Source organism: Streptomyces sp. CA-251387 (genome assembly GCF_050936625.1).
Lineage (GTDB): Bacteria > Actinomycetota > Actinomycetes > Streptomycetales > Streptomycetaceae > Streptomyces.
Genome location: NZ_JBNJMJ010000001.1, coordinates 3,300,205 through 4,215,307, shown reverse-complemented (window position 1 = coordinate 4,215,307; position 915,103 = coordinate 3,300,205). Strand labels below are relative to the sequence as shown.

Genomic DNA, 915,103 nt, shown 5'->3' with positions numbered 1-915,103 from the left:
ATCGGGCCGCAGCAACCCGGTCACCATGGAGAGCGTGGTGGTCTTCCCCGCCCCATTGGGCCCGACAAGCCCGATGAACTTCCCTGCAGGCAACTCCAGATCGATCCCGGCGACAGCAACTTGCTGCCCGAACCGCTTCCAGAGCCCACGTACACACACGGCCGACGTCATGGAAGCCAACCTAAGGGGCGCGGGGAACTGCGCGACAAGCCACAGCGAACCCGCAGCCGCCGACGGCGAATGTGAGGCAGATCAGTAGGCGTTACCGATCCCGCCCACACGCATAAGCCAGCGGCGAGATCAACTCCTCCGCATCCGGCAACCACCGATTCGCCGGCGTGGGCCGACAAGCCCACTGCACAGCCCCCCGAGACCCGAACCGCGTAGGCGGCGCAGCCACATACGCCCCCTCGCCCAAGGTGACCAGGTCAAGCGACGTCACCGACCACCCCAGCTTGCGCACCAGCTCCGGCACCTTCACCGAGGCCCCCGGCAACACGAAGAAGTGCATCCGCCCGTCCGGCGTCAACGTCACCGGCCCCAGCGACAACTCCATCCGCTCCATGCGGGCCAGCGCAAGAAACCCCGCGGTCTCCGGGACGGAAATCGCGTCGAAGGTACGCCCCGTCGGCAACAGGATCGACGCGTTCGGCTGCTTCTGCCACATGCGGCGCGCGACCGTCGCGCTTCCCGTCGCCTGAGTCGCCCAGTCGGGGCGCGTGGCGTGCGCGCCGGGCGCAGGGCAGGTGATGTCGCCGCAGGAACAGTGCTGTACGCCGTCGACGGCTTCCAGCCAGGTCCCGGGGAACACGTCCCAGTGGCGCTCCTCGGCATAGCGAACGGCGGTCTCCAGCAGCGTTTCGCCGCGCTGCTTCGGAATCTGTGCGGCTTCGGTGGCCGGGATCGTCTCTTCCACGCTGAACACAACTCCCGCACCCACCCCGGGTTACGGCCGAAGCGCGCGCGGGGGAGGAGCATTGATTTCTCATCTGGGGCGCATGGGTGCATGTGTGGGGGCGCGTGGGGGGAACCATGGCCCGAGCTGGGTAGCCACCTGTGGGGTCGGCTTCCGCCTTTACCCCGGCAATCCTCGCAAGCCTCGCATTTTCGGTATGCCGACGGGGCATTGATCTTCACGGCCGGAATCTTGCGGTGCACAGCCAGTGCGCCGGTCCCGGTTCGGTGGTGGAAGACACGTCAACTCGGTGCGTGGGCAGGCACCGCAGCCACAGGGGGTACGCCATGGCCGCAAGGCCTCTCGTCGCGCGACAGCCGAACGAACGGCTGCAGGCGCTCATTCAGGAAGCGGGTTGCTCGAACGCCGGGCTGGCCCGCCGGGTCAACATGTGCGGCGCCGAGCACGGCCTCGATCTGCGCTACGACAAGACGTCAGTGGCCCGTTGGCTGCGCGGACAGCAGCCGCGGGGACGGGCGCCGGCGATCATCGCGGAGGCGCTCGGCCGCAAGCTGGGCCGTACGGTCACGATCGACGAGATCGGCATGGCCAACGGCAAGAACCTCGCGTCCGGCGTCGGTCTCCAGTTCTCGCCGACTGTACTGGGGGCCATCGAGCAGGTCTGCGAGCTGTGGCGGAGCGACGTCGGGCGCCGGGACTTCCTGTCCGGCTCGTCCGTCGCCGCGTCCGCGCTGGTCGAGCCCAGCCGTGACTGGCTCATCTCGTCACCCGACTCACAGGTGGCGCGCTCGGCGGGGCCGCGGGTGGGACAGTCCGACGTGGCGGCCGTGCGCGCGATGACACAGGCGCTCGTAGACCTTGATCACCAGTACGGCAGCGGGCATGTGCGGCCGGTCGTGGTGCACTACCTGAACAGTGTCGTCTCCGGGCTGCTGGCCGGGTCGTACCGGGAAGCGGTCGGGCGTGAACTCTTCGCGGCCGTCGCGCGGTTGACCGAGCTCGCCGGGTACATGGCCATCGACACCGGGCAGCCGGGGCTCGCCCAGCGGTACTACATCCAGGCGCTGCGGCTGGCGCAGGCGGCGGGAGACCGCGGATACGGCGGGTATGTGCTGGCCGCTTCCATGAGCCACCTCGCCGCGCAGCTCGGGAACCCGCGCGAGATCGCGCAGTTGGCACGGGCGGCGCAGGAGGGGGCGCGGGGGCGCGTGACCCCGCGCGCGGAGTCCATGTTCTATGCGGCCGAGGCGCGCGGGCACGCGTTGATGGGCGACGCGCGGGCCGCCCAGGTGGCGTCCGGGCGCGCGGTCACCGCGCTGGAGACGGCGGATGCGGAGTCCGGGGACGACCCGGCCTGGATCGCGCACTTCGACGAGGCCTATCTCGCCGACGAGCTGGCGCACTGCCACCGCGACCTCGGCCAGGCCGAGGCGGCGGCCCGGCGGGCCGAGGAGTCGCTGGCCGGGCTCCCGGAGACCAAGGCGCGGCGCCGGGCGATCGGCTATGTGCTGCTCGCCACAGCACAGGTGCAGCAGCGCGAGGTCGAACAGGCCTGCCACACCGGGCTGAAGGCCGTGGAACTCCTGGAGACCCTGCGTTCCAACCGGGGCGCCGACTATCTGGAGGACTTCCAGCAGCGATTGGAGCCGTACCGCGACGAGCCGGTGGTAAGGGAGTTCGGGGCGCGGCTGGACCTTCAGGCCGCGGCGTGAAACCACGGGGTACCGGGGTGTGAACGGCAGGGAAATGAAGGCGTCGATGGTCAGGGAAGGGCATATATAGCGGATGGGGGACCTGAAGTGTTACCGCGGTCACAGGGACGCAGGTCACGTCCTGGGCTGCGTAGCACGGGGATCGGCGGAGCCGGTAGCGTGAGCCGACGATTCACAAGGTCCCCCATTAGTAGGAGCCCCGGTGACGCAGAGTGGACAGGGCGAGGAGCCCTCGGCGCGGCCCGCGCGCGAAGGCATCGTGCTGCCCTCCGACGGTGGTGAGCCGCTGCTGCCGGGCATGACGGGCGGCGACCGGCCGATGTCGGTGCCGGCCACGCCGCCGGCCGCACCCCCGCCCTCGGCACCGCCCGAGGGCCAGGCCTGGGGCACCCCCTGGGGGCCCGACCAGCACCCGGCCCCGCCGTCCGCCGCGCCGGGTCAGCCCTGGGGGGCGCAGTCCGGCCAGGCCTGGGGCGGGCAGGAACAGCCGCCGTATCAGGAACAGCCGTATCAGCAGCAGGCGCCGGCCCCGTGGGGCGCGGCGCCGGACGCCGCCGGGGGCGTAGCGCCCCAGCAGTCCCCGCCGCTGCCGCCGCAGGGCGCCGCCTACGGCGGGGGCGCACAGGGTGCGCAGCCGAGCACGCCGTCGTACGGGCAGGGCGCCCCGGCCGGCTCACCGATGCCCGCGCCGCAGCCGTCGTACGGGCAGAGCGGTCCGGCTTCGGCACCGCTGCCGCCTGCGGGGGCGCAGGCGTACGGGGCCTCCCGTGGGAGCGCTCCGCTGCCGCCCGCGGGCGGGGAGACGTACGGCGCGCCCGGCCCCGGTGGCGCACTGCCGCCCGCCCAGCAGGGTGCCCCGAGTGCCCCGAGCGGGCCGGTGCCGCCCACCGCGCACGGCACGCCCCATGCGCCCCTGCCGCACGCCGGTGCCGGGGGTTTCGGAGCGCCGTTGCCGCCGGCCGATGAAGGCGCCACTCAGTACATACCGCCGGTCAGTGCCGCCCCTGCGGGTGCGGACGAGCAGGCCACCCGCTACATACCGCCCGTCGACCCGAGCGGGGCGACCGGGGCGTCCCCGGCGGACGAGGGAGCCACGCAGTACATCCCCCCGGTGGGGCCGGGGGCCTTGCCGCCCGAGGTGTCCAACGAGAGCACGCAGATCCTGGGGCGGGCCCGGCAGGGAGGCGGCGCCGGTCCCGGTGCCGGGCCGATGCCGTCCGCGTCCGGGCCCGACGCGGAGGCCACGCGGTACATGCCGCCCGTGGCCGGTCAGCCGGGCGCCGCGCCGCACGGCGGCCCGCAGCGGCAGCCGCTCTCCGACTTCGACAGCCTGTTCCGCAGCGAGCCGGGCGGCGAGCCCGCGGCCGGGGCCACCCAGCAGCTGCCGCGCTTCCAGCAGCCGCAGCCGCAGCGCGGGCAGGAGCCGGGCTACTTCCCGCCCGGCCCGAACGGCCCGCACAGCTCCTACGGCCCGGGTGACGACGACGGTGGCCGCGGCGGTCGTACGGGATCCCGGTTGCCGCTCATCGCCGCCGTCGGCGTCGGTATCGCCGTCCTCGGCATCGGCGCGGGCGCGCTGCTCGCCGGTGGGGGCGGGGACGACGAGAAGAGCGACAAGAACCAGCCCGTCTCCGCCACGGCCCCGGCGACCGAGCGTTCCTCCTCGCCGTCCGCCGACCCGGCCGAGCAGCAGGCGGTCGCCCTGGACAAGCTGCTGGCCGACAGCGGCGACAGCCGTACCGCGGTGATCAACGCGGTGGCCGCCGTGAAGTCCTGCGGCAACCTCGCTCAGGCCGCCCAGGACCTGCGGGGCGCGGCCAAGCAGCGCAACCAGCTGGTCAGCGACCTGTCCAAGCTCTCCGTCGACCAGCTCCCGAACCACACGGAGCTGACCACCGCGCTGACCAAGGCGTGGCAGGCGTCGGCATCCGCCGACAACCACTACGCGGCGTGGGCGGACCAGGTGGCCGGCAACAAGAAGAAGCTCTGCAAGGGCGGCCAGGCCCGCGCCACCGGCCAGACCCAGGCCGGCAACCGCGACAGCGGTACCGCCAGCCAGCAGAAGAAGACGGCCGCCCAGCTGTGGAACACGATCGCCAAGAAGTACGGCCTGACGGAGCGCCAGCCGACCCAGCTGTAGTGCGGGCCGGGACCTCGACCGCCCGGAAGGGCCGGGCGGTCAGTTCGGGTCGGCGTTCTGCAGGGTCTTCGTCACGTCGATGAAGCCCTTGCGGGCCGCCACCAGCCGGCCGTCCCGCACGACCTGGAGGGTCACCTTGCGGTTGGCCAGGCGGGGGAAGCCGACGGGGGCCAGCACGTCCCGGAACTTCCACTGGAGGGTCGGGGTGAGCCCGCCCGTGGAGACCTTCAGACCCCGGTCCAGAGCCTCCGCCACGGTGTCGGAGGTGACCTCGCCGTCGCCGAGCGACTCGACGACCTTCTTGAACACCGTGTACGCGATCCATGTGGTCTGCACGCCGGCGTCCGCGGGGTCGATGCGGTTGTCGCCGAAGGCCTGCTCGCTGATCACCTTCTTCATGGCGTCCCAGCGCGGATCGCTCGCCACGGGGTACCAGCCGGTGATGTACGACCCCTCGTACGGCCCCGACGCCCCGCCGTTGGCGTTGATCACGGTCTGGTCGACGCTGCCGAGGACGGTGGCGGTGCGCACATCGGCGTAGTCCTGGCGGGCGCGCCGGAAGGAGTCCATGAAGGTGGTGGTGCGGTCGCCGAGGGCGGGCACCACACAGCCCGTGCCCGTCGGGTCGTTGGTGGCGTAGCCCAGGGCCCGCAGCGACTGCTGCCCGTACTCGGTGGCGTCCTCCTCGGCCAGCTGGTCGGCCGCGGCCCGGTGCCCGCCCGCCTTGAGGCCGGAGTTGAGCAGGGGCGGCAGCTCGTCGCCCGCGATGCTGTCGGGGCGGACCAGCGCGACGGGGCCGCACCTGCGGGCCAGCTCCTTGCCGAGGCCGGCCAGGAGGGTGGGCTGACCGCCGTTGACGGGGTAGGAGAGGGGACTGGTGAACTCGGCGCTGGTGACGCCGTAGCCGCCTATGTACGGGATGCCGGCGCCCTCCAGCGAGGGCAGGAAGGTGTCGCCGTACTGGCTGTAGGAGCCGACGACCGCCACGACGTTCTCGTCGACCGCGCGCTCGGCGCACTTCGCCGCGACCACGCTGTCGTTGCGGTCGTTGCAGGTGAGGACCTTCAGCTCGCGGCCGTTGATGCCGCCGTGGGCGTTGATCCAGCGGGCGTACGCCCGGGCGAAGGCGGGCATGCCGGGCTTGTTGGTGGCCTTGGTGTTCTCCGGGGCCCAGGTCATGACGGTGATCGGGCCATCCCCGGAACCCCCCGTGGCACCGGGGATGACCCCGCATCCCGCGGCGAGCGACGCACACGCCACCAGGGCCGCCGCGGTACGCGCGGAGGCTCGGACGGGCCGGTTGGTGAACGTGGGGAGGAAGGTGCTGCGGATGCGTCGCCTGCCGGTCATGGCTATGCACGATTCCGCCACACCCCTAACCTGAGCGTGACCCTTGGTTATCCTTCGGTGACGAGAAGGTGAATTAAGGGGGTCGGTGGGGCGCCTGCGAGGGGGAACGTACGATCGATGATTGTGCAAGGTTCGGATAGCTCTTCCCGTCGCGGCCGTCGCTCATCCACCATGGGCGGCATGCCCGTAAACGACATGCCGTGGTGGCGCTGGCGCAGCAATGTGCGCTCGGCGCTGCACATGCTCTCCGATCCGGTGTTCCAGCGGGACGTCTGGCTGGCCGGCGTCGACGGGTACGGCGACGTCACCGACGCCGTGTACCGCCTGGTCGAGGACACCTGGCTGGACAACTGGTCCGCCGAGAAGTACGTCGGGACCATATTCCGCGACTCGCAGGAGGCGGCCCTCGTGGACACCGCCGTCCTGCGGGTGCTGCGGATCATGCACCAGGTCGGCCCGGACGCGCCGGTTTCCGCGTACATGGAGAACCAGGGGTGGCCGGAGGCGGTGCGGGCGGCGCGGGACGCGCATGTCCGGATGGCCATGGCCGACGGCGAGGACCCGGACGCCCCGCCCCGCACGCTCGAGGTGCTGCGGATCATGACGCGGTCCGCGTAACGGGACGCCTGTCCACCGGGGGCGTCGGGTATGGGACCCTGTGCTGCATGAACGAGCAGTCCACCCGAGCCGCGGTCCCCTCCGACCAGTACGTCCTCACGCTCTCCTGCCCGGACAAGCAGGGCATCGTGCACGCCGTGTCGAGCTACCTGTTCATGACCGGCTGCAACATCGAGGACAGCCAGCAGTTCGGTGACCGCGACACGGGACTGTTCTTCATGCGTGTCCACTTCTCGGCGGAGGCGCCGGTGACGGTGGAGAAGCTGCGGGCGAGCTTCGCGGCGATCGGGGACTCCTTCCAGATGGACTGGCAGATCCATCGGGCCGAGGAGAAGATGCGGGTCGTGCTGATGGTCAGCAAGTTCGGGCACTGCCTGAACGACCTGTTGTTCCGGGCCAGGATCGGTGCGCTTCCTGTGGAGATCGCCGCCGTGGTGTCCAACCACACCGACTTTGCCGAGCTCGTGGGGTCGTACGACATTCCCTTCCACCACATTCCGGTGACGAAGGACAACAAGCCCGAGGCGGAGGCACGGCTCCTCGAGCTCGTGCGCGAGGAGAACGTCGAGCTGGTCGTTCTCGCCCGGTACATGCAGGTGCTCTCCGACGATCTGTGCAAGCAGCTCAGTGGGCGGATCATCAACATCCACCACTCCTTCCTGCCGAGCTTCAAGGGTGCGAAGCCGTATCACCAGGCTCACGCCAGGGGTGTGAAGCTGATCGGCGCCACGGCTCATTACGTCACTGCCGACCTCGACGAGGGGCCGATCATCGAGCAGGAGGTCGAGCGCGTGGGGCATGACGTGACGCCGGATCAGCTGGTGGCGATCGGGCGGGATGTGGAGTGCCAGGCGCTGGCTCGGGCGGTGAAGTGGCATGCCGAGCGGAGGATTTTGCTGAACGGGCGGCGGACGGTTGTGTTCGCCTAGGGCGCGTATCGAGTCGTGATCATCGGGTGGTCCTGGTGCGGTCTTTGATCCAGATCATCGAGGCGTGCGGGTGGAGACTGGCGAGGTAGCTGTCGGGAGTCTTGTCGTATCGGGTGTCTCACCGTCCCAGTTCCGGCCTCCTGGTAGGGACATGGCCCGGCACCCGGCTCAGGTTCCGGGGAGGATACGGCGCGTTTCGTAGGCCCACATCGCGATCTCGACCCGGTTGCGGGCGCCGAGTTTGGCCATCAGGCTGGCCAGATGCGTCTTCACCGTGCTGAGGCTGATGTGCAGTGCATCGGCGATCTCGGTGTTGGTCAGCCCGCGAGCGACGGCGAGGAGCACCTGCTCCTCGCGGGCGGTGACGGGGGAGACCGGCTGGGCCGCGGGCCGGCCGGCGGGCAGGTCCGCGAATGCCTGGAGCAGACGGACGGTGACGCTGGGCGCGATGAGCGCCTCACCGTCGGACGCCGACCGTACGGCCTGGGCCAGAAGGTCCGGTCCCGTGTCCTTGAGGAGGAATCCGCGGGCGCCGGCACGCAATGAGCCGTAGACGTACTCGTCGAGGTCGAACGTGGTGATGACGACCACGGCCAGCGGGTCGGCGACGCCCGGGCCGGCGACCAACCGGGTGGCCTCGAGTCCGTCGATCACGGGCATGCGGATGTCGAACAGGCAGACGTCGGGGCGCAGTTCGCGGGCCAGACGTACCGCTTCCTGTCCGTCGGCGGCCTCGCCGACCACCTCGATGCCGGGCTGGGCGTTCAGCATGATCCGCAACCCGGTGCGGATGATCGTCTGGTCGTCAGCGACGAGGACGCGAATGGACACCGCTCTCGCTCCTCGCTCTCGGCAGTTCGGCTTCGACATGCCAGCCCCGGTCGGTACCCGGGCCGACTCGTAGTGTGCCGCCGAGCAGGGTCGCGCGCTCGCGCAGTCCGGTAAGTCCGTATCCGTCGCGACCCCGGCCGGTCCGCCGGCCGTTGTCGCGCACGCTCACCCGTACCGTGTGCCGTTCCGCGGCGACCCGAACGACGAGCTCGGTCGCGTCGACCGCATGGCGCAGCGCGTTGGTCACCGACTCCTGCACGATCCGGTAGACGGCCGCGTCCACGGCCGGGGGCAGCGCGTCCAGTTCGCCGTCGAGCCCCAGGTCGACCCTGAGGCGACCACCCGGGGTGCGCACCAGGCGCTCCAGATCCGCGACTCCGGCAGGGGGCGCCAGCTCGGCGCCGACCCCGCGGTCGCGCAGCGCGGCGACCATGGCGCGCATTTCCTCCAGCGTGCGCGCCCCTTCCTCCTCGACCCCCTCCAGCGCCTCGACGGCGGCGGACGGGTCGGTGCCCGCGAGCACCCGGCCCGCCTGGGCGATGATCACCATGGCCGACACGTGGTGGGCCACCGTGTCGTGCAGTTCCCGGGCGAGCTGCTCGCGCTCGCGGGAGCGCACCTGCTCCAACTGCCGCTCGCGAGCGGTCACCCGGAACCGCACGGCAGACCCGACCACGCCGGGCAGCAGCAGGAAGACGAAGCCCACGACATTTTCGACGACCGGGGTCTCGTCCGTGACGGAACACAGCGCGCCGGCCGCGAGGATCACCGCGCCGCCCAGCACGATCTCGCGTCCCGATCCCCACCGGGGCAGCGCGTACACCAGCACGAGCACGACCGCGCCGGTGTACAGGCCGACGGGCTCGCGCGGTGCGGCGACGAGCCAGGCCACCTGAAGCAGGATCACCGAGCCGAACGCCAGCGTCACCATCGCCAGCGGGCGGGTCCGGCGCCACAGGGGCAGCAGGCACAGCCATACGGCGAACACCACCGCCACCGGCCGCCACACGACGTTCTCGCGCAGGGTGGCCTCCAGCGCCACACCGGCAAGGCCCGCGGCGAGCAGCGCCCAGTCCCGCCGCACCCGGGCGGGCGCGTCGGGCGGCCGGGGTTCGGTCCACAGGGTTCGCAGGTCGTCTCGGAGCACGGTTCTCAGCCTAGGGACCGCGGCGTGCCGCGCATCGGCCGAAAGGACGGGTCGTCACTCCGCCCCGGGGCCGACGGATCCGCGGCCCGCGGGCCGATGCCGCGGAGCGGCGTGGCGACGAGCCTCGGCATCGGCGGCCGTACAAGGACGGCCGACGAGGTGGTTGGAGGACCCGATGCTCTCGAAAGCCCTGTTGCGCCTGGGCGCAAGCGCCGCCCGCCATCCCTGGCGGGTGATCGCGGCATGGCTGATCGCCGCCACGCTCGCCGTCCTCGCCGCCGTCGCCTTCGGCGGGCGGACCGCGGACTCGATGACCGCTCCGGGACTGGACTCCCGACGGGCCGCGGAACTGATCGAGCGGGCAGGCACCGGCCAGGAGGGGATGACCGCCCAAGTGGTCGTCACCCCCCTCGACGACGGTGCGACGTTCTTCGACGACGACGGCGCGCGCACCGCTCTCACGCGGCTGCGGGCCGAGGTGAAGCGGCTGCCGCACGTGCTCGGCACGAGCGACCCGGCGGGGGCGCTCGACGCGGGCGGGGACACCGCCGTGCGCGGCGGCCTCGTTTCGGCCGACGGGCGGATCGCGGTCGTCCGGGTGCAGTACCCCGACCAGAGCCGGCTGTCGGCCGAAGACCTCGACGCCCTCGTCGATCTCGGCGACCGGCTGCGCGCCGAGCTGCCGCTGCGCATCGAGATGGGCGGGAACCTCTTCTACGTCTTCTCCGACCCCGACGGCGGCGCGAGCGAGCTGATCGGCCTCCTCGCCGCGGCCGCGATCCTGTTCCTGGCGTTCGGTTCGCTCGTCGCCGCCGCGCTGCCGATCGGCATGGCGGTCTTCGGGCTGACCGTCGGGGTCGCCACGATGACGCTACTGGCGGGGGTGACAGAGGTCCCCACCTTCGCACCGGTCCTGGGCAGCATGGTCGGGCTCGGAGTGGGCATCGACTACGCGCTGTTCGTGCTCGCCAGGCACCGGGAGTACCTCGCGTGCGGGCTCGATCCGCAGGCGGCGGCCGGACGGGCGGTGGCCACGGCGGGGCGGCCGGTGGTCTTCGCCGGCGGCACCGTCGTGGTGTCGATCCTCGGCCTGGCGGTCGCGAACGTGCCGTTCATGACGGTGGGCGGGGTTGCCGTCTCGATCGTCGTCCTGACCATGGTGCTCGCGTCGGTGACGCTGCTGCCGGCCTTCCTCGGCGCGGCGGGCCCGCGGCTGGGCCGGGCCGGCCGGATCGGCCGGGCTCTGCGGACCAGGAAGCCGGTCCGACTCGCACGGCGGCGGGACCCGGCGGCGGGCGCCGCCCACGCCGCCGGGTGGCGTCGCTGGATCGGGCACGTCAGCCGGCACCCGGTGCCGTACGCGGTCGGCGCGGCGGGGCTGCTGCTGACCGCGACGCTGCCTGTGCTCGGCCTGCGCGTCGGCCTGCCCGACGACGGCTCACTGCCCCACAGCCGTACCGAGCGCCGGGCCTACGACCTCGTCGCCGAGGGGTTCGGCCCGGGCACCAACGGTCCCCTCGTCATCGCCGCGGACCCCTCCGGCGATCGGGGGGTGGTGGACCGTCTCGTCACCACGGTCGCGGCGGATCCGGGCATCGCATCCGTCGCGCCGACGCACATCGATCGGGCCACCGGCATCGCGACCCTCGTGGTGTTCCCGACCACCAGCCCTCAGGACAAGGCCACGGCCGACACCATCGCCCGGCTGCGCACCGACGTGCTGCCCACGGCGATCGGGCACGGCCCGGCCAGGGCCCACGTCGGCGGCGCCGCCGCGAGCCTGTCCGATGTGGGCCAACGCACCAGTGAGCGCCTGCCGGTGTTCGTCGCCGCCGTGCTGGCGATGTCGTTCCTGCTGCTGATGCTGGTCTTCCGCTCGATACTCGTACCGCTCAAGGCGGTACTGCTGAATCTGCTGAGCATCGGCGCGGCCTACGGCATCATGGTCGCGGTCTTCCAGTGGGGCTGGGGAGGCGCACTCATCGGGCTGGAAGCGACGGTTCCGATCGTGTCGTTCATCCCGATGTTCCTCTTCGCCATCCTGTTCGGCCTGTCGATGGACTACGAGGTGTTCCTCCTCTCCCGCGTACGCGAGGAGTACCTGCGCACCGGCGACAACGGCACGGCGATCGTTGAGGGCGTCTCGCGCACCGCCCGGATCATCACCTCGGCCGCCCTCATCATGGTGGCGGTCTTCCTGTCCTTCGCCGTCGCCGAGGACCCCTCCACCAAGATGTTCGGGCTCGGCCTGGCCACCGCGATCTTCATCGACGCCACGGTCGTACGCATGGTGCTGGTACCGGCGACCATGACACTCCTCGGCCGGGCCAACTGGTGGCTGCCGAAGTGGCTGGACCGGATGCTTCCCCGCGGCCCGGTCGGCACCGACGACACCGACGCGGAATCCACGGGTGAGGCCCCGCGTCCACGGCTGGTTGACCGTTGACTCAACTCCTGCCCGCCCTTGGTGTCCGGCACCTCAGCGGCCACCTAGGGGCACATCGAGTCGTGATCATCGGGTGGTCCTGGTGAGGTCCTTGATCCAGATCATCGAGGCGCGCAGGTGGAGACCGGCGAGGGAGCTGTCGGGAGTGTTGTCGTATCGGGGTACTGTTCGGCGGCGGCTGCGACCAGCCCCCACACGCCCGCAGCCGCCCGCGATGGAGAACTGCCCCTACATACGGCTCAAGCTCGCCGCCGCGAACAGCACATCCCTGATCGCCTCCCGGTCGCCCATCTGCCCCGCGGCGGCCTCCTGCGGCGACACATGGCCGGCGGCCAAGCGGCAGAACTCCCCACCGTCCAGGGCGATATGGGCCACCTCGTGCTCCGCGGAGCCGATCGCCGCCGGGGAGTCCAGCGGGATCAGCCACTCTCCACCACCCGAGCCCTCGATCTCCAGGCGCAGGCTGCGGCCGGGCTCGCCGGCCGGGACGAGGTGGCGGTAGGGGCCCGGCGGAGGCGCCGCCAGGCCGTCGCGGCGGCGGGCCGCCAGGACCGTGGGCAGCATGCGGGCGGCCAGGGCGACCATCTGGTGCAGGTCGGCGCCGGACGGCGGCTCGTACGGGTAGTCCACCGCCTCGGCGATGTCCTCCGCGTGCACCCAGCACTCGAAGGCGCGGTCCAGCATGGCGTCGTGCAGCGGCAGTTCGAAGTCGCCGTACGGCACGGACAGTTTGCCGGTGCCGCCGCCCGTGAAGGACACGGTGCGCACCAGGTCGTGGGTCTGCTCACGCCACGGCGCCCGGACGGCGCGTGTCGGCGGGTAGTGCGAGGCCCGCCAGTACGCCTCCGTGCGCGCGGACGGGGTCGGGCGGTCCGCGGTCACGTCGCCCATCGGGTCGTCCAGGCCTAGCGCGATAGCCACCAGCCCGTCGACCGTCAGCAGATGCGCGATGACCCCGGCGACGGTCGTCCGACGGCTCGTCGGCTCGTCCTTCTCGAACCACCGCAGCCGCACGGGCGCGTGCCACTCGGCGTCGCCGAAGTCCTGCAGCAGGGCGTCGAGGCGGGCCGCCTCGGCGTCGTACGGCGTCGCCCACTCGGGCACCGGGATGCGCGGCGGGCGCCGCTCCAGGCAGCCCTCCAGGACGCGGGTGCGCAGGGACGGGTCCAGGTCGAGGGTCTCTGAGGGGTGCAGCAGGCCGACGGCCTCGCGCAGCCGGCGTGCCTCGTCGGCGCAGAGGCCGCAGGTGCCGAGGTGTTCCTCGACGGCCGCCGCCTCCTCCGGCGAGCAGGCGGCCAGCGCCCACGCTCCGAGGAGCGACTTCAGGACCCGGTGTTCGAGGACGAGCGGGGCGCGGCGCGGTGCCGGGTCGGCGAGAACCTCCAGGTCGGGCAGGGGGCGTCCGGTGTCCTCGACGGAGGCGCGGGGGAGCGGTATGCGCGGTGGCTGGTCCGGGTCGGGGTCCGGCTTCGGGGCGGCGGGGTCGTCACCGTCGCCGTGGCCGCTGTTCATGCCGTCGGCTCCGCGGGCGGGGTCCCCGGGGCCGTTCTCCTCCCTGTCCTCCCTGTCCTTCCTGTCCTTCCTGTCCTTCCTGTCCTTCCTGTCCTTCCTGTCCTTCCTGTCCTTGTCTTTGTCGTGGTCCTCGTCGTGGTCCTTGTCCTGGGAGGAGTGGTCGTCCGGCTCCTGGCCCCCGTGTCCCTCCGGCCCCTTGTGCTCGTCGTGCTCGTCGTACACCTCGAACCGTCCCGCCTCGTTCACACCGCACCCCCGTATCCCGGCGGCGCCCCCGGGGCGGCTCCGGCGTCGTGGGCCGTGGAGAGCAGTTGCAGGCCCAGGCGGAGACGGCGGCGGGCCTCGTCCTCGGTGACGCCGAGGTCGGCGGCGGTCTGGCGGTAGTCGCGGCGCTGGAAATAGGCCAGCTCCAGGGCGGCGCGCAGCGGGACGGGCATGGACTGGACGATGTAGTCGGCGCGGGCGGCGACCGAGGCGTACCGCACCTTGCGCTCCAGCTCCTCGGTGGAGCCCTGTCCGGCCTGCACGAGGGCGGCGGTCTCGGTGGCGCGCAGCCGCTGCACGGCGAGGCGGTGGGTCAGCGCGGCGACCCAGGAGCGCAGCGGGCCCTGCCTGGGGTCGTAGGTGTCCGGGTGCTCCCAGACGTGGGCGAAGACATCGCGGGTGATGTGGTCGGCGGCACGCTCGTCGCCCAGCACGGTGTGGGCGAGGCCGTGCACGAGCGAGGCGAACCGGTCGTAGAGCTCGCCGAGGGCGGCCGCCTCCCCTCGCGCGAGCCGCTGCTGCATCTTGCGGTCCCAGCGGGGCGGTGCGTCCTTCGTCGCCATACGGCCCCCCTCACCGGTCCGTCCTGCCCAGCGTGCGTCCTCCGTCTCCCCGAATGTAGTCGGCACGTCTGACAGCGCACGCCCCTTCGTCGCAATGTGCGCCCCTTGAAGACTCATCGCTGGTGACGCACCTCGCACTCGTGATAGGGGGCTTCGGGCCCGACTCCGCGTCCGCCGTGCCCGACCTCGCGTCCGACCTCGCACCCGCTCGGTTACCCGGCCACCGTGCGATCAGACTCGATCGAACAGGATCGAATGCGATTGAAACAAGCCTTTCCTGATCGGTGACCGTTTTCTGGAAGGTGTTTCAGGGAACAGCCGCTGGGCAGCCGCGCTGCAAGGAAGCGTAGGAGTCGCTTCCGTTTCGGCGAGTCCGGCGAGCGAGGGGCGTGGTGGTGACGTTGAAAGTGACCGGCGGTGAGCGGGGCGACTGGGCCGTGCTCCAGGTATCGGGCGAGCTGGACCTGGTGACATCGCCGGCGTTGCGCCAGCACGTCCATGACGCGGTGGCCGAGGGACGGCACAGCCTCGTCCTGGACCTCTCCGAGGTCATGTTCTGCGACTCCAGCGGCGTCGGCGTCCTCATCGCCTCCCGCCGCCTGATCCGCTCCTGCCAGGGCAGCCTGCGGCTGATACTTCCGGCGCAGGGCGCGGCGGAGGGGTCGCACGTCAACCGGGTCCTGGGGGCGCTGGGCGTGCGCCGGCTGTTCGAGGTGTATCCGGACGTCGCGGCGGCGGTCGCGGAGGACGCCGGACCGCTGTCGGCCTGACCGTCCCCCCGTTTTTCTCTGCAAGTGCCACACCGTTGTCCCGAAATTCCCTCGGTCTTGGCACAACCGCCGCTTTCTCGCGCCCGCACGGCCCCCGCCGTCGTACGCTCCGTGCGAGATGCACCCCACGTGACGTAAGGCGGCCCGATAAGACATGGTCAGCAGCGAGTACGAGCGCAGGATCGCCGCCCGGTTCGCCACCTTCGACCAGGACGGCAACGGCTACATCGACCGCGAGGACTTCAATACGGCGGCCAAGGCGCTGCTCACGGAGTTCGGCATCGCCGCCCGGTCCGACAAGGGCCAGGCGCTGTACGTCGGCGCCGAGGCGTTCTGGCAGGGCATGGCCGGGATCGCGGACCGTGACGGCGACCAGCGGATCACCCGCGAGGAGTTCGTGAACGGCGCGGTCAAGCGGCTGCGCGACAACCCGGACCGGTTCGCCGAGATCGCCCGCCCCTTCCTGCACGCCGCCCTCGACCTGGCCGACGGAGACGGCGACGGAGCCGCCACCGTCGCCGACACCGCGCGCGTGCTCGTCTGCCTCGGTGTTCAGGAGGACGTCGCCCGGGCAGCCGCCGCGACCCTCGATCCGGACGGCGACGGCAAGGTGGCGGAGGGCGAGATCGTCACCGCGTTCGCCCGCTACTTCACCGTCCCCGAGTGACACCTACGCCGTTGCCGAGAAGCGCTCCCTGAGCTTGTACTTGAGGACCTTACGGAGGGTCTCGTTGCGCGGAAGGGCGTCGACCACCTCCAGCTGCTCCGGCAGCTTGTGCGTCGCCAGCCCTTCGCCGCGCAGATACGACGTCACGGCCTGAAGGGTCAGCTTCTCGGCGCCGTCCGGCTGTTCCACGACCGCGCAGACCCGTTCCCCGCGGTCCGCGTCCGGCAGCCCGATCACCGCCACGTCGCCGACCGCCGGATGCCGGTGCAGCAGGTCCTCGATCTCCTTCGCCGAGACGTTCTCGCCCTTGCGGATGATCACGTCCTTGAGGCGGCCGGTCAGCACCAGATGCCCGCTGTCCGTCAGATACCCGAGGTCACCGGTCCGCAGGAACCCCTCCTCGTCGAAGGCCGCCGCCGTCTGCGCCGGATCCAGATAGCCCTGGCACACCGCCTCCCCGCGCAGCCGTACCTCCCCCTCCACGATCCGGATCTCCATCTGCTCCGGCGGCCGCCCCTCCGTCGTCGCCAGGTTGTCCGCCGTGTCGTCCGGCGCCCCCATGGTGATCATCGGCACCTCGGTCATGCCGTACCCGTGCGTGAGCTGCACCCCCATCTCGCGGACCACGGTGTGATACAGCTCCGGCGGCTTGGGCGCCCCGCCGCCCGCCAGCAGCCGCAGCGAGGGGACGGCCTTCGCGCCGCCGGGCTGCCTGCGCTGCTCGTTCAGGAACATCGAGTAGAAGGCCGTCGACCCGCCGGCGATCGTCACGCCGTGCCGGCGATACGCCTCCAGCGCCTGAGGCAGCGCGAACTGCTCGAACATCACCGCGGGGAAGCCGTACAGCAGCAGCATCACCATGTAGTCCGGGCCGCCTATGTGGGCGTAAGGGAAGGCGATCGACCCGATGTCGTCGGCCCTCGGGTGCAGCGCGTGCGCCAGGCAGGACCCGCCCGCGATCAGCGAGCGGTCGGTGTGCAGGACGCCCTTGGGGTCGGACGTCGTCCCCGAGGTCCAGTAGATCCAGCGCACCGAGGTGCCCTCGGCGGGCGGCGGGGGCAGCACGGACGGATCGCCGTCGGGCAGGGTGTCGTACGCCTCGAAGATCCCCTTCGCGCCCAGGCGCCGCGCCATCTCCGCATGGTCGAAGCCCCGCCACTCGCCCGGCACCGCGAAGAACTCCGCCTTCGACTCCCGCAGCGCGAAGCCCACTTCGCGGTCCCGGTAGAACGGGATGACCGGCGACTGTACGGCGCCGAGGCGGGCGAGCGCGAAGGACAGCAGGGCCGTCTCGATGCGGGTGGGCAGCTGCCAGGCGACGACCGTGCCGGGACGTACGCCCACGTCGTACAGGCCGGCCGCCACGCGCTCGGCACGCGCGCGTAGCTCGCCGAAGGACAGGGAGCGGTCGTCCTGGAGGAGGACGGGACGGTCGGGGGTCAGCTCGGCACGGCGTGCGACCAGTTCCCAGAGTGTGCGCGAGGAACTCAGGGCGTGTGCGGTGTCGTTCACGACAACCCCCTCTTGCTGACGGTATGTCAGATCGTGCGGAGAGCGTAGGGCCCGGCGCCTTGTCGGTCCAGGGGTGCGGGGCTAGCCTGCAGGTGAATCTGACGGACCGTCAGGAGGGTGGTGGATGGACCTCACCTACACGCCGGAAGAGGAGGAGTTCCGGGCGCGCTTGCGGGAGTGGCTGGGCAAGGCCCTTCCGGCGCTCCCGCCGAAGCCGTCCCCCGACGACTGGCCGCGGCGCCGCGCCTACGACCTCGGCTGGCAGCGCAGGCTGTATGACGCGGGATACGGCGAGGTCCACTGGGGCTCCTCCCCGACCGTCCGCCTCATCTTCCTGGAGGAGACCGAGAAAGCCGGCGCGCCCTATGTCGGCGCGGGCTTCGTCGGGCTGCTGCACGCCGGGCCGACCATCGCCGCCGAGGGAACCCCCGAGCAGCGGGCGCGCTGGCTGCCGCCGATCCTGCGCGGGGAGGAGGTCTGGTGCCAGGGCTTCAGCGAACCGGACGCCGGATCCGACCTCGCGGCGCTGCGCACGCGCGCGTGGAGGGACGGCGACGTCTATGTGGTGAGCGGGTCCAAGATCTGGACCTCCCATGCGGAAGTGGCCGACTGGTGCGAGCTGTTGGTGCGCACCGGCCCCGAGGCGCCCAAGCATCGCGGCATCAGCTGGCTGGCCATGCCCATGGACGCGGCGGGCATCACCGTACGGCCGCTGAAGACTCTCGCAGGGTCGGCCGAGTTCGCCGAGGTGTTCCTGGACGAGGTGCGGGTGCCGGTCGCCAACCGGGTCGGGGACGAGAACGACGGCTGGCGCGTGACGATGGTGACCTTGTCCTTCGAGCGCGGCACGGCCTTCGTGGGCGAGGTCGTCGCCTGCCGGCGAGTACTGCGCGAACTCGCCGCCGAGGCCCGTAAGAACGGCCGCTGGGACGACCCGGCGCTACGGCGGAGGCTGGGCCGGCTGAACGCCGAGTTCCGGGCGCTGTGGCGGCTGACGCAGTGGAACGTGAGCGAGGCCGAGCTGACGGGTGGGGTGCCGGGGGTCGGGGGTTCGGTTTTCAAACTGAGGTACTCGCACGCCCGCCAGGAGCTCTACGACGCCGCGGCCGACGTCCTGGGGCCGGAGTCGCTGGACCTGGACCGGCCGTGGACACTCGACCGGCTGTCCTCGCTGTCGTACACCATCGCCGCCGGCACCTCGCAGATCCAGCGGAACATCGTGGCCGAGCGGCTCCTCGGGCTGCCGAAGGGGCGGTGACGGATGCGGTTCCAACTGACCGAGGACCAGCGGGCGTTGCGGCGCGGTGTGCGGGAGCTGCTGGCGCGGCGCTTCGGCGGGGAGGCGCTGCGGGCCGCCGTCGACCGGCCCGGCCGGCTGGACCGGGCGCTGTGGCGGGAGCTCGGGGCGGCCGGGTTCTTCGCGCTACGGCTCCCGGAGGCGCGGGGCGGGGTCGGACTCGGGCTGCCCGAGGCGGCGTTGGCCTTCGAGGAGGCGGGGCGGGCGCTGTTGCCCGGGCCCTTGGTGGCCACGCATCTCGCGGCGGGGACGGTGCCGGGAGCGGCCACCGGGGAGGCGGTCGTCGCCGCCGTCGGCAACGGGCTGGTGGAGTGGCTCACGGAGGCGGACGCCGTACAGGGAGACGCGGCGGGGGCCGTGCCGCTGCGGTCGGTCGACCCGCTGACACCCCTGCACCGGGTTCCCGTGGCCTGCGACGTGGACCCCGTCGCCGTACTCCTCACCGCGGCCGAACAACTGGGCAGCGCCACACGCGCGTGCGAGCTCGCCGTGCAACACGCCCGGGCCCGTGAGCAGTTCGGGCAGCCGATAGGCGCCTTCCAGGCGGTGAAGCATCTGTGCGCGGAGATGCTGGTACGGACGGAGACGGCCCGGGCGGCCGTCTACGCGGCGGCCGTCACCGCCGACCCGGCCGACATCGACACCGCCCGGCTGCTCGCCGACCAGGCGGCCGTGCACGGCGCCCGGGACTGCCTCCAGGTGCACGGCGGCATGGGATTCACCTGGGAGTTCGAGGTGCACCTGCATCTGAAGCGCGCATGGGTGCGAACTCATCGTGCGGGACCCATTACGGAAAGTGAAGATCGATTGGCCGCTGAGCTTCTCGCCGAATCGACCTGAAGGCCCCTGGTCTGCGATATCGCAGATCGCGCCCACGCGGATGTCGCGGATTGTGGCATACCGGAATTACGGAGCGTTGATATCGGGTTGTGTCCTAGGCGTGACTCGTCACGGCCTGGAGTCGGCGGTCCGCTCCGGTACCTTGTGTGAGATGCGAGTGGTTCCGAGCACGAGCCATGCCGGAGTTGCCCTTGAGGCGGCTCCGGATCCGGCGGTGCGCGCCGTTTCTCGCAGGGTGAGAGGGCTTTCTGCCCCCGCCTGTTCGACTCTCCACGACAAGCGTCGCACAGTATGCCGCACGGGTACTCCTTCGCGCTGGAATATGCCCGAAGCGCTTGTTGGGGTGACTGTACGTCAACCATGCTGTCAGCTAAGGGATTCACGTTCTGTGACCCTGGCTTTGGCCATTGTTCTGGCCATGAAAAAAATGGCTAGGATCGTGGCCCTCGTGAGGCGCGGGGCTATGTGTCCGCCGGTTCGGATGGTGTGAACGGTGCAGGTGCTTCAAGTGCAGCTGGAGATCCGGCCCGACCCCGCTGAGGTGGGGCGAGCCCGGCGGTGGGCCCGTTCGCGGCTCGCCGGGTCCGGGATAGGGGCCGACGAGCCGCTCGCCGAGACGCTGATCCTGCTCGTCTCCGAACTCGTCACCAATGCCGTGGTGCACACCGGTTGTCCGGCCGTACTGAGGCTGTCCCTGCCGGGTGCGGCCCAGGAGTCCACCACCGTACGGCTCGAGGTGGCCGACCGCAGCGACCGGGCGCCGGTGCCGCGGTGTGCCGACGATGACGCGACGGGCGGCCGGGGCCTCGCGCTCGTCGACGGTCTGGCGGACCGCTGGGGTTGGAGCTCCGAGGGTGCCGGCAAGCGGATCTGGTGCGAACTGGACCGCGCCGCCGCGTCGGAGAGGTCTGCTACCGCCTACGGCAGCGGGGTGTCGGCGTACGAGGGGCTGGCGTACGAAGCGGTGTGAAGCGTCGTGACGGGCGCACGGCCCGGCAACTCCGCCGGATTGGGTGCACGGTTGCAGAAAGCGCTGTCTCCTCTGCTCGGGCAGGCACTGATGCGCCCGGGCATGCTTCTGTGCGCGCCTGCTGCAAATAGGGCTTAAGTAACAAATCCCCGGGTGGGTGTTGACGCGACGTGTCCGGTTGATCACGCTTATGGTCAGCGATTCGCCGCGAGGGGACGACGAGGGTTTCGGTGACGGAAGCCCTTGTCGAGTGTGGGTCGTGATTCGGCGTCGGTTCTCTCAGGGCAGGGGGAGACGAGGGGCCGGGGCGGGTACGCCGGAGTCGGATGGCGGCGCGGTGCCGTGCTCGGGGCGGATGGGGGCACCTCCCGCTCGGGCGTAGCCGAGAGCGGGGAAGCCGCGCCGCCAGCCGACCTCGTCACAGCACGGCCACGGGTGCGACAGGAGTCCCCGTGCCGCCGACGAAGGGCTCGGGCATCGCCGACAGCAGGAATGCGTAGCGGCCCTCTTCTCCACAGGCTGTGGACAACTCTTCGAGATTCCAGTTCTGGCCCTGGAGCATGCCCATCTCCACCAGGTCGAGCGCGTGCACGGGCAGCCACAAATCCTCAGTCTCGGGAGGAAATATCTCAAACGTGAGGGTGTCGTTCGCCACGGCCGCCACGTCGCGCGCGTGGAACCACTCCGGCGTACGGATCGACAGGCCGGGCGAGGGGTAGCCGTAGGCGTGCTTGTCGCCGGCGAGACAGACCTGGATCTGCCCGGTCCGTACGAGCACGATGTCCCCGGCACGCACGCGCGTGCCCGCGAGTTCCTCCGCCGCCTCCAGGTCCTCCGGGGTGACCGCGTGCCCGCCGTCGAGTCGCGTGACGCCACGCGCACGTGCCACGTCGAGCAGCACGCCTCGCGAGACGATGTGCCGTGCCTTGTCGATGCCGCTGAACTCGGCGCCACCGTGCGGGGTGATGGTGTCGGCGGGGCGGCCGTTGTAGAGCCGGCCCGAGTGCGAGACGTGGGTGAGCGCGTCCCAGTGGGTGGCCGCCTGCAGGCCCATGGTCACGATGTCGTCGCTGCAGGCGACGGTTCCCGGGCCGAAGAGCTCCTGGTTGATCTGCACCATGGCGTGCAGCGGGTTGACGCGTCCGGGGATCATCCCGGTCTGGACGCCGTCCTGTTGCAGGGGGAGGGCGAGGGGGACGCGGCGGCCGGTGCGGACGCAGGCGGCCGCCTCGCGGACCACCTCGTCGGTGATCAGATTGAGGGTGCCGATCTCGTCGTCGTCCCCCCAGCGTCCCCAGTTGTTCACGCGCTTGGCGATCTCATGGAACGCGTCCGGCAGTGACATGAGTCCTCCCCGGGGCTTGCGAGCTCCTGTAAGGGGCTTGTCTTCGTGCATCTGACGGGTCGTAGAATCAAGTCGAATCTAACGGACCGTCAGAAACCGCGGGAAGGGGCCGGGGCGTGGGGAACTTCTTGGCAGGCAAGGTCGTCGCCGTGACGGGTGCCGGGCGGGGGATCGGGCGGGCGGTGGCGCTGGCCGCCGCGGCCGCGGGGGCGCGGGTGGTCGTCAACGACTACGGGGTGTCCGTGGACGGCGTCTCGCCCACGAGCGAGGTCGCCGAGAGCGTGGTCAAGGAGATCGAGGCGGCGGGCGGGGAAGCGGTCGCCGTCGCCGACGACGTGTCCACGATGGCGGGTGGGCAGCGGGTGGTGGACGCGGCGGTGTCGGCCTACGGGCGGATCGACGGGGTCGTGTGCGTCGCCGGGATTCTGCGGGAGCGGATGCTGTTCAACATGACCGAGGAGGAATGGGACCCGGTCCTCGCCACGCATCTGAAGGGGACGTTCACGGTGTTCCGGGCCGCCTCCGCGGTGATGCGGAAGCAGGGGGCGGGGACCTTGATCGGGTTCACCAGCGGGAATCATCAAGGGTCGATTTCGCAGGCCAATTACAGCGCGGCGAAGGGCGGGGTGATCTCGCTCGTCCGGAGCGCCGCGTTGGGGCTGCACAAGTACGGGGTGACCGCCAATGCGGTGGCGCCCGTTGCTCGTACGCGTATGTCGGCGAACGTTCCGATGGAATTGGCGGAGATCGGGGAACCGGAGGACGTTGCCGCGCTCGTGGTGTACCTGCTGTCCGACGCGGCGAAAGAGCAGGGCGTTACCGGGCAGGTGTACACGGTCGCCGGGGCGAAGATCGCGGTGTGGGCTCAGCCGCGGGAGCTGCGGGCGGCGTATGCCGAGGGTTCTTGGACGCCGGAGCGGATTGCGGCGGTTTTGCCGGGGTCGGTGGGGGTGGATCCGATGCCGATGCTGGAGCGGGTGGAGGCGATGCGGAGGGCTGCGGCCGAGGGTTCACGGCCCAACGCCTAAGAGCTCGGGGGAGTCGGTGGTACGGCGGCTGCGGGTTGTTTGTGGCTGGTCGCGCAGCTCCCCGCGCCCCTGAGGTTGGAGACCTGACCGTCGCTGAGGAGGTTGCCGTGGACTTTGGATTCACCGCTGAAGATGAGGCGTTTCGGGCCGAGGTCAGGGCGTGGCTCTCCGAGCACGCCGAGAGTGGTCAGGATCGCCGTGTGTGGGAACGCACCCTGGGGAAGGCCGGCTGGATCGGGCTCGGCTGGCCCGAAGGCGGGTACGGCAATCGCACGGTCGGCCTCACCCAGCAGGTCGTCTGGGCCGAGGAGTACGCCCGGTCCGGAGCGCCGCCGCGCTCCGGGCACATCGGGGAGAACCTGCTGGCCCCCACCCTCCTCGTCCACGGGACCGAGGAGCAGAAGACCCGATTCCTTCCGCCGATCGCCGTCGGGGAAGAGCTCTGGTGCCAGGGATACAGCGAACCCGGCGCGGGTTCCGATCTCGCAGGGGTCCGTACGAAAGCCGAGCGCGCCTCGGACGGGACGTACCGCGTCACCGGACAGAAGATTTGGACCTCTCTCGCGCATGAGGCCGACTGGTGCTTTGTGCTGGCCCGTACCGAGCCGGAGTCCCGTCGGCATCACGGACTGAGCTTTCTGCTGGTTCCCATGGATCAGCCGGGGCGTGTCGACGTACGGCCGATTCGTCAGATGACCGGCACGAGCGACTTCAACGAGGTCTTCTTCGACGGTGCGCACGCGCGCGTGGAGCACGTCGTCGGGGGTGAGGGCGCGGGATGGAAGGTGGCGATGAGTCTGCTCGGGTTCGAGCGCGGGGTCTCCACGCTTGCCCAGCAGATCGGCTTCGCGACGGAGCTGGGGAGGGTCGTGCAGGCTGCCGTACGGTCCGGTGCCGTGGGCGATCCCGTCGTGCGGGAGCGGCTCGTGCGGCAGTGGGCCGAGCTGCGGGTGATGCGGTGGAACGCCCTGCGGACGCTGGGGAGCTCGGGGAACGCGGGGGCACCCAGTGTGGCCAAGCTGCTGTGGGGTGGCTGGCATCAGCGGCTCGGGGAGCTGGCGATGCAAGTGCGCGGGGCGGAGGCGGGGGTCGGGCCGGTGGCGTGGTCGCCTGCGGCGCCGTACGAACTCGACGAGGCGCAGCAGCTGTTCCTGTTCTCCCGGGCCGACACCATCTACGGCGGGTCGGACCAGGTTCAGCGCACGATCATCGCCGAGCGGGTGCTCGGGCTGCCGAGGGAACCCAAGGGGGTTGTGTGATGCGCGGCGTGGTGTTCGACGGGAAGCGGGTCGAGGTCGCGTACGACCTGGAGGTACGGGACCCGGGTCCGGGTGAGGTGCTGGTCGCGATCTCGGCGGCGGGGTTGTGCCACAGCGACCTGTCCGTGGTGGACGGGACCATACCTTTTCCGGTTCCTGTGGTGTTGGGGCATGAGGGAGCGGGGGTGGTCGAGGCGGTCGGTGTCGGTGTCACCCACGTCGTCCCGGGTGACCATGTGGCCCTGTCCACGCTCGCCAACTGCGGTACCTGCGCCGAGTGCGACCGGGGGCGGCCGACCATGTGCCGGCAGGCCATCGGGCGGCCGGGGCAGCCGTTCGAGCGCGGGGGGCGGCCCGTCTTCCAGTTCGCGTCCAACTCCGCGTTCGCGGAGCGGACGGTGGTGAAGGCCGTACAGGTGGTGCGGATCCCGAAGGACATTCCCCTGCCGTCGGCCGCGCTCATCGGGTGCGGGGTGCTGACCGGGGTGGGCGCCGTGCTCAACCGGGCGAAGGTGGATCGCGGGGACAGCGTGCTCGTGATCGGGACCGGGGGGATCGGGCTCAACGTCCTGCAGGGTGCGCGGATCGCGGGTGCGCTGCGGATCGTCGCCGTCGACGCCAATCCGGCGAAGGAGGCGGTGGCGCGGCAGTTCGGGGCGACCGACTTCCTGACCTCGGTGGAGGGGGTGCGGGAGCTGCTGCCTACGGGGGCGGACCACGCCTTCGAGTGCGTGGGGCGCGTCGAGCTGATCCGGGCGGCCGTCGATCTGCTCGACCGGCACGGACAGGCGATTCTGCTGGGGGTTCCTCCGGCCGGCGCCGAGGCGTCCTTCGTCGTGTCCTCCATGTACCTGGACAAGTCGATCCTGGGGTGCCGGTACGGGTCGTCGAGGCCGCAGCGGGACATCGCGCTGTACGCCGCGCTGTATCGGGAGGGGCGGCTGCTGCTCGACGAGTTGGTGACCCAGACGTATCCGGTCGAGGAGTTCGAGCGGGCGGCGGCGGATGCGGAGGCGGGGAAGGTGGCTCGCGGGGTGCTGACCTTCTGAGGCTCAAAGGGCAGCCCTCGGCGACGTTTTCCACAGGCCCGGAAATCGGCTGCCGGGTTGTCGGTGGCGGCGCCTACCGTCATCGGGGTTCTGCTTCGTGGATCCCCCTGGCTTCAGCCGGGGGAGGAAACGAAGCTCCTGTGGAGCAGGGCAAGGGAAGCCGGTTCGCCGCCAGGGCGGACCGGCGTGCACCAGCAATCGGCCAACATCCTCGGCTTACAAGGGAACTAATAGAATGTGAGGCATGACGCAGCAGGTCAAGCGGGCGTTCAAGTACCGCTTTTACCCAACGGGCGAGCAGGCAGCCGAGCTGTCGCGCACGTTCGGCTGTGTCCGCCTCGTGTACAACAAGGCGCTGGAGGAGCGCACGCAGGCGTGGTACGGCGAGCAGCGTCGCATCTCCTACGTCCAGTCGTCCGCCACGCTGACCGAATGGAAGAAAACCGAGGAACTCGCCTTCCTCAACGCCGTGTCCTCCGTCCCGCTCCAGCAGGCCCTGCGGCACCTCCAGACAGCGTTCGGGAACTTCTTCGCCAAGCGCGCCAAGTACCCACGCTTCAAGAGCCGGAAGAAGTCCCGGCAGTCGGCCGAATACACCCGTTCCGGCTTCACGTGGCGCGACGGTCGTCTGACGCTGGCTAAGATGGCCGATCCGTTGGACATCCGCTGGTCGCGGGCACTTCCGAAGGGGGCGGTACCGACCACGGTGACCGTCTCCCGCGACGCCGCAGGGCGCTGGTTCGTGTCCCTGCTGTGCGAGGACACCGTCGCCCCGGCTGCGGCCACCACGAACGCGGTCGGCCTGGACGCAGGGATCACCTCCCTCGTGACCCTGTCCACCGGGGAGAAGGTCACCAACCCCAGGCACGAGCGCCGGGACCGTGCCCGGCTGGCGAAGGCTCAGCGGGAGCTGTCCCGCAAGGCCAAAGGCTCGGCGAACCGGGAGAAGGCCCGCCGCAAGGTCGCCCGCGTGCATGCGCGGATCGCCGACCGGCGCCGCGACTTCCTGCACAAGCTGTCGACTCGTCTCGTCCGTGAGAACCAAACGGTCGTGATCGAGGATCTCACCGTCCGCAACCTGCTCAAGAACGGCAGGCTCGCACGCGCCGTTTCCGATGCGTCGTGGACGGAACTGCGCTCCATGCTGGAGTACAAGTGCGCCTGGTACGGGCGCGAATTCGTCGTGATCGACCGGTGGTTCCCCAGCAGCAGGCTGTGCGGAACCTGCGGCACGGTCGCGGCGAAGATGCCGCTGAACGTCCGCGAGTGGACGTGCGCCTGCGGCACTGTGCATGACCACGACGTGAACGCGGCACGCAACATTCTGGCCGCCGGGCTGGCGGCAGCAGCCTGTGGAGACGGTGTAAGACCTCAACGGGAGTCCTCCCGGAGGGGGCGGTCGTCGGTGAAGCAGGAAGCCCAGCGGGCGACCGCTGGAATCCCCCGCCTTTAGGCGGAGGAAGAAGTCAACACCCGTAACCTGTCCCTGCGCGAGGCCGTGCCACCGGGAGCCCTGTCCGCCGGGTACTCGGTGATGTACGCGGCCGCGGGCGCCGGCTACGCGGCGACGGGGTCCCTCGCCGGCGGCCTGCTCCAGGTGGTGGCGCCCTCCACGGCGATGGTGGCCGGGGTGCTGCTGACCCTGCTGCTGACGGCGCTCGGCTGGTGAGGAGAGTCCCGCCGGGAGGGCTCACGTGCCGCCGTGGGCCTGGACGTCGTCGCGGCTCCCGGCGCGGAAGGTGCGCCGATAGCTGGTGGGTGTGACGCCGAGGGCCGCCTGTAGGTGCTGCCGCATCGACTGGGCCGTGCCGAAGCCGGCGTCCCGGGCGACCTGGTCGACGGACAGGTCGGTCGACTCCAGTAGGTGCCGGGCGTGTTCCACCCGCTGCTGGGTGAGCCACTGGCCGGGGCTGACGCCGACCTCCTCGCGGAAGCGGCGCGTGAAGGTCCGTACGGACATGGCCACTTGGTCCGCCATGTCGCGCAGCTGGATCGGCTCGTGGAGGCGGCCCAGGGCCCAGGCGCGGGCCGTGGTCGTGGACGCCTGCTGCAGGTCGGGGACCGGACGGTGGATGTATTGGGCCTGGCCGCCGTCCCGGTGCGGCGGTACGACCGTGCGGCGGGCCACGTCGTTGGCGATCGCCGTGCCGTGGTCGCGGCGGACCATGTGGAGGCACAGGTCGAGCCCGGCCGCCACGCCGGCCGAGGTCAGCACGTCGCCGTCGTCGATGAACAGGACGTCCGGGTCGACCTCGATCTTCGGGAAGAGCTCCTGGAAGCGCTCGGCGTCCGCCCAGTGCGTGGTGGCCGGGCGGCCGTCGAGCCAGCCGGCGGCGGCGAGGACGTAGACGCCGGTGCAGATGGAGGCGAGCCGGGTGCCGGGGCGGATGTGGGCCAGGGCGGCGGCCAGTTGGTCGGTCAGCACGCCCTCCTCGAAGACCGGGCCGAGCTCGTACGACGCCGGGACGATGACGGTGTCGGCGGTGGCCAGGGTTTCCGGGCCGTGGCCGACGTGGATGGAGAAGTCGGCGTCGGTCTCGACCGGGCCCGGCGGCCGGATCGAGCAGGTGACGACCTCGTACAGGTGCCGACCCCGCGCGTCCTTGGGGCGGCCGAAGATGCGGTGCGGGATGCCCAGTTCGAAGGGGAGGATGCCGTCGAGGGCGAGGACGACGACGCGATGCGCACGGAAGGATTCCTGCTGGGCGCCCGCCGCGCAGCCGAACGTATCCATGTCCCGGTCCGTATCCACGTCCCGGTCCGTATCCCTGTCCCCGTCCGTATCCGTGTCCCCGCCTGTATGCATGTCCCGATCCGTACGCATGGCCCGATCCTAGCGAATGCTGTCCTTCGGGCCACTCGTTTCGGGTGATCGCAGGCCCGAAGCTCTATGTCGTGACCCAGACAACCGAGGCAGCAGCCACCTCAGAGGACAACCGGCCGACCGAGAAGCACCGCCCGCGGCGGAGCCGCACACTGTCACTGCACCGGGCGTGGTTCGTCGCCGCCGTCGCCTTCGTGACGATCACCGGCGCCGCCGCCTTCCGCTCCCTGCCGGGTCTGCTCATCGACCCGCTGCACGAGGAGTTCGGCTGGTCGCGCGGCACGATCGGGGCCGCCGTCTCCATCAACCTGGCTCTGTACGGCCTCACCGCCCCCTTCGCCGCCGCCCTGATGGACCGCTTCGGCATCCGGCGCGTGGTAGCGGCCGCGCTGACCTTGATCTCGGTCGGCTCGGGCCTGACGGTGTGGATGACGGCGGCCTGGCAGCTGCTGCTGTGCTGGGGCCTGCTGGTGGGCCTCGGCACCGGTTCGATGGCGCTGGCCTTCGCCGCGACCGTCACCAACCGCTGGTTCACCGAGCGGAGCGGCCTGGTCACCGGCATCCTCACCGCCGCCTCGGCCTCCGGCCAGCTGATCTTCCTGCCCGTGATGTCGTTGATGATCACCAGGCTGGACGACTGGCGCCCGGCGGCCGTCACGGTCTCCCTCGCGGCCCTCGCGGTGGTCCCCCTGGTCTGGCTGCTGCTGCGCGACCACCCGGCCGACGTGGGCGTGAAGCCGTACGGCGCCCAGGAGTTCGTGCCCAAGCCGGCCCCGGTGCCGGGCGCCGCGCGCAGGGCGGTGAAGGTCCTCTTCTCCGCGGCCCGCACCGGCCCCTTCTGGCTGCTGGCCGGCACCTTCGCGATCTGCGGCGCCTCCACCAACGGCCTCGTCCAGACCCACTTCGTGCCCGCCGCCCACGACCACGGCATGCCCGTCACGGCCGCCGCCTCGCTGCTCGCTGTCATCGGTGTGTTCGACGTCGTCGGCACGGTGGCCTCCGGCTGGCTCACCGACCGCTTCGAGCCGCGCCGGCTGCTCGCGGTCTACTACGCCCTGCGCGGCATCTCGCTGCTGTTCCTGCCGATGCTGCTCGCCCCGAGCGTCCACCCGCCGATGATCTTCTTCATCGTCTTCTACGGCCTCGACTGGGTCGCCACCGTCCCGCCCACCGTCGCCCTGTGCCGGGAGCAGTACGGCGACGACAGCGCGATCGTCTTCGGCTGGGTCCTCGCCTCCCACCAGGTAGGCGCCGCCCTGGTGGCCGTCCTCGGCGGCGTCGCACGGGACGTCTTCGGTACGTACGACATGGTCTGGTACGCGTCCGGGGCACTGTGTGCGGCGGCGGCACTGATGTCGCTGGTGATCCGGCGGCGTACGGCTCCGGTGGCGATGGCGGCCTGAGCGCTCCGCCGGAAGCACGGAGAGGTGGCCGAACAGTGCCGGGAAGCCGGAATCCGGAAGCCGGTCGCCCCTCCTGACGTCTGTGCTGCCGCCCGGGCCTCGGTAGAGTCGGTCTAGAGGAACCGCCCCTTGTGGAACAGCAGCGGCGCCTCGTCCCCGTCGCCCGCCCCCAGGGCTTCCACCCGGCCCACCACGATCAGATGGTCGCCCCCTGGGTGCACCGCGTGGATCGTGCAGTCGATCCACGCGAGCGTGCCCGCGAGGCGTGGGGAGCCGGACACGGGCGCCGCGTCGTAGGCGACACCCGCGAACTTGTCCGCGCCGCTCACCGCGAAGGCGCGGCACAGCTCGCCCTGGCCGGCGCTCAGGACGTTCACGCAGAAGACGCCCGCGCGGGCGATGCGCGGCCAAGTCGTCGACGTACGGCCGACCATGAAGGCGACCAGGGGCGGGTCGAGGGAGAGGGAGGAGAAGGACTGGCAGGCGAAACCGGCGGGGGCCGCGGCTTGCGGGTCGTCGGTGGGGCTGGGGGCTTGAGGGGCACCGGCGGTGGCCGGTGCCGTGACAACGGCCACGCCCGTCGCGAAGTTCCCCAGGACGCGCCGGAACTCCGCCTGCCCGACCGGCGCCCGCTCGTCCTCGCCGACGCACCGCAACTCCGGGCGTGGCAGCACTTCGACGGGCTCCCGTTCGGGGGCTGCCCTGACCGACCTGAGGTAGCGGACGGCGGCGGCCGCCATCCCTGCGTGTCCCATCACGCCACCCATTGAAGCTGACGGGGCGTCAGATCGGAAGGGGTGTGCCGGGCGGTGCTCGGCCTCGCACACCTGCGCAGGCGTACCCGGGTCACGAGGCGACCGCGGGGATTCCCGGGTGGGTGGCTGCCTTCCGCGTTCGCCTCCGTCGGGCTGTTCCCGCTGGTCCTCGTGGGCGGGGTGCCGGCATCGGTCACCTGGACCTTCCGCGGGCAGGAGGCGGGCACTCGGCCTCACCGCCCCTTGTACTCGGCGCTCCTGCGCTCCACGAAGCTCGTCACTCCCTCCCGGGCGTCCTCCGTCGTCATGTTGATCTCCTGCGCGGCCGCCTCCGCCGCGAAGGCGGTGGTGCGGTCGGTGTCGAGGGAGGCGTTGACGAGCTGTTTGGTGAGGGCGAGGGTCCGGGTCGGGCCGGTGGCGAGGCGTTCGGCCCACTCGCGGGCCGTCTTGTCCAACTCGGCGTCGGCCACGACCCGGTTGACCAGACCGAGGCGTTCGGCGTCCGGCGCGGTGAGCGCGTCGCCGAAGAACATCAGCTCCTTCGCCCGCTGGGGGCCGATCAGGCGGGGGAGGAGATAGGCGCCGCCGCCGTCGGGGACGAGGCCCCGGCGGACGAACACCTCGATGAACTTCGCGGACTCAGCGGCCAGGACGAGGTCGCAGGCGAACGCCAGATGCGCGCCGAGGCCGGCCGCCGTGCCGTTTACCGCCGCGATCACCGGCTTCTCGCAGTCGAGGACGGCCGCGACGAGGCGCTGGGCGCCGAGGCGGATCGTGCGGGCGACATCGCCGGGGATGCGCTCACCGGCCGCCGACCCGCCCCGTAGATCCGCCCCGGCACAGAAACCGCGGCCCGTCCCGGTCAGGACGACGGCCCGCACACCGGGGTCCGCGGAGGCGTCGGCGAGCAGCTGGATGATCCGTTCTCGCTGGTCAGGGGTGATGGCGTTGAGCGCCTCGGGACGGTTGAGGGTGATGCGGCAGACCTGATTGTCAGTGGCCTGCTGTACCAATGAATCGACGGAATTTCCGGGCACACGGGGGGAACCGGGCATGTTCATCTCATCGTTCGTCACATCGTTCGTCTCATCGCCGGCAGCCATGTCAGCGGCACACCACCAACGCGTCCAGCGCCACCGCGCCCTGCCCCCTGGGCAGCACCATCAGCGGGTTGATGTCGAGCTCCGCGAGCTCGTCCTCCAGTTCCAGGGCCATGCGCTGCACCCGCAGGACGACTTCGACGAGCGCGTCGAGATCCGCCGGCGGACGCCCCCGGACCCCGTCGAGGAGGGCCCGCCCGCGCAGTTCGGCGAGCATGTCCCGCGCCTGCTCCTCACCGAAGGGCGGCACACGTACGGCGGTGTCGCCCAGCACCTCCACCAGCACTCCGCCGAGCCCGACGGTCACGGTCGGCCCGAACAACTCGTCGTGCGTGGCGCCGACGACCATCTCGACACCGCGCTCGACCATCTGGCAGACGAGGACGCCGTCCAGGGCGATGTCCTCGTAGCGGGCGATGTCGGTCAGCTCCCGGTAGGCGTCGCGGACCTGGCTGGCAGAGGTCAGCCCGATCTTGACCAGGCCCAGCTCGGTCTTGTGGGCGATCCGCGCGCCGGACGCCTTCATCACCACGGGGTAGCCGACCAGCCCCGCGGCCCGTACGGCCGCCGCCGCGCTGGTCACCAACTGCTCGCGCGGTACGCGGATGCCGTACGCCCGCAGCAACTGCTTCGCCGCATGCTCGCTCAGCTGCTGACCCGGGCGCATCAGTGGCTGCGCCTTGCGGAAGGAGGGGGACGGGGTGCGGGGCGCCCGGTCGAAGGGGGAGCGGTAACCGCTGACGAAGCGGTGGTGGTCGAGGTAGGCCCGGACGGCGGTGATGCAGTTCGCCACCGTGCGGAAGGTGGCCACCCGCGAGGAGCCGAGCAGGACCTCGCGGTACGCCGGCTCCGTGCCGACCGGCGAGCCCCACACCACGCACACCAGCTTGTCCGTCCGCTCGGCCGCGTCCACCAGGTCCTGCACGAGCCGGTCGCTGAGCGGCGGGAAGGGGCCGGTGACCGGACAGATCAGCACCCCGACCTCGGGGTCGTCGAGGATCGCGTCGATGATCTTCCGGCCGCGCCAGTCGCCGACGGGATGGCCGCCGTTGTCGACCGGGTTGGCCACGCTCAGGTACTCGGGTATCCACTGGTGCAGCTCGGCCTGCTTGGCCTCCGACAGCACCGGCAGCCTGAGCCCCGCCTCACTCGCCAGGTCGGCGAAGTGCGCGCCCGTGCCGCCCGAGATCGAATAGACGACGACGCCGTCGGCGCGCGGCGGTTTCGCGCGGGCCAGCAGAGTGGCGGTGTCCTGGAGTTCGTCCAGGCCGTCGACCCGGATCACCCCGTACTGCCGCATCGCCGCGTCCACCACCGCGTCCGCGCCGGTCAGCTTGCCGGTGTGTGAGGCGGCCGTGCGGGCGCCGGTCTCGGTGCGGCCCACCTTGACGGCGACGACCGGTACCCCGCGGCGGGCGGCGCGGTCGGCGGCGAGCAGGAAGGAGCGGCCGTCCTTCAACCCCTCGACGTAGCAGGCGATGGCGCCGACCTCGGGGCGCTCGGCGAAGTAGGAGATGAAGTCGGCGGTCTCCAGGTCGGCCTCGTTGCCGGTCGGCGCCCAGTGGCTCAGGCGGATGCCGAGCTCCTGGAGGGCGAAGACGGGGCGGCCCTGGTGGCCGGACTGGGTGATCAGGGCGATCGCGGGGCCGTCCAGGTCGTCCCGGAACCGTTCGAACGCGTTGAGGTTGGTGTTGGGGCCCAGCAGCCGCATCCCGGACCGCTCGACTGCGGCGGTGAGCCGGTCCTGTGCGGCCGCGCCCTCCTCGCCGGTCTCGGCGAAACCGGAGGCGAAGACGACCGCGAACTTCACCTTGGCCTCGGCCAGTTCCTCGATCACCGCAAGGGGGTCGGCGACCAGCAGTACGGCGAGATCGACCTGCTCGGGCAGGTCGGCGACGGAAGGAGAGCAGGGGATGCCGAAGACGGACGGGCGGCTCGGGTGCACCGGATGGAGCCGGGCGCCGACCCGCTCCGACCAGGCGATCAGCTGGCGGGTGACACCGGTGTTCGGCCGGCCCTCGGCGTCCGAGGCGCCGATCACCGCGACCGACTCCGGCCGGAAGAAGCGGTCCAGATCGGGCACGTGGGAGTACAGCGGACGGCCGCTGACGTCGAGATCGTCGACCTCGGCCGGCCGGCCGTGGACGGCGGGCCCGGGCTGCTCGCCACAGGCGATGACCCGGGCCCGGCGGGAGTCGGTGGTGAGGGTGCCGTGGGTTGATCCAAGCATCGGTCCGCCCGCTCCTGTGTGACAGCGATTAACTGACGCAGTGTCAGATTAAAGGAACTGACGCTGTGTCAGGAACGGCTGTGCACGCAAAGTTGGCGGCGACACGCTCGGTGAGGCCGTGCGGGCAGGCTCGGCGAGTCCGCGCGGGGACGCTGAGCCCGTGCGGGGCACGCTCGGCGAGTCCGCGCGGGGCACGCTGAGTCCGCGTGGGACGCGCTGAGTGCGGGGCGCGCTCACAGCACCCCCAGCACCTCCTTCGCCACCCGCTCGCCCGACCGCACCGCCCCGTCCATGAAGCCCATCCAGTAGGTGGAGGTCTCCGTCCCGGCCCAGTGGATGCCGCCGACGGGCCGGCGCAGGGCCGGGCCGTACTGGGTCAGGACTCCGGGCGCGGCGATGGAGACGGGGCCGCCGCGGGTGTAGGCCTCGTTGTTCCAGCGTTGCAGGACGAAGGAGGTGGGGGAGGCCGCTTTCTCGCCGAAGTAGGTCGCGTAGTCCTTGAGTACGGCCGCCCGGACCTCCGCCTCGCTCGCCGCGTCCAGCTTCCGGGCCTCGTCGGCCTCGATGAAGCCCATCAGGGCGCCATAGGAGGCGTCGGGCGGGGAGTTGTCGAAGGTGGAGCTGATCACGCCGGTGTCGCTGACGACCTGTCCGTTGAGGCCGTCGGCGCGCCAGAAGGGGGTGTCGTAGATCGCGATCGCCTTGCCGACCGAGGCCATCGGCAGGCGCTGGGTGAGCTGGTCGCGGGCGGCCGGCAGGACGGGGTCGTAGGTGATGCGGGCCGCGATCGGCGGGGGTACGGCGACGACGACCTTCTTGGCGGTGACGGTGATGCCGTCGGCGCTCACGACGTACTTGCCGCCGGTCTGGGTGATCGTGCGGACCGGGGCCTTCAGCACCACCCGGTCGCCGAGCGTGGCGGCGAGTTTGATCGGGACCAGCTGGGAGCCGCCGACGAAGCGCAGTTCCTGGGCGCCGTTCGCGGTCTCGGTGAGGCGTTCCAGGGTGCCGGGGTGGGAGGCGTTGCCGGCGGCGGCGATGTAGAAGAGGACGAACAGGAAGGAGAGTTCGCGGGGTTCGGCCGAGAAGATCGAGGTGCAGGCCACGTCGAAGAGGAACTTGGCCGACGGGATGACGGCGTTGGCGCGCAGCCAGGTCTCGAAGGTCTGCCGGTCCCATTCGTCGGCCTTGGCGGCGGTCCAGGGTGCGTCGACCGGGATCTGCTTGGCGAGGTCGTCGAGCGTGGCCTGCACGATCGCGGCGTTGGCGAGCCCGGCCGCGTCGATCGGCGGGACCGCGCCGAGGATGCCGTCGGTGGCGTAGGGGGTCTTCTTGCCGTCCTTGTAGAGGAGGTTGTTGCCGGTGTTGTAGGTGGCGAAGGTCTGCACGCCGAGCGAGTCGGCGAGGGCCTTGATGCGGTCCTGGGTGGGGCCGATGAACTCTCCGCCGCCCTCGGTGACGCCGCCGTTCGCCAGGTTCAGGCCCATCACCCGGCCGCCCACGCGGTCACGGGCCTCCAGGACGACGACCGACTTGCCGGCCGCCACCAGATCGCGGGCCGCGGTGAGTCCGGCCAGGCCGGCGCCGACGATCGCGACGTCCGTGTCCCGGGTGGTCGCCGCCGAGGCCGTACCGGCGCTGGTCGCGGTGAGGGTTGCGGCGCCGGCCGCGGCTGCCGCGCCGCCGAACAGGGAGCGGCGGGAGAGCCGAGGGGGATGAGAGATTCCGGGGGGCCGAGGGGCCCGGGGGAGCTGTCTTTCGCTTGCCACGTGCGTCCTCCGTCGGGGCGAGAGGGGGTGGAGCAGAAAAGTTGAACAGTGCTCACATTCTTGCTCCGCCCGGCAGCGCGGTACAGCTCTCCCGTCACAACTGACCCGCAAGTAACAGGAGAGATACGTAAGAGAGTTGAGGGTGTCTACGTCATCGGAGCGTTGGAGGGGCCTACGTCACCGGCAGCCGGGAGACCCGTCGGCCGCGGTCACCGGCGATGGACTTCGCGATCTTCTGCGCGTCGATCGCCATCTCGCGGAGGTTGCCGCTGATGGGGTTGGTGTAGCCGGTGAAGAACAGGCCGGGGGCGTTCGCCGGGGTGCGGGCGCCCTGGACGACCGGCTTGCCGCGGGCGTCGAGCACGCCGAGGTGACCGACGAGATCCTCCAGTGCGCGGACGTATCCGGTGGCCGCGATGACGGCGTCCGGCGAGACGCGGTTGCCGTCGGCGAGGACCACCTTGTCGTCCTCGAAGCCGTCGACGGCGGCCACGATCTCGACGCGCCCCTTGCGCACGGCGTCGACGAGGCCGACGTCGAGGACCGGGATGGATCCCTCCTTGACCCGGCTGTAGAGGCCGGTGTCGGGGCGCGGCAGCCCCTGGGCCGACAGGTCCGGCACGCTGAGCTTCGCCACGGGCTTGGCCAGCCGGTCGACGAGGCCGACCGGCAGCCGCCGCACCAGGATGCTCGTGAACTGCGCGGCCCACCCGGCGGTGGAGCGGCGCACGATGTGCGGGACCGTCCGCACCGACAGCCGCACCCGCGCGGCCCCGCCCTCCACGAGGTCGACGGCGATCTCGGCGCCGGTGTTGCCGACGCCGACGACCAGGACGTCGCGGCCGGCGTAGGGCGCGGGGTTGCGGTACTCGCCGGCGTGCAGGAACTCGCCGCCGTAGGTGTCCCGGCCCGGCCAGTCCGGGATGCGCGGGGTGTGGTTGTGGCCGGTGGCCACGACGACCGCGGCGCCGGTCAGTTCACGCCCGCCGGTGGCGTGCAGCAGCCAGCCGGAGCCGTCGGGCGAGGGCTCGACGCGGGAGACCTCGACGCCGGTGACGATCTCCAGGTCGTGGTGCTCGGCGTACTTCTCCAGGTAGCGCACCACGTCGTCCCGCGACACCCAGCGCCCGAAGCGGCGCGGCATCGGCAGCCCGGGCAGGCCCGACAGCCGTCGGGTGGTGTGCAGATGAAGCCGGTCGTAGTGACGCCGCCAGGAGGCGCCGACCTGGTCCGACTTCTCCAGCACGACGGCCCGCAGGCCCTGGGCACGCAGCGCGTACGCGACGGAGAGTCCGCCGGGGCCGCCGCCTATGACGTAGACGGGGCGGTCGGTGGCTGTGCGGTCCGTGGCTGGGCGGTCCGCGGCGGGGTGGTCCGGGGGTTGGGGGGTGTCGGCCATGGTCGGGAGCGTAATCACGCAGTCGCTTGATGGGTCTCGGTCAAGACCGGAATTGATTGCGGATCGATCACGGCTGTAGGAGGAGTGAGCGGGCTCTGTGGCGTAGGTCTCCTGGTTGTGGGGGTGGGGTGGAGGTGTGCCGGGCGTGTGCGCCGAGCCCCGAGCCCGGCTCATGTACTCGGGTGGAGCTGAGTACTTGCGCTCTGGGCGGAGAGGGGGCGGGAGGCGAACGCTTGGGGCATGAGTCAAGGACTACGGAATCGTGTTCCCCAGCTGTTGCCGATCCTCGTGCCGGCCGGACTGGCGCTGGCGGGGTGGGCCGCCTGGCTGGGCTGGGACCAGCAGCGGGATGTGCATCCCGACGGCTCGACGACCGGCCCGTACGAGGCGTGGCAGGTGATCGGGCTGGTGCTGACCCTCTTGATACCGGTGATCTGGGCGGCATCCCGGCGCTACGGCCCAGGCGCGGTGCTCGGCACCACGATCGGGCTGACCGTCGCGGCCTATTACGACTGGTCGGACGACGCCAGCGGCCTGTTCATGGTCGGCGTGGGGATGGTCATGGTGGGGAGCCTCGTGGTGACCGCCGGCGTCTCCGCCGTGGTCGGCTCCGTGAAACGGCCGGGCTGAACGACACCGCCTCCGGACATGGCACGACGTCGAACCCTGGCTGCTGACGTGCGCCGTGACGTGTGTCGTGACGTGCCGACCGAATCGCCGACAATCTGTCGGACTCATCAGGGATGCACAGGCGATTGTCAGGCCGCTCGTATCTGACGTACCGTCAGATCCATGGACGCGATCTGGCTCACAGGTGCGGAATGGCTGGCCGTGCTCCGTATAGGCCTCGGGCTGTGGTGGCTGGAGAGCTGGCGGCACAAGGACAAGAAGAGCTGGTTCGAGGGGGCCGGGATCGCCTGGGCGGCGGACGTGGCGGCCAAGCACCGCTGGAACGCCGTACGGTCCGGCTTCGAGGTCGTCGTCACGCCGCGGCCCCGGGCCATGGCGTACGTCGTCCTGTACGCGGAACTCGCCCTCGGACTCGGCCTCGTCCTGGGGTTCCTGACCCCGATCGCCCTTGTCGGCGGGCTGCTGCTCAACGTCCTCTACTTCGCGCTGATGATCCACGACTGGGCCGAGCAGGGGCAGAACTCGATGATGGCGCTGATCTCGCTGGTCGCGCTGTTCGGGATGTCCTGGCAGTCCTGGTCCGTGGACAGCGCGCTGGGGCTGTTCTGATGGGCGGCGCGCGACACGGCGACGGCCGGAGTCCCGACGGTCCGCGCTTCGACGTCCCGGAGACCGACGCCTTCACGCGCACCTACTGGGACGCGGCGGCCGAAGGGACGCTGCTCGTCCGGCAGTGCCGGACCTGCGGACGCGCCCACCACTACCCCCGCGAGTTCTGCCCCCACTGCTGGAGCGAGGACGTGACCTGGCAGCCCGTGAGCGGCCGCGCCACCCTCTACACCTGGTCCGTCGTCCACCGCAACGACCTGCCGCCCTTCGGGACGCGGACGCCGTACGTCGTCGCGGTCGTGGACCTCGCCGAGGGGCCGCGGATGATGACCGAGGTCGTGGAGTGCACGGACGCCGGGCGGCTGCGGGCCGGGATGGACCTGGAGGTCGCCTTCCGTGCCGGGGTGCCGGTGTTCCGCCCTGCGAGGTGACCGAGGCGCGTTTCAATGGCGGCATGACTCACGCCGACCCTCAAGCGGACATACGACCCCCCGCCCACCCCCACCCCGACCTGCACGGCCACGGTCTGCGCCTGCGCCCCTGGGACGCGGACTCCGAGGCCGACGTCGACGCCTGGTTCCGGGGGCGTACCGACCCGGAGTTCCGGCGCTGGAACACCCCGCTGAAGATCACGACGGACCTCGACAGCGCCCGGGACTCGCTGCGGGACGCGGTGCGGAACTCGGCGGAGGGCACAGCGGCGGCCTACTGCGTCACCGACGCGGCGAGCGGCGCGCTCCTCGGTCACATCGGCGTCAATGTCATCAACTCGGTCATGAGGTACGGGCGCGTCGGCTACTGGGTCCTCCCCGAGGCCCGCGGCCGCCGCGTAGCCACCCGAGCGCTCGCGCTCGCCGCCCGCTGGGCCCTCACCGAGCCGGGCGGCGGCCTGGGCCTGCACCGCCTCGAACTCGACCACGCCGTAGGCCACGACTCCTCCTGCCGCATCGCCGAGCGGTGCGGTTTCCGGTACGAGGGGACCCTGCGGGGCGCGATGTGGGAGGCGGGGCGGCACGACGCGTACCGGGACATGCATCTGCACGCCCGGCTGGCGACGGACCCGGAACCGGACGCCGATCTATAGGGCCACGTGGGGGCCATGTAGGGCGATGCAGGGCCGTGTAGGGCCGTGTAGGGCCATTGGCGGCCGCAGGGCCGTGAACCCGGCGCCCGCAACCCCCGCCCGGGAGCGGGGTCTTGTATCGGCTTCGTGTCCACGGCGGAAAACGGTGCACAACCTCCGCGCGGGCGCGGGATCATGAGGTATGCGCGCGGACGACTGGTACTGCACCCAGGACCTCACCGGCTTCCTCACCCACGCCGGAGGCTTCCTGCGCTCACGGCCCGACCTGCACACCGTCGCCCTGACGGTGACCGAGACGCTGCGCACGAGCGGGCTGCGCGCTTACGGCGACGAGGCGCCCGTCTTCGGTGTGCTGGAGCTGGGCGGGCAGGTGCGAGCCGCCTACTTCCGCACTCCGCCCCACCGGCTGAACGTCACCCCCCTCACCCCCGACGAGGCCGACGCGCTCGCCGCCCACCTGGTCGCCCTCGACCACTCGGTCCCCGGTGTCCTCGCGGCCCGAGAGACCGCCGAGGCCTTCGTCGCCGCCTGGCGTCGGCGCGCGGGCGGCCGGGGCGTCGTCAGCCAGCGTCAACGCCTGTACCGGCTCGGCAACCTGACCGTTCCGCAGCCCCTCCCGGCGGGCCGGGCCCGACCCGCCGGCAAGGCGGACCGAGAGCAACTGGTGCGCTGGTACCACGAGTTCGTCGAGGCCGTCGGTGATGACGCCGCCCGCAACGCCGCCGGCTGGGCCGACTCGCGGATCGCCTACGGAGGCGTCACCTTCTGGGAGAGCGAGGACGGCACCCCCGTCTCCATGGCCGGCGTGACCCCCGTGGTCGCCGGCCAGATCCGGATCGCCCCGGTCTACACCCCCGCCCACCTGCGCGGACGCGGCTACGCGGGCGCGGTCACGGCAGCGGTCAGCCGGGCCGCGCTCACCTCCGGCGTCCGCGAGGTGCTGCTCTTCACCGACCTGGCCAACCCGACGAGCAACAGCCTCTACCAGCGCATCGGATATCGGGCGGTGGCCGACTTCACGGCGTACGACTTCCGGGGGGCTCGGGGTTTCTAGCGGACTCAGGCTGTCAGGGCCAGAGCAGCTCCTTGGCCCACCCCTCCTCCGTACGGCGGTACACGAGCCGTACGTGCCGTCGCGCGGCGTCGCCCTGGAAGAACTCCACCTCGTCGGGGCGCAGGCGGTAGAGGGTCCAGGAAGGGACGGGGGCGTCCGGGTCGCGCTGGGCACGGTCCCAGGCAGCCTGTGACTCCCGCCGCAACTCCTCCAGCGAGGACAGGACTTCGCTCTGGCGGCCGGTCAGCGCGGCGGCCAGGGCGCCGGTCGAGCGGGCGTGCAGGTCGGCCTGGGACTCGGTGGACGGGGCCGCCGTCACGGGCCCCCTCACCCGCACCTGACGGCCCTGCGCCGGCCAGTAGAAGCCGAGGGCCGCGTACGGGCGGGCGGTGAGCTGGCGTCCCTTGCGGCTGCCCACATGCGTCGCGAAGGACCAGCCGGACGGATCGGCGCCGTGCAGCATCACCGTCCGTACGTCCGGCCGGCCCTCCTCGTCGGCCGTGGCGAGGGACATGGTGTGCGGTTCCACCTGCCCTGCCGCGACCGTCTCCGCGAACCAGGCCGTGAAGAGGGCGAGCGGGTCGGCGGGTGCGGTGGCCGGGTCGAAGTCCGGCAACTCGGTGACCTCCGAGTCCCACACCCGCAGCGACCTCAGCAACTCATGAAGATCCGGCATGCTCCGGAGCGTAGTCGGACACGGAACCCAGATCGGACGACACCCAGCGCTCGGGCCTCATACGGATGACCACACTCTCGCCGTGGTTCTTCTGGGAGAACTCCACATAGGAGTCGACCACCTCGGCAGGCAAGTAGCGAGCCGACATGTCCCGGAGCTGCTCGACGGTGCCGGGGGCCGTCTCGACGACCGGTCCCTCCACCGACACGTACCGGACGGTGGGTTCGAGCCGGTCGACCATCAGGGAGAACCGGCCCGCCGCCTGGATCAGCTGGTTCTTGCGGGAGTCCGGCCCGGTCAGGATCCATACGTCGCCGCCGGGCTCGTACTGGTACCAGATGGGCACGGTCAGCGGAGCCCGCCCCGCGCCCGCGTCGACCGCCAGCGCGGCGATATGGGGCTCGGACAGGAACTGTTCACGCTCTTCGCGGGTCAGGGCCATGCCTGTTTCCTCCCGATGTGCTCTCGACAGTGTCAATCCCTGCCCAGTACCAACGTCCCCGACGAGCAGAACCATCCCCCGGTCGCCGAAGCCACCCCCAACCGCGGCAACTTCCCGCCACGGCACCGCACTTGGCGCTCCCCGCCCTCGCCCCGCAGCTGTCGTACGGCCTCCACGATCAGGAACAGCCCCCGCATCCCGGGGTGTTGGGCGGACAGCCCGCCCCCGTCCGTGTTGACCGGCAGCTCCCCGCCCCGCACCAGCAGCCGCCCCTTCTCCACGAACGCCCCGCCCTCGCCCTTCCCGCAGAAGCCGAGGTCCTCCAGGGTCACCAGCGTCATGTAGGTGAAGGCGTCGTAGATCTCCGCGAAGTCGATCTCCTCCGGCCGCACCCCGGCCCGCTCGAAGGCGAGCCGCCCGCTCACCGCCGCCGGGCCCGTCGTGAAGTCGGGCCACTCGGACATCGCGGCGTGCGAGACGTGCTCCCCGGTGCCGAGCACCCACACGGGTGCCGTACGGCAGTCCCGTACGAACTCCTCGGCGGCCAGCAGCACCGCCGCCCCGCCGTCGGAGCGGATGCAGCAGTGCAGTTTCGTGAAGGGGTCGGCGATCATCGGGCCGGACAGGACGTCGTCCACGGTGATCGGGTCACGGAACATCGCCTCCGGGTTCAGCGCCGCGTTCGCCCTCGCCTGGACCGCCACCTGCGCCAACTGCTCGACGGTGATGCCGTGTTCGATCATGTGGCGGCGGGCGGCCATGGCGTACTTGGCGATGAGCGTGTGGCCGTAAGGGACCTCGAACTGCAACGGCCCCCGCGAGCCGAAGGACAGGTTCCCCGTCCGTCGCCCCGCCTTGACGTCCGCGCGGGCCGTCGAGCCGTACACGAGGAGTACGGCGTTCGCGTGCCCCCTGGCTATCGCGTCCGCCGCGTGGGCCGCCATGACCTCCCAGGTGGAGCCGCCGACGGAGGTGGAGTCGACCCAGGTGGGGCGCAGGCCCAGGTACTCGGCCACCTCGACGGGGGCGAGGGTGCCGAGCCCGGCGGACGCGAAGCCGTCCACCACCTCCCGGCCCAGCCCCGCGTCGGCCAGGGCGCGGCGGGCCGCCTGGGCGTGCAGGGCGTACGGGGTCGCGTCGTCCACCCGACCGCAGTCGGAGAGGGCCACGCCGACCACGGCGACTTTCCGGCTCCCGGGAGTCATGAGAGGCCTCCAACCCCTGTGCGTCCAACCTCTGACATCCAAGCTCTGTGCATCTCGTTGCGGCCCTCCTAATATGACGGTCCGTCAGATCTGGAGGGAAGAGCCGGAGGGAAGAGCACATGGACGCCAGCTTCACCCCCGAGCAGGACGAGATCCGCCGCACCCTCCGCGAGCTGCTCCGCAGCCGCTGCGGCCCCCGCGAACTGCGCGCCGCCCTCGAGACCCCCGCCGGACACGACCCCGCCCTGTGGACCGCCCTCGCCGAACAGCTCGGCCTGCCTGGGCTGGCCCTCCCCGAGGCATACGGCGGTGTCGGCTGCTCGGCGACCGAACTCGCCCTCGCGTGCGAGGAGGTGGGGCGGGCCCTGGCCCCCTCACCGCTCCTCGTCACCGCCGTCCTCGCCGCACCGCTGATCGCCGCCCTCGGCACCGAGACCCAGCGCGCCGCACTGCTGCCCCGCCTCGCCTCCGGCACGCTTACCGCCGCCCTCGCCGTCCCCGGCACCGCCCTCGCCACCGCCCTCGCCCTCACCGGCCCCGGTGGCGGTGACTGGGCCGGCGGCGGGCGCGCCGGGGGCGTGCAGGCGCGGCGGGCGGAGGGCGGCTGGCGGCTGTACGGGCAGGTCGACCAGGTGCTGGACGGCCACAGCGCGGGAGTCCTGGTGGTCGCCGCGCACGCCGGGGGGTTCGCCCGGTCGCGGACGCTGCTGTTCCTGGTGGCGGGGGATGCGGCGGGGGTCGTGCGGGTACGGCAGACGGCGCTGGATGCGACGCGGCCGCGGGGGCGCGTGCAACTGCGGGATGTGGACGCGGAGTTGCTGGGCGAGGAGGGCGCGGATGTGCTGGGTGCCCTCGCCGATGCGGGGAACACGGTCGCCGCCGTCCTCGCCTGCGAGGCTGTAGGGGCGGCCGACCGGGCATTGGAGGCGACCGTGGAGTACGTCAGGCAGCGGGAGCAGTTCGGCCGTCCGATCGGGTCTTTCCAGGCGGTGAAGCACCGGCTGGCGGACGTCTACGTGGCGGTGCAGGCGGCAAGATCGGCGGCGTATTACGCGGCCTGGGCGACAACGTCCCTAAGGGGCGCGGGGCTGTATCAATATGCGGCTCCGCCGCGGGGCGCGACCAGCCACAACGAACCCGCAGACGCACGACGGCAAGTCGCGGCACTCCCAGAGGCGCGCCTAGCCCTCGCCCAGTCGCTGGAAGCGCTCCGCACCGCCTCCGCCGAAGGCATCCAGCTCCACGGCGGCATCGGTTTCACCTGGGAGCACGAGGCTCACCTGTACTTCAAGCGGGCCGCCGGTGACGAGCTGCTGTTCGGGCCGGTGCACCGGCTGCGGGCGCACGCTGCCGACACCGCGCGGCTCTTCGACGCCCAGGAGGTGGCGGTGTGATCGGCGCACGCGTGGTGCAGAAGGTGTCCTCGACGCGGGGCTTCGCCAAAGTCGCGCCTCACGTCATCCCCGCGCTCGACCGTGCCGTGCACCGCCTCACGCGCGGAAAGGTACTGCTCAGCGCGCAGATGCTGCCCGGTGTGATCCTGACGTCGACCGGTGCCCGCAGCGGCCTGCCCCGTCGTACGCCGCTCGCCTGCATGCCCGAGGAGAACGGCCGCAGCTGGATCCTCATCGGCTCCAACTTCGGCCGCACCGGCCACCCCGCCTGGACCGCGAACCTGCTGGCCCACCCGGACGCCGAGGTCAGCTGGAAGGGCCGGGACATCCCCGTCACGGCCCGGCTGCTGGAGGGGGAGGAGCGGGCGGCCGTATGGAAGGCGGTGCTGGCGTTCTGGCCGCCGTATGCCACCTATCAGGCGCGGGTGGAGCGGGAGATCCGGCTCTTCAGGATCGTCCGCAGGTCGTAGCTCAGCCGGTCACAGCTCCGCCGGTCACAGCGTGGCCAGGCGCTGTACGAGCAGGAACGCGCCGATGCCCAGCATCGCCGCTCCCGACGTGCGCGCGACCGCACGCGCCGCCGCCGGGCGGGCGCCGAGGACCGCGCGGGCCGCGAGGCCCACCGTCAGATAGACGGCGGCGCAGCACGCCATGTGGAGCAGTCCGAGTACGGCGGTCTGGGCGGGGACCGGCAGATGGTCGCCCTTCGTCACCAGGAACTGCGGCAGCACGGAGAGGTAGAGCAGCAGGCCCTTGGGGTTGAGCCCGCTGATCGTGGCACCGCGCAGAAAGGCGCGGGCCGGGCTCGCGGCCACGGTCTCCTCGGCCGCCCCCGGCGTGCCCGGCCGGCGCAGCACTCCCCACCCCAGCCACACCAGGTACGCGGCTCCGGCGGCCGTCAGCGCGGTGAGCAGCCCGGGCTTGCCCGCCACCAGCACCGCCAGGCCGGCGACGGCCAGGACCGTGTGCAGCGCGTACCCCGTGACCAGGCCCGCCACCGCTGTCACCGGCGAGCGGTCGCGCAGCCCGGCGGAGATGGCGTACGCCCAGTCGGCGCCCGGTACGCAGACGAGCAGCAGGTCGATGGCGAGGAAGGAAATGAGCAGCCCGGAGTCCATGGTGGCGACATTAGGCGGAAATGGCCCGAAAGTGTTGTCGAAGTTTGCCCATGATCGGCCTTTGTGGGGGAAGATCTGTCCCATGGACGACGTGGACAGACAGATTCTTGCCGAGCTTCAGCAGGACGGACGGCTGACCGTGACCGAGCTGGCCGCGCGGGTGCGGCTCAGCGTCTCGCCGTGCCACCGGCGGCTGCGGGAACTGGAGCGGGCCGGTGCCATCAGCGGGTACCGGGCCGTCGTGGACCCGGCCGCCGTCGGGCTGACCTTCGAGGCGCTGGTCTTCGTCTCCATGCGGCAGGAGGACCGGGACACGGTCGCCGAGTTCGAGCGGGCGCTGGCCGACATCCCCCACGTACTGGAGGCCGAGCGGCTCTTCGGGGAGCCGGACTATCTGCTGCGGGTGGCGACGGCCGACCTCGCGGCCTTCCAGCGGCTGTACGACGAGCGGTTGGCCACGCTGCCGGGGGTGCAGCGGCTGACGTCGACGCTGGTGATGAAGCACGTGGTGAAGGACCGGCCGCTACCGGCGTAACACAAGGGGCGTAACACAAGGGGCGTAGCACAAGGCGTCGGCACGCGCAGCAGGCGGTGGTCCACTCGTGTGAACCACCGCCTGCGAGACAGGACTTGGAGGTCGGGAAAAAAGGGGGCACCGGCCGCCGGGCGCTACTTCGTCGGCTTCTTGCCCGTCACGCCCAGGTGCACCAACAGCGCCAGGTTCGGCTTGAGTTCAGCCTGCTTGACGCCCCATGTCTGGAAACCCTTCTGGTGCGAGGCCACCGCCGCGAGCATCGCGACGAGTGAACCCGCGACCGCGGCCGGGTTGACGTCCTTGTCGACCTTGCCCTTGGACTGCAGCTGGGCAACCGCGTCCGCAAGGGAGTTGTTGACGGAGTTCAGGATCTTCATACGGATCTTGTAGAAGCGCTTGTCGCCCTCGGAGGCGCCGAGGTCGACGACCCTGAGGATCGCGTCGTTCTTGCGCCAGAACTCCAGGAATCCGTCCACGAGTTCCTGCGCGGTCTGCCAGCCGGCCTTGCCGACCCAGCTGCGGCCCTCCACGAGCTGGGTCAACCCCGCGCCCTCGGTGGCCATTTGCTCGGCGATCTCCAGGACGGCGCCCTCGACGTCCGGGAAGTACTGGTAGAAGGTCGCGGGTGAAGTGCCCGCTTTCCGGGCGACATCGATGACTTTGACGTCCCGGTAGGGGGAGGAGCTGAGCATCTCGCTGAGGCAGTCGAGCAGCTTCTGCCGGGTCGCCTGCCCACGCCGGCCGGCCACGCGGCCGTCGACGGTACGCACTTGTCCTGTCATGCCGTCAGCTTACCGAGGCGTGATCGGGGCGCGATTCGGCCGACTGCAAATGGGGTGCACGGGGACCGCGAGGCTGGTGTGCCTGGTCTGCGGGTTGCGCAGGAGGCCGTTACTTTGGCGGCATGGCCGAAAACAGGGCATCCGCAGACGGAACGGGATACGGAGAGGGCGTCCCGTGCTGGGTGGACGCACAGCTTCCCGACGTGGAGGCGGGCAAGCGCTTCTACGGTGAGCTCTTCGGGTGGGATTTCGAGGAGGCTTTCGACACCACCGTGCTGGCTCGGCTGGACGGCGAGCCCGTCGCCTCGCTCTCCCGCAAGACGGACGGGCGGATGCCCACCGTGTGGACGGTGTTCTTCGCCACCCCGGACGCCCAGGCGCTGGTCCGGCGGATCCGGGAGGCCGGGGGACAAGTCGTCACCGCGCCCGTGGACGTCGGGGAAGGCCTCGGGACGGTCGCGCTGGTCACCGACCCCGAGGGCGCCGTCTTCGGGCTCTGGCAGGCCGGCGAGCACCGAGGCTTCGGGCGCCGGCACGAGGTCGGCACCTTCGGCTGGGCCGAGCTGTACGCCCGGGACACCGAGGTCGCCAACGCCTTCTACGGCGGCCTCTTCCACGACGCCCTGTTCGGGCCGGACGCGAAGCCGGACTTCGGGCGTGCGGCCGTCGCGGAGCGCTTTCCGGCGGTCATGCCGCCCCACTTCCTCGTCCACTTCCGGGTGGCGGAGTGCGAGGCCGTACTCGGCACGGTGAACCAGCTCGGCGGGCGGGTGCAGGTGCCGCCCTTCGAAACGTCGTACGGGACGGTCGCCGTCGTCACCGACAATCAGGGGGCGTCCTTCGCGGTCCTGGAACGCTGACCGCACTCTTACCTCCGGCGTCCCACTATGCGAGCCGGCGCTTTCCGCGGGCGCCGGAGTGTGGTTTTGTCCCAAGACACCCCGTTCCGCCCTCGGGTTCGCAACCACGCCCTCGGACAGGAAGAATCGGGGTGCGTGCCGCCAAGGCGGTGCGGTGGTGAGACGCTGCACGGGGTCGCGTACATATGTGAGTGACGGGGCCCGTACGGGGAGGTGGCAGGCAGAGTGGTGGATCAGCTGACGCAGCACGATCCGCGCAGGATCGGGCCGTTCGAGGTACTCGGACGGCTGGGCGCCGGCGGCATGGGGCTGGTCTATCTCGCGCGCTCGGCTTCGGGCCGACGCGTGGCGATCAAGACGGTCCGGACCGAGCTCGCCGAGGACCAGCTGTTCCGCGTCCGCTTCACACGTGAGGTGGAGGCGGCCCGCGCGGTCTCCGGTTTCTACACGGCGGCCGTCGTCGACGCCGACCCGCGCGCCGCCGTGCCGTGGCTGGCCACCGCGTACGTCCCCGCGCCCTCCCTCGAGGAGATAGTGAACGAGTGCGGGCCGCTCCCGGCCCAGGCGGTGCGCTGGCTGGCGGCGGGGGTGGCGGAGGCCCTCCAGTCCATCCACGGCGCGGGGCTCGTCCACCGCGACCTCAAGCCCTCCAACGTCCTCGTCGTCGAGGACGGCCCCCGGGTGATCGACTTCGGCATCGCCTCCGGCGTCTCGAACACGCGGCTGACCATGACCAATGTCGCCGTCGGCACTCCCGCCTACATGTCCCCGGAGCAGGCGAAGGACTCCCGCAGCGTCACCGGCGCCAGCGACGTCTTCTCGCTCGGCTCGATGCTGGTGTTCGCCGCCACCGGACACCCGCCCTTCCACGGCGCCAACCCGGTCGAGACGGTCTTCATGCTGCTGCGTGAGGGCCCGGACCTCGAAGGCCTCCCGGATGAGCTACGCCCGCTCATCGAGTCCTGTATGCAGATGGACCCGACGGCCCGCCCGAACCCCGCCGACCTCCAGGCCCAGCTGGCCCCGCACCTCTTCGGCTCCGGCTCCGACGACAGCGGTACGGCGTCGGCGTGGCTGCCCGAGCGTGCGGTGAGCCTGATCGAGGCGCGGCGCGGCGGCCGCCCGGCGGCGAAGCCCTCGTCGTCCTCCGGCCGCAGCGGCGGCCGCATCGCCCCGGCCCCGGCTCCCGCGCCCGTCCCGCCCCCGCCCCCGCAGGACCCCGTGGTCCCGGCCCCGCAGCCCGCGCCCGTCCCGGTCGGCGCCCCCGACACCGGCCCCGTCCGCCTGGCCGGCGCCGCGGTGCCCATCGGCCCCGGCCCCCGCGTCGCCGACGCCCGCGCCTCCGCCCTGCAGGCGCCCGCCCCGGAGGCCGGCCTGGTCGCCTCCTGGTCCAAGCCCCGCCCCGGCGTCAACGGCACGGATCCCGCCGTGGGCCCCGCCGTACCGGCCGCGCCGCCCGCGCCCCCGGAGACGGCGGCCGGCTGGCGCCCCTGGCGTTTCCGCATGTCGAACGACGTCTGGGGCACCCCCTCCGTCGCCGACGACCTCGTCTACGTCACCTCCTTCGAGGTGCACGCCCTGGACGTGGCCACGGGCCGGCGCCGCTTCAAGACGCGGGACGTGGCCTGGTCCATGGCGGTCGCGGACGGCCGTATCCACGCCTCCGACGGGCCGACCCTGTTCGCCCTGGAGAGCAGGGAGGGCGCCGACCTCTGGCGTCTGCAGACGGACGCCTGGGTGTACTCCCTCAAGGCCGAGCGGGGGACGGTCGTCACCGGCACCCGCGGCGGTGGCGTCCAGGCCTGGGAGGCCTCGAACGGGCAGAAGCTGTGGGAGATCACCGGGGCGCAGACCGACTTCGAGTCGCCCGAGGCGGGCCCGGTGCTCCACGAAGGCACGGTGTACGTCTGGCAGGACGCCCGGCTGCGCGCCCTGGACGCCCGCACCGGTGACGAGCGCTGGTCGTACCCCATCGGCGACGCGGCCTCCTGCGGCGGGGTGCCGGTGCGGGTGGCGCAGGCGCCGGACGGGTTCGTGTACGTCTCGGCCGGGACGCGCGTCCTCGCGCTGGACGTGGCGAGCGGTCACGTCCGCTGGCACTTCGAGGCCCCGGCGGTCTTCCTGTGCCCGCCGGCCTTCGTACCGGGTCCGTCGGTGACGGGCGGCGGTGTGTACCTCGCCGACTACCTCGGCACCGTCTACGCCCTGGACGCAACCGACGGCCGTGACCGCTGGCGCATCGCCACGGAGTCCCGTTCCTCGATCGAGCCGGTTCTGGTGGCTGCCGGTCATGTTCACGTGGGCAGCGGCAAGGGGCTGTACACCCTGGACGCGGTCACCGGGACGCCGAAGTGGCGTTTCCAGGCGGGCGGCGACATCGTGGGGGCGCCTGCGGTGGCGGAGGGCCGGATCCACTTCGGTTCGACGGATCACCTGTTGTACACCCTGAAGGCCGACGACGGCCGCCTGCGCTGGAAGCTCGCGACCGGCGGCGAGATCACCGGCTCCCCGGTGGTGAAGGACGGGGTCGTGTACGCGTGCAGCAAGGACCGGTGCGTGTACGCGCTGGACGCGGAGAAGGGCACGGGGACGGCGCGCAACGCCTAGGCGGGGGCTTGTGACGGCCGTCGTGCCGGCGCACGGAAGGGGTCCGGACGGCGGCCGTCCCGTGGGGAGCGGCCATCTTCACCGCTCTTACACGAGACGCTACGCCGGGTAAGCGATTGCCGCCATGCGACCGCTGCTAACGTGACGTGCTCACGTTCAGTACAACGGGGTTGCACCACATTTTTTTCGGGGGTCGAACACGTGAAGCTTCGCCATGTCCGCGCTGTGGCCGTGTCCGTCTGCGTGGTGGTCGCCCTGACCGGAGCCCGGCGCTCGCACGGTGGGGGCTGTGACGACAGCTCCAACTCCAGCAGCTCGTCGAGCAGTTCGGGCGGCTACTCGGGCGGCAGCACCCACTACGACGATGACGACGACTACTCGTCCTCGACCGGCGGCTCGGGCGGCACCGACGCGACGGCGACCGCCTCGCCCACCGAGGACGTGAAGATCACCAGCTGCCTGTACGACCCGAGCCGGGGCATCGTCGCCCGCGTCGAGGCCACCAACACCAGCAGCATCACGACGTACACCTACGAGTTCGGCGTGGCCTTCAAGGACCCCGACGGCGCACCCGTACGCACCAGCGCCTCCACCATCCCGTACGTCTCGCCCGGCGCCACGGAGACCCTGGACGTGGCCGCCGTGTACGTCCCGGAGACCGGCGCGAACACGAGCGGCGTCACCTGCACGCTGGACGACGTGACGCGGACCGCGCAGTAACTCACCGCACTCGGTGGTCGCGGCGCCGGGCCCGGAACAGTTCCGCCTGCCGTTCGCCCGGCAGGTTCCCGAGCGCGATCAGGTGCGGCGCCTGTGCGAACGCCTGGGCGAGGGCGGCCTCCTTGGCCGCCCACAGCGCCCGTACCGTCCCCTGGACGCCCTCCGCCGGATACCCGGCGATGACGGCGGCACAGTCGACCGCGGCCGCCAACGCCCCACCTGGTTCGGTGACTTCCGACACCAGCCCGATCTCATGGGCCCGCCGCGCCGACAGCCGCTCCGCGCTCCCCATGAGCGCCATCCGCGCGGCCTCCCCGTACGGCATGCGCAGCGCCATGAGCATCGACTCGTAGGCGCTGACCATGCCGTAGGTGGTGTGCGGGTCGAAGAAGGTGGCGGTCGGGTCGGCGACGACGAAGTCCGCCTCGCCGAGGAGGTAGAAGGCGCCGCCGCAGGCCATGCCCCGTACGGCGGCGACGACCGGTTTCCACAGGTCGTTGGCCTTGGGGCCGACGTGCAGGAGCGGATCGTCCGTCATGTACGGCGAGTTGGGCTGCGGGACGACGGCGTCCCGGTCCAGCCCCGTGCAGAACGCCCGCTCTCCTGCACCGGTGAGGACGACGGCCCGTACGGTGTCGTCGAAGCGCAACTCGCGCCAGGCGGCGACCAGTTGATCCCGGAGGTCGAGGTCGATGGCGTTGAGGCGGTCGGGCCGGTCGAGGGTGACGACGGCGACGCCGGTGTCCTTGTCGGCCGTGACGGAGAGGCCGGCGCGACTCATGGGCGCTCCAGGACCCACTGCGGGAGGCCGCTGCCGCTGAAGACGGCCTGGACCTTGGCGCCGATGCGGATCCGGTCGGGGGAGAGGGAGTCGAGGGGCGCGTCCGGGCCGGTGACGAGGTTGCCGACGAGGCGGATGCGGGGTGCGTCGGCGAGTTCGACGACGATGACGTTGTACGGCGCCTGCTCCGCGTAGTCGGGCAGGAGGGGCGGATGGGGGACGACGTAGGACCAGACGCGCCCGTGCCCGGAGACCTGGCGCCACTCGCTCGCGAAGGACTGGCAGTGCGGGCAGCACGGGCGGGGCGGGAACCGTGGCTCACCGCAGTCGGCGCAGGTCTGGACGCGGAGTTCGCCCTGGGCGGCGTACTGCCAGAAGGGGGCGCCGTCGGGGTCGGTGACGGGGGAGAGCATCCTTCGATCAACTCCTCAGGAGCAGCGCGGAGGTGGGGACGCCTTCGCCGGCGGTGACGAGACAGGTGGCGGCGCCCGGGACCTGGGCGGTGCTGGTGCCGCGGAGCTGTTTGACGCCCTCGTTGATGAGATTGAAGCCGTGGACGTAGGCCTCGCTGAGTCCGCCGCCCCCGGTGTTCAGGGGCAGCCGCCCGCCGATCTCCAGGGCGCCCTGCTCGGTGAACGCGCCGCCCTCGCCCCTCCCGCAGAAGCCGTATCCCTCCAGCGACAGCGGTATGAGAGCCGTGAACGCGTCGTAGATCTGGGCGACGTCCACATCCTGTGGAGTGAAGTCGGCGTGCTTCCACAGATGCCGGGCGGCGGTCCAGGCAGGTCCGGTGAGCGGGTCGTCGTTCCAGTAGTTGACCATGCCGTGGTGCTGGGCGGGCAGGCCCTGGGCGGCGGAGTGGACGTAGACGGGGGTGTGCCGGCAGTCGCGGGCACGCTCCCGGCTGACGAGCACGCACGCCAACGCCCCGTCCGTCTCCAGGCAGTTGTCGAAGAGGCAGAGGGGCTCGCTGATCCACCGGGAGGTCATGTACATCTCGCGGGTGAGGGGACGGTCGTACATGATCGCGGCGGGGTTCTGATTGGCCCTGTTCCGGCACGCGAGGGCGACGTTGAACAGATGATCCCGCGTCGCGCCGTACTCGTGCATGTAACGGCGCGCGAGCATGGCGATCTCGTCGACCGGCCGCAGCAGACCGTACGGCCGGGTCCACTGGGCGGGAGTGGGCAGTGGGGCGGTGGTGTTCCGCCAGGGCCGGGGACCGCTGCCCCGCTTCCGTGACCGCCAGGCGACACCGACCGTCGCCTGCCCGGCGGCGATGGCGGCGGCGAGATGCGCGACGGTGGCACACGACCCGCCACCCCCGTACCCCACCTTGCTGAAGAAGCTGAGGTCCCCGAACCCGACGGCTTTCGCCAGCTCCACCTCGTCCGTCTCCTCCATGGTGTAGCTGGCGAGGGCGTCGACCTCACCCGGGGCGATCCCGGCGTCGTCGAGGGCGGCGAGGACGGCACGGCAGGCGAGGGTCTTCTCGTCCTCGTCGAGCCGTTTGGCGAAGCGGGTCTGTCCGATGCCGACGATCGCGGTCGCGTCCTTGAGGCCGATGCCTGTGGTCATGCTGCGCGCACCTCCGCATGATTCCCTGCGATTCCCTGCGATTCCGCATGGTGAAGCGGCTGCTGACAGGTCGTCAGGCTACAGCTAATCTGACGGTCAGTCAGCTAATGGGAGTCGCTGGGTTCCGTCGGGAGGCTGTTGTGCGCGGTGACTTGGAGTGGGGCAGCATTCCGGAACTCGTCCGCGGCGCGGCCGAGCGGTACGCGGACGCCGAGGCGGTGGTGGAGGGCCGCACCAGGATCTCGTACGCCGAACTGGGCGCCCGCATCGAGCGCTCGGCCGCGGCCTGCATCGCGAACGGCATCGCGCCGGGCGACCGGGTCGCCATCTGGGCCCCGAACACGCTCGACTGGATCGTGGCGGCGCTGGGCGCGGTGTCGGCGGGGGCGGTGCTGGTGCCGCTGAACACCCGCTTCAAGGGCGGGGAGGCGGCGGACGTGCTGCGCCGCAGCGGGACGCGGCTGCTGTTCGTGACGGGCACGTTCCTGGGAACGTCGTACGTGGCGTCGCTGCGGCGGGCGGTTGCTGAGGGCCCGGGGCTGCCGGAGCTTCAGCAGGTGGTGGTGCTGTCGGACGACGCCCCCGCGGACTTCCGCACCTGGAAGGACTTCCTGGCGAGCGGGGACGGCGTGGGTGAGGCGGAGGTGCGGGCGAGGTCGGAAGCCGTGTCCGGTTCCTGCCCCTCGGACATCGTCTTCACGTCCGGGACGACGGGCCGCCCGAAGGGCGCGGTGATCACCCACGCGCAGACGCTGCGGGCGTATGAGGTGTGGAGCGATCTGGCCGGCCTGCGGCAGGGCGACCGCTACCTCATCGTGAACCCCTTCTTCCACACCTTCGGCTACAAGGCCGGGGTGATCGCCTGCCTGATGCGGGGCGCGACGATGATCCCCCAGCCGGTGTTCAACATCGACACGGCCCTGGCGAACATCGCGGCGGAACGCGTGTCGGTACTGCCGGGCCCACCGACCCTCCACCAGTCGCTGCTCGACCACCCGGCTCGGGACGCGTACGACCTCTCGGCACTGAGACTGGTGGTGACGGGCGCGGCGGTCGTGCCCTTGCGACTCGTGGAACGCCTGCGCGGGGAACTGGGCGTGGAGACGGTCCTGACGGCGTACGGCCTCTCCGAGGCCAGCGGCATCGTGACGATGTGCCGACGCGGCGACGACCCGTCGGTGATCGCATCGACGTCCGGGCGGGCGATACCGGGCACGGAGGTGCGGGTCGAGGCACCGGTCGGCGAACCCGGCGAGGTCCTGGTCCGCGGCTTCAACGTCATGCGGGGCTACTACGAGGACGAGGCGGCGACGGCCGAGGTGCTGACGGAGGGTGGGTGGCTGCGGACGGGGGACGTGGGGGTGTTGGACGAAGGGGGCTACTTGCGCATCACCGACCGCATCAAGGACATGTTCATCGTCGGCGGCTTCAACGCGTACCCGGCGGAGATCGAGCAGGTGCTGGGGTTGCATCCGGATGTGGCGGACGTGGCGGTGATCGGCGTACCCGATGCGCGGCTGGGGGAGGTCGGGAAGGCGTTCGTGGTGCGGCGGCCGGGGGCGACGCTGACCGGGGACGACCTGATCGCGTGGGCTCGGCGGGAGATGGCGAACTACAAGGTGCCGCGGGTGGTGGAGTTCGTACGGGAACTGCCCCGGAACGCCGGCGGCAAGGTGGTGAAGGGGGAGTTGCGGGAGGGTCGGTGATCGCCGCCGGAGGGGGATGGACCGGGGAGTTCCAGGACCGTCAGCCGGGACGAAGTGCAGCGGTCAGGGCGGCGCGGATTTCCTGAAGCATCCACGCAGGGCGGTGGAAGACGTCCTCGGCGGAGAAGCGGAGGAGGCTTCGGACTTCCGGGCACTGCAGGACTTGATTGAACCGGGCGATGTCCCGTCGGTGGGAGTCACGGGTGCCGTGGTAGGCGTAGCCCTCGATCTCGACCGCCAGCCCCTCGGCCCGGAAGAGGAAGTCCAGGACGACCCGGCGGCCGTTCGGGGTGACGAGTTCGGCCTGAGTCTCGGGATGGAGCCCGGCATCGTGCATGCGCAGGCGGGCGATGGTCTCGACCGGTGATCCGGCGCGTGGATCGCACAGCCGCAGCCAGCGGCGGGCTCTCGCCGCCCCCTGGTGCGGGGCTTCGAGTCCGGCAGCGATCGTGTCGCGGTCGGTGAGCGGCGCGCGCCGTACGCCTCCGACCCTGCGGTAGGTGAGCGCCGACTCGACGGCGACGACCGCCTCGTCCCTGGGCCCGCCCCGGAGAAGGTCGGCGACCGTGCGTACCGCCCCGGTGACTCGTAGGCCTTGTCGCTCCGCCGTATCCCCGGTGCTGAGGGGAAGGCGATGTACACGTACGCCTCTGCCTCCTCGGCGGAGGGTGAGGAAAGGGTCGATGAATTCAAGGGGCCCTTCGGCAGCGGGGGTGAGCGTCTCGATCCGCCAGAGGGCGGCCGCTGAACGGTGACTCACGACCAACCTCGGCCGCAGAAGCTGCGCTGCTCGGAGCCGTGTGCGGAGGTCTGGATTCCGTCCCGGCTGGATCCACGTGCCGTTCTGAATCTGGGTCCAGTTCTCGGACCGGAGGGCTCGGGTGAGGCTCCGCGCGGGCCACCCGGCGGCGAGGGCTCGCGAGGTGAGGAGGACGCCGTCCTCCGCCAGTTCTCGCAACGCCTTCCGCACCACCCCGTCAAGATCGCAGACTTCCAAGAAGCCCACGTGCCCTGTGGATAACCCCACCTCCCTGGGGAGACGTGTCATCGGGGAGAAGCGGTCATTGGCCGGTTTGGGCCACCTGGGGTGGGCAGATGCGCCGGATCCAGGAGCGGGGGTTGGCCCAAAGTGGCCGATTGGGGTTACTGGGAGTCCGGGCCGGGGCCGGCCCTGCTGGACGCAGCGGCGTTGCGGTGGGGGCCGCCCCCGAACACACCTCGGCCGCGACGGCTCCCCCTCCGCGCCGCCGCGGCCGATCCCCGTGGGGTGCTGGTCTGTCAGGCCTCTTCGCTCGTGATGTGCGTGTCGAGCGGCTTCACCGTGCCGTCGTCGGCCTTGGCGTCGGTGATGTGGGTGTCGAGCGGGTTGACCGTGCCTGCGTCGGCGTCGGTGATGTGGGTGTCGAGCGGCTTGACGGTGCCGTCGGTCTTCTTCTCTTCGGCCATGCTGTTCAACTCCTGTGACTGGGACACGAGGCCCGCCCGGCGACTCCCCCGAGGGCCGCCGGACGGGCTGGTCAGGGCCGTTCACCTTAACGGTGGGCCGCAATGATGATCCGTCTGCCCCCCGACGCGACGGATCGACGGCATTCAGAGTGCCGTGAGGCGATAAACGAACGATGAACGCGGGTCGCGGCCGACTACGCGGCGGCCACCGGAATGAGCAGACTCCGCACCTCTACGGCCTCCGGGGAGCCCAGGTCCTCGTAGATGGACAGGGCCTCACGCCAACAGGCCTGCGCACGGTCGAGCTGCCCGATGTCGTACAGGGCACGTCCGAGGACGGTGAGCACGTTCCCTCGCCGCCAGTCCCCGCCGATGCCGCGGAGGACGGCGAGTGACTGTTCCGCGAGAGCGGCGGCCTGGGCCGGCTTTCGCTCGTTGAGCAGTATTTCGGCGATCCGGAAGATCGCCATTCCCTCCCAGAGACGCTGGCGGCTGTCCCGGAACACCTCAAGAGCCTCGGTCAACTGCTCGACCGCACGCGTGAGTTCCCCGGCCTGGGCAAGCGCCAGCCCCAGAGCGTAGCGACCGTTGGCGCCGCGAAGGGTGTGGCCCAGGCGGTCGTAGACGCTGACGCCCTCCCGCGCGAGCTCGATCGCGCTGCTCGTGTGTCCCATGGCGAGGTGCGAACGGGAGAGGTTGCACAGCGCGTTGGCCTCACCGGCCAGGTTGCCGTCCGACCGGAAGTTGGTGAGAGCTTCCTGCAGATGGGCGGCCCCTTCGGCATGCCGGCCGCCATAGACCGCGATGACACCGCGATGATTCGGCACCCAGCTGTTGAGGGCCGGATCGTTGATCCTCTGTGCCAGGGCCGCGGCTTGGCTCACTTCCTCGTCGGCCTGGGCGAATCGCCCGGCCGCCAGGTGAGCGTCGGTCAAGGTCGTCCGAGCTCGCCCTTCGGCCTGGACGTCGCCCGCTGCCCGAGCGGCATCGCGAGCGGCCGTTGCCGCTGACTCGTAGTCTCGGGAGGCGGCGCCGGACTCGGCCAGGTCCTTCGCCGCCCAGAGAAGGTCGACGGCCCGTCGTAGCTCGCCGCTCCGCACGGACTGACTCGCGCAGGCCAGCAGGCAGTTTGCCTCGGAGTACAGCCAGTCCTGAGCCTCATGGCGACTGCCGAAGCGCAGACCCGGGAACTCCCCGTGCTCCAGATGATCCACCAGCCGGTCGCCGGGACGCTCGATCGCATAAACCGCCGCCGCCGTCGCCAGATAAAAGTCCAGCAACCGCGACATCGCCGCATCCCGCTCACTCGGCGGCCACTCGTCCCGTTCCGCACAGGCACGCGCGTAGAGCCGCACCAGATCGTGGTACCGGTACCGCCCGGGCGCCGCCGACTCCAGCAGTGACGTGTCGACGAGGGACTCCAGCAGGTCTTCCGTCTCGTCCACCGGCAGATCCAGGACCGCCGCTGCCGCCGCCAGCGAGATGTCCGGTCCGTCGGCCAGTCCCAGGAGCCGGAAGGCGCGGGCCTGGGTGGGCTCCAGGGCGCCGTAGCCGAGCTCGAAGGTTGCCTTCACCGCGAGGTCGCCGGCCTGGAGCTCGTCCAGTCGGCGGCGTTCGTCCGCGAGCTTGGCCGCCAGCACAGAGACCGTCCAGGTGCGGCGTGCCGCCAGCCGTGACGCCGCGATGCGGATCGCCAGCGGCAGGAAACCGCAGGCCGCGACCACGTCCAGCGCGGCCTCCCGTTCGGAGGCCACCCGTTCCTCGCCCACGATCTTCGTGAAGAGCTGCAGCGCCTCGTCCGGCGACATCACGTCCAGGTCGACCAGATGGGCACCCGCCAGGTCCACCATGCGGACCCGGGACGTCACCAGGGCCGCGCAGCCCTCCGTGCCCGGCAGCAGCGGCCGTACCTGGGCGGCGTCCTTCGCGTTGTCCAGCAGGACCAGGACCCGGCGGCCGTCCAGGACCGAGCGGTACAGCGCCGCCCGCTCCTCCAGCGAGTCCGGGATCGCCGAGTCCGCCGTGCCCAGGGCCCGCAGGAAGGAGCCCAGGACTGTTTCCGGTTCCGCCGCCCGCGGGCCCGCGCCCTGCAGGTCCACGTACAACTGGCCGTCGGGGAAAGCCGAACGCGCCTGGTGTGCCACGTGCACCGCCAGCGTCGTCTTGCCGACGCCCCCGATGCCCGCCAGCGCCGACACCGCCATCACCCGGCCCTCGGCCGAGGCGAGGACCTCGCTGAGCTCGGAGACGAAGGCGGAACGGCCCGTGAAGTCGGGGACGGTGGCCGGGAGCTGGGCCGGGCGCACCGGGGTCACGGCCGGTTCGGTCACCGGCGCCGAGGGCTCCGCGAGGCCGGGGTCCGCCTGCAGGATCCGCTGCTGGAGCTCCTTGAGGCCCGGGCGTGGGTCCACGCCCAGTTCGTCGGCGAGCAGGCGGCGCGTGTCCGCGTACACCGCCAGCGCCTCCGCCTGACGGCCGCTGCGGTAGAGCGCCAGCATGAGCAGTTCGCGCAGGCGTTCGCGCAGGGGGTGCGCCGCGGTGAGTGCCGTCAGCTCCGACACCGCCTCCGCGTGGCAGCCCTGCTCCAGGTCCATGTCGAGGCGGGATTCCAGGAGTTGCAGCCGCCACTCCTCCAGGCGGACCCGCTGAGCCTCGGCGTAGGGCCCGGGCACCCCGGCCAGCACCTCGCCGTCCCACAGGGCCAGCGCCCGCCCCAGCAGCTCCCGCGCCTGGCACAGGTCCCCGGCGCCCCGTGCCTTCTCCGCCTGAGTCGCCAGTTCCTGGGCCACGCCCAGGTCCAGCGCGCCCTCGGCCAGGCCCCGCACCGCGTAGCCGCCCGACTCGCTCACCAGGACCCCGGGGTCCAGCACCTTCCGCAGCCGGGAGGCGTACGTCCGTACCGCCGCCAGCGCCTGTGACGGCGGCTCCTCGCCCCACAGGGCGTCGATCAGCTCCGCCGCGGTCGCCGTACGGCCCTCGCGCAGCAGCAGGGCCGCGAGCAGGGCACGTTGCTGGGGGGAGCCGGTGGGGAGCTGCTCGTCGTCGCGCCAGGCGCGTACCGGGCCGAGCACGCTGAAGCGCAGCATCGCCGGCTCCTGGGAGCCGGAACGCCGCTGCTCGGGCACACGCGGTGCACCGTCCATCGGGTCCCCCTAGGCATCCTCAACAACTACGTCAGTTTGCCTTGTTCATGGCGGATGCGTCAGCCGGGCGAGACACCGATCACAGGCAGGGCACACCCGGGCGTGCGGGATTCCACAAGGTCCCCACAAGATCTCCGTACACGACCGACCAGAACCGATCAGCCCGCCCTCGCAGCGCACCGCCGTACTGCGCCGCACACATAGCTGACGGTCCGTCAGATCAGCGCTACCGTGAACGCCATGGACGACACCGAGACGACGTTTCCCCTGATCATCTCCGTCGACGACCACACGGTGGAACCGCCCACCGTGTGGCAGGACCGCCTGCCGAAGAAGTACCTCGACATCGGCCCCCGCACCGTCCGCGCCCCGCTGAAGGAAATGACCTTCCTGGGCGGCCGGTTCAAGCCCGTCATGGGCCGGCCGGGCGATGACGGGCCGATCGGTGACTGGTGGGTGTACGAGGATCTCCACCGGCCCCTCACCCGCCTCGACACCGCCGTCGGATACGACCGGGACGAGATCAAGCTCGAGGTCATCACCTACGAGCAGATGCGCCCGGGTTCGTACGACGTCCCCGCCCGCCTGGCCGACATGGACGTCAACCACGTCCAGTCCGCCCTCTGCTTCCCGACCTTCCCCCGCTTCTGCGGCCAGACCTTCACCGAGGCCGCGGACCACGAGCTCGGCCTGCTCTGCGTCCAGGCCTACAACGACTGGATGGTGGAGGAGTGGTGCGGCCCGGCGGCCCGGGGGCGGCTCATCCCGCTCACCCTCATCCCCCTCTGGGACGCCGAACTCGCGGCCGCCGAGGTCCGCCGCAACGCCGCCCGCGGCGTCCGTGCCGTCGCCTTCTCCGAGATACCCCCGCACCTCGGGCTCCCCTCCGTCCACACCGACGACTGGGACCCCTTCCTCGCCGCCTGCGACGAGACCGGCACGGTGGTCGCCATGCACATCGGTTCGTCGAGCCGTATGCCCTCCACCTCCGCCGACGCCCCGCCCGCCGTCGGCTCCACCATCACCTTCGCCAACTGCTGCTTCTCGATGGTCGACTGGCTGATGAGCGGCAAGTTCGAACGCTTCCCGAATCTCAAGGTCATGTACGCGGAAGGCCAGATCGGCTGGATCCCGTACATCCTGGAACGCGCCGACGTGGTGTGGGAGGAGAACCGCGGCTGGGGCGGGGTCGCCGACAAGGTGCATCGGCCGCCGTCCGAGCTGTTCGCCGACCACGTCTACGGCTGCTTCTTCGACGACGCCTTCGGGCTGCGCAACCTGGACGCCATCGGCCTGAACAACGTCCTGTACGAGACCGACTACCCCCACTCCGACTCCACCTGGCCGAAGTCCCGCGAGGTCGGCGAGGCGCAGATGGGCCACCTGGACGCGGACGTGGTCGAGCGCATCGTGCGGGGCAACGCCATCGAGCTGCTGGGGCTCACCCCGGACGGCCTCTGGGGCGGGCCGCGGTGAGGCCGTCGCGCGGGATCCAGTACGGGATCCAGCTTCCGGTCCAGTCCCAGAGCACGATCTACGCCGAGCCCTGGGAGGCCGCCGCCGGCCCCGAGGACCTAGTGGCGATCGCCCGCGCCGCCGACCGCGCCGGCTTCGCCTACCTGGCGAGCTGCGACCACGTCGCCATCCCGCGCCGTCTCGCGTCCGCGATGAGCACGGTCTGGTACGACCCCGTCGCCACCCTCGCCTTCCTCGCGGCGGCCACCGAGCGGATACGGCTGCTCAGTCACGTCGCCGTCGTGGGGCTGCGGCATCCGCTCCTCACCGCCAAGCAGTACGCCACGCTCGATCACCTCAGCGGCGGGCGGCTGGTCCTCGGGGTAGGGGCCGGGCATGTGCGGGAGGAGTTCGAGGTGCTCGGCGTCGACTTCGAGCGGCGCGGGGCCGTGCTGGACGAGACGGTCGACGCCCTGCGGGCCGCTCTCGGGGCCGAGGAGTTCCCCGAACACCACGGCAAGCTCTACGACTTCGAGGGGCTGGGACAGCGGCCCCGGCCCGCGCAGGAGCGCGTCCCCGTGTGGGTCGGCGGGTCGTCGCCGGCCGCCGTGCGCAGGGCGGCGCTCAAGGGGGACGGGTGGCTGCCGCAGGGGGATCCGCGGGACCGGCTGCCCGCGCAGATCGCCCGGATACGGGGGCTGAGAGAAGACGCCGGCATCGAGGGGGCGTTCACCGTCGGTGCCATCGCCGAGCCGCTGTACGTCGGGTCGCCCGGCTGGGACGTCGGGCGCAGGACGATCAGCGGGCCGCCGGACGCGATCGCCGAGTCCCTGCGCGCCTATCGGGCGATGGGGGTGGACCAGATCCAGGTGCGGTTCCGCAGTCGGAGCCGGGACGAACTCGTGGGGCAGATCGAGGAGTTCGGGGAGGAGGTCGCGCCGCTGCTGGCCGACGGCATGCGGTAACCGCATTCCTTGAAAGCTTGAACATGTCCACGCCGGGCGCCGTATGTACGGACGTACGGACGTACCGATGTACGGCTTCGGCGGAAGGACACAGTGACGTGCACACTTCCCGGAAACTCTCCGTCGCCCTCGCCTGCCCCGAGGGTGCCTGGCCGCACCCCGGATGGCCGACCCCGGACGATCCCTACGTCGGCCGGGTGGTGCGCCTGCGCCCGCCGTACACCGTGCCCGAGGGCGTGGACGTCGTCGTCCTGTGCTGTGCCGACCCGTCGGAGGCCCTGCGGGAGCTGAGCCCTCCCGGCGTCCCGGTGATCGTCGTCAGCCCGCGCCGGGACACCGTCACGGTGCTGGAGGTGTTCCGCGGCGGGGCGGGCTATCTGATCGAGGGCGACTACTGCACCTGCATGCTGTCCTCGGCCGTCGTCGGCGCCACCGTAGGCCACACGTACCTCTCCCCGGCGGCCTGCGCGGCCCTGCGCGAGGGGGCCCGGCGGGCGTCCTCGGGCGACCCGGCGATGGAACGCCTGCGCGGCCTGCTCTCACCGCGCGAGCGGCAGATCATGGAGCTGCTGTCGACCGGGCTCGGCGCGCAGGAGATAGGGCTGCGATTACGGCTGAGCGAGAAGACGGTCCGCAACAACCTCAGCAACATCTACGCCAAGCTCGACGCGCGCGGCAGCACGGACGCGGTCCTGAGGTGGCTGGGAGCCGCGCCCGTGCTTCGCATCTGAGAAGTTCCGGGGCGCTCTACGGCGCCGGAACCTCCGACAGCGGTATTTCGACGTCGGTGACGTTCTCGCCGGCCTGGCCGAATCCGGGTTCCGAGCGGAGAGCACGGGTGGAATTCTGCAACCCGGCGGCCTCCGGCGTTCCGCACTTCACGTTGCGCAGCCACAGGCGCCCGTCGGGCGTGCCGTTCTTCAGGACCTGCGGATAGAAGACGTGCATGCTCGTGGCGCCCTCGCTCGGGGCGAAGAACACCTTCTGGCCGTCCTGCGCCTCCTTGTACGTGGCCCGCAGGAAGCCGCTCACGTCCGTGCGTTTCGCGGACCACATGAAGAAGGCGATGCTGTCCGCCTGCACGGTGTCCGTCCTGCTGAACGCCAGGGTGGTCGTCTTGTCGTCGCGCGTGATGTTGATTTCCGAGGTGCTGAACTTCACGCCGATCTCGAAGACGGAATGGGCGAGCTTCGTACCGGATTCCGCGCTGAATCCGTCCTCCAGCTGGATGGTCCTGGTGACGGACGCGCTCACAGCGAAGGTCTTCGAGGCGGTGGCCGTCGATCCGCAGTTGTCGGTCACCGCGGAGACCCGCTGATTGGGCCCGAGGTTGTCCCTCTTGAACTGGACGTCGACGAACTCGCAGTTCTCCAGCTTGTCGGAGTCCGCCGAACAGTCGGCGGTCACTTCGGAGGGGGTGGCGGCCCCCGCCGGATTCATCAGCGGTACGGCCACCGCGACGGCCGCCACCGGGGCCAGGGCGAGGGTGATGCGCTTCTTCTTGCTCCGGTGGCTTCTGGCGCGGGTCATGACTTCTCCTGTGGGGGGTGTTGGCGGGTGTACGGGGTCAGCAGTCGGTCAGGACGGCCTTGGAGGTGCCGTCGACCACACCGGGAGCGCCTGCCGCGCCCGGCAGGACGACGGGGCCCTCGACGACGTCCGGGGCCACGAAGTTCTGCTCGGGGGTGGCGTTGGTGACGGTGGTCGCCTCACGGGCGTCGATCCGGACCCGCCATTCGCCGGTCATGCGCTGCATCTTCGGCGTGAACTCCATGTGGAGCACCTTGCCGACCGGCACTTCCCGCTGTTCCGTGTCACCGGCGGTCGCCGACCTGACGGTCATGTCGAGAGTGCCCTTGTGCTTGACCCAGGACCCGCTCAGGGCCCCGAAGAGCCCTCCGCCGCCGCCCTGCTGAGTGACGGTGTACTTGCCCTGCCCCTGGGCCGCCGTCGCCGACCAGGTGACCGACACCTTCGCCGGTTCGGTGGCGTCGGGTTCGCAGTTCGGAAAGTCGATGGAGGCCTTTTCTGTCGGCCCGTCGAAGGTCTCGAACTTCGTCTCCACGAAATCGCAGTTGTCGGACGCGAAACTCGGCCCGGCGATCGGATGGCCACCGAAGTCGGAGATCGACTGCTGTTTTCCGTTGAGCACCTTGGCCCGCTGGCACATCGTCATGATCTGCTCGGGCGTCTTCTCCTCGCCGGCCGCGTTCGCCGACGGAAGCAACGCCACGATCACGCCACCCGTCGCCAGCGCGGATCCGACCGCCACGATCCTGATCTTCTTGTTCTTCAGTCTCCGCTCGGACATGGCGAGGATTCTGGATTCCCTGGACGAACGCCGACAGGGTCAAACATCCCTACTTGTGAGTCACGTGAGATTCGCCTCAGCAACGCCGGCGACTTGCATCTGACGCATCGTCAGGTATGCCGCTACGATGCGGAGTCCACCGTGTCCACCATGTGCAGGGGGCCGCAATGGGCAAGCTCGACGGACGGGTCGTCATCGTCACCGGAGCAGCGCGGGGACAGGGAGAACAGGAGGCGCGGCTCTTCGTCGCGGAGGGTGCGAGAGTCGTCCTCGCGGACGTCCTCGACGACCAGGGGCAGAAGCTCGCCGAGGAGCTGGGCGCCCTGTACGTCCACCTCGACGTCGGCGAGGAGGCCGACTGGCACACGGCGGTCGCCGCGGCCAAGAGGGCGTACGGCCACATCGACGGCCTCGTCAACAACGCCGGCATCCTGCGCTTCAACGCCCTCCTCGACACGCCTCTCGACGAGTTCATGCAGGTCGTGCGGGTGAACCAGGTCGGCTGCTTCCTCGGCGTGAAGACGGTGGCGCCCGAGATGGCCGACGGCGGCACGATCGTCAACACCGCCTCGTACACCGGGGTGACCGGCATGGCGGCCGTTGGTGCCTACGCCGCCACCAAGCACGCCATCGTCGGCCTCACCCGCGTCGCCGCGCTGGAACTGGCTCCCCGGCACATCCGCGTCAACGCCATGTGCCCCGGCGCCATCGACACCGCGATGTCCAACCCGGCCCAGCTGGACCCGGCCGCCGACCTGGAGGAGACGTCCCGGGCGCTCGACACGCTGTACCGCAAGCTCGTGCCGCTCGGACGGGTCGGCAAGCCGGAGGAGGTGGCGCGCCTCGCGCTGTTCCTGACCTCGGAGGACTCGTCGTACATCACCGGGCAGCCGTTCGTGATCGACGGAGGCTGGCTGGCCGGCGTCTCGGTCATCTGACCGCGATCTGACTGGCCGTCAACTATTGACCATCCGTGCGCCCGGTGCCACAGTCGGCGGCAGATCGTCATCTGACAGAGCGTCAGAAACTACTGGGGACGGTGAACCTCCTTGGAATTCGGGCTCTTTGTACAGGGATACGTGGGCAAGCGCGCCGAGACCGACCCGCTCGCCGAGCACAAGGCGCTGATGGAGGAGACCGAGTACGTCATCCAGGCGGACAAGTCCGGCTTCAAGTACGCCTGGGCGTCGGAGCACCACTTCCTGGAGGAGTACTCGCACCTCTCCGCGAACGACGTCTTCCTGGGCTACCTGGCCCACGCGACGGAGCGGATCCACCTGGGGTCGGGGATCTTCAACCCGCTCGCCCAGGTCAACCACCCGGTGAAGGTCGCCGAGAAGGTGGCCATGCTCGACCATCTCACCGGCAACCGCTTCGAGTTCGGCAGCGGGCGGGGGGCGGGGTCGCACGAGATCCTCGGGTTTCTGCCGGGGATCACCGACATGAACTACACCAAGGAGATCTGGGAAGAGACCATCGCCGAGTTCCCGAAGATGTGGCTGCAGGACGAGTACGCCGGCTTCCAGGGCAAGCACTGGTCGCTGCCGCCGCGGAAGGTGCTGCCGAAGCCGTACGGGAAGTCCCACCCCGCGATGTGGTACGCGGCGGGGTCGCCGTCGTCGTACGCCATGGCGGCGAAGAAGGGGCTCGGGGTGCTCGGCTTCAGTGTGCAGAAGGTCGCCGACATGGAGTGGGTGCTGGAGCAGTACAAGACGGCGATCGTGGACGCGGAGCCGGTCGGGGACTTCGTCAACGACAACGTGATGGTGACGACGACGGCCATCTGCGCGCCGACTCATGACGAGGCGATACGGATCGCCCTCAACGGTGGGCTGCACTATCTGCCGTCGCTCGTCTTCCGGTACCACGACACCTTCCCGCGGCCGGAGGGGTTCCCTGTGTGGCCGGAGACGCTGCCCGAGTACACCGCCGAGTTCGTCGAGGTCCTCATCGAGGAGGAACTGGTGATCTGCGGGGATCCGGACGAGGTGCTGCGGCAGTGCAAGCGGTGGGAGCAGGCGGGGGCGGATCAGCTGAGTTTCGGGCTGCCGGTGGGGATTCCGAAGGAGGAGACGTTGCAGACGATTCGGCTGATCGGGGAGCACGTGATTCCGAAGATCGATACGGATCCTGTGCATCGGACGTCCCGGTTCCGGGGTGCCGCGTAAGCGCCGTTGCGGGGTGCGGGTGGTGTGTGGCTGGTCGCGCAGTTCCCCGCGCCCCTTAGCGGCATGTCCCACACGTGAGTCGAGGAGTTGACGTCATGCTCGATCACCTCATCAAAGGGGCGACCGTCGTTGACGGGACGGGCACGCCCGGCTACACCGCCGACGTGGGGATACGCGACGGTCGTATCGCCGTCATCGGCATCGTCACCGAGAAGGCAGGTACCACCGAGGACGCCACCGGCATGATTGTGACCCCCGGCTTCGTCGACCCCCACACCCACTACGACGCCCAGCTGTTCTGGGACCCGTACGCGACCCCGTCCCTCAACCACGGTGTCACGACCGTGGCCGCCGGCAACTGCGGGTTCACGCTCGCCCCGCTGAACCCCGCCCGGCCCGAGGACGCCGACTACACCCGCCGCATGATGTCCAAGGTCGAGGGCATGTCGCTGGTGTCGCTCGAAGAAGGGGCGCCCTGGAGCTGGAACTCCTTCGGGGAGTATCTGGACGCTCTTGAAGGGCGGATCGCCGTCAACGCCGGGTTCATGGTCGGGCATTGTGCGCTCAGGCGGTACGTCATGGGGCCCGACGCGATCGGCGGGCAGCCCAGCGACGAGCAGCTCGCCGCCATGTTGCGGCTCCTGCACGACGCCATGGACGCCGGGGCCTGGGGTTTCTCCACCACCCAGTCGTCCAGCCACTCCGACGGGGACGGCAAACCGGTCGCCTCCCGGCACGCGAAACCGGCGGAGCTCCTCGCGCTGTCGCGGGCGGTCGGCGAGCACGAGGGGACGCAGATCGAGGCGATCGTGGCGGGGTGTCTCGATCAGTTCAGTGATGCCGAGATCGATCTGTTCGTGGAGATGAGCGCCGCCGCCGGACGGCCGCTCAACTGGAACGTCCTCACCATCGACTCGGCCGTCCCCGAGCGGGTTCCCAGGCAGCTCCTCGCGAGTGAGCAGGCCAGGAAGGCGGGCGGCCGGGTGGTGGCCCTCACCATGCCGATCCTCACGCCGATGAACATGTCCCTCGGCACCTTCTGCGCACTGAACCTGATCCCCGGGTGGGGGCCGGTCCTGGGCCTGCCCGTCCCGGAGCGGATCGAGCGGCTGCGCGACCGGTCGGTCCAGGCCGAGTTGGTGCGCCACGCCCAGTCCAAGGAGGCCGGTGTCTTCCGGCGGCTGACGAACTTCGGGCGGTACGTCATCGGCGACACCTACAGCGAGGCCAACCGCGGGCTGACCGGGCGCGTCGTGGCGGACATCGCGGCGGAGCGCGGGCAGGAACCCTTCCAGTGCCTGGTGGAGATCTGCGCCGCCGACGAACTGCGTACGGTCCTGTGGCCCATGCCCACCGACAACGATCCCGCGTCCTGGGCGATGCGGGCCGAGGCCTGGCAGCACGAGGACGTGCTGCTCGGCGGGTCGGACGCCGGGGCGCATCTGGACCGGATGTGCGGGGCGCCGTACACGACCCGGTTCCTCGGGGACTGTCTGCGCGGGCGGAGGCTGGCGAGCCTGGAGCAGGCTGTGAAGATGCTGACGGACGATCCCGCGCAGCTGTTCGGGCTCAGAGACCGCGGCCGGATCCAGGAGGGCTTCCATGCGGATCTGGTGCTCTTCGACCCGGAGCGGATCGACGCCGGTACGGCCACCCTGGTGCACGACCTGCCGGGTGACAGCCCGCGGCTGGACTCCAAGGCGATCGGAGTGCGGGCGGTCTGGGTCAACGGGGTCGAGGCGATCCGGGACGACGTGGTGACCGGGGCCGTACCGGGGCGTGTGCTGCGTTCGGGGCGGGACACCAGGACGGTGGCCACGAGGTGAGTGCCAAGGGCGCCATGAACCGGCAGTTGTTGTTCGTCGGGGGCTCGTGGGTGGAGCCGGACGGCGGTTATTACGCCGTAATCGATCCGGCGACCGAGGAGACCGTCGGGTGGGCGCCGGAGGCCTCGCGGGATCAGGTGCACGCGGCCTGTGCCGCGGCCCGCGAGGCCTTCGGGCCGTGGTCGCGCACGGCGCCGGAGGAGCGGGCGGCCGTGCTGGCGCGCACGGCGGAGATCATCGGCGAGCGTTTCCGGCCGTACGCCGAACTGGCCCAGGCCGAGACCGGCGCGACCACGGGGACGGCCCGGGGCATGCAGGTCGGCGTCGGGGCGGCCCGTTTCCGGCGGTACGCGCGCGTGGAGCCCGCCGAGTGGGCGATCCCGCCGCAGATCAACGAGGCCGGGCCGATGGGTAAGGCGGGTGTGATGGGTGCGCTGGCCGTGCGTCAGCCCGTCGGCGTGGTCACCTGTATCACCTCGTACAACAACCCCTGGGCCAACCCGGCGGGCAAGATCGCGCCCGCGCTGGCGATGGGCAACACGGTCGTCGTGAAGCCCGCCCCGCAGGATCCGCTGTCCGTCTACCGGATCGCGGAGGCGCTGGAGGCGGCGGGGGCTCCGGCGGGTGTGGTGAACGTGGTCTCCGGGCGGGCGGTGGAGGTGGGCGAGGCAGCCGTGTCCTCTGGCGATGTGGACATGGTGAGCTTCACCGGCTCCACGGCGGTCGGGCAGCGCATCGCCGAGGTCTGCGGGCGGGACATGAAGCGCCAGCTGATGGAGCTCGGCGGGAAGGGCGCGGCGGTCGTCTTCGACGACGCGGACATCGGGTCGGCGGAGGCCGGGATCGGAACGACGTTCTCCTTCTACAGCGGGCAGATCTGCACGGCACCGACGCGGGTGCTGGCCCAGCGGGGTGTGTACGACCGGCTGGTGGAGCAACTGGCCGCTTACGCGAACCGGTTGAAGGTCGGGGATCCGCGCGAGGCGTCCACGGTCGTCGGGCCGGTGATCTCGGCGGAGCACCGGGACCGGGTGGAGTCGTACGTGGAGACGGGCCGGAAGGAAGGCGCGGTGGTGGTGGCGGGCGGTGAACGGCCGCCGTACGACCGGGGCTTCTATGTCGCGCCTACTCTGCTCGCGGACTGCACGAATGACATGCGGGTCGCCCGCGAGGAGATTTTCGGGCCGGTCGTCTGCGTAATCCCCTTCGAGGAGGAGGAAGAGGGAATCGCCCTCGCCAACGACACCGACTACGGTCTGATCGACTACGTCTGGTCCGGCGACGTGGCCCGCGCCTTCCGGGTCGCGCGACGGCTCCGGGCGGGCGGAGTCGGGATCAACACCGTCGGCCGCAACATGGAGGCGCCGTTCGGCGGCTTCAGGAAGAGCGGGGTGGGGCGGGACGTCGGGTCGTATGCGCTGCATGCGTACAGCGAGGTGCAGGCGATCGTGTGGCCCGGTTGACCGGCCCAGGCGACCGTCTGGTCCTGTTGACCGGCCGATGACTGGTGCCGGGAGGGCGAATTGGGCACAGTCGCCCCATGGAGCAGATGGTGCGGGTCAGGGACGGCGAGGTCTGGGCGGACGACTCGGGGGAGGCGGGGGACGGCCCGCCGCTGGTGCTGCTGCACCCGGGCGTCGGGGACTCCCGCATCTGGGAGCCGGTGCTGCCCGCCCTGCTGGAACGGCACCGGGTCATCCGGTACGACGCCCGCGGCTACGGACGGTCCCCGGCGCCGACGACGTCGTACACCCAGAGCGAGGACCTCAGGAGCGTCCTGGACCACTTCGGTCTGGCCCGGCCGGTGCTGGTCGGCACCAGCATGGGCGGCAAGACCGCGATCAGCTTCGCCCTGTGCGACCCCGGCAGGGTGGCCGCTCTCGGCCTGCTGGTCCCGGGCGTCAGCGGCTACCCGGACCTGGAGTCGCAGGAGTTGATGGCGCAGATCGGGAAGCTCGCCCAGGCTGGTGACATGGAGGGCCTGGTCGCCCTCGGCCTGCGTGTCTGGGGCGCGGCGGGCACCGCCCCGGACGCCCCCGCGGCCGAGCAGCTGCGGGCGGCGATCCCCGGCTGGTTCAGCAGCTACGGCCACGAGACCGAGGACGCCCCGGCTTTCGACCGGCTCGGTGAGCTGAGGCTGCCGTGTGCGCTGCTGCTCGGTGAGAAGGACATGCCCGAGGTGGTCCGCTGCAACGAGGCGATGGCCGCGGCGATCCCCCACTGCCGCCTCGTACGACACCCCGACTGCGACCACTTTCCGACGCTGCGGGCGCCGGAAGCGGTCGTGCGGTTGGTGACGGAACTGTGCGCGCGGGTGGCCTGACCGGCGTCAGCCGTCCAGATCCACGCGCACCGTCAGGAGGTTGGTCCCGAAGGCCCTGACCCCGACGCTGTTGAACCGGGGCAGGGAGCGCAGTCGGGCCACCGGGTCGTCGTCGGGCAGCAGGTGGGCCGTGCCGGTGTGCCACCGCCCGCGGATGCGCACCCGCACCCGCGGATCGGCCTTGATGTTGCGGACGTACTGGGACTTGTCCCCGAACTCCGAGACCAGCCAGAAGGAATCACCGACCCGGCGGCCACCCACGGGCGTCTGCCGGGGCAGTCCGGAGACGCGGCCCGTGGTCTCCAGGACGGTCTGGAGCGGGAGACGGCGGAGGATCGGATTGCCGACGCGGCGCTGGAAGGTCGTGGCGGCGCGGAACCGGAGATCGGCGAGGCGGGACATGGTGGGTGAGTCTCCTGTCTCGTGCGGGCTGTTTTGTGCTGGCTGTCTCGAACGGGCTGTCACGTCGGGCCGTCTCGTGCGGGCTGTCACGGCGCGACGGTCGAACTGTTGCTTCAATGGTCCCCGGCGCGGCATGACGAGAGCGGGTGGCTGCGGATGCGGGTCGTGACCTGGAACCTGTGGTGGCGCTTCGGACCCTGGGAGGCCCGGCAGAAGGCCATCCTCGCCGAGCTGCGTGAACTGCGCCCCGATGTCGTCGGCCTGCAGGAAGTATGGGCAGCGGACGGCGAGAACCAGGCCGAGTGGCTGGCCGGCGAACTCGGCATGCACTGGGCCTGGGCCCCCTCACCCGCCCCCGAGCGCTGGCGCCGCCGGATCGGGGACCCCACGGTCGACATCGGCAACGCCGTACTGAGCCGCTGGCCGGTGCTCGACCGACGCACCCTGCGCCTCCCCGCCCCCTCCGACGTCGACGACGGCCGCCTGGCCCTCTTCACCCGCCTGGCCACCCCTTCCTACGACATCCCCTTCTTCACCACCCACCTCACCTCCGCCCTGCACGCCTCGGCCGTACGCTGCCGCCAGGTCACCGCGCTCGCCGAGTTCATCGCCGAGAACCGGGTCGACACGCCCTTCCCCGCCGTCGTCACCGGCGACTTCAACGCCTGGCCCGACTCCGACGAGATCCGCCTCTTCGGCGGCTACCGGACCGCGCCGGCCGTGCCCGGCCAGGTCTTCTTCGACGCCTGGCAGTACGCCGACCCGTCCGCCCCCTCCGCCACCTGGGACCGCGAGAACCCGTACGTCGCGGCGGGTCTGGAGCCGACCGTGCGGATCGACTACATCCATGTGGGGCCGCCCGGGCCGGGCGGACTGGGCCATGTGCGTTCCGTACGGCGGGCGGGCGACGGTCCGGTCGACGGCATCTGGCCGTCGGACCATGCGGCGGTGGTCGCGGACCTGGGGGACGGGCCGGTGCCCACGGTCGCCTGACGGCCTCAGGGCACGGTCACTGCGTGAAGAACGGCGCCGGATGCCGAGGATCCGCCGAGCAGACGAACAGCCCCGCATGCCCGCCCCGGCCGACCGTCATGGCCACCGGCTCGCGTGCCGCCCGCTCCTCCTCGCTCCTCGGCTCCAGACCGCGTTCCTCCAGGGGCCGAAAGCGCTCCGGGGCTCGGCCGTCGCAGTCGTCCAGTTCGTACTCGTACGTGTCGAACTGCAGGAACAGCTCCAGCGGCGCCCGGCACTCACCGCACGCCATCGTCGCCGGCCTGTCGGTCACGCCCCAGCGCATGCTGCCGCCCAGCTTGTAGCCGGGGATGGTCGACACGTCGTCGACGAGGCCGCGCTCTTCGAGCCAGGCCTCGTGGCGATCGGCGAGACCGGCCGGGAGTTCATCCCTCCAGGGATACTCCATGAGCCGTTCCGGATGCAGCACGCACGCAGTCGGGATCATGTCCAGGTCCCGGTCCCAGTGCTCGTCGGGATCCGGCTGCGCGGCGAGCGGCTCGGTGATGTCGGCGGCCCGACGCCAGAAGAGCCGGCACGCCTGCCCCCAGCCCTCCGGGTGCGGCTGGTCGTGCCACTCCGGGCACCACAGGAGCTGCACCAGGTCGGTGCCCTCCGGAAACCGGATCTCCGGAAAGTCCACCGCCGTCAACTGCGCCACGGTGACCAGGGGGTAGGGCCCCTGCTGCCGGCCGTTCACATCCCGGTGCTCGGCGCAGGAGGGCCACGGCTCGTCGGCCGGCCACCACAACGGCCCACCGATGTGGCTGTCGCGCGGGCCGGGTGTACCCCGGCGGGGGTGCAGCCGCACGGTGGCGCGGGCGTGAGGCGCCAACTCCGGGAAGTCCAGGGCGGGGTCGTGGGAGGCCGGGGCGGTGGTGCGGGTCATGTGCGGGGGGATTTCGGGGTGTTGAGGAGGGCTTCGAAAGTGGCGGGGTTGGTGGTGAGGATGGATTGGGTGGGGTCGGCGCTTTCGGTGAGGTGGATGGAGGTTGGTGTTGCGGATATGTGGACACAGGCTTTGCCCTGGGCGCAGTAAGACGACTTCTGCCATGCGTAGGCGGTCATGCGGGTCTCCTCACAGTTCGGTGTTCCGTGATCCACAGGTTGTGGACTGAGTCGTACCTCCAGGACCGCCCTGGGCTGTCACCCGGTTCCGCCCGCCCCCACGGCAGAGCCGGGTGCCGACCTGGCGGACTTCCTTTACCTGATCGCTTCCTTCCCTCACACCCCGAGGAAGATCGGATTCGTGAACGCCGCCAACGCCCCCGGCAACGGCCCCACCGCCGCCTCGTGCCGCAACTCCGCTCGCACATAGGCCGCGTACGAAGGCGTCGTACGCCACTCCACGACCCCGGAGCCCGACACCGGCAGCGGTGCGCTCGTGAACAGGACGCCCTGGTCGGTGACGAAGCGGACCGTGCAGCGGGGGGCGCCCGAGGCCTCGAGGCGGACCGTGACCGGGGTGTCGCGGTCGGCCTCCAACCGCTCGCCGATGCCCGCCTGTTCACCCCGGCCGCCCGACACACTGAACGCCAGCGAGACGTTCTTCGACTCGGCCACATACGACCGCCCCGCCCTGATCCCCTCCTGGATCGCCTCCCGTGTCAGGTCGTCGGCCAGGACCACCGTCTGCGGTGAGCCGACCGGGTCGGGGTCGCGGTGGGCGTCGCTGTTGCCCATCGCCGGGATCCAGGAGCGGGAGTTCGAGCGCACGGACGCGACCAGCATGCTGTCCCAGTCGGCCAGCGCCACCTCGTCGTCGGGGGTGTAGGGGCCGTTCCAGACCTCGATCGCGTCGGCCTCGCCGAAGCCGAACTTCCAGTTGCAGCCGACGCACGTGGCGTGCGGGTGGGCGGGGACGACGAGGCCGCCGGCGCGGCGGATCTGGCGGGCGAACCTGCCGAAGCGGTTGTCGCGGGCCCGGTAGCGCCAGTCGATGAAGGTGCCGGGTTCGGTGCCGAGCGCCACGACGTGGCCGTTGCGCGTCGTGACCTCCTCGCCCAGCATCACGAGCAGGTCGTCGCCCGCCACGTCCGCCCAGTGCGCGTGTGCGGAGTGCGTGTTGTGCTCCGAGCTGTTGATGAAGTCCAGGCCCGCCGCCCGCGCCAGCGCCGCGATCTCCGCCGGGGTGCGGCGGCCGTCGGAGTACCAGGAGTGCAGGTGGCAGTCGCCCCGGTACCAGGCGCGGCCCCGGCCCTTCGCCCGCTCCGGCGGGTACGTCGGCTCGACGGCCTCACCGGGCTCGCCGTACGTCAGCGTGATCGTGAGCTCGTACGACAGGCCTTGCGGCGCCACCGTGTAGGGGCCGAGGGCGATGTGCCAGGTGCCCTCCCGGACCGGCCCCGGGAGGTACCCCGGCGTCGCGTCGTCCGCCCGGATGAAGAACTCGGTCCTGGCGCCCCCCGACCAGCCCCGGAAGCCCTTCCCGCCCAGCTCCGTGCCGCGCCAGTCGAAGATGCCGATGTCGAGGGCGTTGCCCGGGGTGCCGGCCGGGACCGAGGGCTTGTCGTAGGTGTAGGAGACCTTGATCTCCTGTACGCCGTCCGGGATTTCGAGCGGTACGTACACGAAGTCGGGGGACCCGGGCGGCAGGGTGCCCCGCACCGTGCGGGTCTCCGCCCGGCGGTTGTCGTCGGCGCCTCTCGCGAAGGTCACGCTTCCCAACGTAAGCGCGGCGGCGGCGCTCGTCACGAACAGCGCGCGTCTTCCCAGGCCGGTGTTGTGGTCCTCGCACATGCTGCTGCTCCCCAGGTCGTCGTGGGTGACAGGGCGTGGGTGGTGCAGTGGTGGTGCGTGCAACTGTCGTATTCAGCCGTGAACTGCCGGGATAGGGAAGGGAATCGGCAACCAATCGGCGGTCGATCGTCAGTTGTCGGAGCCATGGCGGCGGAAGGGCGCGATGGGGCCGATACCGGTGGGTAGGTGGGTATGGATATCGCGGTGCCCGCGCGGTACAGATGCAGTCATGCGCATCTCCGTGACGATCTTCCTCACCGACGAGACCATCACCCCGACCCGGCTCGCCCGTGAGCTGGAGCAGCGCGGGTTCGCCGGGCTCTATCTGCCCGAGCACACCCACATCCCCGTCGAGCGGACGACTCCGTACCCGGCGGGTGGCGATCTGCCGTCCGAGTACGGCCGTACCCTCGACCCCTTCGTCGCCCTCGGCCAGGCCGCCGCCGTCACCGAGCGGCTGGGTCTCGGTACGGGCATCACGCTGGTCGCCCAGCACGACCCGATCGACCTGGCGAAGCAGATCGCGACCGTCGACCATCTGTCCGGCGGGCGGTTCACGCTCGGGCTCGGCTTCGGCTGGAATGTGGAGGAGGCCGCCGACCATGGCGTCGAGTGGGCCACGCGGCGTGAGCTCGTCCGGGACCGGATGGGCCTGATGCGGGCCCTGTGGGCGGACGAACCGACCGCGTACGAGGGGGAGTTCGGGGCCGTGCGCGCCAGCTTCGCCTACCCCAAACCCGTGCAGAAGCCGCGCGCGCCGAAAGTCGTCGGCCCGCGCACGCTCATCGGTGGAGCCGCCGGTCCCAAGCTGTTCGCGCACATCTGCGAGTACGCCGACGGATGGCTGCCCATCGGCGGCCGCGGGCTGTCCGAAAGTCTTCCCCGGCTGCGGGACCTCTGGACCGACGCCGGGCGCGAGCCGGAGGCCCTGCAGGTCGTGCCGTACGCCGTGTATCCCAACCCGGGCAAGCTCGCGCACTACGCGGAGCTCGGTATCGAGGAGGTCGTGGTGCAGCTGCCTCCGGCGGGGGAGGCGGAGGTTTTGCGGGTGTTGGATGAGTATGCGCAGTTCGTGTGAGTGGTGGGCGCCTACTCGTCTGCCTTGCCGGGGCAGCGAGCGGCTGCGGGTTTCGTTGTGGTTGCTCGCGCAGTTCCCCGCGCCCCTGGCGGGGCGCGATTCCGGCGGCACCTGCCTGTGCTGATCAGCTCGCTCTTATGCTCGAAGGATGACGACTTCCGCGACCTCCGGAACCGGCCCCACCGACCGCCCGAGCGGCACCGGCCCGACCGAGAACTCCATGCGTCGCGCCCTCAAACGCGCCCGGGACGGCGTCGCCCTCGACGTCGCCGAGGCTGCCGTTCTGCTCCAGGCCCGCGGCGAGGCCCTCGACGACCTCGTCGCGTCCGCCGCCCGGGTACGGGACGCGGGCCTTCGGGCGGCGGGCCGGCCCGGCGTCATCACCTACTCGAAGAGCGTCTTCATCCCCCTCACCCGGCTGTGCCGGGACAAGTGCCACTACTGCACCTTCGTCACCGTCCCCGGAAAGCTGCGCCGCGCCGGGCACGGGATGTTCATGTCCCCGGACGAGGTCCTCGACATCGCCCGCAAGGGCGCGGCCCTCGGCTGCAAGGAAGCCCTCATCACCCTCGGCGACAAGCCCGAGGACCGCTGGCCGGAGGCGCGCGAGTGGCTCGACGCGCACGGCTACGACGACACCATCGCCTACGTCCGCGCCATCTCCATCCGGATCCTGGAGGAGACGGGACTGCTCCCGCACCTCAACCCCGGGGTGATGACCTGGACGGACTTCCAGCGGCTCAAGCCGGTCGCCCCGTCGATGGGCATGATGCTGGAGACGACGGCCACCCGTCTGTGGTCCGAGCCGGGCGGCCCGCACTACGGCTCCCCGGACAAGGAACCCGCCGTACGGCTGCGCGTCCTGGAGGACGCCGGCCGCTCCTCCGTCCCCTTCACCTCCGGGATCCTCATCGGGATCGGCGAGACGTACGAGGAGCGGGCCGAGTCCCTCTTCGCGCTCCGCAAGATCTCCCGGGCCTACCACGGCATCCAGGAACTGATCATCCAGAACTTCCGCGCCAAGCCGGACACCGCGATGCGCGGCATGCCGGACGCGGAACTGGACGAACTCGTCGCCACGGTGGCCGTCGCCCGGCACCTCCTCGGGCCCGCCGCCAACATCCAGGCACCACCGAACCTCGTGGACGCCGAGTACGAGCGCCTCATCCACGCCGGCATCGACGACTGGGGCGGGGTCTCCCCGCTGACCATCGACCACGTCAACCCCGAGCGCCCCTGGCCCCAGATCGAGGAGCTGGTCGAGCGCTCGGCGGCGGCCGGCTTCGCACTGCGCGAACGCCTCTGCGTCTACCCGGAGTTCGTCCAGCGCGGCGAGCCCTGGCTGGACCCACGGCTGCGCCCGCACGTACGGGCGCTCGCCGACCCGGAGACGGGCCTGGCGCGCTCCGAGGCCCTCCCGGAGGGGCTGCCGTGGCAGGAGCCGGAGGAGGCGTTCGTCGCGTCCGGCCGTACGGATCTGCACACCACCATCGACACCGAGGGCCGCACGTCCGACCGCCGCGACGACTTCGACGAGGTGTACGGCGACTGGGCCGCCCTGCGTGAGGCGGCCGCGCCCGGGATGGCGCCGGAGCGCATCGACACCGACGTCCGGGCGGCCCTGGCGACGGCGGCCGACGACCCCACGAAACTGACGGACGCCGAGGCGCTGGCCCTGTTGCACGCGGACGGCCCCGCGCTGGACGCCCTCACGCGCATCGCGGACGACGTGCGCCGCTCGGCGGTCGGCGACGACGTCACGTACATCGTCACCCGGAACATCAACTTCACCAACGTCTGCTACACGGGCTGCCGCTTCTGCGCCTTCGCCCAGCGCCGCACGGACGCCGACGCCTACACCCTCTCCCTGGACCAGGTCGCCGACCGCGCCCAGCAGGCCTGGGACGTGGGCGCGGTCGAGGTCTGCATGCAGGGCGGCATCCACCCGGACCTGCCCGGCACGGCGTACTTCGACATCGCGAAGGCCGTGAAGGAACGCGTCCCCGGCATGCACGTCCACGCCTTCTCCCCGATGGAGGTCGTGAACGGCGCCACGCGCACCGGCATGTCCATCCGCGAGTGGCTCACGGCGGCGAAGGAGGCCGGCCTGGACTCCATCCCCGGGACCGCGGCCGAGATCCTCGACGACGAGGTCCGCTGGATCCTGACCAAGGGCAAGCTGCCCACGGCGACCTGGATCGAGGTGATCACCACCGCACACGAGCTAGGCATCCGGTCGAGCTCGACGATGATGTACGGCCACGTCGACCAGCCCCGCCACTGGCTCGGCCACCTGCGCACCCTGGCCGGCATTCAGCAACGCACGGGCGGCTTCACCGAGTTCGTCACGCTCCCGTTCATCCACACCAACGCGCCGGTCTACCTGGCGGGCATCGCCCGCCCCGGCCCGACGACCCGCGACAACCGGGCGGTGACGGCGATGGCCCGCCTCCTGCTCCACCCCTGGATCCCCAACATCCAGACCAGCTGGGTCAAGCTGGGCACGGAGGGCGCGGCCGAGATGCTCCGCTCCGGCGCCAACGACCTCGGCGGCACGCTGATGGAGGAGACGATCTCGCGGATGGCGGGTTCGTCGTACGGCTCCTACAAGTCGGTCCGCGACCTGGTTGCCGTCGCCGAGGCGGCCGGCCGCCCGGCCAAGCCCCGGACGACGCTGTACGGCGAGGTGCCGGAGGAACGGCAGCGGGCGGCGGCCGCCTCGGACGGGCATCTGCCGGAGTTGCTGCCGGTGCTGGACTGACGGGCGGCCCGGCGCGGTTTCACCTGGCCGGAGACTGGTTCCCGGCGTCCGCCGGCTGGTGCGCCGTCAAGGCGCGGTCGGGGGTGGCGCCGGAGTCGCTCTGTGCGTGCCGGGGTCGGTCGGTGGGGCCCCGGAGTCGGCCCGCGTGGTGCCGGAGTCGGAGGCCGAGCCGGCCGGAGGCGGGGCGGTCGTGCCGCGGTCCAGCCAGAGCAGGAGGAGGCCGAGCGTGCAGGCGAGCGCCGGCCAGTAGACGTAGCGGTAGTTCGTGGCCGGCACGATGGGCAGGTAGCCGAGCACGTAGGCCAGCGAGCTGATGCCCAGCGCCCGGATCGGCAGGGAGAACGTCCCCCTGCCCGGGCGGACGGCGAGCACGAGCGCGACAGCGAGCCAGAACCACCCCCGGAACAGCGGCCGCAGATCGGCGACCACACCGTTGACGTACGAGTCGAGTGTGTCCTCCAGCCAGGGGTGGGTCACCTCGATCCCTAGGTCGTTGCGGCTGACCCCAGGGTGGTAGGGGTAGCCGGTCTCGAAGAGCAGGGCCGTGAAGAGCCGCAGCCGGTACTGGAGATAACCGGGAACGTGCCCGCTCATCTCGCGCAGCCACAGGGAGGTGAGCTGCCCCGAGTCCTTGGTCAGCCCGTCCGCCGGGCGTTCGTAGCAGGCAAAGTAGGCGTCCGACAGGGCACCTACGCGGTCGCACTTCTCCGCGGCGGCCACGAGGCGGTCCCGAAGCTCCGGCCGTACGTCCGCCGACCGCAGTTCCTCCACGGACAGGACGTGGACCAGGTCGTCGAGCATGATCTGCGCGCCCTGCTGCGTCTGTACGGGCCGCGCGAACCAGGAGATCGCGGCGGCGGGCACGACCAGAGCGGCCACGAGTGCCGCCGTGCACATGGCCCAGGTACGGCGTCCCGGGGTGCGCCACAGTGCGAGGACGAGCAGGGCGAACACCGGGATCGCGGCGAGGAAGGCGTTCTTGCGCACGAGCATGGCGTAGGCGAGGAAGAGCGCGCCCAGCCAGAACAGACCCCAGCGCACCGCGGCGGGAGAACGGCCGTCCCGCAGCCGTAGCCCGACGAACGCCGCCGCACAGGCGGCGAGCAGCGCGACCGCCGCGTGGACGTCCTTCCACACCACGCCGACGAACGTCAGGAGGGGGGGAGTCAGCCCGAGGCCGAGAACGGCGAGCGAACCGGCACGGCTCGCGGTCAACTCCCAGACACAGCAGGCCACCACCCACAGCGCGCCCCAGAAGAGGACGGACTGCACGACGGCCATGGACGCGGGCGTGCCGGTGACGGCGATGAGCGCACGCCATACCAGGCTCAGCACGGGCGGGTGCCAGTCGGTCAGCGGCGTCCTGCCCATGGCCTGCCGGAGCTGGTCGATGCTGTCGGGACTCAGGTATCCGGGGGCGAAGACGACGGTCGTGGCCAGGCAGCAGACCACGGCGATGGCGGCCAGCCCCCGGACCCAGCGCGGTCCGCGCCGCATAAATCCCGTTTGTCCCATGTGCCGGATGCTAACGGGTCAGGCTGTGACGAAGACGTGGCGCCGGTAGGCGTAAAAGCGGAACAGGGTCGCGAGCACCCAGCCGAGGAAGCGGGCGGTGTTGTCACTGAGCGCCGAGTCGAGCCCCAGCAGGTGCCGTGACGTGAAGACCGTGCCCGCGGTGATGGCGAGAGCGATGGCGTTCGCGACGAGGAACAGAGTGAGCTCGTGGGTCACCTTGTCGCGATGCCGGTGCCGGTAGGTCCAGTAGCGGTTCCCGGCCCAGCTGAAGAGCGTTGCCGCGGCCGTCGCGACCACGGACGCCTGGACGGCGTCGGCCCGCATCCAGCCACCGCCCGCACCGCCGGGCAGACCGAAGACCAGCAGGTTGTAGCCGCCGTTGTCGACGACGAAGGCCAGCGCCCCGACGACCCCGAACTTGGCGGCCTCGCGCCAGACGCCCCTGACGGCGTCACGCGCACGCAGCGTCACAGAGGCGAGGACCGGCACACGGCGAGCGTAACGACACGGCGCGCCCTCACCGCCCGGACGCGCCCATATCGCATCATTTCCTACATAACTTCCTATTGTATTCAGTCTGTGCTGAGCGTGTATCCGGCTGTATTCGGCACCGGTTCGGGTAAGGAGCGGCCGTGGAACCGACGATCGCGTGTGTCGTGCCGTGCCATAACGAGGAGGCGGCCGTCGGCAAGGTGGTGCGCGGCCTGAGGGCGGCACTCCCCGAGGCCGACATCTATGTGTACGACAACGCCTCGACCGACCGCACGGTGGAGGTCGCCCGAGAGGCGGGTGCGATCGTCCGGCAGGAGCCGCGCAAGGGGAAGGGCAATGTCATCCGGCGTGCCTTCGCCGATGTCGACGCCGACGCCCTGCTCATCATCGACGGCGACGACACCTATGACGCGTCCCGGGCGCGGGAGCTGGTCGACCTGCTCTTCGAGGGGCCGTACGACCAGGTGGTCGGCGCCCGCCGCGAGACGGTCAGCGCCGCGTACCGGGCCGGGCACGCGGCCGGCAACAAGTTGCTCACGGGTGCGGTGCGGTCCCTGTTCGGCAACGACGTGACCGACATGCTGAGCGGCTACCGGGTCTTCTCCCGGCGCTTCGTCAAGTCCTTCCCGGCGCTGGCCCGCGAGTTCGAGACCGAGACCGAGATGACCATCCACGCGCTCCACCTCCGGCTCCCCACGGCGGAGGTGACGGTGGACTACCGCGTCCGGCCCGCCGGCAGCGAGAGCAAACTGCGCACCTGCCGGGACGGCTGGCGCATCCTGCGGGTCATCCTCGATCTCGCGCGGCGCGAGCGGCCCTCCCTGGTCCACACCGTGGTCGCGGGTCTGCTGGCCCTCGTCTCGGTCGTCCTCGGTGTCCCCGTCATCGCCGAGTTCCTCCGCACCGGCACCGTGCCGCGCATCCCCACGGCGATCCTCGCCGCGGCGATCATGACGATCGCGGCGCTCGTCCTGCTCGTGGGGTACATCCTCGAGTCGCTCATGCACATGCGTCAGGAACAGTCCCGCCTGGCGCACCTCGCTTACGCGGCCCCGGCCCGTTCCCCGCGCTACACCGCCCACGGCGCCGGCACCGGGCCCGTGCCGGTCCGGAACGTCCCCGGTCGGTCCTGAGCCGCCGGGGCCGACAGGGCTCGCAGTACGATGATCCGACCCCCGTATCACTCGATGCCGGGGCCGGATACTGAGGAGATGCGTGCCCGTGCCTGCCCCCAAGGTCTGGGTGACCGGTCTGACGGTGGGAGCGACAGCCGCCGTCGCCGTCCTCGCCGTGCAGGCCGACAAGGGACCGCACCCGACGGCCACGGCGGCCCGCCCGGGCGCGTCGGCGTCGGCGGGCGCGAGCCCCGCCCCCTCGAAGTCCGCCGGACCCGCCGTCGTGCCGGACGGCTCGGGCACGGGGCGCCGGATCGTCTACTCGCTCGGCCAGAAGCGGGTCTGGCTGGTCGACGCGAGCGACGCGAGCCGCCGTACCTTCGCCGTCTGGCCGGGCACGGTGAGCCCCGACGTCGGCAGCTACGCGGTGTCGTCGCGCAACGAGGCCACCACCGGCTCGGACGGCGTGGAGATCGAGAACATCGTCTACTTCGCCGCCAAGTCCGGCATCTCCATAGCCTTCTCCAACGCCGTGGACGGCTCCTCGCCCCCGCCCGCCTCGGGCAAGCAGACCGGCGGGATCCGGATGCGCGAGGCCGACGGGGCGGCGCTGTGGAAGTTCGGGGAGACGGGCACCACTGTGGTCGTGGTCAAGTAGGCGTCCTCTGCATCTTTCGATGTACGGCAGGTTCGACTTCGCTCACGACGACTCGGGCCGTTGCCGCCTCGACGATGAGTGCATGACGCAAACGGACGCGCGAGCATTGCGGGGGCCGGAGATCTCGGCCACCGGACGGCGACTTCCCCTCCTCGACGTACTGCGCGGGGTGGCCATCCTGGGCACGCTCATGACGAACGTATGGATCTTCACCGGTCCGGGCGCGGAGTGGGGAGCGCTCGAGTCCAGTTCCGGCGAGCTGTCCTTCGGGTCGCCCGCGGACGCCGTCGAGGCCTCGTTCAGTGTGCTCGCGAACGGCAAGTTCCTGTCGCTCCTGACGATCCTGTTCGGCGTCGGGCTGGCCATCCAGTACGGCTCGGCGGCCCGGCGGGGGCAGCCGTGGCCGGAGCGCTACCGGTGGCGGGCGCTGTTCCTGTTCGGCGAGGGCACGGTGCACTTCGTCCTGGTCTTCGCCTGGGACGTACTGATGGGGTACGCGGTCACCGCACTGCTGGTCGCCTGGCTGCTGACCCGCTCGCAGCGGGCACAGCGGCGGGTGATGTGGTGGGCGGCGGCGCTGCATCTGACGGTGATCGGCCTGCTGACGGCAGCCGTCCTGGCCTCGCCCGGCACCGGCGACGGCGGCACCGTCTCCCGTGACGTCGTCGGCCTGTACACGCACGGCGGCTACCTGGACCAGATCGCCTTCCGCCTGGAGAACGCGATCGCACTGCGCATGGAGCCGGTGCTGACCTTCTTCCTGCTGGTCTTCCTCTTCCTGCTGGGCGTACGGCTGTTCCGGGCCGGGGCGTTCGGCGCCGACGAGACGGGGCGCCGGCTGCGCTCCCGCCTGCTGGTGTGGGGGCTGGGTCTCGGGCTGCCGCTCAACGTGGCGGCGGCACTGGGCGGCCCGGACCTGTTCCTGCTCGCCCGGTACGGCACCGCCCCGCTGCTGGCCCTCGGCTATATCGGGCTGATCGGCGCCCTGGTGGACCGGGTACGGCGGCCCGGCCCGCTGATGACCGGGCTCACCTCCGTCGGCCGCACCGCGCTGTCCGGCTACGTCCTCCAGAACGTGCTGTGCGTGCTCGTCTCGTACGGCATCGGGCTGGGCCTGGCGGAGCGGCTGGGCGGCACCGGCCCGTGGTGGGTGGTCGGACTGTGGGCCGTGGTCTGCGCGGTGCTGATGGTCGGGTCCACCCTGTGGCTGCGGCGTTTCTCGGCAGGGCCCCTGGAGACGGTCCAGAAATGGGCCCTGCGCCACTGACACCCGTCAGTTGTCGCTCTGCCGTGCCTGCCCGAACGGCAGATGGTTGACGATCAGCACGACCCCGCTGAAGAGGAACACCCGGGTTGCCGCCTCCAACCCGTTCCAGTCCCCCGACTGCCACATGGCGAACCACTCACCACCGATCGCGATGAACCCGGCACCGAACAGCAGCATCAGCATCAGCAGGCCGTAAGTGGAGAAGCGGCGGGCGCGCAGGTCGTCGCGGCGGAACCACAACCACGTGCCGTATATGAGCACGAGGGCGGCGACGGTCTCCCAGACGATGATCGCGACGTATGCCGCGTCCTGGAGTCCCTTGCTGGTGATGGCTCTCCACATCAGGTCGTCGTCCTTGAACGTCGTATCCATCGCCAGGACGTGCCGCACGAACTGCTGGTTCGTGCCGAAGTCGGTGATGTTCCCGAAGGCGACCAGGGCGATGTAGAGGGCGGCGGTCGCGGTGAGGAGGGTGGCGGTGAGGTGGAGGGCGCTGCGTGGGGGTGTTGTCGACATGGTGGTCATCTTCCCTGGCGGACGGGTCCCTCCCATAGGCATTGAGCCAGAATGACGGTGCAGGGGAGCCGAGGGGGAGGACCTACGCGTGGCGCAGTCGCGACCGTCGATGCAGGAGCTGATCGCCAGGCGCAGCCGTGCCGGATTCGTGGGCCGCGGTGCCGAACGGGCCGCGTTCCGCGCCAACTTCGACACCTCGCCGGAGGACGAACGGCATCGGTTCCTCTTCCACGTGCACGGCAACGCGGGTGTCGGCAAGACCTTCCTGATGCGGGAGATGCAGCAACTCGCCCGGGATCGCGGGGCGTTGACGGCGTACGTGGACGAGAGCGCGGGAAGCGTGCCGGAGGCGCTGGAGGCGATCAGCCGTCAGTTCGCCTCCCAGGGGCGGCGGTTCAAGGAACTGGACCGGCTGCTGACCGCGCACCGGGAGCGCCGGCACGAGGCGGAGCTCGCGGCGGTCGCCGCGCCGCCGACGGAGCCGCCGGGGCCGTCGGCAGGCAGCATGGTGGTGGCGCGGGCCGGTCTGGTGGGGCTGGGGATGGTGCCGGGGATCGGGGCGTTCGCGGGTGCGCTGGATCCCGCTCAACTCGCCACGGGGGCCGATCGGTTGAGATCCGGTCTCGGTGCGCGCTTCCGCAGCCACGAGGACCTGCAGCTCGTTCTCGCCCCGGAGACCGTGCTCACCCCGGTGCTGCTGAACGAGCTCGTCCAGGCCGCGTCCGCCGTGCCGTGGATCGTCCTGTTCTTCGACACGTACGAACGGACCGGCCCGTTCCTCGACGGCTGGCTGCACACCGTGATGACCTCGCAGCGGTACGGCCCGCTGCCCGCCACACTCGTCGTGGTGACGGCCGGCCAGCTCCCCTTCGACTCCGTCCGCTGGGGCGGCTTCGGCGACTTCATGACCGACCTGCCGCTCCAGCCGTTCACCGAGCCGGAGGCGCGGGACCTGCTCGCCGGCAAGGGCGTGGTGGCCGAACCGGTCGTCTCGGAGGTACTGCGCCTCACCGGCGGACTGCCGGTGCTCGTGTCGACGCTCGCGGAGAGCCGCCCCGCCGACCCGGCCGACGTGGGAGATCCCAGCGCCACGGCCGTGGAGCGGTTCCTGAAGTGGGAGGCGGATCCGGTACGGCGGTCGGTCGCGCTGGCGTGTGCGCTGCCGCGGCGGCTGGACGCGGACGTGTTCCGGGCGGTCGTGGAGCCTGCGGACGCCGAACCGGACGGCCTGTACACGTGGTTGCGGGACCTGCCCTTCGTCAGCGAGCGGGGCGGCCGGGTGCGGTACCACGACGTCGTACGGGCACAGATGCTGCGGTTGCAGCGGCAGCAGGCGCCCAGGACCTGGGCGGCCCGGCAGCAGGCGCTCGCCTCGGTGTTCCGGCAGTGGCGGACCGAGGCCGAAGCCGGCCGCGGCACCGAGGAGCTGTGGGCGGACGAGGAGTGGCGGGAGTTCCGGCTGGCGGAGCTGTACCACCTGCTGTGCGCGGGGGAGCGGTCGGCGCTGACGAGCGTGCTGGGGGACGTCGTCGACGCCTGCGAGCACGGCGAGTCCGTCGCCTCGCGGTGGGCGTGGGTGCTGGTGGAGGCGGGGAGGGACGCCGAGTCGGGAGCGCCGGCCGCGTGGGGGCGGCAGCTGACGGAGGCGCTCGGCGGCGGCGGGACGGCCGCGGCCTTCGACCTCGTGCTGCGGGGGGCGGGGTTCGACAGGCGCTCGGTGCCGGTCGCGCCGGTGGCGAGCGGTACAGCGCCTCCCGGCGCCGGGGTCCAGCAGGGCGGCGTGCCGTATGCCGGCCCGGTGGTCTCCGCGCCGGGGGTGGGGCCGGTCGAGAACGGCTGGAGCGTCCTGCTCGACCCCACGGTGGCCGCGCGTGCCTACCGCGGTCGCGCCATCGCGCACGACCTCGCCGGCGACCAGCACACGGCCGTAGCCGACCTGAACCGCGCCCTCGAACTGGCCCCCGACGACCCCCGCAGCCTCGCCCTGCGCGGCGAGTACCACCGCGTCCTGGACCACCACGACCAGGCGATCCGCGACCTGGACAGGGCGCTCGACCTGAACCCCCGTGATGCCTCCGCCGCTGCCTCCCGCGGAGCCGTCCGCCTCAGCCGCCACCAGCTCGACGAGGCGCTCGCCGACCTCGACCGGGCCGTGGAGCTCAAGCCGGACTACCCCTGGGCGCTGGTCCGCCGGGCCCGCGTGCACCGCGACCTCGGCGATGCCGTACGGCAACTGGCCGACCTCGACCGGGCTGTTTCTCTGGACCCCGACTGGGCCTGGGTCCGCTGCGAGCGCGGTGACGCCCTGCGCGTCGCCGGCCGCGACGAGGAGGCCCTCGCCGACTACGACCACGCGCTCGCCCTGGAGCCCGGGTACGGCTCCGCCCGCGCGAGCCGGGGCGCCTCCCTGGCCAACCTCGGTCGGCACGAGGAGGCCCTCGCCGACCTCGACCGGGTTCTGGAGCGCAGGCCGTCGTACGCCTGGGCGCTGCTCCAGCGGGCGGCCGTCCACCGCCGACTCGGCGACGACGTCCGGGCCGCCGCCGATGAGGAGCGCGCGGCCCGGCTGTCCGCCGTGAACTCGTGAACTCCTCGTGAAGGCTGCTCATTGCCGCCCACTTGGGTTCACTTCGGCCACACCTCGCATACCGATCCACACCCTGAACCGATCGTCCCCGGTCGATTACAGTGACGAACTGTCGTGCGGACGGACGGTGTCACGGGGAGGTCTCGATGGGTGCGACAGCCGGCGCCGTCTGGGGCCGTACCGAGCAGCAGGACTTCCGTAGCCGGGTGCGTGGGACGCTGCTCGGGGCGGCCGTCGGGGACGCCCTCGGCGCTCCGGTCGACGGGCTCGGGCTGGACGAGATCAAGGAGCAGTACGGTCCCGAGGGGCTGCTCGATCTCGGGTTCGGGTACGGGCGGCGCGGCGCCGTCAGCCATCTCACGCAGCTGACCCTGTTCTCCGTCGACGGGCTGATAAGAGCACAGGTCAGACGGGACACCGGCGCCTGGCATCCGCCCACCGACGTGCACCGGGCGTATCTGCGCTGGGCCGCCACACAGCGGGACTGGGGGCCCGACGAGCGCCGTAAGGACGACGGGTGGCTGGCGCGCGAGGAGTGGCTGTACGCCCGCCGGGACCCGACCCGCGCCCTCCTGCTCGGCCTCGGTGACGACACCATGGGCACGCTGGAGTCACCCAAGAACGCCGCCGAGCTCGGGCCCGAGGCCACCGCGCGTTCCGCGCCCTTCGGGCTGCTCGTCGGCTGGGAGCCGCAACTCGTCGTCCAGCTCGCCGTGGAATGCGCGACGCAGACCCACGGTCACCCCGTCGCCTATCTGTCGGCGGGCGCCTACGCGGTGATCGTGCACGGGCTCGCCTGCGGGGAGAGCCTCGACGGCGCCGTGCAGCGGGCGCGCGCCCTGCTCGCCCTGCGGCCCGGGCACGAGCCCGTGTCGGACGCATTGCAGCACGCGCTGGGCGCCGTCCGGCAGGGCATGCCCACCCCGGCGCGGGTGGAGGAGCTCGCGGCCGACGGTTCGGCGGACGGGCTGCTCGCGGCCGCCGTGTACTGCGCCCTGGTGGGGGAGGACGTACGGCACGGCCTCTGCCTCGCCGTGAACCACGACGGGCCCTCCGCCGCCGCGGGCGCCCTCACCGGCGGGCTGCTCGGCGCCCTGCACGGCGAGACGGCCCTCCCGCCCGCCTGGCTGGCCGAACTGGAAGGCCGCCCCACCATCCTCGAACTCGCCGACGACTTCGCCATGGAGATGACCCAGGGCCCGGCCCTGCACGGACCGGCCGGGTCGTCGCCGGGCTGGCTCGCCCGGTACCCGCGCGCCTGACTCGAATGTGTGCGGCGTCATAGGGACGCCTGCCGACGGCCGGACAGGGGAGGGCGTGGAACTTTCCCTGCGCGCCCGGATACGGGCCGGCGACCCCGAGGCCTTCGCCGCACTCTTCGCCGCGCACGCCCAGGCTCTCTACGGGCACGCCGCCCGTCTGACAGGTGACCGAGGCGTCGCCGAGGACGTGGTCTCCCTGACCTTCCTGGAGGCGTGGCGGTTACGCGAGCGGCTGAGACGCGACGAACCCGCCGACGCCCTGGACGGCGACGGCCTGCGCCCCTGGCTCTACGGCATCGCCACAAATGTCCTGCGCAACACCCGTCGCATCGCCCGCCGCCACAGTGCCGCCCTCGCCCGGCTCCCCGACCGCCGCACGGAGCGCGAGTCGGTGCCGGACTTCGCCGACGAGCTGGTCGGCCGTATGGCGGACGCCGAACGGCTCGCCGCCGCCCGCGCCGCACTCGGCCGGCTGCGCAGACCCGAGCGTGAGGTGCTCGCCCTGTGCGTCTGGTCGGGCCTGAGCTATGCGGCCGCCGCCGAGGCCCTCGGCGTCACCCCGGCTCCGTACGGACCCGGCGCCGGCGCCTCGCCGCCCTCGCCGTCCCCCTCGTCACCGCCGGCGCGATGCTCCCGTCGGCGACCCTGCTCCCCGACCTCAACGCCGCCCTCTACCGGGCCGCCGCGAAGATCCCCGGCGTCTCGGTGGTCCAGGACGCCGAGGACATCGCCGGGCGCAAGGGCGTCGGCCTCACCTTCGAGGACCGCGACGGCCAGGACACGTGGGTCTTCGACAAGCGGTCCCTGAAGTTCCTCGGCACCGACGAGCAGGCGCTGCTGGGCGTCGGGATCGTCGACCGGGTCGGTGAGGTGCCGAGGAACTGACAGGGAGTCATACCAGGGAAAGCAGGCGCGCGGGATCAGTCCTTGGACGTCGTGGGCACCACGGCGTCCGAGGGTCCCGCCGGTGCCGGGATCGCGGCCGCCGCGGCCCCGTCCCCGTCCGTGTTGATCTTCTCGATGATCGCGAGGCGCTCCGGGGTGTCCTCCGGCTTGATGAAGCCGACGAGGATGTACAGGACCATCGACACCGCCAGCGGGATCGAGACCTGGTACTGGAGCGGCACGCCGCCCTCGATCTGCCAGCTGATCGGGTAGTTGACCAGCCAGAAGGCGAGCAGACCCATCGACCAGCTGGTCAGCGCGGCGGTCGGGCCGGAGCGGCGGAACGGGCGCAGCAGGCCCAGCATCATCGGGATGGCCATCGGGCCCATGAGGCCGGCGACCCACTTGATGACTACGGTGATGATGTCGCCGAAGGTGGGGGAGTTGACCTGCGTCGCCGCCGCCATGGACAGGCCGAGGAAGACGACGGTCGTGATCCGGGCGACGCGCAGGCCCTGCCCTTCGGTCCAGGTCCGCGCCCTGCGCCACACCACCGGCGCGCAGTCCCGGGTGAAGACGGCCGCGATCGCGTTGGCGTCGGAGGAGCACATGGCCATGGTGTGCGAGAAGAAGCCGACGATGACGAGACCCAACAGGCCGTGCGGGAGCAGCTGTTCGGTCATCAGGCCGTACGAGTCGGAGCCGTCCCCCTTCTGCGACGTGACCAGCAGCGGCGACATCCACATGGGGAAGAACAGGACGACCGGCCAGACCAGCCACAGCAGCGCCGACAGGCGTGCCGAGCGCTCGGCCTCGTACGCGCTGGCCGTGGCCATGTAGCGCTGGGCCTGGTTGAGCATGCCGCCGTTGTACTCGAAGAGCTTGATGAAGAGGAAGGCGAGCAGGAAGACCGTGCCGTACGGCCCGACCAGCGGCTCACCGTGGCCCTGCAGCTCCGGCTCGTCCCAGGCGCTGAAGAAGCCGATGCCCTTGTCGTCCAGCTCCATGAGGACCGCGACGAACATCGCGACCCCGGCGAGGAGTTGGATGACGAACTGGCCCAACTCGGTGAGCGCGTCCGCCCACAGGCCGCCGATGGTGCAGTAGATCGCCGTGATGGTGCCGGTGATGAGGATGCCCTGGTTCAGCGAGATCCCGGTGAACACCGACAACAGCGTCGCGATCGCGGCCCACTTCGCGCCCACGTCCACGATCTTCAGCAGCATGCCGGACCAGGCCAGCGCCTGCTGGGTCTTCAGGTCGTAACGGTTCTTCAGGTACTCCAGCGGAGAGGCCACATGGAGCCGTGAGCGGAGCCGGTTGATGCGCGGCGCGAACAGCTTGGAGCCGATGGCGATGCCGAGCGCGATGGGGAAGGACCAGGTGACGAAGGACGTGACGCCGTAGGTGTAGGCGATGCCCGCGTACCCGGTGAACATCACCGCGCTGTATCCGGACATGTGATGCGAGATCCCGGACAGCCACCAGGGCATCTTGCCGCCCGCGGTGAAGAAGTCGCTGACGTTGTCCACCCGCTTGTGCGACCAGACGCCGATCGCCACCATCACGCCGAAGTAGCCGATGAGCACGGCCCAGTCGAGACTGTTCATGTGACCCCTTCCCCGGGTTCCGTCCTGTGAACGGCTTGCCCATGGTGGGTAGGGTGGCGCGGGCACGACAAGCGCACGTAAGGTCAACAGGCAGTAAAATAGTTCTGCGTGGTGACCTGCGTTCACTCACATGAACAGCTGAAAGGGGTTGAAAAGAGGCGCTCAGCGCATCAATTCCCCCGCGTTCACCAACAGCGACTGCCCCGTGATCGCCCGCGCCCGGTCCGACGCGAGGAACACCGCCGCGTTGGCCACGTCCCCGTCGGTGGCCAGCTCGGGCAGGGCCATCCGCTCGGTCAGCCGCTTGAGTACGTCCGCTTCCGGGGCGCCCTCCGTCTGTGCCGTGAACTGGACGTAGGCCTGCACGGGAGGCCCCCACATCCAGCCCGGCAGCACGGTGTTGACCCGGATCCGATGGGGGCCCAGTTCCCGGGCCAGTGAGTACATGGAGCTGGTGAGGGCGCCCTTGGAGGCGGCGTAGGCGGCCTGGCGTACCTGGGACGGGGCGGCCACGGCGGACTGGGTGCCGATGAACACGACCGAGCCTCCGCACTCCTTCAGCGCGGGCAGACAGGCGCGGGTCATCCGCAGCGAGCCCAGCAGGTTGACGTCGATGACGGACTGCCAGGTGGCGAAGTCGGCGTCCTCCAGGCCACCGAAGTAGGAGTCCCAGGCGGCGACATGGATCACGGCGTCGATCCCCCCGAACCGCTCCCGGGCCAGCGCGGCCAGCGCCTCGCACTGCCCCTCGTCGGTGATGTCGGTCGCCCGGTACGCCGTGTGCGCCCCGTCGGGATCGATCTCGGCGGCGCTCTTCGCCAGGTTCGCCTCCGTCCGCGCCCCCAGCACCGCGTTCCCGCCGTCCCGTACGACCGCCGCGGCGGCCTGGTGACCGAGCCCGGCGCCGACTCCCGAGACGACGACGGTCTTGCCGGTGAGCAGTGACATCGGGCCCTCCATGGTTTCGTCCCGGCTCTGGCACATTATCTGACGGAGCGTCAGAGTATGGGCGTCCGAGGCCGGAAGGAAGGGCAGGAAGGAAAGGAAGGGAACGGCATGAGCGAGGACACCCGCAGCGAGGCGTACGCCGAACTGGCCGCCGTCGGCCCGTACGGAGTCCACCCGGGCCACGCCCTGATCACCATGGTCGAACCGCACCCGGGTCACGAGTACGCCTACAACCGCTGGTACGAGGACGACCACTACTACGCCGGCGCGATGGCGATGCCCTGGATGTACGCGGGCCGGCGCTGGGTGGCGACCAGGGATCTGCAGCTCCTGCGCTACCCCGAGAAGTCGGCGATCGCCCAGCCGGTCACCGCCGGCTGCTACATCTCGACGTACTGGATCACCGCGGGCCGCTACGACGACCACATGCGCTGGACGGTCGCCATCAACAAACGCCTCAACCGCGACGCCCGCGTCTACCAGGACCGCACCCACGTCTTCACGGCGTTCCAGGACCACGAGGCGACGGTCTACCGGGACGGTGCGGCGGGCCCACGCGACTTCCACGCCCTGGACCACCCCTACGCGGGCCTGGTGGTCGAGGTGATCGACGCCGACTCGGCCGAGCAGCGCGCCGAACTGCTGGAGTGGCTGCGCGCCCGGCACCTTCCGAAGCGCCTGGCGGGTTCCCCGGCCGCGCTGGTGACGATCTTCCGGCCCACCCCCCTCCCCCTCGACCGCATGTCATACGTCAAGCAGGTCGAGGGCACGGACACCCGCCTGACGCTCCTGTGGTTCCTGGAGACGGACCCGAGGCGGTGCTGGGAGGGGCACTTCGCCGACCTGGGCAGGATGATCGACGAGTCGGGTCTGGGGCGGGTGGAGCTGGTGGCACCGTTCATTCCGACAGTGCCGGGGACGGACCGATACGTCGCCGAGTTGCGCTGAACGCGGGCACAGCCGAGCCCCCTCGGCAAGGACGGCGGGCTGGTCGAGAGGGCTCTACCTGTGGTGCTTGTGCAGTTGTCGATCGTGAGGCCGGTTGAGGGTGAGGATCAGACAGACCCGCCCCTTACGCCTTGACCGACGCCACGAAGGTGTTCCACGCGTCTGCGGGGAACGCCAGGATCGGGCCCTCGGGGACCTTGGAGTCCCGCACCGCCATGGCCGCCGCGACCGGTGACTTGACCTCGACGCACGCGCCGTTTCCTGTGGAGTACGAGGACTTGGTCCACGTGTCCGTGGAACCCTGACGAATTGCCATGTTTGCTCCGAATTGCCAGATGTTGAGTTGCTGTCATCGCCCGACGAGTCCGGACCGGGACCCGCAAGGCGATTCACGCCAACCTTTGTTGCTCGGTGGCGTGATCGACGCTACTCGCCAACATCGGCTGACGAAGCGACTATTCACTCGGCTGGGTGGCATATTCCATTGGAGTCTTCCATCCCGCCCGGGAGACGGTGTACCGTACGGCGCTTCCCTGGACGTACGGCGCTTTTCCGGTCGGGACGGGCTGCGCGCGGGCTGCTCAGCGCGCGTACTCCTTGGCGATGTCCGCGATGAACTGGCGGGACTGCTCCACGTTCAGCGCCTGCGCCCGCAGGTGCTCGTACATCACGCTGTACTTCTGGACGTCGTTCGCCTTCTCCAGGTACAGGTCGCTCGTCACGCCCTCGATGTAGACGACGCTGGAGTCGGCCGCGTCCGGGAACTCGAGGATCGCGTACTGCCCGTTGAGGCCCGGGTGCGCGCCCAGGTCGAAGGGGATCACCTGCACGGTGACGTGCGGCAGCTGCGACTGCTCCACCAGCTGCTCCAACTGGTCACGCATGAGGGAGCGGTTGCCGACGACCCGGCGCAGGGCGGCCTCGTCCAGGACGGTCCACAGCCGCAGCGGGTTCTCCTCGGTGGAGATTCGTTCCTGTCGGCGCATCCGCACCTGGACCCGCTTCTCGATCTCGGCGGGCGCCGTCTCCGGCAACGCCCCCGCGATCAGGGCCTCCGCGTACTGCTTGGTCTGCAACAGCCCAGGGACGACCTGCGGGTCGTACACCCTCAGACTCGCCGCGTCCGTCTCCAGCCCGATGTAGACGCTGTACGGGATGTCGCCGAACGAATGCCACCACCCCTGCTGCCGCGAGTCCTTGGCCATCTGCATCAGTGAGTCCACGATCCGGTGGTCCTCCACCTCGTAGACCCCGCACAGATCGCGGACGTCGCGCTGGCTGATGCTGCGCCGCCCGTTCTCCAGTCGGCTGATCTTGGACTGCGACACCAGCAGCCGTTCGGCCACCTCTTCGGCCGTCATGCCCTTGAGCTCACGGAGCCGGCGCAGCTCCTGGCCCAGCCGGCGTCGCCTGACGGTGGGATTGACATTGGACGCCACGGGACGTGCACCTCCGGCTGCCTGCCTTGTGTTTGCCACTTTGCGTATCTGCTGTTGAGCAGACTGCCACCAAGGTGCTTCCTACCGCTGGGAAACGGTGGATATGCGCTGGATACACGCCAGTTCGGGGAAACCCCCGGCACATGCGGCCGCGCGGGGCGGCGGAACCGTTTGTCCCCGTCCGTGGGTACGGACGTACGGTCCCGTCGCCCCGCGCGGACCAGCGGCTCCCGAACCGGGTCTTGGGGGACTGCGGCGCGGCGCTCGGTGTGCGTGTGGAGCGTATGGAGATGTGAAGCGTGCGAAGCGTGTAGTGCCTGGTCGAACCAGTCGAACCAGTCGAACCAGTCGAGCGAGTCGAACCCGTCGTGCAACGGCTCCGGTGGTGCGGTCGTGGGACTGCGGCTCAGTGGGCCACGACGCGCGCCATGGATCCGCGGCGCGGCTGCACCGGAACGCCACGGGCGGGTTCCGCTGCGGCCCTGCCTCCGGGGGCGGCCTGACGGCCGGCCGGGGCCGGGCTGCGGCGCGGCTGGGCCGCCACGCCGTTCTGGACGTCCATCACGGCGTGCGCGACGAGACCGCCCATGGGGTCATGCCTGATCAGATCCCGCAACCGGGACCGGGACGAACGCCCCTCGTTCCCCGGATACAGATGCTTGCCGAGGCCGACCGCGTGTGCCAGGGCGGCGAGCGCCGCGGTCCGCGGGTCCGGCGGTACGCCGGTGCGGATCGCTGAATCCAGCCGGGCCCTGATCTCCCGGCTGATGGCGTTGTCGGTCGCCTGGTAACGAGTCGTCGGCAGCACTCCGCACATCTGGCCCGCCACGGCATGCACCATGCCGCACCGCTCCAGATGCGAGAGGTAGGTCTGGCGCAGCCCCAGCCGGGGCCCGCCAATCCAGTTCACTGCCCGCACGGGAGCGCCACGCCTTCGCAGCAACTCCAACGCGCAGTCCAGTGTCGGATCTCCAGTCGGCCGTGGTACTACCACGGCGATACGATCCCCGTCTGGGGCTATCCGTCCGGCCAGCGCCAGCTCCACTAGCTGTGCTCCGGCCAGACCGAGGTCGAGCGACTGCGGCTGTGCGGTGGTTCCCGTGGCCGGGTCCAACGCCAGCAGCAGAAGCTCCTCCGGAAGTGTTCTGCGGCTCCTGCCCATCCATGCCTCCCCGCGTGGATGAATGACAGGGTGACCCCTCTCACATTGGTCTGTCGAGGGTGCGTGACCGGTTCGTGAGGGAACCGGTAGGTATGTCGTTCTCGTCTACCGCAGGAGCAGAGGGCCGCGCACAGGACACTGGTACATGGTTCGGACAGCGGCACGGGGGCGCACGGGCGCGGTGTCCGGGCGACGGCTCACGGTTCGGCAGACGCACGCGGAGCGTGCGGGGCACATGGAGGAGGCATCGGTGGCGGGCGAGTCCCCCGACAGGTCGAAGCAGCGCGAGTCGTCGGCAGAACCGACGTCGGGGAGCGCGAATCCGGTTCCCGAGTCCAGGCCCGAACCGGCCGTCCCCGCACAGACCGACGCGCCCCGATCCCGGACCGACGTGCCCGGGACACGTGACCCTCGCCTGGCCATGGCCCGCGAGAGCGCCTCGCCCCAGGGCCCGAGTACCTCGCTCCGGGGCCGGCCCACCGAGTCCCACGGCGGCGTGGACACGGCGACCCGCGTACTGTCGCGCCGCGAACTGGAGGCCGTCCGAGCGGAACTGGCCAGGGCCGAGGCGGAGGCGGGAGCCGGGGAGGCCGACGCCGTGGCCCGGGGTGCCGGGGGCGGGAAGGCCGGGGGCGCGGACGCGGTGGTCCAGAGTGCCGGGGACGGGAACGCGGTGGCCGAGGACGCGGGCGGGTCGGCTGTGGACTCCGGGGACGTGGGCGCGGAGGCCGAGGCTGACGGCGCCGATGTGGCGGAAGCCGAGAGTGTGCAGGGCGCCGTGGACGGGGCCGGCTCCGGGGCGTCGGGCAAGGGTGACGATGCCGATGCGTCGGGTGATGACCGGTTGAGGGCGGCTGTGGCGGCCTGGGTGGCTTCCTCGGACACGGCGGACGAGGGCGCCGAGGCGGCCGACGCGCGCGACCAGGCCGAGGGCTCCGGGGCGGACGCCGATGGTGCCGGCTCCGGCTTCGCGGAGGACGCTGCTGCGGTCTCCGCTTCCGACGACGGTGACGACGTGGGCGGCAAGGGCGCCGACACGGCACCGAAGGCCGACAGCTCGGCGAAGGCCGGGGGCGACACGGAGGCATCCGACAAGGCCACCGACGCCGAGCCTGCCGGGGCTTCCGGCGCCGATGAGGCTTCCGCGGCGGCCAAGGCTGCCCGTGAGGGCTCGAACGCGTCCCCCGAGGTTGCCGCCGTCGAGGACGCCCAGGACGCCCAGGACGTCGAGGACGCCGCGGTCGGCGCAGACGTCGCCGCTGACGACGCCCCTGCCGACGACACCGCCGCTGGCGACGGCACTGCTGCTGAGGACACCCCCGCCGCCACCGAACCCGCCACCGAACCCGACAACGCACAGGCCGACGCACCGGCCGGCGCACCCGAAGCCACCGACCCCGCCGACGCACCCGCACCCGCCGACGGCGAGTCCGCCCCGCAGGGGCCACCCGCACCCGGCGACGAGAGCCGCACGGGTGGTGCGGGTGGGAACACCAAGGCCGAAGGCGAAGCCGAGGCCGTCGATCAGCCGACCGCCGTCTTCAAGGCCGTACGCCCCAAGCCCCACGTCGACCAGCCCACCACCATGCTGAAGGCCCCCAAGCAGCCCGAGGCCCCCGCCGAGCGCACCAGCAAGTTCGTCGCACTCAAGCCGGACATCCGCCCGGACACCCCGAAGACCCCCGAAACCCCGGGCACCCAGAAGGCCCCCAGCGCCGCGCCGAAGGCCTCCGCCCCCGGCGCCACGCCGAAGGCCCCCGCCCCGCCCCCCGACGTCACCGCCGCCATCCCCCAGGTCGGCCCCGAGCGCACCACCCAGCAGCCCCTGCCCCCCAAGCCCCCGCTGGACCTGCTCGCCGAGCTGACGAACACCCCCCCGCCCCCGGACACCCCCGTCCGCACGCTCATCCGGCGGGTCAAGATCTGGACCCCCCTGGTCCTGCTCCTCGCGATCATCTTTGCGATCGCGCAGGCCGTACGCCCCCTGCCCACCCCCACCCTCGCCCTCACCGCGGAGGAGTCGTACGCCTTCGACGGCACCAAGGCGGCCCTCCCCTGGCCCGGCGAGGGCCAGGGCTGGATGGACGTCAACGGCATCGGCACGATGGGGAACTTCGGCAAGCAGACCCCGGTCGCCATCGGCTCCGTCGCCAAGGCCATGACCGCGTACGTCGTCCTCAAGGACCACCCGCTGAAGGCGGGCCAGGACGGCGAGAAGATCAAGATCGACGCCCTGGCGGAGAAGGAGGGCGGCTACGACAAGGACGGCGAGTCCACCCTCAACACCGTCAAGGAGGGTGACGTCATCACCCTGCACGACGCGATCGCGGCCATCATGATCCCGTCCGCGAACAACATCGCCCGCCTGTTGGCCCGTTGGGACGCCGGAACCGAGAAGGCGTTCATCGAGAAGATGAACGCCACCGCCAAGGAACTCGGCATGACCAACACGACGTACACCGACGCCTCGGGCCTGAAGGAGAGCACCGTCTCCACCGCCGAGGACCAGGTGAAGCTGGGCAACGAGCTCGTCAAGATCCCGGCCCTGATGGAGATCACGGCCATGGGGCAGTGGATCGATCCGTCCGGGAAGAAGCACTACAACTACAACTATCTCGTCCCCTACAACGGTGCCATCGGCATCAAGACGGGCACCACCACCGCGGCCGGCGGCAACCTTCTCTTCGCCGCCCGCAAGGAGGTCGGCGGCGAGACCGTGACGCTCGTCGGCGCCATCCTCGGCCAGCACAAGTCGCCGATCATCCAGACGGTGAACGACGTCAGCAAGACCGCGATGCTGGCCGCCCAGGACGAGCTGACCTCGGCGAAGATCCTCAAGAAGGGCGACGTCGTCGGATACGTCGACGACGGCCTCGGCGGCCACACCCCGGTCGTGCTCACCGAGGACGTCACCGCCGTCGGCTGGCCCGGCTTCGAGGTGAAACTGTCGTTCGACGCCGACGACGTCCCGCACACCGCGAAGGCCGGCACCAAGGTGGGCACGCTCACCGTCGGTGACGGCACCAGCGGCGCGGTCAAGGTGCCGGTGGCCCTCCAGACGGACCTCACGGAACCCGGCTTCACCCAGAAGCTGACCCGGGTCCTCTGACCCACCGGCAGCCGAACCACACCCAGCACGCATCCCGCCGGAGGAGCCGCCCGGCGGGGTGCGTGCTAGCGTCACGAAACGGGCAGGTCGTCGCTCACAAGGCACGGCCGGAGAACCTTCAGGGTCTGAGCCGACAACACGCGGGACACGGGACGCGGCCAGAACAGAAGACGGGACAGCACGGGGAGTGCCTCACAAGTGGCCACTGCGGAGCCGACACGCGCCGACGACGCCGATCCTGGACGGGGAGCCGGTCCGCGAATACGCGTGCCCGCGCCGCGCCAGGGAGACCGTCAGAGCAGTCCGGAGGACAGACCCCCGTCGCGTCTGACCGCCGCCGCCCTCGCCCTGCGTGAGCGTCTGCTGCGCCACCCGGTGCTGTCGATCACGGCCCTGGCCGGACTCCTCCACGTCGTCTGGTTCTTCACGTTCGCAAGCAGCGGCGGCGACCTCGCGGCCCAGGACGCATGGGCCGAGTTCGTCGGCCGGCACCCGGACTCGGCGTACAACCTGGCCTGGTACGGCGGGATGCACCCGGTGTCGTACAGCGTGGTGTCGCCGTATCTGATGTCGGTGCTCGGTGTCCGTACGACGATGATGATCGCGGGGACGATCTCGGCCGGTCTGCTGACGCTGATCCTCCTCCGCAGCCGCTCGGTGAAGAACCCGCTGTGGGCGGCGCTCGCCGGGGTCTTCGGGCTGACCTGCAACGCGATCTCCGGGCGCGTCACCTTCGGCCTGGGCATGATGTTCGCGCTGGGCGCGGTCGCCGTCGTGTTCTGCTGGCCGTACCGCTGGCGCTACAAACGGTGGGCGAAGGCCCTGTGCGCGGCCCCGCTGGCCGCGCTCGCCACCATGGCGTCACCGGTGGCCGGCCTGTTCGTCGGCTTCGTGGCGGTGGCGCTGTTCCTGCAGAAGCGGCGGCCGGGCGCGTGGGCGCTGGGCCTCGCGCCGGCCGCGGTCGTGGCCGTGTCGGCGTGGCTGTTCCCCTTCTCCGGCACCCAGCCGATGGTGATCGGCTCGGTGATCCTGCCGCTGCTGCTCGCGGTGGCGATCTTCGTGATCGTCCCCGAGGAGTGGAAGACGGTCCGGCTGGTGTCCGCGGTCTACGGCCTGGCGGTCGTCCTGGTGTGGGTGATCAGCTCGCAGATCGGCTCCAACATCACGCGCCTGGCGATGCTCTTCGGCGGGATGACCCTGGTGGCCGCGCTGCCCTTCACGGTGCCGCGCTCGCGCAAGTGGTACACGGGCGTGCTGGCCCTGCTCACCTTCGCCGGCTGGATCGGCTACAAGACGGTCGACGACATCATCCACGCCGCCCCCGAGGCGTCCTGGGCCCGCGACCTGGCGCCGCTGGTCAACGAGCTCCAGGAGGTCGGCGCCGAGAAGGGCCGCGTCGAGGTGGTCCCGGCCCGCTCCCACCGCGAGGCCGCCGCCCTCGCGCCGTACGTCAATCTGGCCCGTGGCTGGAACCGACAGGCCGACATGAAGCGCAACCAGCTCTTCTACGACGGCACCCTCAACTCGGCGAACTACTACGAGTGGCTCAAGCGCTGGGCCGTGCACTTCGTGGTCCTGCCCAAGGACGAGCCGGACCCCTCGGCGGCGGAGCGTGAGCGGGAGCTGGTGCAGCGCGGCATGCCGTACCTCAGGCAGGTGTGGGGCGACGCCAACTGGCAGCTGTTCGAGGTGACCCACCCGGCGCCGCTCGCCGAGCCGAACGCGGTCGTCGAGCGGGCCGAGCAGGGCGAGATGACGATGCGGGTGAGCAAGCCGGGCCGCGTCCTCATCCGCATCCCCTACTCGCCCTGGCTGAGCATCGTCGACGCCGAGGGCAAGAAGCTGGACCCCCCGCAGGAGACGGAGGCGTCCAAGAACCGTCCCGACGACGAGCCGAAGTCGTACGACAACGTCAACGGCTGCCTGATGGAGACGGAGGAGGACGCCTTCGGCGACCAGTGGACGATGCTGCTGGCCCCGAAGGCCGGCACCTACCGCCTGGCGGCGCCCTACGGGGTGCCGCGCGGGACGCCCTGCCCGGAGGAACTGCGCCAGGGGTGAGCCCCGGCGCAGCTCGGCCCGGTCCTGTCACCGGAAACCCTGGTCCCCGTCACCGGAAACGCCGATACCGTCACCGGAAACGCCGGACCCGTCACCGGAAACCCCGGTCACTTCACCGGAAACGCCACGTCACACACCGGATCCTCGGCCCCCGCCGCGTCCCAGTCCGCGAAGTAGATTTCCCGGCACGGGCCCGCCTGCCACAGCCCGTGCTGCGGGATCCACTCCTCGACCGCCTCGAAGGCGGCCAGGATCTGCGGATGGGCCACCTGGGCCTTGGTGATCCGGGTGTAGGCCAGCCGCTGGGCCGGCTCCACGCGCACCTTCGTCTCGCGCGTACGGCCCTGCTTCTCCACCCACGCCCGGGCCGCCGCCTCGTCGGCCACCGGCACGCAGGACTCGGCGGGCCCGTCGCTCTCCATCGACACGTCGGAGTGGTACACGACGAACGGCGGTGCCGTGATGCCGCCGCACTCCTTCGCCGCCTCCTCCAGGCGTCCCAGGGACGCGCCGATCCAGGCCGGCAGCTCACCCGCCAGCACATGTCGCATCTCGGTGATCAGCACCTGCTCGGGCACGTCCACCGTCTCGACCACGAACTTCCCGTACATCTCGGAGCTCCTCCCCGACAGTCGTCCACGGAGGTACTCGGCGAGCGTGCGCTGCCCCGCCACCCGCGCCTCGACGTCCGCCCAGTACGCGGCGAGCCGGTCGGCGGCCGCGGCCCCGTCCGGTGCCTCGACGACCTCGGCGACCCGGGCGAGCGGCATGTCCAGCTGGCGTAGGAGTGCCACGAGGCGGGCGCGTTCGATCTGGTCGGCGCGGTAGTAGCGGTAGCCGTTGAGCTCGTCGACGTGCGCGGGAGCCAGCAGCCCCAGGCGGTCGTACAGGCGCAGTGCCTTGGCCGACAGCCTGGCGCGCGCGGCGAACATACCGATGGTGAGCAGTTCGTCGTCCACGGCCTCATCCTCCGTCACCGGGCGGCTCTTCCGCCCGGTGCGAAGAACGGTCGGCCCTGCCCCTGGGGCAAGGTCAACGCCGGTCAGGCGAGCGCGCCCTCGACCGCCGACACGAGCTCCGCCGCCTCCGGCTCGGTCTGCGGCGAGAAGCGGGCGACGACCTTGCCGTCCCGGCCGATCAGGAACTTCTCGAAGTTCCAGCGGATGTCACCGCTGTGCCCCTCGGCGTCGGCGAAGCCGACGAGCCGCTCGTACAGCGGGTGCCGGCCCTCGCCGTTCACCTCGACCTTCTCGGTCATCGGGAAGGTCACGCCGTACGTCGCCGAGCAGAACTCGGCGATCTCCTCGGCGCTGCCGGGCTCCTGCCCGAGGAACTGGTTGCAGGGCACGCCGAGCACGGTGAAGCCACGCTCCGCGTACTGCTCCTGGAGCTTCTCCAGGCCCGTGTATTGCGGGGTGAGGCCGCACTTGGAGGCCACGTTCACGACGAGTACGGCCTTGCCGGCGTACTGGGAGAGGTTGGCGGGGCCGCCCTGGAGGGCGCCGATCTCGACGTCGAGGGGGGATGCGTTCGTGTCAGCAGTCATAAGCGGATGCTAGCTCCGGTAGGTGCCGGACCCGGATCCCGGTCCCGCCGCCTTCACGAGCACCTCCCCGGCCGCCGTACGCGAGTACAGCACCGACCGCCCCGCCCGCCGCCGCTCCACCAGCCCCGCGTCCAGCAGCACCCGCAGATGCCGGCCGACCGAGCCCAGCCCCTGCCCGGTCACGGCGACCAGCTGGGTGGTGCTGAGAGGGGAGTCGAGGAGGACGAGCACCGCGGCGCGCGCGGCCCCCAGCAGCGCGCCGAGACTCGCGGGAACCGCCCGCGCCCCGGGGTCGGCCAATGCTCCCGCGCACGCGTAGACGACGGCGTACCGGTCCGGCTCCTCCCAGGACACCCAGCCCCCCTTCGTCGTGACCGGCACGAAGACGAGTTCGGCGCCGGAGATCTCGCGGGGCGGGTACTCGTGCAGGTTCACCTGGAGCCGGTTGTCGCCGAGCCAGCGCGTGCGCCCCGGCCGCAGCGAGGCCAGTACGGCCGCCCAGCCGCCCCGGCTCACCTGCGTGGTCCGCGCGACCACGTCGGCCTCCAGGACGCGCCGGCGCCGGGCCCAGTCGGGGCGTACGGTCTCCGTCCAGACGTACGAGAGGAGCGCGGCGGCGCGTTCGGGCAGGTCGTCGCGGGCCAGTACGGCGGGGAGGGGCCCGGCGAGGGAGACGGCGAGGTGGGCGCGGGCCGCCTGGGGGTCGGCCGTGCGCACGCGTGCGAGGCCCTCCTCGAAGGTCTCCCCGTCCTTCGGGGTCGGGGTGAGGAAGTCGGCGATCCAGTCCTTTCCGACCCCGGCCCGCACCAGCCGCGCGGTGACCGGGTCGGCGGCCAGCCGGGCCCGGTAACCGGGCAGATGGGCGTCCAGCCAGGCGCGTTCGCCGGGGTGGGCGGCGGCGGCCGAGTGCAGCAGCTTCAGCGCGGCGAAGGTCTCGGCGAGCGGGGAGAGCACGAACCGGCTTCCGGCGAGGGTGTCGGCGTTGATCTGCCACCAGCCCATGAGTCCTCCAGCCCGCTCCCGCCCCTGGGCCGCCCCGTCCTCCCCGCGACCTTTCGCGCCCCGGCGAAACAATAACGACCCTATTACCGGCCGCCGCAGACTCCGCGCATGCGCAGCTACCGACAGCTTTTCCGCAGCCCGGAGTTCACCCCCCTCTTCCTCGCCTCCTCGGCCAACGTCCTGGCCCAGACGATCAGCGGTCTCGCTCTTGGCACCCTGGTGTTCCGGGCCACGGACTCGCCGCTGCTGTCGGCGGTGAGCATGTTCGGCCCGTCGCTGGCGCAGGTGCTCGGGGCGACCTTCCTGCTGTCCGGCGCCGACCGGCTGCCCCCGCGGTCCGCGCTGACCTGGATCTCCCTCGTCTTCGCCGCCAGCACGGCGGTCCTCGCGCTTCCCGCACTGCCCCTCTGGACGGTCTTCCTCGTCATCCTCGGACAGGGACTGGTCGCCTCGCTCGGCGGGGGAGTCCGCTGGGGCCTGGTGAACGAGATCCTCACCAAGGACGGCTTCCTGCTGGGGCGTTCGGTCTTCAACATGATGGCCGGGATCGCCCAGATCACCGGGTACGCGACGGGCGGCGTCCTGGTGGCGTTGCTGTCGCCGCGCCTGTCGCTGCTGCTGGCGGCGGCGCTGTACGGGGTGGCGGCGGCGATCCTCCGCCTCCGCCTCACCGCCCGTCCGCCCCGCGCCCAGGGCCGCCCGTCGATCGCGGCGACCTGGCACACCAACGCCCTGCTGTGGTCCTCGCGCCCTCGCCGCCTCGCCTTCCTCGCCCTGTGGATCCCCAACGGCCTGATCGTCGGCTGCGAGTCCCTCTACGTCTCCTACGCCCCGGACGCGGCGGGCACGCTGTTCGCCTGCGCGGCGCTGGGGATGCTCGTCGGCGATGTCACGGTGGGCCGTCTGGTGCCGCCCGCGCTGCGCCCACGGCTCGGCGTACCGCTGCTGCTCCTGCTGGCCACCCCGTATCTGTTCTTCGCGCTGCGCCCGGCGGTGCCGTCGGCGGCCGTCGCCGCGGCGGTGGCCTCGGTCGGCTTCGGCGCGAGCCTCGTCCAGCAGGAGCGGCTGATGGCCCTGACCCCCGACGAACTCGGCGGTCACGCCCTGGGGTTGCACGGCTCCGGGATGCTCACGATGCAGGGGGTGAGCGCGGCGCTGGCGGGTTCCGTGGCCCAACTCACCTCTCCGGCGACGGCGATGACGGTGATGGCGGCCGCGTCGATCGCGGTGACGCTGACGTTGGCGGCAGCGAGCCGTCGGCACGCGGAGGAAGGCGGGCTCGTGGCCACGGAGGGCTCGGGGGGACGGTGACACCCGGGTCCGCCGCTCCCCTGGCCCTCCCCGCGGGAATGGCCAAAACATCACGGCGCGTGAGGCGTATCCGCGCCAACTCGCCCTTCTACAACGGGAGTTCACCTAGGTTGGTTGCGGATTTGACCACCGGCGACGACTCGCCCCGATCCCCAGGAGGCCACCGTGCCCGACCCCGACACCCCTCTCGGCGCCACCGCCCGGACGCGGGCCCGGATCGACACCTCCAAGCCGCACTCGGCGCGCTTCTGGAACTACTTCGTCGGCGGCAAGGACCACTACGAGGTCGACCGGCGGATCGGGGACGAGATCAAGGAGATCTTCCCCGGCCTGGTCGACGTGGCCGTCACCAGCCGCCAGTTCCTGAGCCGCGCCGTACGCCATCTGGCCGGTGAGGCGGGCATACGGCAGTTCCTGGACATCGGCACCGGTCTGCCGACCGCCGACAACACCCACCAGGTCGCCCAGCGCGTGGCGCCGGACGCCCGGATCGTGTACGTCGACAACGACCCCATCGTCCTGGCCCACGCGAGCGCCCTGCTCACCAGCACCCCCGAGGGCATGGCGACCTTCCTGGACGCCGACCTGTACGACCCCGAGGGCGTCCTGGAGGCCGCCGCGGGCACGCTCGACCTCTCCCGCCCGGTCGCCCTGATGATCCTCAACACGCTCGGCCACGTCGCCGACCACGACCAGGCCCGCGGCCTGGTACGCCGTCTCCTGGCCGGCCTCCCCTCGGGCAGCCACCTGGTGATCAGCGACAGCACGGCCACCAGCGAGGGCATGATCGCCGCGTCCGAGGCGTACAACGCGAGCGGCGCCGTGCCGTACCACGTGCGCAGCATCGGCGAGATCGCCGCGTTCTTCGACGGCCTCGACCTGGTGGACCCGGGCCTCGTCCAGGTACCCGAGTGGCGCCCCGACACCCACGGCCCGACGGACCCGGCGACGGCCGCGGTCGACGCGTACTGCGGGGTGGGCCGCAAGCCCTGACGGGCCGGGGCGATCAGGGGCGGGGATCAGGAGCGGGGATCAGGAGCGGGGACCAGCGGCGGGTGCGGGTCGCCGTACCGCTTGTGCGCCGCTCGCTTCGCGTGCCCGTCACCGCCCCTGCTCCACGTACTCCTTGAACTGCTCGAGATCGCTGCGGACGAGCCGCTCGATCGCGTTCGCCTGGGCGAACCCCCTCGGCCCGCCGAAGGTCTCCCTGACCGTGCCGGGGTCGTACTCGAGCCGCGCCTGAACTCGGGTGTGATCGTCGTCGATCGGCAGCAGCGAGAAGGATCCCGCCAGCTCCGGATCGCCCGTGGTACGCCACTCCAGCACGCGTTCCCCCGCCCGGTCGGAAACCCGGGCCTCGAGCTCCCGGGCCCGCCCCCCGGCCTCGACGCCCAGCCGCGCCCGACCGCTCTCCTCCGCCCGGGCCTCGCGCACCCCTGCCAGGAAGCGCGGATAGTTCTCCACCTGGTGAAGGCTGTCCCAGGCCCGGTCGATCGGAACTCCGACATCCACGTGTTCTTCGAGGGTGCTCATGGCCCACCTCCACGTCCGGCTCATGACGCCATGACCTTCTGTTTCCAGTGTGCCCCGGGATGTCTTGTCGGAGGTGAGCTACCTGCCGAGGACGACGGTGTTGTTGCAGCCCTGGGTCGAGCCGAGGACGGTGGTCTGCGAGCCGGGCGAGCCCTCGCCGTTGGACCGGTTGCCCTCACGGCCGTTCTGGAACCCGTACTGGCCGTGTACGACGACGTTCTCTTCGGTCGTGCTGCATGAGGTGCTCTGGCTGATGACGAGCGTCTGGCTCTCTTTGCTGCGGTCCTTGTGCCCGTGCTTGTGCCCCTGCTTGTGTCCCTGCTTGTGTCCCTGCTTGTGTCCGTGCTTGTGTCCGTGTCCGTCGGCGTAGGCGGTGCTCGTGCCGGCGCCGAGGAAGCCGAGGGCAGTGAGGAGGACGGCCACGACAGCGGTCTTGCGAGGCTTGCGCATGTCTTCTCCGAGCGTTGAAGCGGACGCGTGAGCGATCCGCCACGTCATAAGGTGACGAGAGGTTAATGCGCAAATGTCTGATATCTGCTCGTCGGCACGCCGGATCGTCTGATCAACGAGCAAGGACGTCGGCCCCGCGGCCGGCCCAATTTCCCTGTGCGGCCAAGGCATCACGAAGCCGCATGCGGGCGGAGGCGCTCGGCGCAGGACCACCCGTGTGGCCGCCCCGTGAGTGTGAGGCGGCCCAGGCCTTCGCCACGGGCACACGTCTCCGCGTCGGAGGCTCAACCTTGAGGGGGCGGAACCGGGAAGAGCAGGCAGCTACTGGTGGCGTGGGCGAGTAGCCGGTCTTTCACGTCGAGCAGCTGCGCCTGGGCGAGGGCGGTTTGGCGGCCCTTGTTGACCACCGTGCCGACGGCGCGCACCGTGCCCGTCTCCACGGTGATCCGCCGGAGGAACTTCACCGTCAGGTCGAGTGAGGTGTACGCCATGCCCTGCGGGAGGGTGGTCTGGACGGCGCATCCCGCCGCCGAGTCGAGCAGGGTGGCGAAGATGCCGCCGTGCACGCTGCCGATCGGGTTGTAGTGCTCCTCTCCCGGTGTCAGGGAGAAGACCGCCCTGCCGGGCTCGACCTCGTCCAGGCGGAAGTCGATGGCGTAGTTGATGGGCGGCCCCGGCAGTCGCCCTGCCTGCAACTCGCGCAGGAAGTCGATGCCGGCCATGCGTCCGGCGGCTTCCGCCAGGATCGCGGGATCTTCCCAGTGATACGTACGTGTTCGTCCCACGATCGAGCGCCTTCCCATCTGACTTTTGCAAGTGAAGCTAGCTTCCGGCCCGCCTGACTGTCAATGGCGAAGTCAGGCGCCTACGATGGCTGGATGGAGTGGCTTGAGGCGAGCACGGAGAACTGCCCCGTCCAGCGCACGCTCGACGTGGTCGGAGAGAAATGGACGTTGCTGATCCTGCGGGACGCCGTCAACGGAGTCCGCCGCTTCGACGACTTCCACCGCCACATCGGCCTGTCGGAGGCCGTCCTCAGCGACCGCCTCCGGAAGCTGATCGCGGCCGGCATCCTGAAGACCGTCCCCTACCGGGAGCCGGGCAGCCGCTCCCGCAACGAGTACCGCCTGACCCGCAAGGGCTGGGACCTGTGGCCCGTCCTGATGGCGCTGAGCCAGTGGGGCGAGGCGTACGCCCTCGGCACCGACGGTCCCGTACTGGACGTTCGCCACACCGACTGCGACGCTCCGGTCCGCGTCGTCGTCGAGTGCGCGGAGGGGCATTCCACGCTCACTCCTGGGCAAGTCACCGCCAGGCTGGGACCCGGTGCCCGGCTTCGGTCGTAAGCCGTCGGCATGAGACCGCGGCCGGGGCTCGACGTCACCCTGGACCCACCCCTCCGATCGCGCGAGCCCTGCTCAAGGGCCTATCGGCGCATACTCCCGCTCATACAGCGTCCCACGCGTCATTCGGCCTGGTGTTCGCCTTTCCGGGCAGGCCGGGCCCCGCGGAGGCCAGTTCTTGCGCGGTGACCACCGCCGGCCGCTCTGAAGGCCGGCCGCCTCAGGGAGTGTGGCCGGCGCCGCGGAGGACAGGGCGCAGGGCCTCGATGACGCCGGGGTCGTCCACGGTGGAGGGGATGGGCTCGTCGTGGCCGTCGGCGATACCGCGCATCGTCTTGCGCAGGATCTTCCCCGAGCGGGTCTTGGGCAGGGCGGCCACGACCGCGACGTCCTTGAGGGAGGCGACCGCGCCGATGCGTTCGCGTACGAGCTGGACGAGCTCGGCCTCGACCTCGCTCGGTTCGCGGTCGATCCCCGCTTTCAGGACGACGAAGCCGCGCGGCACCTGCCCCTTCAGAGGGTCGGCCACGCCGATGACGGCGCACTCGGCGACGTCGGGATGGGCGGCCAGCGCCTCTTCCATGCTGCCGGTGGACAGGCGGTGGCCGGCGACGTTGATGACGTCGTCGGTGCGGCCCATGACGAAGACGTAGCCGTCGTCGTCGATGTGGCCGCTGTCGCCCGTGAGGTAGTAACCCTCGTAGGCGGAGAGGTAGGAGGCGACGTAGCGGTCGTCGTCGTTCCACAGAGTGGGGAGTGCGCCGGGCGGCAGGGGCAGCTTCACGACGATCGCACCGTCGACGCCCGCGGGCACCGGATCGCCCGCAGGGTCGAGGACTCGGACGTCCCAGCCGGGCAGCGGGCGGGTGGGGGACCCGGGCTTGACGGGAGCGGCCTCGATGCCCATGGGGTTGGCGACGATGGGCCAGCCGGTCTCGGTCTGCCACCAGTGGTCGATCACAGGGATGTCCAGGAGGGCACTCGCCCATTGGTACGTCTCGGGATCGAGACGCTCACCTGCGAGGAAGAGGTAGCGCAGGCGGGAAAGGTCGTATCCCGCGGTGAGGGCGCCCTTCGGGTCCTCCTTCCTGATGGCGCGGAAGGCGGTGGGCGCGGTGAACAAGGTCTTGACCCGGTGCTCGGCGGCAACACGCCAGAACTGGCCCGCGTCCGGGGTGCCCACCGGCTTGCCCTCGTACAGGACCGTCGTGGCGCCGACCAGCAGGGGAGCGTAGACGATGTACGAGTGCCCGACGACCCAGCCGACGTCCGAGCCGGTGAACATCGTCTCGCCCGGGCCGACGTCGTAGACGGCGCCCATCGACCAGTGGAGGGCGACCGCGTAGCCGCCGCAGTCACGCACGACTCCCTTGGGTTTTCCGGTCGTTCCGGACGTGTAGAGGATGTAGAGGGGGTCCGTGGCAGGGACGGGAACGCAGTCGGCCGGCGGTGCGGTGGAGACCAGGTCGCCCCAGTCGAGATCATCGGACCCCAACTCGACGGGCTCCTGCGGGCGTTGCAGGATCACCCTCTTCTGCGGCTTGTGGGTGGCGAGTTCGATGGCCTGGTCGAGCAAGGGCTTGTACGCGATGACCCGCTTGCCCTCGATGCCGCAGGAGGCGGAGACGACCACCTTGGGGGCCGCGTCATCGATACGGAGGGCGAGCTCGCGCGGAGCGAACCCGCCGAAGACGACCGAGTGGACCGCGCCGATCCGTGCGCAGGCCAGCATCGCGATCGCGGCCTCCGGGACCATCGGCATGTAGATGACCACACGGTCGCCGTGCCCCACGCCGAGCTGCGTGAGTGCTCCGGCGAAGGCCGCCACCTCGTCCCTCAGCTGTGCGTAGGTGTAGGTGCGCCGGGTGCCGGTCACGGGTGAGTCGTGGATCAGCGCGGGCTGTTCGCCGCGCCCGGCGTCGACGTGCCGGTCCAGGGCGTTGAAGCAGACGTTGAGTCGCCCGTCGGGAAACCAGCGGTAGAAGGGTGCGCCCGAGGAGTCCAGGGCGCGCTGCGGGGTGACATCCCAGTCGATGGCCTCCGCCGCCTTCAGCCAGAAGCGCTCCGGGTCTTCGGTGCTGGCGCGGAAGACATCCTCGTACGTTCCCATCGCGCACTCCTTCGTGGCATCGAGGGACAGACGTGTGGCGTCGTGCAGAACGGTGCCGGACACAAGTACCGCATGCCGGCCGACATGGTCGAGCAGGATCCCGGTGACCGGTCGCCCGGTCACCGGCATGGCGGTGGTGCGGCAAAGGAGTGCTGTCCTGGGCGCCGTCGTCGGCGAGCGTCTCGTCTTCGCCGTAGGGACGGGATCCTGACCACCGAGACCTACAAGGAGCCGCCCCGGCTCGCGGAGCCGGCCCAAGCACGTGATCACTGCGGAGCCCGTGCCGGACGACGCTGATCCGTCGGACCACATCCAGGAGAGCAACGCCCCGTCCGCTCACGCAAACGGCCCCGGACGAGGAGTCCGAGGCCGAACAGAGCGCCTCCCTGGGAGAGAAACCCAAGGTCAGGCGGGTAACGCGTGGTGCCCCCGGCAGGATTCGAACCTGCGACACCCGCTTTAGGAGAGCGGTGCTCTATCCCCTGAGCTACGAAGGCAAGGATCTCGGCGAGATCCGGCGACTAGCCTAGCGGATAAGGGATCGAGAGTGGGAAGGTTCTGGTTTCCGCAGGTCAGGAGGGATCTGCGGGGGGTGATCGGATGGGCGGCCGTGGGGGCGTACGTGGCCGGGGCGGGCGGCCAGGAGGCCGGTGATCGCTTCCGGTACCACCAGGGCGGTCAGGATGGTGAGGGGTACGCGCCAGCCGTGGGTGATGTCGTGCAGCAGGCCTATGGCCAGCGGGCCGAGGCCGGCCAGGAGGTAGCCGGTGGTCTGGGCCATCGCCGAGAGGGCGGCGGCGGTCCGGGGGCTGTTCGTGCGCAGGCCGAGGAGCGTCATGGCGAGGGGGAAGGCGGCGCCGGTTGCCGCGCCGAGCAGGCATACCCATACCCAGCCGTGCGTGGGGGCCAGCAGCAGGCCTGTGAGGGCGATCGGCTTCGCCACGACCACGGCCACCACGAGGGGCCGCTGGCTGCGCATGCGGGCGGCGGCGAGGGGGACGACGAAGCCCAGGGGGATGCCGATGGTCAGCATCACCGACATCATCAGGCCGGCCTGGGCGGGTGGGTAGCCGCTCGCCTGCATGATCTGTGGCAGCCACGCCACCAGTACGTAGAACATCAGCGACACCAGCCCGAGGAACGCCGACACCCACCAGGCGAGCGCGCAGCGCAGTAAGGATCCGCCGGGTGACTGAGCCCTCGGCCTCGCCCTCGCCCTCGCCCTCGCTCTCGCCCTCGCCCTCGGGGCGGCCAGCAGCCCCCACACCACCGCGGCCGGCACCGCCGGTACTGCCCACACCGCAAGGGCGAACTGCCATCCGGCTGCGGCAGTGAGCGGCACGGCGGCTCCGGCGGCGAGGGCGCCCGAGACGGCCATGAGGGTCATGGTGAGGCCGGTGAACAGGCCGGTTCGGTCGGCGAAGTGGTCCTTGACGACTGCGGGCACCAGGACGTTGCCGACGGCGATACCGGCGCCGCACAGCACCGTTCCGGCGTAGAGCGCCGTCGGCCACGGAACCGCGCGCACGGCGGCGCCGAGCGCCAGGACCGAGGCGGCGGCGCACACGGTGGCATGCGTCCCGAACCGGCGGGCCAGCCGGGGCGCGAGCCAGGCGAAGGCGCCCAGGCACAGCACCGGTGAAGTCGCCAGCACGCCGACCTGGGTGCCGGACAGGGCGAGTGCCTGTTGTACGTCCCCGATGAGCGGCGGCATTCCGGTCATCGCCGCGCGGAGATTGACGGCCAGCAGAATCAGGCCGGCGATGAGCCACAGCCTGGTGTTCACGTGTGTTCCCCCATGCATGTGCGGTCCCCCGTGGACGTGACGGCGGCCCCCTCCTCCGCACAGGAGAGGGCCGCCGGGCTTTCAAGTCGGGCTCCGGTCAGTCGCTCACGCCGTGTCAGTCGTTCACGCCGTGTCAGTCACTCACGCCATGTCAGACGCTCACGCTGTGGTTCACCGGACACTTCGCCCTGCCCGCCGCGCGAAACGCCACACCGGCAGCCACACCGTCGGCCGCGCCAGATACGGTCGTGCCGAGCTGCTTCAGGATCTCGTCGGAGAGCAGGTCCTCCTTGCCCTTCAGGGCGTCGGCGACCTTCGCGTCGGACACGAACACCAGCTCCGCGGCGATGTTGTCCTGAACGATCCGCGCCAGGTTGTCCAGCGCCACCCCGATCGGGTCCGACGGCACCTGCGCCGTGGGGATGTCGATCAGGTGGGTGTTCACCTTCTTCTGGTTCATCATCGGCTTGATGATGATCTCCGCCTGGTTCAGCACCGACGTCGTCCAGATCGACAGCACCACCGTGTACAGATCGGCCCAGGCGGCCTCGCCGATCTGCGCCCGCCACTTCCTGCACAGGCCCTGCACGCCGGAGATCTGTGCCGCGGAGGCGTGCTGCATGTTCACCCGGATCGACGGGTAGACGCGCCGCGCGAAGTCCTGGAACGAGGCGATGTCGAAGGCGCGGGCGCGGAGGGAGTCGGCGATGAAGGTCAGCGCCTCGTCGAGGATCTTCGCGCAGGAGTTGTGCAGCTCCTGCGGCAGCTTCGCCGCGGCGAGGTTGTTCTTCGCGGTGGTCAGCTTGTCGGCGAACGCCTGCAGCGGAGCCGTCCAGGCGTCGGTGCCGGGGCCCTTCATCGCCACCATGTAGAGGTCGTGGGCGTCGATCCGGTCGGCGTTGGCGACGTTCGGGACCTTGTCCGACAGGTACTCCGCGATCGTGGAGTAGATCCCGAGCGGCACATGGGCGAGGGACTTCGCCAGCTCGAACTCCTCGGCCACCGGGTGCTCGACGTACTGCTTGCCCTGGTGGATGAGGGTGAAGGTGCCGCCCTTCGCGTCGTTCTGCACGACGATGACGGGGCCGAGGTTCTTGACCAAGTCGGCTTTCAGCGCCGCGTAGTTGGTGCGCATGGCGGCGTTCACCGCGCGGAGGGAGTCCCGGGCCGCGGTCTGCGCGTTCACCGCCTCTGCCGCGGGGGCGGCGTCGAGGGCGGATGCTGCGGGTGGCTGGGCGGCCGTATAGCCGAGGAAGGTCGCGGCGCCGATGCCGCCCGCGCTGCCGATGAAGGTCCGGCGTGTTGCCATGGCTTGCTCTCCGTAACGAATGGGCCGTCAGGTGTTCCCGCCGTGGGGGAAGCGGTGGTGTGGGGGAACTGACCCGCCGGGAGCCGCGAAGGGCCGGGACGCGGGGAGCAATGCGAGGAGGGAGTCCCTCTCCGGCAGCGTGGGGCTGGAGGGAGGCCGGAGAGGGGGGACTGCGGGGCGCGCTAGCTCAGCGCGGTGGGGGAGGGGACGACCACGCCGTACAGGTCGGCGATCGTCGCCAGCGCGCTCTCGTGGATCTGCTCGGCGGACAGCCCGCCGCCGACCGAGGGCAGCGGCCGGGTGGCGCAGGCAGCCGCGACCACGGTGGGCTTGTTCCCGCGCAGGAACGCGCCCTCGGCGGTGAACGTCACGCACATGTGGGTCATGAACCCGGCGATGACCAGGTTCTCGTTCCCGGCCTGGTCGACGAGCCTGCCGAGGCCGGTGTTGACGAAGGCGTTGGGGGCCTTCTTCACCACGGTCTTCTCACCGTCGGCGGGCCTGACCCTGTCGTGGATCCGGCCGATCGGCCGGCGGATGTCGTACGGCGAACCCGCGCCGCCGTCATTGACGATGTGGATGACCTTCCCGCCCGCCTCGCGGGCCGCGCTCAGCAACTCGGCCGCGGAGTCCAGGGCCGCCTGCCAGCCGGTCAGTTCCATCACACCCCGGGTGTAGGTGTTCTGGTAATCGACCATGAGCAAGGTGGCGGAGGCGAGCGAAGCCGGTCTGTCGGCCAGGCCGCTGAGCTTGCGCAGCGTCGTCGTGCCCGACGTGTCCGCGTCCGCGGCCTGCGCGGGGGAGCCGCCCAGACGGGTGGCGCCGAACACCGCGGCACCGCCGACCAGGGCCGCGCCGCCGACGAGGGCCGTGCCGCCCCCCTTCAGGAACCCGCGACGGGACGCGCTGCTCCGCCCCGGTTCCGCCACGTCAGACCAGCTCCTTCCCGGACGCGACGACGACGCCGTACGCGTCGGCGATGGCCGCCAGCGCACTGCGGTGCAGCTCGTCGGCGGACACGTCCAGGATCGACCGGGTGGCGCACGCGTCCGCGGGGACGGTCGGCCTGTTGCCGCGCAGGGCCGCGGACGCCGTCGTGTACGCGATGCACATGTGGGTCATGAACCCGGCGACGATCACCGTCTCGTTGCCGGCCTCGTCCACGAGCTTGCCGAGGTCGGTGCCGTGGAAGGCGTCCGGCGCCTGCTTGACGACCACGGGCTCACCGTCGATCGGCGCCACGTCGGGGTGGATCGCGCCGATCTCGGTGCGGATGTCGTACGGCGAGCCTTCGCCGCCGTCGTGCTGGACGTGGATGACCACGGCTCCGGCCCGGCGGGCCCGGGACAGCAGGTCCGACGCCGCTTCCAGGGCGGGCTTCCAGCCGTCGAGTTCCATCACACCGCGGGTGTAGGTGTTCTGGTAGTCGACGAGGACGAGCGTCGAGGACGCGAGGGTCGCGGGGGTGCGGTCGGCACCGCCGAGTTCGCGCAGCGTCTTGCTTGCCACAGGTCTTCTCCAAGTTCCGGGGACTTGAGCAGGTTGTTCAACAGTCTGTTGAACATGTATGCGACGCTATGGCGCGAACCGGGGTGTCGGCAATGACGCGTTATTTGCAGAAACCGACACCCGCGTCCGTGAGCGAATCACGTGAGCGAAACAGGGGGATGCAGGGTGGGGACCGTGAACCGGTTGATCGTGATCGTGCTGTTCGAGGGCGTCGACCTCCTCGATGTCACGGGCCCACCGGAGGTGTTCTCCCTCGTTCCGCGCGAAACCGCGGAGCGAGTCGGCTACGAGGTCGTGCTGGCGTCCGAGACCCTGGAGCCGGTGACGACGGGGGCCGGCGTGCGGATCCTGCCCGACATCACGTTCCAGGAGGTCGGCCGACGGGTCATCGACACCCTCCTGGTGCCCGGCTCCGTCGAGGTGGACAGCGAGCGCCGCATCCACCCCGTCACCGAACCCGGCACGGTGGCCCGGGTGAAGGCGCTGGCCGGCCACGCCCGGCGCGTCGCCTCGGTGTGCGTCGGGGCGCACATCCTCGCCGCCGCCGGACTCCTCGACGGCAAGCGGGCCACCACGCACTGGTCGACCGCGCAGCGGCTGGCCGCCGATCATCCGGCGGTGCGCGTCGACCCGGATCCGATCTTCATCCGCGAGGAGAGTGAGGAGGGCGAGGTGTGGACCGGCGCCGGGATCAGCGCCTGCCTGGATCTGTCCCTCGCCCTGGTCGCGGAGGACTTCGGCGAGCAGGTCGCGCTGCGCGTCGCCCGCCAGCTCGTGATGTACCTGAAGCGGCCCGGCGGGCAGTCCCAGTTCAGCGTGCCGCTGGAGCGGGTGTCCACGACGCGGCGCATCGAGGACCTCCGGCATCACATCCTGAACCACCTCGACCAGCGCCTCACCGTCCCGGAACTGGCCGCGTACGCGCACGTCAGCGACCGGCAGCTCACCCGCATCTTCAAGACCGAACTCGGCACGACGCCGCACGCCTACATCGAGTCGCTCCGTGTCGAGACGGCCGGCAACCTGCTGGCGACCACCGACGACACGCTGGAACGCATCGCCTCCCGCTGCGGGTTCGGCACCGTCGACACCCTCATCCGGGCGTTCCGCCGCCGCCTCGCCACGACGCCGAGCGAGTACCGGGCCAAGTTCCGCGCGACCGCGGCCCAGCGGGCTTCCTTGACCTCAAGTTAGCTTGAGATTTTACGTTGCTCTCGCGGGCCGGCCCAGAGGCCCCGCGAACTCCCTTCACCAGCAACGGAATCGAGTCACCCTCATGCCCCAGCCCCAGCCCCAGCCCCCGCTCAGGATCGGCGTCCTCATCGGCAGCGTCCGCCCCGGCCGCCTCGCCGACAAGGTCGCGCAGTGGTTCGTCTCCGAGATCGGCCGGCGCGACGACATGGAGACGCATGTCATCGACCTGTCCGAACCCGCCCTCGTCGACGAGCTCAAGCTCACCCTTGAGCGGTCCGCCGCCTTGGACGACGCCCCGACCCTGGCCGAGCGCATCGGCGGGCTCGACGGGTTCGTCGTCGTCACGCCCGAGTACAACCACGGCTACCCGGCCGCCCTGAAGCTGGCCATCGACTACGTGTACCGGGAGTGGCGGGCCAAGCCGGTCGGCTTCGTCTCCTACGGCGGTATGGCCGGCGGCCAGCGGGCCGTCGAGCAGCTGCGCCAGGTCTTCGCCGAGCTGCACGCCGTCACCCTGCGCGACACCGTCAGCTTCCCCATGGCCTGGGAGCGGTTCGACGACGAGGGCCGCCCGCACGACCAGGACGGCACCGCCAAGGCCGCCACCGTGCTCCTCGACCAGCTCGCCTGGTGGGGCCTGACCCTGCGCGAGGGCCGCGCCGCGCGGCCGTACGACGGCTGAACCCGAAGGGCCTCGGCCTCAGGACAGCGCGACCCGGGCGAACCGCCCCGCCACCCGCAGGTCCCGCTCCACCCGCCCGGCCGTCTCCACCAGCTCGGGCAGCACGTCCCGTACGCACTCCTCCACCGACCGCCGCGCCGCATGCATCGCCACGTTCACCGCGGCGACCACCCGGCCGCCGCGTTCGCGCACCGGTACCGCCACCGAGCGCAGGCCCTCCTCCAACTCCTCGTCGACCAGGGCGTATCCGCGGGTCCTGACGTCCTCCAGTGCGGCCGTCAGCGTCGCGGGATCCGTGGTCGTACGCGGAGTCAGCGGGGTCAGGTCCCCCAAGTGCCGTTCCCCGGCGGGGAGATCCGCCAGCAGCACCCGGCCCAGCGAGGTCGCGTACGCCGGCAGCCGTGTGCCGACCGCGATGTCGACGCTCATCACGCGGCCGGTGGCCGCCCGGGCCGTGTACTGGATCTCCTCGCCGGACGGCGTCAGCACCGCCAGGGACGCCGACTCGTGGACCCGGTCGGCCAGTTCGGCCAGGTGGGGAGTGGCGATCTGTGCCAAGGACGTACGGGACAGGGGCGGAAAGCCCAGCGACAGGACACGGGGGGTCAGCGAGAAGGCACGCGCGCCCGACGGGCGTACCAGGCCCAGATGCTCGTACGTGATGAGTGCCCTGCGTGCCGTGGCCCGGGACAGTCCGGTCGCCTGGGCCACGTCCGTGAGGGTCAGCTCGGCGCGGCCCTCGCCGAAGGCGGTCAGTACGGTCAGCCCGCGCGCCAGCGACTCGACGAACTCCCTGCCCAGTTCCTGCTTGGAGGCGCCCGTCCAGGTCGCCAGGCCCGCCGGAGCCGCCTCGCGCCGCGGCTCCGGGGCCTCGCGCAGCTCGCGTTCCATCTCCGCCACCGCCGTCCGCAGGCGGGGGAGGAGCGTGTCGCGCAGGTCGGTGGCCGTGTGACGGCTCGTGTGGCTCACCACGTTCGCCACACAGGCGATACGGCCGCCCGCCCGGGGGTCCCGTACCGGGACGGACACGGCGACCAGCCCCGGCTCGATCAACTGGTCGTCCAGCGCCCAGCCGTCCTGGCGCGCCCGTGCCGCCCGGCGCTCGAAGTCCTCGTCGGACGACCCGTGCTCCCGGGGCGGTACGGCCGGAAAGCCGCGGTCCTCAGGGTGCGCCGCCCGGCGCTCGCGCCAGGCCCGCCACTCCGCGTCCGACCACTGCGTGGCGAACAGCGGGCCCGGCGCGGTGCGTTCGGCCGGCAGCAGGTCGCCGATGCGGAAGCTGAGGGACATCGCGCGGCGGCGGGTCGCCTGGTGGATGAAGCGGATGCCGTCGCGGTCGCCGACCGCCAGCGACACCGACTCGTCCAGCTCGTCGGCGAGCGCGTCCGCGTGGGGGGCGAGGAGGGCGGGCAGGCCCAGGGCGGCCAGGTAGGCGTTGCCGAGTTCCATCACGCGGGGCGCCAGCACCACGTTGCGGCCGTCGAGACGGACGTACTCCATGCGGGCGAGCGTGGACGCGATCCGGTCCACCGTGGAGCGGGCGAGCCCGGTGGCCTTCTCCAGCCCGCTCGCGCTCAGCGTCCCGCCGGCCTCCGTCAGCTGCCACAGCACCGCGACACCGCGGATCAGCGGTGTCACCGCCTCCGCCGGTACGGCAGGGGCGTCCTGGGTCGTCTTCGCGGGCATCGGCTCTCCGGTACGGCGTTCGCGGCAGGCCCCACCGTAATCCGCCGCACGCCCCGCGCCTTACTCCCGCGTCACGCGGACCAGGTAACTTCCCGCCAGATTCGCTTCCATCACCGCGACCCGCACCCCCCGCTTGGTGTCCCGGAATTCCTCCCCCGGCACGAACGCCGCGTCCGAGAGTTCGGCGTGGACGTTCGGGCTGCGGGTGCAGCCGCCGCTGTCCTGCCGGGAGTCGTGGACCTTCACCGGGCCCATCCCGGTGTCCACGTCCGCGTCGACCTTGTAGATCAGCACGCCGGGCCGGCACACGGTCTCGTCGTTGCCCTCGCGCGTGCGCACCTCGACGGCGTATCCGCTACGGCGGTCCAGAGGTATGAACACCAGCTTGGGGCCGCCCGCGCGGGCCAGCGGCGTCAGGGCGTACTCGGAGGTCCCGGGAGCGGCGGCGCACCGTACCTGCGCCGCGTCCAGCCAGCCCAGCTTCCACTTGTGCCAGCCGAGCAGGTCGTTGTTGGCCCCCCAGTCCTCGCTCATGATGTCCCAGTGCCCGACCGCGCTCCCGCCCTCGGCGGTGTACAGGTCGGGCAGCCCGAAGACATGGCCGTTCTCGTGGGGGAGGACCCGGTAGCCGGTGCGGTGGTAGGAGCCGGAGCCGTCGTCCTGGCGGGAGTAGACGAAGGAGGCGTTCGCGACCGAGACGCCGTCCGCCACCGGGGCCTCCGCGTTGCCCGCGAAGGACACCGACAGGACCGTGTCCAGGGCGGACGGGCCGGCGTTCGGCGTGACCAGCACGTTCAGGAAGTCGTACGACCGGAAGTCCACCTTGGCATCGGCCGCGGTCACGATGTCCTGGACCAGCTGCCGGTACCCCGGGTCGAAGGGCGCGCCGCGCTCTATCCCGTACGCGTGGAAGGACTTGGGCATGCGCAGCCAGTCGCGGATCGGGGTCTCGGGGCGGTAGTCGAGGCGGCCGTAGGAACTGGTGCGGAACCACTCCTGGGTCTTCGGGAAGAACTCCGCGAAACGGTCGAGCGCCTTGCCCTGACCTGGGGCGTCGGGGAAGTCGACCATCACGGTGAGGGCGTGGACGGTGCCGGTGGAGCGGGAGTAGCCGCGTGCCGTGGGCACGCCCTCCGACATCTGGACCGTCGGCCGGCCGCTGATCATGCAGGAGCCGAGGGGGGAGGAGCGGGCCACCGCGATCGGTCCCGCTCCCGTTGCCGTCGAGGGGCCCGCCGTGGGGCGCCCGGTGCCTGCCGAGGTGCCGACCGCCAGGGTCAGGGCGGTCACGGAGGCGAGGGCAACCGCACGGCGGGGGCGTATCCGACGGCTCGGCTGCATGCAGGGGCCCTTCCGTCCATGGCAGCCCGCCGACCGCGCGCTGCGCCCTCTCGATCACCCTGTGTCGGGGGATGCGCGGGCGCGCGTTGGAAGAGACCGAACGTGGGTTCTTGGGAACAGAGGCTTGTGATTCAGGTCACATGAAACTTTTCGGGAGTCGGGAAATAACCGGGGACCCCTTCCCCGTTTAGCCAGGTGTCCGAGCGAAACGGGGACACCTTCCCCGGATCGCCTCCCCCTGGAACTCAGGAGTACGCCGTGCAGACCGCGACCCCCGTAGCGCGCAAGGCGAGCCGGCCGCGCGCCGACGCCCTGCGCAACCGGGAGCGGATCGTCACCGCCGCCCGGGAGATGTTCGTCGAGCTCGGCCCTGACGTGCCGCTGGACGAGATCGCCCGCCGGGCCGGCGTCGGCAACGCCACGGTGTACCGCAACTTCCCCGACCGTGACGCACTGGTCCGTGAGGTCGTCTGCTCCGTCATGGGGCGCACGGCCGCGGCGGCCGAACGCGCGCTCACGGAGACCGGGGATGCCTTCGAGGCCCTGGAGCGCTTCGTGCACACCGCGGCCGACGAGCGGATCAGCGCGCTGTGCCCGATGGTCCAGAGCACCTTCGACAAGCACCACCCCGATCTGGAAGCCGCACGCGAGCGGGTCGAGCAGCTCGTCGCGGAGATCATGGACCGCGCCAAGGCGGCCGGCCAGCTCCGCTCCGACGTGGACGCCGGTGACGTCCTGCTCGCCGCGGCCCAGCTCAGCCGGCCCCCGGCCGGGACCGGGTGCGACATCGCCGACCGCTTCGTCCATCGCCATCTGCAGCTGTTCCTGGACGGACTGCGGGCCCCCGCCCGTTCCGTTCTGCCGGGGACGGCGCTGACCATGGAGGACCTGCGCCAGGCCTGACCGATGAGTACCGGCCGATGAGCACCGACCGATCAGTACCGACCGATTAGTTCAGAGCACAACAGCAGTCATCACCTCGACGATTCTCACCGGCCGTCACAGCCGACGAGCCGTCCCCTTTCCTTTCACTTTTTCCGTCACGAAGTCCCGAAGTGGGTACCCCCATGTCTGAAACAGCCGCAAAGGCTCCCGGCACACCGGCGACATCCGGTGACGCCAACCGCTGGAAAGCGCTCGTCTTCATCGCGCTCGCCCAGCTGATGGTCGTCCTCGACGCGACCATCGTGAACATCGCCCTGCCCTCCGCCCAGCAGGACCTGGGCATCTCGGACGGCAACCGCCAGTGGGTCGTCACGGCCTACGCCCTGGCCTTCGGCGGTCTGCTGCTGTTCGGCGGCCGGATAGCCGACCTGTGGGGCCGCAAGCGCGCCTTCGTGGTCGGTCTGATCGGCTTCGCCGGTGCCTCCGCGCTCGGCGGTGCGGCCACCAACGAGGCGATGATGTTCGGCGCCCGCGCCCTGCAGGGCGTCTTCGGCGCGCTGCTCGCGCCCGCCGCGCTCTCGCTGCTCGCCGTGATGTTCACCGACGCCAAGGAACGTGCCAAGGCGTTCGGTATCTACGGTGCGATCGCCGGTGGTGGCGGCGCCGTCGGCTTCATCCTCGGCGGTGTGCTGACCGAGTACATGGACTGGCGCTGGACGTTCTTCGTCAACATCCCGTTCGCGATCGTCGCCGCGCTCGGCGCGTACTTCGTCATCCGTGAGCCGGAGGGCGGCCGCAACCGCAACCCGCTCGACATCCCCGGCGTCCTGCTGTCCACCCTCGGCCTGGTCGCGCTGGTCTACGGCTTCACCCGCGCCGAGTCCGACGGCTGGGGCGACTCCGTGACCGTGGGCATGTTCGTCGCCTCCGCGGTCCTGCTGCTCGCCTTCGTCGTCACCGAGGCCAAGGTCAAGGCCCCGCTGCTGCCGCTGCGCGTCGTCACCGACCGCAACCGGGGCGGGGTCTACCTCTCCCTCGGTATCGCGATCATCGCGATGTTCGGCACCTTCCTGTTCCTGACCTACTACCTGCAGATCGTTAAGGGCTACACGCCGATCAAGACCGGCTTCGCCTTCATGCCGATGATCGTCGGCATGATGGTCGGCTCGACCCAGATCGGCACCCGCCTGATGACCCGCCTGCCGGCCCGCCTGCTGATGGGCCCCGGCTTCCTGGTCGCCGCGGTCGGCATGCTGCTGATGACGCAGCTGGAGATCGGCTCGTCGTACGCCTCGATCATCCTGCCGGCGATGCTGCTGCTCGGTCTCGGCATGGGTACGGCGTTCATGCCGGCCATGTCCCTGGCCACCCTGGGCGTCGAGCCCCGGGACGCCGGTGTCGCCTCCGCGATGGTCAACACCTCGCAGCAGGTGGGCGGCGCGATCGGCACGGCCCTGCTGAACACGATCGCCGCATCGGCCACCACCTCCTACATCGCCGACCACATCGGCTCCGCGACCTCCAGGTCGCAGCAGCAGCTGGTGGCGCTGCAGGGCCAGGTGCACGGCTACACCAACGCGATCTGGTTCGCGGTCGGCATGCTGGTGCTCGCCGCGGTGATCGTCGTGACCTTCGTCAACGCCGGCCGCCCGGGCGGTGCGACGGTGGCGTCCTCGGAGGAGGGCGTCGAGGACGAGGTGGCGGTGCCGGTCGTCGCGCACTGAGTCCGACGACGACCGTACGGCCGTACCCCTTGGGACCAGGCGTACGTACGGGGATGGGGACGCTCCGTACGTACGGCCTCGAAGGACCTGCCCCGGCTTCCTGAACGAGCGGTTCAGCGGAGCCAGGGCAGGTCCGCACCCGCCTCGCTCGGCTGCAGGCCCTCGGCGACGATCTGCATGATCTCGCCGAGGGCTCTTTGCTGTTCGGGGGTGAGCCGGTCGAACATGGCCTGGCGTACGGCCTCCACATGACCCGGGGCCGTCTGCTTCAGCACCTGAAGGCCCTGGTCGGTCAGCACCGCGAACTGGCCCCGCTTGTCGTCGGGGCAGTCCTCGCGCCGGACCCAGCCGTTCTTCTCCAGCCGGGCGACGGCGTGCGAGAGACGGGAGCGGGTGATCTTCGCGTACATCGCCAGCTCGGTCATCCGCAGCCGGCGGCGCGGGGACTCGGCGAGCTTGACGAGGAGGCCGTAGTAGACGTGCGGCATGCCCGCGTCCCGCTGGAGCTGGCGGTCCAGGTAGTCCTCGAGCAGCGTGGTCGCGTCGATGTAGGAGCGCCAGACGCGCTGCTCCTCGTCGGTGAGCCAGCGTGGTTCCTCCCCGGACGCGGGGTCGGACGCCGGGGGCGCGGAGGTCGATGCCGTATTCATGTACTCCACTGTACGAGAGCTCTCCTTGAAGTTTTAAGTACCCGGGCGTACGGTCGTGACAAGGGAGTTTTAGATTTGAAGCAAGTAGGGCTTCAGTCCCTCGGAGGGAGTCGCCACCATGTCCGCCGCCACGCAGGAGCGCATGCCTGCTCTTTACCTCAGCCACGGCGCCCCGCCCCTCGCGGACGACCCGATCTGGCCCGGTGAGCTCGCCGCCTGGTCGGCCGGCCTGCCGCGCCCCAAGGCGATCCTCATGGTCTCCGCCCACTGGGAGGAGGCCCCGCTCGCCATCGGTGCCACCGAGACCGTTCCTCTCGTCTACGACTTCTGGGGATTCCCCGAGCACTACTACCAGGTGAAGTACGGCGCGCCCGGCGCTCCCCAACTCGCCGAGTCCGTACGGAAGCTGCTGCGCGCCCCCGGCATACCCGTGCAGGACATCCCGGACCGCGGCCTCGACCACGGCGCCTACGTCCCGCTCGTCGAGATGTACCCCGAGGCCGACATCCCGGTCCTGCAGATCTCCATGCCGACCCTCGATCCCCTGAAGCTGATGGAGATCGGCCGCAAGCTGGCGCCGCTGCGCGACGAGGGCGTCCTGATCGTCGGCTCCGGCTTCTTCACCCACAACCTGGCCGCCCTGCGCCAGGGCGGCATCCCCACCTGGTCCGTGGAGTTCGACGACTGGGGCCGCCGGGCACTGGAGAACCGCGACTGGGACGCGCTGCTGGACTTCCTGCACAAGTCCCCGGCCGGCCACTACGCCCACCCGCGCACCGAGCACTTCGCCCCGCTGTTCGTGACGATGGGCGCCGCGGACGCGACGGGCGAGCTGGACGGGCAGAAGTCCGTGATCGACGGGTTCTGGATGGGGCTGGCGAAGCGATCGGTGCAGTTCGGCTGAGGCTCGCCTCCCGTCCGGTCTCAGAGCTCCTTCTCGTACCAGGCGACATCCCAGTACCGGCCGAACTTACGGCCCACCTCGCGGTACGTGCCGACGTACCGGAAGCCGAAGCGCTCGTGCAGCCGCACGGACGCCTCGTTCGGCTGGGCGATGCCCGCGTAGGCCCGGTGCACGTCCTCGTCCGCCAGGGCCTCGAACAGGGCCTTGTAGAGGAGGGTGCCGACGCCGCGCCGCCCGGCGTGAGGCGCGAGGTAGATCGTCACCTCGACGGAGGTCTCGTAGGCGGGCTTCGGCCTGAAGGCGCTGGATGTGGCGTAGCCGAGAATCCGCTGTGGGTCGTCTCCGGGGCCCGTCTCCGCGGCAACCATCAGCCGATGCGGGCCGTCTTCAGGGTGGGAGAGCAGCCAAGGGCGGCGCTCTTCCGGTGTGAAGACCGCGGTATCGAATGTGATGGGCGTCTCACGTACGTAGTGGTTGTAGATGTCGGTGAGGGCGGCGAGGTCACTCTCGACTCCCGGCCTGACCTGCACCTCTGTACGTTCCGACGGCATCGGGCCTCCTCGTGTGGCCGGACAGGGTACTGCAAGATCAGAAAAATTGAGGGTCGGCTTGGGAATTCTGTCCTGATTCCAGTCGTTGTTTCCATCGAATGCCGGGCACTCGAGAAGAGTCCCAAGCGTTCACGAACCACCCGCCAGCCCACATCGCAAGGGAGCACGCATGGCAACCCGTGCCGTCGCCCGTCGTCAGTCCGCCACCGGCGAGGCCGTCGACGCGGCAAGCAGTGTTCGCGCCCATGGCGGCGAGATCGCGGACCGCGACCTGGTCGGCATGTACCTCGACGAGATCGCGCGTACGCCGCTGCTCGACGCCGCCAAAGAGGTCGAGCTGTCGCAGATCATCGAGGCGGGTGTGTTCGCAAGGCAGGTCCTCGACGGATACGAGGAGTCCAAGGCGGACGCCACCCGTGAAGAACTCGAGGCCCTGGTGGCCGAGGGAGAGCGCGCCAAGGACATCTTCATCCGCTCCAACCTCCGCCTGGTCGTCGCGGTGGCCCGCCGCTACCCGCGCAGCGGCCTGCCCCTCCTCGACCTGATCCAGGAGGGCAACGCCGGCCTGGTGCGCGCGGTGGAGAAGTTCGACTACCGCAAGGGCTTCAAGTTCTCGACCTACGCGACGTGGTGGATCCGTCAGGCCATCACCCGCTCGATAGCCGACCAGTCCCGCACCATCCGCCTCCCCGTCCACCTGGTCGAGGAGCTGGGCCGCATCCGCCGCGTCCAGCGCGAGTTCAACCGCGAGCACGGCCGCGACCCGGAGCCCGCGGAGATCGCCGCCGAGCTCGGCTCGAACGCGGACCGTGTGACGGACGTCCTGGACTGGGCCCGTGACCCGGTCTCCCTCAACATGTCGGTGGACGACGAGGGCGAGACCCAGTTCGGCGACCTGCTGGAGGACACGTCCGCGGTCTCCCCGGAGCAGTCGGTCCTCACCCTCCTGCGCAGCGAGGAACTGGACGACCTGATCGGCCGCCTCGACCAGCGCACAGCGTCCATCATCAAGATGCGGTACGGCATCGAGGACGGGCGCGAGCGCACCCTGACCGAGGTCGGCAAGGAGCACGGACTGACCCGCGAGCGCATCCGGCAGATCGAGAAGCACGCCCTGCTGGAGCTGAAGAAGCTGGCGCGCAGCACCGGCTTCGACGCGGCGGCGTAACGCCTCCGGCGGCAGCGCCGGGGGCGGCGCGGCCCGTTGGGGCGTGGCCGGGTGCCGTCCGGGGGCGTGCGACCGGTGGCGGGCGCGTACGCCGGGTGGCGAAAGACCGCGCAAACATGGCGATGTAACGCCGCTTCAACCGACTGGCCTCCGGGAACAAGACCTCAGGGCAAGGGAGTTCGGACCCTGAGGTCCCCGCCCTCCGGCCTCGGCCCGAGCCCCGACGGACCCCACCGCGGACGCACCACCACAGACCCGACCCACACCACAGAGCTGACCCACCACCAACAGACCAAGTCCCGACGCACTCCCCCCGGCGCCGGGACTCTCCCCGAGCCGGGCTTCGGCGCCTATCCCCCCTGGGTGCCGGGGCCCGGCTCCTTTGGGTTGCGGGGGACTGCCCCGGGCAGGCTGTAGCCCCTGGAGCCCTCGCAGGCTGGGCGGGTGGGTCACCCCGTACCTGAACCACGGGGTGGCCCACCCGGATGGCAGATTGTGCCACATGGGCATACCCTGCCGAGCGTGAGCAGCCCCACCCCCGCACAGCCCTCCTCCGCTCCATCCCCCTCACTGACGGAGCGCCGCAAGGCGGCGACCCGCATGGAGATCGCCCGCGCCGCGGCCGGCCTCTTCGTGAAGCAGGGTCTGCGGACCACCCGAGCCGAGGACATCGCCCAGGCCGCCGGAGTGGCGCCGCGCACCTTCTACCGCTACTTCGCCACCAAGGAGGAGGCGGTGGCCCCGCTCTACGCGGCCGGCGCCGACCGCTGGGCGGAGTCAGTCCGAAACGCCCCCGCCGACCTGTCCGTACCCGAGGCTCTCGAACACGCGGTCCGCCACACCCTGACGCCGGGCGCGGGGGTGTCGACCGCCTCCTGGGAGTGGGTCCGCACCCTGGTCCGCCTGGCGACGGCGAGCCCCGCGCTGCGGAAGGTGTGGGCGGAGGTGTGCCATGCGGGGGAGGCGCGGCTGGCGGAGGTGTTGGCGGGGAGGAGCCGCCGCGCCGGGAGCGCGCCCGACAACGTTGCCGAGGCCGTCCCGGCGGAGCCTGCGGACCTCCGCTTCGCCGCCGCCGTGGCCGCCGCGGCCGTACGCGTGGCCGTCGAGACCTGGGCGTCGGGCGAGGCCCCCGCCGAGGGACCGGAGGGACCGGCAGCACTGGCGATGCGCAATCTGGGGGCGCTGAGGGACTTCCCGTGGCGCCGCACGCTTGAGGGGTGACCCGGCGTGGGGGCGGGGCGGGTGGGTGGCGCAGCCCGGCGCGGCGTGACTGCGCTGGCTGGACCGTGCCACTGGGTGCCGTCGGCTTGGGAGTTGCCCGGCGTGGGGGCTGGGCGGGGCTGGGTCGCGCGGCCCGGCGCTGGCGGGGTGCCGCTGCGCCCACCCGTGCCGCCCCAGCGGCACGACTGCCCGCAGCTTGGCAGGCGAGGGCGGCGTGACAGACGCGGCTGGGTTGGCGTGATGGTCAGCAGCTACGCAGGCTGCTGCGGCCGTTAGGCGGTGGCGCGTACCCCTACGGGCCTGTAGTCGCGTACGGCGGGAAGGGGACGTGTCGGGGGGTGTCCGCCCGCAGTGGCCGGCGTCAACACGCGGTACGTCCTGGCCTAAGTCCGGCCGCCGGTCCGAGGACGGACACCCCCCGGCGCGGCCCCGACCCACCCACCGACCCGTAGGCGCTACGCGCACCCCCACCCCACCCGCGCAGGCCGCAGGCATAGACGCGCACCCCCACCGACCCCCACAGGCCGCCGCAGGCACCCCACGCTCAGCCGCCGGAGGCAGAGGCACCCGCCCGACTCAACCGCCCCCCCAACTCCCGCACACACCGCACCAGTTCCCCCGGCGCCTCCACCACGAACTCGCAGTCCACCATCGCCAGCCGAACCGCCATCCACTCCACGGAATCCCCAGCCGCCCCCCGCAGCCGGCACCGTCGCCCGTCGCCCACCGGCTCCGGCACCCCCAGCCACCCCGGCAACCGAGCCGCGACGAACTCCGCGGGTGCATCGAACGTCACGGAGAACTCGTACGTCTCCTGTCGCCGCCACATCGACTGCCGCAGATACTCCGCCGCACTCCCCGACGGCAACTCCCGCGGAGCGAACCGCGCCCCCGTGGCGAACGGCTCGCTCACCCGGTCGACCCGGAACGTCCGCCAGTCCTCCCGATCGAGGTCGTACGCGACGAGGTACCAGCGCCGCCCCGTCGACACCAGCCGATACGGCTCGGTCAAGCGCCGCGACTCCGTCCCGTCCCCCGCCCGGTACGCGAACCGCAACCGCTCCCGCCCCGCCACGCTCGACGCCATCACGGTCAGCGTCTCGGGCGCGATGCTCGCCCCGTCCCCGCTGGTCAGCGGCATCGTCGCGGCCTGCAGCGTGGACACCCGGTGCCGCAGCCGCGACGGCAGCACCTGCTCCAGCTTCGCCAGCGCCCGCACCGACGCCTCCTCCACCCCCTCGACCGCGTGCCCGGCCCCGGCCCGCAGCCCGACCGCGATCGCCACGGCCTCCTCGTCGTCCAGGACGAGCGGCGGCATCGCCTTGCCCGCGACGAGCCGGTAGCCGCCGTCGGCCCCCTTGGTCGCCTGCACGGGATACCCCAGCTCCCGCAACCGGTCGATGTCCCGCCGCACCGTGCGCCGAGACACCCCGAGCCGCTCGGCGAGCTCACCGCCGGGCCATTCGCGGGGCGTCTGGAGGAGGGAGAGGAGCGTCAGGAGCCGTGCCGGAGTGTCCGTCGTCATGCATTCGAGGATGCCTCAGAAGTAGGACATGATCTGACCTAATGGGGCTCTAACTTCAACTCATGACCTCCACCGAGACCCTCATCGACCCTCCGGCTCCCCGGGCCGACCGACGCCGCTGGTTCGCTCTCGCCATCGTGATGACCGCGGCGTTCATGGACCTCGTCGACGTCACGATCGTCAACATCGCGATCCCGTCGATCCGGCAGAACGCGGGCGCGTCCTTCAGCCAGATCCAGTGGATCACCGCCGGCTACGCCCTCGCCTTCGCCGCGGGCCTGATCACCGGCGGCCGCCTCGGCGACATACACGGCCGCAAGCGGCTCTTCCTGATCGGCATCGGCGGCTTCACCCTCGCCTCGGCGCTGTGCGGCTTCGCCGCGAACCCGGAGATGCTGGTCGCCTCCCGCCTCCTGCAAGGCGCGATGGCGGCGCTGATGGTCCCGCAGGTCCTGTCGATCGTGCACGCCACGTTCCCGGCCCACGAACGCGGCAAGGTGTTCGGTCTGTTCGGTGCGGTCGTCGGCCTCGGCGCGGTCACCGGCCCGCTGCTGGGCGCGCTGCTGACGGAGTGGAACCTCTTCGGCCTCGAATGGCGCCCGATCTTCCTCATCAACCTCCCGGTCGGCATCGCGGGCCTCATCCTCGGCAGCCGCTTCATCACCGAGTCCAAGGCGCCGAAGGCACTGAAGCTGGACCTGGTCGGCGTCGTCCTCGTCACCCTCGGCCTGCTGATGCTGCTCTATCCGCTCACCCGCGGCCGTGAGCTGGGCTGGCCGCTGTGGGGGTATGTCTCGATGGCCGGCGCATTGGTCGTCTTCGCCGCGCTGGTGGCGTACGAGAGGCGCAAGACCGCCCGCGACGGCTCCCCGCTCGTCGAACTGTCCCTGTTCAAGGTGAAGAGCTTCGCGGCCGGCATCGCCGTGCAGACCGTGTTCGGCATCGCGCTCGGCATCTTCTTCCTGGTCTGGACGCTGTACATGCAGACCGGCCTGGGCTGGAGGCCGCTGAAGGCCGGGCTGACCGGGATCCCGTTCTCGATCGCCGTCTCGACGGCGGCCGGCTTGTCCGTCCAGAAGCTGGTCCCGCGCTTCGGCCGCAAGGTGCTCCAGACGGGCGCGCTGGTGCTGGCGGCGGGCGTCCTGCTCTACATGTGGGAGTCCGAGCACTACGGCCTGACGATCGCCCCTTGGCAGATGGCCCTGCCCCTGGTCGTCATGGGCGTCGGCATGGGGCTGATCGTCGCCCCGCTGACGGACGCGATCCTCTCCGAGGTGCCCCGCGAGCACGCGGGCTCGGCGTCGGGCCTCATCAACACCGTGCAGCAGATGGGGAACGCGCTCGGTCTCGGTCTGGTGTCGGTGGTCTTCTTCGGCACGATGAGCGACCGCCTCACCCCGGACCAGGTGGGCCCGGCCTTCGCGGACGCCTTCCAGAACGCGCTGGGCTGGGTGGCCGCGGTGATGGCCGTCATCTTCCTGCTGATGTTCGCTCTACCGGGACGGCCGGCGCAGCACGTGGAGGGCGCCCCAGCCCTGGAGGACGCCGGGGACGGGGCGGACAAGACGCCGGTTCTCACGGGCTGAGTGGCGGAGGCGTGCGCCCGCTGTCCGGTCGGACGGCGGGCGCACCGCGCTGCTACGTCGCGAAGGCCTTGGCCCTAACTGCCGTCGCTGCCCGCGATCGTGGACAGGGGCCGGTCGACCAGGCGCCGCAGCCGCTCACCCGACGGCTGGAGCGCCGCTCCATCAAGGGCCGCCAGCTCCCCCAACGACAGGCCTGACAGGGTGGGGAGCCAGGGCTGCGCCACCTCAGACGCCGGTTCATGGGGGGTGCGGTGTTCCCTCGATGACATGGCGTCAGCCTACAAGGGATGGGAGGCCACGGCCTCCCATGTAGGGTGCGGCGCGTGCCGATGCGCCTTCATCACCTCTCCGCCGATGTCCTGCGATCGCTGAGCTCCCTCACCGAGGACGAAGAAGCCGTCGCCTTCCTGCTGGACGCGGAGACGAGCCGTCGGCTCCTGTTGCTGCGGATGATCCTGGACAGTGCGGCACAGGCGGCACCGGGCGACACCGCCGACCTGCACCGCGACTGGCAGCTCCTGGAGGCTGCCGAGCGGGTGGACCGTGCGGCGTTCCGTGCGGTGCTGCTCGACCCGCAGGTGGGGGTCTGGGCGGCAACGCTGTTGCGCAGGCTGACCAGGCCGGACCCGGAGGCCGCCGAGGGTGAGGCACCGCTGCGTGTGGAGCTGGGATTCCTGGGTCAGCTGGCGGCGGCGGTGTTCATCGAGGCCGGAGCCGACTTCCGTGCGCACGTGCCCGTCCGGGACGGCCGGGTCTTCCTGCCGGGTCTGGGCCGGGCGACCGTCGGCGGTGATCCCTGGGGCACCGCCGAGGTGTGGGCGCGGGAGGGGGTGGTCCGCCTCGCGGCGGGCGGTACGACCGTGACGCTGCCGGACGAGACGGAGAGCGACGCCCCGGGCTGGGAGGGGTTGCGCAGGCTGCGCACCGAGCATGCCGGGGTGACCCTCACGCTCACGCTCGACGACCTGGGGCCGTATCCGACGGTGGCGGCGCTGCCGACGGCCGGACGACTCTCCACCGCGCGGTTAGGCTCCTGGCGCCGCTGGTTCGGGCGCATGTGGCCGATGCTGGTGGACGACCACCCGGCCCGTGCCCGGGCGCTGGCCGCCGGCTTGCGGTCCGTGGTCCCGCTGCCCCGCGGCGAGCGCCTGCGGGCGCGGGCGGCCTCGTCGAGTGACGCCTTCGGTTGCCTGCTGTTGTCCGAGCCGGACGAGGACGAGGTGCTCCCGGCACAGCTCGGCGTGGCCCTCGTCCACGAGTTCCGGCACACCCTGCTCAACGGCCTCATCTTTCTGGCGCCGTTGTTCGAGGAGCACGACGACCTGTTTCACGCGCCCTGGCGCGACGATCCCCGGCCACTCGGAGGGCTGGTACACGGGGCGTATGCCTTCTCGGGCGTCGCGCATTACTGGCGCACGCGCGGTACGGAGGGCCTCGCGGGCTTTGAGTTCGCACTGTGGGCGAGCGCCGTGCGCTCCGTGCTCGAGGCGCTGCGCGACCATCCCGCGCTCACCGCACTGGGGCGCGCGCTGCTCGATGCGCTCGCAGAGCAGACCGCGCACTGGCACGAGGAGCCGGTGGGGGCGCGCGAACTGCGTCTCGCCCACCTCGCGGCCGTACATCACCACGCCACCTGGCGCGCACACCACCTGCGCACGAGCCCGGCCTACGCGGAGGCGCTCGCGGACGCATGGGTGGCAGGGCGGCGCAAGGAGGCAGGTACGCGCCCCCAGCCCGAGCTGCGCGCCGACCCCCAGGCCGAACTGAGCGCCAGCCCCCAGCCCGAACTGCGCGCCGATCCCCAGGCCTGTCGACTCGACACCCTGGCGCTCCTGGCGCGCCTCAGCCTCATCGCCCCCGGCGAGTTCGACGCCCTGTGCGACGAGGCGGACCCGGCGAGCCGCGTGCCCGGAGCCGGTTCCGCGGATCTGGCTCTGGTGAGGGGTGATGCGGAGACCGCGGTGAAGCTGTACACCGAGGAGCTCACCGTTCCCGGAGCCCGGCCCGCGGCCTGGGCCGGGCTCGGTCTGGCGCTGGCCGAGTGCGGTGAGCGCGCCGCCGGAGCGGCCCTGACCGGCCACCCCGAACTCGCGGTCGCCGTCAGCCGGTCCCTGCCCGTGCCGCCGGACCCGGTGGCGCTGGCCCACTGGCTGGCCGGGTAGGGCCGCTCCGGCCGGTCCCTTCGGTACGGCGGGACCGTCACACGGTTGGGCCGCTCCCGGTCACAGCGGCATCGGGTCGATGTCGCAGTCCGCGCGGTGGTCCCAGTCGGCCGCCTGCGCGACCGCCGGGTGGCCGCTGCCCAGCTTGCGGGAGAGGCGTTCGCGGGTGTCGCCGCGCAGGGACTCCGCCTCCTGGGTGCGGCCCAGGGCCCGCAGGTCCATCGCCAGATTCGCCGCGCAGGCCAGGGTCGAGGGATGGTCCTCGTCGAAGACTTCACGGGAGCGGCGCAGTGTCTCGGTGTCCAGTTCCAGGGCGCCTGACACGTCGCCGAGCGCGTGCAGGTCGCTGGCGAGGTTGGTGCGGCACACCAGTGTCGACGGGTGATTCTCGCCGACGGCAGCGTTAAGTCCCTCCAGCGCCACGGAGTTGATGTACCGCGCGCCCGCCGCGTTTCCCAGCAGCCGATGGGTGACCGCGAGGTTCACGGCGGCCGACAGCGCGTGTGGGTGCTGCTTGCCGTACGTGGCCTCGTACCGCCGGCAGATGTCGGTGCCCAGCTGTAACGCCTCCTCCAGACTGCCCCTGTGCCGTAGATGAATGGTCAGTTCGAGGGTGGCGGCCATGGACTCGGGGTTGTGGTCGCCGTACCGGCGTACGAGTTCGGAGCGGATCTGCTCGGCCATGCAGGCGGCCTCCTGGTGCTCGCCGGCCTTGCGGAGCCCGACGGCGAGGTGACGGACGCAGGAGAGGGCGAACGGGTTGGTGTCGCCGAGCAGGGAATTGGCCTGCTGGGTGATCTCGCGGTGATAGGTCAACGCCGTGCCGTAGTCGCCGAGTTCGCGAATGTCGATGGTCAGGCCGAGCCAGGTGAGCAGGGTGCTGACATGGTCCTGGCCGAAGACCTGGGTGCGGTCGAGATAGGTCTGCTCGTCCAGCCGTCGGGCGCGGGCGAAGTCGCCTACCAGACGCAGGCTCACGCCGAGGTTGTGCGCGGCGCGCATCGTGTCCGGGTCGTCCGGGCCGATGAGCCGTACGTACTTCTCGTGTACGGACTCGGCCAGGCGGAGCGCCTCTTCGAACGCGCCACGCACCCGGTGGTCTATGGCGACGTTGCCGAGCGCTTCGATGGTGTCCTGGTGGTCGGGACCGACCGACCGGAGGTAGGCCTCCAGCACCTCGGTGTTGAGCTCGGCCGCCTCTTTGTAGCGGCCCATGTTGAACAGCAGGAACCCCATCCAGCGGGCGACCTCGAGGGTCTGCGTGTGTTCCTCGCCCAGCCGCCTGCGCCAGTTCTCGTACGCGTTACGGGCCAGCTCGAGGCCGGACTCGTAGTCGCCCCAGCGCAGCAGGCACCTGACCTCGTTCACCACCAGGCTGCGCGCCCGCCTCTCGTCGGACAGCACCGCCTCCGACACGACCACATGGGGATACAGGGCGACGTAACGGTCCCAGCGCAGCGCGTCGTTGGGGTCGTTGGGGTCGCTGGCCGCCAGCAGCAGATGGGTGCCGCGCCGCATGACGGCCCGGTCCTCCTCGGTCATCCGGAACTGCAGGGCGGCCTGCACCAGCCGGTGCATCTGCAGCGAGTTGGTGCGGTGGTTGAAACGGGCCAGTGAGTAGCGGCCGATGTCGCGGATGACCTGGCCGAGCCGGATCGGATCCTCCAGGGCGGCGTCCAGCTCGGGGGTGATGGAGCCGGGCGGCATGCGGGTGAACATGCTGCGCGCGATCGGTTCCGGCGCGCAGAACGAGCACACCTGTAACAGCTGGTACGCGGCCGGGCTCTTGGCCTCCAGCTGGTCCAGCGAGATGTTCCAGGCCGCGATCACCGGGTGCTGGTCGCCCAGGGGAGCGGTGCCGCGCAGCAGGTCGAGGCGCTTCTCCGCGAGCAGGCGCAGGTACTCGTCCACCGGCATGCCGGTCTCGGCGTGCCAGGCGGCCGCCTGCTCGATGGCCAGCGGCAGGTCGCCGAGCGCCTCCGCGAGCCGGTCGGCGTCCTCGTCGCTGATCCCGGGCCCGCGCACCTGCAGCAGCTGTTTGCTCTCCTCCCGCATGAAGACGTCGACCTCCAACGGCCGTGCGAGCGAGGCCCATTGGGGGTTGCGGGAGGTGACGAGGATGTTGCCGGGCCCGCCGACCGGGAAGAACGGCCGTACCGCCTCCGGGCTTTCGGCGTTGTCGAAGACCAGCAGCCATTTGGCGTAGGGCACTCCGATGCGCAGCGACTCCAGGACCGCGGCGACCGTCGAGGCGGCGTCGGAGCCGGGCTGCAGCCCCAGCCGTGGGGCCAGCTCGACCAGGGACAGGGAGATCTGCGCGGTGCGCTCGGCGGAGATCCACCAGATCACGTCGTACTCGGTCATGCGGCGGTAGAGGTACTCGATGGCCAGCAGGCTCTTGCCGACCCCGCCCATGCCGTGCAGCGCGTGCGGCAGCACGGCGGTCGCCCGTTCCCGCAGCAGTCGCTGGTGAAGTTCGTCGAGGAGGGCCTCGCGGCCGGTGAAGTTCGGATTCCTGGGTGGAATGTTCCCCCACACCGTGGGTGTGTTGCTGGCGCGTTCGCTGCCCACCGTGCTCGCCGGGGCCTGATGCGGCATCACCGGCCTCCTCTTCCCCTGAGTCGTCTGAGTCGTCCGAGTCGTCGATCGGTCGGCGCCGTCCGGGGCCCGGACGACGGTATGGCTGGGTGTTGCGGGTGCGGTGGTGCCCCGGTGCGCGGTGCGCCGTACGTGTTCCCGGTGGGCCGCCAGGGCTGCGTCCACCTCGTTCGCCGGCCTCAGGAACGGCCCGGACAGCGCGTGCAGCACGGCGCTCTCCGCCCTGAGCCACGGCTCGGACTCGTCGTCGACCGGCGGGATCGTGGGCACGGCGGCCCCGCGCAGCAATCGGGGCAGTCGCCACAAGTGTTCCCCGCCTGATCCCCGCCGATCCCCCACCAGTTCGACTACTCGCACCAGGTCGGAACGCCGCCCGGCGGCGAGCAGCTCCTCGCGCACCCCGGTGGCGAACTCGAAGGCGGCGGCCGGCCTGCCGCCCGGCGTGACCAGGCCGTGCACCAGCAGTTGCGCGAAATCGGCGAGCGAACCGTCCGGCAGCACGGTGTTCTGAACCTCGCCGATCAGTGGCGGGCCGAGCGGGATCGCGGCGAGCATCGTGGCCAGAGTGAACACGTTCCTGGACACCGCGGAGCGGAAGCGTGCCACCTGCGCCGCGGCATCCCCGGGCGGCTCCGTGTCACCGGCGGAGGCGGGCATGCGCGCGCGGGGGAACATCACCGTGAGCGGCAGCCACCCCGGCGCCGCCGCGCCCAGCAGACCGGCCCAGGCGTCCAGCCAGCGAGGGCTGAGTTCGAGCACCGGGATCGGCACATCGGGGCGCCTGCCGAGCGGCAGCCCGCCCACGTCCGGGCCCAGGCCGCGTGCGCGCCACCGCAGCCGGCGGTTGGCCACGGCCGGCGCGGGCGAGCGCAGCAGCACCTGCCAGTGGCGCAGCCCCGTCCTGGCCCACATCGGGTGCGGCAGCAGGTCGACCACCGCGACCGGCCCGGCCTGCCCCCAGCGACGCAGCAGCGGCTCCACGGCATGCGTGCGCCAGCGCGGGCCCGCACCGTCGGTGAGCAGCAGGGTCAGCCGGCGGTCTGCCCGGCGCCGCAGCGTCGCCGGTTCAGCGTCGCCGCCGTACGGCAGCCGCTGACGGGTGTCGTCGTACGGCAGCCGGTGCGCGGTGATCCGCCCGAACGCGCCGCAGCGGTGCAGCGCCACGGCGAACGCACGGACCGTCTCCTCCCAGACGCCCATCGTCGGCCCCGCGTCGGCCACCACCGCCACGTCCCAGGCACCGCGCGCCGCCCGGCCCGGTCCGAGCGCCGCACCGATCCGGCGCAGGGCGTCCGGGAGGCCCTCGGGCAGGGCCGGGGGAAAGGAACCGGCGGTGGGCGGAGCCGGTGTCCTCCCGGGCCGGGACCTGGGCCGTCCCCCGTCCGGTGGCGACTCCCGCCGGGGCGCCGTCACGGCTCCTCCGCCGCGGTCCACCGCCACAGCGTGTCGACCGCCTCCGGCCAGCCGCGCCCGTCCGCCGCAAGGGCCGACAGAACGCCGTCGACGGCCAGTTGGAGGGCGTCGAGGAACCGTTCCACGACGCGCCCCTCGGCGTCGGCGGCCCGCTCCAGGAAGGCGTCGACCACGTCCGGTGCAGGCGCCCGGGCCGAGTCGCCGTCGGGGAAGCGGGCGGCGGCGACGGCACGCAGGAACTCGGGGGTGGGCCGCGGCATCCGCAGAGAGACACAGCGGGATACGAGGTCGTGCGGCAGATCCCTGTCACCCCCGGTCGTGATGACCAGGACCGGGAAGGCATGGCAGCGCACCTCCCCGCCGGACAAGGGGACGGTGGCCGCCGGATCGTCGTCCGGGGCCAGCCGTGCCCCGCCCCCGGGCGCGGCGTGGGGCAGGGAGAAACCGCCGGTCGTCAGGACCGTGCACAGATCCTCGGGCAGAGCGATGTCGGCCCGGTCCAGCCGGTCGATCAGCAGCACCCGGGGTGTGCGGTGGGGCAGGAAGGCGGTGCCGAGCGGTCCGAGCCGGCCGGCACCCGCGTACAGGCCCTCGTGGAGCGTGCTCAGGCTGGTGATCTGCCAGCGCAGGACGCGGCCGAGGCCGAGTTCGCGGCTGATGCGGTACGCGAGGGCCGACTTGCCGGTGCCGGGTTCGCCGGTGACGAGCAGCGGGCGGCTCAGGAACAGTGCCGCGTTGACCCGGTCCACTTCCTCCGGCACCGGCGGCAGCGGGTGCGCCGGGTCGCCGAGCAGGACGGACGCGTACGGGTCGTCGGCCTGCGGCGCCGGCAGGTCCGGGCCGCCGCCGAAGCTGCGCCAGGCAGGCGGATCGGGCCAGTCGTCCGTGCCGGTGCCGGGGCAGCCGGTGCCTCGGTAGATCCCCCACGGCTCGCTGTTCGCAGGCATCAGCGGCGTCCCCTCGGGTCGGTGGCTCGCTCTGTGGTTGTTCCTCTCCCGGACGGGCGGTCGGCGCTCACCGCACGTCCGGCAACACGGGTTTGCGGTCCGGGTCGTCCCACAGGACCGCCAGATGCCGGCCCAGGTGCGTGCCGTTCTCGCCGTCGATGGCCGCCCGGCGGCGGTAGGCGGCGACCTTGGCCGGAAACCGCTGCAGACCCTCGTCGAGCAGCGTGCCCAGGACATCCCGGAATTCCTGGGTGGACCGGTTCGCGCGGTGCCAGATCACCACGGGCAGCCCGCTGCGCAGCGCCGCCTGCAGCTCCCGCTGCCCGTACTCACGGCCGGGCAGCGGCGGTTCGCTCAGCACCAGGGCCACGTAGTGCTCGTTGTCGCCCAACCGGGCTTCCAGGCCGCGCAGATGGTCGCCGTTGGTGCGGGCCACGTTCATGTACACCGACTCCGAGGCGTGCTCGCCGACGGCGAGCTGCTCCCAGCGGTGGCGCCAGAACCGGTGCCAGGCCGTGTTCTGCAGCCGGTCCAGGCTGCGGATGACGACGGGGTAGTCCACCGCGAGCGGCACGTGCGGCACCTCGCCGGGGTCCCGTGGCCACCAGTCCACCGGCAGGTTGAGCAGCTCGAAGGGGAGCACGAACTCCAGCCACAGGTGCGCCGACCTGTCCCCGCCGACCCGTTCGACCTGCCGGATGATCCGGCTCACCGTGGGCTGAAGCCCCTGCGCCGGCACCCGGACCGGCGTGTCGCCGTGCTCCCAGTCCAGGCCGCGCGCGTCCGACATGAAGGCGTACGTGAGGGTGTAGAACCCGTCCTCCAGTGGGTCTGGGGTGATGTGGATGGCCAGGTATTCCTGGTGGCGTCTGGCGGGGACCGCCGCCGGCCGCGACCTGGCCCGCTCCTGGTCCAGCCGCCCGGCCAGCTCGCACTTGAGCGCCCACTGGCGGTTGCGCGCCATGACCTCGGTCGCGGTGCGCGGATCCATCTGCGCGGTGCTCCGGTCGAGGTAGACCATCCATGGCGGCAGCCCGCCGGGCGCCGCGTTCTGCCCGGCCACGTGCAGGAAGTCGTGCCAGGGGGTCTCGGCGTGCGGCGGCGGCGCGGGCAGCCGGTCGTCCGTGGCGGCCCGGACCAGTGCGAGGCGCGCGGCGTACGACATCTGCAGGGGTCCGAGGGCGGCACCGAGGAACTGCCAGGAGTCGGTGACCTCGGGCAGACCCGTCACCGAGGCCACGGCCGCCCACTCGTCGGCCAGCCGTTGCACGACGGCGGCCTGGGGGCAGTCCTGCTCCAGGTCCGACAGCATCCGCGCCAGCCCGGTCAGCCCGCCCTCCTCGGCGGCGCAGAACCGGAACAGCTCCACGAACTGCAGCTGGGTCGTGGCCTGCTCGCGCAGCACGACCCGGCGGCCCATCGCCTCTCCGACCAGCTCGACCAGCAGCGCCCGTGCCTGACGGTCCTGCAGTGTGCGCACGTCGAGGAGCGCGCAGACGGTCTCCTGCCGGATCCGTTCCTGTATGCGCAGGGCCGACCTGGCTGCCGTCGCATCGTTCTCGATCGTCAACGCGGCCCCATTAGGCCGGGAAACGGCGAGGGTGCGGCGGAGGCCTCCGCGCGCCTGCCGGGTTGCCGGTCCCGGCGGCCGTGCAGCCGGCGCACGCAGGCCCGGGGCGGCACCACAGAGGCGCGTGCGCACTTGGTCACCGCTCGCCCCGGGCCGACCTGCCGGGTGCCCGGCGACACGGTGCCGACGCCGCCCCGTAAGCGCACCCGGTGCCCGGCCTCCGCCGGCCGCCGGGCGATCCAAGTGGTCCTCCCGTGGTCGGCGGACGTTCGTAGCCGGCCGGACGCCGCTGCCAGGACCGGGCTCATGGCCCACCTCTGCTCGCCGACGCTGATCGTCACCGCCGCCCCGCTCAGCCGGGAAACCGCGGCGGCGCGAGCGGCTTGGCCCGGCCGCTGCGGGCGCCGCCGATGCCGTCCAGCAGGCGCGTGCGGGCCTCCTCGGGGGACAGGGCCACCAGGTCGATGTACACCACGCCGCCCAGCAGGCCGCGCGGGGTGAACGGCGCGACCCGGACCGGTACGAGTCTGCGGGCCACGCCCGTCGGGTCCTCGCCCTGTGCCGCGAGCGACTCCTGGCGGCCGTACACCGAGCGCAGGTAAGCCGGGGACAGCACGGCGATGATCCGTTCGCACTCGGTCACCCCCTTCTCCATGACGAACTGCCAGTTGCTGCCGGGCACGAAGTCCCACTCCTGGACCAGCACGCGGTAACCGGCCTCCTCCAACTGCCAGGCGATCCAGGCTGCCCATGCGCGGTCGGCGGAGGTGTACGAGACGAAGAAGTCCTTACGGTCCCCGCTCCCCTCGGGGGGCGGGCGAACCGGATCGGAAGGTGAGGTGGAGCGGTGGTCTCCTGGTCTCTCCTGGACCGCGGGCCCGCCGGCCCCCCGCTCCTCGGGGCTTTCCCACTCGGCGGCGAGCCGCGCGACCGTCTCGGCCGCCCGGCTGGAGCCCTCCAGCAGGTGCACGGCGGAGGTCAGCGCGGGGAGCCCGCCCTCGCTGTGGACGCAGAAGCGGACGAGCTCGAGCAGCTGCAGATGCGCGGTGGACTGCTCCCGTAAGGAGACCCGGCGCCCGAGCAGGTCACCGATCAGCTCGATCAGCAGCGCCCGCGCCTGCCGGTCGGCCGCGGTGGGCGAGTCGAGCAGCGCGTCGACCATGCTGGTCTGCCAGCTGTGGTCCGGACGGGCGGGGCGCTTCGAGTCGTCTGTGTCCACAACACCCCCCGAGAAGCTGTGTCCCAAGGTTCAGGATACGGACGCGGTGACACGGCGTCAGGGGTTCGGCGAGGGGAGGAGCGAGTGGGTGGAGCCAACTCTCTCGATGCCTGTTTGTGTCCGTCTTGCGCCCGAACCTGTTTACTTTCCGGAAATCCGGGCGTAGCCTCCAGCGAAACCACAAGTTCGGGCACAGTTCGGAGGCGAACGGACATGTACGCACCGGAGCGGCAGCAGGAGATCCTCCGGCTCGCCCGTGACGGCGGCCGAGTGGACGTCCTGTCGCTGGCCGAGGAGTTCCAGGTGACGGCGGAGACGATCCGCCGGGACCTGAAGGCCCTCGACCGCGCCGGGCTCGTGCGCCGGGTCCACGGGGGCGCGATCCCGGTCGGGCGCCTGGACTTCGAGCCGGACCTCGCCGAGCGGGAGGGCACGGCGGCCGACGAGAAGGACCGGATCGCGAAGGCGGCCCTCGCCGAGCTGCCCACCGAGGGCACGATGATCCTCGACGCCGGTACGACGGTGGCCCGCCTCGCGGCCGCGCTGCCGCTGGAGGCGTCCCTCACCGTCGTCACGCACAGCCTGCCCATCGCCGCCCGTCTCGCGGACCACCCGGGCATCCAGCTGCACCTGGTCGGGGGGCGCGTACGGCACCGTACGCGCGCCGCCGTGGACGCCTGGGCGCTGCGTGCGTACGGCGAGATCCGCGCCGACGTCCTGTTCGTCGCGGCCAACGGCTTCTCCGCCGAGCACGGTCTGACCACCCCCGATCTCGCCGAGGCCGCGGTGAAGCGGGCGGCCGTGGCCGCGGCCCGCCGCGTGGTGCTGCTCGCCGACTCCTCCAAGCACGGCCAGGAGCACTTCGCCCGCTTCGGCGATCTGAGCGACGTGGACCTGCTGATCACCGACAGCGACCTGAGCCCCGAAGACGCCACCGCGATCGAGCGCGGCGGCACGGAAGTAGTACGCGCATGATCCTCACCGTCACCCCCAACCCGTCTCTGGACCGCACCTACGAGGTTCCGTCCCTCGACCGCGGCGAGGTCATCCGCGCCACCGGCGAGCGCATGGACCCGGGCGGCAAGGGCGTGAACGTCTCGCGCGCCGTCGCGGCCGCGGGGCAGCGCACGATCGCCGTCCTGCCCTTGGGGGGTGCGCCCGGCGCCGTCGTCGCCGATCTCCTCCACTCGCAGGGCATCGAGGTCACGGCGGTGCGGATCGCCGGCGCCACCCGCTCGAACATCGCGCTCGCGGAGTCGGACGGGGTACTGACGAAGATCAACGCGCCCGGTCCCGAGCTGTCCGCGGCCGAACAGGAGCTGCTCCTGGAGACGGTGCGCGAGCAGTCGCACGACGCCGACTGGATCGCCTGCTGCGGGAGTCTGCCCCGGGGTCTCGCGCCGTCCTGGTACGCCGATCTGGTCGCCCGGGCGCACGCAGGGGGCGCGCGGATCGCGCTGGACACCTCCGGCCGCGCCCTCCTCGAAGCCCTGCGGGCGCAGCCCGACGTGGTGAAGCCGAACGCCGAGGAACTCGCGGAGGCCGTCGGGCGCCCCCTGGCCACCGTGGGCGACGCGCTGAAGGCGGCCGAGGAGCTGCGCGAGATGGGCGCGCGGGCCGTGCTCGCGAGCCTGGGTGCCGACGGGCAGTTGCTGGTGGACGGCACGGGCGCCTGGTACGGCAGTGCGCGCGTCGACGTCGTACGCAGCAATGTCGGCGCCGGCGACTCCTCCCTCGCCGGCTTCCTGATCGCCGGTGGCAGCGGCCCGGAGGCCCTCGCCTCGGCGGTCGCCCATGGCGCGGCGGCCGTACAGCTGCCCGGCAGCGTGATGCCGTCCCCGGGCGACCTGGACCTGGCGGCGGTGACGGTCACGGCCGAGGTGCCGGTGGATCGCGCACTCAAGGAGCCGGTGTCATGACGAATGTCGCGGTTGTCACAGTTCTCGCCGATCCGGTCCGTCAGCGGCGAAGCTCGGCGTTACTCACGCCCGCCGACGGACGGCAGGGCCTCCTGAGCCGCTCTGCCGCCCGGGGGAGGCGGGATTTCCCCGACCCTGCCTCCCCCTCCACCACTGGCACCCCCCACCGCAGTCACACCACCCCCCACGGCACCCCCGTCCCCTTCTCCGCCCACCAGACTCCCCGGGCGATACGCGTGCGAAGGAGCCCGCGATGAGCGACATGATCACCGCGGACCTGGTCGATCTCGACCTGTCCGCCGACACCAAGGAAGCGGCGGCGCGCGCCCTCGCCGAGCGCATGGTGGCCCTGGGCCGGGTGACCGACCTGGAGGGCTTCCTCGCCGACGTGGCCGCCCGCGAGGCACAGATGCCGACCGGCCTCGACGGCGGCATCGGCATCCCGCACTGCCGCAGCGAGCACGTCACCGAGCCGACGCTCGCCTTCGGGCGCAGCGCCGCCGGCATCGACTTCGGCGCGGCGGACGGCCCCGCCGACCTGATCTTCCTGATCGCCGCCCCGGCCGGCGCGGACGACGCCCACCTGACGATCCTTTCGTCGCTGGCCCGCCAGTTGATGAACGCCGAGTTCACGGACGCGCTGCGGTCGGTGGGCGACGCGGCGTCGGCGGCGGCGGTGATCAGGGGCGAGGAGCCCCAGGCGGCCGGGACGGCCGCCCCCACAGACTCCGTGGCGTCGTCGGTGGCGGCCTCCGCCGACGCCGCCACGGGCACCACGGCCCCGGCGCCGGGCGCGCACGCCGAGGGCGCGAACGCCCCGGCGCCGGGCGCCCCGGCCGCGGCTTCCGCCGACGGCGGGCGTCCGTTCCGTATCGTCGCCGTCACCTCCTGCCCGACCGGCATCGCCCACACCTACATGGCGGCCGAGTCGCTGGAGAACGCGGGCCGTGAGGCGGGCGTCGAACTCGTCGTCGAGACGCAGGGCTCGGCCGGCTTCACCCGCCTCGACCCGGCCGTCATCGCGGCGGCGGACGGCGTGATCTTCGCCCACGACGTGTCCGTACGGGAGAAGGACCGCTTCGCCGGCAAGCCGACCGTCGACGTCGGCGTGAAGGCGGGCATCAACCGCCCCGCCGAACTCATCGCCGAGGTCCGCGAGAAGGCGGCCCGCGGTGAGGTCACGGCGGCGGCCGGGCCCGGCGGTGCCACGCCGGTCGAGCGCGCCGGCGAGCCCGGCGAGGGCTACGGCACCAAGCTGCGCAAGTGGCTGATGTCCGGCGTGAGTTACATGGTCCCGTTCGTCGCGGCGGGCGGTCTGCTGATCGCGCTCGGGTTCGCGATCGGCGGCTGGGAGATCGACAAGGCCAAGCCGGTCACCGAGCACTTCGACTGGCTCCAGGTCGACAGCTGGGCGGCGCTGCTGTTCCAGATCGGCATCGTCGCCTTCGGCTTCCTGATCCCCGTCCTCGCCGGCTACATCGCCTACGGCATGGCGGACCGGCCCGGACTCGTACCCGGTTTCGTCGGCGGAATGATCGCCGCCAACATCAACGCGGGCTTCCTCGGCGGTCTGGCCGCCGGTCTGATCGCCGGTGCGGTCGTCCTCGCCATCCAGCGGATCAAGATTCCACCGGTGCTGCGCGGCATCATGCCGGTGGTCGTGATCCCGCTGTTCTCCTCGATCGTCGTCGGCTTCCTGATGTTCGTCGTCATCGGCAAGCCCATCGCCGAGGCGCAGAAGGGCATGACCGACTGGCTCAGCGGCCTCTCCGGCACCAACGCGGTCCTGCTCGGCATCCTGCTCGGCCTGATGATGTGCTTCGACCTGGGCGGACCGGTCAACAAGGTCGCGTACGCCTTCGCCACCGGCGGTATCGCCGTGCAGTCCCCCAGCGACTCCGCGATGAAGATCATGGCCGCCGTCATGGCCGCGGGCATGGTCCCGCCGCTGGGCATGGCCCTCGCGACCTTCCTCCGCAAAAAGTTGTTCACCACGGCCGAGCGGGAGAACGGCAAGGCGGCCGTGGTCCTGGGTGCCTCCTTCATCACCGAGGGCGCGATCCCGTTCGCCGCCGCCGACCCGCTGCGCGTGATCCCCGCCTCCATGGCGGGCGGCGCGGTGACCGGCGCGCTGACCATGGCCTTCGGCTCGACCCTGCGCGCCCCGCACGGCGGCATCTGGGTCACCTTCCTCATCGGCAAGCCGTTCCTCTACCTGCTGGCCATCGCGGTCGGTACGGCGGTCACGGCGGGCCTGGTCATCCTCCTGAAGGGCATACGCAAGACGGCCCCGGAGGGCGGCTCGGCCGCCGAGTCCCCGGCGGGCACGGCCGTGGAGGCGAAGCAGCCGGTGGCGGCGTAAGGCGCGAGGAGAGCCACTTGTCCCTTTGAGGCGCTGTGAGTTGTTCACGGCACCTGCGAGATACGTCACGGTCCGGGCCCAAAGGCCCGGACCGTGGTGTCTACTGGGGCCCATGCCTGAGCACGTCTCGTTTCTCCAGTTGCTGGGCGCGGCCGTCCTGGCCCTGGCGGCCGTGCTGTGGGTGGTCGGTCTGACCCGCGTCCTGCGCAGCGTCCGCGCCGAGCAGTCGCCGAGGCGCTCGCGCCCGGTACTCTCCGCGCTCCCGCACCAGCGGCAGGCACCCCCCGAGCTGGAGGCCGTCGAACTCACCCCGGCCGAACGGGACGCGTTCGCGGGACTGGTACGCCAGCTCAACGACGGTCGCTGAACAGCGGGCGGTCGCTGAGCAGCCGGGCCGGGGTTACGACACGTGCGTCGAACGGGCGGACAGGGCTACGACACGTGCGTCGAACAGGGGGACAGGGCTACGACACCTGCGCCGCCCGCCGCTCCATCGCATCGCGCGCCGTGTCCTCGTCGACGTACACCTCGCACATGTGCCGTCCGTCCGGCGTCGCCGTGTGCTCGACCTCCCACAGGGAGACCTCCCTGCCGTCGCGCAGCAGGAAAGCGTGCTCGTAGAGCGAGAAGCACAGCCCGGCGCGCCCCACTCGGCACGGGCGCCCGAACGCCTGCGTGATCTGGTGCGCGAACGCCGTGGCCAGCAGCGCGGCCGTCTCCGCACCCGGCCGGTCGGCGTTCTCCGCCCGGCGCAGCAGCCGGCGCGCGTGGTCCGGCGAGTCGTCCGGCGCGTACGCATGACGGGGTGTGGGGATCGGCGACAGCTGCACCGTCACCGGCAGTTCGAAGTCCGGGGCGTCCGGCGGCAGCGGCAGCCGCGAGGTCGCGGCGCGCAGCTCCTCCTCGTCGACGTACACCTCGTGCTGCGACACCCCGCCCCGCGCGGTGTTGTGGACGAGCTCCCACAGGGTGAGCGCCGAGCCGTCGGCGAGCAGCCAGGTGTGCCGGTACGTCTCGCGGTGCAGGCCCGCGCTGTGGTGCGCGGAGTGCAGCGAGCTGTCGTGAGCCAGCGCGCAGTCGAGCCGCCGTATCGTCTCGTCGGGCAGCTCGAAGGAGTTCAGGGCGCGGCCGAGGAGTCGCGCGAGGTGCTCCTCCGGAGACTCCGGCGACTCGGGTGGTTCGTACGCTGCCGTCTCGTACGGAACGCTCAAGGTTTCTCCCGGCGTTGCTGCATGTCACCTTGTGGGTGCATACCGTAGCCCCTCGGTCGGACATCATGTCCGGGAACCGAGAAAACGTACGTCCGGTAAAACGCGCGGGCCGCGCGAGAAGTTCCCGCGCGGCCCGACGAACCGTCAAGAATCCCTGCTGGGACGGTGTTTCAGTGGATCACGCGGCGCTGCCCGCCACCCACTCGCTCCACGCCATGTTCCAGCCGTTGAGTCCGTTGTCCGGCGTCACGCTCTTGTCGGGGGAGTTCTTGACGATGACCACGTCGCCGAGGAGCGAGTTGTCGTAGAACCACTTGGAGGGCGTGTCCCCCTGCCCGCCCTTCACGTCCTGCAGGCCGACGCAGCCGTGGCTGGTGCCCTGGCGGCCGAAGGGCGGATTGCCCTTGTTGTACCAGTAGTTCCCGTGGATGAAGGTGCCCGACTGGGTCAGGCGCATCGCGTGCGGCACGTCCTTGATGTCGTACGCGTCGGCCAGGTTGACCGTGCGGCTGTCCATGTGGAGCTGCGGGTACTTCTCGGAGATCACCATCTGCCCGTTGTAGGTGGCGAACTCCGAGCTGCCCGCGGAGATCGGCACCGACTTGATCGTCTTGCCGTCCCGCACGACCGTCATCGTCTGCGTGTTCACGTCGACCGTCGAGACCTGCGAGCGCCCGACGGTGAAGGTGACGGTCTTCTTCTGCACCCCGTGGACGCCGTTCGCGCCCTCGACACCGTCCAGGTCGATCTTCATCGTGACCTTGGATCCGGCCTTCCAGTACTCCTCGGGCCGGAAGTCGAGCCGCTGCGTCCCGAACCAGTGCCCGACCACCTTCTGCCCGCTGCTGGAGGTGACCGTGATGTGCGACTGCACGGCCTTCTTGTCGCTGATCGCCTTGTCGAAGGTGAACGACACCGGCATGCCGACGCCGACGGTCGTGCCGCCGTCGGGCGTGTACGTCCCGATGAAGCTGTTGGCCGGCGAGACCGTGGTGAAGGTGGAGTCGGCGGCGCTGGTGCGCCCGTCCTTGTCCTTCGCGGTGGCCGATATCTCGTACTTCGTCCCCCGCTCCAGCTGCTCCTTCGGCTTCCAGCTGCCCCCGTCGGCGGACAGGGAACCCGGCACGGCCTTCCCGCTGTCCGCCGCCGTCATCTTCACCTCGGTCAGCTTGCCGTCGCTGACCTTCACGCCGGTCGAGTTGATCGACGCCCCCGTCGAGCCGTCCTTCGCCGAGATCACGATCTTCGCAGCGGAGGTCCTGGGCGAGTCCTTGCCGCCCTTCCCGTCCTCGTGGTCGGCGTTGGCGCTCCCGCCACAGGCGGTGAGGGTCAGGGCGCCGATCACCAGGGCGGCACAGGCCCCCAGTGCGGGCCGTGCTGCTATGTCCGGCGTTGTCACGAGCTGCTCCATCTTCATGTGATCTGCGGGATCCGTTCCGTTCCACGGTGGAAGAGGCCACCGCCACCGGACCGGGTTCCCGACGTGCGCGGTGAATGCCGTCACGTGACAGAACCGCGACAATCGCACGCGCGCACGAGCAGGCAGACAGGTGCCGCCCCGTCAGCCGGATCGTCAGCGCTTCCCGTACAACTCCCCGTACGACGGCCACGCTCCACCCGGCCCGTCCACCGACTCGGCCGCGCGCACGGCCCGCACGATCGCGCGCGTCACCGCGTCCGCGCCCGCCGCGAGAAGGCCGTTCAGCGCGAGGGGCTCCTCGGCGTCGAGCGGGCGGTCCCCGGTGGCCAGTGCGAAGACCGTGTCCCCGTCGTTGAGCAGGTGCACCGGCCGCACGGCGCGCGCGATCCCGTCGTGCGCCGTGCCGGCCAGCTTCTGCGCCTGCGCCTTGGACAGCTGCGCGTCGGTGGCGACCACCGCGAGCGTGGTGTTCAGCGGGGGCGGTGCGTTCTTGGCCGCGGCCTCGGCCAGGCGCCGGCGTGCGGCCTCGTGCACGTGGGCCTCCGGATACTTCACGCGCCCCTGGAACAACTCCCCGTACAGCACGCCAGTTTCCGGATCCACCGCAGCCCCCGCCGCGTTCGCCACCACCAGGGCGGCCACCGTGATCCCCGAGTCCAGGACGGTGCTCGCGGTGCCGATCCCGCCCTTGACCGGCCCGACCGTGGCTCCCGTGCCGGCGCCCACGCATCCCTCGCGCACGGGCGTGCCGGGTTCGCTCGCCGCGGCCGCCTCGACCGCCGCGCGCCCGATGGCCGCGTCCGGCCTCGCGCGGAAGTCGCCGCCGCGGCCGAGATCGAAGACGCAGGCGGCGGGCACCACCGGCACGACCTGTGCCGGATCCACCCCCACGCGCACCCCCCGACCCTGCTCCTCAAGCCAGGCCATCACCCCGGACGCCGCGTCGAGCCCGTACGCGCTGCCGCCGGTCAGCACGATCGCCTCGACCTTCTGCACGAGGTTGCGCGGATCGAGCGCGTCGGTCTCCTTGGTGCCGGGGCCACCGCCACGTACATCCACGGCGGCGACGGCCCCGCCCTCGGGCGCGAGGACGACCGTGGTGCCGGTGAGCCAACCGTCGCCGATACGCGTCGCGTGCCCCACCCGCAGCCCCGCGACGTCTGTCAGAGCGTCAACTGTCATGCGCCCAGTCTCGTGCAGCGACCGGCGCCGTCCCACGACCTCGTCGGCCGTTCGCTTCTGCCGCCGGGAGACGTTCCGTCGGCCCCTAGGAGACCGGCGCCTGCGCCGCCTGCCTGTTCTCCCGGCTCGTCATGCGTGCCGTCAGCGTCGTCCCGGTCGCCACCGCCCCCGCCGAGACGAGGCCGGCCGCCAGTACCGCCCACTCGCCCAGGAACGTGCAGCAGATCACCAGCAGGGCCGTCGTCGGCAGCACCAGCTGCTGGGCGATGCCCACCTTGAAGTAGCGGGAGTGCAGCGCCCAGACGGTGAGCAGATAGAGCGCCGTCGGCAGGGTCACCGCGGCCGACGCGGCCAGCGTCGAGATGTGCGCCTTGCCGACGGCCTGCTCGACCGCCACCTCCAGTCCCGCGCCGATCGCGGCCGCCGAGGCGAAGACCAAGTAGTGGCCGTAACCCCACAGGAACGCCTGCTGGTTGGAGCGCAGATGGCCGTGGATCGGCACCACGAAGTAGATCCACCACGCGGCGAAGATGATCAGCAGCCCGCCCGCGGCGATCGGCAACAGCTCGCCCAGCGCGTCGTTCTCGTCGATGCCCGTCTTCACGGCGACCGTGGCCGCGGCGATGGTCTCGCCGAGCACGATGATCGTGAACAGCCCGTACCGCTCGGCGATGTGGCGCGGATGCCAGGACGTGGGATGGTCCTTCTCCGCATACGGCGGCACGCACATCTCGAGGATCGCCATCACCAGGAAGACCCAGGGTCTGCCGTCCTCGGGCAGGACCACCAGCCCCGCCCAGCCGATCTGGCACAGCAGCACGCCGACGACGTACCGCAGGGCCATCGTTCTCTCCGGGCCCTCGCTCGATCTCGCCGCGCGCAGCCACTGCGTCACGAGGGCGACCCGCATGATCACGTAGCCCAGCCACACCGTCAGGAACTCATGCTCCTCGAACGCCCGGGACACCCCGGCCGCCAGAACCAGCACACCGGCGATCTGAACCAGGGTGACGACCCGGTAGAGGGCGTCGTCGTTGTCGTACGCCGAGGCGAACCAGGTGAAGTTCATCCAGGCCCACCAGATGGCGAAGAAGACCATCGCGTAGTCGAGGATCCCCTCACCGGCGTGCCCCTCGGCGACGGCGTGCACCAGCTGGACGCCCGCCTGGGCGATGGCCACGACGAAGCACAGGTCGAAGAAGAGTTCCAGCGGAGTGGCGGTCCGGTGCGCCTCACCACGGCCACGGGCCGTGAGCCTGCGCAGCGGGCGGGGGCTCTCTGACGCGCGGGGGGAGTCCGGCGCGGGAGTCGAACGGGACGTCATGGGGTCAAGCACAACAGATGAGGCGGGGAATTTCTTGCCCAGTGATTCACAAGTGCGCAAGGCCCTCACCCGCAACCTGGAAGGCCGTGGCCAGGAAGACCGCAGCCACGAAGGCCGTGCCCTGAGGGCCGTACCCTGGACGCATGAGTACCGCCCCCGCCCCCGAGCCGCGCAAGCCCAAGCCCGCGCTGATCTTCGACGACCCGCTGGACCAGCAGTCCTCGGACGACACGGACCGCGGATGGGGCGAGCGGCCGGGCACCGACGGCGACAGCGCGGCCGACCTGAAACGCTTCCTCGACGAGAAGCCGCCCCACCACATCTGAGCCGTTACTGCCGGTTGTGCCCCGAGCCGCGCTGGGCGACCAGGGCGTCGCGGATCTCCTTGAGCACCTCCAGTTCGGTCACCTCGATGACCTCGTGGGTGCCCTCCTTCTCCTTGCGGCGGGCCTCCGCGCGGGCCAGGTACTTCGACATGGGCAGGACCATGAGGAAGTAGACGACGGCCGCGGTGATGACGAAGCTGAGGGTCGCGCCGAGCACCGAGCCCCACAGGATCCGGATGCCCTGTTCGCCCTCGCATGTCGAGCTCAGGCACGAGCTGTAGTGATCGAGGTTCTTGGTGCCGATCGCTCCGACCAGGGGGTTGATGATCCCCTTCACCACCGCGTTGACGATGTTGGTGAACGCGGCGCCGATCACCACCGCCACGGCCAGATCGACGACATTCCCGCGCATCAGGAAGGTCTTGAAGCCCTGCCAGACGCTCGGATCCTTCTTCTCGCTCACTCCGGAGCCACCCCTCGGACGCACACGTTGTGGAACAGACCGCTCCGCAACCTACGTCAGCGCCACGCCACCCTGTCCAGTCGCGGCTCAGCACAGCGTCACCGCCAGCCGTGCCGTCGCGCTCGCCCCCGCGAGGCGTGCCGCCGTGGACCGTGGCACCGAGAGCACGACCAGCGCCCCGCTCTCGCTCGCGGCGTCCAGAGGCTCCGGCACCTTCGTCACCCGGGCCCCGCGCGCGACCACCCGGGCGTCACCGCCCGTCGCGGTCTCCTCAGCGGCGATCACGTCGACCCGGTCACCGGGCCGCAGCAGCCGCACGGTGGCCCCGTCGGCGATCCGCACCGGCGCGGACACCCGCTCGACCGCCCGGTGCTGGCGTACCGGCTCCGGCACCGGATGCCCGCGCGCCCCGTCGGCCTCCCGGCCCGCCTCCCGCGGACCCGCCGCCACGAGCGCCGCCGCGGTCACGGCGAGCCCGGCCGCCACGGCCCGCCTGCGGTGCCGTACGAGCCGGCGCAGCGGATACCGCCCGCCCCGCACCCGCACCGGGGCGAAATGCGGCACCTCGCACGTGGCCGGAGCGTCCGGGCCCGGCGGGAGCGGAACAACCGGAGAGGACGAGGAGGGGAAGGACGAGGAGGACGGAGCAACGGACATGAGGACCACCACCTGCGACGACGGAACGGCTTGCGACGCCACGATGAGGCATTTCGCCGCCACCCGCTGAAGCCCGTGGACTACCGACCGGTTGTGGAAAACTCCCCCACCCGAACGAGGAGTTCCGCCCCCGAAAATCCCCCTACGGCAGCGCGAACCCCGGATCCATCCCACCCAGCGCCCCGGTGCACAGACAGTCCCGCTCCTCGTTCGCCGGCAGCGCGGCCACCGCGTCGAACAGCACGCCCCGCAGCCGGTCCACGTTCGCCGCGAACACCCGCAGCACCTCGTCGTGCGAGACGCCCTCGCCGGTCTCGGCGCCCGCGTCGAGGTCGGTGACCAGCGTCAACGACGTGTAGCAGAGCTCGAGTTCACGGGCGAGCGCCGCCTCGGGGTGGCCGGTCATGCCCACCACCGACCAGCCCTGAGCCTGGTGCCACAACGATTCGGCACGGGTCGAGAATCGCGGCCCCTCTATGACCACCAGGGTGCCGCCGTCCACCGGCTCCCAGTCCCGCCCGCGCGCCGCCTTCAGCGCGGCCGCCCGCCCGGTGGGGCAGTAGGGGTCGGCCAGGGAGACGTGCACCACGTTCGGCACGGTGCCGTCGGGCAGCGGCAGCCCGTCGAAGTAGGTCCCCGCCCGGGACTTCGTACGGTCGACCAACTGGTCCGGCACGAGCAGCGTGCCCGGCCCGTACTCGGGCCGCAGACCGCCCACCGCGCACGGGCCGAGGACCTGGCGCACACCGAGCGAGCGCAGCGCCCAGAGGTTGGCCCGGTAGTTGATCCGGTGCGGCGGCAGATGATGACCGCGGCCGTGCCGGGGCAGGAAGGCGACCCGCCGTCCGGCGATCTCGCCGAGGAAGAGGGAGTCGCTGGGCGGCCCGTAGGGGGTGTCCACCTGTATCTCGGTCACGTCGTCGAGGAACGAGTAGAAACCGGAGCCGCCGATCACGCCGAGTTCGACGTTCGCCTTGTTCGCCATGTCCGCACCCTAACCGGACCTTCACACGACGAGGACCCTGTCGCCGTACGACGACAGGGTCCCGCAAGCAGGGGTTACGCGGCGGAGCTGCTGGAGGAGGTGCCGGCGCTCGACGACTTCGAGTCCGAGGACGACGAAGAAGAGGACGACGAGTCGGACGAGGAGGACGTCGACGACTTGGACGACGCCGGCGAGCTGCTCGACGAGGCGCCGCGGCTGTCGTTGCGGTAGAAGCCGGAGCCCTTGAAGACGATGCCGACCGCGGAGAACACCTTCTTGAGGCGGCCCTGGCAGCTGGGGCACTCGGTCAGGGCGTCATCGGTGAACTTCTGCACCGCCTCGAGGCCCTCGCCACACTCGGTGCACTGGTACTGATAGGTGGGCACTGTCTTCCTCCTGGCACTCTCACTCGATGAGTGCTAACGACGAACCATAGTGACGTATTCCAGCCGCTCAGTCCACTGCCACCGGGACTCGGTGACCGACGCCACGTGCGACGGTACGGCCGCGGGGCCGTGCCACCAGCCGTGAGCGCAGCGCCACCAGGGTCACCAGGGCGAGCAGGGTCCCGCCCATCGGCACCAGGAACCCGGCACCGCCCCAGAAGCGGTCCTCCAGCTGCCCGGCGACCGTGACGGCGGCGGCCTGGCCGAGCGCCACCGCACCGGTGAGCCAGGTGAAGGCCTCCGTGCGGGCACCGGTCGGGACCAGGCCCTCGACCAGCGTGTACCCGGTGATCAGCGCGGGCGCGATGCACATGCCGACGAGCAGGCCGAGGCCGGCCAGGACGAGCACCGAGTGCGCGGCCCACAGGCCGGACGCGGCCAGCGCGAGGGCGGCGTATCCGATGACGAGGCGGCGCTGCGGGGCGACCTTCCACGCGATGGCGCCACAGGCGATGCCGGAGAGCATGTTGCCCGCGGCGAACGTGCCGTACAGGACGCCGTTCAGGCCGGGCTCGCCGATCGACTCGGTGAAGGCGGCCAGCGAGACCTGCATGCCGCCGAAGACGGAACCGATGCCGAGGAAGGTCACGATCAGCACGCGCACCCCGGGGATCCGCAGCGCGGAAGTGTGCTCCACGCGCGCGTGCCCGCCGACGGCGACCGAAGGCTGTGTGCTCTTCTGCGCGGCGAACAGCAGACCGCCCAGCAGAGTGAGCGCGGCCTCCGTCACCAGGCCGGCGGCCGGGTCGACGGCGGTGCACAGGGCGGTGGCCAGCAGCGGGCCGACGACGAAGGTCAGCTCGTCGGTGACCGACTCGAAGGCCGCGGCCGTCGTCATCAGGGGCGAGCCCTGGAGCTTCACGCCCCAGCGCGCCCGCACCATCGGCCCGACCTGCGGCACCGAGGCACCGGTCGGCACGGCCGCCGCGAACAGCGCCCACAGGGGAGCGTCGGCCAGGGCGAGCGCCGTCAGGGTCAGGCCGGACAGGACGTGCACCAGGACGCCGGGGATCAGGACGGCGCGCTGTCCGTAGCGGTCGGCGAGGCGGCCGCTGTACGGGGCGAACAGCGCCATGGAGACGCCGGTGACGGCCGCGGCGGCACCTGCCGCGCCGTACGAACCGGTGGTGTGCTGCACGAGCAGCACGATGGAGATGGTCAGCATCGCGAACGGCTGGCGTGCCGCGAAGCCGGGGAGCAGGAACGTCCAGGCGCCGCGGGTTCGCAGCAGCTGTCCGTATCCCGGGCGGGAAGAGGACGCCGAGTCCTTCGGCGCCTTCGACGTGGTGACCGTGGCCGCCACGGCCGTGCCTTTCTGCCGCCTGGTAGCGCGGCCCCTTCGGGTGGGGGGCGGCGCCGAGAGCTGTCCTCTTGCGCGGAACTGCGGTAGATACCGGCGCCCACGGTGAGGAAGGGCGTCCCGGCCGCCATACGGTCGCGCCAGCTCTGCGTCAGGCAGAGTTGGTTTGATCTGGGTGACGCCTGCATAGTACAGGGAGCAGCGCCTGCTGATCCTGTGAAACCGAGCACCATCCGGCGCTTCACCTGCGATTAAAGCGCCCCCAAGGCCCGTGGGCCCGTCAGACGGACCCGTTCGTCCCCAGCCACCCGGCCAGCTTGCCCCCGGCGCCCACGGCGCGCAGCCGGCGCTCGGCGGCGTCACGAACCGGGTCCGTGGCGACCACGAGCAGTTCGTCCCCGAGCCGCAGGACCGTCGTCGGCAGCGGAACGAACGATTTTCCGTCGCGGACGACGAGAGTGACCGCGGCTCCGGCGGGCAGCCGCAGCTCGTTGATCTCGACGCCGTGCATCTTCGAGCCCTCGGGGATCGCGAAGGACAGCAGGTGCCCGCGCAGCCGCTCCAGGGGCGCCGACTCGATGCCGAGGTCGGCGGCCTCCGGGCCCCGGCCGAGGTCCAGCGTGCGGCCGAGCCAGGGCAGCGTCGGCCCCTGGACCAGGGTGTAGACGACGACCAGCACGAAGACGATGTTGAAGATGCGGCGACTGTCCTCGACACCGCCCACCATCGGGATCGTCGCCAGGATGATGGGCACGGCGCCGCGCAGCCCCGCCCAGGACATCAGCGCCTGCTCCCGCCAGGGGACGCGGAACGGCGTCAGGCACACGACGACGCTCAGCGGGCGCGCCACCATGGTCAGCGCCAGCCCGATGAGGAGCGCGGGCACGATGTCGTCGCCCAGCTCGTGCGGGGTGACCAGCAGGCCGAGGAGGACGAACATGCCGATCTGCGCGATCCAGCCGAGCCCGTCGGCGAACCCGCGGGTGGCGGGCCAGTGCGGCAGCTTGGCGTTGCCCATCATCATCGAGGCGAGATAGACGGCCAGGAAGCCGCTGCCGTGCGCCATCGCGCCGGCCGCGTACGCGGTGACGGCGATGGCCATGACGGCGATCGGATAGAGACCCGAGGCGGGCAGCGCCACATGCCGCAGACCCCAGGAGCCCAGCCAGCCCACCGCGATGCCGATGGCCGCACCGATGGCCAGCTCCAGTGCTATCTCGCCCGCCAGCACGTACCAGTGCTCGATCGGGCCGTGCTCGGAGAAGGCGACCACCAGGATGACCACAGGGGCGTCGTTGAAGCCGGACTCGGCCTCCAGAGTGCCCGTCACGCGCGCGGGCAGCGGGATCTTGCGCAGGACGGAGAACACCGCCGCGGCGTCGGTCGAGGAGACGACCGCCCCGATGATGAGCGCCTGCCGCCACTCCAGCCCGACCAGGTAGTGCGCGGCCGCCGCCGTGACCCCGACGCTCACCGTGACGCCGGCCAGCGCCAGCGCGGACGCGGCCGGCAGGGCGGGCTTGATCTCCTTCCACTTCGTGCCCAGACCACCTTCGGCCAGGATCACGACCAGCGCCGCATACCCGATGACCTGGGTCAGCTCGGCGTCGTCGAAGCGGATGCCGCCGATGCCGTCCTGGCCCATGAGCACGCCGATGCCCAGGTACACGAGCAGGCTGGGGAGCCCGCTGCGCGAGGAGATCCGGACCGCTGCGACGGCGACGAGCAGGACGAGCGAGCAGACGAGCAGGAGCTGGTTGAGGTCGTGGACAGTCAGCGGCTGTTCCCTTTCCCTGGCCCGCGCGCAAGCGCGCGTGGGTCACGTACATAGGACACGAAGTGGCGGTTCTCCGCACCCAACTACTTCGTTACCTTACCTAACTCTTGACGATTTCTTGACACTCCGAGAGGCATGATCGAACGTCCGTCCGCGCTGGTTCACCACTCCGCGTCAAGTGGGACCGGGCCCTGCGCCTATGGTTGCTCCAGCGCTCATTCAAAAGGACAGCCGGCCCTGCCGCTCGCGTTAGGACAGCAAGGACAGCGATGCCCCCCAATACCACCGCCTCCACGGGTCAGCAGCCCGGCAAGTCCGGCAGGAAGAAGGGGCGCAAAGCCCGTCTGATCGTCCTCGTCCTGGTGCTGGCCGTGATCGCAGGCGTCACCGGCGGTGCCTACTGGTCCATCAGTACCGTCCGCGCCTCCTTCCCGCAGACCAAGGGCTCGCTCACGCTCGACGGCCTGTCCGGGCCCGTCGACGTCAAGCGCGACGGCTACGGCATCCCGCAGATCTACGCCTCCTCCGACGAGGACCTGTTCATGGCGCAGGGCTACGTCCAGGCGCAGGACCGGTTCTACGAGATGGACGTGCGCCGCCACATGACCTCCGGGCGCCTGTCGGAGATGTTCGGCAAGAGCCAGGTCGACAACGACGAGTTCCTGCGCACCCTGGGCTGGGACCGCATCGCGCAGCAGGAGTACGACAAGACGCTGTCGGCCTCCACCAAGAAGTACCTCCAGGCCTACGCCAAGGGCGTCAACGCCTACCTGGACGGCAAGGAGGGCAAGGACATCTCCCTGGAGTACGCCGCCCTCGGCTTCACCAACGACTACAAGCCGGAGAAGTGGACCCCGGTCGACTCGGTCTCCTGGCTCAAGGCGATGGCCTGGGACCTGCGCGGCAACATGCAGGACGAGATCGACCGCGCCCTGATGACCAGCCGCCTCGGCCCCAAGGAGATCGCGGACCTGTACCCGCAGTACCCGTACAGCCGCAACAAGACGATCGTCCAGGCGGGTCAGTACGACGAGATCACCAAGACGTTCGAGCAGAGCGGCTCCACGTCCACCGCGGGCTCGTCCACCGCCGGCTCCACGGGCGGCACGGCGGGCACGGCCTCCTCCTCGGGCACCGCCGGCCTGCAGAGCCAGCTGGCGGGGCTGCAGAACGTCCTGGACGACCTGCCCACGGCCGTCGGCGTGAACGGCAACGGCATCGGCTCCAACTCCTGGGTGGTCTCCGGGAAGCACACCATCACCGGCAAGCCCCTGCTGGCCAACGACCCGCACCTGTCGGCGTCGCTGCCGTCCGTCTGGTACCAGATGGGCCTGCACTGCCGCACGGTCTCCAGCAAATGCCAGTACGACGTCACCGGCTACACCTTCGCGGGCATGCCCGGCGTGATCATCGGCCACAACCAGAACATCGCCTGGGGCATGACCAACTCCGGCGTCGACGTCACCGACCTCTACCTGGAGAAGCTCTCCGGCGACGGTTACCAGCTCGACGGCAAGACGGTGCCCTTCGAGACGCGCGAGGAGACCATCAAGGTCGCAGGCGGCGAGCCCAAGAAGATCGTCGTCCGCGAGACGAACAACGGCCCCCTGCTGTCCGACCGCAGCTCCGAGCTGGTGAAGGTCGGCAAGAAGGCCACCGTCGACACCGCCGCCCCCGACCGTGGCGACGGCTACGGCATCGCGCTGCGCTGGACCGCGCTGGACCCGGGCACCTCCATGGACGCCGTCTTCGCCATGGACAGGGCGGCGGACTGGAACGACTTCCGTGCCGCGGCGACCCTGTTCGACGTGCCCTCGCAGAACCTGATCTACGCCGACACCGAGGACCACATCGGCTACACGCTGCCGGGAAAGATCCCCACGCGCGCGAAGGGCTACGACGGCTCCGTCCCGGCGCCGGGCTGGGACTCCAGGTCCCGCTGGACCGGCTACATCGACGACGACGAGCTGCCGTACGAGTACAACCCGGCCCGCGGCTACATCGTCACCGCCAACCAGGCGGTGATCGACAAGGACAAGTACCCCTACACGCTCACCACGGACTGGGGCTACGGCACCCGCAGCCAGCGCATCACCGACCTGATCCAGTCGAAGATCGACGACGGCGGCAAGATCTCCACCGACGACATGCGCCAGATGCAGCTCGACAACAGCAGCGAGATCGCCAAGCTGCTCGTGCCCCAGCTGCTGAAGATCGACATCGACGACAAGGACGTCCGGCACGCGAAGGACGTCCGGGACGCACAGGAGCTCCTGGAGGGCTGGGACTACACCCAGGACGCCGACTCGGCGGCGGCGGCCTACTTCAACTCGGTCTGGCGCAACATCCTCAAGCTCGCCTTCGGCAACAAGCTGCCCAAGGAGCTGCGGGTCAAGGGCCAGTGCCTGTTGGTCGACCCGGTCAACACCACCGGCCCCGCGGACGAGACGCAGAAGGTGCGCGAGTGCGGTGAGCGCGACGCCGACCAGGCGCAGCCGGACGGAGGCGACCGCTGGTTCGAGGTCGTGCGCAGCCTCGTGGACGACGAGGACAGCGACTGGTGGAGCACGCCGAAGTCGGGCAACCGCCCCGGGGCCACCGACCGCGACCAGCTGTTCAAGCGGGCCATGATCGACGCCCGCTGGGAGCTGACCGCCAAGCTCGGCAAGGACATCGACACCTGGAGCTGGGGCCGACTGCACCGCCTGTTCCTGAAGAACCAGACCCTCGGCACCGAGGGCCCCGGTTTCCTCCAGTACGCCCTCAACCGCGGCCCCTGGAAGCTCAGCGGCGGCGAGGCCACGGTCAACGCCACCGGCTGGAACGCCGCGGGCGGCTACGGCGTCGTCTGGGTGCCGTCGATGCGGATGGTGGTCAACCTCGGCGACCTCGACAAGTCGAAGTGGATCAACCTCACCGGTGCCTCCGGGCACGCCTACAACGCCCACTACACCGACCAGACGGACAAGTGGGCCGACGGCGAACTGCTCGACTGGTCCTTCTCCGACGGCGCGGTCGACGAGAGCACGAGCGACACCCTGGTGCTCAGGCCGTGACCCGGTGACGGCGGACAGCTGGAAGGGCCCTCCACGCGCGCGTGGAGGGCCCCTTCGCCGCAGGGGCGTGGCTCACGCCTCCCCGCCCTTCCCGAAGCGGCGGACACCCGACGGCGTCACCACGGCGTGCACGGGCCGGTCGTGTGGCTCCTCGGGAACGCGCTCGACGACCTCGGAGTCGTACAGCAACACCACGAGCGCGGGCCGGACGCCCGCGCGTTCGAGCCGGGCCAGGACGCGGTCGTACGATCCCCCGCCGCGCCCCAGGCGCATCCCGCGCGCGTCGACCGCCAGGCCCGGCAGCAGCACGACGTCGGCGTCGGTCACGGCATCCGGGCCGAGGCGTTCGCCGCTCGGCTCGAAGAGGGCCATCCTGCCGCCGTGTTGGACCCGGGCGAGGGAGTCCTCCCCGGCGTAGGCGCCCCAGTCGAGGTCGTTGTCGGGCAGGAGCGCGGGAAGCAGGACGCGCACGCCCCGCGCGCGCAGTGCGTCCAGCAGCGCGAGCGTGCCGGGTTCGCTGCCCACGGAGACGTACGCCGCCACCGTGCGCGCCTGCGCCAACTCGGGCAGCTCCAGTGCCCGCTCGGCCAGCGCGGTCGCCGATGCCCGCACGTCATCCGCCGTCAACCTGCTTCTCACCGCGAGGAGCTCTCGCCGCAACATTCGCTTGTCAGTGTCGCCCGGACGTCCGATGTGACTCACCAGTCGCTTCCCGTACCCTTCCCAATGCGCTCATATGAGAGCCAAATAACCGGAGCCTCAGATTCCCTACAAAGGCACCGGATAAGGTGGCGGGCATGACTCAGTCGCACCCTCGGATCAGCAAGGCTGTCATCCCCGCAGCGGGCCTCGGTACCCGCTTCCTGCCGGCCACCAAAGCCACTCCCAAGGAGATGCTGCCGGTCGTCGACAAGCCGGCGATCCAGTACGTGGTCGAAGAGGCCGTCTCCGCCGGTCTCGACGACGTCCTCATGATCACGGGCCGCAACAAGCGCCCGCTGGAGGACCACTTCGACCGCAACTACGAGCTGGAATCGGCCCTCCAGAAGAAGGGCGACGCCGGCCGGCTCGCGAAGGTGCAGGAGTCCAGCGACCTCGCCACCATGCACTACGTGCGCCAGGGCGACCCCAAGGGCCTCGGCCACGCCGTGCTGTGCGCCGCCCCGCACGTCGGCCACGAGCCCTTCGCCGTCCTGCTCGGCGATGACCTGATCGACCCGCGCGACCCGCTGCTCAAGCGGATGGTCGAGGTGCAGGAGCAGCGCGGCGGCAGCGTCATCGCGCTGATGGAGGTCGCGCCCGAGCAGATCCACCTCTACGGCTGTGCGGCCGTGGACCCCACCGAGGACAGCGACGTCGTCAAGGTGCACGACCTCGTCGAGAAGCCGGCCGCGGCCGACGCACCGTCCAACTACGCCATCATCGGCCGCTACGTCCTCGACCCGGCCGTCTTCGACATACTGCGCAAGACCGAGCCGGGCCGCGGCGGTGAGATCCAGCTCACCGACGCCCTCCAGCAGCTCTCGCAGGACGAGAAGGTCGGCGGCCCGGTGCACGGCGTCGTCTTCAAGGGCCGCCGCTATGACACCGGTGACCGTGGCGACTATCTGCGTGCCATTGTCAGACTCGCATGCGAACGTGAAGACCTGGGCCCGGACTTCCGGGCCTGGCTTCGCAGTTACGTAGCCGAGGAGATGTAGCGATTTGAGCACCGCCGCGCCCCGCCCCGCCGACCAGGACCACCTCTGGTCGGTGGACGAACACCTGGAGGACATCCTCGCGACCGTCCGCCCCCTCGAACCCATCGAGCTGCAACTGCTCGACGCCCAGGGCTGTGTCCTGGTCGACGACGTCACGGTGCCGGTCTCCCTGCCGCCGTTCGACAACAGCTCCATGGACGGGTACGCGGTGCGGGTCGCGGATGTCGCGGGCGCGAGCGAGGAGTTCCCCGCCGTCCTGGAGGTCGTCGGGGACGTCGCGGCGGGCCAGGCCGGACTGCTCCAGGTGGGCCCCGGCCAGGCCGCCCGCATCATGACCGGTGCCCCGCTGCCGCCCGGCGCCGAGACCGTCGTTCCGGTGGAGTGGACCGACGGGGGCCTCGGCGAGGGCCCGGTGACCGGGATGCGCGCACGCAGCCTGGCCCCCGAGGGCGCCCACGGCGAGGTGCACGTGTACCGGTCGGCCGAGGCACGCGCGCATGTGCGGGCGAAGGGCAGCGACGTGAAGGCGGGCGACCGGGCGCTCGAAGCCGGTACGGTCCTCGGCCCGCCGCAGATCGCCCTGCTCGCCGCGATCGGCCGCGGCACGGTGCGCGTGCGCCCGCGCCCGCGCGTGGTCGTCCTGTCCACCGGCAGCGAGCTCGTCCAGCCCGACGAGGACCTGGGCAGCGGCCAGATCTACGACTCCAACAGCTTCGCCCTCACCGCCGCCGCCCGGGACGCCGGCGCCATCGCCTACCGCGTGGGCGCCGTCGCCGACGACGCCGAGACGCTCCGCAACACCATCGAGGACCAGCTCGTGCGCGCCGACCTCATGGTCACCACCGGCGGCGTGAGCGTCGGGGCGTACGACGTCGTCAAGGAGGCGCTGTCCCACGTCGGCGACGAGGACGAGGCCGGCAGCGGCGTCGAGTTCCGCAAGCTCGCCATGCAGCCCGGCAAGCCCCAGGGCTTCGGCTCCATCGGCCCCGACCACATCCCCCTGCTCGCGCTGCCGGGCAACCCGGTGTCGTCGTACGTCTCCTTCGAACTGTTCGTGCGCCCCGCGATCCGCACGCTCATGGGCCTTCAGGACGTCCACCGGCCCCGGACCACCGCGACGCTCACCGCGGACAAGGCGCTGACCTCGCCCAAGGGCCGCAGACAGTTCCTGCGCGGGACGTACGCCGACGGTGAGGTGCGGCCGATCGGCGGCGCCGGATCCCATCTGATCGCCGCCCTCGCGCACGCCGACGCGCTGATCGTGGTCCCCGAGGACGTGGAGAGCGTCGAGCCCGGTGCCGAGGTCGAGGTGGTCCTGCTCGGCTGAGCGGCCCTGGTTGGCGGTACCGTGTCGCGCACACAAGGCCCGTGCGCCGCACCGCGACGGGCCCGGACCGGGAGCGCCACACCAGCATGACTGAGCCTTCCCGGGGGGAGACCCCCGGATCCCCTGCGCAGGACCCACTCACCCAGGACCGACTGACGCATATCGACGAGGCGGGCGCCGCCCGCATGGTCGACGTGTCCGGCAAGGACGTGACCGCGCGCACCGCCCGCGCCAGCGGACGCGTCCTCGTCTCACCCCGCGTGATCGAGCTGCTGCGCGGCGAGGGGGTGCCCAAGGGTGACGCCCTCGCCACCGCGCGTATCGCCGGCATCATGGGCGCCAAGCGCACCCCCGATCTCATCCCGCTGTGCCACCCGCTCGCGGTGTCCGGTGTGAAACTGGACCTGTCGGTCGCGGACGACGCCGTGGAGATCCTGGCCACGGTGAAGACGACGGACCGCACGGGTGTCGAGATGGAAGCCCTCACCGCGGTCTCCGTCGCCGCGCTCACCGTGATCGACATGGTGAAGGCGGTCGACAAGGGAGCGGTCATCACGGACGTACGGGTCGAGGAGAAGACGGGCGGCAAGTCGGGCGACTGGAGCCGGGCATGACGTATCGCGCTCTAGTGGTCACCGCCTCCAACAGGGCCGCCGCCGGCGTCTACGAGGACAAGGGCGGTCCGCTGATCGCCGACGGCCTGAGGAGGTTCGGCTTCGACGTCGAGGGACCGCAGGTCGTGCCCGACGGAGACCCGGTCGGGGCCGCCCTGCGCGCCGGTGTCGACGCCGGGTACGACGTCATCGTGACCACGGGCGGCACCGGTATCTCGCCGACCGACCGCACGCCCGAGGCGACCCGTGCGGTGATCGACTACGAGGTGCCGGGCATTCCGGAGGCGATCAGGGCGTTCGGACGGGACAAGGTGCCGACGGCGGCGCTGTCCCGGGGGCTCGCCGGAGTCGCCGGGCGCACGTTGATCATCAACCTGCCCGGCTCCAGCGGCGGGGTGAAGGACGGCCTGGCCGTCCTGGAATCGCTCCTGACCCACGCCGTCGACCAGATCCGCGGCGGTGACCACCCCAGACCGAGCAGTGGGGGTGCGAGCTGAACAGCCCATCCTGGCCCGTCGTGCTGCGGGACGGCGACGTCGTCCTGAGGCCGATAAAGATGCGCGACCAACGGGCCTGGCGCGAGGTCAACCGGCGCAACCGCGACTGGCTGCGCCCCTGGGAGGCGACGATTCCGCCGCCCACGCCCAGCGGGCCGATCGCACACCGGCCGACCTACCGCCAGATGGTCCGGCATCTGCGGTCCGAGGCGAACGCGGGCCGGATGCTGCCGTTCGTCATCGAGTACCAGGGGCGGCTGGTCGGGCAGTTGACGGTCGCCGGGATCACCTGGGGCTCGATGTGTTCGGGGCACGTCGGTTACTGGGTGGACGAGGCGGTGGCAGGGCGCGGGGTGATGCCGACCGCCGTGGCGCTCGTCGTGGACCACTGTTTCCGGACCGTCGGTCTGCACCGCATCGAGGTCTGCATTCGCCCCGAGAACGCGCCCAGCCGCCGGGTCGTGGAGAAACTCGGATTCCGTGCGGAGGGGCTGCGTCCGCGTTATCTCCACATCGACGGAGCCTGGCGGGACCATCTCGTCTTCGCGCTCACGGCGGAAGAGGTGCCGGAAGGGTTGCTCGGCCGCTGGCACCGGGCACGCTCTCAGCAGACTCCGCGTACGAACCCGCAGAACACCCAGGGGAATCCCGCGTAGCGCGGAAGTCGCCCCGACAGTAGCCCCGGAAATTGAATAAGTGTTCGAAATTGATCGCCGGATGACCGGCTCGGGGCATTAAATTCGCGCCCTCGGTGGGCTGCTGATCGCATCGGTCACAAAAAAAGTTCGAAATATCAGCCAGATCGTGCGACACACCGGCTCAATTGGCAGATGGCCTCACGCAAACCCCTCTACCGTGTGAGGCGTGAGCAGCAGCGGCCTCATCTACGCAGTCATTGTCGGGGCCTGGGCCGCCTACCTGGTGCCGATGTGGCTCCGTAGGCAGGACGAGCTGAACGAGGCCCGTCCGACGGAACGCTTCAGCACAGCCATCCGGTTGCTGTCCGGACGGGCGGGGATGGAGCGCCGGTACGCCAAGGACCTGCGCGCGCGCTCCACCGACGAGGGGGAGCCCAGCGCCGTTGACCCGGGCGACGTCACCGAGTCGGTGGACGTCCGGGCCTTCGCCGTGCCTCCGACCCGTCCGCAGACCCAGGTGACGGTCCAGGCGCAGGCGCCGGGACGCCCGGAGTCGGTGCCGGAACAGGCGTCCAGACCGGCACCCGAACGCGGCACGGCATCCGCGCCCGAACCGGGCCTCGGCTCGGCACCCAAGGCGCGGGGGCGCGTGCCCGCCGCCCGGCGCTCGCCCTCGGAGGAGGCGGCCGCGGCACGCGCCCGGCGCTCCAAGGTGCTCGCCCGCCGCCGGCGCACCACCGTCGTCCTCTTCCTCGCCTTCACCCTCGGCGCGGTCGTCGCCGCGGTCGGCGGGCTCGCGTTCCTGTGGGCGCCCGGCGTTCCCGCCGTGCTGCTCAGCGGGTACATCGCCTACCTGCGCTCCCAGGAGCGCCGCCGCTTCGCCTACCAGATGGACCGGCGCCGCGCCGAGGCCGCCGCGCAGCGGCTGCGTGAGCACGCGCGCCAGTCGCGCCGGCGCGGCGGCGCCGACGGCGGTGACGGCATCGACGAGCCCGACGAGGGGCCCGAACCAGGCACCGACACCGGGCTGTCCGCCCTCGCCGCGGACCGGCGTGCCCTCGTCGAGCAGACGGACCACGCCGAGTGGGTCGACCAGCAGCGCGAGCGGCAGCGGCGGCCCGGGCACGGCGACAGCTGGGACCCGGTCCCGGTGCCGCTGCCGACGTATGTGACCGCACCGGTCGCTCCGCGGGCCACCTCCGACGTGGATCTCGGGGCGCCGGACGCCTGGAGCTCCGCCCGGTCGAGCTCCGTCGCGCGGGACCGCGACGCGGGCGCCGACGCCGGGGACGGTGCCGCACGGGGCGCGGAGCCGGCGGACACGGCGCGCGACGAGGAGAAGACCGAAGGGGACGGCCGCGGCGACGCCCGCCCCCACGGTCGAATCCGCTCCCGCGGGGGGAACCCCACGGCCGCTTCCGCCCGCCGGGCCCGCGAGCGGGGCCGTACGCCACTGTTCGACCAGTACGAGGACGGCGACCGGCCCCGAGCGGCGAACGAGTAGCCGACGGCCCCCTGGCGGCCCGGGCGCCCGACCAGGAACGGATTTCCAAGCAGGCCGATCGGGGTGCTAAAGTTTCACTCGTTGCAAGGGCCTGTGGCGCAGTCCGGTAGCGCACCTCGTTCGCATCGAGGGGGCCAGGGGTTCAAATCCCCTCAGGTCCACCGCAACGACTTTCCAAGGGAACTTGGGGAGTTGGCGAGATCCCGTCCGATCGGTTGATCGGGCGGGATCTTTCGTTGTGCCCAAGGGGCGGCGGCTTGAGGGGGAGTGTGGAGAAGGTCACCGCAGAGTTACCGTCCCGGCGCGCGGCGCCCCTGCGGACAGCGGCCTTCCGGCGGTACATGACCGCCAGTCTGATCTCCGCCACCGGATCGGCGATGGCGCCCCTCGCGCTCGCGTACTCCGTGATCGACCAGGGCGGCGGAACCCGGGCCCTCGGTGTGGTACTCGCCACGAACACCGTTCCGATCGTCGTCTTCCTCCTCGTCGGCGGAGTGCTCGCCGACCGTGTGTCCCGGAGCCGGCTGCTCTTCCTCGGCAACCTGCTGGCAGCCACCGCCCAAGGAGCGCTCGCGGCCACCGTCGCCACCGGCCACGCCACGACCGCCTCCATCGCGGTCTGCGGTTTCGTCTCGGGAACGGCGGTGGCCTTCACCGTGCCCGCCGCTCACGGAGCCGTGGCCCAGATCGTGCCCGCGGACCAGTTGCAGCAGGCCAACGCCCTGCTCAGGCTGCCCGACAACGCGGTCAAGGTGCTCGGACCGGCCCTCGGCGGAGTCGTCGTCGCGGTCAGCGGACCGGCCTGGGCGCTGGCCTGGGACGCGCTCACCTTCGCCGTCGCCGCCGTCCTGCTGCTCGGGCTGCGCCTGGACGCGCCGGTCGCCGTCGCCAGTGCGCTGAGCGATCTGCGCAAGGGATGGGCCGGCTTCTGGTCGCGGACCTGGCTGTGGACCTATACGGCGGCCGGAACCGTCCTCGTCGCCGCCTGGCTGGCCGGGTTCCAGTTGCTCGGGCCCGTCGTCGCGGCCGAGCGGTACGCGGGGGCGCGTGACTGGGGGCTGGTGCAGGGCGCGTTCGCGGCGGGGCTGCTGGCCGGGACCGTGGTGTGCCTGCGCTGGCGGCCGTACCGGCTGCTCGCGGTGGCCGTCGTGGCCTGCCTGCCGCTCGCCGGGCCGCTGCTCGCCCTGGGGTACGGACTGCCGCTGCCCTGGGTGCTGTTGGCCACGCTGCTCGCAGGCATCGCGCTGGACGTCTCGGTCGTCGCGTGGACGTCCGCCTTCCAACAGCATGTGCCGAAGGGCGAGTTGGGGCGCATGAGCGCGTTCAACGGCGTGGGGGAGCGGCTGGCGATCCCCCTCGGCTACCTGCTGACCGCGCTCGCGGCCGGCGTATGGGACAACCGGACGGTGCTGGTGGCCTGCGCCGCTCTGGTCGTGGCCGCAGCCGTCCTCAACCTCTGCGTACGGGACGTGTATCGCATCAACGCACTGCGGAACTGACCGCTCACAGCGCCTTGGCGTAACACAGGCTCAGCTCGTGGAAGCGGTAGTAGCCGAACTTCTCGCACGGCTCGTACCCGCTGGACGTGTACAGCGCCACCGCCTCCGGCTGCTTGGACCCGGTCTCCAGCACCATGCGCCTGCGGCCCGCCGCCCGCGCGTCCTCCTCCAGCGCGGCCAGAATGCGCCTGGCCAGGCCCCGCCCGCGCATCTGCTCGATCACGTACATGCGCTTGATCTCGGCGTCCCCGTCCCGGTTGCCCTCGCCGTTCTCGTCCTGTGTGCGCCAGCCGCCGGAGGCCACGGGGGTGCCGAGCCCGTCGTACGCGATCAGGTACAGGCCGTTCGGCGCCTCGAAGTCCGCCGGGTCCATGGGCGTGGCATCGCCGCCGTCGCCGTAGCGGACGCCGTACTCGGCCTGGACCTGGTCGTTGAGCTTGACGGCGTCGGGGTGGTCGAAGGAGACGCGACGTATATGCATGCTAGGTACCGTATATCAATTCAAGATCAAGGGGTTCCAGAATCGGACAACGTCCAGTGTGCCGGTATCGTGCCCGGGTGCTCACTGTGACCTCTGTGAATGTGAACGGGCTGCGCGCCGCCGCGAAGAAGGGCTTCGTGGAGTGGCTCGCCGGTACGCAAGCCGATGTGCTGTGCCTGCAGGAGGTGCGCGCGGAGCCGCAGCAACTGCCCGAGGCCGTCCGCACGCCCGACGGCTGGCACGTCGTGCACGCGCCCGCCGCCGCCAAGGGCCGGGCCGGCGTCTCCCTCTACACCCGCCGTGAGCCCGACCGCATCCAGGTCGGCTTCGGGTCGACCGAGTTCGACGGCAGCGGGCGTTACGTCGAGGCCGACCTGCCGGGTGTGACGGTCGCCTCGCTCTACCTCCCCTCCGGCGAGGTCGGCACCGAGCGGCAGGACGAGAAGGTCCGCTTCATGGGCGAGTTCCTGGCCTACCTGAAGGACCTGCGCGAACGCGCCGCCGCCGACGGCCGCGAGGTCCTCGTCTGCGGCGACTGGAACATCGCCCACCAGCAGGCCGACCTGAAGAACTGGCGTGGCAACACCAAGAACTCCGGGTTCCTGCCGGAGGAGCGGGAGTGGCTCACGCGGGTCTTCGACGCGGTCGACGGGGGGTACGTCGACGTCGTGCGGGCGCTGCATCCGGACACCGAGGGACCGTACTCGTGGTGGTCGTATCGCGGGCGCGCCTTTGACAACGACACCGGCTGGCGCATCGACTACCACGCTGCGACGCCGGGTCTCGCCGACAAGGCCCTCAAGGGGTATGTCGAGCGCGCGGCCACGCATGCCGAGCGCTGGTCGGACCACGCGCCCGTCACGGTGGTCTACGACCGCTAGTCCCGCTCGCTCTGTTTCCGCAGCCGGCGGTCCAGTGCCAGCGACAGCTCCGCCTCCACCACGCTCCGGGCGAGGGGACGAAGTCGCTGGAGGTCGTCCTCGCCGGCGTGGCGCAGGACCAGGTCGGCGAACATCTCTGCCAGGGCGTCCACGTGTTCGCGGACGCGTCTGCCCGCTGCCAGGACCTCCGCGAGCGGGATGCCTTCGCGGACCAGGGCCGAGGAGACGTCCAGGAGGCGGCGGCTGATGTGGACGATCTCGTCGCCGTCGGTGCCGAGGTAGCCGAGGTCCAGGGCGGCGGCGAGGTTCTCGGGGGTGACCTGGCCCTCGAAGCGGGCGGCGAGTTCCTCGGGGGTGAGGCGGACGGGTTCTTCCTCCGAGGGGGGCTCCACGCCCAGCAGGTCGGCGACGTCGCGGCCGTGGTCGAGGGCTTCGGCCAGTTCCGCGATGCCGGTGAGGGTGTGGCCGCGCTCCAGCAGGGCCGCGATGGTGCGCAGGCGGGCCAGGTGATGGTCGTCGTACCAGGCGATACGGCCCTCGCGGCGGGGCGGCGGGATCAGCTTGCGTTCGCGGTAGAAGCGCAGGGTGCGCACCGTGATGCCGGCCAGGCGGGCCAGCTCTTCCATGCGGTACTCACGCTTCTCGGTCACCCCGGAACCTTAATTCGTACCGACGGTAACTTTCCTCGCCCGCCCCCTACCGGTCGGTACGGACCTCCTCTACTCTCCCCATTGCGCCAGTGTTCACTGGCATGGTTCCAGGTTCCGGGTGAAGCATGGAGGCACAGGCATGGCCGAACGCGAACATGTGCGGGTCGCGGTGGTCGGGTCCGGGTTCGGCGGGCTGGGGGCCGCCGTGCGGCTGCGACGCGAGGGCGTCACCGACTTCGTCGTCCTGGAGCGGGCCGACAGCGTCGGCGGCACCTGGCGGGACAACAGCTATCCGGGGTGCGCGTGCGATGTGCCGTCCCATCTGTACTCGTTCTCCTTCGCGCCCAATCCCGACTGGCCGCGCACCTTCTCCGGGCAGGAGCACATCCGCGCGTATCTGGAGCATGTCGCGGACGTCTTCCGGCTGCGTCCCCACATCCGCTTCGACTCGGAGGTGAAGCGGATGACCTGGAACGGGGAGCGGCTGTGCTGGGACATCGAGACGGCGAGCGGGGAGCTCTCGGCCGACCTCGTCGTCTCCGCCACCGGGCCGCTGTCCGACCCCAAGATTCCGGACATCCCGGGGCTGGACTCCTTCCCCGGCAAGGTCTTCCACTCCGCCCGCTGGGACCACGACTACGACCTGCGCGGCAAGCGCGTCGCCATGGTCGGCACCGGCGCCTCCGCCATCCAGATCGTGCCGTCCATCCAGCCCGAGGTCGAGCGGCTCACGCTGTTCCAGCGCACGCCACCGTGGGTCATGCCCCGCATCGACCGGGCGATCAGCGGCGCCGAGCGCGCCCTGCACCGGGCCCTGCCCTTCACCACCCAGCTGCGCCGCGGACTGCTGTGGGGCATCCGGGAGTTGCAGGTCCAGGCGTTCACCAAGCATCCCAACGAGCTGGGACTCGTCGAGCAGTTGGCGAAGCGGAACATGGGCCGTTCCATCAAGGACCCCGCCCTGCGCGCCAAGCTGACTCCCGACTACCGCATCGGCTGCAAGCGGATCCTGCTGAGCAGTGAGTACTACCCCGCGCTCGCCCAGAGCAATGTGGACCTCGTGGCCGGCGGTCTCAGCGAGGTCCGCGGCTCCACGCTGGTCGCGGCCGACGGCACCGAGGCCGAGGTCGACGCGATCATCTTCGGCACCGGGTTCCGCGTCACCGACATGCCCATCGCCGAGCGGGTCGTGGGCGCGGAGGGGAGGACTCTCGCCGAGGTGTGGAAGGGCGGGATGGAGGCCCTGAGGGGCGCCTCCGCGGCCGGGTTCCCGAACTGGATGACCATCATCGGGCCCAACACGGGGCTCGGGAACTCGTCCATGATCCTGATGATCGAGTCCCAGCTGAACTACATGGCCGACTTCGTACGGCAGTTGAACGTCCTGGGCGGTCGCGTGGCCCTCGACGCGCGGCCGAGCGCCGTGGCCGCCTGGAACCGGCGGGTGCAGGAACGCATGAAGCGGACGGTGTGGAACACGGGCGGCTGCACGAGTTGGTACCTCGACGCGAACGGCCGTAACACCACCATCTGGCCCGGTACGACCTCCGAGTTCCGGCGTGCCACGCGGCGGGTGGATCTCGCCGAGTACGCCGTCGTCCGAGCGTCCGCCACGCAGGACGAGCAGGACGAGCAGATCAAGCAGGTCAAGCAGAACAAGAAAGACAACGAAGACAAGGAAAGCGCCGAGGTGACCGCGTGAGCCGTCTCATGCATGTGAAGTCCGGGCCGTACGCCCCGCCCGCCCCCACCCGCGAGCTCACCGCCGTCTCCGCCGACGGCGCCCGGCTGCACATAGAGGTGCACGGCCCCGAGGACGCGCCCGCCGTCGTCCTCGCGCACGGCTGGACCTGCTCGACCGCCTTCTGGGCGGCGCAGATACGGGACCTGGCCGCCGATCACCGGGTCATCGCCTACGACCAGCGCGGCCACGGACGCAGCCCCGCGAGCCCGGCCTGCAGCGCCGACGCGCTCGCCGACGACCTCGAAGCCGTACTGAAGGCGACCCTCGCGCCCGGTGAGAAGGCCGTGATCGCCGGGCACTCCATGGGCGGCATGACGGTGATGGCCGCCGCCGCGCGCCCGGGGTTCCAGGAGCATACGGCCGCCGTCCTGCTGTGCAGCACGGGCGCCTCGCGGCTGGTCGTCGAGTCCACGGTCGTACCCCTGCGTCCCGGGCGGCTGCGGACCTGGCTGACCAAGCACATCCTCGGGTCGCGCGCGCCGCTCGGGCCGGTCACGCCCGTCGCCCGGGCGATCCTCAAGTACGCGACCATGGGCCCCGCTTCGGCCCCGCACATGGTCGAGGCGTGCGCGCGGATCGTGCACGCGTGCCCGCGCAAGGTGCGGTACGCCTGGTCGCAGGTGCTCGACCTGCTCGATCTCGACCACGGCGTACGGCAGTTGGCGGCGCCGACCGCGGTCATCGTCGGCACGGCCGACCGGCTGACCCCGCCGGTGCACGCCCGCTCGCTGGCGGCCGCGCTGCCGAACTGCCTCGGGGTCACCGAACTGCCCGGCCTCGGGCACATGACGCCGGTCGAGGCTCCCGAGCTGGTGACCGGGTGGATACGGGAGCTCGTCACGACGTACGCGCAGGAGCGGGCGTATCCGCAGGCCGACACGTATCCGCAGGCCGACACGTACACGCAGGTCAAGGAGGGCGCATGAGCCGGGTGAGCCTCGAAGGACAGGTCGCCGTCGTCACCGGGGCGGCGCGGGGCGTCGGTGAGCTGCTCGCCCGCAAGCTCTCCGCGCGTGGTGCGAGCGTGGCGCTCGTCGGGCTGGAACCGGACGAGCTCAAGCAGGTCTCCGAGCGACTGCACGGCGACAGCGACCACTGGCACGCCGATGTGACGGACCACGAGGCGATGGCCCAGGTGGCGCGGGAGGTGAAGGAGCGCTTCGGGAAGGTCGACATCGTCGTGGCCAACGCGGGTGTCGCCACCGGGGGGCCGTTCGTGGACTCCGACCCGGAGGCGTGGCGGCGGGTCATCGAGGTCAACCTCATCGGGTCGGCCGTGACGGCACGCGCGTTCCTGCCGGCGCTGATGGAGAGCCGGGGGTACCTGCTGCAGATCGCCTCGCTGGCCGCCATCACTCCGGCGCCCATGATGACCGCGTACTGCGCGTCCAAGTCGGGGGTGGAGGCGTACGCGCACAGTCTGCGGGCGGAGGTCGGCTACAAGGGCGTCCGGGTGGGGGTCGGTTACCTGTCCTGGACCGACACCGACATGGTGCGCGGGGCCGATCAGGACGACGTCATGCGGGAGTTGAGGAAGCGGCTGCCCTGGCCGTCCAACAAGACGTATCCGCTGGGGCCGGCGGTCGACCGGATCGTGGCCGGGATCGAGCGGCGCTCCAGCCATGTGTACGGGCAGTGGTGGCTGCGCGGGATGCAGGGTGTGCGCGGGTATCTGCCGGGGATCATCGGGACCGTCGGGCAGCGGGAGATGCGGCGGTTCGCGGATCGGCTGGAGGGGATGCGGACGGGGCTGGTCGGGGCGGGTGGCGCCGCCGATGAGCAGGAGCGGAGCGGGCACGCTACGCCGCGTAACTGATCGACATGCGCAGGGTTATCGCCCGTGTGAATCTGGTCGAGGCCCCACCGAGGGGCCAATCCCCGACCCACTACGGGAGTGAACCCACATGGGCATGAAGGACCAGTTCCAGGAGAAGTCCGAGCGGCTGCAGGAGCAGGCGCGGCAGAAGGCGCAGCAGGCGCGCGAGCGTGGCCGTCAGCGGGACCGTGACGAGGACCCTGAGCGGTCGTCGCTCCGTGAGGACGAGGAGCGTTTCGACGAGGACTACGACCGGTAGCCTGCCGCTGCGCTTGGCTTGAGCCGTGCCGCTGCGCTCGGCTTGAGCCGATGAACGCGGGGTGCCCCCTGTTTGGTGGGGTGCCCCGCGTTTGCGCTGTTGTTGGGGGTTCGTTGTTCGGTGCGGGCCGGTGGGGGCTTGTCGCGCAGTTCCCCGTGCCCCTTGGCGGCGCTGTCCTGCTGCCCCTCAAGAACGCGGGGGAAGCCTTGGTCTTGAGCGGTCCGGTACGTGCGAGTAGTCCGGAGGCGTTGCCGGGGGGTTGTCGTCCAGCATCTTCAGGGCCAGTTCCACCGCGTCCGTCAGCTGGGCGTGGCGGCCCTCCGCCCAGTCCAGCGGCGTGCGCAGGACCTCCATGTCCGGGGTCACGCCCTTGTTCTCGATGCTCCAGCCGTACGCGTCGAACCACGCCGCGTTCATCGGGACCGTGATCACCGTGCCGTCGCCGAGGCGGTGGCGGCCGGTCATGCCGACGACTCCGCCCCAGGTGCGCTGGCCGACGACCGGGCCCAGTTTCAGGAGCTTGAAGGCCGCCGTGATCATGTCGCCGTCCGAGGACGTCGCCTCGTCGGCCAGGGCGACCACCGGGCCGCGGGGCGCGTTGGAGGCGTACGACACCGGCTGGGCGTTTCTCGTCAGGTCCCAGCCGAGGATCGTGCGGGTCAGTTTCTCCACGACCAGCTCGCTGATGTGGCCGCCCGCGTTGCCGCGTACGTCGACGATCAGTGCGGGGCGTGACATCTCCATGCGCAGGTCCCGGTTGAACTGGGCCCAGCCCGAGCCGCCCATGTCCGGGATGTGCAGGTAGCCGCAGCGGCCGCCGCTCAACTCCCGTACGACCGCCCGGCGTTTGGCCACCCAGTCCTGGTAGCGCAGGGGGCGTTCGTCGATCAGCGGGACCACCGCGACCCGGCGTGACCTGCCCGCCTCGCCCTCCGCCGGAGTGAACGTCAGCTCCACCGTCGTACCGCCGGAGCCGGCGAGGAGGGGATAGGGGCCCGCGACCGGGTCCACGGGGCGGCCGTCGACGTGGGTGAGCACCGCGCCTTCGCGGATGCCGGTGCCCGCCAGCGGGGAGCGGGCCTTGGAGTCGGAGGACTCGCCGGGGAGGATGCGCTTGACCATCCAGCCCTCGTCCCTGCGGACGAAGTTGGCGCCCAGCAGGCCCTGCCAGCGCTGGTAGTGCGGCGGGCCCTCGTTGCGGCGGGCGGCGGCGACGTAGGCGTGGGAGGTGCCGAGTTCGCCCAGCACCTCGCGCAGCAGGTCGGCGAACTCGTCGGGGGAGGCCACGCGGTCGACCAGGGGGCGGTACTGGGCCAGGACCGCGTCCCAGTCGATGCCGCACATGCCCGGCTCCCAGAAGTACGCCCTGATCAGCCGGCCCGCCTCGTCGTACGCCTGCCGCCACTCCGCCGTCGGATCCACCTGGTGCAGGATGCGGCGCGCGTCGATCCACACCGTGGTGTCGCTGTCGCCGGACTCGGTGGCGGGCACCGCCCGCAGGTCGCCCTCGTCGACCAGGACGATGCGGGTGCCGTCGCCGCTGACCGCGAACCAGTCGAGATGGTCGACGAGTTCGGACTTCTTGGCCTTGCTGATGTTGAAGTGTTCGAGGGTCGGCCGCCCGGTGGTGTCGTCCGGGTTGGCGAACGTCTCGCCCAGCGCGCCCGAGATCGGCCAGCGCAGCCAGACCAGTCCGCCGCCCGCGACCGGGTGCAGCGCGGAGTACTTGGAGGCGGCGACCGGGAAGGGGGTGACCCGGTTCTCCAGTCCCTCGATCTCGACGGTCGTCGCACCGCCCTCGCCGCCCTCCTCGTCCTCCACCGGGTCCAGGCCACCGGCGGCCGGGCGGCCCTCCGGGTTCAGGGCGAAGGGGGAGGGGGTCGCGGAGGACAGGGGGACCAGGTAGGGGCGGCAGCCCAGGGGGAAGGAGAGGTCGCCGGTGTGGACGTCGTAGACCGGGTCGAAGCCGCGCCAGGAGAGGAAGGCCAGGTAGCGGCCGTCCCGAGTGAACACCGGGTTCTCGTCCTCGAAGCGGCCGTTGGTGACGTCGACGATCAGACGGTCCTTTATGCGGGCCAGCTTGATCTGCCGGAGGGAGCGGCCGATCCCCGGATGCGACCAGGTCAGCCAGGTCCCGTCCGGTGAGAAGGCCAGGTCCCGCACCGGGCCGTTGATCGACCGGATCAGCTCCGTGACCTCGCCGTTGGAGTCCTCGGTTGCGTCGATGAGGAGCAGCCGTCCGTCGTGCGAGGCGATCGCGAGGCGCTCGCCCTCCGGGTCGGCGACCATCTCCAGGACACGGCCCAGTTCGCCCGAGGCCAGCCGGCGGGGTTCCCGGTCGCCGGTCGCCCTCGGCAGGTAGGCGATCTCGATCGCGTCCTCGCCCTCCGCGTCCGTCACATAGGCGACCTGGCCGACCGAGCCGAGCATCTCCGGGAGCCGGACCCGTACGCCGGGGGTGTCGGTGATCGTGCGGGCCGGGCCGTCCCGGTGGGTGAGCCAGTACAGGCTCCCGCGGACGACCACGGCGCTCGCGCGGCCCGTCTCGTCGACGGAGACGCCGTCGACGTGCTGGGCGGCCGGCACCTGGTAGGTACGACGGCCCGCGCGAGGCCCGCTCAGCCGCACTTCCAGCTTGCGCGGCTTGCTGTCCGCGGCGAGGTCGTCCACGATCCACAGGTCGCCCGCGCACTGGTACACCACCCGGGTGCCGTCACTGGAGGCGTGCCGGGCGTAGAAGGCGTCGTGGTCGGTGTGGCGGCGCAGGTCGGAGCCGTCGTAGGCGCACGAGTAGAGGTTGCCGACGCCCTCGTGGTCGGAGAGGAAGGCGATGCGCCCGCTGACGAACATGGGCGAGTGGAGGTGGCCGCCGATGTCCGCGAGCAGGCGCTCGCCGTGCAGCCAGAGGCGGCCGGTGGCGCCGCCCCGGTAGCGCTTCCAGGCGGCCGGTTCATGCGGTGGGGTGCCGGTCAGCAGGAGCGTCTTGCGCTCGCCGTCGAGGTCGGCGACCTGGATGTCGGAGCACGGTCCCCAGGGCAGCTTGCGGCCGGGGTCGCCGCCGAGGCTGACCTTGTAGGCCCAGGTGAAGTGGGAGAAGGGCTCGCCGTGGGAGGCGACGGCGAGGATGATGCCGTCCGGTGTCCAGCCGCACACCTGGGTGTCCGGTGACCCCCAGTTGGTGAGCTGTCTGCCCGGGCCGCCGTCCACCGGGACCAGGTGGATCTCGGGGGTCAGGCTGCGCCAGCTCGTGTACGCGATGTGGCGGCCGTCGGGGGAGAAGCGGGGGTGGCCGATCTTGGTGCGGTCCACGGTGAGCCGCCAGGCGCGGCCCGGCCGGTCCAGCGGGGCCAGCCACAGGTCGTCCTCGGCCACGAAGCACAGGAGTTCGCCGCTCAGATGCGGTAGGCGCAGGTAGCTCACCTCCCCATGCTTTGCCCGGGGGCGGACGGGGGCAAGTCGTGCAAAAACAGGTCGGCCATCGGGGTGCATGGCGACGCGCGACGGCGCGTGACCCAGAACACGAACGAAACCGTTTCGTTTCGATAGCTGGTGGGGTACATTCGTCGTGTACGAAACCGTGTCGTTCGGAGCGGGAAGGTGGAGAGGATCATGGCTGAGGTCGCGACGCCGCGTCGCAGTCGTATCACTCCCGAGCGCGAGGCCGAGTTGTACGGGGCCGTGCTCGACCTGCTCCGAGAGGTCGGCTACGACGCCCTCACCATGGACGCCGTGGCCGCGCGCACCCGGTCCAGCAAGGCGACGCTCTACCGCCAGTGGGGCGGCAAGGCCGAGCTGGTGGTGAAGGCCATCCGGCACACCAAGCCCGGCAAGGACATCGGCGCGGTCGACACCGGGTCGCTCCGCGGCGACTTCCATGCGCTGATGGCGCATGCGGACGACGCCGAGATGGAGCAGAACAGCGCGTTGATGCGCGGGCTGGCCATGGCGATGCACGCGAACCCGGACCTCCACCGGGAGTTCCGGAGCCAGATCGTCGAACCGGAGATCGCGGAATTCCGCCGTGTGCTGCAGCGCGCCGTCGACCGGGGCGAGGTCCGGCCGGACTGCCCGGCGCTGGACTTCGTGGTGCACATGATGCTCGGCGCGTTCGTCACCTGCACGATCCTCGACGAAAGGCCGCCGACGCGGGCTTTCCTCACCTCGTACATCGACGCCGTGGTCCTCCCCGCCCTCGGCGCGCCCGTCAACTGACGAGTCCCCTCAGCTGACGGTCCTCTCGAGCAAGCCCTCCACCTGACGTATCCGCTCACGTCGTCGGGCTGATCACCCCTGCCCTGGGGCCTGTGTCGGAATCCCGGCCGGGCGCCCCAACCCCACGACTGACCGGGAGACGCCCTCGTGGCCACATTCCTGTACAAACTCGGCAGGCTCGCCTTCAGGCGACGCCATTTCGTCGCCCTGATATGGGTCGCGCTGCTCACCCTCGCCGGTGTGGGCGCGGCCAGCGCGCCCTCCGCGGGGTCCACGTCCTTCTCGATCCCCGGCACCGAGGCGCAGAAGGCCTTCGACCTCCTGGAGCAGCGCTTCCCCGGCATGAGCGCCGACGGGGCCACCGCCCGGGTCGTCTTCAAGGCGCCGGAGGGCGAGAAGATGACGGACGCCGCCCACAAGGCGACCGTCGAGAAGGCCGTCGACGAGCTGTCCGACGGCTCCGAGGTGGCCTCCGTCGCCGACCCGTACACCGCGAAGGGCGTCAGCAAGGACGGCACGATCGCGTACGCGTCGGTGAAGTACGACGTCTCCGGCATGGAGCTGAAGGACGCCTCCCGCGAGGCCCTGGAGGATGCCGCGCAGGACGCGCGGGACGCCGGGCTGACCGTGGAGGTCGGCGGTGACGCCCTCCAGACGACGCCCGAGACCGGCAGCACCGAGATCATCGGCATCGCGGTCGCCGCGGTCGTCCTCGTCATCACCTTCGGCTCCCTGATCGCGGCCGGGCTCCCGCTGCTGACCGCCCTGATCGGCGTCGGCATCGGCATCTCGACGATCACCGCCCTGGCGAACGCGCTGGAGCTGGGCTCCACGACCTCGACGCTGGCCATGATGATCGGCCTCGCGGTCGGCATCGACTACGCCCTGTTCATCGTCTCCCGCTACCGCGCCGAGCTGGCCGAGGGCCGAGGGCGCGAGGAGGCGGCCGGCCGGGCCGTCGGCACCGCGGGCTCGGCGGTGGTCTTCGCGGGCCTGACGGTCGTGATCGCGCTGGTCGGCCTGTCGGTCGTCAACATCCCGATGCTGACGAAGATGGGGATCGCGGCGGCCGGCACGGTCGTGATCGCGGTGCTGATCGCCCTGACGATGATCCCGGCGCTGCTCGGGTACGCAGGCCGCAAGGTCCGGCCCGCCGGGAAGAAGAGCCGGTGGATGGGCGGCAACCGGGCCGAGAAGAAGGCGGCCTCCGGCAAGGCCAGGCCGAACCTGGGCACGCGCTGGGCGAGATTCGTCGTACGCCGCCCGATCGCGGTGCTGATGCTGGGCGTCGTGGGCCTGGGTGCGGCCGCCGTCCCCGCGGCCTCCCTGGAACTGGGCCTGGGCGACGACGGCTCGCAGCCGACGTCCACGACCCAGCGCCGTGCCTACGACCTGCTCTCCGACGGCTTCGGGCCGGGCTTCAACGGCCCGCTGATGGTCGTGGTCGACGCGAAGGGCAGCGACGACCCGAACGACGTGTTCACCCAGGTCGGCGATGACATCAAGGGCCTGAAGAACGTCGTGACCGTGACGCCGGCGACGCCCAACAAGGCGGGTGACACGGCGACGATCACGGTGATCCCGGACGCCAAGCCGTCGTCGGTGACGACGGAGGACCTCGTGCACGCCATCCGTGACAAGGGCACGGAGGTGAAGGCCGACACGGACGCGAACGTGCTGGTCACCGGCGCGACGGCGATGAACATCGACGTCTCGCAGAAGCTGAACGACGCGCTGCTGCCGTACCTCGCCCTGGTGGTCGGTCTCGCCTTCCTCCTCCTGATCGTGGTCTTCCGCTCGATCCTCGTCCCGCTGAAGGCGGCGCTCGGCTTCCTGCTGAGCGTGATGGCGGCCCTGGGCGCGGTGGTCGCCGTCTTCCAGTGGGGCTGGCTCGCGGGGCTCATGGGCGTGGAGGAGACCGGCCCGGTGATGTCCATGATGCCGATCTTCATGGTCGGCGTGGTCTTCGGCCTGGCGATGGACTACGAGGTGTTCCTCGTGACGCGGATGCGCGAGGCGTACGTCCACGGCGAGAAGCCGGGCCAGGCGGTGGTGACCGGCTTCAAGCACGGCGCGCGGGTCGTCACGGCCGCGGCGGTGATCATGATGGCGGTCTTCGCGGGCTTCATCGGCTCGTCCGAGTCCATGGTCAAGATGATCGGCTTCGGCCTGGCGATCGCCGTCTTCTTCGACGCCTTCGTCGTGCGGATGGCCATCGTCCCGGCGGTCCTGGCCCTGCTGGGCAAGAAGGCCTGGTGGCTCCCGAAGTGGCTCGACCGTGCCCTGCCGAACGTGGACGTGGAGGGCGAGGGCCTGCGCACGGCGGCCGAGTCCGGGAAGAACACGGACCCCGACGAGGACCGCGCGCTGGTACGCGTCTGACCGGTCACCATGGAAGAAGGCCTGCCGGTGAGGGTTCCGTGGGGACGGGGCGCCCTCACCGGCTTTCTTCGACACCCGAGAGCAGAAAGGGAGCGCGGACTGGATCTCGGTCGCGTGGGACGTACACCCACCGTTAGCGTGCCCTGCATGACGACAGCCGCCACTGACGCCAAGGACGAGGGCTCCGGAGCCCACCCCCGTTTCGCCGCCGCCCTCGAGGAGCTGGGGCTGGGTGAACTGCACTCGCGGATCCGCCGCTTCCCGGACGCGACCCGTACTGCCGCCGAGGCGGCCGCCGCGATCGGGTGTGAGCTGAGTCAGATCTGCAAGTCGCTCATCTTCGCCGCCGACGGGGTGCCGGTGCTGGTGCTCATGGACGGGGCGTCCCGGGTGGATGTGGAGCGGGTGCGGCAGGAGCTCGGGGCGGAGAAGGTCACGCGGGCCAAGGCGGACGTCGTACGGGAGACGACGGGGTACGCCATCGGGGGCGTACCGCCCTTCGGGCACCGTACGAAGACCCGCGTGCTCGCCGATCGGTCGCTGCTGGACCACGACGTGGTGTGGGCCGCCGCCGGCACGCCGTACACCGTCTTCCCCATGGAACCCAAGGCACTTGTCGCGCACGCCGGTGCCGCCCTCGTGGACGTGCGCGAGCTGACTTCGTGACCCCGCTGGTCACCGCCGCCGTCCTGCTGGCGGCCGTCACGCACGCCAGTTGGAACGCCATCGCCCACAAGATCACCGACAAGCTGGTCGCCTTCACGCTCATCGCGGGCGGCGGAGTGCTGATCGGCGCGGTGCTCGCGCCGTTCGCCGCGTTCCCGGCGGCGGGGGCGTGGCCGTATCTCGCCGCGTCGGCCCTCGTCCATGTCGTCTACTTCGCGCTGCTGATGAAGTCGTTCCGGCTGGGCGACTTCGGGCAGGCCTACCCCATCGCGCGCGGCACCGCGCCACTCGTCGTCGCCGTACTCGCCGCCTTCGTGGCGCACGAGGTGCCGGACGGGTGGGCGGCCGCCGGGATCGCCCTGTCCTGCGCGGGGCTCACCGGCGTCGCCCTGTGGGGGCTGCGCGGCCACCGGCCCAACTGGGCGGCGATCGGCGCCGCGTTGGCGACCGGGCTGAGCATCGCGGCGTACACCGTCCTCGACGGGCTGGGCGTACGGGCCTCGGGGTCGTCCCTCGGCTATGTCGCCTGGCTGATGCTGGTCGAGGGCCTCGCGATCCCGGCATACGCCGTCTGGCGCTGGCGCGGGAAGACGGTCGCCGTGCTGCGGCCGTTCGCCGGTCTGGGGCTGCTGGGTGCGGCGCTGTCCGTCGCCGCGTACGGGCTCGTCCTGTGGGCGCAGACGAAGGCCGAGTTGGCGCCGATCGCGGCCCTGCGGGAGTCCTCGATCATCGTGGGCGCCGCGATCGGGGCCGTCTTCTTCAAGGAGCGTTTCGGGGCGCCCCGCATCGCTGCCGCGGTGCTCCTGGTCGTGGGGATCGGGATGATGCTGCACGCGAACTAGGAAGCCCCGGCCGTCGGCCGGGGCTTCCTCACCGGTCAGGCGATCAGCGGTCGAAGGCGGCGTTGTTGCAGCCCATCGTCGAACCGAGGTGGTTGGCCTGGCCGCCCGAGTTGCCCTCGCCGTTGAGCCCGTTGCCCAGGACGCCGTTGAGCACCCCGACGATGCCGAGGACGTCGATGTTCAGGTCGTGGGACTTGCAGCTGGTGCTCTGCCCGACCTTGACGTCGTTGCCCCGGCCGTCGGCGTGGGCCGTGCCCGCGCCCACGAGCGCGACGCTGCTGAGGGCGGCGACCAGGACAGCGGCCTTGCGAAGCTTGTGCATGTCATCTCCGGTGGAGTGAGGTGGATGCAATGCGTGAAGGGATGATCCCTTGCGATTAAGGGGGATTATGTAAGAAATGCCCCAAATCATCCTGCGGCGCGCCGAGTTTTGCGATCTTTGCCGACCCGGAAGGCGAACTGGCCGCAGTACGTGAGCTTCCGCAGGTTCACCAAGGCCGTTCTGCGGCGCTCCTCTTTTCCCCACCGGTCGATCTCGGTGTTCAGCGGGGACTGCTCGTCCCAGTAACGGCTGTACTCGGCCGGCCGGCCGAGGTAGCTCCGCATGATCAGGGCGACTCCGTCGAGCGAGGGCCGGATCTCCTCCAGCGCGAGCCCGGCCTCCTCGACCAGTACGCGGAAGCCGTACGGGGTGTAGTTCCACAGGCTGAAGGAGTGGTACGGCTCCAACTGGGACGTCGACCCGATGAACAGGCCACCGGGCGCCAGCACTCGGGCCACCTCCGCCAGCAGTTCGCGCGGGCGGGCGACGTGTTCGAAGACCTGGTGCGAGTAGATCAGCGGGAGCGAGTCCGAGCCGAGGGGGAGGTGGACACCGTCGTAGTGCACCACCGGGTCACCGCCGGGCGGGCGCTGCGCGGCCTCCGGTGAGTCGCGGATGTCCACGCCGACCCACCGCACCCGCGGGTCGTGCTTGCGGAAGAGCTCGGCGGACGTGCCGCGGCCGCACCCCAGATCGACGACCAGCCCGGGTGCGCCCGGGGCGCCCATCACCTCGTCGAGGTAGTAGCGCGAGGTGACCTGACGGGCGTGGTCGTCGGGGATGCAGTCCCGCATGAGCTCCCAGAGGGTCGCCATGCCTCGATGCTACGGTCACTCACCGTCGCGCGCTCATCGCGATCTGTTGCGCCCGCTGTGCGATGCCGGACAGGTCGTGCGCCGTCACGCTGTTGCGGTCGGCGACCGAGCGGCCCAGCGCGTGGTGCGGCCACAGGCCCGCGGCCACCCGGCGGCTGCGCTCGTTCCACTGGCGGGCCGCCGGGGCGTCGGCCTTGTAGTGGTTGAGGGCGTAGCCGCCGGAGTGGATGCGCAGGAGGGTGAAGCCGCCGGGATACTCCTTGGCGGCGGCGACCTCCTGCTGGGTGACGTGCGGGGCCCGCGGCAGCACTGTGCGCTTGTTGCGGTGCGTGTGGCCCGCGTGATGGAGGAAGACGCCGGGGGCCTGCGCATAGGCGTCGAGCAGCGCGCGAGCCTGGCGGCGCTCCAGGCACTGGCCGCGGGTCACCGGGAACACCGAGTCCCGCACGGTCAGCGGATGATGGCCGAACACCAGCGTCGGCTGGTCCGGGGCCTCCCTCAGACGCGCCTGGAACCAGGCCAGTTGCTCGGGCCCGAGCCCGCCCGCGTCGGCGCCGTTGCCGGTCTTGACGTAGGTGTCGAGGCCGATGATCCGCAGCCCGCCGAGGTCGCGGGCGAAGTACCCGGGGCCGTCGCCGCCCGGGAAGGCGGTGTGGAAGGCATCGTGGAAGGCGTTGTCCCCGTCCGGGCCGGTCCCGGCGCGGTCGTGGTTGCCGCGTACGACGAAGTAGTCCCGCCCGTGCGTGCCGAAGCCGTCCAGGATCCGCCGGGCCTCACCGAGGTCGTGGGCCGCCCCGCCGGCCGAGATGTCGCCCCCGGCCAGCAGCACGTCCGCCCCGCGCCGCCGGGCCTCCTCGACCAGGGCCCGGCTCATGAGCTCCGGATACGGGGCACGCCCCGGCTGCTGGGACACGCCGCGCGGCAGGGGCAGGCCGCCGACCAGGCCCGCGGTGGTCTCGCCGAGGTGCAGGTCGTTGCAGAGCGCGATCGAGAGCAGGTGCCGGCCGGGCGGCGGCTGCGGGGTGGTGAAGGAGTACGGCCCTCCGCGTGTGCCGAGCCCGAACGTCGACGTGCCCACCGCGTTGCCGCGCACCAGGTGCAGCGGGGTGGGCGTGGCGGCCACGCCGCGGGAGCGGGCCTGGTAGTAGTACGTCTGCCCCGGCTCCAGGTCCGTGAGCTCGACCTGGTGGTGGGCGGTCGGCCGGCCCTCGGAGGCGGTGCGGTTGAGCCGGGAGGGGTGGGTGCCGTAGACGACCTCGCCCTCGGTGATCGCGGGGAGGGGGTGGCCCAGCCCGTCGTTGGTGCCGGGGATGCCGGTGTACCAGGTGACGACGGCGCGGTCCTCGGTGAGCGTGACCAGTTCCAGGTTGACGGCGGTCAGGTCGTCGGGGTGAGGGGAGCGCGCCCGCTGCACGGCGGCGGAGGCGGTGCGCAGCAGGGCGGGGGCGAGGCGGGCACCGGAGCGCAGCACCTCGCAGGGGCCGGGGAAGGCCGACAGGGCCGCGAGAGCGGGGAGGTGGGCGGAGAAGCAGCAGCGCATGTCCTCGATATGGCCCGGGGCGGTGAACGGGAGAGGTGGCGGTGGCGGCGGGGCCAGGTCCGGCGCGCGACATCTCCGCGGAACGCGACATCTCCATGGAAGCAGGGCGAAGGCGGTCACCGCAGCGAGTGTGCCGAGTCTCACTGATCCCGAGTTGCGGTCTTTGCGTCGACGCCATGTGTATTCCGCGCCGGCACCAGGGCGTCTTCCGCTCCGCCACCACGGCGTCTTCCCCTCCCGCGACACGATCGTTCCGGCGAGAGTGCACCGAGGGGGCAGGTCAGTGACGGCGCTGAGCGAGGGGGCGGACGCGGGAGCCGGCGGCAGGGCGCCGCTGGACGCGGACCGGATCAAGCAGCTGGAGTTCATCCAGGCGACGATCACGCGGCTCGGCACCAACTCGTTTCTCGTGAAGGGCTGGTCGCCGGCGGCGTCGTCCTCGGCGCGGCACGAGATGCACATGGGTGTGGAACACCGTCTGGGTGGCCGCCGCGCCCGCGGAGTTGATGACGTTCATTGGGCACGACCAGCGTGTGCCCCCGGGTGGCCGGCGCCAGCGGGAAGAAGGCGAGGGTGTGCGCATCCTCGTAGACCATGCGTGCCTTGCCGGTGCCGGAGGCGATCTCGCAGAAAGGGCAAGCCTGTTCATGGGCGTCCATGGACCCTCCGTGTCGCTCCGGGGTGTGCGGCGTGGGCGGCATCTTCATCAACTACCACAGCGGCGATCACGAAGACGTCGTGCGGGAACCGTACGACCGAGTCGAACATTATTTCGGTGAAGGCCAGGTTCTCCAGCGGTACCCGGACACGCTGCGGAGCGGGTGGCGGGGACCGCGAGGTGCCGCTCGTCGCGGTGCACCGGGGCTGGGCGGACGAGGCCGGGCGCTCCCGGGCTCCTGGCGTCCGGGGCGGACTTCGACGCGGTCGGGGACGGCAGGCCCCGCGTCCCGAGGAGTTCGCCGAGCCCGACTAGTCGGCGGACCCCTCCGAGGCGCACCCTGGAAGCAGAAGTTCCGGAGGTGATCGTCATGATGCGAACCACAGTGGGATGGCACGTCGAGCTGGAGTTCCAGGAGGACGAGACGCACACCAGGGCGGTGGCGCTCGTACGGCTCCCCGACGGCACCGAGGTGCGGGCCCACGGGCACGCCACACGGCACCACACCGACGCGAATCAGCCACGCGTCGGTGAGGAGATCGCCGGCGCCCGCGCACTGAACGAACTGGCGATGCAGATGCTCACCAAGGCGCACGGGGAGATCGACCAGGCGTCCGGGCGCACATCACACCCGATTCACATCTGACCGCCCGCCGGCCGCCCGCCGCGCCGGCCGGCACCGCGACTACGCCAGTACCGACCGCACCGCCCGTATCAACCCCTGCGCCCTCGGATCCGCCGTCACCGTCTTGCGGAAGCCGTTCGTCACATAGCCGAACGCGATGCCCGTCTCCGGGTCGGCGAAGCCGAGGGCGCCGCCGCGCCCCGGGTGGCCGAAGGAGCCCGGGCCCAGCAGCGGGGACGCGGCGCCGTGCAGCATGTAGCCGAGGCCGAAGCGGGTGTTGACCACCAGGACACGGTCCGGCCCCGCCGACTCCTGAGCCCGGGCGAGCTCGACCGTCGCCGGGTCGAAGAGCCGTACGCCGTCGACCTCGCCGATCAGCGCAGCGTAGAAGCGGGCCAGGGCGTCCGCCGTCGCGATGCCGTTCGTCGCGGGGAGGGCGGCGGCGCGGTAGGCGGGGTCGTTCTGGTCGGGGAACGGGGTGATCGCGGCGAACGCGCGGCGGGTGAGGGAGTCCGGGTCGTCGTAGGCCGCGGTGACCGAGCGCTTCGGGCGTGAGCGCAGTCCGCCGACGGGCTCGGGCCCCTCCACCCGGCCGACCCGGCCCACCCGGCCCGCCTCCGACTCCGGCAGCCCCAGCCACAGATCCAGGCCCAGCGGACCGGCGATCTCCGCAGCGAGCCACTCACCGGCCCACCGCCCCGTCACCCGGCGCACGAGTTCGTCCAGCAGCCAGCCATAGGTCAGCGCGTGATAGCCGTGGTCGGTGCCCGGTTCCCACACGGGCGCCTGCGCGGCCACCGCCTCGGGGCCGCGGTGCGGGTCCAGCGCCTCCTCTGGCGTGAGCGGGCGGTCCAGGACCGGCAGCCCGGCGCTGTGGTTCAGCACCTGCCGCACCAGCAGCCGCTCCTTGCCGTGCGCCTTGAACTCCGGCCAGTACTCGCCCACCGGCGCGTCCAGGTCCAGCTCCCCGCGCTGGTGCAGGAGGAGGGGTACGGCGGCGGCGACGCCCTTGGTCGCCGAGCGCACGACCTGCGCGGTGCCGCGCTGCCACGGCTCCGCGCCATCGACATCCTTCGTACCCGCCCACAGGTCGACGACCTTGCGCCCGTCCCGGTACACGGCGACGGCCGCGCCGCGCTCCCCGAGCGTGGCGAAGTTCCGTACGAACGCCTCCCTGACCGGCTCGAAGCCCTCGGCCACTGTGCCGTTCACGTCCACGCCCGCGCTCCCCTGCGACTGTCTCGTTGCGGCGACCGGCTCGCTCGCCTTCGACAGCCATCCCAACACGGGTGCGCGGCCTTGGATTCCGTTGTGTGGCCGACGTCTCGCTAGCCCAGCAGGATCGTGACGTCGATGTTGCCGCGGGTCGCGTTGGAGTACGGGCAGATCTCGTGCGCCGCGTCCACCAGCTTGGCCGCCAGGTCCGCGTCCAGCACCGGCAGGGAGACGCTGAGGGCGACCGCGAGGCCGTAGCCGCGGTGCCTGTTGGGGCCGATGCCGACCTTGGCGGCGACCGTGGAGCCGGTGAGGTCGTAGCCCTCGCGGTTGCCGACCAGGATCAGCGCGTTGTGGAAGCAGGAGCTGTAACCGGCGGCGAAGAGCTGCTCGGGGTTGGTGCCGTTGCCGTCGCCGCCCAGTTCCGGGGGCATCGCGACCTTGAGGTCTATCTGGCCGTCCTGACTGGTGACATAACCGTCCCGGCCGCCGTGCGCGGTGGCCTCGGCGACGTACATGATCTTCGTCGGACGGGTGTCTACGGCGGTGCCCTCTTCGGTCATGGCTGGCCTCCCCCAGAAGCTGTTTCACTGTGCGGCTCCCCCGCGTGGGCGCACAACTACATCGTGCACAAGGTACTGGCCGGTAGGGTGACTTCCGTTACCAGGGGGTGGCAACCGGGGGTAACGCGAGATCAGCGCGGGTGGTCCGCGGCCGCGTGCGCTCTTGTCGCGAGTTCCCACAGTTCCTCGCGCAACCGCGCGACCCCCGTCTCGTCCAGCCCCGTCGCGGTGAGCAGCGCGCCGGGCACGCACTTCGCCCGCTCCCGCAGCTCTTCCCCGCGCCCGGTGACGGCCACGAGCACGGACCGCTCGTCCCGCGCCGACCGCTCACGGCGCACCAGTCCCGCCGCCTCCAGCCGCTTCAGCAGCGGGGAGACGGTGCCGTAGTCGAGCCGCAGGGCGGCGGCCAGCTCCTTCACCGTCGTCTCGCCGCGCTCCCAGAGGACCAGCAGGACGAGGTACTGCGGATAGGTGAGGCCGAGGTCGTCGAGAAGCGGGCGGTACGCGGCCGTCACGGCGCGCTGGGCGGCGTACAGCGCGAAGCACAGCTGCTCGTCGAGCAGCGGTGAGGCGCCCTCGTCGGCGGGCTTCTCGTTGGTCACGCGCCCATTGTCACGGAGCGCGGATCGAAGCCGAAGGGCAGCTCCAGGCGGTGGGCGCGCATCAGCTCGTCGTCCGCGAGGAGTTCGCCCGTCTTTCCGTCCGCCGCGATCACGCCGTCGCTCAGGATCAGGGAGCGCGGGCACAGCTCCAGGGCGTAGGGGAGGTCGTGCGTGACCATCAGGACGGTGACGTCCAACGCGCGCAGGATGTCGGCCAGTTCGCGGCGGGAGGCGGGGTCGAGGTTGGAGGAGGGCTCGTCCAGGACGAGGATCTCCGGTTCCATCGCGAGCACCGTCGCCACCGCGACCCGGCGCCGCTGGCCGAAGGACAGGTGGTGCGGAGGCCGGTCCTTGAAGTCCCGCATGCCGACCTGCTCCAGGGCATGGTCGACGCGCTCCTCCAGCTCGGGCCCTTTGATCCCGGCCGCCGCCGGTCCGAACGCCACGTCCTCGCGCACGGTCGGCATGAAGAGCTGGTCGTCCGGGTCCTGGAAGACGATGCCGACCTTGCGCCGGATCTCGGCCATGTTCTTCTTGTCCACGGGCAGCCCGGCCACCCGCACGGTGCCCACCCCGCCGCTCAGGATGCCGTTGAGGTGGAGGACGAGGGTCGTCTTCCCGGCGCCGTTCGGCCCGAGCAGCGCGACCCGCTCGCCGCGCGCGACGCGGAAGTCCACGCCGAACAGGGCCTGGTGGCCGTCGGGGTAGGCGAAGGCGAGGCCGGAGACCTCCAGGGAAGCCGTGCTCACAAGGTCGCTCACAGGGTCCATCCCAACACGCAGACGAGGAGGGCGGCGAAGGGGAGCGCGAGGGCGTACGACCACTGCGCCCGGGACGCGGTCACCTCGTCGATCACCGGCATCGAACCGGCGTACCCGCGGCTGACCATGGCCAGATGCACGCGCTCACCGCGCTCGTAGGAGCGGATGAACAGCGCGCCCGCCGACTTCGCGAGGACGCCCCAGTGCCGCACGCCCTTCGCCTCGAAGCCGCGCGACTCACGGGCGATGCGCATCCGCCGCATCTCGTCCGTGATGACATCGCCGTACCGGATCATGAAGGACGCGATCTGCACGAGGAGGGGCGGGAGCTTCAACCGCTGCAGGCCGAGGAGGAGTTCGCGCAGCTCGGTGGTGGAGGCGAGGAGGACGGACGCGGCGACTCCCAAGGTCCCCTTGGCGAGGACGTTCCAGGCGCCCCACAGCCCGCCGGCGCTCAGCGACAGGCCCAGCACCTCGACCCGTTCGCCCTCCGCCACGAACGGCATCAGCACGGCGAACGCGACGAACGGCACTTCGATCAGCAGCCGCTTGAGCAGGAAGCCGGCGGGCACGCGCGCGACGTACGCGACGAGCGCGAGCAGGACGGCGTACAGGCCGAACGCCCACATCGCCTCCCGCGGCGTCGACACCACCACCAGCACGAACGCGAACGTCGCTGCCAGCTTGGTGTGCGGCGGCAGGACGTGCACGGGCGAGTGCCCGTGCCGGTAGAGCCGGTGCGCGTGCCCTGCGCCCATGTCAGACGCTCGAACCCGCGGACGTGGTCGCGCTCCCCGTGCCCGACGGGGAGACGTCGTCCGTACGGCGCCTGCGCACCGCCCGGAACACCGCGCTGCCCGCGACCACCGTGACACCGACGCCGATCACGCCCGCCAGGCCGCCGGAGAGGCGGGCGTCGGTGATGTCCTTGACGCCGTAGTCGGCGAGCGGGGAGTCGGCGGTCGCGTGGTCCTCGGTCTTCTTGTCGATGCCGTGGTCGGCGGCGACCTTCTCCAGACCGTCCGGGCTGGCGGAGGCGTAGAAGCTGACGAACCCGGCGAGGACCAGGGAGGTGACGAGGCCGACGGCCCACACCTTGCGCGGGGAGCGGGCGGCGACCGGGACCGGCTCGGCGGCGGGGGCGTCGACCAGTTCGCCGTGCACGCGCAGCTTGAGGCGCTGCTGCAGGTCCCGGGCGCCGTACACGAGGTCGGGGCGTACGGCGACGACGGCGCCGACGGTCAGCGCGGTGATCGCGGCTTCCCCGATGCCGATCAGGATATGCACGCCGACCATGGCGGCGGCGACCTTGCCGAGGGAGACGTCGGTGGTGCCGCCGACCGCGTACATGAGCGTGAAGGCGAGCGCGGCCGCCGGCACGGACAGCAGGGCGGCGACGAAGGAGGCGGCGGTGATCGAGCGGCGGCTCCTGGGCAGCACCTTCACCAGGCCGCGGAAGACGGCGTAGGCGACGACCGTCGTGACCACGGCCATGTTGGTGATGTTCACGCCGAGCGCGGTCAGCCCGCCGTCCGCGAAGAGGATGCCCTGCATGAGCAGGACGACCGAGATGCACAACACGCCCGTGTAGGGGCCGACGAGGATCGCCGCGAGCGCGCCGCCCAGCAGATGGCCGCTGGTGCCCGCCGCGACGGGGAAGTTCAGCATCTGCACCGCGAAGATGAACGCGGCCACCAGACCGGCCAGCGGCGCGGTCCGCTCGTCGAGCTCACGGCGCGCGCCGCGCAGGCTCACGGCGACGGCGGCAGCGGCGGCCACTCCGGTCGCGACCGAGGTAGGGGCGTCTATGAATCCGTCAGGTACGTGCACCGTTCGATGATAGTGGCTTAATGCGAATCACTTGCAAGAGCGAGGGGCTCGTGTATCGCGCAGGTGATATATCCCTGCCCCCGCAGGCATATTCAGGAAGATATGGGACATTGGAAGGGGAGCGGAGGCATAGCTTTCGCATAGGTCACGCAGCGTAAGGGGCCGTCCGATGTCTGTAGTCGAGCAGTACGCGCGAGCCCATATCGTCACGGACGCAGACATCCTGGCGGAGGAGCAGGACGCCGTCCCGGTGGTCCTGCGCTACGACCCCGATACCGACCCGCGCTCGGTGCGGGTGCGGTTGCCCGGGCGTGAGGCCCATGAGTGGACGTTCTCGCGGTCGCTGCTGGAACAGGGGCTGCGGGCGCCGGCCGAGAGCGGCGAGATACGGGTGTGGCCCTGCGGCCGGGTGCAGGCCGTCGTGGAGTTCCACTCGGCCGAGGGCGTCTCCGTGGTGCAGTTCGAGTCGAAGGCGCTGATGAGGTTCCTGCGGCGGACGTATCTGGCCGCCGCCACCCCCGTGGGCCGCTGAGGCTCAGCCGCCTGTCTTCAGCAGTGCCGCCACGATCGGGCCCGCCGTCTCTCCGCCGTGGCCGCCCGACTGGACCACGCCCGCCGCGGCCAGGTCGTTGCGATAGGCGGTGAACCAGCCGTTCGGCTTCTTCTGGCCGTCGACCTCCGCCGAGCCGGTCTTCGCGCCGACGTCGCCGGTGACCCCGGACATCGCCTCGGCCGCGGTGCCGTAGGCCGCCGTGTACGACATCAGCTCGCGCAGTTGGGCGAGGGTGGACGCCGACAGGGTGCGGGAGGCGGTGGCGAGGGTGCGGTTGTCGACCGTCGGAGCGACCAGGTAGGGCTGCTTGAAGGTGCCCGTCTTGACCGTCGCCGAGACCGACGCCATGTTCAGCGGGTTCATCCGCACCCCGCCCTGGCCGATGAGCGAGGCCGCCATCTGGGCCTGGGACTGGACCGGGACGGCGCCGTCGAAGGTCGGGACGCCGACGGACCAGTTGTTGAGGGAGAGGCCGAAGACCTGCTGCGCCTGCTTGGTCAGGCTGTCGTTGTCCAGCTTGCCGGCCTGGCTGATGAAGGCCGTGTTGCAGGAGCGGGCGAAGCTCGCCTTGAACGTGCCGCCCTTGATCTCGAACTTGTCGTCGTTCTGGAACTTCCAGCCGCCGTACGTGAAGTACTTCGGGCAGGGGTGCTGCTTGTCCGCCGACGCGAGGCCCTTCTCGATCAGCAGCGAGGAGGTGATGACCTTCATCGTGGAGCCGGGGGCGAGGGAGCCCTGGAACGCCGTGTTGAAGCCGTGCGAGGAGTTCGCGACCGCCAGGATCTCGCCGGTCGACGGGCGCAGCACGACCACCGACGCCTTCGACTTCGCGGCCACCTGCTTCTCCGCGGCGGCCTGCAGCGCCGGGCTCAGCGTCGTCTTCACCGTGCCCGGCGTGCCCTTGCTCAGCTCCACCAGCGTCTTGTCGGACAGCTCGGCCTTCTTGGACTCCGTGCCCCGGATCACCTGGAGCTCGACGCCCGCCTTGCCGCCGGCCTTGTCGCCGTACTTCTCGCGCAGCCCGTCCAGGACCGAGCCCAGCGACGGGTACTCCTTCTCGGTCAGCTCGCCGCCGTCCCGGTCGAGCGCCTTGACCGGCGGGGTGCCGGACGCGCCGGTGACGAGGGTGTCGCCGTCCTTCAGATCGGGGTGGACGACCGCGGAGTGCCAGTCGACCAGCGGCTTGCCGTCCTCGGCGCGCCGGACGACGGTCAGCGAACTGTCGTACGTGAGCGGCTTGCTGGTGCCCTGGTACGCCACCGTGCCCTTCACGGAGAAGGGGACCTTGTCGCCGGTGCGGGGGCCGGCGGTGAGGGTGACGTCCTTGATGTGGGCGTCCTTGGTGTAGCCGGTCAGCAGGGCCTGCGCGGCCGCGCTGTCGTCCGTGGCGGCGGCCGCCTGGGTCACCTTGCCCTGCTGCCAGGCGGTGAGGAACGTCTCGGCCGCGGTCGTGACCTCCTTGGCCGACAGCGGGCCGGTCTTGACCTTCTTCGCCTTCTGGTCGGCGGAGGAGGCCGCCGTGTCCGTACGGCTGTCGGCCACCGCTCCGCCGCTGTACAGGGCGTAGACACCGAACCCGGCGCCGCCGACGACGACGGCGATCATCCCGCCGAGCACGGCGGGTCTGGTCTTCCGTCGCTCGGCGACGCGCCTTCTGTTACCCACTGCTTTCCGTTTCCCTCGCGTATTCAGGGGCCCCCGCCGCCCCGCCGGCCTCACGCTTACCAACGACGACGACCACCCTAGAGTCCCGTCCTGTGCGGGTTAACTTCAGCCGGACGCTCGTAGCACGTCTGCGACAATCGGCCCCGCCGCGTCGCTGCCGTGGCCGCCCTGCTGGGACATCGCGGCGGCCGCCACATCATTGCGGAAACCGGTGAACCAGCTGTCGGAGGTGGCGTTCCCGTCGACCTCGGCGGACCCGGTCTTGGCACCGATGTCACCGCTGAGCCCGGACATGGCTCGCACGGCGGTGCCCTGGGGCGCGGTCGCGGTCAGCCGCATCATCTGCTTCAGCTGGGCGGCGGTGCCCGCCCGCAGGCCCTCGGCGGTGGCCAGTTGTCGGTCGTCGAGCTCGGGCGAGACCAGATACGGCTGCCGGAACTCGCCGGTGATCGCGGTGGCCGTCACCGAGGCCATGTTGAGCGGGTTCATCTGGACGCCGCCCTGGCCGATGGCGTTGGCCGCGCGGTCCGGGCCGGCGGAGGCGGGGACACTGCCGTCGAACGAGGTGATGCCGGTCTTCCAGTCGCCGCGGCCGAGCCCGAACCGTTCCTCGGCCTCCCTGGTCAGCGAGGCGTCGGTGAGCGGATCCTCGTCGACGAGCTTGATGAAGGCCGTGTTGCAGGAGCGCAGGAAGCCGTCGGCGAGCGTCGCGCTCGCGGTCTCGTTGGGCTCCAGGCCCTTGAGGTTCTTGAAGGTCTGGCTCTGCCACATGGCGCTGGGCGGGCAGGGGGCCGGGCCGTTCATCGAGGTCACGCCGTTGTCGATGAGCATCGCCGCGGTGATGATCTTCATCGTGGAGCCGGGTGCGACGCGCCCCTCGAAGGCCGCGTTGAAGGCGTCGCCGCGATGGTTCGCCACCGCCAGGACCTCGCCGGTGCTCGGCTTGAGGGCCACCACCGAGGACTCGGCGTACTTCTTCACGGCCGTCTCGGCGGCCGCCTGCACGCTCGCGCTGAGCGTCGTCTCCAGCTTGCCCGGTCTGCCCTTGGCGAGGGTCAGCAGCGTGGTGTCCGCGGACTCGTCGGCGTGCCGTATCGCCAGCTCGATACCGGGTGAGCCGCCGGCCTTGTCGCCGTACCGCTCCCGCAGCGTGTCCAGGATCGGGCCGAGGGAGGGGTACTTCTCCTTCGTCAGCACGGTGCCCTCGCGGTCCACGGCCTCGATGGGCGGGCTCGCGGCCTCGCCGGTGACGAGGGTGTCGCCCTTCTTCAGCTGCGGGTGGATCACGGTCGGTTCCCAGTCGACGAGGGCCCGCCCGGTGGTGAGCCCGCGCACCACGGTGAGCTCGCTCTTGTAGGAGAGCGCCTTGGACTTCCCGTCGTAGGACACCTTCGCGCTCACCGTGAAGGGGACGGTGGCGCCCTTCGCCTTGCCGGGCGTGATCTTCACGCCGGTGATGTACGCCTTCTCGCCGTAGGACGTCAGGACCGACTCGGCGGCCGCGTCGTTGTTCGTGAACGCCGCCGCCTGCGCCGCCTGTCCCTTCTCCCAGGCCGCGAAGAACTTCGTCGTGGTCTCCTCGACCTCGGCACTGCTCGGCGGCCCGCTCTTCGGTGATGCCGCCCCCGTCGCCCCGCCGCCGTTCAACGCGGATACGACGTTGTACGCGCCGTACCCGGCACCGCCCACCATCACGGCGAACACCCCGCCGATGACAGCGGCCTTGACCCCCTTGGACATGAGTCCCCTCCCCGTTTCGGTCCCCCGCACTGTAAGTGGCGTGAGGGAAACCTGTGGCGGGGTTTTCTGTTGTTGGCCATTTCAGCGGTGCCGCTCAGATGCGACTGAGCGCTGCAGCCGACCCGACCGGCCGGCCACAGCGCTCAGCGGGAGGCGATCCTCAGACGACGCTGAAGGGATTGACGCCGAGGAGGGCGGCGGTGGGCACGGCGGCCGCGAAGGGCAGGATGCCCGGCGGGTAGGTGCCCTGGGACGGATACACCAGGTACGAGATCGACTTCTGCGGCTGCGGGTCGAGGGTGTCGGCGCCCGCCACGGCGGAGGTCGACATGGCCGCGGCTCCCGCGAGGGCGATGACAGCAAGTGTCCGTTTAGTTACGTTCATGCCTGTATGAACGATCACCGACTCCCCCTGTTACGCACGTCAGACCCACGTGTCCAGCCACATCCGCGACCGCCACTGGTCCACCGGGATCGCCGTGCCCGTGTGGATCGGCCAGAAATAGATGAAGTTCCAGGCGATCAGCAGGACCAGTACGCCCGCCCCCGTGGCGCCGGCCACCCGGCGGGTGTCGCTCGAGCGCGGTGGGCCGATGATCGCGCCGAGGAGCATCGCCACGGCCAGGCAGAGGAAGGGGAGGAAGACGACGGCGTAGAAGAAGAAGATCGTGCGTTCCTGGTAGAGGAACCAGGGGAGGTAGCCGGCCGCGACGCCGCAGGCGATCGCCCCGGCCCGCCAGTCGCGGCGGAAGAGCCAGCGCCACAGGACGTACAGGAGGGCGAAGGCGGCCACCCACCACAGCAACGGTGTGCCGATCGCCAGGACCTCGCGGGCGCACTTCTCGCCCGCGTCGACGGGGCAGCCGTCCTTGCCGGGCAGCGGGGACTCGTAGAAGTACGACACGGGGCGGCCGTCGACGATCCAGCTCCACGGGTTGGACTGGTAGGTGTGCGGCGACGACAGGCCGACGTGGAACTCGTACACCTGGTGCTCGTAGTGCCACAGGCTCAGCCACCAGTCGGGGAACAGCCACGACCAGCTGCTCGTGCGCCCGTTCGCGGACGCCCAGTCGCGGTAGTAGCCGCCGGTGCCGTCCGTGGGGGAGAGGATCCAGCCGGTCCAGGATGCGATGTAGGTGACGATCGCCACCGGTACCGTCGCCAGGAAGGCGAGGCCCAGGTCGTGCTTGAAGACGGCCGTGTACGGGTGACGGGCGCCGGCGACCCGGCGGGCGGCGATGTCCCAGAACACCGTCAGCAGGCCGAACGCGACCAGGAAGTACAGGCCGTTCCACTTGGTGCCGATGGCCAGGCCCAGCATCAGGCCGGCCAGCCAGCGCCAGGGACGCCAGCCCAGGCGGAGGGTCTCGGCGGTGTGCGCGTCGGGGCGGACCCGGCCGTCGGGGTCGGCCGGGAGCGCGGCCGCGAGTTTCGCGCGCGCCCGGTCCCGGTCGACGACGAGGCAGCCGAACGCCGCCAGCACGAAGAACATCAGCACCCCGTCGAGCAGCGAGGTGCGCGCCATCACGAACGCCAGCCCGTCGACCGCCATCAGCGCGCCCGCGAGGCAGCCGAGGAACGTCGAGCGGAAGATACGGCGGCCGATGCGGCACAGCATCAGCACGGCGAGCGTGCCGAGCAGCGCCGTCATGAAGCGCCAGCCGAACGGGTTGAACCCGAACATCAGCTCGCCGAACCCGATGACGTACTTGCCGACCGGCGGATGCACGACGTACGCCGCGTCCGTCGGGATCGGGATCTGATCGCCGATCTTCAGGATGAGATCGTTGGCGTTCTTGTCCCAGCTGACCTCGTAGCCGCGGTGGACGATCGCCCAGGCGTCCTTGGCGTAGTACGTCTCGTCGAATATCACGTCCTTCGGGCTGCCGAGGTTCCAGAACCGCAGCACCCCCGCCAGCAGCGTGACCAGCAGCGGACCGCCCCAGCCCGACCAGCGCACGAGCCGCTCGGCGAGCGTCCGCGGGACGCCGAGGAACTGCCACATCCGCGGGCTGGGCCGAACGTACGGCGGCACCAGGCGCTCTCGCACGTCGCTTCTCGGCGTCGCCGTGTAGCCGAATCGGCGCAGCCGCTGCTGCCACGACGGCCGCTGCTCGTGCGGTGCCTGGTCCTGCCGGGTGTCCATGGAGGACGCGGTACTGGTCACCGCGCCATCGTAGGGAACACGTCTGTGGGAGTCCCGTGGATGCGCCCTGCGAGGATGGAAACGTGACAGGAACCCTTGTTTTGGCAGGCACCCCCATCGGCGACATCAAGGACGCCCCGCCCCGGCTCGCCGAGGAGCTGGCCGGCGCGGACGTGGTCGCCGCCGAGGACACCCGGCGGCTGCGGCGGCTCACCCAGGCGCTGGGCGTACAGCCGGCCGGGCGGGTCGTGTCGTACTTCGAGGGCAACGAGTCGGCGCGTACGCCCGAACTGGTCGAGGCCCTCCTGGAGGGCTCGCGTGTGCTGCTGGTGACCGACGCGGGGATGCCGTCGGTGTCCGACCCCGGGTACCGGCTGGTCGCGGCGGCGGTGGAGAAGGACATCCGCGTCACCGCCGTACCCGGGCCGTCCGCCGTGCTCACCGCGCTCGCGCTGTCCGGGCTGCCGGTGGACCGGTTCTGCTTCGAGGGGTTCCTGCCGCGCAAGGCGGGGGAGCGGCTGTCGCGGCTGCGGGAGGTGGCCGGGGAGCGGCGCACGCTCGTCTACTTCGAGGCGCCGCACCGGCTCGACGACACGCTCGCCGCGATGGCCGAGGTGTTCGGCGGCGAGCGGCGGGCCGCTGTGTGCCGGGAGCTGACCAAGACGTACGAGGAGGTCAAGCGGGGCGGGCTGGGGGAGCTCGCGGCCTGGGCCGCTCAGGGCGTGCGCGGGGAGATCACCGTCGTGGTCGAGGGGGCTCCGGAGAAGGGGGCCGAGGAGGTCGACGCCGGGGAACTCGTGCGGCGCGTTCGCGTGCGTGAAGAGGCGGGGGAGCGGCGCAAGGAGGCCATCGCGGCGGTGGCCGCCGAGGCCGGGGTGCCCAAGAGGGAGGTCTTCGACGCGGTCGTGGCGGCGAAGAACGCGGGGGCGTGAAACGCCGTGTGAGCAGGGCGTATCTCGAATGAGCGCGCGCCCCATGCGGGGGTAAAGGACCCGGGCCTTTCGGCAAGGAACGCCCAAGTCGCCCCCAATACTGGGCAGATGACGTGCGTTCGCTCCTGCCGAGGAGTCCACTGGACGAAGGGACGCAACCCGTTCCACCAGCGGACCACAGGAGCTGGCATGAGCGAGATCGCACAGCAGACCACGGGCCTTCGCAGCGCCGCGACCGCCGTCGTCCACGAGTCGTACTCCTTCGCCTGCATGCGATGCGGGCACGGCTGGGAGCAGTCGTACGAGATAGAGCATCACATCCACGGTGACGGCCACGAGTTCGTGATGTACGTCGCGAACGGCCAGGTCGTGCCGTCGCCGCTGAGCCGGCCCACGTGCGAGAACTGCGACAACCACGTCGTACGGATCATGCGGCCCGGGCAGGTGTCCTCCGTGCAGAACTCCCTGCACGGCCCTCGCCCGATCCCCCGGCAGGTGGAGCCGAAGCCGGAGTCGGCGGCGGGCGAGCCGGACCACCACTGGCACCTGTCCGATCTCCTGCACGTCTTCCACCGCAAGGCGAGCTGAGCGTCGGCCGAGCGGTCGGGCCGAGCGCCGACGGAGCGGGCGTGCCCCTTTCGTAGGATCGGGGCATGCCTTCCAACGCCTCCGACAAGCACGCGGCCCCGCCCCTCCCGGAACCGCTCCGGGTGCCGGTCGCCGACTCCCACACCCACCTCGACATGCAGTCCGGCACGGTGGAGGAGGGCCTGGCGAAGGCGGCGTCGGTGGGTGTGACGACGGTCGTGCAGGTGGGCTGTGACGTACGGGGCTCGCAGTGGGCCGCCGAGACGGCGGCGCGGTACGACGCCGTGCACGCGACCGTCGCCCTGCACCCGAACGAGGCTCCGCGCATCGTGCACGGGGACCCCGACGGCTGGTCGCGGCAGGGGGCGCGCGAGCCCGGGGGCGCGCGGGCGCTCGACGAGGCGCTCGCCGAGATCGACCGCCTGGCCGCGCTCCCTCAGGTGAAGGGCGTCGGCGAGACCGGCCTCGACTACTTCCGCACCGGGCCCGAGGGCAAGGAGGCGCAGGAGGCGTCCTTCCGCGCCCACATCGAGATCGCCAAGCGGCACGGCAAGGCCCTGGTCATCCACGACCGCGAGGCCCATGCGGATGTGCTGCGGGTGCTGAAGGAGGAGGGCGCCCCCGAGCGGACGGTGTTCCACTGCTACTCGGGCGACGCCGAGATGGCCCAGGTGTGCGCCCGGGCCGGCTACTACATGTCCTTCGCCGGCAACGTCACCTTCAAGAACGCCCAGAATCTGCGGGACGCGGTGGCGGTGGCCCCGCTGGAGCTGCTCCTCGTGGAGACCGACGCGCCCTTCCTCACGCCGGCGCCGTACCGCGGACGGCCCAACGCTCCGTATCTCATTCCGATCACGGTGCGCGCCATGGCGGCCGTTCGGGGGATCGACGAGGACGTGCTGGCGGCGGCCCTGGGCTCGAACACGGCACATGCCTTCGGCTACTGACCGATAACCGCCGGATAACGCTCGCGCGGCTACGCGCCGTGCCCGATGGCAACGGTGCGTAGTCGAGTCGCTTTGGAGAGTCACCACCCCTCCGCTAGGTTCTGGGGCTCCGATCCGGACTCCTCCGCTGGAGCGTGTCGTCGTGAGCAACGCGCAGTTCGAGACGTATGGCCCGAGCCCGGCCCACGAGCCCCCGGCGTACGGCGGCTTCGACCCGTACAGCGCTCAGACGCTGGCGTATGGGGTGCACGGGGTACATGGGGCGCTGGGGGTACACGGGGCGCAGGGGGCGTACGGGATGCGTACGAGTACGGACACGTACGTCCCCGCGTACCAGGCGCACGACGCCTACGCCGCCTACGAGCCCTACGGGTACGGGTCGTATGGGTCGTATGGGTCGTCCGGAACCCATGGAGGCTCTGAGGCAAGCAGGGACCGTGAGGACACGTACCGGCCCGCGTACGAGGAGGTGTCCGAGGCGGCGGCGCACACACCCGTCGTGCGCCCGAGGAGCGGCCGGCGGGCCGCGCACCGGCGCAGGGCGCGCGCCGCCGAGCGGGGGGACGGAACCATGCGCCGGCTGGTGCCGCAGGCGCTGGTCGTCGCGTTCCTCGCGGGCGGGACGACCGCCTTCGTCGCCAAGGACAAGGCGGTCGAGCTGAGCGTCGACGGCAAGTCGCGCACCCTGCACACCTTCGCGGACGACGTCACCGAACTGCTGGCCGAGGAGGGCGTGGAGGTGGGGGCGCACGACGTGGTCGCGCCCGGGCGCGATGCGGCCCTCTCCAGCGGTGACGAGGTCGCGGTGCGCTACGGGCGGCCCGTGCGGCTCACGATCGACGGTCAGCATCGGGAGGTGTGGACGACGGCGCACACCGTGGAGGCGGCCCTCCGACAGTTGGGGGTGCGCGCAGAGGGGGCGTATCTGTCGACCTCGCGCTCCCGGCGCATCGGGCGCGAGGGGCTTGCGCTGGATGTGCGCACCGAGCGCACGGTGACGATCATGGCGGACGGCCTGGCGCGCACCATCCGCACGAACGCGGCTACCGTGCGCGAGGTCGTGGAGCAGGCCGGCATCATCCTGCGCGGCCAGGACACCACGTCCGTCCCGCTCGAGACCTTTCCGCGCGACGGGCAGACGGTCACGGTCCTGCGGATCACCGGCCGGAAGGAGATCCGCGACGAGGCGATCGCGTTCGCCGTGGAACGCGTCGAGGATCCGTCGGTCTTCCGGGGCACGGAGATCGTCGAGCGGGCCGGGGTACCGGGCCTGCGACGCGTGACGTACTCCCTCCGCACGGTCAACGGCGTCAAGCAGAAGCCGCGGAAGATCAAGTCCGAGGTGGTGCGGGAGCCGCGGACGCAGATCGTGAAGGTGGGGACGAAGCCGTTGCCGACGTCCGTGCGCGGTGCGGATCACCTGAACTGGCGGGGGCTCGCGGCGTGCGAGTCCGGCGGGCGGCCGGACGCGGTGGATTCTTCGGGGACGTATGGGGGGCTGTACCAGTTCGACACGGAGACCTGGCAGAGCCTCGGGGGGAAGGGGCGGCCGCAGGACGCTCCGGCCGCGGAACAGACGATGCGGGCGAAGCGGCTGTTCGTGCGGCAGGGGGCCAGCCCTTGGCCGCATTGCGGGGCGCGGTTGCGGGGGTGACGCGGGAGTGATGCGGGGGGGGGCGACGCGGGGGTGAGGCCCAGCCGCGGGTGCCCGGCCCTCACGGCCGAGGCCGGCTGCACCGACGCCATCCCCCGGCCCCGTACCCTTGTCGGGTGAGCAGCCCCACCCCCGACGCCCTCCTGGGCCCCGCCGACGTCCGTGAACTGGCGGCAGCCCTCGGCGTGCGCCCCACCAAACAGCGCGGCCAGAACTTCGTGATCGACGCGAACACGGTCCGCCGTATCGTCCGCACCGCGGAGGTCCGCCCCGACGACGTGGTGGTCGAGGTGGGCCCGGGGCTCGGCTCCCTCACCCTCGCCCTGCTGGAGGTCGCCGACCGCGTCACCGCCGTCGAGATCGACGACGTACTGGCCGCCGCGCTCCCCACCACCATCGCCGCCCGCATGCCGGAGCGCGCCGACCGTTTCGCGCTGGTGCACTCCGACGCGATGCACGTCATGGAGCTGCCGGGCCCGCCGCCCACCGCCCTGGTCGCCAACCTCCCCTATAACGTGGCCGTCCCGGTCCTCCTCCACATGCTGGAGACCTTCCCGAGCATCGAACGCACCCTCGTCATGGTGCAGTCGGAGGTCGCCGACCGCCTGGCCGCGGGACCCGGCTCCAAGGTGTACGGCGTGCCGTCCGTGAAGGCCAACTGGTACGCCGAGGTCAAGCGGGCCGGTGCCATCGGGCGCAACGTCTTCTGGCCGGCGCCGAACGTCGACAGCGGGCTGGTGTCCCTGACCCGGCGCGCCGAGCCGCTCAAGACCACCGCCTCCAGGCGCGAGGTCTTCGCCGTCATCGACGCGGCCTTCGCCCAGCGCCGCAAGACGCTGCGGGCGGCGCTCGCCGGCTGGGCGGGCTCCGCGGCGTCCGCCGAGGCGGCGCTCGTCGCGGCCGGGGTCTCGCCGCAGGCGCGCGGAGAGGCCCTGACGGTAGAGGAGTTCGCGCGCATCGCGGAGCACAAGGCGGAGCACGAGCAGGACGGCAGGGACAGGGAACAGGACGGCAGGGACAGGGAACAGGACCGCGGGGACAGGCAAGAGGAAGAAGGCAAGGAGCCGGGTCAGCAGTGAGTGTCACCGTTCGCGTCCCCGCCAAGGTCAATGTCCAGCTCGCGGTCGGCGCCGCCCGCCCCGACGGGTTCCACGACCTGGCCAACGTCTTCCTGGCCGTAGGCCTGTACGACGAGGTCACCGTGACCCCGGCCGACGAACTCCGCATCACCTGCGAGGGCCCGGACGCCCACCAGGTTCCCCTGGACCGTACGAACCTGGCGGCTCGCGCGGCCCTCGTCCTGGCCGACCGCTACGGCCTCGACCCCGCGGTCCACCTCCACATCGCCAAGGACATCCCCGTCGCCGGCGGCATGGCGGGCGGCAGCGCGGACGGCGCGGGCGCGCTGCTCGCCTGCGACGCACTGTGGGGCACGCACGCCTCCCGCGAGGAACTCCTCGACATCTGCGCCGAGTTGGGCAGCGACGTGCCGTTCAGCCTGGTCGGCGGGGCGGCCCTCGGCACCGGGCGCGGCGAGAAGCTCCGGACGCTCGATGTGGGCGGCACCTTCCACTGGGTGTTCGCGATGGCCGACCGCGGACTGTCGACGCCCGCCGTCTTCCGTGAGTTCGACCGGCTCGGCGAGGGCACGGACATCCCTGAGCCCGTCGCCTCCGAGCCGCTCCTCGACGCCCTCGCCAAGGGCGACCCCGACGCCCTCGCCGCCGCCGTCTCCAACGACCTGCAGCCCGCCGCCCTCTCCCTCTTCCCCCAGCTCGCCGACACCCTCGCCGCGGGCCGCGCCGCCGGCGCCATGACCGGCCTGGTCTCGGGGTCCGGCCCGACCACGGCGTTCCTCGCGCGGGATGCCGAGTCGGCGGAGAAGGTGGCCGCGGGACTGCGTGCCTCCGGCACCTGCCGTGACGTACGGAGGACTTCGGGGCCGGCGCCCGGCGCGACGGTCATCGGCTAGCGCCTGTCCGCCTGACCGGCCTCGACCGGCCTCCCTCTGCTCTTGACCGCGGGACCTTCGGGGGGCAAGGTGGGGCGTATACGACGTAAGCGTACAAGAGTCACTGACGATGCATGCTTACGTCCCAGGCACCCAGGCTTCGAACCTCTCGTAAGGCGCACCGAGGAGAGGGCCGCGATGAGCGCACCGGACATCCCTGTTTCTCCGCCTTCGGGCGGGCGGAAGTGGTCGGGCGACGGCCCGGTGAAGCTCTCCATCCTGATGGCGGCGTACAACGAGGAAAGGACGATCACCGCAGCGATCGATTCGGTGCTCGCCCATGAGTATCCGTGCGAAATGGAACTGATCGTCGTCGACGACGGCAGCAGTGACCGCACCCCGCTCCTGCTGGCCCAGCAGGCGAATCCCGTGGTGATCACGCACAGGCACCCCCACAACCTCGGCAAAGGCGCTGCCCTGCTCACGGCCGGGGGACTGGCCACCGGAACGCACATCCTTCCGTTCGACGCCGACTTGGAATATTCGCCGGACGACATTCCGCGGCTTCTGCAGCCCGTCCTCCAAGGACGCTGCGACGTCGTCTACGGGGCGCGTCTGTTCGGACAGAACACGGTCTACCAGTCGTACCGGTACGCCCTTGGAAACGAGCTGATGACGCTCGCGGCGAATGTGCTCTTCGACGCCCACCTGGCCGATCTGCACACCTGTCTGAAGCTGATTCCGTTGTCCCTCTTCCGCTCTCTGCACCTGCATTCGCGCGGCTTCGGGCTGGACACGGAAATCACCGCGTGTCTGCTCCGACTCGGCATCCGCCCGTTCGAGGTCCCCGTGAGCTACTACAGCCGGTCGCACGCCGACGGCAAGAAGATCAGTTGGCACGACGCCGTCGGCTGCTTCTGCATTCTGGGCAAGGTCCGCTTCATGCGGAGGGAGCGGGTCGGACCCGGCGGCTCGGCCCCGCGGGCACTGCCGCCCCGCATCCCCGGTGCCCGGGCCAGGCACGGCCTCACCGGCCGGTGGGCGGCAAGCCGGCATGACGTCCGCAGACCGTCCCAGCGTTGATCGTCGGGTTGCGATGGCTGAGTGAGCTCGGAAGGAGAAGCAGCATGAGCCCCTTCCTCGACAGCCTCAAGAAGCCGTCGCAGCAAGAAAGGGCGCCCCTTAGCCACGCGCGTCCGGACCGTCGGCGTCGCCGTCGTTACGCGGTCGTGGTGCTGCTCATCCTGATCGTCGGCGTGGTGGGCGTCCTGGTGACCCCGGCCGCACGCCGTGAGCTGCGCGAATCGTTCACACGGGTGCCGAGCTCCTATACCGAGCTGTACTTCACGAGTGCGCCGGTCGTGGACAACGCCCAAGTCCTCATCCCGGTATCGGTCGTGGGCCACGGTGACGGCAAGCAGAGGTATCGGCTGCGTGTGTGGCTCGAATCGTCCGGTGGTCGAACGACGGCGTCGACCACGACCACGCTCCCCGAGGGTGCCAACGGCCGGACGTCGACGATTGTGCGGCTTCCGCTGCGTCAGGGCGCTCAGGACCTCCATGTCGCGCTGCTCGACCACCCCCAGACGCTGCACTTCCGTCTGGGAGCCCACGGCTCCGAGCACCCCCAGGGCTCACCATGACCGCCGTCGCAACCCTGGCAGGGCGGGCGGCAGGACGCCGCGCGGTACTCGGCGGCACGGCGCTCGCCGCACTCGTCGAGCTCCTGCCCGGGGCTCCCATCGGGCTGCTGACGCTCGCCGGTCTCTGGCTCCTCCTCGGCGCACCGACGGTGCTGTGGTACGGCATCGCCTCCCGGGTGGTGTCGACCCGGGACGGCCGCGTGCTGCTCGCCGTCGGCCTCAGCATCATCACCGCCATCGTCGTCGCCCTGGTTGTGAACACCGTCCTGCCTCCCGTCGGTATCGGGCAACCGCTCGCCCGCGCGCCCCTCGCGGTCGCCTCCGCTCTGGCCGTCATCATCATCGCTGTCGCGGCAGATCCTCCGGCCGAGCGTAGGGCCGACGGCCTCGACCGGTGGCGCACGGGGCGTACCCAGGGCCTGCCCCCAGGCCTGGTCGCTGTGGCGGCTCTCGGCGCCGTCACACTCGTCCTGTCGGTCGCGGGTCCGATCCGGCTCAACAACCAGGCGGGCTCAGCCGTCAGCGTTGCCGCGATGGTCAGCGTCGCGTTGCTTCTCGCCCTCCTCATGTGGCGGCGTCGGCGTTACCCGTCCACCATCGTGGTCACGGGCCTGTTCTTCGCGGCGGCGGGACTTCTCCTTCTCACCTCTCTGCGCGGCTGGTACATCACCGGCCACGACATCCAGCACGAGTACGAGATCTTCCAGCTGACGGCCGTCGGAAACCGCTGGAACATGGCCGCCTACCGTGATTCGTACAACGCGTGCATGAGCATCACCCTGCTGCCGACGTCGCTGGTACGGCTGACGGGGATCTCCGGCGTCTATGTCTTCAAGGTCGTTCTGCCGCTGCTCTTCGCCCTCACACCGGCTCTGGTCTACCGCTCGGTGCGCAACGTGGCGCCTCAGCTCGTCGCGCTGTTGTCGGCCGTCTTCTTCATGATGTTCCCGACGTTCTTCACCGACATGGTGTTCATGGCACGCCAGGAGATCGCCTTCGTCCTGCTCGGATGCGCCATGGTGGTGGTGACCGACACCGGCCGCCCGATCCGCGGCCGACGGGTCGCGTTCACCGTGCTGGCCCTGGGGATCGTCCTCTCCCACTACTCGACCACCTACGTCATCGTGATGACCTTGGCGCTGGCGTTCGCCACCGACCTCGTGTGGCGGCTGTGCTCGCGCATGAGGAGCAGGACACCGCGAGAGGCCGTCAAGCGGGCCTTCGTCACATGGTGGATCCTGGTCGCAACAGCGGCGGCCGCGGTTGTCTGGACCGGTCCTGTCTCTCACACGGGCGGGCACCTGCAGGCGACAGTCAGCACGACTGTGCGTGATCTTCGAAGCGGGCAGGCGTGGAACCGGTCGTCCGATGTGTCGTACAGCCTCATCGGCGGGGCGCAGGTCAGTGCGGCTCAGCGACTGAATGAGTACCGCGCCCACACCGTGCAGCTGAGGGAGGCCACCAGGGCGGGTGGTGACTATCTACCGTGGAGCGTTGTCGACGCCTACCCCGTTTCGGTCGCAAAGGAGCAGGTCCAGCCGCTCACACCGGTCGGCCGTGCCCTCGAGGACACCGGTGTCGATGTGGAGGCGGCGAACGCCGGCTTCCGCACGTTTACCGCGGGACTGCTGCAGCTGCTGCTGTTCCTCGGTGTCGCGTCGACCCTGATGGCCCGGCGGAAGGCATTCCGCCCGACACGTGATCAGGTCACGTTGACTGTCGGGGCAGGCGTCGTAATCGGAATGCTCACCCTCCTGCCGCAGGCTTCCATCGACTATGGCGTGCTGCGTGCGTTCCAGCAGGGTTTGTTCATCTTCGCCCCGTTCGTCGCAGCCGGATTGGTGTGGGTCTGCCGGTGGGCCGGGCGGCGGCGGACGGCGCCGTTGGCGTGCGCGCTGTCGGTGGTGTTGTTTCTCGACCTTGCCGGTGCCGTGCCGAAACTGATCGGCGGCTATTCGCCGGTGCTGAGCCTCGATAACGCCGGCCCTTACTACGACAACTACTACATCCATCCTGAAGAGCGCAGGGCGTTCGAATGGCTGCTGGCCAGCGCGCCAGGACAGCCTGTCAACATCCAGTCGCAGGTTCAGTCGGATCGCCCCCCCTTCGATCGGTTGCAAATGCAGCTCCGCGGCCGTGCGGTGAACAGCATCTACCCGTCGCTCATAAGGAAGGACTCGTACGTCTTCCTTGGCTCCACGACGGTCCGCAAAGGCGAGGCATCGGTCTTCTACGGCGGCGACGGGGTGACGTATCGCTATCCGGCCGGCTTCTTGAATGCAACCAAGAACAAGGTCTACAGCAGTGACGGAGCGGAGATCTTCCGATGACTGCACCGACCAGGCAGTCACTGCGCGTACTGCTTGTCAGCCACTATTACCCACCGCATGTCGGGGGAATCGAGAACGTCGTACGCAACGAAGCCATCCACCTCACGCGCCTGGGGACCGAGGTCACTGTGCTGACCAGCGGGTCGCGCACAGAGGCACGTGATATACGGAGACCACGCGACGATGTTGACGCCGCCGGTGTGCGCGTCGTGCGCATCCCGGCCTGGAACGGCGTCGAGACCCGTGCGAGCGTCCCGTTCCCGATACTCTCGCCGCGGCTGTTGCCGGCGGTCCTGCGCTGGGCACGCTGGGCCGACGTCGTACATGCGCATGACTGCCTCTACATGACATCGTGGGCCGCGGGACTCGCCGCAGTGCTCACGCATACGCCCCTAGTCCTCACGCAGCATGTTGCCCTCGTGGAGCACCCCTCTGCGCTCGTTCGATGGACACAACGTGTGGTCTACGCAGCGGCAGGACAACCCCTCCTGCGACGTGCCGTTCGAGTTCTTGTTGTCAACGCCTCTGTAGCGGCCTTCACTCTCGCGCACGGCGCGCGTCCTCAGAACGTTCACCACCTCGCGAACGGCGTGGACACGGCGGCGTTCCATCCAGCGCGATCCAGCCAAGAGCGTAGGTGCGCGCGAGAGCGCTTCTCTTTGCCGCAGAACCGTGTGCTGGTCCTCTTCGTCGGTCGGCTGGTCCCCAAGAAGGGTTGCGACCTCCTCCTCGCGGCCGCCGACCCTGCCTACGACCTCGTCTTCGTCGGTGAGGGCAAGGAGGGTCTCCTGGTGGGACAGAGGCCTGGTGTGCATCGCCTTGGCGCCTTGCCACCGGACGCGGTGGCCGAGGTGTATCGCGCCTGTGATGTCTTTGCGCTGCCGTCGACCACCGAGGGCTTCCCGCTGACCGTCCAGGAAGCCATGGCATCCGGGTTGCCGATCGTCACGACCGACGCCCCCGGTTATGCACCGTACAAGCTCGACCGCGCGCACGTCACGCTTCTGCCGCGCGATGTAGGCATGCTCCGCGAAGCGTTGGCGTCACTCGCCGGCGATGCGAAAAGGCGCGAGAGAATGGGCCGATACTCGCGTCGACACGCTGTAACCAGCTTCGCTTGGGGGGAGCATGTGCAAACTCTCCTCCGGTTCTACAGTGACGTCCTTCGCACAGCTGCGGGTGACCAGGGTGACGGGAGTCAACCGGTCGAGTGCCCGGGTGCCGGTCCTGTCCGGAGGCCCTGATGACCCCACGTACGGTTCTGTTTGCTGCGCCGTACTTCAGCGCGAATCTCGGCACTGTAGAGCGGTATGTGTGGCATCTTGCACGGTTGCTGCAGTCCAGGCACGGACACCGGGTGGTGGTCGCCACGCCCGCGGCTCGGGGAACCGAGGCGGGGAGATTCGATGGCCCGGAGGGCATTCCGGTGTACCGGATCGCGGCGCCGGTGAGGGCCTCGCATACGCCGCTGGGCCTGCATTGGCGGCGCAGTCTTCGCAGCATCGTCGAGGAAGAGCAGATAGAACTCGTCAATGGGCATGCGCCAGCGCCGCTGTTCGCCGATGCCGCGGCACGAGCTTGTGGCGATGTGCCTTTCGTGCTGACCTGTCACGCGGGGCGGATGCACAAGGGCCGGCTGTTCCCAGACGTGTTTTGCGCGGGGTATGAGCGCAGGGTGCTGGCCAGGACGGTGCGTCGCGCACACGAGGTTGTGTGCTCGTCCTACTCCCTCGCTGCTGAGCTGCCTCACCTCTTTTCGGGACGCTCGACGATGATCTCGCCCGGTGTCGACCTGAGGCGCTTCACCATGAGCCCGGTGCCGCAGGCGCCGCGGATCGTCTTCTCCGCGTCGCTGGAGCCTGCCCCAGCCGGGAGTGGACTGCCCACTCTGCTGCGGGCGGTCCGTGCACTGACCAGAACGGTTCCGGATGTGCAACTCGAGGTGGTGGGACCAGCATCATCGACGGCCGAGCAGGAGGCGCAGGTGCGGCGGCTGGGGCTCGACGGCCATGTGACCTTCACCAGGCGGCTGGAGTGGGACGAGCTGGCCGCGGTGTACCAGCGCGCGAGAGTAGTGGCCCTGCCCGCCTACGACGACTTTCCGAGCATGGTGGTGGAGGCGATGGCCTCTGGGCGTCCGGTCGTCAGCACTCCGGTCGCTGGAACGTCCTCACTCCTTGTACACGGCCGCAACGGGCTGCTCACAGCCCCGGGAGATGAGGCAGGGTTGGCAAAGGCACTCGGCTCGGTGCTTGGTGACGATGCCCTCGCCCAGCGTCTGGGCCAGGCGGGCCGCGAGCATGTGGTTCGCGAACTGACCTGGGAGCATCAGTCCGACCGTGCTGTCGAGGTTTTCGACCGTGCCGCCGACCGCAGTCGTGGCCCGGTGCGCACTGTTGCCGTCGTTGCGCCGTACTACCCGCCGCACGTCGGCGGCGCTGAGAATTACGCCGCTTTTGTCGCCCGTGCGGTTGCCGACGACCCGGCGATGCGGGCTGTCGTGATCACCTCTAACACGGCAGGGCTGAGCACGAGGGTCGGGGTCGACGACCATGACGTGCCGATCGTCCGGCTGGGGACGTGGACACAACGTTTGGTCAATGCGCCGCTGAGCCCGCTGTGGCCGCTGCAACTGCCTCGCTGGTTGCGTCGTTTCGCGGTAGACATCGTCAACGCCCACGGTCCGGTTCCGGGTCTCGGCGATCTGGCGGTCGTCGTGTCTGGACGGCGCCCGACTGTCATGACCTACCACTGCGGGACGATGGTCAAGGGCTGCAGGATCCGCGATCGGCTGCTCGGCTGGTATGAGCGGTACATCCTGCCTCGACTGTTCTCACGAGCCCGAGCGATCGTCGCCGTGTCACCGGTCTCGTTGGCCTTCGGCCGTCCAGGAGCCATCGAGATCACACCGGGTGTCGATGTGGAACGGTTCACGCCGGGTCCAGCGGCGTCGACGCGGCCACGCACCATCCTCTATGTGGGGCGGATGGACCGCGCGTCGTCGTGGAAGGGGATCGACGTCCTTCTCCGTGCGTTCGCGACCCTGGCCGATGTGCCCGATGCACGGCTGAAACTTGTGGGTGGCGGGAATGCCCTGCCCTCGTACGCCGCGCTGGCCGATCAACTCGGTATCGCCGGGCGGGTGGAATTCACTGGCAAGATCGTCGGGGACGCGTTGGTTGCGGCGGTGCAGAGTGCTGCCATGCTCGTGCTGCCGTCCCTGACGGAGGCGGAGTCCTTCGGCATGGTGCTGGCCGAGGCGATGGCTTGCGGCACGCCCGTGGTGGGGTCCGATGTAGGAGGGATCCCGCACGTCATCAAGCCGGGTGTTACGGGCCTGCTGGTTCCGCCGGGCGATGCCGACGCGCTGGCCGCGACCTGTCGGAGGCTGCTGTACGACGGTGCTCTTGCCGACCGCCTGGGCGCAGCCGGCCGACGATGTGCTGTCGAACACCACGCCTGGCCCATCCTGACTGATCGCTACCGTCAGCTGTTCCGGTCATTGCTCACCGAAAGCCGATCAGCTGAAACGGTCTGACACTTTGACGGCCCACCAAGGAACGGTCTTGGCAAGATGAAGATCTTCATGGGTAACCGCGCCGGGACCGCACCGGCCGCACGAGACACTGGCGCGGCGCGGGCGCATGTGCGTGAGCTGCTGCGGGAGTGCCGTCGTCATGGTCCTGCGGAGGTCTTCGACCGTCGGGCCGAGCGCTGCCGGATACGGACCGTCGCGGTTGTCGTGCCCTATTACGCACCACACGTCGGCGGCGCCGAGAGTTATGCCGCGCGTATCGCCCACGCGGTTGCCGACGATCCCATGCTGCGGGCAGTGGTCATCACGACAAACCTGACTGGCGGGCGTACCGAGGTTGGGGGCGAAGGTGACGTGCTGATCGTCCGGCTCGGTAGTTGGGCACGCGTGTCCAACACGCCGGTCAGTCCGCTGTGGCCGCTGCAAGTGCGCCGTTGGCTGCGCCGTCTTGATGTCGACATTGTCAATGCTCATGCCCCGGTGCCCGGCCTGGGTGACGTGGCAGTCGCCGTGTCGGGGCGTCGCCCGACCGTTGTCACCTACCACGCTGGATCGATGATCAAGGGACGCCCGTGCCACGACCGTCTTCTCGGCTGGTACGAGCGGTACTTCCTGCCCCGAATGTTCTCGCGGGCCAGTGCGCTTGTCGCCGTCTCGCCTACTTCGCTGGCGTCCGGCCGTCCGGGGACTATCGAGATCACGCCGGGTGTCGATGTGGAACGGTTCACGCCGGGTCCAGCGGCGTCGACGCGGCCACGCACCATCGTCTATGTGGGGCGGATGGACCGCACGTCGTCGTGGAAGGGTGTCGAAGTCCTACTCAGGGGGTTCACGGCGCTGGCTGATATGCCTGAAGTAGGGCTGAAACTCGTTGGCGGTGGGGATGCCCTCCCCGATCACCTGTCGCTGGCCCGGCAGCTCGGTATCGGCGACCGTGTGGAGTTCACCGGCGAGCTCGCCGGAGACGCGCTGGTCGCAGCGATGCAGAGGGCCGCCGTGCTCGTGCTGCCGTCCTTGACGGAGGCGGAGTGCCATCCGATGACGCTGATCGAAGCGATGGCTTGCGGCACGCCCGTGGTGGGGTCCGATGTGGGAGGGATCCCGTATGTCATGACGCCGGGTGTTACGGGGCTGCTGGTTCCGCCGGGCGATGCGGATGCGCTGGCTGCGACCTGTCGGCGGCTGCTGTACGACGGCGCTCTTGCCGACCGCCTGGGCGCGGCCGGGCGGCGGCGCGCGGTCGAACGCTACGCCTGGCCCGCCTTGACCGAGCGCTACGTCCAACTCTTCCGGTCGCTCCTTCCTGCGGCACCCGCCAGCCGCCAAGGACGAGCGTGACATTGGTGGGCGGCGGCGCAGGAGCAAAGGTCCTTTCCCTGGGCGGGCCCGACGCCGGAACGCGCGACAGGTGCACGCGATGACGACTCTTTTTTTGGCCCGTTTCTTTGGCCCGTCAAACCGGCCTCTTGACCATGCGGCAGAGTATTTCTAGTCTGCATGTATACATCGTAAATATACGGCGCAGCCAACCTCCGTAAGTGGCGCGCTGTTCATGCTCCACTCCCACGGCAGAAGTAGCCAGGGGCACGGAGCGGTTGGAACTCCTCCTGCCGATCATCTGTCAGGCCCACGGAAGGTGCCTCGATGATGGAGGGCGCACTAGGATGCCGCGCCAAGACACGCATCTCCCGCTGAAGGGCAGAGCCGCCAGGCGGTCGCGCGGAGCGCCAGCCGCTGCCGGAGCTCGGCAGGACAGCGCGACGGCGGCATGCCCGTCGGACGCCCCACAGAGTTTTCTGACCAATGTGAGCACGATGGCGGCGGGTCGCGTAGTGATGGCGGCGCTTCTCTGGATCGCCTCGGTGATCATAGTCCGTTCTCTGTCGATCGAAGATTTCGGCAAGTTCACGTTCATCTTCAGCGTGCTCGGGATGCTGAGCATCATCACCGACATGCAGATCGGGCGAGTGGCGGTGGTCCGGTTCTCCCAAGGGGTGAGCGACCCTGCGACTTTCGGAGGCACGTACGTCCTGCTGCGGCTGGCCCTGGGCTTGGTCGGCTACTTGGTGGCTTTGAGCTTCGTCGTCGCCGCCGGGTACCCATCAGACGTTGTCCGTGCAATGGCTGTTGCCGGGCTGGTAGTCGTGGTGGCGACGCCGTCACACGCCTATGACGCGGTTTTCGAGGCCCGGATGCGATTGCGCCGCATCGCCGTCGCCGGAACCCTCGGCGCAACCGGTCAATTGGCGCTGACGGCAGCGCTGGCTACGGCCGGGGGGACCCTCTTGTTGTTGACCGTCCCAGCTGTGGTCTACGAACTGCTCGTCATTGCCTGGAAGATACCGGCAGCACACCGCCCAGTGCCGTTCCGGTACCGGATCGACCTGCGCGAATGGTGGTCACTGATCCGGGAAGCCCTGCCGCTGTCGATCGGAACGGCCATGATGATGGTCTACTTTCGAGTCGACTCGGTGATGCTGACACAGCTGGACTCCTTCTCTGCTGCGGGTAGCTACGGCGTGGCGTATAAATTCGTCGACTTGATGCACTTCGCGCCGGGGTGGGTCGCTATGGCAGTCTTGCCGCTGCTGGTGCGAGCCTGGCCGCAGCACTTGCAGGCCTTCCGTGAAGCCACCGGAAGGGCCGCGTTCCTGCTGGCAGTAATCGGCGGTCTGATGGTGTGCGAGTTCACGGTCTTCGCGGAGCCGGTGATTCGCACGCTGTACGGAACGGACTACAGCCCCGCGGCCGACGCCGCCCGCATCCTCGTAGTCTCGGAGTGCTTTGCGTTCTTCACCCTCCTGGCGTTCAACTGCCTGGTGGCAGCGGGGCTGCACCGTCGCTACCCCCTGGTCACCCTGCTGGGCCTGATCGTCAACGTCGGCTTGAACTTCCTGGTCATACCCCGCTGGTCGTATCTCGGCGCGGCAGTCGTCACCTTGGTGACTGACGTCCTGGTCTGCGTCCTGATGCTCCTCCTGCTGCGTCGGGTGCCGGGAATGCGCCCCCTGCCCGTGCCTCCCTGGCGAAGCGCGCTGTTCGCCGCCGCGTGCGGGGCAGCCGCTGGCTGGTCCATCGCCCTGATCAGCGCCTGGCTGCTGGGGGCACTGGTAACCGCGGTCGTCTACGTGGCGGTCCTGGGCGCACTTCGGTTGGCCAGGCCCGACGACCCCGACGACCCCGACGACGCACGGGTACGCGATCGAGGAACGGAGACCGAACGATGAGAGTCCTTTTCATCAACGAGAACCTCGGCGGACACGCAACCATGCACGCTCATCTCCGGCGAGCGCTCAGTCAGGGGTATCCGGAGATCGAGGCACATTTCCTGGACGTACCGCCGCCCTCCTTGCTCCGGCTGGTGGCGGGTGCCCAGCTGCCGCTCCTGGGCCGTTTCGATCTGGATCTGCAACCGCTCAGATTCCAGCTCGCGACAAGTGCCTGGGTGTACAGCAGACTGCGTGGACTTGAGTCGGAATTCGACGCGGTTCACGCCTATACGCAGAACACCGTGTTGCTCAGCGCGGGGACACTCCGCCGGGTGCCCTCGGTGGTGGGGCTGGATTCGACGAACGCACGCACCGCCTACTGCCTGCCGTATCGCGAACCCACTCGGTGGACCGAGCGCATGGTGCGCCCCAGCATGCGCTTCGAGACGGCGGTCTTCCAGGCGGCGGGCGCCATCGTCGCGAAGACCGACTCGGCAGCGTCGTCCGTCCGCGAGCAATACGATGTCCGGGACATCCGCCTGCGGGTGATCAGGCCCGGCATCATCCCCCATGAAGCCGACCCGCCTGCTGCTCCGGGGACGCTGCGCCAAAACCTCCCACGGATCGTCTTCGTCGGGACGCAACTGGAACGCAAGGGGGGCAACCAACTCGTCAGGGTGCACCAGCGCCATCTCTCCGAACGCTGTGAGCTGGTCCTGATCACAAGAGAACAGGTTCCCCGCGGCCGGAATCTCACCGTCGTCAACGACATCAGCCCTGGTGACTCCAGGCTCTGGCGCATCCTGCGCTCGTCCGCGGTCTTCGCTTTCCCGAGCCGCATAGACGCGTTTTCCGTCGCCGTCCTGGAGGCTATGGAAGCCGGACTTCCCGTGGTGGCGTGCCCGGTCAACGGGGTCCCCGAGTTGGTGGCGGACGGACAGACCGGGTTGCTCGTGGCGCCCGGTGACGACCGCTGCCTGCTCGCGGCGTTCGAAGCACTGCTCGCTGCCCCGTCGAGGCGGGCAAGCATGGGAGCGGCCGGGCGAGCCCGTCTATTGGAGAGGTTCGACGCCCGTCGGGAGGCAGCCGAAGAGGTGGCCCTCCTACACGAAGTAGTGGCAGCTCACCGGGCTGACCGCGCCCTGGTGGGCCATGCCACCGGACATCCGCGCGAAGGTCGGGGCGCGGCGCCCCCGCACCGAGCGGAGATCTGAAAGCAGCCCGACCTGAACCCGAAGGGGCCGCTATGACTCCCCTCCGCATTCCCATCCTCAACTACCACTGCGTCTCGTACGACCCCGCGCCGTGGATCGCCGACTACACGGTGACGCCCGGCGACCTCGAACAGCATCTCGACCTGGTCCTCGCCGGCGGTCGGACCGTCGTGCCGGTCTCCCGCCTGGCCGACGCGGCCGCCGGTCGCCAGCCCCTGCCGCGGAACCCTCTCGTCATCACGTTCGACGACGGGTTCGCGGACTTCGCCGATGTCGCCGTCCCCGCCCTTGCCTATCGCCGCCTGCGGTGCACGTTCTACGCGGCCACCGGCTCCCTGGAGGGCCGGCCGCGGCGTGAGACGGTGTTCCCACCACATCCGATGGTCAGCTGGAGCCAACTGCCCGAGCTCGAGGAGCAAGGAGTGGAGATCGGGGCGCATTCCCACACCCACAGGGACCTCGATCTGGCCGACCCCCGGGTGGCCGCGGATGAGGTGGTCCGGAGCAAGGAACTTCTCGAGGACTTCCTGGGACACGAGATCCGCTCCTTCGCCTATCCGTACGGCCACTTCACCGCGCGTCTTCGCCGGGTGGTCGAGGAATGCGGATACGACTCGGCCTGCGCGGTGCGCAGCAGGCTGAGTCGGGTCGGGGACAACGTCTTCGCCCTCGCCCGGCTGCCGCTGCGTGCGGCGACCACCGTCGAAGAGGTCGGCGCCTGGGTAGCAGGTCGCGGTGCGCGGGTCGCCTCAGCTCGGCCGGACACCCTAGGCGTTCGCGCCAACCGGCTGTACCGGCGCGTGCTGCGGATGCCTGTGCTGCCCGAGAACGGCCTCGTCGCCCCTTGACTTCGCCGGGAATCGGGAGACTCTGTATGTATACATCGTAAACGGGAGCCGTCATGAAGCATGAGGTGCCCGCACTGCTGGTGAGGGTGGTCCCCGCTCCGCAGCAGCACGGAGGTCTTGGTGTCCTCAGAACCCTGGGCCGGGCAGGAGTACCGGTGTATGCCATGGTCGAGGACGGCTTCACCCCTATGGCCGTGTCCCGTCACCTGGCGGGCCGCTTCATCTTCCCGACGACCGTGCTGAAAGACCCCCGGCAAGTCCCCTCGATGTTGCTGCGGTTCGGGCGTGCCATCGGCCGCAGGGCCGTCGCCGTGGCGGCGGACGACGAGGCCGCCGTTCTGCTCGCCGAGCACGCCGAAACCCTCGCGGAGCAGTTCCTCCTGCCGGCGGTTCCTGCGACACTGCCCCGCAGGCTGACCAGCAAGGAGGGGCTTTTCCATATCTGCTCCGAAAACGACGTGCCCGCGCCGCGGTCCTGCGCGCCTGCCGATCGTGCGGAACTCGTCGCACTCGGACGCGAATGGGGCTATCCCCTCGTGTTGAAAAACCGGGAGGCGTTCACGCGGTTGAGTGCCCCGGTCGTGAGTAGCACCACCGTGGTGAACAGCGAGGACGAACTGCTCGCGCGATTGGAGTCGCGTCGTACGCCCGCGGTGCTGGCCCAGGAGTACATTCCCGATTCTGTGGCCGAGGATTGGATCACCCACCTCTACTGCGACAGTCAAGGTGTGGCCCGGGTGGTTTTCACGGGCTACAAGGTCCGTTCCTGGCCGCCGTACAGCGGAGCGACCACGCGAGCTTGGAGCCGCCCGAACTCGCAGCTCGCCCAGTTGGCCACGGGCCTGTGCCGACGGATCGGTTACCGGGGGATCGCAGATCTCGACTGGCGTTTCGACCGGCGCGACGGGCGCTACAAGCTCGTCGATTTCAACCCCCGCATCGGGGCACAGTTCCGGCTGTTCGAGACCTGGAACGGAACAGACGTGGTCCGCGCGATGTACCTGGACCTCACCGGCCAGCCGATACCGAGCTCGCCGCAGATCTATGGGCGGATGTTCGTCCTCGGTCAGCTCGATCTGCCCTCGGCCGCCGCCAGCGCGAGGCGTGAGCACAGAGTGCCGGAAGCGTTGCTGCCTCGACGGCGCACAGAGCGGGCATGGTTGTGCCGGGACGATCCGCTTCCCGCACTCGCCGAAGTGGTGCGCTTTGCCGGCGCCGGTACATTGCGCCTCGCCCAGGCCGCCGCCGACGTGTTGACCAAACGCCCTGCCGCTCACCCCTAATATGCGAGACGTGGTGAAAAACCATCGTCGTCACAAGCTGTTCGCTGCTGTGATGGCACTGATCACAATCGAGGTCATGACCACGGCGTGTACGACGGACGAATCGAAGCCCTTGCAGCTCGGTATCGCGTACGGCCACCGTCTCGTCTGGATGTCGGACGACGACCTCGGCGTCGCTCTCGACGAGGCCGTCGATGTGGGGGCTCGCTGGGTACGGGCCGACCTGTCGTGGGAGAACACCCAGCCCGACGCACCGGACCAATACAGGTGGAACCGGTTTGACCGGGTCGTCACCGAGGCCGCAGAGCGTGACCTCACCGTGCTGCCCGTTCTCGCCTACACACCCAAATGGGCGCGGCACCCGGGGTGTGCCAGCGACAAGTGTCACCCCGCCGACCCCGAGCAGTTTGCGACCTTCGCCGCGGCCGCTGCGGCGCGCTACGCACCGTCCGGCATTCACACGTGGGAAATCTGGAACGAGCCGAATCTGGGCAGTTTCTGGAAGCCCGAGCCCGATGCGGCCGCATATACGGCGCTGCTCCGGGCGACGAGCAAGGCATTGCGGCGGCAGGATCCGTCGGCGTATGTGATTCTCGGTGGGCTCGCCGCGGTGCATGCGAAACGCGGGAGGATCCCGCAAACCGATTTCCTCGCCGCCGTGTCGGCACACGGCGGTAACCGGCTCGTCGACGCCGTCGGCTACCACCCGTACACCTACCCCTACCTTGCGAGCGCCAAGACGTGGTGGGGAACGCCATGGGAGCGCATCGACAGTACGCCTGACAGCCTGGAGAGCGTGCTGTCCGCGTACGGCACACCTGGCCTGCCCGTGTGGATCACCGAGTTCGGAGCGCCGACCAATGGCCCTGGCGCCGCTTCCGACGGGCGCCCGGAGACGATCGACGCCACGACGACGCACGTGACCGAGCAGCGGCAGGCCGAGATCGCGGCGGATGTGGTGCGCACCGCGTCCGCGACTCCGCATGTGGATGCACTCTTCTGGCATACCGAACGCGACCTCGACACCGACACCTCGTCGAGAGAGAACTTCTTCGGACTGCGCCGTGCCGACGGCAGCGCGAAGCCCGCTCTCGACGCCCTGCGCAAGGCCATTGCCGCGCTCGACCGATGACGGCGCTCGACCGATGACGGCGCTGGACCGATGACGATGACGCCGTACTCACAAGTAGGCGTTCTTCGCGTGATCTCCACACGGATCTACTGCGATCGCAGTACACGTGGGACCGGTGGGGCGATTAGGGTCGCTTGACGTTTCAAGCGCACGCGCCCGGTCAGGGCGCCCCGGGCTGCCCTCGGCGTGCCCGGCGCTTCCGTCAAGTGCACTTCTGGAAGGGGACACTCCCGTGTCCGAATCCCCCACCCCCGCCCAGTCATCCCACCGCAGAAAGCGCTCCCTGTCCCGGCGCGGCATGATCGCCGCCGGTGGGGCGGTGGCCGCCGGAGCCGCGCTCACATGTCGCGTCCACCGACTCCGGTGGGACGGACGACTCCGCCTCAGGCGGGACGGACAACTCCGCCTCCGCCTCCGGCGATTCCGGTACGACGCCGGAGAACTTCCCCGCCACCCGCACCGAGGCCGCCACCGGCACCGGCGAGGCCACCACCGCCTTCGCCGCCTCCTACGTCGGGGTGCGCTGGTCCGGCGCCGAGGGCGGCGCCGCCATCCGGCTCGCGGACGGCGACTGGCAGACCCTCGCGGGCGGCTGCGCGACCGTCGAGGACGGCGGCACGGCCCTGGTCGCCGCGCGGAACGCCACCGCGTACGAGGTCAAGGCCGCGGGTGACATCAGCGGGCTGCGCTCGCTGGCGATCGACACCACCGACGGCCCGGACCGCACCGTCCAGGTGCCGAGCGAGCCGACACGCGTGCGTGGCGTGCGCTACCTCTCGCGGCCGGCCTGGGGCGCCGACGAGTCCAAGCGGTACAAGAACGGCCAGGTCAACTCGCCGGAGAAGTACTACGCGCTGCAGACCATCACGGTCCACCACACCGCCACGCCCAACGGCGACCCGGACCCGGCGGCGACCATCCGGGGCATCTACGAGTACCACGCGGTCACCCTCGACTGGGGCGACATCGGCTACCACTTCCTCATCGACGAGGCCGGCAACGTCTACGAGGGCCGCTACTCCGGCGACGACGGCATCCCCGCCTTCAACCCGGACGGCGACCTCGTCACCGCCTTCCACACCGCCGGCTTCAACTCGGGCAACCTCGGCATCGCCCTCCTCGGCACGCTGAACGACCAGGGCCCGACGGACGCGGCCAAGGCCTCCCTGATACGGCTGATCAAGGTGATCTCCCGCTTCAAAGGCCTCGACCCGCAGGGGAAGACCACCTTCGTCAACCCGGTCAACGGCGTCACGAAGGACGTCGACACCGTCAGCGGCCACCGCGACTGGCTGGAGACCGAGTGCCCCGGCCAGACGATGTACGACCTCCTCACCGAGGTCCGCGCGGCGGCCGCCCGCCGCTGACGCCGAGCACGGCGACGCGCCCCGGGGATCCGGTCCCCGGGGCGTCCCGTCCCCTGGGCGCGCGGTCGTTCCGGGGACTCCCGTCCGGCTCCGGGCGGGGCCTGGGCTCGGGTGCGGGTCTGTCGGTGGGCGGGACTACCCTGGAGGGTCGATCGTCCCCCTGGGCAGGAGAGAAATGGCCGTCAATCTGGTCAATGTCGAGAACGTCAGCAAGGTGTACGGCACCCGTGCCCTGCTCGACGGTGTCTCGCTCGGCGTCTCCGAGGGCGATCGCATCGGCGTCGTGGGCCGCAACGGCGACGGCAAGACGACCCTGATCCGGATGCTGGCCAAGCTGGAGGAGGCCGACACCGGCCGGGTCACCCACTCCGGCGGGCTGCGTCTCGGCGTACTGACGCAGCACGACTCGCTCGACCCCGAGGCCACCGTCCGGCACGAGGTCATCCGGGACCTGGCCGACCACGAGTGGGCCGGGAACGCCAAGATCAGGGACGTGCTCACCGGGCTGTTCGGCGGGCTCGACCTGCCCGGCTTTCCGCAGGGCCTCGACACCGTCATCGGCCCGCTCTCCGGTGGCGAGCGCCGCCGTATCGCGCTCGCCAAGCTGCTCATCGACGAGCAGGACCTGATCGTCCTCGACGAGCCCACCAACCACCTCGACGTCGAGGGCATCGCCTGGCTCGCCCAGCACCTGCGGGAGCGGCGCTCGGCGCTCGTGTGCGTCACGCACGACCGGTGGTTCCTCGACCAGGTCTGCACCCGCATGTGGGACGTGCAGCGCGGCTCGGTCTTCGAGTACGAGGGCGGCTACTCCGACTACGTCTTCGCGCGTGCCGAGCGCGAGCGCATCGCGGCCACGGAGGAGGTCAAGCGGCAGAACCTCGTCCGCAAGGAGCTCGCCTGGCTGCGACGCGGCGCGCCCGCGCGTACCTCCAAGCCGCGCTTCCGGGTCGAGGCGGCCAACGAGCTCATCAAGGACGTACCGCCGCCCCGGGACAGCAGCGAGCTGATGAAGTTCGCCTCGTCCAGGCTCGGCAAGACGGTCTTCGACCTGGAGGACGTCACCGTCCAGGCCGGCCCCAAGGTGCTGCTCAAGCATGTGACGTGGCAGCTCGGGCCGGGCGATCGCATCGGTCTCGTCGGCGTCAATGGCGCGGGCAAGACGTCCCTCCTGCGGGCGATGGCCGAGGCGGCGCGGACGGACGGCGAGGCGCAGCCGGCCGGTGGGCGCGTCGTCGTCGGAAAGACCGTCAAGCTCGCCTACCTGTCGCAGGAAGTCGCCGAGCTCGACCCCGACTGGCGGGTGCTGGAAGCCGTTCAGCGGGTGCGTGAGCGCGTGGACCTCGGCAAGGGGCGCGAGATGACCGCCGGGCAGCTGTGCGAGACGTTCGGCTTCGGCAAGGAGAAGCAGTGGACGCCGGTGGGCGACCTGTCCGGCGGTGAGCGGCGCCGGCTGCAGCTGCTGCGCCTGCTCATGGACGAGCCCAACGTCCTCTTCCTCGACGAGCCCACCAACGACCTCGACATCGAGACCCTCACCCAGCTCGAGGACGTCCTCGACGGCTGGCCGGGCTCGATGATCGTCATCTCCCACGACCGGTTCTTCGTCGAGCGGACCACGGACCGGGTGTTCGCCCTCCTCGGCGACGCCACCCTGCGGATGCTGCCGCGCGGCATCGACGAGTACCTGGAGCGCCGCCACCGCATGGAGGCGCAGGTCGCCGTGGCGGCCGCCACCCCGGCCGCCGAGAAGGCCGTACCGGAGAGGAGCGCGGCCGATCTGCGGGCCGCGAAGAAGGAGTTGCAGAAGATCGAGCGGCAGCTCGACAAGCTCTCCGAGCGGGAGACCAAGCTGCACGCGCAGATCGCGGAGAACGCCACCGACTTCGCGAAGGTCGCCGAACTCGACGCCGAACTGCGTGACTTGGCCGGTCAGCGGGACGAACTGGAGCTGCGCTGGCTGGAACTCGCCGAGGAGGCGTAGCGCTCCGCTGGGTGCCGCGATGTCGGGAGTGCCGCGTTGTGTCGTCGTTCAACTGCGGCTCCGTCGTGGCTGGTCGCGCCTGCGCGGCGGTAGCCGCAAATCGATGCAGCCCGCGCCCCTTGGGGCGCTGAACCGCCCCGCGTGAAGGGGCTGTGAAGGCTCATAACGGCGGCATCACGGGCCGGTCCTCCCTTGGGAACAGGGGCGGATGCGGCCCGGTGCGCTGTCGGTGGCGGGTGATAGAAAGGCCGCCTGAGAACAGTCTGAGAAACGCTGGTGTGGCGGAAACGCAACGGCACAGGACGTCGCACCACACCGGCCACAAGGGGGAACCGCTCATGAGCCAGCCGCCCAACCAGCCGCCGCAGGGCGGTTTCGGTGCACCGCAGGATCCGCGGCAGGGCGGCTTCGGAGCGCCGCAGCCCCCGCAGCCGGGTGCTTCGCAGACCCCGCCCCCGCCGCAGGGCCCGCCCCAGGCACCCCCGCCGCCCCAGGGCCCGCCCCAGACGCCGCCGCCCCCGCAGAGCCCGCCGCCCGGCGCCCCGCAGCCCGGCTACGGCTACCCGCAACAGCAGCCGGGTCAGCCGCAGCAGCCGGGTCAGGCCAACCCCTACGGCAAGCCGGATCCGTACGCGTCCGGCCCGTACGCCCAGCCGCAGCAGCAGCCGGGGCCGTACGGCTATCCGCAGCAGCCCGGCCCCTACGGCCAGCAGCCCGCCCAGGGTTACGGCTATCCGCCCCAGCCGCAGTACCCGGGCGCGCCCGGCTCCGGCTCGCGCAACCCGTTCAAGGGCAAGCCCGCCCTCGCGATCGGCGCGGCCGTAGCGGCGCTGGTCGTCATCGGCGGTGCCGTGTTCGCGGTGACCAGGGGCGACGGCGACGACGACCCCAAGAAGCCGGTCGCCCAGGGCAGTGACGACCCGAAAGGCTCCGAGTCACCGAGCGCGTCCGAGGACAGCGGCGGCGGTGCCGACCCGGAGAACCTCAACGGCGGCCGCCAGCCCGGCGAGGCGAAGGTGCTCTGGTACCAGCAGGCGCCCGACGCGCCCAAGTCCGGCGCCGACGCCCCCGGCCTGTGGATCACCGACAAGGCCGCGGTGAAGGCGGCGTACAAGCAGGTCTTCGCCTACAACATCACCGACGGCGAAGAGACTTGGGAGCCGATCAGCCTCCCGCAGAAGATCTGCGCGGTCACCCCGCAGGCGTCGGCCGACAACAAGATCGTCGTGGCGTACGAGAGCGGCACCAGCGACCGCGCCAAGTGCAACCAGCTCCAGCAGATCGACCTCACCACCGGCGCCAAGGGCTGGAAGGACACCGTCTCCAACGGCGAACTGTTCGACAACACCATCAAGATCGACCTGTCCATCACCGGCAAGACCCTGATGGTGGGCCGCGCACAGTCCGGCACGGCGTACGACGTGGGCAGCGGCGACAAGCTGTGGGAGAAGAAGCGGTACGGCGACAAGTGCTTCCCGGACGCGTTCGCGGGCGGCGAGAAGCTGATCGCCGTGGCGTCCTGCGACGCCACCGGCACCAACGAGCACGACGAGATCCAGGAGCTCGACCCGGCGACCGGCAAGGCCAAGTGGACCCAGAAGTACGACAAGGGCTGGCAGATCGAGCGGGTCTTCTCCATCGACCCGCTGGTCATCTACAGCACCAACGAGGACAAGAAGGCCTGGAACATCTCCACCCTCGGCTCCGGCGGCAAGTTCCGTTCGGAGGTCGGCGTCGACCTGAAGATCGGCGTCGAGTGCGGCTGGGCCATCCTCGAGCGCAACCTGCGGGGCTGCGCAGGTGTGGCCGCCGACGCGAACACGCTCTACCTGCCCACCGAGTCGACCACCAGCGCCAACGAGATCGTCGCGATCGACCTCTCCAACGGCAAGGAGAAGTGGCGTGTGAAGTCCCCGGTGGACGAGCCGATGCTGCCGATCAAGGTCGAGGACGGCAAGCTCATCGCCTACGCCAAGCCGTCGTACGACGCGGGCGGCCAGGTGCTGTCGATCCCGGTGACCGGCAGCAGCCACCAGCCGGACAAGCTGCTGCAGAACCCGGCGGGCACCGCGAGCATCGAGAACGGCTTCTTCTCCCGGGCGTACGACTGGGTCGACGGGCGCTTCTACCTCGCGAGCACCCGGCTGAGCGGCAATGACGAAGCGAAGGAGAAGCTGATGCTCGCCTTCGGCAAGTGAGGCGTGCGCCCGCCGTCCCCTTCTCCTTTCCCCCTTCGCCGCCCCCACCGCGTCCGCCGCCCCGTCCCCCGAGGTACCCACGCCATGAGCCAGCCGCCCCCGCCGCCCCACCAGCCCCCGCCCGGGGGAGGGTTCGGCCCGCCGCAGGACCAGCCGCCCCAGCAGCAGCCAGGTGGCGGCTTCGGCGCGCCCCAGCCGCAGCAGCAGCCGCACGCGCAGCCTCCCCAGCCGCCGGCACAGCCTCCGCAGGCGCCGCCGCCCGGCGGGGCGCCCGGCTACGGCTACCCGCAGACACCTCAGGGCGCGCCCACGCCACCGCAGCCCGCGTACGGCTACCCGCAGGCGCCCCAGGGCGCCCCGCAGACACCTCCGCCCGCCGCCCCGCCCGGGTACGGCCATCCCGGGCAGCAGCCCGGTGTGTACGGTCAGCCGCAGAACCCGTACGGGCAGCAGCCGCCGGGCTACGGCTATCCGCAGTCGACCATGCCGATGCACCCCCAGTCCGGCGGACCGGGCGGCGGCGGTCGGAAGTTCAACACGCAACTCGCCGTCATCGTGGCGGCCGTTGTCGCGATCGCGCTGGTCATCGGCGGTGTCGTGCTGTACAAGCAGTCCGGTGACGAGGGCGGCAAGGACGACACCGCCAGCTCCAGCGGAGGCACCGGCGGCGGGGACGACAACGGCGGGGGCGGCGGCAACACCACCCCGGGCAAGGAGAAGGTGCCCGCCGACCCCAACTCCCAGGTCCTCTTCCAGACCCCGGCGCCCGCCGTCCCCGACGACACCGTCATCACCGTGGCCGGCTCGTGGCTGACCGACAAGGCGTACGTCAAGAGCGGTGTCCACGAGATCGTCGGCTACGACCCCGAAAAGGGCACCGAGCTGTGGACGATCCCGCTGCCGGGCCCCGTGTGCCAGGCCAGCAAACGCACCAACGAGGACAACCTGACGGCCATCGCCTACGAGCCCGCGAAGCCGACCAAGGAGAAGCCCTCGCACGGCTGCACCCAGGTCGCGGCGATCGACCTCGACGCCGGCAAGAAGCTGTGGACGAAGACCGCCGAGGTCGAGGGCGAACCGATCCGGTTCGACAACATCACCGTCAGCGGCGGCACCGTCGCCGCCGGCGGCACCAGCGGCGGCGCCGCCTTCGACATCAAGTCCGGCAAGCAGCTGTGGGTCCCGAAGCCCAACAACAGCTGCTACGACCTCGGGTACGCCGGTGGCGAGAAGCTGGTCGCGGTCGGCAAGTGCGGCGGCTACGCCAATCCCCAGCTGCACATCCAGACGATCGACCAGAAGACGGGGAGGGTGATCTCCGAGTACAAGATGGCGGAGGGCGTCGAGTACGCCAGCGTGATCTCCACCGAGCCGCTCGTCGTGGCCGCCGAGGTCGGGCAGTCCCAGGACGCCGTCGGTATCACGGACGTCTTCTCGATCGACAACAAGACCGGCAAGCTGCGCATCCGCATCTCCGTGCCGGGCGACCAGTTCGCGGCCCGCTGCTCCGGCGTCACCACCATCGAGGCCTGCACGGGGGTCGTGGTGGGCAACGACCGGCTCTACGTGGAGACCGAGGAGCACCAGGGCGGCGGCGAGTACGGCCGGACCAACGAGATCGTCGCGTTCGACCTGGCCACCGGCAAGCAGACCGGGCAGCGTGCGGACGCGGGCGACCGGTACACGATCACGCCGCTGCGCATGGACGGCGGCAACATCATCGCGTACAAGCGTCCGCCGTACGACAAGGGCGGGCAGATCGTCAGCATCGACGGGGGCAGCTTCAAGGAGACGAAGCTGCTGGAGAACCCGGCCGCGAGGACGGTGCGCGATGTGGAGACCCGCATGCAACCGGAGTCCGCCGAGATCATCTATGCGCAGGGGCGGCTGTACATGGCGGAGAAGTTCGCGAGTGATCTGGGCAGTTCGTTCCAGAAGAAGTACCACGTGATCGCGTTCGGTCGTACGGAAAGCTGACGAAGCGGTCGAGATCGATCCCGGACCGGTCCCGGACCGGTCGTGGATGGGTCACGGCAATCGGTCGCGCAACGGCCCCGTTCCTGGTCAGGAGCGGGGCCGTGTGCTTACCGCTCATCGTCCTCGAATGCGGGGAAAGCCAGAAATTCCGCCGTTCCGGGGCACTTCTGCCCGGGAGGGGGAGCGCAATGTCGAACAAGCGTGTAGCTTCCGGGGGCATGAAAGGCGGGGGAGCCGGGAGGGGGCTTCTGTCCGCGCGGACCAGTGGGCATCCATAGTGGGGCGTCCGGACTGGCGCGGCCGGTCCTGGGTAGTGATGGGGATCCATTGGGGGGACTGGGGGGTTGCTCGATGGGAGTGCGGCTCATGGTGGTCGACGACCACCGATTGCTCGCCGAGGCGCTGGCCTCGGCACTGAAGCTGCGGGGGCACCGGGTGCTGGCCGCGGCGGCGCCTGCCGCGGGGGCGGCGGAGCTGGTGATCACGCGGGCGCCGGAGGTGTGCCTGCTGGGGACGGCCACGCCGGCGGAGCCGGGGATATTCGACCCGGTGCTGAAGATCAAGCGTGAACGTCCGCAGGTGGCGGTGCTGGTACTGGGTCCCGTGCCGAGTCCGCGCGGTATCGCTGCGGCGTTCGCGGCGGGGGCCTCCGGCTATGTGCGGCACGACGAGCGGATCGAGGGTGTCGAGCGGGCGATCATGAAGGCACGGGCCGGGGAGGCGGCGGTGGCGCCGCAACTGCTGCAGGGTGCGTTCAGCGAGCTGCTCAACCCGGCGGCCCAACCGGACGACGAGGGGCAGAGGTTGCTGCAGATGCTCACGCCCCGGGAGGTCGAGGTCCTGGTCCGCGTGGCCGACGGCGAGGACACCCGCCTGATCGCGGCGGGCATGGGCATCGCCCCCTCGACGGCACGTACCCATGTCCAACGGGTCCTGATGAAGCTGGGAGTCGGCTCGAGGCTGGAGGCGGCGGCGCTGGCGGCCCGGACGGGGTTGCTGGACCGGGCGGGGCCGGTGCTGCCGGCGTCGGGGGAGGGCGGGGGTGCCGGGGACTGAGTCGTGATCTCGGGTGGAGTCAGGGGGGAGTTCGCGTTCGACGGGGCCGTGACCTTTCGACGCCGGTCCAGGCAATCTCAGCCCGTCCGGCGTTTGAGGACGAGGCCCCTTCAGGGCCGAAGCAGGGGTCTGGGGGCGGCAGCCCCCAGGACCGGGGTCGAAGGGGCAGAGCCCCTGGAGATGGGACGGGTAGGGGCGGCGGGGGCGAGGAAGGGCTGGCTCGCCCCCACCGGCGTCATTCGCCGGGCTCGTCGCCCGGTGCGGCATCCGGTGGTGGCGGCGCCGTCGGCCTCAGCTTCAGCCACACCAGGAAGAACAGGCCGAGGAGCAGCATCCCCAGCCCGGTCCACAGGTTGATGTTCACGCCCTCCGCCTTGTCGATCGCGGCGTCGGAGTCCGTGAGCCCGGTGATCGTGACGATGACGCCGTAGATCACGAAGAGGCCCCCGATGATCCGCCGGATGTCGAAGAGGCGGGCGGCCGTCGCGGACTTCCCCTCCAGGTCGGTGACTTCCCGCTGGACGTCCTCCTCGGAGTACCCGTGGTGCTCGGGGTGTCCGGGGCGCTCGGGGTGGTCGGAGTGTTCGGTCATGGTCTCTCAACCTCCGGTCGTCAGAAGGAGAACGGGATGTAGCAGGCGGCCGCCAGCACCACCGCACCCCACCCCAGCAGCGCCGGCTTGCGGTACCACGCCTCGTCGCCCGGCGTCGGCGGCTCGGCCATGCCGGGGGAACGGGTGCCGTAGACCAGGCCTTGGAGCTCCTCCGTCGGCTTGGGCGCCGTGAAGAGGGAGACGGCCACCATGACGACCGCGCCGGCCACGAAGCCCGCGATCGCCGACACGAAGTTGGCGCCCTGGTCGGAGGGGATCGAGATGACGTCCTGCTTGTAGAAGACGAAGTAGTTCACCATCGCCGCCGTCGTGCCGGCCAGCAGGCCCCAGAAGCCCGACTTCATCGACGCCCGCTTCCAGAACATGCCGACGATGAAGACCACGAACATCGGCACGTTGAAGAAGGAGAACAGGGTCTGGAGATAGCTCATGATGTTCGAGAACGACGAGGCCAGGAACGCCGTGCCGATGGAGGCCAGCACGCCGATCGCCGTGATCAGGCGGCCGAAGCGGACGTAGTAGCCGTCCTCGCGATCCTTGACCACGTAGCGTGCCCAGATGTCGTTCGTGAACACCGTGTTGAAGGACGAGACGTTCGCCGCCATGCCCGCCATGAAGGCGGCCAGGAGGCCGGTCACGGCGATACCCAGCACGCCGTTCGGCAGCAGCCCCTCCATCAGGTACGGGATGGCGTCGTTGTACTGGTAGCCCGACTCGGCCGTGCCGAAGCCGGGGATCAGCGCCGCGGCCGCCAGCCCCGGGATCATCACCAGGAACACGATGAAGATCTTCGGGAAGGCGGCGATCAGCGGGGTGCGCTGGGCCGCCGAGAGGTTCTTCGCGGACAGCGCGCGCTGCACCTCGGCGAAGTTCGTCGTCCAGTAGCCGAAGGAGAGCACGAAGCCGAGGCCGAGGACGATCGTCAGCCAGTTCGCGCCCAGCGGGTTCGCCTCACCGATGCCGGTCCCGCCCCAGGCCGTGACGAAGTCGTCGCCGTGGGCCTTTGTCAGGGAGTCGGTCAGGCCGTCCCAGCCGCCCACCTTCTTCAGGGAGAGCACCGTGATGGGGATGAGGGCCGCCAGGATCACGAAGAACTGGAGCACTTCGTTGTAGATCGCCGAGGACAGGCCGCCCAGGGTGATGTAGGCGAGGACGAAGAAACCCGCGACCACGATCGCCACCCACTGGGGCCAGCCCAGCAGGGCCTCGACCACGATCGCCAGCGCGTAGAGGTTCACACCGGCGATGAGGATGGCCGCGAAGGCGAACAGGACCGAGCTGAGCAGGTGCGCCCACTTGTCGAAGCGCAGGAGCAGGAACTCCGGGACCGAGCGGACCTTGCTGCCGTAGTAGAAGGGCATCATCACCAGGCCCAGGAACACCATGGCCGGGATGGCGCCGATCCAGTACCAGTGGACGGTGTAGGCGCCGTACTGCGCACTGTTCGCGGCCATGCCGAGGATCTCGGTGGCGGCGAGGTTGGCGGAGATGAAGGCGAGGCCCGTGACCCAGGCGGGCAGGGAGCGGCCCGAGAGGAAGAAGTCGAGGCTGGTCTTCACCGAGCGGCGGGCGGCGAAGCCGATGCCCAGCACGACGACGAAGTAGATGCCGAGGATCAGGTAGTCGAGCCAGTTCGTGGGGAGTCGTAGCTCGGCGGCGAGGTGGGTGGGGGAGGCTGGGGAAACGGTGGGGGAAATTGTGGGGGTTTGCATATGTACTCGCTTCGTTTCGCGAACCGATACAGAGCGGAACCTACGCCCCTGCGTTCAGCAATTGAACACGTCGTCTGATGCTCTTTGTTTGATTGTGATGTTGACCCTGCTGGTGAGTTGTGTTTCGATGTGTTGGGTTCTGTTTGATGATTCAGATTGATTGAGTGGCTCGAACGAGGAGTCCGCGTGAAGAAGACCTCGACCCGACTGGCCGACGGTCGTGAGCTCATCTATTACGACCTGCGCGACGACACGGTGCGGGACGCGGTCGACCGCCGTCCCCTCGACCGGACCGTCACGACCTCCGAGGTCCGTCACGACGTGCTGCTCGGCGACGCCGTCGCCATCGCCTCGCACCGGCAGGGGCGGACGTATCACCCGCCGGCCGACGAGTGCCCGCTGTGCCCCTCCGAGGGCGACCGGCTGAGCGAGATCCCGGACTCGTCGTACGACGTCGTCGTCTTCGAGAACCGCTTCCCCTCGCTGGCCGGCGACTCCGGGCGCTGCGAGGTCGTCTGCTTCACCTCCGACCACACCGCGTCCTTCGCCGACCTGACCGAGGAACAGGCGCGGCTCGTCCTCGACGCCTGGACCGACCGGACCTCCGAGCTGTCATCGCTGCCCTCCGTCGAGCAGGTGTTCTGCTTCGAGAACCGCGGCGCCGAGATCGGCGTGACGCTGCAGCACCCGCACGGGCAGATCTACGCCTACCCCTTCACCACCCCGCGCACCGCCCTGATGCTGCGCTCCCTCGCCGCGCACAAGGACGCGACCGGCGGGGAGAACCTCTTCGACGCCGTCGTGGAGCGTGAACTCGCCGGCGAGCGAGTCGTCCTCGAGGGTGAACACTGGGTCGCCTTCGTGCCGTACGCCGCGCACTGGCCGTACGAGGTCCACCTGTACCCGAAGCGCCGTGTGCCCGATCTGCTCGCGCTGGACGAGGACGCGCGCACAGAGTTCCCCAAGGTGTATCTGGAACTCTTGAGGCGCTTCGACCGGATCTTCGGCACCGGTGAGCCTCCGACGCCGTACATCGCCTCCTGGCACCAGGCGCCGTTCGGGCAGCTGGAGGACTTCGAGGGCGTCGTGCGTGAGGACTTCGCGCTTCACCTCGAGCTTTTCACCATCCGCCGCACTTCCGGCAAGCTGAAGTTCCTCGCGGGTTCCGAATCCGGCATGAGCGTGTTCATCAACGACATCCGGCCGGAGGCCGCGGCCGAGCGACTGCGAGAGGTAGCGAGTTCATGAGTGGGAAGTACCTGGTCACCGGTGGCGCCGGCTATGTGGGCAGCGTGGTCGCCCAGCATCTGCTGGAGGCGGGTGACGAGGTCGTCGTCCTCGACAACCTCTCCACCGGCTTCCGTGAGGGCGTGCCGGCCGGGGCTTCCTTCATCGAGGGCGACATCCGCGACGCCGCCAAGTGGCTGGACTCCTCCTTCGACGCCGTCCTGCACTTCGCCGCGTCCTCGCAGGTCGGCGAGTCGGTCGTGAAGCCGGAGAAGTACTGGGACAACAACGTCGGCGGCACCATGGCCCTGCTCGGCGCCATGCGCGAGGCGGGCGTGCGCAAGCTCGTCTTCTCCTCCACGGCCGCCACGTACGGCGAGCCGAAGGAGGTGCCGATCGTCGAGTCGGCGCCGACGCAGCCCACGAACCCGTACGGCGCCTCCAAGCTCGCCGTCGACCACATGATCACCGGCGAGGCGGCCGCCCACGGCCTCGGAGCCGTGTCGCTGCGCTACTTCAACGTGGCCGGCGCCTACGGCACGTCTTCTACTGTCATGGTCGGCGAGCGCCACGACCCCGAGTCGCACCTCATCCCGCTCGTCCTCCAGGTCGCCCAGGGCAGGCGCGACGCGATCAACGTCTTCGGCGACGACTACCCGACGCCGGACGGCACCTGCGTGCGCGACTACATCCACGTCGCAGACCTGGCCGAGGCCCACCTGCTGGCTCTCAAGGCCGCCCGGCCGGGCGAGCACCTGATCTGCAACCTCGGCAACGGCAACGGCTTCTCCGTCCGTCAGGTCATCGAGACGGTCCGGCAGGTCACCGGGCACCCGATCCCCGAGGTCGTGGCCCCGCGCCGCGGCGGCGACCCGGCGGTCCTGGTCGCCTCGGCCGACACCGCCCGCGAGCGGCTCGGCTGGCACCCGTCCCGAGCGGACCTCGCGGAGATCGTCGCGGACGCGTGGGAGTTCGCGCAGCGGCGCGGCAAGTAAGTTCTACGGCAGTCGGGCCGGTCAACTCACCGGCCCCTTCGGCCGGTTCAGCAGGGAAGGTCAGGGTCAGGGGATGAGCGTCGACACGGCAGCCGCGGTCGCCGAGCGGTTCAGGGAGCTGTACGGGGCCGAGCCGGAAGGGGTGTGGGCCGCGCCGGGCCGGGTCAACCTGATCGGCGAGCACACCGACTACAACGACGGCTTCGTCATGCCGTTCGCGCTGCCGCACACCGCGGTCGCGGCGGTCTCACGGCGTGCCGACGGCGTGCTGCGGCTGCACTCGTCGGACGTCGAGGGCGGGGTCGTCGAACTGCGCGTCGACGACCTGGCACCCGAGTCGGACAAGGCCTGGACGGCGTACCCGTCGGGCGTCGTCTGGGCGCTGCGCCAGGCCGGCCATGCGGTGACCGGCGCCGACATCCACCTGGCCTCGACGGTCCCGGCGGGCGCGGGCCTGTCCTCGTCGGCGGCCCTGGAGGTCGTGGTCGCGCTCGCCCTGAACGACCTCTACGACCTGGGCCAGAGGGGCTGGCAGCTGGCCCGCCTGTGCCAGCGCGCGGAGAACGTGTACGTCGGCGCCCCGGTCGGGATCATGGACCAGACGGCGTCGGCGTGCTGCGAGGCCGGCCACGCCCTGTTCCTGGACACCCGGGACCTCTCCCAGAGGCAGATCCCCTTCGACCTGGCCGCCGAGGGCATGCGCCTGCTGGTCGTCGACACCCAGGTCAAGCACTCCCACAGCGAGGGCGAGTACGGCAAGCGGCGCGCGGGCTGCGAGAAGGGCGCGGCGCTGCTGGGCGTGGACGCGCTCAGGGACATCGCGTACGACGACCTGGACGCGGCGCTTCAGCGGCTCGGTGACGACGAGGAGGTGGTCCGCCTGGTGCGCCACGTCGTCACCGAGGACCAGCGCGTCGAGCGCGTCGTCTCCCTGCTGGAGTCGGGTGAGACGCGGGCGATCGGCCCCGTCCTGACGGAGGGCCACGCCTCCCTGCGGGACGACTTCCGCATCTCCTGCCCGGAGCTGGACCTGGTCGTGGACACCGCCCTGGCGAACGGCGCGCTGGGCGCCCGCATGACGGGCGGCGGCTTCGGCGGCTCGGCGATCGTGCTGGCCGAGGCGGCCGACGTCGAGACCGTCACCAAGGCCGTCGAAGAGGCCTTCGCAGCCGCCGGGTTCACCGCCCCGCGCGTCTTCGAGGCGGTCCCGGCGGCCGGAGCACGTCGGGCGAGCTGACGCCCGTCGGGCGAGCCACCCTTGGCTCACCCCAGCCGCTTCGTCAGCGTGTACTCCGTGATCCCCGGCGGATAGTCGGGGATCACGCACACCACGTCGTACCCCCGCTTCTTGTAGAACTCCGGCGCCTGGAAGTCCCATGTCTCCAGGCGTACGGCCGTGCAGCCCCGTTCGTCGCGGGCGGTGCGCTCCGCGCGTGCGAGCAATTGCGAACCGAGGCCGGCCCCGCGGTGGCGTTCGTCGACCCAGAGGTACGTGACATGGAGCCAGGTGGTCCACGTATGACCGACCAGCCCGCCGGCCAGGGCTCCGGAGCTGTCCAACGCCCAGACCTGGAGCGGAAGTTCGCGTTCACCTGGGGTTCCGCGCAGGGCGCGCAGGATCGGGGAGGCCGCGGTGTTGGTGTCCCGCAGCCGTCGGCGGAGCAGATCGTGCCGTGACTTGTCGACTTCTGTCTCCAGACGAAACATGCGGCTCACCATAAACGCGTCGGACAGCCAGTTCTGCAAATTACCTTCCGCTCCTGCCCCCCGCCCGTACTCTGATGAACAGCACCGGTGGGGGCCGGTGCTGATCAGGGGGCGAGACAAGTCGGGTTCGATGCCCGAAGTGGGGGTAGCAGTTCTTGCACGGCGGCGGCCGTGCGGCCATCCGTGCTTCGGGCGTCGTGCCCGCAACCGTGTTCGTCTCCCGGTGTCGTCCTCATGACGATGGGGTATCCCCTGCTCTTCGAGAGCTTGGGGAAGGGGGTTTCGTGGTTCGCATCCGAGTCCTGGTCGTCGACGACCATCGCATCTTCGCCGAGTCGCTCGCCGCCGCCCTGGCAGCCGAGCCCGACGTGGACGTCTCCGCCGCGGGCAGCGGTCCGGCGGCGCTGCGCAGTCTGGAACGCGCGGCCGCCGAGGGGCGCCGGTTCGATGTCCTGCTCGTCGACGCCGACCTGGGCGGCAACGTGCCGGGCGTCCGGCCCGCCGTGCCCGTCCAGGAGGTGGGCGAGGACGGGCTGGTCGACGGCATATCGCTGGTCGCCGGGGTCCGCTCGGCGCAGCCGGCCGTACGGATCGTCGTTCTCGCCGAGAAGGACGATCCGCGCCGGGCCGCGCTCGCCCTGCAGGCCGGGGCCTCCGGATGGGTGGCCAAGGACTGCTCACTGTCCCGGCTGCTCACCGTCATCCGCGGCGTACTGCGCGACGAGACCCATCTGCCGCCCGCCCTGCTCACGGGCGTCCTGCGGGAGCTGACGGCAGCGCGCAAGCACCGCACCGAGAGCGAGCGGCTGGTCGAGTCCCTGACCCCGCGCGAACGCGAGGTCCTGCGCTGCATGGTCGCCGGCCTGGGCAGAAAGGCGGTCGCCGAGCGCCTGTACCTCTCCCCGCACACGGTCCGCACCCACATGCAGAACGTCCTCGGCAAACTGGGCGTCCACTCGACACTGGCCGCGGTCGCGCTGGCGCGGCGGGCGGGGGTCGGACCGGTGGACCTGGGCCCGGTCGGCCGAATCCTGCCGGAGGAGAGCAGCAGCGCGTGATAGGCGCCGGTGAGCGGCAACGCCCTTAGGGGCGCGGGGCTGTGTCGATGTGCGGCTACCGCCGCGTGGGCGCGACCAGCCACAGCGGCGCCGCACCCGAACGACGACCCCTAACCCGGGATGTTGTCGAACGGCGCCGTCAGCTGACGCAGCAGGCCCGCCAGTTCACCCCGCTGGGCTCGGGACAGCTCCGCCAGGATCGCGCGCTCCTGGTCGAGCAGCCCGGCGAGTGCCTGGTCCGCGCGGTCGCGGCCCTCGTCCGTGAGGCGGACCAGCACGCCGCGCCGGTCACTCGGGTCGGGGAGGCGCTCCACCAGGCCCTTCTTGGCCAGGCGGTCGATGCGGTTCGTCATCGTGCCGGAGGTGACCAGGGTCTGCGTCAGCAGCTGTCCCGGCGAGAGCTGGTACGGCGTTCCGGCGCGCCTGAGCGCGGTCAGCACGTCGAACTCCCAGGGCTCCAGGCTGTGCTCGGAGAAGGCCAGCCGGCGTGCGCGGTCCAGATGCCGGGCCAGTCTGCTCACCCGGCTGAGCACCTCGAGCGGTTCCACGTCGAGGTCCGGGCGCTCCCGGCGCCACGCTGCGACCAGCCGATCGACCTCGTCCTCCATGACGATCAGTGTAGTGGTTGTGTCGACATGAAGTCTCTTGACGTCCATTCTCTTGACGTCAAGATATCTTGCGGGGCAGGCTGGACAGCGAGAGACAGGAGGCCTCGCCATGTCCGCTGCCGCCGCCCCCACCTGGGACCCCGCCCAGTACCTGCGCCACGCCGGCCACCGTGCCCGCCCCTTCACCGACCTCCTCGCCCGGGTCCCCCACCTCCCCGCGAAGCCGCCCGCAGGGCCCCGCATCGCCGACCTCGGCTGCGGCCCCGGCAATGTCACCGCCCTGCTCGCGCAGCGCTGGCCCACCGCGCACATCACCGGCTACGACAACTCCGGCGAGATGCTCGACAAGGCCCATGTCGAGTACGAAGGCCCGACCAGGGGCGGCGGCCGCCTCGACTTCGCCCACGCCGACGTACGGACGTGGGAGCCGGGTGAGCCGTACGACCTGATCGTCAGCAATGCCACGCTGCAGTGGGTGCCGGGCCACGTGGAGCGTTTCGGCGCCTGGGTGCGGGGCCTGCGCCCCGGCGGCACCTTCGCCTTCCAGGTCCCCGGCAACTTCGACGCCCCGAGCCACCGCCTAATGCGCGACCTCGCCCACCGCCACGGACTCGCCGGCACCCTGCGCCACTCCGACGCCGTCCTCTCCCCGCAGGACTACCTGGCCCGCCTGACCGACCTGGACTGCACGGCGGACGTGTGGGAGACGACGTACATCCACCTGCTGACCGGCGAGGACCCCGTCCTCGACTGGGTCAAGGGAACGGGCCTGCGCCCCGTCCTGACGGCCCTCGCCGACACCCCTGACCAGCGCGAAGCCTTCCTGCGCGACTACCGGGCCGCCCTGCGCGAGGCGTATCCGCCCGGCCCGCACGGCACCCCCTTCCCGTTCCGCCGGATCTTCGCCGTGGCCCGCAAGGAGGCGTGATGATCACCGCCGTCGACCACGTCCAGCTCGCCGCCCCGCCCGGCTCGGAGGAGCGGCTGCGGGCGTACTACGTGGACGTCCTCGGCATGACCGAGATCCCCAAGCCGCCCGTGCTCGCCGCCCGCGGCGGCTGCTGGTTCCAGGCGGGACCCGTGCAACTGCACCTCGGTGTCGAGGCGGCCCCCGCCGGAGGCGGAAAATGTCACTTCCGGCCCGCGAAGAAAGCGCACCCCGGGCTGCGCGTCACCGGGATCGAGGAGTACGGCGCCCGGCTGGCGGCCGAAGGAGCGCAGGTGGAGTGGGACGAGAACCTGCCGGGGCACAAGCGGTTCTACTCCTGCGACCCCGTGGGGAACCGGCTGGAGTTCCTTGAGCCGGTGACCGCTGTTTGAGCGGGACGCCGGAGGGTCACCCGCTGGTTGGACCACGACGTCAAGCCTTGCGAGGAGTGAGGGACGTGGCGAAGGAAGAGAAAGTCAGGGGCAAGAAGGAACAGCTCAAGGGCAAGGCCAAGGAAACCATGGGCCGCACGGTCGGCAACGAGGGGCTGACCGCCGAAGGCAAGACCGAGAAGAGGAAGGGCAACGCCCGCCAGACGAAGGAGAAGGGGAAGGACGTCTTCAAGGGCTGAGTCTGCGGGCACCCGAGGCGCTTCAGCTCTTGCGGTGCCCTATCAGCCGCGGCTTCGGCTCCAGGCCGTCCAGCCCGTGCCAGGCCAGGTTCACCAGATGGGCCGCCACCTCCGCCTTCTTCGGGCGGCGGACGTCCAGCCACCACTGGCCGGTCAGGGCGACCATCCCGACCAGGGCCTGCGCATACAGCGGGGCCAGCTTGGGGTCGAAGCCGCGGCTCTTGAATTCGCGGCCCAGAATGTCCTCCACCTGGGTCGCGATGTCCGAGATCAGCGAGGCGAAGGTACCCGTCGACTGGGGGATGGGCGAGTCACGGACCAGGATGCGGAAGCCGTCCGTGTACTCCTCGATGTAGTCCAGGAGGGCGAAGGCGGCCTGTTCGCACAGCTCACGCGGGTGGCCGGCCGTCAGGCTGCTGGTGACCATGTCCAGCAGCCGCCGCATCTCGCGGTCCACGACCACCGCGTACAGCCCCTCCTTGCCGCCGAAGTGCTCGTACACCACCGGCTTGGACACCCCGGCCTTCGCCGCGATCTCCTCGACCGATGTGCCCTCGAAGCCCTTCGCGGCGAAGAGGGTGCGACCGATCTCCAGCAGCTGCTGACGCCGCTCCGCACCGGTCATCCGGGTACGGCGCGTCCGCCGCTGCTTCTCATTGCCGGGGGTACTGCTGGAGTCGGTCGCCACGGCGTCAATCATGCCGCCTTCGCAGGCTCCTTCCGGCGCCGGGAGCCGCCTTCCTCGGTGTTCCGGCGCGAATCGATACGGGAGCGTGACGGCCAGCGCACGTCGTAGGCCCAGCCGAGCATCTCGAACCAGCGGATGAAGCGCGCCGAGGAGTCGATCTGCCCGCGCATCACACCGTGCCGCGCGGAGGTCGGGTCGGCGTGGTGCAGGTTGTGCCAGGACTCGCCGCACGACAGGACCGCCAGCCACCACACGTTGCCCGAACGGTCACGCGACTTGAACGGCCGCTTGCCCACCGCGTGACAGATCGAGTTGATCGACCACGTCACATGGTGCAGCAGGGCCACCCGTACGAGGGACCCCCAGAAGAACGCGGTGAACGCGCCCCACCAGGACATCGTCACCAGACCGCCGATCACCGGCGGCAGCGCCAGCGACACGACCGTCCACATCACGAACTGGCGCGAGATCGTCCGGATCGCCTTGTCCTTGATCAGGTCCGGCGCGTACTTGTCCTGCGGCGTCTGCTCCTCGTCGAACATCCAGCCGATGTGCGCCCACCACAGGCCCTTCATCAGGGCCGGGACGGTTTCACCGAAACGCCACGGCGAATGGGGGTCACCCTCCGCGTCCGAGAACTTGTGGTGCTTGCGGTGGTCCGCCACCCAGCGGACCAGCGGGCCCTCGACCGCCAGCGAGCCCATGATCGCCAGCGCGGTCCTGAGCGGCCGCTTGGCCTTGAAGGAGCCATGGGTGAAGTAGCGGTGGAAACCGATCGTGATGCCGTGGCAGCCGAGGAAGTACATGAAGACCAGCAGGCCGAGATCCAGCCAGCTCACCCCCCATCCCCAGGCCAGCGGCACCGCGGCCAGCAGCGCGAGGAACGGGACGATGATGAAGAGGAGAAGCGTGATCTGCTCGAGCGAGCGCTTCTGCTCACCGCCCAGCGTGGCGGAGGGCGTAGTGGTGTCGTCGTTCGCCTTCGGGGCGTCTTCGATCACATCGGAGCTCGTGGTCATGGGCGTCCCCTGTGGGGTCGAGGGTTGAGGCAGGTGCCGGGGTCTCGGGAACTGTTCCCAGGTTCCGTTACAACGGTCCCTACGGTTCCGTAACCTACGGCGTCGTAAGTATGGCAGTGCGCCGCCCGGCGGCAAGAGCCCGTGAGACTGCGCGTCCGCATGGACACCTATCCTTGGAGTCGGTCGGACAGCGCGGTCCGCTCTGATTTCTTCCCGGATGCCAGGAGCCGTATGCGGCGCCCGCCGCGCGGCCCCCAGCGCCGGGTTCCCCTCCCAGACGAGCTTCAACACTGCAAGGAGCCGCACCTGTGAGCAGTGCCGACGACCAGACGACGACCAGCAGCGAGCTGCGCGCCGACATCCGCCGACTGGGTGACCTCCTCGGGGAGACCCTCGTCCGGCAGGAAGGCCCCGAGCTCCTCGACCTCGTCGAGAAGGTCCGCCGCCTCACCCGAGAGGACGGCGAGGCCGCCGCCGAGCTGCTGCGCGGCACGGAGCTGGAGACCGCGGCCAAGCTGGTCCGCGCCTTCTCCACCTACTTCCACCTGGCCAACGTCACCGAGCAGGTCCACCGAGGCCGCGAGCTGCGCGCCAAGCGCGCCGCCGAGGGCGGCCTCCTCGCCCGGACGGCCGACCGCCTCAAGGACGCCGACCCCGAGCACCTGCGCCAGACGGTCCAGCACCTCAACGTCCGCCCCGTCTTCACGGCGCACCCCACCGAGGCCGCACGCCGGTCGGTCCTCAACAAGCTCCGGCGCATCGCAGCCCTCCTGGAGACCCCGGTCCTCGAAGGCGACCGCCGCCGCAACGACACCCGACTGGCCGAGAACATCGACCTCGTCTGGCAGACCGACGAACTCCGCGTCGTCCGCCCCGAGCCCACCGACGAGGCCCGCAACGCCATCTACTACCTCGACGAACTCCACGCCGGCGCCGTCGGCGACGTCCTGGAGGACCTCACCGCCGAATTGGAGCGCGTCGGCCACAAGCTCCCCGACGACACCCGCCCCCTCACCTTCGGCACCTGGATCGGCGGCGACCGCGACGGCAACCCCAACGTCACCCCCCAGGTGACCTGGGACGTCCTCATCCTCCAGCACGAGCACGGCATCAACGACGCCCTGGAGATGATCGACGAGCTGCGCGGCTTCCTGTCGAACTCCATCCGCTACACCGGCGCCACCGAGGAACTCCTGGAGTCCCTCAAGGCCGACCTCGAAGCCCTCCCCGAGATCAGCCCCCGCTACAAGCGCCTCAACGCCGAGGAGCCCTACCGGCTCAAGGCCACCTGCATCCGGCAGAAGCTGGAGAACACCAAGCAGCGCCTCGCCAAGGGAATCCCGCACGAAGCGGGGCGCGACTACCTCGGCACCAGTGAGCTCCTGCACGACCTCAAGCTGATCCAGACGTCACTGCGCGCACACCGCGGCGGCCTCTTCGCCGACGGCCGCATGGACCGCACCATCCGCACCCTGTCCGCGTTCGGCCTCCAGCTCGCCACCATGGACGTACGCGAACACGCGGACGCCCACCACCACGCCCTCGGCCAGCTCTTCGACCGCCTCGGCGAGGAGTCCTGGCGCTACGCCGACATGCCCCGCGACTACCGCACCAAGCTCCTCGCCAAGGAGCTCCGCTCGCGCAGGCCCCTCGCCCCCACCCCGGCGCCCGTGGACGCGGCCGGCGAGAAGACCCTCGGCGTGTTCCAGACCGTCAAGCGGGCCCTGGAGGTCTTCGGACCCGAGGTCATCGAGTCGTACATCATCTCCATGTGCCAGGGCGCCGACGACGTCTTCGCCGCCGCCGTCCTCGCCCGCGAGGCCGGACTCATCGACCTGCACGCCGGCTGGGCCAAGATCGGCATCGTCCCGCTCCTGGAGACCACCGACGAGCTCAAGGCCGCCGACACCATCCTGGAGGACATGCTCTCCGACCCGTCGTACCGCAGGCTCGTGGCCCTGCGGGGCGACGTCCAGGAGGTCATGCTCGGCTACTCCGACTCCTCCAAGTTCGGCGGCATCACCACCAGCCAGTGGGAGATCCACCGCGCCCAGCGCCGCCTGCGCGACGTGGCGCACCGGTACGGGGTGCGGCTGAGGCTGTTCCACGGCCGCGGCGGCACCGTCGGCCGCGGCGGCGGCCCCTCCCACGACGCCATCCTCGCCCAGCCCTGGGGCACCCTGGAGGGCGAGATCAAGGTCACCGAGCAGGGCGAGGTCATCTCCGACAAGTACCTCGTGCCGTCCCTGGCCAGGGAGAACCTGGAGCTGACGGTCGCCGCCACCCTCCAGGCATCCGCCCTGCACACCGCGCCCCGCCAGTCCGTCGAGGCGCTGGCCCGCTGGGACGCGGCGATGGACGTGGTGTCCGACGCCGCGCACACCGCGTACCGCAAGCTGGTCGAGGACCCCGATCTGCCGTCGTACTTCCTCGCGTCGACGCCGGTGGACCAGCTCGCCGAACTGCACCTCGGCTCCCGGCCCTCCCGCCGCCCCGGCTCGGGCGTCTCCCTCGACGGCCTGCGGGCCATCCCGTGGGTGTTCGGCTGGACCCAGTCCCGGCAGATCGTCCCCGGCTGGTTCGGCGTCGGCTCCGGCCTGAAGGCGCTGCGCGAGGCCGGCCTGGACACCGTGCTCGACGAGATGCACGAGCAGTGGCACTTCTTCCGCAACTTCATCTCCAACGTCGAGATGACCCTCGCCAAGACCGACCTGCGGATCGCCGCCCACTACGTCGACACCCTCGTCCCGGACCACCTCAAGCACGTCTTCGACACCATCCGCGCCGAACACGAACTCACCGTCACCGAGGTGCTGAAGGTGACCGGCGAGAAGGAACTCCTCGACGCGGCGCCCGTCCTGAAGCAGACCTTCACCATCCGCGACGCCTACCTGGACCCGATCTCCTACCTCCAGGTCGCCCTGCTCAAGCGCCAGCGCGACGCCGCCGCGGCCGGGGCCGAGCCCGACCCGCTGCTGGCCCGCGCCCTGCTCCTCACGGTGAACGGCGTGGCAGCCGGCCTGCGCAACACCGGCTGAGCACCCGCGCACACGACGGTGCCCCCGCGCTTCACACGAAGCACGGGGGCACCGTCCGTTCACAACCCTGCGTCAGGCAAGCCCCAGGTCAGGCCTTACGACGCCGGAACACCAGGTACCCGCCCGCACCCAGCAGCGCCGCCGCGGCCGCGGACAGCAGACCCACCGGGGCCCCGTTGCCGGTCTCCGCGAGATCGCCCTCGGCGCCGCCCTGCGCCGACGGGGACGACGACGCAGCGGCCTCGGCGGACGCCGACGGGCTCGCGGACGGCTCGGAGGTGGACTCGCCCGGCGAGTCCGACGCGGAGGCCGACGGCGATGCCGTGCTGCCGCCGCCCTCCTCCTCGTCCTCGCAGTCCGTCCAGAACACCTTGTGCTTGGCCGAGCCGTTCTCGCCCTCGAAGTTCCAGAACAGCTTGTAGTGCCCGTCGGGCAGGGTCATGTCGTCCGTACGGCCGTGGCCCTCGCCGTCCAGGGTGATGGCACCGGACTTCACCGTCTCGCCCTTGACGGCGGCGGTCGGCGCCCAGGCCTCGATGTGCCAGTCGACCTTCTGCACGCTGTCGAAACCGAACGCGTCCAGATAGAACTCGCACACGTGCGGCTCGTTCTTGCGCAGCTCTTCGCCGGTGGTGGCGTCATGGATCTTGACGGTCCCGTTGTCACCGGGAGCGGTGGCGTGGGCGGCGGCCGGTGCGGAGAAAACAGCGGCCGCGGCGACGGCGGACAGGGCGCCGACGCGGGTGAGGGTTCGCATGAGGCAGTAGTCCATCTTCGTGAAGGAACGGGAAGATGTGGAGGGGGCGGCTCAGCATCCAGCCCGGACTGACCCCAGGTCAATCACGAACAGAGAACACTCAATTCCTCCACAGCCTGGAAGAACGACGGAGCCATCAGATCGTCACAAAAGCCGCCGTGAGCAGGGCCAACCCCGACCCCGCCAGCACCCACGCCACCCGCGTCCGCCGCAGCCCACCCGCCACGACCACCGAAGCCAGCAACAGCGCCCCGCCCAACGGAACCCACGCATACAGAACGCCCGCCGGCCCGGAACGCACCACATCATCACTGCCCGGCTTCACCACGACCGTGTACGTCCGCCCCTTGCGCACGGCCACGTTCTTCTCGATGAGGACCGACTCCCGCGGCTGCGACCCCGCCGACATCGGCGTGTACGGCCCACTGCACGTGTCCGCACCACACCGCGTCACCTCGATCGTGCCGCTCTCCCGCCCCTTCGTGAGCATCACATGATGCGCGGTGCCCCACGACGCCCACACACCCGCGATCAGAATCAGCAGCGCGACCGTACCCATCGCCGCAAACCGCCCGAACCGCAGCACCGCGACAGCGCCCTGACTGGAAACAACGGCAGAAGGCATGGCCGCGATCCTTGGCCATGCTCCTGCGCTCGGTCAACTCGCCCCGTACGACTGACCGGACAAGTCAGGAGTTGTACGTGCTTTGCGCCCGCTCCAGCCCCTCGATCACCAGACACTCCACCGCATCCGCCGCCCGGTCCACGAAGTAGTCCAGCTCCTTGCGCTCGGCAGCGGAAAAATCCTTGAGCACGAAGTCCGCCACCGGCATACGCCCCGGAGGCCGCCCGATCCCGAACCGCACCCGGTGATAGTCCGAACCCATCGCCTTCGTCATCGACTTCAGCCCGTTGTGCCCGTTGTCACCACCACCGAGCTTCAACCGCAACGCGCCGTAATCGATGTCCAACTCGTCATGAACGGCAACGATGTTCCCCACCGGCACCTTGTAGAAATCCCGCAGAGCGTTGACCGGCCCCCCGGACAGATTCATGTACGACATCGGCTTCGCCACAATCACCCGCCGGTTCAACGGCCCCGGCGGCCCGATCCGCCCCTCCACCACCTGCGCCTGAGCCTTACCGGCCCGCTTGAACTTCCCCCCGATCCGCTCGGCCAGCAGATCCACCACCATGAACCCGACGTTGTGCCGGTTCTTGGCGTACTCAGGTCCGGGATTGCCGAGGCCGACGATCAGCCAGGGGGCACTCGGGTCGGTGGTCACGTCCATGTCTCCTTGATACGCGCCAGCCGCTGCCCCCCACGGGAACAGCGGCTGACAAACCGATGACAGAGCCGACGATCACGCCTCTGCCAGAGCCGAGGATCAGGCCTCCGCGGCCTCTTCACCCTCGGCGGCCTCGCCCTCCGGGGCCTCCTCGGCCTGCGCGGCCAGAACCTGGAGAACGACAGCGTCCTCCTCGACGGCCAGCGTGGTGCCCTTCGGCAGCGTGATGTCCTTGGCCAGGACGGAGTCACCGGCACCCAGACCCTCGATGGACACCGTGACGCCCTCGGGGATGTGCGTGGCCTCGGTCTCCACCGGCAGCGCGTTCAGCACGTGCTCCAGCAGGTTGCCACCGGCGGCCAGCTCGCCCTCGGTGAGCACCGGGATCTCGACCGTGACCTTCTCGCCGCGCTTCACCAGCTGCAGGTCGACGTGCTCCAGGAAGCCCTTCAGCGGGTCACGCTGCACGGCCTTCGGAATCGCCAGCTCGTTGGACTTGCCGTCGATGTCCAGGGAGATCAGGACGTTCGGCGTACGCAGCGCCAGCAGCAGGTCGTGACCCGGCAGGGTCAGGTGCAGCGGGTCGGAACCGTGCCCGTACAGGACACCCGGAACCTTGTTCTCGCGGCGGATACGACGCGCGGCACCCTTGCCGAACTCGGTGCGCGTCTCGGCGGTGAGCTTCACCTCGGACATATGAATCACTCCTCGTAGGGGTGAGAAACGGACAGGTCACCCGGCCACGAACGGCCTGCTACGAAGAGCGCGTCGATAACGGACCGCCGACACCCGAACAAACGGGCACGGCCTCCCTCGCCGAGCAACTGGAGCAGTCTACTCGGCGCGAGAGGCCGTAGAAAAATCGATCAACCAGGTCCGCTAACGGCTCACTGCTCGTCGAACAGGCTCGTCACCGACCCGTCCTCGAACACCTCACGCACCGCACTCGCGATCGTCGGCGCGATCGACAGCACGGTGATCTTGTCCAGCTCACGGTTCAGCTCACCCGGCGTCGGCAGCGTGTTCGTGAACACGAACTCACTCACCCGCGAGTTCTTCAGCCGGTCCGCCGCAGGCCCCGACAGCACACCGTGCGTCGCCGTCACGATGACGTCCTCCGCACCATGCGCGAACAGCGCGTCCGCCGCCGCACAGATCGTGCCACCCGTGTCGATCATGTCGTCGACCAGCACACACACCCGGCCCTTGACCTCACCCACGACCTCGTGGACGGTCACCTGGTTCGCCACGTCCTTGTCCCGCCGCTTGTGCACGATGGCGAGAGGGGCACCGAGACGGTCACACCACCGGTCGGCCACCCGCACACGTCCGGCATCCGGGGACACGACCGTCAGCTTCTCCCTGTCGACCTTCTGGCCCACATAGTCCGCGAGAAGCGGAAGAGCGAACAGATGATCGACCGGCCCGTCGAAGAAACCCTGAATCTGATCCGTGTGCAGATCCACCGTCAGGATCCGGTCCGCACCCGCCGTCTTCATCAGATCCGCGATCAGACGCGCCGAAATCGGTTCACGCCCACGGTGCTTCTTGTCCTGCCGCGCGTAACCGTAGAACGGCACGATGACCGTGATGGAGCGAGCCGACGCACGCTTCAACGCGTCGATCATGATCAACTGCTCCATGATCCACTGATTGATCGGAGCCGTGTGGCTCTGGATCACAAAGCAGTCCGCACCACGCGCCGACTCCTGATAACGGACATAGATCTCACCGTTGGCGAAGTCGAAGGCCTTCGTCGGGACAACCCCGACACCCAACTGCTGGGCGACCTCCTCGGCAAGCTCGGGGTGGGCGCGGCCGGAGAAGAACATCAACTTCTTCTCGCCGGTCGTCTTGATCCCGGTCACAGCACTGTCTCCTCAGAGGTGTCGCAGCTGGGTGTCGAGAGACCACGCCGCTGGGCGCGACGAGCCGTCTCAGCTGGTGGGGTGCGGGTGTGCACTTATCACGGTACGCCGTGTCGGACGCACCCGTTTCCGGTCAGTCTTCGCTTTCCCCCTGCCGGGAGGCCGCCTCAGCCGCCTTCGCAGCCGCACTGCCCGGACGCTTACGGGCCACCCAACCCTCGATATTCCGCTGCTGACCACGGGCCACAGCGAGCGAACCGGGCGGCACATCCTTCGTGATCACCGAGCCGGCCGCGGTGTACGCGCCGTCCCCGATAGTGACAGGAGCCACAAGCATGTTGTCCGCACCGGTACGGCAGTGCGAGCCGACCGTCGTGTGGTGTTTGTCCTGTCCGTCGTAATTCACGAAGACACTCGCGGCACCGATGTTCGTGTACTCACCGATCGTCGCGTCACCGACATACGACAGATGCGGGATCTTCGTCCCCTCACCGATCGAGGCGTTCTTCGTCTCGACATACGTACCGATCTTGCCCTTCGCACCCAGCCGCGTACCAGGCCGCAGATAGGCGAACGGCCCCACCGACGCACCCGCCCCGACGTGAGAGCCGTAGGCCACCGTGTTGTCGACACGGGCACCCGCGTCGACGCGCGTGTCCGTGAGCCGGCTGTTCGGCCCCACCTCCGCGCCCTCACCGACGTGCGTGGAACCCTGCAGCTGGGTGCCCGGATGCACGATCGCATCCTGCTCGAAGGTGACGGTGACGTCGATCCAGGTGCTCGCCGGGTCGACGACGGTGACGCCGTCGAGCATGGCGCGGGTCAGCAGCCGGTCGTTCAGGATGCGGCGCGCCTCGGCGAGCTGCACCCGGTTGTTGATCCCGGCGATCTCCCGATGATCGCCCGCAACGGAGGCACCGACACGGTGACCGGCCTCGCGAAGAATCCCGAGGACGTCGGTGAGGTACTCCTCACCCTGGCTGTTGTCGGTCCGGACCTTCCCGAGGGCATCCGCGAGCAACTGCCCGTCGAACGCGAACACACCGGAGTTGATCTCCCGGATCGCCCGCTGCGACTCCGTCGCGTCCTTGTGCTCGACGATCGCGGTCACGGCACCGGAGACACCGTCACGCACGATCCGGCCGTAGCCGGTCGCGTCCGGAACCTCGGCGGTCAGCACCGTGACGGCGTTGCCGTCGGCGGCGTGCGTGGCGGCGAGGCGGGTCAGGGTCTCGCCGGTCAGGAGGGGAGTGTCACCGCAGACGACGACCACGGTCCCGTCGACAGCGCCGCCGAGCTCTTCCAGGGCCATGCGTACGGCGTGCCCCGTGCCGTTCTGCTCCGCCTGGATCGCGGTCCGCACGCCGGGGTCGACCTCGGCGAGATGCGCGGTGACCTTCTCGCGCGCGTGCCCCACGACCACGACGAGGTTCTCGGGCCGCAACTCGCGCGCGGCGGCGAGTACATGGCCCACGAGGCTGCGTCCGCACAGCTCGTGCAGGACCTTGGGTGTGGCCGACTTCATACGGGTGCCCTCACCCGCTGCGAGAACGACGACGGCTGCCGGGCGAATGGCGCTCACGGGATGCCCTTCGGCTGTGGATGGGGTGGGGTGACATCCGCAGGATACCGGGGGGTTTCGTGGGGGACATGGGAGCGGGCCCTGACTTGGCTGTCAGGGCCCGAACCTAGGTCTTGTGTGCTGTGGCTCCCCCGCAAGGATTCGAACCTTGTCCTGCTGGTACCAAAAACCAGTGTGCTGCCAGTTACACCACGGGGGACAGCGCTTCAGACCTTACCGGAGACCTGCCTGGGACTGAGCCACGATTCCCTTCCACCAGCCCTCAATGCGGTTGTAGAGCTCGGCGCTCCTCGCCACTGCGATGACCAGGCAGCCGTGGTAGTCGTCGCCGGTGTTCTTGCGAACGGTCTTCGGGTTGTGCTTCTTGAGCGTCGGCTTCGCGAAGATCGACACGTCGACGTCGGCGATGTCTGCCCAGTAGCGGTGAGCCGCCTCGACGTCAGCGGATTCGTGGATGAGTACACGAAAGCGCAGGCGCTCCCGGTCCACGTCGAGCAGGTCGAGCCATGCGAGGTAGACCTTGATCACGCCTGGGTCGCTGTTGACGAAGATGGCGCGCTCGCGTCGGTCGTACGGCTTGCTCTTGGAACCTTCTGCCCAGTACAGCGCGACCCCGGTCAGGAACAGATCGCGGTCCGTCAGCTCGCCGATGTCCTTGCAGGCTGCGATCTTGGTCTTCTTGCGCTCTTCGTCCTCGGCGGCGCGGCGCTTTGCCAGGCCCTCGTGCATGAGGGCCAGTTGTTCCTCGGGTGTGTAGCGGGGCTTGGGCCTCGGCAGATCCCGCACCCACAGCGACACCGAACTCCGCGAGCACCCCAGCTCCGCCTCGATCTGGTCGTACGTCCACCCTTGGAGCCGTAGCTCCCGTGCCTTCGCCCGCAGATCGTCCTTCGCTCGCGGTCGCTTCGTCCACTCCGGCGGCGGCTCCCCCTTCACCAGCTGATTGAGGATGTCGTTGTTGAAGATCTTCAGCTCGTCGCGGATCTGTCGAAGGCTGTAGCCCCGCCGCCGCAGTGCCACCGCCTGCTCCCGCAGGCCCTCGAAGTCGGCGTATTTGCCTTGTGGATGCGCCATAGGCATACCGTCCGGCCGGAATGATCGGTTCCGGGGTCGAACGGTGAGCGATTCAGCAGTTCGAGGGATGTCGGGCGGTTTCGCTTACGTTCGGTTACGCGCTGTGGTGTAGGCCAGTCCACAAAACTCACCGGAAAACCGGGCTGGGGCGCCCGTAGGCTGGAGGCATGACCACGACGGGGGAAGCCCACACAGAGGCGCCGCCACCGGGGGCGGGGCCGTGGTGGTGGGCCAGGGTGCGCAGTGCGGTGCTGGACGTGGGTCTGGCTGTCGCGTCGGCGGTGGAGTGCGGGGGCGAGGGGGTTCGATTCGCGCGGGATGCCGGGATTCCGGAGCCGGCGGGGGTTGTGTTCGGAGTTCTGGCGGGGTCGGTGCTTGTGTTGCGGCGGCAGTGGCCCATCGCCGTCGTGCTCGTGTCGATTGCCGTGATGCCCGCGCAGATGGGGTTCCTGATGGGCATCGTCGGGCTGTACACCCTCGCCGCCTCCGAGCTGCCGCGGCGGATCATCGCCTCGCTGGCCGGCATGTCGTTCGTCGGGATGCTGATCGTGACGTTCGTGTGGGTGCGGCAGGGCGTGGCGAGTGGTGATCTGACGTTCGGGGACTGGGTTGTGCCCCTGGCCTCGCTCACCACCGCTCTCGGTGTGACCGCGCCTCCTCTGCTGCTGGGGCTGTATGTGGGGGCTCGGCGGCGGTTGATGGAGAGCCTGCGGGAGCGGGCGGACAGTCTGGAGCGGGAGCTTCAGTTGCTCGCGGAGCGGGCGGAGGAGCGGGCCGAGTGGGCGCGGGGCGAGGAGCGGACTCGGATCGCGCGGGAGATGCATGACGTTGTCGCGCATCGGGTGAGCTTGATGGTGGTGCATGCCGCCGCGTTGCAGGCCGTGGCCCGGAAGGACCCGGAGAAGGCCGTGAAGAATGCCGCGTTGGTGGGGGACATGGGGCGGCAGGCGTTGACCGAGTTGCGGGAGATGCTCGGGGTGCTGCGCAGTGGGGGTGGTGATGCGGAGCGGGTGCGGCGGGCTGTGGTGCCGCTTGTGGCGGTGGGGGCCGCTGCCGCTGCCGCGGCTGATCGGGAGTGGGCCGGCGGCGCGGATGAGGGAGTGGCTGCCGAGGGGCCCTGTCTGTCGGAGCTGGATGAGCTGATCGGGCAGTCGGCCGCTGCGGGGATGGTGGTGGATCTGTCCGTGGAGGGGGAGTCGCGGTCGTATGCGCCGGAGGTCGAGCAGACGGCGTACCGGGTGGTGCAGGAGGCGTTGACGAACGTCCACAAGCATGCGGCGGGGGCGAAGACGCATGTGCGGCTCGCGCATCGGGTGTCGGAGATCGCGATGCAGGTGGAGAACGAGCCGCCGCCGGAGGTGTCGTCGGCGTCGTCGGCGCGGTTGCCGTCGGGGGGCAACGGTTTGGTGGGGATGAAGGAGCGGGTCTCGGCGCTGGGTGGGGTGTTTGTGTCGGGGCCGACGGATGCGGGGGGTTATCGGGTGTCGGCGGTGATTCCGGCGGCGTAGGCGTCGCGGCTTCCCGTGTGCCCTTTCCGTTCCGTGCCGTACGCCTGTGTCAGCCCGCTGTGAGTCGTACCGGTTCTATGCCTGCGACGAGGCCGGCGAGGGCTTGGTCGATGTCGGGGCCGAGGTACCAGTCGCCGGTGTGGTCGAGGGTGTAGACGCGGCCTTCGGTGTCGATGGCGAGGAGGGCCTGGGTGTCGGTTTCGGCGCCGAGGGGGCAGACCTCGGTGCCGAGGGCGCGGCCGAGGTCGCCGAGGGTGCGGGCCATGTGGAGGCCGTGGAGGGGGTCGAAGTGGACGGTTGCGGGGGCGACCTGGCGGCCGGGGCCGGTGGGGGTGAGGTGGAGGCCGCCGAATTCGGCCCAGGCTTCGACTGCGGCGGGGAAGACGGCGTGGCGGTGGCCGGCGGGGGAGATGTGGTCGCGTAGGGCGTCTGCCCAGATTTCGGCCTGTTTGATGTCCCAGCGTCCGGGTTGCCAGCCGGCGGCGCGCAGGGCGGCGTCGACGGGGACGGGGAAGCGGGTGGTGGAGGTGCGGTCGGTGTGCATCTGCCCTTCGTTCGTCGAGTGTGCCGGGGGCGTGGTGGTGCGTGGCCGGGCCGGCGGGTGCGGTCGTGGCTGGTGGGTGGGCGGGGCGGTCGTACTACGGGGTTGGTGACCGGGGTCGGCCGTACTACGGGCTGGTGAGCGGGGTCCGTCGTGCTGGTGGGTGGGCGAGTCCGTCGTACTGGTGGGGGAGGGGTCAGTCGTCTGCTGCTGTCGGGTCGACGATGCGGACGCCGAAGTGGGCGCTGAGGGCGGTGCAGGCGCGGCAGGGTGCGGCGAAGCTGCCGTGGAGGGGGTCGCCGTCCTCGCGGATGCGGCGGGCGGTGAGTTTGGCCTGTTTGAGGGCTTTGCGGGCTTCGCCGTTGGTCATGGGTTTGCGGGTGGCGCGTTTGCTGCGGGCGGCGTCGGCGGCGGCGATGTGGCGTGAGATGAGGATGGTCTCGGCGCAGCGGCCGGTGAAGCGGTCGCGCTGGCCGCTGGTGAGGGTGTCGAGGAAGTCCTGGACGAGGGGGTGCAGGGGTGGGGGCTGGTCGCCGCGGGCGGCGGTGCCGGTGAGGGTGGCGCCGCGGACGGAGAGGGCGGCGGCGACGGTGGGGAGTATGCCGTCCCGGCGGTGGCGGAGCGTGGGCGCGTGGGGGGCGTCGGTGGCGCTCCAGCCGATGCGGGGGTCGCCGGACCCGGACCTGGCTGCGTGTGGTCCTGTCTGCGTCGCGTTCATGTTCATCATCCCCTCCCGAGCATCCCCCGGGCATGCTCTTGGACGTCACAGAGTGCCAAATGCCGTGGCGGGTGCGGAAGCTGGGGCGGCGTGACACGCCCGGGTTTGGGCGGGCTGTCACGGCGGGGTGACGGCTGGTCACGGAAGCGGAGGGGGTCGTGACCGGCGCCGGTGACCGGTGTCGTCGTACCGCATAGGCTGTCGGCACCGCTTTCCATGCGGTGACGTGTGGACGCAGATGAGACAGCCGATGCGGGGCGTTGTGACCGTCAGTGGTCATGGCGGGCCGTGTCAGAACGCCGCAGGGGGCAACCGCCATGACGACAGGTCGGCTCGGGCAGCAAGCCGCGCCGCCGAACGCGGCCTACGCCGGGCAGGTCGTGCATTTCCCGGATCCGGTTCGGGCGTCGCGTCACCCGAGAGGAGTACGGGTCGATGAGCGGGGTTACCCCGACTTCTCGCCGTATGCGCGGGCGGCGGCGGAGATCGCGGAGCCGCCGGAGGGTTTCGGTGTCGACGAGTTGCGGCTGACGGACTATGTGTCGGCGAACGCGGCGCTGGCGGCGTCGGGGCACGATCTGTGGGACACGGTGCCGGCGGTGGCGACGCCGCATGGCTGGACGTGGCATCACGTGGTGGGTTCGCGGCGGCTGGAGTTGGTTCCGGTCGAGGTGAAGGCGTTGCTGCGGCATCACGGTGGGATCGCGACGTCGGCGGTGGACCAGGACAAGCGGGGGACGCGGCCGTTGCAGGACACACGGCCGGCGCATTTCCGGTTGCCGAAGTCGGGTGTGGCGGTCACGGAGTCGCAGGTGCTGGGGGTCGAGGAGGATCTCGGGTATCGGCTGCCGGGTGCATATCGGTCGTTTCTGAAGGCGGCGGGCGGCTGTGCTCCCGTGGGGACGGCTCTGGACCCGGAGTTGGGTCTCCTGGTGGACCAGCCGCTGTTCACCGTGCGGGACGAGGCGGCGGTCAATGACCTGGTCTACGTCAACAAGTGCCTGCGGGACCATCTGACCAAGGATTACTTGGGTGTTGGGTTCGTGCAGGGCGGGTTGCTGGCGCTGAAGGTGAAGGGCGACCGGATCGGCTCGGTGTGGTTCTGCGCGTACGACGATGCGCGGGACGTGGATCCGGGGTGGTCGCCTGCCGAGCGGGTGGAGCGGTTGTTGGAGCCGTGCGGTGAGGACTTCGATGCGTTTCTGTCCCGGCTGGCGGGTTCTCCGCCGGAGTTGGAGACGGTGGCGAATCTGATGGTGGACGGTGGGTTCGCGCGTGCGGTGCCCGTGGCTGCGGCGGCTGTGGGGGAGTGAGCTTCGCGATGGTGACGTTCGCGCAGGCGCAGGAGCGCGCGGAAGAGTGGATCAACGGGGATGTGCCGTCGTACCAGCATCGTGAGGTGCGGGTGCGGGAGTTCGAGCTCGGGTTCGTGGTGTGGGCCGAGGACCGTGCGGACGGGCCGCGTTCGGACGGAGGCGGGCAGCGGCTGGTGATCGCCCGGGACAGCGGGGAGGCCACGTTGTGGCCTTCGCTGCCGGTGGGTGAGGTGATTCGCCGGTACGAGGAGGAGTACGGCCGTGCCGACGCGGCGGCCGAACCGGCGCCGGCTGCTCCGGCTCGGGTGGATCTGAATCAGACGTCGTTCCTGTTGACTCCGCCGGAGTGGTTGCAGGAGGCGGCGGACAAGCTGGGGATCTCCGATCGGCGGGACGGGGGTTCCGAGGGTTCGGGGGCCGGTTCTGACGGTGCCGGTTCTGATGGTGGGGCGGGTTCGGCTGCCTCCGGTGGTGCGTCCGGTGGTGTGTCTGGGGGCGGAGTGCTTCCTGAGACGCAGGGCGGGGGTCCGGCGGGGACGGTGACGGCCGGCTCGGGTGCTGCCGCGGCCGCGGCTGGTGTGCCTGACGGTGCGACTCCGTGGGCCGGGACGGACACGAGTGCCGATGCCCTTGAGGACCGTTCCGTGCCGCTGCCGGAGACGGTGTTCGCGCCGCCGTTGAGCGGTGACGACACCGCGCCCCCGGACGCCAAGACGGCGCTGATGTCGGGCGGCAGCCGGCTTCCGCGGACGGCGATCGAGCCGACGTTTGACGAGCCGAACGCGCAGGGTGCGCCCGGTGGGCCGGGTGCGCCGGGTGGGTCGTCGTACGGGTATCCGCAGGGGGCGGGTGTGGCGGTTCCGCCGCCTCCGGGTGCTCCGGGTGCTCCGGGTGCGGGTGCCACGCCGCCGCCTTCGCCTGGGTCGGGTGGGTCGTACGGGTATCCGCAGGGTGCGGGTGTGCCGGGTCCGCCGCCTCCCGGTGCTCCGGGTGTGGGGGCGGGTGGCACGCCGGCGTCTCCGGGTACGCCCCCGCCGGGTGCCCCCACGCCGGGTGCCGTGCCGTCGCCCGCGCCGTCCTACGGCTACCCGCAGGGCGGGCCCGCTGGTGCGCCGCAGGCTCCGGGTGCGCCTGGGGCGCCGAGGCGGCCGCTTGCGCCGAACGCCGAGGACATCGCCGATGCCGCTACGAGCAAGGCGGCGCCGCCGTCTCGCGCGCGGGGCGGGGCGACGCCGCCTCCTCCGCCGGGTGCCCCGGGGACGCCGGGTACGCCGGCGGGTGGGTACGTTCCGACGCAGCTCGTGTCGGCGCTGGGGCCGGATGGGCCCGAGGGTGCTGCCGGTCCGGGTGCGCCGCAGGGGCCGGGGGGCGCGAACGCGTCTGGCGTTCCTCAGCCGCCCGGTGTCCCGGGTGCGCCCGGGGCGCCGAATCCTCCTGGTGCTCCCAATCCTCCCGGTGCTCCTAATCCGCCCGGTGCACCCGGCGGTACGCCGCCCGGCGGTGTGCATCATGCCGCCACGGTGCTGGCCGACCCGGGTCAGATGGGCGGTCCTCCGCAGCCTCCGGGTGCCCCTGGTGTGCCCGGTGCTCCGGGTGCACCGAACCCGCCTGGCATCCCCAACCCGCCCGGTGCTCCGGGCGCCCCGGGCATGCCTGGCGCTCCGCAGCCTCCCGGCGCCCCCGGTGCCCCGAGTGCTCCGCAGTCCCCGGGTGTCCCACAGCCGCCCGGGGCCCCGGGCACGCCCGGCGCTCCAGGCGCCCACGGCTCCGCGGGCGGCGCCGGCGGTGCCGTTCACCACGCGGAAACGGTGCTGGCCGCGCCCCCGGTGGGCGGCCCCGGGGTTCCTCCGCCGCCGCAGGCGCCCGGCGTCCCCGGCATGCCTGCTGCTCCGGGCGCCCCTGGTGCTCCCGGCATGCCTGCTGCTCCGGGCACCCCTGGTGCTCCCGGCATGCCTGCTGCTCCGGGCGCCCCTGGTGCTCCCGGCATGCCTGCTGCTCCGGGCGCCCCTGGTGCTCCCGGCATGCCTGCTGCTCCGGGCACCCCTGGTGCTCCCGGCATGCCTGCTGCTCCGGGCGCCCCCGGTGCTCCCGGCACGCCCGCTGCTCATGGCGCACCCGGCGTTGCAGGCGCTCCTCCGGCTCCGGGCGCTCCAGCGGCACCGGGCGCCCCCGGCGCCCCCGGCGCTGCAGCCCCGCCCGCCCCTCCCGGCATGCCCGGCGCCCCCGGCATGCCCCCGGCCGCCCCACAGCCCCCCATGCCGCCAGGTGCCGTACCCCCACCGCCGGGCCAGCCCGGGCACCCTGGACCGGGCCAGCCCCCGGCTCCCGGCCACCAGAGCCCGGGCCAACCCTCGGCTCCCGGCCACCCGGGCCAGGCCCAGCCCCCGGCCCCCGGCCCTCAAGGCCCGTCCTACGGCTACCCCCACCACCCCACCGGCCAGCCCACCGTCGGCCCCGGCTACCAGGCCGTTCTGCGCTATCGCGCGCAGGACGGGTCCGAGCAGCAGCTGATCCGGCGTTCGGCGCCGGGGACGCCGCACCCGGAGTGGCAGATCTTCCATGAGCTGCGGGCCATGAACGTGCCGCCGGACCAGGTGCTGGAGCTGCACACGGAGTTGGAGTCGTGTGAGCTGCCGGGTGCGTACTGTGCGCGGATGATCCGGGAGCAGTGGCCGCAGGCGCGGATCACCAGCATCGCCCCCTACGGCACGGATCATGCGAGCCGGCAGCAGGGCATGCAGCAACTGCTGGCGCATCAGGGCGAGTTGCACCAGGTCGCCGACGGGCCCGCCCGGCCGGCACCGGTACGTGCCCCGCTGCCGCAGGTGCAGCCGGCGCCGCCGATTCCGCCGGAGGGTGTGGCGCAGGAGCTGGCGGGGGCGTTCGGGCCGGGGATCTTCCGGTTCGAGCAGGCCGCCGTGTCCCGGCAGGGCGTGCCGCCGGTCGTGGCGCACAGCCTGGTCGTCGGGGGTCTGCCGATGGACATGGGTCCGTTCTTCTGGGCGCAGGCCCAGCCGGGGCGGCCCGTTCCGACGCTGGCGGAGCTGGCGGCGGAGCGCGGGGTGCAGCCGGCCTCGGATGCGGGCTCGTACCTCGTCATGGGCAGTGACTTCGGCAAGGCGCTCTGTGTGCAGTACGGGACGGCGCACATCGTCGCCGTGCCGGTGGAGGCGGGGCCGGGCGGTGCGCCCGTACCGCCGCAGTTCGTGAACACGGGGCTGCCCGAGTTCCAACGCTGCCTGGCGCTGCTGGGCCGTATGTGGCGTCTTCGCTTCGGCCTGAACCAGGAGCAGGCGGGCCGCTGGACCGTCGACTTCCAGGCCCAGCTGGCCTCCCTCGACCCGGCGGCGCTGGGCTCGCCGGAGAGCTGGTGGTCGGTGCTGCTGGAGCAGATGTGGGACGGGTTGCTGTGACGCCGCCCGGCCCTTCGGGGGCATCACCCAGCCCCTCGTAGACGCCTCGGGGACGTCACCCAGCCCCTCGTAGACGTCACCCAGCCCCTCGGGGACGTCACCCAGCCCCTCGTAGACGTCGCCGAGCTCCCTCGGAGACGTCACCCGGCTGCCGCCGGCGGCGGCGTGCGGGTGTGAAAGGGCCGGCTCTCGGTTGTGCGACCGGAGCCGGCCCTTTCGTATGCGCCCGTACGTGCTTTTCGTGAGGGTCTTCGTGCCTCCGCCCGTGTCCCGTGCGCGGAGTGTCGCGTTATGAACGCTTCCGCCCGATACATCAAGATGTGCGCTAAATCATCATTTCGCATCCGTTCGGAGCGGAGAGGGGTTCAGGATGAGCAGCGCACCGGTCTCGCTCTACGACTTCGCGGTCGTACGGGGGCGCGGCTACCGTCCCGACCAGGTCGACGCCTACGTCGCCGCCCTCTTCCACGACCGTGACGCCGCCTGGGAGCGCGCTGCCCGTCTCACCGTGCTGGCCAGGGAGATGGAGGAGGAGGCGGAGGAGCTGCGGGAGACGGTGGCGCAGCTGGCCCCGCAGACGTACGAGTCGCTCGGGGAGGGCGCCCGGCGGATCTTCGAGCTGGTGGAGGAGGAGGCCGCGGCGGTCCGGGAGCGGGCGCGGCAGGAGGCGCAGCGGCTGGTGGAGGAGGCGCAGTCGTACGCGGACGAGGTGCGGGACGCGGCACAGGCGTACGCCGATGCCGTGGGCGCCGAGGCCGACGAGTGCGCCCGTCAGCGGCTGCTCGCGGCACGCAACGAGGCGGGCGAGATCCGTATCACCGCCAAGCGTGCCTTGAAGGACGGGCGCGGGGAGGTGCTCGGCCCGTTGCGCGAGGTACGGCGGCGCACCACCGGGTTGCTCGCCGAGCAGGACAAGGAGCAGGCCGAGCGGTGGGCCGCGGCCGAACGGGAGGCCGAGGAGCGGCTCGCCGCGCTGGAGGCGTCGGAGGCGGAGCGTGTGGCGCAGGCCGAGGCCTCGGTGGTGGAGGCGCAGCAGGTGCTCACGGAGGCGGAGGCCTCGGCGGAGCGGTTGCAGGAGGAGGCGCGGGCGCATGCGGAGGAGGTGGTCGCTCAGGCGCAGCGGCAGGCGGAGGAGATCGCCCGGGAGACGGAGCGGATCCTGCACGAGCACGGGAAGATGTGGGACGAGGTCCGCAAGCACATGGATCAGATGCGCCACAGCCTGGCGACGCTGACGCGGCAGGCGGCGCTGGAGTGAGCGACGCCGGTTGCGGGCCGCTGCGTCCGGACCAGTGACCCGGTGAACGGCTCCTCACCCCGGGGGCTCTCCCGGCCGCCGACACCGCCGCCACGGTGCTCCGCCGCTCCTGGCCATGCTGCTCCGCGACCCCGCTGCTCCCTCCCCCCGGCCCCGCCGCCCCGCGGCCACGCTGCTCCGCCGCTAAGCCGCCCCGCCGACCCCCTCCGCCCCGCTGCTCAACCGCCCCGCCGCTCAGCCCCCCTTACGCACCGCCCCCGCCAGAATCCACCCCTCCACAGCCTCGTACTGCCGCCGCTGTTCCTCGACCTTCCCCCGCCCCGACACGACCGTCCCCAGCCATCCGAAGAGGAACCCGGCCGGAATCGACACCAGCCCCGGTGTCGTGAACGGGAACCAGTTGAAGTCGGCGTCGGGGAAGGCCGAGATCGGCGAGCCGGAGACCAGGTTGGTCCCGGGCATCAGCACCAGCACGACCACCGAGCCGCCGATCAGTGTCCACAGCAGACCGGCCCGGGTGTACCGGCGCCAGAAGAGGCTGTAGACGAGGGCCGGGGCGATGGCGGAGGCGCCCAGGGTGAAGGACAGGCTCACCAGCGGTTGCAGGCTGCGGTGCTGGACCAGCGTCGCCAGAATGATCGCCGGCACACCCACCGCCAGCGCCGACAGCCGTGCCAGCGCCATCTCGCGGCGACCGGACAGTTCCCGTACCCGCGTGGCGAACACGTCATGGGCGAGGGAGTTCGCACAGGCGAGGATCATGCCCGCCACCGAGGCGAGCACGGTCAGGAAGATGGCCGTGGTGACCGCCGTGAAGAGGAAGGTCTCGGCGGCCGAGACCTCGGCGCCGAAAGCGGCCCTGGAGCCGATCAGATAGGCGGTGTTGCCCTGCGGGTCCGCCTCGGCGATCGCCTCCCGCCCGATCAGTGCGGTGGCGCCGAAGCCGACCACCGTGATCACCAGCACGAACACCGCCACGCTGGACACCGCCCACGACATCGAGCGGCGCACCTGACGCGCGCCGCTCGCCGTGTACATGCGCATGGTGATGTGCGGCAGCACCGCCCCGCCCAGCACGACCGCGAACTGACAGCTGATCATGTCGAGGCGGGGATACGGACCGCCCACGAACTCCAGCCCCGACTCCAGAAACGCCGAGCCGACCCCGCTGCGCTCGGCCGCCGCGTCGAACAGCGCGGTCGGATCCCAGTCGAACCGCCGCAGCACCAGTACGGCGACCACGGTGCCCGACCCGAGCAGCATGACGATCTTCAGGATCTGGATGAGTGCCGTGCCCTTCATCCCGCCGATCGCCGCGTAACTGATCATCAGCACGCCCAGCCCGATGATGCACCCGGTCTTCAGGGAGTCCCCGGAGAACCCCAGGATGAAGGCGAGCAACTGCCCGGTCCCCGCCAACTGCACCAGCATCAGCGGCACCAGCGCGGCCAGCGTCACCACGCACGCCGCGATCCGCACCCCTCGCCCCGGCATACGGCGCGCCAGCGCGTCGCCCATCGTGAACCGGCCCGCGTTGCGCAGGGGTTCGGCCAGCAGGAACATCAGCAGCATCAGCGACAGGGCGGTGCTCAGGGCCAGCACGATGCCGTCGTAGCCGCACAGTGCGATCACCCCGGTCGTGCCCAGGACGGTCGCCGCGCTGATGTAGTCGCCGGCGATCGCCAGGCCGTTGCGCATGGGGGACAGGGAGCTGTAGCCCGTGTAGAACTCGTCGAGGTCGTCCCCGTCCGGGCCCGTCATCACGCACAGCAGCAGCGTGACGGTGGCCACGGCACAGAACGCGACCAGCGACATCGCCTGCGCGTTCCCGCTGAGGTCCGTCATCGCCCCGTCCCCCGCTTCCCCGCCTCACGCTTGGCGTCCACCTCGGCCTCCTTGCGGATGCGGTCCGCGAGCGGGTCGACGTAACGGCGCGCGGTGTGCTCGTACAGCGCTATCGCCAGCCAGGTGACGGGCAGTTGCAGCAGCGCGAGCAGCAGGCCGGTGGGCAGTCCGTCGGTGACCGTGCTCGTCATGAAGCCGGGCGCGAAGGCGGACAGGATCAGAAAGAGGGTGAAGTACCCGAGCGCGGTGAGCGTCGCCACACGCCGCTGCCAGCGGTAGGCGGTGCGCAGGATTCGCAGGTCGCTGTGGTGTCCGAGGGGCGGGCGGTCCGGGGTGCGGTGGCGTGGGGGTGAGGGGGGTTCCGGCGGGACGGGGGGTTGCCAGGGGTAGGTGGCGTACGACGGTGATGTGTCACCCCGGCCGTACGGGTGCTGCGGTGACGTGTCACCCCGGCCGTATTGATACGACGGTGACGTGTCACCCCGGCCGTATTGATACGGCGGTGATGGGTCGTAGGACGGGGTCATCCCGGTGCTCCTTGCGCGGCTCGGGTCCGGTGCGGCGGACCGCAGGGAGGTGGGGGTGGTGGGCGGAACGGGGTCACGCACGTTACTTCGCGGTGTCGGGAGCGCGTGTGGTTTTCACCAAACTGAGCGGTCGGTATGCGCTTGCTATGCCGAACCGTGTCTGACCTGGGGTGTTACCCCCGTTAACTCAGACCTTTGAAGCCGCTGCGGGCTCGCGGGGTGAGCACCGCACGGCGGCGGACGGGCCGGATGCGATGCTGTGCGCCATACACGCGATACACGCCATTCAGTCGACCGGCGAAGTGGGTAGCGCCCTGTCAGTGCCCGACAGGCGAGCGGCGATAGCGGACCCCGGGCCGGCCGTCGAGGGTGATGTCCTCCACGGCGATGAAGGCGTTGCGCTCCAGGACGGCCCGGGACGCCGGGTTGTCCAGGGTGGTGACCGCGATCAGGGACGTCAGTCCGTACGCCGTACCGGCCACCCGGCACACCTCCGCCACCGCGGCCGAGGCGACGCCCTTGCCCGCCGCGAGCTCGCCGACGCGGTAGCCGAGCTCGGCGGAACCGTCCTCGACGTCGACCAGGTTGACACGCCCGACGAGGCGCCCGTCGGCGTCCAATACGACGTGGAAGTGGCAGATCCCGGCGTCCTGTTCGGCCAGCAACGCCGCGTGCCTGGCGGCGAACCCGGCAGGGTCGAAGTAGGCGTCTCCGCGGTCCGGGATCGAACGGGCGAAGTACTCCCGGTTCTCCCGCTCGAAGGCCAGCAGGGCGTCCGCGTGGTCGGCGCGTAGGCGCTCCAGGGTCGGCATGGCGGTCAGGGTATGTCCGTACGTCCGAGGTCGCACGGGAGTTTCCGGGGAGGCGACCGCAGGATGACGCCAGGTCAGCGGCGCGCGGCCTACCGTCCTCGGCATGAACAGACCACGCCTCTTAGCGGTCGCGGCGTCCGCGGCAGTACTCGCGCTCGGACCGGCCCTGACCCTCCCGGCCATCGGCGCGGAGTCCGCCTCCACCGCACCCGTGCCCGTCGCCTCCGACTCGTCCGCTCCTTCTGCCGCCTCCGCTCCTTCCGCGCCCTCCGCCGCCGTATCGGCCCAACTGCCCCGCCCCACCGGGCCGCACGCCGTAGGCCGCACCACGCTGCACCTCGTCGACACCGACCGCCCGGACCCCTGGGTGCCCTCCGCCGGCGCCCGTCAGCTGATGGTGTCCCTGTACTACCCGGCACGGTCCGCCGGCACGGGCGGACCGACCGCTCCCTACATGACCCTTGAAGAGGCCCGGCACCTGCTGGAGTTGAGGGCTCCGGACGTCACCGTCCCGCCGGAGGCGCTCAGCGGCGTCCGTACCTGGGCGCACACCGACGCGCGTCCGGCGCACGGCAGGTTCCCGCTCGTCGTGCTCTCGCCCGGGTTCACATTCCCGCGCGCCACGCTCACCGGTCTCGCCGAGGATCTGGCCAGTCGTGGGTACGTCGTCGCGCTGGTCGACCATCCGTACGAGAACGCCGGTACGACCCTGCCCGACGGGCAGACGCTGCCGTGCGCCATCTGCGACGAGTTCCCTGAGGTCGGCCCGGCCGTCGTCGAGAGCCGCGCCAAGGACGTCTCCTTCGTGGTGGACCGGCTGACCGGCCGTCATCCCGCCTGGCGGTTCGCACGCGTGATTGACGCCAAGCGCATCGGTATGGCCGGTCATTCCATCGGCGGCGCCTCCGCGGCCACGGCGATGGCGGCCGACCCGCGTGTGCGAGCCGGTGTGAACATGGACGGGACCTTCCAGACCCCGATCCCCGCCTCCGGCCTCGACGGTCGCCCCTTCCTGATGTTGGGGCAGCAGGAGAGGACCCTCGACAAGGACTGGAAGCAGGCCTGGGCCGATCTGGACGGCTGGAAGCGCTGGCTGACCGTCGCCGGGGCCGACCACGGCTCCTTCACCGACGTACCGCTCCTCGCGGACCTGGTCGGCATCCCCGACACCGCCCCACTGCCCTACCTGCGTTCGCAGGCCCTCACGCGCGCGTACGTCGCCGCATTCCTCGACCTGCACCTGAAGGGCGTCCCGCAGCCCCTGCTCGACGGACCGTCGCCGGCCAACCCCGAGGTCAGCGTTCGTCTTCCTTGAGGGCGTCTTCTCTGGCGGGGTCTTCCTTGACGACGTCTTCCTTGAGCACCGGGAACCGCCTCGGCGCCAGCAGCAACAGCACCAGAAAGGCCAGCGCCGCCGCGCACGACGCCCCCAGATACACGGCGTGCACCGCGTCGGCGATGGCGCGCCTGGTGGCCTCGGGGGCCGTGCCGCCGGAATCCAGGGCCCGCGTCACCGAGTCCAGGTCGCTCGCCCCGCCGAGCCGTGCGGCCAGTACGCCGTTCGCGACCGCGCCGAAGAGCGCCGCGCCCACCGTCTGGCCGGTCTGGCGGCAGAACAGGACCGACGCCGTCGTCGTCCCCCGCTCCGACCACCCCACCGTCGACTGCACACCCACGATCAGCGGCAGTTGGAACAGCCCCAGCGCAGCCCCCAGCAACAGCATCAGCAGCGTCGGCTGCCAGGCCGCCCCGGGATACGGCAGGAACGGAAACGCCAGCAGGATCAGCGACGCCGACCCGATGCCCAGCATCGCGGTGTTGCGGAACCCGATCCTTCGGTACACGTGCTGACTGAACGCCGCCGACACCGGCCAGCTCAACGTCCACACGGACAGCACGAATCCGGCCGCCACCGGGGCAAGACCGAGCACCGACTGGGCGTACGTCGGCAGGAACACCGTCGGCGCCACCATCAGCAGCCCCAGCGCGCCCAGCGCGAGATTCACCGCCGCGATCGTCCGGCGCCGCCACACCCAGCCCGGGATGATCGGGTCGGCCGCCCGGCGCTCCACGACCACCACGACCGCCGCGAGCGCAAGTCCCGTACCGAACAAGGCGATCGACGGCCCCGACAGCCACGGCCACGCCACCCCGCCCTGCACCAGCGCCGTCAGCAGCACACCCCCGCACGCGAACACCGCCAACGCCCCTGCCCAGTCGACACGCGCGCGCGTGGACGCCGATTCCCCGCCGGTGTCCCGCGCCGGCTCGTGCAGGTACCGCACGATCAGCCACAACGCCACCGCCCCGATCGGGAGGTTGATCAGGAAGATCCACCGCCAGTCCGCGTACGCCGCCAGGACCCCGCCCAACCCCGGGCCGGCCACCGCCGACACCGCCCACACCGTGGACAGCTTGGACTGGATCTTCGGGCGCTCCTTGAGCGGGTACAGGTCGGCGGCCAGCGTCTGGACGGTGCCCTGAAGGGCCCCACCGCCCAGCCCCTGCACGATCCGGAACGCGATCAGCGCCCCCATGTTCCAGGCCACCGCACACAGCAGCGACCCCAGCAGGAACAGCGCCGCGCCCGCGATCAGCACCGGCTTGCGGCCGAAGGTGTCGGAGAGCTTGCCGTACACCGGCAGGGTCACGGTCACGGCCAGCAGATATCCGGAGAACAGCCAGGAGAAGACCGAGAAGCCGCCGAGGTCGCCGACGATCTGCGGTACGGCCGTGGAGACGATGGTGGCGTCGAGAGCCGCCAGCGCCATCGCGAGCATCAGGGCCGCGACCACGGCGCCGCGCTTGCCGCTTCCGGTGCGCTGTGCGGTGTCGCGTATCGCGGGTGTCGTACGGCCCACCAGGTCCCCTTCTCTTTTGCTTTCCCCCTGCATCTATCCGCCGCCGAACAGCTTCCCACTTGACCCTCACGTCGCGGGAGGGTGGAGCCTGGATGCGCCCGAGGGGGGAGACGACCCCTACGCGCGCTCCACCGAAGGGTGGACTGCCCCTAGGGGTACCTCCGTACTAGGTCTCGGGGAGGGTTGGTACCGGCGGAGGACGAGACGCCAGGGGGGTCGTCCTTAACCTGGCTTTACGCCGCTGGGGGGCGGTTCACCGAACCGGCGGGGGTGGGGTTTTCCCCCGTACAAGACGGGGCTCGGCACCAGCGCGCCGGGTCCCTCTCCGGCACCAGACTCAACGACGTACCAGTTCTCGACGTACCCGGCCCACGGCCTCGTACGTCCATCCGCGACCGACATAGGAGATATACCGTGACATCGGCTGTGACCATTCCCAGGCACGGGGGCACTGGAGGGCGTACGGCCGTTGCCGCGCGGGCGCGGCAGGTCGTCAAGGCGTACGGGTCGGGGGAGACCCGTGTCGTCGCCCTCGACCATGTGGATGTGGACATCGCGCGTGGGCAGTTCACCGCGATCATGGGTCCTTCGGGGTCCGGCAAGTCCACCCTCATGCACTGCCTCGCCGGGCTCGACACCGTCACCAGCGGCCAGATCTACCTCGACGAGACCGAGATCACCGGGCTGAAGGACAAGAAGCTCACCCAGCTGCGCCGGGACCGGATCGGCTTCATCTTCCAGGCGTTCAACCTGCTGCCGACGCTCAACGCCATCGAGAACATCACGCTGCCCATGGACATCGCGGGCCGTAAGCCGGACCGGCAGTGGCTCGGGCGCGTGGTCGACACGGTGGGACTTTCCGACCGGCTCAAGCACCGGCCCACCCAGCTCTCCGGCGGTCAGCAGCAGCGCGTGGCCGTAGCCCGCGCCCTGGCCGCGCGGCCGGAGATCATCTTCGGTGACGAGCCCACCGGAAACCTCGACTCGCGCGCGGGTGCCGAGGTGCTCGGCTTTCTGCGCCGGTCCGTCGACGAGCTCGGGCAGACCATCGTGATGGTCACGCACGACCCCGTCGCCGCCTCGTACGCGGACCGCGTGCTGTACCTCGCCGACGGCCGCATCGTCGACGAGATGTACAAGCCGACCGCCGAGGCCGTCCTGGACCGCATGAAGGACTTCGACGCCCGGGGACGTACGTCATGACCGTCCTGAAGACCTCCCTGCGCAACTTCTTCGCGCACAAGGGGCGCATGGCCCTGTCGGCCGTGGCGGTGCTCCTGTCCGTCGCTTTCGTGTGCGGGACGCTCGTGTTCACCGACACGATGAACACCACCTTCGACAAGCTCTTCGCCGTCACGTCCTCGGATGTCACCGTCAGCCCCAAGGACGCCGAGGACGAGGACGACGGCTCCGGGACGGGCCGGCCGGTCTCGCTGCCCGCCGCGGCCGTCGAGCAGGTCGCGGCCGTCGACGGCGTCAAGAAGGCGGAGGGCGCGGTCGCCTCCACGAGCGTGACCGTCGTCAACTCCGAGAACAAGAACATGGGTTCCTCCACCGGCGCGCCCACGTTCGCCGGCAACTGGACGGCCAACGACCTGAAGTCCATGGAGATCACCTCCGGGCACGCCCCGCGCGGGCCCACCGAGGTCATGGTCGACGCGGACACCGCCGACAAGCACGACCTGAAGCTCGGCGACGAACTGCGCACCATCGCCGCCACCGGCGACATCCGCGCGCGGATCGTCGGCATCGCCTCCTGGAAGGTGACCAACCCGGGCGCCACCGCCGTCTACTTCGACACCGAGACCGCCCAGCGCACCCTCCTCGGCGCCACCGGCCGCTTCACGCAGATCTCCGTCACCGCGGCGGACGGCGTCAGCGACGCGCAGCTGAAGCGGAACGTCGCCGAGGCACTGAACGGCACGTCCGGCACGTACAAGATCCAGACGGCCGGGGAGAACGCCGACGAGAACCGCAAGGACGTCGGCGCGTTCATGGACGTCATCAAGTACGCCATGCTCGGCTTCGCCGGGATCGCGTTCCTGGTCGGCATCTTCCTGATCATCAACACCTTCTCGATGCTGGTCGCCCAGCGCACGAGGGAGATCGGCCTGATGCGGGCGATCGGCTCGTCCCGCAGGCAGGTGAACCGCTCCGTGCTGGTGGAGGCCCTGCTGCTGGGCTTCGTGGGCTCGATACTCGGCGTCGGCGCCGGTGTCGGCATCGCGGTCGGCCTGATGAAGCTGATGTCGATGGCCGGCATGAACCTCTCCACCGACGACCTGACGGTGAAGGTGACGACCCCGGTGGCCGGCCTCGTGCTGGGTGTCGTGGTCACGGTCCTCGCCGCCTACCTGCCGGCCCGCCGCGCGGGCAAGGTCTCCCCGATGGCCGCCCTGCGCGACGCCGGTACACCGGCCGACGGCAAGGCGGGCTGGGTGCGCGGCCTCATCGGCCTGGTCCTGACCGGCGCGGGCGCCTACGCCCTCTATGCGGCCGCCACCGCCGACAAGGCGAGCGACGGTGCGCTGATGCTGGGCGGCGGCGTGGTGCTGACCCTGATCGGCTTCGTGGTCGTCGGCCCGCTGCTCGCGGGCGGCGTGGTCCGGGTGATCAGCGCGGTGCTGCTGCGGGCCTTCGGACCCGTGGGCCGCATGGCCGAGCGCAACGCCCTGCGCAACCCGCGCCGTACCGGCGCCACGGGCGCCGCTCTGATGATCGGCCTCGCGCTGGTGGCCTGCCTGTCGGTGGTCGGCTCCTCGATGGTCGCCTCGGCGACGAGCGAGCTGGACAAGTCGGTGGGGGCGGACTACATCGTCCTGGCCCAGCAGCAGCGGATCGTGCCGCAGGCCGAGCAGGCGATGCGGCAGACGCCGGGCCTGGAGCACGTCACCCGCTCCAAGCAGGTCGGCGCCACGCTGACCTCGCCGGACGGCAAGACCGACGACACCGGGCTCACCGCCGCCGACCCGACGTACGCCGAGGACCTTCGCCGTACGACCACGGAGGGCACCCTGTCCGCCGCCTACGGCAAGGACGCCATGTCGGTCGGCTCCGACTACGCGACCAAGCACGGCGTGCACGTCGGCGACACCATCACCGTCGCCTTCAAGGGCGGCGAGACGGCGAAGCTGAAGGTCGCGGCCATCACGGACGACGACACCTCCTTCGACCAGGGCGCGCGCTACATCAGCATCGAGACCCTGCAGAAGTACGTCCCCGCCGACCGGATCCCGCAGAGCGACATGCTGCTCGGCAAGGCGAAGGACGGCCAGGAGGAGGCGGCGTACGCGGCCCTGAAGAAGTCGCTGCACGACTACCCGCAGTACCCGGTCCGCGACCAGACCGACTACAAGCAGGAGCTCAAGGACCAGATGGGCCAGCTCCTGAACATGGTCTACGGCCTGCTGGCCCTGGCGATCATCGTGGCCGTCCTGGGCGTGGTGAACACCCTGGCCCTGTCGGTGGTGGAACGCACCAGGGAGATCGGCCTGATGCGGGCCATCGGCCTGTCCCGCCGCCAGCTGCGCCGCATGATCCGCATGGAGTCCGTGGTGATCGCCCTGTTCGGCGCCCTGCTGGGCCTGGGGCTCGGCATGGGCTGGGGCGCGACGGCCCAGAAGCTCCTGGCGCTGGAGGGCCTGAACGTCCTCGACATTCCGTGGCCGACGATCATCGGGGTCTTCATCGGCTCGGCCTTCGTGGGCCTGTTCGCGGCACTGATCCCGGCGTTCAGGGCGGGCCGGATGAACGTACTGAACGCGATCGCGACCGAATAGCCGCAGCCGCCCAGGAGCCACCGCAGACGGGGGTTGCGGGGGAGGGCCCGGTCCGGAGGGATGACCTTCGGACCGGGCCCGCGTGCGTTCGCCGGCTACTGGTTGTGGCTACTGGTCGTTCTGTCCGGTCTGCCGCTTGAGGAGTACGACTCCGTAGGCGGTGCCGTCGACGGCGTACCGGGCGTCGGGGTGCAGGGCCCTGGCGTAGGCCTCGACGTCGCGGTAGCGCTTGCGGGAGTTGTCGAGGGCGATGAAGTCGGGGTTGATGCCGCGCGTATTGCTGACCCAGAACACCCGGCACCGCGAGGTGAGGCGGCTGATCGGCGCGATGTTCGCCTCGACGGAGGCCCCGTCCGGAACCTCGGCCAGCAGCCGCTCGATGGCGCTCACGCGCGCGGGCTTGCGGTAGATCTCGCTCTCGGTCAGGGCGGACAGCGGCAGCGAGGTGGTCAGCGCGACGGCGGCGGCGGCGACGGCGGCGGGCAGGTGATGGACGTACGACCGCAGCCACGCGCGCGTGCTGTTCCGGGCGCTGTCGAGGGCGTCGACGAGCGCGAGGGTCACGACGGGCATCAGGACGGCGCTGTAGTGCCAGTCGGTGCCCCAGTACTGCGAGTAGCCGGACACGAAACGCCACCCGAGCGTGGGCAGGGCGATGAGCAGGACCGGCGACCGCGGGGCGAGCAGCCCGCTGGTGGGGATGAGCAGCCAGCCGAGCGTACGGAGCTTGGTGTCGAGGCCGTCGAAGGGGCCGTCGCCGTCCGACTCGTTGACCTTGTTCCAGTACTCGTAGGTGCCGGCGGTGTTGAAGCTCGGTATGACCAGCAGGAGGGTGACGGCGACGGCTACCACACCGAACACGGCGACGCCGAGCGCGTACCGGGCCGCCCGCGGGGAGTCACGGCGCGCCCGCAGCGCGACGACCAGGGCGAGGACGGCGAGGGTCATCCCCAGGTCTTCCTTCACGAAAACCAGGGGAAGCGCCCAGAGCAGGGCGGCACGCCAGCGCCGGGCTAGCAGCGCCTCGAGGCTGAAGGCGATGAGCGGTACGGCGAAACAGATCTCGTGGAAGTCGAAGTCGACGGCCTGTTGCAGCCCCCAGGACAGCCCGTACGCGATGCCGAGCGCCGGCCCGCGTCCCCGTCCGAGCAGCCTGGTGGCGGCGCGGGTGACGGGGACGGCGGACAGGGCGAAGAGCGCGGCCTGGGCGACGAGCAGCGTGACCGGCGAGGGGAACACCCGGTACAGGGGTGCGAGGAGGGCGGTCACCGGGCTGAAGTGATCGCCCAGGATGTTGAACCCCGGCCCCTTGAGATCGGCGACCGGCGCCTGCAGATGCGCATAGGCCCGGATGACCTGCTCGAAAATCCCCAGATCCCAGGACCGCTGCCCGAGATGCCGATAACGCCCGACGGACACGACCGCGTACCCGACGAAGAGTGCTGCGGCGAGCAGCCATGGATCACGCCGTGCAGGCTCGGGCTGCTCCGTCCCCGAAGCGCGGGGCGTGGACTGCGCCGGTATGTGGGGCTCGGAGGAGGTTTCCGACGTCGCGGAGGGGACAGGGGTGGGCATGAGGGGACCTTACGCGGTGTACATGCGTGGCCTTCAATGACCGGGCACTCCGGCGCTGGCGCTTTCAGCCCGTCCGGCGTTCGAGGCAAGCCCCGCCGCAGCGCCGGGTCACAGAGAACGGACGTTATCCACAGCCCCCGGCACCCGCCCGCGCAGCGACGTACGCTGGAACCCCCGGCCCGTACCACGCGTCGGGCCCTTCGTGTTGCCCACCCTGGACGGAAAGCGCCCCCGAATGAGCCTGCACGGTCTGCTCGACGCCGTAGTCAAGGACACCGCCCTCGCGGAAGCGACCAAGGCGGCCGCAGACGGCAACCGCATGCACGTCGACCTGGTCGGCCCCCCGGCGGCCCGCCCGTTCACGATCGCCGCCCTCGCCCGCGAGACCGACCGCACGGTCCTGGCGGTGACGGCGACGGGCCGGGAGGCCGAGGACCTGGCGGCAGCCCTGCGCTCCCTCCTCCCCCCGGAGGGCGTCGCGGAGTACCCGTCCTGGGAGACCCTCCCGCACGAGCGCCTCAGCCCCCGCAGCGACACCGTCGGCCGCCGCCTCGCGGTGCTGCGCCGCCTCGCCCACCCCCGCCCCGACGACCCCGAGACGGGCCCGGTCTCGGTGATCGTGGCACCCGTCCGCTCGGTCCTCCAGCCCCAGGTCAAGGGCCTCGGCGACCTCGAACCGGTGGCCCTGCGGACCGGCCAGACCGCCGACCTCAACGCCGTCGTGGAAGCCCTCGCCGCCGCCGCGTACGCGCGCGTGGAGCTCGTGGAGAAGCGCGGCGAGTTCGCCGTACGAGGCGGCATCCTGGACGTCTTCCCGCCCACCGAGGAACACCCCCTGCGCATCGAGTTCTGGGGCGACGACGTCGAGGAGATCCGCTACTTCAAGGTCGCCGACCAGCGCTCCCTCGAAATCGCCGAGCACGGCCTGTGGGCGCCGCCCTGCCGCGAACTCCTCCTCACCGACGACGTACGCGCACGCGCGCGTGCCCTCGCCGAACAGCACCCGGAGCTCGGCGAACTCCTCGGCAAGATCGCCGAGGGCATCGCGGTCGAGGGCATGGAGTCCCTCGCCCCCGTCCTCGTCGACGACATGGAGCTGCTGCTCGACGTCCTGCCCAAGGGCGCCATGGCCGTCGTATGCGACCCGGAGCGGGTACGCACGCGTGCCGCCGATCTCGTGGCGACGAGTCAGGAGTTCCTGCAGGCGTCCTGGGCCGCCACGGCCGGCGGCGGCGAGGCGCCCATCGACGTCGGCGCGGCCTCCCTGTGGTCCATCGCGGACGTCCGCGACCGCGCCCGCGAGCTGGACATGATGTGGTGGTCGGTCTCCCCCTTCGCGGCCGACGAGACGCTCGACGCGGACACCCTCAAGCTCGGCATGCACGCCCCGGAGTCGTACCGCGGTGACACCGCCAAGGCTCTGGCCGACACCAAGGGCTGGCTCGCCGACGGCTGGCGCACGGTCTTCGTGACGGAGGCCCACGGCCCCGCGGCCCGCACGGTGGAGGTGCTCGGCGGCGAGGGCGTGGCGGCCCGCCTGGAGGCGGACCTGGGGGAGATCTCCCCGTCCGTCGTCCATGTCGCCTGCGGCTCGATCGAGTACGGCTTCGTCGACCCGGTGCTCAAGCTCGCCGTGCTGACCGAGACCGACCTGACCGGCCAGAAGGCGGCCGGCCGCGACGGCGCCCGGATGCCGGCCCGCCGCCGCAAGACCATCGACCCGCTCACCCTGGAGACGGGCGACTACATCGTCCACGAGCAGCACGGCGTCGGCCGCTACATCGAGATGGTGCAGCGCACCGTACAGGGCGCCACGCGCGAGTACCTCGTCGTGGAGTACGCCCCCGCCAAGCGCGGCCAGCCCGGCGACCGCCTGTACATCCCCACCGACCAGCTGGAGCAGATCACCAAGTACGTCGGCGGCGAGGCCCCCACCCTGCACCGTCTGGGCGGCGCCGACTGGACGAAGACCAAGGCGCGGGCCAAGAAGGCGGTCAAGGAGATCGCGGCCGACCTGATCAAGCTGTACAGCGCGCGCATGGCGGCCCCGGGCCACGCCTTCGGCGCGGACACCCCCTGGCAGCGCGAGCTGGAGGACGCCTTCCCGTACGCCGAGACCCCCGACCAGCTGACGACCATCGCCGAGGTCAAGGAGGACATGGAGAAGTCGGTCCCGATGGACCGCCTGATCTGCGGCGACGTCGGCTACGGCAAGACCGAGATCGCGGTACGGGCCGCCTTCAAGGCCGTTCAGGACGGCAAGCAGGTGGCCGTACTCGTCCCCACGACCCTGCTGGTGCAGCAGCACTTCGGGACGTTCTCCGAGCGCTACTCGCAGTTCCCGGTGAGCGTGAAGGCGCTGTCCCGCTTCCAGACCGACACCGAGGCGAAGGCCGTCCTGGAAGGCCTGCGCGAGGGCTCGGTGGACATCGTCATCGGCACGCACCGCCTGTTCTCGTCGGAGACCAAGTTCAAGGACCTGGGCCTGGTCATCGTCGACGAGGAGCAGCGCTTCGGCGTCGAGCACAAGGAGCAGCTGAAGAAGCTGCGCGCCAACGTCGACGTGCTCACGATGTCCGCGACCCCGATCCCGAGGACCCTGGAGATGGCGGTCACCGGCATCCGCGAGATGTCGACGATCACGACCCCGCCCGAGGAGCGCCATCCGGTCCTGACCTTCGTCGGGCCGTACGAGGAGAAGCAGATCGGCGCCGCGATCCGCCGCGAACTGCTGCGCGAGGGCCAGGTCTTCTACATCCACAACCGGGTCGAGTCGATCGACCGGGCGGCCGCGCGGCTGCGCGAGATCGTCCCCGAGGCGCGTATCGCGACGGCGCACGGCCAGATGTCGGAGCAGTCGCTGGAGCAGGTCGTCGTCGACTTCTGGGAGAAGAAGTTCGACGTCCTGGTCTCCACGACGATCGTCGAGTCCGGCATCGACATCTCCAACGCCAACACCCTGATCGTGGAGCGCGGCGACAACTTCGGCCTGTCCCAGCTGCACCAGCTGCGCGGCCGGGTCGGGCGAGGGCGCGAGCGCGGATACGCGTACTTCCTGTATCCCCCGGAGAAGCCACTGACGGAAACGGCCCACGAGCGTCTCGCCACCATCGCGCAGCACACCGAGATGGGCGCGGGCATGTACGTGGCGATGAAGGACCTGGAGATCCGCGGCGCGGGCAATCTGCTCGGCGGCGAGCAGTCCGGCCACATCGCGGGCGTCGGCTTCGACCTGTACGTCCGTATGGTCGGCGAGGCGGTCGCGGACTACCGGGCGTCCCTGGAGGGCGGCGTCGAGGAGGAGCCGCCGCTCGAGGTCAAGATCGAACTGCCCGTCGACGCGCACGTCCCGCACGACTACGCGCCCGGCGAGCGGCTGCGCCTCCAGGCCTACCGTTCCATCGCCTCCGCCAACACGGAGGAGGACATCAAGGCCGTACGCGAGGAACTCGTCGACCGCTACGGCAAGTTGCCCGAACCGGTCGAGAACCTCCTCCTCGTGGCGGGCCTGCGGATGCTGGCACGCGCGTGTGGCGTCGGCGAGATCGTCCTGCAGGGCAACAACATCCGCTTCGCGCCGGTGGAGTTGCGCGAGTCCCAGGAGCTCAGGGTCAAGCGGCTGTACCCGGGCACCGTCATCAAGCCGGCCGTCCACCAGGTGCTGGTGCCGCGCCCGAAGACCGCGAAGGTGGGCGGGAAGCCGCTGGTCGGGCGGGAGTTGCTGGGGTGGGTCGGGGAGTTCCTGGCGTCGATTCTGGGGTCGTAGCCGGGCCGTGTGCGGCACCCGGACGCGGTGCCGCACACGGAAACGGCTCAGGCTCAGGCGACCGGCCGTACGCGCCCGCTGATCGCGTCGCCCAGGGCCGCCGCCAGCCGGTCCCGCACGGCGACCTGCGCCGCGATGCGCTCGTCCATCACGGCCAGACGGTCGAGGGCGACCCGGAGGGCCTTGTCGGAGAGGGGACCCTCGGTCACGTCGCCGTCCAGGCACGGCAGGAAGACGCGGACGTCGTCGAGGGTCAGCCCCGCGTCCACGAGGTGCCGGATGTTGCGGACACGCACGACGGCGGCGGCGTCGTAGAGCCGGTAGCCGTTCGCCGCCCGCTCCGACGTGATGAGGCCCGCCTGCTCGTAGTGCCGCAGGGCGCGTGGCGTCGTGCCGGTCGCTTCGGCGAGCTCGCCGATCCGCATAGGGGGCTGTTCCGGAGGCTGCCGCGGCGGTCGTCGTCCCATGGGAGCGAGTCTCATCCGACTACGGCACCGCCGTCCACCGGAAGGATCACACCCGTGATGAACGACGCCTGCGGCGAGGCCAGTCGGGTGATCGCCCAAGCGACCTCCTCGGGGCGGCCGACCCGGCCCAGCGGCGTCTGCGCCAACTGCCACCGGCGGATCGCGGCCCGTTGCTCGGCTGTGTAGCCCGCGTGGTCGCCGATCGGCGTCTCGATCGCACCGGGAGCCACGGCGGCTACCCGGATCCCGTGCGGCGCAAGCTCGACCGCCCAGCTCCGGGTGAGCACTTCGAGGGCCGCCTTCCCGGCCGCGTACAGGGAGTTGCCGGGCCAGCCGCGCTGGCCGACGGACGTCGTCACGTTGACGATGACGCCGCGGCTGTCCTCCAGCGCCGGGAGAGCGGCCTGGGTGAGCAGCACGGGCGCGAGGAGGTTCGTGGCGAGCTGGGGCTCGATCGAGGCGCGGGTGTAGGTGCGCAGGGACTCGGCGTTGACGACGGCGGCGTTGTTGATCAGCACATCGACGCCGCCGTACCGCTCCAGCGCCGCACGGACGACGGTCTCGGGGCCGTCGTCGGCCGTGATGTCAGCGGTGAGCGGCGAGATACGGTCCACCGCGTCCGCGGCGGTCTCGGCGAGGGGCGCGGCACGCCGGCCGACGGCGAGGACGTTCGCCCCTTCGGCGGCGAAGGCGCGTGCGGTGGCGCGGCCGATACCGGTGCCGGCGCCGGTGACGATGACGGTGCGGGGTTCTACGGCATTCATGGATACGACGGTCGGACCTTGTCGCCGGCGTCAAGGTCAAGTCGTCGACGTCAGGTCGTCCACGTCAAGCCGTCCACGTCAGGTCGTCAGGCGCGAGGTCCCTCCTGTTCGGCCCGCACCTCGGTGTTCTGGCAGGCGTGCAACAGCCACCGTCCGTCGTCCTGCCTGGTCATGACGTACAGCGGAGCGCCCTGCGTGACGCCGTTCGGCGAGTGGTAGACCTGCCGGACCTTCACGGCCGCCACGTCGGGCCGCAGGAACTGCGTGTGCGCCACCTCGTAGGTGACCTCGCCGTCCCACGTGGCGGTGGGCAGTACGGCGCGGGTGAACTCGGCGATCGCGTCGAGGCCGATGAGGACCTTGCCGTGCGCGGTGGTCCAGAGGGCGTCGGGGTGGAAGAGGGCGAGGAAGCCTTCGGGATCCTTGGCGCGCTGGGTGCGTTCGACGGTGGCGACGACCTGTGCGATCGCCTTGAGGTCAGCCTGCTCGATGGACGTGTCCGTTGTTTCGGTGGTCATGCGGATCACTCTGGGACCTCAAGTGGACTTGAGGTCAAGGGTTTTTCCGGGATTCGCTCCGGAAGAGCGTCGTCGCCAGCGTCCGGAACACATCCTCGGGGTCCTTGTCACCGATCGGTCCGTCGAGGTTGTGGCTGAGGAGCAGCGTGGCGAAGCCGTGGGCCAGGGACCAGCCCGCGACGCCGGCCAGGCGGGTGTCGATACCGAGGCTCTCGGGCAGTACGGCGGAGACGGCGCCGCGGAGTGCTTCGGCGGCGAGGGTGCGGGCCGTGGTCAGTTCGAGATCGTCGGCGCGCAGCAGTTCGGGAGTGAACATCACCTGGAAGTGGGCGGGGCGCTCGCGCGCGAAGCGGACGTAGCGCACGCCCGCGTCCTTCAGGTCCCCGGCCGCGTTGAGCGTGTCCGCGAGCAGCCCGAACCCCTCGGCGGCGATCGCCGTCAGCAGTCCGGTGCGGTCCTTGAAGTGATGCGCCGGCGCCGCATGCGAGACACCGGCGCGGCGGGCGAGGTCGCGCAGGCTCAGCGCGGACGGGCCGTCGGCGGCGATGACGTCCAGCGCCGCGGTGAGGATGGCGCGGCGCAGGTTGCCGTGGTGGTAGGGGCGGCGGGTGGACGGCTTCTGTGCGGGCGGCTGTTCTGCGGGCGGTTGTTGGGGGGTCATGGTCAGTAGCGTACGCGGAATCTAGTCATTGACAAGTTTGGTTCGGGTCGGGCAGTCTTGTCAGTGTCAAGTTGTGGGCTCGGGGAGCTCGCGCCATAGAAGTGGGGGAGTCGCGTCATGGTGAAGCACGACGGTGGTTTGGACTCGGGTCGCGTACGTCAGCTCTGGCACCTGCTGGAGCCTTTGCATGCGGTGCTGTACTACGCGCCGGAGGTCTTCGAGGAGGCGGCCGCGCTCGGGTACCCCACCGAGGAGCGCTGGCCGAGCTACTTCCCCTACCGCGCCGCGCCGTTGGGCGCGGTCGACGCGGGACGGGTCACGTCCGCCTTCTACAGCTTCAGCCCCCGCATGGTCGCCGAACACATCGACCCTGCGTGGAAGACCGCCGACCCCGAGGCCCTGTTGCGGGCGAGGGTGCGGGGGGTCGACCGGGCGTACCACGCGATATTCGGCGACCGGACGGACAGCTCCGAGCTGGCGGAAGCCGCAGCCCTCGCCCGCCGTGCCGCCGAGGCGGCCGGCACCGCGGGCCGCCCGCTCGCCGCGGCCAACGCCGCCCTGGACTGGCCGCAGGCCCCCCACCTCCAGCTCTGGCACGCGGCGACCCTCCTGCGTGAACATCGTGGCGACGGCCACATAGCCGCACTGCTGGTGGCCGGCCTCGACCCCGTCGAGTCGCTCGTGTCCTTCGCCGCGATAGGCGCCGCATCCGTCGAGCGCTTCGAGAGCCGAGGCTGGAGCCCCGGGGAATGGGCAGCCGCCCGCGATCGCCTGACGGTCCGAGGTCTGGTCGACGCCGACGGTACGGCCACGGCTGAGGGCCGGGAGCTGCGCCGCACCGTCGAGGAACACACCGACCGACTCGCCGCCGCGCCTTGGCAGGCCCTGACCCTTCAGGAGGTCGACCGCCTCGTGGAACTGCTCGGCGAGTTCTGGGTGGCGGTGCTGTCCTCCGGCCTGCTGCCGTCGAAGACGACGTTGGGGATCGGGAAGGTCTGAGCGAGCCTCACCGACCTTCCCGGCGCCGGGGGCGGGACACCAACTGCCGACTCTTATGGAGGCGTTGATGGCAGGGAGCGGCTCATGGTCGGTAGTCGGGCTTGATGGTCGTTGGTTGGCCCGATGGTCGATGGTTGGCCCGATGGCCCGGTAGTCGTGGGCCGGCAGCACGAAGCCGCCCGCGGGAAGTGGGTCTCCGCGGACGGCCCCTGTTCTCAAGGTGGTTCAGCGAAAGCCCGGCCGTGACGCGGGCGCCGGCAGAGGGGGTGGCGGTGGAGGCGGTGGGGGCGTGCCCTCGCGGGCCTGCCCCCGCGTCGGCGCCGTGCTCGACGGGGCTCGTAGCCCTCCGTGGTCTCCGGCCTTACGGCTGCTCGGGCCTGTCGCGGTCCATACCGAGTTCGCGCTCCATCCGCCGCTGCGCCTCGTCGGTCTGGCTCTCGTACTTGTTGCCCGTCTTCTCGTTGACCTTGCGTTCCGCGGCGTCGGACATGTCCCTTCCCTTGTCCTGCGCCTGACGGTTCTTGAACCTGTCGAAGATGCCCATCCAGAGCTCCTTCCGGAGGAGATTCACCACCGACGATACGCCCGGGTTGTGAGGAATGCTCGGTTGAGCCCGTTATGGTCTGGACCTCTTGGATGCCGCCGTGCGCCGGGTCGCTACCGTGTTCGCGACGGCGTACCAGGGAAAGCCGCCTGTGCGGGGCGGAACCGGCAGCAAGGGGAGGCGCGCATCGTGATGCGTCTGAGGGGCGGGGCGGCGAGCGCCGCGGCAATGCTCGGCATGGTGCTGGTTCTGGCGGGATGCGAGAACGTCGACCTGCCCGTGGACGGCGAGCCCTCCGGCTCGGCCCCCGCCAGGGGTTCCGGACGCGCCGCGAGCCCGCTGGACAACCCCGACGGCACGAAACCGGGTCTCGCGCCCCTCACCTCGGACGCCGACCGGGCCGAGGCGCGGGCCCTCATCGAGAAGGTGGCGACGAAGGGCCGCGGCCCCAAGACGGGCTACGACCGGGACGAGTTCGGCTACGCCTGGATGGACTCCGCCCCGGGCGGCATCCCGTTCGCGCGCAACGGCTGCGACACCCGCAACGACCTCCTGAAACGCGACGGCGAGGACGTCCGCTTCCACGCCGGCTCGGACTGCGTCGTGACCTCCATGACCCTGCGCGACCCCTACACGGGCCGGACGATCGAGTGGGCCAAGTCCCGTGCCACGGCCGTGCAGATCGACCATGTCATGCCGCTGTCGTACGACTGGCAGATGGGCGCCTCCCGCTGGCCGAAGGGCAAACGCCAGGACATCGCCAACGACCCCCTCAACCTCATGCCGGTCGACGGCCCCACCAACGGCTCCAAGGGCGACTCCGGCCCCGCGTCCTGGCTGCCCCCGAACAAGCGGATCCGTTGCTCGTACGCGGTGCGCTTCGCGCAGGTGTCCCTGAAGTACGAACTGCCGGTGACGGCCGCCGACAAGGAGATGATGCTGCGTCAGTGCGGGGGATGACCCGCCGCGCGACGCGGTGCCCGGCGGTGCGCCGAAAACGGCTGTCCGGCACGGCCGCCCCGCGCTTACCGTGACGGGCATGGAGTTGAAGGTATGGAGCCTCGCCGAACGCCCCGAGATGCTCGAGCGGGTCGTCGAGATGGCGAACACATGGCCGCAGTTCGCGATCCAGGACCTCGTGGGTGACGCCCACTACGGCCGGATCCCCCGCGAACTCCCGGAGTACGCGCTGTTCGCCGAGGACGAGTACGGCGAGGTCGTCGCCCACGCCTACAGCGTCCCGTTCGCCCTCGCCGCCGAGGGCCGCGGCCGACTGCCCGCCCGCGGCTGGGCCGAGGTGCTGGTGTGGGCCTTCGCCGACCTGCGCCAGGGCACCCGGCCCGACACGGTCAGCGCCATCTCCGTCGTCATCGCCCCGCACGCCCAGGGCGGCGGCCTGTCGGCCCGGATGCTCTCCGCGATGCGCGACAACGCCCGGGCCCACGGCTTCAGCGAGGTCGTCGCCCCGGTCCGCCCCAACGCCAAGCACCTCGAACCGCACACCCCCATCGAGGAGTACGCCCACCGCGTACGCCCCGACGGCCTGCCCCACGACCCGTGGCTGCGCGTTCACGCCCGCGCCGGCGCCACCATCGACTCCGTCGCCCCGGCCTCCATGACCGTCGTCGGCTCGCTGCGGCAGTGGCGCACCTGGACCGGTCTGCCCTTCGACACGGCCGGCGACATCGAGGTCCCCGGCGCGCTGGTGCCGGTGCGATGCGAGCCGGAGCGGGACTACGCGGTGTATGTCGAGCCCAACGTGTGGATGCGGCACCCGCTGTGAGCCGCCGGGCCGCCCGGTCGTGCGCGGCCGGGCCGGAAGCCGAGCCTCCGTGCGACCTGCGGCGTCGTACGAAGTGATCAGCACGACAACGGTTCGGTACAACCGGTGACCGTATGTCGGTGTCGACCTATACGCTCGAAGCGACAATCGCACGACCGAGGTTGCCCGCACCGAAAGGGGCGGTCGGCTTCGTACGCCCACTTCAGGCATCAGGAGCAGCCATGCAAGGCCACGGCTACACGCAGCCGGTGAAGCAGCCGCCGCCCACCGGGGTGCTGGTCTTCCTGCGCGTGTTGTTCGTCGTGCTCTCGGTGTGCAGCTTCGGCCTGCTGATGTGGACGATGATGCTGCGCCTGGCCATCGTGACCCGCAAGGCGCTTGACTGGTGTCTGTTCGCCGCGTCGATCGTGGTGGAGTTCCTCGGCCTGTACCTGATGGGTTCCGAGCCCGGCGACGAGATCCACACCCCCGGCGGCTGGACGGGCCTCGCCCTCGTCCTGGGCGGCCTCGTGGCCTCGATCGCGTACTACCTCTCCGCGGAGATACGCCACTTCCACCAGCTCCGCTTCCCCGGCTACGCCCCGCAGCGGCCACCGGCCCCCGCCTACGGCTATCCGCAGCCCCAGTCGCCGTACACCGCCACGACCGTGCCGCAGTCACCGCCGATATCCCAGACCCCGACACCCCAGACCCCGATACCCCACGCACCGGCGCCTCAGCCGCCGGTGTCCCGCACCCCGGTACCGCCGCCCCCGCAGCGGCCCGCGCCCGCGCGCATCGACCAGGTGCGCGCCGAGCTCGACGAGCTCAGTGACTACCTGCGCCAGCACGACGGCCGGCAGGACGGCAACCACGAGGGCGGAAGGTGACCGTGGCGGCAGGACGTGTCGTCGCCGGCCGCTATGAACTGTCCACGCTCATCGGACAGGGCGGCATGGGACAGGTCTGGACGGCGTACGACCAACGGCTCGACCGGCGCGTGGCGGTGAAGCTGCTGCGCCCCGACAAGGTGGCCGGGCAGGAGGCGGACGAGCTGCGCCGCCGGTTCGTGCGCGAGTGCCGGGTGACCGCACAGGTCGACCATCCTGGGCTCGTCACCGTGCACGACGCGGGCAGCGAGGGCGAGGAGCTGTTCCTCGTCATGCAGTACGTCGACGGCGTCGACCTCTCCGCCCATCTCGCCGAGCACGACCCGTATCCCTGGCAGTGGTCGGTCGCGGTCGCCGCGCAACTGTGCGCCGTACTGAGCGCCGTGCACGCCGTACCGATCGTCCACCGCGACCTCAAGCCGCGCAACGTGATGGTGAAGCAGGACGGCACGGTCACCGTCCTCGACCTCGGCGTCGCCTCCGTCATGGACGCCGACACCACCCGCCTCACCCACACCGGCACGCCCATCGGCTCGCCCGCCTACATGGCCCCCGAGCAGGCGATGGGCGGCGCGGTCGGCCCGTACACCGACCTGTACGCACTCGGCGTGCTCCTGCACGAACTCCTCAGCGGCGACGTGCCGTTCTCCGGCTCGACGGCGCTCGGTGTGCTGCACCGGCACCTGTACGAGCCGCCGGTGCCCGTGCGCCATATCCGCCCCGAGGTCCCCGAGGCGCTCGAAGCCCTCGTCCTGCGCCTGCTCGCGAAGGACCCGCAGCACCGCCCCGCCTCCGCGCAGGAGGTGTACGAGGACCTGGCACAGCTCCTGCCCGCGCGCGGGACACCCACCGGAGCGCCCCTCGACCCCACCCGCCCTTTCCTGCGCCCGCACGCCCCCTGGCCGGACCGCGCCCGCACCCCCGCGCCCCAGCCCGCGCCCGCCACCCCCGTCACACCCGCCGACGAGAAGCCGGACGTCGCGCGCGCCGTCGACGAGGTCAAGCGCCTCCTCGGCGAGGGCCGCATCACCCAGGCCGTCGACATCCTCGGCGCGATCCTGCCCACCGCCGCCGAGCAGCACGGCGAGCACTCCCCGGTCGTACGCACGCTGCGCAAGCAGTACGCGGCCACCCTCATGGACGACGGCCAGTACCGGCGCGCGCTGCCCGAACTGCGCCGTCTCGCCGACGAACGCGCCGCCGAGGCCGGCCAGGCCGACCCGCAGTCCCTGCGCTTCCGCTACGACGCCGCCCAGTGCCTGGAACAGCTCGGCGAACCGGCGGCCGCGGTCGCCGAGTACCGCGCGCTGCTGCCGTACTACGAGAACCAGTACGTCTCCGGCGACCCCGAGCTCGCCCACGACGTCCGCCGCCGCATCGGCCACCTCCTGCTCGCCCTCGGCGACCGCCCCGCCGCCCACGACACCCTGGCCCGCCTGCTGCTCGACGTGGAACGCCTGCGCGGCCCCGGCCACCCCCTCGCGGGAGAGGTACGGCGGACGCTGCAGTGGCTGGGGCAGGTGCGCGGCTAGATTTTGCCGTTCCCTGAGCGACTCTTGTGATCTTCCGGGGCCTGCGCGCCAAGATCTACCGCGCCGGTTTCTACGGCTTCACCAGCTCCGGCGCCAAGGCCATCGCCACGGCGACCGACAGGACGGACCTGCCCGGCAACCTCTGGTACGCCCTGTGGGACAAGCAGAAGGAGACCCGGAACGGTTACACGATCACGGCGCCCAGGGCGCCGAGTGGGCCGGGCGGGGGTGCTTCGCTGTGCTTCGGTGCCCGAAGTCCTGATGAATCGTTGGTCGAATGGGTTGGCCAGAGCTTGCCCACTGCCTACCATCGATCACCGCAAGACTTTGTGCACCGTCGCACAAGCTCTCCTCGGGAGGTCTCCTTGCACCGCCGCCGTCGCACCGCGCTCCTCCTCTCCGCCGCGATCGCCGCGGCCCCTCTCCTCACTGCCTGCGGAAACGATGCGCATCCGGGCGCGGCGGCCGTCGTCGGCGGCCAGCGGATCACCGTCGCACAGCTGGAGAACAGGGTGAGCGAGGTACGCGCGGCGCAGCGCGCGGCCGTGTCCGACGACGCCCAGTACGCGCAGGTCATCGCCAAGTCCGGCACCCTCCCGCGCGACGTCCTGCACACCATGGTCCTCGACCAGGTGCTGCACCGCGCCGCCCAGGACGCGGGCGTGACCGTCACCCGCAAGGAGCTCCAGCGGATGCGCAGCGGCCTGGAGAACCAGGTCGGCGGCGCCAAGGCGCTGGAGGCGGCCTGGCTCCAGCAGTACGGCATCCCCCCGCAGCGCCTCGACGAGAACCTCCGCCTCCAGCTGGAGGCCCAGAAACTCGCCACCGCGCTCGGCACCGACACCGGAAAGCCCGCCTTCTGGAACGCCCTGTCCGAGGCGTCCAAGAAACTCGACATCGACCTCAACCCGCGCTACGGCACCTGGGACGTCCAGAAGAGCAGCCGGGCCGACGCGAAGACACCGTGGGTGCGCGAGGTGACGGCGGCGGGGATCCAGCAGCCGATGTGACGGTACGGCTGTGGACAACTCAGCCTGTGGATAACTCGGGGTGCCGTCGGCGACGTGGGTTACGTTCGGATCGTGAACGCAACCAGCCCAGAAGCCGCCCCCGGCCGCATCGTCCTGCTCACCACCAGCCACCGCGTCGCGCCCGGCCTGCTCTCCTGGCCCGCGTGGCAGGCGCTGCACGGCGCCGACCGCGTGCTGTGCGCGGACGGCGCGCATCCGCAGCTGCCGTATCTGCGGGAGGCCGGGATAGCCGTCGACGAGGCCGCCCCGAGCGCCGAGGAACTGATCGACGCGTGCGCCGGCGGCCGTACGGTCGTGGTCGTCGCGACCGGCGAGGGCGAGCCCGCTCTGACGGACGGCCTGGCCCGCCTCGCGGGTTCCGGACGCGTCAGCATGCCGGACCTGGAGCTGCTCCCGGCCTCCTACGACCTGCCCGGCGCCCGACTCCTCGACCTCGTCCAGGTCATGGACCGCATCCGCGCCGAGTGCCCGTGGTCCTCCCAGCAGACCCACAAGGGCCTGGCGAAGTACGGCATCGAGGAGGCGTACGAACTCGTCGAGGCGATCGAGGACGGCGACCGCGACGAACTGCGCGAGGAACTGGGGGATGTCCTGTTGCAGGTCGTCTTCCACGCCCGGATCGCCGAGGAGGACCCGGAGGCGCCCTTCTCGATCGACGACGTGGCCGGAGGGATCGTCGCGAAGCTCATCCACCGCCACCCGCACGTCTTCGGTGACGAGACGGCGACGACCCCCGAGGAGGTCAAGGAGCACTGGCTGCGCACGAAGGCCGTCGAGAAGCAGCGGGAGTCGGTGACCGAGGGCATACCCCTGGGCCAGCCCGGCCTCGCCCTCGCGGCGAAGCTGGCGTCCCGGGTCCGCACGGCGGGACTGGAGGTGCCGCTGCCGGTGGGGGAGGGCATCGGGTACGAGCTGCTCGCGATGGCGGTGCGGGCGGAGGCGGCCGGGGTGGATCCGGAGGCGGCGTTGCGGGTTGCCGCGCGGGCCTACCGGGATGCCGTGCGGGCTGCTGAGGGGGTGTCCTCTTAGTACCGTTGGGGCAACGGGTGGGTGCGAGGTGTGGGGGCCGGCTTGGCAACGGAGTTGGAGGAGCTCAGGGACGAGCTGATCCGCGCCATGGGCGACTCGCCGACCACATCGCGGCGGGTCGTGAAGGTGCTGCAGCGGTCGGGAGTCCCCGGGGCGGTGGACCTCTGGATCATGACACCGGCAGGGGCGTCCACGGACGACTGGATCAGGTTGCTGACGTTCCTGCGCAGAAACCATCCCCGGGAGTTCTCCGACCTCCAGGCCATCGCGGCCGAGCACGCCCCGGCACCCCCACCGACCGGCATGGCCTCCGGCGTCACGGCGAGCGGTCCTCGTTCCATCGCGGCGGGCGGTGACATCGGCGTCGCGGTGACCGGCGACCACGCCCATGTGGTGACCGGTGGCATCACCCACCACATCGCCGGTGACCACATCGACTTCCGCGACTCCACGTTCCACGACCGCGTCGTCGGGGTGCAGCACAACCACTACGGCACCGTGCCCGCGCCGGGGCAGTGGCGGCCGGTCGGTGAGGTGGGGCCGCTGGAGTTCGGCGTGCGGCCGACCCGACCGGTGCCCGGGCTGCCCGACGTGCCGCCGTATGTGCCGCGCGACTGCGAGGAGGGCCTGCGGGCCAAGCTGGCCAACAAGGGCCTCGTGCTGATCCTGGGTGAACCGTGCGTGGGCAAGTCGTACACCGCATGGCACGGCGTGCGCTTATTGGAGGGCCACCGCCTGTACGCCCCGGACCCCGGCGAGGACCTGCGTCCCCTGGCCGCCGCCTTGCACGGCAAGCCCGGTGCATACGTCGTCTGGCTGGACGAACTGACCGGCCATCTCGGCGCGGGTGGCCTGGATCTGCGCCTGCTGGGGCGGCTGAGCGATCTCGGTGCCGTCGTGCTCGCCACGATGAGCTTCGCCGAGTACTACCGCCGCCGCACCGGGACCACCCCCGGCGACCGGGTCGTCGCCGCGGCGCGCACCGTGGAGCTGGCGCGCGAGTGGACCGAGGCGGAACTGGCACGGCTGGCGGCGCTCGACGATCCGCGGGCGTACCCCGCGTACATGTGGAGCGGGCGGGAGGGCGTGGCTTCGTACTTCGCCGTCGGGCACCACCTGTACGACGAGTGGCGTCGCGTGGGCACCCAACTGGAACATCCCCGCGGGCAGTTGCTGGTCCGGGCGGCGGTCGATCTCGCCCGCTGCGGGGTCACCGGAGCGGTGCCGGCCGAGCTGCTCAGGAGGGTCCAGGAGCAGTACCGGGCGGAGGACCGGGAGTCGTTCGAGGACGCCCTCGCCTGGGCGACAGCACCGATGTTCGGGGTTTCGGGACTGCTCGTTGCGGGCGAGGAGGACGGCACCTGGCGGGCGTACGGGGCGCTGGTGGCGGAGGCGCTGCGGTCGGAGGGCCTGGAGCCGGTGCCGGAGGGGGTGTGGTGGACGCTGCTCGACGCCGCCCGGGAGCCGGGCGCTGCGCTGGACTTCACCGCCGTCCTCGACGCGGCCCGCAATGCGCTGTACCCCCGTGTCGAGGCGGGGGACACGGCGGTCGCGCTCGGGTTCGCCCGGCGCACCGAGGGCGACGAGCGTGAGGTGTGGCTGCGGCGGGCGGCGGACGCGGGGGATCCGTGGGCGGCCGTGGAGCTGGCGGAGATTCGTCGCGACCGGGGAGAGGAGAGCAGCGCCCTCTCGTACCTGGAGCGGGCGGCCGAGGCGGGCAGCGCGAGGGCCGCGGCGAGACTCGGGAGCCTGTTGCGGGACCGGGCCGAGCACTGGCTGCGCAGGGCGGCCGAGGCCGGTGAGGCAGTGGCGGCGCATGAGCTGGGCGACATGCTGGTGGGGGACGGCCGCGACGACGAGGCGGTCACGTGGTACCGCCTGGCTGCGACAGCAGGCCGTCGCGAGGTCGCGGCCAGCATGGGCACGGTCCTCAGCGGCTGGCGCGATCCCGAGGCGGAGATCTGGCTTCGCTACGGGGCTCAATGGGGTGACGCGCGTGCTGCGGCCGAACTGGCCTTCCTCCTCTCGCGGCAGCCCGGGCACGACGAGGCCGAGGTGGAGGGCTTGAACCGGCAGGCGGCCGAGGCCGGCGACCGCAATGCGGCACACCACCTCGGAAGGTCACTGGAGCACCAGGGGAGGTTCGACGAGGCGATGGCCTGGTACCAACAGGCTCACGCAAAAGCCAACCCGGATGCCACGCGGTCCATCGGAGAGTTGCTGCTGAGACAGGGCAAGCCTGAGGAAGCCGAGGAATGGCTCCGCAAAGCGGCCGCCGCGAACCCCACCGGCCTCCCCGAAACCCTCCCCCCACCACCGGGCCGCGCCCCCACGACCGCTCCGGATACCGTCAAGGAGTGACCGACCAGCCCACCCCCTCCAGCCCCACCCCCGAACCCCCCGACCTCTTCACCTGGGAGTTCGCCACCAACCCCTACCCCGCCTACGCCTGGCTCCGCGACCACGCCCCCGTGCACCGCACCCGCCTCCCCAGCGGCGTAGAAGCCTGGCTGGTCACCCGCTACGCCGACGCCAAGCAGGCCCTCGCCGACAGCCGGCTCTCCAAGAACCCGGCCCACCACGACGAACCCGCGCACGCCAAGGGCAAGACCGGTATCCCGGGTGAGCGCAAGGCCGAGTTGATGACGCACCTCCTCAACATCGACCCGCCCGATCACACCCGCCTGCGCCGGCTCGTCTCCAAGGCCTTCACGCCCCGCAGGGTCGCCGAGTTCGCTCCCCGCGTGCAGGAGCTCACGGACCACCTCATCGACGGGTTCGCGCAGAAGGGCAGCGCCGACCTCATCCACGAGTTCGCCTTCCCGCTCCCCATCTACGCCATCTGCGACCTGCTCGGCGTCCCCCGCGAGGACCAGGACGACTTCCGGGACTGGGCGGGCATGATGATCCGGCACCAGGGCGGCCCGAGGGGCGGTGTCGCACGGTCCGTCAAGAAGATGCGCGGCTATCTCGCCGACCTCATCCACCGCAAGCGCGAGGCACTCCCCGACGCCCCCACCCCCGGCGAGGACCTGATCTCCGGCCTCATCCGCGCCTCCGACCACGGCGAGCACCTCACCGAGAACGAGGCCGCCGCCATGGCCTTCATCCTCCTGTTCGCCGGATTCGAGACGACCGTCAATCTCATCGGCAACGGCACCTACGCCCTGCTCACCCACCCCGAGCAGCGCGCCCGCCTCCAGAAGTCCCTCGCCGCCGCAGAGACCGGCCTGCTCGAAACGGGCGTAGAGGAACTCCTCCGCTACGACGGCCCCGTCGAACTCGCCACCTGGCGCTTCGCCACCGAACCCCTCACCATCGGCGGGCAGCACATCGCACCCGGCGACCCCGTCCTGGTCGTCCTGGCCGCCGCCGACCGGGACCCGGAGCGGTTCGCCGACCCCGACGTCCTCGACCTCGGCCGCCGCGACAACCAGCACCTCGGCTACGGCCACGGCATCCACTACTGCCTCGGCGCCCCGCTCGCCCGGCTGGAGGGCCAGACCGCCCTCGCCACGCTCCTCACCCGCCTCCCGGATCTGGAACTCGCCGTGGACCCGGCCGAGTTGCGGTGGCGAGGCGGCCTCATCATGCGCGGACTGCGCACGCTGCCCGTCGAGTTCACACCGGCTTCATGAGCGCAGTGCCGTCGTCGCAGTTCACAGCCGTCCGGTCACTGACTGGAGCGAAACGCTCCACCTACCCCGCACAGCCCTTTCGCACACCTGAAGATGAGAGACCCTCAAGTCTGTGATCTTCACGTGATCTACGCGGCATTAACTTGTGACAAGTGATCGACTGCCTATACGTTCACGGATCAGCGCGGCCCCTGCAACACCCGGCATCACCGGTCGCGCCGGTCCCTGCTGTCTCGCGAAAGGCCCCCGCATGCTCTCCGGGAACGGTCGTCACCGTCGCCCCCGTCAGGCCCCGGCCCTCATTGTCGCGGCCGGAGTGACCGGCTCCGCCATCGCCATCCCGCTGCTCGGAGCCACGGGCGCGAGCGCTGCCGAGGGCACCGTGTGGGACAAGGTGGCCGAGTGCGAGAGCGGCGGCTCCTGGAGTGCCGACACCGGCAACGGGCAGTACGGCGGACTGCAGCTGACCCAGGAGGACTGGGACGAGTACGGCGGCCTCGACTACGCCTCCAGCCCCGACCTCGCGAGCCGCTCCCAGCAGATCGCCGTAGCCCAGAAGATCCTCGCGGACCAGGGCACCAGCCCTTGGGGTACCTGTGCGGTGGTCAACGGGCTCACCAAGGACTCCGGTTCGGTCGACCTCGACACCGGCGTCGCGGAGGACTCGCCGTCCGAGGTGTCCGGATCTTCCGGATTGCTGGATTCGTCCAACTCATCCAGTTCATCCGGCTCGGTCAATTCCTCCGATTCGTCCGGTTCGTCGACACCTTCGGGTTCACCCGACGGCTCATCGGACTCCTCGAACTCGCCGAGCGGTTCTCCCGACGGTTCGTCCGAATCGTCCCAGGATTCGTCCTCTTCTCCCTCCTCTTCCTCTTCGACGGACAGCTCGGCGAAGTCCGATACGTCGCCCTCCGTGAAGGCCTCACAGTCGCCCGACGATTCCTCCGCGGAGACGCCTGAGAGCGACAATCAGGACAACTCCGGCCAGGATGTGGGCTCCTGGGGGCTCGCCGACACGGGGGCGATCTACGCGGCAACGGCCGACGCCGCGACCGGCTACGGGCGTCATCGCGGGCCCAGTGCCGACGAGAGCGAGGTCGCCGACAGTGCCGCCAAGCCCTCCGGCCGCCACGCCTCGTACACCGTCCGCGCCGGCGACACTCTCGCGTCCATCGCCGACTCCCTTGAGCTCGACGGCGGATGGTCCGCGCTGTACGACGCGAACAAGAAGGCCATCGGTACTGACGCCAACCACATCTTCCCCGGTCAGACCCTGGAAGTCCCCGCCGAATAGGGGGCGAACAGGGCGAAAAACAGCGGGAGTTCGCGTCATGGTTCGCGCTGAATGTCCGTTTTAAATGCAGTGAGAGATAGATCTCAGAAGCCCTGATCGTCTTTGGAAATCCGGGATTCGGGTGTCTACGGTCGTGATCGCTCGGCAATCCGAGCCCCGGCTGCCGCAACGCCGAATCCTGCCAGCGGCCGCACGGGAACAGTCGTCGCGTCAAGCGCCGTAGGCAGGAGCGGGGGACCCAAGGTAGGCGCCGGGTCCGGCAGTTGAGGCCTTTCGGGGTCGCACGGCCGGAATCGGCTAGGGGTGAAGCCGCGCAACGGGAGCCGAAAGGCGAGCGTGCGCGGCCGGGCAACTCAACCGGCCCGAACCCGACAGCTCACCTCGCAGGCGTCGGTGAGGGGATCTCTCCATGCTGTTTTCCAGCAAGGGCAAGCACCGTCGTCCGTCCAAGGCCGCTCGCGCCATCGCCGTCGTCGGCGTCACCGGTGCCGCCGCCGTCGCCGCCCCGCTGATGGCGGCCGGCAGCGCCTCCGCCGCCACCGCGTCCGAGTGGGACGCCGTCGCCCAGTGCGAGTCCGGCGGCAACTGGTCGATCAACACCGGCAACGGCTACTACGGCGGTCTGCAGTTCTCCGCCTCCACCTGGGCCGCGTACGGCGGCACGGCGTACGCCTCCACCGCCGACAAGGCCACCAAGGCCCAGCAGATCGAGATAGCCGAGAAGGTCCTCGCGGGCCAGGGCAAGGGCGCCTGGCCGCACTGCGGCACCGGCCTGTCCAGCGCCGCCTACAACGGTTCCTCGGCGAGCGGTTCCTCGCAGAGCACCGAGACGACCACGCGCTCCACCGAGCAGCAGTCGGCCTCGCGCTCCGCCGACCGCCCGGCCGCCAAGAAGAGCACCAAGACCGTCACCACCCCGACCGGCAAGAAGGTCAAGAAGGGTGACGGCGAGTACAAGGTCGTCAAGGGCGACACCCTCAGCTCGATCGCCGAGGAGCACGACGTCAAGGGCGGCTGGGAGAAGCTCTTCCAGCTGAACAAGGACATCGTCGAGGACGCGAACCTGATCTACCCGGGTCAGCAGCTGCACCTGAAGTAATACCCCGGCGACAGCTGAACCACAGTGCCCTCCCATCCGTGGTCCTCATAATGAAGGCCTCGTGAGGGCCACCCCCGTCCCCACGGGCTCCCCGCTCCGGTGCGTGTTCCCCCGTACGCACCGGGGCGGGGTTTTTTGTGCGGGGTGGTTTTGTGTACGGGGGTTTTTGTTCCGTTCGGAAACAATTTACTCTCGGTTCTGTCCACGGGCCGGTCGACCGCTGGCCGATCCGCCTGGGCCGGTTAGGCTCGTCTCGCAGTACCCACCACGGTCTGCGTACCCGCGTCACATCCCAAGAAGGAGATGCTCGTGCCGTCCATCGACGTCGTCGTAGCCCGGGAAATCCTGGACTCCCGAGGCAACCCCACGGTCGAGGTCGAGGTCGGCCTCGACGACGGCAGCACGGGTCGTGCCGCCGTTCCGTCCGGCGCCTCGACGGGCGCCTTCGAGGCCATCGAGCTCCGCGACGGTGACCCCAACCGCTACCTGGGCAAGGGTGTCGAGAAGGCCGTCCTCGCCGTCATCGAGCAGATCGGCCCGGAGCTGGTCGGCTACGACGCCACCGAGCAGCGCCTGATCGACCAGGCCATGTTCGACCTGGACGCCACCGACAACAAGGGCTCCCTCGGCGCCAACGCCATCCTCGGCGTCTCGCTCGCCGTCGCCCACGCCGCCTCCGAGGCCAGCGACCTCCCCCTCTTCCGCTACCTGGGCGGCCCGAACGCGCACCTGCTGCCGGTGCCGATGATGAACATCCTGAACGGCGGCTCGCACGCCGACTCCAACGTGGACATCCAGGAGTTCATGATCGCCCCGATCGGCGCGGAGTCCTTCTCCGAGGCCCTGCGCTGGGGCGCCGAGGTCTACCACACCCTGAAGAAGGTCCTGAAGAACAAGGGCCTGGCCACCGGCCTCGGCGACGAGGGCGGCTTCGCCCCGAACCTCGGCTCCAACCGCGACGCCCTCGACCTCATCCTCGAGGCGATCAAGGAGGCCGGCTACACCCCCGGCGAGCAGATCGCGCTCGCGCTCGACGTCGCCGCGTCCGAGTTCTACAAGGACGGCGTCTACACCTTCGAGGGCAAGGAGCGCTCGGCGGCCGAGATGACCGAGTACTACGCGGAGCTCGTCGACGCGTACCCGCTCGTCTCCATCGAGGACCCGCTGTTCGAGGACGACTGGGAGGGCTGGAAGACCATCACCGCCAAGCTCGGTGACAAGGTCCAGCTCGTCGGCGACGACCTGTTCGTCACCAACCCCGAGCGCCTGGCCCGCGGCATCGAGGAGGGCGCGGCCAACGCCCTGCTGGTGAAGGTGAACCAGATCGGCTCCCTCACCGAGACCCTGGACGCCGTCGAGCTGGCCCAGCGCAACGGCTTCAAGTGCATGATGTCCCACCGCTCCGGCGAGACCGAGGACGTCACCATCGCCGACCTCGCCGTGGCCACCAACTGCGGCCAGATCAAGACCGGCGCCCCGGCCCGCTCCGAGCGCGTCGCCAAGTACAACCAGCTGCTGCGCATCGAGGAGATCCTCGACGACGCGGCGGTGTACGCCGGCCGCAGCGCGTTCCCGCGCTTCAAGGGCTGAGCCGTAGAGCCGTACAGGGTTAAGGCATAGCCAGGCATACGTACGTCCCCGTACTCGGTCCCGTACCGTGTGCGGGGACGTACGCGTGTGAGACGGGAGGCGGGGAACATGGCCGTGAAGGACCGGGACCGGTTCTCCACCGCGACCAGGATCCGGTTGCTCGGCGAGCAGACGGCGGCCCGTGTCTACCGCTCCCAGACCAAGCGGCAGGCCCGGCGCTCCAGGCTCACCGGACGCGCCGCGCTGCTCGCGCTGGTCGTCTGCTCCATGGTCGTGGCGCTCGCCTACCCGATAAGGCAGTACGTCTCCCAGCGCGCCGAGATCGCCGATCTGCAGCGGCAGAAGGAGGAGGCCGCCCGGCGGGTCGAGCAGCTGCGCGACCTCAAGGCACGCTGGCAGGACGACGCGTACGCCGAGCAGCAGATCCGGGAGCGGCTGCACTATGTGATGCCCGGGGAGACCGGTTACATCGTGATCGACCCGGACGCGGCCAAGCAGGCGCGGACCGACGTGGACGCGGCCGACCGGCCCTGGTACTCGAACATCTGGGACGGGGTCGACAAGGCCGACGCCTCCGATCAGTGAGACCAGCCGGCCGGCTGGAACAGAACAGAACAGGCAGAAAGACAGGCATGGAAACGCCCCCGCCGCCCACCCCGCGCACCGAGCCCACCGACGCGGACGTCGAGGCCTTCAAGCAGCAGCTCGGGCGTCCGCCGCGCGGGCTGCGCGCGATCGCGCACCGGTGCCCGTGCGGGCAGCCGGACGTCGTCGAGACGGCGCCTCGGCTGCCCGATGGCACGCCCTTTCCGACGCTGTACTACCTGACGTGTCCGAAGGCGTCTTCCGCGATCGGCACCCTTGAGGCGAACGGCGTGATGAAGGAGATGACGGAGCGGCTGGAGAGTGATCCGGAGCTGGCTGCCGCGTACCGGGCTGCGCATGAGGACTACATTCGGCGCCGGGACGAGATCGAGGAGCTGACCGGGTTTCCGAGCGCGGGCGGGATGCCGGATCGGGTGAAGTGTCTGCATGTGCTGGTCGCGCACTCGCTGGCCGCGGGGCCGGGGGTGAATCCGCTGGGGGACGAGGCGATTGCCATGCTGCCGGAGTGGTGGCGCAAGGGGCCGTGTGTGGTTCCGGCCGAGTGATCTCGCCCCCGCCGCCCCTACCCGTCCCATCCTTGAAGGGGCGCTGCCCCTTCGACCCCGCTGGGGGCTGCCGCCCCCAGACCCCTGCTTCGGCCCTGAAAGGGCCTCGTCCTCAAACGCCGGACGGGCTGAAGGCAGCTGACCGGCGTCGAGAAGCTCACCTGATCACAGAAGGGCCCCGCCATGACCCGCGTCGCCGCCATCGACTGCGGTACCAACTCCATCCGGCTCCTCGTCGCCGACGTGCACCCGGAGAGCGGTGAACTGGTCGATCTGGACCGTCGTATGACCATCGTGCGGCTCGGACAGGGCGTCGACCGGACCGGCCGGCTCGCTCCCGAGGCGCTGGAGCGTACGTTTGCCGCCTGTCGTGAGTACGCGGCGGTCATCAAGGAGCACGGCGCCGAGCGGCTGCGCTTCGTCGCCACGTCTGCCTCCCGGGATGCCGAGAACCGGGACGAGTTCGTGCGGGGTGTCATGGACATCCTGGGGGTCGAGCCCGAGGTCATCACCGGGGATCAGGAGGCCGAGTTCTCCTTCACGGGCGCGACGAAGGAGCTGGCGGAACACGACCACCTCCCCAAGCCCTACCTGGTCGTGGACATCGGCGGCGGGTCGACCGAGTTCGTCGTCGGTGAGGAGCACGTCCGCGCGGCGCGCTCCGTGGACGTCGGCTGTGTGCGGATGACCGAGCGTCATCTGGTGCAGGGCGGGGCCGTCTCCGACCCGCCTTCCGAGGAGCAGATCGCGGCGATGCGGGCCGACATCGAGGCGGCCCTCGACCTCGCCGAGGAGACGGTGCCGCTGCGGGAGGCGCGCACGCTGGTGGGGCTCGCCGGGTCCGTGACCACGGTGTCGGCGATCGCCCAGGAGCTGCCCGAGTACGACTCGACCCGCATCCACCACTCGCGGATCAGCCACGACCGGGTCCGGGAGATCACCGAGTGGCTGCTGCACTCCACCCACGCGGAGCGGGCGGCCGTACCGTCCATGCATCCGGGGCGAGTTGACGTCATCGCGGCGGGCGCGCTGGTGCTGCTCGCGATCATGGAGCGGATCGGCGCCGAGGAGGTCGTGGTGAGCGAGCACGACATCCTCGACGGCATCGCCTTCAAGGTGGCGGAGAACGCGGACCAGGGCAAGCGCGGCGACTGACGCGCGGTGGCACGGAATGACCCCGGTACCTCGCACGAGGTACCGGGGCCGTTGTCTCAACCCGGGTGGGTTGTCCGTCAATTGCAGATGAGGACGAGTAGGCCTACGCACCCGTCGTCGCCGCCGTGGTGACCGTGGTGGCCGTGGTGGTGGCCGTGGCCGTGGCCGTGGCCGCCGTGGGCCGCCACGGCCTTGGTGACGACGGGGGAAGCGGGTGCGGCAGCGGCCGTCGCGGCCCCTGCTGCGAGAGCGATGCCGAGGGCAGCGCTGACCGACACTATTCGAGCGGTGGCCCGCTTGCGGGCCTTCTGTGGAGTGATCATGGCTGCACGCTATGCACACATCTGTCCGTGCGCGCGCGGAATGTGGCTGACGGGTGACGCGGAATCTGGCTGACGGGTGAACGGTGATCCAGGTCGCCGACGGAGGGTGGCTCGCGTCTCGTTTATTACTGGGTGGTAGCCGTCGGTTGAGCAGGTCGGCTAGCGTATGAGCGCTCCCGAGAGGGGTCTGTGAGCCCGTTTCCGGGCCCTGTGCGCCCCCTTCGCGGCACCCGCCGAAGAAAGTTCGTGAAGTTCTTCACAAGGATTTCGGCCCTGTAGAACCGCTGATGCGGGCCGGTTGCCCCTTCCGAGGGGTGAACAGGCCCTTGAACATGTTCAGATGGGCGGTGTAAGAGGGCTTCGGGGAGCCGTTGGCGGAAGGTGTTTCCGCCCGCTCACAGGGGGTCCGCCGAGCCAGAGAGGCAGCTCACGCGGCATTGACAACGGGTTGTGCCGGAGTCGGGTTCCCGATCGTGACCATGACCTGCGTCACGCGGGCCGGGGAGTGTAGCACAAGGCCTGCAAGAGCTTGTGAAGGGGCGCACGAGCGACCCCCCTGAGGCGGGTGGATACTCGATGGCATGAGCACCACGGAGCGTCCCAGGATCCTCGTAGTAGGCGGTGGGTACGTAGGCCTGTACGCAGCTCGGCGCATCCTCAAGAAGATGCGCTACGGCGAGGCGACCGTCACGGTCGTCGACCCCCGGTCGTACATGACCTACCAGCCCTTCCTCCCCGAAACCGCCGCCGGCAGCATCTCCCCGCGCCACGTCGTCGTCCCGCTGCGACGCGTGCTGCCCAAGGCGGAGGTCCTCACCGGCCGGGTCACCACCATCGACCAGGACCGCAAGGTCGCCACGATCGCGCCGCTGGTCGGCGAGGCGTACGAGCTGCCCTTCGACTACCTGGTCATCGCGATGGGCGCGGTCTCCCGCACCTTCCCGATCCCCGGCCTCGCCGAGCAGGGCATCGGTATGAAGGGCATCGAGGAGGCCATCGGCCTGCGCAACCACGTCCTCGAGCAGCTGGACAAGGCCGACTCCACGACCGACGAGGAGATCCGCCGCAAGGCGCTCACCTTCGTCTTCATCGGCGGTGGCTTCGCGGGCGCGGAGACCATCGGTGAGGTCGAGGACATGGCCCGCGACGCGGCGAAGTACTACAGCAACGTGTCCCGTGAGGACATGCGGTTCATCCTCGTCGACGCCGCCGACAAGATCCTGCCCGAGGTCGGCCCGAAGCTCGGCCAGTACGGCAAGGAGCATCTGGAGGCCCGCGGGGTCGAGGTCTACCTCTCCACCTCCATGGACTCCTGCGTCGACGGCCACGTCGTGCTGAAGAACGGCCTCGAGGTCGACTCCAACACCATCGTGTGGACCGCCGGCGTCAAGCCCAACCCGGCGCTCGCCCGCTTCGGTCTGCCCCTCGGCCCCCGCGGTCACGTCGACTGCGAGCCGACGCTCCAGGTCAAGGGCACCGACTACATCTGGGCCGCCGGCGACAACGCCCAGGTCCCGGACCTCGTCGGCCGCAAGGCGGGCAACGAGAACGCCTGGTGCCCGCCGAACGCCCAGCACGCGCTGCGCCAGGCCAGGGTCCTCGGCGACAACGTGATCTCCGGCATGCGGGGCTTCCCGCAGAAGGACTACGAGCACGCCAACAAGGGTGCGGTGGCCGGTCTCGGCCTGCACAAGGGCGTGGCGATGATCGTCATGGGCAAGATGAAGATCAAGCTCAAGGGCCGTCTCGCCTGGTACATGCACCGTGGCTACCACGGTCTCGCGATGCCGACGTGGAACCGCAAGATCCGCGTCTTCGCCGACTGGACCCTCGGCATGTTCCTCAAGCGCGAGGTCGTGGCGCTGGGCGCGCTGGAGTCCCCGCGCGAGGAGTTCTACGAGGCGGCCAAGCCGATGCCGGCGCCCGCGGCAGCCAAGACCGAGGAGAAGGCCAAGGCCTCCTGACCGGATCCGGTCGCTGAACGAACCGAAGGACCTCCTGCCGTCCGTGGTGCGGGAGGTCCTTCGGCGTTCCTGGGGGTGGCGCCCCCAGACCCCCTTCGACCCCGAGTGGGCCTCGTCCTCAAGCGCCGGACGGGCTGAGAGGGTGGTCACCGCCGTCTTTTGACCTTGCTGTAACGCGCGTGGGGGACTGCGTCCGAGCCCTTCTGGTGTTTACGTGGTGTTGGACATTCCGGGATCTCCTCTCCACGGAGGTGTGCGCCATGGCCGACGCCGCGGTGCGACTGAAGGGTCTTCTCGAACAGGTGCTGGGAGCCCCGCTCCCGGTGCGCATCCGCGCCTGGGACGGTTCGCAGGCGGGGCCGCCGGGCGCGCCGACTCTCGTCGTACGGAACCGGCGTGCGGTGCGCCGGCTGCTGTGGAAGCCGGGTGAGCTGGGGCTCGCCCGCGCCTGGGTCGCGGGGGACCTCGACATCGAGGGCGATCTGTACGCCGCCCTCGATGCGCTCGCGGGACTGGTGTGGGAGCGGGGGGAGGACGCCCGCGGGCTGGTGGAGTCCCTGCGTGACCCCGAGGTGCGCGCCGGGGTCCGCGGGCTCGTCAAGCTCGGCGGACTTCCGCTGCCGCCCGCACCGCCCCCGGAGGAGGTCCGCCGGCAGCGCGCCCATCTGCACACCAAGCGCTCCGACAAACGCGCCATCAGCCACCACTACGACGTCGGCAACGACTTCTACGAGATCGTCCTCGGGCCGTCCATGGTGTACTCCTGCGCCTACTGGCCGGCCCCGCCCCCGCACGGCACCCTCGAAGACGCCCAGCGCGACAAACTCGACCTCATCTGCCGCAAGCTGGCCCTCCGGCCCGGCGTGCGGCTGCTGGACGTCGGCTGCGGCTGGGGCTCCATGGCGATCCACGCCGCCCGTGAGTACGGCGTGAACGTCGTCGGCATCACCCTCTCCCAGGAGCAGGCGGCCTACGCCCGTAAGCGCGTCGCCGACGAGGGGCTCACCGACAAGGTGGAGATCCGCGTACAGGACTACCGGGATGTCACCGACGGGCCGTACGACGCCATCTCCTCCATCGGCATGGCCGAACACGTCGGCGCCGAGCGTTACTTGGAGTACTGCGATGTGCTGTACCGGCTCCTGAAGCCCGGGGGGCGGCTGCTGAACCACCAGATCGGGCGGCGGCCGCAGCGGGACGAATCCTCGTACGAGGTCGACGCGTTCATCGACTCCTACGTCTTCCCCGACGGTGAGCTCCAGCCCATCGGCACCACCGTCACCCAACTCGAACGCGCCGGGTTCGAGGTGCGCGACGTGGAGTCGATCCGCGAGCACTACGCCCTGACCCTGCGCCGCTGGGTCGCCAACCTGGAGGCCGACTGGGCCCGGGCCGTCAGGCTCACCAGCCCCGGCCGCGCCCGCGTCTGGCGGCTGTACATGGCCGCCTCCGCGCTCGCCTTCGAGCGCAACCGCATCGGCGTCAACCAGGTGCTGGCCGTCAGAACGCCCGATTCCGGTGCCTCCGGGATGCCGCTGCGCTCCCGTACCTGGGGCTGAGCACGCGCAAGGGCCCCGCTCCCTCACGGGAACGGGGCCCTGGGTCTCGTACGGCTATTCCGCCTTGATCGCGTTCAGCATGTTCAGCCTCGCGGCGTTGCGGGCCGGCCACATCGCTGCCAGGACGCCCACCAGTCCGGCCAGCACCAGGAAGATCCCGATCCGGTCCCAGGGCAGGACCAGCGCGTAGCCCGGGATCTGGTCCGCGAAGGTCTCGCCGATCGCCCAGCCGAGGAACGAGCCGAGACCGATGCCGACCACCGCGCCGAACACCGAGATGACCACGGCCTCCAGCCGGACCATCCGCTTCACCCGGCGCCGGTCGAGACCGATCGCACGCAGCATGCCGATCTCCTGCTGCCGTTCGAAGACCGACATCGCGAGGGTGTTGACGACGCCCAGCACCGCGATGATCAGGGCCATCGCCAGCAGGCCGTACATGATGTTCAGCAGGGTGTTGATGGCGCCGCCGAACTCGTTGCGGATGTCCTGCTTGTCCATGATCGTGATCGCGGGGTTGTCGCCCAGCGCGTCGATGAGGACCTTCTCGTTCGCCGAGGTCTGGCCGCCGTCCACCTTCACGAAGATCTGCTGGATGGACGGCTTCACCTCGTGCGGGTTCACGACCTTCGTGTCGACGAGGACGGGAGAGAGGAACTCGCTGTCCTTGAAGACGGCGCCGACCGTCAGCGTGTCCTTCTTCTCGTCGTTGAAGGTGACGGGGACGGTGTCGCCGGGCTTCCAGCCCTTGCTCTTGGCCGTCTTCTCGGCGACCGCGATCCGGCCCTCGGCGAGCGAACCGATGTCGCCGCTGACGACGTCGACGTTCAGAACCTGCTCGATGTCGCCCGGCGTGACCGCCGAACCGGACACGTAGTCGTCGTCGCCCGCCTGGAAGTAGACGCTCTGCTGCGGCGAGACCGCGGAGACGCCCTTGGCCTTCTCCAGCGCCGTCAGCGCGGACTGGTCCAGGTCGCCGCCGTTCGCCATCGAGACCATGTAGTCGGCCTTGATGTTGTCGGTGGTCATCTTGTCGATGGCCGTGCCGACCGTGATGCCGAGCACCGACAGACCGGTCACCAGCGTCAGTCCGATCGCCAGCGCCGAGGCGGTGGCTCCGGTACGGCGCGGATTGCGGACCGCGTTCTGGCCGGCCAGCTTGCCGGACACCCCGAAGGGGCCGACGAGCAGCGGACGGACGAGCGCGATCACGGGCCGGGACAGCAGCGGGATCAGGATGATCACACCGATCAGCGCGAAGAACGCGCCCGCCCCGATGTACATCCGGCCGTCGTCGCCGCCGGTCGAGGCACCCGCCACGATCGCGGCCGCACCGAGGCCGGTGATGGCCGTACCGATGGAGTTGCGCAGCACCAGCGACTTGGTGGTGGCCACCGCGTGGACGCTGCTCATGGCGGCCACCGGCGGGATCTTCGCGGCCCGGCGGCCGGGCAGCCACGCGGCGAGCATCGTGATCAGCACGCCGACGCCGATCGCGGCGATCACCGGCGTCGCGGACACGATCAGAGGGCCGCCCGGAATCTTCATGTCGAACGCGGCCATTCCGGACCGCAGACCGACCGCGAGGCCGATGCCGAGCACGAAGCCGATCACCGAGGCGACCAGGCCCACCACCGCGGCCTCGGCGAGCACCGAGCGGGTGATCTGCTTGCGCGACGCACCGACGGCGCGCATCAGGGCGATCTCCTTGGTGCGCTGGGCGACCAGCATCGTGAAGGTATTGGAGATCAGGAAGATCCCGACGAACAGCGCGATGCCCGCGAAGCCGAGCAGGACCTGCTTGAGCGAGCCCATGCCCTCTTCGATCTGCTGGGCCTGCTCGTCCGCGAGCGCCTGACCGGTCCGGGCCTCGGCCGTGTCCGGCAGCAGCGGCTTGACCGCGGCCAGGATCTTCGCGTCGTCCGCGCCGGGGGCGGCGGTGACGGTGACGCTCTCGAAGTAGCCCGGCTTGAGGTACTGCTTCTGGGCGACCGCGGTGTCGAAGAGGACGAGGCTGCCGCCGGCGTTCACGGCGCCGTCCTCGGTGGTGAACACACCGCTGAGGGTGAACTCCTTCACCGGCCCGTTCGTCGCGACCCGGACCCGGTCGCCGACCTGGTACTCGCCCTTGGCCGCGGACTCCTCGTCCAGGGCGATCTGATCGTCCTTCACCGGGCCGGAGCCGTCGGTGAACGTGTAGGCGGGGTCCTTGCCGTCCTTGCCGGGGGCGAAGTTGGAGCCCTTGTTGGACCAGCCGACGCCGATCAGCTTCCCGTCGGGGTCGGCGACCCCGGCGAAGCCCTCGACGCGGCCGTAGGCGGCGTCGACACCGTCCGCCGCGGAGATCTGGTCGAGCGTCTTCCGGGAGAGGCCGGGCTCTTCCTTGGCGTTGTCGGGGTCGGCGTACGAGGTGATGGCGACGGCGACGTCGTCGTAGCTCTTCGCCGACTGGTTGCGGAAGGCGTTGGAGAGGGTGTCGGCGAAGACCAGGGTGCCGGAGACGAACGCGACGCCGAGCATGACGGCGAGCACGGTCATCAGCAGCCGGGCCTTGTGCGCGAGTACGTTGCGCAGGGCGGTGCGGAACATCAGCTGGTGCGGCCCTTCGCGTCGAACTGCTTCATGAAGTCGAGGACGTTGTCCGCGGTGGGCTTGTACATCTCGTCGACGATCCGGCCGTCCGCGAGGAACACCACGCGGTCCGCGTACGCCGCGGCCACCGGGTCGTGGGTCACCATCACCACGGTCTGCCCCAACTCCCGTACGGAGTTGCGCAGGAAGCCCAGCACCTCGGCGCCGGAGCGGGAGTCGAGGTTTCCGGTGGGCTCGTCGCCGAAGATGATCTCGGGCTTGGAGGCCAGGGCGCGGGCCACGGCGACGCGCTGCTGCTGGCCGCCGGAGAGCTGCGCGGGGCGGTGGCTGAGGCGATCGGCCAGACCCACCATCCGGATGACCGAATCCACCCACTGCTTGTCGGCCTTGCGGCCCGCGATGTCCATCGGGAGGGTGATGTTCTCCAGGGCCGTCAGCGTCGGCAGCAGGTTGAAAGCCTGGAAGATGAAGCCGATCTTGTCCCTGCGCAACTTGGTGAGCTGCTTGTCCTTCAGGGAGCCCAGCTCGGTGTCGCCGATGCGTACCGACCCGGAGGAGAAGGTGTCCAGCCCGGCCACGCAGTGCATCAGCGTGGACTTGCCGGAGCCGGAGGGGCCCATGATCGCGGTGAACTCGGCCTGCCGGAACTCGACGGAGACCCGGTCGAGGGCGACCACCTGGGTCTCGCCCTGTCCGTAGATCTTCGACAGATCCGTGGCACGCGCGGCCACGGCGGTGGTCCGGCCGGCGATGGATGCGGTGGTCACGAGAGGAACGCTCCTGAAGGACGACGGTGTGTTCGAAGGACGTCATCCATCGTCCTGGCCGAGGACCGCCTTGTAGTCAGTCGCTGTTCCGGTTCCGAAGGCAGACTGCGGATGGACCGGACCGGCCCGTGTCATACCTGAGGATGACGGCTGACCCTGACAGGTGCTCACGTCGGGAACAGGTGGAGCGTCCTTGTTCGGACGGTGAAATTCCGTCATTCCGTATGCGCCGCCGACCGCCGCACGCAAGGCTATTGGCAAGTGCGGATGGCCCGTTCCGCGGGCTGATGCACCCTCAGACGTCAATAAAATAAGACAACATCGGTCCGCCCGTCCGCTGTTCGGGGGAAGCATCCCGATAGGCTCGGAACCTCGATGCGGAGCCCATGGCCTGCCCAGATGGTGGAATGCAGACACGGCGAGCTTAAACCTCGCTGCCCCTTCGCGGGCGTGCCGGTTCAAGTCCGGCTCTGGGCACTTCCGACGTTCGTCCTTCCTTCAAGAGTTCACGCACAACCGTTGACAGCGGGGGTGCGCGGCCGGAGACTCACGTCAGGAAATGGTGAATAAAAGTTCACCTGGCGAACGAAGGGACGCGATCGATGCGCACCACCGTCGGCATCATCGGCGCAGGCCCCGCCGGCCTCCTCCTCGCCCGGCTGCTCCACAACGCCGGCATCGACTCGGTCGTCCTGGAGAGCCGCGACCGCGCCTACGTCGAGCACCGCCAGCGCGCCGGAATCCTGGAGCAGGGCACGGTGGACGTGCTGCGCGCGGCCGGCGCCGGGGAGCGCATGGACCGCGAGGGCCTGCGCCACGACGGCATAGAGCTCCGCTTCGACAGGAAGCGTCACCGCGTCGACTTCCCCGCCCTCACCGGCGGCCGGTCGGTGATGGTCTACGCCCAGACCGAGGTCTGCAAGGACCTCATCGCCCTCCAGCTCAAGGAGGGCGGCCCGCTGCTGTTCGAGGCGGAGGCACTCGCGGTGGAGGGCGCGGACACCGACAGCCCGCGGATCCGCTTCCGCCACGAGGGCGGCGAGGACCTCCTGGAGTGCGACTACGTCGTCGGCTGCGACGGGTTCTGGGGCGTGTCCCGGGGAGCGATACCGGCCGAACTGACCCAGGTCTTCGAGCGGACGTACCCCTTCGGCTGGCTCGGCATCCTCGCCGACGTCGCCCCCTCGCACGACGAGCTGGTCTACGCCCGCCACGCCCGCGGCTTCGCCCTGCTGTCCATGCGCTCCCCGTCCGTCTCCCGCCTCTACCTCCAGGTGCCCGAGGGCACGGACGCCGAGGAGTGGAGCGACGACGAGATCTGGGACGAGCTGGAACGCCGCTTCGAGACCGCCGACGACTGGCGCCTGGAGCGCGGCCCCATCACCCAGAAGTCGGTCACACCCATGCGGTCGTACGTCCACGAGCCCATGCGGTACGGCCGCCTCTTCCTGGCCGGCGACGCGGCGCACATCGTGCCGCCGACGGGCGCGAAGGGACTGAATCTGGCCGTCGGGGACGTCGTCACCTTCGCGCGGGCGCTGACGTACGAGAAGGAGACGGGTTCAGCGGAGCTCCTCGACGCCTACTCCGAGACGTGTCTGCGCCGCGTCTGGCAGGCCGAGCGGTTCTCCTACGACATGACGACACTGCTGCACCGCGCCCCCGACGCCACGCCCTTCGAGGACCGGATCCAGTTGGCGCGACTGGAACGGTTGGCGGGGTCGAGGGCGGCCGAGACCGACCTCGCCGAGGGCTACACCGGGTTCCCGTTCGGGTGAGCGTAGGCGTGGCGTAAGGGTGTGATCTCCGACCGGTTCCGGCCACGTTCCAGGTTGGTCATGAATGAGGCCCGCCGTGGCTGGGAATCACCCGGCCGCGTAGCGTGTTGCGCAACACGACGAGGGAAAGATCCTCCCCAGGTACTAGGGTCAATCCTTTGCCAACCTATTACTCTTGAGCCAAGGCCGCGCACGGCGGCCATGGAGGAGTGAAATGAGGAGCAGCAACCCGGTCTTCTCGCGACGGGGGTTCAGCCGCGACAACGGCTACGCGGGCTTCAACACCGCGCCGCAGGCCGGGGGCGCCGCTGTCGGCACGCAGGGCAACCCGTACGCGCAGCCGCAGGCCGGCAACCCGTACGCCCAGAACCCGTACGCCCAGCAGGACCTGCAGTACGGCGCACCGCCGCAGGCCCCGGCCACCACCGGCCGGATGACGATGGACGACGTCATCCTGCGCACCGCCACCACACTCGGCACGCTGATCGTCACGGCCGCGCTCGCGTGGTTCCTGCTGCCGGTCGACGCCGAGAACATCAACCGGTCCTACGGCATCGCCATCGGCGCCGGTCTGGTCGGCATGGTGCTGGCGCTCGTGCAGTCCTTCAAGCGCAAGGCCTCGCCGGCGCTGATCCTGTCCTACGCCGCGCTCGAGGGTGTCTTCCTCGGCGTCGTCTCCAGCGTCGTCGACGAGCACATCGCCAGCGGCGCGGCCATGCAGGCGGTGCTCGGCACGATGGCGGTCTTCGCCGCCGTCCTGGTGGCGTACAAGGCGGGCTGGATCCGCGTCAACCGCCGCTTCGTCGGCTTCGTGATGGCGGCCGCGCTCGGCTTCATCCTGCTGATGGCGGTCAACCTGCTGTTCGCGGTCTTCGGCGGCGGTGACGGCCTCGGCTTCCGCAGCGGCCCGCTCGGCATCGTCTTCGGCATCGTCGGCATCCTGCTCGGCGCCTGCTTCCTCGCCCTGGACTTCAAGCAGGTCGAGGACGGCCTCGCCTACGGCGCGCCGCGCGAGGAGGCCTGGCTCGCGGCCTTCGGTCTCACGCTGACGCTGGTCTGGATCTACATGGAGTTCCTGAGGCTCATCTCGATCCTCAACAGCAGCGACTGATCTCCGACGGTCGTAGCACAGTCGTAAGCAAAGGGCCCCGGGTTCGTCCCCGGGGCCCTTCGTCGTCTGTGCGCGCCTAGAGGAATTTGCGCGCGGCCCTCCTCAGGTCGTACTCGTGGACGATCGCCTTCGCGTGGCCGTACGCGAGGTCGTACTCATGCCGAAGCCAGCTGACCTTCTCCTCGAAGCGGACGAGAGCCGGGCCTTCTTCTACGGTGCGGAGCCAGTCGGAGACTTCACGACCGGTGCAGTGGGGGATGCGGGCGAGCATATTGCGGTGGGTCTCCTCGGAGAGGACGTGGGACATCGGCGCCTCCGGACGCAAAGGGGATGTAAGCCGGTCCTTCAGGTCACCGTGCCTGAGCGTTCGCCCGTTGGCAACAGTCGCGTACGCTCACGGCGTGGTTGATACGACGCGTCTGACCCAAGCCGTAGATCACTTCGCCGACCGGTTGCGGGCGGCGCCGCAGAGCCGGTTGCAACGAGGTGCGGCTTCGGAGGCGCTGGGACTGGCCAGAGAGTTGGCACGTCGGGCGCAGCTCCTGGAGGCGCCCGGGGTGGAGCCCCGGGAGATGCCGGACGCGGGGATGTTCGCCGCTGCGGACCAGATCACCGTCGCTGTGCATGACTTGGCCCTCGTACTCACCGACGAGGGCGAGGTGGAGGACGCGTTGAGGCTGGTGGCGGAAGCGCAGAAGCGGGCCGGGGTGTGATCCCTGAGCCGGGATGTGACTCCTAGAGGGACGCTATGACCCGGTCGGCCAGGATGTAGACGCTCTCCTCGCCGCACGCGAACGTCAGGGTGTACGCACCCGACACTCCCGAACCACCCAGCAGTACCGGCGTCTCGCCCGCGCGCAGGGCCGCCGCCAGACGCTCCGCCGTCTCCCGGTGGCCCGGAGTCATGCACAGGGTCGTGCCGTCGGCGAAGACGTAGACGTCGAGGGTGCCAAGGGGGCCGGGGCGGACGTCGGTCAGTTCGGTGGCGGAGGCGGCCAGTTCCTCAAGGGTGGCCACCGTGCGCTCGTGATCGTTCACGGCCGGTGAGGAGACCGGCACGAAGTCCGGATGGGAGGGGTGACGGCGGCGGGCCGCGGCGAGCTCGGGGGACTCCCCGGCGAACTCGTCCGTGTCCGCGGTCGGCTCGGTCACCGGCTCCAAGTGCTCCAGGCCCGCGAAATCGGCCTGGCGGGGCAGGAACAACTCGCTGTCGGACAGACCCAGCAGGGTGGGCGCGTCGGAGGCGTCACGGGCCTCCTGGGCCGCCCAGAAGGCGCGCGCCTCGGCCAGCTCCCGCTCGCGTTCCTCGGCGAGCGCCTCGGCCACCGCTGCGCGTATCTCATCGGCGTCGGCGGAGTGGCGGGCCGGCGGGACGAGACCGCGGGCCGCGGCCGCGTTGCTCTGTGCCAGCTCGGTGTGCAGGGCCGCGACCTGTCGACGCAGCACCATGAGGGTGCGCAGGACGGCGACGCCCACGGCGCCGGTGGCTGCCGTGGTGAGCAGCAAGGCGATCGGCATGGCGCTCACTGACGTACTCCCGGTTCAAAGTCGACCCCCGACTTCCTACATCAGCTTGAAGGGCGGACTATCCAGCTGTCAGTGCGTAACGTCACGAAACGGACAGGTCTTTGGGCCTGGGGTTTGGTGGTGCAACGGCTCTGAGCTGCGCAAATCCCTCCGCGGAGGGAGATAGGTCACATCCTGGGGGAGATTGGATCACAAATCGGCCCAGAACCTTGGAGTTTCCCGGGTTCTGGGCCGAAGGCTCACGCAGGGTCGTGAGTTGACTACTCGAGGGAACCGCTCGGGGCTTCAGCTCAGGAGCTTCAGCTCAGGCGCTCGATGACCATCGCCATGCCCTGGCCGCCGCCGACGCACATCGTCTCCAGACCGAACTGCTTGTCGTGGAACTGGAGGGAGTTGATGAGCGTGCCGGTGATGCGGGCGCCGGTCATGCCGAAGGGGTGGCCGACGGCGATGGCGCCGCCGTTGACGTTCAGCTTGTCGATGTCGATGCCCAGGTCGCGGTAGGAGGGGATCACCTGCGCGGCGAACGCCTCGTTGATCTCGACCAGGTCGATGTCGTCGATGGTCAGGCCGGCGCGGCGCAGGGCCTGCTGGGACGCCTCGACCGGGCCGAGGCCCATGATCTCGGGGGAGAGGCCGGAGACACCGGTCGACACGATGCGGGCGAGCGGGGTGAGGCCGAGCTCGCGGGCCTTGGTGTCGGACATGATGACGACCGCGGCGGCGCCGTCGTTGAGGGGGCAGCAGTTGCCGGCGGTGACGAGGCCGTCGGGGCGGAAGACCGGCTTCAGGCCCTGGACGCCCTCCAGGGTGACGCCGGCGCGCGGGCCGTCGTCCTTGCTGACCACCGTGCCGTCGGGGAGGGTCACCGGGGTGATCTCCCGCTCCCAGAAGCCGTTCTTGATGGCTTCCTCGGCGAGGTTCTGGGAGCGGACGCCGAACTCGTCCATGTCCTGGCGGGTGATGCCCTTCCAGCGGGCGAGGTTCTCGGCGGTCTGGCCCATCGCGATGTAGGCGTCCGGGAGCAGGCCGTCCTCGCGCGGGTCGTGCCAGGTGGTGCCCTCCTGCTCGGCCACGGCGGCCGTGCGGGCCTCGGCCTCGGCGAAGAGGGGGTTGTGCGTGTCGGGGAGGCTGTCGGAGTTGCCCTTGGTGAAGCGGGAGACCATCTCCACGCCGGCCGAGATGAAGACGTCGCCCTCGCCGGCCTTGATGGCGTGCAGGGCCATGCGGCTGGTCTGCAGGGACGAGGAGCAGTAGCGGGTGATCGTGCAGCCGGGGAGGTGGTCCATCCCCATCTGTACGGCGACGATACGGCCGAGGTTGTTGCCCTGCTCGCCGCCGGGGAGGCCGCAGCCGAGCATCAGGTCGTCGATGTCGCGCGGGTCCAGCTCGGGGACCTTGGCGAGGGCCGCCTGGATGATCGTGGCGGTGAGGTCGTCGGGGCGCAGGTCTTTGAGGGAGCCCTTGAAGGCGCGGCCGATGGGGGAGCGGGCGGTCGAGACGATCACGGCTTCGGGCATCACGGCTCCATTGGCGTACGGGGATTTTCAGCAGGGCTGTGGGGGAAGTTACCCGCACGTACGGGCCAGGTCACGGTTGTTGGTGTGTGACCCTGGCCGCAATTTTCTAAGCGCTTGCTTTTCTCGCCCCCGCCGCCCCTACCCGTCCCGTCCTGCAGGGCACTGGCTTCGGTCACCTCATGGTGACGGCGTCACCGGTGCCCGGTCCGGCTCGGGGACCCTGCGGCGGCGGCGCCTCTTCAGCAGTGCCCACGGTCCCTTCGGGCCCGTCGGCATGGCGGCCGTGACCTCCGTGCCCGCCTCCGACGCCGCCTCGGCCGCCGCACGGGCCACCGGCAGGAAGCCCTCGCGGCGGGTGACGTCGGGGCGCTCCTCGTCCGCCGGCCACAGGCCGAGGGCCGCGCAGACCGTCGGGAGCACCGCCATCGCCGCCGTGGCGTACCCCTCCGCCGAGGGGTGGTAGTTGTCGGGGCCGAAGAGCTCACGCGGGTTCGCCGCGAACTCCGGGCCCAGCAGGTCGCCCAGCGACACCGTGCGGCCGCCCTGTTCGACGACGCCGATCGTCTGGGCGGCCGCCAACTGGCGTGAGGCCCGTCGGGCCAGCCAGCGCAGGGGCTGCTGGACGGGCTCGATCGTGCCGAGGTCGGGGCAGGTGCCGACCACCACTTCCGCGCCGGCCGTGCGCAGGCGCCGTACCGCAGCGGACAGATGACGGACCGAGCGCGTCGGCGGCATGCGGTTCGTGACGTCGTTCGCGCCGATCATGATCACGCAGACGTCGGGCACGAGGGCCGGATCGGCGAGCACCAGGGCCACCTGGCGGTCCAGGTCGTCCGAGCGGGCGCCCGGCAGGGCCACGTTGCGGAGCACCACCGGACGCTCCGCCACCGCCGCCAGCCCCGACGCCAGCAACGCGCCCGGCGTCTGCCCCGCTCGGCGCACGCCCTGCCCCGCTGCCGTGGAGTCACCCAGCAGCGTCAGGCGCAACGGCGCTTCACCGGGGGTGTCGTAGGTGTGGCCGTACCGGCCGTCCGCGTTCGGGACGTGGTTGTCCGTGCCGTTGCCCACGTGGCGCTTGGCGAGCTGGACCTCGGCCAGGAGCAGACCGACGGCCGCCGCACCGGCCAGACCGATGCCGCCTCCGCCGTACGCGGCGCCCGCCGCGATCCGCCGGGCCACTCGCGCCCTCGACATGCTCGTCATGCGTCGCCGCCACCTCCTCATAGCCGTACATCAACTGCTTGCCCGGCACGGACCGTGTCTCAATCCCAACGGCGAGTGAACGACCTCCACGGGCCCCGTGCAGGCCATAGGCTGGCGGAACACTACGACCACACCTTTTGCAGCATCCGGAGACAACGGTGCATTTCCACGACTCGATGATCAGCCTCGTCGGCAACACCCCGCTGGTGAGGCTCAACAACGTGACCAAGGGCATCCGGGCGACCGTCCTGGCCAAGGTCGAGTACTTCAACCCGGGCGGCTCCGTGAAGGACCGCATCGCCCTGCGCATGATCGAGGCCGCGGAGGAGAGCGGTGCGCTCAAGCCCGGGGGCACCATCGTCGAGCCGACCAGCGGCAACACCGGTGTCGGTCTCGCCATCGTGGCCCAGCAGAAGGGGTACAAGTGCATCTTCGTGTGCCCCGACAAGGTCAGCACCGACAAGATCAATGTGCTGCGGGCCTATGGGGCCGAGGTGGTCGTGTGCCCCACCGCCGTTGATCCCGAGCACCCGGACTCCTACTACAACGTCTCCGACCGGCTGGTGCGCGAGACGCCCGGAGCCTGGAAGCCGGACCAGTACTCCAACCCCAACAACCCGCTTTCCCACTACCACTCGACCGGCCCCGAGCTGTGGGAGCAGACCGAGGGGAAGATCACCCACTTCGTGGCGGGCGTGGGCACGGGCGGCACCATCTCCGGCACCGGCCGCTATCTGAAGGACGTCAGCGACGGCAAGGTGCAGGTCGTCGGCGCCGACCCCGAGGGCTCCGTGTACTCCGGCGGATCCGGCCGGCCGTATCTCGTCGAGGGCGTCGGTGAGGACTTCTGGCCGACCGCCTACGACCGGACCGTCGCCGACGAGATCGTCGCCGTTTCCGACAAGGACTCCTTCCAGATGACCCGGCGCCTGGCCCGTGAGGAGGGCCTGCTCGTGGGCGGCTCCTGCGGTATGGCGGTCGTGGCCGCGCTGCGGGTCGCCGAGCGGCTCGGCGAGGATGACGTCGTGGTCGTACTCCTCCCCGACAGCGGCCGTGGCTACCTCAGCAAGATCTTCAACGACGAGTGGATGGCCGACTACGGCTTCCTGGAGGACGAGGGCCCGAGCGCGCGCGTCGGCGACGTCCTCAACGACAAGGAGGGCGGCTCCATCCCCTCCCTCGTCCACATGCACCCGGACGAGACGGTCGGTCAGGCCATCGAGGTGCTGCGCGAGTACGGCGTCTCGCAGATGCCGATCGTCAAGCCGGGCGCCGGCCACCCGGACGTCATGGCGGCGGAGGTCGTCGGATCCGTCGTCGAACGGGAGCTGCTCGACGCCCTGTTCACCAAGCGGGCCTCGCTCGACGACCCGCTGGAGAAGCACATGTCGGCCCCGCTGCCGCAGGTCGGCTCCGGTGAACCGGTCGGCGACCTGATGTCCGTACTGGGCGCCGCCGACGCCGCGATCGTCCTCGTCGAGGGCAAGCCGACCGGTGTGGTCAGCCGGCAGGACCTGCTGGCCTTCCTCGCCAAGGGCGGGAAGTAGCGGGAAACCTCCGGTGAACTGCCCGTGTACGCGGCGAACTTGCGGTGACCGGGGCCGCTCGCGCCGTCGCGGAACTGGTACGAGCGCGTCACGTCCGCGCAGCACCCGCTTAACACGGATCCGGCACATTAGTGGGTGTCGGCAGGGCGGGAGCGGCTCCCCGCCCCAGCCGGCGCCGAACGGCGCCAAGGACCTCCGGAGCGGCTCCCGGACCTCCATGGACGCCATGGACGCGCAAGCCCGGCCCTGACCCGGCCCGCGTCCCTCGCGGGGACCGCCGTCGTCCCGCCCCCCGGCAACGGGGGTGCGGCGGTCCCCGCGCATAGCTTTTTCCGCAGGGCTACGCGTCGGTCGTAGTCCAACTGGCCGCCAACTCTGGTGCGGCGCCGCCGACGTCACCGATGACGCGTCCCCGCCGAGGTGGCGTACGCGGCGAGCCGGCCCCGGCAGGTGAAGCTGCGGCAGATCATGGCGCTGCCCACGCGGCAGGCCTGAGCGCCGCAGTCGCCGGGGACGCTCAGTCCCCCCAGCGGTCCTCGTCCTTGGCCGACTTGCGGCGCCAGCCCCGGAAGAGGCCGGGGTGGGTGCGGGCGGCCTGGACGACGTTGACGCCGACGATGCCGACCCAGGTGACCAGCAGACCGGAGAGGCCGGCGACGCCGCCGCCGATGCCGGACAGCGGGATCGCCACGACGAGCGTGACGATGCCGAAGCCGAAGCGCTCACCGAAGGAGTCCGTCGGCTTCGGCGACCGTGCGCCCCGGGCCACCACCATCTGCTGCTCGGCCAGCTGCCGCCGCAGCCGGCGCTCGACCGCCCCGTCGATGCGCTGGTCGACCTTCTCCAGGAACGAGTCGACCAGCGCGGACTCGTACTCCTCGCCCAGCTCCCTGCGGGCCTGCAGGGTGGCGTTGAGTTCCTTCTTGAGTTCGGTGTCCCGCGCGTCCATTCCGGTCATGGAACTCACGGTAGGGAGCGGGGGCGACGGCCGCACTGGGGTTAGCCCCCCTGTTGGCGCGGGGGTACGCGGCAGTGCCCTGTCACTTCACCAGCCCGTGCTCCTCGGCGTACGCGTTCGCCACGTCCTCCGGGTCCTTCTTGTCCTTGTCCACCTGCCGGTTCAGCTCGGTCAGCTGGGCGGTGGTCAGGGTGTTGCCCAGTTCGGCGAGGGCCTTGCGGACGGTGGAGTCGGCCTTGCGGTCGGCGATGAGGGGCACGACGTGCTGGCCGGGGATGAGGTTCTTGGGGTCCGACAGCACCACCCAGTCGTTGGCCTGGATGTCCGTGTCCGTGGTGAAGAGGTTGGCCACGTCCACGTCGCCCTTCTTCAGGGCGCCCTTCACCAGCGGGCCGGAGGAGTCCAGCGACTTGAACTCCTTGAACTCCACCCCGTAGACCTCCTTGAGGCCGACCGCGCCCACCTCACGCTTCTTCACCTCGGGCGCCGCGCCGATCACCAGCTTGCCGTTCTGCTTCTTCAGGTCGGCGAGGGAGGCGAGGCCGTACTTCTCGGCCGTCTCGCGGGTGACGACGAAGGCGTCCGAGTCCTCTGCCATGCCGTACGGCAGCACCTGGAGGCCGTTCGGCAGCGCGATGGTGAGGGCGTTCTGCATCTCGCCCTCCTCCGTCGCCGTCGCCTTGGGGGCGACGTAGTGCAGCAGGGCGCCCTGGTACTCGGGGAGCAGGTCGATGTCGCCGCCCTTGAGGGCGGGGATGAGGATCTCTCGGGTGCCGAGGTTGGGGCGGACGGTCACCTTCACGCCGGCCGACTCCAGGACGGCCGCGTACAGGTACCCCAGCACCTGGTTCTCGGTGAAGTTGGCGGTGCCGATGGTGATGCCGCCCTTGCTGGAGCCGCCGCCACCGCTGGTCGTGCCTTGGTTCTCCAGGGAGGTGATGCCGCTCGCGCAGGCGGAGAGGGCGGGGACGGAGGCGGCTGCGAAGAGGCCGCCGAGGAGCGTGCGTCGGTTCATCGGGAGGTTCATCGAAGGGTCCCTAGGCAGTGCGGTGGCGGAAGAGGAAGCGCTGGAGGCCGGACAGGGCCAGGTCCAGGACTACGGCGATCACGGCGACCAGCACCGCGCCGCCGAGCACCTGCACGAGGTCGCGCTGGGCGAGGCCATCGAAGACGTAGCGGCCCAGGCCGCCGAAGGAGACGTACGCGGCGATGGTGGCGGTGGCCACGACCTGGATGAGTGCCAGGCGCAGGCCCGTCATGATCAGGGGCAGGGCCAGCGGGAGCTCCACCTGGAAGAGGACCTGGTGGCCGCGCATGCCCTGGCCGCGCGCCGCGTCCTTCACGTCCGGGTCGACGGCCGTCATCCCGGCGTAGGTGTTGGTGACGATCGCCGGGACGGCGAGGGCGACCAGCGCGACGTAGACCGGGAGCATGGACAGTCCGCCGGCCAGGAAGACGAGCACCACCAGGCCGACGGTCGGCAGGGCGCGGCCGAAGGACGCGAGGTTGATCGCGAGGAAGGCGCCCTTGCCGGTGTGGCCGATCAGCAGGCCGAGGGGGAGGCCGATCGCGGCCGCGATGAGCGTGGCGAGGAGCGAGTACTGGAGGTGTTCGGCCAGGCGGTGGCCGATGCCGTCAGGGCCGGACCACTGCTCGCCGCTGACCAGCCACTCGCCGAGGTTCGTGAAGAGTTCGTACATGTCAGGCTCGCCGCCTCCGCCAGGGGGTGAGTACGTACTGCAGGGCGACCAGCAGGAAGTCCGCGACCACCGCCAGGAGCAGCGTGAGGACCACTCCGACGATCACCGGGGTCGGGAAGTTGCGCTGGAAGCCGTCGGTGAAGAGCTGGCCGAGGCCGCCGTCGCCGATGTAGGTCGCGACCGAGACCAGGGAGATGGACATGACGGTCGCGATCCGGACGCCGGCCATGATCACGGGGAGCGCGAGCGGGAACTCGACGGTGAGCAGCGTGCGCAGGGGGCGCGTGCCCATCGCCTTCGCGGCCTCCTTCACCTTCATGGGGACCGAGTCGAGGCCCTCGACCGTGTTCCGCAGCAGGACGACCAGGGTGTAGACCGTCAGGCCGATGACGGTGGTGGTGCGGGTCAGGCCGGAGACCGGCAGCAGGAGCACGAAGATCGCGATCGATGGGATCGTGAACAGCACGTTCGAGAGGCCGAGCAGGAAACCGCGCAGAGGGCGGATCCGGTGGGCGATCACCGCGAGGGGGAGCGAGATCAGGACGCCGAGGAGGACGGCGGTGAGCGCGGCCTGGAGGTGGGAGAACGTCAGGGCGGTGAGGTCGTCGGTGTGGTCGGCTATCCACGACCAGTCGATGGTCATGCGGCCACCCGGGCCTCGGTGTGGGCCTGGCCAGCGTGGGTGTGGATGTCGTCGCGGGACGAGACGCCGGTGAGAGTGCCTTCCGCGTCGACGCGGGCGACCAGGCCGGTGGGGGAGGCGACGGACTCGTTGAGCGCCGACAGCAGGGAGTCGGTGTCCTTGAGCGGTCGTACGGGGATTTCGGCGTCCTTCGAGGCCCAGCGGAGCGGCCGGTCCGCCTCGTCGAGTACGAGCGTCCAGGCACCGCCCTCGGGCGCCGGGCCCTGCGGGACGTCCGCGAGGGTCTTCAGCGACAGCAGCTTCAGGCCGCGCTCGGCGCCGAGGAAGTCGGCCACGAAGTCGTCGGCGGGGCGGGCGAGCAGCTCGGTGGGGGAGGCGCACTGGACGAGGTGGCCGCCGGTGCGGAAGATCGCGATCTGGTCGCCGAGGCGTACGGCCTCGTCGATGTCGTGTGTGACGAAGACGATGGTCTTGCTCAACTCCTTCTGGAGCCGCAGCAGTTCGTCCTGGAGCTGGGTGCGTACGACGGGGTCGACCGCGCCGAACGGCTCGTCCATCAGCAGCACCGGCGGGTCGGCGGCGAGCGCGCGGGCGACGCCGACGCGCTGCTGCTGGCCGCCGGAGAGCTGGTGCGGGTAGCGCTTGCCGGCATCGGCCGCGAGACCGACGGTCTCCAGGAGTTCCGCCGCGCGGGCGCGGGCCTTGCGGCGGCTCCAGCCGAGCAGCAGCGGCACGGTGGCGATGTTGTCGAGCACCGTGCGGTGCGGGAACAGGCCCGCCTGCTGGATGACGTACCCGATGGAGCGGCGCAGCTCGGCGGCGTCCTGGCGGGTGACGTCCTTACCGCCGACGCGGATGGTGCCGGAGGTCGGTTCCACCATCCGGTTGATCATCCGCAGGGTGGTCGTCTTGCCGCAACCGGAGGATCCGACCAGGACGGTCACGCCGCCCTCCGGCATCTCCAGGGAGAGATCGTGGACTGCTGTCGTGCCGTTGGGGAAGCGCTTGTGGACCGCGTCGAACTGGATCATGAGATGTCCCTTGCCCGGCTGTATAACGTCATGCAGAGTTCTTGGTAGCTGAATAGGTTGTCAACGGGTTGGTGTAAATCCGAAGTAACGGATGACCGAAGCGCAAGATCGGATGTCCGAGTTGAGGGGAGTTTGGGCTTGATGTCGTCTCGGATCGTGGACATGCCCGGTGTTGCGCCCTCCGGGCACACCGGCCTCGTCGTCCTCGACGGGATCGGGCTCGGCGTCGAGGACGTCGTACGCCTCGCCGCCGGGACCGCACGGCCGGTCCCCGCGACCGACGCGATGAAGCGCGCCGAGGAGTCCTGGGACGCCGCCCGCCTCATCGCCGCGACCGGACGCGTCTACGGCCGCTCCACCGGCGTGGGCGCCAATCGGAACGAGGATGTGCCCACCGAGGCCGCCGCCGAGCACGGCCTGCGTCTGCTGCGCAGCCACGCCGGCGCCATCGGCGAGGAGCTGCCCGCCCGGCAGGTTCGGGCCATGCTCGCCGTCCGGGCCAACCAGCTGCTCGCGGGAGGCGCCGGCCTCAGGCCCACCGTCGTCACCGCGCTCTGCGAGGCGCTGGAGAGCGGGGCGTACCCGGTGGTGAACGAGTTCGGCTCGGTCGGCACCGGCGACCTCGCGGCGCTGGCGCAGGCCGGCCTCGCGCTGGCCGGCGAGCACCCCTGGCGCGGCTCCGGGGCCCCCGAGCCGCAGCCGCTCGACAACAACGACGCCCTCGCCTTCATCAGCAGCAACGCCCTCACCCTCGGCCAGGCGGCCCTCGCCCTGCACGAACTGCGCGGGCTCGTCGCCGCCACCCAGGTCGTCGCCGCCCTGTCGCTGCTCGCCGTCGACGGCTCCCACGAGGCGTACGCCGCCCCCGTGCACACCGCCCGCCCGCACCGGGGGAGCGCCGAAGTCGCCCGCCGGATGCGGGAGTTGATCGGCGCCGAGGACCGGCCCACCCCGCCGCTGGGCCGGATCCAGGACCCGTACGGCTTCCGCTGCCTGCCCCAGATCCACGGCCCCGCGCACGACGCGGCCGACGCCCTGGAGGAGGTACTCGCGGTGGAGATCAACGCGGCCGCCGAGAACCCCTTCATCTCCCCCGAGGACATGGCCGCCTACCACCACGGCGGCTTCTACCAGGCCCAACTCGCGCTCGCCCTCGACCACTTCCGGCTGGCGCTGACCCAGGTGGCCCGGCTGTCGACGTCCCGCCTGTCGACCCTCAACGAGCCCGCCTACACCCGCCTGAAGCCCTTCCTCGCCGACCACGAACCGGCCTCGTCCGGCGTGATGATCCTCGAGTACGCCGCCGGTGCCGCCCTCGGTGACCTGCGCGCCTTCTCGGCGCCCGCGTCGCTCGGCCACGCTGTACTCTCCCGGGGCGTGGAGGAGCAGGCCAGCTTCGCCTCGCTCGCCGCCCGGCAGACACTGCGCGCGTGCGGCGCGTACCGTCTCGTCGTCGGCTGTGAACTCGTCGCCGCCGTACGGGCGTTGCGCCTGCGCGACCTCAGGCCCGACCCGGCGCTCCCGGTGGGCCGGGCGCTGGCGTTGGCCGAATCGGTGCTCGACGACGACCTGGCCGACCGGCCGCTCACCGATGATGTGACGGCGGCGGCAGCACTGCTGGACCGGTTCACGGACATCTGGAGGGGGAACGCGGCATGAGCGCGGACAGGAACACCGCGGACAGGAGCACCAGCGGGACGGACAGCCCTGCCGCGCGACTGCAGGCGCTCTTCGAGGGGCACCGGCTCACCCCGACCCAGCGGCGCATCGCGCACAGCATGGTGCGGCGGGCCGCCGACGTGCCGTTCCTGTCCAGCGTGGAGCTGGCCGAACTCGCCGGGGTCAGCCAGCCGTCCGTGACCCGCTTCGCCGTCGCCCTCGGCTTCGACGGCTACCCGGCGCTGCGCAGGCATCTGCGCGAGGTCGCGCCCGTCGAACCGGCCGCGGACGCCGCCTCGTACAACGAGTACCAGCAGGCCGTCGAGGCCGAGATCGAGAACCTGCGGCACCTGGCGGAGGCGCTCGCCGACCCCCGCCCGGTGCAGAAGGCCGGACGCCTGCTCGCGGCCTCCCGCCCGCTCCCCGTGCTCGGCCTGCGCGCCGCGGCCTCCCAGGCGTACGGCTTCGCGTACTTCGCGGCCAAGGTCCACCCGGACGTACGGCTGCTGCACGAGGGCGGCACGATGATCCACGACCGGATCGACGCCGCCGTACGGGCCGGCGCGACGGCCCTGCTCTGCTTCGCGCTGCCCCGGCATCCCCGCGAGGTCGTGGACACCCTGGCGTACGCCAAGGAGGCCGGGCTGACGGTGGTGACGGTGGCGGACTCCGCCTTCGCGCCGGTCGCCAAGGTCTCCGACCTGCTGCTGCCCGCCGCTGTCGGCACGGGCCTCGCCTTCGACACCGCCTGCGCGCCGATGCTGCTGGGCCGGGTCCTGCTGGAGGCGATGTGCGACGACCTGCCGGACGCCCAGGCGCGCCTGGAGGAGTTCGATACGCGGGCGGCGGCGCGGGGGCTTTTCGTGGAGTGATTCCGCGCAGTGGCGGTGCCGAGTGATTTCTTAAGACTCGTCTCACGTTTCTTCACTAACCTGCCCGCCCGACAGGACTGTGCCAAGGACGACGAGGAGGCGGAACGTGGCACGCGGAGATCGCAGAGCTCAAGGTCTGGCTCGGGTGGCCGTCGTTGTACGGGCCGGGGCGGCGCCGCTGGGGTGGCTCGGGGTGTTCGCGGCGGGCATCGGGGTGCTGGTGCCGGGGCTGACCGGGCGCCGGATCGGGGTGCTGGCCGGGGCCGCGTTGTTCATCGTCGCGACGGCCGTGGTGGCGTACGTGCGCCGCAAGCGCTACGACGCCCTCATCCGCTCGGCCGCCCGCGCCGGCAAGCACGATGTGCTCCAGGACCGCGCGGTGGCCGTCCGCACCTGGCGCCGGGGGCACCGCTGGTGGCTGCTGCTGGCGTTCCTCGCCGCGCTGGGCAGCGCGTTCGCCGTGCCGGCGGCGGGCGGGATGCTGCTGGCGGGGTGCGGGACGGGGCTCCGGCTGAAGGCGGCCTGGCTCGGTCGGCGCGAGCGGGCCGAGAACGCCCTGCTGTGGGTGCGGGTGGACTGGCTCGACGCACGGGGTGGCCGGCCGGCGGGCAAGGCGGTGAAGGCCTTCCGCAGTACGGGCATCGCCGCGGGCGACGCGGCCCCGGGCGGGGCCCGCCGCCGCACCGCGGCGCTGGTGTAGGTCAGACCTCGCTGGTGTAGGTCAGACCTCGAGGTCCTCCTCGATCTTCTTCAACTGATGCCGCGCCATCGCCAGGTTGGCCCGCTTGGCGTCGAGGACGAGGTACAGGAAGAGGCCGTTGCCTCCGCGCCCGGTGATCAGCCGGATCAGGTGGTACTGGTCGGTCAGCGTGATCAGGATGTCCTCGATGCCGGCCTTGAGGCCGAGGTGCTCCATCGTGCGCATCTTGGCGCGGACGACGTCGGTGTTGCCGGCGGCGGCGACATTGAGGTCGAAGCTCTTGCTGCCGCCCAGGGTGCCCAGCGCCATTCCGCTGGTGTAGTCGACCAGGGCGACTCCCGTCGCGCCCTCGATCGAGGCGAGGCATTCCTTCAGCGTGGTCTCGGTGTTGGCCATGACGTTGTGTTCCTCTCAACTGTCGGTAGTGGTCCGCGCATTGGTTGTGTTGCGGGCATCGGTGTTAGTCGTGCGTGCGGTGCGCGTGGTCTTCGCTCGGGTGGCCAGGGGTTTGGCGGGGTCCTTGGCGGGGTGCTTGGGGGGCTCCTGCGCGGATCCCTTGGTGGATCCCTTGGCGGGGCTCCTCCTGACGGGTGTGGCCTCCGCGTCGACGAGCTCCCCGATGCGGGCGCCGGCGCGGCGGCCTTCCAGGTGCAGCCGGCCGACGTTGACGCCGTCCTGGGCGAGCAGCGTCAGGACGGCGGTGCGGCCCGCGGCGTACGTCGCCACATAGCCGTCGGCCCCGCGCACGAGCAGTTCGCGGAAGTCGCCCCGGCCGGTGGCGTCCGTCACCCGCACCGCGACGCCGAGAGCGGCGGCGGTGAGCGCGGCGAGGCCGTCCGGTTCGACGCCGGGGGTGTCGTGGGCGAAGACGAGGCCGTCCACGCCGGCCGCGAGCGCGCCGGTCAGCTGGGGCACGCGGGCTCTGAGCCGGCGGAACTCGTCGAGTATCGGGGCCTCGGCCGCCATCAGGTGTCTCCTCTCGGCGCGGGACCGCTGCGGCGGGCGCCACCGCCCGGCCGGCTCGCGGTTCTCGATCGGCCTGTGGTCCTCGATCGGTTTGCGGTCCTCGATCGGTTTGCGGTCAAAGGGCCTCCAGCGCATCCCTGACCCTCTTCAGCAGCGCGATGTAGGGGTCGGCGGCGTCGGCGGCGTCGGGCGGATGGTCGTCGGCGGGCGGCAGCTGCGACGCCACGAGCCCCGCCGCGGCCAGCCGCCGAAGGTGCACCAGCGTGTGGAACGCCGGTCTGCCGAGCTCCCACGCGATGTCCGCGGCCCGCCGCACGCCGTCCACCCGGGCGAGTACGGCGGCCTGCCGGGACGGGACCGCGGGTGCCGCGACCGGATCGGCCCGGATCAGGGGCGCGGCATCCGTCGCCGGGTCGGGCCAGATACGGCGCAGCAGGGCGCGGCGGCGCAGCGTCTCGCGCTCCAGGGCGGCGACCGGCACGGGATGCACCGAGGCGAGCCAGTGCGGGGCGCCGTAGCGGAAGCGGCCGGGCGTGCTGCTGGGGGCGAGGGCGAAGTACGCCGCGTCGTACAAGGCGCTCACCTGCGCCAGCTCCAGCGCGCCCGGGGTGAGGCCCCGGAGCAGGAGCCGGCCCTCGTCGGCGCTGTCCTCGGCGTCCCGCCAGGTCTCGGCGTCGAGTGCGCCGTGGGCCGTGAGGAGTACGCCGAGGCCGGGGGCGAGCGGGCTCTCGGCGTGCACCACCCGGCCCTCGACGAGGTGGAGCGTGCCGTGCTCGCGGACGAGGACGCCGGTGGCCCGCTCGTCCGCGAGCCTGGACAGCATCGGCGAGACGCCGCCCCGGGCCCGCTCGCCGGCCGCCGCCCGGTTCCGGACCGGCAGCCGGGGCGGTGGCGTGGTTCCGACGACGGTCATGCCAGCACCAGCCGTTCGGCCATCTCGCCGAGCCGGATACGGGCCAGCGCGAGGTTGCCGTCCGTGCGGGCCAGCCACAGGTACAGCACCACGCTGCTGTCGAAGGTCGTCGGCACGAACCGCAGCACGTGGTAGCTGTCCCGGTTGCTCAGGATCACGTCCTCGACGGGCGGATCCGCCGCGCCGGCGTCGTCGTCGGGCCCGAACGCGTGCTGCTCGGCGGCCAGCCGCGCCAGCTCCGCCGCCTCGGCGGCCGCCGCCTCGTGGTCACCGCCCGGAGGGTCGCCCACGGTGCCCAGGGCCAGCCCGCTCGTCCAGTCGACCAGCGCGGCGCCCCGCGCACCGGGCAACCGCATCGTCTCCAGCAAGCACTCGTCGATTCCGGGCACCGTCGCTCCCCTCCCGCCTGGGGTTCGCCTGAGTGACGTAGAAACTACGCAACGTGTGTGCGGCGAGTGAGCGTTCGGGCATTTTCCCGTGGAACATGCCGCGGAGTGACTAGGGTGGGTCAACTGGGCGCATTTTCAGGGGGCTTGATCGCGCTTGGGGCCCCGATCCTCGTCGGCCTGCGTCAACGGCGCTGTGGCGCGGGCAGGGTGGTGAGCGAGGTGGTGTGCGCCCCTCCCGATTCGGCCACGATCTCGTCGAGCGACTGCGCCTCGCGCACGGTCGCGAAGGCGATGCCCCCGCTGGCGTCCGGAGCGAAGCCATGGATGCCGGGCCGGGCAAGGGAGTTGTAGGCGTAGTGATGGGCGAAGTAGTACGCCCCCGTGTCCAGCGCCGCCGCGAAGTCCCCCTGCTCCAGCAGCGGCAGCGCACACCCCTCGGCCAGCAGGTCGCCCGAGAAGCAGGCCGGCCCCGCCACGTCCTGCACCACGGCCGGACCCTCCTTCGGGCGTCCCTTGCCGTCGTACGCGGCGATCCTCAGCGGCCAGCTCCCCGGCGCGTACACCGTGCGTGTGGCGACCTGCACGCCCGCGTGCGTGACCGCCACCGGGCGCCCGCCCGCACTCTTGGCGTACTCGACCCGCGCCACCACCGTGCCGTGCTTGGCCAGCAGTGACCGTCCGAACTCCGTGACCAGCCCGTACCGCCCGTCGAACAGCCCCGGCACCGCCTCGCTCAGCAGCCGCGCGTACTGCGCGTACGTCGGCGTGGTCGCATCCGACGCGAAGTTCACCGGCAGCCCGCCGCCTATGTCCAGCGTGTCGATCTGCCGCCGCCCGATCCGCCCGTTGATCTCCTCGGCGAGGGCATACGCCTCCGCGACCCCCTGGGCCATCAGCGACAGCGGAATGCCCTGCGAACCGGTGTGCGCGTGCAGCCGGGTCAGCCAGGGCCGGTCCTGATACGCCCGTACGACCCACTCGCGCGCCCCCTCGTCGCGCAGCGCCACCCCGAACTTCGACGTCGCCGTGGCCGTGGACGTCGCCTCGATCGAACCCCCGCCGACCTGCGGGTTCACCCGTATGCCGAGCGGGGAGCGGCTGGCGGCGGACCTCATCATGCCGTCGATGCGGTCCAGCTCCTGCGGGTTGTCGACGTTGACGGCGATGCCCAGCGCCAGCGCCTCCCGGAGCTCGGCCGGCGTCTTGGCGGGCGAGTCCAGCACCGTCATCTCCGGGTGCAGCCCGGCCGCCCGCGCCAGCGCCAGCTCACCGGGGCTGGCCACCTCCGCGCCGATGCCCTCCTCGCGCAGCAGCCGCAGCACCGGCACCAGCGGGGTCGCCTTCACGGCGAAGGCGTGCAGCACGGGCGTGCCCGGAGCCACCACCGCGTCGAAGGCCGCCCGCAGCGCCGCCGCCGACTCCCGGATGCCGGTGACGTCCAGCAGGCCGACGATCGGGGTGCCGGGCCCGAGCAGCCCCTGCTCCACGGCGGCCCGCACCGCCTCGTCCCGCCGGGCGGCCCGGTCGGCGTCCCACGCCGGAATCCCGGCCCCGCTGCCCACTCGGTTGCTCATCGGTTGGCTCACCACATCCCCCGTCGTGTCGTCGCACGAGCCCATGCATCCAGCCAAACACCCGGAACGCGCCGACGCTGGCGCACGGATGTATTGACTAGTTCTATTCAGACGGTCAGGATGTGAATATCCACCTCAACAGTCCGCAGTCACAGTCCGCTGGGAGGCAGACCATGTCAGGACCCCGCCCCGTCCGAGCGCCGCGCGGTACGGAACTGAGTGCCCTGGGATGGCAGCAGGAAGCCGCCCTGCGGATGCTGCAGAACAACCTGGACCCCGAGGTCGCCGAGCACCCCGACAAGCTCGTCGTCTACGGCGGCACCGGCAAGGCGGCCCGCGACTGGCGCTCCTTCGACGCCATGGTGCGCACGCTGAAGGGGCTGAAGCAGGACGAGACCATGCTCGTCCAGTCCGGCCGCCCCGTCGGCGTCATGCAGACCCACGAGTGGGCCCCGCGCGTCCTCATCGCCAACTCCAACCTCGTCGGCGACTGGGCCAACTGGGAGGAGTTCCGCCGTCTGGAACAGCTGGGGCTGACCATGTACGGCCAGATGACGGCCGGCTCCTGGATCTACATCGGCACCCAGGGCATCCTCCAGGGCACCTACGAGACCTTCGCCGCCGTCGCCGCGAAGAAGTTCAACGGCACCCTCGCCGGGACGATCACCCTCACCGCCGGACTCGGCGGCATGGGTGGCGCCCAGCCGCTCGCCGTGACCATGAACGACGGCGTCGCGATCTGCATCGACTGCGACCCGCGCGCCATCGAGCGGCGTATCGAGCACCGGTATCTGGACGTCAAGGCCGACAGCCTGGACCACGCGCTCCAGCTGGCGACCGAGGCCCGCGACGCCCGGCGCCCGCTGTCCATCGGCGTCCTCGGCAACGCCGCCGACCTCGTCCCGCAGCTCCTCGCCATGGGCGCCCCCATCGACATCGTCACCGACCAGACCTCGGCGCACGACCCGCTGTCGTATCTGCCGCTCGGCGTGGACTTCGACGAGATGGCGTCCTACGCGGCGAAGGACCCGGCGGGCTTCACGACCCGGGCGCGGGAGTCGATGGCCCGGCACGTCGAGGCCATGGTCGGCTTCATGGACGCCGGTGCCGAGGTCTTCGACTACGGCAACTCGATCCGTGGCGAGGCCCGACTCGCCGGGTACGAGCGGGCGTTCGCCTTCCCGGGCTTCGTGCCGGCCTACATCCGCCCGCTGTTCTGCGAGGGCAAGGGCCCCTTCCGGTGGGCGGCCCTCTCGGGGGACCCGGCCGACATCGCCAAGACCGACAAGGCGATCCTCGACCTCTTCCCGGAGAACGAGTCCCTCGCCCGCTGGATCAAGATGGCCGGCGAGCGGGTCCACTTCCAGGGGCTGCCCGCGCGGATCTGCTGGCTCGGTTACGGGGAGCGGGACAAGGCGGGCGAGCGGTTCAACGACATGGTGGCGAGCGGGGAGCTCGCCGCGCCGCTCGCCATCGGGCGCGACCACCTCGACTGCGGTTCCGTCGCCTCGCCGTACCGCGAGACCGAGGCCATGCTCGACGGGTCCGACGCGATCGCCGACTGGCCGCTGCTGAACGCCATGGTGAATGTGGCGTCCGGTGCGTCCTGGGTCTCCATTCACCACGGTGGTGGCGTGGGTATGGGGCGGTCCATTCACGCTGGTCAGGTGACGGTGGCCGACGGTACGAAGCTGGGTGGGGAGAAGATCCGGCGGGTGCTGACGAACGACCCGGGTATGGGTGTCATCCGGCACGTGGACGCGGGGTACGACATCGCGGAGTCGGTTGCCGATGAGCGGGGCGTCCGCGTTCCGATGCGTGAAGGTGACGACGCGTGACCCAGAACGAAGGCGGGCGCAGCGGCAACTCTCCGGTGGGGGCTGAGGTCTCGTCGCCGGGTGCGGGTTCGGCTGTGCCCACCCGTTCCGCCCTGCGGAACGACTGCCCACAGCCTGGCGGCTCGTTGCACCAGATGTGGCGCGAGCTGCTCCCCATCGGCCGGCACCCCGACTCCCACGGCTACCGCCGCTTCGCCTGGACCGGCGCGGATCTCGAATGCCGGGACTGGTTCAAGGCGCAGGCCGAAGCGCGCGGGCTCGGCTACGAGGTCGACCGGAACGGGAATCAGTGGGCCTGGCTCGGGGATCCTGCCGCCGGGGACGCCGTCGTCACCGGGTCGCATCTCGACTCCGTTCCGGACGGGGGCGCCTTCGACGGGCCCCTCGGCGTCGTGTCCTCCTTCGCCGCCCTCGATGAACTGCGCGGCAGGAAGGTGCAGTTCACCAAGCCCCTCGCCATCGTCAACTTCGGCGATGAAGAGGGCGCGCGGTTCGGGCTCGCCTGTGTCGGGTCCCGGCTCACCGCCGGGCAGCTCACCGTCGACAGCGCCCACAAGCTGACCGACGGGGACGGGGTCAGCCTGCCCCGGGCCATGGAGGCCGCAGGGTACGACCCCGACGCCATCGGCGCCGATCCGGAACGGCTCGCGCGCATCGGTGCCTTCGTCGAACTGCATGTCGAACAGGGCCGGGCGCTGGACCTGTCCGGCGACCGGGTCGGCATCGCCAGCGCCATCTGGCCGCACGGCCGGTGGCGGTTCGACTTCCGGGGCGAGGCCAACCACGCCGGCACCACCCGGCTCGTGGACCGGCGCGACCCCATGCTGTCGTACGCCGAGACCGTGCTCGCCGCCCGCAGGGAGGCCGAACTCGCCGGCGCCGTCGCCACCTTCGGCAAGATCGCCGTCGAGCCCAACGGCGTCAACGCCGTCCCCTCCCTGGTGCGCGGCTGGCTCGACTCCCGGGCCGAGGACCAGGACCGCCTCGACCGGGTGGTCGGCGGCATCGAGAAGGCCGCCCGGGAGTACGCGGCGGCCCACGGCATCGACCTCGACGTGGTCCGGGAGTCCTTCACGCCCGTCGTCGAGTTCGACCACGCCCTGCGCGACGAACTGGGCCGCATCCTCGGCAAGGACACCGGCATCACCGTCCCCGTCCTGGGTACCGGCGCCGGACACGACGCCGGAATCCTCTCCGGGCACATCCCGACGGCCATGCTGTTCGTACGCAACCCCACGGGCGTCTCGCACTCCCCGGCCGAGTTCGCCGCCGAGGACGACTGCGTGGCCGGAGTCATCGCCCTCGCCGACGTACTGGAAGGACTGGCCTGCACGTGACGCCCACCCAGCAGACCCGTACGTACTGGCTGGAACACGCCTGGCTCGACACCCACGTCGAGCCGGGCGTCGCCCTCGAGGTGCGGGACGGCCGCATCGCCGCCGTCCGGACCGACGTCCCCACCCCGCCTCCCGGCGCGGAGATCCTCCGCGGACTGACGCTCCCGGGCCTGGCGAACGCGCACTCGCACGCCTTCCACCGCGCCCTGCGCGGCACCGTCCAGGTCGGCTCCGGCACCTTCTGGACCTGGCGCGAGGTCATGTACTCGTTCGCCGACAGACTGACCCCGGACACCTACCACGCCCTCGCCCGCGCCGTGTACGCCGAGATGGCGCTGGCGGGGATCACCGCGGTCGGCGAGTTCCACTACGTCCACCACGCCCCGGGCGGCACCCCCTACAGCGACCCGAACGCGATGGGCGAGGCCCTCATTGCGGCCGCCGCCGAAGCCGGCATCCGGATCACCCTCCTCGACACCGCCTACCTGTCCTCCGGCTTCGGACAGCCGCCCAACACCCACCAGCTCCGCTTCTCCGACGGACACGCCGAGGCCTGGGCCGAACGCTGTTCAGTTCTCAAGGAACGGGATCACGCACGGATCGGGGCGGCCATCCACTCCGTACGGGCCGTGCCCGCCGACCAACTGGAGACCGTGGCGCGATGGGCCCAGGAGCGGCGGGCCCCGCTCCATGTGCACCTGTCCGAGCAGACCGCCGAGAACGAGGCGTGCCTGGAGGTGCACGGCTGCACCCCGACGCAGCTCCTCGCCCTGCACGGCGTCCTCGGCCCGCGCACCACCGGCGTCCACAACACCCACCTCACCGCCGAGGACGTCTCGCTCATCGGCGGCAGCGGCACCGGCACCTGTATGTGCCCGACGACCGAGCGGGATCTCGCGGACGGCATCGGACCGGCCGCCGCCCTGCAGAACGAGGGCTCCCCGCTCTCCCTCGGCTCCGACAGCCACGCCGTCATCGACCTGCTCGAAGAGGCGCGCGCGATGGAGCTGAACGAGCGCCTGCGCACCCGTACACGAGGTCACTGGACGGCGGCGGCTCTCCTGCGGGCGGCCTCCGCCGACGGCCACGCGGCCCTCGGCTGGGACGACACGGGCACCCTGGAGCCGGGCGCACGCGCCGACTTCGCGACGATCGCGCTCGACTCGGTCAGGACGGCAGGGCCGCTTCCGCGGCTCGGGGCCGAGACGGCCGTATTCGCTGCGTCGGCAGCAGACGTGTCGCATACGGTCGTGGGAGGCCGGCCTGTCGTACGGGACGGGATCCACACCCTCGTACCGGATGTGCCGAGGGCCCTCGCGGACGCCGTCGAAGCCCTGCGCGGATGACGGCGGGCCGCCCACCCCCGCGGTCCGCCTCCGCCCCCGAACCCGACCCCACCGCCGACCAGGCCAGCAAGGACGCCATGAGCAACGCGACGACCGTCAGCCCCGCCAACTCCGCGAGCACCGCCAGCACGCTCATCACCAACATCGCCGCCCTGGTCACCAACGACCCCTCCCTCGGTGACGGTTCCCCCCTCGGACTGATCCAGGACGCGGCCGTCGTCATCGAGGGCGACCGCATCGCGTGGACCGGTGATCAAAGCAAAGCACCCGCCACTGACAATCGGGTCGACGCAGGCGGCCGGGCGGTCGTCCCCGGCTTCGTCGACTCCCACTCCCACCTCGTCTTCGCGGGCGACCGGACGCAGGAGTTCAACGCCCGCATGTCGGGGCGGCCGTACAGCGCGGGCGGCATCCGTACGACGGTGGCGGCCACGCGAGCGGCGAGCGACGAGGACCTGGAGCGCAACCTCACCCGCTATCTCGCCGAGGCCCTCCGCCAGGGCACCACGACCTTCGAGACCAAGTCCGGCTACGGCCTGACCGTCGAGGACGAGGCGCGGGCGCTGCGCATCGCGTCGGCGCACACGGACGAGGTCACCTACCTCGGCGCCCACATCGTCTCGCCGGACTACGCCGACGACCCCGCCGCCTACGTCGCCCTCGTCACCGGCGAGATGCTCGACGCCTGTGTCCCGTACGCCCGTTGGATCGACGTCTTCTGCGAGAAGGGCGCCTTCGACGGCGACCAGGCCCGCGCGATCCTCACGGCGGGCAAGGCCAAGGGCCTGCACCCGCGCGTCCACGCCAACCAGCTCTCCTACGGCCCCGGCGTGCAGCTGGCCGTCGAACTGGACGCCGCAAGCGCCGACCACTGCACCCACCTCACGGACGCGGACATCGACGCCCTGGCGAACAGCCGTACGGTCGCCACTCTCCTCCCCGGCGCGGAATTCTCCACGCGCGCCCAGTGGCCGAACGCCCGCCGCCTCCTCGACGCGGGCGTCACGGTCGCCCTCTCCACCGACTGCAACCCGGGCTCGTCCTTCACCTCCTCCGTCCCCTTCTGCATCGCGCTCGCGGTACGGGACATGGGAATGACCCCGGACGAGGCAGTGTGGTCGGCCACGGCAGGCGGGGCAGCGGCCCTCCGCCGCGACGACGTCGGCCGCCTCGCCCCGGGCGCCCGCGCGGACTTGCTGCTGCTGGACGCGCCGAGCCATGTGCATCTGGCGTATCGGCCGGGGGTGCCGCTGGTCAGCGAGGTCTGGCGGCGGGGAGTGCGGGTCGTCTGATCAGGACGCCCCCGCCCGCCACCGCTGATCCCCCCGCCCCGCCTCCCGCACCAGGGACAGCGACCTGTCCCCGCTCGGCGTCACCGCATGGTCCGGGGCGATCCCCGGGCGGATCACCCCGCTGGAGTCCACCGCGAACCTCAGGTTCTGCCCGTTGCGCCCGTACACCGAGTCGCACGTCCAGATCCCGACTCCCCGGTCGGTCGAACCCCGGCTGTCCAGGCAGTAGTCGGGGTAGGCGTACGACTGCAGCACGCCGCGTTCCGAGTCGACCCGCCAGCGTTGGTCGCGCGCGGACGTGCAGGTGGCCGTGGTGACGTCCGTGCCGTTGTACGGGGCGCCGTCGATGTCCAGGCACAGCCCCGTGGCGACGTTCACGACCTGGGCGTAGGTGCCGTTCGGCGGGTGTGCGGGGGAGGGGGTCGGCTTCGGGCGGGCAGTCTTCGTGGGTGTCGAACTTCTCGTCGGAGACGGCGACTTGGAGGTACGCGACGGAGACGGCGAAGGCGAGGGCGAAGAGGCCGACGGTGTGACCGACACCGTCGCGGTCACCGTCACCGCCACCGGCGGCACACTCACCGCGGTGCCCACCGAGCCCACCGGCTCCTGCGACGACGAACCATCCTGCGCCACCAGGAAGAGCACCAGCGGCAGCAACGCCACCCCGAGCGCCGCCGACACCAGCACGACCCGACGGCGATCCCAAGGCCGGCCTCCCGTCGGCCAGTTCCTCTCCGCAGCAAGGCCGACGGCCTCCCGCTCCCCTGTGCCACCCGCCGCATACGCCGTCCCGCCCCACGGCAGCAGCCCCTCCGCCAGCGCCGTGCGCGGCGAGTCCCGCAGCGCCGACAGCTCCTCGTACGCCGTCGTGCAGTGCGGACAGTGCGCCATGTGCGCGCGCAGGTCGGTGCTGTCGCGGGGGCTGTCCGGGCGGACCGACTCCTCGATGAGGCGGCCGAAGTCGGGACAGTCGGGGTCGTCGGAGGCGGCGAGACGGGTGCGCAGACACGCGCGGGCCAGCTGCTGGAGTGCCGGGTCGATGCCGTATGTCACGTCCTCGCGGGTGAGGCCGAGGAGAGCGGCGGTCCGGTCCACCGGCTCCCGCTCCACGACTCCGTACCAGATCAGGCCCTGTGTGCGGGACGACAGGGTCTGGAACGCCACGAGCATGGGCGGGACCGGGCCGGACGGGCCGGTCGTGTTCAGGACGAGGAGCAGGCCCGCGTCGAGGCCCGCGGCCCGCTCGTCCATGGCCCACGTGCCGGCCGACCGGGTGGTCAGCAGCAGGAGCCGGTGCCGCCAGGGGAGGCCCGGGTCGACGCCGCGTGCCGTCTGACGGGCCGCGAGCGTGAACGCCTGGGCCGCCAGCTGCCGTGCCATGGAGTCGTTCGGCGTGCACAGGCGGGCGTAGGCGAGGACGGGTGCGTGATGGCGGGCGCGGAGTTCCTGGAGCGCCTGATACGCGGTGGCCGTGTCGGCGCGCAGCAGCTCGGTGAGCCGCGCGTCGGACGCGCCCGCGTGCATCCCACGGTCACGGTCCCTGCCCTCGTCGGACCGAGCCATCCGCCTGCCTCCTTGCAGCCTTGCCACCCGCGCGGGGTCCTGAGCTACCGGCGGGTATGACCGCTCATAGTGAAGGAAGGGGAGCTCTGGGGAAAGGGTTTCTGTGGGTAACCCATGAGGCGCACGTGAACGGCCGTGAACGCGCTCTGCCCGCTATAACGCGCTGTGCCCGGTATCCGGCCGACGGATTCGGCGGGATACCGGGCACAGCGCGGGTCAGCGGGTCAGCGGTAGGCAGGCGCCTCTCCGCCGCCGGCCGTCACTCCTCGACCGTCAGCCCCTTCCGGAGCCGGATCAAGGTGCGCGACAGCAGCCGCGACACATGCATCTGCGAGATGCCGAGTTCGTCGCCGATCTCCGACTGGGTCATGCCCGCGACGAACCTCAGGGAGAGGATCTTCCGGTCTCTGGGCGGGAGTTCGGCGATGAGCGGCTTCAACGACTCGACGTACTCGATGCCTTCGATGCCGTGGTCCTCGTAGCCGATCCGGTCGGCCAGCGCGCCCTCGGCGTCGTCCTCCTCGGGCTGGGCGTCCAGCGACGAGGCGGTGTACGCGTTCGACGCGGCCATGCCCTCGACGACCTCGTCGTTGGTCAGGCCGAGGCGCTCCGCCAGTTCCGCCACCGTCGGGGCGCGGTCGAGCTTCTGGGCCAGCTCGTCACCGGCCTTGGCGAGGTCGAGCCGCAGCTCCTGGAGTCTCCTCGGCACCCGCACCGACCACGACGTGTCGCGGAAGAAACGCTTGATCTCGCCGACGATGGTCGGCATCGCGAAGGTGGGGAACTCCACGCCACGGCTGAGCTCGAAGCGGTCGATCGCCTTGATCAGGCCGATGGTGCCGACCTGGATGATGTCCTCCATCGGCTCGCTGCGCGAGCGGAACCGGGAGGCGGCGAACTTGACCAGGGCGAGGTTGAGTTCGACGAGGGTGTTGCGGACGTACGAGTACTCGTGGGTCCCTTCCTCCAGCGACTCCAGCCGCTCGAAGAGGGTCTTGGACAGGGCCCGTGCGTCCACGGGCCCCACTTCGTCGTACGGGGGGATGTCCGGAAGCCCGGCGAGTACGTCGTCCTGGCCGAACTCCTGACCGAAGTCGGGTTCGGAACGTACCTCGCTGTTCTGCTCGATGGGATCCAGATGTTCCGGTCGGGGTGCCGACGTCGCGCTCTGGGTATGCGATGCGTCGAGCCGGGGTGACATGATGTCCTCCATCGTTCTCGGCATATGGCTGCCGAAGCCTGTGCGTGCACTGCGGTGTGCGGCGCCTCCAAAGCCGGCCGAGTCGGTTACGTGTCTCTACTAGCCCTACCCGCTTTCGTGAGCCCACCGCAAGTGCGCTGTGTTCCGAAATGTCCGTTTCCGGGTGGATGTTCGGGTGTTGGAGGGCGTAGGGAAGGCGTAGTGTTCGAGCGTGAGTCAGCAGCCACGACGTCGGGAGTGAGAGACGGCATGGACCGCGGGACGGTCGGCAGCGCACAGTCTGGCCGACTTCTGGTCGAGGTGCGGGAAGAGGGCTCCAGTGCCGTCGTGACCCCGGCGGGTGAGTTGGACCACCACACGGCCGATTTGTTGCGTGAGCCACTCGAGGACTGCCTGGACAAGGGCTTCAGTCGGCTGGTCGTCGACTGCTCGCGACTCGAGTTCTGCGATTCCACGGGGCTGAACGTGCTGCTCGGGGCGCGCCTGAAAGCGGAGGCCGCCGGTGGCGGGGTGCATCTCGCGGGCATGCTGCCCGCCGTTGCGCGTGTGTTCGAGATCACGGGGGCCGCGGCGGTCTTCACGGTCCACGACTCACTCGACGCCGCCCTGGCCGACGAGGCCGACGGGGCGGGTTGATCCCCCGCGTCCGACGCCGCGCCAGACGTCACATCATTTGTGCCGAATACGGGGGTGTTCCCTCGGCCCGGTCGGGCAGGAGACACCCTGAACCTGTCGGCTGTGATGTCGGCCACCGGGGTGGGGAACTGTGACCGACCTATCAGGCAAGGGCGTGTACTGGCGTGACTCTGCGTACAGACTTGTGAATTGTGTGAACGTTGAACTGGTGAATCGGTGAATCGGTGAGGTGAAGCGCTGATGAGCACCACCCGGCCATTCTCGCCGGGCGACCGCGGCCCTGAGCCCAGCGGCGCTTCCGGGGCGTCCGAGGGGTCCGAGTCGTCCGGCGGGCCGTCGGCGGGACGTCAGGTCCGTCGGCTGGACTTCGACGGCCAGAGCGGCGTCGTGCCGCTCGCCCGCGACTTCGCCCGCCAGGCGCTGTACGCGTGGGGCTGGCTGCCGGCCGCCACCGCCGACCAGCGGGCCGCCGCCGAGGACGTGCTTCTCGTCGTCTCCGAGCTGGTCACCAACGCCTGCCTGCACGCCGGCGGACCGGACGAGATGTGGATCGCCTGCGACAACAAGGTGATCCGCATCGAGGTCTCCGACAAGGGCACGGGCCAGCCCGCACCCCGCACCCCCCACCGCGCGGGCCGCCCCGGCGGCCACGGCATGTTCATCGTGCAGCGGCTGTGTCTGGACTGGGGGGTCGTGCGGACGCCGGGCGCGGCCGGCAAGACGGTGTGGGCGGAGCTCGGGGCGCCGGCGTAGGGCGCGCCTGCGGCCGTACGGAGTAATCGTCTCCGTTCCCATCGTCTCCATTCCGCTGAGGGCTGCTCGGGTGCCGGCCATCTCCTGTTACCCACGGTCACCCTGAGGGGCTCGCTCTCCACTGGAACCCCTTCCCGCACACCCCGGATCGTCACAACTCCGGGTTGCATCGTGTCTTCCCTCCTCAACGCCCCGGGCGTACCTTGACGGCCGATCTGATGTGCCGTCAGGAATGAGGGGACCGTGTCGAAGCAGAAGCGAACCGCCGCGCTTGCGACCGCCGCGGCCCTGGCCGGCTCGGCGGTGTTGATGGCCGCCCCTGCGGCTCGGGCCGAGGTCGTCGACGTCAACTACGCCTGCAAGACGCCCATCGGCGACAAGAGCGCCGTCTCGCCCATCGACATCAAGGGCGTCAAGAGCGGCAGCGGTTACAAGATCACCATGTCGTGGCAGAAGGGCGTCTCGTCCAGCCCGGTCGAGCTGGGCAAGGGCGCGATGAACCCGAGCGCCACCATCAAGCTGGGCGGCGCCGACAGCGGCACCCTGAACGTCACCGGTCCCGCCAACCAGGAGGCGATTCCCGCCAACACCCCCATCAAGATCAATGACCTGACGGGTACGTACACCCCGAAGAAGACCGGCAAGGTCACCTTCACGGCAGGCGTGCTCACCATCAAGGCGCTCGGCACGACGACCACGTGCACGCCCACCAACAGCCCCGGCCCCTCGCTGACCCTCGACGTCACGGCCGCGAGCGGGGGCGGCGGCGGAACCCAGAGCGGCTCCGGCTCCGGCGCCGAGCTCCCGCAGACCGGCCCGGAGGACTCGGCCATCGCCCTCGGCACCCTCGGCGGCACGGTGCTTCTCGCGGGGGCGGCGGGGGCGCTGTGGCTGACGCGGCGGAATCAGACCTGAGCGTTTCGCTTCGCTGGGAATGCCGCGATGGGTCGTCTTTTGACTGCCGCGCCGTTGTGGCTGGTCGCGCAGTTCCCCGCGCCCCTTACGGGGCGCTGCCGAACCGTCCCGCCTTGATGGAGCCGCCCATGTCGCCAGCCGTCCGTGTCCTGTGTCTGTCGCTGCTCGTCCTGCTCGGTGCCGCCCCTACGGCGACTGCTGCCGAGCAATGGTCGCTCGCGCCCGCCGGAGGTGGACGGCCGGCGTTCTACGGCGAGGGCGAGCCCGGCACGGTCCTGCAGGACGCGGTGTCCGTGACCAACCGGAGCGGCGAGGCGGTCACCGTCCGGCTGCGCGGGCCCGGCGTGACCTTCGCGGACGGCGCCGTGCGTGTCCCTGCCCGCACGCGTGCCGACGTCCCCTTCACGGTGACCGTGCCGGCCGCCGACCGCACTCTCGGGATCGTCGCCCGCGACGGGGACGGCCGTGAGCGGCGTGTGAAGGTCCGGCTCCGTGTCACCGTCCCGGAGGTGTTCGCTCTGACCGTCGAGCACGTGGCGGTGCGCGGCGACCGTATCGCGTACGAGCTGGTCAACCGCGGTACGACGACTCTGGAGCCGCGGCTGGCCGTCCGAGCGGACGGCGTCCTCGGCAGCGTCCTCGACCGCGGGCCGCGCTCCCTCCCCGTCGATCTCCCCCCGGGCAGCCGTACGAAGCTCACCGAGCCCTGGCCCGACCGGCCCGCCCTGGACGCGGTCAACGTACGGCTGACGGTGACGGCGGCGGGCGGGGTGCGGGACACGGCGGAGGTGTCGGCGCGGTTCGTGCCGTCGGGCGCGGTGGCGGGGGGCGCGGGGGCGGTCGCGGCGATGGGTGCCTTCTTCGTCGTACGACGTCGTGGGGGCCGTAGGCCGGGAAGCGGCGGCGAGCCGGTCCCCGAACCGCCGGCCAGGAAGGTCGAGTCGACGGGAGCTGTGCGGTGAACGGCAAGGTGCGCGGCGCGCTGCTGGCGCTGCTGTGTCTGATCCCGCTGGTGGCGATCGTGCAGCCCGCCTCGGCCGCGGACCCGCCCACCGTGAGGCTCTCCAAGTCCCAGGCGGGGACAGGTGGGTCGATCACCGTCACCGGTGAGAGGTGGCGGCCCCGCGCCCTGCTGATGATCCTGATCTGCGGCCAGTCCGTGCCGTCGACAGGTGTGACCGGCGGCACCAACTCCTGCGCCAACGCGGACGGCAGGGCCGTGACGACGGACGCCGAGGGGCGCTTCAGCCGGAAGCTGCCGGTGGCCGAGCCGCCCGTGCCCTGCCCGTGCGTGGTGCACGTGGCGACGGTGACCGGGGCGAAGGCCGAGGCCGACGCGATCTTCCAGGTGGCCGGGCACGCGGTCGAGCCGCTGCCCGCGGAACCGGCGGGCGGACGCCTGTCGGTCCTCACCGACACCCGGCTGGACGGCTCCGGTGGCCTGCTGACCTGGTTCGGCGCCCCGCCCGCCCGCACGCTCGTCTTCACCGTCGGCAATGTGGGCACCTCCGCCGTCAGGAACCCGGTCTTCCAAGTCGGCACCTCCCACGGCGTGTTCGCCCCCGAGTGGCAGGAACAGCAGTGGCGCGGCACGATCCAGCCGGGGAAGAAGGCACGGATCGAGCTGCCGGTGGAGCTCGCCGCCGGGGCGCACGGCGACTACACCGTCTCCCTGAAGTACGGCGGCAAGGTGATGGCCGAACAGCCCTGGGGCGTGGGCCGGCCCTGGGGTGTGACGCTGTTCTGGGTCCTGGTCTGCCTGGTCGTACCGGCGGCGTTGTTCCGCATCGGGATGGCGGTGGTGGACCGGGTACGGCCGCGGCAGACGTCCCGCCGTCGCGGCTTCCGCCTGCCCGAAGCGGCCCTGCGCATACCGGGGCTCAAGCCCCGGGAAGAGGCGAGGCACGCCCTTCCCTCTTCCTCCTCATCGACCCTGCCGTGGTTCACCCCGGACAACGCCCCGGGCACGGCCGGTCGGCTCTCCGCACCGCACGACGACAGCCCGACGAGTCCTACGACTCCCACCAGGAAGGGATCCACGTGAGCAAGCGAAGGAGAGTCACACCGGTCGGGCCACGGAGCCCCCGCAGTCCTCGGAACTCTCGCAGTCCTCGGAACTCTCGGAGCCCTCGGAGAGCGAGCGCGGCGGGCGTCGCCCTGATGCTCGGCGGCGCGGGTGTGCTGCTCGGCGTGGCAGCCGCGCCCGCGCAGGCGGCCGAGGTGTCGTACGCGACCGAGTGCATCCCGCCCGCGATCTCCGGGCTGCCGCCGGTCCAGGGCACGACCAAGGTGGAGATCACCGCGCCCGCGGAGGCGAAGGTCGGCGACGAGGTGCAGATCGTCTGGAAGTTCGTCCAGGCGGCGTCGAAGAACCCCGACATCCTCGACCTGGAGAAGGACACGGTCCAGCCGACGGGAACGCTGAAGGCGGCGGGCGCGCAGACGGCCGACATCGCGATGCAGGGCCCGCGGCAGAACCCGCCGATCCCCAAGAACAGCGACATGAAGCTGTCCGACATGAAGGGCACGCTGAAGCTGACGGCACCGGGTGAGGTGTCCCTGACGCCGGACGCGTACAACATCAACGTCAACAAGCCGATCTCGACGGACACCAAGTGCACGCCCAAGGAGACGGTGAAGCCGGCGGCCACGATCAAGGTGACGGACGCGGGCGGGGGCTCGGGCGGTACGACGGGAGGATTGCCGACGGTCGTGCCGACGCTGCCGACGAGTGTGCCGACCGGTCTGCCGACGGGGTCGTCGAGCCCGACTCCGACTCCGACTCCGACGCCGAGTGAGAGCGAGACGGGCGGGGACGCCGGCGGTTCCAGCACGGGTGGCGGGGGCGGCGGCCAGGGCGACTTCACGGGCAAGGAGGTCCAGGTCCCGTACGAGTGCAAGACGCCGATCGGCGACAAGGAAGCGACCTCGCCGGTCCAGATCAACGCCAAGAAGAACGGCGGGAGCTTCGACCTGACGGTCCAGTTCAAGAAGTCGGTGATGGACAGCCCCGCCGACATCCCCAAGGACTCGGTCAAGCCGTCCATGGAGGTCGTCCTGGGCGGCGCGGACAAAGGCACGGTCCATGTCGAGGGCCCCACCAACTCCGAGGCCATCAAGGCGGGCGACCCGATAGAGATCCCGGACCTGACGGGCACGTACAAGCCGGGGGCGAGCGGAGAGTCGACGCTCTCACCAGGCGTCCTGACGGTGAAGGCCCTGGGCACGACGACGACGTGCACACCGACGAAGACGGAGGTGTCCCTGACCCTGGACACGACCGAGCAGGCGAGCGGCGCGTCCGGCGGCGGCTCGACCGGCGGTTCCGCGGGCGGCTCCTCGACGGACGGCGGCCTGGCGGCGACGGGAGCGGAGGACCATGGTGCGCTGAAGGCACTGGGTCTGGTGGCGGGGACGGCGCTGTTGCTGGGCGGAGCGGTCTTCACCTTCATGCCAGGACGCAGACTGCGCTAGCCGACCTCCCAGGGGCGCGGGGAACCGCGCACAGCACCGAAAGCGACGGGGCCGCTGAAACCCACTTGGATCCCAGCGGCCCCGTCGGCTCGAGCACCGCGCTAGCGGACGTCGCCCATCAGCGCCCGGATCTTGCGCCCGGCCATCATGAACGCCAGCCCCGCGGCAACGGCGATGACGGCCCACATCGAGTAGTACACGGCGTCACCCAGCGGAGCGTTCAGTTTGGTGGTCCAGCCGTTGAGCGCGTTGCCCGTCGCCGTGGCCAGGAACCACAGACCCATGATCTGGCCCACGAACTGCTTCGGCGCCAGCTTCGTCGACAGGGACAGGCCCACCGGCGACAGGCACATCTCGCCCAGGGTCTGCACGAGGTAGACGCTCAGCAGCCAGAAGACGGTGACCTTGCCCGTGTCGCTGTTCGCGGCGGCGGCGCCGGCCAGGCCCATGATGCCGAACGAGCCACCGATGAGGAGCATCGCCAGGGCGAACTTCATGGGCGTGCTGGGCTCACGGTCGCGCCGGGCCAGCTTCACCCACACAGCGGCGAAGATCGGGGCGAGCACGATGACCATGGCGGGGTTCACCGACTGGTACCAGGACGCCGGGAACTCCCAGCCGCCGATCATGCGGTCGGTCTTGCCGTCCGCGAAGATCGTCAGCAGCGAACCGGACTGGTCGTAGATCATCCAGAACAGCACGGCGGTGGCGAAGAACCAGGCGAAGGCCTGGATCTTCGGCTTGTCCTCGGAGGCCAGGGCCGGGTTCCGGTACATCGTCACGAAGTAGACGATCGGGACCACGATGCCGAGGACCGCGAGCACGTTGACGATGTGCTCGATGTCGTACGTACCCAGCGCGATGTCCAGCACCAGCGCGGCGACGGCGATGCCGCCCCACAGCGCGACCTTGCGCAGCGCGGCCCGCTTCTCCTCCGGGGAGGCCGGCGTGCCGGGCTGCTTGCCGATGTCGCCGAGGTGGCGGCCGCCGCGGACGTACTGGAGGACGGCGAGGGTCATACCGACACCGGCGACACCGAAGCCGAGGTGCCAGTCGACGTTCTCGCCGAGGTAGCCGACGACCAGCGGGGCGGCCATGCCACCGATGTTGATCGCCATGTAGAAGAGCGTGAAGCCGGCGTCGCGGCGGGCGCTGGGCTGGCCCTCGTAGAGGCCGCCGACCATCGCGGAGATGTTCGGCTTCAGCAGACCGGTGCCGATCGCGATCAGGCCGAGACCGCAGAAGAAGGCGATGTCCGCGGGGATCGCCAGCGTGAAGTGGCCGGCGGCGATGACGATGCCGCCGACGAGCACGGCCTTACGGGCGCCCCAGAGGCGGTCGGCGACCCAGCCACCGGGCATGGCGGCCATGTACACGACCGCGTTGTACACACCGTAGATCGACGCGGCCAGGGCTTCCCGGCCCGCCAACGGGCCGTCGAGGACACCCGCGATCAGATAGAGGACGAGGATGCCGCGCATTCCGTACCAGGAAAAGCGCTCCCACATCTCCGTCATGAAAAGCGTGGCCATACCGCGGGGGTGGCCGAAGAAGGTCTTCTCGGAGCCGGGGGTGCCCGGGGAGACCGAGTCCTTCGTCAGGCTGGACGCCATGGTCGATCCTTGCTGGTCGGGACGCGCACCGACGTCGAACGGTCACGCGCCCGGTGGGGGGCGGCCGGCACCGGCGGGTACGGCCGCCCGTCCCACGCCCGGGGGAGTCCCGCTCCGGGTCTCGGAGCGGAAGACGGCGACCGCCGGGATCCACGCCCCCGTCTTCAGGGGCCCGGCCACAGGTCATTCCTTTTCACGCGCACATAAAAGAGACCCTCAGCGTCAAGTGCCGCCGAAGGTCCCTGCAGTGCTACAGGCGTAGATTCACCATACGTCAGGACACTGCCGGAAATGGAAGGACTTGAGACACGGATCACAGGTGTCGAGGGAACCGCAGGCACCCTTTCCAAGGTCCTTTCCAGGATTGCACCTCCTAGGCATAGGTCTGTACCACGCCCCCGGAAGGTAAGAGACGCCCTGAAGAACGGTAAGAATCAAGGCGTCCGATCACACCCCAGCTCTTGTCATGGGCGGACTACCATCAGCTCATGACCCGTGTACTGCTCGCCGAGGACGACGCGTCCATTTCGGAGCCGCTGGCCCGCGCACTGCGTCGGGAAGGGTACGAGGTCGAGGTGCGGGAGGACGGACCCACCGCACTCGACGCAGGAATGCAGGGCGGCGTCGACCTGGTCGTGCTGGACCTCGGCCTGCCCGGCATGGACGGCCTGGAGGTGGCCCGTCGCCTGCGTGCCGACGGTCACACCGTGCCGATCCTCATCCTGACCGCGCGCGCCGACGAGGTGGACACCGTCGTCGGCCTGGACGCGGGCGCCGACGACTACGTCACCAAGCCGTTCCGGCTGGCCGAGCTGCTCGCGCGGGTGCGGGCCCTGCTCCGGCGCGGGGCGGCGGAGCCGCAGCAGCCGCCCGCGACGCACGGGGTGCGGATCGACGTCGAGTCGCACCGGGCGTGGATGGGGGACGAGGAACTCCAGCTCACGGCCAAGGAGTTCGATCTGCTGCGGGTGCTGGTGCGGGACGCCGGGCGCGTGGTCACCCGGGATCAGCTGATGCGGGAGGTCTGGGACACGACGTGGTGGTCGTCGACCAAGACGCTCGACATGCACATCTCGTGGCTGCGGAAGAAGCTCGGCGACGACGCGGCCAACCCTCGGTACATCGCCACGGTGCGGGGAGTGGGTTTCCGGTTCGAGAAGAGCTGAGGCGGTCGCGCCGTCGGGGCCAGTGTGAGCTGGGCGACTGACGGCCGTCGGGGGCTGGTCGCGCAGTTCCCCGCGCCCCTGTAGGGGCGCTGCCGTACTGGTCGTTGTGAAGTCACCGCCCTAAGGATCGTCCCTTGCGTCGCCGTCTCATCCAGTCCACCCTCGCGGTCGTTCTCGTCGTGATCGCTGTGTTCGGCGTGTCACTGGTGATCGTCGAGACGCGGACGATCACCAGCACCGCGCAGGAACGGGTGGACACCGAGGCGGTGCGGCTGGTCAGCATTGTGGACAGCCGGCTGCTCGGGGACGAGACCGTCGACGCGAAGGCGCTGCGGGAGCAGATCCAGGGGGATCGTTACGCCGAGATCCGGATTCCGGGCAAGCCGGTGATCGAGGTCGGCACCAGGCCGACCGGTGAGGTCATCAGCGCCAAGGAGACCGGCGAGGAGGGTGAGACGGTCACCGTGCAGGAGCCGCGTTCGTCGGTGACGCGGGAGGTCGGCCGTACGTTGCTGATCATCGGGGCGGTGGCGCTGCTGGCGGTGATCGCGGCGGTCCTGCTGGCGGTGCGCCAGGCGAACCGCCTCGCCTCCCCGCTCACCGACCTCGCGGAGACGGCGGAACGCCTCGGCTCGGGCGACCCTCGCCCGCGCCACAAGCGGTACGGCGTCCCGGAGCTGGACCGCGTGGCGGACGTACTGGACTCCTCGGCCGAGCGCATCGCCCGCATGCTGACGGCGGAACGCCGGCTGGCGGCGGACGCCTCCCACCAACTCCGCACCCCGCTCACGGCCCTCTCTATGCGCCTGGAGGAGATCACCCTCACCGAGGATCTCGACACGGTGAAGGAGGAGGCGACGATCGCCCTGACGCAGGTGGAGCGCCTCACGGACGTGGTGGAACGCCTCCTGACCAACTCCCGGGACCCCCGCAACGGCTCCGCCGTCACCTTCGACCTGGACGAGGTCATCCAGCAGCAGCTGGCGGAGTGGCGTCCGGCGTACCGCAGCGCCGGGAGGGCGATCGTCAGCTCGGGCAAGCGCCACCTGCAGGCGGTCGGCACGCCGGGCGCCGTCGCCCAGGTCCTGGCGGCCCTGATCGAGAACTCCCTCATGCACGGCGGCGGCACGGTGGCGCTGCGCACCCGCGTCACCGGCAACCAGGCGGTCATCGAGGTCACGGACGAGGGCCCCGGCATCCCGGCGGACCTGGGCGCCCGCATCTTCGAGCGCGCCATCAGCGGCCGCAACTCCACGGGCATCGGCCTCGCGGTCGCCCGCGACCTCGCGGAAGCGGACGGCGGCCGCCTGGAAATGCTCCAGACCAAGCCCCCGGTCATCGCCCTGTTCCTCTCCCGCACACCCCCGACGAAGAAACCGACGCAGACTTCGGGGCCGACGGTCAGGTGACGGCGGGGACGAACAGCGGGGCGAGCTGCGGCGAACGCGCTGCTTCTCGACGCCGGCCCGCATCACTCAGCCCGTCCGGCGTTTGAGGACGAGGCCCCTTCAGGGCCGAAGCGGGGGTCTCGGGGCGGCAGCCCCCAGGAGGCGGGGTCGAAGGGGCAGCGCCCCTGGAGGATGGGACGGGTAGGGGTGGCGGGGGCGAGAAAACCCCAGGCCCCCCCGCGCCGGGCAGCTCAGCCCACCCGCTGCCCGACCCGCGGCTTCTCCGTCTCCGGCTGCCGCCTCGTCAGGAACGATTCCGCATCGGCCACCGCCCCCTCCTCCGAGGGAAGCGCCCGGAACACCCACGTCCGATACGACCAGAACCGGAACAACGTCGCGATACCGATCCCGAGGAACTTGAAGACGTTGCTCTGCAGCGGACTGTCCCAGCCGAACCCGTACGTCGCCGCGTACAGCACACCGTTCTCGATCACCAGCCCGACCACGCTGAACAGCAGGAACAGTCCCAGTTCCTTCGTACGGCGACCCTTGTCGCGATCCCGGTACGTGAAGTACCGGAAGCCGAGGTAGTTGAAGGCGATCGCGACGACGGTCGCGATGACGCTCGCCCGCACCACCTGGAGGTCGGTCACATGCCGCACCAGGTTGAACACGAGGAGATTGACCAGGAGCCCCGCTCCCCCCACCGCACCGAACTTGGCGACCTCACGCACCAGCCGGTCGAAGCGCTGCCGAACGGCACTGCGGGGTACCGGAGGCGCCGCATGAAGCCCCGAGGAACCACGTCCCATGGTCGTGAAGGCTCCTGTCGGTCGATGTGTCGGTCATGTGCCGATCGGTTTCGTCAACCCAGCCATGCTAACCACCCCCCTCGGCGATTGCCTGTGCGCGAGGTCATAGGTCGGGAACAGGTCGGGAAGAGCCCCGGAAAAGTCCGGTAAGAGGGTCGCCCCCGCGCGGCCGATACCCTAGGGGCGTGACGTTCCCGGTAGTCGGCATGGTCGGCGGGGGCCAGCTCGCTCGTATGACACACGAGGCAGGCATCCCGCTGGGCATCAGGTTCAAGCTCCTCAGTGACACCCCTCAGGATTCCGCGGCGCAGGTCGTCAGCGATGTCGTCATCGGCGACTATCGCGACCTGGACACGCTGCGCGACTTCGCGCGCGGGTGCGATGTGATCACCTTCGATCACGAACACGTACCCACCGAGCACCTCAGGGCCCTGGAGGCGGACGGCATCCCCGTACGCCCGGGCCCCGACGCGCTCGTGCACGCCCAGGACAAGGGCGTGATGCGCGCGAAACTCGACGCGATCGGCGTGCCCTGCCCACGGCACCGCATCGTGAGCGACCCGGCCGACGTGGCCGCGTTCGCGCGCGAAGGCCTTCCCGACGGCGCGGAGGGCGGTGGGGGCACCTCCCGTTCGAGCGAAGCCGAGAGTGGGGGATTCCCCGTCGTCCTGAAGACCGTCCGCGGCGGCTACGACGGCAAGGGCGTCTGGGTCGTCGACTCGGTGGAGGAGGCCGCGGACCCGTTCCGCGCCGGTGTCCCCGTCCTCGCCGAGGAGAAGGTCGACTACGTCCGCGAGCTCGCCGCCAACGTCGTGCGCTCCCCGCACGGCCAGGCCGTCGCCTACCCCGTGGTCGAGTCCCAGCAGGTCAACGGCGTCTGCGACACCGTCATCGCCCCGGCCCCCGACCTCGACGAGACCCTCGCGCTCAAGGCCGAGGAGATGGCCCTGACCATCGCCAAGGAACTCGGCGTCGTCGGCCACCTCGCCGTCGAGCTGTTCCAGACCCGCGACGGCCGCATCCTCGTCAACGAACTCGCGATGCGCCCCCACAACTCGGGCCACTGGACCCAGGACGGCGCGATCACGTCCCAGTTCGCCAACCACGTCCGGGCCGTCCTCGACCTCCCCCTCGGCGACCCGCGCCCGCGCGCCAAGTGGACGGTCATGGTCAACGTCCTCGGCGGCGACTTCCCGGACATGTACTCCGCGTACCTGCACTGCATGGCCCGCGACCCCCAGCTGAAGATCCACATGTACGGCAAGGACGTGAAGCCCGGCCGCAAGGTCGGTCACGTCAACACCTACGGCGACGACCTGGACGACGTGCTGGAGCGCGCCCGTCACGCAGCCGGCTACCTGAGAGGCACCATCACCGAATGAGCACCGCTGCCGGCCCCGTCGTGGGCATCGTCATGGGTTCGGACTCCGACTGGCCCGTCATGGAGGCCGCCGCCCAGGCCCTCGACGAGTTCGAGATCGAGTACGAGGTCGACGTCGTCTCCGCGCACCGTATGCCGCGCGAGATGATCACGTACGGTGAGCAGGCCGCCGAGCGCGGGCTCAAGGTGATCATCGCCGGGGCCGGAGGAGCCGCCCACCTGCCGGGCATGCTCGCCTCCGTCACGCCCCTCCCGGTCATCGGCGTCCCCGTCCCGCTGAAGTACCTCGACGGCATGGACTCCCTGCTGTCGATCGTGCAGATGCCGGCCGGCGTGCCCGTCGCCACCGTCTCGGTCGCCGGTGCCCGCAACGCCGGTCTGCTCGCCGCCCGCATCCTCGCCGCCCACGACGAGGAGCTGCTCCAGCGGATGCGCGAGTTCCAGCAGGACCTGAACGACCAGGCCACCGAGAAGGGCAAGCGCCTGCGGGCCAAGGTCGACGGCGCGGGCGGGTTCGGCTTCGGCGCGGGGAAGTGACGCCGATGACCTCCGCTTCGCTGGGGGCAGCCCGGGAACTCCTGCGCGAGTTCCCGGTCGTCGACGGCCACAACGACCTCCCGTGGGCCCTGCGCGCCCAGGTCCGCTACGACCTCGACGCCCGCGACATCGCCACCGACCAGGCCGCCCATCTGCACACCGACATCCCCCGCCTGCGCGAGGGCGGTGTGGGCGCGCAGTTCTGGTCGGTGTTCGTACGGTCCGACTACGCCGGTGACACGGCGGTCAGCGCCACGCTCGAACAGATCGACTGCGTACGGCAGTTGCTGGCGCGCTACCCGAAGGACCTGCGCCCGGCGCTGACGGCGGCGGACATGGAGACAGCTCGCGCGGAGGGCCGTATCGCCTCCCTCATGGGCGCCGAAGGCGGCCACTCGATCGCGGGCTCCCTGGCCACGCTCCGTGCGCTGTACGCGCTCGGCGTCCGCTACATGACCCTCACCCACAACGACAACATCGCGTGGGCCGACTCGGCGACGGACGAACCGAACGTCGGCGGCCTGTCGGCCTTCGGCCGCGAGGTCGTCCGGGAGATGAACCGCGAGGGCATGCTGGTCGACCTCTCGCACGTGGCGGCCACGACGATGCGCGACGCGCTGGACACCTCCACCGCCCCGGTGATCTTCTCCCACTCCTCCGCCCGCGCGGTGTGCGACCACCCGCGCAACATCCCCGACGACGTCCTGGAACGCCTTCCCGGCAACGGCGGCGTCGCGATGGTGACGTTCGTGCCGAAGTTCGTGCTCCAGGCGGCGGTGGACTGGACGGCCGCGGCCGACGAGAACATGCGCGCCCACGGCTTCCACCACCTCGACACGACCGCCGAGGCGATGAAGGTGCACCGCGCCTTCGAGGAGAGCAACCCGCGCCCGGTCGCCACCGTGTCCACGGTCGCCGACCACCTGGACCACATGCGCGAGATCGTCGGCGTCGACCACCTGGGCATCGGCGGCGACTACGACGGCACCGCCTTCACCCCGGACGGCCTGAACGACGTCTCCGGCTACCCGAACCTGATCGCCGAGCTGCTGGACCGCGGCTGGTCGAAGCCCGACCTGGCCAAGCTGACCTGGCAGAACGCCGTACGCGTGCTGGGCGCGGCGGAGGACGTGGCCCGCGACCTTCAGGCGACGCGGGGGCCGTCCAACGCGACCATCGAGGAACTGGACGGACTGGACGGCTGATCGCCGAGGGCGGGGTAGTCGGTGTAGCCGGTCGCCCCGCCCGTGTACATCAGGTACCGCTCCCGCACCGGGTTGAGTGGCGCCCCGAGCCGCAGCCGCGTGACCAGGTCCGGGTTGGCGAGGAACGGCCGGCCGAGGGCGACCAGGTCGGCTCCGGCGGCCAGCATGTCCGTGGCGGCCCGGGTGACGGCCTCGGTGGTGAGGCCGGGCAGGACCGGGTTGCCGATGAGGACGCCGGGCCAGTCGGCGCGGATCCGTCGGTACACCGCCGTGTCCGGGTCGGCGTGCACGAGGTGCAGATAGGCCAGGTCCAGGTCCTTCAGCCGGGCCACCAGCGCCGGGTAGAGGACGTCGGTGTCGTCCTCCTCGATGCCGTTGACGGTGTTCCCCGGGGAGATCCGCACGCCCACCCGGTCGGCGCCGATCGCGTCGGCCACCGCCTCGGTGACCGCCGCCGTGAACCGCACCCTCCGCTCCACCGGCCCGCCGTATCCGTCCGTCCTGCGGTTGGTGTTCCCGGCGAGGAACTGGTGCAGCAGATGACCGTTGGCCGAGTGCACCTCGACGCCCTCGAAGCCCGCCTCGACGGCCCGCCGGGCCGCTGCGGCGAAGTCGGCGGCGGTGGCCCGGATGTCGTCCGCGGTCATCTCCCGGGGGACGACGGCGGGCCGGTGCCCGCGCGGAGTGAAGATCGTCTCCGGCAGGGGTACGGGGGAAGGTGCGACCGGCGTCAGACCGGTGGTCGCCGGGTGGCTGACCCGCCCGCCGTGCTGGAGCTGCAGGAACATCCGTCCGCCGCCCGCCCGCACGGCCTCGGTCACCCGCCGCCAACCGGCCATGTGCCGGTCGGTGTGCATCGCGGTGATGTTCGGGTACGTCTGCCCGACCGCGTTCGGCGTCGAGGCCTCGCCGATGATCAGGCCGGCGGTGGCGCGCTGGGCGTAGTGGGTGACCATCAGGGTGGTCGGGGTGCCGTCGGCTTCCGCGCGGTTGCGGGTGAGTGGCGCCATCACGAGGTGGTGGGGAAGTTCGAGCCGGCCCAGCCGGGCCGGTGTCAGGAAGTCCGGTGTCTGCCTCATGCCCGTACGCTAGAACCTGACATCAGTGTCAGATTCAAGCCCGGACCGAGCAGGGGGCGACGGCATGCGGATCGGAGAACTGGCCCGGCGCACCGGAGTGAGCGAGCGCTCGCTGCGCTACTACGAGACCCAGGGGCTGCTGCGCGCCGACCGCACCCCCGGCGGGCACCGCGACTACCCGGAAGCGGCCGTCGACCGGGTCATCCGGATCCAGGAGCTGTTCGCCGCCGGGCTGCACAGCAGCAGGATCGCCCAGCTGCTGCCCTGCATGCGGGACACCGACGGCGGCCCCTCCGCCATCGCCACGCCCCGGCTGGTCGAGGACCTCACCGCCGAGCGCGACCGCATCGACCGCATGATCGCCGACCTCGTCCGCTCCCGGGACACCCTGGACGAGGTGATCGAGGCGGCCCGGGAGCGCTGATCGGCACCCCCGCCTCCCGTACCCCCGAACGCCCCGCCCACCAGGAAGCAGCTCCGCGTCCGTGCGACGGTGAACCGTACTGCTGATCAGGATCCCGAGCACGTACGGAGACCGCCATGGCAGACCTCAAGGACGAACTGGACACCAGCCCCGAGGTCGGCGAACTCGACGGCCTGCCCGACCCGCTCCCCGCAAAGGCGTCCGAACCGGTCACCGGCCCGGCCGAAGGCCCCGACACCGACCTCCTCGACCGCGCCCATGCCCTGCTCGACGACCACCCCGTCGCCGACGGCTACAGCGGACTCCCGTCGGCGCTGCGCCACCTCCCCGGGGTCGACCTGGAGCTCGGCGAGGGCGCCGTCGACACGGATGTGCCGCGAATGCGCGAAGGCCACGTCGCCGCGCTGTTCTGGGCGCTCCACCTGCCCGAGGAACCGGCCGGGGACCGGGCCGTCGCGGCCACGCTGGACCAGCTGGACCTGGTGAAGACCGTCGTACGGGGCCACCCCGAGAGCCTGCGCCTCGCCGACGCCCCAGGGCCGATCACCGACGCCCGCCACACCGGCCGTATCGCCGTCCTGCTCGGCCCCGCGGCAGCCGCCGCCCTCGGCGACTCGCTCGCCATCCTGCGCTGCCTGCACGAGCTCGGGCTGCGCGCCCTCACCCTGTCCGGCACCTCCTGGGCGAGCGAGGCGGGGCTGACCCGGTTCGGCGAGGAGGTCCTGCGCGAGATGAACCGCCTCGGTGTGCTGGCCGACCTCTCCGGCGCCTCCGCCGACACCGTCCGCCGCGCGTGCGCGGTCTCCAAAGCCCCGGTCGTGTGCGCCCGCTCCGCCGCCCGCGCCCTGCGCGCCCACCCGGCCAACATCCCCGACGACCTGCTCGCCGTGCTGGGCGCCGCGCACGGCTTGTGCCTGGTGCCGCTGACCGCCGAGCAGACCGGCCCGTCCGTCCGGGACGTCGCCGACCACCTCGACCACGTCCGCGAGGTGGCGGGCCCCGAGTGCGTCGGCCTCTCCGGCGCGTACGACGCCGGCACCGCCCACCCCCAGGACCTCGCCGACGCCTCCCGCTACCCCCACCTCATCGCCGAGCTGCTGCGCCGGGGCTGGCCCGAAGCCGATATCGCGCTGCTGACCTGGGGCAATGTCCAGCGGGTGCTGCGCGAGGCCGACTTCACGGCGCGGGAGGCACAGCGGCGCCGGGAGCCGTCGACGGCCAAGATCGCGGACCTCGACGGGTAGCCGTTGCCGGTGCCGGATCAGGAGTGCACGATGCGGCAGAGGCAGAACGGATGCCCCGCCGGATCGGCGTACACCCGGAAATCGTCCTTGTCCTCCGCGTGCAGCAGCCGCGCGCCCAGCCCCAGCACCTTCTGCTGAGCCGCGTCGACCTCCTCCCAGGTGGACCCGGCGTCGAAGTCGAGGTGGAACTGCTGCGAGTTGCGGTCCGCCCGCGGCCACTCCGGCGGGGTGTAACCGGGCGCCGGCTGAAAGGCCAGCCGTGGCCCGCCCGGGAGCTGGAGGACGACCCACTCGGGGTCGTCCTCCTCCGGCGTACCGCCGCCTACGCCGGCGTAGAAGCGGGCGAGGGCGCGCGGGTCGGGGCAGTCGATGACGACGGAACGCAGACGGGTCACGGCGGCCATGGGATCCTCCCGGCGGTCAAGGCGTGATCAGCGGGCGCACGGAATCAGCAGGCGCACAGGCAGAACGGGTGCCCCGCCGGATCCGCGTAAACCCGGAAGCCGCGCGAGCGGTCCTCGGCGTCCAGTGGCTTCGCGCCCAGGGCCAGTACCTCTGCCTCGGCCGCGTCCAGGTCCTCGACGGTCAGGTCCAGATGGAACTGCTGCGAGTGATCGGCGGCGGGCCACTTCGGCGGTACGAACCCGGGGGCGGCCTGGAACGCGAGCGACTGCCCGCCGGGCACCTTCAGGTCCACCCAGTCTCCCTCCCCCTCGACGTCGCCGCCGAGCACGCGCGCGTAGAAGCCGGCGAGGGAGCGGGGGTCGGGACAGTCCAGGACGACGACGCCCAGTTCGGCAATGGCCATGACTTCCTCCTTGAAGCTCGGTTACCCCTACCGTCCGGCAAGGGGTAACACCGTTACTGCATACTCCCCCATAGGAGGTAACGTCGCAAGGGGAGCAGCGGGAGGTAGCGTGCAGCCATGAGTGAGAGGTCGCCCGCGCCCGGGGGTCTGGAGCTGGTCGAGTCCCTGGTCAACACGCTGGACATCGAGTCGGGTGCCGACTCGCTGGACACGGCGGAGGGCCGGGCACGCTTCGGGCTGGCCGAGGAGGACGTGCCGGGGGCGCGGGAGCTGCGGGAGTCCCTGCGGGTGGCGCTCCTCGCGCACGCGGGCCATCCGCCGCACCGGGCGGTGACGCCGCTGGGGCAGTTGCTGGCGGCGAGCCCGCTGGTCGTCGTGGTCGACGCCGCCGACGGCTCGGCCACCCTGGCTCCCGCCGAGGCGGCCCCACTGCCCTCCCGGATCGCGGCGGCGATCGCCCAGGCCCTCGTGGAGGGCACCTGGACCCGGCTGAAGGCGTGCGAGGCGGTCGACTGCCACTGGGCGTATTACGACCGCAGCCCGGCGGGCCGCGGTCGGTGGTGTTCCATGCAGGTGTGCGGGGCGCGGGCGAAGATGCGGCGGTATCGGGCCAAGGACGCCGGCTAGTTCTCCTCCGCTTCCTCGCGTGTGCGGGACGCCCGCGACCCCACGAGCAGCAGGCACAGCACCGCGACTCCCGCGACGATCCCGGTCAGGACCAGCAGGGGGTCCAGTGGGCGGGTCGTCGAGGCGGTGACCTGGGTCTGCGGCGCCGCGGTCGGTGTGGGCGTCGGTGACGGCGATACCTGCTGCGCGGCCGCCGGAGCCGATGGGGACGGGGTGGACTGGGTGGGCGTCGGCCTCGGTGAGTGCGTCGCCGTTGGCCGGTTCGGCGCGGTGGTGTGATGGCTCGACGATCCTGACCCCGCGTGCTGGTGAGTGGGCGTCGGTTCGGGCGCCGACGTCCTCGGTGCCGCCTCGACCACGATCCGGGCCGTCATGTTCGGGTGGACGGTGCAGTAGTAGGCGTACGTCCCCGGTGTCATGAACGTGAAGCTCCAGCTCCCGCCCTTGTTCAGCATGGGCGAGTGGAAGGCGGCCGGAGCGGACGTGGTCTTCACGTCGTGGGGGGCGGTGTCGTCGTTGGTCCAGGTCACCGTGGCACCGGCGGGGATCGTCAGGGTCGCGGGGCGGTACGCGTACCCGCTCATGGTCACCCGGTACGTCGCCGCCGAAGCCCGTCCGCCCGGCACCACGAACAGCAGCCCCAGCAGTACGGCTACGGCGACGACGGCGCCCGGGACCGCTCGCCGGGCCGCCCTCACGCGAACTCCCCGGCGACCAGCAGCCGCAGCCGGGTGGTGGGACGCAGCCGGCCGAACCGGAAGCCGGTGGCGCGCCGCAGCAGCCGGTACGGGAGCCGGGCCACCCCGACGCCGAGCAGCCGGTCGTCGGCCCGCTCGACGACCCGCAGCCGCAGCAGCACGGGGAAGTCGGTGCCGTCGATGCCGAGGTCACCGGTCAGCTGAACCGTGCCGGCGCTCTCGTGGGCGTGGTGGAGGGTGAGGACGCCCTTGAGGTGGGGGTCGTCGAACTCGAAGCGGAGGGTGAGGTGTTTCTCGGTTTGTTCCTCGGTGTGTTCCTCGGCGGCCGACACCGTGAGCGACGCGGCTGCGAGGGTGAGACGGCGACGGCGTACGGGCAACGGGCCGCACAGGCCGGTGAGTTCGACGAGCGAGCGGCCGGGGGCCACGGTGTAGCGGCCGGGCAGCGGCAGCCAGGGGGCGGCCGTACCGGGCGCCCCGGGCGGGGGCGGGTCGACGGGCAGGGTGACGGTTGTCATCCCGGTCTCCTTGGAAAGCGGTTCCGGAAGGGCTGCGGTGACGGGGACAATGGGGGAGCGCCGGTCCGGCCGACTGAGCCTCGGCCGGACCGGCGTCCGTCTTTCCGCACGGGCATGTCAGCAGCTGTTGGTGAGGAAGTCCTCGGTGGGGGCGAGCAGGTGCTCCGCCCAGACCGTGTGCATCTGCACGTAGCTGTCGGCGTTCAGCAGATCGGCGACCTGCTGCCCGGGCGACTCCTCCAGGTGCGCCTTGTTGATGTGGTCGAGGAGCACGCTGAGCGTGTCGTCGAGGACCGTGCCGCCGCCCTCGGTGGCGGGCGTCAGGATGCTCTCGATCCACACCGTGTGCGTCTTGATATACGCGTCCAGCGCGAGCGCGTCCTGCACCTGCTGGCCCGGGGACCGCTCCAGGTGTGCCGCGTTGAGGTGCTGGAGGATCGGCAGCAGCACATCCCGGGCGCTGGTGCACTGGTCGTCGTCACCGGAGCCGCCGCCGGACGTACCGCCCGACGCGCCACCGGACGTGCCTCCCGACGAACCGCCGGAAGTGCCACCGGACGTACCGCCCGAGCCGCCCCCGGAGCCGGACCCACCGGAGGAGCCGCCGCCGGATCCGCCCGAGGTGCCCCCGGACGAACCGCCGGAACCTCCGGACGACCCGCCGCCGTCGGCGGCCACGACCTTCACGGACGCGACCATGTCGGGGTGCACCGCGCAGTAGTACTCGTACGTCCCGGCCGTGGTGAAGGTGTACGACCACGAGTCGCCCTGCTCCAGCGTGCCCGAGTCGAACTTCTTCGGGCCCTTGGTCGTGGTGACCGTGTGCGGCACGCTGTCGTGGTTGGTCCAGCGGACCGTGTCGCCGACCTCGACGACGAGTTGCTTCCCGTCGCCGAACTTGTTGTTCATGATGTCGACCTGGTGGTCCGGCGCCGCATCGGCGGCCGGCTGGGCCTGCGCCGCGGCGGCCGCGGGCGCCTGAGCCGCGCCCGCGTCCGCCGTGGAGGCCCCGGACGCCGAGGTGCCCGAGGCGGCCTGGAGCAGCCCCAGGCTGAGCACCGCGGTCAGGGCCGCGCCGAGTCCGGCGACCAGCAGACCCCGGTTGCCCGAGGGCGCCCGGCGGCGCGGTGCCGCGTCGCTCTCATTACGTCGTTTCAACACAACTCCTTTGATTTTACTGGGAGTTCACTGGCCAGGATGGGTCGTGACCAGCAGACTCGTCACGGCGAGCACGACGAGGACGAGCCCCGTCTCGGCCGCGACCGAGTAACCGAAGGGCCGCACGGCGGCGGCGTCACCGCGCAGCAGCACGGCGAGATCGAGGCGGGTGCGCACCCACTGACGGCTGGCGAGGGCGGCGAGCAGGACGACGCCGAGCACGGCCGTCTTCAGGAGCAGCAACCGCCCGTACGAGGTGTGCAGCAGGGCGTCGTACGACCCCACGACCTGCCACGCCAGCACCAGCCCGGCCGCGACGATGCCCGCCACGCCGGTCGCCGCCAGCCGTGCGTAGCCCGGCACCACCGCGGCCAACTCCCCGGCCCGGCGCCGCGGCAGTACGGCCACCGCGAGCATGACCAGCCCGCCGACCCACAGCGACACACCGAGCAGATGCACGAGGTCGGCGACCGCGCCCCAAGTGGGCTCGCTGCCCTCGGAGTTGTGGCCCGCCATGCCGGTCGCCCGCAGCAGCCCGAGGCAGACGGCGAGCGCGCCGACCCGCCAGCCGGGGGAGCGGGAGGTGCGGGGCCCGCCCTGCAGCAGTGCGCTCAGCACCACCGCCGCGAGCACCCACAGCAGGACGCGGGCGGCGAGCACGACGCCGGGCTCGGCGGTCAGGACGTCCGCGTACGTCTCGGCGCGCACGGTGTCACGCAGGCTGCCGAGGGTGGCGTACGCGCCCTGGAGGCCGATGCCCGCCACCGACGTCAGCAGCCCGCACGTCCAGGCCAGGCCCAGCAGTGCCCGGGCCCGCGGCTCGTGCGCGCCGCGCGGCCACAGCAGCGTGACGAAGGCGAGGCCGCCGACGAACAGCGCCAGCGAGAGATAGCCGGCCCAGCGGGCGGCGACGAGGCCCTTCCGCACCAGGGGGGACGGTGCGGGCGCGGCCTCGTCGCCGCGGTCCCGGTCGGCGGGCGCGCCGACGCCGAAGTCGAGGCGGCCGGACGAGGCATGCCCGTCCTCCTCGTCGACGACCGACCAGACGACGGCGAAAGCGCCGTCCGCCGGGTGCCCGAGGGCGGCCCGTACGACTTCGCCCTTGTGCCCGGGCACGAGGGACACCGGCAGCCGGTCGCCGTCCAGCGTCATCACGCGTACGTCGGCGACCTCGACCGGCTCGTCGAAGGTGAGGGTGAGGTGCTCGGGAGCCCGCTTCAGCTCGGCGCCGTTGGCGGGGCTGGAGGTGACCAGCTCGGTGTGGGCGGAGGCGTACGGGGTGCCGAGGAGGACGTAGAGGAGCGGCGTGAGGACGAGGAGGGCGAGGGCGCGGCGCGGCGTCATGGCGTCGCCTCCGGGGAGGGGGCCGGCGTGGGGGTGGGCGTGCCGCCGAGCAGGGAGGAGAGGGGAGCGAGGCCGACACAGGGGGAGGGCTGAGGGGTCGGGGAGGCCTCGGGCGTGGGGTTGAGGAGGCCGAAGACGGGCTCGGTGAGGCCGGTGAGGAGCGGTCGTACGAGACGGACCTCGCCGTCCTCGCAGCTGCCGTCACCGTCGCCGTCGGTGGGTGGCGGGGTGGTGGCCGGGTCGGACGGGGAGGGCGTGGGCGTGGAACCCGGCGGGGTGGGGGAGGTGCCGTGACCGGTGTGACCGGAGTCGCCGGTGTGGCCAGTGTGGTCCTCGCCCGTGCCGCCGGGGTAGAAGACGCCGGTTCCGCCGGTGACGGGCGGCATCCAGGTGCCCGTCGAGCCGCCCGGGGTTCCTCCTGAGGCGTCCCCCGGCGCTGTCGGCGGGGCCGGGGCGGCCGGGGCGGACGGTGTCGTGGCCGCGGGCGGGGCGGCGCTCGGGGTGGAGGAGGCGGAGGGGGCGCCGATTCCCGACGCATACCCCAGCACGACCACCACGGCGCCGACGAGCGCCCCCGCGACCAGTTCGTCACGGTGGTCCTGCGGCCACAGAGCCCGGCGGAACAGGGGCATGATCACTCCTGGCATGGTCCGTTCAAACGGGCGAACGCGGACCAGTGGAGTGGCGCGCGAATTCCACGCGGCTACATGCCAGTTAAACGGCTGTTGCGGTGCCTCTCTTTCGGGGGGACCCCCACTGTGAGACCGGTTGAGATCGCCGTTATTCCGCGCAATGCGACTGTGGAGAATTCGCGGACGGCCTTTTCTGTTCCCTCACGCTACTCGAATAGAATTCGGCGGCAGGTGGGGATTTCAAGGAGAACGGCATATGTCGTCGCCCGGGCTCGGCGGGGGCTGGGCGCGGGCGACACAGGCAGCAGTCGGCCCCTCCGCCGAAGGGAGGGGCCGTGCGGGCACCGCAATTCTCCTGCCGAAGAGCCCGACCGTAATTCAGGCCGTCGGCCGCCCCATCGCCCGATAAGCCCAGCCGGCCTTCCGCCACAGCTCCGGGTCCAGGGCATTGCGTCCGTCGAGAATGACCCGCGCCGCCGCGGCCTCACCGAGCGCCGCCGGATCGAGCTCGCGGAATTCCCGCCATTCCGTCAGATGCAGGACGACATCGGCGCCCCGCACCGCGTCGATCGCGCTGTCGGCATAGCCGAGGGTCGGGAAGAGGCGGCGGGCGTTCACCATGCCCTTGGGGTCGTACACCGTGACCTGGCCGCCCTGGAGGTGGATCTGCCCGGCGACGTTCAGCGCGGGCGAGTCCCGTACGTCGTCCGAGTCGGGCTTGAAGGTGGCGCCGAGCACCGCGACCCGCTTGCCGAGGAAGGGCCCGCCGCCCAGCGCCTGCCGGGCGAGCTCCACCATCTGGCCGCGCTGACGCATGTTGATGGAGTCGATCTCGCGCAGGAACGTCAGCGCCTGGTCGGCGCCCAGCTCACCGGCCCGGGCCATGAAGGCGCGGATGTCCTTGGGCAGACAGCCGCCGCCGAAGCCGATGCCGGCCCGCAGGAACTTCCGGCCGATCCGGTCGTCGTACCCGATGGCCTCCGCGAGCTTGGCGACATCGCCGCCGGCGGCCTCGCAGACCTCCGCCATCGCGTTGATGAAGGAGATCTTGGTGGCGAGGAAGGAGTTGGCGGAGGTCTTCACCAGCTCGGCGGTGGGGAAGTCGGTGACGACGAAGGGGGATCCGGCGGCGATCGGCGTGGCGTACACCTCGCGCAACAGCTTCTCGGCCCGCTCGCTGCGGACGCCGACCACGATCCGGTCCGGCTGGAGCGTGTCCTCGACGGCGAAGCCCTCGCGCAGGAACTCCGGGTTCCAGGCCAGCTCGGCGTCCTCACCGGCCGGCGCGTGCTCGGCGAGGTACGCGGCGAGGCGGTCCGCGGAGCCGACGGGGACGGTGGACTTGCCGACGACGAGGGCGGCGTTCTTCAGATGCGGGGCCAGCGCGGCGAAGGCGGCGTCGACGTACGACATGTCGCAGGCGTACTCGCCATGGCGCTGCGGAGTGTTGACGCACACGAAGTGGACATCACCGAACTCCCCGACCTCGGCCCAGTCCATGGTGAACCGCAGCCGCCCGGTCGACCCCTCGATGCCGGCGACGTGCTTGCGCAGCAGCTCCTCAAGACCCGGCTCGAACATCGGGACCTGGCCCCGCTGAAGCATCTCGATCTTCTCGGGCACGACATCCAGCCCCAGCACCTCGAACCCGAGCTCGGCCATGGCCGCGGCGTGGGTGGCGCCGAGATAGCCGGTACCGATCACGGTGATCTTCAGGGCCATGGAGACTCCAGCAAACGAGGACGGGGCAGTGCGGGCCTGAGCATAGTCGGCGGGTCCGACGGGCAACTTCCCCGCTGTCGCCAAGCTCACGTATCACTCCCGTGAGCCGACCCCTAAAATTTGAGTTACTTAACGGTAATTAGCGCCAGCATCGCACTTGCAACCCAGCGTCCTTGGAGCGTGAGAGACCTTGGCCGGATCGGCTGACTTCGACCTGTACCGCCCGTCCGAGGAGCACGACATGCTCCGTGACGCCATCCGCTCCCTGGCCGAGGCGAAGATCGCGCCGTACGCCGCCGCGGTGGACGAGGAGGCCCGCTTCCCGCAGGAGGCGCTGGAGGCGCTGGTCGCGAACGACCTGCACGCGGTGCACGTGCCCGAGGAGTACGGCGGCGCGGGCGCGGACGCGCTGGCGACGGTGATAGTGATCGAGGAGGTCGCGCGGGTCTGCGCGAGCTCCTCCCTCATCCCGGCCGTGAACAAGCTGGGCTCCCTGCCCGTGATCCTCTCCGGCTCCGAGGACCTGAAGAAGAAGTACATGACGCCGCTCGCCAAGGGCGACGGCATGTTCTCGTACTGCCTCTCCGAGCCCGACGCCGGTTCGGATGCGGCCGGAATGAAGACGAAGGCGGTCCGCGACGGCGACCACTGGGTCCTGAACGGCGTGAAGCGCTGGATCACCAACGCCGGCGTCTCCGAGTACTACACGGTGATGGCGGTCACGGACCCGAGCAAGCGCTCCAAGGGCATCAGCGCCTTCGTCGTCGAGAAGTCGGACGAGGGCGTCTCCTTCGGCGCCCCCGAGAAGAAGCTCGGCATCAAGGGCTCGCCGACGCGCGAGGTCTACCTGGACAACGTTCGCATCCCGGCCGACCGCATGATCGGCGAGGAGGGCACCGGCTTCGCGACGGCGATGAAGACGCTGGACCACACCCGCATCACCATCGCCGCGCAGGCCCTCGGCATTGCCCAGGGCGCCCTCGACTACGCCAAGGGCTACGTCCAGGAGCGCAAGCAGTTCGGCAAGCCGATCGCCGACTTCCAGGGCATCCAGTTCATGCTCGCCGACATGGCGATGAAGATCTCGGCCGCCCGCGCCCTGACCTACCAGGCCGCCGCCGCCTCCGAGCGCGGCGACGCCGACCTCACCTACCTGGGCGCCGCCGCCAAGTGCTTCGCCTCGGACGTGGCGATGGAGGTCACCACGGACGCCGTCCAGCTCCTCGGCGGGTACGGCTACACCCGTGACTACCCGGTCGAGCGCATGATGCGCGACGCCAAGATCACGCAGATCTACGAGGGCACGAACCAGGTCCAGCGGATCGTCATGGCCCGCAACCTGCCGTAAAGGCTGCTGAGCTGTGCACTGAGGGGCGCCCCCACCGGGGCGCCCCTCATTAGTTTCCCAACCTCGAGCCGGGCCTCAGCCCCGCGTCTCAGCCCCGGTCCTCAGTCCTCGAACCCCTCCGCCAGCCGCTTCTCCCGCAGCTCCTTGATCGCCCGCCGCCGCGCCAGCCGGTGCGTCCGCCTGATCTGCGCCTCCTGGTACCGCCGCTTGTCGCGCTCGGTCTCCGGTATCACCGGCGGCACCCGGCGCGGCTTGCCGTCGGCGTCCACCGCCGCGAACACCAGGTAGGCCGAGCCGACCTGGGTGGGTGGCGCCGACTCGTTCCAGCGCTCGGCCAGGACGCGTACACCGACCTCCATCGAGGTGCGCCCGGTCCAGTTGACCTGGGCTTTCACATGGACGAGGTCGCCGACGCGGACCGGCTCCAGGAAGGCCATCTCGTCCATGGACGCGGTGACGGCGGGGCCGCCGCTGTGCCGGCCGGCCACCGCGCCCGCGGCATCGTCGACGAGCTTCATGATCACACCGCCGTGCACCGTCCCCAGAAGGTTCGTGTCGTTGTGGGTCATGATGTGGCTGAGGGTGGTGCGGGACGCCGATGTCGGCTTGCCCGGGATCTCCGGAGTGCCCGACTCCGCGGTGGTGACCTGGTCTGTCATGGCCTCCACCTTATGCCGCGTCGACATTCGCGGACTTTGTGTTGGGTTCGCAACAGCCGTGCCCCTATTTTCCGCCGAACCTTGTAAGACACCTGGCCGTGCCCTGCATAGTGGGGCGCATGAATGACTGGCCCCAGGGATGGTCCGACGACAACCGCGGCAACCGTTACGGACGCGGCAGCGCGAGCGCACAGCCTGAAGGCGCGCGCGTGATGCGCCAGGTCCGCCGCGGTCCGGCGGCACCGCCCGGCCAGGGCTACGGCGGGGTGCCGCAGCAGCCGTCGTACGTGAACGGCCGGGGCCACGGTGGCTACGGCGACGACGCCGCCTACGACGACGGATACGACAGCGGCTACAACACGGGCCAGGTCTACGGCGGGGGCGGCGGCTCCGGCGGTACGGGGATGCGCGAGCCGCGGCCCGCGCCGAACTGGCGGCGCCGTATCAAGGTGACTGCGATAACCCTGGTGACGGTGCTGGCCGTGACGACCGTCGCCACCTACTTCTGGGCCGACGGCAAGCTCAACCGCGAGGTCGACCTGTCCAAGGTCATCGACCGGCCGGAGGCGGGCGAGGGCACGAACTACCTGATCGTCGGCTCCGACAGCCGTGCGGGCATGTCGGCCGAGGAGAAGAAGAAGCTGCACACCGGGTCCGCCGAGGGCAAGCGCACGGACTCGATGATGATCCTGCACACCGGCAGCAACGGCGACACGCTGATCTCCCTGCCCCGCGACTCGAACGTCACCATCCCGTCGTACAAGGGCTCCGACTCCGGGAAGCTCTACCAGGGCACCGGCCGTCAGGTGAAGCTGAACGCGGCGTACGCCGAGGACGGTCCCGAGCTGCTGGTCCGCACCGTCGAGGCCAACACCGGTCTGCACATCGACCACTACGTCGAGATCGGCTTCGCGGGCTTCGCGAACATCGTCGACTCGGTCGGCGGTGTCGAGATCGACATCCCGCAGGACATCAAGGACTCCAAGTCCGGCGCGGACTTCAAGAAGGGCAAGCAGACCCTGAACGGCGAGGAGGCGCTCGCCTTCGTCCGCACCCGGTACGCGCTGGCCGGCTCCGACCTGGACCGCACGAAGAACCAGCAGAAGTTCCTGTCGGCCCTGGCCAACCAGGTCGCGACGCCGGGCACCGTCCTGAACCCCTTCAAGCTGTACCCGACCATGGGCGCCGGCCTGGACTCCCTGATCGTCGACAAGGACATGAGCCTGTGGGACCTGGCGTCCATGTTCTGGGCGATGAAGGGCGTCAGCGGCGGCGAGGGCAAGTCCATGAACATGCCGATCTCGGGCAACTCCGCGAACGGCAACCTCCAGTGGGACACCGCGAAGGTGAAGACCCTGGTGGAGCAGCTGAAGAACGACGAGACGGTGACCGTCTCCGGCAAGTGAGCACCACCTCCATGTCGAGGGCACCCCGAGGGGTGCCCTCGCGTGCTGTCCGGGCGGTCCTCACATGGTGGCGCCCGACATCGTGCGGCAGCTCTCGGCGCAGCGGCGACACGCCTCGGCACAGCGCTTCATCTGGAGATCGTCCGGCATGGACATACACGCCTCGGCGCACATCTCACAGGCCTTGGCGCACATCGCGCACATCTCGGCCGACATGGGCGAGCGGCGCATCATCATGTCCGCGCACATGCGGGTCGTCTCGGCGCAGTCCATGAGCGCCCGCATGATCTGCATCTGCGGCTGACCGCCCATCTGCATGCAGGAGCTCATCGTCTCCTCGCAGACGGCGTGGCAGGACATGCAAGCGTCGATGCAGTCCTGCATCTCCTTGCTCATCGCGGGCAGGGTTCCGGGCTGGGTCATGGCTCCTCCTGGGACCAGAGGGGCCCGGGGCGGGCCCCGTGCCCTTCCGTCCTACGCCCACCCGCCGCGGCGCGCCATCGGGCGGACGCCAACAATTCCCACCAGATGCCGCATGGAGCAACGTGCCCGGCATTCCGCCGGAGACTGTCGTACGGGGCCATTGGAGTTACGGACTGTATGTCACTGTCGCGCGGTGCGTGACTCTCCGTCACGAGCACCCCGTCTCGTCACCCCGCACCACGATGGACTCGCCCTGCGTCGGATCCTCCGACCGCACCTTCCGGACCTGCCGGAAGTCCGCCCCCACGATCACCTTCAGCGTCGGCCCCAGCCCCTTCACCGGCCGCAGCTCACTCCCCGGCAGCGCGGCCGCCAGCGACTTCGCCGAGCGGTCCCAGCGCGGGTCGTGGGCGACGACCGTCCGCTTCAGCGAGCGGTCCTCCGCGTCCACCGGCCGCCCGGTCGTACGGAACCCGGTGGCCGCCAGTGCCGTGTCGACGCGCTTGCCCAGGCCTTCCGTGTGCGTGCCGTTCTCCACCTGCACATGGATCTCCTGCGGGGCCACCTCCACCCGGACCACCTTGGTCCTCTTGCGGTGCGCGGCCAGCGGCTGGTCCTCGCGCAGGGCCCGGAAGAGGCGCTCGGCCTTCGCGGAGTCCCACTTCACGGTGGAACCGACGCCCTTCACGTTGTATCCGATCTGCCGGATGGGCACGGTCGTGAACTCCGACGACGACGGCGAGAAGTTCCGCATCGCCCGCCCGAGGTCCAGCAGCTCGCCCGTCCCGAAGCCCTTGTCGGCCCGCACCGAGCCCAGCACCGCCCGCGTCACGTCCCGGAACCGCATCGGGTTCAGCAGGATCCCGGACGACGTCGCCCGCTCGATCAGCGCCGCCATGAACCGCTGCTGGCGCTGCATCCGGCCCAGGTCGGAGCCGCTGTCCACATGCCTGGCGCGCACGTACTGCAGCGCCTCGCCGCCCATCAGCCGGTGCGTGCCGGCCGGCAGGTCGAGTCCGGTGTACGAGTCCTTCAGCGGCTCGGCGGTGCACACCTGCACGCCACCCACCACGTCCACCGTCTTCATGAAGCTGGTGAAGTCGACCTCCAGATAGTGGTCGATCTTGATGTGGGTCATGTGCTCGACCGTGCGCACGGTGAGGTTCGGACCGCCCTCCGCGTACGCCGCGTTGATCTTGATCGGGTGCGCCTTGTGTCCCTCACCGGCCGGCACCTCGGCGTACGAGTCACGCGGCAGGCTCACCACGCTCGCCCGCTCCCGGTCCTCCGAGATGTGCACGATCATGATCGTGTCGGTGCAGTGACAGGGGGCCCCGCCGAGCCGGTACTTGCGCCGCTCCTCCTCGCTGATGCGGTCGCGGCCGTCCGTGCCGACGAGCAGCACGTTCATCCCGTGCCCCGCCTGCGGACGGTTCTTCATGTCCTTGAACGGGTCCACGCGTGCGATCTTCGCGTCCAGGCTGGTGACCACCGCGTGCCCGATCCCCGCGGAGGCGAGGACCACGACGGACAGCGTGGTCACCGCCCGCATGGCCCAGCGCGGCCGCTTCCGCCGTACCGGCGCGACCGGCCGTGCCCCGCCGCGGCGGGACGGCTGCGGACGACGCTGCGCGGGAGGAGGGGACTGGCGGGGCGGCGTGGGCATGGGGGAGATACCTCCGCTGGGGCTTGCCCTGGGGGCCGTACGTGGGTCCGTGAGCACCGTAGGCCCATACGATCTCCTGCCCGGGGCAGCGACCCGGGCGGCGCGCAAGGGTGTCCCCCGTTCGCGGTAACGTGAGGTCCCTATGAACGCCAATCCCGACGTGCAGCTCCCCGCCGTGTCCGTCATCATGCCCGTCCTCGACGAGGAGCGGCATCTGCGCGGAGCCGTCCAAGCGATCCTCGCGCAGGAGTACGCCGGCGAGATGGAGGTCGTGATCGCCCTCGGTCCGTCCACGGACCGCACGGACGAGATCGCCGCCGAGCTCGTACGGGAAGACCCTCGCGTGCACACCGTCCCGAACCCCACCGGCCGCACCCCGGCCGCCCTCAACGCCGCGATCAAGGCCTCCCGGCACTCGATCGTCGTCCGCGTCGACGGCCACGGCATGCTCTCGCCGAACTACATCGCCACCGCCGTACGGCTCCTGGAGGAGACCGGCGCGCAGAACGTCGGCGGCATCATGCACGCCGAGGGCGAGAACGACTGGGAGCGCGCCGTCGCCGCCGCGATGACCTCGAAGATCGGCGTCGGCAACGCCGCCTTCCACACCGGCGGTCAGGCGGGGGAGGCCGAGACGGTCTACCTCGGTGTCTTCCGGCGCGAGGCGCTGGAGCAGCAGGGCGGCTACAACGAGGAGTTCATCCGCGCCCAGGACTGGGAGCTCAACTTCCGGATCAGGGAAGCGGGCGGGCTGATCTGGTTCTCGCCCGAGCTGAAGGTGTCGTACCGCCCGAGGCCGAGCGTGAAGGCGCTCGCCAAGCAGTACAAGGACTACGGCCGCTGGCGCCACGTCGTCGCCCGCTACCACGCCGGCTCCATCAACCTGCGCTACCTCGCCCCGCCGACGGCGGTGTGCGCCATAGCGGCGGGCCTCGTGCTCGGCGCCCTGGTCACCCCGTGGGCCCTGGTCGTCCCCGGCGGCTACCTCGCGGCGATCGTCGCCGGTTCGGTCCCGGCGGGCAAGGGCCTGCCCCTGAAGGCACGCCTGCAGATCCCCGTCGCCCTCGCCACCATGCACATGTCCTGGGGCTACGGCTTCCTGACCAGCCCGCGGTCGCTGGCCAAGAAGGTCATCGCGTCCAGGCGCCCAGCGGTACTCAGCCCGAACTGAGCCCGCCGGGCTCCGGCCCGCCGCTACGACCAGGTGAAGTCCGGGTCCACCTTCATGCACGCCTTCGTGTCGGAGGCGTTCAGCGCATCTGCCGTCTTCGGTGTCTTGTCGTCCTGCTTCGGCGCCTTGTACGCCGTACCCTCCCGCCAGTCGGCGCCGACGACGAGGGTGACGCCGGAGACGTCCGTGGACTTCTTCACGGCGCTGGTCGGGATGCCGAGGGCCTTGGCGACCCGCTGGGCGTCGCCCTCCAGGTCGGCGCTCGGGTAGCGGATGAGCGTCGTCTCCTCGGCCGGTGCGACCGAGCGGTCCGCCAGGGCCTGGGTGAAGCCCTTGTCGACGAGCAGCCCGGCGACGGTGTTGGCGCGGCCGGTGACCGCGGCGAGGGTGTCGGTGCGGGTGCCGTTCTGCACCTGGACGGCGATCTCGCCGTCCGCCGCGGCCGGGTCGGTGGAGGCCTTCTCCTCGGTGGACTTCTTCTTGTCCTTGCCGTCGAGGGCGATGTCGTCCCGCACCAGCCGGAACAGCTTGGTGGCGTCCTCGGTGGGCACCACGCGCCCGGTCTGGATCGTGTCGTACGCGTTCGGCATCGTCGTCATGGTGATGCGCGAGGTCGGCACCTTCTTGAGCTCGCCCGCCAAGTCGTAGAGCTTCGCCACCGTGCCGATGCCCGGATCGACGGTGAGCGCGTTGGTGGCCGCCTCGGCGAGGGCACGCAGCTTGCCCGGGTTGCTCAGCTTGGCGTTCTTGCGCAGCTCGCGAACCATCGAGTTCATGTACATGTGCTGCGCCTTGGCGCGGGCGAGGTCGCTGCCGTCCTCGAAGCCGTACCGGGTGCGCAGCCACTGCAGGGCCTGCTCACCCTTGATGTACGTCTCGCCCTTCTCCAGCTTCAGCCCGGAGCCGTGGCCCTTGCTGTCCTTGGAGTGGATGTTCTTGTCGACGCAGACCGGGACACCGCCGATCGCGTCGGCCATCGACACCACACCCGAGAAGTCGATCATCATGAAGTGGTCGATGTGGATGTCGGTGAGCTTCTCCCACGTCGCCACCGTGCACCCCGGGCCGCCGCGGCCGAGCGACCGGTTCGTCATCGCGCGCTGCAGGGCCCCGTACTCGTCCCCGCTGTCGGGGTCCGTGCACTTGGGTATGTCCACCAGCGTGTCGCGCGGCATGCTGACGACCGACATGTTGGTGCGGTCCGCGGAGACGTGCAGCAGCATCTGGACGTCGGCGAGCGGCGCGGCGCCGAACGTCTCCTTCGCGCCGCCGAGTTTCTGGTTCTCCTTGCTGTCCCGCGCGTCCGAGCCGATCAGCAGGATGTTCAGCGGCGTCTGACCGGCCGCGTTCGCCTCGGTCCTGGCGGCGCGGTCCTTCGCGTCGCCGATGTTGAGGTCGTCCTTCTTCAGGTTGCCGTTGAGGTGCTGGTAGTAGAGATACCCGGCACCCGCGGTGCCCAGTATCACCACCGCCAGAACCGTCGCCGACCAGCGCAGCACCCGCCGTCTGCGGCGCCTGCTGTCGGTTCCCCGGCCGCCCCTGCGTCCCCCGCCGCCGTGCCGGCCGCCCTGGTCGGCCGGCGTGTCCTGGTCGGCCTGCCGGGTGAGCGACATGGTGTCGTCCACCGCGGGGGCCTCCCCTCGCACACTGCTCTGCGCCAACTCTCTGCCCTTCCCCACCCTTGGCCCTACGCGCCGTCGCTCCGCGCCGGACCTCCCTGTCCGATGCGGAGCGAACCATGTCAGGCCACCCTGTCCGACACCGGTTCGCTACCTGTCAGACCACTGTGGATCCGAACCGGGTTGGCCACGTGTCGGCAAAATCCACGCCCGGCACGGCCACGCGGTGTGTCAGGCGTCCGACGCCTGACACAACCGTGTCCTGTGTCAGACCAACGAGAGTCCAGGACAGTTGCGTTCCCGGCCGGAGATTCGGTGCCGGAACTTCCGTGCCGAAACAGGCCCGCCCCACCTCAAGTCGGCGGTGGCACGGGCCCGTTGGTACGGCTACTTCGCGCACTCGACCTTGTCCGCCGTGGACTTCTCCACGTCGGGTGCCTTCGTCGGAGGGGTGAGTGGCACGCCCGCACCCTTGAAGTCCTTGCCCAGCGTCAGCGTCATCGTGGGCAGACCCTGGGAGTTGGTCACGCTCTTGCCGGGCTTCATCGCGGCCCCGGAGAGCCCCAGGATGGCGGCGAGCCGGCGTGCCTGGTCCGCCTGGTCCGGTGCGTATTCGAGCGTGGTCTTCGCCAGCGTCGCCGGGGCGTTGCCCGCGTTCTCGGACTTGGTGACGCCCTCCTCGGTCTGCAGCCAGGTGAGGGTCTCCTGGGCACTGCCGGCGGGCGCCCCGCCGTTCATGACCTGCACCCGTACCTCGGAGGGGTCGGCCTTGGTGCCCTTGAGCCGGGCGGCCACGGCGGCGGCCTCCTTCTGCTTCTGCTGCTTGACCGCGGTGAAGGAGACGTCGTTCTGGATCGCCTGGAAGACCTCGGGAGCCTTCGTCTTGTTGAGTACGACGGTCGTCTTCACCTTCTCGGCCGGGTTGTCGATCACCGGAACCGTCGTGAAGGTCAGGTTCTTGGTGTTGAGCTTGCCCAGCTCCAGGCCGAGGTCCTTCAGCTTGTCGATGCTGTTCAGCTGGGAGTCGACGGTCAGCGCCTTCGTGCCCGCCTCGGCCAGCTTGATCATCTTCGACGGGCTGGAGAGCGTGTCGTTGGACTTCAGCTTGCGCATCAGCGCGCTGAGGAACTGCTGCTGCAGCCCGATCCGGCTCAGGTCGCCGCCGAAGCCGACGGAGTGCCGGGTGCGGACGAAGGCCAGCGCCTGCTCGCCCGCGATGACGTGCTTGCCCTCGCTGAGCTTGAGGTGGGAGTCGGGGTCGTCGATGTCCTTGGCCAGGCATACCTCGACGCCGCCGACCGCCGTCGTCAGGGTCTTCACCGCGTTGAAGTCGGCCACCATGAAATTGTCCGGCTTGATCCCGGTCAGCTCGGTGACCGTACGCGCGGTGCAGCTGGGCGTACGGCCCTCCTGGCCGAGGCTCGTGTTGAAACGCTCGCCGGTCTCGCCCGGGATGACCTTCTGGGAACCGTCTTCCTGCGTCGTCGGGCAGTCCGGGATGTCGACGATCAGGTCGCGCGGGATGCTGAGCGCGGTCGCGTTCGAGCGGTCCTTCGACACGTGCAGCAGGATCGTGGTGTCGGCGTGGCCGGGGCTGTCCTTGTCGCCGTAGCTGCCGTTGCCCGCGCCCGTGCGCTTGTCCGTGCCGATGAGCAGGATGTTGATGGCCTTGTCCTTGCTGAAGCCACCGGTGCTCGCGCCGTCGTCGGAGACGGACTGGATGTTGTCGTTGAGGTGCTCGATATAGAGATACGCACCGGCCGCGGCGGCGACGACCACGAACGCCATGATTCCGCCGGTCCAGAGCACGGCCTTCTTCGCCTTGCTCTTCTTCACCGGCCGGCGACCGCGCCGCCCCGGCAGCGGCTCCTCGGGCACGCCCCGGCGCCTGCGCTGCGGCGGGACCTCACGGCCGGGTGCCGGGCGCGTCTCGGGCGCCGCGGTCCGGTTGCGCACCGCTCCGCCCGCGCCGCCGGCCTTCGCACCGGTGGCCCGGGAGGCGGCGCCGGTCCGGGAGGCGGCTCTGCGAGGTCCGGGCACCGACGATTGCGGAGCGGAAGGAGTCAGTCGCAGTTCGTATTCGCCGGTGTTCGGATTGAGTACCCACTGGTCTGCGGGGTCGATGTCGTCCGCCCGCCCACGGCCTTGCGCGTCCACGGTTGTCTGAATCCTCCGTCGGGGCCACGCGGCGCCTTCCCCCTCCAAGGCGCTCGGGTCTCTTTCGGTCAAACAGTGCGCAAGCCTAACTACGGCCGGGTGCACCGGATCGCTCACACTATCCGGCCAGATCAGCGTCAAGCGACGACGGTGACAAATTCCACGTCCCTACAACTGGGCAATCCGACCCATTTCTTTGAATTGGGCTTCGCCGACTTGGTGAGCGTTTTACCTACAGGGGTTCTCGGCGGCGGTGTTGCCCCGGAAGGTGGGGGGCGGGGGAGTGGGTTCTGCGGGTGTGGCGGGCCGCTGGGCGGTGGACTTTCCGTTGTCGCGAGGGGAACTCCTGTGCGAGGAAACGCGCGGAGGGGCCTGGTGCAATTCGGGCGAATCGGCGACTACCACCGGGGTGTCGGTGCGCAGCCGCTCGAAGAGCCGCTCGGCCTCGGGCTCCTTGAGTTGGTCGCGATTGGCGTTGTGGATGTACGACTCCCGGGGAACGGTGAGGAATTGCACGCGTTCGGTGGGGATGTCGCGCACGCCGCGCACGAGTTCGTACAAACCGCGCAAGTTGGCCAGGGCGGGGTCGGTGGTGAGGGAGGACGTGGCGGCGTCCAGGACGGGATAGAGCCTGACCGGGTTCAGCAGTACGTCGTTGCTCTGGACCTTGTTGACCAGTGCGGCGAGGAATCGCTGCTGGCGGTGCATGCGGTCGGTGTCGCTGCCGTCGCCGAGGGACTTGCGGGCGCGGACGTAGCCGAGGGCCTGTTCGCCGTTGAGAGTCACCTTGCCGGCCGGGAGCCTCAGTTTGGCGGCCTTGTCGTTGATGGGCTCCGTGAGGCAGATCTCCACGCCTTGGAGGGCGTCGATCATCTCCTTGAAGCCGTGGAAGTCGACGACCATGTGGTGGTCGATGCGGATGTCGGTGAGCCGCTCGACGGTACGGATGGTGCAGGCCGAACCGCCGACCTGGAAGGCGTAGTTGAACATCGCGAACATCGGGTCGCTGCGGGTGCCGTCGGGGCGTCGGCAGCCGGGGACGTCGACCATGAGATCGCGGGGTATCGAGACGGCGGTGGCGCTGCGGCGTCCCGCGGACAGGTGCAGCAGGATCGTGGTGTCGGACCGCTCGGTGCCCGAGTCGCGCCCGTAGCGCCGGTTGCCGCTGCCTGCCCTGGAGTCCGAGCCGATCAGCAGGATGTTCTGCGCGCCGCGCACGAGTGAGGTGGGGCGCTCCTTCTCGTACCGTTCCAGTTCTGCGGCGGCGGCTTCGTCGGCGGTGATGTTGGAGTCGAGCTTGGCGTAGACGGCCCAGCCGGCTCCGGCGGCGGCCACGAGCACCAGCCCCACCCCCAGCGCCCCGCGCCGCACCCACCGCCACCTACGCCGCCGCCCGACACCGGAACCTCCGGGGCGTGGGCGTGCGATGCGGGTCACGTCTGGCTCCACTCCTCAGTGCAGCGTGCTGCGGGTGGTGTGGGCTGTTGTTACGACCATGGCTTGGGTGGGGGGTGAGGGGTGGGTGGTGGTGGGCCGAACGGGTGACGGGTGCCTCCGGCGGTGGGGCCGGGGAGGTCTGGGGTGGCCTGTGCGGGTGGTGGGGGTGCGCGTTGATGCGGCGTGCGTCCGGCGGTTGGGCGGGATGCCTGCGGCGGCCTGTGCCGCTGAGTGGGGGGCGCGTAGCGCCTGCGGTCGGTGGGTGGGTCGGGGCCGTGCCGGGGGGGGGTGTCCGTCCTCGGACCGGCGGCTGGACTTAGGCCAGGAGGCACTGCGTGTTGACGCCGGCCACTGCGGGCGGACACCCCCCGACACGTCCCCTTCCCGCCGTACGCGACCGCGGGCCCGCGGGGGTACGCGCCACCGCCTTACGGCCCGCAGCAGCCTGGGTAGCTGCTGGCCCCTCATGCCCACTTAGCTGCGGCAGTCGTGCCGCTGGGGCGGCACGGGTGGGCGCAGCGGCAGCCCGCCGGCGCCGGGCTGCGCGACCGACCCCGGCCCAGCCCCCGCGCCGGGCCAGCCACAAGTCGGCGGTCAGTTGTGGCACGGTCCAGCCGGCGCAGTCGTTACCGTGCCGTGGTCGTCACCCGCTCGCTCTCGATCCGCTTCGCCAGCGCCTCCTCGTCCAGTGACTCGAGGTGCCGGCACAGGACCACCGACCCACCCGTCGCCAGCGCCGCGTACAGCCCGGCGTTGAGGCCCTCCCAGGTGTCGTACGGCAGGGCCGACAGGATCCGTGAGCCAGGTCCCGTGAGGCCGAGCCCCGTCGCCTCGGCCTGGGCGCGTTCGACGACCTCGGCGCCGCTGAACTCCCGGCCGGCCACGATCAGCGCCGGATCGTCGGGATCGACCGGCGCGTACGGGACGAAACGGTCACCCTGGCTCGGCACTTCCACGGCGTAGTCGGCGAAACCGGCCGGCGGCTGCGGGAAGCGGCCCCCCAGCGGCCGTAGCGACAGGGCGACCCGCTCACCGCGGCACGCCCGCGCGGCTTCCAGCGTCTCCGGCCCGCTCACGACCACGTCGGCCACCGCCGGATCCCCGCCCACGTCCGCGATTGCGCCCACCGACGAACACGCCAGCAGCCACACCGCCGTCTGCCAGTGCGCGGGCAGCAGCAACGCGACCCGGTCACCCGGCCCGGCCCCCAGGTCGCCCTGGAGCAGGTTCGCGGTCTTGGCCACCCAGTTGGCGAAGGTGGCCACGGACAATTCGACGCGTTCCCCGGTGGCGTCGTCGTAGAAGGTCACCAGGGGGCGTCCGGGATCCGCGGCGAGCGCGGAACGCAGCAGGTCGGCAGGGGTGCGATCGGAGGCGTTCACCCGCGCAAGGGTACGCGGACCGGCGTACACGCACCGCCGGTTGGCGGCACCCTGGCGTCACCGTTTCGGGTGAATCACTGGCCGACACTCCGTCAATTCCGCAATGGACAGGTTTGTAAGGCTATGTCCACTATCAGGAGCATGCGTGGATTCCTTGCTTCCTCGATCGGTGTCACGTGCGCGGTAGCTCTCGCTCTCCCGCTCACCCCACCCGCCGTCGCGGCGACCGCGAGACCGGCGCTCGGCGCGGAAGCGGCCACGCGCGGGGAGACGGTGGCCACCGCGCCCGGCCCGACGGTGCGTCATGAGAGCGCCGAGCCGTCCGTCCCCGGCAGCACCCAGTCGCTGCCCCTCGTCCCCCGCGGCCGCGACCGCGGCGGTGCCCCCGCCGAACAGGGGCTGTCCCGCCGGGACGTACCGCGCTTCTCCCTCGTCGGCGTCGTCTGGGACGACCCGGACACCGAACTGCACGGCCGCGTCCAGGTCCGCACCCGCGCGGTCGGCACCGGCACCTGGTCCGGCTGGCAGGACCTCGAGACGCACAACGCCGAGCACGCGGCCGACCCCGACACCCCCGAAGGCCGCTCCAGCCGGGTGCGTGGCTCCACGGCACCGTTGTGGGTCGGCGAGTCGGACGGTGTCGAGGTCCGGGTCACGGCGGAGGCCGCCGAGGGCCGGTCCGGGGAGCGCGTACCGGTACCGGGCGCCGGCGACCCGGCCCCGACAGCCGGCACCGACGCCGCCTCCCCGCTGCCCGCCGGCCTCCACCTCGAACTCGTCGACCCCGGCGATCCGGCCCCCGCACCCGGGGAGCCCGGCGCCCCCCGCCCCGGTTCCCTCAAGGCCGAGACCGCCGAGACCGCCGAGGCCCTCGCCGCCTCCGCCGCCGACGCCGCCACCTCGGCCGCCAACGTCGAACTCGCGCCCCTCGGCGCCACCGAGATCCCCGCGCTCGGCCGGGCCGAGACCCAGCGGGAGATGGTGGCCCTGCGCGGTGGTGAGTTGACGCAGGAGCAGCGGGCGAGGCCGTACATCGGGCCGCGGCCGCGCATCGTCACGCGGCGCGGCTGGGGTGCGAACGAGCGGTGGCGGGAGCGGAGTTTCGCCTACACGAGGAAGGTGAAGGCGGCGTTCGTGCACCACACGGCGACCGGTGCCAGGTACTGGTGCTCGCAGGTCCCCTCGCTCATTCGCGGTATCTACCGCTACCACGTCCTGAGCATGGGCTGGCGCGACCTCGGCTACAACTTCCTCGTCGACAAGTGCGGAAACATCTACGAGGGACGCGCCGGGGGAGTGGCGAAGCCGGTCCTCGGCGCCCACACTCTCGGTTTCAACTCCAACACCATGGGGATCGCCGTCCTCGGCAGCTATGGCTACAGCAGGCCGTCCGCTGCCGCGGTGCGGGCCATCGCCCGGCTCACGGCTTGGAAACTGGGGCTCTACGGCGTCAATCCGCGCGGAAAGACATACCTGAAGTCCGGCGGTGGCAATCTCTACCGAAAGGGAAAGAACGTACGACTGAATGCGATCTCCGGCCATCGGGACGGCTTCTCCACGGAGTGCCCGGGATGGCAGCTCTACCGCAAGCTCGGCGCGGCGCGCGCCACGGCGGCCCGCTACCAGGGGCGTTGAGAAGCGGGCGGAGGGACTTCGGGGGGCGTGCGGGGGCGTGCGGGGGCGTGCGGGGGCGGTGGGGGTGGTCGCGGGGATGACATGGGGGCACCGGGTTGGCCATGGGGGTGGCATGGGGGTGGCATGGGCTCGTATTCACCGCTGTCGGGGGACAAGTGGCGGAGGGAATGCCGCACTGCCGTCGAGGGCGCCGCACAACGGTCTGCATACACTGGCCGGCCGAAAGACAGTTCGGCCGGTCCCGGCAGGAAGCAGAGACGACAGGTGACAGAAGCGATCCTCCTGGTCGGCGGCAAGGGCACTCGGTTGCGTCCGCTCACCGTGCACACGCCGAAGCCCATGGTGCCGGCGGCAGGGGTCCCGTTCCTCACGCACCAGTTGGCGAGAGCGAGAGCGGCGGGGGTGGAACACATCGTCCTGGCGACGTCGTACCTGGCCGAGGTCTTCGAGCCGCACTTCGGCGACGGCTCGGCGCTGGGTCTCCATCTGGAGTACGTGACGGAGGAGGAGCCCCTCGGCACGGGCGGCGCGATCCGCAACGTGGCCTCCCGGCTGCACTCCGCGCCCGACGACCCGGTCCTGATCTTCAACGGTGACATCCTCACCGGGCTGGACATCAAGGCCCTGGTCCGCACGCATGAGACGACGGGCGCGGACATCTCCCTCCATCTGACGCAGGTGACGGACCCGAGGGCGTACGGCCTGGTCCCCACGGACGAGACGGGCCGGGTGACGGCGTTCCTGGAGAAGCCGCAGACCCCCGAGGAGATCGTCACCGACCAGATCAACGCGGGAGCGTACGTCTTCCGCCGCTCGGTCATCGACACGATCCCGGCGGGCCGCCCGGTCTCGGTGGAACGCGAGACCTTCCCCGACCTCCTCGCGGCAGGAGCCCACCTCCAGGGCATGGTCGACTCGACCTACTGGCTGGACCTGGGCACCCCCGCGGCGTTCGTCCGCGGTTCGGCGGACCTGGTCTTGGGCCGGGCCCCGTCCCCCGCGGTCCCCGGCCGCTGCGGCGACCGCTTGATCCTTCCCACGGCCACGGTGGCCCCCGACGCCAAGCTGACCGGCGGCACGGTCGTGGGCGAGGGCGCGTTCGTCGCCGAGGGCGCGCGCGTCTTCGGCAGCACGATCCTCCCGGGCGCCGTCATCGAACCCGGCGCCATCATCACCGACTCCCTCATCGGCACCCGCGCCCGCGTCGGCGAACGCTCCGTCCTCACCGGCACGGTCATCGGCGACGGCGCGGTGATCGGCGCCGACAACGAGCTGAGGGAGGGCGCGCGAGTGTGGTGCGACGCCCGGATTCCGGCGGGGGCGGTGCGGTTCTCGCCGGATCTGTAGAGCAGCGGTGAGCGCCACTTCTCGGCGCCGGCCCGCATCAATTCACCCCGTCCGGCGTTGGAGGACGGGGCGCCACGGTCCCGATCCGTCACCCGCCCGCAGGGAGACCGCCACCTCTCGACACCGGTCACCGCATTCAGCCCGTCCGGCATTCGAGGACGAGGCCGCAACCATCCGGACCTCCGCCTCTGGACGCCGGCCAGCTGCCTTCAGCAGGTCCGGCGTTCGAGGACGAGGCCGCAACCATCCCTAACCCCCACCCACCCGCAGGGGTCCTCCGCCTCGCGACGTCGGCCAGCTGCCTTCAGCAGGTCCGGCGTTCGAGGACGAGGCCGCAACCATCCCTAACCCCCACCCACCCGCAGGGGTCCTCCGCCTCGCGACGTCGGCCAGCTGCCTTCAGCAGGTCCGGCGTTCGAGGACGAGGCCGCAACCATCCCTAACCCCCACCCACCCGCAGGGGGCTCGCCTCCTTGACGCCGGTCCCGGCATTTCAGCCCGTCCAGCGTTTGAGGACGAGGCCCTTTAGGGGCCGACGGGGGTCCAGGGGGCGGAGCCCCCTGGCGGGGTCGAAGGGGCGGAGCCCCTTCAGGATGGGACGGGTAGGGGCGGCGGTGGCGAAAAAAGAGCTACGACAACCGCAGCGCACGCCGCCCTCGTCACAACCGCCCGATATCCCCCCGAGGCATCCGCGGCGCCCGCCGCCCCGGCACCCGCCCACTCAGCAGAATCAACCGAGCCGCCCGATGCCGCTGCCCCGCATACGGCTCCAGCAACTCCAGCATCACGGAGTCATCCGCATCCCGATCCCCGGCCAGCGCAAACCCCACAATCCCGGGCAGATGCAGATCCCCCACGGTCACCGCATCCGGCGCCCCATGACTGCGCTGCACCACCTCCGCCGACGTCCACGGCCCGATCCCCGGCACGACCTCCAACCGAGCCTGCGCCTGAGCCGGAGGCATCCGCACCGCCTCCTCCAGCCGCGCAGCAACCCGTACGGCCCGAAGAATCGTGGACGCCCGCTTGTTGTCGACCCCGGCCCGGTGCCACTCCCAGGACGGAACCATCCGCCAGGTCTCCGCATCCGGCATCACACACATCCGCCCGGGCGCGGGCCCCGGCGCCGGCTCCCCGTACTTCCGCACCAGCAACCGCCACGCCCGATACGCCTCATCGGTCGTGACCTTCTGCTCCAGAACCGACGGAATCAACGACTCCAGCACCAGCCCGGTCCGCGTCAGCCTGAGCCCCGGCCGCCGATGCCGAGTGAGCGCCACCAGCCGATGCCGCGGCACGAAGGCGGACGGATCGTCGGCGGCCCCGAGCAGTTCCGGCAACTGCTCCAGCAGCCACTCGGCCCCCGGCCCCCAGGCCTCACCCCGCACTTCGGCGCCCCGCGCGCTGACCCGCAACGTCCCCGGCCCGGTCGGCGTACGAGTGGCCCGCCACACGGACCCGTCCGGCATCGCCCGGAACGTCGGATCCCCCGGCCCACGCCGCAGCGGCCCCAGTACGAGCCCGAGATCGAGCGGCCCCTCCGGCACCCAGGTACGCACCCGCGCGGGGGCCGGAGCCTGCCGCGGTATCCCCGCGGGCACGGCCACATGCCCGCCGCGCACGGTCGTACGCGTGGGGCGCGGAGCGAATCTTCCTGCCACGGATGAGGTCCTAGGGGTACGGGAGGGTGCTACGAGCGTATGCGCCGACCGGCGTCTGTCAGCGCACCTCGATGAAACGCCCCGCATCCCGCTCCGGCCGCGGCCGCGGTTCCTCCGCCGGATGACCGACCGCCACCGCCCCCATCGGATCCCAGTCCTCCGGCAGCCCGAGCACCTCCCGCACCACATCCCGGCAGAACATGGTCGACGAGACCCAAGCCGAGCCCAGCCGCTCCCCGGCCAGCGCGACCAGGAAGTTCTGCACCCCGGCCCCGGCGGCGACGACGAACATCTCCCGCTCGGCCCCGTCCCGCCGAGCGTCGCCGTAGGTGTGCGAGCCGTCCATCACCAGACACGGCACGACGAGATACGGCGCATTCCGCAGCACATCCCCGCGCCGCACCCGCTTCGCGATCGACTCCTCGCTCTTGCCGTCCCGCCGAAGATCCGCGATCCACGCATCCCGCATCGCGTCGAGCAGCCGCGTCCGCGACTCCCGAGACTCCAGCAGCACGAACCGCCACGGCGTCGTGTGATGCGGCGCCGGGGCCGTGACAGCCGCCGCGACCGCTCTTCGTACGGCCCCGGGGTCGACGGGTTCGTCCGTGAAGGCCCGTACGGTACGGCGCTGGGTGACCGCCTCCCGTACCGCCTCCGACGTCCCGAGCCGGAACATGTCGTCGCGCGCGCCGCGCACCAAGGCCCGGGCCCCCTCCCCGTGCTCCTCGGCCACCGTGTGCGCCAGCCCGCGCACGACGGCGACGGGCAGGCCGGCGGCCTTGCCCTTCACCAGATCACCGGCGGCGGCCAGTTCGTCCGCCGTCGCCACGACGGTCGCATTGAGCGGATTGCCGTACGCGTCCGCGCCCCCGCGCAGATCGTCGAGCACGCGCACACCGGCGGCGCCGATCGCCACGTCCGTGAGCCCCGAGCGCCAGGGCCGCCCGGAGGTGTCGGTGACGACGACCCCGACGTCGACGCCGAGGGCGTCCCGCAGTCCGTCCCGGATCGCCCGCGCGGACGCGTCCGGGTCCTCGGGCAGCAACAGCACGGTCCCGGCGGGGGTGTTGGAGGCGTCCACGCCGGCCGCGGCCATCACGAGGCCCTGCCGGTTCTCGACGATGCGGAGGGCGCCGCGGCGCGCGACGACCCGCACCGTCTCCGCGTCGATGGCGGCCTCGCGGTCGGCCGCCTCGACGATCCGTCCCTCCGCCTTGGAGACGATCTTCGAGGTGACCAGGAGCACGTCCCCGTCGGTGAGGCCGGGTTCGGCGGCGGCGATCAGTTTCGCGAGGTCGTCGCCCTGCTGGACCTCGGGAATCCCGGAGACGGCCCAGACCCGGTAGCCGTCGGCTGACACCTCGCTCAAGCCGCCCGCACCTCCTCCGCCAGCGCCAGCGCCTCGCGGGCCATCTGCGCGGCGGCGTCGGTGTCGGTCATCATCAGCGGTACGGCCCGGCAGCGGATCCCGGCCGCCTCGACCCGCTCCACGGCGCCCGCGTCCACGGTGTCGACGAGCCAGCCGTCGAGGAGCCCCGAGCCGTAGTGCTCGGCGACCGCCGCGGCCGTCGACTCCACGCCGACCGCGGCGAGCACCTTGTCGGCCATCCCGCGCACGGGCGCGTCCCCGACGATGGGGGACAGGCCTACGACCGGTACGCCCGCGTCGGCGATGGCCTCCCGGATGCCGGGCACGGCGAGGATCGTGCCGACCGACACGACCGGATTGGACGGCGGGAAGAGGATGACGTCCGCCTCGGCGATCGCCTCCAGGACGCCCGGCGCGGGCTTGGCCTGCTCCGCGCCGACCGGCACGATCGCCTCCGCCGGCACCGAGGCCCGCAGCCGCACCCAGTACTCCTGGAAGTGGACGGCCTTGCGCTCGCCGTCCACCTCGACCGCGACATGCGTCTCGACGCGGTCGTCGGTCATGGGGATGAGACGGACTCCCGGCTTCCAGCGGTCGCAGAGGGCCTGCGTCACCGCGCTGAGCGGATAGCCGGCGCCGATCATCTGCGTCCGCACGATGTGTGTGGCGAAATCCCGGTCGCCCAGCCCGAACCACTCCGGCCCCACGCCGTACGCCGCGAGCTCCTCCTTGAGGTGGAAGGTCTCGTCGGACCGGCCCCAGCCCTGCTCCTCGTTGATGCCGCCGCCCAGGGTGTACATCACCGTGTCGAGGTCCGGGCAGACCTTCAGTCCGAAGAGGTGGATGTCGTCCCCGGTGTTGCCGATGACGGTGATGTCCGCGTCCGGCACGGCCCGCTTCAGACCGCGCAGGAACCGGGCACCACCGATGCCGCCTGCCAGAACCACAATGCGCATGGGAATCAGTGTTGCAGGCGGGTACGACAACGGGTCAGGCAGTCACCGGACTCGGCTCGACACGGGCCTCGCAGGCCCGTGTCGCGTGCATCGGCATCTCGGTCAGGCCCGGGTAGTACACGTGCAGGCTGACCGCGGGCTCCAGCGCGTCGTTCGCCACCTCGTGGACATAGCCCGGCGCGAACACCCGCTGTGCGCCCGCCTTCAACACGCGCGTGCCGCGCTCCGTGCGCTCGGTCAGCGTGCCGTCCAGGACCGTCAGGACGCCGGAGGACGGGCCGTGGTCGTGCAGTCCGCTGCCCTGTCCGGGAACCCAGGACAGCAGCCACACCTCGTAGCCGGGGCCCGTGCGCAGCCGGTGGTACCAGCGCGTGGTCGCGTCGTACTCGACGAGGTGCTCCCACTGGGAGCGGTCGGCGGCGATGGAGCGGGCCAGGCCGACGAAGTCGGCGACGGTGGCGGGGTGCTCGTGCGGTGCCTGGAGGAGGTGCGGGACTTCGAGGATGTCGCCGGCGATCTGGAGGTCGCTGTCGCTGTTCATGGGGTGCGGTGGTTCCTCAGTGAAAGAAGGTCAGAGGGAACGGAAGCCGAGTGGTCGGGCGACTCGGCCTACAGCTGGAGCGGGTGTGGCTCAACAGCTGGGACAGCAACAACAGCTACAGCGACCCTGGGCAGCACCGAGGGACCCGGCAGTGCGGGTCGAGGTGAGTGCCAAGTTCGCGAGCATGCCCACAAGGACATCGGCTCACGCCTCCACTGTCAACTTGGCGCCCGTCATGTGGGACACGTTTCACCTCATCCGGTGCATCTCTGTGGCGAAAGGTTTGTCCATGGGGTGACCGGGACACATGGCGCACAACCGGGCGCACGGGCGTCGTTGTGATCCTGTGATCCGACTGTGATCCGGTTCGCTTCTACGTGTGCGTGCAACGAGATCGAACTTCTGGGCGTCCTTTTCCGTACAGGCTCTACGGAGGGCCCGAGGCCCTCGCGGGCCTCGTCTGCTTGTCAAGGTTTATGCCGATTTGAACACTTTCCGCTAGGCCTTGGTTCCGCAGAGTGAATAAGGGGCTCAATAGCAGATCTCGGCTTGACTCGCCCGGAGCAGCACACTTGTAATTTCACTCGTGTCGTTCAGCCGAAATCGGTAACGGCAACATCACGGGGACGCGAAAGACAGACGAGGGGCGCACATGACCGAGCTGGTGCAGCAACTGCTGGTCGACGACGCGGACGAGGAACTCGGCTGGCAGGAGCGCGCGCTGTGCGCCCAGACCGACCCCGAGTCCTTCTTCCCCGAGAAGGGCGGCTCCACCCGCGAGGCCAAGAAGGTCTGCCTCGCCTGTGAGGTCCGCTCCGAGTGCCTCGAATACGCCCTCGCCAACGACGAGCGCTTCGGCATCTGGGGCGGACTGTCCGAGCGCGAGCGCCGCCGGCTGAAGAAGGCCGCTGTCTGACGAAACGGCTCACAACCGCACGTACATACGTCTCGTACGGCCCGGCGCAGGTGGGTTATCCACAGGCGGCGGGCCGCCGTCATGCCCAGCCGATAGTGTGGTCGCTCGTCCGAGACGCCCCGCTGTCCCCTGGGGGCACAGGCGTCCACCGCAGTCCATCGAACCGGGGCCTGTACCTCGATGTCCGTGCACAGCCACCCGGCAGCCCATCACGACCCCGCTGCCGCACCTGAGTTTCCGCGTCATGTGGTGACCGCGGTGCTCGTCTCCCACGACGGCGCCCGCTGGCTGCCCGACGCGCTCGCCGGGCTGCTCGGCCAGGAGCGCCCCGTCCAGTTCGCCATGGCCGCCGACACCGGCAGCGCGGACCACTCCGCACAGCTGGTCACCGATGCCCTCGGCGACGATCGCGTACTGCACCTCGCCCGGCGCACCGGATTCGGCCAGGCCGTCGAGGAGGCCAACCGCACCGCGCCCGTCCTCACGCCGGACGAGCTGACGTACCTGAAGCGGCCGAGCGGCTGGGACCCCGTCACGCGCACGTGGCGCGACGACGCCTACGACCTGCCCGAACTCCCCCACGGGGAGCCGGTGCAGTGGCTGTGGCTCCTGCACGACGACTGCGCCCCCGAACCCGACGCCCTGGCCCAGCTGCTGCGCGTCGTGGAGAACGAGTACGAGCTGGGCCGCGACGACGTCGCTGTAGTCGGCCCCAAGCTGCGCGGCTGGTACGACCGCCGGCAGCTCCTCGAGGTCGGCGTCACCATCGCCAACTCGGGCCGCCGCTGGACCGGCCTCGACCGCCGCGAGCAGGACCAGGGGCAGCACGACCACGTCCGGTCCGTGCTGTCCGTGTCCACCGCCGGCATGCTGATCCGGCGCGACGTCTTCGAACAGCTGGGCGGCTTCGACCGACGCCTGCCGTTGATGCGCGACGACGTCGACCTGTGCTGGCGTGTCACGGCCGCCGGCCACCGAGTCCTGGTCGCGCCCGAAGCAGTCGTACGACACGCCGAGGCGGCCTCCCGTGAGCGCCGCACCGTCGACTGCGTGGGACGCACCGCCGCCTCCCCGCACAAGGTCGACAAGGCGGGCGCCGTCTACACCCTGCTGGTCAACACGCGTACGGCCGTGCTGCCCTGGGTGCTGCTGCGCGTCGTGCTCGGCACGGTCCTGCGGACCCTGGCCTACCTCGTGGGCAAGGTCCCCGGGCAGGCCCTCGACGAGATCCGCGGCCTCATGGGCACACTGCTGCGCCCCGAGCGGATCATCGCCGGGCGGCGCAGGCGCGGGAACCCCGTGATCGACAAGGGTGAGCTGCGGGCGCTGTTCCCGCCGCCCGGCGCGACCGTGCGGGCCACCGTCGAACAGATCGCGGGCAACCTCGTGGGCCGCTCCGATCCCGAGGCGGCCGCCGGCGCCGGACGGCACGGTGGCGCGATCGAGTCCGGGCCCGGCGGCGACGACGCGGACTTCCTGGAGATAGAGCAGTTCGCCCGCCTCAAGCGCATCGCCCGCAAGCCCGGCCCGGTGCTCTTCCTGGTGCTGCTGTTCGTCTCGCTGATCGCGTGTCGGCAACTCCTCGGCGGCGGCGCGCTCGCGGGCGGCGCGTTGCTGCCCGCCCCGGCCGACTCCGGCGAGCTGTGGTCCCGGTACCTGGACGCCTGGCACCCGGTGGGCGCCGGTGGCACCTCGTCCGCGCCGCCGTACCTCGCGATCGTGGCGATGCTCGCCTCCGCGCTGCTGGGCTCGACCGGGCTTGCGGTAACGGTCCTGCTGGTCTGCTCGGTGCCGCTGGCCGGGTTCACCGCCTACTTCGCCTCCCGCCCGCTCGTCGAGTCCCGCCTCCTGCGCGCGTGGGCGGCCGTCGTCTACGCCTTCCTGCCCGCCGCCACCGGCGCCCTCGCCGGCGGCCGCATCGGCACCGCCGTCCTCGCCGTCCTGCTGCCGCTCCTCGCGCGCGCGGGCGTCGCGGCGAGCGGCCTGGCGAACAGCTCGGGTGCGCGCGGCAGTTGGCGCGCGACCTGGGCGTACGCGCTGCTGCTGACGATCACCACGGCCTTCACGCCGATCGTGTGGCCGTTCGCGCTGGTCCTCGGGCTCGGCCTGCTGGCGGTGCGGCGCTCCGACATCACCGCGTACGGCCTGCGCTTCCTCGCCCAGGTCGGCGTGCCCCTGCTGGTTCTCGCGCCCTGGTCGCTGTCGCTGCTTCCGTTCGGCTTCTTCCAGGAGGCCGGCCTGAAGTACGGCTCCTCGGCCGCGTCCGCCCTGGATCTGCTGGGCGCCGGCCCCGGCGGGCCCGGCACCGTCAACGGGCTGATGCTCATCGGCGTCGTGCTGGCCGCGCTGGCCGCCCTGATGCGCTCCGAGCGCCAGTTCGGCATCTGGACCGCCTGGGCGGTCGCCCTGGTGGGCCTCGTCTTCGCGGCCCTCTCCAACAGCTTCACCTGGGCCGGCCCCGCGACCCTCGTCTACGGCATCGCCCTCCTGGCCGCCGCGCTGCTCGGCGCCGACGGGGCACGCTCGCGCGTGGCCGAGCAGAGCTTCGGCTGGCGCCAGCCGGTCGCCGCGCTGATCGCCTTCGCAGCCGCTGCGGGCCCGCTGCTCGTCGCCGCCGGCTGGATGATCCGCGGCGCCGACGGACCGCTGGAGCGACGCGACCCCGTGCAGGTGCCCGCGTTCGTCGCCGAGGACGCCAGCAACCGCGACCAGGCCCGCACCCTCGTCCTCGACAGCGAGTCCCCGGCCCAGGTCGGCTACATGCTCGTCCGCGGCTCCGGCGCCCGCCTCGGCGACGCCGAACTCGCCGCTGCCGACGGGGAGAACGCCAAGCTCGACAAGATCGTCGCCAACCTCGTCGCCGGCTCCGGCGCCGACCAGGCCGACCAGCTGGGCGCGTTCGCGGTGCGTTACGTCCTCGTCCACAAGGGCGCGCCCCGCGAGGTCGCGCGCGTGCTGGACGCCACGCCCGGACTGCAGCGGCTGAGTGAGCAGAACGGCAGCGCGTTGTGGCGGGTCGACCGGCAGGTGTCGCGTGCGGCCATCGTCTCCGGGGCCGAGTCGGGGGCCGGGGCTGCGGCCGGTTCCGGGTCCGGATCGGGATCGGGCTCGGGTGAGCCTCAGGCCGTTGCTGCGGGGCCCGTGGAGATCCACACCACGATTCCGAGTGGCGCCGAAGGGCGTGTCCTGCGCCTCGCCGACAGCGCCGACGAGGGGTGGACGGCCACCCTGGACGGCGAGCCGCTCACGCCGACCACGGTGGACGGCTGGGCCCAGGGCTTCGAACTCCCGGCTGACGGCGGCAAGTTGGACGTCACCTACGAGGATCCGATCGGCCACACCGCCTGGCTGTGGACCCAGGGCTTCCTCGCCCTCGTCCTCGTCGTGATGGCCCTGCCGGGGCGTCGCCGCGACGTCGACGACGACATGCCCGAGGAGGCGGCCGTACCGGCCGAGGCCATGGTCGGCGAAGGACGGCGGGCCCGTCGGTTGCGCGCCCAGGCCGAGGCCGAGGCGGAAGAGGCCGGTCAGGGAGGGGCGTTCCCGCCTCCTCCGGAGCAGGCCCCTGCGGTGATTCCGCAGCAGCAGTCCTACGGCATGGGGGCGACCCCGGGCGAGGACCCTGCTGCCTGGGGAACGGATGCGCCCAGTTACGCCGGCGCCGACTACGGCGGGTACGGCGGCGAGCAGTACCAGGGCGGGCAGCAGTACCCGGCGGGCGGCGCTTACGACCAGACGTATCAGGCGGACCCGTATCAAGCGGATCCGTATCAGGGCGGCCAGTACGACCCGTACGCGTACGGCGGGCAGCCTCAGGCGGGGGCGTACGACGCCTCGTACGACCAGACCTATCAGCAGGGTTACGACGCCACGTACGACCCGGCACAGCAGCATCCGCACGGCAGCGAGCGTTCCGACGGGAGCCAGCAGTGAACCGCACGACCCTGTCCCTGATCGCCGGTGCCGGCGCCCTGGCCGCCATAACCGGGGTCGCGGCGCTCACCACGCCGGACACGTCCGGGACGACCACCGCGAAGGCGGCCGCCGAGCTGCCCGTGGAGCGGACGAGCCTGGTGTGTCCGGCGCCGAGCACCTCGGACCTCGCCGAGACGACCTACACGTCGTTCACGCCCGTGACGAAGGGGGCGGGGAGCGGCGGGAAGGCGGAACTGCGGTCCGGGGCGGAGGAGTCGGGCGACGCGGCGGACGCCAAGGGGAAGGCCGACGGCAAGGGGAAGACCGACGGCAAGGGTGAGAAGGCCGGGGACGCGGGCACGGCCGGTAAACCCGTCCTGGCGGGCAAGGAGCCGGGGACGCCGGTGACCGAGGACGCGTCCGGGGCCGACTCGCCGGCGCTCATCGGGACCGCCGACGGGAAGTTCGCGCCCGGCTGGACCGTACAGGAGACGACGGAGGTCGCGGCGGGCACGGGGCGTGGTCTGCAGGGCGTCAACTGCATCGCTCCGGACACCGAGTTCTGGTTCCCGGGCGCCAGTACGGCTGCCGACCGCACGGACTACGTCCATCTGACCAACCCCGACGACTCCGCCGCCGTCGTCGACATCGAGCTGTACGGCAAGGACGGTGCCCTCGAGACCACGGTGGGGGAGGGGATCACGGTCCAGCCGCACTCGGGTGAGCCGATCCTGCTGTCCACGCTCACCAGTGAGAAGCAGGAGAACGTGACCGTGCACGTGAGTGTGCGCAGTGGTCGGGTGGGTACTTCGGTGCAGGCGCTGGACGACAAGCTCGGTGCGGACTGGCTGGCCGCTTCCGCCGATCCCGCGGGGAGTCTGGTGCTGCCCGGCATTCCGAAGGACGCCAAGGCGGTGCGGCTGGTCGCCTTCACACCTGGGGACGCGGATGCGGATCTGAAGGTGCGGCTTGCCTCGCCGTCCGGGGAGATCACGCCTGCCGGGAACGAGACGTTGCATGTCAAGGCCGGTATGACCAGTGCGGTGGACCTCGGTGACGTGATGCGGGGCGAGGCGGGGTCGTTGGTGCTGACGCCTACGGACCCGGATCGGGGCGTGCCGGTGGTTGCGGCGGTGCGGGTGGTGCGGGGTGCGGGTGCCAAGCAGGAGACGGCGTTCATCCCGGCGAGCCGGCCGGTCGGCACGCGCGCGACGGTGGTCGACAACCGGGCGAAGGGCACGACACTGTCCGTGACGGCGCCGTTCCGCTCCGCTGAGGTCAAGGTGACCGCTTCGGCGGGGAGCGAGGGCGGTACGGCCACGTCGAAGACCTTCACGATCAAGTCCGGGACGACTCAGGACGTGGAAGTGCCGGTGCCGAGCGGGCTGAAGGGCACGTACGCACTGACCGTGGAGTCGGTGTCGGGCGGACCGGTGTACGCGTCCCGGACGCTGACGGTGCCGGCGGAGGGCGTGCCCGGCTTCACGGTGCAGACGCTGCCGGACGACCGGGGGATGGTGGCTGTGCCGGAGGCGGATGAGGACTTGTCCGTGCTGCAGAAGTAGGGCTTCTTGCGGGTGGGGTGGGGTGCGCGTTGATGCCTGCGGCGGCCTGTGTCCCTGAGTGGGGGTGCGCGTAGCGCCTGCCGTCGGTGGGTGGGTCGGGGCCGCGCCGGGGGGGTGTCCGTCCTCGGACCGGCGGCCGGCCTTAGGCCAGGAGGTACTGCGTGTTGACGCCGGCCACTGCGGGCGGACACCCCCCGGCACGTCCCCTTCCCGCCGCGGGCGACTGCGGGCCCGCGGGGGCGCGCGCCACCCGCCTTCGGCGCGCAGCAGCCTGCGTAGCCGCTGGCCGTTCACGGCGGCCCCGCCGCCCACAGCCTGCGTAGCCGCGGGCAGTCGTGCCGCTGGGGCGGCGCGGGTGGGCGCGGGCGGCACCCCGTTAGCGCCGGGCTGCGCGACCCACCTTCGCTCAGCCGCCACGCCGGGCAAGCCGCAAGCCGACGGTTACCTGTGGGGTCCAGCCGACGCCCGTCAGTCCTCGCCGTACCGCGGATCCACCGTCTCCGGCGTCAGACCAAGGAGCTCGGCCACCTGTTCCACGACCACCTCGTGGACCAGGGCGGCCCGCTCCTCCCGACCCTTGGTACGGATCTCCACAGGGCGGCGGTAGATGACCACTCGTGCGGGCCGCCCCTCCCGGGCAGGGATGGTGCCGCCGAGGGGAACCGCCTCGTCGTTCCACGTACGCCCGGGACCGTCCAGGCGAGGCACCTCGAGGACCAGGAAATCGATGTCGGCGAGCTGGGGCCAGCGGCGTTCGAGGCGTTCCACGGAGTCCTGCACCAGATCGGCGAAGGCGTCGGCACGGCTCGCGGCGAGCGGGACCTGGGGTGGTGCGATCGGGCCGCGCATGCCCCTCCCGTGGCGATCACGACGGCGGGGCCCGGGGCCGGCGGCGCGGGGCGGTACGGGGGTGTCCATCACTGATGAAGCGTAATCCTCGTGGGCGGTGCCTGTCCGATCCGCGGGGGGTGGCCGGGGTGGCGTCCGGCCGTCCGTACGGCATGTCGGCACATGACCATTCCAGCCAAGGTTGGGCTCGATTCCGTATCTCTCCGAGACCGTCGATGTCGAGGTGAATGATGGGGTTTGTGGTGAGTGGTGAACGGATTTGGGAGTGCTCGGGGTCTCGGCGCGCGGCTTCCGTGCAGGTCAGGGAGGTGGGGCGACAGGGGTGTGTGGGGTGTTTCACAGCACGACACGGGGGAGTGACCTGGGGGAGAGTCGTCGCGGCCCGCTCAAGAGTGCGGTACCGTCCAACGTCGTGAGCCCTGTACGTCGCTGTTCGCGCACCGCTTGCGGCCGTCCCGCCGTCGCGACGCTGACGTACGTCTACGCCGACTCGACCGCGGTCCTCGGCCCGCTCGCCACCTACGCCGAACCCCACTGCTACGACCTGTGCGCCGAGCACTCCGAGCGCCTCACCGCCCCTCGCGGGTGGGAGGTCGTGCGGTTGCTGGACGGCTCCGCTCCGGCCCGCCCCAGCGGGGATGATCTGGAAGCGCTTGCCAACGCCGTGCGTGAGGCGGCCCGTCCGCAGGAGCGGGCGGCCCAGGCCGGCGGGGGCGGGGGGCGTGGCGCCGATCCGATGGAGGTCGCGCGGCGTGGGCACCTGCGGGTCCTGCGGTCGCCCGACAACTGACCGTCGGTTTTCTCCACCTGTTCGGGTGTTTCCCGTGTGCTCGTTTCGTTGAGTGATGCTCAGGCATTGACGTGCAGTTGGCGCGGACACGACCATTCCGTATGCCGGAACGAGAAATCGCTTTCCGCATGGCGGAATCCGGGGAGGTGCCCGTGTACGTCCAGAAACTGGAACCCGTCGCCGGCTCGCTCGGGTTGTCGGCGCTCGTGGCGGCGCTGCCGCTCGTGATCGTCCTCGTCCTGTTGGGCGGGGTCCGGATGAAGGCCCACTTGGCGGGGCTCAGCGGGCTTGTGGCGGCCGTACTGGTCGCCTGGCTCGCGTACGGCATGCCGCTCGGTCAGACGCTCTCCAGTGCCGCCCAGGGGGCGGTCTTCGGGCTCTTCCCCATCCTGTGGATCGTCGTCAACGCCCTGTGGGTGTACCGGATGACCGTCCGGACGCGCCATTTCGACATCCTGCGGCGGTCGTTCGGGCGGCTGTCCGACGATCCGCGCATCCAGGCGCTTGTCGTCGCCTTCTGCTTCGGGGCCCTGCTGGAGGCTCTCGCCGGCTTCGGGGCGCCGGTCGCGATCTGCTCGGTCATGCTGGTGGCGCTCGGGTTCGAGCCGGTGCGTGCGGCGGTCGTCGCGCTGGTGGCCAACACCGCGCCCGTGGCCTTCGGTGCGATGGGGACGCCGGTGGTGACGCTGGCTCAGGTCACCGGGCTGCCGCTCGATGACGTGGCTTCTGTGGTGGGGCGTCAGACGCCCTTGCTGGCCCTGGTCGTGCCGCTCGTGCTCGTCGGACTCGTGGACGGGCGGCGTGGGCTGCGGGAGACCTGGGTGCCCGCCCTGATGTGCGGAATCGCCTTCGCCGTCGCCCAGTTCGCCGCCTCCAACTACGTCTCCGCGCAACTCGCCGACATCGGCGCCGCCTTGGCCGGTGCGGGCGCCCTGGTCGCTGTGCCACACGCGCGCGTGCCCGCCGACGAGGCCGTACGCGCGTCCGTGCTGACCGGTGCGCGGAGCGAGGAGTTGGACGAGGTTGATCCGCGACGGGAGGTTGTGCGGGCTTATGCGCCGTACGCGCTGATTGTAGTGATCTTCTCCGTCGCGCAGATCCCGGTGGTCAAGGACTGGCTTGCCGAGGCGACCCAGACGTACGACTGGCCTTTCCTGAACGTCGCGAACCCGGACGGGGAGCCGGTCGGCGGCAATGTCTTCAGCTGGCCGATCGTATCCACCGGCGGCACGCTCGTCCTGCTCGCCGGGGTGTGCAGTGCGGTCGTCCTCGGGGTGCACGCGCGCGTGGCCGTCAAGGAATGGGCGGCGACCGTGCACGAGTTGAGGTTCGCCATCCTGACCGTGACGTCCGTGCTGGCGCTCGCATACGTCATGAACCTCTCCGGACAGGCCGCCACCATCGGCCACTTCGTGGCGGCGGCCGGCGCCGGGCTCGCCTTCCTGTCCCCGGTGCTGGGGTGGTTCGGGGTGGCCGTGTCCGGGTCGGACACCTCGGCCAACGCGCTGTTCGGCGCGTTGCAGGTGACGGCGGCGCGGGAGTCGGGACTGTCGCCGGAACTCCTGGCCGCCGCCAACAGTTCAGGTGGTGTGCTCGGCAAGATGATCTCGCCGCAGAACCTCACCATCGCGTGCGCGGCCGTGGGGCTCGCGGGCCGGGAAGGGGACCTGCTGCGGCGGGTGCTGCCGTGGAGTCTGGGCCTGCTGCTGGTGATGTGCCTGATCGTGGTCGGACAGAGTTCACCGGTGCTGGGCTGGATGCTGCCCTGACCTCCGCGCTGACCTGAGGTTACGGCTCGGAGTCCACTCAGTGGCCGCACAGCGCACTGTCAGTGAGGGCGGGTAGTTTGGGGTGACCGACAGGACTTTCAGGAGGGTTGGCCGTGGCTGCTGATCTGTCACAGCTCGTGAAGGCGTACGACGTCCGCGGGGTCGTCCCCGACCAGTGGGACGAGCCGCTGGCCGAGCTCTTCGGGGCCGCCTTCGTCCAGGTGACCGGCGCGAGCGCGATCGTGATCGGGCACGACATGCGCCCCTCGTCGCCCGGCCTGTCCCGCGCCTTCGCGCGCGGAGCGTCGGCCCAGGGCGTCGACGTCACCGAGATCGGCCTGTGCTCCACCGACCAGCTGTACTACGCCTCGGGCGCGCTGAACCTGCCGGGCGCGATGTTCACGGCCTCGCACAACCCGGCCCAGTACAACGGCATCAAGATGTGCCGCGCGGGCGCGGCCCCCGTCGGTCAGGACACCGGCCTCGCCGAGATCCGCGAACTGGCCGAGCGGTGGAGCGAGTCGGGCGCCCCGGAGCCTGCGGCGACGCCGGGCACGATCACGCAGCGCGACACGTTGGAGGACTACGCGGCCCACCTCCGCTCCCTCGTCGACCTGACCTCCATCCGCCCCCTGAAGGTCGTCGTCGACGCGGGCAACGGCATGGGCGGTCACACGGTCCCCACGGTCTTCGCGGGCCTGCCCCTCACCCTCGTCCCGATGTACTTCGAGCTGGACGGCACGTTCCCGAACCACGAGGCGAACCCGCTGGACCCGGCGAACATCGTCGACCTCCAGAAGCGAGTCCGCGAAGAGTCCGCCGACCTCGGCATCGCTTTCGACGGCGACGCCGACCGCTGCTTCGTCGTCGACGAGCACGGCGCCCCGGTCTCCCCCTCCGCCATCACCGCCCTCGTGGCCTCCCGCGAGCTCGCCAAGCACGGCGGCAAGGGCACGATCATCCACAACCTGATCACGTCCTGGTCGGTCCCGGAGGTCGTCAGGGAGAACGGCGGCACCCCGGTCCGCACCCGCGTCGGCCACTCCTTCATCAAGGCCGAGATGGCGAAGACCGGCGCCATCTTCGGTGGCGAGCACTCCGCGCACTACTACTTCGCCGACTTCTGGAACGCCGACACGGGCATGCTGGCCGCCCTGCACGTCCTGGCGGCCCTCGGCGGCCAGGACGGCCCCCTCTCCGGCCTCGTCGCCCAGTACGACCGCTACACCGGCTCCGGCGAGATCAACTCCACGGTCGCCGACCAGGCGGACCGCCTGGCCGCGATCAAGTCCACCTACGAGGGTCAGGAGGGCGTGGAACTCGACGAGCTCGACGGCCTCACCGTCACGGCAGCCGACTGGTGGTTCAACGTCCGCCCGTCCAACACGGAGCCACTGCTGCGCCTGAACGCGGAGGCGCGCGACGAGGCGACGATGGCGAAGGTGCGGGACGAGGTGCTGGAGATCATCAGAGGCTGAGGCGGGGTGGGACGCCGTCCCCGTCCTCGACGGCCCTTCAGGGCGCCGGGCGGTGCATCCAGCCCGTCCGGCGTTGGCGGACGGGGCGCCCCGGTGCCGATCCCTCACCCACCCGCAGGGAGGGCGCCACCTCTCGACGCCGGTCAGCTGCCTTCAGCCGTCCGGCGTTCGAGGACGAGGCCGCCACCATCCCTAACCCCCGCCCGCCCGTAGGGGTCCTCCGCCTCTCGACGTCGGCCGGCATCACTCAGCCCGTCCGGCGTTTGAGGACGAGGCCCCTTCAGGGGCCGAAGCGGGGGTCCAGGGGGCGGCAGCCCCGTGGCGGGGTGGAAGGGGCGGAGCCCCTTCAGGACGGGATGGGTAGGGGCGGCGGGAGCGAAGAACCACCCCACCGCCACCACCCCCGCCCAACCCCGGCACCCCGCCCCCACCGGCGGTACGCTGACCAGGCACATCCGCACACCCGCACGTACCACCCGCACCCACCCCCGAAGGGACCCCTCATGCCGCTGGAAGCCGGCCTCCTGGAGATCCTCGCCTGCCCGGCCTGCCACGCCCCGCTCAAGGAGCAGGACGCCGAGCTGATCTGCACCGGCCAGGACTGCGGCCTGGCGTACCCCGTCCGCGACGGCATCCCCGTTCTGCTGGTCGACGAGGCCCGCCGCCCGGCGTAAACCTCGCCGCCCGGCGTAACGCGACGCCACGCTCACCCGCGCAACGACGACCGGTCACCGCCGTACGGCACCCAAGGCAACCCGGCGACCGAGCGCCGTACGCCCCCCAGACAACCCGCGACCGAGCAACCCCCCGCCGCACACCCGCACAGGACACCCGCCCCGCCCCCCAGTCGACCCGGCGATCGGAGGCTCCCGCCCATGCTCGACGAATCGCTGCTGGACACGCCGGAGGCGCTCGCCGAAGCCGACCAGCGTGCCCTGCTCCGCGGCGCGGCCGAAGCCGGCGCCCGCGTCCGCACCGCCGCCCGGCACGCCGCCGAGGCCGGCGTCCAGGACCTCAAACCCGACGGCCGCCCCCGTGCCGTACTCATCGCCGGCCCCGGCGCCGCCGCCATCTGCGTCGCCGACCTCCTCGGCACCCTCGCCGGCCCCGGCAGCCCCGTCACCCGACTGGCCCCCAGCGGCGTCGCCCCCGCCGCGGGCGCCCTGCGCTGGGAACTGCCCGGCTGGGCCGGCTCGGTGGACCTGCTGCTGATCGCCACTCCCGACGGCACCGAACCGTCCCTCTCCCTTCTCGCCGAGCAGGCCTACCGCCGCGGCGTCTCGGTCGCCGCCGTGGCCCCGGCCGACTCCCCGATCAAGGACGTGGTGCACGGCGCCCACGGCCTGTTCGTACCCATGGCGACCGCCCCGTACGAGCAGGACGAACCCCTCGCCGCGTCCGCCCCTGGCGTCCTGTGGGCGCTGCTCACCCCCCTCCTCGCGCTCCTGGACCGCACCGGCGTGCTCACCGCCCCGCCCGACGCCCTGGAGAAGGTCGCCGACCGCCTCGACCAGATCGCCGAGCGCTGCGGCCCCGCCATCGCGACCTACAGCAACCCCGCCAAGACCCTGGCCGCCGAACTCGCCGACGCGCTCCCGGTGATCTGGACCGAGGGCATCTCCGCAGGCCCGGCCGGCCGCCGTTTCGCCGCCGCGCTCGCCGAACTCTCCGGCCATCCCGCCCTGGTCGCGGAACTGCCCGAGGCGCTCGCCTCGCACAGCGCCCTGCTGGCCGGCCCGCTGGCCGCCGGCGCCAACCCCGACGACTTCTTCCGCGACCGCGTGGAGGAGCCACCCGCCCTGCACGCGCGCGTGGTGCTGCTGCGCGACCGCCCGATCAGCAGCCTCACCGCCGCCCCCGCAGCCCGCGACCTGGCCCTCAGCCATGACACGCCGATCAGCGAACTGGAGCCGGAGCCGGGCGGCGAACTGGAGACCCTCGCGGAACTGATCGCCATCACGGATTTCGCCGCCGTTTACCTGGCGCTCGCCTCAAGAGCTTGATCTGTCCCAGGACGCCCTGACCGCCGTACGCGACAGGAACCTGCAGCCGTACACAAGACGAACCGCGCCCTACTCGATGAGAAGGGCGCCCCAGTCGAAGAGAACCGAGCCCGCACGGACAGAAGCCGCGTCCAGAACCCGCGTCGCCCGCACAGAGAGCAGACAGAGAGCCCCATGGACCGCCTCGACAACACCATCCGCCCCTACGCCTGGGGTTCCACCACCGCGATCCCGAAGCTCCTCGGCGTCGAGCCGACCGGCGAACCGCAGGCGGAGATGTGGATGGGCGCACACCCGGGCGCACCCTCGCGCACCGGGCGCGGCACGCTCGTCGAGGTCATCGAGGCGGACCCGGAGCGGGAACTGGGCGCCGCGGCCGTGGCGAAGTTCGGCCCCCGCCTGCCCTTCCTCCTCAAGATCCTCGCCGCGGGCGCTCCGCTCTCTCTCCAGGTGCACCCCAACCTGGAACAGGCGAAGGAGGGTTACGAGGACGAGGAGCGCCGGAGCATCCCCGTGGACGCCGGTCACCGCAACTACAAGGACGCCAACCACAAGCCCGAACTGATCTGCGCGCTCACCGAGTTCGACGGCCTGTGCGGCTTCCGCGACCCCGTCCAGGCAGCCGACCTGCTGGACGGCCTCGGCGTCGACTCCCTCAAGCCGTACGTCGACCTGCTGCACGCGCACCCCGAGGAGGCGGCGCTGCGTGAGGTCCTCACCGCCATCCTCACCGCCGACCCGGACGAGATGGCCCACACCGTCACCGAGGCCGCGGCCGCCTGCTCCCGCCTCGGCGGCGACTACGCCCCGTACGCCGACATCGCCCACCACTACCCGGGCGACCCCGGCGTCATCGCCGCCATGCTCCTCAACCATGTCCGCCTGCAACCCGGCGAAGCCCTGTTCCTCGGCGCCGGCATCCCGCACGCGTACCTGAACGGCCTCGGCGTCGAGATCATGGCCAACTCCGACAACGTCCTGCGCTGCGGCCTGACCCCCAAGCACGTCGACGTCCCCGAACTCCTGCGCATCGTCCGCTTCGAGCCGAGCGACCCGGGCGTGCTGCGCCCGGAGGCCTCCCCGGACGGCGAGGAGGTCTACGAGACCCCGATCGACGAGTTCCGGCTCTCCCGGTACGTCCTCCCGGAGGGCACCGCCGCACACGACCTCACGCGCGCGACCCCGCAGATCCTGCTCTGCACGGCGGGTTCCGTCCGCGCCGGGGAGCACGAGCTGACGCCCGGCGAGTCCGTCTTCGTACCGGCGGGCGAAAAGGCCGAAGTGTCCGGGGCCGGTACGGTCTTCCGGGCCACGGTCGTCGCCTGACCGAGGGCATCCGACGACCCGGCGCGCCGTTGTCGGACCGGGCTGCAACAATGGCCCACCGGCAAAGGACGGGCAAAGCCGGTCGGGGGCCGCACGCTCCCTCGGCGACGCCCGGACGGCGCAAGTACGAAGGCCACGAAGGTCACGAAGGCGAAGGGACAACGCGACACATGAGCGCGTCAGGCGGTACCAAGGCGATCGTGGCGGCACTCGCCGCCAACCTCGCGATCGCGGCATCGAAGTTCGTGGCGTTCGCGTTCAGCGGCTCGTCGTCGATGCTCGCCGAGGGCGTGCACTCGCTCGCCGACTCGGGCAACCAGGCCCTGCTGCTGGTCGGCGGCAAGAAGGCGCAGCGTGAGGCGACCCCGCAGCACCCCTTCGGCTACGGCCGCGAGCGCTACATCTACGCCTTCCTCGTCTCGATCATCCTGTTCTCCGTCGGCGGCATGTTCGCCCTCTACGAGGGCTACGAGAAGATCAAGCACCCGCACGAGATCGAGCACTGGTACTGGCCGGTCGGCGTCCTCGTCTTCGCGATCATCGCCGAGACCTTCTCCTTCCGGACGGCCATCAAGGAGTCCAACCTCCTGCGCGGCAAGAAGTCCTGGAAGGAGTTCGTCCGCCACGCCAAGGCCCCCGAACTGCCCGTCGTCCTCCTGGAGGACCTCGGCGCGCTGGTCGGTCTGATCCTCGCCCTGGGCGGCGTCGGACTGGCCCTGATCACCGGCGACGGCGTCTGGGACGGCATCGGCACCGTCTGCATCGGCATCCTGCTCGTGCTGATCGCGGTCGTCCTGGCCATCGAGACCAAGTCGCTGCTGCTCGGCGAGGCTGCGGGCCTCGAGGACGTCCAGAAGATCGAGGCCGCCGTCGTCGACGGCGACACGGTCACCCGCATCATCCACATGCGCACGCTCCACCTCGGCCCCGAGGAGCTCCTGATCGCCGCCAAGATCGCCGTCCAGCACGACGACACGGCCGCCGAGGTCGCCTCCGCCATCGACGCCGCCGAGGCCCGCATCCGCGAAGCCGTCCCGATCGCCCGCGTGATCTACCTCGAGCCCGACATCTACAGCGAGGCCGAGGCCGCCAAGGGCGCCGACCGCGAGGCGACGCCCGGCGGACCGGCACCGAGCGGCGCCGGGCACTGACGCCCCCGCATACCGAAGGGGCCCGCCGGAATTCCGGCGGGCCCCTTGGTCTTCGCCTGGGACCGCGTCCTCAGACCTGCACCGCCCACGGCGGTGGGGGCGGCAGCATGGCCCGCGCCTTCCGCCGTACGACCATCGCGGCGATACCCAGACCGATTCCGACCGGCACCAGCAGAACCCCGAGCATCATCGCCGTCCCGAGTAGCGCCGGCATGGTGTAGTCGTCGATCACGCGTCCTCGGATCGCGGAGTCCGGAAGCGTCCCGCCGTGGTCGTCGAGGAAGGCTCGCGAGTCACGAGCGTTCGCGCGGTGGTCGCCCATCATGAACAGCCGCCCCTCGGGGACCCGCACGTCGTAGGACGACATGGTGAACCCACGACTGGCCTCCGGGTTCTTCAGATACGGCTCCTGCAGTGGCTCTCCGTTCACGGAGACGCGTGTATCCGCGCCCTCTCCCGTGCAGCACGTCACGCGGTCGCCGCCCACACCGATGACCCGCTCCATCACCAGGTCCTCGAAGCCGTACCGGTCCGGCGCCGAGAACACCACGACGTCCCCGCGCCGCACCTGGCTTCCATCGATCCGCTCGAAGACGACCCGGTCGCCCGGCCCGTACGTCGGCGTCATGCTCTCGCTCGACACGACAGAACCACCGAAGGCGTACCGCGCGTAGCCGAGACCGCCCAGCCCCGACAACAGCCCCACCAGTCCCACCACAACGGCTGCGATCCCCAGCCCCCGCCCCTTGCCGGACATTGCGTTCCTCTCCCTGCGGCCCCTCCGCGGGCGCAGAGCCTAGCGGCTCCCCGTGACCGGGCCGTGCGGGCCCGCGCTCGATCTCCGAACGCGGGCCCGGCCACGCCTTACCCCACCTCGCGCAGCACCCCGAGGACGGCCGATCCGTCCGGCGCGGCCAACAGCCGCTCCCGGAACCCCGCGTCCGTCAACTTCCGCGACAGCAGCGCCAGAATCCGCAGATGCTCGTCACCCGCGGCCGCCTCCGGTACGGCGATCATGAACACCAGCCTCGCCTTCGTACCGTCCAGCGAGCCCCACTCGACACCCTCCGCGGACCGCGCGAAACCGACGACCGGCGCGGTGACCGCATCCGTCTTGGCATGCGGAATCGCGATCTCCTCACCGAGCCCGGTCGTCCCCTGCGCCTCGCGCCGCAGCGCGGTCGCCACCAACTCGCCCACGTCCGTGACCTTGCCGGTGCGCGCCAGCAACTCGGCCATCTCCCGGATCGCGGACTCCTTGTCGGCCGCACCGAGTTCGACCTTCACGGTCTGCTCGGAGAGGTAGCCGGAGAGGCCCTCGTCCGGAGCGCCGCCTGCCTCAGCCATGTCGACCGCCTCCGACTCCTGTACGACCCGCTGCGCCACGACGACCCCGGCGGCACCCGGCCCTTCACCGACGGCACCAGCCCCAGCCGCACCGACGCCCGCCCCGACCAGCGCGGGCTCGGGCCCGGCCGCACCCGCACCGGCGACCGCCTCCCCACCGCGCTTGCGCTCACCGAGGTCGATCAGGGCGACCGTGGTCAGCGCGGTGACGACCGAGCCGATCACCACGGCCACGAAGAACATCGGTACGCCGCTCACCGCACCCAGCACGGCCACGATCGGCCCGCCGTGCGGCACCGCGTCCTCGACGTCGGCGACTCCCGCGATCGCACCGGCCACCGCGCCGCCCAGCATGTTGGCGGGGATGACCTGCGCGGGCCGCGCCGCGGCGAACGGGATCGCGCCCTCGGAGATGCCGAAGCAGCCCATGAACAGCGAGGCGAGGCCGGTCTCCCGCTCCTGCTCGGTGTACAGCCGCTTCCGTATCAGCGTGGCCAGGCCCTGGCCGAGCGGCATGACCGGGATCGCGGCCGCGCACATGCCCATGACCGTCTGGTTGCCGGTCGCGATGAGCCCGGCGCCGAACAGGAACGCCGTCTTGTTGACCGGCCCGCCCATGTCGAACGCGATCATGAGCCCCAGAATCGACCCGAGCAGGATCGCGCTCGTGCCGGTCATCCCGCTGAGCCAGTCGGTCAGGTGCTCGAACACCCAGGAGATCGGCTTGCCGATGACGTAGACGAAGAACAGCCCGAGCGCCGTGGTCGCCATGATCGGGATCACGATGATCGGCATGATCGGCTGCACGAACCTCGGGACCTTGACCTTCTTGATCCACAGCACCAGATACCCGGCGAGGAACCCGGTAACGATCGCCCCGATGAACCCGGCGCCCGCCTTGGAGTCGTACAGCTCACCGGTGTTGGCGATCCAGCCACCGATCATGCCCGGCACGAGCGCGGGGCGGTCACCGATCGCGTAGGCGATGTACCCGGACAGGATCGGCACCATCAGCGTGAAGCCGATGACGCCGATGTTGTTCACGTCCATCCAGAAGGAGTCCTTCGGGATGACCAGACCGCCCGACGGGTCGGTGTGCCCACCGAGCGAGAGCTATATCGCGATCAGCAGCCCGCCGACCACGACGAACGGGATCATGTAACTGACCCCGTTCATCAGCGCCTTGTACCCGACGCTCCGCTCCTTGCCACCGGCCGCAGGGCGCATGGGAGTGCCCCCTGCCGTGTGCACGGGCGCCGACAGCACCCGCTCGATCAGCCGCTCGGGATGGTGGATGCCCTCCGCCACCCCGACCGTGAGGACCCGCTTGCCTGCGAAACGGCTCAGGTCCACGTCCTTGTCCGCGGCGACGATGACGCCGTCCGCGGTGTTGACATCGTTGTCATCGAGGACGTTTTCAGCCCCGATGGATCCCTGTGTCTCCACCTTCATGTCGATACCGCGGCTCTCGGCGGCCTGCGCGAGCTTCTCCACCGCCATGTACGTGTGCGCGATGCCGGTCGGACACGCGGTCACCGCGAGCAGCTTCAACCGCTTCCGCTCGCCATCGCCACTGCCCGTGGGGGGAGGGCCGGCCTGACTGGTCACATCGATCTCCTAACGCCTTTGTCATGCGGAATCGCCGTCCCGGACGTCCCGCAAGATCGATCAGTTGTTCAGATCTCCGGGGCATCCTGCACCACCGCGCCAAAGGCTCAAAGGCCCAAAGATCCCTCATCGTCCCGGTCTGCCGCCTCCTGTGCGCCGTTCGTTGGTGTCCTGTTATCGCTCCCGCACTCGACCGTCACCTGACCCGCCATCGCCCCGGAGCGGGCCTCGATCCCTCACCCTCTACGACCGCTGGGATGGCGCGATCTGTTCGGAGGCGGACTGGGGACGGCCGGGCATCCCGGTGTAGCTTGGGACGGAGCCAGACGTCGCTGCTGATGGCGGTCGGGCGGTCCCTACACGGACCGGCCGAGGGAGAGAGGGCCTCCGACGGACTGCGCTGCGCGTACGCGGGCATGCCTGTGTCCTCTTCGGGCACCCCTGTGTCCGCCGCCGCGCAGACCAGCCGTACCCACCCTCGACCCAACCCCGAGGAGCAGCTCGTAATGACGACTGTCGAGAACCGACAGGACTTCAAGGTCGCCGATCTCTCCCTGGCCGAGTTCGGCCGTAAGGAGATCACCCTCGCCGAGCATGAGATGCCCGGTCTGATGGCGATCCGTAAGGAGTACGCCGAGGCGCAGCCGCTGGCCGGCGCCCGGATCACCGGCTCGCTGCACATGACGGTGCAGACGGCCGTGCTGATCGAGACCCTGGCCGCGCTGGGTGCGCAGGTGCGCTGGGCGTCCTGCAACATCTTCTCCACCCAGGACCACGCGGCCGCCGCGATCGCGGTGGGTCCGAACGGCACGCCGGACGATCCGCGGGGCATCCCGGTCTTCGCCTGGAAGGGCGAGACGCTGGAGGAGTACTGGTGGTGCACGGAGCAGGCGCTGACCTGGCCGAACACGCCCACCGGTGGTCCGAACATGATCCTGGACGACGGCGGTGACGCCACCCTCCTGGTCCACAAGGGTGTCGAGTACGAGAAGGACGGCCAGGTCCCGGCCATCGAGACCGCCGAGTCCGACGAGCACCGGGTCATCCTCCAGCTCCTGCACCGCACCCTGGGCGAGAACCCCCAGAAGTGGACCCAGCTGTCCTCCGAGATCCGGGGTGTGACCGAGGAGACCACGACGGGTGTCCATCGCCTGTACGAGATGCAGCGCGACGGGACTCTGCTGTTCCCGGCGATCAACGTCAACGATGCCGTGACGAAGTCGAAGTTCGACAACAAGTACGGCTGCCGGCACTCCCTGATCGACGGCATCAACCGTGCCACCGATGTCCTGATCGGTGGCAAGACGGCGGTCGTGTGTGGTTACGGGGACGTGGGCAAGGGCTGCGCGGAGTCGTTGCGCGGGCAGGGTGCCCGTGTGATCGTCACCGAGATCGACCCGATCTGCGCGCTGCAGGCGGCGATGGACGGCTACCAGGTCACGACCCTGGACGAGGTCGTCGACACCGCGGACATCTTCATCACCACGACCGGCAACAAGGACATCATCATGGCCTCGGACATGGCCCGGATGAAGCACCAGGCGATCGTGGGGAACATCGGCCACTTCGACAACGAGATCGACATGGCGGGTCTGGCGAAGGTCCCGGGCATCGTCAAGGACGAGGTCAAGCCGCAGGTCCACACCTGGACCTTCCCCGACGGCAAGGTGATCATCGTGCTGTCGGAGGGGCGGCTGCTGAACCTGGGCAACGCCACCGGTCACCCGTCGTTCGTGATGTCCAACTCCTTCGCGGACCAGACGCTGGCCCAGATCGAGCTGTTCACCAAGCCGGACGCCTATCCGACCGGTGTGTACACGCTGCCCAAGCACCTGGACGAGAAGGTCGCCCGCCTCCACCTGGACGCGCTCGGCGTGAAGCTGACCAAGCTGCGCCCCGAGCAGGCCGCGTACATCGGCGTCGACGTCGAGGGCCCGTACAAGCCGGACCACTACCGCTACTGAACACCGGCACCTCCGGTGAGCGCGTCCGTGCACTGACGCGCTCCTCAGCAGCAGATCCTCCGAGGCAGGCCCCCGCACCCCCGTGCCGGGGGCCTGCCCCGTCGGCCCGTGTGGCCTCAACGGCCCTCGTGGCCCGACCAGCCCCTCACGACCCAGGACCCCGATGCCCCGCGGCCGTTATTCGCTCCACGATCCGCACGATCACACCCCCCTCGCAGAAGAGCACTTCCACTGCGCCCCCGGCCCTTCCGGCTGGCGCTACGTCTCCCAGCTGACCACCCCCGCGGGCGAACACAGCGGCTCCGTCGACCTCGCCCTGGACGAACTCGGCCGGCCCATCCGCCTCGAACTCCATGCCGGAGGCTGGCAGGTACGCGGTGCCGCCATCGACGGCGTCACCTGGGTCCGTACCGACCCCACCGGGGCTCACGCCACGGAAGGCAATGTGCGCGCCCATGCCTTCACCGGCACATCCCCCGCATTCCTCATCGCGACCACTCGCCTCCTGCGCCTCACCCCTTCCGCCTCCGCAACCCGCGTACGCCTCGTGGCCCTTACGGACCCGGTACTCGCCCCGCGCACCGTGGACCAGTCCTGGGCCTTGGTGAACAGAGAAACACACGCCACTGACAACGGCCCCCTGACCGTGGACGAGTACCAGGTCACAGCCCTGGACACGGGCGAGCAGCACGCCGTATACATCGCGGGCGACGTGGTCCTCGCAGCCCCCGGCGTCGAACTGGAGGACCTGGACACGCCGCCGTCCACGTTCGCTTGAGCGCGGCCGGTTACTTGGGCTGTTCATCAAGGCGCGCCGCCCGTTGGACAAAACGGCGCCGTGGCCTTGCGACAGGTAGGAGCTACGCCGGCGGTACGAAGCCGGTGGACGGCCGGTCGGCCGATGACGCATCCTGCGGGCCAGGAGCAGGAGTCTGCCGTGCTGCGTCCTGCGGTCCGGGGGAACGCTCCGCTTCCGCCCCGACTCCAGGCTGACCACTGACCGGAGGCGCAACAGCGGCGGGGGGCATGACCGGCGGGCCGTAAGGGCCCGGTGCACCGTCTGCACTGCCCGCACCACTCACAGGATTCGCGCCGCCTACCGGGCCGGCACCACCCGCAGCACCGATACCGGCAGGTACCCCGCCCGCACCCGGCCCGCTCCCGAAGGCACGCCGAGCCTCCCGCGCCTGCCGTTCCTGCAGAACCGCAGCCAGATACGCCGCCGACGGCACGCCCTGCGGCGCCGGAGCGCCCGTGCGCGCAGCGAGGTCCGCCGCGAGCCGCTCCGACATGTTCCAGCCGACCTGCGGGTCGAGTTGCTGCATCCGCGTCAGGTACTGGCGAATGGCGAGCCACAGGCCATCGGGAACCGCCGACAGGTCGAGCCCCGAGAAGCGCCCGGCCAGCCACGGCGGAGGCGGCGGAACGAAACCCGTGCGCGTGAGGGGCAGCCGTTCCCGTACGACAAGAGTCCCGGCGAACACGTCGCCGAGCCGCCGCCCGCGCGCGGAGACCAACGAAGCGATGACGGCGACGACGCCGAGCGTCATCAAAATCTCGATCACACCGATGAGACCCCGTACCAGCGCATGCCGGAACCGGATCGGCCCTCCGTCGTCGCGCACCACGCGCAGCCCGCACGCCAATTTGCCGAGCGAACGCCCGTGGCTGAGCGTCTCGATCGCGATCGGCCCGCCGACCAGCAGCAGAACGAACGTCGCGATCGACAGCGCGGTCTGCGCCGCCTCGTCCAGAGAAGCGGTGGCAGCCACCACACCAATGGTCACGACGATGTAGGCGATGACAGCCACAGCCAGATCGAGCAGCACGGCCAGTGCCCTGCTGGGCAGCTTCGCGGGGCGCAACTCCAACGCCACCGCCTCACCCGTCACCAGCTCACTCACGCCGTCCGTCCTTCCCCTGACCTGCCCCTGGAATGGCCAGTCTGCCAAGCTGAGGGCGCATCGCGCCGCAGTACGACAAGCTGACATCCACGCCGAGTCGCCGACGAACAGCCGGGGAGCAGGAAAGCAGATGGACCTCGACGTCTTCGTCACCGCCCACCGGGCCGAGTGGGACCGCCTCGACGCTCTCCTCGGGCGCCAGCGCCGCCTCACCGGCGCCGAGGCAGACGAACTCGTCGCTCTCTACCAGCGCACCGCCACCCACCTCTCCCTGATCCAGTCCAGCGCCCCCGACCCTCAGCTCACCGGACGGCTCAGCCAACTCGTGGCACGCGCGCGTAGCGCGGTGACAGGCACCAGGCGCGCTTCCTGGCGCGATGTCACGCGCTTCCTGGCCCACGGTTTCCCAGCCGCGGTCTACCGGTCGCGCCACTGGTGGGTACCTACAGCGCTCCTCTCGACCCTCGTCGCGGCTCTTCTGGGCTGGTGGATAGGCACCCACCCCGACGTACAGGCGACCATCGCCGCCCCCAGCGAACTGCGCGAGCTCACCCGTCCGGGAGGCCAGTACGAGACGTACTACTCCAGCCACCCCGCCGCCTCCTTCGCGGCCCAGGTCTGGACGAACAACGCCTGGGCCGCCGCCCTCTGCCTGATCCTGGGCGTCTTCCTCGGTCTCCCGGTGCTGTGGATCCTCTTCCAGAACATGCTCAATCTCGGTGTCGGCCTCGGCCTGATGTCCTCGGCAGGACGCCTGGACACCTTCCTGGGCCTCGTCCTGCCGCACGGTCTCCTCGAACTGACCGCGGTCTTCGTCGCCGCCGGCACAGGCATGCGCCTCGGCTGGACCCTCATCGACCCGGGCCCCCGCACCCGACGCTCAGCCCTCGCCGAAGAAGGCCGAGCCGCGATCGGCATGGCGATAGGTCTCGCCCTGATCCTCTTCGTCTCCGGCGCCATCGAAGGCTTCGTCACCCCGTCCGGTCTGCCCACCTGGGCGCGCATCAGCATCGGCGTCATAGCTGAGCTTGCCTTCCTCGCATACGTCTATGTCCTCGGCGGCCGTGCCGCCCGCAGCGGAGAGACAGGCGACGTCGAGGCGGCCGAGCGCAGCGCCGCCGTTCCAACGGCGGCCTGATGTGCGCATGCACCCCCTGAGCTGCTAGTCTCCTCTTCGCCCCACGAGAGCCGTTGACACGGAGCGATTGGGGAGGTAGATTCGAACAGTTGCCTGGAAGTGGATGCAGTCCAGCCGGGCAGAGTGAGTGTCTGTCTGCTTCAGTGGAACATCGATTCCCGAGAAGCCCCTCCCGATGATTCGGAAATGAGTGGCCGGTCAGTCCGGTCCGGAACTTCTGATAAAGTCGGAACCGCCGGAAAGGGAAACGCGAGAGCGGGAACCTGGAAAGCACCGAGGAAATCGGATCGGAAAAGGATCTGATAGAGTCGGAAACGCAAGACCGAAGGGAAGCGCCCGGAGGAAAGCCCGAGAGGGTGAGTACAAAGGAAGCGACCGTTCCTTGAGAACTCAACAGCGTGCCAAAAGTCAACGCCAGATATGTTGATACCCCGTCTCCAGCATCTGCTGGGGCGAGGTTCCTTTGAAAAAACACAGCGAGGACGCTGTGAACGGTCGGGCTTATTCCGCTCGACTGTTCCGCTCTCGTGGTGTCACCCCGATTACGGGGAAGCATTCACGGAGAGTTTGATCCTGGCTCAGGACGAACGCTGGCGGCGTGCTTAACACATGCAAGTCGAACGATGAACCACTTCGGTGGGGATTAGTGGCGAACGGGTGAGTAACACGTGGGCAATCTGCCCTGCACTCTGGGACAAGCCCTGGAAACGGGGTCTAATACCGGATATGACCATCTTGGGCATCCTTGATGGTGTAAAGCTCCGGCGGTGCAGGATGAGCCCGCGGCCTATCAGCTTGTTGGTGAGGTAACGGCTCACCAAGGCGACGACGGGTAGCCGGCCTGAGAGGGCGACCGGCCACACTGGGACTGAGACACGGCCCAGACTCCTACGGGAGGCAGCAGTGGGGAATATTGCACAATGGGCGCAAGCCTGATGCAGCGACGCCGCGTGAGGGATGACGGCCTTCGGGTTGTAAACCTCTTTCAGCAGGGAAGAAGCGAAAGTGACGGTACCTGCAGAAGAAGCGCCGGCTAACTACGTGCCAGCAGCCGCGGTAATACGTAGGGCGCAAGCGTTGTCCGGAATTATTGGGCGTAAAGAGCTCGTAGGCGGCTTGTCACGTCGGTTGTGAAAGCCCGGGGCTTAACCCCGGGTCTGCAGTCGATACGGGCAGGCTAGAGTTCGGTAGGGGAGATCGGAATTCCTGGTGTAGCGGTGAAATGCGCAGATATCAGGAGGAACACCGGTGGCGAAGGCGGATCTCTGGGCCGATACTGACGCTGAGGAGCGAAAGCGTGGGGAGCGAACAGGATTAGATACCCTGGTAGTCCACGCCGTAAACGGTGGGCACTAGGTGTGGGCAACATTCCACGTTGTCCGTGCCGCAGCTAACGCATTAAGTGCCCCGCCTGGGGAGTACGGCCGCAAGGCTAAAACTCAAAGGAATTGACGGGGGCCCGCACAAGCGGCGGAGCATGTGGCTTAATTCGACGCAACGCGAAGAACCTTACCAAGGCTTGACATACACCGGAAAGCATCAGAGATGGTGCCCCCCTTGTGGTCGGTGTACAGGTGGTGCATGGCTGTCGTCAGCTCGTGTCGTGAGATGTTGGGTTAAGTCCCGCAACGAGCGCAACCCTTGTCCCGTGTTGCCAGCAGGCCCTTGTGGTGCTGGGGACTCACGGGAGACCGCCGGGGTCAACTCGGAGGAAGGTGGGGACGACGTCAAGTCATCATGCCCCTTATGTCTTGGGCTGCACACGTGCTACAATGGCCGGTACAATGAGCTGCGATACCGCGAGGTGGAGCGAATCTCAAAAAGCCGGTCTCAGTTCGGATTGGGGTCTGCAACTCGACCCCATGAAGTCGGAGTCGCTAGTAATCGCAGATCAGCATTGCTGCGGTGAATACGTTCCCGGGCCTTGTACACACCGCCCGTCACGTCACGAAAGTCGGTAACACCCGAAGCCGGTGGCCCAACCCCCTTGTGGGGAGGGAGCTGTCGAAGGTGGGACTGGCGATTGGGACGAAGTCGTAACAAGGTAGCCGTACCGGAAGGTGCGGCTGGATCACCTCCTTTCTAAGGAGCACTTCTTACCGGGTCCTTCGGGACACGGTCAGAGGCCAGTACATCAGCGAACGTCTGATGCTGGTTGCTCATGGGTGGAACGTTGACTACTCGGCACGGTTCAGGATGGATCAGGCGCTAGTACTGCCCCTTGGGGCGTGGAACGCTGATCTGGTCAGCTGATCGTGTCGGGCACGCTGTTGGGTGTCTGAGGGAATGGATTTTTCCTCAGTTGCCGGCCCCGGTGAAGCACTGACGTAGTTGGTGTGTGACGGGTGGTTGGTCGTTGTTTGAGAACTGCACAGTGGACGCGAGCATCTGTGGCCAAGTTTTTAAGGGCGCACGGTGGATGCCTTGGCACCAGGAACCGATGAAGGACGTGGGAGGCCACGATAGGCCCCGGGGAGTCGTCAACCAGGCTTTGATCCGGGGGTGTCCGAATGGGGAAACCCGGCAGTCGTCATGGGCTGTCACCCATACCTGAACACATAGGGTATGTGGAGGGAACGCGGGGAAGTGAAACATCTCAGTACCCGCAGGAAGAGAAAACAACCGTGATTCCGGGAGTAGTGGCGAGCGAAACTGGATGAGGCTAAACCGTATACGTGTGAGACCCGGCAGGGGTTGCGTATGCGGGGTTGTGGGATCTCTCTTTCACGGTCTGCCGGCTGTGAGACGAGTCAGAAACCGTTGATGTAGGCGAAGGACATGCGAAAGGTCCGGCGTAGAGGGTAAGACCCCCGTAGTCGAAACGTCAGCGGCTCGTTTGAGAGACACCCAAGTAGCACGGGGCCCGAGAAATCCCGTGTGAATCTGGCGGGACCACCCGCTAAGCCTAAATATTCCCTGGTGACCGATAGCGGATAGTACCGTGAGGGAATGGTGAAAAGTACCCCGGGAGGGGAGTGAAATAGTACCTGAAACCGTGTGCCTACAAGCCGTGGGAGCGTCGGACATCAGCTTGCTGGTGTCTCGTGACTGCGTGCCTTTTGAAGAATGAGCCTGCGAGTTTGCGGTGTGTTGCGAGGTTAACCCGTGTGGGGAAGCCGTAGCGAAAGCGAGTCCGAATAGGGCGATGTAGTAGCGCGCTCAAGACCCGAAGCGGAGTGATCTAGCCATGGGCAGGTTGAAGCGGAGGTAAGACTTCGTGGAGGACCGAACCCACCAGGGTTGAAAACCTGGGGGATGACCTGTGGTTAGGGGTGAAAGGCCAATCAAACTCCGTGATAGCTGGTTCTCCCCGAAATGCATTTAGGTGCAGCGTCGTGTGTTTCTTGCCGGAGGTAGAGCACTGGATAGGCGATGGGCCCTACCGGGTTACTGACCTTAGCCAAACTCCGAATGCCGGTAAGTGAGAGCGCGGCAGTGAGACTGTGGGGGATAAGCTCCATGGTCGAGAGGGAAACAGCCCAGAGCATCGACTAAGGCCCCTAAGCGTACGCTAAGTGGGAAAGGATGTGGAGTCGCACAGACAACCAGGAGGTTGGCTTAGAAGCAGCCACCCTTGAAAGAGTGCGTAATAGCTCACTGGTCTAGTGATTCCGCGCCGACAATGTAGCGGGGCTCAAGCGTACCGCCGAAGTCGTGTCATTGCGATATGTACCCCCAACGGGGATCGTGATGGGTAGGGGAGCGTCGTGTGCCGGGTGAAGCAGCACCGGAAGGTAGTTGTGGACGGTTCACGAGTGAGAATGCAGGCATGAGTAGCGATTCACACGTGAGAAACGTGTGCGCCGATTGACTAAGGGTTCCTGGGTCAAGCTGATCTGCCCAGGGTAAGTCGGGACCTAAGGCGAGGCCGACAGGCGTAGTCGATGGATAACCGGTTGATATTCCGGTACCCGCTGTGAAGCGTCAAACATCGAACCAGGCGATGCTAAGTCCGTGAAGCCGCCCCGGAGCCTTCGGGCAAAGGGGAGTGGTGGAGCCGACGAACCAGACCTGTAGTAGGTGAGTGATGGGGTGACGCAGGAAGGTAGTCCATCCCGGGCGGTGGTTGTCCCGGGGTAAGGGTGTAGGCCGTGCGATAGGTAAATCCGTCGCACTTGTGGCTGAGACCTGATGCCGAGCCGATTGTGGTGAAGTGGATGATCCTATGCTGTCGAGAAAAGCCTCTAGCGAGTTTCATGGCGGCCCGTACCCTAAACCGACTCAGGTGGTCAGGTAGAGAATACCGAGGCGTTCGGGTGAACTATGGTTAAGGAACTCGGCAAAATGCCCCCGTAACTTCGGGAGAAGGGGGGCCACACTTGGTGATCCAATTTACTTGGTGAGCTGGGGGTGGCCGCAGAGACCAGCGAGAAGCGACTGTTTACTAAAAACACAGGTCCGTGCGAAGCCGTAAGGCGATGTATACGGACTGACGCCTGCCCGGTGCTGGAACGTTAAGGGGACCGGTTAGCTCCATTTCGGTGGGGCGAAGCTGAGAACTTAAGCGCCAGTAAACGGCGGTGGTAACTATAACCATCCTAAGGTAGCGAAATTCCTTGTCGGGTAAGTTCCGACCTGCACGAATGGCGTAACGACTTCTCGACTGTCTCAACCATAGGCCCGGTGAAATTGCACTACGAGTAAAGATGCTCGTTTCGCGCAGCAGGACGGAAAGACCCCGGGACCTTTACTACAGTTTGATATTGGTGTTCGGTTCGGCTTGTGTAGGATAGCTGGGAGACTGTGAAGCTTGGACGCCAGTTCAGGTGGAGTCGTCGTTGAAATACCAGTCTGGTCGTGCTGGATGTCTAACCTGGGTCCGTGATCCGGATCAGGGACAGTGTCTGATGGGTAGTTTAACTGGGGCGGTTGCCTCCTAAAGGGTAACGGAGGCGCCCAAAGGTTCCCTCAGCCTGGTTGGCAATCAGGTGTTGAGTGTAAGTGCACAAGGGAGCTTGACTGTGAGACCGACGGGTCGAGCAGGGACGAAAGTCGGGACTAGTGATCCGGCGGTGGCTTGTGGAAGCGCCGTCGCTCAACGGATAAAAGGTACCCCGGGGATAACAGGCTGATCTTCCCCAAGAGTCCATATCGACGGGATGGTTTGGCACCTCGATGTCGGCTCGTCGCATCCTGGGGCTGGAGTCGGTCCCAAGGGTTGGGCTGTTCGCCCATTAAAGCGGTACGCGAGCTGGGTTTAGAACGTCGTGAGACAGTTCGGTCCCTATCCGCTGTGCGCGTAGGAGTCTTGAGAAGGGCTGTCCCTAGTACGAGAGGACCGGGACGGACGAACCTCTGGTGTGCCAGTTGTTCTGCCAAGGGCATGGCTGGTTGGCTACGTTCGGGAGGGATAACCGCTGAAAGCATCTAAGCGGGAAGCCTGCTTCGAGATGAGGACTCCCACCCACTTGATGGGGTAAGGCTCCCAGTAGACGACTGGGTTGATAGGCCGGATCTGGAAGCACGGTAACGTGTGGAGGTGACCGGTACTAATAGGCCGAGGGCTTGTCCATAGAGGCTCGCGTCCACTGTGTTAGTTCTGAGGCAACGACCGTGTTTTTTCCGGTCTAACTTCATAGTGTTTCGGTGGTCATAGCGTGAGGGAAACGCCCGGTTACATTCCGAACCCGGAAGCTAAGCCTTACAGCGCCGATGGTACTGCAGGGGGGACCCTGTGGGAGAGTAGGACACCGCCGAACAAATTTTGAGAAAACCCCCGGCCGGGGATACCGGTTCGGGGGTTTTCTGCGTTCACGGTTCGGGCGTTGGCGGGGGTTAAATTCCAGACGGAGCCCGTCAAGACTCCCCCTGGATCACAAACGACCCGCCGTCTTAAGGGCTAGATAAGCGTCCGCCAGTGCCGGTGCGAGTTCCTCCGGCGTTGCGTCGACGACCGTAACGCCGTGACGGCGGAGTTGTTCCGCCGTGCGGTGTCGTTCGCTCTGGGCTTGGGCGGCGGCTGCGGCCTCGTAAACCGAGTCCGTGTTTCCGCGTGCGGTTGCCATGCGCGCGATGTGAGGGTCCGCTACTGATGCCAGCAGAACTGTGTGGCGCTGGGTGAGCTGGGACAGGACGGGCAGCAGGCCCTCCTCGATCGGGGCGGCGTCCAGGGTGGTCAGCAGCACGATCAAGGAGTGGCGGGGCGCCGTACGCAGTGCCATGGCCGTCAGGCCTCGGGCGTCCGTTTCGATCAGCTCGGCTTCGATCGTGGCCATCGCGTTGACCAGGGAGGGGAGAACGTCTCCTGCTGTGCGGCCCTGGACGAGGGCGCGTACTCGGCGGTCGTAGGCGAGGAGGTCCACGCGGTCGCCGGCTCGGGAGGCGAGGGCGGCCAGGAGCAGTGCCGCGTCCATGGAGGCATCGAGGCGTGGAGCGTCGCCGACGCGTCCTGCTGAGGTGCGGCCGGTGTCCAGGACAAGGAGGATGTGGCGGTCGCGTTCGGGGCGCCAGGTGCGTACGGCGACCGTGGACTGTCGGGCCGTAGCGCGCCAGTCGATGGAACGGGTGTCGTCGCCGGGGACGTACTCGCGCAGGCTGTCGAATTCTGTCCCTTCGCCGCGAGTGAGCACGCTGGTGCGGCCGTCGAGTTCGCGCAGGCGGGCCAGTTTGGAGGGCAGGTGCTTGCGGCTTGTGAAGGGGGGCAGGACGCGTACCGTCCAGGGGACTTTGTGGGTGCCCTGGCGGGAGAAGAGGCCCAGTGGGCCGTACGAGCGAATCGTCACGCGGTCGGCGTGGCGGTCGCCGCGGCGGGTGGGCCGTAGGCGAGTCGTGATGCGGCGGCGTTCCTCGGCGGGGACCGTCACGCGGTGGCGGGAGGCCGCCACCTCTGTGCCTGGCTGCCAGCTGCTGGGCGGCCAGGCGTCCCGGAGGTGGGCGCGGAGGGGCTGGCGGGACGGGTTGGTGACAGTGAGGGTGACGTCGGCCGTCTCGCCCAGGCGGACAGAGGTGTCGCCGGAGCGGGTCAGGCCGAGGCGTCGTACGGGTGCTGCCAGGGCGAAGTCGCAGGCGCAGGCCGCGGCCAAGGGTGCGTTGACCGCGAGGATGCCCGTCCAGCTGGGGTCCCAGATGCCTACGGGGAGGGAGCCTAGGGCCGCGAGGAGTGCGGCGCGTCCGGTGAGTGCCATCAGCGAGGGACGGGGACGTGGGCGAGGATCGCGTTGATGACGGAGTCGGCTGTGACGCCTTCCATCTCGGCCTCCGGGCGGAGCTGCACGCGGTGGCGGAGGGTGGGGAGGGCCAGTGCCTTGACGTCGTCGGGGATGACGTAGTCGCGACCCGTCAGCCAGGCCCACGCGCGGGCGGTGGCCAGGAGGGCCGTGGCGCCGCGTGGGGAGACGCCCAGGGTCAGGGACGGCGATTCTCGGGTGGCTCGGCAGATGTCGACCACGTAGGCCGTGATCTCCGGGGAGACCGTCGTCTTGGCCACTGCCGCGCGTGCCGCCTCCAGGTCTGCCGGGCCTGCTACGGGGCGTACGCCGGCGGCGCGCAGGTCGCGGGGGTTGAAGCCCTCGGCGTGGCGGGTGAGGACGTCGATCTCGTCCTGGCGGGAGGGCAGCGGGATGGTGAGCTTGAGGAGGAAACGGTCCAGCTGGGCCTCGGGGAGGGGGTACGTGCCCTCGTATTCCACCGGGTTCTGCGTCGCGGCGACCAGGAACGGATCGGGGAGCGGACGGGGGGTGCCGTCGACGGTGACCTGGCGCTCCTCCATGGCTTCCAGCAGGGACGACTGGGTCTTCGGCGGGGTGCGGTTGATCTCGTCGGCGAGGAGGAGGTTGGTGAAGATCGGGCCGGGCTGGAAGGAGAACTGTGCGGTGCGGGTGTCGTAGACGAGGGAGCCCGTCACGTCACTCGGCATGAGGTCGGGGGTGAACTGGACGCGCTTGGTGTCGAGTTCGAGTGCGGATGCGAGTGCGCGGACGAGCAACGTTTTGGCTACCCCAGGGACTCCTTCAAGGAGAACGTGTCCGCGGCAGAGGAGGGCGACGACGAGGCCGGTCACGGCGGGGTCCTGGCCGACCACGGCTTTGGCGATCTCGGCGCGCAGGGCTTCCAGGGAGGCGCGGGCGGTGCCCGGGTCCCCGGTGTTCCCGGCGTTGTCAGTGGTCGGGTCCATCATGGACGGCGTACCTCTCTTTCGAGGGCGTCGAGTTGGTCGGCGAGGGCGATGAGGGCCGTGTCGTCGCTGGGCGGCGGGCCGAAGAGGAGAGTGTGCAGGGTCTGTCCGTTTCCATGGTTGTGGAGGTGGGCGGACAGAGCGGGGAGCAGGGCCTCGGGCGCGTGCGCCTGGGAGACGGGGACACCTACGAGGGGGGCGAGGCGCGTGCGGGTGGTGGAGCGAAGAGCGGCGGCCGCGCGGTCGCGGGCGTTGGCTTTGCGGTAGAGGCGGGCGCGGCCTTCGACGGTTTCGGAGGCGCGGATCGCCACGGGGAGTTTTTCGGGCACCAGGGGGCCCAGTCGGCGTGCCCTCCAGAGGGCGGCCAGTGCTGCGGCGACGAAGAGCTGCAGGGTGCCCCAGAGCCAGCCCGAGGGGAGCAGGTCGAAGAAGCTGCGTTCGTCGTCCTCGTCGGCGGCCGACGTGTCGGAGAGCGAGGGGAGGTACCAGACCAGATGGGGGCGGGAGCCGAGGAGTTGGAGGGCGAGCGAGGCGTTGCCCTGCTCGTCGAGGCGTTCGTTGTGGAGGATGTCGGGCGCGCCGAGGACGACGGTGTCGCCGTTCCCGGTGGTCTCCGAGACTCGCAGCAGGGTGGCCAGCCGTTCGCTGGGGTAGCACTCGTCGGCGCCGAGGTGGGTCGTGGTGTAGCGGATGCCTCCCAGGTCGGCGGTGCCCGCGCGCTGGGCGGCGGGCAGGGCGCAGTCGGGGGAGAGCTCCGAGTCGAGGCTGGTGGCGGGGTCAGCGGTGACCCCGGGGACGAGCCTTTCGACGGACCAGCTGCCGGGGGCGACGAGGACGGTACGGCCGCCGGAGCCGGCGATCGACGAGCGCAACCAGGTCTGTTGACGGTGCGTCAGCAGGTCGGGGGCGGCGACCAGGAGGGTGGTGTCCGCGGTGGCCGCCGTGCGTGCCTCGTCCAGGGTGGTGACCACGCGCGTGTCCACGCCGCGGTCGGCGAGGAGTTCGGCGACCGCCCGGCTGCCTTTGGGGTCGGCGGAGCGCGGGTCGAGGGTGCCGTGCTGGGCGTCGGAGCGGATCGTGGCGATCGCGACGGCTGCCGCCAGCAGGACTACGACGGCGAGGGCGACGCCTCGCGCGCGGGTCCACACCTGGCGTGCCGTGGGCGAGGCCGAGGTGGTCGGGAGCTGGGCCTCGGTGGTCATCCGGCGGCCCCTTGGCGGATGTTGTGCGCCGTGCTGGATGTGCTGCTCGCGAGCTGTGGCTTGCTGTTCTCCAGGTCACGGTCGAGTGTGGCGATGCGCTGGTACGCCTGCTGGGTCGCGGTTCGTCCGCCGTATGTCACGTCGTCGAAGTCCCGGGCGGCGGCGCGCAGTCGATCCGTGTGGGAGGGCATCGAGCGGCCTGCTTCGGCGGCGGCCTCGTCGGCGGTGCGGCCTGGGCGGACGTCGAGAAGTGCACGTTCCTCGAGGGAGCGGACGATGGCGCGCATGCGTTCCTGGACGGCCTGGTTCCAGTGGCCCTGGGCGGCGTGTGCTTCGGCGGCGGCTCGGTGTTCGGCGGCGCTGCGGGGGCGGTCGTCGAACAGGGCGGGGGAGGAGGTGGGTTGGCGGCGCGGGGTGCCCAGGCGCCACCACAGGGCACCTAGGAGCGCGAGGACGACCAGGATGACGACGATCAGGCCGAGTGGTCCTCCGGGCGTCACGGTCGTGGCGCTGTTGAACAGGTCCTCGACCCAGTCCCAGAAGGCGTCCAGGGCGCGCTGGAACCAGCTCGGTTCGTTCTCGTGGTACATGCGCTTGGAGAGCTCGCGCCGGGCGGCTTCCCGCGCGGGATCACGTGGGATCGTGAGCGGTGGCTCGTCGTCCGAGCGCGTCAGCAGCGACAGTACGGACGTGTCGCCGACGCGCGACAACGACCGTACAGTTGCGTCGCCTGCGCGCAGCAACGCGCGTATGGTCGCGTCCGGCAGCGCTGACGCTGCTGTGAGAACTCCCCCCGCCAGGCTCACCGGTTCAGCTCCCCGGGGTGCCGGTGCCGTAGCCCTGGACGCCGGCTGCTCGGGCCAGTTCGAGGTCGAGGGCCTCGCGGCGGATGCGCTGGTCGATGTAGAGCAGGACGGTGACGCCGGCCGTGATCGGGAAGGTGATCATGGAGCCGATCACCGAGCCGATGCCGCTGACGATGAGGAACGTCCAGCCGAAGTCGGTGGTGCCGTTGAGGAAGCTTGCGGCGCCGTCGCCGCTGAGGGCGCCGCCGAGGAAGGTGAAGGGGATGACGACGATCGCCGCGACGATGTTCGCGATGATCGTGGCCAGCAACTGGATGCCGAAGACGCGCCACCAGGAGCCGCGGACGAGCTTTGCGGAGCGGCTCAGCGCCTTCATGATGCCCTGCTTCTCCAACATCAGCGCCGGCGAGGCGAGGGAGAAGCGGAACCACAGCCACAGCGCGATGATGCCGGTGCCGAGGGTGCCCAGGATGGCCAGTGCTGCGCCTCCGTCGCCGGAGCCCGAGGCGGCCACGAGGATGCCGGGCACGGCGCCTGCGAGCAGCAGGCCGAAGGTCATGAGCAGCAGCAGGAAGAGCAGGCCGAAGAGCCGCAGTACCTGAGGGCGGGCATCGCGCCAGGCCTCGCCGGTGGTCACCGACTTGCCGAGCACCGCGCGGCTGGTGACCGTCGTCAGCAGTGCGGTCGCGGCGATCGCGCCGATCACCGAGATCAGGAAGATCACGCTGGAGCTGAGCAGGGCGTCGCGCGTGGCGCGGGCCAGCTCGCTGAGGGTGGCGCTGGGGTCGTTGAGGGCCTCGGTGCTGGTGCGGTCGTTCAGGACGAAGCCCTGGAGGAGAATGACGAGGATCTCCGTCACGATCGCGACGGTCAGCGAGATGCCCAGGACCGTGCGCCAGTAGGTGCGCATGGTGGAGACCGCGCCGTCGAGGATCTCGCCGACGCCGAGTGGGCGCAGCGGGATCACGCCGGGCTTGGCGGCGGGTGGTGGGCCACCCCAGCCGCTTCCCCAGGCGCCGTAACCGCCCGGGGCGCCGTAGCCAGGGTGGCCGCCGCCGTATCCGCCGTATCCGCCGTATCCGCCGTGTCCACCAGGGCCGGCGGGCGGGTGGGTGCCCCAGCCCGGGCCGGGCGGTGGGGGTGGCGGGGTCTGGCCGGGAGCCTGCGGCCCCGTCGGGGCGGACCACTGGCCGGGTGGCGGCTGCTCGTTGGACCACTTCGTGCCGGGGCCCTGTGGGTCCGGTCCCGGCTGTTGCGCGGGGTCGGGACGATCTGCGGGCTCGGCAGGTCCGGACGCCTCCGGTTCCTGCCCGTCGGACGGGGCGGATCCGGGCGAGGCCCAGCCCGGAGTGTCTTTCATCGTCGCTCCTTCACGGTGCCCGTCCGCGGTCGCGGCGGCAGGTTGGCAGCCATCGTGCCATGGGGCGGTCGGCGAGGTACCGGCCGCGGTATCGGCTGCACACCTTCAATTGTCCGTCGGACAAAGGGCAGACTGGCCGCATGGCTGATCAGCACGCGCAATCCGGCGAGGACAGCAAAGCGACAGGGATACCGGCGATCCGGTGGGACGAACCACCTGAGGGTCCCGTTCTGGTCCTTCTCGACCAGACGAGGCTGCCGGCCGAGGAAGTCGAGCTGGTGTGTACGGACGCGTCCGCGCTGGTGGAGGCGATCCGTTCGCTCGCCGTGCGCGGGGCGCCGCTGCTCGGGATCGCAGGGGCGTACGGTGTCGCGCTCGCCGCCGCGCGCGGATTCGACGTGGATGCCGCCGCGGAGTCGCTGGCGGGCGCCCGGCCCACGGCGGTGAACCTAGCCGTCGGCGTGCGCAGGGCTCAGTCCGCGTACCGGGCCGAGCTCGCCAGGAGTGGGGATGCCGAGCAGGCCGCCGCGGCGGCGCTGGGTGCGGCGCGGGCGTTGCACAAGGAGGACGCCGAGGCCAGCGCCCGGATGGCCGAGCGCGGGCTGGCGCTGCTGGACGAGCTGTTGCCCGGCGGTGGGCACCGCATCCTCACGCACTGCAACACCGGGGCGCTGGTGTCAGGAGGTGAGGGCACGGCGTTCGCGGTGGCGCTCTCTGCGCACCGGGCCGGGCGGCTGAGGCGGTTGTGGGTGGACGAGACGCGGCCGTTGCTGCAAGGGGCTCGTCTGACGGCGTACGAGGCCGCGCGTAACGGGATGGCGTACACCTTGCTCACGGACAATGCGGCGGGCTCGCTGTTCGCTGCCGGTGAGGTGGACGCGGTGCTGATCGGGGCGGACCGTATCGCGGCCGATGGCTCGGTGGCGAACAAGGTGGGGAGCTATCCGCTCGCCGTGCTCGCGCGGTACCACCATGTGCCGTTCATCGTGGTGGCACCGCTGACGACGGTGGATCCGGAGACGCCGGACGGGGCGTCCATCGAGGTCGAGCAGCGCCCCGGATTTGAGGTGACCGAGATCGTGGCGCCTCAGGTGCCGGTGGCGGGAGTGGAACCGGGTGGCGGGATTCCGGTGGCGCCCCTGGGGACGCAGGCGTACAACCCGGCGTTCGATGTGACGCCGCCCGAGCTGGTGACGGCGATCGTCACTGAGGAGGGCGCCGTGTCCCCCGTGACTGCTGAGGCGCTGGCGGAGCTGTGTGCCAGGTCGCGGCAGATGACACAGACGTTGTGAGGTAGCAGTCGGGACCATCGGGGCAAGGTCGGGTGGATCCGCCCAAAGGTCACGCTCCGTCATGGTGGCGAGGGCAGACAGTGGCCATCGCGTACGACTAAGGTCACTGGCCGGTGACCTATCTCACCACTGCCTTCGCCACTGTTATGAGAATGGGATGATGGCATTCATGAAGGGACGAGTCCTTGTCGTCGACGACGACACCGCACTGGCCGAGATGCTCGGCATCGTGCTGCGTGGTGAAGGTTTTGAGCCGTCTTTCGTAGCCGACGGCGACAAGGCGCTGGCCGCATTCCGGGAGACCAAGCCCGATCTGGTGCTGCTCGACCTGATGCTGCCCGGGCGGGACGGTATCGAGGTGTGCCGCCTGATCAGGGCGGAGTCCGGGGTGCCGATCGTGATGCTCACGGCCAAGAGCGACACGGTGGACGTGGTGGTCGGCCTGGAGTCCGGCGCTGACGACTACATCGTGAAGCCGTTCAAGCCGAAGGAGCTCGTCGCCCGGATCCGGGCGCGGCTGAGGAGGTCGGAGGAGCCGGCACCCGAGCAGCTGGCCATCGGTGACCTCGTCATCGATGTGGCCGGGCACTCCGTGAAGCGGGACGGACAGTCCATCGCGCTGACGCCGCTGGAGTTCGACCTGCTGGTCGCGCTGGCGCGCAAGCCATGGCAGGTGTTCACGCGTGAGGTGCTCCTCGAGCAGGTGTGGGGCTACCGGCACGCGGCCGACACCCGTCTGGTGAACGTCCATGTGCAGCGGCTGCGTTCCAAGGTCGAGAAGGACCCGGAGCGTCCGGAGATCGTGGTGACCGTTCGTGGCGTCGGCTACAAGGCAGGGCCGAGCTGACATGTCCGGGGACAGCGCCGCTGCGGCCCCCGGTCGGACCGGGGCCCGTCCGGAGCGGCCTGTCGGCCGGAAGGGTGCGGGCTCCCGTTGGGGACGGTTCCTCGAGGGTGGGCTGCTGCAGGGAGGAGTCCAGGGCAGCCCGGTCCTGCGTCTTCTGCTGCGTTGGGTGCGCCGGCCGCTGCTGCCCGTCATGCGGCTGTGGCGGCGCAACATCCAGCTCAAGGTCGTCGCCACGACCCTGCTGATGTCGCTGGGTGTGGTTCTGCTGCTGGGCTTCGTGGTCATCGGGCAGGTGCGCAACGGCCTGCTGGACGCCAAGGTGAAGGCCTCGCAGAGCCAGGCCACGGGCGGCTTCGCGGCGGCCAAGCAGAGGGCCGACGAGGCTGCCGCAGGGACCGCCGACGACGGGGCGGCGGTGGACGAGCGCTCCGACCAGAACGTCATCCAGTGGATGAGCGATCTCGTCTCCTCGCTGTCCAGCGGCGGGCAGGGTGCCTTCGAAGTGGTGACGCTTCCGACCTCCGCGGGCAGCGACACCGGGGGGCGCGGACGGCGTGCCTCCGGCGGTGTGGACCCGACCGCGAGCGTGCCCGAGGCCCTGCGCGATCGGATCGACAGTGCTACGGGGGCGTTCCAGAGCTACACCCGGATCGTCTACCAGCCCACCGCTCACAAGGACTCCCAGCCGGCACTGGTCATCGGCAAGCAGGTCAACGATCCCAACGGCGACCCCTACCAGCTCTACTACCTCTTCCCGCTCGCGCAGGAGGAGAAGTCGCTCAGCCTGGTCAAGGGAACGCTCGCCACCGCCGGGCTCTTCGTCGTCGTACTGCTCGGGGCCATCGCCTGGCTCGTGGTGCGCCAAGTCGTCACGCCGGTGCGGATGGCGGCCGGGATCGCCGAGCGGCTGTCGGCCGGGCGGCTGCAGGAGCGGATGAAGGTCACCGGCGAGGACGACATCGCGCGGCTCGGTGAGGCCTTCAACAAGATGGCGCAGAACCTGCAGCTGAAGATCCAGCAGCTGGAGGATCTGTCGCGGATGCAGCGGCGGTTCGTGTCCGACGTGTCGCACGAGCTGCGGACGCCGCTGACGACCGTACGCATGGCTGCCGACGTCATCCATGAGGCGCGGGAGGACTTCGATCCGGTGACTGCCCGGTCGGCGGAGTTGCTCGCCGACCAGTTGGACCGGTTCGAGTCGCTGCTCGCCGACCTGCTGGAGATCAGCCGCTTCGACGCCGGTGCGGCGGCGCTGGAGGCCGAGCCGATCGACCTCAGGGAGGTCGTGCGGCGCGTGGTCACCGGGGCCGAGCCGCTCGCCGAGCGCAAGGGCACCCAGATACGGATCCTCGGCGACCAGCAGCCCATCGTCGCCGAGGCCGATGCCCGGCGCGTCGAGCGTGTGCTGCGCAACCTCGTCGTCAACGCCGTCGAGCACGGAGAGGGCAGGGACGTCGTCGTGAAGCTCGCGGCGGCGGGCGGGGCGGTCGCGGTCGCGGTGCGTGACTACGGCGTCGGGCTCAAGCCCGGCGAGGCCACCCGGGTCTTCAGCCGCTTCTGGCGGGCCGACCCGGCACGCGCGCGTACCACGGGCGGTACGGGCCTTGGGCTGTCCATCGCGCTGGAGGACGCCCGGCTGCACGGCGGCTGGCTGCAGGCGTGGGGCGAGCCGGGTGGCGGTTCGCAGTTCCGGCTGACGCTGCCGCGGACCGCGGACGAGCCGCTGCGGGGTTCGCCGATACCGCTGGAGCCCAAGGACTCGCGACGCAATCGTGGACTTAATGACGCCGGTCTGCCGTGTGGCGGCGGTGAGAAGGCCGCGACAGTGCCGTCCCAGTCCACAGGTGACCAGGTGGCTTCGATGCCGTCGAGGGACCCGTTCGCCGCGCGGTTGGGCGCGGCGGCCCCCAAGGCCGATCCGACGGCGCTGCCCGGCAACGGCGCGCGCGTGGTCCCCCGGCCCGCCTCGGGCGCGCGGTCGCAGGACGACACGGCTGACGCGGAAGGGCCGCCGAGCGAGGAAGCCGGGCGGGCCGAGGAGCCGAACAAGCATGGGGAGGCATTTCGTGGGCGCTGACCGCGAAGGGGGCGCCCGGCGCGGGCCGGGGCGCGCGGTGGTGTTCGCCGCCTGTGGGGTCGTACTGCTTGCGGGGTGCGCCTCGATGCCCGACAGCGGCGATCTGCGGGGCGTCGAGTCCACGCCGCGCCAGGACACCCAGGTGCGGGTCTTCGCCATGCCGCCGCACGAGGATGCTTCGTCGGCGGAGATCGTGACCGGCTTCCTGGAAGCGCTGACCAGCGACGATCCGGACTATGAGATAGCGCGCAAGTACCTGACCAAGGAGGCGTCGGACAAGTGGCGGCCGTTGCTGTCCACGACGGTGCTCGCCGGTGGACCGGACGCTGAAGCCGACCGTGTGGGAGGACGGGAGGAGAGCGACGGCCTCTCGTACACGCTGACCGGCACCAAGGTCGCCACGGTCGACGCGCAGCAGTCGTACTCGCCCGCCGAAGGGGACTACAGCGAGTCGATGCATCTCACCCGGGACAAGAAGACCAGGCAGTGGCGCATCGACGTGCCGCCGCGCGGCGTCGTCATGGGTAAGTCGGACTTTCAGCGCAACTACATGTCCGTCGACAAGTACTACTTCGCCACGAACACCACGCTCGGGACCGCCCCGCACACGGCGGCCGTTGCCGATCCCGTCTATGTGCGCAGGAACGTGGATCCGGTGACGGAGATGGTGCGCTCCCTGCTCAAGGGGCCCACCAGCTGGCTCAACCCGGTCGTCAGGTCGAGCTTCCCCACCGGTACGGCGCTGAAGAAGGGGGGCGACTCGCTGACGACCGACGACCAGAACCGGCTGACCGTGCCGTTGAACGACAAGGCGGCCCGGGTCGGACTGACCAAGTGCAAAGAGATGGCGGCGCAGCTCCTGTTCACCCTGCAGAACCTCACCCCCACGGTGGACGAGGTCGAGCTGCGGGCGGGTGGCAGGCAGCTGTGCGTGCTCCGCGAGAACGAGGCGGAGGCCGTCGCCACGCGCGGGTCGGTCGAGCGCGCCGATTACCTGTACTTCCTCGACGCCGAGCACCGGCTCGTACGGCTGGCCGCCGCTACCGACGACACGCATCCCGAGCCCGTGCCCGGTGCCCTGGGTGAGGGCGATACCGAGCTGGAGTCGGTGGCTGTTTCGCGCGACGAGGACATGGCGGCCGGGGTCGGCCTCGACGGCAAGAACCTGTATGTCGGGGCGCTGGTGCAGGGCGGCCCGCTGGGGGAGCCCGAGCTCACCAGCGGGGGCCGGACGGCGAAGGAGAGGCTGTCGGCGCCCAGCTGGGATGCCCAGGGCGACCTGTGGGTGGCCGATCGCGATCCCGCCCATCCCCGGCTGTTGCTGCTGAAGGAGGGCGTGGGCGATCCGCTGGTGGTGAAGACGCCGCCGGGGCTGGAGGGGCGTATCGAGTCCGTCCGGGTGGCCGCGGACGGCGTGCGGATCGCGCTGGTGGTGAAGCAGGGCGACAGGTCGTCGCTGCTCATCGGGCGGATCGAACACAGCGAGAACGTGAAGGCCGGGGAGCCCGCGGCCGTATCGGTGCACGAACTGCGCTCCGCGACGCCGGAGTTGGAGGAGGTCACCGCCATGTCGTGGGCCGGTGACAGTCGGCTCGTGGTGGCCGGGCGTGAGCAGGGCGGCGTCCAGACGATGCGGTACGTCCAGGTCGACGGCTCGACACCGGAGGGGCCGGTTCCCGCGGCCCTCAGCGGCGTGAAGGAGATCACCGCGTCCGAGGACGCACGGCTGCCGCTGGTCGGCTACTCGGAGGACGGGATCGTACGGCTGCCGTCCGGGATGCAGTGGCAGAAAGTGGTGACGGACGGGACCGCGCCGGTTTATCCGGGGTGACGTCGTGTCCGGCGGGGCCGTTGAGGTCCGGGGCCGGTGAGCGTGGCGGCCGCTTCCGGCCGGGGGAGGACTCCGGCTGGGGGCGGCCGCTTGTTTGGTTGCGGGGTGGGCGTCCGGTTCTTCCCTGGTGGGTGGAATCCGGCGGTGTTGCGGGGCCGACGTGTGCGTCTGGGTGGGGGCTGGAGTTTTCCACAGGCAGTTATCCACAGGGATGGTCGGTCGGCGCGGGCGTTGGCACAGTGGTGGGCATGCGGGGGTGGTGGCAGGACCTCACCGACCTGGTGCTGCCGGCCGAGTGCGGAGGCTGTGGCAGGTCTCGTACGGTGCTCTGTCCGGAGTGCCGTGCCGTCCTGAGCGGGGCCGCACCGAGCCGGGTGCGGCCGGTGCCGGAGCCGCCCGGGCTGCCGGTCGTGCACGCGGCGGCCCGGTACGCGGACGAGGTGCGGGCCGTGCTGCTGGCCCACAAGGAGCGCGGCGCGCTGGCGCTCGCGGCGCCGCTCGGGACGGCTCTGGCGGGGGCCGTGCGGGCGGGGCTTCGGGAGGCCTGTGCGGAGGGCGGTGGGGCGTCGGTGCCGGACGTGCGGTCCCGGGGCTCTCAGGTACGAGCTGACGGCGCGGTGCGGGTCGGGAGCGCCGGTGCGCCTGTGCTGCTCGTACCCGTTCCTTCCGGGCGTGGGGCGGTGCGGGCACGAGGGCATGATCCGGCGCGGCGGATCGCGCTCGCGGCCGCGGGTGAGCTGCGGCGGGCCGGGACGACGGCGCGGGTGCTTGCCGTGCTGCGGCAGCGGCGTTCGGTGGCCGATCAGTCGGGGCTCAACTCCCGGCAGCGGTGGGCCAATCTCGCGGGCGCGCTGACGGTGGCTCCCGGCGGAGGCCGGCTGCTCGCCTGTGGTCCGGTCGTGCTAGTCGACGACCTGATGACGACGGGCGCTTCCCTGGCGGAGGCGGCGCGTGCCGTGCGGGCGGCTTCGGCGGAGGCGACGGACTCCCGCAGACCGGAGCGGGCGGCCCCCTGCCGGCCCGACGTAGGGGGCCTCCGCAGCCGTACGGAGGCAGGAGCGAGCGGATACGGCAGAACGGCGGAGGAGGTGGACGCGTATGGATGGGTGGCCCCGCTCGGGGCGTGTGATGACGGGAGGTCGGCTGTGTACCTGGCGGGAAGTCGGGAAAGCACTGGGGAACGGAGAGCGGGCTCGACGGAGGGTGTGGTGCGGCGGACGCGTGAGATGCCGGGAATCATGGATGCCGGACGGGCCGGTGACGTGATCTGCGCGGCCGTGGTCGCTGCGTCGCCGGATTCCTTCGAAATAAACCGGAACTGACTGCGACCTTGCATCGTTGCAGGTAACGAGAGGGTCAATTCACCTGAACGGAGGTACGCCGCAGTAGAGGGTGACGACATCCGTCCGGGCGAGATATGTTCGGTTGTGAGGGAAAGGCGCAGGCCATCCCTCTCATATCGGAATGCCGTGCTGCGGGTTTTGCGCAATCACCCGCGGCCATGGGGTGGAGATCTTGCCCATGGGGGAGGAGGAGGTGGAAGTCACCGAGTCCGAGGTTCCGGGGTTCACCGGAGCCGGGTGCAAAAGGGAGATGCTCCGCCGATGGAGCGGAGCGATCCGGGAACGGAGTTCTGCGTGGACATCGTCGTCAAAGGCCGCAAGACCGAGGTGCCCGAGCGGTTCCGCAAGCACGTGGCCGAGAAGCTGAAGCTGGAGAAGATCCAGAGGCTCGATGCCAAGGTGATCAGCCTCGACGTCGAGGTGTCCAAGGAGCCCAACCCCCGACAGGCCGACCGCAGCGATCGAGTGGAGATCACGCTCCGCTCCCGCGGTCCGGTGATCCGGGCGGAGGCGGCAGCCAGTGATCCGTACGCGGCACTCGACCTGGCGGCGGAGAAGCTGGATGCCCGGCTGCGCAAGCAGCACGACAAGCGTTTTTCGCGCCGAGGCGCACGCCGGATCTCGGCGGCCGAGGTCCCCGACCACGTTCCGGGCGCGGCAACGCTCAACGGCAATGGCCACACCTTCCAGGAAGAAGAGCCGGAGGGAATTCCCACCAAGAAGATCGGCTCGCTGGAAGTGAAGGGCGAAGGGCCCCTCGTCGTGCGCGAAAAGACGCACGTCGCCTCCCCGATGACCCTCGACCAGGCCCTCTACGAGATGGAACTGGTCGGGCACGACTTCTACCTGTTCATCGACTCCGAGACCAAGGAACCGAGTGTCGTCTACCGGCGGCACGCCTACGACTACGGCGTCATCCACCTCAGCACGGACCCGATGGTCACCCAGGCGCAGTCTCCCGCGGCTGGTGGCACGCTGGGCGGCTGACCCATCCCACTGACAGCTGCGCCGGTGCCCCTGGAGCGCGTGTGCGCCCCCAGGGGCACCGGTGTGCGACCACTTCGCGCCCCGCTCGTCACCGTAGTGTCGGCCGGGCATGAAATCATGGCCGCACCGGCCCAACCGGTGGGTCGTTGCCTTGGGTTGGCGATGGCACAGGACCAGCCACAGCCTTCAGGGGGAGGAACGATGGCGGACAGCTTCGGACCGATGCGGGACGAGGATGCCGACGGCGACGTCGTCGGCGTGGGCCCGGAAGCGGGCTCTCCCCGCAAGGAGCCGATCAGAGTCCTCGTCGTGGACGATCACGCCCTCTTCCGTCGTGGACTGGAGATCGTGCTCGCGGCCGAGGAGGACATCCAGGTCGTGGGGGAGGCGGGTGACGGCGCAGAGGCCGTGGACAAGGCCGCGGACCTGCTGCCGGACATCGTCCTGATGGACGTCCGCATGCCCAAGCGGGGCGGGATCGAGGCCTGCACCTCCATCAAGGAGGTGGCCCCCAGCGCGAAGATCATCATGTTGACGATCAGCGACGAGGAGGCCGACCTCTACGACGCGATCAAGGCGGGCGCGACCGGTTATCTCCTCAAGGAGATCTCCACGGACGAGGTGGCCACCGCCATTCGTGCGGTGGCCGACGGGCAGTCGCAGATCAGCCCGTCCATGGCGTCGAAGCTGCTCACCGAGTTCAAGTCGATGATCCAGCGGACGGACGAGCGCCGGCTCGTGCCCGCGCCGCGGCTGACGGACCGTGAACTGGAGGTCCTCAAGCTCGTCGCCACGGGGATGAACAACCGCGACATCGCCAAGGAGTTGTTCATCTCCGAGAACACCGTGAAGAACCATGTGCGCAACATCCTGGAGAAGCTGCAGCTGCACTCCAGGATGGAGGCCGTGGTGTATGCGATGCGGGAGAAGATCCTCGAGATCCGCTGAGGGGCTGGCTGATGGCTGGTGTGGCTGGGGCTGGTGTGACGGCCTGACGGTCACGCCAATATGCGCGTGAGCTCCCTGGCGAGTGGCTCGCGCAGGTCGGGTGCGTCGACCCGTTCCACGCGTACGTCCGTGCAGTCGACCCAGCTTGCCGCCTCGGCCAAGGCCTGGGCCACTGCCGGGACGGCCTTCGGGCCGTCCAGGGTGACCTGCTTGGCCACCAGCGTGCTGCCCTCGCGGGCCGGGTCCACGCGGCCGACCAGATGGCCGCCGGCCAGGACCGGCATCGCGAAGTAGCCGTATATCCGCTTCTGCTTGGGGACGTAGGCCTCCAGGCGGTGGGTGAAGCCGAAGATCCGCTCCGTGCGGGCCCGTTCCCAGATCAGGGAGTCGAACGGGGACAAGAGCGTGGTGCGGTGGCGGCCGCGCGGGGGTGTCTCCAGGGCCGCGGGGTCGGCCCAGGCCGGCTTGCCCCAGCCCTCCACCGTCACCGGGACCAGGCCCGAGTCGGCGATCACCGCGTCCACCTGCTCGCCCTTGAGGCGGTGGTAGTCGGCGATGTCCGCGCGTGTGCCGACGCCGAGGGACTGGCCCGCCAGGCGGACCAGGCGGCGCAGGCACTCGGTGTCGTCCAGTTCGTCGTGCAGCAGTGACGGTGGGATGGCGCGTTCGGCGAGGTCGTAGACGCGCTTCCAGCCGCGGCGCTCCACGCAGACCACCTCGCCGTACATGAGGGCGCGTTCGACGGCGACCTTCGAGCCCGACCAGTCCCACCAGTCGCTGGTCCTCTTCGCGCCACCCAGTTCTGTCGCGGTGAGGGGGCCTTCGGCGCGGAGCTGTTTGATCACCTGGTCGTAGGCGCCGTCGGGGAGTTCGTGGTTCCAGTGGGGGCGGTTGCGGTAGGCGCGGCGGCGGAAGGCGAAGTGGGGCCACTCCTCCACGGGGAGGATGCAGGCGGCGTGGGACCAGTACTCGAAGGCGTGTGTGTCCGTCCAGTACGCCTTCTCGACCGTCTTGCGGCCTACTGCGCCCAGGCGGGCGTACGGGATGAGTTCGTGGGAGCGGGCCAGGACCGAGATGGTGTCGAGTTGGACCGCGCCGAGGTGACGGAGTATGCCGCGGACGCCGGAGCGGCGGTCGGGAGTGCCGAGGAAGCCTTGGGCTCTCAGGGCGATGCGGCGGGCTTCGTCTGCCGAGAGGGTGGTGGGGCGCGGGGTCGTCATGGGTTCGGACGATAGGGGGTGGCACTGACAATGGGGAGTGAGCTGGGGGTTTGGGGGAGGGGCGGCCGGTGTTCGCGGCGGCGTTCGTGGATTCGACCCCGCCGCCCCTACCCGTCCCGTCCATAAGGGGCTGCCGCCCCTTCGACCCCGCCAGGGGGCTGCCGCCCCCTGGACCCCCGCTTCGGCCCTGAAGGGGCCTTGTCCTCAAACGCCGGACGGGCTGAATTGCCGGGGCCGACGTCGAGAGGTGGACGCCCTCTGCGGGCGGCTGTGATCAGTCTTCGGGGGCTGGGTGGTCTTCGGGAGCTGGGTGGCTGGGGGATGTCGGGGCCGGCAGGTAGGGCGCCGTCGACGGCAGGCCCAGGTCTGAGGGGAGCAGGGAACCCACCCAGCAGTCACGGCGTACGCCCTGATGGACGATGGCGGAGCGGAGGGTGCCCTCCAGGGTGAAGCCGGTGCGGGTCGCCACTGCGCGGGAGGGGAGGTTGCCGACCTCGGCGCGCCATTCCACGCGGTCGATCGAGACGTGGACGAAGGCCCAGCGGGACGCGGCGAGGACGGCCTCGGTGATGTAGCCGTTGCCGCGGTGCTCCTTGGTGCCCCAGAAACCGATCTCGGCATCGCTCATGGAACGCATCGTGAGACCGAGCATGCCCACCAGGTCCTCCCCTTCGGGGAGGAAGAGCCCCCAGGTGAACATCGAACCGTTGCTCCAGCCCTCGGAGACCAGTTGGTGCGTGAAGCTGTGGGCGTGCTCGTGCAGGTAGGGCGAGGGGATCGTGGTCCAGCGCAGGATGTCGGGGTCCTGGACGGCCTCGTACACGGCATCGGTGTCCTGCGGTCCGACCGTGCGCATGAGGAGGCGGTCGGTGGTGAGCGTGACGGGTTCCATCGGCCGATTCTGCTCGGGGAGCGGTGCGAACGCCATTTTTTATGCGGTGTGTGAACCATGCGGTGCGTGAGCGCGCGATCGCGTTTCGCACAATTCGTTGGCGGAACGCGGCACCATCCGCGACCCCCGGCCGTTGTCCCTTTGACGGAGATTTGAAGCAGCGGATCGTCGGCGTAGACGGCAGGCTCCCGGCGCGGCGGGGTCCTCGCATACGATGGCCGTTGCTCAGACAAGTCAAATGGAAACCGACCGTCCCAGGCCCGACCGGCAAGGAGACCAACCCCCGTGTCCGTCCTCTCGAAGATCATGCGTGCAGGCGAAGGCAAGATCCTGCGCAAGCTGCACCGCATCGCGGACCAGGTCAACTCCATCGAAGAGGACTTCGTCGACCTCTCCGACGCCGAGCTGCGGGCCCTCACCGATGAGTACAAGCAGCGCTACGCCGATGGTGAGAGCCTGGACGACCTGCTGCCCGAGGCCTTCGCCACCGTCCGTGAGGCCGCCAAGCGCGTCCTCGGACAGCGGCACTACGACGTCCAGCTGATGGGTGGCGCCGCCCTCCACCTCGGCTATGTCGCCGAGATGAAGACCGGTGAGGGCAAGACCCTGGTGGGCACGCTGCCCGCGTATCTGAACGCTCTTTCCGGAGACGGCGTTCACCTCATCACGGTCAACGACTACCTGGCCGAGCGCGACTCCGAGATGATGGGCCGCGTCCACAAGTTCCTGGGTCTTTCCGTCGGCTGCATCCTGGCCAACATGACCCCGGCGCAGCGCCGCGAGCAGTACAACTGCGACATCACCTACGGCACGAACAACGAGTTCGGCTTCGACTACCTGCGCGACAACATGGCGTGGTCGAAGGACGAGTTGGTCCAGCGCGGTCACAACTACGCCATCGTCGACGAGGTCGACTCCATCCTGGTCGACGAGGCCCGTACGCCGCTGATCATCTCCGGCCCGGCCGACCAGGCCACCAAGTGGTACGGCGACTTCGCCAAGCTGGTCCTCCGCCTCAAGCGCGGCGAGGCCGGCAACCCCCTCAAGGGCATCGAGGAGACCGGCGACTACGACGTCGACGAGAAGAAGCGCACCGTCGCCATCCACGAGTCCGGCGTCACCAAGGTCGAGGACTGGCTCGGCATCGACAACCTCTACGAGTCGGTGAACACGCCGCTCGTCGGCTACCTGAACAACGCCATCAAGGCCAAGGAACTGTTCAAGAAGGACAAGGACTACGTCGTCATCGACGGCGAAGTCATGATCGTCGACGAGCACACCGGCCGTATCCTCGCCGGCCGCCGCTACAACGAGGGCATGCACCAGGCGATCGAGGCGAAGGAAGGGGTGGACATCAAGGACGAGAACCAGACCCTCGCCACGATCACCCTGCAGAACTTCTTCCGCCTCTACAGCAAGCTCTCCGGCATGACCGGTACGGCGATGACCGAGGCCGCCGAGTTCCACCAGATCTACAAGCTCGGCGTGGTCCCGATCCCGACCAACAAGCCGATGATCCGCAAGGACCAGTCGGACCTGATCTACCGCACCGAGGTCGCCAAGTTCGAGGCCGTCGTCGACGACATCGCCGAGAAGCACGAGAAGGGCCAGCCGATCCTCGTCGGTACGACGTCGGTCGAGAAGTCCGAGTATCTGTCGCAGCAGCTGAGCAAGCGCGGTATTCAGCACGAGGTGCTGAACGCCAAGCAGCATGACCGTGAGGCGACGATCGTCGCCCAGGCCGGCCGCAAGGGCGCCGTGACGGTGGCCACCAACATGGCCGGCCGTGGTACGGACATCAAGCTCGGCGGCAACCCCGAGGACCTCGCCGAGGCCGAGCTGCGCCAGCGCGGCCTCGACCCCGAGGAGCACATCGAGGAGTGGGCCCACGCCCTGCCCGCCGCCCTGGAGCGGGCCGAGGCGGCCGTCAAGGCCGAGAAGGAAGAGGTCGAGGCGCTCGGCGGCCTGTACGTGCTCGGTACCGAGCGGCACGAGTCGCGGCGTATCGACAACCAGCTGCGCGGTCGTTCCGGCCGTCAGGGCGACCCCGGCGAGTCCCGCTTCTATCTGTCCCTCGGTGACGACCTCATGCGGCTGTTCAAGGCCCAGATGGTCGAGCGTGTGATGTCGATGGCGAACGTCCCCGACGACGTGCCGATCGAGAACAAGATGGTCACGCGCGCGATCGCGTCCGCCCAGTCGCAGGTCGAGCAGCAGAACTTCGAGACCCGTAAGAACGTCCTGAAGTACGACGAGGTCCTCAACCGCCAGCGTGAGGTCATCTACGGCGAGCGCCGTCGCGTCCTGGAGGGCGAGGACCTGCACGAGCAGGTGCGGCACTTCATGGACGACACGATCGACGCGTACGTCGCCGCGGAGACCGCCGAGGGCTTCGCCGAGGAGTGGGACCTGGACCGGCTGTGGGGCGCCTTCAAGCAGCTCTACCCGGTGAAGGTCACCATCGAGGAGCTGGAGGAGGCGGCCGGCGACCGGGCCGGTCTGACCGCCGAGTTCATCGCGGAGTCCATCAAGGACGACATCCACGAGCAGTACGAGCAGCGTGAGGCGCAGCTCGGCTCCGAGATCATGCGTGAGCTGGAGCGCCGGGTCGTGCTGTCGGTCCTGGACCGCAAGTGGCGCGAGCACCTCTACGAGATGGACTACCTCCAGGAGGGCATCGGCCTGCGCGCGATGGCGCAGAAGGACCCGCTGGTCGAGTACCAGCGCGAGGGCTTCGACATGTTCACCGCGATGATGGAGGGCATCAAGGAGGAGTCCGTCGGCTACCTGTTCAACCTGGAGGTCCAGGTCGAGCAGCAGGTCGAGGAGGTCCCTGTCGAGGACGCCAAGCCGGTCGCCGACCTGGAGAAGCAGGACGCCGTGCCGGCGCAGGCGGGCGCGCGTCCCGAGATCCGGGCCAAGGGGCTCGAGGCCCCGCGGCGTCCGGACCGGCTGCACTTCACCGCGCCCAAGGTGGACGGTGAGGGTGACATCGTCGAGGGCGACTTCGCCAACGGTGACGAGCCGGTCCGTTCGGAGGCCGACGGCCTCACGCGCGCAGAGCGGCGCAAGCAGTCGCGTGGTGGACGGCGCCGTAAGAAGTAGCGCCGGGTGAAGGCGCCGCGAGCAGATAGCGGCGTCGAGCAGACAGTGGCGGCGCCTGTGGTGCCGTAGCGGCTGGAAGGGCCGGGTCTCCTCTGGGGGCCCGGCCCTTCGGCTTGCGGTCCGAGGTGGTGGCCTGTCGTCGGTCGTGGGTGGCCTGGGTGTGGCTGGCCTGTCGTCGGCCGTGGGTGGCCTGGGTGCGGGTGGTCAGTCGTCGTCCGTGCGTGGCCTGCGCGGGCCGCCCAGTTCGACCGCCGTGCAGCGCCAGCGGAGGTCCTGGCCCTGTTCCAGGCGGAACGCCATCGCGCGCAGTTGGTTGCCGGCGCCGATGCGGGCGAAGGCTTCCACGGCGCCCGGGCGGGGTTCGAAGTAGCCGATGTCGCGGACGACGGGGCGGGTGCCGCGGGTGCGGAGAGGACTGCGTTCGGCCAGCCAGGCGAGTTCGTCGTAGGCGCGGCCGGCGGTGTGGCGGAGCATCGAGTGGACGGGGCGTTGGCCGCTCAGGACCAGGAGCAGGCGGTCGGCGAAGACGTCGGTGGGTCGGGGCTGGGGGATCGGCCTCAGCGGGTGGTGCGTCGGCACGCTCGCCGGGGCTTCCGGCGTGTCCGGACTCGGAGCGGGCCGGGGGTGGGTCGCGCAGCCCGGCGCTGACAGGGTGCCGCCCTTCTTCGGGACCGGCGCCACCCCGGTGGCACGACTGCTCGGAGCCTGCGTGGGTGCGATGGGCCGCGGGCGGGCCGGGGCTGCTGGCGGTGAGATGGGCCGCGGCTGGGCCGGGCCTGCCGGCTGTGCGATGGAGCGCGGCTGAGCGGAGGTTGTCGGCGGCGTGATGGGCCGCGGCCGGGCGGGGGCGGACGGTGGGCGGGTGTCGGTGGGTCTGGTGCGGGCGTGGCTTCCCGTGGCGGCCTGCGAGCCGGGTGGGCGGTCGCCGGGGGAGGCCGTACGGGAGGTGCCGCCGCCCGGTGCACGGGGCGGCAGGCCGCCGGGGCGGCGAGGGTCCCGGCGGCTTTGGGGGCGGGTGCCCGGGCGGAGTTGGGTCCTGGTCATGACCTTGTTCATGGGGGTCCCCGTTCGGTGAGCCCGGGCTGTACCGGGCAGTAACTTCGCGGTCGGTGATCTTGTACGGGGTTCCGGGCGTCGGCGGCAAGGAAGCGGGGACCTGGATCGGGCGGCCGGAAACTTCACTTATCCGGGTGATCGAAGGGTGCGGAAGGCCGTGATGGCGGGCCGGTGCCGGGTGAGTTTTCGGATCGGGGTGGACGCCGGGCGAGGTGGCGGCGGGGACTCGAAAGGGGACACCCGCACGTATCCTGAAGGCCCTCCGGGAGGTGCGGGACCGCCCTCTCGGGTCCTTGCGGAGCCTTACGAATACGAAAGCGGTCAGCCATGCGCGTCTACGTCCCCCTGACCCTCCCCGGCCTCGCCGAGGCGTACAAGACGGGCGAGTTGGGGACCGGGCCGCTCGTCGCGTACGCCGTCACGCCCGCGTTGCGTGAGTGGTATCTCTCCGACGACATCGAGGAGTTGGAGTACGCGGCGCTGAACCGGGCCGCACTCGCCTCGCTGCGGCTGCTGGCGGCGGACGCCGGGGCGGCGCGGCGTCGGGTCGTGGTCGCCGTCGACGTGCCCGACGGGGCGGCGGTCGCCGACCCCGACCGGGGGCTGGATCCGTCCGCACTGGGTGAGGTGCGGATCGCCGGGGGCGTGGCGCTGGCCAAGGCGGCCGCCGTGCATGTCGACTCGGGCGACGCGGAGGCGGATGTGGCGGCGGCCGCCGAGGCGCTCGAGGCGGCGGACGGTGGGGACGACGACGCGCAGTTCGTGGTGGACGGGGCCGAGGATCACGAACTGCTGTGGTACGCGACCCAGGAGATCCCGAATCTGGTGGGGCTGGGGGACTAGGGCCCCCTCGGTTGCGGACATCCGCCCGGATGCCTCGTTGACCTGCTGTTCTCTTGATTGTCAGTGGTGGCGGGTACGGTTTTTGGCATGGGGAAGCGAGTAGGGACGCACATTGTCTGGGACTGGAACGGGACGCTGTTCCATGACAATGACGCGATCATCGGGGCGACGAACGCGGCGTTCGCCGAGCTGGGGCTGGAGCCGATCACGATGGAGCAGTACCGGGCGCTGTACTGCGTGCCGGTGCCGAAGTTCTACGAGCGGCTGATGGGGCGGCTGCCGACCGAGACCGAGTGGGAGGTCATGGACGAGACCTTCCACCGGTACTACACCGAGCACCGGGTGAAGTGTGGGCTCACCGAGGGTGTGGCGGAGCTGCTCGTGGAGTGGCGGTCGGCGGGGCGCAGCCAGTCGATCCTCAGCATGTATGTGCATGACGAACTCGTCCCGTTGGTACGGGGGTTCGGGATCGAGGAGCACTTCATACGTGTCGACGGGCGGACCGGGCCGTCCGGGGGCAGCAAGGCCGAGCACATGGTGCGGCACATCGAGGCGCTCGCGAGCGTGGATCCGGCTCGCACGGTGGTGATCGGGGACGCCGCCGACGATGCGGTGGCGGCGTTGCACGTGGGAGCGCGGGCCGTGCTCTACACCGGGGGGTCGCACAGCCGGGCCAGCCTGGAGGAGGTGGGGGTGCCAGTGGTGGACACGCTCGTGGAGGCGGTCGTGGAGGCGGAGCGGCTGGTGGCGTAGGAAGCGGGCAGTCGGGGACCGGCGGTGCAGCCCAGGTCCGGTGGTGCGGCCCGGGCCCGGCGGTACAACCCGGGTCCGGTGGTGCAGCCCTGGTCCGGTGGTGAGGTCCCCGGCGGTACGACTGCCCGCAGCCACGTCGGCCTGCCGGTCAGGTCAGCGGCGCCGTGGACATCACGTCACCGGTGCCTTCGCCCGCAGCACCGTCAGGAACTCCCGCATCCAACGGGAGTGGTCCGGCCAGGCGCGGGAGGACACCAGGGTGCCGTCGACCACGGCCTCGGCGTCCTGGAAGGTGGCGCCGGCGGCCTGCATGTCCAGCTCCAGGGCGGGGTACGCCGTGACGCGGCGGCCGCGGAGGCTGTCGATCGCGGCGGTGAGGAGGGGGCCGTGGCAGATCTGGGCGACCGGTTTGTCGGCGTCGAAGAACGACTTGAGGATCTTGCGGAGTTCGGGGTCGTTGCGGAGGTACTCGGGGGCGCGGCCGCCGGGGATGACGACGGCGACGTAGTCGCCGGGGTCCACCTCGGAGAAGGCGAGGTCGGCGGGCCAGGTGTAGCCGGGTTTCTCGGTGTAGGTGTCGAAGCCGGGTTCGAAGTCGTGGACGACGAACTGGAGCTTCTTGCGGGTGGGGGCGGCGATGTGGACGTCGTAGCCCTCCTCGCGGAGGCGCTGGTAGGGGTAGAGGACCTCCAGGGACTCTGCGGCGTCGCCGGTGACGATGAGGATTTTCGCTGTCATGTCAGGTGCGCTCCTCTTTTTGGCCGTGGTCTGCGTCTCCGTCGGGCCTTATGGGCAACGTGCCTCGGGGGCGGGGTCTTGCCAAGGGGCCGTGCGTCTCGGGGGGTGCCGGGTTGGGTGGGGTTCGCTTGCTGGTGATTGCTGGGTGCCCGGTGTTGCGGCTGAGGCCGGGGCGTTGCGCAGCCCGGTGCTGCGGGGTGCTGCCTGCGCCCACCCGTGCCGCCCCAGCGGTACGAGTGCCCGTAGCTATGCGCGCCGGAGCCGCTGCCGCTGACTTCGTAGCTGTTGCCGTGTGGCTTCGGGTTCACCGTCTGTTTTCGGACACGGGCTGCCTCCGGATGGCGTGCTTTCGCCTCGGTTCCCCGCTCATGCTCCGCCTCGCCTGCAGACACCAGCCTCCCGCTCGCCGCCCCACCCCGCCAGTTACGCCCTGCCCGCCCCCTTTGCGCCTGTGCAGAACGTCAAAGTTCCACCCCTGGTTTTGTACACATACGGCTCATGACGGGCCCCCTGTAAGGAGCGATAGCCTTAGTGGCGTGATCAGCGCGATAGCTCGCGGGGGCACTGGAGCCCCTGCCCTGCGCCCGGCGAGCACGGACGACATCCGTGACCGGGCGGCGGTCGCTGGTCTTCGCGGGCGGGAGGGGGGCGTAAGGGTTCCCGGGACGTCATGTACACCCTGGGCCCGGGCGTCGCAGAGAGCAGCGTCACACCCCGTGGGCAGCTCAAAATTGGCTCATATATCCCCGCTCATCTCACCTCGCGGCATAGCGTCGAAGCAGACCGGACACCCCGCGTCGCGGCGTTACGCCGGAGGGGAAGAGACCGTACTTCCTTCAACGTCACGCAACGGCGCGCGACAGGAGCCAGAGGACAATGCAGACCAAGCTGGACGAAGCCAAGGCCGAGCTGCTCGAGAGGGCTGCCCGGGTAGCTGAGAACAGCCCGGTCGGGGGGTATCTACCGACCGGGACGACGGACGAGAGCACCCCCGGCACCCCGGACCACGACACCGTGCTCGCGTTCCTCCAGCGCTACTACCTGCACACCGCCCCGGAGGACCTCACCGACCGCGACCCGGTCGACATCTTCGGAGCCGCCTTCTCGCACTACCGTCTGGCCGAGAACCGCCCCCAGGGCACGGCCAACGTGCGGGTGCACACGCCCACCGTCGAAGAGAACGGGTGGACCTGCAGCCACTCCGTCGTCGAGGTCGTCACCGACGACATGCCCTTCCTCGTCGATTCCGTCACCAACGAGCTGACCCGGCAGGGGCGGGGGATCCATGTGGTCATCCACCCGCTGGTCCACGTCCGCCGCGACCTCACCGGCAAGCTCATCGAGGTGCTCCCCGCCCCGCCCGCAGGCGAGGTGCCGCACGACACGCACGCCGAGTCCTGGATCCACGTCGAGTTCGACCGCGAGACCGACCGCGGCGACCTGAAGCAGATCACCGCCGACCTGCTGCGCGTCCTGTCCGATGTCCGCGAGGCCGTCGAGGACTGGAGCAAGATGCGGGACGCGGCCCTGCGTATGGCCGACGAGCTGCCCCGGGAGCCCACCTCCGACCTGCGCGAGCAGGAGATCGAGGAGGCCCGTGAGCTGCTGCGCTGGCTGGCCGACGACCACTTCACCTTCCTCGGCTACCGCGAGTACCAGCTGCGCGAGGACGACTCGCTGGCCGCCGTGCCCGGCACCGGTCTGGGCATCCTGCGGTCCGACCCGCACCACGCCGAGGACGAGAACCACCCCGTCAGCCCGTCCTTCGAGCGGCTGCCCGCCGACGCCCGCGCCAAGGCCCGTGAGCACAAGCTCCTCGTCCTCACCAAGGCCAACAGCCGGGCGACCGTGCACCGGCCGTCGTACCTCGACTACGTCGGCGTGAAGAGGTTCGACGAGAACGGCGAGGTCATCGGCGAGCGGCGCTTCCTGGGACTGTTCTCCTCAGCCGCCTACACCGAGTCGGTCCGCCGTGTGCCCGTCGTCCGGCGCAAGGTCGACGATGTGCTGCGGGTCTCCGGATTCTCGCCGAACAGCCACGACGGGCGCGACCTGCTGCAGATCCTGGAGACGTACCCGCGCGACGAGCTGTTCCAGACCCCCGTCCCCGAGCTCCAGCGCATCGCCACCTCCGTCCTCTACCTCCAGGAGCGCAGGAGGCTGCGCCTCTACCTACGCCAGGACGAGTACGGCCGCTACTACTCCGCCCTCGTCTACCTCCCGCGCGACCGCTACACCACCGGCGTGCGCCTGCGGATCATCGACATCCTGAAGGAGGAGCTCGGCGGCACCAGCGTCGACTTCACCGCCTGGAACACCGAGTCGATCCTCTCCCGGCTGCACTTCGTCGTCCGCGTCCCGCAGGGCACCGAGCTGCCGCAGCTGTCCGACGCGGACAAGGAGCGCATCGAGGCCCGCCTGGTCGAGGCCGCGCGTTCCTGGGCCGACGGCTTCGCCGACGCCCTGAACGCCGAACTCGGCGAGGAGCGCGCCGCCGAGCTGCTGCGCCGCTACTCCAACGCCTTCCCCGAGGGCTACAAGGCCGACCACTCCCCGCGCTCGGCGGTCTCCGACCTCGTCCACCTGGAACAGCTCACCGAGGACAACAACTTCTCGCTGAGCCTGTACGAGCCGGTCGGCGCCGCCCCCGAGGAGCGCCGGTTCAAGATCTACCGCAAGGGCGCGGCCGTCTCCCTGTCCGCCGTTCTGCCGGTCCTCAACCGGCTCGGCGTCGAGGTCGTGGACGAGCGGCCGTACGAACTGCGCTGCTCCGACCGCAGCGTCGCCTGGATCTACGACTTCGGTCTGCGCATGCCCAAGTTCGCGGGCGGCGACTATCTGGGCGACGACGCACGCGAGCGGTTCTCGGAGGCGTTCGCCGCGAGCTGGACCGGCAAGGCGGAGAACGACGGCTTCAATGCCCTCGTGCTGAGCGCCGGGCTGACCTGGCGGCAAGCGATGGTGCTACGGGCGTACGCGAAGTACCTGCGCCAGGCCGGGTCCACCTTCAGCCAGGACTACATGGAGGACACCCTCCGCAACAACGTCCACACCACCCGCCTGCTCGTCTCCCTGTTCGAGGCGCGGATGTCGCCGGACCGCCAGCGCGCGGGCCGCGAGATCGTCGACGCGCTGCTCGAAGAGGTCGACGCGGCGCTCGACCAGGTGGCGAGCCTCGATGAGGACCGGATCCTGCGGTCCTTCCTCACCGTCATCAAGGCGACCCTGCGGACGAACTTCTTCCAGGAGGCGGCGGGCGGTCACCCGCACGACTACGTCTCCATGAAGTTCGACCCGCAGGCCATCCCCGATCTGCCGGCGCCGCGCCCGGCGTACGAGATCTGGGTGTACTCGCCGCGCGTCGAAGGCGTGCACCTGCGCTTCGGCAAGGTCGCGCGCGGAGGTCTGCGCTGGTCCGACCGGCGTGAGGACTTCCGCACCGAGATCCTCGGCCTGGTCAAGGCGCAGATGGTGAAGAACACCGTCATCGTGCCGGTCGGCGCCAAGGGCGGCTTCGTCGCCAAGCAGCTGCCGGACCCGAGCGTGGACCGGGACGCGTGGCTCGCGGAGGGTGTGGCGTCGTACAAGACCTTCATCTCGGCGCTGCTCGACATCACCGACAACATGGTCGCGGGCGAGGTCGTCCCGCCGCCGGACGTCGTCCGGCACGACGAGGACGACACCTACCTCGTCGTCGCCGCCGACAAGGGCACCGCGACCTTCTCCGACATCGCCAACGGGGTCGCCGAGCAGTACAACTTCTGGCTCGGTGACGCCTTCGCCTCCGGCGGCAGCGCGGGCTACGACCACAAGGGCATGGGCATCACCGCCCGCGGTGCCTGGGAGTCCGTCAAGCGGCACTTCCGCGAGCTGGGCGTGGACACGCAGACCGAGGACTTCACGGTCGTCGGCATCGGCGACATGTCCGGTGACGTGTTCGGCAACGGCATGCTGCTCAGCGAGCACATCCGCCTGGTCGCCGCCTTCGACCACCGGCACATCTTCATCGACCCGAACCCGGACGCGGCCACCTCCTACGCCGAGCGCCGCCGCATCTTCGAGCTGCCCCGCTCCAGCTGGGAGGACTACAACACCGAGCTGCTGTCGGCCGGTGGCGGGATCTTCCCCCGCAGCGCCAAGGCGATCCCGGTCAACGCGCATATCCGCGAGGCCCTCGGTATCGAGGGCAAGGTCTCCAAGATGACGCCGGCCGAGCTGATGAAGGCCATCCTCAAGGCGCCGGTGGACCTGCTGTGGAACGGCGGCATCGGTACGTACGTCAAGGCGTCCACCGAGTCCCACGCGGACGTCGGCGACAAGGCCAACGACCCGATCCGCGTCGACGGCGCCGACCTGCGCGTCAAGGTCGTCGGCGAGGGCGGCAACCTGGGCCTGACCCAGCTCGGCCGGATCGAGTTCGCGCGGCACGGCGGCAAGATCAACACCGACGCCATCGACAACAGCGCCGGCGTCGACACCTCCGACCACGAGGTGAACATCAAGATCCTGCTCAACGGCCTGGTCGCCGACGGCGACATGACCGTCAAGCAGCGCAACAAGCTGCTCGCCGAGATGACCGACGAGGTCGGCCGTCTGGTCCTGCGCAACAACTACGCGCAGAACACGGCGATCGCCAACGCCCTCGCCCAGTCCAAGGACATGCTCCACGCCCAGCAGCGCTTCATGAAGCACCTGGTCAGGGAGGGGCACCTGGACCGTGCGCTGGAGTTCCTGCCCACCGACCGCCAGATCCGCGAACGCCTCGGCGCCGGCCACGGCCTGACCGGCCCGGAGACGGCCGTCCTGATGGCGTACACGAAGATCACGGTCGCCGAGGAGCTGCTGCACACCTCGCTGCCGGACGACCCGTACCTGAGCACCCTGCTGCACGCGTACTTCCCGAGCGCGCTGCGCGAGCGGTTCCCGGAGCACCTCGTCAGCCACCCTCTGCGCCGTGAGATCACCACGACCGTGCTGGTCAACGACACGGTCAACACGGGCGGTACGACGTATCTGCACCGGCTGCGCGAGGAGACCGGCGCCTCGCTGGAGGAGATCGTCCGGGCGCAGACCGTGGCCCGCGCGATCTTCCGTTCGGCGGCGGTGTGGGACGCGGTGGAGGCGCTCGACAACAAGGTCGACGCCGACGTCCAGACCCGGATCCGGCTGCACTCGCGCCGTCTCGTCGAGCGCGGCACGCGCTGGCTGCTCAACAACCGGCCGCAACCGCTGGAACTCGCCGAGACCGTCGACTTCTTCGCCGAGCGGGTCGAGCAGGTGTGGTCGCAGCTGCCGAAGCTGCTGCGCGGCGCGGACCTGGAGTGGTACCAGCAGATCTACGACGAGCTGACCGGCGCCGGCGTCCCGGACGAACTCGCCACCCGCGTGGCCGGGTTCTCCTCCGCCTTCCCGACGCTGGACATCGTGTCGGTGGCCGACCGCATGGGCAAGGACCCGATGGACGTCGCCGAGGTCTACTACGACCTCGCCGACCGCCTGCACATCACCCAGCTCATGGACCGCATCATCGAGCTGCCGCGTGCCGACCGCTGGCAGTCCATGGCCCGCGCCTCCATCCGCGAGGACCTCTACGCCGCCCACGCGGCCCTGACCTCGGACGTCCTGGCGGCCGGCAACGGCAGTGCGACGCCCGAGCAGCGCTTCAAGGCATGGGAGCAGAGGAACGCGGCGATTCTGGGTCGGGCGCGTACGACTCTGGAGGAGATCCAGGGGTCGGAGGCCTTCGATCTGGCCAATCTGTCGGTGGCCATGCGGACGATGCGGACGTTGCTGCGGACGCATTCGTGAGCTGAGCGGGCTAATTGAGCCGTACGTGCGTGAAGGCGCCCCGGACTGTGACAGTCCGGGGCGCTCGCGCATTCGGGGCAAAACGGGAATTACAGTGCTCGGGTGAGCACGATGCGGGCCGCGCTGCGGAGGACGACGGTCGTTCCGCAGGTGGCCGCCGTACTGGTCGTCCTGCTGCTCCTGCTCGTCATCGTCCGGCTTCCGTGGGCCGGTGACCTCGGGATGCATGCGGCGACCGTCGAACGTCTGCGGCACGACCTCGTCGACCCCGGCAATCCGCTGGTCGACGCGGATACGCCGAGTCCGTACTACTCGCCGTGGATGCTGGTGCTCGGGTGTGTCGCGCGGGTGACGGGGTTTTCGGTCTTCGTCGTGCTGCGGGTCGGTGCGGTCGTCGGGCTGGGGCTGCTCGTCAGTGGGGTCTGGCGCTACGTGCGGACGCTGAGCACGCATCGGGCCGCTCCCGCGCTTGCCGTGTTGTGTCTGGTGTTCCTGTGGGGGACGTCGCTGTTCGCGTGGAGCGGGTTTCTCGGGCTGAACTCGCTGGCGCTCACCGTGTCGTATCCGAGTGTGTTCGCGTTGGGGCTGGCCTTTCATTTCTGGGCGCGGCTGGCGGGGGCGGTGCGGTCGGCGTCGGGGGCTGGGGCGGTGGCCGACTGGGGGACTTGGCTCGGGCTCGGGGTGCTGTGGGCGGTGATTCTGCTGTGCCATCAGTTCTCGGGGGTGGTGGCCTCTTTGGGCGGGCTGGCCACGGTGGTCGCTGCGCGGGTGGGGCGTGGGGTGTGGCTGCGGCTGGGGGGTGGGCTGGTGGTGGGGGTGGTGGTGCTGTGGGGGTGGCCGTACTACGACTTCTTCGCGCTGTTCGGGGCGGGGGGTGATCTGGAGCCGGTGCATCGGGGGCTGTACCGGGATCTGGTGGGGAGGTACTGGCTGGTCTTGCTGGGGGTGGCTGCGCTGGGGGTGCGGTGGTGGCGGGATCGGTGGGATCCGCTGGTGCTGTTCTTTGTGCTGGGGGTGGTGGTTGTGGGGGTGGGCTGGGTCAGTGGGCACTACTCGTGGGGGCGGGCGCTGCCTGCCGTGCTGATTCCGGCGCAGGTCGCTGCCGCGGTGGGGGTGGTCGAGGGGCGGCGGGTATGGCGTGGGGTGGGGGCGGGGGCGCTGGCCGGGGCGCTGGCTGTGGGGGCTTGGACGCAGGTCGGGACGGTGGGGTATGTGGTTCCGCGGGGGGTGCTGCCGGGGGTGGTTGCGGAGAAGTACCGGGCGCCCTGGGTGGGTTATCACTGGGTCACGCCATGGGTGAAGTACGGGGACGTGGTGATGGCGCGGACGTTTCCGGCGCGGCAGATTCCGGCGTACGGGGCGTACACCGTGGCGCCTGGGTATCCCGACTTCTTCCTGCCGGATGAAGGGCGGCGGGAGGCGGCGGTGCGGCGGTATTTCGCCGAGGGGACTTCGGGGGGTGTGCGGCGGGGGATTGTGGAGGCGTATCGAGTGCGGTGGGTGGTGGATCGGGGGGCTGTGCGGAGGGATGCGGGGTTGCGGGTGGTGACGTGGGGGCCGGGTGGGCAGGTGCTGTATGAGGTGGTGCGGTGAGGAGGGGGTCGCCCCCGCCGCCCTTACCCGTCCCATCCTGAAGGGGCTCCGCCCCTTCGGCCCCGCCAGGGGGCTCCGCCCCTGGACCCCCGCTTCGGCCCTGAAAGGGCCTCGTCCTCAAACGCCGGACGGGCTGAAGCCAGCTGACCGGCATCGAGAAGCGCCCTACCGCAGCGCGCTCCTAGCCAAGCGTGCCGCTCTTCTCAGTTTGGGGCGTGCCAGGCGTCGTACTACCGGGCGTACCACTTTTGCCGTCACGCCTACCGGTTGCCAGCGGATCTGGAGGCGGCCGGGGCCGCGGCCTTCCGGTTCGATGGTGAGGCGGTGGGGGGCCGTGCCGGTGTGGTAGTTGATGTGGGCCGTCAGGGGTGGGAAGGACAGGGGGGCCAGGAGTACGGCCGTGTGGGTCTGGCCCTGGTGGTCGATGCGGAGCAGGGGGTGGCGGACGCCCGCGAAGCCGTGGTGGGGGACGGGGGCCGAGGTCAGGTCCAGGTGGACCTGGCCTTCGAAGACGCCGGGGCGGACGGGGCACAGGCGGAAGGGGGTGGTGAGGCGGCGTCGGCCGGGGGCGAGGAGGAGGCTTGCGCGGTGGGGCCCCACGGGGAGGCGGAGGCCGGGGTCGTAGGTCCGGATGGTGAGGTCGATCGACGCGCCGGGGCCGCGGGTGAGTTCCGTGATCTCGTGGCGGAACTGGGCGCTTCGGAAGGGGCGCGTGTCCAGGTCGAGGTCTGTGACATCCAGTTCGCGGCGGGCCCAGTCGGTGGTGGGGACGCTGCCGCCCCAGTACACGTTGCCTTCCGCGTCCGGCGTCACCTGCCGCGGTGCCACGGCGCGGCCCAGGCCCCGGGCCGCCAGCTGCGCCTCGGGGAAGCGGCGTTCGCGGATCAGCTGCAGGACCACCCGGTCCGTGCGAGGCAGCCGGGCGTAGGCCGTGGGGGACAGGGATTCCAGGTAGGGGATCATGATGTCCGCGAAGGACGTCAGCCAGTCCTCGTCACGGAACGGCAGGTCCCCGGCGTACATCCGGAAGTCGTGCTTGAGGAACTTGTAGTCCTTGTCCTCGCGCAGCGCCCCGTGCCCGCTCTCGGCGAGGAAGTCGTCGATGAGGCGCTGGACGTGGACGCGGTCGCGGACGTTGTCGAGTTTGTGGCGCTGGTTGGAGATCGATGCCGCGTCCATGGCCGCGTACGGCGCGATGTGCCAGCGGTACACCGGCTCCGGGACGATCGTGAACTCCTTGGCCAGACAGTACGCCTGCGTCGTGAACAGCTGGTCCTCGTAGTGGACGCCCTCCGGGAAGCGCAGGTCGTGGCGGTCCAGGAACGCGCGGGCGTACATCTTGCTCGTCGCCAAGTGCTCGAAGAGCAGCCGGGGTTCGGACTCGATGCCGAGCACCGTGCGGCGTTCGGCGACCAGGTGCGGCATCCATCGTCTACGGCGGCCGCTGTCCTCCCGGATCCGTTCCACCGCGCCCATCGCGAAGTCGATCTCCCGTTCGCGGTGCGCCTGCAGGAGCAGCTCCACGGCGTTGTCCGGGAGTTCGTCGTCGCTGTCGAGGAACATCACGTACGGCGCCCGCGCGATCTCCAGGGCACGGTTGCGCGGGGCGCTGCAGCCGCCGCTGTTCTGCGGCAGGCGGAGGTGGCGGACGCGGGGGTCCTCGGCCGCCAACCGCCTGGCCACGTGCGGGGTTTCGTCCGTCGAGTGGTCGTCGCTGATGATGATCTCGATGTCGGCGTGGGTCTGACGGCGTACCGACTCCACGGCTCGAGGGAGGCGTTCCGCGTCGTTGTAGACGATCACCGTGACGGTGACGTCGGGGGCCATCACGTCGGGGTTCATACGGCCTCCCGAGGGCTCGGTGCCGGTGTGCGGTCCTCCAGCGGGATCACCGGCGGCAGGGCGTCCTCGCTCTCGCCCAGGAACACGCGGCGTACGACCCGTTCGGCGGCGCGTCCGTCGTCGTACTCGCAGAAACGGCGGCGGAAGGCCGACCGTGCCTTCGTCGCGCCCTCGTCGCGCCAGGCCTCCGTGGTGAGGATCTCCGTCAGTTCCTGCTGGGTGCGGGCCACCTGGCCCGGCGGCTCGGCCATCACGTCGAAGTAGACGCCGCGGGTGGAGCGGTACGTCTCCCAGTCGTCGGCGTAGATGACGATCGGGCGGTCGAGGTTGGCGTAGTCGAACATGATGGACGAGTAATCCGTGACCAGCGCGTCCGCGGCCAGGGCCAGGTCCTCGACCGGGTCATAGGTGGAGACGTCGATGATCCGGCCCGTGCGGCGCAGCGCGGTCAGGGGGGACGGCGTGCCGTCGTAGAAGTAGTGGCCGCGGACCAGGAGGACCGTGTCCTCGCCGAGCTGGTCGGCGAGGGTGGCGAGGTCGAGGCGGGGGGTCCAGCCGGCCTCGTAGTCGCGGTGGGTGGGGGCGTAGAGGATCGCGCGGTGAGTCGGGGGGATGCCCAGGCGGTCGCGGATCGTGCGGATGTCGGCCGCTGTGGCCGAGTAGAAGACGTCGTTGCGCGGATAGCCGTAGTCGAGGGAGACGAAGCGGGAGGGGTACGCGCGCTCCCACATGCGGGTGGAGTGGCTGTTCGCGGAGACGCTGTAGTCCCATTTGTCGATGCGGGCCAGCAGGGCCTGGAAGTCGAGGCCCTTGGCCGCCGCCGGGAACTCCAGCTGGTCCACGCCCATGCGCTTGAGCGGGGTGCCGTGGTGGGTCTGGACGTGGATCGCGTCCGGGCGCTTCACGACGGCGTTGGGGTAGTTGACGTTGTTGACCAGGTACTTCGCCGTGGCCAGCACCTCGCGGTAGCGGCGGGTGCCCGGGAGGACGTGGTCGGTGTGGGGCGGGAGGAGGGGGGCGTTCTCCGGGGTCACCACCCACACCGGGTGGATCTGTGGGGCGAGTTCGGTGAGCTTGGCGGCGATGGCCGCCGGGTTGCAGGCGACTCCGCGGTTCCAGTACGCCGCGAAGACGGCCAGGTTGGGATCGACCGGGCGGGACAGGGCCTTGCGGTAGTGGTGGTCACCGAGGGCGGCGGCGACCTGGCGGCCACGGCTTCGTACGGCCGACTTCGCGGCGCGGCGGGCTCGGTTGGCGCTCTGGAAGGCGCGGTACCTGGTGTACGCGTTCTCTTCGAGGAGGGCGCGGCGGACGGCCTCCGGGCCGCTGGGGGGACGGTGCCCGGGCGGGCGGTGCCGGACGGCCGCCTCGCCGGCGCGGCGGAAGAACTCCCTGGCCATCTCGTCCGGCATGGCGGTGCGGGCGAAGGTGCGCAGGCAGTCCTGGACCATGACGTCGTACAGGACGGCGTCGGGGGCGGGGCCGGCGGTGGCGCGGGAGTCGGGGCGGTTCCGGGCGAGGGCGAGGAGCGTCTCGTAGCGGTCGATCAGGGCGTAGCGCTCCTCGGGGGTGACCGGGGGAGGCTCTCGGGGCGCAGCTCGTAGTGCTCGTACGCCACTTGGTTCAGGGCCGCGATCTCGTCGGCCAGGAGCAGGGTGGCGTAGGCCGTGAACGGCTCGTCGAGGGTGGTGAGTTGCTGTTCATGCGCCTGCCAGAAGGGGGTGCGCAGCGCGCGGTTGCCCAGGAGGGGGGTGATGCGGAGCGCGGTGCGGGCGATGTCGTCGAGGGGGTGGGCGGCGCGGCCCGTGCGGGCCAGGAGGGGGCCGTCCTCGGAGGGGAGGCCGGAGGTGTCCCAGGTGGAGCGGACGTGGTCGAAGAGGAGCACGTCCACCTCGTCCGGGAGCTCCGCGAGGCGCTCGGCGACCGTGCGCGGGGCGCCGGCGGGCAGACCGTCCTTGGCGTGCACGAACTGCAGCCAGCGACCGGAGGCCCGGGCCGCCCCCGCCGACCGGGCCGCGGCGTCGTCCGTCCCGTCCGGCAGGGACAGCACCTGCATCTCGGAGGCGTACGCCCGGGCCGACTCCTGTGCCCAGGCGCCGACCGCGGCCACGATCACCTCGACCTCGGGGTGAGGGTGCGCGGCCAGGGAGGCGAGGAGCCCGGTCAGGCGGTCCTGGGTGTTCGGCCCGTGGACGATGACGCTGAGCTCGGGCATCGCGGGGACTCCTTCACCTTGGTCATCACTCCGGGGGCCCTGTGTCCGCAATGGAGGACCCTGTGTCCGCCATAGTGGCACCAATAGGATGAAAGGGGCGCCCGGAGTTGCGCCTCACGAGGGAGAGCGAAGCCCACGAGGTCGTGCCCTCACGCGGGAACGGGAGCTTTCGGCTTCGGCTTGGCCGCCTTGTCGCCCGTGAACGCCTCGTACTCCTTCAGGACCTCGTCCGTCGGCCCGTCCATGCGTAGCTCGCCGCGCTCCAGCCACAGGACGCGGTCGCAGGTGTCGCGGATGGACTTGTTGTTGTGGCTGACCAGGAACACCGTGCCCGCGTGCTTGCGCAGCTCTCGGATCCGGGCCTCGGAACGCTTCTGGAAGGAGCGGTCGCCCGTCGCCAGCGCCTCGTCGATGAGCAGTACGTCGTGGTCCTTGGCGGCGGCGATGGAGAAACGCAGGCGGGCCGCCATGCCGGACGAGTACGTGCGCATCGGGAGGGTGATGAAGTCGCCCTTCTCGTTGATGCCGGAGAAGTCGACGATCTCCTGGTAGCGGTCCTTGACCTGCTCGCGGGACATGCCCATGGCGAGGCCGCCGAGGTGCACGTTGCGCTCGCCGGTGAGGTCGTTCATCAGGGCCGCGTTCACGCCGAGGAGGGAGGGCTGGCCGTCGGTGTAGATACGGCCGTTCTCGACCGGGAGGAGGCCGGCGACCGCCTTGAGCAGGGTCGACTTGCCGGAGCCGTTGGTGCCGATGAGGCCGATGGCCTCGCCCCGGTACGCCACGAAGGAGACCTTCTTGACGGCGTGCACCTTGCGTACACCCGCCGCCTTCTCGGCCTGCCCGCGGCGCAGGATGCGGTTGAGAGCGGCGGTGGCGGAGCCGCGGCCGGCGCCTGTGCCGTTGACGCGGTAGATGATGTCGACGCTGTCGGCGATGACGGTGGGGATCGGCTCCTGTGCGAGCTTTTCTTGTGCGGTCCTTGCGTTGTCAGCCACGGCCGTACGTCTCCTCAGCCTTCCAGAAGTAGATGAAGCCGCCGACTCCGGCGAGCAGGGCCCAGCCGGTCGCCGCCGCCCATACGTGCGGGGGCAGCTGGCTCGCGTGGAAGCTGTCGATCAGCGCGAAGCGCATGAGGTCGATGTAGACGGCGGCGGGGTTGATCTGCAGCAGGAGCGTGACGATGTGCGGCAGGTCGTCGCCCTTGGTGATCTTGTCGATGCTCCACATCACCCCGGAGACGTACATCCAGGTGCGCAGCACGAACGGCATCAGCTGCGCGATGTCCGGGGTCTTCGCGCCCATCCGGGCCATGACCATCGAGACGCCCGCGTTGAACGTGAACTGCAGCACCAGGGCCGGGACCGCCAGCAGCCAGGAGGCGGCGACCGGGACGCCGAAGCACAGCAGGATGACGACCAGCGCGGCCATCGAGAACAGCAGCTGCTGGAGCTGCTGGAGCGCGAACGAGATCGGCAACGCGGCCCGTGGGAAGTGCAGGGCCCGGACGAGGCCGAGGTTGCCGGAGATCGCACGGGTGCCCGCCATGATCGAGCTCTGCGTGAACGTCCAGATGAACACGCCCGTGACCAGGAACGGGACATAGTCCGGCACGTTGTGCTTCGTGCCGAGCAGCACGCCGAAGATGAAGTAGTAGACCGCCGCGTTCAGCAGCGGCGTCATGACCTGCCAGATCTGACCGAGCTTCGCCTGGCTGTACTGCGCGGTGAGCTTGGCAGTGGCGAACGCGGTGATGAAGTGACGGCGCGCCCACAGTTGGCGGACGTACTCGGGCAGGCCGGGGCGGGCGCCGCTGACCGAGAGGCCGTGGCGGGCGGCGAGGGCCGCGAGGTCGGCTTCGGGCGGGGCCTGGGTGGTGGAGGGCGGTGTGTCGAGGACCTGGCTCACATCCGCTGCTTTCGTTCGGGGAGGGCGGGGGGTGGGCGTGAGGGACGCCGAGGTGCCGGTGTGGTTCGGCGGTTCCTTACGCTCCTCTTCACGTTTTCTTACGTCGGGACGGGACCGTATCGTCGCAACGTGAGCGTAGGTGCAGGGAGCGTCGGAACGCAACCGTTTCGTCGTGACGTGAGCGACGTAACGACGGGACGGCGGGGTGGCGGCGTCGCGGCGCCCGCGCGAGGAGGGGACGGTCGTGTCGCGAGTCACCGGTGAGGACGGCGCGGTCGCGCCCCGACGCCGTGCGTGAGGACGGGACCGTATCGTCGCAACGCCCTATGCTGGTCCGTATGACGACCAACGCCGACCAGTCCCAGACGCGTCCGCGCCGCCGGACACCCGCCGGGGCGGCCGTACTCCGGGAGGACGTGACGGAGGCCATCCGGGCGGCCGTCTTCGAGGAACTGGCGGCCGTCGGCTATGCGCGGATGTCGATAGAGGGCATCGCGCGCCGCGCGGGCGTCGGCAAGACGGCGGTGTACCGGCGCTGGCGTTCCAAGCTGCACCTGGTGCTGGACGTGGTGTCGGCGGTCGCGGTCATGGGGCTGCCCACGCCGAACACCGGCTCCCTGGAAGGTGACCTGCGGATGCTGTACGAGGTCACCTCGCGCGCCCTGCGCCACCCCGTGGTCTCGCAGATCATCCCCGACCTCCAGGCCGAGGCGGCCCGCAACCCCGAGATCGCCGAGGCGCTGCAGAAGGCGTTGGAGCAGGGGCAGGAGGGAGTCGCGAGCAAGATCCTGGTCGGGGCGGAGCGGCGCGGCGAGGTGCGCGCGGGCCTCGACGACGAACTGGCCCTCGACTTGATCTCCGGCCCCCTGTACTGGCGGACGGTGGTGGCGGCCCGCGGCCAGAAGTTGCCCAAGGGCTACCTGGACGCCCTGGCCCGGGCTACTACGGAGGCGCTCAAGGCGTTGTGAGCGGGTTGCGCGCACCGGCCGTCGGTTGACCGACTTCATCAGAGGGCGGAGCCGAGGCAGGGCCATACGGCGCCGTTGAACTCCGTTGCCTGGTCCGGGTGCCAGTCGGGGGCGAGGACGGTGGTGTAGCGCTCACGGTGGTCGGGGTGGACCGCGTCGAGGGTGTCGGGGACGGCGGCGAGCGGGTCGTCTCCGGTCAGGGCAACCCGGACCAGCTCATGGAAGACGGCGGTACCTTCCCAGGCCGCCCGGCCCCCGTGAGTGAGCGGCGGCGAGCTGCCGAGCCGCGTCCATTGTGGCCTCGCGGTCGTGGCGGGCGAAGTACACGGCGGAGGTGGCGGCGCGCATCAACGCGCCGTAATGCGCAGGGCAGCCTCGTGGATGATCGCTTCGTACGGTGTCGCTGGTGACTCCGTGATGACGTGCTGGCGGCGCAGACGGAACGACACATACGCTTCCAGGTCCTGGGGCGTCAGCTCCGGCGATGCGTAGCGGAACGCAGCTCGCATGTGGTCCTCGGTCTGCAGCAGGCCAGGAACATGCGCCATTTGAAAGGTCTGGATACGCACGGCGTGGTGCTCCATCTCCGCCAGGTCGAGGCCGACGGGGACGATGATGCCGCGGTACTCCTTCCACCAGCCTTTGCCCCGCTCCAGCGCCATGTCGACCAGTGCATCGATGTACGTGGAGTCGTCGCAGGCGCAGTGCCTGGCCAGGCGCCGGATGCGGTCCTCGCTGACGCCGCCGCGGCCAGTCTCGACATGGCTTTGCCGCATGGGACTTGAGTTGAGTAACGCGGCTGCGGCTCGCGCGGTGATGCCCGCGCTTCGCGCATCTTGCGCAGCTCTGCCCCCAACCGCTCCTGGCGATAAGTGGGGTTGCTCCTGAGCGGCATCGGCTTGCCCCCTACCTTCGGTGATGCAGGCGGCACCCTCCGTTGTGAGCGGCTCCGCATGCATCAACTCACCTGTATCCCCGGCGACTCGGAGCCGATCCCCCATGCCCGAATACAGCCTTCGCATCCCACCCCACGCCACCTCCCCCCGCATCGCCCGCGACTTCGTCACCTCCGTCCTGCACGCGCAGCAACTCGCCGACATCGTGGACGACGCGGCGCTCTGCGTCTCTGAGCTGGTCACCAACTCCTGCGTCCACGCGGCCGGAACCGGTGCTGGACTCCTCCTCGTCACCAATCCGGTCGGCATGCGCGCGACGGTCTTCGACGCCGATGTGACCCTGCCCGTCATGAAGGAGTGGTACGACGCCGAGAGCGGGCGCGGGCTGTGGATCCTCGACTCGGTGACCGCGGGGCGGTGGGAAGGGCGTCTGGTTCGAGCTCGGAACGCGAGGGCCGTCCGGGTGCGGGCGATGACGGCCCGGGTGGGCTATCGCGCGGCTACTCTGGCAGGTGATGGCTGCGGGTATGCCGAGCCTGACCGGCGGGAGAGAGGGAGACGAGGGATGAGCGCACAGCCGGTGCACCGTGACGGGCCGATCATCCCGATGCCTCCTCTGACCAGGGATGCGCTGCGCGAGGCAGTGAAACGCCTGAGCCTCGTGAACCTGCCGCAGTTCGATCTGGAAGCCGGACGGGCGTTCGACCAGGCGAGCCAGACAGGGAGCACGGCTCCGCTCCAGCTCTTCCTGAGACGCTGGGGCGTCTTCGTGGCGGTCGAGCGGGACCCGGCGCGAGCGGCACGGCTGCATGAGGCCGAGCGGATCTCCCAGGACAGCACCGTGGGCGAGGCCGCCTTTCGTGCTGCCATGGCGGAGATCAACGGAATCCTGCGCGAGGCCGAGCAGGAGATCGGGGATTGAACGATCAGGGGCCGTCGGATCCGGAGTGGGCCTGGGAGTACGGAGCAGAACCCGACTGGGTGGTCGGAGATCTGCCCGCGGACGGCCGCGCGGCGGCCGAGGAGGTCGCACGGGAACTCGTTGTACTCGCCTCACTGGGGCAGGACCCGGGTGATGGAGTGAGCGTGACCAACCCGCAGGGCCTGCGGGTGATTGCCATGGGGCCACTCATGGTGTGGTATCAGGTCATCGACTACCGCAAGCGTGTATACATCCAGCGTGTGACCTGGCTCGGCTGACCTTCGAGCCGCCGCCGGGCGGGGCCCGTTGCGGCGGCTCTACGAAGCCCGGCGCAGTGAAGGCTCAGTCTCGCGCCGCCCCCGGATGCACCCGCACCCACCCCTCCCAAGCCGACGCGATCATGTCCTGCACATCGTGCTTGGCCTTCCAGCCCAGTTCCGTGGCGATGCGGTCGGCGGAGGCGACGACGCGGGCCGGGTCGCCGGGGCGGCGGGGGGTGACGGTCGGGGGGCGGTCGTAGCCGGTGATGGCGTTGATCATGTCGATCATTTCGCGGACCGAGACGCCCTCGCCGCGGCCGATGTTGAGAGTGAGGTCGAGGCCGGGGGAGGAGCGCAGGGCGCGGGCCGTGGCCACGTGGGCCTCGGCGAGGTCGACCACGTGGATGTAGTCGCGGATGCAGGTGCCGTCGGGGGTCGGGTAGTCGTCGCCGAAGATGCGCGGGGGCGCGTTCTCCGTGAGTTTCTCGAAGACCATGGGGATGAGGTTGAAGACGCCGGTGTCGGCGAGCGCGGGGGTGGCCGCGCCGGCCACGTTGAAGTAGCGGAGGGATGCCGTGGAGAGGCCTGTGGCGCGGCTCGTCGCCCTCACCAGCCACTCGCCGGCCAGTTTCGTCTCGCCGTACGGCGAGATCGGCACGCACGGCGTCTCCTCCGTCACCAGATCGACGTCCGGCATGCCGTAGACCGCCGCCGAGGACGAGAAGACGAAGGCCGGTACGTTCGCCGCCGTCACGGCCTCCAGGAGGACGCGCAGGCCCTCGACATTCTCCCGGTAGTAGCGCAGGGGGTGGTCGACCGACTCGCCGACCTGCTTCTTCGCCGCGAGATGGACGACACCGGTGATGCGGTGGGCGGCGATGGCGCGGGCGACGCGTTCGCCGTCCAGGGTCGAGCCGACGACCAGCGGGACGCCGTCCGGCACGCGGCCCTTGATGCCGGTCGACAGGTCGTCGTACACCACGGCGCGCTCGCCCGCCTCGGTCATCGCCCGTACGACGTGCGCTCCGATGTAACCGGCGCCGCCGGTGATCAGCCAGGTCATGTGCGGCCGTCTCCTCGTCAGTCTTCGTCGGTCCTCGTCAGTGGGTCTGTGGTCGTGCGTCGTCGCGTCAGCGGCCGAGGTCGGTGTCGGTGCCGGCACCGGTGCCAGTGTCAGTGAAGCAGGCGGCGGAGTCTGCCGCGGGCCACTGCCATGGCTCCCCGTAAGCCTGGGGCCACGCGGAGTGCCAGCGCTCCTGAGTGCGTGGTGTACGGGTGCACGAGTACTACGGCATGCCGGGCGCCGACCACGGCTCTACGGCGCAGCAGGCCCGCGCCCGTGAGTGCGTGCGCCGTGACCTCGCGGTACGCGCCGCCCCGGAAGCGCACGCGCAGGCGCAGGTCCCAGGTGTCCGCCCCGGATGCCCTGGACGCCCTGGACGCCCTGGACACTCCGGAAAATGCGGCCGCGGACACTCCGGCAAACGCCGCCCAGGAGACCGTCGTCTCAGCCGACCAGAAGTCCCCGTCGGCCGAGCGCACGAGCGCCACTGCCGTACGCGGTCCCGCCGCCCGCCCCGTCTCCCGGCACCGCCACTCCACCTCCAGCCCCTGTGGACCCGCCTCCGCCACCCTGCCGTACAGCTCATGCAGGCGCAGCCGGAGGAGGGCGGCACGCGCGCGTGGGCGCAGTTCCGCGTCCACGGTGAGGGGGAGGAGGCGGACCGGGTGGGTCAGCAGCGGTTCCAGGGTGACCTGGGGGAGGTCGGGGGACCAGACGGGGGTGCCGTCGGGGGTGTGGGCGTAGGGAGGGAGGAGGCGGGCAGGGCGGGAGGCGAGGTCCCTCAGGCGGGGCAGGTCCCGGGGCTCGGGGGAGGCCAGGACGACGCGGCCGATGAGGCGGCCGGGGGCGGTGGGGTTGTGCGCCCAGTCGGAGGCGTCGTACTCGGCGAGGTGCGCCCGGGTGTGTGCCCACCACGCGCGCTGGTAGTGCGCGTCGCGCAACCCCAATTCGCGCGTGTACATCCGCAGTTCGTGGTCCAGGAACTTGCCGCGCGCCGCCCGCGCCAGATCCTTCTGCCCGGCGCCCAGCAGGATCTCGTACGCCAGCCGGCACGCCTCCGTGCGCGCCCGCCAGTTGGTGATGCCGGCGCGGTCCAGGGAGATCGACAGCCGGTCGGCGGAGCGGCGCACGTGCCAGATGTACACGCGGTCCGGGACGAGGGCGATGCGCGGACCGGCGGCCAGCACGCGCGCGGTGAAGACGACGTCCTCGTAGGGGAAGCGGCCTTCGGGGAAACGGATGCCGTGGTCGCGCAGGAAGTGGGTGCGGTAGAGCTTGTTGACGCAGAGCGTGTCGTGGACCAGGCGCGGGCGCTGTGCGGGGCGCTCGAACACGGCGTGCGCGGTGTAGAGCGACGCCTCCCAGGGCACCGTGCGCCCCTCGGGCAACTCACGTCGCACACACAGCCCGCCCGCCACCTCCGCGCCCGCCCCCGTCGCCGCCGTGAGCAGCGTGTCCACCGCGCCCGGCGGCAGGACGTCGTCGCTGTCCAGGAACATCACGTACGGCGATGTCACCCGGTCGAGCCCGGTGTTGCGGGGGCTGCCGCAGCCGCCGCTGTTCACCCGGCGCCGGACCACCTTCACGCGCGGATCGGTCGCGGCGAGGCGGGTGAGGAGCTCCGCGCTGCCGTCCGTCGAGCAGTCGTCGACGGCGATGACCTCCCGGACGGCAGGCCCCTGCGCCAGCGCCGAGCGGACGGCGGTCGTCACGTGTGCGGCGTCGTTGTAGCCGATGACGACGACACCGACGCCGACGTCGACCTGCGGGGCGCGCGCGGTGTGGGGGGTGCGAGGGTGCATGGGGCCGAGTTCCGGAATCGGGGGAGTGGTCGGAGATCGCTCGTCGAGCGGGACTTGGGGCCCGTTCCGGAAGACGGCGGGCGCCGAGGTCCGGTTCACTCGCGGGCAGCTGCTTCTCGGGGCGGACGGGGTGGTTCCTCACCGCGGATCGTAAGCTGCCGGAATGCCGCATCAGGTGTAATGAGGCGTCAATAAATAGAAAGTGTCGTTTAATAGCACAAAATCGGCCCTGTGGTGAGGCGGGGGCTCGCCCGCACCCTCCGCCGCGCCTACGCCCCCCGCCCCGCCGCCTCCTCCACCGCCGCCGCATCCAGAGCCTCGGTGAGCTGGTCCAGCCGCGCCCGCAGCTCGCGGATCTCGTCCACGTCGAAGCCCGTCGCCGCGGCGATCCGGCGCGGCACCTGCAGGGCCCGCTCGCGCAGCGCGGCGCCTTCCTCCGTCAGCCGGACCTCCACCGAGCGCTCGTCGCGCGCGCTGCGCTCCCGGCGTACCAGACCCGCCGCCTCCAGCCGCTTGAGCAGGGGCGACAGCGTGCCGGAGTCGAGGCGCAGCTGTTCGCCCAGCTTCTTTACGGGCAGCTCGCCGTGCTCCCACAGGACCAGCATCACCAGGTACTGCGGATAGGTGAGCCCCAGGTCCTTCAGGACCACCCGGTAGACGCCGCCAAAGGCGCGCGACGCGGCGTTCAGGGAGAAGCAGATCTGCTGGTCGAGGCGGAGCCAGTCGGCCGTGGGCGTGGTCGTCATACCTCCAGGGTAGCTCGTGTCCCGTCATTTAGTTGTGCGCAATTGAGTTGTGTGCTCTACTTGTGGTCGTGCGGCGGCCGCCGACAGAGCCGCCGCACGTGACTCGACTCGAGAGGGATGGTTTTCCATGGACGCGCTCTACACCGCTGTCGCCACCGCCACCCACGGCCGCGAGGGCCGCGCCGTCAGCAACGACGGCCAGATCGACCTCGCGCTCGCCATGCCGGTGGCGCTGGGCGGCAACGGCCAGGGCACGAACCCGGAGCAGCTGTTCGCCGCCGGGTACGCCGCCTGCTTCGGCAGCGCCCTCGGCCTCGTCGGCCGCGGGGCCAAGGTCGACGTCTCCGACGCCGCCGTCACCGCCGAGGTCGGCATAGGCAAGCAGGGCGAGGGCTTCGGCCTGAAGGTGACGCTGCGCATTGAGCTGCCCGACACCCTCGACGAGGCGACCGGCCGCAAGCTGGTCGAGCAGGCCCACCAGGTCTGCCCCTACTCCAACGCCACCCGCGGCAACATCGACGTCGACCTCGTCATCGAGTAACCCACCCCGAACCGGCCGTCACCGGATCCGCCGACCCGTCACCCGATCCGCGCCAGCACCTCCCCCGTCCGCCGGCTCCACGCCACCACCACCGCCTCCTCCGGCACCCGCTTCCACCGCGTCAGCAGCAGCCAGCGCGCGTGGTAGCGCCGGGCGACGGCCGTGCGCTCGGCGCGGGTCGACGTGGCGGAGAGGTAGGCGCGGACGTCGGCGAGCCGGCGTTCCCGTTCCCGCTCGCCCAGGGCGGGGTCGGGCCAGATCGGCGCGGCGAGGTTCGGCCCGTACCCGGGGATGGAGCGCGGGGCGAAGTGCCCGTCGGAGATGACCACTTCGCCCTTCTTCACGTGCCGCGCCACCCACGCGTACGACGGCCAGATCGACGGCTGCTCCAGCCCGACCGGATCCAGTGCGCCCGGCACCACCGCCCCGCCCTGCACGGTGAGGAACCCGACGCAGGCCCCGGCGGCCGCGGCCCCGCCCAGCGCCCGGCGCGCCCTGCCCCACGGCCGGGGCGCCGCCAGCTCCACCGCGAGGGCGAACTGCAACGGCACCAGGGTGAGCCCGAGGATGCGGCCGTACGTGTAGTGGCCGCTGATCCAGCCGTAGGCCACGAGCAGACAGTCGAGCGTGAACAGCAGCACCAGCGGATCCCGCCGGGAACCTCGCCGCCACCGCAGCCACAGCGCCGGCAGTCCGAGCAGCGCGAGCCAGAACTGCCCCAGGAGCTGCTCGTACAGCTGGCGGTGAATCCCGTCCACGCTGCGGTCCCCGGCCAGCGCGAACACATCGAAGTACGGCCAGCACCCGGCGACCAGCACCGCCGTGCCCGCCGCCACCGCCCATCGCCCGGCCACCCCCCACCGCACGGCCCCCCACCGCACGGCCACCTCTCGCACGGCCACGGCACCCCGCCGCTCCCGCCACCCCCGCTGCCACCCGGCGACGAACGCCACCGCCCCCAGCACCGCGGCCGCCGCGGTGATCGGATGGATCAGCAGGATCAGCCCGTACAGCGCCCCGATCCCCGCGTACCCGGCCCACCCGGGCAGCCCGCTCGGCCCCACGTACCGGACGAACCCCTCGCCCCGTGCGCGCGAACCCGTCAGCGCCCAGGCCCAGAACGTGAGCCCGATGGCGAACGCCGACGGGTAGCCGAGATTCCCCGTCATCGACATCAGGCTCAGATACCCGCTCCACCAGGCCCGCTCGGTCCCCCACAGCAGTGTCATCGCCCCCAGTGCGAGCACCGGCGCCCACGGCCGCGGCGTCAGCACCCGCACCAAGCGGCCGATGCCGGTGAGCAGCACGAGCAGGTTCAGCGGCCCGGCCAGCCGCACCACCTCCCAGCCGCCCAGCCCGGTCAGCCGCGCGAACACGCCCTGCGCGACCGCGTACGGCGAGTAGTACGGGCTGCCCGCGCCCGGCAGGTCCGCCATCGGATGGCGCGGATGGAACAGGTCCGCCTTGAGGCGTTCGACGACGGCCGCGTGCTGGCCCGCGTCGCAGCACAGCGGCACGGCCCAGTACGCGAGCAGCATCACCAGGAAGAACAGAAAGCCGAAGACTTGGTACGGCGTCGGACGCCAACTGCGGCCGCCGCGCAGGGCACTCGCGCCGCGCACGGTCCTCCGGATGAGGACGCCGACAGCGGCGCCCGCAGTGCTGGTCGTGGAGGTTGTGTGGGTTTGAGGCATTTGCCGTATGTTCCCGGCCGGATCGGTCGGGTCAACGGCTTTGTCTCACATCACCTCATCGAGTGAGCCCGCGGTGCCGCCGGAGCGGGCACCCGCTCCGCCCCGAGCGGACGGTCCGGCATCGGCTCGCCCAGCATCAGCGTCCGTACGACCCGCTCCGCGGCCATCCCGTCGTCGAACTCGCAGAACCGCTCCCGGAACCCCGCCCGCAACCGCGCCGACTCCTCGTCCCGCCACGTCCCGGACGCGAAGAGCCAGGCCAACTCCCGGTAGGAACGCGACACATGCCCCGGCGCGTCGGCCGTGATGTCGAAGTAGGCGCCCCGGCTCGCCGCGTACGCCCCCCAGTCGTCGGCGTGGATCACGATCGGCCGGTCCAGGTTGGCGTAGTCGAACATCAGGGCGGAGTAGTCGGTGACCAGGGCATCGGCGGCGAGCATCACGTCCTCGACGTGCGGCTCGTCCGTCGCGTCGATCAGCACGCCCCGCCGGTGCAGATCGGCCAGGCCCATCCCGCGTGCCGTGCCCTTCGCCAGCGACGGGTGCAGCCGTACGACGAGCGTGTGGCCCGCGCCCAGGTCCTCGGCGAACCGGGCCAGATCGATCCGGTCGACATGGCCGCCCCGCCGGTAGTCGCGACGGGTCGGCGCGTACAGCACGACGGTCTGCCCGGCGGGGACGCCGAGCCGCGCACGGGCGGCCTCACCCGCCTCCGGGCCCGCCTTCACCAGCACGTCATTGCGCGGGCTCCCCGTCCTGAGCGAGGTGAAGTGACACGGATACGCCCGCTCCCACGCCAGCTCCGAGTGCCGGTTGGCCACCAGGCTGTAGTCCCAGCGGTCGGCGCGCCACAGCATCTTCGGCACGTCGAAGCCGTGCCGGGCACCGGGCTTGGTCAGCAGGTCGGCCGCCATGTACTTGAGCGGGGTGCCCTGGTGGGTGTGGATGTGGACGCTGCCGGGGCGCTTGGCCAGGGTGCCCGGCCAGTTGACGTTGTTCACCCAGTAGGTGGCCCGCGCCATGACCTCGTGGTAGCGCCGCGAGCCCGGCAGCACGAAGTCGATGCCGGGCGGCAGCGCGTCCACCGCGTCCTCCTGGACGACCCACACGCCCTTGATGTGCGGGGCGATCTCGCGCGCCTTGGCGTGGATCGCCGCCGGATCGCCCAGCACGCCCCGGTGGGAGAACGACGAGTAGACGGCCAGGTGCGGATCGAGCGGCAGCCTGGACCGGGCCGCGTACCAGGCCCGGCCGGCCCGCTGTGACGCGGCTTGCACCACCCGCCGCTTGCCGCTCCCGGCCACCCTGCGCACCTCGTGCAGACCGCACGCCACGGCATACGACGCATACGGCGCCGTCGCCAGCAGCCGCATCTCCTTGCCGCGCCACCCGTCCGGCGGGGTGAAGCCCTCCGGGACGTGCCGGGCGTGGAAGGAGCGGATCTCGCGGTAGAAGTCCCCGCGGTCCCTCGGCATCACCCGGTCCTCGCGGGCGAGCACGAACAGCATGTGATCCAGGGCCCGTTCGAACAGCAGCGGACGCGCCCACGCCAGGTCCGGGCGCCCCTCCAGGAACGCGAACAGGCCCTCGTACTGCGGGAAGATGTCGAAGTGCCGCCGCCCCGGCGTCTTGGTGATCGCGCCCTGCCGGCGCTGCCGGTACTCGACCCCGATCCGCTCCAGACAGGCGATGCGGTCGGCCAGCACCATGGAGCGGTAGGTGACGGGCGCGTCCTCGTACAGGCCGGGGGCGTAGCGCAGCTCGTGCTTGATGAAGAAGTCACGCCGGTACGCCTTGTTCCAGGCGACCAGGAACAGATGCAGGTACTCCGGGCTCTCGCGGACGGTGAAGGTGTCGCTGCCGGCCGCGGCCAGCAGGTCCGCCGCCGAACTGCGGCCGCCGCGGCCCCACCAGTGGGTGCGCACATGGTCGAAGACCACGATGTCCGGGTCGCCCGCCGCCTCCAGACGGGCCGCCACCGCGGCCAGCAGGCCCGGCGTGTAGGAGTCGTCGCTGTCGAGGAAGAGGACGTAGTCGCCGGTGGCCTGCTCCAGACCGGCGTTGCGGGCCCGGCCGAGGCCCACGTTCTCGGGAAGGTGCAGCACGCGCACGCGTGCGTCGCGGTCGGCGTAGGCGTCCAGGATCGCGGGGCAGCCGTCGGGGGAGCGGTCGTCGACGGCGATCACCTCGAAGTCGGTGTACGACTGCCCGAGCACCGAGTCCAGGCACTCCCGCAGGAAGCCCTGCACCTTGAAGACGGGGACGATGATGCTGAAGCGGGGCACGTCAGTTCCTCACGAGGGTCGTCGCGGCGGGTGCGGGGATGCGCTCGGCGAGTGGGATCACCGGCGGGATCGCCTCGGGCGGCTCGCCCAGCAGCACCCGGCGTACGACGCGTTCGGCGGCGCGCCCGTCGTCGAACTGGCAGAAGCGCTCCCGGAACGCGGCGCGCAGAGCTCCGGCCTCCTCGTCCGCGTACGAGCCGTCGCGGAACACGGCCGCCAGCTCCCCCGGCGTCTGCGCCACCCGGCCCGGCGGGGCCTCCATCAGGTCGAAGTAGACGCCCCGCAGCTCCCGGTAGACGTCCCAGTCGTCGGCGTACACGACGATCGGCCGGTCCAGGTTGGCGTAGTCGAACATGATCGACGAGTAGTCGGTGATCAGCGCGTCGGCGGCCAGGCACACGTCCTCGGAGGAGCGGTGCGCGGTGACGTCGATGATCCTGCCGGTGCTCCGCCCGGCGCCCTGGTCGTAGAAGTAGTGGGCGCGCAGCAGCACGACGTACTCGTCGCCGATCTCCTCGCACAGCGCCTCGAGATCGAGGCTCGTCTCGAAGCCGGTGGCGTAGTCGCGGTGCGTGGGCGCGTACAGGAGGGCCTTCTTGCCCTCGGGGACGCCGAGTTCGCGGCGGATACGGGCGACGTCCTCGGCGGTCGCCGTGCAGTAGACGTCGTTGCGCGGATAGCCGTACTCCAGGGGCTCGTACGCCGACGGGAACGCGCTCTCCCACATCTCCGTGGAGTGCCGGTTGGAGGTGAGGTTGTAGTCCCAGCGGTCGACGCGGGCCAGCAGCTTGGCGAAGCTGCCGGTCGCCGCGGCCACGACGGGGTAGGTCGCCTGGTCGGCGCCCATCTTCTTCAGCGGGGTGCCGTGCTGGGTCGACAGGTGCACGCTGCCCTTGCGCTTGACGACGGCGTCCGCGAAGTTGGCGTTGTTGATCAGGTACTTGGCCCGGGCGAGCACGTCCCAGTACTTCCGGCTGCCGATGACCGCGTACTCCACGTCCTTCGGCATGGTGTGCGCCTGGTCCGCCTCGACGAGGAACACCGAGCGCAGGTGCGGGGCGAGCTCGCGTGCCTTGGCGTGGATCGCGGCCGGGTTGCAGAGGTAGCCGCGGCCCCAGTACGCGCAGTACACGGCGAGGTTCTGGTCCAGCGGGCGCCGCAGCTGACGCCGGTAGCGCAGCCGGGTGCGCAGCCCCTGCGGGCGCGGCACGCCCGCCGCCACCCGCGCCGCCGCCCGGTTGGCCCCGCGCAGCGCCCGGAACGCCGCGTACGCCCCCTTCGCCAGCAGCCGGTGCTGCACGCCGAGGCTGCCGCCGGGCACCCGGAACCCGGCGGGACAGTGGCGCCGGTAGAGCCTGCTCGCCCGGCGGAAGAAGGCCCGCCGCCCGCGCGGCAGCCGGTGCGGATGGGCGGCCGTCTTCAGTACGGCGGCGAAGAGCTGCTCGAACAGCGCCGCGAACCGCTCCCCGGACAGCCCCTCCTCGGCCGCCCGCGTCAGCACCAGCTCGGCCTGGTCCAGCAGCTCGACGTGATGCTCCCCCGGCAGGCCCAGCCGGCTGCCCTGCCGCCGCAGCAGATGCCGTACGACGACCTGGCGCAGCACCGCCATGCGCTCGGCACGCGCCATGACCAGGCCGCCGAAGCCGACATCGGTGAAGTGGCCGTCGGGGAAGGCGAGGTGCCGTTCGGTGAGGAAGGCCCGGCGGTAGGCCGCGCTCCACGCCGGGAGCTGGACCCCGGTCAACTCCGGTGCCCGGCCGGGGGAGAAGATCCCGTCCGGCGCCCGCTCCAGCAGCGGCGCGGCCGGGTTGGTCGGCTCGCCCACCCACCACGGGGTCCGCTCGTGCTCGAAGTGCAGGACGTCCACGTCGCCGGTCTCGCTCAGCCGGGCGTCCAGTGCCGCCAGCGCGCCCGGCACCAGCACGTCGTCACCGTCCAGGAACAGCAGCCACGCACCGAGCGCCGCCCGCACCCCCGCATTGCGCGCCCCGGCCAGCCCGGCCGTCGGCGGCGAGTGCACGGGCGCCACCCGGCAGTCCCGCTCGGCGTACCCGGCGACGACGTCCGCCGCCGGGGAGTCGGGCGCGTCGCAGACCGGGATCAGCTCGAAGTCGCCGAACGACTGGGCGAGGACCGAGTCCAGCGCCTGGGACAGCCGGCCCGCGACCCCATGGGACGGAACGATGATGCTGAAGCGGGGCATACTGCTCTTTCTCTCGATGTCCTCTTCAGTGAGAACGGCGTTCGGCGGCGGTCGGTGACGGTCAGGGACCCGTGGCCGGGAGCACGGGGACTACCGCGCCCCGTACGGCGCGCGGGCCGTATCGATGTGCGGCTCCGCCGCCTGGGCGCGACCAGCCCCCACCGGCCCGCGGCCTGCTGACCGGCCACCCGGAGAAGCGCTCGGCACGGGGTGGCGCTGGTCGAGCGGTACGACGGGCGGGACGCCCCTCTCGCCCAGCACCACATGGCGTACGACCCGCTCGGCGGCGCGTCCGTCGTCGTACGGGCAGAAGCGCTCACGGAACGCCGACCGCAGCTGGGCCGAGCGCGAGCCGCGCCAGTGGCCGGTGGTGAAGATGTCGATCAGCTCGTCCTCGCTGCGCGACACCGCGCCCGGCGGGAAGGAGCGCAGGTCGAAGTAGGTCCCGCGGGCCGCCTCGTACGCCTCCCGGTCGTCGGCGTGGATCACGATCGGCCGGTCCAGGTTGGCGTAGTCGAACATGATCGACGAGTAGTCGGTCACCAGGGCGTCCGAGGCCAGGCACAGCGACTCGACGCTCGGGTGGTCGGTGACGTCGACGACCTGGCCGGCGGTGGGTGCGAGAGGGCCGCCGTGCCGGTGGTGGGCGCGGGCCAGGATGACGTGGCCCGGGCCCAGGCGGCGCAGGACGCGGTGCAGGTCGAGGGGGGTGCGCTGGGTGCGGCGGTAGTCGCGGTGGGTGGGGGCGTAGAGGATCGCGACCGCGCCCTCGGGGATGCCGAGCGACTCGCGGATCCGGGCCACGTCCGCCGACGTCGCCTGCTGGAAGCGGTCGTTGCGCGGGGTGCCGTACTCCAGGGTCGTGTAGCCGCCCGGAAAGACACGCTCCCAGGTCAGGGTGGAGTGGCGGTTGGCGGACAGCACGTAGTCCCACTTGTCGACGTTGTCGAGGAGCTCGTCGAAGTCCGTGTCCCCCGAGGCCGCCGGGCGTTCCCGCAGATCCAGGCCCATGCGCTTGAGCGGGGTGCCCTGCCGGGTCTGGACGAGGACCTGGCCGGGGCGCTTGACCAGGCGGCGGTCGAAGTCGGCGTTGTGGACGAGGTACTTGGAGCGGGCGAGGGCCGTCCAGTAGGCGGCCGTGTCGGGGCGCAGACGGCGGGTGCCGGTGGGGACGGAGCCGTGCTGCCCGGCGTCGGCGATCCAGGCCGTACGGATGCCGGGCGCGTGCGTGCGGAAGGCCTGCTCCAGGGCGCCCGGGCTGCACCCGTGGCCGCGGACGCCGTCGGCCGCGAAGACGGCGCGGTCGGAACGCACCGGCAGGCAGCGCTGGACGCGGTAGTGCAGGCGCAGCGCGCTGGAACGCACGCCCTTCAGCAGGCGGCTGGTGAGCTTGGCGGTACGGCGGACCAGGGCCGCCGTCCGCTGCAACGCGTGGTAGGTGCGGTGCAGGCCGAAGCGGACCAGCGTGTAGTGCAGGCGCGTACGCCGCGGGACCGGGGCGCCGGGGGAGTGGTAACGGCGGTAGTACGTACGTGCTTTGCGCAGGAAGTCGGCGCGGCAGCGGCGTGGGAGGCGGTCGCGGCGGGCGAACACCACGATCAGGTGGTCGACCATCCGGCGGAACAACAACGGCCGCCAGCGGGCCAGTTCGGGGTTCCGGTCGACGTACGCGAAGACACGGTCGTACTGCTCGAAGATGTCGAAGTGCCGCGGGCTGACCGTGCCGAGGATGCCGCCCCGGCGCCGCTGTCGGTAGTGCACGCACACCCGGTCCAGGGTCGCGATCGACTCCGCCGTCATCAGGACCGGGTACGTCCAGGGCGTGTCCTCGTAGTAGCCGGACGGGAAGGCGAAGCCCTCCTCCTCGACGAACTCCCGCCGGTACGCCTTGTTCCAGGCGACCATCAGCAGCCGCAGCAGCCCCGGCCGGTCCGCCAGCCGGAACGGCGCCGGGCCCTGCTCGGTGAGCTGCGCGGCGGCCTGGTTGCGGATCGTCTCGCCGGTCCAGTGGGTGCGCGCGTAGTCGTAGACCAGGACGTCCGGCTCGCCGGTCTCCTTCAGCCGGCCGGCGATCGCGTGCAGGGCGTCCGGGGTGAGGGTGTCGTCACTGTCGAGGAAGATCAGGTAGTCACCGGTGGCCTCGGCCATACCCGCGTTGCGGGCGGGCCCCAGACCCTGGTTCTCGGCGAGGTGCACCGGGCGTACCCGTGGGTCGCGGGCCGCGAACTCGTCGATGATCGCGCCGCACGCGTCCGGCGAGCAGTCGTCGACGGCGATCAGTTCGAGATCGGGGTACGACTGTGAGAGCACCGATTCCAGGCACTCGTGCAGATACGCCTGAACCTTGTACGCGGGGACGATGACACTGAACCTGGGCAAGGGACATCCACTGGGTCGACCTGGGCGATGGGGGCTGTCGCCCTGCCGGGAACGGCCAATGGAGTGACTTGGTTACGGCGCGGTACGGCATACGGGGGACGGTGAATGAACGGAAAGGAGCGGGCCGATGACGGCCCGCCCCCTCAAGTGTGGTGCGGTGGCTGCTACTTGACCGCACCCGCCATCACGCCGGACACGAACTGCCGCTGGAACGCGAAGAACACGACCAGCGGGATCACCATGGAGATGAACGCGCCGGGCGCCAGGACGTCGATGTTGTTGCCGAACTGCCGTACCTGCGTCTGCAGGGCGACAGTGATCGGCTGGCTGTCGGCGTCCGTGAAGATCAGCGCGACCAGCATGTCGTTCCACACCCACAGGAACTGGAAGATGCCGAGCGCGGCGATCGCCGGCCCGCCGAGCGGCATCACGACCCGGAAGAACAGGCGCAGTTCACCGGCGCCGTCCAGGCGGGCCGCCTCCAGCAGCTCCCTCGGGATCTCCGCGAAGAAGTTCCGCAGCAGGAACACCGCGAACGGCAGCCCGAAGCCGACGTGGAAGAGGATCACGCCGGTCAGGGAGCCGAAGATGCCGATGTTGCCGAAGAGTTCGGCGATCGGGATCAGTGCCACCTGGACGGGCACGACCAGCAGGCCGACCACGCCCAGGAACCACCAGTCGCGGCCCGGGAACTCCATCCACGCGAACGCGTAGCCCGCGAGCGAGCCGATCACGACGACCAGGACCGTCGCCGGGACCGTGATCAGCACGGTGTTGAAGATCGAGTCGGTGATGTCGCTGTTGCTCAGGAGCTTGTCGTAGCTGTCGAAGGTGAGTTGGGACGGTTTGCTGAAGACCTCCCACCACCCGCTCGCGGTCATCTCCTCCGGCGGGCGGAGGGAGGACAGCAGCAGACCGATCGTCGGGACCAGCCAGAACAGGCCGACGACGATCAGGAACACCCGCACCACTCCGCCGCTGACGAAGGAGGCGAGCCGGGCACCGAGGGACTGCTTGCCCTTGACCATGGTGAGTGGCTCGGGCGCCGCCTTGCCGACCCTGCCGGCGTCGGTAGTCATCGCCGCACCTCCCGCCGCAGCCTACGCACGTTGAACCACATCACCGGGATCACGAGCAGCAGCAGGAACACCGCGATCGCGCTGGCGATGCCCGGCTGGTCCTCGGAGAAGCCCTTGCGGTACAGCTCCAGCGCGAGGACGTTCGCGTCGTCCTGGGAGGAGCCCGGGGCGATGATGAAGACCAGGTCGAAGATCTTCAGGACGTTGATCATCAGGGTGACGGCGACGACCGCGAGGACGGGCGCCAGCAGCGGCACCGTGACCCTGCGGAACACCTGCCACTCGTTGGCGCCGTCGACCCGCGCCGCCTCCAGCAGATCGCGGGGGATGCCCGCGAGCCCGGCCGCGATGAGCACCATCGCGAAACCGGCCCACATCCAGATGTACGACCCGATGATGGCCGGCGTGACCAGGGACGGGCCGAGCCAGTCGAGCCCGTTGTACGCCTCCTTGAAGTTACTGGCGGGCAGCCGGAGTTGGGCCCCGTCGGCGGCGGCCGGCAGCGTGAACGTGCCGTCGTCGGCCGCCTTCGTGGAGGCCACGACCTTGCCGTCCTTGACGGCCTCGATCTTCATCCCGGCGTATCCCAGCTCGGCCGCGTCGACACCGCCCAGCGTGCCGACGCCCTTGCCGCGCGTGAAGTCCTGCCAGGTGGTGCCGGTGACCTTCCCCGGCTCGGCCTGCGCCTCTACGGCCTTCTTGGCATCGCCCGGCATCTGGTCGGGGGCGACGCCGACCAGGGGCAGGGTGACCGGGGTGCCGGCGTTGACGGTGGCCTTGGTGATGAAAGCGCCGCCCGGTGCCGCTTCGAGGGGCGACTCACGCCCCGGGTGGGCCTTCGGGAACGCCGACGCCTGCGCGAAGGTGTCGTGGACGCCGACCCACACCGCGTTCGCGACGCCCTTGTCCGGGTCCTGGTCGTAGACGAGCCGGAAGATGATGCCCGCCGCGAGCATCGAGATCGCCATCGGCATGAAGACGACCAGCTTGAACGCCGTACCCCAGCTCACCCGTTCGGTCAGCACCGCGAAGATCAGACCGAGCGCGGTGGCGATCGTCGGAGCGAACACCACCCAGATGACGTTGTTCTTCAGGGCGGTGCGGATGCCCTCGTCGGTGAAGAGGGCCTCGTAGTTGTCGAATCCGGCGAAGCCGTCGCCGGACTGGTCGTAGAAACTGCGGACGACCGAGTACCCGATCGGGTAGACCACGAGCGCGCCGAGCAGCACGAGAGCGGGCAGCAGGAAGAGCGCCGCCATCGTCCAGCGCGTGCCGGTCACACTCTTGCGCGACTTGGGTGCGGCAGGGGTCCCGGGGACCCCTGCCGCTTCCGCCGACGCCATGACGTCAGTTTCCGTACGCCGCGGCCGCGTCGGCTTCCAGCTTCTGCTGCGTGCCCGCGATGTCCGACGGGTTCTTCAGGAAGTCCTGCAAAGCCTTCCACTCGCCCTTGCCGGGCGTGCCGCCGAAGGCCTGCGGGGCCTGGTCGGACATGTCGAAGCGGAAGTCGTCGCCGGAGTCGATGAGGGCCTTGGCGATCTTCCGCTGGACGTCGTTCGGATACGCCGAGTTCTCCACGTTCTTGTTCGGCGAGAGGTAGCCGCCGAGCTTCGCCTGGATCGTCGCCGCGTCCGGGGAGGCCAGCCAGGTGGCCAGGGCCTGCGCCGCCTTGGAGTCCTGCAGGATGACGGCCGCGTCGCCGCCGGAGACGACGGGCGCGGTGTCACCGACGGCCGGGAACGGGAACACCTTCGCGTCCGTGCCGACCTCCGCCTTGGCCTGCGTGATGTTGACCTGCGCGAAGTCGCCCTCGTAGACCATGGCGGCCTTCGGCTGGTCACCGCCCGTGAAGACCTGGGTGACGGACGCCGGGAAGTCCGTCTGCAGCGCGCCCTGCGCGCCGCCCGCCACATAGTCCTTCTTGCCCCAGACCTGGGCGAGGGTGGTGAGCGCGTCCTTCACGGACGGGTCGGTCCACTTGATCTCGTGCTTCGCCAGCTGGTCGTACTTCTCGGGACCGGCCTGCGAGAGATAGATGTTCTCGAACCAGTCGGTGAGGGTCCACCCCTCGGCACCGCCCACCGAGAACGGGGTGACGCCGGAGTCGTACACCGTCTGCGCGGTGGTGAGCAGCTCGTCCCACGTCTTGGGCTCGGTGGCCCCCGCGTTCTCGAAGACCGCGTTGTTGTACCAGATCAGGGACTTGTTGGCGGCCTTGTAGTAGACGCCGTACTGCTTGTTGTCGACCTTGCCGATGTCCTGCCAGCCCTGGGAGTAGTTCTCCTGCAGCTCCTTGATCGCGTCGGCGCCGATCGGCTTGGCCCACTTCTTGTCGACGGCCTGCTTGATGGCGCCGGGCTGCGGAAGCATCGCGATGTCCGGCGGCTGGCCGCCCGCGACCTTCGAGCCGAGGAAGTTGATGATGGGGTCCTGAGCGGGGACGAAGGTCACCTTGGCGCCCGTACGCTTCTCGAACTCCGCGAGGACTTTCTTGAAGTTGTCCTGTTCGGCACCGGTCCATACGGCGGCGACCTCCAGGGACTCGCCGTTCAGTTTGGGAAGGGTGACGGTGCTCGCGGTCTCCTGGTCGTTTCCGCCCTGTTCGTTGCCGCTGTCGTTGTCGTCGCCGCCTCCGCAAGCGGTGAGCGAGAGTGCGAGGGCTCCCGCGCATACGGCTGCTGCGGTCCTGGCGGCCCTGGTTGTCCGGTTCCTGCTCGTGCTGCGCATCACTGCCCCGTTCTTCGTGCCTCGTCGAACGTTCGAGCGCTGTCCCGTGCGATCTGGTCTACGCCCTGGTTTTGGGGGCGGCAAGACCGCGTCCGCTGTCAAGCGGGGGATCGTGACCGCCTCGTGACCAGCGTCTCCGACGGTGGGGCCGGAGATCGTGCGACCGTGCGGTGGCTCGCGTCCCTGGGGGCGGCGCCCCCAGACCCCGCTATCGGCCTGAACGGCCTCGTCCTCAATCGCCGGACGGGCTGAATTTCGCTCAGCGGGGCCGACCGGTGGGACCGACCGGTGGGACTACCCGACGGGACTACAGGAGCGAGGGCACCTTGGCCGCCGCGACCTCGCGCGCCGCTCTCTCCAGCGCACTGGCCAGCAACGCCAGGTCCGTAGGACCGTTGCCCAGCTCACGGACCGGACGTCGGGCCGGCGGATCGCCCATGCGGTGCCACTCCAACGGCACGACCGTGGGCCGCAGCGTCGCCGTCCGCGGAATGCGCCCCGTGACGCGTCCGCCCTGGAACGGCACCGTTCTGCCGTCGGCCCAGGCCAGCCGCCCGCGACCCGGCGCCGGCTCGTCCGGCCCCACCGTCACCGCGTCCAGCGTCACCCGTAGCGTCGCCCTGCGGGCCGGCTCCGACTCCGCCGTACGGCCCCCGATCCCCGCGGCGGCCACCAGATGCACCCCGAGCCGCTCGCCCTCCCGAGCCACCGCCTCCAGCGCGCGTATCACCGAGCCCGCCGCGGGCCTGCCCGGCGACCCCAGCGCGGGCGAGATCAGCGCGTCCAGGTCGTCCACGACCACGACGAGCCGCGGCAACGGCGGCACGGCCTCGGCCTGCCGACGGGCCGCCCCCGGCCGCAACCGGATCGTGGAGCTGGGCGGTGTGTCGAGATCGCCCGTGAGGTCACCGGCACCGACCCCACCGGCACCATTTGCTCCAGTGGCACCGCCACCAGTTGCGCCACCGGCACCACTGACACCACCGGTTCCTCGCGCCCCAGTTCGGACGCCGACCCCCGCCCCTGCCGCGCGCTGCGCGACCATCCGGCCCGACAGCTCACGGCCCGTGTGCCACTCGGTGAAGTCGGACCGCCCGAGCAGCTCCGCGCGCCGCTTCAGCTCGGCGCTCAGCGACTGGGCGAACTCCCGCATGCGCACGGGGTCGTTGGCGGTGAGGTGGGTCGTGACATGCGGGACGTCCGTACAGACGCGTAGTCCGTCGCCGTGACCGCCGCCCGAGCCCGTGCTGTCCCGGCCGTCGATCAGCACCACGCTCAGCCGGTCCGGCCGCTCGGCCGCGGCGAGCGAGGCGACGACGGCCCGCAGCAGCTCCGTACGTCCGCTGCCGGGCGGCCCTTCGATCAGCAGATGCGGTCCGTCGGCGCCGAGATCCACGCCGACCGGCCCGCGCGGCCCGGCCCCGAGCACGGCACACGCCCGCCCGCCGAGGGCCTCCTTGTCATCGCCGGCATCGGCCCACCGCGCCATCAGCGACGCCGGTGTGGCCCGCGCCAGCCCCAGCTCGTCCAGCAGCCGGGCCGCCTGAGGCAACGGCACCGAGACGCGCGCGTGCCGCTCCCCACCGGTCCCCTCGGTCCGCAGCGGCGCCAGAGCCCGCGCGAACCGCTCCGCCCAGGCCAGGGAGACGGCGTCCACCGTGGCCACGGTGCCGTGGCCGACGGGGCCGTGCGTGGGGGCGGCGGAAGGGCCGTTTCCGGCGGTGCCGTGCCCGGCCGGGCTGGGTTCGGCCGCGGTGTGCGCGATGGGCTGGTGGTCGACGGGGCCGTGCGCGACTGTGCCCTGGTCGACCGGGAAGTGCCCGGCTGAGCCGCCTGCCACTGAGCTGTGGCCAACCGCGTCGTGAGCCGCGGAGCCACGTCCGCCGCCGACGTCCGCGCGGGATGCGTCCGCCCCGCGCCGGGATCCGTCCGCCAGGCGCGGGAAGGTCTCCGCTCCGCCCCCGGCGGCTCCGGCTCCGCCCCCGGCTCGCGCTGAATCCGCCGCCCTCGATTGTCCGGCTGCTCCAGTCCTGGCCCGCGCGCCGGCGACCGATCCCTCACTCGCCGCTGCCGCCGCTCCCGCAGCCGTACCGGCACCGTTCCTCGTGACCACCCCGGCCCGTGCCACCCGCATCAGCCGCAGTGCCGTCGCCACATCGCCGCTCAGCAGGGCGACCGCGCCGCACTCCCGGAATACCGGCGACACCGTGCACGCCGCCTCGTAGGTCTCCGTCACCGGCGACGCGGGCGACGCCGCGGCCGTCTCGGCCAGGCACACGACGTGGATCCCGGCCCGCGGCCCCTCCAGGGCCAGCCGCGCCATCGCCTCGCGCACGTCGGCGCCCCCGGGATCACCGTCCACGACGACCACGCTGTACGGCCCCGGGAAACCGTCCGCCCCGTCGGCCGGATCGTCGTCCCGCGCCCACGAGGGCCGCCGAACGGCACCTCGCGCCTGGACCTGGCCGACGGACTCGAGGTGGGCCGTACCCGGGCCGTGGGACGACTGTGCCGAGCCCTGGGCAGCGACAGCCGACGCCGTGCCGGCCGAGCCATGCGCCGAATCGCGCGCCGCGGCGGCGGCAGACCCGGGGCCGGTGGGCGCTGCCCCGCCGGACCCCGTACCGACAGGCCTGCCCCCGGCAGTCCCGCCCCGCGCCTCGTGCGCCACGTCCTCCAGGCGTCGCAGCAGCTCCTCCACGCGGGCCGTGGCCTGTTCGCGGTCGTAGGCCAGCAGGAGGCGGCAGTCCTGGCCGTGTCCCGGGCGGATGTGCGGGAGCCAGCCCAGCCAGGCCCACTCGGCGGTGCGCTCCTCCAAGGGGCGGGAGCGGTCCGCACTGATCAGAACGATTTCCAGCGCGTCGGGCGAGTGCAGCGCGGCGAGCTGGGCGATCACCGCGCGGGCCAGCCCGGCGAGCCGCTCGCGCGGACCGGCCAGACCCAGCGCCCCGACCTCCCGCAGATCGGCGGTCACCGGCACCGCGGGCAGCAGCCCCGAGCCGTCGGGCGCCGCCCGGTCCGCCGTGCCGAGCCGCACCGTCAGCGCCTCCGGGTGACCCGGCGCGCGCTCCCACAGGCGGGGCCCGGGTCCCAGGGCCGTCAGCAGCAGCGACGCGGGGTCCGGCCAGGCCTCCGGCAGCCGGGGACCGTTCGTCGCCGAGCGAGGCTCGGTCGCCTCGGTCCGCTCGCCGTCGTCGTACGTCCCCCGCCGGGCCGCGCCCTGCTCCGCGCGCCCGCCGGTCAGCCGCCGCGCCCATGCCGTGAGCCCTCCCCGCCTGCGCACGCCCGGCGGTACGTCGGTGCCCCGCAGCGGGGTGCCTTTACGGCTGCCGCCGCCCGCGGGGGTGCCGCCGCCGTCGCTCGACGGGTGGCCGGCGCCGGTGGCGGCATGGCCCTCGCCACCCGCGTCGAGTGCGCCCACCCCGAAGCCCGCGCCGTGCGTGTCGCCTCCGCGAGGTCCCGGAGGCGGCAGTTCGGACCCGCCGTGCCGTTCGATCCGCGGTGCCCCGCCCTGAACCGGCACGATGGGCGGCTCGACGGGGCCGTGTTCCTGAGCGGCCGACAGGCCTCCAGAGGCGGTGGATGCGTTGCTGCCGTCCCTCGCGCGCGCGTGGGGGACGGCCGAGTCGCGCGGCGCGGGCACCGCCGGGCCCTCGCCCCCGGGGCGGGGGTCGCCTCCCCGGCCGTCCCCGGCAGGGACCCGTACATGCCCCTCCCCGTCCGGCTCCGTCCGCACCCGCGCCCCCGGGCCCCCGGCCGGAGCCAGCCGCAGCGTCGACTCGCCGATCCGCAGCAGCGCCCCCGGCGCGAACCGCACCGGGCGGGTGGTCACGCCGGAGCCGTCCAGCGTCGTGCCGTTCGTGGAGCCGAGGTCGGCGACCGAGACGCGGCCGTCCGCGGAGACCGTGACCGCGCAGTGCAGCCGGGACACGTCCGGGTCGTCGAGCGGGACGTCGGCGTCGGCGGAGCGGCCGATGCGGATCTCACCGCCGTGCAGAAGATGGACGCCGCCCGCGTCCGGGCCGGCCACGACATGGAGCTGGGTCGGGGCGTCGTCCAGCTCGGGGTGCGGCTCGGGCGCCGCCGGGGCGCCCAGGGACAGCACGGCGCCGTCGATCAGCGGGGGCTCGCCGAGTGTGCTGCGGCGGTCGTCGAGCCGCTCCGTGCCCGCGTACAGCACGACCGGGCCGTCGCCCCCCGACACCGCGGAGGCGAGTGCCGACGCCACTGCGGCCAGAGCCGTGCCCGCGGGCGCCGTGACCAGCACGTCGCAGCTCGCGGCGCGGCCCCGCGCGGGGGCAGCCGGGGCCAGCGGGTCTACGACGGTCAGCCGGATCTGCATCGGCGTCAGCGGTCCCTTCTGCGCGGGCGCGGCGGACTCCCCCCACCCCACACGAGCACATCGGCCAGTACTCCACGTACTTCACGCATCCTCGCACCTGCCACTGACAACGCGCCCCCCGCCCGGAGGCAAGTGATCTTGATTGGTCGGCTCTGCCCGCAAAAGTGCCTGACAGTTGACCTGCCGGCGATCGCTTGAGATCGGTCACGTCCGCTTGCGGCAACCACGAGACTGAGCCGAGCGTCTTTCCTTCGAACATGTACGGGAAGCCGTACGTAAGACGCACAGAATGACGACAGGCCGGTGCCCGGGGGCACGGCACTACAGTGGGTCGGAACGTAGGCAAGCAGCAGGGAGCGCGACGTGCGGCCGGTAGGCAGCAAGTACATCCTCGAGGAGCCGCTCGGGCGCGGTGCCACGGGGACCGTCTGGCGGGCCCGCCAGCGGGAGACCGCGGGCGCCGAGGCGGCAGTGGCGGGGCAGCCCGGCGAGACCGTCGCGATCAAGGTCCTCAAGGAGGAGCTCGCCAGCGACGCGGACATCGTCATGCGGTTCCTGCGCGAGCGGTCCGTCCTGCTCCGGCTGACCCACCCGAACATCGTCCGGGTCCGCGACCTGGTCGTCGAGGGTGAGCTGCTGGCCCTGGTCATGGACCTCGTCGAGGGCCCCGACCTGCACCGCTACCTGCGCGAGAACGGCCCCTTCACCCCGGTGGCCGCGGCCCTGCTCACCGCGCAGATCGCCGACGCGCTCGCCGCCAGCCACGCCGACGGCGTCGTCCACCGCGACCTCAAGCCCGCCAACGTCCTGCTCCAGCAGAACGGCGGTCAGATGCACCCGCTGCTGACCGACTTCGGCATCGCCCGCCTCGCCGACTCCCCGGGCCTGACCCGCACCCACGAGTTCGTCGGCACGCCCGCGTACGTCGCGCCCGAGTCCGCCGAGGGCCGCCCGCAGACGTCGGCCGTGGACATCTACGGCGCCGGGATCTTGTTGTACGAGCTGGTCACCGGCCGCCCGCCGTTCGGCGGGGGCTCCGCCCTGGAGGTGCTGCACCAGCACCTGAGCGCCGAGCCGCGCCGCCCCTCCACGGTCCCCGACCCGCTGTGGACGGTCATAGAACGCTGCCTGCGCAAGAACCCCGACGAACGGCCCAGCGCCGAGAACCTCGCCCGTGGTCTGCGCGTCGTCGCCGAGGGCATCGGCGTGCACGCGAACTCGGCGCAGATCGCCGCGGCCGAGGGCGTCGGCGCGCTGCTCGCCCCCGACCCCGCGCCGGCGACCGTGCCCGGCTCGGCCGACCCGACGCAGGTGCTGCCGCACGGCGCGGGCTCGTTCGACCCGAACGCCGCGACCAGCGTCCTGCCGCACACCGGCGCCCCCGGCCCGGCGGGCGCCGCCGACCCCACCGCCGTACTGCCGAACACGGGCGGTCCGGGCGGGCGCGGCGCCGCCGACCCGACGGCCGTCATGCCGCCGATGCCGCCGGGACAGCCCGGACAGCAGCCGGGGCAGCCCGGCCCCGAGGACCCGCACCCCTGGCAGAACCAGCTGCGCGCGGCCCGGGACCGCAACGAGCAGACGCAGGTCCAGTACCTCGACCCCAACGAGGACCCGCTGCGCCGTCGCCCCCAGCGGCAGGTCGCCCGCCCGCAGCAGCAGCCGCGCCCCCAGCAGCAGCGGCCTCCGCAGCGTCAGCAGCCCGGGTACGGCTACCCGCAGGGGCAGCCCCAGCAGTACGCCCCGCCGCAGCCCCAGCGCCCCCAGCCGCAGCGGTACGCCCCGCCGCCCGCGCCGGAGCCGCAGCGGCCCCAGCGCGAGCCGCGTCCGCCGCGGCAGCGCAGCGCCAACCCGATGCGGATCCCCGGGCTCGGCTGTCTGAAGGGGTGCCTGTTCATGATCGTCATCCTGTTCGTCGCGGGCTGGCTCGTCTGGGAGCTGAGCCCTCTGCAGGAGTGGATCGGCACGACCAAGAGCTATTGGCAGCAGCTGACCGACATGATCGACACCGTGGGCGGGTGGATCGGAAAACTGGGCGAGCTGGGCAAGTGACCCGGCACCCGGACCGTGAGTCTGGGGATTTGTCGACACCTGACGGGTGATTTCCGTCTCGGCGGTGAAGGTTGGCTCCTCGGGCGCGTAGCTTTAGCGACAACACGCGTCTGTAGGAGCAGTCTTGGCACGGAAGATCGGCAGCCGGTACACCGCCAACCAGATTCTGGGGCGGGGCAGCGCCGGCACGGTGTGGCTGGGTGAGGGGCCCGACGGGCCCGTCGCCATCAAGCTGCTGCGCGAGGATCTCGCGTCCGACCAGGAGCTCGTAGGACGCTTCGTGCAGGAGCGGACCGCGCTGCTCGGCCTGGAGCACCCGAACGTGGTGTCCGTCCGCGACCTGGTCGTGGACGGCAACGACCTCGCCCTGGTCATGGACCTGGTCCGCGGCACGGACCTGCGCACCCGCCTCGACCGCGACCGGCGGCTCGCGCCCGAGGCGGCGGTGGCGATCGTGGCGGACGTCGCGGACGGGCTGGCGGCGGCGCATGCGGCCGGGGTCGTGCACCGGGACGTGAAGCCGGAGAACGTCCTGCTGGACATGCAGGGCCCGCTCGGACCGGGCGGCTCCCATCCGGCGCTGCTGACCGACTTCGGTGTGGCGAAGCTCATCGACTCACCGCGGCGTACCCGCGCCACGAAGATCATCGGGACGCCGGACTATCTGGCGCCGGAGATCGTCGAGGGCCTGCCGCCCAGGGCGGCGGTCGACATCTACGCCCTCGCCACGGTCCTGTACGAGTTGCTGGCAGGCTTCACGCCGTTCGGTGGCGGCCACCCCGGGGCGGTGCTCCGCCGCCACGTCACGGAGAGGGTGGCCCCGCTCCCCGGCATCCCCGACGAGCTGTGGCAACTGATCGTGCAGTGCCTTGCCAAGGCCCCTGCCTCGCGGTTGCGGGCGTCGGAGCTGGGGGCGCGGCTGCGGGAGCTGCTGCCGCTGGTGGCCGGGATGCCCCCGCTGGACGTGGACGAGCCGGATGTGGAGCCGGCGGAAGAAGAGGCTCCGGTCGCCGAGGACGCGGCGCCGGTGGGGGAGCGGCTGCGGCGGCGGGGTGCGGTGCCCCTGGTGCCGGGGGCGAAGCCTGCCGACTCCAACCGTGACACGCATACGTCGATGAGGGTGCCGGGGCCCGACGAGCTGGCCGGGGGCGCGCGGGGTACGGCCCGGGTGCCGAGGGCGGCGGGTGCGCCGCGGCCGGGTTCGGCGCGGCATCGGGCCGTGACGCGCAGGCGCCGGGTGGCGTTGGGGGCGGCGGCGGTGGCGCTGGTGGCTGCGGCCGGGGTGGGCACGTGGCTGGCCACGTCGGACGACGACGCCGGGGCGACCCCCCAGGACACGAACAACTCGGCCCCGGCAACGCCCTAGCTTTCCTCGCCCCCGCCGCCCCTGCCCATTCCCATCCTGAAGGGGCTCCGCCCCTTCGGCCCCGCCAGGGGCTCCGCCCCCTGGACCCCCGTCGGCCCTGAAAGGGCCTCGTCCCCCAGAGGGGGCACCCCCAGACGGGCTGGAATGCCTGGGCCGACGTCGCCCCGAAAGGGGCGCGGGGAACTGCGCGACCAGCCCTCGACTGCCGTTGGTCGCGCAGGCGGCATCAGCCACCGCGGCGCGGGCGAAGCGTCAGCGGGGCCCGGGGCGGAGCCCCAGGTGAAGCCCCTGGCGGGCCGCCGGTGACGCCGGGCGCCCCCGTAGGCCACGGTCGCCGGGCCTCCCCGCTTGGCGGAGCCGTTACGCTGGAGGCGTGGCAGTCGTCGATGTATCCGAAGAGCTCAAGTCCCTCTCCTCGACCATGGAGTCGATCGAGGCCGTTCTGGACCTCGACAAGCTGAGGGCAGACATCGCCGTGCTCGAGGAGCAGGCGGCCGCGCCGTCCCTGTGGGACAACCCGGACGAGGCGCAGAAGATCACCAGCAAGCTCTCCCACCTCCAGGCGGAGGTGAGGAAGGCCGAGGCCCTGCGCTCGCGGATCGACGATCTCGCCGTGCTGTTCGAGATGGCCGAGGAGGAGGACGACCCGGACACCCGTGCCGAGGCCGAGTCCGAGCTCGCCGCCGTCCGCAAGGCGCTGGACGAGATGGAGGTGCGGACGCTGCTCAGCGGGGAGTACGACTCCCGCGAGGCGCTCGTCAACATCCGTGCGGAAGCCGGTGGCGTCGACGCCGCCGACTTCGCCGAGCGGCTGCAGCGCATGTACCTGCGCTGGGCGGAGCAGAAGGGCTACAAGACCGAGCTCATCGAGACGTCGTACGCGGAAGAGGCCGGCATCAAGTCGACCACCTTCTCCGTGCAGGCGCCGTACGCCTACGGCACCCTCTCCGTCGAGCAGGGCACCCACCGCCTCGTGCGCATCTCGCCCTTCGACAACCAGGGGCGCCGCCAGACCTCCTTCGCGGGCGTCGAGGTCCTCCCCGTCGTCGAGCAGTCCGACCACGTCGAGATCGACGAGTCCGAGCTGCGCATCGATGTCTACCGGTCCTCGGGCCCCGGCGGCCAGGGCGTCAACACGACCGACTCGGCGGTGCGCATCACCCACCTCCCCACCGGCATCGTCGTCTCCTGCCAGAACGAGCGGTCGCAGATCCAGAACAAGGCCACCGCGATGAACGTCCTCCAGGCCAAGCTCCTCGAGCGGCGCCGGCAGGAGGAGCAGGCCAAGATGGACGCCCTGAAGGGCGACGGCGGCAACTCCTGGGGCAACCAGATGCGTTCGTACGTCCTGCACCCGTACCAGATGGTCAAGGACCTGCGCACCGAGTTCGAAGTCGGCAACCCCGAGGCCGTGTTCAACGGTGAGATCGACGGATTCCTCGAAGCCGGAATTCGCTGGCGCAAGCAGCAAGAGAAGTAACTTTGTCGACAAGGCAACTGCCGCCACTCCGGCGGCAGTTGCCTTTTCTGTGCCTGCATGTCTGGGTTTTACATCACACTCACAGGGTCCAACGCCCGGCATAGCCCCCGTATTTGGACATGGCGCACGCAAACGGCCTTGACGTGCTCTTGAAAAATGGGAAGGGTAAAGCGTGGCATGCGTATCTCTGGGGCGCATGTGAACCGGGGGGCTCAAGTTCGCTACCCCCGTCGATCACGGCCCCCGAGCGCCGCCTCACTGACGATTCAGCTACTGGGGGTAGCAACCACATGACGAAGAAGACGCGGATCCGTATCGCGCGGCTCGCAGCCGGCGCCGTGATCGCGGCTGGTGCCTCGCTGACCGCTGCGGGTGCCGCATCTGCCGCCGAGACGGAGGAGCCCTGCCTGTTCGGTCTCCTGTGCGGGGACGAGGACCCGACCGACCCGCCCGCGCCCACCGACCCGCCGACCGACATCCCCACCGACATCCCGACGGACATCCCGACCGACACGCCCACGATCCCGACGGACCCGACGGTCGAGCCGACCGAGCCGACGGACCCCACGGACGACCCGACCGTCGACCCCACCACCCCGGGTGACGACAACGGCAACGGGAACGGGAACGGGAACGGGAACAACGGCGGGGGCAACAGCAACACCGACCCCGACGGCGGCACCTCCCCGCAGGAGGAGGGCTCGTCCTCCCTCACCGAGACCAACACGGACAGCACCGGCACGGGCACCAGCACGTCGGCCCAGGGCGGCGGTGACGAGCTCGCCGAGACCGGTGCGGCTCAGACCACGTTCCTGCTGGTCGGCGCCGCCACGATGATCGCCGGCGGTATCGGCTTCCGTATCCTGCCGCGCCTCGTGGGCGGCCGTGGCGGTGCGGCTGCCTGACGGCGGCCGTCCGGTCACGCTGTGTGACGCATGTGGTACGGCCGAGGGGCCCGGAGCGCGTTTCGCTCCGGGCCCCTCGCCCATGCCTACGGCGTTCGCGCCGACCTATGCCGTCTGGTGCGCCAGCAGGGCCACCGCTGCGATGAGGATCACCAGCAGGGCGATCAGCGTCATCGGGTTCAGCGGCGCGAACGGGTTCTCCTGCTGCAGCCGCTCGCGGTTCGCCCTGCACACGGGGCAGCGGCCTTCACTCACGGGCGCGGCACAGTTCGCGCACACCAGCCGGTCGTACGTCATGTGCTCGCCCTCCTAGCCCTTGCGTTCCACTGGGAGAACGCCCGAAGGTCGGCAAACGTTCCCTTCCCTACTGTGCCAGGTTCCTCGCAGTGCCGCGCGGTTCGCTCCGAAGGGGGTGGAGGGGGTTCATCGAGAGTCCTCAAGAAGCAGAACCGGCATAAACATGCACAAGGCTTACGCAACCCATCCTGGCGACTGCGCCCCCGGCCCCGGTTCGCGTATGGTCACGCTCATCTACCCCCGGCGACCCGTGGTGCATCCGTGATCCGATTCGACAATGTCTCCAAGGTCTACCCCAAGCAGACCCGCCCCGCCCTCAGGGATGTGTCCCTGGAAGTGGAGAAGGGCGAGTTCGTGTTCCTCGTGGGGTCCTCCGGCTCCGGAAAGTCCACCTTCCTGCGGCTGATCCTCCGCGAGGAGCGGTGCAGCCACGGTCAGGTGCACGTCCTGGGCAAGGACCTCGCGCGCCTCTCCAACTGGAAGGTGCCGCAGATGCGCCGCCAGCTGGGGACCGTGTTCCAGGACTTCCGGCTCCTGCCGAACAAGACGGTCGCGGAGAACGTGGCCTTCGCGCAGGAGGTCATCGGCAAGTCGCGCGGCGAGATCCGCAAGTCCGTGCCGCAGGTGCTCGACCTCGTCGGGCTCGGCGGGAAAGAGGACCGGATGCCCGGTGAGCTGTCCGGTGGTGAGCAGCAGCGTGTCGCCATCGCGCGGGCCTTCGTCAACCGGCCCAAGCTGCTGATCGCTGACGAGCCCACCGGCAACCTCGACCCGCAGACCTCCGTCGGCATCATGAAGCTGCTCGACCGGATCAACCGGACGGGCACGACTGTGGTGATGGCCACGCACGACCAGAACATCGTGGACCAGATGCGCAAGCGCGTCATCGAGCTGGAGAAGGGCCGCCTCGTCCGCGACCAGGCGCGCGGCGTCTACGGCTACCAGCACTGACCGCCGACACGCTCCACGGAAAGGCTTAACCAGACGCCATGCGCGCCCAGTTCGTTCTGTCCGAGATCGGTGTCGGTCTCCGCCGCAATCTGACGATGACGTTCGCCGTCATCGTCTCCGTCGCCCTGTCGCTCGCCCTGTTCGGCGGGTCGCTCCTGATGAGCGACCAGGTCAACACCATGAAGGGCTACTGGTACGACAAGGTCAACGTCTCGGTCTTCCTCTGCAACAAGAGCGACGCCGAGTCCGACCCCAACTGCGCCAAGGGCGCGGTCACCGAGGACCAGAAGAAGGAGATCCTCGCCGACCTGGACAAGATGTCGGTCGTCGAGAAGGTGACGTACGAGTCGCAGGACCAGGCGTACAAGCACTACAAGGAGCAGTTCGGCGACTCCCCGCTGGCCGCCTCGCTCACGCCGGACCAGATGCAGGAGTCGTACCGGATCAAGCTGAAGGACCCGGAGAAGTACCAGGTCATCGCGACCGCCTTCGACGGCCGCGACGGGGTGCAGTCCGTGCAGGACCAGAAGGGCATCCTGGACAACCTCTTCGGGCTGCTCAACGGCATGAACTGGGCCGCCCGGGCGGTCATGGCGCTCATGCTCGTCGTGGCGCTGATGCTGATCGTCAACACCGTGCGTGTCTCGGCCTTCAGCCGGCGGCGTGAGACCGGGATCATGCGCCTGGTCGGCGCCTCGGGCTTCTACATCCAGGCGCCGTTCATCATGGAGGCCGCGGTCGCCGGGCTCATCGGCGGGACGGTCGCCTGCGCCTTCCTGGTGATCGCCCGGTACTTCATCATCGACCACGGCCTGGCCCTGTCGGAGAAACTGAACCTGATCAACTTCATCGGCTGGGACGCGGTGTTGACGAAGCTGCCGCTCATCCTGGCGACGAGTCTGCTGATGCCCGCGTTGGCGGCGTTCTTCGCGCTGCGCAAGTATCTGAAGGTGTGACCAACGCCAAGGGGGCCGTACGGGCAACGGACCGTACGGCCCCTTGCGTTGTCCTAGACTCACCGGCATGTCAGGTCGTGACCTGTTCTGTCAGCCCCGCCGCTTCGGCCGCGGGGCCGCCCTGACATTGGTCTTCGCGAGCGTGCTGGTCGCCGGTGCCGCGACCGGAGCCCTGCCCGGCCCTGACCGGAAATCCCCGGCCGGCGAGGCCCGGCCCGCCACCTCCGCCGACCACCATGAGGACGTCGCCGAGGCGGCCGCCGAGGCCATGGCCGCCGGCCAGTCCCCCGTGGAGGCCGCCGAACGCGCGGTCAGCCGCAGCGGGGACCGGTGGGGCGCCGTCTACTCCGAGGGCGAGTACGAGGAGTTCGAGGAGGCCCTCGACGGCGAGTACACCGGCGTCGGGCTGTGGGCGCGGCGCGAGCGGGACGGCCGTATCGAAGTGACCAAGGTGCGGGCGGGGTCGCCCGCCGCGGCCGCCGGGATCCGCGCGGGCGACCGGCTGCGCAGCGTCGACGGAGAGAAGGTCGACGGGCGTCCGGTCACCGAGGTCGTCGCCTTACTACGCGGTGACGCCACGGACGCGCCCGCGGGTACGCCGGTCAAGCTGGCCCTGGAGCGCGGCACGCGCGCGTGGGATCTCACGTTGCGCCGGGCCCGTCTGTCCACCGACTCGGTCACCGTTCGAGAACTCGCCGACGGCATCACCGTCATCAGGATCGCCTCCTTCACCAAGGGCTCCGGCGACACCGTCCGCACCGCCGTACGGCAGGCCCCGCCCGACGCCGGCATCGTCCTCGACCTGCGCGGCAACTCCGGCGGCCTGGTCACCGAGGCCGTCACCGCCGCCTCCGCCTTCCTCGACGGCGGCCTCGTCGCCACGTACGACGTCGACGGCGAGCAGCTCGCCCTGCACGCCGAGCCCGGCGGCGACACCGCAAGACCCCTGGTCGCGCTCGTCGACGGCGGCACGATGAGCGCCGCCGAACTGCTCACCGGCGCCCTCCAGGACCGCGGCCGCGCGGTCGTCGTCGGCACCCGCACCTTCGGCAAGGGCTCGGTCCAGATGCCGAGCCGCCTCCCCGACGGCTCCGTCGCCGAGCTGACCGTCGGCCACTACCGCACGCCCTCCGGACGGACCGTCGACGGCACGGGGATCACGCCGGACCTGGAGGCCGACCAGCAGGTCCTGGAGCGGGCCGAGACGGTCCTGAGCGGTCTGGGCGAGTCGTAGGTGGGTTCGGTTCTCCGCTCGTAAATCGGCTTTCCGCGCACCCCCTCCGTAGTGCGAAAATGGACGGCACTATGAGCAAGGGAATGTACGTACCCAAGGAGTCCCAGCCCAAGCAGGGCGGGGCGGCCGCGAAGGCCAGGGACGGCGAGAAGGGCGGCAAGCGCAAGATCGTCGCCCAGAACAAGAAGGCCCGGCACGACTACGCGATCATCGACACCTATGAGGCCGGCCTCGTCCTCATGGGCACCGAGGTCAAGTCGCTGCGTGAGGGACGGACCTCGCTGACCGACGGCTTCGTCCAGATCGACCGGGGTGAGGCGTGGCTGCACAACGCCCACATCCCCGAGTATCACCAGGGCAGCTGGACCAACCACTCCGCGCGCCGCAAGCGCAAGCTCCTCCTGCACCGCGAGGAGATCGACAAGCTGGAGGCCAAGTCCCAGGAGACGGGTCACACCATCGTGCCCCTCGCCATCTACTTCAAGGACGGTCGCGCGAAGGCCGAGATCGCTCTCGCGCGAGGCAAGAAGGAGTACGACAAGCGCCAGACCCTGCGGGAGAAGCAGGACCGGCGGGAGTCCGACCGGGCGATCGCGGCGGCGAAGCGGCGGCAGCGCAGCGCCTGACGGGCGAGAATACAGTGGCATCGGCGTGCGTTGGTCACGTACGATGGCACTGCACCTCACAGAGGGTGCGCGCCCCTCGCCGGATCTTTGCGGTGGGGATTGAAAAAAGCACATGGGGATGATCGGTTTCGACAGCGGCTGTCGAAGCAGGGGAAGCGTGTCGAGGAAGCGGCAATGATCTCGTAAACCATATGTCGCAAAAAATAATCGCCAACACCAAGCGCGATTCCTTCGCCCTCGCTGCCTAAGTAGCGACTTGCGAAGTGTCAGCCCGGGGCTGTTCCCGACCCGGATCCTGGCATCAGCTAGGGAACTAAACCTTGATCCCGGTCACGGGGTGAAAAGGGAAACCAAACAGTGACTGGGCCCGTCGGCGACTTGTTCGCGTGATCGCCGGGGCCGAGAAAATCACAGCGAACTGCACACGGAGAAGCCCTGATTCTGCACCGTTGGACGCGGGTTCGATTCCCGCCATCTCCACTTACCCCATGTGGGCAAGGCCTCGTCACCTTCGGGTGGCGGGGCCTTTGTCGTCTGCGACGCGTGTCGCGGCGGGTCGGTTTCGAGGATGACTCACCCCTAGAACGGCGCCTCCACTGTCTCTGCCACTTCGACCTGGAGTGACGGCATCTGGCTCGACCAGGGCATCGATACGGTGCCGGTAGCCGCTTTCTCGGCAGCCTTGCAAGCCGGGTCGTTGGTGGCCGGTGCGGTTGCTCGGTCTTGATCCGGTAGTCAACGACAGTTGTCAGCCACGCACGGGACGCCGCCCGGGTTCCGGTTCACGGGAAACGCACAGGCTGTCGCGCGTGTATGTGCCTTTCGCCGGACCGTCGGATTTTGGTCAGTCACTCGGATCTTCTTGCTACTTCTGGTGACTTTGTGTCTACAGTGCTTGCGCTGTCCGGCAGGTCCAGACCAAACCACATGCCGGATGCGCACGACCATGCACGGGGGGATCGGCACACACAGCATCACTGCGAGTCTCCCCGCCCGGCTCTGCCAGCACGAGGGGGAATTCTTTTGGACCGCACACGAGCCTCCGCCACAGCAGCCCTGACCGTCGCCGCCGCCTGCGCCGCCCTGCTCACCGGCGCCTCATCCGCGCAGGCTGCAACGTCCTACGTGGGCGACGACTGCTCGTCCAGCGGGAACAAGAAGTGCTTCCGCATCCACTACAACTCACGTTCGGAGACGACGACCCAGTCCAGAAGCGCCTGCCTGGCCACCAATCGTTCCAGGTCCGACCATTACGGCTACTCGCCCAACGGCGCCTCCTACGTCCGCTGGGTCTTCCGCTCCTTCCCCTCCGACGCCTACGGCGGCATGTACCACCCGTGCGACCCCACAGGTGACGGTCAGGGCGTCTACCACAACGCCGCGTCCGCGTGGAATCAGGACCCGTACGCCGCGTACGCGGTGTACTCCGAGACCGGCTACGGAGGCCAGAACAAGTGGTATCCGAAGGCGGACGGCTACGCCCGCAATCTCGGCTCCGGCATCAAGAACCACAACGGCGCACACAAGAGGTATGCCTGATGCGACACACCCGCACGCTCGTGCTCACCGTTACCGCCGCCGCTCTCGCCTTCACCGCGGCCTGCGGAGCCGAGCCCGCAGACGAGTCCGCCGATGTCGGCAGCCGGAGCAAGACGACAGTGCAGGGGATGCAGCTTCCCGATGCCAAGGTCCGAGCCACCTGGCCCCAGCAGGAGGTGGCCTCCGGCCTCGCGAAGGGGATGCGGCTGCCGCTTGAGGACTACATGCTCGGCTACCCCGACATCGTGGACGTGGAGAACGCCAAGGACGTGGTCAAGTCGGCGTGCATGGAGCGCCTCGGTTTCTCCTACACGCCCAAACCCATGGGGCTGGAACCTGCCGTCTCCTACAACGAGATGAACATGGAGCGCCGCTACGGCATCACCGATCCCGCGAAGGCCGCCCGGCTCGGCTTCGCCGTCGAGCAGGACATGCAGAGCAGCGACGACGAAGCGGCGGAGGAGGCTGAACTGGCCCGACAGGACAAGGAATCCTCCGTCCAGGGCTGGGACGAGGCGATGAACGAGACCTGCATCCCCGAAGCGAACGAGAAGGTCGGGGTGCTGTTCTTGACCGATATCGCCGGAGACCTGGCCGGAGAGTCACTGGAGGCCACCCGGGACAAGCCGGCGGTGAAGACCGCGTTCACGGCCTGGTCGTCCTGCATGGCCGACCGCGGGCACCAGGTCAAGGCGCCCACCGACGCGGAAGCCAGGTTCGCGACACCGAAGACGCCGGGCCTCAAACCGAGTGCGGACGAGGTGGAGTTGGCGACCGACACCGTGGACTGCAAGAAGGCCTCCAACTTGGTGGGTGCTTGGCACCAAGCCGAGACGGCCTACCAGGAGGAGCAGGTCCGCGAGCACGCCAAGGAACTGACGGCGGAGAAGGCCGGCAACGCCGCGATGGTGGAGAAGGCTCGGGCTGTCCTCGCCGACGCCGCGAAGTAACCGCCCCGGGTGCCGCCCGAGGAGCGGTATGCCCGTTACAAGGCGCTCAAGAGTGATCTGTGACACCGCTGTGACGGGAGGTGTGGCTTCCGCCACAGCCTGCGGGTTCGGCCCTTGGTGGGGTGGGCGGATGCCCACCCGCCTCCGCACCGTTCCCGCCCTCGTCGCCGGTGTTCTGCTGCTCGCCGCGTGTGGTTCCGAGAGTGCCTCGCCGGGCGGTGACGGGGGGCGGGCTCGCAACGGTGACGGCCTGGTCAGGGCCGAGGCGTTGTGTCCGTCGGACTTCGTGCAGTACGGCGATCTGCCGTCGGCCGGTTCGCCGTCCGGCGGCAGTCGCGCCTCCGGTACGCCGACGCCGCTCCCCCTGCCCTCGCCCGACGGGACAGCCGAGGGTGATGTGAAGGTCACCGGGCTGTATGCCTGGGGGAGCGACAGCGGTTGCGGGGCCGATTTCTCCGCCGACTTCGAGGTGACCAACACCTCGACGGAGAAGGCCGATTACACCGTCACCCTCGGGTTCTTCACGGCAGCCGGAACCATCGTCGACCACGTGGAGCGGACCGTCGCGTCGGTCGGGCCCGGGCGGACCGTCAAGGGGACCGCCGGCCTGGGGGCGTCGCTCGGGGATGCGGCCGACGTGGCGAACGTCAAGGTGGAGAAGGTGCGTAGCGTGCCTGCCGACGAGGCGTCGTCCGCATCGGGGCCGTGTCCCGCGTCCGGGGTGCATGTCTACGCGGACCAAGGGGACGCTGCCATGGGGCTGCGCGTCGTCGGACTGCATCTCGTCAACTGCGGTACGCGGCCCTACTCGCTCAACGGGTACCCGGAGCTCGAACTCCTCGACGAGGAGCACGAGGCCGTGGACGGTGTGCGGATCCTGCACGGGACCGATCAGATCAGCACCGGCACCGGCGGGGGTGGCAGTCCGCAGCCCGTCCTGCTGCAGCCGGGCGAAGCCGCGCAGGCGGGGCTGGCGTGGCGTAACACCACCAACTTCGGCGAACCGGTGCATGCGCCGTACGTTCGCGTGGTGGCTAAGCCGGGTGCCCGCCCCGTGATGGTGGTGCCGGAGCTCGACCTTGGGACGACGGGGAAGCTCGGTGTCGGGCCGTGGGAGAAGGATGAGGAGTTCCGCGGTGACGGCGGCGCTGCGCCGCGGCCGACGGTGGCGCCGTAGGACGCGCTGCGCTCACATGGCGGACGCGTTCGTTGTGTTGTCCCACTCCATATCGGCGGGTCGTTCACGCTTCTACGGTCCCTCCGCATGACACAGACCAGAGCCGCAAGTCAGCGAGTCCTGCTAGGGGCGACCCTTCTCGTCGCCGCCCTGATCGCCGCCTTCCTCACGCCGGGCCGAGCCGCTGCCGCCTCGCTTCAGGAGGTCACCGGGTTCGGGGCGAATCCCGGTGCGCTGCGTATGTTCCGGTACGTCCCCGACGGACTGCCCGCCGGGCGGCCCGTGGTCGTCGCGCTGCACGGGTGCACGCAGAACGCCTCCGGATACGGGACCGGCAGCGGATGGATCCAGCTCGCCGACCGCTGGGGCTTCTCCGTCGTGCTGCCGCAGCAGCAGAGCGCCAACAACGCCTCGTCCTGCTTCAACTGGTTCCAGAGCGGGGACATCGCGCGCGGTCAGGGCGAGGCCGCGTCCGTCGCGCAGATGGCGGACCGGCAGCTCGCCGACACCTCCGGTGACGCCTCGCGTGTGTATGTCACCGGGCTGTCCGCGGGGGGTGGGATGGCTGCCGTCATGATGGCCGCGTATCCGGAGAAGTTCGCGGCGGGCGGGATCGTCGCCGGGTTGCCGTACGGGTGTGCGCAGGCCGCGGGGTCGCCGTATGTGTGCATGTACGTCGGGGCGACGCAGACGCCGAAGCAGTGGGGGGACCGGGTGCGTGCCGCCCGCCCGGGGTACGCCGGGCCCTGGCCGACGCTGGTCGCCTTTCAGGGCACGGCCGACTACACCGTGAAGCCCGTCAATATGACTGACTTGATGCGGCAGTGGACCGATGTGCACGGGGCCGATCAGGTCGCCGACGTGAGCGACAGTGTCGCCGGGTATCCGCATCAGGTCTTCCGGGACGCGGGCGGGCGTGCGGTCGTGGAGACGTACAGCGTCACCGGGATGGGGCACGGGCAGCCCGTCGACCCGGGGAGCGGGAGTGAGCAGTGCGGGAGTGCCGGGGCGTATCTGCTCGACGTGAATCTGTGCGCGGCGTATCGGATGGGGAGGGCCTGGGGGTTGGGCTGAGCCGCCGTGCTCGGCGCGCGCGCCCTTCGGCTCCCTCGCGGCGGCGCGGGCTACTCGAAGGCGCCCGGGCTGCTCGGCGACGTCGGCGTCATCCGAGGACGCCGGCATCGCCGGTGGACGCCGGCGTCACTCAAGCCGCCGGCCTCACTTGAAGGCGTGGACGTTGCGCTTCGCCCACCCGGTGAAGGAGCCGGCCGGGCGGCCGAGGATCCGCTCTATGTCGGGGCTGACCCGCTGCTCGGCGGGGAGGGGCTTGCCGAGGATGTCGAGGGTGCCCTCGATCACCGGCTCGGGCATGAACTGCGCCATGTGAGCGCGCGCCTGCTCGCGGGTCAGCTCCACGAAGCCCACCTGCTCGCCGAGCGCCTCGGAGAGCGCCGCCGCCTGTTCGCGCGGGGTGACGGCGGCCGGGCCGGTCAGCTCGTACGTCTGCCCGGAGTGGCCCTCGTCGCGCAGTACCACGGCGGCGGCCTCCGAGATGTCCGCCGGGTCCACGACCGGCAGCGCCACGTCGGCGAACGGGGCGAGCACCGTGCGCTGCGTGCGGACGGTCTCGATCCAGGCGTAGGCGTTGGAGGCGAAGCCGCCCGGGCGCAGGATCGTCCAGTCCAGGTCCGAGGAGCGTACGGCCTCCTCGAACTCCCGCAGCCGGCCGTGCGAGAGGGCGTCCGGGCGGGTGCCGTTGATCTGTGAGGAGAGCAGCACCACGCGCCGCACGCCGGCCTCCTTGGCCGCGGCCAGGACCTCGACGGCGGGTGCGCCGCCGCCGAGCAGGTCGCCGGCCAGCAGGATGAACAGGGCGTCCGCGCCGTTCAGCGCGGGGCCCAGGGTGGCGGGATCGGCGAGGTCGGCGCGGACATGCCGCGCTCCCTCCGGGAGGTCGTAGGAGAGGGGACTGCGGGATATGGCCGTGACCTTCTCGCCCGCCGTGGCGAGCGCCTCGACGAGCGGACGGCCGACGTTTCCGGAGGCTCCGGTGACAACGATCATGAGGGCTCCCAAAGGCATGAAGAAATGGGCGAGTTGGGTTGGATCGGGGCTGCGTCGGCGACGTTAGCATCCTGCGTATAGTAGGTACCTAGAGGAAAGTGACTTCCCGGGAGGTCCCAATGGGTAGCAGCACCGGCGCCATGAGCGGTGCCGTCCCGCACGGCGGGCAGGTCGAGTCGGAGCTGGCGTGCCCGGTCTCCCCGGTGGTCGACCTCGTCTTCAGCCGCTGGACCACGCCGATCCTGTGGACGCTGAACGAGTTCGGCCGGCAGCGTTTCGTCGAACTCCAGCGCAACATCCGCACCATCACGCCGAAGGTGCTCACCCAGCGGCTGCGTCAGATGGAGCGCGACGGCCTGGTGGTGCGCACGTACCACCCCGAGGTGCCGCCCCGGGTCGAGTACGAGATCAGCGAGCTCGGCCGCAGCCTGGCGCCGATCTTCGCCCACCTCGCCGACTGGTCCGCGGAGAACCTCCAGAAGGTCGAGCGGGCCAGGCGGGAGTTCGACGAGGCCGCCGAGCAGGCGTCGGCGCCTCGCTGACGTATGACCGAGCCGGGACTGCCGGTTCGGACGGAACAGCACCAGCGGCGGATCCAGCGAGCCGGGTGTGAAGGAAGTTCGGTCGGTGGAAGACCGGGGTGCCGGGGTGACGCGGCGCCGTGCCCTGCCCGGCGGGCCGGTCAGGCGGCGCTGGTTTCCTCCTCCGGGGCAGCGTCCCTCTTCTCTTCCCGGGTGCCGTCGTACTCCTCGTCGCCGGCTGTGTCCTCCGCGTCCAGGGCGGTGGCGCGTGACGCGAGGAGGGACACGGCCCGGTCCGGGGTCAGCTCCAGCGTCAGGAGGATCTGCGGCATCGCGATGCTCGGCAGGAGGTGGCGGAACATGGTGATCACCCGGCGCGTCAGGTCTTTACGCTGGCATAGGACCTGGGACGTCCACTGGATGCCGGTGAAGGAGCCGGAGAGCAGCTCCGCCGTCTCCGCCGGGTTGACGTGTGGCAGCAATTCCCCGCGCTCGCGCGCCTCGACGAGCACCTCGGTCAGCCGGTCCGCCCAGGACTGGAACGGCCTGCCGTGGAACGGGTTCCCGCCCTCGGCGCTCTCGCTCCACTGGTCCATGGCGAGACCGACACTGGCCCGGGTCAGCGGGTCGTGCTGCAGTTGGTGCGCGAACAGCAGCCCTTGGTCGACGAGTTCCTGCAGCTTCGTCCGCTGCCGAGGCAACGGTCCCAGTTCCAGCTGCGCCGCAATCACCCCGAGGGCCAGCTCTTCCTTGGAGGTGAAGTGGAAGTAGAGCGCGCCCTTGGTGACGCCGGCCCGCGCGATGATCTCCGTGATCGTGGCCGTGCTGTAGCCCCGTTCGTCGAACACCTCGGCCGCCGCCAGCAGGATCGACGTGCGGGTCTGGATTGCTCGTGCTTGACGTGCCATGCCTCCGCGCCTGTTTCTCTGTCAGAGCTCGGTCAGGTCCCCGCGCAAAGAGAACCGGACCGCCCGTCTCTTGTCGAGGGGCAACGGTCCCCGCAGAGCCTGCTTGCCGCGTAGGCCCAGCGATCCCTTCCTACGACGCCCCGCCGCACGGCCTGCATACCGGACCGACGCCCCGGTTCCGATGCCGCGGTTCTGATGCCGCGGTTCTGATGCCCCGGTTCTGACGGCGCGGTTCTGACGCCGAACGGCCGGATCACGGGCGAGCTCTGTCACCGCCCGGATCCGGCGGGTCGTTTCACCGTCGACTGACTGCGCCTGTCCGAGCAGCTCCGGCGGGGTGAGCCGAGCGCCGAGGAACTCGCGGCGCTCACGGCCGTGTTGCCTCTGCGCCTGACGACCCAGGACGAACCGGATATCTCCATCCAGTCTGGCAATATCCGACGGACTCCAAGCGCACTCGAGTACAGCACGCCACCCCCCTCCGGGCACCACAGATCACCGACTGTTCACTCATCCCGGCACCGGCACCGGCACCAGCACCGGATCAAGGTGAGTCAACCGCACCGGAAACACGTCCGACATCCGGCTCCACCCCTGGCCCCCGAAGTGCACCGAGCACCACGAACCGTCGGCAAACCCGACCTCGTGGTCACCGCCCGCCACGTCACTGCGGTCCCGGATCCAGGTCACGTTGCGAAGATCCGTGCCCCACCCCACCTCGGCCGCACCGGCCCTGCCGGTGAGGAAGCGCGCCTGGGACACGTACACCACCTGCACCCGGCGGTCGGTGACCTGCATCAGCACGGCCGTGCTGTTCTTGGTCCGGGGCGTCACGGCGCGGGCGAGGTGCCCGGCCATGCTGTCCCAGCCGCCGTGGAACGGCTCGCCCGGCTTCTTCTTCCCCTTCGGCTCACGCTCCGTGATCGATTCGACGAGCGCCTCAACCGGGTTCCACGTGACGCCATAGAGCCTCGCGGCCCCGAGGACGGGGAGCGTCAACCAGCTCCCGAGCGTCCGGCGCTCCCAGCGCAGAGCTCGCGGGCGGCGGAAACAGCCGGGCCTCGGTGCCCGTTCGGCCAGGAAGACGCCGTGCTGACCGAGCAGCACCTCACCCGCCGGCACCAACGCCCTCGCCCGCTCGACCGTCTCCCGGCCGCGGTCCGTCCTGCTCACCCGAAACCTTCCCTCACCCGTTCACGCCACCCCCCGCCGCGCCGTACTGGCCCGCTCGGTCATCCTCGGCGGCAGCAACGTCGTCTCCGGTACAGCTTTCCCGTCGAGCTTCCGCATCAGCAACTCGACCGCCGCCGCCCCGATTTCGGCGGACGGCAGCGCGACGGAGGTGACCGGTACGCGCTGCGACTCGGCGAGTTCGTCGGGGCAGATCGCGGTGACCGACAGATCCCCCGGCGCCCGCAGCCCCAACTCCTCGAAGGCGTCGACCAGCGGCTCCAGGACGGCCTCGTTGTGGACCACCACGCCCGTCAACGCCGGGTGCTCGCGCAGCAGTTGCCCGGCGACCGCGCGGGCCGCCGCCGGGGACGGCTCGCAGGGGTGCACCGCGGACGTCAGCCGGTTCCGGTCCACGGCCGCCGTGAAGCCCTGCACCACCCGCTGGGCGAACGCCGTCCCCCGCACGTACACCTCCGGCGGCGACCCCACCAGCGCCACCACCCGATGCCCGAGCCGCGCCAGATGCTCCACGCAGGCCTCACCGGCCGCCGTGAAGTCCAGGTCGATGCAGGTCAAGCCGTCCGTGTCCGCCGGGAGCCCGATCAGCACCGACGGCCGGTCCAGCTCCCGCAACAGCGGCAGCCGCGGATCGTCCAACTGCACGTCCATCACGATCAGCGCGTCGACCAGCCCCGTCTCCGCGACCCGCCGCAGCCCCTCCTCGCCCTCCTCCTGCGTCATCAGCAGCACGTCGTGGTCGTACCGTCGCGCCGTCGTCACCACCGACACCGCGAACTGCATCACCACCGGCACATCGATCCCGGCCCGCAGCGGCACCACCAGCGCCAGCACGTTCGACCTGCCGCTGGCCAGTGCGCGGGCGCCGACGTGCGGGCGGTAGCCGAGTTGGCGGACGGCCTGCTCCACGCGGCGCCGGGTCTCCTCCGAGATCGGGCGTTTGCCGCTCAGCGCGTACGACACCGTGCTGGGGGAGACCCCGGCGTGCCGCGCCACGTCCGTGATCTTCACCATCAGCCGAGCTCCACCGTCAGGAACCCGATCCCCGCCTGGGCACGCACCTCGCGCTCCCCGGCCGTCAGCCCCCACGGCGCGGACGGGTCACCGCAGGAGGCCCGCAGCGTGTCGCCCTCCCGTACGACCGTGAAGTCCACCTCCCCGACCCGCACCGTCACCTGCGCGCCCCGCTCCAACCCGTACGCCCGCAGCGTGACCCCGTCGGCATGGTCGTAGTCGGGCCGGTCGTCGACCGCGCCCAGCGGGATCACCGCACCCGGCCGCACCAGCAGCGGCACACTGAGGAACCCGTGCCGCTCACGCACCCAGCGCGGGCCTGTCACCGTCTTCCCGCCGAGGAAGTGGGTCCAGGTGCCCTCGGGGACGTAGTACGCGACGTCCCCCTCGTCGCTGAAGACGGGGGCCACCAGCAGGTCCGGGCCGAGCATGTACTGCCGCTCCAGATGTGCGCACCCGGGGTCGTCCGGGAACTCCAGCACCATCGCCCGCATCATGGGCACGCCCTCGGCGTGGGCGGTGCGCGCGGCCTCGTACAGATAGGGCATGAGCCGCAGCTTCAGGCGGATGAAGTGGCGGGCCACGTCCACCGACTCCTCGTCGAACAGCCACGGGACCCGGTACGACGACGACCCGTGCAGACGGCTGTGCGACGACAGCAGACCGAACGCCAGCCATCGCTTGAACAGCGCCGGCGACGGGGTGCCCTCGAAGCCGCCGATGTCGTGGCTCCAGTAGCCGAAGCCGGACAGGCCGAGCGACAGGCCGCCGCGCAGCGACTCCGCCATCGACTCGTACGTCGCCTCGCAGTCGCCGCCCCAGTGCAGCGGGAACTTCTGGCTCCCCGCCGTCGCCGAGCGGGCGAAGACCACCGCCTCCTCCTCGCCCCGGTGCTTGCGCAGCACGTCGAAGACGGTGCGGTTGTAGAGGTACGTGTAGTAGTTGTGCATGCGCTCCGGGTCGGAGCCGTCGGACCACTGCACGTCGACCGGCACCCGCTCGCCGAAGTCGGTCTTGAAGCAGTCGACGCCCTGCGCGAGCAGCGCCTCCAGCTTCGCGGCGTACCAGTCGCGGGCGGCGCGGGAGGTGAAGTCGACCAGCGCCATGCCGGGCTGCCACAGGTCCCACTGCCACACGCTGCCGTCCGGCCGCTTCAGCAGGTGCCCGAGCGCCTTGCCCTCCGCGAACAGGGGCGAGCGCTGCGCGATGTACGGATTGATCCAGACACAGATCCGCAGGTCCTTCGCCTTCAGGCGGGCCAGCATCCCCTCCGGGTCCGGGAAGACCCGCGGATCCCACTGGAAGTCGCACCAGTTGAACTCGCGCATCCAGAAGCAGTCGAAGTGGAAGACGGAGAGCGGCAGTTCGCGCTCCCGCATGCCGTCCACGAAGGACGTCACCGTCTCCTCGTCGTACGACGTCGTGAAGGACGTCGACAGCCACAGGCCGAAGGACCAGGCGGGCGGCAGCGCGGGGCGGCCGGTCAGGGCCGTGTACTTGCGGATGATGTCCTTCGGGGTCGGGCCGTAGATGACGTAGTACGTCAGCTCCTGGGTCTCCGCGCTGAACTGCACCCGGGAGACGACCTCGGAGGCCACCTCGAAGGAGACCTTGCCCGGGTGGTCGACGAAGACGCCGTAGCCCGCGTCCGTCAGATAGAACGGGACGTTCTTGTAGGCCTGCTCGGTGGCCGTGCCGCCGTCGGCGTTCCAGATGTCGACGACCTGGCCGTTCTTGACGAGCGGGCCGAAGCGCTCACCGAGGCCGTACACGGACGTGCCGACCCCGAGCCCGAGCTGCTCGCGCAGATAGTGGGCGCCCGTCGCGTCCCGCATGATGCCCATGCCCTTGGGGCCGCTGGAGGTGAGGGTGCGGCCGTGGGCGAGGAAGTCGACGTGCCAGGTGCCCGTGCGGGCGACTCGGACCGACAGCTCGCCGGAAGTCAGCGTCGCGTGCTCCTCGTCGTACGCCACCTGTCCGGGGACGTCCTGCTCGGTGAGCTCGAACTCGGGCCCGCGCGGCTGCTCGCCCTCGAAGTGTGTGAAGGTGACGCCGATGACGTCGGGCATCGGGGCGTGGGCGCTGATCGTCACGACCGGTCCCTTCAGCAGGTCGCCGCGGTGGCGGATGGGCTGGGTCGGCGCGTGGATCTCCAGGGCGCCGTCCGTGGCGGTCACGTCCAGGACCTGCACCGGGTGGGCGGCGGTGACGCCCTCGCGCAACAACCAGTAACCGTCGGAGAACTTCACGTGAGGGGTCCTTACTTGACTGCACCCACGGCGATGCCGCGGGTGAGGGTCCGCTGGAACACGAGGAAGAACACGATCGCGGGGAGCACGCCCAGCAGGGCGGCGGCGTTGGTCATCGTGGCGTCCATCAGGCGCTGGCCCTGGAGCACGCCGAGGGCCACCGACACCGTCTGGTTGTCGTTGGAGATCAGCATGACCAGGGGGAGCAGGAACTCGTTCCAGGTCCAGACGAAGAAGAAGACCAGGAGCACACCGATGGTGGGGCGGCTGACCGGGACGACGATGCGCCACAGGATCTGCCATGTGTTCGCGCCGTCGATCCGGGCGGCCTCGATGATCTCGCGGGGGAACCGGCCCAGGACGGACGACAGCAGGTAGGTGCCGAAGGCCGCCTGGATCACCGTGAACACGATGATCACGCTCAGCCGGGTGTCGTACAGGCCGGCCTCTTTGCTCAGGTAGTAGATCGGGTAGACCAGCGCCTCCTGCGGCAGCATGTTGGCCAGCACGAAGAAGGCCAGCACCCAGGTGCGGCCCTTGATGCGGCCGATGCCGATCGCGTAGGCGTTCAGGACCGACAGGACCGCCGCGAGGACGGCCACCAAGCCGCTGATCCACAGGGAGTTGAGGAGTTTGCGGCCGTAGTCGACGCGGTCCCAGAAGTCCTTCAGGCCGTCGAGGTAGAGGCCCTCGGGAAGGCTGAGCGGGCCGTTCTGGGAGTACTCCGCCGGGGACTTGACGGCGTTGACGGCGACGATCAGGAAGGGTACGACCATGAAGAGGGCCGCGAGGCAGAGAGCGACCAGGACGGGGGAGCGGCGCAGGGCAGTGGTCATGCTCGTCATGCGCGGGTCCCTTCCTCGGCGTCCTCGGCCCGGGTCTGCAATCTCAGGCCGACGAGGGACAGCAGCAGGACGATCACGGTGAGGACCGTGGAGATCGCGGCGCCGTAGCCGACCTGGGTCTTCTCGAAGAACGTGGTGAAGGAGAAGTAGGAGGGCACGTTCGTCGCCCCGCCCGGGCCGCCCTTCGTCAGGACGTACACCGCGCCGAACACCTTCAGCGCGGCGATCGTGCACCAGGTGAGGACGACATACGTCTCCGGGCGGATCTGCGGCAGCGCGATGTGCCAGAAGCGGCGCCACCAGCCTGCGCCGTCCAGCTCCGCCGCCTCGTACAACTGCGGGTCCACGCGCTGCAGTCCGGCCATGAAGACGACCAGCGGGAAGCCGATCTGGACCCAGACCATGACGCCCATGACGGAGTACAGCGCGATGTCCGGGTCGCCGAGCCAGTCCTGCTGCCAGGAGCCGAGTCCCACGGCCTTCAGCAGTTCGTTGAGCGAGCCGTTCTCGGGGGCGAGGATCCAGCTCCAGACGATGCCCGCGACCGCGATCGGCAGCACCTGCGGGAGATAGAAGCAGGCGCGCAGGACGGCGACGACCTTCGAGCCGTAGTGCTTGCCGATGTAGTCGAACAGCGCGGCGGCCAGCACCAGCCCGATCACCGTCGGTACGGCCGCCATCGCGACGACCATGAACAGGCTGTGCCGGAAGGACGCCCAGAACTCGGAGTCGTCCAACAGCTCCCGGTAGTTGGCGAGCCCGGACCACGTCGGGCTGCCGATGCCCTGCCAGTCGGTGAAGCCCACGTAGGTGTTCATCGCGAACGGCAGGACGACGATCGCGAGGAAGGCGAGGGCACCGGGCAGCAGGAACAGGGCGTAGGAGTCGCGCGGACGCGTGCGGCGCGGACTGCCGGGCCGGTGCTTGCCGGCGGCCCGCGCGCCCCGTTCGACGATGACCGTCATCGCTTCGGCGCGCCCTTGTCGTACGCCTCCTGCAGAGCGGTGAGGTAGTCGTCCGGTTCCGTGCTGCCGGTCATCAGCTTCTGTGTCTCGGCGACCAGGACGTCGTAAAAGCCGGTGACCGGCCAGTCCGGGTAGAAGGCCAGGCCGTCGCGCTGGGAGAGCGTGTTGAAGTTCCCGATCAGCGTCTTGGACTTGGGGTCGGTGATGGCGCTCGCGTCGGCCGCGACCGGGACGCCGCCCTTGTTGCCGAGCAGGTTCTGGATCTTCTTCGACATGGTGATGTCGATGAAGTCGTAGGCGAGGTCCTTGTTCTTCGCGTTCTTGGGGACCACCCACAGGTTGCCGCCCGAGCCGAGGGTCAGGTCCGAGCCGGGCCACAGGAAGGTGCCCCAGTCGAACTCCGCCTCCGCCTGGAAGCGGCCGTACCACCAGCTGCCGGAGAACAGGATGGGTGCCCTGCCCTGGATGAAGGAGACGCCCGCGTCCTCGGCCTTGGTGCTGGTGGACGTCTTGCCGATGTAGCCCTTCTTCACCCAGTCGGCGAAGGTGGTCGCGCCGTACGTCCAGGCCGCGTCGTGGAAGTCGGTCTCGCCCTTGTACAGCTCGTAGGCGTCGACCCACGAGCGGTCGGCCTTGGTCAGGGCGAGCTGGTAGAGGTACTGCTGGGCCATGTACTCCGCGCCCGCGTTGGCGAGCGGGGTGACGCCCGCGGCGACGAACTTGTCCATGGCGGCGGTCAGTTCGTCGAACGACTTCGGCTCGGCGATCTTGTGCTTGGCGAACAGGTCCTTGTTGTAGAAGACCATCGTGTACTCGGCGTAGTTGGGCACGCCGTACCACTTGCCGGAGCCCATGACCCCGTTCGTGTCGTACACGCTGGTCGTGCGGACACCGGCGCTGAGCTTCTTGTCCCAGCCGCGCGCGGTGGCCTCGGCGGTCAGATCGGTGAGCAGGCCCTGCTTGGAGAGCTGGCCGGCCGTCGCGTTGCCCTTGTTGTACTCCATGATGTCGGGCGCGTCCGAGGAGTTCAGGACCATGGGCGCCGTCTTCTGGATCTGCTCGAAGCCCTTCTCCTCGAACTTCACCTTCACGCCTGGGTGCTGGGCCTCGAACTCCTTGATGGCCTCGGTCCAGGCCTGGCCCATCGCGCTGTCGGGGCCCTCGTAGTGCCAGAGGCGGAGCGTCTTGCCGTCGGAGGAGCCGCTGTCCGAGTCACCGCAGGAGGCCAGCAGCAGCGATCCGGTGAGCATCACCGCCGTGGCCGCCACACGCCTTCGTGCCGTCGACATCCTGTGCCTCCAAAGGAGTCGGATGGGTATCGGGCCTGTGTCACGCAGCGTTGGATACGTCGAATCGATTCGATGCGTGACGTCGAAGCGCTTCGACAGCCGAAGTTATGCGTGGCTTCTGGGGGCGTCAATGGGTTGCACGGGAATTCGTTGAAACGGTTCGACGGTTGGCTCGGGCGCTTGGCCACTCAACTGCCGTGTGCCGTACGGCTATTGCGGTTCGGACAGGCGGACGCCCACCGGGGGCGTCGGACCATGGCGACGTGGTGCGTCTCCGGGCGGGCCGCCGGGGCTGCGCTCGGGCATCTACGCGGCGTTCTCGGCGGAGGGCGCCAATCGATCAGCCCCGCGCCCCTTCAAGGCGTTGCCGCGAGCGCGATGAGCAGGGCGGCGGCTGCCGCCGTGACCGGGACGCCGTATGCCGTCGTCGGGGACAGGTGCTCCGCCAGCCAGCCGCCGATCGCGCTGCCGCACGCGATCCCGCCGAGCAGTGCGGTCACCGCGAGCGACATGCCCTCGTTGAGGCGGCCGTCCGGGGTGCGCTGCTGGACCAGGGCCATGTTGGTGATCATGGTCGGGGCCGTGGCCATGCCGGAGATCAGCAGGGCGGCCGACAGCAGCAGGAGCGAGCCGGTGAGGGACGCGGCGAGCAGGGGCAGCGTCAGCAGGGCGGTCATCGCGGCTATGCACCACCGGTAGCGGTACTCGGCGGTACCGGAGAGCCGGAGTCGGCCGTACCAGAGGCCCGCCGCGCAGGAGCCCGCCGCCTGCAGGGCGAGCACCGCGCCCGCCGCCGTCCGGTGGCCCTGCGCGTCCGCGAACGCGATGGTGACGACCTCCGTCGAGCCGAACACCGCGCCCATGGCGAGACAGACGGCCAGCAGCGGGGGCATGCCGGGGGCGCGAAGGGGTGACGTGGCGGTCGTACCGGAGGTGTCGCCGGATGTATCGGCCGTACGGCCCCGAGGCGGCGGTTCCGTCGACCGCTGGGCCGCGAAGACCAGCACGCCCGTCACGAGGAGCACCACCCCGACCAGCGTCCCGGCCTCCGGGAAGAACGTCCCGCAGAGGAAGGCGGCGAGTACCGGGCCCAGCATGAAACACAGCTCGTCGGCGGCCTGTTCGAAGGAGTTCGCGGTGTGCAGGGACTCGGCGTCGCCCTTCAGCAGATGGGCCCAGCGGGCGCGGGACATGCCGCCGGTGTTGGGTGTGGTCGCGGTGGCGGCGTACGCGGCGAAGAGGGTCCAGTCGGGGGCGCCGTAGCGCACGCACAGCAGCAGCGCGAGGCTGCCCAGCGCCGCGAGGAGCGTGGCGGGTACGGCGATCCGGGCCTGCCCGTACCGGTCGACGAGCCGCGCGACGAAGGGGGCGACCAGCGCGGTCGCCGCGAGGCCGGTCGCGGTGACGGCCCCGGCGAGGGCGTACGACCCCCGCGAACCGGCGATCATCACGACCGCGCTCACGCTGAACATGCCCATGGGCAGACGGGCGATCAGGTTCCCGGCGGTGAAGGCACGGGCGCCGGGGCGGGCGAGGAGCCGGCGGTACGGGCCCGGCGGGCGACGCCCTTTGCTCCTCGCCCGGGAGCCGAAGTCGACGGCGACGAGGGTGTCGGCGGTGACGGTGAGCAGGGGAGGTGCCGGGGCGTTCGAGGAGTTCGTGGAGTTCGTGGAGTGCGAGGAGTTCGTGGAGTGCGAGGAGTTCGAGGAGCTTGAGGCGTCCAGGGCTTCCCTGTAGGGCGATTGCGGCATGGGTCCACCGTCGCCCGGAGTGGATCAAGGGGTCCAACACCTGTTCGGCGCTGATTCACGCGCCTGTGTTGTAAGTCGCCCCCGGGCTGTAGGTTCGCCGCATGTCCGCCCATCTCGCTCACCTCGACCCCCGCCTCCTGCGCGCCTTCCTCGCGGTGGCGGAGGAGCTGCACTTCACACGCGCCGCGGCCCGTCTGTACGTCGCCCAGCAGGCGCTCAGCCGGGACGTACGGCGGCTGGAGCGGGAGCTGGGCGCCGAGCTGTTCGTGCGGACGACGCGGCAGGTCACGCTGACGGGCGACGGCGAGCGGCTGGTGCCGTACGCCCGCCGCGCCCTGCAGGCCCAGGACGACCTGCTCGCCGCCTTCGGCCAGGCCCGCCCCCTGCTGGTGGACCTGAACTCGCCGGGCCTGGTCACCGGGCGCAGGATTCTGCACCGGGCCCGCGAACTCGCCCCCGAGCACGAGCTGATGGCCCGCTACGAGAGCGGTCTGACGGGTGCGGCCGGCGAGATCGTCGCGGGGCGGCTGGACGCGTCCTTCGGCCGGTTCGCGGGGCTGGATCCGGCGCTGCGGGCGGGCCTCGACCACCAGCCGGTCCGCTACGAGCCGATGGCGATCCTGCTGCCCGAGGACCACCCGCTGGCGGAGCTGGAGCAGATACCGCTGGCCGTCCTGACCGGCGAGACCGTGTACGCCGGTGCCGGCAACCCCCGCACCCCGGAGTGGACCGACCTCGCGCACCGGCTGTTCGACGGGCGGGGAATCGAGGTGGCCCCGCCGGCGCCGCTCGCCGTCGGTGACGAGGAGTTCCAGCGGATCATGGCCAAGATGCGGAACCTCGTCCTCGTCGTCATCGACTTTCCGGCCATGCCCGGTACCGTGCTGCGCCCCTTGACCGATCCCGTACCCCTCTCACCCGTGTCACTGGTGTGGCGAAAGGGCCTGGTGCACCCCGCGTTCGACGCCCTTCGACGCGCTGCGGCACAGATCACCGCCGAGGAGAGCTGGCTGGTGAGGCCCGCCGGGGGATGGATTCCGGCCATCGATTTGGCCACTGGGAGCGTTCACAACTGACACGCGGCAACCACGAAACCTCCGCGTGCGCTACATTCATGGCCTGAGCACGGTGTGGTAAAGGGGGGCGCTCGGCCGGGTGGGGGCTCGGTACGGCGACGGGTGCTCAGAGTCGTGCGCGCACCCAGAACGGTCCCGTGGGGGGATGTGCGTGCACGTGAAGAACTGGCGAGAAGACGCCCAACCGGAGTGGCCCGAGGCCGCCTACAGATCCGGTGGTGGTTCTTCCGCGGGGGGTTCCAGGGGTGACACCCAGGCATTCCCGGCGACCGGGGAGACCGAGGTCCCTGGTCAGGGCCTTCGCTCCCGATCCGAGGCAAGGGAGACGGAGATACCTCACGGTGGCGGGCGTGCCTCTTCGGGCGCCGACGCGACAGCGATCCTGCGAGTCCGCCCCAAAGCGGCCGCTTCCGATGCCGACGAGACCGCGGTGCTCCCGGCGGTCGGGGAGGCGGCCGAGGGACGCCGGGCCGGCGGGAACGGGAAGACGGACGCGTGGTCGGCTTTCGACCGGCCGTCGGCCCCGCGGAACGACACGTTCGCGGCCCCTACGAGCGACGCGTTCCCGGCCCCCACGAGCGAGGCGTTCCCGGCCCCCAGAGCCGACGCGTTCCGGTCCAGCACATCCCAGTCCGCTGGAACCAGCGCATACCAGTCGGCCGGAACCGAAGCGTTCCCGGCGCCCGCCGAGACACGCATATCCGCGGTACGTGACCCGTGGAGCGAGCCCGAGGAGCCCGCCCGCCCCGATGCGTCCGCCGCGTCCGGCGCCACTCACGATCCCCACGAGGTCACCGTCCAGCTCGACGGCGTAGGCCTGCACCTCGACAACATGCTGCGCGCGGCCAAGAGTGCTCCGGCCGGCGGCGCGGACGCCTCCGACGGGCCGGTGTTCGTCGACGAGTCGGGCCGCCGCAGCCGCCTCTACCGCCGTATCGGCATGGCCGTGGGCCTCGCGTGCGCGGTCTACGCCGTGGTCATCCTCGCCACGCTCCTGTCCGGCAACTCCGACGCCCCCTGGCTGCCCGTGGAGAACCCCAAGGACGAGCAGCCCGCCGGCCAGGTCGACACCCCGCCGCTGCCCGCGGACTCCGCACCGCAGCCCTCCGGCACCGGCAGCGTCTCCCCGGGGACCTCCCCGACGGCCAGTCCCGGTACGTCCCTGTCCCCGGACGCCGACGCCACCGCACCCGGCACCTCCGCCGGTGCCGAGGACCCGGCCGCGTCCGCCGACCCCAAGCCGACCGTGACGAGGAACACCACGAACCCGGGCACGGATCCCACCCCGGACCCCGACCCGACCACCGAGCCCACCAGCGACCCCGACCCCACCCCGACGGACGGCGGCGGCCCCACCCTGGAGCCGACCGACACGCCGACCACCGTCGACCCGGGCACCGGCACGGTCGCCAACGGTCCGAGCGACCCGACCCCCCTCGCACAGGAGCCGGACGACACCGCCTCCTCGTCCGCCGCCCCGTCCCCGGAGTACACCCTCTGATGGCCTCCCGCACCCGCCGTCACAGGCCCGCGACCGGAGCCCGTGACGGCTCCCCGCGGCGCCGCGTGCCCATGCGCCTGCTGCTGCCTCTGCTCGTTCTTGTCGCGCTGATGGCGATGCTGATGCTGCGCGGGTACGTCCACAACGAGATCCTGGCCGACCACCGCGTCCAGCCCGCCGCCGCCTCCGACAAGGTGCCGGAGCAGATCCTCAAGGGCGGCCCCGTCATCGACACCCGCAGCGGCCGCACCGAGAGCCTGCGCCTGCAGGACCACCGACTGGTCCTCACCTTCGACGACGGCCCGGACCCGACCTGGACCCCCAGGGTCCTGGACGTGCTGAAGAAGCACGAAGCGCACGCTGTCTTCTTCGTCACCGGCACCATGACCTCGCGCTACCCGGACCTGGTCCGCCGCATGGTCGAGGAGGGCCACGAGGTCGGTCTGCACACCTTCAACCACCCCGACCTGTCCTACCAGTCGAAGAAGCGCATCGACTGGGAGCTGTCCCAGAACCAGCTGGCGATCAGCGGCGCGGCCGGCATCCGCACGTCCCTGTTCCGCCCGCCGTACTCCTCCTTCGCCGACGCCATGGACAACAAGTCCTGGCCGGTGACCGAGTACATCGGCAAGCGCGGCTACATCACGGTCGTCAACAACACCGACAGCGAGGACTGGCAGAAGCCCGGCGTCGACGAGATCATCCGCCGGGCCACGCCCGAGGGCGGCAAGGGCGCGATCGTCCTGATGCACGACTCCGGCGGCGACCGCAGCCAGACCGTCCAGGCACTGGACACGTTCCTCCCGGACATGAAGGCCAAGGGGTACGAGTTCGACAACCTCACCGAGGCTCTCGACGCGCCCAGCGCGCACACGCAGGTCACCGGCCTGGACGAGTGGAAGGGGAAGGCCTGGATCTTCCTGGTCCAGGCGTCGGACAACATCACGGCCGTCCTGGTGGTCGGTCTGGCGGTGATCGGCTTCCTGGTCATCAGCCGCTTCGTGCTGATGCTGCTGCTGTCGGGCATCCACGCCCGCCGGGTGCGCCGCCGCGGCTTCCGCTGGGGACCGCCGGTCACCGAACCGGTGTCGGTGCTGGTCCCGGCGTACAACGAGGCCAAGTGCATCGAGAACACCGTCCGTTCCCTGATGGCGAGCGAGCACCCGATCGAGGTGATCGTCGTCGACGACGGATCGAGCGACGGCACGGCTAGGATCGTCGAGGCGATGGGCCTGCCGAACGTCCGCGTCATCCGCCAGCTCAACGCGGGCAAGCCCGCCGCGCTCAACCGCGGCCTCGCGAACGCCCGTTACGACATCATCGTGATGATGGACGGCGACACCGTCTTCGAACCGGCCACGGTCCGCGAACTGGTCCAGCCCTTCGGCGACCCCCGCGTGGGCGCCGTCGCGGGCAACGCGAAGGTCGGCAACCGGGACTCCCTCATCGGCGCCTGGCAGCACATCGAGTACGTGATGGGCTTCAACCTCGACCGCCGTATGTACGACATCCTGCGCTGCATGCCCACGATCCCGGGCGCGGTCGGAGCGTTCCGCAGGTCCGCCCTGGAACGGGTCGGCGGCATGAGCGACGACACCCTCGCCGAGGACACGGACATCACCATGGCGATGCACCGGGACGGCTGGCGCGTCGTCTACGCCGAGAACGCCCGCGCCTGGACCGAGGCCCCGGAGTCGGTCCAGCAGCTGTGGTCCCAGCGCTACCGCTGGTCGTACGGCACGATGCAGGCGATCTGGAAGCACCGCCGTGCCCTGGTGGAGAAGGGCCCGTCGGGCCGCTTCGGCCGGGTCGGCCTGCCGCTGGTGTCCCTCTTCATGGTCCTGGCACCGCTGCTGGCCCCCCTGATCGACGTCTTCCTCCTCTACGGCCTGATCTTCGGCCCGACGCAGAAGACGATCGGCGCCTGGCTGGGCGTCCTGGCCATCCAGCTGGTCTGTGCCGCGTACGCCTTCCGCCTGGACAAGGAGCGCATGACCCACCTGATCTCGCTCCCGCTCCAGCAGATCCTCTACCGCCAGCTCATGTACGTCGTCCTGCTCCAGTCCTGGATCACCGCCCTCACCGGCGGCCGCCTGCGCTGGCAGAAGCTGCGCCGCACGGGTGTCGTCGAGGCACCCGGGGGACCGGTGCCGCGGCAGCGGGCGGCAGGTACGCGTGACGGTGATCGGAGGCCGGTGGGATGACGCAGGGATATCAGCCGATGGGGACGGGCGCTACCGGCGCTACGGGCGCGCAGGCCGGGCCCTCGGGGTCGGCATGGACGACGGCGCCGTACGCCGTCCCGCAGCAGCGCACGACGGAGCCGGTGCAGGAGCTGGTGCCGGAGCCGGAGCGGGCCCCGACGCCCCCCACGGCCGCCGCACCCGCGCCCAAGAAGCAGGCCAAGCCGGGCCGGGACCGCTACCTGGACCTGCTCCGCTCGATAGCCCTGGTCCGTGTGGTCGTCTACCACCTCTTCGGCTGGGCGTGGCTGACGGTGCTCTTCCCGTCCATGGGCGTGATGTTCGCCCTGGCCGGCTCACTGATGGCCCGCTCGCTGAACCGCCCGGCGTGGGGTGTGATCCGGGGCCGTATCCGCCGATTGCTGCCCCCGCTCTGGGCGTTCAGCGCGGTGGTGCTGGCGCTGATGTTCGCGGGCGGCTGGAACCCGACGAAGAACACCGAGGACAGCCCCGCCTGGGCGCTGCTCGAACTGTTCAACTACATCGTCCCGATCGGCGCACCGCCGTTCCCCTGGCACATCGGCTCCAAGTCCGGCCTGCTGGAGGACACATGGGCGGTCCAGGCGGCGGGTGTGCTGTGGTACCTGCGCGCGTACCTGTGGTTCGTGGTGGCATCGCCCCTGCTCCTGTGGGCCTTCCGCAGGGCCCCCTGGCCGACGCTGCTCGCCCCGCTGGGCCTCACGGCGGTCGTGGGCACGGGCCTTGTCTCCATCCCCGGCGAAACAGGCAACGCGGTCACGGACTTCGCCGTCTACGGCAGCTGCTGGGTCCTGGGCTTCGCCCACCACGAGGGCTTCCTGGCGAAGATCCCGCGCTATGTGGCCGTCTCCAGCTCGGCGCTCGTGATGGCCTTCGGTCTGTGGTGGGCGTCGGGTCACCTGGGCCCCGACGGCTGGGACCTGAACGACATCCCGCTGGCCCAGGCGACCTGGTCCTTCGGCTTCGTCGTGATCCTGCTCCAGTACTCCCCGTCATGGCAGGAACTGCCGGGCAGACTCGCGAAGTGGGACAAGCTGGTCACCCTGTCCAACAACCGCGCGGTCACGATCTACCTCTGGCACAACCTCCTGATCATGGCCACGGTCCCGATCCTCGACCGGCTGTACGACCTCCCGTTCATGGAGAACGAGCGAGCCACGGCAGCGCTCGACTCGACGTACATGATCTGGATGTTCTTCCTGGTCTGGCCGTTGATCGGATTGATGATCGCGGCAGTGGGCTGGGTCGAGGACCTCGCGGCCAAGCGGAGCCCGCGACTGTGGCCCAACGGCACGAAGAGCCCCCGAAGGCGCTCGTCCCGGGCGGGTCACCGCGCGAAATAGGGGGCTGGTCCGGGCACGCGTGGGGCATCAACTGGGCCGAGTTGACGGCCGCCGGTTACTCATCACGCAGCGCGGCCGTTTCCGGCAAGGTTCCACCAAGATCCTGTGAACTCGGCCGATCGGCGTTCCCGCTGTCAGACCCTCGTGGAACACTGACCGGGTTGCGGAAGTGAACGGGGTCGCCGGGGCGGGCCGGTGGGGGAGCGGGTGGCTGATGAGCAAGCGGCAAGTGCAGAAGATGCTGCGGTTGATGGCGGGCGGAGGGCCCGTCGAGCTCACCAGTCCCATGGCCTCCGTGAAGAAGCTCGCCACGCTGGCCTTCATCGCCCAGCAGTTCGGGTACGAGTACGTGGACGTACGGCAGAGCAGCGGGCGCAACGGCGCGCTGATCATGATGATCGCGCCCGACCCCAGCCCTCAGGCCCGCGCACGCGCCCTGCAGAACTGGGCGCAGTACCCGAACGCCGGTGACGGGGTCTCCGTACCGCCCCTCGTGCCCGACGCCTTCGAGCTCCTCAAGGCCCGTATCAACTTCGACCTCACCGGCAAGAACGCCGAGAAGCGGGCGGGCTACGCGGCCATCGGCCTCACCATTGGCGCCGGGATCCTCGGGGTGCGGCTCGGCGCCGACGCCTCCGCCTGGATCGCGGCGCTGATCACATGGGCGTTCTTCATGGCGATCCTCGGCGTGGTCTTCTTCGTCAACCGCAAGCGCAACGCCAAGTTCGCGGCCCGGCTGCAGGCCGCCGGGTTCACGCCGGTCACCGAGGAGAGCGGGCGGGTGCGGTACCTGCCGCCCGGCGCGCAGATGCCGGGGCAGTACGCCGCCGGGCCCTATGGCCAGCAGGCCCCGGCTCCCGCTACCGCCCCGGGCAACCCCGCCGGCGCCGGTTACGGGCAGCAGGCCCCCGGCCCGTACGCCGGCCAGCCCGCCGCGCCGGGCGCGTACCCAGCCCAGCCTGCAGCGCCTGGCGCCTACCCGACCCCCGGGCCGTACGCCGGCCAGCCCGCCCCGGGCCTCTACGGCGCCCCCCAGGCCCCAGGGCCGTACGCCTCCCCGCAGCAGCCCCAGCCCCAGCCGCCGTACGGCCCGCCCCAGCCCCAGCCGCCGTACGGCCAGCCACAGCCCTACCAGCAGCAGAGCCCCCAGCAGTCCCAGCAACCTCAGCCGCCCCACCCCCAGCAGAACCCCCACTGGCAGCCCCCGCAGCGCTGACAGCCGCGGGGACCTTTCGCGGCCCTTCGCCCGCCCCTATATCTCGCCCTTATATAGGGACGACCAACACAACCTCTCATCCCCCCTCCCCGCCGGGTGAGAGCAAAGTTCCTTTCCGGTCACCCGATGCCACAGCCCGGAAACGAGCCCTCCCTACCTTCGGGACCAGTCACTCATCGTGCGACCGAGCCCCGAAGTACCGTGGAGGCGTCATGACAGCCCCTAGCACAGCCCCCGCCCCAAACAGGGGAGGCCGCTGGATCGATCACTGGGACCCCGAGGACGAGACCTTCTGGAACGAGACCGGGGAGAAGGTGGCCAAGCGGAACCTCTTCTTCTCCGTCCTCTCCGAGCACATCGGGTTCTCGATCTGGACCCTGTGGTCCGTGATGGTGCTCTTCATGGGACCGGAGTACGGGCTCACCCCCGCCGACAAGTTCACCATCGTCTCGATGGCCACGCTGGTCGGCGCGATCGTCCGGGTGCCGTACACCTTCGCCGTCGCCATCTTCGGTGGCCGGATGTGGACGGTGATCTCGGCGAGCATGCTGCTCCTGCCGACGATCGCCGCGTTCGCGGTGATGGAGCCGGGGACGTCGTTCACCACGTTCCTGCTGTGCGCGATGCTGGCCGGTGTCGGTGGCGGAAACTTCGCCTCCAGCATGACCAACATCAACGCCTTCTTCCCTCTGCGCAAGAAGGGATGGGCGCTCGGCCTGAACGCCGGCGGCGGCAACATCGGCGTGCCCGTCGTGCAGCTGATCGGCCTCGCGGTCATCGGCGCCAGCGGCGGCCCGCGCGTCCTGCTCGGGATCTACATCCCGTTCATCGTGATCGCCGCCGTCCTCGCCTGGCTGAAGATGGACAGCATCTCGTCCGTCAAGAACGACACCGGTGCCGCCAAGGACGCCGTGAAGGACGCCCACACCTGGATCATGTCCTTCCTCTACATCGGCACCTTCGGTTCGTTCATCGGCTACAGCTTCGCGTTCGGGCTGGTCCTGCAGACCCAGTTCGGCCGTACGCCGCTCCAGGCCGCCTACGTCACCTTCATCGGCCCGCTGCTCGGCTCCCTGATCCGCCCCCTGGGCGGCGCCCTCGCCGACCGGTTCGGCGGCGCGAAGATCACGCTGTGGAACTACGTGGGCATGGGCGCGGCGACCTCGATCATCATCGTGGCCTCGATGCAGAAGTCGCTGGCGCTGTTCACCACCGCGTTCATCGCCCTGTTCATCCTGTCCGGCGTCGGCAACGGCTCGACGTTCAAGATGATCCCCGGCATCTTCCACAACAAGGCCCTCGCCAAGGGACTCACCGGGGACGCGGCCGCCGCCTACGGCCGCCGGCTCTCCGGTGCCTCCATGGGCCTGATCGGCGCGGTGGGCGCGCTCGGCGGACTCGGCATCAACCTCGCCTTCCGCCAGTCCTTCCTCTCCGTGGGCTCCGGCACCGGCGCCTTCGTCGCCTTCCTCGCCTTCTACGGCGTCTGCTTCGCGGTCACCTGGGCCGTATACCTTCGCCGCCCGGCCGCCTCGGAGACCCACGCCACATCGGCCTCGGAGGCAAAGCCGCAGCTCAGCTACGCCGAGGTGTGACGTAACACTGCTGACATCAAGCCGAACCGAGCCTGTCACGCACCGTTGACAGGCTCGATCGGCATGCAGGTGTACCCACCAAGGGTGCGATCAGGAGCCGCTCCCGGCCACCCTCGGTGCGAACCACCTGGCGCAGGCACCACAACTCGAGTGCGGGACGAGAGTTATGTACGACGAACAGCAGCAACCGGAACACGGGCCGCTCGCGGGCTTCACCGTGGGTGTCACCGCCGCGCGCCGGGCCGACGAGCTCGGGGCGCTGCTCCAGCGACGCGGCGCCGCCGTCCTGCACGCCCCTGCCCTGCGCATCGTGCCGCTCTCCGACGACAGTGAGCTGCTCGCCGCCACCAAGGAGATCATCCAGCGGACGCCGGACGTCGTGGTCGCCACGACCGCGATCGGCTTCCGGGGCTGGATCGAGGCCGCCGACGGCTGGGGGCTGGGCGAGGACCTGCTGGCACGGCTGCGCGAGGTCGAGCTGCTCGCGCGCGGGCCCAAGGTCAAGGGGGCGGTACGGGCCGCCGGGCTGACCGAGCACTGGTCGCCGTCCAGCGAGTCCATGGCCGAGGTGCTGGACCGGCTGCTGGAGGAAGGCGTGGAGGGGCGCCGTATCGCCGTCCAGCTGCACGGTGAGCCGCTGCCCGGGTTCGTGGAGGCGCTGCGGGAAGGGGGCGGGGAGGTGCTCGGGGTGCCGGTCTACCGGTGGCTGCCGCCGGAGGACATCGGGCCGGTCGACCGTCTGCTGGACGCCACCGTCTCCCGTGGCCTGGACGCCCTGACCTTCACCAGCGCCCCGGCCGCGGCGTCACTGCTGTCGCGGGCCGAGGAGCGGGGGCTGCTCGCGGAGGTGCTGGCCGCGCTCAACCATGACGTCCTTCCGGCCTGCGTCGGTCCGGTCACCGCGCTGCCGTTGCAGGCGCGTGGCATCGACACGGTGCAGCCGGTGCGGTTCCGGCTCGGTCCGCTGGTGCAGTTGCTGTGCCAGGAACTGCCGGGGCGGGCCCGTTCCTTGCCGATCGCCGGTCATCAGGTGGAGATCCGGGGGCATGCGGTGCTGGTCGACGGGGCGTTGCGGCCCGTGCCGCCCGCGGGTATGTCCCTTCTGCGGGCCCTGTCCCGCCGCCCGGGCTGGGTGGTTCCGCGGGCCGATCTGCTGCGTGCGTTGCCGGGGGCGGGGCGCGATGAGCATGCGGTGGAGACGGCGATGGCTCGGCTGCGTACGGCTCTGGGGGCGCCGAAGTTGATCCAGACGGTGGTGAAGCGGGGGTATCGGCTGGCGCTGGATCCGGCGGCCGATACGAAGTACGCGGACGTGTAAGGAGGCACCCGGCGTTGGTGTCGCCTTCGCTGGGGGCCTGCGGCCCCCAGGCCCCGCTTCGGCCCTGAACGGGCCTTGTCCTCAATCGCCGGACGGGCTGATTTCAGCTGATCGGCGCCGATTCCGGCCGTATCCCACCTCGCCCACAGCCCCATGAGCAGCCGCCCAACCCCAACCCCCGGTACGAGGGGTTCCGCCCCCGCGACCGGGAAGGCACTGTGAGAGGGAACGGTTCCCCCAGCCCCCCTCACGGCACCTCACCGAACCCTGATGACCGGGGTGACCCCTAGGCGGTGACAGGCACATGGCACTGGGTACGGCCACGGACGCGTACGAGCTGCGGTTCGACGCCGGACGGATCTGTCTGGATCTCCTCGCGACGACGCACCCCGAGGAACGGTTCGACTCCGTCGAGGTGTTGCGCGCGTGGATCATCGGCGCCGGCCTCGTCCCACCGGACACCCCGCTCGCCCACGCCGACGCCTCCTGGCTCGTCGCCTTCCGCGAACTGCGCGGACGTATCGGACAGTTGGTGCGGGGCAGTCTCAGTACCGAGCTCTGGCCGTCGTACGACATCGCGCTCGCCCGGGTCAACGACGTCGCCCGTGCCGCGCCTCCGGCCCCGCGTGCCGTACGCGGTGAAGGCGGCGTACTCGTCCGCGAGTTGGATCACCCGCCCGAGTGCGCCGCCCTGCTCGGCGCCCTCGCGCGGGACGTGGTGGAGCTGCTCACCGATCCTCTCGCGCGGGCCGGGCTGAGGGAGTGCGAGGGCGACAACTGCCCGATCGTTTATGTCGATACGTCCCGGGGGCGCAGGAGGCGCTGGTGCTCCAGTGAGGTCTGCGGGAACCGCGAAAGGGTCGCCCGGCACCGTCGCCGAGCCGCCCTCGCGCGGGCCTGACAGTCCGTTATGTGGCTTCTGTGAAACGGCTGTCGAAGTGATTTCGATTACATGTCGTTTACCTACGCACCCGTAGGGAAGCGGCCAGTTGATCTTGCCGATGTGGTGGAAATGTAAAGATCGCACGGTGGGAATGTGCTGCCATGTCCCGCTCGTCACGTCACTCCGCAGAAAACTGTCGCCTCGCTTTGAACACTCAACGGGCTGCTTCCGTACGGGTAGTCGAGCGACCGACTGGGGGAACCCCCGGACATCGGAGGTGGGCGTGCGCAAGGATTCCGTCGTGGCCAATGAACGTGGATCGAGGGCCCGACATCGCATGTCCCAGCCCTCGGAACCTGATGAGGAGCTGATGCGTGCGCTGTACAGAGAGCACGCCGGACCCCTCCTTGCGTATGTCCTTCGACTGGTCGCCGGTGATCGGCAACGAGCAGAGGACGTTGTGCAGGAGACGCTCATCCGTGCCTGGAAGAACGCCGGACAGCTCAATCGAGCGACCGGATCGGTACGCCCCTGGCTGGTGACGGTCGCCCGGCGCATCGTCATCGACGGCCACCGCAGCCGGCAGGCCCGGCCGCAGGAGGTCGATCCGTCGCCGCTGGAGGTCATCCCCGCGGAGGACGAGATCGACAAGGCGCTGTGGCTGATGACGCTGTCGGACGCACTCGACGACCTGACCCCCGCCCACCGGGAGGTTCTCGTCGAGACGTACTTCAAGGGGCGTACCGTCAATGAGGCGGCCGAGACGCTGGGCATACCCAGTGGCACCGTGCGCTCCAGGGTGTTCTACGCCCTGCGGTCGATGAAGCTGGCTCTGGAGGAGCGGGGGGTGACGGCGTGATGAGTGTTTACGGGGGAAACCAGGGATTCGGGATGGGCGGTTCGGGTATGTCTGGATCCATGAGCCCCATGCAGGGACATCCGGGCCCGAGCGAGCACGAAACCGTCGGTGCCTATGCCCTCGGGATCCTCGACGACGCCGAGGCAACCGCCTTCGAGGCTCACCTCGCCACCTGCGAATGGTGCGCTCAGCAGCTGGACGAGCTCGCCGGGATGGAGCCGATGCTCGCCGCGCTCGCGGACCTGCCCGGTTCCGGTTCGCCCGCGATCGGCGAGTCCCTGTCGGCGAAGCCCAGTCCGCGTCTGGTGAACAAGCTCGTCGACGAGGTCGCCGAGCGCCGCGCCCAGAAGCGCCGGCGCAGCTTCTACATGGTGGCCGCGGCGGCCGCGCTGATCGTCGGCGGCCCGTTCGTGGCCGTGGCGACGAACGGCAGCGACGGCGGTGGCGGCACCGACGGGAACAGGACCGTGCAGGCGGCCAACCCCGCCAAGGACCTGTTCACCAGCATGGAGAACAAGATCTCGGGGACCGACTCGAAGACCGGCGTCAGCGCGACCGTCGGCATGCAGGAGAAGCTCTGGGGTACCGAGACAGGCCTTGAGCTCAAGGGGGTCAAGGGTCCGCTCAAGTGCTCCATGATCTTCGTCAGCAAGGACGGCGAGCGCGAGACGGCCGCCTCCTGGTCCGTCGGGAAGTGGGGCTACGGCATCCCGGACGCCAAGACCGAGCAGGCCAGGAACCCGCTCTACATCACCGGCGGTGTGTCCATGGCCCCGGACGATGTCGATCACGTCGAGATCATGGACTTCGACGGGAACAAGCTCGTCGAGGTCGACGTGTAGCCGCCGTAGCTTTTCCGGGTCCCCTTCGCGTACGGTTGACGGCTGCCCAGCACGTCAGAAGGGGGCCCGGTGGCCGCTCAGGCTCAACAGGAAACCGCGCTCGAAGACTCTCTGAGAGATCGAGAGATCAGCGTCGAACAGGAACACCTGGACCGGGTGTACCGGCGCCTCGAGGAGAAGATCCATGAGGCCGAGTTCCTGATGAACGACGCGGCCAAGCGCGGCCAGGTCGGCACGCCCGGCGCGCTCGCCGAGCGGGACGCGCAGGTCTTCCGCGCGGGCGTCCACCTCAACCGGCTCAACAACGAGTTCGAGGACTTCCTCTTCGGCCGTATCGACCTGCTGCTCGGCAAGGACGGCAAGAAGGGGCCGGACGGCGCCTACACCGCGGTCGAGCCCGCGGAGGGCGCGGTCCGCGAGGACAACACCGCCGACATCGCCGAGACCCTGCACATCGGCCGCATCGGCGTGCTGGACCAGGACTACGCCCCGCTGGTCATCGACTGGCGGGCCCCGGCCGCCGCGCCCTTCTACCGCTCCACGCCGGTCGACCCCGGGCGGGTCGTACGGCGCCGGGTCATCCGTTCCAAGGGGCGCCGCGTGCTGGGCGTCGAGGACGACCTCATGCGCCCCGAACTTCAGGCCTTCCTCGACGGCCACGAGCTGCCCGTCATCGGCGACGGCGCCCTCATGGCCGCCCTCGGCCAGGCCCGCAGCCACACCATGCGGGACATCGTGGCGTCCATCCAGGCCGAGCAGGACCTGGTCATCCGCGCCCCCGCCGCCTCGGTGACGTACGTCGAGGGCGGGCCGGGTACCGGGAAGACGGCCGTGGCGCTGCACCGCGCCGCCTACCTGCTCTACCAGGACCGGCGCCGGTACGCGGGCGGCATCCTGATCGTCTCGCCGACCCCGCTGCTGGTGGCGTACACCGAGGGCGTGCTCCCGTCGCTGGGTGAGGAGGGCCAGGTCGCCATTCGCGCGATCGGCTCGCTCGTCGACGGGGTGGAGGCCACGCTGTACGACTCCCCGTCCACGGCCCGTGCCAAGGGCTCGCACCGCATGCTCAAGGTGCTGCGGAAGGCCGCCCGCGGAGCCCTGGAGCTGAACGATTCGCCGACCCGGCTCAGGGTCGTCGCCTTCGGCCGCCGGCTCGAACTGGAGGCCGGGGAGCTGGAGCGGATCCGTCACAACGCCCTGGGCGGTACGGCGCCCGTCAACCTGCTGCGCCCGCGCGCCCGCCGGCTGCTGCTCGACGCCCTGTGGGCGAAGTCCGGCGGCGCCTCCCGCCACACCGACCCGGAGCTGGCCGCCGAGCTGCGCTCGTCCTTCGACGAGGACGTGACCTCGGAGGACAGCTTCCTCGCCTTCCTCGACGCCTGGTGGCCGGAGCTGACCCCGAAGGACGTCCTGACGGCGATGGCCGACGACCGCAGGCTCGGCCGCTGGGCCCGCCGGATCCTCAACCCCGGAGAGGTCCGCCGGGTCGCCCGCTCCCTCAAGCGGGACGGCTTCTCCGTGCACGACATCGCCATGCTCGACGAGCTCCACGCGATCCTCGGCAGCCCGGCCCGCCCGAAAAAGAAGCGCGAGCTGGACCCGCTCGACCAGCTCACCGGCCTGGAGGAGCTGATGCCGGTCCGCGAGGAGTCGCAGCGCGAGCGCGCCGAACGGCTGGCGGCCGAGCGGACCGAGTACGCCCACGTCATCGTCGACGAGGCCCAGGACCTCACGCCGATGCAGTGGCGGATGGTCGGGCGCAGGGGCCGTCACGCGACCTGGACGATCGTCGGCGACCCGGCCCAGTCGTCGTGGTCCGACGTGGACGAGGCGGCCGAGGCGAGGGACGAGGCCCTCGGCAGCCGCCCGCGCCGCCACTTCCAGCTCACCGTGAACTACCGCAACCCGGCCGAGATCGCCGACCTCGCGTCGAAGGTGCTGGCCCTCGCCATGCCGGGCTCGACGGCACCGTCGGCCGTACGGTCGACCGGTGTCGAGCCGCGCTTCACGGTCGTACGCGACTCTCTCGCCCAGACCGTCCGGGAGGAGGCCGCCCGGCTGCTCGACCGCGTCGACGGGACGGTCGGCGTCGTCGTCGCCATGCAGCGGCGCGAGGAGGCGGCCAAGTGGCTCGCCGGGCTCGGCGACCGGGTCGTGGCGCTCGGCAGCCTGGAGGCGAAGGGCCTGGAGTACGACGCGACGGTCGTCGTCTCCCCGGCGGAGATCGCGGACGAGTCGCCGGCCGGACTGCGGGTGCTGTACGTCGCGCTGACCCGGGCCACCCAGCAGCTGACGGTCGTGTCGGCGGAGCGGGACGAGCCGGACGCCACCGGGATGCCGGACCTCCTCAGAGATTGATCCGGATGAACCACCGGTACGGGAATGGCCGTACGGGATCTGTTTGTTAGCCTGGGTGTGACACCGGCTCGATCCAAGCCCCCGGGCCCAACCTTCGTCCCTTAGAGGGACCACTTGCCGCGAGGCGAGCATGGCGGGTCGGTGTCATGAACGTAGAGAGACCCACGTCACCCCGTGACGTGGGTCTCTTTTCATGAGAAGACGTGGCGAACAATACGTTCGCAATTCAAGCCCGGCTAACTCCTACTCGACGGTAGGTGCGACGATCGGACGGCATACCCAGCGTCACACGGTGAAAGCAGAGGAAGTCGGCCATGGCAACGGCGCCCAGCGTCTCCTACTCGATGACGGTCCGGCTGGAGGTGCCCGCGAGCGGAACCGCGGTCTCCCAGCTCACCACGGCCGTGGAGTCCCACGGAGGCTCGGTGACCGGCCTCGACGTGACCGCGTCCGGCCACGAGAAGCTCCGTATCGACGTCACGATCGCGGCCACGTCCACCAAGCACGCGGACGAGATCGTCGAGCAGTTGCGCGGCATCGAGGGCGTCACTCTGGGCAAGGTCTCGGACCGTACCTTCCTCATGCACCTCGGCGGCAAGATCGAGATGGCGTCGAAGCACCCCATCCGCAACCGTGACGACCTCTCCATGGTCTACACGCCGGGTGTGGCCCGCGTCTGCATGGCGATCGCCGAGAACCCCGAGGACGCGCGGCGTCTGACGATCAAGCGCAACTCCGTTGCGGTTGTGACGGACGGCTCGGCGGTGCTGGGCCTGGGCAACATCGGCCCGAAGGCCGCGCTGCCCGTCATGGAGGGCAAGGCGGCCCTCTTCAAGCGGTTCGCCGGCATCGACGCCTGGCCGATCTGCCTCGACACCCAGGACACCGACGCCATCGTCGAGATCGTCAAGGCGATCGCCCCCGGGTTCGCCGGCATCAACCTCGAGGACATCTCCGCCCCGCGCTGCTTCGAGATCGAGGCGCGGCTGCGCGAGGCCCTCGACATCCCCGTCTTCCACGACGACCAGCACGGCACCGCGATCGTCGTCCTCGCCGCCCTCACCAACGCACTTCGCGTGGCGAGCAAGGCGATTGAGAACATCCGCGTCGTCATGTCCGGCGCCGGCGCGGCCGGTACGGCCATCCTCAAGCTGCTGCTCGCCGCCGGCGTGAAGAACGCCGTCGTCGCCGACATCCACGGCGTCGTGCACGCCGGCCGCGAGGACCTGCGCGAGGCCCCCGCCGACTCGCCGCTGCGCTGGATCGCCGACAACACCAACCCCGAGGGCCTGACCGGCACGCTGAAGGAGGCCGTACGCGGCGCGGACGTCTTCATCGGCGTCTCCGCCCCGAACGTCCTCGACGGCGACGACGTGGCCGCCATGGCCGAGGACGCGATCGTGTTCGCGCTCGCGAACCCGGACCCCGAGGTGGACCCGGCAATCGCCCGCCAGACGGCGGCAGTTGTGGCCACGGGCCGCTCCGACTTCCCGAACCAGATCAACAACGTGCTGGTCTTCCCGGGTGTCTTCCGCGGTCTGCTGGACGCGCAGTCCCGCACGGTCAACACCGAGATGATGCTCGCGGCCGCGAAGGCGCTGGCGGATGTGGTGACCGAGGACGAGCTGAACCCGAACTACATCATCCCGAGCGTGTTCAACGACAAGGTCGCGGGCGCGGTCGCCGGTGCGGTGCGGGAGGCCGCGAAGGCGGTCAGCGCGGTGGCGTCGGCCGAGTAGGCGCCCAGCGCCAAACGTGTGCGGGCCCTGTGAGGATCGCCACGGCAAGCCCTTGTGACGGCGCGTCGTGGAACCAAGGGCCTCCAGCCGCCGTTTATGGTGACGGCCAGGCTGAGGCCCTCTCTTCGTGTGACTCCCATGGGTGTTCTCACGACTCCTGCGGGTGCCGGATTGGCTTTCCCGCCGCAGGTAGGGGCAGGATGCGTCCCGGGCGCGAGGGTCTGACGACGGACCCGGGTCCGGGGACTGTCCGAGGACCCTGGCAGCATCGGCTTCGATCTGACGCCTCAACGGCAAGAAGAACACGGGAGTAACAACATGAACCGCAGTGAGCTGGTGGCCGCGCTGGCCGACCGCGCCGAGGTGACCCGCAAGGACGCCGACGCCGTTCTGGCCGCGTTCGCCGAGACCGTCGGCGAGGTCGTCGCCAAGGGCGACGAGAAGGTCACCATCCCTGGCTTCCTGACCTTCGAGCGCACCCACCGTGCCGCTCGCACCGCGCGCAACCCGCAGACCGGCGACCCGATCCAGATCCCGGCCGGCTACAGCGTGAAGGTCTCCGCGGGCTCCAAGCTCAAGGAAGCGGCCAAGGGTAAGTAAGAGCGCCTATTCGCCGTTATGGCCTGGCGCCGTGGGCGACTGCGAGCCCGCTGTGGCTGGTCGCGCAGTTCCCCGCGCCCCTTGGGGCGCTGCAGAAAACGCCGATGGGGCGGTCACCCGAGTCCGGGTGACCGCCCCATCGGCGTATGTGTGTCAGCCGAGTGCCTTGCCGGGCAGTTCGACCTTCGCGCCCAGCTCGACGAGCTTCTCCATGAAGTTCTCGTAGCCCCGGTTGATCAGGTCGATGCCGTGGACCCGGGACGTGCCCTGGGCCGCCAGGGCCGCGATGAGGTACGAGAAGCCGCCGCGGAGGTCGGGGATGACCAGGTCGGCGCCCTGGAGCTTGGTGGGGCCCGAGACGACCGCGGAGTGCAGGAAGTTGCGCTGGCCGAAGCGGCAGTCGGAGCCGCCGAGGCACTCGCGGTAGAGCTGGATGTGGGCGCCCATCTGGTTCAGCGCGGAGGTGAAGCCGAGGCGGGACTCGTAGACCGTCTCGTGGATGATGGAGAGCCCGGTCGCCTGCGTGAGGGCGACGACCAGCGGCTGCTGCCAGTCGGTCTGGAAACCGGGGTGCACGTCCGTTTCGAGCGCGATGGACTTCAACTGGCCACCGGGGTGCCAGAAACGGATGCCCTCGTCGTCGATCTCGAAGGCGCCGCCCACCTTCCGGTAGGTGTTGAGGAACGTCATCATCGAGCGCTGCTGGGCGCCACGGACGTAGATGTTGCCCTCGGTCGCGAGCGCCGCGGACGCCCAGGAGGCGGCCTCCAGGCGGTCCGGGAGGGCGCGGTGGGTGTAACCGCCGAGACTGTCCACACCGGTGATGCGGATCGTGCGGTCGGTGTCCATCGCGATGATGGCGCCCATCTTCTGCAGGACGCAGATGAGGTCCTCGATCTCGGGCTCCACGGCCGCGTTCGAGAGCTCGGTGACGCCTTCGGCGAGCACGGCCGTCAGCAGCACCTGCTCGGTCGCGCCCACGGACGGGTACGGCAGCCGGATCTTGGTGCCGCGCAGCCGCTGCGGAGCCTCCAGGTACTGCCCGTCCGCCCGCTTCTCGATGCGCGCGCCGAACTGCCGCAGCACCTCGAAGTGGAAGTCGATGGGCCGGCCGCCGATGTCGCAGCCGCCGAGGCCGGGGATGAACGCGTGGCCGAGGCGGTGCAGAAGGGGGCCGCAGAACAGGATCGGGATACGGCTGGAACCCGCGTGGGCATCGATGTCAGCGACGTTCGCGCTCTCCACGTGCGACGGGTCCATCACCAACTCGCCCGGTTCCTCCCCCGGACGCACCGTGACCCCGTGCAGCTGCAGCAGACCGCGTACGACACGCACGTCACGGATGTCCGGCACGTTGCGCAGTCGACTTGGCGCGCTGCCCAGCAGGGCGGCGACCATGGCCTTCGGTACGAGGTTCTTCGCACCGCGGACACGGATCTCGCCCTCCAGCGGGGTTCCGCCGTGGACAAGCAGGACATCGTCGTTGACGGTCATGTATCTCGCGTTCCGATGAGTTGGGCAGGGGCCAGGAGGGAAAGGGTAATCGCCGCCGCCCCCCCTTCTGTAAGCCCAAGGACGGCTCAGGAACGTCATAGCTCTGTCACAACACGAACCGTTCGCCGTCGGGCACGAACGGTCACCACCGCCCCCGTGCGCCCGGGGACGCTCCTTTCCGCCCTGAGCTGCATTCACTCGCGAACCGGGATTGCCTCCCCACACGAAGGGAAGATGCGGGATCATGTCTGGCATGACCGAGGTGTCCTCGCTCACAGGGCGGCTGCTCGTGGCCACGCCCGCCCTGGCGGACCCGAACTTCGACCGCGCGGTGGTGCTCCTTCTCGACCACGACGAGGAGGGCTCCCTCGGTGTCGTCCTCAATCGTCCGACCCCCGTGGACGTGGGCGACATTCTGGAGGGCTGGGCGGACCTCGCCGGCGAACCCGGCGTCGTCTTCCAGGGCGGCCCGGTGTCCCTCGACTCGGCGCTCGGTGTCGCCGTCATCCCCGGCGACGCGAACGGCGAGAGCGCCCCGCTGGGCTGGCGCCGGGTGCACGGCGCGATCGGACTCGTCGACCTGGAGGCGCCGCCGGAACTGCTCGCCTCGGCCGTCGGCTCCTTGAGGATCTTCGCCGGGTACGCGGGCTGGGGACCCGGTCAGCTGGAGGACGAGCTGGTGGAAGGCGCCTGGTACGTCGTCGAGTCCGAGCCGGGGGACGTCTCCTCGCCTTCCCCGGAGAGACTCTGGCGCGAGGTGCTGCGCCGCCAGCGCAACGAGCTCGCGATGGTGGCCACGTACCCGGACGACCCTTCGCTCAACTGAAACATGTGAGCTTCAGTACTCTTGGCGTTATGAGCACTCTCGAGCCCGAGCGCGGGACTGGTACGGGGACCCTCGTAGAGCCGACGCCACAGGTGTCCCACGGCGACGGCGACCACGAGCGCTTCGCCCACTACGTCCAGAAGGACAAGATCATGGCGAGCGCCCTCGACGGCACCCCCGTCGTGGCGCTCTGCGGCAAGGTCTGGGTGCCTGGCCGCGACCCGAAGAAGTACCCCGTGTGCCCCATGTGCAAGGAGATCTACGAGTCCATGGGCGCCGGCGGCGACGACAAGGGCAAGGGCAAGGGCGACAAGTAACTTCCCCCCGGCCGCGGCCGGACGCGGGTAAGGCCCCCAAGGCGTGTTTTGCGCGCCTCGGGGGCCTTTGTGCTGTTCGCGCGTTGCACAGGGTGCGCCAGCCGGTCACAGAGTGGTTGAGACCTCTTGTGGTCGTGTTCATGCAGTCCCTAGCCTCCGGTGTGTTGTGCAGAGCGAAACATCCATTGCGCATGTTGCAACACGCGCATCTTCGGAGGAACACTCCATGAAGCTCTCCCCCCGACTCCCCGCCCTGCTCCTCGTGGCCCTCGCCGTGGCGGCCTGCGCCCCGCAGACCTCCACCAACTCCTCCTCCGACAAGGACGACAGGACCGGAACCCTCCGGGTCTGGCTCTTCCAGGAAGTCGGCAACAAGCCGAAGGAGAAGGTCGTCGACTCCGTCGTCGCCGCCTTCGAGAAGGCCCACGAGGGCACGAAGGTCGAGGTCGAGTACATCCCGGTCGAGACCCGCGCCCAGCGCGTCAAGGCCGCCTTCAACGACCCGGAGTCCGCTCCCGACGTGATGGAGTACGGCAACACCGACACCGCCGGCTATGTGAAGGACGGCGGACTCCTCGACGTCACCAAGGAGTTCGGCGCCTGGAGCGAGACGAAGGACACCGACCCCACCGCCGAGCAGTCCGTCACCGTCGACGGCAAGGTCTACGGCGCGCCCTTCTACGTCGGTGTCCGCGCCCTGTACTACCGCACGGACGTTTTCGCGGAGCTCGGCCTCCAAGCCCCGAAGACCATGACCGAGTTGGCGACGACCGCCCGTAAGATCCGCGCCGCCAAGCCCGAGTTGTACGGCCTCGTGGTGGGCGGGGCGTACACGTACGGCGCGATGCCCTTCGTATGGGCCAACGGCGGTGAGATCGCCACGGGCGAGGGCGGCTCGTACGCCTCGGCGATCGACAGCGCGGCGGCCCAGAAGGGCATCAAGGCGTACACGTCCCTCTTCACCGACGACAACTGTCCCGCCGCCAAGTGCGCGGGCATGGGAGGCAACGACACGATCACCGCGTTCGCGGCCGGCAAGGCGGGCATGGCGATCGGCGGCGACTTCAGCCACGCGGCGGTGGAGGCCGGGAAGGTGAAGGGCAAGTACGCGGTCGTGCCGCTGCCGGGGGTGAAGGCGGGGTCGATCGCGCCGGCGTTCGCCGGGGGCAACAACATCGGGGTGCTCAAGAGCACGTCGCATCGGACGCTGGCGGTCGAGCTGATGGAGCAGCTCGCGTCCAAGAAGACCCAGGCTTCCATGTTCGAGGCGATGGGCTTCCTTCCCACCTTCTCCGACGTGAGGCAACAGGTCGCGGCGAAGGAGCCGTACGTCAAGCCCTTCGCGGAGACCCTTGCCGCGGGCACCAAGTTCGTACCTGCCTCGCCCGCATGGGCACAGATCGACTCGTCGCTGGTTCTTCCGACGATGTTCCAGGAGGTCATCAGCGGCAAGAAGGACGTGGCGGCGGCTGCGGGGGACGCGGCGAAGAAGATGGACGACGCGTTCGGATCCAACGGGTGACCTCAGTGACCAACCGCACCACCTGGACCCCGTGGCTCTATCTCGCCCCCGCTCTCGTCGTCCTCGGCGGACTGCTCGTCTACCCCATCTACCAGCTCGGGCTGATCTCCTTCTTCCAGTACACCCAGGCGCAGGTCAGCGGCGGGGAGCCCACCACCTTCCAGGGGTTCGGGAACTACGCCGAGCTCCTCGGCGACGACCAGTTCTGGCACGTGCTGCTCGCCACGGTCGTGTTCGCGGCGGCGTGCGTCGTCTCGACGCTCGCCGTCGGCTGTGCCCTCGCCGTGCTGCTCACGCGCGTGCGTGCCGTGCCGCGGCTGGCGCTGATGCTGGCCGCGCTGGGGGCGTGGGCGACGCCCGCCATCACCGGCTCGACGGTGTGGCTGTTCCTGTTCGACCCGGACTTCGGGCCGGTGAACCGGGTGCTCGGGCTCGGCGACCACTCCTGGACGTACGGGCGGTTCAGTGCCTTCTTCCTCGTCCTGCTCGAAGTCGTCTGGTGCTCCTTCCCGTTCGTGATGGTGACCGTGTACGCCGGTATCCGTGCCGTACCGGCCGAGGTGCTGGAGGCCGCCGCGCTGGACGGTGCCTCGCAGTGGCGGATCTGGCGGTCGGTGCTGGCGCCGATGCTGCGGCCGATCCTGGTGGTCGTCACCATCCAGTCGGTGATCTGGGACTTCAAGGTCTTCACGCAGATCTACGTCATGACGAACGGCGGCGGCATCGCGGGCCAGAACCTCGTGCTGAACGTCTACGCCTACCAGAAGGCGTTCGCGTCCTCGCAGTACAGCCTGGGTTCGGCGATCGGCGTGGTGATGCTGGTGATCCTGCTGGCGGTGACGCTGGTGTATCTGCGGCTGCTGCGCAGGCAGGGGGAGGAGCTGTGAAGTCCATGAGTTCCGTGCGTTCCGTGCGTTCCCTGACCTTCGTTCGGCGGCCCTGGCGGCTGCTCGCGGAGGCGTCCGCGGTGCTGATCGCCGCGGTGGTGGCGTTCCCGCTGTACTGGATGGTGCTCAGCGCCTTCAAACCGGCGGGGGAGATCGAGTCGAGCGAGCCGCGGCCCTGGACGCTCGCCCCTTCCCTGGATTCCTTCCGCCGGGTCTTCGAGCAGAACGAATTCGGCCGTTACTTCGTCAACAGCCTTGCCGTCGCGTGCAGTGTGGTGATCGTCTCGGCGTTGATCGCGTTTCTCGCGGCGACCGCGGTGACACGATTCCGCTTCCGCTTCCGGACCACCTTGCTGATCATGTTTCTGGTGGCCCAGATGGTGCCCGTGGAGGCCCTGACGATCCCCCTGTTCTTCCTCATGCGGGACTTCGGCCAACTCAACACGCTCGGCTCGCTGATCCTGCCGCACATCGCCTTCTCGCTGCCGTTCGCGATCTGGATGCTGCGGGGGTTTGTGAAGGCCGTTCCGGAGGCCCTGGAGGAGGCCGCGTACATCGACGGGGCGAGCCGGTCGCGATTCCTGTGGCAGATCCTTTTCCCGCTGGTCTTCCCGGGGCTCGTGGCCACGAGCGTGTTTTCTTTCATCTCCGCCTGGAACGACTTCCTGTTCGCCAAGTCCTTCATCATCAGCGACACCTCCCAGTCGACCCTGCCGATGGCCCTGCTCGTCTTCTACAAGCCGGACGAGCCGGACTGGGGCGGGGTGATGGCGGCCTCTACCGTGATGACCGTTCCGGTGCTGGTCTTCTTCGTACTCGTACAGCGGCGCCTGGTGTCCGGGCTCGGCGGCGCGGTCAAGGACTGAAGGGTCTGATCATTCATGGATCTCATTCCGGCACCTCGCCAGATGGAGCGGGCCGAGCGCTTCTACGACCTCGGCGACGGCCTCGGGATCGAGGCCGGGCCGGGCACCGAGGACACCGCGCGCTGGCTGCGCGCGACGCTCGGCGCGGCGACCGGGCTCGCGCTGCCGCCCAAGAAGGGGGACGAGTACGACGTCCTCCATCTGTCCGTCCGGCCAGGCCTCGACGCCGAGGAATACCGCCTCGTCATCGCCCCCCATGGCCCCCACATCCAGGGCGGCTCGCCCGCCGGTGTCTTCTGGGGCGCCCAGACGCTGCGCCAGCTCCTCGGCCCCGACGCCTTCCGGCGCGCACCCCTTCCCGACCGTACGTGGCGGCTGCCCCTGGCGGAGATCCGGGACGCCCCCCGATTCCGCTGGCGCGGCCTCATGCTCGACGTGGCCCGGCACTTCATGCCCAAGGACGGCGTCCTGCGCTACCTGGACCTGATGGCCGCCCACAAACTCAACGTCTTCCACTTCCATCTGACGGACGACCAGGGCTGGCGCATCGAGATCAAGAGGTACCCCCGGCTCACCGAGGTCGGCTCCTGGCGGGCGCGTACGAAATTCGGCCATCGGGCCTCGCCGCTCTGGGACGACAAGCCGCACGGTGGCTTCTACACCCAGGACGACATCCGCGAGATCGTCGCGTACGCCGCCGAGCGGCATATCACCGTCGTCCCCGAAATCGACGTACCCGGCCACTCGCAGGCCGCCATCGCCGCGTATCCGGAACTCGGCAACACCGACGTCATCGACACCTCCGCGCTCTCCGTCTGGGACACCTGGGGGATCAATCCGAACGTACTCGCCCCCACTGACAACACCCTGCGCTTCTACGAGGGGGTCTTCGAGGAAGTCCTGGAACTGTTCCCGTCGGAGTTCATTCACGTCGGGGGTGACGAATGCCTCAAGGACCAGTGGCGGCAGTCGGCCACCGCACAGGCGCGCATCAGGGAACTCGGGCTGAGGGACGAGGACGAGCTCCAGGCTTGGTTCATCGGCCACTTCGACGGCTGGCTCTCCGCGCGCGGACGCCGGCTCATCGGCTGGGACGAGATCCTGGAGGGCGGGCTCGCGAAAGGCGCGGCCGTGTCGTCCTGGCGCGGGTACGCGGGCGGCATCGCGGCGGCCCGCGCGGGTCACGACGTCGTCATGTGCCCCGAGCAGCAGGTGTATCTGGACCACCGTCAGGACGCGGGCGCTGAGGAGCCGGTGCCCATCGGCTACGTCCGCACCCTGGAGGACGTCTACCGGTTCGAGCCCGTTCCCGCGGAGTTGACGCCGGACGAGGCCCGGCACGTGCTCGGCACGCAGGCCAACGTGTGGACGGAGGTGATGGAGGACCAGGCGCGCGTGGACTACCAGACCTTCCCGCGCCTCGCCGCCTTCGCCGAGGTGGCCTGGAGCCGCCTGCCTGCCCCGGAGCAGCGGGACTTCGCCGGCTTCGAGCGGCGGATGGCCGCCCATTACGGGCGACTTGACGCCCTGGGGGTCGCGTACCGGCCGCCGACAGGACCGCGGCCGTGGCAGAGGCGCCCTGGTGTGCTCGGCCGCCCGATCGACGGCCCGCCCCCGAACAGATAATGGAAAAACCGGCAAGATGTCACCGAAGAGTGTCATTCGGAACGCACCGGTGATGCCGTGCGAAAACGGACCATCTACCCGGTGAGGTGGGCGAATGCCTCCTAGCGGACCCCTGTCTTCGGGTCCTGCGAAGATGTGCCAGAGTTGCCACGTCCGCCCTGTCAGCACGTACCGTACGGCAGCACAGGTGGGACCAGGTGGGGCAGCGGGAAGGGGCAGCCGGTTTGACCACGAGTGCACCGCAGGCGGCGCAGGCCGTCACGCTGCCCACGACGCTGGACGAGGCCGTGGCGGCACTCGGCGCCATGCCCGCCGCCGTGCCGGTCGCGGGTGGCACCGACCTGATGGCCGCCGTCAACTCCGGGCAGCTCAGGCCCGCCGCACTGGTCGGCCTCGGCAAGATCAGCGAGATCCGTGGCTGGCAGTACCAGGACGGTCACGCCCTGCTTGGCGCCGGCCTCACGCACGCCCGCATGGGCCGCCCCGACTTCGCCGCCCTGATCCCGGCGCTAGCGGCCGCCGCACGCGCCGCGGGCCCGCCGCAGATCCGCAACGCGGGCACCCTCGGCGGCAACATCGCCTCGGCGTCCCCGACCGGTGACGCGCTGCCGGTCCTCGCCGCCCTCGAAGCGACCCTGATCATCGCGGGCCCGGGCGGAGCCCGCCGGGAGATCCCGGTGTCGCACCTGCTGGCCGGCATGGAGATGCTGCGCCCCGGCGAACTCATCGGCTACGTGCGCGTGCCGCTGCTGCACGCCCCGCAGGTCTTCCTCAAGGCCACCGGCCGCACCGGCCCGGGGCGTTCGATGGCGTCCGTCGCCGTCGTCCTCGACCCCGCCCGGCGCGGAGTCAGGTGCGCCGTCGGCGCCATAGCGCCGATGCCGCTGAGGCCCCTGGAGGCCGAGCACTGGGTCGCCCAGCTGATCGACTGGGACAACAACCGCGCGATCGTCCCGGAGGCGCTGCACGCCTTCGGGGAGTACGTCGCGGCGGCCTGCATCCCCGACCCGGCCCCGGCCGAGGACGGTTCCGTGACTCAGCATCCGCCCGCCGTACTGCACCTGCGGCGCACCGTCGCCGCGCTGGCCCGACGAGCACTGGGGAGGGCGCTGTCATGACCGACGATCAGCACGGAGAGGGCAGGCGCCAGGGCGGGGGCCGCTGGGATCCGCTGCCCCAGGGCGACTACGACGACGGCGCCACCGCCTTCGTCAAGCTGCCCGAAGGGGGCATCGACGCCCTTCTGGCCTCCTCCGACAGCCCGCTCGCCGCGCCCGGCCACGGGTATGTGCCGCCGCAGATAACGGTCACGCCCGGCTCGCCCGCGGGCACCGACCCCGCGGCCCCCGGCGGCTGGCCCGTCGCGGGCGTGCCCACCGAGGGCGCCCAGTGGCCAGACCCGAACGCCGCCCCGCAGGACAGCGGCCAGTTCACGTACAACCCCGGGGTCACCCAGCAGTGGAACTTCTCGGAGACCGCGGCAGGTCAGGCGGGCCAGGAGGCCACTGGGGCGCCCGGTCACGACGTCACCGGGCAGTGGTCGATTCCCGTCGCCGAGGGTGACCTTCCGGACGAATCGGGCGAGTTCACCACGTCGTCGCTGGTCGAGCAGTGGGGCGGCACCCCGCCGGCCACGTTGCCGGGCGGTGCGCCCGCCCCGTGGGCGACGCAGGCGACGGGGCAGCCGTGGGGCCAGCAGGCCGCGGCGATGACCGAGGAGGCATCCGGAGCCGGGCATGCGGCCGGGCAGCCGACGGCGGCCGGGCACGTGCCGGGGCAGCGCGGAGCACATCCCGGTGACCAGCGCGCCGTACACGGCACCGACCAGCCCGGCGAGCAGCCTGCTCCGAACCCGCACGAGCAGTCGGCAGGGGCCCCGCCCGCGCCGGGCGGGCACGCACGCGTGGAGCCCGGTTCCGCAGCACACGGCTCCGGGGAGCCCGCAGACGCCTCCGCGGACACCGCGTCCGCACCGCCCGGCGAGACCCCCACCGAAACCGCCGCAGCGGCCCCGCAGGACGCTCCCGCGGCCGGCGAGGCCGCCCCGGACGCCCAAGGCGCCCCAGAGGCCGCAGGGGGCCCCGCAGAGGCCTCCGCCGAGCCCGTCCCGGCCGAGGGCGGCGAATCCGCCCAGGAGGCCGCCGGGGAACCCGCGCAGCCCGCAGCCTCCGACGACGCACCTCCGCTCCCCGGCGAAGAACACCCCCTCGCCTCCTACGTCCTGCGCGTCAACGGCGTCGACCGGCCCGTCTCCGACGCCTGGATCGGCGAGTCGCTGCTCTACGTGCTGCGCGAGCGGCTAGGCCTCGCGGGCGCCAAGGACGGCTGCTCGCAGGGCGAGTGCGGCGCCTGCAACGTGCAGGTCGACGGACGGCTCGTCGCGTCCTGCCTGGTGCCCGCCGTGACGGCCGCCGGCAGTGAGGTCCGTACGGTCGAGGGGCTGGCCGAGGACGGACAGCCCTCCGACGTGCAGCGGGCGCTCGCGCGGTGCGGCGCCGTGCAGTGCGGCTTCTGCGTGCCGGGCATGGCGATGACCGTGCACGACCTGCTGGAGGGCAACCCGGCACCGACCGAGCTGGAGACCCGCCAGGCGCTGTGCGGCAACCTGTGCCGCTGCTCCGGCTACCGGGGCGTCGTGCAGGCCGTCAAGGAGGTCGTCGCCGAGCGCGAGGCGCACACGGCGGCCGACGACGGCGAACAGAACGGCGACGAGCCGCGTATCCCCCACCAGGCGGGCCCGGGGGCCGGCGGGATCCACCCGTCGGTGTTCGAGGCGCCCGGTGCCATGGGGCCGCATGACCAGGCGTACGGACAGGACGGAGGCCAGGCGTGAGCAACGAAGCCGCCACCGCGACCACAGCCGCGGAGGCAGCACCCGCCTCCGAGCCGATCCCGCACGGCCTCGGCGCCCCCCTGCCGGCCGCCGACGCCCGCGCCAAGACCGAGGGCACCTTCCCGTACGCGGCCGACCTGTGGGCCGAGGGCCTGCTGTGGGCGGCCGTACTGCGCTCGCCGCACCCGCACGCGCGCATCAAGTCCATCGACACCTCCCACGCGCGCGAGATGCCCGGTGTCCGGGCCGTCGTCACGCACGAGGACGTCCCCGGCAGCCCGCTGCTCGGCCGTGGCAAGGCCGACCGCCCGGTCTTCGCCTCCGAGGTCGTACGCCACCACGGCGAGCCCATCGCAGCCGTCGCCGCCGACCACCCCGACACCGCCCGCCTAGCCGCCGCGGCCGTCATCGTCGAGTACGAAGTACTCGACCCGGTGACCGACCCCGAGCAGGCCTTCGAGGCCGAGCCGCTGCATCCGGACGGCAACCTGATCCGCCACATCCCGCTGCGTCACGGCGACCCCGACGCGGTCGGCGACATCGTCGTGGAGGGCCTGTACCGCATCGGCCGCCAGGACCCGGCCCCCATCGGCGCCGAGGCGGGCCTCGCCGTGCCGCGCCCCGACGGCGGCGTGGAGCTCTACCTCGCCTCCACCGACCCGCACACGGACCGCGACCGGGCCGCCGCCTGCTACGGCCTGGAACCCGAGCGCGTCAAGGTCGTCGTCACCGGCGTCCCCGGCGCCACCGCCGACCGCGAGGACCAGGGCTTCCAGCTCCCGCTCGGCCTGCTGGCGCTCAAGACCGGCTGCCCGGTCAAGCTCACGGCCACGCGCGAGGAGTCCTTCCTCGGCCACACCCACCGGCACCCCACCCTCCTGCGCTACCGCCACCACGCGGACGCCGAGGGCAAGCTCGTGAAGGTCGAGGCGCAGATCCTGCTGGACGCGGGCGCGTACGCCGACACGTCCTCCGACGCCCTGGCCGCCGCGGTCGCCTTCGCCTGCGGCCCGTACGTCGTCCCGAACGCCTTCATCGAGGGCTGGGCCGTACGCACCAACAACCCGCCCTCCGGCCACGTGCGCGGCGAAGGCGCCATGCAGGTGTGCGCCGCCTACGAGGCGCAGATGGACAAGCTGGCGAAGAAACTCGGCATCGACCCGGCCGAGCTGCGCCTGCGCAACGCCATGGCGACGGGCGACGTCCTCCCGACGGGCCAGACGGTGACCTGCCCGGCGCCGGTCGCGGAACTGCTCCAGGCCGTACGGGACTACCCGCTTCCGCCCCTCCCCAAGGACACGCCCGAGGACGAGTGGCTGCTGCCCGGCGGCCCCGAGGGCGCGGGCGAACCGGGCGCGGTGCGCCGCGGCGTGGGCTACGGCCTGGGCATGGTGCACATGCTCGGCGCCGAGGGCGCGGACGAGGTCTCCACGGCGACGGTGAAGGTCCACGACGGCGTCGCGACAGTGCTGTGCGCGGCCGTCGAGACGGGGCAGGGCTTCACGACACTGGCCCGGCAGATCGTCCAGGAGACGCTCGGCATCGACGAGGTGCACGTAGCGCCCGTGGACACCGACCAGCCCCCGGCCGGCGCGGGCTGCCGAGGCCGTCACACCTGGGTGTCGGGCGGCGCGGTGGAGCGGGCGGCCAAGATGGTCCGTACGCAGCTGCTCCAGCCCCTGGCGCACAAGTTCGGCATGTCCACGGAGCTGCTCCAGATCACTGACGGAAAGATCACCTCGTACGACGGCGTCCTGTCGACGACCGTCACCGAGGCGCTGGACGGCAAGGAACTGTGGGCGACGGCCCAGTGCCGCCCGCACCCGACCGAACCGCTGAACGACACCGGCCAGGGCGACGCCTTCGTGGGCATGGCCTTCTGCGCGATCCGCGCGGTGGTGGACGTCGACATCGAACTGGGCTCGGTCCGGGTGGTCGAGCTGGCGCTCGCCCAGGACGTCGGCCGCGTGCTGAACCCGGCCCAGCTGGAGGCACGCATCGAGGCGGGCGTGACGCAGGGCGTGGGCATAGCGCTCACCGAGAACCTGCGCAGCGCGCGCGGCGTGATCCGCCACCCCGACCTGACGGGTTACTCCTTGCCGACGGCCCTGGACGCCCCGGACATCCGGATCGTGAGGCTGGTCGAGGAACGGGACGTGGTCGCGCCCTTCGGCGCGAAGGCGGTCAGCGCGGTGCCGGTGGTGACCTCGCCGGCGGCCATCGCGTCGGCCGTACGCGCCGCGACGGGCCGCCCGGTGAACCGCCTGCCGATCCGGCCGCAGGCGGCGGTGGTGACGGGGCAGTGAACCCCCGGCCCTGCTCCCGGCTGTCCTGATGGACGGGGTCGTCCTGATCACCGGCGTCATGGCGGCCGGGAAGTCGACGGTCGCGCAGGCGCTGGCCGAGCAGCTGCCGCGGGCGGCTCATGTGCGTGGGGACGTCTTCCGGCGCATGATCGTCTCCGGACGTGAGGAGTACGAGCCCGGCGTCGGCGGTGAGGGCGAGGCCCAGCTGCGGCTGCGGTACCGGCTGTCGGCGGCGACGGCGGACGCCTACGCCGACGCCGGGTTCACGGCGGTCGTGCAGGACGTGGTGCTGGGCGAGGAACTGCCGGCGTACGTACGGCTGGTGCGCACACGTCCGCTGTACGTGGTCGTCCTGGCGCCGAGCGCCGAGGCCGTGGCGGCGCGGGAGGCCGGGCGGGCGAAGACGGGGTACGGGGCCTGGACGGTCGAGGCGCTGGACGGAGCGCTACGGGCACAGACGCCGCGGATCGGGCTGTGGGTGGACTCCTCGGAGCTGACCGTGCAGGAGACCGTGGAGGCGATTCTGGCGGGGCGGGAACGCGCGAGGGTCGGCTGACGTCTTCTCTTGTGAAGCGGTTTCTCCGGTGGAGCGGTGTTGAAGACGGCGCGCCCGCAAATGAGTTGCCGGTGGTGGTACGCGCCCGGAAGAGTTGCCGGTGGTGGTGCCGTTCGCGGTGTGGCCGGTGTCGTCGCTGGTCCGGTGCGTTGTCAGTGGTGGCGCGTAGTGTTCTGAGCAGTGGGACGGCCGCCGAGCCCGGCGGGCTGGTCGATCGGCTGTGTCCTGCCCGGGGCTGTGAGCGAGCACATGCGGGGGAGTCCATGAGCACGACCATTACGACCTACGCCGGTGAGCACGCCGGTGATACGGCGATCACCCTGACCGAGACCGAGTTGGATCCGTACGTCACGCACGCGTCGACGCGGCGCTGGCTGACCGGCCCCGGACTGCCCTGCGACAGCGGCGTGTTGAGCTTCGCCGAGCTGTGCCGCGAGGGCCTGCGGACAGTGGCGGACTCGACGGGCGACCCGGACGGCCGGCTGGCTGCGGAGCTGCGCGACCAGCTGGTGATAGGCGGACTGCTGGGCCCCGGCGGTGCCCTGGAGACGGAGTCGGTCCTGCTGGACGGCACCACGGGCGAGATCTCGACGACGTACTTCCTGCACGACCGCCCCGACCTGATGGACCGCCGCCCGCTGGCCCCGTCCCTGCGGACGCTGGTCCGCTTCGCGGAGGCGACGGACGAACTGGCGGGCCTGCGCGGCCAGTTCGCCTCCTACGTCGGCCACTACGGCCCGAAGGCTGTCGCGGAGGCGTCGCGGCACCTGCTGGCGGTGTTCGAGGACGGCACGGACGGCGAGCCGGCGCCGTTCTGGAGGATGGCGGCCCTGATCCGCCCGCTCGCGCTCGTGGCGGGCCGGGCCGGTGCGTCGGGTCTGGCCCTGGACCTGCCCCAACGCCTCCTGGACCGGGAGTTCGGCCAGGGCAAGGTGGTGCGCTTCGAGGAGGTCGACTTCCCCGCCACGCTCACGCATGAGCCGACCCGCCGCTTCCTGCGCGAGGTGGGCCTTCCGGAGGACGGCTATCTGTTCACCCTGGACACGGACGTCCCGCTGCAGACGCTCGCCGAGTACTACGCCGACGAGGAGTGGGGCCCCGAACTGCCCGCCCGGGCCGACCACTTGATACGCCTCGGCCATCTCGTCGAGGACAACAGCCTCGTCATCGACGGCGAAACGGGCGCCGTCCTCAACTGGAGCGAGCCCGAGGCGAGGCTGTTCCCGCTGAACACCGACGTCTCGACCCTCGCCTTCACGCTCTGGCTGCTGCACCGCGAGCAGGCGATCGACGAGGAGTCGGGCCATGAGCTGACGACCGACACCTACGACCAGCTGGCCATGACGATGCTCCAGGTCCTGTCGACCGTCGACCCGACCGGCGTCGCGGCGGCGAGCGGAGACGGCCGGCACTACTGGACGGAGGTGTTCCAGGACGTGGCGAGTGGGGTGCTGGAGTCGGTGGGCGGGGTGCGCTGAAGTGACCGGCGGGCAGGGGAAATGACCGGCGGACAGCGGGGGCGAGAGATCCACAATGCCCCCATGGACGCCATCAATGCCCCCATGGGTGACATCAATGCCCGTATGGACGAGATCACCATCCGCCCGGCCGACCCCGGCGAGTTAGCGGCCGTCGCCGGTCTGCGCTGGCATTGGATCCTTGAGAACGGCAGCGCACCGGCGGCCGTCGACCGTGACGCCTTCGTGCGCCACTTCGTCGACTGGGCCGAGCAGAACGCTTCCTCGCACAGCTGCATGGTCCTCGTCAGCGGTGACGGACAGCTCCTCGGCATGGCCTGGCTGGCCGTCGTCCACCGCGTCCCGACGCCGCACGCGCTGCACCGGGCGTCCGGGGACCTCCAGTGCGTGTATGTGGTCCCGGAGGCGCGTGACGCGGGACTCGGCGGCCGGCTGATCACCGAGACCCTGGCAAGGGCGAGGGACCTCGGCCTGGAGCGGGTCACCGTCCACTCCTCGCCCCGGGCGATCCAGGCGTACGCCCGCCGGGGCTTCGAGAACTCGCCGCGCCTGCTGCAGGCTCACGTCGCGCGCGGATGAGGGCGGGTCCCTGAGGCCGGGCCGGGTGCTCTGGCCGCTGGCCTCAGGGGGGATGCCGTCAGGAGATCGCAGGAGATCAGGAGATCAGGAGATCAGGAGATCGCCAGAGGCCGCTGCCGTCAGGAGGACTGGGCGGCCGCGCGGCGACGGCGTACGGCCATGACCAGGACGCCACCGAGGGCTGCCGCGGCCGCTGCGGCACCGGCGATGAGCGGGGTGCCGTCGGAGCCGGTGCTGGCCAGGTTGCCGTCGACGGAACCGCTGGTGGAGCCGCCGGTCGAGGTGCCGGACGACGTGGCGCCGGTGCTGCCCGTGCCCCCGGTGCCGCCGGTGGACTGGCCGGCGGGGTCGTTGCCTTCGCCGCCCGTCGTGGAGCCGCCGTCCGCCGAGCCGCCGCCGGTGGAGGATCCGCCGGAGGTGGCGGGGCCCTCCTCGTAGTCGGTGGGGATGTCGATGCGGAGCCAGTCCTTGTCGTTGGCGGTGTTCTTGTCGAACGCCGGGTGGATGTCGTAGACGGAGGTCGCCTTCACCTCGCCCTTGATGGTGCCCTTCACATCGGCGCCGATCTTCAGCATGAAGGTGTACGCGAGCGACTCGCCGACCTCGATGGTGTGGTCGTCGGGGGAGCAGACGTACTTGGACTTGCCGGGCGTTCCCCCGGGGCCGGACGGGCCGTCGATCCCGAACGGCGCGCATTCCTTCGGGGCCTCCACGGCGGAGGCGCCCGGCGGGATCTGCACCATCAGCGCGGGCTGGTCGTCGCTGTCGTTGTTCTGGATCCAGCCGGGGCCGTCGTTGCGGAGCTGCACCGTGACCGACTGCTTGTTGCCAGCGAGCGCCTCGGTCCACTCGCCGACCGCGACGAGATCGGCCGAGCTGTCCGCGGTCAGCGCCAGACGCCGGTAGCTGTCGTCGAACCCCTCGCCCGGTGCTTCGCCGGTGGGCCCGGTGCCGTACTCGACGGCCTCCATCAGCGCCTTGGGCAGCGCCTTGAACCGCACGGGCGTCTCGACGGAGGCGCCGGGCTCGATGACGGTGTCGAGCTCGCAGAGCGCCTGCCTGACCTCGTTCTCGATGGTCGAGTAGGTGCAGCCCTCGACGGGCTCGGGGAAGTCGAGCCCCCGGGTCAGCCGGATCCGGAAGGTGACGCCGTCCGCGGCCGCGGTGCCCTTGTTGGTGATGACGACGGACTCGTCGTACACGTCGCCGGGCTTCGGAGACGTCCGCGGCAGATTCGAGATCACCAGGGAAGGCTCGCCCTCCTCGGCATACGCCGCGGGAGCGACGACCGCGGGAACGGCGGCGGCGATCGCGGCAGCGGCCACGAAGGCCGCGGAGGGGCGGAGGTGCGGGCGCGTGTGCTGGCGCACGGTTGATCTCCTCGTCGGGACGGGAAGCAGGGCGGCCGGAGGTTTTCCGTCCGGTCATGTCCTGGACAGCTGGAGGGCGCCCAGGGTTGTGCTGCCGTTTGTGAGGAGACGGTGAGGAGGGGAGCGAAGGACGGGAACCGCGCAGGCGAGCCCCTGAACCACTCGGGCAACGGACCGGCCGACCACCCGCCAGTGGCCGGCCGTAATGCCGGTATGGAGGCCGTGGCGGGATTCGAACCCACGTAACTCGCTTTGCAGGCGAGCCCCTGAACCACTCGGGCACACGGCCGTTACCGATGCTGGCCGTGTTCCCGCCATCGTGGTGGGAATCGAACCCGCGTAACTCCCCGCGAGCGGAGCTCGCTGATGGATGCAGCGCAGGCGAGCCCCTGAACCACTCGGGCACACGGCCGTGTTCGGTGATCTGACCGTATGGGCCGGGTCGTGAGGGGCTCAAGGGAATCGGTCGCCCTGCAATGGGACTGCCACACCCCGTTCATGAAAGCCGGCGGTCGTACGACCAAGGTCGCAGGGCGGGACGGTCTCCCGACAGGGGTCAATGTCAGTTGTGGCCCTTACGCTGGCGACCATGACTGCCCTCGAGCCGCGCCGCCCCGACGTCGCGAAGACTTCCGACGTCTCCTCGGTCCCCGAGTCCGAGGAGACCGTGCTGAGCAGGTCTTATCGGGCCCTCAGTGTCGGGATCGTCTCCGTCGTGCTGCTCATCGCCTTCGAGGCCACCGCCGTCGGGACGGCCATGCCGGTGGCGGCGCGGGAGCTGGACGGGGTGTCGTTGTACGCGTTCGCGTTCTCGGGGTACTTCACCACCAGCCTGTTCGGGATGGTGCTCGCGGGGCAGTGGTCGGACCGGCGGGGGCCGTTGGGGGCGCTGACGACAGGGATCGCGGCCTTCGGTGCCGGGCTGCTGCTCGCCGGGACCGCCGGGGTCATGTGGCTGTTCATTCTCGGGCGGGCCGTGCAGGGGCTCGGCGGGGGACTGGTCATCGTCGCGCTGTACGTCGTCGTCGGGCGGGCCTACCCCGAGCGGCTGCGGCCGGCGATCATGGCGGCGTTCGCGGCGAGCTGGGTCGTGCCGTCGATCGTGGGGCCGCTGGCCTCCGGGGCGGTGACCGAGCATCTGGGCTGGCGCTGGGTGTTCGTCGGGATTCCGGTGCTCGTCGTGTTCCCGCTCGCGCTCGCGCTGCCGCAGATACGGCGCCGGGCGGCAGGGCCGGTCGACGGCTCCGCGGGCAGCGCCTCCTTCGACCGGCGCCGCATCCGGCTGGCCCTCGGCATCTCCCTCGGTGCGGGTCTGCTCCAGTACGCCGCCCAGGACCTGCGCTGGCTCTCCCTCGTCCCCGGCGTCGCCGGCGCCGCGCTCCTCGTGCCGGCCGTGCTCGGACTGCTCCCGCGCGGCACGTACCGGGCGGCGCGCGGGCTGCCGTCCGTGGTGCTGTTGCGCGGGGTCGCGGCGGGGTCGTTCATCGCCGCCGAGTCCTTCGTGCCGCTGATGCTGGTCACCCAACGGGGGCTGTCGCCGACGCTCGCCGGGTTCTCGCTCGCGGCGGGCGGCGTGACGTGGGCGCTGGGATCCTGGGTGCAGTCGCGGCCGCGGGCGGAGCCGTGTCGGGAGCGGTTGATGACCGTCGGGATGCTGCTGGTCGCCGCCGGGATCGCCGCCGCACCGAGTGTGCTGATCGACTCCGTGCCCGCCTGGACTGTCGCCGTGGCCTGGGCGTTCGGGTGCTTCGGGATGGGGCTGGTGATCTCCTCCGCGAGCGTGCTCCTGCTCCACCTCTCCGCCCCCGAGGAGGCCGGCACCAACTCCGCCGCGCTCCAGATCTCCGACGCTCTGTCCAACGTCGTCCTGCTCTCGGCGGGCGGCGCCGCGTTCGCCGCGCTGGGCGGGGGCGCGGTGAGTCATACGGTGGCGGAGGCGGCCGGTGCCGGGTCGCATCCTGCGGCGTTCGCGGCGGTGTTCCTGCCGATGGCGGGGGTGGCGTTGGTGGGGGCCTGGGTGAGTACGCGGTTGCGGGCGCCCGCGGCCGGAGCCCGCTGATGGATGCCGCCCACTGACACCGAGTGGTACCACGTAGTACCGTTGAAGCATGGCTGGACTGAACCTGCGGTTTACGGACGAAGAGCTCGACGCCCTGCGTGAGCGTGCGGCGGCTGAGGGGCGCAGCATGCAGGCCTTCGCGCACGACGCGGTGATCGCCGCCATAAACGAGCACTCGCGGCTGTTCAATGAGGCCGCCGAGCACGTGCTGAAGGCCAGTGCCGAGCTGAACCGGAGGCTCGCCTGATGCACTACCTCACTCTGCCCGAGCTGCTGAACCTCGCACAGCGGCTGGGGGCGGACGAGGTGCGCGACTACGGGCTGCTGGACTCGGCCCTGGCGCGTCCGCAATCGAGCGTGTTCGGCCAGGACGCCTATCCGGACGTATGGCAGAAGGCTGCCGCGTTGATGGAGTCCCTCGCCCGCAACCACGCCCTCGTGGACGGCAACAAGCGCATCGCCTGGTACGCGACCTGGGTCTTCCTGCACATGAACGGCCATCCCCTGGACGCGGAATTCGACGTGGACGAGGCCGAGCGGTTCGTTCTCGACGTTTGCCAGGGCGCCTTGGACGTACCCAAGATCGCGGCCCAGTTGCCGCGCTTCGCGCGCTGACTGTGACCTCGGTCCCACCCACGGGCGACCCGGCCTTGTCCGCCCATTGACACCCACGGACCGCCGGTAGGGTGGCCCGGTTGTCATACCCAGCCGAGCCGCCCGACCCCCAACGGAGACCGTGACTACCCCCGCCGCCTCCTCCTCCCACCACCTTTCCCCCGCCTTCCCCGGCCGCGCCCCCTGGGGCACCGCCAGCAAGCTGCGTGCCTGGCAGCAGGGGGCGATGGAGAAGTACATCCAGGAGCAGCCGCGTGACTTCCTCGCGGTCGCCACGCCCGGCGCCGGGAAGACGACCTTCGCCCTGACTCTCGCCTCCTGGCTGCTGCACCACCATGTCGTGCAGCAGGTGACCGTGGTCGCGCCGACCGAGCACCTGAAGAAGCAGTGGGCGGAGGCGGCCGGGCGGATAGGTATCAAGCTGGACCCGGAGTACAGCGCGGGCCCGCTCGGTAAGGACTACCAGGGCGTCGCCGTCACCTACGCCGGTGTCGGCGTGCGGCCCATGCTGCACCGCAACCGCGTCGAGCAGCGCAAGACGCTCGTCATCCTCGACGAGATCCACCACGCCGGTGACTCCAAGTCCTGGGGCGAGGCCTGCCTCGAGGCCTTCGAGCCCGCCACCCGGCGGCTCGCCCTCACCGGTACGCCCTTCCGGTCCGACACCAACCCCATCCCCTTCGTGACGTACGAGGAGGACAACGCGGGCATCCGGCGGTCCGCCGCCGACTACACGTACGGCTACGGGTCCGCGCTCGCGGACGGCGTCGTGCGGCCCGTCATCTTCCTCTCCTACAGCGGCAACATGCGCTGGCGGACGAAGGCGGGGGACGAGATCGCCGCCCGGCTCGGTGAGCCCATGACCAAGGACGCCGTCAGCCAGGCCTGGCGTACCGCCCTGGACCCCCGCGGTGACTGGATGCCCAGCGTGCTGCGCGCCGCCGACCAGCGGCTCACCGAGGTCAGGAAGGCCATCCCGGACGCCGGCGCCCTCGTCATCGCCTCCGACCAGGACTCCGCGCGCGCCTACGCCAAGCTCATCCGCGAGATCACCGGCAACAAGGCGACCCTCGTCCTGTCCGACGACGCCGGCGCGTCCGACCGCATCGACGAGTTCAGCAACAACCACGACCGGTGGATGGTCGCGGTGCGGATGGTGTCGGAGGGCGTGGACGTCCCGCGGCTCGCCGTCGGGGTGTACGCCACCACCATCTCGACCCCCCTCTTCTTCGCCCAGGCCGTCGGCCGTTTCGTACGGTCCCGGCGGCGCGGCGAGACCGCCTCCGTCTTCCTGCCGACCATCCCCGACCTGCTCACCTTCGCCAACGAGATGGAGGTCGAGCGCGACCACGCCCTCGACAAGCCGAAGAAGGAGGGCGAGGAGGACCCGTACGCCGAATCCGAGAAGGAGATGGAGGAGGCGAACAAGGAGCAGGACGAGGACACCGGCGAGCAGGACATGCTGCCGTTCGAGGCGCTGGAGTCCGACGCCGTCTTCGACCGGGTGCTCTACGACGGCGCCGAGTTCGGCATGCAGGCCCACCCGGGGAGCGAGGAGGAGCAGGACTACCTCGGGATCCCCGGGCTGCTGGAGCCCGAGCAGGTCCAGCTGCTGCTGCAGAAGCGGCAGGCCCGGCAGATCGCGCACAGCCGCAAGAAGCCGGACTCCGAGGCCGACCTCCTCGAACTGCCTGCCGAGCGGCGGCCCGTCGTCACCCACAAGGAGATGATGGAGCTCCGCAAGCAGCTCAACACCATGGTCAGCGCGTATGTCCATCAGAGCGGCAAACCGCACGGGGTGATCCACACCGAGCTGCGGCGCGTGTGCGGTGGACCGCCGAGTGCCGAGGCGACGGCGGGGCAGTTGCGGCAGCGGATCGCCAAAGTGCAGGAGTGGGCCACCCGCATGCGGTGACGCTGGGCGCTGTGCCTTGCCGGTGCCTTGAACGGGGGTGCTCGTCGTGCTTCGGCCGCGGGCCGGTGGGGGCTTGTCGCGCAGTTCCCCGCGCCCCTGAGGGGCGCTTCACGCCCTGTGCGTTTCAGGGCAAACGGGCGCGGTCCGTACCGGCCACTGCCCGGATTCTGGACGGAGCCTTCCGCTCAGCGAACCGGCTTCGCTAATGTCCCGCTACGCACACGCCCCGTGGCAGCGCCGCCGCGGAGCGCAGCCGTGAAGCGACGCGGTCCGGAAAGGATTCCGGGCCGCCGGCCGATCGGCGGCCTCTGAAGCGCGTCACCGACGGGACTCGGTGCACGCATCCGCCGTGCGGGGGCTGCCGACCTCACCACTTAAGGAGTGGGCGTCGTGACCGCGGAGACCTCTCAGACGCTCGACCGAGGACTGCGTGTCCTCAAGCTGCTGGCCGATACGGACCACGGGCTGACCGTCACCGAGCTTTCCCACAAACTGGGCGTGAACCGGACCGTCGTGTACCGGCTGCTCGCCACGCTCGAACAGCACGCACTCGTACGCCGTGACCTGGGCGGCCGTGCCCGGGTCGGGCTCGGGGTGCTGCGACTGGGCCGGCAGGTGCATCCGCTCGTACGCGAGGCCGCGCTGCCGGCGCTGCGTTCGCTGGCCGAGGACATCGGGGCGACGGCTCATCTGACGCTGGTGGACGGCACGGAGGCGCTCGCCGTCGCCGTCGTCGAGCCGACGTGGACGGACTATCACGTGGCCTATCGGGCCGGTTTCCGGCATCCCCTGGACCGGGGCGCCGCGGGGCGAGCGATACTCGCGGCGCGGCAGCAGCCGAGCGGGGAGCCCGGATACACCCTGACCCATGGGGAGTTGGAGGCCGGAGCGAGCGGGGCGGCCGCGCCGTTGCTGGGGGTCACGGGCGTGGAGGGCAGCGTGGGTGTGGTGATGCTGGCCGACGCGGTGCCGGAGCGGGTCGGCCCGCGGGTCGTGGACGCGGCGCGGGAGGTGGCGGAGGCGCTGCGCTGAGAGCGTCCGGTCGGAAGCCGGTTGGTGGCCGGTCGGAGGTGGCGTCCTGCCTGCGCTCTAGGCAGGGCAGTCACCGCCTCCGACACTCGACTCATGACCTCACTCAGCATCCGCACCGTCCATGACGTCGCCGGGTTCGCGGCCGTCGCCGACTTCTTCAGTGACGTATGGCGGACGCCTCGCAGTGCCCCGCCGTTACTGCCCGAGACGCTGCACAGCCTCGCCCACGCGGGCGGCGCGGTGCACGCCGGGTACGACGGGCCGCGGCTGGTCGGGGCGTCCGTCGCGGTGTTCGGGCCGCCCACGGCGAGAGAGACGTACTCCCTCATCACCGCCGCCGACCGGGGGCTCGGCGTCCCTATCAAGCAGGCTCAGCGGCAGTGGGCCCTGGAGAACGGCGCCCGGATCATGCGCTGGACCTTCGATCCGCTGGTCGGCCGGAACGCCCGCTTCAACCTGGTCAAGCTGGGCGCCGAAGGGACCGACTACATCGTCGACTTCTACGGCCCCATGGCCGACGGCGTGAACGACGGCGACGAGAGCGACCGGCTGACGGTGACTTGGAACCTGACGGCTCCTTCACCCTCGTACGGCCAACCGGGCGACGTGGTCGCTGACCGCCGCACCGCCCCCACCACGCACACCGCCCCCGACGGCGAGCCGCTCGCCCGCCGGGATCCCGACGACCGGTACATATGGTGTCGCGTCCCGGACGACGTGGTCGCGCTGCGGGTCGCCGACCCGGCGCTCGCGCTGCGCTGGCGGCGGGCCGTGCGTGAGGTGTTCACCAAGGCCTTCGCCGACGGGTTCACGGCGACGTCGATGTCCCGGGACGGCTGGTACACGCTCACCCGCCGGGAGGCCGCCGCGTGAAACTGGAGCGCGTCGAGATCGTCCACATGGCGATTCCGCTGGTCAGCCCCTTCCGTACGTCCTTCGGCACGATGACGACGAAGGACACTTTCCTGCTGCACGTCGTCACGGACACGGCCGAGGGCTGGTCGGAGTTCGCGGGCGACCCCGAGCCGCTGTACTGCTCGGAGTTCGTGGCCAGCGCGGAGATCGTGCTGCGCGACTTCCTGCTGCCGCGCGCCGCCGCGCTCCCTGTGCTCGGTACGGCCCACCTCGCCCCGGCGATGGAGAGGATCAAGGGGCACGAGCTGGCGAAGGCGGCGCTGGAGACGACGGTCCTCGACGCGGAGCTGCGGTCGTACGGGATGCCGCTGGCGACGTATCTCGGGGCGGTGCGGGAGCGGGTGCCGGCCGGGGTGTCGGTCGGGATCAAGGAGAGCGTCGGGGAACTGCTGGACGCCGTCGAGGGATATCTCGCCGAGGGCTACGTCCGGATCAAGCTGAAGATCGAGCCCGGCTGGGACCTGGAGCCCGTGCGGGCCGTGCGTGGACGCTTCGGGGCGGGGCTGCCGCTGCAGGTCGACGCCAACACGGCGTACACGCTCGCGGACGCCGAGCATCTGCGGCGGCTGGACGAGTTCGGGCTGCTGCTGATCGAGGAGCCGCTCGCGGAGAACAACCTGTACGCCCACGCCCGCCTCCAGCAGCGCCTCGCGACGCCCGTCTGCCTGGACGAGTCCCTGCACAACGCCCGCGACACCGCTTCCGCGATCGCGATGGACGCGTGCCGGGTCGTGAATGTGAAGCCCGCGCGGGTCGGCGGCTACCTGGAGGCGCGGCGGGTGCATGACGTGGCGTACGCGCACGGGGTGCCGGTGTGGTGCGGCGGCATGCTGGAGACCGGCATCGGCCGCGCACCCAACCTGGCGCTGGCCGCCCTGCCCGGCTGCACGCTCCCCGGGGATACTTCGGCGTCCAGCCGCTACTTCGCCGAGGACATCACGGAGCCGTTCGTGCTGGTGGACGGCCATCTGCCGGTGCCACGGTCGCCGGGGATCGGGGTGGAGCCGCTGCCGGAGGCGCTGCGGCGCTTCACCAAGGAACGGCGAGACCTGTACGCGGCCGCGTAACGAGAGCCGTAGGCGACCTTGTGACGAGACCTGTACGTGACCTTGGTGGGGCACCCTGGGCAGCTCCGACCTGCGCCTGGCCGGAACTCGCCGTCACGTTAGATTGATCCCGTGTTCTCTCGTCTCACGCGCCCCCGGGCCGTCGCCGTCTGCGCCCTGCCGGTCGTGGCCCTGCTCGCCACGGCGGCCTTCGCGCCGCTGCCGTTCTCGCTGGCGCAGCCCGGCCTGACCGCGGACGTCCTGGGCGAGAACAAGGGCGACCCGGTGATCACGATCTCCGGTGCGCCGACCCGTGACACCAGCGGTGAGCTGCGTATGACGACCATCGAGGCCACCTCACCGGACACGGACGTGACGCTCGGCGACGTGATCGACGCGTGGTTCCGCACGGACAAGGCGGTCATGCCGCGCGACTCGGTCTATCCGAGCGGCAAGAGCTCCCGGGAGATCGAGCAGTACAACACCGAGCAGATGAAGGAGTCCCAGGACGCCGCGACCGAGGCCGCGCTGAACCACCTGGACCTGACCGACAAGGACATCAAGGTCACCCTGAAGCTCGCGGACGTGGGCGGCCCCAGCGCCGGTCTCCTGTTCTCCCTGGGCATCATCGACAAGCTCGACGGCAACGGCGAAGGCGGCGACCTCACCGGCGGCCGCACCATCGCCGGCACGGGCACGATCGACGCCGCCGGCAAGGTCGGCGCGGTCGGCGGAGTGTCCCTGAAGACCCAGGCGGCCAAGCGGGACGGGGCGACGGTCTTCCTGGTCCCGAAGGACGAGTGCTCCGACGCGAAGGCGGAACTGCCGAAGGGCCTGCGCCTGATCCCGGTGACCACGCTGACGGGCGCGGTGAACGCGTTGGAGGCGCTGGAGACCGGGAAGGGTTCCGTCCCCAGCTGCTAGAGGTTTGCCGCTAGGCGTTCAACACCGGCCTCGGGGTGGCGAGGCGCAGTCCCACTTCTACGAGGGTCCAGCCGAGGCGGGCACGGATGTCGTACGGCTGCCTGGCCCCGGCGGCGAGGCGGTGTGCGGCGGCCTGGGCGCGGAGTTCGGCGGCGCGGGCGTGGTGCAGGGCGAGGTGGGTCTCGGGGTGCATCGGGCGGGGCCTCTCAGTCCGAGCTGATGGGGAAGACGTGCGTGTGGAGGCGGACCTGCTCGGCCCCCGGGGTGCCTTCGGGGGCGGCCTGGGCGCGGTAGCTGTTGATGAGGTCGTGGATCTTCTCGTTGAGTTCGCTCGCGAGCTCGGGCGTGAGGCGGAGCGTGAAATCACTTACGTCCGAGGCGCTGACCCAGTCGTCGGGCCACTCGTGCCGGGTGCCGATGAACGTCGAGAGCTCCTGGGAGTGGTAGCTCGCGACCTCGTGCATGAACACGGAAGCCGCGCCCCGTACCGCCGGATCCGCGTCCCGGAGCAGTGACTCGTCGAACCGCACCCCCTGGTGGGCCGCCCGCCACCATCGCTCCCGCCCCTTGCCGTGCTCCGGCGCGTCCTCGACGAAGCCGTACGCGGCGAGCTGCCGCAGGTGATAGCTGGTGGCGCCGCTCGACTCGCCCAGTTTCTCGGCGAGTTGGGAGGCGGTGGCAGGTCCGCCGCGGCGGAGGGCGGACAGCAGCTGCATCCGCAGGGGGTGGGCCAGCCCGCGAAGCGTGCGGGCGTCGAGCTCATGGAGCTTCGGTTCCTCGACCATGCGTACAAAGGTATCTATGCAAAGAGTCCTTTGCAACGGGTTCTTTGGAACCCCATCGCCCGAACCCCGTCTCCCGAAGCCCGCCTCCCGTCCCCCTACTTCACAAACCCCTCCGCCATCATCCAGTCCAACGCCACCTGATGCGGATCCTCCCCCTCCACATCCACCTTCGCGTTCAGGTCCTGCGCCACGGCGTTGTTCAGCTTCTTGGTGATCGGGTCGAGGACCTCGGCGATGGCCGGCCACTTCTGCAGGGTCTTGGAGTTGATCATCGGGGCGGCGTTGTAGTTGGGGAAGAACTTCTTGTCGTCGTCCATGACCACGAGGTTCATGGACTTGATGCGGCCGTCGGTCGTGAAGACCTCGCCGTAGGCGCAACTTCCCTTCGCGGCCTGGGTGTAGATGATCCCGGTGTCCATCTGCGTGATGTTCTTCGTGGGCACGCTCATCCCGTACTCCTGCTGCATGCCCCGCAGCCCGTCCGCCCGGTTGGCGAACTCGACCTCCACGCACAGCGTCACGGCATCGGGGTCGGACTTCGCCAGCGCGGCGACGTCGGACAGGGTGTTCGTGCGGTACTTCTTGTGGTTGTCCTGGTTCATGGCCAGGGCGTAGGTGTTGTTCAGCGCGGACGGCGCCAGCCAGGTCACCCCGTTCTTCGCGTCGGCCGCCCGCACCGCCTCCCACTGCTCGCGCGGGTCGGTGATGGGCTCGCTGCGGCCCAGGTACGTGATCCAGGCGGTGCCCGTGTACTCGTACCCGGCGTCCGCGTCGCCCTTCCGCACCGCCTCGCGGCTGCCGATGGACCCCTGGATGCCGGTGCGGTCGAGCACCTCCGCGCCGGCCGCCTCGAAGGCGATGCCCATGATCGCGCCGAGGATGAGCTGCTCGGTGAACGACTTCGACGTCACCGTCAGTTCGGCACCCTTCAACGGCTCGCCCCGCCCGATCAGGCCGGCCCGCACCTCGTCGACCATGGGCGAGCCGCTCGTCAGGCCGCAGCCGGACACCAAGGCCGCCACCAGCAGCCCCGCCGAGACCGCCGACGCCGTCGGCAGGGCCGTACGCCGCCCCGCGCGTCGCCCCACGTGCCGCCTCACGCCTCCAACCCCCGTGGCCGCAACAGCAGTTCGGCCAGTGAGGCCAGCCAGTCCACCAGCAGGGCGAGGGCGACCGTGAGGATCGAGCCCAGCACCAGCACCGGCATCCGCTGATTGGTGATGCCGGCCGTGATCAGCACGCCCAGCCCGCCGCCGCCGCCGAAGACCGCCAGGGTCGCCGTACCGACGTTCAGGACCAGGGCCGTGCGGATGCCGGCGAGGATGAGGGGGACCGCCAGCGGCAGCTCCACCCGTGTCAGCACTCCCGTCGGGGACATGCCGATGCCGCGCGCCGCCTCCAGCAGGGTCGGGTCGTTCGCCTTGAGGCCGGCGATGGTGTTGGACAGCACGGGCAGGACGGCGTAGGCGATCATGCCGATCAGGGCCGCCTTCCGGCCGATGCCCAGCCAGATCACCAGCAGGGCGAGGAGGCCGATCGCGGGGGTCGCCTGGCCCATGTTGGCGATCGCCATGGCCACCGGGGTCGCTTTGCGGAAGGCCCGCCGGGTGAGCAGGATCCCCAGCGGGATCGCGATGATCAGCACGAAGAAGGTGGAGATCACCGTGAGTTCGATGTGCTCCCACAGGGCCTGGGAGACCTGCCCGTTCGACAGCGCGTTCTCGGAGACCGCGTCGAGGTCGGCCTGCTGGAACCACAGCCAGGTCGCGAGCAGCACGGCGACGAGGAAGGCGGGCAGGAAAGTCAGCTTCTGCCAGGTGATCCTTCGGCGCGGGGGAGTCGGTGGCTTCGGCGCCGCCGCCTCTTCCCGGTCCCGTTCCTCCCTCTCCCGCTCCCGCTCCTCCCGCTCCTCCTCTTCACGTTCCTCCAGCTCCGGAGTGGTCACGCCTTCTTCTCCCCTCCGTTGCCCTCCTGCTCGGCGTGCGTCTGTGCGGCGCGGGCCACCTCCAGGTCGTGCTGGGCCTCCATGGCCTCCAGCCGGTCGGCCTCCAGCAGCTCGTGCACGGAGTTCATCAGCGTCTCCATGTCGACGACCCCGGTGTACTCGCCGCGCCGCCCGGTCACGGCCACCCGGCCCGCGTTGTCCGTCAGTACCGCCTCCAGCGCGTCCCGCAGGGTCGCGTCCCTGGTCACCGTGTCGTGGACGAGCGTGCCCGCCCGCGCCAGGGAACCCTTGGCCCGCATCATGTCGCCGCGCCGGAGCCACTTGTACGGCCGCCCGCGCTTGTCGAGCAGCAGGACCTCGTTCGTGCCGCTCGCCCGCAGCCGGTTGAAGATCTGCTGGAGCGGGTCGTCGACGGTCGCCGTCGGATAGTCGGTGATCTCCACATCCCGTACGCGGGTCAGGTTCAGCCGCTTCAGCGCCGCGCCGGCCCCGACGAACCCCGAGACGAAGTCGTCGGCCGGGTTGGTGAGGATCGCCTCCGGGGTGTCGAACTGAGCGATGTGGGACCGTTCGCGCAATACGGCGATCCGGTCACCGAGCTTGATCGCCTCGTCGAAGTCGTGCGTGACGAAGACGATCGTCTTGTGCAGCTCGTGCTGCAGCCTGATCAACTCGTCCTGGAGGTGATCACGGGTGATCGGGTCGACCGCACCGAACGGCTCGTCCATCAGGAGGACGGGCGGATCGGCCGCCAACGCCCGCGCCACGCCGACCCGTTGCTGCTGCCCGCCCGACAGCTGCCGGGGGTAGCGGCCGTGGAACTCACCGGCGTCGAGCCCGACGAGGTCGAGCAGCTCCTCGACGCGCTTGCCGATCCGGCCCTTCGACCAGCCGATCATCTTCGGTACGAGCCCGATGTTCTGGGCGACCGTCATGTGCGGGAACAGGCCTGCGGACTGGATGGCGTAGCCGACCTTGCGGCGCAGCTTCACCGGGTCGATGTCGGTGACGTCCTCGCCGTTGATGCGGATGCGGCCGCCGGTCGGCTCGATCAACCTGTTGATCATCTTGAGCGTCGTCGACTTCCCGCATCCGGACGGGCCGACGAAGATGACCGTCTCACCCGCCTTGATCTCCATGGTGACGTTGTCGACGGCCGGGCTGGGATTGCCCGGGTACCGCTTGCTGAGGTTCTCCAGCTCGATCGTGGCGCCCGTGGTGGCGTTCGTGCCCGTGGTGCCGGTGGGGTCAGACACGGATCCCCCTGGGAATGGTCAGCCGTCCGATCAGGACGTACGCGGCGTCGAACAGCAGCGCCAGGACGATGATCCCGAGGGTGCCCGCGAGCACCTGGTTGAGCGCGTTCGCGCTGCCCAGCGAGGCGAGACCGCGGAAGATCACGTTGCCGAGCCCGGGGCCGGAGGCGTACGCCGCGATCGCCGCGATGCCCATCAGCATCTGCGTGGCGACCCGGATCCCGGTCAGCACCGGCGGCCAGGCCAGCGGCAGCTCCACCCTCAGCAGCCGGGTGAGCCGGGACATCCCGATGCCCCGGGCCGCGTCCACGAGCGCCGGATCGACCCCGCGCAGGCCGACGATCGCGTTGCGCACGATCGGCAGCAGCCCGTACAGCGTCAGCGCGATCACCGTGGGCGCCACGCCCAGCCCCACGATCGGAATGAGCAGACCGATCATGGCGAGCGCCGGAATGGTCAGAATGGTCGAGGTGGTCATGGTGGCGAGGTTGCCCGCCCACCCGCTCTGATAGGTGGCCACACCGATCAGCACGCCGAGCACGGTCGCCACGACCATGCACTGGAAGACGGCGCTGGCGTGCTGGAAGGCGTCGGTGAGCAGCTGCTGGTGGCGGTTGCCCAGGTACTCCCAGAAGCTCACATGCGCTCACCCCACGAAGTAGTGGCTAGCTGCTCTCCCGGTCCTGGGCCGCCTGCTCCACGAGCGGGATGATCCGCAGCGGAACGGGGTTCTCCATCACGATCGCGGTGGAGGCCCGGACGATCCCATCGAAACCGACAACCCGGTCGATCACACGCTGGAGATCGGCGTTGGAGCGCGCCACGAGGCGGCACAGCATGTCCCCGGTCCCGGTGGTCGTGTGCAGCTCCAGCACCTCCGGCACGGTCGCCAAGTGGGCGCGGACGTCGGCCCCTTGCCCCTGCCGGATCTGCAGCGTGGCGAAGGCGGTGACCGGATACCCGAGCGCGGCCGGATCCACCTGCGGACCGAATCCGCGGATGACTCCGTTCGACTGAAGCCGGTCGAGCCGCGCCTGCACGGTCCCGCGGGCCACCCCCAGCCGCCGGGACATCTCCAGCACCCCGATCCGCGGCTCCCGCGCCAGCAGCACGATGATCCGTCCGTCAAGATGATCGATCGCCACAGCAGCCCGCCTCGTCTCATCGCTGTCTTGTCGCTCGGAGTGGTCATCCTGTACAGAGAGCCCGCAGAAACGAGCACTGCACTGGTCATATTGCCCAGTGATCGAGCGAACTATTGCGCACCTTGCCCCACCGGAGTGAGGCTGCGGCTATGACGCAGACCACACACCACACTCCCGACACCGCCCGGCAGGCCGACCCCTTCCCGGTCAAGGGAATGGACGCGGTCGTCTTCGCCGTGGGCAACGCCAAGCAGGCGGCGCACTACTACTCGACCGCCTTCGGCATGCGGCTGGTCGCCTACTCCGGACCGGAGAACGGCAGCCGCGAGACCACGAGCTACGTCCTGGAGAACGGCTCCGCCCGGTTCGTCCTCACCTCGGTCATCAAGCCCGCCACCACCTGGGGCCACTTCCTCGCCCAGCACGTGGCCGAGCACGGCGACGGCGTCATCGACCTCGCCATCGAGGTCCCGGACGCGCGCCGCGCGTACGCCTACGCCCTCGAACACGGCGCCCGCTCGGTGGCCGAGCCGTACGAGCTGAAGGACGAGCACGGCACGGTCGTCCTGGCCGCGATCGCGACGTACGGCGAGACCCGCCACACCCTCGTCGAGCGCACCGGCTACGAGGGCCCCTACCTCCCCGGCTACGTCGCCGCCGCGCCGATGGTCGAGCCGCCCGCCCAGCGCACCTTCCAGGCCATCGACCACTGCGTCGGCAACGTGGAGCTCGGCCGCATGAACGAATGGGTCGGCTTCTACAACAAGGTCATGGGCTTCACGAACATGAAGGAGTTCGTGGGCGACGACATCGCGACCGAGTACAGCGCGCTGATGTCGAAGGTCGTGGCCGACGGCACGCTCAAGGTCAAGTTCCCGATCAACGAGCCCGCCATCGCCAAGAAGAAGTCCCAGATCGACGAGTACCTGGAGTTCTACGGCGGCGCGGGCGTCCAGCACATCGCGCTGAACACCAACGACATCGTCGCCACGGTCCGCACCATGCGCGCGGCCGGCGTCCAGTTCCTCGACACCCCGGACTCGTACTACGACACCCTCGGGGAATGGGTCGGCGACACCCGCGTCCCCGTCGAGACCCTGCGCGAGCTGAAGATCCTCGCCGACCGCGACGAGGACGGCTACCTGCTGCAGATCTTCACCAAGCCGGTCCAGGACCGCCCGACCGTCTTCTTCGAACTCATCGAGCGGCACGGCTCGATGGGCTTCGGCAAGGGCAACTTCAAGGCACTGTTCGAGGCGATCGAGCGGGAACAGGCCAAGCGCGGCAACCTCTGAGGCCCGTACGGGACCTGAGGCCTGTGGGACGCCTGTGAATTCGTAGAACATGCAACCAATGGACGGCGGTTGACGCTCTCATGTCCTGTGGGTGCCACGGGGGCACCCACAGGACTCGGGGGAGAGAGTGACCACGAGCGGCATCAACCTCGCTGTGCGGTCGGCCCGTTGGCTGTGGCAGAAGAACACGCTCAAGGAGCCGACGGTCCTGCAGTCGTTCGCCTTCGACGAGGCGAACAAGCACCTGTACGTCCTCCAGGTCGCCGCCCACGGACACGCGGCCGGCGACCTGTGCCTGAACAAGCTCGACTACAAGGGAACCCGGCTCGGCCACATGTACCTCAAAGGCTTCGGCCACGGGGTCAGCATGGGTGTGCAGCGCGACGCGTCGGACGGCAGCACCTGGATCTGGACGGAGGCCGACGCCAGGAACGGATACGGCCGGGGCGTCACCCGCTTCCACTTCAAGAACGGCGCCGTCCGCACCGGCGCCGACGTCAGGATCCGCCGCCCCATAGCGGACTCCACCAACAACCAGCCGTCGGTCTGCATGGCGTCGGGGCGCATCGCCGTCCGCTACCGCAACGCGGCCAATCAGCCCCGCTACCGCGTCTGGGACCTCGACGCCTTCGTCGCCCGCGACTACGGCGACCCCCTCGCGGACATCGCCCAGACCGGCGCCCACCCCGACCCCAAGATCCCCTTCCAGGGGTACGCCCTGCACCGCGACTGCATCTACCAGCTGGCGGGCACGGCGTACGACGCGAAGACCAACCCCGCCGCCAAGCGGGGCAACACCTATGTCTCCAGCCTCGACATCCGCACCGGCGAGCTGCTCCAGCAGGAGCGCACCGAGGCCGGGTACACGCTCTCGCACCGCGAGCCGGAGGGCGTGGCCGTGCGCGGCGGCTCCGAGCCGCGGGTGTACCTCGGCTTCGCGTCGGGACAGCTGGGGGCCCGTCGCTTCTCGATCTTCGTCAAGGACAAGGACAAGGACGAGGACGAGTCGTAGTCCGACCAGCCCGGTCGGGGCTGGTGACGCGCAACGCGCTGATCGGTACGGCAGCCGTGTGATCACTCCTCGGGGACGTCCTGCGGCGACGGCTCCCCCAACTCCTCCAGCGCCGCCTCGGCCAGCGGCACCCGCGTAGGGGAGAAGTGGGGATTGATCCGCAACGCCTCCTGCAGATGCCGTCGCGCGGGCCCGGCCATCTCCAGCTCCCGCTCGATCATCCCCCGGTGATACACGTACAGCGCACTGCGGACCGCACCCCCCTTCGCCCGGTCGGTCGCCACCCTGGCGAACTTCAGGGCCTCCTTGTCCTTGCCGGCCCGGTGCAGCGCCCAGCCCAGTGCGTCGGCCACGGCGATCCCCGGCTGGCGTCGCCACTCGGTCCGCAGCCGCCGTACGGCGGACTCCGCGTCGCCGTGATCGGCCTCGAAGCGGCCCAGCACCAGCTCCTCGTCCACGCCGCCCGCCGCGGCCCGCGCCGCCCGCTCCCGGAGCAGGTCGTACTGCACCCGCGCCGCCTGCCCCAGCCCCAGCGACTCGTACAACTCGCCCAGCTCCAGGGCGTATTCGGGAAGCGGCTGCTTGGCGAGTGCCATCCGGTAGGCGTTCAGGGCCTCCGTCGTGCGGCCGAGTGCCGCCATGGTCCGCCCCTGCCCGGCGAGCGCGGCCCGCTGGTCGGGGTCGAGCCGTACCGCCTCCTGGAAGTACCGCAGGGCCTCCTCCAAGTCGCCGCGTTCCCAGGCGAGCTGCCCGGCCCGTTCGAGATACGCCGCCCGCTCGGCCGGTGCCTCGGCGCCCGCCGCCGCGTCGGACAGGGCCGCGGCCGCGTCCTCCCGCCGGCCCCGGTCCCGGTAGACGGCCGCCGCCCGCGCCCGCACCGCGGGACCCGAGCCCAGCTTCAGCAGCCGGTCCAGGGTCCGCTTCGCCGCCTTGTAGTCACCCAGCCCCGTGTACGCGTCGATCAGCTGCGGATAAGTCGTCCACCGCTTCCGGTCCGCCTTCAGCGCCGCCTCGCCCCAGTTCCGCGCCGCCCGGAAGTCCCGACGCGCGTTCGCCAGCGCCGCCATTCCCTCCAGCGCCCCGGCGTTCTTCGCCCGCACCTTCAGCGACGAACGCAGCGCCTTCTCGGCCTTAGGGAAGTACACCGGCTGCGCGGTCCGCCGCCCCTGCTCCACATACGCCGCCCCCAGCACCGCCCACGACGTCGCGTCCTGGGGATGAGCCTTCACACGGCCCTCCCGCTCGTCGATCAGCACCGCCAGATCGGGCAGCGCGGCCGGCACCCCGGTGGTGACCGCGACGAGCGCCTGCGCCCCCGGTGCCGGCACAGGCGCAGGCGTCCCGTCCGGCTCCCACGGCAGCAGCGCCAGCATCCCGCCGAGCACGGCACACCCGGCCACCGAGGCGAGCAGCACCCGTCGCGGGATGCGCGGGCGGCGGTCCGGCGTGCCCTGCTCGTTCTCCGAGGCTTCTTCGGTGGGTTCCTCCGTGGCTTCCTTCTCCATGGCGCTCACTGTGCGTCAAACCAAGCGGTCCATACGACGACCACACCCGCCTTACGGCAGCTGCCGTACGCGGGGTTCACACCGATGGCCCCGGGTGCCACGCTGTGATCATGAGCCGTATCGAAGCCGCACCCGACCAGGCCCAGGGTGACCTCACCGAGCGGCTGCTCGCGGGTCTGCCCGCCGAGGCCGTCCTGACCGACCCCGACGTCACGGCCTCCTACGCCAACGACATGGCCAGCTTCTGCCCGGCCGGCGCCCCTGCCGTGGTCGTCCTGCCGCGGACCGTCGAAGAGGTCCAGCACGTCATGCGCACCGCCACCGAGCTGCGCGTCCCGGTCGTCCCGCAGGGTGCCCGCACGGGCCTGTCGGGCGGGGCCAACGCCTCCGACGGCTGCATCGTGCTGTCCCTGACCAAGATGGACCGCATCCTGGAGATCAACCCGGTCGACCGTATCGCCGTCGTCGAGCCCGGCGTCATCAACGCGGCCCTCTCCCGCGCGGTGGGCGAACACGGCCTGTACTACCCACCGGACCCCTCCAGCTGGGAGATGTGCACGATCGGCGGCAACATCGGAACCGCCTCCGGCGGCCTGTGCTGCGTGAAGTACGGGGTGACGGCGGAGTACGTCCTCGGCCTTGACGTCGTCCTCGCGGACGGGCGCCTGATGTCCACCGGCCGACGCACCGCGAAGGGCGTCGCGGGGTACGACATGACCCGCCTCTTCGTCGGCTCCGAGGGCTCACTCGGCATCGTCGTACGGGCCGTCCTGGCGCTGAAGCCGCAGCCGCCGCAGCAACTGGTCCTCGCCGCCGAGTTCGCGTCCGCGGCCGCCGCCTGCGACGCGGTGTGCCGGATCATGGCCGGTGGGCACGTTCCGTCACTGCTCGAACTGATGGACCGTACGACGGTCAAGGCCGTCAACGACCTGGCGCACATGGGACTGCCGGAGACGACGGAGGCCCTCCTGCTGGCCGCCTTCGACACCCCGGACCCCGCCCCCGACCTCGCCGCGGTCGGCGCGCTGTGCGAGGCGGCCGGCGCCACGCAGGTGGTCCCGGCGGACGACGCGGCCGAGTCCGAACTGCTGCTGCAGGCACGGCGGTTGTCCCTCACCGCGCTGGAAGCGGTGCGGGGCGTGACGATGATCGACGACGTGTGCGTGCCCCGCTCCAGGCTCGGAGACCTCATCGAGGGCGTGGAGCGGATCGCCGAGAAGCACCAGCTGACCATCGGGGTCGTCGCCCACGCCGGCGACGGCAACACCCACCCGACCGTGTGCTTCGACGCGGCCGACCCCGACGAGTCCCGGCGCGCCCGCGAGTCCTTCGACGAGATCATGGCCCTCGGCCTGGAACTCGGCGGCACGATCACGGGCGAGCACGGCGTGGGCGTACTGAAGAAGGAGTGGCTGGCACGTGAGATCGGCCCGGTGGGGGTGGAGATGCAGCGAGGGATCAAGCAGGTCTTCGACCCCCTGGGCATCCTGAACCCGGGCAAGCTCTTCTGACGTTGCCATCCTTCCCCTACGGCTCACTGGGCGAGCAGTTGGTCGAGCGCGTCGTCGATCCCCAGCTGCTCGCCCTCAGTCCCCGGGGGCACCACCCGCAACGTCCGCTCCAGCCAGGCCGACACCTGAGCCGCCGGCGCCTCCAGCAGGGCGTCCCCGTCCGGCGAACTGAGCGCCATCAGCACCACACTGCGCCCCTCGACCTTCGTCGGCCACACCCGCACGTCCCCGTGCCCGCACGGCCGGAACACCCCCTCGACGAGCAGATCTCGGGAGAAGGTCCAGTACACGGGGTGGTCGGAGTTGATGTGGAAGGTGATGTGAACGGCGTACGGATCGTCGCTGCGGTAACTCAGCCGGGCCGGGACGGCGACGCTGCGCTCCGGCGACAGGATCAGCTTGAGCTCCAGTTCGCGCTCGATGACGGTGTGGTGCATGGCGTGGATGTCCTCTCCCGTGTCGTGTGCGGGTCCTGCGGGCGGGCCCGTACGAGTGGAGAGGGAGGAGCGGGGTGGATCATTACGCGGGTTCGCAGAATTTTTTCCGGGCCTGCGTCCGCGGGCTTCCGATCGCTGTGAAGCACCTGTACGAGGTTGCCCGGAAAGGAGTGGGTCCTACGGGACTGGCGGTGCTGGTTGCGCCGGTCTGATAGATGTGGAGGCCCCCAATAGACCCTCGAGCAGATACCGGACGACGGACATGAGCGCCCCAACCCCGGCCCCCGGTGACGACAGGCCCCGCGAAGGGTATTACCCGGACCCGTCCATTCCTGGATATGTCCGGTACTGGAACGGCGCCTCCTGGGTGCCGGGCACCAGCCGTCCGGCCCCGACCGACGGCGAAACGCTCAGCCCACCGCCGGGCGCGAACCCGGACCGGCCCACGGCCGGCGCTGCCGCCGCGGGCGGTCAGGGCACCCCGGGCACCCCGGCCGCCTCGGTCGAGGAGACCGGCCCGCACTTCTTCGACGAGGAACCGGCCGCCGAGCCGGCCCCGGGTGACGCCCAGCACGGCAGCCGCCCCGAGCCGGCGTCCGCGTGGGGCGCCGACCCCTCGCGCCAGGCCGGCTTCGGCGGCGACCAGGACCACCGCGTCTCGTGGGGCGCCCCGCCGGAGGGCCAGGCCGCCCGCACCGACGGCACCGCGAACATCCCGCCCGCCGAGCCGGACGCCGACGCCGAGGGCCTCGCCTCCGGCAACACGTTCATGATGCGCCGGCCCACGGCGGGGTCCGGCGGAGCGCCGTCCTCCGGTGCTTCCGGGCAGGCCACCCCGCACATCCCGAGCCCCGGCGGTCCCGCTGCCGACCCCGGCACCATGGCCATCCGCGCGCTGTCCCCGCGCACGGGACAGCAGGGCGGGGCGGCCGGGGCGCAGTCCGGGAGCACGGGCGCGTCCGCCGGCCCGGGCGCCGCACGTCCGGACGCGGGCCGCCCCTCGGCCGCCGGTGCTCCGCAGGGCCCCGGCTTCGGCGCCGGGAAGGCCGCCGCCGAGCGCGCCGCTGTGGCCCAAGGGCAGGCCCAAGGACAGGCCCCGGGGCAGGCTCAGGCGGGCGCACAGGCCGGGGCCGCCGCCCAGGCCGCCCCTGCCGCCCCCACGGCCGTCTCCGGCCCGCAACAGGCCTCCCCGGGCGTCCCAGCACAGTCCGGCCCGAGCGTCCCCCAGCAGTCCGGCGGCCCTCAGTCCACGCCCCCCGCGGCGTCCGCCGCCCCCATGACCTCCGGCCCCGGCGGCGGCCAGTCCTCCTGGGCCCAGCAGGTCCACCGGCTCGCGGGCCCCGCCGGGGACGACCAGCCGGTCGCCCCATGGAAGCCCCCGCGGGAGGACCCCTTCGCGGCGGCCGCCCTGCGCCAGGCCTCCGCCCGCCCCGCGAACCTCGGCAAGCGGCTGGCCGCGCGGCTGCTGGACACCGTCGTGCTGGCCGCCGTCACCGCGGTGGCCGCCGTGCCGCTCGGCACCAAGGCGCTCGACCACGTCAACGACAAGATCGACGCCGCCAAGCTCTCCGGCGAGACGGTCACCGTATGGCTGCTGGACGGGACCACCTCGGTGTATCTGGGCATCATCCTGGCCGTGCTGCTCGTGTTCGGCGTGGTCTACGAGGCCCTGCCCACCGCCAAGTGGGGCCGCACGCTGGGCAAGAAGCTGCTCGGCCTGGAGGTGCGGGACATCGAGGGCCACGAGCCCCCGGAGTTCGGCGCGGCCCTGCGCCGCTGGCTCGTCTACAGCATCCCCGGCCTGCTCGTCATCGGGGTCGTCGGTGTGCTGTGGGGCCTGTTCGACCGGCCCTGGCGCCAGTGCTGGCACGACAAGGCGGCGCACACGTTCGTCGCCGGCTGACCGCGTCCGTCCGTCCGGCGCCCGCTCTCCGTCCGCCCTACGCCCGCCGCAGGCTCACCGCCTCGGACGAACGGCCTGGATGATTCGGTACCCCGGACGGCCCCGCGCCGGATGCGAAGGCGAAGGGTTCGCGGTCGACTCGGGCCATGAGCAGCGAACCGCCTCCCGGCTCCGGTCAGCCGCCCCCGGAAGACGACCCGTTCAGGAAGCAGCCTCCGCCGCCCGGGGGCTCGGGTTCGCCGTACGGCGATCAGCCGCCGTACGGCAGCCAGCCCCCGCCCCCCTACGGTGGCGGTGACCCGTACGGCGGGGGCGGGTATCCCACCGACCCGCTCGCCGGGATGCCGCCCCTCGCCGACAGCGGCAAGCGCACGCTGGCCCGCATCATCGACATGATCCTGGTGGGTGTCGTCGTCTGGCTGCTCACATGGGGCTTCGGGGTCAGCGAGTACGACGTGGACGCCGACGAGGTGGAGTACAGCAAGTCCGTGGCGCAGTCGGTGGTCGCCGCCGTTCTCTACATCGCCTACGACACCTTCATGACCGTCAGGACGGGGCAGACGCTCGGCAAGAGGCTGCTCAACATGCGGGTGGCCAACCTCGACAACGGCGCCACGCCGTCCGTGCAGAGCGCGCTGATCCGGGCGGCGGTGCTGTGGATCCCGTTCGCGTTCTGCTGCGCCTGTATCTGGACCGCGATCTGCGGTGGCTGGAGTTTCTTCGACCGGCCCTACAAGCAGGGCCTGCACGACAAGGCGGCGAAGACGGTGGTGGTCAGCACCAGCGGCTGACGTACCGACGTCAGGACCCGGTGAGTCAGGACCGGCTGAGTCAGGACTGGGTGAGTACGGGTGCCTCGGTCTGTTCCCGGTCGGCGCCGGCGGGCTTGCGCACCGCCACCACGCGGGGCTTCTTCGGCATGGGCACCGTCATGGCGACCAACAGCCCGAGCAGGAGCGCCGCGACGGCGATGACCGCGATCCCCACACCCGAACTCGTCTGTGACAGCAGCAGCATGGCGAGCGTCGAAAAGATCACGGTGCACGAGCCGTAGGCGAGCTGTGCGGCAGTCGGACGAGGCATGATCATCGTGTCCTCGGAATCAGGGGTGCACGGGGGTCTCGGCCTGGCTTTCCGCCGACGTCCGGGCGTTCCGCCATCCGACTCTAACCGCGTGCATGCCCGAGGGGAACAAACCGTAAGCGTGACCTAACCAACAGTGCCGGTGCACAGGGGGCGCACGGAGTCAAAGCGTCCACCAAGTGGACGGCCGCACGCGCCGGTTGGCCGAAGCGCCGTTGTCCGTAAAGCGGACATCGACTCCGCATAGTGCACTTGACGGGTCCAAGTCAAGGTCTGTCTTTTCTGGTTAACCTCTAGTCAAATGTCGTCACTTGACTACACGCGTTGATCAGGCGCGCGCGGACCTCCATGACCAGGACCCCCTTCATTCCGCGCGCCCGGACGCGGGGGAGGAAGCAAGTGACCAGTAGACCCTGGACGTTCAGAGCGGCGGCAACCACCGTCGCGCTCGCGACGGCCGCGGCGACGTTCTCGACCTTCGCGGTGGCTCAGGCCGACGAAGGAACGTCGGCGGCGTCCGTGGAGCGGCACGACCCGGCGGAGCACACTCACGTCGACCACGACCTGGAAGGCCCCCTGAGCAAGACCCAGGAGGCTCAACGCGAAGAAGCCCTGAACCAGGTCATATCCGGCAAGGCCAAGGTGAAGGAGCGCGAGGGCTCGCAGGTCGTCCAGCTCAAGAGTAAGAAGGGCGACAGCAAGTACGTCGAGCTGGGCCGCGAGAAGACCGACAAGATCTTCACGATCCTGGTCGAGTTCGGCGACCAGATCGACCCCAAGTTCGGCGGCACGCCCGGCCCGCTGCACAACCAGATAGCCAAGCCCGACCGCGCCAAGGACAACTCGACGGCCTGGCAGGCGGACTACGACCAGAAGCACTACCAGGACCTCTACTTCGGCACCGGCAGCAAGACCGAGTCGATGAAGAAGTACTACGAGAAGCAGTCCTCGGGCCGCTACTCGATCGAGGGCCAGGTCTCCGACTGGGTCAAGGTCCCCTACAACGAGGCCCGTTACGGCAACAACGCCTGCGGCCAGACCAACTGCTCCAGCGTCTGGAACGTCGTCAGCGACGGCCTGAACGCGTGGGTCTCCCAGCAGAAGGCAGCTGGGAAGTCCGACGCCGACATCAAGGCGGCCGTGGCGCAGTTCGACCAGTGGGACCGCTACGACTTCGACGGCGACGGCGACTTCAACGAGGCCGACGGCTACATCGACCACTTCCAGATCGTGCACGCCGGTGAGGACGAGTCCGCGGGCGGTGGCGCGCAGGGCACCGACGCGATCTGGGCCCACCGCTGGTACGCGTTCGGCACCGACGCCGGTGCCACCGGCCCCGGGGACAACAAGCTGGGCGGCGCGCAGATCGGCTCCACCGGCATCTGGGTCGGCGACTACACGATCCAGCCGGAGAACGGCGGCCTGGGCGTCTTCGCCCACGAGTACGGTCACGACCTCGGTCTGCCGGACCACTACGACACCTCCGGCGGCGAGAACTCCACCGGCTTCTGGACCCTGATGTCCTCCGGTTCCTGGCTCGGCACCGGCAAGGACAACATCGGGGACCTCCCCGGCGACATGACCGCCTGGGACAAGTTGCAGCTCGGCTGGCTGAACTACGACAAGGCGAAGGCCGCGACGGAGTCCGAGCACAAGCTGGGCGTCGCCGAGTACAACACCCGGCACAAGCAGGCCCTCGTGGTCGAGCTGCCCAAGAAGAAGGTCACCACGCCCATCGTGGAGCCGGCCCAGGGCGCGACCCAGTGGTGGAGCGGCAGCGGCGACAACCTCGCCAACACGCTGACCCGTTCCGTCGACCTCACGGGCAAGTCCGCGGCTTCCCTGACGCTCGCCGGCTGGTACGACATCGAGGCCGAGTTCGACTACCTCTACACCGAGGTCTCGACCGACGGCGGCGCCAACTGGACGGCGATCGACGGCACCGTCGACGGCGCGGCGCTCCCGCGTGACGCCAGCGGCAAGCCCGCGCTGACCGGCACGGTGGACGGCCACAAGAAGCTGGTCTTCCCGCTCGACGCCTACGCCGGCAAGAAGTTCGACCTGCGCTTCCGCTACCAGACCGACGGCGGCGTGGCCCAGAAGGGCTTCGCGGCCGACGAGATCACCGTGACCGCCGACGGTTCGACGGTGTTCTCCGACAACGCGGAGACCGCGGACGCGGCGTGGAAGGCCAAGGGCTTCTCCCGCATCGGCGGGTCCATCACCGGTGACTACGCGCAGTACTACATCGCCGAGAACCGTCAGTACGTGTCGTACGACAAGACCCTGAAGACCGGCCCGTACAACTTCGGCTTCTCGAAGACCCGTCCGGACTGGGTGGAGCACTACGCGTACCAGAACGGCCTGTTGATCTGGAAGTGGGACACCTCCCAGGCGGACAACAACACCAGCCAGCACCCCGGTGTCGGCCTCGTCCTCCCGGTCGACTCCCACCCGGCCCCGCTGAAGTGGGCCGACGGCACGCTGATGCGCAACCGCATCCAGTCCTACGACGCGCCGTTCAGCCGGTTCCGCACGGACGGCATGACGCTGCACAACGCGGACGTCGCGATGAAGATCCCGTCGCGTGCGGGGGTGCCGGTCTTCAACGACCACACCAACACGTACTACGACGCGGCGACCCCGGCCGCGGGTGTCAAGATCACTGACACCAACACCAAGATCAAGATCATCAAGGAGGCCAAGGACGGCTCCACGATCACGGTCGAGGTCGACTCCGCGGTGAAGTAATCCACATTCCCGCAGGTCAGAGCATTATCGGCGGCAACCCCCTGGCGGGGTTGCCGCCGATCGTGTTTAGGTGCACCCTGTGCTTCGCTTATTGACACCGGCACCGACGCCGACGCTCGACTTGACCTTGACACCGACTCGCACGGGGGTGTGACCGCATGGCCGCAGGAGGTTTCTGCAAGCTGCCGACCGGCAGCGTGGTGGTGGCGCTGAACCTGCCCAGACCCACCGCCGACGGCACGGGCTGTGTCCGTGTCCTCGTCCACGCCCAGAACCGCGCCCGAGCCCTGACCAGGCTCCGCAACCTGGGCATGCGCGCCGTCTACCTGCGGGGCAACGCCGCCCCGCCCACTCCGGACGAGATCACCGCCGTCCTGCACCACCCCGACGGCCTGATATGGCGAACGGCACCTGACAACGGTGTCGTGGCGGGCCCCGAGCTCGCCCAGGAGCTGTGGCACCCGATCAGGGCGCTGCTGAGACGCCCGGCGGCGTCGGCGTGACAGCTACGGTTCGGCAGCGCCCCAAGGGGCGCGGGGAACTGCGCGACCAGCCACGACGCACCCGCAGCCGCCCGACGGCCAGTCGCGGCATCTCTGCAGAGCGCTTGGCGGCACTCCCCGCGGAGCGCTACGCGACGACAGGCTTCCCGGACAGCTCGACCCCCGCCTCGCGCATCTCCTCCAGCGCCCGCTCCGTGGTCTCCGTGGCCACCCCCGCGGTCAGGTCCAGCAGCACCTGCGTGCGAAAGCCCTCCCGCACCGCGTCCAGCGCCGTGGCCCGCACACAGTGATCGGTCGCGATGCCCACCACGTCCACCTCCCCGACCTCCCTGGCCCGCAGCCAGTCGGCCAGCTTCACGCCGTTCTCGTCGGCCCCCTCGAAGCCGCTGTACGCCGCCGCGTACGCCCCCTTGTCGAAGACGGCGTCGATCGCGCCGGAGGCGACCGCGGGGGCGAAGTTCGGGTGGAAGCCGACGCCCTCGGTGCCCGCGACGCAGTGCGCGGGCCAGGAGTGGGCGAAGTCGGGGTTGGTGGAGAAGTGCCCGCCGGGCGCGATGTGGTGGTCGCGGGTGGCTACGACGTGCTGGTAGCCGGACCCGGCAGCCTGCCCGATCAGCTCGGTGACGGCGGCGGCCACATCGGCACCGCCGGCCACCGCGAGGCTGCCCCCCTCGCAGAAGTCGTTCTGCACATCTACGACGATCAAGGCGCGGCGCATGGTCGGTGTCCTTCGGTTATGGACGCTGAGGTCGGGACGGTGAAAGCGTGCGGGCCCGGCCGTGAACTTACGAGCCTAGAGACTTCGGGTCCTGCGCGGGAGGGGGCACGGAGTGAGCACGCAGGGCGCACTCGCTTCACGCCCCTGTCTGGCTACCCGAGCGCCCGTTGACATACTCCGTCGGGATGACCGGCTCACCGCGCGAGAGCTGCGTCGCGGACAGCGGCAGATTCGCGCGAGCCGCCGTGTGCCGGTCCCTTACGACGTCCAGCGACTCGCGCGCCAGCACGTCACCGCCCTTGATCAGCTCGACCAGCAGCTGCCGTTCGGCGAGCTCCGCCGGAACCGGCCCGGTGCCGACGACCTCGGCCTCCGCGACGCCGTACTCGTCGCGGCGCCGCGCGGCCCATTTGCGGCCGCCGATGGAGGTCTTGCCGCCGCTGGACTTCTTCGCCACCGGCACCAGCGGCGCCTTCGGGTCGGCGGAGCCGGCGCGGGCGACCAGCTTGTAGACCATCGAGCAGGTCGGATGCCCGGACCCGGTCACCAGCTGGGTGCCGACGCCGTACGCGTCCACGGGCGCCGCCGCCAGCGAGGCGATGGCGTACTCGTCCAGGTCGGAGGTCACGATGATCTTCGTGCCGGTGGCGCCCAGCTCGTCCAGCTGCTGCCGCACCCGGTGCGCGACCAGCAGCAGGTCGCCCGAGTCGATGCGGACGGCGCCCAGCTCGGGCCCGGCGACCTCCACGGCCGTACGGACCGCCTCGGTGACGTCGTAGGTGTCCACGAGCAGCGTGGTGCCGCGGCCCATGGAGTCCACCTGGGCCTGGAAGGCGTCCCGCTCGCGGTCGTGCAGCAGGGTGAAGGCGTGGGCGCTGGTGCCGACGGTCGGGATGCCGTAGCGGAAGCCGGCGGCCAGGTCGGAGGTGGAGGTGAAGCCGCCGACGTACGCGGCGCGCGACGCGGCCACCGCGGCCAGCTCATGGGTGCGCCGGGCGCCCATCTCGATGATCGGGCGCTCCCCGGCGGCCGAGGACATGCGGGAGGCGGCCGCGGCTATCGCGGAGTCGTGGTTGAGGATGGAAAGGATCACCGTCTCCAGCAGCACGCACTCGGCGAAGGTGCCCTCCACCCGCATGATCGGCGAGCCCGGGAAGTAGACCTCGCCCTCGGGGTAGCCCCAGATGTCGCCGGAGAAGCGGTAGCCCGCGAGCCACCCCAGGGTCTCCTCGTCGACGATCCTCCGCTCGCGCAGGAAGCCGAGGACGCCCTCGTCGAAGCGGAAGTTCTCGACGGCGTCCAGCACCCGGCCGGTGCCCGCGACGACGCCGTAGCGCCGGCCGTCCGGCAGCCGCCGGGTGAAGACCTCGAACACGCTCCGCCGCTCGGCGGTGCCCGCCTTCAGCGCGGCCTGCAGCATCGTGAACTCGTACTGGTCCGTGAAGAGCGCCGTCGAGGGAACGTCCACCGGCAGCCCAAGGTGCGCTGTGTCCATGACCAAGGATGGTACCCCCATTTCGTCAGTCTGACGATTTGTAGGCGTGTGAGGCTCAACGCACGCGATTGCGCAGCCCGTTTGTGCGACCGCCCCCCTCGGGTGGCAGCATGGGCTGTGTGACGTCACCCGCTCCCGTAGAGATCGAACGCACCGAGTCGGCGGAGGAGGTCTTCGCCGTCCCCGAGCCGGACGTCCCCTGGGTCACCATCGTCCACAACGACCCGGTCAACCTCATGAGCTATGTGACCTACGTCTTCCAGACGTACTTCGGGTACACCAAGGACAAGGCCACCAAGCTCATGCTCGATGTCCACCACAAGGGCCGGGCGGTCGTCTCCAGCGGCACTCGCGAGGAGATGGAACGCGATGTGCAGGCCATGCACGGCTACGGTCTGTGGGCCACCCTCCAGCAGGACCGGAAATGAACCGACCCGCCCCGCAGGACCGGAAGTAGCGAAATCGCCTCCATGCCAGGAACCTTCGAACCGCTCCCCGGCGGCGGCGCGGCCGTCGCCCTCGACGACGTCGAGATCTCCATCATCCGGTCGCTGGCCGTCCAGCTCCTTGAGCTCATCGGCCCCGGCCCCGCCGACGAGGCCCCCGACGACCCGCTCGCCGAACTCTTCGCCGACGGCCCGAGCGAACCCCCGGCCGACCCGGTCCTCAGGCGCCTCTTCCCGGACGCCTACAGCGACCCCGAGGGCGCCCCGCAGGCCAAGGAGGCCGAGGAGCAGCGGGCGTACTCCGCGGAGTTCCGCCGCTACACCGAGAACGACCTGCGCGCCGGCAAGCGCGACAACGCGCTCGCGGTGATCCGCTCCCTGGACGAGCTCAGCTCCGCCTCCGCCGGGGAGGGCGGCGCGGTGCTCAAGCTGTCGGTCGAGGAGTCCCCGCGGTGGCTCGGCGCCCTCAACGACCTGCGCCTCGCCATCGGCTCCCGGCTGGAGATCACCGACGAGGACGACACCGAGCTGCTCTACCGGCTCCCGGACGAGGACCCGCGCAAGCCGATGGTGATGGCCTATCTGTGGCTGGGCGGGCTGCAGGAGACACTGGTCGCGACGCTCATGCCGTAGACCGCGACGCCCGTACCGGTCGTTCGCGACCTTCTTGTGCCGTCATGTGACGGTTTTGTGTTCGCTCAGCGGACGCTCAAATCCGGATAACGATCCTGTCACCGCCGCCGCCCGCTCTGGGAGGCGGCGATGGTTTTGTCCGGTTCTTCCTGTGTGATGCGCCACATGTGCTGTAGCCGATCATTGTGACGGCCGTGATAAATCTTCACGACGCCCGGCGGACACCACCCGAATGTTCGGCCGGGTGCGCCATGTGGCCGACGGATCGTCGGCCAGGCACAGCTCCAGCAATCCGGGGGGATCGAGACCCGATCCGAGGCCGACGAAAGGCCCGGGTCGGCATGGAGAAAGGCGCACTACACATGACCTCTTCGAAGGTCACTGACGCGAAGGTCACTGACGCCCCCGAAGAGGGGTACGAGCGGGGCCTCGGCAGCCGTCAGGTCCAGATGATCGCCATCGGCGGCGCCATCGGCGTCGGCCTGTTCCTGGGTGCCGGCGCGAACATCGCCAAGGCCGGTCCCAGCCTCATCGTGATGTACGCCCTCGCCGGCGTCATCGTCTTCTTCATCATGCGGGCGCTCGGTGAGCTCCTGCTCTACCGCCCGGTCTCGGGTTCCTTCGCCGAGTACTCCCGTGAGTTCCTCGGCCCGTTCTTCGGCTACTTCACCGGCTGGACGTACTGGCTGATGTGGGTCGTCACCGGCATGGCCGAGCTCACGGCCGCCGCGATCTACGTCCACTACTGGTTCCCGGACGTCCCGCGGTGGGTCACCGCCCTGGTCTTCCTGGTGATCCTCTTCGGGGTCAACCTGATCTCCGTGAAGCTCTTCGGTGAGCTGGAGTTCTGGTTCTCGATGGTCAAGGTCACCGCCCTGATCGGCATGATCGTGATCGGCCTTGGCGTGCTCACCTTCGGCTTCAGCGCCGCCGGCGACACCGCCGCCGTCTCCAACCTCTGGGCCTTCGACGGCTTCTTCCCCAAGGGTGTCGGCTCGTCCCTGATGACCCTGCAGGGCGTCATGTTCGCCTACCTCGCGGTCGAGCTGGTCGGTGTCACGGCCGGTGAGTCGGAGAACCCGGAGAAGACCCTCCCCAAGGCGATCAACACCCTGCCCTGGCGTATCGCGCTGTTCTACGTCGGCGCTCTCACCGTCATCCTGTGCGTGGTGAAGTGGACCGAGTTCGCGGAGGGCGTCAGCCCCTTCGTGAAGGCCTTCGCGGTGATCGGCATCCCGGCCGCCGCCGGCATCGTCAACTTCGTCGTGCTGACCGCGGCCCTGTCGTCCTGCAACTCCGGCATGTACTCCACGGGCCGCATGCTGCGGAACCTGGCCGAGAGCGGCGAGGCCCCCAAGGTCTTCTCCCGGCTCTCCGCCACCAAGACCCCGGCCCTCGGCATCTTCGTCTCGGTGCTGTTCATGGGCATCGGCGTGGTCCTCAACTACGTCGTCCCGGAGAAGGCGTTCGGCTACGTCACCTCCATCGCCACCGCGGCCGGCATCTGGACCTGGCTGATGATCCTGATCAGCCACGTCCTCTACCGCCGCGCGGTCGTCGCGGGTCGCCTGCCCGCCTCGTCCTTCCCGGCGCCGGGCGGTTCGGTGTGCAGCTGGATCGCCATCGTGTTCCTGCTCTTCGTGACCGGTCTGATCGCGTACGACGCCGACGCCCGCGTCTGCCTGTACGTCATGGCCGGCTGGGCCGCCGCCCTCGGCATCGGCTGGGCGGTCCTCAAGAGCCGCAACCCGCAGGTCACGGAGCGCCGTGGCGAGCCAGAGCTCGAGAAGATCGGCTGACCTTCTCGGCCGGACGTCCGGTCGGAAGGGGCACTCGTGGCGCTCCCTCCGACTGCCGCTCAGGACGTCCGAGCATCCGGTGTTCATCCCGGGTGTCCGGCATATGGGCCGCCCCGTACCATCCCTCGGTACGGGGCGGCCCTTCTGCTTATCCTGGCCGACATGCTGACCATCACCCAGGCCCTCGTCGACCAGATCGTCGCCCACGCCCGCAAGGACCACCCCGACGAGGCGTGCGGCGTCGTGGCGGGCCCGGCGGGCTCGGACCGCCCCGAGCGCTTCATCCCGATGCTGAACGCGGCCATGTCGCCCACGTTCTACGAGTTCGACTCGGGCGACCTGCTCAAGCTCTACCGCGAGATGGACGACCGCGACGAGGAGCCGGTGGTGATCTACCACTCCCACACGGCGACCGAGGCCTACCCGTCCCGGACCGACATCTCCTACGCCAACGAGCCCGGCGCCCACTACGTCCTCGTCTCCACCGCCGACACCGACGGCCTCGGCGAGTTCCAGTTCCGCTCGTTCCGGATCGTGGACGGCGAGGTGACGGAGGAAGAGGTCAAGATCGTAGAGGCGTACTGATTCCTCGCACGGAGTCGGCCTGAACAGCGCGGTCTCACTCCCCGACCCTCATCCGTCCGCGATGTGGGATCACATTCCAAAAGCCGGACCGGGAATCGATACGATGACCCCATGGTTTTCCACGACGTGAGCGAAAAGACGCCGGGCATGCTGCTCGTTGCGCGGCTGCACGTCGACCTGTGCAGGCTCGCCAGCGCCATCTGTTGACGCGACACCCTGCCGCCGTACGGCCGTGAGCCGCGGCGCCTCCACGCACCACCCTGCTGCACTGCGCTGCCGCGCGCCCCCGACTGACTACTCCCGACAGGAGCCCTGAGCCATGGCCATCGAGGTCCGCATCCCGACCATCCTCCGCCAGTACACCGACGGTCAGAAGGCGGTGGAGGGCAGCGGTGACACCCTCGCCGAGCTGTTCGCCGACCTCGAGACGCGGCACGCGGGCATTCAGGCCCGCATCGTCGAGGGCGAGCAGCTGCGCCGCTTCGTCAACGTCTACCTGAACGACGAGGACGTCCGCTTCCTCGACGGCATCAACACCAAGCTCGCCGACGGCGACAACGTCACGATCCTGCCGGCCGTGGCCGGCGGCATGGTCTAAGGCCCGCTGACCACCGATGCGTTACGACTCCCCGTTGGCCGCGGTCGGCAACACCCCCCTGGTGTGCCTGCCGCGGCTGTCGCCGTCCGACGACGTCCGCATCTGGGCCAAGCTGGAGGACCGCAACCCCACCGGCTCGGTCAAGGACCGCCCCGCCCTGCACATGATCGAGCAGGCGGAGAAGGACGGCCGCCTGACCCCGGGCTGCACGATCCTGGAGCCGACCAGCGGCAACACCGGCATCTCCCTGGCCATGGCCGCGAAGCTCAAGGGCTACCGCATCGTGTGCGTGATGCCCGAGAACACCTCGCAGGAACGCCGGGACCTGCTCGCCATGTGGGGCGCGGAGATCATCTCCAGCCCGGCCGCGGGCGGTTCCAACACCGCCGTACGCGTCGCCAAGGAACTCGCGGCCGAGCACCCCGACTGGGTGATGCTCTACCAGTACGGCAACCCGGACAACGCAGGCGCCCACTACGCCACCACCGGCCCCGAGATCCTCGCCGACCTTCCCTCCGTCACCCACTTCGTGGCCGGCCTCGGCACCACGGGCACGCTCATGGGCGTCGGCCGCTACCTGCGCGAGCACAAGCCGGACGTCAAGATCGTCGCTGCCGAACCGCGCTACGACGACCTCGTCTACGGCCTGCGCAACCTCGACGAGGGCTTCGTACCGGAGCTGTACGACGCCTCCGTCCTGACCACCCGCTTCTCGGTCGGCTCGGCCGACGCGGTCACCCGCACCCGTGAACTCCTCCAGCAGGAGGGCATCTTCGCGGGCATCTCCACCGGCGCCGCGCTGCACGCCGCGATCGGCGTCGGCAAGAAGGCGCGGAAGGCGGGGGAGTCGGCCGACATCGTGTTCGTCGTGGCCGACGGCGGCTGGAAGTACCTCTCGACCGGCGTCTACACGGCTGCCACGACAGAGGAAGCGATCGAGACGCTCCAGGGCCAGCTCTGGGCGTGACCGCCGGGCGGCCTCACGTCGACAGGTGACGGACCTGGTCCCACACGACCGGGTCCATCACCCCGACCCGCCGCCGGAACTCCCACACCGGCACGTCCCTCAGCTCACCCGTCTCCAGGAAGCTCGCCCGCCCCCGGGTGTCCCCGACCGAGCCCGGCGGCAACGGAATCACCCCGCGCCGCTCGTCCCGGTACTTGCTGGTGATCTTCGCGACGGTGACCTGCTGCCCCCGCACCGAGAGCACCAGGCACGGCCGGTCCTTAGCGCCCGGCCCGTCCTCGTACGGCACCCGCGCCCACCAGATCTCCGCAGGCTCCGGACGAGCCGAAGCGGGCCCGTGCGCATGCCCCCGGGGCCGCCCGGGCGGCCGCGTCCGCTGCCCCTCGGGACGCCGCCCGCGTCCCCACCCGTCCACGAGCGCGGCGACGAGCGCGAGCAGCACCACCGCCGCGAGCGCCAGCCACCATGACGTGTCCATGGGATGACGTTACCGGCCTCCCATTCCCCCGGCGCCTTACGGGACCAGGGAGTTGTACAGCTCGGTCACATGGCTCTCGAACGGGGGCGCTCCGAGCTCCTTCGCGGCCGGGACGACCGACCCCTCCAGGAAGCGCCGGAAGTCCTCCTCCGACTCCCACACATCGATGACCTGCCACCCTCCCCCCTCGCGCGGCGCCGCGTAGTGGGCGACCATCCCGGCGGGGGGACTCGTGCGGTCCGGGATCACCCGGTCGAAGGTTGCCTGGTAGAGCTCCTCGGTCCACTCGGCGCTCTGATTGACGACCAACACGGCCATGTCCGGATCCCTCGATTCACAGGAGGCGACAGCTGTTTCCGACGTTACGTCCACTTTTGTGTGGTAGCGAGCGGAGATGGCCGCACACCGAACACCTGGACAGCGTCGGCAGCCGAACGGCTGACACCACAGGTGAGTTCGCCCACAACAGCCCTTGGCGGAGGAGCGACGGGAGGTTTTGCGCCTTACGCTCGACAAACCGCACGACCCCCGACGCCCCATTCCCGATCTTCTGGATTCTCTGGATTTCCAGCCAGCGGAGGTTTCTGTTTCATGAAGCTCACCGTCGTCGGCTGCTCGGGGTCGTTCCCGTCCGCGGAATCGGCCTGCTCGAGCTACCTCGTCGAGGCCGACGGCTTCCGGCTGCTCCTCGACATGGGCAACGGCGCCCTGGGCGAGCTGCAGCGCCACTGCGGTCTCTACGACCTCGACGCGATCTTCCTCAGCCATCTGCACGCCGACCACTGCATCGACATGTGCGCGTACTTCGTGGCGCGCTACTACCGGCACGACGGCGGCCGCTGCGACCCGATCCCGGTCTACGGACCCGAGGGCACGGAACAGCGCCTGACCACCGCCTACGCCGACACCCCCACCGCCTCGTCCATGAGCGAGGTCTTCGACTTCCACACGGTCAAGCCGTCCACCTTCGAGATCGGCCCGTTCCTCGTGCACACGGAACGCGTGGCCCACCCGGTGGAGGCGTACGGCATCCGGATCGAGCACGGCGGGAAGACCCTGACCTACTCCGGCGACACGGGCGTCAGCACGGCCCTGGACGAACTGGCCCGCGACGCCGACCTGTTCCTGTGCGAGGCCGCCTTCACGCACGGCAAGGAGAACATCCCCGACCTGCACCTCAACGGCCGCGAGGCGGGTCAGACGGCCGCCCGCGCGGGAGCGAGGCGCCTGGTGCTGACCCACATCCCCCCGTGGACCGATCCCCAGGTCAACCTGGCCGACGCGCGCGAGGTCTACGACGGGCCGGTGGAGCTCGCCGCTCCGCGGGTGACGTACGAGATCTGACCTGTACGACGTGACAGAGGCCCCCGGAGCGTGTCTGCTCCGGGGGCCTCAGTGCTGTTCGGGCGGGGCTCACGCCTTGGTGAGGTCCTCGACCTCCTCCTCGGGCTCGCGGCCCGGGGTGGGGAGGTTGAACTTGGTGATGGCGAAGCGGAAGACCGCGTAGTAGACCGCCGCGAAGACCAGGCCGATGGGGATCAGCAGCCAGGGCTTGGTGGAGATCCCCCAGTTGATGAAGACGTCGATGAATCCGGCCGAGAAGCTGAAGCCCATGTGCATGCCCAACGCCCAGGTCACAGCCATCGAGATCGCGGTGAGGACTGCGTGGATGGCGTACAGCACCGGCGCGATGAACATGAACGTGAACTCGATCGGCTCGGTGACACCCGTGAAGAACGAGGTCAGGGCCATCGACATCATCATGCCGAGGACGGCCTTGCGGCGCTCGGGGCGGGCGGAGTGCGCGATCGCAAGCGCGGCGGCCGGCAGACCGAACATCATGATCGGGAAGAAGCCGGACATGAACAGTCCGGCGTCCGGGTCACCGGCGAAGAAGCGCGGCAGGTCGCCGTGGAAGACGGTGCCCGCGGCGTCGGTGAAGTCGCCGATCTGGAACCACGCCACCGAGTTGACGAACTGGTGCATGCCGATCGGGATCAGCGCGCGGTTGATGAGACCGAAGAGGGCCGAGCCGAAGGCGCCCAGACCGGTCATCCACTCGCCGAAGTTCGAGATGACGTTACCGATGGGCTCCCAGCCCAGGACGACCAGAACACCCAGAACAGTACCGAGGGCGGCGGTGATGATCGGGACCAGCCGACGGCCGTTGAAGAAGCCGAGCCAGTCGACGAGCTTCTTGCGGTGGTAGCGCTGCCACAGTACGGCCGTCAGCAGGCCGAGGATGATGCCGCCGAGCACGCCCGGGTTCTGGAAGGTCGCGGCCTGGGCGGCCTCGTTGCCCTTCTGCCAGAAGCCGCCGCCGAGGCCGGTCGCCGTGTAGGTGGCGCCCTCGTGGCCGTCCTTGATCGGGTACTGGTGGATCACCGCGTAGTAGGTCAGGAAGCCGACGACGGCGGCCAGCGCCGTCGACCCGTCGGCCTTCTTCGCGAAGCCGATGGCCACGCCTATGCAGAACAGCAGCGGCAGGCCGAAGGAGCTGTCCAGCAGGGCGCCACCGGCTCCTGCGAACACCTTCGCCACGTCGGCGGGGATGTGGAACCTCTCCTGCGAGTCCGCCTGCCCCAGGCGGAGCAGAATGCCCGCCGCCGGCAACACGGCGATGGGCAGCTGCAGGCTGCGGCCGACCTTCTGCAGGCCCTGGAAAAGACCGGATCCCCACTTCTTCGTGGGGGCCGCCGTTGGCGCGGTGGCGGTGCTCATAGACTTCCTCCATCGGGTGGTGGTCTACACCACTCAGTGGTGTAGACCTGTTGTAGCACGATGAAGGCGAGATAAGGAACCCGCGATTCCCGGGGATTTTCCGGACCCGTTTCAGGCCTTTTGTCAGACCTTTGTGACGTCCTCGACCTCTTCCTCCGGCTCCCTACCCGGCGTCTTGAGATCGAACTTGGTGATCGCGAAACGGAAGATCGCGTAATAGACGACGGCAAAGCCCAGGCCGATCGGAATGATCGCCCAGGGCTTCGTGGCCAGGTTCCAGTTGATGACGTAGTCGATCAGTCCGGCCGAGAAGCTGAAGCCGTCGTGGACGCCCAGCCCCCAGGTCACCGCCATCGAGACACCCGTCAGCAACGCGTGCACCGCGTACAGCAGCGGGGCGATGAAGAGGAACGAGTACTCGATCGGTTCCGTGATGCCGGTGACGAAAGACGTCAGCGCCACCGACAGCATGAGGCCGCCGACCTCCTTGCGGCGGGCCGGCCTCGCGCAGTGCGTGATCGCGAGGGCCGCGGCCGGCAGGGCGAACATCATGATGGGGAAGAACCCCGAGGTGAACTGCCCGGCGTCCGGGTCGCCCGCGAGGAACATGTTGATGTCGCCGTGCACCACCTCGCCGTCCGGCGTTGTGTAGCTGCCGAACTGGAACCAGATGGGCACGTTGAGGAACTGGTGGAGCCCGACGACCAGCAGCGCGCGGTTGGCGACGCCGAACACGCCCGCTCCCCAGGAGCCGAGGTCGCTCATCCAGTCGCTGAAGTTCTCCAGCGCGTCCCCGATCGGTGGCCAGACCCACAGGCACAGCACCGCGACCACGATCGCCACGAACGCCATGATGATCGGGACGAGACGCCGCCCGTTGAAGAAGCCCAGCCAGTCCACCAGCCTCGTCCGGTGGTAGCGCTGCCAGAAGAACGCCGCGAGCAGGCCGATCACGATGCCGCCGAAGACACCCGGGTTCTGGTACTCGTACGCGCTCACCGCCCCTTCGGCCGCGGCGCAGCCGATGTCGGGGATCTCCCTCGTCCCCGCCGGGCAGTCCTCCGGGAACTCGCGCAGCACGTTGTAGTAGACGAGGAACCCCACCACCGCCGCCAGCGCCGTCGACCCGTCCGCCTTCTTCGCCATGCCGATGGCCACACCGACGCAGAACAGCAACGGCAGCCCCAGCGAGCCGTCGAGCAGCGCACCGCCCGCGCCGTCCATCACCTTCGAGACGTTGTCCCAGCCCAGGCCGTCGTCGCCGAACACGTCCGGCTGACCGAGCCGGTTGAGGATGCCCGCGGCCGGCAGGACGGCGATGGGGAGCTGGAGACTGCGGCCCATCTTCTGCAGGCCCTGGAACGCGCGCTGCCGGCGCGCCCGGGCAGGGCTCACCTCACTGCCGGAGCTCATGGGTTGGCGACCGCCTGTCGTGTGGTGTAGACCAGTTACGGACGATTGGTTGCTGTGACGTCATCTTTCGGTACGCACGACCCAATCGCTCGCGAAGTTGGGCCAACAGTGCGTGAGGAGACCGACATGGCCAGCAAGGCTGAGAAGATCGTCGCCGGGCTCGGCGGCATCGACAACATCGAGGAGATCGAGGGCTGCATCACCCGGCTCCGCACCGAGGTCAGCGACCCCTCGCTGGTCGACGAGTCCGCCCTGAAGGCCGCCGGCGCCCACGGCGTCGTGAAGATGGGCACCGCCATCCAGGTCGTCATCGGCACCGACGCCGACCCGATCGCGGCGGAGATCGAAGACATGATGTGAGCCTCCGAGCTCACCGAAGGGGCCGCTTCCCACCGCGGGAGCGGCCCCTTCCGTATCTGCGGCTAGGCTCGCCCCATGTCCTCAATGCCTCGATTCGACGGCCGCACCCCCGAACAGCTCCGCCCGGTCACCATCGAACGCGCCTGGAGCAAGCACGCCGAGGGCTCCGTCCTCGTCTCCTTCGGTGACACGAAGGTCCTGTGCACCGCCTCCTTCACCGAAGGTGTCCCGCGCTGGCGCAAGGGCAGTGGCGAGGGCTGGGTCACCGCGGAGTACGCCATGCTGCCCCGCGCCACCAACACCCGCGGCGACCGCGAGTCCGTCCGGGGCAAGATCGGCGGCCGCACGCACGAGATCAGCCGCCTCATCGGCCGCTCCCTGCGCGCCGTCATCGACTACAAGGCGCTCGGCGAGAACACCGTCGTCCTCGACTGCGACGTCCTCCAGGCCGACGGCGGCACGCGCACCGCGGCCATCACCGGCGCCTACGTCGCCCTCGCCGACGCCGTCTCCTGGGCCCAGGGCAAGAAGCTGATCAAGCCCGGCCGCAAGCCGCTCACCGGCACCGTCAGCGCCGTCTCGGTCGGCATCGTCGGCGGCGTACCGCTCCTCGACCTCTGCTACGAGGAGGACGTGAAGGCCGAGACCGACATGAACGTCGTCTGCACCGGCGACGGCCGCTTCGTCGAGGTCCAGGGCACCGCCGAGGCCGAGCCCTTCGCCCGCGAGGAGCTCAACTCCCTGCTGGACCTTGCGGTTTCCGGCTGCGGGGAGCTGGCGGAACTGCAGCGCAAGGCACTTGATACGGTCCTCGAAAAGTAAAGGGCGCACCAAGAAGAGCCGCAGCCGCGCGCAACCTCGCCGCGCTTCCCGGCGTCACTAGGGGTACGGGCGTACGGCACACCGCTGTACGCCCGGCCAGTGCACAACGGGGGGCCTGCGAGGCCTGAGCAGGGAGGGAACGTCAACCATGGCCACGAGCCGACGCCGCCGGAGCCGTATCGCCATAGCCGCCGCAGCCATCGCGGCGGTCGGACTGACGGCCGGGCTGACCACCGGCTGCGACGCCGTCAGCAAGGCGATGGACTGCGTCCAGACCGCCGACGCCATCGCCGACAGCGTCACGGAACTCCAGCAGGCCGTGGAGAACGCGTCGAACGACCCGACCCAGCTCGAGGAGTCCCTGACCTCCATCGACAAAAACCTCGACAAGATCGGCGACAAGACGGACAACGCCGACGTCAACAAGGCGGTCGACGACCTTCAGCAGGCCGTCACGAATGTGCGTGACGCCGTGAAGAACGGGGACGAGACGCCGGACATCAGCCCGGTGACGGAGGCGGCCGGGGAACTGACCAAGGTCTGCACGCCGTAGCTGCGCCGGCTGGGCGAGTGCCAATCGTCTGCCGGGTTCTGTCGGTGGGCGGCTGCGGGTTCGTCGTGGCTGGTCGCGCCCGCGCGGCGGAGCCGCATATCGACACAGCCCCGCGCCCCTTCAGGGGCGCCTCCGGCGGCCCCTGGATACTGGTCCCCATGACCCGCCTCATCCTCGCCACCCGCAACGCCGGAAAGATCATCGAGCTCAGGGCGATCCTCGCCGACGCAGGGCTGCAGCATGACCTCGTCGGTGCGGACGCCTACCCGGACATCCCCGACGTCAAGGAAACCGGCGTGACCTTCGCCGAGAACGCCCTGCTGAAGGCGCATGCCCTGGCGCGGGCGACCGGGCTGCCCGCCGTCGCCGACGACTCGGGACTGTGTGTCGACGTCCTGAACGGCGCCCCCGGCATCTTCTCGGCCCGCTGGGCCGGCCGGCACGGTGACGACAAGGCCAACCTGGAGCTGCTGCTGGCGCAGTTGTCCGACATCGACGACGCCCACCGGGGCGCCCACTTCGCGTGCGCGGCGGCGCTCGCCCTGCCGGACGGGACGGAGCGGGTGGTCGAGGGGCAGTTGCGGGGCACCCTGCGGCACGCCCCCGTGGGCACGAACGGCTTCGGGTACGACCCGATCCTCCAGCCGGAGGGCGAGACCCGGACGTGCGCCGAGCTGAGCCCCGAGGAGAAGAACGCGATCAGCCACCGGGGCAAGGCGTTCCGGGCGCTCGTACCCGTGGTGCGGGAACTGCTCGGCTGAACTCTGGTGCGGCCGGAGGGACTCGAACCCTCACGGGTGTTACCCCACTGGGACCTAAACCCAGCGTGACTGCCAATTCCACCACGGCCGCGTGACCTTGCCCGGCCATGCTACTGGCCGGGCGGGGTGATCAGATGCCCAGGTCCTTGATGATCTTGGCCACGTGTCCGGTCGCCCGCACGTTGTACAGGGCTCGCTCGACCTTGCCCTCCTCGTCCACGATCACCGTGGAGCGGATGACGCCCATGTACGTCTTGCCGTAGTTCTTCTTCTCGCCGAAGGCGCCGTACGCCTCGGTGACGGACTTCTCCGGGTCGGCGAGCAGCGTGACCTTCAGGGACTCCTTCTCGCGGAACTTGGCAAGCTTCTCCGGCTGGTCGGGGGAGATGCCGATCACGTCGTAGCCGGCGCCGGCCAGCAGCTCCAGGTTGTCCGTGAAGTCGCAGGCCTGCTTGGTGCAGCCGGGCGTCAGGGCGGCCGGGTAGAAGTAGACGATGACCTTGCGGCCCTTGTGGTCCGACAGGGACACCTCGTTGCCGTCGGCGTCGGGCAGGGTGAAGGCGGGGGCCACGTCCCCCGGCTGGAGTCGCTCGCTCATCGGACCAGCGTAACCGGGGAGCCTGACGGTGCGGTCCGGCGTGGAGCTGACAGACTGTCCGCAAACAGCATCAGCTTCACTTCGGAGGCCGTACGGTGGCGGACACGTCGGACACCAGAACACCGGCGCAGATCGAGGCGGACATCAAGCGCCGCCGCGCAGTGCTGGCCGAGACGCTCGACGAGATCGGGGTGCGGGTGCACCCGAAGACGATCGTCGGCGACGCCAAGGCCAAGGTCGTCTCGAACATCGACCACACGCTCGGACGGGCCTACGTCGGGGTCAACCGGGCCGTGAGCGATGTCAAGGCCAAGTTCACCGACGAGGAGGGCGCGCCCCGCATCGAGCGGATCGTGCCCGTGGCGCTCGTCGCCGTCGGTCTGGTGGGCCTGCTGGCCCTCGGCACCCGGCGCCGCAAGGGCTAGGGCCTGTCCCTGGTGACGGCGGACCCGGCGGCGTACGGACGCGGTAAAGGCAGGTAGGTTCAAAGGCGTGAGCGCCAACAGAAACGAGCACAGCACCCAACACGACAAGCTGCCCATCCGGATGCTGCACGACCGAGTCCTCGTGCGGCAGGACACGAACGAGGGTGAGCGGCGTTCCGGTGGCGGCATCCTCATCCCCGCCACGGCGGCCGTAGGCCGTCGGCTGGCCTGGGCGGAGGTCGTCGCGGTGGGGCAGAACGTACGGACCGTGGAGCCCGGTGACCGGGTCCTGTTCGACCCGGAGGACCGCGCCGAGGTCGAGGTGCGCGGGGTCGCGTATGTGCTCATGCGCGAGCGTGATCTGCACGCCGTGGCCGCCGACCGGTTCGAGGGGTCGGAGGACTCGACCGGCCTCTACCTCTGAATCGACGGTCCGAAAGGGCTGGTGACCCTTGTCACCAGCCCTTTTCGTTGTTCTTTGCTACCTTTGCAAGGAACCCGACGAGACGCGCCGTACCGGGTGAAGGCAAAGACGACGCACCGCCAGGTTTCCGTCTTTGCGAAAGGTGCTCGTCATGGCCTGGGTTCTGCTAGTCGTCGCCGGTCTGCTGGAAGTCGGCTGGTCGATCGGCATGAAGTACACGCACGGCTTCACCCGCCCCGTCCCCAGCCTGCTCACCGGCGCCGGCATCGTCGCCAGCATGCTGCTGCTGTCGTACGCCGCGAAGTCCCTGCCCATCGGTACCGCCTACGGCGTCTGGGTGGGCATCGGCGCGGCCGGCGCGGCGGTGGTCGGCATGGCGGTGCTGGGCGAGCCGGTCACCGCCGCGCGGATCTTCTTCGTCTGCCTGCTGCTGGTCGCCGTGGTGGGGCTGAAGGGGACCAGCGGGCACTGAGCCGGGCCGGCGCTCACTCGTTGAGGACCAGGCTCTGCTGCCCGCCCCCGGTTCCCGTGGTCCCCCCGCCTCCGGTGTCCGTACCGCCGGTCGAGCTGTCGCCGCCCGTACTGCCGCCGTCGGTGGTGCCACCGGTGTCGGTGCCGCCGTCCGTGGTCGTGCCGCCGTCGGAGGTGCCGCCGGTGTCGGTGTCGCCCGTGGTCCCGCCGTCGGTGGTCGTGCCCCCGTCGGTGGTGCCGCCGGTGTCGGTGTCGCCCGTGGTCCCGCCGTCCGTCTGGCCCGGCGTCTCGCCGCCGGTCTGGCCCTCGGTGTCCTGGCCGGGGGTGGTGCTGGGGTCCCCGGTGGCGCCGCCGTTGTCCTGGCCGCGGGTGCCGTCGTCGCCCTGGGTCGGGTCGGTCGTCGGGTACTGGGGCACGTCCGCGCCCTCCTGGAGCTCCAGGTCGAAGTCGGCGGCCGGCTTGCCCTTGAGGGCCGCCTTGGTGAACTGGGCCCAGATCGCGGTGGGCGGACCGCTGCCGTTCATGCGGCTCTCGCCCAGCGCGCCGTACAGCGACTTGTGGTGCGCCGTGACCGGGTCCTGGCCCATGACGGCGACGACCGTGGCGAGGTCGGGCGTGTACCCGGCGAACCAGGCGGCCTGGTCCTCCTCCGCCGTGCCGGTCTTGCCCGCCGCCGGGCGGCCGACGGCCTGGGCGGGTGTGCCGGTGCCGTTCTCGACGACGCTCTTCAGGATCGACGTGGTGGTGTCGGCGGCCTCGCGGCTGATCACCTGGGACGCCTTGCGCTCCGGGATCTCGATGACGTCGGCGCCGTCCTTGGTGATCTTCTCGATCATGGTGTACGTGCCGTGCCTGCCGTGGTTGGCGAGCGTCGCGTAGGCCTCCGCCATGTCGAGGACGCTGGCGTGGGCCACGCCGAGCGCGATGGACGGGACCCCCTGGAGTTCGGGGGTGTCGGTGGGCAGGCCCAGTTCGACCGCGGTGTCCTTCACCTTCTCGGGGCCCACGTCCACGGCCATCTGCGCGTACACCGCGTTCACGGACTTGTCGGTGGCCGTGCGGACGGTGATGTCGCCGTAGGAGTACTGGTCCTCGTTCTCGGGGTCGTAGGTCCCGCCGCTCCAGCCCTGCACGGGGCGCTTGTTGGTGCCGTCGTAGATCGTGTTCGGGGTGATCGGGCGGCCGTCCTGGGTGGTGGAGTCGTTCTCCACGGCCGAGGTGAACACGAACGGCTTGAACGTGGAGCCGACCTGGAAGTCCCGGCGGGTGGCGTTCGGGGTGTACTGCTTGACGTAGTCGATGCCGTTGTACATCGCGACGACCTTGCCGGTCTTCGGGTCGACGGAGGCGCCGCCCGCGCGGACGTACTTGTCGACCTTGTTGTTCTTCGGGTCCAGCTTGGAGATCAGCTGGTCGTTGACGGCGTCGACGAAGGCGTTCTGCTTGTCCTTCTGCAGGGTGGTGGTGATGCGGTAGCCGCCGGCCTTGAGGTCGTCCTCGGTGGCGATCTTGTTCTTGAGCAGGTAGTCCTGCACGATCCGCACGATGTAACCGCGCTGCCCGGACAGGTTGGTGGAGGTGGTGGCCTCCTTGGGCGTCGGGAACTTCATGCCCTCCCGCTTGCTCTCGGAGAGCCAGCCCTTGGTCACCATGCCGTCCAGGACGTAATTCCAACGGGCCACGGCCGCGGCCTTGTTCTCCGGGTGGGCGACGACGTCGTACTCGCTGGGCGCGTTGACCAGCGCGGCCAGATAGGCGGCGCGGGCCGGGTCGAGGTCCCCCGCGTCCATGCCGTAGTAGGCCTGGGCGGCGGCCTGGATGCCGTAGGCGTTGCGGCCGAAGAAGCTGGTGTTGAGGTAGCCCTCGAGGATCTCGTTCTTGCTCTTCTCGCGGTCCAGCTTGATCGCGATGAAGAACTCCTTCGCCTTGCGGGTGACGGTCTGGTCCTGACGCAGGTAGTAGTTCTTCACGTACTGCTGGGTGATCGTGGAACCGGACTGCTTGCCCTTGCCGGTGGCCGTGTTCCAGGCGGCGCGGAGCATCGCCTTGGGGTCGATCGCGGACTCCGTGTAGAAGTCGCGGTCCTCGGCGGCCAGGATCGCGTGCTGGGCGTCCTTGGAGATCTGCGCGAGCGTGACGTTCTCCCGGTTGACCTCGCCGTCGCGGGCGATCACCGAGCCGTCCGCGTACATGTAGACGTTGGCCTGCTTGGTGGCGAGCGCGTTGGCCGGCGGGATCTTGACCAGGGAGTAGCCGAGGAAGAACAGCCCGACGAGCAGCAGCGTGCCGATGACGAAGGTGCCGAGCACCATCCGCCAGGTCGGGATGATCCGTCGCCAGCCCGTCCGTTTCGGCCGCCCCGGTTTCCGGGTCGGCTGCTGTGGCGGCTGCTGCTCGTCGCTCATGTGCTGCACGGACTCCTGTTTCGCGTCGTACGTTCCTGTACGCCTCGTACGCCTACTGCGCCCCCATTGAAGACTCTCGCACCCGGCGTTCCGTTCCCGGAAACCGGCGCGCGTCCGCGGAAAGTGAGCAGGCTCTCGCGCCGGTCGTGTGCCGTGCGTCCGGCCCGGAAAACGGCTGGCAGCCCTTGCCGCCCGCGCACTAGGCTCCTGCGCTTCGGTGCCGGGCGCGGGCGAGGAGGGCTGTGGATGTGGGCTCCGGGCGGTTGTACGTGGCCGTCGCGGCAGGCGGATTCAGACGTTACGCGACTTATCGGGCGGCGACGGCGGCCGGGGTGTTCACCAACACCGTCTTCGGCGTGATCCTCGTCTACACGTATCTGGCGCTGTGGGACGAGAAGCCGCACCTCGGGGGCTACGACCAGGCGCAGGCGGTGACCTATGTGTGGCTGGGGCAGGCCCTGTACTCGACGCTGGCCATTCAGGGCGGCGGCGTCGAGAAGGACCTGATGGGCCGCATCCGAACGGGTGAGATCGCGATCGACCTGTACCGCCCGGCCGACCTCCAACTGTGGTGGCTGGCGAGCGACTTGGGCCGGGCGCTGTTCCAGATGCTGGGGCGGGGAGTGATCCCGTTCACGTTCGGCGCGCTGGTCTTCCCGATGGCGCTGCCCGGCGCGGTCACGACCTGGGCGGCGTTCCTGGTCGCGCTCCTGCTGGCGATGGTCGTCAGCTTCGCCATCCGCTACCTGGTCGCCCTGAGCGTGTTCTGGCTGATGGACGGCCATGGCGTCTCGCAGGCCATCATGGTCACCGGGATCTTCTTCTCGGGCATGACCCTGCCGCTGAACGCCTTCCCGGGCACGCTCGGCGACATCGTCCGGGCGCTGCCCTGGGCGGCACAGCTCCAGATGCCCGCGGATGTGCTGATGGGGGAGACCGACCCGCTCGGGGCGTACGCCTTCCAGGCGGCGTGGGCGGTGGTCCTGCTGGCGGCCGGGCGGCTCGTGCAGTCGTCGGCGACGCGGCGGGTGGTGGTGCAGGGTGGCTGAGACCTCCAGGGCGCCCGGGACGAGCGAGGCTTCCCCGGTGTCTCCGGTGTTGGTGCCCCGCGGGTCCAGGGTTGGTGAGGGCCTGCGGGCCTACCGGCTGGTCGCCGGGATGTGGATCCGGTCCACCATGACCTACCGCACCTCGTTCGTCGTCACGGTCATCGGCAACCTGCTGCTGACCGGCCTCGACTTCGCCGCGATCCTGCTGATGTTCTCGCAGGTCGACTCGCTGGGCGGCTGGTCGCTGCCCGAAGTCGCCTTCCTGTACGGCCTGTCGGCGACCGCGTTCGGCCTCGCCGACCTGACGTTCGGCTCGATGGACGTCCTGGGCACCCGGATGCGCGACGGCTCCTTCGACATACTGCTCGTACGGCCCGCCCCGGTGCTGGCCCAGGTCGCCGCCGACCACTTCGCGCTGCGCCGCCTCGGCCGGATCACCCAGGGCGCGCTGGTGCTGGGCTGGGGGCTGCTGGCCGTCGATGTCGACTGGACCGTGGCGAAGGTGCTGCTGGTGCCGCTGATGCTGGTCAGCGGCGCGGTGATCTTCTGCGCGCTGTTCACGGCCGGCGCGTCCTTCCAGTTCGTGGCGCAGGACGCCGCCGAGGTGCAGAACGCGTTCACGTACGGCGGCAACACGCTGTTGCAGTACCCGCCGACCGTGTTCGGGAAGGACCTGGTGCGCGGGGTGACGTTCGTCCTGCCGCTCGCCTTCGTCAACTGGGTGCCCGCCGCCCATGTGTTGGAGCGGCCGTACCCGGTCGGCGTGCCGCAGTGGGCGGCCTTCGCGCCGCCGATGGTGGCGGTGGCGTGCTGTGCGCTGGCCGGTCTGGCGTGGCGGGCCGGTCTGCGGTCGTATCGGAGTACGGGGAGTTAGGGGCAGGCGATGGAGGGCATGCGGGACGCGTTCATCGAACTCGACGGTGTCGAGAAGGTCTTCGACGTACGCAAGAAGACCGGCTTCCTGAAGCGGGAGCGGCGGCAGGTGCGGGCCGTCGACTCGATCTCCTTCACCGTGGCGCGCGGCGAGATGGTGGGCTACATCGGGCCGAACGGCGCCGGCAAGTCGACGACGATCAAGATGCTGACGGGGATCCTCACGCCGAGCGGCGGCCGCCTGCGCGTCGCCGGTATCGACCCCTCCCGCGAGCGCACGCGGCTCGCGCACCGCATCGGGGTGGTGTTCGGGCAGCGTACGACGCTGTGGTGGGACCTGCCGCTGATCGACTCGTACAAGCTGATGCACCGCATGTACCGCATCCCGGACGGCCGTTACCGGCAGAACCTCGACCGCCTCGTCGAACTCCTCGACCTCGGCCCCCTGTTGGACGTCCCCGTGCGCCAGCTCTCCCTGGGCCAGCGGATGCGCGGTGACATCGCGGCGGCGCTGCTGCACGACCCCGAGGTGCTGTACCTCGACGAGCCGACGATCGGGCTCGACGTCATCTCCAAGGCGAAGGTCCGGGAGTTCCTGCGGGAGGTCAACGCCGAGCGCGGCACGACGGTGCTGCTGACCACGCACGACCTGCAGGACATCGAGCAGTTGTGCTCACGGGTGATGGTCATCGACCACGGGCGGCTGATGTACGACGGTCCGCTCGCCGGGCTGCACGAGGTGGGGGAGAGCGAACGGACCCTGGTGGTCGACCTGGAGCGCGAGCTGCCGCCGATCGAGGCGGCGCCGGCGCGGGTGGTGAAGGTGGAGGGGCCGCGGCAGTGGCTGGCGTTTCCGGCGGGGGAGTCGGCGGCGGTGCTGGTGGCGCGGATCGCGGCGGAGTATCCGCTGGTGGATCTGTCGGTGCGGGAGCCGGACATCGAGGCCGTGATCGCCAAGATGTACGCGGAGCAGGCCGAGCGGGCCGAGCGGGCGGTCTCGTAACCGGCGGTTTCATGGCCCCTGGCCGGGGTTGCTCGTAGGCTGCTGTACATGACCGACGATGCCCCGGAGCTGCGCGCTTCCGACGCCGATCGTGAACAAGTCGCCGAGGTCCTGCGGGACGCCCTCGCGGAGGGACGTCTCGACATGGAGGAGTTCGAGGAACGCCTGGACGCCACGTACAAGGCACGGACGTACGGGGAGCTGGCGCCGATCACCCGGGACCTGCCCGTCGGCGCGGTGGCCGTGCCGAAGGTCGACATGGTGAAGAAGGCCGAGGTCTCCGACGGGAGTTGGGAGCGGCGGATCGTCGGCGGCGAGGGGTCGTCGACGTGGGGTGTCGCCGTGATGTCCGGGTTCCAGCGCAAGGGGCGGTGGACGGCTCCGAAGCGGTTCAACTGCTTCGCCTTCTGGGGTGGCGGGGAGATCGATCTGCGGGAGGCGAACTTCGCGGACCGGGAGATCGAGATCAACTGTGTCGCGATCATGGGCGGGGTGGAGGTGATCGTGCCGCCGGGGGTCGAGGTGGTGGTGCGGGGCATCGGGATCATGGGGGGTTTCGATCACCGTGAGGAGGGGGTGCCGGGGGAGCCCGGGGCGCCTCGGGTGATCGTGACCGGGTTCGCCTTCTGGGGCGGGGTCGGGGTCGAGCGGAAGCTGACGCGGGCACAGCGGCAGGAGCTTCTCGAGGAGCGGCGGCGGGAGAAGCTGGAGCGGAGGGCTGGGCGGCGGGAGCTGGACTGAGCTGCCGTGGGCTGAGTGCTGCCCGGCGTGTGGGCTGAGCGGGGGTGGGTCGCGCAGCCCGGCGCTACGGGGTGCCGACTGAGCCGACTGAGCCGACCGGCGTGGGTGGGCGCAGGCTGCGGCGGCGGAAGCCGACCGGCGTGACTGGCCGCAGGCTTCGCCCGGTGAAGTCGGCCGACGTGCCGCGCAGGCCGGGGAGGCCGGGCCGCCCCGGCCGTGCCTCTACAGCTCTGCCGGAGCGGCTCCCTTCAGGTCCTCCAGGTTGAAGGCCTCCGCCATGCGCTCGTAGCCCTTGTCGCTCGGGTGGAGGTGGTCGCCCGAGTCGTAGTCGGGGCGGAACTTGCGGGGGTTGTACGGGTCGCGGACCGCCTTGTCGAAGTCGGCCACCGCGTCGAAGACGCGGCCCGCGCGGATCTCGGCGTTGATCTGCTGGCGCACGCCTTCGCGGGCGTCGGTGTAGCCGCGGTGGCCCTGGAAGGGCATCAGGGTCGCGCCGACGACCTTCAGGCCGCGGGCGTGGGCCTGGCGGACCAGAGCGCGCAGGCCGTCGAGGATGCGGTTCGGGTCGGCGAGGTTCGGATTGCGCAGGATGTCGTTGACGCCGAGGTCGATGACGACGACCTTGACGTTCGTACGGGAGAGCACGTCCCGGTGGAAGCGGCCGACGCCGGCCTGGTTGTCCGCGGGGCGCCCGGAGCCGCTGGCGAGGATCTGGTTGCCGCTGATGCCCTGGTTGACGACGCTGTAGCGCGGCACGTCCTCGCCGGCCGCGACCGCCGCGCGCAGCCGGCGCGAGAGGACGTCCGTCCAGCGGCGGTTGGCGTTCTCGGTGGACGTGATGCCGTCGGTCAGCGAGTCGCCGAAGACCACGACGGTGCCGTCGGACTCGTTGCTGAGCACGTCCAGCGCGGTCAGGTACCGCCAGGACTCGACCTGCCCGGTGTACGCCACGCCGGTCGCGTCCTCGGTGAGGTCGCCCTCGGCGACGTAGCTGGTCTGGCGGGCGTGCGGATGGAACGTCACCGGGCCGGACGGGGTGGGGGAGTAGGTGGTGACCAGGACGTCGGTGTCCGCCTGGATCGCCAGGCGCACGACGTCGCTCAGCACCTGCTGCCCGGGCGGGATGACGACGGTGGTGTTGCCGCCGAAAGTCAGTCGCCGCATGGTGTCGGCGACGGCGGCCGCGGTACCCGTCCCTGCGGCGACGGCGATCGACGCGTGCGTGATCGTCAGCGCCGACTGGCCGTACAGATTGGACAGCGTGATCCGGGCACTCGTACCGCCGACGCTCGTGTGCACCACGTTGCGTACCGAGCGGCCCGCCAGGCCCTCGATCTCGGTGCCGGGTTCGCCGCCGACCGGGGAGGCGGACCAGGCGCCGACCCAGATGCCGGTGGAGGCCGGGGCGGCGGGGCCGCGCGCGGCGTTTTCCCTGGTGGGATTGGTCTTGGTCGTGGTGCTGCCGTCGTCGGAGGCGACTCCGACGTATATGGCGGCGGAAACCGCCACGATCAGGGCGATGATCCCAGATAGCAGGGCATAACCGTAACGCCTGGTCATGCGGTGCGTGTCTCCTCGGGCGGATGGGAGCCCGAGGCTCCGATGTGATCACCTCATGATGCGTCATAAGGCAAGGGAGAGTTGCACTGACCCCCCATTGGGCCGCCGGAGTTCATCCGGAGTTCGCCATCGACCTCCCCCCACCGGACAGACGCCGGGAACTCTTGATTCGTTCCAGGAGTCGGTCAGGTAGGGACAATATGTGCGGGGGATCCTGGACGGGTGGAGCGGATGGAACGTACGAATCCGGATGAAACGGGAACGCGTGTCGTAGAGCAGCATGCCCGGCCGGACGCCGCCGTTAACCGGGGCGTCCCCGCATCGGCCGTACGTGCGATGACGACCTTCAGCGCCGCCGACGAGGAGAAGCAGCGCGGCGTACGGCGGATGAAGGTCACCGCGACCGGGCTGCTGCTGTTCGTGGCGCTGGTGTACGTCCTGGCCAAGGTGGCGTCGAACCAGGGCGCCGGTGACTGGGCGAACTATGTCGCCGCGGCCGCCGAGGCCGGCATGGTCGGCGCGCTCGCCGACTGGTTCGCGGTCACGGCCCTGTTCCGCCACCCGCTGGGCATCCCCATCCCGCACACCGCGATCATCCCCAACAAGAAGGACCAGCTGGGCGTCTCCCTGGGCGAGTTCGTCGGCGAGAACTTCCTCTCCGAGGACGTCGTACGACAGCGTCTGCGCGCCGTCGGCATCGGCAGCCGGCTGGGCGCCTGGCTGGCGGAACCGGAGCACGCCGACCGGGTGACGGCCGAGCTGGCGACGGCCCTCAGGGGCGCACTGACGGTCCTGCGCGACTCCGACGTGCAGGCGGTGGTCGGCGAGGCGATCACCCGCCGGGCCGACGCCCGCGAGGTCGCGCCCGGCATCGGCAAGATGCTGGAGGGGATCGTCGCCGACGGCGGCCACACGCGGGCCGTCGACCTGATCGTGACGAAGGCCCACGACTGGCTGATCCTGCACGACGACGAGATCATGGGCGCGGTTCAGGGCGGCGCGCCCGGCTGGACGCCGAAGTTCGTCGACCGCAAGGTCGGTGAGCGGGTCTACAAGGAGCTGGTCCGCTTCTGCGCCGAGATGCGCGACATGCCCTCCCACCCGGCGCGCGGCGCCCTCGACCGGTTCCTCATCGACTTCGCCTCCGACCTGCAGTCCGACACCGACACGCGCACGCGTGTGGAGCGGTGGAAGGGCGAGGTGCTGGCCCGCGGCGAGGTCCAGGACCTGATCGCGTCCGCCTGGACCGCCGTGCGCGCCATGATCGTGTCGGCGGCCGAGGACGAGCGCAGCGAGCTGCGCCTGCGCGTGCGGGCCTCGCTGCTCTCCCTGGGCGTCCGTATGGCCGCCGAACCCTCGATGCAGAACAAGGTGGACCGCTGGGTCGAGGGCGCGGCGGTGCACGTCGTGACGACGTACCGCAAGGAGATCACCTCCCTGATCACCGACACCGTGGCCGGCTGGGACGCCGGGCACACGACGCGGAAGATCGAGGCGCACATCGGCCGCGACCTGCAGTTCATCCGGATCAACGGCACGGTGGTGGGTTCCCTCGCCGGGCTGCTGATCTACACGGTGTCGCGGGCGCTGGGGGCGTAGGACCGCCTGGTCAGGGCACCCGAGTCGGGTTCCGCTCAACGAGGAGGGAGCCCATGGCCAACGCACCGGCCAGTACCGGCCGTACCGTGACCACCGACATACCCGCCCGCCTCGACCGCCTCCCGTGGTCGCGCTGGCACTGGACGATCGTGATCGGCCTCGGCACCGTGTGGATCCTCGACGGCCTCGAGGTCACCGTCGTAGGCAACATCGCCCCCCGCCTCTCCGAGCCCGGCAGCGGACTGCCGATCAGCTCGGGCGAGGTCACCGGCCTGGCGGCCGCGCTGTACGTGGCCGGTGCCTGCGTCGGCGCCCTGTTCTGGGGCCGCCTGACCGACCGATGGGGCCGCAAGAAGCTCTTCATGATTACGTTAGCGGTCTACCTGGGAGCGACCGCCCTGACCGCGGTCTCCTTCGAGACCTGGTGGTTCTTCCTGTTCCGCTTCCTGACCGGCTTCGGCATCGGCGGCGAGTACGCGGCCATCAACTCCGCGATCGACGAGCTGATCCCGGCGCAGTACCGCGGCCGCGTCGACCTGATGATCAACGGCAGCTTCTGGCTGGGTGCGGTCGGCGGTTCGCTGCTGTCGATCGTCGCGCTGAACACGGCGGTCCTGCCCAAGTCCCTCGGCTGGCGGCTGACGTTCGCACTCGGCGCCGCCCTCGCCCTGGTGATCCTCCTGGTCCGGCGGCACGTCCCGGAGAGCCCCCGCTGGCTGCTGATCCACGGCCGGGACGGCGAGGCCGAACGGATCGTGTCCGCCATCGAGCGGCGGGTGGAGGCCGAGCGCAGCGAACCGCTGCCGCGCCCCGAGGGCGAGATCACCATCCACCAGCGCAGGAGCGTGACGTTCCTGGAGATCGGCCGCACGGTCTTCGCGAAGTACCGCAAGCGGGCCACGCTCGGCTTCGCCCTCTTCATCGGCCAGGCGTTCCTCTACAACGCGATCACCTTCGGCTTCGGCGCGATCCTGACCACCTTCTTCGACGTCCCGACCGGCGACACCGGCTACTACTTCGCGGTCATCGCGGTCGGCAACTTCCTGGGCCCGCTGCTGCTCGGCAAGCTGTTCGACACGGTGGGCCGCAGGGTGATGATCTCGTCGACGTACCTGCTCTCGGGCCTCCTGCTCTTCGGCACGGCCTGGCTGTTCGACCGGGGCGCGCTCAGCGCGACCACGCTGACGGCCTGCTGGTGCGCGGTGCTGTTCTTCGCCTCGGCGGGCGCGTCCAGCGCCTACCTCACGGTGTCCGAGGTGTTCCCGATGGAGACGCGGGCGATGTCGATCGCCTTCTTCTACGCCCTCGGCACCGCCGTCGGCGGCATCAGTGGCCCCCTGCTCTTCGCCGACCTCACCGCATCGGGCAAGGTCGGCGACACGGTCCTCGCCTTCCAGATCGGCGCGGCCCTGATGTGCGCGGCGGGCCTGGTGGCGGCGCTCCTCGCGGTCCGCGCGGAACGCCGGTCGCTGGAGGACATTGCACGGCCGCTCACAGCGGTGGCCGGGCCGTCGCGCGCGGGGGTGCGGACGGCGCGGGCGACGGGGGCGTAGGACGACGGGGTGTGGAGCGACCCGGTCATAGGCCTACCGGGGCATCCGGCGACAGGGGCATGGGCAGGCGGACCGGGCCGGTCCCGGCTCTCCCCCGGGCGGGAGCCGGGACCGGGGCTTGAGCGTCCTGTGCCGGTCCTACTGGAACTCCTGTGCGGGTCCTACTGGGACTGGGCCTGGGACTCGCTCCGGGCCCGGTCCCGGCGGCGCAGCAGGAGCAGACCGCCGGCGAGGGCCGTGATGCCCGTGGCGGCGGTCCAGCCGATGATCTCGTTCGAGCCGGTGGCGGCGAGGTCACCGTCGGCGGCGGAAGAGGCGGACGCGGAGGGCGAGGACGTGGCCCCCGTCTGCGGTCGCGGATCCGATCCCGCACCGCCCGCCCCTGCCCCTGCCGACGCGGGGGCCGACGCTGCCCCCTGCGCCTTGTCCCGCGTGAACGCCAGGGTCCCGAAGCCCAGTTGGTCGTACCCTCCGCTGTTGGGTCCGTAGTCCCCACCGCCGCCCTCCGGCGCGGACTTCGCGGCGATCCGCGTGACGTACGACGCCGGCAGGCCCCGGCGCCTGGTGTAGTGGTTGGCGATCATCGCCCAGATCGGGCGGGTCATCGCCGGGTCCACGGGGGCGGCCCGGGTCACGGTCTCCGACCCCGACCAGCCGTTGATCGCGCCCTTCTTGCGCGTGTTCGCCGTGAAGGGGACCTCCCCGCCCAGCGCCCACTTGGCGACGTACTGGGCGCCCTTGAGGAAGCGGCTGTCGTCGTAGCCGTACAGGTCGATGCCCTGGTTCCAGGCCATCTCGCAGAAGGTGCCCATCAGGCCGACGCCGAGCAGGGCGTGCCCCTGGTCGCGGCCGGCCTCCAGCCACTCGGCGAGTCCCTCGTCGTGCACGACCGGGATGGCGTTCTTGAGCGAGCCGAGGCCGTCGCCGTGCTTGAAGTAGTCGACGGCGCGGGCGACCTGGGCCTTGTCGTCGCAGAAGATGCCGGTCGCCAGGACGCAGCACATGGCGGTGAGGTCCCAGTTGGTCCAGTAGTTGCTGATGACGGCGCCGTTGTGCCTGACCAGGAAGTCGTCGCTGAGCGGTGCGAAGACACCGGTCAGCATCTCCTGGAACCGGCCGAGCTCGAAGTCGGGGTGGTCGCGGACGAGTTCGGCGGCGTTGGCGAACTGGTAGCCGTACAGCCCGGCGGCCAGAAAGCGGTCGGCGTTGCCGGCGAGTGCGGTCAGCTTCGCCGACCAGGCGTTCAGGATCGCCACGGCGGTGTCGAGGTGCGCGCTGTCGCCGCTGACGTGTGCGCGCAGGGCGTTCTGGTAGGCCGCGTGGATGTCGCGGTAGAGGATCCCGTAGTTCTGGCCCGCTCCTCCCCGGATAACCGTCGCCTGCGGGTTCGCCGTCCAGCCGCTCTGCGCGTGCCGGTTGGCGGTCAGCTTGGCGAACCCGGCCGTGTAGGGAGCGGCGCCCGCCCTCACCTTCGCGGCCATACGGTCGAGGTCGGCGCCGGTGTGCAGAAGGCCGGGGTGGGCGTAGCCGGGGCCGGCCGCCACGGCGGGGCCGGGGAGCGCGGCCGTACCGATACCGGCGGCTCCGGCTGCCACGCCCGCGGCCTTGAGCATGCTCCGGCGGCTGATCTGTCGTGTCACTGCGTCATTCCTCGCGTGCCTGCGGCTGGGGACGGTGAGGAGACGGCGGGAGACTGCGGGGGATAACAAAAACCGTACGACGCCGATCCGGACGCCCACGAAGACACGAGGAGCCGTATCCGATGACCATCCGCAGGATCGTCCCCAACCTCCAGGTCGACTCCGAGAAGCAGCTGGAGACGAGCCGGGACTTCTACGGCCTGCTCGGCTTCGAGGAGGTCATGAGCATGGGCTGGGTGACGACCATGGCGTCCCCCGCCAACCCCACCGCCCAGATCAGCTTCTTCACCGAGGAACGCACCGCCCCCGTCGTCCCCGACCTGAGCGTGGAGGTCGAGGACGTCGACGCCGTGTACGCGCAGGTGCTGGCGTCGGGCGCGGAGGTCGTACGGGAGATTCGGGACGAGGAGTGGGGCGTACGGCGGTTCTTCGTACGCGATCCGAACGGGCGGGTGGTGAATGTGCTGACGCACCACCCGAAGTAGCTCACCCGCGCCGGTCGGCCACGGCCCACGACGCCAGCGCCACCGCCCCGGCCACCCCGAACACGGCAGGCCAGGCGCCCACTTTCTTGGCCAGCGGATGCGATCCGGCGAAGGCGGCGACATACGCGGCGCTCAGTGCCCCCGCCGCCTTTCCGCCGGCCTGCTGTCGCCACTGCCGTGCCGCCGCTGCCCCGGCAACGGCCAGCACGGCCCCGCCGAGCTGCCGCTTCCTCGTCCAGCGGGCCACCCCGTACCCGCCGACGAGCCCGCCCGCGGCGACCACCGCGCTGGGAACCTTCGCCATGTCTGCCTCCCACTCCTCGGTGAACCTGAGTCCACCCTTGTCAATTTTCCTCTCCGGAGTTATATAAAAACCGTAGGGCATCGCACCAGCAGCGCCTGATGAGAGGAGTGACCTGTGATGCTCATGCGTACCGACCCGTTCCGCGAATTCGACCGACTCGCGCAGCAGGTCTTCGGCAGCACGCGACCCGCGGCCATGCCGATGGACGCCTACCGGTCCGGGGACGACTTCATCGTCCACTTCGACCTCCCCGGCATCGACCCCGAGACGATCGAGCTCGACGTCGAACGCAACGTCCTGAACGTCCGCGCCGAGCGTCGCAGCCCCGCTCCCGACGACGCGGAGCTGCTCGTCACCGAACGGCCCACGGGCACCTTCACCCGCCAGCTGTTCCTCGGCGACACCCTCGACACGGACCGCATCGACGCCTCCTACGAGGCCGGTGTGCTGACCCTGCGCGTCCCCGTGGCCGAGCAGGCCAAGCCGCGCCGCATCCAGATCACGGGCGGCGACCGCAAGCAGCTCGGCAAGTGACCTGAGCGAGAACCGAACGAGAACCGAACGAGAGGCGTCCCGCAGGCGAGTGCCGGGCCTGCGGGACGCGGCACGCCCCTGCGCGCAACGGAGGAGGAGCCCGCACGATGACCATGACGACGGTGCCGACCCCGGCGAACCCGCTCCGGAACCCGTCCCGGAATCCGTCCCGAGGCCGGACGGTGAGCTGCCCCCGATGGTCCGAACTGATCGAAAAGGTACGGGACTCCGGGCAGTACGCGACGACGGCGGAGGCCGAGCGCGTCACCCGCATCGTCCTGTCGGCCCTCGGCGGCCATGTGATCGGCGACGAACGGGTCGAACTGGCCCGTGCCCTGCCCGAGGAGGCGGCCAGAGTGATCGCGTCCCAGATCCCCGCCACGCGTCCCCTCACCGCGGCGGAGTTCGTCGACTCGATCGCCGCCCGCATCGAGGGAGCCACGCCGGCCACGGCCCGCTGGGACGTCAGCTCGGTCCTGAGCGTCCTGCCGAAGCTCGTCGGCGACGACCTGCTGGACCGTATCCTGCGGCAACTCCCGTCCGGATACGCCCTGTTGTTCGGCAGGGCGGAACTCGCGCCGGCCGAGTGACCGACCTCAGGAACTCCGCCGCCGAGCCTCGCCCCTCCGCCACTCGGCGCGTGCCCGCAGCTCCGCCGAGCACCCCGCGCCGATGGCGCACCCGGCGGCGGTGAGGGCGAGGCCCGGCGTGCTCCGCCCCGTCAGTGCGGGTTGAAGCAAGGGCCCGTACGTCAGCCGGGCCGTACGTCAGCCGCGCCGTGCGTCAGCCGCCTTGGACGTCAGCCGCCTTGTACGTCAGCCCTCCCGTACGTCAGTCCTCGTCCCGCTCGGCCGCGGTCAGCTGCTCGGCGAGGGCGTGGAGGACGCACAGGTTCGGGATCCCGGCGGCGACGGTGCCCCACACCTGCCACCGCCCGCTCGCGCGTACGGCGACGGAACCGTTGAGGATCTCGATCCGCTGCACCTGCGCCCACCGCAGGGACGCGCCCCGTGAGCCGATCTCTTCCCTGGTGATCCACACAGGGCCGAAGGCGAGCCGCGCCCCCTCGGCCAGCGCGGCCAGGGCCCGCGGTACCTGGGAGTCGGTGACGGCCCGGTGGATCTCGGGCCCCCACACCTCCGGCCGGCCGAAGTCGCCGTGGCGCAGCACGATCCGCTCACCGTCGACGTCGACGAGCACATGGGCGCGGGCGAGGCCCTGCGGGGACAGCACCCTGCGCCGGCGCACCGTCGTGGTGTCGTAGCGGACGACATGGATCCGCCCGTCGACGGCGGCCGTCAGCCCCTGCTCGTACAGATCCAGCCGCGCGCCCGCGCTCGCCCCGCCGCCACCCCCGGCCCGCAGCAGGCGCCGCACGCCCACGACGGCGACCCGCCACACCCCGGGTTCGGCGAGCGGCGCCCGGTAGGTGGCACGCCGTCTGCCGAGACGCGCCCGCCCCGCGGCTTCGGAGATCCTCGCCAGCAGCAGTTCGTCGGCGCGGTTGCCGTCGTGGTCCTGGTGGGTTCCGTCGCTCATGCCGCACCTGCCCGTCCGTGTCCGATGTCCGCCGAGACCCTCGTCGGCAGCAACTCGTCGATGCGCCCGCCGTCGCCGTCCCCGCGAGCCCCGTCGCGGCCCCGGTGAGTCCCGCCGCTCACGACACCCCGTTGCCCCCCGTCGCCCACACCGCCCCGCTGCCCCCTGCCCTTCACGCCGCGCCTGCCCTTCACGCCGCGCCTGCCCTTCACGCCGCGCGTGCCCGTCACGCCGCGCCTGCCCGTCCGCGACCGCGCCCCGCATCGTCCCCGCGCAGGACCGACCACCGTGCCCGGCGCAGCAGTTCGCCCGGCGCCACCCCGAGGTCCTCGGCGAGGCGCCTGCCCGTGCGGTCGAACACGGCCAGGGCCTCGGCCCGCCGGCCGGCGCGGTGCAGCGCGTGCATCAGCAGGGCGGCGACGGGTTCGTTCAGCGGCTGTTCCAGGGCCAGTGCGGACAGGTCGGCGACCGCGTCGGTGACCCGGCCGAGCCTCAGCTGCCACTGCGCCTTGCGCTGCGCCAGGGCGACCCTGCGCTCGACGAGCCGCAGCCGCTCCAACTCGGCCAGCGGCCCGGGCAGTCCGGCGAGCGGCTCACCCCGGAACAGCTCCAGCGCCCGGGCGCACAGCCGCACCGCCTCGGCCGGATCACCGGCCCGCTCGGCGGCCCCGGCCGCGGTGATTAATTCCTCCATGCACGTCACGTCCACGTCGACCACGCCGGTCGCCAGCCGATAGCCGTACCGGTCCCGCCTGATCACCGAGTCCGGGCAGTCCCCGAGCCGCAGGCTCTTGCGCAGCCGGTACACATAGACCGGTACGACGTTGGCGCCGGGCGACTCCATCCCCCATACGCCGTCCAGCAGTTCCTGCCGGCTGACCGACCGGCCCGGGCTGAGCGCCAGCGCCGCCAGCACGGCCTGCTGCCGGACCGGCCCGATGTCCACGGGCTGCCCGGCGAGCCAGGCCCTGGGCGGGCCGAGCACGCCGACCCGAAGCCGTGCGTCGGGGGAGGGCCCGGTGCCCCCGCGGAGGGTGGCTCCCGGTCCCAGGAGCACCGCCTGCCTGCGCGGCCCCTGCCCCGGCACGACCAGACCGCAGTCGAAGGCGTGCACGATGGCGGCGGCCCGGTCCGGCAGCCCCAGCTTCCTCAGGATGTGCCCCAGATGCCCGGCCACCACCGGCTCGGGCAGCGCGAGCGCCTCGGCGATCTCGGCGTCCCCCAGGCCGCAGCCGAGCGCGTAGAGCACCTCGCGCTCTTGGGCGGTGAGGGCGATGGCGTCCGGGCGTCCCTGGGGTGCGGTCGTCGTCGGCATGGTGGTTCCCCGTTCTCCGGACCGGTCGACGAAGAGTCGTCCCGGTCGATCACCTCGATGGCATCGAAGCTGGCCGACGTGGAGGAAACGTGGACAGGGCATTGAACCGGTCATATGTGACCGGTGACCCGGCTAAAGTCCCTCACCTGCGGAAAGGCGATACTCAGGCGCAATTCAGAGACAACTCAGGGACAACTCAGGGGGGAAGGGCCGTGACCTGTGGCCAGTGAGTTCGGGACGGTCCTGCGGCGGCTGCGCGTCCGGAAGGGGATGACCCAGGAAGAGCTGGAGCGGCGTTCCGGCGTCAGCGTGAGCACCATCCGCGGCCTGGAGACCGGCAACCGCTCCCGCTCCAACCCGCGCATGACCACGGTGCAGAAGCTGGCCGACGCGCTCGCCCTGCAGCCCGAGGAGCGCGAGGAGTTAATGAGGGCCGCCGTTCCCGGGAACCAGGGCGGCATCCGACGGGACCAACTCACCACCGAGGAGCCGAGCCCGGAGGAACCGGCCCCGGAACAGCCGCCCTCCGCAGCCCCCGACGCCCCGGCGGAGGCGACCGAGCAACTCGCGAAGGCGGTGGCCGCCCGCTGGCAGCGCGAGGAGGAGCAACGGCAGATCCAGGACCCCTACCCGCTCCCCGTCCGCTGGCGCGTGGCCGACGAGGACCTCATCGACCACTGGGCGAACATCCGCCGCCTCCCACCGGGAGCCGCGAACGACCCCCTGGATCCGAGCGGCCGTCTGGAACACATCGCGAAGATCTACCGGGACATCCCCTCCGGACGGCTGGTCGTCCTCGGCAGATCCGGCTCCGGGAAGACGATCCTGACCCTGCGCTTCGTCCTCGACCACCTGAAGACGCGCGCCCCCGAGGAACCCGTCCCGGTGATCTTCAGCATCGGTTCCTGGAACCCCACCACCCTCACCCTGCGCGACTGGCTGACCGAACAGCTGATGCGGGACCACCCCGGTACGGCCGCCCGCAGCCCCGGCAGGGCGAGCCTGGCCGCCGCGCTGGTCGACTCCGGCCGGGTGCTCCCGGTCCTGGACGGCTTCGACGAGATCGCCGACGGCCTGCGCCGCCCCGCCCTGGAGGCCCTCAACGCCACCACGCTGCCCCTCCTGCTCACCAGCCGCCCCGGCGAATACGCCGCCGCGGTCGCCGAGACCGACGTACTGACCGCCGCCGCAGCGGTCGAGGTCACCGACCTCACCCTCGACGACCTGGCCGCCTACCTGCCCCGCACCACCCGCAAGCCCAACCCCGCGAACCCCGCCGAGGGCGCCTGGGACCCCGTACTGAGAACACTGCGCACACTGCAGCAGCAGTCGGAGTCCGACGGACCCGCACCCCCTCTCGCCACGGTCCTGACGACGCCCCTGATGGTGTCGCTCGCCCGCACCGTCTACAGCGACACCCCCGACCACAACCCGGCCGACCTCCTCGACACCGAACGCTTCGGCACCCCCGAGCAGTTGGAGGACCACCTCCTCGACAACTTCCTCCCCACCGTCTACCGCCACCGCCCCCAGAACGGACCCCGCGACTGCGACCCGGACCGCGCCCGCCGCTGGCTCGGCCACCTCGCCCACCACCTGACCCGGCAGAAGACCCCCGACCTCGCCTGGTGGCGCCTCGGCAACGGACTGCGCCGCTCCACCCGCACCCTCGTCACCGCCCTCGTGGCGGGACTGGCCATCGGCCTCGTCGACGGCGCCGTCAGCGCCGCCTACCACGGCACGCTCACGGGCCCCCTCGTGGACGGGACGCTCGTAGGGCTCCTCGCCGGCCTCATGTTCGGGCTCGTGCACTGGCTGACGTACACGGCCAAGGGCAAACACGTCATGCCGTCCGCCGTACGCCTGCAGATCCGCGGCCGGCCCAGGACCACCACCTGGACGGCCGGGCCCCGCCTGGTGATCGGCACACTCGGCGGGGCGATGTTCGGATTCGCGTACGGATTCCTCGTCGGCCTCGTGAAGTCGTACGCCTGGACCGACGCCTCGACCATGCTGCACATCGGCCTCGTCGACGGGCTCGTCTACGGCCTGGTCTTCGGCGCCGGCACCGGACTGACCTTCTGCGTCCTCGGCCTCCTCGAAACCCCCCTCGACCTCGAGTCCGCCGTCAACCCGCGCACCCTCCTGACCACCAACCGAGCCACCGTCACCACCCAACTCCTCGTCTGGGCACCCACCTTCGGCGCCGTCGTCGGACTCGGCAGCGGAGCGGCGGTCGACCTCCTGGACGGTCCGCTCGGCCCGCTCACCTGGCCCTCCGAAGCCAGCCTCCTGCTCGGCATCATCAGCGGCCTCGGCGCCGCCCTCGGCTACGCCCTGACCCTGACCGCCTGGGGCCAGTGGCTCGTCCTCACCCGGATCTGGCTGCCGTTGACGGGACGCCTGCCGTGGGCCGTGGTCACGTTCCTGGAGGACGCCTACCAGCGGGGCGTGCTGCGCCAGGCCGGCGCGGTCTACCAGTTCCGCCACGCCCGTCTGCAACACCACCTCGCCGAGCGCCATCGCCGCTCCGGTAGCTCCGTTACTCCGGGGGGCCTTCACGACGATTTCATCGCTCCTCCCTAGCGTCTCGCACCACAGCACCAGCCAGAAGGTGCCAGCCAGAACGTGCCGACACGTCATCAGCACTGTCTGCGCCTCGGCACGACCGGACCGGACCAGGGGGACAACGACACCCATGCCTACGACCAGCCGACTCATGCGCCGCGCCAAAACCGTCGCCCTCACGGCGGCCATGACGGCCGCCGCCGCCCTCACACCCACCGTCGCACAGGCCGACGACGCCCCTCGCCACTACTACATCGAGCTCGGCGGCACCGGCTCCGCGCTGCCCGCGCCCGACTGCACCCGGACGTTCGGCTTCGCCAACCAGCACCTGGAGCCGGGCGCCGCGTTCGTCCCCGTCTGCTACCCGGCCAGCGCCGGCCCCTGGCTCAACGGCCAGAACCAGGGGCCGGACCTCACCGCACAGAGCTACGACAGCAGCGTCGCGAAGGGCTACGAGAACCTCCTGGCCGCCGCCGAGAAGACCCACCGCGAGCACCCGACCGCCCGCCTCACGATCGTCGGCTACTCCCAGGGCGCCCAGGCCGCCGACGCCGTACTGGAGACGATCGCGAACGGCGGCACCGACATCCCGCGCGAACTGGTCGACGGCAAGCTGTACGCCGACCCGAAGCAGCCCGAGACCGGCATGTGGGCCAAGGTCCCCAAGGGCCTGGGCGCCCTCGGCTTCACCTCCACCGGCCCCGGCCCCACGGAGTTCCCGGGCGTCCCGGTCGCCCGCTTCTGCATCCGCGGCGACCTGGCCTGCGACGCCACCACGCCCGTTGCCGCCTTCGACTTCTTCCTCACCGACGTGCACGGGCGCTACGCCCAGGACGGCAACGTCATGACCAAGACCATCGCCCAGGAGGGCCTCAACGGGGTCTACTGGTACTAGTCCTGACTTCACCGGAACAGGGGAAAGCCCAGGCCGGAGCCTCTCCGGCCTGGGCTTTCCCCTGTTCCGGCCGTGCTATGCAGTGCTATGCAGTGCTCTGTCTGCCGTGAGATGGCGTGATCAGCTGCGGCTCGGATGCCCGGAGCCCCGCTCCAGCACGACCGTCCGCATCCCCCCGGGCCCGCTCTCCTCGTGCCTGACGCGCAGCCCGGCGGCGTGGAGTTGTTCCAGCACCCAGGCGTGGGAGAGCCGCAGCTTGCGGTAACTGTGGGCGGTGAGGGTCCAGTCGGCGTCGGCGCTGTCCCGGGTGTGGAGCAGGTCGTGCACGACGACCGTGTAGGCGTCGTAGTCGTCCGGGTACTCCAGGAAACAGGTCATGATCCGGTCCTCGGTGGCCCGGACCGGGAGGAAACGGTCGGTGCCGGTGAGCGGCACCGTCAGGTCGCGGTAGGCGAACACGGCCGTCCCTCCGGGCGCGAGCGCGGCGGCGACGTCGGAGAAGAGGGCGGCCACATCACCTCGGGTAGGCAGATGCGTCAGCGTGTCACCCAGGCATACGACGGCCCCCGCCGACCCCGGCCGCACCAGCTCCCGCAGAGCGGTGCGCACATCCGCCCGCACCGGCCGCACCGCCGGCATGTCACGGGCGTGCGCGGCGAGTTCGTTCAGCAAAGGCCGGCTCAGATCGACCGCGAGGACGCAGTCGTGGCCCAGATCGGCCAGGGCGAGGCTGGTGTGTCCCGGCCCGCACCCCAGATCCACGGCGAGCGACCCGTCCCCCGGCCCCGAGCCCGGCACCACGCCCCACCTCACGAGCAGATCACGCTGGGCGGCGACGAGCGCGTCGAGATCACCGCCGAGCATCCAGGTGTAGTGCTCGGCGAGAAACCGGTCGTAGTGGTCGACGGCTTGACCGACGGGTTGGGCGGTGGCGGCAATGGCGGCGGCGGTCGTCATGGGACGAGGGCTCCCTTCAGTCCGGCAGACGAGGGAAATCTAGGCCGTGATACGGGAGTTGAGCGGCCGGGCCGAACGAAATTCGGTGCCCCGGGAAGAATGACGGCCATGGACGACACTGATTCGGCGATCCTCACCCATCTCCAGCGCGATGCACGGCTCACCAACCGCGAACTCGCCCGCAAGGTCGGCATCGCACCCTCCACCTGCCTGGAACGAGTCCGCGCCCTGCGCGCCCGCGGCGTGATCACCGGCTACCACGCGGCCGTACAGCCACGCCTGTTGGGCCGCTCCCTCCAGGCTCTGGTCTTCGCCCGCCTGCGCCCCCTGAGCCGCGAGGTGATCTACGACTTCGAGACCTACCTCACCCAGCTCCCCGAGGTCGTCTCGGTCTTCGTGGTCTCCGGCGACGACGACTTCCTCGTCCACGTGGCCGTCCCGGACATCGAGCACCTGCACGCCTTCCTCATGGACCGCTTCAGCGCCCGCCGCGAGGTCGTGAGCTTCCGCAGCTCGGTGATCTACCGGCAGACGGGCACGCGCGTACTGACGCCCCTTGAGACCGACTGAGCCTCACACCCCGTCGAGCAGCGACATGAGCCCGTGGTCGAGTTCCGGCCCCAGATCCTCTCTCCCCGGCTCGACGACGGCGTACGACCGCTGCAGAAACCGCCGAAGAGAGGCCGTACCGAATCTGACGGCGGCCATGCCGTGCGCCCCGTGGAACTCGATGACCGTACGGGCCCGCTCGCACGGCCGTATGCGCACGTCCCCGATCCCGGCGGCCGTCTCCAGCCCCTCCTCCAGCAGTGAACGGGCGAATGCCCAGGTGACCCCGTTCTCGTCGGCCGAGACGCAGGCCGGGAAGTCGACGTGCACGGCGAAGGGTGCGAGGGCGTCGTAGCGCAGGGTGAGGCGGATCGGCAGCTCCGGGTAGCCGGGGGTGACGAGGCGGGCGCGGACGGGCTGTTCGAGGGGGAAGCGCATGGTCGGTCTGCTCCGTTGTCGGTGACTGTGCGCCTTGTCGACTCGGTGACGGGCCTGTTGATTACGGAAAACGGCAGCCCCATAGCTGTGATCTAACTCACGCGAACCATTTAGTTGAGTTTTAAGTCATCTACGCTGACAAACTCGCAGCCCTCATCGGCTCGCATCAGCCCACCAGCTCGTCAGCCCCTCAGCTCAGCAGGCAACTGGAGCGTTCCTGCCATGTCCGACGGTTCTCCCAAGGTGCCTGCCCAGGCGTCACCTCCCGCGTCGCCCCCCGCGTCCGCCACCGCCTCGTACGCCCGCATCTACGAGGAACAGCAGCCGCGCCTCGTCGCCTACGCGCGCTCGCTCACCCGCAACAACTCCTGGGCCGCCGAGGACCTGGTCGCCGAGGCGCACTTCCGCGTCTGGCGGCGGCTGTCGGCCGGGCACGAGATCGAGAACGTACCGGCGTACCTGATGACCACGGTGCGGCACTTGGCGGCGACGGCCGTCGGCGAGGCGCGCGAGACCCCGCACGACCCGCGGACCGCCGCCGAGCGGACGGGGAACCCCGCCCACGCCGAGACCGGTTCGGTGGACCCCGCCGAACAGGTCTCGGAAGTCGACCTGTTGGTACGGGTGCTCGGCCAGCTGCCCGAACGCTGGGTCCAGGCCCTGTGGCTGGCGGAGGCGGAGGGCCAGCCGCTGGAGACGGTCGGGCAGCGCATCGGCGCCAAGCAGGGCGCGACGGCCGTACTCCTGCACCGCGCCCGCGAGGGCATGCGCCAGGCCTTCCTGCGCTCCCAGACCGGCGCCCCCGACGACCCCGCGTGCGAGGTCCACTGGGTGCGCATGCCGGCCTACGTCCGCGACAACGCGACGCCCCGCCAGTCGGCACGCCTGCTCGCCCACGTGGACGCCTGCGACGACTGCCGCGGCCGGCTCGCGGTCCTCATGCGCGCCAACGACCGCCTGCCCGCACTCGTCGGCCCGGCCCTGCTGGTCTTCGCCGTCGGCGGCGCGGGCAAGTTCCTGCTGCCGTGGGCAGCGGGCTCCGTCGGCGCCACGTCCGCACTGAGCGGCCAGCTCGGCAGCGCCCTGCACACCGCCCGGCAGGCGGTGACCGGCGGCGCGGGCGGTGCGAAGGTGCCGACCGCGATCGCCGCCGGGGCGACGGTCGCGGGCGCGGCCCTCGCGATGATGATCGCCCTGGGCGCGAACGACCCCTCTCCGGCGCCGTCTTCGCCACGGGTGCCATTGGCGGAGGCGCCGCTGGCCTCACGGCCGTGGGAGGGGTCTGGCGTGGCGGCGGAGGTGCCGGGGGAGCGGGGTGGGGCGGCGGGGGTGCCTCGGAACGGGCAGGACGGGCAGGGCTGGCAGGGCTGGGCGGACGGCGGGGGTGGGTCTTCGGCCGGCGTTGATGGTGCTGATGATTCGGGTACGGCTGTGAGTGCGGGCCGGGGTGTGGTGGTTGCGGGGGAGTCGGGGGCTGAGGTGCCGGTGGATGAGATGCCGGGAGCGGCGGCGCCCGGGACCGAGGAACCGGCACCGGTCGGTGATGGGGCCGGTGATGCGCCGGTGACTGAGGCTCCGGTGGAGGACACGCCCCCGCAGGGCGAAGCGACGCCGGGTGGCGAGGGTCCGGCCGCTCCTGTGCCTGCCGCCCCTGTGCCGGCAGCTCCGGCTGATCCGGTGGAGGAGCAGCCGGAGGTACCGGTGCAGGAGCCGGCGTACCCGTCGACCCCGACTCCCGTACAGCCGGGGCCGGTTGAGGAGGAGCCGGAAGTCCCGGAGACCCCGGAGACACCTGCGAGCCCGGAGACACCTGCGATCCCGGAGGCGCCGGAAACCCCCCCACCGGAGACGACCGATCCCGCACCCGCACCCGCACCCACACCGGCCCCTGCCCCCGCACCCGCCCCCACCCCGCAGCCAACACCCGAGGACCCCGGCGACAACTGCGGGCACTGATCGGCGGTCGGCCGGACGCCGGAACCGGCCGGAGTCCCGTCGGCGGCGGCCGCCACTGACGGGCATTGAAGTGACTCACGTCACCCCAAGTCACGCACATAGAAAGCGGCTGCTGCCCCCGCGGTGCTGGCATGCTCATGCATGACTACTGCGGGGTAACCACCGTCTGCGCGCAGCGCCGGAACGGCCGTCTCGACCTGCCTCGACACGCCCTTCCTCGGCGCGGCACGCCCGCTCCCCGCCCGTCACCTCCTGCAGCGCACCCCCATACACCGCTCCCGAGGAAACACGCGTGCACAGACCCATGCTCAAGAGGCATGCCTTACTGACGGCAGCCACCATCGCGGCCCTGCTCGCCACCGGCTGCTCCACCGCCTCCCCGACCGCCACCGCAACGCCGACCACGACGGCGTCCGAAACCCCCGAGGCCGCCGCGGTCCGGGAGCAACTCGCCGTCGTACCGGCCCCGTCCGGCACGGCAACTCCCACCGCCGTGGCCGACCGAGGCGAGGGAGGCAGGGCGAGGAAGTCCTCCCTCAAGGTCGCCTCGTACGACAGGAAGAGCGGACGGGCCGTCATCTCGGCGCCCTCCGCCGCGAAACCGACGAAGCCGACGACCGGGCCCCCGGCCAGTTCCCCGGCAGACCCCTCAGCCGAGCCCTCGACCAGTTCCTCATCCAGTCCCTCAACCAGTCCACCGGCCAGTCCCTCGCCCCAACCCCCGGTCGCCGTTGGCGACATCATCGCCAGCGCCCCCGCCCCCGGCGCCCCCGACGGCGTGCTGGCCGAGGTCACGGAGGTCGTAGGCGCCACGGAGGACGGCCGTACGACCGTCGAGACGGAACCGGCGAAGCTCAACTCCGTGCTCGGCGAGAGCAAGGCAGAGGGCACGGTCCCGGTGGACCCGTCGGCCGTAGAGGTCGAGCCGCTCGTCAAGGGCGTGAAGGTCTCCTGGGCGAAGACAGGCGACCTCCACTTCGGCCCCGAGGGCGCGAAACTCCCGCTGGGCAGCCTGCGTATCGACGTGGGCGCGGCGGTCGCCACCGCGCAGGGTGCCCCGGCGTCGGCGGCCGCGTCCGTGGAGGGCTTCGTCCAGCTCGCCCCCGAGGTCGCGTTCTCGTACGACGGCTCCGGCACCGGTGCCTCGCCCGGCGGCGCCTTCCTGGGCCTGTCCGGCGACTGGGCCTCCCAGTGGTCCCTGAAGGGCCGCGCGGCCGCCTCGACCGGCGCACAGCCGATCCGCATCCCCTTCGCCGAACTGCGCGCCGACCCGGTGATCCAGGTCGGCCCGATCCCCGTAGTCGTCAACCTGGCCCTGACCTGCTACATCCAGGTGAACGCGGACGGCCGGGTCACCGTGGACGTCGAACAGGACCTCAAGGGTGACTTCCGGGTCGGCGGCACATTCTCCTGGGCCAAGGGCTGGACCCCGGTCAGCGAGTCCGACATGACGGGCGAGCCTTTGAAGGCCCGCGTCAAGGCCGCCGGAGACGTCAAGGCCGCCCTGGGCGCCGAGGCCACCGTCGGCCTCTACGGCACCGTAGGCGTCACCGCCGACCTGGCCCCGTACGTCCGCGCCCACGCCGACGCGTCGGCCGAGGCCTCCTCCGACGGCTCGGCCTCGGTGTCCGGCACCTACGCCTTCTACGGCGGCGTGGACCTGACCGGCTCCCTCCAGCTCCAACTGACCATCTTCGGTACGCCCGTCTTCCAGAAGAAGATCCCGCTGGGCGCCCTGCATCGCGAGTGGCTGCTGACGAAGGGGGAGGGAGCGGCGACAGCGAGCCCGGCGAGGACAACCGGTTGACCGCCCTGCTGGCCGTCAACCGGTTGACCGCCCCGCGGGCCGCGCCGACGCTGTCCCTCGGCTCGGCCCGGGTTCACCTGACGGTGAGGTGACCGGCCGTCACCCCTACGGCCAGGAGATCAGCCGTCACCCCACGATCGGGCGCCCAGCCGCCGCCCCACGGCCGGGCGCCCGGCGTCACACATTCAGTCGTCCGAGCTCGAGCTCGAGCGCGATCCCCGGCCCGACCCCCGCCCCGCCCACGCCACCAACTCGCCCAGCGCAAGGGTCACAGCAGCCACTCCGCGCACCCAGGGCGGTCCACCCCGCGAAGCCCACACGACACAGACGCACCCTCCGACGACGAGCCCGAGAACACCGACCAAGACGAGCACGATCACGCTCACTCCCCCTACTACTTCCTCTGAGGTCCGCGCAATCCTCTCAGCCACCGGAACAGGCTCCGGAACCGGAACAGGCCTCGGAACCGGAGCTGGGCCGCCCGCCAGCCCATTCGGGTGCTCCTAGTCCGTCCGTGTGGTGAGAAGCTGCCGGGGAGTCAGGTGTCGAGGCGTCAGGGCGCGCTGCGCTGTCGGACCGTCACCCTTGGCGACGTCAGGAACGCTGAGGCACACGCCAGTACTGCCGCTTCTTCTCATCCCGCACAACGACACCGAGCCTCAGCAGCTCCCGGCGCAGCTCCCGGGCATCCTCGGCGTTCTCGCCCTTCTCCCGCGCCGCCGCGCGAGCCCTCAGCAGGGCGTCAGCCCCCTCCGGCAGACCGGGCATACCGGGAACCCAACGCCGGAACTCCTCCCGGTGCGGATCCTCATCCGCCCAGCGGTACCCATGCTCGGCGAAGGCGCCGGAAAGCCGCTGCCACGTCAGATGACAGTCCTCCCGCGCGATCTCCATCCCGTCCGGGCCGAGCAGCACGAGCTGCTTGCCGTCCCGCACCACGAGGTCGATCTCATCGCGCCCGAACTCCTGAGGCGTATCCCTGACGCTGAGGACGACGCGCCCGCGCGAGACACTCACCGCCAGCGACTCATGCACCGCGAGAAGCCCGACGAGCACCCCCAGCACCATCCCCACACCAACGGCACCCAGGGTGCGCCCCGGCTCCGCAATGGAGCTCACCAGCTCGGCCGGCCCCTTCAACGGAGCCCAGCGCAGCGTCACGAGCCAGTCCGCGAGCAACGGAGCCAACCAGCCGACGACAGCCCCGCACCCCACCCAGAAGAGCACCAGAACCCAGACCGACTCGGCGATCACGGTGGCGGCACCGCCCTCCCGCGCGCCGCCGGGCGGACTGCCCTTCTTGGAAAGATCCCCCGTACCCCTCATATCCCCCACACCTACGCTCGGCACCGAGCACCGTGACCCGGCATCGTGCCGAGTCTGGAGGCAAGCCGTAGGCCCCGTCATCGTCCGTTGGTCTACGGCACCTGCAACTTTGGTCGTCCCGGCCGTCCCGGCCACCGAAAACAGTTCTCGGCGCCCGGGCGTGATGCCCAGGCGCCGAGGCCCGTATCAGCGAGCTACGTAACACAATCCCAGTCGATCAGTGTCCGCAGCTGGAGCCGGTGTGGTTCCACTGTCCGCCCGCATTGCCCTCACCGTTGATGGCATTGCCCAGCAGGCCGTTGAGAATCCCGACCTGGCCGAGGATGTCGACATTCAGGTCGTGAGACTTGCACCCGCCGTGGTCATGCGAGGGCTGGGCGGTGGCGGTGCCGGTGGCTATGAGGCTGAGGGTCCCGACCATGGCGGCCGCAATAGCGGCCTTCTGAAGCTTGCGCATTTCTCCTCCTTGATTTGAGTAGAGCGCGCACCACCAAAGATCCACTTCGCGCTCATTTGGGAGGCTAATCCGATATCTCCCGCAGCGCTCTTCGGGGCCGCCATCCGGGCCATGAGGCCTCATCAGCTGGCGATGGCATCTGCCGGTGCCGGTGCCGGTGCCGGTGCCTGTGCCAGTGCCGGGGCCAGCGCCGGAGTCAGGGTCGGAGCCGGGCTCGTGCGGGGGGGCGAGCCAAGTGTCGCGCTCAGGCCCCCCTGCGAGAAGGCAGGCGCACGTTTGCGCTCTCGGAACTCATGGTTATCGAGAAGGTCCGCGGCTCGGGTGTGGCTCGGCAGATCCACGACGAGTTGCTGCGGGACCGCCTGGAGAAACGCGTCGCGCTGCTGGTCGAGCGGGATCACCCCAAGGTTCGGGCGGTGTACGAGGCTTGGGGGTATGAGTGGTTTGGCGAGGTGGTGCCGTTTCCTGATGCTCCGTTGTATGACGCCTTGATCCTCCGACGGGGAACTGGCTGAGACGGGACATGACGAACGGGCGCCTCGCGCTCTAGGCGGGCACGGGGCAATCCACACAGCGGAAGGCTCGAGGGCTGCTGCTTGAGGCGGTGGTGCTTGCCTCGAACTCAGAGAAGCCGCCGCTCTCGTTGCGATACACCACGCCAATCCCGTGTTCAGCCAGCAGATTGCGGAGGTCCTCACGGGGGAGCTCGGGGGTGAGGACCATTAGGTGGAGTGGCTGGTTGTGGGCGATGTTCCGTAAGTGGTGTCGGGCTAGCAGGAGTTGAGTCATGGCCTCAGCGATCGATTCGCTGGCCGCGCTCCCTGTTGGCTCATAGACCGTGTTACTCGTTGGGTTGTAGAGCTCGACCATGAGCTGGGCCGTCGCGTCACGCATCGACACTTCAAGCTGGCCGATCGTTTCTCCTGCAGCGAGAGAGCTCTCTTCGAAGGTATCCGCCAAGTCATCGCGAGCAGCGGCTACTTGGTCGGCGTCGGACAGCTGCATCTGCTGGCGTCTCTGACGCCGATAGGCGCGGGTGAGCCTGGCTGCGGTGCGGTTGAACCGGGAGTGGGTGTTGCTGGCGCGTGGAAGGGTGTCCTCTTCCCGTCGGATGTGTAGGCCAGTGGGGCGTAAGCGGAAGACGATTACGTTGCGATCTGCGCCTAGTTCATCCTTGGCCTCCCGTATTTCGAACGGCTTGCGCTCATCGACCTTGAATTCACCTATGTACATATGTGTCCGGGTATCGGTTCCGGGAACCTTACCCACGGCGACAAACAGGTGCAGGGTGCGACCCTTGTCGACGTGCTCCAGGATTGACTTGTTGCCGCCTTCTAGGACTTGATCACCGCGCTTCCCGGCGCCCGTATATGTGAATATGGGGCCGACGTCGTCGTCCTCGGCGAGCCACCCGTCGCGGTACCCGAAGCGCTCCCCGACCTTGCTGTCGGAGAAGATGAGAACGTTCCTCTTCTCGACTGCTGGGCAGATCCCGGCGTAGCCGGCCCCGCCGAGTACGGGATGTATTTCTGCGCGCGTGAGGGTTTGGCCGGGGCGAAACCCGGACGTGTGGGTCGTCATGATCCAAGGCTAGTGGTTTCAGTGGGCATGGAGTGATGGATCTGACGCCAATCGCTCACGATGACATGGTGATGGTGTGCGGCCCAGGTGAGGATGGGTGCAATGAGTGACGCAACGGCGACGGTCATAGCGGGTGGCATCGCTCTCGTAGCAGCAGTCATCGGAGCTGTGATCGCGGGGAGGTACGCCGAGCGTGGCGCAAAGGCAGGTGGACGCAAGGCTGTTGAGGCCGCGCTCGCACAGGTTCAGGGGCAAGCGGCATCGGAGCACTGGCAGTGGGTGCGTAGCCAGCGGTACCAGTCCTTCGCTTCTCTCCTCGCGGCCTACACGGCTCTCGATGAAGTGCTTGCACGCATCACGCCTGAGGTCAGGGGCAGAGTCCCCCTTGATGTAGCCACTAGAGACGAACTGCGGCAGGCGGCGCTGGAACTGCAAGACAGGACAAGCCTCTTGGCGTTGTGGGGACCGGATGAGGCAAGGATGCTGGCGTATGCCTTGACGCGGAAGGCAGTTGCGGCGGTCGGTTCCTTGCTTCAAGTAGAGAGAGCGACTTCCGAAGGAAGAATCCCTGAGTGGTCGAACTATGAACAGGCGAGGAGTGGCATGAATGAGACCTATGCCGCCTTCCTCCAGAGAGCCGGAGAGATAATTCGTGATCCCATGCAGACCGTCAGTTAGACACGGGTTGCTGGTTTGGAAATTGCTCCAAAGTGGTGTGTGCTGAGCATGGCAGTGGCTGGAGAAGCTGCCATCGGAGTCATGGCCGACGGGTCTGAGCGTCGAGCCGGCTAGCCTGCAGCGATCGCCGAGTACGACCACACATCTGCAGGCAGCTCGTAATGCAGTCGCCAGGTGATGGCCATGGGCTTGCTGCCTTCGTGCTGTACGTAGGTCGCTGGGCCGAGCAGCATCCACGGTTGGGCCTTGCCGATGTCGGTGTCCTTGTAGCGCCGCATGAACAGCAGTACGTGGCTTCCGCGTTGGAGGTGCTGTTGGTACCGCAAGCCCGTGGGTGAGGTATCTGCGGTTGTGCTCTGCGACTCCCAGTGGAAGAGGGAGAGGGTCAACGCGTAGTCCTTGTACCGGACGGTGGGTGAGAAGTCCTTCTCGTTCTTCTCGAGGGTGATCAGTAGTGCGTCCGTCTGGTTCGGCTCGTCCCACAGGACACCCTGTGCAAAGGACCCGGGCATCTGACCGCCCAGGCGAGCGACCCCAAGCGCGGCCAGGATCTCCGAGCGGTTGTACGCGCTATGAATCTTCAAGGGGATATGCGCGTGCGGGCCTTCCAAAGGAATGGGGAAGTGGTCGACTTGCCCCATCACGTGGTCGAGTACCTGTCGCAGCTCGCTACGGAGGGCTCGCTGCTCACGGAGTGATTCAAGCCCCTGTGCGTAGGAGCTGAACCCTCCAGCCTTGTCCCAAAGGTTGAAGAAGAGCATGCGCGCGTAGGCTTGGTCCCTTGGGTTCAGCGACTCGTACCTCGGTGCATCGTCACTCAACAAGCGGCTGTATGCGTCGGCACGTTCACGGTCGTCGACGTGCAGAAACGCGTGTACACGCTTCAACAAGTCATCCTCGCCAGCCTGTTCAGGTAGCTCTTCCAGGCCGGCTCGGCGCAGGACTGACGTCCACGAGTTACTTGACTTGTACAACTCCCTGATTTCGCGACGGCTCTCCCTGAGATAGTCCTCGAGGAGCGGCGTATCGAAGGCTCTCACTTCCTTGGCGAGGGTCTGAACGGTCGCCTTGATTTGGGTGCGGATATTGTCCAGCACCAATTCCTTGGATTTGCCCTCAAGGATGATCTGGCAGCCGGACGGCAGCATGGGGAAGTCGCGCTCAGCGTGCTCGAGGAGCCGGTTGCGCGAAAGGTTAGTCATCGCGCGGAACTGCTCCTCGAAGCGGAACTCTGCACGGTGCTGCCCGATGAAGTCGAGCACAGTGAGCACAGGCTTGTCCGGCGTACGACGCAGACCTCGACCGAGCTGCTGAAGGAAGACGGTGGCGCTGCTCGTTGGGCGTAGGAGGAGCAACGTATCGACGTCGGGGATGTCCAAGCCCTCGTTGAAGAGGTCTACGGAGAAGATGACTTGGATCTCCCCGGCCTTGAGCTGCGATAGAACGTGGTCACGGACCTCGGGCTTCGACGCGCTGTTCAGGGCAGCAGCCTTGAAGCCGGCGTCTTGGAAGCACTTCGCCATGAAGTGAGCGTGCTTCCTGCTGACGCAGAAGCCGAGTGCCCGCATGCTCATCGGGTCGGACACCTTGTCCCGTACCTGTTTGATGACGATGCGGGCCCGGGCGTGGTCGGCGGAGAACAAGTCGCCGAGCTGGCTTTGGTCGTACGTCCCAGAACGCCAGTTGAGGCGGGTGAGGTCCGTGCCGTCGGGAACACCAAAGTAATGGAACGGGCAGAGGAGGTTGTTGTCGAGGGCCTCCCATAGCCGCATCTCGGCAGCTATCCGTCCTTCAAAGAATGTGTCCTGGACGTTGAGGCCGTCGGCACGTTCGGGAGTAGCGGTTAGGCCAAGGAGTTGCTTCGGCTTGAAGTGGTTGAGGACGCGGCGATACGTCGTAGCCGTGGCGTGATGGAACTCGTCGATGACGATGATGTCGAAGTGTTCCGGGGTGAACTCGTCGAGGCGTTGGTCAGTGAGTGACTGGACGCTGGCGAAGACGTGCTTCCAGTCACGTGGTAGCTCTCCGCTGAAGAGCGCTTCGCCGAAGGATGCGTCATCGAGGACTTCGCGGTACATGCGCAGCGACTGCTTCAGGATCTCTTTGCGGTGGGCCACGAAAAGGAGCCGCGGGTACTGCTTGCCTCCCCACTCCTTGTGCAGATTGCGGTAGTCAAGGGCGGCCATGACTGTCTTGCCGGTACCGGTTGCCGCAACAAGCAAGTTGTGATGGTGACCATGTACCTCACGCGCCACTCGCAGCCGCTCCAGCATGTCGGCCTGGTGTGGGTGGGGCCGAACTTCAAGACCGGAGAGGCTGATCTTGGAGTCCTGGCTGGACGGGGATCCGCCCGCCACGAGCAGAGCTTCGTCCAACTTGTGGGCGTCGCGATCCGGATCGTAGGGCTCAAAAGCGATGTCGTTCCAGTACGCGTCGAAGGTTGCCTCGAACTTATTCAGCACCGCCGGAGTAGCCACTGACGACAGGCGCACGTTCCACTCCAGGCCGTCGAGCAGTGCGGCCTTCGAGAGGTTGGAGCTGCCGACGTACGCCGTGTCGAAACCGCTCTTGCGGCGGAACAGCCAGGCCTTTGCATGGAGGCGTGTCGAGCGGATCTCGTAGTTGACCTTCACCTCAGCGCCGAAGTCGCGGACAAGCCGGTCGAGGGCATGGCGGTCGGTAGCGCCGATGTAGGTCGTGGTGATCACTCGGATCGGGACTCCGCGTTCCGCTGCGGCACGGAGGGAGTCCTCAAGTACCCGAAGGCCGTACCACTTCACGAAGGCGCAGAGCAGATCGATGCGGTCCGCCGTTGCTAGCTCAGCGCGCAGCTCGCTACCGAGGCTTGGATCCTCGGGGGAGTTGGTGATGAGCGCAGTCTCCGATAGTGGCGTGAGTGGGCGCATCGCGTAGACGCCGGGAGCCTCCTGCTCGGCCAGGGCGAGGAGCTGGCGAGGTCCATCGGCGATAAGCTCGACTGCGTCACTGCTTCCGAGGCCAGCAGGGTCGGATGCGAGTGACTCAATGATCTGGTTGGCTACGGCGACGCGCTTGTCCTGCGGGAGCTGACTGAGTCGGCGGCTTACGGCCTGACTGATGTGTCGGGCGAGCACATGAGGTGACGATTCTTCGCTGACCTCGTCATCGATGGCTTTCCAGCCTGATGCATTCAACTGCTCCATCTGCTCCTGCATGCGCTGGGTGACGAGCTCCTCGTAAACACCCGCGACAGGCTGCGACAGATCCATCGGCTGAGCCACGCTGATTTCCCCAATCCCCTCACAGCAATGGCTCTGTTGTAGCAGGCGACGCTGACAGTCCCCATGGACGGCTTGGGGTTCTTGGTATGTGCCGTTGGGGCCGCCCGCTTCTTTGGCAGTGTCGTGCTGCCGCGGGGGAGAAGCGAGCGGGCGGCCCAGAGAGGCGGGTGGCCGAGGTTGGCAGCAGGGAGGTCGGCTGGGTGGCGAGGCGGGGTTGGGGCGCTTTCGCGTATCAGCCCTGCAGCTCCGCCCCATGGCAAGCGCCGTACGGCTGGCCCGAACCGCACCAGCACCCCACCCCCCGCTGCGGCGGCCAAGCCACAGCCCGCCCCCGCGCCGCCAGCGTCGTCGCGTACTGCGGCAGCAGCGTCGCGTCCTCCGGAGAGGCCCCCTCCGATGCCGCGAAGGCCTCGTACGACGGCACCGTTCCCGTCACGATCCCCAGGTTCGGTGTGCCTGAGGACGCCAACTCCCGCAGTGACCCCTCTATCGTCGCCAGGTGCTCCTCATGGGAGGGGTACTCCACCGCCAGCGACGGATATGCGGCCACCAGCTCCGTCAGCTCATCCGCCGTCCAGTGCAGTACCGCCACCGGGAACGGGCGGGACAGCGCCTCCCGATACGCGCCCAGCTCCGCCCGCAGGCGTGAGATCTCCGCCTCCAGTTCCGCCGGGTTTTCGGAGCCCAGGGACCACACGCGCTTGGGGTCGTGGAGTTCGTCCAGGGAGACCGGCATCGAGTGGAGTGTGTCGGCCAGGGCGTCCCACTCGTCGTGGGCGGCGCCCAGCATCCGCCTCACCCTGTGGCGGCCGAACAGCAGCGGGTGCGTGGAGTACGGCGGCTCCGCCACGTCCGTGAGGAGGAGGCGGGCTCCCTCCGTGAACGTCTCCTGCGCCTGCTCCAGCTCGTCGTGTGCTTCCAGGGCCTCCGCGACGATCACCCAGGGGGCCGGGTCCCGCGGGGCGGCGGCTCGGACGCCATCGATGATCGCCCTTGCCTCGGCCTCGTGGCCGTACTCCCAGAGGTTCGACGCCTTGAGGGCTCGTACCAGGTACGGGTTGTCCAAGGTGACGGACGAGGAGAGCAGGCGGTCGTAGAGCGCGGTCGCGGCGGGGCGGTCGCCGGACAGTTCCAGGTGGGCCGCGGCCCTCAGGAGCAGGGCCTCGGCGTCCTCGGGGTAGAGGCCGGCGGTTCGCTCCAGGCGTGCCGCCTCGGCGGTGTGGTCGACGTTTTCGGCAGGCGTGTCGGGGCGCATGGGGGACACCGTACTGCCCATGGCTGACCGAGGAGAGAACAGAGGGAAGAAGAGGGTACAGATATTGCCTGGTCGAGGACGTCGGGCCGCAGCATGCCTTCGTTGCCCTCAGGCCTTCGCCAGGCACAGCAGGATCATGAACGGGAGGGGGACCAGCGTCGTCATGGGCAGCCATCTGCGCGGGCTGTCGTCGCGGCGGAGGGGGCCCAGGATGTTCACCGCCACCAGCGCGGTCAGCAGCATCGCCCCGGTCAGTGCCAGCAGGAACATGATCACGGGCGCGTGGTCGAGCGTGTGGTAGTCGCAGTTCGACATGTCCGGCTTGGTCACGAATGCGTCGCAGCTCGAAGGCAGGTACTTCGTCAGCAGCCAGTAGGTCAGATAGAAGGGGATGATCGCGGGCACTCCGAGGGCCAGGTTCGCCAGCGCAGGCGCCAGCGGGCCATGCCGGCGCCCGGCTCGGTGCCCGCGCTCATCTTCTTCTTCCGCTTCTACGACTGGTTCCGCCACGTCGCACAGGACGTCCCCGGAAAAGCCTCCGGTTGCGTCACGGCAGCGGCCCGTGAGCCGTCGCGTCAGATCACCACCCCGTCGATCAGATCACCACCCCGTCGATCAGATCACCACCCCGTCGATCTGCAGCGTCTGCACCGCCTTCGCCGCGAACGGCACCGCCACCGACTTCCCGCTCAGGAAGGTGTTGGAGTACGACCGGTACTGGTCGCCGCCCGTCGTCACCGTGTTCCAGCGCGGGACCAGGCCGCCGGAGCCGCCGGACACCGTCGTGAAGCGGGACAGGTCGAAGGTGAAGGTCTGGGCGGAGGTGGAGGTGTTCACGGCGACGATCACCAGGCGGCGGGCCGACGCGTCGTAGGCCGCCGCCGCGTAGCTGACGCCCGTGTCGAGGATGCGCATGCCCGGGCGGATGTGGCGGCTGAACTGGGCCATGACGTAGTGCTTGGTCTGGACTGTCGTCGGCTGGAGGGTGTTCGCGTCGTAGGCGATCATCGCCCAGCCCGCTGTCGGGTCCATGACCTGCCAGTAGCACCAGGCCGTCGGGTGCAGCCAGCGGAAGTCGTAGCAGAGGTTGGAGGCCAGGGTGAGGCCCGTGCCGTCGCCGTCGCCCGTCTCCGAGTTCCACAGCTTCTTGCCGGAGGTCGTGACCACGTCCGTGTAGAGGAGGTCGCGGCGGCCGCCCGAGCCCTGGTAGCCGTGCACGTTCACCTGGCTTACCAGGGCCTTGGTGGAGGAGTTGAAGGACGACCACGTCGAGCGGGCCGTGTCGTAATTCGTCTCGTCGGATGCCGAGATGCGGATGCCCGTCAGGCCGCGCTTGTCCAACTCGCTGCGCATGTAGGGGAGTACGGCCGCCTGGACCGCCGGGTCCATGTGGCAGCCCTCCTGGGTGCCGGTGGCGGTCCACCAGGTGGAGGCCGGCTCGTTGAAGGGGTCGACCGTCGCGAAGTTCACGCCCCAGTTGTTCCTGGCGTACAACGCCGTCGCGGCCAGGTGAGACGCGTGCTGGCGGTAGTTCCAGGTCTGGAGGTTGTTGCCGCCGCCCGCCGCGCCGGACGGGTTGTGGTTGCTGCACATCCACCACATCGGGGAGTTGGCGAAGAGTTCCGTGGTCGCGCCGCGCTGCGTCGCCTTCACCAGCATCGCGCGCTGGTTGGCGTCCGCCGTCCATTTCCAGGCCGAGGAGGTGGGGTCCTCGTTGTTCCAGTCCTGCCAGAAGCCCTCGATCTGCTTGAAGGCGGGGATGTTGGGCGACTCGACCATCGACTCGCCGTTCACGCTGTTCCAGCTGCAGGCGCCGAGGTTGTAGCGGGCGATGTTGAGGCCCAGGCCCGGCAGTGTCGTGCCGTTGTAGGTCACCGACTTGGTGGTGAAGAAGAGGTCGGCGAAGTCGTCCCGGGCGCCGAACACGTTGGCCCACCAGGCGAGGGAGGTGCCCCAGCCCTCCCAGGTGCCGTACGACGTGCCGGGGTTGACGGCGATCGTCGCGTCCGCGTGTGCGGTGCCCGTCGCCAGGGCGCTGCCGAAGAGTGCGCCACCTGTCGCCGCCAGCAGAGTTCTGCGTCGGATCATGACTTCTCCGCTTCGATCATCTTTGATCAATGGCCGATCAATGGACATCAATGGCCGGTCGACGGTCGATCAGTGGTCGATCAACTGTCGGTCGTCGAACCGAAGTCGTGGGCCTGTCCCGTTCATGACGACAGGAAGCATCGGGTGTGGCGTGTGAGCTTGTCGAGGGTTCCGACAGCCCTTTCTCAAACCTGTGGAGGAAGTGTTCGGGGTACCGGACGCCCACGGGCCGCGTACCGGAGGTCCACGCGCCACGCACCGGACGCGCACGGGTCTGGAGACCTCGCGCGCCGGCCCCTATCGTGCGGGCGGCCCCGGCGAAGGAGGCTCACGGATGGTGCGGGTTCGTGTCGTGCAGCACAGCGGTCTTCGGCGGCGTGCCCTGCGGCGGCGGGCGCTGTGGGCCGGCGGGGAGGTGCTCGTCAGCGTCGGGGTCGTCCTTCTGCTGCTGGTCGTACATCAGGTGTGGTGGACCAACCGGGAGGCCAGGGAGGGCGCCGAGCGGGAGGTCCGGGCGCTGGAGCGGACGTGGGACGGCTCGGGCGGCGGCTCCCGTACGGGCGTACCGGCGGCGTCGGCCCCGCCCGCACCCGCGTCCGACGGCCCGCCCGAGCCCGAGTGGTCCGGCGGCACCCGGCGGCAGTCCGCCGCCGACCCCGCAGCGGCGCCCGACTGGTCCCGCGCCTACGCCATCCTCACCATCCCCCGCCTCGACCTCCGCGTCCCCGTCGCCGAGGGCGTCAGCAAGAGCGGCGTCCTCAACAAGGGCTACGTCGGCCACTACCCGGGCACCCAACAGCCGGGCCAGGCGGGCAACTTCGCCCTCGCCGGGCACCGCAACACCCACGGCGAGCCCTTCCGGTACATCGACCGGCTCGCGCCCGAGGACACCGTCCGGGTCGAGACGCGGAGCGCGACGTACACGTATGCCGTCGACCGGACGCTGCCGCAGACCGCCACGCATGACGGGAGCGTCATCCGGCCGATCCCGCGTTCCTCCGTCAAGCGGGGCTACGGCTACACGGACCCGGGCTACTACCTCACCCTCACCACCTGCACGCCGGAGTACACGTCGAGGTACCGGCTGGTGGTGTGGGCCAAGCTGGTCTCCATGCGGCCCCGCTAGGCCCTGTCGTCAGCCAAGCCCTGTCGTCAGCCAAGCCCTATGGTCAGCCCCGCTCCCGCAGCACCACCACGCTCACCGCCGCCAGCAGCGCGAGCCCCGCCGAGACCGCCATCGCGATGTCCGCGCCGTGTGCGAGCCCGCCGCTCGTCGAGGTGGCGAGGGCGATGGTCAGGGCCACGCCGGCGCTCGAGCCGATGTACCGGAACGTCTGCTGGGCGCCCGATCCCATCGCGGCCCGCTGGGCCGGTACGGACTCCACCGCGAGCAGCGGCAGCGCGGCGTTCAGCAGGCCGCTGCCCACGCCGGCCACCAGCAGGCCGGGCAGCAGCCGGGGCCAGGAACCCGCGTCGAGCGCGCCCAGCATCGCCAGGGCGCCGCCCGCGTGGAGCACGAAACCGAGGGCGAGCTGCAGGCGCGGCGACAACCGGCCCGACAGTCTGCGCGCCTGCAGAGCCACCGCGAAGGACAGCCCGGACCACAGCAGGAACAGCCACGCCGTGTCCATGGCGGACAGTCCGAGCGTCTGCTGGAGCAGCGCCGGCAGGAAGCTGAACAGCCCGATCACCGCGAGACCCGTGAACAGCCCGCCGGAGGAGGACGCGAGGAAACGGCGGTGGCGGAGCAGGGTCAGGTCGATCATCGGCTTCGCGGTGCGCCGCTCCACCACGACGAAGAGCCCGAGCAGGGCGACGGCCGCCAGGAGCAGCAGGCCCACGGGAGCCCGCAGCCAGCCGTCCCGTCCCAGGGTCAGTGCCGCCACCAGGGCGACCAGGGCCAGCCCGAAGGTGATCGCCCCGGCGAGGTCGGGGCGGCCGCCGCGCACGGATGCCTCTCTCGTTCCGTGAGAATTTCCATGAGAGTTTTCGTCCGAGTTTTCGTCCGAGTCTCCGCGAGACCTTCCGTGCGAACGGGGCTCGGAACGGGGCTCGGAACGGGGCAGCGTACGCGCGGACAAGCCCGCCACGATCAACGCGGCCGCGCCCAGGACGCCGTACGAGACCCGCCAGTTGGGTATCGCGCCGGTGAGGATCGGGCCCACGGCGATGCCGCCGCTGACGAACGCGCCCCACACGCCGGTCGCGTGCAGTCGGCCGCGTGGGTTCGGGAAGGCGTGGGCGATCAGGCCGAGGCTGCTGGCGAGGAGCGCCGCGCTCGCCGCGCCCTGGGCGATGCGGGCCAGCGTGAACAGCCAGGTCGTGGTCGTCAGGGCGCCCAGGGCGGTGGTGATGCCCAGTGCGAGGGTGCCGGCGACGAAGATCCGGCGGCGGCCGTAGTCGTCGGCGAGAGCGCCGGCCACCAGGAGGAGGGCGGCGAGGCCGAGCGGGGTGCCGTTGAGGAGCCAGGCCTGGGCGGAGAGCGGGGTGTGCAGGGCGGCGGCGGTCTGGGGGAGCGTGACCATCGGCGCGGTGTACGTCATCAGGGCCACGGCGGTGGCGGCGCTGGTGAGGGCGAGGGTGGCGCGTGGGTGTGGGGGCGGCTGGGGGGCGGGGGCGGTGCCGGGGGTGGCCTGGGGAGTGGCCTCGTTGCCGGTGGGGAGGCCGGCGGCGAGAGTTCGTTCATTGAACCGTGGCATGCGCCCTACCGTAACACTGTCAGTTCGTTCATTGAACCATGAAGGTGAAAAGGGGTTACAGTGGACGCCATGGCACTGGGCAAGGACTACGCGTCACAGGAGTGCTCGATCGCCCGGGCGCTCGAGATCGTCGGTGAGCGGTGGACGCTGCTCGTCGTCCGCGACGCCTTCTACGGCGTCCGGCGCTACAACGACTTCCTCGTCCACCTCGGCATCCCGCGCGCCGTCCTGGCCGCCCGCCTCCAGACGCTCACCACGGAGGGGATCCTCGAAAAGCGCCGGTACCAGCAGTCGCCGCCGCGTGACGAGTACGTCCTCACCGACCGCGGCATCGCCCTGTGGCCCACGGTGCGGTCGCTCGCCCTGTGGGGCCGCGAGCACTTCGGCGGCGCCCGGCTGCGTTACTTCCGGCACGCCGACTGCGGCACGGAGCTCGGCCCGTACGGCGAATGCCCCGCCTGCGGAACCGTCGTACCGGTCGAGGACGTCCTCATGGAGCCGGGACCCGGACTCGATCCGGACCCGGCGGATCCGGTCAGCCGGGCACTGCTCAAGCCCAAGCGCCTGCTGCAGCCTGTATAACGGGGATGCGGGACAACGGGGATACGAGCCGGTGACAGGGATACGAGCCGTAGGAGGGGAGGGGCGCCGATGATGCGGAGCTGGGCGAGTCTGCGGCCCGCCGCTGCCATGGTGGTGCTTTTCCTCGAGGTCGCGCTGCTCGACACCGGCAGTCTCTCCGCGACCGTCGCGCTCGCCGCGACCGCCGCCGCGAGCTCGGCGTTCGCCGTCTGCTCCCTGCTCGCCTCGCGCGCCGCGCCCGCCGTGGCGCCCACCCGGGTGCGTACGGCCATCCGTGACCGGGCCCGCCGTACGGCTTTCCTGCCCCAACGCGACCCCGACGCCTCGGGCCGGCCACGGCCCAGGGCACCCGGCCACGCCCTCCCGGCGACCGTCGCGTAGGGCACCCGCACCGCAACCGCACCAGGGGCCTGCCCTCGCCCGGTTCGTCATGCCGCCATGCCGATTTCCCGGCATTTCCCATCACTCCGGCACGACGAGACCCTCGGAGGGCTCATCCATGTCCGTTTTCGCTGACCTCGTTCAGCAGCTCGCCGACCTGCTCCACCCGCTGTTCGGCGCCTCCGCGGCCGCCGCCGCGATCGTCCTGTTCACCGCGTTCGTACGGCTGCTCGTGCACCCGCTGTCCCGGGCCGCCGCGCGCGGGCAGAAGGCGCGGGCCGAGTTGCAGCCGAAGATCGCCGAGCTGAGGAAGAAGCACGGCAAGAACCCCGAGAAGCTCCAGCGGGCCGTACTGGACCTGCACGCCGAGGAAAAGGTGTCGCCGCTGTCCGGGTGTCTGCCCAGCCTGTTCCAGCTGCCCGCGTTCTTCCTGCTCTACCACCTGTTCTCGAACACGACGATCGGCGGCGAGGCCAACGAACTGCTCACCCACCAGCTGTTCGCCGTGCCCCTCGGCGCCCGCTGGGCTGACGCGCTCGGCGACGGGGGCGTCTTCGGGGGTGCGGGGCTCGTCTACGTCGGGTTGTTCGTGGTCGTCACCGGCGTCGCGGCGTTCAACTACCGCCGTACGAAGCGGATGATGGCCGCGAATCCGGCGGTGCCGGTGGCCGACGGTGAGCCCGTGCCGGGCATGGGGGCCGTCGGCAAGGTCATGCCGTTCATGTCCTTCTTCACGCTCTTCACCGTGGCGGTGGTGCCGCTGGCGGCCGCGCTGTACGTGGTGACCAGCACGACGTGGAGCGCGGTGGAGCGGGCCGTGCTGTACCGGTGAGCCTACGGTCCAGTACGTGAACCGGGTATTGCGGACTGGCTGTCGACCTTGGAGGATCGACCAGTCCTCCGATGGCTGCACCCGTCGGCGGACGCCCGCGATCGAGGGAGATTGTGATCATGAAGCTGCTGCGAGTCGGTACGGCGGGAGCGGAGACGCCCGCACTGGTCGACGCCGAGGGTGTTCTGCGGGACCTCTCCGGTGTCGTGCCGGACATCGACGGAGCGCTGCTTGCCGATGATGCGGCGCTGGAGCGGATCCGCACGGCCGCGGACGCCGGGGAACTGCCCGCGCTGGACGCGACCGGGCTGCGGGTCGGGCCGCCGCTCGCGCGGATCGGCAAGATCGTCTGCATCGGGCTGAACTACCACGACCACGCCCGCGAGACCGGCGCCGAGCCGCCCGCCGAGCCGGTCATCTTCTTCAAGGCCGCGGACACGGTCGTCGGTCCGTACGACACGGTGCTGGTCCCCCGTAGGTCGGCGAAAACCGACTGGGAGGTCGAGCTCGCGGTCGTCATCGGGCGTACGGCCCGGTATCTGGACTCGGCCGAGGAGGCGCTCGCGCATGTCGCCGGGTACGCGGTGGCGCACGACGTGTCCGAGCGGGAGTTCCAGATCGAGCGGGGCGGGACCTGGGACAAGGGGAAGAACTGCGAGACGTTCAACCCGCTCGGGCCCTGGCTGGTGACGGCGGACGAGGTGCCGGATCCGCAGAAGCTGTCGCTGAAGCTGTGGGTCAACGGTGAGCTGAAGCAGGACGGGACGACGGCTGAGCAGATCTTCCCGGTGGGGGAGGTCGTGCGGTACGTCAGCCAGTTCATGACGCTGTATCCCGGTGATGTCATCAACACGGGTACGCCGGCGGGGGTGGCTCTGGGGCAGCCTGAGCCCAAGCCGTTCCTGCGGGCCGGGGATGTCGTGGAGCTGGAGATCGAAGGGCTCGGTCGGCAGAGGCAGGAGTTCAAAGACGCGTGAGCGCTCCGCTGGGAGAGCCGGGGAACTGTGCGTTGTTCGTCAGCTGCGGGTAGTACGTGGCTGGTCGCGCAGTTCCCCGCGCCCCTGAAAACAGGGGCGTTGCCGTCACTGTTTGCTCAGGAACTCCTCCAGCGCCTCCACCACGAACCTGTGGTCCTCCAGCTGCGGCAAGCCGCTCACCGTCACCGACCCGATGACTCCGGCCCCCTCGACGTTGATCGGGAAGGAGCCCCCGTGCGCCGCGTAGGTGTCGGGGTCCAGACGGGACGAATCCTCGAACGTCGTGCCCTTGGCCCGGAAGCGGGCGCCGACGACGTACGACGAGGCGCCGTAGCGCTCCACCACCCGGCGTTTGCGGGCGATCCAGGCGTCGTTGTCGGGGGTGGAGCCGGGCAGGGCCGCGTGGAAGAGCTGCTGGCCGGCGCGGTGGATGTCGATGGCGACCGGGGCCTGGCGCTCGCGGGCCATCTCGACCAGCAGGGAGCCGAGGGCCCAGGCGTCGTCGTAGGTGAACCGGCGGAAGACCAGGCGGCGTTCCTGGGCCTCCAGCTCCTCCAGGGGCGGGGTGAGCTCCGGGTGGAACCTCGGGGTGAGTTCTGGATTGTGCGTCTGATGCGACTGCTTGTGCGTCACAGCGCCACCGCCACTCCGTCACGGGCCGAACGGCGGGCCGCTTCCAGTACGTCGAGGGCGGATGCCGCCTCCAGGGCCGTCACCGGGTTGGGGCCGCCGTCCAGCAGAGCCTTTGCCACGCCCGCATAGTAGGCGGGGTAGTCGCCGGGGAGGGTGGGCTCGACGCGGCCGCCGCCCGTCACGGGGGACTCGCCGGAGCCCACTCGGCCCCACATCGACTCGGGTTCCGTGCCCCAGTCGGCAGTCGTGTCCGGGCGCTGCCCCTCCCGCAGCGCCCCCTCCTGCGGGTCCAGGCCGTACTTGACGTATCCCGCCTTCGAGCCCAGCACCCGGAAGCGCGGGCCGAGCTGGGCGGTCGTCGCGGAGACGTACAGGTGGGAGCGGACGCCGCTCGCGTGCGTGAGGGCGATGAAAGTGTCGTCGTCCGTCTCGGCGCCGGGGCGGCGGATGTCCGCCTCGGCGTACACCTGCGTGACCGGGCCGAAGAGGACCAGCGCCTGGTCGACGACATGGCTGCCGAGGTCGTACAGCAGACCTCCGATCTCTGCGGGGTCGCCGGACTCCCGCCAGCCGCCCTTGGTCTGCGGCCGCCAGCGTTCGAAGCGGGACTCGAAGCGCCATACGTCGCCCAGTTCGCCCTCGGCCAGGAGCCGGCGGAGCGTCAGGAAGTCGTTGTCCCAGCGGCGGTTCTGGAAGACGGACAGGAGCAGTCCGCGCTCCTCGGCCAGCGCCGCCAGCTCGCGCGCCTCGGCCGCCGTACCGGCGATCGGCTTGTCGACGACGACCGGGAGGCCCGCCTTCAGGGCTGCGGTGGCGAGCGGGACGTGCGTCTTGTTGGGGGACGCGATGACGACCAGGTCGAGCTCGTCGGCGCGGGCGAGCAGCTCGTCGGGCGTGGCGGCGACGCGGACGTCCGGGTGCTCGGCGCGGGCCTGCCGCTGCCGCTCGGGGTTCGACGTGACCACCGTGTCCAGGGCGAGGCCCTCGGTGGTGGCGATCAGCGGGGCGTGGAAGACGGAACCGGCCAGGCCGTAGCCGACGAGGCCCACACGGAGGGGAGTAGCACTCATGAAACCCACTTTCGCAACGCTGTTGCCAAAGTGCAAGCGCCGGGGACAATGGGGGGCGTGAACAGGACGAAGGGCGGCGCCGACGGCGGGGTGGCGGACGCCAGGGGGGGCGGCACGGGCGGCAGGACGGGTGGCGCCGCGGGGCGGAGCCGTCCATCGATGGAGCTGGGCGCCCTGCGCAGCCACAACGCCGCGCTCGTGCTCGACCTGCTGCGTACGGCCGGAGCCGAGGGCATCAGCCGGCTCGAACTCGCCGAGCGCACCGGCCTCACCCCGCAGGCGGTCAGCAAGATCACCGCCCGGCTGCGCGAGGACGGGCTCGCGGCGGAGGCGGGGCGCCGGGCGTCGACGGGCGGCAAGCCGCGTACGGTACTGCGGCTCATGCCCGAGGCCGGGCATGCGGTGGGGGTGCATCTGGACCGGGACGAGCTGACGGCCGTGCTCTGTGATCTGACGGGGGCTGTGGTCGCTCGGCGCCGGGCCCCGCTCGATCTGGGGGCCGGTGCGGAGACGGTCGTCGAACGGGCCGTGCGGGAGGTGGGGGAGCTGGTGGCCGGGGGCGGTCGGCCGGGTGCCGTGCTCGGGGTCGGCGTGGCGCTGCCCGGGCCGCTCGACCATCGGCGCGGTGTGCTGCACCGGGTCACCGGGTTCCCGGAGTGGAACGGCTTTCCGCTGCGGGACGTGCTCGTGCGGCGGCTCGCGCTGCCGGTCGTGGTCGACAAGGACACCAACGCCGCCGCCCTCGGGCTCGCCGTCGGGGGCGAGGCCGCGTCCGGCACGTCCTTCGCCTACCTGCACTTCGGGGCGGGGCTGGGCGGGGGGCTCGTGATCGGGGGAGCGGTGCACCGGGGCGCCCGTACGGGAGCCGGGGAGTTCGGGCACCAGGTCGTCCAGCTGGACGGCCCGCCCTGCGGGTGCGGCAACCGTGGCTGCGTCGAGGCGCTGTGCCTGGCCGCCGTGGCGCGCGGTGACCTGGCGGAGGCGGCCCGCGTGCTCGGCACCGCGGCCGGCAACCTGGTGGCGCTGCTCGACGTCGACCTCGTCCTGCTGGGCGGCCGCACGGTCGCCGCGGCGCCGGAGACCTTCGTACGCGGGGTCGCCGACGTCCTCGACGAACGCGCCCGGCGGGCGGGCGGGGACGCGGTGCCGGTGCGGGTCGCCTCCGGCGGGGAGCGGGGGGAACGCGGGGGGCACGGGGAGAGCGGGGTCGCCGAAGGGGCGGCCCAGTTGCTGCTGGCGCCGTTGTTCGGGCGGGCCGACGGGTGAGGCGGGTTCACTTGTGCTGGTCGAGTGGAGGGGTGGGGCCCGGGCGCGTGCGCTGATCGAGTGGAGGGGTGGAGCCCGCGCACGTGCGCTGATCGAGGGGACTTGCGGAGCCGTACGGAATGGCACCGTCCGGAAGCCGTTCCCGACCGGCATGGTCATCTGATTATGCGACTGCACACACCCGCCCCCTTCTGCCTCGCAGCAGCCGCCCTCCTCGCCGCAGCGCCCCCAGTGCACGCGGAACCCCCCGACGAGCTGCCCAGCTGCGCCACCGACGACCGGGACTTCCCCCTCACCACCCGCCTCCACGGCGGCCCGGACTCCTACACGGCCGGCGGCGGATTCGGCACCTGGTACCTGGACCTCACCAACACCACCGGGCGGGCCTGCACCGGCATCCACCCCGTCGTCGTCCTCGTCGACGGCAAACGCGCCCTCAAGCCGTCCCAGCCCCGCCTGGAGTTCTACGGCAGCCCGAGCGGGAACCCGGACGGCGGCCCGCACACGACGCCGGACGCGACCTCGACCGACGGCCCGGACGCCACCCGCCCCCGCCCCGTCCGCTTCGAGACCACCGACGAGGACGAACTCGTCGGCGCCTTCGACGGCTTCCCCGGCTTCACCGTCGGCCCCCGCGCGACCCTCACGGTGACGGTCCGGCTGGCCATCACCTCGGACGCCGTGCCGAACGAGGTCACCGCCAACGCGGCCGTCGTCCAACGCCATGACGGCGACGGCGACTGGGTCGGCCAGTCCAACGACTACCGCTTCACCATCGACGCCGACCCGGCCGTCCCCACCCACCCCGCCGGCCAGGCGGCCTCCGCCCGCCCGCCCGACCCCACCGCCTCGCCCACCCCCGGCACCCCCCGCAACCAGCTCACCCTCGCCGACGAGCTCGCCCGCACCGGCCTCGCCTCGTCCCCCCGCGCCGCCCTCGCGGCCACCGCGGTCCTCCTGCTGGCCGGCGCGGGGCTGTTGTTCGCCCGGAGGCGGCGCTGAGGTCGCACGGCCGTTCCCTGATGATCGAGCCTGTGCTTACGCTGGGGCGCACGCACGCACCACGCACGGCGGCAGGAGATCGCGCACATGGCAGACCGCAAGCCCATCGAGTCATGGCTCACCGACATGGACGGTGTGCTCATCCACGAGGGCATCCCGATCCCCGGTGCCGACGCCTTCGTAAAGAAGCTGCGTGAGTCCGGCAAGCCCTTCCTCGTCCTCACCAACAACTCGATCTACACCCCGCGCGACCTGCACGCCCGGCTGAACCGCATGGGCCTGCAGGTGCCGATCGAGAACATCTGGACGTCGGCGCTGGCCACCGCGCAGTTCCTCGACGACCAGCGTCCCGGCGGCTCGGCGTACGTCATCGGCGAGGCGGGCCTGACGACCGCGCTGCACGACATCGGCTACATCCTCACCGACCACGAGCCGGACTACGTCGTCCTCGGCGAGACCCGCACCTACTCCTTCGAGGCCATGACCAAGGCCGTCCGGCTCATCAACGACGGCGCCCGTTTCATCTGCACCAACCCCGACGAGACCGGCCCCTCCGCCGAGGGACCGCTCCCCGCGACCGGTGCGGTGGCCGCGCTGATCACCAAGGCGACCGGCAAGCAGCCGTACTTCGCGGGCAAGCCGAACCCGCTGATGATGCGCACCGGCCTGAACGCCATCGGCGCCCACTCCGAGACCAGCGCCATGATCGGCGACCGTATGGACACCGACGTGCTGGCCGGCATGGAGGCCGGCATGCAGACGTTCCTGGTGCTCACCGGCCTGACCCGGCCCGAGCAGGTGGAGAACTTCCCGTACCGGCCGTCGAAGATCGTCGACTCGATCGCGGACCTCGTCGAGCGGATCTGACACCGCGGAGCCGAACCGCGCATCTGAAACCCCGTACACCCGCAATACGACCCGTACGGAGCAGTCCGGCCCCCTGTGAGGATGCGGGGCCGGTCCTGCGGGGGGAGCCTCCAGGTAACTGGAGGTTCACGATGGGATCACTGCGAGTCACTCTCTGTGCGATCGCCGCCCTCGGGACGGTGGCCGTCACACCGGCGGCGGCATACGCGGCACACGCGTCGGACGGGGGTGTCTCGGTCAGTCCGTCGTCTCCCCGCCCCGGCAGCGACGTCGCGCTGCGGGTGAGCGGATGCCGGGAGAAGACCGCCAAGGCCCTCTCCCCGGCGTTCGTCACCGACGCACGCCTCACCGTCGGCGCCGACGGCACCCTCGTCGGCGAGAGCCGCGTCCGCTCCACGCTGCGGGCGGGGACGTACGACGTGAAGGTCGCCTGCGGGGAGGCGTCCCGCACGGGCGCCGTCACCGTCGTACGGCAGGGGGCGGATCGCTCCGTGGGGCACGGGGCGGAGCCGTCGGCCCCCGCCTCTCCGGTGGCCCCCGTCCAGGCCGGCGGCGGTGGCACTGCCCAGCTCGCCGTCGTGGACGCCCGCGCGGCCGGTCCCGGCACGGCGCACACCGTGACCGGGCTGGTCCTCGCGGGCGTCGCCGCGACCGCGGTGGCGCTGCGGAGCAGCCGCCGGAGCCGACGGCAGCGCTGACCATGGCGGACCACGAACGTTCCCCGCACGGCGGCCGCCTCCTCATGGGCGTGGCCTGGGCCGTGCTGCTGCTCGGGCTGTGGCTGTGGGGGCGGGAGGTCACCGACGTACGGCAGGCCGTATCCGCGCCGGTGTCGGGCGACGTCGCCGCGGTCGGACGGCCCCAGATGGTGCAACTGCCGCCCGCCGTACGGCCGTTGGGGGACGCGTTGCCGCAACGCCTCGACATCCCGGGGCTCGGTGTGCAGGCACCGGTCGTCGCCCGGGGACTCGACCGGCAGGGTGCGGTCGATCCGCCGCCCTACGCCCAGGCCGGCGCCGTGGGCTGGTACGCGGCCGGAGTGAAGCCGGGGGCCGCCGGGGCCGCGGTGATGGTGGGGCATGCCGACACCGCGACCCGGCCCGCCGTCTTCCACCGGCTCCGCGCCCTGCGGCCCGGCGCGACCGTGCGGGTGCTCCGCGACGACGGCAAGGTCGCCGAGTTCACCGTGGAGGACGTGCACGTCGTCACCCGCGACCGCTTCGACGCCCGGCAGGCCTACGGAGCCCACCGCTCGGGCCGGGCCGAACTGCGCCTGATCACCTGCGGCGGCACCTTCGACCGGACGACCCGCAGCTACACGGCGAACGTGATCGTGTCGGCGTATCTCACGGGGACGGGCCTGTAGGCGGTTGCCCAGCCGGCCCGGTCGGCCCCGTCGTTCGCGCGAGCCGCGGCCATACGGCGGCTCCGATCGCGTCGGCGCCTGTGCGGGCAAGGGCTGCGTGAGGCCGTGCGGCGCATGTCCCATCCTCGGGGCGACGCTGTCACCTGGCCCGGTCGACGACCGCTCCCCCTGAGCCGTCGACCGGGCTGGTCCTCAACCGCGGGCGCACGGGCTGCGGGAGTAACCCGGCGACCGGCGCGGGAGGTCTGGGTGATCAGTGGGGGATTGTCCGACCGGGGGCTGGGGCCGTACGGGAAGACTGTAGAGCGGATGACGGCCGGGGCCTAGGGCCAGGTGGCCCGGGCTGCACAAGCGGAGGGGCCGGGTGCTACGGGCGTTCCCCGTCGTCCGCCCGCCCCGCCTCCCGGCGCAGCTCGGCGTCGTCCGCGACCCTGTCGATGACCGCCTGCGCGACCCGGTCCAGGGGCAGCCGGTGGCGGCGCGCGTACTGGCGCAGGGCGCCGAAGGCGTGGTCGGCGGGGGCGCCCCAGCGCTCGGCGAGCATGCCCTTGGCCTGCTCGATGCGCACCCTGCTGGACAGCGCCTGCTGCAACTGACCGGCGCGGGTGCGGCATTGGACGTACGTCGTGTTGTTCTGCAGCCCGAGCGCCGCGCAGTCGGCGATGAGCTGGGCGAGGCGCAGGTCGGTGCCGTTGCCGGGGGAGGCGTCGGGGAACGCGGGGAAGAAGACGTTGAGCGCGCCGAGCAGCCGCTGGTGACGGCGCAGGGGGACGGCGAAGGTGGCCTCGATGCCGTGGGCCAGCGCCCGCTCGGTGAACTCCGGCCAGCGGGCGGCCGCGCGGGCCGCGCGGATCGAGACCGGCGGTACCGGCCGGCCGGAGCGGTAGCTGTCCGGGCAGGGTCCGCCGCCGCGCTGGGCCTCCAGCAGCTCGGTCGCCATCTCCTCGTGCGCGCTGCTCGCGGCCAGCGACACCGTCCGGTCGTTCTCGATCAGCATGATCCCGGCGGCCCGCGCGGACAGTAAGGGCACACAGTGGTCGGCGACCCGGCGTAAGTAGTGCGCGGACTCGAACCCGCCGGTGAGGGTGTCCGCCGCCTCCACCAGTGCCTGCGCCAGCCGGATCTCCCGGGTGGATGGGTGCATGAGCGCGCACTCCCCTTCCCCTGCCGCCCGCCCCTTGCAGGCGTGCGTCCACCCCGGTCATCGGCGTCGCGGCGGTGGCTGTAACAGCTCCCCGACAAGCCTTGGGCGGCCTCGTGGGTCTCACGCCGCGTATGCCAGGATTGAGGCTTGGAACAGTGCACCCAAGGGGGAGTTGGATGTACCCGAAGAGGGGGGTCGGAGTGCGGACGTCCGCGCTGGTGCTGGGGGCGGCACTGCTGGTCGCGGGCTGTTCGTCCTCCGGGGACGGCGAGGAGCCGCAGGCCGACGCCGGGATCAGCCAGCAGCCCAAGGACACCGACCCGTTCTGGGTGAACCCGGACGGGAACGCGGCGCAGCAGGTCGTGGCCTACCAGAAGGACGGCAAGAAGGAGGACGCCGAGCAGATCCGCAAGATAGCGCAGCAGCCGACGGGCGAGTGGATCAGCCCGGAGAGCCCGGAGAAGGAGGCGCGCGGTTTCACCGAGGCCGCCGACAAGGCGGACCGTACGGCGCTGCTCGTCCTCTACAACATCCCGCACCGCGACTGCGGCCAGTACTCCCAGGGCGGCGCCGCCGACGGCAACGCCTACCGGACCTGGATCGATGGGGTGGCCAAGGGCATCGGTGACCGTGCCGCGACGGTGATCCTCGAGCCGGACGCGGTCCTGCACCTGGTGGACGGCTGCACTCCGGACGAGTACCACGAGGAGCGCTACGACCTCCTCAAGGGCGCCATCAGCAAGCTCAAGTCCCTGAAGAACACCAAGGTCTACCTGGACGCGGGCAACGCCGGCTGGGGTCACCCCGACCAGATCTTCGAGCCCTTGAAGTGGGCGGGCATCGACCAGGCCGACGGCTTCTCGGTCAACGTCTCCAACTTCTACACGACCAAGGACTCGATCGCGTACGGCAAGGAGCTCTCCGCCAAGGTGGGCAACAAGCCCTTCGTGATCGACACCAGCCGCAACGGCAACGGCCCCTACACCGAGGGCAACCCGGACGAGCGCTGGTGCAACCCGCCGGGCCGCGCGCTGGGCGAGACGCCGACGACGAAGACGGCGGACCCGCTGGTGGACGCGTATGTGTGGGTCAAGCGCCCGGGCGAGTCGGACGGCGAGTGCAAGGGCGGCCCGAAGGCGGGCGAGTGGTGGGCGGAGTACGCCCTGAAGCTCGCCAAGGCCAGCGAATAGCTTCCTGTACGTAGCCTGGGGGCGCCCTCCGTCACGGAGGGCGCCCCCAAGTCGTCTACGGCTACGGGACCTTGACCCACTGCGCCTTGCTCGGCGTGCCCTGGTCGTCGGTCACGAACAGCATGTACCAGCCCGACGGCACCAGGTTCCGGTTCGTCGGCACTGTCACCGTGATCTTGTCCCCGGACTTCTTGAAGTCCAGCGCGACCGACCGCTGGTCGACATCCGTGACATGCGTGGACGCGCTCGGCCGGATCAGCCGTACGTTCTGGATGGACGAGGCGTGCTGCGAGGTGAACGTGCCCGTCCCGCCGCGCTTGATGGTCTGCGGGCCGCCGGACAGCGACGGCTGCGCGTCCCGGTACAGATACGGCGGCGTGTAGATCTCGATCCGCTGCTCGAACTTGCCCGGCTTGGTGTTGGCCGCGTCGGCGTACAGCGAGTCCGAGCCGAAGAACATCACGCGGCCGTCGGGCAGCAGGATCGACCCCGAGTGGTAGTTGCGGCCCACCAGCGGGTCGGCGACCTGGTCGAGGGCGTTCGTGTCCGGGTGGTAGATCCGCGCCTGGAGGATGTTGGAGTCGCCGCGGCCCCGGTAGTCCTCGGAGCCGCCGGACACCAGCACGGTGTCGTCGGGCAGGACCGAGGCCTGCGGATAGCGCGTGCCCTTCTCCAGCGACGGCCCGTCCACGAACCTCGGGTTGTCCGCCTTGAGGTCGATGAGCCGGGTCTTGTTGCTGGACTCCTTGGACTCGCCGACGCCACCGCCGCCGATCACCATGTACTTCTCGTCCTGCGCCGGCGGCAGCAGCACCGTTCCGGAGGTCTCCATCAGCTTGGGGTCGCTCAGCCCGGGCAGCTTGGTGAACTTGTTGGTGGCCACGTCCCAGATGCCCGGATCGCGGCCCACGTCGTCAGGGCCGTAGCCCGCGTTCGAACCCGAGTAGAAGACCTTGCCGTTCTCCAGCGGGAACAGCGCCGGGTACGTCGGGAACTGCCGCACCTTCTGCAGGTACGTCCACTTCTTGGTCTTCGGGTCGTACACCTCGTTCTTGCCCGGCACCAGCTGGCCGATGTCGTCGAGGCCGGAGACGCTGAGGATCTTGCCGTTGCCCAGGGTGGTGAGCGTCGGGTACCAGCGGGCCTCGTGCATCGGGTCGACCTTGATGTACTTCTCGGCGACCGGGTCGAACTCATAGGTGTCCCGGATGCCCTGGAAGTCCTTCTTGTCGAGGGCGAGCTTCTGCGCGATGCCGTAGGTGTTGCGCGCGTCGGTGCCGGACAGGCCCTGGATGCGGTAGTTGTCCTGGGTGCCGGTCTCGTACTTGGCGCCCGTCTTCTGCGCCTCGACATAGATCCGGCCGAGACCCGGGTCGTTGCGCAGGAACTTGCCGGTCGCCTTGTCGAAGACCTTCTTCGCGCGCGGCACCAGCACCGGGTCCTTGGAGACGAACGTCTTGCCGTTCTCCTTGCCGGTGAACTTGGTGCCCGCGGGCAGCGTGATCGGCTTGTCCGGGTTCTCGTTGTGGACGATCATCAGGCCGCCGGCCTTGGTGACGTCACCCTTGAGCTTCTCGTACCGCTTGGTACCGCCCGCGATCAGCAGGTTGCCGTTGGCCAGCTGGGTGTGGCCGGTGCAGAACAGGTCGTTCGGCGTGGGCACCTTCTTGATCGTGCCCTTGACCGGGTCCCAGATGCGGGTGTCGTACTTCTTCGCGTCGAAGTTGTCCTGATTGTTGCCCGAACCCGCGATCAGCAGCACCTTGCCGGTGTGCAGCAGCGCCGCGTGGATGGTGTTCTGGCGGTACTCCTCGGGGAACTCGACGATCTCCCAGTGGCCGTTCTCCGCTTTGTACTCGGGCTTGTTGATTTGGTACTGGTGGTATTTCTCGGTCCCGAAGCGGTACAGCCACGGCCCGTTCATCCCGGCCAGCGCGAGTACCACCGCCGTACCTATCGCGAGTCGACGGGCGCGGCGGCGGCCTGCACGGTCGTTCATTCCTTACGTCCCCCAAGTCCACCAAGGGCGATCTGCATCGTCTGATCGTTACCACCACTGCCCGACGCGGCCCAACTCGGCTTGTGCTGCGGCGCGTGCGGGGCCTGCGCCGCGTGCGGAGCGTGGGAAGCGTGCTGCGCGGGCAGCGGTTGCGGCTCCGGCTGGTACGGCGCGGGCTGGGCGGGCACCGGCGCGGCGGGCTTCTTCTTCTCCTGCCGCAGCATGTAGCGCCAGGCAAAGATCGGCGTCGCGGTGATCAGCATGGCGAACGTCGCCCAGATGATCATCGCGGGGTGCGAGTGCCCGTACACGAACCCGGCGACGATCGACGCGCCGAAGATCGCGATGAAGTACCAGTGGTACCGGAAGGTCGCCCACCACCTGTCGGGGCTCGCGGAGTCGCCCTTGGGGGTCACCACGAACTTGCTCTTCTTGCGCAGCACCGAGTCGATGAGCGCCTTCGCGTACAGCGGCGCCGACAGCGCGGACATCACCATGCCGGCGACACCGCCGGAGCCCTCGGGCTCGTGCGGCGAGACGTTGTGGCGGCGGTTCCAGACGTACAGGCCGATCTGGAGCGCGGAGGCGTTGCCGTAGAGCATCAGCCAGATCGTCGGGTCGATGTTCACACCCGAGGCGCCCAGGCCCAGGAACAGCGCACAGCTCAGCGCGGCCAGGATCCAGTTGAGGGCGGACATCGGGTAGAAGATGATCATCATCGTGTAGTTGAAGAGCTTGCTCGGCGGCAGCGAGTACCAGCCCTTCCAGTACTGCTTGAGGATCGTCTCGTACGTCCCTCGCGACCAGCGCATCTGCTGGGTGAAGAAGTCCGTCCAGGCGCTGGGCCCCTCACCGACGGCCAGCACGTCCGGCGTGTACACCGACCGCCACTTCTTGCCCGTCGCCGGGTTCTTGTGGCGGTGGATCTCGAAGCCGGTCGCCATGTCCTCGGTGATCGAGTCGTACAGGCCGCCGATCTGCTTGAGCGCCTTGATGCGTACGGCGTTGGACGTACCCACGAACATCGGGGCGCCGTACTTGTTGCCGGCGCGCTGGATGAGGGCGTGGAAGAGGAACTGCTGCGACTCGGCGGCCTTGGTGACGAAGTTGTCGTAGTTGCCGTACACCTGCGGGCCGATGACGAAGCCGACGTTCGGGTCGCGGAAGAAGCCGAGCATCCGCTCCAGGTAGTTGGGCAGCGGCACGTGGTCGGTGTCGACGGAGGCGAAGAAGTCGTAGTCGTCGCCGTGGGCGTCGAGCCAGGCGTTGTAGTTGCCGTGCTTGGTCTTGGCGCGGTGCGGGCCCTTGGGCTGGTTCCACTTCGCGACGCCCTTGCGGGAGAAGTGGCGCACGCCGAGCCGCTTGCAGACCTCCTTGACCTCCGGGTCGTCGCCCTCGTCGAGGAGCCAGACGTGCAGAAGGCCCCGGTGGCGCAGCTTGACGGCCGCCTCCAGGGTCTTCGTCACCATCTCCAGCGGCTCCTTGCCGGGCACGAAGGAGGTGAGGAACGCCACTCTCGTGCCGGTCTCCGGCACCACCGGGATCGGGTCGCGGGCGACCAGCGTGGCGTGTGCGTTGGACAGCACGTTCATGCAGCGGAAGAACTCGATCAGGCCGATCGAGACGAGCATCACTATGTCGAGCGCCGGCAGGAAGTCGAAGGCGGGATAGTCCCGTTCGGTCCAGTGCTCGGGCTGCAGCAGCCAGAACAGCAGGACCAGGGAGAGCACCGGGGCCGCGGCCAGCATCAGTGCGACTCTGATCCGGTGCGGCTCCTGCGAGATCAGCGAGCGGTACTGGACCCGGTACGGCTTGTTCGGGTCGGGCTGGGTGAGGGGACCGGCCAGCCGGCTGTAGTGCTCGTAGTCATACTTGGGCAGCGTCTTCTTGATCCGGCGGAACGTTCCCGTCCTATGCGTAGGCACCCTGAGCTGGGTGGTCTGAGACGGGTCGAAGTTCTGCCGGGCGCCCGTCGGCGTCGACGTCATGAGTCATCCCCCCACACGCAGGTCACCGCGTGTTTCTCGGTTCCGTTTACGACTGTGCCGATCCCCCTCGACCGTCACAGGCGTATCAGTGGCGGGCCGCAGTCACCACATCTTCTCCACCATAGACATGGAACAGCGACCTTCCGGTTGCATCATGCCCCCCTCGGCATGCGGCCATGAACGGGGCCCCCTACTCCCCGGCAAAAACCGGCAACCGGCTCCTTGCCCCCCAACTGCCGCGTATCCGCAGCATCTTGAAAAACCAATCACCAGGTTCTACGTCGGTTCACATGATCGCAAGATGCGAAACGAGGTGTTTACCGGTCATACGCGCTCATTGTGGCACCTGTGGGGGTGTTGTGTACCCGTTGTGGACACGCGGGCGCGGATGTTGCCGAAGTGCTCGCTTATGGCCTCCTCCGCCCGTATCGCATCGCCCGACCGCACCGCGTCCACGATCTCCCGGTGCTGCCGGCAGGTGACCAGCGGATCCTGCGGGACGCCGCCGAGGTCGGTGTGGACGCGGTGGAAGGCGTCCCAGAACGCCTCCATGACCTCGCCCAGCAGCGCGTTGTCCAGCCCCCGGTAGAGGGTGGCGTGAAACGCCCGGTCGGTCTCGGCAATGCCGTCGCCGCCCCGCGCCGCCTGCTCTTCCATACGGTCGACGAGCGCGTCCAGTTCAACGAGGTCGGCGTCCGGAACCCGCCCCGCGAGCCGCGACACCAGCCCCGTCTCCACGGCCTCCCGCAGCTGCAGCAGCTGGAGCAGGGTGTCCTCGCCGCGGTAGTGCCCGGCGACCGTGCGGAAGGCGAGGCCCTCGATCATCGGCGCCAGCGACATGCTGCCGACGTACGTCCCGAACCCGTGCCGGATCTCCACGATGCCCATCGCCTGCAGCCCCTTGAGCGCCTCGCGCACGGAGTTCCGGCTGGCACCCAGAAGCGCCATCAGCTCGGGCTCCGTCGGCAGCGGGGCCCCGGAGGGCAGCCGGCGGTCGATGATGAGCCTCTTGATCCGCTCCTGAAGGTCACGCGCTGCCATGGCCAGAGGGTATCCGGCCAAACACACCGGAAGCCCCTCGCTTGCACGAGGGGCTTCCGGTGTGTGTCTGTGCGCCGCCAGGGACTCGAACCCCGGACCCGCTGATTAAGAGTCAGCTGCTCTAACCAACTGAGCTAGCGGCGCCTGCTGACGGCGTTAACTCTACATGACCTCTGAGGGTGCTCCTGACCGTGGGCGACGGGGTGGCCAGGGTCCGCAGGGGTGCCGTAAACCATTCGGACCGTCAACATGCGAGTGCCGAAGACAGTTGTGAAACTGACGGTGTGTACAGCCGCGGACATTTCCATCTGGAGTGTGAGGGGAATCGCATGGAGACTCGGACTCCGGTATTCGAGGAATTCGATCCGGAGAGTGACTGCGACTGCCCCGGATGTGTTCACTGGCGACGTGTCCTGCCGCATTCCACGACCGGCCGCCACCCCGCCCTGCACCGGGCACTGATCGTCGCCGCAGCCGCCTCCACCACCCTCGCCGTCGGCCACACGGCCCCGGCCCTCGCCGCCCCCCATCCCCCCGATCTACCCGGCGTTCCCGCAGGTGACGAGCCTGCGTCGCCCCAGGGCGGCAAGGCCCCGCTGCACGGCTCGGGCGGCCGGCCGGCCAAGCCGGGCACGCTCAAGACGCCCACGACCACCCGCGCGGAGATCATCAGGCGGGCCAAGAAATGGGTCGCCGAGAAGGTGCCGTACAGCATGTACAGGTACTGGTCGGACGGATACCGGCAGGACTGCTCGGGCTTCGTCTCGATGGCCTGGAGTCTGCCCGGAAACGAATGGACCGGAAGCCTCGACCAGTACGGCGTACGCATCGCCAAGGAGGATCTGCAGCCCGGCGACATTCTGCTGTTCCACAATCCGGCGGACCCCGAGAACGGCTCGCACGTCGTCATTTTCGGCGGCTGGACGGACCACACGCACACCCACTACGTCGCCTACGAGTCGATCCGCCCGCACGCCCGCCGACTGGTCACCCCGTACGCCTACTGGACCCACTCCGACCGCTACCTCGCGTACCGCTACAAGGGGCTGGTGAGCGGCGCGACGGGGTCGAAACCGGGCACCGGGCAGTCGGACACGGCCAAGCCGAAGGACCCCAAGCCCGGAACGCCGTACCCGGGACGGGCGTATTTCGGCCCCGGCGCCAACAACAAGTACGTCACCCAGCTGGGCCGGATGCTCGTCGAGCGCGGCGCCGGCCGGCACTACTCCTCCGGACCGGGCCCGCGCTGGACGGACGCGGACCGCAGGGCCACGCGCGCGTTCCAGCTGGCGCAGGGCTGGCGGGGACGGGACGCGGACGGGCTGCCGGGACCGCAGACGTGGGAGCTGCTGGCGACGGGCAAGGGCAACGACGTGAAGGCGGCCGGGGCGGGCGCCACCGGGAAGCCGTCGTCGCACGGCGTGCCGGGGTATCCGGGGCGGGCGATGTTCCGGCCGGGCGCCAGCAACGCGTACGTCACCCAGCTCGGCCGGCAGCTGGTGGAGAAGGGGTACGGCAAGCACTACAAGACCGGGCCGGGGCCGCGCTGGGGCGAGGCGGACCGGCGAAACGTCGAGGCCTTCCAACGTGCCCAGGGCTGGCGGGGCGGCGCGGCGGACGGCTATCCGGGGCCGGAGACCTGGCGGCGGCTCTTCTCGTAACCGATATCCCCGGCAGCTCTGACACCTCTGACAGTTCTGACACCTCTGACAGTTCTAAGAGCTCTGACACCTCTGGCATCCCTGGAATCCCGATACCCCCGACAACCCCTGCTGTGACGCGTCTGGCGCGGAGGCTGGAGGCACCCCTTGACCACGACCACTTCTCACCCGTCCGAGTCGGAGGGCGTCCCGGACGGAGGGGCGGCGCCCCGCCCCCCGCGGCTGATCCAGAACGAGGCGACCACCGAGATCCCCGTCCATCTGCTGTTCCGCGACGGCCCCGACCCGGTCTCCGTGCCGCTCAGGCCGACGGTCGTGGCACGCCGGCAGGGCACGGGGGAGCAGCCGCGCCTGCGTCAGCCGGTGCAGCCGACGCCGCGGCCCGTGCCGGAGATGGACCCCGACCTGGTGGAGCGGCCCGCGCGGGTGCTGCCCGGGGCGGCGGGTGTGCTCGCCGGGGCCTGCGGGGCGGCCGGGTGCCTGGCCACCTCGTGGTGGGCGGGGGTGCTGCCGCCGTCGGCGGTGGAGGCGCTGGCGTTGCCGGCGTTCGCGGGCGCGGGGCTGGGGCCGGTGCAGTGGGCGGCGTACACGGGGGCCGGGGCCCTGGGGCTGTTCGGGCTCGGCGGGCTCGTGAGGGGGCGGACCGGGCGGGCCTGGGTGCTCGGGCTGTTCGGCCGCTACCGGGGGACGGTGCGGCGCACCGGTCTGCTGTGGGTCAACCCGCTGGTGCTGCGCCGCCGGGTCGACGTACGGCTGCGGCACTGGCGGAGCGAGCCGATGCCGGCGGCCGACGGCAACGGGGTCGGGCTGCGGGTGGTGGTGCTCGTGGTGTGGCGGGTGCGGGACACCGCGCGGGCGCTGCTCGGGGTGGAGGACCACGAGACGTATCTGCGCGAGTGCGTCGAGGCGGCGCTGGCCAGGGTGCCGGTGGAGATGCCGGGCGGCTCGCGGGGATCCGTCGAGGCGGCCGGGGAGACGCTGACACGGCTGGTGGTGCGGGACGCGGAGGCCGTCGGGCTCGAGGTGTTCTCGGTGCGGCCGGTGCGGGTGGAGTACGCCCCCGAGTTCGCCGCGGCCATGCACCGCCGCCGTATCGCCGCGCTGGACGCGCAGCAGCGGGCCACCGTGCTCACCTCGGTGGTGGACTCGGTGGAGGACACGGTGACGCGGCTGACCGTGCGGGGGCTGGTCGAGCTGGACGACTACGAACGCAAGGCGCTGGTCAAGGACTTGACGGTGGCGTTCTGCGTGGGGCGGGGCGAGGCGGGAGCCTGACGGGCGTCTGACGGGTGCCGACGGGCGTCCGACAGCCTGTCGAACATGTTCCTCGATTGGTATGGACATGTTCAACAGTCAGCAATAATCTGAGACTTGGTCTAGACCTGCAAGCTCACTGAACCTCCCCCACGTTCCCAGGAGCAGCAGCATGCGCAGAAAGACCAAGTGGTACGCCGCCGCACTCGGACTCACCACGGCCGGCACTCTTGTGCTCTCCGCCGGAGGTGCGAGCAGCCACGGCTACACGGACCTCCCCATCAGCCGGCAGAAGCTCTGTCAGAACGGCACCGTCACCAACTGCGGCCCCATCCAGTGGGAGCCGCAGAGCGTCGAGGGCCCGAAGGGCTTCCCCGGTTCCGGCCCGGCCGACGGGCAGATATGCAACGCGGGACTGGGCCAGTTCGCCCAGCTCAGCGCCCCGAGGACGCCGTCCGGCGGGGCCTGGCCCACCACCCGGGTGACGGGCGGTCAGAGCTACACGTTCCGCTGGCAGTTCACGGCCATGCACGCCACGACCGACTTCAAGTACTACGTCACCAAGCCGGGCTGGAACCAGAACCACAACCTGGCCCGCTCCGACCTCAACCTCACCCCCTTCCTGACCGTCCCGTACAACGGTCAGCGGCCACCGGCCACCCTCTCCCACAGCGGCAGGCTGCCGTCCGGGCTGAGCGGCCACCATGTGATCCTCGCGGTGTGGACGATCGCGGACACGGGCAACGCGTTCTACGCGTGCTCGGACGTCACGTTCTGAGGTTTCCTTGAGTCACCCCTGCGGCCGGCGTGGGTAGGTTCCCCCACGTCGGCCGGTCGCGGCCGCGGGAAGACCGGGGGACTCCATGGTGGCATTCGAAGCCTTCTTCTACCTCGTACCGGCGCTCATGATCGCCCTGGCGATCTTCGCGCTGACCAGGATCGTCGGCCGCGCGCAGGATATGCGCAGGGCCTGGAACAGCGGGTTCACGGCCGAGGCGCGGTGCCTGCGGGCGTACACGACGGTGAGCGGCGGTCGCGGCGACACGTCGGTGAGCACGACGCTGCACCACGTGTACGAGTTCATGGCGCGTGACGGCCGTGTCGTCCGCTTCGACGAGGCGAACGGTCCGGCCACGACCGTCGAGGGCGACATCGTCACCGTGCACTACCTGCCGGAGCGCCCGGAGCGTGCCACGGCCCGGCCGCCGGCACCGGGGAGGCTCGCGGCGGGCACCGGCTGCGCCGTGGCGTTCTTCGGGGTGCTCATCGCCTTCTGTGTCGTCTTCATGGCCATCGCCCACCTGATGTTCACGGTGGTGTAGTTCCGGGGTCGCGGGCTCCCTATCTGACGTTCCGTCAACTACGGTGCGCTGCCATGGAGTCCACTACGAGGCGCACGGTCGCGGAGCTCGTGGCGGCGCGGTGGGGCGATCACCGGCCGGGGCTGTGGTTCGAGGGGCGGGCGCTCACGCAGCACGAGGTGGCGGCCAGTGCAGCCGTGCGGGCGGCGCTGCTGGCCGACCTGCTGCCGCCCGGCGCCGAGCCGCACATAGGGGTGCTCCTCGACAACACCCCCGAGTACCCGATGTGGTTGAGCGCGGCCGCCCTCGCGGGTGCCGCCGTCGCCGGGATCAATCCCACCCGCCGGGGACCCGAACTCACCCGCGACATCCTGCACACCGAGTGCCGGATCCTCGTCACCGAACGGGCCCACCTGCCGCTGCTCGACGGCCTGGACCTGCCCGGCGCACGGCTGCTGGTGACCGGCACACCGGAGTACGACGACCTGCTCGCGCCGTACGCGGACGCGGTGCCCGACGCCTCCCGCGCCGCCCCGCACGATCGCCTCCTCCTCTACTTCACCTCCGGCTCGACCGGCGCCCCCAAGGCCGCGATCTGCACCCAGGGCCGGCTGGCGGCGGCCGGGCGCTCCCTGGCCGACCAGTTCCTGGTCCGCCCCGACGACGTGCACTACGTCTGCATGCCGATGTTCCACGGCAACGCGGTCATCGCCGACTGGGCGCCCGCCCTCGCGGCCGGTGCGGGGGTGGCGCTGCGGCGGCGGTTCTCGGCGTCGGGGTTCCTGGCGGACGTACGGCGGTACCGGGCGACGTACTTCACCTACGTGGGCCGCGCGATCCAGTACCTCCTCGCCACCGAGCCGCGCCCCGACGACCGTGACCACACCCTGCGGCTCGGCTTCGGCACCGAGGCGGGCGCCGTGGACGCCGCCGCCTTCGAGCGGCGGTTCGGGGTGCGGCTGGTGGAGGGGTACGGGTCGTCCGAGGGCGGGGCCGCCGTGCAGTGGTCGCCGGGGACGCCGCCGGGGGCCGTGGGGCGGGCGGTGCCCGGGCTCGTCGTACTCGATCCGGAGACCTGTGCGGAGTGCCCGCCGGCCGTCTTCGACACGGACGGGCGGCTGGTCAACGGGGACGAGGCCATCGGGGAGCTGGTCAACCGCGGGCCGAACCCCTTCGAGGGGTACTGGCGCAACCCCGAGGCGGAGGCGGAGCGGCGGCGGGCGGGCTGGTACTGGACGGGGGACCTGTTCTGCCGGGACGCCGACGGCTATCTGTACTTCGCGGGGCGCGGCGACGACCGGCTCCGGGTGGACGGCGAGAACCTCTCCGCCGCGATGATCGAGAACATCCTCGCCCGGTACGAGGGCGCGGACGCCGTCGCCGTGTACGCGGTGCCGGATCCGGTGACCGGGGACCAGGTCATGGCGACGATCGCGGGCAGCTTCGACCCGGTGGCCTTCGCCGGGTTTCTGGCCGCTCAGCCCGATCTGGGGACGAAGATGGCGCCCCGGTTCGTGCGCGTGGTGCAGCGGATGCCGGTGACCGCCACGAACAAGATCCATCGGGCGGGGCTCAGGCGGGAGGGCGTGCGGTGTGCCGATCCGGTGTGGTGGCGGCCGCCGGGGAAGCGGGCGTACCGGAGTCTCACCGAGGCGGACGTCCTGGCATACGTCGAAGGGCCCCTCGCTCCCACGAGAGGCCCTTCGGAGGTGCGCCGCCAGGGACTCGAACCCCGGACCCGCTGATTAAGAGTCAGCTGCTCTAACCAACTGAGCTAGCGGCGCATGACTCCCGCCGACCGCGCATTTGTGCTCTCGCGGCTGGCGACAGAGAAAATACTACCTGGTCCCGTGGGGTGCTTCTGACCACCGGTGCTCGGTGATCAGAAGCACATCCGGAGTGCCTAGATCGCCAGCGAGAGCAGCACCGGCGCCGCGTTCCGGTTCAGGGTGTCCGCCGCCTGGCGCAGCCGGTGGGCGTGCTCGACCGGGAGCGACAGGGCCAGGCAGCCCACCGAGGATCCGGCCGTGATCGGGACCGCCGCGCACACCGTGCCCACCGCGTACTCCTGGAGGTCGAGGTGGGGGACGGTCGGCGGCTGGGACTCCAGGCGGGAGAGCAGGACCCTGTCGCTGGTGATCGTGCGCGAGGTGAGGCGGGCCATCTTGTGGCGGGAGAGATGGTCGCGCCGCCCGTTGTGGTCGAGCTGGCCGAGCAGGCTCTTGCCGATCGCGGTGGCGTGGGCGGAGTAGCGGAAGTCGACCCACTCGTTGACCACGGGAGTGGCCGGGCCGGCCGCGTACTGGTCGATCCTGACCTCTCCGTCGACGTACCGGCTGATGTAGACGGCGGCGCCGACCGAGTCGCGCAGCCGGTCCAGGGTGCGCTGGAGGTTCTCGCGCAGGGCCTGCTCGCGGCCCTGCGCGGAACCGAGACGGTTCAGGGCCTCGCCGGTGACGTACGCCCCGTCGGCGATCTGCTCGACGTAGCCCTCGCGGCGCAGCATCCGCAGGAGGCTGGTCAGGCGCTCCGGGCCGATGCGGGTGTGCCGGGCGAGCTCGGCGTCGGTGATTCCGGTGGTGTGCCGCACCACGGTCTCCAGGACGCGCAGGGCGTCCTGGGCCGAGTGGTACGGCGCGGTCGGCTCGTGCTTCAGCGCCACGGTTCCCCCTGCGGTCGCTCCAGTGCCGGATTGCAGTCAGCCAATCCCCTTCACCATAACCGGCAAGAGGCTTGTAGTGAGCGGTTGTTGACGAGATTGCGACGCCCTCAACTGCGGTTCCAGCACGCTGGCATATGCCAGAAGCATGCTCCGTGAGGTGTCGTCACAGCACCGCGCTGAGAAACTCCCGCGTCCGGTCGTTCTCGGGGTCGTTGAAGATCTTCTCCGGGGAGCCGGCCTCGATGACCCGGCCGGAGTCGAACATCAGGACCTGGTCCGAGATGTCCCGGGCGAAGTTCATCTCGTGGGTCACGCAGAGCATGGTGATGTCGGTGCTGCGGGCGATGTCCCGCAGCACGTCGAGCACGCCCGCGACCAGCTCCGGGTCGAGCGCGGAGGTCACCTCGTCGAGCAGCAGCACCTGCGGCCGCATGGCCAGCGCCCGGGCGATCGCCACCCGCTGCTGCTGGCCGCCGGAGAGCTGGGTCGGGCGGGCGTCGCACTTGTCGGCGAGGCCCACCATCTCCAGCAGTTCACGGGCGCGCGCCTCCGCCTCGTCCTTGGACAGGCCGAGGACGGTGACCGGGGCCTCGGTGATGTTGCGCAGCACGGTCATGTTCGGGAACAGGTTGAACTGCTGGAACACCATCCCGATCTTCTTGCGGACCTCACGGACCTGCTTCTCCGGGGCGGGGAAGAGCTGCTCCCCGGCGACCGTGATCGTGCCCTCGTCGGGCTTGGCCAGGGTCATCAGCAGCCGCAGGATCGTCGTCTTGCCGGAGCCGGACGGGCCGATCAGGGTGACGTGCTTGCCGGACGCGACGGAGAAGTCGAGCCGGTCGAGCACCGTGTTGGATCCGAAGCGCTTGGTGACGTTGTCGAAGCGGATCAGCTCGCCGCCGTCCACCGGAGGGTTGGCGCTCGCGTCGGGTTCTTTCATCAGAGGGGTGTCAGCTGACAAGGCGTCGCTCCAGGGCTCGTACGAGAAGGGAGGCCGGATAGGCGATGAGGATGAAGGCCACACCGATGACCGTCAGGGGCTCGGTGAACTGGAAGTTCTCCTGCGCGAACAGCCGCGCCTCGCCGAGCATCTCCATGACCGTGATCGTCATCAGGATCGGGGTGTCCTTGAGCATCGCGATGACGTAGTTGCCGAGCGCGGGCACGACCCGGCGGATCGCCTGCGGCAGGATCACCACCCGCCAGGTCCTGGCGACCGGCAGGTTCAGTGCCGTCGCGGCCTCCCACTGACCGGCCGGCACCGCCTCGATGCCGGCGCGGTAGACCTGCATCGTGTACGTCGAGTAGTGCAGCCCGATCGCGAAGACACCGGTGGTCAGCGCCGAGGCGGTGACGCCCCACTCGGGCAGCACGTAGAAGAGGAAGAACAGCTGCACCAGCAGCGGGGTGTTACGGATGAACTCCGTGACCGCCCCGACCGGCCAGCGCACCCAGCGCGTCGGTGTGCGCATCAGCAGCGCCCACACCAGGCCCAGCGCGAACGAGATCAGCGAGCCGATGGCCAGGATCTGCAGGGTGAGCAGCAGCCCGTCCCAGAAGCGTGGCATGAAGTCGGCGACAGCGCCCCAGTCCCAGGTCATCCGAGAGCACCTCCCGCGCCCACGCCGGTCGTCTCAGGGCGGCGCAGCTCCTGCTCGGGCGTGCGCCCGACGGACTTGCCGACACCGGCCTTGAGCTTGCGTTCCAGTCCGCGCATCCCGCGGGTGAGCAGGAAGGCGATGACGAAGTAGATCAGCAGGACGTACGTGTAGATCTCCGCGCTCTCCTGCAGCGCGAGCCGCACCAGGTTGGCGCTGAAGGCCAGGTCACCCATGCCCATGACGGACACCAGCGCCGTGCCCTTCAGCAGCTCCACCAGGAGGTTGGTGAAGGAGGGGATCATCTCCGGCACCGCCTGCGGCAGCAGGATCAGCCGCATCCGCTGCCACGGCGTGAAGCTGAGCGCGATCCCGCCCTCCCGCTGCGCCGGGTCGACGGAGTTGAGGGCGCCGCGCACGATCTCGGCGCCGTACGCCCCGTAGGTCAGTCCGAGCGCGAGCGTGCCCGCCCACAGCGGCACCAGCTGCCAGCCGAACGCGACCGGCAGCACGAAGAACACCCAGAAGATCATGATCAGGGCGGAGGTCCCGCGGAACACCTCGGTGTAGAAGCCCGCGAGGAAGCGGACGATCCACAGCCGGTGGGTGCGGGCCATGCCGACCCCGAAGGCGACCGCCGCCGCCACCAGTGCACTCAGCACCAGCAGCTGGACGGTGATCCAGATTCCGTGCAGTACGAGTTCCCAGAGTCCCGACGTCATCCGCCCGTCCCCCCTCCGCACAGCTCCTTCGCGGTGAGGTCGGTCATCTCGGCCTCGGTGAAGCCGAAGGGCTTGAGGATGCGGAACAGCTCTCCGCTCTTCTTGAGCTTGTGCAGCTCGACGTTGAAGGCGTCCCGCAGCTTCGTCTCCGTCGGGCGGAAGGCGAAGGCGCCGCCGTCGACATGCGGTTTGCCGTCGACGAGGGGCGCGAAGGCCTTGGTGGCCTCCGCCTTGGCGGACTTCTTGACGACCTCGCGGGTGGTGAGCGCCGTACCGGCGAAGACGTCCACGCGCCCGGCCTCGACCGCGTTCAGCCCCGCGACCTGGTCCGGCACGATCAGGATGTCGCTCTCCTTGTACCCCGCCTCGACGGCGTACTGGATCTCGGCATAACCGGTCCCGGTGGCGAACTTGGCCTTCTTCTCGACGACGTCCTTGTAGTCGTGCAGCCCCTTCGGATTCCCCTTGCGCACGATGAAGGAGTCGAGCATCTGGTAGTCGGGGTCGGAGAAGATGACCTGTTCGCAGCGTTCGGGATTGACGTACATCCCGGCGGCGACGACGTCGAACTGTTGGGAGTTCAGGCCGGGTATCAGCGACCCGAACTCGGTGGGCACGGGCTGCACCCGGTCCACCCCGAGCCGTTTGAAGATGACCTTGGCGAGTTCGGGCGCCTCACCGGTGAGTTCACCGTTCTTGTCGATGTACCCGAAGGGAATCTCACCGGCGATCCCGAGCCGTACGACACCGGCGGCCCGCAGCCGTTCGAGCAGATCCCCGCCGTCCTTCGTGGACGCCGTGGCCACGCGCGAGCAGCCGGCCGCGCCCAGCGCGCCGAGCGCCGCCACCCCCGCGAGCAGCGACCGGCGTGTGGTGCCGGCCGGCCGGCCTCTGGTGCCGGATATGTGTTCGACGTGTGGTTCGACATGTTCCCTTGGTGGAGCCATGGCGGCGCGGCTACCCGAGACCATGCGATGTATGCACCCTGGATTGCATGACTGATCGGTTCATCGAGGTGTCGTTGGTCAAGCGGGGAATCCACTGCACGGCCAAACTCCTGGACGACCGCGCCCCGCTCACCTGCGCGGCCGTCTGGGATGCCCTGCCCCTGACCGGCGACGTCTACCACGCCAAATACGCCCGCAACGAGATCTACGCCCTCTTCCCGCCCTTCGCGGAAACGGAGCCGCCGCTGGAGAACCCGACCGTCACCCCCATCCCCGGAGACCTCTGCTACTTCGCCTTCGCCGGCACGGAACTCGGCACCAAGTCCTACGGCTACGACCGCGAGGTCCGCCCCGGCACCACGGTGGTCGACCTGGCCCTGTTCTACGAGCGCAACAACCTGCTCCTGAACGGCGACGTGGGCTGGGTGCCCGGCATCGTCTGGGGCCAGGTCGTGGAAGGGCTGGACGAGATGGCCCAGGGCTGCAACGACCTGTGGCGGTCCGGGGCCTTGGGGGAGTCGCTCAGCTTCCGGAGGGCGTGAGCCCGGCGATGCCGGCCTCGTAGAGCGCGTGCGCCGCCCGTAGGACGAGCTCGTCCCGGTGCCGGGCGGCCACGAGCTGGAGGCCGATCGGCAGGCCGTCCCCGTCCGTGCCGACGGGGACGGTGGCCGCCGGCTGCTGGGTGAGGTTGAAGGGGTACGTGAACGGCGTCCAGCCCGTCCACCTGCGATGCCCCGAGCCCTTGGGGACCTCGGCGCCCGCCTCGAAGGCGGTGAGGGGGAGGGTCGGGGTGACCAGGAGGTCGTAGGTGTCGTGGAAACGGCCCATACGGCGGCCGAGTTCCATGCGGACGTCCACCGCGGCCAGGTAGTCGAGGGCGCTCAGACGTGCGCCGGCGTCACAGATCTCCCTGAGGCCCGGGTCGAGCAACTCCCGCTGGTGCGGCCCCAGATGCTGGGTGACCCGGGCCGCCCCGGTGAACCACAGGGTGTGGAAGGCGTCCACCGGGTCGGTGAAGTCGGGGTCGGTCTCCTCGACGTACGCCCCCAGCCCCGCCAGCCGCTCCACCGCCCGCCGTACCGCCGCCGCGACCGCCGGACGCACCGCCACCTGGCCGCCGAAGGAGGGGGAGTAGGCGACGCGCAGGCCGTGCACACCGCCGGACAACGCCGGGACGAAGGAACCCGGCGCCGGCGGGAGCGCCGACCAGTCGCGGGAGTCCGGGGTGCCGATGACGTCGAGGAGCAGGGCGGCGTCGGCCGCGTCACGGGTCATCGGGCCGACGTGCGCCAGGGTGCCGAAGGCGCTGGCCGGGTAGAGCGGCACCCGGCCGTACGTCGGTTTCAGGGCGAAGATGCCGCAGAAGGCCGCCGGGATACGGACACTGCCGCCGCCGTCCGTGCCGAGCGCGAGCGGCCCCGCGCCGAGCGCCACAGCGGCCGCCGCGCCGCCGCTGGAGCCGCCCGCGGTGCGGGCCGGGTCGTACGGGTTGCGGGTGACACCGGACAGGGGCGAGTCGGTGACGCCCTTCCAGCCGAACTCGGGGGTCGTCGTCTTGCCGAGGAAGACGGCACCGTGCGCGCGCAGACGGGCCACGGAGGGGGCGTCCTCGTCCCAGCTCCTCTTCTCGGAGACGGTCTTCGAACCGCGCAGCGTCGGTGCGCCGCGCATCAGCAGGATGTCCTTCACCGTGACCGGAACGCCGTCGAGCAGACCGGCCGGTGCGCCGCGCCGCCAGCGGTCGGCCGACTCGCTCGCCTGCGCGAGGGCCTCGTCGGCGGTGAGACGTACGAAGGCGTTGACCTCCGGCTGGATCCGCTCGGCCCGCTCCAGGGCGGCTCGGGTGGCGTCGACCGGGCTGAACTCTCCTTTGCGGTAGCCGTCGAGGAGTTGTACGGCGGTCAGTTCGGTGAGATCCGTCATGCGTCGCCCTCCAGCTGTGGACATCAGCGTCCCGGTACGTACCCGCGCTGCTTGTCGACCACGTTCAGCAGCGGTCTGCCCGCCTCCCATCGCTCGTACAACTCCACGAACTGCCTGCCGAGTTCATCGCGCCAGCCGACCGTGTCCCCGCTCATGTGCGGCGAGACGATCAGGTTCGGGACGTCCCACAACGGGCTGTCCGGGGTGAGGGGTTCGTGCTCGAAGACATCGAGCGCCGCGCCCGCGATCCACCGCTTGCCGAGGGCCTCGGCCAGCGCCTCCTCCACCACCAGCTGCCCGCGCCCGACGTTGATGAACCGGGCGGACGGCTGCATGACGCCGAAGCGGCGGGCGTCGAACATGCCGTGCGTCTGCTCGGTGAGCGGCGCTGCCGAGATCACCCAGTCGGCGCGGGCGATCAGCCGGTCGAGGTCGTCGGGGCCGTGGATGCCGGTGCGCGGGACCCGGCCGACCAGCGCGGTGGTGATGCCGAGGGCCTTGAGCGTGCGGACGATCGTACGGCCGATGGGCCCGGACCCGACCACGCACGCGCGCGTGCCGGCCACACGCTGCCCCTCGCGGTGCCGCCACTCGCGGGAGCGCTGCAGTTCCAGGGTCCTCGGCAGGTCCTTCGCCATCGCCAGGACCAGGGCGGCGACGTACTCGGCGATCGGCTCGTCGAAGATCCCGCGCGCGTTGGTGACCACGGTGTCGGACGCGGTGAGCTCCGGGCACATCAGATGGTCCACACCCGCGCTCGCCGTGTGCACCCAGCGCGGCCGCGGGCCCTCGCCGGGCCAGGCGTGCCGCACGGCATGCGAGGTGAAGTCCCAGACCAGCAGGACGTCGGCGTGGGGCAGCCGCTCGGCGAGGGTCGACTCGTCCGCGTGCTCGACACGGGCGCGCCCGGTGAGGCGGCCGAGGCGGGGGAGGGGGTCGGCGTCGAGGACCAGGAGGGTGGGTGGGGGGTCGGAAGAGGTCATACGGGTCGCTTCTCCGGGGGGTGCGGGGGCCGTTTTCGGGAGTGCGGGGGGCGTTTTCGGGAGTGCGCGGAGCCGTTTCTCGGGAGTGGCGGAGGCGTATCCCGGGAGTGGCGCGGGTCGTCTCCCGGGAGTGTGCGAGGGGTGTTTCTCGGAGTTCTACTGGAAGGGACGGCCGTCTGACATGCGAGGTTTGACCACGCTCGCACCCGAACCTACCTTCGTCAACACGGGCGTACGTACGGTCCGTTGCTCACCTGTTTCTCCTAGTGAGGGCGGTGCCTGCCATGGACGCCATGGACATCTCCTTCCTCGGCGGACCCCGCCCGCAGCGCGGTGTCGGAGTCGTCGCCCCCTTCGACTTCGCGCTGGACCGGGAACTGTGGCGCTGGGTCCCGGACGAGGTCTCGCTGCATCTGACGCGGACGCCCTATGTGCCGGTCGAGGTCAGCCTCGATCTGGCCCGCCTGGTCAGCGAGCACGAGACGCTGAGCGACGGCGTGCGCACCCTGACCGCGATCGCGCCGGAGGTCGTCGCCTACGCCTGCACGTCCGGCAGCTTCGTCGGCGGCATCGCGGGCGAGCGGGCGATGTGCGCGGCGATGACCTTGGCGGGAGCGGTGCCGGCGGTCACCACCTCCGGGGCGCTGCTGGAGGCGCTGACCGAGCTGGGCGTACGGCGGGTGGCGCTGGTGACCCCGTACACCGTCTCGGTGACGCGGGCGCTGGAGGACTACGTGGCGCAGGCGGGGATCCTGGTCACCGGGTGCGCGTTCATGGGGCTGACACGGCACATCTGGAAGGTGCCGTACCGGGATGTGGCCGACATGGCGCGCAGGGCGGTGCGGGGGGCCACCGACGCGTTGTTCATCAGCTGCACCAACCTCCCCACCTACGACGTGATCCCCCAGCTGGAGGCCGAACTGCGCATCCCGGTGCTCTCGGCCAACCAGGTCACGATGTGGGCGGCGCTGCGTCGACTGGGTACCCGAGCGGTGGGGCCGTATCAGGCGCTGATCGATCCGGCGGCACGAATCGATCCGGCGGCGCGCGGCGGTCCCGTGCTTCCGGATGTACCGGATGTTCCTGAGCAGGAGCAACAGTAGGCGCAGGAACAGCAGTAGGAGCAGCAGCAGCGAGCATCGAGCAGCAGAAAGGCTGACATGACCGCACTCGGATTTCTCTACCCGGGCCACTCCGCCGAGGACGACTACCCACGCATCGAGCAACTGCTGGCCAGCGACATCCGGGTCGACCTGGTGCACACCGACATCGGCGAGGACGCGCACCGGGTGGACGCGCTGCGCCGGATGGGCTCGGCCGAGCGCCTCGCGGCGGGTGTGGAGGCGCTGCGGCTGTCGGGCGCCGAGGCGGTGGTGTGGGCGTGCACGTCCGGCAGCTTCGTCTACGGCTGGGAGGGCGCCCATGAGCAGGTGCGCACCCTCGCCGTCACGGCGGGCATGCCGGCGTCGTCGACGTCCTTCGCCTTCGTGCACGCGGTGCGGGAGCTCGGGGTGCGGCGGGTGGCGATCGGGGCGACGTACCCGGACGACGTGGCGGGGCTCTTCGCGGACTTTCTGCGTGCCGGGGGTCTGGAGGTGGTGTCGGTCCGCGGCTCGGGGATCATCACGGCGGCGGAGGTCGGGACCTGGGGCGAGAAGGAACTGTTCGTCCTGGCGAGGGAGGCGGACCACCCCGACGCGGAGGCCGTCCTGCTCCCCGACACGGCCCTCCACACGGCCTCCTACCTCCCCGCCCTGGAACAGCACCTCACCAAGCCGGTCCTCACCGCCAACCAGGTCACGGTCTGGGAGGCCCTGAGGCTGACGGACCGCCGGGTGAACGCGCCGGAACTGGGGTCGCTGTTCACGAAGGAGCCGATCGTGCAGGTGTAGAACCTTCTTCCGCCCCCGCCGCCCCTACCCGTCCCGTCCCTGGGGGCCTGCGGCCCCCAGACCCCCGCTTCGGCCCTGAAGGGGCCTCGTCCTCAAACGCCGGACGGGCTGAAAAAAGCCCCTCCGGCGTTTGAGGAGCGGGGGTCCAGTGGGCAAAGGAATAAACCGGAGCCCCCCTCCTGTTAACGCCGGGCAGGACAGCGCACGGCATCACAACAGGAGGCACCCACCGTGGCGGCAGACGAAACCCAGGCCGACGAGATCCGGGGCACCACCCACGGCACCGCCCCCGTCCCCCTCTCCGTACTGGACCTGGCCACGGTCAGCGCCGGCCACACCGCCACCGACGCCCTCCGCACCAGCGTCGCCCTCGCCCGCCTCGCAGAGTCCCGCGGCTTCCACCGCTACTGGGTCGCCGAGCACCACTCCATGCCGGGCGTGGCTTCCTCGTCCCCCGCCGTGATCCTCGCCCACCTCGCCGCCCACACCACCCGCATCCGCCTCGGCTCCGGCGGCGTGATGCTCCCCAACCACGCCCCGCTGGTCATCGCGGAGCAGTTCGGCACCCTGGAGGCGATGGCCCCGGGCCGTATCGACCTCGGCCTCGGCCGCGCCCCCGGCACGGACGGCGCCACGGCGGCCGCCCTCCGCCGCACGGACCACCTCAACGAAGGCGCCGACGACTTCCCCGAGCAACTCGCCGAACTCACCCGCTTCCTCGACGACGACTTCCCGGACGGCCACCCCTACCGCCGTATCCACGCCGTCCCCGGCCCGGTCCAGGCGACGTCCCCCGGCGGCGTCCAGTCCCCGCACCGCCCGCCGATCTGGCTGCTCGGCTCCTCCGGCTTCAGCGCCCGCCTCGCCGCCGTCCTGGGCCTGCCCTTCGCCTTCGCGCACCACTTCTCGGCGCGGAACACCGTCCCGGCCCTGGACCTGTACCGGGAGTCCTTCCAGCCGTCCGCCGTCCTGGACCGGCCGTACGCCCTCATCGGCGTCTCCGCCCTCGCCACCGACGAGGAGCAGGAGGCCCGCCGCCAGGTCAGGGCCGCCGCCCTCAGCATGATCCGCCTGCGCACGGGCCGCCCCGGCCTCATCCCCAGCCCGGAGGAGGCGGAGGCTTACGAATTCACCCCGCTGGAGCGCGAGTTCGCCGACTCCTGGAACGCCAACGTCATCCACGGCACCCCGGACGAGGTCCGCACCGGCCTCGACGACCTCCAGAAGCGCACCGGCGCCGACGAGTTGATGATCACGAGCAACGTCCCCGGCATGGACATACGCCTGCGTTCGTACGAACTCATCGCGGACGCCTACGGGTTGCCCAGGGACTGACCAGGCCTGACCAGATCCTGAAGAGGCCCGCGAGAGGTCCTCACACCCGTACCCCCAGCAACTCGGAGATACGATCCGGCGGCACCGGCCGCGAGTACAGCCACCCCTGGCCGGTGTCGCAGCCGATGCTGCGCAGCCGCGACGCCTGCGCCAGCGTCTCCACGCACTCGGCCGTGACCGTCAGGCCCAGCCGGTGGGCGAGTTGGATCATCGCCTCGACGACGACCTCGTCGGCAGGGTTCGGCGGGACGGCCGCGTTGTTGTCGCTCTCGTACTGGAAGCCCCGTACGAACGAGCCGTCCAGCTTCAGGACCGATACGGGCAGCCGGCTGAGGTAGGCGAGGTTCGAGTAACCCGTGCCGAAGTCGTCGATCGCGATGCGTACGCCCATGTCGCTGAGCGCCTGGAGGGCCTGGAGCGGTCTTCCCGCCGAGCCCATCACCGCCGATTCCGTGAGCTCCAACTGGAGTAGGTGGGGGGCGAGTTCTGTCTCGCCGAGGATGCGGGCGACGTCCGCCACCAGGTCGGAGTCCCAGACCTGACGGACCGCCACGTTCACGCTCACGAAGATCGGCGGCTCGTCGGGGTGCGCCACCTGCCAGGCACGCGCCTGGCGGCAGGCGGTCGCCAGGATCCAGCGGCCGAGGGGAACGATCGAGCCGTCCTCCTCCGCCAGTCCGATGAACCGATTCGGCGCCAGTACGCCGAACTGAGGATGATTCCAGCGGATGAGCGCCTCGACACCGCGCAGCAGCCCGTCCTCCATGCTCACCAACGGCTGGTATTCGAGGGCGAATTCACCGCGCTCGATGGCGGGGCGGAGCGTGGAGGCGAGGGCCTGGCGGGTCATGCGGTGGGCGTTGCGTTCGGGGTCGAAGAGCGTCCAGCGGTCCTTGCCGTCGGCCTTCGCCCAGTACAGCGTCGTGTCGGCGGCCTGCATCAGGGCGGTGGGCGTGGTGCCGCTCGCCTGGCGTTCCACGACGCCGATCGAGGCCGACACCGACAGACGTCGGCCGGAGAGGTCGAAGGGCGCCCGCAGGGATTCGAGCACCGACTCGGCGAGGTCGGCCAGTTGCTCGGTGCCGGTCGAGTCCTCGACGAGCAGCGCGAACTCGTCACCGCCGAGCCGGGCCACCAGGGGTGGGCTCGACCGGGCGTAGCCCGCCTCCTCGGCGCAGCGCGTGAGCCGTTCGGCCACGGCGGCCAGCAGCTTGTCGCCGACGCGGTGGCCGAGGGTGTCGTTGATCGCCTTGAAGCCGTCAAGGTCCAGGTAGCACAGGCCGATTCGGCCGGTGGTGCCGCTCTCTTCGTACGACTCCGCCTCCAGCGCCGCCGACAGGCGCTCGAAGAACAGCGTGCGGTTGGGCAGCCGGGTCACCGGGTCGTGCATCTGCAAGTGCCGCAGCCGCGCCTGGAGTTCGCGGTGGGCGCTGATGTCGGCGACGGACAGCAGGACGCCGCCCCGATCACCGCCCGGCTCCTCGCCGGGCAGAGGGGCGACCGTGACCTGGGCCCAAAGCGAGTGCCCGTCCGGGTGTTTGAGGCGCCGTGTGCAGCGCAGTCTGGCCTGCCGGCCGCGCAGGACCTCGAGGTACGCGTGCCAAGTGCGGGCATCGGAGGCGAGGTCCACCAGATCGGCGGCGACCGCCCCGGCCAACTCCCCGGGTGCCGTACCGAGCAGGTCGGCGAGGGCGGCGTTGGCGCCGGTGACCAGGCCCTCGCGGTCGACCACGGCCATCGCCAGGGGTGCGGCGGAGAAGGCGGACACGTAGGGCGGCGCCCCGGTACCGGGGGATGGCTGTACGTTACTCTCTGTGACGGCCGGCCGGATGAGGTCTGCCGCGGGCGTCGGCCCTTCGGACGTTCCGCTCACCGCTCGCTCCCGCAGTGCACTCGTTCTTCGGATGGGTCTCATCGGAATGGCCGGCCGGGGGGCGGTCGGCCGCCAGGCCGTGTCCGTGCAGGAAAGTGTCAGGAAAGTGTGCCGATCATAGAGGCTGGTTCAAGGCCCTTCCACCTACTGTTCAGTGTTCCCAACTGACTCGACCTTCTGACAGATCGTTTCTGCCCGCACCTGGACGGCTTCTTCGGGCCCTCGACTGGTTGTGACGTTCCGTGAGCGATTCGGGGATGTCGGTTCTGGCGATTCCTCGGGCCCGTCACCCGTCCGGTGCAGGCAAACAGGGCGTAGTACGACAATATGACTCAGGCTGGGTGCGGTGTCCCGCGAACCGCTCCCGGAGGTCCACGTGCCGCGTCAGTTCCCCCTGCTCCCCTGCATGGGTCGGCTGCGGGAATGGCCCCGACTGCGCAGTGTCGCCGCGGTGTTCACCACGATGTCCGCGCTCGCCGCGACCTCCCTGATCGCGGCCCCCTCGGTCGCCGAACCGTTCGACACGGCACCCTGCGCCCTCGAACGCACCGAGGCCCACCACTCCGAGGGCCTCGACACCTGGAACGCCGCCTATCCGCGCCCGGCCCGGGGGCTGGACGCGGTCATGGTGTTCCTGTCCTTCCCGGACTCGGTCCCCGGGACGACACCCGCCGAACTGACGGCCGACCACTTCCCGCTGACCACCCACTTCTTCGAACGCGCCTCCTACGGCAGGTTCACCCTGCGCCCGCATCCGCTGCGGCACTGGCTCCGGATGCCGCGCCCGTCGACGGCGTACGCCATACAGCGCGACTGGAACATGTCCCACCGGGCCGCCTATCTGCGCGACGCGCTGGCAGTGGCGGACCGGGAGGTGGACTTCTCCCGCTACGACGTCGTCTACTTCGTCGCCGACCCCGACGCGCCCGGCGTCGACTCCGACGCCACGAAGGTCGTCAACCTGGACACCCCGCTGCGGGCCGACGGCACGGACATCCGCCGCGTCGTCACGGTGTTCGAGAACCATCCGCCGGACCGGCTGGTCCTCGCCCACGAGACGGGTCACGTCTTCGACCTGCCGGACCTGTACCACCGCCCGGTGGACGGCAAGGGTGACTGGGACACGTACGTCGGCGACTGGGACCTGATGGGCAGCCAGTTCGGCATGGCACCGGACCTGTTCGGCTGGCACAAGTGGAAGCTGGGGTGGCTGGAGCCACGGCAGGTGGTGTGCGTGCAGGGGGCGGGGGCCGGGGGCGCGCGGCTGACGCTGGAACCGCTGGCGGTGGCGCCCGGCGTGCCGGTGCAGACGGGCGCGGCTGGGGGGCGCGGGGCGTTCGGTGGGTTCGGTGGAGCTGGTGGATCCGGTGGGTTCGGGGGACCCGGCGGGATCGGTGAATCCGGGGGATCCGGCGGGATCGGTGGATCCGAGGAACCTGGTGGGTTTGGCGGGTCCGGTGACTTCGGTGGGGCCGGTCCGGTCGGCGGTGTGCCGGGCTTCGGGCTGGGCGGCGGCATCAAACTCGCCGTCGTCCGCACCGGCCCCGAGAGCGCCCTGGCCTTCGAGGTGCGCGGCCCCGTGGGCAACGACATGCAGGCCTGCCGGCAGGGCGTCCTGGTGTACCGGGTGCGCAGCCGGACCGAGTCCGGGGGCGGCCCGGTCGAGGTGATCGACGCCCACCCGCGCACCGAGGCCTGCTGGGAGGAGTCGGTCTACCCGCCGCTCGCGGACGCGCCGGTCGGGCTCGGGGAGAGCTTCACGGTGCCGGGGGAGGGTGTGCGGGTGGAGGTGGAGGGGCGTACGGCCTCGGGGGCGTGGACGGTGAAGATCGCGACGGTGAGGTAGCGCCCGCGCCGGGTGGGGGGTCGCGTGGCGGGCGAGCGGTGCGCCGGGGGGTGACGGTACGCCTGGTGGTGGCGGCGGTAGGGCTGGTGGTATGGCCGGGTGCCGGGTGCCGGGTGCCGGGTGCCGGGTGCCGGGTGCCGGGTGCCGCTGCTGGATGCCGGGTGGGGTAGTGGGGCGCTGCGTGGGGGATGGCGGTGCGCTGGGCGGTGATGGTCGTCCGGGTGATGGCCGTCGGGGCGGTGACAGCTGTGCGCGGTGGTGGTACTCGTGCGCCCGGTTCCATGCGAAAAGCCCCCCGCTTCCGCGAGGGGCTTCCCCTGTCTGTGCGCCGCCAGGGACTCGAACCCCGGACCCGCTGATTAAGAGTCAGCTGCTCTAACCAACTGAGCTAGCGGCGCCTGCTGACGTCGTAGACATTAGCATCCTGGTCGGCGTGGGGAAAAATCGATATCCGAACGGCCGCGCGAGCCGCCCGCACGGCCGCCCAGAGCAGCACCTCGGGGCCCGGTAACCAGGGATTACGGGTGTCCGGGGCGACCAGCCAGCGGGAGGCGGAGGAGGCCGCGGTGTCCGACCGCGCCGGGACGGTCACAGCGTCTCCCGCGCCGTGAAAGAGGAGCGGCGGGACGTCGCCCACGCGGCCGAACTCCTCCCACCGCAGGAGCGACGGCAGCCGCTGGGCCGTGCCGGGCGCGGCGAACAACAGCAGCCGGCCCCGGAACATCGCCACCGGTCCCGAGCCGGGCCCTTCCTCCCACAGCTGGTCGACCATGCGGCGCCCGAAGACCGCGGGCGCGCTCACGACGTCGAAGACGGAACCGCAAGCCAGCACGACGGGGGCCTCCGGCCGCTCGTCCCAGAGCGCCCGGGTACTGCGCGGATACGGTTCTGCGGAGGCGAGCCAGGCGGCACCGTCCGCGGTGAGGGATGCGGGGGAGAACGGGGCGTCGTTTGTGCTGCTCATGGCAGATACATCTACCGACCGTGAGTGCTTCGCTCCTGAGAGTTCCCGGAAGTCGGGACAGGGCCGGGTGGCAGGGCGTATCTTGCGCGCCTGGCATATGCCCATGAGGTACCCGCGTCGGTCACACCGGGTCGACGTGCCCCGGCCCCTCGACTCCCCGCATCAGATCCCGGCCGAACTCCACCATCTTCTTGGCGTAGTCCTCGGTCCACTCGGCCTGCTCGGCGATGGCGGCGGGCGTCAGCCGGTCGAACCGCCGCGGGTCCGCCAGCTGGGCCGCCGCGATGGCCTGGAACTCCACCGCACGGTCCGTCGCCGCCCGGAACGCCTGCGTCAGCTCGGTCGCCCGGGTCAGCAGCGCACGGGGGTCGTCGATCGACTCCAGGTCGAAGAAGTGCTCCGGGTCGGCGGCCACCTGCGCGGGCTCGAAGAGCAGGGGCGCGGGGCGTAGCCGCGGTTCGTTCCGACGCGGCGTGGGCTCCGCCATGCTTTCTCCTCCTCGTACGTCACCGATGTACCGCACCGGTGCACGTCACCGATCTCGTAGGTCACCGGCGCCCCCTGCGGACCGGTCCACCGTCCATTGTCCCGCGCCCGCGCAAGTAGGCGTGTGACGCAGGCCCCTCGGGCAACGGGTCTTCGTTGGACTCAGCGCCGATCGCGTAGGTGCTGTTTCCTTCACGGCCGCCACCTCACCCGGTGCTCCGCGAGCCGTGCCAGCACCGCGTGGTTCGCCTCCCACCCGTCCGGGCTGTATTCATTGGCCGCCTCCGGCGGCGTGCCGGACTCCGTCCGGCGAATGGGCGGCATTGGGCTCAGCGCCGATCGCGTAGGTGCTGTTTCCTTCACGGCCGCCACCTCACCCGGTGCTCCGCGAGCCGCGCCAGCACCGCGTGGTTCGCCTCCCAGCCGTCCGGGAACTTCACCACCGTCCCCAGCTGCACCGGCTCCGTCGACGGATAGTCGTCCAGCAGTTCGCTCACCCCTGCCCGGCACACCACGATGCACGCGTGCCGGTGGCGGGAGGCGAGGACGCACAGGCGGCCCGTCTCCAGGTGGAAGGCGGTGGCGTCGGGGCGGCCGGAGAGCGGGTGCAGGACGACCGTCACGTCGTACTCGCGGCCCTGCAGCCGGTTCGCGGTGTCGACGGTGACGTCTGTCACGCCCAGCACGGCCAGTGCTGCCCGCACCGCCGCCGCCTGGTCCCGGTGGGCTGTGCCGACCGCGATCCGGTCGGCGGTGAGGGGCGTGGGTTCGGGCGAGCGTTCGGAGGTTGCCGCGCCGCCCCGGTCCAGGAGGCGCCGTACGACCGTCGCCACCGCCCGTACCGCCTCGGGGTCCGTGCGCGGGGTGTGCCGGGCGGGCAGCTCCAGCAGTCCCCAGCCCGACTCCGCCGCCTCGTCGATCACCCGGTCGGGGCCCGAGCCGTCCGAGGGGACGGCGAAGGACAGGTGGCGGTCGCCGTGGTCCGTACCGCTGCGGAACCGGGTGTACGGGTAGAAGGCGTCGGAGACCAGGGGCGCGGCCGAGGCCGGGAGGCGCCAGGACACCGGCAGGCGGTGCTGGGGCAGGTCCGGATTGTGGGCGAGGAGGGTCGTAACGGCTGACGCCGAGGGGTCGTACGACAGCCCGGCCCACTGCTCGCTGCCCACGATCGCGAACGGGTCCAGCTGGCCCGGGTCGCCCACGAACAGCGCCCGCTCGAACAGCCCGGCCACTGCGAGCAGCGAGTCCGAGCGCATCTGGTACGCCTCGTCCACGATCGCGTGCCGCCAGGGCTCGTCGACCTTGACATGCGCCCACTTGGCCGCCGTGGAGAGGACGACCGGGAGGCCGGTCAACTCCCCCGCCTTCGCCGACTTGCGTACGTTCGGCAGGTCGTCCAGCGCCTTGTCGTACGGGTCGGCGTCGCTGCTGTGCAGGCGGCCCACCGGCAGCTCGGGGTTCTTCTCGGCGAGCCTGAGCACCAGGTCGTCGACCTGGGCGTTGGTCTGCGCGACGACCATCAACGGGCGTCCTGCGTCGGCCAGTTCCAGCGCCGCGCGGACGACGAGCGTCGACTTGCCGGCGCCGGGCGGGGAGTCGACGACGACACCGCGCGCGGTGCCGTGCAGGGTATCGGCGAGGATCGCGTCGGTGGCCTCACCCGCCGCCGCGCCCGGGTCGAACACGGCGGTCACAGCACATCCTCCTCGGTCAGGGGATCAGCGGCCTCGGACACCTGCTCCCCGGGCGGCCCGCCGTGCGTCCACGGCGTCTCCTCCGGGTCGGGCAGCTTCGCGCCGCCCCGCTGCTCGTGCTCGAACAGCGTGAAGCAGACCAGGTCGCCCTTCTCGGGCACCGACCCCTCCTCCGGCTCCTTGCCACGGCCCATCTTGTCGAGCACCCGCAGCACGAGCAGCGCGCTCCCGTCGCCGGGGGCTTCCTCGTAGCCGACGAACTCCGCCGACTGCGGCTTCCCGCCCAGCGACCGGTACACCTTGGCCCGCTCGCCCAGATGCGGCCGGTCGTCCGTGCGGACGGTGACCAGCGGGCGCGGGCTCGGCCGCTTGCCCTCGCTGTACGCCATGACGACCTCGGTGACCTCGCCCGCGAACGCCTCCCCGGCCAGTCGCCGTCCCGCCATCACCAGCGGGTCGTCGAGGGCCTCCTGCGCCTCCAGACGGGCTTGTTCGCGCTCGCGCGCGGCGAGCTTGTTGGCGGCGGTGACCGCGTCGTCGCGGCGCGGCTGCGGGGGCTCACCGGCGAGGACGCGGTCGCGGTGGCCGGTGAACGACCAGCGGTCGCGGGTCCACCGCTCCTCGACCCGCCCGGCCGCGGGCAGCTCCCGCAGCAGGTCGAGGCCGCGCCACACCGCGTCCCAGGTGGGGCGGGTCCGGCTCTCGACGAGGGCGCGGATCTCCCGCTCGGCGGCGGTGAGGTCGCCGAGCCGGTCGTCGGCCTCCAGACCGTCCTCGGCGGCGGCGAGGGCCGTACGCGCGCGGTCGTAGCGCTCGATGGCGGGGGCTAGCAGCTTGTTGTCGAACGCCGGGTCGGTGGCGGGACCGGCGGGCGGGCACAGCAGCTGGCCCTCCCGGTCGCGTGCGAGCTCCGCGCGCAGGGCCGCCTCGGCGCCCGTCTCGCTCTCCGGGGGGTCGATCCAGGCGAGCAGCGCGCCCAGGTGCTGGTCCTCCAGGGTGGACTGGCCGGTCGCCCAGTGCCGGGCCAGTACGTCCGTCATGGCCAGCAGCAGCGAGGAGCCGGGCACGCGGGCCCGCTCGCCGAAGTGGGTCAGCCAGCGGCCGAGCAACGGCACGCGCGGGGGCGCGGGATAGGGAGCCTCCGGGTCCTGTTCCGCCGTACGCCGGAAGCGCATGGAGCGGCCCAGGAGCCGGACGAAGTCGACGCCCGCGCGGCTCGGCACGATCAGCTGCGGGGCGTCCGCGCACAGCTCGACCTCGACCTTGACCCGCTTGCCGGTCTCCGGGTCGGTCTCGTTGCGTTCAGCCGCCTCGACGGCCTCGGCGTGGGCGTCGATGTACGGCAGGACGACGTCCGCCAGTTCCGACAGGAACGCGAACCTGAGATCGCGGTCGCGGGGCTGCGGCACGACCAGCAGGTGCGGGGCGTCCCGGTCGGTGCCGACCAGCGCGCCGAGCGGGGCGCCGGCCTCACCGGCGGTGGTGAGCGGAACGAAGACCAGGGGGCGGTCGGACAGGTGCCGGTGGCGGACGGTGGCGGCGGGCTGGGCGCGGCCGGTGCTGACGGCCTCCATGCGGGCGAGGGTGGAGATCAGCGACACGGGGCCACCGCCTCCGGGCCGGGAGCCGCGGCTTCCTGACCGGGCGCTTCCCGGGCGAGCGTCTGGGCGTCCTGGGCGTCCCGGCCGAGGTCCTGCGCGTCCCGGCCGAGGGCCTCGGCGCGCAGCCGTGCCGCCCGGCGCAGGGCGGCCACCGCCGGGTCGTCCGGGTCGCCGGACTCGCCGCGGGCCGCCGACAGGACGTCCTCGACCGTGGTCAGGCCGCCCAGCTCGGCCCGCACCGAACGGCCCAGTGACGTCACCGCGCCGGACGCGCGGGAGCGGGCGCGGCAGTGGAAGGCCAGTTCGCAGGCGGACAGGCACTCGGGCGCGTACGTCGCCGGGACGGACTCGACGGCGGCCGTCAGGTCGGCCGCGGGCAGCTCGAGGGAGAAGCAGGTGCCGGCGGGGAGCGTGTCGGCGATGTCCTCGATGCGGGTGAGGCGGGCCAGCTGGCGGGCGGTCACCGCGCGCTGCTTGCGGACGTCGACGGCCGAGGCGGTGGGGAGGTTGGAGAAGTCCTTGGGGCAGACGAGGAGGATCCGGTGGCGCACGCGCGGGGCGGGGGCGCTGTCGCCGAGGCGGGCGGCGATCTGCTCCAGCGCCAGCACGTAGACCGCCGCCTGACGCGCCGCCGCGCCCACCTTCGCCGGGTCCGCCGAGCCGTCCAGCATGGGGAAGGACTTGATCTCCACGACCGTCCAGCTGCCGTCCGGGTGCACGACGACCGCGTCCGGCTCCAGGAAGGCGGGCGATCCGGCCACGTCCAGGGCGAGCATCGGGTGGTCGAGCAGGGTCCACTCGCCGTGCGCCTCGGTGGCCTCGCGCAGCGCCAGTGCCGTCCGGGCGGTGCGTCCCTCGGGGCCGATCGCGGCGAGTTCGGGCACGCGCGCGTGGGCGGGCGGTTCGGCGGTGCGGTCCAGCTTCTCGTGCACCAGCCGCAGCAGTTCCGCGCCGCCGTCCGCCTTGACCTTCGCCTCGAAGGCGTTGCCGCGCGTGAAGGCGAACTGCGACTGCCCGAACACCGACGGCGAGCCCAGCGCGCTCGCCAGTGCCGCCTTGTTCACCCCGGCGCCGTCCAGGATCGCGCGCCGCTTGCAGCCGGGGTTGGCGGCGAGGGCGGCCAGGGCGCGCGCGTCCAGCGCCTTGGCCGGTACGTCGGGACCGCGCAGCTCAGCGAGCCGGTGCCGGAGCGCCGTCCCCCGCGTCCTGGGGGGAGGCACTCGGCTCGGCTCCGGATCCGACCCGGGACTCTCGCTGCCGTGGAATTCGCTCACCCGCGGAAGTCTGGCATCCGCCACTGACAATTGAGGAAGATGCGTCGGCAGAGCCCATCGGGACGGCGCCGCCGGAGACCGTCGCGAGCGTGCCGCCGGAGGCCGTGCCGGCCGTCGCGACCGGCGCGGTCTGCGCCCCGAGCCGGGCCCGAGCCCGGTCCGCGGTCCGCATGACGACCGGCGCCAGCAGGAACCCGACGCCCATCACGGCGGCGCCCGCGGCCGCGTCGAGGAAGTAGTGGTTGGCGGTGCCCATCACCACGATGGTGGTGATCAGGGGGTAGGCGACGGCCGCCACCTTCGACAGGCGCGTCCCGCCGTACCGCCACAGCACCACCCCGCACCACAGCGCCCAGCCGACGTGCAGACTCGGCATGGCCGCGTACTGGTTCGTCATGCCGCCGAGGCCCCGGGGCGCGCTCGCCTCGCCGCCCCACCAGCCGTACGAGCTGTACTGGGCCATCGTGTCCACGAAGCCGTAACCCTCGGCCAGCAGCCGGGGCGGGCAGGTGGGCAGCAGGGTGAAGCCGATCAGGCCGATGAAGGTCGACGTCATCAGCCAGGTGCGGGCCGCGCGGTAGTGCACGGTGCGCGACCGGAAGAGCCAGACCAGGAGCACGGGCGTGACCAGGTAGTGCAGCGACGCGTACCAGAAGTCGGCCGGGACGCCCAGCCAGGGCTCGCGGGTGAAGAGACGGTTGAGAGGGTGCTCCGCGTTGAGGTACAGGGCCTTTTCGATGTCCAGGATCGCCAGACCGTGGTCGACGGCGTGGCTGACATCGCCCCGGGCGAGGAGTCGGCCCGCCGAGTAGCAGGCGTAGACCAGGAGTATCAGCGGCAGCTCGGTCCACCAGCGCAGGCGGGTCCGCGGCGTCGCCTCCACGCCAGCTATATCGGCGTGCGGCATCCGATCGCCTCCCCCTTCTCGTCACGGCGCCCGGTTGACCGGTCGTGCCACTTTACGGTGTACGCGCGCGCCCCCTGCGGGCGCCCCGGCCCTCAAGACGCAGAGATCGCCCCCCGGGTTGCCCCGGAACAGCGTGCGCGATGATGGAGGGGCTCCGCCTCTCATTTCTCCTGGAAGGCCTCTTCATGGCTCCGCGCATCCTGCTGGCCCGGCACGGCCAGACGGAATGGTCGCTGTCCGGCAAGCACACGGGCAGGACCGATGTGCCGCTCCTTGAGGAGGGCCGCCGGGGCGCGAAGCTGCTGGGCGAGCGCCTGAACCGGTCGCCGTACGACGGGCTGGCCGGTGTCGAGGTGCGCACCAGCCCTCTCTCACGCGCGCGTGAGACATGCGAACTCGCCGGCTTCGGTGAACGCGCGCGTGCCTGGGACACGCTCATGGAGTGGGACTACGGCGCCTACGAGGGCATGACACCGGCGGACATCCAGGCCGTGCGGCCCGGCTGGCTCATCTGGCGCGACGGCGTGCCCGAGGGCGAGAGCCTGTCCGAGGTGACGGCCCGGGCCGACGAGGTCGTGGCCTGGGCGCGCGAGGAGGACCGGGATGTGCTCGTGTTCGCACACGGGCACATACTCCGGTCCATAGGCGCCCGCTGGCTGGGCCTGCCGCTCGACTTCGCGGCCCGCATCCGCCTGAACCCGACGTCGCTGTCGGTACTGGGGTGGGCTTACGGCGAGCCGGCGATCGAGAGCTGGAACGACCTGGGGCACTTGGCCGGGTAGTTGTCCGGTGCCGCGCGCTCATGTCGGCGCGCGGGTTGGATCGCTCGCCCGCGTGGGCGGGGCGCCGCCTTTCTTCGGGTCGGGAGCCGCCCCAGCGGCACGACTGCCCGCGGGCTGCGCCGGTCACGCCGTACGCGGCGCGCTCGCATGTCGCTCCAAGAACGCCGACACCCCACTCGCCCGCCGGTGCGGCAACAGCACCCGCGCCGTCCCCGCCAGCATCGTCTGCACGCGCGACGACTGCACCTGGTCCAGCAGATCCAGCACCCGCATCCCGGCCGCAGCCGCCTCGTCAGGACGCCCGCCCCGCGCCAGGTCGTCCGCCAGCTCCGCCGTGTACAGCGCGATGTTCCGCGTGAAGTGCGGATCCTGGAGCTGGGCCGCCCTCCCCGCATGCCGCGCCGCCCGCTGCCAGTTCCCCAGCGTCGACCAGCACTGCGCCTCCAGGACCTCCAGCTCGGCCTCGCCGTAGAAGCTCATCCACTCGGGGTCGGCGTCCGAGTGGCCACGCTCGAAGAGGGCCTGCGCGCGCACGAGGGCCTGTTCGCAGCCGGTGCGGTCGGCGAGCCCCGCCCAGCCGCCCGCCTCGCGCAACGCGAGCAGGGACATCAGCCGGGGGGAGCCCAGGGGGCGCGCGACGCGTTGCGCGGCCTGCGCCGCCCGCACCGCCTCGCGGGGCCGGCCCGCGTCCCGCGCGAGGAAGGACGTGTTGCAGAAGGCGTGCGCCTCGAGGGCCGCGTCCCCGGCCATCCGGGCCGTCGCCAGCGCCTCCGCGTAGTGCGAGCGCGCGTCGTCGAACCGCCCCGAGTCGTGCGCCAGCCACCCCACCGAGATGGCCAGTTCCCCCGCGCCCGAGTGCAGCCGGTCGCCGACCGCCTGCCGGGTCGTACCGGCGTCGAGCAGCGCGTAGGCGGCGCGCAGCGGGGTGGCCGCGCGTCGGTAGAGGCCGTCGGCGCCGTGCCGGTCGTCCAGCAGCCGGATGCGGCGTACGGCTTCCTCGAGCGCGTCCGCCTCGCGGCCCCCGACACGTCGGACGGGACGCTCCGCGGCCGCGGCGTCGAAGGCGAGCCCCAAGGGGCTCAGCGAGGCGGCGGCCACCGTGGCGCCCCCGCCGGTCATGAATGCGCGACGCAGCACGTCGCTCTCCTCGTGGATCTCGTGGTTCTGGTGGTTCTGCTGTGTGCCGAACGGGTCGTTCGGATCGTTCGGGTCGTACGGGTCCTGAGGGTTCAGCGGGTCATACGGCTCCCGGGTCCCCCGCGTCTCACTTGAGGCGTGCGCCGGGATCATGGTGTGCATGGGGGGCGTGTCCTCGTCGGTGCGCGCCCGGCGTCCGCGTACGGACGAGCGGGGCGCGAAGCCGAGGTCGGTGAGCGTGCGGCCGGGGAACATGTGCAGGAACACCCGTTCGTACGCGTAGTTGGGGCAGCGGATCTCGCCGGCCTCGACCCGGCCGACGTACCGCGCGTCACAGCTGACCCGCTCGCCGATCTCGCGGGCGGCCCGTCGTACCGCAGCGGCGAACTCGGCCGGCGAGCGCTGTCCGCGCAACTGCCGGAACGCGAGATTCGGCCGCGGCGGCCTGGGGGGCGGGGACGAGGTCAGCTCTGACGACGCCATGGCCGGGTCCTCTCGTGCGAACCGTCGAACCATGCCGGAGCGAGGACGAGTTGACCGAAAAATCCGTCTGTGCCCTTGTCTCCGGCGGGCAAGAACGTACCTGCTGAATCGGACCCGCTACGCAGGGTTTGGCTACAAACCGGATATCTCATACGGGATCTGCCATGAACTGCCATCCTTTGCGGCGGACTTCCGCCGTAGCCGTTGACGCCGCGCCGCGTTGAACTCTTCGGACTGCAAAAGGGGTTCCGTGGTGGAGGTCGAGATGGAGACCAGCCAGAGCATCGTTCCTCGTACGCCGTCGACAGCGGCGGGGCATGCGCCGACCGCAGAGTGCAGCGAGCCGCCGGGCGCGGGCTGCGACGTCGTGACGGTTCCGGCGCGGCAGGGGCTGGAGGCGGTCGACATCCTGCGGCGCGGGGCCGGGGACGCGGTGGGCCCCGTTCTGCACGACGACGGTGGTGACACGCTGGGCTTCGTGGTCCCACCGGGCACGGCCGCCGCCTGGGACGTGCCGGGCAGCACCTGTACGGAGACCGACGGCCGGGGGCTGAGTCTGAACCTGGACCCGGACCCCGAGCCGCCGGTCGAGGGCTCGGATTGGCTGCTGCCGCCCGGCGAGGCGGACCTGGCGACGGATCCCGCGGCGCTGCGGGCGGCACTGGGGGAGGCGGCACGGTTGATCGAGGCCGCGGACAACTGCTGCTGACGCGGTTGCCGGGAACTGGCGCTACGCGGGTGCCCGGGAACTGCCGCCGACCCGGTCGCCGGGTTCTGCCGCCGCCCGTCGCCCGGGAACTGCCGCTGCCCCGTCCGCCCGGGCGGCACTGTCTCCCGCTTGCGACAATGACCCAATGGGAAGGTCCAGGAACGCCCGGCGCCGGCCGGCCGCCGCGGAAGCCGTCGTCGAGCGCGTCGACGGTGGGCTCGCCGAGCTGATACCCGACCGGGAGCGCGCCAGGGCCTGGACGCTGCTCATCGACGGGGCCCCTCAGTCGCACGTCGATCTGGACGACCCGGCGTACCTCTCCTTCGAGTACCAGCGGCGCCTCGGGCACGTCATAGACCTCGTCGCCCCGCCCGGCAAGCCCGTCCACGCCGTCCACCTCGGCGGCGGTGCGTTCACGCTCGCCCGGTACGTCGCCACCACCCGCCCCCGCTCCACCCAGCAGGTCGTCGAGCGGGACGCCACCCTCGTCCAACTGGTCAGGCGTGAGCTGCCGTTGGATCCGAACGCCCGGATCCGGGTGCGGTCGGTGGACGCCCGGGACGGACTCGCCAAGGTGCCCGACGCATGGGCCGACCTCGTCATCGCCGACGTGTTCAGCGGGGCCCGTACGCCCGCCCACCTGACCTCGACGGAGTTCCTCGACGACGTACGCAGATCCCTCCGACCCGGCGGCGTCTACGCGGCCAACCTCGCCGACGGACCGCCGCTCGCGCATCTGCGCGGCCAGATCGCCACCGTCGCCGACCGCTTCGCGGAACTCGCCCTGGTCGCCGACCCGGCCGTGCTGCGGGGCAAACGCTTCGGCAACGCCGTCCTCGTCGCCTCCGACCGCCCGCTCCCGGTCGCCGAACTGACCCGCCGCGCCGCCTCCGACCCGCACCCGGCCCGCGTCGAGCACGGCAAGGCGCTCACCGACTTCACCGGCGGGGCCGTACCCGTGACCGACCTCGCGGCGGTGGCCTCCCCGGCCCCGCCCGCGTCCGTGTTCCGGTGACCGTGCCGGTGACTCGGTAGCGCCGGTGACTCAGTAGTTCCCGATCTCCACCCGCGGCGGCCCGTCGTGCCAGGTGCAGAACACCGACACCCGGTCCGCGCCCGCGCCGAACTCCACGCGGATCCACGTCTCCGTCTTCCACACCTGCATCGACCAGCCCGCACCCGGAGTGGCCGAGACCAGGGCCGCGGAGCTCTCGCCGATGTCGAAGACCACGCGGCCGCCGTCGGTGTCGTAGCTCTTGACCTGGCCGGACGTGGTGGGGGAGGGGCTGGGGCTCTTCGCCGGCGGCTTGGACGGGGCCGGAGTGCGGGGCTGCCCGGTCGGCTTCGGGGAGGCGGGCGAGGGGCTCTTCGACGGGGTCGGCCGGTTCGTCGACGACGCCAGCGGCTTCGACTCCTGTGTGGTCGCGTCGGCCGCGGTGATGGGCAGGGCGCGCGGCCGGTCGTACACCGTGCCCGCCATCACCGTGTGGACACCCCACCACGACAGCGTGACCGCCGCGCCCGTGGCGAGCGACCAAGCAAGTACGTGTACGAGTCCTCTGCGCATCGCGGGCCATACTGCCTCACGCGTCCCGGACGTGTCGCGCGGTCGTCCACAGGCGTGAAGTCGCCCACAGGGGATGGGGTTGTCCACAGCGGATGAGTTGTCCACAGGCCCCGACCGGGCTCGCTCGCATGGCGTACGGTGCGGCGCATGGCAAGTGTGCTCGTGGTCGAGGACGACCAGTTCGTACGCTCGGCGCTCATCCGGCACCTGACCGACGCCGCCCACACGGTGCGCAGTGTCGGTACGGCGCTGGAGGCGCTGCGCGAGGTCGCCCATTTCCGTTTCGACGTGGTGATCCTGGACCTCGGACTGCCCGATCTGGACGGCTCCGAGGCCCTGAAGATGCTGCGCGGCATCACCGACGTGCCTGTGATCATCGCCACGGCACGGGACGACGAGGCGGAGATCGTCCGGCTGCTGAACGCCGGGGCGGACGACTATCTGACCAAGCCGTTCTCGGTCGAGCACCTGTCGGCCCGGATGGCCGCCGTCCTGCGCCGCGCCCGGTCGGGCAGCGCGGAGGCCGCCCCGTCCAGCGTGCTCCGCGTCGGCGGCCTGACCGTCGACCCGCTGCGCCGCCAGGCCGAGCTGGACGGCGCCCGCCTGGACCTCACCCGCCGCGAGTTCGACCTGCTCGCCTTCCTCGCCGGGCGGCCCGGTGTCGTCGTACCGCGCAAGGAACTGCTCGCCGAGGTCTGGCAGCAGTCCTACGGCGACGACCAGACCATCGACGTCCATCTGTCCTGGCTGCGCCGCAAACTGGGCGAGACGGCCGCCAACCCGCGCTATCTGCATACCCTTCGGGGCGTCGGCGTGAAGCTGGAACCACCCGTGGGGGAGCCGCCGCTATGAGGTGGGCACTGGTCAAGGTCTGTCTGGCGGTCACCACCATGGTCGTGGTCGCCTTCGCCGTGCCGCTCGGACTCGTCATCCGGGAGATGGCCCGCGACCGTGCCTTCTCCAACGCCGAGCGGGAGGCCGCGGCCGTCGCCCCCGCGCTGTCCATCACCACCGACCGGGACCAGTTGGAGCGGGTCGTCGCCTCGGCCGGGTCGGACGCGGGCATGGCCGTGCACATACCGGCCTCCGGTGACGCGGCCGCCGACAGTTCAAAAGCCGAAGGCTCAGGATCCGACAGGACAGAGCCCGGCGGCACCGCGGCCGTCGACCTCGGCCGGCAGCGCGCCGCCGACGCTGACATCGCGACCGTACGGCGGCTGGGCCGGGCCTCGACCACCGAGGTGCCCGGCGGATCCACGCTGCTCCAGCCGGTCGCGCTGAGCTCCGGCGAGATCGCCGTCGTCGAGGTGTTCGTCCCCGACGCCGAGGTCACCAACGGCCTCGCCACGGCCTGGGCGGTGCTCGCCGGGGTCGGCGTCGCGCTGATCGTCGGGTCGGTGGCGGTCGCGGACCGGCTGGGGGTGCGGATGGTGCGGCCCGCGCAGCGCCTGGTCGAGGGCGCGCACGAGCTGGGGGAGGGCAAGCTGGGTGCCCGGGTGCCCGAGGAGGGGCCGAACGAACTGCGGCTGGCGGCGGTCGCGTTCAACTCGATGGCCGACCAGGTCGTGCAGCTCCTCGCGAACGAGCGGGAGTTGGCGGCCGACCTGTCCCATCGCCTGCGTACCCCGCTGACGGTGCTGCGGCTGAACGCGGCCTCGCTGGGGGACGGTCCGGCCGCCGAGCAGACCCGGGCCGCCGTCGCCCAGCTGGAGCGCGAGGTCGACACCATCATCCGTACGGCCCGGGAGGCCAAGCCGCAGACGGCGGCGGCCGGTCCGGGTGCCGGGTGCGACGCGGCCGAAGTGGTGCGCGAGCGCATGGCGTTCTGGTCGGCGCTGGCGGAGGACGAGGGCCGCAAGGTGCGGGTGGCCGGCGTGGACCGGCCGGTGCGCATACCCGTGGCCCGGGCGGATCTGGCAGCCGCGCTGGACGCCCTGCTCGGCAATGTCTTCCGGCACACCCCCGAGGGCACGGCGTTCGCCGTCGACGTGCACAACGGCGAGGACGCGGTGATCGTGCTCGTCTCGGACGCGGGGCCCGGCATACCCGACCCCGAGGCGGCGATGGCGCGCGGCCGGGGCTCGGGCAGCACCGGCTCGACCGGGCTCGGGCTGGACATCGTGCGGCGGCTCGCGGAGTCGACGGGCGGGGACGTGCGGATCGGGTCGTCGGTGTTGGGTGGGACCGAGGTGCGGATCTGGATCCAGCTGGACGGGCGGGCGCCCGTGCGCAGGGGACATCGGGGGCCTGTCCGCAGGCGCCGCCCCGGCAAATTGGTCTCGACCTTTAACCGTCCCCGATCTCTCCCTTAAGCGCACCCTAAGGTCCCCAACAGCCGCCCGGATCAGGCGCTTTGCCCGATTCGAGATCGCTAGCGTGCTGCCGCACCCCACCCCTGGTGAACAGCGAAGGCAGGCACGCGATGAGGACACACCGGCGCAAGGTCAGTGGCAGGAACAAGGCGATCGGCGGCCTGGTGGCCGCGGCCGTGGTCGGCGGCGGCGCGATCGTGTTCACCGGTACTGCCCAGGCGGCCGGAATCGGCGCGGCGTACACGAAGACGAGTGAATGGTCGACGGGTTACACCGCGCAGTACGTCGTCACGAACAACAGCGGCCGGACGGACAAGGACTGGACGCTCGAGTTCGACCTGCCGGCGGGCTCGAAGCTCAGCTCGCTGTGGAACGCCGAGTCGAGCGTGAGCGGACAGCACGTCACCGTCACGCCGCCGAAGTGGGACACGGACGGTCTGGCCGCCGGTGAGTCGGTCACGGTCGGCTTCGTGGTCAACGGCACGGGCACACCGACGGGCTGTCTGATCGACGCCGCGAAGTGCTCCACGGACGACAGCGCGACGCCCGAGCCGAGCGGCCGGCCGACGTCCACCGCATCCGCCACCCCGAAGCCGACGGCCACCCCCAGCCAGAGCGCCACCCCCACCCAGAGCGCGACCCCGACCCCGACCGCCAAGCCCACCGAGACCCCCGGCACCGGAACGGGCACCACCGCCGGCTTCGCCCCGTACATCGACACCTCCCTCTACCCGGCCTTCGACCTCCTGGCGAGCGCACAGGCGACGGGCGTCAAGGACTACAACCTCGCCTTCGTCACCGACGGCGGCGGCTGCACCCCGAAGTGGGGCGGCGTGACGGGCCTGGCGAGTGACGCGGTGGCGGCCCAGATCGGCGACCTGCGCGCCAAGGGCGGCGACGTACGGGTCTCCTTCGGCGGCGCGGCCGGCAGCGAGCTGGCGACGACCTGCTCGTCGGCGGACGCGCTGGCGGCGGCGTACGGCAAGGTCGTGGACGCGTACAAGCTGACCAAGGTCGACTTCGACGTCGAGGGTGGCGCACTGCCGGACAAGGCGGCCAACACCCGCCGCGCCCAGGCGATAGCCAAGCTCCAGCGGCAGCACCCCGGCCTGGACGTCTCCTTCACCCTCCCCGTCATGCCGGAGGGCCTGACCCAGCCGGGCGTCGACCTCCTCGCCGACGCCAAGCAGAACGGCGTGAAGATCGACACCGTCAACATCATGGCGATGGACTACGGCCCCGCGTACAGCGGCGACATGGGAACCTACGCCGAGCAGGCGGCCACCGCCACCCAGGCCCAGGTCAAGAGCGTGCTCGGCCTCTCCGACAGCGCGGCCTGGAAGACGGTCGCCGTCACCCCGATGATCGGCGTCAACGACGTCACCACCGAGATCTTCAAGGTCGACGACGCCACCCAGCTGGTGAACTTCGCCAAGTCCAAGGGCCTCGGCTGGCTGTCGATGTGGTCGGCGACGCGGGACAAGCAGTGCGCGGGCGGGGAGAAGCCGGCGGCGGACGCGACGTGCAGCTCGGTGCTCCAGGAAAAGTTCGCGTTCTCGAAGGCGTTCGCGGCTTACAACTGACGCAACTGACGGGGGTCGCCGCTCGAACCACGGGGGGCGCGCCCCGGCCGGTCCTTCCCCCCCATCCGGCCGGGGCGCGTGTGTTTGACGACGGGCGTGTCCGCGACCGTCGATGCGGCTGCCGTCCAGCGTGAACTCCTTCGACCCGCGAGCGGGAACCCTCAGTGGATATACTCGACCGTGTTGTAGATATCCAGGAGGTCCTCCCATGGCCAAGACGCTGATCGACATCGACGAGGAACTGCTGGCCGAAGCCGCCATAGCTTTCGGGACCAAGACCAAGAAGGACACCGTCAACGCCGCGCTCAGGGAGGGCGTCGAACGCAAGAAGCGGGCGCTTGCGCTGGCTCGGCTGGCGGCCCGGGCGGATGCCGGCGATTTCGACATGCTGCTGGACAAGGAGAGCTACCGTCGATGAGCGCGGCCACGTACCTCATCGACACCAGCGCCCTGGTCCGAGTCCTGAAGAATCCGGCCCGTGCCCGCTGGGAGAAACCCTTGGAAGAGGGGCTGATCGCACGCTGCCCACTCACCGAGGTCGAGTTTCTGTACAGCGCCAGGAACGCCGAGGACCGGGCGGAGCTGGTCCAGGATCTGGACGCGCTGTTCGGCTGGACTCCGCTTGACGACGGGGCGGTGACGCGTGCCTGGGACGTGCAGCACGAACTCACCGAGAAGGGCAGGCACCGCTCTGCGGGCGCCGTTGACCTGCTCGTGGCCGCCACCGCGGAGCTCCAGGGGCTGACCATGCTGCACTACGACAACGACTTCGAGACCATCGCCTCGGTGACCGGCCAGCCGACGCAGTGGCTCGCTCCTCCAGGCAGCCTCTGACCGTGACCGTGACCGTGACCGTGACCGTGACCGGGCGCGGCGCGCCCCCTCAGCGCGCCGCGCCCCGTCCCACGGTGGGAGGCCTCCGCTAGATCTGCGGCTCGATCGCCGGCAACGCCCCCGTCCGAGCCGCCTCCCCGTACCAGTACGCACTCGACTTCGGCGTCCGAGCCAGCGTCGAGTAGTCGACGTACACCGCCCCGAACCGCTTCCCATAGCCGTACGACCACTCGAAGTTGTCCATCAGGGACCACAGGTAGTAGCCCCGGACATCGGCGCCGTCGGCGATCGCGCGGCGGACCTCGGACAGGTGCCCGTGCAGGTAGGCGATGCGTTCCGGGTCGTGGACGCGGCCGTCGGGGTCGGGCTTGTCGTCGTAGGCCGCGCCGTTCTCGGTGATGTACAGGGGCAGGCCCGGCGCCTCCCGCGTGTAGCGCATGATCAGCTCGTGCAGGCCGGTCGGGTCGATCGTCCAGCCCATCTCGGTGCGGTCGCCCGGCGTCTGGTGGAAGGCGACGTCGTCCGCGGCCGGCCACGGCGAGTGCTCGCTCGTCCCGTGGCCGTCGGCCCGCGGGCCGACGGCATCGGGCTCCGCCGCCGAGACCAGCGACGGGGTGTAGTAGTTCAACCCCAGTGCGTCCAACGGCTGGTTGATCGCCGCCAGGTCGCCGTCCAGGACGTACGACCAGTCCGTCACCAGCTCGGTGGCCGCGTACAGCGTCTCCGGGTACGCCCCGTGCAGGATCGGGCCGTGGAAGATCCCGTTGGCCAGGTCGTCGATCTTCCGGGCCGCCGCCAGGTCCGCCGGGTCCTGCGACAGCGGCCGCACCACCGAGGAGTTGAGGCTGAGCGCCACCGAGTTGCGGGCCGGCATCACCGAGCGCAGGGCCGTGGTGCCCAGGCCGTGCGCCAGGTTGAGGTGATGGGCCGCCCGCAGCGTGGCCACCGGCTCCGTGCGGCCGGGCGCGTGCACGCCCGACCCGTAGCCCAGGAACGCGCTGCACCAGGGCTCGTTGAGCGTGATCCACTGCTCCACGCGGTCACCGAGCGCCTCGCCGACGATCTGCGCGTACTCCGCGAACCGGTACGCCGTGTCGCGCTCCGGCCAGCCGCCCGCGTCCTCCAGCTCCTGCGGCAGGTCCCAGTGGTACAGGGTGGCGGCGGGCTTGATGCCGTGCGCCAGCAGCTCGTCCACCAGCCGGCGGTAGAAGTCCAGGCCCACCTGCACCGCCGGACCCCGGCCCGTCGGCTGTACGCGCGGCCAGGAGATCGAGAAGCGGTACGCGGTCAGGCCGAGCTCGGCCATCAGCGCCACGTCCTCGCGGTAGCGGTGGTAGTGGTCGACAGCGATGTCACCGTGCTCGCCGCCGGCCGTCCGGCCCGGCGTATGGCTGAAGGTGTCCCAGATGGACGGCGTACGGCCGCCCTCCCGCACCGCTCCCTCGATCTGGTACGCGGATGTCGCGGCGCCCCAGAGGAAGGCGGGGGGAAAGGACACGGAGGACATGGGCTCAGGCATGGAAGCGCTCCCATTGGAGGTCGACGAGACCGACGGGTAGGAGGGGAGGGGGGAGGACACCGGGGGCCGAGGCGACGGTGGCGCGGCCCCCGGACGTCGTACGAATGAGGTCCTACGAATGAGGTCCTGCGAACTGAGGTCCTGCGAAGTGAGGCCCTACGAGCGAGGTTCTATGAGTCAACCGGCGGGCCCGGGCGTCAGCCCTTGACCGCGCCCTGCATGATGCCGCCCACGATCTGCTTGCCGAACAGCAGGAAGGCGATCAGCAGCGGCAGCGTGCCGAGCAGCGCGCCCGCCATGATCACCGCTTGGTCGGGGACATAGCCGGTGCCGAGGGAGTTGAGGGCGACCTGCACGGTCGGGTTCTCCTGGTTCAGGGCGATGATCGGCCACAGGAAGTCGTTCCAGGCGAACACGAAGGTCAGCAGGCCGAGAACCGCCATCGCGGGCCGGGCCGCCGGGAAGACCACGTGCCACACCACCCGCAGACTGCTCGCACCGTCCACCCGCGCCGCCTCGATCAGCTCGGTCGGCAGCGCCTGCACCAGGTACTGCCGCATGAAGAACGTACCGAAAGCTGTGCACAGCGTCGGCAGGATCACCGTCTGGAGCTGGTTCGACCAGCCGAGGTCCGCCATCCACAGATACAGCGGTACGACGGCCAGCTGCGGCGGGATCATCATCGTGCCGATCGTCAGCATCAGCAGGAGACCGGAGAACCGGAAGCGGAGCTTGGCGAAGGCGAAGCCGGCGAGGGTGGCGAACAGCACCGTGCTGATGGTGATCGTGGCCGCGACGAACGTGGTGTTGAACATCGCGGTGCCGAGTCCGCCCTCCTCCCACGCCCGTTCCATGTTCTTGAACAGGTTCCCGCCGAACCAGAGCGGCGGCGGGCTCTGCGCGAGCCGCCCGTCGGTGCGCGAGGCCGCGATCGCCGTCCACACCAGCGGGGCCAGCGACACCAGCGCGAAGATGCCGAGCACGACATAGGTGACCGGGCCGGCGTGCAGCTGCTTGCCCGCGCCCATCACCCGGGGCCGCTCGCGCCTGGGCTTCTTGTCCTGCTTCGCCTGAGGGAGCGTCAGTTCACGCGTACTCATTGGGACTTCCTCAGCCGTCGGGAGACCAGCAGTTGGATCACGGCGACGATCAGCAGCAGCAGGAACATCGTCCAGGCGATCGCGGACGCCTTGCCCAGGTTGCCGATGATCCAGCCCTGGTCGTACATGTACAGGCCGAGCGTCTGGTATTGGTGCTCGGAGCCGCCCTTCGAACCGCTCACCCCGCCGAACAGCAGGGGCTCACCGAAGAGCTGGGTCGCGCCGATCGTCGAGACGACCACCGTGAACAGGATCGTCGGCCGCAGCTGCGGGATCGTCACATGGAGGAACTGCTGCCAGCGGTTGGCGCCGTCGATCGCCGCGGACTCGTAGAGGTCGGCCGGGATCGCCTGCATCGCCGCCAGGTAGATCAGCGCGTTGTAGCCGGTCCAGCGCCAGATCACGATCGACGACACCGCGAACTGCGAACCCCAGTCGGACTCACGCCAGTTGACCGGGTCGATCCCGACGAACTCCAGCAGCCAGTTGATCATGCCGCCGTCCCAGGAGTACAGCAGCACGAACACCAGCGTCGCCGCCGCGACCGAGGTGGCGTACGGGGTGAGCATCACGACCCGCCACACGGTCGAGCCGCGCAGCTTGTAGTTGAGCAGATGCGCCAGGCCGATCGCCATCATCAGCTGCGGCACCGTGGAGATCACGCCGATGGTGAAGGTGTTCCACAGCGCGTTCCAGAAGAAGTCCGAGGACAGCAGGTTCTTGTAGTTGTCCAGGCCGGCCCAGGCCTGGCCGTCGAGGTTCGACAACTGCACGTTGTGCAGCGAGTACCAGGCCGTGTAAAGCAGCGGGACGAGCGAGAACGCCCCGAAGACGATGAAGAAGGGGGCGATGAAGGCGTACGGCGACGCCTTCATGTCCCAGCGGTACAGCCGGCTCCGCCAGGATTCGCTCCCCGGCGGAGGCGTACCGCGACCGTGCGCGCGGCCGGCCGCGCCCGGCTGCTCACCGGGCGCGGCGTCGGCGCTCGACGCGGGATGCGCGAGGGCCTGCTTGGGGCTGGTCACTGGCCGAGCACGTCCTTGACCTCATTGGTGGCAGCGTCCCAGCCCTCGTCGGGGGACTTGCCCTTCTGCTCGACCTGGAGGATGCCGATGTCGGTCAGCGCGGTGTTGATCGGCTGGTCCTTGACCCCGAAGTACTGCGTCGGGATGGTCTTCGCGGAGTCGGAGAAGATCTCCGTGATCGGCGCGTTCGAGAAGTACTCGGTGGTGGCGGCCGCCGGCTTCAGCGTCGAGTACGCCGACGGGGTCGACGGGAAGCTGGCCTGCTTGGCGAAGACCTTCGCCTGCTGCTCGGGCGCGGTCAGCCACTTCGCCAGCGCGATGGCCTCCTTCTGGTGCTTGCTCGCCGTCGGCACGCCGATGAACGAACCGCCCCAGTTGCCCGCGGTCGGCGCCGCGGCCACGTCCCACTTGCCCTTGCCCGCGTCACCGGACTTCTCCAGGATGTAGCCGATCATCCAGGCCGGGCAGGCCACCGTGGCGAACGACCCCTTGGCGTAGCCCTGGTCCCAGGGCTTGTCGAACTGCTTCAGCTTCGCCGACATGTCGCTGGTCGCCACCTCCATGGCGATGTCCCACGACTTCTTCACGCCCGCGGACTTCTCCCAGATGACGTTGCCGTCCTTGTCGTAGTACCGCTCGCTCTCGCCGTTGAGGACCGCGTTGTAGACGGAGGAGGCGGAGTCCACGAACTTGGTGCCGCTCGGCGCCTTCTTCATGTACTCCTTGCCGAGGTCGACGTACTTGCCCCAGTCGCCCTTCCACTGCTCGGCGAGCTGGGTGCGGTCGGTCTCCAGGCCGGCCTTCTCGAACAGGTCCTTGCGGTAGCAGATCGCCATCGGGCCGATGTCGGTGCCGAGCCCGATCAGCTTGCCGTCCTCGGTGGTGGCCTGGGCGTTCTTCCAGTCCAGCCACTGCGACTTGTCGACCTCCTTGCCGAGGTCGACGAACTTGTCGGCCTGCGTCTGCACGGCCTCGGTGATGTTGCCGACCTCGATCGCCTGGATGTCGTCGGTACCGGAGCCGGCCTGGAGGCGGGTGAGGACCTTGGGCCAGTAGACGTCGGTACGGGTGGTGACGTTCTCCTTGATGGTGATGTCGGGGTGCAGCTTCATGTACTCGTCGTAGAGGCCGGCCTGCTTGTAGCCGAAGGTGCCGAACGTGCCGACGGTGAGAGTGGTCTTGCCACCGCCGCCGTTGCCACCGCCCCCCTCGTTCGAAGAGCCGTCGTCCGAGTCCTCGGCGCAGCCGGCGAGCAGCCCTGTCGTCAGCGCGGCGACGGCCGCGAGGGCCATCAGCCGGCGGGACCCGCGGGTACTCGTGCGCATTGCGTCCTCCTGTTGCCTGACGTGCCGACCCCCCGGCCAACTGCACTGTTGGGCCCGTTCATTGTTCACGCTGCGGCTCGGGCGGGGAACGTGCGGGATGTGTATGTGTCAGGTACTGTGGGAGCGCTCCCACAAGTGATGTGTTGAAGGGTCGTCGGTCCGAGCGGGGGTGTCAAGGGAGTCGGCGCGGAGATATGCGTTCAGTTATCGGGCCGTTAACTGGACTCACCTGAGCCCGTCCGGGCAGCCCTCAGGCGGGGTCACTGTGGTGGACGGGACTGTTAGATTCCAGGCCGGCGCAAGGATCGGCGGGGAAGGCGGAGCCAATGGCAACCCACGGAACGCGGGGCCGGAGCGGCGGTCGGCCCACCCTCGAAGAGGTGGCGGCGCGCGCCGGCGTCGGCCGCGGCACCGTATCCCGGGTGATCAACGGCTCGCCCCGGGTCAGCGACGCGACCCGCGCCGCGGTGGAAGCGGCGGTCGCGGAGCTCGGCTACGTCCCCAACACGGCGGCCCGCGCCCTGGCGGCGAACCGCACCGACGCGATCGCGCTGGTCGTGCCCGAGCCGGAGACGCGGTTCTTCGCGGAGCCGTACTTCTCGGACATGCTCAAGGGTGTGGGAGCCGGGCTCTCCGACACCGAGATGCAGCTGCTGCTGATCTTCGCGGGCAGCGACCGGGAGCGGCGTCGCCTGGCCCAGTACCTGGCGGCGCACCGCGTCGATGGCGTGCTCCTCGTCTCGGTCCACGCGGACGACCCCCTGCCGGACCTGCTGGCCCAGCTGGAGATCCCGGCGGTGATCAGCGGCCCCAGGTCGGCCGCGGAGACGCTGGCCTCGGTGGACTCGGACAACTACGGCGGCGCCCGCTCGGCCGTCGAGCACCTGCTGGGCCGTGGCCGCACCCGGATCGCCCACATCACCGGTCGCCTCGACGTCTACGGCGCCCAGCGCCGCGTCGACGGCTATCGCGACGCCCTGCGGGACGCCGGGCACGAGGTGGACGAGGCGCTGATCGAGCCGGGCGACTTCACCGAGGAGGGCGGCGCCCGGGCGACGCAGGCCCTGCTCGCGCGCCGCCCCGATCTGGACGCGGTCTTCGCGGCGTCCGACGTGACGGCGGCGGGCGCCCGCCAGGCCCTGCGCGAGGCGGGCCGCCGTATCCCCGACGAGGTGGCCCTCGTCGGCTACGACGACTCGGCCATCGCCCGCCACATGGACCCGCCCCTCACCAGCGTCCGCCAGCCCATCGAGGACATGGGCCGCCGGATGCTGGACCTGCTCCTCGGCGAGATCGCGGATCGCCGGCCGGCGGTGTCGCGGGGGCTGGAGCGGGCGCAGGTCGTGCTGGCCACGGAGCTGGTGATGAGGGCTTCGTCCTGAGGGCAGGCCGGAACTGGCAACGCGTGGCGCGCGTGCTGTTGATCTGCCGGCGGGGTGCCCGTATCGACGGCGCCCTACCGTGATTCGCCCGCCCGGCGTGCCGGGTAGGCAACTGGGTGGACCGGGCAGAGTCGGACAGTACGCGGAGGCTGACCATGCGTTCCTTGACCTTCGTCATCGGTACGGGACGCAGCGGCTCGACCGCGCTGTCACGCATCCTCAACACCCACCCGGACGTGCTGAGCCTCAATGAGTTCATGGCCTCGGTGGGCGACGCCGCCTTCCCCGAAGGGAAGGTGACCGGTGAGGAGTTCTGGCAGGCGCTCTTCCGTCCCGCCCCGCACTTCGAGCGGATGATCCGGAGCGGGCTGCCGTTGCCGGAGTTCCTCTACACACGCCGCCCCGGCAGGTACACCGCGGAGACCACCGGCATTCCCGCGCTCTCCTTGATGGTGCTGCCGCACCTCACCGACGACCCGGACGGGCTGCTCGACGAACTCGCCGCGGCCGTGGTCCGGTGGCCCGAGCGCACTGCCGCCGAGCACCACCGGGCGCTGTTCGACCTGCTCTGCGGGCGGCTCGGGCGGACCGCCGTCGTGGAGCGGTCCGGCTACTCGACCGGCTGGGCGCCAAGGCTGCGCGACGCGTTCCCGGACGCGAGGTTCGTGCACCTGTTCAGGGACGGACCGGACTGCGCCCTGTCCATGAGCCGCCACCCCGGATACCGCACGATCCTGCTGCTGCGCGAGATCAAGGAACGAGCCGGCATCGACAGCTTCGCCGACCTGACCGACGAGCACGTACGCGCGCTGCCCGCCGACCTGGCGCCGCTGCTCGCCGAGCGCTTCGACCCTGCCCTGGTACGCGACCGGGACCTCCCCCTGCGGAGGTTCGGCGCCCTGTGGTCCGAACTCGTCACCGACGGCACGGAGTTCCTCACCCGACTGCCCGCCGACCAGCGCACCACACTCGCCTACGAGGACCTCCTCGACAACCCGGCCGAAGAACTCACCCGCCTGGCCGAGTTCATCGGCGTCGCCCCCCTGCCCCAGTGGCTGCACACCGCCACCGCAATGCTCGACCCCACGCGACGCGGCTCCGCCCGAAGGCTCCCGGCCACCGAACTCGCCGAGCTGACGAAGACCTGCGCCCCAGGAACCCGAGCCTTGGAGACCCAACTGCTTCGCTGACGGTCGGGCAACGCCCCAAAGGGGCGCGGGGAACTGCGCGAGCAACCCCCACCCACCCGTAGAGGCCAACCAACAGGACGGACCCCCACGTGATGCCACCATTCACGGGGGGTCCGTTCTGAACGCCGGGGAGCCGCCCAACCCCCCGGCCTGCGCAGCTAACCGGTGGCCGTCACTCCCCGGCCGGCAGCGCGTCGCGGAAGGGCCGTCGGCCAGTGGGCCAACGCGGCGGTCGCGGCGTACCAGGCCACCGCACCCGCGGCGACGGCGAACCAGCCGCCGACCTTGGTGAGTCCGTCGTTGTCGGCGAAGGCGGCGATCGCCATCAGCAGCAGGGAGACGAAGAACAGCCCGTACGCGCCCTGACCGAGCTGGTCACCACCGGCGAGGGTGAGGGACAGCGCCACCAGGGCGAACAGCAGCAGGAACAACCCGGCCGCGTTGGCGGAGACCTGGGCGTCCGCCGAGACGGCCCAGGTGAACCAGAGGGCGCCGAGCGCCACGAACGCGGTCCCGTTCGCGCCGTCACGGTCACGAAGGGCCATCAGGCCGGCGACGAAGAGGGCTATGCCGCCCACGTACTGGGCGATTGATACGGCGTCAGCAGCCGACACACCGTCGATCACGTCGGTGTACCCCAGCCCGAAGGCCAACAGGGTGATTCCCAGGGCGAGTCGGCCGACCACGGTGGTGATTCCGCTTCCCGCAGAGACGTCGTTGTCCACGGCGGGCTCCCTTCTTGCATGTGCAGTTGTGCGGTGAGCGTTATATGCCCTTCACAAAGGCACAAACACCTCTACGCGCGAGTAAATTCACGCATCGCGGAAAGGAGCCCGATGTCCCGACCGGCTCATCTCACCTGGGACAACGGCGAGTTACGGAATGACAACGACGGGACGCTTGGCGCGCTTGGCCAGTCGCCCGGCGACGGAGCCGAAGATCCGCCCGACGATGCCGTGCGTGGAGCCGACGACGATCGCGTCCGCCTCGTACTCCCGCCCGACCTCTTCGAGTTCGTGGCAGATGTCGCCGCCGCGCTCGACGAGGATCCAGGGCACCTCGGCGAGATAGTCGGCGCAGGCGAGTTCGAGGCCGAGCACCTCGGTCCGGTGGTCCGGCACGTCCACGAAGACCGGCGGCTCGCAGCCGGCCCACACCGTGGTGGGCAGCCGGTTGGCGACGTGGACGATGATCAGGCCCGACCCGGAGCGATGGGCCATGCCGATGGCGTACGCGAGGGCGCGCTCACTGGAGGTGGAGCCGTCGAAGCCGACGACGACGCCGTGCTTGAAGGCGGGGTCGCAGGACTGGCGTGGCTCTTCCGCCGCCAGGGGATCGGCCGCCGTCGGGTCGGCGACCGGCCGCTTGCGGTCCGCGGGTTCGAAGAATTCGTGACCGGCCATGGCTGTCTCGGCGTAGTGATCCTTTATGGGTGGGCCCGCGAGCGGAGCTCGTTGATGGATGCGGCAGTGTGCGGCGGAGCTGTGTCCGGGAATGGTCTTCCCAACCCCATACCCCAAGGGTACGGCGGCACGCCTCCTTAACCCAGTTCCCCGCTCACGGTCGGTGCGGGTTCCAGGGAGCATGCACGAGGGGACGCCCGTAACGCAATGGTTGCTGCGGTGTACAGGCGGTTTGCACAGGATTCACTTGCACCGGGACGGCCCCGCGCCAGTGACCGACCGCTCGAACGGGCGTTGATCCCCGTGATCCACCCCCCAGGGACCCCAGGGAGCACGCACTCATGCCAGGACCCCGCACCCCGTACGAGGACAGCGCCACCGTGGTCCGGTGGGCGGTCTTCAGCTGCGTCCTGGTCCCGGTGGTGCTCCTCTGGTACGGCACCTCGCTGGCCGGTGCCACCGGCACGGCCCTCGGCCTCGCGGCCGTGACGGCGGTCTGCCGGCTGCTGCTGCGCGAATCGGAACGCGGCGCGGCGCGCATGAAGGACGAGGAACGCACCGGCCCGTCGCCCTCGCGACGCGGACGCCACCACCGGACCGGAACCGGGGCTCATCGAGGCGGACGTCACACTGGGGGAAATACACCGGTCGGCTGACCGGTTTCCGCGCACGGGGGCGCTGCTTTTCAGCCAACTTCTGGCGACCGCGCATCCCCCGCCCAGAACACCCTCCACCCCCCGTTCCACCTGCACGGAAAGGGCCTCAGGGGGTCTGCGCACCCTACGTGGATTGGCCACTGCGACAAGGCGCACTTCCCTGCACGGCCCGTGAGTGCAACGCTTCGTGATCGAATGCTTCACGCCAAGTTGCCAAGTCGACAATGTGCCGAGTGCCGAACCGGCCACTGCGGCACGACGCGACACAGTAGATTCGATCTTGACTGTCTACGGCGGGGGACTCGTGCAGGACCGAGGGGAAACGTGCAGGAGCGACACAACCGAGGAGCCGCGACCACCGAGGGGGGCTTAGCAGTATGAGCCACGACTCCACTGCCGCGCCGGAAGCCGCGGCCCGGAAGCTGTCCGGGCGACGTCGCAAGGAGATCGTCGCGGTGCTGCTGTTCAGCGGCGGCCCCATCTTCGAGAGTTCCATACCGCTGTCGGTGTTCGGGATCGACCGCCAGGACGCCGGCGTGCCGCGCTACCGCCTTTTGGTGTGCGCAGGCGAGGAAGGCCCACTGCGGACCACAGGGGGCCTGGAACTCTCCGCACCGCATGGCTTGGAGGCGATATCGAGGGCGGGCACGGTCGTCGTGCCGGCCTGGCGCTCGATCACCTCGCCGCCGCCGGAGGAGGCGCTCGACGCACTGCGCCGGGCGCACGAGGAAGGCGCCCGCATAGTCGGGCTGTGCACCGGCGCCTTCGTCCTCGCCGCGGCGGGCCTGCTGGACGGCCGCCCGGCGACGACACACTGGATGTACGCACCGACGCTGGCCAAGCGCTATCCGTCGGTACACGTGGATCCACGAGAACTCTTCGTGGACGACGGGGACGTGCTGACGTCGGCGGGTACGGCGGCCGGAATCGATCTCTGTCTCCACATCGTGCGGACGGACCACGGCAACGAGGCGGCCGGGGCCCTGGCCCGCCGTCTGGTGGTCCCGCCGCGCCGATCCGGCGGTCAGGAGCGCTACCTCGATCGATCTTTACCGGAGGAGATCGGCGCCGACCCGCTGGCCGAGGTCGTCGCCTGGGCGCTGGAGCACCTCCACGAGCAGTTCGACGTGGAGACGCTGGCCGCGCGCGCGTACATGTCGCGCCGCACCTTCGACCGCCGCTTCCGCTCCCTGACCGGGAGTGCGCCGCTGCAGTGGCTGATCACCCAGCGGGTGCTGCAGGCGCAGCGTCTGCTGGAGACGTCGGACTACTCGGTGGACGAGGTCGCGGGCCGCTGCGGCTTCCGCTCGCCGGTGGCGCTGCGCGGTCACTTCCGCCGCCAGCTCGGCTCGTCGCCGGCCGCGTACCGGGCGGCGTACCGGGCGCGGCGCCCCCAGAGCGACAAGCCGACGGACCCGGAGCCCACGGTCGGCCCGGGCCCCGCGCAGCAGGGCCCACCGCCCAGCCCGTACCCGGAGGGCGGCCCCGTCCCGCTCCAGACGCGCCGCACTCCGGCGCCCGTGGGCTCGTCCGCGCCGCTGTCGGTGGCGTCGGACCACGGCCGCGAGGCGTATGCGGCGAGCCGGGCGAGTCTGCCGGGGCAGCGCAGCGGGTCGTGACGTGACCTTGTGACGCCGGGCGGGCGTATTCAGCCCGCCCGGCGTCCGAGGCCGCCTGTGACACCGGGCATCCCAAAAGCGGACGTCAGCTTTAGGGTGGTCGCATGAACGATCGCATGGTGTGGATCGACTGCGAGATGACCGGCCTCTCGCTGTCCGACGACGCGCTCATCGAGGTTGCCGCCCTCGTCACCGACTCCGAGCTGAACGTCCTCGGCGAGGGCGTGGACATCGTCATCCGCCCGCCGGAGCAGGCGCTGGAGACGATGCCGGAGGTGGTGCGTCAGATGCACACCGCGTCCGGACTGCTCGCCGAGCTCGCCGGCGGCACGACGCTGGCGGAAGCCGAGGAGCAGGTCCTGGCGTACGTACGCGAGCATGTGAAGGAACCCGGCAAGGCCCCGCTGTGCGGCAACTCCGTCGGCACGGACCGCGGCTTCCTGCTGCGCGACATGCCGACGCTGGAGGACTACCTGCACTACCGGATCGTCGACGTCTCGTCGGTCAAGGAGCTGGCCCGCCGCTGGTACCCGCGCGCCTACTTCAACAGCCCCGAGAAGAACGGCAACCACCGCGCCCTCGCCGACATCCGCGAGTCCATCGCCGAACTCCGCTACTACCGCGAGGCCATCTTCGTGCCGCAGCCCGGCCCCGACTCGGACACCGCGAAGTCGATCGCCGCGAAACACGTCCTGCCTGCTCAGTAGGTGTGCGAGGGGGTCACGCAGGGGCGCCGGCAAAAGGCGTGCGCGAGCACCCCTTCGGACCCTGTACACTTTTTCTCGGCCGGTCGGGGAAACTCCACGGAAGTCAACCGCCGGTCATGGTGGGTGTAGCTCAGCTGGTAGAGCACCTGGTTGTGGTCCAGGATGCCGCGGGTTCGAGTCCCGTCACTCACCCTCACCGCTCAGCCGGTGACTTCAGACCGAAGTCACCGGCTGAAGCTTTTCCAGGGCTCAGCAGACCCCTGGACTGCGGCAGGCCCTAGGCTGCGGACGGTGTCCGAGCCCCGTGTACGCGCCGAGCCCATCACCGGCGCCCGCCTCGACCTCCTCCCGCTGCGTGTCGAATACGCCGAGGAGATGGCCGCCGTCCTGTCGGACCCGGCGCTGCACCGCTTCATCGGCGGCGCTCCCCTCTCACCCGGCGAACTGCGGGCCCGCTACGAGCGGCTCGTCGCCGGATCCCCCGACCCCGCCGTCTCCTGGTGCAACTGGGTGCTGCGGCCGCGCGCCGAGTCGTGTCTCGTGGGCACGGTCCAGGCGACGGTCACCGGGGGCCACGACGCCGAGATCGCCTGGGTGGTCGGTACGCCGTGGCAGGGGCGCGGGTTCGCGTCCGAGGCGGCGCGGGCGCTCGTCGGCTGGCTCGGGCGGCGGTCCGTCCGTACGGTCGTCGCCCATGTCCACGCCGATCACCTGGCCTCTGCGGCGGTTGCCGCGGCGGCCGGGCTGACCCCCACCGAGGAGGAGCAGGACGGGGAAAAGCGGTGGCGGCTGGTGCTGCGTCCCTGAGGGCGCCGCACCAGCCGCCTTGCTTCACTCAACTACTCGACCCGACTACTCCACCGTCACCGACTTGGCGAGGTTCCTCGGCTTGTCGATGTCCCGCCCGAGCGCCAAGGCCGTGTGGTACGCGAGGAGTTGGAGCGGGATACCCATCAGGATCGGGTCCAGTTCGTCCTCGTTCTTCGGGACCACGATCGTCTGGTCGGCCTTCTCCTGGTCCTGGTGGGCGACCGCGAGGATCTTGCCGCTGCGGGCCTTGATCTCCTCCATGGCGGCGCGGTTCTTCTCCAGGAGGTCGTCGTCGGGGACGATCGCGACCGTCGGGAGGGCGGGCTCGATCAGGGCCAGCGGGCCGTGCTTGAGCTCGGAGGCCGGGTAGGCCTCGGCGTGGATGTAGGAGACCTCCTTGAGCTTCAGGGAGGCCTCGCGGGCCACCGGGTAGCCCCGCACACGGCCGATGAAGAGCATCGAGCGGGCCTCGGCGAACTGCTCGGCCAGCTTCTTGACCTCCTCCTCCTGCTCCATGATCTCGGCGATCTGGGCGGGAAGCTTGCGCAGGCCCTCGATGATCCGCTTGCCGTCGCGGACGGAGAGGTCGCGGGTGCGGCCCAGGTGCAGGGCGAGGAGGGCGAAGGCGACCGTGGTGTTGGTGAAGCACTTCGTGGAGACCACGCAGACCTCGGGGCCCGCGTGGACGTAGATGCCGCCGTCGGCCTCGCGGGCGATCGCGGAGCCCACGACGTTCACGATGCCCAGGACGCGGGCGCCCTTGCGCTTCAGCTCCTGGACGGCCGCGAGGACGTCGTACGTCTCACCGGACTGGGAGACGGCGATGTAGAGGGTGTCGGGGTCCACGACCGCGTTGCGGTAGCGGAACTCCGACGCCGGCTCGGCGTCCGCGGGGATGCGGGCCAGCTCCTCGATCATCTGGGCGCCGATCATGCCCGCGTGGTACGAGGTGCCGCAGCCGAGGATCTTCACGCGGCGGATCCGGCGGGCCTCACGGGCGTCCAGGTTGAGGCCGCCGAGGTGCACGGTGGAGAAGCGGTCGTCGATGCGGCCGCGCAGGACGCGGTCCACGGCCTCGGCCTGCTCGTGGATCTCCTTGTGCATGTAGGTGTCGTGGCCGCCCATGTCGTAGGAGGCGGCCTCCCACTCGACGGTCGTGGGCTCCGCCGTCGTACGGGTGCCCTCAGTCGTGTAGGTGCGGAAGTCGTCGGCCTTCAGGGTGGCCATCTCGCCGTCGTCCAGCGTCACTATCTGCCGCGTGTGGGCGACCAGCGCGGCGATGTCCGAGGCGACGAACATCTCCTTCTCGCCGATGCCGAGAACGACCGGGGAGCCGTTGCGGGCCACGACGATGCGGTCCGGGAAGTCGGCGTGCAGCACCGCGATGCCGTACGTGCCCTCGATGAGGCGCAGCGTCTCGCGGACCTTGTCCTCCAGCTTCTCCGCCTGCGAGCGGGCGATCAGGTGGACGAGGACCTCGGTGTCGGTCTCCGAGAGGAACTCGACGCCGTCGGCCTCCAGCTTGCGGCGCAGGTCCGAGGCGTTGTCGATGATGCCGTTGTGGACGACGGCGACCTTGCCCTCGGCGTCCAGGTGCGGGTGGGCGTTCACGTCGGACGGGGCGCCGTGGGTGGCCCAGCGGGTGTGGGCGATGCCGGTCGTGCCCTTGAAGCGGGCCGGCACCTTGGCCTCCAGGTCACGGACCCGGCCCTTGGCCTTGACCGTCTTCAGGCCCGCCGCCTTCGGGGACGTGACGGCGATGCCCGCCGAGTCGTAGCCGCGGTACTCCAGGCGCTGCAGGCCCTCCAGCAGCAGGGGAGCCACGTCACGCTTCCCGATGTAACCGACAATTCCGCACATACAGTTGTGTCCCTCAGCCGTAGACGATGCGGCGCAGTTGCCTGAGCGTAAGCTCGGGCGGTGCCACCGCTCGGTATTTCAGGTCCGCCTCGATCCGTTCGAAGATCGTCGCGTTGACCAGGCCCTGGGCCTGCAGTTCGCGGTGGCGGCGACGGACGTAGTCCTCGGTCGTCTCGTCGAAATAGGCGAGCACGTCCTGGATCACACGCAGCGCCTCGCCCCGGCTCAGGGGCGTGGACCGCGTCAGATGATCAACAAGTTCGTCGTGCACCCGGTAGATCCTGGAGTACGCGCGGCACTTTCGCAAGAATCCTGCCCGATTCCGGGCAGACGGCTGGCGGTGGGCTGTTGGAACACTTATGGGACGCCCATGAGAGTCTGTTGGCCGGCTGTTCCCCGGGCAGATGTGTGTGGCGAGCACCTTGTGTCGCCATGGACATTCCACGCATGGGCGTACCCGAGCGGCTCGCCGAGCGCATGAGCATCGCCGAGCAGCACGAGTACCTGCGCGCCAGATTCTCCCGGCGCACGATGATCAGAGGCGGCGCCGTCACCCTTGGCGCCGTCACGGGCGGCGCGTTCGTGCCGGGCGCCACCGCACAGGCGGCCGTACCGACGCAGACCGCCGCAGTGACACAGACGGCGCCCCGCACCGAGACCATCGACGGCGCCCTCGTCGCCCCCTTCGGCCGCCACCTCGCCTACGGCAACGACCCGCGCACCGAGATGACCATCTCGTGGCAGGTCCCCGTCGCCGTGCAGAAGCCGTTCGTCCGCATCGGCGCCCACTCCTGGGACCTCTCCCGCAAGATCGAGGCCGAGATCCGCACCCTCTACACCCCGGCCGGCGTCGGCGCGAGCGCCGATCACACCCAGTACTACGTCCACGCCAAGCTGACGCACCTCAGGCCCGGCCGGACCTACTACTACGGCGTCGGCCACCAGGGCTTCGACCCCGCCGCGCCCCACCTCCTCGGCACCCTCGGCACCTTCACCACAGCCCCCGCGCTCCCCATGGCGCCCTTCACCTTCACCGCCTTCGGCGACCAGGGCGTCAGCTACCACGGCCTGGCCAACGACAGCCTGCTCCTCGGCCAGAACCCGGCGTTCCATCTGCACGCCGGGGACATCGCGTACGCCGACCCGTCGGGCGCGGGCAAGACCGCCGACACCGGCTTCGACGCGCGGGTGTGGGACCAGTTCCTCGCCCAGACCGAGTCGGTCGCCAAGTCCGTCCCGTGGATGGTGAGTTACGGCAACCACGACATGGAGGCCTGGTACTCGCCCAACGGCTACGGCGGCGAGGAGGCCCGCTTCACGCTCCCCGACAACGGGCCCGACAAGAAGAACCTGCCCGGCGTCTACTCCTTCGTCTACGGCAACACGGCGATCATCTCGCTCGACCCCAACGACGTCTCCTTCGAGATACCGGCCAACCTCGGCATCTCCGGCGGCACCCAGACCACGTGGTTCGAGGCGCAGCTGAAGAAGTACCGCGCGGCCGAGGACATCGACTTCGTCGTCGTCTTCTTCCACCACTGCGCGTACTGCACCTCCACGGCGCACGCCTCGGAAGGCGGCGTGCGACAGGAGTGGGTGCCACTGTTCGAGAAGTACCAGGTCGACCTGGTCATCAACGGCCACAACCACCAGTACGAGCGCACCGACGTCATCAAGGGCAACGAGGTCGCCAAGAAGCTGCCGATCGGCGGCACGGCCTACCCCGAGACCGAGGGCGTGGTGTACGTGACGGCGGGTGCGGCGGGCCGCAGCCTGTACGCCTTCACCGCGCCGGACTCGTACGAGGGACACGAGCACGAGGTCGACTCCGTGGCCTCGTTCGTCAACCTCAAGGACGGCAAGCAGAACGAGACGGTCGCCTGGTCCCGGGTGCGCTACCTCAACTACTCGTTCCTGCGCGTGGACGTCACGCCCGCGCCGCGGGGCCGGTACACCACCCTGAAGGTCCAGGGCATCGCCGAGACGGGCGACCGGATCGACCACTTCACGGTGGCCCGCCGGGCCAAATAGGGGCCAAGCAGGCCCGCACGCGCGCTACATCCGCTTGAGCACCGCCTGCTTGGCCATCGTGAACTCCTCGTCCGTCAGCACGCCCGTGCGGTGGAGTTCACCGAGTTCGCGCAGGCGGCGCAGGAGGGCGTCGTGGTCCTGCGCCACGTCGTCCTGCGGCACGCTCGCGGCGGCATGAGCGGTTGTGGCGGCATGAGCGGTCGTGGCGGCCGGATGCGGGAGGCGGGCCTGGACCGCCGCCGCGACCAGGGCCATCAGCGGGTCCTTCTTGAAGCCCCACAGCTCCACCGAGTTGGGGTCGTACTTGGGCGGGGCCTTCGTGGGCGCGTTCCTGACGGTGAAGCGGAGGTAGCCGTTCTCCAGGCCCGCCGCCGGATGCCACTCCACGGCCGTGATGTCGGCCAGCGCGAGGGAGCGGGTGCCGGCGGCGGCCTTGGCGTCCTCCGTCTTCCAGTTCCACTCCAGGCGGATGTGCTCGCCGTCGAAGCTCGCGGTGCCGTCCCCGGCGGAGACCGACAGGGGCAGGGAAGGGCCCGGCAGCAGGTACTTGTCGACCGGCTCGGCCGGCACCTCGTCCAGCAGCAGGGCGTTGCGGACCTCGTCCACGAAGTACTCGGCGACGCCGTAGCGGTCGGACTCGACGATCAGCTGGTACGGGTCGTGCGGCTCGGTCAGCCGGCCGCCGGTGGCGTGCAGCAGCGGGTCGGCGCCGTCGCGCAGGCGCAGCCGCAGCCGCCCGGCCTTCTTGCCCTGCTCGAACGAGACCCCCGCCAACGCGCCCAGGGGGACGACCAGTTCACCCAGCGTCTTGCGGAACAGGCTGACGTTCTTGTCCCGTCCGGGGGTCAGCCGCAGGGCGTCGCCGTCGAAGACCCACGTGCCGTCCTTCTGGATGATTTCCGCCATGGGGGGATTGTTTCATCGGTTCTGCGGGAGAGTGGTCTCTACCAATCCTGAAGGGAGCGCATGTGAGACGGCACCACAGAACGACTCCCCGTATGACCCGGATCCTCGGATCCCTGCTGCTCGTGGCGGCGGCCGGCGCCTTCACGGCCGGCGCGGCACCGGCGCCCCGCGAGCCGATGCCCCTGGGCCGGGTGGTCCCGGCGCCCGAGTCGATGACGCCGGGCGGATCCCCGTACCGCATCACCGACGGCACCCGCATCCTCGTCGACGACTCCCGCGAGGCCCGGCGCGTCGGCGAGTACCTCGCGGGCGTCCTGCGGCCCTCCACCGGGTACCCCCTGCCGGTCACCTCGCACGGCCGGGGCGGCCTCCGACTGCGCCTCGCCCAGGGCCCGTTCGGCGCCGAGGGCTACCGCCTCGACAGCGGCCGCAGCGGCGTCACCATCACGGCGGCCAAGCCCGCCGGCCTCTTCCACGGCGTGCAGACCCTGCGCCAACTCCTTCCGGCGGCCGTGGAGAAGGACTCCGTCCAGTCCGGCCCCTGGCTGGTCGCGGGCGGCACGATCACCGACACCCCGCGCTACGGCTGGCGCGGCGCGATGCTCGACGTCTCCCGGCACTTCTTCACCGTCGACCAGGTCAAGCGCTACATCGACGAACTCGCCCTCTACAAGATCAACAAGCTGCATCTGCACCTCAGCGACGACCAGGGCTGGCGCATCGCCATCGACTCCTGGCCGCGCCTCGCGACCTACGGCGGCTCCACGCAGGTCGGCGGCGGCACCGGCGGCTACTACACCAAGGCCGACTACAAGGAGATCGTCCGCTACGCCGCCTCCCGCTATCTGGAGGTCGTCCCCGAGATCGACATGCCGGGCCACACGAACGCCGCTCTGGCCTCGTACGCCGAGCTCAACTGCGACGGCGTGGCGCCCCCGCTCTACACCGGCACCGAGGTCGGCTTCAGCTCGCTGTGCGTCGGCAAGGAGATCACCTACGACTTCGTGGACGACGTGATCCGGGAGCTCGCCGCGCTCACGCCGGGCAAGTACCTCCACATCGGCGGCGACGAGGCGCACTCCACCAGCCACGAGGACTACGTCAAGTTCATGGACCGGGTGCAGCCGATCGTCGCCGAGTACGGCAAGACGGTGGTGGGCTGGCATCAGCTGACCGGGGCGAACCCCTCGCGGGGGGCTTTGGCGCAGTACTGGGGGCTGGACGGTACGAGTGCCGAGGAGAAGGCGCAGGTCGCCAAGGCGGCGCAGAACGGGACGGGGATCGTGCTGTCCCCGGCTGACCGGATCTACCTGGACATGAAGTACACCGCCGACACGCCGCTGGGGCTGGACTGGGCCGGGCTGGTCGAGGTGAAGCGGTCGTACGACTGGGATCCCGGCAACTACCTGCCGGGGGCGCCGGCTTCGGCGATCCGGGGGGTGGAGGCTCCGCTGTGGACGGAGACGATCACCAAGTCGGCGGACATCGAGTTCATGGCGTTCCCCCGGGTCGCGGGTGTTGCCGAGCTGGGGTGGTCGCCGGCTGCCACGCATGACTGGGAGGCGTACAAGGTACGGCTTGCTGGGCAGGCTCCGCGGTGGGAGGCGTTGGGGATCGGGTACTACCGGTCTCCGCAGGTTCCCTGGCCGACGACTGAGTAAAAAAGCTGACGGGCGCCCCGGAGGACCGTACTCCGGGGCGTCCGCCTGTTCGTGAAGGGCCGCTACAACCCCGCGATGGGGTTCTTCAGGTTGCCGACCAGCTGGAGGGCGCCGGCCGGGTCCGCGAGGTCCACCATCTGCTTGTTGTTGCGCAGCTGGAGGCGGTTGAGGCAGGACAGCGCGAACTCGGGCGCGAACATGTCGTACTGCTTGAACTTGTCGGCGAGTTCCGGCACCGACTCCTGGTACTCGCGGGTGACGTCCGCGACCGTCCGCCAGAAGCCGTCCTCCTCCAGGATCCCCTCGGCGGCGAGGTTCGCGGCGAGGAAGCGGAAGAAGCAGTCGAAGACGTCCGTGAAGACGGACAGGAGCTTCTTGTCCTCCGGGACGTCCACGCGCAGCCGCTCGACCGTCGGCGGCAGCACCGCGTCCGGGTCCATGACGGCGATCTCCTCGGCGATGTCCTTGTAGATCGCCCGCTCGACGACGCCGTCCTTCAGGACCAGGATGACGTTCTCGCCGTGCGGCATGAACACCAGGTCGTAGGCGTAGAAGCTGTGCAGCAGCGGGGTGAAGTACGCCCGCAGGTAGCGGCGCAGCCACTCCGTCGGTGTCAGTCCCGACCGCTCGATCAGCGCGCCCGCGAAGGACGCGCCCTCGTGGTCGACGTGGACGAGGGAGGCCATGGTGGCCAGCGACTCGCCGTCCTGGAGGGAGGCGACCGGGCTCTCGCGCCACAGGGCCGCCAGCATCTTGCGGTACGGCGAGTAGCGGTCGGTCGCCTTCTCGTACTCCAGGTGCCGGTAGCCGACGGCGGCGCGCTCGCGGATGATCGACAGGCCGGTGGACTTCAGGACCGGGTCGTTGTCGATGAGCTGGGCGAGCCAGTCGTTGATGGCGGGGGTGGCCTCCATGTAGGCGGCTGAGAGCCCGCGCATGAAGCCCATGTTGAGGACGGACAGGGCCGTCTTCACGTAGTGCTTCTCGGGGTTCGACTGGTTGAAGAAGGTCCGGATGGACTGCTGGGCCAGGTACTTGTCGTCGCCCTCGCCCAGGCAGACGAGGTGCTGCTGGGCGACCTCGGCGGCGAAGGTGACGGTGAGCTTGTTCCACCACTGCCAGGGGTGGACGGGGATGAGGAGGTAGTCGGCGGGGTCCAGGTCCTGGTCGCGCAGGACGTCGTAGAAGCGCTCGACGGTCTCCTCGCCGAGCTCCTGGCGTACGAAGGACTCGTACTCGATGCCGACACCGGCCGTGAACGCGGCCCGCGAGCGGTGGGCCGCGAGCCAGACCAGCCGGACCGGGCTCGCGGTCTCGGGGGCGTACGACAGGTACTCGTGGATGCCGAAGCCGAGTCGCCCGTTGTTGGCGACGAAGCAGGGGTGGCCCTCGGTCATGCCGGTCTCGATGTCCTGGAAACCGGAGCGGGCGAGCTCGGCGACCGGGATCTGCGGCTTGGTGAGCTTGTAGCAGGTGCCGGAGAGGGTGGAGGAGATCTCCTCCAGGTAGACGGGCAGGATCTCGTCGCTCAGGCCCAGGGACTTCTGCAGCTCGATGAAGAAGTCCAGGGCCGCGAGGGGGAGTTCGGCGCCGTCGCGGGTGCGGGTGATCGAGTCGGCGTCGACCTGCCAGTGGTCGAGGGCGCGGATCACGGCCGTGAAGGCGTACCGGGTCAGGCCGTCGTCGCTGCGGACGACGTACGTGCCGTCGCCGGTGGCCTCCGGCGTGATGAGGCGCTCGTGGGCGAACTCGGCGAGCGCCTTGCGGATCAGGAGGCGGTTGGCCCGCGCCCAGCGGTGGGGGGACAGATGCGCTACGGCGTCGGACAGGGTCATACGGCTACTCCTCGGGCGGCCACGAACTGCTCCCGCGTGCAGAAGCTCAGCAGGGCGCGCTTCTCCGGCTTCTGGATCTCGCGCTCGGGCACGAATCCGACGGCCTCGTTCAGGGCGTGGACGGCTTTGTTGGCCACATCGGGCTCGACGACGACCCGCTTCACCGCTGGGTCCTCGAAGAGGTGCGCCATCACGGCGGTGATGACGGACCGGGTGAAGCCGCGGACCGGGTTGTCGGTGGGCGGCGTGAGGAAGTGCATGCCGATGTCGCCCGGCTGCGGCTCGTACAGGCCGACCAGCTCACGGTGGGCGGGGTCGTAGTACTCCATCAGGAAGGCCGGTTCGCCGTCCTGAAGGCCGAGCAGCGCGTGGTGGTGCTCGTCTGCCGCGATCTCCATGTAGGCGCGCTCGACGTCCACCAGGCTCGCGTCCTGCATCATCCAGAAGGCCGCCTTGGGGTGGGTGACCCACTTGTGCAGCAGCTCGGCGTCCTGGAGCGGGTCGAGGGGGCGGAAGGTGAAGGTACCGATGCTCATACCGAGAACTCCTGGAAGGCGATCGTCTTCTCGACCGGGTAGTACTCGGTGCCGAGCAGCTCGCGGATGATGTACGCGTTCCGGTACGGGCCCATGCCCAGGTCGGGGCTGGTGATGCTGTGCGTGTGGACGCCGGCGTTCTGCAGGAACACGCCGCGGCCGGTGACGTCGACGGCGTAGTTGCGGGCGACGTCGAAGTTGCCGTGGGAGTCGTAGACCAGGCGGTCGCGGACCGGCTTCAGGAACTCCGGCTCGGCGTACTTGTAGCCGGTGGCCAGGACCAGCCCCTGGGACTCGATGTCGAAGTCCTTCTCCTGCTCCTCCTGGCGGAAGGACAGGGTGTACGTGCCGTTCTCGTACCGCGCGCCGTTCAGCGAGGAGTTGGTGAGCAGACGGGTCGGGACCGGGCCGCCGAGGTTCTTCTGGTAGAGCAGGTCGAAGATCTCGTTGATGAGGTCGCCGTCGATGCCCTTGAACAGACCCTTCTGCTCGGCGGTGAGGCGGTAGCGGGTGGCCTCCGGCAGCTCGCGGAAGTAGTCGACGTACTCCGGCGACGTCATCTCCAGCGTGAGCTTGGTGTACTCCAGCGGGAAGAAGCGCGGGGAGCGGGTGACCCAGTTCAGCCGGTAGCCGTGGACGTCGATCTCGCTGAGCAGGTCGTAGTAGATCTCGGCGGCCGACTGGCCCGAGCCGACCAGCGTGATCGACTCCTTCTTCTGCAGCTCCTGCTTGTGCTGCAGATAGCGGGAGTTGTGGATGAAGTCGCCGCCAAGGCCCTGGCACGCCTCGGGTATGTGGGGCGGGGTGCCGGTGCCGAGGACGAGGTGGCGGGCGCGGTAGGCGTCGCCGGCGGCGGTCTTCACGACGTAGACGCCATCCTCGTACGTCACCTCCGTCACCGTCGTGCTGAAGCGGATGCTGCTCAGCTTGTTCGCAGCCCAGCGGCAGTAGTCGTCGTACTCGACCCGCAGCGGGTAGAAGTTCTCGCGGATGTAGAACGAGTACAGCCGGCCCTTCTCCTTCAGGTAGTTGAGGAAGGAGTACGGCGAGGTCGGGTCGGCGAGGGTGACCAGGTCCGACATGAACGGGGTCTGGAGGTGGGCGCCGTCCAGGAACATCCCGGCGTGCCACTCGAAGTCGGGCTTCGACTCCAGGAAGACGCCGTCGAGCTCGGCGATGGGTTCGGTGAGGCAGGCCAGGCCGAGGTTGAAGGGGCCGAGCCCGATCCCCACGAAGTCATGGGTTCTGGTCGGGTTGTCAGGACGCGCGGTCAAGGGACTCTCCCAGGTACTGCTCGGCGTGGCCGGCGATCAGGTCGAGGACGGCGGCGATGTCTTCGGCCGTCGTCTCGGGGTTGAGCAAGGTGAACTTCAGGTAGTGGCGGCCTTGGACCTTCGTGCCCGCGACCACGGCGTCACCGGAGGCGAACAGGGCCTTGCGGGCGTACAGGTTGGCGCGGTCGATCTCGGCGGGGTCGGTGACGGCCGCCGGGATGTAGCGGAAGACCAGGGTGGACAGGGTCGGCTCGACGACGACATCGAAGCGGGGGTCGGCGGCCAGCAGCTTCCAGCCCTCCACCGCGAGGTCGCAGACCTCGTCGAAGAGCTGCCCGATGCCGTCGGCGCCCATCACCCGCAGGGTCATCCACAGCTTCAGCGCGTCGAAACGGCGCGTGGTCTGCAGGGACTTGTCGACCTGGTTGGGGATGCGCTCCTGCACCATGCGGCGCGGGTTGAGGTACTCCGCGTGATACGTGGCGTGCCGCAGGGTCGAGGCGTCGCGGACCAGCACCGCGGAGGAACTCACCGGCTGGAAGAAGGACTTGTGGTAGTCGACGGTGACCGAGTCGGCGCGCTCGATGCCGTGGATGCGGTCCCGGTACTTGAGGCTGGCGAGCAGACCGCAGCCGTACGCCGCGTCCACGTGCATCCAGGTGCCGAACTGCTCGCACAGCTCGGCGATCTCGGGCAGCGGGTCGATGGAGCCGAAGTCGGTGGTGCCGGCGGTGGCGACGACGGCCATGGGGACGAGGCCGTCGCGGCGGCAGCGCTCCAGTTCACGGGCGAGGGCGACGGTCTGCATCCGCTTGTCGTGGTCGACCGGGACGGAGATCACGGCGTCCTGGCCGAGGCCCAGCAGTTTCGCGGACTTCTTCACGCTGAAGTGGCTGACCTCGGAGGCGAAGATGCGCAGTTTGGCGAAGGAGTCGGTCTTGGCCTCTTCACGGGCCAGCAGCAGCGCCTGGAGGTTGGACTGCGTGCCGCCGGAGGTGAAGACACCGTCGGCGTTCTCGCCCAGCCCTATTCGGGCGGTCGTCCAGTCGATGAGCTTGCGCTCGATGAGGGTGCCGCCGGCCGACTGGTCCCAGGTGTCGAGGGAGGAGTTGACCGCGGAGAGGACCGCCTCGCCGAGCACGGCCGGGATGACGACCGGGCAGTTGAGGTGGGCGAGGTAGCGGGGGTGGTGGAAGTAGATCGCGTCCCGGAGGTAGACGTCCTCCAGCTCGTCGAGGACCGCGGCGGTGTCGAGCAGCGGCTGGTCGAGGTCGATCGCGTCGATGGTGGGGGCGAGGGCGTCGACGGTGACACCGGTGAACGGACGGTCGGTGGCGGCGAGTTTGGCGGCCACCCGCTCGATTCCTTCGGTCACGGAGCGGCGGTACTGCTCCGCGGTCGTGTCATTGAGCAGGTGCGAGCGCATGGGGAGGTCCTCCGGTGGGGACGGCCGTGAAGTGCGGGGTGCAGCTTGTGGAGTTCGACTTAGGTTAGCCTAACCTAAGTAACTCGAGGAAAGGGTGGCCTCAACCGTGACCGTGATCACTTCGGTCCCAGAGGCAACTACTCGGCGGCGCGCAACTGTTCCTCGGTCATCCCGTGCCGCCAGTAGCCGACGAACGTCACCCGGCGCCGGTCGATCCCGCGTTCACCGACGAAGTGCCGGCGCAGCGCCTTCACACAGCCGGACTCACCGGCGATCCAGACGTACGGGCGCTCGGCGGGCGGGAGTTGAGCGCCTCGGATCGCGTCGAGGGAGTTCTCCCGGACCAGCCAGGTGATCTCGGCGTCGGCCTCGGTCGTGAGGTCCTGGATGTCCCCGGCGTCGTGCGCCTGAAGCCAGACCCGGGCCCGGCTGCCCGCGGGCAGGGACTCGAGGATGGCGGAGACGGCGGGTACGGCGGTCTCGTCGCCCCAGATCACCACCAGGTCGGTGTCCTCCGGCGGCCGGAACCTGATGGCCCGGTTGTCGGCGATCGCGGGCCCGAGCAGCAGGACCCGGTCGCCGGCGGCGGCTCGGGAGGCCCAGCGGGAGGCGGGGCCGGCCGGGGTGGCAGCGCCGGGTGCGATGCCGTGCAGGACGAAGTCGACGTCGATCTCGTCGGGGTTCCGGCGAAGTGCGCGAAGCGTGTACGACCGCATCACGGCCCGCACGTCGTCCGGGAGTTCGCGCCAGCCCTGCCACCAGCCGTCGCCGAGCTCGATGGGGACCTGCGGCTCGGTCTGGCCGGGGTGCGGCAGGAAGAGCGAGAGGGACTGGTCCCGCCCGTCGGAGAAGAAGTACTGCAGGTCCTCGCCGGAGAAGGTGATCCGGACCATGGACGGACCGAGCCGCGTCGTCCGTGCGACCTGCAGAGAGAAGAAGCGGAACGGGGCGGCGACGGCGGTGGTCATGGGGTAACTCCTGAATCGACGTCAGGGGAGCCGACCTCTGAGGGGCGCGGGGAACTGCGCGACCAGCCGCAGCCGGCCCGCAGTCGCCCCACGACCTCAAGTGGCTCTTTCTCAGGCGACCTTCTTGGCCTTCTCGATGGCCTCGGCGAGGCTGGTAAGAAGCGGCGTGCACTTGTCGTACGACAGAATCGGCTCGGGCGAACGGGCGATGACCTGCCCCGCCTTCACCGCGGGCAGCTTCTTCCAGGTCGCCTCGGTGATGTCGGCCGGCTGAATCGTCGAGGAGCGGTCGTCCATCATGATGATGTCGGCCGGGTACTTGTCGACGTTCTCCCAGCTCAGCGACTCGAACCAGCCGCCACCCTGCTTCTTGGCGCTCTCCGGCGGCTCGACGAAGTTCACACCGAGAGCCTTGAAGTACTCCAGGTCGATGGAGAGGTTGGTGCCGGAGACGTAGAACAGGTCCTGGCTGGCGGAACCGGCCATCACCTTGATCTCGGGACGAGCCTTCGCGGCCTTGCGCAGCCGCTCGGCCGCCGCCTCGAAGTCCTTCTTGGACTGGACGACCTTGTCGGCCTTCATGTCCGCGCCGAGGGACTCGGCCAGCTCCCACATCCGCTGAAGCGGCTTGGTGAGCTGGCGGTCGTAGACGGAGATGGCGGCGCTCGGGGCGAGCTTGGCGATCTTGTCCTTGGACGCCTCGGGGACGTACCAGAGAGTGCCGGCGCTGTCGAAGGTCGTGGAGATGAGGACCTCGGGGGCGAACGCCGCGTACTGCTCGACGTTGAACTGGTCCCAGACGTTGCCGAAGACCGTCAGCTTGCTGACGTCCATGTCGCCGGCCTGTACGTCGGCCTTGCCGTCCTGTGTCTTGGTGGGGCCGAAGACGCCCTTGATCTCGATGCCGTAGTCGTACAGCGCGGCGGCGACACCGACGAAGGCGACGATCTTCGTCGGGACCTTGTCGAGCTTCACCGTGGTGCCGCGGTCGTCCTTGAACGTCCAGGGGCCGGACTTGGCAGCAGTCGTGGCCTCGCTGGAGCCCTCGCTTTTCGCGTCGTCGTCTCCGCAGGCCGCGAGCACGGCCCCGAGGCCGAGGGCGCCGCCCGCGGCGAGGATGCCGCGGCGGGTGAGGTGGGTGGCTCTGGCGTTGGGCATGGGTACGCTGCTTTCGAACAGGGCGGATCACCCGCCGGACAATTCGAAGGTAGGTTAGCCTAACCTCAGCTGATGTCCAGGGGTGGGGGCCTTGCTTTCCAGGCTGTGGACGCCCTGTGGAGCCCGGGGGCTCAATCGGCGAGGCCCAACTTCCTTGCAGTCAAGCGACGTTGAGCCTTGGTCGGTGCGAGGTGACCATGTCGTGAAGAACGGCGCCTGTGCCCCCGTCAGCGCCTGTGCCCCCGTCAGGGCTTGATGCGCCGAGTCACCGCCCTGACGAGGTCGGTCCTGGCGACGTGCAGGGCGAAGCCGTTCCCGCCGTCCGAGGCAGGCTTGGCGTACCAGGGCAGGGCGCGGCGGCGCCACTTCGCCGCGGTGAGGTTGCCGGGGAGCTCCGGGAGGGGCAGCGTCCAGTCGCCGAGCCGGAGTTCGCCGTACCAGGTGCCGGCGGGGAGTTCGGTGACGGGGACGCGTACGGCAAAGGTGCCGCCGGTCGCCGAAGCGGGGAAGGCGGCGCTGTCTCCCAGGTCGCTGCGGAGGGCGACTGTCAGAGTGCCCTCGGGGTGGGCGGCGAGGGCGCAGCGGCCGGTGAACTCCAGCTCGGTAGGGGCGTCCGAGGCCCACCGAACGGTGTCGTCCAGGCCGAGACGGGACAGTACGGCGTGCTTCCGCTCACCGAGGTCGAGCGTGAAGTTGCCGTGCGGGTGGGTGGTGTAGAGGGTGACGGCCCGTGGGCCCTCGGTGGTGTCCACGACGTGTGTGGCGGCCTCGCCGGACACGTCGGCGGCCCGCTTGCTGCCGATGCGGACTTCCCGGGTGATGCCCTGGGCGCCGATGGCGAGGGAGATGTCCCACAGTCCGTCAGGGAGTGGGGCGCCGTCGGCGGCCGAGGTGATGTCGACGGCGGCCTCGAAGCCGGCCTTCTCGTAGGTGTAGTGGCCCTGGTCCTCGTCGGCGCCGAGTCCGGGCGTCGCGGTGTGCGTGACCGGAAGCCGGAACTCCACCTTGCTGTCGCGCTCACGCAGGACGAGGTCGGTGGTGACGTCTTCGGTGGCGACGCGGTGGAGATAGCCGTGCCCGGCGAGATGCAGCGTGGTGCCGTGCAGCTCGGCACGGGTGACCCGGTGGCGTACGCCGAGCTGTGCGGTGACGTCGTAGCAGCTGTCGGGGACGGCGCGGTCGGGATCGCGGAGGAAGGGGTAGCGGGCGAGGGCGCGGCCGCCGTCTACGAGGACAGGGGTGGACACGCTGGTCCGGGCGAGTTCCTTCTCGAACTGCACGAGTGTGAGGAGCTCGTCGAGCATCTGATGCCGTACGAGATGCAGCCGCAGCCGGGCCATGGCTGACAGCCGGTCGTTCAGGCCCTCGTGCCACAGCGGGGCGATGGTCTCGGCGAGGCGGGCGAGGGCCTTCTCCTGGTCGGGGCGGGGTTCGTGAACCAGGTGGTCGAGGAGCTGTCGCACCTCGACGGTGAGGTGCCGGTGCGCCAGGTGGTCGCGGCCGGGGCCGGGCGGCACGTTCTCCAGGATCATGTCGATCACGCGGGGCAGGAACGTCAGCCGGGGCTCGGTTCCGCCCGTCCGCAGGGTGATGTTGCCCTCGTCCTCCCGACGCACCCAGTACAGGCAGTCGTAAGAGGCCAGCACGGAGATACCGGCGGCGTTCAGGTAGGCGGGGCCCACGAACAGCTGGTCCTCGCCGATGGACAGGTCCGTGGGGAAGCGCAGATTGTGCCGCTCCAGCAGTTCCCGGCGGAACAGCTTCATCGGATTGAGCGTCCAGTAGACCCGGGACGAGAAGACATCGGTCTTCGGTTGGTCGCGCCGGAACATCGACGTCGGCGCCCCGCGTCCACCGACGCCCACCATCTTGCCCAGCACGACGTCGGTGCCGTTCTTCTCGGCCATGGCCACCATGCGTTCCAGGGCTTCCGGGCCCAGGTAGTCGTCGGCGTCCAGAAAGAACACGAACCGTCCGCGGGCGTGGCCGAGGCCGGCGTTACGCGGTGCCGAGGGGCCGCCGGAGTTCTCCTGCGCGTAAATCTTGATCAAACCCGGGTACACGCCGGCCAAGCGCTCAAGTTCCTTGGCCGTCCCGTCGGTCGAGCCGTCGTCGACGACGATGATCTCCAGCTCGTCCCGGCCGATGCTCTGCTCGGCGACAGACGTAATGCAGCGCGTCAGATAAGGCATCGCGTTGTACGCGGCGACAATCACCGAAACGGCCGGGGCAGCCATCTTCACGCTCTCCAAGGAATACGGGGCACGCCCCGTATGGGGATGGCATGGATATCGGCTGTGAAGGTGCCGCAGGGCGCCATTATTCGGGACGAAAGTGCCGCTGAGAATGTGAAGATAGCATGACCTGGCTGTGCCTCTGACGTGGCCGTCCTATGAAGGGCACTCCCGAAGGTCTCCAGGTCAGCGCGGGTGCCGGGGCGGAGGGGCGGGAACAGCGCGCCCTTCCGCCGCTTCCGTGTGTCGACGGCGGCCGGGGCTCAGCCCGCGAGCCCCAGCTCCCGCGCGATCAGCATCCGCTGCACCTCGCTCGTGCCCTCCCCGATCTCCAGGATCTTGGAGTCCCGCCACATCCGGGCGACCGGGTACTCGTTCATGAAGCCGTAGCCGCCGTGGATCTGGGTGGCGTCGCGGGCGTTGTCGACGGCGATCGTCGACGAGTACAGCTTCGCCAGGGCCGCCTCCTTCTTGAAGGGTTCGCCGGAGACCAGGCGGCTCGCCGCGTCGCGCCAGGCGAGGCGGGCCGTGTGGGCCTTCATCTCCATGTCGGCGATCTTGAACTGGATGGCCTGGTTGGCGCCGATGGGGCGGCCGAAGGCGTGGCGTTCCTTGGCGTACTTCACCGACTCGTCGACGCACCCCTGTGCCAGGCCCGTCGCCAGCGCCGCGATGGCGATGCGGCCCTCGTCCAGGATGCGCAGGAACTGGGCGTAGCCGCGGCCCTCTTCACCGAGGAGGTTGGCCGCCGGGACCCGGACGTCCGCGAAGGACAGCTCGCGGGTGTCGGAGGCGTTCCAGCCGACCTTGGAGTAGGGGGCCGCGACCGTGAAGCCGGGGGTGCCGGACGGGACGATGATCGCGGAGATCCGCGGCCTGCCGTCGGGCTTGCGGCCCGTCACCGCCGTGACCGTGACCAGACCTGTGATGTCGGTGCCGGAGTTGGTGATGAAGCACTTGGTGCCGTTGATCACCCATTCGTTCGTATCCGGGTCGAGGCGGGCCGTCGTACGGGTCGCGCCCGCGTCGCTGCCGCCGTCCGGCTCGGTGAGGCCGAAGGCGCCCAGGATCTCGCCGGAGCACAGCCGCGGCAGCCACTGCCGCTTCTGCTCCTCCGTGCCGAAGAGATGGATCGGCATGGCGCCGAGCGAGACGCCCGCCTCAAGGGTGATGGCGACCGACGAGTCGACGCGGGCCAGCTCCTCCAGGGCCACGCCCAGCGCCAGATAGTCGCCGCCCATGCCGCCGTACTCCTCCGGGAACGGCAGGCCGAACAGGCCCATGCGGCCCATCTCCCGCACGATCTCGTACGGGAACTCGTGATGCTCGTAGAACTCGCCGATCTTCGGCGCCACGACATCGTGGGCGAAGGCCTCCACCGTGCGGCGGAGTTCCTCCAGTTCGGGGGAGAGACGGTGGTCCATGGCTGTTCAGCGCTCCTTGTGGGAGAGGGCTCGGACGGTGCGGGACGGGCTGGGTCGGCCCAGTTGTTCGGCCATCCACGCGCTCGTGGCGACGAGGCGGTCGAGGTCGACTCCGGTGTCGATGCCGAGGCCCCGCAGCATCCACACGAGGTCTTCGGTGGCGAGGTTGCCGGTGGCGGACTTGGCGTACGGGCAGCCGCCGAGGCCGCCGGCGGAGGCGTCGACGGTCGTGACGCCGTGCTGGAGTGCGGCCAGGGTGTTGGCGAGGGCCTGGCCGTAGGTGTCGTGGAAGTGGACGCCCAGCGTTTCCACGGCAACGCCCTGCTCGACGAGGGCCGTCAGCACCTGCCGCACGTGGCCCGGCGTCGCCACCCCGATGGTGTCGCCCAGGCTCAGCTCGTCGCAGCCCATGTCCAGCAGGGCCCTGCAGACCTTCACCACCTGCGGGACCGGGACCGCGCCCTCCCACGGGTCGCCGAAGCACATCGACAGATAGCCGCGGACGTGCATGCCCTCGGCCTTCGCCCGGGCCACCACCGGCTCGAACATGGCGAGCGCCTCGTCGACGGTGCGGTTGAGGTTGGCCTTGGCGAAGGACTCGGTGGCGCTGGCGAAGACGGCGACGCGCCTGGCGCCGAGGGCGAGCGCGCGGTCCAGGCCGCGTTCGTTCGGCACGAGGACGGGGAGCGCCACCGGGAGGTCGCTGACGAGCGGGAACAACTGCTCGGCGTCGGCCAGTTGGGGCACCCACTTCGGGTGGACGAAGCTGGTGGCCTCGATCGTCGTCAGCCCCGCGTCGGCGAGGCGGCGGACGAACTCCGCCTTGACGTCCGTCGGGACCGTGCCCTTCTCGTTCTGCAGGCCGTCACGTGCGCCGACCTCGTGGATGCGCACGCGGGCGGGCAGGCCCGGTGCCGGTACGACCATGGGCAGTGTCATTCCGCCACCTCCTCGTGGGGTGCGATCACCGCGAGCACCTGGTCCATGGCGACCGTCGTGCCGGGTGCGACGTCGAGGCCGGTGACCGTGCCGGCGTGCGGGGCGGAGATGACGTGCTCCATCTTCATCGCCTCCACCACCAGCAGGCTCTGACCGGCGCTCACCTCGTCGCCGACGGCGACCTTCACCACGGTGACCGTGCCGGGCATGGGCGCGGTGAGCGAGTCGGCCCCGGCATGCGCCGCGCGCGTGAGGGACGCGGCGACCGGGTCGTGGTCCCGCACGTGCCAGGCGTCGCCGTCGCGGCCGAGCCAGGTGCCGTCCGGCAGGGTGGCGCGGTGGAAGGTGTGGCGGACGCCGTCCAGGGTCACGGACACGCGGTCGTCCGTGACGGTGGCGGAGCCGCGCGGGGTGTACTCCACCGGGTCCTGGACGCGGAGGTGGAAGCCGACGGGCTTCGCCGCCCCGCCGAGCCGCCAGCCGCTCGGTACCGAGAACGGGTCCGTCCAGCCGGCGCCCTGCGGCCGCAGCGCCTCCAGGCGTACGGCCGCCGCCGCCTCGTAGACCTCGTCGGGTACGTCCGTGGAGACCAGGTCGTCCACCACCCGCTCGACCAGCCCCGTGTCCAACTCGCCCGCCACCACCGCCGGATGCGCGAGGAGCCGCCGCAGGAACCCGGCGTTCGTCTGCACCCCCAGCGTGACCGTCTCCGCGAGGGCCGCCCGGAGTTTGCGGATCGCCGTCTGCCGGTCCGGCCCGTACGCGATCACTTTGGACAGCATCGGGTCGTACAGCGAGCCGACCTCCGTGCCCTCGCTGAGCCCGGAGTCGGTGCGGATGCCGTCGCCCTGGGGTTCATGCAGCCTGACGACCGTGCCGCCCGACGGAAGGAACCCGCGAGCGGGGTCCTCGGCGCAGATACGGGCCTCGATCGCGTGCCCGGTGAGCCGGACGTCGTCCTGCCCGAAGGTCAGCCGCTCGCCCGCCGCCACCCGCAGCTGCCACTCCACCAGGTCCAGCCCGGTGATCAGCTCCGTCACCGGGTGTTCGACCTGGAGGCGGGTGTTCATCTCCATGAAGAAGTACGACGACGGGTCGCCGCCCGGCACGATGAACTCCACCGTGCCCGCGCCCCGGTACCCGCACGAGCGGGCCGCCTGCACGGCCGCCTCGCCCATCGCCGCCCGGGTCTCCTCATCGAGCAGCACACTCGGCGCCTCCTCGATGATCTTCTGGTGCCGCCGCTGGAGGGAGCACTCACGCTCGCCCAGGTGGACGACATTGCCGTGGCCGTCGGCCAGGACCTGGATCTCGATGTGCCGGGGCCGGTCGATCCACCGCTCGACGAGAAGCGTGTCGTCCCCGAAGGAGGCGCGGGCCTCACGGCGGGCGGCGGCGATCTCGTCCGCCAGCTGCTGCGGGTCCCGCACCAGCCGCATGCCCTTGCCGCCGCCGCCCGCCGACGGCTTCAGCAGCACCGGCATGCCGATCTCGCGGGCGGCCTCGGCGAGTTGCCCGTCCGTGAGCCCGCTGCCACTGGAGCCCGGGACGACCGGCACCCCGGCCGCCCTGACCGTCTCCTTGGCCCGGATCTTGTCGCCCATGAGCGAGATCGCGTCCGCGAGCGGGCCGATGAACACCAGCCCCGCGTCGGCGCACGCGCGCGCGAAGGCCGCGTTCTCCGCGAGGAAGCCGTATCCGGGGTGGACGGCCCGGGCGCCGGTGCGGGCGGCGGCCTCCAGGATCCGTTCCACGGACAGATAGCTCTCGGCCGCCGGCGCCGGACCGATCCGTACCGCCGTGTCGGCCTCCCGGACGTGCCGCGCGTCGGCGTCCGCGTCCGAGAAGACGGCCACGGAGCGCACGCCCATCGACCGCAGCGTCCGGATCACCCGCACCGCGATCTCGCCCCGGTTGGCCACGAGGACCGTGTCGAACATCGTCCGAGTCGTCGTCCGAGTCGTCGTCTGATTCATCGTCAAAGTCCCCCTCACATCCGGAAGACGCCGAACTGGGGCTCACCCAGGGGCGCGTTGGCACAGGCGGTCAGGGCCAGGCCCAGCACCTGACGGGTCTCCAGCGGGTCGATGACCCCGTCGTCCCAGAGCCGGGCGGTGGCGTAGTAGGCGTTGCCCTGGCGCTCGTACTGCTCCCGGACGGGCGCCTTGAAGGCCTCCTCGTCCTCCGCCGGCCAGGACTCGCCGCGCCCCTCGATCTGGTCCCGCTTGACGGTCGCGAGGACGGAGGCCGCCTGCTCACCGCCCATGACGGAGATCTTGGCGTTGGGCCACATCCACAGGAAGCGGGGGGAGTAGGCCCGACCGCACATCGAGTAGTTGCCCGCGCCGTACGACCCGCCGACCACGACCGTCAGCTTCGGCACGCGCGTGCACGCCACCGCCGTCACCATCTTGGCGCCGTGCTTGGCGATGCCACCCGCCTCGTAGTCCTTGCCGACCATGAACCCGGAGATGTTCTGCAGGAACACCAGCGGGATCCCGCGCTGGTCGCACAGCTCGATGAAGTGGGCGCCCTTCTGGGCGGACTCGGAGAACAGGATGCCGTTGTTGCCGACGATGCCGACCGGGTGGCCGTGGATCCGGGCGAACCCGGTGACGAGGGTCTGGCCGAACTCGGACTTGAACTCCGCGAAACGCGAGCCGTCGACCACGCGCGCGATGATCTCGCGTACGTCGTAGGGGGTGCGGGAGTCGACGGGGACGGCGCCGTAGAGGCCGTAGGGGTCGACCTTGGGCTCGACGGCGGGCTGGACCTCCCACGGCAGGGGCCCGCGCGCGGGAAGCGTGGCGACGATGTTCCGGACGATACGGAGGGCGTGCGCGTCGTCCTCGGCGAGATGGTCGGTGACACCCGACACGCGCGCGTGGACGTCACCGCCGCCGAGCTCCTCGGCCGTGACGACCTCACCGGTGGCCGCCTTCACCAGTGGGGGACCGCCGAGGAAGATCGTGCCCTGGTTGCGGACGATGACGGCCTCGTCGCTCATGGCGGGGACGTAGGCGCCTCCCGCCGTGCACGAGCCGAGCACGGCCGCGATCTGCGGGATCCCGGCGCCCGACATCCGGGCCTGGTTGTAGAAGATCCGCCCGAAGTGCTCCCGGTCCGGGAACACCTCGTCCTGCATGGGCAGGAAGGCGCCGCCGGAGTCGACGAGATAGAGGCACGGCAGCCGGTTCTCCAGGGCCACCTCCTGCGCGCGCAGGTGCTTCTTCACGGTCATCGGGTAGTACGTCCCGCCCTTGACCGTGGCGTCATTGGCGACGATCACGCACTCGCGCCCGCTGACCCGCCCGATCCCCGCGATGACACCGGCCGCCGGGGCTTGGCCGTCGTACAGGCCGTCGGCGGCGAGGGGAGCGAGCTCCAGGAAGGGGGAGCCGGGGTCGAGGAGGGTGTCGACGCGGTCCCTGGGCAGCAGCTTGCCGCGCGCGGTATGGCGGGCGCGCGCCTTCTCCCCGCCTCCCAGCCGGGCGGCGGCGAGCTTGCCGCGCAGCTCCTCCGCGAGCGCCCGATGGGCCTCCTCATTGGCTCGCCAGGCCTCCGACGCGGGATCTGCCGCGCTGTGAAGCTCCGGTGCCTCGTGCATCCTGCGGTCCCCTCACCAGTGGTCCACCAGTTAATGAGCGTTAACGCATTTCCTTCAGGTTAACGACCGCTAACCTCCCTGTCTAGAATTGCTTCCATGGCCACCAGAACCGACGCCCCGACCCGCCGCGAACAGATCCTCAAGGAGGCCGCGCGGCTCTTCGCCGAGCGCGGTTTCCACGGCGTCGGTGTCGACGAGATAGGCGCCGCCGTGGGCATCAGCGGCCCCGGTCTCTACCGGCACTTCGCCGGCAAGGACGCGATGCTCGCCGAGTTGCTGGTCGGCATCAGCGGCCAGCTGCTGACGGGAGCCAAGCGGCGCCTCGCGGAGGCCGACGGGGTGCCGCCGGAGGCGGTCCTGGACTCCCTCATCGAGGGCCACATCGACTTCGCCCTCGACGACCGTCCCCTCATCACCCTGCACGACCGCGAGCTGGACCGCCTCCGCGACAGCGACCGCAAGCTCGTACGGCAGCTGCAGCGGCAGTACGTCGAGCTGTGGGTGGAGGTGGTGCGCAAGGTGTACCCGGAACTGACCGAGCCGACGGCCCGCTCGGCCGTGCACTCGGTGTTCGGGCTGCTGAACTCGACGCCGCACCTGGGGAGGGCGGGGTCGCTGCCGGGGCGGGGGGCGACGGCGGAACTGCTGCACCGGATGGCCCGGGGGGCGTTCGGGGCGGCGGGGGGCTGAGCTGCGTCGAAGGGCCTTCGGCGAGCCTCCGGCTCAGTACTCTGGGCCCATGGGCATGGAGTACGCGAAGATGCGCGCGATCGCCGAGCAACTTGGGGCCTACGCCGAGCAGCTCGAAGGAGCCTGGAGCGTCGAGATCGGGCCGTCCGGTCCGATACTGGCCATGATGTGCCCGTCCAAGCGCCACGAGGGCACGGTCCGCCGCATCTGCAGGCAGCTGGACGACCAGCTTCTCAGCACGCACCCCGGCTACATCTGTGCCAACGGCCCTGAGATCGAGCATCCGGCGATCGGTCGCATGCGCCTCCCTGACGCGGTCGTCATCCCGGAGGCGGTCCTCGACGAGGAAGGCCTCGCCGTCGACGCGACGCAGGTGCTGGCGGTCGTCGAGATCGTCTCGCCGTCCAACTCCAACAACGACTACGTCGAGAAGCTCGCCGACTACCCGGCCATGGGCATCGCCCATTACCTGATCGTCGACCCCCGCACCGGCACGATCGAAGTGCATTCCGATCCGTGCAAGGGGCGCTACACCCGTAAGGACGCCTACATCTACGGCGACGTGGTGCCGTTCGGTCCCTGGGCGATCACGACGTCCGAGTTCCGCCGGTACGGCAGAGCCGGAGCGTGACGAGCGTTACGGACCTTGACCTCTGGACGCCTGTGGATACTCGCCGGTACGGTTGAGTGAGCAAGCGCTTAGACATGGACGTGTGGAGGTGGCGGCGGTGCGCCGTACGGTGTTCAACGAGGATCACGAGGCGTTCCGGGAGACCATCCGCGCCTTCATCGAGGCCGAGGTCGTTCCCGTCTACGACGAGTGGTTCGCCGCCGGCCAGGCGCCGCGCGAGTTCTACTACAAGCTCGCCGAGCTCGGCGTCTTCGGCATCCGTGTCGAGGAGGAGTACGGCGGCGCCGGCATCGACTCGTACAAGTTCGAGGCGATCATGTACGAGGAGACGTCCCGCGCGGGCGTCCAGTTCGGCGGCTCCGGCGTGCACGTGCTGCTCGGCCTGCCGTACATCAAGATGCTCGCCACCGACGAGCAGAAGAAGCGGTACCTGCCGAAGTTCGTCTCCGGTGAGGAGATGTGGGCCCTCGCGATGACCGAGCCGGGCACCGGCTCCGACCTCGCGGGCATGAAGACCACCGCCAAGCTCTCCGAGGACGGCACGCACTACGTCCTCAACGGCGCCAAGACCTTCATCACCGGTGGCGTGCACGCCGACCGCGTGATCGTCTGCGCCCGCACCGCGGCCCCGACGGCCGAGGACCGCCGTCACGGCATCTCCCTGTTCGCCGTGGACACCAAGTCCGAGGGCTACTCCGTCGGCCGCAAGCTCGACAAGCTCGGCCTGAAGACCTCCGACACCGCCGAGCTGGCGTTCGTCGACGTGAAGGTCCCGGTCGAGGACCTCCTCGGCGAGGAGAACAAGGGCTTCTACTACCTCGGTCACAACCTGGCCTCCGAGCGCTGGGGCATCGCCTTCGGCGCCTACGCCCAGGCCAAGGCCGCCGTGCGGTTCGCCAAGCAGTACGTCCAGGAGCGCACCGTCTTCGGCAAGCCGGTCGCCCACTTCCAGAACACCAAGTTCGAGCTGGCCGCCTGCCAGGCCGAGGTCGACGCGGCCGAGGCCGTCGCCGACCGCGCGCTGGAGGCGCTGGACGCGGGCGAGCTGACCCCGGCCGAGGCCGCCAGCGCCAAGCTGTTCTGCACCGAGGTCGCGCACCGTGTCATCGACCGCTGCCTCCAGCTGCACGGCGGCTACGGCTTCATGAACGAGTACCCGATCGCCCGCCTGTACGCGGACAACCGCGTCAACCGTATCTACGGCGGCACCAGCGAGATCATGAAGACGATCATCGCGAAGGACATGGGTCTGTAAGGACCCGGGTCTGTGAAGTCCCGGTCCACGAGCATCGCCCATCAGTAGAAAAGGTGCCATGAACGAGGCACTACAGGGTCTCCTCGATCTGCTCGACCTGGAGCAGATCGAGGAGGACATCTTCCGCGGCCAGTCCCGCTCCGCCGTCGTCCCGCGCGTCTTCGGCGGCCAGGTCGCGGCGCAGGCGCTCGTCGCGGCCGGGCGCACGGTCCCCGAGGACCGGCCCGCCCACTCCCTCCACGCGTACTTCCTGCGCATGGGGGACCCGGGCGCGCCCATCGTCTACAACGTCGACCGCATGCGCGACGGCCGCTCCTTCACCACGCGCCGCGTCGTCGCGGTCCAGCACGGCAAGCCGATCTTCGCCCTGTCGGCGTCCTTCCAGGCGCACGAGGAGGGCCTGGACCACCAGACGCCGATGCCGCCCGCGCCCGACCCGGCGACACTGCCCACCTCCCAGGAGCGCCTGCGCGGGTACGACCACCTCGACCCGGCTGTGGTCGAGAGGTTCCTGGAGGCACGCCGGGCGGTCGACCTGCGCTATGTCGACGAGCCGCCGTACGGCAAGTTCGGCGAGCCCCGCGAACCGCACTCCCAGGTCTGGTTCCGCACCAACGGCAAGCTGGCCGACGATCCGCTGCTGCACGTCGTCCTCGCCACGTACGTCTCCGACATGACCCTCCTCGACTCGGTGCTGCTCGCCCACGGGCGGGGCGGCTGGGCCGTCGGGGACGTGGTCGGGGCCTCGCTGGACCACGCGATGTGGTTCCACCGCCCGTTCCGCGCGGACGAGTGGCTGCTGTACGACCAGGAGTCGCCGTCGGCGTACGCGGGCCGGGGGCTCGGACAGGCGCGGATCTACACGCAGGACGGGCGGCTCGCGGTGTCGGTGATCCAGGAGGGCGTGGTCCGGGTTCCGCGGAGCTGACGGCGGGTGGACGGGTATCCCGCAGCCGGAGACCCTCCCACCCCCGGCAGGGCCACGACGACGGCCGTGGTCAATCCCTAGTCGACCAGGCCCGCCTCACCCAGCAGATACGCCGTCATCGGGTCGTAGTGGCGCGGGCTCACCACATGGTCGTCGAGCGGGACCACCACCTGCACCGTTCCCTCGGCCTCCGCGAGGAACAGCGCCGGGTCGTTGCAGTCCGCGTACCCGACGGAGTCGACCCCGTGCTGCCCGGCGTAGCCGGCCCAGCCGTGGTCGGCCACGACCAGGTCCGGCAGGGGACGTCCCGCGCGCTCGAGTCCCGTCAGGATGGCCTTCATCGGGTCGCCGGAGTGGGTGTGCCAGAGGGTGGCGCCGTGCTCCAGGACCGCGACGTCCGCGAACTGCATGACGTACCCCTCGTCCGTCTGCAGGCCGTCCGGGATGACGACGATCTCGCAGCCGGCCGTGCGCAGAGCGCCAGCGGTCGCGTGGTGGACGTCGAGCAGGCCACCCGGGTGGCCGGTGGCGAACAGGACGCGCTGGCGGCCCTCCGCCGCCTTGCGCAGCCGGCCCGCCATCCGCTCCAGCGCGGCCACCGTCAGCTCGGGGTCGATGGTGTCCTGGCCGTGGCGGTACTCCGGGTCGTCGTTCACGCCGACGCGCTCCGCCATCACCGCGAGCACGTCCTGCTCGTCGCTCCAGCGGTCACCGAGCTCCAGGCCGAGCCAGTAGTGGCGGTCGCCGTTCGCCAGCTTGCGGTAGTGGGAGAGGTTGTTCTCGCGGGGAGTGGCGACGTCGCCCGCGATACGGGTTCTGACGAGGTGGTCGACGAGCTCGGCGCGGCTGGGTGTCCCGGGTATCGGCATGGTCCCCATTGTGAGGCAGACGACTGGGGGAACGGCCGAGTCCGGGGCGCGTGCGACGCGGGTCACTGTGCGGTCGACCGCCCGGTGCCGGGCAGTTCGACGTGGCGCAGGGCGAACCACAGCTCCATCCGTACGTCCGGGTCGTCCAGGTCCGTGCCGAGGAGCGCCGCGCACCGGGCGATCCGCTGGCGGACGGTGTTGCGGTGGACGGACAGGGCGACGGCCGTGCGGTCCCAACTGCCGTGCAGGGAGAGCCAGGTGCGCAGGGTCTCGGTGAGCGGGGTCGTCAGGGGCGCGAGGAGGGTGCGGGCGTGCGCCTCCGCCTCGTCGGGGAAGAGCAGGTCGGCGAGGGCCGGGCGGTGCGTGCCGTGCCGGAACAGGGGCGTGCGGGTCGCCCTCGCCCGGGACAGGGCCCGGGCCGCCTGGGTGTCGGCCGCAGGCCAGTCCGGCGCCGACGCGGGGGCGCTGACGCCCAGCGTCCAGCCGGGCTGCGGGGAGGGTTCGCGGTCCGCCGGGACGAGGACGCGTACGACGTCCCGCGCCAGGTCGACCAGCGGCGAGCCGAGCGCCGCGCCCAGCGCCGAGGCCGCCACCGGGTCGCAGGGCTGGGCGTCGGGGCGGCCGTGGACCACGAGCCAGTCGCCGGCGCCCAGCAGCGGGGCCACCGCCTGCGGCTCGGCGCCCAGCAGCAGCCGTACGAGCGCCGAGGACCGGGCCGCTCCCGAGCCGCTCTGGTGCTCGCCGGTGAGAAGGGACAGGAGCACGGCGGCGACGGAGGCGATGGTGTGGTCGCCGGGGTCCCGCCGCGGGGCGACGACCCCGAGGACGAAGCCGCGGCCGGCGCCTAGGGCGTAGGCGGCGAGGTGGGTGCCGGCGGCGGTGTCGGTGGCGGAGGTGGGAGTCCCCGTTCCCGAGGGACGTACCACCGCCGCGAGCTCGGCCAGCGGCCCGCTCACCGTGTCCTGCGGCCCTCGCCCCGCCGAGGCGACCTCCGCCCCCTCCGGCCCGTACAGCACCGCCCAGCCCCCGACCCGCTGCGCCAGCTGCCGCAGCACCGCCCGTACCGGGTCCGGGCGCGAGGCGGCCGCCGCAAGGCTCTGCTGGGCCTCCGTCACGCGGCGCAGTTCGGCGTGGCGGGCCTGGGCCATCAGCTGCCAGACCGCGCGGGCCACGCCGGAGAAGGTGGTCTGCGGCGGGACCTCCAGCAGCGGCAGCTCATAGGCCTCGCAGGCCGCCACCAGGGCGCGCGGCACCGTGTCGTGGACGGGAGCGAGCCCGAAGCCGAGCGCCGCGCCGCCCGCCGCCACGATCCTCGACACGTAGTCGTCGAAGTAGGTGCCCGAACCCGCCGCCTCCGGGATGTGCACCCCGGCCGTCAGCAACAGCTCCCCGCCGAGCAGATAGGGATACGGATCGGCCATCTCCGAGGTGTGCGCCCAGTGGATCACGATGCCGGGGTCGGACGGGCCGGCGATCTGGCGCAGGGCCAGGTCCTCACGGGCCAGGAGGGCGGAGAGCGGTACCGGTGGGGTGGGAGGAACGGTCGGCTCCGGCATGTGTGCGTTCCCTCCATCCGGTCGGTCTCGAATGGATGAAACGTACACTTCGCAGTCGCTTTCCAGCCACCTAGGGTCAATCCTCATCACCCGCCGGCGAGACCGAGCGAAGGAGGGCCCCGTGGCCATCGATTACACCGTGATCGTCGTCTATCTGGCCGGAATGCTGGCCATGGGCTGGTGGGGCATGCGCCGCGCCAAGTCCAAGAGCGAGTTCCTGGTCGCCGGGCGCCGGCTCGGCCCCACGATGTACTCCGGCACCATGGCGGCGATCGTCCTCGGCGGCGCCTCCACCATCGGCGGCGTCGGGCTCGGCTACCAGTACGGGCTCTCCGGCGCCTGGATGGTGGTCACCATCGGGCTCGGACTGCTCGCCCTGTCCGTCTTCTTCTCCGCCCGCATCGCCCGTCTCAAGGTCTACACCGTCTCCGAGATGCTCGACCTGCGCTACGGCGGCCGGGCCGGCGTCATCTCCGGTGTCGTCATGTGGGCGTACACCCTCATGCTTGCGGTCACCTCGACCATCGCGTACGCCACGATCTTCGACGTCCTCTTCGACATGAACCGCACGGTCGCGATCGTCCTCGGCGGCTCGATCGTCGTCGCCTACTCGACGCTCGGCGGCATGTGGTCGATCACCCTCACCGACATGGTGCAGTTCGTGGTGAAGACCGTCGGCGTGCTCCTGCTGCTCCTGCCCATCGCCGTCGTCAAGGCCGGCGGGTTCAGCGAGATGAAGGCGCAGCTGCCGACCGAGTACTTCGACCCGCTGGGCATCGGCGGCGAGACGATCTTCACGTACGTCCTCATCTACACCTTCGGCATGCTCATCGGTCAGGACATCTGGCAGCGCGTCTTCACGGCCCGCAGCGACAAGACCGCCAAGTGGGGCGGCACCGTCGCCGGCACCTACTGCCTCGCCTACGCCCTCGCCGGCGCCGTCATCGGTACGGCCGCCAAGGTGCTCTACCCCAAGCTCGGCAACGCGGACGACGCCTTCGCGACCATCGTCAAGGACGAACTCCCCGTCGGCGTGCGGGGCTTGGTGCTGGCCGCAGCCCTCGCCGCGGTGATGTCCACCTCCTCCGGCGCACTCATCGCCTGCGCGACCGTCGCCAACAACGACATCTGGTCGCGGCTGCGGGGAGCCGTGCGACCGGACGCGGAAGCGCACGACGAGGTCACGGGCAACCGCGCCTTCATCCTGGTCATGGGCGTGGCCGTGATCTGTACGGCCATCGCGCTGAACAACGTCGTCGAGGCGCTGACCGTCGCCTACAACCTGCTCGTCGGCGGACTGCTCGTGCCGATCCTGGGCGGGCTGCTGTGGCGGCGCGGAACCGTGCAGGGCGCGCTCGCCTCGGTCGTCGTCGGTGGTGTGGCGGTGATCACCCTGATGGCGACCCACGGCATTCTCGCCAACGAGCCCGTCTACTACGGCCTGCTGTCTTCCCTCGCCGCGTACATCGCCGTCTCCTTGATGACGAGGCCGACCGACGCGGCCGTCCTCGCCGCCTGGCGTGAGCGTCTCGCCGGGCGGGCTCCCGAACTCGTGTCCGAACCGGTCCCGGCTCCCCAGTAGAGTCGTAGGAGCAAAACCCGCATACGCGATGAAGCGTAGGAAAGAAGGCATTTCACGATGACTGGCAACGAGACGCCCCGCGGCCCCGTCGACTCCTCCCGCATCCCGCGGTACGCCGGACCCGCGACCTTCGCCCGGCTCCCGCGCCTGGACGAGGTCGGCCGCGCCGACGTCGCCGTGGTCGGCGTGCCGTTCGACTCGGGCGTCTCGTACCGGCCGGGCGCCCGCTTCGGCGGCAACGCCATCCGCGAGGCGTCCCGGCTGCTGCGCCCGTACAACCCGGCGCAGGACGCGTCGCCGTTCGCGCTGGCGCAGGTGGCGGACGGCGGCGACATCGCCGTGAACCCGTTCAACATCAACGAGGCCGTGGAGACCGTCGAGGCCGCCGCCGACGAGCTGCTCGGCACGGGCGCCCGCCTGATGACCCTCGGCGGCGACCACACGATCGCGCTCCCGCTGCTCCGCTCGGTCGCCAAGAAGCACGGCCCGGTGGCCCTGCTCCACTTCGACGCCCACCTCGACACCTGGGACACGTACTTCGGCGCCGAGTACACCCACGGCACGCCCTTCCGGCGCGCGGTGGAGGAGGGCATCCTCGACACCGAGGCGCTCTCCCACGTCGGCATCCGCGGCCCGCTGTACGGCAAGCAGGACCTGACCGACGACGAGAAGATGGGCTTCGGCATCGTCACCTCGGCGGACGTCTACCGCCGCGGCGCCGACGAGGTGGCCGACCAGCTGCGCCAGCGCATCGGCGACCGGCCCCTCTACATCTCCATCGACATCGACTGCCTCGACCCGGCCCACGCGCCCGGCACCGGCACCCCCGAGGCGGGCGGCATGACATCGCGCGAGCTGCTGGAGATCCTGCGCGGCCTGGCGTCCTGCAACCTGGTCTCGGCGGACGTCGTCGAGGTGGCGCCCGCGTACGATCACGCCGAGATCACGTCGGTGGCCGCGTCCCACACGGCGTACGAACTGACCACGATCATGTCCCGCCAGATCGCGGCGGCCCGGAAGGACTCGGAAGCGAAGTGACTCACGACCACGACCTGGTACTCCGCCCGACTCAGGCGCAGATCGCTGCCGCCCTGAATCCTCCCGCCGGCCGCACCGGTGGAGACCTGGTCGTGGAGACGCTGGCCGGGCTCGGCGCGACGACGGTCTTCGGGCTGCCCGGCCAGCACGCGCTGGGCATGTTCGACGCGCTGCGGCGCTCCGACCTGCGGTACATCGGACTGCGGGTGGAGAACAACGCCGGGTTCGCGGCGGACGCGTACGGCCGGATCACGGGCGAGGCGGCGCCGCTGCTGCTGTCGACGGGGCCGGGGGCGCTGACCTCCCTGGCCGCGCTCCAGGAGGCGGCCGCGGCGAGCGCTCCCGTGCTGGCGATCAGCAGCCAGATCCCGACGGCTGGCCTGGGGGGTGGGAGGCATGGGTATTTGCACGAACTCCCGGACCAGGCGGCCTCGTTCAGGGGCGTGGTGAAGTCGGTCCACACGGTCCGCACCCAGTCGCAGATCCCCTCCGCGATCGAGGCGGCCTGGAAGTCGGCGCTCACGGCCCCGCACGGCCCGGTGTGGGTGGAGATCCCGCAGGACGTCCTGCTGGCCGAGACGTCGATCCCGGTGGTGACGGGCGGCGACGCCTTCCCCGAGGAGCTGCCGCCGCGCCCCGAACTGACCGCGGTGGCGGCCGACCTGTTGTCGAAGGCGGCCCGCCCGGCGATCATCGCGGGCGGGGGAGTGGTACGGGCGGACGCGTCGGGCAAGCTGAAGCAGCTGGCGGAGCGGCTCCAGGCCCCGGTCGTCACGACCCCCGGCGGCAAGGGCGCGTTTCCCTGGACGCACCCGCTGTCGCTCCAGTCCTGGATCGAGGACCGGTACACGACGGACTTCCTGGAGGACGCGGACGTACTGCTCGTCGTGGGCTCGGGCCTGGGCGAGCTGTCCTCGAACTACCACACGTTCAAGCCGCGGGGCCGGGTCATCCAGATCGAGGCGGACCTCGGCAAGCTGGAGTCCAACCACCCGGCGCTCGGCATCCACGCGGATGCGCGCCTCGCCCTGCAGGCGCTGCTGGAGACGGTGGACGAGCGCACGGATCCGTCCGCGCCGGAGCGCGTCCGCGAGGTCCTCGCCAAGGTCGCCGACCGCATCGCCGCCCAGGAACTCACCCTGGAGCAGGAGGTGCTGGCGTCCGTGCGCCGCGCCCTGCCGGCCGGCTCCCCGTCCTTCTGGGACATGACCATCCTGGCCTACTGGGCCTGGTCCGCCTTCGACGCCAAGGGCCCCAACCTCCTGCACTCCGCCCAGGGCGCCGGCGGCCTCGGCTACGGCTACCCGGCGGCCCTCGGCGCGGCGGCCGCGGACCCGACGCGCCCGGTGCTCGCGGTGTCCGGCGACGGAGGCGCGCTGTACTCGATCGCCGAGCTCGCGACGGCCCGCCAGTACGACCTGAACGTCACCTGGCTCATCGTCGACGACGGCGGCTACGGCATCCTGCGCGAGTACATGACGGACGCCTTCGGCGAGGCGACGGCGACCGAGCTGACGCGGCCGGACTATGTGGCGCTCGCCGAGTCCTTCGGCGTCCCCGGGGTCCGTACGACCCCGGAGACACTGGAGACCGACCTGGCGAAGGCGCTGTCCGCGCCCGGGCCCTCGGTGGTCGTCCTTCCGGCGGTGCTGCGGATGTTCGCGCCGACGCACCTCACGGCGTGACGCGTCAGCGGCCCGGCTCGCGCGTGTCGTCGACGTGGTCGCGGTTGTAGCAGGCGTCGTCCAGCGCGGGGCCGGTCCACGGTGCCGCCACCGGGACGAGCGCGAGTGCCTGCCTGCAGATGTTGGCGGTGGAGAAGTCCCGGTAGCCGGCGATGTTGATACGGCCCCGGTTGCCGTCGTCGGCGTGGGCCGGGGTGGCGAGGAGGAGGCCTGCCATGGTGAGCGCGGCGAGCGCGCTGATCTTCTTCATAGCCGGGTCAACGGCATCGGATCGGCGCAGGTCACTCCGCTGCACAGGTGGTGACTGAGCGCGCCAGGAGCCGACGGACCCCTGGCGCGTCCATGGCGACCGGGCAGGGCCCGGTGGCCTACCAGATGGCCTCGACCCACTCCGGGTGGTCGATGAACGGGTTGCGGTTGTGCTGGTAGGTGTCGTAGATGACCTGGTTGCGGCGCTCCTCGAAGGCGTCCGGCGGGTCCTCGTCGTTCCAGGCCTTCAGGACGGACAGACGGCCCATGTACGGGTTGCTGCCGTTGCTGACGCTGTCGTTGGGCTCCAGGTCGGACCAGCTGTCGTCGCCCTCGTAGCGGACGGCCATGTAGAGGATCATGCGGGCCACGTCGCCCTTGACGGCGTCGCGCGGCTCGAAGGAGTTGGAGTCGGTCAGGCTGCCGCCGGAGTTGGTGAAGCTGCTGCCGCCGTTGTCGAAGTCCTTGTTGCCGCGGATGGAGTTGACCTGCACGTCCTCGGGGCGGATGTGGTGCAGGTCGGTGCCCGGGCCGGTCGAGGTGGTGAGGTCGCCGTGCGAGATGGCCCAGACGTGCTCACGGTTCCAGTCGCCGGTGTCACCGCCGTTGAGGGACTTGCTGCGGGAGATGCCCGAGTACAGCAGCTTCACGTTGCTGCTGTTGTTCGGGTCCTGGTCCGTGACCTTCAGCGCCTCCCAGAGCGCCGAGTACGACAGCTTCGTCTGGCTGCTGATGATCGTGTGCAGCGACGACTTGAGGCTGGTGCCGGTCTTGCCAACCGCGTTCTTGTAGTACGTCGAGTCGTACGCGGTCGTAGTGGCGGCGGCCGGGGTCGCGGTCACCGCGGGGGCGGTCAGCCCGACCAGGACGGCTGCGGTGGTCAGTGCCACTGACTTCCAGCTGCGTATGCGTGTCGCCAGCATGTGGGGTGTCCCATCTACGCGGGTTGAATGGAGGCGGCAGATGGGAGAGTGGCATGGACATGCGGTGGTGTCGAGGGCCGGTACATGTCTTTTGGGTGACGGGAAACGGCAAATCGGGGCCTGTCTACGCGAGTTGACGCGCCGGGAAGGCCTGACTGGGGAGTCGGGGCCTTCCCGGCGCCGGGGCCTGGCTGGTTCGGCTCACGTCGGACGGGTCCAGGCGGTAGACGGTGGACGTCGTGGACTGGGAGCCGGGGGGCTGCGAGGACTGCGAGGTGCTGCTGTACTCGCTCTCCTTCACCGCTGTCCCGTGCTCCTGCACCCACGCCGTGACCTCGGAGCTGAGGCTGTTGCCGCCGCCGGGGCCGCCGCCCATGCCGCCGCCGAGCTGGATGTAGTGCAACTGGCCCTTCTTCACCAGCTCCTTGAGCTTGGCCAGGGTCATCGCCTTGTCGGAACCGGACCAGCCCCACATGGAGATGACGGGCTCGCCGCTGCCGAGGATCAGCTGGGCCGCGCTCTGCGAACTCGACACCGCCAGCAGCCACTTGGCGCCGTCCTGGTGCTTCTTGAGGTACGTGATGAGCTCGCTGCTCGCGCCGCCCATACCGCCGCCGGGGCCGCCGACCGTGGCGCCGCCACCGCCCATGGCGCCGGGTTGGCCGCCGCTGCCGGTGTCCGTGCCGCCGGGGGTCGTACCGCTGCTGCCGGTGCCGTTCGGGGGCGTACCGCCCATCTCGCCGGTGGCGCCGGAGGCCTGGCCGCCGGGTAGTTCGCCGTTCCCGCCGCCCGGCATCTGGGTGGTCCCACCTGCCCCTCCGCCGTTCTGACTTCCGAGCCCGCCGATCTGGCTGTTCCGGCCGTCCTGCTGAGCGCCACCGGGCGTGCCGTCCCCGCCGCCCGGGAAGCCACCCCGGCCACTGCCCCCACCGGGCCCGCCGAAGCCGCTCCCCGTCGAAGGCCCGGCCGTCGGGTTCGTCCCGCCGCCCATGCCGCCTCCGCCGCCCGAACCGGACGGCACCGACCAGGCGTACGCCGCCGGACCCGCCACCGCCGCGACGATCGCCGCCACCAGCGAGGCCGCCAGCAGCCGCGGCCGCGCCCCGGACACGGAGCGGAAGACGAGCAGCCCCACGATCGCCAGCGCCATGACCACCGCGATCGCCGGCCACAGCCAGGTGTTCCAGCCGGAGGCCCGGTGGAGCAGGACGACGGCCCAGATCGCCGTGACTGCGAGGCCCGCCGGCAGCACCCACGCCCACCGCCGGTCGGCGCGGAACGCGCGCAGCAGCATCACGCCGCCGCCTCCGCACAGCGCCGCGATACCCGGGGCGAGGGCGGTCGTGTAGTACGGGGGCATCGTGCCCGCAAAGCAGTCCGCAAAGAGAATTCCTCGCCGCGCGCGTACGGTGGACGTATGGCCTCCCCTGCAGGAGGGAAAGGCGATGCCCGAGCACAGGGTCGGCACACAGGAAGAGTTCGACGCGGCCCGAGCCGACCTGCTCGCGCAGGAGAAGGAGCTCACCCGCCGCGGCGACGAGCTCGCCCGCAAGCGGCGGGAGCTTCCCTGGGTGCCGGTCGAGAAGGACTACGGCTTCGAGACCGAGGACGGACCCAAGTCGCTCGCGGACCTCTTCGACGGGCGCTCGCAGCTGCTCGTCTACCACTTCATGTTCGGTCCGCCGTACAAAGCGGGCTGCCCGGTCTGCTCCTCGATCGCGGACACCCTCAGCCCCAACGCGGTCCATCTCAAGGCCCGTGACGTGACGCTGATCTGCTCGTCACGCGCGCCGCTCGACAAACTCCTCGGCTACCGGCGGCGGATGGGCTGGGGCTTCGACTGGGTCTCCAGCGGCGGCGGCGACTTCCACCGCGACCTCGGGTTCGTCTACACCGCCGAGGAGTTGAAGCCGTTCCTGGAGGGCGGCTACCCGGCGACCGTACGGCAGATGGCGCAGGCGTGCGGCACGGACGTGGCCGGTTACGTCACCGAGGGACCGGGACTGAGTGCCTACGCGCTCTCGGACGGCACCGTCTACCGGACGTACGTGACCACCGCACGCGGCCTGGAACCCGCCATGGCCTACTACGGCCTCCTCGACCGTGCGCCGCTGGGCCGCCATGAGGAGGGCGAGCAGATGCACTGGCTGCGCCGCCATGACGAGTACGACAAGGGCTAGGAGCCGAGTTCGCCGCCCTTGACCGCCGTGACGAACGACGACCAACCGGATGCCGGGAAGACCAGGGCGGGGCCGTGCGGGGTCTTGGGGATGGCTCGGTCAGTCATGGTGTCCGTACTCCTTTGCAGTGGCCCTGAGCAGGGCCACTGACTCCCAGGGTGGGCGATCACCCACTCACTGAAGTCCTGGCGGTGCATCAGGTCCAGGTCGCGGTGGCCGCCCCCGATCCAGACGTCGGCCTGCGCCTTTCGGAGCAAGGACAGGACGGAAAATACGCCGTCAGCGGTCATCATGCGTACAACCTTCCATGCCGTCTCGTTGTCAACAGGACATGACTCAGGGGACAACGAGCGAGAAGTCGACAGGCGTTTCCAGGCGCGCGAGAGCCGTCGTTGCGGCGGGTATGGGCGCTGTGGTCGTCATGACGTCCATCGCCGCCGCCACGCCCGCCGTCGCGGCCACCGCACCCACCGTCAGCTGTACGTCCGCCAAGGCCGGTCTCGCCGACAAGCTGAAGCGGGACATCACCGCTGCCCTTGCCAACCGCAAGGGCACGATCGCGGTCGGCCTCTACGACCGTTCCACGAACACCACCTGCGCTCTGCGCCCCTCCACCGCCTTCGACTCCGCCAGCGTCGTGAAGGTGACCGTGCTGGCCACGCTGCTGTGGGACGCGAAGAAGCACAACCGGTACCTCACCGACCGCGAGGTGGCGCTCGCCAAGGCCATGATCACCAAGTCGGACAACGAGGCGACCCGCACGCTGTGGAAGCAGCTCGGCATGACGAAGATCAAGGGCTTCCTCGCCGCCGCCGGCATGACCCAGACCAAGCCCGGCACGAACGGCTACTGGGGCCTGACCCAGATCACCGTCACCGACGAGCAGAAGCTGCTCAAGCTCATCACCGCCAGGAACTCGGTGCTCAGCGACAACTCGCGCGCCTACATCCTGAAGCTGATGGGCCAGGTCGTCTCCTCGCAGCGCTGGGGCACGCCGTACGGAGCGCCGTCCGGTGTCTCCGTGGCCGTCAAGAACGGCTGGCTGCAGCGCTCCACCAACGGCTGGCGGGTGCACAGTGTCGGCGCCTTCAAGGGCGGCGGCCACGACTACATGATCACCGTCCTCACGCACGGCAACAGCACCATGAACTACGGCATCACGACCATTCAGGGCGTCGCCAAGGTCATACACCGGGACCTGGCGGCAAGCTGACCCTCCGACCCTTAACGCGGCGGCCTACCCTGCGTCACCCACCCGCCCTACGGTGACGCCCATGCGCCTGAGAACCGTACTCGCGACCACCACCGCGGGCCTGGCGGCAGCCACCTGCCTCACCGCCGTCGGCCCGGCGAACGCTCACGCCAACTCGCAGGAGAATCACGCCTGTTCGCCCTCCGTCTCCATCGACCGCTTCTCCGACGCGCTCGACAAGACGACGTACGAGGGCACCTTCGTCGGCAACTTCTCCGCGCTCGCCGTGGATCGCGACGGCTCCCTCGCCGCCGTCTCCGACCGCTCGGCCCTCTTCGGTCTCGACCGGGAGACGCTCGCCCCGCAGGCCGTCGTCCCGCTCGCCGACGAGAACGGCGCCGCCCTGGACTCCGAGGGCCTCGTCGTCGACCGGGACGGCACCCGGCTGATCTCGTCGGAGACCGAGCCGTCCGTACGCCGCTACTCCCGCGACGGCAAGATCCTCGACCGGCTCCCCGTCCCGGACGCCCTCCGCGTCGCCCCGGCCGGCCGCGCCGTCTCCAACGGCACCTTCGAGGGACTGACCCTGCTCCCCGGCGGCCGCACCCTGCTCGCGTCGATGGAGTACGCGCTGCAGGGCGACAGCGCGGGCATCGTCCGCTTCCAGACCTGGCAGCGCACCCGGCCGGCGGGCGGCCCCTTCGAGCCCGGCCGCCAGTACGCCTACCGCGCGGACGCCGGCCTCGGCGTCCCCGAGGTCCAGGCGACCCCCGACGGCCGCCTCCTCGTCCTGGAGCGCGGCTTCACCTCCGGCGTCGGCAACACGGTCCGCCTCTACCTGGCCGACCCGCGCCGTGCGACGGACACCAGCGGCATCGAGAACCTGACGGGGCAGGACGACGTACGCCTGATCAAGAAGACGCTCCTCGCCGACCTCGTGAACTGCCCGTCACTGGGAGCGACCGCCAAGCAGCCCCAGCCGAACCCGCTCCTCGACAACATCGAGGGCATGGCGGTCACGGGGTACTCGAAGGGGCGCCTGAAGGTGCTGCTGGTCAGCGACGACAACCAGAACGCGGTGCAGACGACGCGGTTCTACTCCTTGCGGGTACGCGTCTGAATCCAGCCGCTGAGCAGTCCCGAGTATTGCAGTGGGATGAAATCCGCTTCGTCGCGCGTTGGTGCCTTCCGGTAGATCAGGACGAAAAACGGAGGGCACCGGCGTGGGACCGCAACGGGGATGGGCACGGCGACTGTGGGGCTACGCCTGGCGCTACCCCAAGGACGTGATCCTCGCCCTCGGCTCCTCGCTCGCCGGCATGGCCGTCATGGCGATCGTCCCGCTGATCACCAAGGTGATCATCGACGACGTGATCGGCGACCACAGCCGGTCCATGGCCGTCTGGGCGGGCGCGCTCATAGGTGCGGCGCTCCTCGTCTACGTCCTCACCTACATCCGCCGCTACTACGGCGGCCGCCTCGCCCTCGACGTCCAGCACGATCTGCGGACCGACATGTTCGGCACGATCACCCGGCTCGACGGGCGGCGGCAGGACGAGCTGTCCACGGGGCAGGTCGTCGGGCGGGCCACCAGCGACCTCCAGCTGATCCAGGGCCTGCTCTTCATGCTGCCGATGACCATCGGCAACTTCGCGCTCTTCCTGATCTCCCTGGTCGTGATGGCCTGGCTGTCCGTCCCGCTCACCCTGGTCGCCCTCGCCGTGGCGCCCGCCCTGTGGTGGATCGCCAAGCGCAGCCGGACCAAGCTGCACCCCGCCACCTGGTACGCCCAGGCCCAGGCCGCCGCCGTCGCGGGCGTGGTCGACGGGGCCGTCAGCGGCGTACGTGTGGTGAAGGGGTTCGGGCAGGAGGAGCAGGAGACCGGGAAGCTCAGGGACGTCAGCCGGCGGCTCTTCGCGGGGCGCCTGCGCACCATCCGGTTCAACTCCAGGTACACCCCGGCCCTGCAGGCGGTCCCCGCCCTCGGCCAGGTCGCCATGCTCGCCCTCGGCGGCTGGCTGGCGGTCCGCGGGCACATCACGCTCGGTACGTTCGTCGCCTTCTCCACCTACCTCGCCCAGCTCGTCGGCCCGGTCCGGATGCTCGCCATGGTCCTCACCGTCGGGCAGCAGGCCCGGGCGGGCACCGAGCGCGTGCTCGAACTGATCGACACCGAGCCGTCCATCAAGGAGGGCACCAAGACCCTCCCCGCCGACGCCCCCGCGACGGTCGAGTTCGACGACGTGTCCTTCGGCTACGACGATGAGCGCCCCGTCCTCGACGGGCTGAGCTTCGAGATCCGGCCCGGCGAGACCCTCGCCGTCGTCGGCTCCTCCGGCTCCGGCAAGTCCACCGTCTCGCTCCTCCTCCCGCGCTTCTACGACGTCACGCGCGGCGCCGTCCTCGTCGGCGGCCACGACGTCCGCGAGCTGACCTCCGACTCGCTGCGCGCCGCGATCGGGCTGGTGCCCGAGGACTCCTTCCTCTTCTCGGACACCGTCCGCAACAACATCGCGTACGGCCGCCCCGACGCGACCGAGGAGGAGATCCGCACAGCCGCCCGCGCCGCCCAGGCGGACCGTTTCATCGCCGAGCTCCCCGACGGCTACGACACCAAGGTCGGCGAGCACGGCCTCACCCTCTCCGGCGGCCAGCGCCAGCGCGTCGCGCTCGCCCGCGCGATCCTCACCGACCCCCGCCTCCTCGTCCTCGACGACGCGACCTCGGCGGTGGACGCCCGCGTCGAGCACGAGATCCACGAGGCGCTGAAGCACGTCATGGAGGGCCGGACGACCCTCCTCATCGCCCACCGGCGCTCCACCCTCAACCTCGCCGACCGCATCGCCGTCCTCGACGCCGGCCGCCTCGCCGACATCGGCACCCACGAGGAACTCCAGGAACGCTCCCCCCTCTACCGCCGCCTCCTCACCGACCCCGACGAACTCGGCGGCGTCTCACCCGGCCACGCCCAGCCGGCCTGCCCCCAGGAGGACACCTCCGTACGCGACGAGCTGGACGCCGAGTTCGACGCCGAGCGCGGGGTGACGCCGAGGCTGTGGACGGGCGACCGCGAGCGCAAGGATCTGGCGCTCTCCGAGTCCCCGGCCACCCCGGAACTGCTCGCCCAGGTCGAGGCCCTGCCCCCGGCGACCGACACCCCCGACATCGACGAGGGCCGCGCGGTCCGGCCGGAGGAGTCGTACGGCCTGAGGCGGCTGCTGCGCGGCTTCGGGCTCCCCCTGCTGATCAGCCTCGGGCTCGTCGCCGTGGACGCCGGCATGGGCCTGCTGCTGCCCGTGCTGATCCGGCACGGCATCGACTCGGGCGTCACACAGATGGCCCTCGGCGCCATCTGGGCGGCCTCGCTGCTCGCCCTGCTCTCCGTGACGGTCCAGTGGGCGGCGCAGATCGGCGAGACGCGGATGACCGGGCGCACCGGCGAACGCGTCCTGTACTCCCTCCGCCTGAAGATCTTCGCCCAGCTCCAGCGGCTCGGACTCGACTACTACGAGCGGGAGCTGACCGGCCGGATCATGACGCGGATGACGACCGACGTTGACGCTTTGTCGACATTTCTGCAGACGGGTCTGGTCACCGCCTTCGTCTCCGTCGTCACCTTCTTCGGCATCATGGTCGCCCTCGTGGTGATCGACCTCCAGCTCGCACTCGTCGTCTTCGCCACGCTGCCGCCGCTGATCATCGCGACGTACTTCTTCCGCCGCGCGAGCGTGAAGGCGTACGAACTCGCCCGGGAGCGTGTGTCGCTGGTGAACGCCGACCTCCAGGAGTCGGTGTCCGGGCTGCGGATCGTGCAGGCCTTCCGGCGCGAGCGGGACGGCGGCGCACGGTTCGCCGAGCGAAGCGACAGCTACCGCAGGGCCCGCATCCGCGGCCAGTGGCTGATCTCCATCTACTTCCCCTTCGTGCAGTTCCTTTCGTCGGTGGCCGCGGCGGCCGTGCTGATCGTGGGTGGGATGCGGATCGACGACGCGACGCTGACGACCGGCGCGCTGGTGGCGTACCTGCTCTACATCGACCTGTTCTTCGCGCCGGTCCAGCAGCTCTCCCAGGTCTTCGACGGCTACCAGCAGGCCACGGTCTCCCTCGGCCGCATCCAGGAGCTGCTCCAGGAGCCGACGTCGACGAAGGCGGCCGAGGAGCCGCTGGAGGTGCTGTCGCTGCGGGGCGAGGTCGCCTTCGAGGACGTGCACTTCGCGTACGGCGACGACGAGGAGGCCCTGGGCGGGATCGACCTGCGCATCCCCGCCGGGCAGACGGTCGCGTTCGTCGGTGAGACGGGCGCCGGCAAGTCCACCCTCGTCAAGCTCGTGGCGCGGTTCTACGACCCGACCGGCGGCCGGGTCACGGTCGACGGCACGGACCTGCGTGCCCTCGACATCACGTCGTACCGCCACCGTCTCGGCGTCGTCCCGCAGGAGGCGTACCTCTTCCAGGGCACCGTGCGCGACGCCATCGCCTACGGCCGCCCGGACGCGACGGACGCCGAGGTCGAGGCCGCGGCCCGCGCGGTCGGCGCCCACGAGATGATCGCCACCCTCGACGGCGGCTACCTCCACGAGGTCGCCGAGCGCGGCCGCAACCTCTCCGCCGGGCAACGCCAGCTGATCGCGCTCGCCCGCGCCGAGCTGGTCGACCCCGACATCCTGCTCCTCGACGAGGCCACGGCCGCGCTGGACCTGGCCACGGAGGCCCAGGTCAACCAGGCGACGGACCGCCTCGCGGGCCGCCGTACAACTCTCGTCGTGGCCCACCGCCTGACCACGGCCGCCCGGGCGGACCGGGTCGTGCTGATGGCCCACGGCCGGGTCGCCGAGGACGGCACGCATGAGGAGCTGCTGGCCCGGGGCGGGCGGTATGCCGAGTTGTGGCGGACCTTCCTCGGGCAGGCCGAGCCGGAGGAGCCGGTCGGCGCGGCCCGGTAGGCCCTGCGAAGGTGTCCTCGTGACGGCCGTGCAACCATCCGGCATACGCCGTGCGTCCGTACACCAGTACGCTCATTGCCGGTGTGCGGGGAGGACATCACAGTGGACAGAGGTGCGATACGCCGACGACTGGCGGTCGGTCTGGCCTTGCTGACCGCGTCCGGGCTGCTCGCGGTCGCGGCCCCGGGCCAGGCGCAGGCCGCCGCCCCCACGCGCTGCGAAGGGCGCAAGGTCAAGACGTACCCGTTCTCCACCGGCACCCTGTACGTCTACAAGCGGGGCGGGTACGTCTGCGCCATCACCAAGCCCAAGGACCCCGGCCGCAGGCAGTGGATGATGGTCAGCGTGCAGGCACGCCGTGCCAACCCCGTCGTCGACGAGTGGTACTACCGCTACCAGGCGGGGCCCGTGACGGTGCACGCCGGGCAGCGCTGCGTGTGGGTGAAGGGCAAGGTCGGGCGGGGTTCGGTGAGCAAGGGCTGGATTCTCTGCTGACGCCAATTCTCCATCTCCCCTGGTGCGCCGGTGAGTTGCTCCGATAGCTTCCGCAGGCACATCTGACTCACAGGGGAGGGTGCATGCGCAAAGCGCTCAGATGGCTGCTGGCGCTCACCGTGCTGATCGGCACGTTGGGCACGGCGGGAACGGCGGGCACGGCAGGAGCGGCCACCGCCGCCGGGCCGGAGGCCACCACCGACATCAAGGAAGAGCTGCTCTCCATACCGGGGATGAGCCTGATAGAGGAGAAGCCGTACACCGGCTACCGCTTCTTCGTCCTCAACTACACCCAGCCGGTCGACCACCGCAGCCCGGCCAGGGGCACGTTCCAGCAGCGGATCACCGTGCTGCACAAGGACGTCAGCCGGCCGACGGTCTTCTACACCAGCGGCTACAGCGTCTCCACGACCCCGAGCCGCCGCGAGCCGACCCAGATCGTGGACGGCAACCAGATATCCATGGAGTACCGCTTCTTCACCCCGTCCCGGCCCGACCCGGCCGACTGGACCAAACTGGACATCTGGCAGGCGGCCAGCGACCAGCACCGCATCTTCAAGGCGCTGAAGACCGTCTACTCCGAGAACTGGATCTCCACGGGCGGCTCGAAGGGCGGCATGACCGCCACCTACTACGAGCGCTTCTACCCGAAGGACATGGACGGCGTCGTCGCCTACGTCGCCCCCAACGACGTGGTGAACCACGAGGACTCCGCCTACGACCGCTTCTTCGCGGGCGTCGGCACCAAGGAGTGCCGCGACCGGCTGAACGCCGTGCAGCGCGAGGCGCTGGTGCGCCGGGAGCCGCTGGAGAAGAAGTACGAGGCGTACGCCGCCGAGAACGGCTACACGTTCAACACCGTCGGCAGCCTGGACAAGGCGTACGAGGCGGTCGTCCTCGACTACGTCTGGGGCTTCTGGCAGTACAACCTGCTGGACAACTGCGGTGACGACGCGCTGATCCCGCCGGACGCGAAGACCGCGACGGACGACCAGATCTGGACGTCCGTCGAGACGATCTCCGGCTTCGCCAACTACACGGACCAGGGCCTGGAGCCGTACACGCCGTACTACTTCCAGGCGGCCACGCAGCTCGGCGCGCCGACGATCCGCTTCCCGCACATCGAGAAGAAGTACATCCGCTACGGCTACCAGCCCCCGCGCAACTTCGTCCCGCGCGACATCCCGACGAAGTTCCAGCCGTGGGCCATGCGCGACGTGGACACCTGGGTGAAGCACAACGCCCGCCACATGCTCTACGTCTACGGGCAGAACGACCCGTGGGGCGCCGAGCCGTTCCACCTCGGCAAGGGCGCGCGGGACTCGTACGTCTTCACCGCCCCCGGCGCCAACCACGGCGCCCGCGTGGCCGGCCTCGTCGACGCCGAGAAGGCCTTCGCCACGGCCCGCATCCTGGACTGGGCGGGCGTCCCGTCCACCGCCGTGGCCCGGGCGAAGCCGCTGGCGAAGTACGACGCGAAGCTGGACGTGCGTGACGTGGAGCGGGAGCCCACGCTGCGGCCGTGACTCCGGCGCCGTGCCCGGCCGGTGTGCGCCGTCACACCGGCCGGGCGCAGCCCACCGGCTTCTCGCCGCCCAGTTGGACGTACAGGGCCGTCGACAGCGGGCACCCGGCTCGCTTGTCGACGGCCTTCGTCACCTTGTACTGCGGCTGCTGCCTGCCCTCGCCGTCGCACGACGTCTCGCGGACCTGGCCGTCGCCGGAGCCGTAGACACAGTCGCCGACGATGGTGCGGGGACCGCCTCCGCCGCCGGGGTCGCCGGGGTGGGGCGGGGTGAGGTTGCGCATGCAGGCGTAGCCCTGGGGGATCGCGCCGTCGCCGTCCTCGTCGGACACCTGGCTCTGCTCGCTGATGTGCAGGACGAAGTCCGTCGTCCCGGGGCACAGCGGCCCGTCGCCCACCGCGCCGTCGTGCCGCGCCACGACCCGCGCCGCCGCCCGCTCACCGGTGCAGGACACCTCGGTGAAGCTCGTCGTACCGAACGAACTGCACTCGTCGACGCCGAGGAACACCGCGCCGTAGCCCGAGGGCCGGCTCGGTGCCACCTGCTCCTCAGTGCGGCTGGGGCTCTCCCCGAGCCGCCCCTGCTCCTCCGCCGCCCCCGACGCACTCTGGCACCCCGTCAACAACACGGTGAGCAGCACCAGCAACGCCCAGGCCACCCCCGCAGCACTTGTCCCACGCATCGCACTCCCCCCGGGTACCCCCGTCCAGCGTGACCCGCGGTGGCGGGCGCACGCCAGACGTGTGGGGTCCTTTGCGCCGGTTGGGGGTGAGAGTGCCCGTTGTGTGGCGTACGGGTGCTACGCCCAGAGTGTTACGCCGTACTAGCTGCTGCCGTACGACAGCCCGTGCCCGACCGGATACAGCACTCGCGTCGGATCGTCCGCCCGCTGCACCGGCACCGGCAGCTTCCCGCGCGGCGCCACCCGCCCCGCGATCACCCGGGCGGCCGCCCGCAGTTCGACGTCGGTCCAGGAGTACGACGCCAGGTAGGCGGGGACGGCGGGCAACTGGGCCACGTCGTAGGGGTTGCGGATGGCGACCGCCACCACCGGCCTCCCCGTCCCGAGGAGTTCCCCGACCAGGGTCCGCTGCGCGCTGCCCGCCGTGACGTTGTACGTCCCGACCACCACCGCGTCCGCCTCCCGCGCCGCCGCGACGGCCCGGGCGATGGTCGCGGCGGAGGGTGCCGTACCGGTCGACAGGGCGGTCGCCGTGAAGCCCAGCTCGGTGAGGGCGGCGGCGAGCACGCCGGTCGGCGGTCCCGTGGTGCCGGACGGGGAGGCCGGGTCGGCGCCGACGACCAGCACCTTGGGGTGGGTACGGCGGGACAGCGGAAGCACCGCCCCCTCGTTGACCAGCAGGGTCGTCGTGCGGTCGGCGATGCGGTCGGCGGCCCTGAGGTGGGACGCGGTGCCGACGTTCTTCTCGACCCCGCCCTGGCTGACGTACGGCTCGTCGAACAGCCGCAGCTTCGCCTTCAGTCGCAGGATCCGCAGGATGGACTCGTCCAGCCGCGCCTCGGTCAGCTCGCCGTTCTGGACGGCCTTGAGGACCGCGTTCCACGCGATGTCGAGGGACGGCGGATTGAGGAGCTGGTCCACGCCGGCCTTGAGCGCGAGGACGGGGACGCGGTCGTCGCCGTACTTGGTGCGCACGCCCTCCATGCCGAGCGAGTCGGTGACCACCACCCCGTCGTAGCCGAGTTCCTCGCGCAGGATGCCGGTGAGGATCGGGCGGGAGAGGGTGGCCGGGTCGCCGGAGTCGTCGAGCGCCGGGACCATGATGTGCGCGGTCATGATGGAGTCGATGCCGGCGCGGACGGCGGCCCGGAAGGGCGGCGCGTCCAACGCGTCCCACTGCTCACGGGTGTGCGTGATGACAGGGAAGCCGTAGTGGCTGTCGACGGCGGTGTCGCCGTGTCCAGGGAAGTGCTTGGCGGTGGCGGCGACTTGCCGTCCCCGCTGGTATCCGGCCACCTCGGCGGCGACCATGCCGGCCACCGCGTCCGGTTCGGCGCCGAAGGAGCGGACGCCGATGACCGGGTTGGCCGGGTTGACGTTCACGTCGGCCACGGGGGAGTAGTTCTGCCGGATGCCGAGCGCCCTGAGTTCCTGTCCGGCGATACGGCCGAGGGTGCGGGCGCCGGTGCGCGAGCCGCCGGCCCCGATGGCCATGGCGCCCGGGAAGAGGGTGGCGGGCTTGCCGACGCGGCAGACAATGCCGTGCTCCTGGTCGGTGGAGACGAGGACGGGCAGGCCGCGGGGCTGGGTGAGGGACGCCCGCTGGATGCCGTTGGACAGGTCGGCGATCTGATGCGGATCGCGGGTGTTGTGCGCCCAGGCGAAGTAGATGATGCCGCCCACGCGGTACTTGGCGACCAGCTCGGCCGCCGTACGGACGCCGATCTCCTTGAGGTTGGCGTCGATGTCGGCCTGGTCGGGGGCGGTGGCGGAGTGGCCGTAGACCCGCATGACGAAGAGCTGGCCGACCTTCTCCGGCAGGGTCATCCGGGCGATGAGGGCGCGCAGTTTCCCGTCGTCGGGGGCGGCGGCATGGGCGGTGCCGCCGACGGCCAGGGCGGTGGTGACGCCTGCGGTGGCGGCGAGGACCGTACGTCTTGAAGGGGTTGCGGTGTCTCCCATGCTTCCCGTGCTGGTGTCGGGCACGTGCGCTCCTTCCGGAGGTGGTGCGCTGAAGGAAACTTCCGAGAAGTCACCAATAACCGGGAAGTTTCTGCCAGTCAAGGGAACGGGCCGTACCCGAAGACGGGAGGGAGAGGGGAAGAGGGGCCGCCATCGGCGCAGTTGGAGGGGGGCGCGCCGATGACGGCGTGCTGCCGGCCGCGGCACGGCGGAGAGGGTGGTCAGCGATCGCAGCCAGCAGCGAGGGCCGACACCGCACCACGGTGACTCTCCGGCAGCTCGCGTGTTGGACGAGCGGGGGTGGGGCTGGGTTCCCGGGGATGGCGGGAATCGGCGAAGTCGGTGAGCCGGTGGCGGACGTGACGTGTGAGCAACGGGCGAGGGTCCGGTGCGGGTCCATCCCGTGGACGCCGCGGCGGTGCTGACGACGGCCGGGCGATCATGAGCCCATGCCCGCAGTCGACATCCCCGGTTCCAAGTCCATCACCGCCCGCGCCCTCTTCCTGGCGGCCGCGGCCGACGGCGTCACCACCCTCGTACGGCCGCTGCGCTCCGACGACACGGAGGGCTTCGCCGAGGGACTGACCCGGCTCGGCTACCGGGTCGGCCGGACCCCGGACACCTGGCAGGTCGACGGCCGCCCGCAGGGCCCCGCGGTCGCGGAGGCGGACGTCCACTGCCGCGACGGCGCGACGACGGCCCGCTTCCTGCCGACGCTGGCCGCGACCGGCCACGGCACCTACCGCTTCGACGCCTCGCCCCAGATGCGCCGCCGCCCCCTGGGGCCCTTGAGTGCGGCCCTGCGTGACCTGGGCGTGGACCTGCGGCACGAGGAGAAGGAGGGCCACCATCCGCTGACAGTCGCGGCGGCCGGTGTCGAGGGCGGGGAGGTGACGCTGGACGCGGGTCAGTCGTCGCAGTACCTGACGGCGCTGCTGCTGCTCGGGCCGCTGACCCGCAAGGGCCTGCGGATCACGGTGACCGACCTGGTCTCGGTGCCGTACGTCGAGATCACGATCGCGATGATGCGGGCGTTCGGGGTGGAGGTGCGGCGGGAGGGGAACGTCTTCGTCGTCCCGCCGGGCGGCTACCGGGCAACGACCTACGCGATCGAGCCCGACGCGTCGACCGCGAGCTACTTCTTCGCGGCGGCCGCCGTGACGGGCGGCGAGGTGATGGTGCCGGGCCTGGGCGAGGGTGCCCTCCAGGGCGACCTGGGCTTCGTGGACGTCCTGCGGCGGATGGGCGCGGAGGTCGAGATCGGCGCGCAGGGCACGACAGTCCGCGGCACGGCCCAACTGCGCGGCATCACCATCAATATGCGGGACATCTCCGACACCATGCCGACGCTCGCGGCCATCGCGCCGTTCGCCTCCGGGCCGGTGCGGATCGAGGACGTGGCGAACACACGCGTGAAGGAGTGCGACCGGCTGGAGGCGTGCGCGGAGAACCTGCGGCGGCTGGGGGTGGAGGTGAGGACGGGCCCGGACTGGATCGAGATCCACCCGGGTACGCCTGCCGCGAGCGGGGCGCAGATCAAGTCGTACGGCGACCACCGCATCGTGATGTCGTTCGCGGTGACCGGGCTGCGAGTGCCCGGTATTTCGTTCGACGACCCCGGGTGCGTACGGAAGACTTTCCCCGGTTTCCACGAGGAGTTCGGGGCGCTGCGCGCGCGGTTGTGACGAGTGACGGGGGTCGACGGATGAGCTTCAAGCTGGAGGGGCCGGTCCTCGAGGGCGCGCTGGTGCGTCTGGAGCCGCTGGAACACCGGCATGCCGCGGACCTGGCGGTCGCGGCGGAGGAGGACCGCGGGACCTACGCGTTCACATGGGTGCCGAGGGCGGCGGAGATCGCCGACTACATCGACACGCAGCTCGCCCGCGCCGCGACGGGGAAGCTGGCGCCGTACGCGCAGGTCTCCGTCGCCTCGGGCCGGGCGGTCGGCGCCACCTCGTACTGGGAGCCGCGCAGCTGGCACTCCGACGACCGACTCGACGCCATAGAGGTCGGCTTCACCTGGCTCGCCCGCTCGGCCCAGGGCACCGGCATCAACGCCGAGGCCAAGCTGCTCCTCTTCCAGCACGCCTTCGAGGAATGGGGCGTCTCCCGCGTGGACCTCAAGACGGACGCCCGCAACGAGCGCTCCCGCGCGGCGATCGAAAGCGTCGGCGCCCGCTTCGAGGGCGTCCTGCGGAACTGGTCCCGTTCCTGGGCGCCGGGGGAGGAGGGGCGGTTGCGCGACTCCGCGATCTTTTCTGTCACGGCGGGGGAGTGGGCGGAGTGCCGGGGGCGGTTGGAGAAGCGGGTGGCCGGGTTTCTGACGCGGAGGGCGGCAACTCCTGGGCCAACGCCAGTAGTTGGGCTGTAGCTCTCGCGCCGAGGGCATTGGCTCGGCCGGTTCGTCTGTGCCGGTCAGTACACGATCGACACGATCCGGCAGGCGGCTTCCGCGAGTTGGCGGTTGCCGTCGATGTGAGTGTGGGGTGCGGTGAGCGCGTCGGCCGGTTCGAGGCCGCGGACGCACAGGCGCCAGGCGGTCTCCGCGTCGAGACGGAGGAGGGCGGCGGGGCGGCCGATGGGCGGTTCGGCCAGGGACCAGGTGCCCTCGGCGGTGGTGGCGGTGGCTGTCCAGACGCCGCCGGCGGGGCCGTCCACGTGGACCTGAATCCGGGTGCCGACGGGAGCGGCCGTGTCGCGCAGGGTGTGCGGCAGAGCGCGCATGAAGGTGTCCAGGACCACGGCGAGGGGCTTCGGGTCGGGGTCGGTGCCCCGGCCGGTGGCGTGGCGGATCTGCTGGCGGTGGGTCCAGTACTCGGTGAACTCCCGTGCGGTGTCGAGCCACATCGGCGCCGGGTCCGCTCCGGCCCAGGAGACCCCGAGCGAGGGCGCCGCCGGGTCGGTGCCTTCGAAGAGGCGGGCGACTTGTCCGCCGACCAGGTCGAGGGTGTCGGTGAGCGCGGCGGGGCTCACTCTGGCGTGGGCCTCGACCCACTCCTGGTTGATGCGGTGGATGTACGCCGCCAGATCCTCACCGGGCGCGAAACCGGGGCCCTCCCCGTACCCGTCACGGTGCCGGGCGAGGCGGCCGTAGCAGTCCCCCAGCACATGCGCGGCAACATGGTGCACACTCCAGCCGGGCACCGCCTCCCGTGACCAGTCGGCCGAGGCCAATCCGCGCAGGGTGGCGACGAGGGCGGCGTGCTCGGGGGCGAAGAAGGGGCGGGCGTCGATCGGAGGGCCGAGCCAGGGATGGCCGGCCGGGGGAGCGGGCTGCGGGTCCATGCACTGAAGGCTGCCGGAGGGGTGTTCGCTCGGCCAACGGATATGTGTCGGGAAGGCACAGGGCAGCCGCCGAACTCCCGAGCCGGCCCGGGCAGGCGAACTAGGCGTCCCGCCCCCGGCCGACGGCTGCCCGAGCCGCGAGCTCCACCCGCTCCCGGTGCTTCTCCCACCACTGCGCGTCCCCCGGCGCCATGTTGCCGTCCCCCGTGCGCAACCCCGTGGCCCCGTCGACGAGTTCGCGCACGATGTCCGCGTGGCCGGCGTGCCGATGGGTTTCGCCGACCAGGTGGACGAGGACGCGATGGAGCGTGATGTCGATCGGAGTGTCCCCGGGGATGCGGCCGACCGCATCCAGGGGCAGCGCCTCGATCGTCGCGTCCGCGTGGGCGCAGACCCTGCGATAGTCGTCGACTATCCGCTCACGCGTCTCGTCGGCGGTCGCCCACAGGTCGGCGTTCGGCTCGGAGGCGTCGCCGGTGATCCAGAGCGGAGGTGCCGGGCAGGGGCGTCCGAAGGTCTCGCCGAGGTAGAACGCCTCCGCGCCGGTCAGATGCTTGACCAGGCCCAGCAGGTTGGTGCCGGTCGGGGTCATCGGGCGGCGGATGTCGTACTCCGAGAGGCCGTCCAGCTTCCAGAGGAGGGCGTCGCGGGCGTCCTGGAGGCAGCGGCGGAGGTCTTGCTTGGGGTCGGTGGCGGTCATCGGGGCAGTCTGCCAGGTGCGTGATCTTCGTTCATCGGGGTTTCCCGTTAGCCAGAGCTTCCCGGTAGGTGCGCGCGCCCTCTGCCGAATCCCTGATTCCGCACATAGAACTCCCCCACCGATGAGTTTCCGGCCGCGTCCCGGTCTCTTATGCGTCATCATCCGTCCGAGATCACGAGAAACAGGAGTGCCTCCCATGCGCATCGTCATCACCGAGTTCATCAGCCTCGACGGCGTCGTCCAGGCCCCCGGCGGCCCCCAGGAGGACACCGACGGCGGGTTCGCGCACGGTGGCTGGTCGCACCCGTACTTCGACGAGGAGGTCCTGGGCGGCGTCTTCGATGCGGGGATGCAGAAGGCCGAGGCGCTGCTGTACGGGCGGCGGACCTACCTGACCATGGCCGGCGCCTGGCCCGAGCGCGCCGGGGACCCGTTCGCCGACCGGCTGAACTCCCTGAAGAAGTACGTCGTGACCGACACGCTCACCGACGACGAGCTGACCTGGAACAACACCACGCGCATCCCCGGCAGCGAGGCCGTCGCCCGGATCCGTGAGCTGCGCGAGAGCGAGGGCGGCGACCTGGCGATGATGGGCAGCCCCACCCTCGTCCGCACCCTCATCCAGGAGGGGCTGGTCGACGAGCTGCAGCTCATCGTGATGCCGGTGCTGCTAGGCGGCGGCAAGTCGATCTTCCCGGCGGACGGCGGGAAGCGGCCGTTCGAGCTCGTGTCCACGGTCACCGGGAAGACCGGCGTACAGGTGTGCGTCTACCGGCCGGCCGCCGAAGGGTAGCCGTGGGGGCGCGGGCGTCCTAGGCTCGATCCGACGGTATCTCTGACTGAGTCAAATATCGTGGGTCACCTGTCCACGGCAGACATCCGGGGGTCAACGCTCATGACTGTCCAGGACATCCGCGCTTTCAACCGCTTCTACACGAACGTCATCGGCGCCCTCGACTACAGCCGCCACCTCTACGCCCCGTACACCCTCACCGAGGCCCGCGTCCTGTACGAGCTCGCGCACTCCCCGCGGACCGACGCGGCCGACCTGCGGGCCGAACTCTACCTGGACGCCGGGTATCTGAGCCGGATCCTGAACAAGTTCGAGCAGGACGGGCTCATCGAGCGCACGACGTCCCGGCACGATCCACGCCGTCGGCGCGTCACGCTCACCGCGCGCGGCCGGGAGACCGGAAAGCTGCTGGAGGAGCGGTCGAGCGAAGCGGTCGGCGCGCTGCTGGCGACGGTGTCGGCGGCCGAACGGCCGCGCCTCGCCGAGGCGATGGCGACCGTGCGCACGATCCTGTCCCATGGTCGCCCGCCCCGCCGCGAGGACGTGCTCCTGCGCGAACCCGGCCCCGGCGACCTCGGCTGGATCGTGCAGCGCAACGCCGCGCTGTACGCCGCCGAGTACGGCTGGAACGCCGACTACGAGGGGCTGGTGGCGAGGATCGTCGCGGACTTCGCCGAGGATCATGATCCGCACCTGGAGCGGGTGTGGATCGCCGAGTTGGACGGGCGGCCGGTCGGCTCCGTGATGTGCGTACGGGACGAGGCACCGGGCACGGCCCGGCTGCGCCTCCTCCTCGTCGAGCCGGACGCCCGCGGCCTCGGTATCGGCGACCGGCTGGTCACCGCGGTCGTCGACTTCGCGCGCGGCGTCGGCTACCGCGACCTCGTCCTGTGGACCAACGACGTCCTGGCCGCCGCCCGCCGTATCTACCAGCGCCACGGCTTCGTCCTCGTCGCCGAGAAGCCCCACCGCTCCTTCGGCAAGGACCTGACCGGCCAGGACTGGCGCCTGGATCTGCAACCCACGGCGGAGTGACGAAGACTTGACTCGCGGGCGTCCGCATCCGGCCGGACGCCCTGACTCCCGAGCGTCCGCGTCCGGCCGGATGGACGTCCCCTGCGCCCCCTCCTTTCCCTGTTTCCCTTCTTTCCCTGGCAAGGTGGAAGGCATGAAACTGGCGTTCTCCACCCTCGGCGTCCCCGGTCTCCCCCTCCCCGACGTGCTGCGGCTCGCGACCGCGCACGGCTATCACGGCGTCGAGCTGCGCACCCACCCGGAGGAGCCGGTGCACCCGGGCCTCGGTGCCGCCGAACGGGCAGACGTGGCGGCCGAGTTCAAGGCCGCCGGCATCGAGCTGCTGGGGCTCGCCGGATACGCCCGGGTCGCCGCGCCCGGGGACGACGGACCCGTGATCGAGGAGATCCGCACCCTCCTCGACCTCGCCCACGACCTCGGCGCCGGCTTCGTCCGCGTCTTCCCCGGCGCCGACCCCGAGCAGAGCCGGCAGGCGGCGGACGCGATCGCCGCGCGGCGCCTGGGTACGGCCGCGGAGCACGCCGCCGACCTGGGCGTACGGATCCTGCTGGAGACCCACGACTCGCACCGCACCGGCGCCGAGGCGATCCGGGTCCTCGGCCTGGTCGGCCACCGCCACGTCGGGTCTCTGTGGGACGTCATGCACACCTGGCTGGGCGGCGAACAGCCCTCGGAGAGCTACGCGGCGCTCTCCCCCTACCTCGGCTACGTCCAGGTCAAGGACATCGCCTCCGCCGACGACCCGACCCCGCTGCCGCTTGGCGCCGGGGTGCTGCCGCTCGCCGAGTGCGTGGAGGTGCTCTCCCGGCACGGCTGGGACGGCTGGCTGTGCTGGGAGTACGAGAAGCGCTGGTACGAGCAGGCCGCCCCGCTGCCCGACCTGCTCGGCGCGGGCCGGGAGCATCTGTCGCGGTTGCTGAACGAGTCGGCGTAGGCGCGGACTTGCGGCGGCCGCTCCCCGTAGGCGGCCGCCGCGGGTAATTCGGTGGCCCGGCACGACGGCCGCCGTATAGCGTCCCGCCTCGTGCCCGATTCCGCCCCGCGCCCCGCCATGCCGTCATGAGTCTCGCCCGTACGTTGATCGACGTACGGCCGCTGCGCACGTCGCCCGTCTTCCGGCGGCTGCTGATCGGGCGGACGGTGTCGCTGCTCGGCGGCTTCATGACGATGGTGACCGTCATGTACCAGGTCTGGGACCTGACCCACAGCACGGTCTGGAGCGGTGCGGTCGGTCTCGCGCAGGTGGTGCCCCTAGTGGGCGTGGGCCTGCTCGCCGGGTCATGGGTGGACCGGGGCGACCGGCGGCGGATCTTCCTGGTCGCCACCGTCGGGCAGGCGGTCTGCGCGCTGCTCCTCGCGGTGCAGGGCTTCACCGGGGGTGTGCCGGTGGTCGGGATCCTCGCCCTGGTGGCGGCGGGTTCCTGTTTCGGCGCGGTCGGCGGCCCGGCGGCGGGGGTGTTCGTGCCGCGGCTGCTGCCGAAGGAGCAGGTGGCGGCCGGGCTGGCCCTCAACCACGGCACCGCCCAGGCGATGATGCTCGTCGGCCCCGCGCTGGGCGGGGTGCTCCTCGGCTGGTTCGGCATCGGCGTCTGCTATCTGCTGGACGCGCTGAGCTTCGGCCTCGCCTTCTACGGCGCGTTCGGCCTGCCCCGACTGCCGCCCGAGGGCGAGCCGTCGCGGGCCGGGCTGCACGGCGTGCTGGACGGCGTGCGCTTCCTGGCCGGCCACCGGGTGGTGCGCGGCGTGCTCGTCACCGACCTCGCCGCCACGGTCCTCGCCATGCCGGTCAGCCTCTTCCCCCTGGTCAACGCCGAACGCTTCGGCGGTGACCCGCGCACCCTCGGCCTGTTCCTGTCGGCCCTCGCGGTGGGCGGTGTCACGGCGACGGCCCTGTCGGGTGCGGTCACCCGGCTGGGCCGTCCCGGCCTGGTGATGCTGTTCGGGTCGGCGACATGGGGCACGGCGCTGGCGCTGTTCGGCCTGATGACCGACCCGTGGACGGGGCTCGGGCTGCTGGTGGTGGCGGGTGCCGCCGACGCCCTGGCGGTCGTCTCGCGCGGCACGATCGTCCAGACCCGTACCCCGGACGCCCTGCTCGGCCGGGTCACGGCCGCCGAGCAGATCGTCGGCCAGGGCGGCCCCCACCTCGGCAATCTGCGCGGCGGCCTCGTCGCCGGCTGGTCGTCCGGCGCGACCGCCCTCGTCACGGGCGGGCTGCTGTGCGTGCTGGCGGTGGCCTACGTCGGTACGAGCACGCCGGAGCTGCGGGACGGCGCGCCTACTCCGGACGAGCAATGATCTCCGCGGTGGGGTCCAGGCACCAGTGCAGTACCGCGGGCCAGGAGCCGTAACCGGCGTCGAGGTCGAGGTGGGCGGCGCCGGGGAGGATGTCGGTCGGGAGGGCGAGGGGGGTGCCGTAAACGGTGTCCGCGCCCTCCTCGCAGTACGGGTCGTCGTCGCCGGCGACCAGGCGGGTGGGGCCGGGGAGGGTGAACTCCAGCGACGGCGGGACGAATTCGGCGACCTCGGGGTGCCGCTCGAGCACCGCCCCGGACGGCGGGGCGACGAGCAGCACCCGGTTCACGGCGTCGAGCCCCGGCATCCCGCGCGCCACGGCGTGCAGCCACAGCACGGCGGACAGGCTGTGCGCCACGACGACCCGCTCCGACCCGGCGTCCAGCCCGCCGAGGTGCCGCGCCAACTCCTCCAGCCAGACCGCCAGTTCGGGGTCGTCCGGGTCGGGCAGCTGCGGATAGGTCACCTGGTGGCCGAGCCCGGTGAGACGGTCGGCGAGCCAGTGCTGCCAGTGGTCCTCGGGTCGGTGGTTCTGCCAGCCGTGGAGGATGAGGTAGGCGGTCATGGCGCCGATGGTTTCCGATCACGACCTCAGCGGTCCAGCCGACGTGACTCGTTCACGCTCTGTGCGGCCATGTCCTTGTCGCAGCTTGGGGAAGCGGAGCCAGATCCTCAGTCATCGTGGTTCTGTCGTTGCTGGTCGTCGCGTACGCCGCGTTCCAGATACCGGTGTGGTGCGGAGCCGTGAACCGCAACGGCACATTTTGCCGGCGCAACGCTTCGGGCCTCTTGATGGGGTGCGACCTCCGCCAGCACCGATGGCAGAAGATGAAGATGATCGTCCTGCGCAGCAAGGCGGGGGATTTCTCAAGCGCGGTCTTCCCCACCGCCAAGGAGAAGTTCGCCGCGTTCATCGCGGTGGGCGGCCTCGGATCTGCTGTCGCGGCAGTGATCGTGCCCGTGATGACCGGCTCGAACTGAGCGCTGTGCTCGGCCGTACGGCCACAATCTGGGCAGTGGCGGCTGGGGAGTCGCTCACGCCGAGGCCGGTTGATGTGTCGAACCAGTCAGGTCAGGGCAAGCCGAAGGAGTATCCCTGGCTCCTGGTCCTCAACGCGGCCCAGGAGCTCGGAAGGTGGCGCCTGCTCCGCATGCGGTCAAGCGATCCCCAGCACGCCTCAGGGCGTCAGGAAGCCCGAGGCCCCCCGGAAGACCCCCGAACCATCAACTCCCCCCGAATCGTCGCGATCCCCCCGGGCGGCGGCTCCTCCCGCCCCATGGCGATCCGCCCGGCCCGCGCCCCCGCCTCCGCCAACGGCAACCGCACCGTCGTAAGAGAGGGCACCGCATCGATGCTGAACGGAAGGTCGTCGAACCCCGCCACCGACACGTCGTCCGGAATCCGCAGCCCGGAGTCCCGCAGCGCCGCACACGCCCCCAGCGCGACGGAGTCGTTCGCGGCGACCACGGCCGTCAGCGACGGATCCCGGCGCAGCAGCTCCAGCGTCGCCTCGTAACCGGACTGCCGGTCGTAGCGCCCGTGAACCGTCCAGCGCGCGTCCTCCTCGATGCCGTGCGCCTGCAGCGCGGCTCGGTGACCCTCCAGCCGGTGCCGGGTCGTCGTGCGCTCCTCCGGGCCCGCGATGTAGCCGAGCCGCCGGTGGCCCAGGCCGATCAGGTGCTCGGTCAGCTCGCGTCCGCCGCCGCGGTTGTCGAAGGTCAGCGCGATCGCGCCGGTGTCCGGGGCGGGGGGACGCCCGCACAGCACCACCCGCGTCCCGGCGTCCTCCAGCTTCCGCAGCTTGGCCGCGACCGCCGCCGCGTGCGGCGCGTCCTCGACGGCCCCGCCGGTCAGCACGACCGCCGCGGCGCGCTGCCGCTGCAGCAGGGTCAGGTACGTCAGCTCCCGCTCCGGGGAGCCGCCCGTGTTGCAGACCACCGCGAGCCGCTCGCCGCCCGCGCGGCCGCCCGGCCCGCCGATCTCGGACTGGATCGCGCTCGCCATGATCCCGAAGAAGGGGTCGGCGATGTCGTTGACCAGGATGCCGACCAGATCGGACGTCGCCGCGGCCAGCGCGCTAGCCGGTCCGTTCAGGACGTAGTCCAGCTCGTCCACCGCCCGCAGCACCCGCTCACGGGTGGTGGCGGCGACGGGGTAGTTCCCGTTCAGTACGCGCGACACCGTCGCGGGGGAGACCTGGGCGCGGGCCGCCACGTCCGCCAGGGTCACCGTCATCTCGTCGTCCTCCGGTCGCGCATCTCGTCGTACACCGCATCCGTGCTCGTAGACAGGCCGCCCGCGGCCCTTGGTTCCGAATGTGTCGAGCAGACCTTACGGCCAGAAACCCCCGTTGTTCGTCCCCTCGAACAACTCAACCTCGTCACGGTCTTGTCCAGACCGCTGCTCAGAGGCTAGCTTCTTATCTTATAGAAAGCGCTTGCTGCGACGCTCACCAGTGAAAGACGGGGCGATACGCGGCGCAGACCCCGCGTACGAAGGGAACGACGTGACACGCAAGACGGTGCGTATCGCCATGAACGGTGTGACGGGGCGCATGGGCTACCGCCAGCACCTGGTCCGCTCCATCCTGGCCATCCGCGAGCAGGGCGGTCTCGACCTCGGCGACGGCACCGTGCTGTGGCCGGAGCCGATCCTGGTCGGCCGCCGTGAGCACGCGCTGCAGGCGCTCGCCGAGCAGCACGGCCTGGACCCGGAGAACGTCTCGACCGACGTCGACGCGGTCCTCGCCGACCCGACCGTCGAGATCTACTTCGACGCCCAGGTCACCTCCGCCCGCGAGGAGGCGATCAAGAAGGCGATCGCCGCCGGCAAGCACATCTACACCGAGAAGCCGACCGCGACGGGGCTGGACGGCGCCCTGGAGCTCGCACGGCTGGCCGCCGGCGCCGGCATCAAGCACGGCGTCGTCCAGGACAAGCTCTTCCTCCCCGGCCTGCTGAAGCTGAAGCGGCTCATCGACGGCGGCTTCTTCGGCCGCATCCTGTCCGTCCGTGGCGAGTTCGGCTACTGGGTCTTCGAGGGCGACTGGCAGGCCGCGCAGCGCCCGTCCTGGAATTACCGAGCCGAGGACGGCGGTGGCATCGTTGTCGACATGTTCCCGCACTGGGAGTACGTGCTGCACGAGCTGTTCGGTCGCGTGAAGTCCGTCCAGGCCATCGCCACCACCCACATCCCGCAGCGCTGGGACGAGAACGGCAAGCCCTACGACGCCACCGCCGACGACGCCGCGTACGGCATCTTCGAGCTGGACGGCGGCGCGATCGCCCAGATCAACTCGTCGTGGGCCGTCCGCGTCAACCGCGACGAGCTGGTCGAGTTCCAGGTCGACGGCACCGAGGGCTCGGCGGTCGCCGGTCTGCGCAACTGCCGCGTCCAGCACCGCTCCCTCACCCCCAAGCCCGTCTGGAACCCGGACATCCCCGCCACCTACTCCTTCCGCGACCAGTGGCAGGAGGTCCCGGACAACGCCGACTTCGACAACGGCTTCAAGGCCCAGTGGGAGCTGTTCCTCAGGCACGTCTACGCCGACGCCCCCTACCACTGGGACCTCCTCGCCGGTGCCCGCGGCGTTCAGCTCGCCGAGCTGGGCCTGAAGTCCTCGGCGGAGGGCCGCCGTATCGACGTACCGGAGATCTCGCTGTGACCATCCACCTGCCCGACTCCCGGGGCGGCCTGCGGGCGTACGAGCCCCGCACCGAGCCGCTCGCCCTCACCCCGGGCGCGCCCTTCAGCTCCCGTACGGTCTTCTCGGCGGCGCACGTCGTCGCCGACCCCTTCGCCGACGTGTCCCCCGACTCATCCGCCGCCGTCGACTGGGACGCCACCCTCGCCTTCCGCCGCCACCTGTGGTCGCACGGGCTCGGCGTCGCGGAGGCCATGGACACCGCGCAGCGCGGGATGGGCCTGGACTGGGCCGGTGCCGCGGAACTCATCCGCCGGTCCGCCGCCGAGGCCAAGGCGGTCGGCGGCCGGATCGCCTGCGGTGTGGGCACCGACCAGATCGCCGCCGGTTCGCTCGCCGAGGTCCGGGCGGCGTACGAGGAGCAGCTCGCCGTCGTCGAGGAGAGCGGGGCGCAGGCGATCCTGATGGCCTCGCGTGCGCTGGCCGCGGCCGCTTCCGGCCCCGAGGACTATCTCGAGGTCTACGGCCACCTGCTCCGCCAGTCCGCCGAGCCGGTGATCCTGCACTGGCTGGGCCCGATGTTCGACCCGGCGCTGGAGGGCTACTGGGGGTCGAGCGACCTGGACGCGGCGACGGACACCTTCCTGGAGGTGATCTCGGCGCACCCCGACAAGGTCGACGGCATCAAGGTGTCGCTGCTGGACGCCCAGCGGGAGATCGACCTGCGCCGGCGTCTCCCCGACGGCGTGCGCTGCTACACGGGCGACGACTTCAACTACCCCGAGCTGATCGCGGGCGACGAGAAGGGCTTCAGCCACGCGCTGCTCGGCATCTTCGACCCGCTGGGACCGTTGGCGGCGGAGGCGGTACGGGTGCTCGACACGGGGAATGCGGCCGGCTTCCGTGAGCTGCTCGACCCGACCGTCGAGCTGTCCCGCCACCTCTTCCAGGCGCCCACCCGCTTCTACAAGACGGGCGTGGTCTTCCTGGCCTGGCTGGCCGGTCACCAGTCGCACTTCACCATGGTCGGCGGCCTGCAGTCGGCCCGCTCCCTCCCGCATTTCGCCCGCGCCTACGAACTCGCCGACGGCCTGGGCCTGTTCCCGGACCCGAAACTGGCCGAGGAGCGGATGAAGAACCTGCTGTCGCTGTACGGAGTGGCCCAGTGAGTCCTGTCAGCAACCCGGACCTCGCGCGTTTCTCGATCAACCAGATGACCGTCAAACAGCTGTCGATGCCCGAACTGGTCGAGGCCTGCGGTGAGTTGGGCGTGGTGAACGTCGGCCTGTGGCGCGAACCCGTCCAGTCGTACGGCCTGGAGGCGACGGCCAAGCTGGTCCGTGATGCCGGGCTGACCGTCACCACCCTGTGCCGCGGCGGCTTCTTCACGGCGATCGACCCGCGGGAGCGGGCCGCGGCGCTGGACGACAACCGGCGGGCGGTCGACGAGGCGGCGACGCTGGGCACGGAGGTGCTGGTCCTGGTGTCCGGCGGGCTGCCGGCCGGTTCCAAGGACCTGCACGGCGCGCGGGAGCGGATCGCCGACGCGCTGGGCGAGCTGGGCCCGTACGCCGAGGAGCGCGGCGTGAAGCTGGCCATCGAGCCGCTGCACCCGATGTACGCCGCCGACCGCTGCGTGGTGTCGACCCTGGCCCAGGCCCTGGACCTCGCGGAACGCTTCCCCGCCCAGCAGGTCGGCGTCACGGTGGACACGTACCACATCTGGTGGGACGACACGGCACCGGAGCAGATCGCCCGGGCGGGCGCCTCGGGCCGTATCCACACCTTCCAGCTCGCCGACTGGACGACCCCCTTGCCTCAGGGCGTGCTCACCGGGCGCGGCCAGCTCGGGGACGGGGCGATCGACATGCGCGAGTGGAAGGGCTACGTGGAGGCGGCCGGGTACGCGGGGGCCATCGAGGTCGAGCTGTTCAACGACGGGCTGTGGGCCCGGGACGGGCGGGAGGTGCTGGCGGAGACGGCTCAGCGCTTTTTGAGGCACGCGATCTGAGGAGCGCGTCGACGGGTTGCCGTGCGGGCGTGGAGCACCCGGTTGGCGTGGAGCACCTTGCGGCCGGCCCGGCGGGCGCCGAGCGGGCCGGCGTCGCGCAGCGCGGAGAGCGACCGCGACACGGCCGCAGGGTGCTGCCCGTCCGACGGGCCGGGCCGGTCGTGGAGGCGGGGGGCGTCCGGCCCGGACCCCCATCGGGCGCCCGCACGGACGGGCCGTCCCGGGCGCGGTGACCCGGCCCGTCCGGCGGACAGCGTGGAGGCGGGCCGACTGCCGCTGGGCGAGGGGGAGTTGGCGGTGGTCGAGGCGTGCCGGCGCCGTGTCCGACCGGCTCCTCCCGGTTGTCGCCGAACCGCTTTACCACCTGCTCACCCTTATGGGACCCTCGGATCCCTTGGGGGCGGGAGCGGGGATGCAGCAGAGGGTCGCTGAGGTCGGGGCTCTGGTGCGGAGTCTGAGGCTGGCCGTCGGGTTACCGGCTGCGGCGCGCGCCGCGTATCGGTCGCTTCCCGCGCTCACGGAGACGTACGAGCAGGTCGTCGCGCCGCTCGTCGCCGAGACCCTCGCCGATCCGCTGGAGCGCGCCCGCGTCGACGGCTCGCTGCGGGTGATGAGCGTGAAGTTCGGGCTGGCCATGCTGAGTTACGCGCGGCTGACCGGGCATCGGCCGCAGCCGGCCGTGGCCGTCCTCGCCGGTGCGGTCACCCGGCTCTACGACGACCTGATCGACGGGGGCGGCCCCGCCGACTCGGCCGCCGACGCCCGCCTCGGCGACCTCATGAGCAACCGGCCCTTCGTTCCCGGCACCGCCGCGGAGCTGCTGCTCGGGCGGCTCGTGTACGGGATCGAGCGGCAGCTGGCCCACCGGCCCGACGAGTCCGTGTTCATGGCGCTGGTCTCGCTGCACGAGTACCAGGTCCTGTCCCGTCGGCAACGCGAACCCGACGTCCCCCTCGACGCCCTGGAGAAGATCACCCGGGGCAAGGGCGCCGCCGCCCACCTCATCCTGTGCGGCCTGGTCAAGCCCCGTCTGGAGCCGGCCGAGCGGGAGTTGGTCATGGACCTCGGGGAGACCCTTCAGTCGCTCGACGACTACATGGATGCCGAGTTGGACCGGGGCAACGGTGTCACGACGCCGGTGTCGTGCGGCGCGCTGACCTTGCCGGGTATCGCGCGGCGCCTGCGGGCCGCCCGGCCCCGGCTGGCCGCCGTCCACGGCAGCCGGGCCGCCCGGCCGTACTGCGGGATGCTGTACTTCCTGCTCCTGCAGGCGTGGGTGAGCCGCAGGCTCCCGGTGCTGGGGCGGCTGGCCCGGCGCCCGGCCCGCCGTTCGGCCGTCCTGGCGTTCCTGTCCCGCGGGGAGGACGCGCTGCCGCCCGCCGCGCCGGAGGCCACGTCATGAACTGGGACCGGCAGGCCGCGGCGGTCCGTGCCGTCCTGGCCGTCGTCGTGGTGGCCACCGTCGTCGTGGTCGGGCTCGGGCTGCGCGACGGCGGTCCTGGGCCCGTCGAGCTGTGGTTCGCCCTGGTCGGCGTGGTGCTGCCCGTCGTCGGTATCGTCCTGCAGAGCCGCCGGCCGGGCGTCACCGTCGACGAGGCGGCCTCCGCGCTGGCCCAGAAGGTGACCCAGGAGTGGCGCAAGGAGAGCCGGTCCCGCGGGCTGTACGAGGAACGCCGGATGGCCGTGCGCTGGCGGCGCGAGCCGGGGTCCGAGCGGTCGTCCCAGCTCTCCGCCGAACTCCCCGACGAAGGCGTGCTCGACCAGCTGACCGGCGCCTTCACCCGGCACGCCCGTGCCGGACACCTGTCCCGGCTGGTGGTGACGGGTGAGCCCGGCGCCGGAAAGACCGCCCTGTGCGTGCTGCTCAGCCTGGAGCCCACCCAGCCCGGTGTCGTCCCGGTCCTCTTCCCGCTCTCCTCCTGGGACCCCACGTGCTCCCTGACCGACTGGATGACGGACGAACTCGCCAGGAACCACCCGGCCGTGGGGGAGCGGGTGAGGGACCGGCGGTTCGCCGAGGAACTGCTGCGGGAGCATGTGCTGCCCGTCCTCGACGGCCTGGACGAGGCGTCCGACCGCGCCGCCGCCCTCCACGCCATCCAGGAGGAACTCGTCGGCCGGTCCTTCGTCCTGACCTGCCGTGCGGCCGAGTTCGCCGGCCTGGAGCCCGGCCGGGTGCTGCGCGACGCGCTCGTCGTACGCCTGCAGCCGCTGCGCGCCGACGAGGCGGGAGGGGTCCTGGAACGGGCCGGCGGGGAGGGCATGGGGCCGCTGCTTGCCACGCTCGACGCGCATCCGGACGGTCCGGTGGCGCGGGCGCTGGAGACGCCGTTCATGCTGTCGCTGGCCGTGGCGCTCGGCGGTGCGCTGCCCGAGGAGCTGCTGAGGGCCGACGACGTGGACGCCGAGCAGCGGATCAAGCGGTATCTGCTGGGCAACTTCGTCACCGAGGCCTACCGGCGCACTCCCGACAACCCCAAGGTCCCCTTCCCCGCCGACGAGGCCTGGCGCTATCTGTCCTTCCTGGCACGGCAGGCCGAACCGGGCACCCACCGGTTCGCCTGGTGGCATCTGCACCGCTCGGTGCCGCGCGGGGTGTTCCTGGCCGTTGCCATGGCGAACGCCGCGCTCGCCTGCTCGGCCGCCGCCGTCATCCTCTTCGCCCTCTTCGAACGCCCCTGGCTGGGCCTGTGGATCGGGCTCGGTGCCGCCGTGGTCGGCGCGCTCGTCGTGGAACTGGTCCCGCAGGACGCCCCACGGCGGGCCAAGCCGCGGCTGCGTTCCGTACGGCCGCCCAGCCGCCACGCGCTGCAACGCGTCCTGGGTTTCGGGGCGATGGGCGGCGCCGCCTGCGCGGTGATCGTCGCCTTCTTGTACGAGCGCCCCGTGCACGTCGTCGTCAGCGCCCTGCTCAGCGGCCTCACCTTCGCCGCCGCCCGCTACTTCAGCGAGCCGAGCGACCCCCTGGAGGCCGTGACCCCCGTCAGCCTCCTGCGCTCCGACCGCACCACCATCCGCTACGCCTGGCTCACCGGCGCCGTCCCCGGGGCGCTGACCGGCGCCTACCTCGGTGCCGCGCTCAAGGAGGGCCGCAGAACACCGCAACTGGACGACGTGCACCTGATCGACGCACTGCCCAGCGCCGTGGAGGCGTTGCTGGGAGCGGCCTCGGGTGCGCTGCTCAGCTCCGTCGGGCTGGGGATGATGGCGCTCGGGTCCAGCGCGTGGGGGCGGTTCCTGCCGTCGCGTGCCTGGCTGGCGCTGCGCGGGCACACTCCGCGCCGGCTGATCCTCTTCGCCGAGGACGCCCGGGAGCGGGGGGTGCTGCGGCAGGTCAACGGCTACTACGAGTTCCGGCACTCACTGCTGCACCGTCACCTGGCCGACACCGGCGGCCCCGCTGCGCCCTCCCGGTCCCCGGCACCGGCAGCGGCCGCCGACACCAGGACCGGCCCCGCCAGCTCCCAGTAGGCCCGCCGAGCCGGGCGCCGGCCGGCCTCCAGCAGAGGCAGATACCGCGCCTGCGGGAAACGGACCCGGGCCTGCGCGCCGCCCGGCCGCACCGTGAGCAGCTCCAGCTCGGCCAGCTCCCGGCGGACCTCGGCGACGGCCGGCAACCGGTCGCGCCCCGTCGCCGCGCACACGAACTCCAGGGTCGCCCGGGAGTGCGTGCCCGACGCCCGCTCCCGGGCCCGCCGGTCCAGCAGCCGCCCCACCTGGTCGCCGCTGGTCAGGTCGTACACCCGGGCGAGGCCCGGCGTTTCGTCGGAACGGACGGAGCAGCGCAGGACCGGGAACTCGTGACCGCGCAGGGCGGCCGTCCGCTCGGCCAGCCAGCGGGGCTCATGGCGGTGCTGGATGCGCTCGAAGACCACCAGCAGCACCGCCCTCAGCAGCACCAGCACCCCCAGCAGGACCGCACAGCCGAGCGCGGCCGCCCGAACGTCCGGCGACAGCAGCCCGGTCAGCGTCAGGGCCGGCGGCAGCACCGCCCACCCGACGGTGACGCGCTGCGCCCGGGCGAACTCCGGTCGCGTGAGGCCGGTGGCGCGACGCCGCAGCAGGTCGGGAAACCTGTGCAGCGGCGCGAGTGCGACGGGCACTTCGGGCCGCAGCGGTCCGGGTTCACAGCTCATCGCCCCACCCGCCCGCTCTCCGTCGACGCCTTCGAGCCGATACGTACCCGGGTACCCGGTGACGCTACCGGCACGCCGGGCGAGCATCTCACGGGCCGGCCGGAATACGGCGTTCCTTCACGGCAGCGGGACCACGAGGCCCGGCCGACCCGTGCAGAGCACGACGCACACCAGGGACACCCGTTGCGAAACGCCGTCGGCCGCTCGTGCAGCTCACGCCGCCGCTCTCGCGCCCCGGATCACTATTTCCTGGCCGTCCGCTTCGTGAGCACCGCCAGCTCCACCGGAATCACCATCCCCACGACACGGGACACCGCATCCGGAGGCAGGCCCGTCCTGCGGGCCACCGCGTGCGCCACCGACTCGGCCTCCTCGGCCAGTACCCCGGCCATGAGGCCGCCCGTCGCGAAGCCGCCCAGCGTGGCCACGCCCGTGAGCGGGGCCTCGTGCGGTGTCGCGACGGCCTCCGCCTCGCCGGACAGGGCCGCCACCGTCGTACCGACCATCTGCCGGGCGCCCGTCTCGTCCGTGCCCAGCAGCCTCGCGATGTCCCCGATCCGGTCGTCGCCTAGCTCGTCGAGCACGTCGTCCTGGAGGGACGTGAGGGGGTTCTCGTCTACCTCTGACATGTCTGAAACGCTACGTCCGCCCAGATTCCTCGGCACGCCGAGCGCCGCCGGGATACGCCGCCGGGATGCGCCGAAAAAAATCCGTGGGGACCGTGCAACCCTTTCCCCACCTCGCGGGTCGTACTTGGCATCAGGACTCTTGGAGGGGGATCTGGGGGGATCGCGGGGGTTCTGATGGGAGGGGAAACCCGAGGGGCTCGGTCGACGGACCGGGCCCCTCGAAACGTTCGTTCAGAAGAAGACCCCGCAGCGCAGCAGCACATTCGCGTACGGCCGTGCCTCCCCCGTCCGTACGACCAGCCGCGCCCCGGCCGACAGCTCCTTCAGCCGCTCGTGCGTGACCAGCTCCAGCTCGGGAAACTCGCCCTCCAGCAGCGCGGCCGCCGCCGGATTGGCGTCCCGCATCTCCTTCGCCGCCGTCGCGCCCTCCACCACAAGCTCGGCCAGCAGACCGTCCAGCACCACGGCGAACGACGGCACCCCGGCCCGGAAGGCCAGGTCCACGACCCGGGGACCGTCCGGTATCGGCATGCCCGCGTCGCACACCAGCACGCCGTCGCCGTGGCCCAGCTCGGCCAGGGCTCCGGAGAGGTGACGGTTCAGGATGCCCGCCTTCTTCACAGCGCCTCGACCTCCGGCGCCGTGGGGAAGGAGTCCTGCGCGCCCTCCTTCGTGACCGCCGCCGCCCCGACCCGGGCCGCGTACGCCGCCGCCTCCGTCAGGGTCGAGCCCGTGCCGAGCTTCCAGGCCAGCGCGGCCGTGAACGCGTCGCCCGCGCCCGTGGTGTCCACCGCGTCCACCTTCACGGACGGAACCCGCGCCATCCCCGCCGAGGAGGCCACCAGCGCCCCCTGCTCGCCCAGGGTCACCACCACCGAGCGGGGCCCCTTGGCGAGCAGGATCCGCGCCCAGTCCTCCGGCGTCTCGCCCACCGCGGAGTCGCCGAGGATGACCTTCGCCTCGTGCTCGTTCACGATCAGCGGGTCGCAGGCCGCGAGCACTTCGGTCGGCAGCGGGCGGGGCGGGGAGGGGTTGAGGACGAAACGGCTGCCCTCCGCCAGGTTCCGCACGGCCTCCACGACCGCCTCCAGCGGGATCTCCAGCTGGGTGGAGACCACCCGTGACGCCTGGAAGAGGCTCGCGGCGGCCCGTACGTCCTGCGGGGTGAGCCGTCCGTTCGCCCCCGGCGAGACCACGATGCTGTTGTCCCCGGACGGGTCCACCGTGATCAGCGCGACGCCGGTCGGCGCGCCGCCGACCAGGACGCCCACCGTGTCGACGCCGGCCGCCCGCTGTGAGTCGAGCAGCAGCCGGCCGTACGCGTCGTCGCCGACGCGGGCCAGCAGGGCCGTACGGGCCCCGAGCCGGGCGGCCGCGACCGCCTGGTTCGCGCCCTTGCCGCCCGGGTGGACGGCCAGATCGGACCCGAGCACGGTCTCGCCGGCGCCCGGCCGGCGCTCGACACCGATCACCAGGTCGGCGTTGGCCGACCCTACGACCAGCAGGTCGTAGTCGTACATGAGGTTGCTCCCCTGATAGTCCCCGTAGTGACGTGCGGAGGGCGGCCGCCATGAGGCATGGGGCCTTCATGGGCTCATGCTCCTGCAACGGCCGCCCGCCCGTTCGCCGTTCGCCGATGTCAGCCGCCGAAGCCGGCCACGTTCTCCTTCGTGACCACCTTCACCGGCACCTTCACCGTCTCCTCGACCTTCTTGCCCTCGGCCGCCCGCACCGCGTTGTCCACCGCGATCCGCCCGAGCTGCTTGGGCTGCTGCGCGACGGACGCGTACAAGGTGCCCGCCTCGACCGCCTTCAGACCGTCCGGGGTGCCGTCGAAGCCGACGACCTGGACGGACGTGCCGGCCTTCGATCCCAGCGCCTTGATCGCGCCCAGGGCCATCTCGTCGTTCTCGGCGAAGACGCCGTCGATGTCGGGGTGGGCCTGGAGGAGGTTGGTCATGACGTCGAGGCCCTTGGTGCGGTCGAAGTCGGCCGGCTGCTTGGCGACGACCTTGATGCCCGGGTAGGCCTTCAGGCCCTCGGCGAAGCCCGCGCCGCGCTCACGGCTGGCGGACGTGCCGGCCTGGCCCTGCAGGATCACGATGGTGCCCTTGCCGCCCAGCTTCTCCGCGAGCGCCTGGGCGCCCAGCTTGCCGCCCTCGACGTTGTCGGAGGCCACCAGCGCCGCCGTGTCGGCCTTGTTGACGCCCCGGTCGACGCCCACGACCGGGATGTCGGCCTTGTTGGCGGCGCGGACCGAGGGGCCCGCCGCGTCCGAGTCCACCGGGTTCACGATGATCGAGCCGACGCCCTCGGAGGTGAAGTTCTGCAGCTGGTTGGCCTGCTGGGAGGCGTCGTTCTGCGCGTCGGTGACCGTCAGGTCGACGCCCAGCTTCTTCGCCTCGGCCTCCGCGCCGGCCCGGATCTGCACGAAGAACGGGTTGTTCAGGGTCGACAGCGACAGGCCGACCTTCTGCGTCGTCGCCGAGGACGAGCCGCTGTGCAGGAGGGACGTGGCCCCGACGATCGCCGCCGCGACGACGGCCGCGAGGACGTACGTGGCCGCCTGCTTGCCCTTGTTGCCGGGCGCTCCGGCACCCGCCGGCGCCGGGGTCGCCCCCGCCTTGCGCCGCACCGTGTCCAGCAGCACCGCCAGCGCGATGACGACGCCGATGACGACCTGCTGCCAGAAGGCGGACACGGAGAGGAGGTTGAGGCCGTTGCGCAGCACCGCCAGGATCAGCGCGCCGATCAGCGTGCCGGACGCCTTGCCGGTGCCGCCCGCGAGCGAGGCGCCGCCGATGACGACGGCCGCGATGGCGTCGAGCTCGTAGCCCTGCGCGGCCTGCGGCTGCGCGGAGGACAGGCGGGCGGCGAGCACGATGCCCGCGGCGGCGGCGAACAGACCGGAGAACGCGTAGATGGCGAGCTTCTGCTTCTTCACGCGCAGACCGGAGAGGCGGGCCGCCTCCTCGTTGCCGCCGATCGCGTACATCGAGCGGCCGATGTACGTCCGCCCCAGCACGAACGCCGTGATCAGACCCATGCCGACCATCACGAGGACGGGCACCGGCAGCCAGCCGCCGAGCGTGTCGCCGAGGTGCGAGACCGAGTCGGGGAAGGCGATCGGGGAGCCCTGCGAGATCACCAGGGACAGTCCGCGGGCCACCGACAGCATGGCCAGCGTGGCGATGAACGGCGGGAGTTTGCCGTACGAGATCAGGAAGCCGTTGACCAGACCGCACACTATGCCGGTCGCGACGGCCAGCAGTACGGCGAGGAAGACCGGGACGCCCTCCGAAGTGGCGCTCCAGGCGAGGACGGTGGCCGACAGGGCGGCGACCGAGCCGACCGACAGGTCGATGCCCGCCGAGACGATGACGAAGGTGACGCCGAAGGCGAGGATGGCGGTCACGGCCGCCTGGACGCCGACGTTGAGGAGGTTGTCGGCCGTCAGGAAGTCACCGGACAGCGCCGACATCGCGACGACGAGGACGATGAGCGCGGTGAGCGCCCCGTTGTCGAGCAGGAGGCGGCGCAGGCCGCCCGAGGCGTCACGCGCGCCCGTCGTGCTCTTGAGCGTGTCAGTGGCCACGGGAGGCCTCCGTTCCGGTCTTCGATTCGGTCTGCTGAGGGGTGGAAGTGCTGACGGCGAGCGCCATCACGGCGTCCTGGGTGGCCTCGTCGGCCGCGAGTTCGCCCGCGATCCGGCCCTGGGCCATCACCAGGACCCGGTCGCTCATGCCGAGGACCTCCGGCAGATCGCTGGAGATCATGAGCACGGCGGCGCCCTGGGCGGTGAGTTCATTGATGAGCTGGTAGATCTCGACCTTGGCGCCTACGTCGATGCCGCGCGTCGGCTCGTCGAGGATCAGCACCTTGGTGTCGGCGAGCAGCCACTTGCCGATGACGACCTTCTGCTGGTTGCCGCCGGAGAGCGTGCGCACATGCTGCCCGAGGCCCGCCATCCGCACGCCGAGCTGCCCGGCGATCCGCGCGGCGGCCTCCCGCTGGCCCTTGAGGTCGACGAGCCCCGCGCGCGTGGCCGAGCGCAGCGTCACCAGGCCCAGGTTCTCCTCGACGGACGCGTCCAGCACCAGGCCCTGGCCCTTGCGGTCCTCGGGGATCAGGCCGATGCCCGCGGTCATCGCCGCGTTGACGTCGTACTTGGCGATCGAGCTGCCGGCGACCTTCACGGTGCCCTTGTCGTACGGATCGGCCCCGAACACCGCCCGCACGACCTCGGTCCGCCCGGCGCCGACCAGCCCCGCGATGCCGACCACCTCACCGGCGTGCACCCGGAAGCTCACGTCGTGGAAGACGCCGTCCCTGGTCAGCCCGTCGACGGTGAGCAACGCGGCACCCTGCTCGGCCCGTTCGCGCGGGTACTGCTGCTCGATCGAGCGCCCCACCATCAGCCGTACGAGCTCGTCCTCGGGCGTGGACGCCGGGACCTGCCCGACGCTCCTGCCGTCCCGGATGACCGTCACCCGGTCGCCCAGGGCGGCGATCTCCTCCAGGTGATGGGTGATGAAGACGATCCCGACGCCGTCCTCGCGCAGCTTGCGCACGATCGCGAACAGCTTGTCGACCTCCTCGGAGGTCAGCACGGCCGTCGGCTCGTCCATGATCAGCACGCGGGCGTTCAGGCTGAGCGCCTTCGCGATCTCGACCATCTGCAGGCGGGCGATGCCGAGTTCACGGACACGCGCGCGTGGGGACACGTGGACGCCGACCCGCTTCAGCAGGACTTCGGCGTCGGCCTCCATCCTCTTCCGGTCGATCATCCCGAAGCGGCGCGGCTGGCGCCCCAGGAAGATGTTCTCGGCGACCGTCAGATCGGGAACGAGGTTGAACTCCTGGTAGATGGTGGCGATCCCGAGGCGCTCGGAGTCCTGCGCACCGTGGATGCGCGTCTCCCCGCCGCCGACCAGGATCCGCCCGGCGTCGGGGGTGTAGGCACCGGAGAGCATCTTGATCAGCGTGCTCTTGCCCGCGCCGTTCTCACCGAGCAGCACATGCACCTCGCCCCGGCGCAGATCGAAGTCGACGCCGTCCAGCGCGACCACGCCCGGGAAGGTCTTCCGTATGCCCTCGATGCGCAGCAACTCGTCCGGGTTGCTCACGACGTGCTCCTTTGCACTGGGGTGGGGTTCTCGCCGCACGAGCGGCGTACGACGAGACGGGCGGGGAGGGTGACGGACTCGCCGGGCCGTCCCTCGATGCGGTCGACCAGCGCCCGTACGGCGGCCCGGCCCAGCTCGCCCGTGGGCTGGGCGATCGCGGTGATCGGCGGATCGGTGTGCACGAACCACCGGATGTCGTCGAACGCGGCCAGCGCGATGTCGTCCGGCACGCGCAGCCCACGCGCGCGTACGGCGTCCAGCGCGCCGAGCGCCATCAGGTTGTCGGCGGCGAAGACGGCCTCGGGCGGCTCGGGCAGGTCGAGGAACCCCTCGGTGACCCGCCGCCCGCTGTCGGCCTGGAAGTCGCCCTGGCCTATGTAGGCGTCGGGGAGTTCGAGGCCGTACGCGGCGAGCGCCTCCCTGAAGGCCTCGACACGCTCCCGTCCGGTCGTGGTGGCCGCGGGGCCCGCGATGATGGCGAGCCTGCGATGCCCCAGCCCGTGCAGATGTGCCACGAGATCCCGTACGGCCGCCTGTCCGTCCGCTCGCACCACCGGCACGTCCACGCCCGGGATCCACCGGTCCACGAAGACCATCGGCGTCCCCGCGCGCGCGGCGTCCAGCATCAGCGGCGAGCCGCCGTCGGTGGGGGAGACCAGCAGGCCGTCGATACGGCGGTCCAGCAGGTTCCGTACGTGGTGGTCCTGGAGGGCGGGCCGCTCGTCGGCGTTGCCGATGATGACGCTGTAGCCGAGCGCGCGGGCCTCCTCCTCGACGGAGCGGGCCAGTTCGGTGAAGTACGGGTTCAGCACGTCGCTGATGACCAGGCCGAGGGTGTGGGTCTGGTCGGTGCGCAGGGAACGGGCGACGGCGTTCGGGCGGTAGCCCAGGGTCTCGACGGCGGCCAGCACGCGCGTGCGTGCCTCGGCGCTGACCGACGGATGGTCGTTCAGGACGCGCGAGACCGTGGCGACGGAGACGCCCGCCTCGGCAGCGACGTCCTTGATGCTCGCCATCGCCGCTCCACCTCCTTGTGGATCGTTCGGTCGTTCTGTGATCGATGCTCGTGGAATCGATTACATCGACGTGTACGGAGGATTGGAATCGATTACACCGGGGTTAATCAAGCCCTCAACCACATCCCGAGACCGGATCGTGATGAGGCGCGCGGTGTACGGCCCACACACCCGGCCGCACTCCCTGCCGTGCTCCTGCGCGCCGTTTCCCGCCTGTTCCGCCCGGAGAGTGTTCAGTCACCGCTCCATCCGCACAGCAATGAAGCGAGGCTCCCATGGCCTGTATGCGGCACCGGCTGACCATCTTCACCCTGTCCGTCGTGGCGGCCTTCGCCACAGTCCTGGTCGGCAGCAGTCCGGCCTCGGCCCAGGTGGTGGAGGGCAGACTGTGCACAGACGGAAGCGCAAGCCTCGACGCCCTCGGGACCCACCTCCGGGTCGGGCGTGGCGCGCAGGACGACTGCATCGGCTTCAGCGTCGGCTGAGCAGCTGATCGCCCCGGCCCCCGCTGTCGGTGCCGACGGGTACCGTCGGATCATGTCCAATCAGGCGGGGGCATCCCAGGCGGGCGAGCGGCGACTGGCCACGCTGGAAGGCGTGCTCGAACGCATCACGTACGCCAACGAGGAGAACGGCTACACGGTCGCCCGCGTCGACACCGGCCGGGGCGGCGGCGACCTCCTCACGGTCGTCGGCGCGCTGCTCGGCGCCCAGGTCGGTGAGTCGCTGCGGATGGAGGGGCGTTGGGGCTCCCACCCGCAGTACGGCAAGCAGTTCACCGTCGAGAACTACACGACCGTGCTGCCGGCCACCGTCCAGGGCATCCGCCGCTATCTCGGCTCGGGCCTGGTCAAGGGCATCGGCCCGGTCTTCGCCGACCGCATCACCCAGCACTTCGGCCTGGACACCCTGAAGATCATCGAGGAGGAGCCCAAGCGCCTCATCGAGGTCCCCGGCCTCGGCCCCAAGCGCACCAAGAAGATCGCCGACGCCTGGGAGGAACAGAAGGCGATCAAGGAGGTCATGCTCTTCCTCCAGACGGTCGAGGTGTCGACGTCGATCGCCGTGCGCATCTACAAGAAGTACGGCGACGCCTCGATCTCCGTCGTGAAGAACCAGCCGTACCGGCTGGCGGCCGACGTCTGGGGCATCGGCTTCCTCACCGCCGACAAGATCGCCCAGTCCGTCGGCATCCCGCACGACAGCCCGGAGCGCGTCAAGGCGGGCCTGCAGTACGCGCTGTCGCAGGCCACCGACCAGGGCAACTGCTACCTCCCCGAGGAGCAGCTGATCGCGGACGCGGTGAAGCTCCTCCAGGTCGACACCGGGCTCGTCATCGAGTGCCTGGCGGAGCTGGCCCAGGTCCCGGAGGACGGCGGCGACCCCGGTGTCGTACGGGAGAAGGTCCCCGGTCCCGACGACGGCTCCGACCATCCCGTGACCGCCGTCTACCTCGTCCCCTTCCACCGCGCCGAACTCTCCCTCTCCGCCCAGCTGTTGCGCCTGCTGCGCACCGACGAGGACCGGATGCCGGGCTTCCATGACGTGGCCTGGGACAAGGCGCTGGGCTGGCTGAAGGGCCGTACGGGCGCGGACCTGGCCCCCGAGCAGGAGGCCGCCGTCAAGCTGGCCCTGACGAAGAAGGTCGCCGTCCTGACCGGCGGCCCCGGCTGCGGCAAGTCGTTCACCGTGCGCTCGATCGTCGAGCTGGCCCGCGCCAAGAAGGCCAGAGTCGTGCTGGCCGCCCCCACCGGCCGCGCCGCCAAGCGCCTCGCCGAGCTCACCGGAGCCGAGGCCTCCACCGTCCACCGGCTCCTGGAGCTCAAGCCCGGCGGTGACGCGGCGTACGACAAGGACCGTCCCCTCCAGGCCGACCTGGTGGTGGTCGACGAGGCGTCCATGCTGGACCTGCTGCTCGCCAACAAGCTGGTCAAGGCCGTACCGCCGGGCGCCCATCTGCTCTTCGTGGGGGATGTCGACCAACTGCCCAGCGTCGGCGCGGGGGAGGTCCTCAGGGATCTGCTCGCCGACGGCAGCCCCATCCCCGCCGTGCGCCTCACGCGCGTGTTCCGCCAGGCCCAGCAGTCCGGCGTGGTGACCAATGCCCACCGGATCAACGCCGGGCAGCACCCCGTCACCGACGGCATGAAGGACTTCTTCCTCTTCGTCGAGGACGACACGGAGGCGGCCGGACGGCTCACGGTGGACGTGGCGGCCCGTCGTATTCCGGCCAAGTTCGGGCTCGACCCGCGCCGGGACGTCCAGGTCCTCGCCCCCATGCACCGCGGTCCGGCCGGCGCGGGCACGCTGAACGGCCTGCTCCAGCAGGCCATCACTCCCGGACGCCCCGATCTGCCGGAGAAGCGGTTCGGCGGCCGGGTCTTCCGAGTCGGCGACAAGGTCACCCAGATTCGCAACAATTACGAGAAGGGGAAGAACGGTGTCTTCAACGGCACCGTGGGCGTGGTCACCTCGCTCGACCCGGTCGACCAGCGCCTCACGGTGCTGACGGACGAGGACGAGGAGGTCCCGTACGAATTCGACGAACTGGACGAACTCGCGCATGCGTACGCGGTGACCATTCACCGCTCACAGGGAAGTGAATATCCCGCTGTGGTGATCCCCGTCACCACCGGAGCATGGATGATGCTCCAGCGGAACCTGCTGTACACGGCCGTGACCCGCGCCAAGCAACTGGTTGTCCTCGTGGGCTCACGCAAGGCGATCGGCCAGGCCGTGCGCACGGTGTCGGCGGGGCGGCGCTGCACGGCGCTCGACTTCCGGCTCGCGGGCTTCTGACCTGCTTCCGGCCCGCTGCCGGGTCGCCCTCCTGACCTGGCGATTCGTGAGACATCGAAAAAAATGATCGATCAAACGAGTCGTGAAGGTCACAGAGCACTTCCAGATGGGGAAAACAGCGGGCAGGATGACAGGTTGGCGGCACTGAGTGCCGCCGATAGGCCCAATGGTCGACCCCGAGTGCACTCTCCTGAGCCGAATGGGGGAGGGTAGAGACAGTCAGGGCAACCTCGAAGATGAGGCACAACGTCGGTGAGGGAAGACGTGAGCGACAACTCTGTAGTACTGCGGTACGGCGACGGCGAGTACACCTACCCGGTGATTGACAGCACCGTCGGCGACAAGGGCTTCGACATCGGCAAACTCCGCGCCCAGACCGGTCTGGTGACGCTGGACAGCGGGTACGGCAACACCGCCGCCTACAAATCCGCCATCACCTACCTCGACGGCGAGGCGGGGATCCTCCGGTACCGCGGCTACCCGATCGAGCAGCTGGCCGAGCGCTCCACCTTCCTGGAGGTGGCCTACCTGCTGATCAACGGTGAGCTGCCGACCGTCGACGAGCTCTCGACGTTCAAGAACGACATCACCCAGCACACCCTGCTGCACGAGGACGTCAAGAACTTCTACAAGGGCTTCCCGCGCGACGCCCACCCGATGGCCATGCTGTCCTCGGTCGTCTCGGCGCTGTCCACCTTCTACCAGGACAGCCACAACCCGTTCGACGAGACGCAGCGCAACCTCTCCACGATCCGTCTGCTCGCCAAGCTCCCGACGATCGCGGCGTACGCGTACAAGAAGTCGATCGGCCACCCGTTCGTCTACCCGCGCAACGACCTCGGTTACGTCGAGAACTTCCTGCGCATGACCTTCTCGGTGCCGGCGCAGGAGTACGAGCTCGACCCGATCGTCGTCTCTGCCCTGGACAAGCTGCTCATCCTGCACGCCGACCACGAGCAGAACTGTTCGACGTCGACGGTCCGCCTGGTGGGCTCGTCCCAGGCCAACATGTTCGCGTCGATCTCGGCCGGCATCAACGCGCTGTGGGGCCCGCTGCACGGTGGCGCCAACCAGTCCGTGCTGGAGATGCTGGAGGGCATCCGCGACGCCGGCGGCGACGTCGACTCCTTCATCCGCAAGGTGAAGAACAAGGAGGACGGCGTCCGCCTGATGGGCTTCGGCCACCGGGTCTACAAGAACTTCGACCCGCGCGCCAAGATCATCAAGGCCGCCGCGCACGACGTCCTCTCGGCCCTCGGCAAGTCCGACGAGCTGCTGGACATCGCCCTGAAGCTGGAGGAGCACGCGCTCTCCGACGACTACTTCGTCTCGCGCAGCCTCTACCCGAACGTCGACTTCTACACCGGCCTGATCTACCGCGCCATGGGCTTCCCGACCGAGATGTTCACGGTCCTGTTCGCCCTCGGCCGCCTCCCGGGCTGGATCGCCCAGTGGCACGAGATGATCAAGGAGCCGGGCTCCCGCATCGGCCGCCCGCGCCAGATCTACACGGGTGTCGTGGAGCGCGACTTCGTTCCCGTCGAGGAGCGCTGACGCCTGCCGGCGGGAGTGCCGTTCGCCTGAGAGCTCGCCGTTGAAGGAGCGTGGGCGACTGCGGGCCGTTGTGGTTGGTCGCGCAGTTCCCCGCGCCCCTTTTGGGGCGCTGTACCTCCGTAGGCACAAAGAAGAAGGCGCCCTGGCGCCGGTCCCCCCACGGGCCGACGTCCAGGGCGCCTTCCCATGTCCCGGTGCGGATTCCCCCCACGGGATCCGGCCGGGCGTCTGAGAGAGCAGCGCCTGAATCGCTGTCTTTCGGTACTGCTTTGAGCAGAACGAGCAGAACTCGACGTACTCATCTATGTGGTTGTCTGTGCGATCTGCCGGGACAGCGCACGCCCGGGAGGGCCGCTCAAAGCTTCCCGACGTACGTGCCCCGGCAACGCAACTCTGAGGAAGTCCCCCAAGACATCCCCAGATGCCAGTAAGCGCCCCCCAAGACGCTGCCTGACATCGTCAACTTAGACCTTCGAACCCCTTCGATGGTTACGTTCACATCACTGTGATCTGCGTCTCTTGCATATGTCCGTTAGATGCGCAAGAGCCCCGATATGGCGATCGGGACCCAAGCGTAAGGACGATGCGCGAGTCTTGTGAAGAGCTTATGTGAGCCGGGCGTCGGACTCCAGAGGGGCCCAGTGGGGTTCTTACCGGGAATTCACCGGAACGTCCGCAGCCGCAGGCTGTTCGTCACCACGAACACCGACGAGAAGGCCATGGCGGCTCCCGCGATCATCGGGTTCAGCAACCCCGCCGCGGCCAGCGGCAACGCGGCGACGTTGTATCCGAAAGCCCACACGAGGTTGCCCTTGATCGTGCCCAGCGTCCGGCGGGACAGCCGGATCGCGTCCGCCGCCACCCGCAGATCCCCGCGCACCAGCGTCAGGTCGCCCGCCTCGATCGCCGCGTCCGTGCCCGTGCCCATGGCGAGACCCAGATCGGCGGTGGCGAGCGCGGCCGCGTCGTTGACGCCGTCGCCGACCATGGCGACGGACCGACCCTCGCGCTGCAGCCGCCGTACCGCCTCGACCTTGTCCTCGGGCAGGACCTCCGCGATCACCTGATCGACACCGACCGCCCGCGCCACCGCCTCGGCGACCGCCCGGTTGTCCCCGGTCAGCAGCACCGGGGTGAGCCCCAGTGCCCGCAGCTCGCGCACCGCCTCGGCGCTGGTCTCCTTCACCGCGTCCGCGACGGCGACGACACCGCGAGCCACGCCGTCCCAGCCGACCACGACGGCCGTACGGCCGCCCCTCTCGGCCTCTTCCCCGGCCCGGGCGAGCTCGGTGGGCAGCGCCTCGAAAAGGCGCCCCACGGCCACGTCATGGCCCTCCACGCGCCCGCGTACGCCTCGCCCGGGCACGTTCTCGAACCCCGTGACCTCCGGCAGCCGCCCGAGCCGCTCCTCCGCGCCCGCGGCGACCGCCCGGGCGACGGGATGCTCCGAGGCGTGCTCGACGGCGCCCGCGAGCCGCAGCACCTGCTCCTCGGTGGTGCCTTCGGCGGCGTACACCTGCTGAAGGGTCATGCGGCCGGTGGTGACCGTGCCGGTCTTGTCCAGGACGACCGTGTCGACCCGGCGCGTGGACTCCAGCACCTCGGGGCCCTTGATGAGGATGCCGAGCTGCGCCCCGCGCCCCGTGCCGACCATGAGGGCCGTGGGGGTGGCGAGTCCCAGGGCGCACGGGCAGGCGATGATCAGCACCGCGACGGCCGCGGTGAACGCGGCGACGGTGTCGTCGGTGGCACCGAGCCAGGCCCCGAAGGTGGCGACCGCGAGGACGATGACCGCCGGTACGAAGACCGCGGAAGTACGGTCGGCGAGCCGCTGCACCTCGGCCTTGCCGTTCTGCGCCTCTTCCACCAGCTGCGCCATCCGCGCGAGCCGGGTGTCGGCGCCGATGCGGGTCGCCTCGACGACGAGCCGCCCGCCCGCGTTGACCGTGGCCCCGGTGACCGCGTCCCCGACGGTCACGTCCACCGGCACCGACTCGCCGGTCAGCATGGCGGCGTCCACTGCGGAGGTGCCCTCGACGACGGTGCCGTCGGTGGCGATCTTCTCGCCGGGCCGTACGACGAACCGGTCGCCGACAGCCAGCTGGTCGACCGGGATGCGCACCTCGCGGCCGTCCCGCAGCACGGACACGTCCTTCGCGCCGAGCTCCATCAGGGCGCGCAGTGCGGATCCCGCGCGTCGCTTGGCGCGGGCCTCCAGATAGCGGCCGAGGAGGATGAAGGTGACGACCCCGGAGGCCACTTCGAGGTAGATCTGCGAGGCGCCGTCCACGCGCGCGACGGTGAACTCGAAGTCGTCCCGCATGCCGGCCATGCCGGCGTCCCCGAAGAACAGCGCCCACAGGGACCACGCGTACGCGGCCAGCGTGCCCAGGGAGACCAGCGTGTCCATGGTCGCCGCGCCGTGCCGGGCGTTGGTGAACGCGGCCCGGTGGAAGGGCAGTCCGCCCCAGACTACGACCGGCGAGGCGAGGGTGAGCGCGAGCCACTGCCAGTTGTCGAACTGCAGCGCCGGGATCATCGACAGCAGGACGACGGGTACGGCGAGCAGGGCGGAGACGGTGAACCGGTGGCGGTAGGCGGCCAGTTCGGGGTCTTCCGGAGCCTCCCGCGGCACCTGCGGCGCGGGCTGCGGGGGAGCCGGTTCCTCGGCCGTGTACCCCGTCTTCTCGACCGTGGCGATCAGGTCGGCGACCTGGATGCCCGCGGGATAGCTGACCTTCGCCTTCTCCGTCGCGTAGTTCACCGTGGCGGTGACGCCGTCCATGCGATTGAGCTTCTTCTCGACGCGGGCGGCGCAGGAGGCGCAGGTCATGCCGCCGATGAGCAGCTCTACTTCGGAGGTACCGGCGGTCGTGCCGGGGGCGCCGGCAGGCGCGCCGGTCGCTTCGGCCGTCCCGGCTATCGGCGGTTGGTCAGTGGTGCGGGGCATGGCAGGGCTCAGATCTTGCCGACCAGCTCGAAGCCCGCCTCGTCGACGGACGCGCGTACGGCCTCTTCGTCCAGCGGCGCCGCGGAGACGACGGTGACCTCGCCGGTGGAGGCGACGGCCTTCACCGAGCTGACGCCGGGGAGTTCGGAGATCTCGCCGGATACGGCACCCTCGCAGTGCCCGCAGCTCATGCCGCTCACCTTGTAGACGGCGGTGACGGAACCCGGGGTGTCGGTCTGGGCGCTCATGTCGTTCTCCTCGTCGAGGCATGTGGGACTGAGGGGGTCACGGGGGCCTCCGTATTCCACGCTATACCCCTACGGGGTATTTCTCCAAGAGGGGTCCGGGCGGGCGGACGAACGCATGCCGGGGCGGCGCGTCGCCTCAGGGGGAGCCGGGGTGTCCCAGCCGGTTGCCCACCAGGGGGTCGAGGTAGCGGACCAGGGCGTTCTTCAGTTCCCGGACGTAGGCGTCGCGCTCGGCGCCCTCGTGGGCCAGGATCAGCTCCAGGCCCGCCTTGTACAGACCCAGGCACATGTGTGCGATCCGGGCGAGGTCGGTCGGCGGGGTGTCCGGCAGGAGTGAGGAGAGCAGGCCCTCGATCCGGGAGAGCAGGGTCGCGTGCAGGGCGTCGTGCTCCTCGGTGATGCGGCCGGGGATGTCGGGGCCGTGCATCAGTGCGAAGAACACCGGGTGCTCGCAGTTGAAGGCGATGAACCGGTCGACGGCCGAGCCGACCGCCTCCTCCGGGGGCGTCGCGGGATCGACCGGCGCGAGCGCCTCGCCGTACGTCTCGCGCATCTCGTGCATGAGCCGGTCACCCAGCTCGATCGCGATCGCTTCCTTGTTCGGGAAGAACTGGTACAGCGTGCCTGGTGAGACGCCTGCCTCGCGGGCGATGGCGTTGGTGCTGGCGGCCGTGTAGCCGGTGGTGGTGAAGACGACGGCCGCGGCCTCCAGCAGCTGGGCGATACGGCGCTCACCGCGGGCCTGGCGGCGGCGCGGCTGCTCCTTCTCCTGGTGGCCCTTCCCCTGTTGGTCCTTCTCCTGGTTGACGGGCACGCGTTATCCCCAGCTCTCCGAACATGATTGACAAACGCGAGTGGTCGCTCGCATTCTAGAGAAACGCGAGCGACGTCTCGTGTTTTTCAGCTTACGGTTTCCACGGTGAAGGGGACACCGCACCATGACCGAAGTCAACAGCCCACCCGGTGTCGGCGGCTGGACCCGTTTCGTCACCGCTCGCCCAAGGCTGTCGCTACTCGCGGCCCTGGTGCTGACCGTCCTGGCCGTGCTGGCGGGCAGCGGGGTCGCGGACCGGCTGGGAGCCGGCGGCTGGGAGGACCCGGACGCCGAATCCACTTACGCGACCAAGGCGCTGGAGCGCGAGTTCCCGGCCTCCCAGCCCAACCTCCTGCTGCTCGTCGACTCCGGCCGTGCCTCGGTGGACGACCCGGCGGTCGCGGCGGAGGCCGACCGCCTCACCGCACGTCTGGCCGGCGAACGGGGCGTCACGGGCGTCAGCTCCTACTGGCAGGCCGACACCGCCACGGCACCTGGTCTTCGCGCGAAGGACGGCCACGAGGCGCTGATCGCCGCCCGTATCACCGGCGACGAGAAGGAGATGGGCGAGACCCTGGACCGCCTCGCGCCCGAGTTCCGCGGCGCGCACGGCCCGGTGGAGGTCAGCATCGGCGGCCCGGTGGCCGTGCGGCACGAGATGCAGACGACCATCCAGGAGGACCTGACCCGCGCCGAGGTGATCGCCCTGCCGGTGACCCTGGTGCTGCTGGTGATGGTCTTCGGCAGCGCGGTCGCCGCCCTGCTGCCCCTCGGTATCGGCATCGTCGCGATACTCGGCACGAACGCGGTGCTGCGCGGCCTGACCGAGTTCACCGACGTGTCGGTCTTCGCGATGAACCTCACCACGGCCCTCGGCCTCGGCCTCGCCATCGACTACGCCCTGTTCATCGTCCGCCGCTTCCGCGAGGAACTCACCACCGGCGCCGAACCCTTGGCGGCGGTCGGCACGACCCTGCGCACGGCCGGCCGCACCGTCCTCTTCTCGGCCCTGACGGTCGCGGTGTCCCTCGCGGCGATGCTGCTCTTCCCGCAGTACTTCCTGCGGTCCTTCGCCTACGCCGGGATCGCCGTGGTGCTGCTGGCCGCGGCGGCCGCGCTGATCCTGCTCCCCGCGGCACTGGTCCTGCTCGGCCACCGGGTCAACTCCCTCGACCTGCGCCGCCTGCTGCGGCGCGGGCGCCCGAAGCCGTCCGGGCAGGCGGCGGGGGCCGCCCAGGGCAGGGCCTGGACCCGTACGGCGAACCTCGTCATGCGCCGCGCCCCGTTCTTCGCCCTGGGCACCACCGCCGTCCTTGTCCTGCTCGGACTTCCTTTCCTGGGCGTGAAGTTCGGCACCGCCGACGACCGCCAGCTGCCCTCGAGCGCCGAGTCCCATGTGGTGCAGCAGCACATCCGCGACGGCTTCCCCGGCAGCCCCGGCGGCGGCCTGGAGGTGTTCGCCGAGGGCCGGGCGACGCAGGCGCAGTACGCCGACTACAAGGAGCGGATCGCCGCGCTCCCCGAGGTACTGCGCGTCGACGGCCCGCTGGTGAAGGGCGACGCGGCGTACTTCACGGTGCTGCCGAAGGGCGAGGCGGTGGACGACCCGGCCCAGCGTCTGGTCGGCGAACTGCGCGCCACACAGGCGCCGTTCGACACCGAGGTGACCGGCGCGGCGGCCGTCCTGGTCGACTCCAAGGACGCGATAGCCGAACGCCTGCCCCTGGCGGCCGCCTTCATCGCGATCGTCACCCTGCTGCTGGTCTTCCTGCTCACCGGCAGTGTGCTGATACCGATCCAGGCGGTCGTGCTCAACGCCCTGAGCCTGACGGCGATGTTCGGCGCGGTGGTCTGGGTCTTCCAGGACGGCCATCTGTCGGGCCTGCTCGGCTTCACCAGCCCCGGCTCGATCGAGACGACCCTCCCGGTGCTGATGTTCTGCGTCGCCTTCGGCCTGTCGATGGACTACGGCGTGTTCCTGCTCTCCCGCATCAAGGAGGAGTACGACACGACGGGCGACCACGACCAGGCGGTCCGTCACGGGCTGCAACGCACCGGAGGACTGATCACCGCCGCTGCCGTGATCCTCGCGGTGGTGATGGTCGCGATAGGCACCTCCCGGGTGACCAACACCAAGATGCTCGGCCTCGGCATCGCCCTGGCGGTGCTGATGGACGCGATGATCGTCCGCAGCCTCCTGGTCCCGGCGGTCATGCGCCTCACGGGGCGGGCGACCTGGTGGGCGCCGGGGCCGCTGAGGCGGTTCCATGAGCGGTTCGGGGTGAGCGAGGGGGGCGACGCATCGACGCCGGCCGCGGTGGAGGAGCGGGACAAGGTAGGAGCGCACGGCTAGCGTTCACCAGGACATGACGATCTCCACGGCCGCAAGACGATGGCACGACCGACAGCAAGGGCCCACCAACCTGCACTGTGCCAACGACACCGGCCGTGAGGGAGCCGAAGGGCATGTGGCGCCCCGTAGGCGACCGAACCATTCAAAGGGTGAGGGTGAGCGATGCGCGCGGTGGTGTTCGAGCGGTTCGGGGAACCGGCCGAGGTACGTGAGGTGGCCGACCCGGACCCCGCCCCCCACGGAGTGACCGTGCGCGTCGAGGCGACGGGGTTGTGCCGCAGTGACTGGCACGGCTGGCAGGGCCACGACCCGGACATCACTTTGCCGCATGTGCCCGGTCATGAACTCGCCGGTGTCGTCGAGGCGGTGGGCGACCGGGTGACCGGCTGGCACCCCGGCGACCGGGTCACGGTGCCCTTCGTGTGCGCCTGCGGCAGCTGCGGGGCGTGTGCGGCGGGCGACCAGCAGGTGTGCGAGCGCCAGACCCAGCCCGGCTTCACACACTGGGGTTCCTTCGCGCAGTACGTGGCGCTGGACCACGCCGACGTGAACCTCGTCGCCGTGCCGGAGGGCATGTCCTTCGCGACGGCGGCCTCGCTCGGCTGCCGGTTCGCCACGGCGTTCCGGGCGGTCGTGCAGCAGGGCCGGGTGGCGGCGGGGGAGTGGGTCGCGGTGCACGGCTGCGGCGGGGTCGGCCTGTCGGCGGTGATGATCGCGGCGGCGTCCGGTGCGCGGGTCGTCGCGGTGGACGTCTCACCGCAGGCCCTGGACCTGGCGCGGAAGTTCGGGGCGGCGGAGTGCGTGGACGCGTCGAGCATGCCGGACACGGCGTCCGCGGTCCGCGCCCTGACCGGCGGCGGCGCCCATCTCTCCCTGGACGCCCTCGGCTCGCCCGCCACCTGCGCCGCGTCCATCAACGGTCTGCGCCGCCGCGGCCGCCACATCCAGGTGGGCCTGCTGCCCTCGACGTCCGGCACGACCCCCGTCCCCATGGCCCGCGCGATCGCCCTCGAACTCGAACTCCTGGGCAGCCACGGCATGGCGGCCCACACCTACCCGCCGATGCTGGAGCTGGTGCGGGCGGGGGTGCTGCGGCCGGATCTGCTGGTGACGTCGACGATCCCGCTGGACGCGGTGCCGTCGGCACTGACGGCGATCGGGACGGGGGCGGGGGCGGGGGTGACCGTCATCGAGCCGGGGAGCTGAGGGCGGCCCACTCGTGGGCGAGGATGGCCATGAGGATCTCGTCGACCCACTCGCCGTCGCGCACCTGGACATCCCGGCGCACGCCCTCGACCAGGAAGCCGACCTTCTTGTACACGTGCAGGGCCCGGTGGTTGAAGCCGTAGGCGCCCAACTGGATGCGGTGCAGGCCGAGTTGCTCGAAGCCGTGGCCGACGATCAGCCGGGTGGCCTCGGTGCCGATGCCCCGGCCGCGGCCGCGGGGGCCGAGGAGCGTGCGGAACGTGCAGCAGCGGGCGTCCGGATCCCAACCGCACAGGACGACTTCGCCGAGCAGCTCACCGGTCGTCCGGTCCGTGACGGCGAGGTCGAGGCGGTCGGACTGCTCGGACCGGGAGCCGTACCAGGACCGCAGCCGCTCCCGGGTGAACTCAGTTCCTGGGTCGAAGGCGAAGTGCATGACCTCGGGGTCCGTGACGATCTCCCACATGACCTCGGCGTCGGCTTCGCGGAACGGCCGGAGCACGGTCTTCTCACCGGTGAGCGTGGGCTGGACGGAGAAGTTCATGGGGCCACTGTGCCCCACGGCGAAGGGTGGGGCACAGGCGGTGTCACGGGAGGTCAGTCCGTCCTTCGGCCGCGGTTGCCGGGCCGGGACGCCACCCAGGCCCGGACCGTGTCGGGGTACCAGAAGGGCTTGCCGCCCTCCACATGGTCGGGCGGTGGCAGCAGCCCGTGCTTGCGGTACGACCGCACGGTGTCCGGCTGCACCTTGATGTGTGCCGCGATCTCCTTGTAGGACCAGAGCATTCGGTCGGTCATCAGTTGCACCTCCCCGCGCGCGCAGCGGTGGCGACCGGGGGCGGCCGTCGGGGGGACCGGTGCGCTGCGCTGGCGATCACAAAGCCTGTGTCCGGTCAACGACACAGAGTGAGGAGGGGCAGGCGCTGTGCGCAGGTGTGACGCAAGGCTCGCGTACATGTGACACCTGTGACGGGAAGGGCGAGTTTGTGACGCGCGTGTGGCAAATCCATACCGCTGACCGCTGTGCCGGCTGCCGCCCACGAGTCACCAGTCCTTGCCAACCGCGAACCGGCCAGGCGCCGCAGGCAACCGCAGGCAGACGGTGGGCCGGACCCGCTGCGCCGGGTCCGGCCCACCAGCTCCCCCGTCTCCATGTGGCTCGGTCGCCGAGGGCCACAGACTGCATTCAGCCAAGCTCGTGGGTCTTGGAAAAATGCGCACTGCGGTCGGATGCGAGGACAAGGCTCGTCGCCTCGCCCGCCAGCCGGTCCGACGCCGGTGTTCCGGCCGGCACCCCTCGCGCCGCCGTGAACTCGCGCGGTGTGCACCCCGTCATCGCCTTGAACTCGCCGCTCAGATGTGCCTGGTCGTAGAACCCGCAGACCGCCGCCGTCTCCGCCTGCCCGCGCCCCGCCGCCAGCAGCCGGCGCGCCCGTTGCAGCCGCAGCACACGGGCCGCGGCCTTCGGGCCGAGCCCGATCTGCTCCCGGAACCGGTTCTCCAGGTGCCGTACGCTCCACCCCACCTCGTCGGCGAGCCGCGGCACCGGCACCGCACCACCCGTCCGCACCAGCTCCGCCCAGGCCCGCACCACCCGACGCGAACACGGTGTCCCCGCCTCCGACCACCGCGCGAACACCTCGTCCAGCAGCCCGAACCGGTCCGCCCAGGTCGGCAACGCGGCCAGCGCGGCGGCGAGTTCAGCGATGCGTGTGTGCAGGGCGTGCGGCAGCTCGTCGGGATCGACTGTCCGATTGGCCAGCTCGTACTGCGGTGTCCCGAACAACGTGAACGCCGCCCAGGGCATCAACAGCACCTCGATCTCGGCGAGACGGCCACTGTGCTCACCGACGGCAGGGGTGGTCGTGGGCCCGCAGTAGACGGAGACGAGGGTGTCCGGGGGACGGTCGGCGCGCGTGATACGTACGGGCTCGTCGAACCCGAGCAACAACGTCGCCGCCCCGATGGGCACTTCCAACCGCCGCCGGGGCCGCTCGAAGGCGAGCCGCACCCCGCGATAACTGATCACACCGGGCCGCAGCCGGGGATGGGGCAGCGCGAGAGCGACCTCCCAGGAACCCCATGCTCCGTGCCCCGCCCGCACACGCACGGGACTGCTCATCGCCCCATGCTGCAGCATGCCTAGGGGCGCGGGGCAGTATCAATATGCGGCTCCGCCGCGTGGGCGCGACAAGCTACGGGAAACCCGCACTCGCACAACTACAGGAAATCGGCAGACGGGTAGGCGCCCCCCTACGCGCCGCACGACCTCAAAAACGCCCGCGTCCGCTTGGCGATCGGCAGCGGAGCGTCCGGCTCGCACGGATACATGTCCTGCTCGACAATCGCGAACAGATCGACGTCCAGCTTCTGCGCAGCCTCCAGGACGGGCCCCAGCGCGGGCACACCCGAAGGCGGCTCACACATCACCCCCTGAGCCACGGCCGGCCCGAACGGCGTCCCCTTCGCCCGCACGTCGGCAAGGATCTCGGGGTCGACCTGCTTCAGATGCAGGTACCCGATCCGCGACCCGTACGTCTCGATCAGCTTGACGCTGTCTCCGCCGCAGTACGCGTAGTGCCCGGTGTCCAGGCACAGCGACACCAGGTCGGAGTCCGTCCCGTCGAGGAACCGGACCACGTTCTCCTCGCTGTCGATGTGCGTGTCGGCATGCGGATGGACGACGATCCGCAGCCCGTACTCCTCCCGCACCCGCTGCCCCAGCCGCTCGGTCAGCGACGTCAGGTTCCGCCACTGCTCCGGCGTCAGCGTGTCCGGCTCCAGCACCTCACCGGTCTTGTCGTCCCGCCAGAAGGACGGAATGACGACGAGGTGCTTCGCACCCATGGCCTGCGCGAGCACCGCGTTGTCCGCGACGTGCGCCCAGGTCTTCTCCCAGACGCCCGCGCCGTGGTGCAGGCCGGTGAACACGGTGCCGGCCGACACCTTGAGACCCCGGCGCGCGACTTCCTCCGTGAGGACGGCCGGATCGGTCGGCAGATACCCGTACGGGCCCAGCTCGATCCACTCGAAGCCGGACTCGGCGACCTCGTCGAGGAAGCGCTGCCAGGGGACCTGCTGGGGATCGTCGGGGAACCACACACCCCATGAGTCGGGAGCCGACCCGATGCGGATGCGGGAGAGAGCAGAAGAAGGCGACTGAGGTGACAACGACGTCATGCCGGTCAGCCTCCGGGCACCGGGAACCCGCTGTCAAGGTCTGGTCCGAATGTCTGGACAAAACATTGACAGGGCTGCGTGCGGCGGACTACAAAGCCGGGGAGAGCCGATACGAAGGGAACGCGATGGCGTACGACCTGATCACCATGGGGCGGATCGGAGTGGACCTCTACCCGCTGCAGACCGGCGTCCCGCTGCCGCAGGTCACGTCCTTCGGCAAGTTCCTCGGCGGCTCGGCGACGAACGTCGCGGTCGCCGCGGCCCGTCTGGGACGGCGGACCGCGGTGATCACCCGCACCGGCGACGACCCCTTCGGCACCTACCTGCACGAGGCCCTGAAGGGCTTCGGCGTCGACGACCGCTGGGTCACCCCGGTCCCGGGCCTGCCCACCCCGGTCACCTTCTGCGAGATCTTCCCGCCGGACGACTTCCCGCTGTACTTCTACCGGCAGCCCAAGGCCCCGGACCTGGAGATCGACGCCCACGAGCTCGACCTCGACGCCATCCGCGACGCCCGTATCTTCTGGATCACCGGCACGGGCCTGAGCGAGGAGCCGAGCCGTACGGCGACGCTCGCGGCCCTCGCCCACCGCGCCAAGTCCGGTACGACCGTCTTCGACCTCGACTGGCGCCCCATGTTCTGGCAGGACCCGGACGCGGCCCGCCCCTTCTACGCCGAGGCCCTCAAGCACACCACCGTCGCCGTCGGCAACCTCGACGAGGTGGAGGTCGCGACGGGTGTCCGGGAGCCGAAGGCCGCCGCCCAGGCGCTGCTGGACGCCGGTGTGGAGATCGCCGTCGTCAAGCAGGGCCCCAAGGGCGTCCTCGCCGTCAACAGCAAGCGCGAGTCGGCCGAGGTCCCGCCCCTCCCCGTCGACGTCCTCAACGGCCTCGGTGCCGGCGACGCCTTCGGCGGCTCCCTCTGCCACGGGCTCCTCGCCGGCTGGGACCTGGAGAAGATCATGCGGCACGCCAACGCCGCCGGCGCCATCGTCGCCTCCCGCCTGGAGTGCTCCTCCGCGATGCCGACGCCGGACGAGATCGAGGCCGCCATCGCCGCGGGGGCCGTCAAGTGACCGTCGACATCGCGGAACTCGTCCGTCTGCGCACCCAGCGCCCCGAAGCGGTCGCGGAGGCGGCAGCGCGCCGCGCCCGCCGGCCCCTCCTCGGCGATTCCGGCCGCCTGATGATCGTCGCCGCCGACCACCCGGCCCGCGGCGCCCTCGGCGTCGGTGACCGCAAGTTCGCCATGGCCAACCGCGCCGACCTGCTCGAACGCCTCTGCCTGGCGCTGTCCCGCCCCGGCGTCGACGGCGTCCTCGCGACCGCCGACATCCTCGACGACCTGCTCCTCCTCGGCGCGTTGGACGGCAAGGTCGTCATGGGCTCGATGAACCGCGGCGGCCTGCAGGGCGCCAGCTTCGAACTCGACGACCGCTTCACGGGCCACCGCCCCGAGGACATCCAGCGCCTCGGCTTCGACGCCGGCAAGCTGCTCCTGCGGATCGACTACGACGACCCCGGCTCCCTCACCACGCTGGAGTCCACCGCCCGCGCCATCGACGACATGGCCGCGCGGCAACTCCCGGTTTTCGTCGAGCCGTTCATCAGCCACCGCACCCCCGAGGGCAAGGTCAGGAACGACCTGTCCGCGGAGGCGGTCACCAAGTCCATCGCCATCGCCTCGGGCCTCGGCGGCACCTCGGCGTACACCTGGCTGAAGGTGCCGGTCACCGAGAACCCCGACGACATGGCCGAGGTCATGGAGACCTCCACGCTGCCCGCCGTGCTGCTCGGCGGCGAGGTCGGCGAGGACCAGGAGGGGGCGTACGAGAAGTGGCGCGGCGCGCTCCAACTGCCCACCGTACGGGGCATGGTGGTCGGCCGTTCGTTGCTGTACCCCGCGGACGGGGACGTTGCCGCCGCGGTGGACACTGCCGTAGGACTGCTGTGAGGTCCCCATGACCACGAGCCGCACGTTCCGCCCCGCAGGGCCCCGAGGCCGTGTCGCCCCGTGGCCCGGCCGTGCGGACGTGGACGGCCCTGAACGACCCGTAGTTCCCCGTCGGCTCTCCCAGCGGAGCGCCGACGCACCGATCGCCTCCGGCGCGGGTGGCCGCTTTGCTTTGGCAGGAGCGAAGTGCGAGCGAAGACTCCCCGCCCGCTACGGCCCCGCGCCGGAGGTCCCCGACCCGCGCTGTCGAGTCGTACGGGGCGGCGCAGCCGTACGGGAGTGGCGGATCCACTTCCGCCCGGACCACACGGAGGGTTACCGATGACCTCGACGACGAGGCTCACGGTCGCACAGGCGCTCGTCCGCTTCCTGTCCGCCCAGTACACCGAGCGCGACGGCGTACGGCAGCGGCTGATCGGAGCCACCTGGGGCATCTTCGGCCATGGCAACGTGGCCGGGATCGGCCAGGCGCTGATCGAGTACGGCGATGTGATGCCGTACCACCAGGGCCGTAACGAACAGGCCATGGTGCACGCGGCGGTCGGCTACGCCCGGCAGTCGAACCGCCTGTCCACGCACGCCGTGACGACCTCCATCGGCCCGGGCGCGACCAACCTGGTCACCGGCGCCGCCCTCGCGACCATCAACCACCTCCCGGTCCTGCTCCTCCCCGGCGACATCTTCGCCACCCGCCCCGCCGACCCGGTCCTGCAGCAACTCGAAGTGCCGTACGCGGGCGATGTGTCGGTCAACGACTGTCTGCGCCCGGTGTCGAAGTACTTCGACCGGATCACCCGGCCGGAAGCCCTGATCCCGTCCGCCCTGAACGCCATGCGGGTGCTGGCGGACCCCGTCGAGACGGGCGCCGTGACGCTGGCGCTCCCGCAGGACGTGCAGGCCGAGGCGTACGACTGGCCCGACGACCTCTTCGCCGAGCGCACCTGGGTCGTCCGCCGGCCGGGCGCCGACCCGACCGAACTCGCCGAGGCCGTACGGGCGATCAGGTCCGCCCGCAGGCCCCTGGTCATCGCGGGCGGCGGCGTCCACCACAGCCGCGCGGAGGAGGCCCTCGCCGAGTTCGCGGAGGTCACCCGCATCCCGGTCGCCTCCACGCAGGCCGGCAAGGGCTCCCTGCGCTTCGACCACCCCCAGGACGTCGGCGGCGTCGGCCACACCGGCACCGCCACCGCCGACGAACTCGCCCGCACCGCCGACCTGGTGATCGGCATCGGCACGCGGTACACCGACTTCACCACCGCCTCCGGCACCCTGTTCGGCAACCCGGACGTCCGGTTCCTCAACCTCAACATCGCCCCCTTCGACGGGCACAAACTCGCCGGCATGCCGCTGATCGCGGACGCCCGCAGCGGCCTGATGGAGCTGACCGCGGCCCTGGACATGCACGCCCACCGGGTCGCCGACTCCTACGTCGCCGAGTACACCGAGGACAAGGACCGCTGGGAGCACCGCGTCGACGCCTGCTACGAGGCCGACGAACCCGACGTACGGCCGACGCAGCCGCAGGTCCTGGGCGCCCTGGACGCGCTCGTCGACGAGTCGGACGTCATCATCAACGCGGCCGGCTCCCTCCCCGGCGATCTGCACAAGCTGTGGCGGGCGCGCTCGCGGGACCAGTACCACCTGGAGTACGGCTACTCCTGCATGGGCTACGAGATACCGGCCGCGATCGGCGTGAAGATGGCCGCCCCGGACCGGCCCGTGTGGGCGCTGGTCGGCGACGGCACCTATCTGATGATGCCGACGGAGATCGTGACCGCCGTGCAGGAGGGCGTCGCGATCAAGGTGGTGCTCGTGCAGAACCATGGGTACGCGTCCATCGGCGGCCTGTCGGAGGAGACAGGGGCCGAGCGCTTCGGCACCGCGTACCGCCATCGCGCGGACGACGGCACGTTCTCGGGGCTCCCGCTCCCCGTCGACCTGGCCGCCAACGCGGCGAGCCTCGGCATGCGGGTGCTGCGCGCGAAGACCGTGAGCGATCTGCGCGAGGCGCTCGCTCAGGCCCGTGCCGCGGACACTCCCACATGTGTCTACGTCGAGACCCAAACGGCAGACACAGTGTCGGGGGCGCCGCCCGCGCAGGCCTGGTGGGATGTTCCCGTGGCCGAGACCGCGACCAGAGCGTCGGCGGTCAAGGCACGTGAGCTGTACGAACGGCACGTCTCGACCCGACGCCGCCATCTGTGAAGGAGTAACCGGTCATGACGAAGATCGTCAACCACTGGATCGGCGGCAAGGCCGTCGAAGGCGCGTCGGGCACGTTCGGGCCGGTCACCGACCCGGCGACCGGCGCGGTCACCACGAAGGTCGCGTTCGCCTCGGTGGACGAGGTGGACGCGGCGGTCGCCGCCGCCAAGGACGCGTACCTGACCTGGGGCCAGTCCTCGCTGGCCCAGCGCACCTCGATCCTGTTCAAGTTCCGGGCGCTGCTGGACGCCCACCGCGACGAGATCGCGGAGCTGATCACCGCCGAGCACGGCAAGGTGCACTCCGACGCCCTCGGCGAGGTGGCCCGTGGCCTGGAGATCGTCGACCTCGCGTGCGGCATCAACGTGCAGCTGAAGGGCGAGCTGTCGACGCAGGTCGCCAGCCGGGTGGACGTGGCCTCGATCCGGCAGCCGCTGGGTGTGGTCGCGGGCATCACGCCGTTCAACTTCCCGGCGATGGTCCCGATGTGGATGTTCCCGATCGCCATCGCGTGCGGCAACACCTTCGTACTGAAGCCGTCCGAGAAGGACCCGTCGGCGTCCATCAGGATCGCCGAGCTCCTCGCCGAGGCCGGTCTGCCGGACGGCGTCTTCAACGTCGTCCACGGCGACAAGGTGGCCGTCGACCGCCTCCTGGAGCACCCGGACGTCAAGGCCGTCTCCTTCGTCGGCTCCACCCCGATCGCCCGCTACATCCACACCACCGCCTCCGCCCACGGCAAGCGCGTCCAGGCGCTGGGCGGCGCCAAGAACCACATGCTGGTGCTGCCGGACGCCGACCTGGACGCGGCCGCCGACGCCGCGGTATCGGCCGCCTACGGCTCGGCGGGCGAGCGCTGCATGGCCATCTCCGCGGTCGTCGCGGTCGGCTCGATCGGCGACGAGCTGGTGGAGAAGATCCGCGAGCGCGCCGAGAAGATCAAGATCGGTCCCGGCAACGACCCGGCCTCCGAGATGGGCCCCCTGATCACCGCCGCGCACCGGGACAAGGTGGCCTCCTATGTCACGGGCGCGGCGGCCGAGGGCGCCGAGGTGGTCCTCGACGGCACCGGCTACACCGTCGACGGCTTCGAGGACGGCCACTGGATCGGCATCTCGCTCCTCGACAAGGTGCCGACCACGGCAAAGGCGTACCAGGACGAGATCTTCGGCCCGGTGCTGTGCGTGCTGCGCGCCGAGACGTACGAGGAGGGCGTGGCCCTCATCAACGCCTCGCCCTTCGGCAACGGCACCGCGATCTTCACCCGGGACGGCGGCGCCGCCCGCCGCTTCCAGCTGGAGATCGAGGCGGGCATGGTCGGCGTGAACGTCCCGATCCCGGTCCCCGTCGGCTACCACAGCTTCGGCGGCTGGAAGGACTCCCTCTTCGGCGACCACCACATCTACGGCAACGACGGCACGCACTTCTACACCCGCGGCAAGGTCGTCACCACCCGCTGGCCCGACCCGGCCGACGCCCCCTCCGGCGTCGACCTGGGCTTCCCGCGCAATCACTGAGGTTTTTTCGCTCGGCGCCCTGCGGTTCCCGTAGGGCGCCAAGACGCCTCATCCGACTGACCTCTGATGTTCAAATGATCAGCGAAAGCGCCTTGCGGCTACGGATTCCGTAGGTAAACAGGCATTGACGTGACGGTTTTCGTCGGGGTTCCATGCAGCCAATCCGCTGCCCGAGTCGATCGGAACCGCCGTATGACCGACACGCTCCGCCCTGTCGAGACCGCCGTCGTCGAGGCGCCCGACAGCCCCCAGAAGCTCAAGCGCTCGATCGGGGTCGTCGGCGGCACCCTGCTGACCATCTCATGCGTGACGCCCGCCTCCACGCTCTTCGTGGTCGTCCCCGATCTGTTCGGCTCGCTCGGCACCGCCACCGCCCTCACGATCGCCATCGGCTCCCTCCTCTGCATCGCCGTGGCGTTCTGCTACTCGGAGCTCGGCACCCTGATCCCCAGCGCGGGCGGCGAGTACGCGATGGTGTCCACGCTGGCCGGCCGGCTGGCGGGCTGGCTCGTCTTCGTCCTCTCCCTGCTGGTCGTCATGGTCGTCCCGCCGGTGATCGCGATGGGCACGGCCGACTACCTCGCCCCGATCGTCCACCTCGACCCGGCCATGACCGGCGCCGGCGTCATGCTGCTCGCCACCCTCGCCGGCCTGCTCGACCTGCGCGCCAACGCCTGGATCACCGGCGTCTTCCTGGTCCTGGAGGTCGTCGCGGCGGGCGTGGTGGCGGTGCTGGGCTTCGCCCACGCCGAGCGGGGCCCGGACAGCCTGGTCTCGATGCAGGTAGCCGGCGCGGACGGCGGCACGGACACCGTCACGGCCCTGCTGATCGTCTCCGGGCTCGCGATCGCCCTCTTCGTCACCCAGGGCTTCTCGACCGCGGTCTACCTCTCCGAGGAACTGGAGAACCCGCGCCGCAACGTCGCCCGCACCGTCCTCGCCACCCTCGGCATCTCCGCCGTGATCATCCTGGTCCCGGTCGTCGCCATCACCCTGGGCGCCTCGGACCTCGCCGAACTGACCGGCGGCGACATCAGCTCCATGGTCACCGCCTGGTCCAACACCGCGGTCGGCACCTTCGTCAGCCTCTGCGTGGCTCTCGCGATCGTCAACGCGGGCATCGTCATGGTCATCCAGAACTCCCGCGTCCTGTTCGCCTCGGCCCGCGACAAGGCCTGGCCCCAGCCGGTCAACACCGTCCTCGCCAAGCTCGGCCGCTTCGGCTCCCCCTGGGTCGCCACCCTCGCGGTCGGCGTCCCCGGCGCCGCCCTCTGCTTCGTCAACCTCGACACCCTGTACGGCGTCACCGGCGTCTCGGTGACCGGCATGTACCTGCTCGTCGCGGTGGCCGCGCTGCTGGCCCGCCGAGGCGCTCACAAGCACGGGCAGGCGTGGCGCATGCCGCTGTGGCCGGCGATGCCGCTCCTGCTGATCGTGGTCCTGGTGTACATCCTGAGCCAGCAGGAGACGGAGTACCTGCTGTGGACGGGCGGCATCACGGGGGTGGCGACCCTGTACTGGGCCCTTTACCTGCGCCCGCGCCGACACACACGCTGGCTGGTCTCCATACCGACGGACGAGCAGGCGCCCCTTTAGGGGCGCGGGGAACTGCGCGACCAGCCACCACGAACCCGCACCCGGCAGACCAGAGAACCGACCGAACTCTCGCCCGCCGTACCACGAACGCGGTAGACAAACCGCCCGCCGTACCCCCACGGAAGGGCCCGCGATTCAGCCCTCGGTCGATAACTGACCGACAGCTTCACCCCGTACCGTTGAAACATGGATCTTCGACTGTCCGGACTGCGAGGACGCGTACGGAGGCCGCGCCGGTGGATCGCCGCCGCGGCCTCCGTCGTCGTCCTGGCCGGTGCCGGTACATGGACGGCCGTCGCCGGCGACGACACGCCGCAGGTGCGCCGCGCCGACCGGGTCATGGACATGGGAGACGGGGTACGCATCGACACCTCGTTCTTCACGTCCGGCACTTCAGGCCGCCGCCCGGCCGTCCTGCTGGGACACGGCTTCGGCGGCAGCAAGAACGACGTACGACAGCAGGCCGAGAACCTCGCGCGCGACGGCTACGCGGTACTGACCTGGTCGGCCCGCGGCTTCGGCAGGTCGACCGGCAGGATCGGGCTGAACGACCCGAAGGGCGAGGTCGCCGACGTCTCCCGGCTGCTCGACTGGCTGGCGAAGCAGCCCCAGGTCGAGCTCGACAAGACCGGCGACCCGCGGATCGGCATGGCGGGCGGCTCCTACGGCGGCGCGATCGCGCTGCTGGCCGCCGGCCACGACGACCGGGTGGACGCCATCGCCCCGGCGATCACGTACTGGAACCTCGCGGACGCCCTGTTCCCGAACGGCGTCTTCAAGAAGCTCTGGGCCGGCATCTTCGTCAACACGGGCGGCGGCTGCGCAAAGTTCGAGAAGCAGATCTGCGCGATGTACGACCGGGTCGCCGAGTCCGGCACCCCGGACGCGCAGGCCCGCACCATGCTGGAGGCGCGGTCGCCGTCCGCCGTCGGCGACCGCATCAAGGTGCCGACCCTCCTCGTGCAGGGCCAGTCCGACTCCCTCTTCCCGCTCGGCCAGGCGGATCAGGCGGCGAAGGCCATCCGCGCCAATGGCGCCCCGGTCGACGTCGACTGGATCGCCGGCGGCCATGACGGCGGCGACATGGAGACGAGCCGGATCCAGGACCGTGTGGTGTCCTGGTTCGACCGCTACCTCAAGGACGACAAGAGCGCCGCCACGGGCCCGGCCTTCCGCGTCACCCGCACCGGAGGCGTCGACTCCACCGACGGCCAGGCCCAGCTGCGGGGCGCGAGTGCGGACGCGTACCCCGGCTTGGAGAGCGGTCGCAAGCCGATCCCGCTCACCGGCGGCGAGCAGAGCTTCGCCAACCCGGCCGGCGCCAACCCACCCGCCGTCTCCGCGCTGCCCGGCCTCGGCGGCTCCGGCGGCCTCGCCCAACTGTCCTCGCTGGGCGTGGGGATCTCCCTGGACTTCCCCGGCCAGTTCGCCGCCTTCCAGTCGGCGCCGGTCACCGACAACCTGCGCATCACCGGCTCCCCGAAGGCCACCGTCCACGTCAAGTCGACCAGCGAGGACGCGGTGCTCTTCGCCAAGGTCTACGACGTCGGCCCCGACGGCACCCAGCAGGTGCTGCCCTCGCAGCTGGTCACACCCCTGCGCGTCGAGGGCGCCGGGTCCGGCAAGGACGTGACGCTCACGCTCCCCGCCATCGACTACGGCATCGAGAAGGGCCACCGCCTGCGCCTGGTCCTCTCCTCCACGGACCTCGGCTACGCCTCCCCGGCCGCCCCGGCGACGTACACGGTCTCCCTGAAGGGCGACCTGTCGGTGCCGACGGCTCCCGGTGTGAGCACCGCCGCGGCCCTGCTGCCGTCCTGGGTGTGGTGGCTGCCGCTGACCGGCGCGGCCATCGCCCTGGCCCTGCTGCTGACGGCCCGCCGCCGCACCGCCACCCCCGCGCCCGACCCCGAGCTGGCCGAAGTCCCGCTGCAGATCACGGATCTGAGCAAGCGGTACGCGGGGTCGCAGGACCGTTACGCGGTACGGGACCTGTCCTTCCGCGTCGAGAAGGGCCAGGTCCTCGGCCTCCTCGGCCCGAACGGCGCGGGCAAGACGACCACCCTGCGCATGCTGATGGGCCTGATCACGCCGGACGCCGGTGAGATCCGCGTCTTCGGCCACGCCATCCGCCCGGGCGCGCCCGTCCTCTCCCGCGTCGGCGCCTTCGTGGAGGGCGCGGGCTTCCTGCCGCACCTGTCCGGCCGGGAGAACCTGGAGCTGTACTGGCAGGCCACCGGCCGTCCGCCCGAGGACGCCCACCTCGACGAGGCCCTGGAGATCGCCGGCCTCGGCGACGCACTGGCCCGCGCGGTGCGCACGTACTCCCAGGGCATGCGCCAGCGCCTGGCCATCGCCCAGGCCATGCTCGGCCTGCCGGACCTGCTCATCCTCGACGAACCGACCAACGGTCTCGACCCGCCCCAGATCCGCGAGATGCGCGAGGTGATGATCCGCTACGCGGCCGCCGGCCGCACGGTGATCGTCTCCAGCCATCTGCTGGCGGAGGTCGAGCAGTCCTGCACCCACCTCGTGGTGATGGACCGCGGCCGCCTCGTGCAGGCCGGTCCGGTCGCCGAGATCGTCGGCTCCGGCGACACGCTGCTCGTCGGCACACCCACGGCCGTGGAGGAGCCGGTCGTCGAGAAGGTCGCCGCCCTGCCGGGCGTGGCCTCGGCCGTGCGCACCGACGACGGGCTCCTGGTCCGGCTCGACGCCGACGGCAGCGCGACCCGCCTGGTCGCCGAACTCGTACGGCTGGAGGTGCCCGTCCAGTCGGTCGGCCCGCACCGCCGCCTGGAAGACGCCTTCCTCACCCTGATCGGAGGCTCCGCATGAGCACGCTCACCGAGCGCACCGAGGTCGCCTCCGGCTACCGGGCGGGCCGTACGCTGCCCCTCCGGGTCGAGCTGGTCCGCCAGTTGAAGCGGCGCCGGACGCTGGTCATGTTCGGCATCCTCGCCGTGCTGCCGTTCGTGCTGGTCGCCGCCTTCGCGATCGGCGGCGAGCCGGACGGCGGCGGCGACCGCATCACCCTGATGGACACGGCCACGGCGTCCGGCGCGAACTTCGCCGCGGTGAACCTGTTCGTCTCGGCGGGCTTCCTGCTGGTCATCCCGGTGGCCCTCTTCTGCGGAGACACCGTGGCGTCGGAGGCGAGCTGGTCCTCCCTGCGCTACCTCCTCGCGGCCCCGGTGCCCCGAGCCCGCCTCCTGTGGTCCAAGCTCGTGGTCGGCCTGGGCCTCAGCCTGGCCGCGATGGTGCTGCTTCCGGTGGTGGCGCTGGCGGTCGGTACGGCCGCCTACGGCTGGGGTCCGCTCCAGATCCCCACCGGCGGCTCGCTCGACACGGGCACGGCGGCGCAGCGCCTGCTGGTGGTCGTGGCCTACGTCTTCGTGTCCCAACTGGTCACCGCGGGCCTCGCGTTCTGGCTCTCGGTCAAGACGGACGCGCCGCTCGGCGCGGTCGGCGGCGCGGTGGGCCTGACCATCGTCGGCAACGTCCTCGACGCGGTGACCGCCCTCGGCGACTGGCGCCACTTCCTGCCGGCGCACTGGCAGTTCGCCTGGGCGGACGCCGTCCAGCCCCGACCCGAGTGGTCCGGCATGATCCAGGGCACGGCGATTTCCGTAACGTACGCCCTGGTCCTGTTCGCGCTGGCCTTCCGCGGTTTCGCCCGCAAGGACGTGGTGTCGTAGGTCACCGGAAGATCACCCACCGGTCTCGACAGGCGTCTGTCGTGCCCTCTTCGAGACGCATCCGCAACGCTCCGTAGCGCACGTTCCGGCCCCCCGGCCCGTCACAGTCACAACAAGTCGACGTCAACGGACCAAGGGGGCACGGACGATGGGGACGTACCGCATACGACGGCTGCGCGCCGCCCTGCTCGCACTCACCGCGGCGGGCGGCCTGCTGCTCACCGGCTGCAGCGCCGGGGACAGCGGGAGCAGCTCGGCGGACGGCAGCAAGAACGGCAACGGCTTCCCGGCTCCCGACCGCAACGGGACCGGCGGAACCGGCGGAACCGGCGGAACCGGCGAGCAGTACGACGGCGACGGCTCGGAGTCCCGCGAATTCGCCCCCGCCCCCGACCACCTCTCCACCTTCGCCCTGGACGTCGACACCGCCTCCTACGGCTACGCCCGCCGCACCCTCGCCGAGGGCCGCCTGCCCGACCCGTCGACGGTCCGCCCGGAGGAGTTCGTCAACAGCTTCCGGCAGGACTACGACCGCCCCGACGGCAACGGCTTCACGGTGACCGTGGACGGTGCCCGCACCGCGCGGGAGGACTGGTCCCTGGTCCGCGTGGGCCTGGCCACCCGCCCGGCCGAAGGCGCCGGCGAACGCCCGCCCGCCGCCCTCACCTTCGTCATCGACATCTCCGGCTCCATGGCCGAACCGGGCCGCCTGGACCTGGCCAAGGACTCCCTCGGCGTGATGACCGACCGCCTGCGCGACGACGACTCGGTCGCCCTCGTCACCTTCAGCGACGAGGCCGAGACGGTCCTGCCGATGACCCGCCTCGACGGCAACCGGGACGACATCCACGACGCGATCGACAGCCTGGAGCCCACGGACTCCACCAACCTCGGCGCGGGCGTGGAGACCGGCTACGAAACGGCCGTGGAAGGCCTGCGCGAGGGCGCCACGAACCGCGTCGTCCTGGTCTCCGACGCGCTGGCCAACACGGGGGACACCGACGCGGACACCATCCTCGAACGGATCTCCTCCGAGCGCCGCGAACACGGCATCACCCTCTTCGGCGTCGGCGTCGGCAGCGACTACGGCGACGCCCTGATGGAACGCCTGGCCGACAAGGGCGACGGGCACACGGCGTACGTCTCCACCGACGAGGACGCCCGGGAAGTCTTCTGCGACGACCTCCCGCGCAACATCGACCTCACCGCCCGCGACGCCAAGGCCCAGGTCGCCTTCGACCCCGCGACGGTCTCCGACTTCCGCCTCATCGGCTACGACAACCGGCAGGTCGCCGACGAGGACTTCCGCAACGACAGCGTCGACGGCGGCGAGATCGGCCCCGGCCACACGGTCACCGCCCTCTACGCCGTCCGCACCAGGCCCGGCACCGAAGGCCACCTCGCCACCGCGAGCGTCCGCTGGCTGGACCCGAAGACCCGCGCCCCGCACGAGGAGTCGGGCCGGCTGGAGACGGGCTCCCTGCACGACTCCCTGGGCGACGCCTCCCCGAGGTTCCAGGTGACCGCGACCGCCGCCTACTTCGCCGACGCCCTGCGCGACGGCGACGGCCGCTGGGGCTCCCTGCCCGGCGCGCCGGCCCTCCGTGACCTGGGCGAGCACGCCGAGGACCTGGCGAAGGAAACGGAGGACCAGGAGGTGCGGGAGCTCGCCGAGGCCATCGGCCGGGCGGACAGGATGAGGGACTGAGGTACGGGCCGGCGGCTCAGTCCGCGCAGACGGAGGGCAGCGCCCGGACGAGCCCCTCCACATGGAGCGCGTCCAGCTCATGGCCGTACGCGGCCCGGACGGCGGCGATACCCAACCGAGGCTCGCAGGACGGCGACGTCCGCAGCCGCTGGGTGGCCTTCAGGGTGTCCAGCAGTTGGGTGGTGATGCGGTCGAGTGCCGGGCGGACCTCCTTGACCAGGTCAGGGCGCTCGGTGGGCCGCTCCTCGGGACGGGCGTCCCAGCGTGCGTACAGCGCGCGCTGCACCAGCTTGTTGGCCTCTATCTGGTCCCGGAAGACGGCCTTCACCGCGTCCGGATCGAGGCCCAGCCCGGTCGCCCGCGCGGCGACGTCGTCCAGGATCTGCTGCTCGCGCACCGGGTCGTCGATGGGCTTGTCGGTGCCGTACTTGGCGGCGGCGACCTTGTCGGCGAGCAGGAGCCGCTCGGCGAACAGGTCGGTCAGCGCGGTGAGTCCGGGGACGACGGAGGCCGCCCGAACCGGAGCCGCGGTGTGTGCGGCGGCCGGTGCGGCGCCGGCGAAGGACACGGCCGCGGCGGCGCAGACGGCGACCAGGGCGGACCGGAGACGTCGGGGATACACGGGTTTCCTTCCGTGGGGGACGGTCGTACAGCAACGTACAGAGGCACACACCTTCACCACGTCCCGACCCATTGACCTTCCCTTACGCGTGAGTAAGTTGACTCTCCAGTAAGTCCAACTGGCACCGGGAGCCGTCATGGGCGTACGCAAGGATCTGAAGCGGGCGAAGCAGCGCACCGACCTGATGGGCCGCATCACGGTCGAGATCGTCAAGGACGCCGAGGGCGTGGTCCGCGAGGCCCGCACCCCACCCCTGGCGCCGCGGGCCACCACCTGCACCACCGCCGACCTCCCTTACACCAACGCGGCCGAGGCCCCGGACGCCGTGGTGCTCCGCCGCAAGCGGGGCACCACCTGGCACCCCGTCACCGCCACCGCCTTCGCCCGCGAAGTCACCGCCGTGGCCAAGGGGTTGATCGCGGCCGGCCTGGAGCCCGGCGGCCGCGTGGCCGTCATGTCCCGCACTCGCTACGAGTGGACGGTCCTGGACTTCGCCATCTGGGCCGCGGGCGGCCAGACCGTCCCCGTCTACGCCACCTCCTCCGCCGACCAGGTGGAGTGGATCGTCCGCGACTCGGGCGCCCGTCACGTCATCACGGAGACGGACGAGAACACGGAGACGGTGACGACAGGCACAGCCGGCCACCAACAGCCCCCGCGCATCTGGCAGTTGGACGCGGAGGCCCTCACCGAACTCATCGCCCTCGGCCATGACCTCCCCGACGACGAGGTCACCAAGCGCCGCGCCGCCCTCACCCCCGACACCATCGCCACCGTCTGCTACACCTCCGGCACCACCGGCCAACCGAAGGGCTGCGTCCTCACCCACGGCAACCTCCACGCCGAGGCCGCCAACACGGTCGAGCTGCTGCACCCCATCTTCAAGGAGGTCACCCGTCAGACAGCCTCCACCCTGCTCTTCCTCCCGCTCGCCCACATCCTCGGCCGCGCCCTCCAGATCGCCTGCCTGATGGCCCGCATCGAGATCGGCCACTGCCCCAGCATCAAGCCCGACGAACTCCGCCCGGCGCTCAGGGAGTTCCGCCCGACCTTCCTCGTCGGTGTCCCGTACCTCTTCGAGAAGATCCACGACACCGGCCGCGCGACCGCCGAGAAGATCGGCCGCGGCGCCTCCTTCGACCGCGCCGACCGCATCGGCGTCCGCTTCGGCGAGGCGTACCTGAACAAGTTCCTCGGCACGGGCAAGGGCCCCGGCCCCGGCCTCCACGCCGCCTGGGCCCTGTACGACCTGCTGGTCTACCGCCGTATCCGCAAGGAGCTCGGCGGCCGCATGCGCTACGCCATCAGCGGCGGCTCCCCGCTCGACCGCAACCTCAACCTGTTCTTCTACGCCGCCGGAATCATCGTCTACGAGGGCTACGGCCTGACCGAGACGACGGCCGCCGCCACCATCGTCCCGCCGCTGAAGCCCCGCCCGGGCACGGTCGGCCAGCCCGTCCCCGGTACCGCGGTCCGCATCGCGGACGACGGCGAGGTGCTCATCAAGGGCGGCATCGTCTTCGGCTCGTACTGGAACAACCCGGCCGCCACCGACGCCGTGCTCCAGGACGACTGGTTCGCCACGGGGGACCTCGGCTCCCTCGACGAGGACGGCTACCTCACCATCACCGGCCGCAAGAAGGACATCCTCGTCACCTCCGGCGGCAAGAACGTCTCCCCGGCCGTCCTGGAGGACCGCCTGCGCAGCCGCCCGCCGATCGGCCAGTGCCTCGTCGTCGGCGACAACCGTCCCTTCGTCGCCGCCCTGATCACCCTCGACCCCGAAGCGGTGGCCCACTGGCTCGCCGTACGCAAGCTGCCCGCCGACACCCCGATGGCCGACGTGATCCGGGACCCCCGGATGCGCGCCGACGTGCAGAAGGCCGTCGACTACGCCAACGAGGCCGTCTCCCGGGCCGAGTCGATCCGCGCGTTCACCCTGGTCGAGGGGGAGTTCACCGAGGACAACGGCATGCTCACCCCGTCCCTGAAGGTCAAGCGGCACGCCGTGACGGCGGCGTACGCGGACGAGATCGAGGCGCTGTACGGCAACTGAGGGTCCGTTCGGGAACTGACGGGCGGTCGGGCAGCCGAGGTCCGTTCGGCCGCACTCAATTGGTGCAATGAGCCCACATATGACTACGTATCACTAACGGAAGGAGCTGCACCAAGGAGGATGCATGGCCCCTCACCCTCGCCGGTCCGCCCCCAGAGGACTGGCGTTCATCACCGCCGGAGTGGTCGCCGCGGCGGCCCTCGCTCCCGGCACGGCCTTCGGGGCCGACTCCGCATCCCACCCCGACCCGCGGCGCCCCGCGCCCGCCGCGCCCGCCACGCACGCCCCGTACAGCCCCGCGTTCGGCGCGTTCCTCCACTACGGGCCCGTCGGAGTGCAGCGCATGGAGCAGCTCGGCCGCTGGCTCGGCGGGCACGAACTGCGCGTGGGGCACACCTATCTGCCGGGGGACGTGTGGGAGAACATCGAGGGCGGGCACGGCTTCCTCGACAGCTGGGCCCAGTGGCGGCGGGCCAAGCCGGACCGGCTGCTCGTGCTCAACGTCCCGATGATGGAGCGCAACGAGGACGACCTCCCCGACCGGGCCGTCAGACGGCTGCTGCGGCGCGGCGCGTCCGGCGCGTTCGACGACCACTTCGAGACGCTGGCCCGGCGGCTGGTCCGCCTGGGCGTGCCGGACGCGGTCATCGTGCTGGGCTGGGAGATGAACGGCATCACCTACACCCACCGCTGCGCCCCCGACCCGGACAGCTGGAAGCGGTACTGGCAACGCATCGTCACCGTCATGCGCTCGGTCCCCGGACAGAAGTTCCGGTTCGACTTCGCCCCGAGCCGGGGCATGGACACGATTCCCTGGCCGGAGTGCTATCCCGGCGACGACTTCGTCGACATCATCGGCATGGACGCGTACGACCAGCCGCGCGGCCTCAGCTTCGACGAGCAGGTGTCCGAGCCCTACGGCCTGCGGCACCACGTGGACTTCGCACGCAAGCACGGCAAGCCGATCTCGTACCCGGAATGGGGCCTGTTCCGCAACGGCGACAACATCAGGTACATGCTGCGCATGCTCGCGTGGATGGACGAGCACCAGCCGCTGTACAACACCATCACCGACTACTGCCCGCACGGCGTCTGGCTGTGCTCCGACAACCCCCGGGCCTCCGCCCTGTACCGCGCGCTGCTGTCCACCCCGCTCCTGCCACGGCCGGAACCGGGGCCCTCGGTCCCCGTCCCGGCCGTGCCCACGGCCCCCGTCGGCCCGGACCAGACGAACCCGGCCCAGACGAAACCGGACCCGAAACCGGCGGCGACGAAACCGGCGGCCATGCCCTCCGAGCTGCCCCGCTGCACACCGCTGGACCTCGCGAACCTGATCGAGCGCCAGAGCGGCAAGCTCACCGTCTGCCTCCAGTGGGCGGAGCGCTACCGGTGATCCGCGGGGCCGGGGGTCCCGCGCAGGACCTTCTTGGCCCTGTGCCGCGCGGTCGCCTCGCCGGCCGCGACGGCCAGCAGCGGGAGGGTGCGGCGCCGGGCCAGCAGGAAGCGCTGGTTGGGGACCGCCTCGGGGTGCCAGCGGTACTTGTACGGTTCGTCGCCGCGGAGCAGGCTCAGCACCCGCTGCCCCCCGCCGGACGCGAGGTGCTCGGTGGAGGCGTGCAGCAGCATCGCCGCCACGTCCACCTTCCGGTCCCGCAACTCCGGGTGGAAGCCGTACAGATACGTGCCCGCCATCCCGTCCGACAGCAGATTCAGATTGACCGCCACCACCGCCCCTTCGAGCAGGAACTCCGTCACCGCCGCCCGGCCGGAGCGGGCCATGGGGACCACGGACCGGACCAGGTGCTCCAGGAACCGCGGCCGCACGTGCTCCGCCGACATCTTCCGGTCCTGCCACTGCAGCCGGTGCAGTTCGAGGAGCCGGCGCAGCGCGGCCTCGGTCTCGTCGTGGTGCACGACCCGCCATTCCACGCCGATCCGGGCGAGCAGGTTCAGCTTGTTGCGGACCCGCCGGGCGTGCCGTGACGACAGCCGCAGGACCAGCTGGTCCAGGGGCACGGCGGGCAGCTCCAGGCACACCGAGTCGCGCATCCGGTGACGCGGGCCCCGCCAGCACAGGTAGACCCGCTCCATCGCACCGCCCGGCCGCACCTCACGGAAGTCGATCAGCGCCGTGCGGGCCAGGTCGGCCAGTGCGTCCGCCAACGCCCCGGCGCCCGGCGCGGCCACCTCTTCGTCGATGAGCACATCGCACAGGTCGGTGATGGTGCCGCCGACCGGCACCAGCGCCGGCACCGGGCGGTGCACGCCCATCAGCGGCGCCGCCGCCACCAACTCACCGTTCCTGCGCACCAGGACCAGCCGCAGCCTGCCCGGTCTGCCGTACGACAGCCACCACGAGTGCAGCCAGGCATGGCTCTGGAACGGCGTCGCCGACGGGCATGCCCGGTACAGCCGTTCCCACTCCCCGGCCAGCTCCGCGAAGGCGCGCTCCTCGGTGCACACCTCCACCGAGAGGGCGCGGGCCGATGCGGTCACCCGCGTGTCCCCTGGGCATCGGCGGCGCCTGCCGGGCCGGGCACCGACGCCCGGCCCAGGTCGTCGCCCTCCTGCTCCGTGGCCCGCCGCGGCCGGGCCAGCAGCGCGAGGCCGCCCAGCAGACCTCCGGCGCTCGCGCCCACCAGCGAGATCAGCGCCGGGGACGCGGACGACGGCTCGGAGGGTGTCAGGGCACGGGCGAGGCGCTCCAGCCGGACGCCGGTCCGGTCCTGGGTGTGGCCCGCCTGTGTGATCAGCGCCTGGGACACGGCGTCGGCCATGTCGACGGCCCGGCCGGGGCTCGACGACGTCGCCGAGACCGCGACCATCGGCGCGTCCGGCGAGGTCGCGACCTCCACGCTGTCGCGCAGCGTCGACACCGGCACACCCGCCCACACCTGCGCGTCCCCGAGCACCGCGAGCTGCGGGGCCACCCGGCCGTACGCCTGTGCGAAGCCGAGCGCGTCGGTGCAGTCGGACTCGGTCCTGCCAGTGGGCACGGCGACGACGGAACTCGTCGCCGTGTACTCCGGCGGCTTGAACTGGCCGTAGGCGCCACCCGCCACGGCACCGAGCAGCGCGCCGGCCGGCAGCCACCCCCACGAGGGCAGCCGCTTCAGGCGCGCACGGTCGAACAGCGGGGCACGACGAGCGGGGTTGTCCGTCATGAGGAACTCACTTCCGAAGTCGAGCCGGACACAGCGGCCGTGTACAGATCCATCAGCTGCCGGGCGGTGCACGCGATGTCGTAGCGGCGGACGACCTCCGGGACGGTCCGCTCGCCCGGTCCCGCCGCCCGCAGCCGCAGCACTTCCCGCGCGTACGCCCCGGCGCCGCCCGTGACGCGCCGCGCTCCGGGCGCGGCGTCCGGCGGCAGGTCCTCGACGGCCGGACAGCTCGCGTACAGCACGGGCAGCCCGGCCGCCAGCGCCTCCACCACGGCCAGGCCGAAGGACTCCTCCGGCGACGGCGAGGCGAGGACGTCCATCGCGGACAGCAGGGAGACCAGACCGGGCGCCTTGTCGCCGGGGTCGGGCTGATACGGCCGCTCGCCCGTCAGCACCACCCGCTCCGCGAGGCCGAGATCCCGGGCGGTGCGCCGCAGCGCCTCCTCCTCGGGCCCGCCGCCGACCAGCAGCAGCCGTACGTCGAGGGGCAGCAGGCCCAGCGCCTGCACGAGCAGGTGGAAACGCTTGCCCGGGGCGAGGCGCCCCACACCCCCGACGACGAACGCGTTCTCCGGCAGCCCGTGGAACGCCCGCGCCTCCCTGCGGCGCAGCTCGTCGAAGCGGAACCGGGGGGCGTCGATGCCGTTCGGGATGACCCGGATGCGCTGCTCCGGCACACCCCAGTGCCGCAGCCGGTCGGCCACCGTCGGCGAGACGGCCACCGTGGCGCGGCCTAGGCGCTCACCGGCCAGGTACAGCGCGCGGACGCCCGCGTTGAGCGGCCGGCCCTCCAGCCGGGTCTCGCCGATCGAGTGCTCGGTGGCGACGACGGCCTCGACTCCCGCGAGCCGCGCCGCGATCCGGCCGTAGAGACAGGCCCGGTACAGATGGGTGTGGACGAGGTCGTAGCCGCCGGCGCGGATCAGCTCGATCAGGCGGGGCAGCACGCCGAGGTCGCGGTTGCCGCCCATCCCGAGATGCGTGACGCGGACACCGTCGGCGGTCAGGCCCTCGGCGACCGGTCCGGGGTTGGTCAGCGCCGCCACGTCGCACTGCGCGGGCAGGTGGCGCAGCAGCAGGCGCAGTTGCTGTTCCGCCCCGCCGACGCCGAGTCCGGTGATGATGTGCAGTGCCTTCACGATGCCTCCAGAGCACGGCCGTAGACGCGGGCCAGACGCCGCTTGAGCTCCAGCCGCACCGAGGTGTCCACCTGGCCGACGTGGATGCGGGGCAGCGCGAAGTCCCCGGAGCCGGCCGGACCGGGGGCGGTCGAGCAGGCGTAGCGGTAGCCGGCCCGGCGCACGGCGGCGGCGGCACGCTCGTCGAGACGGCCGTACGGGTAGCAGAAGCCCTCGACGTCGTCGCCGGTGAGGGCGGCGAGCCGGCGCCGGCTGTCGCTGACCTCGGTGTGCAGGACGTGGTCGGGGGCCCTGGTCAGATCGAGGTGGGTCAGCCCGTGCGAGGCGATCTCCATGCCCGCGGCCAGGGCGCGGCGGATGCCGTCCTCGTCGAGCAGCGGCTTGCGCGGGCCGATCGGTTCCCAGGTGTTCTCGCCGCCGAGCATCCCGGACAGCACGAACACCGTGGCGGTGAAACCGCGGCGGCGCAGCAGGGGCAGGGCGGTGGTGACGAAGTCGGCGTACCCGTCGTCGAAGGTGAGCCCCACCAGGCCGCGCTCCGCGCCCCGGGCGCGCGCCGCGAGCAGCTGCCGGACGCTCACTCCGCGCAGGCCGCGGTCGGCCATCCAGGTGAGCTGCCGTTCCAGGCGCGCGGGCGTGACGGTGATGTTGAACGGGTCGTCCGGGCAGTCCGAGACCGAGTGGTACATGGCCACCCAGGCGGCGGGGCGCCGCTTCGGACGTCCGCCCCCGGCCGGTTCGGGTTCGGGTGCGACCGCGCGCGGCGCGGCGGAGATGTCAGCGACCATGGCTCAGCTTTCGTGTGAGGGAGCTACGGACGGAGTGCGTGACGCACAGCAGGAGGGCGCGGGCGTCCGCCGCGTCGAGGAGCCAGGCCAGCAGCAGGAAGACGGCGGTCACGCAGACGCAGCAGGCGGCGACGGACGCCGCGGGCGAGGCGAACAGCCCCGCGCACACCAGCCCGGCGCCGGCCGCGACGACGGCCGCGCCGACCGGCCGGGCCAGTTCGGCGACGACGCGGCGGACGCGCACGGGCACACTGCGCGGGCCCAGGCCGTGCAGCAGGAGCAGCGCCGTCAGGGTGATGCCGGCCGCGTTGGCCGCGGCGATGCCGGGCGCGCCCCAGGGGCCCACGGCCCAGGCGCTGATGACGACGGTGACGAGCGTGCCCACGCCCATCGCGCCCAGCGGGTACCAGGTGGTCCGGCCGGCCGAGAAGTACGACCGCACGAGTGCCCCGACCAGCGTGTGCCCGAGCAGCCCGGCCGCGTACACCCGCATGACGGCGGCGGTCGCGGCGGAGTCCTGCGCCGTGAACGCGCCGCGCTGGAACAGCAGTTGGACGATCTGCGGCGCACACGCCACGACCACGGCCCCGCCGAGCAGCACGAGGCACGCCATCAGCAGCAGATCCCGCTCGACCCGGTCCCTGGCCCGGCGCGTGTCGCCCTCGGCGATGGCCTGCGCCACCACCGGGAAGGTGACGATGCACACCATCAACGACAGCGACATCGGCAACTGGGCGACCTTCTGGGCGTAGTTGAGGTGCGAGATGGCACCGGCGGGCAGCCCGGAGGCGAACCAGCGCTCGATGAGGACCTGCGACTGCCGGCACAGGGTGAACAGCACGACTGCGCAGACCAGGCCGAGCGCGAGGGCGCGGTCGCCGTCTGCGCCGTCTGCGTCGTACGTGGACGCGGGCGGGTCGGGCCGCCCGGCGATCCGCCGCCACAGGGACGGGGCCTGTACGGCGGCCATGAGGCACCCGCCGAGCGCGACCCCGAGCGCGGCGGACCGCACGCCCCAGTGCTCGGCGAGGACGACCATCGTGGTGATGATCGCGATGTTGTACGCGATGTAGATCGCGCCCGGGGCGAGATAGCTGCGGTGAGCACGAAGCGCCGCGCTGCAGTACCCGGCCAGCCCGAAACTCAGCACGCAGGTCGCGGTCAGCCGGGTGCAGGACACGGCCAGGGACGGGTCGGACAGGCCGGGCGCGAGCGCCGAGACCACCAGCGGCGCCCCGGCCGCGAGCAGGGCGGCCGCGCCGGCGAGGACGAGGCACAGCCGCGGCAGCGAGGCGGCGACCAGCGCCTGCACAGGATCGGGCGACCCGGCCCCGCACGCCGCCGCCCGCCGCGCCAGCGCCACGCTGAACGCGGGCACCAGCACGAACGCCATACCGTCCTCGATCAGCAACGTCGACGCCATCTCCGGCACCGTCCAGGCCACCAGAAACGCATCGGTGTCCGCCCCCGCCCCGAAGAGATGCGCAAGCGCCTGATCCCGCCCCAGCCCGAGCAGCGCCCCGGCCATGGACAGAACGGCGGAGAGGAGGGTCGCCCGGGCGAGGAAGCGGGCCGAGGGGGCGTGCGTGCGTCGGGCGGCTGCGGGGATGGGGGAGTTGCCGAGTGGGGTCGGGGCTTCTGGGGTGGGTGGGCGGGTGGGGTGGCTGACGACCGGGTGCGGGTGGGTCATGCGGGCCGCGTGGTCGGGGTGGCCGGCTTCGACGGGCGGCAGGCCGTCCGTGCCGGACGCGGGTCCGGGAACGTCCCCGGTCGTCGTCGGACGGGGCCTCATCGCAGGCCCGATTCCGCGGCCGGGGCCGCCGTTTCCTCGGGGGACAGCGCCCACCAGGCGGCGAGGCCGAAGCAGACGGCCGTCAGCACGGTGGAGGGCCCGCCGATGTCCGCGTACAGGAAGTTGACGAGCTGCCACACCAGCAGCCCGCACACTGGGAGCGCGCAGTCCCGGGCGCGTCCGCTCCGCCGCAGCCGGCGCAGTGCGCACACCAGCAGGGCCAGCCAGCCGCCCGCCACCGTGAGCAGGCCCAGCAGGCCCTGCTCGCTGAGGATCAGCAGGTACATGTTGTGCGGGGAGAGCAGCGGCCGGCGCCGGAAGGCCTGGCCCGCTCCCTCCGTGTCGCTGCCCGACGACAGCGCGAGCGAGGCATGCCCGTCCCGGTGCGCGGGGAAGGCCTTCAGCCCCACGCCCGTCACCGGATGCTCACGCCACATGCCGGCCGCCGCGGCCCACATGGTGTACCGGTCGACGACCGACTGGTCCGGCGCGTCGGCGACCTGAGTGATGCTGGTCAGCCGCTCCTGAAGCACCGCGGCGCCCACCCCGAACCCGCCCACCAGCACCACGGCCGCCGCGACCGCCGCCGCGAACACCGTCGCCGCGCGCCGCACCCCGCCCATCAGCAGCTGCACCGCGCAGGCCACCGCCGTGGCGATCCAGGCACCCCGGCTGAAGGACAGCGCGAGCGGCACGAGCAGCAGCAGCGCGCATCCCGCCGCCACGACCCGCTGCCGCGGCACCCGCGCCCCTCGGGCCTGCTGCGCACGTTCCGCCCGCCCGGCGATGCCTGTCCCGAGGGCCAGCCCGGTCGCGGCCACGACCCCGAGCGCGACCACGGTCGCCATGCCCATCACGTCGGACGGCCCGAACGTGCCCACCGCCCGGATGTCGGCCCCCTGATACGACGCCCCGGTCCCGGTGAGGTACTGGTGCACCCCGACGGCCCCCTGCCACAACGCGAGGCCGACCAGCGACCACAGCAGCAGCCGGGCGCCCTTGCGGTCGCGCACCAGCAGCAGCACCGCGACCGGGACGAGCACGAACACCTGCAGATACCGGGCCAGTCCGGTGATCGCGTCCCCGGCCGTCATCGCCCCGGCCGCGGCGACCGCGATGCCCACCACGGGCAGCCCGAGCACGACCGCAGCCGTCCGCGTCAGCGGTCGCCGGGCCCGCCGGACGGTGTCGACGACGGCACCCAGCACAACCAGCCCCGACGCCGCGTCGGCAGGGGTCGCGCCGCCGTCCGGTGCGGCCGGCAGCCCCAGCAGGACGACGACCGCCACGACCGGCAGCACGGACAGGACGGACGGGACGACGGCGGCCCGGCGCAGCGGCGCCGACCGCGGCGGCACGAACGGGGCGGAGGCCGCCGAGGGAGTGCTCACCGGCGCTCAGCTCCCCGTCGGCCGTACGAACTGGGCCGCCGTGCGCAGCAGGATGCAGACGTCCTGCCACAGCGACCAGTTGTCGATGTAGGCGTTGTCGTAGCGGCACCGGTCCTCGATCGAGGTGTCGCCGCGCAGCCCGTGGATCTGCGCGAGCCCGGTGATCCCGGACCGCATCCGGTGCCGCGCCGGATAGCCCGGGTGGGCCTGGCTGAACTTGGCGACGAAATAGGGCCGTTCGGGCCTCGGGCCGACCAGGCTCATGTCCCCGCGGAAGACGTTCCACAGCTGCAGCAGCTCGTCCAGCGAGGTACGGCGCAGGAAGTGGCAGAAGCGGCTCATGTCCTGGTCGTCCGCCACGCTCCAGCGGGTGGCCGCCTCGTGCGCGCTGGCGGGCCGGTGGGTGCGGAACTTCAGCATCGTGAACGGGCGCCCGTCCTTGCCGATCCGCTCCTGCCGGAACACCACGCCCGGTCCGTCCATGACCCGCAGCGCGAGCGCGCACACCAGCAGCACCGGGGAGGCCAGCACCAGCAGCGAGCCCGACAGCACCACGTCGAGCACCCGCTTGCCCACGCTGCCGTGCCGCCGTCCGCCGCCCGGACCCAGCACCCTGCGCGAGAAGCCGGCCAGCTGCCCCGCCCGCTCAAGGCGCCCGCCGAGGCCGTACGACGCCGGGTCCGCCTCCAGCTCCCACAGCACGCACCCGTACGCGGCGAGCCCCTGCAGCAGGGCGGCCTGCTCCACCCGGGTGGCGGGCCCGACCACGAGCACCGTCTCCACCCCGTTCTGGACGATCGCCCGGCGCGCGGCCGGCGCCGTGGTGAGCACCGGCAGCCCGGGTTCGCCGCCGGTGTCGCCGAGGATCTCGGGGGCGTCGGCGACGAGCCCCACCGGACGGACCCCGCAGCCCGGGTCGCGCAGCAGCGCGGCCGCGACACGCCGGGCCGTGGCGGCCGGACCGACCACGAGCGCGGGGGACGGCCGGCGCCGCAACGCCCGCCGCCGGTGACCGTGCACCGCCGCGCGGCCCGCGCAGGCCGCCCCGCAGTGCACGGCGACCGCGACGACCAGCACGGTCACGGGAAGCGACCGCAGCGGGGAGAGCGCCACGACGACCGCCCAGCCGACGGCGATCCGGCCACAGACGGCCGGGAGTTCGTCGAGCATCCCGGGCACGACGGAGGTGTCGTACAGCCAGGCCCGCCGGTTCAGCGCGAGCACTCCGAGGACCAGCAGGGTGAAGACCAGCGGGTATCTGTGCGGCGCGGGCACCACCAGGACGGCCGGCAGGACGGCGCCGCCGTCGACGAGCCACAGGAACGCCGGGGAGGTCCGCCGCGGACGACGGGCCGCCCGCCCGGCGGACGGCCGGCGTCGGGGGGCGAGGCCGCCCGGGGCGGGAACGGAGAGGGCGCCCTCGGGCGCCCGCTGCTGCCCCGCGGCCGAGGCAACGGTACTTTCCGCGGTCATGTGGTGATGCACTTCCTGCCCTCGTCGGGTACGGCAGGCGTGGCAACGCCGCCGAGCAACTCGCGATACACGTCGGTGACTGCGTCCGTGACCTGTCGCAGGCCGTGGGCCCCGAGCACGTGCGCACGGCCCTGTGCGCCCAGCGCCCCACGCAGCGTCTCGTCCCGCAGCAGCGCGGTGAGCGCCCGGGCCAGCGCACCGGGATCCTCCGGCGGCACCAGGCAGGACGGCGGATGACCGGGCGGAAGGCTCTCGCGCGCCCCGTCCACGTCCGTGACGACGACCGGCCGGGCGCACGCCATGGCCTCCAGCGGGGCGAGCGCCATGCCCTCCCAGCGGGACGGCAGGACCACGACGTCGGCGCCCCGGTACCAAGGGGCGGCGTCGGACGCGGCACCGGCGAACTCCACGGACGCGGGTGCACCGGAGCGCAGCCGCTGCGCGTCCGGGCCGTCGCCGACCAGCACCAGCCGCGCACCGGGCACCCGCCGCACCACGTCCGGCCAGGCCGCCAGGAGCACGTCCTGCCCCTTCTGGCGGCACAGCCGGCCCACGCACACCACGAGCGGACCCGGCCCGGACCGCGCGCCCTCCCCCTCCGGCCGGAACCTGTCGGTGTCCACACCGTTGGGGACCACCCGCCACGAGGCGGCGATGCCGCACCGCTGACCGGTACGCCGCTCGGCCTCACTCACGCACAGCACACGCGTCGCCCACCGCGCGCCGAACCGCTCCCACACCAGGGCCAGTTGCGCGACGACGCCGTCCGCGGCCTCGAACGACCAGGCGTGCGGCTGAAAGACGGTCGGCAGACGGCCGTGCACCGCGAGCCGGGCCGCGAGCCCTGCCTTCGCACTGTGCGCGTGCACCAGGTCCGGCCCCACCTCGCGCACCAGCCGCGCCAACCGCCGTACCTCACCGGGGAGTCCGAGCCCCGGGGCGCGGGTGGCGTCCCAGCGCAGCACCGTGCAGCCCCGCGCGCGCAGGGAGTCCGTCAGCGTGCCACCCCCGGGACAGGCCACCGTCACCCGCATCCCCGCGGCGAGCTGCGCCGCCACCAGGTCCGTCACGACCCGCGCGACACCGCCCTCGACGGGCTGCGCGACATGCAGGATGTGCGGCGCGGAAATGCGCATGATCGAGGCTGCCCTTCCGAGGAAAAGAGTCCGAACCAGCAACACGATGTGTGGCTCGCGTTCCCGACCACTTATCCATGTTTATCTGCCAAACAGCCAAACATGTTGGAATGGCGGCGCTCCCCGGGTTGTTTCGCACGCGATGTCACCCGTTCGGAGCCGCCGTGCGCCGAACGGGTTCGGCGCAACGGGTCTTTTCGTATGAGTTCCTGGAAGTTGTCGGCAGCGGAGTTTCCCGAGCGGCCCCCTCTCGTTAGCCCAGGAGAACCGAGAACGAGTCACCAGGAAAGGAACATGATGAAGAACCTGAAGGCTGCCGCTGTCGTCGCCGGCTCCCTCGCCGTTGCCGGTGTCGCCGGGCCCGCCGCCGCGGTGGACATGCCCGCGTCGGGCCTCGTCGACAACGGCAAGACGGTCGCCCGCAGCCTGCCCTCGGCCGCCAAGCTGCCGACGGGCTACGTGGGCAACAACGTCAAGCGCACGGCCGACAACGTGAAGCAGGGCGTGAAGCGGTCGGGAGTGGTGAAGACCCCCGTCTTCGGCGGCACCCTGCCGAACCCGATCGACGGTCAGCTGCTCGGTGGACTTCCGATCAACAGGTAGGCGATCAGGCAGGCGACTCGTTCCTCGACTTCGTCGCCCATCGGCTCGTCGTTCCGGGCCGGCTCCGCACTCCGCGGAGCCGGCCCTTCGGCATATTCGGGGACGGCATTCCGGAAGGTGAGCGGGGGCAATTGCCTTGGTGCTTTGCCGCGTTGGGCCAAATGAATGATGCAGGGTGACCGCGGCCGGGCCGGCTGCGTTAGTCCATTTGAATGGGCGCTCTTTCCTCCTTGCCGGCGCTCCTTGACTGTGGGCCCTGTCCGCGCATCGATGCGGACAGGGCCCACGGGTTTGCCATGAAACACACATAGACGAGGGCGGTCCGCCGGACATCCGGCGGACCGCCCTCGGGTGAGGCGCTGCTCAGAACAGCAGGCCGCCGAAGTACGGGGCGTTCTGCTGCTGGTTGATCGTGGCCGTGTTGCAGGCGGCGTAGTGCGAGTTCGGCGCGGCGACGCCACCGAGGACGGCACCGTTGGACCACGGGGCGAGGCAGCGGGCGTCGAGGAAGGCGCCGTTGACGACGGCGATTCCCTGCTGCGGTTCGTTCACGACGACGGGGGCCGACGAGAAGCCGCTACCGCCCTTGACGGTGGTGGTGTCGCCGTCGGCGGCGGCGGTGCCGCCGGCCGCGAGGACGATGCCCGCGGCGATGGCAGAAATGGCCGTAACCTTGTTACGCATGAGCTGAGCCTTTCCGGGCTGCGTTGGGGTTAACCTGCTCCGAATTGCTCGGAGCAGGAGTCAGAACAGCAGGCCGCCCTTGTAACCGGCGTTCTGCTGCTGGTTGATCGTGGCCGTGTTGCAGGCCGCGTAGTGCGAGTTCGGCGCGACGACACCGGCGAGAACGGCACCGTTGGACCACGGCGCGGCACAGCGGAGGTCGATGACGGTGCCGTTGGCCACGAGGATCCCCTGCTGCGGGGCATTCACCACGACCGGGGACTGCGAGAAGCCGCTGCCGCCCTTGACGGTCGTGCAGTTGCAGGCCGCGGCGGTACCGCCGGCCGCGAGGGCGATGCCTGCCGCGAGGGCGGAGATGGCCGTAACCTTCTTACGCATGAGTTGCGCCTTTCCGGGCTGCGTTGGGGTGATTCAGCTGCTGCGAACGGCTCGGAGCAGGGGTCAGAAGAGCAGGCCGCCGACGTACCCGGCGTTCTGCTGCTGGTTGACCGTGGCCGTGTTGCAGGCGGCGTAGTGCGAGTTCGGCGCGGGAACGCCACCGAGGACGGCGCCGTTGGACCACGGGGCGAGGCAACGACCGTCGACGAGGCTGCCGTTGATGACGACAACACCCTGCTGGGGCTCGTTCACGACGACCGGGGCCGACGAGAAGCCGCTGCCGCCCTTGACGGTGGTGTTGTTGCCGCTGCTGCTGCCATTGCCACTGCCGCCGTCGCCGCCACCGGCGGAGGCAATGCCGGCGGTGCCGATGACAGTGCTGAGGGCGAGGGCCGTGATGACCGCGAACTTCTTGGGCAACTCGGTTCCTTCCTGAATTCACGGTTGCGCACGCTTACGAAAAGGAAACCCGTATATGCACCCCTAAGTCACGGCGGGAACAATCAAACGTGGGCAGATTCCTTCGGATGGCGCAACCCTGCGTGCAGAAGAGAATGCGTCCGGCCCACCGGCAGGGTGCGGGCCGGTGGGCCGGAGTTGTGGTGCGGGGGTGCCGAGAACCGGATCAGAGTCTCAGAATTCCGGGGCCAAGGACTCGTACGGTTGCCGGGTCGTCACTTGGACTTGGGAAGGAAGGTGCCGAGCCCGGCGGAGGTCGGCGCCTTCAGCGGGTGGATCTGGACGGACCCGCTTCCGGCCGGGTTCTTCACCGGAATCGTGGGCCGCTTCGCGGCATCCGGGTCCATTCCGTCCAAGTACACGCCGGACATTCCCACCGCGCTCTTGTTGCTCTTGTCGAACGCGCTGCCCTTCGCGATTCCGCCGTCGCGGGCCAGCCGCGTCACGGCATCGGCCGCGGGCAGGATCGCCGGGCTCACCTTGGTCGGGGACATGAGCCCGAGCGGGCTGGTGGAGATTCCCGATCCGCCCGTGGCGGCCGAAGCCGCCGCGGCGGAGCCACCCACGAGTCCCGCACCGATGGCCAATGCCGCAGTGGTGAAAACTGCCTTCTTCATGATTCACCTCGCTGGAAAGTACCTCTGATCCGACGGTTGGAGAACATAGCAGTCCAAGGCCCCTGCAAAAGCGACGCGTTGCTCCATACGCGTGAAAATCGCAGGGGTGAAGAATGGAATGCACAGAGGCATTCGGAGGGATGGGCATCTGGTCCGCGCATCGATTGATCGTATGGTGCGCCCGGCTCGATTCGATCGCCTGCGCGAGCTGAATGGGGAAATGGGGCAGGCGGTCTACCCTCGCCGCCATGACCATCGACATCGCCCCGTTCACGCCGGTCTGGTCCGAGGAGTTCGACGCCCCGATCGCCTGGGGCTCCACCTGGGTCGGCGACCGGTCCAGCACCTACCGCTACTGCGATCACAACCCGGACGACGACAAGCTCGACTGGCTCGACCCCGGCTGTGTGACCGTCGCGGGCGGCGTCGCCACCTTCACCGCCACACCGGCCGGCCGCACCCTTGAGAACGGCCGGCAGGCCTGGCGCACCGGGCTGCTCACCACCGAGTACTCCGCCGAGGACTTCCGGGTGCGGACCGGCGACTACGTCGAGACCCGCGTCCGGCTGCCCTCGGCGGCCGGAGCCTGGCCGGCGCTGTGGACGTGGAAGGACGGCGGGAGTGAGGTCGACTCCTTCGAGTACCACCCGGACAACCCGAACCTGCTGGAGCTGTCCAACCACGTCACCTTCTCCTCGGCCTACCACACCGACGCCGACGCGATCGCCCCGGGCCGGTGGGTGACCATCGGCACCCGCTACGGCGAGCGTTCCGTCGAGTGGTACGTCAATGGCACGTGCGTCTGCTCCGACGGCACCGGTGTCGGCGCCGACTGGTCGGCGTATCTGATCCTGAACCTGTCGGTGTGCGCGGGCCGGTACCACCCGGCCCCCTGCGACCCGGCACCGATGACCTTCGCCGTCGACCATCTCCGCGTCTACCGCGAGGCCGCGCGGTGGTGACCACCGCCCCGGGCGCGCGGCGGGCCGCGGGCGGCGGCCGTGCGTTCGCCCTGCTTCTGGTGGTCACGGGGGCGGCCGGGCTGCTGGCCTCCTGGGTCATCACCCTCGACAAGTTCAAGCTGCTCGAGGACCCGGACTTCACCCCGGGCTGCAGCCTGAACCCGGTGCTGTCCTGCGGCAGCGTGATGGAGAGCGACCAGGCCGAGGCCTTCGGGTTCCCCAACCCGATGCTGGGCCTTGTGGCCTACGGCGTCGTGATCTGCGTCGGCATGAGCCTGCTGGCCGGGGCCGTCTTCCCGCGCTGGTACTGGCTGACCTTCGAGGCCGGATGCCTCTTCGGGATCGGGTTCGTCTCCTGGCTGCAGTTCGAGTCGCTGTACCGGATCAACGCCCTGTGCCTGTGGTGCTGTCTGGCCTGGCTCGCGACGATCGTGCTGTTCTGGTACCTGACGTCCTTCACCGTACGCAGCGGCTTCCTGCCCGCGCCGGGCCCGGTGCGGACACTCTTCGCGGAGTTCACCTGGGTGCTGCCGGTGCTGCACACCGGGATCGTCGGGATGCTGGTCCTGACCCGTTGGTGGGACTTCTGGACGAGCTGACCATTGCACCGTATGGGCGCTTCTGTGGTGACCGTGGGGCGCCCCGGACGGTTACTCGTACGAACAGCCGAACCGTACGAGGAGTGAGCGATGGCCGTCAGTGCAGACGGGGTGTCGATGGGTGCGGTGCAGGGGGCGGCAAGCCCGGTGCGCAGCGAGCCGGAGGGGCGGACGCGGCGGGAGGTGGCGCGACTGCTGTTCGGCTCCGCGGCCGTGGCGCTCACCCCGGTGCTGGCCGCCTCCCGGCCCTCGCGGTCCGCGGATCGGCAGCGGCACACCGACATCCCCTTCGACGAGACCTACCGCGGCCGCCACATCCAGGGCGCCCCGCATCCCGCCGCCGGCCTGAGCGCGCTCGGTGTCGCCTGGCACGTCACCGTGGACGGCCGCCCGCTGCACCTGATGCGCCGTGCCGACGGCACCTGGCTGAGCATGCTCGACCACTACAGCTGGTACCGGACGCCACTGGAGGCGACCCGCGCGGCCGTCGACGAACTCGGGACCGGCAGGCGGCTGCGTGACGTGGCCCCCGGGCCGTTCGGCGGCGGGCACCCGCACAGGGAGGCACAGCATGGTGTACGTGCGTAAGAACGTGAGCAAGCTGACGCCCACCGAGCGGCGGCGTTTCGTGGGGGCGCTGCTGGAGCTCAAACGGCGCGGGGAGTACGACGAGTTCGTACGGCTGCACATCGCGCACTTCCGCGGGGACGGCGACCGGGGCCTGCGCGCCGCCCATATGACGCCGTCCTTCCTGCCCTGGCACCGTCAGTTCGTGCTGGACCTGGAGACCGCCCTGCGCCGCATCGACTCCTCGGTGACGGTGCCGTACTGGGACTGGACCCGGGACCGGTCGGCCACCGCGCTGCCGTGGACCGACGATCTGCTCGGCGGCAACGGGCGGCGCGGGGACCGGCAGGTGATGACCGGGCCGTTCGCCTATGTGGCGGGCCGGTGGCCCCTCAGGGAGAGCATCACCGACATCGAGTTCCTCACTCGGGACCTGGGCCGCGCCCGCAATCCGATCGACCTGCCCACCCGGGACGATCTGAACTGGGCGCTGAAGGACCCCGTCTACGACGTCTCCCCGTGGGACTCGACGGTCACCAAGGGCTTCCGCAACAAGATGGAGGGCTGGGGCACCGGCAGCATCGCCTGGCACAACCACAACCGGGTGCATCGCTGGATCGGGGGTGCCATGCTCGGCGCCGCATCCGTCAACGACCCCGTCTTCTGGCTGGTCCACGCCTTCATGGACCTGCAGTGGCAGCGCTGGCAGCGGCGCCACCGCAGACACCGCTACCTGCCGGCGCGGCCGCCGGGCCGGGGCAGCGCGCAGTACGGCCGGATCGTCGCCCGACACGAGAAGCTGCCGCCGTGGGACGTGACCCCGGACGAGCTGGAGGACGTCTCCGCGATCTACCGGTACGCCTGAACGACTCACCCGTACGCCTGAACGACCCACCCGTACGCCTGACGGCCGCCTCAGGGCAGCCGTCGTACCGGTGAACCCGCCAGGTACGCCTGGATGTCCTCGACCGCATGGCCGTAGTACGTCGCGTAGTTGGCCTGCGAGACATAGCCGAGGTGAGGGGTGGCGAGCAGGCGGGGCGCCGTGCGCATCGGGTGGTCGGCGGGGAGGGGCTCGATGTCGAAGACGTCGACGCCGGCGCCGGCGATACGGCCCTCGTGCAGGGCGGCGAGCAGGTCGTCCTGATCGACGATCGCCGCGCGCGAGGTGTTGATCAGGTAGGCGGTCGGCTTGAGCAGGGCGAGTTCGGCCGCGCCGAGCAGGCCACGGGTGCGGTCGCTCAGGGCGAGGTGGATCGAGACGAAGTCGCTGTCGCGGAGCAGGTCCTCCTTGCTCGCGGCGAGTTCGACACCCACCTCCTCGGCGCGCTCCTTGGTGAGGTTCTGACTCCACGCGCCGACCTGCATGCCGAAGGCGAGACCGACCTGCGCCACCCGGCTGCCGATCTTGCCGAGCCCGAGCAGTCCGAGGCGGCGGCCGTGCAGGTCGGCACCCAGCGTGCTCTGCCAAGGGCCGCCGTCACGCAGGGCGTTGCTCTCCCGGACGATGCCGCGGGCGAGGCCGAGCAGCAGGGCCCAGGTGAGCTCGACGGGCGGGGTCGAGGCGCTGGCCGTACCGCAGACCGTGACGCCGTGCGCCTCGGCGGCGGCGTAGTCGATGACCGAGTTGCGCATGCCGGAGGCGATCAGCAGCTTCAGCCGGGGGAGACGGGCGATCAGGGAGGCGGGGAAGGGGACGCGTTCCCGCAGCGTGACGACGATGTCGAACTCGGCGAGGGCCGCGGCGAGGGTGTCCTCGTCGGGGAAGTGGGTGGTGAACGGGACGACCTCCACGTCGTCCGCGAGCGGCGACCAGTCGGCGACCTCGGTCGCCACGTTCTGGAAGTCGTCGAGCACAGCACAGCGCAGCCGCACGGCAGTTCCTTTCCATGGTCAGGGAACCGACTTTACGGAAGCGGGGCGGGCGGCCGCTGTACCGTCGGCCGAGAGGGAGGACCCACCTTGTCACCACGCATCCTTGTCACCGGAAGCAGCGGCTTCATCGGAGGGCATGTCGTCGCGGCCCTGCGGGAGTCGGGGGGCGTCACACCGTCCCGGGTCCGGCTCCTGCTGCGCGACCCGGCGCGCGTGCCGGCGGGCGGAGGGCTCGCCGACGGTGCCCCGGCGGTGGACGTCGTACGGGCGGACCTCGCCGAACCGGCAACCCTGCGCGGCGTCTTCGACGGCATCGACGTCGTCCTGCACTGCGCCTCCTACGTCGGTGACGACGAACGGCGCACCGAGACCGTCAACGGCCACGGCACCCGCGCCCTCGTGGAGGAGGCGACCCGCGCCGGAGTCGCCCGCGTCGTCTACGTGAGTACGGCCGCCGTGTACGGCCGAGGTCCCTTCACCGACGCGCCCGTGGGCGGGTTGGCGCATGCGCCCGCCTCGCCCACCAGCCGTTCCCGGGCCGCGGCCGAGCGGCATGTGCTGGACGCGGGAGGTGTCGTGCTGCGCCCGCACCTGGTGTTCGGCGCCGGTGACCGATGGGTGGTGCCCGGGCTGGCAGCCCTGATGGGAGTGCTCTCGGCGGGTTTGAAGGACTGCACCGCCCGGCATTCCGTCGTCGACGTACGGGCGTTGGGGCGCGCGGTCGTCGCCGCCGGGCTGTCGGAGCGGGAACTGGCGGGCGCGCATCACGTCAACCACCCCGACCCCGTGGAGGGTTCGCAACTGCTGGACACGGTGGCCGACCGGCTCGGTCTGTGTCTGCCGGGCGCACCTCTCGACGTCGACGAGGCCCGGACGCGGTTCGCCGGAAAGCCGCGCGTACTGCACCACCTCGGCATGCTCGCCGTGGACCACTGGTTCACGGACGGCGGTTTCTGGGCCCGTGTGGGCGCCGACCCCGGGGTGGGATTCGCTCGGGGTCTTGCCCAACAGGCCGTGTGGTACCGGAAGTTCCTGGACCGTTGACGGGCGCGCGCATTCCCGCTTCTCCGCCTTCTTCCGCTACACCTGGTCCTCGTGGACACCAAACGCGCACTGACGGACAAGATCGCACTGGTCACGGGGGCCGGCCGGGGCATCGGCAGGGGGATCGCCGAGCGGCTCGCGCGCGACGGGGCGCTGGTCGGCGTCCACTACGGCCACAGTGCGGCCGCCGCGCTGGAAGTCGTCGCGGAGATACGCAGGAACGGCGGGCGGGCCTTCCCCGTGCGGGCGGAGCTCGGGGTGCCCGGTGACGCCGACGCGGTCTTCGCGGCCTTCGACGCCGGGTTGCGGGAGCAGGCGGACACAGCGGCGGCGGCCGATGTCCCCGGCTCGCTCGACATCCTGGTGAACAACGCTGGGACGAGCGGATCGGGGCCGATCGGGGAGGCGGTGCCCGAGGTCTTCGACCGTATGATCGCCGTCAACGCCAAGGCGCCGTTCTTCCTCACCCAGCGCGCGCTGCCGCGGCTGCGGGACGGCGGGCGCATCATCAACATCTCCTCGCTGGCCTCACGACGCGTCGCTTTCCCCGAGTCCGTCGCGTACGCCATGTCCAAGGGCGCGCTCGACACGATGACCCTGTGCCTGGCCAAGGAGCTCGGCGGTCGCGGCATCACCGTCAACACGGTCGGTCCGGGCTTCGTCGAGACGGACATGAACGCCCGGCGCAGGGCGACTCCTGAGGGCCGTGCCGCCCTGGCCGCACGCTCCGTCTTCGGCCGGATCGGCAAGCCGTCCGATGTGGCGGACGTGGTGGCGTTCCTCGCTTCCGACGACTCCCGCTGGATCACGGGGCAGTATCTCGATGTCAGTGGCGGTACCGGTTTGTGACGTTGGGGCTTTCCGCTTCCGCGCCGTTGACCTGGTTGGTGATGGACGCCGCCGGATTCCCTGCCGAACACCGCGTCTGGGAAAGGCTGCGTCCGCCGACCCGGCTCACCGGCCGGCTGGGGGCATGAGGTTCGCTGACGTGTCAGGCCTTGTCAGGGCAGGGGATGGGGGACCGGGCGCGTCAGTAGGGTGACGAGCGCGGGCGTGGCCGACGTATCGGAGTTCTGTTCGCCGCAGGGCGTGTCGTGGCGCTGAGCCTCTTGGATGAGGGGGCGGGAGACGCGGCGGACCGACCCACATGAGTTCGGCGACGCGTCGGCCACGCCCTGCCCCAGGGCGCGAGGAGTCAGTCGTCCTGCCGAAAGGGAACAGCCATGAGCACTGCCCCGACCGTCCCGACCACCGCCCTCGTCACCGGCGCGTCCTCCGGGCTCGGCAGGGAGTTCGCCGCCCAACTCGCCGCCCGAGGCCATGACCTGGTCCTGGTCGCGCGCTCTCGTGAGCGGCTCGAAGAGGTCGCCGAGGAACTGGGCTCGGTCCATGGCGTCAAGACCCACGTGGTGGTGAAGGACCTCTCACAGCCCCACGCCGGCCGGCAGGTGGCGCAGGAACTCGCCGACCGGTCGCTCCACGTCGACCTGCTGGTGAACAACGCCGGGTTCGGCACCGCCGGCCGCTTCGAGGAGATCGCCGCGGAACGCGACCACGACCTGCTGATGGTGAACGTCGTCGCGCTCGTCGATCTCACCCACGCGCTGCTGCCCGCCATGCTGGAGCGCGGCACCGGCGCGGTCCTCAACGTGGGGTCGACGGCCGGGTACCAGCCGAGCCCGTATCTCTCGGTCTACAGCGCCTCGAAGACGTTCGTCCTCAACTTCTCGCTCGCGCTGCGCCAGGAGTACCGGGGCCGGGGCATCCGCGTCACCGCCCTGTGCCCCGGCCCGGTCGAGACGAAGTTCTTCGAGGTGATCGGCACCCGTAACGCCGCCGTCGCCGGCAGCTTCACCACGCCCGAGCCGGTCGTCCGGACGGCGCTGCATGCCCTCGACCGGGACCGTGCCTATGTGACGCCGGGCCTCGGCAACGCGCTCATGGCGCACCTGACTCCCCGCCGGCCGCGCACCCTGGTGGCCTGGGTCGGAGAACGGATCTGCCGCAAGGCCCTGCGGCCCGAGAAGGGCGGCAACACCCTCGCCGCCGGGAGCGCCGCGAGCTGACCCGTGGCGCGGACCGTGTGCCGCCGACGGGATGACGGGTGCCGCCGGGGCCGACGGGATGACGGGTCACGTCCCGCGAGTGGTGCGGTCGGTCAGCCTGCACGGCTTCGCAGGTCGCAGGGGTGATCAGCCCGGCGCCCGGGCGCCGGGCGGCCCATGCCGCCGTGACCGGTTCGCGCAGCGGCGCGGGTCGTTCGGCCGCGCCCGCTGTCGACGGCCATTCGGAGTGGGACGGGACGCGCTTCAGCTGAAGCGGTCCGGTGAGAGGGAGTCCAGTGGCGTCTTCGGGGTCCTGCCCTGGACGAGGTCCGCGACGGCCTCGCCGATGCCGGGGGCGTGGCCGAAACCGTGCCCGTTGTCGCCGGCCGCGACGATCATCCGTGGGTCGCCGTCGGGGCGGCCGAGCACGAACTGCCCGTCCGGAGTGCGGGTCTGCGTGCTGATCGCCACGCGGACCGGCAGCGGCTCGAGCCCCGGCACCTTGGCCGGCAGCAGCCGCGCCAGGTCCGACCAGTCGTCGGGGACGACCGAGCGGTCGGTGTCCTCCGGGTCGACCGGCTTGGCGGCGACCCCGCCGTCGTGCAGGCCGAGATGGACGTCGTACCCGCCCTGGGCACCGTGCCCCCACAGGAGGCGACCGTCGTCCACTTCCCGCAGGAAGACCGGGAAGCTCTCCAGCTCGAAGCCGCTGTTCGGTTCGAGCGGACGGAACCAGCTCACGGGCGTGCGGACCGTCTGCAGCGGCAGCCCGGGCAGCAGCGCCGGCAGCCACGCCCCCGCCGTCAGCACCACCTGACGGACCTTCACCGACCGGTGGGCGGTGTGCAGATGGACGCCTCCGGGCACCGGCTCGACCAGGGTGATGCGGGAGTCGGCGTACACCCGTGCGCCCGCGTCCTCGGCCAGGGCGACGGCAGCCCGCACGGCGCGCTCCGGTCGCAGGATCCCCGCGGACGGCTCCCACACGCCGATGTGATGGCCGGGCACGCCGGTGTGGCGCGGGTACTGGAAGCGCAGCGCGGTGGCCGTGAACGTGCGGACCGGGACACCGTGCGCGCGGGCCGCGTGCAGCGTGCCGCCCGCGACTCCCCCCTTCTCCGGCCCGATCACCAGGCCGCCGCCGGCCACGAACAGGCTCTCCTGCCGGGCGTCCTGCAGCTGCGACCACAGCTCCCTCGACGTGAGGGCCAGCGGCACCAGTCCGGGGTGGTCGGGACAGGCGAGGCGGAACATGCGGGAGCCGCCGTGCGACGATCCGAGCGCATGACCGGGCGTGAAGCGTTCGAACCCGATGACGTCGACGCCCCGGGACGCCAGCCGCCACAGAGCCGCCGCTCCCCACCCGCCCAGTCCCACCACCGCGGTCTCGGCATCCCAACGAGTCATGCCGTCACTCCCTGCCTCTCGTCGTCTGTCCGGGCCCAGCCGACCACGTGCGGGCGCGCGCACGCATGAGTAACCGTCACTCACCCGGCGCGGCCGTCCACCTCCCCGGACGCCGGTGCCGGTGCCGGTCGTACCGCCGCCGGCACCGGGCGCGGCTCCGGTTTGGAGTACCTGAGTACTCATGCGCCCGGCCCACCGCCCGTGATCACCTCGGTATGCCGCGTGGTGCAGGCGGCGACGACTGGTGGAGGTTTCGATGCAGTTCCGGGTACTGGGGCCCGCTGGGATCTACGACGACGTCAATCAGCGAACCGTGCAGCTGACCAGTCCGAAGCAGCGGGTGCTGCTCGGGGCGCTGCTGGTCCGCCTGGGGAACCCGGTGCCGACCGAGGAACTGATCTACGAGCTGTGGGGGAGCAACGCACCGGACAAGGCCGGCAACGCGCTGCAGGCCCATGTCTCGCGGCTGCGCCAGCAGCTGATCGAGGTGGAACCCTCCCGCGCGAACAGCCCGCGCCTGGTCGCCCGCGGCCCCGGATATGTGCTGCAGGCCCGGCCCGAGGAGCTCGACAGCGTGCAGTTCCGGCTCCAGGTGACCCGGGCCAAACGCCTGTTGGAGTCCGACCCGCAGTCCGCGGCGCTGCTGCTGCGCAAGGCCCTCGGCCTGTGGCGCGGCCCGGCGCTGGACGGCGGCGGCCACGGACCGCTCTGCTCCGCGGCCGCCGCGCGCCTGGAGGAGGAACGGCTGCTGGCTTTGGAGGAGCTCTGCGACGCCTCGCTGCGGCTCGGCCGGCACAGCCAGGTCGTGCACCAGCTCGAGGAACTGGTCGTCGCCCATCCGCTGCGCCAGCGGTTCCGCGACCAGCTGGTCGTGTCACTGCAGCGCTGCGGACGGCAGAACGAGGCGCGTGCGGTGCGCGACACGGTGCGGCGGACCTCCGCGGGGGAGCCGGGCACGCCCGGCCGGACGGGCAACGTACGGGTGCTGCGCGAGCCGGGCACCGTCCGGCCGGCGATCGTCGAGCAGGCGATGGCGGGGCGTACGGCCGCCTGGCCGGGCGACGCGGACCTCGTCGACCGTTCCGGCCCGCACGGTCACGAACTGGTCCGGCTGCGCGTCCGGGTGGAGGAACTGATGTCGCAGCAGCACGCCCTTCAGTCGGAGCTGGAACGCCTGATGGCTCTGGTGGAGGAGATGACCCCGGCCCGCCGGAGGGACTCCGCGTGAGCGCGCCCCGAGCGTGAGCGCAACCCGATTCGACCGCATATCCCGAGAGGACACCGTCATGCACGTACTGCACACGACCTGCACAGGCGTGGGCACCCCCGAGCAGGTCTGGAAGGTGCTCGTCGACTGCGAGGCGTTCCCCGACTTCATGGAGGGCGTCAACGAGGTGACGATCACCGGTCAGGACGGCGATCGCCGCAGCAGCAGCTGGATCGTCGAGCTCAAGGGCTCGGAGATGGAGTGGGACCAGGAGGACGTCCTCGACCACACCAGGCGGCGCTGGGAGTTCCGTCAGTCCGACGGCGACCTCGCCCACTACGAGGGCTACTGGCAGGTGGCCGAGGACGCCGAGGGCGTCGCCCTCGAACTCAAGGTGGAGTTCGACGTCGGTCTGCCCATGGTGGCCGACATGATCCACCCGGCTGTGGCCAAGGCGCTGGAGGGCTACCAGCGGGGCATCGTCAACCAGAGCGTGTAGGAGAAGAGAGCCATGACAGAGCCGCGCACAGTCGATGCCAAGGAAACCTTCCGGCGCGTGAAGCGCCATTTCTCCCCCGCGCTCGCCGTGGCCGGCAAGTTCACCGGCCAGGGGGCCGTCGAGGCCTCGGCCGAGGGCTGCCGGGTGACCCTGTCGGACGGCCGGAGCCTGCTGGACTTCGGCTCCTACGCGGTGGCCCTGCTCGGGCACCGCAACCCGGTGGTCGCCGATGCCGTGCGAGCCCAACTGGATGTGATGCCCGCCTCGACGCGCTCCGTGCAGACCCCCGTCGCCCCGCTGGCGGCGGAGCGGCTGGCCGAGTACGTCGGCGGCGGCCTCGGCCGGGTCTACTTCGGGTGCGGTGGCGCCGACGCCGTCGAGGTGTCCGTCAAGCTCGCCCGCATGGCCACCGGCCGCACCACCGTCATCGCGGTCGACGGCGCCTTCCACGGCAAGACGCTCGGCGCCCTCGCCCTGACGGACAACCCGCGCTTCAGGGCGGGCCTGGAGCCGCTGCTCCAGGGCGTCGTGCGGGTTTCCCCGGACGACCCGGAGGCCGTTGCGAAGGCCGTGCGCGAACACGACGTCGCGGCCGTCGTGTTCGAGCCGGTCCAGGCCGAGAACGGCGTGCGCATCCTGGACAGCGCCGTCCTCGCCCAGTGGTGCCGCGACGCCCACGAACACGGCGCGTTCGTCATCGCCGACGAGATCCAGGTCGGTCTGCGGCGGTGCGGCGCCCGCTCCGTGGCCCTGGCGGACGGGCTAGACGTGGACTGCGTCCTGCTCGGCAAGCCGCTGGGCGGCGGTGTCCTGCCGGTCTCCGCCGCGGTCGGCAACGACCGGCTCTTCGCCCCCCTGCTGGCCGACCCGATGGTGCACACCGCCACCTTCAGCGGCCACCCCCTGAGCACCGCGGTGATCCCCGTGGCACTCGACCTGATCGAGCGGCACGCCGAGGACGGTGAGCGGATCGCCGCCGCGATGGAGCAGGGGCTGGCCACGCTCCGTGAACAGCATCCCGACGCCGTCGTCGACACACGCGGCCGCGGGCTGCTGTGGGGCATCGACTTCCGCTCGCCGGAGCTGGCCGGCGACGTACTGACCGGGCTCGCGCAGCACGGCATGGTGGTCTCGCCGTGCCTGAGCCGCCCCACCACGATTCGCCTGCTTCCGCCGATCGTCGCCACCGAAGCCGACGTCAAAGAGGCGATGACCCTGCTCACCGACGCGACAGCCGGGGCCGCCACCGGCGCGTAGCGCGTCGGCACGCCCCCACGGAACGACTCCGGAAACGGAATGTCACCGGAAGGACCGTAGATAACTGATGACTTCGACGATACCCACGGACGCCGCCGAGGAGTTCGCCGCCGATGTCGTACTGGCCGACGACATCACCGGCTTCCCGGCCCCGGACCCGGAGACGGTGTCCGAGGTGTTCCTCACCGGTGCGACCGGGTTTCTCGGGGCGTTCCTGCTCAGGGACCTGCTGCAGCACGGCCTCGTCGTGCACTGCCTGGTCCGGGGCGCGGACACCGACGCCGCCCTGGAGCGGCTCAAGGACAACCTGCGAACCTACGAGCTGCTCGACGATCTCGACCTGGACCGCGTCCGCGTCCACACCGGCGACGTCACCCGGCCGCGGCTCGGCATGCCGCCGGAGGAGTACGCCGACCTGGCGCGGCGGACCGGCGCGATCTACCACTCCGCGGCCAAGGTCAACTTCCTCACCATCTACAAGTGGCTGCGCAAGTCGACCGTGCAGGCGACCCACGAGATCCTGCGGTTCGCCTGCGCGGCGGGGGCCACGCTGCACCATGTCTCCACCACCGGGGTGTTCGAGCCCGGGACGGACCGCGGGCCGCGCGGCGAGCTCGACCCGACCGGGCCGCCCGAGGCGCTGTCGCTGGGCTACACCAAGAGCAAGTGGGTCGCCGAGCAGCTGGTGCTCGAGGCATCCCGCCGGGGTGTGCCCGTGACGGTCCACCGCCCCGGTCAGGTGTGGGGCGACTCGCGCACCGGGGCCTGCCAGCCGAACGACTTCGTGTGGCGGTTCATGAAGGGCTCCCTCCAAGTGGGCCTGTACCCACGGAAGTTCCGGCTGGAGATGAACATGGTGCCGGTGGACTACGTCAGCGCCGTGATCGTCGCCGCGTCCCGGCATCCGGAGGGGACCGGCGGGGCCTACCACCAGGTGAGCCCCCGCACGCTGAACTCCGAGGAGATCCTGCGGCTGCTGCGCGGCGCCGGCTACGACCTCAAGGAGGTCAGCATCCTGAAGTGGATGAAGGCCGTCGCGGCGGACCTCACCAACTCCATGGCTCCGCTGCTGAGCATCCTCGTGGAGTCCGAGAAGGTGGAGGTCGCCCGGTTCTCCGACGAGGGCACGCGCGATCTGCTCAAGGGCTCGGGGATCACCTGCCCGGACATCGACGAGAAGGTGTTCGGCCGGTACATCGCGTACTTCGTGCGGCACGGCGTCCTGCCGGAGCCGGGGGCGCAGCCGGAGCCGGGCGCGTGAGGCGGGTCGCCTGAGGCGCTGAGAGCCACGACGACGGCGGCGGTGTTCCGCGAGGACCGGTCCTCGCGGAACACCGCCGCCGTTCGTGCGGTGGCCTCATGGCGTGCTAGGCGACGTGCTCCGAACCCGCCGCGCCGAGGAGCTGCAGCGGCGCCATGCGGTTGGTCTCCTGCGGCCGCCCGAGCAGCTTGTCCAGGCCCCGCTTCAGATCGTTGCGGGCCGTGATGCCGAGCTTGTGGTAGATGCGGTGCAGGTGGTTCTCGACGGTCCGCACGGAGACCACCAGGCGGTCGGCGATGTCACGGTTGGACATCCCGGTCGCCGCGAGCGCGGCGACCTCCCGCTCCCGGGGCGTGAGCGAGGCGAAGTCGCGTTCCTGGCGGCCGTCGCCCTCCAGCCACGGCGGGAGCGTCATACCGGAGTCGCGCAGCAGCTCCCGGCAGGCCGCCGCGGCCTTGCGGCCCTTGCGGTACTGGCCCGTGGCGCGGAACGCCCGTGCGGCCTGGGCCGCGGCCTCACCCGCGAGGGGGAGCGCGCCCATCTCGCCGAGCCGCCCGGACGCCTCCATCAGCGCGGCACCGTCGGCGTCGGCAAGGGCCTCGGTGTAGTCGGCGAACACCCGGATCAGGCCGCCTGTGGTGCGGGCCGCGCACAGCAGGGCACGGTGCGGGAAGCGGACCGCGGCACCGTCCGTGACCCGGGCCGCCAGCAGCAGCGCGGTGGCCGCCCTGACCGTACGGCCGGCCGCGCCCGCCCGCTCGGCCAGATCCGCGGCCTGGGCGGCGGCGCTGAAGTGGTCCCCGGTGTGGGCGAGGACCAGGGCGCTCTCGTACGCGATCTCGTCCTCGGTGATCGGGGACGCCAGGACCTCGCTGCGCAGCGCGCGGACCTCGACCAGCGTGCGCAGCGCCTCCGCGTGGTTGCCCGACTCGGCGAGCGCACCGGCCAGTTGGGCCAGCGGCCAGGCCCCGGTCACCGGGTACGCATGGGCCGCCTCGGCGGCGATCGCCCCCCGCAGCAGTGCGACGGCCTGCTCGGGCTGCCCCAGCATCCGCAGCAGCCGGCAGCGGTCGAGCAGCGCCTGCAGCAGGACGGGCCGGCCGTGACCGGGGTCGTAGCGGTGGACCGCGTCGAGTGCCTCGGCGGCGCTCCTGAGCCGGCCGAGGAGGGAGGAGCAGCGCGCGGAGACCGAGTTGGCGAGGAGCAGGGCGTCGGTGTCCCAGTCGGCGGAGGCGTCCCGGTAGCGGTTCAGCAGCTCCAACGCGCCTGCCGGGTCGCCGAGTTCGGCACGGGCGAAGGCCACCGTGGGCACCACCGCCTGGGCGAGGGGAAGGTCCGCGGTCTCCTCGCCGAGCGCCGTGTCGCCGAGGGCGACCGCCTCGTGGAGCCGGTCCGACATCACGGCGATCATGACGCGGGTGCCGTGCAGCACTCCGGCGCGCTCCGCACCCACCCCGGCGATCGTGCGGTCCAGCAGTTCGCCGGCCTCCTGCACGCGCCTGAGACTCCACGCCATGTTGGTCACCCGGGTGTGGACCGCGGTGACGAACTCGGCCAGCGGCACCTGCACACCGGTCTCCAGGGCGGCGGCCAGGACCGTCTCGGCCTCCGTGGGCCGGTCCTGCCCGACGAGCACCTGGCCCAGCAGCAGGGCCGCCCGGACGCGGTCCGCGGTGTGTTCGGGGTCCTTCGCTACGCGCGTCACGAGCCGGCGCAGATCCGCTCCGTAGTCGGCGGAGGAGGGGACGGGGCCGTGCAGCGGTGTGCCGTCGAGGTCGGAGGGGGCCTCCTGGAGCGCGAGCAGGCACATGCGCTCCGCGAGCGGGAAGTCCCGGCGCCGGATGGCGACATGGGCCGCGGTGAGCAGCTGCTCCCGCTCGGGGACGAGGCCGGCGTCCATGCGCAGTGAGACGATGCGCAGGATGTCGTCCTCCCGGCGCGCCCCGGTGCGCTCCAGGGCGTCGGCGATCTCGCGGCGCAACCGCTGCGCGGTGAGGTCGGACATGCGGGACGCCACCACCACACGGTTGAGCGGGCTGGCCAGCCGGAGCCGGACGCGCGACCGGCTGCGCTCGACGCTGACGATGCCGCGCAGGTCGAGCGATTCGGCCACCTTGGACAGCCCCGCCGCGGCGACGATCTCGGCCTCCAGCGGCTCGGCGACGGTGAGCATGTGGATCAGTTCGTGCTCGTCGTGGCTGAGGTCGCGCAGTCCGACGCGGATGACGTCGGAGAGCCGTTTGCCGGGACGTTCCGTCAGGCCCGGCCAGCGCCAGGTGCCGTCGACGCAGCTGAGCGAACCGTCTTCCAGGGCGTGCTCGACGAGTTCGCGCAGCATCAGCGCGTTGCCGTGCGTGGCCGCCCAGAGCCGCTCGAGTGTGGCGGTGTCGGTGTGGCCGCCCAGCCGGGCCCGCAGCACGGTGGCCATCGCCGTCCTGTCGAAGGGCGCCACCTCGATGTGCTCGACGAGCCGCTCCACCCAGAGCTTGTCGATGCCCGCCGGGGTGGTCGCGTCCTGGCGGGTGGCGGCGAGGACGCTGAGCCGTCCCGCCGCGACGAGTCGGTGCAGGCGGACACTGGACGCGGCGTCCAGCAGGTGTGCGTCGTCGATGCCGACGACGGGACGGGCGCCCGCGGCGCCGTCCCGGGTGGACGGCTGCACGGCCTCCAGGCACTCGGCCAGCGTGCCGAACCCACGGGTGCGGCTCCCGCTGCTCCAGCCGGCTCCGCCGACGGACAGGACCGTGCGGCCCTCGTCGGCCGCCTGCCGCAGAGCGGTGGACAGAAGAAGGCTCTTGCCCACCCCCGGGGCTCCGACGAGAAGAGCTCCGCCGCGCCGTTCGATGGCGTTCTGGACGGTGTGGAGCTCGGTATCTCGCGCTGTTATCGGCCAGTCGAAGGAATCGCTCGTTGACATCTGTTCACGCCCCCGCGGTCGAATGATTTCGGCCATCTTGTGATGCCTGTCCAGAATTCAATCGGCTCGTTTGACCGTTGGATATTTTAACGGTTGATCAACCATGGCGAGAAGGTGAGTCCCTGTCGACTTTCCGGACCCCTTCGAACCGATTGACACTCAGTCCAACAAGATTGGTTCGAGCCAGATTGTTCACTGGACGATGGCCAGTATAGACCGGCAGGTCGGAAGTCAAGCTGGAATTTCTACAACGCGGAGTTGAAATATGAAAATGCCTGGTGGCAGGGGGTTCCGGAGCGAATGCCGCCGGATAATCGGCAACTTGGACCGGCAACTCTGACATCGCATGCGCCCCCGGTTTACATGGGCGCAAAGAAGTCATTCTTTTCATGTTCGGGAACGCTCAGCGGCCCCCTCGGATTATCCGAGGGGGCTGGAATTGACTTTCTGTCAAGAAATCTGTCCGACCAGACTCCAGTGCCGGGCCCGGTTGCGCTCCGCCCAGAACGATGCATACCGGCCGTCCATGGCCATGAGTTCGGCGTGCGCGCCGCGCTCGGTGATCCGTCCCTCGTCGAGGAACAGGATCTGGTCGGCGGCGGCGACGGTCTGCAGCCGGTGGGCGATGACAAGGAGGGTGCGGCCGGCGGTCAGGGCGCTCAGTGCGTCCTGCACCGCCCGCTCGTTCTCCGGGTCGAGCGACGCGGTGGCCTCGTCGAGCAGCACGATCGGGGCGTCCTTGAGGATCGCCCGGGCGATCGACACACGCTGCCGTTCGCCGCCGGACAGCAGTGCGCCGCCCTCGCCGACCCGGGCGTCCCAGCCGTCGGGCAGCCGCTGCACGATCTCCTCGACCCGGGCCAGCCGCGCGGCCTCGCGGACCTCGGCGTCGGTGGCGCCGGGGCGCCCGACCCGGATGTTGTCCATGATGGTGCCCTCGAAGAGGTACACGTCCTGGAACACCACGGAGATGCGGGACATCAGGGTCTCGGGGTCGATGTCCCGGACGTCCACGCCGCCGACGCGCACCGCACCCGAGTCCACGTCCCAGAACCGCGGGACGAGCTTGCTCACCGTGGTCTTGCCGGAACCGGACGGGCCGACCAGCGCGGTCATGGTGCCCTCGGCCAGAGTCAGGGACACGCCGTCCAGCACGGGCGTGCCGTCGTAGCCGAAGCGGACGTTCTCGAACTCGACGGTGTTGCCGTCCGGTACCCGCGGCTCCCGCGGCTGCGGCAGGGTGGGCTGCGCCAGCAGGTCGGCCACCTGGGCCAGGGCGGAGCGGGCCGTGTTCAGGCTCGAGCCGAGCACCGCGGTCTCCGCGATCGGCTCGGTGAACCGCACCGCAAGCACCAGCAGTGCCAGCAACTTGGCCACGTCCAGGCTGCCGTCCAGCGCCAGATAGGTGCCGGTCAGCAGGACGACGGTGAACGCGGCCTGGATCACCAGCGCGAAGCCGATCAGCCCCGGGACCCCGGTGACCAGCACCCGGCGGGACGCCTCGGTCTGGGTGCGCAGCGCGGCGTCGAGCCCGGTGCCGGAGCGGGCGTCGCCCCGGCCGAACACCCGCAGCACCGGCTGCAGTTGGGCGAACTCCACCACCCGTCCGCCGGTCACGGCCCGGGCCGCGGTGCGGGCCTGGTCGGCCTGGCGGCTCAGCGCGGTGCTCCACCGGTAGACCAGGACGATCAGCGGGACGGTGAGCGTTGCGGCGAGGGCCAGCCGCCAGTCGAAGACATACATCAGCACGACCACGGTCACGGGCGTGACGAAGCTGGTCACCAGGGGCCTCAGGAGATGCGCCGGCACGCCCATGATGTCCATCACGCTCTTCGTGGTGAGCTGACCGAGCTGTCCCACGCGCTCCGGCGCGAACCAGCCCAGCGGCAGTGCGGCCACCCGGTCGCCGATGCGGTGCCGCAAGCTCCTCGAGAGCGTCGCGCCCGCCTCGAACCCCATGAGCAGACTCCAGTAGTACGCGGCGCAGTACAGCACCGACACCCCGAGCAGCGCCCACAGCCACGGCCAGACCTCGTCCGGGTCCGAGCCGAACAGCGCCTCCAGCACGGGGACCAGCAGAGCGAAGGCGATGCCCTGCAGCACCGCGCCCACCACCAGGGCGATGACCATCCGGCGCACCGGACGGGCCTGTTCGGGGCCGAGTACGTCGATGAGTTGACGGATCATCAGCTGTGTCCTCCCGCCGTGGCGACGTTCGCGGCCTGTGTGACGGGCGCGGGGCTGTGCGGCTGCCACCGGCTCGTGTGTTCATGGGCGTGCCACATCCGGGCGTACCTGCCGCCCGCGGCGACGAGTTCCGGGTGCCGGCCCCGCTCGACGATCCGGCCGTCCTCCAGCACCACGATCTGGTCGGCGCCGACGACGGTGGAGAGCCGGTGGGCGATCATCAGCACGATCTTGCCCCGGGTCAGCTCCGACAGCGCGTCCTGCACGGCGGCCTCGGAGTGCGGGTCGGCGTAGGCGGCGGCCTCGTCCAGGACGATCACCGGGGTGTCGGCGAGCAGGGCGCGTGCGATGGACACGCGCTGCGCCTGGCCGCCGGACAGCCGTGCGTCCTCGCCGATCACCGAGTCGTAGCCGCGCGGCAGCGCCTCGATCACGTCGTCGACGCAGGCCGCACGGGCCGCGGCGCGCACCTCGGCGAGGTCGGCGTCCGGTCGCGCCATGCGGATGTTGTCGGCCACGGTGTCCTGGGTCAGGCGAACGTCCTGGAAGACGAACGCGACCCGGCTGTAGAGGTCTTCGAGCGCCATGTCCCTGATGTCCACACCGCCGATGCTGATCGCACCGCCGGTGACGTCCCAGAACCTGGGCAGCAGCGCGGCCAGTGTGCTCTTGCCGGAACCGGACGGGCCGACCAGTGCGGTGACCGTACCGGGCGAGAGCTCCAGGTCGACGCCGGCCAGGGCCTCCTGCTCGCCGTCGTAGGAGAAGCGGACCCCCCGGTAGCTGACCCGGTTGCCGTCCGGGGTCTTCGGCGCGTCCGGCACGGGGAGCTCCTCGGTGTCGAGGATCCCGGCGACGCGCTCGGCGGCGCCCTTGGCGATGCGCAGCTCGTAACTCGCGTAGAACAGCGACAGGATCGGCGCGGTCAGGCCGATCCCGAGCAGCGCGAACGGCAGCAGGTCCACGGCGTCCAGCCAGCCCTGCGTCACGAACAATGCTCCACCGGCGAGCGTGGTCACCAGGACCGCGATCGGGGAGAGGACGATCTCCGCGGCGGCCTTGGAGTACTGGGTGGAGCGCACCCAGGTGAGGAAGAACTCCGAGAAGTCGTCGGCCGCCCGGGCGAACTCGCGGTGGGCCCGGCGGGCCTGGCCGAAGGTCTTCACGACCGCGATGCCCTGCACGAACTCGACGGCGCTGCCGTTGATGCGCCCCATGGCCTCGTCGTACAGGGGCAGGTTCTTGGACATCCCGGCCATCGTGGCGCTGTACAGCGTCAGCCCGATGAGCAGGGGCGCGATCACCACCAGGGTCATCCGCCAGTCGACCCAGAACAGATACGCCAGGGAGGTGACCGGGACGACGGTCGCCGTGGTGATGTCGAGCAGCGAGTGGGCGATCAGATGGTGCATCGCGTCGACGTCGTCCTGTACGGCCTTCTTCACCTGGCCGGAGTTGCGGGACGAGAACCAGCCCAACGGCACCCGGCCGAGGCGGGCCGTGAGCGAGCGGCGGATGTGGAACTGCAGGGCGTTGTCGGCGAGATGGGAGATCCCGCCCGCCACCAGCGCGACGATCAGCCTGACCAGCAGCGCGCCCGCGCCGATCGCGGTGACGGTCCAGGCGTCGCCGGTGCGGTTGGGGCCGTCGTCGAGCAGGACCCGGCCCAGCTCGGCGACAGCGATGAAGGGCACCACGCCGGCGGCCGCCGAGACGGCCTGGGCGGCGATCGCCCAGCGCAGCCTTCCCTTGATCGGGTCGAGAATCGCGCCAAGTGCGGTCTTTCCCGCGGCCATGCGGGCCTCCAAGCGCTTCGGTTGGACAGCTGTTAGACGGTGTCTAACAGAGGGTAACTGTATCCGCTTCCCGATGCCGCGCGTCAAGCGGGCCGGGGCGGGTCGAGGTGCAGAGGGGGCGAACGGCGGGCGCCGAAGTGCCGCGGGGGATACGGCACTTCGGCGCCGCCCGGAGGGGAGTCAGCCCGCGACGGGGACCGGCTCCTTGCTGTCGGCGGCCTCGTCGGTCTCCTTGATGCCGTACTTGCTGTAGAACCTCGCCAGCGGACCGGGGGCCCACCAGGCGGACCGGCCCATGAGCTTCAGCACGGCCGGCACGAGCAGGATGCGGACGATGGCGACGTCGGCCAGGATGGCGAACACCATGCCGACGCCGAACAGCTTCATCATGAGCACACCGCTGGTCGCCATCGCCGCGAGCGGCACGCACATCAGCAGCGCGGCGTTCACGATCAGGCGGCCGATCTTCTGCAGCCCGGAGGCCACTGCGGCGGAGCTGTCGTCCAGGAGGTCGTACTGCTCCCGGATCCGGGACACGAGGAACACCTCGTAGTCCATGGAGAGTCCGAAGATCAGGGCGAACAGCATGATCGGCATGTTGGGCTCGATGTTGCCCGTCGAGTCGAAGCCGATCAGCCCCTCGAGGTGGCCTTCCTGGAAGATCCACACCAGGACGCCGAACGTCGCCGACAGCGACAGCAGGTTCATCAGGATCGCCTTCAGCGGCAGCAGCACCGAGCCGAACGCGAGGAACAGCAGGATGTACGTCGCCACCGCCATGTAGAGCAGCATCCACGGCAGCGTCTTGCCGAGCGAGTCCAGGGTGTCGTCGAACACCGCCGTCTCACCGCCGAAGTAGGCCTTGGCACCCGGCGGGGGCGGCACGTCCTTCAGCCGGTTGACCAGGTCGCGCGCCTCGGGGGAGACCGCGGCGCCGTCGAAGGTGACCGACACGCGTGCGGTCGTGCCCGTGGCGCCGGTGATCTGCGCGCCGGTCGCGCCCTTGGTGCGGCCCAGCTGCTCGGCGTAGGCCTGGAGCGCGGCGCCCTGCTCCCGCGAGGTGGCGTCGGACTTCAGCACCAGCAGCGAGTCGATGGACTTCACCGCGTCGCTGTCGAAGTCGCGCTCCAGGGCGTTGTGCACCTGACGGCCCTCGGCGCTGTTCGGCAGCTGCCGGGCGTCGCTCACGCCGAACTCCACGCGCAGGAACGGCGATGCGAGCGCCACCAGCACGGCCAGCGTGCCCACCGCCACGAGGGCCGGGCGCCGCATGAGGCCCTGCGCGAGGCGGTACCAGGCACCCTGGCCCTCCTGGCTCGCCGCCTTCTTGCGGCGGCGCAGCGACAGGGCGTTGACCTTCGAGCCGAGCGCGCCCAGGGCGGCGGGCAGGGCGATGATCGAGAAGAAGACCGACAGCACCACCGCGGCAATGCCGCCGTACGCCATGGACTTCAGGAAGCCGAAGGGGAAGAAGGTCATGCCGGCCAGCGCGACCGCGACCGTGACGCCGGAGACCAGGACCGTGCGGCCGGCGGTCGCGACCGTGCGGGCCAGCGCCTCCTCGCCCGTGTGGCCGCGCTCCAGCTCCTCGCGGTAGCGGCTCACGATCAGCAGGCCGTAGTCGATGGCGACCGCGAGGCCGAGGATCGACACCAGGCTCATGGCGAACACCGACACGTCCGTCAGCTGCGCGATGATCCGCAGCACCGCCATGGAGCCCACGATCGACAGGCCGCCGACGAGCAGGGGGAGGCTGGCCGCGGCCAGACCGCCGAAGACGACCACCAGCAGGATGAACAGGACCGGGAAGGACAGGCCCTCCGCCGCTCCCAGGTCCGCGCCGATCTCGTCACCGGCCTGGTGGTTGGTGGGCACCGGCCCGCCGCGCTGGGTCTCCAGCCCCGGCGCGTCGAGCTTGTCCTTGATCGCCTTGTACGACTCCTCCTTGGCGTTGTCGTCGCCGCCCCGGAGGTTGATCGCCACATAGGTGGCGTGCCGGTCGTGGCTGACCTGCGCCGGCATCTTGGTCATCCAGAAGGTCGAGTATCCGGTGACCGCCGACTTCGGCAGGTCCTGCACCGTTTCGGTGACCGCCTGCCGGAAGGACGGGTCGTCGACCGTGCGGTCCTTGTCGCGGTAGACGATCACCGCGTCGGGTGCCCGCTGCGGGAACGCCCGCTCGGCCAGCTGGGCGGCCTTGCGGCTGTCGGACCCGGGGTCCTCGAACCCGCCGGGCTTCATGTCGCCGAAGACGCCGACGCCGTAGGCGCCGGACAGGACGGCGAACAACAACGTCAGGACCAGGAGGGGTTTGCGCCTTCGGTAAAGGAATCGCCCGAGCGCCTCGAACATGGTTCTCCCTAGGTAGTTGGCGAGCGCCGCATGCCTGCCAGGGTCCGGCGCCGTGGCAACCGTAACAGCGTTTTTATTGCCCGCTCCAGGGCTCTTGCACACTGTCTAACTGTGCGAGTCCCTGGAAACCCATCACGACCTGCGGCTTCGACCAGAAAAACTTCTTTTCAAGGGGTTGCGCCTGAGGGCTGCGTCAGGTCTGACGCGAGGCTGACGTGATGTCAGGGGTCATTCATAACGCTGTTGTCATACTGTGGGGGGATGGCCAGGCTCAAGACACATGACGAAGCGCTTCGACTGCGGCTCATCAACCGCGCGGCCGCCACGGTCTTCGACCGCGGCACGGCCGCGCTGAGCTTGCGGCAGCTCGCGGCGGACGTGAAGACCTCGACCACGGCGGTCTACTCGCTGTTCGGCAACAAGGCCGGTCTGCTGGCCAGCCTCTACGAGGAGGCCGCGCGGCTCTTCGTGATGCGGCTGGCCGCCGTCCGCTCGACGGATGACCCGGCGAACGATGTGATCCGCCTCGGAATGGCCTATCGCGAATACGCGCTCGCGAATCCGCACCTCTATGCGATCCTCTTCACGGAGAGTCCGGCCCAGTTCGAGCCGACGGCGGAGGGGCAGGGCGAGCAGGTCGAGATGTACCAGCCGCTGGTCGACGCCGTGCGCCGGGGGCAGCGGGCCGGGCAGTTCACCACCGAGCTCGAGGCCGAGGTCGTGGCGCTGTCCTGCTGGGCCACCGCGCACGGCCTGGTGTCCCTGGAGCTGTCGGGCAACGAGCCGCCGGGGCTGTCGATCGCCGACTCCTACGAGCGGACGCTGCGTGCCGTGGTGACGGGGTGGCGGGCAGGCTGAGCGGCGGCCGGTGTGGTTGGCGGATGCGAACAGGCCCGGAGGGGGAGTACTCCGGGCCTGTCGTCCGGAAGGGCGCTCCGGGCCTGTCGTCGGCGGGCGTGTGAGGCCCCGTGGGGCAGTGGGGTCAGTCCGAGATCCCGATCCCGACGCCTTCCGCCAGCAGGACCGTGACGCCCGCGCGGCTGCCGGTCCAGCTCCCCGCCTCCGCCTCGGCGTGCAGGCGTTCGACGCGCTGAGCGCCGGGGGACAGCCGGAGGCTGCCGATGGTCAGGGTGCCCGGGGCGGTCCTGGGGGAGCTGTGGTCGGCCGCGCGGACGAGTGCCTCCACGGCTGCGGGGTCGACCGTGGGGTCGGGCGGGAAGGGCACGGTCCACAGATCGGCGGGCAGCACCGCGGGCACCTCGCCGTCCCACTCCGGGAAGACCACGCCCGCCCAGCGGAGCAGCCCACGGTGCGGCCGCGGTGCGTCAGGGTCCGGCTTGGCGCGCTGCGGGGGCACGCCTGGTGGTCCCGCCGCCGGACGCCCGGTGAGGACCGCAGGGCTCTCGCCATAGGCCAGCGTCACCGATGCCACGTCCGTGCCCCCGGTGTCCCGGAGTGTGACGTCCACGCACCACTCGCCGGCGCGATGGAGGCCCCGCGCCTCGCGGTGCAGGGTGAGGGAGCCGTGGGTGAAGCGCAGGCCCGCCAGGTGGATGCGGAGGTCGCGCAGTTCCCGTAGGTGCAGCAGGGGCCAGCCCTCCGGTACCACCCAGTCGCCGGCGGCCACCGCGTACTCGAGGACGACGCTGACCGGTACGGCGAGCTCCGTGCCGACGTGGAATTCGGCGAGGCACGGGTGGTGACGTGCCGTCAGGGTCAGTGTGGTGCGCAGTGAGCGGAAGATCTCGTATTCCTCGACCTCGCCGAGACAGTGGTCCAGCGCGTGCAGCCGGGGCAGATCGGGATGGCCCGTGAGCATGCCGAAGCCGCGCAGCTGGCCGGGGGAGAGGACGGCGCCGATGCGGCCGAGGAAGACCGTCTCGCCGGTGTGCCCGGAGGCCAGTTCGGCACTCCAGCGGCGGGTGCCCTCGGCGGGGTCGAGCGTGGAGACGTACCGGACGGCGGCGGAGTAGTTGGCGATGACACCGAGCCGCTCCCAGGTCGGCCAGCACAGTGTCTGCACGGGCAGCCCGAGGTTGTCCCGCGCCCAGAACCCCAGCCGGGCCAGCGCCTCGTTGCCCGCCGCGTAGTCGATCTGCCCGACCATGCCGCCCATCCGGCCCGCGAGCGAGCCGACGTTGCTGAGCAGCCGCAGCCGGGCCCGGCGTTCGGGACGGGCGAGGATCGCGGCGACCAGGTTGGCGAAGCCGGTGACCTTGACGTCCACGGTGCGGACGACCTCGTCGGCGGACTTGCGGTCGAAGCGGGCCGGTTCGTCGATGCCGGCGTTGTGCACGACGTGCGTCGGTCCGTCGCCCAGCGCGGCGAAGACCCGCTCGACCTGGTCGGCGTCCGTGCAGTCGCAGCGCAGATAGTCGATGCGCAGCCCGTCGGCCGCCGCACCGGCGAGGTTGCGGTGGACGGTGCGGTTCTCCTCCGCCCGGCGCACCTCGCGGCGGACGCGGGCGAGTTCCGCCGGTGTCCTGGCGGTGGCGAGGCGCCCACGCCGCCAGCCGGCGAACTCCTCGTCGTCCAGCCCGGTGCTCGCGTCCGGTGCCGGTCGTTCGCCGCGTCCGGTGACCACCACCCGGCAGCCGAAGTCCTCGGCGAAGGCGCGCGCCGCCGCGAAACCGACACCGCGCGCACCGCCCGTGATGAGGACGGTGTCGTCCGGACCGGGAGCCGTGGCGGAACCGGGCGGCACGACCGGGGCGGGCCGCCCCGCGAGCACATGGCGCCGTCCGTCCCGGTAGCAGACCTCGAAGTGCTCGGGGCGCACGTACTCGCGGGCGACCGCCTCGGCGATCGGCTCCGGCTCGGCACGGTCGACGTCCACGACGACGACCCCGGCGGAGGGCAGTTCACGCGGCAGGCATTTGGCGAGCCCGGCCCAGATGCCGCCGAGCGGCTGCGGCACCGGTCCGGCGCCGTGCCCGCCGAGCCCGCCGAGGTGGGTGACGGCGAGATAGACGTGCCGGCCGAAGCGCCGTTCGGCGGCCCAGCGGCCGTAGGCGCCGCGCACGGCCTCGGTGGTGCGGGCGAGCGCCGGCTGCCATGTCGTGTCACCCAACTCGTATGTCAGGCCGACGACGTTGAGGTCGACGATGCCGTCCCAGCCTTCGACGGGCAGTGCGCTGCCAGGGGTGTACGGCACCACGCGTGCCCCACGCCGCTCCAGCCCCGCGCCGACGGCGGCGACCAGGTCCGGTGACTCGCCCGCCACCAGGAGCGACCGCCCGGCGAGCGGCTCGTCCGCCTCCGGGCCGGGGTGCGGGACCTCCACGGGCTCCCAGACGAAACGGTCCACGGGGCGGACGAAGGCGTCGGGGTCGAAGGAGGACAGGTGCGGGCGCAGTGGGTGCCACCGCTGCTCGGCCGGCGCCGGTCCGGCGGTGGAGGTCATCGTCGGCGCTCCTCGGCCGTCACACGGATGCCCTTCTTGGGGAAGAGGGTGATGTACGCGCCCGACCGCGGCGCGGCGCCGACCGGGCTGAGCCGGAAGCGGCCGTGTACCGCGGCCACCGTCTGGCGCAGCAGTGCCAGCCCCATCTTCTTGCCGATGCACTGCCGGCGCCCGCCCCCGAACGGCAGATAGGCGGACCGGTCCCGTGCGGGGGAGCTGCCCGGCCGGAACCGTTCCGGGTCGAACCGGTGCGGGTCCTCCCACTGCTCGGGGTTGTAATGGGCGCCGTACACGGAGATGAGGACCGGGGTGTCCGCGGGGATGTGACGGCCCGCCAGGACGTCGTCCTCGATGGTCTGGCGGGGGAACTGCCAGACCGGAGGGTGCATGCGCAGCGCCTCGTCGACGGCCATACCGGTGTACGTCAGGGCGTCGAGGTCCGTCGCGGTGGGCAGCCGGCCGTCGAGCACCCGGTCGGCCTCCTCCTCCAGCCGGTCGCGGACCCCGGGGTGGCGTGCGGTCTCGTGCAGCGTCCACGCCAGCGCGAGCGCGGTGGTCTCCACACCCGCGAGCATGAGGGTCACCAGGTCCGACCAGAAGGCGTCCTCCGGCAGGTCGGAGGCGCGGATGAGGGCGGCGACCTCGCCGCCGGAGCCCTGGTCGGCGTCCCACGCGGCCCGGGCGACGACCTCTTCCAGAGTGCGCCGGGCGCGGGTGACGCGACGGCGGTAGGGGGTGGGGACGAACGAGGGGACCATCTTCTCCAGGGAGCCGACCTCCTTGAAGATCGCCTCCAGGGCGACGGACAGCGCACGGGCGAACTCGCCGCCGTCCCGGGAGAGATCCCGGCCCACCAGGGCGTGCCCGATGACCCGGCAGGTGAGCCGCATCGACTCGGCGTACAGGTCGAACGGCCGCCCCGTGCGGGCGTGTTCGGCCCACCGGTCGGTCAGGTCCGTCACGGCCGCGTCGGTCTCGGCGGCCCGCTCGGCGATCGCGTTGGGGGTGAAGGCGGGGTTGACGACCTTGCGGTGCCCCCGCCAGTCGGCGTCGTCCAGCGTCAGCAGGCCGTGGCCCATGAACAACTCGAACGCCTCGTAGTAGACGCCGCGGCGGTAGTTGTCCGCGTTGCCCTGCAGGATCCGCCGGATCCCCTCCGGGTCGGTGACCTGCACGGTCGGGTTGTGCGGGATCATCGGCAGCTTCACGACGGTGCCGTGGGCGTGCTGCGCGCGCAGCACGAACGCCGGCGGGTCGGCCGCGTACAGGATCGTGGAGCCGACGACGGGCCAGGCCAGCGGGAGGCCGGTCGGCCCGTCGGGCTCCCTCGGCGGCGCGCCGCCCGCGACGGCTCCGGTCACCGGGCAGCGGGCGCCGGTTCCGGGGGCGGTGCCGCGGGCCTGGGAGGTGCTCTCACCGGTCATGACGTCGTCTCCCGGCCCTTCGAGGTGCGGCGCTCACGTTCGAGGTAGGCGCCGGTGGTCTGGTGGACATGGCCGAGCACGACGCCGGTCATGTCCTTGATCTGGAGCACCACGTCCCCGTCCGCGGTGACCGCGACGGCCCGGTTGCTCTCGTCGCTCTCCAGGTCGAGGCGCGAGGGCAGTGAGTACAGCTCGACGCGGGTGCCGGCGGCGGCGAGCGAGGCGTCGGTGTGGCCGCCGTACAGGTCGATACGGCGGATCGTGCGCGGCACGGCGAGCGGGGTCCAGCCGCCACCGTGCCCCGGCAGTTCGGCGCGGTCCAGGACGCACACCCGGGCCAGGCCGTCCAGCAGCACGGACGGCACGACGAGCCCGGAGAACCAGCGCTCGACACCCGGCCGGTCGGGGGCGTACCGGGCACGCCGGCCGCTCGGGTGCGTGCGGGTGTCCGCGGTGGACACGAAGACGCCGCTGAGCAGGACGGCCGGATTCGGCACGTGATAGGGATCGGCGAGGGGCTCGGCGCCCTGGTCGTCCCAGTGCTCCCAGCGTGGCGGCGCCACCGGCTCGTCACGCAGCCGGACGCGCGCGGTGAAATGGCGGCGGTCCTTCACCAGCAGACGCCCGTCGGGCGCCAGGACGTCACCGGTCACCTCGACCGCGACGACCGACTCCTGCGGTCCGTCGTCGATCAGCCGTGCCTTGACGCGCTTGACCTCCTCGCGCCCCGCCTTGTAGACGCGCAGGAAGGATTCGAGTCGGACGTCCTCGATGACGGCCGGCACCCGACCGGGCACGAGGTGCATGGCGGCCTCGGCGGCGAGTTCGGGAACGAACGTGCCGGGCAGGGTGGGGTAGCCGTTGACGACGTGCTCGTGGAGGTAGGCGTCGCGGTCCTGGCTGAAGGCGCGGACGACGGTGAGCCGGCCGGGGGCACGGTCGACGATGTCGTCGACGTAGAAGTCGGGCAGTCGCGGGGCGGCCGGGGCGGGCTCCGCCGGGGTGCGGCAGAAGTCCAGGTAGCCCGGGGCGGCGGCCTCGATGGCGGCGCGTTCCGCGGCGCCGAAGAACACGGTGGCGGCGGGCTGCTCGGCCTGGTCGAGCTCGTGCAGGAAGTGGTCGACGCCCTCGGCCGTGGGCATGGCGGTGAACTGGGCGCTCTTGGCCAGGAAGGCCCGCATCAGCGGAGTCGCGCCCAGGCCGACGTCCCGCCACAGGGTCCAGCCGAGGGTGAACTCCCGTGTGCCGCGCGAGGAGTTGTACAGCGCGGCGGTGTTGAAGTAGTCGTTCGCGGCGCCGTAGTCCGTCTCGCCCGTCTGGCCCGTGAACCCGACGAACGACCCGAAGTTGCACCAGCGTCGCGGCTGCCGGTCGCCGAACGCCGCCTTGAGGTGGGCGTAGGAGCGGACCTTCAGATCGCGGACCGTACGGAAGTCCTTGAGCCGCTTCTGCTCCACCGACGCGGCACGGTTCGTGCCGGCGATGTTGAGCAGCAGCTCGACGGTGCCCTCCGCGTCGGTGATCCGGCGGACGACCCGGCGTACGGCCTCCTCGTCGCGGAGATCGCACAGGTGGTAGGTGACCCGGTCCGCGCCGCACAGCTTCCGCAGGGCGGCCAGCCGGTCGCGGACCTCGCGGGCGGAGCCGAGGCGGTCGTACGCCAGGTTCGCCTCGCGTACGGTGAGCCGCTCCGGGCCCGTGGTGCGCATCCGGATGAAGTCCTTGCGCTCCAGACGGGCGTCGGGCTCGTCCGCGCCGGGGTCGGTCGAGCCGATGATGTGCAGACGGGGCCGGTCGCGTCGGGCCAGGGCGAGCAGCAGTTCGGCCCCGATGCCGCGGGCGCCCCCGGCGGCGACGACCGTGTAGTCCCCGCGAGGCACCGGCGGCTCGGCGCGCTCGCCCGGGTCGACGACGGCCTGCCACAGCAGCCGGGTGCCGCCCGCGTAGTACACGACGGGCAGCAGCTGCTCGGTGACGGTCTCGCGGGCCGCGTCCGGCTCCGCCGTGATCAGGTCGCGGGCCTCGTGCACGACGGCCAGGACCGAGGTGCCCGGCCACTCCAGTGCCAGGCTCTTCGCGAACCCGGTGAACAGTCCCGCGCACGGGTGCGGAACCCGCCTGGCGCCGACCCCGCCGAGCACGACCACGACGAACGACTCCGGCCGCGAGGCCGCCGTGACACAGGCCTTCGCCGTGCGGAACAGCGCGTCGTGCAGGTCGAGCAGCGCCTCGGAGGGCGCCTGGTCCTCGTGGTGCAGGTCGACGAGGACGCGGATGTGCCGTGGACGTGCGCGGCCGACGGTGGCTTCGAGGGTGTCGTCGAGAGGGAGCGACTCGACGCCGGACACATGGTCGCGCGTGTTCGTCAGCAGGGCCGTGCCGGGCGGGAAGAGGTCCGGCGCCGGAGCGGCGGAGCGGGCGGGGGCCGGGACCAGGCGCAGGACGTGGCGATCGAGGAGGTGGGGCTCGGCGGAGCCGGTGGGCTCGGGCGCGGCCGCCTTCGCGCGGCGGAACGTCAGCCGGTGGACCGGGCCGTCCTTCTGCACGGCCCGTTCCAGCACTGTCGTGTCCGCCGCTGCCGTGACCGCCTCTGCGGTGTCCGGCCCTGCGGTGTCCGTCCCTGCGGTGTCCGTCTCCGCCCGGGTGAGGAAGGCGATCAGTTCGCGGGCGCCCTCGGCGCCCAGGAGGGTGGTGCTGCGGTGCGGGGCGCTCATGCGGCGCGGCTCCTTTCCATGACGGCCAGGACGGGAAGGCCCGCGTCCTCGGCGAGGGAGCGGCGGGTCACGGCGAAGAGGAACGCGCCCTCGGCGGCGGGCCGTCCGTCCGTGTCGTTCCAGCCGGGCAGCGCCGTGCCGTTGACGCCGGCGACGAGGGCCACGTCGATCTCCTCGAAGCCGAGGTACAGGCCGGCCACGTCGAAGGCCTCAAGGAGCGAGGCCTGGCCCGCGTCGACGGTGAGGCTGAGGCCGCGCAGATCGAAGTAGTTGCACAGACGGGCGGCGATGACGTTCGGCATCTCGCCGGGGAAGGAGTCCTCGGTGGGCGCGGCGATCAGACCGGTGGCCCGCTCCCGAAGACGCTGGAGGAACTTCCCCGTGACGGCGGGTTCCTCGGCGCCCGCCACGGCATGGGCGATCTCGTCGAGGTACGCGCGGGTCTTGTACAGCAGCGCGTTGCGGGTCGCGCCGGTGTGACCGACCACCACTCCGGCCCTCGTGCGATGGCTCAGGCAGAACTCCCGTACGGCGTCGTCAAGTTGCTGCATGCAGCGCACCAGCATCAACTGGGTGCGGTCCGTCGTGCGGGCCGTCGGAGGCGGCATGCGCAGCTCCTGGAACGGCGGGACGGGATAGACGGCGCCGAAGGACGGCTCGGGACCGGGGCCCCGGCCCGCGGCCCAGGCGGCGACCGCCTCGGCGTCCGGGTCGCCGGGCAGCCGGGACGACCAGCCCACGACCACCAGATCCTCCTCGACGGGGGCGGGCAGCGCGAGCGGGGTCCCGGACCGGGCGGCCGCCCGGTGGTCCTCCGAGATGACCAGGTGCGCATTGGTGCCGCCGAAGCCGAAACCGGAGACGGCCACCCGGCGCGGGCGGTCGGCCCGGGCCGGCCACGGCACCGGCTCCCGTGGCACCCGCAGCGCCCCGGACAGCCCGGTCAGCGCGTCCGGCAGCCGCTCGAAGCGGTACTGCGCGGGGATCGTGCCGTGCCGCAGCGCGAGCAGCGCGTGGATCACGGAGACCACGCCGGCCGCCCAACCGCTGTGTCCCACCAGGGACTTGTTGGAGGTGACGTACGTCGGGCGCGCCCCCGCGTACCGCGCGTGCAGGCCGGTGAACTCCGCCTCGTCACCGGCCGGCGTGCCGGTCGCGTGCGCGACGATCCAGTCGATGTCGTCCGGCGCGAGTCCGCCGCGCTCCAGGGCCCGTTCGACGGCGAGTTCCTGGCCGGCGGGCGCCGGAGCGTAGATCGCCTTGCCGCGGCCGTCGGCCGACAGACCGATCGCCGACAGGAGCCCGAGCACCCGGTCCCCGTCGGCGCGGGCACGCGAGAGCCGTTTCAGTACGACGAGACCGGCGCCGTCGGAGAACAGCGCACCGTCCGCCCCGGCGTCCAGTGCGCGCACCGCACCGCCCGCCGAGAGCCCGTTGAGCTTGGCGAACAGCACCGAGCCGCTCGGCGCCAGGGCGAAGGAACCCCCGCAGACGGCGATGTCGCTCTGCCCGGACAGCAGGTCGCGCACCCCGAGATCCATCGCGTAGAGCGAGGAGGAGCACGCGGTGTCCACCATGTGCAGCCGGGTGCCGGACGGAAGGATGCCTGCCATCGCGTCCTGGCCGATGCGGTGCGGGAGGTACCCGGCCGACGGGTCGTCACCGCGGCGGAAGCGGCGCCGCAGCGCTTCTGCGATCGGCCCCTCGGCCGCGTCGTCGCCGTCCTCGGCCAGCGTGTCGAGCGCGGCGCGCAGCACGAAGGCCTCCTCCAGGTGCTGGCTGCCGTCGGGCGTGTAGCCGACGCAGAAGGAGTAGCGGTCGCCGGGGCCGCGGCGGACGCCCTCCAGCGCCTGGTGCAGGCTGTGCCGCAGCCACAGCGCGGTGTGGTCGAGCCCGGCGTCCGCCAGTCCCTCCTCCCGCAGCCTCTCGTGCGGCCGGAAGTCGGTGATGAACCCGGACCGGCGCTGGTAGGTCTTGTCCGGCGCACTGCGGTCCGGGTCGTGGAAGCGGGCGATGTCCCACCGGTCGGCCGGCGCCTGGACGAACAGTTCGCCGCCCTCGAGCAGCAGTCGCCAGAACTCCTCCGGAGAGGAGGCCCCGGGGACCGCGAGGCCCATGCCGACGACGGCGATGGGATCGCGGGTCTCGTCGACCTCGTCGACCTCGTCGACCTCTTCGACCTCGACGGTCTTGTCGGTCTCGTCGGGCCTGGGCTCCGGCTCGTGAGCGGGAGCCGCGGCGGGCACGGTGACCTCGGTGGCCTCGGCCTTCGTCTCCGGCGTCGGCACGGGCCGGCTCGCCGTCGAGGACTTCGGCGTCGGTGACATCGCCGAGCGCAGCAGGGTCAGGCCGCCGTCCGCCAGGACCGTCTGTCCGGTGACCCAGCCGGAGCGGTCCGCGGCGAGGAAGAGGACGACCTCGGCGAGGTCCTCGGGGCGGCCGAGGCGGGCGAGCGGTGTGGCCGCGACCGTGTTGGCGCTGACGTCGTCGAAGGCGGGGAACATCTGGCCGACGGGGTTGTCGATCAGCCCACAGGACGCGGCGTTCACCCGGATCCGGTCCTCGGCGAGCTCCGCCGCGAGATAGCGGGTCAGTGACTCCAGCGCGGCCTTGGAGATGCCCACCGGCAGATAGTTCGCCGGGGTGGTGACCGAGCCCAGGGAGGAGACATTGACCACCGCCCCGCCCTGGCCGACGGCCCGGGCGAGCAGCGGACGGGCGTAACGGGCACACCACAGCGGGCCCTTGACGTTGGTGGTGTAGGTCCGGTCGAGCAGGTCCTCGGTGATCTCCTCGAAGGGCACGAAGGAGCCCGCCGCCGCGTTGTTGACCAGGATGTCGAGCCGGCCGTGCGCCTCGCCGATCTCCGCGAACATCCGTTCCACCTGTGCCGGCCGGGCCACCGAGGCCCTGATCACCCGTACGTCCAGGCCCCGCTCGGTCAGGCGGCGCGCCTGCTCCTTGGCGCTGTCGTAGGAGTGGAAGCAGTTGAGCAGCACGGTGGCGCCGCGCTCGGCGAGCCGCTCCACGATGACCCGGCCCACGCTTCCGGCGCCGCCGGTGACGAGGGCGATGCGCCCGGCGAACTCGGCCTCCCCGTGGCCCATGGGCGTCCCGGTGCTCATCGGGCGGCCGTGCCGTCGGCGAGGGCGCCGCGCGCGGCACCCTCGGCCACGAAGTCCACGACCTTGCCGAAGGTGTCGTAGTCCGCCACGCGCAGTCCGGCCGGGGGCACCCCGAGGCCGAAGCGGTCGCCGATACGGCTCAGCAGCTCGGTCTGCTTCACCGAGTCGACACCGAGGTCCGCCTCCAGAAGCACGTCGTCGGTGAACACCTCCTCCGGGTACTCCATCGCCTCGGCGTACAAGGCCCGGACTCGGCCGGCGAGTTCACCGCGGTCCACCGCGGCGGGCACCTCGCGTGAGGGCGGCGCGGCCTCACCGGCGGCACGGACCGGACCGGCGGCGCCGACGGCCTCGCGGGCGTCGGCGGCCTCACGGGTCTCGCGGGCCTCGGGGTTCGGCACCGCCGGGACCGGCACCGGGATTCCGCCCGGGGCCACCGTGACGGGATGCACCGCCGTGGCCCGGCTCAGCGGCTCCCGCAGCGCGTCCGCTGCTGCCGTCAGGCCTTCCTCCTCGTCGCGGCCCGCGAGCGGCGCCGCCGTGTGGACGCCCGGGTGGGCCCCAGCGACCAGGCTCGTCAGCACCTGCCCGGCGCCCACCTCGACGAAGGTCCGCGCGCCGGCGGAGTGCAGCGCGGCGACGGACGTACGGAACGCGACGGGGGTCACGAGGTGCAGGGCGAGCAGGTCGGCGAGGTCGTCGCCGTCGCGGTAGAAGCGGCCGAGGATCGGCGAGTACACCGGCACGGTCGTCGGGCGGCGCCGGAAGGTGCCGATGCGGGCGGCCAGTTCACGGCGCGCCTCCGCCAGCAGCGGGTTGTGGAACGGGTGCGGGGAACGCAGCGGCGTCGCCGTGATGCCGAGCTGCCGGGCGATGTCCGCGGCCGTGCCGATCGCGTCGGAGGGGCCGGAGACGACGGTCTGGTCCGCGGCGTTGTCGACGGCCACCACCAGGTCGGGGTGGTCGATCAGGGTCACGAGCCGCTCGGCCCGCTCCCGGCCGCAGCGCAGCGCGAGCATCGAACCCCCGCCGCGGTCGTGGTCGCGTACGACGGAGATCCGCTCGCAGAGCACCGCCGCCGCGTCCGCCAGGTCGTAGGCGCCCGCGCAGGTCAGCGCGGCCACCTCGCCCAGGCTGTGCCCGAGGTGGACCGAGGGCTGCGCGCCGCGCTCGGCGAGCAACCGGTGCGTGGCCACCGAGGTGGCGAAAACGGCCAGCTGGAGGATGTCCGGGGCCTGTTGGAGGAGGGCCGCGGGACTCGGCGGCGACGGCCGGAACAGCACCGGGGACACCGCCTGGCCGAGCCGCTCCTTGGCGACGGCGTCCACCGCCTCGAAGGTGCCCCGCACGACGTCGGCGCCGCGCTCCCAGAGCGCCGCGAGGGCGCCGGGACGGTAGGCGCCCTGTCCGGGGAACAAGGCGACGGTCAGCTCAAGGTCTTGCTTCATGGGGGACTCCCGAGGTCGTCAGACACCTGATACGGCGTTCAGCGCGGTCAGGCCGGTCGGATCGGCCAGGTCGAACCGGCGCACCTCCCCGGGGCGGCCGCCCCGGACGGCGAGGGCGAGGGTGTGCCGGGAGGTCGGCCGCAGCAGCTCGAACCACCAGCCGGAGCCGGTGGCCGGGGGCTGCTGCGGGTCGTGCACGGTGATCCGGGCGGCGGTACGGGAAGCGAAGGAGAATCCGTCGAGGTTCCGGCGCATCCCGGTGCCGAGGCCCTTGAGATAGGCCTCCTTGAGCACCCACAGCTCCCTGGTGCGGTCGAGGCGCTCGGCCCGGGGGAGGGCGGCCAGCTCCGCGCGTTCGGCGGGAGCGAAGAAGGCCGCCACATGGGCGGCGGACTCCAGGGACAGGGGCTGGTGCTCCACGTCCACCCCGCAGGCCCGGCCGTCCGTGACGGCGCAGGCGACGAGCCCGTCCGTGTGCGAGACGCTGAACCGCACGCCGTACCGGCCCGGCCGGGGCTCCGGCCTGCCGTGCGGGGTCGTCGGGAACCGCCAGCCGTCCGGTGGGTGACCGGTGCGGGCGCTGAGTGCGTGCCGGCACAGCAGCCGCCCGGCGAGGAACTGTCGACGCTGACGCTCCGTCAGCATCCGGTCCAGCCGGGCCCGTTCCTCCGCGGTGAGCAGTCGCTCGCCGCCGAGCCGCTCGACGAACCCGTCCACGACCTGTTCGGGTAACAGCCACAGGTCGGTCATCGCAGCGTCTCCCAGGCACCCGGCGACCGCGCGGCCTCCAGGAGTTCGGCGAGCCGGAAGGCCAGGTCGAGCGACTGGTCCCGGTTCAGCCGCGGATCGCAGACCGACCGGTAGCGCATGGGCAGGTCGGCGAAGCCGAGGCCGGCGCCGCCGCCGACGCACTCGGTGACGTCGTCGCCGGTCAGCTCCAGGTGCACCCCGCCCGGGTGGGCGCCGAGGCCGCGCAGCACCTCGAAGAAGCCGGCCAGTTCGTCGAGGACGTCGTCGAACCGGCGGGTCTTGTGCCCGGACGGCGCGCCGATCGTGTTGCCGTGCATCGGATCGGACACCCACGCCACGGGCAGGCCCTCGGCCGTGACCCGTTCGACCAGACCGGGCAGCACCCGCCGCACCTTCTGAGCGCCCATCCGGACCACCAGGGTGAGCCGGCCCGGTTCACCCTCGGGCGACAACCGGCCGATCAGGCGCAGCAGCTCGTCCGCCGTGACGGCCGGACCGATCTTGACGGCGATCGGGTTGCTGATCCCGGAGAAGTACTCCACGTGCGCCCCGTCGAGCCGGCGGGTGCGCTCACCGATCCACAGCAGGTGCCCGGAGGTGGCGTACGGGCGGCCGGTGGCCGTGTCGACGCGCGTCAGCGCCGACTCGTAGTCCAGCAGCAGCCCCTCGTGGGACATGAACAGCTCGCCGGGCGTGTGCCAGCCGTCCCCGGTGCCGGTGAAGCCGCCGGCCCGCTCGATCTCCTTGGTGAGCGGCTCGTAGCGGACCCGCTCCGGTGAGGCGGCGGTGAACTCCCGCAGGGCTTCGAGGGCGGGCCCGGGCCCGGCCTGCTCGCTGCCGCCGTACGCCCGGACGAGGTTCAGGGTGGCGGCGGACTTGTGGTAGACGCGGACCATCCGGTGTGGGTCGGGGGTGCGCGCGGCCTGGGTGAAGGCGTGCCCGTTCACCGCGTCGCCCCGGTACACCGGCAGTTCCACGCCGTCCCGTATCTCGGTCGCGGCCGAGCGCGGCTTGGCGTACTGCCCGGCCATGCGGGCCACGGTCACCACGGGCAGCGACATCACATAGCCGAAGACGGTGGCCAGTTGCTGCAGGGTGCTCGCGCTGCGGCTGATGGATGTGGCGTTGATCGCGTCCAGGTCCTCGGCGCAGTCGCCGCCCTGGACCAGGAACGCCTCGCCGCGCGCGACCGCGGCCAGCCGGCTCTTGAGCAGGTCGCACTCGCGCGGCATCACCAGCGGCAGACTCGCCGCGAGGGCGGTGACCGCGGCGTCCAGTGCGGCGGCGTCCGGCCACGACGGCTGCTGCCCGGCGGGGAGCGAACGCCAGCCGGTGTGCACCGCGTGCGCGGTGGGGGGATCGAGCAGGGGGGTCACGCCGTCAGCTCCGCTCGGTGAGGCACCGGCGAAAGCGCTCCGGTGACCAGACTGTCCAGGATGGCCGCCCCACGCCGGGTCATCACCGACTCGGGATGGAACTGCACGGAGGTGAAACCGGGGCCGCGCAGCGCGTGCACCTCGCCCGTCACCGGGTCGCGGGCGACCTCGACCGGGCCCGGGACCGGCGGGCTGTCCAGCAGCGCGCTGTCGCAGTACGCGGCGAACGTGTTGTAGAAGTACACCGGCTCCGGGGTGCCGAACAGATCGACGGTGCGCCGTACGCCCTGGTTCGGGAAGCCCAGCCTGCGCAGTTCGAGACCGAGCAGCGAGCTGAGCACCTGGTGGCTAAGGCACACCGACACGAACGGGATCCGCAGGTTGAGCAGACTGCCGGTGACCGCACGCAGATGCGCGATCTTGGGGTGGTTCACCTCGCGCGGATCACCGGGGCCCGGGCCGAGCACGACCAGGTCGTAGCCGGTCAGCCGGTACGGCTCGTCGTAGCGGCGGACCGTCACGTCGTAGCCAAGGCTGCGCAGTTGCAGCGCGCCCATCGCGGTGAACGTGTCCTCCGCGTCGATGATCAGCACCTTGTCGCGGGTGCCCGCGCGCAGCGGGGTGGGGGCCAGCCAGAAGTCCGACAGCGGGGTGTTGCGCGAGGTGAGCGCCGACCGGATCCGCGGGTGCCGGTCGAGGCCGGCGGGGCGGCGCCGTTCGGCGACCCGGTGCAGGGCGTCGAGCAGGCCGGCCGCCTTCGCGGCGGTCTCGGCGGCCTCCTTCGCGGGGTCGGAGTCGCGCACCAGCGTCGCGCCGACGCCGATCCGGACCCGGCCCGCCGCGTCCACGTCCGCCGTCCTGATCATGATCGCCGAGTCCATGCGCCGCCGGCCCGCGGCGTCCCGGCCGACCAGGGCGGCCACGCCGGAGTAGTAACCGCGGCCGGTGGGCTCGAACTTGGCGATCACCCGGCACGCGCTCTCCACCGGGCTGCCGGTCACCGTCGGGGCGAGCAGGGTCTCCCGCAGGATCTCGCGGACGTCCCGGGTGCTGTGGCCGACGATGCGGTACTCGGTGTGGGCGAGGTGGGCCATCTCCTTCAGGTGCGGCCCCACCACGTGCGCGTCGTCGCACACGCGGCTCATCATCTTCAGCTCCTCGTCGAGCACCATGTACAGCTCGTTGGTCTCCTTGCCGTCGGCGAGGAAGTCCAGCACGGACTCGACGGTGGGGCCGCCGGCCGGATAGCGGTAGGTGCCGCTGATCGGGTTCATCACGGCGACGCCGTCGTCGAGGCTGACATGGCGCTCCGGGCTGGCGCCGATGAAGGTGCGCTCGCCGGTGTGGATCAGGAACGTCCAGTACGCGCCGGGCTCACCGCGCAGCAGGCGGCCCCAGAACGCCAGCGCCGTACGCGCCGACCAGTGCGGGATCTCGGTGACGAAGGTGCGCTTGAGGACGAAGTTGGCGCCGGAGCCCTGGCCGATCTCCTCGTCGAGGACGCGGCGCACGAGGTCGCCGTACTCCTCGTCGTCGAGGTCGAAGCGGCCCTCGCCGGTGACGACGGGCCAGTCGAGCACCGTGTCGAGCACCTCGTCGACGGGCAGCAGCGCCTGTTCGCGCACGGCCATCGCGAGGACCGGCTCGCCGTCGTCGTGGTGGTCGTAGCCGCGCTCACCGATCACCCGGTACGGCAGGACGGCGAGCACCTCGTGGGTGCCGGGCTCGCCGAGGTCGGGGACCGGCAGCTGCGCCGTCCCCGCCACCTCGGTGAACTCGCCCAGCAGCAGGTCGACATGGCGCGCTTCGCCGCTCTCGGGCCGGTGCAGCACCGCGAAGGGCCGTGCACCCGCGGCCAGTTCCTCCAGGGAGGTCATGAGGGGTCTCCTACGGACACGGGGTTCGCCGCCGACAGGGCCTGAAGCACCGTCGCGGTCGGCAGGGTCATGGCGCACCGGCTCGCCGCGTACTGGAGCGCCATCCGGTGGAACTCGGGCGTGAAGTCGGCGATCGCGTCGGCGACCACGAAGGGCTGGATGTCGTGCGCGAACGCGTCGCACGCGGTGAGCAGGATGCCGACGTGGGCGTAGATCCCGCAGATGATCAGCTGGTCACGGCCCTGCTCGCGGAGCAGTTCGAGCAGGGGGGTGCGGTGGAAGGCGCTGGCGCGCCACTTGGTGAGGACGGTGTCCTGCTCGCCGGGCGCGATGGCCTCGGGGATGCCGCGGTCCTCGGGGGCCGCCGACATGCCGGGGCCCCAGAAGTCCGCGAGCAGCCCGCGCTGCCGGGGCGTCATGTCGCCGGGCTGTGCCGAGTAGACGACCGGCACGCCGAGTCCGGCACAGCGCTCGCGCAGCGCCCCGACGTGGGCGAGCAGATCGGAGTGCGGCTGGGCGCCGGCCGTGAACGGGGCGAGGAAGTAGTGCTGCATGTCGTGCACCAGCAGCACCGCACGGCGTGGATCGACGCTCCAGGACACGGAGTTGGGCGGCAGATCTGAGGGCCGTGGCATCGGATACGGGTCGATCGGGGCGATCGCCACGTCGGGTTCCTTTCCTGGTCGGATGACGGCTTGCGTGGGGTGCTTCGCCGGACCCCGGACTACTGACGGCGCAGGGTGCTTTGCGCCCGGGGCCGCGGCGGATCGGCCCCGGGCGCGGCCGGACCGTTGGGGGGAACGGTCCGGCGGTCAGGTGCCCAGAGCCGCACCGCCGTCCACGGTCAGGTCGTGCATGGTGATGTGGGACGACCGCTCGGAGAGCAGGAAGAGGACGGCGTCCGCGACATGGGCGGGCTCGGCGATCCGGCCCAGCGGAATGCCGACCCGGTAGGCCTCGGGCACCCCTTCCACCGAGGCGCGCTCGGCCGCCTCGCCCTGCAGCGCGGTGAGCATCGGGGTGCGGGTGGAGCCGGGCGCGACGACGTTGCAGCGGATGCCGTGCCGGGCCAGTTCCAGACCGAGGCACTTGGTGAACATCGCGGAGGCCGCCTTGGAGGCGGCGTACGCCGCCATCGAGGTGCGGGGGGTCAGGGCCGCGTTGGAGGCGATCGTCACGATCGAACCCCGTCCACGCGGAGTCATCAGACGGGCCACCGACCGGCTGACGTGGAACACGCCGCTCGCGTTGACCGCGAACGTGACGTCCCACTCCTCGTCGGTGAGCTCGCTGGCCGGGCCGCTGCGCAGGACCCCGGCGCCGTTGACGAGGTAGGCGATCGGCCCGAGTTGGGCCTCGACCTTGGCGATCGCGGCATCCACGTCCGCGCTGTCCGTGACGTCCACGGCCACCGCCAGCACGCCCCCGTCGCAGCCCTCCAGCTCGGCCGCCAGCCCCCACAGCGCCGTGATGTCCCGGTCCAGCAGCGCCACCGGCACACCGGTCGCCGCCAGCGCCCGGGCGACCTCGGCACCGATGCCGCCGGCCGCTCCGGTCACCACGGCGACCCCCGACCAGTCCGCGCCGGGCATCCGCGTCGTCGTAGGAGTCGCAGGATTCGTAGGAGTCGTAGAAGTCGCAGGAGTCGTACGGGAATCCCCGGCGCTCATCGGGCCACCTGCCCCAGCACCCGGTCGACCGCTTCGGCGGGAACCCGCAGGGCCCGCGTGGTGAAGCCGCGCAGCGCCTGAAGGTAGCGGTCCTGCAGCGCCGCCTCGTCGACCTCGACGCCCCGGCCGCCCTCCACCAGGGTGCGGCCGCCGACGATCACCGTGTCCACGTCCGCGGAGCCGGCCAGCCACAGGAAGCTCTCCAGCGGCCGCGGATTGAGCAGATAGCGCCAGTCGTCGGCCCGGACCAGCAGCAGGTCGGCCTGCTTGCCGGGCTCCAGGCTGCCGACGGCGTCGTCCCAGCGCAGCCCCTTGGCGGCGATGCGGGTGGCCATCGCGAGCGCGTCGGTGGGCAGCACCTCGGTCTGGTCGGCGCTCATCTCGTTGTACATCTGCCAGGCCGCGCGCATCGTCTCGGCGATCCCCGCGCCGGGCAGCGCGGCCGCGTCGGTCGACAGCGACACGTCCAGGCCCGCCCGGCGCAGCGCCGGCACGACCCCGGTCTCGGTCAGCGAGGACTCGCCCGAGGGGCCGTACTTGCCGGGGGAGTGGCTGATGTGCGCCCGCGCGGCGAGCATCAGCTTCTGCTCGTGCTCGTCGAGGAACGCGCCGTGGCCCGCCATCAACCGGTCGTCCACCAGGCCGAGTTCGGCCAGCCGGCGCAGCCCGGTCTCGCCGTAGTACGTGCGCATCAGCTCGACCTCGTTGCGCAGCGCACCCACGTGCGTGGCGAACGGCAGGTCGTGCCGGGCGACCAGATCGGCCATGCCGCGCGCCAGCTCGTCGGTCATGTTGGTGACGTAGGAGACGTTCGGGCGGCACCTGATCCGGCCCGTGGTGTCCGCGGCGACCACGCCGAGCAGCGACTCGAAGCCGGCGAGGACCGTGTCCGCGTCCCGGGTGCGCACGAACCGCGACCGGTCGGGCGGGCAGATCGCGTCGCTCGCCCAGGTGCTCGCGGAGAAGCGGATGCCGAGGCGGCGGGCTGCGGCGACCATGGAGTGCGGGCGGTTGAGGGAGCCCATGTCGCCGAGCGTCGTCACTCCGCCGCGCAGCTGGATCCACATCGAGTACTCGGCGATCGCCTGCGCCTCGTCCGGCGTCAGGGCCTCGATCAGGTCGTCGAAGCGGTCGAAGGTGGCGGAGATCTGGTGCATGTCACCGCCGCCCCCCATGAACGCGACCTGGTCCTCGCGGTCGGAGACCGGACGCAGTGCCCCGCGCATGGTGAAGCCCATCGCGAACATCTCGTGCCAGTGGGCGTTCACGAAGCCGGGCAGGACCATCATCCCGCTCGCGTCGACCGTGCGCAGCCGGGACCTGACAGCCGCGTCGAGCCCGTCGACCGCCTGCCCGACCTCGGCGGCCGGGCCGACCGCGGCGACCTTGTCGTCCACGATCAGGACGGCGCCGCGGGCGTGCACGGACTCCTGGGCGTCGGCGGTGTAGACCGTGCCGCCGGTGATCAGCCGGGCCGTCATCACGCCGCCCCCGGGTCCGTCGACAGGGACGCGGCCAGCGTCTCGAAGTGCGCGAGCCAGCCGTTCAGCGTGGGCGTGGCGACCAGGGCGTCGAACTCCACCGGAACGCGCGCCTTGCGCCAGCGGCTGACCAGCCGCATGATCTCCAGCGAACTCAGGCCGAGCAGCACCAGGTTGGCGTCCGGCTCGATCCGGGCGGGCTCGAGGCCCAGCACGGGCGCGACGATCGCGCGCAGCTCGCGTTCGGTCGGGAACACAGAGAGGTCCACGTCAGCCTTCCTGCTCGGACGCGGCGTGTGCGGCCAGCGCCTTCTTGTCGACTTTGCCGAGGGGGGTCAGGGGAAGTTCGGGCACATAGCGCACGAGGTCGGGCAGCTTGTAGTCGGCGACGCCCTGCGCGTGCACGGACTGCTTGAGGTCGGCGAGCGAGATCTCGGGGCCGTCGGCGACGAGGTAGGCGCAGATCCGCTCGCCCAGGAACTCGTCGGGCACGCCGATCACGGCCGCCGCGGCGACGCCGGGGTGGGCGAGCAGCAGGTCCTCGACCTCACCCGCGGAGATCTTGTCCCCGCCGCGGATGATCGTCTCCTTGATGCGGCCCTCGATGACCAGGTCGCCGTCCTCGGTGAGCCGGGCCAGGTCACCGGTGCGGTAGAAGCCGTCCGCGGTGAACGCACGCCGGTTGTAGTCGGGCACCCGGTAGTAGCCGCGCAGCGTGTACGGGCCGCGGGTGATCAGCTCGCCGACCCCGCCCGGGGGCAGCGGTGTGCCGTCCTCGTCGACGACGAGCAGTTCGTCGGCGTCGGAGATCGGCTTGCCCTGCGTGGTGAGCACCGACTCGGCCGGGTCGTCCGGCCGGCTGAAGGTGAGCAGGCCCTCCGCCATGCCGAACACCTGCTGCAGCCGGGCGCCCAGCGTGGGTTCGATGCGCTCCGTGAACTCGCGCAGCATCCGCGCCCCGCCGACCTGCACCAGCCGCAGCGTGGACAGATCCTCGTCGGCCCACTCGGCCGCCTCCAGCCACAGCGTCATGATCGAGGGGACCATCGCCGTGACGGTGGCCCCATGCCGCTCGATCAGCGGGAAGCAGTCCATCGGGTTGGGCGTGTCGGCGAGGACCACGGTGCCGCCGGTGTGGAAGGTGCCGACCACGCCGGGGCAGCCGAAGGCGAAGTTGAACTCGATGGGCAGGACGGCGAGATAGACGTCGTCCTCGGTGAGCTCGCACACCTGGGCCGCGCGGTCCGACATGTAGACGTAGTCGTCGTGGGTCCGCGGGATCAGCTTCGGCAGCGCCGTGGTCCCGCCGGACAGCAGGAAGAACGCCACGTCCGCCGGGTCGGGCTCGGGCAGCGGGCGCGGGTCGGCGACGGCCGACTCCAGCTCGGCGACCGAGACGAAGCCCTCGGTCTTGGCGCCCAGCACGAACAGGGACTTGAGCGTGCCGGTCTCGGCCCGGACCTGCCGCGCCAGTTCGCGGTGGTCGTAGCCGCGGTGCGTCTCGGGCACCAGGTAGCCGACCGCCCCGCTCAACTCGACGAGGTGGGCGATCTCGGTGGCGCGGTGCGCGGGCAGCGAGAAGACCAGCTTCGCGCCGAGCCGCATCAGGCCGAACGCGATCGCCACGAACTCCGGCACGTTCGGCAGCTGGACGACGATCCGGTCGCCGGAGCGCACGCCGTGCGCGGCGAACCCGGCCGCCAACCGGTCGGCCCAGCGGTCGAGTTCGGCGTAACCGATCCGCCGTTCACCGTGGATCAGCGCGGTCTTGTCGCCGTACTTCTGTGCGGCCCTGCGCAGCACCGTGCCCATGGTCTCGCCGCGCCAGATGCCCTGCTCGCGGTAGCGGCGGGCGACCTCGTCCGGCCATGGGGTGAATCCTTCGAGCATCTGCGCGCTCCTACTCCGACTCGGGGGTGGCCGGGGCCGCCTCGGTGATCCGTACGACGGCCGCGCCCGCCTCCATGCCGGTGCTCGCACCGATCAGCAGGACGTGATCGCCGGGCCCGACCTGGCCGGTGCGCCAGATGTGCTCCAGGCCCAGGAAGAGGTCGGCGGCGCCGGTGTGCCCGATGGTGTTGACGTACTCCCAGACCGCCTTGTCCTCGGGGACGTCGAGCGGCAGTAGGAACATCGCCTCCAAGGCGGGCCGGCCGAAACCGACGTGGCACACCTTCGCGATCTGATCCCACGTCAGGTCTGCCTGCTTCAGGGTGCGTTCGGTGACCTCGGCGACCCGGTCGCCGAAGTTCTTGATGGGCGGGGCCTGCCCGGCCGCCCACTGCTCACGGACCTTCTCGGCGCGTTCGGCGAAGTTCAGCCCGCGGCCCCGGGTGACACCCGGCGGGAACAGCTCCTCGCCGGCGCGGTGCAGGATCTCCATCGAGGAGTCGGACAGCGAGTCCAGGGCGAGCAGCTCGGCGAAGCCGGACCGGCGCGAGAGCACCACGGCCGAGCCGGCGTCGGCGAGCACGAACAGGCCCGAGGCGCGCCAGCGTTCGACGCCGGGCGTGGAGTAGTTGTCGCCGGTGGTGATCAGCGCGGCGTCGTGCGTCGGGTTGGCGATGAGGCGGTTCGCGGCCACGTCCAGCGAGGCCAGCATGCCGAGGCAGCCCTGCTTGATCTCGACGGCGGGCACCGGACGGTCGATGGTGTTGTTCAGGATGTAGTGCACCGCCGACCAGCCGTCGGGGCCCTGGTGGTGGGTGTAGCTGTGCAGCAGGATGCCGATGTCGTCCGGTCCGTGCCCCGAGCCGGCGAGGGCGGCCTTCGCCGCGTCGATCGCCATCCGCGGGGCGGGCGTGGAGTCGCTGACCGCGGCGGACCGCATGCCCGAGGCCTGGCGGGCCTCCTCGTCGTACAGCCCCTCCGCGACCGCACGCTCGGCCGGGAACAGGGGCGGCAGGTGGCTGCCGATCCCGGCGAGATACAGGTTCGCAGTCCTCATCGAGCCGACTCCTTCGTGTCCTGGTGCATGTCGTGGTGCACGTCCTGGGCCATGCGTGGGGGAACGTGTGGGGGACGTGTCGTGCAGCTGTGCGGCGGACGGGCGGATGCCCTGGGCGCAAGCACAGCAGCGGGGGCGCACGGCCTCATGAGTGGGCGGTACTCAACCGGCGCGGCGCCGGTGTCCCCGGGCGCGGGGGCCGTCGTGCGGTGCTACACCCCGGGCCGGGCCGGATGCCGGGTGGCCGAATTGAGTGGCGACTACTCGCGTCCCCGCCGTGGCCCCGGTGGTCTGCTGCTGCCTGCGCAACCGCCGCGAGCCATCCGCGCACGCGGCCAGGGCACACAAGAGGGAGATCCCATATGTCGTGGGCGCGTCCGGAACCCGGCGACTGGTCCAGCCCCGCCGAACTGGCCGAACTGCAGCGGTCCCAGCTGCCGAGGGTCCTCGCGCAGGCACTGCGGTCGCCGTTCTACGCGGCCCGCTACAAGGAGCGCACCGCGCCGCGCACCGCGGACGACTTCGCCGGCGTCGAGCTGACGACCAAGCAGGACCTGCGCGACCAGTACCCGTTCGGGATGCTCGCGGTGGAGCGCGAGCAGCTCGCCACCTACCACGAGTCCAGCGGTACGGCGGGCGATCCCACCGCCTCGTACTACACCGACGAGGACTGGACCGACCTCGCCGAGCGGTACGCCCGCAAGTGGGTCGGCATCCACCCGTCGGACACCTTCCTGGTGCGCACCCCTTACGGCCTGGTCATCACCGGGCACCTGGCGCAGGCCGCCGGCCGGCTGCGCGGCGCCACGGTCGTCCCCGGTGACGCCCGCTCGCTCGCCACGCCGCTGTCCCGCATGGTGCGCGTCCTGAAGTCCCTCGACGTGACGCTCACCTGGTGCAATCCGACCGAGATCACCATGCTGGCGGCCGCCGCGAAGGCCGCGGGCCTGCGCCCGGAGAAGGACTTCCCCGCCCTGCGCGCCATGTTCACCGCGGCGGAACCGCTGACCGAGGTGCGCCGGCGCCGGCTGAGCGAGATCTGGGGCGGCATTCCGATCGTCGAGGAGTACGGCTCCACGGAGACCGGCACCATCGCCGGGCAGTGCCCCGAGGGCCGGCTGCACCTGTGGGCCGACCGCGCGATCTTCGAGGTGTACGACCCGACGACCGGCGAGCTGTCGGACGCGGGCCGCGGCCAGATGGTCGTGACCCCGCTGTACCGGGACGCGATGCCGCTGCTGCGCTACAACCTCGCCGACGAGGTCGAGGTGTCCACCGAGCCGTGCGCCTGCGGGTGGCTGCTGCCGACGGTCACGGTGCTCGGCCGGGCCGGCACCGAGTACGCCGTCGGCTCCGCCACCGTCACCCAACAGCGGCTGGAGGAGCTGGTGTTCTCCCTGCCCGCCGCGCACGAGGTGATGTTCTGGCGGGCCATGGCACACCCCGACGTGCTGCGCCTGGAGTTCGAGGCCCCGGAGGCGACGCGGGAGCAGGCCGTCAAGGAACTCGGCGCCGCCCTCGACCGCGAACTGGGCGTCCCGCACCGCATCACCGGGCTGCCCCAGGGCACCCTCGTCCCGACGACGGCCCTCACCGCCCAGCGCGACATCCTCAAGGCGCGCTATCTGTTCGCGGAGGGCGAGGACTGGGACAAGGCGGTCATGTACTTCTGACGCCCCACGGCCTCAGGTACCCCACGGCCTCAGGTGCCCCACGGCCCCAGCGCCCCGGGCACCCCGGTCCTCCCTCGTTCTTCTCTCCCATCTCTTTTTCTTCCGTCCCCACGTCGTCTCCCGAGAACGGCATCGAATCGTGAGCGGTGACTGTCATGAGTGAGCTGTCCCCCCTGCCCCCGAGCCCTTCGGAGCCGGTCGCGGTCATCGGCATCGGCTGCCGCTTCCCCGGCGGCGCCGACTCCCCGCAGGCACTGTGGGATCTGCTGATGGACGCGGTGGACACGTCCGGACCGGTACCCGAGGAGCGGTGGGCGCCGCAGCGCGCGCAGTCGCGGGAGAACGCGGCCGTGCTGACCCGCGTAACGCCGAACGGCTCGTTCCTCGACGACATCTCCGGCTTCGACGCCTCGTTCTTCGGCATCTCGGCGACCGAGGCGCGCCAGCTCGACCCGCAGCAGCGGATAGCGCTGGAGGTCGCCTGGGAGGCCCTCGAACACGCCGGCATCCCGGCCACCACCCTCGCCGGCACCGACACCGGCGTGTTCATCGGCGTCGGCACCGACGACTACGGCCGGCGCCTCCTGGAGGACCTGCCCGGGGTCGAGGCGTGGACCGGCATCGGCTCCTCGCTGTGCGGCGTGCCCAACCGCATCTCCTACACCCTCGACCTGCGCGGCCCGTCCCTCGCCGTCGACACCGCCTGCTCGTCCTCGCTGGTCGCCGTGCACCAGGCGTGCGCGAGCCTGCGCAGCGGCGAGGTGCCGGTGGCGCTCGCGGGCGGCGTCATGCTGATGGCCGGTCCCGGCCTGACCACCGTCCTCGACCTGGCGGGCGCGATCTCGCCGGACGGCCGCTCCAAGGCCTTCGACGACGCGGCCAACGGCTACGGCCGCGGCGAGGGCTGCGGCATCGTCGTACTCAAGCGCCTTTCCGACGCCCGGCGGGACGGTGACCGCGTCCTCGCGCTGATCCGCGGCAGCGCCGTCCACCAGGACGGCCGCACCGACGGCATCATGGCGCCCAGCCCCACCGCGCAGGCGCATCTGCTGCGCAAGGCGTACGAAGCGGCGGGTGTCGCACCGCACGAGGTCGACTACGTGGAGGCGCACGGCACTGGCACGAGGGTCGGCGACCCCATCGAGGCGACCGCTCTCGCCGAGGTCGTCGGCGACCGTCCCGAGGGGCGGCGGCCGTGCCTGATCGGGTCGGTGAAGACCAACATCGGGCACTGCGAGGCCGCCGCCGGCATCGCGGGGCTCATCAAGACCGCACTCGCCATGGAGCACGGGGTCATCCCGCCGACCCTGGCCGTCGACGGCCCACGCACGGACATCCCGTGGGAGACCTCGGGGCTCAGCCTGGTCACCGAGGCCACGCCGTGGCCCGAGTCCGGCCGTCCGCGCCTTGCCGGCGTGGCGAGTTACGGATACGGCGGCACGATCGCGCATGTCGTGCTGGAGCAGGCCCCGCACGCCACCCGGCCACAGCCTGCCGAGCCCGCCGCACCCGGCCGGGCGACGCTCTACCCGCTGTCGTCGGCCACCGGCCTCGGCATCACCGGGCAGGCCGAGCGCCTCGCCGGGGCGCTGGACGGGCATGCCCTCGCCGACATCGGTCACACGCTCGCGCACCGCCGCGCCCACCTGGGCAGCCGCGCGGCCGTGGTCGCCGCCGGCCGGGACGAACTCGCCGAAGGGCTGGCCGCACTGGCCGAGGGACGGTCCCACCCGAACGTCGTCACCGGTGAGACCTCGGGCCCCGAGCGGCACCCCGTGTGGGTGTTCTCCGGCCACGGCGCGCAGTGGGCGGGCATGGGGCAGGAACTCCTCGCCGAGGAGCCGGTGTTCGCCACCGCCATCGACCGGCTCGGCCCGCTCTACGCCGAGGAGCTCGGCGTCACCCCGCGCGAGGTGCTCACCAGCGGTGACCTCGAATCGGTGGACATCATCCAGTCGATGCTGTTCGCCATGCAGATCGGTCTCGCCGAGGTGTGGCGCCACCACGGAGTCACCCCGGGCGCCGTCATCGGACACTCCGTCGGCGAGATCGCCGCCGCGGTCACCGCGGGGGTGCTGAGCGAGGAGGACGGCGCGCGGCTGATCTGCCGCCGTTCCGTCCTGCTGCGCAAGGTCGCCGGCAAGGGCGCCATGATCATGGTGGACCGGCCGTTCGACGAGGTGCGCGAGCGCATCGGCGGCACCGACGCCCTGTGCGCGGCCATCGCGGCCGCCCCGTCCTCCACGGTCGTCGCCGGTGACATCCCGGCCGTCGACGAGGCCGCCGAGCAGTGGGCCGAGCTGGGTTGGACGGTCCGCCGGATCGACTCCGACGTGGCCTTCCACAGCCCGCACATGGACGAGGCCGCCGTCGACCTCGCCGCCGCCGTCGCCCACCTTCAGCCGCGCGCACCGCGGGTGCCGCTGTACCTCACCGCGGTCGACGACCCGCGCTCCGGCCGGCGCCAGGACGCCGCCTACTGGGCGGCCAACCTGCGCAACCCGGTGCGCTTCCACCAGGCGGTGCAGGCCGCCGTCGAGGACGGCCACCGGCTGTTCCTCGAGGTCTCCGCGCATCCGGTGGTCAGCCACTCGATCACCGAGGTCGTCGCGAGCCTGCCCGGCGCCCTCGTCACGCCCAGCCTGCGCCGCCGCCGGCCCGAGAGGACCACGCTGCTGACCTCGCTGGCCGCACTGCACTGCCACGGCGTTCCGGTCGACTGGTCCGTGCTCCAGCCCGCCGGACGCCGTACCGACCTGCCGACGACGGCCTGGCAGCACGACCGGCACTGGGTCGAGGCTCGCGCGGGCGCCGAGTCGCCGGTGGACACGCTGCTCGGCACCGAGACCGCGGTGCACGGCTCGCGCACCCGGATCTGGCAGACCACACTCGACCTGCGCACCCGCCCCTACCCGCGCCGCCACCCCGTTCTCGGCACGGAGATCGTGCCGGCAGCGGTCCTGATCAACACCTTCCTCACCGCGGGACGCACCGACGAACTGACCGATCTGCGGCTGCGCCAGCCGGTCGTGGTCCCCCAGACGGAGACGCGCGAGCTGCAGATCGTCCGCGACGACAACGGGCTGCGGCTCGTCTCACGCCGGCTCGGCGCACCGGACACGGCGTGGGCCACGCACACCCTCGCGGCCGTCGGCGGCGGGGAGCCCGTCCAGCCCGTCGTCGCCACGGACGCGCCCGAGGTGCTCGATCCCGGCTACGTCGTCGACCGGCTCGCCGAACTCGGCGTCGCCGACATGGGATACCCCTGGACCATCGACGAACTGCGCCGCGGAGAGGGCACCTTGACGGCCACCGCGAGCGCCCCACTGGACCGCAGCTGGGCGGCGATCCTGGACGCCGCGCTGTCCATGGCCTCGGTGATCTTCTCCGGCCCCGCCGTGCTGCGCATGCCCGCGCACATCGACCAGGTCACCCGCGTCGGCACGCCGCCGCGCCGCGCGGTCATCGCCGTACGGCTCGACCATGACCGCCCCACGACCGTGCACGTCGACATCCGCGGCGAGGCGGACGGCGCCGAGTCGGTGCTGTCCCTGCGCGGGCTGCACTACGGCGAACTCGACCGTGACCTGTCCGGCGAGGACCAGGGCGCAGGTGGCCGCTTCGAAGTGGCCTGGCATCCCTTCCCGGTGGATACCGCCGCCCAGACCACGCTGACCGGCCGCACCGTGCTGGTGCTCGGACCGACGGAGCTGGCCCGGTCCCTGGTGCCCGAGGCCGCGGCGCACGGAGCGACCGTGAGCGTCGACCGGGCGGCGCTCGCCGACGCCGACCACGTCCTGTTCGCACCCGGGGTGCCGGACGGGGCCGGTGCGGCGGAACCGGCCGACGTCGCCGTCGAGTTCGCCCGGCTCGTCGCCGAGATCGCCGCGCTGCCCGGCCGCAAGCCGCTGCTGTGGTGCCTGACCGGCGGAGTGCGCGAGGCGACCGCCCCCGGGGCGCTCGTCCAGGCCCCGCTGTGGGGCATGGGCCGCGTCGCGGCGAGCGAACACCCCGAGTTCTGGGGCGGTGTCGTGGACTTCCCGGCGGGGGCGCCCGCCGAGTTGCCCGGCCGGCTGCTGTTCAACCTGCTGCACCTGCGGCCCGCCGAGCCCGTGGTCGCCGTGTCCGACGAGGGCGCCTTCGTGCCGCGGCTCGTGCCGGCCGAACTCGCCCCGGAGAGCGAGCCGTTCACCTGCCGCCCCGACGGCACGTACCTGATCACCGGCGGCCTCGGAGTGCTCGGTCTGGAACTCGCCGGGCACCTGGCCGAGCGCGGCGCACGCCGTATCGTCCTGCTGGGCCGCACCCCCGTGCCGCCGCGTTCCCAGTGGTCCGACGAGGATCCGCGGGTCGAGGCGCTGCGGCGGCTGGAGGCGATGGGGGTCACCGTCCGCACGGTCGCGGCCGACATCACCGACCCGGACGCGACGAAGGCGGCGCTCGACGCGCTCGAACTCCCGCCTATTCGAGGCGTCGTGCACGCCGCGGGCACCGTGCACAGCGCGCTCATGCACCGGCTGGCGGCCGACGACCTGCGCGCGGTGATGCGGCCGAAGGTCGACGGCGCGCTGGTCCTGCACGAGCTGTTCCCGCCGGGGTCGACGGACTTCTTCGTCCTGTTCTCGTCCGCCGGCCCGCTGCTCGGACTGCCCGGCCAGGGGGCGTACGCCGCCGCCAACACGTTCCTGGACGTGCTCGCCGCGCACCGGCGCACCACCGGATACCCGGAGTCGGTGTCCCTCGCCTGGACCAGCTGGCGCGGCCTCGGCATGGCGACCTCCGCCGAGGCGACCGATGTCGAACTCGCCGCCCGCGGCACCGCCGACATCGCCCCGGACCAGGCGCTGCGGGCCTTCGACCAGACGGTCGCGCACCCGACGGCCGCCGTGGTCGCCGTGCTCAGCCTGCTGCGCGGGCACACCGGTCCCCGCCCCGCACTCCTCGCCGAACTCGCCCGGGGCGACGCCGGGCAGCCGGCCGAAGTGCCCGACTGGGTGGGCCTCACGGGCGACGAGCTGGCCGCGTACCTGCTGGACGACGTGCGGGCCCGCGTCGCCTCCGTACTCGGTGTCCAGCCGGCCGCCGTCGGCGTCCACCGCCCCCTCAGCGAGGCCGGCGTCGACTCCCTGCTCGCCGCCGCCGTCCGCGTCGCCCTCGAACGCGACCTCGGTGTCGCCCTGCCGGCGACCCTTCTGTGGAACTACCCCACGGTGAGCGAGATCGCGGGCTATCTGACCACGGTCCTCACCGACGAGCACGCCGACCAGGAACAGCCCACGGCGTAGCCGCAGGGAGTCCTGACCAGAGCACGGCGCCGAGCTGCCGCCGTCCTCGCCACCGAAGACCGGGTGCGGCCGGTCCGGGCGAGGACGGCGGCCGACGTGTGTTCAGGGGGTGTCTTCCGGAACAGGACGGCTGCGGTCTCCGTCGGCCGGCCGGCCGAGCCGGGTCCGGTGGTGCGGCTGCGAGGCGGGGGAGGCCGCGACATCGGCGTGATGGGGCCCTGCTGGAGCGAAGCCGAGAGCTTGGCGGAGTCGGCGACCGACGGCCACGCGGCGGATGCGCGTGCCAGGGCGGGCCTGCGACGCCGGCACGCTCCGGAAGACGTCCCCGTGGGCGCGGGGTGGGGCGCGGTGGCCGGGGCGAGCGTGTGGTTCCGCGCCGGGCGGGCTTTCGCGGTGGCTGTTGCCGGGTGCGCCCGGCCACATGGCCGTGGGCGGTCCGCCGGTCAGCGCGCCGGTCGGTGCGACGGTTAGTGCTACGGACACGAGGGCCGTCCGGTATCCCGTCCGGACGGCCCTCGCTCGTTGTCAGGTTCGTTCAGAGCGATGTCAGCATGGCCTCCGCGCCGTCCAGGGAGCGTTCGACGGTGAAGCGGAAGAACTCCGTCTCCTGCGCGGCGATGGCCTCGGGATCGGTGCTGCGGGTGCGGGCGGTGGTGCCTGCCGCGGCGAGGCCGGGACGGGACTCGTCCTCGGCGAACACGGCGAGCGCACGGCCCATGTCGGCCCGTGCCGTGGGGAAGTTGCCCCGGTCGTCCTCGACGGCGACCAGCGTGAAGGCGCTGTTGAACAGATAGCGGTAGACCTCGGGCGCCTGCTCGCCGAACCCGGCCTTCAGCAGCACCCGGATGCCCGTGTCGATGGTCGGCAGCGCGGACGGCACGTTCGGCCCCACGACACACAGGCGCCGGGCCACGCCGGGGTACTCGCGCAGCACGGTGCGCCCGTCGAACATCACCGAGCGGAACCAGTCGCGCCACGGCACGTCGTCACCGGGTACCGGTATCCGGGAGATCACCCGGTCGGTGACGCCCATGACCACGGCCTCGCGGTCCCCGACGTGATGGGCGACCACACCCGGCCAGACGTCCAGCTTGGTGGCGATCTGCCGGATGGACCAGCCGTCGAGGCCGCGCTCTGCGGTCAGCTCGACCGCGGCATCGATGATCTTGTCCGCCGTGATCGGCGGCAGGCCCGCCGACGCCCGTGACCGGCGGCGGGGTGCTGAGTCAGACATGACGAAACACCTAACACTGAAGGGCTGGTTGGTGCAGCGCGGTGGCGCCCGGCGGCTCACTGGGCAGGATCAACCCTAACCTATTAGCCACTGTCTAAGAGTCTGGTGTACGCTCTTAGCCAGTGTCTAAGAGGGGCCTTCTGCCTCCTCGGGGCCGGACCGCCTGCGCACGCCCATGGCCGTCCTTCACCCCTGTCCCGTTCCCGGTGCGGCCCCTTCCCCTCCTCGCCGATCCCGACCCGAGAGGCTCCACGCCATGCGCAAATGGATGCCGTTGCTGGCCGTGTGCCTAGGCACCTTCATGCTGCTCATCGACGTGACCATCGTGAGCGTCGCGCTGCCCCAGATGACCGACTCGCTGGACGCGTCCTTCTCCGCCCTGCAATGGGTCGTCGACATCTACGTCCTGGTGCTCGCCGCCCTGCTGATGGCGCTCGGCTCGCTGTCGGACCTGGCCGGAGCCCGGCGCGTCTACCTCGCCGGGCTCGCCGTCTTCGCGCTCGCCTCGCTCGCCTGCGGCCTGTCCACCAGCAGCGCGATGCTGATCGCCGCGCGCGGGGTCCAGGGCCTCGGCGCGGCCGCCATGTTCGCCACCAACACCGCACTTCTGGCCAGCAATTACCAGGGGCGCGACCGCGGTGTCGCGTTCGGCATGTGGGGCGCGGTCAACGGCGCGGCCGCGGCCGCCGGCCCGATCCTCGGCGGCCTGCTCACCCAACACCTCGACTGGCGCTGGATCTTCCTGGTCAACCTGCCCGTCGCCGCCGTCGCCCTGTTCATCGGCGCCAAGCATCTGGCCGGCTCGGCCACCCGCGTCGACCGTCGCATCGACCTGCCCGGCACGCTCGGCTTCACCCTGGCCGCCACCCTGCTCATCTTCGCCCTGATCCGCGCGGGCGAGGAGGGCTGGGGCGCGGGCAGCACCCTCGCCCTGTTCGGCGGTTCGGCGCTCGCGCTGATCGCGTTCCTCCTCGTCGAGCGCGGCCGACGGGACCCGATGCTGGACCTGGGTCTGCTGCGTACGCCCTCCTTCGCCACCCTGATGACCGGAGCCGTCGTCTTCAGCGCCGCCGCCTTCGCCAACCTGGTGTTCGTGTCCGTGTGGGCCCAGTCGGTGCTCGACTTCAGCCCCGTCAAGGCCGGACTGATCCTGATGCCGTTCAGCGGCATGTCCTTCATCGCCGCCGGACTCGCGGGCCGCTTCCTCGCGAGCGTTCCCCCGCAGTACCCGATCGGCGGCGGTCTCCTCCTGATCGGTGCGGGCTCGTTCCTCGAGATGTTCCTCACCGGCACCTCCGGATGGACCGCGCTGCTGGCCGGCTTCCTGGTGGCCGGCATCGGCGTCGGCATCGCCTCGCCGATCCTCGCCTCGGCCGCACTGGCGGCGGCGCCCGCCGATCGCGCGGGCATGGCGGGCGGCGCCGCCAACACCTTCCGCCAGCTCGGCTTCGCGCTCGGCATCCCGGCCGTCGGCACGGTCGTGTCCGGGGTCATCGCCACCAAGCTGGCCGACAGCGGGTTGTTCACCGACTCCGACGCCGCGGCCGAACTCGTCACCGGCGGGCAGTCGGCGGCCGCGCTCGCCCCGGTCGCCGAGGAGTCGCGCGGCGCCGCACAGCGGGTGATCGAGGACGCCTACGCCGCCGGCCTCGACCAGGTGTTCCTGATCGGCGGTCTGGTTGCCGTCGTCGCCGGTGTCCTGGTGCTGCTCGTGGTGCGCGGCTCCACCGTGCCGGCGGAATCCGGGCACCCGCAGCGCACCGCGGATCTCACGACGGCGCCGTAACTTTCGCAAACCGTACGGAAATCAACTGAAAAAGAGACGGGTGTGGCGGGAGGGATTCGCGCCTGAAATCCGCTCCTCCGGATTCGCCTGTTGTTCGGAAGTCGACTTCTGAGTGACGAATCCTTCCTGCCTTCCGCGTTCCCCGCATGCGGGCCCCACAGTTGGTGTAAGTCTTCTGTGATCCGCTTGTGAAGTCGCCGAAAACACGTGTGAAGGGTGGGGGATGACTGGCGGGCGCGAGGGAGACGGTCTGAGAGCCGCTCGCATCAAGGCGGGATTGACTCAGGAAGAGGTGGCGCGCAGAGCCGGAATCAGTGTCAGAACCGTACGTCACATCGAGCGCGGCCAGGTGCGCAATCCGCGTCACGATTCGCTCGACCGGGTGGCCCGGGTCGTCGGGTACGACCGCGCGGGCGCCCTGGCCGCCGGTCCGGGAGCCGACCGGGCCGCGGCCCCGTGCGAGGTGCGCCTGCTCGGGCCGCTGACCGTGATGCAGGCGGGGGCGCCGGTGGCGATGCCGCAGAAGCTGCGCACCCTGCTCGGCCTGCTGGCCGTCCAGGCCGACCAGGTCGTCCGGCACGAGGAGATCGCCGACGTGCTGTGGCCCGGCGACGCTCCGTGCGGATACGCCAGGCTCGTCCACACCTACGCCGCCCGACTGCGTCGGATCTTCGACATGGGGGCCGCCTGCCGGGGTGGCGGCGGGCGCCGGATCGGCACGGTCCGGGGCGGGTACGTCTTCAACAGCAGCGGGGCGCGGCTCGATCTGCGGCAGTTCGAGGACCGCGTCGCGCGGGCCGCGCAGGCGGCCGCGTCCGACCCGTCGGGCGCGCTCGACCTGTACGGCCAGGCGCTGCGCAGCAGGCAGGGCAGGGTCCTGCAGGACGTGCCGCAGTTGTGGCAGCATCCCGCGGCCGTCCGGATCGCACAGCGCCACATCGACGTGACCATCGACGTCGCCGACCTGGCACTGCGGCTGAACCGGCCCGGGTTCGCCGTCGAGCACCTCATGACGGCCGCGCACGAGGAGCCGCTGAACGAGTCGCTGCAGGCGCGGATGATGCTCGCGCTCGCCGGCTCCGGTCGCCGGGCCGCCGCCCTGCAGCTCTTCGAGGACCTGCGGGTACGGCTGCGCAGGGAACTCGGTGTCGAGCCCAGCGACGAGGTCTGGCAGGCGCGCCGGACCATCCTCGCCTCGGTCGCCCCCGAGCCGCCGATGTCACCACCACCTACCGGCGCCACCTCCCTCGTGACCGTACCCCGGCCGCCCGGGCCCGCCCCGCGCAGCAGGCCGCAGACACCACAACAGCCGGACGGCCGAGCCGGGTCGCGTCCGCAGGCGCCGCGCAGGCCCGACGACGTCCGGGACGTCCGGGACGTCCGGGACGAGCCACCGCACCAGCACCCGGAACCACCGGGCGCGGCGGCGCCGCGGTCGTACGGCGAACCGGAGACCCCGCGGGAGCCCGCTCACCGGTCCGACGCAGGTGCACGGGCGTGGGGCGGGACGCCCGCGGGACCGGTGGCCCATGACGCCGTCCCGGCCATCGCGCCACCGGCTCAACTCCCGCCCGTCGCCCCGCCCTTCGTCGGACGCGAGGAACAACTGGACGCGCTGGACACCCTGCTGGAGTGCCGGCGTGCGCAGCACCCGTCGGTCGGGATCGGCGTGGTGCACGGTCCCCAGGACATCGGGAAGACCGCGCTCGCCGTCCGCTGGGCCCACCGGCGGCACGCGGAGTTCTCCGACGGCCAGCTCTACGCCGACCTGCAGGGCAGCACCGGCCGCCCGGTCCCGGTCGGCACGGTGCTCACCCGCTTTCTGCGCGCGCTCGGCGTCAGCGACGCGTGGCTGCCGGACACCTGCGAGGAGGCCTCCGCGCTGCTGCGCAGCCTCGTCGCCGGCCGCCGCTTCCTGTTACTCCTCGACGACGCGGCGGACGCCGCACAGGTGCGCGCCCTGCTGCCGGGCTCTCCCGGCAACCTGGTCCTCGTCACCTCCAGGGCACCGCTCATGGACCTGGTGACCCGCGAGGGCGCCACGCCGATCCCCGTCGACGTGCTGTCCGCGGCGGAGTCGTACGCCCTGATCGAGGCCTGTCTGGGTGCCGAGCGCACCGCCGCCGAGCCCGACGCCACGGCCGAACTGGCCGCGGTCTGCGGCCAGTTCCCGATGGCCCTGCGCACCGCCGCCGCCCGCCTCGCGGCCAACCCGCACCTGTCCATCCGCGTCGTCGTCGCGGAACTCACGCGGGCGGCCGCCGAATCCCTTGACGCCGTTCACCCGCCGCACGGAATTCACACCTCCGTCAGGCCGGAAAAGACGAGCGAACCGCGGCGGGCCGTCCGCCGCAATGGCTGACACGGACGCTGACAGCCATACCCCAGGCTGACACCGGTGTCGGCCTTCCGCGGAGCCCGCCAAATCGCCCCAGCTCAGCGCCGGGAATACCGGTGGAACAACGCCGCACGGCCCTTTCGGACCACCCGGAAAGGCCTTTCCCGGCGCTGAGTTCGGTTGCTGGGTCAGGACCGCCGCCATAGGTTCACGCTTGCGGATCAGGGTCCGCCGCCCGGCCCGTTGTGGCCCTCTTTGCTCATGCATCCATACGCCTCCGCAGAGGGGCGTTCTCCGGGGAATCCCACATATCTCCCCGGCAAACGAGCAGCAAGCCGTTCGGAGAGGATCGGAAATGGTGAAAATCACGGCCGAGGAGGCCCAGAAGTGGCTGATCGAGGAGATCGCGCAGCGCCTGGGCGTTGACCCGTCCGAGGTCCCGCCGGACCAGTACTTCGACGAGCTCGACCTCGACAGCACCGCCGCCCTGATCATCGCGGGCGAGATGGAGAACTGGCTGGGCTTCGAACTCGGCACCACAGCGCTCTGGTACCACCCGACCATCGAGGCCCTCGCGGCGCACATCGCCGAGGAGTCCGAACGGCGTACCGCCGCGGCGTGACACGGGTGGGCGCCGGGCCGGCCACCCCAGACCGTCCGCCCGGCGCCCATCCGGCCGTCGGCCGCTCCCGACCTCCCTGTTCGCCCCAGATCCAGAGAGACTCGCCGTGAACTCATCGCAGGAATCCGACCTCGACCGTCGGCTCGCCCGGGAACCCATCGCCATCGTCGGCCTCTCCGCGCTCTTCCCCAAGTCCAGCAATCTGCGGGAGTTCTGGTCGAACGTCGTGTCGGCCGCCGACTGCATCGAGGACGTGCCCGCCGGCCACTGGGACGTCGACGAGCACTACGACCCGGACCCCACCGTGCCGGACAAGACGTACGCCAAGCGCGGCGGCTTCATCCCCGACACGCCGTTCAACCCGCTGGAGTTCGGGCTGCCGCCGAACACCCTGGAGGTCACCGACGTCCTCCAGCTGCTCAGCCTCGTCGTCACCCGCGATCTGCTGAAGGACGCCGGCGCCGACCAGGACTGGTACGACAAGGCGCGCACCGGCGTGGTGCTCGGCATCACCGGCGCCAACCAGCTCACCCAGCCGCTCACCGCCCGGCTGCAGAGCGGCGTGCTCAAGGAGGTCGTCCGCAGCTGCGGCCTGTCCCAGCGGGACGCCGAGGAGATCGTCGCCAAGTTCCGGCTGGCGTACGCCCCGTGGGAGGAGAACTCCTTTCCCGGCATGCTCGGCAACGTCGTCGCGGGCCGTATCGCCAACCGGTTCGATCTCGGCGGCATCAACATGACGATCGACGCGGCCTGCGCCAGCTCCCTCGGCGCGGTCCGCGCGGCCGTGAGCGAGCTGACCGAGCGCCGCGCCGACACCATGCTGGTCGGCGGCTGCGACGCCGAGAACACGATCTTCATGTACCTGTGCTTCAGCAAGACACCGGCGCTGTCGAAGTCCGGCCACATCCGCCCGTTCGACAAGAACGCCGACGGCACGCTGATCGGCGAGGGCATCGGCATGCTCGCCCTGCGCCGCCTCGCCGACGCCGAGCGCGACGGCAACAAGATCTACGCCGTGCTGCGCGGCGTCGGCACCTCCAGCGACGGCCGCTTCAAGTCCATCTACGCCCCCCGCAAGGAGGGCCAGATGGTCGCCCTGCGCCGCGCCTATGAGGACGCCGACTGCTCGCCCGCGAGCATCGAGCTCTTCGAGGCGCACGGCACCGGCACGGCCGTCGGTGACGCCACCGAGCTCAGCGCCCTGTCCGCCGTGGTCTCCGAGGCCACCGACAGCCGGCAGTACGCCGCCCTGGGCAGCATCAAGTCGCAGATCGGACACACCAAGGCCGCGGCCGGCGCGGCCGGAATGATCAAGCTGTCGCTCGCCCTGCACCACAAGGTGCTGCCGCCCACCATCAATGTGGACGAGCCCAACCCCGCCATCGACTTCACCTCCGGCCCCGTCTACGTCAACACCGAGGCGCGGCCCTGGATCCGCACCCCGGAGCGGCCCAAGCGGCGTGCCGCGCTGTCCTCGTTCGGCTTCGGCGGCACCAACTTCCATGTGGTCCTGGAGGAGTACGACGACGGCGACGACCTCCGCGTCTCCCACCCGGTGGCGGCCGTGCACCTGTGGCACGCGCCCGACACCGCGCGGCTGACCGAGTCCCTCGCCTCGGGTGCGCCCGCGACCGGCGGCCCGGCCCCGTCCGGCCACGCGCGCGTGGCGCTCGTGGCACGCACCGAGCGCGAACTCGCCGACCTGCGCGAACTCGCGCTCGGCGAACTGCGCGCCCGGCCCGACGCCGAGGCCTGGTCCCACCCCAAGGGCGTGCACTTCCGCCGCGGTGCCGCGGCGGCCGGCAAGGTCGCCGCGCTGTTCGCCGGACAGGGCAGCCAGTACGTCAATCCCGGCCGGGCCGCCGTCATGGCGCTGCCGCCGCTGCGGGCCGCCTTCGACGCCGCCAACCGCCACTTCGACGGCGCCGAGCCGCTGTCCCGTGTGGCCTTCCCGCCGCCCGTGTTCAGCGACGCCGAACGCACCGAGCAGGAGGCCGCCCTGCGGGCGACCGCGTACGCCCAGCCCGCCATCGGCGCGCTGTCGGCCGGTCAGTTCCGCTACCTCACCGAACTCGGCTTCCGGGCGGAGGGGTTCCTCGGCCACAGCTTCGGCGAACTCACCGCCCTGTGGGCCGCCGGCGCCCTCACCGACGAAGCCTTCTTCGCGCTGGCCCGGGCTCGCGGCAAGGCGATGGCGCCGCCGCAGGACCCCGGCTTCGACGCGGGCGCCATGGCCGCCGTCTCCGCCTCCGAGGAGCGGGTGACCGAACTGCTCGCCGGCCGCGGCGACGTGGTGATCTGCAACCGCAACGCGCCGGACCAGATCGTCGTCGGCGGCCCCACCGAGGAGATCGACCGCCTCGTCGCCGACGCTGCGGCGGCCGGCCTGCGCGCGAGCCGGCTGCCCGTCTCGGCCGCCTTCCACACGCCCTTCGTCGGCCACGCGGTGGACGCGTTCCGCGCCGACGTGGAGCGGTTCGAGGTCGGCGCCCCCGACGGGACGGTCTTCGCCAACACCCGCGGCGCGGCGTACGGCGCCGACGTCGCCGCCAACCGCACCGTCCTCGCCGAACAGCTCATCAACCCCGTCGACTTCTCCACCCGGGTGGAGGAGATGTACGCGGCCGGGTACCGGGTGTTCGTCGAGTTCGGCCCCAAGAGCGTGCTCACCCAGCTCGTACGGCGCATCCTGGGCGACCGCGAGCACACGGTGATCGCCCTGGACGCCGGCCCCGGCCGGGACGCGGACGTCGCCCTGAAGCAGGCCGTCGCCCAGCTCGCGGTCCACGGACTGCCGCTCGCCACCGCCGACCGCTATGTCGAGCCCGTCGTGCAGGAGCCGCCCGCCAAGGGCATGTCGATCCTCCTCAACGGCATCAACTACGTCTCGCCGGAGCGCAGGGCGAAGTACCGGGACGCCATCGAGAACGGGTACCGGATCGCCGTACCCGCACTGCCCGGCGCCACCGGGGGAGCGGCGCAGGACGCGCCCGCCGGACCGGACGCGGGATCTCCCGGCGCTCCCACGGCTGCGGCCCGCGTCCCGGCCGCGGCCCCCGCGCCGCATCCGTCAGCGGCTCCGCCACGGGCCACCGCGCCCGCCTCGGGCCCGAACGGTCCGGCGTCCGTCGCGGCCGGTGCCTCGTCCACGACGGTGGCCGTGAGCAGGGCGAACCCCGCGAACCCCGCGGCCCACGCCGCCGCGTCCGCCGTCGCCACCGCACCCGCTCCGGAGGCACCCGCCCCCACCCCCGCTCCTGCTCCCACCGTCATGGAGACAGCTCACGTGGACAGTGACCGCCTGGCCGATCTCGTGGCCGACCATCTCGCCCTGCACGACGACTATCTGAACAGCCAGCTGCAGAGCGCCGAGCGCCTCACCGGTCTGCTGGAGCGCGCCGCCGAGCAGGGCCGGCTCGGCCAGGTCCTCCCCGGGATCAACGCCGTCAAGGAGCACGGCCTGGACATCGGACGCAGCCACCTGCGGGCCAACGAGATCCTGCGCGACCTCGCCGGCCTGGAGCTGGGCACGGCGGCGCCCACCACGGCCGCCCGTCCGGCGCCCGCCCGGCCGGCACCGCAGATCGCCCCCCGGACGGCCCCGCAGCCGGCGCTGCCGGCCCCGGCCCCCGCGTCCGCCCCGGCCCCTGCCCTGGCACCCGCCCCCCAGGCCCTGGCCACCGCCCCCGCCCCGGCCGCCGCGCCCACCCCACAGCCCCTGACGGTCACCGAACCGGCTCCCACCCCGGAGCCGGCCGCCCCCTCCGTCGAGGCGGCGGGTGTCGACGCGGCGGGTGTCGAGGCGGCGCTGCTGGAAGTCGTCGGTCAGAAGACCGGTTATCCGACGGACATGCTCGAGCTCGACATGGATGTCGAGGCGGATCTGGGGATCGACTCGATCAAGCGGGTCGAGATCATGGGTGTGATGCAGGAGCGGTTCGGTGGCGGTGTTGCTGCCGGTCCGGAGCAGCTTGCTGAACTGCGCACCCTGCGGCACATCGTGGAGTTCATGGCTTCGTCCGCTCCGGCGGCCGCCCCTGCTCCTGTTGCTGCCCCCGCTGCTGCTCCTGCTGTGGATGCGGCGGGTGTTGAGGCGGCGCTGCTGGAAGTCGTCGGTCAGAAGACCGGTTACCCGGCGGACATGCTCGAGCTCGACATGGATGTCGAGGCGGATCTGGGGATCGACTCGATCAAGCGGGTCGAGATCATGGGTGTGATGCAGGAGCGGTTCGGTGGCGGTGTTGCTGCCGGTCCGGAGCAGCTTGCTGAACTGCGCACCCTGCGGCACATCGTGGAGTTCATGGCGTCTTCGGCTCCGGCGGCTGCCTCCGCTCCCGTTGCCGCGCCCGCTGGCGCTGCTCCTGCTGTGGATGCGGCGGGTGTTGAGGCGGCGTTGCTGGAGGTGGTCGGTCAGAAGACCGGTTACCCGGCGGACATGCTCGACCTGGACATGGATGTCGAGGCGGACTTGGGGATCGACTCGATCAAGCGGGTCGAGATCATGGGTGTGATGCAGGAGAAGTTCGGCTCTGGCGTCGCCGCTGGTCCGGAGCAGCTCGCCGAGCTGCGCACCCTGCGGCACATCGTGGAGTTCATGGCGTCTTCGGCTCCGGCGGCCGCGTCCGCTCCCGCTGCAGCCCCCGCTGCTGTGGATGCGGCGGGTGTTGAGGCGGCGTTGCTGGAGGTGGTCGGTCAGAAGACCGGTTACCCGGCGGACATGCTCGACCTGGACATGGATGTCGAGGCGGACTTGGGGATCGACTCGATCAAGCGGGTCGAGATCATGGGTGTGATGCAGGAGAAGTTCGGCTCCGGCGTCGCCGCTGGTCCGGAGCAGCTCGCCGAGCTGCGCACCCTGCGGCACATCGTGGAGTTCATGTCCGGCGCCTCGGGCTCCGGTGACACCGGCGCGCAGAGCCCGGCCCCGCAGGGTGCCGTTGCCGCCGAGCCCGCGCCGGACGACCGGCCGCGCGGTGGCATCGGCCGTGCGCAGGCCGCGCTCGTGGCGCTGCCCACCCCCGATCTGCTGGTCGGCGCCTACCCGAAGGGTTCCGGTGCCCTGGTCGTGGACGACGGCTCCGAGGTGGCGCCCGCGCTGGTGGCGGGGCTCATCGAGTCGGGTCGGCATGTGCATGTGCTGCGGCTGCCCGGCGTGGCCCAGCGGATCACCGGCGTCAAGGACCACTCCCTGTCGGGGTGGGGCGTGACCGAACTCGCGGAGCGGATGGAGCTCATCCTCGCCGACCGGATCAGCCTGGTGCTCGACCTCTGCGCCGCCCACCACGACGACTTCACCGACGGCACCCGCCGCCTCGCCCACACGCTGCTGGTGGCCAAGCACGCGGTCGAGGCGCTGACCGCCGCGGCCGACGCCGGCCGCGCCGGATTCGTCACCGTCACCCGCCTCGACGGCGCCTTCGGCCTCGGCGGCGTCAGTGAGAACCTCGCCCCGGCCGCGGGCGCGGCGGGTCTGGTGAAGACCCTGGCCGTGGAAGCGCCGCAGTTGTTCTGCCGGGCCGTCGACCTGGCCCCGGCGCTGACCCCGGAGACCGGCGCCGCCCTCGTCCTGAACGAGACGCAGGACGCCGCCACCGACCTCACCCAGGTCGGCCACGACGGCACCCGCCGCGTCGGCCTGGGCCTCGCCGAGCAGCCGCTGCACCCGGAGGCCGCCGGCGCCCCGGCCCTCACCTCCGACGACCTTCTCGTCGTCACCGGTGGCGGCCGCGGCATCACCGCCGCCTGCGTCACCGAACTGGCCGGGCGTCACCGGCCCGGGCTGCTCCTGCTCGGCCGTACCCCGCTGGAGGCCGAGCCGGACTGGGCGAACGGCGTCGAGGACGACGCGCTGAAGGCCGCGGCCGCCGCGCAGTTGAAGGCGGCGGGCGAGAAGCCCACCCCGAAGCGTGTCGACCAGCTTTTCCGCGCCGTGGTCGGCGCCCGGGAGATCCGCCGGACCATCGCCGGCATACGCGCCGCCGGCAGCACCGTCGAGTACCTGGCCGTCGACATCACCGACGCCGCCGCCACCGCCGCCGCGCTCGCCCCCTACAAGGAGCGCGTCACCGGCCTGGTGCACGGCGCCGGAGTCCTGGCCGACCAACTCATCGCCAACAAGAAGGCCTCCGAGATCGAGCGGGTCTTCGCACCCAAGCTGGCGGGTCTGCGCACGGTGGCCGGCGCGCTCGACGCCGACCGGCTGCGCCATGTGATCCTGTTCTCGTCGGTCGCCGGGTTCTTCGGCAACCGCGGCCAGTCCGACTACGCGATGGCCAACGAGGTCCTCAACGCCTGGGCGTCCTCCTTCAAGCAGCGCCACCCCGCCGCCCGCGTCACCTCCCTCAACTGGGGCGCCTGGGACAGCGGCATGGTCTCCCCGGAGATCAAGGCCGTCTTCCAGGAGCGCGGCATCACCCTGATCCCGGTGGAGACCGGAGCCCGGCTGTTCACCGAGCAGTTCGCCGCCGAGCGCGCCGCGGACGTGGTGACCGTCCTCGGCCCGACGACCCCCCTGTCGGAGCCGGAGCGGCCCGCCGCGACCGGTGCGGTCACCGTCGAGCGGGCGCTGGACGCCCTGCCCGGCGACCCGATCGTCGCCGACCATGTGATCGGCGAGGCGCCGGTGCTGCCCGCGGTGGTCGCGCTCGGCTGGGCGATCGGCGCGGTCGAGCGCAGCGGCGGCGCCGCCGTCCGGCAGGTCCGCGACTTCGCCGTCCACAAGGGCATCGTCTTCGACGGCACCCAGCCCGCCCGGCTCGCCCTGACCATGACCCCGGCCGGGGACACGGTCCAGGTCGCCATCCGGTCCACGGACGCCAAGGGCGCCGTACGCCCGCACTACGCGGCCGTGGTCGCCCCCGGCGCCGTACCCGCCGGCAGCACCGTCACCGGCCTGCCCGCCCTCGGCGGCGGACGGGACGCCGACGGCCTCTACGGCGACGGAACCCTCTTCCACGGCCCGGCCCTGCGCGGTGTGCGCCGGATCCTCGCCGAGGACGAGTCGCGGCTCGTCCTGCAGTGCGAGCTGGCCGAACTGCGGCCCGAGGGCGGCGCGTTCGGCGGCGCGATGTTCGCGCCCGGCACCGCGGACCTGCTGCTTCAGGCGGGCCTGGTCTGGGTGCGGCTGTTCCGCGGCAGCGCCTCGCTGCCCCTGTCGGTGGCCCGCGCCGACCTGCACCACCCGCTGCCCGACGGCGCGCCGTTCCTGATCGTCGTCGAACCCGGCGAGGGCAGCGGCTCCACCACCGTGTCGCTCACCGTCACCGCCTGCGCCCCCGACGGAACGGTGCTGGCCCGGTTCGACGGTGTCCGCGTGGTCTCGGCCCCGCAGCTGGCGGCCAAGTTCATCAGCGGCTGATTCCGCTTCGCCGCGGCACAGCCGCACAGCGACACAGCCAGCGCAAGCGATCGGGCCGGCCCGGACGGTTCCTCACCATGCCGCCGTCCGGGCCGGCCGCCCGTCAGAAGGGACCCGAGAGCTCTCATGAGCAAGTACGCCATCATCGGCCTCTCCTGCCTGTTCCCAGGCGCGGAGACGCCCGCCGAGTTCTGGCAGAACCTCCGTTCCGGCGCGGACAGCCGCCGGGAAGGGGGCGAGGAGGTCTTCGGCCAGACGCCCGAGCCCCGCGACATGGACCCGGAGCATGAGATCTACTGCCGCCGGGGCGGCTTCATCACCGACTTCGACTTCGATCCCCACGGCTATCTGCTCGACCCCGAGTACCTCGCCGGCCTCGACCGGATCTTCCACTGGTCCCTGCACGTGACCAGGGAGGCGCTGCGCGACAGCGGACACGCCGACCGCCCGGAGATCCTGGCCCGCACCGGCCTGATCCTGGGCAACTACTCGTTCCCGACGCCCACTTCGGCCAAGGTCAGCGTGCCGCTCGTCCAGGAGGCCGTCCTGGAGGGGCTGCGCCGGGCCGGGCATCCGCCGCTCGGCGCCCTCGCACACGCCGGCGACCGCATCGACCGCGACCGGCTGAACGCCGAGGACCTGCGGGTCAGCGGCTCCCCGGCCGGCGTCGCGGCCACGGCGCTCGGCCTCGGCGGCCCCCGCTACGCCCTCGACGCGGCCTGCTCGTCCGCCCTGTACGCGCTGAAGCTGGCCTGCGACCACCTCGCCGCCGGACAGGCCGACCTCGTCCTCGCCGGTGGTGTGTGCGCACCCGACCCCACGCTCATCCACCTGTCCTTCGGCGACCTGGGCGCCTATCCCCGTGACGGGTTCAGCCAGCCCTTCGACGCCCGCTCCGGTGGCATCGTCACCGGTCAGGGCGCCGGCATGGTCGCCGTCAAACGGCTCGCGGACGCCCTGCGCGACGGCGACCGCATCCACGCCGTCGTCGACGGCATCGGGCTCACCAACGACGGCAGCGGCCGTCACCTCCTCGTCCCCCAGGGCTCGGGTCAGCTGGGCTCGTACCGGCTCGCCTACGAGCAGGCCGGCATCGAGCCCTCGGCCATCGACTACCTCGAGTGCCACGCCACCGGCACGCCCATCGGCGACGCCACCGAAGCCCAGTCCGTGGCCGACTTCTTCGGCGCGGCAGGCGGCGTTCCGCTGATCGGCTCCGTGAAGGGCAACGTCGGCCATCTGCTCACCGTGGCCGGCCTCAGCAGCATGCTCAAGGTCGTCCTGGCCATGGGCCACGGCCACATCCCCCCGACGACCGGCGTCGAACGCCCCATCAGCTCCAAGGACGGGCGGGTCGGCGAGGAGGCCCTCGTCCGCACCGGCCGCGCCTGGCCCAAGGGCGACGGGCCGCGCCGGGCCGCGGTCTCCGCGTTCGGCTTCGGCGGGACCAACGCGCACGTCGTGCTGTCCGAGCCGGACCCCACGTCCGAGCCGGACCCCGCGACGGCCGGTGCCCCGGCCCCCGAGAGGTCCGTGCCCGCGCTCGACATCGTCGGGCTCGGCGCGCACTTCGGTTCCTTCGACTCCCTCGACGCGTACGAGCGTGCCGTGCACGCCGGCCGGGACGCCCTGGCTCCGCTGCCTGAGCGGCGCTGGCGGGGCCTCGACCAGACGCGCGGCGGTTCCCTCGAGCACGGCGCCGGCGTCTCGCCCGAGGCGCTGCCGCAGGGCGCGTTCGTCGACGGGCTCGGCATCGACCCCATCGACCTGAAGATCCCGCCCGCCGACCTGCGCACCTACAACCTCCAGCACGCGCTGGCCATCAAGGTCGCCGACGAGGCGCTGCACGACGCCGGGTACAGCCGGGCCGTGGCCAAGGGGGAGACCGCCCCGCAGCCCCGCCGTATCGCCGTCGTCGTCGGCATGGAGACGGAGCCCACCACCCACCTGCGCATCACCCGGTACGGCCTCGGGGCCTTCGTGCGCCAGGAGTTCGCCCGCGCCGGAGTCCAGGTCGACGAGGCGGAGCTGGCCCGGCTGACGGCCGTCGGCCGCGACGCGGTGGTCGATCCCATCGTCGCCAACGAGGTGCTCAGCTACATCGGCAACGTGATGGCCAGCCGTATCTCGTCCCTGTGGAACCTGACCGGCCCCTCCTTCACGGTCTCCTCCGACGGTTCCGGCACCGCCGAGGCACTTCAGATCGCGCGGCTGCTGCTGCTCGACCCGGGCATCGAGGCGGTCCTGGTCGGCGCCGTCGACCTGGCCGGCTCCGCCGAGAACCTGCTGCTGCGGCCCGACGTGGTCGCCGAGGCCGGGCTCACCTTCGCGGAGGGCGGCCGGGGCCGCCGGATCGGCGAGGGCGCCGGAGCGGTCGTCGTCACCCGGCCCGGCGAGTCCGCCGCGCCGGTGTACGCACGGCTGGACTCGGTCGCGATCCGCCACGCTGCGCCCGTGAACGGCCGGGTGCCCGAGGCCGACGCCGACACGTACGCGGCCGCGGCCGAGGCCGCGCTCACCGCGGCCGGGGTCACGGCCGGGGACATCGGCTACGTGGAGGCCCACGCGGGCGGCACACCGGCCCAGGACCGGGCGGAGATCGCGGGTCTTGCGAAGGTGTTCCCGGCGGGGGGTGGCCCGGGGGGCTCGGCGGGGCCGGCAGGTCCGGCAGATCCGGCAGGTCCGGTGGGTCTGGAAGGTCCGGCAGGTCCGGCGGGACCCGCGGGCCGTACCGGACGGGTCGCGCTGGGCAGCGCCAAGGCGCAGATCGGCGACGCCGGCTGCGCCGCGACCATGGCCGGGCTGATCAGGACCGTGCTCTGCCTGCACCACGGCTATCTGCCCGGCACCGGCGGCTGGAGCCGTCCGGCCGCCGAACTCGCCGACGATTTCGCGGCCTCGACGCTGTACGTACCCGATGCGTCCCGCCCTTGGCTGCGCAGGGCGGCGGGGTCCCGCCGGTACGCGGCCGTCGGCTTCATCGGCGGCTCGGGTGCGCACGGACACCTCGTGCTCTCCGCCGAGGCGACCCGTGGCACGGCCGTGCCCAGCGACTGGCAGCGGGCGGACGGCCCCCTCGTACTCCCGCTGTCCGCGGACTCGTTCGACGGGCTGCTCGCCGGGATCGAACGGCACCGGGAGCTGCTCGCCGGGGACGCCGATCCGTACGCCCTGGCCCGCGACGCCGCCGGGCAGCTGCGCGGCCGTTCGGTCCGCGCCGTGTTCGTCGGACGCGACCGCGCCGAGCTGCGGAGGCAACTCGACCTCGCCGCCCGGGACCTGCCCGGTGTGCAGGCATCCGGCGGCGAGTGGACCACACCCGCCGGCAGCTGCTTCACGGCGCGCCCGATCGGCCCCGGGGGCAAGGTCGCGCTGGTCTACCCGGGCGCGTTCAACTCGTATCCCGGACTGGGCCAGGACCTGTTCCGTGCCTTCCCGGGGCTGCTGGAACGGTTCGAGGGCCAGGCCGACGCGCCGGAGCGGCACCTGCGGGCCGCCGAGCTGTACCCGCGTACGCAAGAAGCGCTCGGGCGACGGGAGTTGATGGCCTGGGAGGCCTCCCTCGGGGAGGACATCCCGTTCATGCTCGCCACCGGCACCAGCTTCGCGATCCTCTACACGGACCTGGTCCGCGACGTCCTCGGCATCGGCGCGCACGGCGGATTCGGCTACAGCCTGGGCGAGTCGAGCATGCTCTTCGCCACGGGCGGCTGGCTGCCGGAGGGCCGGGACGACGCGCTCATCAGCACCACGCAGATCTTCAAGGACCGCCTGTGCGGCCCGCGCCGCACGGTCCGCGAGGCATGGAACCTGCCGGACGGGACGCCGGACGCCGACGTGTGGGCGAGCCATGTGCTGCTCACGGACGCGGAGTCGGTACGGGCCGTACTTCCCCGCTACGACCGGGTCCACCTCACGCACGTCAACACCCCCGCCGAGCTGGTCATCGCCGGAGATCCGGCCCAGTGCCGCGCCCTGATCAAGGAACTCGGCTGCCCCGCCGCGCGTTCGCCCGTCAACGCGGTCATGCACTGCCCGGTGGTGGACGCCGAGCTGGACGGCCTCGCGGGCCTGAACGACTACCCGACGGGCTCCTTCGGCGACCTCGAACTCCTCAGCGCCTACGACTACCAGGTGCTGCCCGCCCTGGACCGCAAGGAGATCGCCCGCCGCATCGCGCACACCCTGCGCTCCCCGATCGACTTCCCGCGGCTGGTACGCGGCGCCTACGAGCGGGGGTTCCGCTACTTCCTGGAGGTCGGCCCGAGCGCCACCTGCTCCCGCTGGATCCGCGAGACCCTCGGCGACACGCCGCACGTCGCGGCCCCGGTCGACCGCCGGGGCGTCACCGCCACGAAGTCCATCGCCGGCCTCGTCGCCCGCCTGACGGCCCACGGCCTCGACCCCGACCTGACCCCGCTCCTGGCCCCGCCCGCCGAACGCGTCCCGCCCCGCCCCACCCGCCCCACCCGCTTCCGCGTGGGCGGCGCGGACCCGGCCCCGTCCCGAATCGCCCGCGAACTGACGGGAACGGCCACAACACCGACCGCGCCGACCCATCCGGCCACACCGACCGCGCCTGGCCATCCGGCCACACCGACCGCGCCTGGCCATCCGGCCACGCCCACCGCAGGCACGGCCGGTACCTCGCCCACCGGGACGCCGACGACTCCCGCCGCCGGGACGGTGACCGCGCGACCCGCGGCGCCAGTGCCCGAAGCCGCGAACGCCGGTGCCCTGACACCGACGGCCACGGCCTCGGCTCCGTCAGCGGGCCGGGCCACGGGAACGGCCACTGCGGCGGGGACGATGCCGGCCGCGGGCCGGGCCACCGCAGCCAGCGCAACGGCCTTGCCCGCGTCGGGTTCGGTGGGTTCGGCCGCTTCGGCCGCCGTGGCGGGGGCGACGTCGGGCGCGGGTCCGGCCGCCTCAGGCGTGGGCCCGGCTGCCTCGGCAGTGGGTCCGGCCGCCGCGGCCGGTGCAACGGCCCTGCCCGCCTCGGGGTCCGCTCCGGCCGCCTCGGCCCAGCCCACCCCCCTCGCGAGCCGAGGCGCCGGAGGCGGTGTGCCGGGTGCGCGTGCTGCCTCGGCCGGTTCCGGAGCAGTGCCGGGCGGAAGCCAGGGCCCGGGAACGCCCACCGTGGGCTCCGGGCCTGCCGCAACCCCGTCCGCGTCAGGTGACGCCACCGCCCCGTCCGCCGACGCCGGCTCCCCGGCCGGGCCGAGCGGTACCGCGGTGCCGGACAGCGCCCCCGTCGCCGCCACGCCGACCCCCGACCCCGTCCCGTCTGTTCCGCCGGAGGACTCAGCTCTCATGCCCGCAGACCCGACCCTCGCCGACCCCGAGGTCATCGCCTTCGACGGCACCCCGGTCCCGTACCTGCCCTGGGCACAGCCCGCACAGCCCGCACAGCCCGCACCGGCCGCCACGCAGGCCACGCCCGCCGCCGCGATGCCGCCCGCTCCCGTGGCAGCGGCGGCCCAGGCGCCGACGCCCCCCGCCCCGGCCGGTCCGACCGCCCACGCGGACGGCGAGGTCTCGGCCACCGTCGCCGCCGACCTCGTACGGGAGATGCGCCGGCAGATGGTCGCCACCCACTCGGTGGTGATGGAGACCCAGCACATCCTCCAAGCGGCCACGCTCAGCCGCGTGGAGGCCCTGCTGGACGGCACCGCCCAGCAGCCGGCCGCCCGCACGACCGGCCATGCGGAGCGCATCGCCCCGCCGGCCCCCGCCCCCCGCGCCGCTCTCCCCGCCGCGCCACCGGCCCCCGCGGCCGACCCGGCGCCGCCCACCCCCGTCCCGGCCCCGCAGGCGACCGCAGCGTCCACCGCCGAGAGTGAGCAGGCCAAGGACGTCAAGGAAGGCGTCATCTGGGACGAGGCCGACCTCCTGGAGTTCGCCGTCGGCTCCGTCGCCAAGGTCTTCGGCCCGGAGTTCGGCGTGATCGACGGGTACGCCAAGCGGGTCCGGCTGCCCGCCCCGCCGTACCACTTCGTGACCCGGGTGACCGCGATCGAAGGGAAGACGGGGGAGTTCAAGCCCGCGACCATCACCACGGAGTACGACGTTCCCGAGGACGCCTGGTACGCCGTGGACGGGGGCGTCCCGCCGGCCGTGACCGTGGAGGCCGGCCAGTGCGACCTGCTGCTGGTCAGCTACCTCGGCATCGACTTCCGCAACAAGGGCGAGCGGGTCTACCGCCTGCTCGACAGCACCCTGATCTTCCGCGGCAACCTGCCCCGCGTCGGCCAGACCCTGCGCTACGACATCTCCATCGACCGCTTCGTGCACCAGGGCGACACCACCCTGTTCTTCTTCAGCTACAAGTGCTACGCCGACGGCGAGCTGATCCTCGAACTGCACGACGCCTGCGCCGGGTTCTTCAGCCAGGCGGAGCTCGACACCCCGCTCGGCATCGTGATGACCGAGAAGGAGAAGGCCGCCCGCGCCGCACTCCCCAGGGGCTGGTTCAAGCCGCTGGCGTACACCGAGAAGAACCACCTCACCCGCGAGGACCTCGACCTGCTCGCACAGGGCCGACCCGGCGAGGTCTTCGGCCCGGACCATGCGCAGGACCCGGGCGTCAACCCGGCGCTGCGCCTCCCGGACGAGAAGCTGCGGATGGTGGACGAGGTCGTCATCGACCGCAAGGGCGGCCCGCGCGGTCTCGGCACGCTCAGCGCGATCAAGAAACTCCAGCCCGACGCCTGGTACTTCACCTGCCACTTCCCGGACGACCACGTGCTGGCCGGCTCGCTGGTCGCCGAGGGCGCCGTCCAGCTGCTGCAGATCTACCTGCTGCACCAGGGCATGCACCTGACCCTCCCCGACGCGCGCTTCCAGTGCGTCACGGACACCCCCATCGAGGTCCAGGTCCGCGGCCAGATCACCCAGGCCCACGAGGAGATCCGCTACGAGGTCGAGGTCATGGAGCTCACGCTCCTGCCGCGCGCCACGGTCATCGCCGACGTCCTCATCTACCTGGGCGACAAGCCGGTCATCCGCATGAAGAACCTCGGCCTCCAGGTCCGGGAGAAGGAGGGCTCGCCCTACCGTCCGGAGATCGGCGGCTTCCCGGAGTTCCTCGGCCGCCGCAACCGGGCCGGCGAGCCCGCGATGATCAACGAGCTGCATCTGGCGCACGCCGCCAAGGGCCTGCTCGACATGGCGATGGGCCCGGAGTTCGAGGTCTACCGCGACAGCCGGGCCCCCTACATCCCCAACGGCGACTTCCAGTTCGTCGACCGTGTCATGTCCCTCAAGGGGACCCGGGGCGACCTGTCGCCCGGCTCGGAGATGGTCACCGAGTACGACTCCCCGGCCGACGCCTGGTACTACGAGCAGAACTCCTTCCCGCACATGCCGAACGCCGTCTACATGGAGACCTCCCTCCAGGCGGCGATCTTCCTGGGCTACTACCTCGGCGCCACCCTGAAGAACCCCGAGGAGCAGTACTCGATCCGCAACCTCGACGGCCGCGCCACCCTGGTGAAGGACATCGACCTGCGCGGCAAGACCATCCGGCACCACTCCAAGCTGCTGATGACGAGCGCCGTCCAGGGCGCGGTCCTGCAGAACTTCAGCTACGAGCTCTCCGCCGACGGCGAGGTCTTCTACACCGGCGAGTCCCTGTTCGGCTACTTCAACGCGGCGGCCCTCGCCAACCAGGTCGGCCTCGACAACGGCCAGTACGTCGCTCCCTGGATCGAGGCCGAGCGGCCGGACCCCGCGCGGGTCCGCCGGATCGAACTGCCCGAGGGCGCCCCGGCGTTCACCGACGAGAGCGGCGGTCACCTCCACCTGCCCGGCGACAAGTTCGCCCTCGTGGACCACGTCGACCTGGTCACCGACGGCGGCCGGCACGGCCACGGCTACCTGCACGGCCGGCGCGCGGTCCGCCCGGACGAGTGGTACTTCGACTGCCACTTCCACCGCGACCCCGTCATGCCCGGCTCGCTCGGCGTCGAGGCCGTCCTGCAGGCCATGCGCCTGTTCGTCCTGGAGCAGAACCTCGCCGACGGCATGGAGCGGCCCCGCTTCGCGATGGCCACCGACGTCGAGATGGCCTGGAAGTACCGCGGTCAGATCCTGCGCCACGACAAGGAGCTCTTCTTCGACGTGCACATCAAGGAAGTCCGCCGTGAGGAGGACCGCCTGCTGGTCGTCGCGGACGCCGACCTGTGGAAGCCGGGCCTGCGCATCTACGAACTGACCGACGTGGCCATCGAGGTCCGTTCCGCCCAGGCGTGACGGCCCACCCGCACCCGCCGCTCAGCCAAGGAGCTTCGTTTCCCCATGGACATTCGCGACACCCCTCTCCGCTGGTACGGGGAGCGGTACCCCAGCACGGATCCCGCCGGGATCTACCACACGCTGGCCGACCTGGAGCAGCCCTGTTTCATCACCGTCACACCCGAGGGCATCGGTGCGGTCTCCGGCGGCTTCGCCCTCGCCGAGGGCGACGGTCTGCCGCTGCTCGCCGCCGCCCGGCCGCTGCCGCCGGAGCGCCTCGGCTCGGCCGGCTTCCGCACCGCGCACGGCGTGCGGCAGGCGTACATGGCCGGGGCCATGGCCGGCGGAATCGCCTCCGCCGACATGGTGATCGCCCTGGCCAGGGAGGGCTTCCTGGCGTCGTTCGGCGCCGCCGGGCTGCTGCCCGAGACCATCGAGCGGGCCATCGCCCGGTTCGCCGCCGAGATCCCCGGACTGCCCTACGCCGTCAACCTGATCCACAGCCCGAGCGAGGACCGGCTGGAGCGGGAGGCCGTCGAACTGTTCCTGCGGCACGGGGTGCGCTGCGTGGAGGCCTCCGCGTACATGGACCTCACGCCGCACGTGGTGCGCTACCGGCTGGCCGGGCTGCGCCGGGAGGCGGACGGCCGGGTGGTCGCCGACAACCGGCTGATCGCCAAGATCTCCCGGCCGGAGACCGCCGAACGCTTCATGCGCCCCGCCCCGGCCACCCTGGTCAGCGCGCTCCTCGAGCAGGGCCTGATCACCTCCGAGCAGGCCGCGCTCGCCCACCACGTCCCGCTGGCCGACGACATCACCGTGGAGGCGGACTCCGGAGGCCACACCGACCGGCGCCCGCTGCCCGCGCTGCTGCCGGCCATCCTGCGGCTCCGCGACACCGTGCAGCGCGAGTTCCGCTACGCCGCGGCGGTCCGCGTCGGCGCGGGCGGCGGCCTCGGCACGCCGGTCGCGGTGGCGGCGGCGTTCGCGATGGGCGCCGCGTACGTGGTCACCGGCTCCGTCAACCAGTCCTGCCTGGAGTCCGGAGCCTCCGCCAAGTCCAAGGCGATGCTCGCCGAAGCGGGCATCGCCGACTGCGAGATGGCCCCGGCCGCCGACATGTTCGAGATGGGCGTCGAGCTCCAGGTCCTGAAGAAGGGCACGCTCTTCCCGATGCGGGCCAAGCGTCTGTACGAGCTGTACCAGACGTACGACGGCCTGGAGACGATCCCGCCGGCCGACCGCGCCCGGCTGGAGCAGCAGATCTTCCGCCGCTCCCTGGAGGACGTCTGGCAGGAGTGCGTCACGTACTTCACCCGCCGCGACCCCGAGCAGCTTCAGCGCGCGGCCGGCAGCCCCAAGCGCCGGATGGCCCTGGTCTTCCGCTGGTACCTGGGCATGTCCTCGCGCTGGGCGGTCACCGGCGACGAGAGCCGCGCCATGGACTACCAGGTCTGGTGCGGTCCGGCGATGGGCAGCTTCAACGACTGGGTGACCGGCAGCTACCTGAAGAGCCCGGGCAACCGCCGGGTCGCGGACGTGGCCCACCATCTGATGCGCGGCGCGGCCTTCCACACCCGGCTCGCCCAGCTGCGCACCGAGGGCGTGCACATCCCGCCGACCGCCGCGGACTACCGGCCCGTCCCGCTGGAGAGCCCGGCCCACGGATCCTCTGTGGGGCTGCGATGAGCGCACTGACCCCCGAGGAACTGGAGGAGCGGCTCGGCGACCCCGCCGACGACGCCAACCCGTACGGCTTCGCGGCCGCTGTCGCCCGCGACGAGCGGGACGTGTTCCCCGAGGCGCTCTGCGCGGAGCTGGTGCGAGCCGGCTTCCACCTCAACTACCTGCCCAAGCAGTGGGGCGGCACCTTCGAGTCCTTCGACCGCAGCCTCACCCTGGTCCGCTCGGCCGCCCGCCGGGACGTCACCATCATGCCCGGCACGATGTTCAGCATCATCGCCGCGACCTGCCTCCAACTGCACGGCAGTGTCGAGCAGCAGCTGCGGGCGGCGGCGATCCTGCGAGCGGGCGGAGCCGTGGCGTTCGCGCTCACCGAGGCCGAGCACGGCAGCGATCTGCTCGCGGGCGAGGTCCGGCTGAGCCCGGACGGCCTGCTGAACGGCGAGAAGTGGATGGTGGGCCTCGGCCTGCGCTGCGACGCCGTCTACGTCGTCGCCCGTACCGGTGAACGGGGCCCCGGCGCCTTCTCGGCGGTCCTGCTGGAAACGGCGGGAATCCCCGCGGACCGTCTGGAACGGGTACCCGCGCCGCGCACCGCGGGCATGCGCGGCGCCGACCTGGCCACCTTGCGCTTCCATGACACCCCGGTGCCGGCCGGCGCGCTGGTCGGCAAGGAGGGCGAGGGACTGGAGGCCGCCGTCAAGGCCCAGCAGGCGGTACGGCTGATGAGCATGGCCGGCAGCCTGGGCATCGCCGACACCGCCGTCCGTATCGCCCTGGACTTCGCCACCGCCCGCCGGGTCGGCCGCACCCTGCTCGCCGAATCCCCCTACCCGCGACGTGAGTTGGCGGTCGCCGCAGCGGCCCTGCTGGCCGTGGACGCGGTCGCGTTGAGCGCGGCGCGCGGGGTGCACGTCGTGCCGGAGGCGTTCAGTGTGTGGGCGCTGTCCGCCAAGCACGTGGTGGCCGAAGCCACCGACGACCTGATCCGCCGCTGCGGCACGGTCCTCGCCACCCGCTCGGTGCTGCGGGAGGGCGCGCACGGCGCCGGGCTGTTCCAGAAGCTCCAGCGCGACTCCGCGGTGGTCCGCGTGATCGACGCCAGCACGCTCGCCAACCTCCGCTCCTACGCGGGCCAGATGCCCCTCCTCACCGAGGGCGTGAAACACCCGGATCCGGCGGCGGTGGAGACCGTCTTCACGCTGGACGCCGAGCTGCCGCCGTACGAACCGGCGCGGCTCGACATGCTCGCGCGCGGCTCGGACCCGATCCTCGCCGGGCTGCCGGAAGCGGCCGCCGCCGTGGCCGACGGCTCCGGCGACGTGGACGCGCTGGTACGGCAGTTGACGGACGCGGTGGCCGGGCTCGGGTACCTGACCCGGGCGGCGCAGCAGCGCGGGGCCGATCCGAGCGCGCTGGTGGACGCCGCCGAGCGGTACGCCTGGCTGCACGCCGCCGCCTGCTGTCTGCACCTGTGGCACGCCAACCGCGACCGGTCCCTGTACGGCACGGAGCCCGGCTCCACCGGCTGGCTCGGCGCCGCCCTGGCCTATCTGCTCGCCCGCGCCGACGGAGTGGACCCGCGCCGCCACGGGGCTCTGCTCATGCCCGCGCTGGACGCCGCCCTCGCGCTGCGGGACGGCAACCGGCTGTTCACCGCTTCGCCCGTACGGCTGGCCACCCCCCGAGAGGAGTCCTGAGATGTCCAAGTCCGATGTGACGGAGCTGGCCGCGCGGCTGGAGGAGTACCTCGGCGATCCGCACGACGCGGACAGCCGGATGCCCTTCGCCCAGATCCTCGACCACGACGTGCGCGGCGAGTACCCGTACCAGTTCGTCGCCCTGCTGCGCCGGTGGGGCCTGCACCTGCGCTGCCTGCCCGCCGAGTCCGGCGGACTCGCCGGCAACGTGGAGACCGGGATCAGCCTGATGCGGCTCGTCGCCCGCCGCGACCCGTCGACCGCCGTCGGCCTCGCCCTCAACAGCCTTGGGTTCATGCCCGCGTGGATCCTCGGCACGGACGAGCAGAAGCGCGGCCTGATCGACGACATGAAGCGCGGCAGCTCGGTGTCCTGGGGTCTGTCCGAGCGCGTCCACGGCAGCGACCTGGTCGCCAACGAGGTGCTCGCCGAGAAGACCGACGGCGGCTGGCTGCTGACCGGCGAGAAGTGGCCGATCGGCAATGCCACGGTCGCCGACAAGACGGTCGTCTTCGCCCGCACCGGCAAGCGGCCGGGCCCCGCGGCGTACTCCCTCTTCGTCCTCGACAAGTGGCAGGCCGAGGCGGGCACGGTGGAGGACCTGCCGTTCGAGGACCTGTACGGCACGCGCGCCCTCGATCTCAGCGGGGTGCGGATGGACCGGGCGTTCGTCCCCGACTCCGCGATGATCGGACGCGAGGGCCAGGGCCTGGAGATCGCCCTCAAGACCAGCCAGACCGCGCGCGTGGTCCTGCTGCACCTGGCCCTGTCGGCCGTCGACACCAGCCTCCGCCTCGCGCTCGACTTCGCCGAGCGCCGGGTCCTGCTCGGCGACGCGATCAGCGATGTGCCCTACACGCGGCGCCAGCTGACGGAGGCGTTCGCCGACCTGATGCTCGCCGACGCGATGGTCCTCGGCGCCGCCCGCGCCCTGCAGGCGGCGCCGGAGCAGATCAGCGTCTGGTCGTCGGTGGTCAAGTACCTGGTGCCGACCCTGCTGCAGAAGACGCAGGCGCAGCTGACCGTCGTCCTCGGCGCGCGCACCTTCCTGCGCGACCACCCGCACTACGGCATGCACCAGAAGATGGTGCGCGACATCCTGATCACGGACATCGCCGACGGCAACACCGTGGTGAACCTGCGCAACCTCGGCCACCAGCTCGCCGGGCTGCTCGACAAGGCCGCCGAGGCCGACGAGGGGCAGCGCGAGGCCGCCGCCGGGCGCGCCGCCACGCTCTTCGGCATGGACCGGGAGCTCCCGGTGTACGAGCCCGTGAAGCAGGAGCTGTTCAGCCGCGGTCTGGACGACGCCGTCCTGGCCGCGCCCGACGGACTGCGCCGGCTGCGCGCCCTCGCCGAGGAGGCGCAGGGCACCGAGGCCGAGCGGCTGCGGTGCGCGGCGGACCTCGCCGAGGAGCTGATCGGCAGGGCGGGCCCGATGCGGGAGCGCGCCGTCGGCCTGAAGTCGGCCCTCGGCAAGGACTACCCGCAGTCGCCGGAACTGTTCGAACTGGCCAAGGAGTACTGCCTGGTGCACGCCGCCGCGGCCTGCGTGCTCACCTACGTCCACTCCCGCGAGGCCATGGACGCGCCGCTGCCCAGCGCCTCCCTGCTGCTGCTCCAGCTGGAGCGGGTCCGCAAACAGCTGCACCCGCACGAACTGGTCACCTCCCAGGCGGTGATCGACGAGGTCATGGAGGTGCTGCGCCATCTCCACCGGGACAACCGCCTGTTCTCGCACTGGCAGTTCCCGCTCGCCAAGCGGGCCACCGACGAGTCCGCCGCCCGCCGCTGAGCCGGGAGACGATCCAAGTGGACCGTACTGACCCGGCGTTCCTGTGGCTGCTGCCCGAAGGGGCAGTGGACGGCTTCGCCGCCGCGCTGGGCGGTACCCGGCTGCTCACCGGCGAGGAGCGCGCCGCGCTCGACCGGCGGCTCACGCCGGGCGCGCGGCGCCGCTACCTCGGCGCGCGGCTGCTGTGCCGCTACGCCCTCTCGGCGCGCACGGACCGGCCCCTGGACAGCTGGCGCTTCACGCGCGGCGTCCACGGGCGGCCCGAACCCGAACCGGCCGACGGGGACGTGCGGTTCAACCTCTCCCACACCGACGGCCTCATCGCCTGCGTCGTCACCCAGGGACGCGGCTGCGGGGTCGACGTCGGCCCCACTCCCGCCCCCGCGGAGCTGACCGCCCACCTCGGCCGGCGGCTGGGCCGCGCCGAGCGCGCGGAACTCGCCGCGGCCGCGCCCGGCGTGCGCGCCGCCCTGGCGAGCGAGCTGTGGGTGCTGAAGGAGGCGTACCTGAAGGCGCTGGGGACCGGGCTGACCCGCGACCTGGACGGATTCACCTTCGTCCGGCGTCCCGGGGACCGCATCGCCGTACGGGACCCGCGACAGCCGGACGCGGACACCCGCTGGTGGTTCGACCTGATCCACCCCGGCCCCCGGCACGTGCTCGCGGTGGCCACCGAGCACGGCGGGCCGGGCGCCCTGCGCCGCACCGACCTGTCAGACCTCTCGCTCACCGCCCTCTCCACCGCATGAAGGACATCACCATGACGCAACCCACCACCCCTCGTGTCGCCATCGTCGGTGCCGGTGTCTCCGGCCTCTCCGCGGCCTACCACCTGCGCGAGCGCGCCCGCATCACGATCTACGAGCGGGAGGACCGCCTCGGCGGTCACGCCAACACCGTGGAGGTCGAGGACGACGGCCGGACCCTCGGCATCGACACGGCGTTCGTCGTCTTCAACCGGCCCGCCTACACCAACCTGTGCGAGTTCTTCGACGAGCTGGGCGTCGAGGCGGTCGAGCACCAGGGCGCCTTCAACTTCTTCGACCTGGACTCCGGCCTGGAGTACGGGACCAAGGAGCTGGACCTGTCGGAGGAGGAGGTGGCCGCCCGCTATTCCGAGGAGTTCCTCACCATCTGGCGCGAGGCCCGCCGCTTCCACACCGAGGGCCGGAAGGACTTCGTCCGCAAGAAGGCCGACATCCCCCTCGGCGAGTACCTCGACCGCGGCGGCTACAGCCAGGCCTTCCGCAACTCCTATGTCATCCTGCTCTGCTCCGCCGTCTGGTCCATCCCGGCCGAGCTGATCTGGGAGATGCCGGCCAGCACCGCCATCGCCTTCTTCATGGGCCACGACGAGGGCGGCCTCGGCGGCCGCCAGGTGGACTGGCGCACGGTCGGCGGCGGCTCCATCTCCTACGTCCGCAAGGCGCTCGCCGCCATCGGCCCCGAGATCCACGTCGGCGAGCCCGTCACCGCCATTCACCAGGAGGCCGACGGCGTCACCGTCACGACCGCCCAGGGCAGCGAGCGCTACGACTACGTGGTGATCGGCGCCCACGCGGACGAGGCCCTGGCCATGCTCGACAACCCCACCGAGCGCCAGCGCGAGGTCCTCTCCAAGGTCCGCTACAACGCCTCGTCGGTGATCCTGCACACCGACCCTTCGGTGATGCCCACCGACCGCGAGCGCTGGGAGGCCTGGAACTACGGCAAGGTCGAGGTCGACGGCGAGGACCGCACGTACGTCGCCTATTACATGAACAAGCTCCACGGATTCACGTCGGAGAAGGACTATTTCGTTACGCTCGACTACCCGCGCGACGTCGATCCGGAAACGGTCATCGCCGCTTTCCCGTACACGCACCCGGTGATCGACATTCACGTCCGGGACATGCAGAAGGACATCTACGACGTCAATGTCGGAACCCGCGTGAAACTGTGCGGCGCCTACTTCCACGCCAAGCGGCACGGTGTGGACCAGATCGGCTCGCACGAGGCCGGTTATTCCTCCGGAATGGACGCGGCGAGGCAGCTCATCAGCGAGCTCTGAGTATTCGAGAACGCAAAGCGCGCCCTCCGGTTGTGCGGAGGGCGCGCTTTCGCGTATCGGGATGTGTCTCAGGAAGTGAGCACCTGACCGCTGAGCAGTTCGGTCAGATACCCCATGACCGAACGCGCCGACGGTTCCTCGGCGGTCTCGACGCCGCTGGCCGACGGGCGGCGCGGCCCGGTCGCGGGGGCCTCGGCGGCCGGATCGGTGAGCACGGGGGAGCAGGCGCCGATCTGTTCGAGGCGTGCCGTCAGCAGCGGGGTGTGGCCGGTCACCGCGGCCAGCCGGCGCCGGGCCTGCCGGTAGGCGCCGATCGCCTCGGGACCGCGGCCGCAGCGGCACAGTGCCAGCATCAGCTGGTCATGGAAGCGCTCGCGCATCGGGTAGGCGGTGGTGGCGTCCTGGAGTTCGGGGACGACGCGGTGGTGGCGCCGGGTGCGCAGCGCGCAGTCGAAGTAGATCTCCAGCGCGTCCTGACGCTCCCGGTCCAGACGGGCCGCCAGGCGGGCGCAGACCGGGCCGTGGACGCCGCCCCCAGAACGGTGCCGCGCCACAGCGCGAGGCCCTCGCGCAGCGACGCGTAGGTGCCCTCGGGATCATGTGCCGTCGTACGGCGCGCCCGGGTCAGGGTTCTCATGAAGCGCCCGGCATCGGTCTCGTCCGCTCGGGCCTGCAGGGCGTATCCCGCCTCGCGGGCGACGAGGCGTGGGGTGTCACGGCGTTCCGGTTCCAGTTGCAGCAGGGATTTCCGTAACGCCGACACATGGGCGTTCAGGGTGTGAGCCGCTCTGCGTGGCGGTGTGCCACCCCACAGTTCCCGGACCAGTTTTTCGCGGGGGACCGGGGAATTGGGCCGTGCGAGCAGGACGCCGAGCAGCAACCGCTGTTTCGGGGCGTTCAGCGGAACGCCCCGGTCTCGGGTCTCGTCGTACAGCTCGGGCGGGCCCAGAATCCGGAACTGCATCCCCTTGCCTCCCCGGGTGCGGTGGGCGCACGGCATTCGCCGTACTGAATTCCGCACACGAGAAGACCACGCGGAGAAAGCGACGGGCCTGAGTCATGGGTACTCACCTTCGCGCCCCGTCGCGGGACGCGCCGCACCGTGCGGACGGGCGGCTCCCCGAGGGACATGAGTACCCCTCACTCATGCTCGCCGGCTCCCTCCGGACCAGTCTGATCGGTCTCGGGCTCGGCGGCGGGCGAGTCGTCGCCGTAGCGGACCACCGACTCGGCCTCCTGTGCGAGCCGGCGCAGCGCCATCAGGGCCGGCTCGAGCAGGAAGGTCAGCAGCACCGCCCGCTCCGCCTTCTCCAGCGGGTCCTTCAGGGCCTGGAGCTGGTCGAGGTCGAACCGGGCGGTCTGCGCGGCGAGTTCGGCGTAGGGGAGGAGGGACCGCCAGTCGTAGTCCATGCCCAGCGAGCGCAGGGTCTGAAGGGTCTGGTCGATGACGTGCCGGGCCGGGTTGTACGGGGAGACCGGCCAGCCCATCGCGTCGATGAGGGCGCTCGCCTCACGGCCGCCCTCGTCGGCGGAGTCCTCGGCCTCCGCCGTCTCCTTGGCGCTGTTGCCGGACGGCCAGATACCGAAGACCAGACCGAGGACGTGGTGTGTGTCGGTCTGGTTCTCGGAGATGGTGTCCAGGACGTGCTTGGCCGCCGCGACGGACAGCCCGCGCACTCCGACCAGGGCGCGGATGAGTCGCAGCCGCTTGAGGTGCGACTCGTCGTACTCCGCCTGGGTCGCGGCCGTGGCGCGGCCCGGTGGCAGCAGGCCTTCGCGCAGGTAGTACTTGATCGTCGCGTTGGGCACCCCGCTGCGGCGACTGAGTTCCGAAATTCTCACGCTTCCTCGCTCTCCCTCTGGCAATTGGGTAGCGTCACTGTCTAGTATAGATAGTGCCACTCACCAACTGTGGAAGCGAGACTACCGTGCCCACTCTTCCCTGGGTCACTCCGAACCCGGCCCGGCCCGACACCAGCGCCTTCGTCATGGCTTCCCGGCTCGAAGTGCGGTCGCTGAAGGACGTCCCCCGCTTCTTCCTGAAGTCCCTCTCCGCCTGGGGCCAGGTGCGCAAGGCCCCCGGAGCGCTCGGGGCGTCCCTCGAGGCCCAGCTGTTCAAGGGGGTCTTCTTCACGCTGTCCGCCTGGGAGAACCGGGACGCGCTCTACACATACGCCAGGACAGAACCCCACAAGAGCGTCATGACCGGCCTGCGCTCCACCATGCGCGGCTCCACGTTCACCTTCTGGGAGGTGCCCGTCGAGCAGCTGCCGATCGACTGGAAGGACGCCAAGCGCCGCATCGACGAGCAGGCCCGCACCGACGCGGCGAGCGGCCGCGGCGCCGCCCACTGAACGCCCGGTCCGAGGCCGCCCCCGCCCTCGGACCGGGTACCGGATTCCCAGGGGGCAACTGCCGTCGGAGTCGCCGGTGACTCTGGCTCCCACGACTCCCGTGGGCCGGTGACGGGGCTCCCGCAACTCCCACGGTTCCGGTGACTCGGGCTCCCGCGGCTCCCACGGTGCCGGCGGTGCGCCCCGTGCCGCCCGGGGTGCCGCCCCGACCCGGCGGGCACTCGGGCACCCCCATGGGCCGGGCCCGTCTGGATGGCCCGGCCGCGCCGGCCGGGAGCGCCGTGGAGCGTCGTCGTGCCATGTAGTGCCATGTCAGGCCGTGTCAGACGGCGAGCCCCGGCGGATCCCTCGCGGCTACTGTCCGCCGAGGAAGCCGGTGGCGGCTGCGATCCCCGCCGGACGAACCGGCGGCCGTCCCGTGCGCGCGCTGCCGACGGGCCGGCGCGCGGCCACACCGCCCGGCCCGCGTACTTCGCCCACCCGCACTGACCGAACCCATCGGCCCGGTACTCGCAGTACCGGAGAAATCCGGAGAACCCAAGGTGACCACGGTCCACGAGACGCTCGCCACGGGCCAGACCGAAGTCGACGCCGTCGGCACGGCGACAGCCCTTCTCGACGCCTACCGGCCGGATACGGACCGTTTCCTGGCCTCGCCGACGCGCACGCTCCTCGCCCGCGGTGTGCGCGCTCAAGTGGCGCATGACGAACGGCCGTTGACCGAACGCGTGCGGGAAGCGCTCACCGCGTCGCGCGCCGCCGGAGAACCGGACCCCGTGGTGGTCGGCGCGATCCCCTTCGACCACACCGGACCGGCCGCGCTCGTCGTGCCCGCGGCGGTGCACCGGGCCCCGGCCCTGTGCGCGGACCCGCTGATCGCGTTCCCCCCGCCCCGGCCCGAGCCCATCGCCTGGACCGTACGCCCCGTGCCGGCGCCCGAACGCTACGGGGCCGCCGTCGCGGCCGCGGTGCGGCGGATGCGGGCGGGCGAGTTCGGCAAGGTGGTCCTCGCGCGGGCACTCGACCTCACCGGCGACCGGTCACCCGACATTCCCGCGATGCTGCAGCGCCTGGCCCGCCGGGACGCCCGCGGTTACACCTTCGCCGTGCCCACCGGGACCGGTGGCACCCTGCTCGGTGCCAGCCCCGAACTCCTCGTCTCCCGGCGCGGAACCGCCCTGGTGGCCAATCCGCTGGCCGGTTCCATGCCCCGCAGCGACGACCTCGCCGAGGACGTGCGGCGCGCCGCCGCACTGCTGGAGTCCCCCAAGGACCTGCACGAGCACGCCGTCGTCGTGGACGCCATGCGTGCCGTTCTCGCCCCTTACTGCTCCGAACTCCACGTCCCCGAACGGCCGACGCTGGTGCAGACCGCCGCGATGTGGCACTTGTCGTCCACCATCACAGGCACCCTGGCCTTACCCTCCGTCTCCGTGCTGGATCTCGCCTGCGCCGTGCACCCCACGCCCGCCGTCTGCGGCGCCCCGACCGAGCTCGCCCGCCGGGTCATCGGCGAACTGGAACCCTTCGACCGCGGTCTGTACACCGGGATCGTCGGGTGGGGCGACGCCGACGGCGACGGCGAGTGGGTCGTCACCATCCGCTGCGCCGAGGTGTCCGACCGAGGCCTCCGCCTCTTCGCCGGAGCGGGCGTCGTCGCCTCGTCCGACCCCACCGCCGAAACCGCGGAGACCGCCGCCAAGTTCCGCACGTTCCTGGACGCGGTGGGGGCAGACCTGTGACCGCGGCCAAGACCTGCCCGGCCGAGCCCCCCGGCAGCACCGACGCCCCCACCTGGCCCCCCGAGTTCGCGGAGCGCTACCGGGCCGCCGGTTACTGGCGCGGCGAGACGTTCGGGCAGATGCTGCGGGCGCAGGCCGAGCGGCACCCGGAGCGGATCGCCGTCGTGGATCCGGCCGGTGCGGGGCGCCGCTGGAGCTATGCCGAACTGGACGACCGCGCCGACCGGTTGGCGGCCGGGCTGCTTGCCGCCGGCGTGGGGCGCGGCGACCGGGTCGTCGTCCAGCTGCCCAATGTCGCCGAGTTCTTCGAGACCGTCTTCGCCCTCTTCCGGATCGGGGCGCTGCCGGTCTTCGCCCTGCCCGCACACCGGGACACGGAGATCACCTACTTCTGCGCGTTCACCGAGGCCGTCGCCTACGTCGTCGCCGACGTGCACGAGGGATACGACTACCGGGAGCTGGCCTCCCGGGTGAAGGCGCAGGTTCCCACGCTCCGCCATGTGTTCGTCGTCGGCGACCCCGCGGAGCACACCCCCCTCGCCGACGTGCCGCGCGAGCCCGTACCGCATGACGGCCCCGACGCGGGCGACCTCGCCTTCCTGCAGCTGTCCGGCGGCAGCACCGGCGTACCGAAGCTGATCCCGCGCACCCACGACGACTATCTGTACTCGGTGCGCGCCTCCAACGAGATCTGCGCGGTCGACGAGCACAGCGTGCACCTCATCGTCCTGCCCGCCGCACACAACTTCCCGCTCAGCTCCCCCGGTTCACTCGGCACGCTGGCCGCGGGCGGACGCGTCGTCCTGTGCCCGAGGCCCGATCCGGACACGGCGTTCGAGCTCATCGAACGGGAGGGCGTGACCCTCACCGGACTCGTCCCGCCGCTCGCCCTGGCATGGACCGAGGCGGCGGCCAGGACCCCGTACGACCTGAGCAGCCTGCAGGTGCTGCTGGTCGGCGGTGCCAAGCTCAGCGAGGCGGCCGCGCGCCGCATCCGCCCCGCACTGGGCTGCACGCTGCAGCAGGTCTTCGGCATGGCCGAGGGCCTCGTGAACTACACGCGGCTCGACGACGACGAGGAGACCGTCGTCACCACCCAGGGACGCCCCATCTCCCCCGACGACGAACTGCGCATCGTCGACGACGAGGACCGCGACGTCGCCCCGGGAGAGACCGGCCATCTGCTCACCCGCGGCCCCTACACCATCCGTGGCTACTGGCGTGCCCCGGAGCACAACGCGCGCTCCTTCACCGAGGACGGCTTCTACCGCACCGGCGACCTCGTCCGGATGACCGACAGCGGCCACCTCGTAGTCGAGGGCCGCGCCAAGGACCAGATCAACCGCGGCGGCGAGAAGATCGCGGCCGAGGAGGTCGAGAACATCATCCTCGGCCACCCCGCGGTGCACGACGTGTCCGTCGTCGCCGTACCCGACGACTACCTCGGCGAGCGCACCTGCGCCTACGTCATCCTGCGCCAGGGAGCCGAACTGCGTGCCGCCCCGCTCAGACGGTTCGTACGGGAGCGGGGACTGGCCGCCTTCAAGGTGCCCGACCGGGTCGAGTTCGTCGACGCCTTCCCGCACACCGGGGTCGGCAAGGTCAGCAAGAAGGACCTCCGCGCGACCGCCGCCGACTCCGCAGCCGATTTCCCCCGATGAGAGCGACCTCACCATGGCACTTCCCTCCATCGCGCCGTACGCCATGCCGGCCGGCCCCGAGCTGCCCCGCAACCGGGTCGACTGGACCGTCGACCCGGCCCGCGCCGTGCTGCTCGTCCACGACCTGCAGAACTACTTTCTGTCGGCGTTCGACCCGGACGCGGCGCCGCTCGACGACCTCCTCGCCCGGACCGCCCGGCTGACGGACGAGGCCCGCCGGCGCGGCATCCCGGTCGTCTACTCCGCCCAGCCCGGCGGCCAGAGCCCCGCGCTGCGCGGGCTGCAGCTGGACTTCTGGGGCCCCGGACTGCCCGACGACGCGCACGCCGCCGCCATCACCTCCGCGGTCGCGCCGCGCGACGGCGACACCGTCCTCACCAAGTGGAAGTACAGCGCGTTCGTCCGCACCGACCTGGCCGACCTCCTCGCGGAGCACGGACGCGACCAGCTGATCATCACCGGTGTCTACGCGCACCTGGGGGTGAACATGACGGCCTGCGACGCCTGGATGCGGGACATCCAGGCCTTCGTCGTCGCGGACGCCGTCGCCGACTTCAGCGCACGCGAGCACCTCGACGCATTGCGCTGGGCCGCGCGCTCCTGCGCGTTCGTGACCACCGCCGACGCCGTCTTCCAGGGGGACCGACCATGACGCTGACCGTGCGGCACATACGCGAGGACGTCGCGGACGTGCTGGGGGAGGACCCCGCCGACATCCCCGACGACGAGAACCTGGTCGATTACGGCCTCGACTCGGTCCGGCTGATGAGCCTGGTCGAGCGGTGGCGGCGCGAGCACGGCGCCGAGATCTCCTTCGTCGACCTCGCCGACCGGCCCGCCATCGAGGCCTGGGCACTCCTGCTGGGAGCCCGGCCATGACGACCGCGGCCGAGCGTGGTCTCCCGCTGACCGCCGCCCAGACCGGGATGTGGTACGCGCAGGCCCTCGACCCGGACAGCCCCGCGCTGAACACGGCCGAGTACCTGGAGATCCACGGTCCCGTACGGCCCGCGCTGTTCGCGCAGGCCCTGCACCGCACCGCCGAGGAGGCCGGGGCGCTGCGGATGCGGATCGCCGAAACCCCGGACGGGCCACGGCAGTTCCCCTGCCCGGTGCCCGCACCGGACCACGGGTTCCCCCTGCACACCGCCGATCTGCGCGAGGCGCCCGATCCGCACGCCGCCGCCCGGGACTGGATGGACGGCGACCTCGCCCGGCCCTTCGACCTCGCCGCCGGGCCGCTCTTCCAGCACGCGCTGCTGCGGGTCGGCGACGAGCGCTGGCTGTGGTACCAGCGCGTGCACCACCTGGTCATGGACGGCTTCGGCTACTCGCTGATCGCCCGGCGCACCGCTGAGATCTACTCGGCGCTCGCGGCCGGACAGTGGCCCGGCGACTGCCCGTTCGGCCGCGTCGACGACCTGGTCGCCGACGACCTCGCCTATCGCGCATCCGAGCAGTACGACGCCGACCGCGCCCACTGGAGCGAGCTCCTCGCCGACCGGCCCGAGGCACCCACGCCGGCCGGACGCACCGTGTTGCCCTCCCGCACCTTCCTGCGGTCCAGTGCCCGCGTCCCGGACGACGTCACGGCGCGGCTGCGCACACGCGCCGGTGAACTCCGCGCCACCTGGCCCGAACTGATCGTCGCCGCGCAGGCCCTGTACGTCTCACGGATCACCGCGCACACCGAAGTCGTCCTGGGCATGCCGCTGATGGGCCGGCTGGGCACGGTGGCTCTGCGCGTGCCCGGCATGGTGATGAACGTCCTGCCGCTGCGGCTGGCCGTCCACCCCGCCACCACGCTCGCCGAGCTGACCCGGCAGGTCGTGCTGGCGGTGCGCGCCGCACGCCGCCACCAGCGCTACCGCTACGAGGACATCAGGCGCGATCTGGGCCTGCTCGGCGAGACCCGGCCGCTCATCGGCCCGCTGATCAACGTCATGCCGTTCGACTACGACCTCACCTTCGCCGGCGCTCCCGCCGTCCCGCACAACCTGTCCGCGGGCCCCGTCGACGACCTCACCGTCAACGTCTACGACCGCACCGACGGCCGCGGGCTGCACATCGACCTCGACGCCAACCCGGCTCTCTACACCCGCGACGACATCACCGCCCACCAGGAGCGGTTCCTCGCCCTGCTCGCCCGGATCGCCGACTGCGACCCCACCGCCCCCCTCGCCGAACTCGGCATGGCCACCGACGCCGAACGCCACCGGGTGCTGGCCGAGTTCAACGCCACGGAGTGGGACGTCCCGGCCACCACGCTCATCGGCCCCATCGAGGCCCAGGCCCGGCGCACTCCCGACGCACCCGCTCTCGTCCACGGGCAGCTGACCCTGACGTACGCGGAACTGAACGCGCGGGCCGACCGGCTGGCCCACCAGCTGGCCGCCAGGGACGTGGGCCCCGGCACACTCGTCGCCGTCGCCCTGCCCCGCTCCGTCCCGCTGGTCGTCGCCCTGCTCGCCGTCCTCAAGGCCGGCGGCGCCTATCTGCCGCTCGAACCGGGCTATCCGGCCGACCGGCTCGCTCACATGCTCGACGACGCCGACCCGGTCTGCGTCATCACCGACGCGGCCACCGCCGGCCGGCTGCCGGCGACCGGACGTCCGTACGTCCTCATGGACGGCACCGGCCCGCAGGACCTGCCGTCGGCCGACCCGCCCCGCGCGCTCACCCCGAGCCACCCCGCGTACGTCATCTACACCTCCGGCTCGACCGGCAGGCCCAAGGGCGTCGTCGTACCGCACTCGGCGATCGACAACCGGCTGCGCTGGATGCAGCACACCTATCCGCTGGCACCCGGCGACCGCGTGCTGCAGAAGACACCGTCCGGATTCGACGTGTCCGTATGGGAGTTCTTCTGGGCCCTCCGCGAGGGCGCCACGCTCGTCCTCGCCGACCCCGAGGGGCACAAGGACCCGGCGTACCTCGCCCGGCTCATCCGCGAACAGGCCGTCACCGTCTGCCACTTCGTGCCCTCCATGCTCCAGGTGTTCCTGGCCGAACCGGAGGCGGCCGGGTGCACCGGGCTGCGGCACGTCTTCTGCAGCGGCGAGGCGCTGCCCCGGGAGACCGCGCACCACTTCCACCGCGTGCTGCCGTCCGTGCCGCTGCACAACCTGTACGGGCCGACCGAGGCCGCGGTCGACGTCAGCCACCACACCTGCGCACCCGAGGACACGGGTCCCGTCCCGATCGGCCGCCCGGTGTGGAACACCCGCCTGTACGTCCTCGACGCGGCCCTCCAGCCGTGTCCGCCCGGCGTCGCGGGCGAGCTGTATCTCGCGGGCGTCCAACTCGCCGACGGCTACCTGGGCCGCCCCGGCCTCACCGCGACCCGGTTCGTCGCCGACCCGTACGGCCCCGCCGGCTCCCGCATGTACCGCACCGGGGACCTGGCCCGCTGGACCGCCGACGGGGAGGTGGTCTACCTGGGGCGGACCGACCACCAGGTGAAGCTGCGCGGGCAGCGCCTCGAACCCGGCGAGATCGAAGCCCACTTGACGGCCGTCGAAGGCGTCACCGGCGCCGCGGTGATCCTGCGCGAGGACCGCCCCGGCGACCAGCGGCTCGTCGCGTACGTCACCGGCAGCGTCCCCGCCCGGGACGAACTGCGCGACCGCCTCGCCGCCGCCCTGCCCGACTACATGGTCCCCTCGTCGTTCGTCGCCCTCGACGCCTTCCCGCTCAGCCCCAACGGCAAGCTGGACCGGGCCGCCCTCCCGGCGCCCGCCACCGCCGGCGGCGCCGACAGCCGTGCCCCACGCAACCCCACCGAGGAGACGCTGACCCGCCTCTTCGCCGAGGTGCTCGACGTCGACCGGGTCGGCGTCGACGACGGGTTCTTCGACCTGGGCGGCACGTCCCTGCTCGCCGCGCGCCTGATGTCCCGCATCCGCGACACGCTCGGGACGCCGGCACCGCTCGGCACGCTCTTCCGCGCGCCCACGCCCGCCGCGCTCGCCGATCGGCTGACGGACGGCGGCCCGGCCGACACCGCGCTGGACGTCCTGCTGCCGCTGCGCTCCTCGGGCGGGCGCACCCCGCTGTTCGTGTTCCACCCGGCCGGCGGCATCAGCTGGTGCTACTCGGGCCTGCTCTCCCGGCTCGGCCCGGACCAGCCCGTCCACGGCCTGCAGGCCCGCGGACTGTCGGCACCCGAACCACTGCCCGCGACCATGGACGAGATGGCCGCCGACTACGTCGACCGGCTGCGCACGGTGCAGCCCCACGGCCCCTACCGGCTGCTGGGCTGGTCGGTCGGCGGCGTCATCGCCCACACCGTCGCCGTCCACCTCCAGCAACGCGGCGAGGCCGTCGAGCTGCTGGCGCTGATGGACGCCTACCCCTCCGACCAGTGGCGGGACCTGGCCGGCCCCACCGAGGAGGACGCACTCAACGCCCTGCTCCGCATGGCCGGCCACGAGGGCGGCACCGGGCTGACCCGGGACGGCGTCCTCGAGCTGCTGCGCCGCGAGGGCAGCGCGCTCGCGGCGCTGCCGGAGCGGGTCCTCGACTCCGTCGTCGGCATCGTCACCAACAACGCCCGGCTGATGCGCGGCCAGCAGCACCGGGTGTTCGACGGTGACGTGCTGTTCTTCACGGCCGCCGCGCCCCGCGCCGAACACTGGCTCACGCCCCGGGCCTGGGCGCCGTACGTCTCCGGGGAGATCGACGAGCACCGACTGGACTGCCTGCACCCGGAGATGACCCGGCCCGGCCCGCTCGACGACATCGCCGCCACCCTCGCGGCCCGCCTGAAGGAACTCGACGGATGACCCATCCCTTCGACCCGGCCGGCACCGGCGATCCCACCCACCTGGTGCTGGCCGACGCCGCGGGCCGGCGATCGCTGTGGCCGACATGGCTGCGGATCCCGCCCGGCTGGACCACCGACTTCGGGCCCGCCTCCCACGAGGACTGCCTGCGCAGCATCGACGTCCCACTGCCCGGCCGGGACACCGAACCCGCTCGCCCCGTACCCCAGACCCTCACCGCCCCTGACCCCATGACTCCCGACCCTGGAGGAAACACCATGTCCGGCACCCGCAACCCGATCGACCGTCGAGCCGTCCTCGGTGCGGCGATCGCCGCCGGCGGTGCGCTCGGCTCGGCGGGAACGGCGTCCGCCGCCACCCCCGACCGGGACCGCACGCGCGACTCGGCCTACGCCGTGAAGTCCGCGGAACTCGCCCAGGGCCTCTACCAAGTGGCCCACTCCACGCGCAACGGCGTGCTGTGGGTGACCAGTTCCATCGGCTACCCCCCGGTCACCCGGTCCCGGCTGCTCAAGGTGGACCCGCGGTCGCTGAAGCTGCTGGCCTCCACCACGCCTCCCGTCACCGACGAGGCCACCGGCGCGCTGGAGGCCGTCTACGGCGTGGCCGTGGACGACGTGCACAACACCGTGTGGGTCACCGCCACGCTGAGCAACGCCCTCGCCGTGTACAGCCAGCGGACCGGCCGCCACCTGGCCACCCTGCCCGGCGTGCGCCACCCGCGGGACGTCGCCGTCGACATCGCGCGCGGCCTCGTCTGGTGCAGCGCACTCGAGGAGGGCGCCATCGTCGCCTTCGACCTGCGCACGTACCAGGAGAAGAAGCGCGTCACCGTCGAGGGCGCCTGGCCCGCGGGCCTCGCCGTCGACCCCTACACCGGCAACGTCTACGCCGCCGACCTGGCCAAGAGCCGCCTGATCGAGGTGGCCGCGGGATCCGACCGGCCGAGGATCCTCCCCGCCGGACAGGGCAGCATCGACGTGGCCCTGGCCGCCGACGGCCGCACCGCCTACACCGCGAACCAGGCCGCCGGTTCCGTCTCCGTCGTCGACCTGGCCTCGGGCGAGGTGAAGAACGAGATCAAGACCGGCGCCGGCACCCTCGCCGTGGCGACCGACATCTGCACCGGACGCGTCTTCGCCGCCAACAAGGACGCCGGTACCACCACCGTCCTGGACCCCCGCGCGGGAACCGTGCTCGCCGACCTCGCCACCGGCGCGAACACCGACCACGTGGTCCTCGCCCACGGCACCGCCTACGTGGTCGACAAGGCGGCAGCGGGCCCGGAGACCATCGACTCCATCCACCGCATCAGCCCGCCCCGCTGACACAGCGCCGCCCGCCCGGCACCGCAGAGCCGGCGCCGCCCGAGGACGGCGCCGGCACTACAGGGTGTCGTTCGTTACCGGAGGGGGCGGTGACCGGTGCGCTGGGACCAGCGGACGGCGGTGAGGCCCAACGCGGCCACAAGGACCACGATGCCGATGATCAGCAGGTAGCCCATCCCCTCCGCCGCCACTCCGATGATTCCCAGCACGACGGCGACCAGAACGAGAAACAGCAAGAGGGCCATGACACGTCCACCTCCCTTGGGTGGCTGAGCGGGCGATCAGCGGCGCGCGAGTTGCCGCTCGCCGCCTGCGCCCGTCTGGTAGGGCATGTCGTAGTGCTGGAAGATCGCTTCCTCCGACTCGGCGGGCAGGATGTCGTCCATGCCGACCGAGGGCGCCTTCTTCACCAGCGACTTGGTGTAGGAGACCTTGACGTAGTCCGGGCCGAGGGTCGCCTCGTCGAGGGGGACGAAGGCCAGGTGGTGGCGGGTGGGGAGCCCGGTGCGGACCGTGGCCATGGCGGGTTCGTCGGTGGTGGTGTCGACGTAGACCGCTTCGAGTACGCCGATCTTGTGGCCCTTCGGGTCGACGACGCTGCGGTTGCGCCACTCGCGGATATCGGCTGAATGGATCATGGCTTGCCTCCTGAGCCGTTGATCCGGGCCGGAACGAGCCGCCCCCTCGGGCCGTCGCAGCCCGCTGAGCCCGGTAGCCCATTGTTCTTCCAGGCTATCCGGGACTCACTGCGTCGCGCCCTCGCGCGGCACGGGTTCCGAACGTGGTAGTCGACAAGGCATGCCGATGAAGCCTTCCGGCGCCGCGGACCGTTCATCTCGGTTCGGGCGGCTGCGCCATGTGATCAGCCGTTCGCCGGTCGGGCGAGGATGGCGGCGGAGCAGGGATTTGAGCTGTGGTCGCGCTCGCTGGGCTTTGCCGCGCTGGGGTTTCTCACGCTGGTGCCGCTGCTGATCATTGTCTCCTCTGCCGATCCCGAGCACGGGCGGGGCTTCGCGCAGTGGCTGGGGGAAGGGATCGGCGTGTCGAGGGCCTCCATGCGGCAGGTCGAGCAGCTGTTCACCCCGCCCGGCCAGGCCCTGCGGACCACGACCGCGTTCGGTATCGCCGCCCTTGCCGTGTTCGGTCTGACCTTCGGGGCGGCGGTGCAGACCGGCTACGAGAAGGTCTGGGACCTGCCTCCGGCCCGCTGGTGGGCCAGATGGCGGCATGTGGTGTGGCTCGGCATCCTCACCGGCTACCTCTACCTCTCCGCCACCACCACGCTGCGGCGCGAACCTCTGGCAGGTGGTGTCGTCGCGTCGTTGAGTGCCGTGCTGTTCCTGTGGTGGTCCCAGCGCCTGTTGCTCGGCGGGAGGATCCGCCGGCGCGCCCTGCTGCCCGGCGCCGTGGCCACCGTGATCGGGCTGCTCGGCCTGAGGGTCTTCTCCAGGCTCGTCTTCTCGCCGTTGATCGCATCCAACGTCGTCACCTACGGACCCGTCGGAACCGTCCTCGTCATCCAGTCCTGGCTGGTCGGCGTGGGTGTCGTCATCTTCGGCGGTGCGCTCGTCGGCCGGCTGCTGTACGAGGAACTCCCGCGCATGGCACACGCACTGAAACGGCGCGGATGAGATGCGGCCCTCCCTCCAGAGAGAACTGTGCCCCTTGACGCGCTCGCCGAGTTCCCGGTCGGCTGCCCGGACATCGCAGGGCGCGCCCCCTGGAGCAGCACCGAGCACCGCTTGAATCGCCCGCTATCCGCGACCCTTGGGCAGGACTACGCTGTGGGGTGAGGCCCCAGTCCCCGGTATCGATGCTCTGTCCCGCACCCCCGGGGAGGCCCACCGTGTCCGTCCTGCTCCTCATCCTCATCGCGGTCCTGTTCGGCTTCGGTTTCCTCGATCCCATCTTGTGGGTGGCTGCGGCGGTGCTGGTCTATGCCGCCACCCGACACGGCCGTGACCGTGGCGGCGACCGGAGCCGCAGCGGCGGTTCCGACCTCGGGGACTACCGGGACTACCAGGAGCGCCGGAATCGCCAGGAACGCTGGGACCGCCGCTACAGCCGTCAGAACCGGGCGCGCTGGCGGCGCGAGGACCGTCGGGACCGCGAACACCGCAGGTGACCCGTGAAGTGGCCGGGCAGCCATGGGTTGCGTCATGAGCCGGCCACGGCCACTGAACGGGGACGCGGCGTTGCCGGCCGAGGTCGTCGAACTGCACGTCAGCAACGAGCAGTTGGGCCGGGCGCCGGCGAACCGTGCGGTCATCGACGAGGCACGAGGCATGGTGATGGCCGGCGATCCCCGCCATGACCGGAACTTGCATGGGTCAGGACCCCAGGCCGGTGAGGGGTTCGGAACTGTCGATGAGGGCGCGGGCCACATCGGCCAGGCGCCGGTTGTGGGAGCGGGCGTAGCCGCGCAGCGCGCTGAACGCCTGTTCCATGTCGATGCCCTGACGTTCGGCGAGCTTCCCCTTGGCCTGTTCGATCAGTACCCGGCTGTTCAGCGCCGTCTGCAGCTGTTCGTTGAGCACCGTGCTGCGCTGAGCGGTGCGTTGTTGCAGCAGGCTGATGGTGGCGACGTCGGCCAGGGCCTGGGCGACAGGTGTGGCGGCCGGGTCGAAGGGGCCGGGGGCGGTGCGGAAGAGGTTCAGGGCGCCGACGATGTCGTCCCGCAACCGCATGGGCAGGGCCTGGACTGCCCCGAACCCGCTGCGCCGGGCCGCCACCGCGAAGCGCGGCCAGCGGGCGGTCACCGTACCGAGGTCGGCGACGATCACCGGTACGCCCGTGCGGAAGCACTCGAGGCAGGGGCCTTCGTCGTTCTGGAGCTGGAAGAGCTCCAGCAGGCGCACCCGTTCGTCGGAGGCGGCCATGACGCGGAGTTTGCCGTCCCGGTCCGCGAGCAGTACCCCGGCGGCGCTCGCGTCGAGCATGCCGACGCAGCGGTCGGTCAGCAGGCGCAGGAAGTCGATGAGGTCGAAGTCGGCGACCAGATTGTCGGCCAGCTCGACGAAGGTCTTGGCCAGAAGCTGTTGATCCATCGTGGGCACCCTCGATTGAGACTAGCCCCTGCCCGAAGGGGCGGGAAGTACGGCACGTTCCTCGGCGGGGCCCGAACGTCAGGTTTCCTCCTCGTCCTGACCCGGCTCCGCGTCCGGGGAGAAACGAAGCCGCCGGGCCACCACGTCGGCGGCCACGTCCGCGAGCCGGCGTCCCCGCGCATAGGCGTGGGCGCGGAGCCGGACGAAGGCTTCTTCGATGCCGACTCCGAGCTGAGCCGTGAGCATTCCGCTGGCCTGGTCGATCTCCGCTCGGTAGGCGCCCAGGTCCTCGATGCCGCGGTCCGGCACAGGCCCGCCGGTCGGCGCGCCCGTCTCGTCGATCCTTGCGTCGAGCAGGAGAAGCGTCGCGAGATCGGCGAACGCCAGGGCGTCGGCCAGCTCCTCCGTGTTCAGTACGGTCGGAATGTTGGCGTACAGGTCCAGAACTCCCGGGCTGATCGCTCCCTTCTGCAGGGGGAGCGAGAACACCGCGCGGGCCCCGGCTTCCAGGGCCGCGTCGGCGAACACGGCCCAGTGATCCTGAAGTTCGATGGTGAGCAGATCGGGTGTCAGTACGGCCGAGCCGCGTACAAAGGCGTCCACGCAGGGCCCTTCGCCCAGGGTGAGCTGTAGCTCTTCCAGTTGCTCGCTGATGTCGTCGGTGCTGCACAACGGATGGCTCGCCGCGGCCTTGGACATCGCCGACAGCCCGGCCCCGCCGACCGGCAGCGCCGCCACGGCCGCCGTGCACACGTCCACCACACTCACCCGGGCACCGCGTCGGGCTGCCTGCTCGGCCACCAGCATCCGAATGCGGGTCGACCGCCTGTCAGGGCCCACCGGGGCCACCGCCTTCAGGCATCGTGACAAGGCCCTCCAGCCTCGCCGTGGTGCGTTCCCCGAAGGGAAGCACCAGCGCGCGGAACGTGGTGGCGCCCGCCGGCCTGCGAAGCTCTCCGACATCCAGCCACCCCCAGGAGCAGAGCGCGGCGAGGGTCGGGCGATCGGCCCGGTCCACCAGGGTCGCGCCGAGCGATGCCTGATGGTCGGTCAGCAGCCGCTCCTGCACACGGCGGGCGAGTTCCCGGTCCTGCGGGTGCGGCCGGATCAGGAGGGCGGCGAACGCGAAGACGTTGCCGGACGCTGTGAGTTGCTCGATGCCGCGCGGCAGTGCTCCGTCGAAGCCGAGCCACCAGGAGCCGTCTCCGGCCACCGGGAATCCGAAGGCGCAGCCCGTCAGGCTGTCCGTCTCGGCGATCACCATGGCGAATCCCGGTCGGCGCATGTCCACGGTGAGACGGTTCAGGAAGTGCTGACGGCTGGGACGGCGGTATGGATCCCCCGGCGCCGTTGCATGGGACTCCACATACAGCCCCGCCAGATCCTCACGCAGGCCCTCCACCAGCCAACGGCTCAGCCGACGCAACCGCGCCGGAGCCACGGCGGGCGGCTGGCCGTCCCCCGGCTTCCGTGACTGTCCCCGCCCGGGTTCGGCCGTCATCGCACATCGCCCGACCGAACAGGCGCAAGGGGGACAGAGCGGTGCGGCGGGGCCGGATGTGGCGCGGCCGGGGTGTCGCCGAGAGCAGGCGGCAGGTGGCCGAACGGAAGGCCGAGGAGCAGGAACCCGCAGCCGGCCAGGTCGAGAATCCGAGCCAGTGTCGTCGGCGGATGGTGCAGTCGCAGCGTCCCACCGGCCACGGTGGCCTGCTGCGCAGCGTCGAGGAAGGCGTTGAGTCCGCTGCAGTCGCAGAAGGTGACGGGGGTGAGGTCGACGTCGATGGTGCGGATACCGTCCCGCAGGCACCGTTCCAGGGATTCGCGCACCAACGGCGCGGATTCGAGGTCGATCTCACCGGACAGGGCGATCAGCGCCTGTTTCCTTTGGTCACGGCGGTGGACGGTGAGCTGTGAGAGGGGCATGACGCCTCGGTTCGGAAGACCATCCGGCAGCGGCACGGTGAGCCGGAGTTCCGGCACCCTGGGCGCGCTCCCGGCAGGGGCGTACTTTCGGCGGAGGCAGAGCAACGGCCGGTCCGAGCGCCTGCGCAGCAGGACAGAGGACCCACCCAGTTGCCTCCAGGGAAGCGCCGGGTGACGGACGAGGAGTCCGCACCCCGCAGCCATCTGTGTTCAGCAACAGCATGCCGCCGGGGTCTGGGACGTCTGCACAACAGCGTAGTCCTCACGTCGTGTGACGGACGGTCCGAAGCAGCCCAATCCCAGGATGTGGACGCGGCGCCCCCTCGCCATTCGATCAGGAAGAGGGTCGCGTCGTCGGTGGTGCGGCCGCCCCGTTGCTGCTTCAGGGCGTGGGAGAGTGAGCGCACCACCGCTCGTACTCCCTTCTCCGTGTGTTCGATGCGGTTGACCCAGTGGATGAGTTGTTCTTCGCCGAATTGTTCTGCGCCGGCTTCGTGCTCCTCGATCAGGCCGTCGGTGAAGCACAGCACCCGGTCGCCGTGTTGGAGCGTCTGCCCGCTGATCCGGGGCTCTTCACCGCCGAAGCCGACGGGCAGGGTGGTCGGGCCGCCCAGCTGCCCGACGACCTTGTTCAGACGCATCATCTGGGCGGTGACGAAGTGGTCGGGCCCGAACTGCTCGGCGATGGCCCGGTCCATGAACGTGTAGATCCCGGGCAGGCCGATGTCGGCACGTCTGGCGTGCCGGTAGGCCCCGACGGCGACGGTCGCCATCGTGGCGGCGTCCAGGCCGTGGCCCATCGCATCGACCATGGCCACGTGCAGGATGTCCTCGTTGAGGGCGTAGTCGAAGCTGTCGCCGGCGACGTCGTAGGCAGGCTCCAGGATTCCGGCCACCGCGACCTGCGGGACGGACATCGCCAGCGGTGGCAGCAGGGACCACTGGATCTCCGCGGTCACGCTCATCGGTTCGCGGCGCCGGGCGAGGAAGAACTGATCGGTGTAGCTGTGCTTGGTGACCAGCATGTCGGCGACCAGGCCGGCGAGCCTGCGCAGCAGCCGCCGGTCGTCTTCATCGACGGCGTCCAGGGTGAGGGCAATCTCGCCCACCTGGTCGCTGCCGTCCAGCAACGGCAGGTACATCCGGACGCCGTCGGACTGCGGCACCTCGACAGTGGTCGCCTGCAGAAAGGCCGTACCGGCGGGAGAGTCACCGATCGGCTCAGGCTCGCCGACCGTCAGCCGCCGACCCGGCAACGGCACCAACACCAGCTGGCCGTAGTCCTGCAGCAGGATCGAGACGTCGCGGCCACCGACCCTGGCCACCTCTTCCGCGATCAGCGGGGCGATCAGCTGCGGCGGCATCTCGTGTGCCCGGTCCAGCAGCACCCCCAGCAGCCGCTCACCGAACCCTTCCGACCGGTCCAGCGCGCCCTCGTCGGGTCGGCGCTCACCTTCCGCCACAACCGCACTCCCGCACCGGCGTCGTCGAGGCTTCTGCCACCGTGTCCATGCTCACCTCGTGCCGCGAGTTCAACGCCCGCACCGACCCGCGCGGCCCGTCCTGCGGTCACAGCGGATGCGCGCCGGGCAGCGCTCGACCCGCTCACGTGATCCGCACACACGCGCTCCTGACACGACCGCGATCAACCCGCACAGAGTGACGCGGCGGGCCACGCCGAACAGCCCATTACGCCAGATGCGGCAGGGCTGGAACAGGTGGCTCTCCGTCCCGTTGCACCTGGGGCGCGATGGCCGAGCCGATCTCCCGGTGACCGAAACCGGCTGGTCACCTGTGGTGAGTGGTACGGCTGCGGCGGCGCGCCGGGAAGCGGCCGCGGCCCCCGTCGCGGTGGTCCCGCCGTTCGCCGGTGGTCGGCGACTCGGACCGGTCCGGTCCCACCGGGGGCTGCGGGGTGCCGCGGCCGCGGTGGCCGGGCAGGGGGGAGCTGTACCGGTGCACGGCGATTCTGTCGGCGTGCTGGACGTTGAGCCGGTGGATCACGTATGCCGCCGCTGCGATGAGGACGATGAAGGCGACGGCCGTCAGAAAGGCGTTCATGGCGGCCACCTCACATACCGACGATCAGGCGGCTCGCCCGACCGGCCCGACCGGCCCGACCTGGCGGACCGGGCTGTTGCGGGACGGCCGCGGACACCGCGGAGGCGCCGCCTTCGTACTCCCACGCCTCGTCCGGGTCCAGTGGCCCGTCGGTCGCGGAGACGCCGTGCCGGGCCTCGTCCGCGGCGATGAGCGCGCTCGCGGTCCGGGGCGGGCCGCCGTAGTCGGACGCGGCGGCCATCAGCCGGGCCGCCGACTCCGCGCCGGTCTCGGGCGGGATGACCAGCAGGTCCCAGCGTCCGGTGCCGTAGGAGAGCAGCAGCAGCTTGTGCGGGTCGATCTCCGGGGTGAACCAGCCGACCTTGACGATGTGGCCGTCCACGGGAACCTTGCGGGGGATGACCGGCCAGTGCTCCGGGTTGACGGCGATGCGGGTGATGCGGCCCCACAAGGGGTCCAACACGTCGGTCAGTGCCGGCAGTTCGCTCTGCAGATCCCGGGAGCGGGGCCACCAGGCACCGTCCAGGAGTCCGCCCGACGTACCGTCGGTCTTCAGGGTGAGACGCGCGGCCGGGGCTGCGACGGGCTCGGGGTGCGGCATGGGTGGAAGCAAGGTCGCCGACATGATGCGGACCCGTCTCCGGGCCGCCTCTGCGGCGGCCCGGGTTTCATCTTTCGCCGGGGACGACCCGGCGTGGAAGCCGGTGTGCGAGATGCCCTCAGTACTGTCCACACTACTCCGCGCTCCGCCGCGGCGCGGAGCAGCGGCCGCCTGGATATGGAGCAGTCGCTGGGTGATCTCCCGGTACTGCCTCAGCGCGAGCCGGAGTCCGTCGGACTGTGCCTCCGGGTCGTGAGGCATGGCCCTGCACCGTCTGCCGGTCGATGTCCGGCCACGGTCCGTGCCAACGCGGTGGCCGCACGGCCGGCCCGCCTCGTCCCGCAGCGTGCGGGAGTACGGTGGAGGAGAGAGAGGGCTCGTCGTATGCCGGCGTCCGAACCGGCCCCGTTCTCGCGACCCCCCTCGCATGGGCAGCCCGTGACCCCGGCCGCGCCATCCGCATCCAGGCCAAGGAGCCACGTATGCCGCTCAGCCCGCCCCCCTCCACCACGGTCGCACCGTCGGACCCCGCCCCGCCGCCCCAGGACTACGACGGGACGTCCCCCTTCCCGCCGGACGCCCCGGCACCCGCGCGCGACGGCGGTGAGCGGCTGTATGTCGCCATCACGGCCGTGATCGTCGTCCTGCCGTTCGTGGCGATCGCCCTGGCCGGCTGGCTGCTGTGGGGCAGCCTCATCCATCCCGCCGACATCGTGCTCGCCCTCGTTCTCTACACGATCACGGGTCTCGGCGTGACCGTCGGCTTCCACCGCGGCCTCACCCACGGCGGCTACCGGGCCGTCCGTCCCGTGCGGATCGCGCTCGCGGTGGCCGGATCGATGAGCTTCCAGGGCGACGTCATCGGCTGGGTCGCCACCCACCGCCGCCACCACGCCTTCACCGACCGCCCCGGCGACCCGCACTCCCCGTACCGCTACGGCACACATCTGCGCGGCCAGTTGCGCGGGCTGCTGCACGCCCACGTCGGCTGGCTGTTCCGCAACGACCGTACGCCGCCGGAGCGCTATGCCCCCGACCTGCTGGCCGACCGCGACATCCGTGCCGTCGCCCGCGCCTTCCCGGCGCTGTGTGTCTTCACGCTCGCGCTGCCGTTCGCGGTGGGATGGGCCATCGGTGGTACGTGGGTGTACGGCGTAACCGCCTTGCTGTGGGCGGGACTCGTCCGCATCGCCCTGCTCCACCACGTCACCTGGAGCGTGAACTCCCTCTGCCACATGATCGGTGAGCGCCCCTTCCGCACCCGGCGCCACGACCGGGCCACCAACCTGTGGCCGCTGGCCCTGCTCTCCTTCGGCGAGAGCTGGCACAACCTCCACCACGCCGACCCCACCAGCGCCCGCCACGGCGTCGACCGCGGTCAGCTCGACCCCTCCGCCGCCGTGATCCGCCTCCTCGAACGCCTCGGCTGGGTGCACGACGTGCGCTGGCCGACGGCGGAGCGGGTCGCCGCCCGCCGCGCCTGACGTCGACCACTCGATCCTTATTCGAGCCGCCGCTCGGGCTCTTCCTCGTCCTCGTCGAGCACATGCACATCGCCGACCGCGATGTTGACCTCGACGACTTCCAGACCGGTCATCCGCTCGATGGCGGCGATCACGTTCTCTCTGACGTCGCCCGCGACGTCGACGATGGAGACGCCGTACTCGACGACGATCTCCAGGTCGACCGCGGCCTGCACCTCGCCGACCTCGACCTTCACCCCGCTGGTGACGGACTTCCCGCCGGCACCGGGCACCCGTTCACGCATGGCCCCCATGCCCCGGGCGAACCCACCGCCCATCGCATGGACGCCCGGCACGTCCCGGGCCGCCAGCCCGGCGATCTTCGCCACCACGTCGTCGGCGATTGTCGTATGGCCGCGCGACCCCGGATCACCTCCGTGCGGCCCCCCTGCACTCTTCCCGCCGCGCTCGCCCAGTGATCCCGTGCGAGGGGTCTCGGGCCGGTTCGGCAGTCCGGTATCCGTCATCTTCGGTCACCACTTTCCGACGCAAGGCGGCCTGTCGTGCCCTTTCCTTCACGCTAACGGCGACTGCCCGACCTCGCTCAGGCAAGTGGCAGCACTACCTCAGCCTCCCGGCACCATGTGGCGCACACCTTCTCCCGGTGGCATGTGCCGGTGACCCAACGGCCCCGGCGTATACACACCGGGGCCGCCCTTCCGGGTCGTTGCACGTGAGAGTGCGCGGACCCACTCACCAGGGTATGCCCGAGACGTCATATCGGTCATATCAGTCATATGGAGGGACGTGTCAGTCATATGGAGGGACGTGGCCGTCACGTGACCGGCCGGAGCCGGCATGGCCAGGTCCTCGCGCGACTGCGCCCCGGTGGGGCCGAGGGGGCGATTACCCAGGGGGCGGGAGACCTCCGTCTCCTGCACCGTCGTTCAGTCGGCGATGTCGACGCCGTATCCGCGTGCGAGGGCGTCGAGGCCGTGGTCGTAGCCCTGGCCGACGGCGCGTAGGCGCCAGATCGGCCCCCTGCGGTAGATCTCCGCGAGCAGCATGGTGCGTTCGGTGGTGGCGGCGTCCAGGGTGGCCCGGGCGAGAAGGGCCCCGCTGCTGCCGGGTGCCGCACCGATCTGGATCGCACCGACCGTTCCGAAGGTGGCGGCGCCGTCGATGGCCGCAGCGACGACGACCTTGCGCGTGGCGGGCGGCAGGGAAGCCAGGTCGAGGGCGACGGTCTGTTCGGCCGGGCCTCCGGTCAGCAGCCGCACAGTCCCGGCCGGGCTCTCCGGAGCTCCGTAGAAGACGAAGTCCTCGTCGAACGTGACCTGCTCGTCCTCGTCGAGGAGGAAGGCGACGACATCGATCTCGTAGCCGGACTGCGGGGCCCAGCCGGCGGTGACGTACCACTCCGGCGCGGGTCTGCCGTGCGGCATGGGCAGGTCGATGACCCCGCCTCTCGGCATCACGTGCGGCTCCCGTGGCCGCAGAGCCGCCTCGGCCAAGGCGGGGACGGTCGGAGCGGTGAGCCAGTCGAGGTCGTGCACGGGGAGTCCGAGAGCGGTGATGCGGCTCATGCGCCGGTCGCCCTGCCCTCCCTCCAGGATTACAACGTCGGTGACGCTGGCGGACAGGTTGACCGCCGCGGACCCGCCCAGCTCGACGACGCGGGTACGGGCCGCCGAGGCATCGGCATGGGCGCCACCGAGTACCAGCACGCGACGCCCCGCCAGAGCCTTGTCCAAGGTACCGACGGAGGGCTCCGGGTGGCGCGGAGCGGGTACCGACACACCGGGGGCGACCGTGGGGCGGGCTGCCTGTTCCGGGGCGGGCGCGGCAGAGGTCCTGGCGGGCGCGGCAGAGGTCGTGACGGGTACGGCAGAGGTCGTCGCGGGCACCAACTCCATGGGCCCGACAGCTGGTTCCGCTTCCGGCTCGGCCACGGGGGCGACAGTGACGGCCGTCGCCTCATGCGCTGTCCCCGGCCGTACGTCGGCCAGCAGCCGCAGGAAGGTGTGCTCGTCGATGACCGGCACGCCTACGGCGAGTGCGCGCCAGGCCTTTGCCGAATCGGACGCCGGTTCATTGGTGACCAGCACGCTGGTGTGACGGCTTACGGAGGTCATCATGTTCAGCCCGGCGGCAACCGCCCGCCCGACCAACTCCGCCCGGGCATGGGCGGTCTCGCCGGTGATCGCGACCTTCATCCCCTGCTGGAGAGGCCCGCCGGGAACCAGTCGTCCCGGATTGCGGTACGCACAGGGAGTCTTCGGCGGCTTCGGCGTGAACTGCGACTCCGCCCGGGGCGGGCAGGTCACCAGCGGCAAGGGCAGATCGAGCCGCGCTGCCTCGCGCAGTGACGCCCGCAGGATCCCGGCCAGCACACGGGTGTCGTCCAGCGCATCGTGCGCACGCTGCTGGGGGACGCCGTAATGGGCGGCGAGGGTGCCGAGCTTCATGTCCTCCGTCGGTGGATCCACCTGGCGATTCAGAGCCAGGGTGCACAGCCGCTGCGACACCGGAAGCCACATCCGCGCACGGGCGAACTCGTAGGCCAGGAAGTCGTAGTCGAACTGGGCGTTGTGGGCGACGAGAACCCGGTCCTGAAGCATCGCCCCGATCCGCCCGGCGACCTGGTCGAACGTCGGCGCACCCTGCAGTCGCTCGACGGACAGCCCGTGCACCTCAACCGGCCCCGGATCGCACCCCGGATTGAGCAGCGTCGAGAACTCCCCGGTCTGCTCGCCGTCCGGACCGATCGTGATCACCGCGACGGACAGCACGCGATCTCGCCGGGCCATGAGTCCTGAGGTCTCCACATCGACCAGGGCCCAGTCGTAGGCGTAGTCGCCCATGGCGGGCACATCGAAGGAGGCGGAGACGAGACTCATGGCGGCAAGGATGATCTGATATCCGGCACTCCCTCAACCTGTATGCCGATTTGCCCTCATCTGGAGGGGCGTGTGGAGGGGCGTGACGAGGAGGTCGTCTCGCGTCGCCCGCGGAGAGACCGCGCAGAGACCGCACCGAAACGTCGGGAGGTTTCAGGGAAGAACACCCACCGAGGGCCGGACAACATCGCCTGAGCGCCCCTGACCAGCAAAAACGCCCTCCCGAAGGAGGGCGGAGACTAGGCGCCCCCGGCAGGACTCGAACCTGCGGCCAAGCGCTTAGAAGGCGCTTCGTGTGTCCGCCTGCACCAGAGCTCTGACCTGTGCAGTTGCTCGCCCCGCCGACGGCTTGCCCGTCGACTTCGACACGCATTCGACTCGCCCTCGTGAGAGTTGCAGACTGCCCTCCAGTAGCCGGGTGGGCTTCTGTTGTTGTCGGTCGACGTCGACTGGCCTCGGACACCCTTGGACGGCTCAGCGACCGCCGAGCGACATCCTGGCGTGAGCACCGCATCAGGAGGTGCAGCCAGTGGTCCGTGCTTAGTGCGCCGAAGCCCTGCCGAACTGCAGTGGTCAGCGCACTGGTCAGGTATGGATCCGCTGATCCTTAGGTGAGCTCGTACGAACCCCTCACTTGAGACCTCGGACAGCGTTACCATGTGAGCTTCGTCACGCCTTGAGGGGGGCTGGATGAGGTCTGGTGGAGTCCGTGGTTCGAACTTCAGCATCGGCGGAGAGCAGGCAGAAGCAGATCCGCTGCTCATGGAGGCATTCTACGAATCCGACGACTATCGGACAGTCTCTTCGAAAGAGGACCCGCGCTGCTTTGTAATTGCGCGAACAGGAAGTGGAAAATCTGCCCTCTTGCAGCGGCTGGAGGAAGAGAATCCCGAGCATGTTGTTCGTGTGGCACCCGAAGACCTTTCGCTGAGCTACATCACCAATCTGGGTGTGATGCGCTACCTGGATGAGCTTGAGGTCAGCCTCGACCCCTTGTTCATCGCTCTCTGGAAGCATGTGCTCCTAGTTGAACTCATTCGCCACAGGTACAAAGTTGATTCCTATGTGGCGAAGATGAACTTCCTGAGTTCACTGCGCGATAAGATCAAGCGCGACCCAGGAAAGAGGCATGCCCTTGACTATCTGGAGGAGTTCCAGGACCGGTTTTGGGTAGAGGCTGACGAGCGCGTCCGTGAAATCACTGAAAAGTTCGAAGAGAAGATCAACAAAGAGGCGAAAGGGACACTCAAGGTCTCGGGTAACGCGGCTGCTACCGCAACGGCAACCATCGGCGGAGGGCTAGCTGACACGTTCTCGACGGAGACTCGTCGCGAGCTGACTGACCGCTTCCAGCGCGTCGTTAATGAGACCCAAATGGCTCGTCTCAACAAAATGCTGAAGGTCCTCGACGAGGATATTCTCGATAGCCGTCAGAACTTCACCTATGTAGTTATCGACGACCTCGATCGCGACTGGGTCGACGAAAAGATCGCTAACGCTCTGATTCGCTGTCTTTTTAGAGCGGTGCTCGATTTGCAGCGCGTTCGAAACCTGAAAGTGATCGTGGCGTTGCGGACAAACATCTTCGAAAACCTCGATTTCGGGCACAGGACGGGAGGCCAGGAGGAGAAGTTCCGTTCGCTTTCCCTTCACATGCGGTGGGGGCCGGCGGAGCTGCGTGACCTCGTGAGTAGTCGGCTGCGTATCGCTTCTGCCAAGCAAGGCGCACCGAGCAATTCTATCTCTGACGTCCTGCCGCGTAGAAATACCACGCGCGGGGACGCGTTTGATTACATGCTGGCGAGAACGCTTATGCGCCCGCGAGACATCATTGCGTTCGTCAATGAGACCTTTGCCATCTCCTCGGGCAGTGAAAGGATCTCGTGGGAGGATATCAAGAACGCAGAAGACTCCTACTCCTACAAGCGGCTGCTTGCCTTGCGTGACGAATGGAAGATGTCCTATCCAGACATTGACCGGGTCTTCGCCGCATTCAATGGGGCGGTAGTTCCAATGTCGCGAGAAGAGTTCACTAGGCGACTCGATGACGCTGCCCTGCTGCTAGCCGACCCCTATTTCAGGGGAAACGAGTGGCTCGACTACATAACATCATCTATGTGGAACAATCCTGGAGGTAGTTGGGCTGAATGGTACGGGCGTCTGGCTTCCCTGCTGTACAACATTGGGTTCATTGGCTGCACTACGGGAAGGCAAAGCACAGTTCGCTATGTCCGTACGTTCCCTGAGTTTGCTGAAAGGGTCAGCAATCTTGAGGCGACTGTGGGATTCACTATTCACCCAGCCTTTCAGGCTGCTCTCGATGTGAGGCTGGACGGACTTCGGCACAGCTAGAGGTATTCAAGCGGCTCGGGTGCTGATGGCAGGAGAGAGCGAGTGGATCCAATCTTTGACCGAGTGGGTGGGGTTTGCGCCTGGCTCCATCAGGGTGTCATTTATTCTTTTCGTGGAGAGCCGCTTGCTTATGTCCGTGCGGAGTGGGTTATCAGCTATCGAGGCCGATATCTGGGGCAGCTGATCAACGGCTACTTTCAAGATCGACATGGCGCATCGGTCGCTTGGATGTTTGGAGCGGCAGGAGGCCCAACAACTCCGGTTCCGGCATTGCCGCCAAACCCTCCTGGGTTGCAGGAACTTCCACCATTTCCTGTGGTCGGTGTTCAGCCGGTATCTCCGGTGGCTTCCCTTGTATGGTCGCGAAGCAGCTGGGATGGATTCGTCGGCGGCTAACGCCTTTCGAACGAGGTCGGCGGAGCGGCTTTGGGCTGGAGCTGCTTTGGGGCGAGTGATCATGGCCCCGTAAGCTTCCGGCGCGTCGGGCAGTCTGTTGGCCTGCCCGTTAAAGCACGACGTTGGGGCCATGATCTTAGAGGCTCGCCCCAAAGTGGCTGCCTAAAGCCGTGGAGCTGACCGCCCCAGCCACAGAGGGTGTCTCCCACTTCATGCCCGCAGCTCGCCAGCGCGCCGCCTTGGCGCGGCCAGCCGGGGCGAAGACAGAGGCAGGCCGCGCCGTCGAGGCGGCGCGCGCCCGCGCCGTGCGCGGGCCTTGATGAAGTAGGGAAAGTTCTATCCCGCTGGGATGAGGCGCTTGCCGTCGTGGCTCCGCACGTGGGGGCCGTTGCCGTCCAAGGCATCCAAGAGCCTGATCGCGAAGACCTCGGACATGCGCTCCGAGACCTCGTCGGGCGTGAGCCACGAGACCGCCGTCGACTCACTCGACGTGCGCTCCGTACCGCCGGAGGGCCTGCAACGGAAGACCAGGGCCACGATGCCTCGGGTCGTGTTCTTGTAGACGCCGGTCAGTTCGTCCACCTCGACGTGGATGCCCGTCTCCTCCAGGACCTCGCGGGCGACTCCCGCCTCGGGGGTCTCGTCGAGTTCGAGCACGCCGCCGGGGAGCTCCCAAGTGCCGTTGTCGGCGCGGCGGATCGCCAGGAGTCGGCCGTCCTCGCGCACCACTACCCCAGCCACCGATACGGAGTGGAGTGGCGGCAAAGTTGCTTCCCGGGTATTACTCATGCACAGGAGCATAGGAGGAAGTGAAGGACTATGGGAACCGCAGTAGGAGGTGAGCGGTCCGTACCTCGCTACGTGCAGATCGCTGACGAGATCGTGCAGCAGATCAGGGCGGGCGTCCTCAAGCCTGGCGACATGGTGCCGAGCGAGTCGGAGCTGGTCGACCGTTATGGCGTCTCGGGGGGCACGATCCGCAAGGCCATGGTCGAGGTGCGCGCGAGCGGGCTCGTCGAGACCCGGCACGGCAAGGGCTCGATCGTGAAAGATCGGCCGCCCGTACGGCACCGCTCCTCCGACCGTTTCCGGCGCTCGCTCCGGCAGGGCGGCAAGGCCGCGTACCTCGCTGAGTCCGAGCAGTCCGGCGCCACGGCCAAGGTGAGCGTCCTCTACATCGGCCCTATGGAGGCCCCCGAGGATGCCGCCCGGCGGTTGGGCGTCCCCGCCGGCACTCAGGTCCTCGCCCGGCGACGCCTCTACTTCCGCAACGGCACGCCCGTCGAGACCGCGACCTCCTACCTCCCCTGGGATGTCGTGAAGGAGATCCCGGAGCTGTTCGCCGAGAACCCCGGCGGCGGTGGCATCTACGCCCGACTCGAAGACCACGGGCACGAGTTCGCCGAGTTCGTCGAGACGCTGCAAGCACGTCCGGCCTCCAAGGCCGAGGCGTCCGAGTTGGCGTTGAGCCCTAGTGCGCCGGTCGTCCATCTGATCCGTGAGGCCCGTACGACCGAAGGTCTCGTGGTCGAGGTCTGCGACACGCTCATGGCCGCTGACCAGTTCGTTTTCGAGTACCGGATCCCTGCCGCCGACTGACGCACGCTCAACTCCCCTCAGCCCGTCGCGGGTTCGTCTTCGCGGCGGGTTGACTCATGTATAGGAGTCAGGCACTCTTCTTCATGTCACTCATATACATGAGTGGTGGAGTCCAGCCTCTATAGAGGAGTGATCTGTTGTGCGTCAGATTCCCGTCGAGACCTCCGGCGCGACCCTGATGGTTGCCCAGCCCCCGCAGAAGAAGGTCGTCAACCGCCAGACCGGCCAGGTCGCGGTGGATCGCGACAGCGGCGAGACCATGTGGACGGTGGACGTGCTGTTCGTGATGAACGGCAACGCGGAGGTCGTCACCGTGGCCGTGCCCGAACCGGGTATCTCCGGCGAGCTGGCCATGGGCACCCCGGTCGCCCTCACCGGCCTGATTGCCCGGCCGTGGGAGAACGAGTTCAACGGCCAGAAGCGGTGGGGCATCAGCTTCCGCGCGGTCGCGGTCACGTCGCTGGCCGCTGCGGGCTCGGTGTCCGAGGCGGCTTGATCATGACGTGGTTCATGGTCGCTGTGGTTGTGGTCGTCGCTGCTGCGGGTCTCCTGCGGTGGCGGCGCCCCGCCTGGTACTGGCTGACCTTCGGGGTCACCTTCGCGGTGGTGCGCGTCCTGGTCCGATACGGCTCGGTCATGGACGCATGCGGGCTGACCGTCCCGCCCTCGCGCTGGCGCCTCACCCTTGCCAGGATCGCCAACCGGCCCGTGCCGGAGTCCCGCCCGCCGCGCATCCTGCGGCTGCGGCCCACCCGAACCGGCCTGGTGCTGCGGCTCAAGCTCCGGCCCGGACAGGACGCCTTCGACATCGCTGCCGCGTCCGACCGGCTTCGCCACTCCTTCTCGATGTACGGCGTCACCTCGCGTGAAATCCGCTCCGGGGTCGTTGAGTTGCGGATGACCGGCTACGACGTGCTCAAGCGGGTGCAGATGCCCGCCAAGACCGACACGGCGCCGATGCGGGTCCCCGTCGCCCTGCGTGAGGACGGCACGGTCCACTACCGCGACTACCGGGCCATACCCCACGCCCTTACCCTCGGCGCCACCGAGTCCGGCAAGTCCGTCTACCAACGCAACCTGGTCGCCGGGCTGGCTCCGATGGACGTCGCCCTGGTCGGAAATTGACTGTAAGCAGGGCGTCGAACTCTTCCCTCTCGCCCGCCGGTTCTCCGCGCTCGCCGACAACCCGGACACCGCCGCCGAACTTCTCGACGCGCTGGTGGCCCACATGGAGGACGTCTACCAGCTCATCCGCGCCGAACAGCGCATCACTGCCGACGTCCCGGACGCCGAGATCGCCGCTGGTATCTGGGACCTGCCCGAACACCTGCGCCCGGTCCCGATCGTGGTCCTGGTCGACGAGGTCGCCGAACTCGCCCTGTTCGCCACCAAGGACGAGGAGAAGCGCCGGGACCGGATCATCACCGCGCTCGCCCGGCTCGCCCAGCTCGGCCGCGCCGCCGGGATCTACCTGGAGATCTGCGGGCAGCGCTTCGGCTCCGAACTCGGCAAGGGCATCACCATGCTTCGGGCCCAGCTCACCGGCCGCACCGCCCATCGCGTCAACGACGAATCCTCGGCGAACATGGCCTTCGGCGACATTGCCCCGGACGCCGTACTCGCCGCCATCCAGATCCCCGCCGACATGCGCGGCCTCGCCATCGCGGGCGACTCGACCGGCGGCTGGCATCGCATCCGTGCCCCGCACACGACGCTGCGGCAGGCCGTGAACACCTGCAACCGGCACGCCGACCTGACCCCACACCTGGCCGTCCTGGCGCCGTTCCGGCCCGCGCTCGGCATCCCCAAGCCGGTGGCTGCCCCGGCCGTCGAGTCCATCCCGGCCACTCCCTGAACTCTCCCGCTCCACGGTCGGCGCGACCGCCTCGCGCCAGGCCCCTACCCGAGCCATGCCCGAAAAGGAGATCACCCGCCATGTGCCCCAACTGCGAGGACTTCGCCCGCACGGTGGTGATGCTCGGCCAACTCGCCCTCTACGCCGACAGCTTCGGCGCCGACCAGGACTTCGTCGACACGGTGGGCCCGTGCCTGGCCGCATCGCTGCCTGAGCCCCCGCCCGGACTGTTCCCGCCCGGCTACGACCCCACCGACGGCCCCGAGTACCCCGGCGAGGGGTGACAACCATGCCCAGCAAGATCCGTCTCGTCGTCCTCGTCCTGGCCGTGATTGCCGGTGCCCTGTCCTTCGCCCACCTGCATGACCTCGCCGCCGCTGCCGGGCAGACCGGATGGAAGGCCTGGGCCTATCCCGTCTCGGTCGACCTGCTGCTGGTCTGCGTGCTGCACCGCCTGCGCACCGACCGTTCCATGACGGCCTGGCTGTGGTTCCTGGTCGCCCTGGTCGCCTCACTCGGCGCCAACATCGCCACCGCTGGTGTCCTCGACCTGGACCACGTCCCGGCCTGGCTGCGCATCGTCGTCGCCGGGTGGCCCGCACTCGCCTTCCTCGGCGGCACCCTGCTCGCCCACGCACCGACTGAGACCGGGGACCGGGTGCCGGTTCCGCCGGCACCCATCCCCGCACCCGACCTTGAGCCCGAACCGAGCCCCGATCCGGAGCCGGAAGCTGCTCCGGTCACCACCCCCGAGCAAGCCCCGGCCCTGCCAGCCGCCGAACCTGCCCCGGCCCCAGCGGTCCCCGTCCCGGCCGCCCTGGTCGACCACGCCCGCAAGGTCGCCCACGACCACCACGCCCGCACCGGATCCCCAATCGACACCGACACCCTCCGCACCCGCCTCGGCGTCCCGCCCCACCTCGCCGACGCCATCGCCGCCCAACTCGCCTGACCAGAGAGGAGAACCACCCGCCATGCCCTCCCGCGACCATTTCCACTCGCTGATGCAGATCGGCCCCGTGCAGATCGGCACCCACCGCGACCGCCACGGCCAGACCAAGCACGCCGCCGTATGCACCGCCGACCGCTGCGGCTGGTCCGCCGACTACACCAGCCAGTCCGCCGCCCAGCTCGCCGCCCGTACCCACCGCTGCCGCGTCCGCTAGGAGACCGCCATGGAAGTACCGCTCTGGCTCGCCCTGCTCGCTGTCGGCTACCTCGGCGTCAAGCTCATCCGCCCGCCCGCCTGGCTCATCGCCGTGCTGCTGCTCGGCGGATTCCTCCTCGCCGACAGCGTCCTGGCTCCCGCCATCAACACCTTCGTCAAGTAGCCCACCCGGAAGGGAGAACTGCCGATGCTCCGTCCGAAGGTCCCGACCATGCCGACACCGACCGGCCCCGTCGCACCGCCCGCTGTGGTCGAGCCGACCGCCGTCGTCCCGGCCTCCCAGACCCCGACGCCCGCCTCGGTAGCCCCGGCGCCGTCCCGGCCCACGGTCCAGCTCACCCCCGGTGCCCTCATGGCCGTTGTCGGGGGCGGTACGGCCGTGGTCCTGGTCGTCGGCGCCGTCCTGGTCTCGCTCCTGCTGGCAGTCGCCATCACGGGCGTCTCGGTCGCCGTCTGCGCCGTCGTCTTGCGCTCCCTGCTGGCCTCCGAGGCCAAGCGACGCTGACCGGCCCCCGGGCGGCCTGACACCGCCAAGCATCCGCCGCCCGGGCGCCGTCCCTGTCCGATCCACTGAACCGGAAGGAACCTCCATCATGACCGGCCCCAACCCGGCCACCCCCACAACCACGAAGATCTGCCCGAACTGCGACGGCTTCGCCACCGCCGCGATATCGTCCGGCGGCCGCGACTCCCGCGGACACCTGCACACGCTCACCGTCGACTGCTCGGCCTGCCACGGCACCGGCACCCTGCCGCTTCGGCCCCGTCTGGCCGTGACCGCGTGCGAGGTGGCTGCCCGATGAGCATCTTCCGCAACGGACTCCCGCGCGACACGGGCCACCCGCTCGACTCGGACATCGACCGAGCCATCGGCGTGGCCAAGGCACACACGCGCCACGACCGCTCTCGCCCCGCACCCTCCAAGACCAAGGGCGACACCTCCGGCCCGTCCTCGGCCGACGCCAACACCCCGCAGAAGCGGGGGTGGCGCCGGTGACGAACTCCGCGGCCATCGCGGGCCTGGACCCGGTCACCCTCAGCGACGCGCTCAGGGTGGCCGGGCTCCCCGGCTTCGACCGCTGGCAAGACCAGATCCGCCGCACCGGAGGCTGCGCCGACCCGATCCACCTGACCGGCTGGGTCCTGCACAAGGACAAGACCACCGGCGAGACCCTGCACCACTACTCCACCGAGAACGAGCCCGGCGGACGCCTCCGTGTCGCCTGCGGCAACCGTCGCGCCTCGCGCTGCCCGGCCTGCGCCTGGACGTACGCGGGCGACACCTACCACCTCATTCGCGCCGGACTCGCCGGAGACGACCACCGCGACATCCCGGCCACGGTCCGCGATCACCCCCGCGTCTTCGCCACCCTCACCGCCCCGTCCTTCGGCCCGGTCCACAACCGCCCCGACCGAGGCAGCTGCCGCTGCGGCACCCACCACCCGGCCGACGACCCCGCTCTCGGCACCGCCCTCGACCCGACGACGTACGACTACGCGAGCGCCGTCCTCTTCAACAACCACGCGGGCGACCTCTGGCAGCGCTTCACCACCCGCCTGCGCCGCGAGATCGCCGCCCGCGTCGGACTCACCCGCCGCGAACTCCCCAACCACGTACGCCTCTCGTACGGCAAGGTCGCCGAGTTCCAGAAACGCGGCGCCCTCCACTTCCATGCGGTGATTCGCCTCGACGGCCCGGAGGGACCTGACACCCCACCCCCCGCCTGGGCCACGGTCGACCTCCTGACCGACGCCATCCACGCCGCCGCGACGCACTCGTACACCTCGGTCTCAGTCCCGGCCGCCGACGACCAACCGGCCCGCAACTTCCGCTGGGGCACGCAGCTCGACATCCGCCCCGTGAAGGCCTTCGGCGACGGCTCCGACATCACCGAACAGGCCGTCGCTTCCTACGTCGCCAAGTACGCCACCAAGGCCGCCGAGAACACCGGCACCCTCGACCGCCGCATCGGCGAACTCTCCGAACTCGACCGCCACCAGGTTCCCTACCACACCCGCCGCCTGATCGAGGCATGCAAGATCCTCGACCCGCTCTACCCGGACCGCCGCCTCTGGGCCTGGGCCCACATGCTCGGCTTCCGAGGCCACTTCAGCTCCAAGTCCCGCCGCTACTCGACCACCCTCGGCGCCCTCCGCCAGGCACGCGCCGACTACCGCGCCGCCCAGGAACGCGAAGCACTCGGCCTGGACGACCGCGAGCCGGACACCGTCCTCGTCCTGGCCGACTGGCAGTACGCCGGACACGGCCACACACCCGGCGAGTCCGCTCTCGCGGCCACCATCCGCCGGCACATCGAGCTCAACCGCGAAACCGCCCGCGAGGCCCTGCTCAGCGAAGGGAGCACAACATGACCACCGCCGTTCGATCACGGAACATGCTCACCCTCGCTGAGGTCTGCGAGGAACTGGGCATCTCGCGCTCGACCTTCTACGACTGGCGTGCCAAGCGGCGTGCACCTCGCTGCATCAAGCTCCCGAACGGCGACCTGAGGATCCGGCGGAGCGAGCTCGACAACTGGCTCGACGACCGGGAGGACGTCGCCTGATGGAGACGACGTACGACGTCAAGGTCTACAAGATCCTCACGTACAAGGGCGCTCGAAAGACCACCTACACGGTGCGTTGGGTGGTCGCTGGCAAGCGCTGGCGCGAGCCATTCGACACCCTGCCGCTTGCTGAGGGATTCCGGTCTGAACTGATCCAAGCCACGGGCAAGGGCGAGGCGTTCGTCATCGCGACCGGGCTGCCGGTGTCCCATCGCTCCAAGTCGGCTGCCATGAGCTGGTACAAGTTCGCCGTTCAGTACGTGGACGCCCGGTGGCCCCAGCTTGGCGGCAACAGCCGAAAGAACACCGCCAAGACGCTAACGGCCACCACTCTCGCGCTGCTCCGTGCCCAGCCCAGCCAGTTCGATCCCGTGGCCGTGCGGACGGCTCTGCGCGAGTGGGCGTTCAACGCCAACCGCCGATCGGAAGCACCGCGGGATGTGGTGACCATCCTCAGATGGGTTGAGCGGAACTCCCTTCCGGTCTCGGCCTGGGAGGACCCCGAGAAGGTCGACGACGTTCTACAGGCCATCGACACCCTGCTCGACGGCAAGCAGGCGGCCGCCTGGTCCCGCAAGCGGCATCGCCGGATCCTCAACGTCGTCATGAAGTACGCGATCCGGCGGCGGATCCTGCGGACCAACCCTCTTCCCAAGGGGAAGGACGCCACGACTGTCGCCAAGACGACCAACGCCGTGGACAAGCGCTGCTTGCTGAACCCCGACCAGGCGGCGGCGCTCCTCGACTGGATCCGTCGACGGCCCCGTGGTGGCAAGCGGCTGCATGCCTTCTTCGCCACGCTGTACTACTGCGGAACGCGCCCCGAAGAGGCCGTCGCCATGCGCGTGCGGGACGTGAGCCTGCCCGAGGTCGACGCGGACGACCAGTGGTGCGAACTGGTGATCCACACAGCTACTCCGGAAGTCGGCAAGCAGTGGACCGACACCGGAGAGATCCACGAGCAACGCGACCTCAAGGGCCGCGCCGAAGGGGACACGCGCACCGTGCCGGGGCATCCCGCCCTGACTCGCATCCTGCGGCAGCACATCGAAGACGAAGAGCTCAAGCCGGGTGATCTGCTGTTTCAGGGCGAGAACGGCGGCATCCTCGCGGGCTCAGTCATCCGCCGGGCCTGGCGCAGTGCTCGCCTGGCGGTACTGCCTCCGCACGTCTTCGACTCGCCGACCGGGAAGCGCGTGTACGACAACCGGCACACCCGCCTGACCAAGTGGCTGAACGACGGGGTCCCTCCCGCTCAGGTGGCCGAGTGGGCCGGGAACAGCGTGCCCGTGCTGCTCGCCACCTACGCCCGGTGCGTCGACGGGCAACTGCCGGATCTGAAGAGGCGGCTTGAAGCGGCCGGGGATCTCCCCGACGTGCCCGGCGCTGGCTGATCCGCGGCCAAGAACTTCGACACGTATTCGACACGGCCACCCGCAAAAACCCGGTGACAGCCGGACAGCCCCGGAGTCCTCCCTTGATCGTTGGGGGAGGGACCGGGGCTTCGTCGCACCCGGCGACACCCGCTCTGAACAGCAAAAACGCCCTCCCGAAGGAGGGCGGAGAGAGGGCGCCCCCGGCAGGACTCGAACCTGCGGCCAAGCGCTTAGAAGGCGCCTGCTCTATCCACTGAGCTACGGGGGCCGGTTGTGGTGGCCTCGTTCGTGGTGCCCGGGTGTGGGCCGGATCCGTGACGTTGCCGGGGACAAGGATAGGGCTCCCGCATCCATGTCCCTGTTGCTTCGCCTCCGTGGCTCGATGTGGAGGTTCGGTGAAGCGGTCCTGATAATCGCAGGCAGGTACGAATCGTGCACCGCTTTTGGCCTCTTGCGCCCCGGGTGTTGTGCACTCGTTATGCCTGGACTGTGCCTGTGTCCCAGTCGCCCCTTCCGCCCCTTGTGTCCCGTCGGCGCGCAGACATGCTCATATGCTTCAGAATTCCCCTAAAATTGGGCATTCTTCGCATGTGGTGACCTTGGACGTACGGCCTCAGCTGCTCGACGCACTCTCCGCCCTGCGCGACTGTGTCGCCGCCGCACGCTTCCCGCTGCCCCTGGCGGGGGCCCCACGCGCGCGTGCCAACCGCGACGAACTGCTCGCGCAGCTCGACGACTATCTGGTGCCCCGCTTGAGAGAGCCCGAAGCGCCCTTGCTGGCCGTGGTGGGCGGATCCACCGGGGCCGGGAAGTCGACGCTCGTCAACTCCCTCGTGGGCAGGCGCGTGACCGAGGCGGGCGTACTGCGGCCGACGACGCGGACCCCGGTACTCGTCTGCCATCCGGAGGACCATCATTGGTTCAGCGCGATGCGCGTACTGCCCGACCTCACGCGTGTGTGGGTGCCCGAGCACGATCCGGCCGAGGAACTGATGCTGCCCGGCGAGGACCCCGCGCGCGTGCTGCGGCTGGAGACCGCCGACACACTGCCCCCCGGGCTCGCCCTCCTCGACGCGCCCGACATCGACTCCCTGCTCGCCGACAACCGCGCCCTCGCCGCCGAACTGATCTGCGCGGCCGACATCTGGGTCATGGTCACGACGGCCGCCCGGTACGCCGACGCCGTCCCCTGGCACCTGCTGCGCACCGCCAAGGAGTACGACGTCACCCTCGTGACCGTCCTGGACAGGGTGCCCCACCAGGTCGTCTCCGAGGTGTCGCGGCAGTACGGGGCGCTCCTCACCAAGGCCGGCCTCGGCGACGTGCCCCGCTTCACCGTGCCCGAGCTGCCCGAGTCGGCCTGGGGCGGCGGACTGCTCCCGGCCACGGCGGTCGCGCAGCTGCGCAGCTGGCTCGTCCATCAGGCGCAGGACCCGGCGGCACGCGAGCAAGTCATGGCCCGTACGGCCAACGGCCTCCTCGACTCCCTCAAGGCCCGCCTGCCCGAACTGGCTGCCGCCGCCGCCTCCCAGTACGCCGCGGCGCTGCGGCTCACCGCGGCCGTCGACTCGGCGTACGACAGCGAGTACGCGCGCGTGCGGAGCCGGTTGCAGTCCGGCGCCGTGCTCGCCGGCGACGCCCTGAAGCGCTGGCGCGCCTTTCCGCTCGACTGCTCCGCCGGGGAGCTCCTCGACTCGCTGGTGGAGAGCCTGAGCACCCTCCTGCTGTGCGCCGTCACCGCCGCTGACGAGCGTGTCGACGACGCCTGGCGGCGCGAACCGGCCGCCGACGCGCCCGAGCTGATGCCCCGTGACCCGAGGCCGGAGAGCGTCGAACACCGCATCGGCATGGCCGTACGGCGATGGCGGCGGGAGCTCGAGGAGTACGCCGAGGACGAGGTGAACGACGTCGATCGCGGCGTCGTCCAGGATCCCGAGGTCGTCGCCGCCCTCGTGGCCACCGCGCTGCTCGGCGCCCGCCGGGCACGGTCCGCGGGGGAGGGGCTCGCCGAGCGGATCGGGGCGCACGGGGCGCTGCGGCTGCGCGACCGGGCCGGGCGGCTGCTCGCCGAGCACCTGGACCGGGTCATGCACAACGAACGCGAGCGTCGGCTCGCACCGCTCGACGCCCTGGAGGTCCATCCGGACCCCCAGGCCGAACTCATCGCCGCGCTGTCCGTACTGCAGAAGGAGAGGTGACCGGTGACCGCCGTCACTGACCAGAACCAAACGGAACAGGACCAGACGGAACACGTCGATCTCCCGGAGGACAGCGCCACCAAGAGCGACGACGAACGGGAACGGGAACGGGAGAACAACGCCCCTGCTGAGGCCGCTTCCGACAATGTCCCGCTGGTGAAGGGCGACCTGGCTGAAGACAAGCCCGGCGAGGGTGAAGGCGCCCCTACGGCCGAGGAGGGAGAGCCCGGGCAGGGCGAGAACTCCGCCGCGGACGAGGGGCCGGAGAGGCGCACGGGCCACGCGCGCGTGACGGACAGTGCCGCTCCCGCGCGCGCAGGCGCCCACGGCCCCGGCGGTGCCCCCGGCTCCGGCAGTGCTGCTGAGGACGGGGCCCCTTCCCGTCGTACGCAATCCTCGTCCCGTACGCAATCCTCGTCCCGTACAGAATCCCCCTCCGGTACGGAATCCGGGGCCCCCTGGGACGACGGGCTGATCGCGCGGCGGGTGAATGAGACCGCCGCTGCGGAGCAGCCCGTGGTCGTGGAGACGCGGACCTCCGGCCGGCAGGTCGTGATGCCGCTCGCCTACGACGGGCCGCTGCGGTCCCGGCTCGACGCGCTGCGCGAACTCGTCGGGCTCTCGCGCGCCCGGCTCGACAACAAGACGCTCGCCGAGGCGGGCCGGGTGCTCGACGAGGCGGCGTCGCGGCGCAGGCTCTCGGGGCAGCACACCGTCGTCGCCATCGCCGGTGCCACGGGCAGCGGCAAGTCGCAGCTGTTCAACGCGCTCGCCGGGGTGACCATCTCGGAGACGGGCGTACGGCGTCCGACGACCGCCTCGCCCCTGGTGTGCAGCTGGAGCGACGGCGCGGTCGGGCTCATCGACCGGCTCGGCATTCCGCCGCGGCTGCGGCGGCGCCCGGCGCAGAGCGCGGCTGCGGACGGGCAGCTGCACGGGCTCGTCCTGGTCGACCTGCCCGACCACGACTCGGCGGCCGTGGCCCACCGTGAGCAGGTCGACCGCGTTCTGGCGCTGGTCGACGCGGTCATCTGGGTCGTCGACCCGGAAAAGTACGCCGACGCCGTCCTGCACGAGCGCTATCTGCGGCCCATGGCGGGACACGCCGAGATCATGTTCGTCGTCCTCAACCAGATCGACCGGCTGCCCGGCGAGGCCACCGACCAGGTCCTCGACGACCTGCGCCGGCTGCTCGACGAGGACGGCATCGCGCTGGGCGAGCACGGCGAACCGGGCGCGACGGTGCTGGCGCTGTCCGCGCTCACCGGGGAGGGCGTCGGCGACCTGCGGGAGGCGCTCGGCCAGTTCGTGGCGGAGCGCGGGGCCGCGGCGCGGCGGGTCGCGGCCGATGTGGAGGCTGCCGGATGGCGGCTGCGGCCCGTATACGCCGCGCGTCGGCGGACCGGGCTCAGCGAGGAGGCACGGGACGAGTTCTCCGCCCGGCTCGCGGACGCGATCGGCGCCACCGCCGCGGGCGAGGCCGCCGAGCGGGCATGGCTGCGCAACGCCAACCGCGCGTGCGGGACGCCGTGGCTGCGGCTGTGGCGCTGGTACCAGGACCGGGGCGAGCCCCCGACGGGGCGCCTGTCCCTGCGCGCCCAGACGGACGAGGAGGCCACCGCGCGCCAGCGCGTCGAACAGGCGGTGCGTACGGTCGCCGAACAGGCGTCGGCCGGGCTGCCCGCGCCCTGGGCGCAGGCGGTGCGCGAAGCGGCCGTACGGGGGGCTCAGGGGCTGCCCGAGGCGCTGGACGAGCTGGCCGCGCGGGCCGGACTGCCGCCGGGGCGGCCGCCGAGGCCGGGCTGGTGGCCGGCGGCCGTGCTGGTACAGGCGTCCATGACGATCCTTCAGGTCATCGGCGGGCTGTGGCTGGTGGGGCAGATCATCGGGGTGATGGCGCCGAACCTGGGCGTGCCGGTGCTGCTGATGATGGCGGGCATCGTAGGCGGGCCGCTCGTCGAGTGGGGCTGCCGGATCGCGGCACGAGGGCCGGCGCGGCGGTACGGCATGGAGGCGGAGCGGCGGTTGCGGGAGGCGGCGGCCGGGTGCGGGCGGGCCCGGGTGCTGGATCCGGTGGCTGCCGAATTGCTGCGCTATCGGGAGGTTCGGGAGCAGTACGGGCGGGTGATGGGGGTTGGGGGCGCGGTGAGGTGAACCGGGGCCTGGGAGACGGTCTTTGACGGGGGTCTCTGAGGGGCGCTTGAGGGGGGGCCGGTCTGTGAAGGGCTTTGAGGAGGGGGCGATCTTTGAGGTGAGCGTCCTGGGACGGCGGGGAGCGTCCTGGGACGGCAGCCGTGGGCTGCTCACTCGTCCGGGTGGCGGAGATATCCACAAGCGGGCGGTGGTCCACAGGGCTCAGCGGGCTCGGCCCGGCGGAGGCAGTCTGGCTTCGCGGCGATCGCGACGGACGCGGTCGATCGCGGTGACGGCGGTGCACCAGGGACGTCCGGGGACATAGGGACGTCCAGGGACAGAGGGACGTCCAGGGACATGCCGTCATGTCGGACGCAGCCGTACGGGACGGGCCCGTACGCGTATCCGCCCGGCGGGAGCGGCCGGGCGAGGGAGGGGTTCGAGATGAACGAGACGATCATCTGCGCAGTGGGCAACGTGGCGACGCAGCCGGTGTACCGGGAGCTCGCGACGGGACCGTCCGCGCGCTTCCGGCTGGCGGTGACCTCGCGCTACCTGGACCGTGGGAAGAACGAGTGGACCGACGGGCACACCAACTTCTTCACGGTGTGGGCCAATCGGCAGCTCGCCACGAACGCCGCCGGGTCGCTGAACGTGGGCGACCCCGTCGTGGTGCAGGGCAGGCTGAAGGTGCGTTCGGACGTCCGGGAGGGGCAGAGCTGGACCTCGGCCGACATCGACGCGCTGGCGATCGGCCACGATCTCGCCCGCGGCACCTCGGCCTTCCGGCGCACTCCCAGGCCGGAGGCGGGCGTCGCCGCGGCCCCGGAGCGACCGGAGCCCGACTGGGAGACGTCCCCTTCGGACAACAGCTCCCAACAGGCCCCGGAACCAGTCGCGGTGACGTGACGTCAGTCACGCCCAGGACCTGACCGAACTGCGGCTTATCGGCGAATGCGTTCCGAACGACCCCGGTGGATTTGTCGATAAGCCCTGCTCACAAGGGATCTTGGCGATAACGATTCCGAGTCGGATCGGCCCTGCGACGGGATCCCAGGGAAGCGTGGTGCGCCGCGTACCTAGGATGCCGGGCATGGCTCTCGGGGCTTGAAGACTCTGCTGGTGGGACCGTCCCCCCACGTCAACGGGTCCTGCTCGAAGGGGAATTCTGTGTTTGCTGCGTTCTCTGCGCTGTCGGTGCGGGGGCGGCGAGGGGCGGCCCGCCTCGCCGCCGCGACCCTGATGTCCGGGCTCGTCGCCGCCTCGGTGGTGGCCGGCGCCGGCCCCGCCGTGGCGGAGGGAACCGCGCAGGGCCAGGGCGGCGCGACCGCCACCATAGGCGGCCTCAAGACATACGGCGCGGCGGTCGTCCACGCCGACTCCGGGGACCAGGAGATCTCGGCGGGCCTGTTCGAGATGTCCGTCGACGGTGGCGGCACTCTGCAGACGTACTGCGTCGACATCCACAACCCCACACAGCGCGACGCCCGCTACCACGAGACGCCCTGGGGCGGCACCTCGCTGGGCGCCAACAAGGACGCCGGCAAGATCCGCTGGATCCTGCAGCACTCCTACCCGCAGGTGAACGACCTCGCGGCACTCGCCGGCAAGGCGGGCGTCAAGGGCGCCCTCACCGAGCAGGACGCGGCGGCCGGCACGCAGGTGGCCATCTGGCGCTACTCGGACGGCGTGGACGTCGACGCCCTCGACCCGCAGGCCGAGCGGCTCGCGGACTACCTCGAGAAGAGCGCCCGGGACGCGGCGGAGCCCCGGGCCTCGCTGACCCTCGACCCGCCCGCGGTCTCCGGCCGGCCCGGTGAGCGGCTCGGCCCGGTGACGGTGCACACCGACGCGGAGAGCGTGACCGTGACGCCGCCGGCGGACGCGGCCACCAGCGGGGTGCGGATCGTGGACAAGGACGGCAAGGCCGTCACGTCCGCGGTCGACGGTGGCCAGGTGTTCTTCGACGTGCCCGAGAAGGCCGCGGCCGGCCAGGCCGAGCTGACGGTGCAGGCCTCGACGACCGTGCCGGTGGGGCGGGCCTTCGCCGCCGAGAGCCGCAGTCAGACCCAGATCCTGGCGGGCTCCAGTGAGTCGACCGTCTCGGCGACGGCGAGCGCGACCTGGGCGCGGACCGGCGCGATACCCGCGCTGTCCGCGGCGGAGAACTGCGACAAGGGCGGTGTCGACATCACCGCGGCCAACGAAGGGGACGAGCCGTTCACCTTCGAACTGCTCGGGATCGAGCACACCATCCCGGCGGGCGAGTCGCGGACGGTGACCGTCCCGCTGCAGGAGGACCAGGCGTACGACTTCACCATCGAGGGGCCGGGCGGCTTCGAGAAGCGGTTCACCGGCGTGCTGGACTGCATGACGCACGTGACCGAGGCCGAGGCGGCGGGCCCCGCCACCCAGACCCTCAGCGAGCCGAGCCCCGCCACGGTCGGCACGGCATCCGACGACACCAACCTCGCCGCGACCGGCGGCTCCGACATGACCCCCCTGATCGCCGGCATCGCCATCGGCCTGGTCCTGATCGGCGGCGCGGCTCTGGTGGTCGTGAGGAAGAGGGAAGCGCCGGCCCAGGACTGAACGCGGACGACGTTCTCCTCTTCTCTCCTCTCCCATCCGGCAGAGAACGGAGTCAGGGGCCTGATCCACTTGCGTGGGTCAGGCCCCTGACGCCAGACACCGGTGCTTGCCCTCGGCGGGACCCATGGACCGTCTGCCCACGGCCCGTACTCCACCGGTAGGTCCTGCCGTGGGGCACCGGCCCGCGCCCGGCAGTCGATGCCGTCGATCAGCCTTCGCCGACCTGCGGATGCCTGCCGGGCTGCGTGGTGGGAAGCCCTTTGTGGAGCGCGGGCTAGAAGGCGCTGCTGTTGCAGCCCATGGTCGAGCCGATGTGGGAGTCCTGGCCACCCGAGTTGCCCTCGCCGTTGAGCGCGTTGCCCAGCACGCCGTTGAGCACGCCGACCTGGCCGAGGACATCGAGGTTCAGGTCGTGCGACTTGCAGCTCGAGCTCTGCAGGACGCTGTTGCCGTGACCGTCGAGGCCCTGGGCGGCGGCGGTGCCGGTGCTCAGGAGGCCGAGGCTCCCCAGCGCGGCGACCAGGACGGAAGCCTTGCGAAGCTTGTGCATGTCATCTCCGGTGAAGTGAGGTGTGTGCGAGTGGGTGCGATCCGTGACAGATCGACTTCGTTCAGTCACGGAAAGCTAATATGAAAAAATCCGGAAATGTCCGAACGGCACGCCGTGACGCGCGATCTCAATTACGAAACCACCCGGACGACCGCGCTTCCCGGCACCACCCACTGAGCCTCCGTCGGCGAAGCCCCAGGTCAGAGCCCCCTGACCATACGGGTTACCACCCAAGGGTGGCCGTCGGGCAAGATGGGGTGTATCTGCCCACTGCCAGATTTCAAGCTGCCGGACGGTTTCTCTTGGCTGAGTTCATTTACACCATGCGCAAGGCGCGCAAAGCGCACGGCGACAAGGTGATCCTCGACGACGTCACCCTGAACTTCCTTCCGGGTGCGAAGATCGGCGTCGTCGGCCCGAACGGTGCCGGTAAGTCGACCGTTCTGAAGATCATGGCGGGGCTTGAGCAGCCCTCGAACGGTGACGCGTTCCTGTCGCCCGGTTACAGCGTCGGCATCCTGTTGCAGGAGCCCCCGCTGAACGAGGAGAAGACCGTCCTGGAGAACGTCCAGGAGGGTGTCGCCGAGATCAAGGGCAAGCTCGACCGGTTCAACGAGATCGCCGAGCTGATGGCGACCGACTACTCCGACGCGCTGCTCGACGAGATGGGCAAGCTGCAGGAGGAGCTCGACCACGCCAACGCCTGGGACCTCGACGCCCAGCTCGAGCAGGCCATGGACGCCCTTGGCTGCCCGGCCGGCGACTGGCCCGTCACCAACCTCTCCGGTGGTGAGCGCCGCCGCGTCGCGCTGTGCAAGCTCCTGCTCGAGCAGCCCGACCTGCTGCTGCTCGACGAGCCCACCAACCACCTCGACGCCGAGTCCGTGAACTGGCTGGAGCAGCACCTCGCCAAGTACGCGGGGACCGTTGTGGCCATCACCCACGACCGGTACTTCCTGGACAACGTCGCCGAGTGGATCCTCGAGCTCGACCGCGGGCGCGCCTACCCGTACGAGGGCAACTACTCCACGTACCTGGAGACCAAGGCGACCCGCCTCAAGGTCGAGGGCCAGAAGGACGCCAAGCGGCAGAAGCGGCTCAAGGAAGAGCTGGAGTGGGTGCGCTCCAACGCCAAGGGGCGGCAGGCCAAGTCCAAGGCGCGTCTCGCTCGCTACGAGGAGATGGCCGCCGAGGCCGACAAGATGCGGAAGCTGGACTTCGAGGAGATCCAGATCCCGCCGGGCCCCCGCCTGGGCAACGTCGTCGTCGAGGTCAACAACCTCAGCAAGGCCTTCGGGGAGAAGGTCCTCATCGACGACCTCAGCTTCACGCTGCCGCGTAACGGCATCGTCGGCGTCATCGGCCCGAACGGTGCCGGTAAGACCACCCTGTTCAAGATGATCCAGGGGCTGGAGCAGCCCGACTCCGGCAACATCAAGGTCGGCGAGACCGTCAAGATCTCGTACGTCGACCAGAGCCGCGAGAACATCGACCCGAAGAAGACCCTGTGGGCCGTCGTCTCGGACGAGCTGGACTACATCAATGTGGGCCAGGTCGAGATGCCCTCGCGGGCGTATGTCTCCGCCTTCGGGTTCAAGGGTCCGGACCAGCAGAAGCCGGCCGGTGTGCTCTCCGGTGGTGAGCGCAACCGTCTGAACCTGGCGCTCACCCTCAAGCAGGGCGGCAACCTGCTGCTCCTCGACGAGCCGACCAACGACCTCGACGTCGAGACCCTCTCCAGCCTGGAGAACGCGCTGCTGGAGTTCCCCGGCTGCGCCGTCGTCGTCTCCCACGACCGGTGGTTCCTGGACCGCGTCGCGACGCACATCCTCGCCTACGAGGGTGAGTCCAAGTGGTTCTGGTTCGAGGGCAACTTCGAGTCGTACGAGAAGAACAAGATCGAGCGGCTCGGACCGGACGCCGCGCGTCCGCACCGTGCCACCTACAAGAAGCTGACGCGGGGCTGATCGATCTTGCGGCACATCTACCGCTGCCCGCTGCGCTGGGCGGACATGGACGCGTACGGCCACGTCAACAACGTGGTGTTCCTCCGGTACCTGGAGGAAGCCCGTATCGACTTCCTGTTCCGCCCGGACAAGGATTTCCAGCAGGGGTCCGTGGTGGCGCGTCATGAGATCGACTACAAGCGGCAGCTCGTCCATAGGCACGCGCCCGTGGACATCGAGCTGTGGGTCACGCAGATCAGGGCCGCGTCCTTCACCCTCACCTACGAGGTGAAGGACGACGACCTGGTCTACGTCCGTGCGTCGACGGTGATAGTGCCGTTCGACTTCGAGGCACAGCGGCCGCGCCGGATCACCGCGGAGGAGAAGGAGTTCCTCCAGGAATACATGGACGACTCCGCCGACGACGAGAGCGATCCGGACGACGAGGAGGAGGCCGTCGCCGCATGACGGTGCTCCACCTCGCCGACGAGGGGGAGGCGGCGGATCTCGCGGCCTTCCTCTCCCGGCTGCTCCACTACGACCGTTCGGCCGCGGTGCGCCTGCAGGCGGCCGGCACCGCGCTCGCCGTCTTCGGGCGGCCGCCGTCCTTCGAGGTGCTGGCGATCCGCGCGGTGCGGCTCGCCAAGCCGTACGAGGACGGGCTCGACGTCATGCTGGACGTGACCGTGTCCGCCGGTGAGCTGCTGGAGTCCGTCGACGAGAAGGCGGCCACCGCCGTCGTACCGGCTGCCGTGACCGGGCCGCCCTGGGCCGGAGTGCTGCCGCCGCGCGGTGGCTGGCGAGCCGAGCCGGGGCTGCCGGCACCGACCGAGCTGCGGGCCATGGTCGGCGCGGCCGTCGCGGAATTCCGGTCCCGTACGCAGGAGCTGGCGCCCGAGCGGCGTACCCGGGCCGAGCTCGACCGCATCGGGCGGGAGATCTGGTCCCGGACCGTCGGGGAGACGCGCCTGCCGGTACGGGCCGTGCACGCGGCCCAGTCGCTGGGCTTCCTGCGACCGCAAGGAGCCGCGGGCCTGGCCGGGCGTCAGGAAGAGCCGGCGCTGCTGTCCTCCGGGGCGTGGCTGCGGCTGCGCACGCCCTACGGGTCGATCGCCGTACGCCGGGCGGGGCTCGGGGCGCTGGACGTCAGCGTCCGCTGATCCTCACCGCCTCACCGCCTCGCCGAACCGGGAGTCGGGGGCTCAGCCCGCCGTGTTCACCATCGACGCCGCCGCATACGTCAGGTAGTTCCACAGCGTCCGCTCGTGCTCCTCGGAGAGGCCGAGCTCGTCGACGGCGACCCGCATGTGCTTCAGCCAGGCGTCGTGGGCTGCCCGGTCGACGGTGAAGGGGGCGTGGCGCATGCGCAGGCGGGGGTGGCCGCGGTTCTCGCTGTACGTCGTCGGGCCGCCCCAGTACTGGATCAGGAACAGGGTGAGCCGCTCCTCGGCCGGGCCCAGGTCCTCCTCGGGGTACATCGGCCGCAGCAGCGGGTCCTCGGCGACACCCTCGTAGAAACGGTGGACAAGGCGGCGGAAGGTCTCCTCCCCGCCGACCTGCTCGTAGAAGGTCTGCTCCTGAAGTGTGCCGCGCCGAATCTCATTCACGGATCCATGGTCTCAGACCGGCCGACCCAGGACTCAAGGCCTAGGACCACCCGCCCCCGGAGCCCACTGAGTCCCCGATTCCGGATCCGTCCGGCACGGCACTCGCCTCGTGCCGCTGGCCGCAGCACAGTGGACGTATGAGCACGCAGGATCTTGACAGGGACGCCGAGGAACTCGCCGGCCTCGCCACGTCGGCGCGGGCCGCACTGGTGCGCGAGATCGACGCGAGCGGGGCCTGGGCCGACGACCCCGTCTGGCGTGGCGTCTTCGCGGCGGTTCCGCGGCATCTGTTCGTGCCGTACTACTACGTCGGCGTCGCCGGCGGCTACGAGCGGCGCTGGGGCCAGAGCCCCGACCCGGCCGCGCGGGAGCGCTGGGTGCGCGGCGCCTACGCCGACACCCCGCTGGCCACCCGGCTGCGCGACGGCGAGCTGCTCTCCTCCAGCAGCCAGCCGTCCCTGATGGCGATGATGCTGGCCGCGCTGGAGGTGGAGGACGGCGACAGAGTCCTGGAGATCGGCGCGGGCACGGGCTACAACGCCGCCCTGCTCGCCCACCGGCTCGGCGACGACGACCTCGTCACCACCGTCGACCTGGAGCCGGAGATCACCGAGTCCGCCCGGCAGCACCTGGCCGCCGCCGGGTACCACCCCGTCGTCGTCACCGGCGACGGCGCACGCGGCATGCCCGAACGCGCCCCCTTCGACCGGATCATCGCGACCTGCACCCTGCCGTCGATCCCGCGCGCCTGGCTCGCCCAGTGCCGCCCGGGCGCCCGCATCCTGACCCCGCTCGCCACCGGCCTGGTCGCCCTCGCCGTACGGGACGCCGAGCACGCCGAAGGGCGCTTCCTGCACACGCCCGCCTACTTCGTGCCGCTGCGGGGCGGGAGCCGCTCCGAGCCGGGGGCCGCGCATCTGGGCGGGCTGCCCCGACGGGCGCGCGACCACGAGCTGTTCCGCTTCCTGCTGGCGCTGACCCGCGGCAGCCTCGATCCGCAGGAGGCGTACGCGCTGTGGGAGCGCGAGGGACAGCCGCAGCGGGAGCGGTACGGGATCACGGTGAGCGGCGAGCACGAGTGGGCGTGGCTGGACGACCCGGAGGGGCCGTACGCGTGGGCGCTGCCCGGTTGAAACGCCGGGAGGTTGAAACACGGGTGGTGAAACACGGGGAGGGGGCGGTCGTACGGCGAGAAAGTGCCGTACGACCGCCCCCTCCCGGTGTCGAGAAGACCTAGCCGCGTCGGATCGTGATCGTCGTCCACGCCCCGACGTGCACCCGGTCGCCGTCCTGCAGCGGTACCGGCACGAACGGCTGGATCGGGTCCTCGGAGCCGTTCACCGTCGTGCCGTTCGTCGAGTTCTGGTCGACGACCGCCCAGCTGCCGTCGGGCTGCTGGACCAGGACCGCGTGCTGGTGCGAGACGCCCGGGTCCTCCGGCGGCACCGACAGGTCGATGTCGGGGGTGTCGCCGGTGGAGTGGCGGCGGCGGCCGATGGTGATCTGGTTGCCGGTGAGCGTGCGCTGCTGCTCGGGCGAGTACGCGGGCAGGTTGAGGCCCGCGGCCTCGGGGCCGGAGCGCTGCATCATCGCCATGAAGTACTCGCGGTCCGGACCGATGGTCGCCGTCCAGGTCGCCGGCTGCTGCGGGTAGCCCGGACCGGGGGGCGGCGGGGCCTGCGTCGAGCCGGGCTGCGGGTAGCCGTACCCGCCCTGAGCGGGGCCGGGGCCACCGGGAGCGCCAGGGCCCCCCGGTCCGCCGGGACCCGACGACGGAGGTGAGATCACCCAGTCGTCACCGCCGCCGAAGGACGGGCCGCCCTGCTGCGGAGGACGGTGGGTCTCCTGCGGGAACCCGGGCGGGGCCGGCGGGCCACCTGGGCTGGCCTGCCCGGGCTGCTGGAAGCCTTGCGGAGCACCGCCGGTCGCGCCCGGACCGCCGGGCGGCGTGGGACCGGGCGGCGGCGGAACCGGCCGCGAGGGGTCGCCGCCGAAGCCGGAGGGGCCGTTGCCTCCCGGACCGCCGAAGCCACCGGGACCACCGGGGCCGCCAGGACCACCCGGTCCGCCGGGGTTGGTGCCGCCCGGCCCGCCGGGACCCTGACCAGGGCCGGGGCCACCGGGGCCGCCGGGCGGCGGGAAGCCGTAGCCGCCGCCGGGGCCACCGGGACCAGGACCACCGGGACCGCCAGGACCACCGGGGCCGCCATGGCCACCAGGCCCACCCGGACCACCAGGGCCTCCCGGCCCCTGCGGTTCCGCGCCGAACGGCGGGATCGGTTCCGCCGGGCGGTTCACCTGGGACGGGCGCGAGCCCTGGTACTCGTACGAGTCACCGCCGCCGAACGACGGCGGGGGCCCCGACTGCTGCTGGAAGTGGGAGGGCAGGCCCGGACCGCCGGGCGCCGGGGGGCGCGGGGCGGCGGGGGTGTACGACGTCGCCGTGTTGGTCAGGAAGTTCCACCGGCACTCCTCGCAGAACGGCGCACCGCCCTCACGCGGCGTACGGCACTGCGGGCACAGCTCGGGCTCCGGTGCGGCGGACGGGTGCGGACGGCCGCCCTGCTGACCGGCGTTCGGGCCACCGAACGGACCGCCGGGGCTGCCAGGGCCGCCGGGCCCACCGGGTGGCGGGAAGCCGTAGCCGCCGCCGGGCGGGGGCGGCGGCGGAGGGGGTGGAGGTACGGCACCGGCCATGCGGTGACCGCAGACCTCGCACCAGTCGTCGGAACCCGACTGGTGTCCGTTCGGGCAGGTCGGCATGTCGGCGCGTCCCTCCTTCGTTCCTTCTAGGTCACTTCTTCACGCGAACAGTCTTTGTCGACCGCGTCTCGAGAGTCATCTCGTCGGCCTCCGCGACCTTCGCCTTCAGTCGCACAGTACCTGCCGCGGCATCGACCACGTCCACCACCTTCGCAAGGAGTTTCGCCGTATCCGCGTTTCCGGAGGCGCTGGCGAGCTGAACGGCCCGGCCCAGTTTGGCCGTTGCGCCATCGATATCGCCCGCTTTGCGCAGATCGAGCCCCTGCTGGATGGCTTGTGCAAGTTCGGCCTGGCCGGTGTAGTGGGCCACCTGCGGGTTGATCGACGTCGAGGCGGCCATGTCGTCGGTCCATACGGCCCGTACGAGGCCCTGCGCGCCCAAGTTGCGCGCCGTGCCGTCGGGTTGCGGGACGACCAGGGAGACCCGGGCGGCGAGCATCTCCTGGCCGAGGCCGGCGGCCGGGACTTCGACGCAAACGTGGTAGTCACGGGACTCGTCGCCCCAGGAACCGGTGGGGTAGTCCCCGGCGCGCGGGCCCGCCTCCGTGCGGCGGTCGGTCAACTCCTCGACCGTCGGAGCGACTTGTTTGACGAATTTGATGGTCGTGCCCACCGGCGTCCACACCCGCAGGGCGACGTCCGCGACCTCCTTGCCCATCGCCGTCTCCATCATCTGCGTGAAGTCGGCGGCGAGAGCGGCCGGATCGGCGACGATGTCGGCGCTGCCGAGCAGGGCGGAGGCGATGCCTGTGACTTCTTTCACTTCCCAGTCGGTGCCCACGCCACGGGCGTCACAGGTGAAGCGTCCGGCGCAGGCGTCGAGCGCGGCCCTCAGGTCCTCGGGCGACTCGTGCTCGTTGCGGCCGTCGGTGAGCAGGATGCCGTGCCGGATGGCGACGTCGGCCGAGGACAGCAGGCGGTCGGCGAGGCGCAGCCAGGTGCCGATGGCCGTGCCGCCGCCCGCGCTGAGCCTGCGCAGGGCCTGCTTGGCCTGCTCGCGGCTGGTGGCGTCGGCGACCGCGAGCCGGCCGCCTCCCGGATACACCTCCTTGGCCACGTGTGTGCCGCCGATCAACGCGAAGTGCACGCCGTCGCGCAGGGTGTCGATCGCGGCGGCCGTGGCGTCGCGGGCGTTGCGCATCTTGGTCGGCGGGTAGTCCATCGAGCCCGAGCAGTCGACCATGATCGCCACGGCCGCCGACGGGCCCTGCCCCGGCGCGTACACGTGCGGCGCCGCGACCGCGCTTCCGATCGTGCCGCCGCCGGTCGCGGTCACCGTGACGATCGCGTTGACCTCGCGACCGCCCTCCGGCAGGTACTCGTTCTGGTACACGTCCACCGAGAACTGCGGCACATTCGACTTCGAGAAATTGGCCATGCGTTCTCAAATCCCCCTAAAGAGCCCCATGGCGGGGCCATGGTTGTCGACGGACCGGTCCCCTCCGGTCCGATGAGACCTCTCCCCGCTGTACGGCCTCAGGCCGATCCTGCCCCCATCGGCGGCACCGGGAACGGCACGACGGCCACTGTTACGTTGTCGTGGCCCCCGCCGTCGAGCGCGTGACCGACCAGCACCTGGGCGCTGTGCAGGGGGCGTGCGACGGCGTCGAGGGGCACGACCTCGGCCATGTCCTCGGCCGCTTCCGCGTAGTTCCACAGCCCGTCCGTGCACACGATCACCACACCCGGACGGTCCGGCTTGAAGGAAGCGGTGTGCGGCTCCAGTTCGTAGGCGTCCGCGCCGAGCCAGCCCGTGATGGCGTGGGCGCGCTCGTCGGCGTACGCCTCGGCCTCGTTCATCAGGCCCGCGGCGACCATCTGCGCGGCCCAGGAGTCGTCCTCGGTGAGCCTGGCCGGCGGTGTGCTGCGGTCCAGCGGCACCCAGTAGGCGCGGCTGTCGCCGACCCAGCCGATGATCAGCAGCTCGGGCGTCACCACGGAGCCGACGATCGTGCAGGCGGGGGCGTTCTGGTGCGGGGCCTGCTCGCGGGCCGTGGCCGGTTCGTCGGCGAGCGCGTTGACCGCGTTCGAGGCGGCGACGATCGCGTCGTGCATGGCCTGCTGCGGGTGCGTGCCGCGCGGGAGGGCGGTCAGCAGCGACTCGCTCGCGGCCCGGGAGGCGGCCATCGAGGCGTCGTCGGGGCGGGTCGCCGAGGACACGCCGTCGCAGACGATCGCCAGGACCGCGGGCCGGCCGTCGGGCAGCGCGGTGCAGCCGATGGCGAACGCGTCCTCGTTGCGGTGGTGGCGCAGGCCGCGGTCGCTGACGGCGGCGACCGGGCCGGCGTCCTGCTCCATGTGGTCGCGTTCGCGCGGCTGGGCGTGCCCGCAGTTCTCGCAGTACCCGTCATGGTCGACACGGCCCGCACGGCAGGCTACGCACACCTTGGTGCCCTCGCGTTGGTTCGGCAGGTCGGCGACGCGCGGGTCGGGCGCCTGCAGCGGGTACTCCTCGGGCTCGGCCGGGCGGTCGAACCGGACGCCGGAGGCCGGGGAGACGGGGGAGCCGGTCGGGGCGGGCGGCGGTGACTGCGGGGGCGGCGGTGTGCCCGGGGGCAGTTCGTGGCCGCCGGAGCCGGTGCCCCGGAGGTCCGCCGGCAGATGGGTGGCCGCCGGGGTGGCGGTGCCGGCCGGCGTGGGGGCGACGGGCCAGTCCAGGCCGGGCGTGCCCGCGGGGGGCGGCGCCGAGCCGTTCATGGCGATGGTCGGGTTGTCGTCCGGCCGTACGGGCACGGCGGACAGGTCGTATCCGCACGCACCGCAGAAACGGTCACCCGACTCGAGCGGCCATTCGCAGCTCGGGCAGGCGGACAACTGGGGCATCTGCGACATCAACTACACCCACGTCCGGGGGCGGTAACGATTGGCACGTTCCACCAGGTCGATCCTCTCCTCGCCGCCCCGTGCGAGCCGGGCCAGCGTGCGGTACGAACGCTCCAGGCCGAAACGCAGTCCCCGCTCGTCCAGGCCGCTGCCGAGCAGCGTCCGTCCTCCGGAGGCGGGCGGGGCGGAACCCTGGCTCCCGGAGAGTATCCAGTCCAGCGCGCAACCGAGGACTTCCGCCGACAACTGCTCCCGGCGCGCCGGATCCAGACCGTACGCGTCCAGCGCCTCGACCTGCCCCGCGGCGGCGGTCAGGTCCTCCAGGAACGGTACGTCGGCGGCGACGGCCGTGCGTCCACGCAGCCGGGCGCGGACGGCCGCGACGCGTGCGGCCGTGTAGTGAATCGAGCTCTCCGGAACCGACTCCAGCGTCCGTACGGCGCTGCGGCGGTCGCCGGCCGCCAGCTGGACGCGGGCGAGACCGAAGGCGGCGCTCACATAGCTCGGGTCCGTCGACCACACGAGGCGGTAGTACTCGGCGGCGTTGTCCAGCTGGCCCAGCACCTCCGCGCACAGGCCGAGGGCCAGCTTGGGGGCGGGCTCGCCGGGGAAGGCGTCGTAGATCGCGTCGAAGGCGAGCGCGGCGCCCTCATGGTCGCCGGTGACGAGCGCGGCGACACCGCGGTACCAGACGACCCGCCAGTCGTCGGGCCGCTCGTCCTCCAGCTCCAGCAGGGCTTGGTGCGCACTGGCGGTGTCGCCGTTCTCCAGCCAGGCCCGCACCTGCCGCAGCCGCGTCTCGGTGGACGGCGCCGACGCGGCGGCGAGGGCACCGAGCAGTTCGGCCGGCGCGGTGGTCATCAGGCCCGCGAGGAAACCGGCGTTGGGGTCGGAGGGGTCGACCAGGGGGACGGGGAGCGCGAGGGCGGCGGCGGGGGTGCTGACGGGCTTGACGATGGTGGGGCTGCCGTTGCCCGAGGGAGGAAGCTGGGGCTGCTGTGGTTTCCCCTTCTGCACCGCGCGTGCCCCCAGCCGCGACACTTCCCCGTCCAGCTTCGGGAACAGTTCCGTGTCCGTGACCCGCACCTCGGGTCCGAACAGCGTCGACAGCGCCGGCCTCGCCCGCCCCGTCTGCAGTGAGACGACCTCGCGCAGGACGCCCGTCAGCTGCTCCGTCATCTCCTGTGCGGAGGCGAAGCGGCGGGCCGGGTCGGGGTCGGTGGCGCGGACCAGGAGGCGGTAGAAGGACTCGTACTGGCGGAAGACCTCGATGTGGTCCGGGTCGGGTAGGGAGTCGACGTAGACGTTCGTGTAGCCCTGGAAGTCGAACGTGAGGACGGCGAGGGTGCGCGCGACCGTGTAGAGGTCGGACGCCACCGACGGGCCGACCTCCGCGACCTCCGGCGCCTGGTAGCCGACCGTGCCGTAGATGGCCGACTCGTCGTCGTCCATCCTGCGCACCGCGCCCATGTCGATCAGCTTGAGCTGGTCCTCGGTCTGGATGGCGTTGTCGACCTTGAAGTCGCAGTACAGCAGGTTGCGGCTGTGCAGGTGGCCGAGGGCCTCCAGCGCCTCGATGCCGTACGCGCACGCCTGCTCGACGGGGAGCGGGTCACGCTTGCCGCCGGGCGTGCGGCGGCCGTTGGCGATCTCCTTCAGCGACTTGCCGCCCACGTACTCCATCACGATGTAGCCGTCGAGCGAGCCCGTGCGCTGGTCGAGGTGTTCGACGAAGTTGTAGATCCGCACGATGTTGGCGTGTTCGATCTCCGCGAGGAAGCGCCGCTCGGAGAT

At 70.8% G+C, this 915,103-nt stretch carries 763 protein-coding genes, 11 tRNA genes, 3 rRNA genes, 1 other RNA gene, 9 pseudogenes and 2 riboswitches (2 of these 789 running past the window's edge); of the genes and pseudogenes, 425 read left to right on the top strand and 362 right to left on the bottom strand.

The genetic code is table 11. The annotated features are described in order from the left end of the window. Nucleotides 1-171: the beginning of an ABC transporter ATP-binding protein gene (locus ACQEV2_RS18635; RefSeq protein WP_433042345.1), read on the bottom strand. Its footprint begins 600 nt before the window's first position; only the first 171 of its 771 coding nucleotides appear in the window; its start codon is at nucleotides 169-171; its stop codon lies beyond the left edge, outside the window. A gap of 91 nt (nucleotides 172-262) precedes the next feature. Continuing rightward, the gene (locus tag ACQEV2_RS18630; protein ID WP_433042342.1) at nucleotides 263-925 is read right to left on the bottom strand and encodes a bifunctional DNA primase/polymerase; all 663 of its coding nucleotides are present in this window, start codon (nucleotides 923-925) and stop codon (nucleotides 263-265) included. A gap of 317 nt (nucleotides 926-1,242) precedes the next feature. Between ACQEV2_RS18630 and ACQEV2_RS18625 the strand changes: the two genes are divergently transcribed. Further along, the gene (locus ACQEV2_RS18625; RefSeq protein ID WP_433042339.1) at nucleotides 1,243-2,628 is read left to right on the top strand and encodes a transcriptional regulator; all 1,386 of its coding nucleotides are present in this window, start codon (nucleotides 1,243-1,245) and stop codon (nucleotides 2,626-2,628) included. A 202-nt stretch (nucleotides 2,629-2,830) separates the two neighbouring features. Further along, on the top strand, nucleotides 2,831-4,768 hold the full coding sequence (locus ACQEV2_RS18620) for a hypothetical protein (protein ID WP_433042336.1): 1,938 nt from the start codon (nucleotides 2,831-2,833) through the stop codon (nucleotides 4,766-4,768). 39 nt (nucleotides 4,769-4,807) lie between these two features. On the opposite strand, the gene ACQEV2_RS18615 is transcribed toward ACQEV2_RS18620, so the two are convergent. Next, nucleotides 4,808-6,118, bottom strand: a complete 1,311-nt coding sequence (locus ACQEV2_RS18615) for an ABC transporter substrate-binding protein (protein ID WP_433042333.1) — start codon at nucleotides 6,116-6,118, stop codon at nucleotides 4,808-4,810. A 117-nt stretch (nucleotides 6,119-6,235) separates the two neighbouring features. On the opposite strand from ACQEV2_RS18615, the gene ACQEV2_RS18610 reads away from it, so the two are divergent. Both ACQEV2_RS18610 and purU read left to right on the top strand, forming a co-directional pair. After that, nucleotides 6,236-6,736, top strand: a complete 501-nt coding sequence (locus ACQEV2_RS18610; protein WP_433042330.1) for an SCO4402 family protein — start codon at nucleotides 6,236-6,238, stop codon at nucleotides 6,734-6,736. Nucleotides 6,737-6,783: 47 nt separating this feature from the next. Next, complete coding sequence (gene purU, locus ACQEV2_RS18605) at nucleotides 6,784-7,665, top strand: formyltetrahydrofolate deformylase (RefSeq protein WP_433042327.1); 882 nt, start codon at nucleotides 6,784-6,786, stop codon at nucleotides 7,663-7,665. 168 nt (nucleotides 7,666-7,833) lie between these two features. Here the strand turns inward: purU and ACQEV2_RS18600 are convergent, their stop codons facing one another. Both ACQEV2_RS18600 and ACQEV2_RS18595 read right to left on the bottom strand, forming a co-directional pair. After that, on the bottom strand, nucleotides 7,834-8,496 hold the full coding sequence (locus ACQEV2_RS18600) for a response regulator (protein ID WP_433042324.1): 663 nt from the start codon (nucleotides 8,494-8,496) through the stop codon (nucleotides 7,834-7,836). Beyond that, a complete protein-coding gene (locus ACQEV2_RS18595) occupies nucleotides 8,471-9,643 on the bottom strand; it encodes a sensor histidine kinase (RefSeq protein ID WP_433042321.1) in 1,173 nt (390 codons plus the stop codon). Before ACQEV2_RS18595 ends, ACQEV2_RS18600 begins: the two co-directional genes overlap by 26 nt. 175 nt (nucleotides 9,644-9,818) lie before the next feature. On the opposite strand from ACQEV2_RS18595, the gene ACQEV2_RS18590 reads away from it, so the two are divergent. After that, nucleotides 9,819-12,089: an MMPL family transporter gene (locus ACQEV2_RS18590; protein WP_433042318.1), complete on the top strand. Its 2,271-nt coding sequence runs from the start codon at nucleotides 9,819-9,821 to the stop codon at nucleotides 12,087-12,089. A gap of 228 nt (nucleotides 12,090-12,317) precedes the next feature. On the opposite strand, the gene ACQEV2_RS18585 is transcribed toward ACQEV2_RS18590, so the two are convergent. Next, a complete protein-coding gene (locus tag ACQEV2_RS18585) occupies nucleotides 12,318-13,847 on the bottom strand; it encodes a maleylpyruvate isomerase N-terminal domain-containing protein (RefSeq protein WP_433042315.1) in 1,530 nt (509 codons plus the stop codon). Beyond that, nucleotides 13,844-14,428, bottom strand: a complete 585-nt coding sequence (locus tag ACQEV2_RS18580) for a sigma-70 family RNA polymerase sigma factor (protein WP_433042312.1) — start codon at nucleotides 14,426-14,428, stop codon at nucleotides 13,844-13,846. Before ACQEV2_RS18580 ends, ACQEV2_RS18585 begins: the two co-directional genes overlap by 4 nt. Nucleotides 14,429-14,817: 389 nt before the next feature. On the opposite strand from ACQEV2_RS18580, the gene ACQEV2_RS18575 reads away from it, so the two are divergent. After that, nucleotides 14,818-15,198: an STAS domain-containing protein gene (locus ACQEV2_RS18575; protein WP_433042309.1), complete on the top strand. Its 381-nt coding sequence runs from the start codon at nucleotides 14,818-14,820 to the stop codon at nucleotides 15,196-15,198. Between the two features lie 154 nt (nucleotides 15,199-15,352). Beyond that, nucleotides 15,353-15,865, top strand: a complete 513-nt coding sequence (locus ACQEV2_RS18570; RefSeq protein WP_433042306.1) for an EF-hand domain-containing protein — start codon at nucleotides 15,353-15,355, stop codon at nucleotides 15,863-15,865. A gap of 3 nt (nucleotides 15,866-15,868) precedes the next feature. Here the strand turns inward: ACQEV2_RS18570 and ACQEV2_RS18565 are convergent, their stop codons facing one another. Then, nucleotides 15,869-17,377 (bottom strand): class I adenylate-forming enzyme family protein, encoded by a 1,509-nt coding sequence (locus ACQEV2_RS18565; protein WP_433042303.1) that lies wholly within the window; start codon nucleotides 17,375-17,377, stop codon nucleotides 15,869-15,871. Between the two features lie 124 nt (nucleotides 17,378-17,501). Between ACQEV2_RS18565 and ACQEV2_RS18560 the strand changes: the two genes are divergently transcribed. From ACQEV2_RS18560 to ACQEV2_RS18550, 3 genes are all read left to right on the top strand, one after another. Next, nucleotides 17,502-18,635 carry an acyl-CoA dehydrogenase family protein gene (locus ACQEV2_RS18560; RefSeq protein ID WP_433042300.1) on the top strand — a complete coding sequence of 378 codons (1,134 nt, stop codon included), beginning with the start codon at nucleotides 17,502-17,504 and terminating at the stop codon, nucleotides 18,633-18,635. A gap of 3 nt (nucleotides 18,636-18,638) precedes the next feature. Continuing rightward, complete coding sequence (locus ACQEV2_RS18555; protein ID WP_433042297.1) at nucleotides 18,639-19,514, top strand: acyl-CoA dehydrogenase family protein; 876 nt, start codon at nucleotides 18,639-18,641, stop codon at nucleotides 19,512-19,514. A 493-nt stretch (nucleotides 19,515-20,007) separates the two neighbouring features. Beyond that, on the top strand, nucleotides 20,008-20,484 hold the full coding sequence (locus ACQEV2_RS18550) for an ATP-binding protein (RefSeq protein ID WP_433042294.1): 477 nt from the start codon (nucleotides 20,008-20,010) through the stop codon (nucleotides 20,482-20,484). Nucleotides 20,485-20,902: 418 nt separating this feature from the next. Here the strand turns inward: ACQEV2_RS18550 and ACQEV2_RS18545 are convergent, their stop codons facing one another. Further along, entirely contained in the window at nucleotides 20,903-21,829 is a 927-nt protein-coding gene (locus tag ACQEV2_RS18545) for a cyclase family protein (RefSeq protein ID WP_433042291.1), read from the bottom strand. Nucleotides 21,830-21,945: 116 nt separating this feature from the next. Between ACQEV2_RS18545 and ACQEV2_RS18540 the strand changes: the two genes are divergently transcribed. The 5 genes from ACQEV2_RS18540 (at nucleotide 21,946) to ACQEV2_RS18520 (ending at nucleotide 26,834) form a co-directional block, all read left to right on the top strand. Further along, nucleotides 21,946-22,857 (top strand): SDR family NAD(P)-dependent oxidoreductase, encoded by a 912-nt coding sequence (locus ACQEV2_RS18540; RefSeq protein WP_433042288.1) that lies wholly within the window; start codon nucleotides 21,946-21,948, stop codon nucleotides 22,855-22,857. A gap of 107 nt (nucleotides 22,858-22,964) precedes the next feature. Next, entirely contained in the window at nucleotides 22,965-24,116 is a 1,152-nt protein-coding gene (locus ACQEV2_RS18535) for an acyl-CoA dehydrogenase family protein (RefSeq protein WP_433042285.1), read from the top strand. Continuing rightward, nucleotides 24,116-25,165: an alcohol dehydrogenase catalytic domain-containing protein gene (locus ACQEV2_RS18530; protein ID WP_433042282.1), complete on the top strand. Its 1,050-nt coding sequence runs from the start codon at nucleotides 24,116-24,118 to the stop codon at nucleotides 25,163-25,165. The genes ACQEV2_RS18535 and ACQEV2_RS18530 overlap by 1 nt, the downstream gene beginning before the upstream one ends. A 244-nt stretch (nucleotides 25,166-25,409) precedes the next feature. After that, entirely contained in the window at nucleotides 25,410-26,618 is a 1,209-nt protein-coding gene (locus ACQEV2_RS18525) for an RNA-guided endonuclease InsQ/TnpB family protein (RefSeq protein WP_433042279.1), read from the top strand. Between the two features lie 45 nt (nucleotides 26,619-26,663). Further along, nucleotides 26,664-26,834 (top strand): hypothetical protein, encoded by a 171-nt coding sequence (locus ACQEV2_RS18520; RefSeq protein ID WP_433042276.1) that lies wholly within the window; start codon nucleotides 26,664-26,666, stop codon nucleotides 26,832-26,834. Nucleotides 26,835-26,855: 21 nt separating this feature from the next. Here ACQEV2_RS18520 and ACQEV2_RS18515 read toward each other — a convergent pair whose 3' ends face one another. After that, entirely contained in the window at nucleotides 26,856-27,899 is a 1,044-nt protein-coding gene (locus ACQEV2_RS18515) for a GlxA family transcriptional regulator (RefSeq protein ID WP_433042273.1), read from the bottom strand. Nucleotides 27,900-28,060: 161 nt separating this feature from the next. Here ACQEV2_RS18515 and ACQEV2_RS18510 point away from each other — a divergent pair, with 161 nt between their 5' ends. Then, a complete protein-coding gene (locus ACQEV2_RS18510; protein ID WP_433042270.1) occupies nucleotides 28,061-29,392 on the top strand; it encodes an MFS transporter in 1,332 nt (443 codons plus the stop codon). Between the two features lie 113 nt (nucleotides 29,393-29,505). Here ACQEV2_RS18510 and ACQEV2_RS18505 read toward each other — a convergent pair whose 3' ends face one another. The 5 genes from ACQEV2_RS18505 to ACQEV2_RS18485 form a co-directional block, all read right to left on the bottom strand. Further along, complete coding sequence (locus tag ACQEV2_RS18505; RefSeq protein ID WP_433054566.1) at nucleotides 29,506-30,147, bottom strand: flavin reductase family protein; 642 nt, start codon at nucleotides 30,145-30,147, stop codon at nucleotides 29,506-29,508. A gap of 233 nt (nucleotides 30,148-30,380) precedes the next feature. After that, the gene (locus ACQEV2_RS18500; RefSeq protein ID WP_433042267.1) at nucleotides 30,381-31,202 is read right to left on the bottom strand and encodes an enoyl-CoA hydratase/isomerase family protein; all 822 of its coding nucleotides are present in this window, start codon (nucleotides 31,200-31,202) and stop codon (nucleotides 30,381-30,383) included. 49 nt (nucleotides 31,203-31,251) lie between these two features. Further along, complete coding sequence (locus ACQEV2_RS18495) at nucleotides 31,252-33,477, bottom strand: acetate--CoA ligase family protein (protein ID WP_433042264.1); 2,226 nt, start codon at nucleotides 33,475-33,477, stop codon at nucleotides 31,252-31,254. 233 nt (nucleotides 33,478-33,710) lie between these two features. Next, complete coding sequence (locus ACQEV2_RS18490) at nucleotides 33,711-35,246, bottom strand: flavin monoamine oxidase family protein (protein ID WP_433042261.1); 1,536 nt, start codon at nucleotides 35,244-35,246, stop codon at nucleotides 33,711-33,713. 172 nt (nucleotides 35,247-35,418) lie between these two features. Continuing rightward, entirely contained in the window at nucleotides 35,419-36,645 is a 1,227-nt protein-coding gene (locus tag ACQEV2_RS18485) for a flavin-containing monooxygenase (RefSeq protein ID WP_433042258.1), read from the bottom strand. A 240-nt stretch (nucleotides 36,646-36,885) separates the two neighbouring features. Between ACQEV2_RS18485 and ACQEV2_RS18480 the strand changes: the two genes are divergently transcribed. The 5 genes from ACQEV2_RS18480 to ACQEV2_RS18460 all read left to right on the top strand — a co-directional run bounded on the left by ACQEV2_RS18480 (nucleotide 36,886) and on the right by ACQEV2_RS18460 (nucleotide 40,022). Further along, entirely contained in the window at nucleotides 36,886-37,275 is a 390-nt protein-coding gene (locus ACQEV2_RS18480) for a hypothetical protein (protein ID WP_433042255.1), read from the top strand. Between the two features lie 162 nt (nucleotides 37,276-37,437). Continuing rightward, nucleotides 37,438-37,884 carry a DoxX family protein gene (locus tag ACQEV2_RS18475; RefSeq protein ID WP_433042252.1) on the top strand — a complete coding sequence of 149 codons (447 nt, stop codon included), beginning with the start codon at nucleotides 37,438-37,440 and terminating at the stop codon, nucleotides 37,882-37,884. After that, the gene (locus tag ACQEV2_RS18470) at nucleotides 37,884-38,315 is read left to right on the top strand and encodes a Zn-ribbon domain-containing OB-fold protein (protein WP_433042249.1); all 432 of its coding nucleotides are present in this window, start codon (nucleotides 37,884-37,886) and stop codon (nucleotides 38,313-38,315) included. The genes ACQEV2_RS18475 and ACQEV2_RS18470 overlap by 1 nt, the downstream gene beginning before the upstream one ends. A 23-nt stretch (nucleotides 38,316-38,338) precedes the next feature. After that, nucleotides 38,339-38,968 carry a GNAT family N-acetyltransferase gene (locus tag ACQEV2_RS18465; protein WP_433042246.1) on the top strand — a complete coding sequence of 210 codons (630 nt, stop codon included), beginning with the start codon at nucleotides 38,339-38,341 and terminating at the stop codon, nucleotides 38,966-38,968. A 181-nt stretch (nucleotides 38,969-39,149) separates the two neighbouring features. Then, nucleotides 39,150-40,022 carry a GNAT family N-acetyltransferase gene (locus ACQEV2_RS18460; protein ID WP_433042243.1) on the top strand — a complete coding sequence of 291 codons (873 nt, stop codon included), beginning with the start codon at nucleotides 39,150-39,152 and terminating at the stop codon, nucleotides 40,020-40,022. Nucleotides 40,023-40,035: 13 nt separating this feature from the next. On the opposite strand, the gene ACQEV2_RS18455 is transcribed toward ACQEV2_RS18460, so the two are convergent. From ACQEV2_RS18455 to ACQEV2_RS18445, 3 genes are read right to left on the bottom strand one after another with little or no spacing between them, the layout of a single operon-like run. Further along, complete coding sequence (locus ACQEV2_RS18455; protein ID WP_433042240.1) at nucleotides 40,036-40,698, bottom strand: pyridoxine/pyridoxamine 5'-phosphate oxidase; 663 nt, start codon at nucleotides 40,696-40,698, stop codon at nucleotides 40,036-40,038. After that, nucleotides 40,682-41,140 (bottom strand): pyridoxamine 5'-phosphate oxidase family protein, encoded by a 459-nt coding sequence (locus ACQEV2_RS18450; protein ID WP_433042237.1) that lies wholly within the window; start codon nucleotides 41,138-41,140, stop codon nucleotides 40,682-40,684. Before ACQEV2_RS18450 ends, ACQEV2_RS18455 begins: the two co-directional genes overlap by 17 nt. A 32-nt stretch (nucleotides 41,141-41,172) precedes the next feature. Then, nucleotides 41,173-42,345, bottom strand: coding sequence for a thiolase C-terminal domain-containing protein (locus tag ACQEV2_RS18445; RefSeq protein ID WP_433042233.1), 1,173 nt, complete (start codon nucleotides 42,343-42,345; stop codon nucleotides 41,173-41,175). A gap of 119 nt (nucleotides 42,346-42,464) precedes the next feature. Here ACQEV2_RS18445 and ACQEV2_RS18440 point away from each other — a divergent pair, with 119 nt between their 5' ends. Beyond that, entirely contained in the window at nucleotides 42,465-43,739 is a 1,275-nt protein-coding gene (locus ACQEV2_RS18440) for an acyl-CoA dehydrogenase family protein (protein ID WP_433042230.1), read from the top strand. Continuing rightward, nucleotides 43,736-44,209 (top strand): nitroreductase family deazaflavin-dependent oxidoreductase, encoded by a 474-nt coding sequence (locus ACQEV2_RS18435; RefSeq protein ID WP_433042227.1) that lies wholly within the window; start codon nucleotides 43,736-43,738, stop codon nucleotides 44,207-44,209. The genes ACQEV2_RS18440 and ACQEV2_RS18435 overlap by 4 nt, the downstream gene beginning before the upstream one ends. 24 nt (nucleotides 44,210-44,233) lie before the next feature. On the opposite strand, the gene ACQEV2_RS18430 is transcribed toward ACQEV2_RS18435, so the two are convergent. Continuing rightward, nucleotides 44,234-44,857, bottom strand: a complete 624-nt coding sequence (locus ACQEV2_RS18430) for a LysE family translocator (protein ID WP_433042224.1) — start codon at nucleotides 44,855-44,857, stop codon at nucleotides 44,234-44,236. An 82-nt stretch (nucleotides 44,858-44,939) separates the two neighbouring features. Between ACQEV2_RS18430 and ACQEV2_RS18425 the strand changes: the two genes are divergently transcribed. Continuing rightward, the gene (locus tag ACQEV2_RS18425) at nucleotides 44,940-45,392 is read left to right on the top strand and encodes an Lrp/AsnC family transcriptional regulator (protein ID WP_433042221.1); all 453 of its coding nucleotides are present in this window, start codon (nucleotides 44,940-44,942) and stop codon (nucleotides 45,390-45,392) included. Nucleotides 45,393-45,526: 134 nt separating this feature from the next. On the opposite strand, the gene ACQEV2_RS18420 is transcribed toward ACQEV2_RS18425, so the two are convergent. Continuing rightward, complete coding sequence (locus ACQEV2_RS18420; RefSeq protein ID WP_433054563.1) at nucleotides 45,527-46,162, bottom strand: TetR family transcriptional regulator; 636 nt, start codon at nucleotides 46,160-46,162, stop codon at nucleotides 45,527-45,529. Nucleotides 46,163-46,296: 134 nt separating this feature from the next. On the opposite strand from ACQEV2_RS18420, the gene ACQEV2_RS18415 reads away from it, so the two are divergent. The 3 genes from ACQEV2_RS18415 to ACQEV2_RS18405 all read left to right on the top strand — a co-directional run bounded on the left by ACQEV2_RS18415 (nucleotide 46,297) and on the right by ACQEV2_RS18405 (nucleotide 50,361). Beyond that, nucleotides 46,297-47,034: a VOC family protein gene (locus tag ACQEV2_RS18415; RefSeq protein ID WP_433042218.1), complete on the top strand. Its 738-nt coding sequence runs from the start codon at nucleotides 46,297-46,299 to the stop codon at nucleotides 47,032-47,034. A 225-nt stretch (nucleotides 47,035-47,259) separates the two neighbouring features. Further along, on the top strand, nucleotides 47,260-49,641 hold the full coding sequence (locus ACQEV2_RS18410) for a PQQ-binding-like beta-propeller repeat protein (RefSeq protein WP_433042215.1): 2,382 nt from the start codon (nucleotides 47,260-47,262) through the stop codon (nucleotides 49,639-49,641). A gap of 201 nt (nucleotides 49,642-49,842) precedes the next feature. Then, nucleotides 49,843-50,361, top strand: coding sequence for a hypothetical protein (locus tag ACQEV2_RS18405; protein WP_433042213.1), 519 nt, complete (start codon nucleotides 49,843-49,845; stop codon nucleotides 50,359-50,361). Between the two features lies 1 nt (nucleotide 50,362). Here ACQEV2_RS18405 and ACQEV2_RS18400 read toward each other — a convergent pair whose 3' ends face one another. The 3 genes from ACQEV2_RS18400 to ACQEV2_RS18390 are packed head-to-tail and all read right to left on the bottom strand — an operon-like array spanning nucleotide 50,363 to nucleotide 52,720. Then, nucleotides 50,363-51,142, bottom strand: a complete 780-nt coding sequence (locus tag ACQEV2_RS18400; protein ID WP_433042211.1) for an enoyl-CoA hydratase/isomerase family protein — start codon at nucleotides 51,140-51,142, stop codon at nucleotides 50,363-50,365. Next, on the bottom strand, nucleotides 51,139-51,555 hold the full coding sequence (locus tag ACQEV2_RS18395; protein WP_433042209.1) for a Zn-ribbon domain-containing OB-fold protein: 417 nt from the start codon (nucleotides 51,553-51,555) through the stop codon (nucleotides 51,139-51,141). Before ACQEV2_RS18395 ends, ACQEV2_RS18400 begins: the two co-directional genes overlap by 4 nt. Before the next feature lie 7 nt (nucleotides 51,556-51,562). Further along, nucleotides 51,563-52,720 carry a lipid-transfer protein gene (locus ACQEV2_RS18390; RefSeq protein ID WP_433042207.1) on the bottom strand — a complete coding sequence of 386 codons (1,158 nt, stop codon included), beginning with the start codon at nucleotides 52,718-52,720 and terminating at the stop codon, nucleotides 51,563-51,565. Nucleotides 52,721-52,827: 107 nt separating this feature from the next. On the opposite strand from ACQEV2_RS18390, the gene ACQEV2_RS18385 reads away from it, so the two are divergent. Next, nucleotides 52,828-54,426 (top strand): FadD3 family acyl-CoA ligase, encoded by a 1,599-nt coding sequence (locus tag ACQEV2_RS18385; RefSeq protein ID WP_433042204.1) that lies wholly within the window; start codon nucleotides 52,828-52,830, stop codon nucleotides 54,424-54,426. 40 nt (nucleotides 54,427-54,466) lie between these two features. Here ACQEV2_RS18385 and ACQEV2_RS18380 read toward each other — a convergent pair whose 3' ends face one another. From ACQEV2_RS18380 to ACQEV2_RS18370, 3 genes are all read right to left on the bottom strand, one after another. Beyond that, the gene (locus tag ACQEV2_RS18380; RefSeq protein ID WP_433042202.1) at nucleotides 54,467-55,186 is read right to left on the bottom strand and encodes a hypothetical protein; all 720 of its coding nucleotides are present in this window, start codon (nucleotides 55,184-55,186) and stop codon (nucleotides 54,467-54,469) included. 518 nt (nucleotides 55,187-55,704) lie between these two features. Next, the gene (locus tag ACQEV2_RS18375) at nucleotides 55,705-55,872 is read right to left on the bottom strand and encodes a hypothetical protein (protein WP_433042200.1); all 168 of its coding nucleotides are present in this window, start codon (nucleotides 55,870-55,872) and stop codon (nucleotides 55,705-55,707) included. Nucleotides 55,873-56,066: 194 nt separating this feature from the next. Next, the gene (locus ACQEV2_RS18370) at nucleotides 56,067-59,015 is read right to left on the bottom strand and encodes a BTAD domain-containing putative transcriptional regulator (RefSeq protein ID WP_433042197.1); all 2,949 of its coding nucleotides are present in this window, start codon (nucleotides 59,013-59,015) and stop codon (nucleotides 56,067-56,069) included. 240 nt (nucleotides 59,016-59,255) lie between these two features. Here ACQEV2_RS18370 and ACQEV2_RS18365 point away from each other — a divergent pair, with 240 nt between their 5' ends. The 3 genes from ACQEV2_RS18365 (at nucleotide 59,256) to ACQEV2_RS18355 (ending at nucleotide 62,166) form a co-directional block, all read left to right on the top strand. Beyond that, nucleotides 59,256-60,491, top strand: a complete 1,236-nt coding sequence (locus tag ACQEV2_RS18365; protein WP_433042194.1) for an amidohydrolase family protein — start codon at nucleotides 59,256-59,258, stop codon at nucleotides 60,489-60,491. Then, nucleotides 60,488-61,435, top strand: coding sequence for a TIGR03619 family F420-dependent LLM class oxidoreductase (locus ACQEV2_RS18360; RefSeq protein WP_433042191.1), 948 nt, complete (start codon nucleotides 60,488-60,490; stop codon nucleotides 61,433-61,435). Before ACQEV2_RS18365 ends, ACQEV2_RS18360 begins: the two co-directional genes overlap by 4 nt. Before the next feature lie 98 nt (nucleotides 61,436-61,533). Further along, the gene (locus ACQEV2_RS18355; protein WP_433042188.1) at nucleotides 61,534-62,166 is read left to right on the top strand and encodes a response regulator transcription factor; all 633 of its coding nucleotides are present in this window, start codon (nucleotides 61,534-61,536) and stop codon (nucleotides 62,164-62,166) included. Nucleotides 62,167-62,182: 16 nt separating this feature from the next. Here ACQEV2_RS18355 and ACQEV2_RS18350 read toward each other — a convergent pair whose 3' ends face one another. Together ACQEV2_RS18350 and ACQEV2_RS18345 are read right to left on the bottom strand one after the other, a co-directional pair. Then, on the bottom strand, nucleotides 62,183-62,965 hold the full coding sequence (locus tag ACQEV2_RS18350; protein ID WP_433042185.1) for a hypothetical protein: 783 nt from the start codon (nucleotides 62,963-62,965) through the stop codon (nucleotides 62,183-62,185). Nucleotides 62,966-63,002: 37 nt separating this feature from the next. Further along, nucleotides 63,003-63,746, bottom strand: coding sequence for a hypothetical protein (locus ACQEV2_RS18345; RefSeq protein ID WP_433042182.1), 744 nt, complete (start codon nucleotides 63,744-63,746; stop codon nucleotides 63,003-63,005). 167 nt (nucleotides 63,747-63,913) lie between these two features. Between ACQEV2_RS18345 and ACQEV2_RS18340 the strand changes: the two genes are divergently transcribed. The 5 genes from ACQEV2_RS18340 (at nucleotide 63,914) to ACQEV2_RS18320 (ending at nucleotide 70,063) form a co-directional block, all read left to right on the top strand. Continuing rightward, the gene (locus tag ACQEV2_RS18340) at nucleotides 63,914-64,684 is read left to right on the top strand and encodes an SDR family NAD(P)-dependent oxidoreductase (RefSeq protein ID WP_433042179.1); all 771 of its coding nucleotides are present in this window, start codon (nucleotides 63,914-63,916) and stop codon (nucleotides 64,682-64,684) included. A 111-nt stretch (nucleotides 64,685-64,795) separates the two neighbouring features. Continuing rightward, entirely contained in the window at nucleotides 64,796-65,914 is a 1,119-nt protein-coding gene (locus tag ACQEV2_RS18335; RefSeq protein WP_433042176.1) for an LLM class flavin-dependent oxidoreductase, read from the top strand. Between the two features lie 95 nt (nucleotides 65,915-66,009). Then, nucleotides 66,010-67,740 (top strand): N-acyl-D-amino-acid deacylase family protein, encoded by a 1,731-nt coding sequence (locus ACQEV2_RS18330; RefSeq protein WP_433042173.1) that lies wholly within the window; start codon nucleotides 66,010-66,012, stop codon nucleotides 67,738-67,740. A gap of 14 nt (nucleotides 67,741-67,754) precedes the next feature. After that, nucleotides 67,755-69,203 carry an aldehyde dehydrogenase family protein gene (locus tag ACQEV2_RS18325; protein ID WP_433054560.1) on the top strand — a complete coding sequence of 483 codons (1,449 nt, stop codon included), beginning with the start codon at nucleotides 67,755-67,757 and terminating at the stop codon, nucleotides 69,201-69,203. Between the two features lie 77 nt (nucleotides 69,204-69,280). Then, nucleotides 69,281-70,063, top strand: a complete 783-nt coding sequence (locus ACQEV2_RS18320) for an alpha/beta fold hydrolase (RefSeq protein ID WP_433042170.1) — start codon at nucleotides 69,281-69,283, stop codon at nucleotides 70,061-70,063. Nucleotides 70,064-70,069: 6 nt separating this feature from the next. On the opposite strand, the gene ACQEV2_RS18315 is transcribed toward ACQEV2_RS18320, so the two are convergent. After that, nucleotides 70,070-70,465 (bottom strand): nitroreductase/quinone reductase family protein, encoded by a 396-nt coding sequence (locus ACQEV2_RS18315; protein WP_433042167.1) that lies wholly within the window; start codon nucleotides 70,463-70,465, stop codon nucleotides 70,070-70,072. A 156-nt stretch (nucleotides 70,466-70,621) separates the two neighbouring features. On the opposite strand from ACQEV2_RS18315, the gene ACQEV2_RS18310 reads away from it, so the two are divergent. Next, on the top strand, nucleotides 70,622-71,458 hold the full coding sequence (locus tag ACQEV2_RS18310) for an endonuclease/exonuclease/phosphatase family protein (RefSeq protein ID WP_433042164.1): 837 nt from the start codon (nucleotides 70,622-70,624) through the stop codon (nucleotides 71,456-71,458). A gap of 16 nt (nucleotides 71,459-71,474) precedes the next feature. Here the strand turns inward: ACQEV2_RS18310 and ACQEV2_RS18305 are convergent, their stop codons facing one another. The 3 genes from ACQEV2_RS18305 to ACQEV2_RS18295 form a co-directional block, all read right to left on the bottom strand. After that, entirely contained in the window at nucleotides 71,475-72,365 is an 891-nt protein-coding gene (locus ACQEV2_RS18305) for a hypothetical protein (protein WP_433042161.1), read from the bottom strand. Beyond that, a complete protein-coding gene (locus ACQEV2_RS18300) occupies nucleotides 72,362-72,544 on the bottom strand; it encodes a DUF397 domain-containing protein (RefSeq protein WP_433042158.1) in 183 nt (60 codons plus the stop codon). The genes ACQEV2_RS18305 and ACQEV2_RS18300 overlap by 4 nt, the downstream gene beginning before the upstream one ends. Nucleotides 72,545-72,700: 156 nt before the next feature. Beyond that, nucleotides 72,701-74,215 carry a CehA/McbA family metallohydrolase gene (locus ACQEV2_RS18295; protein ID WP_433042155.1) on the bottom strand — a complete coding sequence of 505 codons (1,515 nt, stop codon included), beginning with the start codon at nucleotides 74,213-74,215 and terminating at the stop codon, nucleotides 72,701-72,703. 229 nt (nucleotides 74,216-74,444) lie between these two features. Between ACQEV2_RS18295 and ACQEV2_RS18290 the strand changes: the two genes are divergently transcribed. Together ACQEV2_RS18290 and ACQEV2_RS18285 are read left to right on the top strand one after the other, a co-directional pair. Beyond that, a complete protein-coding gene (locus tag ACQEV2_RS18290) occupies nucleotides 74,445-75,293 on the top strand; it encodes an LLM class F420-dependent oxidoreductase (RefSeq protein ID WP_433042152.1) in 849 nt (282 codons plus the stop codon). Nucleotides 75,294-75,441: 148 nt separating this feature from the next. Further along, on the top strand, nucleotides 75,442-78,054 hold the full coding sequence (locus ACQEV2_RS18285) for a bifunctional FO biosynthesis protein CofGH (protein WP_433042149.1): 2,613 nt from the start codon (nucleotides 75,442-75,444) through the stop codon (nucleotides 78,052-78,054). 66 nt (nucleotides 78,055-78,120) lie between these two features. Here the strand turns inward: ACQEV2_RS18285 and ACQEV2_RS18280 are convergent, their stop codons facing one another. After that, entirely contained in the window at nucleotides 78,121-79,569 is a 1,449-nt protein-coding gene (locus ACQEV2_RS18280) for a hypothetical protein (protein ID WP_433042146.1), read from the bottom strand. Nucleotides 79,570-79,587: 18 nt separating this feature from the next. Next, entirely contained in the window at nucleotides 79,588-80,058 is a 471-nt protein-coding gene (locus ACQEV2_RS18275) for a GtrA family protein (protein ID WP_433042143.1), read from the bottom strand. A gap of 143 nt (nucleotides 80,059-80,201) precedes the next feature. Between ACQEV2_RS18275 and ACQEV2_RS18270 the strand changes: the two genes are divergently transcribed. The 3 genes from ACQEV2_RS18270 (at nucleotide 80,202) to ACQEV2_RS18260 (ending at nucleotide 83,101) form a co-directional block, all read left to right on the top strand. Beyond that, on the top strand, nucleotides 80,202-81,194 hold the full coding sequence (locus ACQEV2_RS18270; RefSeq protein ID WP_433042140.1) for a glycosyltransferase family 2 protein: 993 nt from the start codon (nucleotides 80,202-80,204) through the stop codon (nucleotides 81,192-81,194). Nucleotides 81,195-81,282: 88 nt separating this feature from the next. Further along, nucleotides 81,283-81,834, top strand: a complete 552-nt coding sequence (locus ACQEV2_RS18265; RefSeq protein WP_433042137.1) for a hypothetical protein — start codon at nucleotides 81,283-81,285, stop codon at nucleotides 81,832-81,834. 82 nt (nucleotides 81,835-81,916) lie between these two features. Continuing rightward, complete coding sequence (locus tag ACQEV2_RS18260; protein ID WP_433042134.1) at nucleotides 81,917-83,101, top strand: DUF418 domain-containing protein; 1,185 nt, start codon at nucleotides 81,917-81,919, stop codon at nucleotides 83,099-83,101. 6 nt (nucleotides 83,102-83,107) lie between these two features. On the opposite strand, the gene ACQEV2_RS18255 is transcribed toward ACQEV2_RS18260, so the two are convergent. After that, entirely contained in the window at nucleotides 83,108-83,617 is a 510-nt protein-coding gene (locus ACQEV2_RS18255; RefSeq protein WP_433042131.1) for a DUF2165 domain-containing protein, read from the bottom strand. Between the two features lie 109 nt (nucleotides 83,618-83,726). Between ACQEV2_RS18255 and ACQEV2_RS18250 the strand changes: the two genes are divergently transcribed. From ACQEV2_RS18250 to ACQEV2_RS18240, 3 genes and pseudogenes are all read left to right on the top strand, one after another. Beyond that, nucleotides 83,727-86,204, top strand: coding sequence for a tetratricopeptide repeat protein (locus tag ACQEV2_RS18250; RefSeq protein WP_433054557.1), 2,478 nt, complete (start codon nucleotides 83,727-83,729; stop codon nucleotides 86,202-86,204). Nucleotides 86,205-86,350: 146 nt separating this feature from the next. Then, nucleotides 86,351-87,466, top strand: a complete 1,116-nt coding sequence (locus tag ACQEV2_RS18245; RefSeq protein WP_433042128.1) for an ADP-ribosylglycohydrolase family protein — start codon at nucleotides 86,351-86,353, stop codon at nucleotides 87,464-87,466. A 55-nt stretch (nucleotides 87,467-87,521) separates the two neighbouring features. After that, nucleotides 87,522-88,063 (top strand): annotated as a pseudogene (locus ACQEV2_RS18240) (RNA polymerase sigma factor); the annotation flags it as partial. Nucleotides 88,064-88,386: 323 nt separating this feature from the next. Here ACQEV2_RS18240 and ACQEV2_RS18235 read toward each other — a convergent pair. Beyond that, entirely contained in the window at nucleotides 88,387-89,961 is a 1,575-nt protein-coding gene (locus tag ACQEV2_RS18235; RefSeq protein WP_433042125.1) for a sodium:solute symporter family protein, read from the bottom strand. Nucleotides 89,962-90,123: 162 nt separating this feature from the next. After that, nucleotides 90,124-90,909, bottom strand: coding sequence for an SDR family oxidoreductase (locus ACQEV2_RS18230; protein ID WP_433042122.1), 786 nt, complete (start codon nucleotides 90,907-90,909; stop codon nucleotides 90,124-90,126). Between the two features lie 108 nt (nucleotides 90,910-91,017). Between ACQEV2_RS18230 and ACQEV2_RS18225 the strand changes: the two genes are divergently transcribed. Further along, nucleotides 91,018-91,857: a hypothetical protein gene (locus tag ACQEV2_RS18225; RefSeq protein WP_433042119.1), complete on the top strand. Its 840-nt coding sequence runs from the start codon at nucleotides 91,018-91,020 to the stop codon at nucleotides 91,855-91,857. 124 nt (nucleotides 91,858-91,981) lie between these two features. Here ACQEV2_RS18225 and ACQEV2_RS18220 read toward each other — a convergent pair whose 3' ends face one another. The 3 genes from ACQEV2_RS18220 to ACQEV2_RS18210 all read right to left on the bottom strand — a co-directional run bounded on the left by ACQEV2_RS18220 (nucleotide 91,982) and on the right by ACQEV2_RS18210 (nucleotide 94,458). Beyond that, nucleotides 91,982-92,173, bottom strand: coding sequence for a DUF397 domain-containing protein (locus ACQEV2_RS18220; RefSeq protein ID WP_433042116.1), 192 nt, complete (start codon nucleotides 92,171-92,173; stop codon nucleotides 91,982-91,984). A gap of 265 nt (nucleotides 92,174-92,438) precedes the next feature. Then, the gene (locus ACQEV2_RS18215; protein ID WP_433042113.1) at nucleotides 92,439-93,296 is read right to left on the bottom strand and encodes a helix-turn-helix domain-containing protein; all 858 of its coding nucleotides are present in this window, start codon (nucleotides 93,294-93,296) and stop codon (nucleotides 92,439-92,441) included. A 406-nt stretch (nucleotides 93,297-93,702) separates the two neighbouring features. Further along, complete coding sequence (locus tag ACQEV2_RS18210; protein WP_433042110.1) at nucleotides 93,703-94,458, bottom strand: GOLPH3/VPS74 family protein; 756 nt, start codon at nucleotides 94,456-94,458, stop codon at nucleotides 93,703-93,705. Nucleotides 94,459-94,879: 421 nt separating this feature from the next. Here ACQEV2_RS18210 and ACQEV2_RS18205 point away from each other — a divergent pair, with 421 nt between their 5' ends. Then, nucleotides 94,880-97,567: a D-alanyl-D-alanine carboxypeptidase gene (locus tag ACQEV2_RS18205; protein ID WP_433042107.1), complete on the top strand. Its 2,688-nt coding sequence runs from the start codon at nucleotides 94,880-94,882 to the stop codon at nucleotides 97,565-97,567. 198 nt (nucleotides 97,568-97,765) lie between these two features. Then, entirely contained in the window at nucleotides 97,766-99,628 is a 1,863-nt protein-coding gene (locus ACQEV2_RS18200) for an MFS transporter (RefSeq protein WP_433042104.1), read from the top strand. 107 nt (nucleotides 99,629-99,735) lie between these two features. On the opposite strand, the gene ACQEV2_RS18195 is transcribed toward ACQEV2_RS18200, so the two are convergent. The 3 genes from ACQEV2_RS18195 to ACQEV2_RS18185 all read right to left on the bottom strand — a co-directional run bounded on the left by ACQEV2_RS18195 (nucleotide 99,736) and on the right by ACQEV2_RS18185 (nucleotide 102,176). Next, nucleotides 99,736-100,560 carry a MerR family transcriptional regulator gene (locus ACQEV2_RS18195; protein ID WP_433054554.1) on the bottom strand — a complete coding sequence of 275 codons (825 nt, stop codon included), beginning with the start codon at nucleotides 100,558-100,560 and terminating at the stop codon, nucleotides 99,736-99,738. Nucleotides 100,561-100,670: 110 nt separating this feature from the next. Continuing rightward, nucleotides 100,671-101,174, bottom strand: a complete 504-nt coding sequence (locus ACQEV2_RS18190) for a glutathione peroxidase (protein ID WP_433042101.1) — start codon at nucleotides 101,172-101,174, stop codon at nucleotides 100,671-100,673. A 9-nt stretch (nucleotides 101,175-101,183) separates the two neighbouring features. Then, nucleotides 101,184-102,176: an ArsR family transcriptional regulator gene (locus tag ACQEV2_RS18185; protein ID WP_433042098.1), complete on the bottom strand. Its 993-nt coding sequence runs from the start codon at nucleotides 102,174-102,176 to the stop codon at nucleotides 101,184-101,186. 108 nt (nucleotides 102,177-102,284) lie between these two features. Here ACQEV2_RS18185 and ACQEV2_RS18180 point away from each other — a divergent pair, with 108 nt between their 5' ends. Then, nucleotides 102,285-103,487: an MFS transporter gene (locus ACQEV2_RS18180; protein ID WP_433042095.1), complete on the top strand. Its 1,203-nt coding sequence runs from the start codon at nucleotides 102,285-102,287 to the stop codon at nucleotides 103,485-103,487. Between the two features lie 165 nt (nucleotides 103,488-103,652). Further along, nucleotides 103,653-104,480 (top strand): SAM-dependent methyltransferase, encoded by an 828-nt coding sequence (locus tag ACQEV2_RS18175; RefSeq protein ID WP_433042092.1) that lies wholly within the window; start codon nucleotides 103,653-103,655, stop codon nucleotides 104,478-104,480. 108 nt (nucleotides 104,481-104,588) lie between these two features. Here ACQEV2_RS18175 and ACQEV2_RS18170 read toward each other — a convergent pair whose 3' ends face one another. From ACQEV2_RS18170 to ACQEV2_RS18160, 3 genes are all read right to left on the bottom strand, one after another. Beyond that, a complete protein-coding gene (locus ACQEV2_RS18170) occupies nucleotides 104,589-105,020 on the bottom strand; it encodes an SRPBCC family protein (RefSeq protein ID WP_433042089.1) in 432 nt (143 codons plus the stop codon). 78 nt (nucleotides 105,021-105,098) lie between these two features. Then, nucleotides 105,099-105,470, bottom strand: a complete 372-nt coding sequence (locus tag ACQEV2_RS18165) for a hypothetical protein (RefSeq protein WP_433042086.1) — start codon at nucleotides 105,468-105,470, stop codon at nucleotides 105,099-105,101. A gap of 284 nt (nucleotides 105,471-105,754) precedes the next feature. Further along, a complete protein-coding gene (locus ACQEV2_RS18160) occupies nucleotides 105,755-106,255 on the bottom strand; it encodes a PaaI family thioesterase (RefSeq protein WP_433042083.1) in 501 nt (166 codons plus the stop codon). Between the two features lie 93 nt (nucleotides 106,256-106,348). On the opposite strand from ACQEV2_RS18160, the gene ACQEV2_RS18155 reads away from it, so the two are divergent. Then, a complete protein-coding gene (locus tag ACQEV2_RS18155) occupies nucleotides 106,349-106,816 on the top strand; it encodes a winged helix-turn-helix transcriptional regulator (RefSeq protein ID WP_433042080.1) in 468 nt (155 codons plus the stop codon). A gap of 217 nt (nucleotides 106,817-107,033) precedes the next feature. Here the strand turns inward: ACQEV2_RS18155 and ACQEV2_RS18150 are convergent, their stop codons facing one another. The 6 genes from ACQEV2_RS18150 to ACQEV2_RS18125 all read right to left on the bottom strand — a co-directional run bounded on the left by ACQEV2_RS18150 (nucleotide 107,034) and on the right by ACQEV2_RS18125 (nucleotide 113,527). Further along, the gene (locus ACQEV2_RS18150) at nucleotides 107,034-108,923 is read right to left on the bottom strand and encodes a propionyl-CoA synthetase (protein WP_433054551.1); all 1,890 of its coding nucleotides are present in this window, start codon (nucleotides 108,921-108,923) and stop codon (nucleotides 107,034-107,036) included. A 421-nt stretch (nucleotides 108,924-109,344) separates the two neighbouring features. After that, nucleotides 109,345-109,420, bottom strand: a tRNA-Arg gene (locus ACQEV2_RS18145). A gap of 29 nt (nucleotides 109,421-109,449) precedes the next feature. Next, nucleotides 109,450-110,709 carry a CynX/NimT family MFS transporter gene (locus ACQEV2_RS18140; RefSeq protein ID WP_433042077.1) on the bottom strand — a complete coding sequence of 420 codons (1,260 nt, stop codon included), beginning with the start codon at nucleotides 110,707-110,709 and terminating at the stop codon, nucleotides 109,450-109,452. A 151-nt stretch (nucleotides 110,710-110,860) separates the two neighbouring features. Then, entirely contained in the window at nucleotides 110,861-112,018 is a 1,158-nt protein-coding gene (locus ACQEV2_RS18135; protein ID WP_433042074.1) for a hypothetical protein, read from the bottom strand. A 182-nt stretch (nucleotides 112,019-112,200) separates the two neighbouring features. Next, entirely contained in the window at nucleotides 112,201-112,830 is a 630-nt protein-coding gene (locus ACQEV2_RS18130) for a cysteine hydrolase family protein (RefSeq protein WP_433054548.1), read from the bottom strand. 118 nt (nucleotides 112,831-112,948) lie between these two features. Next, nucleotides 112,949-113,527: a cysteine hydrolase family protein gene (locus ACQEV2_RS18125; protein ID WP_433042071.1), complete on the bottom strand. Its 579-nt coding sequence runs from the start codon at nucleotides 113,525-113,527 to the stop codon at nucleotides 112,949-112,951. 165 nt (nucleotides 113,528-113,692) lie between these two features. Here ACQEV2_RS18125 and ACQEV2_RS18120 point away from each other — a divergent pair, with 165 nt between their 5' ends. Continuing rightward, nucleotides 113,693-114,721 (top strand): GlxA family transcriptional regulator, encoded by a 1,029-nt coding sequence (locus tag ACQEV2_RS18120; protein ID WP_433042068.1) that lies wholly within the window; start codon nucleotides 113,693-113,695, stop codon nucleotides 114,719-114,721. Nucleotides 114,722-114,803: 82 nt separating this feature from the next. After that, nucleotides 114,804-115,403 (top strand): NADPH-dependent FMN reductase, encoded by a 600-nt coding sequence (locus ACQEV2_RS18115; RefSeq protein ID WP_433042065.1) that lies wholly within the window; start codon nucleotides 114,804-114,806, stop codon nucleotides 115,401-115,403. Between the two features lie 18 nt (nucleotides 115,404-115,421). On the opposite strand, the gene ACQEV2_RS18110 is transcribed toward ACQEV2_RS18115, so the two are convergent. Both ACQEV2_RS18110 and ACQEV2_RS18105 read right to left on the bottom strand, forming a co-directional pair. Beyond that, nucleotides 115,422-117,089 (bottom strand): IclR family transcriptional regulator domain-containing protein, encoded by a 1,668-nt coding sequence (locus ACQEV2_RS18110; protein ID WP_433042062.1) that lies wholly within the window; start codon nucleotides 117,087-117,089, stop codon nucleotides 115,422-115,424. Nucleotides 117,090-117,149: 60 nt separating this feature from the next. After that, nucleotides 117,150-118,430, bottom strand: a complete 1,281-nt coding sequence (locus ACQEV2_RS18105; RefSeq protein ID WP_433042059.1) for a M6 family metalloprotease domain-containing protein — start codon at nucleotides 118,428-118,430, stop codon at nucleotides 117,150-117,152. Between the two features lie 258 nt (nucleotides 118,431-118,688). Here ACQEV2_RS18105 and ACQEV2_RS18100 point away from each other — a divergent pair, with 258 nt between their 5' ends. Then, nucleotides 118,689-119,333, top strand: coding sequence for a TetR/AcrR family transcriptional regulator (locus tag ACQEV2_RS18100; RefSeq protein ID WP_433042056.1), 645 nt, complete (start codon nucleotides 118,689-118,691; stop codon nucleotides 119,331-119,333). 164 nt (nucleotides 119,334-119,497) lie between these two features. Continuing rightward, a complete protein-coding gene (locus tag ACQEV2_RS18095) occupies nucleotides 119,498-121,039 on the top strand; it encodes an MFS transporter (protein WP_433042053.1) in 1,542 nt (513 codons plus the stop codon). 113 nt (nucleotides 121,040-121,152) lie between these two features. On the opposite strand, the gene ACQEV2_RS18090 is transcribed toward ACQEV2_RS18095, so the two are convergent. Further along, nucleotides 121,153-121,689: a MarR family winged helix-turn-helix transcriptional regulator gene (locus ACQEV2_RS18090; RefSeq protein WP_433042050.1), complete on the bottom strand. Its 537-nt coding sequence runs from the start codon at nucleotides 121,687-121,689 to the stop codon at nucleotides 121,153-121,155. A 118-nt stretch (nucleotides 121,690-121,807) separates the two neighbouring features. Between ACQEV2_RS18090 and ACQEV2_RS18085 the strand changes: the two genes are divergently transcribed. After that, the gene (locus tag ACQEV2_RS18085; protein WP_433042047.1) at nucleotides 121,808-122,593 is read left to right on the top strand and encodes a dioxygenase family protein; all 786 of its coding nucleotides are present in this window, start codon (nucleotides 121,808-121,810) and stop codon (nucleotides 122,591-122,593) included. A 20-nt stretch (nucleotides 122,594-122,613) separates the two neighbouring features. Here ACQEV2_RS18085 and ACQEV2_RS18080 read toward each other — a convergent pair whose 3' ends face one another. Further along, nucleotides 122,614-123,144 carry an N-acetyltransferase family protein gene (locus ACQEV2_RS18080; protein WP_433042044.1) on the bottom strand — a complete coding sequence of 177 codons (531 nt, stop codon included), beginning with the start codon at nucleotides 123,142-123,144 and terminating at the stop codon, nucleotides 122,614-122,616. 169 nt (nucleotides 123,145-123,313) lie between these two features. Here ACQEV2_RS18080 and ACQEV2_RS18075 point away from each other — a divergent pair, with 169 nt between their 5' ends. Both ACQEV2_RS18075 and ACQEV2_RS18070 read left to right on the top strand, forming a co-directional pair. Beyond that, the gene (locus tag ACQEV2_RS18075; RefSeq protein ID WP_433042041.1) at nucleotides 123,314-124,312 is read left to right on the top strand and encodes a sigma-70 family RNA polymerase sigma factor; all 999 of its coding nucleotides are present in this window, start codon (nucleotides 123,314-123,316) and stop codon (nucleotides 124,310-124,312) included. Nucleotides 124,313-124,834: 522 nt separating this feature from the next. Then, nucleotides 124,835-125,533, top strand: a complete 699-nt coding sequence (locus ACQEV2_RS18070; RefSeq protein ID WP_433042038.1) for a TetR/AcrR family transcriptional regulator — start codon at nucleotides 124,835-124,837, stop codon at nucleotides 125,531-125,533. Nucleotides 125,534-126,077: 544 nt separating this feature from the next. On the opposite strand, the gene ACQEV2_RS18065 is transcribed toward ACQEV2_RS18070, so the two are convergent. After that, nucleotides 126,078-127,058 carry a helix-turn-helix transcriptional regulator gene (locus tag ACQEV2_RS18065; protein WP_433042035.1) on the bottom strand — a complete coding sequence of 327 codons (981 nt, stop codon included), beginning with the start codon at nucleotides 127,056-127,058 and terminating at the stop codon, nucleotides 126,078-126,080. A gap of 62 nt (nucleotides 127,059-127,120) precedes the next feature. Between ACQEV2_RS18065 and ACQEV2_RS18060 the strand changes: the two genes are divergently transcribed. After that, entirely contained in the window at nucleotides 127,121-128,644 is a 1,524-nt protein-coding gene (locus tag ACQEV2_RS18060) for an MFS transporter (RefSeq protein WP_433042032.1), read from the top strand. Between the two features lie 74 nt (nucleotides 128,645-128,718). On the opposite strand, the gene ACQEV2_RS18055 is transcribed toward ACQEV2_RS18060, so the two are convergent. Continuing rightward, on the bottom strand, nucleotides 128,719-128,913 hold the full coding sequence (locus tag ACQEV2_RS18055) for a hypothetical protein (RefSeq protein ID WP_433042029.1): 195 nt from the start codon (nucleotides 128,911-128,913) through the stop codon (nucleotides 128,719-128,721). A gap of 60 nt (nucleotides 128,914-128,973) precedes the next feature. Here ACQEV2_RS18055 and ACQEV2_RS18050 point away from each other — a divergent pair, with 60 nt between their 5' ends. After that, on the top strand, nucleotides 128,974-130,806 hold the full coding sequence (locus ACQEV2_RS18050; RefSeq protein ID WP_433054545.1) for an HEXXH motif domain-containing protein: 1,833 nt from the start codon (nucleotides 128,974-128,976) through the stop codon (nucleotides 130,804-130,806). Nucleotides 130,807-130,866: 60 nt separating this feature from the next. Here ACQEV2_RS18050 and fxsT read toward each other — a convergent pair whose 3' ends face one another. The 4 genes from fxsT to ACQEV2_RS18030 all read right to left on the bottom strand — a co-directional run bounded on the left by fxsT (nucleotide 130,867) and on the right by ACQEV2_RS18030 (nucleotide 138,553). Further along, the gene (gene fxsT, locus ACQEV2_RS18045) at nucleotides 130,867-134,817 is read right to left on the bottom strand and encodes an FxSxx-COOH system tetratricopeptide repeat protein (protein WP_433042026.1); all 3,951 of its coding nucleotides are present in this window, start codon (nucleotides 134,815-134,817) and stop codon (nucleotides 130,867-130,869) included. After that, on the bottom strand, nucleotides 134,814-135,764 hold the full coding sequence (locus ACQEV2_RS18040; protein WP_433042023.1) for a MoxR family ATPase: 951 nt from the start codon (nucleotides 135,762-135,764) through the stop codon (nucleotides 134,814-134,816). Before ACQEV2_RS18040 ends, fxsT begins: the two co-directional genes overlap by 4 nt. Nucleotides 135,765-135,831: 67 nt before the next feature. Beyond that, nucleotides 135,832-137,334, bottom strand: coding sequence for an effector-associated domain 2-containing protein (locus ACQEV2_RS18035; protein ID WP_433042020.1), 1,503 nt, complete (start codon nucleotides 137,332-137,334; stop codon nucleotides 135,832-135,834). Between the two features lie 352 nt (nucleotides 137,335-137,686). Continuing rightward, on the bottom strand, nucleotides 137,687-138,553 hold the full coding sequence (locus ACQEV2_RS18030; protein WP_433042017.1) for a toll/interleukin-1 receptor domain-containing protein: 867 nt from the start codon (nucleotides 138,551-138,553) through the stop codon (nucleotides 137,687-137,689). 213 nt (nucleotides 138,554-138,766) lie between these two features. On the opposite strand from ACQEV2_RS18030, the gene ACQEV2_RS18025 reads away from it, so the two are divergent. The 4 genes from ACQEV2_RS18025 (at nucleotide 138,767) to ACQEV2_RS18010 (ending at nucleotide 143,201) form a co-directional block, all read left to right on the top strand. Further along, nucleotides 138,767-139,528 carry a DeoR/GlpR family DNA-binding transcription regulator gene (locus tag ACQEV2_RS18025; protein ID WP_433042014.1) on the top strand — a complete coding sequence of 254 codons (762 nt, stop codon included), beginning with the start codon at nucleotides 138,767-138,769 and terminating at the stop codon, nucleotides 139,526-139,528. Continuing rightward, nucleotides 139,525-140,472 (top strand): 1-phosphofructokinase, encoded by a 948-nt coding sequence (gene pfkB, locus ACQEV2_RS18020; protein WP_433042011.1) that lies wholly within the window; start codon nucleotides 139,525-139,527, stop codon nucleotides 140,470-140,472. The genes ACQEV2_RS18025 and pfkB overlap by 4 nt, the downstream gene beginning before the upstream one ends. A gap of 253 nt (nucleotides 140,473-140,725) precedes the next feature. Further along, entirely contained in the window at nucleotides 140,726-142,834 is a 2,109-nt protein-coding gene (locus ACQEV2_RS18015) for a PTS fructose transporter subunit IIABC (RefSeq protein ID WP_433042008.1), read from the top strand. Nucleotides 142,835-142,946: 112 nt separating this feature from the next. Continuing rightward, entirely contained in the window at nucleotides 142,947-143,201 is a 255-nt protein-coding gene (locus ACQEV2_RS18010) for a hypothetical protein (RefSeq protein WP_433042005.1), read from the top strand. Nucleotides 143,202-143,298: 97 nt separating this feature from the next. Here ACQEV2_RS18010 and ACQEV2_RS18005 read toward each other — a convergent pair whose 3' ends face one another. The 4 genes from ACQEV2_RS18005 to ACQEV2_RS17990 form a co-directional block, all read right to left on the bottom strand. Beyond that, nucleotides 143,299-144,045 carry a DUF6227 family protein gene (locus ACQEV2_RS18005; protein ID WP_433042002.1) on the bottom strand — a complete coding sequence of 249 codons (747 nt, stop codon included), beginning with the start codon at nucleotides 144,043-144,045 and terminating at the stop codon, nucleotides 143,299-143,301. Between the two features lie 178 nt (nucleotides 144,046-144,223). Next, nucleotides 144,224-145,444 carry a L,D-transpeptidase gene (locus tag ACQEV2_RS18000; RefSeq protein WP_433041999.1) on the bottom strand — a complete coding sequence of 407 codons (1,221 nt, stop codon included), beginning with the start codon at nucleotides 145,442-145,444 and terminating at the stop codon, nucleotides 144,224-144,226. Between the two features lie 174 nt (nucleotides 145,445-145,618). Continuing rightward, nucleotides 145,619-146,647, bottom strand: coding sequence for a P1 family peptidase (locus ACQEV2_RS17995; RefSeq protein ID WP_433041996.1), 1,029 nt, complete (start codon nucleotides 146,645-146,647; stop codon nucleotides 145,619-145,621). An 85-nt stretch (nucleotides 146,648-146,732) separates the two neighbouring features. Next, nucleotides 146,733-147,971 (bottom strand): low temperature requirement protein A, encoded by a 1,239-nt coding sequence (locus tag ACQEV2_RS17990; RefSeq protein WP_433041993.1) that lies wholly within the window; start codon nucleotides 147,969-147,971, stop codon nucleotides 146,733-146,735. Nucleotides 147,972-148,114: 143 nt separating this feature from the next. Here ACQEV2_RS17990 and ACQEV2_RS17985 point away from each other — a divergent pair, with 143 nt between their 5' ends. After that, nucleotides 148,115-148,297 carry a hypothetical protein gene (locus ACQEV2_RS17985; RefSeq protein ID WP_433041990.1) on the top strand — a complete coding sequence of 61 codons (183 nt, stop codon included), beginning with the start codon at nucleotides 148,115-148,117 and terminating at the stop codon, nucleotides 148,295-148,297. 4 nt (nucleotides 148,298-148,301) lie between these two features. On the opposite strand, the gene mscL is transcribed toward ACQEV2_RS17985, so the two are convergent. The 6 genes from mscL to ACQEV2_RS17955 form a co-directional block, all read right to left on the bottom strand. Next, nucleotides 148,302-148,760 carry a large conductance mechanosensitive channel protein MscL gene (gene mscL / locus ACQEV2_RS17980; RefSeq protein WP_433041987.1) on the bottom strand — a complete coding sequence of 153 codons (459 nt, stop codon included), beginning with the start codon at nucleotides 148,758-148,760 and terminating at the stop codon, nucleotides 148,302-148,304. 87 nt (nucleotides 148,761-148,847) lie between these two features. Further along, nucleotides 148,848-149,417: a hypothetical protein gene (locus tag ACQEV2_RS17975; RefSeq protein WP_433041984.1), complete on the bottom strand. Its 570-nt coding sequence runs from the start codon at nucleotides 149,415-149,417 to the stop codon at nucleotides 148,848-148,850. A 142-nt stretch (nucleotides 149,418-149,559) separates the two neighbouring features. Then, nucleotides 149,560-150,402 carry an S-methyl-5'-thioadenosine phosphorylase gene (locus ACQEV2_RS17970; protein WP_433041981.1) on the bottom strand — a complete coding sequence of 281 codons (843 nt, stop codon included), beginning with the start codon at nucleotides 150,400-150,402 and terminating at the stop codon, nucleotides 149,560-149,562. Nucleotides 150,403-150,476: 74 nt separating this feature from the next. Beyond that, nucleotides 150,477-150,788, bottom strand: a complete 312-nt coding sequence (locus tag ACQEV2_RS17965; protein WP_433041978.1) for an FmdB family zinc ribbon protein — start codon at nucleotides 150,786-150,788, stop codon at nucleotides 150,477-150,479. A gap of 67 nt (nucleotides 150,789-150,855) precedes the next feature. Next, nucleotides 150,856-152,151 (bottom strand): MFS transporter, encoded by a 1,296-nt coding sequence (locus tag ACQEV2_RS17960; RefSeq protein ID WP_433041975.1) that lies wholly within the window; start codon nucleotides 152,149-152,151, stop codon nucleotides 150,856-150,858. Between the two features lie 277 nt (nucleotides 152,152-152,428). Further along, on the bottom strand, nucleotides 152,429-153,925 hold the full coding sequence (locus ACQEV2_RS17955; protein WP_433054542.1) for a potassium/proton antiporter: 1,497 nt from the start codon (nucleotides 153,923-153,925) through the stop codon (nucleotides 152,429-152,431). Between the two features lie 269 nt (nucleotides 153,926-154,194). On the opposite strand from ACQEV2_RS17955, the gene ACQEV2_RS17950 reads away from it, so the two are divergent. After that, nucleotides 154,195-156,981 carry a penicillin acylase family protein gene (locus tag ACQEV2_RS17950; RefSeq protein WP_433041972.1) on the top strand — a complete coding sequence of 929 codons (2,787 nt, stop codon included), beginning with the start codon at nucleotides 154,195-154,197 and terminating at the stop codon, nucleotides 156,979-156,981. A gap of 72 nt (nucleotides 156,982-157,053) precedes the next feature. Here the strand turns inward: ACQEV2_RS17950 and ACQEV2_RS17945 are convergent, their stop codons facing one another. Next, complete coding sequence (locus tag ACQEV2_RS17945) at nucleotides 157,054-157,644, bottom strand: 5-formyltetrahydrofolate cyclo-ligase (protein WP_433041969.1); 591 nt, start codon at nucleotides 157,642-157,644, stop codon at nucleotides 157,054-157,056. Nucleotides 157,645-157,778: 134 nt separating this feature from the next. Between ACQEV2_RS17945 and galU the strand changes: the two genes are divergently transcribed. The 8 genes from galU to ACQEV2_RS17905 all read left to right on the top strand — a co-directional run bounded on the left by galU (nucleotide 157,779) and on the right by ACQEV2_RS17905 (nucleotide 164,760). After that, the gene (gene galU, locus ACQEV2_RS17940; protein ID WP_433041966.1) at nucleotides 157,779-158,681 is read left to right on the top strand and encodes a UTP--glucose-1-phosphate uridylyltransferase GalU; all 903 of its coding nucleotides are present in this window, start codon (nucleotides 157,779-157,781) and stop codon (nucleotides 158,679-158,681) included. A 4-nt stretch (nucleotides 158,682-158,685) separates the two neighbouring features. Continuing rightward, entirely contained in the window at nucleotides 158,686-160,008 is a 1,323-nt protein-coding gene (glp, locus tag ACQEV2_RS17935; RefSeq protein WP_433041963.1) for a molybdotransferase-like divisome protein Glp, read from the top strand. Nucleotides 160,009-160,094: 86 nt separating this feature from the next. Then, nucleotides 160,095-160,622 (top strand): cyclic pyranopterin monophosphate synthase MoaC, encoded by a 528-nt coding sequence (gene moaC, locus ACQEV2_RS17930; RefSeq protein ID WP_433041960.1) that lies wholly within the window; start codon nucleotides 160,095-160,097, stop codon nucleotides 160,620-160,622. Further along, complete coding sequence (locus tag ACQEV2_RS17925; RefSeq protein ID WP_433041957.1) at nucleotides 160,619-161,119, top strand: MogA/MoaB family molybdenum cofactor biosynthesis protein; 501 nt, start codon at nucleotides 160,619-160,621, stop codon at nucleotides 161,117-161,119. Before moaC ends, ACQEV2_RS17925 begins: the two co-directional genes overlap by 4 nt. A 20-nt stretch (nucleotides 161,120-161,139) precedes the next feature. Beyond that, nucleotides 161,140-161,775 carry a GNAT family N-acetyltransferase gene (locus ACQEV2_RS17920; protein ID WP_433041954.1) on the top strand — a complete coding sequence of 212 codons (636 nt, stop codon included), beginning with the start codon at nucleotides 161,140-161,142 and terminating at the stop codon, nucleotides 161,773-161,775. Between the two features lie 208 nt (nucleotides 161,776-161,983). Continuing rightward, nucleotides 161,984-163,261 carry a divisome protein SepX/GlpR gene (gene sepX / locus ACQEV2_RS17915; protein ID WP_433041951.1) on the top strand — a complete coding sequence of 426 codons (1,278 nt, stop codon included), beginning with the start codon at nucleotides 161,984-161,986 and terminating at the stop codon, nucleotides 163,259-163,261. Between the two features lie 87 nt (nucleotides 163,262-163,348). Next, nucleotides 163,349-163,422, top strand: a tRNA-Ala gene (locus ACQEV2_RS17910). 108 nt (nucleotides 163,423-163,530) lie between these two features. After that, nucleotides 163,531-164,760 carry an MFS transporter gene (locus tag ACQEV2_RS17905; protein ID WP_433054539.1) on the top strand — a complete coding sequence of 410 codons (1,230 nt, stop codon included), beginning with the start codon at nucleotides 163,531-163,533 and terminating at the stop codon, nucleotides 164,758-164,760. 4 nt (nucleotides 164,761-164,764) lie between these two features. Here the strand turns inward: ACQEV2_RS17905 and ACQEV2_RS17900 are convergent, their stop codons facing one another. After that, complete coding sequence (locus ACQEV2_RS17900) at nucleotides 164,765-165,241, bottom strand: GNAT family N-acetyltransferase (RefSeq protein ID WP_433041948.1); 477 nt, start codon at nucleotides 165,239-165,241, stop codon at nucleotides 164,765-164,767. 77 nt (nucleotides 165,242-165,318) lie between these two features. On the opposite strand from ACQEV2_RS17900, the gene ACQEV2_RS17895 reads away from it, so the two are divergent. Next, nucleotides 165,319-166,122, top strand: coding sequence for an exodeoxyribonuclease III (locus ACQEV2_RS17895; RefSeq protein ID WP_433041945.1), 804 nt, complete (start codon nucleotides 165,319-165,321; stop codon nucleotides 166,120-166,122). Here the strand turns inward: ACQEV2_RS17895 and ACQEV2_RS17890 are convergent. Next, nucleotides 166,119-166,748, bottom strand: a complete 630-nt coding sequence (locus ACQEV2_RS17890; protein ID WP_433054536.1) for a MerR family transcriptional regulator — start codon at nucleotides 166,746-166,748, stop codon at nucleotides 166,119-166,121. The two genes, ACQEV2_RS17895 and ACQEV2_RS17890, sit on opposite strands and share 4 nt — an antisense overlap. 163 nt (nucleotides 166,749-166,911) lie before the next feature. Here ACQEV2_RS17890 and ACQEV2_RS17885 point away from each other — a divergent pair, with 163 nt between their 5' ends. The 4 genes from ACQEV2_RS17885 to ACQEV2_RS17870 all read left to right on the top strand — a co-directional run bounded on the left by ACQEV2_RS17885 (nucleotide 166,912) and on the right by ACQEV2_RS17870 (nucleotide 170,591). Continuing rightward, entirely contained in the window at nucleotides 166,912-168,474 is a 1,563-nt protein-coding gene (locus tag ACQEV2_RS17885) for a flavin-containing monooxygenase (RefSeq protein ID WP_433041942.1), read from the top strand. Then, nucleotides 168,471-169,442 (top strand): alpha/beta fold hydrolase, encoded by a 972-nt coding sequence (locus ACQEV2_RS17880; protein ID WP_433041939.1) that lies wholly within the window; start codon nucleotides 168,471-168,473, stop codon nucleotides 169,440-169,442. Before ACQEV2_RS17885 ends, ACQEV2_RS17880 begins: the two co-directional genes overlap by 4 nt. After that, nucleotides 169,439-170,332 (top strand): SDR family oxidoreductase, encoded by an 894-nt coding sequence (locus tag ACQEV2_RS17875; protein ID WP_433041936.1) that lies wholly within the window; start codon nucleotides 169,439-169,441, stop codon nucleotides 170,330-170,332. The genes ACQEV2_RS17880 and ACQEV2_RS17875 overlap by 4 nt, the downstream gene beginning before the upstream one ends. A gap of 88 nt (nucleotides 170,333-170,420) precedes the next feature. Next, nucleotides 170,421-170,591 carry a hypothetical protein gene (locus ACQEV2_RS17870; RefSeq protein WP_433041933.1) on the top strand — a complete coding sequence of 57 codons (171 nt, stop codon included), beginning with the start codon at nucleotides 170,421-170,423 and terminating at the stop codon, nucleotides 170,589-170,591. Between the two features lie 186 nt (nucleotides 170,592-170,777). Here ACQEV2_RS17870 and ACQEV2_RS17865 read toward each other — a convergent pair whose 3' ends face one another. Beyond that, nucleotides 170,778-174,011 carry a S41 family peptidase gene (locus ACQEV2_RS17865; RefSeq protein WP_433041930.1) on the bottom strand — a complete coding sequence of 1,078 codons (3,234 nt, stop codon included), beginning with the start codon at nucleotides 174,009-174,011 and terminating at the stop codon, nucleotides 170,778-170,780. A gap of 189 nt (nucleotides 174,012-174,200) precedes the next feature. On the opposite strand from ACQEV2_RS17865, the gene ACQEV2_RS17860 reads away from it, so the two are divergent. The 4 genes from ACQEV2_RS17860 (at nucleotide 174,201) to ACQEV2_RS17845 (ending at nucleotide 178,693) form a co-directional block, all read left to right on the top strand. After that, a complete protein-coding gene (locus tag ACQEV2_RS17860) occupies nucleotides 174,201-174,803 on the top strand; it encodes a TetR/AcrR family transcriptional regulator (RefSeq protein WP_433041927.1) in 603 nt (200 codons plus the stop codon). Between the two features lie 147 nt (nucleotides 174,804-174,950). Continuing rightward, nucleotides 174,951-177,185: an MMPL family transporter gene (locus ACQEV2_RS17855; RefSeq protein ID WP_433041924.1), complete on the top strand. Its 2,235-nt coding sequence runs from the start codon at nucleotides 174,951-174,953 to the stop codon at nucleotides 177,183-177,185. 147 nt (nucleotides 177,186-177,332) lie between these two features. Continuing rightward, nucleotides 177,333-177,851 carry a YbaK/EbsC family protein gene (locus ACQEV2_RS17850; RefSeq protein ID WP_433041921.1) on the top strand — a complete coding sequence of 173 codons (519 nt, stop codon included), beginning with the start codon at nucleotides 177,333-177,335 and terminating at the stop codon, nucleotides 177,849-177,851. Continuing rightward, complete coding sequence (locus ACQEV2_RS17845; RefSeq protein ID WP_433041918.1) at nucleotides 177,848-178,693, top strand: EamA family transporter; 846 nt, start codon at nucleotides 177,848-177,850, stop codon at nucleotides 178,691-178,693. The genes ACQEV2_RS17850 and ACQEV2_RS17845 overlap by 4 nt, the downstream gene beginning before the upstream one ends. A gap of 43 nt (nucleotides 178,694-178,736) precedes the next feature. On the opposite strand, the gene ACQEV2_RS17840 is transcribed toward ACQEV2_RS17845, so the two are convergent. The 4 genes from ACQEV2_RS17840 to ACQEV2_RS17825 form a co-directional block, all read right to left on the bottom strand. Beyond that, nucleotides 178,737-179,015, bottom strand: coding sequence for a hypothetical protein (locus ACQEV2_RS17840; RefSeq protein ID WP_433041915.1), 279 nt, complete (start codon nucleotides 179,013-179,015; stop codon nucleotides 178,737-178,739). An 86-nt stretch (nucleotides 179,016-179,101) separates the two neighbouring features. Further along, entirely contained in the window at nucleotides 179,102-179,830 is a 729-nt protein-coding gene (locus ACQEV2_RS17835; protein WP_433041912.1) for a class I SAM-dependent DNA methyltransferase, read from the bottom strand. 19 nt (nucleotides 179,831-179,849) lie between these two features. Then, nucleotides 179,850-181,370, bottom strand: a complete 1,521-nt coding sequence (locus ACQEV2_RS17830; protein ID WP_433041909.1) for a metallophosphoesterase — start codon at nucleotides 181,368-181,370, stop codon at nucleotides 179,850-179,852. A gap of 280 nt (nucleotides 181,371-181,650) precedes the next feature. Further along, nucleotides 181,651-181,887, bottom strand: coding sequence for an HIT domain-containing protein (locus tag ACQEV2_RS17825; protein WP_433041906.1), 237 nt, complete (start codon nucleotides 181,885-181,887; stop codon nucleotides 181,651-181,653). A gap of 511 nt (nucleotides 181,888-182,398) precedes the next feature. Here ACQEV2_RS17825 and ACQEV2_RS17820 point away from each other — a divergent pair. After that, nucleotides 182,399-182,674, top strand: a complete 276-nt coding sequence (locus ACQEV2_RS17820) for a DUF1876 domain-containing protein (protein WP_433041903.1) — start codon at nucleotides 182,399-182,401, stop codon at nucleotides 182,672-182,674. 39 nt (nucleotides 182,675-182,713) lie between these two features. Here ACQEV2_RS17820 and ACQEV2_RS17815 read toward each other — a convergent pair whose 3' ends face one another. From ACQEV2_RS17815 to ACQEV2_RS17790, 6 genes are all read right to left on the bottom strand, one after another. Further along, the gene (locus ACQEV2_RS17815) at nucleotides 182,714-183,871 is read right to left on the bottom strand and encodes a serine hydrolase domain-containing protein (protein ID WP_433041900.1); all 1,158 of its coding nucleotides are present in this window, start codon (nucleotides 183,869-183,871) and stop codon (nucleotides 182,714-182,716) included. A gap of 110 nt (nucleotides 183,872-183,981) precedes the next feature. After that, entirely contained in the window at nucleotides 183,982-184,431 is a 450-nt protein-coding gene (locus tag ACQEV2_RS17810) for an organic hydroperoxide resistance protein (RefSeq protein ID WP_433041897.1), read from the bottom strand. 131 nt (nucleotides 184,432-184,562) lie between these two features. Then, entirely contained in the window at nucleotides 184,563-185,033 is a 471-nt protein-coding gene (locus tag ACQEV2_RS17805; RefSeq protein WP_433041894.1) for a MarR family winged helix-turn-helix transcriptional regulator, read from the bottom strand. Continuing rightward, nucleotides 185,030-185,803 (bottom strand): energy-coupling factor ABC transporter ATP-binding protein, encoded by a 774-nt coding sequence (locus tag ACQEV2_RS17800; protein WP_433041891.1) that lies wholly within the window; start codon nucleotides 185,801-185,803, stop codon nucleotides 185,030-185,032. Before ACQEV2_RS17800 ends, ACQEV2_RS17805 begins: the two co-directional genes overlap by 4 nt. Then, nucleotides 185,791-186,552: a cobalt ECF transporter T component CbiQ gene (gene cbiQ / locus ACQEV2_RS17795; RefSeq protein ID WP_433041888.1), complete on the bottom strand. Its 762-nt coding sequence runs from the start codon at nucleotides 186,550-186,552 to the stop codon at nucleotides 185,791-185,793. The genes ACQEV2_RS17800 and cbiQ overlap by 13 nt, the downstream gene beginning before the upstream one ends. Before the next feature lies 1 nt (nucleotide 186,553). Next, complete coding sequence (locus tag ACQEV2_RS17790) at nucleotides 186,554-187,624, bottom strand: energy-coupling factor ABC transporter permease (protein WP_433041885.1); 1,071 nt, start codon at nucleotides 187,622-187,624, stop codon at nucleotides 186,554-186,556. A gap of 169 nt (nucleotides 187,625-187,793) precedes the next feature. Between ACQEV2_RS17790 and ACQEV2_RS17785 the strand changes: the two genes are divergently transcribed. Next, nucleotides 187,794-188,156: an SsgA family sporulation/cell division regulator gene (locus ACQEV2_RS17785; RefSeq protein ID WP_433041882.1), complete on the top strand. Its 363-nt coding sequence runs from the start codon at nucleotides 187,794-187,796 to the stop codon at nucleotides 188,154-188,156. A gap of 3 nt (nucleotides 188,157-188,159) precedes the next feature. Here ACQEV2_RS17785 and ACQEV2_RS17780 read toward each other — a convergent pair whose 3' ends face one another. The 4 genes from ACQEV2_RS17780 to ACQEV2_RS17765 form a co-directional block, all read right to left on the bottom strand. Further along, on the bottom strand, nucleotides 188,160-189,842 hold the full coding sequence (locus tag ACQEV2_RS17780) for a penicillin-binding transpeptidase domain-containing protein (RefSeq protein WP_433041879.1): 1,683 nt from the start codon (nucleotides 189,840-189,842) through the stop codon (nucleotides 188,160-188,162). A gap of 105 nt (nucleotides 189,843-189,947) precedes the next feature. Next, nucleotides 189,948-191,582, bottom strand: a complete 1,635-nt coding sequence (locus ACQEV2_RS17775; protein WP_433041876.1) for a penicillin-binding transpeptidase domain-containing protein — start codon at nucleotides 191,580-191,582, stop codon at nucleotides 189,948-189,950. Between the two features lie 160 nt (nucleotides 191,583-191,742). Further along, nucleotides 191,743-191,913: a hypothetical protein gene (locus ACQEV2_RS17770; protein WP_433041873.1), complete on the bottom strand. Its 171-nt coding sequence runs from the start codon at nucleotides 191,911-191,913 to the stop codon at nucleotides 191,743-191,745. Nucleotides 191,914-192,006: 93 nt separating this feature from the next. Further along, nucleotides 192,007-193,749 (bottom strand): dolichyl-phosphate-mannose--protein mannosyltransferase, encoded by a 1,743-nt coding sequence (locus tag ACQEV2_RS17765; RefSeq protein WP_433041870.1) that lies wholly within the window; start codon nucleotides 193,747-193,749, stop codon nucleotides 192,007-192,009. A 62-nt stretch (nucleotides 193,750-193,811) separates the two neighbouring features. On the opposite strand from ACQEV2_RS17765, the gene rsmI reads away from it, so the two are divergent. The 22 genes from rsmI (at nucleotide 193,812) to ACQEV2_RS17655 (ending at nucleotide 223,576) form a co-directional block, all read left to right on the top strand. Further along, nucleotides 193,812-194,660, top strand: a complete 849-nt coding sequence (rsmI, locus tag ACQEV2_RS17760) for a 16S rRNA (cytidine(1402)-2'-O)-methyltransferase (protein ID WP_433041867.1) — start codon at nucleotides 193,812-193,814, stop codon at nucleotides 194,658-194,660. A 189-nt stretch (nucleotides 194,661-194,849) separates the two neighbouring features. Continuing rightward, entirely contained in the window at nucleotides 194,850-195,248 is a 399-nt protein-coding gene (locus ACQEV2_RS17755) for a hypothetical protein (protein WP_433041864.1), read from the top strand. A gap of 65 nt (nucleotides 195,249-195,313) precedes the next feature. Beyond that, entirely contained in the window at nucleotides 195,314-196,195 is an 882-nt protein-coding gene (locus ACQEV2_RS17750) for a TatD family hydrolase (RefSeq protein WP_433041861.1), read from the top strand. A 142-nt stretch (nucleotides 196,196-196,337) separates the two neighbouring features. Then, a complete protein-coding gene (locus ACQEV2_RS17745; protein WP_433041858.1) occupies nucleotides 196,338-197,849 on the top strand; it encodes a ubiquitin-like domain-containing protein in 1,512 nt (503 codons plus the stop codon). A 116-nt stretch (nucleotides 197,850-197,965) separates the two neighbouring features. After that, nucleotides 197,966-198,928, top strand: a complete 963-nt coding sequence (gene rsmA / locus ACQEV2_RS17740) for a 16S rRNA (adenine(1518)-N(6)/adenine(1519)-N(6))-dimethyltransferase RsmA (RefSeq protein ID WP_433041855.1) — start codon at nucleotides 197,966-197,968, stop codon at nucleotides 198,926-198,928. After that, nucleotides 198,925-199,821, top strand: coding sequence for a 4-(cytidine 5'-diphospho)-2-C-methyl-D-erythritol kinase (locus ACQEV2_RS17735; protein ID WP_433041852.1), 897 nt, complete (start codon nucleotides 198,925-198,927; stop codon nucleotides 199,819-199,821). The genes rsmA and ACQEV2_RS17735 overlap by 4 nt, the downstream gene beginning before the upstream one ends. A gap of 177 nt (nucleotides 199,822-199,998) precedes the next feature. Then, on the top strand, nucleotides 199,999-200,883 hold the full coding sequence (locus tag ACQEV2_RS17730; RefSeq protein ID WP_433041849.1) for a glycosyltransferase family 2 protein: 885 nt from the start codon (nucleotides 199,999-200,001) through the stop codon (nucleotides 200,881-200,883). A 44-nt stretch (nucleotides 200,884-200,927) separates the two neighbouring features. Beyond that, nucleotides 200,928-201,443 (top strand): hypothetical protein, encoded by a 516-nt coding sequence (locus ACQEV2_RS17725; RefSeq protein WP_433041846.1) that lies wholly within the window; start codon nucleotides 200,928-200,930, stop codon nucleotides 201,441-201,443. Then, nucleotides 201,440-203,773 carry a hypothetical protein gene (locus ACQEV2_RS17720; protein WP_433041843.1) on the top strand — a complete coding sequence of 778 codons (2,334 nt, stop codon included), beginning with the start codon at nucleotides 201,440-201,442 and terminating at the stop codon, nucleotides 203,771-203,773. Before ACQEV2_RS17725 ends, ACQEV2_RS17720 begins: the two co-directional genes overlap by 4 nt. Beyond that, nucleotides 203,770-205,017: a glycosyltransferase family 4 protein gene (locus ACQEV2_RS17715; RefSeq protein ID WP_433041840.1), complete on the top strand. Its 1,248-nt coding sequence runs from the start codon at nucleotides 203,770-203,772 to the stop codon at nucleotides 205,015-205,017. Before ACQEV2_RS17720 ends, ACQEV2_RS17715 begins: the two co-directional genes overlap by 4 nt. Beyond that, entirely contained in the window at nucleotides 205,017-207,311 is a 2,295-nt protein-coding gene (locus ACQEV2_RS17710) for a glycosyltransferase family 4 protein (RefSeq protein WP_433041837.1), read from the top strand. The genes ACQEV2_RS17715 and ACQEV2_RS17710 overlap by 1 nt, the downstream gene beginning before the upstream one ends. Nucleotides 207,312-207,347: 36 nt before the next feature. Beyond that, nucleotides 207,348-208,646 carry a glycosyltransferase family 4 protein gene (locus ACQEV2_RS17705; RefSeq protein ID WP_433041834.1) on the top strand — a complete coding sequence of 433 codons (1,299 nt, stop codon included), beginning with the start codon at nucleotides 207,348-207,350 and terminating at the stop codon, nucleotides 208,644-208,646. Between the two features lie 467 nt (nucleotides 208,647-209,113). Further along, entirely contained in the window at nucleotides 209,114-210,535 is a 1,422-nt protein-coding gene (locus tag ACQEV2_RS17700) for a polysaccharide biosynthesis C-terminal domain-containing protein (RefSeq protein ID WP_433041831.1), read from the top strand. Beyond that, a complete protein-coding gene (locus ACQEV2_RS17695; RefSeq protein ID WP_433041828.1) occupies nucleotides 210,532-211,731 on the top strand; it encodes a glycosyltransferase family 4 protein in 1,200 nt (399 codons plus the stop codon). The genes ACQEV2_RS17700 and ACQEV2_RS17695 overlap by 4 nt, the downstream gene beginning before the upstream one ends. A 32-nt stretch (nucleotides 211,732-211,763) precedes the next feature. After that, nucleotides 211,764-212,579 carry a polysaccharide deacetylase family protein gene (locus tag ACQEV2_RS17690; RefSeq protein WP_433041825.1) on the top strand — a complete coding sequence of 272 codons (816 nt, stop codon included), beginning with the start codon at nucleotides 211,764-211,766 and terminating at the stop codon, nucleotides 212,577-212,579. Between the two features lie 155 nt (nucleotides 212,580-212,734). Further along, nucleotides 212,735-213,862, top strand: a complete 1,128-nt coding sequence (locus ACQEV2_RS17685) for an ATP-grasp domain-containing protein (protein ID WP_433041822.1) — start codon at nucleotides 212,735-212,737, stop codon at nucleotides 213,860-213,862. A gap of 10 nt (nucleotides 213,863-213,872) precedes the next feature. Then, entirely contained in the window at nucleotides 213,873-214,994 is a 1,122-nt protein-coding gene (locus tag ACQEV2_RS17680; RefSeq protein ID WP_433041819.1) for a cellulase family glycosylhydrolase, read from the top strand. Nucleotides 214,995-215,305: 311 nt separating this feature from the next. Continuing rightward, complete coding sequence (locus tag ACQEV2_RS17675; RefSeq protein ID WP_433041816.1) at nucleotides 215,306-216,361, top strand: peptidoglycan recognition protein family protein; 1,056 nt, start codon at nucleotides 215,306-215,308, stop codon at nucleotides 216,359-216,361. A gap of 175 nt (nucleotides 216,362-216,536) precedes the next feature. Then, nucleotides 216,537-218,345, top strand: a complete 1,809-nt coding sequence (locus tag ACQEV2_RS17670) for an ABC-F family ATP-binding cassette domain-containing protein (RefSeq protein ID WP_433041813.1) — start codon at nucleotides 216,537-216,539, stop codon at nucleotides 218,343-218,345. A gap of 338 nt (nucleotides 218,346-218,683) precedes the next feature. After that, nucleotides 218,684-220,543: a PQQ-binding-like beta-propeller repeat protein gene (locus ACQEV2_RS17665; RefSeq protein WP_433041810.1), complete on the top strand. Its 1,860-nt coding sequence runs from the start codon at nucleotides 218,684-218,686 to the stop codon at nucleotides 220,541-220,543. Nucleotides 220,544-220,627: 84 nt separating this feature from the next. Next, entirely contained in the window at nucleotides 220,628-222,520 is a 1,893-nt protein-coding gene (locus ACQEV2_RS17660; protein WP_433041807.1) for a PQQ-binding-like beta-propeller repeat protein, read from the top strand. A 351-nt stretch (nucleotides 222,521-222,871) separates the two neighbouring features. Continuing rightward, on the top strand, nucleotides 222,872-223,576 hold the full coding sequence (locus tag ACQEV2_RS17655; RefSeq protein WP_433041804.1) for a helix-turn-helix transcriptional regulator: 705 nt from the start codon (nucleotides 222,872-222,874) through the stop codon (nucleotides 223,574-223,576). 235 nt (nucleotides 223,577-223,811) lie between these two features. Here the strand turns inward: ACQEV2_RS17655 and ACQEV2_RS17650 are convergent, their stop codons facing one another. Beyond that, nucleotides 223,812-224,168 carry a hypothetical protein gene (locus ACQEV2_RS17650; RefSeq protein WP_433041801.1) on the bottom strand — a complete coding sequence of 119 codons (357 nt, stop codon included), beginning with the start codon at nucleotides 224,166-224,168 and terminating at the stop codon, nucleotides 223,812-223,814. Between the two features lie 20 nt (nucleotides 224,169-224,188). Next, complete coding sequence (locus ACQEV2_RS17645; protein ID WP_433041798.1) at nucleotides 224,189-225,901, bottom strand: sodium:solute symporter family protein; 1,713 nt, start codon at nucleotides 225,899-225,901, stop codon at nucleotides 224,189-224,191. A gap of 186 nt (nucleotides 225,902-226,087) precedes the next feature. Between ACQEV2_RS17645 and galT the strand changes: the two genes are divergently transcribed. From galT to galK, 3 genes are all read left to right on the top strand, one after another. Then, a complete protein-coding gene (gene galT / locus ACQEV2_RS17640) occupies nucleotides 226,088-227,149 on the top strand; it encodes a galactose-1-phosphate uridylyltransferase (protein ID WP_433041795.1) in 1,062 nt (353 codons plus the stop codon). Next, a complete protein-coding gene (gene galE / locus ACQEV2_RS17635; RefSeq protein ID WP_433041792.1) occupies nucleotides 227,146-228,123 on the top strand; it encodes a UDP-glucose 4-epimerase GalE in 978 nt (325 codons plus the stop codon). Before galT ends, galE (ACQEV2_RS17635) begins: the two co-directional genes overlap by 4 nt. 73 nt (nucleotides 228,124-228,196) lie before the next feature. Beyond that, complete coding sequence (gene galK, locus ACQEV2_RS17630) at nucleotides 228,197-229,360, top strand: galactokinase (RefSeq protein WP_433041789.1); 1,164 nt, start codon at nucleotides 228,197-228,199, stop codon at nucleotides 229,358-229,360. Between the two features lie 26 nt (nucleotides 229,361-229,386). Here the strand turns inward: galK and ACQEV2_RS17625 are convergent, their stop codons facing one another. Beyond that, nucleotides 229,387-229,842 (bottom strand): GNAT family N-acetyltransferase, encoded by a 456-nt coding sequence (locus ACQEV2_RS17625; protein WP_433054533.1) that lies wholly within the window; start codon nucleotides 229,840-229,842, stop codon nucleotides 229,387-229,389. A gap of 272 nt (nucleotides 229,843-230,114) precedes the next feature. On the opposite strand from ACQEV2_RS17625, the gene ACQEV2_RS17620 reads away from it, so the two are divergent. Beyond that, a complete protein-coding gene (locus ACQEV2_RS17620; protein ID WP_433041786.1) occupies nucleotides 230,115-230,888 on the top strand; it encodes a LuxR C-terminal-related transcriptional regulator in 774 nt (257 codons plus the stop codon). A gap of 110 nt (nucleotides 230,889-230,998) precedes the next feature. Here the strand turns inward: ACQEV2_RS17620 and tamR are convergent, their stop codons facing one another. Beyond that, nucleotides 230,999-231,496 (bottom strand): MarR family transcriptional regulator TamR, encoded by a 498-nt coding sequence (tamR, locus tag ACQEV2_RS17615; RefSeq protein ID WP_059196100.1) that lies wholly within the window; start codon nucleotides 231,494-231,496, stop codon nucleotides 230,999-231,001. Between the two features lie 109 nt (nucleotides 231,497-231,605). On the opposite strand from tamR, the gene ACQEV2_RS17610 reads away from it, so the two are divergent. From ACQEV2_RS17610 to ACQEV2_RS17600, 3 genes are all read left to right on the top strand, one after another. After that, nucleotides 231,606-232,424: a trans-aconitate 2-methyltransferase gene (locus ACQEV2_RS17610; protein ID WP_433041781.1), complete on the top strand. Its 819-nt coding sequence runs from the start codon at nucleotides 231,606-231,608 to the stop codon at nucleotides 232,422-232,424. Further along, the gene (locus tag ACQEV2_RS17605; protein ID WP_433041778.1) at nucleotides 232,424-232,816 is read left to right on the top strand and encodes a glyoxalase; all 393 of its coding nucleotides are present in this window, start codon (nucleotides 232,424-232,426) and stop codon (nucleotides 232,814-232,816) included. The genes ACQEV2_RS17610 and ACQEV2_RS17605 overlap by 1 nt, the downstream gene beginning before the upstream one ends. A 65-nt stretch (nucleotides 232,817-232,881) precedes the next feature. After that, nucleotides 232,882-233,055: a CsbD family protein gene (locus ACQEV2_RS17600; protein WP_433041775.1), complete on the top strand. Its 174-nt coding sequence runs from the start codon at nucleotides 232,882-232,884 to the stop codon at nucleotides 233,053-233,055. A 22-nt stretch (nucleotides 233,056-233,077) separates the two neighbouring features. On the opposite strand, the gene ACQEV2_RS17595 is transcribed toward ACQEV2_RS17600, so the two are convergent. Both ACQEV2_RS17595 and ACQEV2_RS17590 read right to left on the bottom strand, forming a co-directional pair. Then, the gene (locus ACQEV2_RS17595; protein ID WP_433041772.1) at nucleotides 233,078-233,755 is read right to left on the bottom strand and encodes a TetR/AcrR family transcriptional regulator; all 678 of its coding nucleotides are present in this window, start codon (nucleotides 233,753-233,755) and stop codon (nucleotides 233,078-233,080) included. Beyond that, nucleotides 233,752-234,762 carry an acyl-CoA desaturase gene (locus tag ACQEV2_RS17590; RefSeq protein WP_433041769.1) on the bottom strand — a complete coding sequence of 337 codons (1,011 nt, stop codon included), beginning with the start codon at nucleotides 234,760-234,762 and terminating at the stop codon, nucleotides 233,752-233,754. Before ACQEV2_RS17590 ends, ACQEV2_RS17595 begins: the two co-directional genes overlap by 4 nt. A 308-nt stretch (nucleotides 234,763-235,070) precedes the next feature. Here ACQEV2_RS17590 and ppc point away from each other — a divergent pair, with 308 nt between their 5' ends. After that, nucleotides 235,071-237,800: a phosphoenolpyruvate carboxylase gene (ppc, locus tag ACQEV2_RS17585; RefSeq protein WP_433041766.1), complete on the top strand. Its 2,730-nt coding sequence runs from the start codon at nucleotides 235,071-235,073 to the stop codon at nucleotides 237,798-237,800. Nucleotides 237,801-237,888: 88 nt separating this feature from the next. Here ppc and ACQEV2_RS17580 read toward each other — a convergent pair whose 3' ends face one another. From ACQEV2_RS17580 to ACQEV2_RS17545, 8 genes are all read right to left on the bottom strand, one after another. Beyond that, nucleotides 237,889-238,557, bottom strand: coding sequence for an LPXTG cell wall anchor domain-containing protein (locus ACQEV2_RS17580; protein ID WP_433041763.1), 669 nt, complete (start codon nucleotides 238,555-238,557; stop codon nucleotides 237,889-237,891). A 136-nt stretch (nucleotides 238,558-238,693) separates the two neighbouring features. Continuing rightward, nucleotides 238,694-239,182: a hypothetical protein gene (locus tag ACQEV2_RS17575; protein WP_433041760.1), complete on the bottom strand. Its 489-nt coding sequence runs from the start codon at nucleotides 239,180-239,182 to the stop codon at nucleotides 238,694-238,696. Nucleotides 239,183-239,246: 64 nt separating this feature from the next. Beyond that, nucleotides 239,247-239,849, bottom strand: a complete 603-nt coding sequence (gene pth, locus ACQEV2_RS17570) for an aminoacyl-tRNA hydrolase (protein ID WP_433041757.1) — start codon at nucleotides 239,847-239,849, stop codon at nucleotides 239,247-239,249. A 96-nt stretch (nucleotides 239,850-239,945) separates the two neighbouring features. Next, on the bottom strand, nucleotides 239,946-240,542 hold the full coding sequence (locus ACQEV2_RS17565; RefSeq protein ID WP_433041754.1) for a 50S ribosomal protein L25/general stress protein Ctc: 597 nt from the start codon (nucleotides 240,540-240,542) through the stop codon (nucleotides 239,946-239,948). 191 nt (nucleotides 240,543-240,733) lie between these two features. Next, entirely contained in the window at nucleotides 240,734-241,714 is a 981-nt protein-coding gene (locus tag ACQEV2_RS17560) for a ribose-phosphate diphosphokinase (RefSeq protein WP_433041751.1), read from the bottom strand. A 133-nt stretch (nucleotides 241,715-241,847) separates the two neighbouring features. Then, a complete protein-coding gene (glmU, locus tag ACQEV2_RS17555) occupies nucleotides 241,848-243,296 on the bottom strand; it encodes a bifunctional UDP-N-acetylglucosamine diphosphorylase/glucosamine-1-phosphate N-acetyltransferase GlmU (RefSeq protein ID WP_433041748.1) in 1,449 nt (482 codons plus the stop codon). Between the two features lie 123 nt (nucleotides 243,297-243,419). Beyond that, nucleotides 243,420-243,495, bottom strand: a tRNA-Gln gene (locus ACQEV2_RS17550). A gap of 14 nt (nucleotides 243,496-243,509) precedes the next feature. Next, complete coding sequence (locus tag ACQEV2_RS17545; RefSeq protein WP_433041745.1) at nucleotides 243,510-244,370, bottom strand: hypothetical protein; 861 nt, start codon at nucleotides 244,368-244,370, stop codon at nucleotides 243,510-243,512. Between the two features lie 167 nt (nucleotides 244,371-244,537). Between ACQEV2_RS17545 and ACQEV2_RS17540 the strand changes: the two genes are divergently transcribed. Then, nucleotides 244,538-245,878, top strand: a complete 1,341-nt coding sequence (locus tag ACQEV2_RS17540; RefSeq protein WP_433041742.1) for a sensor histidine kinase — start codon at nucleotides 244,538-244,540, stop codon at nucleotides 245,876-245,878. Between the two features lie 49 nt (nucleotides 245,879-245,927). On the opposite strand, the gene ACQEV2_RS17535 is transcribed toward ACQEV2_RS17540, so the two are convergent. Continuing rightward, a complete protein-coding gene (locus tag ACQEV2_RS17535; protein WP_433041739.1) occupies nucleotides 245,928-246,422 on the bottom strand; it encodes an SUKH-3 domain-containing protein in 495 nt (164 codons plus the stop codon). Between the two features lie 193 nt (nucleotides 246,423-246,615). Beyond that, nucleotides 246,616-247,146, bottom strand: a complete 531-nt coding sequence (locus ACQEV2_RS17530; RefSeq protein WP_433041736.1) for a YwqJ-related putative deaminase — start codon at nucleotides 247,144-247,146, stop codon at nucleotides 246,616-246,618. A gap of 308 nt (nucleotides 247,147-247,454) precedes the next feature. Here ACQEV2_RS17530 and ACQEV2_RS17525 point away from each other — a divergent pair, with 308 nt between their 5' ends. The 3 genes from ACQEV2_RS17525 to ACQEV2_RS17515 all read left to right on the top strand — a co-directional run bounded on the left by ACQEV2_RS17525 (nucleotide 247,455) and on the right by ACQEV2_RS17515 (nucleotide 253,124). After that, on the top strand, nucleotides 247,455-248,450 hold the full coding sequence (locus tag ACQEV2_RS17525) for an SMI1/KNR4 family protein (RefSeq protein ID WP_433041733.1): 996 nt from the start codon (nucleotides 247,455-247,457) through the stop codon (nucleotides 248,448-248,450). An 8-nt stretch (nucleotides 248,451-248,458) separates the two neighbouring features. Next, nucleotides 248,459-251,866, top strand: coding sequence for an SUKH-4 family immunity protein (locus ACQEV2_RS17520; RefSeq protein WP_433041730.1), 3,408 nt, complete (start codon nucleotides 248,459-248,461; stop codon nucleotides 251,864-251,866). A gap of 370 nt (nucleotides 251,867-252,236) precedes the next feature. Next, nucleotides 252,237-253,124, top strand: a complete 888-nt coding sequence (locus ACQEV2_RS17515; RefSeq protein WP_433041727.1) for a cellulose-binding protein — start codon at nucleotides 252,237-252,239, stop codon at nucleotides 253,122-253,124. Between the two features lie 234 nt (nucleotides 253,125-253,358). Here ACQEV2_RS17515 and ACQEV2_RS17510 read toward each other — a convergent pair whose 3' ends face one another. From ACQEV2_RS17510 to ACQEV2_RS17500, 3 genes are all read right to left on the bottom strand, one after another. Beyond that, the gene (locus ACQEV2_RS17510; RefSeq protein ID WP_433041724.1) at nucleotides 253,359-254,969 is read right to left on the bottom strand and encodes a cation acetate symporter; all 1,611 of its coding nucleotides are present in this window, start codon (nucleotides 254,967-254,969) and stop codon (nucleotides 253,359-253,361) included. Further along, the gene (locus tag ACQEV2_RS17505) at nucleotides 254,966-255,496 is read right to left on the bottom strand and encodes a DUF485 domain-containing protein (protein WP_433041721.1); all 531 of its coding nucleotides are present in this window, start codon (nucleotides 255,494-255,496) and stop codon (nucleotides 254,966-254,968) included. The genes ACQEV2_RS17510 and ACQEV2_RS17505 overlap by 4 nt, the downstream gene beginning before the upstream one ends. Before the next feature lie 317 nt (nucleotides 255,497-255,813). Continuing rightward, a complete protein-coding gene (locus tag ACQEV2_RS17500) occupies nucleotides 255,814-256,308 on the bottom strand; it encodes a GNAT family N-acetyltransferase (protein ID WP_433041718.1) in 495 nt (164 codons plus the stop codon). A gap of 103 nt (nucleotides 256,309-256,411) precedes the next feature. Between ACQEV2_RS17500 and ACQEV2_RS17495 the strand changes: the two genes are divergently transcribed. Further along, a complete protein-coding gene (locus ACQEV2_RS17495) occupies nucleotides 256,412-257,623 on the top strand; it encodes an alpha/beta hydrolase family protein (protein ID WP_433041715.1) in 1,212 nt (403 codons plus the stop codon). Here the strand turns inward: ACQEV2_RS17495 and ACQEV2_RS17490 are convergent. Further along, nucleotides 257,604-259,169, bottom strand: a complete 1,566-nt coding sequence (locus tag ACQEV2_RS17490) for an MFS transporter (RefSeq protein WP_433041712.1) — start codon at nucleotides 259,167-259,169, stop codon at nucleotides 257,604-257,606. The two genes, ACQEV2_RS17495 and ACQEV2_RS17490, sit on opposite strands and share 20 nt — an antisense overlap. A 414-nt stretch (nucleotides 259,170-259,583) precedes the next feature. On the opposite strand from ACQEV2_RS17490, the gene ACQEV2_RS17485 reads away from it, so the two are divergent. Both ACQEV2_RS17485 and ACQEV2_RS17480 read left to right on the top strand, forming a co-directional pair. Continuing rightward, on the top strand, nucleotides 259,584-260,372 hold the full coding sequence (locus ACQEV2_RS17485; protein WP_433041709.1) for an ABC transporter ATP-binding protein: 789 nt from the start codon (nucleotides 259,584-259,586) through the stop codon (nucleotides 260,370-260,372). Beyond that, a complete protein-coding gene (locus ACQEV2_RS17480) occupies nucleotides 260,369-262,948 on the top strand; it encodes an ABC transporter permease (RefSeq protein WP_433041706.1) in 2,580 nt (859 codons plus the stop codon). Before ACQEV2_RS17485 ends, ACQEV2_RS17480 begins: the two co-directional genes overlap by 4 nt. A 108-nt stretch (nucleotides 262,949-263,056) precedes the next feature. Here ACQEV2_RS17480 and ACQEV2_RS17475 read toward each other — a convergent pair whose 3' ends face one another. Continuing rightward, nucleotides 263,057-264,523, bottom strand: coding sequence for a DUF2079 domain-containing protein (locus ACQEV2_RS17475; protein ID WP_433041703.1), 1,467 nt, complete (start codon nucleotides 264,521-264,523; stop codon nucleotides 263,057-263,059). A gap of 235 nt (nucleotides 264,524-264,758) precedes the next feature. Between ACQEV2_RS17475 and mfd the strand changes: the two genes are divergently transcribed. Next, complete coding sequence (mfd, locus tag ACQEV2_RS17470) at nucleotides 264,759-268,289, top strand: transcription-repair coupling factor (RefSeq protein ID WP_433041700.1); 3,531 nt, start codon at nucleotides 264,759-264,761, stop codon at nucleotides 268,287-268,289. A gap of 53 nt (nucleotides 268,290-268,342) precedes the next feature. On the opposite strand, the gene ACQEV2_RS17465 is transcribed toward mfd, so the two are convergent. From ACQEV2_RS17465 to ACQEV2_RS17450, 4 genes are all read right to left on the bottom strand, one after another. Continuing rightward, nucleotides 268,343-268,714, bottom strand: a complete 372-nt coding sequence (locus tag ACQEV2_RS17465) for a MerR family transcriptional regulator (RefSeq protein ID WP_433054530.1) — start codon at nucleotides 268,712-268,714, stop codon at nucleotides 268,343-268,345. Nucleotides 268,715-268,767: 53 nt separating this feature from the next. Then, nucleotides 268,768-269,520, bottom strand: a complete 753-nt coding sequence (locus ACQEV2_RS17460) for an SDR family NAD(P)-dependent oxidoreductase (RefSeq protein WP_433041697.1) — start codon at nucleotides 269,518-269,520, stop codon at nucleotides 268,768-268,770. Nucleotides 269,521-269,606: 86 nt separating this feature from the next. Next, nucleotides 269,607-270,038 (bottom strand): SgcJ/EcaC family oxidoreductase, encoded by a 432-nt coding sequence (locus ACQEV2_RS17455; protein ID WP_433041693.1) that lies wholly within the window; start codon nucleotides 270,036-270,038, stop codon nucleotides 269,607-269,609. 34 nt (nucleotides 270,039-270,072) lie between these two features. Then, complete coding sequence (locus ACQEV2_RS17450) at nucleotides 270,073-270,699, bottom strand: TetR/AcrR family transcriptional regulator (RefSeq protein WP_433041690.1); 627 nt, start codon at nucleotides 270,697-270,699, stop codon at nucleotides 270,073-270,075. A gap of 117 nt (nucleotides 270,700-270,816) precedes the next feature. Between ACQEV2_RS17450 and ACQEV2_RS17445 the strand changes: the two genes are divergently transcribed. Beyond that, nucleotides 270,817-271,698 (top strand): SCO6745 family protein, encoded by an 882-nt coding sequence (locus tag ACQEV2_RS17445; protein WP_433041687.1) that lies wholly within the window; start codon nucleotides 270,817-270,819, stop codon nucleotides 271,696-271,698. 361 nt (nucleotides 271,699-272,059) lie between these two features. Here the strand turns inward: ACQEV2_RS17445 and ACQEV2_RS17440 are convergent, their stop codons facing one another. After that, on the bottom strand, nucleotides 272,060-272,242 hold the full coding sequence (locus ACQEV2_RS17440) for an Rv0909 family putative TA system antitoxin (protein ID WP_433041684.1): 183 nt from the start codon (nucleotides 272,240-272,242) through the stop codon (nucleotides 272,060-272,062). Between the two features lie 192 nt (nucleotides 272,243-272,434). Here ACQEV2_RS17440 and ACQEV2_RS17435 point away from each other — a divergent pair, with 192 nt between their 5' ends. From ACQEV2_RS17435 to ACQEV2_RS17370, 14 genes are all read left to right on the top strand, one after another. Continuing rightward, on the top strand, nucleotides 272,435-273,202 hold the full coding sequence (locus tag ACQEV2_RS17435; protein WP_433054527.1) for an HNH endonuclease family protein: 768 nt from the start codon (nucleotides 272,435-272,437) through the stop codon (nucleotides 273,200-273,202). A 79-nt stretch (nucleotides 273,203-273,281) separates the two neighbouring features. Next, nucleotides 273,282-274,025 carry an N-acetyltransferase gene (locus ACQEV2_RS17430; RefSeq protein WP_433041681.1) on the top strand — a complete coding sequence of 248 codons (744 nt, stop codon included), beginning with the start codon at nucleotides 273,282-273,284 and terminating at the stop codon, nucleotides 274,023-274,025. Between the two features lie 221 nt (nucleotides 274,026-274,246). Next, a complete protein-coding gene (locus tag ACQEV2_RS17425; RefSeq protein ID WP_433041678.1) occupies nucleotides 274,247-274,894 on the top strand; it encodes a hypothetical protein in 648 nt (215 codons plus the stop codon). Nucleotides 274,895-274,932: 38 nt separating this feature from the next. Continuing rightward, nucleotides 274,933-276,426 (top strand): protein kinase domain-containing protein, encoded by a 1,494-nt coding sequence (locus tag ACQEV2_RS17420; protein ID WP_433054524.1) that lies wholly within the window; start codon nucleotides 274,933-274,935, stop codon nucleotides 276,424-276,426. Between the two features lie 365 nt (nucleotides 276,427-276,791). Then, nucleotides 276,792-277,436 carry a SurA N-terminal domain-containing protein gene (locus ACQEV2_RS17415; protein ID WP_433041675.1) on the top strand — a complete coding sequence of 215 codons (645 nt, stop codon included), beginning with the start codon at nucleotides 276,792-276,794 and terminating at the stop codon, nucleotides 277,434-277,436. A gap of 72 nt (nucleotides 277,437-277,508) precedes the next feature. Continuing rightward, nucleotides 277,509-278,486, top strand: a complete 978-nt coding sequence (locus ACQEV2_RS17410) for a nucleoside triphosphate pyrophosphohydrolase (protein ID WP_433041672.1) — start codon at nucleotides 277,509-277,511, stop codon at nucleotides 278,484-278,486. 42 nt (nucleotides 278,487-278,528) lie between these two features. Further along, nucleotides 278,529-280,847, top strand: a complete 2,319-nt coding sequence (locus tag ACQEV2_RS17405; protein WP_433041669.1) for a tetratricopeptide repeat protein — start codon at nucleotides 278,529-278,531, stop codon at nucleotides 280,845-280,847. After that, nucleotides 280,844-282,124, top strand: a complete 1,281-nt coding sequence (locus tag ACQEV2_RS17400; RefSeq protein ID WP_433041666.1) for a cytochrome P450 family protein — start codon at nucleotides 280,844-280,846, stop codon at nucleotides 282,122-282,124. The genes ACQEV2_RS17405 and ACQEV2_RS17400 overlap by 4 nt, the downstream gene beginning before the upstream one ends. A gap of 250 nt (nucleotides 282,125-282,374) precedes the next feature. Beyond that, nucleotides 282,375-283,421, top strand: coding sequence for a transglycosylase family protein (locus ACQEV2_RS17395; RefSeq protein WP_433041663.1), 1,047 nt, complete (start codon nucleotides 282,375-282,377; stop codon nucleotides 283,419-283,421). Between the two features lie 205 nt (nucleotides 283,422-283,626). After that, a riboswitch (cyclic di-AMP (ydaO/yuaA leader) is annotated at nucleotides 283,627-283,826 on the top strand. Between the two features lie 4 nt (nucleotides 283,827-283,830). Next, nucleotides 283,831-284,520 carry a transglycosylase family protein gene (locus tag ACQEV2_RS17390; protein ID WP_433041660.1) on the top strand — a complete coding sequence of 230 codons (690 nt, stop codon included), beginning with the start codon at nucleotides 283,831-283,833 and terminating at the stop codon, nucleotides 284,518-284,520. A 309-nt stretch (nucleotides 284,521-284,829) separates the two neighbouring features. Further along, a complete protein-coding gene (eno, locus tag ACQEV2_RS17385) occupies nucleotides 284,830-286,110 on the top strand; it encodes a phosphopyruvate hydratase (RefSeq protein WP_433041657.1) in 1,281 nt (426 codons plus the stop codon). A gap of 108 nt (nucleotides 286,111-286,218) precedes the next feature. Beyond that, complete coding sequence (locus ACQEV2_RS17380) at nucleotides 286,219-286,695, top strand: FtsB family cell division protein (RefSeq protein WP_433041654.1); 477 nt, start codon at nucleotides 286,219-286,221, stop codon at nucleotides 286,693-286,695. Nucleotides 286,696-286,742: 47 nt separating this feature from the next. Next, nucleotides 286,743-287,261 (top strand): DUF501 domain-containing protein, encoded by a 519-nt coding sequence (locus ACQEV2_RS17375; RefSeq protein ID WP_433041651.1) that lies wholly within the window; start codon nucleotides 286,743-286,745, stop codon nucleotides 287,259-287,261. 183 nt (nucleotides 287,262-287,444) lie between these two features. Further along, nucleotides 287,445-288,416 (top strand): exopolyphosphatase, encoded by a 972-nt coding sequence (locus tag ACQEV2_RS17370; RefSeq protein WP_433041648.1) that lies wholly within the window; start codon nucleotides 287,445-287,447, stop codon nucleotides 288,414-288,416. A gap of 77 nt (nucleotides 288,417-288,493) precedes the next feature. Here ACQEV2_RS17370 and ACQEV2_RS17365 read toward each other — a convergent pair whose 3' ends face one another. After that, nucleotides 288,494-288,739, bottom strand: a complete 246-nt coding sequence (locus tag ACQEV2_RS17365) for a hypothetical protein (protein WP_433041645.1) — start codon at nucleotides 288,737-288,739, stop codon at nucleotides 288,494-288,496. A gap of 581 nt (nucleotides 288,740-289,320) precedes the next feature. Here ACQEV2_RS17365 and ACQEV2_RS17360 point away from each other — a divergent pair. Both ACQEV2_RS17360 and ACQEV2_RS17355 read left to right on the top strand, forming a co-directional pair. Next, nucleotides 289,321-290,703 carry an NAD(P)/FAD-dependent oxidoreductase gene (locus ACQEV2_RS17360; protein WP_433041642.1) on the top strand — a complete coding sequence of 461 codons (1,383 nt, stop codon included), beginning with the start codon at nucleotides 289,321-289,323 and terminating at the stop codon, nucleotides 290,701-290,703. A 260-nt stretch (nucleotides 290,704-290,963) separates the two neighbouring features. After that, a complete protein-coding gene (locus ACQEV2_RS17355) occupies nucleotides 290,964-292,262 on the top strand; it encodes a class I SAM-dependent methyltransferase (protein WP_433041639.1) in 1,299 nt (432 codons plus the stop codon). 54 nt (nucleotides 292,263-292,316) lie between these two features. On the opposite strand, the gene ACQEV2_RS17350 is transcribed toward ACQEV2_RS17355, so the two are convergent. Then, entirely contained in the window at nucleotides 292,317-294,851 is a 2,535-nt protein-coding gene (locus ACQEV2_RS17350; protein WP_433041636.1) for an ABC transporter permease, read from the bottom strand. Continuing rightward, nucleotides 294,851-295,621: an ABC transporter ATP-binding protein gene (locus ACQEV2_RS17345; protein WP_433041633.1), complete on the bottom strand. Its 771-nt coding sequence runs from the start codon at nucleotides 295,619-295,621 to the stop codon at nucleotides 294,851-294,853. The genes ACQEV2_RS17350 and ACQEV2_RS17345 overlap by 1 nt, the downstream gene beginning before the upstream one ends. A gap of 393 nt (nucleotides 295,622-296,014) precedes the next feature. Here ACQEV2_RS17345 and ACQEV2_RS17340 point away from each other — a divergent pair. The 3 genes from ACQEV2_RS17340 to ACQEV2_RS17330 all read left to right on the top strand — a co-directional run bounded on the left by ACQEV2_RS17340 (nucleotide 296,015) and on the right by ACQEV2_RS17330 (nucleotide 298,510). Further along, nucleotides 296,015-296,098: transfer RNA gene (locus ACQEV2_RS17340), tRNA-Leu, on the top strand. A 125-nt stretch (nucleotides 296,099-296,223) separates the two neighbouring features. Continuing rightward, on the top strand, nucleotides 296,224-297,399 hold the full coding sequence (locus ACQEV2_RS17335) for a 4-hydroxybenzoate 3-monooxygenase (protein ID WP_433041630.1): 1,176 nt from the start codon (nucleotides 296,224-296,226) through the stop codon (nucleotides 297,397-297,399). Nucleotides 297,400-297,613: 214 nt separating this feature from the next. Continuing rightward, the gene (locus ACQEV2_RS17330; RefSeq protein ID WP_433041627.1) at nucleotides 297,614-298,510 is read left to right on the top strand and encodes a Bax inhibitor-1/YccA family protein; all 897 of its coding nucleotides are present in this window, start codon (nucleotides 297,614-297,616) and stop codon (nucleotides 298,508-298,510) included. A gap of 76 nt (nucleotides 298,511-298,586) precedes the next feature. Here ACQEV2_RS17330 and ACQEV2_RS17325 read toward each other — a convergent pair whose 3' ends face one another. Then, nucleotides 298,587-298,817, bottom strand: a complete 231-nt coding sequence (locus ACQEV2_RS17325; protein ID WP_030049879.1) for a DUF4287 domain-containing protein — start codon at nucleotides 298,815-298,817, stop codon at nucleotides 298,587-298,589. Nucleotides 298,818-298,911: 94 nt separating this feature from the next. Between ACQEV2_RS17325 and ACQEV2_RS17320 the strand changes: the two genes are divergently transcribed. After that, complete coding sequence (locus tag ACQEV2_RS17320) at nucleotides 298,912-299,223, top strand: hypothetical protein (protein ID WP_433041623.1); 312 nt, start codon at nucleotides 298,912-298,914, stop codon at nucleotides 299,221-299,223. A 22-nt stretch (nucleotides 299,224-299,245) separates the two neighbouring features. On the opposite strand, the gene ACQEV2_RS17315 is transcribed toward ACQEV2_RS17320, so the two are convergent. From ACQEV2_RS17315 to ACQEV2_RS17305, 3 genes are all read right to left on the bottom strand, one after another. Beyond that, nucleotides 299,246-300,028: a hypothetical protein gene (locus ACQEV2_RS17315; RefSeq protein ID WP_433054521.1), complete on the bottom strand. Its 783-nt coding sequence runs from the start codon at nucleotides 300,026-300,028 to the stop codon at nucleotides 299,246-299,248. Nucleotides 300,029-300,336: 308 nt separating this feature from the next. Then, nucleotides 300,337-301,557, bottom strand: a complete 1,221-nt coding sequence (locus tag ACQEV2_RS17310; protein ID WP_433041620.1) for an acetyl-CoA C-acetyltransferase — start codon at nucleotides 301,555-301,557, stop codon at nucleotides 300,337-300,339. Nucleotides 301,558-301,734: 177 nt separating this feature from the next. Next, complete coding sequence (locus tag ACQEV2_RS17305; protein WP_433041617.1) at nucleotides 301,735-302,760, bottom strand: SGNH/GDSL hydrolase family protein; 1,026 nt, start codon at nucleotides 302,758-302,760, stop codon at nucleotides 301,735-301,737. A 158-nt stretch (nucleotides 302,761-302,918) separates the two neighbouring features. Here ACQEV2_RS17305 and ACQEV2_RS17300 point away from each other — a divergent pair, with 158 nt between their 5' ends. After that, a complete protein-coding gene (locus tag ACQEV2_RS17300) occupies nucleotides 302,919-304,307 on the top strand; it encodes a cystathionine beta-synthase (protein ID WP_433041614.1) in 1,389 nt (462 codons plus the stop codon). A 517-nt stretch (nucleotides 304,308-304,824) separates the two neighbouring features. On the opposite strand, the gene ACQEV2_RS17295 is transcribed toward ACQEV2_RS17300, so the two are convergent. From ACQEV2_RS17295 to ACQEV2_RS17275, 5 genes are all read right to left on the bottom strand, one after another. Beyond that, nucleotides 304,825-305,265, bottom strand: coding sequence for a hypothetical protein (locus tag ACQEV2_RS17295; RefSeq protein WP_433041611.1), 441 nt, complete (start codon nucleotides 305,263-305,265; stop codon nucleotides 304,825-304,827). Nucleotides 305,266-305,347: 82 nt separating this feature from the next. Further along, entirely contained in the window at nucleotides 305,348-306,280 is a 933-nt protein-coding gene (locus ACQEV2_RS17290) for an ABC transporter substrate-binding protein (RefSeq protein WP_433041608.1), read from the bottom strand. Between the two features lie 22 nt (nucleotides 306,281-306,302). After that, a complete protein-coding gene (locus ACQEV2_RS17285; RefSeq protein ID WP_433041605.1) occupies nucleotides 306,303-306,965 on the bottom strand; it encodes an ABC transporter permease in 663 nt (220 codons plus the stop codon). Nucleotide 306,966: 1 nt separating this feature from the next. After that, complete coding sequence (locus ACQEV2_RS17280) at nucleotides 306,967-307,608, bottom strand: ABC transporter permease (protein WP_433041602.1); 642 nt, start codon at nucleotides 307,606-307,608, stop codon at nucleotides 306,967-306,969. After that, nucleotides 307,605-308,639 carry an ABC transporter ATP-binding protein gene (locus ACQEV2_RS17275; protein ID WP_433041599.1) on the bottom strand — a complete coding sequence of 345 codons (1,035 nt, stop codon included), beginning with the start codon at nucleotides 308,637-308,639 and terminating at the stop codon, nucleotides 307,605-307,607. The genes ACQEV2_RS17280 and ACQEV2_RS17275 overlap by 4 nt, the downstream gene beginning before the upstream one ends. Before the next feature lie 141 nt (nucleotides 308,640-308,780). Between ACQEV2_RS17275 and ACQEV2_RS17270 the strand changes: the two genes are divergently transcribed. The 3 genes from ACQEV2_RS17270 to ACQEV2_RS17260 all read left to right on the top strand — a co-directional run bounded on the left by ACQEV2_RS17270 (nucleotide 308,781) and on the right by ACQEV2_RS17260 (nucleotide 311,870). Beyond that, complete coding sequence (locus tag ACQEV2_RS17270) at nucleotides 308,781-310,298, top strand: aromatic amino acid ammonia-lyase (protein WP_433041596.1); 1,518 nt, start codon at nucleotides 308,781-308,783, stop codon at nucleotides 310,296-310,298. Continuing rightward, nucleotides 310,295-311,170: a MurR/RpiR family transcriptional regulator gene (locus ACQEV2_RS17265; RefSeq protein ID WP_433041593.1), complete on the top strand. Its 876-nt coding sequence runs from the start codon at nucleotides 310,295-310,297 to the stop codon at nucleotides 311,168-311,170. The genes ACQEV2_RS17270 and ACQEV2_RS17265 overlap by 4 nt, the downstream gene beginning before the upstream one ends. 145 nt (nucleotides 311,171-311,315) lie before the next feature. Then, nucleotides 311,316-311,870 (top strand): hypothetical protein, encoded by a 555-nt coding sequence (locus ACQEV2_RS17260; RefSeq protein WP_433041590.1) that lies wholly within the window; start codon nucleotides 311,316-311,318, stop codon nucleotides 311,868-311,870. Between the two features lie 21 nt (nucleotides 311,871-311,891). Here ACQEV2_RS17260 and ACQEV2_RS17255 read toward each other — a convergent pair whose 3' ends face one another. From ACQEV2_RS17255 to ACQEV2_RS17235, 5 genes are all read right to left on the bottom strand, one after another. Next, nucleotides 311,892-312,266 carry a hypothetical protein gene (locus ACQEV2_RS17255; protein ID WP_433041587.1) on the bottom strand — a complete coding sequence of 125 codons (375 nt, stop codon included), beginning with the start codon at nucleotides 312,264-312,266 and terminating at the stop codon, nucleotides 311,892-311,894. 15 nt (nucleotides 312,267-312,281) lie between these two features. Continuing rightward, nucleotides 312,282-312,836: a roadblock/LC7 domain-containing protein gene (locus ACQEV2_RS17250; protein WP_433041584.1), complete on the bottom strand. Its 555-nt coding sequence runs from the start codon at nucleotides 312,834-312,836 to the stop codon at nucleotides 312,282-312,284. Between the two features lie 115 nt (nucleotides 312,837-312,951). After that, complete coding sequence (locus ACQEV2_RS17245) at nucleotides 312,952-313,749, bottom strand: transcriptional regulator (protein ID WP_433041582.1); 798 nt, start codon at nucleotides 313,747-313,749, stop codon at nucleotides 312,952-312,954. Further along, complete coding sequence (locus ACQEV2_RS17240) at nucleotides 313,746-314,138, bottom strand: hypothetical protein (protein ID WP_433041580.1); 393 nt, start codon at nucleotides 314,136-314,138, stop codon at nucleotides 313,746-313,748. The genes ACQEV2_RS17245 and ACQEV2_RS17240 overlap by 4 nt, the downstream gene beginning before the upstream one ends. 182 nt (nucleotides 314,139-314,320) lie before the next feature. Next, complete coding sequence (locus ACQEV2_RS17235) at nucleotides 314,321-315,712, bottom strand: diaminopimelate decarboxylase (RefSeq protein ID WP_433041578.1); 1,392 nt, start codon at nucleotides 315,710-315,712, stop codon at nucleotides 314,321-314,323. A 173-nt stretch (nucleotides 315,713-315,885) separates the two neighbouring features. Here ACQEV2_RS17235 and hutU point away from each other — a divergent pair, with 173 nt between their 5' ends. From hutU to hutI, 4 genes are all read left to right on the top strand, one after another. Continuing rightward, nucleotides 315,886-317,550 (top strand): urocanate hydratase, encoded by a 1,665-nt coding sequence (gene hutU, locus ACQEV2_RS17230; RefSeq protein WP_433041576.1) that lies wholly within the window; start codon nucleotides 315,886-315,888, stop codon nucleotides 317,548-317,550. A 134-nt stretch (nucleotides 317,551-317,684) separates the two neighbouring features. Next, nucleotides 317,685-318,887 (top strand): allantoate amidohydrolase, encoded by a 1,203-nt coding sequence (locus ACQEV2_RS17225; protein WP_433054518.1) that lies wholly within the window; start codon nucleotides 317,685-317,687, stop codon nucleotides 318,885-318,887. Then, on the top strand, nucleotides 318,884-320,233 hold the full coding sequence (locus tag ACQEV2_RS17220; RefSeq protein ID WP_433041574.1) for a formimidoylglutamate deiminase: 1,350 nt from the start codon (nucleotides 318,884-318,886) through the stop codon (nucleotides 320,231-320,233). The genes ACQEV2_RS17225 and ACQEV2_RS17220 overlap by 4 nt, the downstream gene beginning before the upstream one ends. Next, complete coding sequence (gene hutI / locus ACQEV2_RS17215) at nucleotides 320,230-321,525, top strand: imidazolonepropionase (protein WP_433041572.1); 1,296 nt, start codon at nucleotides 320,230-320,232, stop codon at nucleotides 321,523-321,525. Before ACQEV2_RS17220 ends, hutI begins: the two co-directional genes overlap by 4 nt. Here hutI and ACQEV2_RS17210 read toward each other — a convergent pair whose 3' ends face one another. Together ACQEV2_RS17210 and ACQEV2_RS17205 are read right to left on the bottom strand one after the other, a co-directional pair. Then, a complete protein-coding gene (locus ACQEV2_RS17210) occupies nucleotides 321,526-323,088 on the bottom strand; it encodes a ricin-type beta-trefoil lectin domain protein (protein ID WP_433041569.1) in 1,563 nt (520 codons plus the stop codon). It abuts the gene before it with no gap. A gap of 259 nt (nucleotides 323,089-323,347) precedes the next feature. Next, nucleotides 323,348-324,301: an RNA polymerase sigma factor SigF gene (locus tag ACQEV2_RS17205; RefSeq protein WP_433041566.1), complete on the bottom strand. Its 954-nt coding sequence runs from the start codon at nucleotides 324,299-324,301 to the stop codon at nucleotides 323,348-323,350. 237 nt (nucleotides 324,302-324,538) lie between these two features. Between ACQEV2_RS17205 and ACQEV2_RS17200 the strand changes: the two genes are divergently transcribed. The 6 genes from ACQEV2_RS17200 to ACQEV2_RS17175 all read left to right on the top strand — a co-directional run bounded on the left by ACQEV2_RS17200 (nucleotide 324,539) and on the right by ACQEV2_RS17175 (nucleotide 330,067). Continuing rightward, nucleotides 324,539-324,925, top strand: coding sequence for an STAS domain-containing protein (locus ACQEV2_RS17200; protein WP_433041564.1), 387 nt, complete (start codon nucleotides 324,539-324,541; stop codon nucleotides 324,923-324,925). A 240-nt stretch (nucleotides 324,926-325,165) separates the two neighbouring features. After that, a complete protein-coding gene (locus ACQEV2_RS17195) occupies nucleotides 325,166-325,678 on the top strand; it encodes an ATP-binding protein (RefSeq protein ID WP_433041561.1) in 513 nt (170 codons plus the stop codon). Between the two features lie 243 nt (nucleotides 325,679-325,921). Continuing rightward, nucleotides 325,922-326,593, top strand: coding sequence for an LPXTG cell wall anchor domain-containing protein (locus ACQEV2_RS17190; RefSeq protein WP_433041558.1), 672 nt, complete (start codon nucleotides 325,922-325,924; stop codon nucleotides 326,591-326,593). A 128-nt stretch (nucleotides 326,594-326,721) separates the two neighbouring features. Then, nucleotides 326,722-327,555 carry a hypothetical protein gene (locus ACQEV2_RS17185; RefSeq protein WP_433041555.1) on the top strand — a complete coding sequence of 278 codons (834 nt, stop codon included), beginning with the start codon at nucleotides 326,722-326,724 and terminating at the stop codon, nucleotides 327,553-327,555. After that, the gene (locus tag ACQEV2_RS17180; RefSeq protein ID WP_433041552.1) at nucleotides 327,552-328,637 is read left to right on the top strand and encodes a hypothetical protein; all 1,086 of its coding nucleotides are present in this window, start codon (nucleotides 327,552-327,554) and stop codon (nucleotides 328,635-328,637) included. Before ACQEV2_RS17185 ends, ACQEV2_RS17180 begins: the two co-directional genes overlap by 4 nt. A 116-nt stretch (nucleotides 328,638-328,753) precedes the next feature. Continuing rightward, nucleotides 328,754-330,067, top strand: a complete 1,314-nt coding sequence (locus tag ACQEV2_RS17175; RefSeq protein ID WP_433041549.1) for a hypothetical protein — start codon at nucleotides 328,754-328,756, stop codon at nucleotides 330,065-330,067. 101 nt (nucleotides 330,068-330,168) lie between these two features. Here ACQEV2_RS17175 and ACQEV2_RS17170 read toward each other — a convergent pair whose 3' ends face one another. Both ACQEV2_RS17170 and ACQEV2_RS17165 read right to left on the bottom strand, forming a co-directional pair. Then, entirely contained in the window at nucleotides 330,169-331,680 is a 1,512-nt protein-coding gene (locus ACQEV2_RS17170) for a peptide MFS transporter (protein WP_433041546.1), read from the bottom strand. A 42-nt stretch (nucleotides 331,681-331,722) separates the two neighbouring features. Then, a complete protein-coding gene (locus ACQEV2_RS17165; RefSeq protein WP_433041543.1) occupies nucleotides 331,723-331,860 on the bottom strand; it encodes a hypothetical protein in 138 nt (45 codons plus the stop codon). A gap of 308 nt (nucleotides 331,861-332,168) precedes the next feature. Here ACQEV2_RS17165 and ACQEV2_RS17160 point away from each other — a divergent pair, with 308 nt between their 5' ends. Then, on the top strand, nucleotides 332,169-332,846 hold the full coding sequence (locus tag ACQEV2_RS17160; protein WP_020940464.1) for a response regulator transcription factor: 678 nt from the start codon (nucleotides 332,169-332,171) through the stop codon (nucleotides 332,844-332,846). Nucleotides 332,847-332,980: 134 nt separating this feature from the next. Further along, complete coding sequence (locus ACQEV2_RS17155) at nucleotides 332,981-334,255, top strand: ATP-binding protein (RefSeq protein ID WP_433041539.1); 1,275 nt, start codon at nucleotides 332,981-332,983, stop codon at nucleotides 334,253-334,255. 230 nt (nucleotides 334,256-334,485) lie between these two features. Here the strand turns inward: ACQEV2_RS17155 and ACQEV2_RS17150 are convergent, their stop codons facing one another. Next, the gene (locus ACQEV2_RS17150) at nucleotides 334,486-335,046 is read right to left on the bottom strand and encodes a GtrA family protein (protein WP_433041536.1); all 561 of its coding nucleotides are present in this window, start codon (nucleotides 335,044-335,046) and stop codon (nucleotides 334,486-334,488) included. Between the two features lie 185 nt (nucleotides 335,047-335,231). Between ACQEV2_RS17150 and ACQEV2_RS17145 the strand changes: the two genes are divergently transcribed. Genes ACQEV2_RS17145 through ACQEV2_RS17135 form a run of 3 tightly spaced genes read left to right on the top strand, consistent with a single transcriptional unit; the run spans nucleotide 335,232 to nucleotide 338,169 of the window. Next, nucleotides 335,232-336,428, top strand: coding sequence for a 5-(carboxyamino)imidazole ribonucleotide synthase (locus ACQEV2_RS17145; RefSeq protein WP_433041533.1), 1,197 nt, complete (start codon nucleotides 335,232-335,234; stop codon nucleotides 336,426-336,428). Further along, nucleotides 336,425-336,964 carry a 5-(carboxyamino)imidazole ribonucleotide mutase gene (gene purE, locus ACQEV2_RS17140; RefSeq protein WP_433041530.1) on the top strand — a complete coding sequence of 180 codons (540 nt, stop codon included), beginning with the start codon at nucleotides 336,425-336,427 and terminating at the stop codon, nucleotides 336,962-336,964. Before ACQEV2_RS17145 ends, purE begins: the two co-directional genes overlap by 4 nt. Before the next feature lie 5 nt (nucleotides 336,965-336,969). Next, the gene (locus ACQEV2_RS17135) at nucleotides 336,970-338,169 is read left to right on the top strand and encodes a dipeptidase (protein WP_433041527.1); all 1,200 of its coding nucleotides are present in this window, start codon (nucleotides 336,970-336,972) and stop codon (nucleotides 338,167-338,169) included. Here ACQEV2_RS17135 and ACQEV2_RS17130 read toward each other — a convergent pair. Beyond that, entirely contained in the window at nucleotides 338,109-339,248 is a 1,140-nt protein-coding gene (locus tag ACQEV2_RS17130; RefSeq protein WP_433041524.1) for an alkene reductase, read from the bottom strand. The two genes, ACQEV2_RS17135 and ACQEV2_RS17130, sit on opposite strands and share 61 nt — an antisense overlap. A 64-nt stretch (nucleotides 339,249-339,312) precedes the next feature. On the opposite strand from ACQEV2_RS17130, the gene ACQEV2_RS17125 reads away from it, so the two are divergent. Together ACQEV2_RS17125 and ACQEV2_RS17120 are read left to right on the top strand one after the other, a co-directional pair. Further along, nucleotides 339,313-339,672, top strand: a complete 360-nt coding sequence (locus ACQEV2_RS17125; protein WP_433041521.1) for a MerR family transcriptional regulator — start codon at nucleotides 339,313-339,315, stop codon at nucleotides 339,670-339,672. 116 nt (nucleotides 339,673-339,788) lie between these two features. Continuing rightward, nucleotides 339,789-340,916, top strand: a complete 1,128-nt coding sequence (locus ACQEV2_RS17120) for a dipeptidase (protein ID WP_433041518.1) — start codon at nucleotides 339,789-339,791, stop codon at nucleotides 340,914-340,916. Between the two features lie 17 nt (nucleotides 340,917-340,933). Here the strand turns inward: ACQEV2_RS17120 and ACQEV2_RS17115 are convergent, their stop codons facing one another. Continuing rightward, complete coding sequence (locus tag ACQEV2_RS17115) at nucleotides 340,934-341,320, bottom strand: VOC family protein (RefSeq protein WP_433041515.1); 387 nt, start codon at nucleotides 341,318-341,320, stop codon at nucleotides 340,934-340,936. Between the two features lie 44 nt (nucleotides 341,321-341,364). Beyond that, nucleotides 341,365-341,724, bottom strand: a complete 360-nt coding sequence (locus tag ACQEV2_RS17110) for a VOC family protein (protein WP_433041512.1) — start codon at nucleotides 341,722-341,724, stop codon at nucleotides 341,365-341,367. A 117-nt stretch (nucleotides 341,725-341,841) separates the two neighbouring features. On the opposite strand from ACQEV2_RS17110, the gene ACQEV2_RS17105 reads away from it, so the two are divergent. Then, the gene (locus ACQEV2_RS17105) at nucleotides 341,842-342,351 is read left to right on the top strand and encodes a CGNR zinc finger domain-containing protein (RefSeq protein WP_433041509.1); all 510 of its coding nucleotides are present in this window, start codon (nucleotides 341,842-341,844) and stop codon (nucleotides 342,349-342,351) included. Here ACQEV2_RS17105 and ACQEV2_RS17100 read toward each other — a convergent pair. The 6 genes from ACQEV2_RS17100 to ACQEV2_RS17075 all read right to left on the bottom strand — a co-directional run bounded on the left by ACQEV2_RS17100 (nucleotide 342,348) and on the right by ACQEV2_RS17075 (nucleotide 348,423). Then, on the bottom strand, nucleotides 342,348-343,049 hold the full coding sequence (locus ACQEV2_RS17100) for a cupredoxin domain-containing protein (RefSeq protein WP_433041506.1): 702 nt from the start codon (nucleotides 343,047-343,049) through the stop codon (nucleotides 342,348-342,350). The two genes, ACQEV2_RS17105 and ACQEV2_RS17100, sit on opposite strands and share 4 nt — an antisense overlap. Next, a complete protein-coding gene (locus ACQEV2_RS17095; RefSeq protein ID WP_433041503.1) occupies nucleotides 343,046-343,567 on the bottom strand; it encodes a hypothetical protein in 522 nt (173 codons plus the stop codon). The genes ACQEV2_RS17100 and ACQEV2_RS17095 overlap by 4 nt, the downstream gene beginning before the upstream one ends. Nucleotides 343,568-343,684: 117 nt before the next feature. Further along, complete coding sequence (locus tag ACQEV2_RS17090) at nucleotides 343,685-344,725, bottom strand: cupredoxin domain-containing protein (RefSeq protein WP_433041500.1); 1,041 nt, start codon at nucleotides 344,723-344,725, stop codon at nucleotides 343,685-343,687. A 27-nt stretch (nucleotides 344,726-344,752) separates the two neighbouring features. Next, entirely contained in the window at nucleotides 344,753-346,069 is a 1,317-nt protein-coding gene (locus ACQEV2_RS17085) for a copper resistance protein CopC (protein WP_433041497.1), read from the bottom strand. After that, nucleotides 346,066-346,701 (bottom strand): hypothetical protein, encoded by a 636-nt coding sequence (locus ACQEV2_RS17080; RefSeq protein ID WP_433041494.1) that lies wholly within the window; start codon nucleotides 346,699-346,701, stop codon nucleotides 346,066-346,068. The genes ACQEV2_RS17085 and ACQEV2_RS17080 overlap by 4 nt, the downstream gene beginning before the upstream one ends. Before the next feature lie 378 nt (nucleotides 346,702-347,079). Then, nucleotides 347,080-348,423, bottom strand: coding sequence for a UDP-glucose dehydrogenase family protein (locus tag ACQEV2_RS17075; protein ID WP_433041491.1), 1,344 nt, complete (start codon nucleotides 348,421-348,423; stop codon nucleotides 347,080-347,082). Between the two features lie 190 nt (nucleotides 348,424-348,613). Here ACQEV2_RS17075 and ACQEV2_RS17070 point away from each other — a divergent pair, with 190 nt between their 5' ends. Then, the gene (locus tag ACQEV2_RS17070; RefSeq protein ID WP_433041488.1) at nucleotides 348,614-349,771 is read left to right on the top strand and encodes an acyl-CoA dehydrogenase; all 1,158 of its coding nucleotides are present in this window, start codon (nucleotides 348,614-348,616) and stop codon (nucleotides 349,769-349,771) included. 101 nt (nucleotides 349,772-349,872) lie between these two features. Here ACQEV2_RS17070 and ACQEV2_RS17065 read toward each other — a convergent pair whose 3' ends face one another. Further along, nucleotides 349,873-350,430 carry an acyl-CoA thioesterase gene (locus ACQEV2_RS17065; RefSeq protein ID WP_433041485.1) on the bottom strand — a complete coding sequence of 186 codons (558 nt, stop codon included), beginning with the start codon at nucleotides 350,428-350,430 and terminating at the stop codon, nucleotides 349,873-349,875. Nucleotides 350,431-350,549: 119 nt separating this feature from the next. On the opposite strand from ACQEV2_RS17065, the gene ACQEV2_RS17060 reads away from it, so the two are divergent. Continuing rightward, on the top strand, nucleotides 350,550-351,836 hold the full coding sequence (locus ACQEV2_RS17060; protein WP_433041482.1) for an LCP family protein: 1,287 nt from the start codon (nucleotides 350,550-350,552) through the stop codon (nucleotides 351,834-351,836). Nucleotides 351,837-351,896: 60 nt separating this feature from the next. On the opposite strand, the gene ACQEV2_RS17055 is transcribed toward ACQEV2_RS17060, so the two are convergent. Both ACQEV2_RS17055 and ACQEV2_RS17050 read right to left on the bottom strand, forming a co-directional pair. Further along, entirely contained in the window at nucleotides 351,897-352,259 is a 363-nt protein-coding gene (locus ACQEV2_RS17055; protein ID WP_433041479.1) for a four-helix bundle copper-binding protein, read from the bottom strand. A gap of 208 nt (nucleotides 352,260-352,467) precedes the next feature. Beyond that, on the bottom strand, nucleotides 352,468-353,925 hold the full coding sequence (locus tag ACQEV2_RS17050) for an LCP family protein (RefSeq protein WP_433041476.1): 1,458 nt from the start codon (nucleotides 353,923-353,925) through the stop codon (nucleotides 352,468-352,470). A 142-nt stretch (nucleotides 353,926-354,067) separates the two neighbouring features. On the opposite strand from ACQEV2_RS17050, the gene ACQEV2_RS17045 reads away from it, so the two are divergent. Continuing rightward, entirely contained in the window at nucleotides 354,068-355,096 is a 1,029-nt protein-coding gene (locus tag ACQEV2_RS17045) for a glycosyltransferase family 2 protein (RefSeq protein WP_433041473.1), read from the top strand. Between the two features lie 23 nt (nucleotides 355,097-355,119). Here ACQEV2_RS17045 and ACQEV2_RS17040 read toward each other — a convergent pair whose 3' ends face one another. The 4 genes from ACQEV2_RS17040 to ACQEV2_RS17025 form a co-directional block, all read right to left on the bottom strand. Beyond that, entirely contained in the window at nucleotides 355,120-356,709 is a 1,590-nt protein-coding gene (locus tag ACQEV2_RS17040) for an LCP family protein (protein WP_433054515.1), read from the bottom strand. Nucleotides 356,710-357,102: 393 nt separating this feature from the next. Next, nucleotides 357,103-358,872 (bottom strand): LCP family protein, encoded by a 1,770-nt coding sequence (locus ACQEV2_RS17035; protein WP_433041470.1) that lies wholly within the window; start codon nucleotides 358,870-358,872, stop codon nucleotides 357,103-357,105. 228 nt (nucleotides 358,873-359,100) lie between these two features. After that, complete coding sequence (locus ACQEV2_RS17030) at nucleotides 359,101-360,309, bottom strand: LCP family protein (protein WP_433041467.1); 1,209 nt, start codon at nucleotides 360,307-360,309, stop codon at nucleotides 359,101-359,103. A 626-nt stretch (nucleotides 360,310-360,935) separates the two neighbouring features. Continuing rightward, entirely contained in the window at nucleotides 360,936-361,691 is a 756-nt protein-coding gene (locus tag ACQEV2_RS17025) for a TIGR03089 family protein (RefSeq protein ID WP_433041464.1), read from the bottom strand. A 141-nt stretch (nucleotides 361,692-361,832) separates the two neighbouring features. On the opposite strand from ACQEV2_RS17025, the gene ACQEV2_RS17020 reads away from it, so the two are divergent. Both ACQEV2_RS17020 and ACQEV2_RS17015 read left to right on the top strand, forming a co-directional pair. Beyond that, entirely contained in the window at nucleotides 361,833-363,326 is a 1,494-nt protein-coding gene (locus ACQEV2_RS17020; RefSeq protein WP_433041461.1) for an N-acetylmuramoyl-L-alanine amidase, read from the top strand. A gap of 264 nt (nucleotides 363,327-363,590) precedes the next feature. Continuing rightward, nucleotides 363,591-364,673 (top strand): sugar phosphate nucleotidyltransferase, encoded by a 1,083-nt coding sequence (locus ACQEV2_RS17015; RefSeq protein WP_433041458.1) that lies wholly within the window; start codon nucleotides 363,591-363,593, stop codon nucleotides 364,671-364,673. Between the two features lie 659 nt (nucleotides 364,674-365,332). On the opposite strand, the gene ACQEV2_RS17010 is transcribed toward ACQEV2_RS17015, so the two are convergent. From ACQEV2_RS17010 to ACQEV2_RS16995, 4 genes are read right to left on the bottom strand one after another with little or no spacing between them, the layout of a single operon-like run. After that, the gene (locus tag ACQEV2_RS17010) at nucleotides 365,333-366,334 is read right to left on the bottom strand and encodes a DNA-3-methyladenine glycosylase family protein (protein ID WP_433041455.1); all 1,002 of its coding nucleotides are present in this window, start codon (nucleotides 366,332-366,334) and stop codon (nucleotides 365,333-365,335) included. Between the two features lie 58 nt (nucleotides 366,335-366,392). Continuing rightward, nucleotides 366,393-367,694, bottom strand: a complete 1,302-nt coding sequence (locus ACQEV2_RS17005; RefSeq protein WP_433054512.1) for a coenzyme F420-0:L-glutamate ligase — start codon at nucleotides 367,692-367,694, stop codon at nucleotides 366,393-366,395. 5 nt (nucleotides 367,695-367,699) lie between these two features. Beyond that, nucleotides 367,700-368,659, bottom strand: a complete 960-nt coding sequence (gene cofD, locus ACQEV2_RS17000) for a 2-phospho-L-lactate transferase (protein WP_433041452.1) — start codon at nucleotides 368,657-368,659, stop codon at nucleotides 367,700-367,702. 34 nt (nucleotides 368,660-368,693) lie between these two features. Continuing rightward, the gene (locus ACQEV2_RS16995; RefSeq protein ID WP_433041449.1) at nucleotides 368,694-369,200 is read right to left on the bottom strand and encodes a cupin domain-containing protein; all 507 of its coding nucleotides are present in this window, start codon (nucleotides 369,198-369,200) and stop codon (nucleotides 368,694-368,696) included. 652 nt (nucleotides 369,201-369,852) lie between these two features. Here ACQEV2_RS16995 and ACQEV2_RS16990 point away from each other — a divergent pair. From ACQEV2_RS16990 to ACQEV2_RS16980, 3 genes are all read left to right on the top strand, one after another. Then, nucleotides 369,853-370,116, top strand: a complete 264-nt coding sequence (locus ACQEV2_RS16990) for a WhiB family transcriptional regulator (RefSeq protein ID WP_003975777.1) — start codon at nucleotides 369,853-369,855, stop codon at nucleotides 370,114-370,116. Nucleotides 370,117-370,296: 180 nt separating this feature from the next. Then, complete coding sequence (locus ACQEV2_RS16985) at nucleotides 370,297-374,049, top strand: glycosyltransferase family 2 protein (RefSeq protein WP_433041446.1); 3,753 nt, start codon at nucleotides 370,297-370,299, stop codon at nucleotides 374,047-374,049. Continuing rightward, the gene (locus tag ACQEV2_RS16980) at nucleotides 374,046-375,596 is read left to right on the top strand and encodes a DUF5719 family protein (RefSeq protein WP_433041443.1); all 1,551 of its coding nucleotides are present in this window, start codon (nucleotides 374,046-374,048) and stop codon (nucleotides 375,594-375,596) included. The genes ACQEV2_RS16985 and ACQEV2_RS16980 overlap by 4 nt, the downstream gene beginning before the upstream one ends. A 468-nt stretch (nucleotides 375,597-376,064) precedes the next feature. On the opposite strand, the gene ACQEV2_RS16975 is transcribed toward ACQEV2_RS16980, so the two are convergent. After that, on the bottom strand, nucleotides 376,065-376,514 hold the full coding sequence (locus tag ACQEV2_RS16975; protein WP_398828986.1) for a metallopeptidase family protein: 450 nt from the start codon (nucleotides 376,512-376,514) through the stop codon (nucleotides 376,065-376,067). 343 nt (nucleotides 376,515-376,857) lie between these two features. Here ACQEV2_RS16975 and ACQEV2_RS16970 point away from each other — a divergent pair, with 343 nt between their 5' ends. The 7 genes from ACQEV2_RS16970 to ACQEV2_RS16940 all read left to right on the top strand — a co-directional run bounded on the left by ACQEV2_RS16970 (nucleotide 376,858) and on the right by ACQEV2_RS16940 (nucleotide 384,962). After that, nucleotides 376,858-377,235: a DUF3499 domain-containing protein gene (locus ACQEV2_RS16970; RefSeq protein ID WP_030053098.1), complete on the top strand. Its 378-nt coding sequence runs from the start codon at nucleotides 376,858-376,860 to the stop codon at nucleotides 377,233-377,235. A 152-nt stretch (nucleotides 377,236-377,387) separates the two neighbouring features. After that, a complete protein-coding gene (locus ACQEV2_RS16965; protein WP_433054509.1) occupies nucleotides 377,388-379,004 on the top strand; it encodes an L-lactate permease in 1,617 nt (538 codons plus the stop codon). A 113-nt stretch (nucleotides 379,005-379,117) separates the two neighbouring features. After that, on the top strand, nucleotides 379,118-380,482 hold the full coding sequence (locus ACQEV2_RS16960; RefSeq protein WP_433041440.1) for a phosphomannomutase/phosphoglucomutase: 1,365 nt from the start codon (nucleotides 379,118-379,120) through the stop codon (nucleotides 380,480-380,482). A 503-nt stretch (nucleotides 380,483-380,985) separates the two neighbouring features. Continuing rightward, nucleotides 380,986-381,156 carry a Trm112 family protein gene (locus ACQEV2_RS16955; RefSeq protein WP_020940431.1) on the top strand — a complete coding sequence of 57 codons (171 nt, stop codon included), beginning with the start codon at nucleotides 380,986-380,988 and terminating at the stop codon, nucleotides 381,154-381,156. Between the two features lie 201 nt (nucleotides 381,157-381,357). Then, entirely contained in the window at nucleotides 381,358-382,485 is a 1,128-nt protein-coding gene (locus ACQEV2_RS16950; protein WP_433041435.1) for an SIS domain-containing protein, read from the top strand. A gap of 174 nt (nucleotides 382,486-382,659) precedes the next feature. Further along, the gene (gene manA / locus ACQEV2_RS16945) at nucleotides 382,660-383,811 is read left to right on the top strand and encodes a mannose-6-phosphate isomerase, class I (RefSeq protein WP_433041432.1); all 1,152 of its coding nucleotides are present in this window, start codon (nucleotides 382,660-382,662) and stop codon (nucleotides 383,809-383,811) included. Between the two features lie 170 nt (nucleotides 383,812-383,981). Next, entirely contained in the window at nucleotides 383,982-384,962 is a 981-nt protein-coding gene (locus ACQEV2_RS16940) for a cation diffusion facilitator family transporter (RefSeq protein WP_433041429.1), read from the top strand. Nucleotides 384,963-385,032: 70 nt separating this feature from the next. Here the strand turns inward: ACQEV2_RS16940 and lepB are convergent, their stop codons facing one another. Both lepB and ACQEV2_RS16930 read right to left on the bottom strand, forming a co-directional pair. Beyond that, entirely contained in the window at nucleotides 385,033-385,719 is a 687-nt protein-coding gene (lepB, locus tag ACQEV2_RS16935; protein ID WP_433041426.1) for a signal peptidase I, read from the bottom strand. 107 nt (nucleotides 385,720-385,826) lie between these two features. Next, nucleotides 385,827-387,917: pseudogene (locus tag ACQEV2_RS16930) on the bottom strand (fructose-specific PTS transporter subunit EIIC). 506 nt (nucleotides 387,918-388,423) lie between these two features. On the opposite strand from ACQEV2_RS16930, the gene ahcY reads away from it, so the two are divergent. Both ahcY and ACQEV2_RS16920 read left to right on the top strand, forming a co-directional pair. Beyond that, nucleotides 388,424-389,881 (top strand): adenosylhomocysteinase, encoded by a 1,458-nt coding sequence (gene ahcY, locus ACQEV2_RS16925; RefSeq protein ID WP_433041423.1) that lies wholly within the window; start codon nucleotides 388,424-388,426, stop codon nucleotides 389,879-389,881. Between the two features lie 163 nt (nucleotides 389,882-390,044). After that, entirely contained in the window at nucleotides 390,045-390,659 is a 615-nt protein-coding gene (locus ACQEV2_RS16920; protein ID WP_433041420.1) for a hypothetical protein, read from the top strand. 82 nt (nucleotides 390,660-390,741) lie between these two features. On the opposite strand, the gene ACQEV2_RS16915 is transcribed toward ACQEV2_RS16920, so the two are convergent. Further along, nucleotides 390,742-391,785 carry an RDD family protein gene (locus tag ACQEV2_RS16915; RefSeq protein WP_433041417.1) on the bottom strand — a complete coding sequence of 348 codons (1,044 nt, stop codon included), beginning with the start codon at nucleotides 391,783-391,785 and terminating at the stop codon, nucleotides 390,742-390,744. Between the two features lie 130 nt (nucleotides 391,786-391,915). Between ACQEV2_RS16915 and ACQEV2_RS16910 the strand changes: the two genes are divergently transcribed. From ACQEV2_RS16910 to rrf, 4 genes are all read left to right on the top strand, one after another. After that, nucleotides 391,916-392,923, top strand: a complete 1,008-nt coding sequence (locus ACQEV2_RS16910; protein ID WP_433041414.1) for a stage II sporulation protein M — start codon at nucleotides 391,916-391,918, stop codon at nucleotides 392,921-392,923. Nucleotides 392,924-393,478: 555 nt separating this feature from the next. Next, a 16S ribosomal RNA gene (locus ACQEV2_RS16905) occupies nucleotides 393,479-395,005 on the top strand. Nucleotides 395,006-395,315: 310 nt separating this feature from the next. Next, a 23S ribosomal RNA gene (locus tag ACQEV2_RS16900) occupies nucleotides 395,316-398,436 on the top strand. 69 nt (nucleotides 398,437-398,505) lie between these two features. Continuing rightward, nucleotides 398,506-398,622 (top strand): 5S ribosomal RNA (gene rrf, locus ACQEV2_RS16895). The 16S, 23S and 5S rRNA genes sit together here, the layout of an rRNA operon. 114 nt (nucleotides 398,623-398,736) lie before the next feature. Here the strand turns inward: rrf and ACQEV2_RS16890 are convergent. Genes ACQEV2_RS16890 through ACQEV2_RS16870 form a run of 5 tightly spaced genes read right to left on the bottom strand, consistent with a single transcriptional unit; the run spans nucleotide 398,737 to nucleotide 404,404 of the window. Then, nucleotides 398,737-400,047: a DUF58 domain-containing protein gene (locus tag ACQEV2_RS16890; protein WP_433041411.1), complete on the bottom strand. Its 1,311-nt coding sequence runs from the start codon at nucleotides 400,045-400,047 to the stop codon at nucleotides 398,737-398,739. Then, nucleotides 400,047-401,036, bottom strand: coding sequence for an AAA family ATPase (locus ACQEV2_RS16885; RefSeq protein ID WP_433054506.1), 990 nt, complete (start codon nucleotides 401,034-401,036; stop codon nucleotides 400,047-400,049). The genes ACQEV2_RS16890 and ACQEV2_RS16885 overlap by 1 nt, the downstream gene beginning before the upstream one ends. Then, complete coding sequence (locus tag ACQEV2_RS16880; RefSeq protein ID WP_433041408.1) at nucleotides 401,036-402,238, bottom strand: DUF4350 domain-containing protein; 1,203 nt, start codon at nucleotides 402,236-402,238, stop codon at nucleotides 401,036-401,038. Before ACQEV2_RS16880 ends, ACQEV2_RS16885 begins: the two co-directional genes overlap by 1 nt. After that, nucleotides 402,235-403,044 (bottom strand): DUF4129 domain-containing protein, encoded by an 810-nt coding sequence (locus tag ACQEV2_RS16875; protein ID WP_433041405.1) that lies wholly within the window; start codon nucleotides 403,042-403,044, stop codon nucleotides 402,235-402,237. The genes ACQEV2_RS16880 and ACQEV2_RS16875 overlap by 4 nt, the downstream gene beginning before the upstream one ends. Before the next feature lie 4 nt (nucleotides 403,045-403,048). Then, on the bottom strand, nucleotides 403,049-404,404 hold the full coding sequence (locus tag ACQEV2_RS16870; RefSeq protein ID WP_433041402.1) for a glycerophosphoryl diester phosphodiesterase membrane domain-containing protein: 1,356 nt from the start codon (nucleotides 404,402-404,404) through the stop codon (nucleotides 403,049-403,051). A gap of 140 nt (nucleotides 404,405-404,544) precedes the next feature. Here ACQEV2_RS16870 and mtnA point away from each other — a divergent pair, with 140 nt between their 5' ends. The 7 genes from mtnA (at nucleotide 404,545) to ACQEV2_RS16835 (ending at nucleotide 413,729) form a co-directional block, all read left to right on the top strand. Beyond that, nucleotides 404,545-405,696: an S-methyl-5-thioribose-1-phosphate isomerase gene (mtnA, locus tag ACQEV2_RS16865; RefSeq protein ID WP_433041399.1), complete on the top strand. Its 1,152-nt coding sequence runs from the start codon at nucleotides 404,545-404,547 to the stop codon at nucleotides 405,694-405,696. Nucleotides 405,697-405,853: 157 nt separating this feature from the next. Then, nucleotides 405,854-406,543 (top strand): two-component system response regulator MtrA, encoded by a 690-nt coding sequence (gene mtrA / locus ACQEV2_RS16860; RefSeq protein WP_187822996.1) that lies wholly within the window; start codon nucleotides 405,854-405,856, stop codon nucleotides 406,541-406,543. Between the two features lies 1 nt (nucleotide 406,544). Further along, the gene (gene mtrB / locus ACQEV2_RS16855) at nucleotides 406,545-408,620 is read left to right on the top strand and encodes an MtrAB system histidine kinase MtrB (RefSeq protein WP_433041396.1); all 2,076 of its coding nucleotides are present in this window, start codon (nucleotides 406,545-406,547) and stop codon (nucleotides 408,618-408,620) included. Beyond that, the gene (locus ACQEV2_RS16850; protein ID WP_433041393.1) at nucleotides 408,610-410,451 is read left to right on the top strand and encodes an LpqB family beta-propeller domain-containing protein; all 1,842 of its coding nucleotides are present in this window, start codon (nucleotides 408,610-408,612) and stop codon (nucleotides 410,449-410,451) included. Before mtrB ends, ACQEV2_RS16850 begins: the two co-directional genes overlap by 11 nt. A 248-nt stretch (nucleotides 410,452-410,699) precedes the next feature. After that, complete coding sequence (locus ACQEV2_RS16845; RefSeq protein WP_433041390.1) at nucleotides 410,700-411,773, top strand: ComF family protein; 1,074 nt, start codon at nucleotides 410,700-410,702, stop codon at nucleotides 411,771-411,773. 315 nt (nucleotides 411,774-412,088) lie between these two features. Further along, nucleotides 412,089-412,781 (top strand): ribosome hibernation-promoting factor, HPF/YfiA family, encoded by a 693-nt coding sequence (gene hpf / locus ACQEV2_RS16840; RefSeq protein ID WP_433054503.1) that lies wholly within the window; start codon nucleotides 412,089-412,091, stop codon nucleotides 412,779-412,781. Between the two features lie 201 nt (nucleotides 412,782-412,982). Further along, entirely contained in the window at nucleotides 412,983-413,729 is a 747-nt protein-coding gene (locus tag ACQEV2_RS16835) for a response regulator (protein ID WP_433041387.1), read from the top strand. Nucleotides 413,730-413,779: 50 nt separating this feature from the next. On the opposite strand, the gene ACQEV2_RS16830 is transcribed toward ACQEV2_RS16835, so the two are convergent. Then, nucleotides 413,780-414,949: a winged helix-turn-helix domain-containing protein gene (locus ACQEV2_RS16830; protein ID WP_433041384.1), complete on the bottom strand. Its 1,170-nt coding sequence runs from the start codon at nucleotides 414,947-414,949 to the stop codon at nucleotides 413,780-413,782. A gap of 274 nt (nucleotides 414,950-415,223) precedes the next feature. Continuing rightward, nucleotides 415,224-415,841: a GNAT family N-acetyltransferase gene (locus ACQEV2_RS16825; RefSeq protein ID WP_433041381.1), complete on the bottom strand. Its 618-nt coding sequence runs from the start codon at nucleotides 415,839-415,841 to the stop codon at nucleotides 415,224-415,226. Nucleotides 415,842-416,126: 285 nt separating this feature from the next. On the opposite strand from ACQEV2_RS16825, the gene secA reads away from it, so the two are divergent. After that, the gene (secA, locus tag ACQEV2_RS16820; RefSeq protein ID WP_433041378.1) at nucleotides 416,127-418,946 is read left to right on the top strand and encodes a preprotein translocase subunit SecA; all 2,820 of its coding nucleotides are present in this window, start codon (nucleotides 416,127-416,129) and stop codon (nucleotides 418,944-418,946) included. Nucleotides 418,947-419,150: 204 nt separating this feature from the next. Here the strand turns inward: secA and ACQEV2_RS16815 are convergent, their stop codons facing one another. Next, nucleotides 419,151-420,002, bottom strand: a complete 852-nt coding sequence (locus ACQEV2_RS16815; protein WP_433041375.1) for an Rv3235 family protein — start codon at nucleotides 420,000-420,002, stop codon at nucleotides 419,151-419,153. A gap of 327 nt (nucleotides 420,003-420,329) precedes the next feature. Between ACQEV2_RS16815 and ACQEV2_RS16810 the strand changes: the two genes are divergently transcribed. Then, on the top strand, nucleotides 420,330-420,845 hold the full coding sequence (locus ACQEV2_RS16810) for a DUF6912 family protein (RefSeq protein ID WP_433041372.1): 516 nt from the start codon (nucleotides 420,330-420,332) through the stop codon (nucleotides 420,843-420,845). 87 nt (nucleotides 420,846-420,932) lie between these two features. Further along, a complete protein-coding gene (locus tag ACQEV2_RS16805; RefSeq protein ID WP_433041369.1) occupies nucleotides 420,933-421,598 on the top strand; it encodes an HAD family hydrolase in 666 nt (221 codons plus the stop codon). A 171-nt stretch (nucleotides 421,599-421,769) separates the two neighbouring features. Here the strand turns inward: ACQEV2_RS16805 and ACQEV2_RS16800 are convergent, their stop codons facing one another. Next, entirely contained in the window at nucleotides 421,770-422,336 is a 567-nt protein-coding gene (locus tag ACQEV2_RS16800; protein WP_433041366.1) for a DJ-1/PfpI family protein, read from the bottom strand. A gap of 876 nt (nucleotides 422,337-423,212) precedes the next feature. On the opposite strand from ACQEV2_RS16800, the gene ACQEV2_RS16795 reads away from it, so the two are divergent. Together ACQEV2_RS16795 and ACQEV2_RS16790 are read left to right on the top strand one after the other, a co-directional pair. Then, complete coding sequence (locus ACQEV2_RS16795) at nucleotides 423,213-428,144, top strand: NAD-glutamate dehydrogenase (RefSeq protein WP_433041363.1); 4,932 nt, start codon at nucleotides 423,213-423,215, stop codon at nucleotides 428,142-428,144. 111 nt (nucleotides 428,145-428,255) lie between these two features. Further along, entirely contained in the window at nucleotides 428,256-429,737 is a 1,482-nt protein-coding gene (locus ACQEV2_RS16790) for a hypothetical protein (protein ID WP_433054500.1), read from the top strand. A gap of 165 nt (nucleotides 429,738-429,902) precedes the next feature. On the opposite strand, the gene ACQEV2_RS16785 is transcribed toward ACQEV2_RS16790, so the two are convergent. The 4 genes and pseudogenes from ACQEV2_RS16785 to ACQEV2_RS16770 form a co-directional block, all read right to left on the bottom strand. Next, nucleotides 429,903-431,579: a glycosyltransferase family 2 protein gene (locus ACQEV2_RS16785; RefSeq protein ID WP_433041360.1), complete on the bottom strand. Its 1,677-nt coding sequence runs from the start codon at nucleotides 431,577-431,579 to the stop codon at nucleotides 429,903-429,905. Continuing rightward, nucleotides 431,576-433,794 (bottom strand): annotated as a pseudogene (locus ACQEV2_RS16780) (CDP-glycerol glycerophosphotransferase family protein). Before ACQEV2_RS16780 ends, ACQEV2_RS16785 begins: the two are co-directional and overlap by 4 nt. A gap of 149 nt (nucleotides 433,795-433,943) precedes the next feature. Continuing rightward, a complete protein-coding gene (locus ACQEV2_RS16775; protein ID WP_433041357.1) occupies nucleotides 433,944-434,792 on the bottom strand; it encodes an ABC transporter ATP-binding protein in 849 nt (282 codons plus the stop codon). Beyond that, the gene (locus tag ACQEV2_RS16770) at nucleotides 434,785-435,702 is read right to left on the bottom strand and encodes an ABC transporter permease (protein WP_433041354.1); all 918 of its coding nucleotides are present in this window, start codon (nucleotides 435,700-435,702) and stop codon (nucleotides 434,785-434,787) included. Before ACQEV2_RS16770 ends, ACQEV2_RS16775 begins: the two co-directional genes overlap by 8 nt. Nucleotides 435,703-436,028: 326 nt before the next feature. Here ACQEV2_RS16770 and ACQEV2_RS16765 point away from each other — a divergent pair, with 326 nt between their 5' ends. Beyond that, nucleotides 436,029-436,670, top strand: coding sequence for a TetR/AcrR family transcriptional regulator (locus tag ACQEV2_RS16765; RefSeq protein WP_433041351.1), 642 nt, complete (start codon nucleotides 436,029-436,031; stop codon nucleotides 436,668-436,670). Between the two features lie 41 nt (nucleotides 436,671-436,711). On the opposite strand, the pseudogene ACQEV2_RS16760 reads toward ACQEV2_RS16765, so the two are convergent. Together ACQEV2_RS16760 and ACQEV2_RS16755 are read right to left on the bottom strand one after the other, a co-directional pair. Then, nucleotides 436,712-437,027: pseudogene (locus ACQEV2_RS16760) on the bottom strand (ADP-ribosylglycohydrolase family protein); the annotation flags it as partial. Further along, complete coding sequence (locus tag ACQEV2_RS16755; protein WP_433041348.1) at nucleotides 437,018-437,446, bottom strand: Scr1 family TA system antitoxin-like transcriptional regulator; 429 nt, start codon at nucleotides 437,444-437,446, stop codon at nucleotides 437,018-437,020. The gene ACQEV2_RS16755 and the pseudogene ACQEV2_RS16760, both read right to left, overlap by 10 nt. A 223-nt stretch (nucleotides 437,447-437,669) precedes the next feature. Between ACQEV2_RS16755 and ACQEV2_RS16750 the strand changes: the two genes are divergently transcribed. Beyond that, entirely contained in the window at nucleotides 437,670-438,488 is an 819-nt protein-coding gene (locus tag ACQEV2_RS16750; protein WP_433041345.1) for an ATP-binding protein, read from the top strand. Continuing rightward, on the top strand, nucleotides 438,485-438,766 hold the full coding sequence (locus ACQEV2_RS16745) for a hypothetical protein (RefSeq protein WP_433041342.1): 282 nt from the start codon (nucleotides 438,485-438,487) through the stop codon (nucleotides 438,764-438,766). The genes ACQEV2_RS16750 and ACQEV2_RS16745 overlap by 4 nt, the downstream gene beginning before the upstream one ends. Before the next feature lie 64 nt (nucleotides 438,767-438,830). Here ACQEV2_RS16745 and galE (ACQEV2_RS16740) read toward each other — a convergent pair whose 3' ends face one another. From galE (ACQEV2_RS16740) to ACQEV2_RS16730, 3 genes are all read right to left on the bottom strand, one after another. Further along, on the bottom strand, nucleotides 438,831-439,811 hold the full coding sequence (gene galE / locus ACQEV2_RS16740) for a UDP-glucose 4-epimerase GalE (RefSeq protein ID WP_433041339.1): 981 nt from the start codon (nucleotides 439,809-439,811) through the stop codon (nucleotides 438,831-438,833). Between the two features lie 110 nt (nucleotides 439,812-439,921). Further along, complete coding sequence (locus tag ACQEV2_RS16735; protein ID WP_433041336.1) at nucleotides 439,922-441,613, bottom strand: glycosyltransferase family 2 protein; 1,692 nt, start codon at nucleotides 441,611-441,613, stop codon at nucleotides 439,922-439,924. Nucleotides 441,614-441,882: 269 nt separating this feature from the next. Beyond that, complete coding sequence (locus tag ACQEV2_RS16730) at nucleotides 441,883-442,359, bottom strand: MarR family winged helix-turn-helix transcriptional regulator (RefSeq protein ID WP_433041333.1); 477 nt, start codon at nucleotides 442,357-442,359, stop codon at nucleotides 441,883-441,885. A gap of 127 nt (nucleotides 442,360-442,486) precedes the next feature. On the opposite strand from ACQEV2_RS16730, the gene ACQEV2_RS16725 reads away from it, so the two are divergent. Then, nucleotides 442,487-442,900 carry an organic hydroperoxide resistance protein gene (locus tag ACQEV2_RS16725; protein ID WP_433041330.1) on the top strand — a complete coding sequence of 138 codons (414 nt, stop codon included), beginning with the start codon at nucleotides 442,487-442,489 and terminating at the stop codon, nucleotides 442,898-442,900. Between the two features lie 38 nt (nucleotides 442,901-442,938). On the opposite strand, the gene ACQEV2_RS16720 is transcribed toward ACQEV2_RS16725, so the two are convergent. From ACQEV2_RS16720 to ACQEV2_RS16685, 8 genes are all read right to left on the bottom strand, one after another. Then, a complete protein-coding gene (locus ACQEV2_RS16720) occupies nucleotides 442,939-444,594 on the bottom strand; it encodes a hypothetical protein (protein WP_433041327.1) in 1,656 nt (551 codons plus the stop codon). Between the two features lie 50 nt (nucleotides 444,595-444,644). Continuing rightward, nucleotides 444,645-446,879: a bifunctional glycosyltransferase/CDP-glycerol:glycerophosphate glycerophosphotransferase gene (locus ACQEV2_RS16715; protein ID WP_433041324.1), complete on the bottom strand. Its 2,235-nt coding sequence runs from the start codon at nucleotides 446,877-446,879 to the stop codon at nucleotides 444,645-444,647. Between the two features lies 1 nt (nucleotide 446,880). Next, nucleotides 446,881-449,082, bottom strand: coding sequence for a bifunctional glycosyltransferase/CDP-glycerol:glycerophosphate glycerophosphotransferase (locus tag ACQEV2_RS16710; protein WP_433041321.1), 2,202 nt, complete (start codon nucleotides 449,080-449,082; stop codon nucleotides 446,881-446,883). Between the two features lie 90 nt (nucleotides 449,083-449,172). Then, entirely contained in the window at nucleotides 449,173-451,461 is a 2,289-nt protein-coding gene (locus tag ACQEV2_RS16705; RefSeq protein ID WP_433041318.1) for a bifunctional glycosyltransferase/CDP-glycerol:glycerophosphate glycerophosphotransferase, read from the bottom strand. Between the two features lie 164 nt (nucleotides 451,462-451,625). Then, on the bottom strand, nucleotides 451,626-452,540 hold the full coding sequence (locus tag ACQEV2_RS16700; RefSeq protein WP_433041315.1) for a carbohydrate ABC transporter permease: 915 nt from the start codon (nucleotides 452,538-452,540) through the stop codon (nucleotides 451,626-451,628). Further along, nucleotides 452,537-453,883 carry a carbohydrate ABC transporter permease gene (locus tag ACQEV2_RS16695; RefSeq protein WP_433041312.1) on the bottom strand — a complete coding sequence of 449 codons (1,347 nt, stop codon included), beginning with the start codon at nucleotides 453,881-453,883 and terminating at the stop codon, nucleotides 452,537-452,539. Before ACQEV2_RS16695 ends, ACQEV2_RS16700 begins: the two co-directional genes overlap by 4 nt. Nucleotides 453,884-453,887: 4 nt before the next feature. Next, the gene (locus ACQEV2_RS16690; protein WP_433041309.1) at nucleotides 453,888-455,267 is read right to left on the bottom strand and encodes an ABC transporter substrate-binding protein; all 1,380 of its coding nucleotides are present in this window, start codon (nucleotides 455,265-455,267) and stop codon (nucleotides 453,888-453,890) included. Between the two features lie 307 nt (nucleotides 455,268-455,574). Beyond that, nucleotides 455,575-459,609, bottom strand: coding sequence for an FHA domain-containing protein (locus tag ACQEV2_RS16685; protein ID WP_433054497.1), 4,035 nt, complete (start codon nucleotides 459,607-459,609; stop codon nucleotides 455,575-455,577). Nucleotides 459,610-459,972: 363 nt separating this feature from the next. Here ACQEV2_RS16685 and ACQEV2_RS16680 point away from each other — a divergent pair, with 363 nt between their 5' ends. From ACQEV2_RS16680 to ACQEV2_RS16665, 4 genes are all read left to right on the top strand, one after another. Next, on the top strand, nucleotides 459,973-461,661 hold the full coding sequence (locus ACQEV2_RS16680) for a protein kinase domain-containing protein (protein WP_433041306.1): 1,689 nt from the start codon (nucleotides 459,973-459,975) through the stop codon (nucleotides 461,659-461,661). Nucleotides 461,662-461,785: 124 nt separating this feature from the next. Further along, on the top strand, nucleotides 461,786-463,027 hold the full coding sequence (locus ACQEV2_RS16675) for a serine/threonine-protein kinase (RefSeq protein WP_433041303.1): 1,242 nt from the start codon (nucleotides 461,786-461,788) through the stop codon (nucleotides 463,025-463,027). A gap of 373 nt (nucleotides 463,028-463,400) precedes the next feature. Next, nucleotides 463,401-464,507: a peptide chain release factor 2 gene (gene prfB, locus ACQEV2_RS16670; protein WP_433041300.1), complete on the top strand. Its 1,107-nt coding sequence runs from the start codon at nucleotides 463,401-463,403 to the stop codon at nucleotides 464,505-464,507. 290 nt (nucleotides 464,508-464,797) lie between these two features. Next, nucleotides 464,798-465,412 (top strand): LPXTG cell wall anchor domain-containing protein, encoded by a 615-nt coding sequence (locus ACQEV2_RS16665; RefSeq protein WP_433041297.1) that lies wholly within the window; start codon nucleotides 464,798-464,800, stop codon nucleotides 465,410-465,412. Nucleotides 465,413-465,517: 105 nt separating this feature from the next. Here ACQEV2_RS16665 and ACQEV2_RS16660 read toward each other — a convergent pair whose 3' ends face one another. Further along, entirely contained in the window at nucleotides 465,518-465,709 is a 192-nt protein-coding gene (locus ACQEV2_RS16660; RefSeq protein WP_433041294.1) for a hypothetical protein, read from the bottom strand. A 261-nt stretch (nucleotides 465,710-465,970) separates the two neighbouring features. On the opposite strand from ACQEV2_RS16660, the gene ftsE reads away from it, so the two are divergent. The 9 genes from ftsE (at nucleotide 465,971) to ACQEV2_RS16615 (ending at nucleotide 474,216) form a co-directional block, all read left to right on the top strand. Beyond that, nucleotides 465,971-466,660 carry a cell division ATP-binding protein FtsE gene (ftsE, locus tag ACQEV2_RS16655; RefSeq protein WP_004000799.1) on the top strand — a complete coding sequence of 230 codons (690 nt, stop codon included), beginning with the start codon at nucleotides 465,971-465,973 and terminating at the stop codon, nucleotides 466,658-466,660. A gap of 38 nt (nucleotides 466,661-466,698) precedes the next feature. After that, a complete protein-coding gene (gene ftsX / locus ACQEV2_RS16650; protein WP_433041290.1) occupies nucleotides 466,699-467,616 on the top strand; it encodes a permease-like cell division protein FtsX in 918 nt (305 codons plus the stop codon). A 67-nt stretch (nucleotides 467,617-467,683) separates the two neighbouring features. Then, the gene (locus ACQEV2_RS16645; RefSeq protein WP_433041287.1) at nucleotides 467,684-468,850 is read left to right on the top strand and encodes a S41 family peptidase; all 1,167 of its coding nucleotides are present in this window, start codon (nucleotides 467,684-467,686) and stop codon (nucleotides 468,848-468,850) included. 83 nt (nucleotides 468,851-468,933) lie between these two features. Then, nucleotides 468,934-469,476: an SsrA-binding protein SmpB gene (smpB, locus tag ACQEV2_RS16640; protein ID WP_433054494.1), complete on the top strand. Its 543-nt coding sequence runs from the start codon at nucleotides 468,934-468,936 to the stop codon at nucleotides 469,474-469,476. Between the two features lie 114 nt (nucleotides 469,477-469,590). Further along, nucleotides 469,591-469,959, top strand: a transfer-messenger RNA (tmRNA) gene (gene ssrA / locus ACQEV2_RS16635). A gap of 540 nt (nucleotides 469,960-470,499) precedes the next feature. Continuing rightward, nucleotides 470,500-471,015, top strand: a complete 516-nt coding sequence (locus ACQEV2_RS16630; protein ID WP_433041284.1) for a hypothetical protein — start codon at nucleotides 470,500-470,502, stop codon at nucleotides 471,013-471,015. Continuing rightward, nucleotides 471,015-471,965 carry a hypothetical protein gene (locus tag ACQEV2_RS16625; RefSeq protein ID WP_433041281.1) on the top strand — a complete coding sequence of 317 codons (951 nt, stop codon included), beginning with the start codon at nucleotides 471,015-471,017 and terminating at the stop codon, nucleotides 471,963-471,965. Before ACQEV2_RS16630 ends, ACQEV2_RS16625 begins: the two co-directional genes overlap by 1 nt. Nucleotides 471,966-472,095: 130 nt before the next feature. Next, the gene (locus ACQEV2_RS16620) at nucleotides 472,096-473,142 is read left to right on the top strand and encodes a DUF4232 domain-containing protein (RefSeq protein WP_433041278.1); all 1,047 of its coding nucleotides are present in this window, start codon (nucleotides 472,096-472,098) and stop codon (nucleotides 473,140-473,142) included. A gap of 87 nt (nucleotides 473,143-473,229) precedes the next feature. Continuing rightward, nucleotides 473,230-474,216: an extracellular catalytic domain type 1 short-chain-length polyhydroxyalkanoate depolymerase gene (locus tag ACQEV2_RS16615; protein WP_433041275.1), complete on the top strand. Its 987-nt coding sequence runs from the start codon at nucleotides 473,230-473,232 to the stop codon at nucleotides 474,214-474,216. A 144-nt stretch (nucleotides 474,217-474,360) separates the two neighbouring features. Here ACQEV2_RS16615 and ACQEV2_RS16610 read toward each other — a convergent pair whose 3' ends face one another. Then, on the bottom strand, nucleotides 474,361-475,206 hold the full coding sequence (locus tag ACQEV2_RS16610) for an SDR family oxidoreductase (protein ID WP_433041272.1): 846 nt from the start codon (nucleotides 475,204-475,206) through the stop codon (nucleotides 474,361-474,363). Nucleotides 475,207-475,325: 119 nt separating this feature from the next. Between ACQEV2_RS16610 and ACQEV2_RS16605 the strand changes: the two genes are divergently transcribed. Further along, a complete protein-coding gene (locus ACQEV2_RS16605; protein WP_433041268.1) occupies nucleotides 475,326-475,748 on the top strand; it encodes a winged helix-turn-helix transcriptional regulator in 423 nt (140 codons plus the stop codon). A 140-nt stretch (nucleotides 475,749-475,888) separates the two neighbouring features. Here the strand turns inward: ACQEV2_RS16605 and ACQEV2_RS16600 are convergent, their stop codons facing one another. From ACQEV2_RS16600 to ACQEV2_RS16565, 8 genes are all read right to left on the bottom strand, one after another. Next, nucleotides 475,889-476,635: a ScbR family autoregulator-binding transcription factor gene (locus tag ACQEV2_RS16600; RefSeq protein ID WP_433041265.1), complete on the bottom strand. Its 747-nt coding sequence runs from the start codon at nucleotides 476,633-476,635 to the stop codon at nucleotides 475,889-475,891. A 510-nt stretch (nucleotides 476,636-477,145) separates the two neighbouring features. Next, a complete protein-coding gene (locus tag ACQEV2_RS16595) occupies nucleotides 477,146-477,808 on the bottom strand; it encodes a hypothetical protein (RefSeq protein ID WP_433041262.1) in 663 nt (220 codons plus the stop codon). A 21-nt stretch (nucleotides 477,809-477,829) separates the two neighbouring features. Further along, entirely contained in the window at nucleotides 477,830-478,840 is a 1,011-nt protein-coding gene (locus ACQEV2_RS16590; protein ID WP_433041259.1) for a LacI family DNA-binding transcriptional regulator, read from the bottom strand. Beyond that, nucleotides 478,840-481,089 carry an alpha-xylosidase gene (gene yicI, locus ACQEV2_RS16585; RefSeq protein ID WP_433041256.1) on the bottom strand — a complete coding sequence of 750 codons (2,250 nt, stop codon included), beginning with the start codon at nucleotides 481,087-481,089 and terminating at the stop codon, nucleotides 478,840-478,842. The genes ACQEV2_RS16590 and yicI overlap by 1 nt, the downstream gene beginning before the upstream one ends. 11 nt (nucleotides 481,090-481,100) lie before the next feature. Next, a complete protein-coding gene (locus ACQEV2_RS16580) occupies nucleotides 481,101-481,925 on the bottom strand; it encodes a carbohydrate ABC transporter permease (RefSeq protein WP_433054491.1) in 825 nt (274 codons plus the stop codon). A gap of 5 nt (nucleotides 481,926-481,930) precedes the next feature. Further along, a complete protein-coding gene (locus ACQEV2_RS16575; RefSeq protein ID WP_433041253.1) occupies nucleotides 481,931-482,899 on the bottom strand; it encodes a carbohydrate ABC transporter permease in 969 nt (322 codons plus the stop codon). Further along, on the bottom strand, nucleotides 482,896-484,188 hold the full coding sequence (locus ACQEV2_RS16570; RefSeq protein ID WP_433041250.1) for an ABC transporter substrate-binding protein: 1,293 nt from the start codon (nucleotides 484,186-484,188) through the stop codon (nucleotides 482,896-482,898). The genes ACQEV2_RS16575 and ACQEV2_RS16570 overlap by 4 nt, the downstream gene beginning before the upstream one ends. Nucleotides 484,189-484,544: 356 nt before the next feature. Continuing rightward, nucleotides 484,545-485,939 (bottom strand): MFS transporter, encoded by a 1,395-nt coding sequence (locus ACQEV2_RS16565; protein WP_433041247.1) that lies wholly within the window; start codon nucleotides 485,937-485,939, stop codon nucleotides 484,545-484,547. 101 nt (nucleotides 485,940-486,040) lie between these two features. Between ACQEV2_RS16565 and ACQEV2_RS16560 the strand changes: the two genes are divergently transcribed. The 13 genes from ACQEV2_RS16560 to ACQEV2_RS16500 all read left to right on the top strand — a co-directional run bounded on the left by ACQEV2_RS16560 (nucleotide 486,041) and on the right by ACQEV2_RS16500 (nucleotide 503,491). Next, a complete protein-coding gene (locus ACQEV2_RS16560; protein ID WP_433041244.1) occupies nucleotides 486,041-487,015 on the top strand; it encodes a LysR family transcriptional regulator in 975 nt (324 codons plus the stop codon). A 430-nt stretch (nucleotides 487,016-487,445) separates the two neighbouring features. Continuing rightward, entirely contained in the window at nucleotides 487,446-488,516 is a 1,071-nt protein-coding gene (locus tag ACQEV2_RS16555) for a hypothetical protein (protein ID WP_433041241.1), read from the top strand. Then, on the top strand, nucleotides 488,516-490,720 hold the full coding sequence (locus ACQEV2_RS16550) for a glycosyltransferase (protein WP_433041238.1): 2,205 nt from the start codon (nucleotides 488,516-488,518) through the stop codon (nucleotides 490,718-490,720). The genes ACQEV2_RS16555 and ACQEV2_RS16550 overlap by 1 nt, the downstream gene beginning before the upstream one ends. A 17-nt stretch (nucleotides 490,721-490,737) precedes the next feature. Beyond that, on the top strand, nucleotides 490,738-492,081 hold the full coding sequence (locus ACQEV2_RS16545; RefSeq protein WP_433041235.1) for an acyltransferase family protein: 1,344 nt from the start codon (nucleotides 490,738-490,740) through the stop codon (nucleotides 492,079-492,081). A gap of 214 nt (nucleotides 492,082-492,295) precedes the next feature. Beyond that, complete coding sequence (locus tag ACQEV2_RS16540) at nucleotides 492,296-493,297, top strand: hypothetical protein (protein WP_433041232.1); 1,002 nt, start codon at nucleotides 492,296-492,298, stop codon at nucleotides 493,295-493,297. A gap of 212 nt (nucleotides 493,298-493,509) precedes the next feature. Then, a complete protein-coding gene (locus tag ACQEV2_RS16535) occupies nucleotides 493,510-494,892 on the top strand; it encodes a nitrate/nitrite transporter (RefSeq protein WP_433041229.1) in 1,383 nt (460 codons plus the stop codon). A 166-nt stretch (nucleotides 494,893-495,058) separates the two neighbouring features. Continuing rightward, the gene (locus ACQEV2_RS16530; protein ID WP_433041226.1) at nucleotides 495,059-496,210 is read left to right on the top strand and encodes a uroporphyrinogen-III synthase; all 1,152 of its coding nucleotides are present in this window, start codon (nucleotides 495,059-495,061) and stop codon (nucleotides 496,208-496,210) included. Nucleotides 496,211-496,514: 304 nt separating this feature from the next. Continuing rightward, nucleotides 496,515-497,111, top strand: a complete 597-nt coding sequence (locus ACQEV2_RS16525; RefSeq protein ID WP_433041223.1) for a CGNR zinc finger domain-containing protein — start codon at nucleotides 496,515-496,517, stop codon at nucleotides 497,109-497,111. A gap of 319 nt (nucleotides 497,112-497,430) precedes the next feature. Next, nucleotides 497,431-497,952, top strand: coding sequence for a sigma-70 family RNA polymerase sigma factor (locus ACQEV2_RS16520; protein ID WP_010039908.1), 522 nt, complete (start codon nucleotides 497,431-497,433; stop codon nucleotides 497,950-497,952). Nucleotides 497,953-498,011: 59 nt separating this feature from the next. Continuing rightward, the gene (locus tag ACQEV2_RS16515) at nucleotides 498,012-498,794 is read left to right on the top strand and encodes an anti-sigma factor family protein (RefSeq protein ID WP_433041220.1); all 783 of its coding nucleotides are present in this window, start codon (nucleotides 498,012-498,014) and stop codon (nucleotides 498,792-498,794) included. Nucleotides 498,795-498,863: 69 nt separating this feature from the next. Next, nucleotides 498,864-501,152 (top strand): HelD family protein, encoded by a 2,289-nt coding sequence (locus tag ACQEV2_RS16510; RefSeq protein ID WP_433041217.1) that lies wholly within the window; start codon nucleotides 498,864-498,866, stop codon nucleotides 501,150-501,152. 314 nt (nucleotides 501,153-501,466) lie between these two features. Continuing rightward, nucleotides 501,467-502,891 (top strand): NAD-dependent malic enzyme, encoded by a 1,425-nt coding sequence (locus ACQEV2_RS16505; protein ID WP_433041214.1) that lies wholly within the window; start codon nucleotides 501,467-501,469, stop codon nucleotides 502,889-502,891. A gap of 318 nt (nucleotides 502,892-503,209) precedes the next feature. Then, a complete protein-coding gene (locus tag ACQEV2_RS16500; RefSeq protein ID WP_007498188.1) occupies nucleotides 503,210-503,491 on the top strand; it encodes an HU family DNA-binding protein in 282 nt (93 codons plus the stop codon). Between the two features lie 153 nt (nucleotides 503,492-503,644). Here the strand turns inward: ACQEV2_RS16500 and murA are convergent, their stop codons facing one another. Further along, entirely contained in the window at nucleotides 503,645-504,985 is a 1,341-nt protein-coding gene (gene murA / locus ACQEV2_RS16495; protein ID WP_004000875.1) for a UDP-N-acetylglucosamine 1-carboxyvinyltransferase, read from the bottom strand. A 253-nt stretch (nucleotides 504,986-505,238) separates the two neighbouring features. Between murA and ACQEV2_RS16490 the strand changes: the two genes are divergently transcribed. The 12 genes from ACQEV2_RS16490 (at nucleotide 505,239) to ACQEV2_RS16435 (ending at nucleotide 518,781) form a co-directional block, all read left to right on the top strand. Further along, nucleotides 505,239-505,811, top strand: a complete 573-nt coding sequence (locus ACQEV2_RS16490; protein WP_030054423.1) for a YqgE/AlgH family protein — start codon at nucleotides 505,239-505,241, stop codon at nucleotides 505,809-505,811. A 29-nt stretch (nucleotides 505,812-505,840) separates the two neighbouring features. After that, nucleotides 505,841-506,128 carry a DUF3039 domain-containing protein gene (locus tag ACQEV2_RS16485; RefSeq protein ID WP_274239322.1) on the top strand — a complete coding sequence of 96 codons (288 nt, stop codon included), beginning with the start codon at nucleotides 505,841-505,843 and terminating at the stop codon, nucleotides 506,126-506,128. 226 nt (nucleotides 506,129-506,354) lie between these two features. Then, nucleotides 506,355-507,650: an extracellular solute-binding protein gene (locus tag ACQEV2_RS16480; protein ID WP_433041208.1), complete on the top strand. Its 1,296-nt coding sequence runs from the start codon at nucleotides 506,355-506,357 to the stop codon at nucleotides 507,648-507,650. Next, entirely contained in the window at nucleotides 507,647-508,537 is an 891-nt protein-coding gene (locus tag ACQEV2_RS16475; RefSeq protein ID WP_433041205.1) for a carbohydrate ABC transporter permease, read from the top strand. The genes ACQEV2_RS16480 and ACQEV2_RS16475 overlap by 4 nt, the downstream gene beginning before the upstream one ends. A 5-nt stretch (nucleotides 508,538-508,542) precedes the next feature. Beyond that, on the top strand, nucleotides 508,543-509,403 hold the full coding sequence (locus ACQEV2_RS16470; RefSeq protein ID WP_433041203.1) for a carbohydrate ABC transporter permease: 861 nt from the start codon (nucleotides 508,543-508,545) through the stop codon (nucleotides 509,401-509,403). Nucleotides 509,404-509,418: 15 nt separating this feature from the next. Beyond that, on the top strand, nucleotides 509,419-511,029 hold the full coding sequence (locus ACQEV2_RS16465) for a beta-N-acetylhexosaminidase (protein ID WP_433041200.1): 1,611 nt from the start codon (nucleotides 509,419-509,421) through the stop codon (nucleotides 511,027-511,029). A 224-nt stretch (nucleotides 511,030-511,253) separates the two neighbouring features. Continuing rightward, entirely contained in the window at nucleotides 511,254-512,147 is an 894-nt protein-coding gene (locus ACQEV2_RS16460; protein WP_433041197.1) for an FAD binding domain-containing protein, read from the top strand. Next, a complete protein-coding gene (locus tag ACQEV2_RS16455) occupies nucleotides 512,144-513,862 on the top strand; it encodes a 2Fe-2S iron-sulfur cluster-binding protein (protein ID WP_433041194.1) in 1,719 nt (572 codons plus the stop codon). Before ACQEV2_RS16460 ends, ACQEV2_RS16455 begins: the two co-directional genes overlap by 4 nt. Further along, nucleotides 513,859-516,168: a xanthine dehydrogenase family protein molybdopterin-binding subunit gene (locus ACQEV2_RS16450; RefSeq protein WP_433041191.1), complete on the top strand. Its 2,310-nt coding sequence runs from the start codon at nucleotides 513,859-513,861 to the stop codon at nucleotides 516,166-516,168. The genes ACQEV2_RS16455 and ACQEV2_RS16450 overlap by 4 nt, the downstream gene beginning before the upstream one ends. Before the next feature lie 28 nt (nucleotides 516,169-516,196). After that, nucleotides 516,197-516,724 (top strand): AAA family ATPase, encoded by a 528-nt coding sequence (locus ACQEV2_RS16445; protein WP_433041188.1) that lies wholly within the window; start codon nucleotides 516,197-516,199, stop codon nucleotides 516,722-516,724. A gap of 263 nt (nucleotides 516,725-516,987) precedes the next feature. Continuing rightward, complete coding sequence (locus tag ACQEV2_RS16440; protein WP_433041185.1) at nucleotides 516,988-518,202, top strand: SUKH-4 family immunity protein; 1,215 nt, start codon at nucleotides 516,988-516,990, stop codon at nucleotides 518,200-518,202. Nucleotides 518,203-518,265: 63 nt separating this feature from the next. Continuing rightward, nucleotides 518,266-518,781, top strand: a complete 516-nt coding sequence (locus tag ACQEV2_RS16435; protein WP_433041182.1) for a GNAT family N-acetyltransferase — start codon at nucleotides 518,266-518,268, stop codon at nucleotides 518,779-518,781. 119 nt (nucleotides 518,782-518,900) lie between these two features. Here the strand turns inward: ACQEV2_RS16435 and ACQEV2_RS16430 are convergent, their stop codons facing one another. Both ACQEV2_RS16430 and ACQEV2_RS16425 read right to left on the bottom strand, forming a co-directional pair. Next, nucleotides 518,901-520,151 (bottom strand): LPXTG cell wall anchor domain-containing protein, encoded by a 1,251-nt coding sequence (locus ACQEV2_RS16430; RefSeq protein ID WP_433041179.1) that lies wholly within the window; start codon nucleotides 520,149-520,151, stop codon nucleotides 518,901-518,903. 214 nt (nucleotides 520,152-520,365) lie between these two features. Beyond that, nucleotides 520,366-520,440: transfer RNA gene (locus ACQEV2_RS16425), tRNA-Cys, on the bottom strand. Between the two features lie 300 nt (nucleotides 520,441-520,740). Between ACQEV2_RS16425 and ACQEV2_RS16420 the strand changes: the two genes are divergently transcribed. The 8 genes from ACQEV2_RS16420 (at nucleotide 520,741) to ACQEV2_RS16385 (ending at nucleotide 528,657) form a co-directional block, all read left to right on the top strand. Further along, nucleotides 520,741-522,210: an MFS transporter gene (locus ACQEV2_RS16420; RefSeq protein WP_433041176.1), complete on the top strand. Its 1,470-nt coding sequence runs from the start codon at nucleotides 520,741-520,743 to the stop codon at nucleotides 522,208-522,210. Nucleotides 522,211-522,259: 49 nt separating this feature from the next. After that, a complete protein-coding gene (locus tag ACQEV2_RS16415; protein WP_124441851.1) occupies nucleotides 522,260-522,457 on the top strand; it encodes a hypothetical protein in 198 nt (65 codons plus the stop codon). Further along, nucleotides 522,457-522,825, top strand: a complete 369-nt coding sequence (locus ACQEV2_RS16410) for a type II toxin-antitoxin system death-on-curing family toxin (RefSeq protein ID WP_433041172.1) — start codon at nucleotides 522,457-522,459, stop codon at nucleotides 522,823-522,825. Before ACQEV2_RS16415 ends, ACQEV2_RS16410 begins: the two co-directional genes overlap by 1 nt. A gap of 121 nt (nucleotides 522,826-522,946) precedes the next feature. Continuing rightward, entirely contained in the window at nucleotides 522,947-524,740 is a 1,794-nt protein-coding gene (locus ACQEV2_RS16405; protein WP_433041169.1) for a DEAD/DEAH box helicase, read from the top strand. Nucleotides 524,741-525,130: 390 nt separating this feature from the next. Further along, nucleotides 525,131-525,772 (top strand): IclR family transcriptional regulator, encoded by a 642-nt coding sequence (locus ACQEV2_RS16400; RefSeq protein WP_398828234.1) that lies wholly within the window; start codon nucleotides 525,131-525,133, stop codon nucleotides 525,770-525,772. 93 nt (nucleotides 525,773-525,865) lie between these two features. After that, nucleotides 525,866-526,645, top strand: a complete 780-nt coding sequence (locus tag ACQEV2_RS16395; protein ID WP_433041165.1) for a chorismate synthase — start codon at nucleotides 525,866-525,868, stop codon at nucleotides 526,643-526,645. Next, nucleotides 526,642-527,754 carry an o-succinylbenzoate synthase gene (gene menC / locus ACQEV2_RS16390; RefSeq protein WP_433041162.1) on the top strand — a complete coding sequence of 371 codons (1,113 nt, stop codon included), beginning with the start codon at nucleotides 526,642-526,644 and terminating at the stop codon, nucleotides 527,752-527,754. Before ACQEV2_RS16395 ends, menC begins: the two co-directional genes overlap by 4 nt. Before the next feature lie 111 nt (nucleotides 527,755-527,865). Beyond that, nucleotides 527,866-528,657 (top strand): YlbL family protein, encoded by a 792-nt coding sequence (locus tag ACQEV2_RS16385; protein ID WP_433041159.1) that lies wholly within the window; start codon nucleotides 527,866-527,868, stop codon nucleotides 528,655-528,657. 10 nt (nucleotides 528,658-528,667) lie between these two features. Here ACQEV2_RS16385 and ACQEV2_RS16380 read toward each other — a convergent pair whose 3' ends face one another. The 7 genes from ACQEV2_RS16380 to ACQEV2_RS16350 form a co-directional block, all read right to left on the bottom strand. Continuing rightward, a complete protein-coding gene (locus ACQEV2_RS16380; protein WP_433041156.1) occupies nucleotides 528,668-528,850 on the bottom strand; it encodes a hypothetical protein in 183 nt (60 codons plus the stop codon). 13 nt (nucleotides 528,851-528,863) lie between these two features. Next, nucleotides 528,864-529,442: an ArsR/SmtB family transcription factor gene (locus ACQEV2_RS16375; RefSeq protein ID WP_433041153.1), complete on the bottom strand. Its 579-nt coding sequence runs from the start codon at nucleotides 529,440-529,442 to the stop codon at nucleotides 528,864-528,866. Between the two features lie 95 nt (nucleotides 529,443-529,537). Continuing rightward, on the bottom strand, nucleotides 529,538-530,419 hold the full coding sequence (locus tag ACQEV2_RS16370) for a glycine betaine ABC transporter substrate-binding protein (protein ID WP_433054488.1): 882 nt from the start codon (nucleotides 530,417-530,419) through the stop codon (nucleotides 529,538-529,540). A 119-nt stretch (nucleotides 530,420-530,538) separates the two neighbouring features. Next, on the bottom strand, nucleotides 530,539-531,387 hold the full coding sequence (locus ACQEV2_RS16365) for an ABC transporter permease (RefSeq protein WP_433041150.1): 849 nt from the start codon (nucleotides 531,385-531,387) through the stop codon (nucleotides 530,539-530,541). Then, on the bottom strand, nucleotides 531,384-532,643 hold the full coding sequence (locus ACQEV2_RS16360; protein WP_433041146.1) for a betaine/proline/choline family ABC transporter ATP-binding protein: 1,260 nt from the start codon (nucleotides 532,641-532,643) through the stop codon (nucleotides 531,384-531,386). Before ACQEV2_RS16360 ends, ACQEV2_RS16365 begins: the two co-directional genes overlap by 4 nt. After that, nucleotides 532,636-533,283: an ABC transporter permease gene (locus tag ACQEV2_RS16355; protein ID WP_433041143.1), complete on the bottom strand. Its 648-nt coding sequence runs from the start codon at nucleotides 533,281-533,283 to the stop codon at nucleotides 532,636-532,638. Before ACQEV2_RS16355 ends, ACQEV2_RS16360 begins: the two co-directional genes overlap by 8 nt. 25 nt (nucleotides 533,284-533,308) lie before the next feature. After that, nucleotides 533,309-533,788, bottom strand: coding sequence for an Lrp/AsnC family transcriptional regulator (locus tag ACQEV2_RS16350; protein WP_433041140.1), 480 nt, complete (start codon nucleotides 533,786-533,788; stop codon nucleotides 533,309-533,311). A 149-nt stretch (nucleotides 533,789-533,937) separates the two neighbouring features. Between ACQEV2_RS16350 and hppD the strand changes: the two genes are divergently transcribed. Together hppD and ACQEV2_RS16340 are read left to right on the top strand one after the other, a co-directional pair. Then, nucleotides 533,938-535,083 carry a 4-hydroxyphenylpyruvate dioxygenase gene (hppD, locus tag ACQEV2_RS16345; protein ID WP_433041137.1) on the top strand — a complete coding sequence of 382 codons (1,146 nt, stop codon included), beginning with the start codon at nucleotides 533,938-533,940 and terminating at the stop codon, nucleotides 535,081-535,083. A 127-nt stretch (nucleotides 535,084-535,210) separates the two neighbouring features. Then, the gene (locus tag ACQEV2_RS16340) at nucleotides 535,211-536,095 is read left to right on the top strand and encodes a Teichoic acid biosynthesis protein C (Precursor) (protein ID WP_433041134.1); all 885 of its coding nucleotides are present in this window, start codon (nucleotides 535,211-535,213) and stop codon (nucleotides 536,093-536,095) included. Between the two features lie 62 nt (nucleotides 536,096-536,157). Here the strand turns inward: ACQEV2_RS16340 and ACQEV2_RS16335 are convergent, their stop codons facing one another. Continuing rightward, complete coding sequence (locus ACQEV2_RS16335; RefSeq protein ID WP_433041131.1) at nucleotides 536,158-537,600, bottom strand: tetratricopeptide repeat protein; 1,443 nt, start codon at nucleotides 537,598-537,600, stop codon at nucleotides 536,158-536,160. Between the two features lie 104 nt (nucleotides 537,601-537,704). Between ACQEV2_RS16335 and ACQEV2_RS16330 the strand changes: the two genes are divergently transcribed. Further along, the gene (locus ACQEV2_RS16330) at nucleotides 537,705-539,111 is read left to right on the top strand and encodes an FAD-binding oxidoreductase (protein ID WP_433041128.1); all 1,407 of its coding nucleotides are present in this window, start codon (nucleotides 537,705-537,707) and stop codon (nucleotides 539,109-539,111) included. 23 nt (nucleotides 539,112-539,134) lie between these two features. Here ACQEV2_RS16330 and ACQEV2_RS16325 read toward each other — a convergent pair whose 3' ends face one another. Further along, nucleotides 539,135-539,548 (bottom strand): SsgA family sporulation/cell division regulator, encoded by a 414-nt coding sequence (locus ACQEV2_RS16325; RefSeq protein ID WP_433041125.1) that lies wholly within the window; start codon nucleotides 539,546-539,548, stop codon nucleotides 539,135-539,137. A 262-nt stretch (nucleotides 539,549-539,810) separates the two neighbouring features. On the opposite strand from ACQEV2_RS16325, the gene ACQEV2_RS16320 reads away from it, so the two are divergent. Together ACQEV2_RS16320 and ACQEV2_RS16315 are read left to right on the top strand one after the other, a co-directional pair. Next, entirely contained in the window at nucleotides 539,811-541,451 is a 1,641-nt protein-coding gene (locus ACQEV2_RS16320; RefSeq protein WP_433041122.1) for an RDD family protein, read from the top strand. A gap of 146 nt (nucleotides 541,452-541,597) precedes the next feature. After that, entirely contained in the window at nucleotides 541,598-542,242 is a 645-nt protein-coding gene (locus ACQEV2_RS16315) for an RDD family protein (RefSeq protein WP_433041119.1), read from the top strand. A 40-nt stretch (nucleotides 542,243-542,282) separates the two neighbouring features. Here ACQEV2_RS16315 and ACQEV2_RS16310 read toward each other — a convergent pair whose 3' ends face one another. Further along, a complete protein-coding gene (locus ACQEV2_RS16310) occupies nucleotides 542,283-542,540 on the bottom strand; it encodes a hypothetical protein (protein WP_433041116.1) in 258 nt (85 codons plus the stop codon). Between the two features lie 393 nt (nucleotides 542,541-542,933). On the opposite strand from ACQEV2_RS16310, the gene ACQEV2_RS16305 reads away from it, so the two are divergent. Next, entirely contained in the window at nucleotides 542,934-545,285 is a 2,352-nt protein-coding gene (locus tag ACQEV2_RS16305) for an immune inhibitor A domain-containing protein (protein WP_433041112.1), read from the top strand. A 158-nt stretch (nucleotides 545,286-545,443) separates the two neighbouring features. Next, nucleotides 545,444-545,788, top strand: coding sequence for a hypothetical protein (locus tag ACQEV2_RS16300; RefSeq protein ID WP_433041109.1), 345 nt, complete (start codon nucleotides 545,444-545,446; stop codon nucleotides 545,786-545,788). Nucleotides 545,789-545,915: 127 nt separating this feature from the next. Here the strand turns inward: ACQEV2_RS16300 and ACQEV2_RS16295 are convergent, their stop codons facing one another. Beyond that, on the bottom strand, nucleotides 545,916-546,506 hold the full coding sequence (locus ACQEV2_RS16295; protein WP_433041106.1) for an isochorismatase family protein: 591 nt from the start codon (nucleotides 546,504-546,506) through the stop codon (nucleotides 545,916-545,918). Between the two features lie 136 nt (nucleotides 546,507-546,642). Continuing rightward, nucleotides 546,643-548,001 (bottom strand): nicotinate phosphoribosyltransferase, encoded by a 1,359-nt coding sequence (locus ACQEV2_RS16290; protein WP_433041102.1) that lies wholly within the window; start codon nucleotides 547,999-548,001, stop codon nucleotides 546,643-546,645. A 110-nt stretch (nucleotides 548,002-548,111) separates the two neighbouring features. Between ACQEV2_RS16290 and clpS the strand changes: the two genes are divergently transcribed. The 7 genes from clpS (at nucleotide 548,112) to ACQEV2_RS16255 (ending at nucleotide 553,029) form a co-directional block, all read left to right on the top strand. Next, nucleotides 548,112-548,429: an ATP-dependent Clp protease adapter ClpS gene (gene clpS, locus ACQEV2_RS16285; RefSeq protein WP_171155799.1), complete on the top strand. Its 318-nt coding sequence runs from the start codon at nucleotides 548,112-548,114 to the stop codon at nucleotides 548,427-548,429. 42 nt (nucleotides 548,430-548,471) lie between these two features. After that, on the top strand, nucleotides 548,472-549,080 hold the full coding sequence (locus ACQEV2_RS16280; protein ID WP_433041098.1) for a DUF2017 domain-containing protein: 609 nt from the start codon (nucleotides 548,472-548,474) through the stop codon (nucleotides 549,078-549,080). 362 nt (nucleotides 549,081-549,442) lie between these two features. After that, the gene (locus tag ACQEV2_RS16275) at nucleotides 549,443-550,879 is read left to right on the top strand and encodes an amino acid permease (RefSeq protein ID WP_433041095.1); all 1,437 of its coding nucleotides are present in this window, start codon (nucleotides 549,443-549,445) and stop codon (nucleotides 550,877-550,879) included. A 162-nt stretch (nucleotides 550,880-551,041) separates the two neighbouring features. Next, a complete protein-coding gene (locus ACQEV2_RS16270; RefSeq protein ID WP_433041092.1) occupies nucleotides 551,042-551,464 on the top strand; it encodes a Mov34/MPN/PAD-1 family protein in 423 nt (140 codons plus the stop codon). A gap of 111 nt (nucleotides 551,465-551,575) precedes the next feature. After that, nucleotides 551,576-551,671, top strand: coding sequence for a putative leader peptide (locus ACQEV2_RS16265; protein ID WP_316959376.1), 96 nt, complete (start codon nucleotides 551,576-551,578; stop codon nucleotides 551,669-551,671). A 112-nt stretch (nucleotides 551,672-551,783) separates the two neighbouring features. Next, nucleotides 551,784-552,062 carry a MoaD/ThiS family protein gene (locus tag ACQEV2_RS16260; RefSeq protein WP_433041087.1) on the top strand — a complete coding sequence of 93 codons (279 nt, stop codon included), beginning with the start codon at nucleotides 551,784-551,786 and terminating at the stop codon, nucleotides 552,060-552,062. Nucleotides 552,063-552,078: 16 nt separating this feature from the next. Further along, complete coding sequence (locus ACQEV2_RS16255) at nucleotides 552,079-553,029, top strand: PLP-dependent cysteine synthase family protein (RefSeq protein WP_433041080.1); 951 nt, start codon at nucleotides 552,079-552,081, stop codon at nucleotides 553,027-553,029. A gap of 13 nt (nucleotides 553,030-553,042) precedes the next feature. Here the strand turns inward: ACQEV2_RS16255 and ACQEV2_RS16250 are convergent, their stop codons facing one another. Both ACQEV2_RS16250 and ACQEV2_RS16245 read right to left on the bottom strand, forming a co-directional pair. Continuing rightward, entirely contained in the window at nucleotides 553,043-553,507 is a 465-nt protein-coding gene (locus ACQEV2_RS16250) for a type II toxin-antitoxin system PemK/MazF family toxin (protein ID WP_433041077.1), read from the bottom strand. A gap of 36 nt (nucleotides 553,508-553,543) precedes the next feature. Next, complete coding sequence (locus ACQEV2_RS16245) at nucleotides 553,544-553,825, bottom strand: hypothetical protein (protein ID WP_433041074.1); 282 nt, start codon at nucleotides 553,823-553,825, stop codon at nucleotides 553,544-553,546. 273 nt (nucleotides 553,826-554,098) lie between these two features. Between ACQEV2_RS16245 and ACQEV2_RS16240 the strand changes: the two genes are divergently transcribed. Continuing rightward, nucleotides 554,099-554,851 carry an MBL fold metallo-hydrolase gene (locus ACQEV2_RS16240; RefSeq protein ID WP_433041071.1) on the top strand — a complete coding sequence of 251 codons (753 nt, stop codon included), beginning with the start codon at nucleotides 554,099-554,101 and terminating at the stop codon, nucleotides 554,849-554,851. 69 nt (nucleotides 554,852-554,920) lie between these two features. On the opposite strand, the gene ACQEV2_RS16235 is transcribed toward ACQEV2_RS16240, so the two are convergent. Together ACQEV2_RS16235 and ACQEV2_RS16230 are read right to left on the bottom strand one after the other, a co-directional pair. Next, complete coding sequence (locus ACQEV2_RS16235; RefSeq protein ID WP_433041068.1) at nucleotides 554,921-556,228, bottom strand: PTS transporter subunit EIIC; 1,308 nt, start codon at nucleotides 556,226-556,228, stop codon at nucleotides 554,921-554,923. Nucleotides 556,229-556,351: 123 nt separating this feature from the next. After that, entirely contained in the window at nucleotides 556,352-557,641 is a 1,290-nt protein-coding gene (locus tag ACQEV2_RS16230; RefSeq protein WP_433041065.1) for a PTS transporter subunit EIIC, read from the bottom strand. Nucleotides 557,642-557,767: 126 nt separating this feature from the next. Between ACQEV2_RS16230 and ACQEV2_RS16225 the strand changes: the two genes are divergently transcribed. From ACQEV2_RS16225 to rdgB, 4 genes are all read left to right on the top strand, one after another. After that, on the top strand, nucleotides 557,768-558,001 hold the full coding sequence (locus tag ACQEV2_RS16225) for a glucose PTS transporter subunit EIIB (protein WP_031478364.1): 234 nt from the start codon (nucleotides 557,768-557,770) through the stop codon (nucleotides 557,999-558,001). An 84-nt stretch (nucleotides 558,002-558,085) separates the two neighbouring features. Beyond that, a complete protein-coding gene (gene rph / locus ACQEV2_RS16220) occupies nucleotides 558,086-558,823 on the top strand; it encodes a ribonuclease PH (protein ID WP_433054486.1) in 738 nt (245 codons plus the stop codon). Nucleotides 558,824-558,971: 148 nt separating this feature from the next. Continuing rightward, nucleotides 558,972-559,376 (top strand): hypothetical protein, encoded by a 405-nt coding sequence (locus tag ACQEV2_RS16215; protein WP_433041062.1) that lies wholly within the window; start codon nucleotides 558,972-558,974, stop codon nucleotides 559,374-559,376. A gap of 158 nt (nucleotides 559,377-559,534) precedes the next feature. Then, nucleotides 559,535-560,137, top strand: a complete 603-nt coding sequence (gene rdgB / locus ACQEV2_RS16210) for an RdgB/HAM1 family non-canonical purine NTP pyrophosphatase (protein ID WP_433041059.1) — start codon at nucleotides 559,535-559,537, stop codon at nucleotides 560,135-560,137. Between the two features lie 4 nt (nucleotides 560,138-560,141). Here rdgB and ACQEV2_RS16205 read toward each other — a convergent pair. Both ACQEV2_RS16205 and bcp read right to left on the bottom strand, forming a co-directional pair. Further along, nucleotides 560,142-560,228, bottom strand: a tRNA-Leu gene (locus ACQEV2_RS16205). 39 nt (nucleotides 560,229-560,267) lie between these two features. Beyond that, complete coding sequence (bcp, locus tag ACQEV2_RS16200) at nucleotides 560,268-560,735, bottom strand: thioredoxin-dependent thiol peroxidase (RefSeq protein ID WP_433041056.1); 468 nt, start codon at nucleotides 560,733-560,735, stop codon at nucleotides 560,268-560,270. A 95-nt stretch (nucleotides 560,736-560,830) separates the two neighbouring features. Between bcp and ACQEV2_RS16195 the strand changes: the two genes are divergently transcribed. From ACQEV2_RS16195 to ACQEV2_RS16185, 3 genes are all read left to right on the top strand, one after another. Beyond that, nucleotides 560,831-561,160, top strand: a complete 330-nt coding sequence (locus tag ACQEV2_RS16195) for a DUF3618 domain-containing protein (protein ID WP_433041053.1) — start codon at nucleotides 560,831-560,833, stop codon at nucleotides 561,158-561,160. Between the two features lie 67 nt (nucleotides 561,161-561,227). Then, nucleotides 561,228-561,584: a GroES family chaperonin gene (locus tag ACQEV2_RS16190; protein ID WP_433041050.1), complete on the top strand. Its 357-nt coding sequence runs from the start codon at nucleotides 561,228-561,230 to the stop codon at nucleotides 561,582-561,584. Nucleotides 561,585-561,639: 55 nt separating this feature from the next. Then, nucleotides 561,640-561,702, top strand: a riboswitch (guanidine-III (ykkC-III) riboswitch). A gap of 33 nt (nucleotides 561,703-561,735) precedes the next feature. Further along, a complete protein-coding gene (locus ACQEV2_RS16185) occupies nucleotides 561,736-562,056 on the top strand; it encodes a DMT family transporter (protein WP_433041047.1) in 321 nt (106 codons plus the stop codon). A 13-nt stretch (nucleotides 562,057-562,069) separates the two neighbouring features. Here ACQEV2_RS16185 and ACQEV2_RS16180 read toward each other — a convergent pair whose 3' ends face one another. Continuing rightward, nucleotides 562,070-564,460, bottom strand: a complete 2,391-nt coding sequence (locus tag ACQEV2_RS16180; protein ID WP_433041044.1) for a transglycosylase domain-containing protein — start codon at nucleotides 564,458-564,460, stop codon at nucleotides 562,070-562,072. A gap of 248 nt (nucleotides 564,461-564,708) precedes the next feature. On the opposite strand from ACQEV2_RS16180, the gene ACQEV2_RS16175 reads away from it, so the two are divergent. From ACQEV2_RS16175 to ACQEV2_RS16160, 4 genes are all read left to right on the top strand, one after another. After that, entirely contained in the window at nucleotides 564,709-565,509 is an 801-nt protein-coding gene (locus ACQEV2_RS16175; RefSeq protein ID WP_433054483.1) for an ABC transporter permease, read from the top strand. 109 nt (nucleotides 565,510-565,618) lie between these two features. After that, entirely contained in the window at nucleotides 565,619-566,383 is a 765-nt protein-coding gene (locus ACQEV2_RS16170; RefSeq protein WP_433054480.1) for an ABC transporter permease, read from the top strand. A gap of 9 nt (nucleotides 566,384-566,392) precedes the next feature. Continuing rightward, nucleotides 566,393-567,385, top strand: a complete 993-nt coding sequence (locus ACQEV2_RS16165; protein WP_433041041.1) for an ABC transporter ATP-binding protein — start codon at nucleotides 566,393-566,395, stop codon at nucleotides 567,383-567,385. Nucleotides 567,386-567,433: 48 nt separating this feature from the next. After that, the gene (locus ACQEV2_RS16160; protein WP_433041038.1) at nucleotides 567,434-568,126 is read left to right on the top strand and encodes a DUF1707 SHOCT-like domain-containing protein; all 693 of its coding nucleotides are present in this window, start codon (nucleotides 567,434-567,436) and stop codon (nucleotides 568,124-568,126) included. Nucleotides 568,127-568,348: 222 nt separating this feature from the next. On the opposite strand, the gene ACQEV2_RS16155 is transcribed toward ACQEV2_RS16160, so the two are convergent. Next, nucleotides 568,349-569,686: an SGNH/GDSL hydrolase family protein gene (locus ACQEV2_RS16155; RefSeq protein WP_433041035.1), complete on the bottom strand. Its 1,338-nt coding sequence runs from the start codon at nucleotides 569,684-569,686 to the stop codon at nucleotides 568,349-568,351. 231 nt (nucleotides 569,687-569,917) lie between these two features. On the opposite strand from ACQEV2_RS16155, the gene ACQEV2_RS16150 reads away from it, so the two are divergent. Then, nucleotides 569,918-571,285 (top strand): DUF445 domain-containing protein, encoded by a 1,368-nt coding sequence (locus tag ACQEV2_RS16150; protein WP_433041032.1) that lies wholly within the window; start codon nucleotides 569,918-569,920, stop codon nucleotides 571,283-571,285. 53 nt (nucleotides 571,286-571,338) lie between these two features. After that, entirely contained in the window at nucleotides 571,339-572,838 is a 1,500-nt protein-coding gene (locus tag ACQEV2_RS16145) for an MFS transporter (RefSeq protein ID WP_433041029.1), read from the top strand. Nucleotides 572,839-572,999: 161 nt separating this feature from the next. Here the strand turns inward: ACQEV2_RS16145 and ACQEV2_RS16140 are convergent, their stop codons facing one another. Next, entirely contained in the window at nucleotides 573,000-574,478 is a 1,479-nt protein-coding gene (locus ACQEV2_RS16140) for an alginate lyase family protein (RefSeq protein WP_433041026.1), read from the bottom strand. Nucleotides 574,479-574,600: 122 nt separating this feature from the next. Between ACQEV2_RS16140 and ACQEV2_RS16135 the strand changes: the two genes are divergently transcribed. Next, nucleotides 574,601-574,963 (top strand): VOC family protein, encoded by a 363-nt coding sequence (locus ACQEV2_RS16135; RefSeq protein ID WP_433041023.1) that lies wholly within the window; start codon nucleotides 574,601-574,603, stop codon nucleotides 574,961-574,963. Nucleotide 574,964: 1 nt separating this feature from the next. On the opposite strand, the gene ACQEV2_RS16130 is transcribed toward ACQEV2_RS16135, so the two are convergent. Continuing rightward, nucleotides 574,965-575,267 (bottom strand): hypothetical protein, encoded by a 303-nt coding sequence (locus ACQEV2_RS16130; RefSeq protein WP_433041020.1) that lies wholly within the window; start codon nucleotides 575,265-575,267, stop codon nucleotides 574,965-574,967. Nucleotides 575,268-575,384: 117 nt separating this feature from the next. On the opposite strand from ACQEV2_RS16130, the gene ACQEV2_RS16125 reads away from it, so the two are divergent. Then, nucleotides 575,385-575,801, top strand: a complete 417-nt coding sequence (locus ACQEV2_RS16125; protein WP_433041017.1) for an Hsp20/alpha crystallin family protein — start codon at nucleotides 575,385-575,387, stop codon at nucleotides 575,799-575,801. Between the two features lie 107 nt (nucleotides 575,802-575,908). Then, nucleotides 575,909-576,391: a DUF2267 domain-containing protein gene (locus ACQEV2_RS16120; protein WP_433041014.1), complete on the top strand. Its 483-nt coding sequence runs from the start codon at nucleotides 575,909-575,911 to the stop codon at nucleotides 576,389-576,391. Between the two features lie 241 nt (nucleotides 576,392-576,632). Here ACQEV2_RS16120 and ACQEV2_RS16115 read toward each other — a convergent pair whose 3' ends face one another. Both ACQEV2_RS16115 and ACQEV2_RS16110 read right to left on the bottom strand, forming a co-directional pair. Further along, entirely contained in the window at nucleotides 576,633-577,340 is a 708-nt protein-coding gene (locus ACQEV2_RS16115; protein WP_433041011.1) for a DUF6585 family protein, read from the bottom strand. Nucleotides 577,341-577,566: 226 nt separating this feature from the next. Then, entirely contained in the window at nucleotides 577,567-578,655 is a 1,089-nt protein-coding gene (locus tag ACQEV2_RS16110) for a BTAD domain-containing putative transcriptional regulator (protein ID WP_433041008.1), read from the bottom strand. 219 nt (nucleotides 578,656-578,874) lie between these two features. Between ACQEV2_RS16110 and ACQEV2_RS16105 the strand changes: the two genes are divergently transcribed. Continuing rightward, on the top strand, nucleotides 578,875-581,241 hold the full coding sequence (locus ACQEV2_RS16105; protein WP_433041005.1) for a helix-turn-helix domain-containing protein: 2,367 nt from the start codon (nucleotides 578,875-578,877) through the stop codon (nucleotides 581,239-581,241). Nucleotides 581,242-581,353: 112 nt separating this feature from the next. Further along, nucleotides 581,354-582,118, top strand: a complete 765-nt coding sequence (locus ACQEV2_RS16100; protein ID WP_433041002.1) for a PE-PPE domain-containing protein — start codon at nucleotides 581,354-581,356, stop codon at nucleotides 582,116-582,118. Between the two features lie 120 nt (nucleotides 582,119-582,238). Here the strand turns inward: ACQEV2_RS16100 and ACQEV2_RS16095 are convergent, their stop codons facing one another. Next, complete coding sequence (locus tag ACQEV2_RS16095) at nucleotides 582,239-583,075, bottom strand: class I SAM-dependent methyltransferase (RefSeq protein WP_433040999.1); 837 nt, start codon at nucleotides 583,073-583,075, stop codon at nucleotides 582,239-582,241. A 108-nt stretch (nucleotides 583,076-583,183) separates the two neighbouring features. On the opposite strand from ACQEV2_RS16095, the gene ACQEV2_RS16090 reads away from it, so the two are divergent. Beyond that, nucleotides 583,184-583,645 carry an Lrp/AsnC family transcriptional regulator gene (locus tag ACQEV2_RS16090; protein ID WP_433040996.1) on the top strand — a complete coding sequence of 154 codons (462 nt, stop codon included), beginning with the start codon at nucleotides 583,184-583,186 and terminating at the stop codon, nucleotides 583,643-583,645. Nucleotides 583,646-583,648: 3 nt separating this feature from the next. Here ACQEV2_RS16090 and ACQEV2_RS16085 read toward each other — a convergent pair whose 3' ends face one another. Beyond that, nucleotides 583,649-584,062, bottom strand: a complete 414-nt coding sequence (locus ACQEV2_RS16085) for an SsgA family sporulation/cell division regulator (protein ID WP_433040993.1) — start codon at nucleotides 584,060-584,062, stop codon at nucleotides 583,649-583,651. 222 nt (nucleotides 584,063-584,284) lie between these two features. Here ACQEV2_RS16085 and ACQEV2_RS16080 point away from each other — a divergent pair, with 222 nt between their 5' ends. Continuing rightward, entirely contained in the window at nucleotides 584,285-586,018 is a 1,734-nt protein-coding gene (locus tag ACQEV2_RS16080) for a sigma-70 family RNA polymerase sigma factor (protein ID WP_433040990.1), read from the top strand. A gap of 292 nt (nucleotides 586,019-586,310) precedes the next feature. Beyond that, nucleotides 586,311-587,825, top strand: a complete 1,515-nt coding sequence (locus ACQEV2_RS16075) for a hypothetical protein (protein WP_433040987.1) — start codon at nucleotides 586,311-586,313, stop codon at nucleotides 587,823-587,825. Nucleotides 587,826-588,010: 185 nt separating this feature from the next. Here the strand turns inward: ACQEV2_RS16075 and ACQEV2_RS16070 are convergent, their stop codons facing one another. The 3 genes from ACQEV2_RS16070 to ACQEV2_RS16060 all read right to left on the bottom strand — a co-directional run bounded on the left by ACQEV2_RS16070 (nucleotide 588,011) and on the right by ACQEV2_RS16060 (nucleotide 589,608). After that, nucleotides 588,011-588,205, bottom strand: coding sequence for a hypothetical protein (locus ACQEV2_RS16070; RefSeq protein WP_433040984.1), 195 nt, complete (start codon nucleotides 588,203-588,205; stop codon nucleotides 588,011-588,013). 214 nt (nucleotides 588,206-588,419) lie between these two features. Then, nucleotides 588,420-589,079: a YqeB family protein gene (locus ACQEV2_RS16065; RefSeq protein WP_433040981.1), complete on the bottom strand. Its 660-nt coding sequence runs from the start codon at nucleotides 589,077-589,079 to the stop codon at nucleotides 588,420-588,422. Between the two features lie 289 nt (nucleotides 589,080-589,368). Further along, nucleotides 589,369-589,608, bottom strand: coding sequence for a hypothetical protein (locus ACQEV2_RS16060; RefSeq protein ID WP_433040978.1), 240 nt, complete (start codon nucleotides 589,606-589,608; stop codon nucleotides 589,369-589,371). Between the two features lie 293 nt (nucleotides 589,609-589,901). On the opposite strand from ACQEV2_RS16060, the gene ACQEV2_RS16055 reads away from it, so the two are divergent. Continuing rightward, nucleotides 589,902-590,123 (top strand): hypothetical protein, encoded by a 222-nt coding sequence (locus tag ACQEV2_RS16055; RefSeq protein ID WP_433040975.1) that lies wholly within the window; start codon nucleotides 589,902-589,904, stop codon nucleotides 590,121-590,123. A 31-nt stretch (nucleotides 590,124-590,154) separates the two neighbouring features. Here the strand turns inward: ACQEV2_RS16055 and ACQEV2_RS16050 are convergent, their stop codons facing one another. Then, nucleotides 590,155-591,189: a hypothetical protein gene (locus ACQEV2_RS16050; protein ID WP_433040972.1), complete on the bottom strand. Its 1,035-nt coding sequence runs from the start codon at nucleotides 591,187-591,189 to the stop codon at nucleotides 590,155-590,157. A gap of 102 nt (nucleotides 591,190-591,291) precedes the next feature. Between ACQEV2_RS16050 and ACQEV2_RS16045 the strand changes: the two genes are divergently transcribed. Then, entirely contained in the window at nucleotides 591,292-591,867 is a 576-nt protein-coding gene (locus tag ACQEV2_RS16045) for a hypothetical protein (protein WP_433040969.1), read from the top strand. 110 nt (nucleotides 591,868-591,977) lie between these two features. Here ACQEV2_RS16045 and ACQEV2_RS16040 read toward each other — a convergent pair whose 3' ends face one another. The 4 genes from ACQEV2_RS16040 to ACQEV2_RS16025 form a co-directional block, all read right to left on the bottom strand. Further along, entirely contained in the window at nucleotides 591,978-595,115 is a 3,138-nt protein-coding gene (locus tag ACQEV2_RS16040; RefSeq protein WP_433054477.1) for a DUF3427 domain-containing protein, read from the bottom strand. A 244-nt stretch (nucleotides 595,116-595,359) separates the two neighbouring features. Then, complete coding sequence (locus ACQEV2_RS16035) at nucleotides 595,360-596,382, bottom strand: SEC-C domain-containing protein (RefSeq protein WP_433040966.1); 1,023 nt, start codon at nucleotides 596,380-596,382, stop codon at nucleotides 595,360-595,362. Nucleotides 596,383-596,490: 108 nt separating this feature from the next. Continuing rightward, nucleotides 596,491-596,892: a hypothetical protein gene (locus tag ACQEV2_RS16030; RefSeq protein ID WP_433040963.1), complete on the bottom strand. Its 402-nt coding sequence runs from the start codon at nucleotides 596,890-596,892 to the stop codon at nucleotides 596,491-596,493. Between the two features lie 105 nt (nucleotides 596,893-596,997). Beyond that, nucleotides 596,998-598,470 carry a beta-1,6-galactanase gene (locus tag ACQEV2_RS16025; protein WP_433040960.1) on the bottom strand — a complete coding sequence of 491 codons (1,473 nt, stop codon included), beginning with the start codon at nucleotides 598,468-598,470 and terminating at the stop codon, nucleotides 596,998-597,000. Between the two features lie 334 nt (nucleotides 598,471-598,804). On the opposite strand from ACQEV2_RS16025, the gene ACQEV2_RS16020 reads away from it, so the two are divergent. Beyond that, nucleotides 598,805-599,596, top strand: a complete 792-nt coding sequence (locus ACQEV2_RS16020; protein WP_433040957.1) for a class E sortase — start codon at nucleotides 598,805-598,807, stop codon at nucleotides 599,594-599,596. Nucleotides 599,597-599,639: 43 nt separating this feature from the next. Here ACQEV2_RS16020 and ACQEV2_RS16015 read toward each other — a convergent pair whose 3' ends face one another. After that, on the bottom strand, nucleotides 599,640-601,169 hold the full coding sequence (locus tag ACQEV2_RS16015; RefSeq protein WP_433040954.1) for an MFS transporter: 1,530 nt from the start codon (nucleotides 601,167-601,169) through the stop codon (nucleotides 599,640-599,642). Nucleotides 601,170-601,238: 69 nt separating this feature from the next. Between ACQEV2_RS16015 and ACQEV2_RS16010 the strand changes: the two genes are divergently transcribed. The 4 genes from ACQEV2_RS16010 to ACQEV2_RS15995 all read left to right on the top strand — a co-directional run bounded on the left by ACQEV2_RS16010 (nucleotide 601,239) and on the right by ACQEV2_RS15995 (nucleotide 603,941). Beyond that, nucleotides 601,239-601,751, top strand: a complete 513-nt coding sequence (locus ACQEV2_RS16010; protein ID WP_433040951.1) for a winged helix-turn-helix transcriptional regulator — start codon at nucleotides 601,239-601,241, stop codon at nucleotides 601,749-601,751. Nucleotides 601,752-601,820: 69 nt separating this feature from the next. Then, entirely contained in the window at nucleotides 601,821-602,132 is a 312-nt protein-coding gene (locus ACQEV2_RS16005) for a DUF6412 domain-containing protein (protein ID WP_433040948.1), read from the top strand. 118 nt (nucleotides 602,133-602,250) lie between these two features. After that, the gene (locus tag ACQEV2_RS16000) at nucleotides 602,251-602,964 is read left to right on the top strand and encodes a YidC/Oxa1 family membrane protein insertase (RefSeq protein ID WP_433040945.1); all 714 of its coding nucleotides are present in this window, start codon (nucleotides 602,251-602,253) and stop codon (nucleotides 602,962-602,964) included. Nucleotides 602,965-603,083: 119 nt separating this feature from the next. Further along, nucleotides 603,084-603,941, top strand: a complete 858-nt coding sequence (locus ACQEV2_RS15995) for a fumarylacetoacetate hydrolase family protein (protein ID WP_433040942.1) — start codon at nucleotides 603,084-603,086, stop codon at nucleotides 603,939-603,941. A 105-nt stretch (nucleotides 603,942-604,046) separates the two neighbouring features. Here the strand turns inward: ACQEV2_RS15995 and ACQEV2_RS15990 are convergent, their stop codons facing one another. Continuing rightward, nucleotides 604,047-604,574, bottom strand: coding sequence for a heme-degrading domain-containing protein (locus tag ACQEV2_RS15990; protein WP_433040939.1), 528 nt, complete (start codon nucleotides 604,572-604,574; stop codon nucleotides 604,047-604,049). Continuing rightward, nucleotides 604,571-605,644, bottom strand: coding sequence for a Gfo/Idh/MocA family protein (locus ACQEV2_RS15985; protein WP_433040936.1), 1,074 nt, complete (start codon nucleotides 605,642-605,644; stop codon nucleotides 604,571-604,573). The genes ACQEV2_RS15990 and ACQEV2_RS15985 overlap by 4 nt, the downstream gene beginning before the upstream one ends. A gap of 48 nt (nucleotides 605,645-605,692) precedes the next feature. On the opposite strand from ACQEV2_RS15985, the gene ACQEV2_RS15980 reads away from it, so the two are divergent. From ACQEV2_RS15980 to ACQEV2_RS15960, 5 genes are all read left to right on the top strand, one after another. Next, nucleotides 605,693-606,910 carry an ROK family transcriptional regulator gene (locus ACQEV2_RS15980; protein ID WP_433040931.1) on the top strand — a complete coding sequence of 406 codons (1,218 nt, stop codon included), beginning with the start codon at nucleotides 605,693-605,695 and terminating at the stop codon, nucleotides 606,908-606,910. A gap of 165 nt (nucleotides 606,911-607,075) precedes the next feature. Beyond that, a complete protein-coding gene (locus tag ACQEV2_RS15975; RefSeq protein ID WP_433040928.1) occupies nucleotides 607,076-607,912 on the top strand; it encodes an LPXTG cell wall anchor domain-containing protein in 837 nt (278 codons plus the stop codon). Between the two features lie 87 nt (nucleotides 607,913-607,999). Continuing rightward, nucleotides 608,000-608,779: an HAD-IIA family hydrolase gene (locus ACQEV2_RS15970; protein ID WP_433040925.1), complete on the top strand. Its 780-nt coding sequence runs from the start codon at nucleotides 608,000-608,002 to the stop codon at nucleotides 608,777-608,779. 131 nt (nucleotides 608,780-608,910) lie between these two features. Next, a complete protein-coding gene (locus tag ACQEV2_RS15965; protein ID WP_433040922.1) occupies nucleotides 608,911-609,477 on the top strand; it encodes a hypothetical protein in 567 nt (188 codons plus the stop codon). A gap of 2 nt (nucleotides 609,478-609,479) precedes the next feature. Continuing rightward, complete coding sequence (locus tag ACQEV2_RS15960) at nucleotides 609,480-610,145, top strand: class F sortase (RefSeq protein WP_433040919.1); 666 nt, start codon at nucleotides 609,480-609,482, stop codon at nucleotides 610,143-610,145. 367 nt (nucleotides 610,146-610,512) lie between these two features. On the opposite strand, the gene ACQEV2_RS15955 is transcribed toward ACQEV2_RS15960, so the two are convergent. Next, nucleotides 610,513-611,289, bottom strand: coding sequence for an ANTAR domain-containing protein (locus tag ACQEV2_RS15955; RefSeq protein WP_433040916.1), 777 nt, complete (start codon nucleotides 611,287-611,289; stop codon nucleotides 610,513-610,515). Between the two features lie 176 nt (nucleotides 611,290-611,465). Here ACQEV2_RS15955 and ACQEV2_RS15950 point away from each other — a divergent pair, with 176 nt between their 5' ends. Continuing rightward, a complete protein-coding gene (locus ACQEV2_RS15950; protein ID WP_433040913.1) occupies nucleotides 611,466-612,479 on the top strand; it encodes a glycoside hydrolase family 6 protein in 1,014 nt (337 codons plus the stop codon). 61 nt (nucleotides 612,480-612,540) lie between these two features. On the opposite strand, the gene ACQEV2_RS15945 is transcribed toward ACQEV2_RS15950, so the two are convergent. The 4 genes from ACQEV2_RS15945 to ACQEV2_RS15930 all read right to left on the bottom strand — a co-directional run bounded on the left by ACQEV2_RS15945 (nucleotide 612,541) and on the right by ACQEV2_RS15930 (nucleotide 617,651). Beyond that, a complete protein-coding gene (locus ACQEV2_RS15945; protein WP_433040910.1) occupies nucleotides 612,541-614,478 on the bottom strand; it encodes a galactose oxidase-like domain-containing protein in 1,938 nt (645 codons plus the stop codon). Further along, nucleotides 614,475-616,466, bottom strand: a complete 1,992-nt coding sequence (locus ACQEV2_RS15940) for a glycosyltransferase family 2 protein (RefSeq protein WP_433040907.1) — start codon at nucleotides 616,464-616,466, stop codon at nucleotides 614,475-614,477. Before ACQEV2_RS15940 ends, ACQEV2_RS15945 begins: the two co-directional genes overlap by 4 nt. Before the next feature lie 324 nt (nucleotides 616,467-616,790). Next, complete coding sequence (locus ACQEV2_RS15935; RefSeq protein WP_433040904.1) at nucleotides 616,791-617,507, bottom strand: FadR/GntR family transcriptional regulator; 717 nt, start codon at nucleotides 617,505-617,507, stop codon at nucleotides 616,791-616,793. 70 nt (nucleotides 617,508-617,577) lie between these two features. After that, nucleotides 617,578-617,651 (bottom strand) — tRNA-Lys (locus tag ACQEV2_RS15930). Between the two features lie 185 nt (nucleotides 617,652-617,836). Between ACQEV2_RS15930 and ACQEV2_RS15925 the strand changes: the two genes are divergently transcribed. The 5 genes from ACQEV2_RS15925 to ACQEV2_RS15905 all read left to right on the top strand — a co-directional run bounded on the left by ACQEV2_RS15925 (nucleotide 617,837) and on the right by ACQEV2_RS15905 (nucleotide 623,468). Continuing rightward, nucleotides 617,837-619,168: a peptidoglycan-binding protein gene (locus ACQEV2_RS15925; RefSeq protein WP_433040901.1), complete on the top strand. Its 1,332-nt coding sequence runs from the start codon at nucleotides 617,837-617,839 to the stop codon at nucleotides 619,166-619,168. A 147-nt stretch (nucleotides 619,169-619,315) separates the two neighbouring features. Next, the gene (locus tag ACQEV2_RS15920) at nucleotides 619,316-620,443 is read left to right on the top strand and encodes an SPFH domain-containing protein (protein WP_433040898.1); all 1,128 of its coding nucleotides are present in this window, start codon (nucleotides 619,316-619,318) and stop codon (nucleotides 620,441-620,443) included. A gap of 151 nt (nucleotides 620,444-620,594) precedes the next feature. Then, a complete protein-coding gene (locus tag ACQEV2_RS15915) occupies nucleotides 620,595-621,200 on the top strand; it encodes a lytic polysaccharide monooxygenase auxiliary activity family 9 protein (protein ID WP_433040895.1) in 606 nt (201 codons plus the stop codon). A gap of 85 nt (nucleotides 621,201-621,285) precedes the next feature. Beyond that, on the top strand, nucleotides 621,286-621,744 hold the full coding sequence (locus ACQEV2_RS15910; RefSeq protein WP_433040892.1) for a DUF3592 domain-containing protein: 459 nt from the start codon (nucleotides 621,286-621,288) through the stop codon (nucleotides 621,742-621,744). A gap of 53 nt (nucleotides 621,745-621,797) precedes the next feature. After that, nucleotides 621,798-623,468, top strand: coding sequence for an AMP-binding protein (locus ACQEV2_RS15905; RefSeq protein WP_433040889.1), 1,671 nt, complete (start codon nucleotides 621,798-621,800; stop codon nucleotides 623,466-623,468). On the opposite strand, the gene ACQEV2_RS15900 is transcribed toward ACQEV2_RS15905, so the two are convergent. The 6 genes from ACQEV2_RS15900 to ehuB all read right to left on the bottom strand — a co-directional run bounded on the left by ACQEV2_RS15900 (nucleotide 623,434) and on the right by ehuB (nucleotide 627,652). Beyond that, nucleotides 623,434-623,507: transfer RNA gene (locus ACQEV2_RS15900), tRNA-Lys, on the bottom strand. The genes ACQEV2_RS15905 and ACQEV2_RS15900 overlap by 35 nt on opposite strands. 119 nt (nucleotides 623,508-623,626) lie before the next feature. Further along, nucleotides 623,627-624,385 carry an IclR family transcriptional regulator gene (locus ACQEV2_RS15895; protein ID WP_433040886.1) on the bottom strand — a complete coding sequence of 253 codons (759 nt, stop codon included), beginning with the start codon at nucleotides 624,383-624,385 and terminating at the stop codon, nucleotides 623,627-623,629. Nucleotides 624,386-624,548: 163 nt separating this feature from the next. Beyond that, nucleotides 624,549-625,325, bottom strand: a complete 777-nt coding sequence (ehuA, locus tag ACQEV2_RS15890; RefSeq protein WP_433040883.1) for an ectoine/hydroxyectoine ABC transporter ATP-binding protein EhuA — start codon at nucleotides 625,323-625,325, stop codon at nucleotides 624,549-624,551. A 10-nt stretch (nucleotides 625,326-625,335) separates the two neighbouring features. Beyond that, nucleotides 625,336-625,986, bottom strand: a complete 651-nt coding sequence (ehuD, locus tag ACQEV2_RS15885; RefSeq protein ID WP_433040880.1) for an ectoine/hydroxyectoine ABC transporter permease subunit EhuD — start codon at nucleotides 625,984-625,986, stop codon at nucleotides 625,336-625,338. Then, nucleotides 625,983-626,705, bottom strand: a complete 723-nt coding sequence (gene ehuC, locus ACQEV2_RS15880; RefSeq protein ID WP_433040877.1) for an ectoine/hydroxyectoine ABC transporter permease subunit EhuC — start codon at nucleotides 626,703-626,705, stop codon at nucleotides 625,983-625,985. Before ehuC ends, ehuD begins: the two co-directional genes overlap by 4 nt. Continuing rightward, the gene (gene ehuB, locus ACQEV2_RS15875; RefSeq protein ID WP_433054474.1) at nucleotides 626,702-627,652 is read right to left on the bottom strand and encodes an ectoine/hydroxyectoine ABC transporter substrate-binding protein EhuB; all 951 of its coding nucleotides are present in this window, start codon (nucleotides 627,650-627,652) and stop codon (nucleotides 626,702-626,704) included. The genes ehuC and ehuB overlap by 4 nt, the downstream gene beginning before the upstream one ends. A 47-nt stretch (nucleotides 627,653-627,699) precedes the next feature. On the opposite strand from ehuB, the gene ACQEV2_RS15870 reads away from it, so the two are divergent. Further along, nucleotides 627,700-628,194, top strand: a complete 495-nt coding sequence (locus ACQEV2_RS15870; RefSeq protein WP_433040874.1) for a DUF3830 family protein — start codon at nucleotides 627,700-627,702, stop codon at nucleotides 628,192-628,194. Here the strand turns inward: ACQEV2_RS15870 and ACQEV2_RS15865 are convergent. Further along, complete coding sequence (locus ACQEV2_RS15865; RefSeq protein WP_433040871.1) at nucleotides 628,175-629,575, bottom strand: amidase; 1,401 nt, start codon at nucleotides 629,573-629,575, stop codon at nucleotides 628,175-628,177. The genes ACQEV2_RS15870 and ACQEV2_RS15865 overlap by 20 nt on opposite strands. Before the next feature lie 23 nt (nucleotides 629,576-629,598). Further along, on the bottom strand, nucleotides 629,599-630,558 hold the full coding sequence (locus tag ACQEV2_RS15860) for a D-2-hydroxyacid dehydrogenase (protein ID WP_433040868.1): 960 nt from the start codon (nucleotides 630,556-630,558) through the stop codon (nucleotides 629,599-629,601). Nucleotides 630,559-630,851: 293 nt separating this feature from the next. On the opposite strand from ACQEV2_RS15860, the gene ACQEV2_RS15855 reads away from it, so the two are divergent. The 3 genes from ACQEV2_RS15855 to ACQEV2_RS15845 all read left to right on the top strand — a co-directional run bounded on the left by ACQEV2_RS15855 (nucleotide 630,852) and on the right by ACQEV2_RS15845 (nucleotide 633,785). Then, on the top strand, nucleotides 630,852-631,661 hold the full coding sequence (locus ACQEV2_RS15855; protein WP_433054471.1) for a maleate cis-trans isomerase family protein: 810 nt from the start codon (nucleotides 630,852-630,854) through the stop codon (nucleotides 631,659-631,661). A gap of 57 nt (nucleotides 631,662-631,718) precedes the next feature. Continuing rightward, nucleotides 631,719-632,450 (top strand): maleate cis-trans isomerase family protein, encoded by a 732-nt coding sequence (locus ACQEV2_RS15850; protein WP_433040865.1) that lies wholly within the window; start codon nucleotides 631,719-631,721, stop codon nucleotides 632,448-632,450. Between the two features lie 231 nt (nucleotides 632,451-632,681). After that, nucleotides 632,682-633,785 (top strand): LLM class flavin-dependent oxidoreductase, encoded by a 1,104-nt coding sequence (locus ACQEV2_RS15845; RefSeq protein WP_433040862.1) that lies wholly within the window; start codon nucleotides 632,682-632,684, stop codon nucleotides 633,783-633,785. Nucleotides 633,786-633,825: 40 nt separating this feature from the next. On the opposite strand, the gene ACQEV2_RS15840 is transcribed toward ACQEV2_RS15845, so the two are convergent. After that, nucleotides 633,826-635,658 carry a putative bifunctional diguanylate cyclase/phosphodiesterase gene (locus tag ACQEV2_RS15840; RefSeq protein ID WP_433040859.1) on the bottom strand — a complete coding sequence of 611 codons (1,833 nt, stop codon included), beginning with the start codon at nucleotides 635,656-635,658 and terminating at the stop codon, nucleotides 633,826-633,828. A gap of 346 nt (nucleotides 635,659-636,004) precedes the next feature. Here ACQEV2_RS15840 and ACQEV2_RS15835 point away from each other — a divergent pair, with 346 nt between their 5' ends. Continuing rightward, the gene (locus ACQEV2_RS15835; RefSeq protein ID WP_433040856.1) at nucleotides 636,005-637,504 is read left to right on the top strand and encodes a M6 family metalloprotease domain-containing protein; all 1,500 of its coding nucleotides are present in this window, start codon (nucleotides 636,005-636,007) and stop codon (nucleotides 637,502-637,504) included. 324 nt (nucleotides 637,505-637,828) lie between these two features. Here the strand turns inward: ACQEV2_RS15835 and ACQEV2_RS15830 are convergent. The 7 genes from ACQEV2_RS15830 to ACQEV2_RS15800 all read right to left on the bottom strand — a co-directional run bounded on the left by ACQEV2_RS15830 (nucleotide 637,829) and on the right by ACQEV2_RS15800 (nucleotide 644,430). Further along, nucleotides 637,829-637,902 (bottom strand) — tRNA-Lys (locus ACQEV2_RS15830). Beyond that, the gene (locus ACQEV2_RS15825) at nucleotides 637,893-638,468 is read right to left on the bottom strand and encodes a bifunctional DNA primase/polymerase (RefSeq protein ID WP_433040853.1); all 576 of its coding nucleotides are present in this window, start codon (nucleotides 638,466-638,468) and stop codon (nucleotides 637,893-637,895) included. Before ACQEV2_RS15825 ends, ACQEV2_RS15830 begins: the two co-directional genes overlap by 10 nt. Before the next feature lie 121 nt (nucleotides 638,469-638,589). Next, entirely contained in the window at nucleotides 638,590-638,955 is a 366-nt protein-coding gene (locus tag ACQEV2_RS15820; RefSeq protein WP_433040850.1) for a hypothetical protein, read from the bottom strand. 358 nt (nucleotides 638,956-639,313) lie between these two features. Beyond that, nucleotides 639,314-640,648 carry an AAA domain-containing protein gene (locus ACQEV2_RS15815; protein WP_433040847.1) on the bottom strand — a complete coding sequence of 445 codons (1,335 nt, stop codon included), beginning with the start codon at nucleotides 640,646-640,648 and terminating at the stop codon, nucleotides 639,314-639,316. Beyond that, the gene (locus tag ACQEV2_RS15810) at nucleotides 640,645-642,249 is read right to left on the bottom strand and encodes a hypothetical protein (protein ID WP_433040844.1); all 1,605 of its coding nucleotides are present in this window, start codon (nucleotides 642,247-642,249) and stop codon (nucleotides 640,645-640,647) included. Before ACQEV2_RS15810 ends, ACQEV2_RS15815 begins: the two co-directional genes overlap by 4 nt. Then, nucleotides 642,240-643,469, bottom strand: coding sequence for a hypothetical protein (locus ACQEV2_RS15805; RefSeq protein WP_433040841.1), 1,230 nt, complete (start codon nucleotides 643,467-643,469; stop codon nucleotides 642,240-642,242). The genes ACQEV2_RS15810 and ACQEV2_RS15805 overlap by 10 nt, the downstream gene beginning before the upstream one ends. Next, the gene (locus ACQEV2_RS15800; RefSeq protein ID WP_433040838.1) at nucleotides 643,420-644,430 is read right to left on the bottom strand and encodes a phosphatase PAP2 family protein; all 1,011 of its coding nucleotides are present in this window, start codon (nucleotides 644,428-644,430) and stop codon (nucleotides 643,420-643,422) included. Before ACQEV2_RS15800 ends, ACQEV2_RS15805 begins: the two co-directional genes overlap by 50 nt. A gap of 185 nt (nucleotides 644,431-644,615) precedes the next feature. Here ACQEV2_RS15800 and ACQEV2_RS15795 point away from each other — a divergent pair, with 185 nt between their 5' ends. Further along, entirely contained in the window at nucleotides 644,616-645,212 is a 597-nt protein-coding gene (locus ACQEV2_RS15795; RefSeq protein ID WP_433040835.1) for a histidine phosphatase family protein, read from the top strand. A 123-nt stretch (nucleotides 645,213-645,335) separates the two neighbouring features. Here ACQEV2_RS15795 and ACQEV2_RS15790 read toward each other — a convergent pair whose 3' ends face one another. Beyond that, entirely contained in the window at nucleotides 645,336-646,832 is a 1,497-nt protein-coding gene (locus tag ACQEV2_RS15790) for a hypothetical protein (protein WP_433040832.1), read from the bottom strand. Nucleotides 646,833-647,097: 265 nt separating this feature from the next. Here ACQEV2_RS15790 and ACQEV2_RS15785 point away from each other — a divergent pair, with 265 nt between their 5' ends. Both ACQEV2_RS15785 and ACQEV2_RS15780 read left to right on the top strand, forming a co-directional pair. Further along, nucleotides 647,098-647,541, top strand: coding sequence for a hypothetical protein (locus tag ACQEV2_RS15785; protein WP_433040829.1), 444 nt, complete (start codon nucleotides 647,098-647,100; stop codon nucleotides 647,539-647,541). 145 nt (nucleotides 647,542-647,686) lie between these two features. After that, nucleotides 647,687-648,556 carry a spermidine synthase gene (locus ACQEV2_RS15780; protein WP_433040826.1) on the top strand — a complete coding sequence of 290 codons (870 nt, stop codon included), beginning with the start codon at nucleotides 647,687-647,689 and terminating at the stop codon, nucleotides 648,554-648,556. 30 nt (nucleotides 648,557-648,586) lie between these two features. Here the strand turns inward: ACQEV2_RS15780 and ACQEV2_RS15775 are convergent, their stop codons facing one another. Beyond that, complete coding sequence (locus ACQEV2_RS15775; protein ID WP_433040823.1) at nucleotides 648,587-649,108, bottom strand: hypothetical protein; 522 nt, start codon at nucleotides 649,106-649,108, stop codon at nucleotides 648,587-648,589. Between the two features lie 147 nt (nucleotides 649,109-649,255). Between ACQEV2_RS15775 and ACQEV2_RS15770 the strand changes: the two genes are divergently transcribed. From ACQEV2_RS15770 to ACQEV2_RS15750, 5 genes are all read left to right on the top strand, one after another. Beyond that, a complete protein-coding gene (locus ACQEV2_RS15770) occupies nucleotides 649,256-649,960 on the top strand; it encodes a response regulator transcription factor (protein ID WP_433040820.1) in 705 nt (234 codons plus the stop codon). After that, a complete protein-coding gene (locus ACQEV2_RS15765; protein WP_433040817.1) occupies nucleotides 649,957-651,420 on the top strand; it encodes a sensor histidine kinase in 1,464 nt (487 codons plus the stop codon). Before ACQEV2_RS15770 ends, ACQEV2_RS15765 begins: the two co-directional genes overlap by 4 nt. A 110-nt stretch (nucleotides 651,421-651,530) precedes the next feature. Further along, nucleotides 651,531-653,003: a glycoside hydrolase family 18 protein gene (locus ACQEV2_RS15760; RefSeq protein ID WP_433040814.1), complete on the top strand. Its 1,473-nt coding sequence runs from the start codon at nucleotides 651,531-651,533 to the stop codon at nucleotides 653,001-653,003. A 208-nt stretch (nucleotides 653,004-653,211) separates the two neighbouring features. Continuing rightward, on the top strand, nucleotides 653,212-653,421 hold the full coding sequence (locus ACQEV2_RS15755; protein WP_433040811.1) for a type II toxin-antitoxin system VapB family antitoxin: 210 nt from the start codon (nucleotides 653,212-653,214) through the stop codon (nucleotides 653,419-653,421). After that, nucleotides 653,418-653,837: a PIN domain nuclease gene (locus ACQEV2_RS15750; RefSeq protein WP_433040808.1), complete on the top strand. Its 420-nt coding sequence runs from the start codon at nucleotides 653,418-653,420 to the stop codon at nucleotides 653,835-653,837. The genes ACQEV2_RS15755 and ACQEV2_RS15750 overlap by 4 nt, the downstream gene beginning before the upstream one ends. 88 nt (nucleotides 653,838-653,925) lie before the next feature. Here ACQEV2_RS15750 and ACQEV2_RS15745 read toward each other — a convergent pair whose 3' ends face one another. The 4 genes from ACQEV2_RS15745 to ACQEV2_RS15730 form a co-directional block, all read right to left on the bottom strand. Then, complete coding sequence (locus tag ACQEV2_RS15745; protein ID WP_433040805.1) at nucleotides 653,926-655,356, bottom strand: GH1 family beta-glucosidase; 1,431 nt, start codon at nucleotides 655,354-655,356, stop codon at nucleotides 653,926-653,928. Nucleotides 655,357-655,553: 197 nt separating this feature from the next. Further along, complete coding sequence (locus ACQEV2_RS15740; RefSeq protein ID WP_433040802.1) at nucleotides 655,554-656,456, bottom strand: carbohydrate ABC transporter permease; 903 nt, start codon at nucleotides 656,454-656,456, stop codon at nucleotides 655,554-655,556. Continuing rightward, complete coding sequence (locus tag ACQEV2_RS15735) at nucleotides 656,453-657,481, bottom strand: carbohydrate ABC transporter permease (RefSeq protein WP_433040799.1); 1,029 nt, start codon at nucleotides 657,479-657,481, stop codon at nucleotides 656,453-656,455. The genes ACQEV2_RS15740 and ACQEV2_RS15735 overlap by 4 nt, the downstream gene beginning before the upstream one ends. Next, entirely contained in the window at nucleotides 657,478-658,806 is a 1,329-nt protein-coding gene (locus tag ACQEV2_RS15730; RefSeq protein WP_433040796.1) for an ABC transporter substrate-binding protein, read from the bottom strand. Before ACQEV2_RS15730 ends, ACQEV2_RS15735 begins: the two co-directional genes overlap by 4 nt. A 326-nt stretch (nucleotides 658,807-659,132) precedes the next feature. Here ACQEV2_RS15730 and ACQEV2_RS15725 point away from each other — a divergent pair, with 326 nt between their 5' ends. Further along, nucleotides 659,133-660,188, top strand: coding sequence for a LacI family DNA-binding transcriptional regulator (locus ACQEV2_RS15725; RefSeq protein WP_433040793.1), 1,056 nt, complete (start codon nucleotides 659,133-659,135; stop codon nucleotides 660,186-660,188). 155 nt (nucleotides 660,189-660,343) lie between these two features. Continuing rightward, nucleotides 660,344-661,378, top strand: coding sequence for a sulfotransferase family protein (locus ACQEV2_RS15720; RefSeq protein ID WP_433040790.1), 1,035 nt, complete (start codon nucleotides 660,344-660,346; stop codon nucleotides 661,376-661,378). A 158-nt stretch (nucleotides 661,379-661,536) separates the two neighbouring features. Here ACQEV2_RS15720 and ACQEV2_RS15715 read toward each other — a convergent pair whose 3' ends face one another. Together ACQEV2_RS15715 and ACQEV2_RS15710 are read right to left on the bottom strand one after the other, a co-directional pair. Further along, nucleotides 661,537-662,103 carry a GPR1/FUN34/YaaH family transporter gene (locus ACQEV2_RS15715; protein ID WP_433040787.1) on the bottom strand — a complete coding sequence of 189 codons (567 nt, stop codon included), beginning with the start codon at nucleotides 662,101-662,103 and terminating at the stop codon, nucleotides 661,537-661,539. 150 nt (nucleotides 662,104-662,253) lie between these two features. Then, entirely contained in the window at nucleotides 662,254-662,781 is a 528-nt protein-coding gene (locus tag ACQEV2_RS15710; RefSeq protein ID WP_095755823.1) for a universal stress protein, read from the bottom strand. Nucleotides 662,782-663,122: 341 nt separating this feature from the next. Between ACQEV2_RS15710 and ACQEV2_RS15705 the strand changes: the two genes are divergently transcribed. The 5 genes from ACQEV2_RS15705 to ACQEV2_RS15685 all read left to right on the top strand — a co-directional run bounded on the left by ACQEV2_RS15705 (nucleotide 663,123) and on the right by ACQEV2_RS15685 (nucleotide 666,570). Continuing rightward, nucleotides 663,123-663,437, top strand: coding sequence for a hypothetical protein (locus tag ACQEV2_RS15705; protein ID WP_433040783.1), 315 nt, complete (start codon nucleotides 663,123-663,125; stop codon nucleotides 663,435-663,437). Nucleotides 663,438-663,814: 377 nt separating this feature from the next. Beyond that, nucleotides 663,815-665,056, top strand: a complete 1,242-nt coding sequence (locus ACQEV2_RS15700) for a helix-turn-helix domain-containing protein (RefSeq protein WP_433040780.1) — start codon at nucleotides 663,815-663,817, stop codon at nucleotides 665,054-665,056. A 104-nt stretch (nucleotides 665,057-665,160) separates the two neighbouring features. Further along, nucleotides 665,161-665,763, top strand: coding sequence for an oligoribonuclease (gene orn, locus ACQEV2_RS15695; protein WP_433040777.1), 603 nt, complete (start codon nucleotides 665,161-665,163; stop codon nucleotides 665,761-665,763). Between the two features lie 119 nt (nucleotides 665,764-665,882). Further along, nucleotides 665,883-665,955, top strand: a tRNA-His gene (locus ACQEV2_RS15690). Nucleotides 665,956-666,054: 99 nt separating this feature from the next. Beyond that, nucleotides 666,055-666,570, top strand: a complete 516-nt coding sequence (locus tag ACQEV2_RS15685; RefSeq protein WP_433040774.1) for a GNAT family N-acetyltransferase — start codon at nucleotides 666,055-666,057, stop codon at nucleotides 666,568-666,570. A 45-nt stretch (nucleotides 666,571-666,615) separates the two neighbouring features. On the opposite strand, the gene glmS is transcribed toward ACQEV2_RS15685, so the two are convergent. Both glmS and ACQEV2_RS15675 read right to left on the bottom strand, forming a co-directional pair. After that, nucleotides 666,616-668,433: a glutamine--fructose-6-phosphate transaminase (isomerizing) gene (glmS, locus tag ACQEV2_RS15680; protein ID WP_433040771.1), complete on the bottom strand. Its 1,818-nt coding sequence runs from the start codon at nucleotides 668,431-668,433 to the stop codon at nucleotides 666,616-666,618. Nucleotides 668,434-668,446: 13 nt separating this feature from the next. Then, nucleotides 668,447-668,704 carry a hypothetical protein gene (locus ACQEV2_RS15675; protein WP_210921833.1) on the bottom strand — a complete coding sequence of 86 codons (258 nt, stop codon included), beginning with the start codon at nucleotides 668,702-668,704 and terminating at the stop codon, nucleotides 668,447-668,449. Nucleotides 668,705-668,880: 176 nt separating this feature from the next. Between ACQEV2_RS15675 and ACQEV2_RS15670 the strand changes: the two genes are divergently transcribed. Continuing rightward, nucleotides 668,881-670,464, top strand: coding sequence for a purple acid phosphatase family protein (locus ACQEV2_RS15670; RefSeq protein WP_433054468.1), 1,584 nt, complete (start codon nucleotides 668,881-668,883; stop codon nucleotides 670,462-670,464). Between the two features lie 24 nt (nucleotides 670,465-670,488). On the opposite strand, the gene ACQEV2_RS15665 is transcribed toward ACQEV2_RS15670, so the two are convergent. Next, on the bottom strand, nucleotides 670,489-671,370 hold the full coding sequence (locus ACQEV2_RS15665; protein ID WP_433040768.1) for a DUF4429 domain-containing protein: 882 nt from the start codon (nucleotides 671,368-671,370) through the stop codon (nucleotides 670,489-670,491). A gap of 62 nt (nucleotides 671,371-671,432) precedes the next feature. Between ACQEV2_RS15665 and ACQEV2_RS15660 the strand changes: the two genes are divergently transcribed. Beyond that, entirely contained in the window at nucleotides 671,433-673,031 is a 1,599-nt protein-coding gene (locus tag ACQEV2_RS15660; protein ID WP_433040765.1) for a beta-N-acetylhexosaminidase, read from the top strand. Between the two features lie 62 nt (nucleotides 673,032-673,093). Here the strand turns inward: ACQEV2_RS15660 and ACQEV2_RS15655 are convergent, their stop codons facing one another. The 11 genes from ACQEV2_RS15655 to ACQEV2_RS15605 form a co-directional block, all read right to left on the bottom strand. Next, nucleotides 673,094-674,866 (bottom strand): IucA/IucC family protein, encoded by a 1,773-nt coding sequence (locus ACQEV2_RS15655; protein WP_433040762.1) that lies wholly within the window; start codon nucleotides 674,864-674,866, stop codon nucleotides 673,094-673,096. Beyond that, nucleotides 674,863-675,402, bottom strand: coding sequence for a GNAT family N-acetyltransferase (locus tag ACQEV2_RS15650; RefSeq protein ID WP_433040759.1), 540 nt, complete (start codon nucleotides 675,400-675,402; stop codon nucleotides 674,863-674,865). The genes ACQEV2_RS15655 and ACQEV2_RS15650 overlap by 4 nt, the downstream gene beginning before the upstream one ends. Beyond that, entirely contained in the window at nucleotides 675,399-676,676 is a 1,278-nt protein-coding gene (locus ACQEV2_RS15645) for a lysine N(6)-hydroxylase/L-ornithine N(5)-oxygenase family protein (RefSeq protein WP_433040756.1), read from the bottom strand. The genes ACQEV2_RS15650 and ACQEV2_RS15645 overlap by 4 nt, the downstream gene beginning before the upstream one ends. Continuing rightward, complete coding sequence (gene desA, locus ACQEV2_RS15640) at nucleotides 676,660-678,102, bottom strand: lysine decarboxylase DesA (RefSeq protein ID WP_433040753.1); 1,443 nt, start codon at nucleotides 678,100-678,102, stop codon at nucleotides 676,660-676,662. Before desA ends, ACQEV2_RS15645 begins: the two co-directional genes overlap by 17 nt. A 137-nt stretch (nucleotides 678,103-678,239) precedes the next feature. Further along, nucleotides 678,240-679,070, bottom strand: coding sequence for a siderophore-interacting protein (locus ACQEV2_RS15635; RefSeq protein WP_433040750.1), 831 nt, complete (start codon nucleotides 679,068-679,070; stop codon nucleotides 678,240-678,242). 111 nt (nucleotides 679,071-679,181) lie between these two features. After that, a complete protein-coding gene (locus tag ACQEV2_RS15630) occupies nucleotides 679,182-680,228 on the bottom strand; it encodes an ABC transporter substrate-binding protein (protein ID WP_433040747.1) in 1,047 nt (348 codons plus the stop codon). A 245-nt stretch (nucleotides 680,229-680,473) separates the two neighbouring features. Next, nucleotides 680,474-682,465 carry a glycosyltransferase gene (locus ACQEV2_RS15625; RefSeq protein ID WP_433040744.1) on the bottom strand — a complete coding sequence of 664 codons (1,992 nt, stop codon included), beginning with the start codon at nucleotides 682,463-682,465 and terminating at the stop codon, nucleotides 680,474-680,476. A gap of 260 nt (nucleotides 682,466-682,725) precedes the next feature. Next, the gene (locus ACQEV2_RS15620) at nucleotides 682,726-683,886 is read right to left on the bottom strand and encodes an acyl-CoA dehydrogenase family protein (RefSeq protein WP_433040741.1); all 1,161 of its coding nucleotides are present in this window, start codon (nucleotides 683,884-683,886) and stop codon (nucleotides 682,726-682,728) included. A 6-nt stretch (nucleotides 683,887-683,892) separates the two neighbouring features. After that, on the bottom strand, nucleotides 683,893-684,825 hold the full coding sequence (locus tag ACQEV2_RS15615) for a hydroxymethylglutaryl-CoA lyase (protein WP_433040738.1): 933 nt from the start codon (nucleotides 684,823-684,825) through the stop codon (nucleotides 683,893-683,895). Next, the gene (locus ACQEV2_RS15610) at nucleotides 684,822-686,765 is read right to left on the bottom strand and encodes an acetyl/propionyl/methylcrotonyl-CoA carboxylase subunit alpha (protein ID WP_433040735.1); all 1,944 of its coding nucleotides are present in this window, start codon (nucleotides 686,763-686,765) and stop codon (nucleotides 684,822-684,824) included. Before ACQEV2_RS15610 ends, ACQEV2_RS15615 begins: the two co-directional genes overlap by 4 nt. Nucleotides 686,766-686,815: 50 nt before the next feature. Beyond that, entirely contained in the window at nucleotides 686,816-688,432 is a 1,617-nt protein-coding gene (locus ACQEV2_RS15605) for a carboxyl transferase domain-containing protein (protein WP_433040732.1), read from the bottom strand. A 96-nt stretch (nucleotides 688,433-688,528) separates the two neighbouring features. Here ACQEV2_RS15605 and ACQEV2_RS15600 point away from each other — a divergent pair, with 96 nt between their 5' ends. The 4 genes from ACQEV2_RS15600 (at nucleotide 688,529) to ACQEV2_RS15585 (ending at nucleotide 691,936) form a co-directional block, all read left to right on the top strand. Next, nucleotides 688,529-689,122: an SACE_7040 family transcriptional regulator gene (locus ACQEV2_RS15600; protein WP_433040729.1), complete on the top strand. Its 594-nt coding sequence runs from the start codon at nucleotides 688,529-688,531 to the stop codon at nucleotides 689,120-689,122. A 55-nt stretch (nucleotides 689,123-689,177) separates the two neighbouring features. Then, the gene (locus tag ACQEV2_RS15595) at nucleotides 689,178-689,753 is read left to right on the top strand and encodes a Uma2 family endonuclease (protein WP_433054465.1); all 576 of its coding nucleotides are present in this window, start codon (nucleotides 689,178-689,180) and stop codon (nucleotides 689,751-689,753) included. 97 nt (nucleotides 689,754-689,850) lie between these two features. Beyond that, nucleotides 689,851-691,008 (top strand): acyl-CoA dehydrogenase family protein, encoded by a 1,158-nt coding sequence (locus ACQEV2_RS15590; protein ID WP_433040726.1) that lies wholly within the window; start codon nucleotides 689,851-689,853, stop codon nucleotides 691,006-691,008. 58 nt (nucleotides 691,009-691,066) lie between these two features. Next, nucleotides 691,067-691,936: an acyl-CoA thioesterase gene (locus ACQEV2_RS15585; RefSeq protein WP_433040723.1), complete on the top strand. Its 870-nt coding sequence runs from the start codon at nucleotides 691,067-691,069 to the stop codon at nucleotides 691,934-691,936. 77 nt (nucleotides 691,937-692,013) lie between these two features. On the opposite strand, the gene ACQEV2_RS15580 is transcribed toward ACQEV2_RS15585, so the two are convergent. Together ACQEV2_RS15580 and ACQEV2_RS15575 are read right to left on the bottom strand one after the other, a co-directional pair. Further along, nucleotides 692,014-692,805 carry a phosphatase gene (locus tag ACQEV2_RS15580; RefSeq protein ID WP_433040720.1) on the bottom strand — a complete coding sequence of 264 codons (792 nt, stop codon included), beginning with the start codon at nucleotides 692,803-692,805 and terminating at the stop codon, nucleotides 692,014-692,016. A gap of 62 nt (nucleotides 692,806-692,867) precedes the next feature. Then, nucleotides 692,868-694,361, bottom strand: coding sequence for a helix-turn-helix domain-containing protein (locus ACQEV2_RS15575; RefSeq protein WP_433040717.1), 1,494 nt, complete (start codon nucleotides 694,359-694,361; stop codon nucleotides 692,868-692,870). Nucleotides 694,362-694,482: 121 nt separating this feature from the next. On the opposite strand from ACQEV2_RS15575, the gene ACQEV2_RS15570 reads away from it, so the two are divergent. Genes ACQEV2_RS15570 through ACQEV2_RS15560 form a run of 3 tightly spaced genes read left to right on the top strand, consistent with a single transcriptional unit; the run spans nucleotide 694,483 to nucleotide 698,666 of the window. Next, on the top strand, nucleotides 694,483-695,943 hold the full coding sequence (locus tag ACQEV2_RS15570; RefSeq protein WP_433040714.1) for a sodium:solute symporter: 1,461 nt from the start codon (nucleotides 694,483-694,485) through the stop codon (nucleotides 695,941-695,943). Between the two features lie 57 nt (nucleotides 695,944-696,000). Beyond that, the gene (gene speB, locus ACQEV2_RS15565) at nucleotides 696,001-696,981 is read left to right on the top strand and encodes an agmatinase (protein ID WP_433040711.1); all 981 of its coding nucleotides are present in this window, start codon (nucleotides 696,001-696,003) and stop codon (nucleotides 696,979-696,981) included. Beyond that, the gene (locus tag ACQEV2_RS15560) at nucleotides 696,978-698,666 is read left to right on the top strand and encodes a thiamine pyrophosphate-binding protein (protein WP_433040708.1); all 1,689 of its coding nucleotides are present in this window, start codon (nucleotides 696,978-696,980) and stop codon (nucleotides 698,664-698,666) included. The genes speB and ACQEV2_RS15560 overlap by 4 nt, the downstream gene beginning before the upstream one ends. Before the next feature lie 4 nt (nucleotides 698,667-698,670). Here the strand turns inward: ACQEV2_RS15560 and ACQEV2_RS15555 are convergent, their stop codons facing one another. From ACQEV2_RS15555 to ACQEV2_RS15545, 3 genes and pseudogenes are all read right to left on the bottom strand, one after another. After that, on the bottom strand, nucleotides 698,671-698,916 hold the full coding sequence (locus ACQEV2_RS15555) for a hypothetical protein (RefSeq protein WP_433040705.1): 246 nt from the start codon (nucleotides 698,914-698,916) through the stop codon (nucleotides 698,671-698,673). A gap of 118 nt (nucleotides 698,917-699,034) precedes the next feature. Further along, complete coding sequence (locus tag ACQEV2_RS15550; protein WP_433040702.1) at nucleotides 699,035-699,838, bottom strand: endonuclease I family protein; 804 nt, start codon at nucleotides 699,836-699,838, stop codon at nucleotides 699,035-699,037. Nucleotides 699,839-700,037: 199 nt separating this feature from the next. Further along, nucleotides 700,038-701,204 (bottom strand): annotated as a pseudogene (locus ACQEV2_RS15545) (hypothetical protein); the annotation flags it as partial. Between the two features lie 79 nt (nucleotides 701,205-701,283). Here ACQEV2_RS15545 and ACQEV2_RS15540 point away from each other — a divergent pair. After that, entirely contained in the window at nucleotides 701,284-702,018 is a 735-nt protein-coding gene (locus tag ACQEV2_RS15540) for a DUF899 domain-containing protein (protein WP_433040699.1), read from the top strand. Here the strand turns inward: ACQEV2_RS15540 and ACQEV2_RS15535 are convergent. Continuing rightward, on the bottom strand, nucleotides 702,015-702,125 hold the full coding sequence (locus ACQEV2_RS15535) for a DUF397 domain-containing protein (protein WP_433040696.1): 111 nt from the start codon (nucleotides 702,123-702,125) through the stop codon (nucleotides 702,015-702,017). The two genes, ACQEV2_RS15540 and ACQEV2_RS15535, sit on opposite strands and share 4 nt — an antisense overlap. A 314-nt stretch (nucleotides 702,126-702,439) precedes the next feature. Here ACQEV2_RS15535 and ACQEV2_RS15530 point away from each other — a divergent pair, with 314 nt between their 5' ends. The 5 genes from ACQEV2_RS15530 to ACQEV2_RS15510 all read left to right on the top strand — a co-directional run bounded on the left by ACQEV2_RS15530 (nucleotide 702,440) and on the right by ACQEV2_RS15510 (nucleotide 710,174). Then, nucleotides 702,440-703,231 (top strand): serine hydrolase, encoded by a 792-nt coding sequence (locus ACQEV2_RS15530; protein ID WP_433040693.1) that lies wholly within the window; start codon nucleotides 702,440-702,442, stop codon nucleotides 703,229-703,231. Nucleotides 703,232-703,292: 61 nt separating this feature from the next. Beyond that, complete coding sequence (locus ACQEV2_RS15525) at nucleotides 703,293-704,330, top strand: esterase-like activity of phytase family protein (protein ID WP_433040690.1); 1,038 nt, start codon at nucleotides 703,293-703,295, stop codon at nucleotides 704,328-704,330. A gap of 103 nt (nucleotides 704,331-704,433) precedes the next feature. Then, a complete protein-coding gene (locus tag ACQEV2_RS15520; protein ID WP_433040687.1) occupies nucleotides 704,434-708,153 on the top strand; it encodes an ABC transporter ATP-binding protein in 3,720 nt (1,239 codons plus the stop codon). Between the two features lie 102 nt (nucleotides 708,154-708,255). After that, nucleotides 708,256-708,648 carry a hypothetical protein gene (locus ACQEV2_RS15515; protein ID WP_433040684.1) on the top strand — a complete coding sequence of 131 codons (393 nt, stop codon included), beginning with the start codon at nucleotides 708,256-708,258 and terminating at the stop codon, nucleotides 708,646-708,648. Nucleotides 708,649-708,731: 83 nt separating this feature from the next. Further along, nucleotides 708,732-710,174, top strand: coding sequence for a S28 family serine protease (locus ACQEV2_RS15510; protein WP_433040681.1), 1,443 nt, complete (start codon nucleotides 708,732-708,734; stop codon nucleotides 710,172-710,174). Between the two features lie 31 nt (nucleotides 710,175-710,205). Here ACQEV2_RS15510 and ACQEV2_RS15505 read toward each other — a convergent pair whose 3' ends face one another. Both ACQEV2_RS15505 and ACQEV2_RS15500 read right to left on the bottom strand, forming a co-directional pair. After that, nucleotides 710,206-710,856 (bottom strand): hypothetical protein, encoded by a 651-nt coding sequence (locus ACQEV2_RS15505; RefSeq protein WP_433040678.1) that lies wholly within the window; start codon nucleotides 710,854-710,856, stop codon nucleotides 710,206-710,208. Between the two features lie 141 nt (nucleotides 710,857-710,997). Beyond that, nucleotides 710,998-712,842, bottom strand: coding sequence for a glycoside hydrolase family 3 protein (locus tag ACQEV2_RS15500; protein WP_433040675.1), 1,845 nt, complete (start codon nucleotides 712,840-712,842; stop codon nucleotides 710,998-711,000). 425 nt (nucleotides 712,843-713,267) lie between these two features. On the opposite strand from ACQEV2_RS15500, the gene aroA reads away from it, so the two are divergent. Together aroA and ACQEV2_RS15490 are read left to right on the top strand one after the other, a co-directional pair. Further along, on the top strand, nucleotides 713,268-714,503 hold the full coding sequence (gene aroA / locus ACQEV2_RS15495; RefSeq protein ID WP_433040672.1) for a 3-phosphoshikimate 1-carboxyvinyltransferase: 1,236 nt from the start codon (nucleotides 713,268-713,270) through the stop codon (nucleotides 714,501-714,503). Nucleotides 714,504-714,523: 20 nt separating this feature from the next. Next, on the top strand, nucleotides 714,524-715,189 hold the full coding sequence (locus ACQEV2_RS15490) for a GNAT family N-acetyltransferase (protein ID WP_433040669.1): 666 nt from the start codon (nucleotides 714,524-714,526) through the stop codon (nucleotides 715,187-715,189). Between the two features lie 44 nt (nucleotides 715,190-715,233). Here the strand turns inward: ACQEV2_RS15490 and ACQEV2_RS15485 are convergent, their stop codons facing one another. Both ACQEV2_RS15485 and ACQEV2_RS15480 read right to left on the bottom strand, forming a co-directional pair. Continuing rightward, on the bottom strand, nucleotides 715,234-716,103 hold the full coding sequence (locus ACQEV2_RS15485; protein ID WP_433040665.1) for a maleylpyruvate isomerase family mycothiol-dependent enzyme: 870 nt from the start codon (nucleotides 716,101-716,103) through the stop codon (nucleotides 715,234-715,236). Nucleotides 716,104-716,203: 100 nt separating this feature from the next. Next, a complete protein-coding gene (locus ACQEV2_RS15480) occupies nucleotides 716,204-716,803 on the bottom strand; it encodes a DinB family protein (protein ID WP_433040662.1) in 600 nt (199 codons plus the stop codon). 196 nt (nucleotides 716,804-716,999) lie between these two features. On the opposite strand from ACQEV2_RS15480, the gene ACQEV2_RS15475 reads away from it, so the two are divergent. The 4 genes from ACQEV2_RS15475 (at nucleotide 717,000) to ACQEV2_RS15460 (ending at nucleotide 720,929) form a co-directional block, all read left to right on the top strand. Beyond that, the gene (locus tag ACQEV2_RS15475; protein WP_433040659.1) at nucleotides 717,000-717,596 is read left to right on the top strand and encodes a dihydrofolate reductase family protein; all 597 of its coding nucleotides are present in this window, start codon (nucleotides 717,000-717,002) and stop codon (nucleotides 717,594-717,596) included. A 102-nt stretch (nucleotides 717,597-717,698) separates the two neighbouring features. Beyond that, complete coding sequence (locus ACQEV2_RS15470; protein WP_433040656.1) at nucleotides 717,699-718,631, top strand: bifunctional helix-turn-helix transcriptional regulator/GNAT family N-acetyltransferase; 933 nt, start codon at nucleotides 717,699-717,701, stop codon at nucleotides 718,629-718,631. Between the two features lie 133 nt (nucleotides 718,632-718,764). Beyond that, the gene (locus ACQEV2_RS15465) at nucleotides 718,765-719,565 is read left to right on the top strand and encodes a sugar phosphate isomerase/epimerase family protein (RefSeq protein WP_433040653.1); all 801 of its coding nucleotides are present in this window, start codon (nucleotides 718,765-718,767) and stop codon (nucleotides 719,563-719,565) included. Nucleotides 719,566-719,690: 125 nt separating this feature from the next. Further along, nucleotides 719,691-720,929, top strand: coding sequence for an MFS transporter (locus ACQEV2_RS15460; RefSeq protein ID WP_433040650.1), 1,239 nt, complete (start codon nucleotides 719,691-719,693; stop codon nucleotides 720,927-720,929). Here the strand turns inward: ACQEV2_RS15460 and ACQEV2_RS15455 are convergent. Continuing rightward, nucleotides 720,910-721,491, bottom strand: a complete 582-nt coding sequence (locus tag ACQEV2_RS15455; protein WP_433040647.1) for an RBBP9/YdeN family alpha/beta hydrolase — start codon at nucleotides 721,489-721,491, stop codon at nucleotides 720,910-720,912. The genes ACQEV2_RS15460 and ACQEV2_RS15455 overlap by 20 nt on opposite strands. A gap of 179 nt (nucleotides 721,492-721,670) precedes the next feature. Between ACQEV2_RS15455 and ACQEV2_RS15450 the strand changes: the two genes are divergently transcribed. Further along, nucleotides 721,671-721,907 carry a hypothetical protein gene (locus ACQEV2_RS15450; protein ID WP_433040644.1) on the top strand — a complete coding sequence of 79 codons (237 nt, stop codon included), beginning with the start codon at nucleotides 721,671-721,673 and terminating at the stop codon, nucleotides 721,905-721,907. 205 nt (nucleotides 721,908-722,112) lie between these two features. Here the strand turns inward: ACQEV2_RS15450 and ACQEV2_RS15445 are convergent, their stop codons facing one another. Beyond that, nucleotides 722,113-723,162, bottom strand: a complete 1,050-nt coding sequence (locus ACQEV2_RS15445; protein WP_433040641.1) for a LacI family DNA-binding transcriptional regulator — start codon at nucleotides 723,160-723,162, stop codon at nucleotides 722,113-722,115. A 271-nt stretch (nucleotides 723,163-723,433) separates the two neighbouring features. Between ACQEV2_RS15445 and ACQEV2_RS15440 the strand changes: the two genes are divergently transcribed. The 5 genes from ACQEV2_RS15440 to ACQEV2_RS15420 all read left to right on the top strand — a co-directional run bounded on the left by ACQEV2_RS15440 (nucleotide 723,434) and on the right by ACQEV2_RS15420 (nucleotide 730,052). Next, on the top strand, nucleotides 723,434-724,591 hold the full coding sequence (locus ACQEV2_RS15440) for a Gfo/Idh/MocA family protein (RefSeq protein ID WP_433040638.1): 1,158 nt from the start codon (nucleotides 723,434-723,436) through the stop codon (nucleotides 724,589-724,591). Beyond that, complete coding sequence (locus ACQEV2_RS15435; protein WP_433040635.1) at nucleotides 724,588-725,739, top strand: dihydrodipicolinate synthase family protein; 1,152 nt, start codon at nucleotides 724,588-724,590, stop codon at nucleotides 725,737-725,739. The genes ACQEV2_RS15440 and ACQEV2_RS15435 overlap by 4 nt, the downstream gene beginning before the upstream one ends. Before the next feature lie 44 nt (nucleotides 725,740-725,783). Continuing rightward, nucleotides 725,784-726,581, top strand: a complete 798-nt coding sequence (locus ACQEV2_RS15430; RefSeq protein ID WP_433054462.1) for a sugar phosphate isomerase/epimerase family protein — start codon at nucleotides 725,784-725,786, stop codon at nucleotides 726,579-726,581. Nucleotides 726,582-726,993: 412 nt separating this feature from the next. Next, nucleotides 726,994-727,983: a hypothetical protein gene (locus tag ACQEV2_RS15425; protein WP_433040632.1), complete on the top strand. Its 990-nt coding sequence runs from the start codon at nucleotides 726,994-726,996 to the stop codon at nucleotides 727,981-727,983. After that, nucleotides 727,980-730,052: an NACHT domain-containing protein gene (locus ACQEV2_RS15420; protein ID WP_433040629.1), complete on the top strand. Its 2,073-nt coding sequence runs from the start codon at nucleotides 727,980-727,982 to the stop codon at nucleotides 730,050-730,052. Before ACQEV2_RS15425 ends, ACQEV2_RS15420 begins: the two co-directional genes overlap by 4 nt. On the opposite strand, the gene ACQEV2_RS15415 is transcribed toward ACQEV2_RS15420, so the two are convergent. The 7 genes from ACQEV2_RS15415 to ACQEV2_RS15385 all read right to left on the bottom strand — a co-directional run bounded on the left by ACQEV2_RS15415 (nucleotide 729,956) and on the right by ACQEV2_RS15385 (nucleotide 737,488). Then, complete coding sequence (locus ACQEV2_RS15415) at nucleotides 729,956-730,717, bottom strand: hypothetical protein (protein ID WP_433040626.1); 762 nt, start codon at nucleotides 730,715-730,717, stop codon at nucleotides 729,956-729,958. The two genes, ACQEV2_RS15420 and ACQEV2_RS15415, sit on opposite strands and share 97 nt — an antisense overlap. 242 nt (nucleotides 730,718-730,959) lie before the next feature. Then, a complete protein-coding gene (locus tag ACQEV2_RS15410) occupies nucleotides 730,960-731,346 on the bottom strand; it encodes a DUF937 domain-containing protein (protein WP_433040623.1) in 387 nt (128 codons plus the stop codon). Between the two features lie 231 nt (nucleotides 731,347-731,577). Beyond that, on the bottom strand, nucleotides 731,578-731,967 hold the full coding sequence (gene rbsD, locus ACQEV2_RS15405; RefSeq protein WP_250085840.1) for a D-ribose pyranase: 390 nt from the start codon (nucleotides 731,965-731,967) through the stop codon (nucleotides 731,578-731,580). Further along, nucleotides 731,964-732,866, bottom strand: coding sequence for a ribokinase (locus tag ACQEV2_RS15400; protein ID WP_433040619.1), 903 nt, complete (start codon nucleotides 732,864-732,866; stop codon nucleotides 731,964-731,966). Before ACQEV2_RS15400 ends, rbsD begins: the two co-directional genes overlap by 4 nt. 119 nt (nucleotides 732,867-732,985) lie before the next feature. Continuing rightward, the gene (locus ACQEV2_RS15395) at nucleotides 732,986-734,941 is read right to left on the bottom strand and encodes an ABC transporter permease/substrate-binding protein (protein WP_433040616.1); all 1,956 of its coding nucleotides are present in this window, start codon (nucleotides 734,939-734,941) and stop codon (nucleotides 732,986-732,988) included. Continuing rightward, nucleotides 734,931-736,472: a sugar ABC transporter ATP-binding protein gene (locus ACQEV2_RS15390; RefSeq protein ID WP_433040613.1), complete on the bottom strand. Its 1,542-nt coding sequence runs from the start codon at nucleotides 736,470-736,472 to the stop codon at nucleotides 734,931-734,933. Before ACQEV2_RS15390 ends, ACQEV2_RS15395 begins: the two co-directional genes overlap by 11 nt. Continuing rightward, nucleotides 736,469-737,488, bottom strand: coding sequence for a LacI family DNA-binding transcriptional regulator (locus ACQEV2_RS15385; RefSeq protein ID WP_433040610.1), 1,020 nt, complete (start codon nucleotides 737,486-737,488; stop codon nucleotides 736,469-736,471). Before ACQEV2_RS15385 ends, ACQEV2_RS15390 begins: the two co-directional genes overlap by 4 nt. 284 nt (nucleotides 737,489-737,772) lie before the next feature. Between ACQEV2_RS15385 and ACQEV2_RS15380 the strand changes: the two genes are divergently transcribed. The 3 genes from ACQEV2_RS15380 (at nucleotide 737,773) to ACQEV2_RS15370 (ending at nucleotide 741,841) form a co-directional block, all read left to right on the top strand. Continuing rightward, nucleotides 737,773-737,973, top strand: coding sequence for a hypothetical protein (locus tag ACQEV2_RS15380; protein WP_433040607.1), 201 nt, complete (start codon nucleotides 737,773-737,775; stop codon nucleotides 737,971-737,973). Nucleotides 737,974-738,025: 52 nt separating this feature from the next. After that, entirely contained in the window at nucleotides 738,026-740,287 is a 2,262-nt protein-coding gene (gene recD2 / locus ACQEV2_RS15375; RefSeq protein ID WP_433040604.1) for an SF1B family DNA helicase RecD2, read from the top strand. A gap of 264 nt (nucleotides 740,288-740,551) precedes the next feature. Beyond that, entirely contained in the window at nucleotides 740,552-741,841 is a 1,290-nt protein-coding gene (locus ACQEV2_RS15370; RefSeq protein WP_004001096.1) for a citrate synthase, read from the top strand. Between the two features lie 661 nt (nucleotides 741,842-742,502). Here ACQEV2_RS15370 and ACQEV2_RS15365 read toward each other — a convergent pair. The 3 genes from ACQEV2_RS15365 to ACQEV2_RS15355 form a co-directional block, all read right to left on the bottom strand. After that, nucleotides 742,503-744,791, bottom strand: a complete 2,289-nt coding sequence (locus tag ACQEV2_RS15365; protein ID WP_433040600.1) for a heavy metal translocating P-type ATPase — start codon at nucleotides 744,789-744,791, stop codon at nucleotides 742,503-742,505. 8 nt (nucleotides 744,792-744,799) lie between these two features. Then, nucleotides 744,800-745,039, bottom strand: a complete 240-nt coding sequence (locus ACQEV2_RS15360) for a heavy-metal-associated domain-containing protein (RefSeq protein WP_433040597.1) — start codon at nucleotides 745,037-745,039, stop codon at nucleotides 744,800-744,802. Between the two features lie 136 nt (nucleotides 745,040-745,175). Continuing rightward, nucleotides 745,176-745,853 (bottom strand): TetR/AcrR family transcriptional regulator, encoded by a 678-nt coding sequence (locus tag ACQEV2_RS15355; protein WP_433040594.1) that lies wholly within the window; start codon nucleotides 745,851-745,853, stop codon nucleotides 745,176-745,178. A 124-nt stretch (nucleotides 745,854-745,977) separates the two neighbouring features. On the opposite strand from ACQEV2_RS15355, the gene ACQEV2_RS15350 reads away from it, so the two are divergent. Both ACQEV2_RS15350 and ACQEV2_RS15345 read left to right on the top strand, forming a co-directional pair. Continuing rightward, complete coding sequence (locus ACQEV2_RS15350; RefSeq protein WP_433040591.1) at nucleotides 745,978-748,206, top strand: MMPL family transporter; 2,229 nt, start codon at nucleotides 745,978-745,980, stop codon at nucleotides 748,204-748,206. Nucleotides 748,207-748,368: 162 nt separating this feature from the next. Further along, a complete protein-coding gene (locus ACQEV2_RS15345; RefSeq protein WP_433040588.1) occupies nucleotides 748,369-749,412 on the top strand; it encodes a zinc-dependent alcohol dehydrogenase family protein in 1,044 nt (347 codons plus the stop codon). Here the strand turns inward: ACQEV2_RS15345 and ACQEV2_RS15340 are convergent. From ACQEV2_RS15340 to ACQEV2_RS15325, 4 genes are all read right to left on the bottom strand, one after another. After that, nucleotides 749,393-749,956, bottom strand: coding sequence for a GNAT family N-acetyltransferase (locus tag ACQEV2_RS15340; protein ID WP_433040585.1), 564 nt, complete (start codon nucleotides 749,954-749,956; stop codon nucleotides 749,393-749,395). The genes ACQEV2_RS15345 and ACQEV2_RS15340 overlap by 20 nt on opposite strands. Nucleotides 749,957-750,009: 53 nt before the next feature. Beyond that, on the bottom strand, nucleotides 750,010-750,210 hold the full coding sequence (locus tag ACQEV2_RS15335; protein WP_433040582.1) for a helix-turn-helix transcriptional regulator: 201 nt from the start codon (nucleotides 750,208-750,210) through the stop codon (nucleotides 750,010-750,012). 388 nt (nucleotides 750,211-750,598) lie between these two features. Further along, nucleotides 750,599-751,534, bottom strand: a complete 936-nt coding sequence (locus tag ACQEV2_RS15330; RefSeq protein ID WP_433040579.1) for a helix-turn-helix domain-containing protein — start codon at nucleotides 751,532-751,534, stop codon at nucleotides 750,599-750,601. Between the two features lie 131 nt (nucleotides 751,535-751,665). Further along, a complete protein-coding gene (locus ACQEV2_RS15325; protein ID WP_433040576.1) occupies nucleotides 751,666-752,592 on the bottom strand; it encodes a sugar phosphate isomerase/epimerase family protein in 927 nt (308 codons plus the stop codon). 125 nt (nucleotides 752,593-752,717) lie between these two features. On the opposite strand from ACQEV2_RS15325, the gene iolC reads away from it, so the two are divergent. The 9 genes and pseudogenes from iolC to ACQEV2_RS15280 all read left to right on the top strand — a co-directional run bounded on the left by iolC (nucleotide 752,718) and on the right by ACQEV2_RS15280 (nucleotide 765,270). Further along, entirely contained in the window at nucleotides 752,718-753,668 is a 951-nt protein-coding gene (iolC, locus tag ACQEV2_RS15320; protein WP_433040573.1) for a 5-dehydro-2-deoxygluconokinase, read from the top strand. After that, nucleotides 753,665-754,546 carry a Cgl0159 family (beta/alpha)8-fold protein gene (locus ACQEV2_RS15315; RefSeq protein ID WP_433040570.1) on the top strand — a complete coding sequence of 294 codons (882 nt, stop codon included), beginning with the start codon at nucleotides 753,665-753,667 and terminating at the stop codon, nucleotides 754,544-754,546. The genes iolC and ACQEV2_RS15315 overlap by 4 nt, the downstream gene beginning before the upstream one ends. Nucleotides 754,547-754,670: 124 nt before the next feature. Further along, nucleotides 754,671-754,781 (top strand): annotated as a pseudogene (locus ACQEV2_RS15310) (5-deoxy-glucuronate isomerase); the annotation flags it as partial. Nucleotides 754,782-754,867: 86 nt separating this feature from the next. Then, nucleotides 754,868-756,751, top strand: a complete 1,884-nt coding sequence (gene iolD, locus ACQEV2_RS15305) for a 3D-(3,5/4)-trihydroxycyclohexane-1,2-dione acylhydrolase (decyclizing) (protein ID WP_433040567.1) — start codon at nucleotides 754,868-754,870, stop codon at nucleotides 756,749-756,751. 14 nt (nucleotides 756,752-756,765) lie between these two features. After that, on the top strand, nucleotides 756,766-758,268 hold the full coding sequence (gene mmsA / locus ACQEV2_RS15300; RefSeq protein ID WP_433040564.1) for a CoA-acylating methylmalonate-semialdehyde dehydrogenase: 1,503 nt from the start codon (nucleotides 756,766-756,768) through the stop codon (nucleotides 758,266-758,268). 192 nt (nucleotides 758,269-758,460) lie between these two features. Beyond that, nucleotides 758,461-759,864 carry an APC family permease gene (locus ACQEV2_RS15295; RefSeq protein ID WP_433040561.1) on the top strand — a complete coding sequence of 468 codons (1,404 nt, stop codon included), beginning with the start codon at nucleotides 758,461-758,463 and terminating at the stop codon, nucleotides 759,862-759,864. Between the two features lie 186 nt (nucleotides 759,865-760,050). Then, on the top strand, nucleotides 760,051-762,702 hold the full coding sequence (locus ACQEV2_RS15290; RefSeq protein ID WP_433040558.1) for a CocE/NonD family hydrolase: 2,652 nt from the start codon (nucleotides 760,051-760,053) through the stop codon (nucleotides 762,700-762,702). Further along, complete coding sequence (locus ACQEV2_RS15285) at nucleotides 762,699-763,562, top strand: ABC transporter permease (RefSeq protein WP_433040555.1); 864 nt, start codon at nucleotides 762,699-762,701, stop codon at nucleotides 763,560-763,562. Before ACQEV2_RS15290 ends, ACQEV2_RS15285 begins: the two co-directional genes overlap by 4 nt. A 148-nt stretch (nucleotides 763,563-763,710) precedes the next feature. After that, complete coding sequence (locus tag ACQEV2_RS15280; RefSeq protein ID WP_433040552.1) at nucleotides 763,711-765,270, top strand: YfbK domain-containing protein; 1,560 nt, start codon at nucleotides 763,711-763,713, stop codon at nucleotides 765,268-765,270. Nucleotides 765,271-765,286: 16 nt separating this feature from the next. On the opposite strand, the gene ACQEV2_RS15275 is transcribed toward ACQEV2_RS15280, so the two are convergent. Continuing rightward, a complete protein-coding gene (locus ACQEV2_RS15275) occupies nucleotides 765,287-765,892 on the bottom strand; it encodes a chorismate mutase (RefSeq protein WP_433040549.1) in 606 nt (201 codons plus the stop codon). A 136-nt stretch (nucleotides 765,893-766,028) separates the two neighbouring features. Between ACQEV2_RS15275 and ACQEV2_RS15270 the strand changes: the two genes are divergently transcribed. Then, entirely contained in the window at nucleotides 766,029-767,948 is a 1,920-nt protein-coding gene (locus ACQEV2_RS15270) for an AMP-dependent synthetase/ligase (RefSeq protein WP_433040546.1), read from the top strand. Between the two features lie 124 nt (nucleotides 767,949-768,072). Further along, nucleotides 768,073-769,341 carry a glycosyl hydrolase gene (locus ACQEV2_RS15265; RefSeq protein WP_433040543.1) on the top strand — a complete coding sequence of 423 codons (1,269 nt, stop codon included), beginning with the start codon at nucleotides 768,073-768,075 and terminating at the stop codon, nucleotides 769,339-769,341. On the opposite strand, the gene ACQEV2_RS15260 is transcribed toward ACQEV2_RS15265, so the two are convergent. Genes ACQEV2_RS15260 through ACQEV2_RS15225 form a run of 8 tightly spaced genes read right to left on the bottom strand, consistent with a single transcriptional unit; the run spans nucleotide 769,332 to nucleotide 778,831 of the window. Further along, nucleotides 769,332-770,444 carry a GNAT family N-acetyltransferase gene (locus ACQEV2_RS15260; RefSeq protein WP_433040540.1) on the bottom strand — a complete coding sequence of 371 codons (1,113 nt, stop codon included), beginning with the start codon at nucleotides 770,442-770,444 and terminating at the stop codon, nucleotides 769,332-769,334. The two genes, ACQEV2_RS15265 and ACQEV2_RS15260, sit on opposite strands and share 10 nt — an antisense overlap. Continuing rightward, the gene (locus ACQEV2_RS15255; RefSeq protein ID WP_433040537.1) at nucleotides 770,441-771,112 is read right to left on the bottom strand and encodes a lipopolysaccharide biosynthesis protein; all 672 of its coding nucleotides are present in this window, start codon (nucleotides 771,110-771,112) and stop codon (nucleotides 770,441-770,443) included. Before ACQEV2_RS15255 ends, ACQEV2_RS15260 begins: the two co-directional genes overlap by 4 nt. Continuing rightward, nucleotides 771,109-772,251: a glycosyltransferase gene (locus ACQEV2_RS15250; protein ID WP_433040534.1), complete on the bottom strand. Its 1,143-nt coding sequence runs from the start codon at nucleotides 772,249-772,251 to the stop codon at nucleotides 771,109-771,111. Before ACQEV2_RS15250 ends, ACQEV2_RS15255 begins: the two co-directional genes overlap by 4 nt. Continuing rightward, the gene (locus ACQEV2_RS15245) at nucleotides 772,248-773,039 is read right to left on the bottom strand and encodes a polysaccharide deacetylase family protein (RefSeq protein ID WP_433040531.1); all 792 of its coding nucleotides are present in this window, start codon (nucleotides 773,037-773,039) and stop codon (nucleotides 772,248-772,250) included. The genes ACQEV2_RS15250 and ACQEV2_RS15245 overlap by 4 nt, the downstream gene beginning before the upstream one ends. Beyond that, the gene (gene murJ, locus ACQEV2_RS15240) at nucleotides 773,029-774,831 is read right to left on the bottom strand and encodes a murein biosynthesis integral membrane protein MurJ (RefSeq protein WP_433040528.1); all 1,803 of its coding nucleotides are present in this window, start codon (nucleotides 774,829-774,831) and stop codon (nucleotides 773,029-773,031) included. The genes ACQEV2_RS15245 and murJ overlap by 11 nt, the downstream gene beginning before the upstream one ends. Further along, nucleotides 774,828-776,222 carry an O-antigen ligase family protein gene (locus ACQEV2_RS15235; RefSeq protein WP_433040525.1) on the bottom strand — a complete coding sequence of 465 codons (1,395 nt, stop codon included), beginning with the start codon at nucleotides 776,220-776,222 and terminating at the stop codon, nucleotides 774,828-774,830. Before ACQEV2_RS15235 ends, murJ begins: the two co-directional genes overlap by 4 nt. A 6-nt stretch (nucleotides 776,223-776,228) precedes the next feature. Then, nucleotides 776,229-777,695: an exopolysaccharide biosynthesis polyprenyl glycosylphosphotransferase gene (locus ACQEV2_RS15230; RefSeq protein WP_433040522.1), complete on the bottom strand. Its 1,467-nt coding sequence runs from the start codon at nucleotides 777,693-777,695 to the stop codon at nucleotides 776,229-776,231. Then, entirely contained in the window at nucleotides 777,692-778,831 is a 1,140-nt protein-coding gene (locus ACQEV2_RS15225) for a glycosyltransferase (RefSeq protein ID WP_433040519.1), read from the bottom strand. The genes ACQEV2_RS15230 and ACQEV2_RS15225 overlap by 4 nt, the downstream gene beginning before the upstream one ends. Before the next feature lie 297 nt (nucleotides 778,832-779,128). Between ACQEV2_RS15225 and ACQEV2_RS15220 the strand changes: the two genes are divergently transcribed. Continuing rightward, nucleotides 779,129-779,434 (top strand): hypothetical protein, encoded by a 306-nt coding sequence (locus tag ACQEV2_RS15220; RefSeq protein ID WP_433054459.1) that lies wholly within the window; start codon nucleotides 779,129-779,131, stop codon nucleotides 779,432-779,434. Nucleotides 779,435-779,797: 363 nt separating this feature from the next. Here ACQEV2_RS15220 and ACQEV2_RS15215 read toward each other — a convergent pair whose 3' ends face one another. The 4 genes from ACQEV2_RS15215 to ACQEV2_RS15200 all read right to left on the bottom strand — a co-directional run bounded on the left by ACQEV2_RS15215 (nucleotide 779,798) and on the right by ACQEV2_RS15200 (nucleotide 781,572). After that, the gene (locus tag ACQEV2_RS15215) at nucleotides 779,798-780,118 is read right to left on the bottom strand and encodes a hypothetical protein (RefSeq protein WP_433040516.1); all 321 of its coding nucleotides are present in this window, start codon (nucleotides 780,116-780,118) and stop codon (nucleotides 779,798-779,800) included. A gap of 60 nt (nucleotides 780,119-780,178) precedes the next feature. Further along, nucleotides 780,179-780,496: a hypothetical protein gene (locus ACQEV2_RS15210; protein ID WP_433040513.1), complete on the bottom strand. Its 318-nt coding sequence runs from the start codon at nucleotides 780,494-780,496 to the stop codon at nucleotides 780,179-780,181. Nucleotides 780,497-780,559: 63 nt separating this feature from the next. Then, complete coding sequence (locus tag ACQEV2_RS15205; protein WP_433040510.1) at nucleotides 780,560-780,916, bottom strand: hypothetical protein; 357 nt, start codon at nucleotides 780,914-780,916, stop codon at nucleotides 780,560-780,562. Between the two features lie 254 nt (nucleotides 780,917-781,170). Next, nucleotides 781,171-781,572, bottom strand: coding sequence for a hypothetical protein (locus ACQEV2_RS15200; protein ID WP_433040507.1), 402 nt, complete (start codon nucleotides 781,570-781,572; stop codon nucleotides 781,171-781,173). A gap of 248 nt (nucleotides 781,573-781,820) precedes the next feature. Here ACQEV2_RS15200 and ACQEV2_RS15195 point away from each other — a divergent pair, with 248 nt between their 5' ends. The 4 genes from ACQEV2_RS15195 (at nucleotide 781,821) to ACQEV2_RS15180 (ending at nucleotide 784,565) form a co-directional block, all read left to right on the top strand. Beyond that, nucleotides 781,821-782,534: a glycoside hydrolase family 16 protein gene (locus tag ACQEV2_RS15195; protein ID WP_433040504.1), complete on the top strand. Its 714-nt coding sequence runs from the start codon at nucleotides 781,821-781,823 to the stop codon at nucleotides 782,532-782,534. Beyond that, nucleotides 782,531-783,133, top strand: a complete 603-nt coding sequence (locus ACQEV2_RS15190) for a vitamin K epoxide reductase family protein (RefSeq protein ID WP_433040501.1) — start codon at nucleotides 782,531-782,533, stop codon at nucleotides 783,131-783,133. The genes ACQEV2_RS15195 and ACQEV2_RS15190 overlap by 4 nt, the downstream gene beginning before the upstream one ends. Before the next feature lie 90 nt (nucleotides 783,134-783,223). Next, nucleotides 783,224-783,721, top strand: a complete 498-nt coding sequence (locus ACQEV2_RS15185) for a tyrosinase family oxidase copper chaperone (protein ID WP_433040498.1) — start codon at nucleotides 783,224-783,226, stop codon at nucleotides 783,719-783,721. Further along, nucleotides 783,705-784,565 (top strand): tyrosinase family protein, encoded by an 861-nt coding sequence (locus tag ACQEV2_RS15180; protein ID WP_433040495.1) that lies wholly within the window; start codon nucleotides 783,705-783,707, stop codon nucleotides 784,563-784,565. The genes ACQEV2_RS15185 and ACQEV2_RS15180 overlap by 17 nt, the downstream gene beginning before the upstream one ends. 50 nt (nucleotides 784,566-784,615) lie before the next feature. Here the strand turns inward: ACQEV2_RS15180 and ACQEV2_RS15175 are convergent, their stop codons facing one another. Continuing rightward, nucleotides 784,616-785,575: a D-2-hydroxyacid dehydrogenase family protein gene (locus ACQEV2_RS15175; RefSeq protein ID WP_433040492.1), complete on the bottom strand. Its 960-nt coding sequence runs from the start codon at nucleotides 785,573-785,575 to the stop codon at nucleotides 784,616-784,618. Between the two features lie 87 nt (nucleotides 785,576-785,662). Between ACQEV2_RS15175 and ACQEV2_RS15170 the strand changes: the two genes are divergently transcribed. The 3 genes from ACQEV2_RS15170 (at nucleotide 785,663) to ACQEV2_RS15160 (ending at nucleotide 788,685) form a co-directional block, all read left to right on the top strand. Then, nucleotides 785,663-786,619, top strand: coding sequence for an NAD-dependent epimerase/dehydratase family protein (locus ACQEV2_RS15170; protein WP_433040489.1), 957 nt, complete (start codon nucleotides 785,663-785,665; stop codon nucleotides 786,617-786,619). Between the two features lie 42 nt (nucleotides 786,620-786,661). Next, entirely contained in the window at nucleotides 786,662-787,468 is an 807-nt protein-coding gene (locus ACQEV2_RS15165; protein WP_433054456.1) for an SDR family oxidoreductase, read from the top strand. A gap of 374 nt (nucleotides 787,469-787,842) precedes the next feature. Then, nucleotides 787,843-788,685 carry an SDR family NAD(P)-dependent oxidoreductase gene (locus ACQEV2_RS15160; RefSeq protein WP_433040486.1) on the top strand — a complete coding sequence of 281 codons (843 nt, stop codon included), beginning with the start codon at nucleotides 787,843-787,845 and terminating at the stop codon, nucleotides 788,683-788,685. Between the two features lie 243 nt (nucleotides 788,686-788,928). Here ACQEV2_RS15160 and solA read toward each other — a convergent pair whose 3' ends face one another. Further along, complete coding sequence (gene solA / locus ACQEV2_RS15155) at nucleotides 788,929-790,071, bottom strand: N-methyl-L-tryptophan oxidase (RefSeq protein ID WP_433040483.1); 1,143 nt, start codon at nucleotides 790,069-790,071, stop codon at nucleotides 788,929-788,931. A gap of 256 nt (nucleotides 790,072-790,327) precedes the next feature. On the opposite strand from solA, the gene ACQEV2_RS15150 reads away from it, so the two are divergent. The 4 genes from ACQEV2_RS15150 (at nucleotide 790,328) to ACQEV2_RS15135 (ending at nucleotide 794,295) form a co-directional block, all read left to right on the top strand. Next, on the top strand, nucleotides 790,328-791,299 hold the full coding sequence (locus ACQEV2_RS15150) for an AfsR/SARP family transcriptional regulator (RefSeq protein ID WP_433040480.1): 972 nt from the start codon (nucleotides 790,328-790,330) through the stop codon (nucleotides 791,297-791,299). A gap of 58 nt (nucleotides 791,300-791,357) precedes the next feature. Continuing rightward, on the top strand, nucleotides 791,358-791,777 hold the full coding sequence (locus ACQEV2_RS15145) for a type II toxin-antitoxin system RatA family toxin (RefSeq protein WP_433040477.1): 420 nt from the start codon (nucleotides 791,358-791,360) through the stop codon (nucleotides 791,775-791,777). A 12-nt stretch (nucleotides 791,778-791,789) separates the two neighbouring features. Continuing rightward, complete coding sequence (locus ACQEV2_RS15140) at nucleotides 791,790-793,034, top strand: aspartate aminotransferase family protein (protein ID WP_433040475.1); 1,245 nt, start codon at nucleotides 791,790-791,792, stop codon at nucleotides 793,032-793,034. A gap of 67 nt (nucleotides 793,035-793,101) precedes the next feature. After that, nucleotides 793,102-794,295: a thioester reductase domain-containing protein gene (locus ACQEV2_RS15135; RefSeq protein ID WP_433040472.1), complete on the top strand. Its 1,194-nt coding sequence runs from the start codon at nucleotides 793,102-793,104 to the stop codon at nucleotides 794,293-794,295. 106 nt (nucleotides 794,296-794,401) lie between these two features. Here the strand turns inward: ACQEV2_RS15135 and ACQEV2_RS15130 are convergent, their stop codons facing one another. The 4 genes from ACQEV2_RS15130 to ACQEV2_RS15115 all read right to left on the bottom strand — a co-directional run bounded on the left by ACQEV2_RS15130 (nucleotide 794,402) and on the right by ACQEV2_RS15115 (nucleotide 803,547). Continuing rightward, entirely contained in the window at nucleotides 794,402-797,098 is a 2,697-nt protein-coding gene (locus tag ACQEV2_RS15130; RefSeq protein ID WP_433040469.1) for a LuxR C-terminal-related transcriptional regulator, read from the bottom strand. 564 nt (nucleotides 797,099-797,662) lie between these two features. Beyond that, on the bottom strand, nucleotides 797,663-799,399 hold the full coding sequence (locus ACQEV2_RS15125) for an ABC transporter ATP-binding protein (protein ID WP_433040466.1): 1,737 nt from the start codon (nucleotides 799,397-799,399) through the stop codon (nucleotides 797,663-797,665). Then, nucleotides 799,399-801,195 carry an ABC transporter ATP-binding protein gene (locus ACQEV2_RS15120; protein ID WP_433040463.1) on the bottom strand — a complete coding sequence of 599 codons (1,797 nt, stop codon included), beginning with the start codon at nucleotides 801,193-801,195 and terminating at the stop codon, nucleotides 799,399-799,401. Before ACQEV2_RS15120 ends, ACQEV2_RS15125 begins: the two co-directional genes overlap by 1 nt. Nucleotides 801,196-801,375: 180 nt before the next feature. Beyond that, complete coding sequence (locus tag ACQEV2_RS15115) at nucleotides 801,376-803,547, bottom strand: MMPL family transporter (RefSeq protein ID WP_433040460.1); 2,172 nt, start codon at nucleotides 803,545-803,547, stop codon at nucleotides 801,376-801,378. 261 nt (nucleotides 803,548-803,808) lie between these two features. On the opposite strand from ACQEV2_RS15115, the gene ACQEV2_RS15110 reads away from it, so the two are divergent. Then, nucleotides 803,809-804,405: a TetR/AcrR family transcriptional regulator gene (locus ACQEV2_RS15110; RefSeq protein ID WP_433040457.1), complete on the top strand. Its 597-nt coding sequence runs from the start codon at nucleotides 803,809-803,811 to the stop codon at nucleotides 804,403-804,405. A 124-nt stretch (nucleotides 804,406-804,529) separates the two neighbouring features. Here ACQEV2_RS15110 and ACQEV2_RS15105 read toward each other — a convergent pair whose 3' ends face one another. The 14 genes from ACQEV2_RS15105 to ACQEV2_RS15040 all read right to left on the bottom strand — a co-directional run bounded on the left by ACQEV2_RS15105 (nucleotide 804,530) and on the right by ACQEV2_RS15040 (nucleotide 825,762). Next, the gene (locus ACQEV2_RS15105; protein WP_433040454.1) at nucleotides 804,530-806,950 is read right to left on the bottom strand and encodes an SDR family NAD(P)-dependent oxidoreductase; all 2,421 of its coding nucleotides are present in this window, start codon (nucleotides 806,948-806,950) and stop codon (nucleotides 804,530-804,532) included. Next, nucleotides 806,947-808,374, bottom strand: coding sequence for a cytochrome P450 (locus ACQEV2_RS15100; RefSeq protein WP_433040450.1), 1,428 nt, complete (start codon nucleotides 808,372-808,374; stop codon nucleotides 806,947-806,949). Before ACQEV2_RS15100 ends, ACQEV2_RS15105 begins: the two co-directional genes overlap by 4 nt. Then, nucleotides 808,371-811,088 carry an SDR family NAD(P)-dependent oxidoreductase gene (locus tag ACQEV2_RS15095; protein WP_433040447.1) on the bottom strand — a complete coding sequence of 906 codons (2,718 nt, stop codon included), beginning with the start codon at nucleotides 811,086-811,088 and terminating at the stop codon, nucleotides 808,371-808,373. Before ACQEV2_RS15095 ends, ACQEV2_RS15100 begins: the two co-directional genes overlap by 4 nt. After that, the gene (locus ACQEV2_RS15090; protein ID WP_433040444.1) at nucleotides 811,085-814,213 is read right to left on the bottom strand and encodes an SDR family oxidoreductase; all 3,129 of its coding nucleotides are present in this window, start codon (nucleotides 814,211-814,213) and stop codon (nucleotides 811,085-811,087) included. Before ACQEV2_RS15090 ends, ACQEV2_RS15095 begins: the two co-directional genes overlap by 4 nt. Beyond that, on the bottom strand, nucleotides 814,210-815,661 hold the full coding sequence (locus ACQEV2_RS15085) for an acyltransferase domain-containing protein (protein WP_433040441.1): 1,452 nt from the start codon (nucleotides 815,659-815,661) through the stop codon (nucleotides 814,210-814,212). The genes ACQEV2_RS15090 and ACQEV2_RS15085 overlap by 4 nt, the downstream gene beginning before the upstream one ends. An 18-nt stretch (nucleotides 815,662-815,679) precedes the next feature. Further along, nucleotides 815,680-816,411, bottom strand: a complete 732-nt coding sequence (locus ACQEV2_RS15080; RefSeq protein WP_433040438.1) for a 4'-phosphopantetheinyl transferase family protein — start codon at nucleotides 816,409-816,411, stop codon at nucleotides 815,680-815,682. Then, nucleotides 816,408-817,787 (bottom strand): 3-deoxy-7-phosphoheptulonate synthase, encoded by a 1,380-nt coding sequence (locus tag ACQEV2_RS15075; protein ID WP_433040435.1) that lies wholly within the window; start codon nucleotides 817,785-817,787, stop codon nucleotides 816,408-816,410. The genes ACQEV2_RS15080 and ACQEV2_RS15075 overlap by 4 nt, the downstream gene beginning before the upstream one ends. Then, the gene (locus ACQEV2_RS15070) at nucleotides 817,784-819,664 is read right to left on the bottom strand and encodes an anthranilate synthase family protein (protein WP_433040432.1); all 1,881 of its coding nucleotides are present in this window, start codon (nucleotides 819,662-819,664) and stop codon (nucleotides 817,784-817,786) included. The genes ACQEV2_RS15075 and ACQEV2_RS15070 overlap by 4 nt, the downstream gene beginning before the upstream one ends. Next, a complete protein-coding gene (locus tag ACQEV2_RS15065) occupies nucleotides 819,661-820,329 on the bottom strand; it encodes an isochorismatase family protein (RefSeq protein ID WP_433040428.1) in 669 nt (222 codons plus the stop codon). The genes ACQEV2_RS15070 and ACQEV2_RS15065 overlap by 4 nt, the downstream gene beginning before the upstream one ends. 147 nt (nucleotides 820,330-820,476) lie before the next feature. Then, nucleotides 820,477-821,256: a 2,3-dihydro-2,3-dihydroxybenzoate dehydrogenase gene (locus ACQEV2_RS15060; RefSeq protein WP_433040425.1), complete on the bottom strand. Its 780-nt coding sequence runs from the start codon at nucleotides 821,254-821,256 to the stop codon at nucleotides 820,477-820,479. Nucleotides 821,257-821,330: 74 nt separating this feature from the next. Beyond that, a complete protein-coding gene (locus ACQEV2_RS15055; protein WP_433040422.1) occupies nucleotides 821,331-822,815 on the bottom strand; it encodes an amidohydrolase family protein in 1,485 nt (494 codons plus the stop codon). Further along, the gene (locus tag ACQEV2_RS15050; protein ID WP_433040419.1) at nucleotides 822,815-823,084 is read right to left on the bottom strand and encodes a phosphopantetheine-binding protein; all 270 of its coding nucleotides are present in this window, start codon (nucleotides 823,082-823,084) and stop codon (nucleotides 822,815-822,817) included. Before ACQEV2_RS15050 ends, ACQEV2_RS15055 begins: the two co-directional genes overlap by 1 nt. A gap of 1 nt (nucleotide 823,085) precedes the next feature. Next, nucleotides 823,086-824,705: a (2,3-dihydroxybenzoyl)adenylate synthase gene (locus ACQEV2_RS15045; protein ID WP_433040416.1), complete on the bottom strand. Its 1,620-nt coding sequence runs from the start codon at nucleotides 824,703-824,705 to the stop codon at nucleotides 823,086-823,088. A gap of 10 nt (nucleotides 824,706-824,715) precedes the next feature. Continuing rightward, nucleotides 824,716-825,762: a ketoacyl-ACP synthase III family protein gene (locus ACQEV2_RS15040; RefSeq protein WP_433040413.1), complete on the bottom strand. Its 1,047-nt coding sequence runs from the start codon at nucleotides 825,760-825,762 to the stop codon at nucleotides 824,716-824,718. A gap of 362 nt (nucleotides 825,763-826,124) precedes the next feature. Here ACQEV2_RS15040 and ACQEV2_RS15035 point away from each other — a divergent pair, with 362 nt between their 5' ends. Beyond that, the gene (locus ACQEV2_RS15035) at nucleotides 826,125-827,435 is read left to right on the top strand and encodes a phenylacetate--CoA ligase family protein (RefSeq protein ID WP_433040410.1); all 1,311 of its coding nucleotides are present in this window, start codon (nucleotides 826,125-826,127) and stop codon (nucleotides 827,433-827,435) included. A 155-nt stretch (nucleotides 827,436-827,590) separates the two neighbouring features. After that, entirely contained in the window at nucleotides 827,591-832,720 is a 5,130-nt protein-coding gene (locus ACQEV2_RS15030) for a type I polyketide synthase (RefSeq protein ID WP_433040407.1), read from the top strand. A gap of 535 nt (nucleotides 832,721-833,255) precedes the next feature. Here ACQEV2_RS15030 and ACQEV2_RS15025 read toward each other — a convergent pair. Beyond that, nucleotides 833,256-833,954 (bottom strand): TetR/AcrR family transcriptional regulator, encoded by a 699-nt coding sequence (locus ACQEV2_RS15025; RefSeq protein ID WP_433040404.1) that lies wholly within the window; start codon nucleotides 833,952-833,954, stop codon nucleotides 833,256-833,258. 256 nt (nucleotides 833,955-834,210) lie between these two features. Here ACQEV2_RS15025 and ACQEV2_RS15020 point away from each other — a divergent pair, with 256 nt between their 5' ends. The 10 genes from ACQEV2_RS15020 (at nucleotide 834,211) to ACQEV2_RS14975 (ending at nucleotide 861,520) form a co-directional block, all read left to right on the top strand. Continuing rightward, a complete protein-coding gene (locus ACQEV2_RS15020) occupies nucleotides 834,211-835,740 on the top strand; it encodes an MFS transporter (RefSeq protein WP_433040401.1) in 1,530 nt (509 codons plus the stop codon). A gap of 223 nt (nucleotides 835,741-835,963) precedes the next feature. Further along, nucleotides 835,964-838,102, top strand: coding sequence for a BTAD domain-containing putative transcriptional regulator (locus ACQEV2_RS15015; protein ID WP_433040398.1), 2,139 nt, complete (start codon nucleotides 835,964-835,966; stop codon nucleotides 838,100-838,102). Between the two features lie 331 nt (nucleotides 838,103-838,433). Then, a complete protein-coding gene (locus tag ACQEV2_RS15010) occupies nucleotides 838,434-838,700 on the top strand; it encodes an acyl carrier protein (RefSeq protein ID WP_433040395.1) in 267 nt (88 codons plus the stop codon). Nucleotides 838,701-838,806: 106 nt separating this feature from the next. After that, on the top strand, nucleotides 838,807-846,057 hold the full coding sequence (locus ACQEV2_RS15005; RefSeq protein WP_433040392.1) for an SDR family NAD(P)-dependent oxidoreductase: 7,251 nt from the start codon (nucleotides 838,807-838,809) through the stop codon (nucleotides 846,055-846,057). Between the two features lie 126 nt (nucleotides 846,058-846,183). Further along, a complete protein-coding gene (locus ACQEV2_RS15000) occupies nucleotides 846,184-854,310 on the top strand; it encodes a beta-ketoacyl synthase N-terminal-like domain-containing protein (protein WP_433040389.1) in 8,127 nt (2,708 codons plus the stop codon). A 45-nt stretch (nucleotides 854,311-854,355) separates the two neighbouring features. Further along, on the top strand, nucleotides 854,356-855,981 hold the full coding sequence (locus tag ACQEV2_RS14995; RefSeq protein WP_433040386.1) for a PfaD family polyunsaturated fatty acid/polyketide biosynthesis protein: 1,626 nt from the start codon (nucleotides 854,356-854,358) through the stop codon (nucleotides 855,979-855,981). Next, complete coding sequence (locus tag ACQEV2_RS14990; RefSeq protein ID WP_433040383.1) at nucleotides 855,978-857,675, top strand: acyl-CoA dehydrogenase family protein; 1,698 nt, start codon at nucleotides 855,978-855,980, stop codon at nucleotides 857,673-857,675. Before ACQEV2_RS14995 ends, ACQEV2_RS14990 begins: the two co-directional genes overlap by 4 nt. A 1-nt stretch (nucleotide 857,676) precedes the next feature. Next, nucleotides 857,677-859,470, top strand: coding sequence for an acyl-CoA dehydrogenase family protein (locus ACQEV2_RS14985; protein ID WP_433040380.1), 1,794 nt, complete (start codon nucleotides 857,677-857,679; stop codon nucleotides 859,468-859,470). Between the two features lie 17 nt (nucleotides 859,471-859,487). Next, a complete protein-coding gene (locus tag ACQEV2_RS14980) occupies nucleotides 859,488-860,219 on the top strand; it encodes a 4'-phosphopantetheinyl transferase superfamily protein (protein ID WP_433040377.1) in 732 nt (243 codons plus the stop codon). Nucleotides 860,220-860,230: 11 nt separating this feature from the next. Beyond that, nucleotides 860,231-861,520 carry an NAD(P)/FAD-dependent oxidoreductase gene (locus ACQEV2_RS14975; protein WP_433040374.1) on the top strand — a complete coding sequence of 430 codons (1,290 nt, stop codon included), beginning with the start codon at nucleotides 860,231-860,233 and terminating at the stop codon, nucleotides 861,518-861,520. Nucleotides 861,521-861,588: 68 nt separating this feature from the next. Here the strand turns inward: ACQEV2_RS14975 and ACQEV2_RS14970 are convergent. Both ACQEV2_RS14970 and ACQEV2_RS14965 read right to left on the bottom strand, forming a co-directional pair. After that, nucleotides 861,589-862,484, bottom strand: a pseudogene (locus tag ACQEV2_RS14970) (AfsR/SARP family transcriptional regulator). A 176-nt stretch (nucleotides 862,485-862,660) separates the two neighbouring features. After that, on the bottom strand, nucleotides 862,661-863,362 hold the full coding sequence (locus ACQEV2_RS14965; RefSeq protein ID WP_433040371.1) for a MerR family transcriptional regulator: 702 nt from the start codon (nucleotides 863,360-863,362) through the stop codon (nucleotides 862,661-862,663). Between the two features lie 86 nt (nucleotides 863,363-863,448). On the opposite strand from ACQEV2_RS14965, the gene ACQEV2_RS14960 reads away from it, so the two are divergent. The 7 genes from ACQEV2_RS14960 to ACQEV2_RS14930 all read left to right on the top strand — a co-directional run bounded on the left by ACQEV2_RS14960 (nucleotide 863,449) and on the right by ACQEV2_RS14930 (nucleotide 873,389). Then, nucleotides 863,449-863,874: a DUF3291 domain-containing protein gene (locus tag ACQEV2_RS14960; RefSeq protein WP_433040368.1), complete on the top strand. Its 426-nt coding sequence runs from the start codon at nucleotides 863,449-863,451 to the stop codon at nucleotides 863,872-863,874. A 542-nt stretch (nucleotides 863,875-864,416) separates the two neighbouring features. Continuing rightward, the gene (dhbC, locus tag ACQEV2_RS14955; protein ID WP_433040365.1) at nucleotides 864,417-865,616 is read left to right on the top strand and encodes an isochorismate synthase DhbC; all 1,200 of its coding nucleotides are present in this window, start codon (nucleotides 864,417-864,419) and stop codon (nucleotides 865,614-865,616) included. Further along, a complete protein-coding gene (locus ACQEV2_RS14950; protein WP_433040362.1) occupies nucleotides 865,613-867,277 on the top strand; it encodes a (2,3-dihydroxybenzoyl)adenylate synthase in 1,665 nt (554 codons plus the stop codon). Before dhbC ends, ACQEV2_RS14950 begins: the two co-directional genes overlap by 4 nt. A 13-nt stretch (nucleotides 867,278-867,290) precedes the next feature. Then, nucleotides 867,291-867,929 (top strand): isochorismatase family protein, encoded by a 639-nt coding sequence (locus ACQEV2_RS14945; protein WP_433040359.1) that lies wholly within the window; start codon nucleotides 867,291-867,293, stop codon nucleotides 867,927-867,929. Beyond that, nucleotides 867,926-868,156, top strand: coding sequence for a phosphopantetheine-binding protein (locus tag ACQEV2_RS14940; RefSeq protein WP_433040356.1), 231 nt, complete (start codon nucleotides 867,926-867,928; stop codon nucleotides 868,154-868,156). The genes ACQEV2_RS14945 and ACQEV2_RS14940 overlap by 4 nt, the downstream gene beginning before the upstream one ends. Further along, on the top strand, nucleotides 868,153-872,061 hold the full coding sequence (locus tag ACQEV2_RS14935; protein ID WP_433040353.1) for an amino acid adenylation domain-containing protein: 3,909 nt from the start codon (nucleotides 868,153-868,155) through the stop codon (nucleotides 872,059-872,061). Before ACQEV2_RS14940 ends, ACQEV2_RS14935 begins: the two co-directional genes overlap by 4 nt. Continuing rightward, nucleotides 872,058-873,389 carry an MbtH family NRPS accessory protein gene (locus tag ACQEV2_RS14930; RefSeq protein ID WP_433040350.1) on the top strand — a complete coding sequence of 444 codons (1,332 nt, stop codon included), beginning with the start codon at nucleotides 872,058-872,060 and terminating at the stop codon, nucleotides 873,387-873,389. Before ACQEV2_RS14935 ends, ACQEV2_RS14930 begins: the two co-directional genes overlap by 4 nt. A 74-nt stretch (nucleotides 873,390-873,463) precedes the next feature. On the opposite strand, the gene ACQEV2_RS14925 is transcribed toward ACQEV2_RS14930, so the two are convergent. Continuing rightward, complete coding sequence (locus ACQEV2_RS14925) at nucleotides 873,464-873,634, bottom strand: hypothetical protein (protein ID WP_433040347.1); 171 nt, start codon at nucleotides 873,632-873,634, stop codon at nucleotides 873,464-873,466. Between the two features lie 36 nt (nucleotides 873,635-873,670). Then, nucleotides 873,671-874,027, bottom strand: coding sequence for a PRC-barrel domain-containing protein (locus ACQEV2_RS14920; RefSeq protein ID WP_433040344.1), 357 nt, complete (start codon nucleotides 874,025-874,027; stop codon nucleotides 873,671-873,673). A 249-nt stretch (nucleotides 874,028-874,276) separates the two neighbouring features. On the opposite strand from ACQEV2_RS14920, the gene ACQEV2_RS14915 reads away from it, so the two are divergent. Continuing rightward, nucleotides 874,277-875,020, top strand: coding sequence for a ribonuclease BN (locus ACQEV2_RS14915; RefSeq protein ID WP_433040341.1), 744 nt, complete (start codon nucleotides 874,277-874,279; stop codon nucleotides 875,018-875,020). Nucleotides 875,021-875,235: 215 nt separating this feature from the next. Beyond that, nucleotides 875,236-875,514 (top strand): hypothetical protein, encoded by a 279-nt coding sequence (locus ACQEV2_RS14910; RefSeq protein ID WP_433040338.1) that lies wholly within the window; start codon nucleotides 875,236-875,238, stop codon nucleotides 875,512-875,514. Nucleotides 875,515-875,719: 205 nt separating this feature from the next. Here ACQEV2_RS14910 and ACQEV2_RS14905 read toward each other — a convergent pair whose 3' ends face one another. The 7 genes and pseudogenes from ACQEV2_RS14905 to ACQEV2_RS14875 form a co-directional block, all read right to left on the bottom strand. Then, the gene (locus ACQEV2_RS14905) at nucleotides 875,720-876,436 is read right to left on the bottom strand and encodes an ANTAR domain-containing protein (protein WP_433040335.1); all 717 of its coding nucleotides are present in this window, start codon (nucleotides 876,434-876,436) and stop codon (nucleotides 875,720-875,722) included. Nucleotides 876,437-876,514: 78 nt separating this feature from the next. Then, on the bottom strand, nucleotides 876,515-877,174 hold the full coding sequence (locus ACQEV2_RS14900) for an ANTAR domain-containing protein (RefSeq protein ID WP_433040332.1): 660 nt from the start codon (nucleotides 877,172-877,174) through the stop codon (nucleotides 876,515-876,517). 91 nt (nucleotides 877,175-877,265) lie between these two features. Beyond that, nucleotides 877,266-877,937 (bottom strand): hypothetical protein, encoded by a 672-nt coding sequence (locus tag ACQEV2_RS14895; RefSeq protein ID WP_433040328.1) that lies wholly within the window; start codon nucleotides 877,935-877,937, stop codon nucleotides 877,266-877,268. Then, on the bottom strand, nucleotides 877,934-878,359 hold the full coding sequence (locus tag ACQEV2_RS14890; protein WP_433040326.1) for an STAS domain-containing protein: 426 nt from the start codon (nucleotides 878,357-878,359) through the stop codon (nucleotides 877,934-877,936). Before ACQEV2_RS14890 ends, ACQEV2_RS14895 begins: the two co-directional genes overlap by 4 nt. 311 nt (nucleotides 878,360-878,670) lie before the next feature. After that, a pseudogene (locus tag ACQEV2_RS14885) lies at nucleotides 878,671-879,822 on the bottom strand (PP2C family protein-serine/threonine phosphatase); the annotation flags it as partial. A gap of 325 nt (nucleotides 879,823-880,147) precedes the next feature. Beyond that, nucleotides 880,148-880,420 (bottom strand): hypothetical protein, encoded by a 273-nt coding sequence (locus tag ACQEV2_RS14880; RefSeq protein ID WP_433040323.1) that lies wholly within the window; start codon nucleotides 880,418-880,420, stop codon nucleotides 880,148-880,150. A gap of 10 nt (nucleotides 880,421-880,430) precedes the next feature. Then, nucleotides 880,431-881,153, bottom strand: a complete 723-nt coding sequence (locus tag ACQEV2_RS14875) for a DUF5994 family protein (RefSeq protein WP_433054454.1) — start codon at nucleotides 881,151-881,153, stop codon at nucleotides 880,431-880,433. Nucleotides 881,154-881,503: 350 nt separating this feature from the next. Here ACQEV2_RS14875 and ACQEV2_RS14870 point away from each other — a divergent pair, with 350 nt between their 5' ends. Continuing rightward, nucleotides 881,504-882,505: an acyl-CoA desaturase gene (locus tag ACQEV2_RS14870; protein WP_433040320.1), complete on the top strand. Its 1,002-nt coding sequence runs from the start codon at nucleotides 881,504-881,506 to the stop codon at nucleotides 882,503-882,505. Nucleotides 882,506-882,522: 17 nt separating this feature from the next. Here ACQEV2_RS14870 and ACQEV2_RS14865 read toward each other — a convergent pair whose 3' ends face one another. Then, nucleotides 882,523-883,011 (bottom strand): Asp23/Gls24 family envelope stress response protein, encoded by a 489-nt coding sequence (locus ACQEV2_RS14865; RefSeq protein ID WP_433040317.1) that lies wholly within the window; start codon nucleotides 883,009-883,011, stop codon nucleotides 882,523-882,525. Between the two features lie 420 nt (nucleotides 883,012-883,431). Further along, entirely contained in the window at nucleotides 883,432-885,384 is a 1,953-nt protein-coding gene (locus ACQEV2_RS14860) for a TerD family protein (RefSeq protein WP_433040314.1), read from the bottom strand. Between the two features lie 690 nt (nucleotides 885,385-886,074). Between ACQEV2_RS14860 and ACQEV2_RS14855 the strand changes: the two genes are divergently transcribed. Both ACQEV2_RS14855 and ACQEV2_RS14850 read left to right on the top strand, forming a co-directional pair. Beyond that, nucleotides 886,075-887,736 carry a P-loop ATPase, Sll1717 family gene (locus tag ACQEV2_RS14855; protein ID WP_433040311.1) on the top strand — a complete coding sequence of 554 codons (1,662 nt, stop codon included), beginning with the start codon at nucleotides 886,075-886,077 and terminating at the stop codon, nucleotides 887,734-887,736. Nucleotides 887,737-887,778: 42 nt separating this feature from the next. Next, nucleotides 887,779-888,132, top strand: coding sequence for a 4-fold beta flower protein (locus ACQEV2_RS14850; protein ID WP_433040308.1), 354 nt, complete (start codon nucleotides 887,779-887,781; stop codon nucleotides 888,130-888,132). 336 nt (nucleotides 888,133-888,468) lie between these two features. On the opposite strand, the gene ACQEV2_RS14845 is transcribed toward ACQEV2_RS14850, so the two are convergent. Then, nucleotides 888,469-888,933 carry an NUDIX hydrolase gene (locus ACQEV2_RS14845; protein WP_433040305.1) on the bottom strand — a complete coding sequence of 155 codons (465 nt, stop codon included), beginning with the start codon at nucleotides 888,931-888,933 and terminating at the stop codon, nucleotides 888,469-888,471. An 18-nt stretch (nucleotides 888,934-888,951) separates the two neighbouring features. Here ACQEV2_RS14845 and ACQEV2_RS14840 point away from each other — a divergent pair, with 18 nt between their 5' ends. From ACQEV2_RS14840 to ACQEV2_RS14780, 13 genes and pseudogenes are all read left to right on the top strand, one after another. Next, nucleotides 888,952-889,731: a GntR family transcriptional regulator gene (locus tag ACQEV2_RS14840; RefSeq protein WP_433040302.1), complete on the top strand. Its 780-nt coding sequence runs from the start codon at nucleotides 888,952-888,954 to the stop codon at nucleotides 889,729-889,731. Nucleotides 889,732-889,870: 139 nt separating this feature from the next. Beyond that, a complete protein-coding gene (locus ACQEV2_RS14835) occupies nucleotides 889,871-890,227 on the top strand; it encodes a hypothetical protein (protein WP_126392297.1) in 357 nt (118 codons plus the stop codon). A gap of 2 nt (nucleotides 890,228-890,229) precedes the next feature. Then, nucleotides 890,230-891,586: pseudogene (locus ACQEV2_RS14830) on the top strand (FtsK/SpoIIIE domain-containing protein). An 80-nt stretch (nucleotides 891,587-891,666) separates the two neighbouring features. After that, nucleotides 891,667-891,870, top strand: coding sequence for a hypothetical protein (locus ACQEV2_RS14825; protein WP_433040299.1), 204 nt, complete (start codon nucleotides 891,667-891,669; stop codon nucleotides 891,868-891,870). Nucleotides 891,871-891,875: 5 nt separating this feature from the next. Further along, a complete protein-coding gene (locus tag ACQEV2_RS14820; protein WP_433040296.1) occupies nucleotides 891,876-892,538 on the top strand; it encodes a DUF2637 domain-containing protein in 663 nt (220 codons plus the stop codon). Between the two features lie 22 nt (nucleotides 892,539-892,560). Then, nucleotides 892,561-892,752: a mobile element transfer protein gene (locus tag ACQEV2_RS14815; protein ID WP_433040293.1), complete on the top strand. Its 192-nt coding sequence runs from the start codon at nucleotides 892,561-892,563 to the stop codon at nucleotides 892,750-892,752. 9 nt (nucleotides 892,753-892,761) lie between these two features. Continuing rightward, nucleotides 892,762-892,917 (top strand): hypothetical protein, encoded by a 156-nt coding sequence (locus tag ACQEV2_RS14810; RefSeq protein ID WP_351056428.1) that lies wholly within the window; start codon nucleotides 892,762-892,764, stop codon nucleotides 892,915-892,917. 24 nt (nucleotides 892,918-892,941) lie between these two features. Continuing rightward, complete coding sequence (locus ACQEV2_RS14805) at nucleotides 892,942-893,259, top strand: SpdD-like protein (RefSeq protein WP_433040289.1); 318 nt, start codon at nucleotides 892,942-892,944, stop codon at nucleotides 893,257-893,259. An 88-nt stretch (nucleotides 893,260-893,347) separates the two neighbouring features. Further along, a complete protein-coding gene (locus ACQEV2_RS14800; protein WP_433040286.1) occupies nucleotides 893,348-893,557 on the top strand; it encodes a hypothetical protein in 210 nt (69 codons plus the stop codon). Further along, the gene (locus ACQEV2_RS14795) at nucleotides 893,554-893,751 is read left to right on the top strand and encodes a hypothetical protein (protein ID WP_433040283.1); all 198 of its coding nucleotides are present in this window, start codon (nucleotides 893,554-893,556) and stop codon (nucleotides 893,749-893,751) included. Before ACQEV2_RS14800 ends, ACQEV2_RS14795 begins: the two co-directional genes overlap by 4 nt. 14 nt (nucleotides 893,752-893,765) lie before the next feature. Further along, complete coding sequence (gene repSA / locus ACQEV2_RS14790; RefSeq protein ID WP_433054451.1) at nucleotides 893,766-895,127, top strand: replication initiator protein RepSA; 1,362 nt, start codon at nucleotides 893,766-893,768, stop codon at nucleotides 895,125-895,127. Then, entirely contained in the window at nucleotides 895,124-895,321 is a 198-nt protein-coding gene (locus ACQEV2_RS14785; protein ID WP_433040280.1) for a helix-turn-helix transcriptional regulator, read from the top strand. Before repSA ends, ACQEV2_RS14785 begins: the two co-directional genes overlap by 4 nt. After that, nucleotides 895,321-896,715, top strand: coding sequence for a tyrosine-type recombinase/integrase (locus tag ACQEV2_RS14780; protein ID WP_433040277.1), 1,395 nt, complete (start codon nucleotides 895,321-895,323; stop codon nucleotides 896,713-896,715). Before ACQEV2_RS14785 ends, ACQEV2_RS14780 begins: the two co-directional genes overlap by 1 nt. A 177-nt stretch (nucleotides 896,716-896,892) precedes the next feature. Here the strand turns inward: ACQEV2_RS14780 and ACQEV2_RS14775 are convergent. Beyond that, a tRNA-Arg gene (locus ACQEV2_RS14775) sits at nucleotides 896,893-896,965 on the bottom strand. A 322-nt stretch (nucleotides 896,966-897,287) separates the two neighbouring features. Between ACQEV2_RS14775 and ACQEV2_RS14770 the strand changes: the two genes are divergently transcribed. From ACQEV2_RS14770 to ACQEV2_RS14755, 4 genes are all read left to right on the top strand, one after another. Further along, complete coding sequence (locus ACQEV2_RS14770) at nucleotides 897,288-898,895, top strand: dynamin family protein (protein ID WP_433040274.1); 1,608 nt, start codon at nucleotides 897,288-897,290, stop codon at nucleotides 898,893-898,895. Between the two features lie 3 nt (nucleotides 898,896-898,898). Next, a complete protein-coding gene (locus ACQEV2_RS14765) occupies nucleotides 898,899-901,049 on the top strand; it encodes a GTPase (protein ID WP_433040271.1) in 2,151 nt (716 codons plus the stop codon). 423 nt (nucleotides 901,050-901,472) lie between these two features. After that, complete coding sequence (locus ACQEV2_RS14760) at nucleotides 901,473-901,937, top strand: single-stranded DNA-binding protein (protein WP_433040268.1); 465 nt, start codon at nucleotides 901,473-901,475, stop codon at nucleotides 901,935-901,937. A gap of 261 nt (nucleotides 901,938-902,198) precedes the next feature. Continuing rightward, complete coding sequence (locus ACQEV2_RS14755; protein ID WP_433040265.1) at nucleotides 902,199-903,620, top strand: Cys-Gln thioester bond-forming surface protein; 1,422 nt, start codon at nucleotides 902,199-902,201, stop codon at nucleotides 903,618-903,620. A gap of 274 nt (nucleotides 903,621-903,894) precedes the next feature. On the opposite strand, the gene ACQEV2_RS14750 is transcribed toward ACQEV2_RS14755, so the two are convergent. Then, nucleotides 903,895-904,170 (bottom strand): hypothetical protein, encoded by a 276-nt coding sequence (locus tag ACQEV2_RS14750; protein WP_433040262.1) that lies wholly within the window; start codon nucleotides 904,168-904,170, stop codon nucleotides 903,895-903,897. 302 nt (nucleotides 904,171-904,472) lie between these two features. Here ACQEV2_RS14750 and ettA point away from each other — a divergent pair, with 302 nt between their 5' ends. Genes ettA through ACQEV2_RS14735 form a run of 3 tightly spaced genes read left to right on the top strand, consistent with a single transcriptional unit; the run spans nucleotide 904,473 to nucleotide 907,276 of the window. Further along, nucleotides 904,473-906,137, top strand: coding sequence for an energy-dependent translational throttle protein EttA (gene ettA, locus ACQEV2_RS14745; RefSeq protein WP_433040259.1), 1,665 nt, complete (start codon nucleotides 904,473-904,475; stop codon nucleotides 906,135-906,137). Nucleotides 906,138-906,143: 6 nt separating this feature from the next. Beyond that, on the top strand, nucleotides 906,144-906,584 hold the full coding sequence (locus tag ACQEV2_RS14740; protein WP_433040256.1) for an acyl-CoA thioesterase: 441 nt from the start codon (nucleotides 906,144-906,146) through the stop codon (nucleotides 906,582-906,584). Continuing rightward, nucleotides 906,581-907,276, top strand: a complete 696-nt coding sequence (locus ACQEV2_RS14735; protein WP_433040253.1) for a hypothetical protein — start codon at nucleotides 906,581-906,583, stop codon at nucleotides 907,274-907,276. Before ACQEV2_RS14740 ends, ACQEV2_RS14735 begins: the two co-directional genes overlap by 4 nt. 42 nt (nucleotides 907,277-907,318) lie before the next feature. On the opposite strand, the gene ACQEV2_RS14730 is transcribed toward ACQEV2_RS14735, so the two are convergent. Continuing rightward, nucleotides 907,319-907,723, bottom strand: coding sequence for a globin (locus ACQEV2_RS14730; protein WP_134041762.1), 405 nt, complete (start codon nucleotides 907,721-907,723; stop codon nucleotides 907,319-907,321). 137 nt (nucleotides 907,724-907,860) lie between these two features. Between ACQEV2_RS14730 and ACQEV2_RS14725 the strand changes: the two genes are divergently transcribed. After that, on the top strand, nucleotides 907,861-908,856 hold the full coding sequence (locus ACQEV2_RS14725; protein ID WP_433040250.1) for a methyltransferase domain-containing protein: 996 nt from the start codon (nucleotides 907,861-907,863) through the stop codon (nucleotides 908,854-908,856). A gap of 100 nt (nucleotides 908,857-908,956) precedes the next feature. On the opposite strand, the gene ACQEV2_RS14720 is transcribed toward ACQEV2_RS14725, so the two are convergent. From ACQEV2_RS14720 to ACQEV2_RS14705, 4 genes are all read right to left on the bottom strand, one after another. Next, on the bottom strand, nucleotides 908,957-910,486 hold the full coding sequence (locus tag ACQEV2_RS14720; RefSeq protein ID WP_433040247.1) for an FHA domain-containing protein: 1,530 nt from the start codon (nucleotides 910,484-910,486) through the stop codon (nucleotides 908,957-908,959). A 31-nt stretch (nucleotides 910,487-910,517) separates the two neighbouring features. Then, nucleotides 910,518-911,864: a vWA domain-containing protein gene (locus ACQEV2_RS14715; RefSeq protein WP_433040244.1), complete on the bottom strand. Its 1,347-nt coding sequence runs from the start codon at nucleotides 911,862-911,864 to the stop codon at nucleotides 910,518-910,520. A 98-nt stretch (nucleotides 911,865-911,962) separates the two neighbouring features. Then, nucleotides 911,963-913,321: a PP2C family serine/threonine-protein phosphatase gene (locus ACQEV2_RS14710; RefSeq protein WP_433040241.1), complete on the bottom strand. Its 1,359-nt coding sequence runs from the start codon at nucleotides 913,319-913,321 to the stop codon at nucleotides 911,963-911,965. Beyond that, nucleotides 913,322-915,103 carry the 3' portion of a tetratricopeptide repeat protein gene (locus ACQEV2_RS14705; protein WP_433040238.1) on the bottom strand. 729 nt of this gene lie beyond the right edge of the window, so the window shows 1,782 of its 2,511 coding nt (coding positions 730-2,511); its start codon lies off the right edge, out of view; the stop codon is at nucleotides 913,322-913,324.

Excerpts from the sequence above, each read along its gene's own strand:
- ACQEV2_RS18480 (WP_433042255.1), top strand. The coding sequence starts at position 36,886 with ATGAGTCAAGGACTACGGAATCGTGTTCCCCAGCTGTTGCCGATCCTC.
- ACQEV2_RS18075 (WP_433042041.1), top strand. The coding sequence starts at position 123,314 with ATGGCAACCCGTGCCGTCGCCCGTCGTCAGTCCGCCACCGGCGAGGCC.
- ACQEV2_RS16025 (WP_433040960.1), bottom strand. The coding sequence starts at position 598,470 with ATGATCCGACGCAGAACTCTGCTGGCGGCGACAGGTGGCGCACTCTTC.
- ACQEV2_RS15575 (WP_433040717.1), bottom strand. The coding sequence starts at position 694,361 with ATGCCGGAGCCGACCGTTCCTCCCACCCCACCGGTACCGCTCTCCGCC.
- ACQEV2_RS15060 (WP_433040425.1), bottom strand. The coding sequence starts at position 821,256 with ATGCCCGGCGCGGACTGGTCGGGGGTCGCCGTGGTGACCGGAGCGGCC.
- ACQEV2_RS16255 (WP_433041080.1), top strand. The coding sequence starts at position 552,079 with ATGCGTTACGACTCCCCGTTGGCCGCGGTCGGCAACACCCCCCTGGTG.
- ACQEV2_RS17265 (WP_433041593.1), top strand. The coding sequence starts at position 310,295 with ATGAGCGCGGACAGGAACACCGCGGACAGGAGCACCAGCGGGACGGAC.
- ACQEV2_RS14905 (WP_433040335.1), bottom strand. The coding sequence starts at position 876,436 with ATGGATCAACAGCTTCTGGCCAAGACCTTCGTCGAGCTGGCCGACAAT.
- ACQEV2_RS15800 (WP_433040838.1), bottom strand. The coding sequence starts at position 644,430 with ATGCCGCACGCCGATATAGCTGGCGTGGAGGCGACGCCGCGGACCCGC.
- ACQEV2_RS17995 (WP_433041996.1), bottom strand. The coding sequence starts at position 146,647 with ATGACAGTTGACGCTCTGACAGACGTCGCGGGGCTGCGGGTGGGGCAC.
- ACQEV2_RS16520 (WP_010039908.1), top strand. The coding sequence starts at position 497,431 with ATGTCCCAGCCCTCGGAACCTGATGAGGAGCTGATGCGTGCGCTGTAC.
- ACQEV2_RS18170 (WP_433042089.1), bottom strand. The coding sequence starts at position 105,020 with ATGAGCACCCTCGAAGAACACGTGGATGTCGGAGTTCCGATCGACCGG.
- ACQEV2_RS17105 (WP_433041509.1), top strand. The coding sequence starts at position 341,842 with ATGAGTGAGAGGTCGCCCGCGCCCGGGGGTCTGGAGCTGGTCGAGTCC.
- ACQEV2_RS14780 (WP_433040277.1), top strand. The coding sequence starts at position 895,321 with ATGGAGACGACGTACGACGTCAAGGTCTACAAGATCCTCACGTACAAG.
- ACQEV2_RS18235 (WP_433042125.1), bottom strand. The coding sequence starts at position 89,961 with ATGAACAGTCTCGACTGGGCCGTGCTCATCGGCTACTTCGGCGTGATG.
- ACQEV2_RS18370 (WP_433042197.1), bottom strand. The coding sequence starts at position 59,015 with ATGGACGGTGCACCGCGTGTGCCCGAGCAGCGGCGTTCCGGCTCCCAG.
- ACQEV2_RS16045 (WP_433040969.1), top strand. The coding sequence starts at position 591,292 with ATGAGTGACGCAACGGCGACGGTCATAGCGGGTGGCATCGCTCTCGTA.
- ACQEV2_RS15615 (WP_433040738.1), bottom strand. The coding sequence starts at position 684,825 with ATGACACTGCCCATGGTCGTACCGGCACCGGGCCTGCCCGCCCGCGTG.
- ACQEV2_RS17130 (WP_433041524.1), bottom strand. The coding sequence starts at position 339,248 with ATGAGGCAGACACCGGACTTCCTGACACCGGCCCGGCTGGGCCGGCTC.
- ACQEV2_RS18515 (WP_433042273.1), bottom strand. The coding sequence starts at position 27,899 with ATGGATACGTTCGGCTGCGCGGCGGGCGCCCAGCAGGAATCCTTCCGT.
- bcp (WP_433041056.1), bottom strand. The coding sequence starts at position 560,735 with ATGAGCGAGCGACTCCAGCCGGGGGACGTGGCCCCCGCCTTCACCCTG.
- ACQEV2_RS15270 (WP_433040546.1), top strand. The coding sequence starts at position 766,029 with ATGGGCGTACGCAAGGATCTGAAGCGGGCGAAGCAGCGCACCGACCTG.
- ACQEV2_RS14840 (WP_433040302.1), top strand. The coding sequence starts at position 888,952 with ATGGGAACCGCAGTAGGAGGTGAGCGGTCCGTACCTCGCTACGTGCAG.
- ACQEV2_RS16710 (WP_433041321.1), bottom strand. The coding sequence starts at position 449,082 with ATGCCCCGCTTCAGCATCATCGTTCCGTCCCATGGGGTCGCGGGCCGG.
- ACQEV2_RS15770 (WP_433040820.1), top strand. The coding sequence starts at position 649,256 with ATGGCAAGTGTGCTCGTGGTCGAGGACGACCAGTTCGTACGCTCGGCG.
- ACQEV2_RS15225 (WP_433040519.1), bottom strand. The coding sequence starts at position 778,831 with ATGCGCATTTCCGCGCCGCACATCCTGCATGTCGCGCAGCCCGTCGAG.
- ACQEV2_RS18060 (WP_433042032.1), top strand. The coding sequence starts at position 127,121 with ATGACCTCCACCGAGACCCTCATCGACCCTCCGGCTCCCCGGGCCGAC.
- ACQEV2_RS15775 (WP_433040823.1), bottom strand. The coding sequence starts at position 649,108 with ATGCGCAGAGGACTCGTACACGTACTTGCTTGGTCGCTCGCCACGGGC.
- ACQEV2_RS15765 (WP_433040817.1), top strand. The coding sequence starts at position 649,957 with ATGAGGTGGGCACTGGTCAAGGTCTGTCTGGCGGTCACCACCATGGTC.
- ACQEV2_RS17170 (WP_433041546.1), bottom strand. The coding sequence starts at position 331,680 with ATGGCGTCCAGCCTGACGAAGGACTCGGTCTCCCCGGGCACCCCCGGC.
- ACQEV2_RS15490 (WP_433040669.1), top strand. The coding sequence starts at position 714,524 with ATGAGCTTCAAGCTGGAGGGGCCGGTCCTCGAGGGCGCGCTGGTGCGT.
- ACQEV2_RS14985 (WP_433040380.1), top strand. The coding sequence starts at position 857,677 with ATGTCCAAGTCCGATGTGACGGAGCTGGCCGCGCGGCTGGAGGAGTAC.
- ACQEV2_RS16890 (WP_433041411.1), bottom strand. The coding sequence starts at position 400,047 with ATGGCACTCACCGGACGCGCCGCACTCCTCGCGGCCCTAGGCTCCCTC.
- ACQEV2_RS15445 (WP_433040641.1), bottom strand. The coding sequence starts at position 723,162 with ATGACGGTGACCCTGGCGGACGTGGCGGCCCGCGCCCAGGTCTCCCCC.
- ACQEV2_RS15935 (WP_433040904.1), bottom strand. The coding sequence starts at position 617,507 with ATGGCAGCGCGTGACCTTCAGGAGCGGATCAAGAGGCTCATCATCGAC.
- ACQEV2_RS16615 (WP_433041275.1), top strand. The coding sequence starts at position 473,230 with ATGACACAGACCAGAGCCGCAAGTCAGCGAGTCCTGCTAGGGGCGACC.
- galK (WP_433041789.1), top strand. The coding sequence starts at position 228,197 with ATGAGCGTCGACACGGCAGCCGCGGTCGCCGAGCGGTTCAGGGAGCTG.
- ACQEV2_RS14785 (WP_433040280.1), top strand. The coding sequence starts at position 895,124 with ATGACCACCGCCGTTCGATCACGGAACATGCTCACCCTCGCTGAGGTC.
- ACQEV2_RS17925 (WP_433041957.1), top strand. The coding sequence starts at position 160,619 with ATGACGTATCGCGCTCTAGTGGTCACCGCCTCCAACAGGGCCGCCGCC.
- ACQEV2_RS17315 (WP_433054521.1), bottom strand. The coding sequence starts at position 300,028 with ATGCCGATCGCCTTGCTGCTCACCACGGCAGCCACCGGCGCCGTGGGC.
- ACQEV2_RS16050 (WP_433040972.1), bottom strand. The coding sequence starts at position 591,189 with ATGACGACCCACACGTCCGGGTTTCGCCCCGGCCAAACCCTCACGCGC.
- ACQEV2_RS16015 (WP_433040954.1), bottom strand. The coding sequence starts at position 601,169 with ATGCCACGGTTCAATGAACGAACTCTCGCCGCCGGCCTCCCCACCGGC.
- ACQEV2_RS15040 (WP_433040413.1), bottom strand. The coding sequence starts at position 825,762 with ATGAGGACTGCGAACCTGTATCTCGCCGGGATCGGCAGCCACCTGCCG.
- ACQEV2_RS15755 (WP_433040811.1), top strand. The coding sequence starts at position 653,212 with ATGGCCAAGACGCTGATCGACATCGACGAGGAACTGCTGGCCGAAGCC.
- ACQEV2_RS18375 (WP_433042200.1), bottom strand. The coding sequence starts at position 55,872 with ATGGCCGAAGAGAAGAAGACCGACGGCACCGTCAAGCCGCTCGACACC.
- ACQEV2_RS17885 (WP_433041942.1), top strand. The coding sequence starts at position 166,912 with ATGGCCGAACGCGAACATGTGCGGGTCGCGGTGGTCGGGTCCGGGTTC.
- ACQEV2_RS15380 (WP_433040607.1), top strand. The coding sequence starts at position 737,773 with ATGCGGCACCGGCTGACCATCTTCACCCTGTCCGTCGTGGCGGCCTTC.
- ACQEV2_RS15485 (WP_433040665.1), bottom strand. The coding sequence starts at position 716,103 with ATGGACCCGCAGCCCGCTCCCCCGGCCGGCCATCCCTGGCTCGGCCCT.
- ACQEV2_RS16270 (WP_433041092.1), top strand. The coding sequence starts at position 551,042 with ATGCTGACCATCACCCAGGCCCTCGTCGACCAGATCGTCGCCCACGCC.
- ACQEV2_RS15670 (WP_433054468.1), top strand. The coding sequence starts at position 668,881 with ATGGGCGTACCCGAGCGGCTCGCCGAGCGCATGAGCATCGCCGAGCAG.
- ACQEV2_RS15725 (WP_433040793.1), top strand. The coding sequence starts at position 659,133 with ATGGCAACCCACGGAACGCGGGGCCGGAGCGGCGGTCGGCCCACCCTC.
- ACQEV2_RS14860 (WP_433040314.1), bottom strand. The coding sequence starts at position 885,384 with ATGAGTCTCGTCTCCGCCTCCTTCGATGTGCCCGCCATGGGCGACTAC.
- ACQEV2_RS15350 (WP_433040591.1), top strand. The coding sequence starts at position 745,978 with ATGACCGAAGTCAACAGCCCACCCGGTGTCGGCGGCTGGACCCGTTTC.
- ACQEV2_RS16260 (WP_433041087.1), top strand. The coding sequence starts at position 551,784 with ATGGCCATCGAGGTCCGCATCCCGACCATCCTCCGCCAGTACACCGAC.
- ACQEV2_RS17200 (WP_433041564.1), top strand. The coding sequence starts at position 324,539 with ATGGACCGCGGGACGGTCGGCAGCGCACAGTCTGGCCGACTTCTGGTC.
- ACQEV2_RS17840 (WP_433041915.1), bottom strand. The coding sequence starts at position 179,015 with ATGCACAAGCTTCGCAAGGCCGCTGTCCTGGTCGCCGCCCTCAGCAGC.
- ACQEV2_RS17530 (WP_433041736.1), bottom strand. The coding sequence starts at position 247,146 with ATGATGAACATGAACGCGACGCAGACAGGACCACACGCAGCCAGGTCC.
- ACQEV2_RS15525 (WP_433040690.1), top strand. The coding sequence starts at position 703,293 with ATGCGCCTGAGAACCGTACTCGCGACCACCACCGCGGGCCTGGCGGCA.
- ACQEV2_RS18155 (WP_433042080.1), top strand. The coding sequence starts at position 106,349 with ATGGAGTGGCTTGAGGCGAGCACGGAGAACTGCCCCGTCCAGCGCACG.
- ACQEV2_RS16545 (WP_433041235.1), top strand. The coding sequence starts at position 490,738 with ATGGGGACGGGCGCTACCGGCGCTACGGGCGCGCAGGCCGGGCCCTCG.
- ACQEV2_RS16035 (WP_433040966.1), bottom strand. The coding sequence starts at position 596,382 with ATGCGCCCCGACACGCCTGCCGAAAACGTCGACCACACCGCCGAGGCG.
- mtrA (WP_187822996.1), top strand. The coding sequence starts at position 405,854 with ATGATGGCATTCATGAAGGGACGAGTCCTTGTCGTCGACGACGACACC.
- ehuC (WP_433040877.1), bottom strand. The coding sequence starts at position 626,705 with ATGACGTCGGGACTCTGGGAACTCGTACTGCACGGAATCTGGATCACC.
- ACQEV2_RS15070 (WP_433040432.1), bottom strand. The coding sequence starts at position 819,664 with ATGACCTCCCTGGAGGAACTGGCCGCGGGTGCACGGCCCTTCGCGGTG.
- ACQEV2_RS16115 (WP_433041011.1), bottom strand. The coding sequence starts at position 577,340 with ATGAGCGACGGAACCCACCAGGACCACGACGGCAACCGCGCCGACGAA.
- ACQEV2_RS15555 (WP_433040705.1), bottom strand. The coding sequence starts at position 698,916 with ATGAAGAAGATCAGCGCGCTCGCCGCGCTCACCATGGCAGGCCTCCTC.
- ACQEV2_RS18500 (WP_433042267.1), bottom strand. The coding sequence starts at position 31,202 with ATGCCCGGTTCCCCCCGTGTGCCCGGAAATTCCGTCGATTCATTGGTA.
- mmsA (WP_433040564.1), top strand. The coding sequence starts at position 756,766 with ATGACGAAGATCGTCAACCACTGGATCGGCGGCAAGGCCGTCGAAGGC.
- ACQEV2_RS14735 (WP_433040253.1), top strand. The coding sequence starts at position 906,581 with ATGACGGTGCTCCACCTCGCCGACGAGGGGGAGGCGGCGGATCTCGCG.
- ACQEV2_RS16215 (WP_433041062.1), top strand. The coding sequence starts at position 558,972 with ATGGCCACGAGCCGACGCCGCCGGAGCCGTATCGCCATAGCCGCCGCA.
- ACQEV2_RS16310 (WP_433041116.1), bottom strand. The coding sequence starts at position 542,540 with ATGATCATGCCTCGTCCGACTGCCGCACAGCTCGCCTACGGCTCGTGC.
- ACQEV2_RS15535 (WP_433040696.1), bottom strand. The coding sequence starts at position 702,125 with ATGACTGACCGAGCCATCCCCAAGACCCCGCACGGCCCCGCCCTGGTC.
- ACQEV2_RS18305 (WP_433042161.1), bottom strand. The coding sequence starts at position 72,365 with ATGACCCGCACCACCGCCCCGGCCTCCCACGACCCCGCCCTGGACTTC.
- ACQEV2_RS17475 (WP_433041703.1), bottom strand. The coding sequence starts at position 264,523 with ATGCCCACCCCTGTCCCCTCCGCGACGTCGGAAACCTCCTCCGAGCCC.
- ACQEV2_RS18625 (WP_433042339.1), top strand. The coding sequence starts at position 1,243 with ATGGCCGCAAGGCCTCTCGTCGCGCGACAGCCGAACGAACGGCTGCAG.
- ACQEV2_RS18050 (WP_433054545.1), top strand. The coding sequence starts at position 128,974 with ATGCGCCTTCATCACCTCTCCGCCGATGTCCTGCGATCGCTGAGCTCC.
- ACQEV2_RS15540 (WP_433040699.1), top strand. The coding sequence starts at position 701,284 with ATGCCCGAGCACAGGGTCGGCACACAGGAAGAGTTCGACGCGGCCCGA.
- ACQEV2_RS17095 (WP_433041503.1), bottom strand. The coding sequence starts at position 343,567 with ATGACAACCGTCACCCTGCCCGTCGACCCGCCCCCGCCCGGGGCGCCC.
- ACQEV2_RS16685 (WP_433054497.1), bottom strand. The coding sequence starts at position 459,609 with ATGCAGATCCGGCTGACCGTCGTAGACCCGCTGGCCCCGGCTGCCCCC.
- murA (WP_004000875.1), bottom strand. The coding sequence starts at position 504,985 with ATGACCGTCAACGACGATGTCCTGCTTGTCCACGGCGGAACCCCGCTG.
- aroA (WP_433040672.1), top strand. The coding sequence starts at position 713,268 with ATGCCCGCAGTCGACATCCCCGGTTCCAAGTCCATCACCGCCCGCGCC.
- lepB (WP_433041426.1), bottom strand. The coding sequence starts at position 385,719 with ATGTCCGGCAAGGGGCGGGGGCTGGGGATCGCAGCCGTTGTGGTGGGA.
- ACQEV2_RS14995 (WP_433040386.1), top strand. The coding sequence starts at position 854,356 with ATGGACATTCGCGACACCCCTCTCCGCTGGTACGGGGAGCGGTACCCC.
- orn (WP_433040777.1), top strand. The coding sequence starts at position 665,161 with ATGAACGATCGCATGGTGTGGATCGACTGCGAGATGACCGGCCTCTCG.
- ACQEV2_RS15630 (WP_433040747.1), bottom strand. The coding sequence starts at position 680,228 with ATGCCCAACGCCAGAGCCACCCACCTCACCCGCCGCGGCATCCTCGCC.
- ACQEV2_RS17890 (WP_433054536.1), bottom strand. The coding sequence starts at position 166,748 with ATGGAAGAGCTGGCCCGCCTGGCCGGCATCACGGTGCGCACCCTGCGC.
- ACQEV2_RS16010 (WP_433040951.1), top strand. The coding sequence starts at position 601,239 with ATGGCACTGGGCAAGGACTACGCGTCACAGGAGTGCTCGATCGCCCGG.
- ACQEV2_RS18350 (WP_433042185.1), bottom strand. The coding sequence starts at position 62,965 with ATGACCCGCGCCAGAAGCCACCGGAGCAAGAAGAAGCGCATCACCCTC.
- ACQEV2_RS18430 (WP_433042224.1), bottom strand. The coding sequence starts at position 44,857 with ATGGACTCCGGGCTGCTCATTTCCTTCCTCGCCATCGACCTGCTGCTC.
- smpB (WP_433054494.1), top strand. The coding sequence starts at position 468,934 with ATGTACGTACCCAAGGAGTCCCAGCCCAAGCAGGGCGGGGCGGCCGCG.
- ACQEV2_RS16735 (WP_433041336.1), bottom strand. The coding sequence starts at position 441,613 with ATGCACCCTCGCACCCCCCACACCGCGCGCGCCCCGCAGGTCGACGTC.
- rdgB (WP_433041059.1), top strand. The coding sequence starts at position 559,535 with ATGACCCGCCTCATCCTCGCCACCCGCAACGCCGGAAAGATCATCGAG.
- ACQEV2_RS17830 (WP_433041909.1), bottom strand. The coding sequence starts at position 181,370 with ATGCGCTGCTGCTTCTCCGCCCACCTCCCCGCTCTCGCGGCCCTGTCG.
- ACQEV2_RS18445 (WP_433042233.1), bottom strand. The coding sequence starts at position 42,345 with ATGACTCCCGGGAGCCGGAAAGTCGCCGTGGTCGGCGTGGCCCTCTCC.
- ACQEV2_RS18280 (WP_433042146.1), bottom strand. The coding sequence starts at position 79,569 with ATGGGACAAACGGGATTTATGCGGCGCGGACCGCGCTGGGTCCGGGGG.
- ACQEV2_RS15295 (WP_433040561.1), top strand. The coding sequence starts at position 758,461 with ATGACCGACACGCTCCGCCCTGTCGAGACCGCCGTCGTCGAGGCGCCC.
- ACQEV2_RS15870 (WP_433040874.1), top strand. The coding sequence starts at position 627,700 with ATGACTGATCGGTTCATCGAGGTGTCGTTGGTCAAGCGGGGAATCCAC.
- ACQEV2_RS16250 (WP_433041077.1), bottom strand. The coding sequence starts at position 553,507 with ATGGACACGTCATGGTGGCTGGCGCTCGCGGCGGTGGTGCTGCTCGCG.
- ACQEV2_RS16165 (WP_433041041.1), top strand. The coding sequence starts at position 566,393 with ATGGAGGGCATGCGGGACGCGTTCATCGAACTCGACGGTGTCGAGAAG.
- ACQEV2_RS17055 (WP_433041479.1), bottom strand. The coding sequence starts at position 352,259 with ATGACCCAGCCCGGAACCCTGCCCGCGATGAGCAAGGAGATGCAGGAC.
- ACQEV2_RS17280 (WP_433041602.1), bottom strand. The coding sequence starts at position 307,608 with ATGACCATCGACTGGTCGTGGATAGCCGACCACACCGACGACCTCACC.
- ACQEV2_RS16225 (WP_031478364.1), top strand. The coding sequence starts at position 557,768 with ATGGCCAGCAAGGCTGAGAAGATCGTCGCCGGGCTCGGCGGCATCGAC.
- ACQEV2_RS16725 (WP_433041330.1), top strand. The coding sequence starts at position 442,487 with ATGGACGCGCTCTACACCGCTGTCGCCACCGCCACCCACGGCCGCGAG.
- ACQEV2_RS15995 (WP_433040942.1), top strand. The coding sequence starts at position 603,084 with ATGAAGCTGCTGCGAGTCGGTACGGCGGGAGCGGAGACGCCCGCACTG.
- ACQEV2_RS14855 (WP_433040311.1), top strand. The coding sequence starts at position 886,075 with ATGAGGTCTGGTGGAGTCCGTGGTTCGAACTTCAGCATCGGCGGAGAG.
- ACQEV2_RS16995 (WP_433041449.1), bottom strand. The coding sequence starts at position 369,200 with ATGAACAGCGACAGCGACCTCCAGATCGCCGGCGACATCCTCGAAGTC.
- ACQEV2_RS16540 (WP_433041232.1), top strand. The coding sequence starts at position 492,296 with ATGAGCAAGCGGCAAGTGCAGAAGATGCTGCGGTTGATGGCGGGCGGA.
- ACQEV2_RS15955 (WP_433040916.1), bottom strand. The coding sequence starts at position 611,289 with ATGCACCCATCCACCCGGGAGATCCGGCTGGCGCAGGCACTGGTGGAG.
- ACQEV2_RS17205 (WP_433041566.1), bottom strand. The coding sequence starts at position 324,301 with ATGGAGGACATCATGTCACCCCGGCTCGACGCATCGCATACCCAGAGC.
- ACQEV2_RS15015 (WP_433040398.1), top strand. The coding sequence starts at position 835,964 with ATGACTGGCGGGCGCGAGGGAGACGGTCTGAGAGCCGCTCGCATCAAG.
- ACQEV2_RS18590 (WP_433042318.1), top strand. The coding sequence starts at position 9,819 with ATGCTCTCGAAAGCCCTGTTGCGCCTGGGCGCAAGCGCCGCCCGCCAT.
- ACQEV2_RS18230 (WP_433042122.1), bottom strand. The coding sequence starts at position 90,909 with ATGTCACTGCTCACCGGCAAGACCGTCGTCGTCTCGGGAGTCGGCGCC.
- pfkB (WP_433042011.1), top strand. The coding sequence starts at position 139,525 with ATGATCCTCACCGTCACCCCCAACCCGTCTCTGGACCGCACCTACGAG.
- ACQEV2_RS16490 (WP_030054423.1), top strand. The coding sequence starts at position 505,239 with ATGACCGAGGTGTCCTCGCTCACAGGGCGGCTGCTCGTGGCCACGCCC.
- ACQEV2_RS16395 (WP_433041165.1), top strand. The coding sequence starts at position 525,866 with ATGACCTCACTCAGCATCCGCACCGTCCATGACGTCGCCGGGTTCGCG.
- ACQEV2_RS16000 (WP_433040945.1), top strand. The coding sequence starts at position 602,251 with ATGTCCGTTTTCGCTGACCTCGTTCAGCAGCTCGCCGACCTGCTCCAC.
- ACQEV2_RS16565 (WP_433041247.1), bottom strand. The coding sequence starts at position 485,939 with ATGCCGCAATCGCCCTACAGGGAAGCCCTGGACGCCTCAAGCTCCTCG.
- ACQEV2_RS14940 (WP_433040356.1), top strand. The coding sequence starts at position 867,926 with ATGACGCTGACCGTGCGGCACATACGCGAGGACGTCGCGGACGTGCTG.
- ACQEV2_RS15210 (WP_433040513.1), bottom strand. The coding sequence starts at position 780,496 with ATGCGTAAGAAGGTTACGGCCATCTCCGCCCTCGCGGCAGGCATCGCC.
- ACQEV2_RS17945 (WP_433041969.1), bottom strand. The coding sequence starts at position 157,644 with ATGTTGCGGCGAGAGCTCCTCGCGGTGAGAAGCAGGTTGACGGCGGAT.
- speB (WP_433040711.1), top strand. The coding sequence starts at position 696,001 with ATGACTGGCAACGAGACGCCCCGCGGCCCCGTCGACTCCTCCCGCATC.
- ACQEV2_RS17820 (WP_433041903.1), top strand. The coding sequence starts at position 182,399 with ATGATGCGAACCACAGTGGGATGGCACGTCGAGCTGGAGTTCCAGGAG.
- hutU (WP_433041576.1), top strand. The coding sequence starts at position 315,886 with ATGTCAGGACCCCGCCCCGTCCGAGCGCCGCGCGGTACGGAACTGAGT.
- ACQEV2_RS15760 (WP_433040814.1), top strand. The coding sequence starts at position 651,531 with ATGAGGACACACCGGCGCAAGGTCAGTGGCAGGAACAAGGCGATCGGC.
- ACQEV2_RS18385 (WP_433042204.1), top strand. The coding sequence starts at position 52,828 with ATGGGAGTCGCTGGGTTCCGTCGGGAGGCTGTTGTGCGCGGTGACTTG.
- ACQEV2_RS16420 (WP_433041176.1), top strand. The coding sequence starts at position 520,741 with ATGACTGCCCTCGAGCCGCGCCGCCCCGACGTCGCGAAGACTTCCGAC.
- ACQEV2_RS15150 (WP_433040480.1), top strand. The coding sequence starts at position 790,328 with ATGCAGTTCCGGGTACTGGGGCCCGCTGGGATCTACGACGACGTCAAT.
- ACQEV2_RS17380 (WP_433041654.1), top strand. The coding sequence starts at position 286,219 with ATGGCCGTGAAGGACCGGGACCGGTTCTCCACCGCGACCAGGATCCGG.
- ACQEV2_RS17835 (WP_433041912.1), bottom strand. The coding sequence starts at position 179,830 with ATGGCGACCCTCTGGGAGCTCATGCGGGACTGCATCCCCGACGACCAC.
- ACQEV2_RS15080 (WP_433040438.1), bottom strand. The coding sequence starts at position 816,411 with ATGACCGACCTGTGGCTGTTACCCGAACAGGTCGTGGACGGGTTCGTC.
- ACQEV2_RS17755 (WP_433041864.1), top strand. The coding sequence starts at position 194,850 with ATGAGCGAGATCGCACAGCAGACCACGGGCCTTCGCAGCGCCGCGACC.
- ACQEV2_RS14915 (WP_433040341.1), top strand. The coding sequence starts at position 874,277 with ATGGCGGCGGAGCAGGGATTTGAGCTGTGGTCGCGCTCGCTGGGCTTT.
- ACQEV2_RS16320 (WP_433041122.1), top strand. The coding sequence starts at position 539,811 with ATGAGCGCCCCAACCCCGGCCCCCGGTGACGACAGGCCCCGCGAAGGG.
- ACQEV2_RS17065 (WP_433041485.1), bottom strand. The coding sequence starts at position 350,430 with ATGACAGACCAGGTCACCACCGCGGAGTCGGGCACTCCGGAGATCCCG.
- ACQEV2_RS18250 (WP_433054557.1), top strand. The coding sequence starts at position 83,727 with ATGCAGGAGCTGATCGCCAGGCGCAGCCGTGCCGGATTCGTGGGCCGC.
- ACQEV2_RS15115 (WP_433040460.1), bottom strand. The coding sequence starts at position 803,547 with ATGTTCGAGGCGCTCGGGCGATTCCTTTACCGAAGGCGCAAACCCCTC.
- ACQEV2_RS17770 (WP_433041873.1), bottom strand. The coding sequence starts at position 191,913 with ATGTCGACCTCCGCCGTGGCGGGCGCCGACACCCTCGACCCGCAGCCG.
- ACQEV2_RS18065 (WP_433042035.1), bottom strand. The coding sequence starts at position 127,058 with ATGACGACGGACACTCCGGCACGGCTCCTGACGCTCCTCTCCCTCCTC.
- ACQEV2_RS17695 (WP_433041828.1), top strand. The coding sequence starts at position 210,532 with ATGAGAGTCCTTTTCATCAACGAGAACCTCGGCGGACACGCAACCATG.
- ACQEV2_RS16410 (WP_433041172.1), top strand. The coding sequence starts at position 522,457 with ATGCACTACCTCACTCTGCCCGAGCTGCTGAACCTCGCACAGCGGCTG.
- ACQEV2_RS17150 (WP_433041536.1), bottom strand. The coding sequence starts at position 335,046 with ATGGGACGTGGTTCCTCGGGGCTTCATGCGGCGCCTCCGGTACCCCGC.
- solA (WP_433040483.1), bottom strand. The coding sequence starts at position 790,071 with ATGACTCGTTGGGATGCCGAGACCGCGGTGGTGGGACTGGGCGGGTGG.
- ACQEV2_RS15200 (WP_433040507.1), bottom strand. The coding sequence starts at position 781,572 with ATGAAGAAGGCAGTTTTCACCACTGCGGCATTGGCCATCGGTGCGGGA.
- ACQEV2_RS18320 (WP_433042170.1), top strand. The coding sequence starts at position 69,281 with ATGGAGCAGATGGTGCGGGTCAGGGACGGCGAGGTCTGGGCGGACGAC.
- ACQEV2_RS14815 (WP_433040293.1), top strand. The coding sequence starts at position 892,561 with ATGCCCTCCCGCGACCATTTCCACTCGCTGATGCAGATCGGCCCCGTG.
- ACQEV2_RS15600 (WP_433040729.1), top strand. The coding sequence starts at position 688,529 with ATGGCCACCAGAACCGACGCCCCGACCCGCCGCGAACAGATCCTCAAG.
- ACQEV2_RS16415 (WP_124441851.1), top strand. The coding sequence starts at position 522,260 with ATGGCTGGACTGAACCTGCGGTTTACGGACGAAGAGCTCGACGCCCTG.
- iolD (WP_433040567.1), top strand. The coding sequence starts at position 754,868 with ATGACCTCGACGACGAGGCTCACGGTCGCACAGGCGCTCGTCCGCTTC.
- ehuD (WP_433040880.1), bottom strand. The coding sequence starts at position 625,986 with ATGACCTGGGACTGGGGCGCTGTCGCCGACTTCATGCCACGCTTCTGG.
- ACQEV2_RS15595 (WP_433054465.1), top strand. The coding sequence starts at position 689,178 with ATGGAGTACGCGAAGATGCGCGCGATCGCCGAGCAACTTGGGGCCTAC.
- ACQEV2_RS16375 (WP_433041153.1), bottom strand. The coding sequence starts at position 529,442 with ATGGTCGAGGAACCGAAGCTCCATGAGCTCGACGCCCGCACGCTTCGC.
- ACQEV2_RS17295 (WP_433041611.1), bottom strand. The coding sequence starts at position 305,265 with ATGACCGGAATGGACGCGCGGGACACCGAACTCAAGAAGGAACTCAAC.
- ACQEV2_RS17690 (WP_433041825.1), top strand. The coding sequence starts at position 211,764 with ATGACTCCCCTCCGCATTCCCATCCTCAACTACCACTGCGTCTCGTAC.
- ACQEV2_RS16870 (WP_433041402.1), bottom strand. The coding sequence starts at position 404,404 with ATGAAAGACACTCCGGGCTGGGCCTCGCCCGGATCCGCCCCGTCCGAC.
- ACQEV2_RS18610 (WP_433042330.1), top strand. The coding sequence starts at position 6,236 with ATGATTGTGCAAGGTTCGGATAGCTCTTCCCGTCGCGGCCGTCGCTCA.
- ACQEV2_RS18425 (WP_433042221.1), top strand. The coding sequence starts at position 44,940 with ATGGACGACGTGGACAGACAGATTCTTGCCGAGCTTCAGCAGGACGGA.
- mtrB (WP_433041396.1), top strand. The coding sequence starts at position 406,545 with ATGTCCGGGGACAGCGCCGCTGCGGCCCCCGGTCGGACCGGGGCCCGT.
- ACQEV2_RS16975 (WP_398828986.1), bottom strand. The coding sequence starts at position 376,514 with ATGGACACCCCCGTACCGCCCCGCGCCGCCGGCCCCGGGCCCCGCCGT.
- ACQEV2_RS16830 (WP_433041384.1), bottom strand. The coding sequence starts at position 414,949 with ATGACGACCCCGCGCCCCACCACCCTCTCGGCAGACGAAGCCCGCCGC.
- ACQEV2_RS14715 (WP_433040244.1), bottom strand. The coding sequence starts at position 911,864 with ATGGCCAATTTCTCGAAGTCGAATGTGCCGCAGTTCTCGGTGGACGTG.
- ACQEV2_RS16440 (WP_433041185.1), top strand. The coding sequence starts at position 516,988 with ATGAGCACGACCATTACGACCTACGCCGGTGAGCACGCCGGTGATACG.
- ACQEV2_RS15125 (WP_433040466.1), bottom strand. The coding sequence starts at position 799,399 with ATGATCCGTCAACTCATCGACGTACTCGGCCCCGAACAGGCCCGTCCG.
- ACQEV2_RS17440 (WP_433041684.1), bottom strand. The coding sequence starts at position 272,242 with ATGGGCATCTTCGACAGGTTCAAGAACCGTCAGGCGCAGGACAAGGGA.
- rph (WP_433054486.1), top strand. The coding sequence starts at position 558,086 with ATGCCTCGATTCGACGGCCGCACCCCCGAACAGCTCCGCCCGGTCACC.
- ACQEV2_RS18180 (WP_433042095.1), top strand. The coding sequence starts at position 102,285 with ATGCGCAGCTACCGACAGCTTTTCCGCAGCCCGGAGTTCACCCCCCTC.
- ACQEV2_RS18525 (WP_433042279.1), top strand. The coding sequence starts at position 25,410 with ATGACGCAGCAGGTCAAGCGGGCGTTCAAGTACCGCTTTTACCCAACG.
- ACQEV2_RS15795 (WP_433040835.1), top strand. The coding sequence starts at position 644,616 with ATGGCTCCGCGCATCCTGCTGGCCCGGCACGGCCAGACGGAATGGTCG.
- ACQEV2_RS18580 (WP_433042312.1), bottom strand. The coding sequence starts at position 14,428 with ATGGCGACGAAGGACGCACCGCCCCGCTGGGACCGCAAGATGCAGCAG.
- ACQEV2_RS15055 (WP_433040422.1), bottom strand. The coding sequence starts at position 822,815 with ATGACGGCCCGGCTGATCACCGGCGGCACGGTCTACACCGCCGACGCC.
- ACQEV2_RS15730 (WP_433040796.1), bottom strand. The coding sequence starts at position 658,806 with ATGCGCACGAGTACCCGCGGGTCCCGCCGGCTGATGGCCCTCGCGGCC.
- ACQEV2_RS15585 (WP_433040723.1), top strand. The coding sequence starts at position 691,067 with ATGAACGAGGCACTACAGGGTCTCCTCGATCTGCTCGACCTGGAGCAG.
- ACQEV2_RS15975 (WP_433040928.1), top strand. The coding sequence starts at position 607,076 with ATGCGACTGCACACACCCGCCCCCTTCTGCCTCGCAGCAGCCGCCCTC.
- ACQEV2_RS16005 (WP_433040948.1), top strand. The coding sequence starts at position 601,821 with ATGATGCGGAGCTGGGCGAGTCTGCGGCCCGCCGCTGCCATGGTGGTG.
- ACQEV2_RS16535 (WP_433041229.1), top strand. The coding sequence starts at position 493,510 with ATGACAGCCCCTAGCACAGCCCCCGCCCCAAACAGGGGAGGCCGCTGG.
- ACQEV2_RS17460 (WP_433041697.1), bottom strand. The coding sequence starts at position 269,520 with ATGAATGCCGTAGAACCCCGCACCGTCATCGTCACCGGCGCCGGCACC.
- ACQEV2_RS17445 (WP_433041687.1), top strand. The coding sequence starts at position 270,817 with ATGGTGAAGCACGACGGTGGTTTGGACTCGGGTCGCGTACGTCAGCTC.
- ACQEV2_RS16720 (WP_433041327.1), bottom strand. The coding sequence starts at position 444,594 with ATGCCTCAAACCCACACAACCTCCACGACCAGCACTGCGGGCGCCGCT.
- ACQEV2_RS18440 (WP_433042230.1), top strand. The coding sequence starts at position 42,465 with ATGGACGCCAGCTTCACCCCCGAGCAGGACGAGATCCGCCGCACCCTC.
- ACQEV2_RS17650 (WP_433041801.1), bottom strand. The coding sequence starts at position 224,168 with ATGACCGAACACTCCGACCACCCCGAGCGCCCCGGACACCCCGAGCAC.
- ACQEV2_RS17750 (WP_433041861.1), top strand. The coding sequence starts at position 195,314 with ATGCCTTCCAACGCCTCCGACAAGCACGCGGCCCCGCCCCTCCCGGAA.
- ACQEV2_RS16470 (WP_433041203.1), top strand. The coding sequence starts at position 508,543 with ATGAGTTCCGTGCGTTCCGTGCGTTCCCTGACCTTCGTTCGGCGGCCC.
- ACQEV2_RS15465 (WP_433040653.1), top strand. The coding sequence starts at position 718,765 with ATGAAACTGGCGTTCTCCACCCTCGGCGTCCCCGGTCTCCCCCTCCCC.
- ACQEV2_RS17540 (WP_433041742.1), top strand. The coding sequence starts at position 244,538 with ATGACCACGACGGGGGAAGCCCACACAGAGGCGCCGCCACCGGGGGCG.
- ACQEV2_RS14895 (WP_433040328.1), bottom strand. The coding sequence starts at position 877,937 with ATGACGGCCGAACCCGGGCGGGGACAGTCACGGAAGCCGGGGGACGGC.
- mfd (WP_433041700.1), top strand. The coding sequence starts at position 264,759 with ATGAGCCTGCACGGTCTGCTCGACGCCGTAGTCAAGGACACCGCCCTC.
- ACQEV2_RS16845 (WP_433041390.1), top strand. The coding sequence starts at position 410,700 with ATGCGGGGGTGGTGGCAGGACCTCACCGACCTGGTGCTGCCGGCCGAG.
- ACQEV2_RS16880 (WP_433041408.1), bottom strand. The coding sequence starts at position 402,238 with ATGACCACCGAGGCCCAGCTCCCGACCACCTCGGCCTCGCCCACGGCA.
- ACQEV2_RS15365 (WP_433040600.1), bottom strand. The coding sequence starts at position 744,791 with ATGCCCCGCACCACTGACCAACCGCCGATAGCCGGGACGGCCGAAGCG.
- ACQEV2_RS15285 (WP_433040555.1), top strand. The coding sequence starts at position 762,699 with ATGAGCACGCTCACCGAGCGCACCGAGGTCGCCTCCGGCTACCGGGCG.
- ACQEV2_RS16090 (WP_433040996.1), top strand. The coding sequence starts at position 583,184 with ATGGACGACACTGATTCGGCGATCCTCACCCATCTCCAGCGCGATGCA.
- ACQEV2_RS15470 (WP_433040656.1), top strand. The coding sequence starts at position 717,699 with ATGACTGTCCAGGACATCCGCGCTTTCAACCGCTTCTACACGAACGTC.
- ACQEV2_RS18390 (WP_433042207.1), bottom strand. The coding sequence starts at position 52,720 with ATGACCACAGGCATCGGCCTCAAGGACGCGACCGCGATCGTCGGCATC.
- ACQEV2_RS15945 (WP_433040910.1), bottom strand. The coding sequence starts at position 614,478 with ATGAACGACCGTGCAGGCCGCCGCCGCGCCCGTCGACTCGCGATAGGT.
- ACQEV2_RS14820 (WP_433040296.1), top strand. The coding sequence starts at position 891,876 with ATGCCCAGCAAGATCCGTCTCGTCGTCCTCGTCCTGGCCGTGATTGCC.
- ACQEV2_RS16955 (WP_020940431.1), top strand. The coding sequence starts at position 380,986 with ATGCCGCTGGAAGCCGGCCTCCTGGAGATCCTCGCCTGCCCGGCCTGC.
- ACQEV2_RS16560 (WP_433041244.1), top strand. The coding sequence starts at position 486,041 with ATGTCCGCCCATCTCGCTCACCTCGACCCCCGCCTCCTGCGCGCCTTC.
- ACQEV2_RS18165 (WP_433042086.1), bottom strand. The coding sequence starts at position 105,470 with ATGCGCAAGCCTCGCAAGACCGCTGTCGTGGCCGTCCTCCTCACTGCC.
- ACQEV2_RS17625 (WP_433054533.1), bottom strand. The coding sequence starts at position 229,842 with ATGGTGAGCCGCATGTTTCGTCTGGAGACAGAAGTCGACAAGTCACGG.
- ACQEV2_RS17135 (WP_433041527.1), top strand. The coding sequence starts at position 336,970 with ATGACCTCCGCTTCGCTGGGGGCAGCCCGGGAACTCCTGCGCGAGTTC.
- ACQEV2_RS18345 (WP_433042182.1), bottom strand. The coding sequence starts at position 63,746 with ATGTCCGAGCGGAGACTGAAGAACAAGAAGATCAGGATCGTGGCGGTC.
- ACQEV2_RS16170 (WP_433054480.1), top strand. The coding sequence starts at position 565,619 with ATGTGGATCCGGTCCACCATGACCTACCGCACCTCGTTCGTCGTCACG.
- ACQEV2_RS18040 (WP_433042023.1), bottom strand. The coding sequence starts at position 135,764 with ATGCCTGCGAACAGCGAGCCGTGGGGGATCTACCGAGGCACCGGCTGC.
- ACQEV2_RS16805 (WP_433041369.1), top strand. The coding sequence starts at position 420,933 with ATGGGGAAGCGAGTAGGGACGCACATTGTCTGGGACTGGAACGGGACG.
- ACQEV2_RS17285 (WP_433041605.1), bottom strand. The coding sequence starts at position 306,965 with ATGTACGAACTCTTCACGAACCTCGGCGAGTGGCTGGTCAGCGGCGAG.
- ACQEV2_RS16990 (WP_003975777.1), top strand. The coding sequence starts at position 369,853 with ATGACCGAGCTGGTGCAGCAACTGCTGGTCGACGACGCGGACGAGGAA.
- ACQEV2_RS17335 (WP_433041630.1), top strand. The coding sequence starts at position 296,224 with ATGCGCACCACCGTCGGCATCATCGGCGCAGGCCCCGCCGGCCTCCTC.
- ACQEV2_RS15090 (WP_433040444.1), bottom strand. The coding sequence starts at position 814,213 with ATGAGCACCGGGACGCCCATGGGCCACGGGGAGGCCGAGTTCGCCGGG.
- ACQEV2_RS17785 (WP_433041882.1), top strand. The coding sequence starts at position 187,794 with ATGTCTGTAGTCGAGCAGTACGCGCGAGCCCATATCGTCACGGACGCA.
- ACQEV2_RS16530 (WP_433041226.1), top strand. The coding sequence starts at position 495,059 with ATGTACGACGAACAGCAGCAACCGGAACACGGGCCGCTCGCGGGCTTC.
- ACQEV2_RS15085 (WP_433040441.1), bottom strand. The coding sequence starts at position 815,661 with ATGAAGCAAGACCTTGAGCTGACCGTCGCCTTGTTCCCCGGACAGGGC.
- ACQEV2_RS18290 (WP_433042152.1), top strand. The coding sequence starts at position 74,445 with ATGCGCATCTCCGTGACGATCTTCCTCACCGACGAGACCATCACCCCG.
- ACQEV2_RS17455 (WP_433041693.1), bottom strand. The coding sequence starts at position 270,038 with ATGACCACCGAAACAACGGACACGTCCATCGAGCAGGCTGACCTCAAG.
- ACQEV2_RS15325 (WP_433040576.1), bottom strand. The coding sequence starts at position 752,592 with ATGACGTCGTTGTCACCTCAGTCGCCTTCTTCTGCTCTCTCCCGCATC.
- ACQEV2_RS17875 (WP_433041936.1), top strand. The coding sequence starts at position 169,439 with ATGAGCCGGGTGAGCCTCGAAGGACAGGTCGCCGTCGTCACCGGGGCG.
- ACQEV2_RS16580 (WP_433054491.1), bottom strand. The coding sequence starts at position 481,925 with ATGACCACTGCCCTGCGCCGCTCCCCCGTCCTGGTCGCTCTCTGCCTC.
- ACQEV2_RS15340 (WP_433040585.1), bottom strand. The coding sequence starts at position 749,956 with ATGAACTTCTCCGTCCAGCCCACGCTCACCGGTGAGAAGACCGTGCTC.
- ACQEV2_RS18210 (WP_433042110.1), bottom strand. The coding sequence starts at position 94,458 with ATGGGCAGGAGCCGCAGAACACTTCCGGAGGAGCTTCTGCTGCTGGCG.
- ACQEV2_RS17270 (WP_433041596.1), top strand. The coding sequence starts at position 308,781 with ATGTCGTCTCGGATCGTGGACATGCCCGGTGTTGCGCCCTCCGGGCAC.
- ACQEV2_RS15605 (WP_433040732.1), bottom strand. The coding sequence starts at position 688,432 with ATGCACGAGGCACCGGAGCTTCACAGCGCGGCAGATCCCGCGTCGGAG.
- ACQEV2_RS18450 (WP_433042237.1), bottom strand. The coding sequence starts at position 41,140 with ATGGCCCTGACCCGCGAAGAGCGTGAACAGTTCCTGTCCGAGCCCCAT.
- ACQEV2_RS16505 (WP_433041214.1), top strand. The coding sequence starts at position 501,467 with ATGGCAACGGCGCCCAGCGTCTCCTACTCGATGACGGTCCGGCTGGAG.
- ACQEV2_RS15700 (WP_433040780.1), top strand. The coding sequence starts at position 663,815 with ATGAGCCACGACTCCACTGCCGCGCCGGAAGCCGCGGCCCGGAAGCTG.
- ACQEV2_RS18495 (WP_433042264.1), bottom strand. The coding sequence starts at position 33,477 with ATGCTTGGATCAACCCACGGCACCCTCACCACCGACTCCCGCCGGGCC.
- ACQEV2_RS18475 (WP_433042252.1), top strand. The coding sequence starts at position 37,438 with ATGGACGCGATCTGGCTCACAGGTGCGGAATGGCTGGCCGTGCTCCGT.
- ACQEV2_RS18135 (WP_433042074.1), bottom strand. The coding sequence starts at position 112,018 with ATGGCAACACGCCGGACCTTCATCGGCAGCGCGGGCGGCATCGGCGCC.
- ACQEV2_RS17275 (WP_433041599.1), bottom strand. The coding sequence starts at position 308,639 with ATGATCCAGTTCGACGCGGTCCACAAGCGCTTCCCCAACGGCACGACA.
- ACQEV2_RS18055 (WP_433042029.1), bottom strand. The coding sequence starts at position 128,913 with ATGTCATCGAGGGAACACCGCACCCCCCATGAACCGGCGTCTGAGGTG.
- ACQEV2_RS16020 (WP_433040957.1), top strand. The coding sequence starts at position 598,805 with ATGGTGCGGGTTCGTGTCGTGCAGCACAGCGGTCTTCGGCGGCGTGCC.
- ACQEV2_RS16185 (WP_433041047.1), top strand. The coding sequence starts at position 561,736 with ATGGCCTGGGTTCTGCTAGTCGTCGCCGGTCTGCTGGAAGTCGGCTGG.
- ACQEV2_RS17195 (WP_433041561.1), top strand. The coding sequence starts at position 325,166 with ATGAGCACCACCCGGCCATTCTCGCCGGGCGACCGCGGCCCTGAGCCC.
- ACQEV2_RS15655 (WP_433040762.1), bottom strand. The coding sequence starts at position 674,866 with ATGACCCTGTCCGACGCCGTAGCGCATCTGTCCCCCCACCGCTGGGCG.
- hutI (WP_433041572.1), top strand. The coding sequence starts at position 320,230 with ATGACGGCGGGCCGCCCACCCCCGCGGTCCGCCTCCGCCCCCGAACCC.
- ACQEV2_RS15010 (WP_433040395.1), top strand. The coding sequence starts at position 838,434 with ATGGTGAAAATCACGGCCGAGGAGGCCCAGAAGTGGCTGATCGAGGAG.
- ACQEV2_RS15785 (WP_433040829.1), top strand. The coding sequence starts at position 647,098 with ATGGAGACCAGCCAGAGCATCGTTCCTCGTACGCCGTCGACAGCGGCG.
- ACQEV2_RS15530 (WP_433040693.1), top strand. The coding sequence starts at position 702,440 with ATGACGTCCATCGCCGCCGCCACGCCCGCCGTCGCGGCCACCGCACCC.
- ACQEV2_RS15720 (WP_433040790.1), top strand. The coding sequence starts at position 660,344 with ATGCGTTCCTTGACCTTCGTCATCGGTACGGGACGCAGCGGCTCGACC.
- ACQEV2_RS16885 (WP_433054506.1), bottom strand. The coding sequence starts at position 401,036 with ATGGACCCGACCACTGACAACGCCGGGAACACCGGGGACCCGGGCACC.
- ahcY (WP_433041423.1), top strand. The coding sequence starts at position 388,424 with ATGACGACTGTCGAGAACCGACAGGACTTCAAGGTCGCCGATCTCTCC.
- ACQEV2_RS14795 (WP_433040283.1), top strand. The coding sequence starts at position 893,554 with ATGAGCATCTTCCGCAACGGACTCCCGCGCGACACGGGCCACCCGCTC.
- ACQEV2_RS17355 (WP_433041639.1), top strand. The coding sequence starts at position 290,964 with ATGGCCGACGCCGCGGTGCGACTGAAGGGTCTTCTCGAACAGGTGCTG.
- ACQEV2_RS15980 (WP_433040931.1), top strand. The coding sequence starts at position 605,693 with ATGGGGGGCGTGAACAGGACGAAGGGCGGCGCCGACGGCGGGGTGGCG.
- ACQEV2_RS15905 (WP_433040889.1), top strand. The coding sequence starts at position 621,798 with ATGGAGTCCACTACGAGGCGCACGGTCGCGGAGCTCGTGGCGGCGCGG.
- ACQEV2_RS15045 (WP_433040416.1), bottom strand. The coding sequence starts at position 824,705 with ATGCTCGAAGGATTCACCCCATGGCCGGACGAGGTCGCCCGCCGCTAC.
- ACQEV2_RS14725 (WP_433040250.1), top strand. The coding sequence starts at position 907,861 with ATGAGCACGCAGGATCTTGACAGGGACGCCGAGGAACTCGCCGGCCTC.
- ACQEV2_RS15140 (WP_433040475.1), top strand. The coding sequence starts at position 791,790 with ATGACAGAGCCGCGCACAGTCGATGCCAAGGAAACCTTCCGGCGCGTG.
- ACQEV2_RS15335 (WP_433040582.1), bottom strand. The coding sequence starts at position 750,210 with ATGACCGACCGAATGCTCTGGTCCTACAAGGAGATCGCGGCACACATC.
- ACQEV2_RS16060 (WP_433040978.1), bottom strand. The coding sequence starts at position 589,608 with ATGCGCAAGCTTCAGAAGGCCGCTATTGCGGCCGCCATGGTCGGGACC.
- ACQEV2_RS18325 (WP_433054560.1), top strand. The coding sequence starts at position 67,755 with ATGAACCGGCAGTTGTTGTTCGTCGGGGGCTCGTGGGTGGAGCCGGAC.
- ACQEV2_RS15020 (WP_433040401.1), top strand. The coding sequence starts at position 834,211 with ATGCGCAAATGGATGCCGTTGCTGGCCGTGTGCCTAGGCACCTTCATG.
- ACQEV2_RS17495 (WP_433041715.1), top strand. The coding sequence starts at position 256,412 with ATGAACAGACCACGCCTCTTAGCGGTCGCGGCGTCCGCGGCAGTACTC.
- ACQEV2_RS15740 (WP_433040802.1), bottom strand. The coding sequence starts at position 656,456 with ATGAGTACGCGTGAACTGACGCTCCCTCAGGCGAAGCAGGACAAGAAG.
- murJ (WP_433040528.1), bottom strand. The coding sequence starts at position 774,831 with ATGAGGCCCCGTCCGACGACGACCGGGGACGTTCCCGGACCCGCGTCC.
- ACQEV2_RS17480 (WP_433041706.1), top strand. The coding sequence starts at position 260,369 with ATGACCGTCCTGAAGACCTCCCTGCGCAACTTCTTCGCGCACAAGGGG.
- ACQEV2_RS16755 (WP_433041348.1), bottom strand. The coding sequence starts at position 437,446 with ATGCGGCAAAGCCATGTCGAGACTGGCCGCGGCGGCGTCAGCGAGGAC.
- ACQEV2_RS17595 (WP_433041772.1), bottom strand. The coding sequence starts at position 233,755 with ATGATTGACGCCGTGGCGACCGACTCCAGCAGTACCCCCGGCAATGAG.
- ACQEV2_RS15330 (WP_433040579.1), bottom strand. The coding sequence starts at position 751,534 with ATGAGCAGTCCCGTGCGTGTGCGGGCGGGGCACGGAGCATGGGGTTCC.
- ACQEV2_RS17515 (WP_433041727.1), top strand. The coding sequence starts at position 252,237 with ATGAGCAGCGCACCGGTCTCGCTCTACGACTTCGCGGTCGTACGGGGG.
- ACQEV2_RS17115 (WP_433041515.1), bottom strand. The coding sequence starts at position 341,320 with ATGGCCGCCGTGACCCGTCTGCGTTCCGTCGTCATCGACTGCCCCGAC.
- ACQEV2_RS16325 (WP_433041125.1), bottom strand. The coding sequence starts at position 539,548 with ATGCACCACACCGTCATCGAGCGCGAACTGGAGCTCAAGCTGATCCTG.
- ACQEV2_RS17395 (WP_433041663.1), top strand. The coding sequence starts at position 282,375 with ATGCTCTCCGGGAACGGTCGTCACCGTCGCCCCCGTCAGGCCCCGGCC.
- ACQEV2_RS16785 (WP_433041360.1), bottom strand. The coding sequence starts at position 431,579 with ATGAACCCCGACGTGATGGCCCCCGACGTCACCGTCACGGTGATCGTC.
- ACQEV2_RS17060 (WP_433041482.1), top strand. The coding sequence starts at position 350,550 with ATGAATGACTGGCCCCAGGGATGGTCCGACGACAACCGCGGCAACCGT.
- ACQEV2_RS15000 (WP_433040389.1), top strand. The coding sequence starts at position 846,184 with ATGAGCAAGTACGCCATCATCGGCCTCTCCTGCCTGTTCCCAGGCGCG.
- ACQEV2_RS15825 (WP_433040853.1), bottom strand. The coding sequence starts at position 638,468 with ATGAGCAGCACAAACGACGCCCCGTTCTCCCCCGCATCCCTCACCGCG.
- ACQEV2_RS17525 (WP_433041733.1), top strand. The coding sequence starts at position 247,455 with ATGACGACAGGTCGGCTCGGGCAGCAAGCCGCGCCGCCGAACGCGGCC.
- ACQEV2_RS16700 (WP_433041315.1), bottom strand. The coding sequence starts at position 452,540 with ATGACTACCGACGCCGGCAGGGTCGGCAAGGCGGCGCCCGAGCCACTC.
- ACQEV2_RS18110 (WP_433042062.1), bottom strand. The coding sequence starts at position 117,089 with ATGCCCGCGAAGACGACCCAGGACGCCCCTGCCGTACCGGCGGAGGCG.
- ACQEV2_RS17125 (WP_433041521.1), top strand. The coding sequence starts at position 339,313 with ATGCGGATCGGAGAACTGGCCCGGCGCACCGGAGTGAGCGAGCGCTCG.
- ACQEV2_RS16815 (WP_433041375.1), bottom strand. The coding sequence starts at position 420,002 with ATGAACAAGGTCATGACCAGGACCCAACTCCGCCCGGGCACCCGCCCC.
- ACQEV2_RS16920 (WP_433041420.1), top strand. The coding sequence starts at position 390,045 with ATGCCCCGCGGCCGTTATTCGCTCCACGATCCGCACGATCACACCCCC.
- ACQEV2_RS18205 (WP_433042107.1), top strand. The coding sequence starts at position 94,880 with ATGGCCCGCGAGAGCGCCTCGCCCCAGGGCCCGAGTACCTCGCTCCGG.
- cbiQ (WP_433041888.1), bottom strand. The coding sequence starts at position 186,552 with ATGGGCGCAGGGCACGCGCACCGGCTCTACCGGCACGGGCACTCGCCC.
- ACQEV2_RS15665 (WP_433040768.1), bottom strand. The coding sequence starts at position 671,370 with ATGGCGGAAATCATCCAGAAGGACGGCACGTGGGTCTTCGACGGCGAC.
- ACQEV2_RS18340 (WP_433042179.1), top strand. The coding sequence starts at position 63,914 with ATGGGCAAGCTCGACGGACGGGTCGTCATCGTCACCGGAGCAGCGCGG.
- ACQEV2_RS16480 (WP_433041208.1), top strand. The coding sequence starts at position 506,355 with ATGAAGCTCTCCCCCCGACTCCCCGCCCTGCTCCTCGTGGCCCTCGCC.
- ACQEV2_RS14810 (WP_351056428.1), top strand. The coding sequence starts at position 892,762 with ATGGAAGTACCGCTCTGGCTCGCCCTGCTCGCTGTCGGCTACCTCGGC.
- ACQEV2_RS17185 (WP_433041555.1), top strand. The coding sequence starts at position 326,722 with ATGTCGCCAGCCGTCCGTGTCCTGTGTCTGTCGCTGCTCGTCCTGCTC.
- ACQEV2_RS18615 (WP_433042333.1), bottom strand. The coding sequence starts at position 6,118 with ATGACCGGCAGGCGACGCATCCGCAGCACCTTCCTCCCCACGTTCACC.
- ACQEV2_RS16370 (WP_433054488.1), bottom strand. The coding sequence starts at position 530,419 with ATGGTCGACGAGGTGCGGGCCGGCCTGATCGGGCGGGGCGAGCCGTTG.
- ACQEV2_RS14825 (WP_433040299.1), top strand. The coding sequence starts at position 891,667 with ATGTGCCCCAACTGCGAGGACTTCGCCCGCACGGTGGTGATGCTCGGC.
- ACQEV2_RS17870 (WP_433041933.1), top strand. The coding sequence starts at position 170,421 with ATGGGCATGAAGGACCAGTTCCAGGAGAAGTCCGAGCGGCTGCAGGAG.
- ACQEV2_RS15985 (WP_433040936.1), bottom strand. The coding sequence starts at position 605,644 with ATGAGTGCTACTCCCCTCCGTGTGGGCCTCGTCGGCTACGGCCTGGCC.
- ACQEV2_RS14805 (WP_433040289.1), top strand. The coding sequence starts at position 892,942 with ATGCTCCGTCCGAAGGTCCCGACCATGCCGACACCGACCGGCCCCGTC.
- ACQEV2_RS17505 (WP_433041721.1), bottom strand. The coding sequence starts at position 255,496 with ATGACCCCGTCCTACGACCCATCACCGCCGTATCAATACGGCCGGGGT.
- ACQEV2_RS18330 (WP_433042173.1), top strand. The coding sequence starts at position 66,010 with ATGCTCGATCACCTCATCAAAGGGGCGACCGTCGTTGACGGGACGGGC.
- ACQEV2_RS18225 (WP_433042119.1), top strand. The coding sequence starts at position 91,018 with ATGAGCGAGGACACCCGCAGCGAGGCGTACGCCGAACTGGCCGCCGTC.
- ACQEV2_RS15230 (WP_433040522.1), bottom strand. The coding sequence starts at position 777,695 with ATGACCGCGGAAAGTACCGTTGCCTCGGCCGCGGGGCAGCAGCGGGCG.
- ACQEV2_RS17730 (WP_433041849.1), top strand. The coding sequence starts at position 199,999 with ATGAGCGCACCGGACATCCCTGTTTCTCCGCCTTCGGGCGGGCGGAAG.
- ACQEV2_RS15625 (WP_433040744.1), bottom strand. The coding sequence starts at position 682,465 with ATGGCTGCCCCGGCCGTTTCGGTGATTGTCGCCGCGTACAACGCGATG.
- ACQEV2_RS17970 (WP_433041981.1), bottom strand. The coding sequence starts at position 150,402 with ATGGCGAACAAGGCGAACGTCGAACTCGGCGTGATCGGCGGCTCCGGT.
- ACQEV2_RS15255 (WP_433040537.1), bottom strand. The coding sequence starts at position 771,112 with ATGACGGACAACCCCGCTCGTCGTGCCCCGCTGTTCGACCGTGCGCGC.
- ACQEV2_RS18295 (WP_433042155.1), bottom strand. The coding sequence starts at position 74,215 with ATGTGCGAGGACCACAACACCGGCCTGGGAAGACGCGCGCTGTTCGTG.
- ACQEV2_RS16485 (WP_274239322.1), top strand. The coding sequence starts at position 505,841 with ATGAGCACTCTCGAGCCCGAGCGCGGGACTGGTACGGGGACCCTCGTA.
- ACQEV2_RS15410 (WP_433040623.1), bottom strand. The coding sequence starts at position 731,346 with ATGTCAGAGGTAGACGAGAACCCCCTCACGTCCCTCCAGGACGACGTG.
- ACQEV2_RS15915 (WP_433040895.1), top strand. The coding sequence starts at position 620,595 with ATGCGCAGAAAGACCAAGTGGTACGCCGCCGCACTCGGACTCACCACG.
- ACQEV2_RS15820 (WP_433040850.1), bottom strand. The coding sequence starts at position 638,955 with ATGGCGGAGCCCACGCCGCGTCGGAACGAACCGCGGCTACGCCCCGCG.
- ACQEV2_RS16950 (WP_433041435.1), top strand. The coding sequence starts at position 381,358 with ATGCTCGACGAATCGCTGCTGGACACGCCGGAGGCGCTCGCCGAAGCC.
- ACQEV2_RS16590 (WP_433041259.1), bottom strand. The coding sequence starts at position 478,840 with ATGGTGAAGATCACGGACGTGGCGCGGCACGCCGGGGTCTCCCCCAGC.
- ACQEV2_RS14800 (WP_433040286.1), top strand. The coding sequence starts at position 893,348 with ATGACCGGCCCCAACCCGGCCACCCCCACAACCACGAAGATCTGCCCG.
- ACQEV2_RS14760 (WP_433040268.1), top strand. The coding sequence starts at position 901,473 with ATGAACGAGACGATCATCTGCGCAGTGGGCAACGTGGCGACGCAGCCG.
- ACQEV2_RS16085 (WP_433040993.1), bottom strand. The coding sequence starts at position 584,062 with ATGCGCTTCCCCCTCGAACAGCCCGTCCGCGCCCGCCTCGTCACCCCC.
- ACQEV2_RS16690 (WP_433041309.1), bottom strand. The coding sequence starts at position 455,267 with ATGCGCAGCACGAGCAGGAACCGGACAACCAGGGCCGCCAGGACCGCA.
- ACQEV2_RS18570 (WP_433042306.1), top strand. The coding sequence starts at position 15,353 with ATGGTCAGCAGCGAGTACGAGCGCAGGATCGCCGCCCGGTTCGCCACC.
- ACQEV2_RS17825 (WP_433041906.1), bottom strand. The coding sequence starts at position 181,887 with ATGAACGTCATCAACTCCGCGGGCGCGGCGGCCACCCAGACGGTGTTC.
- ACQEV2_RS17045 (WP_433041473.1), top strand. The coding sequence starts at position 354,068 with ATGAACGCCAATCCCGACGTGCAGCTCCCCGCCGTGTCCGTCATCATG.
- ACQEV2_RS18080 (WP_433042044.1), bottom strand. The coding sequence starts at position 123,144 with ATGCCGTCGGAACGTACAGAGGTGCAGGTCAGGCCGGGAGTCGAGAGT.
- ACQEV2_RS16455 (WP_433041194.1), top strand. The coding sequence starts at position 512,144 with ATGACCGACGATCAGCACGGAGAGGGCAGGCGCCAGGGCGGGGGCCGC.
- ACQEV2_RS15220 (WP_433054459.1), top strand. The coding sequence starts at position 779,129 with ATGAAGAACCTGAAGGCTGCCGCTGTCGTCGCCGGCTCCCTCGCCGTT.
- ACQEV2_RS16100 (WP_433041002.1), top strand. The coding sequence starts at position 581,354 with ATGCCTACGACCAGCCGACTCATGCGCCGCGCCAAAACCGTCGCCCTC.
- ACQEV2_RS16315 (WP_433041119.1), top strand. The coding sequence starts at position 541,598 with ATGAGCAGCGAACCGCCTCCCGGCTCCGGTCAGCCGCCCCCGGAAGAC.
- ACQEV2_RS16620 (WP_433041278.1), top strand. The coding sequence starts at position 472,096 with ATGCCCACCCGCCTCCGCACCGTTCCCGCCCTCGTCGCCGGTGTTCTG.
- ACQEV2_RS18195 (WP_433054554.1), bottom strand. The coding sequence starts at position 100,560 with ATGTTCGCCGCGCGCGCCAGGCTGTCGGCCAAGGCACTGCGCCTGTAC.
- ACQEV2_RS16290 (WP_433041102.1), bottom strand. The coding sequence starts at position 548,001 with ATGGACACAGCGCACCTTGGGCTGCCGGTGGACGTTCCCTCGACGGCG.
- ACQEV2_RS16730 (WP_433041333.1), bottom strand. The coding sequence starts at position 442,359 with ATGACGACCACGCCCACGGCCGACTGGCTCCGCCTCGACCAGCAGATC.
- ACQEV2_RS15860 (WP_433040868.1), bottom strand. The coding sequence starts at position 630,558 with ATGACCTCTTCCGACCCCCCACCCACCCTCCTGGTCCTCGACGCCGAC.
- ACQEV2_RS15475 (WP_433040659.1), top strand. The coding sequence starts at position 717,000 with ATGCGCATCGTCATCACCGAGTTCATCAGCCTCGACGGCGTCGTCCAG.
- ACQEV2_RS14975 (WP_433040374.1), top strand. The coding sequence starts at position 860,231 with ATGACGCAACCCACCACCCCTCGTGTCGCCATCGTCGGTGCCGGTGTC.
- ACQEV2_RS17860 (WP_433041927.1), top strand. The coding sequence starts at position 174,201 with ATGGCTGAGGTCGCGACGCCGCGTCGCAGTCGTATCACTCCCGAGCGC.
- ACQEV2_RS16695 (WP_433041312.1), bottom strand. The coding sequence starts at position 453,883 with ATGGCGTCGGCGGAAGCGGCAGGGGTCCCCGGGACCCCTGCCGCACCC.
- ACQEV2_RS18395 (WP_433042209.1), bottom strand. The coding sequence starts at position 51,555 with ATGCTCTCCCCCGTCACCGACCCCGACGGCGCCCCCTTCTGGCAGTAC.
- ACQEV2_RS14945 (WP_433040359.1), top strand. The coding sequence starts at position 867,291 with ATGGCACTTCCCTCCATCGCGCCGTACGCCATGCCGGCCGGCCCCGAG.
- ACQEV2_RS18095 (WP_433042053.1), top strand. The coding sequence starts at position 119,498 with ATGTCTGAAACAGCCGCAAAGGCTCCCGGCACACCGGCGACATCCGGT.
- ACQEV2_RS18530 (WP_433042282.1), top strand. The coding sequence starts at position 24,116 with ATGCGCGGCGTGGTGTTCGACGGGAAGCGGGTCGAGGTCGCGTACGAC.
- ACQEV2_RS17235 (WP_433041578.1), bottom strand. The coding sequence starts at position 315,712 with ATGAGCAACCGAGTGGGCAGCGGGGCCGGGATTCCGGCGTGGGACGCC.
- ACQEV2_RS15750 (WP_433040808.1), top strand. The coding sequence starts at position 653,418 with ATGAGCGCGGCCACGTACCTCATCGACACCAGCGCCCTGGTCCGAGTC.
- ACQEV2_RS18465 (WP_433042246.1), top strand. The coding sequence starts at position 38,339 with ATGACTCACGCCGACCCTCAAGCGGACATACGACCCCCCGCCCACCCC.
- ACQEV2_RS16750 (WP_433041345.1), top strand. The coding sequence starts at position 437,670 with ATGCCCGAATACAGCCTTCGCATCCCACCCCACGCCACCTCCCCCCGC.
- ACQEV2_RS16445 (WP_433041188.1), top strand. The coding sequence starts at position 516,197 with ATGGACGGGGTCGTCCTGATCACCGGCGTCATGGCGGCCGGGAAGTCG.
- ACQEV2_RS17660 (WP_433041807.1), top strand. The coding sequence starts at position 220,628 with ATGAGCCAGCCGCCCCCGCCGCCCCACCAGCCCCCGCCCGGGGGAGGG.
- ACQEV2_RS16660 (WP_433041294.1), bottom strand. The coding sequence starts at position 465,709 with ATGACGTACGACCGGCTGGTGTGCGCGAACTGTGCCGCGCCCGTGAGT.
- ehuB (WP_433054474.1), bottom strand. The coding sequence starts at position 627,652 with ATGGCTCCACCAAGGGAACATGTCGAACCACACGTCGAACACATATCC.
- ACQEV2_RS15280 (WP_433040552.1), top strand. The coding sequence starts at position 763,711 with ATGGGGACGTACCGCATACGACGGCTGCGCGCCGCCCTGCTCGCACTC.
- ACQEV2_RS15030 (WP_433040407.1), top strand. The coding sequence starts at position 827,591 with ATGAGTGAGCTGTCCCCCCTGCCCCCGAGCCCTTCGGAGCCGGTCGCG.
- ACQEV2_RS17990 (WP_433041993.1), bottom strand. The coding sequence starts at position 147,971 with ATGACGTCCCGTTCGACTCCCGCGCCGGACTCCCCCCGCGCGTCAGAG.
- ACQEV2_RS16765 (WP_433041351.1), top strand. The coding sequence starts at position 436,029 with ATGCTGGTCCGTATGACGACCAACGCCGACCAGTCCCAGACGCGTCCG.
- ACQEV2_RS16435 (WP_433041182.1), top strand. The coding sequence starts at position 518,266 with ATGGACGCCATCAATGCCCCCATGGGTGACATCAATGCCCGTATGGAC.
- mtnA (WP_433041399.1), top strand. The coding sequence starts at position 404,545 with ATGGCTGATCAGCACGCGCAATCCGGCGAGGACAGCAAAGCGACAGGG.
- ACQEV2_RS14845 (WP_433040305.1), bottom strand. The coding sequence starts at position 888,933 with ATGCTCCTGTGCATGAGTAATACCCGGGAAGCAACTTTGCCGCCACTC.
- ACQEV2_RS18085 (WP_433042047.1), top strand. The coding sequence starts at position 121,808 with ATGTCCGCCGCCACGCAGGAGCGCATGCCTGCTCTTTACCTCAGCCAC.
- ACQEV2_RS16240 (WP_433041071.1), top strand. The coding sequence starts at position 554,099 with ATGAAGCTCACCGTCGTCGGCTGCTCGGGGTCGTTCCCGTCCGCGGAA.
- ACQEV2_RS18025 (WP_433042014.1), top strand. The coding sequence starts at position 138,767 with ATGTACGCACCGGAGCGGCAGCAGGAGATCCTCCGGCTCGCCCGTGAC.
- ACQEV2_RS17510 (WP_433041724.1), bottom strand. The coding sequence starts at position 254,969 with ATGACGGACCTCAGCGGGAACGCGCAGGCGATGTCGCTGGTCGCGTTC.
- ACQEV2_RS14930 (WP_433040350.1), top strand. The coding sequence starts at position 872,058 with ATGACCCATCCCTTCGACCCGGCCGGCACCGGCGATCCCACCCACCTG.
- ACQEV2_RS17370 (WP_433041648.1), top strand. The coding sequence starts at position 287,445 with ATGACCCGCGTCGCCGCCATCGACTGCGGTACCAACTCCATCCGGCTC.
- ACQEV2_RS17580 (WP_433041763.1), bottom strand. The coding sequence starts at position 238,557 with ATGCGAACCCTCACCCGCGTCGGCGCCCTGTCCGCCGTCGCCGCGGCC.
- ACQEV2_RS16985 (WP_433041446.1), top strand. The coding sequence starts at position 370,297 with ATGTCCGTGCACAGCCACCCGGCAGCCCATCACGACCCCGCTGCCGCA.
- ACQEV2_RS16265 (WP_316959376.1), top strand. The coding sequence starts at position 551,576 with ATGGTTTTCCACGACGTGAGCGAAAAGACGCCGGGCATGCTGCTCGTT.
- ACQEV2_RS18115 (WP_433042065.1), top strand. The coding sequence starts at position 114,804 with ATGCCCCAGCCCCAGCCCCAGCCCCCGCTCAGGATCGGCGTCCTCATC.
- ACQEV2_RS14870 (WP_433040320.1), top strand. The coding sequence starts at position 881,504 with ATGCCGCTCAGCCCGCCCCCCTCCACCACGGTCGCACCGTCGGACCCC.
- ACQEV2_RS17160 (WP_020940464.1), top strand. The coding sequence starts at position 332,169 with ATGACCCGTGTACTGCTCGCCGAGGACGACGCGTCCATTTCGGAGCCG.
- ACQEV2_RS16245 (WP_433041074.1), bottom strand. The coding sequence starts at position 553,825 with ATGGCCGTGTTGGTCGTCAATCAGAGCGCCGAGTGGACCGAGGAGCTC.
- ACQEV2_RS17435 (WP_433054527.1), top strand. The coding sequence starts at position 272,435 with ATGCGTCTGAGGGGCGGGGCGGCGAGCGCCGCGGCAATGCTCGGCATG.
- ACQEV2_RS15265 (WP_433040543.1), top strand. The coding sequence starts at position 768,073 with ATGGCCCCTCACCCTCGCCGGTCCGCCCCCAGAGGACTGGCGTTCATC.
- ACQEV2_RS18485 (WP_433042258.1), bottom strand. The coding sequence starts at position 36,645 with ATGGCCGACACCCCCCAACCCCCGGACCACCCCGCCGCGGACCGCCCA.
- ACQEV2_RS16825 (WP_433041381.1), bottom strand. The coding sequence starts at position 415,841 with ATGGAACCCGTCACGCTCACCACCGACCGCCTCCTCATGCGCACGGTC.
- ACQEV2_RS15910 (WP_433040892.1), top strand. The coding sequence starts at position 621,286 with ATGGTGGCATTCGAAGCCTTCTTCTACCTCGTACCGGCGCTCATGATC.
- ACQEV2_RS15635 (WP_433040750.1), bottom strand. The coding sequence starts at position 679,070 with ATGACCACCGCCGTCGCCGCCCCGTTCCGCTTCTTCTCTCTGCAGGTC.
- ACQEV2_RS17390 (WP_433041660.1), top strand. The coding sequence starts at position 283,831 with ATGCTGTTTTCCAGCAAGGGCAAGCACCGTCGTCCGTCCAAGGCCGCT.
- ACQEV2_RS17020 (WP_433041461.1), top strand. The coding sequence starts at position 361,833 with ATGCGTGGATTCCTTGCTTCCTCGATCGGTGTCACGTGCGCGGTAGCT.
- ACQEV2_RS16550 (WP_433041238.1), top strand. The coding sequence starts at position 488,516 with ATGGCCTCCCGCACCCGCCGTCACAGGCCCGCGACCGGAGCCCGTGAC.
- ACQEV2_RS17365 (WP_433041645.1), bottom strand. The coding sequence starts at position 288,739 with ATGATCACTCCACAGAAGGCCCGCAAGCGGGCCACCGCTCGAATAGTG.
- ACQEV2_RS15400 (WP_433040619.1), bottom strand. The coding sequence starts at position 732,866 with ATGTACGACTACGACCTGCTGGTCGTAGGGTCGGCCAACGCCGACCTG.
- ACQEV2_RS14920 (WP_433040344.1), bottom strand. The coding sequence starts at position 874,027 with ATGATCCATTCAGCCGATATCCGCGAGTGGCGCAACCGCAGCGTCGTC.
- ACQEV2_RS17565 (WP_433041754.1), bottom strand. The coding sequence starts at position 240,542 with ATGTCCGAGGTGAAGCTCACCGCCGAGACGCGCACCGAGTTCGGCAAG.
- ACQEV2_RS15345 (WP_433040588.1), top strand. The coding sequence starts at position 748,369 with ATGCGCGCGGTGGTGTTCGAGCGGTTCGGGGAACCGGCCGAGGTACGT.
- ACQEV2_RS16155 (WP_433041035.1), bottom strand. The coding sequence starts at position 569,686 with ATGACCAGGCGTTACGGTTATGCCCTGCTATCTGGGATCATCGCCCTG.
- ACQEV2_RS16230 (WP_433041065.1), bottom strand. The coding sequence starts at position 557,641 with ATGAGCTCCGGCAGTGAGGTGAGCCCTGCCCGGGCGCGCCGGCAGCGC.
- ACQEV2_RS15145 (WP_433040477.1), top strand. The coding sequence starts at position 791,358 with ATGCACGTACTGCACACGACCTGCACAGGCGTGGGCACCCCCGAGCAG.
- ACQEV2_RS15960 (WP_433040919.1), top strand. The coding sequence starts at position 609,480 with ATGGCGGACCACGAACGTTCCCCGCACGGCGGCCGCCTCCTCATGGGC.
- ACQEV2_RS18560 (WP_433042300.1), top strand. The coding sequence starts at position 17,502 with ATGGACCTCACCTACACGCCGGAAGAGGAGGAGTTCCGGGCGCGCTTG.
- ACQEV2_RS17310 (WP_433041620.1), bottom strand. The coding sequence starts at position 301,557 with ATGCCCGAAGCCGTGATCGTCTCGACCGCCCGCTCCCCCATCGGCCGC.
- ACQEV2_RS18285 (WP_433042149.1), top strand. The coding sequence starts at position 75,442 with ATGACGACTTCCGCGACCTCCGGAACCGGCCCCACCGACCGCCCGAGC.
- ACQEV2_RS16335 (WP_433041131.1), bottom strand. The coding sequence starts at position 537,600 with ATGGAGAAGGAAGCCACGGAGGAACCCACCGAAGAAGCCTCGGAGAAC.
- ACQEV2_RS16055 (WP_433040975.1), top strand. The coding sequence starts at position 589,902 with ATGGTTATCGAGAAGGTCCGCGGCTCGGGTGTGGCTCGGCAGATCCAC.
- ACQEV2_RS17255 (WP_433041587.1), bottom strand. The coding sequence starts at position 312,266 with ATGGCCAACACCGAGACCACGCTGAAGGAATGCCTCGCCTCGATCGAG.
- ACQEV2_RS15580 (WP_433040720.1), bottom strand. The coding sequence starts at position 692,805 with ATGCCGATACCCGGGACACCCAGCCGCGCCGAGCTCGTCGACCACCTC.
- ACQEV2_RS15120 (WP_433040463.1), bottom strand. The coding sequence starts at position 801,195 with ATGGCCGCGGGAAAGACCGCACTTGGCGCGATTCTCGACCCGATCAAG.
- ACQEV2_RS17210 (WP_433041569.1), bottom strand. The coding sequence starts at position 323,088 with ATGGCTCGGTCCGACGAGGGCAGGGACCGTGACCGTGGGATGCACGCG.
- ACQEV2_RS18220 (WP_433042116.1), bottom strand. The coding sequence starts at position 92,173 with ATGGCAATTCGTCAGGGTTCCACGGACACGTGGACCAAGTCCTCGTAC.
- manA (WP_433041432.1), top strand. The coding sequence starts at position 382,660 with ATGGACCGCCTCGACAACACCATCCGCCCCTACGCCTGGGGTTCCACC.
- ACQEV2_RS15100 (WP_433040450.1), bottom strand. The coding sequence starts at position 808,374 with ATGACCGGTGAGAGCACCTCCCAGGCCCGCGGCACCGCCCCCGGAACC.
- ACQEV2_RS15850 (WP_433040865.1), top strand. The coding sequence starts at position 631,719 with ATGACCGCACTCGGATTTCTCTACCCGGGCCACTCCGCCGAGGACGAC.
- ACQEV2_RS18150 (WP_433054551.1), bottom strand. The coding sequence starts at position 108,923 with ATGGGAACGTACGAGGATGTCTTCCGCGCCAGCACCGAAGACCCGGAG.
- ACQEV2_RS14865 (WP_433040317.1), bottom strand. The coding sequence starts at position 883,011 with ATGACGGATACCGGACTGCCGAACCGGCCCGAGACCCCTCGCACGGGA.
- ACQEV2_RS15290 (WP_433040558.1), top strand. The coding sequence starts at position 760,051 with ATGGATCTTCGACTGTCCGGACTGCGAGGACGCGTACGGAGGCCGCGC.
- ACQEV2_RS17800 (WP_433041891.1), bottom strand. The coding sequence starts at position 185,803 with ATGGACCCTGTGAGCGACCTTGTGAGCACGGCTTCCCTGGAGGTCTCC.
- ACQEV2_RS17325 (WP_030049879.1), bottom strand. The coding sequence starts at position 298,817 with ATGTCCCACGTCCTCTCCGAGGAGACCCACCGCAATATGCTCGCCCGC.
- ACQEV2_RS17950 (WP_433041972.1), top strand. The coding sequence starts at position 154,195 with ATGCCCCCCAATACCACCGCCTCCACGGGTCAGCAGCCCGGCAAGTCC.
- ACQEV2_RS15245 (WP_433040531.1), bottom strand. The coding sequence starts at position 773,039 with ATGGTCGCTGACATCTCCGCCGCGCCGCGCGCGGTCGCACCCGAACCC.
- ACQEV2_RS16080 (WP_433040990.1), top strand. The coding sequence starts at position 584,285 with ATGTCCGACGGTTCTCCCAAGGTGCCTGCCCAGGCGTCACCTCCCGCG.
- ACQEV2_RS17085 (WP_433041497.1), bottom strand. The coding sequence starts at position 346,069 with ATGACGCCGCGCCGCGCCCTCGCCCTCCTCGTCCTCACGCCGCTCCTC.
- ACQEV2_RS14935 (WP_433040353.1), top strand. The coding sequence starts at position 868,153 with ATGACGACCGCGGCCGAGCGTGGTCTCCCGCTGACCGCCGCCCAGACC.
- galE (WP_433041339.1), bottom strand. The coding sequence starts at position 439,811 with ATGACCTGGCTGATCACCGGCGGCGCCGGTTACATCGGAGCGCACGTC.
- ACQEV2_RS16515 (WP_433041220.1), top strand. The coding sequence starts at position 498,012 with ATGAGCCCCATGCAGGGACATCCGGGCCCGAGCGAGCACGAAACCGTC.
- ACQEV2_RS15035 (WP_433040410.1), top strand. The coding sequence starts at position 826,125 with ATGTCGTGGGCGCGTCCGGAACCCGGCGACTGGTCCAGCCCCGCCGAA.
- galE (WP_433041792.1), top strand. The coding sequence starts at position 227,146 with ATGAGTGGGAAGTACCTGGTCACCGGTGGCGCCGGCTATGTGGGCAGC.
- ACQEV2_RS14925 (WP_433040347.1), bottom strand. The coding sequence starts at position 873,634 with ATGGCCCTCTTGCTGTTTCTCGTTCTGGTCGCCGTCGTGCTGGGAATC.
- ACQEV2_RS15865 (WP_433040871.1), bottom strand. The coding sequence starts at position 629,575 with ATGACGGATCTCACCGAACTGACCGCCGTACAACTCCTCGACGGCTAC.
- ACQEV2_RS17375 (WP_433041651.1), top strand. The coding sequence starts at position 286,743 with ATGGAAACGCCCCCGCCGCCCACCCCGCGCACCGAGCCCACCGACGCG.
- ACQEV2_RS15855 (WP_433054471.1), top strand. The coding sequence starts at position 630,852 with ATGGACATCTCCTTCCTCGGCGGACCCCGCCCGCAGCGCGGTGTCGGA.
- iolC (WP_433040573.1), top strand. The coding sequence starts at position 752,718 with ATGGCGTACGACCTGATCACCATGGGGCGGATCGGAGTGGACCTCTAC.
- ACQEV2_RS16380 (WP_433041156.1), bottom strand. The coding sequence starts at position 528,850 with ATGCACCCCGAGACCCACCTCGCCCTGCACCACGCCCGCGCCGCCGAA.
- ACQEV2_RS15780 (WP_433040826.1), top strand. The coding sequence starts at position 647,687 with ATGGGAAGGTCCAGGAACGCCCGGCGCCGGCCGGCCGCCGCGGAAGCC.
- ACQEV2_RS14720 (WP_433040247.1), bottom strand. The coding sequence starts at position 910,486 with ATGCCGACCTGCCCGAACGGACACCAGTCGGGTTCCGACGACTGGTGC.
- ACQEV2_RS15550 (WP_433040702.1), bottom strand. The coding sequence starts at position 699,838 with ATGCTGGCGACACGCATACGCAGCTGGAAGTCAGTGGCACTGACCACC.
- ACQEV2_RS15195 (WP_433040504.1), top strand. The coding sequence starts at position 781,821 with ATGACCATCGACATCGCCCCGTTCACGCCGGTCTGGTCCGAGGAGTTC.
- ACQEV2_RS16625 (WP_433041281.1), top strand. The coding sequence starts at position 471,015 with ATGCGACACACCCGCACGCTCGTGCTCACCGTTACCGCCGCCGCTCTC.
- ACQEV2_RS16120 (WP_433041014.1), top strand. The coding sequence starts at position 575,909 with ATGACCATGACGACGGTGCCGACCCCGGCGAACCCGCTCCGGAACCCG.
- ACQEV2_RS18245 (WP_433042128.1), top strand. The coding sequence starts at position 86,351 with ATGGGTGCGACAGCCGGCGCCGTCTGGGGCCGTACCGAGCAGCAGGAC.
- ACQEV2_RS15135 (WP_433040472.1), top strand. The coding sequence starts at position 793,102 with ATGACTTCGACGATACCCACGGACGCCGCCGAGGAGTTCGCCGCCGAT.
- ACQEV2_RS18400 (WP_433042211.1), bottom strand. The coding sequence starts at position 51,142 with ATGAGTCGCGCCGGCCTCTCCGTCACGGCCGACAAGGACACCGGCGTC.
- ACQEV2_RS16795 (WP_433041363.1), top strand. The coding sequence starts at position 423,213 with ATGCAGACCAAGCTGGACGAAGCCAAGGCCGAGCTGCTCGAGAGGGCT.
- hppD (WP_433041137.1), top strand. The coding sequence starts at position 533,938 with ATGACGCAGACCACACACCACACTCCCGACACCGCCCGGCAGGCCGAC.
- ACQEV2_RS15360 (WP_433040597.1), bottom strand. The coding sequence starts at position 745,039 with ATGAGCGCCCAGACCGACACCCCGGGTTCCGTCACCGCCGTCTACAAG.
- ACQEV2_RS18105 (WP_433042059.1), bottom strand. The coding sequence starts at position 118,430 with ATGCAGCCGAGCCGTCGGATACGCCCCCGCCGTGCGGTTGCCCTCGCC.
- ACQEV2_RS16150 (WP_433041032.1), top strand. The coding sequence starts at position 569,918 with ATGGAACGTACGAATCCGGATGAAACGGGAACGCGTGTCGTAGAGCAG.
- ACQEV2_RS17545 (WP_433041745.1), bottom strand. The coding sequence starts at position 244,370 with ATGGCGCATCCACAAGGCAAATACGCCGACTTCGAGGGCCTGCGGGAG.
- ACQEV2_RS16835 (WP_433041387.1), top strand. The coding sequence starts at position 412,983 with ATGGCGGACAGCTTCGGACCGATGCGGGACGAGGATGCCGACGGCGAC.
- ACQEV2_RS17080 (WP_433041494.1), bottom strand. The coding sequence starts at position 346,701 with ATGCCCCTGTTCCGCCGGGCTCTGTGGCCGCAGGACCACCGTGACGAA.
- ACQEV2_RS18185 (WP_433042098.1), bottom strand. The coding sequence starts at position 102,176 with ATGGGCTGGTGGCAGATCAACGCCGACACCCTCGCCGGAAGCCGGTTC.
- ACQEV2_RS18255 (WP_433042131.1), bottom strand. The coding sequence starts at position 83,617 with ATGTCGACAACACCCCCACGCAGCGCCCTCCACCTCACCGCCACCCTC.
- ACQEV2_RS15790 (WP_433040832.1), bottom strand. The coding sequence starts at position 646,832 with ATGGCGTCGTCAGAGCTGACCTCGTCCCCGCCCCCCAGGCCGCCGCGG.
- galU (WP_433041966.1), top strand. The coding sequence starts at position 157,779 with ATGACTCAGTCGCACCCTCGGATCAGCAAGGCTGTCATCCCCGCAGCG.
- moaC (WP_433041960.1), top strand. The coding sequence starts at position 160,095 with ATGACTGAGCCTTCCCGGGGGGAGACCCCCGGATCCCCTGCGCAGGAC.
- ACQEV2_RS16040 (WP_433054477.1), bottom strand. The coding sequence starts at position 595,115 with ATGGATCTGTCGCAGCCTGTCGCGGGTGTTTACGAGGAGCTCGTCACC.
- ACQEV2_RS17305 (WP_433041617.1), bottom strand. The coding sequence starts at position 302,760 with ATGACGAGCATGTCGAGGGCGCGAGTGGCCCGGCGGATCGCGGCGGGC.
- ACQEV2_RS16665 (WP_433041297.1), top strand. The coding sequence starts at position 464,798 with ATGACGAAGAAGACGCGGATCCGTATCGCGCGGCTCGCAGCCGGCGCC.
- glmS (WP_433040771.1), bottom strand. The coding sequence starts at position 668,433 with ATGTGCGGAATTGTCGGTTACATCGGGAAGCGTGACGTGGCTCCCCTG.
- ACQEV2_RS17500 (WP_433041718.1), bottom strand. The coding sequence starts at position 256,308 with ATGCCGACCCTGGAGCGCCTACGCGCCGACCACGCGGACGCCCTGCTG.
- ACQEV2_RS17290 (WP_433041608.1), bottom strand. The coding sequence starts at position 306,280 with ATGAACCGACGCACGCTCCTCGGCGGCCTCTTCGCAGCCGCCTCCGTC.
- ACQEV2_RS17350 (WP_433041636.1), bottom strand. The coding sequence starts at position 294,851 with ATGTTCCGCACCGCCCTGCGCAACGTACTCGCGCACAAGGCCCGGCTG.
- ACQEV2_RS15650 (WP_433040759.1), bottom strand. The coding sequence starts at position 675,402 with ATGAGCATCGGTACCTTCACCTTCCGCCCCCTCGACCCGCTCCAGGAC.
- recD2 (WP_433040604.1), top strand. The coding sequence starts at position 738,026 with ATGTCCAATCAGGCGGGGGCATCCCAGGCGGGCGAGCGGCGACTGGCC.
- ACQEV2_RS17430 (WP_433041681.1), top strand. The coding sequence starts at position 273,282 with ATGGAGTTGAAGGTATGGAGCCTCGCCGAACGCCCCGAGATGCTCGAG.
- ACQEV2_RS17245 (WP_433041582.1), bottom strand. The coding sequence starts at position 313,749 with ATGACCGTCGTCGGAACCACGCCACCGCCCCGGCTGCCGGTCCGGAAC.
- ACQEV2_RS18260 (WP_433042134.1), top strand. The coding sequence starts at position 81,917 with ATGACGCAAACGGACGCGCGAGCATTGCGGGGGCCGGAGATCTCGGCC.
- ACQEV2_RS16910 (WP_433041414.1), top strand. The coding sequence starts at position 391,916 with ATGGACCTCGACGTCTTCGTCACCGCCCACCGGGCCGAGTGGGACCGC.
- ACQEV2_RS15510 (WP_433040681.1), top strand. The coding sequence starts at position 708,732 with ATGCGCAAAGCGCTCAGATGGCTGCTGGCGCTCACCGTGCTGATCGGC.
- ACQEV2_RS15925 (WP_433040901.1), top strand. The coding sequence starts at position 617,837 with ATGGAGACTCGGACTCCGGTATTCGAGGAATTCGATCCGGAGAGTGAC.
- ACQEV2_RS18010 (WP_433042005.1), top strand. The coding sequence starts at position 142,947 with ATGCCTGAGCACGTCTCGTTTCTCCAGTTGCTGGGCGCGGCCGTCCTG.
- ACQEV2_RS15940 (WP_433040907.1), bottom strand. The coding sequence starts at position 616,466 with ATGACGTCGACGCCGACGGGCGCCCGGCAGAACTTCGACCCGTCTCAG.
- ACQEV2_RS17575 (WP_433041760.1), bottom strand. The coding sequence starts at position 239,182 with ATGCCTTCTGCCGTTGTTTCCAGTCAGGGCGCTGTCGCGGTGCTGCGG.
- ACQEV2_RS15425 (WP_433040632.1), top strand. The coding sequence starts at position 726,994 with ATGCAGCAGAGGGTCGCTGAGGTCGGGGCTCTGGTGCGGAGTCTGAGG.
- ACQEV2_RS16145 (WP_433041029.1), top strand. The coding sequence starts at position 571,339 with ATGGCCAACGCACCGGCCAGTACCGGCCGTACCGTGACCACCGACATA.
- ACQEV2_RS15385 (WP_433040610.1), bottom strand. The coding sequence starts at position 737,488 with ATGGCGAGCATCAAGGACGTCGCTGCCGAGGCGGGCGTCTCCGTCGCC.
- ACQEV2_RS14880 (WP_433040323.1), bottom strand. The coding sequence starts at position 880,420 with ATGAACGCCTTTCTGACGGCCGTCGCCTTCATCGTCCTCATCGCAGCG.
- ACQEV2_RS17465 (WP_433054530.1), bottom strand. The coding sequence starts at position 268,714 with ATGCGGATCGGCGAGCTCGCCGAAGCGACCGGCACGACGCCACGCGCC.
- ACQEV2_RS17360 (WP_433041642.1), top strand. The coding sequence starts at position 289,321 with ATGAGCACCACGGAGCGTCCCAGGATCCTCGTAGTAGGCGGTGGGTAC.
- ACQEV2_RS16295 (WP_433041106.1), bottom strand. The coding sequence starts at position 546,506 with ATGCGCCGCGCCTTGATCGTCGTAGATGTGCAGAACGACTTCTGCGAG.
- ACQEV2_RS17720 (WP_433041843.1), top strand. The coding sequence starts at position 201,440 with ATGACCGCCGTCGCAACCCTGGCAGGGCGGGCGGCAGGACGCCGCGCG.
- pth (WP_433041757.1), bottom strand. The coding sequence starts at position 239,849 with ATGGACGTGACCACCGACCCGAGTGCCCCCTGGCTGATCGTCGGCCTC.
- ACQEV2_RS16600 (WP_433041265.1), bottom strand. The coding sequence starts at position 476,635 with ATGGCACGTCAAGCACGAGCAATCCAGACCCGCACGTCGATCCTGCTG.
- ACQEV2_RS16135 (WP_433041023.1), top strand. The coding sequence starts at position 574,601 with ATGACCATCCGCAGGATCGTCCCCAACCTCCAGGTCGACTCCGAGAAG.
- ehuA (WP_433040883.1), bottom strand. The coding sequence starts at position 625,325 with ATGAAAGAACCCGACGCGAGCGCCAACCCTCCGGTGGACGGCGGCGAG.
- ACQEV2_RS17520 (WP_433041730.1), top strand. The coding sequence starts at position 248,459 with ATGGTGACGTTCGCGCAGGCGCAGGAGCGCGCGGAAGAGTGGATCAAC.
- ACQEV2_RS17250 (WP_433041584.1), bottom strand. The coding sequence starts at position 312,836 with ATGGCGGCCGAGGCCCCGATACTCGACGAGTTCCGCCGGCTCAGAGCC.
- ACQEV2_RS18090 (WP_433042050.1), bottom strand. The coding sequence starts at position 121,689 with ATGAATACGGCATCGACCTCCGCGCCCCCGGCGTCCGACCCCGCGTCC.
- ACQEV2_RS15110 (WP_433040457.1), top strand. The coding sequence starts at position 803,809 with ATGGCCAGGCTCAAGACACATGACGAAGCGCTTCGACTGCGGCTCATC.
- ACQEV2_RS17605 (WP_433041778.1), top strand. The coding sequence starts at position 232,424 with ATGATCACCGCCGTCGACCACGTCCAGCTCGCCGCCCCGCCCGGCTCG.
- ACQEV2_RS18015 (WP_433042008.1), top strand. The coding sequence starts at position 140,726 with ATGAGCGACATGATCACCGCGGACCTGGTCGATCTCGACCTGTCCGCC.
- ACQEV2_RS17850 (WP_433041921.1), top strand. The coding sequence starts at position 177,333 with ATGACGACAGCCGCCACTGACGCCAAGGACGAGGGCTCCGGAGCCCAC.
- ACQEV2_RS16810 (WP_433041372.1), top strand. The coding sequence starts at position 420,330 with ATGCGCGTCTACGTCCCCCTGACCCTCCCCGGCCTCGCCGAGGCGTAC.
- ACQEV2_RS17810 (WP_433041897.1), bottom strand. The coding sequence starts at position 184,431 with ATGACCGAAGAGGGCACCGCCGTAGACACCCGTCCGACGAAGATCATG.
- ACQEV2_RS15180 (WP_433040495.1), top strand. The coding sequence starts at position 783,705 with ATGGTGTACGTGCGTAAGAACGTGAGCAAGCTGACGCCCACCGAGCGG.
- ACQEV2_RS17710 (WP_433041837.1), top strand. The coding sequence starts at position 205,017 with ATGACCCCACGTACGGTTCTGTTTGCTGCGCCGTACTTCAGCGCGAAT.
- ACQEV2_RS15710 (WP_095755823.1), bottom strand. The coding sequence starts at position 662,781 with ATGGCCGGTCACGAATTCTTCGAACCCGCGGACCGCAAGCGGCCGGTC.
- ACQEV2_RS17665 (WP_433041810.1), top strand. The coding sequence starts at position 218,684 with ATGAGCCAGCCGCCCAACCAGCCGCCGCAGGGCGGTTTCGGTGCACCG.
- ACQEV2_RS16110 (WP_433041008.1), bottom strand. The coding sequence starts at position 578,655 with ATGCCGACGACGACCGCACCCCAGGGACGCCCGGACGCCATCGCCCTC.
- tamR (WP_059196100.1), bottom strand. The coding sequence starts at position 231,496 with ATGGAGGACGAGGTCGATCGGCTGGTCGCAGCGTGGCGCCGGGAGCGC.
- ACQEV2_RS15025 (WP_433040404.1), bottom strand. The coding sequence starts at position 833,954 with ATGTCTGACTCAGCACCCCGCCGCCGGTCACGGGCGTCGGCGGGCCTG.
- ACQEV2_RS17705 (WP_433041834.1), top strand. The coding sequence starts at position 207,348 with ATGAAGATCTTCATGGGTAACCGCGCCGGGACCGCACCGGCCGCACGA.
- ACQEV2_RS17120 (WP_433041518.1), top strand. The coding sequence starts at position 339,789 with ATGGCAGACCTCAAGGACGAACTGGACACCAGCCCCGAGGTCGGCGAA.
- ftsX (WP_433041290.1), top strand. The coding sequence starts at position 466,699 with ATGCGCGCCCAGTTCGTTCTGTCCGAGATCGGTGTCGGTCTCCGCCGC.
- ACQEV2_RS15745 (WP_433040805.1), bottom strand. The coding sequence starts at position 655,356 with ATGCCTGAGCCCATGTCCTCCGTGTCCTTTCCCCCCGCCTTCCTCTGG.
- purE (WP_433041530.1), top strand. The coding sequence starts at position 336,425 with ATGAGCACCGCTGCCGGCCCCGTCGTGGGCATCGTCATGGGTTCGGAC.
- ACQEV2_RS18455 (WP_433042240.1), bottom strand. The coding sequence starts at position 40,698 with ATGCCGGATCTTCATGAGTTGCTGAGGTCGCTGCGGGTGTGGGACTCG.
- ACQEV2_RS15415 (WP_433040626.1), bottom strand. The coding sequence starts at position 730,717 with ATGAGCTGTGAACCCGGACCGCTGCGGCCCGAAGTGCCCGTCGCACTC.
- ACQEV2_RS15160 (WP_433040486.1), top strand. The coding sequence starts at position 787,843 with ATGAGCACTGCCCCGACCGTCCCGACCACCGCCCTCGTCACCGGCGCG.
- ACQEV2_RS16605 (WP_433041268.1), top strand. The coding sequence starts at position 475,326 with ATGGGTAGCAGCACCGGCGCCATGAGCGGTGCCGTCCCGCACGGCGGG.
- ACQEV2_RS17535 (WP_433041739.1), bottom strand. The coding sequence starts at position 246,422 with ATGCACACCGACCGCACCTCCACCACCCGCTTCCCCGTCCCCGTCGAC.
- ACQEV2_RS17330 (WP_433041627.1), top strand. The coding sequence starts at position 297,614 with ATGAGGAGCAGCAACCCGGTCTTCTCGCGACGGGGGTTCAGCCGCGAC.
- ACQEV2_RS17110 (WP_433041512.1), bottom strand. The coding sequence starts at position 341,724 with ATGGCCATTGCCGAACTGGGCGTCGTCGTCCTGGACTGTCCCGACCCC.
- ACQEV2_RS18300 (WP_433042158.1), bottom strand. The coding sequence starts at position 72,544 with ATGACCGCCTACGCATGGCAGAAGTCGTCTTACTGCGCCCAGGGCAAA.
- ACQEV2_RS17610 (WP_433041781.1), top strand. The coding sequence starts at position 231,606 with ATGTCCGCTGCCGCCGCCCCCACCTGGGACCCCGCCCAGTACCTGCGC.
- ACQEV2_RS15455 (WP_433040647.1), bottom strand. The coding sequence starts at position 721,491 with ATGACCGCCTACCTCATCCTCCACGGCTGGCAGAACCACCGACCCGAG.
- ACQEV2_RS18310 (WP_433042164.1), top strand. The coding sequence starts at position 70,622 with ATGCGGGTCGTGACCTGGAACCTGTGGTGGCGCTTCGGACCCTGGGAG.
- ACQEV2_RS16280 (WP_433041098.1), top strand. The coding sequence starts at position 548,472 with ATGCCAGGAACCTTCGAACCGCTCCCCGGCGGCGGCGCGGCCGTCGCC.
- cofD (WP_433041452.1), bottom strand. The coding sequence starts at position 368,659 with ATGCGCATTGTGGTTCTGGCAGGCGGCATCGGTGGTGCCCGGTTCCTG.
- ACQEV2_RS16180 (WP_433041044.1), bottom strand. The coding sequence starts at position 564,460 with ATGAGCGACGAGCAGCAGCCGCCACAGCAGCCGACCCGGAAACCGGGG.
- ACQEV2_RS18555 (WP_433042297.1), top strand. The coding sequence starts at position 18,639 with ATGCGGTTCCAACTGACCGAGGACCAGCGGGCGTTGCGGCGCGGTGTG.
- ACQEV2_RS17040 (WP_433054515.1), bottom strand. The coding sequence starts at position 356,709 with ATGTCGCTCACCCGGCAGGCCGACCAGGACACGCCGGCCGACCAGGGC.
- ACQEV2_RS15480 (WP_433040662.1), bottom strand. The coding sequence starts at position 716,803 with ATGACCGCCACCGACCCCAAGCAAGACCTCCGCCGCTGCCTCCAGGAC.
- ACQEV2_RS16465 (WP_433041200.1), top strand. The coding sequence starts at position 509,419 with ATGGATCTCATTCCGGCACCTCGCCAGATGGAGCGGGCCGAGCGCTTC.
- ACQEV2_RS15970 (WP_433040925.1), top strand. The coding sequence starts at position 608,000 with ATGGCAGACCGCAAGCCCATCGAGTCATGGCTCACCGACATGGACGGT.
- ACQEV2_RS18365 (WP_433042194.1), top strand. The coding sequence starts at position 59,256 with ATGGACGACACCGAGACGACGTTTCCCCTGATCATCTCCGTCGACGAC.
- ACQEV2_RS18315 (WP_433042167.1), bottom strand. The coding sequence starts at position 70,465 with ATGTCCCGCCTCGCCGATCTCCGGTTCCGCGCCGCCACGACCTTCCAG.
- ACQEV2_RS17425 (WP_433041678.1), top strand. The coding sequence starts at position 274,247 with ATGCAAGGCCACGGCTACACGCAGCCGGTGAAGCAGCCGCCGCCCACC.
- ACQEV2_RS15505 (WP_433040678.1), bottom strand. The coding sequence starts at position 710,856 with ATGCGTGGGACAAGTGCTGCGGGGGTGGCCTGGGCGTTGCTGGTGCTG.
- ACQEV2_RS17975 (WP_433041984.1), bottom strand. The coding sequence starts at position 149,417 with ATGTCCGTTGCTCCGTCCTCCTCGTCCTTCCCCTCCTCGTCCTCTCCG.
- ACQEV2_RS16235 (WP_433041068.1), bottom strand. The coding sequence starts at position 556,228 with ATGAGCACCGCCACCGCGCCAACGGCGGCCCCCACGAAGAAGTGGGGA.
- ACQEV2_RS16500 (WP_007498188.1), top strand. The coding sequence starts at position 503,210 with ATGAACCGCAGTGAGCTGGTGGCCGCGCTGGCCGACCGCGCCGAGGTG.
- ACQEV2_RS18505 (WP_433054566.1), bottom strand. The coding sequence starts at position 30,147 with ATGGGACACGCAGGGATGGCGGCCGCCGCCGTCCGCTACCTCAGGTCG.
- ACQEV2_RS17655 (WP_433041804.1), top strand. The coding sequence starts at position 222,872 with ATGGGAGTGCGGCTCATGGTGGTCGACGACCACCGATTGCTCGCCGAG.
- ACQEV2_RS15095 (WP_433040447.1), bottom strand. The coding sequence starts at position 811,088 with ATGAGCGCCCCGCACCGCAGCACCACCCTCCTGGGCGCCGAGGGCGCC.
- ACQEV2_RS16160 (WP_433041038.1), top strand. The coding sequence starts at position 567,434 with ATGACCGACGATGCCCCGGAGCTGCGCGCTTCCGACGCCGATCGTGAA.
- ACQEV2_RS15620 (WP_433040741.1), bottom strand. The coding sequence starts at position 683,886 with ATGGACCACCGTCTCTCCCCCGAACTGGAGGAACTCCGCCGCACGGTG.
- ACQEV2_RS16940 (WP_433041429.1), top strand. The coding sequence starts at position 383,982 with ATGAGCGCGTCAGGCGGTACCAAGGCGATCGTGGCGGCACTCGCCGCC.
- ACQEV2_RS15430 (WP_433054462.1), top strand. The coding sequence starts at position 725,784 with ATGACCGTCAAACAGCTGTCGATGCCCGAACTGGTCGAGGCCTGCGGT.
- ACQEV2_RS17075 (WP_433041491.1), bottom strand. The coding sequence starts at position 348,423 with ATGGCCCTGAAGATCACCGTGATCGGTACCGGCTATCTCGGCGCCACC.
- ACQEV2_RS16645 (WP_433041287.1), top strand. The coding sequence starts at position 467,684 with ATGTCAGGTCGTGACCTGTTCTGTCAGCCCCGCCGCTTCGGCCGCGGG.
- ACQEV2_RS16125 (WP_433041017.1), top strand. The coding sequence starts at position 575,385 with ATGCTCATGCGTACCGACCCGTTCCGCGAATTCGACCGACTCGCGCAG.
- ACQEV2_RS17050 (WP_433041476.1), bottom strand. The coding sequence starts at position 353,925 with ATGCCCACGCCGCCCCGCCAGTCCCCTCCTCCCGCGCAGCGTCGTCCG.
- desA (WP_433040753.1), bottom strand. The coding sequence starts at position 678,102 with ATGCGCTCGCACCTGCTCAATGACACGACCGCGGAGCAGTACCGCCGC.
- ACQEV2_RS14890 (WP_433040326.1), bottom strand. The coding sequence starts at position 878,359 with ATGCCCCTCTCACAGCTCACCGTCCACCGCCGTGACCAAAGGAAACAG.
- ACQEV2_RS16525 (WP_433041223.1), top strand. The coding sequence starts at position 496,515 with ATGGCACTGGGTACGGCCACGGACGCGTACGAGCTGCGGTTCGACGCC.
- ACQEV2_RS17175 (WP_433041549.1), top strand. The coding sequence starts at position 328,754 with ATGCTCGGCGGCGCGGGTGTGCTGCTCGGCGTGGCAGCCGCGCCCGCG.
- ACQEV2_RS15610 (WP_433040735.1), bottom strand. The coding sequence starts at position 686,765 with ATGTTCGACACGGTCCTCGTGGCCAACCGGGGCGAGATCGCGGTGCGG.
- ACQEV2_RS17645 (WP_433041798.1), bottom strand. The coding sequence starts at position 225,901 with ATGCAAACCCCCACAATTTCCCCCACCGTTTCCCCAGCCTCCCCCACC.
- ACQEV2_RS15460 (WP_433040650.1), top strand. The coding sequence starts at position 719,691 with ATGAGTCTCGCCCGTACGTTGATCGACGTACGGCCGCTGCGCACGTCG.
- ACQEV2_RS16095 (WP_433040999.1), bottom strand. The coding sequence starts at position 583,075 with ATGACGACCGCCGCCGCCATTGCCGCCACCGCCCAACCCGTCGGTCAA.
- ACQEV2_RS17715 (WP_433041840.1), top strand. The coding sequence starts at position 203,770 with ATGACTGCACCGACCAGGCAGTCACTGCGCGTACTGCTTGTCAGCCAC.
- ACQEV2_RS15705 (WP_433040783.1), top strand. The coding sequence starts at position 663,123 with ATGCCAGGACCCCGCACCCCGTACGAGGACAGCGCCACCGTGGTCCGG.
- ACQEV2_RS15185 (WP_433040498.1), top strand. The coding sequence starts at position 783,224 with ATGGCCGTCAGTGCAGACGGGGTGTCGATGGGTGCGGTGCAGGGGGCG.
- ACQEV2_RS15420 (WP_433040629.1), top strand. The coding sequence starts at position 727,980 with ATGAACTGGGACCGGCAGGCCGCGGCGGTCCGTGCCGTCCTGGCCGTC.
- ACQEV2_RS17225 (WP_433054518.1), top strand. The coding sequence starts at position 317,685 with ATGTGGCGCGAGCTGCTCCCCATCGGCCGGCACCCCGACTCCCACGGC.
- ACQEV2_RS18545 (WP_433042291.1), bottom strand. The coding sequence starts at position 21,829 with ATGTCACTGCCGGACGCGTTCCATGAGATCGCCAAGCGCGTGAACAAC.
- ACQEV2_RS18415 (WP_433042218.1), top strand. The coding sequence starts at position 46,297 with ATGGCCGAAAACAGGGCATCCGCAGACGGAACGGGATACGGAGAGGGC.
- purU (WP_433042327.1), top strand. The coding sequence starts at position 6,784 with ATGAACGAGCAGTCCACCCGAGCCGCGGTCCCCTCCGACCAGTACGTC.
- ACQEV2_RS16575 (WP_433041253.1), bottom strand. The coding sequence starts at position 482,899 with ATGACGGTCATCGTCGAACGGGGCGCGCGGGCCGCCGGCAAGCACCGG.
- ACQEV2_RS16790 (WP_433054500.1), top strand. The coding sequence starts at position 428,256 with ATGCGGGCCGCGCTGCGGAGGACGACGGTCGTTCCGCAGGTGGCCGCC.
- ACQEV2_RS14990 (WP_433040383.1), top strand. The coding sequence starts at position 855,978 with ATGAGCGCACTGACCCCCGAGGAACTGGAGGAGCGGCTCGGCGACCCC.
- ACQEV2_RS18460 (WP_433042243.1), top strand. The coding sequence starts at position 39,150 with ATGCGCGCGGACGACTGGTACTGCACCCAGGACCTCACCGGCTTCCTC.
- ACQEV2_RS17590 (WP_433041769.1), bottom strand. The coding sequence starts at position 234,762 with ATGACCACGAGCTCCGATGTGATCGAAGACGCCCCGAAGGCGAACGAC.
- ACQEV2_RS17670 (WP_433041813.1), top strand. The coding sequence starts at position 216,537 with ATGGCCGTCAATCTGGTCAATGTCGAGAACGTCAGCAAGGTGTACGGC.
- ACQEV2_RS15215 (WP_433040516.1), bottom strand. The coding sequence starts at position 780,118 with ATGCGTAACAAGGTTACGGCCATTTCTGCCATCGCCGCGGGCATCGTC.
- ACQEV2_RS16275 (WP_433041095.1), top strand. The coding sequence starts at position 549,443 with ATGACCTCTTCGAAGGTCACTGACGCGAAGGTCACTGACGCCCCCGAA.
- ACQEV2_RS17450 (WP_433041690.1), bottom strand. The coding sequence starts at position 270,699 with ATGACCCCCCAACAACCGCCCGCAGAACAGCCGCCCGCACAGAAGCCG.
- ACQEV2_RS16300 (WP_433041109.1), top strand. The coding sequence starts at position 545,444 with ATGGCCGCAGGAGGTTTCTGCAAGCTGCCGACCGGCAGCGTGGTGGTG.
- ACQEV2_RS17725 (WP_433041846.1), top strand. The coding sequence starts at position 200,928 with ATGAGCCCCTTCCTCGACAGCCTCAAGAAGCCGTCGCAGCAAGAAAGG.
- ACQEV2_RS16610 (WP_433041272.1), bottom strand. The coding sequence starts at position 475,206 with ATGATCGTTGTCACCGGAGCCTCCGGAAACGTCGGCCGTCCGCTCGTC.
- ACQEV2_RS17900 (WP_433041948.1), bottom strand. The coding sequence starts at position 165,241 with ATGCATATACGTCGCGTCTCCTTCGACCACCCCGACGCCGTCAAGCTC.
- ACQEV2_RS16130 (WP_433041020.1), bottom strand. The coding sequence starts at position 575,267 with ATGGCGAAGGTTCCCAGCGCGGTGGTCGCCGCGGGCGGGCTCGTCGGC.
- ACQEV2_RS18190 (WP_433042101.1), bottom strand. The coding sequence starts at position 101,174 with ATGACTGCTGACACGAACGCATCCCCCCTCGACGTCGAGATCGGCGCC.
- clpS (WP_171155799.1), top strand. The coding sequence starts at position 548,112 with ATGGGCTGTGTGACGTCACCCGCTCCCGTAGAGATCGAACGCACCGAG.
- ACQEV2_RS15965 (WP_433040922.1), top strand. The coding sequence starts at position 608,911 with ATGGGATCACTGCGAGTCACTCTCTGTGCGATCGCCGCCCTCGGGACG.
- ACQEV2_RS17775 (WP_433041876.1), bottom strand. The coding sequence starts at position 191,582 with ATGTCCAAGGGGGTCAAGGCCGCTGTCATCGGCGGGGTGTTCGCCGTG.
- ACQEV2_RS18470 (WP_433042249.1), top strand. The coding sequence starts at position 37,884 with ATGGGCGGCGCGCGACACGGCGACGGCCGGAGTCCCGACGGTCCGCGC.
- ACQEV2_RS14750 (WP_433040262.1), bottom strand. The coding sequence starts at position 904,170 with ATGCACAAGCTTCGCAAGGCTTCCGTCCTGGTCGCCGCGCTGGGGAGC.
- ACQEV2_RS15105 (WP_433040454.1), bottom strand. The coding sequence starts at position 806,950 with ATGACCTCCACCGCCGGACCGGCGCCGGCCGAGCAGCGGTGGCACCCA.
- ACQEV2_RS16570 (WP_433041250.1), bottom strand. The coding sequence starts at position 484,188 with ATGTCGACGGCACGAAGGCGTGTGGCGGCCACGGCGGTGATGCTCACC.
- ACQEV2_RS16800 (WP_433041366.1), bottom strand. The coding sequence starts at position 422,336 with ATGACAGCGAAAATCCTCATCGTCACCGGCGACGCCGCAGAGTCCCTG.
- ACQEV2_RS15950 (WP_433040913.1), top strand. The coding sequence starts at position 611,466 with ATGTACCCGAAGAGGGGGGTCGGAGTGCGGACGTCCGCGCTGGTGCTG.
- ACQEV2_RS17985 (WP_433041990.1), top strand. The coding sequence starts at position 148,115 with ATGAGTACCGCCCCCGCCCCCGAGCCGCGCAAGCCCAAGCCCGCGCTG.